The organism is Sphingobium chungangianum (genome assembly GCF_977014255.1).
The window spans coordinates 834,056-1,730,067 of the sequence record NZ_CDRNIV010000006.1; the positions used below are offsets into that span (position 1 = coordinate 834,056).

An 896,012-nucleotide genomic window follows, 5' to 3' on the forward strand; every position below is an offset into this window, starting at 1 on the left:
GCCCCACGACCGGCAGCAATATGGTCGTGATCAGGCCAGGCCACGCAGCAGGGCCTGCCTGCCATTGGTTCGTCGAGACTGTCGCCCATCCAGCAAAGCCAAGCCACAGCAGAGCTGCGAAGCCGAATATGGCCTGCGTCCGCCGACTGAAAGGATCGCCGTGCTCCTCCGCCTCGACGTCGCTGTCATCGACGACCTGCTCCAACAGCAGTGTATCGTCCTTCCGCGACTCGTCAGAAGTCGCGATGCTTTTGTCTCGCCAAAATTCGACGATGGTGCTGCCCCCGGTCATGACCCCATCCTACCATCTTTTCAGCGCAACAAAATGCCCTGTTACCAAAACTTAACGCAAGCCCGATAGCGTTCGGCCCATGTCATACGATCCTGGTGCCCTGAATGCTGCTCTTGCTGCCGCTGTCGGCGAAGATTTCACGCTGATCGCGGACCTTCGTGTGGCCTTCATGGAAAGCGCCGAACGCCAGCTGGACCTCCTCCGCAATGCGCAGTCCGACGCGAACTGGGAAGTCGCATCATGGCGGCTGAAGGGGTTGGCGGCGAGTTTTGGCCTTACGCACCTCATGGCATTGGCTGATGAGGCAGCGGATTGTGCAAGGGGCGATCCCCGCATTCTTCGTCAATTGCGGATGGCGATTGACCGTCTTCAGCAGACCTGAATCGCAGCATGCTTGCGTGATGGCGGCAGCCTTGCGAAAAGGCAGGTTCACACAAGAACGGGTCAGTTCCATCTCAGCATGACTTTTGCGGCCATTCTCAGCGCCAGCCGGGCGTCCAGCGATTCTTCGGCGGTCCTTCGCGCCAGCCTGCATTTTGCGGGGCAGACGCTGGTTGAATATCAGGCGCGGCAGGCCGCCCGGGCTGGGGCGGATCGCATCATGATACTCGTGAGTGTCATAACGCCCGCCCTTTCACAGGCTGTGGACAGGTTGAGTGCCGACGGGATTTCTGTCGCCCTGGTTCGCGATATGGTGTCCATGGTCCGGGACGCGCCGCGCGATGCCGATGTGGTCCTGGTTGCTGACGGGGTCGTCATTGCGCAGAGTCATTTCGATGCCATAGCCGAGCGTGAGGGCAACGCCCTTCTGGTCACGGATGACAGTCATGCCAGTGCTCCGCTGGAACGGATTGATGCAGGTCAGCGATGGGCTGGCCTGGCCCGGATCAGTCCAGACCTGCTTTTCGGCACGCTCGACATGATCGGCGATTGGGACCTGTCGCTGACATTGGTTCGCGCGGCGGTGCAGAATGGCGCTCGCCGAATCACTGTTCCACAGGATGATCTGCTGACGGGGCGCGTAGCGCTGGTCGATGGGCAGGCGCAGGCGGATCTGGTCGCTCAAGCGGTGATGTCCGCCGGTTCGTCGGCGAAGAGAATGCGCGGCTTGGCTGAACATTATATTCTTTGCCCGGCCGCTCGATTGTTCAGTCCCGCCCTGATGCGCACCCAAGTCCCGGCGGCACAAGTGCGCATTGCAGCCATGGCTTTGGGGGCGATTGCCCTAGTGCCGATAGAGTTGCTTTGGCCCGCGACGGGGTTCCTTTTGTTATTGCTGGCATTAGGGCTCGCGGAAATCGCGGATCGGCTGGATGAACTGGCCCTTCGATCGCCACCGGCTGGATGGACCGCATTCGTTGTCCCCTTCTTCGCGGTTGGCGGGATATCCCTCGCAGGAGGGAGCGTGCTTGCGACATGCCTCGCGCTGCTGCTTGCCATCATTCAATTTGCTGACCGCTGGAACAGGACGGGGGGAGCGAGGGCCTGGATGATCTTCACGCCCGCAAGCGCGGTGATCCTTCTGTTACTGACGACTTCGCTGGGCGCGGCGATGATGGGTTTTCAAGTCGCAATGCTGGCCGCCATAGCATCCGCAGGTGCGATCATCCTGCGCAAACCCGCCTGATATATTTCGCGCATAGGGTTTAGTGCATTTTAAGGACGTGCGGCTATGTTGGCCGCCATGAGCGCCTTTTCGTTCCTTACCGGACCAACGGCGGCGGACAGTTGGCCTGCGGCACCCGTCCTGGCCGGCATGTCCGCCGTGCCCGTAGGTCATGCCATTGATCTGGCATTTTTCTTTCCCAATGAAGGGCGGGAACGTCACGATGCGCTGATGGCCGAAACGCGGCGCCATCTGGGCGGCTGCGTCGCTGGCATCGAACAGGCCCTGCGATTCGCGCTTGACCGGCCAGATGTGATGAGCCTGCTGGCGCAGCAACCCGAAGCGATTTGTTGGCCGACCATTTGCGCTCAGCCAACATTGCTAGGCCCGGCGTTGCTCTCTCACATGCAGATGCGTGCAGGTGTTACGCTATTGCTGCGGCAATTTGGGCAGCCAGACGATCGATTGGACGAGACAGAAGCAGAGATCATCTTTCCCACCGATGATCCAGCCGTGACTGAAGCGCTTGCCGCCCTTGCCATGGCGGAGGGGCGTTGGTTGACGCTGGGCGGGGAAGACGAGCCGATGCAGCCGGATATTCCCGCCGAACATTATGCCGAACTCCTATGGACCGCTGCCGCATGCCTGATGGCTGTCGTTCAGCGGACGTCGTTATTGGATGCTGGAGAAATCCTTCCTGCAGTCGAAAAAGCTGGGTGGGCCTTATTGGCCGAACATGATGAGAGTCAGAGCCCGATCGCAGCGGCAGACAGGTTGGTGCGCCGCCTGGGTGAACGTGCCGACATGCCTGAGTTGCTGGGCGCTGCTCTGGGCCAGCGGCGATTCCTGCTATTTGCATCCCTCGCGGCTCGGCGATTGCGCATGGATAGCGCGCATGTGGCTGACATATTGGTGATGGGGCCGGTGCCTGAACTAGCTGCGCTTTGCCGGTCACTGGGGGGATCGGATGCCGACTATCGTCATCTGCTGATGGCATTGCGCCCTGTCCGGCCCTCTCTCACGGACGCTGCAATCATCGTAGAGGCGGAACGGTATCAGGCGTTGACAGAGGCGCAGGCGGACGGTTTGGTGAACGCATTACGCGCGCCTCGGGCACTGCGTGCGAAAATCGATCATTTGCGGCGGATCACTGTCTGATGAATATGCCGGTGCATCCTGCCATTATCCGCGCGACTGTAGCGGCGAATGGATTGCTGTTGAGCGCGGATGCGCCTTTGCTGGCCTTGCAGCGTGAGGCGGGCTCCGATCTTGGCGCCGTGCTGGCCATTCCTCAATTGGCGGCGCTAGCGCGGCTTGCGTCGCGCCTCTCTGTTACCGTTTCACGATCGGTCACGGCGGCCGCGGAGCGCGGTGACATCGACATGTGGGTGCGGGCAAAACCAGAAGCTGACGGCGTGCAGATATCCGTGATCGAATGGAATGAGCGGCCAGCGACTGCCGCTCCTGTCGACATGATGCGTCGGGAAGCTGATATTGCGGCCGTCTCGGAAGGCTGGACCTGGCAGATCGACACGCAACTGCGGTTCCAGATGGTGTTGGAAGGAGCAGGGCCGGAAAGTGCCTTGCCCCAGCAGCCTCCGATACCCGGTAGTCGTCTGACCAGCTATTTCGAATTGCGGCCGGATGAGGAGGGTGACCTCGCCATTCTGCGCGGATTTGCGCAGCGTCGCGCCTTCCGTGACCAGATCGCGACCTTGATTGCCGAACCTGAGCAATGTTTTCGGCTTTCGGGCTTCCCGATGTTCGATCTGGCGGGGCAGCTATTGGGTTACCGGGGCAAGGCATTTCCATTGGACCGAGCCATTCTGGCCCCTCATGTGCCGCCTGCGCCCGCCGTTGTCATATATCCGGCAGAGTTCGGGCGGCGCCTGGATCGTTCCCTGCGCCAGCCATTGGGCCGGATCATCGCCAATGCGGATTCGATCAACGCGCAGTTCGATGGGCCGTTGCGCCCGGACTATGCGGGTTATGCTTCCGACATCGCGGCAGCCGGACGTCATCTGATGGCGTTGATCGATGATCTGGCGGACTTGCAGGCGATCGACAGGCTGGACTTCACCGTTGCGACCGAGGATGTGGACCTGGCCGATATTGGACGACGGGCCGCAGGGCTGTTTGTGGTCAAGGCGATGAGCCGCAAGATCAAGCTTTTCCCACCAGAGGCGGAGCACAAAACCGTTGCGACGGGTGAATTCCGGCGCGCGCTGCAAATCCTGATGAACCTCGTCGGCAACGCCGTGCGCTACGCGCCCGAGGATAGCGAAGTGCGGATAGAGACTGGCGTCGATGACGGACGAGCCTGGATCGCTGTCATGGATCAAGGAGCAGGTGTCCCGGAAGATAGTCGAGAGCGCATCTTCCAAAAGTTCGAACGGCTCGGCCGGAGTGATCCTGGCGGTAGCGGTCTTGGCCTCTATATCTCTCGCCGACTTGCGCTTGCCATGGGTGGAGACATTCAGATCGGTGATGCCCATGGTGGGGGTGCGCGATTTACGCTGACGCTACCGGCAAGCAGCTAGAATAAAAAACGGCGCCGATTTGGCGCCGTTCCTTTTTTATCGGCTGACCGCGATTAGCGTTGGCTAACCGGGACATAGTCGCGCTCTGCCGGGCCGGTGTAGAGCTGGCGCGGACGACCAATCTTCTGCGCTGGGTCAGAAATCATCTCATTCCACTGCGCGACCCAGCCAACGGTGCGGGCGAGAGCGAAGAGCACCGTGAACATCTCGGTCGGGAAGCCGATCGCCGACAGGATCACGCCCGAATAGAAGTCCACATTCGGGTAGAGCTTCTTTTCGATGAAGTAAGGATCGTTGAGTGCGATCTGCTCCAGTTCCTTGGCGACGTCAAAGACGGGATCGTTGACGCCCAGCTTTGCCAGGACGTCCTTTGCCGTCTTCTGCATGACGGTCGCGCGCGGATCGTAGTTCTTGTACACGCGATGGCCAAAGCCCATCAGGCGGAACGGATCATCCTTGTTCTTGGCGCGGGCGATATATTCCGGAATGCGGTCCACCGTGCCGATCTCGCGAAGCATGTTGAGCGCGGCTTCGTTCGCGCCGCCATGGGCCGGACCCCAGAGGCAGGCGATGCCAGCGGCGATGCAAGCGAAGGGGTTGGCGCCCGACGAGCCAGCGAGACGGACGGTCGACGTCGACGCGTTCTGCTCATGGTCAGCATGCAGGATGAAGATCTTGTCCATCGCGTCCACGATGACCGGATCGGGCTCATATTCCTCGGCGGGGACCGAGAAGGTCATCCGCAGGAAATTGGCGGTGTAGCTGAGGTCGTTGCGGGGATAGACGAAAGGCTGTCCCACCGAATATTTGTACGCCATGGCCGCGATTGTCGGCATCTTGGCGATCAGGCGGTGGCTGGCGATCTTGCGCTGTTCCGGATCATTGATGTCCGTCGAGTCATGGTAGAATGCGGACAGAGCGCCGACCACGCCGCACATGATGGCCATGGGGTGCGCGTCGCGGCGGAAACCGCGATAGAAGGTGGTGAGCTGCTCGTGCACCATGGTGTGGCGCGTGATCGTGCGGGTGAAATCTTCCAGATCCGCCTTCGAAGGCAGTTCGCCATTCAGCAGGAGGTAGCTGACTTCCATAAAGCTGGATTGTTCTGCCAGCTGATCGATGGGATAGCCGCGATGCAGCAGGATGCCGGCGTCGCCATCGATATAGGTCAGGCCGGAATCGCAGCTGGCCGTAGAGGTGAAGCCCGGATCATAGGTGAACATGCCGGTGTTGGCGTAGAGCTTGCGAACATCGATAACCTTGGGGCCGACGGAACCGCTCAGGATACCATAGTCCTTGGTATCGCCGCCGACTGTCAAAGTGGCATTATTGTCCGACATCTCGTTCTCCTTAATTGCCAACAGCGCGCGATGCCTGCCTGGCATCCGCGAGCCGCTCCAAGCTCCTGTCTTTTCCAAGAAGGAAAAGGACATCAAATATCCCCGGCGAAACCGTGCGACCGGTCAGCGCCGCGCGTAGCGGTTGAGCGACTTTGCCCAGCCCCAATCCGACTTCCTCTGCCACGCGGCGGATCGCTTCCTCGATCGCTTCGATCGTCCAGGACGGGACGGAATCAAGAGCGTCGGCGGTCTTCCCCAGCAGCTCGCGCGCCGAGTTGTCTAGCAGAGCAATAGCCTTGTCGTCAAAATCCAGCGGGCTTGCCTTGAACAGGAACTCGGCGCCCTCGGCAATCTCGTTAAGTGTCTTCGCGCGTGGCTTGAGCGAAGGCATGGCTTGCGCAAGAAGCGCCATCGCCTCGGCCGACGGGGTCGTGCCGAGCCGTTGCGCCACGCGTGGCAGCACCAGTTTCGCCAGGCGCTGGTCATCCGCCTCGCGCAGGTAGAATGCATTGAGATTTTCAAGCTTCTTGATGTCGAAGCGGGAGGGCGATCGGCCGACGCCGCTTATGTCGAACAGCTCGATTGCGCGATCTCGTGAGATGGTTTCTTCGTCGCCATAGCCCCAGCCGAGACGCAGAAGATAATTGAGCACGGCTTCGGGCAGCATGCCCATCTCGTCGCGATAGGCATCGACACCCAGCGCTCCGTGTCGCTTCGATAGCTTTGCGCCGTCCGATCCGTGGATCAAAGGAATATGGGCATAGACCGGCTCTTCCCAGCCCATCGCCTTAATAATGCCGAGCTGACGAAACGCATTGTTCAGATGATCGTCGCCACGGATTACATGTGTGATACCCATGTCGTTATCATCGACAACGACGGCGAGCATATAGGTTGGCGTGCCATCGGAGCGGAGCAGGATCATGTCATCCAGTTCCGCATTCTGCACGACGACCCGGCCCTGGACCGCATCCTCGATGACCGTCTCGCCTTCGCGCGGCGCCTTGAGCCGAATGACGAACGGAGCATCGGCCGGAGCTTCCGAAGGATCACGGTCCCGCCAGCGGCCATCATAACGCATCGGCTGCTTTGCGGCGCGCTGCTGTTCGCGCAGTTCAGCCAGTTCTTCGGGGTTCGCATAGCAGCGATAGGCATGGCCTGCCGCTAGCAACTGGTTGGCGACCTCTGCGTGCCGCTGCGATCGCTCAAACTGAAAGACGGCGGGCTCGTCGCCTGCAAGGCCGAGCCATTCAAGGCCGTCGAAGATCGCGGCGACAGCTTCCTCTGTCGAACGGGCGCGATCGGTATCTTCAATGCGCAACAGGAACTTGCCGCCATGGTGCCGGGCGAATAACCAGTTGAACAACGCGGTGCGCGCGCCGCCGATGTGAAGAAATCCCGTGGGCGATGGCGCGAAACGGGTTACCACCTGCTTGTTCAAACCCGTTGCACTCACCGCTTTAATCCTCGACATCCGCCTTGCTCATTCATGAACGCGACGCCCCCTAGCATGGCTTTTGAGCCACGACAAACGTCCGTTGCGCCGATAATAAGGCGCAGCGGCCATCAGCTTTTCGCGCGCTTGGAACAGGCATTGGAGGCTGAGCGGGAGCAACTTGCGCTTTGGGTGCCGGTGGGCCTTGGATTGGGCATTGCGGCTTGGTTCTTTCTACCTAACCAGCTGACTTGGTTGTCTTTTTGCTGTTGCGCGATTGCGATTGCGAGTGGCGGGCTGATGTTGCCGGAGGGCGGCCGGATACGCCATGCGATCATATTGGGCGGTCTGCTTGCTGCGTCAGGTTGCCTGTTGATATGGGGGAAAGCCCTGATTGTCGGCACGACCGCATTGTCGCGTGCGGCATTTGTAGAAGTGACTGGCGAAGTCAGGTCAGCCGATACGGTGCCCGCGCAGCAGATGAGTCGCGTATCGATCCGTCCGATCGACATGTCTGCGCTGCCTTCCCTGATCCGGGTGAACATAGCGGCGGCGGACCTACCCCAAGGGGTCGGTAAAGGTGCGATCATTCGCTTTCGCGCCCGGTTGATGCCTCCTGCCGAAGCGAGCCTGCCCGGCAGCTATGATTTTTCGCGGCGCGCTTATTTTCAGGGGATTGGGGCAACAGGACGCGCGCTCAAGCCCATCGTCGTGCTACGACCATCAATGGAGGCGCCGCCTCTGCGCAATCGTCTTTTCGCGCATATATTGAAGAATGCAAATGGCGACGGAGCGGGGATCGCCGCAGCGCTGGCGACGGGGGATCAGGGCGCCATCAGCGAGGCGGACGCCGACGCGATGCGCCGCAGCGGCCTTGCCCATCTGCTTTCGATCAGCGGGCTGCACGTCACCGCCCTTATCGGCGCGGTCATTTTTCTACTGATGCGGATCATGGCGCTTAGTCGGCGTGCGGCGTTGGATCGGCCATTGATGCTGATCGCTGCGGCCGGTGGCGCGCTGGCGGGCCTAGGATATACTTTGCTGACCAGTGTGTTACAGGAGTCAACGCACTAAAAGCCGCAGAAAACCGCGATTTACAGCATCGCCCGCAAATTGCGCCACAGGGTCAGCGCCATTTGGACAGTGCCCAACAGCGTCAGCCCTGCGACGACAGCAACCTCAAAATAGAAAAAAATCCGCCTCATCACTTCCCTTTGTAAAGCGGTCCTCGCTGTGCGTCCCACTCAACCCTGTTCCGTAGGAAATGTGGGCACCATTCCCAATCATAGGGCACCCATTTTTCCTTCTCGTCCTCGCTCATCGCGTTCCATTCCTTATCGCACGGCTCAGCCAAGGCGATAATGTCGTGGCGGACCTGACTTGTGCCTCGCTCGTCCCAATAGGCTTTCCATAGAGGGTCTTCCCTGTGGCAAACCATCTCTTCCCAAAGACACAGCGCCGCTTCTACAAGCACCTCTGAAAACTCATTTTTCACGTTTCATCCTCCATAGTTGGGGAGGACGGTCAAGCATCGTCGTTCTTTTTCGCAATCTGATTATCAGGGATAGAAATGGCTAAGCACCCAGCGGATTATTCTGACGAGCACCTCAAGGACGTTATTGAGAAATATCGTCAGCGTGGAGCAACCACTGGTGCGGCCTATCCACTCGTGGATTTTCTACGGGTTCGTGAACAGCGTCAGGCGCTTGGGCTTGGACCGCGTGGGTTGGCGCTCAATATCGTCCGCATTGCGAAGCAATCAAAGAATGGGCGAGCCGCATACAGCGATGTTTGGCACTGCTATAACGACGGCCCTCTGCCTCAAGGCAATCACTGGATTAAGCAGTTCATCAAGCCGTTTGACGATCTGGTAACAGCCTGTGTGGCCATGAAATTGCCACTCATCACGACGCTCATCACGGAAAAGGATAAGACGATCCAATCGCCAGATGGGATTCGCAATCTGTGGGATTTCGCTGTCGCTAACGATGTGGCTGTAGGCAACTCACCAGAAGCATACGTGCGAATGCAGGCGGTGGAAGCTGCTCAGCTTTCGATTGAAGACATTGAAGAGGCGTTTGCTGCTTACGCTTAGCTGCAAATGAGCATTAAAGCGGCAGAGGCAGTTGGTTAGGGTCTGCCTCTGGCTTGGGACTAAGACGCTCAATGATCGTGGCAGCAAGGGTATCTGCTGCCCGTTCACGCATACGCTCATCGCGCATGGTAAGGCCAACTCTGGCCCAAGCAGGAGCGTTCAATATTATGTCAGTGAGCGATTCGCGTTCCATGCTCGCATGAGAACAAATTAGGAACATATTGGCAAGGCAGTTGCGACGGGGGGATAGAATATGTGGTGGATTTTAGGTCTGATGGCGGCTGCTGGCCTCATCGTCTTTTTTCGTAACGGACCTAACGCCGTATGGGGAACGGCAACGGTCGCAATCGTCATTGGCGCAGTGGTTGCCTTTTTTAGCGGCTGGCCAATGTGGGATACCATCTGGAAATCCGTCATCATTGGCGCGCTCATAGGCACTGTGTTTGAGGTGCTTCCTCGTTTGACTGGCGGCAAAACACGAGGCCAGTAAGATCGCCTCAGTGGCGCGGCGCTTCCAGCACAACGCCGTCAACAAACAGCAAAACGCTATCTGGCAGCTTGCGGAAGAACACCGTTTCCCCGTCATATTCAAACTCGCCATCAGTGGCGTTCCAAAAGCGGGGGTCAAGGTCGAGATATTCCGTCACGTCTTGAATAAGCTGTTGCATGGTGCAGTTCCTTTGTAACTGCCAATCCATCTAAACAGGTCGTTCAAGGCGTCGATATAGAAACAGGCTTATTTAGAGGTAAAATATGTTGCCTCTTTCGGATAAATCTCACTTTCAGACGTAAACGCAAACTGCCCTACAACGCACAAAGCACCTGCAATTAAAATTAACTTCTCCCACGGCTTAAACATAACATTCTCCTTTAAGTTAGAATGTCATTCTGAACTAACGAGTCTTGAAGTCGATACCTTCAATGCCTTTTTCTATCGCAATCAAGAAAGATAGCTTTAAGTGAGTCTGTTGGCACAAACAAAGGAGCCAACAGATGGACTGGAAAAATATGATACGCGCTGCTGACGTTCTCAAGCTGCATGATAACTGGAAAGAGCAGCAGCCGTTGAAAGGAACGGCAGGAGAGCGGGATTTTGAGCCTGTCGTGAAGCTGTTTGGTGGGGCTATCACGATCCTCCTAACTGAGTGCGACGAGGACGGCTTAGCCTTTGGCATTACTGACTTGGGGTTTGGATGCCCTGAGATGGGATATGTCTCGATGGACGAGTTAGCAGCCGCCCGCATTGGTGGAGTTTTCCGTCTGGAACAGGACTTGTATTTCCAGCCTGATAAGACGCTCTCAGCCTATGCGGCAGAAGCAAGGGCGGCTGGAAGCCTCAAAGCCTAACACTCACAAAAAAGCCCGCCTCAGTCGTATCTGGGGCGGGTATTTCTTTGGCTGCTTAGTCAGGGTCGAAGAGGTCTGCCAATGCGCGGTAATGGGCTGCAATCTGCTGCTCCTTACCCTGTAGCGGCGGGGGCGCGATTTTCACCGCGCTTGGGTTAATGACGAGCGGCTTTGGCCCTTGGAAGTCATCAAGCGCCGTCTTTGACGCTTCGCCAATGTCCTCAGTCTCTTTGATGAAACTCATGCTGATGGCTGGGCCTGGATGCTCTGCTATCTGCTGTCCGCCAGCCAGCTTGACGAGGAATGTTGGTGTGCCGCTGCCGTGGCTCAGACCATAGACGCCAAGCTGATAGGCAAGGACGCCAGCGATACGCATATAGCGGCCTACGTCTGGCTCGAACGCAAGTGGGAAAAATAGGCTGATGCCTGGCCCGCTTCTGCGCTCTGTTTCCACAAGCAGATAATGCCAAGGCATGTCGTTGAGCGCCGCCACAAGGTCTTTGGCATAGCGCAACTCATATTCTAAAATGATGCCCGTGAGTTTCCTCACGCCTTGCTTATTGTGTTTTCCTGCTGGGTCGTAGCTGTTCAATGACCAGTATGTTGGAACGGTCTTATCCTGCGGTATAAGGTCACAGATGGCTTGGAAGGTGTCTTTAATATCACCTATTTCAATCTCTAAATCTCTGGACGGTTTGATTTCGGTGGAGGCTTTGAAGCCAGTTAGATGGAGTGTCATATAAAAATCCTCATAAACAAACGTAACAAAGCGTCACGCTTCAAGGATATTTATTGACTTCTACCCTTTCAGGGCTTCTTAGCCCCTTTCGTGTATAGATCGTCCATTATCTGCTGCTCCAACTCGCATATGAATGGCGTTGGATATGGATCATCCAGCAGCTTCATTATCTTGTCGAAGTGCTGATGATCCTCAACGATGCGGAATATGAGCCGTCTCTTTTTCATCGCTTGATTAGCTTCCCTATGTCAGCCAGTCCTTTGCTGCCTGCGATGCTGCCAAGGATGATGAACACCACGTTCCAAAAATCCTGTGGGAAAGCGGCGAGGGCGCTTGCGTAGGCCAGCAGTGTGGTTGGATTGAACCAGCCCACGACAAAGAGGATCACCAGCAGGAAAAACGCTGTGGGCCTTGGCCAACGCATGATGCCCGTAGCCATGCCGTCATTGTCAGTCAGCGGCCTGAATGCGCTGATAACCTTCTTAATCCTATCTTTGATTGCCTGGAACATGCAGATATTTATTGGCAAACAAAAACCCCTCCAGCTTTCGCTAAAGGGGTTCCTGAACATAAACAAACTGTATCAATTATGACTACTCTTTGAAAACTATGGTCACAGCCTTCAATACTATTTAGTATTTCGGTGAAAAATCCGCGTTTTCTGCTAAATGCGACCATTCAGCTATACCTATAGCTGACTGCTGAAATCAGCGATTTACAGGGCTTTGAAACCCCCAGAATACGGGGGTTTTTCGCGGGCGATTTCTGCGATTTTACGATTTTTCCAGATTTTTGCGAGAAGTAGGAATTTCGTGAACGCAAACATCGGTCAAACATAAGTCAAACACGAGTTAAACATAAGTCAAACGTCGGTCAAACATCAGTTAAACAAAAATGCCCTTCAAACTCGCAGAAATCAGCGGTTTCTCAGCCTCTATAATGTAAAATAATATAAAATAAAATATCATGAAGCGCATTATTCTTCGTCGCTTCGCTCTCCATTTAAGCGCCAGCGGCGCTCATAAAATACGTCGAGAAAATCATGGGAGTCAATTAACATTATCATGCTCGTTGAAAACTCGCCTTCATTACGCTCGCTTAAAACTCGCTCCATTTTCGGCTTCGCAGTCTGGAAGCACATTAAGACATTAGGCTTCGCCCAGGCGAGTATCTAAATGAATGGCGGCGCGTAAATATCGACTTGGACTGCGAAATATGCTACATTTTAGCAGTAAAATATAAATAGAATGTGGGCAGCAATTGTCCCGAATTTCCAGATTCCTTTCGTTGAATTGCTGCCCATAGCGCGAAAGGATGGAAACGGGCAAAGATACGACTGGAAACGTATCTCATAAAATCAACGAAGGGAAAACTGTATAAGTGACTAAGCAAATTAATTGGGTCAGTCTCGCCCGTAAAATTATAGACAAACAAGATTCAAAGCTGAGCAGCGATGCTAAGACTATCCGCTATATCCAATCCTACATTGATACATTGCTGGACAAAGGCAGTCTCACAGAGAAGCAATCTGCTGGGTTGATCCGCAATATCGACATTCACCTTGGCGTCTCAATCCCAGCACAGATTGTCAAAATAGGCCGCACGACCGCTTGGAAATGGAAGAAGCAGGGCGTTGCCGCTGCCCCTAAACCTGTCCAACCGCTGACCGCTGAGGATCACTGGCAGGCGCTTTTGGGGCACTATGGCAGCTTGGAAGCTGTAGCACATGCCGCCGTAGATCGCTTGGAAGGCAATGCTCAGCCAGCAAGCACACCAACAGGCCCAGCGCCGAAGGATGCTGCTCAGAAGCCCTTAGATCGTAATCAGCAAGTGACTGTCAGCATTTGGGAAGGTTCAGGCTTTGGCTCTGGCAACCTCGATTACAAGGATGGCAGCAAGGAGCATGTCGTTTTCCATGCGCCTCTTGAGGCTAAGAAGAAGCTGGAAAAGGCAGGCGCACCAGACAGCCTATGGCGGTCCCTCCAGATTGCGCTGGACGGCATGGACGACTGTGACATTCAGCTTGGCATTGTCCACGGCGAGAAAGACCCAAAGGGCAAGAAAACGCCCAGCAACAATGACTGTATCGTGGTCAAGGCTACCCCACGCAGCAACCCAGCCAAAAAATCAGTGACATTCGTTCAGTCCGCTCGCCCAATAACAGCTCTTGCTGGCACGGATAACTGGACAAAGAGGAAAAGCGCTCACCCAGACATCAAGGGCTTCGTTGAAGGGCTGGTGGCATAATGTCGCTGCTTGGGTTAATGGATGAACTAAAGGACGAGTTCAATGGCGTAGTTCAAGGCAAACGTGCTACCGCGCTTATAAAGGCGATTTCTACAGTCTGCCACGAATGCAAGCTGATGGCAGACCACGAAAATGAAAATTGGGAAGCTATACTCGATTCCTTTGAGCATTATGAACTATCGGCGATTAGACGCACTGCATCCAACGAGATGTTTGTTGGGGTCAATGAGGGCCACATAGCGTCATACGATTTCAGTTGGTATGATACTCGTAGCGACACAGCAGGTTATCAAAAGAGCGGCCATATCTCGATTTTAGCTTTCTCGCGCAGCCATTGGACGACTGCCTACCAGATAGTGAGGTAGAACGCTGCCAGAGCGCGCATCCCAATAAATACGGAATGAAAACAGTCCCCTCATTCCCACCGCATGACCTGATAGATTTGTATCTGCGCTCAGGCTTCAACCAAGGCATCAAGAACGATCGCCAGCTTGCTTATTTTGCCCGCCAACTCAAATCCACGCCTGAGATAGTGGAACAGGCCATATTGGACCTGGACGGCAGCGGGTTCCTGAATGGCATGGGACTGCGCCGTCTGCGCGCCATATACCGCCGTTTCAGAGATAAAGACGTGGACCTTGACGATATGATTGACCGTCCAGAGTGGAAGCAGATTGGACAGGAGTTATGCTGGCTGTGTAAAATGGGTTTCCTCGATCTTGAGGGGATTGGAGATAGCGAAGCGGCTATAAATCCCGCTCTGGAAGGCTACCCCAAGCAGACATTCTTAGGCCGTGTTCGCTATCAAATCAGGGAAGTTTAACCTTCTTTACGTGGCAAACGGTCCCGTATGTCCATCAAATTATCCATGATCGTTTTATTGCTGTTTTTCAGTTCACCCAATGACTCGCTGATATGACTGTGATTGGTTTCCAGCACCGTTAGCCTGCGTTCGTGATCGTCCAATGTGGATTTTGCCGCCTGCATGGCTTTCGCCTTTCCTTCCAAATCCTCAACACGGCCAACCAGCTTTTCAGTGTCAGCAGCTTCCTTTTTGGTGCGGTCGCGCCACCAGCTATAGCCTTTGATGATGGCGAACAGAGCGCCAATGAAAAGAAGGACGGGCATAAAGCTGAGGGCGGTATCGTAAGGGGTGGGCATAACCACAGTTGGCGGAACGTGTGTTCCTGTCGTTGTCGTTAGTTCTGTGGTCATGCTTCAATGGTCCTCCTATTTCCATTATTTAAGAGAAACCACTGAAACCTATGACATTTATACCGCTGGACCAGTGAGGTTGAAGCAATCAATCGTCATGATGGATTGAAGTGTGCCGCTATTATTGATGTTATACCCAAAGCCAATTCTGTCGGCTCTGTTGTCCAAAAAGTCCGTTACGCCTGTTGAGCCTACTTGGAGCCAGTTTTTGCCATCATGGCTGACATAGAACGTTAGCGTTGAGCCAACGGATGATGCTCGATAGAAAGTTGGCTGACTTCTGAAAGCCTGCATATCGAGGCCACCGCCATAACTGGTCAAGCTATTAAAGAAAATTACTCCAAACGGAGCATATTCATTGTTTTGCCCGCATATAATTAGCTTTCCGCTGACGCTATCCATCAGGATAAAACCTGCTTTTGTATAGTTTGCGTCATTCATCAATATAGGCGCGTGAACAACTAAGTCCCAATCAAGTGCCTTGTTGCTCAATGTCCTGTAGGCGATACGACTAATATCACCGGCGGTCGTGTTTGGGCCTGAGTTTACCATCAAACCAACGTCAGTATCATCAGCAATTGTGAGGTTGGTTGCGTCACCGCTCAGTAGCGTGAACTGGCTCGCCAATGGCGGATTGAAATACCAAGGTTGGCTGGAGCCACCGCCACCTGATGGTGTTTGCCAAGCGGTATTGAAATCAGTCCCATCAACTTTGATTAGAACCTGTCCAGTCGTCCCGCCTGTTGGAACGCCTTGGCCGTTGGAGCCTGCTGCACCAGCGTCGCCAGTGTCTCCCTTGTCGCCCTTCGCGCCTTGTGCGCCATCAGCACCATCTTGGCCGTCCTCGCCATGTAAACTGGCCAGCCAAGCAGCCTCATCACCCGCAAAGCCATTATCAACGGCAATCTCATATGCGGATTTTCCGTTCTCGCCTGATCCGCCACCACCACCGCCATTTGGATTGCGAAGGGTCACTGTCGCAACGGAGTCATCGTCAATGGGAGCATTGTAGGCGACAATGAAGTCATCTGAGAAGGCAACGCGATCAACGCCCATGCCAGCAGGATCGCCAGCAGCATCAAATCCATCAATCAATGAGTAATGGGGCTGTGGCTCTGGAAGCGTCATCCATTCAGTGTTGAAATTGACGTTATCGACCTTGCGAAGAACCTGTCCTTCTTCGCCCCCAAATGGGATGCCAATGCCTGTTGGGCCTTGTGCGCCTGGCTGTCCTGTCTGGCCCTGTGTGCCTTGCGGTCCTTGCTCGCCAGTTTCGCCCTTCAAGGAAGCAAGCCAAACTGCCTCAGTGCCCACAAATCCATTCTCAACAGCAATGTCATAGGCTGACTGTCCATCAGAGCCGTTCTGCCCGTCTGCGCCGTCCTGTCCTGCTGGCCCCTGTGTACCTTCAACGGTAATGCCGCCAAGGTCGTTTATCTCAATGATCGTGGTAGTGTCGTCTAACTGCTCAATAATCGTGACTTCTTTGTTTTGCATCTATAAGCTACGCTCCATGAATGTTCGTCCTGAGAACAGGGTTATAATCCTGCCAGTCTCTATTGTTATGTAATATTGATATTCGCCATCAGCCGAGACGATGATTTCGCTTAGATCGCCATTGGTAAGCGACAACGTGAGCGTCTTGGTTGTATCGTTCCAAGAGACGCCATTGCCTAAGCTAAGGTCCACAATCTCATTACCATCAACAGCAATCTTGAAATGTGCGTCTGTGACGGTCCTGTCGATGGGATTGCCGTCAATGTCGTTTCCTTTGATTACATGCAATTGGCGGAAGACAATGCCGTTTTCATCTTCCTCTGGATAATATCTCAAATGTAACACTATAAGCAGTCTCCTTAAGTTATCTTATATGGCGGATTGTTGGTCGCTTGATGGAATTGAAACCATCCACTGCCAGCAGTTTCAGCGCCCTTGGCTGTCTCACTGGTAATTTTGCTCTGGCGATATGCGAGTGCGTTAGTTTCCGCTTCAACCAATGCAGGGTCCGTTCTGCCCATATCCAGCAGCAATGATGGCCCAGCTAAAATCTGATCCATTGCCTGTCCATCACGGCCACCACCTGACCATGTATCCCAGCTTGTAGCTTTGACGGTCTGTGCCGCCGCGATGGCAGCATATGTGTGCGGTAACTGCGACACGTTCCCTGAAACGGCGGACATTTGGGCTTCTGTCCAAAGCGGAGTGTTGTAATCAATCTCAATTGCATTGACCAACATGCCGCCGTTTAGCTTGCCTGTGAGACGCTTCTGGTGACAAGTAATCATCCAATTCACCACCGCAGCAGCCTTTGGTGAAGCTGCGCGAAGTGCGTCATTGAAGCCTAGTTTTTCGCCCATGTGGAGGGCGGATAGCCAGTATCCAATCATGAAATCGTGCTGATAGACGCCGTAATCCCCATTGGACAAACATGGTCCAAAATACTGAGCAGCGGCATAAATGCGATTGTTCGCGTCACCACCCGCTGTTGTGGTTGGTGGATTTAAAAAGCCCGGTGTTGAATCGTAGAAATTGTCATAGAAGCCCTCAAAGTCGAACACGACCCAATCAAGCACCTCAGCACGGCTATAGAGCCTGCTGGAATTGCTGGATGCCGTTTTCCACGCCAATGCTGCATGGGCATATTTCCAAGCTGCGCCACGCGATGCAAACTCGCCTGCTTCGCCAAAGCCGCTGTTCAAAATCCAAGGAATATAGAGCCTTGTTTGATCCATGAACTTGTGTCCAAGGAAAGCAAATTCTGGCGTCTGCCAGAGCATTGAACCCCAATGTGGGTATTGGTGAGCGTGGTCAGCATCAATCATATTGGTGCCGAAAATAGGACGGTCAGAGGTTACTCCTGCGAACGGAACACTGACCCTGAGCGGATTGTTGGCTGTAACCCATTCATATGGGCGACCGCCTTGAATGTAATATGCGTTCTCTGGTGGTGTGCCTGCTTCACCACCGCCGTAGTAGTGGTTTCGCAGGGTAATGTTGCGACGAGCATTGCCCTTATACAGCGGCGTCAAACGGCCATTTTCAAAGCAGTGGAAAGGATCGCTGACATAGCCAGTTAGATAGTCCAACGCGATTTGCTTCATGTCTCTATTATCGTGTGGGCGCTTTGCCGTAACGTCACGCGCATAGCGGGCAACCGGCTCAGGCATAATTTGGCGATCATCACGCACACCACCTGGACCTGTGATTGGTGATCGGCCCATTTGATTGAATGGCGTGTATTTGAGCCAGACGCTTGCGTTCGGCGTTATTCCTGCCTGATCGCTACCAACTTTGTAGGGGTTGAGCGTATTCTGCCCAGCAGTAATCATGTCATTGTAGGTGCTGCTTTCCCACGGCATCCAACGGTAATTTGCGAAGCCGTTTAGCTGCTCACCTGTGCCTGTGCGTAAGTCGCCGCCGTTGACGGAATATCCAGTCTGAGAAGCGAATGGAACGGCGACGTCATAGGTAGGAACGCGGTTCCAAATATCCTGCTGGCTGTATTCTGCTGGTTCATGTGAACGCCAGATAATGCCGCTGCGAACGGTCCCTTTTGGATACCACTTGTTATTAGCCGTTGGCATTGGAACGCCACGGCCATCAAGGCTACCGCCCCAAGCTGCTGGCGTGGTCGATGTGTTCAATGGCTGACCGTTTGGCTGCTCAACGCGACCCAGCAAAGCGCCAGTGCTATCGTAGATCATCCACTTGTGCGGGACCATGTAGCTGTCTTTGCCTGTTGGATCGCCAAACGGGTTAGCTGGCATTTGGGTTGTGTCCCAATCATATCCAAACTGAAGCTGGACATAGTTGCCCATGCGTATTCCTTCGCAATAGTAGTTTATGCCGTTGATGTTCGGCACTGGTCCTTGCGGTAGAACCTCTGTCCATGACGCCTGTGAACTGAACAATGCTGTATCTTGAAAGCGGCAGTTTTGGGCCGCTGGGCGGGTCATAATCAGTTCGCTTGCGTGTGGAACGCCTGATCCAGAAGTCCAATCCTCAAGGACGACCTTGTAGGCACGGCCAGCAGGAATGACCATTTCGCCTACAATGACTTCTAAGTCATATGGCTGCTGTCCTGCTGCTGTGTAGCTGACAGTGACAGGCGCTTGTGCAGTTGAATAACCGCTGGCATCGACGCATAGCATTTCCAAATCGGCTGGCGTGATCGCACCGCTGACAGCAACATCGTAAGTGCTTTCAATCTCAGGCTTGCCAAACGACACACCAAGCGAGGCCACTTCCAGATTATCTACGCTGTTGGAGGTGTTGTTCCCCGACGAGTTGCATTCCAATGTCATTGCTGGGGTGATGCGTAGCTTAACCTCACACGGCTTTTCAGCACCTATTTGAACCCCATCGACATAAAAGCGAATTGAGCCACCAGCGCCACCAACATTGTCAATGAATTCGGCTTCATAGGTTTTTAGAATACCTGGGCCGATTGCAAAGGCTGGATTGTCATCACTAATAATCTCTGTTTGTGAGCTACCACGCCCAATAGTCACGGAGAGCGTATCGCCGCTCCAATGTGGGCGCAGTGTGAATTCACCAATCATGTAGTCATACAATGTCGCCATGATTGGATATTCTTCGTTCACGATGCCACGGAACGATAACCTGATATTGGCTGGCGTCTGAGACGTTCCATCGTCGTTTGAGACTTTGAAGGACAGAGCCAGTGGATCAGAGGCAAGGTAAATGTGTCTCATCAGCTTGAGACGGCCGCCGATCATATCACTGTTGTCAGATGATGCTCCGCCTGTGCCTGTGTAGACGCGTTTGTATAGGACGTTTGATGAGCTAACTGCGTCACCAGAAACGGCCCACGGTGAGCCTCCACTGGTGATTGTCCACGAACTTGCGACAGGCACGGTAATTTCGTTGCGGCGCTCAATTCGGAGTGGAAAACCTGATGGCGCGTCGAGTGTGAAATTCGATGTGCTGCCAGCGAGGTAAATGCCCAATGAGAAGATGGACCCTGGCTGACCATAAATGGTGCTTGAGCCTGACAAATCCAGTTCTTCGTCACTTCCACCTGGCTGAGGCTCTGGCGCATTCACCAAGCCCATAACGACGGCAATTCCTGACGTTGTGGACTTCGCCCAAATCGCAATGCCTGCGTCTGGCGTATTGTGTGGAATGATGACCTGAGCGGTTTGCGTCAGGTTCATTGGCGGATCGCCCTCAGCGACAGGAACAATGACGCTAATGCCGCTGCCGCCTGCTGGCTGGCCGCTATACTCGTTCAAATTGATGATTGCGCCCTGACCGCCGCCGCCAACGCCATCTTGGCCATCTTCGCCTTTGAGGCTTTCAAGCCATTGGGCTTCTGTCCCTACAAAGCCATTATCAAGGGCAATCTCATATGCTGATTTGCCATCAGCGCCGTCCTCGCCAGAGCCACCGCCTGTCCCGCCGCCGTTTTCAATAAGGTCGCCTACAATGTCGACCAATTCGCTGACTTGGTTGTTCAACTCCTGAACGTTGGATTGGGTAGGAACAATCGCATAAGCTGTGTTTGTTGAGGTCGTGCCTGAATATGGTTGGGTGAGTTTCAATTGCGTGGAATTGACCATGCCATCCAACTCATACAAGGAATTGCCGATCTTGAGGGCATCACCTCGTTTAATGGCATTTGTGAACTGAGTTCCGTTGCCAGTAACAATGTCTGAGTTGTTGGTGAGGTTTATCGTTCCAGTCTTATACCAAGCCATTCGGTAGTGTTCTCCGTTTTATACGGAGTATTTATTTTTGCCGTCTGTTTTGACGTTATTGAGGCGGTTCTGGCCAGACTACATCGTCAAAGAGGACATTGGGCTGGTCATCAGGTATGTCCCTAAGTGCCTGACGATAAGTTGCCCAAGCCTGCTGCTGCTCAGTGGTAAGCTGCGCGTCTATGGTTTGTGTCCAATCACATGCAGACAGCAAAGCCGTTCTGGCTGAGCGGATAAGAACTTGCTCCAATTCCATATCGACTAAGAGCGGAGTGAAAGTGGCTCCGTCCTCAGATATGGTTCCATCAACAAACTCGTCAATTTCCAGATATACCTCATTGGCTTGAAGCTGGCTGATCGCATGTTGCTTATCAAGAGCGGCCATCGCAAATCTGATTTTCTGCCCTGGTATGCCAATCGCGTATATGCTCATCTCCTTGTCTCCAATATCATCACCTTCAATTCTGATAATGTAACGCTGCTTGATCCTTGCCATCTTACCAAAATCGTATGATTGCCTGCGCCAACGTGGGCATAGCCAGCCAGTGAGAATGTATCTGCGGTTTTTGCGCCACCAGCAGCGCCTTTCTGGCTACCATCAATCAAGAGGCGACCATTCCAAGTTCTATCACCATTAGGAAATCCCTGTGATGCGCTAACCCATACATTAAGGTCGCACTCATAAGGGGCGTTCACTGTGAAACTTAATGCGTCGTAATATGTCCCATTGCCATACATAGGTGATGTGCGTTGAGCGAAGTGGGTGACTGTGACCGCATTAACTGCAATCTGGTTTGTGCCTATGAACAAGTTGTCGATTTGCGCCATTTTGACTCTCATGCGATCAACGATGGCCTGCCTCATTCTAACTTGGCCTGAAACAACCTCAAAAATGCGTTCTGCGCTGCCTGGATGAGCAATAAGAAAGCGGTCCACGTTCACGGCAAACTCGCTGTTGCCATATGGATCGCTTGCAAGGCCAAAGCCTGAGACGCGCCCAGCGTTGTCAATGCGAAGGGTATATTGCGCGCTCAATCCGCTGATCGTGTTTCCCTGCGCGGTCATCGTCTGCTGGATCGTGACGAACTGGCCGTTGTAACCAGCCGTTATGGTGTCGATGCGCTGCCCAAGTGCGCTGTCTGCGTTCGCTCTGGCTGTCTGTTCTGTCTGTAGAGCAGCAGTCCAACCGGTTGCACCTACCTGCGCTGTCAGTGTGTCTATGCGCTGAGATAGCGCGCCGTCCGCGTTTGCAAATGCAGTTCTAATGCTCTGCGATGCGGCAGTTATGTCCGCGTTCCACTGAGCAGCCTGCAAATCTATGCGTTGGCTGAGCGCGGCATCTTTGTTCACAAGGTTGGTTATATCTATGCTGTATTGAGCCTCATTGGTGCCCACGCGGGCCGCAAGCTGGGTGAGCTGCTGAGCAAGCGCGGTGTCCTGTGTTGCCCTGGCTGTGGACTCGCTGACGATAGCGGCCTCTGCCGCGCCAAGCCGTGCGCCCTGTAGCAAGATGCTCTGGCTAAGCGCCTCGTCCGCGTTAGCGCGTGTCTGCTGTTCAAGCTGTAAGACGCTCTCAGCGTCACCAACACGGGTTTCCAGAACGAGCAGCTTGGATGATACTAAAGTGCCATCCTCCTCCACAAAGGTCTTTAGTTCCTCAATGGCGCGATGATTGTTGTTGGAATATGCACTGGCTACCTTGAGGAAAGCTGTGCTGCTTTTGACCTGTAACGCGGCAATAGCTTCCAAACGCTCATTGAGAGTAGGAAGCAAAATGCTCTCTTCGCTTAGTGTGTGGATTTGAATGGTGGCTTCATTGAGAAGGTCAGTGCCAAAGGCATCATAAGCCGCGTAGGTGATCCAATAATCTGTATCAGGCAGTAGGCTTAGAGAAGCTTCATTGTTTGGGCCTATATATTTGGAAGTTATCTGATCCTTGCGAACAGGATTTTGCGTATCAGCCCAAACGCAAAAGCCAGCCCAATCCGTGTCATCTGGCTTCGTGAAGCGAAACGCCACCATGTCATATCCGTTATAATATGACATTGGGGGAACATCTGGCGCTGGGTTTAAGGCGTCAATTTGCTTTTCTGTGGACCACTTACCGCCCGCGTCCATCGTGGAAAGATAGACTTTGGGGGAGCGTGTCAGCCCAGCCTTTAGGTTCTCTTCAAAGGTAAGAACGTCTTTGTAGCCGCGCATACCGTCAGGCTTGGTATATTGCTCTTTGCCTTCTGCTCGCACATGATGGGTCACGCTTTCATTCGCGCATTCATATCTGATACGATATTGAAACTCGCGTCCGTTCCTTGGTTCCTCTTCAAATCTGACTGTTAGGTCTTTTCCTGTAAATTCAACTGTCGCCACTATATCAATCAAATCCTATGAATATAGGTGGCAACACCTCCAAGCCACTGCTTCCATATGAAAACTCATGCTTTAAGAGTGCTGCTTCACCTGACCTATTTAGGATATTTATTGCGCGGACGCTGAACGTGTGTGTTCCTTGCTCAGCATTGGTAAGCAGGCAGCTTGTGGCATTGCCGTTGTAGATGCGTTCCCAAACGCTGGTATATGGACGCAGAACTTCCACGACATAGCCATTAAAAGGTAGCTGCTGCCCAAGATTCTCGCCCACTGGAAGGATATTAACGGCATCCCAAGAGAGGCTGATTTCGTGGTGAGCGCCGGTGATTTCGTCCACATAGGAGTTGTTTTGAGCCTTCAATCCTGTTGGCTTTGGAATGAATGTTGGAATCTGCGACCAAGGAATATCTGGAACAGGGACGTTGTTATCCAGCCACGCATATTTGCCTTCGATGTGAAGCTGGGCCGTTACAGTGTAATTGGCTGGGCTGTTTTCCTTGATGTCGATTATGCGGAAAACGCGCGGCTTGATGGCCGTTGCGCCAACTTCCACGATGCTGATTGGGGTATCTGGTTCCAAATCGGTCGTATCGAAAGGAATGTCTGTGGTGAGGGTATCAACGCTCTGGACCACGACAGGGCGAACGGTCATGCCGTTGTCGCCTACATAAATGCGGGCCTGATAGCTGGTATTCGCCTTCAAAGTGATGGCGTTGTCCATGCGCGCAAAGGTAGGGGTGACGACTTCAACGCGGCCCGTTGGCGCTAAGCCTGACAGGTTCCAATCGTGAACCTCAATAAGCTGCCCTGGGATATATGCAGCAGCAGCCAATTGGGTATCAAACTCGATTGTCTCATGCTCTTTCTGACTGATAAATGTCAGTATGCGAGCATAGTCATATGCTTCCTGTTGGTTGTTGCATCCAACCTTATATACTCTACTGGAAACGATACCATTGTTAGATAGGTTTTGGGCACGATTGCGGGTTATAGACTCGTCATCACGATAAACGACAAGTCCTTTCCTGCCGTAGTCATCCATATTGTCATATTCAACGAACGTCTCATTGACTCGTTCTTGAACCTGAGTGCCTTTGTAGCGGAACAAACCGCCTTGAATGACGGCGTTGTTGACGAAATGATCCACGGCAGTCTGTGGACGGTCCTGCGCCAATATGATTTGCTGGCCAGCGAAATATGGGAAAGCGCGGAATGACTGTGCCAATTCTCTAAGCGCCTGCCATCCTTCCTGTTCGTCCACGAATTGCTTGTTGAGCGTGAAGCGAGGACGCCCATTGACGTTCTGGTCGCAGTATTGGGCGCATTGGTAGAGCGAGAAGGTGTTGAAGAAACTCTCAGGGACGCCGCAGGCAATGGCCGCGTTCGTAGCCAGCTCATACCAGTGCCAGACTGGATTGCTCGTCACGGCGTATTTGAAAGCGCCGTTCCATGTGCCTGCATATGTGCGGGTTACAGGGTCATAGTTGTCAGGGACGCGGACTTTCTGGCCAGCGACGATAAGGGCAATCTCAGGGCTGGAATTTGCATCAAACTGCGCGAGGTCGATCGCTGCGCCAAAGAGAGCCGTAGGGACTTCGCCACCACTGCCGTCATAAGCCAACTCGCGGTCTTGAACCTCAACCCAGCCACGGAAAGCAGTATCATTCTGTAGCTTGTCGTCTGTGCTGTCGTCCGTGATACGGAAGATGCGGAACATCCAAGGGGCTGCGTCGTCAGCAGCACCAACAGGAGCAATCACCTCATATTCGCGGTCAATAGGATCGCTGGTTTTCTCGTTGATGCTCCATGTGCCTGCTGGATGCCAAACGCTGTCATTAGCCAGTTTGGTTTCGGCACCAATGGCCACTGAGGTAGTGCTTTGGTTTCCCTTCTTGCTTGTTTTTACAAGAGCGTTGTATCTGACACGCATCTTAATGCGGTTCACTTTGTTATTAGTAACCGCATTAGTTATATAAACCTGACTGCCGCTTGTGTTCTGCTTCTTGAGTTCAACGGCGGAGTCAAAGACAGTGGTAATGCCTGGAGTGATAGGGGAGGCGGTTTGCCCTGGGATACCACGGCGCTCTGTCCAGCTAATGCCTCTGTAATTTCGCTGGCCTGATCCACGGTCGCGCAACGGCACTTCGTTGATGAGGATATTTTTCTCTTTTTCCTCCCAAGTGCTGCCAACGATGCCGCCTGTTTCGCCAGCGCCATAAGCTGCCAGTAAGCGCAATGTGGCATCTGAAAAGGTGGTGTTGGCTATGGTCTTGCCACCACCTTTTTCACCTTGGACAATCTCAGCGATGTAACCGCCTTCGCCTGGGTCATAGACGGCTGTTCCGCCAGCATCAGCTTTGCCCAGCGGGTCTAAAACCTGATTACCTGTCTTCTGCTCGATGATAGCGGCCCAACCGCTGCCAGTGGTGTTCGCGCCGCCTGAGTTGGTAATATCAACATTCGTCTCAATGACGTTGAAGCCGCAAAGCACATTGTCGCCAGCCACATATGGGAGAACAACGCCTTCCTCATTAGTGTTTAATCCGTTCTCATAGAGGGCGGATTTTCGCTTATCGTTCTTGGTCTGTGGCGGCGGAAACAAGATGGACATTAGCAAGCTGATGCCAATGCTGGCTGCCGTGGTGGCGATGGCCGTTAAGAGCATTGCACTGGTTATCTCGTGACCACTGACAAATGGTGCGATATGGATTGTCGCTCCATCAGGGACTTTCCATCCTGCTATCTGATGGCGGTCTAAGCTGACTGAGTTAGCCAGAGTTGGACCAACGCGCACCATTGCGGGCATCGTGTCCATGAACTGCTTGATTGGATAATACTGCTCAAGGAAATCAAATATGTCCTTGATGCGAGAAACATAGAATGTCTTTGGTCGCTTGTGCCCTTTAGGCATCTTATCCTTATATGCGCCGTGAAGATGAACAGTAATTAGCATTCAATAAGTTTCTCCTTGTGTCTGAAAAAGCTGACTGCCCATCGTTCCAGCAGTAATTCCTCATCCTTCATCACCCATTCTTCGCTCAGCTTCATATTTGGCTGGTGGAGATAGGTGCCTTGGCCAAGGTAGATCGCGCAGTGGTTCACGGTTGGGCTGCGCCAATTCATCAGCGCCAAATCGCCCCGTCTGCGTTGATGACGCTCGATGCGTTTGAACCCCAAGCGCGGCGGCCAGAATGAAAAAGGATCTAACCCACGCGCATGATGATGGTGTGCGCCTGGCTGTCTCACGCGGGGAATGGGATCTATCTTAATGCCGTGGGCAGCATACCAATCCGCGCAAAGCGTCCAGCAGTCACGAACGCCCCAAAGAAACGATCTGCCAAGCAATTCGCCCTGAGACGCATCTGGACCCCATATCTCTGGGTAAGCTGCGTCATAGACGCTGACAGGGCGCGTATCAGGGTTGCCGCTGACAGCGACGATCCCGCAATTCCACCCTGTAGCAATCTGCGTCTCTGTATCCCTGTCGCTTGGCTCAGGATTTCCGTTTGGATGGCTATGGAGGAACAGCCGCGGCTTGCGTGTTAGGAGCCTCGCTTCGTCCTTCTGCGACAGCTTGAACTCAAAGGCGGCGTCAACGCCTTGGGCGATGTTCTCAATCTCTTCCCATGAACGGTCATCCCAAATGGCAACGACCGCTTCACGCGGATAGGCTTTGAGGAAAACGGGCTTAATCTCTGCCCATTGTGTGTCCGTGATGAGGTGCTTCATCACATATTTAGCGGACTTAGCGTTGAAGCTGCGAGCCAAGTCCTGGGTAATGTTCTCTCGTCATTTTGAAGCTGGGTATCTTCGCCACTTGGAAATCTATGTGCGTGGCAAATTCCATATCAATCTGCCTCCCGTTGCCTGAGACAGAATTCAGCAGATAGCGTTCCTCGCTAAAAGCAGCATATGGATTGTTGGAAACAACGTCCGCATAAAGCGCCTGATAGCGGGTCACTGGCGCGCCAGAGGCTAACTCATATTGGCGCAGGGTCACATAGAGCAGGCCGTTTACGTCTGGTAAGCTGATGGACGGACGAACAAGGTTCTCGCCGCCTCGTTCCCAACCAGAGGTGACGAAGGGCAGGGGAGTCCATTGCTCGCCATCCCATGTGACATATCCCTCAGCAGGAGTAGGGCCATCAAATGTGCTGCTGTTGACGAAGCGATATGCTGTGTCGCCAAACGCAGTCAGGTCCAATTCCCAAAATTCTACAAGCTGGTTGAAGGTGGATTTATGGAAGTTCATACTACGTCGAACCCCATACTGAATGTCATCAAGTTCCTTCCATCTTCACGCTCTTGGAAGGCGAATGTGTCAGTTGGACGGAGTTTAATATCGCCTCTGAAATTACAAGTGTATTCGTAAACCTCGTTGAAGTATCCTGCTTTGAGTGTGTTCAATAAGGCTAAGGCATCTGCCTTTGGGAGAACCCAAACTAAGGTAGCTGTTTCAGTCCAAGGTCGTATTCCTACTGTCCCGCTCATTTTGAGCGATCCAGTTTCCATAGTGATCTTTTTAACTGAACCTTGCCAGTCAATAGGTGTTATCAAATATCCTTGTTGTGGTAGTGCTGTCATCCAATACGCTTGCTCCTATCTAATTCCCTTCTAATCTCCGAACGCAAATCACGCTTGTAAGCATCCAACTGGCTTTTCATTTGCTGGGCTGTGTTGTCGTTTGCTGAGCCGTAGATATTTATGGACGTGCCACCCACGCTAACGCCGCCGCCGCCCATGCCGCCAAGATCGCGGTTATTGATGATCCTGCCTGCGCTGTTTGGGACGAATAACTCACGCCCGCGTTCACCCACCATGTAGGCTGTGCCTCTGTTCACTGAACCACCGCCAGCACGGCCACTAATTCCACCGCCAAGGCCAAGGGCACCAGTGAAGGCATTTGTGAGGATGTCACCAATTCCGCCACCGCCCATGCCCTTCATCTTGTCGCCCAATATGATCGACTGGATGATTGCCTTGGCTATGTTCTGTAGGAAGTTGCTGAAAAACGACTTCATAGCCGCTTCTGGATCATTCCAGACGTCAGTTAGGATGCTCTGTAGCTGATCCGCTTGGTCAAGTTGGGCTGTGATGCTAACATTATCAAGCTGGGCTTGCTCAAGCGCATTGATACGCTCTATGCGCTTTTGGATTTCCTCATTAGAGGCACCAGATGCTTTCGCTTCGTCACGCAATGCCTGAGCGCGTTGTTGAACTTGAGCAACGTCGCGTTGCTGCTGTGCCTGATTAGGATTTACCTTTTCAAGAAGCTGGAGCTTGGTATCTTGTTCCTCTTGGCCAATGTTCTTGTCTAACTGCTTGAGTTTATCAACGGACTTTAGGGCTTCAATCTGACGGTAAATGGCGCGGGTCTTGTCATCAAACGCCTTAATCTCAGCAGTGTTTGCATCCTGCCCGTCTTTGATACCAGCACGGCGGCGAGCCTCAACGACAAACAGGTCTTCCTCTGTGAGCCGCATATCGCTGTATTTTTGTTCAAGCGCGGTAAGCTCGTCGCGCATTCCCTTGGCCTGCTGACCAGCTTGGAGCGCCTTCACCAGCTTGACGATCGCTGCCGCCTTCTGGTCGTGGAGGTCTATATCGCGGGGCAAGCCAGCACGGACTAATGCGTCCCTAATGGCTTTCTCTTCCTCAGCTTCGCCTAGTTGGAGGATGCTGTCATTGAGGGCGCGGATCGTATCATCATATTTCTTGGCTGCATCTGCTGCCTCTTTTTTGGCCTTTTTCGCAGCGTCGTCTGCTGCCTTCTGTTTCTTGGAAGCCGCATCACTTGCGCCTGAACCGCTATTGCCAGTTGGCTTAACAGCGCCACCAGCCACTGAATCTAGGCTGGCTCCTTTGCCCTTATTGCGTCCTGTCATACGGTCCATTGCCGCCTGATTGGCCCGTGCATCTTTGTAGATTTTAGCTGCTTCCGTCGCAGTCTCTTTGATTGCGTTGCTGGCAATGTTCATCTGTGCCTGGAGGGCAGCACCAACGCCGTCAAAGGCACTGAAATTGCCGCTCAGGAATGATGCAATGCGCGAGCCAATCTCGCGGAAGATGCCTGAGACAGAGGCAAATGCGGCTTTGAACAACTTGGGAATGTCCAGTGCGACAGATTTAACGGCACGAAGGACGCCAAAGAACGACTGTTGCATTGTCTGGGTGGATTGTTTGCTGGAAACGCCTAGCCAATCGAACAGGTCGCCAAACAGCCCCCTTACGAAATCCACCACGCTCTTGATGACGCCGTTTATGGCAGAGAATGCAGAACCAATCAGGGAAGCGACGACTGATGCAGTTTCGCCAAGGAGGTTCCATTGGATCGCTAAGGCATCAAGGATCGACAGGGATTCTTCACCACCTGAGAACGCCTGAAACATGCTCACGATGCCTGATCCAAGTTCCACTGCAATATCAATCAAACCGCCAAAGATAGCGCCAATGCCCTGTAGGAGAGGCGTTGCAGCAGCTAGGCCGCTGGTCATCCCATCAATGATAGTGGTGATGCTATCTGCAAAGCTGCCTTCGCCAATGGCAGCGAACGCGAGGAATATCTGATCTTTTAGCCCAGCGAATGCACCTGCAATCGTGTCTGTCTGGCGAGCCATAGCGCCCGCGAATTGGTTGTTACCAATGTCCTGTAGGTATTTTTCAATCTCAGCAGAGTTTTTGCCAACAGTGGTAGTGACACCTTGGAAAGTGAATTTTACCTTGTCACCTTCCTGTTTGGATTTGATACCAAACTCCTTGAGACGTTCAAACTCGCCTGTTGAAGCATCGGCTACAGCTTCGATCATCTGGCTAAGGTCTTTGCCCATAGCAGCAGCGGTATTGCCGTAGCTGGTAAGAGCAGCCTCAGATGGAGTTAGGCCAAGTGCTTTCAGCTTAACGAAGCCGTCTACTGCTTGGTCCAATGAGAAAGGGGTTTCTTGTGCAAATCTAGCAAGTGCCTGAAACGCAACTCCAGCCCTGTCAGCATCGCCAACGATAGTGGTCAAAGACGCTTTGTATGTTTGAACCTGTGCAGCGGCACCAATCGCAGCAGCGCCCACGCCCACGATAGCTGCGCCAACGCCCAATATCGCAGCAGGAGCAAGGCCAGCGCCTAACGCTGATACCTGCCCGCTAAACGGGATCATGCTGGCTGATGTAGATGCAATGTTGCCGCGTAGCTGGGCAAGCGCACCACTAGCGCCGTTCAATGGGGCTGGATTTACGCCTCCAAACAGGTTGCCAATGCGCGAGGATTGAAGCTGCTGCATTTCCCGACGCAAGCGGGCAACTTCCGTCTGTGCCTGACGTGCATCTTCTGGAAGGGAGCCTAATGGATCGCCACTAACCCTAGTGCCAGCAACGCCCTGCAACGCCTGACGAGTGCCTTGTAATGCAGTGGTGGCAGTGCGTGATTCCGTGGGCAGATCGCCAAGGAATTTGTTACGCAGGGATACGCTGTTGATGGAATTGAGCGCATTCCTGATCGTGCTGGTTGCGCCGCTGGTAGTGGTGTTCGCTCGTTCAAGAGCGGAAATGTATTGGGTAATTTGTTGGATGGCACCTGACGCATTGCCATCCATCTCGAATTCTAATTTATCAGCCACCTATAAGCCACGCTCCTGTGTTTATTGTATTTATGGAACGGCTTAGGAGGTTCGCCCTTTCGCTAAATCGTCATCGTATCTGCTAAGGGCTGCGTCTAATTCATCGAGGCTGTCATATTCGACAATTCCACTTTGCTCTTTCTCAGCAGCGTCCATTATCTCGATCTTTGAAAGCACGATTAGGAGATATTCAGGCAACGTCATTTGCCATATTTCGCTTGGCTGGATACCCCACTCAATGAGGTGGGTATAAGCAGCGTCAATTGGTGAAGTTATGCTGCTTTTGTTGATCCCTTTTTTTTAGCTTGCTTCTCTTTTTCGGCTAACAGCTTCTCATAATCCATGCCTGAGATTGTGTAGACGGCCTTTTGAAGTGCATCCATGTCGTCCTTGTTATCTGCACAGCTAGACATCCATCCAATGATATTGTCTCTGTCCATCTGCTCAACGAGTGACACGTTTGGCTTTTCAGTTTCGTAGAAATCCACCATAAAATTATATAGAATCTCAACAGGAGCGGTTGCGCTGTTCATATTGAGAGCAAGGTACGTGACGGGATTGTCCACGCCAGTAATGGATTCAAATTTCTTCAAGTTCATGAAATTGGCCTGTAGCTTCATCGTGTAGCTAGTGCCTGAGTGTTTGTCTGTTAGGGAAAAAATGCCAGTCCCTATTCTGTCTTTGAAATTCATAAGTGAGCGTTCCTTTGTTGATAATGAGGGCGGCTAGGAGGAAACCAGTGCCGCCCTCATGCTCACTTATTTAGCTTATGTTGCTGGAACGAACGCTCTAGCTGGGCGATTGCGTTGGATAATGCCTGAGCTTTCAAGGGTGAATGTGTATTCAACCAAGCCAGTTGCAGATGCCTTTTCCTCAGTTTCTGAAACAAGGAATTCGCTATCAATGTAGATTTTGTCCAATGGATCGCTTGCAGCGGTGATGTTTGCTTCTAAGCGTCCGCTCACGTCACGCACTTGGAAACGGACAGTTTTGCCGTCTGCTTTAACAAGGGCTTCATGGCCTGCGTCGTTCTCAACGACAGTTTCAGCTGTGCCTTTGATCGTCATTTGACGTGGGCCAGCATCAACGATGTTGCCATAGGTTTTTGTGTTATAAGTCTCATTGTCTGATTTCAATGAGATAGTAATTTCATTTTCTGTGCCGACCATGATGTAATCTTCATCTGAATATGGTGCTACTGCGGCGTCAGTTAAAATGAATAACTTTAGGTATTTACCTTTGAATAAGGCCATTTCTGGAATCCTCCATTATACTTGTTTAGGGTATTTATGGAGGTTTCTGATTGGCTCTTATATTACCCTTTGACGTAGAACCTTACTGGATAGAGTGAGCGATTGATGGCATTCTCTGGCTCTGGCCTGTTGAGAAAACCACTGGTTTGAACCACGCCAGTTGCATCAAGCACTGATAGGAAGTGCTGACTGAGCATGATGAAGGACAATGTGAGGTCGTCCGCCCACAGATTAATGTTGGCGGTCCATGTGCCAATCTTGTCATCGACGCACACAAGGCCGTCCAACGTGACGCATGGGACAAGCGCATTGCCAGCCTGATCCGCAGGCGGGATACCCAAATGAATGGGCATATCCAGCGATCTAAGCAGCGTGTCGCCGCCAATCGCGTCAGTGATAGTGTCGATTAATTCCTCTAGCGTCATAGCATCTCCCTCAATTTGGCGCGGACACGAGCAAGCAGCTTGGGGCGCATCTTCTGGATTGTTGGCCGCAAAGTGGGACGGGCAGGCATCTTGCTAGTGCCGTCCTCAACAAAGCTGGAATGTGGTGCACTGGCATAGATGCGAATTTGATTTGGGTTAACTTCGCCGCCGATGCCGTCGCGAAACTCGCCACTATCTACAGGGGCAATCGCTTTGGCTGCTGGCACAACGTCATTGTCCACCCAATCCTGAGCAGCACCCATGAAGGCGTCTTGCTCCATAGCCGCCTTTATGTCCCTCGCTTTACGAAGGATAACGTCGATCCCTTTCAAGCTCATACGACAGTCGCCCGCTGCATGAGCTGGCCCCGCTTGCCTGCAACATATTCCTGAGTGGCAGTTACGGTCAGTTTGCGCCCGTTTATGGTGATGATTGCGCCCACGATTGAGCGTTCCAACATGGGCAAATAGGCATATTGCTGGGAAGTGCGTTCGCCTGCTGCTGTCACGCTGTCTTTGGTAGCGATATAGGCAACGGTGCTGACCGTATGCGGCTTAGGCGCTTTGAGGGATAAATCAGTGCTGGCTTGCCATGTCACGGTGGCTGGTTGGCCTTGGCGCTTGATGGTTTTGTAGATCGTCGTTTGAAGGGACATGATTAAGCCCCCACGATTGACTGTCCAACGAACACGCCAAACTGCGCCGTGCGCTTGTGAATGTCTGCGCTTTCGCGGACTGCGTTGACATATGCGACCTTCAAACCGCCTGGCAGATTCAGCCCTTGGCTATCGCCCTGCGTGTCTGTGATGAGGTCCAAGCCCTGTTTACGGAGGACAGCGATAAGAGCCTGCGCCTCCCTAATTTCCAGTGGGACGATATTCTCATCCAACAATGGAACGGACGAGCTGCCGCTGAGCCAGTTCACCTTATAGGCGAGGAAATCTAAGTCTGTTCCTGGGACGCTCCATTGCGGTTCGCCCTGGGTAACATATCCTGGCTTTGGAACGCCTCTGCGCGGCCATGCCAAGTTCTGCTCTGTGCTGGTAGGCTGGCCTACCCAAGCGAAAAGCTGGGCCAGATCGCGGCAAGCCTCAATCAAATATGCCTCGTCCTTCAACGGATCAAGCTGGGTGCCCACCTCCATAAAGCTGGCGTGGACCGTGAGCAGAATGGCGTTTGCTTCCGCGATGGTGATGTATGAATTCTGATTTGGACCGCTGGTTTCGACGCTCATTCACTCTGGTTCCCCTTGTTTTCTGGTATTTATGAGGAAACAGAAAAGGGCCGCTGGTTAGTCCAACGGCCCCATATCTGGATGCTACCTGAGATTAGGAGGCTGCTTTGACGTAAAGGCCACGCAATGCACCGAAATCAACCACTGAGGATGATGTTCTGCGACGTGCGAGATACTTCACATATACCTTGTTGGTGAGGTTATCGACGGTCCAACGGATTGGGCTTGCGTCTGCGATAACGAAACCACGGCTAAAGTCGCCATATACTGCAACTGGAACGTCGCCAGCAGTAGCGAAAGCTGGGAAGAAATCTGAGATGACATAGCTGTCACCAAAGATGGAACCGCGTTGGCCTTGGGTAACGTCACCCATTGACCAGATATAACGGCCTTCCAAGTCCTTGACGGTCATGAGAGCCAATTCAGTGTCCTTACCGAACATCCAACGTGCGTTGGTGTAACGGCCTGAAAGCAATGAACGGACCTTTGCAAAGTCGTCAAATCCAAAAGTGCCAGTGGTTGAGTCTGCTTCCAATGCAGTTTCAGCGCCTGCCAATGATGCGAGAACGGAAGTGCGTTCGTTAACATCAGCAACCAATTTGGTCTGTGAGAGCAAGCCGTTCTTAACGGTGCTTACGCTGCCAACAGCAGTTGCAAGTGGGTTTTGGATAGTGCCGTGAAGGAACTGCTCCGATTCCTCTTCTGCAAGAGAGTCGATAATGTCAGCAGTAACAACGTCAACCAAGTTGATGATTGCATCGCCTTCATGTGCCCAGTGGGTAACTTGTTCTTCTGCGTTGATTTCAAAGTTAGTGAAGGTGATAGTGTTGAACTGTGGTGCTGGTGAACTGTGGATTGCGCCCATTTCAGTTCTAACAGCGGCAGTGCCCTTGGCGGTCTTCAATGGCTGAGTGTAGTTCAAGCCTGAGTTGATGACGCGAGCCAATTGACGCAATGGGCTGACTTGACGGAGTTGGGTATCAATCAATCCACCAAAGATCTTTGGAAGGACGTTGCCGCCTTCAACAGCAGTGGTAAGTGAGATTTGGTCGCCAGTTGCTTTGATAAGCATATCGCGGCCTTCGCCACGTTCCAAAGCTGCATCGCCATGCTTGAACCAAATGCCGATTGCTTCTTTTGCTGCTTCTGCTGTTTCTTCAATAGCAGCGACATTTGGGGCATTTTTAGCCGCAAGCAATTCTGAAACTGTGGTTTCGATCTTGGTGATCTTGTCCTGAGTTACGGCATCTTTCTGATTAATGTTGTTCTCTGTCTCTGTGCGTAATGCCTCTACGCTGTCAGTGAGAGATTTGATTTGTTCTGGTGTTAAATCGCTCATGTTTTTCCTGAGTCCTTTTATTATTATTGTTTTTATTGACTCAGGGAATGCGCTTAGCTGTTCACATAGGAGTCCTACGCCCTGCTCATCTTTGATGAGTGGGCTATAGGATTATTTAGTTCTGTTGTTTGGAAGGGCTGTTATTTGCCCAAGACAGCGAAGAGGCGGTTCAATTCGCTCTGGATCGCCTCAGCAGCAGCCTTGGCAGCTTCCTCGTCCTCAACGCTGTCAGCGGGCGTCACCGCTGCTTCTACGGCTGGTTCGTCCAGCACTTCGCCCAGATCGTCGTCATTCGCGGCATCGTCAGCCTGCTTGGCGACAAGAAAGTCCATGAAGTCTGAGACGGATTTCTGCTGGTCTAAGGTGAGGTCAGCAAAGCGGCCCTCAAGGCTGCTCTTGATGCCCGTTAGGCGGGCTTCCACATTGCAGGGGAACGTGACAACGCTCACCTCAAACAGGTGGATTTCCTTCAATCGCTGGATTTGACCGTCCTTGGTCTGCTCAACGATGATCTTATCCTTGGGGACGCGATACCCAATGGAGAAGGAGTCTAACGCGCCCATCTTCATAAGTTCGCGCGTCTCTTGGGCGCGCTGGGTATTGGCAAACTGAGCCTTTATAAACAGGCCGTGGTCATCCTCGCGTATCTCTTGGATGATACCAATTGGCTCCTGCTTATTGTGCTGCCAAAGGAAGCGAACGCGCTGTGCGCCGTGCTGGATGCTCTTTGTGAAAGCGCCTTTTTCAACAACATCGCCAACTTGATCTACGTTGCCAAAGCGGCTGGCGTAACCTTCTACCGTCCCCTTCTCAGCGTCATAGGCGCTGATTTTGAACTCCTTGAAATTAAGTCCGTTAGTCATTCGTATTTGCGTCTCCTCTGTCTCCTGCATCCGCGTTGAAAGCTGTTTCGCCTCTTGGCTTCTCTTCTGGTTGGCCGTTTTGAACAGCAGCAGGCTTCATAAGCTCATCGCCACCTTCAACGGGCTTCTTGCCAAGGACTTCTCTAACTTCATTAGCTGTGAAGCATCCTGTGGAAGCCATATCTTTTGCCATCTGCAACTGATCGTCTTGAATGTGATCTATCTGCGTTTCATCAACGGCCAATGTAGCAGTTTCATCTATGTATTTACGGATTCCCCATTCAACCTGACCAATTAGCCATTTGGCTTCTGGACCAATGAACGTCCTGTAAAATATCTTGTCGCCTGAACGCATGTTTGCGTAGGTGGTCTGTGTGGTGCTGTTCAAAAGCACGCCTGGAACCTTGAAAGCATCCTGAACGCTGGCAGCTTGGACAGCGCGCATGTTGATGAGGTCCATTTCAGCGAATGTAAGCTGGGTGGCGTTGAACTTCATGCCGTTGACCAAGACATTGATACCGTTCTGCTGGTTCAAATTCTCAAGGGCCGCTTTGGCATCTGCGAGGTCTTTTGCGGACCTGATGGCGGGGGCTTCAATCATGCCGCTTTTCGCGCCGCCGCTGCCGAATTTGTTATGAGCCAACTCGTCAATGGCGAGCAAAATATCCACGGCACGAAGCGCGCTATCGCCCGCTCCTGCGCCTTCTGAGGCTGTCAGCGGATTGTGATAGGCTATGCGCTGTAGGTAGCCATTAATGACCTTGTAGTTTTTGCCATCGCGCTCAAGGCATCGTGTGGTGTTGCCAAGCTTATCATACTCGAAAATATACTGTGGCGGCTCGTTCTTGCTGCTTAGGCGAGTTGGAATATACTCAAACTGGCGTTTCTGAGTGTTATTCTTGATTAAGTCCTGTCTGAGCGTCCATATGTATGGTTCAATCGCATTTCGCAGGTCATAAAAGAGATATAAGTCGCCGCCCAATGTAAGGCTGGTTTCCCACACACGAAGCGAGTTTGAGAGTGTTTTATCAGTTGGATTTGGTGACTGAAGCAGCTTTTTCGTTGAGGCTTTGCCCGTTACAATAACTTCAACGTCGCTAATGCCCTGAGCGCGCTTTTCAATGCAGGCGCGGCTAACGGAACATTGGAAATACAGCTTGTTGACGCGCTGTGTGAAGTTTGATGCGTCTGTCCACTTCTTTGGCGATAGTGGCGACATGAAGAGGGGAGTTATATCGTAGGAAAATTCGTTCTGCTGCTCATATTGAGAGTAATCAAGGCTCTTTACCTCTTCAATCTGGTTGTCGTGCAAGCCGCCTTTCTTTATTTTTTGAATGAAACCCATCATTTAGCCCTGGAATGTAATTTCCAGTATTTAGCTAAGTGACGGGTTTATGCGCTCATTAGAAGCGGAGTGTGTAGCTTGGCATTGTGAAGCCAACTCCAAAATAGGCTCTTGGCTTGGCTATCTCACGCAATCCAGTGGCGAGGGCGTCAACACGGTCAGGAGACGCATTGCGGTCGTCCAGCACATCATAGAAATCCACCATCTGCTGCATAAGCTGCGGGAAGCGCGTAAAATGCTGGACGCGGCCTTGCTCATACAATGCCTGTGCCTGCTCTGCGCGATCCTTCTTACCAGCCTTTGCCGTCTGCTGGATGCCTTCAACCCACATGGCGGGTTCGCCTTCCATCAGATATTCGTCAATGCCCTGATTGGCGTTCGTTTCTACAAGAACGCGGTCGCCTGGCTGGCAGTAGGTGCGCCAAGCATCAATGACGACATCGCGCCATATGGAGGCTTTGCCTTTACAGGTAAGGTCCGCCAATACCCATATGTCATTGCCCTTGATGCCAAGCAGGATAATGCCGTTTTCGTCTCGTCCACCGCCTGACGGGTCGATGGTAATCATGCGCTCGTCCATTGTCGCAGCAAAGGCGCGCAACGATACCTGTGGTTCGCGGGTAACAGCCTCAATCTGCTCCTTGGTCCATAGGTAGTCATCAGCGCCAATCCATTCGCCGTCAGCTTCTTCCTGATATTTCTTGGCTGATAAGTTGGCCTGCTGACCACGGAAGAAGGTAGCTGGAAGGTTCTTGTTCTCGTTGCTGCTGCCAGTGGTGACGATGGTATCTGGCAGGGTTTCCACCTTGGCCAACCACTGAGCGGAACGGAGCGGGGTAGAAGTGAGGATGATGCGTGGCTTGCTGCCCTCACGAACACAGTTCTGAATGTTCTCCCAACTGACCTGACCCTTTGGCCATTTGATAAGCTCGTCCGCATATGCCCAAGGCACAGACAGACCACGAATGTCCTCTGGATTGTCACCCGTTCTGACAACGGCTGTGGACCCGTTAGGCCATTGGACTTCCAGCTTGCGCTCACTGTAAACTGGCTGGAAATCAGGGGGAGCAAGGGCTTTCAGCCCTGATGGGCCGTTGAATATGGTGGCGTAAAAGTCCTTGTGTGTAGCAGCGACGATTAAGCCCTGCTGGCCTGGGAAATGGTAGCGGGCTAACTGGTTGATGCCCGCAGATGCCGCATGGTTCTTGCCAAAGCCGCGTCCAGTGCGGAGGAACCATATATACCAGTCACCGTCTGGCATTTCCTGCTTTGGTCGCAGGGTAAAGGCTGGGTCTTCCAACTCATATAAGACTGATTGGTGTAATTCAGGGGATAGGCGATAAGCTGTTTCTAATATCTGCTGGCCGTTATATCCTTGACGGATATGTGCCTTGATCCACTTTTTAACTCGTTTTCGTTGTTCTAATTCTCTCACTCAATAGGATTCTCCTTGTCATATTCCGCTATCTGAGCGTCAATAACAGTGAGTGCCTTAGTAAGTGTCTTGGACCTTGCTATCTCCATTTTCTCAAGATGCTGAATGCGTTTTTCCTCAGCCTCATACTTCTTCAAGATGGCTTCCTGCACCTTGATCGCATTGGCTGCTTTGTCCTTGGATTTCATATCCCCATAGAGCAGTTCCATGAGGGCAATGTCTAAAGCAGAATCAACATGCTTTTCTGCGAAGTCCTCTTTTGAGAGGCCCGTGACCAAAGCTGCTTTGATCTTCTTGCGGACTGAGACGACAATATCCTCAGCCTCATTCTTCCATGCGGCTGGCGTATGGACGCGCACATGCGGAACCGCCGGCGCAATGGGGTCGTCAATGATAGCCCTGATAAGCTCTTTCCCGCTTTCCTCGTCCTCTATGTAGGTATGGAGAGGATCGCGCTCGTAGGGCGCGGCAAACGGGGATTTGGGGCTATTGCGGGCAGCACGGCGCTCAACGGCGCGGGGATCGTCTTTGTCTGTCATCCCGTATTTAGCGGGATGAGTCATCGAGACTGGAAAATTCAACTCATATGGGTGATTGAGAAGCAAATCATATCGGAGAAGCAACGAGATGCCGCTTGGCCTACATCCAAAATTGCGTGAGATATTGGTCGCCAAGTTGACAGAAACCCTGCCTCTACTTGGCACCACCCACAGCTTTGCGCTTTCTGCTACAGCGCGAGCAATGTTGGCGCCATTGGATGCGGCTCTGCCAGACCACGGCGAAATTCATGACAAGCTGACAAAATGGATTTCAGAACTCTCCGCTAACCGATTTTGTGATTGGTTCGATCAACGCTGATTTGATGAGTTATGCGTATTCGACCGAGGGCCAGGTTCCGCTAACCGCGCTTGATGGTTGGAGTGACGTGACAGCCAGGGCCGCGCAGCTGATTGATGAGTTCGAAACCCTCCCTCGCGCTTATATTATCACCACTCCTGCGCCAGATGGCATGGTCACATACCTTGAGAAAAATGATGGTCAGTTCAGATTGTCAAATCGGGTGAGGATCGCTCTTGCTGATGAAGAATTCATCAAACAACATCCTGTGACCACAGGTGATGATGAAAGGGATAAGAGCATATGGAATAGTGGCGGCCTCATGTCGTTGCTTGGAACAAATGGTCCGAATTACGAATGGAAGGGCGCTTATCTCCAGTTGATTGTTGAGGGGTATGTCGGTCGCTTTGTCGAGACAAATACCGAACATGAGTTGGTTGGAGACTTTAAGGCTATTTGGGGTGCCATGTTGGCACTTAATATCGCTAAAAGACATCGCACCTGGAGCGCCTATCCCACAAAGCGGAAACTTATTGTCCACGAAGGCGGGACAAAACTAATTCAGCGGATAGAACTGGATACACCGACAAGTCAGCTTGTAGATGACATACGTTTCGATGATTGGCTTCCTGCCGATGACCTCATCACGATCAAGATGCAGGTGTATCTTAGGTTTCTTAAATCATTGGACTTCTTGTTTGGCCCATCGAATGAGTCTGGCCGCTTGAAGCTCGCCTGTCGTTGGCTGTTTGATTCCTATGCAACGGATAATGAATTGCTTGCTTACGTCCAAGCAATGGTATGCTTGGAAATTATATTGGGAGACGCATCGCTAATTGGTGAGATTGGTTTGGGTGAGTTGCTCAGGAACCGATGTGCCTATCTGATCGGGCATACATCTGAGCAACGGTCAGAGATATTGCGAGATTTCAAAGAGATATATGATATAAGAAGCCACATTGTTCACAGGGGGAAGAGCAGAATGACAGCCCGTGAACGGGGCTTATATGGCACTCTGTTGTGGTATTGTCAGAGGTGCATTCACGAGGAAATAGAATTGCTCAAAAAGAGCAAAGAAGCAGAACTGGAAGCTCAGCGCCCGACTGATGCAGTCGTGACCGCGTTGTTGCAAGGTGGATAGAATGGAGGGGATTAGCCTTACGGGACTAAAAGGCTGACCCCTTCGGCATTCAAGTAATCCATGCGGACATACCCCAACTTGTCTGGTTTCGCTCCATCAATGACGAACGATAGCTCAGTCCAGCGCCCAGGCGGCAGATCGCCTTCTAACTTGATATATTTTTCCCCAAGTGGCGGCTCAATTACTTCACCTTTCTCATTGACGGCACCCCATTTGGTAAAGATGCCAATGTCGGTCAGTGTGGCATTGAGTGGATTGCCTAATTTGATCCTTACCCTTGACCCCGCTCCCTCAGCCTTCACGGACATAAGCCGCACTGTGACCTTCCCATAGGCCGTATCAATCACTGAAAAGCCACTATCACCGACCATCAACGTAGAGTTAGACGGAGGTTGCTTATTTTTTTCATGTTCGAGTTGGGCGACGCGACGTTCCAATGAGCCTACGTCACTCTCGATCCTGTTCACTTTGAGAAACTGATCCAGATCGCTGCCACTTTTCGCCTGATTGCACGCCGACAGCCCGCAGAGCGCAACAATGATGCTGGTGCCAAATCTCACGCGCATAGTTCCCCCTATGAATTAAATCGACATTCCACAGCGTTGAGGAGCAATCAAGCCCAAACGACATAACCGCGGCGTGTGTCAGGCAGGTAGTGCCTTGGCGTTCAGCTACTGGACGAACCTATGTCTTTGCCATTCAACGGCAAATGAATGTCAACCAGAACCAGACAAAGCCTGACTTTACCATAGCAATCAGGCTTATCATTCATCCATCATCATGAACCATACAGCCATAATAAAGAAGTCAATACCATATATTTTAGACATATGGCTCGACTTTGACACTGATGGATATAGGTAGAAGATATGGAGGTCTGCCATTGAGCGATTAAGCCGATGGTGGATGGGGCCAAGCCTCTGAATCATGTCAATCAAACAATCAGACAAAATAAAAATATATTCTTCTGATTTTGGTCGATTAGACAGACTGATAGTTTATCAGGAGATATGGAGGTCTGACCATATTGATCTGCTCAATATTGGAATGATCCAGATATAATGAACCTAACATATGGTCTGTTAGAGTCGATACTAAATCAGACATGATGGTTGAATTAATTGTCTTATTTGACTATATCGAATGATAGCATTGACATTTGATTGGTTGAGATAGTTCTATGGTGAATTCCAAAGCATGGCTTGAAGGTAAGCGGGCTGGTTCTGAGGGTATTCCAGAATCAAAGAATCCATACCGTGGTGGCCAAGATATGCAGTCATGGTTTGATGGCTGGAAAGCTGGTCGAAATGACCTTCAAAAAAGTGGCTGAAAGGTGCCTTTTTTGGTTGACAGGGTGGTCAGAAAAAAGGCCCAGATTCAGACCAGTCTATCGGTTGGCCTACACCTTCATGCCCCAGCATATCCGTATTGTGATGGTTCGCCTGTCTAAGTGGTAGCATGATTTAGTTGGTTACAACCTGCTATCCATCAGTTTGCCAATCGCTAAGATTCAGGCGTTAGAGTTGGGGCGCACCAAGGGGGATTTCGACCAAATTATGCGTAGCACATATGCCAAGGCACCCATAGTGGCGGTTCCGCAGCATCTGACTGCGCCATTGCCTCAGCAGTTTGGATTGCCTGCCGAGTTTGACGGCACAGACTACATGGAGGCATCAAATAAGAGGAAAGGGCAGAGGAGGCAGGCTGCTATAGTCATCGCCTATATTCTCTGTTTTTCCATTATTCTGTATGGATTGTATCGCCTTATGGGTGATGACGATCCTGATAGATTTTTTAGAAATCCCTGGATTTATATCATTCCAGCGTTTTGGGCGGCACCATTCGCATTGGTGTTTCGCGACTGGATGGATGAGAATGCTCAGCGATTTCTTCGCAGCCGCATGGATCCGTCTGTGAGGTCATATTTGGATGCTGTCGTGGCCCACGATGCTGCCTTGAGGAATTGGAAAGATCGTCAAACAGAGGCTGGACAGACTTATTGGCGGGAAAAACGTGGGGTTTCTTTTGAGAGTGCTATGAGGGATTTCCTCGTTCGTCGCGGTTGTTCTGTTGATACAACAAAGGGAAGCGGTGATGGGGGCATTGACCTCATTGTCAGGCTTGGAGGGACAACCCACTGGTGCCAGTGTAAAGGCCACGCTTCCCCCGTTGGGGTCGCTGTTGTACGTGAGATTGCAGGGGTCTGTAGTCGTGGTGGTGGATCGCCCGTGGTCATCGCCGTCAATGGCTACACCAGCGCCGCCGTGGAGACGGCTAATCAGCTTGGCGTTCTACTGATCGATACGCCTCACCTTATCCGCCTCGCCAAGCAGGATCGCATATCGCAATGGCATTGATTGCCGCCGCGTTCATCCCCATTTTGGGAGGCTTAGTTAGGGGGTGATATGGCTGGGTTAGTTGAGGAAATTCAGGCTCAGGCGCTCGATCCTGCCGTCAAGGTTAGTGACCTCCTAAGAAAAGTGAAGGTAGCGGCCGTTAAGCTGAAACTGGATGATGCCGTGGATTGGGTGGACAAAGAGCTAGGCGGCTACATGGACGTAGATATTACTGATCTACCGCCATATCGCCGTGGGCATGGCACACTGATACAGCAAACTCCTTTTTCACGGCGAGCGATGCATGGCGATACCAAGATGGTTGGCGCTCTCTCTCAGGTCTTTCTCAAAGAACCTATTTCCAGCTTAGAGAATCTCGCTGCGTCTGATGGCACAAAATGCAGCATTGGTTTGGAAGCTGATCTGGAACATTCCATCAAGAAAAGTATGGGCATTGATAACTGCTCTTTTAATATAGACTTTGGGAAAAATCTCGTTGTTTCTGCAGTTGCGGTTGTTAGAGATTTGGTTCTTGAGTGGTCCTTAAATCTGGAAAGACAGGGTATCTTGGGAGAAGGGATTACATTCTCAGTGGAAGAAAAGCAGAAAGCTGCTCAGGTCGCTCAGTCGATCACGATAAATGGCAACGTGGGTAGTCTCCATAACGGGGACGTGACAGGTCATCAGAACCGCACAGTCGTTGGTAGCACGGACAATTCCGTCAATTCCTTGGAAATCAACGATACCTTCGACCAGCTTATTCAGGCGGTTGATAGCAGCATTGGCAACGAGAACGACCGTGAGGCTATTCTTGATCTCGTAAGGGCGATGCAAGCCGCTCAGGGGACACCAGACTATAAGCCGCTGTTCCAGCGTTGGGTGGGCTATGTGGCTGAGTATGCCACCATCTTAGGGCCGTTTGTGCCTGCATTGAGTAGCATGGCTGGATAATCGGCTAAAGCAGGAGAAGCGCAGCCGTGAGGTCGCTTTCAGCATCGAAATAGAAAGTGATCCCAAATCCTGCCGTTGGGATGACAGTGGCGCAGATGCCGTGGTATCTTAGCTGCTCATAAAATTCGATATGATCGCGGCCATCATACTCCAGCTTCCATATCATTTTCCCTTCCCCCAAATGCCGTGGCGTAGCTGCTGCTGCTTTTCCTTCTCAGCGATCAGCCCTGTGATACGCTTTTGAATGTTCTTGAGAACGTCACGTGTCTTTGCCACGCCGTTGATGGCCATTGAGACGCGGCCCATTACCAGTTTCAGATATTGGGTCTGGCGCTCGATGGCGCGGGTGTTGCGCTCTATCTTCTCAGCTAAGTTCGCTACGGATCGTTCGTGGCTGTCTATGGCGCGGCGATGTTCGATCCAGAGGCGTTGTTTGCTCTCACGGACGACGCGGCCAATGTAGGTTGTGGAGAAGCCCACTTGCTCCACGATCTGCTTGAGGGTCATGCCTTGGGCGGCCAATTCCTCAATGCGGGCTTTCTCTTCTGCTGTTGCCTTACGGCCAGTGGGGAGGGCGCTCATTTCGCTTTGCCTCCCTTGAAGAACGATGAGGGAACCTGAATTGGGGAGCCTTGGTTGAGTGCTGATCGTGCCAAGGCGGCCATCTTCGCGTTGAGGGAATTGGTCGCGTTCGCCCTAGCTGTGGCTTCTATGGCAAGCTCACGGCCAACCTCACCAATATAATAATGGCTTTTTGTGGCGAAGCTGTATCCTGCACCGTCAAGATGGGCTTCTAAGATGCCGTCAACGTCCCAGCCATCAAGGTCTGTGTCGATGAGAAGGTCCACGTCATCGCCTAATGTTCCGCAGCTAAGTAGGTCCAATTTGGCGTCTTTGAGGCTGGCGGTTGTTCGCAATATCTGTGTGATTTCCTGCTTATGCTCCTTGGGGATCGTGATGAGGTAGGCCATCTTATTCGGCCTCCTCAATTAGATCTACATAAAGGATGGTGCGAGCCTGGAACATATCAACGCGGGTAGGGAAGCGTATGCTTATCTTCCAATCCGTAATATATGCAGTTGAACTATCTAATGAAGTGAGGACAACTCCATTCCAGTCGCACGATGTTCCTAATCTGTCGTTTATTGAATTGATAACATCTTTAATGAGGTCATCCATATTTTGCCCATAAAATGATGATGGGCCTTTTATATCAATATAATAATCCATCTTATTCAGCCCCCTTGGTGTTGAGGTCAGGGCCGTTCCAATTACCTTTCGCCTGCTGCTGAGCGCGAAGTTCTACGACCGCTGAGGCTAACGAATCTACTCTGTTTTCCAGCATTGCAATTGAATGCTGTAGATGATTGATGGCTGTGTCTAATTTGTTGGGTTCCATGTTGTAATCCCCATGTGTATTGTTTCATGGGTATTTATTAATTCGTGCTAGAAAATATGTTTTAAGCATAAGAAATGGATCGCATTCATTCTTCGTCTGTGTAGGTAATTGAAGCCAACAGAAGGGGATTTGAAATGGCAAATATGCAATACTGCCGCTGGGAAAATACAAGCAAGGATATGCAAGATTGTGTCAACGCTATGGAGGATGATGTTGAGGTATTTGACGACCTCAACCGATATGAGCGGGAAGGAATGATAGATTGCCTCCGTAACGCATATCTCATGCTGGAAGGAGCAACGCCTGAATTGCTACACAAAGCTGGAGTAGATTTGTCCAATTTGGCTTAATCAAAGAGGGAAGCGGTCTTTAATAGGCCGCTTTCTTTCTGACTGGTATGTCTGCTTATTCCGTCATGTAGCGGGATAAATATCCATGAAAATACCCCTCGCAGCGCGTCAACGCTCAGGGGTTCTAACATGGAGTATCATATCAGCATGAGTATTTATCAGCCTTATTTCTATATCATTGGATGGAGCCAGCTTGATCGCTGGTATGTAGGGCGACGAACCGCAAAGAAGTGTCATCCATCAGATTTAATGGTGACGTATTTCACTTCATCTAAAAACTATGTTCATCCATTCATAGAGCAGCACGGCTTGCCTGATGTAGTTTGGACGTTCCCATGTAAGACCGCCAAGGAAGCCCAAGCTAACGAAATCCGCATAATGAGGGAGTTTCACAACTTCCTGCCTGATCCTCGCTGGCTCAACAGAGCAATAGGTGGTCTTATTATATTTGATGATGAAGCGCGGAAGAGGATCAGCAAAGCCCACAAGGGCAAGATTGTCAGCCAATCCACCCGCGCGAAAATTAGTGCTGCTAACAAAGGCCATTCCGCCTGGAACAAGGGCATAAAAATGTCTCCTGAAACATGCGCCGCAATGAGCCAAGGGCAAAAAGGCAAAAAGATGTCGCCCAAGTCTGCTGAGACGAAGGCTAAAATATCAGCATCTAACAAAGGAAAGAAGAAGCCAATGTCTGATGAACACAGACAGAAAATTAGTGCTGCTATAAAGGCTCATAGAAAAGCCATGAAGGTATCGACATAAGGATAATTCGATAGCAGGACGTTGATATAGCTAATGGAGTTTATATCATGAAAGCCGTCATCCATTCCGATACTGAACGGGCACATATCCTTGAGAATGTCCGTGGGCATAATCCAGAGAAAGCTAAGGCGCTCCTACAGTTATCTTGGGGCACTGGCTTGCGTTGTGCGGAATTGGCTGGGCTTGAGATTAGGGACGTTATCTACTCAGATAATCCCAAACTCATTGTGAGGGCTGATACTTCAAAGACCAGTGAGGCGCGGGAAATTCCTCTCACTCAAGCAGCTTTAGAGGCTGTTAGGATTTTGGCTGATAATCGCTGCTCAGGCTTCCTCATATTGGGAAGGCAGGACAAGCCATATTCTGCCCATAGCTTGAGCGAGCGTTTTAAGAAGCTCTATGGCAGCGTTGGGATTAAGGGCAGCACATATAGCGGGCGTCGTGGGCTTGCTACGCGCTTAGTGGATCAAGGCGCTCCGTTGCCTGTTGTCCAGCGCATATTGGGACATAAGAACCTTACTTCAACGATGCATTATATTGGCGTAACGGATAGCATGGTATCCAAGTGGATGGCTGTTGCAGCATAAAAATAGGTTGACCGCTTTAATCTCCTGTATATCGGATTGATACCAAGAACGTAGCACTGAAAGGAAAGTTAGATGGCAATTAATTGGAAAGCCGCTCTCAAGCCCGTCTCGCAGAGCAAGGAATTCAAGCCTGCTGCTGTTGGCAAAATGTCCGCAAGCGCCCGCGCTGCTGCAAGCATGGATAAGGCTCTCGCAGCGTTCAAGGGCGGCAACGCTGACATTAAGCGCCCCACCATCGTCAAGAAGGGCGATGAGGTGAAGTTCAGCGTTCGCTATGCCAACACGGCCCTCAAGCTGGACGGCAAGGAAAGCGAATTCGTCGTTCCTGCTGATAAGTTCGAGGAAATCTACGCCGCGATCAAGGGCGCTGTCCTGGCTGGTGAATTTGATAGCCAGCTTGCCCCGCTGGAAGCCAACAGCAAGGCGCGTGGCCAGAAGATGGCTGCTGCGAAGAAAGCTGCCAAGTAAGCCCAGCTTACCCCAAACGCTAAAAAGCCCCGTTGGAGTTACCAGCGGGGCTTTTTCATGGGCTGCTATTGGACGATAGCCAACACGGTATTGATCGTCTCGCTATCAAAGTCAGGCCCACAGCCAATGCAATACATATGCTCGATGTGTTCTTCCAAGTAGGTGGTGCGGCGCACTCCGTTACCTCTCAGTTTATAACCTTCCGCATAAGGAAGCACATAACGGCCTTCCCCCATAGCGCGAATCGAGACGCAGAGTTGTATCCACACTGCGAACTCAAGAGGTAGCGCCGTTAAGTCTGAGATTTTCTCACTGCGATGGAGGTGGGTTGTCTTAGGTAGGTCTTTTAGAAACTCAGCTACGGCAAGTTCAATCCGTTCTACACCTCTTTTGTGAATATACCTTTTTATGCCTATCTTGGTTAAAATACCATCTGGCAGCAATGTGGCTGACTCGACGGCATTAATCGCGATATCAACGAAGATAGGCTCTTTTGGTAAAATTACAGTCACAGGCGAACCATCGGAATTGAATTGCTGATTTAGCACCCGCAGATTGACGTAGCTGTTTGCGCCATTGAGATAGGCGAGGTTCAGCTTGTCGTGCAGCTTATAGAGTTCAGGGCACTTGACTATCTTGCGCGGACGGCGACGTTTCACAGCGAGCCGCTTAGTCATTGGCTGCGCCCTCCACGTCGAAAGTCAGGTCTGAGTCCTCACGGCCATGCCTGAGTGCGGTATCGAGGATCATGTCTGTCAGTTCACAGGTGACAGCGTTGCGCTGGTCGTTGTTGAGATAGAGGCCGCAAAGTTCCTCAATCCCATCATTGACGGCATTGAATACCGCCGTGGTTTGCTCGCTGATGGTTTGCAGCGAGCGATAGAGAGGGCTGCTTGCCATCGTGGCTTTAAACTTCGCGTATTCAGCCTCAAAGGCAGCGTTCAGTGCGTGGTTTTCCATGTGCGTTTCCTTCTAAATTGGGCGCACGTCACCCGCTCGCTAAGCACACGGGCGAAGCGATTGGGGTGAGTGCTGGTTTGTTGGATTTGCTGACGTGACGTGTCAGCTTACGTTCTTAGAATCCGTGGACGAAAAGCTGTGTGCGGGGATTGAACGCTCCACCGTTGCCGCAGCAAAGCACCATCACATGATATTGGACCTTATCGCCGAACTCGCCTTCGATGTTGGTTTGTGAAGCCCACATGATCTTGTCTTTGTGCTTGGTGTTGAAAGCATCTTCCAGAGTGTAGAACGCATCGCTGACATGCCAGCCGTATGGAAATTCATGTTCCAGCGGATAAGGAACGTGCTTGATAATCTCACGTCCGTTATATTCCGCTCTGAGGTAAACGCCGTCAGCATTTGCCAACCCATTAGCGTGTCGCCATGCCCAGATTGCGTCCTGCCTTCTGTCGCGCTCGATAACGTCTTTGCTGTGCATCATAATTCCTTTTCATTTGGGCGCACGAAGCCATTGCGTGAAGCTGATCCCACGCATGGCAATGTGCAGATTGTTGGGTTGGTTAGGCGTTGAAGACGTGAGCGAAGCGGCTGCTGCTGATGACAGGAGCATCTTCGTCAACCTTGGTGACAGCCTTGAAATAGGCGTTCATGTCACGGACCAGTTCGTCCTCATTGTCAGTGGTGAAGCAGTCATCAGCGAGAAGCTGGATTTGCTGAGGGCTGAGCGCGCCAACGTCCTTATTGGCTGCGTTAGCGACTGCCAGCCAGCGCATTGCAGACATAGCCTTGAGGTAATTCACAGGGCCGCGTTCACGGCGCTGCTCAATCTCAAACATCAGACGATCATACTTGGTGAATTTGGTCCTGAGCGGCTTGAGTGCAAAGACGCGCTTCAAGTCCAAGCCAATGCGGACATTAACGTCATCGTTGTTGTCGTCAGTGGTATTTTCGATAGTATCCAACTTAGTTACTCCAGCGACTATGAAGAAAGCGCACTGGCGCATCGCTCGACGCACAGATTGCCGATTTCAAAAGCGCATATGCGCCAGTTAATAAGTTGTTTAGTCATGTATGAATGTAAGTGCTTGGTGCTGCTTACAGGTGTTCTTATAGCTAAACTGGCCCAGCTTATCAAATTGGCTCAGTGCATGTTAACTATAGTGAAGTCGTGTAGTTTGACTTTTTATAACCGCGCGCACACGCGACATTAACGTTAACAAGTAACCATCATTTTTTCGTGTTAACCCTCTTTTGTTAAGGGAAATGGGCCAGAGACGCGGCGACAAGGCACAAAAAACCCCTCCGCTGTCTGGACGCAGGGGAGGGGTGATTCGCCTTCTAAGGGCGTTTCCGTCGAGGTCAGGCTGCGTCTGGTATCCAGTCGCGCTCACCATCAGGGCCAATAATCTCTTCCTGTAGGATGGCGGCGGCCAGCACTTCGCCTTGCGGACCTATGAACATGCCCACGGCATTGTTCCCCAATATGACATGCGTTTCCTTGTCGCGGTCGCAGGACACATGCGTCAGCACCTTGGGCATAAACTGCTTCATGCGAACGCGAGCATCTTTGCGGACCTGCTCATCGTCGCTGTAGAGTTGTTCCTTAATCTCGCTGATGCGCTGGAACCACGCTTGGGATGGATCAGCCTCAACATCAGCATAGGCGGAATCCAACTGCTTGGCTTTTGCGTCCATCGCTTTCAGCAGTTCACGCGCCTCTGCGTCTGCCTCAAGGGCTAATCGCTCCATCATAGGCGATCCGCTTTCCGCAAATGAGCGAGCGAGATTGTCAGCCTGCGTCTGCTTGCCTTCCTGCTGCCTACGCAACTCAGCCATTTCCACTTGGAGTTCGCGCAGGCGCTTGTCGTCTGCTGCCGTGGGGTTGGAAGCAGCATAGCCCGTAATCAAATCGACTATCGCGCGCTCAAGTGGCTCGTAGCGGATTTTGGCGGTGTTGGTGCATTTAGGTTCCCCTGTTTCCTCCACGCTGACCTTGTTCCAGGCGTTGAAGCAATACAGGTAGGTTATGTCCTCGCGGGCAGCATATTTCTTACCTGTCCCACGGCCACCAGCGCGCATCTGACCACGACGCACGGTAGCCTTTTGCGACATTCGCCCGCCGCAATGTGAGCATTTGGCCAAGCCAGACAGGATATTGCTATATGTAAGCTGCCACGATCCACTGGTGCCAGCACGGCTTGCACGGGCAGCAGTAGCCTTGCCAAACGTGATAGGATCAATGGCCTGCGGATAGTAATTGAGGATAGGGCTACCAACTGGCGTCCCCATTGCAACGCCTCTGGGCTTCTTCGTGGGCTGATACTCGCCCATGACAGCGCGGTTGAGGACGATCTTGGTCAGGTAGCCAACCGTCCAGCCATTGTTGCTTTTTATCTCCCTGTGCTTCCAGACAGGCTCATTACGGGCATTCAATCGCTGGGCAATCGCAGGGGTGCCATATCCATCAATGGTAAGCTGAAATATCTCACGCAGGACACGAACGCGGTCCTCATTGAGCGTCATGTGCTTTGTGGCGGGGTCAACATTGATCCAAGCAGGGCAGGTGGACGTTATGGCGATGTGGCTACCGTTGGTTGCCTGCGCCTTTTCAACCTTCCGCTTCCACGCCTCTGCGAGTCGATCAGCCTTCTTTTTAGACTCTTCGCGGGCAAGCTCAGTTTTAAGGATGACCTCCATAACTGGCCCCATAGGGACGCGCTCAAAGGCTGGATAAATGCGATTGCCATCCACCGTTGCTACGGTAACGCCATTGCGCGTCAGCATCGTGAGCAGCGGTAGAACCTCGTCATATCCCTGACGGCTTATGCGGTCCAAATGCTCCACGATAAGCACATGGCCATTTTGGAAGTAGCCAGCTTCCGCCTGCTGCTCAAACTCGTAAAATGCGCCACCTTGTTTGCGGTTAGAACCTGAGAAAGCGGAGCGGCCTTCATCTCGCAAAATGCGGGTGGCGTCTGTTTCCCAACCATGCTGCTTCGCCATTTCCTCGCACAAGCGAAGCTGGCGATCCATGCTGCTGCCCTTGCCTTGTTCAGCGTTTGAGAAGCGGGCGTAAATTGTGGCGGGTTGGGTCATCTTTTCTGCCTACGCCCAAAGGGCTTAACGGGTTGCTACTCCTATTACACTACGACGGGCGCGGAGGTGCCGACAGTTCGATCTTGCGTCGCGGCACTGCTGGTGCTGGGCGGGCTTGCGCTAGGGCGCGAGGCTATCACCTTGCGGCTGATAGCCGCCGGTGCACTGGTGGTTCTGTTGGCATGGCCAGAGGCGCTGGCGGGGCCAAGCTTCCAGATGAGTTTCGCCGCTGTTATCGCCATTGTTGCCTTGGGCGAGCATCACCGCTTTCGGGCGTTCGCGGCATCCCGTGAGGAACCAGCACTTCGGCGACTGGGGCGTCACCTTGCCGTCCTGCTTCTCTCAGGCTTTGCGGTGGAAATGGTTCTGGCGCCGATCGCGTTGTTCCACTTTCACAAGGCTGGGATGATCGGCGCTTTCGCAAACCTTGTGGCTATTCCCCTGACGACCTTTGTCGTCATGCCGCTGGAGGCGTTGGCCCTGCTGTTGGATGTTGCCGGTCTCGGGGCTCCTGCCTGGTGGTTGACAAGCCGTGCGCTCGATCTGCTGCTGCTGATCGCGCATTGGGTGGCGGCAAGTCCATGGGCGATCGTCACTGCGCCGTCCGTGCCCAACGTGATTTTCGGGATTATCGTGCTGGGCGGCCTTTGGTGCCTGCTGTGGCGAAGCGCTTGGCGATGGGCGGGAATGGTCCCCGTGACGCTGGGGATGGCCATCATCGTGATGAGTTCGCCTCCCGACATTCTGGTGACCGCGGATGGGCGCCATGTGGCCGTCCGGGGGCAGGACGGCGACATGGCTCTTCTGCGCGAACGGGCCGGAGATTTTGTCCGCGATATGATCGCAGAGAGTGCAGGCTATGGAGGTCCACTGGGCGCTCTTGCAGACCTGCCTGAGGCGCGTTGTTCCATGGACTTGTGCATGGTGGCCCTAACCGGAGGAGGGCGCATATGGCAGCTATTGGTGACGAGAAGCGGGGTTGTCGTACCCAAGGACATCCTGGCACGCGATTGCGCGCGCGCCGACATCGTTATCGCTGACCGCCGCCTGCCGCCATGGTGTCGGCCCCGCTGGCTGAAAGCCGACCGGCGGTTGTTGGCACATACCGGCGGGCTGGCGATCGATCTTGATGGAGGAACCGTGCGAACCGGGAAAACAGTGGGCGACGCACATCCGTGGGTCGCCCGCCCTTTCTATTTACCGTCGCGCCGCCGATCCGATCAGTTGTACCGCCGGAGCAGACCAGCCAGCTTTCCTTGAATGCGCACCTGCTGCGAATCGTAGATTTGCGGCTCATAAGCATTGTTGGCCGGATCGAGCCTGACCTTAGGTCCCTGGCGATGATAATATTTCAGCGTCGCCTCGCTATCCTCGATCAGTGCGACCACGATTTGTCCCTCGCGCGCGACTTCAGTGCGCTGGATCAGTGCAAAGTCACCGTCGAGGATGCCCGCATCGATCATCGAATCGCCCGAAACCTCAAGAGCATAATGGTCTCCGGCACCCAATAGCGCCGCAGGAACGGACAGCATATTCTGTCCTTCCATGGCTTCGATCGGGACGCCTGCGGCAATCCGACCGTGAAGGGGGATGTCGATCACGTCGTTGGCTGCAATCGGGGGCTTGGTCGATAGTTGCGGCTTGGGTGTTGATGCGACCTTAGGCGCGCGATGCATCGCTTCAGGAAGTTTCAAAACCTCCAGCGCTCGCGCCCGATTTGGCAGGCGGCGGATGAATCCGCGTTCTTCCAGCGCATTAATCAACCGGTGAATCCCGGATTTCGATCGAAGATCGAGCGCTTCCTTCATCTCCTCGAACGAAGGCGAAACCCCGCCTTCCTCGAGCCGCGTTTGAATGAAGCTGAGCAATTCCTGTTGCTTGGGCGTCAGCATGCCGACTTATCCTCCATAGAACGGATGGAGAACGCATAGGAAACGTAAGGAGGCAAGTCAAGCAGGGTTGCGCCAAGCGTAACGAAAGGAACGGACCTGCGTCACAGCCGTTCAGTAGCGGCCTTCCCAAAGAGGGTGAATAGGAGAGTAAGATGGCGAACCAGAACGATCAGGACAAACAGCGCCGCCAGCAAGGTGGTGACCGCTCAAGCCAGGGCGGCCGTCAGCAGCAGCAGGAAAATCGCCAGGGTCAAATGGGCGAGAGCCGCAAGGACAAGAGCGATCACAGCAAGCAGCAGCGCTGATCTACGTTCGGTTGAATCATGGGGAGGGGCCGCTTTGCGGCCCCTTTCTCATTGCCAGAGCGGAACGATGGTTACTTTGTCGCCTACGGCAGCCGGAGGTGAATCGGCCGGTCGAAGGATCAGGCAGTCCGCTTGAGCCAGGGCTGCGGTAGCGGCGCTGTCCTGCGAGGTAACCGAGACCAACCCAGCACCAGTGAGGTAGGCGCGAAGATAGTCGTCGCGCTCTCCTGTCGCTGGGAGTGGGGCGGCGAGTTCCGCGATCATTGTACGCGGGAGTGGGCTAGCGGCTCCGGCCATGTGCCGGACGAGCGGCAGCAGGAACAGCGTTGCGGTCACGAAGGCGGATACGGGATTGCCTGGGAGGCCGAGGAATAGGGCGTCGCCCAGCGTTCCCGCCATAAGCGGCTTGCCGGGTCGCATGCGAATCTTCCAGAAATCCAGAGTGCCGCCTGCCGCCTGGAATGCGGGCCTCACCAAGTCGTGATCGCCGACCGAGGCACCTCCGGTCGAGACGATGATATCGGCCCCGGCGGCTTCTTGGAGCGATCGGACCATTGCGTCCAGATCGTCGGAAACGATGCCGACGTCGATAACCTCCGCGCCTGCCTGACCTAGCATGGCCGCAAGCATGGGCGCGTTGGAGGACGGCAAGCGGCCAGAGGGCGTGGGCGCTCCCGGGGGAACGAGTTCATTGCCGGTAGAGATCAGGGCGATGCGCGGGCGGCCGCCGACCGGGAGGGTTCCGTGGCCCCCAAGAACGGCGAGAGCAATCTGCGCGGGACCCAGTGGAGCACCGGCAGGCAGCAATAGATGATTTGTGCCAAAGTCGCTTGCCGCCGGGCGCACATTTCGTCCTGTGGGTAATGGAGAGCCGAGGGGATGCACGAGCTGGCCGTCCAGCTGGGCATCTTCCTGGATCAGGACGGTATCGGCGCCTGGCGGAAGTGGTGCGCCAGTGAAGATGCGGCAGCATTCCCCCCGAGCCAAAGTAGAGGGAAGGGAGCCGCCCGCCGTGCTTTCAGCGGTTAGGCGCCAGGGGCCAGGCCATTCTGCCGCACGAATGGCATATCCGTCCATCGCCGATAGATCTGCCCAAGGCTGATCGCGCAAGGCGACGACGTCGCGTGCGAGCCATCGGCCTACACAGTTGAAAACCGGGGCGTCCTCTTCCGGCAAGCGGCTACCCAGCGCAAGCAGGCGCGCTTGAGCCTCCGCGACCGGGAGCAGGCTCATGCGACGCGCCAGTCGCCCGACTTGCCGCCCGACTTTGCGAGCAACCGGACGTTGCCGATGATCATGCCCTTATCGAGCGCCTTTGCCATGTCATAGATGGTCAACAGCGCCGCAGAGGTGGCGGTAAGTGCCTCCATCTCAACGCCAGTTTGACCCGCGCTTCTGGCGGTAGCCGTGACGGTGACGCCTTCTGTTTCCAGATCGAAGTCGATAGCCACCGAGGTCAGGGCGATGGGATGACAGAGGGGGATGAGGTCGGAGGTCCGCTTTGCCGCCATGATGCCTGCCACTCGCGCTACCGCGAGGACATCGCCTTTCTTCACCAGTCCTTGCGCGATGGCGGCCGCCGCTTCAGCGCTCATGCCGATGTGGCCGGTTGCGATGGCTTCACGGGCGGTCACGGCCTTGGCGGAAACATCGACCATATGGGCCGACCCATCCCCATCAAGATGGGTGAGCTTGCTCATGCGCCGGTCAGCAGCGCGCGGGTGGCGGCTTCGACATCGGGCTGGCGCATCAGGCTTTCGCCCACCAGGAAGCAGCGGACGCCATGTTCGGACATGGCGATCAGGTCGGCATGGCTGCCAAGGCCGCTTTCGGCGACGAAGGTGCAGCCTTCCGGCGCGTGGCCGACCAGTTCATAGGTGCGGGCGAAGTCAACGCTGAAGTCTCGCAGGTCGCGGTTGTTGACGCCGATGAGGCGCGAGCGGAGCTTGAGCGCGCGTTCCAGTTCATGAGCATCATGGACTTCGATCAGTGCATCCATGCCAAGGCCGAGGGCGGCGTCTTCTATCTCGGCCATCTGGCTGTCGTCCAGCGCGGCAGCGATGATGAGGATGGCATCGGCTCCGAGCGAGCGGCTTTCCAGCACCTGCCAGGGATCGACCATGAAATCCTTGCGCAGGACCGGCAAAGCGCAGGCGGAACGGGCGGCCATGAGATAATCGTCATGGCCTTGGAAATAAGGTTCGTCCGTCAAGACCGACAGGCAGGCGGCACCAGCGGCGGCGTAGGCCTGAGCATGGGCGGGCGGGTCAAAATTCTCGCGGATAAGACCTTTCGATGGGCTGGCCTTCTTGATCTCCGCGATGAGCCCAAAGCCCGAGCGAGCGGCGCTGTCCAGTGCCTGGCGGAAGCCGCGCGGGGGTGTCTGCTCGGCGGCGCGGGCGTGGAGCGTCGAGACGGTGATCGCTGCCTTGCGGCGGGCCACTTCCTCGCGTTTCGTGTCGCAGATTTCGATCAGCTTGTTCGTCATTTATAGGCAATCCAGCAATTGAGCAGCGCGTTGGCGAGTCCACGGTCGATGGTTTCGGCAGCTTCCTCGACACCTTCGCGCAGATCGGTAACGGCGTCCGCTACGAGAAGGGCAGCGGCTGCGTTAAGCAGCACGGCGTCGCGATAGGCGCCCGGCTCACCCTGAAGCAGGGCACGCAGGGCGGCGGCGTTATGAGCGGGGTCACCGCCGCGTATCGCCTCAACCGGGTGCGTAGGCAGTCCGGCGTCGGCCGGGGTGAGGCGGCGCATTGCGACGATGCCCTGCGCGGTGACTTCGGCGACGTCGTTGCCGCCCGCGAGGGACAGTTCGTCGAGGCCCTCATCACCCGAAACGATCATGGCGCGATCGACGCCAAGTTCCGCCAGCGCCTCGGCATAGATGGGAACATAGGCGGGGCGGGCGATGCCGACTAGCTGACGGCGCACACCGGCAGGATTGGCGAGCGGACCCATCAGGTTGAAGATGGTGCGCTGGCCGATGGCCTTGCGGATCGGGCCGAAGCGTTTGAGCGCGGGGTGATGCTTCTGCGCGAAGAGGAAGCAGATGCCGAGATCGGCCAGCGTTGCCTCCGCCGTATCGGCGACGCGATCAAGATCGAGGCCGAGCGCTTCGAGCGTGTCGGCGGCCCCGGCCTTGGATGAAGCGGCGCGGTTGCCATGCTTGGCGACGGGCACTCCGGCGGCGGCTACCACAAGACTCACTGCTGTCGAGACGTTGAGCGTGTGGTGGCCATCTCCGCCTGTGCCGCAGACGTCGATTGCGCCTGCGGGGGCGGCGATGGGGATCATGCGCGCGCGCATGGCGCGGGCGGCGGCGGCGATCTCTGTTGCAGACTCGCCGCGCTGAGCCATGGTGACGAGAAAGGCGGCGATCTCCGCCTCTGGCAGGTTGCCGTCGAACAACAGGTCGAAGGCGGCGGCGGCCTCGGTTGCGCTCAATGGCGCTGCGGGATCGGGCAGGCGGGTCATCGCCTTTGCCTTAATCACGACGCCGCGCCGGAGTCGAGGGGAGGGTGCGGGAAAGTCTTTCGCACATGACATAGCGAAGCCCTGTGCTTCGTTCGCTCCGCCGCGAAACCGAAATCAGGCGGCTGCGCGCTCCTTTACCGGAATCCCGGCGATCCGCATGAAGTTCGCCAGCATCTCATGCCCGTATTCGGTCGCGATGCTTTCCGGATGGAACTGGACCGAGTGGATCGGAAGGCTTTGATGGCGGAAGCCCATGACTGAGCCATCCTCGCTGGTCGCATTCACGATGAGGCTCTGCGGAATGTTATCCACGATGAGCGAATGATAACGGGTCGCTGTGAAGGGGGATGGAATGCCCTCGAAAAGCCCCGTTCCGTCATGGGTGACGGGGGAGGTCTTGCCATGCATCAGACCGCCCCGAACGACTTGCCCGCCGAAATGCTGGCCGATCGCCTGGTGGCCGAGGCATACGCCCAGCAGTGGTGCGCCCGCGTCGGCGGCGGCCGCTACGAGTTCAAGGCTGACGCCCGCCTCATTGGGCGTGCAGGGACCGGGCGAAAGCAGGAAGGCGCTGGCGCCGCTGGAGAGGGCCTGGCCTGCCGAAATGGCATCGTTGCGGACGACCTCCACCTCTGCGCCCAACTCCATGAGGTAGTGGACCAGGTTCCAGGTGAAGCTGTCATAATTGTCGATGACGAGGATCATGGGACCATGGCTATAAACAGCGAAGCGCGCCGGGCCAATCGGAATCGGCACTGGCAGCTGGCTGAACCGGCGACATGCTTTTGCGTTGTCCCTCCGGAGCGACATGAGGGAGGATGGTATGAAGCGCTACGCCTATGGTTGGATCACGGCCCTGTTCTTTCTGGTGTCGATCGTGGGTCATTGGGTGTTTGGCTGGTGGGCCTATGTGGATGACGCAAAGACGCACGGGCAGGTGCCTGAACTGGCGGCCTATGCCATCGAGATGGGCCGGGATACGTTCGAGAATTGGCAGTCGGAATTTCTCCAGCTGATCTGGCAAGTCGTAGGCCTGGCCTATTTCCTCTATGTCGGTTCGCCAGCCTCCAAGGAGAATGACGACCGGTTGGAAGTGAAGGTCGACGAACTGCTGAAAATGGCGGGGGGCAAGGATGCCGAGCGGTTGATCAACGAAATAGACAGCCGTTATCTGCGCGCCGGTGGTCATGCGAAGCCGCACGGTCAGGATCTGGGCTATGAATGATAGCAGGGAACCCGGAGGCCTGTCAGCCGCTTCTTGACGATATGTGTTCGTGAGGAGGACGGAAATGGCCAAAGCTGAGTTTACCGATGCGATCGCCCTGTTGAAAGCTGATCACCGCAAGGTCGAGGACCTGTTCGAGCAGTTTGAAAAGGCGAGGGCCGCAAACCGGAAGCAGGAAATCGCGCATCAGATCTGCACCGAGCTGAAGATTCACACGACGATCGAGGAGGAGATTTTCTACCCCACCTTTCGCGGCAAGATCGAGGACGACACGCTCGATGAAGCCTATGTCGAGCATGACGGCGCGAAGGTGCTGGTGAATGATATCGAGGCCGGATCGCCGGAAGATGATTTCTACGATGCCAAGGTCAAGGTGCTGTCCGAAGAGATCAAGCATCATGTGAAGGAAGAGGAAAGGCAGTCTGACGGCATGTTCGCCCAGTGCCGCAAGACGGATGTGGATCTGGTCGTGCTGCGTGACAGGATGATGGCGCGCAAGCAGGAGCTGATGGCGCAGGCGAAGGCCAGCGGACTGCCGGTCGCCAAGCCCAAGGCCGTCCATCTGCTCCCGGCCTGACCGAAAAGGTTGATAAATGGGGAGCGCTGCCCCATATGGGTTTTGCCGGGTTCGCCCGGCTATGGTGATAAATCGTGTCGTGTAATAGGCGCAGCGGACCCGGGGGCAGTACCCGGCGGCTCCACCACATATCCCGGCTTGTACGGGGTGTCTGACGGGGCCGAACTAGGATCGACGTGTGTTGAAAGGCGATGTCTTCACCCGGCCTGAGTAAGCCGTAAAAATGTTCAAAACACGTAAGTGCCAACGATAACGAGGCTCTTGCTCTTGCTGCGTAATTGATGGCCTCACGGCCTGACATTACCCAAAAAGAACGCGGTTGAACCCACCGGGCAACAGAAGGGAATTCAGCGGCTTCCGGAGGAGCCGGGCAACAGAATCCTCCGGACCTTCCTTCATTTAAGTGATTTTGGCGGCCGTCCTGCGTGGCGGGTGGCGCTGGCTATGGGCTGGCAGGCTGAATCTGTAGCTGCGAATCGGATGTCATGAACCAAGACGGTTCAATTACAGTTTTATGACAGTTAGAAGAAAAATTTATAACATATTGAATTATAGGAAGTAAAAATCCTTTTTTGGGTGCAGTTCGCTGCTTGTTTAGATGTCATCAAGATGAAATAATCCCGGCTATTATAGAAAGTTTTTTCGGGAGAAATTGGATGATGAAGGTAGCGGCGATCGTCGGGCTGATGCTGGCGGGGGGCATGTCAGGCGCGGCCGTGGCTGCATCCGATGAAGTGGTTGTGGTCGGTGTTCCCGATGGGCAATTGGCCGCTCCGGCCTTGGTGGCGAAGGATTATGAAAGAGCCGCCCGCCGCCTTGCGCCGATGTGGCCGGACGGGGCGAACGATCCGGCTCGGTTGATCAACCTTGGCAACGCTTATGCAGGCTTGGGGCGAATGAAGGATGCGCGAGAGGCTTATGGGGCCGCCCGCTTTGCGCCGGAATCGACGTTGCTGCTCGCGAATGGCGAAGAAGCATCGTCGCGGGATGTTGCCCGCCGCGCACTCGGCCGCCTTGAAGCGAGCTACGCCATGCGCTGACATCGGCCCGTTAAGTCATTGAACAGTGGGGCGTCGTCCGGTGGGACGGCGCCTTTCTTTTTGCGTGGACGGCTTTCGCAATCATCAAAGTGAAACAAGAGTCTCTGAACTGTCATTTTAAAGTCACTCTGCCGTCACGGAAGCAAAATGTCTCTGTCATCTGGCGCGCCTAGCTGCGGCGACTGAGGGCGGCAGGGGGCGTTGTCCGATTCGTGAATCCCCTTCGCTCCGCATCTTAACACAAACCGGCATCGCCGGAGCGGAGACGACATGGTCAAGACTAATCGTATCACTACCATCCTGATGGCGGGTTGCGCCTGCGCTGCTCTGAGCGCTTGCGGCGCGGACGATATCGCTTCGCCGGGCGAGGGGACGATCGTCCTGCCCGCGCCGACGCCTTCGCCGAGTCCGACGCCGACGCCCACTCCTACGCCGGGCAATGTGACCGCTGCGGCCGACTGTCCGACTATCTCGGGTGCGGACCAGCTGACCAACCTTGGCACCATCAGCGACGGCACCAATACATGGCGCAATTGCGGCTTCCCCGCGCGTTTCAACAGCTCGACCGCGATCGCCAAGACGGCGGGCGTGATCTATTCGCTGCCCGGCCGCGTTGATGTCGGCACCGATCAGGGTGCTGCGAGCACTGGCTCCAATGTGACGCTAACGATTGATCCGGGTGTGGTGGTCTTTGCCGGCACCGGTAGCGCCTTCCTGGCCGTCAATCGTGGCAACAAGATCAACGCTGTTGGTACGGCCGCACAGCCGATCGTCTTTACCAGCCGCGAGAATGTCACCGGGTCGGCGACCGATCAGTCGTCGGGCCAGTGGGGTGGCATCGTGTTGCTCGGCCGCGCCAAGATCACCGACTGCGATCAGGCGCCCAATGCGGCTCCGGGCACCACCGCGTGTCAGCGCGACACCGAAGGCACGACCGGCGCGCTCTATGGCGGCGACAATGACGCCGACAATTCGGGCCGCATGAGCTATGTCCAGATTCGTTATTCCGGCTTCGTGCTGGCGAATGGCAAGGAATTGCAGGGTCTGACTCCTTCGGGCGTCGGCACCGGCACGCAGCTTGACCATATCCAGGTCCACAACAGCTCGGACGACGGCATCGAGGCTTTCGGTGGTTCGACCCACATGAAATATCTGGTGCTGACCGGCAATGAAGACGACAATCTGGACACGGACGTGGGCTTCCGCGGCACGGCGCAGTTCGTTATCTCCGTGCAGCGTGCGAACAACAATATCGGTGATACCTTCACCGAGACGGACTCGAACGGTTCGACGACCGGCACCAGCTTCTCGGAAGACGCGCTGCCTCGCCAATATCTGAAGGTAGCGAACTTCACGCACATCCAGCGGTCGAACACCGGCGATGATGGCGCGACTATGTTGCTGCGGGGCGGTGCTGACCTTGCCATGGTGAACGGCATCATCGTCAGTCCTGATCAGAGCTGCCTGCGCATCAACAGCGCCGCCACGGTACGTGACGCTGACGCGGGGCTGCAGGATGCGGGGAAGCCGCGTTACCTGTCGGTAGTGATGCAGTGCAACGCTACCCCGTTCAAGGGCACCGGCGGCGTCGATGCGGCGACGGTCCAGTCGATCTTCTCGACCGATCCGAACAGCAGCTTTGCCTATACGCCGTCGTTGACCAGCCTATTCATCAACGGCGCGACGGAAACGGCCCGCACCGCGATCGACCCCAAGACGATCGACAGCAACTTCACCACCACCAACTATATCGGCGCGGTGAAGGACAGCAACGACACCTGGTATGCGGGCTGGACCTGTAACTCGGTTACGGCGAGCTTCGGCAGCAGCAGCGCGAGCTGCACCGCCATCCCGACGACCTGATCTACCTCACCTGAACAGGGGCGGGGGAGCGTGCATCAGCCGCTTCCCCGCCCTCTTTACAAAGAATTTTCCCAAGGGGGAACTCCTAGCCATGTCGAAGCCGCTCAGCCTGGCGCGCATGCTCCTGATTTCGACCGCCCTTTCCGCTCCGGCGGTGATGGCGCAGACCACGACCGATAGCGCGCCGACGTCAGGCGTGCCGAGTGCATCCGAAGAGGCCGATGCGCAGACCGGCAATGTCGACGTTTCCGTTCCCGGATCGGACATCATCGTGACCGGCCGCCGCACGAGCAATGTGTCGCAGGCAGCGCCGCAGGTGGTGACTGTCCTGTCGGCCGCCGACATCAAGCGCACGGGCGAAGGCGATATCGCCGGGTCCTTGCAGCGGGTGACCGGCCTGTCTGTCGTATCGGGCGGATATGTCTATGTGCGTGGGCTGGGCGACCGCTATTCTCTGGCGCTGCTCAACGGATCGCCTTTGCCGAGCCCGGAGCCGCTGAAGCGCGTCGTGCCGCTCGACATCTTCCCGACCAGCGTCATTGCGTCCACGATGGTGCAGAAAAGCTATTCGGCCAACTTCCCTGGCGAGTTTGGCGGCGGCGTCATCAACCTGACGACCAAGGCTATCCCGGTTGAAAGCTATCTTGAGCTGGGAATTGGAAGTTCGGCCAATACCGAAACGTCGGGCAACATGGGCTACACCTATTATGGGTCGAAGTCGGACTGGACCGGCTTTGACGATGGGTCGCGCGACGTTCCGCCACTGCTGGCGCAGGCGTTTGGTAGCGGGGTGCCCTTCTCCAACATGACGCGCGGTGACCTGCAGGCGATTTCGATGCAGTTCCTGAATGCGAAGACTTCCGTGCTCCAGCGGACCAACAGCCTGCCGTTCAACTTTTCGGGTTCGCTGAACGCCGGAACGGCGATGGATGTGGGTAGTGATGGGCGGTTGGGCGTGCTGTTCACCGCATCCTACAGCAACAAGTGGCGGACACGCTCCTCGCTGCAGCAGGCGTCGATCAATCTGGAGCAGGCGCCGGGCAAGAACGGCGTTCAGGTGTCGACGGATAATGAGGTGACGTTCAACAGCCTGTTCGGGCTGGGCCTGGAACTGGGCGATCAGAAGATCCGCTGGACCAACGTCTATATTCGCGACACGCTGAAGCGCGGTGCCCTGACGCTGGGGCAGAATGACGGCGCGATCGCGGGCGCGGATTATATGAAGCAGAATACCGCCTGGTATGAGCGGCAGCTGATCGACACCCAGATGGTGGGTGAGTTCAAGCTGATGGAGGGGCTCAGCCTCGACCTGCGCGGCGGCTATGCCAATTCGCAGCGGGAAGCGCCCTATGAGCGTGAGTTCGAATATGTGCGGACAAATCGCGATCTGGCGGTCGATCCCGTGGGCGATCGCTTCGTCAACGCGCTGAACCGTCAGCGGGGCGATGCTTCAATAACCTTCAGCGATCTCAACGAAGATTTGTGGTCGGCGGGCTGGGATCTCAGCTACAAATTCTCGCCCGATCTGACGGCGACGGTGGGCTATGCGTTCAGCGATACGAAGCGCACGTCTTCGCGCTATGAGCTGCATTTCGACGCGACCAACCTGCCGATCGCCGTGCAGCAGCTGCGGCCCGATTATCTGCTATCGGATGCGTCGATCCAGTTGTTCGACATGTCGCTGCTGGACTTTTCGGGCAATTATCCGGTCTATGATGCGGCGCTGCGCACGCATGCCGGATATGCGCAGCTGAAGGTGCAGCCTCTAGCGGGCGTGACCGTGGACGCTGGCGTGCGGTATGAAAAGGGCCGCCAGTCGGTGACCGGCGTGGACGTCTACAATACGGGCGTTGAGCCGGTGAACGGCATCAACAAGGAATATTGGCTGCCTGCCGCGACCATCACCTTCGAAGCGGCGAAGGGTTTGCAGTTCCGCATGAGCGGTTCCAAGACGATTGCACGCCCGCAGTTCCGCGAGCTGATCGCCCAGCCCTATATCGATACCGATTCCAACCGCTTCTATCGCGGCAACCCCTTCCTGCAGGATAGCGAGTTGTGGAACGCAGACCTGCGCGCGGAATGGTATATGGGCCGGGACGAGCGGCTGACGGCGGCGGCGTTCTGGAAGAAGATCGACAATCCGATCGAGACTTACACGACCATCAACGACAAATATGATGTGACCACCAGCTTCGCCAATGCGCCTGAAGCGACGCTATATGGTGTCGAGTTCGAGGCGCAGAAATATCTGCCGCTCGACAATGTGAGCAGCCCGTTCTTCCAGACCCGGCGGATCGTGTTGATCGGCAACTATACCTACACCCAGTCGAAGCTGAAAGTGAGCGAAGGGGATACGACCATCCCCTACAGCTATACCGCTGGCCCGCTGCCCGCCGCGTCCGACTATTTCCAGGATGGCGTGCCGCTGACCGGCCAATCGGACCATCTGGTCAATCTGCAGTTTGGCCTTGAAGACACGGACAGGCTGTCGCAGCAGACGCTGCTGCTGACCTATGCCAGCCCGCGCGTTACGAGCCGTGGTCCCAACCTTCAGCCCGACATCAAGGAAAAGCCGGGCCTGACGTTGGACTTCGTGGCGCGGCAGGGCGTGACGTTGCCGGGCGGGGTGAAGAGCGAGTTCAAGTTCGAGGCGCGTAACATCACGGGGCGCAAGTTCCAGGAGTTCCAGGAACTGGGCGGCAACAAGGTATTCTACAATCGCTACAAGATCGGCACGACCTTCGCGGCTTCGCTGACCGTGGCACTCTGATTTAACTTTCTTTGATGAGGCTTGGCGGCCGATCCGCTTCGCGCGGATCGGCCGTTTTGCCATCTGTGATTCGCGCGTTTTCCTGCGCCGTGTTAGGGGTTGGCCTGAAGCGGAGGCAGGCGGTGAAGCAGGAAGTCGAGCTGAAACTGGAGCTGTCGCAGCAGGCGGCGGAGGCCTTCGAGCAATTGGCGCTGCTGCCCGCTGAGGGAGGCCGGGCGCAACTTCAGGCCGTCTATTTCGATACGCCCGACAGGCAGTTGGATGCGCGAGGATATACGCTGCGCATCCGCCGATCAGGGGAGGAGCGCGTCCAGACCGTCAAGGCCGGTAGTGAAGATCGGGGCGGAGCCCTTTTCTCGCGGGCGGAATGGGAAATGCCGGTCAGGCAGGATGAGCCGGTGATCGATAGTCGCACGCCCATTGCAGGCGTTCTGGGTGATGCGACGGAGATGATCGAGCCCGCGTTCAAGGTCGAGGTCGAGCGGCGCACATGGCTGATTGCCGAGGGTGCCGCGGAGATCGAATTGGTGCTCGACAGGGGATGGGTCCGCGCGGGTGAGCGGCAGTCGCCCATTTGCGAAGTCGAACTGGAGCTGAAGGCAGGAGAACCCGCCGCCCTGTTTGCGCTCGCAAGGCGAATTGAGGCGGCAGTGCCGGTGCGGCTGGGCGTCGCGGCAAAGTCGGAACGAGGCTATCGGCTGCTGGCTCCCGCGCCCGCCTGTTTCAAGGCGGAGAGACTGGCGCTGAAGCCCGATGTCAGTGCGCAGGCGGCGTTTCAGGCCATTATGCGCAACTGTGTGCGGCAATACCGGCTGAACGAAAATCTGCTACTCGACCATTATGATCCACAGGCTGTGCATCAGGCGCGCGTAGCCGTGCGGCGGCTGCGTTCGGCGCTGACGCTGTTCAGATCAATGCTGGCGGCGCAAGACGTGACCCGATTTCAGGATGAGCTTCGCTGGCTGGCGCAGCTGCTGGGAGAGGCGCGTGATCTGGATGTGCTGATCGAACGGATGAAGCCGGGCGAACTGCACGAGCAACTAGCTGCTGTTCGCTCGGTGATCCATGCAAAGGTGATCGATGCGCTGGAATCCGATCGGGCGCGGGGCTTGATGATCGACATCGTGGAATGGCTGACGCTTGGCATGGGCGAGTCGGATGCTGAGGGCCGCAGGTTGCGCGATGAGGCTGCGGAGGCGTTTGCCGCACGCCGTTTGCAGCATTTTCATCGCTGGCAGATGAAGCATGCACGGCATCTGGCGAAGCTGGATGACGCGCACCGTCACGAAGTGCGCAAGAAGGCGAAGAAGCTGCGCTACGCCGCCGAATTTTTCGGGGGTCTATTCGACGCCAAGAAACAGCGGCGACGACACGCGCGCTACATCGATGCGCTGGAGGGGTTGCAGGACGAACTGGGCGCGCTCAATGATCTGGTCAACGTGCGCGCCTTGTTGGCGCAGCATGGCCTGCCGGTCGATGCCGATCTGGTGAAGAGCGGTCGGAGCAAGAAGAAGCTGCTGGCGGCGGCCGGCAAAGCCTATGATGAATTGGCGGATGCCAAGCATTTCTGGCGCTGAAGCTCAGGCCCAGGGTTTTTCGCGATACCATTTGGTGATGATGTGCTTGACGCCGCTGCGCACCTTCATGCCGTGGTGCAGGGTGGCCCCATTATAGCGTCCGGGTTCAAGGCGATTGTTCCAGGCGAGCAGCTTCCCGCGCTCGGGCTGGACCGTCTTACCGATCTTCACGAAGCGGGTCGCGCCACCTGCGGGGGGCTGGTTGAGATAGACCATCAGCGTCCATGTCCGGTTGCCCGAGACGGAGCAGTAGCGGGCGAAGTCGAGGCCAGCAGGATCGAAATAGTCGGTATGCGCCTTGAATTCCTGACCCACGGCGTAACGTTGCCCCTGTATCGGTTCGCCGAAACATGGGTCGATCCCGGCGAAAGCGGCGAGTTTTTCATCTATGGCCCCGATGAAGGGATCGGTGTTGTCGAGATCGCAGGTATCGCTGGTGCGGAAGCCTGTGTCGCCATTGGCGTCGGCGATGGTGGAAGGGCGACGGCGCGCCTCGATCCGTGTGATCAGGCCATCGCATTCTTCCGCTGTCAGGAAATCGCGCTGGATGAAGAGCGTCAGATCGCGGCTGGGCACGCGCTGGACGCGTGGATGGGATGCGATCCAGGCCGGATCGGCATCGGCTGATTTCACAATGGGTTGGTTAGGCATGGACGGCCTTTTAGGGCGAGAAAGCAGCCTTTCTGCTATCGTTCGGCGCTCGAAATGCAAGTGTCATCGCTTGCGGATTGCCGTTGTCATGGATAGGTCACATTTCTGTCATCCGGCAGTAAAAACAATTGCCTAGCAGCGCGGGTATCAAGGGGGATTACCAGGTTCATGCGCGTGGCGTTTCGCAGTAACTTTCAGGACCTTAGCAGCCGCCTCGCGCCGATCGACTGGGCGCGGGTTGCTGAGAAGCTGTTGCTGGGCCTGCTGGCGCTGCAATGTGCAAGGCTGGTTTGGGCCGTGCTGACGCCGGTCGGGAGCTTTGGACCGTGGGAAGGGCGGCAAGCGCAATTTCCGAATTTCGCGGCGCGCCAAACATTATTTTCCAGTTTTGATCCCTTTTACCGGGCTGGACCGCAGCAGGCGGCGAGCGGTGGGGTCGTGACCTCGCTGGCGCTGACTGTCTACGGCATTCGGTTGAACGAAGGGTCGGGGCTGGGATCGGCCATCATCGCTGGACCCGATGGGGTGCAGAACAGCTTTGCCGTGGGTGATGAGATATTGCCGGGCGTGCTGCTGAAGGGCGTGGCGTTCGATCATGTCACTATCGACCGGGGTGGATCGGAAGAGCAGATATTCCTCGACCAGTCGCAGCCTGCCTCACCTGCGGGCGCGCTGGGAGACGGAGCGGCTCCGGCCCCTGTCGCCGGAATCGACAGTCCGACGGCGGACGGGCTGAAGCGCGATATCGGCTTTGCGCCGCGTATGCAGAATGGCCGGATCACGGGGCTGATCCTGACCGCCAAGGGGCCAACCTTCCAAAATGCCGGGTTTCAGCCCGGCGATATCGTCACCCAGGTCGATGGGCAGCCGGTCGGCTCGCCTAGCGATCTCCAGGCGCTGCAAGGCAAAATCATGCCCGGCGCGCGCATTTCCCTGACCGTCGAGCGGGGCGCCAGCCTTTCGACGATCAACCTTACTCTGCAAGGCCAATGACCAGAAAACTCCTTCTTTCCGCCGCGACCGCCCTCGCTCTGGCCGTGCCTGTCGGGTCGCCCGTCATGGCACAGCAGACGCTCAACGTGCGCGACGCCGATATTCGCGCCTTCATTCAGGACGCCGCGCGGGTGACGGGGCGAACCTTCATCATCGACAATCGGGTCCAGGGGAAGGTTTCGGTCGTGACAGACCGGCCGCTGTCGCGATCGGAATATTTCGAGATTTTCCTGTCGACCTTGCGGGCGAACGGGCTGGTAGCGGTGCCAGCGCCGGGCGGCGCTTATCGCATTCAGCCTGCCGATGGGGCCGCCGGGCAACCTAGCGTCGTTGGACGTGGCGCCAATCGCAACCAGTTCGTGACCGAGGTTTTCCGCCTTCGCTCGATCGATGCGGGCAGTGCGCTGGAGACATTGCGGCCGCTGGTGAGCAAGGACGGTTCGGTGACCGCCAATCGCGCTGGGAACAGCGTGGTCGTTGCCGACTATGCCGACAATATCGGGCGCATCCGACAGGTCCTGGCGCGGATCGATCGTGATACGGCGGCGACGCAAACGGTGATGCTGCGGAATGCTGGCGCGCGGGAAATCGCGACGTCGCTTCAGGCGCTGGTGCAGAGTAACGGCGAAGGGGCGCAGCGGGCGGCGACTATCGTGCCGATCGACAGCAGCAATTCGGTCGCGATCCGGGGCGATGCCGGGACGGTGACGCGATTGGCGCAGATGACGCGCGATCTTGATCGGCAGGCTGCGAGCGGGACGGAAATCCGCGTCTACTGGCTGGAACATGCGGATGCCGAAAAGCTGCTGCCTGTGTTGCAGCAATTGGTTGGGCAATCGACCGGCTCTGCCGTGACGGCTTCGGTTCCGGCGGCCAATGGCGCTGCTCCGGTTGCGGCGGCGCCTGCGGTTGCGGGTTCGGCCGGTTCTTCAGGTGGTGGCATTTCGACGCGGGGTCCTGCGATCGTCACCCGCTATGAAGGGGCCAATGCGATCATCGTTGCGGCCAATAGCGACGTGCAGCGCATGCTGGGCGAGACCGTCCGGCAACTCGATACGAGGCGGGAGCAGGTTCTGGTCGAGGCGATCATCGTCGAGATCAGCGATGCCGCTGCCAAGAAGCTGGGCGTGCAATTCCTGATCGGCAGCACCAAGACGGGCTTTGCTGCGACCAATTATTCCAATGCTTCTCCCAATTTGCTGACGCTGGCCGGGGCGATTGGCGCGAACGAGTTGGGCAAGACGACCACGACGGTCGTCAACGGCGGCGTGACCACGACGACCACCTCGACCGAGAATAGCAACTTGTCGAACACCTTGCAGCAGGCGGCGGTCGATAGCCTGATGAACGCGACGGGCGGCTTTGGCGGGGTTGCGACGCAGATCGGGCGGAACGGGATTTTCGGGGCGATCATCAACGCGGTCAGGTCCGACACTGACAGCAATATTCTGTCCACGCCTTCGGTGATGACGCTGGACAATCAGAAGGCGTCGATCTTGGTTGGGCAGCAGGTGCCGATAACGACCGGCGAGGCGCTCAGCCAGAATTTCGACAATCAGTTCCGCACTGTCCAGCGGCAAGATGTCGGCATCAAGCTGGAAGTGAAGCCGCAGATCAACACGGGCGGCGCGATCAAGCTGTTCCTGAGGCAGGAAGTGTCGAGCGTCGCCGGGCCGGTGTCCAACAATAATAGCGACCTCATCATCAACAAGCGTGAGATCGAGACGACGGTCACGGTGGATGATGGCGAGATTTTGGCGCTTGGCGGCTTGCTGGACGATAATGAGCGCAAGACGATCGAGCGTATTCCGCTGCTATCGGATATTCCGGGCATCGGCGAGCTTTTCAAGTCGCGCAGCAAGAGCCGGAGCAAGACCAACCTCATGGTCTTCATCCGGCCCACCATCCTGCGGTCGAAGGAGGATGCGCAGCGCCTGACGCAGCAACGCTATGGCTATGTGCGGGACATGCAGTTGGCGCGGAACCCCGATCAGGAACCGAGCATCGACGAGTTGGTGCGCGACTATATGGGCGCGGAACCGCCCGCCGCTGTGACGCAGGCGAGTGATGCGGTGGCGCAGCCCAGCGCTGGCCCGGCGCAAGTGATTGAACCGACGGTGCGGCAATCGAGCGGCGTAGTTCGGCCGGTGGACGGTGCGGCGAATGGAGATCGGCGGTGAACGACCTACTTCCACGACCGTTCTGGCTGAACTTGTCGAAGCCCTTCCCTTCTTTTCAAGTAAGAAAAGCCCGTCGACAAGCTCGGGGCGAACGGGGGATGAAGTGAGCGGGCCTGCCGAACCGTTAAACCTTCCGCACAGTGCCCCCCGCGCTGTCGACATTCCCTATGTCTTTGCGCGCAAGCATGGCGTGGTCATGCTGCCGTTGGACGGAGACCGGCTTACGATCGCAGTTCGGGAGGCGAGCGATCCGCGCATATTGCTGGAAGTGCGGCGGCATTTGGCGCGTAGTTTCGATGTGCGGTTCGTTGATGGCGCGCAGTTTGACCGGCACCTGTCCGACCATTATGCGATGGAGGGCAGCGCTGCCGCCATGGCAGGGTCGCTGGAAGTCGGCGCGGATGAGCTGGATATTCTTGCCGCCGACATTCCGACTGCCGACGACTTGCTCGACAGCGCCGATGATGCGCCTGCAATCCGGCTGATCAACGGCATCATCGCTGAAGCAGCGCGGCAGGGCGTTTCGGATATTCATATCGAGCCTTATGAAACCGGCCTGATCGTGCGGATGCGGATCGACGGAGTGCTGCGCGAGACGTTGCGGATGCCGCCGCATGTCGCGCCGGTGGTGGTGAGCCGGATCAAGGTGATGGCGCGACTGGACATTGCCGAGCGGCGGGTGCCGCAGGATGGGCGCATTGGGCTGACGCTGGGCGGCAAGCTGCTGGACGTGCGCGTTTCGACACTGCCGAGCCGGGCGGGGGAGCGGGTGGTGCTGCGTATTCTCGACAAGGAGAATGCGGGCATGAACCTTGACCTGCTGGGCATGGCGGGGGCGGCGGATCGGATTTTTCGTGAAGGATTGCACGAACCGAACGGGATTATCTTGGTCACGGGGCCGACCGGGTCGGGGAAGACGACTACGCTCTATGCGGGGCTGCGGCAGTTGAATGATGGGACGCGCAATATTCTTACCGTGGAGGACCCGGTCGAATATGCTGTCGAGGGGGTTGGACAGACGCAGGTGAATGCCAAGGTGGGCCTGACCTTTGCTGCGGGGTTGCGGGCGATTCTTCGGCAGGACCCCGATGTGGTGATGGTTGGCGAAATCCGTGATCGGGAGACGGCGGAGATCGCGGTGCAGGCGTCGCTGACGGGTCATCTGGTGCTGTCGACCGTGCATACCAATGATGCGGTGGGCGCGATCACGCGGATGCGGGACATGCGGGTGGAGCCGTTCCTGCTCGCCTCGACCTTGCGCGCTGTTATTGCGCAGCGGCTGGTGCGGCGGCTTTGCCAGCATTGCCGGGAGCCGGTGCAGGCGGACAAGTCGGCGAGTGCGCTGCTTGGTTTCGATCCCGGAACGATCATTTACCGGGCGCGAGGGTGCGAGGAGTGCAACGGTAGCGGCTATAAGGGCCGGATCGGGGTGTTCGAGGCGATCCGCGTGGATGACACGATTCGCCGCCTGATCAATGATGGCGGCGACGAGTCCCTGATCGCGCGGCACGCTTTCCTCAATGCGCCCAATCTGGGGTCGGCGGCGCGGGCGCTGGTGCGCGATGGGCAGACTACGGCGGAGGAAGCCATCCGCGTGTCGCGGCGCGATGCGGCGGAGGTGGAAACCATCGTCGATGGCTGAGTTCGACTATTTGGTCATCGATCCGGCGGGCAAGGAACGCAGCGGTAAGGTGAAGGCCGAGACGATCGAGGATGCGCGCGCCAAGCTGGACGCGCGCAAGCTGTTCATCGTGCGGATCGAGCCGGGCGTTGCGGAGAAGGCGGCGAAGCGTGCGGGATTGTCGCTGCGCGCTCCTCGGCTGTCCGCCAAGGAGCTTACGCTTTTTACGCGCCAGCTATCGACGCTGATCCAGGTGCAGCCCGCTGGAGGAATCGCTGCGCACCATCGGGAGGCAGAGCGAGCAGGAGCATGTGCGCGCGATCGTCAGCAAGGTGCATTCGGGTGTGTTGGAAGGGCGGCGGCTGGCGGATGCTCTGGGCGCGGAGCCGAAGAGCTTTCCGGCGCTGTATCGGGCGATGATTTCCGCCGGTGAAAGTTCCGGCAGCTTGCCTACGATCATGGAGCGGCTGTCCGACCTGATGGAGCGGCAGGCGGTGATCCGGTCGAAGGTGCTGATCGCCATCGCCTATCCGAGCGTACTGGCAGTCTTTGCCGTCTGCGTCGTCGCGGCGCTGATGATCTTTGTGGTGCCCAAGGTGGTGGAGCAGTTCGACACGGTGGGGCAGGATCTGCCGCTGCTAACGCGGATGGTGATGGGGATTTCGGCCTTTTTGGCAGGCTATTGGTGGCTGCTGGCGATCCTTATGCTGCTGGGCGGTTTTGCCTTCTGGCGCGCGTTGAAGGTTGAAGCTTTCCGCTATCGCTTCGACGGGACGATGCTGCGACTGCCGCTGCTGGGGCGGTTGATCCGCGACTTGCATGCGGCGCGGATGGCGCGGACTTTGTCGACTATGGTGGCGAGCCGACTTCCGTTGATGGAGGGCCTGACGTTGACCACCCAGACCGTGCACAACCGAGTGTTGCGGCAGGCTTCCGAGCAGATTGTAGAGGCCATTCGTGGGGGCGGGAGCCTGTCGGCGGCGCTGCGGCGGGCTGGGGTGTTTCCGCCGTTGCTGGTCTATCTGGCGGCGAGTGGGGAGAGTGCGGGGCGGCTGGATACGATGCTGGAGCGGGCGGCCGATTATCTGGAGCGGGAGTTTGACAGCTTTACCTCCGCCGCGCTGGCGATGCTGGAGCCGGTGATCATCATATTGATGGGTGGGATCGTGGCGGTGATTATCTTGTCGATCCTGCTGCCTATCTTGCAATTGCAGAGCCTTACCGGGGCTTGAGGAGTGATTATGTCTAGATTGAAGCCAGACTCCGTTCGCCCTGAGCCTGTTGAAGGGCATTCCTTTACTTCAGAAGAAGAGAAGGGCTTCGACAAGCTCAGCCCGAACGGGGAGGGGTTGGTTCGTCGGCCGATCGAAAATGGCTTCACGCTGGTCGAGTTGATGGTGGTGATCGTCATCATCGGGCTACTAGCGACGATTGTGGCGATCAACGTCATTCCTGCGACCGATACGGCGCGGGTGGAGAAGGCGAAGGCGGATATTGCGACGATCGAGCAGGCGCTGGAGCAGTATCGGCTCGATAATCTGAGCTATCCTTCGCAGACTGACGGGTTGCAGGCGCTGATCAACCCGCCCGCCTCGCTGGCGCAACCGCAGCGGTATCGCCGGGGTGGCTATATCAAGAAGCTGCCCGATGATCCGTGGGGCCGGGCCTATCATTATGCGGTGCCGGGGCGGAAGGGCGCGTTCGATATCAGTTCGCTGGGTGCGGACGGCCAGCCGGGCGGCGAGAGCGAGAATGCGGATATTTATTCCAGCGAGCTTTGAGGCGCGGTTTATTCCGTTCGTGGGGGGCTTCGGCAAAGCCTGTGCTGAGCCTGTCAAAAGGCCCAGCCTGAACGGGGATAAGTGCCCGATCGCCAATGGCTTTACCCTGATCGAGTTGATGGTCGTGTTGACGATCATCGGCTTCATCTCGGCTGCGGTGGTACTTGCCATGCCCGACCCGCGCGGGCGGGTTGTCGAGGATGCCGATCGCTTTGCCGCGCGCGTTGCTGCCGCGCGCGACGAAGCGGTCGTTACCGCGCGACCGATGGGGGTGTGGGTGTCCGCGTCGGGCTATGGCTTTCAGCGGCGGGATGGGGCGCAATGGGTGCCGTTGGAGGAGAAGCCGTTCGTGACGGCCAACTGGAAGGCGGGGACGCGGGCGCTGGTTGGCAAGGATGGGCGGCAACAGATTGGTTTTGATGGGACCGGGCTGCCGACTGATGCCATGACGGTGACTTTGGCGCGAGAGGCGGAGCGGGTTTCCGTGACCGTTGATATGGCGGGGAAGGTCATGGTCGGTGGGTAGGCTTGGTATCTTCGGTAGCTCTGCTGGAAGAAAAGAAGGGGCTTCGACAAGCTCAGCCCGAACGGGTGAAAGGTCGGCTCCAACGGGTGAGCGAGGCTTTACGCTGTTGGAGATGCTGGTGGCGTTGGCGGTGTTCAGTCTGGCTGCGTTGGCGCTGGTGCGGTTGCAGGGGGTGACGTTGCGGACGGCGGCCGATCTCGACAGCAAGGCGCTGGGGCAGATTGTCGCGCGTAACCTGATGGTGGAGGTGCAGACCGATCCTGCGCGGCCCTCGCTGGGCAGCGAAGAGGGTGATGTCGATAATGGCGGACGGCGCTGGCATTGGGTGCGGACGGTCAAGGCTACTAACGACAAGCGGCTGTTGCAGGTTGATCTGACCGTGAATGGGCAGGTGGGGGCTTCGCCGGTTGTGCTTAGCTTTGTGCGGGTGGTGCAGTGATGCGCGCCATAGCCAGCAGGGATTTCAGTCGCGCATCAGGCTGCTCGACCCTTCGACAGGGCTCAGGACAGGCTTCACTCGAAGCGAACGGAGGGCCGGCCGGGCAGGCGGGCTTTACGTTGATAGAGCTGCTGGTAGCGCTGATGATATTCGCGATGCTGGCGGCGGCGGGTGTGCTGTTGCTGGGGAACAGCGTGTCGGCGCAGGCGCAGGTCAAGGCGCGGCTGGATGACATGGCGGCCGTGCAGCGGGCAGGTGGCGCGCTGGCTGCCGATCTTGGGCAGGCGGTGCCGCGTATCAGCCGCACGGAAGCGGGGACGCTGGCGCCTGCATTCTGGTCGCATCGTGAGGGCGAGGCCGTGCCGGTGATGCAGTTCGTGCGGGGGGGCTGGGACAATCTGGGCGATTTGCCTCGGCCTTCCTTGCAGAAGGTGGAATATTGGGTGCGGCAGGGGCGGCTGGAGCGGCGGACCTATGCACAGGTAGATGGTGCGGCGGGCGACGATCCGGCGACCCTGCTGGACCATGTCGATGATGTCGCGCTGCGCTTTCGGGATGAGCAGGGGGAGTGGCGTGGCGAGTGGATACCGACGCAGCCTGACCTGATGCCGCGCGCTGTTGAAATGACGGTGACGCGCACGGGTGAAGCGCCTGTCACCTTGCGCTTTCTGGTCGGGCCGGGGCCTGCAGAGAAGCTGGAAGGGGAGATGGCTGGTGCCTGATCCCGGGAAAAAGGGCGAGCGGGGGGCCGCGTTGCTGACCGTATTGCTGCTGGTCGCGGTGATGGCTGTGGTTGCCTCTACGGCGTTGGAGCGGTTGGCGCTGGCTACGCGGATGACTGGGAATAGTGGCGCGGTGGATCAGGCGCGCGCCTTTGCCGATGCCGGGGCGGAGATGGCGCGGTTGCGGATCGGTGATCTGGTCGCGGCCAATCCGGGCAAGACGACGTTGGCGGGAAACTGGATGGGGACGCCGCAGCCGGTCGCTGTTCCCGGTGGAGTGGCGAGTGCACGGGTGAGTGATGCGGGCAATTGCTTCAACCTCAACAGCGTGGTGGCTGGCGAGAATGAGTCCAATTTGAAGGTGCGCCCGGTCGGCGTGTCGCAATTTCAGGCGCTGTTGCAGGCGCTGGGCGTCGATGCGCGGCAGGCGCAGGTGGCGGCAGCGTCGCTGGCCGACTGGATCGACAGCGACAGCGTGCCGCAGCCGGGCGGCGCGGAGGACGAGGTTTATGCGCAGGCGGCGCGGCCCTATCGCACGGCCAATCGCTTCATGGTGGATGCGAGTGAACTGCGAGCCGTTCATGGGGTGACGCCTGTCATTTATGATCTGGCGCGGCCGTGGGTTTGCGCGTTGCCGACGGCGGATTTGTCGCCGATCAACGTCAACACGCTGTTGCCCGATCAGGCAGTGCTGTTCGCGATGCTGTTGCAGGGGCAGGTCAGCGTGGCGCAGGCACGCCAATATCTGGCGCAGCGGCCCGCCGAGGGTTACGGCAGCACGGTGCAATTCTGGGCTCCGCTTGCCAGCCAAGGCATCAATCCGCTTGAGGAAGCGGCCAATCAGGTCAAGTTGACGACAGGATTTTTCGGGGTGGACGTGACGGTGGACGTTGGGGGAACGCAGGTGGTGGAGCGGGCGATGATTGATGCCCGGCAGAGCCCGGCGAGGTTGATCCGCCGTAGCTGGGGAAGCGGCGCGTGAGCGTGCGGGATGGACTGATCGTGGCGCTGCCCGAAGCGGGCGAGCCGCTGTGGATGCGCGTTGTCGATGGCGCTGTGGCGCGGAGCGGCAGGGGGGCAAACTGGCTGGCCGCTTGCGGCTTGACGGCGTTGCCTGCCGATGCGGTGGTGATGCTGGTGCCGCCTGCTGCGATGGTGACGTTGCATTGGGCGGAGTATCCTGAGCTTGCGCCACGGCAGGGTCGGGCGGCGGCGCGGCTAGCGGCGCTGGCGGGGGGATCGTGCCTTCCGACCAGCTGTTTGCGGCGGGGGATGAGAATGACGATCCGGCGCGGCCGCATGTCGTTGCGGTCGCGGCGAGGAGTGACATGCAGCATTGGCTGCTCTGGGCGCAGCATCATGGGTTGGACCCGGACATCATCGTGCCTGCGCCGTTATTGTTGCCGGAGCCTGTCGAGGGTTTTGTGCGTGGCGCGCTGGATGGCGAGGCGGTGTTGCGGGGGAGTGACGTTGCTTTTGGTGGCGATCTGGCTTCGGTGCTGGCGGTCGATGCGGTGATTGAGGATGTGCCTGCCGATCTGTTGCAGGCGCGGGCGGTTGAGGCTTTGGAGCGGCCTCCGCTGGACCTGCGGCAGGGGGATTTTGCCAAGCGGGTGCGGCGGGTGGCGGACAAGGCGGTGCTGCGTCGCATCCTGCTGTGGAGCGGGCTGATCCTGCTCATCAGCCTGATGATTTCGTTGACGGTTCTGGTGCGGCAGCATGTGGCGGCGAGCAATCTGGATGCGGAGAGTCTGGCGCTGGCGCGGCAGGTGGTGCCGGGTGCGGGTGACTTGACGCAGGCCGAGGCGGAGATTGAGCGGCAACTGGCGGAGCGCGGGGCGGGGGCTTATGCCTTTACCGCGCCGGTTGCGGGCTTGCTGAGCGCCTTGCAGGAGGCGCCGGGCGTGTCGATGACGGCGCTGTCGCGCGATCCGGACGGGATGATCCGGGCGACGCTGGCAGCAGCGAAGGTGGATGAGATCAATACGGTGCTGCTGGCGTTGCAGAGCGCGGGCTTCACCATCACGGCGACGCCTTCGCAGGATCCGGGCGGGCGAGCGCTGGCTGATATTACGGTGCGATCATGATGGAATCGGTAAGAACCATGTGGGGCGAGAGATCGCCGCGCGAGCAATGGATGCTGGGCGTGATGTTCGCCCTGCTGGCGGTGGTGGTGCTGTGGCTGGGCGTGGTGGGGCCGCTGGCTTCGGCGCAGCGGTCGGCACGTGAAGGGCTGCTCGCCGCGACCGATCGCAATGCGGCGATGCGGGCGAAGGTGAAGTTGCTCAAGACATTGCCGCGACGGGTTGCGGCGAGTTCCGGGACGGCGATCGACCAGCTTGTGAGCCAGAGCGCGGGCGAGGCTGGGCTGACGCTGGAGCGGGCGGAGGCGCAGGGCAGCGCGCGGATCGAGATTGCGATGGCGTCTGTGCGGCCGGTTGCGCTGTTTTCCTGGCTTGCGGCGCTGGAGGCGGAGGGCGTGCAGGTGGAGACGATGAGCGCGCGGCCATCCCCGACGGCGGGTAGCGTTTCGGTGCAGGCGGTGCTTGTGCGGGGGGCTGGGCAATGACACGGCTGGGCTGGTCGCGGCGGACGCGGGTTGCGATCGTGCTGTTATTGGCGTTCGGGCTTATCCTGTTCATGCCGATGCGGATTGCGCTGGGGCTTTCTGGGCTGGAACGACTGGGCGTCGCCGCGCGGGAGGTGCGAGGGACGCTTTGGAGCGGGCGGATCGATCAGCTGATGCTGGGCACGATGCCGGTCGGGTCGGTGAATGCCGCTTTATCGCCGGTGTCTTTGCTGATGGGGCGGGCGCGGTTCGACATATGGCGGCGGCAGGGCGCGGCGGATGATCTGAGCGGCGCGCTGACCGTGGGTTTTGGGCGCGTGGGCATTGATGATGTGACGGGCACGGTGCCGCTCGGGCGCAGCTTTGCGCCGCTGCCGATCGCGAGTTTGGCGATGGAGGATGTGACCGCTTATTTTTCCGGCGATCGCTGCGGCCATGCCGAGGGTCGGGTGCGGGCGCAGATGGCGGGGCAGTTCCCGGGTCTCAACCTGACGCAAGGGCTGTCCGGCGTGGCGAGTTGTGATGGCGAGGCGTTGCTGCTGCCGCTGGTGAGCCAGTCTGGGCTGGAGAAGATCAACCTGCGGATATGGCGGTCAGGGCGCTATGTTGCCGAGATGCGGGTGGAGACGGCGGACGCGGCGCTCGGCGATGCGCTGGCGAAGGTTGGCTTTGCGGGGACAAGCGGCGCGCGGGTGCTGAAGGTCGAAGGAACGCTGTGATCGATCCGCTGTGGGCGGGGCTGGGCGCGGTTGCAGGGGCGATCGCGGGCAGCTTTTTGGGAACGCTGATATTGCGTTGGCCCGAGGGTCGCGGCGTCATGCGCGGACGGTCGACCTGCGATAGCTGCGGGCGGGTGTTGAGCGCGGTCGACCTTGTCCCGATGATAAGTGCGCTGCTGTTGCGAGGCAGGTGTAGGACTTGCGGCGGGAAGATCGCAACGCTGCACGGGCGCATGGAGGCGGGGTGCGCGGTGATCGGGGCGCTCGCCTGCGGTCTGGCGCCGGGGCTGGTGGGGGCTGGATGGGCTTTGCTTGGATGGCTGCTGCTGACATTGGCGATCCTGGATTGGCGGCATTTCTGGTTGCCGGACGCGCTGACGTTGCCGTTGGCGTTCCTTGGACTGACACTGGGCCTGTGGGTGACGGATGCGGTGCTGCCCGATCGAGTGATCGGGGCAGCAGGAGGATATGGCGTTCTGCTGGCGGTGGCGGTCAGCTATCGGATGGCGCGCGGGCGCGAAGGATTGGGCCTGGGCGATGCAAAGCTGATGGGCGGTCTTGGGGCGTGGTTTGGATGGCAGGCGCTGCCGTTCGTCCTGCTGATGGCTGCGGGGATTGGTCTGGTGGCGGTGCTGGCAAGTGTCGCGTTGGGTCGCAAGATAACGGCAGCGACGCGGGTGCCGCTCGGCACATGTCTGGCGGTCGCGGCCTTCCCCGGGTGGTGGGTGTCGATGCTGGTTGTCTAGTTGCTGTCGCTTTTAGCGCACACGCCAGCGATAATCCTCTTCCCTCACCTCAGTAACGGCATATCCATCGGGATCACGGGCAGGGCGAAAACGGTATCGTTCCATGATGACGCGACAGGTCATCGCGTCAATCTCCGGATAGCCGCTTCCTTCGATAACTTCGCATCTATCGACCTGTCCTGAAGGACCGATGGCGTATCGCACGCCGATCGTCACGCGGCCTACGTCGCGTAAGGAGCCAGGGAAATCCGAATTGCGAAAGCGGCCGCCGGTTTGGCGCGCTCGCGAGAAACCGCCCCCGTCGCCATCCCCCCGGCCAGTGCCGGTTCCAGTGCCGCCGGATTCGCTGCCAAAGCCGGGGGTAGCTCCAATACCCGCGCCGCGCGCACCGCTCGCCATGGCGGTTGTCGGCGCGGTGGGCAGGGTCGGAGCAGGGGTATGTATCATGGGCGACGGGGCGACAACGATGGGAGGGCGCGGCGGTTGATCTCGCACCTTCTCGGCGCGTGGAGGAGATCCGGACGCAGCGCCGCCTTCGCGTTTGGATTCGCGAGCTTCCTTAGGCTGGGGAGGTTTGGGTTGGTCCGGCGTGGGGGGCTTCAGATTGAACAACGCCAAAGGGGTGCTATCTATCGCCGAGCGTAATAGCGAAGGCGCTCGAAGGCCAATTATCAATGCATAGCCGATGACGGCGTTGACCAAGAGCGCCGCAATAGCGGGGACGATTCTGCCCCGGCCCTGCCATCGCTGCGCCCAAGATGCTGTCATGTCATTGAATGCCGCGCGCAACGCGCGGCGATATTGCGTTAGCGGTAAACGCGGTTGCCGTTGCGATCGATATAATATTCGCGGCCGCGACGGTCACGTTCCCACCGGCGTTGTCCATCGGACGTGGCCGCACCTACGACAGCACCACCCGCAGCGCCGATCGCCGCGCCTTCAGCAACACCAAGCCCAGGCACGATCGCACCTGCTACCGCACCACCGACTGCGCCGATACCTGCACCCCGCAGTCCATCGCGCGTCGTTTCACGAGAACAGCCGCCGACGCTGGCAGCGGCTGCCAATCCTGCCATCAATAAGAATGTGTTACGCATGGTTCGTCTCCACAATTGCCCAACATCAAACGACAGAGACGCAAGTTGGTTCGATCCATATGTCACAAACGTGCCGAACGGCGCTGAAATTACGAGCGTTCGAGGTGTATTTATGAGAGAGGGGTGACCCGTACGGGAGGGGTTGGACTCAATAAAGAATAGCCGCAAAACGGCTTCAGCCTCTCCGCCTGATCCTACTGGCGTCAGCCGGTTAGTCATTCAGGCGGCCGAGATCGACTATATTCGTCGTTCCCAAGCGGCGCAGACGTCATTTGCGGAAAATTATGTCGGCTTGCGCCTAAAGGCGGCGTGACGCGAGGAAAAGAACGGCAATTTTCGTCTTGAGAAAACTGAATGACAAGGCGCTCCCTGGGAATTGCGTCGAAACCCGCCTGATCACAGGTCCTGCCGGTGCGCGGTTAAGGTGAAGTTTACTGTGACCTTCGCAGCGATCGTTTCATCAGTGGGTGAACCGACATCAAACATGTTCCGGTCAAGATCTGCTCGGCCTTCGGCTCTGGCCGTGTCGCCATCCTGATGCAGCGTGAAGCGTAACGTGACCGGGCGGCGGCGTCCGTTCAGGTCCAGCATGCCTCTGGCTTCGTACAGGTCGCCGCCCTGTGGCCGGAAACCCTTGGCGCGGAACACAGCATGCGGATGCGCGGATATGTCGAAGTAATCGGGGCCTCGCAGCGTTTCGTCGCGTTGTGCGTCGCCCGTGACGGCGGAGGCCAGGTCGATCGTCACCAGGATTGCGCTGCCGGGCAAATCGTCTGGACTGTAGCGGATGTCCGATTTCCAGTGAAGGAAGGATCCGTCCACCGCCGCGCCGCTCCACATGGCGATAAAGCCGAGCTTTCCCTGCCCCATGACGCGCCACCGCGACAATGGAAGGTGTTGCGAATTGGCCGTTGGCACCGGCGTAGCTTTTGGGGCCGTCGGGGTCGTGGCAGGCCGTTGCGCTGGGGTGGAAACGGGTGAAGGTGGCGCTATCTTGATTGGCGCGGGCGTTGCTTGCCGCTGCGCCACGGCTCTGGTGGGCGTTCCGGTAAGAAAGAATGATGCCGCACCTGCCAATGCCACTGTTCCTAGCGCAACCAGCAGCGCAAGCCCCGGCGCCAAACCCGGGATCATGCGAGCAAGCAGATCCTCGCGCTTGTAGAACTGATGGCGAATAGCCCCAGCGACATGCAGCACGACCAATCCGGCCAGGACATAAGCCGCCAAGCGATGCGTGTCATAGGCTATTCCATTGAGGCCAAAAGGGATCGGCAGGTGCGGCCAGGCAATCGTGCCGAACAGCAGCGTCGGCACCCGCAGCTTGCTGGTTGAGACCAGCGCCCAGCCGCTGATCGGGGCGAGCAGCATGACGGCATAGAGCAATTGATGCGTCACCTTTGCCGCGAACGCAGATATCCGATCATCCGCCAGTGCCGGGGGGCGGGGGTGGGCCAGGCGGATGCCAACCCGCAGAAGGGGGAGTAGCAGGATGACGATCCCGATCGACTTGTGCAGCTGATAGGCGGCAAATTGGCCCAACCCCGGCGCGATGCCGGACAATTGCCAGCCCAGGATGAGCTGAAAGCTCAGGGCTGCCGCGATCGACCAATGCAACGCGATCGCCGTCATGGAATAGCGCTGTGGCGACATGGGCAGTTTTTTCCTTATGGCGATGTCAGAGAAGAGCGCGAGCGGCGGTCGGGAAATGAGGGGAACAGCTGTTCATTCGTAAACCTTGGACGAATTGCCGTGCCGTCCTCCAGTCACGAGAAGGGCTAATGCGCATGCCGCGATCAGCGACCCTGATGCCATGGTCAGCGCTACGGCGGGAAGCTTGAAATCGAGAGTGAAAAGGAAACCAGCAAGGATGGGACCCAAAGCAGCTCCTCCACGGCCGAAGCCGATCACTATTCCCGTGCCGCCCGCCCGGACGGCCGTTGGGAAAGATTGCGCAATGATAGCATAGAGACCGACGACGGCCGCGTTGGTGAAATATCCCGCCGCCGCAGCTACCAGGGCCAAGCCGAAAAGGCTGGCTTGTCCCTGTCCGAAGACAGTCACCATTGCCATCGACAGTAGGAGGGCGGCGATCACCAATATGCGGACGTCCAGCCGCCAACTGAGGGCACTGAGCGAAAGCGCGCCCAGCAAGCCGCCTACATTGGCCCATACCAGCACGCCACCAGCGGACGAGGGTGCATAACCCATGTCCACGACGATCTTGGGCACCCATTTGAGGATGAAGTAAAAGGTCATGATGTGAAAGAAATAGGCGGCCGTCAGCAGCACCGTCGTGCGTGCGAGGCCGGGACTGAACAGCGCAGCAAAGGACGCCTTGGGTGCCGCTGCATTTGAAGCAGGCAATGCATCCAGTGCATTATGTCCCATCCGGCCCATCAGCTGATTGATCCGGTCCAGCGCATTGGCCGGGCGTTGTTGAAGGAGGAAGCCGATCGATTCAGGGAGCAGCAGGAACGTCAGCGGCAAGAAGATTGCAGTGACGACTCCTCCCAGCAGGAATATGTCGCGCCATTCACCCGACATCAGCAGCATCGAAGCGGCCGAGCCGCCAAGGATCGCGCCGATCGGATAGCCCGCCGCCATGAGGGCAACGGCCAGGCTGCGGGTGCGCGCGTTGGCAAGCTCCGCGACGATGGCGTTGGTGCAAGCCAGCATGCCGCCAATGCCGAGGCCAGTGACAAGCCGTATCATCGACAGGGAGACAACGCTGAATGAAAAGGTCGCGGCCAACATACCCGTCGCCATGATCACGAGGCAGAGCAGGATGGTGGGCCGACGGCCGATGCGATCAGCAAGGCCGCCGAGCAGCACGGACCCCACAGCCATGCCGATCAGTTCCATCGAAAGCACGACGCCCAATGCGGCGCGGTCGATGCCCCACTCCGCGGCAATGCCGGGCGATGCGAAGCTGATTGCCAGAACATCAAAGCCATCAAGCGCGTTCAGCATGATGCACAGCGCTACAGCCGCGATTTGCAGGCGGCCCATGGGCGCTTCATCAAGCGATCGCCTGATGTCCGTTCCGTTCTGCGCCATCCTCACCTCCCCTGAAATGATTGTCGATCTGGTTATTGCCTTGTTGGTCAGGCGTCTTCCGGTGCGGTCAGCATGAGGGCGTCGAGGGCGATTGCGCCTTTACCCTGCGGATAGACGATCACCGGATTAAGATCGATCTCCCGAATTGAAGGTTCGGCGAGAAGGATGCGGCCAAGCCTATGGATAATCCCCGCTGCCGCCTTCACATCCAGCAGGGGTGATCCGCGAAAGCCGCGCAGCAGGGGCGCTTGCTTGAGCTGGTCCAGTTCAGCGGCGATGGCATCGATCGAGAGGCCGGGCGTGATCAGGCGCACGTCCTGCAGGATTTCCGCCGTGACCCCGCCGAACCCGCACAGGATGACTGGCCCCCAGTCTGGATCGTTCTTTGCGCCGATGATAAGTTCGACGCCGCGCTCGCCCATGGCTTCGAGCAGGACGCCGTCAAGCGCGATGGTTGCATCATAGGCGGCGACATCGGCATATAACCGGTCCCAGCCTGCGCGCAGTTCGTCGCCGTTGGAGAGATTCAACACCACGCCGCCCGCATCGCTCTTGTGGCTTAGACGGGCGGACTGTGCCTTGAGCGCGACCGGATAGCCGACCGCTTGCGCAGCGCGGAGCGCGTCGTCGATGCTGGTGCAGAAGGCGCCCTTTGGGAACGGGATGCCGAGCGGGGCAAGGATCGCCTTGGCGCGATATTCCGGGATGACGCCGCTCTGCCCGGTGAGGCCAGAGGCGGGCAGGGGGGCGGTCGGCGCTTCGCTGAAGTCCCGACGCGCATGGTCGTTGAGGCGCTTCAGAGCGCGGAAGGCGCGTTCGGTCGAAGGGAAATAGGGGATGCCAAGCGCGCGCAGCTGATCAATATATTTGGACGGAACCGGAGCGCCTTCGTCCAGCCCGGCGAAGATGATCGGCTTGTCCGGCCGCAATTCGTCAACGGCGCGCAGGATGGGCGGCAGCTTGATGCCGACGGTCACGGGATCGGTCTGGATGATGCCCGCGACGATGCTGCCGAACCGGTCGTCGGTAAACAGCGCCGCCAGCGTCCGGCGATAGAGGTCGGGATCGACCAGCCCTTGTGCGGTCAGGTCCAGCGGGTTGGAGACGGGCACGAAGTCGGGCAGCGCCGCGCGCAGGGCAGGGGCGTTGCCGTCATTCACCTGCGGCAGGTCGAGGCCGATCGCTTCGCAAAGGTCGAGGGTCAGCGCCTTGAACGCGCCGCTTTCGCCTAGCACCGCGACGCCGCCAGCCGGGATGGTTGGACAGCGCAATGCGATTTCGGCGATGTCGCCAAGCTCTTCCAGCGTTTCGGCGAGGATGACGCCCGCGCGCTCCACCTTGACGCGCATGACCTGATAGTCGCCTGCCATCGCCCCGGTATGGGTGGCGGCGGATTCACGTGCGGCGGCCGACCGGCCCGGGTGCAGGAGGACGATGGTCTTGCCTAGGGCCCGCGCGCGGCGGGCGGCGGCCAGGAAGCGCTGCGGCTTGCGGAACTGTTCCACGATCATGGCGATGACGCGGGTCGAGCTGTCTTCCAGCAGGTAATCGACATAATCCTCGACGCCTGATGCAGCTTCGTTGCCGGTTGAGATGGAGAAGGAAAGGCCCAAATCGCGCGACGCGAGCGTGGTGCACAGGACGCAGGCCATCGCGCCACTTTGCGAGACGACGCCGATGCCGGGACGATCGCCCAGCGGCTTCGCGTCGGTTTCAACGAAGGTCAGTGGTACGCGATCAATGAAGTTCGTCATGCCAAGGCAGTTTGGCCCTTCGACGACCATGCCGCTTTCAGCCGCGATCCTTGCAATCTCCCGTTGCTCCGCTAAACCCTCTTCACCACCTTCGGCAAATCCGGCGGAAAAGATGACGGCGGCACCGACATTGCGCGCGGCCAGCGCCTTCACCGTATCGAGCACCGCTACGCGCGGTATGGCGAGAACGGCGGCGTCCACGCCATCGGGCAAGGCATCGACCGACGGCAGGCATGGCCGTCCGCTGATCTCCGCGCGCTTGGGATTGATGAGGTGGATGTCGCCTGAAAAGCCGTTGCGCGTCAGGTTGGACAGGACGGATGCGCCCAGCGCACCCAGTTTGTCCGATGCGCCGACGATCGCCACCGATCGCGGGCGGAGCAGCCGGTCGAGCGCATTGCCGGTGCGGGCGGCGGCGACGGGCGGATTGAGGATGTCGGCCGTCATGGGTCCGTCTCTCCAAAAAACTGTTTGGGCGGGCCGACTTTTCGATCGGTCCCGCCAGTTTGCCGCTGTTCAGGCCTGCTGTTTCGACTTGTCGTACGCGCCTAAACCCGGCTTATAGCTCTTGTCGTCGATGAACTGCCTGATACCTTCCTTGCGGCCTTCATTGTCGAAGCTGTTGGCTGCTTCCTGCGCGCGGATCAGATAATCCTCGGCATTGTCATAGGTCATTTCGCGCACCCGGCGGATGGCGTCCTTGGTCGCCTTGAGCGCCACGGGGTTCTTGGTCAGCAGCGTCTGCGCAACCTGCGACACACGGCCCTTCAGTGCGCCAAGCGGCAGCGCTTCATTGACGAAGCCCCATTCCGCCGCCGTCTTGCCGTCCACATTCTCCCCCATCAGGGCGTGGTACATGGCGTTGCGGAAGCTGGTAAGTTCCGTAGCTACCTTGGCCGCGCCGCCGCCGGGCAGGATACCCCAGTTGATTTCGCTGAGGCCGAACTGCGCTTCCTCCGCCGCGAAGGCGAGGTCGCAGGCGAAGAGTGGGCCGTAGCCGCCGCCAAAGCACCATCCGTTGACCATCGCGATGGTGGGCTTCTGATACCAGCGCAGGCGGCGCCACCAGCCATAGCTTTCCCGCTGCGCGTCGCGCGTGCCCTTCAGGCCCTGCGCTTCGGTTTCGCGGAAATATTCCTTGAGGTCCATGCCCGCGCTCCACGCCGTACCCTCGCCAGTCAGGACGAGGACGCCGACATCGTCGCGAAACTCCAGTTCATCGAGCACGCGCATCATCTGGCGGTTGAGGCGCGGGGACATGCAATTGCGCTTGTCCGGGCGGTTGAGACTGACCCAGGCGACGCCGTCCTCCACGGTGAAGGCGACGGTTTCGATTTCGGCCTGCTCGACGCCATCGGCTTGCAGGAAATTGGTCATGGTAAAGTCCTTGTTCTGGTCGTCATGTCGGCGAAATCTGGCATCTCGTGCGGCTGGATCGTGCCTCTCCGCTTGAGATCCCAGCTTCCGCTGGGATGACGAAGGGAGTGAGCGTTAAATCGGATAATGGCCGGGCTGGGTCTCCATCGTAATCCAGCGCAATTCGGTGAAGCTGTCGATCCCGGCGCGGCCGCCGAACTTGCCGTATCCCGACGCCTTGACGCCTCCGAAGGGCATTTGCGCTTCGTCATGGACGGTCGGGCCGTTCACATGGCAGATGCCAGACTGGATTTGCCGAGCGAACCGTAGGCCGCGCGCCGTGTCGCGGGTAAAGACCGATGCGGACAGGCCATATTCGGTATCGTTGGCGAGTTCGATCGCATGCACTTCATCGCGGGCGCGGATGATGCCGACGACCGGGCCGAAGCTCTCATCGCGGAACAGCTTCATCTGCGGCGTGACGCGGTCGATGACATGGGCGGGCATCAAGACGCCATTCGCCTCGCCGCCGTTCAGTTGTGTCGCGCCTGCCGCCAACGCATCATCGATAAGCGTACGGACATGAGCAACTGTCTTGTTGTCGACCACCGCGCCGAGCGGCGTCTTGCCCTCACGCGGGTCGCCCACCGCCATGGTGCCGACCTTGGCCTGGAACTTCTCTACAAAGGCTTCGGCGATGGCATCGACCACGATGATCCGCTCGGTCGACATGCAAATCTGGCCCTGGTTCATGAAGGCGCCGAACGCGGCGGCCTTCACCGCTTCGTCAAGATCGGCATCCTCCAGCACGATCAGCGGCGCCTTGCCGCCCAGTTCCAGCACCACAGGCTTCAGATGTTCAGCGCAGCGTTTCGCGATGATCCGGCCGACCGGCGTCGATCCGGTGAAGTTCACCCGGCGCACGGCTGGATGGTCAATCATCGCGCCGACCACATCGGCCGCATCCTGTGGCGCGTTGGTGATCAGATTGACGATGCCGCCTGTGAAGCCTGCCTCCACAAAGGCCTGGACGATCAGGCCGTGGGTGCGCGGGCATTGTTCCGATGCCTTGAGCACCACGCTGTTGCCGCAGGCGAGCGGCACGGCGATGGCGCGGGTGGCGAGGATGATCGGCGCATTCCACGGCGCCATCGACAGCACCACGCCCGCCGGTTCCCGGATCGCCATGGCGATGCAGCCGGGCTTGTCGGACGGGATCACCTCTCCGCCGATCTGGGTGGTGAGGGCAGCCGCTTCGCGCACCATAGAGCTGGATAGCATCAGGTTGAAGCGCGCCCAGCCCTCGGTCGCGCCGATTTCCTCCATCATCGCGTTGATGAAATCGCCCACGCGGGCATCGAGCGCGTCGGCGGCCTTCATCAGCAAGGCGCGGCGGGCATTGGGGCCGGTTTGCGACCAGGCGGGGAATGCTGCCTTGGCGGCGTCGACCGCGGCAATGGCGTCTTCGGCGCTGGCGGCGGCGGCCCGGGTGGCGACGGCGCCAGTGACCGGGTTCAACCGTTCGAAAGCCGATGCGGCACTGCGCGATTCGCCGCCGATGATCAGGGAAATTTCCGATGCGGACATGTGTCAGGTCCTCTCCTAATGTTATGTTGCATATCAATGTTGATTGTTCTGAGCAATAACATTATGAGGGAGTCATGAGCATGAGTCCTTCAGGCAACAGGCTGATCAATCCCGTCGCTTCGCGGCTGGGATATCGGCTGCGGCGTTCCTCCTCCGCGATGATGGCGACGCTGGGCGCGGGGTTGGAATTGGTCGGGTTGCGGCCGGTGGAAGCGACGATCCTCCTGACGATCGGCGCCAATCCGGGCTGCATCCAAAGCGACATCGGCCGCATGCTGGGGATCAAGCGTGCCAATATGGTGCCGCTGATCACTGGCCTCATCCAGAAGGACCTGGTGCAGAAGTCGCCGGTCGATGGACGTTCCTTCGCCCTGAGCCTGACCGCCGAGGGAGAGGATGTGCGCAGCGAGGCGGACGCGATCATGACCGCGCATGAACGTCGCTACACACGCTTGCTGACGCCCGAATATCAGGATGCGCTGCGCATCGTGCTGGACGTCCTGGAGCAGGAAGAAAATGCCACGCATGAGGAGGGGGAAGCGGCAGTCATCTAGGCCGCGCCATCTCCGCAGTGCGCACGTCATTTGGGAGCCTAACGCCGCAGCAAAAATAATGCGCGGCAAGCAGGGAGGGATGCAATGGAGGCTAATCTCAGCGCGCAGATACTGCCCGCCCTTTACGGATGCTGCGACCGTCCAGAAAACTGGCGGCCGCTGTTGGACCAGATTTGTGCTGGCCTTGGCGTTCGCAGTGCGGCGGTGCAGATTTACCGGCAGGAGGGCGGCCATCTGATACAGCGGTGGCAGGAGCGGGATAGCTATTCCCACGCGAACGCCGCCCTGCATGACCGGTGGATCAACAATCCAGACAATCCCCGGCTCGCCATCGTCCCGCGCGATCGCCTGGAAGCACAGCTCTCCGTCCGCACCGACGCGCAGCGTTTCGATTCCACATCGCCGCAATTGCAGGAGACGCGGCATCGCCTGGCACAGATTGGCCTCAGGGGCGGGTCGGGCCTGCTGTTCAATTTCGAACCCTCGCGCTGGTTCAGCCTGATCCTGCACCGGCAGATTGGCGACACGGTGGAGCGGGACGGCAAGGATGCGGCTTTCCTGTCGGATATCGCGCCGCATCTTCTGACCCTGTCGCGCGTCTCGGCCACCGTGCGGGCGGCGCGTGCCGCGCAAGCCACATTAGCCTCGATCATGGATCGTCTGCGCCCCGGTGTCATTCTCTGCACCGCCAGCGGCGAGGTCCGCTGGCACAATCGCGCGGCGGCCACGATGCTGGTGAACGGGGCGCCGCTGATGCTGGACCATGGCCAACTGCGCGGGGTGTCGGCCGAAAGCCGTCAGAGGCTGGCGCGGCTCCTGTCGCCTGCCCGTGAGGACGAGATGGTCACGGCGGCGTTCGGCGAACTGGACGACAGCATGGTGCAGGTCATTGCACTGCCCAACGGTGCGTTCAAGGCGACGGTGGCGCAGGGATGGGATGATGACCGGGACGGCGTGGCGCTGATCCTGATCGATCCGTCACAGGCGCCGATGTTGTCGGCCGGGCACGTCACCTCGCTATTTGGCCTGACGCCTGCGGAGGCGCGATTGGCCGTCGCCTTGTCACAGGGTACATCGATCAACGCCTATGCTGATCGCCGTGGCGTGTCGGTCGGCACGGTGCGCATTCAGATGAAGCGCATCCTGGAAAAGACCGACAGTCGCCGTCAGGCGGACCTTGTCGCCAAGCTGTACGGTTCCGTCATCGCTCAGGTGCATGGCAATTTGCACTGAGCGGCGGTTGCGCGGCGTATCCCATTTGGGAGCCGCGATCTTCAAATCATCGGTCCAGAAAAAGCACGAAGCGACCGACAATCATCATTCGTCCAAAACAGAGGATGTGCGTGTGCACAAAGCATCAGGGTATCTTGTGAGTTTCGTTGCTGGCGCCATATGCGCGGCGGCTCAGCCTGTGTCGGCGCAGCAGACGTTGCCGCCCGTGCTGGCCGACGGACAACCATCCACGGTGCCGGTTGCCGTCCAGATCGCCCGCTGGCACATGCTGGATGGCGACATCAATTCCTTGACCTTCCGCAGCATGGACCGGCTGTTCACCACGCGCACCGTCGCCCATGCGGGAACGCCCTGGCGGCTGCCGCGCGCCGACGCGCCGCTGGATGTCAGCTACACTTTCGAGGGTAAGCGCTACACGGCGCAGGATTTCCTCGAGCGCACCTACACCAACGCGCTGCTGGTGATGAAGGACGGCAAGATCGTCAGCGAAATCTACCGCAACAACAGCGACGAAAACAGCCGCTTCATCGGCTGGTCCATGACGAAGTCGGTCACGTCGCTGCTGGTTGGCTGTGCGCTGTCGGAAGGGCGGATCAAGTCGCTGGACGATGACATCACCGCTTACCTGCCCGAATTGAAGGGCGGCGGATATGACGGCGTAACCATTCGGCAGATCCTGCAGATGCGGTCTGGCGTTGATTATGAGGAACGCTACGACTTCGCCAATCCCGGCATCGCGGCGCGCAATCATGTCGACGCGCTGGTCAAGAATGTCGCGCGCTTTGCCGATGCCGCGCGGACGGTGAAGCGGCTGCATGCACCGGGCAGCGTGTTTCAGTACAAGACGCTCGACACCGCTGTGCTTGGCTGGTTGATCGAACGGGTCAGCGGCACGACCGTCGCGGGCTATACCGCGCAGAAATTGTGGGAGCCGCTGGGCGCGGAGCAGGACGGCTTCTACATCATGGATGGGCAGCCGGGCACCGGCCGCGAATTCAGCGGCGCTGGCTTCAACGCCACGCTGCGTGACTATGGGCGGATCGGCCAGATGATGCTGGACGGCGGCCGCGCCAACGGGCGGCAGGTGATGCCCGCCGACTGGGTCCGGACATCGACGGCGCCGTCCGCGCCAGCTGATGACAAGATGCCGGGCATTCCGACCGGCTATGCGATGCAATGGTGGTTGCTGGACAATAGTGGCGCTTACAGCGCGGTGGGATTGCAAGGCCAATATATCTACGTCGATCCGCGATCCCGCACCGTCGTCGTCAAGATCAGCTATTTTCCGCCCGGCGATGAAAAGCCGACGGCGGAAACCGGCGCTTTCCTGAAGGCCGTGTCCGCCTGGTCTCCGAAATGACCGGAAGAACATCCAAAAAATAGGGAGGGAAGAATGAAACGCATATTGCTGACGGGCTCCACCGCCATCATGACCTTGTGGACGTCATCCGCCTGGGCGCAGGAAGCGGCCCCGCAGGCGGGATCGTCCAACACGCTGGGCGAGATCGTCGTGACGGCCCAGCGCCGGACGGAAAATCTGCAGAAGGTGCCGGTTGCCGCCAGCGCGCTGGACGCTAACGACCTGAAGGCGAATGCCGTCGTTCGCCTCAACGATCTTCAAAATGCGACGCCTGCGCTGTCGATTTCCGACGCGGGTATCACGTCGGCGGTCAACATTCGCGGCATCGGCCTTGCGAGCAACTCGCCCAATGTGACCGCAGGTGTCGCCACCTATGTCGACGGGCTGTTCCAGCCGCCGATCGTCCAGGCGAACAGCTTCTATGATCTGGCGAGCGTTGAAGTGTTGCGCGGTCCGCAGGGAACTTTGGTCGGCAGCAACTCGACCGGTGGCGCGATCTTCATCAATTCGCGCAATCCTGATCTGAATGGCGTCAATGGCTATGCCGAAGGGAGCGCTGGCAACCGGGGGAATTTCGGGCTGGAAGGCGCGGTCAACGTGCCGCTATCCTCTACTCTCGCGGTGCGCGGTGCGGGATTCTACCGGGGCCATGATAGCTATTTCAAGGATGTCGGCCCCTTCAACAACAAGGCGGGCAAGCTGGATGAGAAGGGCGGACGCCTCGGGGTGCTGTGGCAGCCCGGAGACTTCCGCGCGCTGCTCAAGGTCCAGTATAACGACCGCGACATTGGCGGTTATGCCTATCGCCCGATTGAGGGCACGGAATTTGGTTCCTACCGGACCGGCGACATTTACACGCTGAACTACGACACACCGGTGGCGATCCGTGAAAAGGCGTTTATCTCCAGCCTGGAACTGCGGCAGGAATTCGCCAGCGGCATCGTGCTGCGGTCGATCAGCGGTTATCAGAGCAAGAAGATCGAAGGTGTCAACGATGTCGATGCCTCGCCTGCTCCAGATGGCATCGCGCAGGACTATTATGCTCGCGAACGGCAATATAGTCAGGAAATCAACCTGATCTCTCCCACCGGCGAAACGCTTGAATGGATATTGGGCGGCTATTTCCAACGGAACGAAATCAAGGTGCGTATCCGCGAAACGACCTTTGGCTTTCCGACCGACATCGACCCGGACAACAAGCGCACCACGACGGGCATCTTCGCGCAGGGCAGCTACCGCGTGACGCCTGATGTCCAGTTGCAGCTGGGCGCGCGCTATTCGCACTATAAGGCAAGCGGCGTGGGCGATGTGCGCATTGGCGCTGGCATCCCCGGCTTCCCGCCCGGCGGTTTGCCGGTAGCGAGTCTTGCGGGATCGCACAAGGATGGTCGCGTGACGGGTAAGGCGGCGATCAACTGGACGGTCAATGACGACCATCTGCTCTACGCCTTCGTCGCTCGCGGCTATAAGCCCGGCGGCTTCAACGCGGTGGATTCCGAGTTCCGGCCGGAAATGGTGTGGAACTATGAAATCGGCTGGAAGGCGAGCCTGTTCGACAAGCATGTCCGCACGCAGATTTCGGCTTTCTACAATGACTATTCCGATTTCCAGTTCGAAGTGATCGAACCGACGACCGGCTTCAACGGCGTCCAGAATATCTCGCAAGGCAAGATTAAGGGCATTGAAGCCCAGTTGCAGAGCAAGTTCGGCGGCTTCAGTCTCGACGCCAATGTCGCTTATGTCCATTCGAAGTTGGCCGGGCTGACCTTCATCAATATCCGCGCCCTTCCGCCCGGGAGCTTGGGTCCGCAATGCCCGCCGGGCGTCGGCTCGGCGCCTCCGGCTTGCTACAACTATACTCCCGACATCGTCACCACCGATGGCGGCCCCAACCTCTATTCGCCCAAATGGACCTACGGCGGCACCGCGGCCTATGAATTCCAGCTGGGAGACGAGGTGACTTTGACCCCGCGCGTCAGCTATTCCTATGTCGGCCCGCGCTTCACCAATCTCGCTTATTCACCGGTGACCGACCGGATCAAAGGCTATGGCCTGCTGTCCGGCCTTGTCACCCTGCGCACCGGCCAGTTCCATATCGAGGCCTATGGCACCAACCTGACCGGCAAGCGCTATGTCAGCGGCCAGTTCGGCCTCAATGAATTTTACGGTGCGCCGCGCGAATATGGCATTCGCGCAGGCTTCACCTTCTGAAGTTGAGGGAAACCCGCCGCCATCGGGTGGCGGGTTTCAGGATTGGTGCTTTGGGGCTTGTTCGATCAGGCCAGACCGAACAAGCTCGGCATCGCTGCAAGCAATCCTAGAGCATGATCCGATCAGACTGGATCGGATCATGCTCCATTTGTCTTTTGTTTCCGCATTTTCCGAGCCAGCAGATGATGCCGTCTGCTTCGAAAATGCTCTAGTCGAGAAATCGTGCCTTGGTCAGGCACTCCTCCCATTCCGCGAGAGGATCGGAGTCAGCGACGATGCCGGACCCGAGGTCGATCGTCAGCCGCCGTTCTGCCGGTGAGACGGTCAGGGTACGGATCGCGACGTTGAAACGCGCGTCACCGTCCGGGCTGAAATGGCCGATTGATCCTGTGTAGATGCCGCGTGGTCTGTCTTCCAGCTGTGCAATCACCTGCGCGGCACGGATCTTGGGCGCTCCAGTGATTGAGCCGCAGGGGAACAGGGCGGCGAGGATGTCGAAAGCGTCCACATCCTCGCGGCGGCGCGCCGTCACGGCAGAGACCATCTGGTGGACCGTCGGATAGGTTTCGACCGAGAAAAGCTGCGGCACCTTCACCGATCCAGGCTCCGCCACCCGCGACAGGTCATTGCGCATCAGGTCGACGATCATCAGATTTTCGGCGCGCTGTTTGGGATCAGCGGCGAGCGACTGCGCGGCAGCGGCGTCCGCTGCGGGATCGGCATGTCGCTCCGCTGTACCCTTCATCGGACGACAGGCGATGTCGCGCCCAGTCACCGTGAAGAACAACTCCGGCGAGAAGGAGAAGATGAGGTCTGCGCCAGTGGATATGATCGCGCCATAAGGAGCACGCTGGCGCTGCCGCAGCCGGGTGTAGAGCGCCAGCGGATCACCGTCGAAGTCCATCCCGGCGCGGAAAGTGAGGTTGGCCTGATACAGATCGCCTGCACGAATGAGTTCGAGCAGGTCTGCGATCCGCCCCATATGCTGCTCTTTCGTGCTGGCGGGCGTCAGTGGCCCCATGCGGAACGTCGCATCGGTGGGGAGCAGGTTCGCGAATATTTGTGACGGAAGCACCAATGGGGTCCCGAATATCCCGAACCAGAGGAGCGGCCCGCAGGAGGGGGTAACCGGCATGGCGGGATCGAAGGCGGCGGCGGCATCATAGCTGACAAACCCGGCGGCGTGTGCGCCTTGTCTCGTAGCTGCGCGCACCGCTTCCAGTGCAGGTACGACTTCCGAGAGCGTCGCAGCCTCGATCACTTGCATCGGATGGGTGAAGAGCGTGACGTCGCCGTTGGGCGAGGATGCGTCGTCTAAAAGCACATAGGGTTGATCGAAGGCCGACAGGAAACCCATGGCCTTCACACCACATTCTGGTCGGGCCGATTGCGGCGGCACAGTAAGAAGATGGTTCATTGCACGCTCCACCTCGCACGCGCCGAGAAATCTTCGGCCTCCGAACGAGCTTTAGGTCTGCTGTGGCCCCACATCGGGCCGTGGCGATCATTCGAACTGATCCGCAGATATTCATTTTTTCTAAGTCTTGGTCTGAAGATATATTCCACGGGAGGGAATGAAACGGAGATAAAATAAGATTTATCAGTCTCTTGACGATGATTATGACCCCATCACCTGCAACGAGCCGGATGAAGGTCAATAGGATGACGACCGCCACTATTTCCTTTTCATAATTTATGTGAAACTGTTCCAGTCAGGAGAGCGGTGGATGATCGAGCAATTCTCGACGCAGGACGTCGCCAGGCGTGATCGCTTGGCTTACTGGAACAGGATCGCCTCTGGCCGGTCCGCCGGGCTGATGATCGACAGTTCCAATCGCGAATTTCTAGGTCAGCTTGGCTGTTGGACGCTGGGCGACCTCACCATTTTCAAGGCGCGGGCGGAATCGTCGGTCGTGTCGCGCAGCGCCCGCCACCACGGCGAAGAGCGGCTGCTGGTGCACCTCCAGACCCTTGGCCTCAGTGAGCAGCGCCAATCCGGCCGCGAATGCGTACTGCGGCCCGGCGACCTTTCCATCTGCACCACCGCAGCGCCGATGCGGATCGAGGTTGCATCCCATGAAATGATGGTGGTCGATGTCGCCCGCCATGAACTGGAACAGCGGGTGCCGCAGCTGGACCTCCATATCGGCAGTCCGACGCCCGGCAATTCGCCGACCGTCCACAGTTTTCACCAACTCGCTCTTGCCCTGTGGCGAGAGGCGGAGAGCCGCGCCGCGCCGCCTGATCCAAGTTGGGCCGAGGGCGCCGAAACGCTGATGCTGGACCTGCTGGGCCTTGCCTTGCGCAGCGCTGTGCGCGGCGGCCCCAATGTCGATGGCCGGGGACTGGCGCGGGTCAAGGCGATCGTGGAGGCACGGCTGGGCGACCCGAATCTCGACACGGAATCCATCGCGCGCGAAGTTGGCATATCGCCGCGAACGATCCAGACCTGGTTCGCGGCCGAAAGCACGACGCTGCGCGCCTATATATTGGACAGGCGGCTGGAAAGGGCGCTGGAAATGCTCGCGGCCGACCGGGCGGCGAACATCACCGCGATCGCCCTTGAACTCGGCTTCAACGACCCTGCTTATTTCGCGCGCTGCTTCCGCAAGCGGCACGGCTATTCACCTCGCGAAGGGCGCCAGATCGCGCGCGCCTGACCAGCGGTAATTTCCAAAGATCGCCCATCGGCCGCTCCGATCGCAGGAGCGCGCCTATCATCAGCATGCAGGAGTGACGCAGATGACCAACGGATTGCTTGCCGGGAAAACGGGCTTTGTCACTGGCGCTGCCAGCGGCATCGGGCGCGGCATCGCCAAGGTGCTGGCGGCGGAAGGGGCGCATGTCGTGTTGAGCGACCTCACCTCCTCTGCGGCAGAAGCCGCGCAAGCGGTTGCGGAGATCGAAGCGGCGGGCGGCACCGCGCGCTTTATGGCGGCCGATGTTACCAGCGCGGCCGATATCGACGCGCTGATTGCGCAGACGCGCGCGATCGACGGGCGTATCGACTTCGCCGTCAACAATGCGGGCATCGGCCTTAAATCCATGCTGGCGGACAGCAGCGATGATCTGTGGGACAAGGTGAACGATGTGAACCTCAAAAGCTGCTTCCGCATCATGCGCGGCGCTCTGACCGTTATGCGGGAGCAGGGTGGCGGCAGCATCGTCAACGTCTCATCCATCGCGGGAGCGGTGGGCCTCCGCGAAGCAGGCGTCTATGCGGCGACTAAGCATGCGATCCTTGGTCTGACGCGAACGGCGGCGGGGGAGAATGGCGACGTCAATGTGCGCGTTAATGCCATCCTGCCCAACGCGATCCGCTCCAAGCTGCTCGACGGCACTTCGCCCGAGTTCCTGGAAGCGCTGCTTGCGCCCCAGGCGATCAAGCGGCTGGGCGAGCCGGAGGAGTGCGGGCACCTTGCGGCCTTCCTGCTGTCGGACAGGGCGGCCTTCATCACCGGCGCGTGCATCCCGATCGATGGCGGCTATCTGGCAAACTGACCAAGGCAATAATTCGCATCCGTGAAAAATTCGCGGAAATGAATCAAATTGCGCTGGAGTCCTGATCGGTAGCGCTCCAGTGCAAGCGGGAGAGGCGGGTTTCTGTCATTTCGATGGGGAGCGCGAAAAGCGTCCATTGCCGAGGGGAGGAACCATGATCAAGATGATAGCCGCATTGCCCGTTGCGTCGGTGCTGGCCATAGCGGCCGGGACTTTGACACCGGGGTATGCCCAGGAAGCGACGCCCGCACCCACTGGCACCGCCGCCACGCCCGATCCGGTGCCTGCCGCTGAGGAAGTGCCCCAGACCGGTGGCGTCCAGGACATCGTCGTCACGGCCCAGCGTCGTTCGGAAAATGTGCAGAAGGTGCCGATCGCGATTACCGCCTTCACCAACGATGCATTGCAGGAGCGCGCGGTGCAGAGCGTGGCGTCGCTTTCGGGCCTGGCCCCCAATGTGACATTCGATGCGGGTACGCCCTTTTCCGGGTCGTCATCGGTGCTGGCAGCCTATGTCCGCGGCATCGGATCGAACGACTTCGCGTTCAACATCGATCCGGGCGTCGGCGTCTATCTGGACGGCGTCTATTTGGCACGTTCGGTCGGCGCGAACCAGGAACTGGGGGACGTCGAGCGGATCGAAGTGCTTAAAGGTCCGCAGGGCACGCTGTTCGGCCGCAACACCATCGGCGGCGCGATTTCCATTGTCACCCATGATCCGGGCGACAAGTTCCGCTTCATTGGCGATGCGACGGTGGGCAGCTACAGGCTGTTCCAGGCGCGCGGCACGGCGGACATTCCGATCAGCGACACGCTGGCGAGCTCGGTGTCCTTTTCCGTCAAGACGCGCAACGGCTATTTTAAGCGCAAGCCTTTCCCGGGCGCGCAGCCGGGCACCTATCAGGTCGAACCGGCGACCGCCTATTCCGCGTCCGGTTATGAAAATGCCGGGATCGGCCGTGAGGGCGGCGAAGATGCCTGGAGCCTGCGCACCAAGCTGCGCTGGGAACCGAGCGATGCCGTGCGCGTGTCGTTGACCGGGGACTATAGCAACAGCAAGCAGGAACAGCTCCCCAACACACTGCTGGCGACCACGCCCAATGTCGCGGGCGGCGCGTTCGATGTGTTCGCGGGCAGCTATAACTGCGCCATTGCGGGCCAATCCACCGGGTGCGGCAACGGCCCGCCGTCTTTCGTCTATGCCTTTCGGCGTGCCGGGCGCACCGGCTTGTTTGACCTGCCCGCGATCTTCGGCGTCAACGCCGACGCCAATCCCGACAACAACCGCCTACCTTACGACAATCGCTTTGTGACGGGGGACAAGGACAGCAGCTACGCAACGGGATCCAACTTCTCGCGCATGCAATCCTACGGCGCCGCAGGAACGATCGAATATGATCTGTCCGACAGCCTGACGCTGAAATCCATTACGGCTTATCGCGAACTGCACTGGAAGGCGGGGCTGGATAATGACGGGTCGCCGCTCAACATGCTTCAGATCAGTTTCGAGATGAACCAGAAGCAGTTCAGCCAGGAGTTCCAGATGCTGGGCAACGCGCTGGACGAACGGCTGAAGTATGTTCTTGGCGCTTATTATTTCGAAGAGTCGGGTAACCTTCATGAATATGTGACCTTCGCCGAAGGGTTGCTGTCTATCGACGGCAATAACCTTCTGAGCACCAAGAATGGCGCTGTGTTCGGGCAGTTGGACTTTAAGCCGATCGACCTGATCGGCATCACGGTCGGCGCGCGCTATACCAAGGAAAAGAAGTCGTTCGAAGGGTTTCAGACCGATCTCAACGGCCTGACCTACAAGATCCTGAACGGCTTTGGCGTCCCGCCCTGCGCATCGCTGACCCCGATCAGCGACGATTGCCGGATCGCGGCAGGCTTCCCCAACGCCAACGCCCCGCTGCAGCTTTATCCCGGTGGCGTGAACCGCAAGACCTTCGACAATTTCTCGCCCAAGATCGGCGTCCAGCTTTATCCCAGCGACGACCTCATGGCCTATGCTTCCTGGTCGAAAGGGTACAAGACCGGCGGTTGGACGACGCGCTTGTCGAACCCGTTGCCCGATGCGCCAAGCTTTGACGAGGAAAAGGCGACGACTTGGGAAATCGGGCTCAAGTCGAAGCTGTTCGACCGGCGTCTGCAGCTAAACTTCGCGGCCTTCACCACCAACTATAAGGGCATCCAGCTGAACTTCCAGCAGGGCGTGTCCCCCACCATCCAGAACGCCGGTGACGCCCGCATCAAGGGCTTCGAGGCCGAAGCGGTCTTCGCGCCCATCCGCGCCTTCGCCCTGACGACATCGCTCGGCTATATCGACGCCAAATATACCTCGGTACTGCCGGGCGCGGTTGTCGCGCCCAGCGTGATCCAGGGCGGTGTGTTCGTGGGTGCCGAACTGCCCAAGACGCCGCATTGGAAGGTCAATGTCAGCCCGCGCGTCGAGCTGGATGTGGGCAGCAGCGGCGCGAAGCTCATAATGTTGGCCGACTGGACCTACACGTCGCGGATGCGCAACGACACGGAAGGCACGTTCCTGCTCGATCGCAAGTCGTCGAACGTCGTCAACGCCAACGTCACGCTGCGCCTCCCCGACGACCGCTACAGCGTCACGGTCGGCGGCACTAACGTCTTCAACGAACGTTTCCTGACCACGGGTCAGGCGCAGATCGCCGGGGGGCAATTCTACGGCACCTATAATCGTCCGGCCGAATGGTATGCCAGGCTGGGCGTGAAGTTCTGATCAACCCCACATAACGGAAACAGGATCGCATCATCATGTCCACTGTAATGACCGCCCCCCCATCGACCGCCTTCAAGATCGTCGATGTGCCCGAAAACCTGTCTCATGTGATTGAGGCGCATGGCGTCAAGGGCAGCTTCATCGGGCCGTCGGAGGCGGAAAGTCCTTGGGTGCCGTTCGGCCCCAACGCCGCCATTCGTCACCTCGCGTTCGACGTCCGCCAGAACATCTATTGCAATGTGCTCTGGTTGAAAGGACCGGGCGTCGTCGGCACGCACAAGCATCGCGGGCGGCTGGTCATGATGTGCCTGGAAGGCAGCCTGCGCTATCTGGAGCATGATTGGGTCGCAGGCCCAGGCGACTTCTTCTTGGAAGTGCCCGGCGAACGGCACACACTGGTCAGCGAGCATCCCCAGGGTGGCAAGCTGTGGGGATGGATGCAGGGGCCGATCGAATTCTACGACGAGGATGGCAAGTTCGTGGAGACGGCCGACGTATGGTGGTTCATCAACCATTATGAGAGCTACTGTCGGGAAAACAACTTGCCTATCAACCCGCAACTCTACCTCTGAGCGGGGGCGTCCGCCGGGAGGAGCAGCCCGCCTCCCGGCGGATGGATTGCAAAATGACCAGGAGCAGGCCCCTGCCACGCAACGCCGCAGCGCCGAAGGCCTCATGAGCTTCCCAACCCCTGACCAGCGCCGCGCAATTGAGTGGGATTGTACCCGTCTCGTCCACCATTATGCCAATCTCAACGATGCGGCGAAATGGGAAGCCGCAGCCCATTTGTTCACGGATGATGGCCGGTTATCCCGGCCAACCGCGCCCGATCAGCCGATTGTTGGCCGCGAAGCTATATTGGCCGCCTTCCTCGCCCGCCCGCCGCGTACCACCCGCCATGTCTGCGCCAATGTCGTCATCGACGTTCTCAGCACAGATGAGGCCACAGGCGAAAGCGCTATGCTGTTATTCGTCGGCCCAGGCACGCCGTTGGTGGGATCATTCAAGGACAGGTTCATCCGCACCACTGGAGGATGGCGTTTCCTGGAACGCAGCGGATCGCTCATCTTTTCGGCATGAGGCTATTCCATTTCATTCCTGATGCTACAGTCGGGCCATGAACGAACAGACGCTATCGCCCACCGTCAAATCCGCCATGCGCACGATCGACATCATCGAATATGTCGTGTCGTGCCGCCGCCCACTAGTGGCGCAGGAGATCGCGCAGGCTCTGTCGATCCCTGTCAGCAGCCTGTCCTACCTGCTCGCGACGCTGACGGAGCGCGGCTATCTGCAACGCGAAGGTCGCCGCTACAGCGCCGGGCCGGGGTTGGCCCGGTTACAGGGGCCGACGCCTGCCTTCTCGCTCGCCGAACGGGCCGCGCCGCTGGTGCGGTCGCTCCGCGTCCAGCTGAACGAGACCAGCTCCTTCTTCGTGCGCAAGGGGTGGGAGATGGAAGCGCTGATCACCGAAACCAGCGACCATGCGCTGCGCTATGCCGTGCAGACCGGCCGTCGCACGCCGCTCCACTGTTTTTCGGCGGGCAAGGCCTTGCTGGCGGCGATGCCGGACGAAGAGTTCGAACGCTATCTGGAGGAAAGCCGTCGCGAGGCGCTGACTCCCACGACGATCACGGACGCGGATGCCCTGCGGCAGGAGATCAGGCTGGTGCGGCAGACGGGCGTGGCGCGCACGCGGGAAGAAAGCACGCCCGGCATTTACGGCTTGGCCTATGTGGCGCGCGCGGATGGGGAAGTGGCCGGGGCGTTCAGCGTCGCCGTGCCGGTAGTGCGGTTCGATGAGGAACTCGACCGGCGCGTGGTGTCCGCGCTGACACGGACGGCGGCTTTGTTCGATATTGCTTGAAGCATGCCGCTGATCCCGGCGCCGTTCGCGCTCAGGGCAAACGGGTGAAGGATATACGCCGTGCTCCTGCGAAGGCAGGAGCCCAGGTCCAAGCGCCGAATTAGGCTCTTGCCTTTGCAGGAGCACAGCAGCACTGCCCCCAAAAAATCCGGCGGGATGCCGGGAGAAAAACACCCCGCCGGTTGGATGATCAGGCGGTCTTGCGGGTCCGCCATCCATCCGCATAGCTGTCACGCGCGACTTCGGAATAGGGCGCGGGGCTGACAGTGGCGTGGATTTCGACCTGGATATGCGGCTCGACGGTCGGCTTGCTGGTGCCGCCATCGGGTTCGCCCCACAGCAGCGTCACCTTCGTGCCGGGCTCGGCATATTCGGCGTCCAACATCGCCAGCGTCAGCATGCGGCCTTCATTGGCGCTGTAGCCGACCCAGGTGGACAGGCCGACCTGCTTGCCATCGACCAGCACCGAGTCATAGGGGTGCATCGAATAGACCGCCGATGGGAATTCGAAATATTTCGCGCGGTCGCCCTTCTGGAAAGCGGAGCTGATGACGCGAGCGACGTCTTGGCTGTCGAGCGCCAGCGTCACCTTCTTGCGATGCGGTCCGGCCGCGATCTTCTCCAGCGCTTCGCGGCCGATAAAATCATGATCGAACTTCACGAACAGACCATAACCGAGATCCCAGGGGGTCAGATAATAGCCATCGATGCTGTCGGGGACATAGCTGCCGCCGATCGACGCCTTGGCTTCGTAGGAGTTGGCGGTCAGCCATTCGCGATAGGGCTTGAGCGCTTCGCCGCTGTAGACGGCAGGCAGCGGGGAGGGGATCCAGCCCGATTCCAGCGTGTTGGACGAATAGGTCCGGCCACCGACCAGCGTCAGGCCGAAGGGTTCGCCCGCCTTGATCAGCGCCTGGCGCACGGTTTCGCGCTCGGCCCAGGGACCGAACAGCTCATAACCCGGCTGGCCCGCCATGCCGTGGCGGAGCGCGCGCACCTTGCAACCGGCGATGTCGAGCGTGGTCATGTGGAAGAATTTGAGGTCGGGCGGGGTCTGGCCCATTGCCGCCTCAAGGGTCTGCATCGCATTCGGCCCTTGCAGCTGATAGCGGTAGGACTTGCGGTTTTCCGGGTCGGGACGGACGGCGGTGCGCTCGTCGCGTTCGACGGTTACGTTCCACTTGCCGGTCTGGGCATGATATTCTACCCATTCGATCGCGGGTGCGCGGCCGACCAGGTTGAAGCGGTTTTCCTCAAGGTAGAAGAGGATCACGTCGCCGATGACATAGCCGTCGGGCGTGACCGGCACCCACTGTTTGGCGCGATCGGGAATGAAGCCCTTGAAGCTGTTGATGCCGAGATGGTTCAGCATCGCGAAGGCGTCGGGCCCACTGACTTCCAGATCGACCATGTGATAGGACTGATTGAACAGCACGGCCTTCTGCGCCCATGCGGTCTGTTCGTTGCGCCAGTTGGAATATTCCGCAGGAACGCCCGGATAGGCGTTGGGGCCGGTCTGCTGGTTGCGCAGGAAGTGAACGAGGTCACCCTTGCCTTCGACCAGATTTTGCAGGCTTTCAGTCATTCATCGTCTCCCATCATGGTATTGGAGCCGACGGGCATGTCCAGCCAGTCGGCTATGGCTTCGTTAAGGGCATCAGGCGCTTCGGCGGGCAGCATGTGGCCCGACTTGGCGATGATCTTGAGATGCGCACCGGGGATGCGCGCGGCGATGGAGCGGTGCTGTTCGGGCGGGCTCCATTCATCAGCGTCGCCCACCGCGACCAGCGTTGGACAGTCGATGTTGGGCAGCAGCGATTCGACCTCCGGGCGGCCGAGAAGGGCGGCGATCTGCGCAGCGTAGGTGTCGATGCCCGCCTGCGTCGCCATCAGGTGCAGCGGCGCGATCAACTCTTGATCGGCGCGGCGGGCAGGGGCGACCATGGGGGGAAGCCAGCGGTCCACCAGTGCGGCCATGCCCTCCGCCCGGGCGAGCGCCAGCAGGGTGTGGCGCTTCTCTGCCTCTCCTTCACGGACGGTGTGTGTGCCGGTGCTAATCAGAGCGAGCTTTTCCACGCGCTCAGGGGCAAGCCGCACAACCTCTAGTGCGACCCGTGCGCCCATAGAATGGCCGAGCAGCGCCATCTTCTCGGGGCCAGAGGCGATCACGCGCTGCGCCATCTCCGCGATGCTGTCACACGCGCCAAAGCCATCGATTGCGAAGGCGTCGGGGAAACGCTTCAGCTGCGCGCCAAACATGCGGGAATCGCAGAGAAGGCCGGGCAGAAGGACAAGATTTGCGGTGGAAGCGGACACGATGAAATCACCTTAATTCGTATTCGTGAAATTTCCTATATACGAATTGAAGGAAAGGCGCTAGAGAAGAAATGGCAAAAAGATCGAGTGGCCGACGCTGCTCGGCAAAGCCCAAACACTTCAGGAGAGCGGTCATGGCGGGCGCGGCGACGATCCACCCGAACTGGGAACAGCATATCCCCAAGCGGATCACGGATGGCTATTCGATCGAGATGACGGCCAAGGATTGCGACGCCCTGCGTTCTGCCGCGTCGATGCTGGCGCCGGAAACGCCGATCGCCATCACCTTCCTGCCGGGTGAGACGATCGATGCGCGGATCGACGCGGCGAAGCTGGTCCGTGACCTTGGCTTTGAACCCATGTCGCATCTGTCGGCGCGGCGGATCGGGTCCTTTGAGGAGCTGGAACAGACGGTGCGCCGGTCGGCCGAGGAAGCAGGCGTGCGCCGCATGTTCCTGGTGGCGGGCGATCCTCCCGTTCCTGCGGGGCCGTTCGAGGATGCGCTTTCGTTGCTTCGCACCGGCCTATTCGAAACGCATGGCGTGAAGGCGATCGGTATTGCGGGGCATCCGGAAGGACATCCGGTGATGGACGAAGAGGCCCGGTGGAGCGCGCTTCTGGCGAAGTGCGCGGAGGTGTCGGATCGCGGCATGGCCCCGCTGATCGTCACCCAGTTCGGGTTCGATGCGGCGCCGGTGCTCGACTGGCTGATCGAACTGCGGCGGCGGGGCATCGATGCGCCTGTGCGGATCGGTGTGCCGGGGCCGGCGGGGATCAAGACGCTGCTGCGTTTTGCTGCCCATTGCGGCGTGGGCGCGTCCGCTTCGGTGCTTGCCAAATACGGGATTTCCCTGTCGCGCCTGCTGGGCGCCGCTGGGCCAGACCGGCTGGTGGGCGACATCGCCGCTGGCCTGCATTCCGGCCATGGTCCGGTGCGGCTGCACTTCTATCCGTTCGGCGGCTTGGCGCGGACGGCGGAGTGGATCGGGCAGCACCGGTCGAACCAGAATTAACGCACATCATCCATAGGGGGATCGATTGACCCAGACCTGCATCCTGACACTGTCGTGCCCCGACCGGCCGGGCCTGGTCGCCACCGTCGCGGCGTTCCTCGCTTCGCATGGCGGCAATATCCTTGAGGCGCAGCAGTTCGACGATCGTGAAAGTGGCCTGTTCTTCATGCGGGTGGTGGTCGAACTGACCGCGCCGTGGAACGACATCGATAAGCTGAGCGCTGCCTTTCGACCGGTGGCCGACGACCATGGCATGGAATGGAGTCTGCGCGACGCGGCAGAGCGGCGGCGGGTGCTGCTGCTCGTGTCGAAGTTCGACCATTGCCTCGGCGACCTGCTCTACCGCCACCGCATCGGCGAATTGCCGATGGATGTGGTCGGCATCGTGTCCAACCATCCGATGGCCGCGCTGAACACCACGATGATCGGCGACATTCCTTATCACCACCTGCCCGTCACCAAAGACACGAAGGCGCAGCAGGAAGCGCAGATCAAGGCGGTGGTCGAGGAAACCGGCGCGGAACTGATCGTGCTAGCCCGCTACATGCAGATATTGTCGGACGATCTCGCCGCCTATCTGTCTGGCCGCTGCATCAACATCCATCATAGCTTCCTGCCCGGCTTCAAGGGCGCCAAGCCCTATCACCAGGCCCATGCACGCGGCGTCAAGATGATCGGCGCAACCGCACATTATGTCACCGCCGACCTCGATGAAGGGCCGATCATCCATCAGGATGTCGAGCGGATCAGCCATGCCGACAGCCCCGACGACCTCGTTCGCAAGGGCCGCGACATCGAACGGCGCGTGCTGGCGACGGCGGTTGAATATCATCTGGAAGACAGGGTTCTGGTCAATGACAGCCGCACAGTCGTTTTCCGCAACTGATCCGCGCGTGGCCCGGACCATCGACGGCAAGGCGCTCGCCCACACGATCGGCGCGGAGACGGCGCGCCAGGCGGTGGAACTGCGCGCGCGCACCGGCGTGCTGCCGACGCTCGCCGTCGTGCTGGTGGGCGAGGACCCGGCAAGCCAGATCTATGTCCGCCGCAAGGTCAAGGAGACGAAGGCAGCGGGCATGCGGTCGATCGAACATCGGCTGGATACTTCCATCGCGCAAGCCGAGCTGCTCTCGCTGATCGCATCGCTGAATGTCGATCCGGGCGTCCACGGCATATTGGTGCAGTTGCCGCTCCCCCCGCAGATCGATGCGACGCGGGTGCTGGACGCGATCGATCCAGCCAAGGATGTGGATGGGTTCCATCCCGTCAATGTCGGGCGGCTGTCGACTGGGATTGGTGGGCTGGTGCCGTGTACGCCGCTCGGCTGCATGCGCCTGCTCGACACGGTCGTGAAGGAGTATCGGGGCCTCAACGCCGTCGTGATCGGCAAGTCCAACATCGTTGGCAAGCCCGTCGCCATGCTGCTGCTGGAACGCGAATGCACGGTGACCGTCACACATATCGCAACCAAGGGCCTGGCCGACATCGTGCGCACTGCCGATATCGTCGTTGCCGCCGCCGGCAGTCCGCGCCTCGTGCGAGGAGATTGGGTGAAGCCTGGCGCGATCGTGATCGATGTCGGCATCACCCGCGTGATGGACGAGGATGGGAAGGAAAAGCTGGTGGGCGATTGTGCCTTTGACGAACTCGGCCATGCTGGAGCGGTGACGCCAGTGCCGGGCGGGGTGGGGCCGATGACCATCGCCTGCCTGCTTGCCAATACGGTGCAGGCGGCGAAGCGGGCGGCGGCTCTTGGCTGAGTCCTGCTCCACCACGCGGGTCGCCGTGCGCGAACTGCCGCTGATGGCGGACATTGGCATCAACCCCGACGAGATTGGCACGTTCCAGCCGCTGGTGGTCAGCATCACGCTGCTGGTCGATCCGGTGACGGAGGACATGTTGGGGGCGACGATCGACTATCGCCGCGTCCACGAACTGGCGCGGATGCTGGCGGAAAAGCGCATCGGGCTGATCGAGACGTTCGGCGCCGAATTGGCGCGATCCTGCCTCGCCTTCGACCATGTGCGGCAGGCCGAGGTGGTGATCGACAAGCCCCGCGCGCTGCCTTCGGGGATGGCGTCGGTCACGATATCGATGTCGAAGTGAGGCGCTGATAGGCATGAGACGATCATGCCTTGAAACAGCTCATATTCTCCCCGTTCGGGCTGAGCTTGTCGAAGCCCCTTTCTTGTTCTTAAGGGCAGGAAAGCCCAAAACCATCCCTTCGAGACATTCCTTTGCATGAGGTAGGGAGCGAAAAGGTAGCCAAGCTTCGATCCTCTCACCCACCACCAGGCGCATTGTGGCCGCCAGCGGGAACCGGGCCGCCGCTGGGGGCATGGGCGTGATCCGGGCTGCTGTCCCAGTCGATATGATAAAGGTCGAAGCGGCGGTCGCGGAGGTTGCGCACCGTGCCTTCCGCCCGCGCCCAGCTGAGGTCGGCGAGGTTGACGTCGGCCATAGTCAGCGTTTCGACATTCTCGGTGGACTCCGCCGCTATGCCGTCCCGGGCGAAGGGTAGGTCGCAGGGTGTCAGGATGGCGCTTTGCGCATATTGGATGTCCATGTTGTCGACGTTGGGCAGATTGCCGACATTGCCGGACATGACGACATAGCATTGGTTTTCGATCGCCCGCGCCTGCGCGCAGTAGCGCACCCGCATATAGCCAAGGCGCGAGTCGGTGCAGAAGGGAACGAAGATGATGCGCGCGCCCTGATCCACGAGGCGGCGGGCGAGTTCGGGAAATTCGCTGTCATAGCAGATGAGGACGCCGATCGGGCCGCAGTCGGTCTGGATCACGTCCAGCGAATCGCCGCCCTTGATGTTCCACCAGAAAGCTTCGTTGGGGGTCGGGTGGATCTTTTCCTGCGTGTGGACCGATCCGTCGCGCAGGGCGACATAGGCGATGTTCTGGATGTCGCCATCGTCGGCGCGCGTCGGGTGGGAGCCGCCTATGATGTTGATATTATATTCCAGCGCCATGCGCGTCAGTTCTTTCGTCAGACGCGGTGTGTAGCCGGTGAGTTTGTCGATCGCCTCCAGTGGGGACAGTTTCTTGGTTTCGAATGAGAGCAGGGGGAGGGTGAACAGTTCCGGAAAGACGATGAAGTCGGAACGATAATCTGCTGCAACATCAACGAAATATTCGATGTTGCGAATAAATTCATCGAAGTCGGAAACGGCGCGGGCCTGAAGCTGGCAGGTGGCTAGGCGAACGCTCTCAACGCCGCGCGGCACCCGCATTTCGGGCGCTTCGTCGGGATCGACATAGGGGTTGCGCCAGACAAGATGCGCGGCGTGGCCGTCGGATTGCTTGTCTTCGGGGAGGTAGTTTTCGAGGACGCCGAGCGGTTCGAACTGGTTCTTGAGCTGGAAGCTGATGACCTGATCACGCAGCCTGCCCTGGACCACCTTGTCTAGGTAATCGGCGGGGCCATCGACCCGGCGTTTCGCGCGAGCATAGCCGGGCATGCGGCCCGCGATAACGATGCCGTGCAGGTCCAGCTCTTCGGCCAGTTCCTTGCGTTCGTCATAGAGGCGCTGGCCGATGCGAAGCCCGCGCAGCTTGGGATCGACCGCCATTTCATAGCCGTAGAGCCATTCACCGGCGGCACTGTGCCGGGTGCCAAAGCCGTTGGCGGTGATTTCTTCCCAATCATGGAAGGAAAAGGCCATCGACCGGCTGACGCGCATGGTCGCGCAATAGCCGACGATCTTGTTGTCGTAGAGGGCGACGAAGCAGCCGTTAGGGAAATTGTTGATCTGGCCGCGCAGGGTTGCGAGCGAATAGTTGGCCATGCCGGGATAGACGCGGGCGATCAGCCTTTGGATGCCGCGAACGTCGGCGGGCACCGCGGTGCGGACCTCCAGCCGTTTGCGTGTTGCTGTCGTCATCGCCGATCTCCCGCCATGGAAAAGGCGGCGCCGTTGGACGGCACCGCCTTATTCCGTTTCCGTACTGAATGCCTAAAAGGCTGGATCAGTTCCAATTGCCCATGGCGGTTTCGAGGTTCGCGCGGATCGCCTCGAAGAACTGCTCGGTGGTCATCCATGCCTGATCCGGACCGATCAGCAAGGCAAGATCCTTGGTCATCGCGCCGCTTTCCACGGTTTCGATGCAGACCCGTTCCAGCGTTTCGGCGAACTTCGTGACTTCCGGCGTGTCGTCGAACTTGCCGCGATAGGCCAGGCCCTGCGTCCAGGCGAAGATCGACGCGATCGGGTTGGTCGACGTCTGCTTGCCCTGCTGGTGCTGGCGATAGTGGCGGGTGACGGTGCCGTGCGCGGCTTCCGCTTCGACGGTCTTGCCATCGGGCGAGAGCAGGACGGAAGTCATGAGGCCCAGCGAGCCGAAGCCCTGCGCGACGGTGTCGGACTGCACGTCGCCGTCATAATTCTTGCACGCCCACACGAACTTGCCGCTCCACTTCAGGGCGGAGGCGACCATGTCGTCGATCAGGCGGTGTTCGTAAACGATGCCCTGCGCCTTGAACTGATCGGCAAATTCATTGTCGAACACTTCCTGGAACAGGTCCTTGAAGCGGCCGTCATAAGCCTTGAGGATGGTGTTCTTGGTCGACAGATACAGCGGCCATCCGCGATCGAGCGCATAATTCATGCTGGCGCGAGCGAAGTCGCGGATCGAATCGTCCAGATTGTACATGCCCATGGCCACGCCCGGGCTGGGGAAGTTGAAGACGTCCTTCTCGATCTTCTCGCCATTCGCGCCGTCCCACACCATGCGCAGCTTGCCGGGGCCGGGGACCAGGAAGTCGGTGGCGCGATACTGGTCGCCGAATGCGTGACGGCCGATGACGATGGGGTCGGTCCAGCCGGGAACGAGACGGGGCACGTTCTTGATGACGATCGGTTCGCGGAACACGACGCCGCCCAGGATGTTGCGGATCGTGCCATTGGGCGACTTCCACATTTCCTTGAGGCCGAATTCTTCAACGCGCGCTTCGTCCGGGGTGATGGTGGCGCACTTCACGCCGACGCCATATTGCTTGACCGCATTGGCGCAATCGACGGTGATCTGGTCGTTGGTCTCGTCGCGCTTTTCGACGCTCAGATCATAATATTTGAGGTCGATGTCGAGATAGGGGAGAATGAGGCGCTCACGGATCCACTGCCAGATGATCCGCGTCATTTCGTCGCCGTCGATCTCCACGACAGGGTTTTTGACCTTGATCTTCGCCATGCGCCTCTTCGCCTTCTTTGTTTGGATGCAATTGCGACACGCCCTAGGGAAAGCGGCGGCAATGTTCAACTGCGCATTGGCGGTCGCAGGACGTCAGGCTTGCCGTGCGTTCAGTGCAGGATCGGCCGTTGTCACTGCAAGTGACTGTCCCTAAAGACAGGTGCCATGGAAAATGACGAAATCTCCGTCGCCTTGGGCGGCAATGTGAAGTGGCGCTTCCCTTCGGTGCATCCGGAGGGGATGAAATTCGGCCTGATTGCTGCGGCGATTACGATAGTGCTGTTCCTGGTGGGCTGGACGATACCCGGCTGGCTGATGGTGATGGTGACGATCTGGGTGTTCGCTTTCTTCCGCGATCCGGTGCGCGCCGTGCCGCAGGATGAGCGGGCGATCGTTGCGCCCGCCGACGGCTTGGTGACTCTCATCCAGCGCGTGCCGCCGCCGCGTGAGATGGCTGGGGCGGACGGCCTTGGCGATCAGCCGATGATCCGCGTGTCGATCTTCATGAGTGTCTTCGACGTCCACATCAACCGCACGCCGATCGGCGGGACGGTGAAGTCGGTCGTCTATATTTCGGGCAAGTTCCTGAACGCCGACCTCGACAAGGCGAGCGAGGATAATGAGCGGCAGCACATATTGGTGGAGCGCCATGACGGCGTGCGCGTCGGCTTCACCCAGATTGCAGGGCTGGTGGCGCGGCGGATCGTGCCGTTCGTGAAACCGGGCGACATGATCGCGGCGGGGCAGCGGATCGGGCTCATCCGCTTTGGCAGCCGTGTGGACGTATATCTTCCCGCTGGAACGGCGCCGCGCGTGGTGCTGGGGCAAAGGACCGTTGCGGGCGAGACCATCCTCGGCCAGATTGGCGACATGCGGGTCATTTCGGGTATCCAGCAATGAGACAGCGGCGCGCTATCCCGCGTGGGCTTCGCCGGGGCATCACGCTACGGATGGTCGCGCCCAATGCCGTCACTGCAATGGCCCTATGCTTTGGCCTGACGGGCGTGCGCTATGGCATTTCCGGAGAGTGGGAGAGGGCGGTCCTGTCCATCCTGATCGCGGGCGTGCTGGACGGGCTCGACGGTCGCATCGCTCGGCTGCTGCGTGGCGAAAGCCGATTCGGCGCTGAGTTGGATTCGCTTTCCGACTCCATCGCCTTTGGTGTTGCGCCAGCGCTAATCCTGTACCTTTGGTCGCTGCACGCCATGCCGAAGTTCGGCTGGATATTCGCACTGGCGCATGCGCTGTCGTGCGCGCTGCGGCTTGCGCGTTTCAACGCCAATATCGACGCGGACATACAGCCGCATAAATCAGCCGGGTTCCTGACGGGAGTGCCAGCGCCTGCGGGGGCTGGACTGGCGTTCGTGCCACTTTATCTGTGGCTGGTCACAGGGCAGGAAATTTTTCGGGCCTGGTATGTGGTTGCGCCCTGGACGGCCTTCATTGCCTTCCTGATGATTTCCAGCATTGCGACCTACACCTGGTCGGCGCTGCGGCTCCGCAAAAGGATCAGACTTGAGGCGATCGCCGTCGCTGGCTTGCTCGCCGCGTTGCTGATCACCGACCCTTGGCTGACGCTGCTATTCCTGTGCGCCATATATCTCGTGACGATACCGTTCGGGATGATGTCCTACGCTAAAGTCCGACGGCAACAAGCGACCGCCACCGGGACATGACGAACCGGATCAGGCGGCGAAAGCGTGCGGCCGTGTTGCAGCGGGAGCAAGCGGACGGCTTGGCGCGGCACGGCGGCGGCTGATCCGCAGGCGATACACTGGCGGCTCTTGAGGGATGGGCTCAAACAGCAGGGCGGCCACCATCTTTTCATGATAGAGCGCGAACATCCCGATTATCACGCTGGCGGCGAGCAGAAAGGCCGCGAAGAAAACCGTAGCTGCAACAATGGTGAACATAAGACCGCTCACTCTTCCTGTGCTGAGAACCGTAGGTCCTGATTGAAGTCCAAACCGGTCGAATGTCCGATTTGTTCCCATGTTCTCTATATGTTCCAATTTTCAGGCGTCGTCAAGCCCTTGCATCGCGCGTGGCGCCGCGCTAAGGGCCGCGCCATTCCACATGGGAATCGCACATATCCGGTGCTGACGGCGTGACGCCCCAGTTCCTGATTCCCAGAGGTTAAACCGGAAGGAGAAATATTATGGCGGCTCCTGTCGTCACCATGCACCAATTGATCGAGGCTGGCGCCCACTTCGGCCACCAGACCCACCGCTGGAACCCGCGCATGAAGCCGTACATCTTCGGCGAGCGCAACGGCATCCACATCCTTGACCTGTCGCAGACCGTGCCGCTCTTCGGCCGCGCGCTCGACTTCGTGTCGGCGACTGTCGCCGCCGGTGGCAAGGTTCTGTTCGTCGGCACCAAGCGCCAGGCGCAGGACCCGATCGCTGAAGCTGCTCGCAAGTCGGGTCAGCACTTCGTCAATCATCGCTGGCTGGGCGGCATGCTCACCAACTGGAAGACCATTTCGGGCTCGATCAAGCGTCTGAAGACCCTTGAAGAGAAGCTGTCGGGTGACACCCATGGCTTCACCAAGAAGGAAGTCCTTCAGATGACCCGCGAGCGCGAGAAGCTCGAGCTGTCGCTGGGCGGCATCCGCGACATGAACGGCATCCCCGATGTCATGTTCGTGATCGACGCCAACAAGGAAGAGCTGGCGATCAAGGAAGCTAACACGCTGGGTATCCCGGTCGTCGCGATCCTCGATTCGAACGTTTCGCCCGACGGCATCGCTTTCCCGGTTCCGGCGAATGACGACGCCAGCCGCGCGATCCGCCTCTATTGCGACGCCATCGCCGCCGCAGCCACCAAGGGCAACCGCGGTGCGCAGCAGGCTTCGGGCGTTGACCTCGGTGCTCTGGACGAGCCCGAAGTTGAAGAGGTCGCCGCTCAGGCCTGATCCCGCGGTCTTCGAACTGCAAGATTAAGAGGCTAGGGCGCGCTCCACCGGAACGCGCCCTAGTGCTTATTCGAACCCCGTTTATTTGAACCCCATCGAAATTTAGGAGCCGAAACATGGCCGAGATTACCGCTGCTGCCGTCAAGGAACTGCGCGACCGTTCGGGCGCGGGCATGATGGACTGCAAAAAGGCGCTCGCTGAAGCCAATGGCGACATGGAAGCCGCCGTCGATTGGCTGCGCGCCAAGGGCCTCGCCGCCGCGCAGAAGAAGTCGAGCCGCACCGCTGCTGAAGGCCTGGTCGGCGTTGCCGTCGCTGGCACCAAGGGCGTTGCCGTTGAAGTGAACAGCGAAACCGACTTCGTAGCGAAGAACGATCAGTTCCAGGACTTCGTTCGCACCGTGGCACAGGTCGCCCTGACCAGCGGCGCGACCGATGCAGAAGCGCTGTCGTCGCAGGCTCACCCGGCTGGTGGCACGATTTCCGAAAAGCTGGTGTCGAACATCGCCACCATCGGTGAGAACCAGACCCTGCGCCGCATCGGTCAGCTGGAAGTAGGCCAGGGCGTTGTTGTTCCTTACGTTCATAACGCTGCTGCGCCGGGCCTCGGCAAGATCGGTGTGCTGGTCGCGCTGGAGGGTGATGCGCCTGCTGACGTGCTGGAGCCGCTGGGCAAGCAGATCGCGATGCACATTGCTGCCGCTTTCCCGCTGGCGCTGTCGGCTGCTGACATCGATCCGGCTCTGCTGGAGCGTGAACGCGCCATCGCCGCTGAAAAGGCTGCCGAATCGGGCAAGCCCGCCGAGATCGTCGCGAAGATGGTTGATGGTTCGGTCGCCAAGTACGCCAAGGAAAATGCGCTGCTCAGCCAGCTGTTTGTGATGGACAACAAGACGCCGATCGCTGACGTTGTCGCCAAGGCGGCGAAGGATGCAGGCGCTTCGATCACGCTGAAGAACTATGTCCGTTTCCAGCTCGGCGAAGGCATCGAGAAGGAAACGAGCGACTTCGCTGCTGAAGTCGCTGCGGCCGCGGGCGTTTGATCCCGGCCTGACCTGATAAGGCGTTCGGTTCGGGCGGCGCTCGGGAGCAACGCTTCTCGACAAGCCGGGCGAAGACGCTAAGGACTTCACAGAATGGCGCGCGCTGCCTAAGGTGCGCGCCATTCCTTTGTCTGCTCCAATTGATGGAATTTTACCCCGCATGACTCGTCCGCCGTTCAAGCGCATCTTGCTGAAACTCTCGGGCGAAGTGCTGATGGGGCAGGGGCAATTCGGCATCGAGCCGGAAACCGTGAACCGTGTCGCATCCGAAATCGCTGCGGCGAAGGATGCGGGCTTTGAAATCTGCGTCGTTGTCGGCGGCGGCAACATCTTTCGTGGCCTGGCGGGAGCCGCCAAGGGCTTCGACCGCACAAGCGCGGACTATATGGGCATGCTCGCCACCGTCATGAACGCATTGGCGGTGCAGAATGCGCTCGAAAAGATCGGTTATGACACGCGCGTTCAATCGGCGATCCCGATGGCGACCGTGTGCGAACCCTATATTCGGCGCAAAGCGGTGCGGCACATGGAAAAGGGCCGGATCGTCATCTTCGCGGCGGGCACCGGCAGTCCTTTCTTCACCACCGATACGACCGCGGCACTGCGCGCGGCGGAGATGAACTGCGACGCGCTGTTCAAGGGCACCAGCGTGGACGGCATTTATAATGCCGACCCCAAGAAGGTAGCCGACGCGGCGCGTTATGATGAAATCAGCTTCGACAAGGTGCTGAACGACAATCTGAAGGTCATGGACGCAAGTGCCATTGCTCTCTGTCGCGAAAACAATATCCCCATCGTCGTCTTCAACATCCGCGAAACCGGCAATCTGACAAAGGTGCTGGCCGGGGACGGAGTTGCAACGATCGTGCAAAATCAGGAGCGCTGAAAGACCATGGCTCAATATGACAAGGCCGACCTCGAACGCCGCATGCACGGCGCCGTCGAATCGCTGAAAGGTGATCTGGCGGGTCTGCGCACCGGCCGGGCCAATATCCAGTTGCTCGATCCCGTTACGGTCGAGGTATATGGCGCACATATGCCGCTCAACCAGGTGGCAACCGTTTCCGCTCCCGAACCGCGCATGTTGTCGGTGCAGGTGTGGGACAAGAGCAATGTCGGCCCCTGTGACAAGGCGATCCGCTCGGCGGGCCTTGGCCTTAATCCGATCATGGACGGCCAGACGCTGCGCCTGCCGATCCCCGACCTGACCGAGGAACGGCGCAAGGAATTGGCCAAGCTCGCCAGCAAATATGCCGAGGGCGCCCGCGTCGCTGTCCGCAACGTTCGCCGCGATGGCATGGACCATCTCAAGGCCGACGAAAAGAAGGGCGAAATCAGCGAGGACGAACGCAAGCGGTTGGAGACAGAGGTGCAGAAGCTGACGGATAGCACCATCTCGGATATCGATGCTGTCACGGCGGCCAAGGAGAAGGAAATTCTCGGCCAGTAAGCCGGGACGCTCCCTCCGTGTTCATCGCTCGCGCGCAACTTTGATGGCCAGCCAAGCCAAATCCGACTTCGCTCATGACGGCGCGTCCGGTCATGGTGCGCGCCATGTCGCCATTATCATGGATGGTAATGGCCGCTGGGCGAAGAAGCGGTTCCTGCCGCGTATCGCAGGGCATCGGGCTGGCGTCGAAGCTGTCCGCAGGGTTGCTCGGGCCGCGCGAGACCTTGGGCTGGAATGTTTGACGCTCTACGCTTTCTCATCGGAGAATTGGAAGCGGCCGGCAAATGAAGTGGCCGACCTTATGGGGCTGCTGCGGCGCTTCATCGAGTCGGACCTAGACGAATTTCACGCCAATGGCGTGCGGTTGCGGGTGATCGGCAACTATCAGGCGCTTGATCCGTGTCTCGTCGACCTGATCGAGCGAGCAGTGGCGCGAACCGCGTCCAACAACGGACCGATCATCGCGATCGCGCTTAATTATGGCGCGCAGGATGAAATGGTGCGAGCGGTCCAGACTATCGCGCGACGGGTGCGGGCTGGCGAAATCGATCCCGAAGCCGTGAGATTGGAAGATGTCGAAGCCGGGCTGGACACGGCCGATCTGCCGCCGCTCGACCTGCTGATCCGGACGTCGGGAGAGCAGCGGCTGAGCAATTTCATGCTGTGGCAGGCGGCGTATTCCGAGCTATATTTTACCGATATGCTTTGGCCCGATTTCGATGGGCGGGCGCTTGCCGAGGCGCTTGACGCCTTCCGTTTGCGGGACCGCCGCTTCGGCGGGCTTTGACCGATGTCCAGTGAGCTTCGCACGCGCGCGGTCGTTGGACTGCTGCTTATAGCCCTGGCCTCCGCCGCCCTTTATTTCGGGGGCTTCTTCTTCTGGTTGCTGCTCGTCGTCGCTGGCGTGCTGATGCAGGGGGAGTGGGCGGACCTTACGGGCGCTTCGTCTGAGCATCGGCGGCTTTCGATGTTTGCGGTGTCCGTGCCACTGGCGCTGCTTTGTCCGCTGGCGGCGGGCCTATCGTGGACAGCCTTTACGCTTGCGGTTGCGGCTTTCTTCTTTGTCATGCTTGTCACGCGATCGGCCCGTCTTCCGCTGGGGATATTCTACGTTTTCGTGCCGGTGATGGCGCTTATCTTTCTGCGTCAGCAGCAGCCGGGCGGGCTTCTGCTCGCCTTCTGGACATTGTCGCTGGTGTGGGCGACCGACATTGGCGCTTATTTCGCGGGGCGTTCGATCGGCGGCCCGAAGCTGGCGCCAAGGATAAGCCCGTCCAAGACCTGGGCGGGGCTGGGCGGGGGCGTGTTGGCGGCGTTGATCCTGGGTTTCGTCCTGCATCGTTTCGCAGGGTTGCCGATCCAGCTTGCCGCTGCGAGCGGGCTGCTGGCGGTGGCGGCGCAGCTGGGCGACCTGCTGGAAAGCGCGATGAAGCGCCGTGCGGGTGTCAAGGACAGCGGGAACCTGCTGCCGGGTCATGGTGGCGTGATGGACCGTTTGGACGGGGTCGTCGCGGCCGCGCCGCTCGCTGCTGCCCTCTATTTTTTGTTGGTGTTTCCATGACGCGCAAGGTTTCCATCTTTGGTGCGACAGGGTCTGTCGGCATGTCGACACTCGATCTGATTGAGCGCGATCGCGATGCGTTTGAAGTGGTGGCACTGACCGCGCATAGCGACGTTGACGGGCTGGCCACTGTGGCGCGCCGGTGCAATGCGCAAATGGCTGTGATAGGCGACGCGGCGCGCTACGAAGCGCTAAAGGCGGCGTTGCAGGGGTCAGGGATCAGGGTCGCAGCGGGCGAAGCTGCTCTGATCGAGGCGGCAGAGGCGGGGGCGGACTGGACCATGGCCGCTATCGTCGGTTGTGCGGGCCTGCGCCCGACAATGGCGGCGCTGAAGGCGGGCGGCACGGTTGCCCTTGCCAACAAGGAATCGCTTGTATCAGCGGGCGCGCTGATGATGGACGCGGCGGAGCATTCGGGTGCTACACTGCTGCCGGTCGATAGCGAGCATAATGCTATTTTTCAGTGCCTTGCCGGAAGTCGTTTGGATGATGTAGCAAGGATCATCCTGACGGCGAGTGGCGGCCCGTTCCGCACGCGCAGCCGTGAAGAGATGCGTCACATAACGCCAGCGCAGGCCGTGGCGCATCCCAATTGGTCCATGGGCGCGAAGATCAGCGTTGATAGCGCCACGATGATGAACAAGGGCCTGGAACTGATCGAGGCGGCGCATCTGTTCCCCGTGGGGCTGGAGCGCATCGAGATTTTGGTTCATCCCCAATCGATCATCCATTCGATGGTCGAATATCGGGATCGCTCGACCCTCGCGCAGCTTGGATCGCCGGATATGCGTATTCCTATCGCCAGCGCTCTCGCATGGCCCAATCGGATGGAAACGCCCTGCCAGCCACTGAACCTTGCACAGGCAGGACGGCTTGATTTTGAGGCTCCGGACGACAGCCGTTTCCCTGCGCTTCGTCTGGCGCGGCAGGCGGCGGAGCAGGGTGGGCTGGCGCCTGCGATCCTGAATGCCGCCAATGAAGTGGCGGTGGCGGCCTTCCTGAATAAGGCCATCGGCTTCCTTGATATCGCCATGATTGTGGAGGACGTTCTGAACCGCTATAGCGCGCCAGTGCCAAGCGGGATCGACGATGTGCTGGAAGCAGATGCACAGGCTCGACGCATGGCGGGCCAAGTGATGGAAAGATTGACGGCTTGATCCAAAATCCCGGGTTCCTGTTGACGGTCCTCGCCTTTGTAGCGGTCATCGGGCCGCTCGTTTTCGTGCATGAACTCGGCCATTATCTGGTCGGTCGCTGGTGTGGCGTGAAGGCGGAAGCCTTTTCGATCGGCTTTGGCCCGGAGATTGCCGCATGGGTAGACCGGCGCGGAACGCGCTGGCGCATCGGCGCTTTGCCGCTGGGTGGCTATGTCCGCTTTAAGGGCGATGTGAACGCCGCCAGCCAGATAGACCCCGCATGGTTGCAGCTTCCCGCGAGCGAGCGCGCCGAAAGCTTTCCAGCCAAGCCGCTGTGGCAAAGGGCGGCAATCGTCGCGGCAGGCCCATTCATCAATTTCCTGTTTGCCATCCTGATCCTGTCCACATTCGCCTTCGCTTATGGCGAGAGCCGAACCCCGGCGGTCGTGGGGAAGGTGCAGCCAGCCAGCGCAGCGGCGGCGGCGGGTATCCAGCCCGGAGATCGTATCCTGTCGCTCAATGGGCGGGAGATGGCGACCTTCGACGACCTTCGCCTCTATGCGCAAATCCGTCCCGGTGAACCGGTGACGATCCTGCTCGAGCGGGCGGGTAAGACCGTCAAGAAGCAGGGTAGCGTCGGCGCCGTTCAGGAGCGTGACGGCTTCGGCAACAGTTTCAAGGTCGGGCGGTTGGGCATCGCTCCTGGACAGCCGGTGATAGAGCCGGTGGAGCTTTGGCGCGCGCCTGTCGTCGCTCTCAAGCAGACGGGCCAGATCATCCGTACGATGGTCGAGACGCTGGGGCAGATATTGGGCGGTGGCCGGTCGTATAAGGAACTGGGCGGACCACTCAAGATCGCGGAGGTTTCGGGTCAGGCCGCGACTTTGGGGGTCGAAAGCTTTGTATTCTTCATGGCCCTTATTTCGATTAATTTGGGGTTCATCAACCTGTTGCCAATTCCCATGCTGGATGGCGGACATCTGCTGTTTTACGGGGTGGAGGCTATACAGCGCAGGCCCGTCAGTCCGCGCGTGCAGGATTGGGCGTATCGTTCGGGTCTGGCGGTACTCCTGGCCATGATGATGCTGGTGACTTTCAACGATTTATCTTCTTTCGGGCTCTGGGAACGCCTGTCCGGCTTGATCGGCTAAGCCGTATCGGGCAGGGAGGCGCGATTTAGCGCCGTGTTTCCCGGCGTGAACGAACATATGCTTTTTTGTAAAAGGGTAGAGCGGGTGACAGCGATGATGAGCAGCAAGAGACAGCGCCCGGTTGTCGCGGCCCTTCTGGCAACGACGATGATCGGCGGCTTGTCCGCGGTTCCCGTGTTGGCGCAGGACGCGCCGCAACCCGCCGCGCCCGCGCCTGTCCCCGCCGTCGCACCGGCTGCGGGAACCGTCCGTAGCATCAGCGTGGTGGGCCAGCAGCGTCTCGAACCCGATACAGTGCTGTCCTATACCAAGCTGCGCATTGGCCAGCCCTTTACGCAGGAGTCGCTCGATCAGGCGCTGCGCGACCTGTATGAAACCGAGCTGTTCGCCGACGTCCAAATCCGCAACGACAATGGTGCGCTGACGCTGGAGGTGAAGGAAAATCCGGTCATCAACCGCATCGTGCTGGAAGGCAACAAGCGGCTGAAGGAAGACAAGATCCGTCCCGAGATCAAGCTCGCACCTCGCCAGATCTACACCCGGTCGAAGGTTCGCGCCGACGTCGCCCGCATCATCGAACTCTATCGTCGTCAGGGCCGCTTTGCCGCGACGGTCGAGCCCAAGATGGTGCAGCTCGACCAGAACCGCGTCGACATTGTCTTCGAGATTTCCGAAGGGCCTAAGTCCAAGGTCCGCCAGATCAACATCATCGGGAACGAGAAGTTCAGCGACGGCGACCTGCGTAGCCAGATGGTGACGAAACAGTCGCGCTGGTTCCGCGTCTTCTCCTCGGGCACCAGCTACGATCCCGATCGCCTCGCCTATGACCAGCAGAAGCTGCGTCAATATTATCTGACCGAAGGCTATGCCGATTTCCGCGTGATCTCAGCCGTGGCGGAACTGACGCCGGACAAGCAGGACTTCATCATCACTTATGTGGTTGAGGAAGGGAAGCGCTATAAGTTCGGCGACGTGAAGGTAGAATCCGACATTCGCGACCTGTCGAGTGCGTCGCTTACCAAGACGCTGCCGATGAAAAAGGGCGATTGGTACAACGCCAAGCAGGTCGAGGATACTGTCGACACGCTGAGCGAGACGGCGGGCCTGTTCGGCTATGCCTTCGCCGACGTTCAGCCGGATTTCAACCGCGACAAGGACAGCCTGACGATGGGGATTAATTTCCGCATCGCCAATGCGCCGCGCGTCTATGTCGAGCGGGTGGACATCAACGGCAACACGCTGACCCAGGACAAGGTGGTCCGCCGCGAGTTCCGTCTGGCGGAAGGTGACGCGTTCAACAGCTTCCTCGTCAAGCGTTCGAAGGACCGCATCAACTCGCTGGGTTTCTTCCAGGAGAAGCTCGACATCGAGCAGAAGCCGGGCTCCGCGCCCGATCGCATCGTGCTGGAAACCAACGTCCAGGAAAAATCGACCGGTGAACTGTCGCTATCGGCGGGCTTCTCCTCGCTTGAGCGCTTCATCGTCTCGGCATCGATCACGCAGCGCAATTTCCGTGGCAAGGGCCAGGAATTGCGCACCAGCGTCAATTATTCCAGCTATTCGAAGTCGGTCGAAGTGGGCTTCACCGAACCCTATTTCATGGACAAGAATATCGCGCTGGGTGGGGACATCTATCGGCGTGATCTGAACAGCTTCCGATACACGGGTAACGGAAATGATCGCGATACGACATATAAGCAGACGACGACGGGCTTCCAAATTCGCGCGGGCGTGCCGATCACCGAATATATGTCGCTGGCGCTGCGCTACAGCCTTAATCTGGATGATGTCAGCCTGGACAAGGCCACCTATTACACCAATGGCGTGTGTGATCCGATTTTGGCTGGTCGTTACCTGTGCGACGCGATCGGCAAGCGGACAACATCCTCGCTCGGCTACTCGCTGATCTTTGATAATCGAGACAACCGCATCCGCCCCACGCGAGGAAATAACCTTGTGCTGAATCAGGATTTTGCGGGGCTTGGTGGCAGCGTTAGGTATATCCGCACCAGACTTAACGGTTCTAAATTCTGGCCGTTGGGTGGTGGCTTCATTTTCTCGCTCTCGGCGGAAGGCGGCTATATCCACTCGCTCGAAGGTGATCGTCGGGATGCTAGCGGAGCTTTGGTTGACCCGGTTCGTTTGACGGATCGGTTCTTCCTCGGAAATCCGCAAATTCGTGGTTTTGATATCCGTGGCATTGGTCCTCGCGTGAAGCGATTCTATCTGCGGGGGCAGACCGACGCGAATGGAAATCCAGTCCGAGATGCGAATGGCAATCAGATCTTCGATCGCGATCCCAGCAACAATAACGTTAGAGACGACGCGCTGGGTGGAAGGATTTACTATCTCGCTAGGGCGGAGGTGGAAATTCCGCTGGGATCTGGTGCTCGTGAAATGGGATTGCGCCCCTCTGTGTTCGTGGACGCGGGTGCCGTCGGGGGGCTGCGTGACCCGGTCACAGCTCCGTTTTCTGGCTATTGTCAGGTAACCCCCAACACAGGCACAACTGGGACAGCGAGTACCGTTCGCGCTCCATCGCTCGGGAAATGCGACCCAGCGCCGACAGGATTTGCCGCTGCCTATGTCGATGGCACCGGATTTGAAGAAGTTTATCTCGGCGACACGCTCAAGCCGCGTGTTTCCGTGGGCTTTGGCGTCAATTGGAACTCGCCGTTCGGGCCGTTCCGCATCGACATCGCCAAGGCCCTGCTCAAGGAACCAGGGGACGACACTCAGCTCATCAGCTTTAACGTAGGGACTCAATTCTAATGAATAAGATGCTCAAGGCCGCGGCGCTTGCTCTTGCGCCCATGACTGCCATCGCACTGACCAGCGTGCCTGCCTCAGCCCAGTCGAAGATTGGGATCGCTGTTGCAGACCTTCAGCGTGCGGTAGCGACCAGCTCGGCCTACACCACGGCTCGCTCACAGATTCAGACGACCTACAAGGCGCAGATCGACAGCTTCACCGCGCGCAAGAATGCGATCGACGCTGACCTGAAGACCAAGGGCACGGCGCTTGAGGCAGCGATGAAGGCGGCGGGCAACAAGCCTACGCCCGCGATCCAGACCCAGTATGAAGCCTATCAGAAGGCCGGGCAGAGCGGTCAGGCCGAACTGCAGCGCCTGGGCCAGCCGATCGCGCTCGCCAACGCCTATGTCGAAGAGCAGATTTCGGCAAAGCTGTCGGATGCGCTCAAGTCGGCGATGACGAAGGCGAAGGTTGACCTGATCCTGGCACCCGACGCCACCGTGTCATACCAGCCGACCGTCGACATCACGCAGCAGGTCGTGACTGAACTCAACGCGCTGGTGCCGAGCGTCGGCATCGTGCCGCCCGCTGGTTGGCAACCCGGCGGCGCTCGTGGTCAGGCGCCGACGCCTGCCGCCGCGGCTCCCGCCAACCCGTCGCAGCAGCCGACCTCGCGCTGATCGCAGCGATGACGGGGGAAGTTGAAGCGGCCACCGCCGCCGTGGGCGCCATCGATATTCGTGGCATCATGGCGGCGCTGCCGCACCGCTATCCGATGCTGCTCGTCGACCGCGTGGCCTCTCTCGTGGTGCGAGAGAGGATCCATGCGGTCAAAGCCGTGTCGATCAATGAATCGTTCTTCCAAGGGCATTTTCCTGGCCGCCCAATCATGCCGGGCGTGTTGATCATCGAGGCGATGGCGCAGGCTGCGGGCGTGCTGACGGTTGAAACGCTCGATCTGCGAGGATCGGGCAAGCTCGTTTATTTCATGAGCATCGACGGGGCGAAGTTCCGCAATCCGGTGGAGCCGGGTTGCTTGCTGGACCTTCACGTCGAATTGCTTCAGATTCGTGGCCGCGTCTGCAAGTTTGTGGGCAAGGCAACGGTGGATGGCAAGCTGTGCGCCGAGGCGAACTTCGTCGCGATGATCGCCGATCCGCCGGAGGACTAGGCCGGGAGGGGTTGCGTTCGCGCGTGATCCCATGTAACCGCGCGCCTTCGCAAGAATTCGCATCCATGGCCGGTCGGAAACCGGCCCATTGACGGAGCAGACTCATGAAGGCCAATACCCACCCCGATTACCACCTGATCACCGTCCAGATGACCGACGGCACCACCTTCCAGACCCGTTCGACCTGGGGCAAGGAAGGCGACACGCTGGCGCTCGACATCGACCCCAAGTCTCACCCGGCCTGGACGGGCGGCAACCGCCAGCTGGACACCGGCGGCCAGGTGGCGCGCTTCAACAAGCGCTTTGGCGGCCTGACGCTGAAGAAGTAATCGGTTCCTTCGTGGAACGAATGGGAAGGGCGCCTTATGGGCGCCCTTTTTTGTTGGGTGCGGCGGTGTTCCAAGACGTCCCCCTCCCTGAGGCGCGAGGGGTTAGGGGAGGGCGCGAGAGGAGTGAGCTTTTGAGTTCGCCCTAAAAGAAGCTACCTTGCGCTAGCCCACCCCCGGCCCCTCCCGCTTGCGGGAGGGGAGCAGTCAGTTTTAGCTTGCTGCTTGGGCCTCGTCGAGGAACGCGGCTACATCATCCAGCGCCACATCCTTTGACAGGAACGTCTTTCCAATCCCCCGCGCCAGCAGGAAGGGGAGGGTGCCTGCCGCCATTTTCTTGTCATGCAGCATGTGGGCGACCAAAGCGGCGCCATCGGCCTTAACATGGGCGCTAGCAAGATCATGCGGCAGGCCAACGGACTTCAGATGTGCCGTCACCCGATCCGCATCCTCCATCGTGCATATACCCAGCCGCACAGAATAGCGGAAAGCGAGCGCCATGCCCGCCGCAACGCCTTCGCCATGTAGCAGCAGATCGGAAAAGCCCGTATCCGCCTCCAGCGCATGCCCAAAAGTATGGCCAAGGTTCAGCAGTGCGCGGCGACCGGATGTCTCTCGTTCGTCATCCGCCACGATAGCGGCCTTCGCTCGAACGCTTCGTTCGATTGCGAATTCGCGTGCGTCGCGATCGCTCGCCAGCAGTTTCTGCCCTTCGGCTTCACACCATGCGAAGAAATCCGGGTCGTCGATCAGCCCATATTTCACAACCTCGGCATAGCCCGCGCGGGTCTCGCGCGCGGGCAAGCTGTCGAGCGTCGATGGGTCGATGAGGACAAGACTGGGTTGATAGAAGCTGCCAATCAGGTTCTTCCCCGCGCTCGCGTTGATCGCGGTTTTGCCGCCCACGGAGCTATCCACCTGGGCGAGCAGCGTCGTTGGCACCTGGATGAAGTGGCAGCCGCGCTTCAGGATGGACGCGGCGAACCCGACGAGATCACCGATCACCCCGCCGCCAAGCGCCACGACATGATCGCCGCGCTCCACTTCCAGGGCCAGCAATTGGTCGAGCAATTGCTCGAGGTGTCGCCAGCTTTTCGTCTGCTCGCCTGCGGGCAGGATGATGGGTTCGACGGCGATACCGGCGCCGCGCAGGCTGGTTTCGAGCCGGGGCAGTTGCGCCTTTGCGACATTGGCGTCCGTCACGACGATCAGTCGGCCACCGCGGGCGTAGGGCGCAAGATGATCGGCCGCCCGGTCCAGCGCGCCTTGTTCGATCACGATATCGTAACTGCGCGCATCCAGCGCGACGCGAACTATTGCCATGCGGCCAGTTTCTCCAGGATGCGCTCGACCGCCACTTCGTGCGGGGCGGCGATGCTCTTCACATGAATGGGCGCGAGTGCGTAGACAGGATTGCGCACCGCCGCCAGTTCGGTCAGCACGACGCGAGGATCCTTGCCCTTCAAGAGAGGACGTCCTTCCCGCCGCGACACCCGATCGACCAAAGTGTCGATGTCGGCGTCGAGCCATATCGCAGTCCCCTGACCCAGGATAAGCGCGCGTGTCTCTTCCTGCATGAACGCGCCGCCGCCGGTTGCGATCACCTTTGGCTCGTCGTCCAGCAGCCGGGCGATCACCCGGCGTTCGCCATCGCGAAAATATCCTTCGCCATAACGTTCGAACATTTCCGAAATCGTCATGCCAGCGGCCTTTTCGATCTCTTCGTCCGCGTCCACGAAGGCAAGGCCAAGCCGCGCCGCCAACCGGCGCCCCACCGTCGATTTGCCGACTCCCATCATCCCGATGAGGACGATGGAACCGCGCTTTGACTGCGGAGGCACGGATTTGCTGTTTCGCTGCATTGCGGAGGGGGCTATACATCCCCCCGTCGCAGAGGCAAATCGCAACTTTCCTCAACTTCACGGCTTGGCCGCACAAGGATTCATGAGAAGCAATCGTTCCTTCAGCACCTTCGAGAGCGGTTCGCGTCGTCGCGGCACGCGCTTGCCCATCATTCCCATCGTCCTGATCGTCCTGGTGATCGGCCTGGTCGCGTTGCTCTGGTCGCGGGGCGGAGAACGGCCGCAGCAGCGAGTGGAAAAGGCCATTCCCGCCGAAAAGCTGGGCAAATAAGGGCATGCGTCAAGGCCGGTTGAATGCGAAATGGGCGCTTGGAACGCTTGCGCTCGCGCTCACGCTGCCGGTGATTGCGCAGGAGTCGCCTGAATCGCTTCTGCCCCCCGGCTTTGGAGAGGCGCCCGAGACGCCGCCAGCCACCGGATCGCAAACGCCGCGTCCGGCAAGTCCGGCTGCTCCCGTCCCGATGATTCAGCCCTTGCCGTCCGGCAGCGTTATGGCTCCTGCCGACAATGCAGTGGGAAATGGTCCAGAGGAAGCGCTGTCAGAAGAAGAGCTGGCGGCGCAAAAGCAGAAATATGACCTTCCTGAAGGCGCGCATCGGTCGCTGGATCGAATTGGGCCGCTGACGCCGGAACGGCGTGGCATGGCGCCTGATGCCTTCGGCGCACAGTCCGGGCAATTTCTCGCCACGCTGATGAAGGAAACGCGAGCGCCGATCACGTCGCGCTGGGCTTCTATCCTGTTGCGGCGCGCGTTGCTCTCCGCGACCGACACGCCTCGTGATATCGACGGTGCCGACTGGGTTGCGGAGCGGGCATGGTTGCTGCTGCGCATGGGCGAGGCGGACAGTGCGCGGCTACTGGTGCAGAGCGTCGATTCGGACAAGTTCACGCCACGCCTCTATGCGGTGGCGATGCAGACTTATCTGGCCACGGCGGATCCGGCTGGCCTGTGTCCTCTGTCGGCTGGCGCGCTGCGTTACAGCAAGGAACCGGGGTGGGACATGACGCGGGCGATCTGCCCGGCATTGTCGGGCGATCAAGGGTCGGCGAGCGCTGCGCTCAATCAGGCCCAGCGGCGCGGGGTGGTGCGCGGCATAGATTACCGGCTTGCGGAAAAGGTCGTGGGCACCGGCTTTGACGCGCGACGATCGGTGAAGATCGAATGGGATGGGGTCGACGGGCTGACGGCATGGCGCTTTGGCCTGGCAACCGCGCTCAATGTGGAAATTCCCGAACTGCTATATGCCACCGCCGGGCGCCACGTCCGCGCGTGGGAAGCGCGCGCGCCCGCGCTTAGCGCGGTTCGTCGTCTGCCAGGCAGTGAGGCGGCAGCGCGGCTTGGCGTGTTTTCGAGCCAGGCTTTGGTAGGATTTTACAGCCAGCTTGGCGCTGACGGCGATGCTTCGCCCGAAATTGCCGACCGGATCGATGCGCTACGCACCGCCTATCGTGGTGGTTCGCCCGAAGAGCGGGTCCAGGCGATGCAGACGCTGTGGCGGGACAATGGCAGGCCCGATTATGTCGGCCTGATCGCCACGGCCAAAGCCGCTGCCGCTTTGCCGGTGGCCAACATCGATGCGCGAGAGGCCGCCAACCTGATCGCCGCCATGCTGACCGCAGGCTATGATCGCAGCGCGGCGCGCTGGAGCGGGGTGGCTCGTCAGGCGGAGGGGGATGGCGCTGGCGACCTTTGGGCGTTGCTGGCGGTGGGCGCGCCCAGTTCAGTTGTCGATATCAGCGAAGGCCGAATTTCTTCTTTCGCGGATGAAGCTGGCGCGCAAAAAGGCCAGATGCTGATTGCTGCGCTGGCGGGCCTTGCTCGCATCAATTCGCAAGCAAGCGCTTCATTGGCAAAGGATAAGGGGCTCAACCTGGCGGTGAACAGCCGGTGGGCGAGGGCGATCCATCAGGCGGCGGCGAGGGGGGAGAAAGCCACCGTCGCCCTGCTCGCGGCAGTGGGCATGCAAACGGCAGAATGGAATCGTCTGCCGCCCGCCCATCTCTATCATATCGTCGCTGCTCTGCATCAGGTCGGGCTTGATCCCGAAGCGCGGATGATCGCGGCGGAGGCGATTACGCGGATTTGAGCCCATGGGAGAAGATGGCGCGCTGATCGGTCGTTTTCTGGAAATGATGGCGGCTGAACGGGGTGCATCGCGCAACACCTTGCTGGCCTATCGCGCCGATCTGGAAGGCGTAGCGGCGATTTTGGGTGGCCTCTCGATCGCGACGAAGGAAACCCTAGGCGGGTTGGCCACAGCCTGGGCGGAGCTGGCGGCCTCGTCCGTTGCGCGGAAAGTCTCAGCACTGCGCGCATTTTACGGCTTTCTGGAGGAAGAGGGGCTGCGGGCTGACAATCCTTCCACGGCGCTACCACGCCCCGCAACGCGCAGGTCCCTGCCGAAGATATTGTCCGCGCAGGAAGTCGAATCACTCTTTGCCTTGATCGAACAAAAACTGACGGTCGAGCATCCATCCGCGTTGGATCTTCGTCTGTCCGCCCTGATCGAGCTGTTATATGGTTCCGGTTTACGGGCTACCGAACTGGTATCCTTGCCCCGTCGCGCGCTGGCAACGGATCGGCCGTTCCTGATTTTGAAGGGCAAGGGCGCGCGCGAGCGACTGGTGCCGATATCGGATCGGGCGCGGGCCGCCGTTTCCATATGGTTGCCGCATGTCCCTGCTGAAAGTCCCTGGCTGTTCCCGTCAGGGAAAACTTATCTCAGCCGCATTCGGCTTTATCAGCTGGTTAAGCAGCTGGCCGCCGCCGCCGGTATCGCTCCACAGCGGGTCAGTCCCCATGTGCTGCGCCATGCCTTCGCCACGCACCTGTTGGAAGGGGGAGCGGACCTGCGCGCGTTGCAGTCGATGCTTGGCCATGCCGATATCGGAACGACGCAAATCTACACGCATGTCGATAGCCGCCGACTGGTCGAACTGGTCAACAGCCGTCATCCACTGGCGACAATGCGCCATCGTTTCGTTGACGAAGAAGCATCTGCCCCCTAACGCCATCGGCCATGGTTAGCTTTCTGGAATTTGAAAAACCTATCGCCGAGCTAGAGGCGCGTGTCATCGAATTGCGCGCTACGGCCAGCGCCGGCGACATCGATATCGGCGATGAGATCGATAAGCTTGAACAGCGCGCGACCAAGGTGCTTGTGGACACATATGCCAAGCTGACGCCTTGGCAGAAGACCCAGGTCGCCCGTCATCCCGATCGCCCGCATTTCAAGGATTATGTCGCGGGCATGTTCGACAATTTCATGCCCCTTGCCGGTGACCGCGCGTTTTCAGATGATCAGGCGATCATTGGTGGTCTGGCGATGCTGGGTGACCGCCGCGTCATGGTGATCGGTCATGAAAAGGGTGACGACACTGCCAGCCGCGTTCGGCACAATTTCGGGATGGCGAAGCCTGAAGGCTATCGCAAGGCGATCCGCCTGATGCAATTGGCTGACCGTTTTGGGCTGCCGGTCGTCACATTGGTGGACACATCGGGGGCGTTCCCGGGCGTACAGGCGGAAGAGCGCGGTCAGGCTGAGGCGATTGCCCGCTCGACCGAACAGTGTTTGGCTCTAGGTGTGCCCATGATTGCTGCGGTAGTGGGTGAGGGTGGCTCCGGCGGCGCGGTGGCGTTGGCCGCTGCGAACCGGGTGTTGATGTTCGAACATGCGGTCTATTCGGTCATATCGCCCGAAGGCTGCGCATCGATCCTGTGGCGCACCGCCAACAAGGCGAGCGATGCCGCCACTGCCATGCAGGTTACCGCCCAGCATCTTAAGGATTTGGGTGTCATCGACCGGATCATTGCAGAACCTATTGGAGGCGCGCATCGGGAGCCGGTGCAGGCGATCGCCAGCCTGGGCGCCGCCATTGGCGAAGAGTTGGATTCCCTTGCCGGATTGAGCCCGCAGGATCTTCGTACTGACCGGGCTGATAAGTTCCTCGCCATCGGCGCTTGATCTAAAGGCTGCTTCCTTGGGAACATGCGTCCGGGACGTCGTTTCGTCTCGATAACGGGTTGAGCATGTCAGACGGTGACGTCCATCGACCTGTACGTCACGCGAATCACTGCACGGGGCGCCATTGCCATAAAGCAGTGTGCGTCCGCGTGGTGATCACCGAGGCAGGTGACGTGCAATCGATTAGCCGACGCATGGCTTATACAGATTATCTGTTGGAACGCTTCCCGACTCTCAACGCCTTGACCGTGCAAGGCGTGCTACGGTCTGCCCACGGGTCAAGATTATTACCTAACCCTTCAGAAGAGCCGATGAGAAGACATAAAAAAGGGCGGCGGGATCGCTCCCGCCGCCCTTTTTAAAAGGTTTCGAAATCAGTTCATGTTGGCCGAAACTTTATTGAAGGTGTTACCCAGCTTGCCGCCGAGGCTGGTCATTGCGCCGATGGCGGCGACAGCGATCAGAGCTGCGATCAGGCCATACTCGATGGCGGTTGCACCCTTTTCATTCTTCAGCATCTTGCGAACGAACTTCATGTGAAGTCTCCTTGACTAGAAAAAATCCCGTTTAACTACCCGGCCGCCCCGCTTGAAATAGGTCAGCTATGGACGGTTTATGGGAGTTAGGTTGACAAAGATTTAATGGCGCGAAGGAAGTGTCAGATATTGATGGTTAATGCGCGAGAACCTCTGTGGCGACGTTGTTCCACATGCCTACGGTCTTGTTTGCGACATTCGATATCGCCGCGAGTGCGGCCAGGCAGACCAAGGCCAGGATCAGCCCATATTCGACTGCGGTTGCTCCCCGTTGACACTGCAACAACCTCGATCGGGATAGGCGTTTGATCAACCCGCGCATTGCATCACCCGTTTATTGCAGACAGTCCCGTTTAGCCTTGTAAAAGAGCCAGAGTTAACAAACCCCTTTGCTGGACGAATATGACGACAATTCATCCCCTGTTGGTAGTGGCTGCAGCACTTGTCGATGCCGATGGCCGGGTGCTGCTTCAGCAACGCCCGCCTGGTAAGGCGATGGCGGGGCTGTGGGAATTTCCTGGGGGCAAGTTGGAGGAAAGTGAAACCCCGGAGGCTGCACTTGTCCGAGAGTTAGAAGAAGAACTCGGCATCCGCACGCACACAAGTTGCCTCGCGCCCGCAGCTTTCGCCAGTGAGGCGCTAGGAGACCGGCACTTGTTGCTTCTGCTCTATGTTTGCCGAAAATGGGAGGGCCTGCCCGAGGCGCGGCATGCCACGGAACTTAAATGGGTCAGGCCCAACCAGATGTATGCGCTGGATATGCCGCCGGCGGACCTGCCGTTGATTGGGCTGCTCGATTCGCTGATTTGAAACTGGGCGGGCTGCCGGGGCGACCTCGCCCGCCGAATCACTCTTCCCTGGCTTTGCTCTGCAGCTGAATGTAGTTCTGAATGCCCATGCGTTCGATCATTTCGAACTGGGTTTCCAGCGTATCGACATGCTCTTCCTCGCTTTCGAGGATCGACTGGAACAGGTCGCGGCTGACATAATCGCGCACTGTCTCGCAATGGGCGATGGCGTCCTTCAGAACGGGAAGTGCTTCATATTCCAGCTCAAGATCGGCCTTCAGCACTTCTTCGACCGTTTCGCCGATTTTCAGGCGGCCAAGCAGCTGGAAATTGGGCAAGCCGTCGAGGAAGAGGATGCGTTCCGCCACCTTGTCGGCATGCTTCATCTCATCGATCGACTCTTCATATTCGAATTTGGCGAGCTTCTCGATGCCCCAATGATCGAGCATACGGTAATGCAGGAAATATTGATTGATCGCGGTCAGCTCATTTTTGAGGACCTCGTTGAGATAGTCGATGACTTTTGAGTCACCCTTCATGGCGTTGTCCTCAGGCTATTGGAATGAAGCCGTAACTATAGGGCCATCGCGGAGCTTTGTTAACCGGAAAGCCGCAGAAAAGGGGGATTTTGCAAGCAGCTATTGCGTCGAGTTCGCGGCAAAAGAGAGACGCCCGCTGCGGATGTCACGCAATCGGATCAGGCGGTAGCGCGTTCGGCAGCTATCAGCGTGCGGGCGAAAGGTACGCATTGGCCGCATTTGGGCCGACGGCCGAGGCGAGCATAGGCGCTGCAAGGGGTATCGGCGCCGCCCCGCACGGCTTCCTTCAGATCCTTTTCGCGAATGGCATTGCAGACACAGACGACCATGAGGCTCTCCCTGACTCGGGAAATATCTCAAATGATAATGGGTCGCAATAGAATATTAGATGCTGTTGCGAATCTTTTGCGCTTTGCCGCGAGCCAAGCTTCGCCATAGCCATTCCAGGGGTCCTACGGCGAATCGGGATAGCCACGCTGTGGACCAAGCAAGCATGAACAGCCATCCACACAGCACCACCAGCGGCAGTTCCGACGGCCGGAGATGCGAAAATAGCCCTAGTCCCCAACCATAGAAGACAGCGCACATGATGAGACTGGTGCCGAGATAGTTGCTGAGAGCGAGGCGCCCCGTGCGCGCGACTGCCATCGTCATGCGGCTCTGGCGATGTCTTGTGAAGATCCACAGGATCAGTGCTGCCCAGCCGGCTGCAAGCGGGATGCGGAAAGGAAATGACCAGGCAAGCGACACGCCTATGGACGGAACAACAGGGAAGTTTTGCCAGAGCAGCCAGCCCGCGAGCGCCGCCATGGGTGGCAATCCAACCAGGAAGCAGTGGCGGGCAGTGCGCCAATATTGCTCCGCTTCCCATCGTCCGGTCAGGAAGCCGCCCTTAAGCATCGCCATGCCCATGAGCATGAACCCAAGAGTGTCGAATGCGCTCATGAAGAAGGTCCACCACCAATCGTGGACGAAAAGGTGTAAATGATGCGTCAGAATGGCTGCGAAGCTGCCGCGATAGGTGACGATCTCCTGCCGGATGGCAGGGTCATCGGGGTTGGTGAATGGTCCGATATATTGCGCGAAGCTATCCCGGATGCTGGCGGTCGCGCTTGGTGCGACGGCCGCGTCTGCCCATCCGTGGATGCTGAATATGAACAGCGCGCAGATCAGAAAATGCGCGAGGAAGAAGAAGAAGGCCCATTTGATGAGCGCCAACGGTTCCTTGCGGACGAACAGCATCGCGACCAGCCCGATCAGGGCATAGTTCATCAATATGTCGCCTGCCCATAGCAGCAGATAGTGGGCAAGGCCGAAGATGAACAACCAAGCCGCCCGAATGATCTGCGCTCGCTGCCCATCACGCCCCTCCATCTCTTCCCGATCAATCAACAACAGCATGGAAGCGCCGAACAATATCGAAAAAAGAGCCCGCATCTTTCCGTCGAAAAACAGGAAGCTGATGAGCCAGAACAGTTTATCGCCGATGGACAGCGGGCCAACAGCGGTCGGATTGAAATAGGCCGTCTGCGGCCGGGCAAAGGCGCTGATGTTCATCCACAATATGCCCATGACGGCGCACCCGCGCAGCACGTCCATGGCGGCAATCCGGGATGAAGGAGGAGGCATGCGGCGAGGTTCCTTAAAGACGCTGGCAAAGTCGGCGGGGCTCTGTCATGCGACTAGCCATGAACAGCGGCCGCAAGCAACGGATAAGCGAAGCGTTCGGCGCGGCGGTCGGCCATTACGAAGATCATGCCGGTCCCCAACGCGCGGCGGCGGCGCTGGTCGCCGACCTTGCTCAGCGGCAGAAGCCCAGCGGGGTGGGGCGCATCCTGGAGATCGGTTGCGGCACGGGCCTGCTGACTCGCGATATTCAGCAGCGCTGGCCGAGGGCGGAGCTGCTGGTCACCGACATTTCGCCGGAAATGCTTGCTCGAACGGCTACAGGGGCGTTCGTCGCGGGGACGTTTCTTGCCATGGATGGCGAAGCGCCGCCGTTCGAGGGGGAATGGTTCGACCTCATCCTGTCGAGCCTCGCCTTTCAATGGTTCGATGATCTGGAAGAGGCCCTCGCTCGCCTGGTGGCGTTGTTGAGACCGGGGGGCAGCCTGATCTTTTCTACCATGGGAAAGGAGAGTTTTGGTCAATGGCGAGCAGCTCATCAGGCTTGCGACCTCGTTCCCGGCGTGCCCGACTACCCTTCGCTCGATAAACTGTCGTCAATGCTGCGCCGATATGAGGATGCCTTCGCCTTTGATGAAACTTGTCCGCTCAGCTGCACCGGGGCGCGTGGCCTGATTGCTCATTTGAAGGGCATTGGCGCGGTCGTATCGAGCGAGGGCCGGAAACCGCTTTCGCCGAAAGAACTGAAGAAGGTGATGGCTGCCTTCGATGCCGGAGGCGGCACTGACGCCTATCAGATATTGTTCGGACGGGTGACCCGGCCTGCTCGACATGGCTCCCGCTGGGCAGGAGCCATGTGTGTTGGCACTTACAATTCAGCGTCCATCAGGTTGGGGAAGAAACCCTCGTGCGCAGAGCGCAGGTCGGCGAGATTCACGCCCGCGACATTGTCGCCTCCGACCGTACCGATCTTGACTGCACCGGCAATCTCCGTACCCGCCGCCGCTGTTACGACATAGCGGCCCTGATCTTCGCCAAAGGCCGCTGCGGTGTTCAATTCGATGTCGAGCTGCGCGCCCATTCCGCCTGCCAGCGCCATTTCGGCGATGGTAACCAGCAGGCCGCCGTCCGAAATATCGTGCACGGCATTGGCCTTCCCTTGGGCGATCAACGTGCGGACAGTCTCTGCATTGGCTCGTTCGGCGGCCAAGTCTACCTTTGGCGCGTCACCAGCTTCGCGACCCTGAATTTCCCGCAGCCAAATGGACTGGCCGAGATGCGAGCCTTTGCCGCCGATGAGCCAGATTGCATCGCCCTCCTGCTTGAAAGCGACGGTCGCCATCACATCGACGTCCTTCAACAGGCCGATGCCGCCGATCGCGGGGGTGGGCAGGATTGCCGAGCCGCCGCCCGTCGCCTTGGATTCATTGTAGAGGGAGACGTTGCCCGACACGATGGGGAAGTCGAGCGCGCGGCAGGCGTCGCCCATGCCTTCCAGACAGCCGGTGAGCTGCGCCATGATTTCCGGCCGTTGCGGATTGGCGAAGTTCAGGCAGTTGGTGACGGCAAGCGGCGTCGCCCCGACGGCCGAGATGTTGCGATAGCATTCGGCGATCGCCTGCTTTCCGCCCTCATAGGGATCGGCATAGCAATAGCGCGGGGTGCAATCGGTGCTGATCGCGATGCCCTTTTGCGAGCCGTGGACGCGCACCACTGCCGCGTCGCCGCCGGGGCGCTGCACCGTGTCGGCGCCGACCATGTGGTCATATTGCTCCCAGATCCAGCGGCGGCTGGCGATGTCGGGGGAACCCATCAGCTTGACGAGATCGGCGCCAATGTCCGCGCTTTCGGCGATCTCGCCCAGCGGCTGGACGTTGGACCACAGCTTATATTCGTCCTTCGGCATCGACGGGCGATCGTAGAGCGGCGCGTCGTCGGCCAGCGGCGCGAGCGGAATGTCGCACACCGTTTCGCCCTTGTGGACCAGCACCATGCGGCCCGTGTCGGTTACATGGCCGATGACGGCGAAATCGAGTTCCCACTTGCGGAAAATGGCTTCGGCGAAAGCTTCCTTGCCCGGCTGGAGTACCATGAGCATGCGCTCCTGGCTTTCCGAGAGCATCATTTCATAGGCCGTCATGCCGGTTTCCCGCTGCGGCACGTCGTCCATGTTGAGTTGAATGCCGACGCCGCCCTTGGACGCCATTTCGACCGAGGAGGAAGTAAGGCCCGCCGCGCCCATGTCCTGAATCGCGACGATCGCGTCGGACGCCATGAGTTCAAGGCAGGCTTCGATCAGCAGCTTTTCAGTGAAGGGGTCGCCGACCTGCACGGTCGGGCGCTTGGCATCGGCGTCGTCGCCGAAATCGGCCGAGGCCATGGTCGCGCCATGAATGCCGTCGCGGCCGGTCTTCGATCCTACATAGACGATCGGATTGCCGATGCCGCTGGCGGCCGAATAGAAGATCTTGTCGGTATCCGCGACGCCCACGGTCATCGCATTGACCAGGATGTTGCCGTCATAGGCCGGGTGGAAATTCACCTCGCCGCCCACGGTGGGCACGCCCACGCAATTGCCGTAGCCGCCGATGCCATGCACCACGCCGCTGATGAGATGCTTCATCTTCGGATGATCGGGGCGGCCAAAGCGCAGCGCGTTCATGTTCGCCACTGGACGCGCGCCCATGGTGAAGACATCGCGTAGGATACCGCCCACGCCCGTCGCCGCGCCTTGATAGGGTTCGATGTAGGACGGGTGGTTGTGGCTCTCCATCTTGAAGATCGCCGCCTGTCCGTCGCCAATGTCGACGACGCCCGCATTCTCACCGGGGCCACAAATGACTTGCGGGCCTTCCGTCGGCAGCTTCTTCAGGTGGATGCGGCTCGACTTGTAGGAGCAATGCTCCGACCACATGACCGAGAAGATGCCCAGTTCCGTCAGATTCGGCTCGCGGCCGAGGGCGTTCAGAACGCGGTCATATTCTTCCGGCGAAAGGCCATGTTCGGCGACGATTTCCGGGGTGATCTGAGTGGCTGCGGTCGACATGAGCGCGCCTTTAGCCGGGGAGGGGCGGATAGACAATCCTTGGCCAGCCCAAGTTGGGAAAACATGCTATTTATATGCGTTGGAACACCGATCGGAGGACGGGGCATATGGAATGGATGTTATTGCCGCTGCGCCGCTACGCCCGTTTTTCCGGCCGTGCGCGGCCAAAGGAATATTGGATGTTCATCCTGTTCCTTCTGCTTTGCTTCATCGCGATCGGCATTGTCGAAGGGCTACTTGGCCTCAGCACCACCGAACATTGGGTACGCCACGGTCCCTGGTGGTTCGATACCGGCTATCACACGCGGGGAGGGCCGCTCACCGGCCTGTTCGGTCTGGCCATCCTGATCCCCTGGCTCGCCGTGGCGGTGCGGCGGTTGCATGACACGGATCGGAGCGGTTTCTGGCTGCTGATCATTTTCTTCCCGGTGATCGGAAGCCTGGTTCTGCTGGTCTTTTTCATCATGAGCGGGACGCGCGGTCCCAACCGCTTTGGTCCTGACCCCGTCGAGGTTGGTGAACCCGAACTGGTCGGCCGGATAGGGAAATGAAAAAGGCCGGGCTGTTGAGCCCGGCCTGTGAAAGACATGGAAATGTTGATCAGGCTTTGCAGCTAAGGCCGCTTTTGCCCGGAAGGGTGGCGGTGATCTGCTTGCCGCTGCCTTCGACCGAATAGCCGCCTTCGGCCGTGAAGGGCTTGCCAGCTTCGGGGGCGACGAGCTTCGTCGGCGCGCCGTTCTTTTCAGTGCGCAGGTTCGCGGTCTTGTCGTCGCTCAGGAAGTCGACGAAAATGAGACTGTTATCCTTGCAGCGATACTGACGGCTTACCTTCACCGAAGGCGGCAGTTCGACAGGTGCGGCATTCGCGAGCTGTTGAGCCATCGGATCGGCAGGGCCGCCGACGACTTCTGGTTCATCATTTTTGTTGCAAGCGGAGAGCATGCTGAGAGCAACGGCGGAAATCAGGGGGAGATAATATTTCATAGCGGTCCTTCTATGTGCACTTGCTGGCGCGAGCGTCAACGCAAAACTGCCAAAATCCCTCCAGTCTTGTGCGAGTTTGGATGACGCTTTTATTACAAGCAGGCCCGGAATCTGCCTTGCGGCGTGGTGCAGGCTTGACCCGGCCACCTGCGCTCGCCAATGCATGGGGCATGGCCGAAGACAGCAAGACAGAGCCGGGCGATTTGTCCCAATTGTCGTTTGAGGATGCGCTGCGGGCGCTGGAGTCGATCGTTCGCCGGCTGGAAAGCGGTGACGTGCCGCTCGACGAGTTCGATCTCGCTCTATGCGCAGGGTGAAGAGCTGCGCAAGCGCTGCCTTGAACGCTTGCAGGCGGCAGAGGCCCGCATCCAGAAATTGACCATCGATCCCAGCGGCGCCGTCACGGGCGCCCAGCCTTTCGGCGCGGATTGAGCGCCGTGGCCATGGAGGGGCTGACCTCCGGTTCAGCGGTAGTGACTGTTAGAGCGGCTGCCGTCGCCGCAGACATTGATCGCGCGTTCGAGCTGTTGCTGACCGTTCCCGATGATCCGCGTGCGCGCCTTTATGAGGCCATGCGCCATGCGGCCATAGGCGGCGGCAAGAGATTGCGTCCTCTGTTGGTGCAGGCGGCGGGTGAGTTGTTCAACATCTCCCAGGATTCGCTGCTTCGCGTTGGCCTGGCTGTCGAATGCATCCATGTCTACTCGCTGGTGCATGACGATCTGCCGGCGATGGATGATGATGACATGCGCCGGGGAAAGCCGACGATCCACAAGGCCTTTGATGAGGCGACGGCGATCCTGGCCGGGGACTGCCTTCATGATCTTGCCTTCGAGATATTGGCGGATGAAGAAACGCATCCGGACCCCTTCGTGCGGGTGGAGCTGGTAAAGGCGCTCGCGCTGTCCAGTGGTCCTGCGGGCATGGCGGGTGGGCAGATGATGGATCTGGAGGCGGAAGGCACCAGCTTCGACCTTGTCACCGTAACGCGCCTGCAACAGCTTAAGACCGGGGCGCTCATCGCCTTTTGTGTGGATGCGGCGGCGATCATGGCGCGCATTCCGGCCGATGCTCGCACCAGCCTGCACGGCTATGCGCGCGACATTGGCCTGGCTTTCCAGATTGCCGACGATCTGCTGGACGTCGAAGGCGACGCCGATCTGGCGGGCAAGGCGCTGGGCAAGGATGCGGCGGCGGGTAAGGAAACCTTCGTGTCCCTGCTGGGCGTTGAGCGCGCGCGTGAGCAGGCGCGTTTGCTGGTTGATCAGGCCAAGGCGCATCTTCATGGGTTCGGCGGGGAGGCCGATCTGCTGCGATCGATCGCAGACTATATCGTGGAAAGGGACCGGTAAGGCATGAGCAGGCAGCGGGTGGGGGTCTATCCCGGCACGTTCGACCCGATCACTTTGGGTCACATGGACATTATTCGGCGAGGGGCCAAGCTGGTCGACAAGCTGGTGATCGGCGTGACCACCAACATTTCCAAATCGCCCATGTTTTCCGACGAGGAACGGCTGGAAATGGTGCGCCGTGAATGCGCTGACATCGATACGGAGATCGTGGTCACTGGCTTTAATTCATTGCTGATGGACTTCGCCGAATCGCAGGGTGCCAGCGTCATCATCCGCGGCCTGCGCGCCGTTGCCGACTTCGAATATGAATATCAGATGGCGGGAATGAACCAGCAGATCAACCCGCGCGTCGAAACGGTATTCCTTATGGCCGATGTCTCGCTTCAGCCGATCGCATCGCGGCTGGTCAAGGAAATCGCGCTTTACGGCGGTCCGATCCACAAGTTCGTAAGCCCCGCGACATGCCAGCAGGTGGTGGCGCGGGTCGGCGAGATTGGAAAGAAGGGCGACCAATAAGGGCCGCTCAGCCTTCGTTCAGTTGCCAATCGCGAAGAGCGCGTTATCAGAGCAGCTTCGCCACCAGGCTTTAGATATTAGGGAAAGCTCATCCATGCGGTTCAGTTCGGCGTTCAAGACCGTGGCGATCACTATCGCTCTCTATGCGTCGGGCGGCGTGGCGCTGGCCCAGGGTGGCGGAGGCGCTAATGCCGAAGAGGCAAAAAGGGCCGAGGCTGCTGCGCGGGCCGAGCAGAATGCCAAGTCGATGGGACAGGATCCCAGCGCGAAACTACCGCCCGCTTCGGTGCCCGTAGATCCCCAGGATGTCTGGGATCTTGACCTGTCGAGCGGCGGCCGTGTTCGCATCCAGCTTCGTCCCGATATCGCTCCCCAGCATGTGGAACGTATCAAGCAACTGACGCGCCAGGGCTTTTACAACGGTCTGAAATTTCACCGTGTGATCCCCGGCTTCATGGCGCAAGGCGGTGACCCGAAGAATGACGGAACCGGCGGATCATCGCTTCCCGACTTGCAGGCGGAATTCAACCCGATGCCGCACCTTCGCGGTACCGTGTCGATGGCCCGCGCGCAGAATGAAAACAGCGCCAACAGCCAGTTCTTCATCCTGTTCCTGCCCCGCATGCAGCTCGACAAGAAATATACGGTGTTCGGTCGCGTGATCGAAGGCATGCAATATGTCGATGCCATCACGCCGGGCGAGCCGCCCGTAAACCCGACCACGATCCTGCAGGCATCGATTGAAAGCGACGGCAAGCCGCCGGTCATGGCGCTTCCCACGCCGCCCGCGCCTTCCATTATCGCGCCCGCACCCGCACCGGTGAAGAAAGCGTCATCACAGAAGAAGCGATAAGTCGCACCTGAAGTGGATCATGCCGGTCTCGCATCGGCATGATGGCCGTGCCTTGAGGACAGCGCCCGCATGCGCGTAGATCTTTTCGATTTCGAACTGCCGCCTGAAAGCATCGCGTTAAGGCCCGCGTCGCCACGTGATGCGGCGCGCCTGTTGTTGGTCGATGGCGAAAAGCCTTTCGAAGATCGCACAGTCCGGGATTTGCCCGCCTTGCTGCGCGCCGGTGATGTGCTGGTGTTCAATGATACCAAGGTCATCCCCGCTCAGTTGGAGGGCGTTCGCGGCCAGGCGAAGATCGGAGCAACCCTCCACAAGCGCCTTGGCCTGCGGCAATGGCAGGCGTTCCTTCGCAATGCCAAGCGGGTGCGCGAGGGGGACCAGATAGATTTTGGTGCAGGCGTCACTGCGCTGGCGGGCGCGCGCGATGACGATGGCGGGGTGACGCTGACCTTCGAGGGGGATGAGCCTGTCGAGGTGCTATTGGAGCGGGCGGGGCGCATGCCGTTGCCGCCCTATATCGCCAGCAAGCGGCCTACAGACGCCCGAGACCGCAGTGACTATCAGACCATGTTCGCTCGCGAGGACGGGGCGGTGGCGGCTCCAACGGCGGCTCTGCACTTTACGCCCGCGCTGATGTCGGCCCTCAGTGAGGCGGGTATCTCGTCGGAAACGCTGACGCTTCATGTGGGGGCGGGTACGTTTCTGCCCGTGAAGGCGGATGATACCGATGATCATCGCATGCATGCGGAGTGGGGCCGGATCGAGCAAGCTGCTGCCGACCGGCTGAACGCTGCGCGCCAGGCTGGCGGTCGCCTTATAGCGGTGGGCACGACCAGCCTGCGCCTGCTTGAGAGCGCCTGCGGGGAAGATGGAGTTATCCGCCCGTTCGCGGACGAGACCCGCATATTCATAACACCGGGCTACCAGTTCCGCGCAGTGGATGGGCTAATGACCAACTTCCATCTGCCGCGATCGACCCTGTTTATGCTGGTAAGTGCCTTGATGGGGCGGGAACGCATGCAGGCGGCTTATGCGCATGCCATAGAAAGCGGATACCGTTTCTATTCCTACGGGGACTCGTCGCTTCTTCTGCCTTAGCTTGGAGATGCTTTAGGATCGTCCTACGAACAGAAAGCCGACCGCCGCCATTATGCACAGGAAGGCGGCCGCGTGGCGCCAATGGAGTGGTTCACCCAAAACCGTGACCATGAAGCCTCCGAAAACGATCAGGGCGATTGCTTCCTGTGCGATCTTCAATTGACCTGGGCTCCAGCCGCTGGCGAACCCAATGCGATTTGCGGGTACGGCGAAACAATATTCGACGAGCGCGATGCCCCAACTGATCAGGATGACCAACAGGATCGGCTTTCCCATCCCGCCCTTCAGATGCCAGTACCAAGCTATGGTCATGAAAAGGTTGGAAATGACCAGCAGCAATATGGTTGGCATGAAAGGGCCTCGTAACGCTTGCAGTTTGCGCTCTGGCATTGCTTGAGGCCCAAGAGCAAGGGCTTGATCGACCTTATATCATCCTCCCTCCATGCCGGACGCATTGAAGGTGGGGCCGGCTCACCGTTGCGGGGGAGCGCGTTCGGACAAGCAAAGGGTCCGGACATCCGCCGGACCCCTTGCCTATTTTTGTCTTCGATTAGCGATTGCGTTCCGTATCGCGCGAACTGACGCCGCCAGCGTTCCATCCGCTCTGTTCGCGCCCTTCGCCAAAGAGAGCATTCTGCTCGCGTTCGGTTCGCCAAGCATGGTGCGCTTCATCGGCCGTCTTTTCCAGCGTCACCCTTTGTTCGTCCACCGACCTGATCCAGGACGAAGGTACGGAGTGGTGCACGCCGCTGGCATCCTGATCATTCTTGGTCAGGATGATGCGATCGCCACTTAACCGATCGACCGTACCCACATGAGCGCCGTCGCTTCCGACGACTTCCATATGTTCGCGGACCTGTTGCGCCGCCTGGCGCTGTTCGGTGCGCCGCGTGCGCCAGGTTCCGAACTCACTGTTGAAACGATCGCGATGCTCCCGCTGATATTCAGCATAGTCGCGGTCCAGCTCATTCATCCGCTGTTGTCGCCACGCATAATAGTTGGCGTCATGATGCTCGCCATAATCATGCGTGGGGCCGTAGGCGCGTACGCGATTGCCATGATCCTCGCTGCCATAGCCACTGCGTTCCCCCGTATAGGGCGCATAGCCGCGGTTCGGCAGATATTGGTTGCTGCGCGATGCCGAGGCGAACCCGATGCGGCTGCTTTCATCGCGCGGGTCGCCATAGGGGCGATTATAATATTCGTCATATTCGCGGCGGCGTTCTGCTTCCTCATCGCCGAACCAACTGCGGATTTCATCTCCGGCGCGATCGAAAAAGCCGCGCTCTTCCGGATCATACTGTTCTGGTGACCGCCGAGAATCCGGACCGCTGAACTGGCCGCGCGTGCCGTAGCGATAGCTACGATCATCTCGCCAGTCGCGCTGCCCGCGATGGCGGTCGGATCCGCGATCCCAGTCGCTGCGAGCCCTGTCATCGTCGCCATAGCGACGTCCGCCTTGATAGCCCATCGTCCTTCTCCTTGGCTGCTGTTGCTACGGCATAAAAGCCGTTGCATCACCAATGAGCAGCAGGGCGCATCGTTCCGGATGTTACGTGCGGGTAACATCGCTCTTCCGCACCGTGCTGCCGATGTTGCGGCAAGTCCCTGCTTTTCCGAAAAAGCCCGTTGCAAGGGAATCTCCGCTCGCTTATAGGCAGCGCTCCTTCGGGGCCGTAGCTCAGCTGGGAGAGCGCGTCGTTCGCAATGACGAGGTCAGGGGTTCGATCCCCCTCGGCTCCACCAATTTTCCCAAAACCTGCGGATTTCTGCCAATCGGCGGAAATCTGCGGCTTTTCTTGCCTCTTTGCTGCACCGATGTGTAACACAGGGTCATGGAAGAAATGCCAAAACCGCCATACGTCGTTGAACGTGCGGGCAGCCGAAATCTCTATTATCGCAGGCGCTTCCCCGATGACGTAGTCGCGCATCTGGGCCGGGCGGATTACAACAAGTCACTAGGGGTGTCCGCATGGAAAGATGCCGGAGAACCCGCGCGCCAACATGAGCGCAAATATCATCTCGCGGTTCAAGCAGTGCAACGCGAAATCCGTGAGACGCAGGATCGGATCAGCCATTCAGCGGCGAACGAGCAGGGAATTATCGTCCGGTCGCGTATTCCTGCTCCGGTTCGGCCGAGCGATCCCTCACTGCCTTTCCTGACCGAGCTGGATGCGCGGCGGCTGGCGCGGGATTATCTGATGGCGGCAAGGTCCGAATTGGATGCGCTATCTCCCAACGACGCGCTGGATGCTCAGCGGCGCGATGAATATGTGATGGAGATCGAAGACCGCATCGCGATGTTCCGCTCCTCAGAAGACACCGAAACGATGCGCCTCGTGCAGTCAATCGAAGCCGATCTGCTCACCAAAGCCGGGAGGCGTGCTGATTTCCTTTCACCGGAGGCGCGATTGCTCCGTGAGCTGGTTCGTCGCGCTGCTTTGCAGATCGCCCAGATGGAGCGTCGCCACTTGAATGGGGATTATTCTAAGGGGTTTGATGACGTTGCCTTTCTGGAGCCTGTCGTGGCTTCTCCGGTCTATTCGCCGTCCTTACCTGAGTGGCAGGGGCCGACCTTCGGCGACGTGCAGCAGGCCTATTTGGACACGATCTTTCGTAAGGGGCAGACCGAAAAGACCAAAGACCGTTACCGTGCGGAAATGAAGCATATCTTGGCGTTCTTCGGCTCCAAAACGCCCTTGGCGACGCTGACTAAGGCCGCTTGCGAAGGCTTTGCCGAAGTGATTGATAAACTGCCTCCCAATTTCGAGGATTTGATCCGGGGAGGGTCCGATATTCGCTCAATCGCTGGCAATCGGCTGCCGAACGCTCCCGTCCTGTCATATGCGACACAGGAGAAATATCTCAGCCAGCTATCGCGCTTCTGCGGTTGGGCGAGCGGGCATGACTATATCACCAAGAACTATGCAGACGGGTTGATGCCCAATGGCAAAAAGCCGGATGGCTCCGTTGCGAAGATGCCTTTCGAGGATCATGAGCTGCAACGCATTTTCCGGCGGCCAATCTATATCGGCTGCCGTGATGACCGCCACGGTTTCAGCGAACCGGGAGACGCTATCATCCGTCGCGCCCGCTATTGGGCACCCGTGATCGGCCTCTTTTCGGGTCTTCGGTGCGGCGAGATTTTGCAGTTAACCCCATCGCATTTCCGCGTCTCTGACGCGGGCACGCCCTTCATCGTGTTGACGAAAGATATGAAGCTGAAGAACAAGAACGCCGAGCGAGAAATCCCTGTTCACCCTACGCTGGTGGAAATCGGTCTGCTGGATTGGGTAGAGCGGCGGCGCAGTCGGGCTGAGGAGACCCTATTCCCCGAAGTGCCAATCAACAAATACGGCGACGCCAGTTCATGCTTCGCCAAATGGTATCGGAGCGATCTCAAGCATTTCGGTTTGGGCGACCGCCGACCCCTGCTGTCATTTCACTCGTTCCGCCATACCTTCAAGCGTGCCTTGGACCGGGCCGATGTGCCGGAAGAGAAAAAGGATGAGTTGTGCGGCTGGACGCGCGGTAAGAAGATCGGACGACGCTATGGCAGCGGTCTAGAGGCTGATGTGCTGGCAGAGGCCGTCAGGAACGTGTCATATGGCCTCGATCTCGATCATCTGCGGGCGCACAGTTCCCTTGTGGACTGAGCGCCTCCGAAACGTCCCCAGTCTGTTGCAACTGGTTGCAAGAGGTGGGCCTGTTTAGATGAAGCCGAAATATCTCTGGAGAGATTGGTGCGTGATGGGACTGACGGCAAATTTGCCATTGGGATCGTTAGCATCAAGCCAGTTATTCCATCCGAGAAAATAAGCGTCACTGTCGCCCGTCAAGGCTCTCGTCCGTCGTGTGGTCGCGGACTGGAAGTGTCGCACGTTAATTCCGGCTTCGCGCAAAAGGCGGGCTTCGATGACAGGCCCATGTTGCGCGATGATGCGGACACCCGCCCGGACCGGATCAGACAAACCATCCATCCATTTCTTCATGCGCTTGAACGTAATGTCCTCAAGGTCGGAGGCGTGAATGTCGTCATAAGCATCGACAACATTGGGTGCAGGAAAAGGGACACGCCTAGGCATAGCCCCGACAACGTCATTAAGCCGCCGCAGAATTTCGTTGCGCGTGCTATCGCTGAACGCAGCGAGGTCGTCAGCCGTGAGTAGGATCATCATTTTCTTGCCCGTTTGGGAGGGAGGGGGTGCACGGCGCTTGGCCAAGAAAATGCGTTAGTCGAGCTGACGATTGTTGCACAAGCCTTTGCCGTTGATCCCCCCGTTCACACTGCCTAGACAGCCAATGAGCTAAACGGCGCGCCTTTGGGGCGAGGCTGTGCGAGCAGGCATTTCGGGGGGTGAATGAGCAAGCTGACGCAGCAGGCATTGGAACGGCATCTTTGGGGGGCGGCTGACATCCTTCGCGGGACGGTCGATGCTGGTGACTACAAGCAATATATCTTCGGCCTGCTGTTTTATAAGCGCCTGTGTGACGTGTGGCAGGAAGAATATGAGGCGCTGTTGGCCGAGACCGGCGACCGCGAGGAAGCTGCGGACCCAGATGAGCATCGCTTTCACGTCCCCGAAGAACACCGTTGGGAAGCCGTGCGCCAGCACGCCACGCAGATCGGTCAACGGCTGAACAATGCGCTGGCGGCCATCGAAGATGCCAATCTGCGGCTGCGTGGGGTGTTTGGCGACGTGGATTTTGCCAATCAGGATCGCTTTTCCGATGCCCTGCTGGAAAAGCTGCTCGCCCATTTCGAGAAGCACCGTCTGCGCAATGCCGATGTGCCTGCCGACATGCTGGGCGACGCCTACCTCTACCTCATCAAGATGTTCGCCGAAGGTGCGGGCAAGAAGGGCGGGGAGTTCTACACGCCCCGGCAGATCGTCCGGCTCATGGTAGAGATCGTTGAGCCGCGCCCCGGCATGTCCATCTATGATCCCACCTGCGGCTCTGGCGGCATGTTGCTGGAGGCGGTGCAGTATGTGAAGGATCGGGGCGAGGATGCTCGCACCCTGTCGCTCTATGGGCAGGAAAAGAACTTCGCGACGTGGGGCATCGCCGAGATCAACCTGTTCCTGCACAACGTGGACGACGCCTTCATCGCCAAGGGAGACACGATCCTCTCCCCCAAGCGGTATGACCCCAAGGCGCGCGAGTTCGTGGAAGGCATCGGGGCCTATGACCGGGTGCTGGCCAACCCGCCCTTCTCGGAAAAGGTCTGGGGTTACGATGTCTGGCAGAACGGTGATCCGTTTGGGCGCGATGTCTATGGCTGCCCGCCTAAAGGCTATGGCGACCTTGCCTTCGTCCAGCACATGCTCGCCAGCCTGAAGGATGACGGGATACTGGCCGTGGTGGTGCCGCACGGCGTGCTGTTCCGGGGCGGTGCCGAGGGGCGGATTAGGGAGGCCATGCTGGCCGCAGATGTGATCGAGGCGGTCGTGGGCCTTGCGACTAACCTGTTCTATGGAGCGGGCATCCCCGCCGCCGTGCTGGTGTGCCGCAAGCGCAAGCCTGCCGAGCGGCGCGGCAAGGTGCTGATCGTCAATGGCGATGCCACCTACCAGCCGGGCAAGGCGCAGAACTTCCTGACCGACGATCATGTCCGCACGCTGGCCGATGCCGTCCACGGATTTGCAGACGTTGAGAAGTTGGCTCGCGTCGTTTCTGTGGACGAGATCAGGCGAGAGAGGTTCACGTTCAACCCGGCTTGGTACGTGAATACTAGTCCCGAACAGAGCCATTTTGACATCGGCGAAGAAATCTCGAAACTTGAGGAAATCATTCGCCAGCGGGATGCGCGGGAAGCAGAGATGCGTCACCTGACGCAGTTCGTGTCTAAAACAGAGCAAGAGGCGCTTGAAGAAAGCCAACCTGTTCAAGTCGGCAACATCGTAGAGATTACGTCCGGTTTTGCCTTTAAATCTGAGCTATTCATCGCTGAAGGTGAGATTGGAATGCCTCTGATCCGCATTAGGGACATCGGCAAAGATTTTACAGCGTGCCGCTACACTGGAGAGTATGATCCAATCTACGTTGTCGAACCCGGCGACATAATCGTGGGAATGGATGGCTCTTTCGTCGCCCAGCGTTGGCACGGCCAGCCTGCGCTCCTCAACCAACGAGTGCTGCGGATACGAACTGCTGAGCCTGCCAAGCTCGATGACATGTATCTATACTATCGACTGAAGCCCGACCTCGCGCGACTACAAGCGGCAATATCCGGGACCACCGTAAAGCACTTGTCAGTCAAAGACGTTCGTCGTTTGGAATGGAACCTACCGCCAATCGAGCGACAAAAGGAAATCGGAAAAATGCTCTGGGCCATCGACGAGGTGGCGGCACTTTCTCAGGAGGTTGCAGAACAGGCTGAGGCCAAGGGAGCAGCATTCCTTGTCCACCTGATGCAAAAGTCAGGCGCTTTATGAGTGAACACCGCCTCGCCGAGAAACCTGCGCTTGATGCTTTGGCGGCGATGGGCTGGCATATGCTGCCCCCGACGCAGGCAATGGCGATGCGAGAGGAGGAAAACCGTGCCCTTCTCAAGTCCGTGCTGATCGACGCGCTGAGAGACCTCAATGGCATCGGTGCGGTGGATGCCGAGGCGATCTACAACGACCTTTCTACACTGTCCGATAACGAGGAGTGGCAACGCAAACTGCGCGGCGGCTATTCGCGCCGCCTGACCGGAGAGAGCCGTGATAGCCCAATTGCGCTGATCGACTTCAAGAACCCCAGCCGCAACGCTTTCCACGTCACTAACCAGTTCCGCGTCGCCGCGCAGCGGCCGCGCATCCCCGATGTGGTGCTGTTCGTGAACGGTATCCCGCTGGTGGTGATCGAGGCCAAGTCCCCTCTCAAGACCACGGCCAAGGCCGAAGAAGCCTTCGAGCAGATCAAGCAGTATGAGCGGGACATTCCCCGGCTGTTCTACCCCAACGCCTTCAACATCGTCACCGATGGCATGGCCACGCTCTATGGGGCGACGGGCGCGCCCTCGCAGTTCTATGCCCCATGGCCCGACGCATGGCCCCATCACCGCGATGATTTCGCCGATGATCTCGCCAAGGACTTGTGGTGTCTGTGCGAACCATCCCGCCTGTTGGACCTGCTAGCCCACTTCATCGTGTTCGAGGTGGACCCGGAGACGAGCCGCAAGATCAAGAAGGTCTGCCGCTATCAGCAGTTTCGCGCGGTGAACAAGGCGGTGCAACGGGTTGCACAGGGCGAGCACCGCAAGGGCCTGATCTGGCACACGCAGGGTTCAGGTAAGAGCCTGACTATGGTGTTCCTTGCTCTCAAGCTGAAGACCCACCTTACGCTTGACGCGCCCAGCCTTGCTAATCCCAACATCCTCGTGCTGACCGACCGGATCGACCTCGACGATCAGATCAGTAAGACCTTCGTCGCCTGCGGCCTGCCGAACCCGACGCAGTGCGGATCGGTGGCGGCACTGCGCGGGGCGGTGAACCGGGGCGGCAATGGACAAATCCTGCTGTCCACGATCTTCAAGTTTGCCGGATCGAAAGAGGCTATCCCCAACTCGGCCAACTGGATCGTGTTGGTGGACGAGTGCCACCGCACGCAGGAAAAGGATTTGGGAGCCTTCCTGCAAGCCACCCTGCCGGAAGCCCATTTCTATGGTTTCACCGGAACCCCCATCAAATCGACCGACAAGGACACCTACGCCCGGTTCAGCATCGCGGGAGAGGGCTACCTCGACAAATATGGCATTGACGACGCTGTGCGCGACGGCGCGACCGTGCCGATCCTCTACGAAGGGCGCAAAACCGATTGGGCGATCAATGAGGCCGAAATCGACATCCTATTCGACCGCTGGTTTGTCGATCTGCCCGATAACAAGCGCGAGGAACTGAAGCGCAAGGGGCTGACGCTCGCCACCATCGCCAAGCACCCGGAACGCGTCCGCTTGATCGCGATGGACATTTGGGAGCATTTCAAGACCGTTTGCCAACCGGATGGCTTCAAGGCGCAGATTGTCGTTGTGGATCGTGAGGCGGTGATCCTCTACCGCGCCGCGCTGTCCACCGTGATCTCCGCCGACCTGCAACGCGGCGGCATGGCGGCCGATGAGGCGCGGGCCAAGGCCGACGCCATGATCGCCTGCGTCTATTCCAAGAGCCAAGAGGACAACAAGCCGAGCGAGAACCCAGAGGTTGCCGCACTGCGTGCCGGGCTGGAAGCGCACTATCTCGATGATGCTGCTGAAAAGGACGCGAAAAAGCGGTTTAAGGCGTTCGGGCAGGAGCCGAGCTTCCTGATTGTCTGCGACAAGCTCCTGACCGGCTTCGACGCACCGCTTGAGCACGTAATGTATCTCGACAAGCCGTTGAAGGAACACAACCTCCTCCAAGCCATCGCCCGGACCAACCGCACCTGCACAATCAAATTGCCGGATGGGGGCGAGATAGAGAAGCCCAACGGGCGGATCGTTGATTACATCGGCGTCACCAGCCATCTGGACGAGGCATTGCAGTCCTATCGCTCCGAAGATGTCGAGAATGCCATGCGCGACATCGCCATTCTGCGGAACGACCTCAAGGAAGCCCACGCCCGCTACCGGGCGCAGAAGCGCGCCATGGGGCTGGAGGGCATGGATGAAAAAGCCGCCGCCTATGCCGCTGCCAAAATGGCTGCCGGGGAGCAGGAGGATGACTGGTTCGACCTCCAGCGGCTCACCCGCATGTTCATCAAGGTTTATGCCGACCTGTCGCCCGATCCCGCGATCCTCGACTTCACCGCCGAGGTGAAATGGGCCGCTGCCTTCCTGCGGTTGGCGACGCAGGCCATCAGCAAGGACGAGAGCCTCGACCACAAGAGCTATTCGGCCAAGATAAGGGAAATGCTGGAGCAGCATGTCCATGTCACCGGCCTCTCGACCACGATCCGCCTGCGCAACATCACTGATCCAAACTTTGCCGACGATTTCGATACGGAGACAAAGACCGAGGGGGAGTTGCAGGAAGCGTTTATCCGCAAATCCGCCGAGCTTCGTCGCGTTACCCGTGAGTTGGTGGACAAGAACCCGGCGCAATATGGCCGTTTCTCCGAGCGGGTGCTGGAGATTATCCGCCGCTTCGAGGAGGGCCAGCTTGCCGCCGCCGATGGTCTTCGCGAGTTCGAGGGGCTGACCGGCGACATCCATAGCGAACAGGGCGCGCACGCCGAACTCGGCATGGATGAGAACGCCTTCTCGATCCTGCGCATCATTGAGGCCATCGTGACCGACCTTGACCACGAAACCTTGCAGGACGCGGCCATCGCCATCGGGGCAGTTTATGCCGACGCCGCCGCGACCCAGCCCGCCTTTGCGCATATGGAAGCCTACTTGCGGTCCCTACGCCAACAGGTTCGGCGCATCCTGACCGAACACGGCATCGGCGAAACGAAGGCTATCCGCGAGAAGGTGGAGGAGTTCGCCGTCCATGCCTATGGCAGCGCCGCCTGATGCCTACGCTCCAAATAGGCCAGAAGGAAATCCCCTACGAGCTTCGTCGCTCGGCCACGGCATCAGAACGCCGGATCACCATCACGCCCGGCCATGTCGAGGTGCTGGCACTGAACAGAGACAATGACAGCGACATAGCGGGGTTCTTGGAGCGCAAGCGGCAGTGGGTGTTCAACACCGTGCGCGAGATGGAGCGCATCGCGGCCAGCCGTCACGTCGTGCCCCGGTTCATGACAGGCTCGAAGATACCTTATCGGGGCCGCAACATGTCGCTTACCGTTCGTCGAACCGATGCTGGGCGCGGGACAGTCACCTATCGAAATGGGTTCATCGTCGATTTGCCTCATTGGGCGGGTGACAACGCCGATCATCTTGTCGCCGGCGAGTTAAAACTGTGGCTGAAGCAGCGCGTCCGGAGCGACGTGCAAGAGATCGCCGCCGCTTTCGGTAAGCAGTTCGGTCTCGTCCCTCGGTCGGTCCGCGCTGCGGACTTTGGCCACGGCTGGGGGTCATGCGGGAAGGGAGGCAACATCCTCATCAACTGGCATCTGATTTTCGCGCCGAAGAAGGTGCTCGAATACGTGGTGGCCCACGAAATGGCTCACCTGCGCCATCGCTCGCACGGACGGGAGTTTCGGTCATTTATGGACCAGGTGCTGCCCGACTGGCAATTCTGCCATCACTGGCTGGAGCATAACCAGTCCAAACTTGATGACGCCTTTCTTGGATGAAGACAGCGAAAATCCTTCTGGACACAAATGTGTGGAGCTATCTGGCGCAACACGCACTCGGAGATGCGTTCCAAGCGGCAACTGTCAAGAGCAACGCAAAGATCGTCGTCGCGCCGAGCGTTGTCCAAGAAGCTCTTGCGATACCCGATGTGCCGTTGCGGAACGCTGTAACTGAACTGCAAACACGGTCGCGTTGGACGAGGCTGATGCCAGAGGCCTATTTGCAGTGTGAAGAGATCAAGTCAGAAGTTCAGCGAGCAAGGCCGGACTGGCTGAGCGGAACCCCGGATTTGGCGCGGTTCCGGCGAAACAAATATGACTGGACACGAACTAACCAGTCCAGAGGTTCAAATCTAAGAAAAATGGGCTTCTGGCAGCGCGTTCGTGATCAACCGGACAAAATGGCGGAGTGGTTCCGGGCTGCGAACCTCGACGAAGCACGAGAATATGCAAGAACCGCGCGAGACCGGCTGCGCGACATAGGGGATCACAGGCTACCCGCGCTGGATAAAGCCATCGCGGTAACTATCGACACGCGAACAGGCGAAGTTCGCGACCAGCGGGCGGAGCCTTGGCGGGTAGCTGGGGTGCAAGCGACGACACGCCACCTACTATCTATGGGCGACCCATATCGAGATTGGCTGGAGCCGTTTCTCGTGCCGGTGTGGGTTACCCGTCCAACGGATTGGGATATATTTTGGATCAGGGATGTTACTGCGGGATCAATGCCCCGGCATTGGATACGGTGGGCGTTCGAGCATTTACAGCAAGCGCGTTCCGTGTCGCGGGGAACGCCCGGAGACGCACAACTTGGCGCGTATTTGTTCGACGCTGACATCGTTGTGTCCGCAGACAGGATTTTCGTCGACTTGGTTAATCAGATACAGGATCACTCGCCATCCCCGATGGCGACGGCCGTCAAAATTAAAGGCGACGCGTCGGGGCTGGAGCACTTGCTGGAAATTATTAGGTCGCAATAGAGCTTGCCTCAGTGGGACAAAGCCCTGATCTAAATCTGGTGTCCCATAAGGCTCCATATGGACCCAGTGAGACAATGTCTCACTGGGTTCAGGAACCATTGAGACAGTTCTTCGGCTGATTAGCTTCGAAAATTTCGGGAGACCTAATAGGCGATCAAGCTGGCTTCGGCTCAAGTTCAATCCCATAAATTATCTGGGCATACCGCCTTACTTCTGTCGTAGCTTGAGCCTCCAATCCCCGAAGATAGTCCAAAAATTCGTCCCGGTTGGTTAGAGAGAAGATGCGAGCGCGAAAATCGAGTTCTTTCCCCGGTCGGCCTTGCGTCAGCAGCGACGCGCACTCTTTGTCTATGAACATGGCGTCCACGAATGGCGCATACGCTGCCACCGCCTCGACATCATTCATAAAACCGGCTGAAACGCCCTTCTTCCGTCCAGCTTTCACCTGACCAGCAAGCGCCGCGAACATATAGGCGAGGATACGCCCGAAGGGCATCTCGCTATTGCGTTCCCACGACCAGAAGCTGCCTCGCGCGATATGATGGCTCTGGTCTGGGATGCCCGCCTTTGTGAACAGATGATCGAGCATGGAAAGCTCTTGGCAAATGTGGCTCATGCTCTCGTTCATGATTGCCATCACATCGTCTTCTGCCTCGGCTTTTTCATACCGCTCGCGAAAGCCTCTCAATGCCGCCATCCGACTTTCGTGATAGGCGTTCAATTCGATTTCGAGCACCTCGTCGAAGCCGAGCTCCTTCGCTCGCCAGCCATCAATTAATTCGTTGACACTCGCACCCGCGCGTTCGCGGCGCTGGCGTGTCCCTGCGGCGAAGTGGCTGTAATCTGCGTTTACGACGATCCGCATGTTCGGAAGCCATTTGTTCCGACTACCTCGGAGAATTTCGTCCACATCAAAGTTTACCGATGGATCGCGATTTTCTACGTATGCCGTTGCAAATTCAGTAATTTCGCGCATTTGGACATCGCTTGTGTCTTCAAAGCGCATGTCTCCGCCCATGGCTTCATAGGCCTCTCGCAGTTCACGCGGCCATGCAGAGACAATGGTCTCGGCGTGGTGGATATTTGAGTGGGGCAGCACCGCTTGTTGGAGGTGGACAACTCGGTGCAAGATCGCATCAACCTCTTGCCAGAACGGTGTTAGTTTATCCTCGCGGCGCGTTCCGGCCTTGAGCTTGAAAAGCTCGCTAAATACAAATTGGTCGATGTAAATAACTTGCTTGTTAACCTTTGGCAGCGGTTCGTCCACGCGATAGCGGCAGCGCGAGCAGCGCCAGACAATGCTATGGTCGCCCCCGCTCAGAAAGCCAAATGTGTTCTCCCCACAGTTCGTGCAGCGCGACCATGGTGCACGCTCCCACGTGAAGTCACGTCTAACCGGCATTGCAGGCAAGCTGGTTCTCCTCTGGGCGGCGGCGCAACTTATGTCGACGGTAATGCTATGCGGCTGTTTCACGTCAAGGTTTTAGCTGTTTCCTTGCGAGGCAGGAAGCACGGTGTGCGAGCTGCCCCTCCCGCTTGCATGAGCAATGAGACGCTCTCAGATGGGCCAAGTGCTCCCGTTACCGTGTTGTTTATGTAATACACTTCATGCTGGCGTGCACTGCACCAGCGGGTAGGCTTCCTCCAGCTTATATAGGAGGAAGCATTGCTGGTAGGCTATTGTCGCAGCAGCACATCGGAGCAAATTGCGGGGTTGGAAGCCCAAGAGCGTCAGTTGCTTGCAACGGGTTGCACAAAGATCATGAAGGAGGTCGTGTCCTCGGTCGCCGTCCGGGCGCAGTTGGATGCGGCACTGGATTTTGTCCGCGAAGGTGACGTGTTCGTGGTGACGCGCCTTGACCGGCTCGCAAGGTCCACCACCGATCTGCTGACCATTGTCAGCAAGCTGGAAGCCAAAGGGGTCGGCCTTCGAGTGCTGGACTTTGGTGGCAGTGTCATGGACACGCAATCTCCCAGCGGGAAATTGATGCTCACTATTTTTGGTGCCGTTGCGGAGTTCGAGAGGGGAGTGATGCTTTCTCGCCAGAAGGACGGTATCGCCAAGGCGAAGGCTGCCGGGAAATACCGTGGCAGAGCACCGACCGCTCGCGCCAAGGCACAGCAGGTGCGCTCCATGAAAGACGCCGGGGCAGGTGCCTCCGAAATTGCGGCCGCTCTCGGCATTGGGCGGGCATCAGTATATCGCCTGCTGGCAGATGGCTCTAGCTCATGAGTTATCTGCAAGATGGCGGAGATTGGCTGGGCGACCAGCACGCTATCTCGAATGAACTCTTCCCTGACCTCGCGGTCGAAAGGAAGGTCAGTGATGCCATCGCCAACGGCGTTCGCCTGCCGCGCTGGGGATGGAAGGTTCCCCGCTCATACAATGGCGCATCGGGAACTGAGCGGATCGTTGGTTGGCAGAAGATAATTTTAGCGTGCCGGGCAGGATGGCTTGCTTGGCCGTCAATCTGTTCGATCTGTGACCGAGATACCAATATTCACTATCACGTCGAAAATTACCTCCGCCCCATCTACGTCCGGCCGGTTTGCCGCCCTTGCCATTATCGGCTGCATCGGCGGTTCGTGGAACCGGAGCCATGGCAGCTTCTCGTCTGCCGGTATGGAGGATGGGCAGCATCCATCAGCGCGGAGGAGCTGGACAGGTCGACCCTTCGTCGACTGGCTCAAGAAGAAAATCCCGAAAGCTGGCCGATCTAGGCGGCCGCTGCCGACCTACGCGCCTCCGCAGCGTCAAGCCAGCGCTTGAGTTCGGCGATGATCTCTTTCCGGCCTTCGCCGCTTGCGTCTCCCTCGGTCGGTATGAACTCCGATAAAGATTGCAACCCGTCCCAAGCACGGCCTGCGATCAGTATCGCGTGAACAGCCGAGGTTCTATGGGATGCGTTGCGATCCAGATAGAAGCGCCTGACCGCTAGCGCGGCGAGATATTCCGCCTCGTAAGCGTCGCCCTCTGGCCAATCGGGATACGCCCTGCGCCAATGGCGCACTCGTCGTTCCGCTGCCTCAATTTCGGCCAGTTCCAGCCGCCCTTCAAGAGCGCTCACCATATATTGACGAACTTTCGACGCCGATGGCTTCCACTCGATGCCGTCCGGCGTCGCCTCGCCATCCTGCTTCATGAACTCGAACGACCTTGTGAGATCGTATTTGATGGAGTGGCCCACCCTAAGCCCCAGACGCCCGACATTGAGCGAAGCTATGCTTTCCTTGATCCGGTGTATCCGCTCGTCCACCTCCTCCCTTGATCGTCCCATGACGAACAAATTGTCGGCGTAGGTGATCGTCTCCGGGCACTGGGCGGCCGCCAGCACCTCGGCGATGATCCGCTCGCCAACGATTGGAGATGTCGAGGCACCCAAGGAAAGCCCCGTCAGAGCGCTGGGGGTAGGGTCTCCATCAGACGACACTACGGCGATAGGAGAGGAACCGTCACGCAGGGCGAAGTCCCATACCACGTTGTCAACGACACTCGTCGGCAACGGCCGCAGGAGATCGGCCAGCCGCTCGTGCGCCACGCTGCCGTAGAAATTCTCGAAGTCGAGTTCTACGCCATGCGTGAAGCCTTCACGGTAGGCCGCCGCGACAGCATTTCGTGCTGTCGGCATCCCCCCATTGAACAGCGTTTGTCTTCGCAGGGGAGGATGTATTTGCCGCAGGACGTCAGCGACTAGAGCCTGATGCATCCTACGGCGGGGTCCAAATTCCTGAACCCAGCGTCGGCCGCTGCCTTTGTCGACGCGCCGGGTGCAGACTGCTTCGTTCAGCACGGGAACGAAGGCGTTGAAGCTGGTTGCAAGCTGAGCAATGCTAATTGGACTGGCGTGATTGAGCCGCTTGCAACGCAGAACAGCCTCGTAGGCGTAAAGAAGATGCAGGTCGCGTTCCCGCAACACACGTCGCACCTCCGAATGTCGCTGCCGACCGGTCGCTGCGCCCAAGAGTTCCATCTGCCGCGCGCGATACTGACGCAACACTGCCAGCCGGGCAATGAAGTCAGGATTGGCTGATCGAAAACGCTCATATTGCGTTTCGGTGCGGCTCTGACGGTGTAGATGGCGGTGGCGAGCCACAATGGTCACTTGGCTAACGCTCCCGGTTCTACTGGGCTTGGCTCGAAATCTGGATCGAGCAAATGATGCGCGGGAGTTTGCAGCGCCAGTGCAATTCGCTCAACCACGTCCAGCGTAGGATTGCGAGCGCCTCTCTCAACGTCGGACATGTAGGAGCGGGCTATCCCGGACACATCGGCAAATGCTTCCTGCGATAGACCTGACGCTTTCCGCGCGAGCTTCACATTGCGGCCAAATGTCTGCGGGAGCGCCATCGGCCACTATCAGCAAAGAGCAGCCTTTGGGCACCACCCGATATAAGTGACAAAATGCTTTCTCTGCCTTTCTCAACTGGATAGTCATTGGCTGTCCACACCCGGCACGCGGGTTCCACAGGGGAAAAGTCAGAATGAGAAAGCGAAAGTGCGCAGCCGGTGACCTGAACACTGTCGGCGAGGCGCGGGTATGAGCGCCTTGGAAGGTCATCAGCAGAAACGGCGAGGAAAAGCGCCACGGGGAGTGGAATGGCTCAGTTTCGTCGCGGTTGTTGCCTCGGTCCTGTCGTTAGTGGTGCTCGGCGGTTTCGTTTCGGCGATTTGCTTCTTCATCGCTGGCGGGATGGCTTGGTCTCGGTCTTTTCAGGAGCAGGCAGCTCAGGGGAAACCCACTGTGGGCAACATGGCGCGCTTCGTTATCGGCGGCCTAATGACTGTTTTGGCAGTCGTGATGCTACCCAAGGACGCAAATACGGCTTCAGAGAGCACCGGAGCCGGGAGCGAGGAAGCCGCTGCCGCAGTGCAGTGCGATTTTGGGTCGCGGAAAACTGAGGTGGACTTCGCCGCAAAAAGTGATGTCAACTTACGTTCTGCTCCAAACGCGACCTCGGCGACCGTGCCGTGGAAAATCGGTGACGAAACTGTCCCGTTCCCGATGGAGGAGGGCCATACCGTGCGTGAACATTGCCGGGTGGGAAACTGGTCGAAAATTCATACTCCCACGAGCAACGATGTTCCGCGCCTTGCTGGGTGGGTTCCCTCGTCATCCCTGCGTAAGGTCAAAGCGGCCGCCGATGGACGGCGCGTTTACACGGAGGCGGATTTCGAGTGGCCGGAAGGCAGCGCGGGGCTGCGAACGGCGGCTGTGAAAGTCATGAACCGGATCATGGAACAGCGCCGCGAATGTGAGGCGCTGGATCACCAATCCCTTGTCCTCAATAAGACCACCAAGGGGAAGGTTTTCTCCGTTCCCTGCTTTACCGCCGGGGAGATGCTGTCTTTCGATTTCGTGGCCGCTGATGCGACGAACGGGCGCAGCTTCGCCAAGGTTGACCCCATGGAAGAAACCGAAGCCGTTGTAGCCTGTAGGAACGCGGTCCTGAGCAATGCCACCCATCCCTCAACGGTCGATTTTCCTCTGGGATATGACTTCCGCACGGGAGGGGAGGGACGGACGCAGGTGTTGATGTCGGCGACCGCGAAGAACGCTTTCAACTTGGAGCTGAAATTCAAGGTTCACTGCGATTTCAACGGCACCAACCTTACGGATTTCGGGATGTCCGAAACTCAGTGAGTGTAGATAGTAGATATGGCTAGATATAAATGAAGGGGATTTTACCGTAACTTACTGTTTTCGTTAAATTGTGTGGGGCGTAGGTTGCCCCACATCTAATGGCTCCGCCTGTATTTTTCTGAGCCAAATTTCTGGCCTCTGTGCTGTCGGATTAGCGGCAGAAGACCGTGAAGATCGTAAGGAATAACGGCACATCTGTGAGGATGTTCTTTGCGACTGGGTGCCAAGCTCCAGTCTTTTTCGAGGCACTTTTTCATTTGGTGATTGATGCCAACCCTGATCTGCACCCTTGATCTGTAACACAAGGCTGATACACAGAGAGGCGTAGCAAAGCTAAAAAGTGGCGGATTTACGTGGGTATGAGGTTGTTTATGCCTTCCCCCCTCGGCTCCACCACCCCTCCAGTGACGGGGTGATCCAGAAGGACTTTACCGCCAGCATTATACGCGCCTATGGCGGCTCTCATGGCATCGACCAAAAGTGAAGGCCGGGCAGCGGCGACAGCTGTAATCGTTCGCGACATGCCCGATGGGCCGCCGCATATCCTGATGATGGAACGCGCCGGGAGCATGGCTTTTGCAGCGGGAGCGCTGGTGTTTCCGGGAGGCGCGGTTGATGAGGCGGATCGGGAATTGGCCCGCGCCGTGGATGCGTCCGGCAATGTGGAGGAGACCGCCGCTCGGCTGGCGGCGATCCGTGAAACGCTGGAGGAAAGCGGCCTTGGCATCGGTTTTGGGGTGCGGCCCGATCCGGCGCAATTGTTCGAAATGCGGTGCGCGCTGACAGAAGGCGCAGATTTTTCGGCGACCATCGAAGCGCACGGGATTAGGCTGGCCCTCGATCAATTGGTGCCATTCAGCCGCTGGCATCCTGCGGGCGCGGAAATGGCCGCGCGCATTTATGACACGCATTTCTATTTGGTACGCGCGCCAGAAGGGCAGGTTGCAAGTGCGGATACGACCGAAAATGTCCGGTTGTTCTGGATGAGCGCGAGTGACACGATCGCTCTATGCGACGCGGGCGGCGGGCGCATCATTTTCCCGACCCGCCGCAATCTTGAGCGATTGGCCCTGTTCGACAGCTTCGCCGCGATGGCGGCCCACGCCGGGTCCTTTCCCGTCGAAAAGATCAGCCCCTGGCTGGAAGAGAGAGGCGGCGTGCGCCATCTCTGCATCCCCGATCATCTCGGTTATCCCGTGACGTCGGAACCGATGGAGCGTGTGCAGCGTGGTTAGGCCATGCGCTGTCTCAGATGGCGCGTTCCCGCTCATTTCAGTGATGTTCCAGCGCGACTAAATCGCCGCGCGTTTGGCGGGAGGCCATGCCGTTAGCGCCGTTATGGACTCGCGCCGCACACAGGCATAGATTCGGCGCTCTTCACGCATGGAGGTGGTCATGCCGCAGTTCGTGATAGAAAGAGAGATGCCCGGCGCGGGAAGGCTGCGGGGTGATGAGCTCAGGAACGCGTCACAAGGTTCGTGCAATGTGCTGCGCGAACTTGGACCCGAAATTCAGTGGGTCCACAGCTATGTGACGGACGACAAGATCTATTGTCTCTACCGCGCGCCCAGCGAAGAGTTGATCCGGCAGCATGCCGAGCTTGCGGGGCTTCCCGCCAACAGCATCGCCAGAGTGCGGTCGACGATCGACCCCACGACGGCCGAGTAGTTATTGCCCGAAGCCAGCTTGCCGCGCGAGATCGACGGCCTCCCGCGCTGCCGCGAGGAGTGCGCCGCTCTTCGCCTCGCATTCGCGCTGCTCATATTCCGGCGTGGAATCGGCGACGATGCCCGCGCCTGCCTGGACGTGCATGATGCCATCCTTGAGCACGGCGGTGCGTAGCACGATGCAGCTGTCCATATTGCCGTCGGGTCCGAAATAGCCGACGCCGCCTGCATAGGCGCCGCGCGTTTCCGGCTCCAGTTCCGCGATGATCTCGCAAGCGCGGACCTTGGGCGCGCCCGAAACCGTGCCTGCCGGGAAGCCCGCGAAGAGGGCGTCCAGTGCATCCTTGTCCGGCGAAAGACGGCCGACGACATTCGACACGATGTGCATGACGTGGCTGTAAAATTCGACGCTATAGCTGTCGGTGACCGTCACCGACCCGGCGGTAGCGACCCGCCCCACGTCATTGCGCCCAAGGTCGAGCAGCATCAGATGTTCTGCCCGTTCCTTGGGATCGGCGAGCAGGCTTTCGCGATTGGCCGCATCTTCGACAGCATTTTTGCCGCGTGGCCGCGTTCCGGCGATCGGGCGGATGGTGACTTCGCCATCCCGTGCCCTCACTAGAATCTCGGGACTGGAACCGATCAGGGCAAAGCCGGGCAGATCGAGATAATAAAGAAAAGGCGAAGGATTTATCCGTCGCAGCGCCCGGTAAAGCGAGATCGGCGGGAGGGTGAAGGGGCTGGTGAAACGCTGGGCGAGTACCACCTGGAATATGTCCCCGGCGACAATATAGTCCTTGGCCCGCTCGACCATGGCCTTGTAGCGACCCGGCTCCAGCGCGGGGGTCACATCGACATCGGCAATGTCTTGGGCCGGAGGCGTGTGCGGCAAGGGTGCGGCCAGTCGCGCCGCCGCTGCATCGATCCGCTCCAAAGCCTGCGCGATCGCCGCGTCGGCATCGCTGAAGCTGCCCTTCCAGACAGGCGCAACGAAATACAGCGCATCGGCCAGCCGGTCGAAGACGAGGATAATGGTCGGCCGCACGAACAGCATATCGGGCAGCTCAAGTGGATTGGGCGCTGGCCGGGGCAGCTTTTCGACAAGGCCGACCGTCTCATAACCGAAATAGCCCACGAGGCAGGCGAGGGCAGGGGGAAGGGCGGGGTCAAGATCAGCCCGGCATTCCGCCACAAGCGCGCGCAAGGCATCAAGCGCGCCCGCCGCTTCCGGAACAAATGCCTGTGGGTCAGTCGCCCAATGACGATTGATCTCCGCCGCCTGTCCCTGCGCACGGAAGACAAGATCAGGCGCGAGGCCGATCAGGCTATAGCGCCCGCGAACCGCGCCGCCTTCTACCGATTCCAGCAGAAAATCGCCGCGATCGGCTACGAACAGCTTGAGCGCGGCGGAGATGGGCGTGTCCGTGTCCGCGATCTGGCGGCGCCACACCAGCGCCGAATTGCCAGCGGCCAGTGCGGCATGAGCAGCCGCTATCCCGTCATTGCCTGCGCTGCCCGCAACCATGTTACTGTGCGCCGCCATTGGTGCTGGCAAGCGCGCGCTGGACGCTGGCGACAGCTGACGGGTTCCGGGTCACGCCAAGCTGCTTTTCGACCGCCCGTTCGAACTGCTGCCCATATTCCTGACCGACGACATCGCCAAGCTGGCTGCGGACCTGATCAAGCAGGGCGGTCTGGCCACCCGCATCGCCATATTTAATACCGTTCAGCTGCACGACGAAATAGCCGCGATCCTGACCGATCGGCATCGTCTTGACGCTGTTCGTTGCCATGGAGAAGAGGATCGCGACCTCTGCGGGGGGACGCTGACCTTCCCGCATGATATCGGCGCGGCGCCCGCCCACGGTCTGCGGCGCGGGCAGGCGGACGCCAGCCTGGGCCACGGCATCGGCAAGTTTCATGCCCTTGGCGACCTTCGCGCGGATCTGCTCGGCCACGGCCTTCGCCTTGGCGTTGCCCTGCGCCAGTTTATACTGGGCCAGTACCAGGGGCTTCACCTTTTCCAGCGGCGGCGGGGCGGCGGCGCGAATCTCGGCGGGCGCGGCGAGAGCGTAGCGCTGGTCGGGCGTGACGGGCACAAGTTGCGCGTCATCGTCCTGACTCATCTGGAACACGGGAGCCAGCAGCGGACGGACATCGGCCGGAGCCTGATAGGCCTGATCCTCGACCTGTTTGCCGTTGGCGATCAGGAAGGGCGTTGTTTCCAGCTTCAGGCCGTTGTCCTTCACCACTTCCTCAAAGCTGCCGCCATCGGCGATCTGATCTTCAACCTTTCCGGTGAATTCGCTCAGCAGGCGCTTTTGCTTTTGCGAGCGGAGCGTCGTTGCGATTTCGTCGCGCACGGCTGACAGCGGCCGCGCGGGAACGGTCTTAACGTTCGATACGCGCAGCAGAATCCATCCGAGTGGTCCCCGGATCGGGCCGACAAGCTCGCCTTGCTTGGCCGCAAAGCCCGCATTTGCGATCGCGGCGGACGTTGTGGTGGTCAGGCTTTCACGGCTTTGATCCACCAGTGCCGACGCTTCCAGCCCTGCGCCCTGCGCAGCGGCTGCGAGCGACTTGCCGCCCTTCACTTGCTCTGTGATCGTCTTCGCGGCGGCTTCGCTGGGCAGTATGAGCTGCTCGAAATTGCGGCTTTCCTTCGCGGCGTAGCTCGCTTTGTTCTGATTATAGGACGCGGCAATTTCGGCGTCAGTCGGCTGCGAGGCTTGCGCGAAGCGTTCGCCATCGATCACGGCGTAGCGAATGCGGCGCTGCTCTGGGATGGTGAAGCGCCCGGCATTCTGCTGATAATAGGTGGCGAGCTGTGCGTCCGTGGGGTCCCTAATGTCCGCAAAGGCTGCGGCGGGGACAGCAGCGATCGTTCCTTGGCGCGCCTCCAGCAGCAGCGAGGCATAGGGCAGGATGACGCTGTTCGGCAGTTTCACACCAAGGCCGAGCGGAGCGAGCATCTGCCGTTCGAGGATCTCGCGGGTGATGTCTTCGCGCAGTGCCTGTTCGGTGATGCGTTCGCGGAGCAGAAGCTGGCGGAAATTTTCCTGGCTGAATCTGCCTGCCGCGTCCTGAAAGGCGGGGATCTGGGCGATCTGCGCATCGACGAGACGCTTGGAGATATGGACGCCCTGATCCTTCGCATATTCTTTCAGCGTCATTGCGGCGACCAGCTGATCATAAATCTGGCCAGCGGCGCCTTGGGCGAGGAAATCGCCGATCTGAAGACCCGGGGTGGCGCGGCGGGCATTTTCGAAGACGCGCTGAACCCGTTCCTGGAACTGAGGCAGGGTCAGTCGGGTGCCGCCTGCTTTCGCGACAGTCTCGCCGCCGCCGCCGAGAGAGGTGCCAAACTTGCCGCTCGTGACGTCGCCCATGATGAAGGCCGCCGCGATGACGCCTAGGAAAAGGAGCGCGAAGAGGGCGCCGAATTTCGAGTGGATGAAGCGGCGGAAGTTTGAAAGCATGAAGGAAGTCCAGAATTGAAAGACTTTTACGGGCGGCCCGCTTTAGGGGCGGATCGTCGCGGCGGCAAGTGCGGCTTGGCTGGACAAATGCCGTGCCTTTGTTCATCGGCCTGTCGGGGCTGGTCCGGCGCGGGCTGGCGGATGGACGAATGACTGAAGGGGTATGGATTGATGGGCAGGCGCAAGCTGGTGGTCGGCAACTGGAAGATGAACGGCCTTCGTTCACAGCTGCCCGAAGTCGAAGCGATCGGCGCGCTGGCGGCTGAGCGTCCGGTGGTCGAGGTGGGGCTGTGCCTGCCCGCGACGCTGATCGCGGCGGCCGATCAGGTCAAGGGCGGCGCCTTTGTCGGCGCGCAGGACTGTCACATGAACGATAGCGGCGCGCATACTGGCTGCCTGTCGGCGGTGATGCTGTCCGAAGCGGGCGCGAGCTGGACGATCGTTGGCCATAGCGAGCGGCGGCAGGATCAGGGCGAGAGCGACGCCGATGTCGCGGCAAAGGCGTTCGCGGCTAAGGCTGCGGGTCTGAAGGTTATCCTGTGCGTCGGCGAAAGCCTTGAGGTACGCGACGCTGGCGGGGCCGAAGGCATTGTGTCGGCGCAGTTGCTGGCGTCGCTGCCGGAAGGCGCGGCGGCCGACTGGCTGGCGATCGCTTATGAGCCGATCTGGGCGATCGGCACGGGCCGCATCCCGACGATGGAAGCGGTCGAAACCATGCACAAGGCGCTGCGGGCGACGTTGGCTGGCCGGATCGGCGAGGGCGAAGCGGGTGCGATGCGCATCCTCTATGGCGGGTCGATGAATGGCGAGAATGCGGCCGAGTTGATGGCGATCGAGGATGTCGATGGCGGTCTGGTGGGCGGAGCGAGCCTGACCGCGGCGAAATTCGGGCCGGTGATTGCGGCTGCGGGTTAGGTAGGGCCGCTAGGCGATTGGAAGTGGAGTCCGGGTGGAGCTGGTGGGCCTGAAAGAAGAGGGCTTCGACAGGCTCAGCCCGAACGGGGAGAGGGTGGTCAGCAGGAGTAACTTTCAGCGGAGGCGTCTCCTGAGGTGATCTCCATAGCCACACGATGCTCCAGCGCCGGTTGCCCCGGCGGCGCTTCAACGCTATGGGCTCCACAACGCACCCCATTCGGACAGATATTCTCGCATGTTCACCTTTATCCTCGTCGTGCAGGCCATTGTCGCGGCTCTGCTTGTCACCGTCATCCTGATGCAGAAGTCGGAAGGCGGCGGTCTGGGCGTGGGTGGTAGCCCGGCGGGGTTGATGTCTGCGCGGGGCGCGGCGGACTTTCTGACGCGGTCGACGACGGTGCTGGCCACCATCTTCGTGCTGCTGTCGGTCGTTCTGGCGGTGATCGCATCGGTGCAGCACGCGCCGAGCGATATCGATACCTCGCTGGTGAAGCAGGCTCCGGCGGCTCCGTCGGCCCCTGCGCCGGCCGGTAGTGCCGATCCGTTGGCCGGGGCAGCAGGCGCTGCGAGCAATGGCCAGGCGGCAAATGGCGCGGTTCCGCTCGCCAACTGATCTTTTCGATCACATTTTCGATCTTTTTTTGCTCGCGCGTGGATTCGCGCGCTTGCCCAACTTGTTTGTAAAAGGCTAAGCCTCCTCTCCCATGGCGCGGTATATTTTCATCACCGGCGGCGTGGTCTCCTCGCTTGGCAAGGGCCTTATGGCCGCATCGCTCGCAGCACTGCTGCAGGCGCGAGGTTTCCGTGTGCGTATCCGGAAGTTCGATCCCTATCTCAACGTCGATCCGGGCACGATGAGCCCGTATCAGCATGGCGAGGTCTATGTGACCGATGACGGGGCGGAAACCGACCTCGACCTTGGCCATTATGAGCGGTTTACGGGGGTTTCGGCGCGTCAGTCGGACAATGTGACGCAGGGCCGTGTCTATCAGACGATCATCCAGCGCGAGCGGCGCGGCGATTATCTGGGCGCGACGGTGCAGGTGATTCCGCACGTCACGGACGAGATCAAGGCGTTCGCGATAGCCGAGTCAGACGATCTGGATTTCGTGCTGTGCGAAATCGGCGGGACGGTGGGTGACATCGAATCGCTGCCTTTCATGGAAGCGATCCGTCAGCTGCATAATGACCTGGGTCGCCGCCAGTCGATCTTCGTCCATGTGACGCTGGTCCCCTATATCGCGGCGGCGGGCGAGCTGAAGACCAAGCCAACGCAGCATAGCGTGCGCGAACTGACGTCGCTGGGCATCCAGCCCGACATTTTGCTGTGCCGCTGCGAGCATCCGTTGCCCGACAGCGAACGGGCGAAGATCGCGCTGTTCTGCAATGTGCGCAAGGAAGCGGTGATCCCGGCGCTCGACGCCAGCAGCATCTATGCGGTGCCCGCGCAATATCATGCCGAAGGGCTGGATGAGGAAGTGCTGCGCGCCTTCGGCATCGATGACGCGCCCAAGCCGACGCTCGATCGCTGGATGGACATCATGGACCGCCAGCAGAACCCCGAAGGCGAAGTGACGATCGGCGTCGTCGGCAAATATGTCGGCCTGCCGGACGCCTACAAGTCGCTCTACGAGGCGCTGACCCATGGCGGTTTCGCCAATCGGGTGAAGGTGAAGATCAAGTGGATCGACGCCGAACTGTTCGAGAAGGGCGATGATGTCGCCGCCAGCCTGGAGCCGATGCACGGCATTTTGGTCCCCGGCGGCTTTGGCGTGCGCGGGTCGGAAGGCAAGATCGCGAGCGTTAAGTTCGCGCGCGAACGTAATGTGCCCTTCTTCGGCATCTGCCTTGGCATGCAGATGGCCTGCATTGAAGGGGCGCGGAACACAGCCGGGATCGCCGAGGCGTCCACCACCGAATTTGGCGAGACGAGCGAGCCTGTCGTCGGCCTCATCACCGAATGGATGAGCAGCGAAGGCTTACAGAAGCGCACGGCCGAAACCGACCTTGGCGGCACGATGCGGCTGGGCGCCTATCCCGCCAAGCTCACCGGCAATAGCGTTGTCGCGGGCATATATGGCGCGAGCGAGATCAGCGAGCGGCATCGCCATCGCTATGAGGTGAATGCCGGTTATCGTGAGGCGCTGGAGAAGGGCGGCCTCATCTTCTCGGGTATGTCGCCGGACGGCACCTTGCCGGAGATTGTCGAGCGGCCGGATCATCCGTGGTTCGTCGGCGTGCAGTTCCATCCGGAGCTGAAGTCCAAGCCGTTCGACCCGCATCCGCTGTTTGCGAGCTTTATCGAGGCGGCGGTGAAGCAGAGCCGGTTGGTTTGATCGGCTCGAGCCTTTTCTAAGCAGATGGAATCATCTGCTGGCTCGGAAAATGCGGCAGAACAAAATCCTGGAGCATCCAGGCCGATGCAATCGGATCGGAATCTGCTCCAGGTCGAGGTCTGGCCGATATGGGCTACTGATTTTCTGACTTCGTCACCCCGGACCTTGATCCGGGGTCCCGCTTGGCTCCGCTGTTAGACAGGCGAGCAGCTATTTGCTCGTCAGCTCTTATAATGTCCTGGCCGAGACCAAATCCGCATGGACGGCCTTTGGCAGATTGATCGCGAAATCGAAGACGGACAGGTTGTTGATCAAACCGGTCATCCGCAGCCGTTGTGCGGGCGCGATGACGCCGATGGTTCCCGCCGCGCCCATCCAGCCGAACAGGCCTTTGAACCCGCCATGGTCAGCGATGCAGCCGCCCGCGCCGAATCCAACCACCCCAGGAATGCCGACATAGCCGCGCATGTTCACGCCCTGCGGCAGGAGGTTGGAGGTTCCAACCGTCACAGCGGTAGGCGGCAGGACCTCTGCTCTGCCCAAACGGCCTTCATTCGTCAGCATGGCCAGGAAACGGTCGTAATCATGGGCCGAGGAGATGAGGCCGCCCCCGCCCGAAGGAAATGCGGGCTTGTTCAGGAAGATGGAGGTCGGACCTGCATCGACCACGGCCAATTTGGCGCCTCTGCCCGTATAGCTTGTGACGAGACGCGCCTTTTTGTCTGCTGGCACATCGAAGAAGGTGCTGTTCATGCCAAGAGGTGCGAAGAACCGCTGCTCCAGAAACTGTTCAAATGGCATGCCTGCCACCAGCTCTATGATGCGGCCCAGCAAATCCAGCCCGACCGAATAGCTCCAGGCTGTGCCGGGGTCTGAAAGAAGCGGAGCTGCCGCCAGCCGCTCGGCGAATTGCTTGAGGCTTGAGGGCGGCGCTTGCTCAAGCCGTTCAGCGTTGCTGAGCAGGTTCTGCTTCAGTCCCAGCTGTTGATATACCGCCTTGAGTGGCCCGCTCATCGAAGGCCCACCACCAAGGCCGGCAGTGTGGGTCAACAGGTGACGGATCGTCATGACAGAAGCGGCGGGGCGCGTTTCGAGGCTTTGGCCGGGGTTGGTCAGAACGCGCATATTCGCAAAGCCGGGGATGAAATCGGCAACAGGCTGGTCGAGCTTCATCCGGCCCTCGGCGATCAGCAGCATCACCGCCATGCCGGTGATGGGTTTCGTCATCGAATAAACGCGGAACAGCGTGTGCTCATCCACCCGGCGCGGGTTGTCCAGGGCGATCGTTCCGCTGCTCACATAGGCTGGGCGATCAGTTCCGCGACCGATCGCCACGATTGCTCCGGGAGCGGCTGGTTCCCCGATCACGCCGTTCACCATGCCCCTAACCGCGGGGAAGCGTTCGGCAGCGGCGCGCGCGCGTACCGGCGCGGCACTCATAAGACCGAGGCAGGCTGCTCCCTTCAGCAGATCGCGCCGTAAGAACACCGAATGTGGCATGGCCGTCCTCCCCCCTTATTGTCGCTTTCTCTACGGTAGATGGTATACAGGACCGGTCACCGCTTCATCAAAATTCTCCCGCACGAATAATGTTGCAGCATTATATCTTCCCCCCTATATCGCCCTTGCTTCCTTACATCGTCAAACATGTCGGGGTCGCAGGCGGAACGCTTGCGGCGGCGGGAGCGCACATATTCTGTTGGAGACTGCATGGCGGACATCGCCGAACTGACCGCGCTGATCGAACCGGAGGTGAAGGCCTTGGGGTTCGACCTTGTGCGCGTGAAGCTGTTCGGGTCTGGCGATGAATATACGTTGCAGATCATGGCCGAGCGGCCGGCGACGAAGCAGCTTGTCATCGAGGATTGCGCTGCCATCTCGCGCCGCCTGTCCGACGTGCTGGATGAGGCTGATCCGATCGAGGAAGCCTATCGGCTGGAGGTCAGCTCGCCGGGTATCGATCGGCCGCTCACCCGTCTCCATGACTTCATGGAATGGGCGGGGCATGAGGCGAAGATCGCCACCAGCGAAACGGTGGCGGGGCGCAAGAGCTTTCGCGGCATCCTGAAGGGTGTCGAGGGCGAGGACGTCCAGTTCCAGGATAACAAGGCCGGGGATGTCTCCATCCCCTTCGCGCTGGTCGGCGATGCCAAGCTGATACTGACCGACGCGCTCATTTCTGCTAGCATGCCGCTCTCCTCCGATGGGGCGGACGAGTTCGAAACCGAAGAGTAAGGGTTCACGACCATGGCCAACGCCATTTCCGCCAATAAGGCCGAGCTGCTCGCGATCGCGAACAGCGTCGCCACCGAGAAGATGATCGACAAGGCGATCGTCATCGAGGCGATGGAAGACGCGATCCAGCGCGCCGCTCGCGCGCGCTATGGTGCGGAGAATGATATCCGCGCGAAGCTGGACCCCGACAGCGGCGACCTGCGCCTGTGGCGCGTCGTCGAGGTGGTCGAGGCCGTGGACGACTATTTCAAGCAGGTGGACCTTAAGCAGGCGCAGAAGCTGAAGAAGGATGCCGTGATCGGCGACTTCATCGTCGATCCGCTGCCCCCGATCGATCTCGGCCGCATCGACGCTCAGTCCGCCAAGCAGGTGATCTTCCAGAAGGTCCGCGACGCTGAGCGTGAGCGTCAGCATGAGGAATTCAAGGACCGCGTCGGTGAAATCATCACCGGCGTCGTGAAGTCGGTCGAATTCGGCCATGTCGTGGTGAACCTCGGCCGCGCCGAGGGCGTCATTCGTCGCGATCAGCAGATCCCGCGCGAAGTCGTTCGCGTCGGCGACCGCATCCGCTCGGTGATCTTGAACGTGCGTCGCGAAAATCGCGGGCCGCAGATTTTCCTCAGCCGCGCGCATCCTGAGTTCATGAAGAAGCTGTTCGCGCAGGAAGTGCCCGAAATCTACGACGGCGTGATCACCATCATGGCCGCCGCCCGCGATCCGGGCTCGCGCGCCAAGATCGGCGTTATCAGTCGCGATTCGAGCATCGACCCCGTCGGCGCCTGCGTCGGCATGAAGGGTAGCCGCGTGCAGGCTGTCGTGCAGGAAATGCAGGGCGAGAAGATCGACATCATCCCCTGGTCGGAAGATACGGCGACCTTCGTCGTCAATGCGCTCCAGCCCGCGCAGGTGGCTCGCGTCGTTATCGACGAGGAAGAAGAGCGTATCGAAGTCGTCGTTCCCGACGATCAGTTGTCGCTCGCCATCGGCCGTCGCGGGCAGAATGTCCGTCTCGCCTCGCAGCTGACGGGCAAGGCCATCGACATCATGACCGAGGCCGACGCGTCCGAAAAGCGCCAGAAGGAATTCGTCTCCCGCTCCGAACTGTTCCAGAACGAGCTGGACGTGGACGAGACGCTGTCGCAGCTGCTGGTGGCCGAAGGCTTTGGCGAGCTGGAAGAAGTCGCCTATGTCGGCGTCGAGGAACTGGCGGCGATCGAAGGCTTCGACGAGGATCTGGCCGCCGAGCTGCAAAGCCGTGCGCAGGAAGCACTGGACCGCCGCGAAGCCGCTGCCCGCGAGGAGCGTCAGGCTCTGGGCGTCGAGGATGCGTTGGCAGAGATGCCACACCTCACCGAAGCCATGCTGGTGACGCTGGGCAAGGCGGGCATCAAGACGTTGGATGATCTGGCCGATCTAGCGACGGACGAACTGGTCGCGAAGAAGCGCGTCGATCAGCGCCGCCGCCGCAGTGAGACGTCCGAGGATAAGGGCGGGATTCTCGCCGAATATGGCCTTAGTGAAGAGCAGGGCAATGAGATCATCATGGCCGCCCGCGCACACTGGTTCGAAGGCGAGGAAGCTTAAGCGCCCCATGCCTTTCGTCGATATCCGTCTGGCCGGAAACGCCACCCGTGAACAGAAGGCAGCGATCGTTGCCGACGTCACCCAGTCGCTCGTTGAGCGGCTGGGGAAGTCGGCCGCTGCCGTGCAGGTGGTGATTTCTGAAATCTCGACGGAGAATTATGGGTCGGGCGGACAGCTGATCGCTGACCGCGCGCCTGCCTCCAGCCCTGGGGAGGACGCCAATGCCGCGGTCACTTCCCGATGAGAGGCTGACGCCGTCATATAGCGCTGTCTTATCCTCGCTCTTCCCTTTCAAAAGAAAGGTTGGGGCGGGTACGATCGCGGCAGCAATCGCTAGCACCCGTTTTAGGGCTGAGGGCGTAGCGCGCTTCGCGCGACCCACCCCCATCCCCTCCCTTGAAAGGGAGGGGCTTTCCCAATGACCGAACGTAAATGCATCCTCTCAGGCGATCGGGCCGATCCCGAGACGCTGATCCGCCTCGCCGTCGGACCAGAAGGTCAGGTTCTGCCCGACATCCGCGCGAAGGCGCCGGGCCGTGGCGCGTGGATCGGCGTTCCGCGCGCTGAGCTTGAGCAGGCGCTCGCCAAGGGTAAGCTGACGGGTGCACTCGCGCGGGCATTCAAGACGGGTGAGTTGCAGATCCCGGACAATTTGCCGGACCTGATCGAAGATGGCCTGCGCAAGGCTTTGCTGGACCGCTTGGGCCTAGAGGCGAAGGCGTCCATGGTCCTCACCGGATCGGAAAAGATCGACGTCGCCTGCCGTCAGGCCAAGGTTCAACTGCTGCTCCACGCCAGTGATGCCGCAGCCGACGGCAATCGCAAGCTCGATCAAGCGCTGCGGGTCGGACAGGAAGCGGAAGGCACCGAATTGGCGGGCGTCGTCTTGCCTGTGGACCGACAGGCCCTATCTATGGCAATGGGGCGGGACAATGTCGTCCATATCGCAGTGACCGACTCGCGTGCCGCGTCGCGTCTGCGTACGGCCATCGGCCGCTTGGAAAGCTATCTGGGTTGCGCTACCGAGGCGCCAGTGCATGGGGAGCATGACTCCGCCGGTGCGCTGGGCGCCTGAAGAGCATGGAATGAAGGCGCCGACGGGCCTTGCCGGTCGGATGTAAGTGAAGGGTACAGTTCAGTCGTATGAGTGACAGCAAGGAAGACAAGCCGGTTCTGGGCCGCAAGCCGCTGGGCATCAAGCGGACCGTTGAATCCGGCCAGGTGCAGCAGCAGTTCAGCCATGGCCGCAAGAATACGGTCGTGGTTGAGGTGAAGCGGCGCCGCATTCTGGGCAAGCCGGGCGAAGCCGGTGCGCCTGCGGCTGCGCCTCAGGCTGATCCGGCTCCGGCACCCGCCGCAGCGGCACCCGCGCCGCAGCAGCCGCAGGCTCGCGCGCCTCAGCCTGCCGCGCCCGCGCGTCCCGCTCCGCCGCAGAGCCTGATGTCGCGTCAGGAATTGCAGGTAAAGCTGCTGCGCGAGGCTGAAGAAGCCCGCATGACCGCGCTGGAAGATGCGCGTCGCCGCGAAGACGCGCAGCGTAATGCCGCGAGCGAGGATGAAAAGCGCCGCGCCGAGGAAAATCGCCTGGCTGCGGAAGCTGCTGAGGCTGAAGCCGCGCGCCGTGTCGAAGAAGAAGCCAAGGTCGCCGAGCAGAAGTCCGAGCCCGAAGCTCCTGCGGCGCCTGTCGCCGAGGAAAGCCCCGAAGCGCGTCCCGCTGCCGCTCCGGCTGCTACCGCTTCTGCTGCGCCGCCGCCGCGCCGCTTCACGCCGGTTACCCCGATCAAGCGTCCCGAACCGGCCAAGCCGGATCGGACCAAGCGTGCGGGCGAGGACAATCGCCGCCAGTCGGGCAAGCTGACCGTAACGCGCGCGCTTGCGGACGACGACAGCGCTCGTGCCCGTTCGCTCGCCGCATTGAAGCGTGCCCGCGAAAAGGAACGTCGCGCTCACTATGCCGGTGGCGCGCAGCAACGTGAAAAGCAGGTTCGCGACGTCGTCGTGCCCGAAAGCATCACGGTGCAGGAACTCGCCAACCGTATGGCCGAAAAGGGTGCGGACCTGGTGAAGTCTCTGTTCAAGATGGGCACCGCCGTCACTCTGAATCAGCCGATCGATCAGGATACGGCGGAACTGCTGGTCGAGGAATTCGGCCACCGCATCCAGCGCGTATCCGATGCCGACGTTGAAATCGGCATCGAGGGTGAAGTCGATGCGGCAGAGACGCTGAAGCCGCGTGCGCCGGTCGTGACGATCATGGGGCATGTCGATCATGGCAAGACATCGCTGCTTGACGCGCTGCGCGGGACCGACGTGGTCGCGGGCGAAAGCGGCGGCATCACCCAGCATATCGGCGCCTATCAGGTGACGACCAAGGGTGGCGACGTCATCACCTTCCTCGACACGCCGGGCCACGAAGCCTTCTCCGAGATGCGGGCTCGTGGTGCGAACGTCACGGACATCGTCATCCTGGTGGTGGCGGCCGATGACGGGCTGATGCCGCAGACGATCGAGGCGATCAACCACACCAAGGCGTCGGGCGTCCCGATGATTGTCGCGATCAATAAGTGCGACAAGCCGGAAGCCAATCCGCAGAAGGTGCGCGAGCGCCTGCTGAGCGAAGAGATTGTGGTCGAGGATATGGGCGGCGATGTTCAGGACGTGGAGGTTTCGGCGCTCAAAAAGACCGGCCTTGACGAACTGATCGAGAAAATCCTGCTCCAGGCGGAAGTGATGGAACTGGGGGCCAACCCCGATCGCCCTGCCGAAGGCAATGTGATCGAGGCGCAGCTCGACAAGGGCCGTGGCGCGGTTGCCACCGTGCTGGTCCGCAAGGGTACGCTCAAGGTTGGCGACACCTTCGTCATCGGCGCGGAGAGCGGCAAGGTCCGTGCCCTGGTCAACGACAAGGGTCAGAATGTGAAGGTCGCAGGGCCTTCGACCCCGGTCGAAGTTCTGGGCCTGTCGGGTGTTCCTCTGGCGGGCGATCAACTCACGGTCGTCGAGAATGAGGCTCGCGCTCGCGAAGTTGCCGCCTATCGTCAGGAACAGGCGACGAAGAAGCGCACCACCAGCGCCCCGACCAGCTTTGAACATATGTTCTCGGCGCTCAACACGACCGTCATCGAATATCCGGTGGTGGTAAAGGGCGATGTGCAGGGTTCTGTCGAAGCTATCGTGACGGCGCTCAACCGCATTTCAACCGACGAGATCAAGGTCCGCGTCCTGCATTCAGGCGTTGGCGCGATCACCGAAAGCGACGTCACGCTGGCCGCTGCCAGCCGTGCGCCGCTGATCGGCTTCAACGTCCGTCCCAATGCCAAGGCGCGTCAGCTGGCGGAGCGCGAGAAGATCTCGCTGCGCTATTATGACGTGATCTACGACCTGCTTGAGGAAGTTCGCGGCGAAATGGCGGGCCAGCTGGCTCCAGAGCGCATCGAAACCATCGTCGGCCGGGCCGAGGTGCTTCAGGTGTTCCCGGCGGGCAAGAAGGACAAGGCGGCTGGTCTGCTCGTCCTCGACGGCATCATCCGCAAGGGGCTCAATGCGCGCCTTACCCGCGACGATGTCATCGTGTCGCGTACTCACATCGCTTCGCTGCGCCGCTTCAAGGACGATGTGTCCGAAGTGCGTGCGGGCATGGAGTGTGGTGCGGTGCTGCAAGACACGAACGACATCAAGGCCGGCGATACGCTGGAACTGTTCGAGGTCGAGGAACGCGCCCGGACGTTGTGATGATCTAGCTTCCCCCTCCCGCAAGCGGGAGGGGGGCAGGGGGTGGGCTCGCCCTCTCCTGAACTGTAATGGCCGATGGGGAGAGCCCACCCCCGGCCCCTCCCGCCTGCGGGAGGGGAGGATATAATGCCCGCTCCTAATGAAGGCCCTTCCGTCCGCCTCCTCCGCGTGGGTGAACAGGTGCGCCATGTCTTGTCCGACATTCTCCAGCGCGACGATGTGCATGACGATGTTCTCGCCAAGCATGTCGTCAGCGTGACCGAGGTTCGCATGTCGCCTGACCTGCGGCATGCCACCGTGTTCGTGAAGTCGCTATTGGGTCAGGATGAGGAAGCGGTGCTTAAGGCGCTGCGCACCAATACGGCCTATCTCCAGCGCGAGGTGGCTCACCGCATCCGCCTGAAATATGCGGCCAAGCTCAAATTCCTGGCGGATGAGAGTTTTGACGAGGGTAGCCATATCGACAAGCTGCTGCGTGATCCCAAAGTCGCGCAGGATCTTGAACAGCCCGATGATGAGGGCTGACGCGCTGCGTTGATCCGATGCACGGCTGGATTATCCTCGATAAACCGCACGGGCTTGGCTCGACGCAGGCGGTCAGCGCGGTCAAGCGCGCCCTTCGCCAAAGTGGCGCTGGCAAGTGGAAGGTCGGCCATGGCGGCACGCTCGATCCGCTCGCTACCGGCGTGCTGCCGATCGCAGTGGGCGAAGCGACGAAGCTCGCCGGGCGGATGCTCGACAGCGATAAGATCTACGACTTCACGATAGCATTTGGCGCACAGACGGACACGCTGGACCTTGAAGGCAAGGTGATTGCGGAGAGCGACGTGCTGCCTACGTTCGGCGAAGTGGAAGCGGTACTGCCCCGCTTTACAGGCCCGATCGAGCAGGCGCCGCCAGCCTATTCAGCGATCCTGATCGACGGGCAAAGAGCCTATGATCTTGCGCGCGCTGGGCAGGATGTTGAGATGAAGACGCGCGCCGTCACTATCCACGCGCTCACCATATCCTCTCTCCCGCGAGGGGGTCGATCAGAGGCACGTGACTCTGATCGAGATAGCGAAGTTTGCTCGCAAAGCGGCCTAGCCGGAGTTGGAGAGGGGCAGGGTGCGCCGAGCCCCTCTCCAACTCCGGCTAGGCAGCGAGCTGCCAAGCCTGCGTATCTTCTCCCCCTCTCGGGAGAGAGGATCGATGAAGTCACCCTTCGCGCCCATGTCTCCAAGGGTACTTATATACGCTCCCTCGCTCGTGACATCGCCCTGGCCCTCGGCACGGTCGGCCATGTGACCATGCTGCGCCGCGTGAAGGCAGGGCCATTCACCCTCGAATCCGCTATTTCGCTGGACAAATTGGACGAAGCTGCTAGGGGCGGCGGCTTCGGCGGTCTTATGCTGCCGTTGACCGCAGGGCTGGACGACATCCCGGCTCTCGCAGTCTCTCCCGACGATGCATTGGCTCTCCGACAGGGGAAGGTGCTTGTGGGGAAACCGCATACCGGCCTCATGCTGGCGATGGAGGGCGACACGCCCGTCGCGCTGGTGGAGGCCAGTGGCCCAGAAACCCTTAGGGAAATCCGGGTGGTGCGCGGCTTCAATCTCTAGATGTTACGAAAGGAAGCCGATGTCGATTACTGCTGAGCGCAAGGAAGCGCTGATCAAGGAACATGCCCGCGCCGAAGGCGACACCGGTTCGCCGGAAGTACAGGTCGCGATCCTTTCGGAGCGCATTTCGAACCTGACCGAGCATTTCAAGGGTCACCACAAGGATAACCACAGCCGTCGCGGCCTGCTGATGCTGGTCAACAAGCGCCGTTCGCTGCTGGACTATCTGAAGAAAAAAGATGGGTCGCGTTATACTGACCTGATCGGCAAGCTGGGCCTGCGCAAGTAAGCCTGCTAAAGAAGGAGCGGCCCCCATGTCGGGGCCGTTTCTGATTCTGACAACATGGCTCCGGGCAATTCGGCACGGCGCCATGAAACGGGGAACTTTCCCCACACCGTTCGGGCTGAGCGAAGTCGAAGCCCACTCCTTCTCTTGAAGAAAGAGAAAGAAAGCCCTTCGACAAGCTCAGGGCGAACGGAATGAGGAGTACGCTCCTCGCTCATGGGTCACTGGCCCAACAAAGGCCCCGCCCGGCAATAGGGCCAGGCGGGCGAAGGAAAAAAGCATGTTTGATGTAAAGAAAGTTTCAATCGAGCTGGGCGGAAAGACCCTCACGCTCGAAACCGGCCGTATTGCGCGTCAGGCTGACGCCGCCGTGCTGGCGACCTATGGCGAGACCGTGGTGCTGTGCGCCGTGACCGCCGCCAAGTCGGTGAAGGAAGGACAGGACTTCTTCCCGCTGACCGTCCATTATCAGGAAAAATATTCGGCCGCTGGCCGCATTCCGGGTGGCTTCTTCAAGCGTGAGCGTGGCGCGACCGAAAAGGAAACGCTGACCAGCCGCCTGATCGACCGTCCGATCCGCCCGCTCTTCCCCGAAGGTTTCTACAACGAAATCAACGTCATCGCCCAGGTGCTGTCGTTCGATGGCGAAAGCGAGCCTGATATCGTCGCGATGATCGCCGCTTCGGCTGCGCTGACCCTGTCGGGCGTGCCCTTCATGGGGCCGATCGGCGCTGCCCGCGTCGGTTACAAGGATGGCGAATATCAGCTGAACCCGTCGATGGACGAGGTGAAGACCGGCGAACTCGACCTGGTCGTCGCCGCCACCGGCAACGCGGTGATGATGGTCGAGTCCGAAGCCAAGGAGCTTTCGGAAGATGTCATGCTCGGCGCCGTCCTGTTCGCCCATGAAGCGAGCAAGAAGGTTGTCGATGCGATCATCCAGCTGGCTGAAAAGGCCGCGAAGGATCCGTGGGAAGTCGCCAAGGGCGAAGACCTGGATGACCTGAAGAAGAAGCTGAAGAAGCTGATCGGCAAGGACATCACGGCTGCCTACAAGCTGACCGACAAGTCGGCACGCTCGAACGCGATCAACGATGCCCGCGCCAAGGCGAAGGCGTTCTTCACCGAAGAAGGTCTCGACGCCCAGACCGTCATGGCCGGCATCAAGCTGACCAAGAAGCTGGAATCGGAAATCGTCCGTGGCGCCATCATCAAGGATGGCAAGCGCATCGACGGCCGCACCACCACGCAGATCCGTCCGATCGAAGCGATGGTCGGCTTCCTGCCGCGCACCCATGGTTCGGCGCTGTTCACCCGCGGTGAAACGCAGGCGATCTGCACCACCACGCTCGGCACCAAGGACGCCGAGCAGATGATCGACGGCCTGAACGGCGTCTATTATGAAAACTTCATGCTGCACTATAACTTCCCGCCCTATTCGGTCGGTGAAGTTGGCCGCTTCGGCGCGCCGGGCCGTCGTGAAGTCGGTCATGGCAAGCTGGCATGGCGTGCGCTGCACCCCGTGCTGCCCAGCAAGGAAGATTTCCCCTACACCATCCGCGTTCTATCGGACATCACCGAGTCCAACGGCTCGTCGTCGATGGCGACGGTCTGCGGCGGTTCGCTGTCGATGATGGACGCGGGCGTTCCGCTGAAGCGTCCGGTCTCGGGTATCGCCATGGGCCTGATCCTCGACGGCAAGGACTTTGCGGTTCTGTCCGACATTCTGGGCGACGAAGATCATCTCGGCGACATGGACTTCAAGGTGGCGGGCACGGAAGCGGGCATCACCACCATGCAGATGGACATCAAGGTTGCCGGCATCACGCAGGAAATCTTCGAAGTCGCCCTGCGTCAGGCGAAGGAAGGCCGTGCCCACATTCTGGGTGAGATGAACAAGGCCCTGTCCTCGACCCGCACCGAGCTGTCGGCTCACGCCCCGCGTATCGAGACGATCCAGATCGACAAGTCGAAGATTCGTGACGTCATCGGCACCGGCGGCAAGGTCATTCGCGAGATCGTCGCGGAAACCGGCGCCAAGGTCGACATCGACGACGAGGGCATCATCAAGATCAGCTCGTCTGACATCGACCAGATCGAAGCCGCCAAGAAGTGGATCCTCGGCATTGTCGAGGAAGCGGAAGTCGGCAAGATCTACAACGGCAAGGTCGTCAACATCGTCGACTTCGGTGCGTTCGTGAACTTCATGGGTGGCAAGGACGGTCTCGTCCACGTGTCCGAAATGAAGAATGAGCGCGTCGAAAAGCCGACCGACGTTGTGTCGGAAGGTCAGGAAGTGAAGGTCAAGGTCCTGGAGATCGATCCGCGCGGCAAGGTTCGCCTGTCGATGCGCGTCGTTGATCAGGAAACCGGCGAAGAGCTGGAGGACACTCGTCCTGCCCGCGAACCGCGCGAACCCCGTGGTGATCGCGGCGACCGTGGCGATCGTGGCCGTGGCCCGCGCCGTGATGGCGGCGACCGTGGTGGCCGTGGTGGTGATCGCGGTGGCGATCGCGGTCCGCGCCGTGACCGTGGCCCCCGCAGCGAAGGCCGTGGCGGCGATGACGACGGCTCCAACGCTGGTCTGCCGGACTTCCTGACTCAGGACTGATCGGTTCCAACCCATCAGGTTAAGCAAAATGAGAAGGGCGCCCCCGCCGGGCGCCCTTTTTCGTTAGAGCCCAAACTCCTTGACTTCGATCAATTGGAGATGGCCAAACTTCTGTTACTGTGCGGCGCGATTTCAGGGAGATAAGATGCAGCGTTCCAATGAAAGGTTCGTCGAGCGCCTGCCTCTCGTGCTTCGGCGGCCAGTATATGCCTATGCCGTATCGGCCCTGTTTTGTGGCATCGCCCTTGCCCTCAGGCTGTCCGCGCAGGACTTCCTGCCGATCGGCTATCCTTTCGTATCCTTCTTTCCCGCTGTCATCCTTTCGACCTTTTTGTTCGGGCTGCGTCCCGGCATATTTGCGGGGATCGTTTGCGGAATATTGTCCTGGTATTTCTTCATCCCGGCGGGTGCTGGCGGCATCCTTGATGGCGGAGTTATCCTCGCCCTTATTTTCTATGCGGCCGTGATCGCCATCGACATCGCGCTCATTCACCTGATGCAGCGGGCCAATTTCAACCTTGCCGTGGAACGGGAACGCAGCCGTACGCTGGCGGAAAACCGGGAACTTCTGTTCCACGAATTGCAGCATCGCGTTTCCAACAATTTGCAGGTCGTGGCCGCGATGCTGTCATTGCAGCGGCGCCATATAGACGATGAGCTGGCGAGCAGGGCGTTGGACGATGCCGCCAGCCGCCTCGCGCTGATTGGTCGGATCAGCCGTGCATTGTATGATCCGGCAGAGGATGGGCAGGACCTGCATGCCTTTCTGACACGGCTGACGGCGGATGTGCTGGAGGCGAGCGGGCGGGATGACATTCGCGTTACCGTCAGCGCTCCACCGGGCCTGACGCTGGAATCCCATGTCGCTGTGCCGCTCGCGCTGATCGTGGCGGAGGCGGTGAGCAATGCCATTGAACATGGCTTGCCCCATCGTGGCGGGACGATCGAGGTGTCTCTGGAGGATTCGAGCGGGACGCTGTCGCTGAAGATCGCTGACGATGGCGACGGCCTCTCTCCCGATTTCGAGATCGAGAAGGGCAATTCCATCGGCCTGCGCATTGCAAGTGCGTTGGCGAGCCAGCTCAGCGGACAGTTCGGCCTGCACGCACGGCCGGAAGGCGGCGCGATCGTCCGGTTGGACCTGCCCGTGCAGGCGCGTTGAGAGCCCGAAGCGTCCGCACGCTATTCTGCCGCTTGGCGAGTGCCATTCGCTCCGCTATGACCCGGCCATGCTGACGAAAACCATGACGCGCATTGGCGCTGCTACCGCCCCGGTTCTGCTTGCCGCCTTGCTCGCCGGCTGCGCCACGTCGAAGAACAAGGCCGACACGCAATATGTCGCCCGTGACGTGTCCACGCTTTACAATGCGGGCAAATATCGGCTCGATCGCGGGCAATATAAGATGGCCGCCGCCCTGTTTGACGAGGTGGAACGCCAGCATCCCTATTCCCCATGGGCGCGCCGGGCGCAGCTCATGTCCGCGTTCAGCTATTATATGAACAAGGATTATAGTGAATCGATCGCGGCGTCGCAGCGCTTTCTGGCGATTCATACCGGCAACAAGGACGCGCCCTACGCCTATTATCTGATCGCGCTCTGCTATTATGAGCAGATCGCCGACGTTACCCGCGACCAGAAGATCACGCAGCAGTCGCTGGATTCGCTGGGCGAATTGATCCGCCGCTATCCCGACACCCGTTATGCCGCCGATGCGCGGTTGAAGCTGGACCTGGTCAACGATCACCTTGCGGGCAAGGAGATGGAAGTCGGCCGTTTCTACCAGCGTCGCGGGCAGTGGTTGGCGGCGACGCTGCGTTTTCGCGTGGTCATCGACAAATATCAGACGACCACCCACACGCCCGAGGCGCTGGAGCGTCTGGTCGAAAGCTATCTCTCGCTCGGCATTCCGGAGGAAGCGCAGAAGGCTGCGGCTGTTCTGGGCAAGAACTATCCCGGCTCCAAATGGTATGAGCGTAGCTACAAGCTCATGCGGGAACATGGCGCGAAGGCGTAATTGCCGATTTACCGTCGCCCCAGTGGAACCTGGGGTCTCAGGCCATTGGGCACGACCCGGCGGCACGAGATCCCAGCTTCCGCTGGGATGACGTCTGGAGATCGGCCGCATTGCTGACCAATCTTTCCATCCGCAACGTCGTCCTGATCGAGGCGCTGGACCTGGAGTTCGGCACGGGCCTTGGCGTGCTGACGGGGGAGACCGGCGCGGGCAAGTCTATCCTCCTCGATTCGCTTGGGCTGGCGCTGGGGGCGAGGGCTGACAGCGGCCTCGTCCGCAGCGGAGAGGCGCAGGCCAGCGTCACCGCGACCTTCGACATTCCCCGCGCTGATCACAGGGCTGCCGAACTGCTCGGCAGCAACGGCATCGAACTGGATGCGGGCGAACCGCTCATCATTCGCCGCACGCTGAAGGCTGACGGGGGAAGCCGGGCATTCGTCAATGATCAGGCCTGTTCCGCCGCCTTGCTGCGTGACCTGGGCGGCACGCTGGTCGAGATACATGGGCAGCATGACGATCGCGGGCTGCTCAATCCGCGTGGGCATCGTCAGTTGCTGGACGTCTATGGCCGTTGCGACAGCGCCTCGGTGGCATTTGCCCACTCTGCCTGGCGCGCGGCGGCCGACCGGCTCGCGGAAAGTCGCGCGGCGGTCGAGGTGGCGGCGCGGGATCGCGACTATCTGACCCATGCCGTTGAAGAGTTGGCGCGTTTTGGCCCCGAGCCCGGCGAGGAAGCGGCGCTGGCCGAAGAGCGCGCGACCATGCAAAAGGGCGCGCGGCTGTCCGATGACCTGTCGACGGTGACGGATTGCCTCACCGGGTCGCATGGTGGGTTGGCGCAGTTGCGGCAGGCGGCGCGGCGGCTGGACCGCATGGTGGGTGAATATGAGCCACTTGCCGAAGTGCTCGCCGCCCTGGACCGGGCGGTGATTGAGGCGGGCGAGGCGGAGGATCGGCTGGCCAAGGCAGCGGATGCGCTCAGCTTTGATCCGGCGCGGTTGGACGCGATAGAAACGCGGCTGTTCGACCTGCGCGGATTGGCACGTAAGCATCAGGTCGCCGCCGATGATCTCGCTGCGTTGCGCGATGAGATGTCGGCAAAACTGGCCGCCATCGAGGGCGGAGAGGAGCATATCGCCGCACTGGAGGCCGACGTCGCCGCCAGCGCCGCCGCCTATCGCGATGCGGCGCAGGCGCTGTCCGCTCAGCGCAAGGACGCAGCGGCGCGGCTCGATGCGGCCGTGGCGGCGGAACTCGCGCCGCTGAAGCTCGACGCCGCGCGCTTCCGCACCACCGTCGCCGCGCTCGATGAAGGGCAGTGGAGCGCGCAGGGCATGGACCGGGTGGAGTTTGAAATTTCCACCAATCCCGGCGCGCCCTTTGCGCCTTTGGTGAAGATCGCATCGGGCGGCGAATTGTCGCGCTTCATTCTGGCGCTGAAGGTCGCGCTGGCGGAGCGGGGCGGGGCGGATACGTTGATCTTCGACGAGATTGATCGGGGCGTCGGTGGGGCGGTGGCATCGGCCATTGGCGACCGTCTGGCGCGGCTGGCGCAGAGCAACCAGATACTCGTCGTCACCCACAGTCCGCAGGTGGCCGCGCGCGGCGCTGGCCATATGCTGATCGCCAAGGCCAGTGACGGCACGGTGACCCGTACTGGCGTCCATGCGCTGAGCGACGGCGAGCGGCGCGAGGAGATTGCCCGCATGCTCTCTGGCGCGGAGATCACCGCCGAGGCGAGAGCGCAGGCGGAGCGGCTGCTCGAAGTCTGAACTGCTGCGGGCAAATGATCGCTTCTCGACAAGCTCGCCCTGAACGGGGATGGAGCAGATATGAGTGACTCGATCGACCCGACCCAGATGACTGAAGCTGAAGCTGCCAATCGCCTGATGCGGCTGGCCAGGGAAATTGCGCGGCACAATCGGCTCTACCATGATCAGGATCAGCCCGAGATCACGGACGCTGCTTATGATGCGCTGATCCGGGAGAATGGAGCGCTGGAGGCGGCTTTTCCGCAGCTCGTTCGCGCGGATTCGCCCAATGCGCAGGTCGGCGCCGCGCCCACTTCGGGATTGAAGAAGGTCCCGCATGCGGTTCGCATGATGAGCCTCGACAATGGCTTTTCGGACGAGGACATCGCCGAATTTCTCGCGCGTGTCCGGCGTTTTCTGGCGCTGCCGGACGGTGAGCCTATCGCGCTGACGGCTGAACCGAAGATCGACGGTCTGTCCTGCTCGCTCCGTTATGAAAAGGGAGAGCTACGCCTCGCCGCGACCCGTGGCGATGGCACGACCGGCGAGGATGTGACCGCCAATGTGCGCACCATCGGCAACATTCCCGACCGGCTGACCGGCGAGGACATACCCGACCTATTCGAGGTCCGGGGTGAGGTTTATATGGCGAAGGCGGACTTCGTGGCGCTCAATCAGCGCCTGCTGGCTGAGGCGGACGACCCGGAAAAGGCGCGGCAATTCGCCAACCCGCGCAACGCTGCCGCGGGATCGCTGCGGCAGAAGGACGCCACCGTCACCGCTAGCCGCCCGCTGCGATTCCTCGCCCATGGTTGGGGCGAGGCGAGCAGCCTTCCGGCTGAGACGCAACTTGGCGTCATGCAGGCAATCGCCCGCTGGGGCCTGCCGGTGTCGGACATGCTGACCTGCGTGGACTCGCTTGACGGATTGATCGCGCATTATCGCGGGATAGAGGCGGCGCGCGCCGACCTTCCGTTCGACATTGATGGCGTAGTCTACAAGGTGGACCGGCTCGATTGGCAGCAACGGCTGGGCTTTGTTGCCAAGGCGCCGCGCTGGGCGATCGCGCATAAATTCCCGGCGGAGCGGGCGCAAACTACGCTTGAAGCGATCGATATTCAGGTTGGTCGCACGGGCAAGCTGACCCCGGTCGGGCGGCTCACGCCTGTTACGGTGGGCGGCGTGGTGGTGTCCAACGTTACGCTGCACAATGCCGATGAGATCGAGCGCCTGGGTGTGCGGCCGGGCGACCGGATCGTGGTGCAGCGTGCCGGCGATGTCATCCCGCAGGTGGTGGATAATCTGACACGCGACGAAGCGCGCCCCGCTTTCCTCTTCCCCGATCATTGCCCCGTATGCGGGTCGGAAGCCGTGCGCGAAGAGGGTGAGGTCGATATCCGCTGCACCGGCGGCCTGATCTGCGGCGCGCAACGGTTCGAGCGGCTCCGCCATTTCGTCAGCCGTGGTGCGCTCGACATTGAAGGGCTGGGCGAGAAGACCATTCAGGAATTTCTCGACCTTGGATGGATCACCGAACCGGCCGACATCTTCCGCCTCAAACAGCATCGCGTCGCGCTGCTCGGGCGCGAGGGATGGAAGGAGAAGTCCGTCGATAACCTGTTCGCCGCGATCGAGGCGAAGCGCGTTCCGGACGCTGCGCGCCTGCTCTTCGGCCTTGGCATCCGGCACATCGGTGCGGTCACGGCGCGCGATTTGTTGAAACGCTACACGAGCCTGCCCGGCGTCAGAGCGCTGGCCGAGGAGATTATCGCCTTACGCGATGCCACCATCTGCGCCGAGGGTGAGGAGGAAGCACGCTTCCGCAATCGGCTGGACAAGGCGATCGCGGAGATGATCGGCGTCGAAAATGTGGGTTCGGCGGTTGGCCATGCGCTCGCCGACTTCTTCCACGAACCGCATAATCGGGAGGCGTGGGACGATCTGCTGTCCGAAGTCTCGCCGCCCGACTATGTGGTTGAAACCACCGCCAGCGCGGTGACGGGCAAGATCGTGGTCTTCACCGGCAAGCTCGAAACCATGAGCCGGGATGAGGCCAAAGCGCAGGCCGAGCGCCTCGGCGCCAAGGCCGCAGGGTCGGTTAGCGCAAAGACGGACCTGGTAGTCGCTGGCCCCGGCGCGGGATCGAAGCTGAAACAGGCGGCTTCGCTCGGGATCGAGGTGATCGATGAAGCGGCCTGGGCGGAGATTGTGAAGGCAGCGGGGTAGGGGCAGCACTAGCCACCCTCCTGAGATCCCAGCGGACGCTGGGATCTCAGGAGGGTGCGGCAAAGGTCGAACGAGACCCCAGCTTTCGCTGGGGTGACGCGGTAAAAGCTGCCGGGGCTTAGCTACCCACCCCTTCCACCTTATCCTGCGTCTTCGTATCAAAATCGCTTGCGTCGTGCCGTTCCCGAAGCTGTTCCTCCAGCGGACCACTCGCACGGTTCACGATCCTGCCGCGCTTCACGGCAGGCCGCGCATCGATCTGCTTCGCCCAACGCTGCACATTGGCATAGCTCTGCACGTCCAGAAATTCGCCCGCCCCCACATAGGTTCGGTCAAGTGCCACCCCGCCATACCAGGGCCAGATCGCGATATCCGCGATCGTAAACTCATCGCCAGCAACATATTCATTCTCGCCAAGCTGCTGATTCAGCACGTCGAACTGCCGCTTGACCTCCATCGCATAGCGATTGATGGCATATTCGATCTTTTCAGGCGCATAGGCGAAGAAATGGCCAAAGCCGCCGCCCAATAGGGGTGCGCTGCCCATCTGCCAGAACAGCCAGGACAGGGTCGCGGTACGCTTCGCCGGGTCAGAGGGAAGGAACGCGCCGAACTTCTCGGCCAGATAGACCAAGATGGCGCCGGACTCGAACACCCGCTGGGGCGGCGACATGCCGTGGTCCATCAGGGCAGGGATTTTGCTGTTCGGATTGACCGAGACAAAGCCGCTGCCGAACTGGTCGCCCTCGCTGATGTTGATGAGCCAGGCGTCATATTCGGCGCCCGGACGGCCCGCCGCCAGCAACTCCTCCAGCATGATCGTGACCTTTTGCCCATTGGGCGTGCCCAGCGAGTAGAGTTGCAGCGGGTGCTTTCCGACCGGCAGTTCCTTGTCATGGGTCGCGCCCGCGATCGGCCGGTTTATGTTGGCAAAGGCACCGCCATTGTCCTTGTCCCATGTCCAGACGCGAGGCGGAGTATAGCTTTCAATCATTTGGCAAAATGCTCCCATGGCGATGTCGCCCCGCAAGTAGGAAGCGTGGTCCTGTGCCGCAACGGTCGGGTTCAAGGGAAACGGCTTGGCCCTGCACATTTGACACGCCAGCGGTCGCAGCAATCCCGCGCATTGGCGCTACGTTGGTGACAAAAGGCCCATCGACGAGCACAAGGTGCACGCTTTCCGCCCGTGACGGGAAGCATAAAAAATCTGCATCCATCTCTTGACCGGCAATTTCATCGCTCCATATTCCGCGGCGCTGGCACTCTTCAAAAGAGAGTGCTAACAGCATCTGGTTCATACGGGAGAAGGAACGGCGTTCAGCAGATTTGCGGATAGGGAAATCCCCGCGATTGGACGTCCGACCCAACCCAATAGAGGGAAAGGCAACTCAACATGGCATTTCGTCCGTTGCATGACCGCGTTCTCGTTCGCCGCGTAGAAGCGGAAGAGAAGACTGCCGGTGGCATCATCATCCCCGACACCGCCAAGGAAAAGCCGCAGGAAGGCGAAGTCGTTTCCGTCGGCACCGGCTCCAAGGCCGAAGATGGCAAGGTGACCCCGCTGGACGTCAAGGCTGGCGACCGCATCCTGTTCGGCAAGTGGTCGGGCACCGAAGTCAAGGTCGACGGTGAAGACCTGCTGATCATGAAGGAATCGGACATTCTGGGCGTCGTCGCCTAACCGATCATTGATGTCATCCCGGCGAAAGCTGGGATTTCAGGCCTTTAAACGCGGCACCTAGCCGCACCAGATCCCAGCTTCCGCTGGGATGACGGACAGAGGAACAAAATCATGGCTGCAAAAGACGTAAAGTTTTCGCGTGACGCCCGTGAGCGCATCCTGCGCGGCGTCGACATCCTGGCCGACGCGGTCAAGGTGACCCTGGGTCCCAAGGGCCGCAACGTCGTCATCGACAAGAGCTTCGGCGCTCCCCGCATCACCAAGGACGGCGTCAGCGTCGCCAAGGAAATCGAACTGAAGGACAAGTTCGAAAATATGGGCGCGCAGATGGTCCGCGAAGTTGCTTCGAAGACCAACGACATCGCCGGTGACGGCACCACCACCGCGACCGTTCTGGCCCAGGCCATCGTTCGCGAAGGCATGAAGTCGGTTGCCGCTGGCATGAACCCGATGGACCTGAAGCGCGGCATCGACCTCGCTGTCACCAAGGTCGTCGAGGACCTCAAGGGCCGTTCCAAGCCGGTTGCCGGCACGAAGGAAATCGCCCAGGTCGGCATCATTTCGGCTAATGGCGACACCGTCGTTGGCGAAAAGATCGCCGAAGCGATGGAGCGCGTCGGCAAGGAAGGCGTGATCACCGTCGAGGAAGCCAAGGGTCTCGAATTCGAGCTGGACGTCGTCGAAGGCATGCAGTTCGATCGCGGCTACCTGTCGCCTTACTTCGTCACGAATCCGGAAAAGATGGCAGTCGAACTGGCTGATCCCTACATCCTGATCCACGAAAAGAAGCTGTCGAACCTTCAGTCGATCCTGCCGATCCTCGAAGCTGTTGTTCAGTCGGGCCGTCCCCTGCTGATCATCGCCGAAGACATTGAAGGCGAAGCGCTGGCGACCTTGGTCGTCAACAAGCTGCGCGGTGGCCTGAAGGTCGCTGCGGTCAAGGCGCCTGGCTTCGGCGACCGCCGCAAGGCCATGCTGGAAGACATCGCAGTCCTGACCAAGGGTGAAGTGATTTCCGAAGACCTCGGCATCAAGCTCGAGAACGTCACGCTCGGCATGCTCGGCACCGCCAAGCGCGTCACCATCGACAAGGACAACACGACCATCGTCGATGGCGCCGGTGATGGCGAAGCGATCAAGGGCCGTACTGAGCAGATCCGTGCGCAGATCGAGACGACCACGTCCGACTATGACCGTGAGAAGCTTCAAGAGCGTCTCGCCAAGCTGGCTGGCGGCGTTGCCGTCATCAAGGTTGGTGGTGCTTCGGAAGTCGAAGTCAAGGAGCGCAAGGACCGCGTCGACGACGCGCTGCACGCAACCCGCGCAGCCGTTGAAGAAGGCATCGTCCCCGGTGGCGGCACGGCTCTGCTGTACGCAACCAAGGCTCTTGAAGGCCTCAAGGGTGTGAACGACGACCAGACCCGTGGTATCGACATCATCCGTAAGGCTATCGAAGCGCCGCTGCGCCAGATCGCCCAGAATGCGGGCGTCGATGGTGCGGTTGTCGCTGGCAACCTGCTGCGCGAAAATGACGAGACCCAGGGCTTCAACGCCGCGACCGACACCTATGAGAACCTTGTCGCCGCTGGCGTCATCGATCCCACCAAGGTCGTTCGCGCTGCCCTGCAGGACGCGGCTTCGGTCGCCGGTCTGCTGATCACCACCGAAGCGTGCATCGCCGAAACGCCCGCCGACGACAAGGCGCCGATAGGCATGCCCGGCGGCGGCATGGGTGGCATGGGCGGCATGGACTTCTAAGTCCTTCGCTCACGCGAAAACGAGAAGGGCCGGTGGAGCGATCCACCGGCCTTTTTCTTTGGGGCTGCCGGAGCGAGGAAATTTCAGGCGTCGGGCCGTGGCTGATGCCATCGAGAATTGGCATTTCCCGCAAGAGGCATGGCGCAATTTCGCGACATGTTAGGGCATCATGCTTCAAATCGGCATAGCCTCCTATTGCCGTTCGCCCTGAGCCTATCGAAGGGTTCTATTTTTTTCAGGAAGAAGAGGGCTTCGACAAGCTCAGCCCGAACGGGGCAGGGTATTCGGATAAAAGCTATGCTGCTCCAGCTTGCGCAGGAGGGCTGGCGGGATTGCCCTTCCGAGCATTCTGTAGGGAAGTCTGAAGGTTAAGCGACCCGACAAAAGGGCGGAAAATGAAGGGAGCAGCCCCACATCCGACAGCCGCTCGAAACCTCCATTTCGGGCATCTTACCGGGTCTGAATTTACCAAATAGAAATCATGTTTGGCCAAAGATGACGGAGACGTGTCACGCCTCTTCCATCATTGGAGCGCAAAATTGCGCGCGCATCTCGCGCCCGATACTCAGCAGAGCGCTGAGGTGCAGGACAGCCTTGTCCAATCGCTCTACGCCTCGCCCAAATCATTGATGATCGGCGCACTGGCTGGCGGAGCGCTCAGTTTCGTCGTCGCCTACCATGCTGGCCGTGCCGAAATCACCACGATCGCAGCGTTGATTTTCCTGGTTGCGGTGAGCCGGTCGATCTCGGCAGTCTATTTTCTGCGGCAGTTGGCGGATCATCAGGGACCCACGCAGCAAATCTGGGGCCTGGCCTATGAACTGGGTGCGTGGGGCTATGCGGCGCTGCTCGGTCTGCTCGCCTTTGCCACGCTGGTCCTCACCGGCGACGCGTCCTTGCACATATTGAGCGTCACGCTGGTCGCGGCCTATTCAGGCGGCATCGCGGGGCGCAATGCTGGCCGCATCCATATCGCTATCGGCCAGACATGTTTCGCGCTGCTGCCAACCTCCCTTGGTCTCTGCATCGCGGGCGGGCTCGGCTATTGGGTTCTGGCGACCATGCTGTTCCTGATGATCTTCGCCATGGCGGAAATCACGCGCACGACCCACAGAATCGTCGTGGAGGCATTGCAGGGCAATTATGAAAAGTCGCAGCTGGCGACGAAGTTCGAGCGGCTGGCGCGGTTCGACAGCCTGACCGGCGTAGAAAACCGGATGGCGATGCAGATGCGCTTGCGGGAATTGTTCGACAAGCGTCAGTCCGATCAGGACCCGATGGCCGTGTTCTGGATGGACCTGGACCGGTTCAAGGAGATCAACGATTCGCTCGGCCATATCATAGGCGATCAGCTGCTTTGCACGGTAGCTGCCCGGCTTTCCCATGCGCTTGATAGCCGTGGCCATGTCGCGCGCTTTGGCGGAGACGAATTTATCGTGATTTGCCCCGGCGCGGATCGCTCCATTGCCGAGCAGATCGCGCACGATGTGATGACAGAGTTCAGCCACGACTTCGACGTTAGCGGCTATCATCTGACGGTCACTGCATCGATGGGCATTGCGGTTGCGCCTGACGACGGGCGCGATAGCGAGGAACTGCTCCAGCACGCCGACATGGCACTGTATGAGGCGAAACGCACAGGGCGGAACCGCCATGCGCAGTTCGACTGGTCGATGAAGGAGCGGCAGAATCGGACCTATGAGCTGGAAATGGCGCTGCGTACCGCCATGGCGAATGGTGAGCTGCTACTGCATTATCAGCCGATCTTTGACACGGTCACAGGCAAGATCGCGATCTGCGAAGCGTTGATGCGGTGGGATCACCCGACCATGGGCCGGATTTCGCCGGCCGAATTCATACCGGTCGCCGAAAGCAGCTCCCTGATCGAACCGATCACTGCATGGGCGCTGGAGCAGGCGTGCCGTGACGCCATGCTATGGGACGATCATGTCCGCGTCGCCGTCAACATCTCGCCCGCGCTGATCAAGAGCGACGGGCTTCCGCGCGCTGTCATATCGGCGCTGATGGGATCGGGCCTGAAGGCCAAGCGGCTGGAACTGGAAGTGACGGAGTCCATCTTCCTGGAAGATAGTGGCCGGACCAGCCTCATCCTGTCGGAGCTTCAGCGTATCGGGTTGCGACTGGCCCTTGATGATTTTGGCACGGGCTATTCTTCGCTCGGCTATCTGCGCGACTATTCCTTCGACACGCTGAAGGTCGATCAGAGCTTCATGCGCAGCGTGGGTGAAAAGGGACGGGATCGCGCGATCGCCCAGTCGGTTGCCTATCTGGCCCATTCGCTGGACGTGGAAACAGTGGCGGAAGGTATCGAGACCGAAGAGCAGCTACGTTATGCGCGTGAGATGGGCTTCACCAATGTGCAGGGCTTCGTCCTCAGCCGCCCCATGCCCGTCGAGGACCTGCTCAAGATGATGAGTGACATGCGGCGTGAGAAGAGCAACGTCGTCACGCTCATGCAGAGCCGTCGCCGCGCCTGACGGCTATTTGGTCAGGCGCGTCTGGGCCGAAGCGAGCCGACGCATCATGCGCAGGTCCTTGGGATCGAGCTTGAGCGCGGTTCCCGCCCAATTCTCCACAATGTCCTTAAGCTCGGCATAATCGAGCGGATCGACGCGGCGGCCAGCTTCGAACACGCCGACATGGCCCGCATGGTGCGGACGGTTGCCGGTGATATAGTCACGCACGGCCTGTTCGCCCTCTCCATCCTCGGCAAGGATGGTGACCACGCCCATGTCGTACATTTCTTCAGCGGTATAGACCTTGCCCGACAGGATCATGCGCTCCGCCATGCGACGGCCGAGTTTACGCGCCAGAATGGAATAGGCGCCCATGCCGGGGAAGAGGCCGAAGAGCATTTCGGGCAGGCCGAAGCGAGCGCTCCGCTCCGCCACGACGACGTCGAAGCAGAGAAGCGCCTCGAAGCCGCCGCCAAGTGCATCGCCCTGCGCCAACGCGATAGAGATTAGCGGCATGTCCGCATTGCGCCAGGCGCGATGGACCACGTCGATGCAGGCATGACCATATTTGACGAGGCCGGGCAGGTCGCCCCGCTCGATGCAGCCAGCAAACAACTCAAGGTCGCCGCCAAGGTTGAAAACGCCAGGAAAACGGGAGCCCAGCACCATATATTTGAGCGGCAGAGCGCCTTCATCAAACAGCCGCTTGGCCTCTGTCTGCCAAAGCCGAATGTCGCGCAGCATCGGCAAATTGTAGTTTGGCCGATTCGCGGGGGTCATGAACGCCCATAATGTGTCGGTTGATTCTTCAAAGCTGACGTCGACCTGACCCAGGTCGAACAGCATCGAATGGCCGTTTTCGCGTGCCTGAGGCGCAGCTTCCGTAGCGGCAAATGGCTGAATGCTTTCGACATGCAGATGCACGGGCGAAGCGTCCTCCACCTCATCACGTGCCGGATTAAAGCGTCCGGAATCAATCATCTGTGCCCCCGCATTTAGATACACGCCGAGGAAAACAATATTGTCAGACCTATGCAACCACCGCGAACCCGAAGAGTGCTTCATTAACCCTTTTTATCGCCGACTGTTGCCTCTAAGTAGCAGAAATGACGCGATCATTATGGTTAACGTTGTATTAATGCAACAAATGCCGTTAACCAATTTGCAGATGAAGATCGTCTCAGGGCTTTGTTAACCTTTATTAATTATGAAATGGTGCATGGACAGACATCGCACCGATCCACAGATTGTGACGCTCCTGCTTCATGATGAAGAGGGGACGAGCTGGACTCTTAACCTGGCGGCTGATTGCCTGTGCTTCATCGGCAATTACCGCCGTGTGGAGGGTTTCGACATCGATGCGATCGTGGCGTTCGACGGCCTGCGCAAGGCGGGTTGATCCCGCATAATTTTCAAAAAGCGGTTCCCACTTCTTCGCGCGATGTTCTAGAGCGCGCAGCGTGACTCAATCCCGCTTTTCCTTCACTATCGCCGCAACGGACGGCAAGGCCCGCACGGGCACGATCCAGATGCGCCGTGGGGAGATCAGAACCCCCGCCTTCATGCCGGTGGGCACCGCCGCGACCGTAAAGGCCATGCGACCCGCCGAGGTCCGCGCGACTGGCGCCGACATCATCCTGGGCAATACCTATCATCTGATGCTGCGTCCCGGCGCCGAGCGTGTGGCAAGGCTGGGCGGGCTGCATGGCTTCATGGGTTGGGACCGGCCGATCCTGACGGACAGCGGCGGTTATCAGGTGATGAGCCTGTCCGCGCTCACGAAGATGAGTGAGGAGGGGGTGGCCTTCGCCAGCCATATCGACGGGTCCCGTCATATGCTGACGCCCGAACGCTCGATGGAGATTCAGCGCCTGCTCGACAGCGACATCGTCATGGCGTTCGACGAATGCACGAAAAATGGCTGCACTCACGACGAAGCCGCGAACAGCATGGAGCGGTCGATGCGGTGGGCGAGGCGATCGCGCGAGGGCTTTGACGCGGGCGGCGAACATGCGGCGCGCGCCGCGCTGTTCGGCATCCAGCAGGGGTCGCTTGACGAAAATCTCCGGCGTATTTCGGCGCAGAAGCTAATCGAGATCGGCTTTGACGGCTATGCCGTCGGCGGCCTGGCGGTCGGGGAGGGGCAGGAGGCGATGTTCGGCTGCCTCGACTATGCGCCCGATATGCTGCCGCAGGACAAGCCCCGCTACCTGATGGGGGTGGGGAAACCCGACGACATTGTTGGTGCCGTCGAACGCGGCATCGACATGTTCGATTGCGTCCTGCCGACGCGCAGTGGGCGCAACGGACAGGCTTTTACCTGGGCAGGCCCGCTCAATATTCGCAACGCCCGCTTTGCCGAGGATCTTTCGCCGCTCAATCCGCGCTGCACCTGCCCGGTTTGCGCAACATGGAGCCGCGCCTATCTGCATCATCTGGTAAAGGCCGGAGAAATGCTGGGCGCGATGCTGATGACCCAGCATAACATCCACTTTTACCAGTCATTGATGCAGGCGATCCGCGACAATATCGCACAAGGCCGGTTCGCTGCCTTCGCGGCGGATTTCCGGCGCGATTATCAGCGGGTCTGATGATCAGGGAATGACGGTGATGGCGATGGCATAGTCGCCAGCGACCGGATCATGATCCAGCGGAGCGCGCAACTGGCGGGAAAGGCCCGTCAGTACCCGGCCATAACGTTCCTCGATCCTTTCGCCCATCGTATCGGAAGCGCGCAATGCCGGGGAACTGACGTGAAGGATCGCGCGGTCTTCCCGTCCAGGTTCGAGCTGCACCGTTATGCGCATGCCTGTCTTGGGATCGGACAGCATCGCCAGTTCCACCAGTTCTGTCAGCAGGAAGGCGATGGGAACGGCAACGTCCTGACTGATGTGCAGATTGTCGCTGTCAATCTGGATGCCGAACCGACGCGCTTCTGCGGGAGCAGTGCCGCGCAGGCTGGCGGACAATTCGCTGACCAGTGAACGCACGCCAACGCCGCGATGCTCCTCCAATTCGGCGTAATGATTGCGATGCACGACCGATAATGCATCGACGCGGCGCTGAATGGAGGCATAGGCCTCCACGGCTTCGGGCTCGTGCGCGGCGCGCGCATGCAGGCTGATCAGGCTGGCGATGATCTGGAGGTTGTTCTTGACGCGATGATGCACCTCTCGCGTCAATTTACGCTGGGTTTCCAGCCCCTCGGCCATCTCGGCCTCATGCGTTGCGACATCCTCGCTGATTTCGCGGAATGTTTCACCCAGCGCCACTATTTCCTGCGCTGGGGTGCGTATGCGGCGCATGGGCTCCAGCACTTCGCCGGGATGATAGGCGGCTACAGCGCGGCGCAGCGCGACTAGCGGCTGGATCAGCAATCGGTTGACCACGAACCAGCCGATCGCCGCCGCCGCGAACCACATTACCAGCGGCAGGAACAGCGAAAGCATGCGCGCAAGCGTGACCGGCGGATCGCGCAAGGTCATGGTGAGCAGAATGTCCGGCGGATCAAGCCGCGCGGACAGGCTGGTGCTTTTGCCCCGCAGATTGCCTGTTGGATGACTGACCACCAGAAGCTGATCGCCCTGCTGCAAGCTTAACTGACGGTTCTGGAGCGCGGTGGTCGGGCTGGCGATCGTTTCCAGGTAGGAGCGCGAATAATAGGCGATTGCCGCCACCTGCCTGTTGTCGCTGACCACGCGGCTGACGAGATAGCCCGATGCTGGGAGCAGGAGCGCCGGAGCCGTGTGAAAACGTGCCGCCGCGGTCAGGCCGCGCGGTTCTGGCTCGGACGATCCGCAGATGCGGCGACCCTTTCGATCGTAGATATAATATCGGCCGCCTTCCCGGTCGTGGGACGTCAGGAAGACCGACAGCCGCTGGCACATTTCCGGCCCCTCGCTGCCGGTGGACAGCGCGTTGGCGGTAAGCATCAACGCCGTTCGATCCGAAGCAAGGTCTTCGGTCAACTTGCGAGCACTCTGAGTCACGGACACTCGAAGCAGCGCTTCCTTTTCCAGGTCGGACGTCCGGATGGCCTGCAACGACGCGACAAGGGCGATAAGGCCCAGCGGCAGCAGGGCGAGCGTCAGGATGAGGAACATCTTGACGCCGGTGGACTGGATCAGGCTGTTCAGGTTACGCATGAGCAATCAACTGGCTGGGACTGGCCGTCCCGTTCATGCGATAATCAGGAGTGTGTCGACAGGAAAGGTCTGCCGCACGCAAGCGCGCACCGCCCAAGCAACGGGTCGGCCCGCGCATATTCCATTTTCGAAAAGCACCAGTCTGCCCTCCGTCCGGGACGCCTCAATGACGTCGATCCTTGAACCGACGCTTAGTCCAGCTTCCGCAGTAGGTCGAGCATTTCGGAGGGAATGTCTTCATCCACCGCACGCTGATAAACGGAGCGCAGCGCGTTGGCGACTTGTCCGTCACCCTTGGCCGGGGAGGACCGCCGTTTTCGGGGGGCGCTGCCAGTCACGCCCGAATCCGGGGTGTTGGCGCCGACATCTTTCTTGTCCCCTCCCTTCACATCCCGTTCCGTCGTTGAAGCAACCAAAATACGCCCCTCTGCAACGCTAACATGTCAATCGACATTTCTTTTGCGGCTTTCCCGCACGACGTCAATTGACCGCCAGCGGACCTTTACATCAAAATCCAGATTTCAGTTAAAAAACCGAACGGCAGTGAAACAAATCTTTTCGTCGTTGGTTCCGCACTTCGAAGCATTTTTTGTGGCCTTGTGAAAGGCGACCGAGAGGGGCGGGGGCTTGCCACATCGGCATCAGCAATCCATCTTTTCGCGCAGCGAGTGTTTAGTAGCAATGCGCCCTATGGGCTGGGAGAAGATTTACAGATGTCGCTTGGACAGCAACTGCACCCCCATCTTCCTTTCTTGCGCCGCTATGCCCGCGCCCTAACGGGCAGCCAGGGTCATGGTGACGCTTATGTGCGTGCGACGCTGGAAGCGATCGTCGCGGCGCCCGAAGAGTTTCCGGCCGATGTCGATCCGCGGCTTGGGCTTTACCGGACTTTCCACGCGATCTGGTCGTCATCCCATCTGGAGGATGGTCCGGTCCTGACGGGCAATGACGGGCAGGAAGCGGTCGCGCAGGCACGCCTCGCGCGGTTGACACCGCTCCCCCGACAGGCGCTGCTGCTGACGGCGCTGGAAGGTTTCACGGTCGATGACGTCGGCTATCTGATCGGTCTGGACCCGGCCGATGTCGAAGCCCTGGTGGAGGAAGCGCTTGGCGAGATCGAGGCGCAGACTCGCGCCAAAGTCCTGATCATCGAGGACGAGCCGATCATCGCCATGGACATCGAAACGATCGTCCGCGACCTTGGTCATGAAGTGACCGCAATCGCCGTGACCCGTGAAGACGCTGTGCGTGAAGCGCTGGCGGAGCGGCCGGGGCTGGTGCTGGCGGACATTCAGCTGGCGGACGATTCCAGCGGCATCGATGCGGTGAAAGACATCCTGGCGGAATTCTCCGTGCCGGTTATTTTCATCACCGCTTTCCCGGAGCGTCTGCTGACGGGTGAACGGCCCGAACCGACATTCCTGATTACCAAGCCGTTCCAGCGTTCGACCGTCAAAGCGGCCATTTCGCAGGCCCTTTTCTTTGACGAGGCCACTGCCCCGGCATGATCGGGCCAAGCCGACATGCCATAAAAGACTGAATGAGTGGCGGAACCCGGCTCATTCCCCCGCGTTATTCATGCGTAACGATCGGGAGGTGAATTATGGCGGAAGAGGAAAAGCACGTTGCTGCCGAAGACGCCAGGTCAGGATCGACGCCACACATAGTCCGTTACATTCTCGGCATTTCGCTGCCTCTGGTAATTATTGGCATGCTGATCGTGCTGTGGAGCTATTACGGGTAAACAACATTGGTTCCGTGGAACAATGGGTATAGGATGCGGACGCACATATGGCTTTGACGGCTTCGGTTCATGAGGCGAGGGCGACAGCCAGTAAGAGGGTTGTTCCCATGAGCGAAGGGCTTGGCCAGGAGGCGGAGCACCAGGAAGAAGAGCGGCAGTCGCTCTCGGATTCGGATTTCAAACGTGAACTGGCTGCGGTGATCCCGCACTTGCGCGCGTTTGGCCGGTCCCTTTCGGGTAATCGCGATGTCGCCGATGACCTCGTTCAGGAAACGCTTTTGAAGGCATGGGCGGCGCGTGTCCGTTTCCAGGCGGGCACCAACATGCGCGCTTGGACGTTCATCATTTTGCGCAACCATTATCTGTCGCAGATGCGCCGCTCGCGCTTTCGTGGTGATTGGGATGACCTGACGGCTGATCGCATATTGGCGGCGCCCGCTGGTCAGGACAAGCATGTCGAGCTTTCCGACATGCAGCGTGCCCTGTTGCAATTGCCTCAGCCGCAGCGCGAGGCGCTCATCCTCGTCGGCGCGGGCGGTTTTGCCTATGAAGAGGCCGCCGAAATCTGCGGCGTCGCGGTTGGAACGATCAAGAGCCGGGTGGCGCGTGGACGCGCCGCGCTGGAACAGATTCTCGAAAGCGGCGATCTGCCCTCGCGGCGGACACAGGAAACCAGAGACACAGCCGTGCTGGACGAGATCATGGACGACGTCGATCGCCTCAGTCGGGGGCGTGAGATGAGGCAGAGTCCCGACCTGGATGCCGATGACGTATAAGGCCGGTTCCTGCCAACCTTCCCGGATGGGAAGGGGCATGGGAGAAGGACTATGGTTGAGGGTGGAAGGAGAGACCCTCCTCTGGACCGCGAACAGCGGGACCAGATGATCGAAACCAAGCGGTGTCGCGGTAGCACCGTGATTTTCGCGATCGTTGCGATTGCCCTGATCCTGGCTATCGGCTTCTTCTACCTGACAAAGGAACGCGAAAGTCGAGTGGGCGACACGCTGATCGAAGCGGCCGATTCCCCCGACAGCGCAGCGCATGTCGTCGGGGATGCTGCTCAAAATGAGGCGGAGCGGCTGAACAGCCGGAACTGACCTGCGGGCCATACGCGCGGGTAACGGAACAAGCGGCGGCGCAAGCCATCTTCAGAAAATCTTTGGGAATTTCCTCCACAGTCAGCGCATTGTCGGATTTCCTTACAGTCATTGTAAGCGATTCCGATGCCAACAAGGCTGCCTTTGCCAACGGCAGCGCCGGGAATGCGCGCGACTGATGATCAGGCTTTTCAAACATTATGTGCCGCATGCCGTGCTGCTACTGGGGCTGCTTGATCTTGTCCTGCTGCTGGGCGCGGCCGAGGCTGGATGGATATTGAGGGCTCGGCAGATCGGCATGGATGTCGATCAGATCACGACGCGCGCCGCGCCGTTGATCAGCTTCGCGCTGTCGATCCAGACTGCCATGATCGCGGTGGGCGTCTACGGTACGGAAGCGCTTCAGTCGATCCGTTTCGCCTTCGCGCGGCTGCTGGTGGCGATTTCGCTGGGCGTCATATTCCTGTCGGTCATGCATTTCGTGCTGCCAGACCTGACGCTTTGGCGGTCCAATTCTCTTTATGCCATGGCGCTTGCTATCGCCCTCTTGCTGGCGGTGCGGCTGCTGCTGGGGTCGATGCTCGGTGGTGAGGCGTTCAAGCGTCGGCTGGTCGTGCTGGGCGCGGGCGATCGCGCCAACCGCATCCGCGAACTGGAACAGCGTAAGGGGGCGGGATTCCTGATCGTCGGCTATATCGCGATGAATGACGGGACGCAGGTGATCCCCGAAGCGATCAACCGCAGCGCCATCTATAATCTGGCGGATTTCGTGGTGCGGCTGGCCGCCAGCGAGGTGGTGCTGGCGCTGGAGGAGCGGCGCAACGCGCTCCCCCTGTCCGATCTCCTGCGTATCAAGACGACCGGCGTCCATGTGAACGAGATATCGACCTTCCTCGAACGGGAGACGGGCCGGGTCGATCTCGACAGCGTGAATCCTAGCTGGCTGATTTTTTCGGATGGTTTCTCCGCAGGCCGCCGCCTTTCCAGCATCGCAAAGCGGCTCTTCGACGTCATCGCCAGTTCCATCCTTCTCCTGCTGACCGGCCCTATCATCCTGATCGCGGCGATCCTGGTGAAGCTCGATAGTAAAGGCCCTGCTTTCTACCGGCAGCAGCGCGTCGGCCTGTTCGGCGAGGAATTCTGGATCGTGAAGCTGCGCACCATGCGGCAGGATGCGGAAGTCAGCGGGCAGGCGGTCTGGGCGGAAAAGGACGATCCCCGGATCACCCGGCTCGGCTACTGGCTCCGTAAGCTGCGCATTGATGAACTGCCGCAGACATGGACGGTGCTGAAGGGCGAGATGAGCTTCGTTGGCCCTCGCCCGGAGCGGCGCCAGTTCGTCGAGGATCTGGAACAGCATCTGCGTTATTATGCTGAGCGCCACATGGTGAAACCGGGCATCACCGGCTGGGCGCAGATCAACTATCCTTATGGCGCGTCGATCGAGGACAGCAGGAACAAGCTGGAATATGATCTCTACTACGCCAAAAATTATACGCCCTTCCTCGACCTGCTGATCCTGATCCAGACCCTGCGCGTCATCCTGTGGCCGGAAGGGGCGCGCTGAGGCGCGGCGATGGGAGCGCCGCTGCAATTTGTCGGAGACTGGGGCCACGCGCTGGCGGCCGTGCTGTTCGCGGCGGTCGGGATATTCGGCCTGCGCCGCCGGGAGCAGGCGGCGGATCAGCGGATGCTGGCCGTCGCCCTGCTGCTGACATCCTGCTGGTCGCTCTATGTCTCCTTCGGCGGAGTAGACAAGCCGCTGACGGGTATTGGCGAGAATATCCGCAACGCCGCATGGCTGCTGTTGCTGTTCATGATGCTGCGCCGGGACGCGGCTGCACGGGCGGGATCGATGGTGGCGATCGGGTCGGTCTATGCCGCTGTGGCGGGGCTGATCCTGCTCCAGACCTTCACCGACCTCATCTGGCGGCAACTGCCCAGCGCCAGCGACCTGCATCACACATTGGTACAGGTGTCACTCAGCCTGCACATGATGACGGCGGTCGGCGGGCTGATGCTGGTCCACCATCTCTATATCAGTTGGCCTCCGCAGCAGCGGGGCCGGGTGGCGTTGCTGCTCGGCGCGCTGGCGGCGATGTGGACCTATGACTTCAATCTTTATGTGATCGGCTATTTCGCGATCGAGCGGGCGCATGCGCTGTACGCGCTTCGCGGCCCGCTTATGGCGCTGCTCGCTCCCGTGATTGCGGTGGGCATGCGGCGAGATATGGCGGCGCAGGTTCAACTGTCACGATTGCTGACCTTCCGTGCGCTGTCGCTTGTTTCGATGACGCTCTACATGATCCTCATCGCGGCGGCTGCGCTGGCGATCGAGTTGCTTGCTGGCCCCTATGCCCGGATCATCCAGATTGGCTGTGTCTTCTTCATGGCCGTCAGCGCGCTGATACTGCTCCCTTCGCCCCGGATACGGGCGCTTTGGAAGGTGCAGGTCGCCAAGCATTTCTTCCAGCATCGCTATGACTATCGCACCGAATGGATGCGTTTTGGCGAGACGATCGGCAGACCGGGCAACGACGCGCCGCCGCTGGGCGAACGGGTGGCGAAGGCAGTGGCCGACATCACCGATTCCCCCGCCGCCATATTGATGCTGCGCGCCGAGGACGGCTCCCTCGCGCTGGACACCCATTGGAACTGGGATGGTGATCTCGCTCATGATGCGACGGTGCCCGCGCCTTTCGCCTTGCTAGTCGAACGGAGCGGCTGGATCATCGACATCGACCAGGATCTTGCGCGGCGCGAGAGTCGTGAAGCGCCCGGATGGATGCGTGCGGACGCCCGCGCCTGGGCGTTGGTCCCGCTGATCCATTTCGGCAAGCTGATCGGTGCCATCCTGCTGGCGCGGCCTGCGATGGACCGGCGGCTGGACTGGGAAGATCTCGACATGCTGCGCACCGCGGGGCGGCAGGCGGCGAGCTATCTGAGCGAAGCGCAGGGCCAGCAGGCGTTGGACGATGCCCAGCGGTTCGATGAGTTCAATCGCCGCTTCGCTTTCATCATCCATGACGTCAAGAATCTGGTTAGCCAGCTGTCCTTGCTCGCCCGAAATGCGGAGCGGCATGCCGATAATCCCGATTTCCGCGCGGACATGGTGCTGACGCTCAAGGAATCGGTGGGCAAGATGAACGACCTGCTGGCGCGCCTGTCCCAGCATAACAAGGGGCGCGCTGCCGAGCGCCAGCCGGTCTCCCTGCAAGAAATTGCGGAGAAGGTCGCCCGGAGCCGATCGCGCCAGCATGAGGTTCGCCTGACAGGCGGCGCTCCGCTTGCCATGGCTGATCCGGCAAGGGTCGAGCAGATCATCGTCCACCTGCTGCAGAATGCGATCGACGCAAGCTCGGCGGGCGAGCCGGTCGAAATCCGGCTGGGCGGGGATGGCCGTTACTCGATGATTGAAGTGATCGATCAGGGCTGCGGCATGACCGCCGAATATATGCGCCGTGATCTGTTCAAACCCTTTTCCTCCAGCAAGGCCGGGGGCTTTGGCATCGGGGCTTTTGAAGCACGGGCGCTGGCGCAGGGAATGGACGGAAGCATCGAGGTGGAAAGCAAGCCGGGGCAGGGAAGCCGCTTTATGCTGCGGCTGCCGGTCGCGCCGCTGCATGGTACAGAGGGGATGGCCGCCTGATGAGCGACACGCGACCCAAATTGTTGATCGTGGAGGATGATCCCGGCCTGCAACGGCAATTGCGTTGGGCCTATGAGGATTATCAGCTGTTCATCGCGGGCGACCGGGAGGAAGCGATCGAGATGTTGCGGGCAGAGGCGCCCGACGTCGTGACGCTGGACCTTGGCCTGCCGCCTGATCCGGACGGCACCAGTGAGGGTTTCGCGACGCTTGGCGAAATGCTCCAGATCAAGCCGGATACCAAGATCATCGTCGCCTCGGGTCATGGGGCGCGCGAAAGTGCCCTTAACGCCATTTCCGGTGGTGCCTATGATTTTTACCAGAAGCCGGTCGATATTGACGAGCTGGGGCTGATCGTCCGCCGCGCCTTCCACGTTCACGCGCTGGAGAGGGAAAATGCCCGGCTGGCTGAGGTCGCCCCTGAGCAAGCACGTGTGCTGGGGCGACTGATCACGGCTGCGCCGGAAATGCTGAAGGTCGCCCGCACCATCGAGCGGGTTGCCGGGGCACAGGTTTCGGTACTGCTGACCGGCGCGAGCGGAACGGGGAAGGAATTGCTGGCGCAGGGGCTGCATGATGCGAGCCAGCGCCGGAATAACGCTTTTGTCGCCGTGAACTGCGCCGCGATCCCGGAGGTGTTGCTGGAAGCCGAACTGTTCGGGCAGGACGGTGCGCCGGGCAAGATCGAACGCGCGCAGGGTGGGACATTGTTTCTGGACGAAGTCGGCGAATTGCCGCTGGCTTTGCAGATGAAGCTGCTGCGTTTCCTGCAGGATCGGGTGGTCGCCAGCGGGCCGGAGACGGTCATGGTGGACACGCGCATCCTGTGCGCAACGCATCAGGATCTGGAGGAGATGATCCGCGTGGGCGACTTCCGCGAGGACCTATATTATCGCCTCGCCGAGATTGTCGTGCGGATACCACCCTTGAAGGATCGGCCGGGAGACCCCGCCTTGCTGGCGCGGCATTTCCTCAACCGCTTCGCGAAGGAGATGAATCCGCAGGTTAAGGGGCTGGCCCCCGACGCTCTTGCCGCGCTCGATGCATGGACGTGGCCGGGCAATGTGCGCGAGCTGGAAAACCGCATGAAGCGCGCGGTGATCATGGCCGATGGCAAGCATGTCACGGCCGCCGATCTGGACCTGGATGGCGACCGGACGGAGGGCGGTGACTTCGTGAATTTGAAGGCCGCGCGGGAAATGGCGGACAGGCGCGTCATCAGGCGAGCGATCGCGCGGACGGACGGCAATATCTCAGGCGCGGCGAAGATGCTGGGGATTAGTCGTCCAACTCTGTACGACTTGCTCAAACAATATCAGATACAGGGTTGAGACATCAGGCTAGTTCGAGTCCGAGGTCCTCAGCCGAAATGCCCAGCCGCTTGATCTGATCGGCGACCGGCGGCCATAATTCGTCCAGAAACCGCCGCCGTTCCGCTTCGCGCAGGCGGCGCGCGGCGCCTTCGGCCACGAACATACCGACCCCGCGCCTGACCACTATCAGGCCGTCATCCTGAAAACATTGATAGGCCTTGGCGACCGTCAGCGGATTGGCGCCTTCTTGAGCGGCGAGCGCACGGACGGAAGGGAGGATGTCGCCATCGCGGTAGCTGCCGTCGAGTATCGATGCAGTAATGATGTCGCGAAGCCGCAGATAGACGGGTTTTGACTCATCGGCCATAAGTGCATCAGTGCCATAATACAGCGATGCAGGCAATGCGATGAGCGGTGTCCGTCACCGCAATCGTCTATCTATCTGTCCCAAATGGAAACTATTTTGTCATATTCTGGCCGAGGTCGCTCTTCCTGTGGCCGTCCCGGCGTGCCGATGAATATGAACCCGGCAAGGCGTTCCTCCCCCTGGGCGAAGGCCTTGCGCACATCCTCATTATAGGCTGGCCAGCCCGTCAGCCACCCCGCCGCAAAGCCCAGCGCATGGCTGGCGTGCAGCAGGTTCATGATCGCCGCGCCAGAGGATAATTGCTGTTCCCAGACCGGAATTTTGCTCCCGGCGACAGGATCGGAAAGAGCAACGACGAGGGTGGGCGCCTGAAGAGCGAACTGGCGCATCGCCTCCAGTTCCAGCCGCCCTGCATCCGGTTTCTCGCGTCGATAGGCGTCCTCCAACAGGGTCGCGAGGCTTTCGCGCTTATCATCCGGCACGATGACGAACCGCCAGGGCGCCAGCTTGCCATGGTCGGGCGTGCGCAGCGCGATCTCCAATATCTCGCGCAACTGTCCCGCGTCGGGGCCGGGCGCGATAAGGTCGCGCGGCTTACCGGAACGGCGGGTGCGCAGGAGTGAGAGCGGAGTGGTTGCGTCGTTGAACATGGGGCTTCAAATGGCGCGGCGCCACGCAGGGCGCAAGTGGGGCCTGCTTTGACAGGGGCGGGATTTCCGATCTAGGCTTCACTCCACCTCAGCCCGGACGGGAAACGGATGGAAGCCACATCACCTATGACGCCCGCTTCGGGCAGGACATGGCTTGGCCATCCGCGCGGGCTGTTCCTGCTGTTCTTCGTCGAAATGTGGGAGCGCTTTTCCTTCTACGGCATGCGCGCGCTGCTGATCTTCTACCTGACGCAGCATTTCCTGTTTTCAGATCGTGACGCCGCCCATTCTTACGGCGCTTACATGTCGCTGATCTATATCTCGCCCCTGATGGGTGGCTATCTCGCCGACCGTTATCTGGGGCAGCGCAAGGCGGTGCTGTTCGGCGGCATCGTCATCGCCGCCGGGCACATCATCCTGGGCATGGAGGCGGATGGGTCGGCGAACAGCATGGGGCTTGGCCTCTTCTGGCTGGGCCTTGCGACGGTCATCGTCGGCACCGGATTTCTGAAGGCCAGCGTGTCGGCAATGGTGGGTCAGCTTTACCCGCGCGACGATATGCGGCGCGATCCGGCCTACACGATTTTCTACATGGGCATCAATGTCGGCGCCACGATCGGGCCGGTAATCTGCGGCTATCTGGGACAGCGCTGGGGCTGGCACTGGGGCTTTGGCGCGGCATCTGTCGGGATGATCGCGGGCGTCATCGGCTTTGTCCTGTGCAAGCCGCTGTTGCAGGGCAGGGGGGAACCGCCCGATCCGGCGCGGCTGGCGGAGCGAGTTGGCGGCATCATCAGCCGCGAATGGCTGGTCTATCTGTCGAGCCTGCTGTCCATTCTGCTGTGCTGGCTGCTGATCCAGCAGCATGCGGTCGTTGGGTGGATGCTGGCGGGCGCGAGCGTGCTGATGGTGATCTACATATTGTGGGAAGCGTTCGGCCGGATGGAGCGGGTTGGGCGAGACCGCATGCTGGCGGCGCTGTTCCTGCTGGTGATCAACCCGCTATTCTGGGGCCTGTATGAGCAGACGGGTTCGTCGCTCAGTCTCTTCACCCATCGCTATACGGACAGGAACATCCTCGGCTTTGAAGTGCCCGCTTCGATGTTCCAGTCTGTCAATGCCGCCTATATCCTTATCTTCGGGCCTGTCATGGCCGCCTTGTGGATCGCGCTGGCGAAGAAAGGGCGGGAGCCATCGACGCCTGCAAAGTTCGGTCTGGCGCTCATATTGGTAGGCGCAGGGTTTCTGATATTGGTGGCAGGGGCTGGCATGCCCGGAACGCTGACGCCGATCCTGTTCATCTTCCTTCTCTATCTTTGCCACACGCTGGGCGAATTGTGTCTGTCTCCGGTTGGTCTTTCGGCCATGTCGAAGCTGGCCCCGTCGCGGATGATCGGCCTGATGATGGGGATATGGTTCCTGGCGATGGCGCTTGGCGAATATGTCGCCGGGATGATTGCGGCTGCCACGGGCGGCGCGGAGGGCGCGGCATCGAGGGACGGCGTGCTGAGCGTCTATGGCGAGATCGGCTGGTGGTCGATCGGTATCGGCGTCTTCGTGATGGTTATCGCGCCGCTGGTGAAGCGGTTGATGCATGCCGATAAGCTGGGCGGCGAAGAGGGCGCAGAGGCTGAGGCGCAGCGGGATAGCTTCGCCATAGTCGATCGTGCACGCGACAAACCGGCCTGAACCGTCAGGAGGTCGCGCCCCAAATGTCGGTGGCGCGAATGAAGCCGCGCTGACCGCCGACGTCGAAACCGCACCAGCCGTCGTTGCAGGATGACAGCCGACCCACCACGCCCTTTTCCGCGCGGAAAACGGTGCGTGCTCCATCGCGCGCGGAATCCCGCATGGGCGCGACCGATGCTGTGACGATCGCGGTCGGCGTGTCGCTGAGCAGCCGGACGTGCATCCAGCCCTGCGTTCCGCCCGGATCCTCAATCTTGCGCCACAAGCCTAGAACCTGCACCACCTTCACCGGCAAGTCGCGGCGGCGATAGACCCAGCTTGAAGGATAGTCGAGGCTGGGTCCGACGCGCATGCGCGCTTCGTCCTGGCTGAGCGAGGCCCAGTAGGGGACGGGTTTGGATGGCGCCGCTGATGTGCCGCTGGCGAACCACAGTGCGGCGGCGACGATCCCCGCTTGAGGCAGATACCTCTTCATCCCCGATCTTTTCCCCTTGAAGTGACAGCCGGTTATAGCGTCGGGCCGATGCGCCCGACAACCATTGTCTTGGGCCTGTGCCATAAGCGCTTGACCACCGCCATCGCCAGGAATAGCGGCTGATCATGGCCAAGAAACCGCGTCCCGCCAAGCCGCGCGTCGTCGTGACGCGCCGCCTGCCTCCCAATGTCGAGGCACGGATGGCCGAACTGTTCGATACGGTTTTCAATGTGGGCGATGTGCCCATGGACCGCACGGCGTTGACCCGGGCGATTGCGCAATGCGACGTGCTCGTGCCTTCTGTGACGGACCAGATCGACGCGGCGCTCATCGACCTTGCGCCCGAACGCCTCCAACTGATCGCCAGCTTCGGCAGCGGGGTCGATCATATTGACCTCAGCGCGGCACGGCGGAAGGGCATCATCGTCACCAATACACCCGGCGTGCTGACTGAAGACACCGCCGACATGACGATGGCGTTGATCCTCTCCGTACCCCGCCGACTGGCAGAGGGTGAGAAGCTGGTGCGATCGGGCACTTGGTCCGGCTGGAGCCCATCCGGCATGCTGGGTCATCGCATCGGCGGCAAGAAGCTGGGCATCATCGGCATGGGCCGAATTGGCCGGGCGGTCGCGAGGCGGGCGGCGGCCTTCGGCCTGTCGATCAGCTATCATAATCGTCATCGCCTGCCCTTTGAGGTCGAGCAAGAGTTGCATGCCACATGGCACGCGGATGTCGATACGCTGCTGAGCGAATGTGACATCGTGTCGATCAACTGTCCCCTCAACGCCGACAGCAGGGCATTGATCGACGCGCGGCGTATCGCGCTGATGCGGCCCGACGCCTATTTCATCAACACCTCCCGCGCGGAAATCACTGATGAGCCTGCCTTGATCGCGGCGCTGGCGGAAGGCCGGATCGCCGGAGCTGGCCTCGACGTCTATGCGCATGAGCCAGCCGTCGACCCGCGCCTGCTCGCGCTGTCCAACGTGGTGCTGCTGCCGCACATGGGATCGGCGACTTTCGAGGGACGGGACGCCACCGGCGCCCGCGTCATCGCCAACATCCGTAGCTGGGCCGATGGACACCGCCCGCCCAATCAGGTGTTGGAAGGCTGGGTCTAGATTGCAGGCGGCAGAGCGGACTATTTGACCGTAAAGCTGTATTTCCCCGAAATCTTGTGTTGGTCGGCGCCAGCCGCATGCCAGTTGAGGTCATAGCTGCCCACCGGCAAGGCGCGGGGGAGGGTGACCGTCAAGGTCCTGCCATCGCCTTCGACCGATGTCTTGAAGCCCTTGATTGGCATCGGCGCATGGCTGGCCATCCCCGGCATCCCTGTCATGACCAGATCGACGCCGCTCGAGCCCGGAAGCAGCTTTTCGGAGAAGGTCAGGCTGAGCTTTGCGGGCTTGCTGACGGTAGCATTGGCCGCTGGGGTGGAGGACAGCAATTTCGGCTGTGCGCTTGCTAGGGAGGGCATGGCGGCCAACATAAGGGCGGCGGCGAACAGGGTGGGGCGCATGATGCTGAACTCCGGTAATTCTTTGCTCACGGGATATGGGCGGCTTCCCTGACCTCGCAAGGATGGGCATAAATTTTTGCATGAGGCTTTGGAAGGTGCAGCACATATCTTTCGGGAAAGGGGACTGGGATCATGAGCGGCCATGACCGTCGCGGCGTGATCCGGGGATTGGGCGGCGTTCTGGCGCTGAGCCCGCTATTCCCTGCCTGGGCGCGAACCGGCACTCCGGGACTGAGGCTTCAATCAGGGGTATTGAGCGGCGAAGATATCGCGCTGACCATCGGCGAAGGACATTTTTCCACGGGCGGACGCTCGGCGCATGCAGTCATGGTGAATGGGACGTTGCCTGCGCCGCTCATCCGGTTGAGGGAAGGGCAGAATGTCCGGCTGTCCGTCACTAATAAGCTGAAGGAAGATACGTCGATCCACTGGCATGGATTGATCGTGCCTTTCCAGATGGACGGCGTGCCGGGCGTCAGCTTCCCCGGTATCAGGCCGGGCGAGACTTTCACCTACGAATTTCCCGTGCGGCAATCAGGCACCTATTGGTATCATAGCCATTCGGGCATGCAGGAGGCGATTGGCCATTACGGCCCGATCGTCATCGATCCCGTCGGCGCCGACCCGGTGGAGGCGGATCGCGAGCATGTGATCGTCCTGTCTGACTGGAGCCCGATCCACCCCCATATGCTGCTGAAGCGGCTGAAGCAGATGGGCGGCTATTTCAACATGCAGAAGCAGACGCTGGCCGGGTTGCTGGCGGGTAAGGATCAGACCGCAAAAGAGCGCCTGCAATGGGGCGCGATGCGGATGGACCCGACCGATATATCGGACGTGACCGGGTCGACATACAGCTTCCTCGTCAATGGGCACGGCACAGCGGAAAACTGGACCGGCCTTTTCACGCGGGGCGAGCGGGTGCGCCTGCGGATCATCAATGCTTCGGCCATGACCAACTTCAATGTCCGGTTGCCGGGGCTGGCGATGACTGTGGTGCAATGCGACGGGCAGCATGTACAGCCGGTCGAAACGGACGAGTTCCAGATCGGGATCGCCGAAACCTATGATGTCGTGGTTCAGCCCGCCGAGGCCAAGCCCTATGGCCTGATTGCAGAGGCTATCAACCGGTCTGGCCTTGTTCGCGCGACACTGGCGCCGCGCATCGGCATGGTTGCGGAGGTGCCCGCGCTACGTGAGCGTCCTCTATTGGGCATGAAGGATATGGGCATGGACATGTCCGGGATGGACATGGGGCACGGCGGCGTCATCGACCTCAGTCAGCCTGCCAATGAAGGCATGTCTGGACATTCCATGAAGATGCGGGACAAGTCCGTCGCGCCGCAGGTCAGCATGGGGCCGGGCGTCGCCACGCTTTCTCCCATGCCTGTGGACCGAACGGCTGATCGGCCGACGGGGCTGGAAAATGTTCCGCACCGGGTGTTGACCTATGCCGACCTCAAATCACTGCATCCGCACAAGGACCGGCGGACGCCATCGCGAACGCTCGACATCCATCTCACCGCGAACATGGAACGCTATATGTGGTCGTTCGACGGGGTGAAGCTATCCGACGGCGCTGAGCCCATCCCGTTCCGCCACATGGAGCGGGTGCGCGTGAACCTTATCAACGACACGATGATGCCCCATCCCATCCATCTGCATGGACATTTCTTCGAACTCGTGACGGGGGCGGACGAACATAATCCGCTCAAGCATACGGTGAACGTTCTTCCCGGCGGCAAGGTGAGTTTCGACCTTACCGCCGATGCGTTGGGGGACTGGGCATTTCACTGTCATATGCTGATGCATATGCATTCGGGTATGATGCGCGTCGTGACTGTGCGTCATGAGGGGGCGGCGGCATGAGGTTCACCGTCGCGGCGCTGCTGCTGCTTTCTCCCACGCTCCCTGCTCAGGCGCAGCATATGGATCACAGCCACATGCACCATGACGCCATGGAGCAGGTGCCGCAGGTGGAGGGTCATTCCCCTACAGATGCGAGCAAAGCTGAGCCTGCTGCGGATCAGGATATTCCTCAAGGAACGCCGCCAGCACCGCCCAGCGACCATGCCGCCGATGCCTTCTACAGCACGGACGAAATGGCGCGCGCCCGCGCCGCCATGCTCGAGGAGAGCGGCGGCATGCGCTTTTCCAAACTGATGCTGGACCGGGTGGAATATCGCGCTGGCAAGGGTGGCGACACCTATCATTGGGAAGGCGAGGGTTGGATCGGCGGCGACATCAACCGCCTGGCTTTCAAATCGGAAGGCGAGGGCAAGGCGAGCGGCAGGCTTGAGCATGCGGAGGTGCAGGCGCTCTACAGCCGGGCGATTGATCCTTGGTTCAATCTGGAGGCGGGCGTGAGGCAGGACTTCGGCCCCGATCCCGACCGCACTTATGTGGTCGCCGGGATTGATGGGCTTGCTCCCTACTGGTTTGAAGTGAGCGCTCAGGCGTTCCTGTCCAACAAGGGCGACGGGCATTTGCGGCTGGAGGCAAGCTATGACCAGCGCATCACGCAGCGGCTGATCCTGCAACCGGCGGCGGAACTGAACTTCTCCGCCCAGAATGTTCCAGAGCTTGGCATAGGATCGGGATTGTCGGACGTCGAATTGGGGCTGCGGCTGCGCTATGAAATCGCCCGCGAGTTTGCGCCTTATGCAGGCGTGAATTGGGAGCGCAGGCTGGGCGGAACGGCTCGCATGGCAAGGGCCAGTGGGGATAACGCATCTGTCGCCAGTTTCGTGATGGGCGTTCGTTTCTGGTTCTGAGCGCACGTTTCTGAAGCGAGGGGAATAGATCGCAGTCCTAAGGGCTATGGAACCGGCTAGCGCCGTCATCGGTTCAGACAATATCTATTTTATAGCGAAGGATTACATCATGATCCGTCTTGCCATCATTTCGCTGGTGATCGCTGCGGTGCTGGCCATTCTTGGCTTTGGCGGCGCAGCTGGCACCTTTGTCGGCATTGCAAAGATTCTCTTCTTCCTGGCGATCGCGCTGTTCGTGATCTTCCTGGTCCTCGGTCTGCTGGCTGGAAAAGGGATCAAGAACGCCATAGATTGAGTGCATGATCGAGATTGGCGCTGGAGTTGACGAAACCGGTAGGCTGAGGCGTGACGAGGCTGGTTTCCTGCTCCAGCGCGATCTGGGCGGGACTTTCCGCCTGATTCTGCTGCGCGTTCCTGTAGACCATGTGGAAAAGCGCGTTCGCGTGCAGGGCTATTATGCAGGCGATGAAACCGTGGAGGTGGAGGGCGTCGCTGCCATTTGAATTAGTCCGTTGGCAGCGATCACGGTTCAGGCTGTCAGGGGATCGCCCGGCGGAACGGTCGTGTGAGTCTGCACGAAACGTGCGCAAGCACCCACGCCGCGGTTGTTTTCCAGCGGGAGTGCGGTTTCGCAATAGGCGCATTCGGCCATCAGGCGGCCTACCATCCATTGGCTTCGGCCACAGCTGGGGCAGTGATTGGCTTCCCCGACATGATAATGGATGATGTATCCCCTTAGGGCCGGGTCAAATGACTTGCCGGTCACGAGGTTGGAAACTGGGCGCATCGTCTCTTCCTCCTCAGGCATATTTTATCGGTCATCCAGCGAAGAATATCGTCGATATTTCAAAACACTGCGATACAACGACTTAAGTCAGAGCGCGCGACCCGCTTTATTTCCTGGTAACCCGCTCCATCTGCCAGAACGCGATTACACCTCAATGTATCCCGCGTGCACGGATGCCGTCTACAATAAAGATTTGCAGAACGTCCCATTTCGCGCCTTCGCATTGACTTGGCGACGGCAGTCGCTATGGCGGCGGCCATCAAGGGACATACCCGCTTCGGCCATCGGTTGGGGCGCATCCCGCCATCTTGCCCCCCGTCATCCGATGTGCGGGTCAGGCTCCCGGCGGAATGTCGTTATCCTCCTAGCCCCTTGGCCGGGCATTGCGAGGAGACGCACGACTCATGACCGCCATCGGACAGGACACTCTCGGCACGCGCGACACTTTGAAGGTCGGCGGCAAGGACATTGCCTATTATTCGCTGAAGAAGGCTGCTGCGAAGCTGGGCGACGTTTCGCGCCTGCCTTTCTCGATGAAGGTGCTGCTGGAAAACCTGCTCCGTTTCGAAGATGGCGTGACCGTCACCACCGACGACATCAAGGCGATCGTCGATTGGCAGAATGACAAGGGCAAGGCGGAGCGCGAGATCCAGTATCGCCCCGCGCGCGTGCTGATGCAGGACTTCACCGGCGTTCCCTGCGTCGTCGACCTCGCGGCGATGCGCGACGCGATGACCGCGCTGGGCGCCGACGCCAGCAAGATCAACCCGCAGGTTCCCGTCCACCTCGTCATCGACCACTCCGTCATGGTCGACGAATTCGGCACGCCCAAGGCGTTCGAGAAGAATGTGGAAATCGAATATCAGCGCAATCTGGAGCGCTATGACTTCCTGAAGTGGGGCAGCAAGAGCCTTGCCAACTTCTACGCCGTCCCCCCGGGCACCGGCATCTGCCATCAGGTGAACCTGGAAAATATCGCGCAGGCCGTGTGGTCGAGCGAAGGCCCCGATGGCGTTACCGTCGCCTATCCCGACACCTGCGTCGGCACTGACAGCCACACCACGATGATCAACGGCCTGGGCGTTCTGGGCTGGGGCGTTGGCGGCATCGAGGCGGAAGCCGCGATGCTGGGTCAGCCCGTCTCCATGCTCATCCCCGAAGTCGTCGGCTTCAAGCTGACCGGCGAACTCAAGGAAGGCGTGACCGCCACCGACCTCGTGCTGACCTGCACGGCCATGCTGCGCCAGAAGGGCGTCGTCGGCCGCTTTGTTGAATATTTCGGTCCCGGCCTTGCCTCGCTGTCGCTGGCCGACCGCGCGACGCTTGCCAACATGGCACCGGAATATGGCGCAACCTGCGGCTTCTTCGGCATTGACGACAAGACGCTGGATTACATGCGCCTGACCGGCCGTACCGAAGAGAATATCGCGCTGGTCGAAGCCTATGCCAAGGAGCAGGGATTCTGGATCGACCCCGCCGTCGAGCCGGTCTTCACCGACACGCTGGAACTGGACCTCGCCACCGTGGTCCCCAGCCTCGCCGGTCCGAAGCGTCCGCAGGACCGCGTTTCGCTGCCCGAAGTTGATGATGTGTTCAACGCCGACCTGGCGAACGTCTACAAGAAGGCGCAGCAGCGGGTTCCGGTTGAAGGCAAGGATTTCGACATTGGTGACGGCGACGTTACCATCGCCGCGATCACGAGCTGCACCAACACGTCGAACCCCGGCGTGATGGTCGCCGCTGGTCTGGTGGCCAAGAAGGCGAACGAACTGGGCCTGAAGCCCAAGCCTTGGGTCAAGACATCGCTTGCACCCGGTAGCCAAGTGGTTACCGATTATTTCGCTAAGGCTGGCCTTCAGGAGCACCTCGACGCTGTCGGCTTCAACCTCGTCGGCTATGGCTGCACCACCTGCATCGGCAACTCCGGCCCGCTGGCTGAGCCGATCAGCAAGGCGATCAACGACAACGGCCTCGTCGCCGCAGCCGTGATCTCCGGCAACCGCAACTTTGAAGGCCGCGTGTCGCCGGACGTTCGCGCCAACTTCCTCGCCTCGCCGCCGCTGGTCGTCGCTTATGCGCTCAAGGGCACGGTGATCGAGGACTTCATCACCACGCCGATCGGTCAGGGCAAGGACGGTCAGGATGTATATCTGAAGGACATCTGGCCGACCAATGACGAAGTCGCCACCACCATGGCGGGCTGCATGGACCGCCCGATGTTCCAGGCGCGCTATGCCGACGTCTACAAGGGCGATGCGCACTGGCAGGCGATCGACGTCACGGGTTCGGCCACGTATAGCTGGCAGGCCGGTTCTACTTATGTCGCCAACCCGCCCTATTTCGAAGGGCTGAGCATGACCCCGGCGCCGGTCACCGACATTGTCGAGGCCAAGCCGCTGGCGATTTTCGGCGACTCGATCACCACCGACCACATCTCGCCGGCCGGTTCGATCAAGGCGACCTCGCCCGCTGGCAAGTGGCTGAGCGAGCATCAGGTCGCGCAGGCGGATTACAACAGCTACGGCGCGCGTCGCGGCCATCATGAAGTGATGATGCGCGGCACCTTCGCCAACATCCGGATCAAGAACCTGATGCTGGACGGCGTTGAAGGCGGCATGACCCGTTATGAAGGCGAAGTCATGCCGATCTACGACGCGGCGATGAAGCACAAGGCTGACGGCACTTCGTTGGTCGTCATCGGTGGCAAGGAATATGGCACCGGATCGTCGCGCGACTGGGCCGCGAAGGGCACCAACCTGCTCGGCGTCCGCGCCGTGATCGTCGAAAGCTTCGAGCGTATCCACCGTTCGAACCTCGTCGGCATGGGCGTGCTGCCGCTCCAGTTCAAGAATGGCGAGAGCAAGGACACGTTCGGCTTCACCGGCGATGAAACCTTCACGATCCAGAATGTCGCTGGCCTGAAGCCGCGTCAGGATGTGGACGTGATCGTGAAGCGCGCCGACGGCTCGACCTTCACCTTCACCGCGCTCTGCCGGATCGATACCGTCAATGAGCTGGAATATTTCATGAACGGCGGCATCCTCCAGTACGTCCTGCGCAAGCTGGCTGCCTGATCAGCCAAGGATAATTGCTAAAGAAGAAGGCTCTCTCCGAAGGAGGGAGCCTTTTTTACGGGCATCTCTGTGGCCTCTCCGCCACCGCGAAAACTATTCACGCCTTGCCCAAGTCGCTGATAATGGGTCGGCATGACAATTTTCATCGAACTCGTCGGCTGGCTCGGCGCGCTTCTGGTTCTGGGCGCCTATATCCTCGTTTCGGCCGGGCGATTGTCGGGTAGTTCAGCGGTTTTTCAGTCGATGAACGCGCTCGGCGCAGCCTTCTTCGTGCTCAACACCTGGTGGCATGGCGCCATCCCTTCCATGGTGCTCAACATCGTCTGGAGCGCTATCGGTTTCACGGCCCTGTGGCGGATTTGGCGCGGCAAGACGGCGGATGGCCGATAGGAGGGTTATCGCCTCCTCAAGAAAGGCTGGGGTGGCGGGCGCGCGTTCGATCGATTAGGCATGCGCTCAGCAATGAAAAAAGCACTGATCGTCCGTCATGTGCCGCGAGAGGGAGCGGCCGGGTTTCTCCAGCCGATCGAGGCGGCTGGCTATGAGATCGAACGGATCGATGTCGCCAGCCCCGAATTCGCCCATGTGGATTTGTGTACGCCCGATCTGCTGATCATGATGGGCGGCCCAATGGGCGTTTATGAGCATGACATTCATCCCTGGATTCCGGTGCAGATCGACAAGCTCGCCGCACGGCTGGAGCAGGACCTGCCAACGCTTGGCGTATGTTTGGGCAGCCAGATGATTGCGGCGGCGCTCGGCGCGCGCGTCTATCCCGGTGAGGCGATGGAACTCGGCTTCGCACCTGTCACGCTGAACGGCGCGGGCGCGGATTCGCCTTTGCGGCATATTCAGGACGTGCCAGTGCTGCACTGGCATAGCGATACGTTTGAGCTGCCGCGCGGCGTCGAACTGCTGGCCTCAACCGATGCGTACGCGCATCAGGCATTCCGCCGGGGCCGTAATCTGCTGGCGCTGCAATTCCATGCCGAGATGGGCGAGGACCCGCGCTTCGAGGATTGGTTGACCCATTTCTGGGCCGATCTGGACATCGCCAAACAGTGCGGCGTGGCCCTGCGGCGTGACCATGATGAACATGGGCCGGGAGCGGTGGCGGCAGGCCGTGCGATGATCGGCGATTGGCTGGCGATGTTAAGCGCTTGATGGGCTGGCCGGAATTTAGAATTCGACGTCCAGTTCCTCGACCTCATCCGGCTCTTTCCGGGCATCGTCGATCCACTCGCGCATAAGGTCCCAACTGTTGACCGTGTCACAATAGGCGGCTGCGGGGCCTTGCAACGCCACGGCATAAGTCAGAAACCGCTGTACGACGGGCGCAAACATGGCGTCCGCCACGGTGGGGCTGTCGCCGAACAGCCAAGGGCCGCCGTAGGATCCCAGGCATTCGGTCCAGATCGCCTCGACCCGCTCAATATCCGGCTTGGCCCCTGAAAAGATCGGGAACTTCTTGTGCCGGACTTTCAGGTTCATCGGCAGGGCAGATCTCAGGTTGGCGAAACCGGAATGGATTTCACCCGATATGGAACGGCAATGGGCGCGCGCGATGCGATCCTTGGGGTACATGCCTGCGTTCGGATATAGTTCATGCAGATATTCTGCGATGGCCAGCGTGTCCCAAACGCTCGCGCCTTCATGGGTGAGGCGCGGCACCAGCACGGAAGGCGTCAGCAGCAAAAGCTCAGCGCGGTTTTCCAGATTTTCCAGCGCCACCATCTTCTCGGTGACGCGTAGTCCGGCGAGGCGGCACAGCAGCCAGCCCCGCAGCGACCAAGAGGAATAGATCTTGCTCGATATGGTCAATTCCGCAACGGCCATGACGATCCTCCCGATGTTTATAGTTTTCCATCAAACATGATGCAGCGCAATACGGAAAAATCAGTATAACGAACGACGGCGGCCGAATCGGCCGGGGGAACATTTTGGGGCGCCGTTCATATTATGACGATGCTGTATAGTGGCTATCAGGCTCTGGAAGACATGCTGGCTCCCGCGCGCTTCGGCGCCGAACTGGCCCTGAATCTCCGCGACAAGATGGGTCCGGTGGCTGATTGGCCCATGCCGCGCCGCATGTTCGCGCTAATGGACGTATTCCAAGGTGCCCGGCTCACGCACAAGCGTCGCGCCTATGGGGTCAACGAAGTCCGCAGCGGCAACGCCCTTGTTGCGGTGCGGGAAGAAGTGGTCCTTGACCTGCCCTTCGGCAACCTGCTTCACTTTGCGAAGGACGATGTCGAAACGGAACAGCCCCGCGTGCTGCTTGTGGCGCCGATGTCCGGCCATTTCTCGACCCTGCTGCGCAGCACCGTGCGGACCCTGCTGCGCGACCATGACGTCTACATCACCGATTGGAAGAATGCGCGCGATGTTCCCTTGTCGGCAGGGTGCTTCGGTTTTGACGATTATGTCGATTATGTCATCACCTTCATGCAGGAGCTTGGCCCCGGCGCGCACATGCTGTCCGTTTGCCAGCCCTGCGTACCGGCCTTTGCCGCTGTCGCGCTGATGGCCGAAGATGGCGATGCCGCGACACCACGATCCATGACGCTGATGGGCGGCCCCATCGACCCGCGTGCGGCGCCGACCGTCGTCAATGAATTGTCCAATGAGCGGCCGATCGAGTGGTTCGAACGGCAACTCATCACTTCCGTCCCGATGCGTTATCGCGGTGCCGGGCGGCGGGTCTATCCAGGCTTCCTGCAACTGTCCGCTTTCCTGTCGATGAACCTGGAACGCCACGGTGCCCAACATCGCGAGCTTTATCAGTTGCTGGCGGATGGGAAGGAAGAAGAGGCGGAGAAGATCAAGGATTTCTATCAGGAATATTTCGCGGTTCTGGACATGACTGCCGAATTTTACTTGGAGACGGTTGAGCGCGTGTTTCAGCGGACTCTTCTCGCGAAGGGCGAACTCAAGCACCGCGGTCGACTCGTCAATCCGGGTGCCATTCGCAAGACGGCGCTGCTGACGGTCGAGGGAGAGAAGGACGATATCTGCGCGGTCGGGCAAACGGCGGCGGCGCACGCGCTTTGCACGGGATTGCGGCCTCACCTGAAACGCCATCACCTGCAAATCGGCGCCGGTCATTATGGCGTGTTTTCCGGTAGTAAGTGGGAGAAGGAAGTTTTCCCGCAGGTCCGCAACATGATCCTGGCGATGAACTGAACTAGGATTAAGCGCCGCCCTCCGGTCGCGACCATATCCATGTTCCGCCAATTAGTGCGGCCGCCACAGGGATCATGAACCAAGGGAAAGGCACCAGGAACAGCGCCAGCACTGCGCTGAACATGAAAGCCGCAAGCGCCGCCTGCTTTCCCCGGCGGCTGATCGCACCCTTGTCGCGCCAACGGCGAATATGCGGCCCGAAATGCCGATGATCGAGTAGCCTAGCCTCCAGCGCCGGGCTTGACCGGGCGAAGCAGAATGCCGCCAATATCATGAAGGGCACCGTGGGCAGGAGGGGAAGAACAATGCCCAGCGCGCCAAGGCCCAGCGACATAAATCCCGCCGCAAGATAAAGCACCCGCCTCATCAGGCGGCGGGCAGTCGCAGCCGTACCATCAGCCCGCCCAGATCTTCACTTTCCTCCATCGCCACCGACCCACCATAGATTTCCGCGACGTCGCGCACGATGGCCAGGCCAAGGCCGGTGCCGGGCTTACCGGAATCCAGCCGGACGCCACGGTCGAAGATGCGGGTCCGTTCCTCCTGCGGGATACCCAGGCCGTCATCCTCGACCAATATCTCGACCATGGTTCCGGCGCGGCCAACCGTGGCGAACACGCTGCCGCCACCATATTTTGCCGCGTTTTCGATAAGGTTGCCCAGCATCTCGTCCAGGTCCTGACGCTCCACCCTGACGGCAACCTCCTTGTCGCCATCCATGTCGATCCGCGCTTCGGGATAGAGGCGCTGGACGGCGCGCTCGACCGCTTGCAGGCTTGTCCATACTTCCGCCCGGCTTTGCGCCGCGCCGCGCCGCCCGACCGCGCGGGCGCGCGCCAGATGGTGATCGACCTGCCTGCGCATCGTCGTCGCTTCCCGAATGACGGTTTCCCCAAGGTCCGCCGATTGCGCGGTCGCGGCGTTCATGATGACGGTCAGCGGCGTCTTCAGCGCGTGGGCAAGATTGCCCGCATGGGTTCGGGCCTCTTCCGCCTGCCGCTCATTATGAGCGAGAAGGGCGTTCAGTTCCTCGACCATGGGTAGCACCTCGGACGGCATCGGTTCGGTGACGCGGCTCTTTTCGCCCGCCCGCATCCTGACGATTTCCTTGCGCACCCGGCGCAGCGGCCTCAGTCCGTAAAGCGTCTGAAGCGTGGTCAGTACGATCAGGCCGAGCGCGAGAAGGGCAAAACTCTGGGTCAGCGTGGATCGCAATGTCGTGATCTGGTCGTCCAGCCCGGCACGCGCGGCCGCGACCATGAACATCCAGCGCGTATTCGAACCCGGCAGAACGATGGTCCGCTCCATGATCCGCAAGTCTTCGCCCGGAAACTGCTTGCTGTCATAAGCGTGGAAGCTGCGGTCATCATGCTCGGGCAGCACCCTTAGCGCCCGATCCCATAGCGATCGCGATCGCCAATCCTCATGCCCCTTGGCGCTGATCTGGTAATAGAGGCCGCTATTGGGTTCCAGAAAGCGCTGATCGGCAAGCGGACGGTTGAACAGAACTTCGCCATCCGGCCCGATTTCGGCCGAAGCGATCATCGCCGTCAGCACATAGTTGAGCCCGTCGTCGAAATTGCGTGTGATCGCCTGCGACAGGACACGGTCGAGCGCCAATCCGCCACCCAGCAGCAGGATGCTGATCCACAGCGCCGCGATGCCGATCATGCGCCGACTGAGCGACCCGGTCGAATGGACCGTGGGAGGGGTGGCTGGACTGGTCATTACAGCTGTCTGTTGCCCACTCCGTTCGCCCGGGCTTGCCGAAGATCGTCCCGGCAGAAAAGGGGGCTTTGGCGGAACCAGCCCGAGGCAGAATTTGAGACCTTAGCGGGCGGGCTCGTCCAGGCTGTAGCCAAGACCTCGTATCGTCGTGATGACGTCCGCGCCCAGCTTCTTGCGGATGCGGGTAACGAACACTTCGATCGTGTTGGAATCGCGGTCGAAATCCTGATCGTAGATATGCTCGATCAACTCGGTGCGGCTCACCACCTTGCCCTTATGGTGGAGAAGGTAGGACAGCAGCTTATATTCCTGCGCAGTCAGTTTTACCGGCTCGCCCTTCAGCGTGACCTTGCCCGAGCGCGTGTCCAGCCGGACGTCGCCCGCGATCAGTTCGCTCGATGCATTGCCCGAAGCGCGGCGGATGAGCGCGCGCAACCGCGCGATCAGCTCCTCACTTTGGAACGGCTTGGCCAGGTAATCGTCCGCGCCAGCGTCCAGCCCTGCGACCTTGTCCGACCAGCTGTCCCGCGCGGTCAGCACCAGCACCGGGAAGCTTCGCCCCTCCTTGCGCCAGCGGTCCAGCACAGTCAGCCCGTCAATCGTGGGCAGGCCAAGGTCGAGGACCACGGCATCATAGCTTTCCGTCGTGCCCAGGAAGTGTCCATCCTCGCCATCGGTCGCAAGGTCGACGGCATAGCCTGCGCCCTCCAACGTGTTGCGGAGCTGTTGCCCAAGGCTTGGTTCATCTTCGACGATCAGCAGACGCATATGGCTCCGTTTCTGTGTATTTTGCCCATTGGCGCGTCAGTGCGCCCAGCCGGTTATATCGCCTGTGCGCCCGTCCGCATCAACCCAAACCACTTTGCCGTCCTTCACATATTTCAGGCGATAGCGGTTGGAGGATGGATTGAATTCCGCGCCGAGGTAGGTCGCCCCGCCCATGGCGGCATCTACGCGCCGCTTGATGAGGGAAAATGGCATGGTCTGCCCGTCCAGCATAGCCCGGCGCGCAGCGTCCTGCTCGCCACGCTGACCGGCCTCAGCGGAGGAGGGCACGGCCACCATCGCGGCGATGGCGGCCATACCCGCAATCAGGCTGCTAAGCTTCATCGTCATGTGGCATGCCATAGGCGACAAGCATTGAACAGGTGGTGAATGGTGGCGTCAGCGCGGTGACAGGTGCAGGTTAGCGTTCCAGCGCATATTGGACGGTCAGCGTCACGGACGATCCAACCTGGCCCGGTTCGACCGGCGTAGCTTCCGCCGCGTCCGCCTTGAAGCGTGCTGTCATCATCGGCATCGGCGGACGGCCGCCGCTGTTGCTCTCCGCGATGGAGACGAGCCGCGCGGTACGATAGCCCGCCGCCTGCGCATAGAAATCCGCCTGCGCCTTGGCGCTCTTCAACGCAGCCCCGCGCGCCTGGACCAGCATCGGGGTCGGGTCTTCGATGGAGAAAGACGGGCCGTTGACGTTGGTCGCGCCCGCCTCGACCAAAGTGTCGAGCAGTTGCCCCGTCTTCTTGATGTCGCGCAGCTTGATCGTCAGCTGGTTCGACGCTTCATAACCAATGAAACGAGGTCCGGCAGGCTGTCCGTTCTGATTGCTATAGTCATATTGGGCGCTGAGATTAATGCCGCTCGTCTGGATGTCCTTCTTCGGAATCCCGGCCTTGGCAAGGGTGGCGATCAGCCGGTCCATCTTCACCGCGTTCTCGCGCATAGCCTGCGCGGCTGTGGGCGCGCGAGTTCTGAACACCCGTGCCGACCACGACCTGATCCGGCGCCGCCTCGACCGTCTCGGTAACATTCAGCGTTACCACAGGAGCGGTCTCGGCGATCGTCACGCTGGTTTGCGCGATGGCCATGGCGGGGACCGACACAGCGGCGGCTGCCAGCAGGGCGAGGGCGGACTTCATGAGCGTATCTCCTTGAAAAGCGATGCAGCCCGTTTGTAACGGCTGCGATGAATGGACGCTGACAGGCGTTGAAAGCCGTCAGACAGCATCCGGTTCCACGCACTCTTGCCCCGGCGCGCCGGAAGCCTTAGCTGCACGGCCATGGCCGCCCCTATATTCTCCTTCGAAAATCTTGGTCTCAGCCAAGGAAGCCATTGGCTTTTCCGTCATCTCGACATTTTTGTCGGCGATCGTGACCGGCTGGCGCTGATCGGCCGCAATGGCGCGGGCAAGACCACGCTGCTGAAGCTGATCGCGGCGCAGATCGAGCCTGACGAAGGCACGCGATCGGTTCGTCCGGGCGCGCGCGTCATCATGCTGGAGCAGGACCCCGACGTCAGCAGCTTCGCCACCCTGCATGATTTCGCGCTGGCGGGCGAATATGCACCCCCCGCGCATGAGGTGGAGGCGATCGCCAGCCAGCTTGGCATCGACCTGTCGCGCGAGGCCGCGACCGCCAGCGGCGGTGAGCGCCGCCGCGCAGCCATTGCCCGCGCGCTGGCGAGCGAGCCGGACCTGTTGCTGCTGGACGAACCGACCAACCATCTCGACATCGACGCCATCGACTGGCTGGAGGGCTGGCTTGCCCGTTATTCCGGTGCATTCATCGTCATCAGCCATGATCGCGCTTTCCTCACCCGTCTGACACGCCAGACCCTGTGGCTCGATCGCGGGTCGATCCGCCGCAACGAGATCGGCTTTGGCGGTTTTGAGGATTGGATGGAGGCCGTCTATGCTGAGGAGGCCCGTGCCGCCGAGAAGCTCGACGCCAAGCTAAAGATCGAGGCGCACTGGCTGGAACGCGGCGTAACCGCGCGCCGCAAGCGTAATCAGGGGCGTCTCGCCAAGCTTTGGGAAATGCGGGCGCAGCGTGCGGCCATGGTCGGCCCCCAAGGCGTCGCGAAGATCGCCGTCGCTGCCGACGACAGCAAGACCAAGAGCGTCATCACCGCTGAACATGCGACGAAAAGCTTCGGCGACCGCACGATCATCAATGACTTCTCCCTACGCATCCAGCGCGGCGACCGGATCGGCATCGTCGGCGGTAATGGTGCGGGCAAGACGACATTGCTGAAGCTCCTGACCGGCGAACTCGCGCCTGATAGCGGCGTCGTCAAACAGGCCAAGTCGCTCGACATGATCTTCATCGACCAGCAGCGCAGCCTGATGCAGCCCGATAAGCGTGTCCGCGACGTGCTGGCGGAGGGCGGCGACTGGATCGATGTGCGGGGCGTGCGAAAGCATGTTCACGGTTATCTCAAGGAATTTCTCTTCGACCCCTCGCTGGCCGAGGCGCGGGTGGGAACGCTGTCTGGCGGTGAGCGTTCACGCCTGCTCTTTGCCCGTGAGTTCGCCCGCGAATCGAACCTGCTGGTGCTCGATGAGCCGACCAACGACCTCGACCTCGAAACGCTCGACCTGTTGCAGGAAGTGATCGCCGACTATGACGGCACAGTGCTGATCGTCAGCCATGACCGCGACTTTCTGGATCGCACGGTGACGGTGACGCTTGGTCTGGATGGTTCGGGGCAAGTCGATGTGATCGTCGGCGGCTATGCGGACTGGGTCGCCAAGCGTCAGCCCAGGAATGCGCCCCGGACGGAGAAGAAGGCCGCCGCCGCTCCGCCCCCGCCAAAATCCGCGTCGACCAAGCTTAGCTACAAGGATCAGCGGGATCTCGACTTGCTGCCCAAAACCATCGAAAAGCTGGAACAGGACATTGTTCGCGATGAGGAGGCATTGGCCGACCCATCGCTCTACACTCGCGACCCCAAGCGGTTCGCGGCGCTGACGAAGGCAATTGAACAGGCGCGCGCCGACAAGGATTCGGCCGAGGAACGCTGGCTGGAACTCGCGGAAAAGGCCGAGGGACTGAGCGGCTGAACGAAGGGGAATAGGAATGGCGGCGATGGACGGATCAGCTTCAGGCGCTCTTGACCAGGCGCGCTCGCATCATGCCGTTCATTATGTCAATCGCGTCGGCTGGCTGCGCGCGGCTGTTCTCGGCGCGAATGACGGCATCGTATCGACCGCCAGTCTGCTTGCGGGTATCGCCGCGTCGGGCGCGTCGCGCGAAACCATTCTGCTGTCCGGCATAGCGGCCCTGTTTGCTGGCGCCATGTCGATGGCGGCGGGAGAATATGTGTCGGTCAGCGCGCAATCGGACACGGAACGGGCCGATCTCGCCAAGGAAAAACATGCGATAGCTCAGCAGCCGGATGTGGAATGGCAGGAGCTGCGCGGCATCTACGTAGAGCGCGGCCTCACCCCCGAACTGGCTGGAGAGGTCGCGCGACAATTGATGGACGCCGACGCGCTTGCCGCCCACGCTCGCGATGAACTCGGCATTTCGGATATCAGCACGGCGCGGCCGGTTCAGGCGGCACTGACTTCGGCAGCGACCTTTTCCGTCGGAGCGATCGCTCCGGTCATCGCGGCGGCGGTCAGCCCGGCGCCCCATGCGCTGGCGAGCGTCGTCGTAACCTCGCTAATCTGTCTTGCCCTGCTGGGCTATGCAGGCGCGCGGCTGGGTGGAGGCAAGTTAGGCCGGTCGGTCGGTCGAGTGCTGTTCTGGGGCGTACTCGCAATGGCGATCACGGCAGGTGCAGGCAGGCTTTTCGGCGCGGCGATATGATGGCAAGGTCCGCGCCATCCGGATTCCCAAGGAGAAGATCATGACTGCGATCCAGCAAATTCCGCTCAAGACAATCAACGGCGCCGATGCCAGCCTTGCCAATTATGCGGGGAAGGTCGTGCTGGCGGTCAATGTCGCCTCCAAATGCGGCCTGACCCCGCAGTATGAAGGGTTGGAAAAGCTCTACCGCGATTACAAGGACAAGGGGCTGGTGGTCGCCGGCTTCCCCGCCAATGACTTTGCCGGCCAGGAACCGGGAAGCAATGACGAGATCGCGGAATTCTGCACCACCATTTTCGGTGTCGATTTCCCGATGTTCGAAAAGATCGTCGTGACCGGCCCGGAAAAGCATCCGCTCTACGCCGCCCTGACCAGCGAGCAGCCCAAAGCTGCGGGTGAGGGCGATGAATTTCGCGAAAAGCTTCGCGGCTATGGCATGACGCCGACCGAAGAGCCCGAAGTGCTCTGGAATTTCGAAAAATTCCTGATCGCCAAGGACGGTTCGGTCGCGGCGCGCTTCGCACCCGGCACCACGCCTGATGATCCGGCGTTGGTGTCGGCGATTGAGGCTGAACTGGCGAAATAAGGGACGGACATGGGGATCGGCGCCGTTCACGGCGCCGGTTCCGATGTCTCGCCGTGCTGGTCGCCTCATGCTTTCGCCCGCCACCGCCTTTCAACAGATCGGCCCGGTGCTGGAAACGCTCAGCATCGTGGGGATTTTCGTGTTTGCGGCGTCTGGGGCGCTGGCGGCGGCCCGGCTGGGGCAGACGCTAGTTACCTTTGCGTTTTTCGCGCTGGTGACCGGGGTAGGGGGCGGCACCCTTCGCGACCTGTTGATCGGCGCACCGGTTTTCTGGGTGCATGATCCGGTTCCGGCAATCACATGCATGGTCGCGGCACTCCTGATCTGGTTCACGCCGCGCCGCTTGTGGAGCGATCGCGCGCTCGATTGGCTCGACGCCATCGGCCTCGTCTCCTTTGCCGTGTTCGGAGCCGCCAAGGCGATGAGCTACGGCATTCCGCCCTTCGTTGCCGCTCTGATGGGCGTGGTCACCGGCTGCGTCGGCGGCATCTTGCGCGATCTCCTCGCCCATGAGCCGTCCATATTGTTGCGGCCCGAACTGTATGTGACGGCAGCGGCCCTCGCTTCCGGCTTGTTCGTCATGCTGCGCTGGTGGGGGCTGGACGTGCCGGTAGCGGGCGTCGTCGCGGCGCTGCTAGGCTTCCTCTTGCGCGCCTTCGCGATCTGGCGAAGCATTGGCCTGCCGACATATCGAGGCGAGCGGTAAAGCGACAGGAGAAAGGGTGGGGCGCGGACCTCCGTAATCCTCCCCATGTTTGCATGGGGAGGGGGACCGCCGGAGGCGGTGGAGGGGAAATGCGCAAGCCTCGGACATTCCCCTCCACCATGCTTTGCATGGTCCCCCTCCCCACGCCTTCGGCGCAGGGAGGATTAAGGCGAATTGGTTAGCCGAACCGCTCGTCGGCCACTGCAATCACCGCCAGAGGCTGGCAAGCATCCCCATCAGCCCCCGCTCATCGGCGGCACTCACCCGCCGGGGCGCGCCATAGCCACGGCATTCCAGGCAGTCCGTCCGCACACCCGCGCCACTGATCAGGCCACGCATATCCGCGACAGCCTGCATGGCCCAACGCCGCTGGATCATCGCCTGCCTGCTCAACATGTCGCGGGGAGCATCCACATCCTCATCGTCACGTTCTGACATCGATTTGATGAGTTCGGCGAACTTGTCGGGCTCCTTCTCGATACGGTAAACCTTCGCCTTGGCAGGATCGAGTTTGGCGAGCTTTGCAGCTTCGGCGACGGCTTCCTCTAGCCCACCGAAGCGATCGACCAGCCCGATCTGCCGCGCCGTGCCGCCGTCCCACACGCGGCCCTGGGCGATGGCATCAATCTGCTCGGGCGATTTACGCCGCGCTTGCGCGACCAGCCCCACGAAGCGGCCATAGATATCCTCGATCCCCATCTGCATGATGCGGTCGAATTCAGGCGTGGTGCCCCCCGCAATGTCCGGCTGCCCTGACAGCGGCGTGGTCCGCACGCCATCGGTCGTGATGCCTAGCTTCGCCAACGTCCCTTCAAAGCTCGGCAATATCCCGAACACCCCGATGGAGCCGGTAATCGTGTCCGGTTCGGCAAAGATCAGGTCGGCGGGCGTGGAAATCCAATAGCCGCCACTCGCCGCGACATTGCCCATCGACACAACGATCGGCAGCCCCTCGCGCTTGGCTTCCATGATGGCCTGCCGGATCTTTTCCGACGCCATGACCGAACCGCCGGGGGAATCGACCCGGACGACCAGCGCCTTCAGGTCCTTTTCCGACAGCGCCTTGTAGAGAAGAGCCGAAATCGTATCACCGGCGGCGCTGCCCGGCCCACCATCTCCATCGACGATGTCGCCCGCCACGGTAATCACGCCGATCTGGCCCTCATTGGGCGCGCGGTGGGCGTTCGCATAGCTTCTGAGGTCGATGCTGGCAAAATCACCCACGCGATCGTCGGAAGGTTCGCCCGCCACCTCCGCGACGCGTTTGCCGAACGCAGCTTCGTCGCCCAATTTGTCGACCAGTCCGGCAGTCTGCGCCGCCTTGGCGAGATTGCCGCGCGCCGCTTCCGCCGCACCCGCCGGGTTCGCGACATAGGCGGCCAGCTTCGCGCGAGGGCGTGCCTTGCCAACTTCCTCCTGCCAATCTTGCCATAAGGCATTGGCCAGGGCCTGATTGGCTTGCCGGGCTTCGGGCGATTGATCCGTGCGAATGAAGGGTTCGACGAAGCTCTTGTAGGTGCCGACGCGATAGACATGCGTGTTGACGCCCAGCTTGTCGATTAGCCCCTTGTAATACAGGCCAGAGCCGCCGCGCCCTAGGATAGCTACGCCGCCAAGCGGATCGACCCATGTTTCGCTGGCATGGGCGGCCAGTTGATAGCTGTCGTCACTGTAGATGGTGGCAAAGGCGAAGACCGGCTTCTTCGCTGCACGGACGGCATCCAGCGCCTTGCCCACGCGGGAAAGCGCCACCTGACCGCCGCCCAGAAACCCGTCGAGGTTCAGCACAACCGCCTTGACCTTGCCATCTGTCTTGGCCGCATCCAGCGCGTCCACGATCTCGGAAAGGCGATATTCCTTCGTCTGCGGCCCGGACGATGTCAGCAACGAAAAGGGGTCCACCTCTGCCGGTTGCTCGACAATGGTGCCGTCCAGCTTCAGCAGCAGTGCGCCACTGCTCACGCTGCGCGCGGGCTTGGGCGACCATGACAGCGCCGCATAAAGCAGGCCGAAGAAGCCGAGCAGGAACAGCAGAACCAGCCCGTCCTTGACCGCGACCAATATGCGCCAGACGCCCTTCACAAATGCCAAATTGCCGCTTCCCTATGCTTGTTTGCCCGAGCTATCCGATCGTCCGGCCGACTGCAATGTGGGACGCTCCGCCCGGCGCACAAGCTTGCGCCCGTCATTTCCGGCGTTATGGGAGGCGCCAACATTCGCGCTTATGTGCAGGAGAAGCGTTTCATGCCCACACTCGTTCTGATCCGTCATGGCCAATCGGCCTGGAACCTGGAAAATCGCTTCACTGGCTGGTGGGACGTGGACCTGACGGAAAAGGGCGTGGAGGAAGCGCGGGCCGCTGGCAAGCTGATGTCGGCCAAGGGCCTAGACTTCGACCGCTGCTTCACCTCGGTTCAGACCCGGGCGATCAAGACGCTGAACCTAGCGCTTGAGGAAATGGGCCGCCTCTGGCTGCCGGTCGAAAAGGACTGGCGCCTCAATGAACGTCATTATGGGGGGCTTACCGGCCTCAACAAGGCAGAGACCGCCGCCAAGCATGGCGATGCGCAAGTGAAGATCTGGCGCCGCAGCTTCGACATTCCGCCGCCGGTGCTGGAGCCGGGCGGCGAGTTCGACCTGTCGAAGGACCGCCGCTATGACGGCATCGCCATCCCCTCGACGGAGTCCCTGAAGGACACCATCGCCCGCGTGCTGCCCTATTGGGAAAGCCGCATCGTGCCTGAGCTGAAGGCAGGCAAGCGCGTACTCATCTCGGCTCATGGCAATTCGCTGCGCGCTTTGGTGAAGCATCTGTCGGGCATTCCGGACGATGAGATCACCGAACTGGAAATCCCGACCGGTCAGCCGATCGTCTATGACCTGGCCGACGATCTGACCGCCAAGGACCGCTATTATCTGTCGGAGCGTTAAGTCCGCAAATCCCGCATTGCCCCTTGCCGGTCGTCCGGCTAAGGGGCTTTGCTTTCCGCGCCATCAGGGGAAGTCAGGCGAATGACCGGAGAGAGCGCCGCCACCGTCGGCATTATCATGGGATCACGTTCCGATTGGGAAACCATGCGCCACGCGGCCGAGACGCTGAGCGCGCTTGGCGTCCCGCACGAATGCAAGGTTGTGTCCGCTCATCGCACGCCGCAGCGTCTCTATGACTATGCCACCGGCGCGGTTTCCCGTGGTCTGAAGGTCATCATCGCCGGGGCAGGGGGCGCGGCCCATCTTCCCGGTATGACCGCGTCTATGACCCGCCTTCCAGTTCTTGGCGTGCCAGTGGAATCCAAGGCGCTCAAGGGCATGGATTCCCTGCTTTCCATCGTCCAGATGCCCGGTGGCATCCCTGTCGGCACCCTTGCCATCGGCAAGCCCGGCGCGATCAATGCGGCGCTGCTCGCCGCCTCGATTCTCGCCACCACTGACGATGCGCTGGCCGAACGGCTGGACATGTGGCGCGAGAAGCAGACCGATGATGTCGCGGAGACGCCAGAATAAGATGACGACCATCGCGCCCGGTTCCACCATCGGCATCCTTGGCGGCGGCCAGCTCGGCCGGATGATCGCGATCGCCGCCGCGCAGCTTGGCTACCGCACGCATATCTACGCGCCGGAAGAGAGCGGACCCGCCGCTGACGTGTCCCGCTGCTGGACTCGCGGTGCCTATGAGGATGCCGCCGCGCTCGCCGCCTTCGCCGACAGCGTCGACGTCGTCACCTACGAATTCGAGAATATCGACCCTTCTGCCGTCGAAGTCCTCTCCACCCACGGCCTCGTTCGCCCCGGCGCGCAGGCGCTCCGCGTGGCGCAGGACCGCCTCGCCGAGAAGAATTTCGTCCGTGATCTCGGCGGCCTCACCGCGCCCTTCGCTTCGGTCGAAAGCCTTGATGATCTCCATCAGGCCATCGCCGCGATCGGCAGCCGTGCGATCCTGAAGACCAACCGCATGGGCTATGATGGCAAGGGGCAGGCGCGCATCAATGATCCCGCGGACGCTCCCGCCGCCTGGGACGCCATCGGCCAGCAAAGCGCGATCCTGGAAGGTTTCGTGACTTTCGAGGAGGAGTTTTCCGTCATCCTCGTGCGCGGCGCAGATGGCGAAGTCCGCTTCTGGGACTCGCCCGCCAACGTCCATGTCGATGGCATACTCTCCACCTCCACCGCCCCCGCTGGCCCCCGCATAGAGGCACAAGTTGAAGCGGCGCGCGCCCTGGCTGCGCAGGTGGCGCAAGCGCTCGGTTATGTCGGCGTCCTGACCCTCGAATTCTTCGCCAGCGCCGATGGTCCCGTCTTCAACGAAATGGCGCCCCGCGTCCACAATAGCGGCCACTGGACGATCGAGGGCGCGGTCACCAGCCAGTTCGAAAACCATGTCCGCGCCATCTGCGGCCTGCCGCTGGGCGACACTAGACTGGCGGCACGGCGAGTGCAGATGCACAACCTCATCGGTGAAGAAGCCGACGCTTGGGCTGCGATCCTGTCCGATCCTGCCGCGCATCTGCACCTCTATGGCAAGCATGAGGCTCGCCCCGGTCGCAAGATGGGCCACGTCACCCGGCTGACCCTGTGACCCAAAAACAGGAAGTCGTCCTTGTCCTCGCCCGCGCCGACAATGGCGTGATCGGCAAGGACGGGGGGCTGCCTTGGCGGTTGCCCGCCGACCTCAAGCATTTCAAGGCGCTGACCATCGGCCACCCAATGATCATGGGGCGCAAGACCTTCGACAGCCTGCCCGGCCTGCTGCCCGGCCGCCGCCACATCGTCCTAACCCGCGATACTGGCTGGATCGGGGAGGGGGCAGAAATCGCGCATGACGTCACGTCCGCCCTTCGCCTCGCCGACGGTCCCGCCGCCATGGTGATTGGCGGGGCAGAGGTCTATCAGCTCTATCTGCCCCACGCCGACCGCATTGAACTGACCGAAGTGCATTTCGACGCCCCCGGCGACGCCGTGATCCCTTATCCCGACACGACGCGGTGGGAGGAAGCAGCCCGCGCCGATCATCCGGCGGAGGGCGCCTATCCCGCCTACAGCTTCGTCACTTTCCGCCGCCGCGCTGCGCCATGATGTCGCATTGCCAGCGCCCGACCATCTCCCTATAGCCAGCGCCATGGAGCGGCTGGAAAGCGGCGTCCCGATCCCTGCCCATTTGCGCGGGGGCATCATGGCGCTGGGCAATTTTGACGGATTTCACCTCGGTCATCAGGCTGTCGTTGGCCGCGCGGTGGAGCGTGCCCGCGCGGAAGGCCGTCCCGTCATCGTCGCGACGTTCGACCCGCATCCCATGCGCCTGTTCCGGCCGGAAAACCCCTGGTTCCGCCTCACCAGCCTCGATCAGCGGCAGCGCCTGTTCGCCGCCGCCGGAGCCGACGCGATGCTGGTTTTCGCCTTTACCCGTCAACTCGCCGCCTTGAGTCCGCAGGATTTCGTTGATCTATTGGTAGACGGCATGGGCGTCGCGGGCGTCGTCACGGGCCAGGATTTCACCTTCGGCCAAGGCCGCACCGGCACTGTCGCCACGCTTGCCACCCTCGGCGCCGCGCGGGGCATGAGCGCCGAAGCCGTCGCGCCGATCACGGACGAAGGCGGGGAGGTGGTCTCCTCCAGCCGCATCCGTACCGCGCTGAAAGCCGGAGACTGCGCCACGGCAACGCGGCTGTTGACACGCCCCTTCGCGGTGCAAGGGCTGGTCCAGCATGGCGACAAGGTCGGCCGCACGATCGGCTTCCCCACCGCCAATGTCGATCTCGGCCATTACATCCGCCCGGCCTATGGCATCTATGCGGTACGCGGCCTGCTGCCCGATGGCCGTGTCCTCGATGGCGCGGCCAATCTCGGCATCCGGCCCAGCTTCGATCCGCCGAAGGAATTGCTGGAGCCGCACTTCTTCGATTTCTCCGAAAGCCTCTACGATCAATGTATCGAGGTGCAGTTGATCGAATTCCTCCGGCCCGAAGCGAAATATGAAGGCCTAGAAGCCCTCACCGCCCAGATCGCCAGGGACTGCGACGCCGCGCGGCAAATCCTTGCGAGAACGCCGCACCTCGCCTAATGCCCGCCCATTCATTTCCAACCCCGTTCGCTTCGAGCGAAGTCGAGAAGCAGATAGTGCAGCGCCGCGTTTCTCGACTGCGCTCGAAACGAACGGAAGTCTGTAGATAGCCCCACATGACCGACCAGCCCGACTATAAAAGCACCGTGTTCCTCCCCGTAACCGACTTCCCCATGAAGGCGGGCCTGGCGCAAAAGGAACCGGCGATCCTCGCGCGCTGGGAGGAGATGGACCTGTACGGCAAGCTGCGCGAACGGCGGAAGGGCCGCGAACGCTTCATCCTTCACGACGGCCCGCCCTATGCCAATGGCGACATTCATATGGGCCATGCGATGAACAAGGTGCTGAAGGACATCATCGTCCGCAGCCAGTCGCTCCTTGGCAAGGACGCGCCCTATGTTCCCGGCTGGGACTGCCACGGCCTTCCGATCGAATGGAAGATCGAGGAGGAATATCGCAAGAAGAAGCAGAATAAGGACGAGGTTCCGCCCCAGGAATTCCGCGCCCAGTGCCGCGCCTATGCGGACAAATGGGTCGGCGTGCAGAGGGAGCAGTTCAAGCGCCTTGGCGTCATGGGCGACTGGAACGATCCCTATCTCACCATGAAGTTCGATGCCGAAGCTACCATCGTGTCTGAGCTTCTGAAGTTCGCGGAAAGCGGCCAGCTTTATCGCGGCGCCAAACCCGTCATGTGGTCCCCGGTTGAAAAGACCGCGCTGGCCGAGGCGGAAGTCGAATATGAGGACATCGTCTCGACCCAGATCGACGTGGCGTTTGAGATTGAAAAGTCTCCCAATGCGCCTGAACTGGAGGGCGCATATGCGGTGATCTGGACGACTACTCCATGGACGATCCCGGTTAATCAGGCTTTGGCGTATGGGCCGGAAGTTGAGTATGTTTGTCTACAACTCAGTCGGAATTACATCGCGGGTGTTTACGCTGCCGACGCGCCTGCCAAAGTTACTCCCGACAATACCATCGATGTGGTCGTCGCTTCTGAGCTGCGTTCAGTCTTCACCGACCGGGTACTAAGCGATGGTTGGCGAGTTGCCGAGGAAGAAATCTGGACAGGCAGAGGCGCCGACCTCGCCGGAGCCGTCGCTCGCCACCCGATGCACGCCCTCGGCGGCTTCTTCGCCAAGCCTCGCCCGTTCCTCGCAGGCGATTTCGTCACCACCGACGCGGGCACAGGCCTCGTCCACATGGCGCCCGACCATGGCGAGGACGACTTCGCGCTCTGCAAGGCGAACGGCATCAACCCGGTCTTTGCTGTTGAGAATGACGGCAAATATCGCGAGGACTGGCTCTGGCTCGGCGGTCAGGGAAGCGTCATCAATCCGAAGTTCGTCAGCAAGGACGGCCCAATCTGCTCCGATCTGCGCGAAGCGGGCGGCCTGCTCGCCGCGTCCGATGACTTCAAGCACAGCTACCCGCACAGCTGGCGCTCCAAGGCCAAGATCATCTTCCGCTGCACCCCGCAATGGTTCATCCCAATGGACCGCGCGATCAGCGATGGCGTAATCCCGCGCTGCGCCGAGGAGGAAGCCATCCTCGCCCGCCAAGGCAATGGCGCAACCCTGCGCGGTACGGCGCTCGACGCGATCGAGAACACCCGCTGGGTTCCCGAGCGCTCGATCAACCGCATTCGCTCAATGGTCGAAGGCCGCCCCGACTGGGTTATCAGCCGCCAGCGCGCCTGGGGCGTGCCTATCGCCCTCTATGTCCACCGCAAGACCGGCGAGTATCTCGTTGATAAAGAAGTAAATCAGCGCATCGTCGATGCCTTCAAGGCTGGCGGCGCGGATGCTTGGTTCGGCGCTGACCATCAGGCGTTGCTCGGCCCCGACTACGACCTCAACGACTATGAGGTGGTCAACGACATTCTCGACGTCTGGTTCGACAGCGGCTCGACCCACAGCTTCGTGGTCGAAAGCCGCTATGGCGAAGGCGTCCGCGCCGATCTCTACCTCGAAGGGTCCGACCAGCATCGTGGTTGGTTCCAGTCCTCGCTGCTCGAAAGCAGCGGCACCCGTGGCCGCGCGCCCTATGACGCCGTCCTTACTCATGGGTTCGCGCTGGACGGGCAGGGCCGCAAAATGTCGAAGAGCCTCGGCAATGTCGTCGATCCGCTGAAGGTCATCGCCGAAAGCGGCTCCGACATCCTGCGCGTCTGGGTCGCTAGCACCGATTATTTCGATGATGTCCGCATCGGCAAGGAAGTGCTGGCCGGATCGTCCGACGCATACCGCAAACTTCGCAATAGTTTCCGTTACTTGCTAGGCGCTCTTTCTGACTTTTCGGAAGAAGAGAGGTTGCCCGTCACCGAAATGCCGGAGCTGGAGCGCTATATGCTCCACCGCCTCGGCGCCCTCGACGCAGAGCTTAAGGGCGTGGTCGAAAAAGCTGCCGGAAGCGAAAACTGGCTGGAGTTCAGTCGCTACACCCGCGCGCTATTCGACTTCGCTAACAGCGACCTATCGGCCTTCTTCTTCGACATCCGCAAGGACTGCCTCTACTGCGACGCGAAGACCGATCCCAAGCGCCGTGCCTACCGCACCGTGCTCGACACGCTCTTCCACGCGCTCGTCCGCTACGCCGCGCCGATCATCCCCTTCACCGCTGAGGAAGTTTGGCAAAGTCGCTATCCAAACCACGAAGAAAGCGTGCATTTTCTGGAATGGCCAGAGGTTGACGCGGCTTGGCTCAACCAAGTCCTGAACGACAAATGGACCGAAATCCGCAACCAGCGCGATCAGGTCAACGAAGCCATCGAACCCCTCCGCCGCGAAAAGGTCATCCGCTCGAGCCTAGAGGCCAATGTTAGCATTCCAGACTTGGCAGCTATTTTGAACGACATCCGTGACGTTTCGGAACATAACCTATCTGAATATTTCATAGTCGCCAATGTGGCGTTCGAGAAGGGAATTGACGGAATATCAGTGAGGCCAAGTGACTGGCACAAATGTGGTCGCTGCTGGCGTCTGCTGCCGGAAGTCGAGGAGGACCGCGCACTCTGCGACCGTTGCGACGAAGTGCTGGCGGGTTAAAAACCTGCTGTCCTACGAGCGCAGGCTTCGGCTATAGCCCACGGCCTACCGTCCGGCGGCAGGTGAACAATATTATGATGGCGCTTTTCAGGGATATGTTCGTGTCACCTTCATCACCAAAAAAGCATGTGGTGCGCCACTGATGGCAACTGTCAATCACCGCCCGCTCGGCCTGATCGTCGCGATCGTCACGCTCGCGCTGGACCAGCTCATCAAATATACCGTCACCTATCCGCTCGCGCTTAAGAGCCGGATGGACGAAGGAATCGAGATCTTGCCGATCTTCCGCCTGCGCTGGCTGGAAAATCGTGGGGTTTCGATGGGCTTCTTCCATGCCGACACGAACATGATGCGCTGGCTTCTCGTGGGCATGACGATGCTGATCGCTGGCTTTGTCGGCGTGTGGATGTGGCGGGAAAAGGCGCGGCAGGATGTCGCGGCCCTTGGGTTGGTCCTCGGGGGTGCCATTGGAAATATCGTTGATCGTGTTCGCTTGGGCTATGTTGTCGATTATGCCGATCTGCACTTTGGCGAATGGCGGCCATTTCTCATATTCAACCTGGCCGACGCCGCGATCACGATCGGCGTGCTGATCCTGCTTGCACGGGCGTTGCTGCTGCGCGAGAAGAGCGCAAAGACGGAGTCACTGAACTGATGCGTAAACTGATCCTCGCCGCTGGCCTGATTTCCATGCTGTCCGCCTGCGGTGGCGGCGGCGGCCTGTTTAACCGGGCTCGCCCCGATGAGTTCGCCGTTTCGCGTCAGGCGCCGCTGGTGATCCCGCCCGACTATGCGCTGGTCCCGCCTGCTCCGGGTACGCCCGCTGCTGCGTCGGTCGATTCGAGCCGTGCTGCCATGGAAACGATGTTCGGCGGTCCTGCCCAGCGCAGCGCCGCTGAAAGCGCGGCGTTGAGCGAGGCAGGCCGCGCCAATGCGGCGGCAGGCATCCGCTCCTCCGTTGGCGATCCGGGCACGGAAGTCGTCGACAAGGGCGGCGCGACCCGCGAAATCATCGCCGCGCCGGAAGGTGACGGGCAGGACGCCCGCGCTGCGATCCCGCAGCAGTAAGGCAGTAAGAAGCTAGGGCTGGCTCTCGACGAAGTTCTTGAGCCTGCCCAAAGTCTCGTCCCACTGGCTTGAGACCTGAGCAAGCCAATCCCGCGCGTCCGTGATCGCTTCAGGCTCGAGGGTGAAAAGCACCTCACGCCCGGATCGTGTGCGGCGCACCAGTCCCGCGCCCAGCAGGACGTCGAGATGCTTCGCGACCGCTTGGCGGCTGATCGGCAGGCCATCGCCTAATTGCGCGATCGATCGTCCCGTCCCCTCGGAAAGTCGCCCAATCAGCCCTAAGCGTGTGACGTCACCCAATGCGGCAAACAGCCGCGCCGGTGCTTCCTCAACCTTCAACATATTTTTGGATATTCTTCACCTGCTCTGCCCAACCGCCGTCGTTGGAGCGCATGACATTACTCCTGCGCGGCTCAGGCACCTTGTCGAACCCGCTTTCCGTGACCGTCAGCAATGTGCCGCTGCCAGCGGGTTCAAGCAGAAACTCGACCAATGTCCATTCCGGCACCGGTACGCCACTGTCCATCAACTGCTTGTCACCGCCAGTCGCAGGCCATTCAAAAGCGAAGCGTCTCATGGGCTCGATTGCAACGACCCGTGCTTCCCAGCGATATTCTTCAAAACCGGGATAGGTCATATGCCCTGTCGATGCCTGACCCGCGACAAAAGGCTGATCCAGGGCTACCTGGAACCAGGCTCCGAACTTTTCATGATTAATCAGCGCGTCCCAAACTCGTTCGACCGACGCGGCGATTTCTATGCTTTTACTGATAGAATCCACCATATAAGCAACCTCCAGGTTGCTTATATGCGTTTTGCTTCATGATATGCAACCATTTGGTTGCTTCTAGGCCCGGGCTTCTGTCGCTATCCCGGCGCTGTTATGCCGTAACGCCGTCAGTACGGTGTCGATGATCGCCGCCGCATCCAGCCGCGCGTCTGCATATTGCAGTTCCGGCTTGTCCTGATCCTGGAAAACATCCGGCAGGCGCAGCGTACGCAGCTTCAGGCCATTGTCGATCAGCCCCAGATCACTCGCCAGCGTCAACACATGGGCGCCCAAGCCCCCGATGGCGCCTTCCTCTACCGTCACGGCAACTTCGTGCGTGGTGAGCAGGCGACGGATCATCGTTTCGTCCAATGGCTTGGCGAACCGCAAATCCGCTACCGTGGTGGACAGGCCCTTCGCTTCCAGAGCTTCAGCGGCGCGCAGCGCTTCCTCCAGACGGGTGCCAAGTGACAATATGGCGACCTGTCGGCCGTCCCGGACGATTCGTCCCTTGCCGATCTCCAGCTTCTCGGGCGTCGCCGGTAACGGCACGCCCACGCCATTGCCACGTGGATAACGGACGGCGATCGGCCCGCTGTCATGAGTGGCGCAAGTGTGGACCATGTGGACCAGCTCTGCTTCGTCGGAAGCGGCCATAACGACCATATTTGGAAGCGTGGCGAGGTAGGTGATGTCGAAGCTGCCCGCATGGGTCGAACCGTCTGCACCCACCAGCCCGGCCCGATCGATAGCAAAGCGCACCGGGAGATTCTGGATCGCGACATCATGCACGACCTGGTCATAGGCGCGCTGGAGAAAGGTCGAATAGATCGCGCAGAAAGGCCGCATGCCCTGTGCCGCAAGCCCAGCAGCGAAGGTCACCGCATGCTGTTCGGCAATCCCCACGTCGAAGGAACGTTCAGGGAAAGCCTCCGCGAACTTGTCGAGACCCGTGCCCGACGGCATGGCAGCGGTAATCGCGCAGATAGTGCTATCGCGCCGGGCCTCGGCGACCAGGGCGTTGGCAAACACCGCAGTATAGCTGGGCGGCCCCGGAGGTGCCTTTGCTTGCGCCCCGGTGATGACGTCGAACTTTTGGACGCCATGATATTTGTCTGCTGCCGCTTCCGCTGGAGCGTAGCCTTTGCCTTTCTGGGTCACGACATGAACGAGGCACGGCCCTTCGGCGGCATCGCGAACATTTTCCAGAACGGGTATCAGCTGATCGAGATTATGGCCGTCGACAGGGCCAACATAGTAGAAGCCCAGTTCCTCGAACAAGGTCCCACCCATCGCCATGCCGCGGGCAAACTCATCGGTTTTGCGGGCGGCATTGTGGAGAGGGCGGGGCAATTTGCGCGCGAGCCGCTTGGCTAGGTCGCGCAGGCCCAGAAATTCGCGGCTCGATACCAGGCGCGCGAGGTAGGCGGAAAGGCCGCCAACCGGGGGGGCGATCGACATGTCATTGTCGTTCAGGATCACGATCAGCCTGTTTCCGGCCTCGCGCGCGTTGTTCATGGCTTCATACGCCATGCCCGCGGACATGGCGCCGTCGCCGATCACTGCTATGCCCTTGCCCGGCTTGCCTGCGAGCTTGCTGGCCACGGCAAAACCCAGTGCCGCGCTGATGGATGTCGAACTATGGGCCGCGCCGAAGGGGTCGTATTCACTTTCGGCCCGCTTGGTGAAGCCCGAAAGGCCGCCGCCCTGGCGAAGGGTACGGATGCGGTCGCGCCGACCGGTCAGGACCTTATGCGGATAGCATTGGTGGCCCACATCCCAGACCAGCTTGTCATTGGGCGTGTCGAAAACATAATGGATGGCGGTGGTGAGTTCGACCACTCCCAGCCCTGACCCCAGGTGGCCGCCAGTCACCCCGACGGCAGAAATCACCTCCTGCCGGAGTTCGTCGGCAAGCTGAGGAAGCTGCTCGGGCTTGAGCGTGCGCAGATCCGCGGGCCAGGTGACCTGGTCGAGCAGCGGCGTTGTGGGACTGTCATTCATTAAAGGCATAGACTCCCAAGCGCGCTAAGCCGTTCCTGACCAAAGCGCAACGCCTGCTTCATGCCACGCACTTGGCGCAGGTTCCGAGTATCTCGATCACGGGCCGTTCTGCCCGGAATCCTTGATGTTCCGCCACGGCGCGAACGTTGTTCGTCACCACATCGTTATCGACATGGGTCGCTTCCTTGCAGTTGCGGCAGACGAGGAAGATGCAATCATGATGGCAGCCCGGATGTGCGTTGGCGATATAGGCGTTCGCGCTTTCCACGCGCATGGCAATGTTGTTCGCCACGAACAGGTCGAGGATACGATAGACGCTGTTCGGCGCCACTCGCTTTCCGCGAACCTTGGAGACGCTGTCGGCAATGTCATAGGCCGACGTCGGCTTTTCTTCGGCGGCGAGCGCATCGAATATCGCAGCGCGCATGGGCGTCCACTGCTCGTTCTGCGCTTCCAGCGCGTTGCGGGCTGCGTCGGCCAGGCTTGCGCCAGTGGGTTCGTGATGATGATGGTGTTCGGCCATATGGGTCAATCTATGCGTGGGCGGGTTTGGGGGCAAGGGCGGCCTGTCAGCCGCGCCAATAGGCCCAAGCCGCCCACAACCAACCCGCAATCATCAACGTGCCACCAATAGGCGTCACGGCGCCCAGCCAACGCGGACCTCCCATGGCCATGGCATAGAGGGTGAACGCGAAGATCGCGGCACCCGCCAGAAGCAGCAACGCCGGGCCGCGCGCGCCATTGGCCAGCGTCAGCGCGGCAACCGCGTGGATCAACTGATATAAGCCGCCAGTCCGCAACCATTCAGCCGCTTCGTGGCTGGATGCGCCATGGGCACCGAAAGCGCCAGCAGCGATGGCGAGTGCTGCTGAAAGCGAGGCCAGGACCGGGATCATGCGTTTTCCTCTTCTTCTCCCCGAGCCATCAGGCGCATCCGCCTGCCGGGCCTGAACATCAGTTCCTTGGCGGCCAGCAACGTTCCTTGCTCGCCCTGGACCGTCAGCCGCTGATCGTCATTTTCACGATATTTGCGTTCAACCTCTTCTATTTCCGCCTGTGGCACGCCCAGCGTGTCCATCGCCTGGATCCCCATGCAAATGGCGGATTCGAAAACCTCACGAACCACTCCCGCAAGATCCATGTCTTTCAATGCGAGCAACTGCCGCCGATCGAAGGCGCGAACGAGCAGTGCGGCCTGAGGGAATGCCTCGGCGATAGGTTCCAGTATCCGGCTGTCCAGCGACGGATCATCATGGCAGAAAGCGATCAAGCGGGCTTCCTCGGCTCCGGAACGGCGGAGCAAATCGATTCGCGTGCCATCGCCATAATAGACTTTCATGTCGAACCGGCTCGACACCTCGATCTGGGCGGGCTTCTTGTCGATCAGTACGACCTCGAACCCGTGCCCCATCAGCATCTGGGCGACAGTTTGTCCGAAACGCCCATAGCCCACGATGATCGCGGTTCCGCGCGTTGCCTCGTCCGGGCCGACGGGGTTCTGCTGACCTTTCGGCTGCGCGAACTCCAGCCTTCGGGCAAAGAGCATGAGAAATGGGGTCGTGGCCATGGAAAAGGTCACAATCGCGCTGAACAGGCTGGCGCCCTGAGGGGCTATCAAAAGGGCGTTTTGCGCCTGAGCGAAAAGAACAAAGCCGAATTCGCCGCCCTGGCTGAGTAACAGGCCCGCGCCGATCGCCTGCGTCCATTCCATGCCGAACAGTCGGGCAAGGCCGGTGATCAGCAATGCCTTGGTCATGACGAGCATCGCCGCCATCCCGATGACGAACAAGGGGTTCGCCGCGACGGCATGCAAATCCAGCACCATCCCGACCGCGAGGAAGAACAGACCCAGCAGGATCGATCGGAATGGTTCTACATCCGCTTCGATTTCATGCCGATAGGGGGAGTCGGCCAACATCACGCCTGCGACGAACGCGCCCAGCGCCGTGGACAGGTGAAGTGCATGCATGAGGGCAGCGGCGGCAAGAACCGTGAACAATCCGACTGCCACGAACAATTCACGCTCGCCCAACCGCCCCACTAGCTGAAGCAGAGGGCGCAGGATGAAACGACCAGCCAGTACCAGTCCTGCGATGGCAGCAACCGTGTAGCCCGCAAGCTGGATGCCTGGAGGGCCTCCAACATCCGCGGGGTTGCGTGACAATGCCGCCACAATGGTGATTAGCGGGACGATCGACAGATCCTGAAAAAGCAGGATCGAAAAGACTTTCTCCCCAAAAGGAGAGTTGATGCGTCCACTGCTTTTAAGGCTGGGCAGAACCTGTGCCGTGGAAGACAGCGCCAGGGGGAGGCCGAGCGCGATAGCTGCGCCCCAGGTGAAGCCGGTCGAAAAATAGATGATCGCGGTCAAAGCCAAACCGCACATCACCACTTGGGCAAGGCCGAGGGCGAAGATGTCTCGCTTCAGGCGCCAGAGCCGTGCCGGATGAAGTTCAAGGCCGACGAGGAAAAGCAGCAGGACGATGCCGATTTCCGCGATCGCCAGCTTCGATTCCGCCCCGCCTACAAGGCCAAGACCTTGTGGGCCGACCAACGCCCCGGCAACCAGATAGCCCAGCACTGCGCCAAGGCCGAAACGGCGAAACAGCATGACGAACAGCACCGCCGCCCCCAGCAGGATTACGCCTTCAGACAGCAGGAGGTCGGTTGCGTTGAGGGGCGCGTGCGCCGCCGCCGCAGGGGGAGTAGGCATCAGGCCTCCGCCGCGCGTGCGGCTTCTGCCACCGCCTCGAAACTAAGCCGGATGGAGGCGTGACGCGCCGGATATCCACGGGCTGGAGCGAGGACGGTCAACCCCGGCCAGAAATTCAGATCATCGCCTTCGCCAGCGAGATACGCAGTCAACTTGTCTCGCGCGGTCTCGAGTTCGGCTGCTGTCAGGCCAATTGCCTGAGCCGACATAAGCGCAGCCGAAGCCTGGCCGAGTGCGCAGGCTTTAACGTCCAGACCTAGCTCGACCAGCTTCCCGCCTTCCATTCTTACGTCTGCTGTCACTCGCGATCCGCAAGTGGGCGATCGTTTTTCTACGGTTGCCTGCGGCTGTGCCAGTCGCCGGTGATGCGGGATGCTGGCGGCTAGGCGCAATATGTCCTTGTTGTAGAGGGGGGCGCTCATACTTCCCCTGTAGGACAGCTAGGCCGCCTGAGAAAGGCCGCAGATATCATCGGTAGATTATTCGCAGTTTGGCTGCGGCATTGGCGGCATGTCGTCGCGCCGTGGCATGCCGCCAGCCCAGCTCACCCGTCAATCACGTCAAGGTTCCTGGTCTCCATCGGTCGGCTGTGTCGGCACGATCCGCGGCGGCGGCGTAGCCGGGACGGCGGGGGAGGGTGGCGCTTCAGGCTGGCCGATGGGCAGGCGCAGCTGATTGGGGCCTATGTTGACCGACACCCCGTCCTCATCGACACCCAGGCTCATATTGCCCAGGCCCCCTTCCACCGTCACATTGGCGATTGCGTTGACGAGGTCGCTATCCTGTTGTTCGGGCGGTGTTTCGACAGGTTCGTTGATTGCTCCGGCCATGAAGTTTCGCCAGATGCGCGCAGGAACGCCGCCGCCTGCCGCGCCGCCGGGGAGTGGGGCATTATCATCATTGCCGATCCAGACGGCCGTCACCAGCCCACCGGCATAACCGACGAAGATCGCGTCACGGCTATCCTGAGTGGTTCCCGTCTTGCCGAATGTGCTGGTGCGAAGTGCCGCTGCGCTGCCCGTTCCCCGGTTTGCGGCTGACGACAACAGATCGCGGATCATTTCAAGCTGATCCTGGCTGAAGTGACGCTGACGGCTCATCAGTCGGCCGAACCACCCCTGTTCTTCCGGAGGCAGGCCGTGGGCGATGACGGGATAGGCACCCGCAGCCACGGTGGCATAAGCCTGCGCCAGCTGGATGAGCGGAATTTCGGACGTGCCCAGCGCAAGGCTGAGATCTTCTGTCAGCGGTGCCGTGATGCCCAGGTCGCGCGCGACCTTTATGACAGTGTCGACGCCCACCTTTTGTGTCAATCTGACTGCCGCCACATTGCTCGACGCCGCGAATGCCTGACGCAATGTGATGCGGCCGCGATATTTGCCGCCGTGGTTGGCGGGCCGATAGGTCCCGCTGGTGATCGGCGTGTCCTCGATAAAATCCTCCGGCGTCATTCCGGATCGGAATGCGGCCAGATATACGAAGAGCTTGAAGGTCGATCCGGGCTGCCGCTTTGCCTGCACGGCCCGGTTGAAGCTGCTCGCGCGATAATTTTTGCCGCCGACCATGGCCACCACACTGCCGTCGGGCTTCATCGCCACCAGAGCTGCTTCGGCTTGGCCTAGAGGCGCTCGGCGGATGGCGGCTTCGGCAAGGCGCTGGATCCGCCAGTCGAGCGTCGTTGGAACAGTCTGCGCTCCATAAACGGCGCCCGCACGGTCCCGCGCCTCGGGCAGCACCCAGTCGGCGAAATAGGTGCCGGTGGTCGGATCGGGTGTTTCGCGCACGTCCAGCCGCGCTGGGCGCAGCCCATTGCGTTCGGCCTTGCTGATATAGCCAGCGTCCACCATCGCCTGCGTCACCAGGGCGGCGCGCTCCCGTGCTCCTTTCAGATTTGTAGTCGGCGCGAGGCGAGAGGGCGCCTTCAGCAATCCCGCAAGCATCGCGGCCTGCGGAATAGTGAGCCGTTCGGGCTGGCGGCTGAAATAATGCAGCGAAGCCGCGCGCAATCCATAGACATTGTCACCGAAATAGACGTTCGACAGATAGCGTTCGAAAATCTGATCCTTGGTCAGCCATGCTTCCAGCCAGAAGGCAATAAGCGCCTCCCGCGCTTTTCGCCCGAACGTTCTGTCGCTGGAAAGGAACACACCCTTGGCAAGCTGCTGGGTGATGGTGCTCCCTCCCTGCGACGAACCGTCCGACCATAGGTTGTGCCAGGCGGCTCGTACTATACCTCGCGGATCGACGCCCCAATGGCTGTAAAAGCGCCTGTCTTCGATCGCCATGAAAGCTTGAGGCACATGTTTGGGCAGATCCGCCATCGAAACGGGGCGATCGATTATCGCGCCGCGCCGGGCGATGAGATGGCCGTCGGCCGACATGAGGCTGACGCTTGGTGGCGCGATCGGCTTCAACGATCGAGAAAGCGGCGCGGTGACTGCCAGCCAGGCTATCACGAGCATCAGCAGTGCGAGCAGTCCAGCGATGATCCATCCTGTGACATGCAACCGCCTTCGCCATGGCGTGGATGGAGCGAAGGCGCTGGGCGGCCCTGCTCCGAACTCGCGGGGTGGCTGATCGGGCTGAGGCGCGGGCAGGGGATCTTTCATTGGCTCCAGCATGCTGTATTATCAGATTGATACAGTCAATAGCGTCCTGTCTCGGGACACTCTCGGGTTAACCACGATAATGGGTGGCCGAAATGGTGAATCAGGCGTTAACTCGATGTCATGCGAACGCGTCCGCTTATCCTTACGAACGAAGCTGCCCATCATCCCTTTCGTCAGCGGCTGCCTCGTCACGTCCTGAAGGTGGAGGACGCTTCGGCCTTTAACTCAGACGAGAGTGACTGGAAGCTGTTTGTCCTGAGCTTCTGCGCATTTTTTACGGCCTTCTACAGCTTCATCTTCTGATCTGGAGTCCTCAGTCGCAGGCTTTGTGAAGCGTCCATGCGATCCATGCGCAGGGGAGGCATAGCGCCGCCACCAGCAAAAGCTGGTCGATGACAGACATGCCTGCGATGCTGAGGCCAATGGCAAAAAATGATCCCAGAACCATGGCCCCTGAATTGACGATGTTGTTAGCGGCTACGGTGCGGGCAGCCTCGCACTTTTCGACCGTCGTCGTGAGGAACGCGTAAAGCGGCACCACGAACATGCCGCCGAATGTCGCAACACCAAGCAGGCAGGCCGATAATGCTAGCGCCAGGGGATGGGCCAGGAAGCCCTTGAGCGAAAGCATCGCGCCGCTTCCGTCAGGCGTCCATAGATCACACACAATGTGAAACGCGACGATGCACAGGCCCATGCCAATAACGGACGCGGGTGCGTAACGCGCTGATACATGCCCCTGTAGCAGCCGGTTGATCGCAATCGATCCAATTGCGATGCCCACGGAAAAGATCGCTAGGAACAAGCTGGCCACTGACTTGTCCGCCGCCAGCACATTTTTGACGAGCGGCGGGAACTGGATGAACAGGATTGAGCCGACGGCCCAGAAGACGCTGATTGCCATGATGGCCAGATAGAGGCGCCGGATATGCATTGTACCCCGCACCAGCGCGATCGATGACCGGATGATGTGGAAGTCGATCGGCTGCCTTTCTAGCAACGAAGGCGCGGGCGGAACTTCCCGGCCTGCCACATAACCGATCGCAGCGGTCACGACGATGCCGATGGCTGCGACTTCCACGGGAATCAGGCCCGCGAGGATCGTTCCGGCAAGTATGGCGATATAAGTTCCAGCCTCTACCAGGCCTGTGCCGCCAAGCACTTCGTCATCATGCAGGTGCTGAGGCAGGATGGCGTATTTGATCGGGCCGAAGAAAGTGGAATGGACGCCCATCGCAAAGAGTGCGCAAAGCAACAGCGGAATGGCCACGCCATGGATCGCTATGCCGCTCCAGATTAGCCCCAGGCCAATGGCGCCCACCAGCATTATGGCGATCTCGGCTGCTTTTACATATCGTATGATGACGGCCTTGTCCCGCTGATCGGCGAGTTGGCCGGACAGCGCGGACAGAAGGAAAAATGGCAGGATGAATATGCCCGTCGCCAATGCGCTGAACCAGGTTTCCGACCGTTCGTCATTATAGACGCTGTACACGACGAACAGCACCATCGCATTTTTGAACAGGTTGTCGTTAAAGGCCCCGAGCAATTGAGTGATGAAAAGCGGCAGGAAACGTCGCTTGTTAAGGAGCCTGAGTGAGGCTTGCATAGGCAAGAAGGTCTTCTTCGCTGTGGACGAGCGGAGCGCGGTCTAGCGGCTGCCGCGTCGGCTGTCCAACGCATCCGGATGAGAAGCGGTCGAGCCCCTCATCACGGCTGCTTGTGCTATGCGGCGGACTGTGGCAGTCCGCCGCCATGCTGACGCTGCCCAATCTGCTGACGCTTTCGCGGATACTGACCGTCCCGTTGCTTGTCGCGTTGCTCTGGCCCGCAGAGGTCGGTGCTCGCTGGACGACCGGCTATGCCTTTGCCTTTGGGCTTTATTGTTTGATGGGCATCACGGACTATTTCGATGGCTATCTGGCGCGAGCCCAAGGAACCGTTTCGAAGCTGGGCGTCTTTCTGGATCCCATCGCCGACAAGATCATGGTTGGCGCAGTCATCTTGATGTTGGCCGCCACTCGGGACATCGCGGGTATTCACATTGCTGCCGCCATGATCATTCTACTGCGTGAAATCGCCGTGTCAGGGCTGCGGGAGTTTTTGGCAGGACTTCAGGTTTCCGTGCCGGTGTCCCGCTTGGCCAAATGGAAAACCACCTTTCAACTGATAGCCTTGGGCGCACTGATCCTGGCGGGCGCGGTGCCCGAATTTCCCTTGGTTCAGTTGCTGGGTATCGTGACCCTGTGGGCCGCAGCAATACTGACTTTGATCACCGGTTGGGACTATCTGCGGGTCGGTATCAAGCATATGGACTGATGCGTGGATAAACTCGAAATCCTCTATTTCGCTTGGGTGCGAGAAATCATCGGCTGCGATGGTGAACAGGTCGATCGGCCTGACGCCGATATGAGTGTCGCAAATTTGATTGCGCAGCTTGCGGAACGTGGAGGCCGCTATGCTGAGGCGTTCGGTGATACTGGGCGGCTGCGCGCAGCGTTGGATCAGCGTTTTGTGCCACTCGAAACGTTGATCGGGCAAGCGAAGGAACTGGCGATCTTTCCCCCGGTCACTGGCGGATGAACCGCGTTGCCATCCAGACGGAGGATTTCGACGTGGGCGCCGAGCTGGCCATGCTGGAAGCCGCCGGAGGTGGGGGCGTTGCCAGTTTCACAGGGGTCGTGCGCGGCGACAACGCGCTAGTTTCACTCGAGCTTCAGCATTATCCGGCGATGACGGCAGCTCAGGTCGGGCGAATAGTCGACGAAGCGACCGCGCGTTGGCCACTTTTGGCCGTGCGCGTGATCCATCGCTTTGGAAAGCTCAAGCCAGGCGAACACATCGTTTTTGTCGGCACGGCCTCGCGTCATAGGGCGGCCGCGCTGGAAAGTTGCGCCTTTCTGATCGATTGGCTGAAGTCTGACGCGCCCTTTTGGAAGAAGGAGCATTTTGCCGATGGGGCGGCCGCCTGGGTGGAGGCGCGCGTTGAGGATGAGGCGAAGGCGCGCGATTGGACCCGCTGAAAATCAGGCGGCTACGCTGGATTGCGGCAAATCGGCGGCATCGCGCAGAAGTTCGGCGAGCAGGCGAAATTCCTTTTCCCTCGGACTATTCTTGCGCCAGACCAAAGCAATGTCACGGTGCGACCGGTCGGATCGCAGAGGTCGTACGGCGATCTGCGTATGATCCAATATACCGCCCGTAATGGCCATTTCCGGCATGATCGTCATACCAAGGCCATTATCGACCATCTGAACCAGCGTATGGAGGGAGGTGCCCATCATCATCGCGCTCGAACGGATTTCGGGGCGGTTGCACGCGGCAAGAGCATGGTCCTTCAGACAATGACCATCTTCCAGTAATAGCAGCTTTGTTTCATCGATCATGTCAGGCGCCACCCACTCGGGCGGGTCGCGTGGATCATCTTGAGGAAATGCGACATATAGCCGGTCCTGGAACAGCAGTTCGCTGTCCAGCTCCCCGGTGGGAAAGGGTAGGGCAAGGAGGACACAGTCCACGTGGCCGTGACGAAGTGACTCGATCGCCGTCTGCGTCGTCTCCTCCCGCAGGTAAAGCTTGAGTTCGGGCCTGTCCGCTCTCAGGCGGGGGAGCAGGCGGGGCAACAGGAAGGGCGCGATCGTCGGGATGACGCTCATGCGCAACTCGCCGGTGAGCGGCTTGCCCGAGGCTTCGGCGATGGCCGCAAGTTCCTCCGCTTCGCGCAGAACGCGATGCGCTTTCTCCACGATACGGTCGCCGAGAGCCGTGAAGCGCACCACCCTTCGCGTCCGTTCAACCAGCGTCACGCCGATCAGCGATTCCAGTTCGCGGATACCCGCCGAAAGCGTGGATTGCGTGACATAGCAGCTGTCGGCTGCCTTGCCGAAATGCCCATGCTGCTTCAGCGCAACAAGATATTGCAGCTGTTTCAGCGTGGGCATGTAACTCGACATCGATCGCCTTTCTCGATTAGAAAGCCGAAGATAAGAGCGTCACCCGATATATCCAAGCCATTTGGCTACGCCGAACAGGGATGTAAGCGTCAGGATTGTACCAACCGCTGTGAATAGCATCCGGGGTGCGACGTGACGGGCAAGCATTGCGCCAAAGGGTGCCGCTATTATGCCTCCGAGCAACAGACCGACGGTGTAGGTCGTGAAAGCCTCCCAGCCCAGATGGAGCATGAAGGTGAGGCTGATCGCCAGCGTCAGCACGAACTCGACGGTGTTGACCGTGCCGATCGTGTGACGAGGACTGGAGCCTTGGATAAGGAGGTTCGAAGTAACGATCGGCCCCCAGCCGCCGCCGCCCGAGGCGTCCATGAAACCGCCGACGAGGCCAAGCGGCGCCACCCACTTCGGGTCTCGTGGATGAGGTGGCAGATGAAAGCCGCGCCAGATCAGATAAACGCCGATTGCGGTCAGGTAGAGTTGAACGAAAGGTTTGATCACTGATCCGTCGATGTTCGAAAGAATGTAGGCTCCCGTCACGCCGCCAATGACGCCGGGAATGATGAGGCGTGAAAATAGCCGCCAATCCACGTTCCGGTGGGCGATGTGGCTTATGGCTGAGACAGCGGTCGTGAAAGTTTCGGCGGCGTGTACGCTGGCGGACGCTCTGCTTGGCGGCACGCCCAATGCGAGAAGCAGGGTGCTGGAAATCACGCCGTACGCCATTCCCAAAGCCCCATCGATCATCTGGGCTCCGAAACCGATCAGGATAAAGGGTAGAAGTTCGCTGAGATGAGCGAGGACGGGATCGGTCATTCAAAGGCCCCTGTTGATTGTCTACCGCATTGCTTGGTATATCATAGCTCTCCAAGAAACATTCTGTTTTATGGTCAGAAGCCGAAATAGCCACGCATCTGGAAAATGGATTCTCGCGGGCCTATGTAATGGCCTTCGGTTTTCAGGGGCCGCTGCATGCTGCGCAATCTTATTGGTTATTTGGACTCGGTCAAATCGCGTGACCCGGCTCCGCGCTCGCGGGCTGAAATCCTCCTGTACCCGGGGGTTTGGGCTCTTGGGTTTCATCGCGTTGCGCACAGGCTCTACGGCCTTCGGCTCTATTTCATGGCGCGCGCGGTCAATCATTTTTCCCGCTTTCTCACCGGCAACGACATCCATCCCGGTGCGCGCATCGGCAAGCGGTTCTTCATTGACCATGGCTTCACAGTGATTGGTGAAACGGCTGAAATCGGTGACGATGTCACTCTTTATCAGAATGTGACACTTGGCGGCACCGATCCCGCGAACGGCATTGCAGGCAAGCGGCACCCGACCCTGGCCGATGGGGTCATCGTCGGATCGGGCGCTCAGGTGCTTGGTCCTGTATATGTCGGCGCGCGGGCGCGCGTGGGTGCCAATGCGGTGGTCACGAAAAATGTGCCCGATGGCGCAACCATGGTCGGTATTCCGGCTCGGCAAATGGTTGTCGATGTCACCGCTTATCAGCGCGAATTCCTGCCCTATGGTACGCCCTGTAGCGACTGCCATGATCCGGAAAAATATAAGCTGGAACAGCTTCAGCAGGAAGTCGAGCAATTGCAGAAGCGATTGGCAGAGCTGCTAGAGCAGCGACAGGAAGGGTCTCATGAGCCTCATGATGACGACATTCCCTTGTTTCAGGAGCGTGGGCGCGCCTGATGAGCAATGTGACCCCGTTCCCATCTCAAGCCAATCCGATGGGGCAGACGGGGTTCGACCGACTGGAATTGCAACGCATCATGGATCTTTATGGCCGGATGGTGTCCGCCGGTCATTGGCGTGACTATGCGATTGATCTTGGCCATGACGCAGCAGTTTTTTCCGCCTTTCGGCGGGCCGCCGAACGCCCGGAATATCGCATCGAGAAGCGGCCTTCGCTCCGTCACCGGCAAGGAATGTGGGCGCTGATCGGGGAGGCCGGGAGCATCCTAAAACGAGGTGCTGAACTTCAGGGCATTCTTGCGCCCGTCGAACGCAGATTGCTTAAGATTGTGCGCGATTAGCGCTGTTTCTGATTGCGAGTGTCCGATATCGCGAAGACCAAAGGTGGCCGCCGATAAGGGGTGCCAGAGCCAATGACGAATAAGGCCGATTGATGACTTTGCCGAAGCTGCTTGAAGATCGTTTATCCCTGCCGCTGATAGCGTCTCCGATGTTCATCGTGTCCCAGCCCGCGCTTGTGATCGCGCAATGTCGCGCTGGCATCGTGGGCTCATTTCCTTCGCTCAACGCACGGCCTTCAGGCGTGTTCGAAGAGTGGCTTCAACTTCTCCGCCGGGAGTTGACTGAGGATGACGCGCCTTTCGCGGTCAACCTTATCGTTCACAAGACAAATGCCCGGTTGGAGGAGGATCTGGCTCTCTGCGTGCAATATCGCGTCCCGATCGTGATTACCTCGCTGGGCGCTCGCGCCGACGTCAACGAAGCGGTCCACAGTTACGGTGGCCTTGTGTTTCACGATGTCATCAACAACATGTTCGCGAGGAAGGCGATCGAAAAGGGGGCAGACGGCCTGATTGCGGTTGCCGCGGGGGCAGGAGGCCATGCTGGCACATTGTCGCCGTTCGCGCTGGTTGAAGAAATCCGCGCATGGTTTGACGGCCCTTTGATCCTGTCAGGTGCGATCTCAACCGGCCGAGCGATTGCCGCTGCCCGCATGATGGGGGCCGATCTGGCCTATATGGGTTCTGCTTTCATCGCGACGGAAGAAGCGAACGCCGACCCCAAATATAAGCAAATGATCGTAGACAGTAGCGCGGCGGACATCGTCTATTCGGATCACTTCACCGGCGTTCATGGCAATTATCTGAGACCGAGCATTACGGCAGCCGGGCTTGACCCCGACACGCTGGCGAATGCCGCCGGCATGGATATCGCCGCTATGGCGGAGGATGAGAAAAAGGCCTGGCGCGACATTTGGGGGGCGGGCCAGGGCATTGGCGCGGTCGAGAAAATTCAGCCCGCCGCTTCATTCATAGAGCAATTGAAGGCGCAGTACCGTGCTGCCATTATAGCCTTTCAGTCACAGGAAGGCGCGTAGTTCAGTAAGGAATGCGTCAAACCGGTCGTGGTGCAACCAGTGTCCGGCTTCACCAAATTCCACCAGTCGCGCATCACGGAAGTGCGCTGCCCTGCCGTCGTTCACCGGATTCGATGCCCAGCTGTCCAGACCCAAGCAAAGGAGTACGGGGCAGTGAACCCGCGACCAGAACTGCGGTAGATCATCCCCGACCATGTCTTGCGGCGGCGTTTGGCGAAGATATGGATCGAACTTCCAATCATAGCTGCCATCTTCATTTCGGTTTACGCCATGAACCGTCAGGTGCAGCGCTTGTTCTCCTGACAGGTGATCGTTCCGTTCCCGCATGCGCGCGACTGCCGCTTCGAGCGTGGGATAGTGACGCGGCTGCCTGCGAGCGCTCGCGCGGCGCTGCTCGATCCATTCGCGCCAGCGATCGGGTGCGGGATGGGCTGCCCTGTCCTTAAGCCTGTCGGGGGAAAGGCCCAGCCCCTCGATCGCGACCAGGCGGTCGACGCGCTCCGGGAAGAGCCCCGCATAGCGCAACGCGATAGACCCTCCCAACGAATGGCCCACCAGAACAACCTTGTCCCGCCCAACCTGCTCCACTAGCTGGGCGAGGTCATAGACGAAGTCCGCCGTCAGATAGGTGCCTTCGGTAGACCATGCGCTGTCGCCATGGCCCCGAAGATCAGGAACCACGACATGGAAGTCACGCGCGAGTGCCCGGGCCGTCCAATCCCAACTACGCGCATGATCCAGGGCGCCATGCAACAGGATCAAGGTGGGAGCGGAGCGGTTCCCCCAATCCACATAATGCAGGCGAGTGCGCAGCGAAGTGAAGAAATGTGATGTCGGGCTTAGGGTGGCGACGTTGTCCGGACATTCGCCAAGCGGGCTGGCAAAATTTGGGGTGATATTCATGTCCTCGGGAGCACTCCGCGATTCTGGACGGCCAGCATCATAACTTAATCATTATAGCAGCATTTTTGAGAAAATTGATGGTGATAGTGAGCGGGGTGCCCGCTCTTAGCGTACCAAAGTGGGAGATGCTGAAGAAATGATTGGGTCGATCAAAAGCCTTCTGATCGCCCAAACGGAATCACCCGGTCAGCGGCCCGATCATGATGGGCCAAGGCCACCATGCGCGCTAGATCGGCCTGTTTGAATGGCTTGTCGAGCCTCAGCCGTTTTGTGGCGCCGGTGGGCAGTTCAGCATATCCCGTGATGATGATGACGGGCAAGCCGGGATGGCTTTCAGTCAGGGCGTCTGCCAGTTGCGCTCCCGTCATATGGGGCATTGCGTGGTCGGTGATGACAAGATCCACGTCACCCTCTGTCAGCATTCGTAGAGCATCAACTGCTGACCCTGCCTGAAATACGGTATGTCCCAATTCCTCGAGCATGCCCGCCGTGTTTGTGAGAACCAAGTCATCGTCATCGACTGCCAATATGACGAGCGGCTGATCTGTGGGCTCAACGATGGTCGGACTTTGGCACTCGTCCTCCTCCGCGTCGATCTCATCAGCAGCCACTGGGAGCCAGAGCGAGACAGTCGAGCCCTGTCCCGGCTCGCTTGAGATGATCAGCGACCCGCCGCACTGCTGGGCAAAGCCGTGGACCATGGAAAGGCCGAGGCCGGTGCCCTTGCCTACGCCTTTGGTGGTGAAGAACGGCTCACGAGCCCGAGCGAGGGTATGTTCATCCATGCCTTCCCCCTCGTCGATGACCGAAAGGCGGACATAATGGCCACAGGGTAAATCAGGCCGTTGTTCGGCCGTAAGATGAGCCTCGGCACCTTCGACAATGATCCGGCCTCCGTCCGGCATCGCATCGCGAGCGTTCACGGCAAGGTTGAGCAGCGCCAGTTCCAGCTGCGCTGGGTCCGCATGCGCGGCGCTGAGGGACAAGGGAAAACGAGTCTCTATTGTCACAGTGGAGCCCAAGGTCGATTTCAGCAGCCCGGCCATGTTTCGCACCAGGGCGATGCAATCGATGCTGGCCAGTTTCAACTCCTGGCGCCGGGCAAAGGCTAGCATGCGCTGGGTCAAGATGGCCCCGCGATCGGCCGCGGTCATCGCATTGTCGATATAGCGCGAAATGTCGGCTCCGGTTTGCAGCCGCTGCCTTGCAAGGTCCAGGCTTCCCATGATGACGGCGAGCAGATTGTTGAAATCATGAGCGACCCCGCCCGTCAGCTTGCCGATGGCGTCCATCTTCTGCGATTGAAAAATGGCTTCGCGCGCTTCTTCCAGTGCCAGTTGAGATTCCCGTCGCTCGGTTAGATCACGCGTGATCTTGGCAAAACCTATGAGGTGGCCCATGGGATTGCGAATGGCGTCGATGACGACGTTGGCCCAAAAGCGCGACCCGTCCTTGCGAATGCGCCATCCTTCCGCTTCAAAACGCCCTTCTCGGGTTGCTGTTTCAAGAGCGCGGGATGGTATCCCGGCCATGCGGTCTTCTTCCGAATAGAAGCGGGAGAAATTCTGGCCCAGTATCTCGTCTGCGGTGTATCCCTTGAATCGCTCTGCGCCCGCGTTCCAGCTTGTGATGGTGCCCACGGGGTCGAGCATATAAATCGCATAGTCGGTGACGCTTTCCACCAGCAGGCGGAAGCGCTCTTCGCTTGCCCGTAGCGCTTCATCGGCCACCCGCCGTTCCGTCAGGTCGCGCGTCACCTTGGCAAAGCCAATCAACTTGCCTGCGGGGTCGCGGATGGGGTCGATGACGACGCTTGCCCAGAAGCGCCCGCCATCCTTGCGCACGCGCCATCCTTCGGCTTCGAACCGCCCTTCGTGTTCCGCTGTTTCGAGCGCAAGGGCAGGGATGCCCGCCGCCTGATCTTCCGGGGTGTAGAAGCGGGAGAAATGTTGGCCGACAATCTCTTCGGCCTCATATCCCTTGAACCGGCGCGCTCCTGCGTTCCAACTAACGATCGTGCCATTGGTTGAGAGCATGTAGATCGCGTAATCAGTAACGCTCTGGACAAGCAATTCGAAGCGGTTTCCAGAGTCCTCCGGCGCCGCCGTGTTCATAAGTTCCCCATTAAGTTATTGTATCTTATCAAAACAGACAAACACCCCGAATGGTTCATCGTTCCGTTGGTGAGCTGTCAATCTACCACCCAGCCTATATCGCTCTATTAACTAAAGCATATTTTTGAGGGGTTTGAGGAAAAGAGTCCACGCGGGGAGCTTTTCAGCGGGGCTGAGTGAGATCGTTGACCTTCGCCGGATCAGCCGCTAATCCCGGCGACGTCGCGGGTGTAGCTCAATGGTAGAGCTTTTGCTTCCCAAGCAAGTGACGAGGGTTCGATTCCCTTCACCCGCTCCATTTCTGCATCAGCCGACCTGCCGCTTGGCGAGCTTTCGTGCCAAAGTCCGGCGATGCATGCCGAGGCGGCGCGCTGCTTCGGATATGTTGAAGTCGCTGTCCTTTAACACTTCATGAATATGTTCCCACTCTAGGGTCTTGATCGATGTCGGACGAGGGGCGAGGGGCGTTGATGGGTCGCCCGTCGATCGGGCGAATGCTGCTTCGATGTCATCCGTGTTTGAGGGCTTGGCGAGATAATGCGAGGCGCCGAGTTTGATCGCCTCGACAGCGGTCGCGATGCTTGCAAAGCCGGTCAGGACGACGATCAGCATGTCGGGATCATGGGCATGAAGCGTCTGGACGCAAACCAGGCGGACTCAGATGCGAGCTTGAGATCGACTACTGCATAGTGGGGACGGTGTTTCTCGAGCAGGGCGAGAAGGGTGGCATGATTGTCAGCGGTCAGGACCTGATAACCGCGCCGTTCAAAGGAGCGCTTGAGCGTTCTGGCGAAGGCTTCGTCATCCTCGACAAGGACCAGCAGCCGGTCATCCTCCATTGGGCAACTCCTCTTCGAAGGCGACTGTGCTGAGCGGGAGGCGGAGCAGGATGAGTGCGCCGCCGTCTGCGCCATTGCTGGCAGAGACGTTGCCGCCGAGTTTTCGGACCACGTTTACGACCAGGAAGAGGCCGAGACCGCTGCCTTGCTTGCCCTTGCTGGAGCGGTAGGGTTTGCCGAAGTCCGCGAGCATTTGTTCGCTGAAGCCCTTGCCATTGTCGCGGACGGCGATGTTGAGCGAGTTGCTGTCGCGACCAACGAGCAGGTCGATGTAGGTGGCGCCTGCTTCGCGGGCGTTGTCGAGCAGGTTTGTGATGGCTTGGCGGATGACGGGATCGGCGATGATGCGGGGATAATCGTGGGGGCCGAAATCGCAGCGGAGGGGGATGGTGGGGTTGGCGGAGCGCCAGCTTTGGGCGATTTCAAGAATGAAATCGCGAATTGGCGTGACTTTTGGAGCTTCGCCTCGGGCTTCGCCGGAGGAAATGAGAATGCCTGTCAATATCTGTTTGCAGCGTTGGACGGCTGCCTGCATCTCGCCGACTTCCTCGAGAAGGGACGGGTGCGCGGTGATCTCGGGCATGTGGCGCCAGTCGCCCAGCACGACGGCGAGCTGGGAGAGGGGGGTGCCGAGTTCATGAGCGGCGCCTGACGCGAGAAGGCCCATGCGGACGATATGTTCTTCCTCAGCCGCCTGTTGGCGCAATTGGGCGAGATAGGCTTCGCGGGCCTGGAGGTTGCGGGTCACCCGGCTCATGAAGAGGACGAGCAGCACTGCGATCATGGCAAGGCAAATCCAGGTGCCGAGGATGTGGAGGTCGAAAAGGCGGCCCTCCAGCGCGTCCGTAAGCTCCAGCGGCCGATAGACAAGGGACAGCAGGGCGGCGCAGAGCAGCGATAGAAGGACGATGCCCCAGATGCTCCAGCGATCGAGCAGCACCGCGCCCAGCGCGACCTGAAGCAGGTAGAGGGCGATGAAGGGATTGGTCGCGCCGCCGCTGAGATACAGTTGGGTTGTCAGCAAGAGCACGTCGAAGACCAGCGCCAGGAACAGCTCGATATGCGCAACGTCGGTACGGCGGCGCAGCGTTGCGAAGGTGGCGATATTCACGGCTGCGCCGATCGAGGCGACCAGCAGCATGGCGGCGACAGGTAAGCTGATCCCCATGCCCCAATGCACGAAGAGGATCGTCGCGACCTGTCCGGCGATCGCGATCCAGCGAAGCTGGGCGAGCAGCGCCATATTCTTGCGCCCGGCCGCGTCCGCTGGCCATTGGCTGGGCAGCAGGCGGGCGCCGGTGGAAAGCCACCGCTTCAAGACCGTCTTTCCTTCCATTCATGGCGCATGACGAAGATGTAGGCGCCAGCCGCCATCGCCGCCAGCGTGAACCATGTGAGGGCGTAGGAAAGATGGCTGTTGGGGAAGGTAAGGACGGTGAGGCCGCCTATGGGAAGGGATGCTGGCGGGCCGTTGCGTTCGGCGTCGATGAAATAATTGGCGACCGGCGCGCGAAGCTGGCGCGCGACGGCGATGGCGGCAACGTCGCGTGAATACCAGCGATTTGCTTGAGGATCGTTTGAGCGCAGGAAGCCGCCGCCCGGTTCGCTGAGGCGCATCAGCCCGGTCACTCGAACTTGACCGGTTGGTGTGGAGAAGTCGGTGCGCGCCTCAGGCGGTACGAAGCCGCGGTTGACGAGCAGGGTGAAGCCGCGATTGGTAACCAGCGGAGTCAGCACCCAGAAGCCTGCTCCACGAACCGTCGAAGCCTGCACCAAAGTCGCGCGGTCGTGCAGGAAATGGCCGGTCGCGATCACCCGGCGATAGGCGTCATTGTCGCTGGCCGAAGGAGGAGCCGGGACGGGCGAGGCGTGAACACGGCTTTCGACCTTTGCGATCAGGTCGCGCTTCCATGCCAGGCGATTCACCTGCCAGACGCCCAGACTGACCAACCCCGTGACCGCCAGGGCGGCGGCGATGGAGAAGATGATCAGGAACCCCGCCGATCGGCGGCAGGGTTGGGGGACTGTCACGGCATCTGGCTCATGTCATGCACGCTCATATCCTGCATCTGCGGCATCATATTGTGATTGAGATGATACATGACCCAGATGGAACCGGACAGGGTGATGACGACCAGCACGATCGTGAAGATCAACGCCAGCATCGTCCAGCCGCCTTCCGACCGGGTGTTCATGTGCAGGAAGTAGATCATGTGGACCAATATCTGCACGACCGCGAAGCCCATGATGGTGAAGGCGGTCAGTTGCGGATCGCCCAACACTCCCGTCATGACCAGCCAGAAGGGGATGGCCGTCAGGATCACCGACAGGCCGAAACCGATCATGTAGCTGCCGAAGGTGCCATGGGCAGGGGCGTGCCCATGATGATCGTCGTGATGGCTGTGGTCGTGCGCGCTCATCGCAGCATCCCCATGAGATAGACGAAGGTGAAAACGCCGATCCAGACGACGTCGAGGAAGTGCCAGAACATCGACAGGCACATGAGGCGGCGCTGGTTGGCCGGGATCAGGCCCTTTTTGGCGACCTGCACCATCAGCGTCACCAGCCAGATCGTGCCGAACGTGACGTGCAGCCCGTGCGTGCCGACCAGCGTGAAGAAGGCGGACAGGAAGCCCGAGCGCATCGGGGTCGCGCCTTCATGGATGAGGTGCGCGAATTCGTACAGCTCGATCGACAGGAAGGCGAGGCCGAACAGGCCGGTGATAGCCAGCCAGCCTTGCGTCGCTGCCACCCGGTTCTTTTCCATCGCCAGCATGGCGAAGCCATAGGTGATGGACGAGAAGAGCAGCATCGCGGTGTTGAGCGCGACGAGCGGCAGGTCGAACAGGTCCTTCGGGCTTGGCCCCGCCGCATAGCTTCCCCCCAGCACCGCATAGGTGGCGAAGAGACAGGCGAAGATGAGGCAATCGCTCATCAGGTAAATCCAGAAGCCCAGCATGGTGCTGGAGCCTTCCGGATGGTGAGGCTCATGTTCCAGATGGAAGAGCGGGTTGCCGTCCTTGTCGAGGAAAGCGGCGTCTACAGTGGGTGCGCTTGCCATGATGGTTCAGCCCTGCATCGCGAGGCTGCGCGTGCGCTCGCCCTCTGTGCGCTCGACGACATCCTTGGGGATGTAGAAGTCGCGCTTGTAGTTGAAGGTGTGGCCGATCGCGACGGCCAGGATGCCGATGAAGCTGAGGCCCGCGAGCCACCACATGTACCAGATCATGCCGACCCCGAAGGCCACGGACAGGCCCGCGATGATGACGCCGGTGCCGGTGTTGCTGGGCATGTGGATGGCTTCATAGCCCGAGAGCGGACGCTGATAGCCGCGCTTCTTCATGTCCGCCCATGCGTCGCCGTCATGGATGACGGGGGTGAAGGCGAAATTATAGTCTGGCGGCGGCGAACTGGTCGCCCATTCGAGCGTCCGGCCGTCCCATGGGTCGCCGGTCGTGTCGCGCAGCTTGTCACGGTTGATGATGCTGACGGCGAACTGGATGAGCATGCAGGCGATGCCCGCCGCGATCATGAGGGCGCCGAGGGCCGCGATCTGGAACCAGATTTGCAGGCTGGGATCGTCGAACACGCGCATGCGGCGGGTGACGCCCATCAGGCCGAGGATATAGAGCGGCATGAAGGCAACCCAGAAGCCGACGACCCACAGCCAGAAGCTGCGCACGCCCCATGTCCGGTCCAGCTTGAAGCCGAACGCCTTGGGCCACCAGTAGTTGATCGCCGCGAACAGGCCGAACAACACGCCGCCGATGATCACGTTATGGAAATGCGCGATCAGGAACAGCGAGTTGTGCAGCACGAAGTCCGCGGGCGGCACCGCGAGCAGCACGCCGGTCATGCCGCCGACCACGAAGGTCAGCATGAAGGCGACCGTCCACATCATCGGCAGTTCGAACCGGATGCGGCCGCGATACATGGTGAAGAGCCAGTTGAAGAGCTTGGCCCCGGTCGGGATCGAGATGACCATCGTCGTGATGCCGAAGAAGCTGTTGACGCTGGCGCCCGACCCCATGGTGAAGAAGTGGTGCAGCCAGACGAGGTAGCTGAGGATCGCGATGACGACCGTCGCATAGACCATCGAGGAATAGCCGAAGAGGCGCTTTGACGAGAAGGTCGAGGTGACTTCACTGAACACGCCGAACAGCGGCAGGATGAGAATATAGACCTCCGGATGGCCCCAGATCCAGATGAGGTTCACATACATCATGGGGTTGCCGCCCATGTCGTTCGTGAAGAACGCCGTGCCGACGTAGCGGTCGAGGGTGAGCAGAGCGAGAACGGCGGTCAGCACCGGGAACGCGGCGACGATCAGGATGTTCGAGCAGAGCGAGGTCCAGACGAAGATGGGGAGCTTCATCATCGACATGCCGGGCGCGCGCATCTTTACGATGGTCGCGATCAGGTTGACGCCGGATAACAGCGTGCCGATGCCTGCTATCTGAAGGCCCCAGATATAATAATCGACGCCTACTCCGGGACTGTAGGCGATGCCTGACAGGGGTGGATAGGCGAGCCAGCCGGTGCGGGCGAATTCACCTACGAACAGCGACATCATGGTGATGACGGCGCCTGCCGTGGTCATCCAGAAGCTGAAATTATTGAGGAAGGGGAAGCTGACGTCGCGCGCGCCGATTTGCAGCGGGACCATATAGTTCATGATTCCGGTGATCATCGGCATGGCGACGAAGAAGATCATGATGACGCCGTGCGCGGTGAATATCTGGTCGTAGTGATGCGCGTTCAGATAGCCTTCCGAGCCGTTGAACGCCCATGCCTGTTGCAGGCGCATCATGAGCGCATCAGCGAAACCGCGCAGGAACATGATGAGGCCGAGGATCATGTACATGATGCCGATGCGCTTGTGGTCCACGGTGGTGAACCAGTCGCGCCACAGCATGCCCCAGAGGCGATATTTGGTGACGAGGCCAAGGACCGCGATGCCGCCGATGACGACGGCGACGAAGGTGCCCATGACGATCGGCTCGTGGATCGGGACGGCGCTCCAGTCGAGGCGGCCGAAGATCAGTTTCCAGATGCCGCTGTTTTCGGATGCGGGATGAGGGGACATGGGGGTCAGGGCCTTGGGAGGGAGGGGGAGGGGGAAGCTGGGTTTAGCCCCTCCCCTTCAGGTTCAAACGAGGCACGTGACTCGTTTGAAGGGTTGGGGTGGGGTCGGGCCGGATGGTGCGGCGCTTGGGGCGCTCCCCCACCCCCGGCCCTCGAACGGAGTCGCGTGCCTCCGTTCGACCTGAAGGGGAGGGGTGAATTAGTGATCAGTTCAATGCCCATGATGACCGCCTGCATGTCCATCGGCATCCTTCTGCCCCGGCGCTTCATGGCCTTGCGCAGCAGGCGCGCGCTCCGCCGCTGGCGTCATGCCGACAGGCTGCGCGATCTCGCCCTTCTTGCCCGGCTCGACAGGGTGAAAGCCACCGACGTCGATAGTGCCGTCATGGCGCAGGCCTTCGGTATCGCGCGCCGATTCCTTACCGCCGCCGCCCATCATGTCGGTCATCATGACCTCATCCATGCAGCGCTTGCCGGGTTGGGCGCACATGTTGAGTGCGGCGTGGAAGAGCTTTGGCTCGACGCCTGCGAAGTACATGGGCGGCACTTTTTCGCTCGGCTGCTCCAGCTTCACATAGGTGGCGCGGTCGAGTTTTGCGTTGCTGGCCTTCACCTGCGCTACCCAGCGGTCGAAACCGGCCTGATCCATCGCCTTGAAACGGAAGCGCATGTGGGAGAAGCCTGCGCCGGAATAGTTGGCGGAGAAGCCTTCGAAATTGCCGGGCTTGTTGGCGACGGCGTGGAGGACCGTCTGCATGCCGGGCATGGCGTAGATCTGTCCGGCCAGCGCGGGCACGAAGAAGCTGTTCATGAGCGTCGCGGAGGTGATCTTGAACTCGATCGGCTGATCCACGGGCGCGGCGAGTTCATTCACCGTGGCGATGCCGAGTTCGGGATAGATGAACAGCCATTTCCAATCGAGCGCTACGACTTCGACCTGAAGGCGCTTGGCGGCGGGCTCGACCTTGCGTGTGTGATCGAGGCGTTCGATCGGGCGGTAGGGGTCGAGCAGGTGGGTGCTGGTCCAGGTGATGGCGCCCAGCGCGATGATGATCAGCAGTGGGGCGGACCAGATCAGCAGTTCAAGGCTGGTGCTATGGTCCCAATCGGGATCATAATCCTTCGCCTGCGCCTTTTCCCGGTAGCGCCAGGCGAACCAGATGGTCGTGGCCATGACGGGCAGGATGATGAGCAGCATGAGCAGGGTCGAAATGACGATCAGGTCACGCTGCTGCACTGCGACATCGCCAGCGGGGGACATGACCACCCAGTTGCACGCGCCGAGCGGCAGAAGCAGCAAGGGCGCGAGTTGGCTCAGAAAAGCTCGAGAAAAGGGGCGAGGGCGTGCGGTCATGAAGCCCGCATAAGGGGGTGGCGTGGCGATCGACATTGGACCTTTTGTCCTATCCCCTCGCAGGCGCAAAATAGGGCAATGGCCTTTCGACCACCGGGGCGATTCGCTATGCTGCAACGATGTTTGGCATGGATCGTTCCCGCAGCATGAAGGCCAGTCCAGATCGATGAACGCCGCGACCACCACGCCATCCTCCACGCAGATGGAGCGCGACGCACGCCTTGTGACGGCGCGGGACCATAAGGTCGCGCCGGGCGAGATTGCCATTGGCGTGATCATCGGGCGGACCTCGGAATTTTTCGACTTCTTCGTCTATGCGATCGCGTCGTGCATCGTTTTTCCGGCGCATGTCTTTCCCTTTTTGAGTCCGCTGGCGGGGACGCTGTGGTCCTTTGCCATCTTCGCGCTGGCGTTTGTGACGCGGCCGATCGGGTCGTTCATCTTTATGGCTGTGGACCGGGCCTATGGGCGGGGGGTGAAGCTGACCATCGCGTTGTTCCTGCTGGGGGGATCGACGGCGTTTATCGCCTTCCTGCCGGGATATGAGACGGTGGGCATCTGGTCGGCGGTGCTGCTCGCGGTGTTGCGGGCGGGGCAGGGGATTGCGCTGGGCGGGACGTGGGACGGGCTTGCGTCGTTGCTGTCGCTGAACGCGCCGCAGAACAAGCGCGGCTGGTATGCGATGATGCCGCAGCTGGGCGCGCCGCTGGCGCTGGTGGTGGCGAGTGGGTTGTTCGCTTTTTTCCTGTTCAATCTGTCGCGGGCGGATTTCCTGGATTGGGGCTGGCGCTATCCCTTCTTCGTGGCGTTCGCGATCAATGTGGTGGCGCTGTTCGCGCGGTTGCGGATCGTGGTGACGCATGAGTTCGAGCGGCTGTTCGAGGCGCGGGAGTTGCAGCCTTCGCCGGTTATCGAGACGGTGCGGACGGAGGGGCGGAATATCGTTATCGGCGCGTTCGCTCCGCTGGCGAGCTTTGCGCTGTTTCACATGGTGTCGGTGTTCCCGCTGTCGTGGATCGCGCTTTATACGAAACAGCCACTGGAGCGCTTCCTGGTGATCGAGGCGATCGGCGCGAGCGTGGGCGTGCTGGCGATCGTCGTGTCCGGATTTGTCGCGGACATGGTGGGGCGGCGTAAGCTGCTCGCCTGGTCAGCGCTGGGGATCGGGATATTCAGCATTGCCGCACCGCTGCTGCTCAATGGTGGCGAGCTGGCCGAGATCGCGTTCATGATCCTGGGGTTCATGCTGCTGGGGTTGAGCTTTGGGCAGTCTTCGGGTGTGGTGGCGTCGAATTTCTCGACGGGGACGCGCTATACGGGGTCGGCGCTGACTTCGGACCTTGCCTGGCTGGTGGGGGCGGGGTTTGCGCCGCTGGTGGCGCTGGCGCTGTCGGTCACATTTGGGTTGGCGGCTTCTGGCGCTTATCTGTTTTCCGGCGCGGTCGTGACGGGGCTGGCGCTCTTTATCAACAAGGAACTGGCGGGCAAGGACCGCTAAGCGGCTGCCTGCCGCATCCGGGCGAGCGCTTTTCGGTCGAAAAAGCCGGTGGGGCCGGAGCGCGGGGCGAGGCGGGGGAGCCATGCGGCGTAGAGGCTGCGAAGTTCGCGCGGCAGGGCGTCAGGTCCTTGCCCACCCATGATGTCGGACACGATGCGGTTCTGGAAGAAGCGCAGCGAATAGTTGGTCATCCGGCGATATTGCATGCGCCAGCTTGCAGGGTTGGTGAGGCGGACGGGTTCGCAGAGGAAGCCTGCCTCTTCGCATGGCGCGACACGCTCACGTTGCCAGGCGGCGTCAGTTTGCAGGTCGGTATGAGCCCAGGCGGCGACGAGGCCATCGTCGCCGATCAGATCATCGGGCAAATACAGGCGCCGCGCGCGGATGCGGTTCACGAAATGGCCCGAGAGGGCGTAGAGGTCGCCGAAGAGACCGCCGTCTGTTGACAGAAGGTGGCGGTAATGCGCGGCCATGCGGCCGTTGAGCGGCATGCCCGCCGCTGCATTGATTCCGTTGCGTTCTACCGCTGCCACCAGCGCGTCGATGGAGCCGGGTGCGATCTGAGCGTCGCCATCGAGGAGGATGACGGCTTCGTCGGTTCCGTCCAGCAGATCATGGATCAGGTGGTTCCATGTTCGCGATTTGCCGCCCTGGGCGATGTCATGCACGCGGACATTGGCGCGTCCGGCTGTGATGTCGCGGGCGCGGGAGGCGGAGGCGTCGGTCGAGCCATTGACGAGGACATGATAGACGGTGTCCGCCCGGTCCAGCGGGAGCGAGGCGAGGCAGGTGGCGATCCGCCGCTCCTCCTGATGGGCGAAGATGCCGACGGCGATGCTCATGATGTCAGCGGAAGTCCCAGCCCTGCTGACCGTGGTCGACCTGATCAAGACCCTCAGCGGCTTCCTCTGCCGTTAAACGCATGGGCAGTACGACCGATAGCAGCAGCGCGACGATAGAGGTTCCCGCCATGGACCAGAGAGCGACGGCGATGACACCGGCCAACTGGCTCAGCATGGCCGTCGTGAGGCTGATGTCGCCTTCGAAACCGACGCCGCCAAGGAAAGGCTGAACGAAGAGCGGCAACAGCAGGGCGCCGATCAAGCCACCGAGTCCATGCAGCAGGAAGACCGACGCCGGATCATCGACGCCGCGCCCGAACGTCGCCTTTGCGATGCGGCAGAGAAGCGCGGCGGCAAGGCCGATCAGCATTGCGCCTCCGGGACCCGAAAGGGCGGCGGAGGCAGATATGGCGGCGAGACCAGCGACGGCGCCCGACATGATGCCGGTGGCGCTTATGCGGCCGGTCGCGGCGCGATCCGACAGCGCCCATGCGAGGGCGCCCGCGCAGGCCGCGAAATGCGTGTTGAGGATGGCCGTGGCGGCATTGTCCGTGGCGCCAAGAGCCCAACCGCCGGAAATGCCCGCCCAGCCGATCCAGATCAATGCGCCACCCGCGAGGCTGAGCACGGGTGCGTGGCTTGCGCCGACTTGTCGGGGTCGGCGGCCGAGGATCAGGGAGAGTGCGAGCGCTGAAAAGCCTGCGCTCATGTGCATGACGAGGCCGCCGGAAAAGTCGATGACGCCGAGCGCTGCAAGCCAGCCGCCGCCCCAGATGCCATGAACCAACGGGGCATAGACGATCAGCAGCCAGAGCGGGGCAAGGGCCGCCATCCAGCCGAAGCGCGCGCGTCCCGCCGTGGCGCCGGGGAGGAGGCAGACGGCAAAGAGTGCCAGGGCCATCTGGAACAGAACGAAGGCGGATTCGGGAACGGTCAGCCCAGCCTTCAGGGAGCCGAGGTTGGCGAGTAGGAGGTTCGCTCCGCCGCCCAGCCATGCGCTGCCCGGTGCGAAGCTGAGGCTATAGCCCGCGATGGCCCAGGCGAGCGATGCGCCCGCCGCGACGACTATAAGCTGGGTGCTTGCCGAGAGCGCGCTTCGTATATTGACGAGGCCCGCGTGGCGCAGGAGCAGGCCCGGAAGCCCGGCGAGCAGTATGAGGAGGGCGCAGAGGATCATCCAGGCCGTGTCTCCGCTGTCTGCGACGGCCACCGCTACCTGCGCTTCTGCCGTTTGGGGCGAGGCCATGAAGAGGAAGAGGAGGAGGGCACGAGCGAACATGGGACGATCCGATATGTCTGGTGTCCTATGGTCTATGGGGTGGCGGTAAACACTTTGATAAGGTTAGTGGTCGGCGGGGTTGTGGGGCGGGGTTTTCAAGAAAGAGAAGGGGCTTCGACAAGCTCAGCCCGAACGGGGTTGCGTGATCGCGACGAAAGCCCCGGCGCGCTAGAGCATGCTCATATGTGAGTGATCGTCACCCCGGACTTGATCCGGGGTCCCGCTGCCTCGGCTGCGTCAGAAAAGGAGCGAGACCCCGGGTCGAGCCCGGGGTGACGGAAAATCAGCCTTGATGCCGATTCTTCCGTGTAAGACGATCAAGCTCTAATAGGCTTCGCCACCGCAGGAGATGCGGCCCGTGCCGCGATTTTCGACCTGGCAGGCGGCCTTGCCGACTACGGTGACGTCACCCGAGCCTGATGCCGATATCTTGGCGGTCACGTCTGCGGTCAGGGCGACATTGCCGGGGCCGTCATTGCTCACTGTCGCCTGACGGACGTGCAGGCCATCGGCAGCTACGGCGCCCGGACCATTTACGCGCACTGTCGCGATTGCGGCTCGCCCGGCCAGCGTTGCGCGGCCTGCGCCTGCGAGGCCGAGGCTGAGTTGATCGAGGTCAACCGCCGCGACACTGACGTCGCCATTGCCGCCAAGCACGATCTCTCCGCGCAAACCCTTCATCCGACTGACCGAGATGGAGCCGCCGCCGGTCAGCACCAGCCTTTCAAGCGTGCCGGTCGAGAGCCGGACGGTGGCACGGCCGCCGCTTTTCTCACCGGGTTGGGCGCGGTCCATCCTGATGGTCAGCAGGCGCCCCGATACATCTATGTGCAGCCGTTCGATCAGGGATTGATCGCCATCGACTTTGGCGGAAGCGCCAGCGCCCGTGGTGATGATCACCTCCACAGGCGCGTCGACCCGGATCGCGTCGAAGCTGGTGATGGTATAGCCGCGCGTTGCAGCCATGGCCGGTAACGGTAGCAGCGAAGCGGCTACTATCATGAGGTGGAGGGGCTTTCGCGATCGACCTGTCATGGTGCCGCCCTACCGCAAAACGCTTTCGACAAAGTTGATAGCGTCGTGCCTTGAGGCGGCAAATTCCCACGCGATCAAGTTGATCAGACGCCGCAAAGAGGGGCTTCGTCAGGCGAGGCCGACTTCCTTCAGCGGGACCGAGGAATCGGCCAGCTGCGCCTGATCAAGCAGTGCGCCGGAAAGGACGTGGGCGCGGCCCTGCACATAGTCCTTCACTGCATTGACGCAATCGAGCGCGATGATCTTTCCGGCCTTCAGATATAGGACTGAGAAGCTGCGGGTTGCCGGATCGCCGCGCAGGATGGTGTGGTCATGGCCGATCGAAAGGCCCACGGTCTGGAGCTTCAGATCATATTGGTTGGACCAGAACCAGGGCACGGCGTCATAGGCTTCTTCCTTGCCCATGATGTGGGCGACGGCGGTCTTTGCCTGATCATTGGCATTCTGCACCGACTCAAGGCGCAGCTGGGCGCCGCGCGCGAAGCGGTTGGCGTGGGATGCGCAGTCGCCGACAGCATAGATGTTGGGCAGGCTGGTGCGGCAATATTCATCGACATCGACGCCATTGCCGCCAACAGCGCCCGCTGCGATCAGCGGGCCGGTTTCGGGCACGATGCCGATGCCGACGATCACCATGTCGGTTTCAATCCGCTCGCCATCCTGCATCAGCACGGCGGTCGCCTTGCCGTCCTGCACCTCGATGCAGTCCATCGCGGCGCCGGTGCGCAGATCGACGCCATGGGCGCGATGTTCGGCTTCGTAGAAGCGGGAGAGTTCTTCCCCAGCGACGCGGGCGAGGACGCGGTCGAGCGCTTCGAGCAGAACGACTTTCTTGCCGAACTTCGTCAGCACGGCGGCTGCTTCCAGCCCGATATAACCGCCGCCGATCACGACGACATGATTGATCTGGTCCATCTTCGCCATCATGGCGTCGACATCGTCGCGGCGGCGGACGGCATGGACGTTGGGCGCGTCGGCGCCGTCGCAGGTCAGCATGCGCGGGCTGCCGCCCGTGCACCAGATGAGCTTGCCGTAGGAAATCTGCTCATTGCCCGCAGTGACGGTCTGGTTTTCCGGATCGACAGCCTTCACCCGGCGGCCGAGGAGCATGTCGATCTTGCGCTCTTCCCAAAAGGCGGCGGGGCGGATGAGGATGCGGTCGAAGACCTTGTCGCCCGCGAAATATTCCTTCGACAGCGGGGGGCGTTCGTAGGGCGGGTATTTTTCGTCACCGATCATGGCGACGGACCCTTCAAAGCCGAGTTGACGAAGCGAAATGGCCGCCTGCGCGCCTGCATGGCCCGCGCCTACGATCAGAACGTCATAATGGCTCATCGGCCAGCATCCCCTCAGTCCAAGTTGCTGCCGTCCTTGGCGCGCTTTCCCCGGACTGACAAGGGGTAGGCGGGACTTTTGGAGTTGGCGGGGCAAAATATAAAATAGCGAATGGCCGCCTGTCCCCCATGGCGCTGCCATCCCTGATTGTGGCATAGGCGCTCGCCAAAGTTGGGGGTTTTCTGCCTTATGGCTGACAAGGATTTGCCGGTTAGCGGGGGGAGCCATGCAGCGCATGGTCCGCTACACGGCCTCGCGCTCGGCGCGTTGGGGGTGGTGTTTGGGGACATCGGGACCTCTCCACTCTATGCGCTGAAGGAAAGCTTTGTCGGCCACCATCCGCTGACGGTTGACCCGGCCCATATCTATGGCGTGCTGTCGTTGATCTTCTGGACCATGACCATGGTCGTCACGGTCAAATATGTGTTCATCATCCTGCGAGCCGACAATAATGGCGAGGGTGGCAGCATGGCGCTGCTGGCGCTGATCGGGCGGCGGATGGGCGAGACGCGCTGGACGCCGACGGTCGCGGCGCTGGGCGTGCTTGCCACCGCGCTCTTTTATGGCGATGCGATCATCACGCCGGCGGTCTCTGTCCTCTCGGCGGTAGAGGGGCTGACGGTGGTGCAGGCGGGGCTGACGCCGTTGGTGCTGCCGATCGCGATCGCGATCCTGATCGCCCTGTTCGTGATCCAGAGCATCGGCACGGCGCGAGTCGGTGCGCTGTTCGGCCCGATCATGGTGGTCTATTTCCTGGCGCTCGCAATTCTGGGCGTCACCAATATATGGCGGCACCCGGAGATCTTCGCCATCGTCAATCCTTGGTGGGCGCTGCGCTTCTTCCTGATCGACCCTAAACTGGCGTTTCTGGCTTTGGGATCGGTGGTGCTGGCGGTGACGGGGGCGGAGGCGCTTTATGCCGATATGGGGCATTTCGGGCGCAAGGCGATCAGCATCGCGTGGCTTTACGCGGCGCTACCGTGCCTGATGCTCAATTATCTGGGGCAGGGGGCGTTGCTGCTCGATGAGCCAGCGGCGGCGCAAAATCCGTTCTTCCTGCTTGCCCCCGAATGGGCGAGGCTACCGCTGGTGATCCTAGCGACCTTGGCGACGGTGATCGCGAGCCAGGCGGTCATATCCGGTGCCTTTTCCGTGACGCGGCAGGCGGTGCAGCTGGGTTTCCTGCCGCGCCTGCGCATCCTGCATACCAGCGCATCGGCGGCGGGGCAGATATATATGCCGCTGATCAACTGGACGCTGCTAGTGCTGGTCATCATGCTGGTGCTGGGCTTTGGCAGTTCGAGCAATTTGGCGGCGGCCTATGGCATTGCGGTCACTGGCACGATGGTCATCACCACCTGCATGATGGGGGCGTTGATGTTCAGCGTCTGGCGCTGGAACCCCTTCGTCGCGGGCATGGTGACGGGCCTGTTCCTGATCATCGATGGTGCATATTTCCTGTCGAACGCGACGAAGATTCCGGATGGGGGATGGTTCCCGCTGCTGGTCGCGGCCATAGCTTTCCTGGTGCTGACGACCTGGGCTTCTGGGCGACGGATCATGCGTAACCGTCTGCGCGAAGATGCGATGGACCTCGACTTGTTCATCAAGTCGGCCGGAGCGTCACTGAAGCGGGTGCCGGGTACGGCGATCTTCCTATCCTCAACGACGGAGGGTGTTCCGCCGGCCCTGCTCCACAACGTCAAGCACAACCGCATCCTGCATGAGCGCAACATCATCCTGACCGTGCGCGCGGAGGAAGTCCCGCATTTGCCCTATGAAGGCCGTACCAGCGTCGAAGATCATGGCGCGGGTTTCTATCGCCTGATGCTGCGTCACGGCTTCATGGAAAATGTCGATGTGCCCGCCGCGATGAAGGCGGTGCGCGACTGTGGCGGGCCGATCGGCGTGGCCGACACCAGCTATTTCCTCAGCCGCGAGACGTTGGTGCCGTCATCCCGCCCCGGCATGGCCATATGGCGCGAGCGGCTGTTCGCCTGGATGGTGCGCAATGCGGAAAGCCCGATGGCGTTTTTCAAGCTGCCGACCAATCGGGTGGTCGAACTGGGGTCGCAGCTGGAAATCTGATCTAGCGATCACGCCGATTGCCGATGGCGGGCAAGCCATCGGCTGGCGGGGCATCAGTTAGCCGATCTCTTTCTGACGAGCGATGAGCACGCTGATCGGCGAATTGCGGACGATCGCGGCGGCGTTGGAGCCCAGCACGCGGGATGAGAGGGACGGCTGATGAGAGCCGATGATGATGAGGTCGGCGCCCACCCGCTGCGCTTCATCCAGAACTTCATCACGCACTCGGCCGCGATGGGATGCGAAAGTGGCATTGGTCAGGCCGAACTCGGCTTTCCATTCGTCGACTTGTCGCTGAGCCTCTGTGATCTCCTGCGTGTCGAAGTCGACGGTGATCGCGCCTTCATAATTCACTGGCAGAAAGTATCGCACATAAAGGATATGCACTTTCGCGCCGCCTGCGGAAAGCGCTGCTGCTGCTTCCAGCGCGGACTTTGCGTGATCAGGATCATGGATGTCGATAGCGACCAATATAGATGAAAAAGCCATGGTCTCTCCTCTCTTGACCTTGACTTCTATCAGGAGGGGCGAGCCGAAAGGTGTAGCGTCTGTAACAAAGAGTTTCAGCCGAGATGACAGCGCGCAGATGTCCCGGCGCCGGACGCAAAAGAGCGTGAGGATGGCGCGATTGGTACGAATCTGAAGGATTGCCGGAGTTAGGTCCCTCTTTTGCTAACCGCAAAATGTAAAGCCACACTTGACACGAGTGCGTAAAGCGCTACCTTCCATCTATGGAGATCGAGAGCATAAGCCACAAAGCTCTGCGGCGGTTTGTTGAGACAGGCAAAGCCAAAGGACTACCTGGCGATCTGGTCGATCGGCTGTTCAAGATGGTCAACTTCATCATTGATGCCGACACGCTGGACGAACTTTCAACACCTCCAAATTACGGGCTTCACCCCTTGACCGGCGACCGTGCCGGGACATGGGCGATGACCGTGACTAGAAACTGGCGCCTGACCTTTTCGCTTGATGAGCAGGGCGCCGTCGTAGATCTGGACCTGGAGGATTATCACTGATGGCTATCAAGATTTCATCCGTCGTTCGCGGTCCATGCGGGCGAATGGCTCAAGACCGAGATTGTCGAGGCGCATGGCGTTTCGATCAACGATCTGGCCGAGGCGTTCGGCGTCAGTCGGCAGTCGATCAGTTCGCTTCTGAACGGGCGGGCGGCCCTTTCGGCTGATATGGCGATCCGCTTCGAGCATGCCTTTGGTGTGAAGGCGGAGACGCTGATGCGGATGCAGGCGCGCTACGAGTTGGGCAAGGCGCGCGAGCATGAAGCCGATCTGGCCGTGCGGAGCCTGATCGCTGCGTGAAATAGCGTCCGCGTCATGTTGCATCCATGCTGCATGAAGGCGCTGTAACCTAACGAATTTGACGAAATTCTGCGGATTTCACGGGACGTTGTGAACATCAAAAAAGGCCGTGCTTACGGCCGGCCCGAAGGCAAAAATCAAGGATATCCAGGCTTTCCGATGGTAGCGGAGGACCGCTCCCAATGGAAAGATACCTATCCAGATTGCTTTGCTAGGTTGATGATATTGGCCATGCGGCCTTCGACATGGATTTCGACGCCTCGGCCTTCGGCTTTGGCAGTCAGGGTGATTGAGTTGATCAGTTCTCGGATCGCAGAGGCCGCGCGCTCTCGTGCCGTGCCTTCGGTGGCGAGGGCGGCGTCCAGTTCGGCTACATAGGCGCGATAGCGGTCGGGTAGGTCAATCGAGAGCTCGAGCGGCGTGGCCGACGTCATGGCCGTCAGCTGAGCTTCCGTTTCGGCGAGATCGGCGCGCGCGGTGCGGAGGCGATCCTTCACCTCTTGAAACTCGCCGGCCCCGTCAGCGATCGCGTCGACCAGACGCGATATTTTCGCCCGCAGGTCTGATGCTTTCCGCTCCAGGGGAGCGCGGTTCGCACCGGCTTCGGCCTGGCGAGCACGGATGCCGGCGTTGTAGCGCTCGACAAAGAGAGCCACGGCGTCGGGATCGAGCAGCATTTGCTTCAGCTGTCCCAGGACGCGCTGTTCATAGAGGCGCGTCGAAACGGTGCGGGTGTTTGTGCAGATGCCCTTCGCTTTCCGCGCGGCGCAGCCCCATTTGTCGGGACCTATGACCGTCCAGGTGCCGCCGCACTCGCCGCATTTGCCGAGGTTGGACAGCAGGCGCTTGGGGTGGCGCTTCATCTTGCGAATATCGCCGTCGAAGGCCGCGTAGCGCGCCTCGATCGCAGACCATTGTTCGTCGCTGACGATGCGCAGATGCGGCACCTCGACGAAGCGCCACTCGCTCACCGGATTTACGCGCGCGACGTAGCGGCGCGTCTTGGGATGATAGGTGCGGCGCGTGCGGCCGTAGACCATCACGCCGCGGTAGAGATTGTTGCGCAGGATCCCGTTCGCACGGATGCGATCGCCATGGATCACGTTGGTGGCCCATAGCTTGCCGCTGGGCGAAGGAATTCCCTCCTGATTGAGAGCCTTGACGATCGCTCGCGCGGATACGCCGGCAATCGTCTCATCGAAAATGCGGCGCACTATGGCCGCTTCTTCTTCATGCACTTCCAAGATGCCGCGGACGATTTCGCCGTCGTCGCCGATTTCTTTCACGACGCGATAGCCATAGGCCCGGCCGCCTGCGTTGAAGCCGCGGCCGTGCTGGCCGCGCTGCCCGCGACGAATGCGGTCGGCCAGATCCTTGAGGAAGCGAGCATCCATCAAGCCTTTGATGGTGCCGGTGATTTCATCGACATGGCCGTCGGCCAGAGTGAAGAGACGCGCGCCAAAATGCTCCAGATGCTCGCGCACGGCATGGGCATCACCGCTATGCCGCGCGATGCGATCGGTCGCTTCGGCGAGTACCTGATCGACATCGCCGCGCTCTATGCGGTTGAGCATTGCGTTGAGGCCGGGGCGCTGCATTTCGCCGATGCCTGCGCGTCCGCTGATTTCCTCGTCGGCGAACGTGTCGATGATCGTCCAGCCTTCGCGGTCGGCGCGTTCACGCAACGAGGCGATCTGGTCGATCGTCGACTGCGCATTTTGCAGTTCGCTGGAATAACGGGCGTATAGGATCGTCCGCATAGATCAGGCGAGGCTAACGGCCGACATCGCTGGTTGATGGTCGGCGAAGAAAGCGGCGAGAGGCTGATTGGCGCGCAGGCGGCGAATGTCCTGGTCGACCATGTGGTCTGCCAGCGCCTCCACGATCCGCGCGAGTGCGGGATCGAGGCGCACGCTTTTTCCGGTTTGGCAGCCCTTGCGGCGGGGGGCGGAGAGCTTCAGTGCGGCGGTGGTCATATTTCAGTTACCTGTCGTGACGCGCGTGGGCGTCTGATTTTGGTTGGGAGAAGGGACAACTGCCTGCCGTCGCGGGGATGCTGTCGATCGAGGCGCACACATTCAGGACAGGTGCACAGGCAAGGCCTTGCGGTCATCGGGCACCCCCATTCGCGGGGCGAGCGGTTCGGTCGAGATGGGCCAGCATGCTTTCAAGTGCGGCGATGGGCGTGTCGCCGGTGCCGACAGCACGCTGGCCCTGCTTTTCAGGTCCAACTGTCGCCCACCACTTTTCCGTCTTGGTGTGAAAAGCGACGTGGAGAGATTCGTCCCTGGCAAGGGCGATGCTTTCGAGCGGAATGTTCAACGGCTCTCTCCATCCGGATTGAGGCGAGCGACGGGCGCGGCTCCATCCTTCCGAACGACAGCGCGTGAGGCCGCGCGGTCAATCGGTGCCATTTGGCCAGGCAGCCGGCAGGATGGAGCCGTGTGGAGCATCACTCCATCCCCAGCGCTGCGAGATAGGTCTGGAGGATCGCCTCCATCTCCTGGCGATCATGCGCCGGCATCTTCCTCAGCCGGATGATCTGGCGCATTATCTTGGTGTCGTAGCCGGTCGCTTTGGCTTCGAGGTAGACATCGCGAATGTCGTCGCCGATGCCCTTCTTCTCTTCCTCCAGGCGCTCGATCTTCTCGAGAAGCAGGCGCAGCTGATCGGCTGCCACATTTCCTTGGCTCATCGTGAATTGCCTTTTGTATTGGCCAGCGCCCAGGCGATGATGAAGGGCGTGGCGAGGATGGTTGCGGAGATCAGTAGGATCTTGATCAGGCGCACCGGCTAAGCTCCTGCGCGTCGAGGGCCTGCTCGCAGCGGGTGCAGATCGCCGCGTTCTGGCGCGACCAGGTCGTCAGATTGTCTTGGCGATCGGGCTGATCGGTATGTGCGTCCCAGCCGCAGCTGCCGCAGAGCCGCGGATGCTGATGCGGCGGCAGGTCGGCCAGCTGCCGGTATACGTTCTCGCTGAAGAACATCGCCGCCGAGAGGTTGGCGACGATCTTGATGCGGACGCCTGGCAGTTCAAGCTTCCGTAGATGCCGTTCATAGGCCTTGCCGCCGAGCGCGTTCGCAACCTGCTCGATGGACAGGCCGGCGGCGCGGCGGCGCATGGCGACATAGTCCCAGGGCTGAATGATCGGCGTTCCGGCGTCGGAGCGCGACAGATCGGCGTGAAGCATGTTCGAAACTCCTGTTTTGGATAAAGGAAGGGCGTTCCGGCAAACGGGGGTGCCGGTGGACGAAGGAAATCGGTGCGGGATGCGGGCCGCTTTGCCCGCCTGGTTTAACCGGTCACGGCGTCGGCAGGCGGTTGGCTGGGCTGCCGGTCATCGTCATTGGCTGCGCGGTCGTTCGCCGCCGCGTGCCACTGGCTGACGGGCAGGACCGCCATGGGGACGGGGAACCGGCTGGGCTTCACAGACCGAATCGCCTCCATCGCCACCACGAATTGATGCCCACAGGCATCGGGATTCCGGCAGTGGTAATAGACCTCACGATAGGTGGCGCTTTTCTTCCCGATGGATCGGGCAAAGGCGCGGCCCCCGCAGGCCGGGCATGTGACATGTGGCAGTTGAAGCGGTCGACCCGACATCAGATTCCCCCCGTTGCTTCCCGCGCGGCCCCATTGCCGAGCAGTAAAGATCTGAGCCGCCGGAGAAGGCGCGGGAATGTCGCGTCCGCTTGCTCCGTTTCCATGATGGCGCGGTGAATGACCGCGGGCGATGCGCCGGGCTGTAGAGCCTGAATGCAGTAGGAGAGGGCCTCGCCGGTCTCCCGCGTGGCCATAGCGATGTCGTCGCCCAGCGCCACACGGCAGGCCAGCGTGTCGGCAAGGGCGACATCCAGCTGCCGTGCATAGCTTTCGAGGATCGGTGCAAAGCCGCCGCCCTGTTCGATGAAGGCCCGGTCCAAAGCGATCGCCTGGTCCAGCGTAGGCGTGCCCTTTTTGTCGCTCTCGCTCCAATGGCGCAGCGTCCGTTCCTTACGGCGCACGATCTTGCCGGCTCGATCCCAACCGATCAGACCGCAGACCGTGGTCAGCGCAAGCGCAAAGGAGAGGGGAGCGCGAACTTTCGTCATGCGCCAGCCCTGCCCACAGAGCACATGAAGAAGATCAGGATCGTGCTGATCGTGGTAAAGGCCGCGCTGGAATACCAGCGGGGTAGAGCCGGGGCAGGTTCGGCCTGCTCATCCCGGAAGGCGGGTGTCAGTTCTTCCGGAACGACGTAGCTGTGCCTCGCCACGAAGCGGCCGCGCAGCGTGTAGCGCGCGGCATCGTTCAATTGCCGGTCCATCAGGCGATGTCCTTTCGTTGCGGGACGGTCTGCCGATCGCAAGGGACGGCATTCGAGATCTGATCTAGATCGGAGGGAAGGGCGGCGTCCGGCCTTCCGAGAGGGAACACGACATGTTCAGCGGTGATGGCGAGTCCCAACGCGTTCCCAGTCTGGAGCACATGAGGCTGCTTTTCGGCGGGGATGCGACCTACCCGCTTCCAAGCGGCCACGTTTGACGAAGGCTCACCGATGGCCCGAGCCATGGGTCGAACCCCGCCGAACAACGCGAAAACTGAGATGTTCCGTTTCATGATTTTTCTTGTGCAAAATATTTGCACAACATGCAAGCCATAATTTGCACAGACGCGTGCAAAAATTTCACACACAGTCCGGCATGACTTCTGTCGGACCAAAGTTAAAGGCGCTAAGATCGCGCGCTCAACCCTCGCTCACCATTCGAAAAATGGCTGAAGAGTTGGGTATCGGTTATTCTCGATACGCCTACTTTGAAGATGAGAAGCGGTACAAGAAGGCGACCTTGCCGCTCGAGATGAACTCGTGCAATTGCAGATGTGCTGGCGCGCCATGGCTTAGATGCTGCTGAAGTGATGGCATTGGCCGGGCTAAAGGACGTGGAAGCAGAGCCTGAAGCCAGGAAGATCGAAGCGGCGAAACCGTCCGTCCAGTTCGTCAGCCTGCCGGTGATGCTGCCAAGTGAAGACGCCTTGGCCGACATGTTCGAAACGCTTCTGGCTTTGGTCCCGGAAAACGCAACCCGAACGGAAGCCGCGCGTATTCTGGCTCAGCGCCTTCCGTCCGGCTTCGCAGGGATCGGCCCTGTGGCTGTTGATCAGGGGGTGGTGGCACCGCTTGGCCGGAGCATGGGCGCGGATTTGAGTGCTGCAGAACAGTGACGACTCTTCCGGGCGTTTAGCATTGATGTTCGCGTTTTGAACTCGTGGCATCGCGGATCAAACAAATCAACAACTTGACTCAGTAATGCCACAGCTTACCGCAGGAAATGCTCAACCTGTCGGAGAGTTGATATGGAAGTTCCCCCGATACTGATCAGCTACGACGGGGGCGACGCTCTCCACCATAAGATCGACGCGAAGCTGCTCGGCCAATCACTTCAAGGTATTGATCGCCTTGTTTCCGACTGCACCGTCATATTTTCCCTCCAGCGTCTTCCTAAGCGCGGCGAACGTGCGCCGCTGGTGCTCAAGGTTAAGGAGCCCAAAGCGGGTTCCTATCAACTTCCCGCGCTGTCGCAGGAAGTTTCCGAGCTATTGGCGATCGGCATTCCCATTCTGCAAGCGGTTGGGCCGGAGATTATTGCGCATTACGTGCAGGCGGTGCTCGACTATTTCAAAGGCGAGGATCAAGCCGTGGAAATAGCAATCCAGAAGATGGCCGACATGCATGCGGCTGGACTGGCCGCTTTAACGGCGAGCCAGCGCGATGCCCTGGCGGTCATCGATGCCGTCGATGCGCGGCGGCACGAAGAGGCGATGGGCATGCAAGAATTGCTCAAGAGGTCGATCGCGGGTAGTGGGTCGGCAGCTGTCGACTATGTCGCCCCTGTGGGGCGAGGGAGATCTGTCGACACCGCCTCATTCCGAGCGGGCAGGGGTGAAGCCCGAGTGATCGACATCGAGGGTGCCGACGCCATTCGTGAATCGCAGAAGATGGAATGGCGGCCGATCGGCAATGCCGTGCTGAAAACCGACGGTTTCAAATATCATTCCAGCGTCTTGAGCATCGAAAACCCCGATCGGGATGGATTCATGATGGCGGAGGTCATGGACCCGGCCTTCGAAGCGGACCAGAATGCCTACACGGCCGCAGCGCAGAAACGTTCTCGGATCGAGGTGGTGGCGCGAAAGGGTTACAAGAACGGCATCCTGGCCAAAATCCAAATCCTGGAGTTCGTGCGGGAGATCGATTGACTGGGGAGTGCGTCGTCTTAGTGCAGAGCCACCCCGTAAGAACTGCGCGGCCCTATTCCAACTCGTCTCGAGGAGGAGCCCTTGGGCCGAACCCGCTCAAACTCGTCCTCGGCTGCTGCAAGCTGATTTCGAAGCGACCGCACCGCCAGCGTGTTTTCAGAGCTTGGGCGTTGCGCTTGGAGGCGGAGGCACAATTCCAACTCACGCCACAGATCGTCCCGAAGCTGGACCGCCGTCGCGCATTTGATTCGACAGGAGGAGCATCGAGCTTCGCAGCCTGGGGTGAGCCGGATCGCAATAGTGTTCGTTGTTCCGTTCCTCATCTGTTCTCAATGAGGGCGCGACGCGGAATAGGAAATAGGTAAAATGCTCGGCAGGAATTTTCTCTGTGGAAAAGTTCGGCGGGCTTAAGGCATCATGCTCACCGGCAGATCAGTAAGGCATAGCGCCGAACGGCATGATCGGCAGCGATCTGTGCGCAGGACAGGTCCGCGCCGCCGGCGGTGCAGCGGGCGACTGTGCGACCGTAAACGTCGGTGTCCGTTCGTTCACACTGCACCGGACCATTGGAAAGGAGCGCTCGGAGGTTTTCCTTGCTGGCGATGGGATCGCCTGGCGTGCATTCGCGGCCAGGCCGACAATGGCCCGGCATTTCGGGCGCATCGATGCCGGACAGGCGGACTCGCGTCGATCCGCAGCGAATCGTGTCGCCGTCGACAACGTGAGGGGAGGGGCATTGAAAAGTCGCGGCTTCCGAGGCGGGCGACTCCCAACCGACCGACTTGGCGATGATGACGCCGCCGAAGATCAACCCGAGCACAGCGAGTTTGACGATCCTTCTGTTGCTGCCCCAGGCGCGGCGTCTCGTCCGTTGAGGGGAACGATAGACCGGCTGATGCCGCGAAGGCTTGCGGTTCGTCGGTCGTCTTCTGAACTTGTGAACTTCCCCCATAGAGCGGGATATCCGATAGGGCAGTGCCCGACGCAAGCTCGACGTGATGCAAAAATGATTATGGACAGGGACTTAATCGTCGCTTTACGGACTGTTCGGTAATCTCGCACGTCTGTCGTGCCGATCGGCTCAGGGGGGAGCATGTCGAAGTCAAAGCTCTACGTCGCAATCGCGGCGCTCGTGGTGGTGCTGTTGGGCGCCGGTTGGTATTTCGGCTCGCCCCGTTGGACGCTGCACCAGATGCAGACGGCCGCGCAGGAGAAGGATGCCGACAAGCTGGCCGGCTACATCGACTTCCCCGCTCTGCGCGCTTCGCTGAAGGAGCAGATGAAAGCCAAGATGGCCGCCGAGATGATGAAGGTGAAGGACGATAATCCGTTCGCTGCCCTGGGCGCCGCGTTCGCCGTCAACATGGTCGACGGCATTGTCGAGGCGCTGGTGACGCCGACAGCGATGCGGGAAGTGTTCGCCAATGCGCCTGAGCCAAAGCCGGAAGAGGGCAAGATCGGCGTGCGTGTGAAGAATTTGGAGATGGAGCGGGTAGGGTTGTCGGAGTTCCGCCTGGTCAATCAGGAGGACAAGACCGGTTCGTCGCTCATCTTCAAGCGTGATGGACTGGGGTGGAAGATGACTGAGATTCGGGTGTCGACCGACGCATGAAACTCAGATTTGAAGCACGCTCGGCAGTCCGTTGGCGTCGCGCTAGGCGAAAAGTTCGTCAGCGTGAGAAGCGGCACGCGCGGCTAGGGGGAAAGCGGCGCTGGACGATGGCTAAGCGGCGGCCCAACGGTGAGTTCGTTCGCATCTTCGCACCAGAGGTGTTCGACCTTAACAACTTTGTGACGCGGACCCCTACGCTTCGTTTCTGTAAGTCAGTGCGAGATGAGTATCTCGTAAAGCGAAACAACGTGCTTCTAGATTTTAGCCGGACGCGACTATGCCGTGCGCCTGGAATGCTGGTTGCTGTCGCCGAGATAGATAGGGCGCAGCGCATGGGGCAGAGCCATCAGGCGATGCGATGCCGCTTGCCCATGGGGGAAGATGAAGAGGGGCAGATCGTACAGCAGGTCCTTGATCAAGTTGGCCTGCTGGAAAGATTGGAACACCCGCAGATTCATTCTGACAAATCGTCGTTTCATGACACCGTGCGCCGTTGGCGCTACGCGACCGGTACGCGGATCGATAACAGGCCGGGAGACGTGCTCTATGAATATGAAGGTCAGTTGACGCCTGCGCTGATCGAAAAAATGAATATCGGGCTGTCCGAAGCCGTGATCAACAGCCTGCATCACGCATATGCCCGCGAGCGCGCTGATGGGTGCGGCATGTTCAAGGAACGCCGCTGGTGGATGTTCACTTGTGAAGATGATGAAGGCCAACTGCATGTTCTCATATGCGACCTTGGGATCGGCATCGCGAGATCACTTTCGATGCCCGGCCGATGGGATCGCGCTCTGCTGAAAAAATTCGAGGAGTTCTTTACCGGTGATGCTCCCGATGTTCGCGCGATAAAAACCGCGCTGGTCATTGGGGAGTCATCAACTGGCGAGGAGCATAGGGGGAAGGGATTGCCCCAGATATGGAACGCTGTGCAGGAAAACGACGTTGGTGGCGTTGTGATTTTTAGCGGCCAGGGCCATGTTAGTCGCAGCATGGATACCGGCGAGCAGACGAGCGGATTTTATAGGAGCGAATTGCTTGGAACGTTGATATCTTGGCGAGTTCCGATAGGAGCGGCGGGCAGCGACTCGGATGGATGAGGGTATGATCAGCATTGCCACGGATTTTTCCCGCTCCCCAGCGGGCAGGTTCATTTCTGACGGTCCAAACTCCGGTGAGCGCTTCAGGCGCGACTTTCTTGTGCCGGGGCTTCAACGGCATGAACGATTACTGATTGATCTCGATGGTACACGCGGCATTGGCTCGTCATTTCTTGAGGAAGCATTTGGCGGGCTCGTACGCCTGGGCTTTTCTGCTAGCGACTTGATGAGGAAGTTAGCCTTCAAAAGCAGAGATCCTTCCTTGGAAACTGAAATTCGCAGCTACTGGAAATAACTATTCCAGAAGCAGAGGCGCTGCTCAAATTCTCATTTCTTTTCACCGCGATCGTCACGATCGCTGGGTGGTTCGTCGTCGCCCGCATGACGGATCGACGGGAATTCCGCAAAGAGGTGCGGGAGTACGTCAAAGATGCTAAATCTACATGCGAGGCTGTTCGCAAAGCGGCACATGAATATTGGCTTTTGTGCAACCAGAGGGCCGCGGGTGCGGCCGCCGTCACGCTAAAAGCGGAGGTCGGAAATCTCGCCCGCCACATACAGATCCTGACGACCCTCGGCTTGGATATCCCGAGCGATGTCATGGCTGATGTTCGTCAAGCAGCTACAGGCGGTGACTTCGAAAAGAAGGCACGAAAACGCACGCCGGACGATCAAGGGCGGATGGCCGATGTAGCTGGCAGCCTGCAGGATCTAGTTTCTGCCATCGACAACGCTTTCTATCGCCATTTTCAACCCAATCGCCGCCACCAATGGATGCGCTACATCCCTTTGCTCTCTGTGCTATTTGTCGCCAAAGACGGCTGATGCGTAGTTACGACGCGGTCTCCATCTTCACGTCGGTTGTGAGGCCACCCGCCTTGTCGAGCCGGTGCGTCAATTCCGAAATCAGCCATGTGGCCGCGTCGATCTCATCCTTTTAGCCGCTGACCTTTACGCGGGCTTCGGGGATGGCGTCGGCGCGGCTCAGCGAGAGTTCCATGTGTGGCCTCGCCAGTAGATAAGCCCGAATGAAAAAAATGGCCGCCCTCAAATAGAGGGCGGCCACCTGCACTGCGAAGACTGTGAAACTTCAGTGCAAAACAGAAGCTCAGAAGCGGTAGGAAACGCCGAGCGAAAGCTTGTTGTTGTCGACGCGGAGGCCGTTCGTGCCCAGATCGCTGTTCAGACCGGCACTGCCGAAGTCTTCGATCAGATACTCAACGCGGACCGAGGTCTGCGCGCCCAGGCGGGTTTCAAGGCCAGCGCCATAAACCAGGGCATCCTGCGTGTCCTTCGACGTGAAGCTGTCGACGCCGTCGTTGTAGCTCAGCTTGAACTTCGTCGACTGCCAGCCACCACGCGCGTAGATACCGGTGCTGTCGGAAAGCATCGTGCCGAGGCGCGCGCTCAGGCCGAAAGATTCACGAGCGCGGACCTTGCCACCGATGCTGTCAACGCCATCGGTGAGATTGATCGAGGCGCTGGCGCTCGACAGGTTGGCGTTCGCTTCAACGCCGAAGAAGATGCTGTTGGTCAGGGCATAATCATAGCCGACGTACAGGCCGCCGCCGACACCGTTCGCGCTGATCCCGTCGAACGACAGGTCGGCGAAGCCGAGGTCGGTTTCCTCCGCCTTGACTTCATAAGCGTCGCGGCTGATCTGAGCGCCGACGAACGGACCCGAAAAAACTTCAGCAAATGCTGGCGTGGAAGCGGCTGCAGCAATCATCGAGGCTGCAACAAAAAACTTCTTCATGTTTAAATCCCTCATTGAATATCGCAATATTACTCTGCGACCGCGCTATCTTTTATCTCATGCGCGTCGCGGCGCTTATCCATTTAAGGACTATATACGCAACGATATAAATCGCTGCCGCATCCTGTTGTTCTAGAAATGTTGCAGATTCGCCACACTCAATTTTAAGGAGCTGTCTCCATCTTCACATCGGTGGTGAAGCCGCCCGCCTTGTCGAGCCGGTGCGTCACTTCCGAGATTAGCCATGTGGCCGCGTCAATCTCATCCTTATAACCGCTGACCTTCACGCGGGCTTCGGGGATGGCGTCGGCGCGACCCAGCGCCAGCTTCATGTCAAAGGTCGCCGGTGCCCGCTTGAGCCGGTCCCGCTCCGCAATCGCCGCGCGCTTCGCCGACGCCTCGTCGGGATAGACCTTGCGCAGCTTCTTCGCGCCATCGGCCTTGCCCACGGTGAAGGTCTGCCGCTTCGCCCCCTTCTTGTCGTGCCAGCTGGCCGTCACGCCTTCCTGACCGTCCCGCTTCTGCCGCTGCCAATTATGGCGGTCGCCATCGGTGCGGCGAATCGTCAGTGTCGGCAGCGTCTTGCCGCTGGTGCTGGTGCCCGCGCCCTTCCGCGCGAAGATCAGATGCTTGTCCTTGATCGTCGCCACGGCGTCATTCTCCCGGCCAAGGCGGCGCAGGAATGCGATATCGCTTTCCCGGCTCTGGCTGATCGACTTGAGCGCGATCGACGCCAGATCCTTCGCCACCTTGAGCGTCAGGCCATTGCGGCCAGCGACGTCTTTCAACACCGCGCCCAGCGTCGTGTTCTTCCAGCTCTGTTCCCGGCGGTTGCGGATCTGGCTGGTGAAGTCGGCTGCGCGGGCCTTGATCGTGATCTGATCGGGTGGGCCGCTGTGCGAAACGTCGTCCACCTTGAAACTGCCCTTGTCGATCAGTCCGGTGGCGACGTCGCGGCCCTGTTTCCAGCCCAGCTGCACGGCCAGCACCGCGCCTTCTTTCGGGATCCCCAACATTCCATCCGTGTCACTCAGCACGATGTCCAGCTGATCGGCTTCATCGCCACGCTTTTCGGACAGGGAAAGGGAGACGAGGCGCGGGCGCAGCCGGTCCGACATATCCTTGCCGTCCAGCGTCACGCGCCAGTCCGCGATATTGCTGATCTGCTCGCTCATTTGGATGCCTGGGCGTTATTGGCCGCTGCCGGATCGTCCACGCGCAGCAGATCTATGCCGAAGTCGATGCGACGGGCGCGGCCATCGGACATCAGGAAGGCGTGCCGCTCATCAATCGCCGTGATGACGAAGTTGCCGTAGACGGTCCCCGTGCCGTCGACCAGCGGCAGCGCTTCGCCATCGTCCGCCATGCTGCGCAGATCCTCAAGCGATGCGCGGCCATCGGCGATTTCGGTATAGACGGATCCCGAAAGGCTGAACGCGTCATCGCCGGGGCCGGTGAACTGCGTCCCGTCGCGCGCGCCAACGCGCGGGGACCGGGCATGTTGCCAGCCCGACTTCCGCTGCATTTCATCATAGGGCAGCGTCCCGATCTCAAACAGGAACATGCCCAAAGCCATCAAGTGCATCTTACGTCCCCTTGTCAGTCGTCGGCGAAGCCGCGCCCGCGCCGATCGCGCTCGATCTGCTCGATCGCCTCGCGGACCTGCTCAGCGATGTCCTGCCCCTGGGCGCCGCCCGTCACGGTGACCTGGATGGTGTAATGGTTCTGCACGGCAGCGGCGGCGGGGCTGGTGGCTGGCTGTTGGGCCGCAGCGGGCGATGCGACGGCCATGGCCGCCCCGGCAGTGCCCACGCCGATCGCACTCGCCATCTGGCCGGACAGATCCATAATCCGCGGAATGACCGGGCTGGCCGCAAAGCCTTTCGTCATCCGGTCAGACAGTTCAGCGATGCGATCGAGCGGGCCGCCCGTATTGCTGGCAAGCCCCTGCTCCAGCCCGGCCATGACAAAGCCGCCCAGCCCTTCGAAAACGCGGGATGGCGAATGGATGCCCAGCTTTGACTTAAACCAGTTGGCGACGGAACTGGCCGCGCCGAGGATGGTGGATTTTAGCGCGCCGAGCATCCCGACCACGCCGTTAATCAGCCCTTGGATCAGGTTGCGGCCGATCTCGGTAAAATTGAGCGACTGGAGATAGGCCAGCGCGGGCATGAAGGCGCGGATCAGCAGACCGAGTGGGGAGAAGGTCAGGAAGGCATTGATCAGGAAGGCGATCGCGCCGCTGACCATGGCCTTGATGCTTTCCCACAAGCCGCCGAACCATGCCGAGATCGCACCCCAATTATCGTAGATTAGATAGGCCGCCGCCGCGACGGCAGCGATGGCCGCGACGATCAGCAGCAATGGCCCCAAGGCGATGCCCAGCGGCGCGGCTGCGGCGGTCAGGGCAGCGAAGGCCAGCGCGAGGCCGCCGAGCAGGATCAGCAGCGCGGCCCCCGCGCCCATGAAGACCATGATGCCCTTCGCCAGCACGGGATGTTCCTGTGCCCACCCACGGACCGCCACAGCCGCCGAGCGGATATAGCCGGACACCTTGACGACGGTGGGCAGCAGGGACTGGCCCATGGTGACGTTGAGCGCGGACAGGGCATTGCCCGCCAGCCCGGTCGCCCCTTCGGTGGTGGCGATGGCCGACAGGAATTCCTTGTTCATGGAGCCAGCATAATTGCTCCTGTCGCCGACCATGGCGAAGTTCGTTTTCAACTGGTCGAGACTGGTCAGCATCGGCGCAATCGCCGCGACGCTTTCCGATCCGAACAGGTCCGTGAGCATCCCGGCCTGCGCCTCCTTCGGCAGCTTTTGGATCCGCTCAAGGACGTTGGTGATCGCGCCGCCCGCGTCCCTCTGCATGTCCTTCGACATCTGCACGGCATCCAGCCCCAGCGCCTTGAACGCGGCCTGCTGCGATTTCGTGGCCGACGTGCCCTTGGTGAGCGCCAGCATCATGTTCTTGATGCCGGTCGCGCCGATCTCTGATTCCACACCGACGCTGGACAGGACTTGGCTCATGGAAGCGATCTGCGCCGCAGCGAGGCCGCCGACCTTCCCCAAGGGGCCGATCCGCGTCACCATATCAGTCACAGCGCCGACATTGCCGCCGAAACTGTTGGTCAGGGCGTTGATCTGATCGGCCAGCGCCACCACGCCATCCTGCGGCAAGCCGAACGCGGACCGCCACTTCGCCATGGTGTTGCCCGCATCTTCGGCAGTGCTGTCGAAGGCGACGCCCATTTTGGCTGCGTCTTCCGCGAATTTCATCAGTTCTTCGCGCGGGACGTTGGCGCGGCCAGCGGCGGCGAAGATCTGGGCAATGCCTTCCGCCGCCATCGGGATCCGCGTGCTCATCTCCAAAATGTCATTCGACATTTGGGCGAAGGCTTGGGGCGTCGGGAAATCGACCACCTTGCGGACATCGGCCATGGCGCTTTCCAGCGTCATCGCCTGTTTGGTCGCCATGACGATCGGCGCACCGGCAGCCGTGCCAGCGGCGACCATGCCGAGGCCCATGCCGGTCGCCTTCTGGCTTACTTCGGTAAGCTTCTCCGAATTGCGGTTGGCCTGGGCGACCTTCTCCAGCTGCGCGGTCTGTTGTTTAAGGGCGCGGTTCGCCTCTGCGGTGCGATTGGCGAGACGATCCTCATGCCCTGCAAGATCCATGACATCGACACCGGCGGCGGACAGCTTGGCGGACAGCTGCTGCAGTTCCGCGCCGCCGTGATTGAGCCGCGCCGCCAGCTGGGCGGACTGCTTTTCCGCCCGCTCGAATTCCATTCGCAGCTTCTTCGTCGGCTTTTCCGTCGCCTCCAGCTGGGCGCGCAGCTGCGTCAGCTTCCCCTGCTGCTCCTGATATTGGCGCGTATCGTTGGCAAAGCGCGATTCCGCAGACTTGTAGTTGCCGATCTGTTTCTGCAGCGCGCCCAGCGATTTCAGTTCATCCTGCGTTTTCGCCAGATCGCGGCGCGCGGCGGACGACGCGCCAGTGATGGATTTCAGGGGCGACGTGACCTTGTCCAGCGCCTCAAGGATGATCTGCAGCCGAAGGTTCTTGTCCGCCATTATCGCTTTCCGGGCTTTTCAGGGGGTTTCGATCGACGGGCGGCCTGTTCGCGCCAGCGCATCAGTTCGGACAGGTCCATGCTGTCCATGACGGCGGGCGACCAATGGAAGATGATCGCCACGTCCGCCATCGCGTCATCTACTGATCGAGGACAGCCGCACGCTGCGACTTCTGCAGCAAAAAACCGCCAATCTCCGCACCGCAGGCGAGCAAATCCGCCGGGTCCATATTGCCGACCTCTGCTTCGGTGAGGGTAGGCATGGAGATGCGCGGCAGGATCTTGGTGAGGCTGTCTACCTTCAGCTGGCCTAGATCGACCAGCGACAGGCCGCGTAGTTCGCCGGAACGGGGCTTGCGCAGCTTCAATTCCTCGATCGTTGTTTCGCCGCGCACGATCGGCGCGTCGAGGGTGACGGTGCGGAACAGGGGGGCAGTGGTTTCGCTCATGATGCTCTCCGAAAATTAGGGGAAAGCGGCCCGACGACGTGGGCCGGGCCGCTGGGAATCAGAACATGCCAGCGGAGGCGCGCAGTTCGGCGCTGCGATCCACGCCGTCCACGATGTCCACCATGTTGATGGGGTCTTGCTCGATCAGAGTGCGTCCGTTCCAGACCAGCTTGTAATAGGCGACAGCCATCGTGATGCCGAATTCACCAGCCTCGCCCACTTCCTGATCTCCTGGGTCGATCTCGGAATAGCGCCCCCGCACGATGACTTCGATCGTGTCGATCGCGCTGCTGTCGTCCTGCTGATAGGAACCGGCGAAGCGTAGGTAGACACCGTCCACCGTGGGCGTTCCCCATTGGCGCAGGACATCACGGACCGGGCCACCGAACGACGCGGACAGTTCCATGGCTTCCATGCCCATGTCGATCTGGATTTCGCCGCTCATGCCGCCGCCGCGATAACCCTCCATCTTGCGGGTCAGCTTCGGAAGGGTGACGGTCTTGACTTCGCCGCCATAGGCGAAGCCCTCGTTGTAGAAATTCATGTTCTTGAGGATGCGGGGCAGTCCCATCGCTGACTCCTATGTATTGAGGGGATGAAGGCGGGGCGGGATCAGACCGTTTCGGCCAGCTGGCTCGCAAAGTCGGCGAAGTAGGCGTCCGTGATGCGCTGGTTGAAGCCCAGATCTTCCAGCGGCGGCGGTACGGTGTAGTTATAGTCGATGCGCAGCTTGCCCGCCTTGAGGCTGGCCGTGCTGTTGTTCGCCTCATCGAACCATGCGTTCGCGCCAAGGATGATCCCCTGCGCCTTCAACTGGCGGAAAAAACCGTTGATCGTCTCGATGATGTCCTTGGCCAGCGCGGGGGTCAGGGGCTTGTCGATCGCCCACATCATGCCGCTGACGATCGTATCGGCGAGCAGCTGCGCCACGCGCACGGTGCTTTCGAAGGCGAACAGGCTTTCCGCCTCTGCCGTGGTGCGGTTGCCCCAGAAGCGATAGCCGGTATCGGTGCGGACCAGTGCGGTCACTTCCGCCGCATTGAGCAGCCCCGCTTCGCTGTCCTGATCCTCGATATCCCAATGAATATCCTTGGTCAGGCCCACGACGCCCTGCACGGGGATGTTCGACAGGGTTTTGTGCGGGCCGGTTTGGGTGTCGATCAGCGCGCGCAGGCCCATGGCGCGCGCGGCGGCATAGCTGGTGACATTGGCATCCGCCGTCGTGTCCCAGGCGACGAAGTCAGGCATCAGCAGCATGAGTTCGCGCGCGCTGAAATTGGCGCGATAGAGCACGGCGCTGGCGACTGTTTCACCGATCGCGCGGGCATAGGCAAAGCCGCGCAGCTTCTGCGCCACCACGGCCAGCGCAGCGGTCACTGCCTGCGTTTCGAGGCCGGGAGTGCCGAGGATCTTCGGCTTGACGCCCAGCTGCGCCTGTGCGGCCAGCAGCGCCTGCATGCCGGTCTTCTGGCCCTCGGCGTCGGTGGTGCCGATGACATTGCTCGCAGTCTCGGCTGCGTCCGCACCTTCCTCCACACGGACCACGACGACAACCGGACGGGTCTGGTCCGCAATGGCCCGCAGCGACTTCGCCAGCGTGCCCAGCACGCCCGCTTTGCCGATGGCGGTTTCAATGTCCGTAATAAGTGCGGGGCGATCGAGCGGGAAGACGGCGGCGTCGGCATCGGAGGCCGTGGCGACCAAGCCGATGATGGCGGTGGAAACGGCGGTCAGCGTGCGAGCGCCGGTTTCGATCTCGGTAACGGTGATACCATGCTTGAACGACATGACAGGCTCCTTGGGCTAGAGAGTGAGGGGCAGGACGAGGCGAGCGCGAGCGTTCGCGGCGGCGGTGTCGGTCCGGTCCGCGTCGATGGTGATGGTGGCATTGCCGGGCCGATCCCCGGCGGCGAGGCTGACCCGGCGCAGGCGCAGACGGTCTTCATTGCGCGAGATCGCCACTGCCGACGCCGCATAGACACGCAGAATGTTCGTGGGGGTCATGGGCTGGTCGATCAGGTCAGGCAGCAGGGAGCCATATTCGCGGCGGCCCACGCGCGTGCCAATCGGCGTCGAAAGGATATCGGTCACCGACTGTTTGATATGTTCGAGCCCTTCCAGAACCTTGCCGGAAGATCGCGCCATGCCCGCCATCAGACCGGCGCTCCGGTCTGGGCAGTGCCAGCCTGCACACCGCCATGCTTGTGGCCCTTGAGGCTTTTGCCGCCGCCGACAACATCAGTGGTCGCGGTCACAGTGCCGTTCACTGTCACGTCGCCATTGATCGTCATGCCGCCGGGGGCGTCGATCGTGGCCGTGCCGCCTGCGGGCAACGTCACAGCAAGGGCATGGCTCGCATGGTTATAGCTGAACGACGCGCCATCGGGGAAATCCATCTGAACCACGTCGGGGTCGTTGGAAGGCGGCGGGTTAGCGTCAGAAAAGAGACCGAGAACGACCAGCCCATTCTCCAGATCGCCCTCCGGGGCCAGCACCACGCACTGTTCGTCCACCGAGGGCGGCGACCAATAGCGCGTCCCGCCCGCGCGCTGGGCGACCCATGGCAGTTCGCCAGTGGTCAGATCGCCCAGCGTGACGGTGCAGGTGGCATTGGCATAATCGACAGAGGCGATGACGCCATACTGGATCGCCTCGCCGACCTGCTGTTCGGGATCTTGGGTCTTGGCCATGCGCGGACCATGGCGCGCACGCTTCCCGCTTTCGCGTCCCTGCATTTGGACAGGCTGCTATCCAAATGCAGGGCGTTGCCGGTTACGGGCTGACGACGGTCGCTTCCCTAGCGAAGCCGCAACGCCCTTGGCGCCTGTCAGGACGTCATGCGAACGGTTCGTCTTCCTCATGATCCAACGAAAGGCCGAAATCTTTAACTACCACATGACCATTCGCGTCGGTTTCGGTATTGTTCATGACGCCTTCCGGGTATTCCCAAATGCTCCATGTCAGGTCACCCAGATCGGGGTGCGAAACCGTCGCAGAGTAATGATGCTCCGCGCCCATATTGCGATCCTCTGATTCGCAATCCCAATCCAGTTCATCGCGGCTGATCGAAAATTCCTCGCCCGTCTCACTGTGGCGAATAATGGCGTTCCCAACTACATTCGGCGTCATCAACTTCCCTCTTATGTTTCAGCGCATTGAGCGCGCGCCCAGATATGGGGCGCGACACTCAAATGCGAAAGAGGGTCAGCGGTCGTTCGCGGGCAGCTGAAAATTGCTGATCAGAACTTCCCCGGCCTTGGTGGGCTTGCCGCCGACGCTGTAGGTCGTGTCGATCGCGGCGATGGAGAAGGCGGCGAAGGTTTCGCGCACGCCGTCATTGTCGTTGAGCGACATCAGGAACCGGCCTTTGATCCCGGCCAGCTGCTCGGCCAGCGCGGCGAAGTCGGCACGGCTGAAAACGTCGGGTCCATAATCGCGTTCGCAGGCCCAATAAGGCGGGTCGAGGTAGAACAGCGCGCCTTCCCTGTCATAGCGGCGGATGAAATCGGCATAGGGCAGGCGCTCGATGACGACGGATTGCAGCCGTTCGTGGACGTCGGCCAGCAACGGCTCGATCTTGCTGATGTCGAACCGGGCAGGCGAGGCCGCATCCACGCCGAAACCACGGCCCTTGACCTTGCCGCCAAAGGCGAGGCGCTGGACGTAGAGGAAGCGGACCGCGCGCTGCAGATCCGTCAGGCGGTCAGGATCCTGACCCAGCAGCCTCTCGAACTCGGCGCGGCTTGCCACGCGGAATCGCAGCATGTCGACCAGATAGGGATAATGCTCGGCGAGGCAGCGAAAAAGCGTCACGACGTCGCCGGAAATATCGTTGATCGCTTCGGCGCGCGGGCGGCGCGACCGGCGCAAGAAGATGCCGCCCATGCCTACAAATGGCTCGGCGTAACTGCTGTGCGGGATGCTGTCGATGATGGCACAGATCCGCCTGGAAAGATTGCGCTTTCCGCCGATGTAACCGGCGACGGGCGAAACGGGACGGATGAGAACAAAAGGGGTGGACATGTTGGAAATCCTGCACGATGTCCCTCCATGGCTCGGCCACGGAGGGAACTCGAAATGGGCAGGCGCGCTGCCCTGAGAGTGCGAGTGCAGGCTCGCGGCTTTGAGGATGTGGGGACATCCAAAGCCCCCTCCGTAAAGGGGGATCGGCGGCGTTCATAGCCGCCGCTGGTCATTATTCGGCGGGTTCTTCCGCTGCTGGCAGTTCGCGTTCCGGCTGCGGCACGGTAATGACGCCGAGGCCGATCTTGTGCGCGACGCCACGCGCCACATCCTCGACGCGGGCCTTCGTCCCAACCTTGTCATAGGTGCCGTCGTCTTTCAGCACCGCGTTGACGTCCCGCTTATGCTCGATTTCGCCGCTGGTGAAGGTTACGGGAACCGCGCGCGTGTCCGCGTTGAAGGTTCCGATTTTATAGGTCAGTTCGGTCATGCTTTATCCTTGCTGGATGTTGAAAGATTTCAGCGGCCTTTCGCTCTCCATTCATAACCGCCGCCGGTATTGCCGCTTGTTTGCGATTGGAAAACAGCCTGAAAGCTGCTCAACGTCTTCGCGCCGCGTTGACACCATATGTCGTTGCTGGTGCTGCCTGCCGGATTGATCGCTGTGACCTGGACATTGACCGACGCCAAATCTGTGAACGGGATAGGAAAGCTTTGCGCAACCGGCCCTTCGCCGAATGTTCCCGTAACGGTTCCCCATTGCTCGATGATGCCGTTGGGCGTCTTTTCCCAATAGCCGTTAGCGTTGCTGCCAAAGGAAAAATCAGCAGACCGAGCGTAAGCCGAACCATCCAGGCCGTCGAGCAGATCGGCGTCGAGGCCGGACCCAGCGCCATCGCTGGCGCCGTCCCAAACCCGAATGCCGTTCAGCCACATGGATGAAGCATAAAAGTCATGGGCGCGGCCGGGTCCACGAAGAACAGCGGCGATCTGCCTTCGATCCGCAGTCCTAGACCCCGAAGCCGTGGTCTGGATAACAAGAGCGCTTGAGCCATCCGCAAGAATATCGGTGGTTACATTCGTCAGCGTTATGTCGTTTTCGTTCTTATAATCCAAGAAGGCGTGCGCAGCGCGCGATGAATTGCCGTAAGTGCTCTTGATGGCGAACCCAGCATATTCGGCATTGTAGCCGACAGTCACGAATCCCGTGAAATTATCGCCTGCCTTATTGGCGGGCGTATACCCCAAACGCTGCGGGATGTTGCTGTAATAGCTGCCGTCCTGCCCATCGAGCAGATCGGCGTCGAGGCCGGAACCTGCACCATCATTCCCGGCATGCCAAAGCTGATTGCCGTTCAGATACATGGCGGTGGCGTAGAAATCATGAACGCGCCCCGGCCCGCGCAGATAGGCACCTACTGAACGGCGATCAGCCGTCCGACTACCCGCAGGCGTGGAGGCAAAGGCGAATGTCGTGCTGCCGTCAGTATTGCCAAGCGTCTGTAAACTGCTGGTGGTGATGTTGTTCTCGTTGACGCATTCAACCGAGAAATTGCCGATTGCGCTCGATGACCCTTGATTGTTGCGCAGGAAGAACAGCGTCCAATCCTGATTGTTGGCGATGCCGGTATTGTTACCCTGAAAAAAGGTTCCCGCGACCTTGGCAAAAGCGGTGCTGTCCTGCCCGTCGAGCAGATCGGCGTCGAGGCCGGAACCGGCGCCATCATTCGCTGCGCCCCAAAGCGTACCCTGCACCGCTGTCGAAGCACTGCCGCCGTTGGTCAGTGTCAGGCCGTTGACAAAGGATGAGACGAAATTGTCCGTGGTATATTGCAGCGCGAAACCGCCGCCGCTGCCAACGGCGTTAAGGCCGATTGCGCGCCACTTATAGTTGCCGGTGCCCGAAAAATGCAGTTCCTGACTGCCATTTTTTGCAATCGCCATCGTGCTGGAGAAGGTGTCGCCCGCCTTGTTCGCGGGCGTATATCCCAAACGCTGCGGGACGTTGGTGTAATAGCTACTGTCCTGCCCATCGAGCAGATCGGCGTCGAGGCCGGATCCCGCGCCATCATTTCCAGAATGCCAGATAGTGCTGCCCATGAAAAACATGGCCGAAGAATTCACGGTGAGCGCATTGATGCGACGGTCAACCGTTCTCGATCCCGCAGAGGTAAGGGAAACGTTCCATGCCGAGGAACCATCGGCATTCATGTCAAATGTCATGTTTCCGGATACGATGCCGTTTTCGTTCAACGCATCAAGGAAGACACTGGCAGTCTGGCTGCCGCTGCCATAGTCATTCTGGATAGCTTGGCCAGTATATCGATTGCTATACCGAATTTTGGTGTATCCCGTGAAAGTGTCGCCTGCCTTATTGGCGGGCGTGTACCCCAACCGCTGCGGGATGTTGCTGTAATAGCTGCCGTCCTGCCCATCGAGCAGGTCGGCGTCGAGGCCGCTACCAGAACCGTCCTGCGCTAGCAGCCAGCCAAGAATGGCGGCCTTGGCTGCGGCGGGAGTGAGAGCGCGTAGCGCGTCAATGCCTGTCTGCGCTTCCCCCACAGTTGCCAGCTCCACCACGCCCTGCATTTCAGTAGTGGCGGGAGGATTGAGAAAATTGGCGTCGCCGAAGGTCAGCATGGCGGCGGCCACGTCGGCAAACTGGACGTCGATCGCCAGCAGCATCATGGCCTGCGCCGACTTCTCCAGGATGACGCCCGCCTGCCCGTAAATGGCTAAAAGCGTGCCATCGGCCAGATAGAGCGCAAAGCTGCGGACCGTGAAGACATCGGCGCTTTCATCGCGCACGATCAGGTGGATCGTGTCGTCGGCCACGACATCACCGGAGATCGTGGCCACGCGCTTATATTCACCGGGCAGGGCCGTGATGCCCACGCCGGGAACGACGGCGGTGGCGGTCAGACCGACCTGCGCGATGGTGACGGGCGCTGTGCCGGTGTTGGCGGCATTCACAAGCGCGGCGCGGCCCGCGTTGGTGACGATAGCGGTAAGGGCCATGATTCCTCCGGTCAGGCCGCCGGTGCCATGCAGGACAGGCGGGCGTAGATGGTCGGGCGAACAGCCGCGATCAGGCCGATGCGGGCCTTGGCGGTGATGCCTTGGGTGAAGGTGAAGTGGCTGCGCACAGGCTTGGCGCGGCTGACTTCCGCGATGACCTGATCGACAAAGGACGCCGATGCGGGCGCGCCGTTCTGATCAAGGTTGAGGACAAGGTTGAAAGTGTGCGGATCGCCCTTCGGCTCCATCTGCCACCATTCGCGGATTGCGACCGAACCGCCGAAACTCTGGACGACGGAGCGAACGGACGCGGCGGTGCCCTTCTGCCGGGCAATTACGATGGCCTTGCGGACGCGCTCGCGCTTGATCCCTTCCGGCCAATCACTTGACCAGTTGTCGAGGGACAGGCCCCAAGCGAGCCACGGCAGCAGGTTGATGGGGCAGTTGGATGGCGACCAGACTTCCCTGACCAGCACGGCGATATCGAGCAGGCGGGCAATGACCTGCTCCAGCGCCTTTTCCAGATCGGTCGAGGCGGGGGGCAGAATGGACGGGTAGGTCATTCGCCCGTGCCCGCGTAGCTGAGCGTGATGCCGGTGCAGTAGGGAGCCTGCTCGCGCGAGATCACGATGTCCGCAGCCGGGGCGGTCAGGACGACATTCTGCACGCCCTCGACATGCAGGGCGGCGAAGATGCCCGACCGGGTGATGTCGCGGCCAAGGCGGTGGCTGGAGGCGACATAATCATCCAGCTTGGCGCGGGCCGCGTCGAGAACCACGCTGCCATCGGGGCCGCTGAATGTCGTGATGGTGGCGTTGACGTTGTAATTGACGATCGCTGCGGACTGAACCGTCACGAAGTCGGTCAACGGGCGGCGCGTTTCGTCGGAAACATAGGCCGCGACGGTGGCGATCAGCCCGGCGGATGCCACGCCAGATCCGGTGCGGGACAGGACCGACACCAGCACTTCGCCGGGGTCGGGGCTGGTCGCGCTGGCGTCCAGCACATCGGGATCCGCCGACAGGGCGTGGAAGATATAGGCCCCTTCCGGCCCGGCGACGGAATAGCCTTCAGGAGCCAGCACCATGCGGCGGCGGAAATCGGCGTCGCTTTCCATGACAGCCGGGATCCCCAGCACCGTGTCCGCCGGGGTGATGGTCAGGCGGGCGATGCCGAACAGCGCGGCGATGTTGTCGAGATCCGCGCCCACGGCGTAGGCAGGCATGACGGCGCGGGCTGCGTCGTTGACGCGCTGGCGCAGCAGCTGGGCGAAATAGGCAAAGGTCTGGAGCAGCTTGGAAGCCGGATCGCTGTCCCGGCTCACAAATTCCGGCATCAGCGTCTGCATGTGTGCGACGGCTTCCGCGTAGATCGTCTCGAAATCTAGCGGATCAATGACGTCCGGCGCGGGAAGGCGCGACAGATCAACGGCGGTGAAGGTTGCATCGGCCATGGCCGCCATGTCGGGCGGCGATCAGGGCGCGCGCTACTCCCTGCATTTGGACAGGCGGCTATCCAAATGCAGCGCCGTTCAGCGTCCGCAAGCTTTCCACACGGCGAGCATCATGTAAAAGCCGTCCAATGGATCTCAATAATCGAAGGTGCCCTTTAAACGCCCGCCAACAGAAGCTTGTGGCGTCGGCAATGCCGCCAGCGTTCGCGTTCGCTTTTTGGGCAATCATTATCCTGTTGGTGATGTTGGCCGTCGCCACGGCCACGAAAAAGGGAAATCCATTTACAGACTTCTTCACCGCCTTCGGCGCGGTGGGACAGGTCGCATTCGCCTATATGGTTTGGCGTCTTGGCCGCGAACAATTCGCATATATAAAGCAGTCAACCGAAAGGCAGATGCGCATAGACACATATGGGATCAAGAAGTCGATTTCTGACCAATTCCTTGGCCTCTATGATGCTGCAGAGGCACAAGCCAGCTTTGGCGAGGATTTCCAGCCTCCATTTATCGAAGACTGGTATAGCTTGGTCGGCGATGCGGAATCTGTATTTTCGTGGCAGGTGACCGAGCCGATGCTAAGGCTTGCGGCCAAGCTGGACGATTTGCAGCCGAACAGCGCGTTTCTTGCCAAAGTCAAACTCGATCATCCAGAGGACATTGCGGCGCAGCAGTCAGCGATGAAGGCAAATTGGGAAGAAATAAGCACCCTTCGCTTTGCGGCATGGCGAGCATTATATCTTGAACTCACGCTCAACGATCACGCTGTTAGCTAGACTGAGTTTGCAATCTGCAAATAGAGCAGATCGAGTAGCTGCTCTCTATCCGCCGCCGTTGCGCCGAGCAGTTCGCGCTTGGGATAGGGCACGGCCTGCGCCCGCAGCGACGGCTTGTCGCGCAGGCCATATTGGTGGACGCCCGCGATCTGGGACACCTTCCCGGAAAATCCGACCCAGAAGCCCTGATCATCCGTGCCGGTGCGCAGGAATCGCCCGCTCGCCAAGCGCCGGAACATGGCGCGGCGACGCAGGCCGCCACGGCGGCGCAAGCTGCTACCGCCCGCGTTGCGATGCTCCTCCGGGACCGGGAGCCATTTCACGACCTTGTCGAACTCGAATGAGCGGATGCCCCCGGCCTCAATATCGAAGCCGGTCATCATGCGGCCTGTCGTCCAGGCGAAGCTTTTCATGATGACCTTGCGCGGCTCGCCGCCGCCGCCCGATGGATAGAGGAAGCAGGTCGCGCCCCGTCCCGACACCGGCGGGGCCTTTTCCTTGCGCGCCTCGAATTTCGAGCCGTCAGGCTGTCGCTGGGCGGCGATGCGCTCGCGCTGGCTCTGCGCCAAAGTGCGGGCCATGCGGCGCATGAGGGCTCGGCGCTGGCCTGATGACAGGCTGCGGATCAGCGCCCCGGCGATGCGCTCCACTTCGGCCAGATCTTCGGTCATGCGTCGGGCGGGATCGCCGGGGTCAGATCGGCGTTGGGATCGGAGGTTTCCACCAGCAGTTCGGTGTTGCCGAAGCCTTGCAGGAACGACGCCGTGACGCCGTCGAAGGCATCGTTGAAATTCGGTTCCGCCGGGTGCTGGACGTCATAGCCACTGCCATCTTCGCGGGGCAGGACCAGCACGGTTTCAGTCAGGTCGATCGAGATCAGGATGTCGGACGCCTCGCTGTCGAGCAGTTCGGCTTCAAAGCTGAAGGGCTGTCCATCGGTGCGGCGCAGCAGCTGGGGTTGTTCCTTCTCGATCCATGCCAGCATTGGCACCATGATCGTGTCCGCATCGCCCGCGAAATCCCATATCCCGACCTTGAGCGTATAGGCATAGACGAACGACAGCGTGCGGGACTGGCGTGTGCCGATCTGGCCGCCTTCCACATAGATTTGGAGGCGGTCAGGGTGCGTTTTCAGATCGGGCAGGAAGGCGGTGAGCCATTGCCGCAGGCTGTCGGCCTTGCGCATCGTCAGTCGGCCTTTCCGTTCGCCATGCGCGCTTGCGCCTGTAACTCGATCAGGGTGGCGCGGATCTGGCCCGCGACATCATAGATGTTGGTGAGACTGCCGAGGCATTGCGCCCCGGCCATCTCGCCCGCTTCATTGCGCTGGACTGTCGGCAATCGGGCGGGTGTCGCCAGCAATGCCCCAGAGATCTTCGCTGTTGGCCGTTGCTGCGGCGCGGTCGAGCAGGCCGACGCCGTCAGCATCAATGCACAGATTGCGATAGACCGGCTTTTCAATGACCTTCTGCGTTTCATTGTAGATTTCCCTGACGTTGCCCTGCCGGGCATATTCCTTGGTCTGCGCGGCCTCGCTCATGGCGTCGATCTGACCCTGCAGCTTCCTGCGCTCGGCCTCCCGCGCGTCGTCGGCGCGTTTCTGCGACGCCTGTTCCTGCGCGTGTCCCACGCTGTTGCCGTAGAAGAAGCCACCAATTCCTGCGGTGCAGGCGGCCAGCGCGGCGGCCATGGCGAGGTGCGATTTCCCGATCATGCCAGCAGCCCCTTGAAATAGGCCCGGCGCGAATAGGTCAGCACGTCCTTGCGCAGCCGACCATCACGATAGCTGACATGGATCCACCCGCTGTTGGGCTGGCCCCTCGTGTAATTTTCGAGGATCAGCTGGTCGAAGGCCATGCGGTCGCGGATGAAGCTGGCGACCGTGACGTTATCGACGCCGGGGATCTCGAAATCGGCGGCTTCGCCCTGCGCGTGCTGGCTGCTCACGGCCGAACCGACGGCGAGGCACAGCTTGGGCGAGCGGAAGCCCGACGTGAGGTGGATCGGCTTGCCGAAATGGGCGCGCAGCGGCTCCAGCACCTTGGCGCAAAGCAGCTGCATCGCCGCGATCTGACGCGCGCCGGGGACGTTGGCGATGCCCTGAGCCGTCGCGGTCGCGGACGCGGTGAATTCGGCCAGGCTAAAGTTGGGGGACAGCTGCATGGATCAGTCCTTGTTGGGCAAGAAGCGGTCAGCGAGGCGGCCCGGCACGCTGGTCAGCGTGTCGATCGCGGCCTTGGCGATGCGGGGGGTGGCGTCGAAGGCGAGCAGCGCGACGGCGAACGCGATCGACTGCGCGGCGAAGTGGTTCCAGCCAGTCACGGCGATGATTGCGATGGTCGCATAATAGCTGACCGTCGATCCAACGACCCACTGGAGGAAACGCTGGCGGAAAGGCAGGGCAGGCTTCCATGCCTGCGCGACGGCGGAACCGATCAGCGAGGGCGTCAGGGAGCCGACCAGATCAGCCGTGGATTCGAGGATAGTGCGCAGGTCCATGGATCAATCCCAAAGCTGAATGAGGGGACGCACGCGGGTCGCGCTTGCGTCGGCGGTCGCGGGCACGATTACGATCGTGCCGAGGGGTAGGATGGGGCCAAGGTCGGCGAGGCCCGGATTGGCGTCGCAGACGCGGGAGATTTCGCTGGGGCCTAGTCCGGCATCGCGCCACAGCAGCAGGTCTAGCTTGTCCCCTGACCGGGCAACAAGGCGCTGCTCCGACGCCATCAGATCAGATCCACGACGGTCCGCGTGACGCCCAGCATGTCGCGGACCGCGTGCATCGCATCGCGCCGCAAACTGCCGATCGCCGTGGCGGCGTCGTTGCCTTCCGCGCCGCCCGCCGCCGTGGTGTCGAAATCGGGATGCCGCTCGATCAGTTCGGCTTTGGCATAGAGGGCGATGGCGCGGTGATAGCGGACCGACTGGACGCTTTGGCCGCCCAGCTGGGGCGCGGGCACGGCGGCGAGCGTGGCATGGCCTGCGGCGTTGGAATCCGCCGCGAATGCGCGCAGGTCGATTTCCACGGTCATGATCGCGGCAAGGATGGCGGCGCGCAGGCGCGCGGGCGTGATGCTGGTCGGGATCCTTGCGGCCTCGCGGACAGCCGCCGGGTCGATGTTCGGAAAAAAGCCGTCGTTGATGACGGGCGTTTCTTCCACCGAGGGCTGCTCAATCTCGGACGCGGACGGGCGGGCGACGAAGCTCATGCCATTCCCAATCGGGCGATGAAGGCCATGCTGGCGAAAACGACAAAGGCCCAGCCCGCTGCCGCGCCGACGTCGAGGATCAGGAAGATAGGCAGGACGATCCGATAAGCTGGTGACAGGCGGATGCGATCGGGCAAATAGGGCGCGATCATCTGGGGATTGCGGACGACGCACCAGATCCGCTCGAAACAGAAGAGCGCCGACAGCACGGCGCAGAGGGCGAAAACGGCAATCAGCGCCAGATTGAAAAAGGACATGACTTCCTCCGATTTCGGCCCACCGGCTTACAGGGGTGAGGATCGGGGCAGAGTGCGGCCCTACGGCTCGAAAGCCTCCCGCATCGCGCGATCCGCCCCTGAGCGCCGGGGGCGAGCCTGTCAGGCGGCGGTGCCGCCCTGTTCGTTGTCTGTGGCGGGCGCGGCGGCGGTGATGGCCGCCAGCAGCTTGTTCGCCCGCTTGACCTTGTCCTTGACGCCGATGCGGTCATGCAGGCGCTGGGCTTCGGTGAGGCTCGCCAGCGCCTGTTCCAGCAGCGGCTTGGCGTCTTCGGCGGGCGCGTCTTCACCTCGGTCGAGCAGTTCGATGCCGATCGCCTTGAACAGCTTGGCGCGCACCGGATCATGAATATCGCTAAGCTCGCTCAGGCCTGCGACCGCGCGCAACGCATCTAGCGAGAAGCTCTCATTGCTATTCTGCGCCTTGATCGCGGCATCGGCGATCTCTTCGACGATGATGGTGGCGGCATCACGCTGATAGCGCGAAGGCATGGGCACATTGTGCCGCAGCACAAATTCGGCGAGGCTCAGCGCGTTATCATAGTCGCCGACGTCGATGAGCCAAACCATGCAGGTCGGCAGGACTTCAGCAGCAAGCCCGGTGCCCACGCCAGCATCGGCGGCAAGGATCCCGGCGACCCAATCACGATAGTCGGGCAGGACTTCCCGCTTCACCGCAATCTTGTGGTCGATGGACTTGATCCCCTTGAGGCGGCGCAGGTCATGCGTCAGGCGAAGGCCGATCTGGGCGGCAGCGCGGTCAGCGGGAGAAGCGTTGGCCGCCCCTGCTGCCGGGAGAGTATCGGCAGCAGGGGTGGCATCCGCTCCACCATCGGGAGCGGACGCAACAGTCTTGGCAGCAAGGATCCTGTCCCTGTGGCGGCGAGCGAGGCTCATGTGCGTGTCCTGTCAGATGGAGGGATTACGGGAGCGGGGCGGGAGAGACCGGCAATCAGGCCGGTTTCTTGCCCATCACGACGTTTTCGACCAAGGCGCAGCGGCCATAGTCTTCCACGACATAGGCTTCGTTGACGCTCTCGTAGTTCTCGATCTGGTCGAGCGCCGGTTCGTCCTTGATCTGGCGGCGGCGAGTTTCTTCCTGCCAATAGATCGACAGGTTATCGAGGCTGGTGATGAGCATCGCGTCTTCGGGGAAGAAGGGCACGATGACAGCGCGCTTGCCCGCCAGCTGCTTGGGCAGGGTCAGGATGCGATGCGCCGCCTCATGCTCGGTGGCGGTGTCGCCCGCTGCCTGGAGCAGATTGGCGTACTTGTCCTTCACCAGCTTCCAGCCGACGATGACGACAAGGTCCGTGTCGCTACGGTGCCACGGATCAAGCAGATCCAGCGCGTCGAAGGCAAGCGCGTCGAGGTTTGCGAAATCGGCGTCGGCGGTGTCGACGTTGGTGGCGTCGGCATCGACCACTTCGACCCCGGCGGCGACATAGATGGCTTTGGTCGGAGCGGTGGACAGTGCGCCGTCGTCCAGTACGCGCTCTTCGGCATGGGTGCGGATCTTGTGCAGCCAGCCTTCATTGACGTCCTGCAGCAGCGGGTTCACGCCGACGTTGGTGGCAGCGGCGGCGGACGTGCCGTTGAAGCCGATCATGATGCGGTCGCGGCCCTGCTGTTTCAGGATCACGTCGCGCAGCAGCGTCTGGAATTCCGGCTTGTGCCGCCAAGCGTCCAGCTTCGCATATTTGATCGCATGGTCGAAGTTGGTCTGCTTGCAGAAATAGCCGCCGTCGTCCGTGGTATCGGTCGGATCGGTGGGCGTGCGGCGCGTGCCGCCTGCGGTGTTGGTGCGGCTCGCCAGCGGGCGCGTGACGGTGACGCCGACCTTCTGGCCGGACTGTTCGGGCACGCCGACGACGTTGATCTGGCTCAGGAACTCGCTCGATTCCTGAATTTTTTCTTCCAGCTTCTGCTCCACGACGGGCGCGACGCTGAACTTGACGGTGGCGTCGGCGACGCTGTTCAGCAGAGCGATCTGGCTGACATAGGCCGTGAAAAGAAGGCGGGTCTCATTACGCATGTGCGTTGGCTCCTGACGGGACTGGGGCGGGGCGGTGGTTCAGATGGGTCGGGCGATCAGCAGTCCGTGACGACGCCACCATTGCCGCCGGTGGCGGGTGCGCGCTTGAAAGTCTGGGGCTGCTCGGTCGTTTCGAGCTTGGTCTTGAGCGCGGCCAGTTCCGACTGAAGGCCGGTAACTGCATCGCTGACCGGCTTCACGGCGGCGGCGATCTGGTCGCCGATGACCTTGCCGAACGCCGCGACGTCGATGCTGTTGTCGTTGGCGGGCTTGGGCTGCTGCGGAGTTTCCGGTTCGTCCTTCTTCTCCTTGGTGAAGAAACTGGCGAGGCCGCGTGCGATACTTTCGCCTAGGCTCTGGCCGCTGACAGGCTCCGCGACCAGTTCGATCTCCGTTTCGTGCGCGGACGAAAAGACGTTCGAGCGGGATTTTACCGCGAATTTCAGGGCTTCGGTGCCGAGCGACGCGGGCATGTCCGTGACGGCGAGCCCGACCAGATAAGCCTTGCCCTCGCCCGCGAAGTCCGGGTGGATTTCGCAGCTGGTGAACAGCTTTTGCCCGGCCTTGTTGATCTCGACCAGCTGATCGTTCGCATCGATCTCGGCATAGAGCGCCAGCAGCGTCTTCTTTTCGCCGTTGATGGTGAGGTCGATTTCTTCGGTCTTGAGCGAGAGGACCGAGCCGTAGGCGTTGAAGGGCTTGTCCGGGCTGTAACCGGCAATATGTTCGCAGTTGATCCGCGCAGTGTAGGTCGCCGGGTCATAACTGGCCGCCATCTGCTCCAGCCATTCGCGCTGAATGACGCGGCCATCGACGGTCGCACCTTCGACTGCGACGCGGAAAAACTTGCTCTTTGCCATGATCGGTCCGGTTCCCTTGGTTGCTTGGGCGCGCAGGCGCTGGCCTGATGGGCAGCAGAAAGGGGCCGTCGCGGGGGAAGGCTCAAGGCCCTGCATTTGGACAGGCGGCTATCCAAATAGACGCCAATGATCAGCAGCTTGGGCGCGGGGCATGGTCCGCCGCGATGACCATGCAACCTCCCCAGCCCGGCGCGCCATCTGCCATGTGGCAGTTCGATCCGCAGCGGCACGCGCGCAGCCTCTACTGGCGTGGATGGGGCGTGACGCAGATCGCCGAGGAATTCGCGCTGCACGGCGTGGTGAACGACAAGGGCGGCCCGATCGCGCGGGCGACGATCGAAAGCTGGAAACAGCGTCATCATTGGGATGACGCACCATCGATCCGCAAGATTGAGGATGGGCTGGAGATCCGGCTGCTGACGTTGATCGCCAAGGAAAAGAAAACCAGCGCTGATCTGGTCGAGTTGGACGCGCTGGCGCGGCAGATCGAGACGCTCGCCAAGGTCCGCCGCTATGAGGCCCCCGGCGGCCATAGCGGTGACCTCAACGACAAGGTCGCCAACCGGAACGCGGGCGAGCGCAAGAAGGCGAAGAAAAACCATTTCACCGCCGAGCAGGCAGAGGAACTGAAGCGCGTCTTTCTTGACGGGCTCTATGATTATCAGCATCGCTGGTGGCAGGCGAAGGATCAGCGCACGCGCATGATCCTCAAATCCCGCCAGATAGGCGCGACCTACTATTTCGCGTTCGAGGCGCTGATCGACGCGATCGAGACGGGCCGCAACCAGATTTTCCTGTCGGCGTCAAAAGCCCAGGCACACCAGTTCCGGTCCTATATCGTCAGCTTCGCCAAGCTGGTCGGCGTCGCCCTGACCGGCGACCCGATGCTGATCACGTCGGATATGCGGCCAGCGGAGGAAGCGGCGGCGGAACTGCATTTCCTTGGCACCAATTTCCGCACTGCGCAGGGCCGCCACGGCAATTTCTACTTTGACGAATTCTTCTGGGTCCATTCGTTCGAGGAATTGAACAAGGTCGCCTCTGGCATGGCGACGCACAAGAAGTGGCGCAAAACCTACTTCTCCACGCCGTCCAGCGTGGCACACCCGGCGCATCCCTACTGGACAGGGGAGCGGCGCAACCGGCGGCGCAAGAAGGAAGACCGGATCAAGATCGACGTCAGCCATGCGGCGCTGGCGATCGGCAGCGTCGGTCCTGACCGGATCTGGCGCAACATTGTCAACATTCGCGACGCCGAAACGGGCGGGTGCGATCTTTTCGATATCGAAGAACTGGAAGACGAATACGCGCCCGACGAATTCGCCAACCTCTTCATGTGCGACTTCGTGGACGACAGCATGTCGGCCTTCAAGTTCAACGACATGATCGCCTGCGGCTGCGACAGCCTGCTCGAATGGCCCGACTTCAATCCCGAGGCGGCGCGGCCCTATGGCAATCGGTCGGTCTGGGCGGGCTATGATCCGCAGGAAAGCGAGAACGGCGACAATGCTGCGCTGGTCATCGCCGCGCCGCCGCTGGTCGAGGGCGGCAAGTTCCGCATCCTTGAGCGCCACCAGTTGCGCGGGCTGGACTTCGAGCAGCAGGCCGAATTCATCAAGGCGGTGCTGAGCCGCTATACCTGCACCTATTTGGGCATCGACGCAAAAGGCGTGGGCGCGGGCGTCTATCAGCTGCTCGCCAAGCCGGGGGCGATGCCGGGCTGCGCCGTCGCCAAGATCGAATATTCGCTCGAACTTAAGGCCCAGATGATCATGAAGGCGCAGAACGTCATCCGCCGGGGCCGCCTCGCGTTCGACGTCGGGCTGCTCGACATCGTGTCCGCCTTCGTGTCGATCAAGAAGACGCTGACCACCAGCGGGCGGAACATCACGTTCAAGGCGGGACGCGGCGGCAATGACGGCCACGCAGATCTCGCCTGGGCGACCATGCACATCCTCATGAACGAACCGCTCGACGGCAAGGAAGCGCCAAAGGGCACAATGGAGATCATCGAATGAGCAAGCGCGCACGCCGTATGAACCGCCGGGAATCGGCTGCAGCGTCCGAGGGCGCGATCGTCGCGGCCAATGATAACCGAGGCGGGGCGGTGCAGCCTTTCACCTTCGGGGATCCTGAGCCGGTGCTGAGCCGCGCCACGATGCTCGACATGCTCGAATGCTGGGACAATGGCCGCTGGTATGAACCGCCGATCTCACTGGATGGCCTCGCCCGCGCGTTCCGCGCCTCGCCGCACCATAGCAGCGCCATCATTCTCAAGCGCAACCTGCTGGCCGCCAGCCTCGATCCGACGCCCTTCCTGTCCCGCAAGGTCTTCGCCGGGATGGTGCAGGACTATCTGGTGATGGGCAACGCCTATGCGCAGGAGATCCGCAACCAGCTGGGCGGCGTGATGCGGCTCGAACATCCGCTCGCCAAATATACCCGGCGCGGCATCGAGCTGGGCCGCTTCTGGTGGGTGTCGGGCTACCGCAATGAAATCGAGTTCGCTCCGGGGACGGTGCATCAGCTGCTCGCGCCCGACATCAATCAGGAGATCTATGGCCTACCTGAATATCTATCGGCGCTGCAGTCGGCGCTGCTGAATGAGAATGCCACGCTGTTCCGCCGCCGCTATTTCGAGAATGGGAGCCACGCGGGCTATATCCTCTATGCGACGGGCGAGTTCGCCAATAACGACGTCGATGCCATGCGCGAGGCGCTGAAGCGGGCGAAGGGGCCGGGCAATTTCCGCAACATGTTCGTGCACTCGCCGAGCGGTAAGGACGGGGGGATCAAGATCATCCCCATCGCAGAGGTCGGCGCGAAGGACGAATTTCTGGGGATCAAAAATACGACGCGGGACGATGTGTTGGCCGCGCACCGCGTTCCGCCCCAGCTGCTCGGTATCATCCCCGCGAACGCGGGCGGCTTCGGCGATCCGGCCAAGGCGCTCGACAGCTTCTTCGAACTGGAGATCCAGCCCCTGCAGTCGATCTTCCTCGAACTGAACGACCAGCTTGGGTTTGAGGCGGTGCGGTTCTTGGAGCGGGTGAAGGCGGCCTAACCCCAGCGTTCACAAAAGCGAGCGCACCATCGTCCAGGCGGCGGCGATCATCGCGATGGCTAGGATCGTCGCCTCAACCCGCACCGGCCATGGGTTGGGTGGGTTTTCCAGATCGGCCCGGCGGTCTTTCCATCTATAGCGCATGCGGTCAGCCCCTAAACCGGTTGACCGCCCTTTTCCATTCCCGTTCGTCAGGCATGGGCAACGTGATCAGCGGCCCCGAATATGGCTTGATCGAGTCCATTCGGCGCGGACGGACCTTTGCGCCGGTCGAGTGACGGCAGAGCTTGCACCACATTTTGGCACGCGCGCTGCGGAAGTCGTCAGGCCAGCCATTCCGGTGGAAGTGCCACCACAGGCCGTACGGATTGAACGCAGCGAAGTGACCGCAGCCGCAGCCGACCTTGACCGCACAAGCCCATAGCGCCGCTTCCAGCAGGCAGGTCGCCTCTTTCAAGCCGTCGCGGTAGCACGCCACATCAGTCCGCCGCCACTTCCATGCGGCACAACTGTGCGCAGGCGAGCGCGCCGATCATATATGGTCCATCATCCCGCTGACCGTTTCGAATTTCTCCCAAGAACTTACGATTGTCGAAGCCGCGCGCCTCCAGCGCCTTAGCGACCGCGTCACGAATATCGTCAATGCGTTCCATATCCTCGCCTCCCGATGAAGAACATATGAAGAACAATATTCGATTCGGTCAACGTCAATTTAATGGGAAAGGCCTGTGAAAGTGGCGCAAGACCACCGCCTATAAACCCTTAACGATTTCGTTTCTGGATCGTCACGACGCTACGTAATGTTAACCCTATATTCGGAAAAACTTACGCAAGTGAGTGGCAAAATAGGTATTTCCCTAGATATATATCGCGAATCACTTGGGGGGATTTTCATGCCAGAAAAGGCGCGCGCACTTCTCGACGACCTGATTACGCTCAGCGGGGAGACCTACCTGTCGATTTCCCAGCTGCTCAAGAAAAATCCTGCCTATATCCAACAGTATGTCAAACGCGGTGTTCCCGTCGCGCTGAGTGCCGCAGATCAGCAGAAGCTGGCCAGCTTCTTCGGCCAGCCAAATGATTTTCTGCTAGTTGTGGATGATCCGGCCAAAACCGAGGCCGCCTTCATCGCATCCTTTATTGATCGCGCGATTGCTGGCTGCGACCGGGCAGGCTTCCAGCTGGTCGCTTGTCATCTGCAGATGGCTCGCGATTTGCTCGTTGAGCAGGATGCTCCTCGGGCCAGCGCGTCTGTTTCCGGGTGATGCTGGAGCAAAGGGTGCCGCGCGTCACAAGCGGAAAGCCAAAATTATTCATCGAGGGGAGCTCCAAGCGGTGAGGGACGTATCGTGTCTTACCGATAAGCAGAAGGAGGTTCTCCGACTTGTCGCTCAAAACCTCAACACCAAGCAGATCGCGCGGATCATCGACAAATCGGCCCACACGGTCGATCAGCGTCTTCGTCAGGCCATCAAGATGCTGGAGGTTGGCGATCGCTTCGAAGCGGCGCGCATATTGGCTGAATTTGAGGGACGGCAAACATATCAGCCTTTGATATATCAACCGGAAGGGGTTGTTGAATCCACCGAAACGGCGCTTTTCGGGGGGCAGGGACTGCCGGGCACCCCCGTCGCCGAAGAACGGAAAGCGGGGCCGTCGATCCCTCCTTTGGGAGGCCGAGAGAATGACCTAGATCTTCATCAGCGGATCAAGATGATCCTGAGCCTGGCGCTCATGATCGGGGGGACCATCGCAGCCATCGTCGCGGCTGGCCTGTGGATCATGTCCTTCTTTCACTAGCCCGCGACATTCAGCTCCAACTTAACGAGATGCGCGACTTCGCTCGCCAAGGAGAACTCATGCCTAACGCAAATGATCGCCTGCCGCTCACGAAGGAAGAGGCACAAGCCGTAGTGTTCGATTTGAACAAAGCCTATGCTCAGCTGGACGACGTGCTTGCCCACACGCTGAGGGCCAGCGCCAACATGATCGAAGTTGGCCGTCAAATGGGACTGGATCCGTTAAGCGGCCAGAAAATTTACGCCGATCTTGGCCGCTGTACTAACGCCATCATCGAAGGTCGCCAGAGCCTGGTGTCTGCGCACGCGAAAGCGCACCGCGTCCGCAAGCTATCGGAAATGGCGGATGAAGATATGTTCGGCTGTCCTCGTGGATCAAAGACCGACCGTGCGGAAAAAGCGCCAATACTGCGTGAGGTCGAAAAATACCCTGTTGCTTGCTGATCCATTATCTTATTTCGGGCGCGTCATGGACTTGCCCACAGCCTTCAACGCCGCACTCATCTGCATCGTCATCTATATTTGGCTGCAAGGTGGATGGGTCGGCAGGGTAGGCGCGGTGCTCGTCCTGTCTGCTTCCGCCATCACCTATATCGGAATGGGTGGCCAGCGGCCTTTCGGCAGCTTGAACATCGTCATCTTTGCTGGTGACGTCCTGCTGCTGGTCGGGTTCATCTATCTTGCGATCGTGTCTTCACGATGGTGGCCGATCTGGGCGTCGGCATTGCAGTTGAACGGCGTCTGTTCGCATCTGGTAGCCTGGCTGGCACCTACGGTGGTCAGCCAGGTCTACTACAGAATGACGACCGCATGGGGCGTGCCGATCCTTATCGTGATGGCGGTCGGAACCGCGCTCGATCAGCGCGCTACAAAAATGAAAAATATGAACAGGGGCATATTCGATGACGATGATGATCAGTCAGCGGGAGATGTCATCCGCGAAAGTTGATCTGAAAACCTTGGAACGCGACGCAGCCAAACTTGCTGAAGCCATCCGAAAATTATCGGTCGCACCTAACATATCCCCCGTCGCAGATAACGGTCCGGAGGCGGCCCAGCATCCCCTGACCGACCCCGAGCTTGCCGCTCTGGCCAGACGGCTGTTGCAGGAAAGCTTCGCGCGCGAGCGCATCTTGTCGTTCGACCTCTTCGCCGACCCAGCCTGGCACATCGTGCTCGACCTCTTCGCCTCTGAAGTGGAAGGCAAAAGCATTTCGGTGAGCAGCGCCTGCATCATCTCAGGCGCGCCAAGCACGACAGCGCTTCGGCATTTAAATTGGCTGAGCGAAAGAGGCGCCGTGCTGCGGATCAAGGATCGGAATGATGCACGCAGATGGTACGTCCGGCTGAAGCCAGAATATGCGGAGCGTATTCGTCAACATTTGCAGCAAGTAGCAGCGAACCGCTGCTTTAGAGCTATCAATCTGGCTGGCCAGGCTGAAGAAGGAAACGAGGCATGACGTTAGCCATTCTCTCCGCCATTGCGACCCTGTTCCCACTGTGCGCGGATGCGGACAGGGGGCAGGGATGCCGAGTTGCCTTGGTCCGGCAGGACCTTCCAGCCCGCGCAGATGCCGTCCAAGAGCGGGACGCTAGAAGCGCCCCTCAAACCCGATACTGATGACGCGCGGGGCGTTGACCATGCCCCGCGTCCGACCGTCGAAATCGGTAAAGAACTGAGTCTTCTCCTGAATGTTGAAGATGTTCCGCGCCGTTACGAACGCGCCCAAATGCTGCCCTTGCCAGCCAAGCTTTGCATTCACCAGCGTTCGTCCGCGGATATCGCGCGCCGCTTGATTGACGGTGTCCTGAAAGTTGGAACTGCGATAGTTTGCGTTGATATCCAGTATCATGCCCGTGGGGTGGCGATAGGTCGCTCCCGCAGAGGCGGTCCAGCGAGGAGCAAGCGCGAATTCATTTCCTTCTGCTGCGCCCTGAAGGAGCGTGCCCGCTGAAACGTTAAAATGCTGGAATTTTGTGTTGCTGTAGCCGAGGCCGGAATAGACTTGCAGATGGTCCACCGGACGGCCGCTCAATTCGACTTCGAACCCATAGAGCCGCGATTTACCAGCGTTGACGACCTGGCGGTCGAACACAGCGCCCGGCGTAAGCTGCAGGGATATTTGCTGATCTTTCCAGTCCATCCAATAGGCGTTGGCGTTGAGCGTCATGCGACGATCAAGCCATTGGGACCGCATCGATAGCTCGTAATTCCAGGTATATTCAGGATCATACTCATAGGGGGTGGCGCGCTGCTGGTTAAGTCCGGCGCCGCCCGCGCGATAGCCCCGCTGGGCCGTGAAGCCGAGCGTAACCTCACGAGCGACGTCATAGGATATCCCCGCCTTGGGGAGCCATGCATGATATGTGATCGCCCGCGTCGGCTCCACGCTGTTGGCATCCGCTGCTGTCGCCTGCAGCAAACCGTTCAGTTGCGCGATGATCGGCCGCAAGGCCACGAAAGGTACGGTGGCCGGGTCTGGCAGATCCCCCGTGATTTCAACCAGCTGCGTGGCACTTCGTTCTTGCCGTTCATGGTCGAAGCGGAGACCGGCATGAAGGCGCAATCTATTGGTGAGAGGGAAAGTGAGATCGGTAAACAACGCGTGGTTCTGCGTAAGCCGGGGCTGAACCAGCGTGTTGCGGATAGGAACGACGCCGCCGTAGAGGTCCAGCACTGCACCGACGGTGGGGGCTGAAAGACCGAGGCCCAGCAGCTGCTGATCGACGCCGAGGCGGACAAGGTTGAGCTCCTGCGTCGAATCGAAGAAATAGCCGCGATTGTCGTCGCGCAGATAATATGCGCCGACCACACCCTGGACCCAGCCCGCATCGATATTCAGCCGCACTTCCTGCTGGAATATCCTGCTGGGGTCATCGACCCGGCTTGCCTGTCCGGATGAAGGTCCGCGATCCGGATCGCTGATGGTCGTGGACCGGAAATTGCCCAGGTTGGTAACCGAATGAAGATCCATACCGTTCGCGATCGGGTAGCTTATTTCCAGCGTGCCGACATCGCTTTCGACGCTCTGACTTCCCATGACATCTTCCGCCGTAATGCGATCGGTTGAACTGAAGGGCGGGTCGAATTCGGTGTAGAATGTTCCGCGCCGCTGGCGATCGTGCATGAAGTTTGCAAGGATCCGCAGCCCTGGGAGGGCCGAAGGAGTCAGCAGCAACTTGCCGCGAACGGTCTCAGACCGGCGGCGATCGGCATCCTTGTGGGTTGTGACGTTACGGATCAATCCGTCGGCACGCGCAATCTCGCCAGCGAGGCGGAACGCAAGTTGGTCATCAATCAGGGGACCGCCGAGCGCTGCTGCAGCCCGGCGTTGCCCGTCCTTGTCGGATATGAGCGTGCGTGCACGGCCGCTCCATTCATCAGTCGGGTCGGTCGATCTGATGATCACGGCACCGGCCAGTGCGTTCCTGCCTTGAATGGTAGATTGCGGCCCCCGGTAGACCTCCACCTGCTCGACATCGAACAGGTCGAGAGGTCCGGCGCCCAACGCTTTTTGCGGCAGGACTGCGCCGTCGAGATAGACGCTGGTAAGGGCACCATCGCCTCCCCCTGAGACGTTGAAGGCATCGATGCCGCGGATGGAGAATGATGAACGGTTGCTGTCGATCGCAACGTTCGGCGTCTGCTCGAGGACATCGTAGACATTGACCAGGTTCTGATCGGTGATCTTCCGATTGGTTGTGACCGATACGCTGGGCAGGGTCTGCTGCAAGGGACGGCTCAGCTTGAGGCCCGACACAATGATGTCCGACTGCTCGTCATTCGCCCGATCTTGTGCAAAGGCAGATGGCGCTGCTGATATGAGCAGCAGAGTGGCCCAAAGGCGACAAGCGTTCACGATGATTCCCCCTGATGATGGGACAAGCGGCTAGGTAGCTGAAATTCCTATGTCAACGGCCCGACGAGCCAGTTTCCTCCCGCGACATGGCCTCGGGCCGATCCCTCACACTATCTGGCCGATCCTCCGCTGCGACCCCGACGCGCGCGCTTTTCCCCCGCCTCGCCCGCGCGCTTTTTATGTGGGTTTTGATGCAGCGGTAAGAAGGGGAGTTCGGCGGCTCAATCTCGGCGCCCTCAGTCGATCCTCAGGCGCTGTCGAATGATGCGATCTGATGCAGCTACGATGCCGCTGGCGCGGCGGTAGAGAAGAAGGGCGATCCCAACCTAGGGTTCCCCTTGGGAAGCCCGCGGTGACGCGCAAGCGGCACCGCCCCCCGGCCTTGCGTGGGGAGTGCTTGATGGCCTTTTTAAGCGGCGGTGGTGGCGGTTCCCTCAAATGGATGTCTGCCGAAGGCAGTCCATTCCCCCTTTTAACTTCTACACCGGGATAGTGTCGGGATTTCCGACTAGCGCTCGCTCCTGAAGATCGACCACTTTTTCGAGAGCGCTAAGCCCGGCAAGTAGGGGGGCGTGGTCGGGAGCCTTGCTGGTTGTTCGTAGGCCTTGTGCTACCTTGCCATACTTTTTGACAGCCCGACGCTTGATCGCCGCCTTGAAGGCCGCCCAGACGCGGGAGGGCGCCGACGCCAAGTCGAAATAGAAGGCGTTGCTGATCTGCTCGCGCTGCGGTCCGGCTTGGCCGGCCGTTTCAGCCTTCACGGTGCGACGGACCCATTTCAGGCCGAGCCATTTTCCGAAACGCTTGCACGCTTCGACGGCGGTGGCGCGATGGCATCCGGCGCGGTCAGCGATTTCCTGATAGCTTGGATCGAGTTGTCCGGTCTTGAAGTCGATGCACTTCAAGAAGCTCCAAAGGATGCGGCGATCGCCGTCCTGCAAGCGGTCCGGTCCCTTGTATTTGCTGGTGCGTTGGTGATGCAGCAGTTCGTCGAAAGCTTGCATGACAGAGCCGACCCAATCCCAGCCATCGCGCACGGGCCTGAAAACCTGAGAGCGTTGATCGTCGATGTCGTAGCTGTTCCGGCGCGGCGTCTTCACGCGGTCGGGGTTGCGATGATCGGCGAAGCTGCCGGCGATCTGTCCGAAGGAACGGGCCGTCATGGCCGCGCCTCAGCTGCAAATTCCAGAATGAAGGCTTGAACGCTGCGTTTTTCGAGCACAGGAGGCTCCTGGAAACGCAAAGCTCTGATAAGGTATCTTTTTGTTGGTAGCGGAGGAGGGACTTGAACCCCCGACACGCGGATTATGATTCCGCTGCTCTAACCAGCTGAGCTACTCCGCCCCATGGGCTGCGCCGGGCAGTCGCCCTGCGGTGCGCGCGCTATAGGCAGAGCGACTTGTGGGGTCAACGGGGTTTGGCGACGGCTGTGCAAATTCTCTTCAGGGAAGGTCACCGGACGTCGTGCGCGGGGAAATCTTGGGCGGCGGCCTTTTTGCGCTTGCAATCGTTCTGTCACGTTGCACTAATGTTGCAATGCACAACCGGGCTCTGCCCGAGGGAGGATCGACGCTTTGCCCTTCCACGAAATGTTTGAGCCGGATGGTTCGATACGGCCTTGCTATGCCGAAGTGCAGAATTGGGTGGATCGGACGGGCATCGCCGGGCTCAACCGCAGGTTGGATGAAGCGGAAGCGATCTTCAGACGTATCGGCATTACCTTTGCGGTCTATGGCGAGGGCGGAGATCCGGAGCGATTGATCCCGTTCGACCTGTTGCCGCGTATCTTCACCGCGCAGGAATGGCGCGTGCTGGACCGGGGCATCAGGCAGCGGGCGCGGGCGCTCAACGCGTTTCTGCATGACGTCTATCATCGGGGCGAGATCGTGAAGGCGGGGATCATGCCTGCCGACATCATCTACCAGAACAGCGCCTATCTTGCCGAGATGGCGGACTTCACCCCGCCGGGGAAGGTGTACAGCCATATCGTCGGAATCGACATCGTCCGCACCGGGCCTGCGCGGTTCGAGGTGCTGGAGGATAATTGCCGCACGCCGTCGGGCGTGTCCTACATGCTGGAAAATCGCGAGATCATGACGCGCATGTTCCCCGAACTGTTCGCGCAGGGGTTGGTGGCGCCGGTCGATGATTATCCCGCTGAACTGCTCAAGAGCCTGAAGGAAGTCGCGCCGCCCGCGTGCAAGGGTGATCCTGTGGTCGTGCTGCTGACGCCGGGATCGCTCAACAGCGCCTATTATGAACATAGCTTCCTGGCCGATCTTATGGGCGTGGAGCTGGTGGAGCCCGCGGACCTGTTCGTCGATGAGGATCGGGTGTGGATGAAGACGACGCTTGGCCCCAGGCAGGTCGATGTCATCTATCGCCGGATCGATGACGAATATCTTGATCCGCTGGTGTTCCGGCCCGATAGCCTGCTGGGCATTCCCGGCATCTTCAACGTGTATCGTAATGGCGGGGTGACGCTGGCTTCGGCGCCGGGCGCGGGGATCGCGGATGACAAGGCGGTCTATATCTACGTTCCGGAAATGATCCGATTTTACCTGGGTGAACAGCCGATCCTGGGCAATATCCAGACATGGCAGTGCGGGAAGCCGGACGAATGCGCCTATGTGCTGGAGCATCTGCATGAGCTGGTCGCCAAGGAGGTTCATGGGTCGGGCGGCTATGGGATGCTGATCGGCCCCAAGTCGACCAGTGCCGAGATCGCCGCCTATGCGGAACGGATCAGGGCCAATCCGGGCGAGTTCATCGCGCAGCCGACGCTAGACCTTTCGACGGTGCCTACCCTTGGCCCGGCTTCGGTGGTCGGGCGGCATGCGGATTTCCGGCCCTATTGTCTGGTGGGCAAGCAGATCAGGCTGGTGCCGGGCGGGCTGACGCGGGTTGCGCTGACGGAAGGGTCGTTGGTGGTGAACTCCAGTCAGGGGGGTGGGGTGAAGGATACATGGGTGTTGCAGGACTGATGGTGGGTGCGCGGAGATTTGGCCCAGAGCGGGCTGCAAATGGCACTGTTCTGCGCTTCCGGTGCTCACGTGCCTTAAGCACGCTGCGCGCCGGTTCTCGAACAGCACCATTTTCGCCTCCCTCTGGACCAAATCTCCGCGCACCCAAGCTCTCGTTTGACAGGGAGTTTAGTCCATGCTGAGCCGGACTGCCGAGAATCTTTACTGGATGGCGCGTTATATGGAGCGGGCGGAGGCTACGGCTCGTTTGCTTACCATGGGACAGCGCATGGCGATCCTGCCGGGGGCGCATCATCGCGATGAGTGGCGGTCGGTCGTGCGGGCAGCTGGGGTCGATGGCCTATTTCCCGAAGGCATACAGGTGGCCGAGAGGGACGCCATATCCTATCTGATGCTGGACCTTGATAATTCCAGTTCCATCCGGTCCTGCCTGCTGAAGGCGCGCGCCAATGCCAAGTCGGCGCGCACCATGCTGACCCAGGACATGTGGGAGGCGCTGAACGAAGGGTGGCGCAAGCTGGACAGCTATGATGTGGGGGAAGCGCGGCAGCAGCTTCCGGCGCTGATCGATTGGGTCAAGACGCGGGTCATGACGTTCCGGGGTGCGGCGCATTCCGGGCAGTTGCGCAATGAAGGGCATGATTTCCTGCGTGCCGGGTCGGCGCTAGAGCGGGCGCAGATGACGTTGCGGCTGCTGGACGTCAAATATTATGTATTGCTGCCAGAAACCGAGGTGATCGGGGGCAACCGCGATCATTATCAGTGGACATCGGTGCTCTACGCTTTGTCGGGCGCGCGGGCCTATCACCATGTCTATGGCGGCACTTATACGCCCTGGCAGATCACTGATTTTCTGATGCTGAACCGGCTTTTCCCGCGCAGTGTGGCCTATTGCTATGAACAACTTGCCTATCGGCTCAATCGGCTGGCGGGTTGGCACAATGGGCGGGGCACGTGCCATGAGACGGTGCGGCAGATGGTGAACGATCTGGAACAGCTGGACAGCGGAGAGATTTTCCGCGTCGGTCTGCATGAAACCGTGTTGGGCGGATTGAAGATGACCAACCAATTGGGCGCGGAGATCGCCCAGACTTATCATTTCGGATGAGGGAGCGTCGCACGCCTTGAAACTGCTGGTCCGCCATCAGACGACTTATCGTTATGCCGCGACGGCAGGCCGGGTGGCGATGCGGTTGAAGCTGATGCCGATCGACACCGCGTCGCAGAAGATACTCGAATGGCAGGTCAGCGTGAATGGCGAGCCGGTCGAAGGGTTCCGCCGCAACAGCTTTGGCGAGATGGAGGCTGTCTGGATACGGCATGACCGGCTGGACAATGCGGTGGTCGTTGCCGAAGGGTTGGCGGAGACGAGCGAGACGAGCGGCGTTCTGGGCAATGGTGAGGGCCGGGTGCCCTCCGTCTATTTTCTGCGGGAAACGCAGCTGACCCGAACTTCCGACGCCATTCGGGAGATGGCGCTTTCCCTGCCGGATGATGGGGGGACGCTGGCGCGGCTGCATGCCTTGTCGGCGGCGGTCAGCGACGCTGTAGCCTATCGGGGTGGCGTGACGTCTTCGGATACCACGGCGGCGGAGGCCTTCGCGTTGGGGGCGGGAGTTTGTCAGGACCATGCGCAGATATTCATTGCGGGCGCGCGCGCCCTCGGCATCCCGGCGCGATATGTGACGGGATATCTACTGGCGGAGGGCGGCGTTGCCCTGCATGAAACCCACGCCTGGGTTGAGGCGTGTGTGCCGGATCTGGGCTGGGTCGGGTTCGATCCGTCGAACCGGGTTTGTGTGACGGAACGCTATCTGCGGCTGGCGTCGGGCCTAGATGCCAATGCGGCGGCGCCCATCCGGGGGTCCGTGACGGCGGCGGGCGATATCTGGATTGACGCGGACGTCCGGATCGCGCAGGCGGAGGACGGGGTGGAAGAAAGGCAGCTGCAACGGCAGCAACAACAAAGCCTTCAGCCTGCCATCCCGCAGGGTTGAACGGATATAGGAGCCCGATGGGCGATGACCTATTGTGTGGCGGTGCGCGTGGACCAGGGATTGGTCATGCTGTCGGACACTCGCACCAATGCGGGGATGGACAATATCGCCCGCTTTCGGAAAAGCTTTACCTATAGCGTGCCGGGCGAACGGTCGCTGGTGCTCATGTGTTCGGGCAACCTGTCCATCACGCAGGGCGTCAAGACGATGCTGGGCCGCGCGATCAAGGATTCGCAGGTCGATCCGGACGTTGAAAGCATCCTGAATTGCGCGACGATGCACCGCGCGGCGCAACTGGTGGGGGATGCGATGTGCGAGATGCAGCAGCATTATCGCAGCACCATCGAAATGCAGGGATCGGGTGCGGACGCGTCGATCCTGCTCGCGGGGGAACGGCGGGGGGGAAGCCGCGCCTTTACCTTATCTATTCGGCGGGCAACTTCATCGAGGCGACGGAGGACACGCCGTTCTTCCAGATTGGCGAGCATAAATATGGCAAGCCGATCCTAGACCGGATCATCAAGCGCGAGACGAGTCTGGAGGACGCGACAAAGGCGGTGCTGGTGTCGATGGATTCGACGTTGCGATCGAACCTGTCGGTCGGCATGCCGCTGGACCTGACCGTGATCGAGCGCGGCCAGTTCGATTTCCGTGTCCGCACCCGTATCGAGGCCGATAACGAGGAATTTCAGCTGCTTTCGCTCAGCTGGTCGGCGGCGCTGCGCAAGGGGTTTGAGGACCTGCCCAACGTCATTGACTGACGGTTGGAGTGGCAGGGGAGGCGTAGCTTGCCCGCGCCCAAGCAATTCCATGCGATAGTCAGGCTTGCGCGCTCGGCGCTGCTGCCTATTTCATCCCGACAAACGAATCCAAAGAGCTGGGGAATCTGATGACCGCTACCCATTCCACTCGCATGCTGATCCTCGGTTCGGGGCCGGCTGGCCTGTCCGCAGCCATTTATGGGGCGCGCGCGGGGCTGGCTCCGATCGTGGTGCAGGGCATGCAGCCGGGCGGGCAGCTGACCATCACGACCGACGTCGAGAATTATCCTGGCTTTCGCGACGTGATCCAGGGGCCGTGGTTGATGGAGCAGATGCAGGCGCAGGCCGAGCATGTCGGCGCGCAGATGATGTATGATCAGATCGTCGATGTCGATTTGTCGGAGCGGCCTTTTCGCCTGACGGGCGATAGCGGTACGCGCTATTTTGCCGACTCTCTGGTGATCGCGACGGGTGCGCAGGCGAAGTGGCTGGGTACGGAGGGCGAGCAGCTGTTGCAGGGCAAGGGCGTTTCCGCTTGCGCGACTTGCGATGGATTTTTCTATCGTGGCAAGAAGGTAGTGGTGATCGGTGGTGGCAATACTGCGGTCGAGGAAGCGCTGTACCTCACCAACCATAGCCATGACGTCACGCTGATCCATCGCCGTGATTCGCTGCGGGCGGAGAAGATCTTGCAGCAGCGGCTGTTCGCGCATCCGAACATCAAGGTGCTGTGGAACCAGAAGATCGAGCGGTTTGTGGGTGGCGGCAATCCGGAAGGGCTGGTGGGCGTCGATCTGGTCGATACGGTGACGGGCAAGGCTTCGCATATCGAGACTGATGGGGCGTTCGTGGCAATCGGGCATCAGCCCGCGACCGAGCTGTTCGCGGGCAAGCTGCCGATGGATGAGGGCTATCTGGTCGTGGAGCCGGGTACGACGCGGACCTCTGTTCCGGGGGTGTTTGCAGCGGGTGACGTCAGCGACAAGATTTATCGGCAGGCGGTGACGGCGGCGGGCATGGGCTGCATGGCGGCGCTGGATGTGGAGAAGTTCCTGGCCGAGGCGGATTTTGAGGCGATGGCGGCTGAGTGAGCGGGGCAGAGGCGAGGCGCGCTGCGTGCCTCGCCTGGTTAGTGAACGGGAGCTTACTACTCTCCGTTCGCCCTGAGCTTGTCTAAGGGCTCTTCTTGTCCTTCAAGGAAAGAAGAAGGCTTCGACAGGCTCAGCCCGAACGGGTGGTGGGGGGAGATGAGAGGGTCAGACCTCGATCTTCGTCCGCGCGAAGGCAACCAGCGTGCCGAAGGTCTCGAAGGTTTCGCCGTCGATGTCATCATCCTCGATCAGGATGTCGAGCCGATCTTCCATCTCCGTCAGCAGCGTGGCGACGGCCATGGAGTCCAGTTCAGGCAGAGCGCCGAACAGGGGTGTGTCGGCGTCGAAGGCATCGACGCGTTCCTGCGACAGGGCCAGCACATCGCGAAGCAGATCGCGCATCGCGTTTGACATGTCGCTTGTCCGGTCGACCGGCATAGAGGTTTTCGCCCGCATGATGGGGGGCTTACCTAATCGTTCCGCCTTCAGCCCACAAGGGCCGAAATCGCGGTTCGCGCGGCGGGAATCCATGTCGAGGCAAATCGCGGATTGAAGAAGTCGAGACGGTAGAGCGTTTGCCGCTGTTCCATCCATTCCGCCTTGTAGGGATTGTCGCCGGTGCCATAGTCAATCACGCTGACCCTGTCGGTATCTATGGCGTGGGCGAACATCGCGTGGCTGAGCAACGTGCCTGGAGAAGCGCCGTCGAAGGCGCGATCATGCGCCAGCTTGTGGATGAGGGCGACGTCATTTTCGACAGTCCATAGCTGGGTCGCCACTGGTTGGCCGTTGAGGCGCGCAAAGCCGAGCCGAAGGGTCCCGGCAGCACTCTCACGTTCGGCCAGCGCGCGCAGGAAGGAAAGCCCGGGTTCGGGCTGCTTCCAACTGCTCGCATGTACCGTCACATAGTCGTGCCACAGGGCGTCATCGATCTGATGGCGGATATCGATGGTGAAGCGGCTGGAGCGGGCCTTTCGTTGGACCTGATTGCGCAGGCGGCTTGGCCGATCCGCCCAATAAGTGGCGAAGTCGCGGCCGTTCAGGGCGAGGATATGGCGTCCGCCCATGGGCCGCCGGACGCCGAACCAGCCGCTACGACGGAAAGCATCGAGGAGCATTTCTGCCGTATCGTCTACCGGATAGAGGTCGATGTGGCGGCCGGTCTTGAAAAGTTCGGCGGCGAGTATCTCTGCCAGACGGTGGCGCATCGGTTCGTCAGGATCGCCGAGATATTTCGGCGACCAGGCGAAGCTGTACCAGTTGGCGAGCGCGCTCTGCCGTTCGGGAGATGGAGATAGCAGGAACAGCCATGCTTCGACCTGTCCTTCTATAGCCTGAAGGACGCGGATTTTTTGGTTGTTGAAGCAATGTTCGTGCAGCGATTCGAACCAGTCGATGCGATCGAACGGGGAAGGTGTCGAGGCGCGATCCATCCGTCCGCCCAGCGCCTGCCGTGCATCTGCGATCGTGCTGTATTCCCTTGTGACCAGCAAATCATTATCTCCCCGGCACTGTCCCCATGCCTTAGGTGAAAAGTCTGGAAATGGAGTTAAGCAGCGCCACCCTGATCGATGGCGAGGAAGTTCGCCCGATCGACCACCTGTTGTTGCGGGGTGAGGCGGCGCGTCCGGCGCTGGATGGCCGGTCGGGATCGCAGGATTATGCAGAGCTTGAAACGACGCTGGGTCGGCTGGCGGGGTGGCTGGCGGGATTCGGGCTGGAAAAGGGCGCGCGGGTTGCAAGCTGGATTGCCAAGGGTCCGGTCGCCGCGTTGATGCCATTGGCGGCCCCGCGCGCGGGGCTGGTGCATGTGCCGGTCAATCCGCTGCTGAAGCATGCGCAGGTTGCGCATATCCTTGCCGACAGCGGCGCGCGGTTGTTGATTGGTACTCCGGCGCGGCTTGATACTTTGGAGCAGGGTGATGTTCCGGGTGACTGCCGTTTGTTGCGGGAGGAGGATGCGGCGGCGGCCGCGAGTGGTGGGGATGGAATGCCGCCCTCCGAGGCCGGGCCGCATGATCTGGCGGCGATCCTCTATACCAGCGGTTCGACCGGGCGGCCCAAGGGGGTGATGCTCAGCCACGCCAATCTATGGCTCGGCGCGGCGAGTGTGGCTCGTTATCTTGGCTTGAGTGCCGAGGACAGGACCTTGTGCGTGCTGCCCTTCAGTTTCGATTATGGGCAGAATCAGTTGTTTTCGACTTGGTATGCGGGCGGGTGCGTCTATCCGCTCGACTATCTGACGGCGCGTGACGTCATGAAGTCAGTGGACAAGCGTGACATCACGACCTTGGCCGGGGTGCCGCCGCTTTGGGTGCAGTTGACGGAGCTTGAGTGGAAGCAGGAAGTGGCGGGGAAGCTGAAGCGCCTGACCAATAGTGGTGGCGCGCTCACCCGGCCGTTGGTGGCGAAATTGCGCGGCCTTTTTTCCAAGGCTGACCTTTATCCCATGTATGGGCTGACCGAGGCTTTTCGGTCGACCTATCTGCCGCCAGCCTTGGTGGACAGCTATCCAGAACTCGATGGGGTCGGCGATACCGCATGCGGAGATATTGGTTGTGCGGCCCGACGGCAGCCTGACGGACGATGATGAAGCGGGTGAGCTGGTTCATTGCGGGCCGCTTGTAGCGCAAGGCTATTGGCGGGATGAGGTACGTACGGCAGAGCGGTTCAAGCCTGCGCCGTCATCCTCTCGCTATGGCGGCATGGCGGTCTGGTCGGGGGATAGCGTGCGGCGGGATGGGCAGGGGCTGCTCTATTTCGTTGGGCGCGATGACGCGATGATCAAATCCTCGGGCAATCGCATCAGTCCGACCGAGATTGAAGAAGCGGCGGTAGCGGTGCCTGGGGTGGCGGAGGCCGTCGCGCTGGGTATCAAGGATGAACGGCTGGGGCAGGCGGTGCTGCTGCTCATCCGCTCGGCCGACGCTGATGCCGAGGCGACGGTCGAGGCGAGGTTGAAGACCGAATTGCCGAACTTCATGCAGCCCCGGACGATTATCAGGCTGGCGGATTTCCCTCGGACGCCTAATGGCAAGATCGACCGAGTGGCACTGGCCAAGGAATATGACAGATGAAGCCGATGGGACCTATTCCGCCCTTCTTCGAGGGTGAGGAAGGCATGCTGCTGATCGGCGGATGCGGCGCGGCCAGTCTGGTGGACGAAGCGGGGGATACGCCGCTGTTCGTCTATGACATGGGGATCGTCGAGCGGCAGGTACGCAGTTTGCGTGAAGCTATGCCGCGGCAATTGTCGATCCATTATGCGGTGAAGGCGAATCCCTATCCGGCGCTGCTGGAACGCATGGCGCGGTTGGTTGACGGCTTTGACGTGGCTTCGGGCGGGGAAATGGCGCGAGCGCTGGAAGCCGGGATGGACGCCGCGCATGTGAGCTTTGCCGGGCCGGGCAAGCGTGATGACGAACTCGCCGCCGCGATCGACGCTGGGGTTACGTTGAACCTGGAGTCGGAGGGTGAAGCGCGGCGTGCGCTTGCCATTGCCCAGAAGCGGGGGCGGACGCCCCGGCTGGCGGTGCGGGTCAATCCGGATTTTGACCTGAAAGGGTCGGGCATGCGCATGGGCGGCGGGGCCAAACCCTTTGGCGTCGATGCGGATCGGGCGGCGGGGCTTGCCCGATCGTTGATCGATGCGGGAGCTGACTGGCGGGGCTGGCATATCTTTGCCGGATCGCAGGCGCTGGATGCAGACGCGCTGATCGACACACAGGCGGCAACAGTGGGTTTGGCGGCGCGGCTTTCGGATGCGGTGGGTGCTGCGCCGCCGCTCGTCAATCTGGGTGGAGGATTCGGCATTCCCTATTTCCCGGGCGATCAGCGGTTGGACATTGCGCCGATCGGTGAGGCGCTGGGCCAGACGCTGAACGCCCGCCCGGACATATTGGCGGAGAGCGAGTTCGCGATGGAGCTTGGCCGCTGGCTGGTCGGTGAGGCTGGCGTCTATCTGACCCGTGTGGTCGATGTGAAGCAGAGCCAGGGCGAGACGTTCGTCGTGGTAGATGGTGGATTGCACCATCAACTGGCGGCGAGCGGCAATTTCGGAACGGTGGTGCGGCGCAACTATCCGATGGCGGTGGCGAACCGTTATGGCGCGCCGCCTGCGGAGGAGGCCGTCACGGTCGTAGGGTGTCTTTGCACGCCGATCGACAAGCTGGGCGACAAGGTTGCTTTGCCGCCGGTGGTGGAAGGGGACCTGATCGCGATCTTCGCGGCGGGGGCCTATGGCGCTTCGGCTAGTCCCGCCGCCTTTTTGGGGCACCCGCCCGCGCTCGAACTATTACTTGGCTGATATACCAATAGTTTGACGCCTAACCGTATCTTTAACCTTTAGCGGCAAGAAGAGGCCCAAAGCCCATCGCTTTGCGGCCGCTTCACCTGTCTGGCGGCCGTGCTGGCGTGCGGCCGCATGATGAGGTGAAGATATGCGTTTCCTGTCGGTTTCCCGGGCTCTGATCGGCGCATCGTTGCCTGCTTTGGCGCTGTCGGGCTGCGCTTCGGGAGGCGGTGGCCCCCAGTTGCCCTCTGCGTCCTTTGTGGCGCAGCAGGAAGGGCCGGGCGAGGAATATGTGATCGGGCCGCTCGATGACCTGACCGTATTCGTATGGCGCAACCCGGAATTGGGTGCGAAGGTTCAGGTGCGGCCGGACGGGCGGATTACCACGCCGCTGATCGCCGACATGCCGGCCGTGGGCAAGACGCCTAAGCAGCTGGCCGACGACATGAAGGTGGCGCTCACCAAATATATTGAAAATCCGCTGGTGTCGGTGATCGTCAACAATTTCTCGGGCACTTTCAGCCAGCAGGTGCGGATTGTCGGCGCGACCGAAAAGCCTGCCTCCATTCCTTATCGCGCTAACATGACGCTGCTTGACGCCATGATCTCCGTCGGGGGGCTGAGCGAATATGCGGCGGGCAACCGGGCGCGGCTCGTTCGCTTCAACAAGGAAGAGGGCAAGCAGCAGGAATTCAACGTCCGTATCGGCGACCTGCTGAAGCGCGGCGACAGCAAGGCGAATGTCATGCTGGCGCCGGGCGATGTCATCATCATTCCGGAAAGCATGTTCTGATATGGCCGGTCTTTACGACGAACTGCTGATCGCCCTTCACGGCATATGGACCCGGCGCTGGCTGGCGCTGGGCGTGGCGTGGGGCGTGTGCATGCTGGGCTGGCTGGGCGTGGCGCTGGTGCCCAACAGTTATGAGAGCAAGGCGCGGGTTTATGTGAACACGCAGTCGCTGTTGCAGGACAAGGTCGGCATTACGCAGGTCCAGTCGCAGCAGGATTTGGACCGCGTGCGCCAGACGCTGGCCAGCACCGCCAATCTGGAGCGGGTGGTCAAGGAAACCGACCTTAGCCAGACGATCAGCGGCCCGCGCGACATGGCGGCCAAGATCACGGCGCTGCGCGAAGGCATCACCGTGATGGCGCAGGCTGATCCAAGCATGATCGACATCAGTGCCAAGTCGGCGGACTCCAGCCTTTCGGACGGAGCTAATGCGCGGATCGCGCAGCAGGCGGTGCAGAAGCTGATCGAGATTTTCCAGGAAACGAACCTGTCCTCTGATCGCGTCGAGACGAAGCAGAGCCTTGCTTTCCTTGATCAGCAGATCGCGCAGCGCGGACGTCAGCTCGCCGCCGCTGAACAGCGCCGCGTCGAGTTCGAGCAGCGCTATGCCGGGATGCTGCCCGGCGCGGGCTCCATCGGTCAGCGCATGGACGCGGCGCGGATGGAGATCAACAATATCGAATCGCAGCTGGTGCAGGCGTCGAGCGCGCTTAGCGCCATGAACGGCCAGCTTGCTGGAACACCGCAGGTGTTGCCGGGCGTTGGCGCATCGGGTGGTCCTTCCGCACTGGCTCAGGCTCAGGCGGACCTTGCCGGAATGCGTGCGCGTGGTTGGACTGCTGACCATCCCGACGTGATTGCGGCCCAGCGGCAGGTCGATGCGCTGCGCCGTCAAGGTGGCGGTAGCGGCGGGTCGGCTGGTTCGCCCAACCCTGCGTATCTGTCGATCAAGTCGATGCAGGCGGAGCGGGCGGCGACGGTCCAGGCTCTCCAGACGCGCAAGGCGCAGCTTCAGGCTGACCTTAACGCTATGTCATCGCGCCAGACTGACGAGCCGGGCCTCGCCGCCGAGCAGGAGAAGCTTGACCGCGACTATGAGGTGCTGAAGACGCAATATGACAAGCTGCTCGCTGATCGCGAGGATGTGCGCCTGCGCGGCGATGTGAAGACCGAAACGGGTTCCGTCCAGTTCCGCGTGATCAATCCGCCGAGCGCGCCCACCGCGCCGTCCGCGCCCAACCGGCCGCTGTTGCTGCTGGGCGTGCTGATCGTCGGGATCGGCGCGGGCGTGGGTAGCGCCTTTGCCATGGGGCAGCTCAAGGGCAGCTTCCCGACGGCGGCACGGCTGGAGCGGGCGGTTGGATTGCCGGTCATCGGTTCCATTACGCAGACGGTTAGCGCCGCGCAGAGGGCGGTCGAGAAGCAGCGGTTGAAATGGTTCGCCGGTGCGAGCGGGGGGCTGGCGGCGCTGTGTGTGCTGCTGATCCTCGTCGAATTCATCCAGCGTGGCATGGCCTGAGGAGCGGCAAGATGAACAAGCATAGCTCCCTTTCCAAAGGTTCGCTGATTGAGCGGGCGACGGAAATCTACGATTTCAGCGCGGCTTTGCAGGGGCGTGCCGCTCCTGCGGTCGAGGTGCCTGCTGGCGAGGCGTTGCCTCCGGTGGTGGAGATTGCTCGGCCGGTGGTGGCGGAGGCGGGATATCGCGCGCCTGATTGGCGTGGGCCGGTGCAGAGTATCGACCGGATTGCTCTGGCCGAGAATGGTTGGTTGTCGCCCGATAGTCCTGCGACGGCGATCAGCGAGGAGTTTCGGCTGCTGAAGCGCGATTTGCTCGCGCAGCTTGGTGACGATCCGCGCGGCAATAGCGTGCTTGTCTGCTCGGCCCATAGCGGGGAGGGCAAGAGCTTCTGCGCGATCAATCTGGCGCTGAGTTTGGCGGCGGAGAAGGATCGGGAGATATTGCTGGTCGATGCTGACTTCGGCAAGCCGGGCATTCCGGAAGCGCTGGGGCTGACGAGCGGGCCGGGGCTGATGGACGCCATCGCCGATCCGTCGATAGCTATCGAGGATTGTGTGATCCGTACGGACATTCCGTCCTTTGCCGTCCTGCCTGCGGGGCAGCGCAGCAACAACGATACCGAATATCTGGCTTCGGCGCGGACGGAAACGTTGCTTCGCCGCCTGACCGAGGGACGGCCGGACCGGATCATCCTGTTCGATTCGCCGCCTTTGCTCGCTGCCTCGGCCGGTGCTGTGCTGGCGAGCCATGCGGCTATCGCTTTGCTGGTGGTCCGCGCCGATCAGACGAGCGAAAGCGCGCTGCGTGATGCGGCGGGCATGTTGAAAGCGGCGGGGCAGGTGCAGTTGCTGCTGAATGGCGTTACCTTTTCCGCCAGCGGCCGCCGCTTTGGCAGCTATTATGGCGAGGGGAGCGACGACGCATGATGCTGCGTACTCCCCTGGGGTTGTTGAGCGCGCTGGCGCTTGCCGCTTCGCCCGCCATGGCGCAGGAGCGAAAGGTCGAAGTCACGCCCTATCTGGGCGTCGATCAGACTGTGCTCGCGCCGCTGAAAGGCGGTGGCGATGTCCTGACCTATACCAATGTGACGGCGGGACTGACCGCGCAGTTGCAGACGCGCCGTGTCGAGGCGGTCGCTGACATTCAATATAATCACAGCTTTGGCTGGGGGCGTGAGGCCAGCGATCAGGATGTGATCAGCGGTATCGTGTCGGGCCAGTATCTGGTGTCGCATGGGCTGACGCTCAATGCGGGCGCGCTTGCGACGCGCATACGCACCGATGGCCTGTCGGGTGCGGCGACGCTGAACGATAGCCAGACGAGCCAGGTTTATGCCGGTTATGTGGGGCCGTCCTATGCCTCATCCTTCGGCGACATCGACGTCACTGCTTCTTATCGGCTCGGCTATGCGCGGGTGGATGAGGATGTGAATGCCGATTTTGCTGGAGCGCCTAATGTCGGCTCCTTCGCGGACTCCGTTTCGCACAGCCTGGCCGGGTCGGTCGGCGTGGCGCCGGGTGTTTGGCTGCCGCTCGGCATCGTAGCCAGCGCAGGATATGACCGGGAAGATGCGAGCGAGCTTGATCAGCGGTTCGAGGATGCATGGGGCCGGGTGGATGCGACGCTGCCAGTGTCGCCCACCGTCGCGGTTGCCGGGGGCGTAGGCTATGAACGGATCAAGATCAGCCAGCGCTCGCCGGAACTTGACGGGAACGGCGTGCCGGTCGTTCGCAACGGCCGTTATGTCACTGACGACAGTTCGCCGCGTGCGCTGATCTATGATTTCGACGACATCATCTGGGACGTTGGCGTGCTCTGGCGTCCCAACCGCCGCACCTCGCTGGAGGCGCGGGTCGGCGAACGCTATGGCGGCATGACCTATACGGGCAGCTTCGTATGGCAGGGGCGGGGGCAATCCTTCGCGCTCATGGTGTTCGACGGCATCGACAGCTTTGGGCGGATCATCACGTCCAATGTCGCGGCGGTTTCGGGCAGCAGCCTGAATGTCGTGCGCAACCCATTCACGGGTGATTTCACCGGCTGTGCCTTTTCGCAAAGCGGCGGCGGGCAGTGCTTCAACGATGCGCTGACGGGAGTTACCGACGCGAACTTCCGCTACCGGGGCGTTGCTGCTCAATATGCGGCGCAGCGGGGGCCTTGGGGCCTTGGCGTCGGCCTTGGCTATTCGCAGCGCAAGTTCGTGACGCCTTTGGGCCAGACGGTGTTCGTGCGCGGGGCGCGGGACCAGAATTGGTATGGCACGGCATCGCTCAGCTATGTGATCGACAGCCGGTCCAGCCTGGATAGCGCCGTCTACGCCAATTATTTCGATGCGAGCGGCGCGCGCCTCGACGTGCTGAACCTCGGCGCATTCACCAGCTACAACCGCCTTATCAACCGCAATCTTCAGGCATCCGCTTCGCTTGGGCTCGACAGCGCCAAGGCGGACGATCTGGATGCCGTCATCAACGCCATGGGCCAAGTCGGCCTGCGGTACAGCTTCTAATCGCGTCCGGAGACGAGAGATGTACGACCAGTTCTACGGATTTGAGGGCCGCCCGTTTCAGCTGACCCCCGATCCGCATTTCTACTTCGAAAGTGCGACCCACAGGAAGGCGCTATCCTATCTGGGCTATGGCCTGGCGCAGGGCGAGGGCTTCATCGTCATCACCGGCGACATTGGCGCGGGCAAGACCACGCTGGTCGGGCACCTGATGGCGACGATCGATCCGGCACGGCTAACCGCCGTCAAGATCGTGTCGACGCAGGTTGGCGGCGACGACATGCTGCGGCTGACGGCGCAGAGTTTTGGCCTGCCGACCGACGACATGCCCAAGGCGCAGATTTTGCGACAGATCGAGGCGTTCCTGCATGGGCAGGCGCGGGCGGGGCGGCGGTCGCTGCTGATCGTCGATGAGGCGCAGAATCTGTCTGTTTCGGCGATCGAAGAGCTGCGTATGCTTTCCAACTTCCAGCTGGGCGGGCAGTCGCTGTTGCAGATATTCCTGCTGGGCCAGCCGGAGTTTCGCGACCTGCTGAAATCGGCGCAACTGGAGCAGTTGCGGCAGCGCGTGATCGCGACCCATCATCTCGATCCGATGCAGCCCGAAGAGATCGAACCCTATATCCTGCATCGCCTGTCGATCGTCGGTTGGAATGGCGATCCGCAATTCACACCGGATGCCTTCGCCGCCATCTATGCCGCGACCGGGGGCGTGCCGCGCCGGGTCAATGTGTTGGCGAGCCGCGTGCTGCTGCTGGGCGCGCTCGATCAGTTGTCGGAAATCGATGCGGCTGCGGTGCAGGCGGTGATCGAGGATATGGGCGCGGACAGCGATGTTGCCGTGCAGCCGATGCCCTCATCCGTGCTGGATCGCGCGGAGGAAGCGCCTGCTGCGGCTCCGGTTGCGGCGCAGGCGGAACCTGCGCGCGAGACGTTGCGCGCAGAACTCAATGCGCTGCGGTCGCGTCAGCCCGAGCCATCGCCCGCGCTGATGGACGAGATTGCCACGCTGCGCGCGGAGGTCGATTCGCTGCGGATCGAACAGGTCGCCATCCAGGCAGTGGACCCCGAGGCGCTGAAGGACTGCTTCACCCTGATCGAGGAACGGCTCTCCTCGCTCGAGTTCCGGGTAGGCGAGCAGGATACCGCGCTGCGCCGCGTGCTGACGCTGCTGGTGGATTGGGTCGAGCGCGAACAGCGGATGGGCGACGCGCCGCACAGCGCTGCCGCCTGACGAACGATCATGGTGCTGAATGCTTTATCGGTCGACGTGGAGGACTGGTTCCATGTCGGCGCCTTTGAGCGCACGATCAGCCGATCTTCCTGGGACGGGCTGACGCATCGTGTCGAGCGTAACACGGATGCTGTGCTGGCCCTTTTTGCCGAAGCAGGGGTCAGTGCGACTTTTTTCACGCTCGGGTGGGTGGCGGAGCGCTACCCTGCGTTAATGCGGCGGATTGCCGAGGCGGGGCATGAGGTGGCGAGCCATGGCTATGACCATGCGCGCGTGTTTACGCTCGGCCCGGAGGCGTTTCGCGCGGATTTGCGCCGGTCGCGGGCATTGCTGGAGGATGCCAGCGGGCAGCGCGTCATTGGCTATCGCGCGCCGAGCTTTTCTATCGATCATCGGACGCCTTGGGCCCATGCCATATTGGCGGAGGAGGGCTATCGCTATTCCAGCAGCGTCGCGCCGATCCGGCATGATCATTATGGCTGGCCTGAATCGCCGCGCTTTGCCTGGCGGCCGGTGACGGGGAGTGATTTGCTGGAGTTGCCGGTGACGACGGCCGAGTTTGGCGGGCGGAGGTTGGCGGCTGGGGGCGGAGGGTTTTTCCGCTTGCTGCCCTATGGCTTTTCCCGCTGGGCTATACGGCAAGTGAATGGGCGGGAGAAGCAGCCCGCCATCATCTATTTCCATCCCTGGGAGATTGATCCGGATCAGCCACGGGTGGCGGGAGCACCGCTTCGATCGCGCCTGCGCCATTACAGCAATCTGTCCGTCATGGCGAACAAGCTGCGGCGGCTGACGCGGGATTTTTCCTGGACACGGGTGGATGCGCTGGTCGCTCGTGAGGCGGAGTTGGCGGCATGAGGCCGGATGGCGGAGCAGGTGTCGGCGTGGTAACGCTCGACCTGGATGATCCGGCGCAGGTGGCTGCGGCAGACGCCTACATTCAGGGCATGGAAGACGGCACGCCTTTTCACCGGCCCGCGTGGATCAAGGCGATTGAGCGGGGCACTGGCAACCGCGCATATATGTTGGCGGCAGTGGCTTCGTCGGGCCAGATCGGGGGTATTCTCCCGCTGACGCACATGAAAAGCCGCCTGTTCGGTGAAGCGCTCGTGTCTTCGGGCTTTGCCGTCGATGGCGGCATATTGGCGAGCGATCCCGCAATTTCGTCTGCGCTTGCCAGCGCCGCCGAAGGGTTTGCGCGCGATCGTCGGATCGGTTCGGTCGAACTGCGCGGTGGGCCTTCGCCGGACGCGGGTTGGAGCGTTCATGAGGGAAGCCATGTCGGCTTTGTCCGGCCGATTGCGGCGGATGATGAGGCGGAGTTGCTCGCGGTCCCGCGCAAGCACCGGGCCGAACTGCGGAAGGCGCTCGCCAATCCCGCGCTAAGGGTGGAGGTTGGGCGGGACGAGCGGTTCCTGCGCGCGCATTATGATGTTTATGCGCAGAGCGTCCGCAATCTGGGGACGCCGGTTTTTCCGAGGCGCCTGTTTCGCGAAGTGCTGGCGGCGTTCGGCGAGGATGCCGACATATTGATTGTCTATGAGGGCGACCGGCCGGTTTCGGGGGTGCTGACGCTCTACCATCAGGGGCGGGTCATGCCTTTTTGGGGCGGGGGTGTCGCGGATGCGCGGCGGCTGCGTTCCAACGAACTCATGTATTACCGGCTGATGGGCCACGGGCGGACGCGCGGCATGCGGTTGTTCGACTTCGGCCGATCCAAGACGGGAAGCGGGCAGGCCGCGTGGAAGAAGAGCTTTGGCTTTGATCCAGTGCCGCTGGCCTATCATAGCTGGTCGGCGACGGGCGAACGGCGCGACATCAATCCCAACAGCGAGCAATATCAGCGCCGCGTGGAGATGTGGAAGAAGCTGCCGCTGCCGATCGCCAACCTGATCGGGCCGCTGATTTCGCGGGGGCTGGGATGACGGGCGAGATAGTTTTCCTCTGTCACCGCATCCCCTTTCCACCTGATCGGGGCGACAAGATTCGTTCCTATCACATATTGAAGCGGCTGGCGGAGATAGCGCCCGTGCATGTCGGCTGCTTTGCGGATGATGATCGCGATCTGAGCTTCGCCCCGGCCATGGCGGAGTTGACGGCGAGCCAGTGCGTGCTGAAGCGCGACAGGTCGCGTGTGGTAGCGGGTCTCGCTGGGCTGGCGAAGCGGCAGCCGATGCTGGTGTCCCTCTTTGATGATCCGCGCATGCATCAATGGGTGCGGAAGATTTTGGCGGAGCGTCCGATCGCGGCGGTGATGGGCTATTCGGTGCAGATGGCGCATTTCGTGCCCGACCTTGCCGATGGCGTTCGCTTCGTCATGGATTTCGTCGATTTCGATTCGGCCAAATATGCGAGCTATGGGGCGGCAGGCGGCGGTCCTATGGGGTGGATCAACCGACGCGAAGGGCGGGTTCTGCTCGATTTTGAGCGTGCCACCGCCGAGCGCGCCGACGTCAGCGCTTTCGTTAGTGAGGCCGAGGCCGCGCTGTTTCGGGAGACTGCGGGGCTGAACACCGCGCGGGTCATCGGCATGGATAATGGCGTGGCGCTGGATTATTTCGATCCGGCGGCCGAATTTGATGAGGTTGCGCGACCGGCGGGTCCGCTCGTCGTGTTCACCGGGCAGATGGACTATCGGCCTAATGTCGAGGCGGTGGAAAGCTTTGCGCGCGATAGCTTGCCAGCGCTGCGGGTTCGGCATCCCGAGGCTTGCTTTGCCATTGTCGGGCGCAATCCTTCGCCGCAGGTTAGTGCGCTGTCGCAGTTGCCCGGCGTTATCGTGAGGGGCGCGGTGCCTGATGTTCGCGGCTGGCTGGCGGCGGCGGATATTGTGGTTGCGCCGCTTCGGATCGCTCGAGGCATACAGAATAAGGTGCTGGAGGCGATGGCCTTGGCGCGGCCCATAGTCGCGTCGCCGCAAGCGGCCGAAGGCATCGATGCGCAGGATGGCGCGCATTTCCTCATCGCGGCTGATCCTATCGAAGAGGTCGAGGCGATATGCGCACTGCTGGCCGATCCTGAGCGAGCACGGCGTCTGGGCGAGGCTGCCCGCTCGCGGGTGGAGGAGCGCTATCGCTGGTCGGAAACGCTCAAGGGCTTGCCGGATATGCTGTTCGGTCCTGTGCCCGCTTTAGGCAGCCGAGCTGCGTGACTGAGAGGACGTTGCCTTTGTCTCGAGCGCGCAGCGTTGGCGTGGAAGGCTGGCGCGGGCATCTCGCCGCGCTTGGCGTTTTGGCGTTCCTGATCCTGACGTTGTTCCATCGCGATGCGGCGGGCATGGTGTCGATATGGTGGAACGCGTCCACTTTTGGCCACTGCCTCTTCATCCCGTTCCTGATCGCGTGGCTGGTGCAGCAGAGACTTCCCGGTTTGCGCCAACTTGAGCCTGTCGCATGGGCACCCGGATTGATCTGGATGGCGCTGGGCGCGTTCGCCTGGCTGTTGGGAGCGGCGGCGGGTGTCGCTGTGTTCCGCCACGCCGCGATCATCCTGATGTTGCAGGGTAGCGTCGTCACGTTGCTCGGGCCTGCCGTGGCGAGGGCGCTGCTGTTCCCGCTCTTCTACGCCTTCTTCATGGTGCCGGTGGGGGAGGAACTGGTCGCGCCGCTGCAATTGATCACGGCGCGGCTGTGCATGGTTTTTCTCGATATTGCGAGCGTTCCGGCGCATCTGGACGGCATCTTCATAACGACACCCACCGGCTATTTCCGCGTGGCCGAGGCGTGTTCGGGCGCGAAGTTCGTGATTGCGATGACGGCCTATGGCGCGCTGGTCTGCAATGTCTGCTTTTCAAGCTGGCCGCGTCGCATCCTATTCATGGCCGGTGCGCTGATATTGGCGGTTCTGGCCAATGGATTGCGTGCGTTCGGGACGATATGGATCGCGCATCTGACCAATATCGAGGCCGCTGTCGGCTTTGACCATGTCATGTATGGATGGGTCTTTTTCGCTATCATCATGGCGGTGGTGATGGCCGCAGCCTGGCCTTTTTTCGACCGACGGCCTGGTGATCCATGGTTTGATCCCACCCGGCTTGGGAGTCTCGCTCGTGGTCGCCTCCCGCTTCTTGTCGCAGTTGGTGCAGCGAGCGTGTTGGTGCTTGCCGCGCCCGTCTGGCTGATCGTGAGCGCGGCGGCGAGCAAGCCGCTGCCCGGCGCGCCGACTCTCCCGGCGGTCAAGGGCTGGGCACCGACTTCCGCGCAGCCCCCATACCCGTGGAGGCCGCGATTCGATGGCGCGGATTATCTTGTCCTCGGGCGCTACCGAAACGCGAGGGGAGATGTCGTCGATCTCGCCATCGCCAGCTTTGACCGACAGGATGAGGGGCGTGAGCTTGTGGGCTTTGCTCAGGGCGCTGCCAATCCCGACCAGCGCTGGTCATGGTCCTCGCCTGCTCCCGCTCCTGCGTACGGGCTGGGCGAGCAGATGACCGCCCCCGGCCCGGTGGTCCGCCATGCCGTCAGCTTCTACAAGGTGGGCGACGGCCCCGTCACCGGCAGCGCGCCGCGCGTGAAGGTCGACACGATGCTGGCCCGGCTGCTCGGCCGCGACCAGCGCGCCGCCGCGATCATCGTCTCGGCGGAAGAGGGGCAGGAGAAGCCCGCCGACGCCGCCATCGCGCTGTTCCTGCAAGATATTGGCGATGTGAAGGATTTGGCTGACCGCAGCCTCGGCATCCGCTAAAGCCCGTTCGCATGTGCGGGACAGCGGGCATCTTCCACCTTGAAACGGCCAAGCCGGTCGATCCGGCGCGGGTTCGCGCTATGCTGGACGTGATGCCGCATCGCGGACCCGATGGCAGTGGTGTGTGGACGGCGCCGGGCGTCGGGCTGGGCCATGTGCGCCTTTCCATCATCGACCTTGGCGGCGGGGCGCAGCCCATGCTGACCGAGGATGAGAGTTCTGGCCGTCACCTTCAATGGCGAGATTTATAATTTCTCCGAAGTTCGCGCGGAGCTGGAGGCCAAGGGCCATGTGTTCCGCACGGACAGCGATACGGAGGTGATCCTTCACGGTTACCGCCAGTGGGGCGAGGCCTGTGTCGAGCGGTTCCACGGTATGTTCGCTTTTGCCCTGTTCGACGCGCGGGCGCAGTCGCTGTGGCTGGTGCGTGACCGGCTGGGGGTGAAGCCGCTTTATTATGCGCAGCTTTCGGACGGCAGTTTGATCTTTGGGTCGGAATTGAAGAGTTTGCTGGCTCACCCGCTGCTGCGCCGCGCGCCTGATCTAGCGGCGGTGGAGGATTTCATGGCCTATGGCTATGTGCCCGACGACGCCTGCATCGTGGCGGGCGTGCGCAAGCTCAAGGCGGGGCACACGCTGCGGCTGGTGCGTGGGCGGCCCGTGCCGCAACCGCAACGCTATTGGGATGTGAGCTTCGCTGAACGCAGCAAGGCAAAGCCCGAGGCACTGGAGGAAGAGCTGGTGGCCCTGATGCGGCAGGCGGTCCGGTCGCGCATGGTTTCCGACGTGCCGCTGGGGGCTTTCCTGTCCGGTGGCGTGGATAGTTCCAGCGTCGTCGCCCTGATGGCGGAGGCGTCTAATCAGGCGGTGAAGACCTGCACTATCGGCTTCGATGTCGCGAGGCTGGACGAAAGCGCCTATGCCGACCGGATCGCCCGCCGCTTTGCTACCGACCACCGCATGCGGATCGTATCGCCCGATGATTATGGGTTGATCGATACGCTCGCCTATCATTTTGACGAGCCCTTCGCCGATGCCTCCGCGTTGCCCACCTATCGGGTGTGCGAACTGGCGCGGGAGAAGGTCACTGTCGCCTTGTCGGGTGATGGTGCCGACGAAGCCTTCGCCGGATATCGCCGCCATCGCTTCCAGATGCAGGGGGAGCGGGTGCGCAGCCTCATCCCCGCATCGGTGCGCGAGCCGCTGTTCGGCACATTGGGCCGCTGGTATCCCAAAGCCGATTGGGCGCCCCAAGCGCTGCGGGCAAAGTCGACTTTCCTCGAATTGGCGGGAGAGGGGAGCGAGGCTTATGCGGCATCCGTCAGCGTGACACCTCATGCCCTGCGCCAGAGGCTGTTCAGCCAGGACATGCGCAGTCGGCTGGGCGCCTATCGGGCGGAGGATCGCTATATCCGTGCCATGGCGGAAGCGCCCGCGCGCGATCCGCTGGACCGGGCGCAATATGCCGATATTCATATCTGGTTGCCGGGCGACATCCTGACCAAGACCGACCGGATGAGCATGGCTGTAGGTTTGGAGGCGCGCGAGCCTTTGCTGGACCACCGGCTGGTGGAGTTCGCCGCCCGTTTACCCGTTGCGCAGCGTATCCGGGGGAATAGCGGCAAATATCTGATGAAGAAGGCGATGGAGCCTTACCTGCCCCACGATATTCTTTATCGTCAGAAAATGGGCTTCGTGACGCCGATCAGCAACTGGTTTCGCGGGCCGCTGGCGGGGGAGGCGAGCGCCATTGCGGGTGGCTCGGCGCTTGCCCGAACCGGCTGGTTCGACGCCAAGGCGCTGGGGCGCATCGCGGCCGATCACAAGTCCGGTATGGCCGATCATGGCCGCTTGCTTTGGCAATTGCTGATGCTGGACAAGTCGCTGACCCGCTTGTTCGGCCTTTGACCGGCTGGCAAAGAAGGCGCTTTCACGCAAAGCCTTGCATGGCAGTCCCGCCGGTGCCAACGGAGCGGGCGGGTTAAGGACAAGCAGGACGCAAGTGACAGTTTCGAAGGAAATAGTTCGAGCGCGACTTTATCTGCTGTGCCTCCTTGGAGACCTGGCAGGATTGTTCCTGTCATTCTTGCTGGCGAACTGGTTCGTGCTGGGCGCGCTGCTGGGCGAGCCCGGGAAGCCGCATGGCCTCGTGATGTTCGCCATGGTCGCGCCGCTTTATATATTGCTGGCGGTGCAGGGCGGGGCTTACGGCATTCACATGCTGGACGACATCCGGCGCGGCATCTTCCGGGGGCTGCTGGCGCTGGCGCAGGCGGCGTTGCTGATGCTGCTGGTGGTCTATTTGGGAAAGATCGCCGAGCAGCTTTCGCGTCTGACCTTTGTCGTCGGCCTTGGCTTTTCGGCGATCAGCGTCGCGCTGGTACGGCTGGCGATTGCTCGGCTTGGCGCTCGCCTGCTGGGCGAGGTGCCGCACCTTACCGCCGTCATCATGGATGGCGTGGAGATAGAGACCGGCCCACACATGGAAGTGATCGACGCTGCCGCCGCGAACTTGCGGCCTGCCAGTCACGATGCCGACATGGCGGCACGGCTGGCGGCGGCGGTCGGCATGGCCGAGCGAGTGATCGTCGCCTGCCCGATGGAGCGGATGAGCGACTGGTCGGTGGCGCTCAAATCCCTGTCCGCGCGCGGTGAGATCGTGGTGCCCGAATTGCTGCGCTTCGCGCCAGCGCGCGTCGATGAGTTCGATGGGCAACCGACCATCATCGTGGCGGGCGGCCCGTTCCAGTTCCGGGACCGCATCATCAAGCGGATTTTCGACATCATCGTAGCGACAGCCGCGACCATCGCCATTTCGCCGGTGCTGATAGCAGCCGCGCTGGCGGTGAAGCTGACCAGCCCCGGACCCGTCATCTTCAAGCAGCCCCGGATCGGACGCGATGCGCGGCCCTTCAATATCTACAAGTTCCGGTCGATGCGGATCGACGCGACCGATCACAAAGCCGACAAGCTCACCGCGCGTGACGATGATCGGGTGACGCCTGTCGGACGCTTCCTGCGCCGGACGAGCATCGATGAACTGCCGCAGCTTTTCAACGTGCTGCGCGGCGACATGAGTATTGTCGGCCCGCGCCCCCATGCCGCGGCGGCCAAGGCGGGCGACAGCCTCTATTGGGAAGTCGATGAGCGCTATTGGGAGCGACATTGCATCAAGCCCGGCATGACCGGCCTTGCGCAGGTTCGCGGTCATCGCGGATCGACCGACCATCATCAGGATTTGATCGACCGGCTTCAGTCGGACCTCGAATATGTGACGAAATGGTCGATCTGGCGCGACCTGCGTATAATCATGGCGACCATCGGGGTGCTGGTGCATCATAAGGCCTATTGATGCGCGGCGTGGACCTGATCCTTTTGCTCGTTCTTGTTGCGTCGGTCGTGGCGTTGCTGTGGCCGTTCCTCTTTTACCCGCTGATCCTGCGCGCATTGCCGACGAAGCCGGAGGCGGCGCGCTCGGGTGAGGTGCCCTCGGCTTCGCTGCTCTTCTGCGCTTATAACGAGGCGGCGGCGATGCCGGAGAAGCTGGCCAATCTGGCGATGCTGAAGCGCCGCCATCCTGCCCTTGAGATTCTGGCCTTTGATGATGGCTCGTCCGATGAGACGGCGTCGCTGATAGCCGCGCGGAGCGATCTGGTGACGCTGATCCGGGGGCCGGGCCGTAGCGGCAAGGCGCATGGCATGAAGCAGCTTGCCGCGCGTGCTACTGATGATGTGCTGATCTTCACCGATGCTAATGTGATGCTGGACGAGGACGCGATCGGCAATCTGCTTGCTCGCTATGCTGATCCGCAGGTGGGCGGCGTTCTGGGTTCGCTGCATTATATGGGTGAGGGAGAAAGCGCAACGGCGTCGGTGGGATCGCTCTACTGGCGGATGGAGGAGCGTCTGAAGGACGAGGAGTCTCGCACTGGCAATGTGTTGGGGGCGGACGGTTCGATCTTTTCCATCCGTCGTGCGCTCTATCCTGTGTTTCCGGACAGTGTACTTGACGACCTGACGGTGTCGATGGCTGTGGTGTTTGCGGGATCGCGGCTGGTTAAGGCGAAGGATGTCATCGCCAGGGAAAGACTGGTTGCGGGCAGGGGCGATGAATATCGGCGGAAGGTTCGAATCGCCGCTCGCGCATGGCACACGCATCTGCATCTTCGGCCTCAGCTTCGGCGTATGAAGGCGCTCGACCGTTTCAAATATGCGTCTCGCAAGATCATCAGGTGGTTTGGGGGAGTTTTCATCCTGACCGGTGGGATTGCAGCCCTGTTGCTGGCACTCCGCATCTCGCCTTTGCTGGCTCTTGGCGGGACGGTGCTCGCGTTATTTGTGCTGACGATGGGCTTGCGGGCGAAGTCGGGGCCTTTGGCGGCGGTGACCGATATTCTCATCGCCTATGCCGCGACGCTTCAGGGGGTCATGAAAGCCATGTCGGGCCGCACGGTCACTGTCTGGAATCCCGCAAAGTCACGTTGATCCCTCTCGCCAAAGGCGGGGCATCATGTATAGGCCCTCCCCAATGCTGATCGGAGCCAAGGCGTGATTACTTTCCAGCGGGTGGCGAAAGCTGTCGGCAAGCACCTGACCCGGACCATGCTTGTCCTGCGCAAGGCGATGGGCGCGCGCGCAAACCGGGCGTGCCCGGCATGTGGTCAGTCGGTCGTTGGCTTCTTCCGCTATGGCGAGAATGCGGAATGGGGATGCCCCAATTGCGGAGCCTCGCCGCGCGAACGGCTGATGAATCATCTGATCGTGGAAAAGGCCCTTACGGTTCCGGAAGATGGAGCCATCCTGCACATGGCGCCGAATGAAGGCAGCCTTGTCCGCCGCTTTTCTGCCGCCGCCGGTTATGTACCCGCCGATCTTGATCCGGCGCGCTATTCGGTTCCTGGCATGCGCCGCGTGGACCTTATGGCGCTGTCCGATGCTGGACAATATGACCTGTTCTACGCCAGCCATGTCATGGAGCATGTGCCGGACGACCATGCCGTCCTGCGGAATATCTATCGCGCTTTGAAGCCCGGCGGCGAAGCCTGGTTGATCGTGCCGCTGTGGGACAAGCCTACCGAGGATGGCAGCTTCGACATTCCGCCCCGCGAGCGGGAACGGCGATTTGGCCAGTGGGATCATGTGCGGCAATATGGTCTGGATTTCGCCGATCGCATTCGCGCGGCGGGGTTCCAGTTGGAGGAGATCGACGCGAACGGCATTGATGCCGATACGCGCCACTTCTTTGCGCTGGATGATCGTTTGTTCCGCGCCCGTAAGCCCATAGGAAGCGCCGCCCGGTGAGCGCGCTGGTCGGCAGGACCATCGCCAGGATGGAAGGGTCTGCCCGCTTCATCGCTCTCATCAAGCTCGCCAATGTCGGGCTGACGCTGATCTGGGGTTTTGCTGTTACTTATGTTTTCGTGCGCGTCCTGCCGCTGCGCGAGTTTCAGGCGTTCCTGCTGCTGGTCGCCTTCGGCAACTTCACCATTTCGGCCGAGTTCGGCCTGACCAGCATTATCTATGCCCGGCTGCGGCGTCATTGGCTTGGCCATGACGGAGACAGCGGGGACGGCTTCCGTCTGGAAGAAATGGGCGTCCTTTTCCTGTTCCTGGGCATGCTGATCCTTGGCGGTGTGGTGATCCTGCTCGTCGCGCTGGTGGCGGGGGGGATCGACACGACGATGCCGCTGCTCTTCATTCTTTTCTTCCTGTCCGCCTGCATCAACCTTCCGGCGCTGCTCGCGAAACGGGCGCTGGCGGCAGTCGATGGGAATTTCGTCTGGGAAATGCTGGATTGCGTGCGGCGGATGATGACCATCGCGCTGCTGCTGCTCATCCTCAAAGGATTGGACGCGCGTCTTTCGGTGGCGCTGCAACTGGTCATCAGCATGGCTGTGATCGGATATGCCATCAAGTTGGTGCATGGTCGGTTGGGGATGACCTCCGGGCACTGGCTGGCCTTTCGCCGGGGCGGGGCATATGTGCGCACCCATTATCTGCGGGATATAAGTGCGTCGGCGCTGTTCACCGTGTCGGAGATCGTGGCCTATAATGCGCCCTATTTCACCATAGCGTTCGCCACGCAGGACGCGCGGCCGATGCTGCTTTTCGATTTCCTGTTTAAGATGTCGCGGGCGCTTTCCATGGCCATCCGCGCCATGGTGGAGGCCGCGCTTCCTCGCATCACCCGTGCTTTTCATGGGGGAGACCGGACCCGCCTGCGCCAATTGCTGATCCGGGCACTGGCGGCCGGGTTTATCTTCGCCCTTGCCGCGTCGGCCGCGTTGCTGGTGCTTGGGCAGTGGGTCTTCGCAAAGCTGTTCGCTGGACGAGCCGCCATTGGCATGACCGATCTGCTGCTGATTGATGGCGCTTTGCTGGCGCTGACGCTGATTTGCGTGTCGGTCTATGTCCAGGCGGCGCTTGGGCGCTTTTCTCATCTGCTCAAGCGCTCGCTTCCATTCCTGGCCGGATCGCTGCTGAGCGTGCCGCTGGCAATGCTTTTCGGTGACGGGTTCGACCAAGGCTTCCTCGCGATTTATGCGCTGACGATGATCGTGGTTGCGGCGCTCCATGGTCTGTCGTTGCGCCGTCTGCTGCAAGGTTCGGCCGCGCGATGAAGATCGCAATGGTCGATCCGTCCCTTTTTACCGGGCGATATGATGACAGCCTGTGCAGCGGTCTTGCCGCACAGGGCGCGGATGTGACCTTGTTCGGCCGCCCGATGCGATCCACTGACGCCATCGCGCCGGAATATTATCGATACGAACCACGCTTCTTCCGTGGGAGCGAAGCGCTGCGGGCGCAATTGGGGGAGGGAAAAGCCTTTCGTCTGATCAAGGCTGCCGAATATGGCGCCGCCTGCGCGCTTGGCCGGGTCGGTGCGTTGACAGCGGCGGACGTTGCGCATTTCCAATGGCTGCCACTCGCGCCGGCCGACCGCCTGCTGTTGGGCCGATTGAAGGGGCGGGTTCCACTGGTCCATACGGTCCATAATGCCGATGCCTATCATGCCGATGCAGGCGTGCAGGGCAGGGGATATCGCGCCTTGCTCGATATGTTCGATGCGCTGATCGTGCATGGCGATACGACGCGCCAGGCTTTGGAGGCGCAGGGGATCGCATCGGCGCGCATTCATGTGACGTCCCACCCCCCGATGCGTCTGGCAACCGCAACAACGGCCGATCTGGCCGCTATTCCCGATCCCTCGGTTCCGCGCCTGCTCTTCTTCGGCACGATCAGGCCCTATAAGGGCGTCGATATATTGGTCGAGGCTTGCATGTCGCTGTGGCGGGCGGGGCATGCTTTCGAGCTGGTGGGGGCGGGTAAGCCCTTCATGGATGTAGTGCCATTGCTGGAAAGAGTCCGGGCTGAGGGCTTTGCCGACCGGCTGATTGCCGACCTTGGCTTCCTCACCGAAGGGCGGCTCGACGCGCATATGGCAAAGGCCGACGCCATCATCTTCCCCTATCGTCAAATCGATTCAAGCGGCGCATTCCTGTCTGCCCTGCACCATGGCAAGGCGATGGTAACGTCGGACGTGGGTATGTTCGCCGCCTTGCCGGAGGGGGTGGCGATCCGCACAGCGGCCGGAAATCCGGACGATCTTGCTCAAGCCCTCTTGCGGCTAATCCAAAGCCCCGCCATCAGGCAGACGGCTGGCGCGGCGGCACGCGCCTATGGTGAGACTATGGGCAGTTGGAAGGACATGGCCTTGGCAACGATCGGCATTTACCGCTCCGTCATGGCCTCGCGCGCATGAGCCGATATGTCCGCGAACTGGCCGACCGCGCTCTGGCGATCCGCCTCGCTATCGCCGGGCGGGTGCATCAATATCCGGAGATCCAGGCGCTTCGTCGGTTTCTTTCAGCCTTTGCGGTTGATTGCGTGTTCGATGTCGGTGCCAACCGGGGGCAATATGCGGTGATGTTGCGCAAGGATGTCGGCTTTGCCGGGGCGATCCTGTCCTTTGAACCCAATCCTGACATATTTGCCGAGCTATCCCGCCGGGCGGCGGCCGATGCCAAATGGCATGTGTTCAACCTCGCCTTGTCTGACTTTGAAGGAACGGCCAGTTTCAACATCATGGCGGCCGATCAGTTCAGTTCGCTCAAAAAACCGTCAGGTCGGCAGGATGCTATCTTCGCCGAGCGCAACAAGGTCACCCGGACGGTCGAGATGCAATGCAGGCGTATCGACACGCTTCTGCCGGAATTGCGGGCGGAGCATGGATTTTTCCGTCCGTTCCTGAAGATGGACACGCAGGGTCATGACCTTTCCGTCTGCGAAGGCGCGGGGGCCGCGATCGCTGCTATGGCGGGCGTGCAGACCGAACTTGGCGTGCGGCCCATATACGAAAACGGCACCGGCTATCAGGCGATGATCGATTGGCTGGAGCAGCGCGATTTCATCCCCTCGGCCTTTTTCGCCAACAACAAGGGACATTTTCCGCTGCTTGTCGAAATGGATGGCATTTTCGTCAACCGGGCACTGCTGCCGCAGGAAAGCTGAATGTACGTTCCGCCCGCCCGGCCTATCGATGCCCGCCGCTTGTTCCTGGCGGGTGCCATCGGCCTGACCCTGTGGCTGGGCGCCACTTTCCTGTGGCATGTGACGTACCGGCAGGGCGTCAGCCTGGCCGTCATCCTGTTCCTGGATCAGGATTTTCCCGCGTTGCTGGGCGGGCTGTTGCTGCTGACGTTGGCGGCGCTTTTTGCCGAGGGGATGGGGTTCCGCCTGCCAAAGCCCCGCGCGCGGGTGATCGTGCCGCTGGTCGTCGTCTTTGGCCTCGTTGCCTGGGCGGGCCATTATTGGCTGTTCCAGAACTATTCGATCTCGCGAGACGAGGAAGTCGCGCGCTTTGCCGCCGCTTATATGCGAGAAGGATTGTTCGCCCGGCCGATCCCCGCCGAATGGGAAGCCTATCGGCGCGCGATCATGCCGGAATTCTTCTCTCCCTTCGGCGCTGCCGACTATTGGACCGCTGCCTATCTGCCGGTGAACAGCGCGATCCAGGCTCTGTTCTGGCAATTGGGGGACCCGAACCTGGCGGGGCCAGCGTTGCTGATTGCCGGGCTATTTGCGTTGTGGCGCGTGGCGCTGCATCTGTTCCCGACGCGGGATGATGCCGTTTGGGTGACGATGCTGCTTGGGTTGTCGTCCACGCAGCTCTGGGTCACGGCGATGACCCCCTATGCGATGACCGGACATTTCGCGCTCAACATGATCTGGCTCGCGCTGGTCCTGCGGGGTGGCGTGATCGGTCATGTCAGTGCTGGCGCGGTGGCGCTGGTGGCGGCTGGCCTGCACCAATGGCATTTCCCGCCCATCTTCATCGCGCCCTTCATCCTGTGGATGCTCCTGTCGCGCCGCTGGGCCGTGGCCGCATTTCACGTCCTGATCCTGATCGCCATCGTTGTCGTGTGGGCAAAGCTTTGGCCCGGATTTCTCGTCCAGTCGTTGGGGCCTGCCGCCGATGTCCGACCTTCCGCAGGCGTCGCGGACAAGGTCGGCAGCCTGTTCGAACGCCTGGGGGACGGCTGGCAACCGCTGGTCAACCTCAGCCGCTTTGCCGCATGGAACAACATATTGATGGTGCCGCTGGCGGCGCTGGGCGTGATGGCGATGCAATGGCGCAAGGCGTTGCGGGGGCAGGAAATCGCATTGCCGCTGGCGCTTGGCTGCTTTGCCGGTTGCGCGCTGGCACTGGCGCAGGGCTATGGCTGGGGCTTTCGCTATGCCCATGGCTTCATCGGGCCGTTCTGCCTGCTTGCGGGGCTTGGCTGGGCGCGTTTCCGTCCGGCGGCGATGCGGCCCATTTACTTGGCCGTTGCGATAACGTTGGCGATGAGCGCCTTTCTGGTCTGGCGCACGCATGTGTTCGTCGCTCCCTATGCTGCCAGCCATCGTATGATCGACGCGTCCAAAGCGGATGTGGTGCTGGTCGATCCGCGCGGCGGATTATATGTGACCGATCTCGTGCGCGGCCGGGACGGTGTGCCGGGGCGGCCCATGGTGATGAACCTTGGCATGTTGACGCTGGGGCAGGTGGACGAGCTTTGCCAGCATTATGTCGTCGAACTGTTCGACCGCGCCGAGTTCCGCCCGTTGGGCATACCGCTTGCTCGCTGGAATCTCGGGCGCATGGACGCGCTCCGCGCGCATATGAAGGCTGCCGGATGCGACAAACCGGTGTTGCCGCCGCTGCCTGAAACCATCGATGATGCGATGAACGCGTCGGGCGACGTGCTATAATCTAGGGCTTGGCGCCCTTCATGAAGACCCGCTTGCCGCCGATCCATGTTTCCAGAACCTGCGTCGCCCGTATGTCGGTGGGCCGAGCGACGGAGATGTCCCGGTCGATGAGGATGAAATCCGCCCTCTGTCCGGGGATCAGGCTGCCAAAACGCTTATCCGCGAAACCCGCAAAGGCCGCCTGCCGCGTATAGCCGTCAAGCGCTGCCTCAAAGCTCACCCGCTGCTCCGGCATCCATCCGCCTGCCGGTTCGCCAGATGCATCCTCGCGGCTCATAGCGATGCCCATGCCGACAAAGGGGTTCGGACTAGTCACAGGTGCGCCGGAGCCGAATGCCAATGGTGCGCGATTGTCGAGCATCGCTTTCCACGCATAGCCGCCCTTCAACCGGTTCTCACCCATGCGCGCGACCGCCATGCGCCAGTTTGCGGCCTGAAGCGCGGGCTGCATTGACGCTATGACGCCATTTTGCCCGAAGCGGGGCAGGTCAGCTGGATCGACAACCTCCGCCTTTTCAACCCGCCAGCGCCTGTCGCCCTTGTAGGTTTGGCCCAGTTCCGTGATCGCATCCAGCAGTTCGCTGTTAGCCGCGTCTCCGGAGGCATCGACGGCGATCTGGAAATTGTCCATCGCCGCGCGGCTCATCATGTTGCGCAGCTGCGTGGATGGGATCAGCGAATATCCACGCTGCCCCGGTGCGTCGGCATAATCGGCGTTGAGCCATGCTCCGCGCGACGAGAGCGATCCATCCAACGCCAGTTTCAGCCCGCCCATGCGCAGCCGGTCATCATAGAGCCACGGCGTCGGCTCAGGTCCTGCAATCAGCACCATATTGTCGAGGCCCTGCGCATAGGAGATGATCCGCAGGCGTAGCGCGCCGCGATCGGCCGAGCGGCGAAATGCCTGCCAATCCTCGATCGTGGTGCCCATGTCGGCAATGCCGGTGACGCCGTTCGCCAGCAATAATTGTTGCGCCTTTTCCAGCGCGATGTCCCGGTCCTTGGGAGCGGGAGGCGGGGCGACCCGCTGGATAAGGTCCATCGCCTTGCCAACGAAAACGCCGGATGGCTTGCCCCCGGTCATCTCGATCCGGCCACCGGCAGGCGCCTTGCTTGTGGTGCTGATGTCGGCGGCTTTCATTGCCGCTGAATTGGCCCAGCCCGCTTGGCCGTCCGCGCTTTCCAGCCATATTGGGACATCGGCGGAGGCGGCGTCGAGATCGGCAGCGGTGGGCGCCCGATTAAGGCGCCAAGGCTCGGCATTCCATCCCCGGCCGATGATCCATTTCCGTCCGGGATTGGCGGCGACATATTCCCGTATCTTGCCCTGCGCGTCAGCCAGTGAGCGCGTGCCGGACAGGTCGAGCGTGATCTGAGTCAGGCCCAGCGCCATGACATGGCCATGCGCGTCGATCAGGCCGGGGATCAATGTCTTGCCCCCGCCGTCCAGTTGGAAGTCCAGACCCTTCGGCCAGCTCTCACCCTTTTTCAGCTTCTTCTGGCGGGGCGGCGCTTCATAGCGTCCGGGCAGCAGCTTATCGACCTTGCCCTCATCGTCGATCAGCAGAGCGCGAAACCGCACGGTGCGTCCATTGGCGTCGAGCGCGATGCCATTCACATTGTCGATGACCCCCGACGCCAAAGCGGGAAAGGGTAGGGCGAGCGCGGTGATGGCCGCCAAAAGGGCGCGCTTCATGCCTTGGTGATCCGCCTCACTAGCGCGCTTGTATCCTGTCGGCTTCCGCCCATCGCCTGCACATCGGCGTAGAATTGATCGACCAATGCGGTCACGGGTAGGGTCGCACCATTGGCACGCGCCTCTTCGAGGGCAAGGCCAAGATCCTTGCGCATCCAATCGATGGCGAAGCCGAAATCGAAACTGTCCTGTGCCATAGTCTTCCAGCGGTTATCCATCTGCCAGCTTTGCGCGGCGCCGCCGGACACGGCTTCGAACACCTTGTCCAGATCCAGTTCGGCGGCTTGCGCAAATCGTAGCGCTTCGGAAAGCCCTTGCAGAACGCCGGCGATGCAAATCTGGTTCACCATCTTGGTCGTTTGCCCGGCTCCCGCACCGCCGACATGCACGATCCGCGCGGCATAGCTTTGCATGACGATCCTCGCGGCCTCGACCGCCGGTCCCGTGCCGCCGCACATGATCGACAGGCGGCCGTTTTCCGCGCCTGCCTGACCGCCCGAAACGGGGGCATCGACGCAATGAAGTCCGCGGCTTTCCCCTTCGACGAACAGTTGCCGGGCGATCCGGGCCGATACCGTCGTATGGTCGATGAACAGGCTGCCCGGCTTCATGGTCCGGAACGCGCCTTCCTTGCCGACGGTCACCTGCGAAAGGTCATCGTCGGTGCCAACGCAGCTGATGACGATTTCGGCATCTTCCGCCGCCTTGGCCGGGGTGACCGCCACGGCGCCGCCATAAGCCTCGGCCCACTTCTTCGCCTTTCCGATGGAACGGTTGTAGACGGTCAATTCGTGTCCAGCCTTCGCCAGATGCCCGGCGATCGGGCCGCCCATGACGCCCAGACCGATAAACGCGATATTAGCCATATGCCTCGTACAGTTAGCCGCGTGGCCTTTTGCCATAGGACGAGATTTCGCCAAGGGCCAGTTCCTTCCGAGGTAAATTTCCGCTAGGGGCGAGCGCATGAACACGTTGAGCAAGATCGAAAGCGCGATGCCGCTGCCCGTTACCGTCGATGACATATTGGCGGCGCGCGTGCGGATTTCGGGCGCGGTCGTGCATACGCCAACGCTGATCAGCCAGACTTTGTCGGAAATGCTCGGCTGTAAGGTCTACCTGAAGTTCGAAAATCTCCAGTTTACCGCTGCCTACAAGGAGCGCGGTGCGCTCAATCGCCTGCTTCAGCTGGACGCGGCGTCAAAGGAAAAGGGCGTGATCGCCGCTTCCGCTGGCAATCACGCGCAGGGGCTTGCCTATCACGGCCGCCGTTTGGGCGTGCCCGTGACCATCGTCATGCCCGTGACCACGCCGACGGTTAAGGTGACGCAGACGCAAGGGCATGGCGCGACGGTCGTGCTGCATGGCGAGAAGTTCGACGACGCCAGCACCTATGCACGCCAACTGGCCAAGGAAAATGGCCTGACCTTCGTCCACCCGTTCGACGAACCCGACATCATGGCCGGGCAGGGCACTGTCGCGCTGGAAATGCTGGAGGACGCGCCCGAGATCGACACGCTGGTCATCCCGATCGGCGGTGGCGGCTTGTTTTCCGGCATGGCCACTGCGGCCAAGGCGATGAAGCCCGACATCCGCATCTATGGCGTGCAGGCGGAACTTTATCCGTCGATGTACAGCCATATCAAGCAGGCGAACCTGGCCTGCGATGGCGATACGCTGGCCGAAGGCATCGCGGTGAAGGAGCCGGGTGAGCTGACGCGCCGCTTTGTCGAGCGCTTGGCCGACGACGTCCTGCTGGTCGATGAACGGCATCTGGAGGAGGCGTTGAGCCTGCTGCTCCAGATCGAAAAGACCGTGGTCGAGGGCGCAGGCGCGGCTGGGCTTGCCGCGTTGTTGATGCACAAGGACATGTTCGCGGGCCGCAATGTTGGGCTCGTCCTGACGGGGGGCAATATCGACACGCGCCTGCTGGCGAACGTGCTGCTGCGCGATCTTGCGCGGTCGGGTCGTCTGGCGCGCCTGCGCATCATCTTGCAGGATCGCCCCGGCGCGCTGTTCCATGTCGCCCGCATCTTCGATCAGGAAGCGGTCAACATTCTGGAGTTGTCGCATCAGCGCATCTTCACCAATCTTCCCGCCAAGGGCCTTAGCCTCGACGTCGAATGCGAAACCCGCGACGGGGAGCATCTTGATCGCTTGATCACAGCCCTGCGCGCCGCCGGATATGAGGTCGCGCCGATCGAGGTTGCCTGATTGGCCTCCCGGCGCAGGGAGTACGCTTTTTTTCGTGGTAAATGACCTTTTCACGGAAGGCTGCGGGCGTCATAGTCTGTCCATGACTCAAGTTTCTCGCAGCGTTTTGACGGAGACCGTGGGGTGAGCGCACCATTTCGTTTTCCGCGCTTCTTTGTGACGAACCCCAGCCCGTGCCCTTATATCCCGGGCCGGAGCGAGCGGAAGGTCTTTACCGAACTTAACGGCGACAATGCGGCGGAACTTAATGATGCGCTCGGCCGCATCGGCTTTCGCCGCAGCCAGAATGTCGCCTACCGGCCAAGTTGCGCCGACTGCTCCGCCTGCGTGTCCGTTCGCGTGGTGGCAGGAGAGTTCACGCCCAACGCGACACAGCGCAAGCTCATTCGCCGCAACAGCGATTTGATCGTCACGGCATGCAAGCCATGGTCCACCGAGGAGCAATTCGAGCTGCTCCAGCGCTATCTGAAGGCGCGCCATCCGGGCGGCGGCATGACCGAGATGGACGAGATGGATTTCGCCGACATGGTCGAGCAGACCCCGGTCGAAAGCCACGTCGTCGAATATCGCGAGCCCGGCAAGAATGGCCGCCCCGGCAAGTTGATCGGTGCATGCCTGACCGACCGGCAGGGCGATGGCCTGTCGATGATCTACAGCTTCTTCGATACGGAGCTGGAGCATCGCAAGGGGCTGGGTAACTTCATCATCATGGATCACATCCTGCGCGCGGCGAAAGCGGGCCTGCCCTATGTGTATCTCGGCTATTGGGTCGAAGGGTCGCAGCGGATGCAGTATAAGGTCCGCTACCGCCCACTGGAAAAGCTGAGCCGCAGTGGCTGGGTTCGTTTCGACCCGCAGGAGCAGGCGCAGGCCATCCGGGGCGTACTGCCCCGCGACGAGCCGCCGTTGCCGATCGAACTGGCGGGTATCTTCCGGAAATAATCCTGCCGCCAGCGGACGCGACAAGGCAGTCCTGCGCCCGTCAAATCTATTTTGCGGCGAAGGTCACGGCCTCGATCTTGTTTCCATCCGGATCGCGCACGAAGGCCCCGTAATAATGGGCGTCGTAATTGGGACGAACGCCCGGCGCTCCTTCATCGGTGCCGCCAAGCTCCAGCGCTAGTCGATGGAATTCGCGGACGGCTTCGCGATCGGCCGCTTCGAAACAGATATGGACGCCGTTTCCGGACGAGGCCCGTTCACCATTAACCGGCGTTTCAACGCTGAAAACCACATCGGCCACGCCATAATCTAGCGAATGCGGATAATCGCGCAGGTTGCGATAGCCAAGCAGAGCCATCGGCGGGTCGTAAAACGCCCGTGCTCGATCGACATCGTTTGTTCCAACGGACACTGGATCATGCCGTCTTTCCTGTCCTTGCCCACTGGGTCTTCAGACAGGCTAAACCGCTGATCCTATTTGCAGTTGCACCTGCGTTTGACGCCATGGCGGCGCGTCGTCGTTTCGGTCACATAGCTGGTGGTAGTGACCGTCGGCGTGATGACTACCGTCGTTGTCGTGGCACCCGGATAATAATAGCCGCCCGCGATGTAGCCGGGGGCCTGTGTCGTCGTCACCACCGGTGCGCCGGGGCCATCATGCCGAACGATCGGCGGTGGTGCGCCATAAGGCGGAGCGTCATAATCCACTCCATAGTTACTGCGCGCCTCGCCTTCGAAACGGCCCTCATATTCGCCGCTCACCGTGCGGCCGTTTTCGTCACGCCAGGTGCCGGTCCAACGCCCTTCATATTCATGGGGTGGGGGCGGAGGTCCATCATGCGCGGTCACATCATCGTCATAGGGGACGCCGGGTCGATCTGGTTCATGATCGCGCGCATCCCAATCGACATCGCTGCGATGATCCCGGACGCGGCCGTGACGATCGACCATCACGGCGTCGTCATAATAGCGGGACCAACCATAGCCATCGGCGGGCGCAGGCAGGCCATAGCTTCCATAATTGCCGATCCGGTAGGTGGGGCTCACCCAATAGGATGGCAGGACATAGCCCATGACCGGCCGCCGGTAAGCGCCCCAACCGCCCGGCGCATACCAGCCCGCGAACCAGCGACCCTGAACGCGCGGTCCCCAGCGGTGGACCATCGTTCCGCGGTGCATTCCGGCATGAACCGGCCGCATGCCGGAAAAACTCTTGCCCAGGACAGGGAGCGTCGCGCCCGTTCCGGCTGCATCGCCCGCTAAAGCCGGTGTAGCGAGGCCGAGGGCAAGGCCCGTGCCCGCCAGCATGATGCTCCAGATCCGCATGCAAAACTCCCCGTTGTTCATGGCTGCCTTGGGCATAGCCGTGACGTTAACGTCTGGTTTAGCATGATGATCCGCCTTGATCCACGCGGGGGGAACGCCCCGCTGTCCCGAAACGGATCAGCGGTTAAGCGAGCCGAGTGCCGATCCGTTCGATCAGCATCTCAAGCCCATTTTGGTCGGCGATATCGAAACGCGCCGGGGCAGGGCTATCGAGGTCAAGCACAGCAACGACGCGGCCATCGACCGTCACGGGCACGACGATCTCCGACGCGCTGGCCGCATCACAGGCGATGTGGCCGGGGAAAGCGTGGACATCCTCGACCAGCTGCGTCTCTCCCGTAGCCGCTGCCGTACCGCAGACGCCCTTGCCCAGAGGAATGCGGATGCAGGCTGGCTTCCCCTGAAAAGGGCCAAGCACCAGTTGACCTTCTACCATGCGATAGAAGCCTGCCCAGTTAAGGTCCGGAAGAAATTGCCAAATTAGCGCCGCGACATTGGCCATGTTGGCGACAGCATCGGGCTCGCCGTCCGTCACTGCCTCTACTGCCGACAGGAGGTCCGCATAGAGCGTTGACTTGTCGCCATCGGCTGGCGCCTTGAAATCAAACATTGGCAGTCCTCAATCCATCCGCACCTTGCCACGCCCCTGCTTCACTGAACTGCGCGCCTTCTTGGCGTCCACGCGGCGTGCCTTTGCCGCCTTGCCCGGCTTCGTGGCGATGCGCCGGGGATCGCGTTTGTAGGCCTCGACGATCATCTCGGCCAGCCGGTCGCGGGCATCCTGACGATTGGCCTCCTGCGTGCGGAAGCGGGACGCCTGGATCACTATCTCGCCGCCGGAGGTCAGGCGTGATCCCGCCAGCTCCTTTATTTTTCGGAAGGCATGAACTGGCAATCCCAAGCGATAGAGGGCCACCCTTAGCTGAACGGCAGTGGCGACCTTGTTGACATTTTGCCCGCCGGGGCCACCAGCGGTTATGAAGCGCTCCTCCAGCGCATCTTCCGGAATGTCAAAGTCCGGCATCGTCCAGATACTCTGGCCCGAAACCAGCCGCCGCAAAGGTGGCGGGCAGGGGAGCTGTCGCCTCTGCCGGAGCCTTGCTCCCGCGCGGGACGCTGAGGAAACGGCTGTGCAGCAGCATCGGTCCTTCGCCTGCGCCATAGACGGGGTCGCCAGCGATGCCGAAGCCCAGCCCATATAATGTATGCGCGCGAATCTGATGGGTTCGTCCGGTGCGCGGTGTGAAGACCATCAGCGAGCGGCCGTCCTTCACCGCCAGCTTTCGCCATTCGGTCACGGCGGACTTCCCCTCTTTGGCCGCGATGATGCGCCAGCCCTTGGCCGCGCTGCTGACTTTCTTCAGCGACAGTTCGATGACGCCGCTTTCCGCTTCCGGTACACCGTCCACGATCGCGACATAGCGCTTGCTGACCGTTCCTGCTTCAAACTCTGCGGCATAACGCTTGTGCGCCTTGGGATTGCGCGCCAGCAGCAGGCAACCGCTGGTGTCGCGATCCAGCCGATGCACCGGCAGAGGCCAGCGCTGAAAGCCGAAGGTCAGTGACGAAAGGTGGTTCTCCAGGCTCAGCGAACCGTCGCGCGGCGCATCGACCGGCAAGCCGGCGGGCTTGTCGAGAATGATGGCTTCACCATCGATGAAGAGAACTCGGTCATGCAATAGGGTCAAGGAGTGGTTCCGGGAGCAGTTGGAAAGATTGACGGGCGCGCGCTGTCCTATAGGGCGTGGAAGCCATGGAGAACAGGGGGAACGAGGTCCAGCACAAGTCGGCGCCATCGGAATGGGCGCAGGGTGGCGGGCGGCTGGAATGGATCGACGTGGCGCGCGGCATTGGTATCATCGCCGTGGTGGCCGGACATGTGTGGAGAAGCGGCCCCCTCCGCGATGCGCTTTACAGCTTCCACATGCCGCTATTCTTCCTGCTGTCGGGCCTGCTTTCCCGTCCGCAGCCACCCAAGGGCTTCGCCCTGCGGCAATTGGCGTCGCAGATGCGCCCCTATGCAGCCTTCCTGGCATTACTGATCATTGCGGATCAGATCATCGAGCCGATGAAGGGGCAGCGGCCTATCTTCAACCAATGGCCGGACGACATATTGCCGATCCTTCTTGGCGGATCATGGCTGCGCGGTCCCTATACCATATTCTGGTTCGTGCCCTGCCTGATGGCCGCGCGCATCCTGTTCAATGCGCTGCTGTCCCGTTGGCCCGATCCTCTCGACCGGCGCTGGCTTATCGCAATCCTACCTGTCCTAATTGTAGCCTATGTAGCAGGGGAGGTTACGCAAACGTCCGTGCTGGGGTTGCTGACGGTGCCCATGGCCCTTGTACTGCTCTGGATCGGAGCCGTATGGCAGCAGGTGCCGTGGAGGCATTGGATGTGGCTCCCCTTGGGCGCGCTGGCGCTGGCGGGGCTATCCGGTCTGCTTCCCACGCTTAACATGAAGGCCGCCGATTACGGGTGGCCGATCCTGTCGCTTGCTTCGGCTGTGGCGACGTCTCTGCTGATCTTCCGCATTTCAATCCATGTCGCGCCTTTTGGCGGATGGCTGGCGACAGTGGGCAGGGCCTCACTTGTCATCATGTATTTGCACGTCGCGGTCATCCACTACCTTTCGCCCTATTTGGACAAGCCCTGGTTGCTGCTCCATGCGCTGCTGCTGCCCATCGCGGTCTATTATTTTTTGCGCGCCAGCCCGGTCGGCGGTCGCCTGTTCCTTTGAAAAAAAGAGGCCGGTGCATCCATCCTATGCACCGGCCCCTATCGTTGTGCCTTGCGACCCAAGGCTCAACCGCTGCACCGAGAGGGGAAGAGTGCAGCCAAATTTCTACCCGTGCAGCTTGATCGCCGTCTCCGCGATCCGCCGTCCCTGATACCGGGCGCCTTCCAGTTCATCCTCGTCAGGCTGACGGCTGCCGTCGCTATGCGCGATAGTCGTGGCGCCATAGGGCGCACCGCCGCGCACCTTATCGACGCCCATCTGCCCGGTGTGACCATAGTCCAGCCCCACGATCACCATGCCGAAATGCAGCAGATTGGTGATGATCGAGAATAAAGTCGTTTCCTGCCCGCCATGCTGGCTGGCAGTAGATGTGAAGGCGCCGCCCACTTTTCCGTTAAGCGCGCCCCGCGCCCAAAGGCCGCCTGCCTGATCAAGGAAAGCTGCCATCTGGCTCGACATGCGGCCGAAGCGGGTGCCGGTACCGATGATGATTGCATCATAGTCGGCAAGTTCCGCCACGGTCGCGAGCGGCGCATCCTGCTCCAGCTTGAAGCCCGCATTTCGGGCGACCTCCAAAGGCGCGGTTTCAGGAACTCGCCTGATGTCAACCTGAGCGCCAGCGGCGGCCGCGCCTTCCGCAACAGCCTTCGCCATCGTTTCGATGTGGCCGTAGGACGAATAATAGAGAACCAGCACCTTAGCCATGAAGTGTCTCCAGTCTTGGTAATGCATTGATCGGAAAAAGGTTTCTTGAATAATGCGACCGCTCGCCCCCCTCAGGGGGGCAAGGTGAGCGAGCGGCCGATAGGCCTTCCGGGCCTATTCGCTATCGACGAGGACGATTTCGCTATCCTCGATCGCGGTGATCGTGATGGGCTGGCCGCCCAGGATCGCAGCGCCGTCGCGCGCTTCAAAGGTCTGGCCGTTGATCTCGACCCGCCCAGTCGCGGGCACGAGATACAGGTGCCGTCCCTCCGCGCTTTCATAGGTCACGCTGGTGCCAGCCTTTATGGTGCCGCCCAGCAACCGCGCGTCGGCGCGGATGCGCAGCGCGTCCTGATCTTCCGCATAGCCGCTGGCCAGCACCACCAGACGTCCGGCGCGATCGTCCTTGGGAAAGGGCTTGGCGCCCCAGCTTGGCGCGTCGCCCTGCGCCTTGGGAATGATCCAGATTTGGAACAGCGTGCTTGTCTCATCCTCCAGATTATATTCGGAGTGACGGATGCCGGTCCCTGCGCTCATCACCTGTACGTCGCCTGCCTCGGTCCGGCCCTTGTTGCCCAAGCTGTCCTGATGCGTGATCGCGCCCTTGCGAACATAAGTGACGATTTCCATGTCGCGGTGGGGATGTGGAGGAAATCCGGTGTTCGCCCCGATTTCATCGTCATTCCACACGCGGATCGCGCCCCAGCCCATGCGGTCGGGGTCATGATAGTCGGCGAAGGAGAAATGATGGCGGGCGTTGAGCCAGCCATGATCGGCATGACCCAGCGTCTCGAAGGGGCGACGCTCGATGCGGTTTCCTGCGGCGGTGATCATATTTGTGCCTTTCGTTGCTGCGGGAAAAGCGTTCCCGCTTGCTTCCAACTGATTTAGCGATCAGGATCGTTTCTTAAACCAGCAGCATTGAAACGGATTGTTTCCTTTATGCGTCTTCCTGACCTTGAAGCCTGGGCGATGTTCGCCGCCGTCGTGGAGCATCGCAGCTTCACCGATGCCGCTAAGGCGCTCAGTGTGTCGAAAGCGACGGTTTCAAAGGCCGTCACACGCCTTGAGCAGCATCTGGAGACCAGCCTGTTCAATCGCACCAGTCGCCGCCTTGCCCTGACCGAAAGCGGCAAGCGTCTCGCCAGTCACGCCGCCCGGATTTTCGAGGAAGGGCAGGCGGCGGAGGAAGCTGCTCGCCAGGATACCGACGAACTGTCCGGAACCATCCGTCTGGGCGCGCCGATGACGTTCGGATTACTCCGCATCGCGCCGCTGGTCGCGCAGTTCGCCAAGCTTCATCCCGCCGTCGACATCAATCTTCATCTCTCTGACGCGCGGATAGACATGATCGAGATGGGGCTCGACGCCACCCTCCGCATTGCCGACATGCCCGATAGCTCGCTCCGCGCGAGGCGGTTGGGTGACGTCAAGATGCATGTCATCGCTTCTCCCGCCTATTTGGAGGAGCGGGGCAGGCCCAAGCATCCGTCCGACCTCGGTGCCCACGACTGTCTTTGCTATGCCAATGCGCCGACGCCTGACGTATGGCGCTTCTCGGGACCGGGGCAGCAGAATGTCGTGATACAGGTAAGGGCGCGCCTAACCGTCAACAGTGGTGAAGCGATGCTGCCGGCGCTCCGGGCAGGCATAGGCGTTGCTCGGCTGCCCGATTTCATAGTGGGCGAAGCGCTCGCTTCAGGTGAACTGGAGGAGGTCCTGATCGACTGGAGGCCGCCACCACTTGGCTTGCATTTGGTCACGCCGCCCTCGCGCTTGCGGCCTGCGCGGGTCGAGGCGCTGCTCGACTTCATCGCTCGCAACCACGGTTGCTGAAGCTTCGTTGCGCAGGTGAATCTATCTTGACTCAAAATGAATCACTTCGACAATAAATCTTTTCAAACAGATTCAAATTCCCGCGACTCGCGCATTTCTGCGGGTTAGCGAAAAATTAACCTTTGTCGTTCAGAAGTTTTTTGGTTAATGAATTGGAGCAGACGCCGTTCTTAGGGGTTGACGGGATCTGCAAGGACAGGGGCTTCAATATGCGCGTTCTGCTAATAGAAGATGAACCGACAACGGCCAAGGCGATCGAGCTTATGCTCACGACCGAAGGCTTCAACGTCTACACTACGGACCTTGGCGAGGAAGGGCTCGACCTTGGTAAGTTGTATGACTACGACATCATCTGTCTGGATTTGAACCTGCCGGACATGCACGGCTATGACGTGCTGAAGAAGCTCCGCGCCGCCAAGGTGCAGACGCCGGTGCTCATCCTTTCCGGCATTGCGGAGATGGACAGCAAGGTTCGCTCCTTCGGCTTTGGCGCCGACGATTATGTGACCAAGCCTTTCCATCGCGAAGAGCTGATCGCGCGCATTCACGCCGTGGTTCGCCGGTCCAAGGGCCATTCGCAGTCTGTCATCCGCACGGGCAAGCTGGCCGTCAATCTCGACGCCAAGACCGTGGAAGTGGACGGCAACCGCGTCCACCTGACCGGCAAGGAATATGCAATGCTGGAGCTGCTCTCGCTCCGCAAGGGCACGACCCTGACCAAGGAGATGTTCCTTAACCATCTCTATGGCGGCATGGACGAGCCTGAACTCAAGATCATCGACGTCTTCATCTGCAAGCTGCGAAAGAAACTGGCTCTGGCGTGCAGTGGCGACAATTATATCGAAACCGTCTGGGGTCGTGGCTATGTGCTGCGCGATCCTGATGAAGCGGAAGAGGTCGCGACTAAGGTCGCCTGATCCCCATATTTTCGAAGAGGCTAAAAGGCCGGTGATCCTATGGGATCATCGGCCTTTGTCGTTGATGCGGCCGTGCTCGATCAATCTCTCCTGATATGGAAAAGGGCCGGTGACCTCTTGGATCACCGGCCCTGTCTTGTCAGGCGGAGGGGCGGAAAGGGGGCGGGCTTAAAGCCCGAAGTGGGGAATCCGCCCGAGTGGGGTCAATTGTCCGCCTGACTGGACGACGTGCTGTCGCTGGAGCCTGATGCGTGGCCGCTTCCCGATAGCGTGCCGGTGGCATTAAGCGCCGCGCCTCCATTGAGAGCGTTGCTGGCGCTACCGGCTGAGTTTGCCGCGCCGGACTGAGCCGCGCCAGACGCGTTACCGGCCGCCGATCCAGCACCGCTCAGTGCGCCACCGGCCCGGTTGCGGGCCGCTTGTGCGGTAGCGCTGGCTTGCCCTTGCGCCGCTGCACCTGCCGTGACCGCGCGATCTCGCGCTGCGCCCGCCGTCTGGCTGGCCTGATCCCGAACGCCGCCTACTGCATTGGCGACATCATTGGTGCCCAGCGTGTCGGCGGTCAGGCCACCGCTCGCTGATCCGCTGGCAGAACCCGCGGCGTTTGCGCCGTGGCTCTTTCCCTTGTGGGTTACAGAACCAGTCGCCGCACCGTCAGCTCGGCCAGAACCAGAACCCTTCGCCGCAACCCGTCCATTGCCCAGATCGATGCTGCGGTCGAGGCCGATGCCGCCAGAACCGCTCAATGTGCCGCCGAGCGATCCACCAGCGCCGCCCAGAGCGCCACCAAGGCCACCGCCCAGGCCGCCACCGCCGCCCAGAAGCTGGGCAGACGCAGGAACCGCAGTCAGGGCGGCAAGGCAGGCAGTGGCAAGAATGATTGTCTTCTTCATCGATCGTCTCCTTGTTCGTTGTCGATCCGATGCAAGGACAACGGGATGGCGATGCGATTTAATTCCTGGCGCCGAAATATTTTTGACAAGATGCTGATATTCAATCCATATTTCTGCAATTGCCGCAGATAATACCATGCCCGAATGCCTTCCTGCTTTCCGGCTTGGCCTCCTCGATCAGCCCGCTCAGGCTACCGTTCACAAACAGCCGCCCCGCGACAAGCGGCGCGGCGAAAGAGGTGCCTCGCACGCTGCCCTTGCCGCCATCGGTGCGTGCGGCATTCATGTCCGCGCCGGGCGCCGCGAAATCCACATGCCGCGCGCGGCCCGCCTCAGGCAGCAAGCGCCCGCGTCCATCAACGCCAGTCACCGCCACGACATCAGGGTAGGAGGCGGGATAGGCCGGTGGCGCGGCGGGGCCGTCATTGCCGACCGCCGCTACCACCGTAACGCCCTTTTCACGCGCCAGCCGGATGGCTCCTGCCAGCAGAGGATTATCGGGTCCGACCAGGCTTAAGGTGACGACGTTGACCCCGCGCGCCGCCATCCATCCCAGCGCTCGCACGATCGCGAAGGCACTGCCGCCCGCTGGATCATCACCATAAACATCTGCGACCAGCAGCGGCGTACCCGGCGCCGCGCCCCGAATGGACCCGGTTCCACTGATCAAGGACGCCACCGCCGTGCCGTGCGAACTGGCACGAGGCGCGCCGCGAACGAAGCCGCGCTGCTCGACCGCGCCAGTGAGTGACGCGTGACGGGCGACGCCACCATCGATCATTCCCGCCGCTCGAGATCGGACAGGCCCTGTCCCCGCCAAGGCTGCACTCCCCGACTTGGGCGCCGCACCGCCGGGGAAATAGAGATTATCCGCGCTCACCTCCGCCTCTGGTGCGATCGAGCGCACCTGCTTCAACGCGCGGGAGAGGCTCCGGCCGGGCGGCACCGTGAGGCGCGTTAGGAGCAGGTCGATCCCCTCAATGGCCTCGCTTGCCACCGCATAGCCCGCGCGATGCAACGCTTCGATGCTGGTCTGCTTGGCACCCTTCAGCAGGATGACGCCACGCCGCGCGGCCTCTTTCCGATCGTCCAGTTCCACGCTGTCGCCATGCCGTCGCAGCAGATCACCAATCCGTGCCGCTCTCGCCGCCACGAGGCGTTCTGCCAAGCGGGCGGGAGGAATCCGAATTCAGCGCGCCTTCCCCGTCGTTGAGCAAGTCCGGAACCATCCCTCCTACCTGCCCCAAGGCCCCATTGGGGGACGGCAACAATTGTGCTTGTGCCGCCGGACCTGTCAGCAGCAGTCCCGCAACGATCCAGGAACGTAGGGCCTTCATCTCTGTCTCTTCATCCTCGACTGGCGCGGAGGCGAATTTTCCGCTCCTTTCGCATCCATAATAAGTCATCGCGAATTTATTTCCGGTAGATATACCTCTTCGGGGATGAAACGAACGGGCACAGCCGTTTCATCCTTGAACAAGTGATGGAGACCGGATGTCGTTCGAAAACGATCTGTTGGCGATCCTCCCCCGGCTGCGCCGCTTCGCCGTCAGCTTGTCGAGGGACCGCGCCGATGCGGACGACCTTTGCCAGGCGGCGCTGGAGCGAGGGCTGCGGGCGCGCGAACAATGGCAGCCGGGGACAAGGTTGGACAGCTGGATGTATCGTATCATGCGCAACCTCTGGATCGATGAAGGCCGTTCGCGGCAGCGCGCCGTGCGGACTTTCGCACCCGAAGAGGCCGGTGAGCATGTTGGCTATGCAGGCGATCAGCATGTGGAGGCGCACGTCATGCTCTCCGACGTCGATCGCGCGATGCAGGCTTTGCCGGATGAGCAGCGCGAAGCCATCGCGCTCGTTCTGGTAGAGGGCCTGTCCTACAAGGAAGCCGCCGAAATTCTGGGCGTGCCCATGGGTACGTTGACCTCGCGCTTGGTTCGTGGACGCGGCGCCCTTATCGAATTGCTGGGAGAAGCAGCATGACCGACATTGATGAAGCCATGCTGATCGCCTGGGTCGATGGCGAGCTGGACGAAATCACTAGCCGCCGCGTCGATCGCGCCGTTGCGGACGATCCTGCTTTGGCCCAGCGCCTGGAAATGCACCGGCATTTGCGGCAGCGTCTTTCCGGTCACTATGCGCCGGTTGAAGCTGAACCTGTGCCACAGGCTATGCGTGCGCTGCTGGAGGAACGGCCGAAGGTCACGCCCATCACCCGTCCCGCGGCTCCCAAATGGCGCAGTTGGGGCATTGGCGGCGCGATCGCTGCCAGCCTTGTCCTGGGTCTCGGCATCGGCCGTTTGTCGAGCGGCCCCGCTGGACCTGTTGCAGTCAGCGATGGCGTTATGGTGGCGAGGGGTGAACTCGCCTCCGCCCTCGAAACACAACTTGCCTCGGCCCAAAAGGACACATCAATCCGCATCGGCCTGAGTTTTCAGCGCAAGGGCGGAGGCTGGTGCCGTAGCTTCGAAGGCAGAGCCCTGTCGGGAGTGGCCTGCCGCGAGGGGGAAGGCTGGCAGGTTCAGCAACTGATTCCCGGCGCCGCCCAATCGACGGATTACCGTCAGGCATCCTCCACCGACGCAAGCATTATGGCGACGGTAAGCGCCCTGATCGAAGGCTCCCCCGCCGACGCGACCCAGGAGGCTGCCGCCAAGGCCAAGGGCTGGCGCTGAACTTCGGACGTCTTTCCGTTCCGGCTAAGTCTGCAAATACCAGCGATCCGTGCCTTCAAGGCCGATCGCCGTCAGTTTGCCGCTGTTCCAGGCGCCCGTGTCTATCCCGATCCGGTTGGCCTGCTCATCGACTTCGCTGGTGATGCTGTGTCCATGGACCACCATATAGGGATGGGCTTGCCGGTCATGCAGGAACTCACCCCTGATCCAGCGCAGGTCGGCTGCATCCTGCTTCTCCAGCGGCAGACCGGGCCTGATCCCGGCATGAACGAACAGATAGTCGCCCATCACAAGACTATCCGGAAAACCGTTCAAGAAATCGACATGCTCGCGGGGCACATTTTCCAGCATCCATGACGCGATGTCCTTGTCCGTCATCGCTGTGCCGACGCCGGATTCCAGCCCATAGCTTTCAAGCGCGGCCACGCCCCCAATGCGGCGGCAATAGCCCGCATATTGCGCATCGCCCTTCGCGGCGCCGACAAAGACCTCCTCATGATTGCCTTTGATCAGGTGAAAATTCGGGGATGCCCGCCACAAGGATATTGCATGCTCTATGACGGCGGCGGATTGTGGCCCGCGATCCATCAGGTCGCCCAACAGGATGAGATGACAGGGTAGGGGAGCGCGTGCCGAGTTCATCCTCATCGATCAACCGCAGCAGTTGTTCGAACAGGTCGAGCCGCCCGTGGATGTCCCCGATGGCATAGACTCGCCGATCGCTGCCTATATCGGGCACGAACGATGGCGCTGGCGACGAGCCGCGGCGGAAAAACTTCAGCATGACTGGCGCCGATCGATATTCATCCTCGCCCTTGTCGCACGTCCCCTAAAGTCGAGGCAATGTGACGCCTTGCTGCCCCATATATTTCCCCGCCCGGTCGGCGTAGCTGACCTCGCACGGCTCATTACCCTTGAGGAAAAGGAACTGGCAGGCCCCCTCATTGGCGTAGATCTTGGCGGGGAGGGGCGTGGTGTTGGAAAACTCCAGCGTCACATGGCCTTCCCAGCCCGGCTCCAGCGGCGTCACATTCACGATGATGCCGCACCGCGCATAGGTGGATTTGCCAAGGCAGATCACCAGCACATCGCGCGGCACCCGGAAATATTCGACCGTCCGGGCCAGCGCAAAGCTGTTGGGCGGAATGATGCAACAGTCGGTCTTGCGATCGACAAAGCTGTTTGCTGCGAAATCCTTCGGGTCCACCACCGCGCTGTCGACATTGGTGAAGATCTTGAACTCGTCTGCCACGCGCGCGTCATAGCCGTAGGAGGACAGGCCATAACTGATGCAGCCGTCCCGCCGCTGATTTTCCACGAATGGCTCGATCATCCCTTGGGAAATGGCCTGCTCGCGAATCCACTTATCCGACAAAATCGACATGATTGTTCTTAACTCTTCCTGGAAGGATCATGACCCAAATCATTGGGTCCAAAAGAGAAAGGCAAAAGTTTGGCGACGCTATGCTGGACCACGGAGTCGCCATCGCCCGCCGCACAATAAATAGCGATGGGCCGTCCCGCCACCTGCTCTGCTTCGTTCAGTATCTGGCGGCATCTTCCGCAGGGCGTGACTGGGTTAACGCCACCCCCGACGACCGCAATCGCCTCGACGTCGCCAAGCCGCCCCTGCGCATTGGCCGCCGCCAGTGCCACCGTCTCAGCGCAAAGCGACAGGCCAAAGCTCGCATTTTCGAAATTCGCGCCGACTACCACCTCACCATCGGACAACCGCACGGCAGCCCCGACCGCAAAGCGGCTGTAAGGGGCATAGGCATTCGCCCTCGCCGCTCGCGCTGCCTCGATCAGGCTTTGGACATCCGTATCAATAGTCATGGCGCGACCACGCCCCATCTAACCGGGCCATCGATGCCATCGATATGACGCATGTCATTCGCCGTCCACATGACCCATCGGCGGGTAGCATAATCAGGCGGGAAGAAGTTTCCATCCAGCCAGAGCGTCCGGTTTATGCCCGACGCGATGTCATATTCTTCCTCGAAAGCCTTAGAGATGTTGAGGAGCACCGGCTTGCCTGCATTGCTCTCAACCAGGTTCACCAGCGTATTGAGTTCAGACAGCACCGCGTCCCGCCCCGGCCGCGCAGTGCAGCCAGGATCAAAGTCGAGCCGGATCACTGGGGGCAGGGCGGCATTGTCCCGTGGCACTGTCGTGACGAAGCGTGTCGCCTGACCGGCCGCGCGGCCGCACAGGCTAAAATCCAGCACAGCGCCGTAACGCAGTCCCGATGACCGCGCCGCAGACCAGTTCCGCGCAAAGGCGGGATCGCGGCCCTCTGTGCCCTTGGCCGCTCTTATATAGGCGAAATCGACGCCATTGGCCGCCAGCGTGCCCCAATCGATCGCGCCTCCGTCGGCGGAAACGGCCACCCCCTGAACCGGGTAGACGTCGCGCCCCGGCGCCCAGCGGCAGGCATAGCTCCACGCCCCCAATGCCAACAGGCCAATGACCAGCGCGCCCGCAAGGATGCGGACCAGAAACCGGCCGGAAGAATGCTGGCGAATGTCCCCTTACCCCTTGATATGCAGCACGCAGATGAGCGTGAACAGGCGTCGCGCCGTGTCGAAATCGACCTTGATCTTTCCATCCAGCCGCTCGATCAGCATTTCCGCCGCGTCATTGTGGATGGCCCTGCGCGCCATGTCCACCGTTTCAATCTGTTGCGGGGAGGCATTGCTGATCGCCTGATAATAGCTGTCGCAGATCGCGAAATATTCCCGGATCGGACGCCGGAACCGGCCCAGGCCGAGGATGATCGCCTCCAGCGGCTCGCCATCCTCCCGCTTGATCTCGATCACCAGCCGCCCATCCTCGACGCGCAGCAGCACGCGATAGGGGCCTGCATAATCATCGGCAGGGGTGCGCTGGGGCGCGAAATAATTATCTTCCAGCAGGTCGAATATGGCGATCCGCCGCTCCTGCTCGACATCCGCGTTGCGCCAAAGGATCGTCCGCTCGTCAAGCGTGATGTCGATGATGCGCGGGTCGGTCATGGGTCCATAGTCCCTGCTTCTGCCGACGATGAAAAGCAAGGGGGAGTTCTCCACAGCTTTGCCTGTCGGGACATAGCTTGCCCCTTGCGCAGAACCCCGACGAGCGCGATGAGAGGCGCATGGTCGAACTGGTGCAGATTAATCCCGCCGCAGAAGCAGGCATCCCCGAACTCCCGCGCAACGTGGAGGCGGAAGCCGCGCTGCTGGGCGCGCTGATGATCGACAATCGCATTGCCGAGGATGTTCAGCTCAAGCTCAAGGCGGAGCATTTCTTCGAGCCCCTACATGGCCGCATCTATGAAGCCGTGATGAAGCTGGTTGAGCGCGACATGGTAGCCAATCCGGTCACGCTCAAGCCGATGCTGGAGCAGGACCCGGCGCTCAAGGAATTGGGCGGTGTCGGCTACCTCGCGCAGCTCACGGGGAACGGTGCCGCGCTGCTCGGCGCGCGCGATTTCGCCAGCCAGATTTATGACCTCGCACTTCTGCGTCAACTTGTGAATGTAGGGCGAGAACTAGTTGAAAATGCTCTCGATACCAGTGAGGATGTTAATCCGCGCGAACAGATAGAGATGGCCGAAGTCGCGCTCTATAAAGTATCCGAGGGCGAGGGTGAAACCGGCTCCGTCAAAAGCTTCGCCACCGCCACCACCATGGCCGTGCAGGTGGCCGAACGCGCGCTCAACAGTGGCGGCCACGTTTCGGGCATCACCACCGGGCTCAACAGCCTCAACGAAAAGATCGGCGGTCTTCACAATTCGGATCTCATGATCCTCGCGGGGCGTCCGGGCATGGGCAAGACCTCGCTCGCGACCAACATCGCCTATAACGCCGCGTCCCGCTGGATGCGCGACCATGTCGATGGCATCCCGCCAGAAAAGAATATGGGCGCGAAAACGGCCTTCTTCTCCCTCGAAATGTCGGCGGATCAGCTGGCGACCCGCGTGCTTGCCGAACAGTCGGGCATCAGTGGGGAGGCGCTGCGCATGGGTAAGATCAGCCGCGCCGATTTCCAGAACCTGTCCCGCGCCGCGCGCGACCTTCAGGAACTGCCGCTGTTCATTGACGACACGCCGGGTCTGACCATCGCGGCGCTGCGCACGCGTGCGCGGCGGCTGAAGCGTCGTCATGACATTGGCCTCGTCATCGTCGACTATCTCCAACTGCTTCAGGGCAGCGGCCGGGGCAGCGATAATCGCGTGCAGGAAATTTCAGAAATTTCGCGCGGTCTCAAGACCTTGGCGAAGGAACTTAATGTTCCGGTTCTGGCGCTTTCACAGCTGAGCCGTGCGGTCGAGCAGCGGGAGGACAAGCGACCGCAGCTGTCCGACCTTCGCGAATCCGGCTCGATCGAGCAGGACGCCGACATGGTCTGGTTCGTCTTTCGCGAGGATTATTATGTCGCCGCGAAGGAGCCGGGGAACAAGGAGAGTAGCGAGCATCTCGAATGGGCGCAGGAAATGGAGCGGATCTACGGCCTTGCCGAACTGATCGTCGCCAAACAGCGTCACGGTTCGACCGGCCGTATCCGTATGAAGTTCGACGCGAAGATCACCCGCTTCTCCGACCTCGCGGACGGCGGCTATATGGGCGATTATGAGTGATCGACCGAGTTTGGCTCTGCTCGAACTAACGGGCGAGGGCGCTCAACCCGTAATGAGCGCCTGCAACACCAATATCAGACCAATCAGCCCAACCATATAGACCAGCGTCCGCACTACCGGCACGCCCATCGCGTAAAGCGGAAGATAGGCGATCCGCGCGCCCAGCCACAGCCATGCGCCGATCGCCGTCAGGTCGCTCGTCCGTCCGGCTATCACGACGCCGAGCAGCGCGACGATGGCGATCGGGTAGGTCTCAAGGAAGTTTGCCTGCGCGCGCACCAGCCGTCCGGCGATCGGCTCCAGCGGCGGCAAGGTCTCGTCCCGCGCGCCCATATTCCACTTCGGTCCATATTGCTTCGTCTTGAAATGCGCCGCCGCAAAAATATGCACCAACAGGAGCACACAGCTCCACGCCAATATCCTGAGCTCGATCGCCATGCAGTGTCCCCTTTCCACAGGTAAGAGGGCTACGTTATCGCCATTCCTGCGCTCGCGCCATGAGGCTTGCTCGACAGAACGATACCGTTCGATTATGATTGGCCAATACTGACGTCCACTATCTGCGCGACGGCAGGATCGCGCCACTCAAGCTGACGGCGAAGGGTGTCATCTCCCCACGGTAGTGGAGGAAGCGGCCCAGTTCCTCTGGCCCGAATGCGATTGATTTTGCGGGAATGAAGGGGGCGGGTGTCGGACCTGGACACTCCATCCCCCAAATTTTCCTTCGCCATGGGCAAAGCATTCTGAATTGAAACGGTTGCGCGCTTCCGCCATCTGGCCAGCATGGCCGAACAACTCCCTGCCACCGTCTTTCTCGTCGGCGCGGGTCCGGGTGATCCGGAACTGCTGACGTTGCGCGCTGCGCGTCTGATCGCGCAGGCGGATGTCATCGTGCATGACGGATTGGTGTCGGCCGAGATATTGGCCATGGCTTCGGCGGGCGCGGAACTGATTTCCGTCGCCAAGCAGCGCAGCCGCCATTCGATGCCGCAAGAGGGCATCAACGCCTTGCTGGTAGAACTGGCGATCGGCGGGCGTAGCGTCGTGCGGCTGAAGGGGGGCGATCCATTCGTATTCGGTCGCGGGGGCGAGGAAATGGAAGCATGCCGCGCCGCTGGCGTGCCGGTCGAGATCGTGCCGGGGATCAGCGCGGCGATCGGCTGCGCGGCGCAGGCGCAGCTTCCCCTCACCCATCGTGATGCGGCGAGCGCGGTGACCTTCGTCGCGGGCCAGTGCAAGGGGCTGACAGAACAGGACTGGTCCGGGCTTGCTGGCCATGGCCGCACGCTGGTGATTTATATGGGCGTGGCGACGGCGGCGGATATAGCCGACAAGCTCATCGCCGATGGCGTGTCGCCTGCCATTCCGGTTGCGGTGCTGGAAAATGGCACGCGGTCCGATATGCGCACGCTGCGCACCCTGCTCGCCGATCTGGGCGACATGGTGGCGCGTGAAAAAGTAAAAAGTCCGGCCCTGATTGTGGTCGGGGAAGTGGCGGCCTATGCGCTGGCGCAGGACGTGCTGGCTGGCTGGGCCACACAGGTGAACAATGGGGCGGAGATGCATTCGTGAAGATTTTGACTGGCAATGACCTTGGCACCGGGGACGTGATCTGGTGGGCGGGCGACGGCTGGTCGCGGCAGGTCGGCGAATCCGTCGATGTAGGCGACAAGGGCGACGAGCTTGCCCGTGCCGAGGAAGCCGCGCTGCGGGTGGTCGCTCCTTATGTGATCGACGCCACCCTGACCGACGAAGGCGTGCGCCCGGCCCATATCAAGGATCGCATCCGTGCCCTGGGGCCGACGGTGCGCCCCGACCTGACGCTTAAACCGAATGACGCCGATGCCGGCAACTGGGTGATCTGACCATGTATCGTTATGACAGCTATGACCAGTCCATCGTGGACGCCCGCGTCGAGGAATTTCGCGATCAGGTGCAACGCCGCCTGGCCGGGCAACTGACCGAGGATCAGTTCAAGCCGCTGCGCTTGATGAACGGCCTCTATCTCCAGCTGCACGCCTATATGCTGCGCGTCGCCATCCCCTATGGCACGTTGAACGGGCCGCAAATGCGCAAGCTGGGCGAGATCGCGCGCAAATATGACAAGGGCTATGGCCACTTCACCACGCGCACGAACCTGCAATATAATTGGATCAAACTGGCCGATGCGCCCGACATCCTCGCCGAACTGGCGACGGTCGAGATGCACGCCATCCAGACCAGCGGCAATTGCATCCGCAATATCTCGTCCGACCAATATGCTGGCGTCGCCGCCGATGAGGTGACGGACCCGCGCCCTTGGGCCGAGTTGCTGCGCCAGTGGTCGACCTTCCATCCCGAATTCACCTATCTGCCGCGCAAGTTCAAGATCGCGGTGATCGCCAGCGAAGAGGATCGCGCGGCGATGCGGCTGCACGACATCGGCCTGAAGCTGGTGTCGCGCGATGGGCAGATCGGCGCGGAAGTTTATGCCGGTGGCGGCATGGGCCGCACGCCGATGGTCGCCCCTCTTATCAAGGACTTCGTGGCCGAAGATGAGATCGTACCTTACTTGGAAGCGTGCCTGCGCGTCTACAATCGCTACGGCCGCCGCGACAACAAGTACAAGGCCCGGATCAAGATCCTGGTCCATGAGCTGGGCGTCGAGGAATATAAGCGTCAGGTCGAGGAAGAGTTTGCGCATATGCGGGAGCTGGGCCTCAACCCGCCACGTGAGGAACTGGACCGCATCCGGCCCTTCTTCGCCAATCCGACTTATGATCAGGGTCTGAGCGACGAGATCGACCGTAGCGACCCCGCCTTCGCCCTGTGGGTGGACCGGCAGGTCGCGGCGCACAAGCAGCCGGGCTATGCGATCGTCAACATCAGCCTGAAGCCGCGCGGCGGCATTCCCGGCGATGCTTCGGCCGAGCAGATCGAGTTGGTGGCGGACCTCGCTGAACGCCATTCGCTGGACGAACTGCGCGTGACCCATGCGCAGAACCTTGTCCTGCCGCATGTGAAAAAGGCGGACCTTTATGCCATCTGGCAGAAGCTGGACGAGGCTGGGCTGGCGGAGGCCAATCTGGACCTGATCGGCGACATCATCGCCTGCCCAGGCCTCGACTATTGCAGCCTTGCCAATGCGCGGTCGATCCCGCTGGCGCAGAAGCTTTCGGAACGGTTCGCGGACGCTGGCCGTCAGAAGGATCTGGGCGAGCTTAAGGTCAAGATCTCCGGCTGCATCAACGCATGCGGGCATCATCATGCCGGGCATATCGGTGTGCTGGGCGTGGATCGTAAGGGCGTGGAGAATTTCCAGCTCTCGCTCGGCGGTTCCGGCGCGCAGGATGCTGCCGTCGGCCAGATCACGGGGCCGGGCTTTTCGGAGGATGGCGTCGTCGATGCCATTGAGAAGGTCACCGACCTGTATCTCGCTGAGCGTCAGGAAGGCGAGCGCTTCCTCGACACCTATCGCCGTCTTGGCATGAAGCCCTTCAAGGAGGCGATCTATGGTTGAGTTCCTGACTTTCCGCGACGGTGAAGCCGCGCAGGAACCTGCTGTCACGGTCGAATCCTTCACCGGCCAGTCCAATTCGACCGCCGTGCGGATCGAGGCGGGTGAGGATGCGCGCGAGTTGCTGCCCTATCTCGACCGGCTGTCGCTGGTTGAAGTGAACTTCCCCGCCTATGGCGACGGACGCGGCTATTCGGCGGCGCGTATCCTGCGCGAGGCTGGATATTCGGGTGAACTGCGCGCGGTGGGCGATGTGCTGGTCGATCAGATCAACGCCATGCGCCGCTGCGGCTTCGACAGCTTCCGCCCCGACAAGGCGCTGGACGATGCCGCCGTCGAACGTGCCCTTAATCGCTATGCCGACGTCTATCAAAAGACTGTCGATGGCCGCAGCCCGGTTTGGGCGAAGCGGCAACCGGAGAGTATAAATGGCTGAACCTGCCCGCCAGCTTGACGTAATCGACGCCCGACCTGCCTTCACGCAGGCCGACGCGGACGCGCTGAACGCGCGTTTCGAAGGCGTGGATGCATTGACGATGCTCAAGACCGTCTTTGCCGAAGGTCTGGCAGGCAAGGTGGCGGTTGTGTCTTCCTTCGGCACGGAAAGCGCCGTGCTGCTGGATCTGGTGGCGCGGGCGGATAAGAGCGTGCCGGTGATCTTCGTCGATACGCTCAAGATGTTCGCGGAAACGCTGAACTATCGCGATACGCTCATCAGCCGGATGGGTTTTTCCGATAGCCGGTCGGTCACTCCCAATGCGGAAGTGCTTGCGAAGAAGGACGAGACGGGCCTGCGCTGGTCCTATGATCCTGATGGATGCTGCGACATCCGCAAGGTCGAGCCGATGCAGCGCGCCAAGGACGGGCTGGACGCTTGGATTTCTGGGCGCAAGGCGTTTCAGTCCTCCACGCGCCAGAATATGCCGCGTTTCGAGGTGGAAGATGGCCGCCTGAAGATCAACCCGCTCGGCGATTGGACGAAGGACGATCTGGAAGCCTATTTCACCGAGCATGATCTGCCGCGCCATCCTCTGGAGGCGCAGGGTTATCTGTCGGTAGGCTGCGAACCGTGCACCTCGAAGGTGTTGCCGGGCGAAGACCCCCGCGCCGGGCGCTGGCGCGGTTGGGACAAGGTGGAATGCGGCATTCACTCGCCTGTGACGCCTGTCCCGGCGCCCGTGGTTGATCCGGAAGACCCGGCTAATCAGCCTGTGTTCTGATAGACTGAGCCGACTTCGGTTGGCGAAATGAACAGCAGCATCGCGTCGTCCCAGCGGAAACTGAGATAACGCGATGCTCGTTCGATACCTTGCGTCTGCGCTGCAAGCCTACGGCTTTTATTGGCATGACCTCAGAAAATGGCTGGAAGGACGCCGGGAGAACTCCCCTCAATCCCCCATGCCACTGACATCCACTTCCTTCAGCCCAATCCCGATCGAAGCCCGTGGCTGCTCGATTTCCGCCGATGAAACCGGATAGGCGCAATAATCGGCCGCATAAAAAGCGCTCGGCCGATGATTGCCGGAAATGCCTAGGCCTCCGAACGGCGCGGAGGACGAAGCGCCGTTGGTCGGCCGGTTCCAGTTGACAATGCCTGCCCGGATATTCGCCCAAAACTGATTATATTGCTCGGGCGACCCGCCGATCAGGGAAGCCGACAGGCCATAACGGCTATTGTTCGCCTCCGCGATCGCCGCCGGGAAATCGGGAACGCGGATTACCTGTAGCAACGGCCCGAACAGCTCCACGTCGGGCCGTTCCGTCATCGCAGTCACATCGATGATGGCGGGGCTCAACAACGGCCGGTCTTCCGACAGGCGTACCAGATGCTTTATCGGCCGCCCGCCATGGCTCATCAGATAAAGGAAGCTTTCGGTCAGCTGGTCCGCCGCATGATTGTCGATCACCGGCCCCATGAAGGGGGCAGGGTCGGCATGCGGGTGATCGACGATCAGCCGGTCGGCGATCTTCTTGACCTCGCCGATCAGCATGTCGGCCAGCTCTTCCTTGACGATCAACCGGCTCGCCGCCGTGCAACGCTGGCCGCTGGACAGGAAAGCCGACTGCACCACCAGGACGGCGGCGCTGGCGATATCGCCGGTGTCCCAGACGACGATCGGATTATTCCCGCCCATTTCCAGCGCCAATATCTTGCCCGGATTGCTGGCGAACTGCCGATTGATCGCCAAGCCCGTCGATGCCGATCCGGTGAAGAGGATGCCGTTCACGTCGGCATGGGCTGCAAGCGCCTTGCCCTCATCCGGCCCGCCCAGCACCAGACGAACCACATCCTGCGGCACGCCCGCCTCATGGTAGAAGCGCACCAGCATTTCGCCCACCGCTGGCGTCTTTTCGGACGGTTTGAACAGCACGCCGTTCCCGGCCAGCAGGGCAGGAATGATATGGCCATTGGGCAGATGAGCGGGGAAATTATAGGGGCCTAGCACCGCCATGACGCCATGCGGTTTGTGCCGCACCGACTGGCGGGCGCCCATCGCCGATTCCAGCCGCCGCTGCCCTGTTCGCTCCGAATAGGCGGCCACCGAAATGTCGACCTTGTTCATCACGGCCGTGACTTCGGTTCGCGCGTCCCAAAGCGGTTTTCCCGTCTCCCGCGCGATCAGGTCGGTCAACACCTCTTCATTGGCGCGCACGACATTGACGAAGCGACGCAGCGTCTCGATGCGATAGGAAATCGGTTGTGCAGCCCAGGAGGGCCACGCCGCCCTGACCCGTGCGACCTCGGCCTCTACATCGCTGGCAGTCCCCTGCCACAACAGTGCGCCAGTGGCGGGTTCAATCGAAGTCAGCGTCGCGGACATACAGCCGATATGGCGGATAACAGCCCATTAGGGAAGCGGCGCAAAACAACTAAAACTCCTCTCCCCTTCCGGGGTCGATGAGAGGCGCGTGACTCTCATCGAGGCGGGGGAGAGGGGGGCGAGCGCAGCGAGCAAGCCCACCGCCTCAAGGCACGTCCGGACGATCCCCCATAGCCTCACCCATCCGCCGAACCGCCGCCACTTTCTCGTGTAACAGCGACCAGTCATCCCGCTCGGCAATGGCGCTCCAGATCGCCTCAACCTCATCGATATGCATCGAACAGGGCACCTCATCGCTCCAATAGCCATGCCCTCTGTCGCCACTCGCCTCCATCCCCGCGACAACCTCACGGAACGGAGCCCACGCCTCACCCGAATAGTCCGCCCCGCCGCGCGGCTCTCCACCGCGCCAGTCATGGAAGAAGCGATCGATCGGCGTCTCACTCGCGGTCATGCCATTGACGGCCGCCTGGATCATGGCGTTCGCCTCTCCTGAAGACACGACGCCCAGCCGCCAGCAAAAGCGCCGAACCATCGCTTGGCCGAACAGGTCCGGGAACCGCTCCAGTTGCTCAATCAACGGTTCGGCTTCAACCAGCGGCCTCAACGAAACAGCCAACTGCGCCACGTCCCAATGGATCGCCTCTGCTTGTCGTCCAAAGGCATAAAGTCCGGCATGATCGAAATAGGCCGCCGTAAAGCCCGGCTCCCACAGCGGCGTGAAGCGCCAAGGCCCATAATCGAAGCTCTCGCCAGTCACATTGATATTGTCGCTGTTCAGCACGCCATGCACAAACCCCGCGACCATGTAGCTTGCCGCCAGATCGGCCGTCCGTTCGACCACGCGCCCAAGCAATTGCGCGGGGGCGTTGTTGCCCGGCTCCTCATCATAGAGCGTCCGCAGCGAATAATCGGTCAGCCGCTCCAGCAGCGGTTTGTCATCGAAATAGGCGGCGCGCTGAAACGACCCGATGCGGATGTGCGAATGGCTCAGGCGCACCATCACCGCCGAACGGGTAGGGGATGGCTCGTCATTGCGCTCCAATGCCTCGCCGGTCTCGATCAGCGAGAAGGTCTTTGACGTGTTGACGCCCAGCGCTTCCAGCATCTCGGTCGCCAATATCTCGCGAACCCCGCCTTTCAGCGTCAGGCGGCCATCGCCGAAGCGGCTATAGGGCGTCTGCCCCGATCCCTTGGTGCCCAGGTCCAAAAGCCGTCCCGCACCATCCCGCAACTGCGCGAACAGGAAGCCGCGCCCGTCGCCTATGTCGGGATTGTAGGACCGGAACTGATGTCCATGATAACGCAGGGCCAAGGGCTGGGGCAGGTTGCCAGGCAGGGGGGCGAATCGCCCGAAATGACGAATCCACTCGTCATCGCTCAGCGTTTCCAGCCCCACGCTGGCTGCGGCCCGGTCGTTACGGTATCGTAAAATCGTCTGTGGGAAGTCCGCCGGGGCGACCTCATCTGCGAAATCCGGCTGTAATCCGAAGATTTCCTTTGCCGGATTGTATCTGTTTGCTTGCGAGGATTTGTCCATGCGGCGATATGGGGGAGCGGGGCAGGAAGTTGCAACCGCTGGACATTTATTTGAGGGCGCACGACCGTTGACCAGCTTCACCGACGGCTATTGGTGGTCTCCCGACGGCCTCAGGCTCCATTATCGCGATTATGGCGGGGGCGAAGACGGTCGCCCGCCGCTACTGTGCCTGCCGGGCCTGACCCGCAACGCCCGCGATTTCGAACCGTTGGCCGATCGTCTGGCGGGCGATTGGCGCCTCATCTGCCCCGACATGCGCGGCCGGGCCGAAAGCGCTCAGGCCAAGGACCCGATGACCTACGTCCCGCTGACCTATTTGCAGGACATCAGCCGCCTTCTCGCCGAGCTCGCCATCACCCGCTTCGTCGCGATCGGCACCTCGCTCGGTGGCCTCATCACCATGTTGATCGCCGCCACTCATCGCGAGTGGCTGGCAGGGGCGCTTTTGAACGACGTTGGGCCGAAGCTCGAACAAGCGGGCCTAGACCGCATCCGCACCTATGTGGGCGTTGGCCAATCGCATCAAAGCTGGGTCCAGGCCGCCCGCGCCCTCGAAGAGGCGAACCGCGACATCTATCCCCGCTATGGCCTCGAACAATGGCTAGCCATGGCCAAGCGCCTGTACCGACTCAACAGCGGAGGCCGCGTAGTGCTGGACTATGACATGCGGATAGCCGAACCCCTCCGCTTGGCCGGAGGTGAGGCCGGGGTCGACCTATGGCCCGTAATGTCTTCCTTCCAGGGCATTCCTTCATTGATTCTGCGCGGCGAACACTCCGATGTTATCAGCGCCTCAACAGCCGAACGCATGCTGTCAGATATGGGCTCGAGCGCTGAACTGGTGACCGTTCCCGACGTCGGCCACGCGCCGATCCTGGACGAGCCGGAAGCTGCCGCCGCCATCGACCGCCTACTCGCTCGAGTTCCTGTATGGCTGACGCTCATCAGCGGCCGCCCCGCCTTCTTCATGTTCACGGCAGCTTCTCCCTCGGCGGCAAGGAAGCGCGCGCCGTCCGCCTGATGAACCTGTGGGGCAATCGCGCCAGCCACACGATTGTCAGCGCGGCGCCCGAAGCAATGGGCGCCCGATCGGCGATCGCGCCGGGAATAGATGTCAGCTTCCCCGATCCTCCACGGCTCACCGGCTGTCCCGGCCCAGGCCGCTTCCGGGCTTTAGGACGGTTCATGTCCAGTTTTGACCTCGTTCTCACCTATAATTGGGGCGCGATGGATGCTGTCATGGCCCATCGTTTCTGCTCATCCTTTTTCCCGATGCCCCCGCTCATCCATCATGAGGACGGCTTCAACATCGAGGAGGCTGAGCGTCTCAAGACAGGGCGCAACCTCTACCGCCGACTGGCGCTCCAGCGCGCCCAGGCCGTCGTTGTGCCGTCCATCCGGCTAAACCAGATTGCCCGCGCGATGTGGCATCAGCCTGCGCGGAAAGTTCATCTGATCCGCAACGGGATCGACGTCGCACAATATCTCCAACCCGTTCCCGGAGCCATTCCAGGGTTGGTGCGCTCACCGGGCAAGCTGCTTGTCGGCACGCTGGCCGGTTTGCGCCCGGTTAAGAATATCCCCCGGCTGGTCCGCGCTGTCGCGCCGCACCGTGATAAGTTGCAACTGGTCGTTATCGGAGAAGGGCCTGAGCGCGACGCGATCATGGCTGAAGCCGCGCGGCACGGGCTCGATGACATCTGCATGCCCGGGTTCCTGCCCAATCCTTCGTGTTTCATCGGCTTGCTCGATATCTTCGCCCTTTCCTCCGACAGTGAACAATTCCCCATCTCGCTGGTGGAAGCGATGGCCGCGCGCCTGCCGGTGGCGTCAACGGACGTGGGAGATGTCGCTCAAATGGTCGCGCCGGAAAACCAGCCATTCATCGCCTCTGATGAGGCGGCGCTGTCCGACGCGCTAGGGCGGCTGGCCGCGAGTTCCGAGATTCGCAACCGTCTGGGTGACGCGAACCTGCACCGGGCTCAGCGCGATTTTGAAGAAGCCGCAATGGTGGACGCTTATGCGTCGCTTTATGGACAGGTACTATCCAGCCCCCATATTTTGCGGTAGGGCGCGGCCGTAAATTCGTCATCAGTCGTGAAAGCTGCTATAGAGCGGCCCATAGTCGGCGGGTGACCCAGCAGCTGTTGCGCGGGAGATTAGGTTGTTCAAGGGTTTGAAGCCCATCATCTATGGTGGTCGTGAAGTATGGCCGCTGGTCGAGGGCGGGAAAGGCGTGGCCGTCTCCAATCACGCCAGTTCCGGTGCATGGGCCGCTGCGGGCGGCATCGGCACCGTGTCGGCCGTCAACGCCGACAGCTATGACAGCATGGGCAATGTCATTCCCCAGATTTATCACGGTCGTACCCGCCGCGATCGCCATGAAGAACTGATCGCTTATGCCGTCGATGGCGCGGTCGAACAGGTGAAGCGCGCCTTCGAAATCGCCGGCGGTAAAGGCGCGATCAACATCAACGTCCTCTGGGAAATGGGCGGTGCGCAGCGCGTGCTGCACGGCGTTCTGGAAAAGACCAGGGGCATGGTGGCGGGCGTCACTTGCGGCGCGGGCATGCCCTACAAGCTCAGCGAAATCGCGGCCTCTTATGGCGTGAGCTACCTCCCTATTGTCAGTTCGGGCCGTGCCTTTCGCGCCTTGTGGAAGCGCGCCTATTCGAAGGCGTCTGAATGGCTGGCGGCCGTGGTGTATGAGGACCCGTGGCTGGCGGGCGGTCATAACGGCCTTTCCAATGCCGAGGATCCGCGGGAGCCTCAGGATCCTTATCCGCGCGTCAAGGCGCTTCGGGAAACCATGCGCGAAGGCGGCATATCCGACGAAGTGCCAATCGTCATGGCAGGCGGGGTCTGGCACCTCAAAGATTGGAACGACTGGATCGACAATCCGGAACTGGGCATCATCGCGTTCCAGTTCGGCACACGCCCGCTGCTGACGCAGGAAAGCCCTATCCCCCAGCTTTGGAAGGAACGCCTGACCCAGCTGGAACCGGGCGACGTACTGCTTCATCGCTTCTCGCCGACCGGCTTCTACAGCTCGGCGATCCGTAACCCCTTCCTGCGCCAGCTTGAAGCCCGGTCGGAACGCCAAATCCCGTTTAGCACGGAGCAGGCGGGCGATCACACGCATCAGCTTGATGCAGGCGTGAAGGGCAAGAATTTCTGGGTAACGCGCGGCGACCTGTTGCGGGCGCGCGAATGGGTGGGGCAGGGCCTCACCTCCGCTCTCAAGACTCCCGACAACACGCTGGTATTCGTCACCGAAGAGGAACGCGCGGAGATCCGCAAGGATCAGACCGACTGCATGGGCTGTCTCAGCCAGTGCGCATTCTCTAGCTGGATGGACAGTGAAACGAACTCCACCGGCCGTCTTGCCGATCCAAGGAGCTTCTGCATCCAGAAATCCTTGCAAGAGGCGGTGCATGGCGGGGACCTGGACAAGAACCTCCTGTTCGCCGGACACGGCGCTTATAAGTTCAAGCAGGATCCCTTCTATTCCAACGGTTTCGTGCCGACGGTGAAGCAGCTCGTAGACCGTATTTTGACGGGCGACTGATGGCTGAAATTCAGGGATTGGCGGTGCTGGAATATCACACGCCACATTTCGACATAGTGCGCCCGGGCCAGTTCGTCCTTTGTGCGGTTTCGGGCGCACGTATCGATCTTGACGACCTTAAATATTGGAGCGCCGAGTTTCAGGAGGCTTATCGGGGTCCCGTTGAGGCGACCCAGTCCTTCCTGCGTCATCGCGGCTTAGTGACGGCCTGACCGGCGCCGCACTTTTTGTTCCCTTTCCTGGTTTGATGCGTTATCCTGTCCACGCAGGCGACAAAGATCGCCGCGTGCGGAAGGATGTCGGCGATGTCGCGAATTGATATCTATGGCGATCGGATATGTGTCGTCACCAGCTTCCTCATTGTGGGCTGGTTTATTTACGACATTCTATTTTGATCGAACCTCGGCAACGGCGGCAAGCGTAAGTGACTGCCGTTAAAGCAAAGCTATGTTTCCTTTCAAAAGCGGCATTGTAGAAAGGCGTCGAGCTTAAGGCTCCGCGGCTTTTGAAGGATGACAGCTTGCTCCGCGTCAACAACGGCTAAAGCGCACGGCCCCCATGCGACCACGCAAGGTTTCGTGTTCCTCCGCATAAGGAGAAGACGATGAGCCCTCGACCCATTCTTGCACGCCGCAAACGCCCTCGCGACACAGGGCGCAACATCTACATTCCACACTCATCCTGGTCGCGGAAGCCCAGAGCTACGGCTGATGCCGTGATTGCGCCCGAAGACTTTTGGGCCAAACTCGGCATCTGATCAGCGGAAAACGACGGTCTTTCGACCATTCAGGAGCACCCGGCGGTCAGCGATCCAGCCGACCGCCCGCGCCAGAACCTGCGCCTCGATGTCGCGGCCGATGCGGATCATGTCTTCGGCCGTGGCACGATGGTCGACGCGCTCCACGGCTTGTTCGATGATCGGCCCTTCATCGAGGTCGGCGGTCACGAAATGCGCCGTCGCGCCGATCAGTTTGACGCCGCGCTCATGCGCCCGGTGGTAGGGCCGCGCACCCTTGAATCCCGGCAGGAAGCTGTGGTGGATATTGACGCAACGTCCTTCGATCTGTTCCACAAGCTTTTCGGACAATACCTGCATGTAGCGTGCGAGGATCAGATAATCCGATCGTGATCGGCTGAAAACGTCCAGCAAAGCGGCTTCCTGCGTTGCCTTATCTCCGTTCGGCGGAAGCTCATGATAGGGGATGCCATGCCATTCGGTAATCCGGCGCATGTCCGGATGGTTCGACACCACCCCCATGATGTCGATGGCCAACGTCCCTGTCTGCCAACGGTGCAGGAGGTCGGCCAGACAGTGCGAGCCCTTGGAAACGGCGAGCAGCATCCGCGGCCTTTCCTGCGCAGCGGTGATACGCCAGTCCATGCCGAAGCGCGCGCCTACGGCATCGAACTCGCCTTGCAGCTGCTCGGTATCCGCGATCCGGTCATCGGTTGCCTCAAAAGCCACCCGCATGAAGAAGCGCCCCGCTTCCCTGTCGGCATATTGCTGGCTGTCCGTGATGAAGCATCCGCGTTCCGCCAGGAACTGGCTAACCGCTGCAACGATTCCCACACGGTCGGAGCAGACAAGCGTCAGCACCCATGATGGGACAACCGGATTTTTCAAAGGGAGCCTCCGCGAATGATCGGGAAAGCCGTTGCCTTATGCCGCTCCCATGATCAAGCCGTTAAAGGAACTCAGCCATTGGCGCTCGTCATCGCGAAAATTCCGGTGGCATTCCCCGCGTCGAATGACAGGTCCAGCAACCCGCTTGCGGGATCGACATCCCGGCTGATGAATTCGTAGAAAGAACCGGGTACTTGCCGCACCTTGTTTCCGGCAAATAGCCGTTCGACCGGGTCCGCGCGAAGGGCGGTCTGCTTCACGCGGCCATTGCGGGAAATTTCAACCTCATCCTTGATCGGCCATCCTTCAGCTTTCAGCCATTCGGCCAAGGCCGCGACGTCCGCCACCCGGTCGGTGGCATGATTGAACGCGTTACCCTCCGTCGCGATCCACGCGGCTTCAGGCGACCGCGATAGCAACAGCTCATAATCTTCCAACGTGGCAGGATCATGCTGCCGATCGAAGGCAGGCACCAGGACCGTCAAGGTCGTCCGCGCATGCTCGAATGGGACAAGCTGTCCAGATTCATAGGCGCGCAATACTGCCCGCGTTTCCGGATCGATCGGATCGAGCGACGTGCCAAAAACGCGCGTCGCGACTGGAGCAAACTCGGCATCAAAACGATCCACATGCAGTTCCGAAACGAAGAATTGAGGAATGTCTTGGGGAGCGTCGGCATGCGCATAGGCGCGGCCGGTCATTTTCAGCCGGTCCAGAGGATAAACCCCAGCCAGCGTATAGCCCAATGGCTTTAGGATACGCGTGAAAGCGTCTTCCCCGGCGGGCAAAGCTCCCGTGGGGCCTTGGGGCAGGCGGATCGTTCTTAGTGCTCCATGATCGAACACCACTTTGCCACCGCTGGCCAACCTGTCCGCCACATAAGCAGCGCCGCTCGGAACCCGTTGCAGCAGGCCGTGAAACAGAATGACGTTCAAGGCCATGGCAAGCGCTGCCCGAGAGACATCAGGGCCGGTTTCCGCCAGCAAAGTCGGTGAGATCGTAAGCGCCGCAAGCACTTGCTCCGCAGCACTATCGCCCAGCGTGGCCCTGACCAACGCTTCTACATTTCCCTGATCGCTATCGACGGCCATGGCGCGCTCCATATCGAATATGGCCTTTATCGCGCGCCGATCCCCGACTTCCAAGAGCCAGTATTATGTCTCGTCACATTTTCCGGGGCATGCAATCGGCACCGGCAGCCTTGATGGCACTGCATAGCCGAGACGCTTCCGCGTTGTTTGCCAACGGCCCAGCCTGCAACCTGGTCATTGCTCCGCCTTTCACCAGAAAAAGCTGATAGGCCGACAGGCCAGCCACTTTGCCGCGCAGACTGGTCCAAAGCGCGCGCGCGCGGGCTTCTTCGCTAAACGCTCCCAGCTGTACGCGCCAGGGGCCGCTGGCTGCCACCTTGGGCTCCGGCGTCTTGCTGGCCTTAGCCTTTTCAACGACTGGCTTCGGCGTCTGGGCGGCGGCCACGGCGGCCTTGGGCGCATCAGATTTCGGCTTCGGCAATGGCTTGACGGGCGCAGGCTTTTCCGGAGCGCGCGCAGGTCGCAGATTGGCGCTCGCCATCGACGGCGCTTCTTCGCGCAGAATGGGCATGGCGGACAGGCGGCCATTGGCTTCCGCCAGCGCTGCTACCTCGTTCTGGCCCATCTCCCGCGCCAGCGCGAGCCCCTGCTGACGTTGATCATCAGGGATATATTTATCCATCTGCTTCAGGCTGGCCGTTGCCTGCGCCAGGCCCGCCGCCGCCGCCCGGCTCATCAGGGCATAGGCGCGGGGCCAGTTCTTGGTCGTCAGATCTCCGTTAAAAAGGGCCGTGCCGACGATATATTGGGCGCGCGGTTCGCCCCGCGCCGCGGATCGCTGCAGATAGGGAAGGGCGCTCGCACGCTCCCCTTGCTGAAACATCAGCAGGCCGAGATTGTCCTCGGCCCGAACGTGCCCCTGCGCGGCGGCCTTCCGATACCAATCGAGCGCGACGGCCATGTCGGCTTTGACACCGCGTCCAAGCTTGTTCGCCTGGCCCATGTTGAATTGGGCATCGGGATCGCCTGCCTGCGCAAGCGGCTGCCAGACACTGACGGCTTTTTCATAATCACCTTGCTGCCAGGCATCGACCCCGGCTTTTACATCGGCAAGGGCAGGCGGCGCCAGACTCAGCATCGTTGCGGCGGCCAAGATGCCCCAGATGTACTTCATGTGCATGTGCTCCTGAAAGAACAGCGTAGCCCCAGCCTATGAGCGAACAAGGTTAACGCTCGCTTAGCATTAGAAGGCGCATTCTTCATACCATGCTTCCTTTTGAAGGATGCGCCGAAGTTAACCAATTTTTAGGTGCCGCCGTGGCAGTCCAATAGGCAATTGGATTTTCTGGGGGAAACGCGCGTGCGCATACTCGCATTGGCATCGCAAAAAGGCGGATCGGGGAAGACCACCTTGTCTGGTCACTTGGCCGTTCAGGCGCAAAGGGCAGGCGCTGGCCCGGTCGTCCTGATCGACATCGATCCCCAGGGGTCCCTTGCCGACTGGTGGAATGAACGTGAGGCCGAATTTCCCGCCTTCGCCCAGACGACGGTCGCTCGTCTCGCGGCCGATCTTGAAATTCTGCGTCAGCAGGGCTTCAAACTTGCGGTGATAGATACGCCCCCGGCGATCACCATGGCCATTCAAAGCGTCATTTCCGTGGCCGAACTGATCGTGGTGCCGACCCGTCCCAGCCCTCATGACCTGCGCGCTGTTGGTGCGACGGTGGACCTGTGCGAACGGGCAGGCAAGCCGCTGATCTTCGTGGTCAACGCCGCTACGCCGAAGGCGCGGATCACATCGGAAGCTGCTGTGGCGCTTTCCCAGCATGGCACTGTTGCGCCCGTGACGCTGCATCACCGCACTGATTTCGCCGCATCGATGATCGACGGCCGCACGGTGATGGAGGTTGATCCCAACGGCCGTTCGGCGGGCGAGGTCACGCAATTGTGGACCTATGTCTCCGACCGCCTGGAAAAGAATTTCCGTCGCACGGTCTTCTCGGTGCCCAACGGCACGGCGGGCACCAGCGGTGCGGTTCGTCCAGCGACGGGTGGCTTCGGCCGCCGCGTCGTAGGTCAGTAAAGGGAGGGAAGACATCATGGCCGAACCCAAGCCACTCGCTTCGCTGACCTCCGGACTTCTCGCCCGCAAGGGTGCTGCTCAGCCCGCCATGCGCCGCCCCATAATGGGCTTTGGCCATCAGGCAACGGCAGCGCTGCTGCAGGATGATTTGGGCTGGAACGACATGGGTTTCGACGTAACCGAGCCTGAGCCGGTCCCCGCCGAACCTCGCGCCGTTGTCGGACTTACCCCGATGACGCTGCCGCCGGTAGCCGCGCCCATCCCTTCCGTCGTTGTCGAGCGAGAGGAATTGGCCGAGCGCATGGAAGAAGCGGTCAAGACGATCGCTCCCGCCATCCGCACCGGAACCAAAGGCCGCAAGGCCGCCTTCACGCTGCGGCTGGACGCGGATCGGCATCTGAAGCTGCGCCTTGCGAGCGCCGTCGCGGGCCGTTCTGCCCAACAGATGGTGACCGAAGCACTCGATATTTTCCTCGCCAGCCTGCCGGAAATCGACCGGCTCGCGCAGCAACTGCCGCGCGACGAAGCAGAGTAAGAAGGATCAAGCCATGAAGCGCAGCGCTCTTTCCAAGGTGGCACTTTCGTCGCTGATCGTTGGAACCACGATGGTCGGCTGCACCGGCGCGGCATTCCGTCCGTCCGCGATCGCAGCGGCCAAGGAGGATCCCAGCCGTGCGACGGCAGCCATCGACAAGGCGTTGATCAGCCGGGATGGCGTTCGCGCAGTCGCGGCGGCAGAGGCGGCGGTCAAAGCTGCTCCACAAGACGCAAATTATCGGCAGTTGCTGGGCCGCGCCTATATCGCGAGTGGCCGTCTCATTTCCGCCGAAACCGCGCTCACCGACGCCATGACCCTTGGCAATCGCGATTCCCGCACGATCGTCAGCCTCGCCCTGGTGAAGGTAGCGCTTGGGAAGAATGATGCTGCGCGCGAGCTGCTCGCAACCAATTCAGACGTCGTTCCCGCGAGCGACTATGGACTCGCCATGGCAATGGCTGGCGACGCGGCAGAGGGTGTTCGCATCCTGTCCGAAGCCATTCACGATCCCTCAGCCACCGCGCGCACGCGCCAAAATCTCGCCTATGCCTATGCGCTGGCGGGACGGTGGAAGGATGCGCGCGTGATGGCGGGCCTCGACCTCGAACCGCTCGCCGCCAATCAGCGCATCGCTCAGTGGGCGCAGACCGCTGCTCCCGATTTCGCGCAGCAGCGCATTGCCGGTCTGATGGGCATAGCCGTTGATGGCAGCGACGCGGGCCAGCCCGTCGCGCTCGCCCTCGCGACCGAAGCCGCGCCTGTTCAGATGGCAGAGGCCAGTGCGGCCGAAACGCCGACCGCTTCCGTCGCCGAGGAGGTTGCCCCCGAAGCGACGCAGCAGGAACCGGTTCAGCAGGCGGTCGCCTTCACGCCTTATGTCGCTCCGGCGGTGCCCATGAAAGTATCTCATGCTCCGGCAAAGGCCGCAGGACTCCGCCAGCAGGCAGCCGTTCGCGCTCCGCTTGCGGCTCGCCCGGCGCTTCGTTTCGATGGCAATGGGAACAGCTCGTGGGTCGTTCAACTTGGCGCCTATTCAAACGCTGCGATCGCCAAGGAGAAATGGTACGACATCGCCCGCCGGAACAGCGCGATAGCCGCGTTGCCGGTCCTCACCAGCCAGATTACCGTGAACGGCGTCAGCTATGCCCGTCTTGCGGTCAGCGGCTTTGACGATCGCGGGGAAGCGACGGCGCTATGCCACGCAATCCGCGCTCGCCGTGGCCAATGCTTCGTTCGGGAAAAAGCCCCCGGCGCGGCGCCGCAGCGGTGGGCGCTGGCATCCAAGCCGCGCCAGTTCGCTTCGCGCTGACTTAACGTCTTTCAGATCGATGACCTCATCCCCTCATAGGGATGGGGTTTGTCGTGTTTACGCTCTTTCGAGACGCTGAAGGGCGTCGCTTCGGCGGCGAGCAATTCATCTCCACAGTCTCAACATACGAAGCGACGCAGCGATATTCCGGCAAGCGAATATGCGCGCGCCTTGTCCGCCCGCTCGGACGAATTCCGCTACTTTCCGCAAATTTCTGGAGCCGCCCAATTGGGCGAAAGTGGCTCCCCGAGTAGGATTCGAACCTACGGCCATTCGATTAACAGTCGAATGCTCTACCGCTGAGCTATCGGGGAGCAGCCCGGCTCTCGCTGGGCAGGCCGCGCCTATAGCAGCGAGATTCTTCGGATGGCAAGGACAGAATTGCGAATTTTTTCAGGCGATGAATTGTTCCGCTGCGATCCGGTCATCCAACGTATGTTCGGGGTCGAAAAGGAGGGTGAGAGGCGTCCCTCGATCGATCTGCACCTCGACCTCGGCGACGTCACGGACTTCGCGCTGATCCGCGACCGCGCTAACGGGGCGCTTCACCGGATCAAGCACGGTGAAACGGATCGCCGTGCTTTCAGGCAGGATCGCCCCACGCCAGCGGCGGGGACGAAAGGGGCTGATCGGCGTCAACGCGACCAGGCCCGAACCCAGCGGCAGGATAGGACCATGCGCGGACAGATTATAGGCCGTAGAGCCAGCAGGCGTTGCGACCAGCACGCCGTCGCATACCAGTTCAGTAAGCGCCGTTCGGCCGTTCACATGGACTTCCAGCTTCGCTGTCTGGCGCGTCTCGCGCAGCAGCGACACTTCGTTGATGGCGGGAATCGAAAAGCGTTCGCCATCGACGGTATCGACCGTCATGCGCAGCGGATTGACCTTGAAAAGCTTGGCTGCCTCGATCCGCTGCTCCAGCCGTTCCAGCCGCCACTCGTTCATCAGGAAGCCGACGGTGCCAAGGTTCATTCCGAACACAGGCATGATCCGGCGGCTCTCCAGCATGGAATGCAGCGTTTGCAGCATGAATCCGTCGCCACCCAGCGCGATGATCATGTTCGCCTGCTCGAAAGGGACGAAGTCATAGGCGGCGCGAAGCCGTTCCTCGGCGGCCTTCGCAGCTTGGGTGGGGGACGCGAGTAGGGCGCGCCGCGGTTCCTCGGTCATCCGCCCGTTACACTCATGTGGCGGCTAACCGCTGCGGTCGGCGCATCGCCGCCGATGCGAAAATCATGCTTGGCTGGCTTCAAACGCAGCGCACGATCGATCAGTGGTTCGACCGCCCCGATGCCACCTTCACGGAAGGCGGTCTTGAGGTCGACATGATCCTCATGTCCCAGGCACATGAATATCTTCCCTTCGCAGGTCATGCGCATACGGTTGCAATCTGCACAGAAATTGTTGGTCAGGGGCGTGATAAGCCCCAATTTCACACGCATTCCGTCAACCGCATGATAGCGCGAAGGCCCGCCCGTGCGATGCTCGATGGGCCGCAATTCACGCTGCTGCCGCAGTTGTTCCACTACTTCCGTCAGCGGCAGATAATGATCAGTGCGATCCTCGCCAGTCTCGCCCAGCGGCATCGTCTCGATCAAAGTCAGGTCGAATCCCTGCTGGTTGCACCAGTGGAGCATCGGCAGGATTTCATCATCATTGATGTCCTTCAGCGCCACCATGTTGATCTTGACCGCGAGACCCGCCGCCTTCGCCGCCGCCAGCCCCTCAAGAACCGGCCGGATGTCCCCATTGCGCGTGACATCGGCGAACCGCTGGGGATCGCGGCTGTCGAGGCTGACATTGATCCGCCGCACGCCCGCGTCGAAAAGCGCCTCCGCATGCTGGGCCAGCCGCGTGCCGTTGCTGGTCAACGTCAGTTCGTCCAGCCCGTCGCCCAAATGGCGTCCAACGCGCCGCACCAGGTCGACAATGTCCCGCCTGACCAGCGGTTCGCCACCAGTCAGCCGGATCTTGCGAACGCCACGAGCGATGAAGAGGTCGGCAAGCAGCGCGATCTCCTCCAGCGTCAGCACCTGATCCTTGGGCAGGAAGGTCATGCGCTCCGCCATGCAATAGCGGCAGCGCAGGTCGCACCGATCCGTGACCGAAATCCGCAAATAGCTGATCCGGCGGCCCAACGCATCGGTCATGGCCGTGCGCCGAAGATCGGGCTTGTTCATGCTCGACTAGCTAGGCCATGGCAAAGTCCGGTGCAAGCACTGCCGGTTGCAGGAGCGTGAACGGGTCGCTAACGCCTGTCTGCTATATGCCCGCCATGCGCTGTACCCCGGGAGTTTTGATGTGAGCGGTGAATCCGCACTGCATGGACAGCGCAGCCTTTTCATTCTGTCGCCCGGTGACAGGGATGGCTTGTCGCGTGCGGCTGGTCTGGCTGGCTGGCGTGCCATCGCGGCCCGGCGCACGAAGGATGCGCCGCAACGGTTCCTGCATAGCGACGCGCAGATCGCCCTTGTCGACATGCGCGATGCGGCGGACGGAGCCAGCGGCCTCATCGATGCCTTTTCCCCGGCCTTAGAGGCGGGCGGTGGAGCGCTCATCGCCCTGATCGACGCGCAGGCGCTGGGATCTGTCACGGCGCTGCTGGAAGCGGGAGCGACCCATTTTCTCGCCGCTCCATTTTCAACCGATCAGTTGCGGGCGACGCTCGCTTCGGCCCAGCGTCTCGTGGACCGTCTCGGCGGCGGCACTGTGCCTAGCCAGCGCGCCCAACGTATTCGCCGTGGCGACGCGCTATTCTGGGAATTGGAGCGGGGAGGGCGATCCCTGCGTCTCAGCGACAATCTTGCCCGGCACCTCAACCTGGATCGCCAGACGATCAGCCCTGCGCAGTTTGCTCGCTGCCTGCCGCGCGCGGAACGGCGGTCGGTTATTGCGGGCCTGCGCGGCATGATGCGATCGGGTCGGCCAGAATCCTTTGCCCATGCCGCGCCGGGGCGACCGGGCGACCGGCTCGTTCATCATCTCCGCTTGATCGACGGCGTCGTGGCTGCCGATGTCGAGTGGTTGTCTGATATGCATGGGGACGATGCGACCGGCCGGGATGACCTGACCGGCCTTCGTTCGCGGCAGGCGGCGCTTGAGTGGCTGGAAAAGCGCTCCGGTCTTGCCACCACCATCCTCCTGCTCTCAATCAGCCAGTTCGACCGCATGAACGCCGCCTATGGTCAGGTGGTCGGCGACGCCCTGCTCGGCCGGATTGCGAGGAGGATCGAGCGGATGGCGGCAGACGCCGCGCCCGGCGCTATCGTGGCCCGCATCGCCGGGACCGAATTTCTCGTCGGCCTCACGGGCGAGGCAGCCGCGAGCGACCGCGCAACCTTCCTGGCGCGCCAACTAATTGGCGTCATCGTCCGGCCCTTTAGCGCAGGCGATCACCTAATCCGCCTGACGGCCCGCTGCGGCATCGCCCAATCGCGAACTGACGATGATGCTACCAGGCTGCTCCGCCGCGCGGGAACCGCTCTCGCGGACGCGCGGGCAGGAGGCGGCGAGGGCATTCGCATCTTCTCGGCCGAAAAGCGCAGCCGTCAGGTCGATGCCGACCAACTTGAGACCGACCTGCGCCTTGCGCTTCACCGGGGAGAAATCGGCATCGTCTTCCAGCCGCAATATCCGGTAGGGGGCGAACACATGACGGGTGTGGAGGCGCTCGCCCGTTGGAACCACCCTCAATATGGCCCCCTCGGCGCGGGCATGCTTTTCGCGACCGCCGAACGATCCGATTATATGCTTCCACTTTCGGCCCACATCCAGGCCGAAGCGCTGCGTCAGGCGGCGGCTTGGCCCCGGACGCTCTCGCATCTTCGTCTGTCGATCAACGTGACCGCCGCCGATATCGCGCAGCCGGGCTTCATGTCGCAGTTCCTCAACCTCGTTGACGAAAGCGGCTTTCCCCGTTCGCGCCTGACGGTTGAGATCACCGAAAGCGGCCTCATCGAAAATATCGCTGCGGCCACCGCGCTCCTCACCGCTCTTCGCGCGGAGGGTCTGGCGGTAGCGGTCGATGATTTCGGCACCGGCTATTCCAGCCTTGCCTATCTGAAAAGCCTCCCCCTCGACTATCTCAAGATCGACAGCGGCCTGGCCCAGGACATTGCGGGCACTGCGCGTGACCGGATCGTGGTGCGGGGCGTCATCCACATGGCCAAGTCCCTCGGCATGAGCGTCATTGCCGAGGGTGTGGAAACGCAGCAGCAACTCGATTTGCTGGCGCGCGAAGGTTGCGACTATTATCAGGGCTTTCTGCGGTCGGCCGGGATATCCTCCGCTGAACTGACCGCGATGGCGCTGAAGGGCTGAGGCAGCCTAAAAGGCGATTCCGGCCCGGCCGATCAGGGTTGCTCCTGAGTGACGCGCCTCGCCATCGATGCTGCTATTTGCATAACGCACGCCCGCAAACCATTGCCGCTTCAGATAATCGATGCTGATCCCGTGGTCCCAATATGTGCCATCAGGCCGCAGGCGGGCTGCATCTTCCATATTGCGGGTCCGGCCGCTCGAACGACCGACATGCGCCGAGACGGTGAACGGCGTGCTGGGGATACCCGCCGATGCCGAAGCCGAGAGGTAAAGATTATCTCCGCCAATCGAGCTTTGTCGTGGTGTATAGCTGGCGTTGACGTCGATATTTGCCGGGCCGATCAGGAATCCTGCACCGGCTCCAACCTCGCCATATCCCTGTCCCGACGCGCCCGGAAACAGGTGATATACCCCTCTCGCAGAAAGCCGCCATGCGCCCATTTGCCGGGCATAGGATGTGCCAAGGTCCACCACGGCATCGGCTCCACGGTGACGGCTGCTGTTCCATAAGGATGTCGCGGCGGCATCGAAGCTCAATCCCTCCGTCGCCTGTATGACGATTGTTCCCCGCACGACCGGGTCGCCATCGCTCCAGCTCAACCCCCGCCTGCGTTCATCGCTTGCCACCTCGGCGGTTGCCGAAAACCGGTCAGCATATTGCGCGAAGGCGGGGGAAGAGGTGGCGGCCAGCATCATTGCCGCCGCCACCGTCAAGCGTGCGTCAGTTTGAGGCAAGATTGCGAACCGCATCCAGCTCGGCCACCAAAGGCGCGCGATCCTTCTCGGCCACCGCGACCAGATGTTCACGGATGGCCGCGTCATGCTCTGCCATATTGCGTTCACCCGATTTGCGGCCGGGGGTACATGCCCCATGCTCGCTGCCGGAAAAACGCTTGTCATGGGAAACCGTGCGGGCCAGCGCCGGACTATGATTGAGTGCGCGGTCCACTATGACCGTCGCGGTCCAATGGCACCGTTGCATATCCATGCGGTTGGGCGTTTTCGCACCGACCGTCTTGGTCGTGAACTCTACGCGAGCCGAATAATTGGCTTGCACCGGCGTTCCGCCATGGTCGATCTGCACGCTGTGCGTGGCGGCAACGGCTGCCATCGCTACGAAGGTCGAAATCATGTCAATCTCCTGCTCGATGCCGGACTTTGCTGTCCAGTCATCGACGCAGCATTTAGATAGCCGATGTTGCTGCTACTTTGCTGACGCACGACAAAGCGGTGCTGAAGGAGGCTGAGACAGGCTGTCTCATGCAGCCGACTTCGCCAAACCCTTTGACAATTGCAGCGCTCCGTTCAACCGCGCCGCCGGGTCTGCCCAGGCGCGATTGACCACGACCTTGCTATCCGGCCGCAACCGCGCCACGCCATTCAGCCGCTGGATATAGGCAACCAGTCCCTCCGGCTTGGGGAAGCGGTCTTCGAAGAAGCTGACCAGCGCGCCCTTCGGTCCTACGTCGATCTTCGAGATATTAGCCGTCACGCAATTCTGCTTGATCTCGATGATCTTGAACAGGTTCTGCGTCGGCGTCGGCAGCTTGCCGAACCGGTCGATGAGTTCCGCGGCAAAAGCCTCCAGCCCCTGCCGATCCTCAACCTCGTTCAGGCGGCGATACAGCCCCATGCGCAGGTCAAGATCGGGCACATAATCCTCCGGTATGAGGATGGGCGCATCGACGCTGATCTGCGGCGAGAAGCTGTCCCGCTTCTCAATCCCGGCGCCGCCTGCCTTGGCCTCAAGGATCGCGTCCTCTAGCATCGACTGGTACAGTTCGAACCCGACCTCCTTGATATGGCCCGACTGTTCGTCGCCCACCAGATTGCCCGCGCCGCGAATGTCGAGGTCGTGGCTCGCCAGCTGGAAGCCGGCGCCCAGCGTGTCCAGATCGGAAAGCACCTTCAGACGCTTTTCTGCGGTTTCGGTGATGACCTTGTTCGCAGGCGTGGTGAAATAGGCATAGGCCCGCGCCTTCGACCGCCCCACGCGCCCGCGAAGCTGGTACAGCTGCGCCAGCCCAAACCGATCCGCGCGATGGATGATCAACGTATTGGCCGAGGGAATATCAAGGCCGCTCTCAACGATCGTCGTCGACAGCAGCACATCATAACGCTTGTCGTAGAAGGCCGACATGCGCTCCTCAACTTCGGTAGCGCTCATCTGGCCATGGGCAACGATGGGCTTCACCTCCGGCACTTCTGTTCGCAGGAACTCTTCCACCTCGGTCAGGTCGGCAATGCGCGGCACGACGAAGAAGCTCTGCCCCCCGCGATAATGCTCGCGCAGCAGCGCCTCGCGGATGACGACCCCGTCCCAGGGCATGATGTACGTCCGCACCGCCAGACGATCGACCGGCGGCGTCTGGATCACGGACAGTTCCCGCAAGCCCGACATCGCCATTTGCAATGTGCGCGGAATTGGTGTCGCGGTCAGCGTCAATACATGAACATCGGTCTTCAGGCTCTTCAACCGCTCCTTGTGCGTCACGCCAAACCGCTGTTCCTCGTCCACAATGACGAGCCCCAGCCGCTTGAACTCCAGCCCCTTTGCCAGCAACGCATGAGTGCCCACCACAATATCGACGGTGCCATCGGCCAGCCCCGCCTTAACGGCCTTGGCCTCCTTGTCCGGCACCAGCCGCGAGAGCCGCCCGATATTCACCGGAAAGCCCCGGAACCGCTCCTCGAAATTCATATGATGCTGCCGGGCGAGCAGGGTGGTCGGGCAGATTACCACCACCTGCATCCCCGCCATCGCCGCCACGAAAGCGGCGCGCAAAGCCACCTCGGTCTTGCCGAAGCCCACATCGCCGCACACCAGCCGGTCCATCGGCCGCCCGGCGCCCAAATCCTCGACCACGTCCATGATCGCGCGGTCCTGATCCTCGGTCTCCTGATAGGGGAAGCGATCGACAAAGGCCGGATAGCCGGCACTGTCCGGCTCGGCCACGGTCGCCGCCCGCAACGCCCGCTCCGCCGCCGTCTTGAGCAACTCACCCGCAATCTCGCGGATGCGCTCCTTCATCTTGGCCTTGCGTCGCTGCCACGCCTCGCCGCCCAGCCTGTCGAGGCTCACGCCCTCGCTGTCGGAGCCATAGCGAGAGAGAACCTCCAGATTCTCCACCGGCACATACAGCTTGTCGCCGCCCGCATATTCCAGCGCCACGCAGTCATGCGCGGCCTTGGCCACCGGTATCTGCGTCAGCCCCTCATAGCGCCCGATCCCATGGTCCATGTGCACCACCAGATCGCCGGGCGAGAGCGTCGCCAGTTCCTGCAAAAAGGCGTCTGAACTTTTCTTCCGCTTGGCCCGCCGCACCAGCCGGTCGCCCAGCATGTCCTGCTCGGTCAGCACGGCCACATCGGGCGCGGCAAAGCCATGGTCCAGCGGCAGCACGGTCAGTACCGTGCTGCCATTCGCCGCGATCCCCAGCGCCTCTTGCCAGCTATCCGCCGCCGCGACCCGTTTCAGCCCATGATCGACCAGCAGCCCCGACAGCCGCTCCCGCGCCCCCCCGGAATAGCTGGCGATGACAACCTTCTTCTTCGCCCGCTGGAGCGAGGCGATATGCTTGCCGACAGCCTCATAGACATTGGCATTCTGCGCCCGCTCCGGCGCGAAATCGCGAGGCCCATCGACGGCGAAATCGATGACGGAGGCGCTTTCCGGTTCATGAAACGGCGTGGTCGCATGCATCGGCCATTCGCGCACGATGCCGTCCCATTCTTGCTGCTCCAGATACAGCGCCTTGGGCTCCAGCGGCCGATAAGCCCCCGGATCGGACGACTTCGCCTGCACCCGATTGGCGTGATAGTCCCGGATCGCCTCGAACCGAGCCTCCGCCGCGCCCGCCACGCCATGATCCAGCACGACCACGGTATCGTCGCCCAGATGCTCGGTCATCGGCACCAGCCGTTCCTCGAACAGCGGCAGCCAATGCTCCATCCCTACCAAGCGCCGCCCGTCGCTCACCGCCTGATAGAGCGGATCGCCGGTCGCCGTGGCCCCGAACGTCTCGCGATAGCGCCCGCGAAACCGCTTGATCGTCTCTTCATCCAGCAAAGCTTCGGACGCGGGGAGGAGGGTGAAGCCTTCGACACTCCCGCTGGTCCGCTGATCGGCGGGATCAAAACGCCGCACCGTCTCGATCTCGTCTCCGAAGAAATCAAGTCGCAGGGGCTGTTCCTCCCCACCGGGAAACAGATCGACTATGCCCCCGCGAATGGCGAACTCGCCCCGGTCATGCACAGTATCGGTGCGGACGTAGCCATTGGCCTGCAACATCTCTGCGAGCAGCGAAATCGCTATCCGCTCCTTGGGCGCGAGCTTCGCCACCAACTGCCGCACGCGGAAAGGCGTCAGCGTCCGCTGCGTCAACGCATTGAGCGTTGTCAGGACAAGCTGCGGCCCCTTGGGCTTCCCCTGCAACGCATAAAGCCCCGCAAGACGCGCCGAAGCCGTCCGCAGCGAAGGACTGGCCCGGTCATAGGGCAGGCAGTCCCAAGCCGGGATTTCGACAATCTCGATCTCCGGCGCAAAATAATGCGCCGTATCTGCCACCGCTCGCATGAGTTGCTCATCCGGCGCGACGAACAAGGCGCGCGAAGGCGCTGCCCGAGCGATGTCCGCGAGCAACCATGGCTGGAATCCCGCCGGAACCCCGGAAAGGGTGATGGGGGAGGAGGCTTTGAGGATTTTCAGAAGGTCGGTCATCTACATCTCAGTCCCCCTCCCGCAAGCGGGAGGGGCTAGGGGTGGGCAATCCAGCAGAGGCGGCGCAGGCCCACCCCGCTGCGACTAGCCGAACCTGCGGCCCGGCAAGTCTCACTGCCCCTCCCGCTTGCGGGAGGGGAGAAGAAGTCACTTCCTCCCAATCTCCACAAAATCCATCTTCACAAACTTGTCCCACATCGGCCCGTGCCATTGCTCCGGCAGGGGCAGAACGCCCATAGCCCAAGCCATGATGTCGGCATCCTGTTCCTCGATAAACCGCTCGAACCAGTCGATCTCCTCCGCGCCCCACTCGGCATGGTAGCGATCGAAAAATCCACCCACCGCTAGGTCCGCTTCCTTGATGCCGCGATGCCAGGCACGGAATTGCAGGCGGCGGATGCGGGGATCTTCGTTCACAATTTGTTCCTTGCGCGGGCATGCCGAATACACCGATCAGATGTTTGCGCATCGTCCCGGCTGGGCTAGATGGCGTCAGATAGCCATGCGACCCGATATCCTCAACCCACTCTTCACCGAAATCGAAGCCCTGAAGGGCGTCGGTCCCGCGCTTGCCAAGCCGCTTGAGCGCCTTGGCCTTGCCCGCGCCGTCGATGTCCTATTCCACCTGCCGGTCAGCTTTGTCGATCGCCGCATGGTGGACGAGTTGATCCTCTCCGACTCAGGCCGTGTCATCGGCATAGAACTCACGCCTACCGACTATCGCGCGTCCGGCAGCGCCCGCGCGCCTTTCCGCGTCATCGCGCAGGACAGGCACGGCAATACGGTCGGGCTGGTCTATTTCGGCCGCAACAGCGCCTGGCCCCGCAAGCTGCTGCCCTTGAACGAACCCAAATTCATCTCCGGCAAGCTGGAGGCCTATGGCGAAAATCTCCAGATCGTCCATCCCGACTATGTCCTGCCGCCGGAGGAAGCCGCCACCATCCCGGCGCGAGAGCCAGTCTACGGCCTTTCCGAAGGCCTCACCAATAACCGCCTGCGCGACCTCGTAGGGCAATCACTGAGCCGCGCCCCAGATCTCCCCGAATGGATCGAACCCAGCCTGCTCGCCCAAAAGGGCTGGCCGACATGGCACGATGCGCTCACCCGCATCCACGCCGACCCCAGCGATGCCAAGGCCCGCGAGCGCCTCGCCTATGATGAAATTTTCGCAGGCCAACTCGCGCTCATGCTGGTCCGCCAATCCTCCCGCAAGCGCCGGGGCATCCCCATCGAGGGGGACGGCCGTCTTCGCGCCATGCTCGAACTCCCCTTTGCCCCGACCGGCGCGCAACGCCGCGCCTTCGGAGAGATTGAAGGCGACATGGCGCAGCCCGTCCCCATGCTCCGCCTCCTGCAAGGCGACGTCGGCTCGGGCAAAACCCTCGTCGCGCTCATGGCCCTCCTCAACACGGTGGAGGCAGGCGCTCAAGGCGCACTCCTTGCCCCGACGGAAATTCTCGCGCGCCAACATTATGAAACGCTGCGCAAGATGGCGTCGGGCCTCCCCGTCACCATCGCCATCCTCACCGGCCGCGAAAAGGGGAGGGTGCGCGAATCCACCCTGATGGGCCTCGCCGATGGCAGCATCGACATCCTCGTTGGCACCCACGCCATCTTTCAGGAAGCCGTCCGTTACAAAAACCTCGCCCTTGCGGTGATCGATGAGCAGCACCGCTTCGGCGTCGCCCAGCGCATGATGCTTGCCGCCAAGGCCGAGCGCACGCCGCACCTGTTGGTTATGACTGCCACCCCGATCCCCCGCACGCTGACGCTCACCTATTACGGCGAGATGGATGTCTCCCGTTTGGACGAAATGCCGCCCGGCCGCCAGCCGATCCAGACCGTGGTCATGTCCGCGAACCGTCTCGATGAAGTGGTCGAAGCACTCGCCCGCCACATCGAAACCGGCGGCCAAGCCTATTGGGTCTGCCCCTTGGTCGAGGAAAGCGAAACTAGCGATCAGGCCGCCGCCGAAGCCCGCGCCGAAATGCTGAAAATGCGCTTTGGCGATCTCGTCGGCCTTGTCCACGGCCGCATGAAAGGCCCGGAAAAGGACGCCGCGATGGAGGCTTTTTCCACCGCCCGCACAAAAATCCTCGTCGCCACCACCGTCATCGAAGTCGGCGTCGATGTCCCCAATTCCAATCTCATCATCATCGAAGGCGCCGACCGCTTCGGCCTCGCGCAGCTCCACCAGCTGCGCGGCCGGGTAGGGCGCGGCCAGAACCACAGCGTCTGCATCCTGCTGCGAGGCGGAGCCTTGAGCGAAACCAGCCGTGCTCGGCTAGCGCTCATGCGCGAAACCAATGACGGCTTTCGCATCGCCGAAGAGGACCTCCGCCTCCGTGGCGCAGGCGAAATCCTCGGCACGCGCCAGTCGGGCGAAGCGCAGTTGAAGGTCGCCACCCCCGAACATCTGTCCGCCCTGCTCGACAGCGCACGCGACGACGCTCATCTCCTGATTGACCGGGACGGTGGACTGAACGAAGCGCGCGGCCAGGCAGCCAGAACCTGCCTTTACCTGTTCGAACGAGATGCCGCGGTGGGATTGCTCCGAAGCGGCTAATTCGCGCGGCCTGCTCAGCGCGCGCAACGCCGGTATCGCCTTGGACCTGCGCTGCGAGGTACGCGAGGCAATGATGTACTTCCTGCGCACCGAAATGCCGGAGGCGCTAGTCCGGTCACGTCAACGGATCGAAGCCGCTCAGGGCTTAGAACAGCTCCTTACCAGGCGGTCTGCCGTGGCGGGATAAGCGACAGCATGGCCTCATAAACTTGCGGATCAATGGGCTGGCAAAACTCCACCCCGACCCGGCCATCCTCTGACCATCGAACGTCGGCCTGAACGTCCTTGACGACGGGCAGCCATATGGCGACCCGTTCCCCAATCGTGATCTCCGCATCGGTGCGGCACATCAAGCCGAGTTCAGAGATGTTGATGACCCGGACGCCATGGGTTCGGCCTCGGGCAGAGATATGGCTGACCATATCCACCAGCACGCGGGGCGTGCGGCGCTGATTGATGGAAGGGTCCCGTGAGCGGGCGACCTGGGCGAGGCTTGCGAGCACCGAAGACATGATCGGAGCTTAAGGTGAGGAAGGTGGCGCCTTCCTTACCAGCTTTACTTAATCCGCCTTTAACTCTCTAAAGTTTCAAGCAGTTACCAGCCCATGTTTCTTAGCGCCGAAACTCACCTTGTCGCCGGGCTTCAGTGACAGCATGGGGTCGCTCACGACCTCGCCATTGACGCGAATGGCGCCTTCGGCCAGCTTGCGCCGAACCTCTTTGTTGGAAGCGGCAAAGCCAAGTGCTGAGGTGCCCTGAACTATGGTCAGCCCTTCGGCCCCCACACTGATCGTCGGCAGATTGGCGTCCGAAGCGCCCTCTTCAAAGGTCTTGCGCGACGTTTCTGCGGCGGCAAGCGCGGCATCGGTTCCCCGGCACAGCGCCGTCGCCTCATTGGCCAGAACCTTCTTCGCCTCATTGATCTCCGCGCCCTGAAGCGCAGCCAGCCGTGCGACCTCGTCCATCGGCAGGTCGGTGAACAGCCGCAGCCGGTTGGCGACGTCCGCGTCTGCCGTGTTCCGCCAGAACTGCCAATAATCATAGGTGGAAAGCTGGTCTTCGTTCAGCCAGACCGCACCACCCACCGTCTTGCCCATCTTCGTGCCATCGGCATTGGTGAGTAGCGGCGTGGTCAGCCCGAACACCTGCGTCCCATCCACCCGGCGCGCCAGTTCGACGCCGTTGACAATATTCCCCACTGATCCGATCCGCCCATCTGCAACCGGCAGTCCGACCGCCGCGACAGCTCCAGAAAGTCATAGGCCTGAAGGATCATATAGTTGAATTCGAGGAAGGACAGCGACTGCTCACGATCCAGCCGCAGCTTCACCGAATCGAAACTCAACATGCGGTTGATCGAGAAATGCTGACCGATCTCGCGCAGGAACGGGATATATTCCAGCCGGTCGAGCCATTCGGCATTGTCGAGCATGATCGCGTCGGTCGGCCCGTCGCCGAAGGTCAGGAACCGTTCGAACACGCGCTTGATGCTGGCGACATTCTCCGCGATCGTATCGGTGGTAAGCAGCTTGCGCGCTTCGTCCTTGAAGCTCGGATCGCCGATCTTCCCCGTGCCGCCGCCCATCAGGACGATCGGCTTATGCCCCGCCTTCTGCAACTGCCGCAGCATCATGATCGAAACGAGGTGCCCGACATGCAAAGACGGAGCCGTCGGATCAAAGCCGATATAGCCCGGCACGATCTGCTTGGCGGCAAGGCCGTCGAGCCCCTCCGCATCGGTCAGTTGATGGATGTAGCCACGTGCCTCCAGGAGGCGGAGCAGATCGGACGAGTAGCTGGTCATAATGCGGCGCCCTCTAGCATCACGACACAACAACGTCACTCCCCGTCATCCTGAACTTGTGTCTCGATCCATTCCGCTACACAGAATAGAGGAGAGCAAAAGGATCGAAGCGGTGACACACAGCCAACCCATGCTGGCGATCGGCCTCATGTCGGGCACTTCGCGCGACGGCATTGACGCCGCGCTCATCGAAACCGACGGAGAGGGCTTCAGCAATCCCGTCACCTTCCATGCCATGCCCTATCGGGAGGGCTTTCGCATTCGCCTGGCCGAAGCGTGCCAGCGCGCCATGGCGATGGACAAGCCGGACTTTGAGCCTCTCATTCAGTCCGTGGAAGCCGAACTTACCGAGCTTCATGTCGAGGCCGTCACCGATCTCCTCGCGCGCAGCGGGCATATAGCGCAGGATATCGCCGTTATCGGTTTCCACGGTCACACGGTTGCGCATCGGCCGGAATGGCGCTGGACATGGCAGATCGGCGATGGTGTCGCATTGGCGGGGGCGTTCGGAATTCCCGTGGTCGGCGACCTGCGCAGCGCGGATGTTGCCGCAGGGGGACAGGGGGCGCCGCTAATGCCTATCTATCACCGGGCCTTGGCGAACGATTTGCGTAAGCCGACCGCCATATTGAACCTGGGCGGCGTGGCCAACATCACCGCCATCGGAAATGACGGCGAACTCCTCGCCTTCGACACCGGCATGGCGAGCGGTCTGATCGACAATTGGATGCAGACGCATAGCGATCGGCCGTTCGACGAAAATGGCGCCACTGCTGCTCGCGGCCAAATCGATGAAGCGCGGCTCGACAGTTTGATGGCAGACCCCTGGTTCGACACGCTGCCTCCCAAGAGCATCGACCGTGAAGCCTTCACCCTCGATGCGATGCATGGCTTGTCGCTTGAGGATGGTGCAGCGACGTTGACAGCGTTCACCGCCAGGGCGGTTGCCCGCGCGCTTGACCATCTCCCGTCCCGCCCTTCCGCCATCTATGTCGGTGGAGGTGGCCGCCACAACGCGACCCTGATGGGGATGCTGGCCGCTTTCACCAGCGCAGAGGTACGCCCGGTCGATGATCTCGGCTGGGACGGAGATGCCCTTGAGGCGCAGGGCTTCGCCTATATGGCGGTGCGCCACCTCAAATGCTTGCCGATCAGCTTTCCCGGCACCACCGGCGTTCCTGCCCCAATGACGGGCGGCGTCCTGTTCGATCCTGCCTGACGCAGCTTACCGTTTACGCGTCAGTTCCCGCATCCCGTCATCGATGCCCTCAAGCGTCAGCGGATACATGCGCTGGCTCATGATCTCCCGGATCATCCGCGTCGATTGGCTATAGTCCCAATGGTCGCGCGGGGTCGGGTTCAGCCACACGGCAGCCGGATAGGTATGCAGCAACCGGCTCATCCACACCGCGCCGGGTTCCTCGTTCATATGTTCGACGGAACCGCCGGGATAGCTGATCTCATAAGGGCTCATCGCCGCATCGCCAACGAAGATGACCTTATAGTCATGCCCATATTTATGCAGGATATCCCAGGTCGGAATACGCTCTGAAAAGCGGCGCCGATTGTCCTTCCACACGCCTTCATAAAGGCAGTTGTGGAAATAGAAGAACTCCATGTTCTTGAACTCGGTCGTCGCGGCGGAAAACAGTTCCTCGCAAAGCCGGATGAACGGGTCCATTGATCCGCCAACGTCCAGGAATAGCAGCAGCTTGACTGCATTGTGCCGCTCGGGCCGCATCCGTATGTCGAGCCAACCTTGCCGAGCTGTGCCCCGGATAGTCCCTTCCAGGTCCAGCTCATCCGCTGCCCCCTCGCGCGCAAAGCGCCGCAGCCGCCGCAACGCGACCTTGATGTTGCGCGTGCCCAGTTCCTTGCTGCTGTCGAGGTTCTGGAACTCGCGTTTTTCCCAGACCTTGATCGCGCGTTTGTGCCTGCTCTCGCCCCCAATCCGCACGCCTTCGGGATTATAACCGCCATTGCCGAAGGGCGAAGTCCCGCCCGTGCCGATCCACTTGTTCCCGCCTTGATGGCGCCCCTTCTGCTCCTCCAGACGCTTCTTCAGCGTCTCCATGATCTCGTCCCAGCTGCCTAGAGACTTGATCTTCTCCATCTCCTCGGCGCTCAGATATTTCTCCGCGACGAGGCGCAGCCACTCCTCGGGAATTTCGGCCTCGACCCCGCTCGCATCCAGCACGCCCTTGAAGACCTTGGCGAAGACCTGATCGAACCGATCTATCAGCCCTTCATCCTTCACATAGGTCGCCCGCGCGAGATAATAGAATTCCTCGGGCCGTTGACCGATCACATCGCGGTCCAGCGCCTCCAACAGAAGCAGATGCTCCTTGATGCCAGCGGGAATGCCAGCAGCCCTAAGCGCGTCGAGAAAGTTCAGCATCATAATGACGGCCTTGTCTGACAGCCCCGCCATGGATGCAAGGGGCCGCACATGGTTGATCAAATGTTAAGTGTTGCATCGCATCGTTAAAAAGGCACTATTCACAAGCGGGCGGTTTGGGGTGGCACTCCTTGGAAAATGAGCATTTATTGACGGATCTGGGTGAGCGTTCCGGCGACGTTGCGCTGCAATGCAGCGAGACGGCGGGTTTCCTCGGGGAACTTACTCGGCGCATCCAATCCGACTCGCTCCGCCTCTCACAGTTGCAAACCAATATGGAGGCGCTGGCCGTCAGCCAGAATGAAAGCGTGGTGGCGGCTCAGGAACTCAGCCTCACGTCCCGGCGCGCTGCCCGCATCATTGCCGAAGGGCATGAAGCGATTACCCAGTCTCTCGCCCAGGTTGCAGGGCTGGTCGACCATGTCACGGGGCTGGAGGGAAGGCTTCGTCAGTTTCTCGGGGTCATCGAAGCCGTCGGCGGCATATCCGATCAACTCGGCGCGATCGCACGTCAAACGCGGCTACTGGGCGTCAACGCCGCAATCGAAGCGGCGCGCGGTGGGGAGGCGACGCAGGGCTTTGCCGTCGTGGCCGACGAAATCCGCCGCCTCGCCGGGCAAGCGGGCGAGTTTGCTGCATCAGTCGGTGACAAGCTCGGCCAGCTCGACCGCGACGCGCGCCATCTGATCAGCGGCGTGGAGGCCAATATCGGCCGCGGCCGGGACGTCAGCGCCCATATCGACACGTTGAGCGTCACCATGGCGGAAATCGCCTCGCTCGTGACGCAATTTGGCGAGCGTTCCCACGCCATCGTCACCTGCACCGATGAAGCCGATGCCGACGTAGGCGCGCTACGTGCTGGCCTCACGAACTTCAGCGACTCCGCTGCCGAAAGCACCCAGCGCGTCGAAATGGCCAAGGCCCAGCTTGAGCAGCTTGAGGGCATGGCAAACGACATGCTCAACACCGCCGCTCATGGCGGGCATCAGACGCGCAACAGTCGCTACATTGCCTATGCCGAAGATGGCGCGGCCGAAGTGTCGCGCCTGATCAATGACGCCCTGGCAGAGGGTGAACTGACGCCATCGGCGCTATTCGACAGCAATTACCGTCTGATCCAAGGCTCCCACCCGCCACAATATGAAAATGGCTTCATGGTCTTTGCCGACCGCGTGATCCGCCCGATTCTGGACCGCCAGACGGGGCAGGATAATGCCATCGTCGGTTGCTGCCTGATCGATATGAACGGCTATCTGCCAACGCACATCACGTCGCGAAGCCAGCCTCAGCGGCCGGGCATGCCGGAATGGAACATGGAATATGCCCGTAACCGGCAGATTTTCATGGACAGCCAGACGCGCCGCGCGCTCGATGGTGACGGCGACTTTTTCCTCTTCACCTATCGTCAGGACCTTGGCGAAGGCCGCTATCGCGCGCTTCGCAGCGTGTTCGTTCCACTGATCTTCGAAGGCCGCCGCTGGGGCCTGTATGAGGTCGGCTACCTCATCTGATCCCGTCAGTTCGCCGTGCCCTGGCGCACTATGACCTCCCCATTGGCGGCATAGGCAGCAGTCGTCCGCGCCTGCGCCGTCTGAGGGTCCTTGCCATCGAGAATCTTTGCGATCTGTCGGGAACTCGGCACGCGGTCATAAACGCCATAGAGCTTCGTCTCGCCGACGGAATGTATCGATAGCTGATAGCCCTTGCCGTCAGCTGCTGGATCGAAGGCAAGCACCGTGCCCGCATCGTCGATCGGCACGATGACCGATGCGCCAGACGCACCCTGCTGCGCCAGAACATCATAGCTGCCTTCGCTAGTCTGCACCTGTCCCCGGATGCAGAAAGACCCGGCCACCTCGCGAACGGCGCGGACATCAGCCGCTGCGGCAGGAAGGGAAGCAGTAAGTTGCGCGTCCCTGTCATCACCCGCCGGGCAGTCCGCGAACCGCACCGGAGAGACTGGCCGTACCGCAGCCGCATCATCGAAATGCAAGCTGCCGAGCATGCCGTCCAGCCCTGCCAATACCTCCTTGCGCCGTTCACTCGGACCTGTGACGCGCAGCTTCACGAGCCATCGTCCGGCCTGCGCAAAAGCTGCTGCCGTGGTCAGCGCCCCGTCGGCCGCATCATCATAAACCGCACGGATCGCGCGGCCACCTTTGCCCTGCAACGGAACGCCTTCATAAGCAGTGCGGCGTGTCTTCGGTCCAAAACGATCCGTCACCGCGCGGTCGGTCATGTAAGCGGCGATCGACGCGTCAGCATAGCTGGGCAGATAGACGTATAAAGTCGCCTGCACCGCCCCGTCCTCCGACAGATATTGGGCATAATTGTCGATGCCCTTGCCGCCGTTCGTAACCTCTCCACTTTTGGACAGGGAAAGCCCCGCGATGGTCTGCGGCAGACTGATCCCCGAGGCGCGGGCGCGAAGGCTCCCATCGCTCGCTACCCACGCTTCCTGCACATCGGCACCCTGCGCCAGTGCGGGCACCGGCAAAGCCAAGAGGATCGGCAACAGCGACAAGGACAGTTTCGGCATAGGCATCCTTCCCATTTCACGCCGTCTTGTCGCGGCTCTGAAATTTATCGGGGAAGGTTGAGCGAAACCGCAAGGCTAAGGCAAGCGGCCTTTTATGCGACTGGCGGAATCTGCTCCGGATAATGCGGCAGTTCCGGGTCCAGATGCGCCCAGTGCGGGGCTGCCTCCGTCCAGATCACCGCCTGCGGTGCCAACAGGCCCGGATCATCCAGCGCGCCAGCCCTGATGAAGGTCAGGTGCGGCCGCGACTCGGCAATGCTGAACAGGGGTGTTCCGCATTCGGGGCAAAAGCCACGGCGCATCCTGTTGCCGCTGTCGGCGATGCTCTCATGCCAACGAACCTCGCCCTCGCTTTGCACCTTCTCCGTCGAAAAGCAGACATTGACCGTGCCTGATCCCCCGCCGAGATATTGGCACAGCCTGCACCAGCACATGCGCGCCGCCATCGGCTCCGCATCGATCTTGATGCGCACCGATCCGCACAGACATCCCGCTTCATGCGTCATGCACGCCTCCGTCATTGCGCCGGGCAGGGCAATCCCAGCCTTTACCGTCCCTGCCGCCGTGCCATGAATGCCAAACGTTCGAACATCATGATATCCTGCTCATTCTTCAGCAGGGCGCCATGAAGCGGCGGAATGGCCTTGGTCGGATCGCGATCCTGCAACACCTCCAGCGGCATGTCTTCATTGAGTAGCAGCTTCAGCCAATCGAGCAACTCGCTGGTGGACGGCTTCTTCTTCAGGCCCGGCACATCGCGTATCTCGTAGAAGAGGTCGAGCGCGCGGCTGACCAAAATCTTCTGGATGCCCGGGAAATGGACATCGACAATGGCCTGCATCGTCTCCCGGTCGGGGAACTTGATATAGTGGAAGAAGCAGCGCCGCAGGAAAGCGTCGGGCAGCTCCTTTTCATTGTTGGACGTGATGACCACCACCGGCCGTTCCTGCGCAGCGACCGTCTCGCCCGTTTCGTAGACGTGGAACGCCATGCGATCGAGTTCCTGCAACAGGTCGTTGGGAAATTCGATGTCAGCCTTGTCGATCTCGTCGATCAGCAGCACGGGCAGGGTAGGGGAGGTGAAAGCCTCCCACAGCTTGCCCTTGCGGATATAGTTGCTGATGTCATGAACGCGCGGGTCGCCTAGCTGGCCATCGCGCAGCCGTGCCACGGCATCATATTCATACAGGCCCTGATGCGCCTTGGTCGTCGATTTGACGTTCCATTCAATCAGCGGCGCGTCCAACGCCTTGGCGATTTCCTGCGCCAGCACCGTCTTGCCAGTACCGGGCTCACCCTTCACCAGCAGGGGGCGGCGCAGCAGCACCGCAGCGTTCACCGCGACCTTCAGGTCGTCGGTTGCGACATAATCTTCCGTACCTTCAAACCGCATGAATCTTCGCTTTCCTCTACTGCCACCCGAGTAGGGAAAGCGATACGACGCCGCAATCGGTTATTCCTAAGGCTTCTGCCGCCGAACCTCGGCACGCGCCTTCAACAGGTCCCAAAGGCCACGCTGCTGGCTGAGCAGTTGCCGCGCGCCAAATTGTATGGCCCGATCGGCCGCGCCGTCGCTACCGATCGCTCGCGCCACGGCAAAGGTCTGCGCCCGGTCGGGAAGATCGGATGGAGTGGGTTCAAGCCCCACGCGAATCGCCGCCATGTCGAGCACGTCGCGTACAGCCTGCCAGTCCAGCACCAGCGCCATGGCTGCCCCCATGGCACATCCGCGCCTGTCCGACTGAGCCAGCATATCCAGCGCATGACGTTGCTGGCTGACGATCGTCTCACAGTCGCTCTGCCCCGCCGTGCTGGGTATCGGGCCTAGCGCCACCGCAACTTGCGTCAGATAGGCCCGCTCCCGCGCAAACGCCTGCCCCGCCTGGACTAGCCAGCCCCGCGCCGCGCTGTCTGCCGATCGGTTCGCCGCGTGATCGATGACGCCGGGATGACGTCCGTGCAGCAGGCAAAGATAATGCGCGGCATCGGCGAGGTCCGGCAATGTCAGGACAGCATCACGGCTCATGATGGTCCTTGCGCTGCTCGCATGAGCATGAGCCGCCGTTCCATCAGCCGCCACCAGCGCCTCGATCACCTGAGATATGTCGCCTGTCGCCAAGCGTGTAGCTGCTTCGTTCATGATAACCCCTGCGGCCGCCGCGCCAGTGTGTCTGTTGCCACGACCATAGGAAGTTGAGGTAAAAGAGCGGTTTATGAGACGAAAAAAAGGGCGGCCCTGAAGCCGCCCTTTCGGATCAATTCACCGTGTCTCAGACCCTATTGGTCGAGGAAGCTCCGCATTTTCCGGCTGCGGCTCGGATGCTTCAGCTTACGGAGCGCCTTCGCCTCGATCTGGCGAATACGTTCGCGGGTCACGCTGAACTGCTGGCCCACTTCCTCCAGCGTGTGATCGGTGTTCATGCCGATGCCGAAACGCATGCGCAGCACGCGTTCCTCACGCGGCGTCAGTGAAGCCAGAACGCGGGTGACCGTTTCTTTCAGGTTCGCCTGAATTGCAGCATCCACCGGGATGACCGCATTCTTGTCCTCGATGAAATCGCCCAGGTGCGAATCCTCCTCGTCGCCGATCGGCGTTTCGAGGCTGATCGGCTCCTTGGCGATCTTCATCACCTTGCGTACCTTCTCCAGCGGCATGGAAAGGCGCTCGGCCATTTCCTCCGGCGTCGGTTCGCGGCCCTGCTCATGCAGGAATTGACGGGACGTGCGCACCAGCTTGTTGATCGTCTCGATCATGTGGACCGGAATACGGATGGTCCGCGCCTGATCCGCGATCGACCGGGTGATCGCCTGCCTGATCCACCAAGTCGCATAGGTGCTGAACTTGTAGCCGCGGCGATATTCGAACTTATCGACGGCCTTCATGAGGCCGATATTGCCTTCCTGAATAAGATCAAGGAATTGCAGGCCACGGTTCGTATATTTTTTAGCGATGGAGATGACGAGGCGGAGGTTCGCCTCGACCATTTCCTTCTTCGCGATACGCGCTTCGCGTTCGCCCTTCTGCACCATGTTGACGATACGGCGGAACTCGCCCAGCGACATGCCGGTCGCCTGCGCGATTTCGCTCACCTCGGTACGGATGCGCTCGACGGCGCGCGCTTCGGCTGCCGCAAAAGCCGCCCACTTCTTGTCGAGACCCTGAACCTTGTCCAGCCAGGCGTCGTCCAGTTCATGGTTCACATAGCGGTCGAGGAAGTCCTTGCGGCTGACCTTGTGCCGTTCCGCCAAACGCAGCATCTGCCCGCCCAGCGCCGTCAGACGACGGTTATAGGCATAGAGCTGATCGACCAGATATTCGATCTTCTGCTGGTGGAACTGGACGCTTTCGACCTCGGCGGTCAGCCGCTCGCGCAGCTCCTGATAATCGTCCTCGGCCTTCTGGCTCAGCGTCTCGCCATTGGCCATCGCGGCCATGCGCGATTCCTGCGCACGCGAGAAGGCGCGGAAAATCTCCGTGATGGTCGCGAACTTCTCAAGCGCCATCGGCTTGAGCGTTTCTTCCATCTGGGCGAGGGAAAGAGTGTTGTCTTCCTCTTCTTCCTCTTCCACGCGCCGGGCACGGCGTTCGGTCAGGCCGTCCTCATCCTCGTCGGAATCGGCTGCCTCTTCCTCGGGCTCCTCCTCTTCCTTGAAGCTGGGGCCAGCGGTTTTCTCGCTGATCTCGCCGTCATCGTCCTCGGCGCCTTCCTCCAGATTCTCGGGCGCGGGGTCCTTGGAAAGCATCGCGTCGAGGTCCAGGATCTCGCGCAGCTGCATCTCGCCATTGTTGAGGGCGGTCGACCATTCGATGATCGCGTTGAAGGTCGTCGGGCTTTCGCACAGCCCCAGGATCATCGTGTCGCGGCCAGCCTCAATGCGCTTGGCGATGGCGATTTCGCCCTCGCGGCTGAGCAATTCGACCGCGCCCATTTCGCGCAGATACATGCGCACCGGGTCGTCGGTGCGATCTACCGTTTCCTTCTTCTTCTCGGTGACGAGCTTGGGTGCGCCTTCTTCATCGCCCGAATCATCTTCGGCGTCCTCGGCATCTTCGCGCTCGCGCTGCTCGTCGCCGTCCTCGCTGGCCTCTTCATTCTCGACGATGTTCACGCCCATTTCGTTGAGCGCGGCCATGATGTCTTCGATCTGCTCGGAGGACATCTGGTCCTGCGGCAGGGCGTCGTTCAACTCGTCATAGGTGATGTAGCCGCGCTTCTTGGCGCGCGCGATCAGCTTCTTGACCGAAGCCTCATTCAGATCGAGCAGCGGTGCATCGCCGCTATCCACATCCTCGCCCGCACCCTTGCCTGTCGCCTTGCTCGCCATTTATTCGCCTTAGCTCCATCATCCCGCCGGGGGACGATCTATCAAACAATATCTTCGGACTGCGCCAGTTCCGCCAGGCGCTGGTCATGATCCATTTTTAACCGCTGGATCCGCTGCTGCTCGGCAAAGGTTTCCTCGTTAAGGTCTTCCCTTGCCCGCCTCGTCGCCTCCGCCAGCGCCGTCTCCAACTCCGGTCCCTGCGCCATCACCCGGATAGCCTCTTCCAGATCGCGCTGAACGCGACCGGGATCGGTCTTCATCCTGCTGGGGGTGAATGTGAACGTGTCGGCCCGGAGCATCCCCTTCGCCATATTATACACTTCACCTTGGCCCAATATGGTAAGGAGGCCCTCTGTTTCAACTGTTTCTTGTCGGAACGATGCGGCAATCATCGCCCGCATCAGTTCGCCCAGCGCCGAATCGCCGATATGCAGCGCCGAAAGCATCTCCCGGTGCATCATTATCTGCTCGGGATGCCGCAACAAACTCGCCAGAACCGCGCGCAGTAGCCGCTGCTCCATGCCGCTGACGCCAATCGCCCGCGCCTCGTGACCGACCGGGGGCAGGGGGGGCTTCCAGTTCCCGCGCCGATCGCGCTGCCACCCTTGCCGCGCGCCCGTCCCACGCTGATGCCGGGGCGCGCTCGCCTGCGTGGGGCGCGCAAAGAACAGCGCATCATAACGCTCACGGAAAATCTGCACATAATGCGCCCGCACATCGGGATGCGCGATCGCGTCCGTGATCGTGCGCAGCCGCTGCTTCAGCGCCGCCCGCTGCTCGGGCGTATCCAATGGCGCCGCCTTCTGCTCATAAGCCCACAACCGCTCCACCAGCGGTTCGGCTGCATCCAGCACCCGCTCCATCGCTCCCGGCCCCTCCGCCCGGATCAGATCGTCCGGATCCTGCCCCGCAGGCAGCGTCGCAAAGGCCAAACTCATCCCCGGCCGCAGCAGCGGCAGCGCCCGCACAGCCGCCCGTATCGCCGCCTTCTGCCCCGCCGCGTCGCCATCGAAGCACAGCACCGGCACATCCACCATCTTCCACAGCCGCTCGATCTGATGCTCCGTCAACGCGGTCCCCAGCGGCGCCACCGCCTCGCCAAAGCCCGCCTGCGCCAGCGCGATCACGTCCATATAGCCTTCGACCACGATCACCCGCCCGCTCTGGCGGCTGGCCGGGGAAGCGCGGTCGATATTATAAAGCGTCCGCCCCTTGTCGAAGAGCGGCGTGTCGGGCGAATTCAGATATTTGGGCTCGCCAGCCCCAGAATCCGCCCGCCAAAAGCGATCACCCGCCCGCGAATATCCCGGATCGGCAGCATCAGCCGCCCCCGGAAGCGATCATAGCTCTCGCGTTTCCTACTTTTTGCGCCGTCCGGCTCGGCGCCGTCCGGATCAATCAGCAACCCCGCCTCGATCAGCATCGGATCACCAAATTCCGCCAGCGCGCCTTTCAGCTTGCCCTTGGAATCCGCCGAATAGCCAAAACCAAAAGCCCGCCGCGTAGCCTCACTGATCCCACGCCGGACAAGATAATCCCGCGCCTCCGCACCCTCGATCCCGCCAAGCTGCGCCTCGAACAAAGCCTGAGCCGCCGCCATGACGTCATGCAGACCCTTCGCCTGCTCCGCCCGCTTGGCCGCCCGAGGATCGGGCGCGGGCACGTCCATGCCCGCCGTCGCCGCCAACTCCTTCACCGCCTCCATGAAGGGTAGCCCACGCTGGTCCGTCATCCACCGGATCGCGTCCCCATGCGCCCCACAGCCAAAGCAGTGGTAGAAGCCCTTCTCGTCATTGATGGTGAAGCTCGGCGTCTTCTCATTATGAAAAGGGCAGCACGCCTTATACTCGCGCCCAGCCTTCTGCACCTTCACCGTCCGCCCGATCAGCGTAGACAGCGAAGTCCGCATGCGCAGTTCGTCAAGAAAGGCGGGGGAGAGGCTCATTTCTCTAAAAGCCCCTCCCTTCCAAGGGAGGGGTTGGGGTGGGTGATCTTCTGCCTCTCCGGCAACGCACGCGCCCGATCAAGAATGACGCTCAATACGCCTTCAAGATTGTCCCGAACCTCCCAGTTGGAAAAACGCAGCACGACATATCCTTGATGAGCGAGATCGAAGTCCCGATCCCGGTCCTTCCGTGCATCGTGCAGATCATCATCTACCTCAACGATCAAACCGATCGAGGGACAAAGAAAATCGCAAATATATGGCTCGATGACTGCCTGCCGCCGGAATTTGAACCCGGCCAACTGCGACGCCCTCAGCGCGCCCCACAGCCGCCGCTCATAGTCGGTAGGTTCTCGCCGCATGTCGCGCGCATATCGGCCTAGCCTTGCATTGATGCGTAGCGCCATCACCCACCCCAACCCCTCCCTTCGAAGGGAGGGGCCATATCATGTCAGCTAAGTGCCGCCTTAACCAGCCCACTGGCCTTGCTCATATCAATCACCGACCCATGCCGTTCCTTCAGCACGGCCATGACCTTCCCCATATCCTTGACGCTGGCCGCGCCAACTTCCGCCTTGATCCCCTCGATCGCAGCGCGCGTCTCATCCTCGCTCATCTGTTGCGGCAGGAAGCTCTCGATGACGCCCAACTCGGCCTCTTCCTTCGCCGCCAGTTCATCGCGCCCGCCATTGCGAAACATCTCGATCGATTCGCGCCGCTGCTTCACCATCTTCTGCAGCACCTCGACCACGACCGTATCGTCATCCGGCACGTTCGAAGCCGTGCGCAATTCGATATCCCGATCCTTCAGCTTCGCCATGATCAAACGCACGGCGGCCAGGCGTTCCTTGTCCCCCGCCTTCATGGCTTCGACCTGGGCGCTCTTAACCTGCTCGCGAATCATGGCGATACGAATCCTGTTCTGCCGGAAAAGACCAGATATAACGCCAAAAGAGATTTTTTACAGTGGTTGACCGCGGGGCCTCACAGGCATAGGTGACCGGCCGTTTAACCCGCTGCAGACGGGTTCCCGCAAAAAGCATAAAGGACGCTACGACCATGGCTGATGCCAAGACCCTCACCGTGCCCAAAGGAGCGACAGGGGTATTGGTTTTCGCTGATGGATCCGCGGTTTTCGGGCGCGGCTTTGGCGCAGTCGGCGAAGCGGTAGGCGAACTCTGCTTCAACACCGCCATGACCGGCTATCAGGAAGTGATGACCGATCCCAGCTATGCCGGGCAGATCGTCACCTTCACTTTCCCGCACATCGGCAATGTCGGGACCAACCTGGACGATGTCGAAGCGGACAACCCCTTCGCGCTTGGCTGCGTCGTGCGGCAGGACGTGACGGAGCCCAGCAACTTCCGCAACGTCGAACCCTTCGACCAGTGGATGAAGGAAAATGGCCGCATTGGTCTGTCCGGCGTCGATACCCGCGCGCTCACCCGCATGATCCGCCTGAAGGGTGCGCCCAACGTCGTCATCGCCCATGATCCGGAAGGCAATTTCGACATCGCAGCCCTCGCGCAAAAGGCCGCCAATTGGCCGGGCCTCGAAGGCATGGACCTCGCCATCGAAGTCACGGGCAAGGAAAGCCGCCTCTGGAAAGACGGCGTGTGGAAGCTCGGCCACGGCTACGGCAAGGATGAAGCGGGGCAGGAACGCCCCCATGTCGTCGCCATCGACTATGGCGCAAAGAACAACATCTTCCGCAACCTCGTAAAGGCGGGCGCCCGCGTCACCGTCCTCCCCGCCACCGCCACCTTCGATCAGGTGATGGAGCAGAAGCCCGACGGCGTCTTCCTCTCCAACGGCCCCGGCGATCCCGCCGCGACCGGCGAATATGCCGTCCCCGTGATCCGCCAAGTGCTGGAAGCCGACAAGCCCGTCTTCGGCATTTGTCTGGGCCACCAGATGCTGGCGCTCGCTGCCGGTGCCAAGACCGTCAAGATGCACCAGGGCCACCGCGGCGCCAACCACCCGGTCAAGCGCCTGTCGGACGGTCTGGTAGAGATCACCTCGATGAACCACGGCTTCGCGGTGGACAGCGAGACACTGCCCGCCAATGTGAAGCCGACCCATGTCTCGCTCTTCGACGGCAGCAATTGCGGCATCGAACTGACCGATAGACAAGCCTTCTCGGTCCAGTACCACCCCGAAGCCTCGCCCGGCCCGCAGGACAGCTTCTACCTGTTTCAGCGCTTCGTTGAGGGGCTTAAGTGAGCCTCAACCTGCCCCCCGTTGACGAAGCCCGCCTTGCGCAGGAGTGGGAGGCGGACAAGGAAGTCCTCGCCAACCTCGCCGCCAATGGCGACGTGGCGCGTCTGGCGCGCCCGGTCGACGTCAGCTTCAAGGGCAGCGAAAAGGATTTCGAGCGCGTCCTCACCATCGCCAGCCAGTTCGGTTTCGTCGAACTGGACCGCGAGGAGGATGAGGATGGCGACCTGTTCCTCTTCCTCGAATGCGAGCAGCCGGTCGATGAGCAGTCGATCCGGGCGCTGACCAAGAAGTGCCTCCAGATCGAGATCCTCTGCGGCGTCGAATATGACGGCTGGGGTTGCGAAGCTCGGACGGGGGGCGTGCATTGATGGACGCGGCTGCAACTGCCCAGGCTTGCCCACAGGCACTCGAGGTGTTCGCACCGGCTTCAAAAATTCCTGAGTTAGTGAAGCTAGCTAAGGCGAAAAAATGGCAAGCATCCGCTGCTGAAATCGAGCCAGGCGATGTGGGACGATTTACCATTTTTGTCACTCAACGAACAGATGTGCCTGAGCCGTTTTCGTTAATTAACGAGGTGCCGTATGTGGTGCGCTCTCTAGGTGGCTACACGACGGTGTCGCAGGCTAAACCTCAAGGTCTAAGATGCGAACTGCCGTCTTGGATATCAACGCTTGGGGCAACCCTTCCCAAAGCTATTTTCTTTGAGGTGCGCGGCAATAGCGTCGAAAAGCTTAAGAAAGATGCGATTTCGCTTGGCCTAAATTTCAACAAGTTTGCAGGAAACGGTTCTGAAGCGGTTTTTCGATTTTCAGAGCCTTCCGGTCTGTCCGACCGGAAAATCCAATCCATTTATTATCGTATGTACCGAGGGGACTATGGAGACGCCAACTTGGCGATCGGAATGTCTCGCTCAGAAATTGTCGAGCGCGGTGAAGCTAAGTGGGGACGTAAGTAAACAAGATGCCTAAAAGAACCGACATCTCCTCCATCCTCATCATCGGCGCTGGCCCGATCATCATCGGCCAGGCTTGCGAGTTCGACTATTCGGGCACGCAGGCGGTGAAGGCGCTTAAGGAAGAGGGCTATCGCATCATCCTGGTGAATTCCAATCCGGCCACCATCATGACCGACCCGGAATTTGCCGACGCGACCTATGTCGAGCCGATCACGCCCGAAATCGTGGCGAAGATCATTGAAAAGGAACGCCCCGACGCGGTGCTGCCGACCATGGGCGGGCAGACCGCGCTCAACACCGCGCTCGCCCTGTTCAACGACGGCACTCTGGAGAAGTTCGGCGTCCAGATGATCGGCGCGGATGCCGAGGCCATCGACAAGGCGGAGGACCGGATCAAGTTCCGCGACGCCATGGACAAGATCGGTCTGGAATCGGCCCGCTCGCGCATCGCCCACACCATGGAAGAGGCGATGGAAGCGCTGGAGTTCACCGGCTTGCCCGCGATCATCCGCCCCAGCTTCACCATGGGCGGCACCGGCGGCGGCATCGCCTATAATCGCGACGAGTTCATGAACATCGTTCGCGGCGGGCTGGATGCGTCACCCACCACGGAAGTCCTGATCGAGGAATCGCTTCTCGGTTGGAAAGAATATGAGATGGAGGTCGTGCGGGATCGCAACGACAACGCCATCATCATCTGCTCGATCGAAAATGTCGATCCGATGGGCGTCCATACCGGCGACTCCATCACCGTCGCGCCAGCGTTGACGCTGACCGACAAGGAATATCAGATCATGCGCAACGCGAGCATCGCGACGCTGCGTGAAATTGGCGTAGAAACAGGCGGTTCCAACGTACAGTTCGCGGTCAATCCGAAGGACGGCCGCCTGATCGTGATCGAAATGAACCCGCGCGTCTCGCGCTCGTCGGCGCTGGCGTCGAAGGCGACCGGCTTCCCCATCGCCAAGGTCGCGGCCAAGCTCGCCGTCGGCTACACGCTCGACGAGATCGAGAATGATATCACCGGCGCGACCCCGGCCTCGTTCGAGCCCACCATCGACTATGTCGTGACCAAGATCCCCCGCTTCGCCTTTGAAAAGTTCAAGGGGAGCGAGCCGCTGCTCGGCACCGCGATGAAATCGGTGGGCGAGGTAATGGCGATCGGCCGTAACATCCATGAATCGATGCAGAAGGCGCTGCGTGGCCTGGAAACCGGCCTCTGCGGCTTCGATGAGATCCAGCATCTGGTCGGCGCGCCCAAGGACGACATCGTTGCGGCGCTTGCCTCACCGACGCCCGACCGCCTGCTCGTCGCCGCGCAAGCCCTGCGCGAGGGGCTGACCGTCGCCGAGATCCACAACATCGCCAAGTTCGATCCGTGGTTCCTGGAGCGGATCAAGGAAATCATCGACGCGGAAGCCGAAGTGCTGGCGAACGGCCTGCCGCAGGATGCGGACGGCATGCGCCGCCTTAAGTCCATGGGCTTTTCCGACCAGCGCCTTGCCCATCTGGCGCTCAAGTCGGCCAATCTGCGCGGCATGGAACGCGGCATCGCACGCGGTTCGGGCCTGATCCACGAAGCGGTCAAGGCAATGACCGGCGGCGTTACCGAAGCAGAAGTGCGCAGTCTGCGTCACAAGCTCGGCGTGCGCCCGGTCTTCAAGCGCATCGACACCTGCGCTGCCGAGTTCGAGGCCAAGACGCCCTACATGTATTCGACCTACGAAGCCCCGCTCTTCGGCGAGGCGGAGAATGAGGCGCAACCCAGCGACCGTAAGAAGGTCGTGATCCTTGGCGGCGGTCCCAACCGGATCGGGCAGGGGATTGAGTTCGACTATTGCTGCGTCCACGCCTGCTTCGCGCTGTCGGACGCGGGCTTTGAGACGATCATGATCAACTGCAACCCGGAAACGGTTTCGACCGATTATGACACGTCCGACCGCCTCTACTTCGAGCCGCTGACCGCCGAGGACGTACTCGAAATCCTGAGCGTCGAAATGTCGAACGGCACCCTTGCGGGCGTCATCGTCCAGTTCGGCGGCCAGACGCCGCTCAAGCTGGCGCAGGCGCTGGAAGATGCGGGCGTGCCGATCCTCGGCACCTCGCCCGACGCGATCGACCTCGCCGAAGACCGCGAGCGCTTCGCCGCCCTCATCGACAAGCTGAAGCTGAAGCAGCCCGCTAATGGCATCGCCCGCAGCCGGGAGGAGGCGATCGCGGTCGCCAACCGCATCGGCTACCCGGTCCTGATGCGGCCGTCCTACGTCCTTGGCGGCCGCGCCATGGAGATCGTCGATGGCCAGGCACAGCTTGAGGAATATATCGCCACCGCCGTTCAGGTGTCAGGCGACTCCCCGGTGTTGATCGACCAATATCTGCGCGACGCTACCGAGGTGGACGTAGACGCACTCTGCGACGGCGAAGATGTCGTTGTGGCAGGCGTGCTCCAGCATATCGAAGAAGCGGGCGTCCACTCCGGCGATTCCGCCTGTTCCTTGCCGCCCTACAGCCTTTCCGCTGAAGTAATCGCCGAAATTGAGCGCCAAACGGACGTTCTCGCGCGTGCTTTGTCGGTTCGCGGCCTCATGAACATCCAGTTCGCGGTAAAGGACAACATTGTTTACCTAATCGAGGTAAACCCCCGCGCCAGCCGCACCGTCCCCTTCGTCGCCAAGGCAATCGGCACCCCCATCGCCAAAATCGCCAGCCGGGTGATGGCCGGAGAGATGCTTCGCGACCTCCCAAAAATCGACCGCAATTCTATAACTCATATTGCAGTTAAGGAAGCCGTCTTCCCCTTCGCCCGTTTCCCCGGCGTCGATCCGGTCCTCTCGCCCGAAATGAAAAGCACCGGCGAAGTCATGGGTATCGACAGCAATTTCGCCACAGCCTTCGCCAAAGCGCAGCTGGGCGCTGGCACCTTCCTGCCAAAGAGCGGCACGGCCTTCGTGTCCGTAAAGGACAGCGATAAGCCGGTGGTCTTGCCTGCGGTGCAGAAGCTGGCAGGATTGGGCTTCACCATCGTCGCCACTGGCGGAACTGCGCGCTATCTGGAAGAACAGGGCATCGCGGTCCAGCCGGTGAACAAGGTCGCCGAAGGCCGTCCGCACATCGTGGACAAGATCACCGATGGCGACATAGACCTGATCTTCAACACCACCGAAGGCTGGCAGTCGCTAAAGGATAGCAAGGCGATCCGCACCAGCGCGCTGCGTGCCAAGGTGGCCAGCTTCACCACGGCGGCAGCATCAGTCGCTGCGGCCGATGCGATCGAGGCTCTTCGAGGCCATGCCCTTGAAGTGCGGTCGCTCCAGTCCTATTATCCCGTGTCGCAAGCCTGATCCCCTGCACAAGGAAGCACGCTGCGGGTGGCTCCGAGTTGGAGCCGCCAAAGGGAAGTTTTGACGAAGGATTTGCAATAATGGCGACCGTCGAAAAGATGCCGATGCTGCAAATGGGCTATGACAAGCTCAATACGCAGCTCCGCGAATTGAAGGCCGAACGGCCTTTGATCGTGGACGCCATCGAGGAAGCTCGTGCCCACGGTGACTTGTCCGAAAATGCGGAATATCACGCGGCTAAGGAACGGCAGGGGCAGGTTGAAGCCACCATCGCCGATCTCGAGGACAAGCTGTCGCGCGCCCAGATCATCGATCCCAAGTCACTGTCGGGTGACAAGGTCGTGTTCGGCGCGACCGTTACCTTGCTGGATGAGGATGAAAAGCCGGTTCGCTACCAGATTGTGGGGCAGGCGGAAGCCGACGCGAAGCTTGGCATGATCAGCTACAACAGCCCGCTGGGACGCGCCCTTATCAGCCGTCAGGTCGGGGAAGAAATTGAGGTGTCGGTTCCGGCAGGCGACAAATTCTATCTGATCGACAAGATCGAATTCATCTAAGCCGGTGAAACTGCCATCGGGCCGAATGACAAATGGGATCGCGGTGATCACTTTCGCCGCCTTCCTAATATTGTCTCTGACTGGCCAGGTGGGCACCGCCGCCATCCTCGGCGGCTTCATTCCGGCCAGGATTGACGATTCTCAGCTTTTTGCAGGCGTAGTTGCTGTACCTGTGTGGCTGACGCCCCTCAGTTGCACGCTGATCCATGCGGGTTGGCTGCACATTGGTTTTAACCTGTTGATGCTGGTCTTTTGCGGGCGGCAGGTCGAGCAGGTGCTGCAAATGCGTGCGGTGCTGATCCTCTATATCGCCGGTGCCTATGGCGCGGCTTTATTGCAATGGGCGGCAGGACCCGCTTCGCCTAGCCCCATGGTTGGCGCGAGCGGCGCCATATCGGCGATTCTTGCGACCTATGCTCTACTCTATGGCCAGCGTACGGTACGGAGGATCGGCCCGTTTTCCGCCAACTTTCTGCGCGTGATTTGGCTGGCCGCTGGCTGGATCATCCTTCAACTCATGATCGGCGTCGCGTCGTCGCGTGGCGGCTTAGGCGATCTTGGTCAAATCGCCATAGCCGCTCACATCGGAGGCTTCCTTGTAGGCTTGGTGCTGACCCGTCCCTTGCTGCTCTGGCGATTTCGCAAAGGACCCCGGCCAATCGTGTGATGGTTCAGGCTGGCGGCAAATCCGGTTCCAGCAGGCGATGCAGGTGCACGATCACATAACGCATTTCGGCGTCATCAACGGTTCGCTGTGCAGCACCTCGCCACGCATTCTCAGCGGATGCATAGTCAGGAAAGACGCCCACCACATCAATTGAGTTTAAATCTTCAAATTCAAGCGTCTGAGGATCCTTGACGCGTCCGCCCATAACGAGATGGAGTTTGCTCATAATATAATCTGTCTCCCTTGGAAGGAGTGGTCACCTTAGCAACGGCTCCACTCCTGTCCAAGGCTTCGTCACGAAAGCTACCGCTTTCGAACGTTTCGGCGGTCAGCGTTTAGGTAATCGGGCTTTGAGCGCCTCGCTGACAGTGTCGATTTTGCTGGCGACGAGTGACACAAGGTCATCAGCCATGCGCGAGGCAGTTCCCGTGATATCTGCAGAAGCGGCAGCATCGCGAGCGGAAGCGGCGGTCTTGGCGGCGCTATCTTGCGCATGGTGCAGGGCGTCAGTTGCACCGGCCTTGATATTCTCCGCGCCTTGGGCGGCGGCCGCGCTCGCTGCCATGGCCGCTTCCACGACACGGCTCCCCGCAGTCATGGCAATAGCGGGAAGCGCCTTCATCGCCCTGCGGCTCTTGGGGAAAAGCCAGGCTACGACGGCTCCAGCAGCCACTGCGCCAGCGACAGCGGCGACAGGGTGCTCCTGAACGATCTCATTGGCTCGAGCCGCAACCCGCTGAGTGCGATCGCGCATATCGCTATAGGCGCCACCCGCGCGTTCGCGGCCGGTCTGGATCAGTTCAGCGGCATTTTCCCGGGCCTTTTCGGTGGAATCCCGGAATTTGCCTGTGGCAGTTCCGGCAATGTCGTTCGCTGCGTCGCGCACGCGAGTGATCTGGGCATGAATATCAGCCATGGTCAGTCTCCGCTCTTTCCGGGTTACGGTTAGTAATCCGAACGTATGTCCGTTTGAAAAGTGCCGAAATCGGATTGCGGAAAAGATAGATCAGCAGAGCCGCCCCTGTCGCTCCAACGGCAATCGGCTGCTCTTGAACCTTGGTCGATACATAGGTGCGACCATTGGTGATCCCTCTTGCCGCCTTCTCCTTGAGGTCCTGCTTCAGCCGTCCCGGCGCTATGCGAGCCTTCGCCGCGGACAGACTGGAGAGGAAGTGCGCCTTCCGCTGCTCCGCATCAATCGCGGCTTGCCGATATTTTTCGGTTCCATTCATGCCTTGATGGCCTTCCGCATACGCGAGATCCTGGCCCTTGCGAGTACCAGCAATATGGCAGCGATGAGCAACGCCACGCCGAACACCGCCAGCGCCGACCAGCCTGCTCCCAGATGGGGGCTAAGCGCCATTACGAGCCCCACCAGAAATGCGATCAGGCCCGCGAAGCTGAGCATGACGCCAACAATTGCGAAAATCGCAGCATCTCGAACACCAGCACCAGCTATGCCGACGCGCAGCTTCTGCCGCTCGATCTCCGCATCGGCATAGGCCCGACCATCCGTGTACAGCTTGGCGAACGTCGCGCGGACGCCGTCCTCCTGCTCATGCCCGGCTTCGGGCGGCTCTGCGATCAGACTAGGTTCGTCGGTCAAAAACCCCTCCGCCCCAGCTTCGGGGCTTTTGCGTGATTGATGGTACGTCGGGTTCAAGCCTTGTCGTCTGAACCCTTGGCCAACCGCATCAGGACGAAGCCGACCACCGCTGCCGCGCCGATTGCCACAGCAGGGCTTTTGCGCACGAAATCGCGCGCTTCGGTCATCAGTTGATCGACGTCCTTGCTGTCCAATGTGTCGGCAGCTCCCGCCACGGCTTCGGCTGCCTGCCGTGCATAGTCGCCATATTGCGGACCCAGCTTCGCATCGACAGTTCCGGCCGTGTCCGTGATCAGCTTGGCAAGGCTTTGCATCGCGGTGCCGGTTTTGTCCTTGGCAACGACCGCTGCGGACATGGCGGTCTTCGTCGCCTGATCCTTCAGCGGATCGATATGCGTCTTCCAGTCAACGGTGTTGAACTTGTCAGCTGCCGTCCGGGCGGCCTTCTCTGCCTGCGCCTTCAATGGTGCGATCTGCGCTGCCCAGCCATGTGACGCGGCGCCGTTGCCTGGCTTGGCGGTTGGCGCTGGCCGTGTCGCCGCTGTCTTGACAGGAGTCGGCGCGGTGGGTGTCGCTTCGTGGGTCGCAACGGGCTTTCCCTTGGCGGGCTTTGCCGGTGTAGCCTTCTTTGCGCGCTTGACGGGCGGGGTTTCCGGGGTGTCGGCCATCGTCCTATGTCTCCTCAGATTTTGTGGGGTCGCGATGCGGGCGAATGGATATCCGTCCTCAATGCTCGCGGCGGGCCACAGTTCCGTTGCCGTTACTAATTTGAGCATCGGCATTTTTCGAGTCCATGCAAGCCCTGCATTGCTAATCCTGAAGGCGCTGTCTAAGCGGGGCGCGATTTCAAGGCGCATTGCAGCATTCAGGGAGCGACCATGACCGCCATTCTCGATATCCACGCTCGTCAGATTCTCGATAGCCGGGGGAATCCGACCGTCGAAGTCGATGTCATGCTGGAAGATGGCAGCTTTGGCCGCGCGGCGGTTCCCTCTGGCGCTTCGACGGGCGCTTATGAAGCGGTCGAAAAGCGGGACGGCGACAAGAGCAAATATCTTGGCAAGGGCGTGCTGGCAGCAGTGGCCGCCGTCAATGATGAGATTGCCGAACAACTGATCGGCCTTGATGCGGAAGACCAGGCAGAGGTCGACGCGGCGATGATCGCGCTCGACGGTACGGAAAATAAGGGGCGTCTGGGCGCGAACGCCATTCTGGGTGTCAGCTTGGCCACAGCGAAGGCCGCCGCTGATGCTCGGGGCATGCCGCTCTACCGTTATGTCGGCGGCGTTTCGGCTCATGTCCTCCCCGTGCCGATGATGAACATCATCAACGGCGGCGAACATGCCGACAACCCGATCGACTTCCAGGAATTCATGATCATGCCCGTCGGCGCGGAAAGCATCGCCGATGCAGTTCGCATTGGTGCGGAAATCTTCCACACGCTCAAGAAGGGGCTTCATGACAAGGGCCTCGCCACTTCGGTAGGTGACGAAGGCGGCTTTGCACCCAACATCGCCTCCACGCGTGACGCGCTCGACTTCATCATGCTTTCTGTTGAAAAGGCAGGGTACAAGCCCGGCGATGACGTGGTGCTGGCGCTGGACTGCGCCGCAACGGAGTTCTTCAAGAACGGCAAATATGAAATTTCCGGCGAGGGCTTGTCGCTGAACCCGGTCGAAATGGCCGATTATCTGGCAGCGCTCTGTGCGGACTATCCGATCAAGTCGATCGAAGACGGCATGAGCGAGGATGATTTCGAAGGCTGGAAGGCGTTGACCGACAAGATCGGCGGCAAGGTTCAGCTGGTTGGCGACGATTTGTTCGTGACCAATCCCAAGCGTCTGGAGATGGGAATCGGCAAGGGGCTTGCCAACTCGCTGCTGGTGAAGGTGAACCAGATCGGTTCGCTCACCGAAACGTTGGCGGCAGTCGATATGGCTCACCGCGCGCGCTACACCGCTGTCATGTCGCACCGCTCCGGCGAAACCGAGGACGCGACTATCGCCGACCTCGCGGTTGCCACCAATTGCGGTCAGATCAAGACAGGATCGCTGGCCCGGTCGGATCGGCTTGCCAAATATAATCAGCTGATCCGCATCGAAGAGGAACTGGGTGACGTCGCAGTCTACGCCGGACGTTCCATCTTCCGCTAAATTCATTTCAACAACCGGCCGCAAGTTAACCAGTTTTTGCTTGCGGCCGGCTCTGGCCTGTGATTCAACTGTTCCATGGCGCACATCGCGAAGCTCCGCATGTTGTTATTTTCGGCTTTCGGGCCTGCTATTGCGGTGCTGCTGTTGCTGTTCTTTGCCGGATATGTCGTGCTTGGTTCAAATGGCGTTCTTGCGTGGGGCGATTATACCCGCCAGCTACACCGTTCGCAGGCCGAGCTTAAGTCGGTTGAGGCGCAGCGGAACGAGCTTCACAACCGCGTTGACCTGCTCAACCCGCGCCGCGTCGACCCAGACCTGAGTGACGAATTGATCCGTCGCCAACTCGGCGTGATCCACCACGACGAAGTCATCGTGCCGCTCAACTGAGCCACCACGTCGCATGGCGTTATTAGGCGGGCTGTGGCGTTGCAATCCGGGCCGGTCTGCCGCTATATCGGGCTTCCTTCCATCCATCACCAGGCAAAAGGATAAGAGCCTTGGCGAAACCAACGACGCCGCGTCCTTCGCGTGCAAAGGCAAAGGCACAAAGCCCTGCCAGCGCGGATCACAACCGGCCTCGCCCCGAAACTCCTTCGGATTACAAGGCCACGAAGGAAGAGTTGCTGGAATTCTATCGGCAGATGGTCCTCATCCGCCGCTTCGAGGAAAAGGCGGGCCAGCTTTACGGCCTGGGCCTGATCGGCGGCTTTTGTCACCTCTATATAGGCCAGGAAGCTGTAGCTGTCGGCATCCAATCCGCGCTCAAGCCTGGTAAAGACAGCGTTATCACCGGCTATCGCGACCACGGCCATATGCTCGCCTATGGGATTGATCCCAATGTTATCATGGCTGAACTGACGGGCCGTGAAGCTGGCATTTCGCGCGGCAAGGGCGGTTCGATGCACATGTTCAGCGTCGAACATAAATTTTTCGGCGGCCATGGCATCGTGGGCGCTCAGGTCTCGCTGGGGGCGGGCCTCGGCTTTGCGCATAAATATAACAACGACGGCGGCGTCTGCGTGGCCTATTTCGGCGACGGTGCTGCCAACCAGGGCAGGTCTACGAGAGCTTCAACATGGCCGAGCTGTGGAAGCTGCCGATCATCTTCGTGATCGAGAACAACCAGTACGCCATGGGCACGAGCGTCAATCGCTCCTCGGCGGAAGATCAACTCTATCGCCGTGGCGAAAGCTTCCGCATTCCGGGTATCCAGGTCAACGGCATGGATGTGCTCGCTGTGCGCGGTGCCACGGAAGAAGCGCTCAAATGGGTGCAGGGGGGCAATGGCCCGATCCTGCTTGAGATGAAGACCTATCGCTATCGCGGCCACTCCATGTCCGACCCCGCCAAATATCGCTCGCGCGAGGAAGTGCAGGCGATGCGGGACAAATCTGACCCGATCGAGGGCGCAAAGAAATATCTGACCGACGCCGGGGTGAGTGAAGACGAACTCAAGAAGATCGATCAGGACATTCGCAAGGTCGTGAGCGACGCGGCGGACTTCGCCGAAACGTCGCCCGAACCGGATATGTCCGAACTCTATACCGACGTGCTGGTGGAGCAATATTAATGGGTATCGAAATCAAGATGCCGGCGCTCTCTCCCACGATGGAGGAAGGCACGCTGGCCAAATGGCTTGTGAAGGAAGGCGACGAAGTCCGTTCTGGCGACATTCTTGCCGAAATCGAAACGGACAAGGCGACCATGGAATTTGAAGCGGTCGATGAAGGAAAGATCGGCGCGATCGTCATTCCTGAAGGCACCGAAGGGGTGAAGGTGGGCACTGTCATCGCCACGATGGCGGGCGAGGGCGGTGAAGTTGCTGCTCCCAAGGCTGAGGCGAGTGCGCCCCCGGCAAAGGCCGAAGCTGCTCCCGAAGCACCGAAGAAGGCGGAAAGCGGTACAGCCAAGCTTGCCTCGGAAGCGAAGGCCAGCGTTGCCGACCCCGCTCTTCCGGAAGGCACCGAATATGTGAAAACCACGGTTCGCGAAGCTCTCCGCGACGCCATGGCCGAAGAAATGCGCCGCGATGAGCGCGTTTTCGTGATGGGCGAAGAAGTCGCCGAATATCAGGGCGCCTACAAGGTCACGCAGGGCCTTCTCGAAGAATTTGGCGACCGACGGGTTATCGATACCCCGATCACGGAATATGGCTTTGCAGGCATTGGTGCTGGCGCAGCAATGGGCGGTCTGCGCCCCGTGGTCGAGTTCATGACGTTCAACTTCGCCATGCAGGCGATCGACCACATCATCAACTCGGCGGCCAAAACCAATTACATGTCCGGTGGGCAGATGCGCTGTCCGATCGTGTTCCGTGGCCCCAATGGTGCCGCGAGCCGTGTGGGCGCCCAGCACAGCCAGAATTATGGTCCCTGGTATGCGGCTGTCCCTGGCCTGATCGTCATCGCTCCCTATGACGCTGCCGATGCCAAGGGCTTGTTGAAAGCAGCGATCCGATCAGAAGATCCGGTCGTCTTCCTTGAAAACGAGCTCGTTTACGGCCGCAGCTTCGATGTGCCCAAGGTCGATGATTATGTTTTGCCGATCGGCAAGGCCCGCATCATGCGCGCCGGCAAGGACGTGACGTTGGTCAGCTACTCGATCGGCGTGGGCATCGCGCTGGAAGCTGCCGAACAACTGGCGGCAGACGGTGTCGATGCCGAAGTCATCGACCTGCGTACCCTCCGCCCGCTCGATACGGCAACGGTGCTGGAAAGCCTGAAAAAGACCAACCGCATCGTGGTGGTCGAGGAAGGCTGGCCTGTCTGTTCCATCGCCTCCGAAATCGCGGCGGTCGTGATGGAACAGGGCTTCGACGACTTGGACGCCCCGGTACTACGCGTGACGAACGAAGACGTGCCGCTGCCCTACGCTGCGAACCTCGAAAAGGCCGCGCTTATCGACGCGGCTCGGGTGATCGCTGCTGTTAAGAAGGTATGTTATCGATGAAGGGCGAGAGGAGCGGCATCGGGCCGCTCCTCTCCCTTCTACAGAAAATCGATCCCTTACGAATATTGATTAGGCCGATAGTCAGTCGCACATGATTGCCTAGATACCCCCGGCTGAGATCAACAGCACGCCAGTGATCGCCGCAAACGGTATCGTTGCAGCAGCCACAATCGGCAGCGCGTTCCCTGCCTGGTTGTGATAAAGCCGCATTAAAATGAACAGCGTGCGCTTAATTCTGTCCCTCATATTACCTCCCCCCATGCTCATCGGCCCACCCGACCGGGTGACGTGCTGCTTGAAATGATGAAGTATCCATATTCGAGAACTGATTAAAATGCCGATAAACTCTAGCGGCCGGTATATGCTTCATGAATGACCAGGCAGAAGATCGGCCCTCGGTATTAGCTGCATTACTTAGCTCCTATGCGGGGCGCGACAACCCGCGCCACCGCTTGCTATGGGCTTTGGACGCACGTCTTGGTCGTGTCGTGGCTACCACGACAGAAGCGATGATCGGTCAGTTGCGGCTTGCATGGTGGCAGGAAGCGTTGACCGATGCAGTGGGCATGAAGGGCAGGGGTGATCCGCTGGTCGATGCGTTGCGCGCGGCTGGCGAAGCTCCACCGGCAGGCTTGACAGCATGGCTTGATGGCTGGGAAGCGCTCATCGCCGACGATGATCTGGATGCTTATGCGATCGGAAGAGGGGGAGGGCTGTTCCAATCGCTCACGGGTGAAGCAGAAGTCCCGGATTGGCTGATCCAGGCAGGGGCCGCATGGGCACTGTGGGATTTTTCAGGCCATGTCAGCAGCCCTAATCTCGCCGCCAAGGCGATCAATCTTGCTCGGCACAAGCTTTTTTCATGCGATCCGCTCTGGCCCGTATCATGGCGGCCAATGCGGATTGCCTATGGCTTGGCGCAAGGGGACATCAGGCGGGGTAAGGCCGCTCCTAACCGGTTGACTCCCGGCCTATATCTTCGGCTATTGCGCGTCGCGTTTAGTGCGCGTTGAGGGGGAATTTCGTGGGACGTATCATGGCTGGCGCCGGGGCTGCGCTGCTTCTTGTGGCGGCAGGGCTTTTCTGGTGGCAAGGGCGCGCGGCCAGCAGCGCTGCGCCGGAGGCCATAATCGCTCCACCGCCGCCGCCTGCGATAGACGCATTGCCAGAGGGAAATCCCGACGCCGTTGGCAAGGCACCTCCCTCACCCGGAGAGGCTAGTCCGCAAAGCCGCGAGCAAAAGCGCTTCGGCCGCTATGATCGGAACCGTGACGGCTTTATCACCCGGATCGAGATGCTGGGCAGCCGGGTCAAAGCGTTCAAGGCGCTCGACAAGGACAAGGACAACCTCCTTTCCTTCGAGGAATGGGCAGTCGCCACATCGGATCGGTTTGCCAGCGCTGACGCTAATGCGGACGGGAAGCTGACCCCTGCTGAATTTGCAACGACCGCGCCCAAGCGAACGGCGAAACCGAAATGCCGTTGCTGAACAAGAGGGCGCTTAGTTCATTTCAAACTGACTAAACCACTGCGACAAGGAAGCACGGGCGCGAGCAGTATAAGCCTCCTTGCGTTGTTTCTTCTTCACATCGTCCAGCGTCGGGAAAAGCCCGAAATTCACGTTCATCGGCTGATAGTCCGCCGTCGCGATATTGCCCGTGACGTGACCCAGCAATGCCCCAAGGGCCGTATCCCCAGGCGGCGGGGGCATGTGCTGGCCAAGCAGTTCGGCAGCGGCGAAACGGCCGGCCAGCAGGCCTATGGCCGCACTTTCCACATATCCTTCGCACCCGGTCATCTGACCAGCGAAGCGGATGTGCGGCGCGTTTTTCAGGCGCAGGGTTGCGTCCAGCAGTTTGGGGCTCTGGATGAAGGTGTTGCGGTGTAGCCCGCCCAGTCGCGCAAACTCGGCCTTCTCTAGTCCGGGAATGGTGCGGAACAGGTCAACCTGCGCACCATGCTTGAGCTTTGTCTGGAACCCAACCATGTTCCACAGCGTGCCCGACGCATTGTCCTGCCTCAGTTGGACGACGGCATAGGGCCAGCGGCCGGTGCGCGGATCGTCTAGCCCCATTGGCTTCATCGGGCCGTGCCGCAACGTTTCGGGGCCTCGGGACGCCATCACCTCGATCGGCATGCAGCCTTCGAAATAGGGCGTGTTCGTTTCCCACTCCTTGAACTCAGTTTTTTCGCCGTCGAGCAGCCCCTGCACAAATACCTGATATTGGTCCTTCGTCATCGGGCAGTTGATATAATCCTTGCCCTCGCCACCGCCGGGGCCGATTTTGTCCCAGCGGTTGGCCATCCAGCATTTGTTCATATCGATGCTGTCGAAATGTACCACTGGCGCAATCGCGTCGAAGAACGCAAGATGATCCATGCCCGCAGCGGAGCCTATACTCTCCGCGAGCGCTGGTGCGGTCAGCGGCCCGGTGGCGACGATGGTCATCCCTTCGCGAGGCAACTGATCGATGCGCTCCCGCACGATCTCAACATTGGGATGATCGGACAGGGCGCGGGTGACGCCATCGGAAAACACGTTTCGGTCGACGGCCAGGGCCGATCCGGCGGGGACCTTTGCGGGTTCGGCCTGCGCCATGATGAGCGAATCCAGCCGTCGCATTTCCTGATGGAGCAGGCCGACGGCGTTTTTGTCCGCATCGTCCGACCGGAAACTGTTGGAGCAGACCAGTTCGGCAAGGCCGTCCGTCTGGTGCGCCGGGGTCATGTCGCCAGCCCCCCGCATTTCCGACAGGCGCACCTTCACACCAGCCTGCGCCAACTGCCAGGCCGCTTCCGACCCGGCCAGCCCGCCACCGATAATATGCACCCGATGATCTGTCGCTTCGTCCATTTGTCCGTCCATGCGTTGGTGGCTGGCGTTTAGGTCAATTGGCGGCAAAAGGAGAGCGCAAAATGATCGACCATATCGGCATCGCCGTGAGTGACCCGGGACGGTCGCGCGACTTTTACGACGAACTGCTTGGCGCGATTGGGCTGCGGCGTTTGGTGACCATCCCGGCGGCGGATAATGAGCGCGGCGGTGAGACGCACGGCTATGGCCGGGACGACGCCTTCTTCTGGATCGGCGACAATGAAAGGGTGGGTGAGGGCACCCATGTCGCCTTTCGCGTCGAAAACCGGGCGCAGGTTCATGCCTTTCACGCAGCGGGCCTGCGTGCCGGTGGGCGGGACCATGGCGCGCCGGGGCTCAGGCCGCATTACGGGCCAAGCTATTACGCTGCCTTCATCCTGGACCCTGACGGCATCAACGTGGAAGCCGTTTGTCACGCGGAGGTCGATTTGAGCGCCGCCGAGCATAAATCTTAAACCTGTCGCAGGCAGCGCTCGCGGCGGCGAGCCGCTGCCTGCATTCTATCGATCAGCCCGCTGCAACACTGTTCGCGGCCGACAATACAGCCTGAACCGAGGCGGTCGCGATGTCCGTATCGGTGCCGATGCCGAAGACCGTGCGGCCATTGGGCGTGCGGCATTCGACGTAGGCGGCGGCGGCGACGTCGGTCCCAGCCCCGATTGCATGTTCGCTATAGTCGGCGACATCCAGATCGACGCCGAGGTCATCGCGCAGCGCCGCCAGCACCGAGGAGATGAGGCCGTTGCCACGCCCGGAAATGGAGCGTTCGCCGCCCTTATGCGCGATCTTGCCGGTGAAGATGCGGTCGCCCGCATGGCCGGTCTCATTATAGTCGATCAGCGTGTAGGGTTGGTCACCGGAGAGGCGGTAATGATCTTCGAAGGCGGCCCAGATATCGGCTGCGTTCAGCTCGCGGCTGGTCTGATCAGCCAGCGCCTGAACGACGCGGGAGAAGTCGGCCTGCATGCGCTTGGGCAGCTTCAGCCCCTTGTCCTGCTGGAGCACCCAGGCGACGCCGCCCTTGCCGGACTGCGAGTTGACGCGGATCACGGCTTCATAGTCGCGGCCCAGATCCTTGGGATCGATCGGCAGATAGGGGACGTCCCAAATCCGGTCGTTGCGCGTTTCCTGAACGGCGAAGCCCTTCTTGATCGCATCCTGATGCGAGCCGGAAAAGGCGGTGAACACCAGCTCGCCCGCATAGGGGTGACGCGGGTGGACCGGCAGCTGGTTGCAATATTCGACGGTCTGGATGACCTCGTCGATATCCGAGAAATCGAGCCCCGGATTGACGCCCTGCGTGTACATGTTGAGCGCGACGGTCACGAGGTCGCAGTTGCCGGTCCGCTCGCCATTGCCGAACAGACAGCCTTCGACGCGGTCCGCGCCCGCCATCAGGCCCAGCTCGGCCGCAGCGACGCCGGTGCCGCGGTCATTATGGGTGTGCAGCGAGATCACCACGCTATCGCGCTTCGAAATGTTGCGGCAGATCCATTCAATCTGGTCGGCATAGATGTTGGGCGTCGCAGCCTCGACCGTGGCGGGCAGGTTCAGGATCAGCGGACGATCCGCCGTGGGCTGGAGAATCTCCATCACCGCTTCACAGCATTCCAGGCTGAAATCCAGCTCGGCGGTTGAGAAGGTTTCGGGCGAATATTCGAAATGCCAGTCGGTGTTCGGCTGCTTCGCTGCATTGTCGCGCAGCAGCTTGGCCGCGTTGATCGCGATATCCTTAATCTGCGGCCGGTCCATCTGGAACACGATGTTACGCCAGGCGGGTGACACGGCGTTATAGACGTGGACGATCGCCTGCTTCGCACCGCGCAGGGATTCGAAGGTCGTGGCGATCAGGTCATCGCGGGCCTGCGTCAGCACCTGCGGGAACACGTCATCGGGGATCGCGCCGTCGCGGACCAGGCCGGAGATGAAGTCGAACTCGGTCGCGCCCGCCGAGGGAAAGCCGACCTCGATCTCCTTGACGCCGACCCGGACCAGCAAGTCGAAGAAGCGGCGCTTCTTTTCCGCGTTCATCGGGTCGATCAGCGACTGATTGCCGTCGCGCATGTCGGTCGAGAGCCAGCGCGGGGGCGAGGTGATGACGGCGCTCGGCCACCGGCGGTTGGGCAGGTCCACTTGCGGGAAGGGACGGTATTTCTGCGAAGGGTCGGTCAGCATCATGGGAAGCTACTTCTTTGCAAACGGGCGGCCCCTATTTGAAACAAAGGCGCGGCCTGCCCGGTGGAACGACTATCTGCTTGGATATGCCCTTAGGCGGATTGCTGCGTCATTCAAGCGAAGAGCAGCAGAAAAGCCACGCCTAAGGGCGTGTAAGTCGTAGCAGGGGAAGAAGCGCGCGCTGCATGATGTACCTGCCTTAACCGTTTTCGTGGCTCCGCGTCCAGCTTTTGTTGTGGAAGGCGTTTGGAAGAAGGTTCATTTACCTCTTCATCACAATGATCCATCCCATCGCGAGGCCCTCATGTCCCTGACCAACCTCCTTATACCGACCTACAGCCAGATGCTGAAAACCCTCTCTGGCTGGCTCGACAAGGCTGAAAGGCAAATGGGGGGCGATGCGGCCAACGCGCTTCTGTCCGCGCGGCTTGCTCCCGATATGTTTCCGCTGTCCACCCAAATCCGGTTCGCTTGTGTGCAAGCTGGGGAAGGCGTGTTTCGGCTAAAGGGAGAGGCGTTTCCCTTATCGATCCAGGCTCTTCTGGACGAGGGCCGGAACGCGGAGGAAAATCCCGGCTCGATCGCCAGCGCAAAGGCCAGAATTGAAGAAACGCTCGCCCTGTTGGACGATCTCGCTCCCGATGCGCTTGATACCGACCCGCAAAGCCCGATTGAGCATGCATTGCCGATGGGCATCATTTTCGACCTCACGGCCGAGCAATATGCTCGCGACTGGACGTTGCCCCAATTCTACTTCCACGTCATGACCGCCTACGCAATCTTGCGCAACCAGGGGGTAGAGTTGGGCAAGGCGGATTATATCGCGCATATGTTCCCATATATACGGCCGGGAACAATGCCGACCGGCTAAAGCCCATAGTCACGCGGGGCGGCTACGCCGGTCCCAAGTCGGATAGGATTATTCCGGGAACGGCCCGGGTGATGACGGCTCATCACCCGGACCTGACAGCTTACTTCTGAAAAGCGGCGACGATCTTCAGTTCCACATTATCGCCGACCATCGGGACGCCGTAACCCATATTGAAGTCGCTCCGTTTGACCGTTGTGGTCGCGACGAACCCTATATTTTCCTTGCCGCCTGCCATGGCCGGAGCCTTGCCCGCGCCGTAGAAGTCAGCATCGAGCGTCACCGGCTTGGTGACACCCTTGATCGTAAGATTTCCGGTGATTTCTGCGCTGGTCGCGCCATCGGGCTTCACGCTCGTGGAGACGAATGTCGCCTTTGGAAATTTGGCGGCATCGAAAAAGTCTGCCTTCATCAGATGTTCGTCCAGCGCGGTGATGCCGGTGCGGACATTGGCGATGGGGACTTCGATCGAGACCTTGGCAGCGGCCACATTTTTGGGGTCCAGAGCCAATGTGCCGACCGGGCCAGAGATGATGCCGAAATTGTTGGAGAAGCCCATATGGTCATAGGCGAAGGCGACCTGGGTGTGACCCGGATCAACCTGATAGGTGCCGCCGGTTACGCGGGCCGGGTCCCTTGCGCCGGGCGCGGCGGGCATCTGCTGGGCGATGACGGCGCCGCCGGTCAGGGCGGCAAGGGCAGCGGCGGAAATCAGGAATTTGCGCATGGATGGGTTCTCCAGAAGCGGTCAAGGGACGCGCTACCATAGCGGCGTCCCTTGATTGTTCCAGAGGCGTAGCCGGAAACGGAGAGTTACCGGATTGAAATTCTGGGCTTCGCGCCTGTTCCGTCATCCCAGCGCAAGCTGGGATCTCAGCAGAAGGCGCGCAACGAGGCCCGAGACCCCAGCTTTCGCTGGGGTGACGAAGCTGGAGCTTCAGTTCTTTTCCTTGTCCACCAGCTTGTTCGCGCCGATCCAGGGCATCATGGCGCGCAGCTTCGCGCCGGTTTCCTCGATCGGGTGACGCTGGGCGGCGATGCGGCTGGCCTTCAGTTCAGGCTGGCCGGCGCGATTGTCGAGCACGAAGTCCTTCACGAAGCGGCCCGACTGGATGTCGGCGAGGACGCGCTTCATTTCCTTCTTCGTTTCTTCGGTGATGATGCGCGGGCCGGTCTTGATGTCGCCATATTCGGCGGTGTTCGAGATCGAATAGCGCATGTTGGCGATGCCGCCTTCATACATCAGATCGACGATCAGCTTCAGTTCGTGGAGGCACTCGAAATAGGCCATTTCCGGCGCGTAGCCAGCTTCCACCAGCGTTTCGAAGCCCGCCTGGACCAGCGCGGTCGCGCCGCCGCACAGCACGGCCTGCTCGCCGAACAGGTCGGTTTCGCACTCTTCGCGGAAGTTGGTTTCGATGATGCCCGAACGGCCGCCGCCGACGCCGCTGGCGTAGGACAGGGCGATGTCATGGGCGTTGCCGGTCGCGTCCTGCGCGATGGCGATCAGGCAGGGGACGCCGCCGCCGCGCTGATATTCGCTGCGGACGGTGTGGCCGGGGCCCTTGGGCGCGATCATGATCACGTCCACGTCCTTGCGCGGTTCGATCAGGCCGAAATGCACATTGAGGCCGTGGGCGAAGGCGAGCGCGGCGCCGGGCTTCAGGTTGGCGTGAATGTCGTCGGCGTAGATGGCGGCCTGATGCTCGTCGGGGGCGAGGATCATGAGGACGTCGGCCCATGCGGCGGCTTCGGCGTTCGGCAGGACTTTAAAGCCTGCGCCTTCCGCCTTCTTGGCGCTCGCCGAGCCGGGGCGGAGCGCAATGGCGACTTCGGCAACGCCGCTGTCGCGCAGGTTCTGGGCGTGGGCGTGACCCTGCGAGCCGTAGCCGAGGATGGCGACCTTCTTGCCCTTGATGAGGCCGATGTCGGCGTCGCGATCGTAATAAACCTTCATGTTTCCAATTCCCTCAACCGTGCCATTGTCCTCGCCCCGGCACGGGGAGAGGATACGAAATCTCGGCTCGGCGAAGCCGGGCCTAGATGAAGTTGGAGAGGGGCTTTTCGCCACAGTGAGGGCGCTGCCCCTCTCCAGCTGCGACTAGGCGGCAAAGCCACCAAGTCTCGCTTCCTCTCCCCTGAAGGAGAGAGGATATTCAGTTCAGTTCGGCTCCTTGCCGCGGATCAGGCCGACGACGCCGGTGCGGCCGACTTCGACCAGGCCGATCTGACGCATCAGGCCCACGAAATTGTCGATCTTGTCAGTCGTGCCGGTGATCTCGAAGATGAAGCTTTCGATCGTCGTATCCACCACCTTGGCTCGGAACACGTCGGCAAGGCGCAGCGCCTCGATCCGGTCTTCGCCGGTGCCGGTGACCTTCACCAGCGCCAGTTCACGCTCGACGAAGGGGCCGTTGGCGGTCAGGTCCGTCACCTTGTGAACGGGCACCAACCGATCCAGCTGGGCGATAATCTGGTCGATCACCTTGGGTGGGCCGTTGGTGACGATTGTGATGCGGCTGATCGCATGATCATGCGTGATGTCCGCCACCGTCAAGCTGTCGATATTATATCCGCGCGCGGTGAAAAGCCCCGCGATGCGAGCAAGGATACCCGCCTCGTTGGTGACCGTCAGCGACAGGACGTGCCGCTCGCTATATTCTTCCTGAATGTGCATCAGATGCTTGTCCCGTTGTCCGGTTCTTTTTCGCGCTCATGGCGCTCGGAAATCATGCCAGTAAAGGCGTAGTGCCAGCTGCCATCGTCGCGATGAGCGATGCGAACCGGAAATCCGGCTATCGCATCGAACATGCGGCTCAGATGTTCACCCACATAGCGCGGGCTGATCAACAGGCGGCCTATCCGGCGTTCGTGAAAATCGAAGCCCTCATCCAGATGAACTTCCCAATCTTCATTCTCCGGATCGCTATGATCCACGGTCCAGCCTTTCAGCTCGGCCGTGCCGCTTATCCGTTCGAAGTCAAAGGGTTCGCTCACATGGATGCGGAGCTTCAGATGCCCAGTCACGCCATAACCCTCACACCAAAGCCTTTGCCTCGTCCGACATGATACCAGCGACCTGGCTGGGGTCGAGCAGCATGTCGGTATGCGCCGCGCCCGACGGGATCATCGGGAAGCAGTTGGAAAGCTTCGCCACGCGGCAGTCCACGATGACAGGGCCGGGTGTGTCGATCATCTGACGAATGCCTGCCGCCAGCTCCTGCGGCTCTTCGATGCGGATGCCGGTCCAACCATAAGCTTCGGCCAGCTTCACGAAGTCCGGCAGGCTGTCCGAATAGCTGTTGGAATAACGGCTTTCATAGGTCAGTTCCTGCCACTGGCGAACCATGCCCATATATTCGTTATTGAGGATCAGCACCTTGACGGGCAGCCGATATTGGCTCGCGGTTCCCATCTCCTGAATGTTCATCTGGATCGAGGCATCACCCGCGACGCAGACGACCAGGCTGTCGGGATTGCCGACCTGCGCGCCGATCGCGGCAGGGAAGCCATAGCCCATGGTGCCGAGACCGCCTGAGGTCAGCCACTTGTTCGGTTCTTCAAAACCGAAATGCTGCGCAGCCCACATCTGGTGCTGGCCGACTTCGGTCGTGATGATGACGTCATTGGCAGACTTGGAAGCCCGGTAGAGCTCCGCGATCGCCTCCTGCGGCATGATCTCTTCGCGGCTCTCCGGATAGGCCAGGCTGTTGCGCGCGCGCCAGCCTTCGATCCTGGCCCACCACTCGCTGAGGTTCACAGCCTTGTGACCATGGGTTTTCCACGCAGCGATCATGTCCGTCAGCGCGTTGCCGACGTCAGCAATAACCGGAAGATCGATCTCGACCGTCTTGTTGATCGAGCTGCGGTCGATGTCGATGTGGATCTTCTTGCTGTTCGGCGCAAAGGCATCGAGACGGCCGGTGACGCGATCGTCAAATCGCGCACCGATGCAGACGATCAGGTCCGCCTTGTTCATCGCCCAATTGGCTTCATAAGTGCCGTGCATGCCCAGCATGCCCAGCCATTGCGGCGAGGAAGCGGGGAAGGCGCCGAGACCCATCAAGGTCGAGGTGACAGGTGCACCAGTCAGCTCCGCCAGCTCACGCAGTAAAATCGAAGCCTTGGGACCTGAATTGATGACCCCGCCGCCAGTGTAGAAGACCGGCCGCTCTGCCTTGGCCAGCATTTCGACGGCCTGAGCGATTGCAGACGCATCCGCCTTGGTTTGCGGCTTGTAACTGGCATGCTCAAAGCCAAGCGGACGGGAATAGGGCGCGGTGGCGACCTGCACGTCCTTGGGAATATCGACGACAACCGGGCCGGGGCGGCCCGTGGTGGCGATATGAAAGGCTTCGTGGATGACGCTCGCCAGCTTGGCGGGCTTCTTCACCAGATAATTATGCTTTGAACAATGGCGCGTGATGCCGACCGTGTCAGCTTCCTGGAAGGCGTCAGTGCCGATCAGCGGCGTGCCGACCTGCCCGGTGATGACGACCATCGGGATGGAATCCATCAGCGCATCGGTGATGCCGGTGACCGCATTGGTGGCGCCGGGGCCGGAGGTGACGAGCACGACGCCGGGCTTACCGGTCGAACGTGCATAGCCTTCCGCCATATGGGTCGCGCCCTGTTCGTGGCGGACAAGGACGTGGCGGATCTTGGGATGATCGAAAAGTGCGTCATAAATGGGTAGCACCGCGCCGCCCGGATAACCGAACACGACCTCGACCCCCAGGTCGATCAGGCACTCAACCAAAATGTCCGCGCCGCTCTTTTCGGCCACGATGAAATCCTTCCACTGGATGCAGGTTGCGCCCTCTGCTCCAGATGAGGAGCGAAGGCAAGGTGGGTGCCTCTATTAGACATAAAATGGCTAGTCAATAGCTATTCACGTAATTTAATTACGATTTTAGATGCTGAATTGTCATCAACAGGGCGTGTCTCCCTCAGCCAACTGGCTGGGGGCTGCCGCGAAAACCAGGTATATTGGCGTTTGGCATATTGCCGGGTCGCAATCCGGCCGCGCTCCAGCATCATCTCGCGGTCTATATCACCGGCAAGCCAGCTCGCAATTTCAGGCACACCGATAGCGCGCATGACAGGAAGATCGGGCGAGAGGTTGCGTGCGAGCAGGGCCTCTACTTCGGCTACGGCGCCACCCTCTACCATCTGCTCGAAGCGTCGGTCGCAACGTGCGATCAACCAATCGCGCGGGGGCAGCAGAATGAGTGGTGAAAGGCGGATCTGTTCGCCGATGCCTCCGACCTTTCGTTGCTGCCAATAGGCGAGCGGCTGTCTTGTCGAGCGCACCACTTCCAATGCACGGGCTACCCTTGTGCTATCGGTAGGCGCCAGCCGCGCGGCAGCTGCCGGGTCCTCGATTGACAATGCGGCATGGGCGTCCGCAACGGGCATGGCGCGGACAGCGGAACGAATGGCGGGATCGATGTCCGGCACCGGAGCGATACCATCAAGCAATGTGCGCAGGTAAAGCCCCGTGCCACCGACCAGGATGGGCAGGCGTCCTTCCGCATGCGCCTTGCCGATCTCTTCGCGTGCTTCCGTCGCCCAGCGCGCAGCCGTACAGGCCTCCGCCCCGTCGATATGGCCGAAAAGGCGGTGCGGGATGTCACCCATTTCCTCCATACTCGGGCGCGCGGAAAGGATCTGGAGATCGGCATATACCTGGCTGGCGTCGGCATTGATGACGACGCCATTGGCCGCTTGAGCCAGCCGGAACGCCAGCGCGCTCTTGCCGCTGGCGGTAGGCCCGGCAATAAGCGCGACGCGGGGGCGGGATTCGCCCATAGATGTTTCAGGAGTGTCCATGTTCGTCGCAACCTTAGTGGCAAGTGCGGCCTTGAGTCAGCGGGATATTGAAGATGCCGTGGCTCGGCTGGCGACGGCTGGCTGCGCGCCGGTGGATAGCAAGTGGCTGGATGAGGGCAAGGCTGCCGATATCTTCTTCGGTGGTGATGCTGTGTTGGCCCGGGCGGCGCTAACCGGGATCGGCGACAGGATCGATGTCATCGTTCAGCTTGCCGAGGGTCGCGAGAAGAAGCTGCTGATCGCGGACATGGACTCCACGATGATCACGGTCGAGTGCATCGACGAACTCGCCGATTATGCGGGCATCAAGCCGCAGATCGCCGATATCACCGAGCGAGCGATGCGTGGCGAGCTCGATTTTGCAGGCGCGCTGCATGAGCGCGTCGCCTTGCTCAAGGGCCTCGCCGATGAAGCGATCGACCGATGCCGGACAGAGCGCGTGAGGATCATGCCGGGCGCGGGAGCACTTGTCCGTACAATGAAGGCGAGGGGGGCTGAAACCCTCCTTGTATCCGGCGGTTTCACCCGCTTCACCGGACCCGTGGCCGAGGAAATCGGGTTTGATCGTGCGGTGGCGAATGTTCTTGAGATTGCTGATGGAGCGCTGGTTGGCACGGTAACGCTGCCGATCGTCGATGCCTCGCGCAAGCGTGCGGAACTGGAAGCTGCGATCGAAGCAGGCATTGATCGGGCATTGACGCTCGCGGTGGGTGACGGCGCCAACGACATACCTATGATTCAGGGCGCGGGTCTTGGCGTTGCCTATCATGCCAAGCCCAAAACGCGGGAAGCAGCCGCTGCGGAGATCGTCCATGGCGATCTCTCAGTACTTCTGTATGCGCAGGGCATCTCTTCGGCAGAATGGGTCCAGGCGTAGTCGCTCTCCGACAGCGGTTGGGATGGCATCTGAGGTCAGATACGAACAAGCATCCACAGCGCCATCGCAACCATCATGATGTTTTCCGTCAGGGAGACGAACCCCAACGGTACGTTGCTGCCGCCGCCGACGCACGCGCATTTCAGTTCCCGCTTGTCGATATAGACGGCCTTGAACACTGATACCGCGCCGATGCCGCCAATGAACAGCGCGACGGGGATGGAAAGCCAAGGCAGAATGCCGGTCAACATCAGCACGCCTGCGCCAAGCTCCAGAAACGGATAAGCCTTCCCATAAGGCACATATTGGCGGGCAAGCAGGTCGTAGTTCAGGAACATGGTGGCGAACCGGTCCACATCCTGCAGCTTCAGCATCGCGAGCAGCATCATCGTGACAGCAATGAAACTTTCGACGGTCATGACACTGATCAGCGGGATCGCGGTCAGCCAACTGATCGCGAGCGCCAACAGCGCGCCGACCCCAAAGACAGCGAGGACTGGGACATAGCTGGGGGCTGACGGATCAGCGACGGCCAAGCCAAAGAACCGGCGGAGATCGTCATGGCCACCGACCCGTTCGCCATCGATGAAGATTTGCGGCGTCGTCTTGACGTCATGCGCCTGTTTGAACGCCTCCGTTTCTTCGCGGCTCGTGAGCCAGTGATCCTCCACGTCGTAACCCCTGTGCCGCAATAACGAGCGCGCCTTGAGGCCATAGGGGCAAACATGGCCGGGCATCACCATCCGATAGAGGACAGCCGTTCGCGGCAAGGCGGTCGTTGCTGTTGCGCTCGTCATCTCATCGCTTTCTCTTGGACACTATCATTCTGCGCCCCATATGGGTTCCGTACCATGGTCCGGAGTCAAGCATGGCGATGACAATTTCTGGTCTGGCGCGCGCTGGTGGCGTGGGCGTGGAGACCGTGCGCTTCTATCAGCGGCGCGGATTACTGGAGACGCCGGATCGGGACGGCAGCGGACTGACGCGCGGCGTCCGTCGTTATGATGATCAGGATGTGCGACGTTTGAAGTTCATACGCTCGGCGCAGGCGGCGGGGTTCACGCTGGACCAGATTGGCGAGCTTCTGCGACTGGATGCCGGACAAGACAGGGCGCGTGCCAGGGAACTGGCGGCGGGGCAATTAGCTGCACTGGACGTGAAGATCGCCGAACTCCAGGCGGCGCGCGATTCGCTAAGGCGGCTCGCCAGTGCATGTCACGCATCCGATGAGGGGCCTTGTCCCATCATCTCGGCTTTCGAGGGATAGTTCTTCACCGGAACGGCTGTCAGAACCCGGCCATCAACCCGTCGATCGCCCCTTGCAGAATGTAGCTCGCGGCCAGCTTGTCGACCAACTCGCCCCGCCGCGCACGGCTCGCATCTGCTTCCAGCAAGGTGCGCGTAACCGCCTGCGTCGACCAGCGTTCGTCCCACAACAAAATCGGCAAATTCAGATCCGCGATATTGCGGGCAAAGGCACGGCTTGCCTGGCTGCGCGGACTCTCGCTGCCATCGAGATTGAGTGGGAGGCCGATGACGACGCCCTTCACCTGCTGCTGCTCCATGAAAGCGGCGAGCGCGACCTTGTCCTTGCTGAACTTCCCACGTGCCACCGTGTGCGCCGGACTCGCGATGGACCAACCCGCGTCGCACAAGGCAAGCCCGATCGTTTTCGTGCCGACATCCATGCCGAGCAGGCGGCCGCCGTACGGCAGTACCTCGCGGAAGGCCGCGCGGTCGGTGGTGAGCAGCGTGCTCATCTCTTCAGGAAACTCGCCAGCCGCTGGCGCGCATCTTCCCGGACATCACCCCAGAACAAGCCATAGTCATAGACGTGATAATTATTGCCCGGCAGCGTGAACGGCCCCATGTCCACCGGCTCCCCGATCATCAATATGCCGCTCGCGTCGCACCGTGCTGGAACTACGCCCTTCAGCAGGCGCGGCGCTTTGCTTTCATCCCGGCTGTCGATCGTACCCAGATTGGCACTCGCCGGAGCGGCCCCGTTGAAAGTGCCGATGATGGGATTGGTGCAGAGCATATGCGTTCCCTTGCGAGGGCGGCCCGTAAAACCGCGCAAGCGCTCGAAACTTTCCACCATCGGAGCCGGATCAGCAGGCTCGGCATAGCTTTGCCAGCTGACAATGCACTGAGCCTGATCGCGCCGCGCGCATGCGGGCAGGCCGAGGGCGGGCAAATCCGCCTCCACGGATACCGGCCAGCCAACGGCATAAACGGCCACGATGCGGGAAGCGACAGGCGTCCCCGCAACCTGATCGCGCAGCAACTGGAGCAGGTGGCGCGACCCTTGGCTGTGCCCTGCAAGGATCAGCGGACCTGTCGGGTTCGCCTTCAGAAACGCCGCAAAGGCCAGGCGCACATCGCGATAGGCGGCCGCCAGAGCCTGTTCGCCAGCAGGCTTGTCGGTTAGGAATGCGCCATAATTGGCCTGCCGATAGCGGGGCACCCAGACATCGCCGATCGCGTTGAAGGCGCTCGCCTGTCCCTGCACGAAACGACGGGCAGTCGTCAGCGCATCCTTGTCGTCCAGCCGCATGTTCCAATGCGCGCCGCCGAAAGCGGTGATGTAGGAGGTCGGATGGATGAAGAAGACAGCCGCCTTTTGGGTGACCGCTTCATCCTTCTGTCCGGCGGGTTTCCACAAAGCCGGATTGCCTTGCGCGATGTCTGGCCGGGCGATCCACATCTTGGGATTATCATAGGCATTGGCCGGAAGCGGGGCGATCGGGGTAAAGGCTTCTCGCGGCACCATGACCGTGCGGATCAGCTGCATCCCCCAGATGCGGTAAACCAGCAATGCCGCAAGGACCAGCACGATAAGGCTGGCGACGACATAGAGGAACTTGCGGGCCAATGCTTTGCTCTCCGCCGATCGCCAGGACCCCCATGGCCTGCGTCGAACGGCGCCTGTCTGGCGCAGGCACCCCTCATGCGCAAGTGCGGACTTGAAGCGGACGTGAGCGGGTGGTAGCGGCGGCCCATGTCGATAGACCTTCAGACCGTAAAGAAGATTGCCAGCCTTTCGCGCATTTCGGTGACCGAAGCCGAAGCCGAGGCGATGGTGCCTGAACTCAACAACATCCTCGGCTGGGTGGAACAGTTGGGCGAGGTGGATGTGACCGGCGTCGAGCCGATGACCGCCGTCATCCCCAACAAGCTGCGCCTGCGTGAGGACGCCGTGACCGACGGCAATGTTCGCGACAAGGTGCTGGCGAATGCTCCGCAAGCCGAACATGGCTTCTTCGCCGTGCCCAAAGTCATTGAATAACATCTGTTATTCCGTTCGCCCTGCGCTTGTCGAAGGGCTCTACTTCTCTTCAAGAAAGGACTGGGCTTCGAAAGGCTCAGTCCGACCGGGGAAAGAGTTTGACTGATCTTACCGATCTTACAGTAGCCGAAATCCGCGACGGTTTCCGCGCGGGCGACTTCTCCGCGCGCGAAGTGGCCGAAGCGTTCAACGCCAATGTCGCTGCGGCCAAGGCACTGAACGCCTTCATCGTGGAAACGCCGGAAAAGGCGCTGGCATCCGCCGATGCCGCCGACAAGGCAAAGGCTGCGGGCGAAGCGCTCAAGCCGCTGTCGGGCGTGCCGATCGGCATGAAGGACCTGTTCTGCACCGAAGGCGTGCAGACGACCGCCGCCAGCCACATGCTGGAAGGGTTCAAGCCGACCTATGAATCCACCGTCTCCCAAAAGCTGTGGGATGCGGGCGCGGGGATGCTGGGCAAGCTCAACCTCGACCAGTTCGCCATGGGTTCATCCAACGAGACCAGCTATTTCGGCAATGTGATCTCGCCCTGGCGGCGGGGCGGCGGCGACAATGCCGCGCTGGCGCCAGGTGGATCGTCAGGCGGCTCCTCGGCGGCGATCTCCGCGCGGCTGTGCCCGGCGGCGACCGGCACAGATACAGGCGGGTCGATCCGTCAGCCTGCCGCCTTCACCGGCATCAGCGGTATCAAGCCGACCTATGGCCGTTGTTCGCGCTGGGGCATCGTGGCCTTTGCCTCCTCACTGGATCAGGCCGGGCCGATGGCGCGGACGGTGCGCGACAATGCGATCCTGCTGGAAACGATGGCGGGCTTCGATCCCAAGGATTCGACCTCGCTCGATCTGGCCGTGCCGCAGTGGGAAGCCAACCTCACGAGCAGTCTCAAGGGCAAGAAGGTCGGCATCCCCAAGGAATATCGCCCCGATGGCCTGAATGCGGAAATCTCCGCCATGTGGGATCTGGGCATCGAGTGGCTAAAGGACGCAGGCGCCGAGGTCGTGGAGGTATCGCTTCCCCACACCAAATATGCGCTGCCGACCTATTATATCATCGCACCTGCCGAGGCTTCCTCGAACCTCGCCCGCTATGACGGCGTACGCTACGGTCAGCGCGACCTTCCCGATGGGGCGGGCCTCCAGGACATGTATGCCGCCACCCGCGCCTTGGGCTTCGGGTCGGAGGTCAAGCGCCGCATCATGATCGGCACCTATGTGCTGTCTGCGGGCTTCTACGACGCCTATTATACGCAGGCGCAGAAGGTGCGGGCGCTGATCGCGCGCGACTTCGAACAGGCTTTCGAGAAGTGCGACCTGCTGCTGACGCCGACCGCGCCGAGCGCCTCTTTCGCGCTGGGGGAGAAGCAGGCCGATCCGCTCGCCATGTATCTGAACGACGTCTTCACCGTGCCTGCCTCGCTGGCCGGTCTGCCGGCCATGGCGGTGCCGGGCGGACTGGACTTCGCAGGGGTTGCCGCTGGGTCTCCAGATCATCGGCAAGGCATTGGACGAGCAGACCGTGCTGAACGCAGGCCTCGCGATCGAGGAACGCGCGGGCTTCACGGCCCGGCCGGAAAAGTGGTGGTAATCAAACTCGTCATGCCAGCGTAGGCTGGCATCTCAGGCGAGGTTGAACAACATACGAGAAAGATCCCAGCTTCCGCTGGGATGACGGTGTAGAAGATGACCGAGACAGCATACCGCATTCAGGGCGCAACCGGCGAGTGGGAGGTCGTGATCGGCCTCGAAGTCCATGCGCAGGTGACGAGCCAGGCGAAGCTCTTTTCCGGCGCGGCGACGGCATTCGGCGCGGAACCCAACACGCAGGTGTCGCTGGTTGACGCGGCGATGCCGGGCATGCTGCCCGTGCCCAATCGCGAGTGCATCCGTCAGGCGGTGCGCACCGGCATGGCGATCAATGCAAAGATCAACAAATGGTCGCGCTTCGATCGCAAGAACTACTTCTACGCCGACTTGCCGCAGGGCTATCAGATAAGCCAGCTTTACCACCCGCTGGTCGGCGAAGGCGAGATCGAGATCAATCTCGATGAGAAGAACCCCGACGCCGCGACCAAGCGGATCGGCATCGAACGCATCCATGTCGAGCAGGATGCGGGTAAGCTGATGCACGACCAGCACCCGACGCGCTCCTATGTCGACCTCAACCGCTCGGGCGTCGCGCTGATGGAGATCGTGTCGAAGCCCGACATGCGCTCACCGGCCGAGGCTGGCGCCTATCTGTCGAAGCTCCGCACGATCCTTCGTTATGTTGGCTCGTGCGATGGCAATATGGATCAGGGTTCGATGCGCGCCGACGTCAACGTGTCGGTGCGCAAGCCCGGCCATGAGTTCGGCACGCGAACCGAAACGAAGAACGTCAACTCCGTCCGCTTCGTCATGGCGGTGGTGGAATATGAGGCCAACCGTCAGGTCGATGTGCTGGAAGCGGGCGGCAAGGTCGTTCAGGAAACGCGCCTCTACGATCCGGACAAGAATGAAACGCGGTCCATGCGGTCCAAGGAAGATGCGCATGACTATCGCTACTTCCCGGACCCGGACCTTCTGCCGCTGGAACTGGAAGACGCCTTCCTGGAGGAATGCCGCCAGTCCTTGCCCGAACTGCCGGATGCAAAACGCAGCCGCTATGAGGAGCAACTGGGTCTTTCGGCTTACAATGCCGCCACGCTGACCGCTGACGCCGACACGGCGCGCTGGTTCGAAGCCTTGCTGGCCGAAGCCGCGCGCATCCAGAAGAAGAGCGAGGGCGAGGTCGCCAAGGCTTCGGCCAACTGGCTGCTGTCCGAGCTATATGGCGCGCTCAACCGCCTCGGGAAGAGCCTTGAGGACAGTCCGGTCGGCCCCGAAGAGGGCGCGGAACTGCTCGCGCTCGTCGCCGATGGCACGATCAGCGGCACCATCGCCAAGCAGGTATTCGAGATCATGCTGGAAACCGGCGATCGCGCGCCGAAGATCGTTGAGGAAAAGGGCCTGAAGCAGACCAGCGACACCGGCGCCATCGAAGCTGCCGTGGCCAAGGTCCTTGCCGACAATGGCGACAAGGTTGAACAATATAAGGCGGGCAAGGAAGCCTTGTTCGGCTTCTTCGTCGGCCAGACGATGAAAGCCATGCAGGGCAAGGCCAATCCCCAGGTCGTCAATGACCTCGTCCGCAAGGCGCTTGCGTAAATCGAAGCGCACTGTCTAAACCCCTGAATGGAAAGCGGAAGCGGGGGCGCTTCCTTCCACAGGGGGTAAGACATGAAGCTACGCGGGCTGATTGCGGGACTTGCGCTGTTGGCGGCCTGCGCGCCGCTGAGTGTGCAGGCCGAAACGCTGACCAACGACATGGTCGTGTCGCTCGTTCAGGCGGGGTTGGGCGATGACGCCGTGATCGCCAAGATCAGGGCATCCGCCGGTCATTACGCTCTGTCGACCGACGATCTGATCGCCTTGAAAAAGCGGGGCGTGCCCGGCCCGGTCATTGCCGCCATGATCCAATCCGGCGCTGAAGGCGCGGTTTCGTCCAAGGCCGTTTTCTCCGCTGACTCGCCTGACCCACTGGTCCCGCACCCATCCGGCGTCTATCTGGCAACCGACGCGCGCATGGCGCGGATCGATCCCACGACATCGAACCAGAGCAAGACCGGCGGCATATTGGGCTATGCCTTTACCGGCGGTATCGCTTCACTCAGCATCAAGGCGGTCATCCCGAACATCACCGCGCGGGTCCGCACCGGTCGATCGCGCCCGACATTCTATTTCTACTTCGATGAGGCGACGCGCGGCCTTTCCCAGTCCGGCGGCTCTTTGTGGCTGTCGGGTCCGGCAAGCGCCATCACCTCCCCCAATGAATTCAGCCTCATCCGGTTCGAGGTGAAGAAGGATCGTCGCGAAACACGCGTGGGCAGCATGAATCTGGCAGGGGCCAAGGCAGGGGTGATGGACAAGGACCGCATCCCCTTCGACTATGAACAGGTGACGCCCGGAGTGTTCAAGGTGACGCCCTCATCGGACCTGCCCGCGGGCGAATATGGCTTCCTCTATTCGGTGAGCGCGGGCGCTGGCCCGGGCATGTGGGGCAACGGCACGGGCTCGGCACGGATTTTCGATTTTGCCGTCCACCCGTGAATGAATGGGACGCCGCCTGAGGAGCAAGCGGCGTCCCGTCCATAAGGCTGTCCCGGGGGGCAAGACGGCCTCATGGCTGGTCTGGCGAGCAAGGAGGGGGCGCGCCCGCCAGCGTTCACTGGCATGACGGCACCACAGGAACTTTCCCGTAACCGCTCGCGTCAAAAAGCGAAGTCCATTCCAACCCTTATCGTCCGTGGGCGCATCGGCGTCACATAGTCGCCGCGCAGATTAAACGGCGTGCCCAGCGAAAAGCGATTGCCGTGGCTGTCCAGCAGATTGCTGAGCGACAGTGAAAGTTGCAGCGGCCCACGCGAAACGCTCGCGCTGATTGCCGTATCGACATAATCGCCCTGGTCGCGCCCAAGGACAGGACCAACGCCCAGCCGCGACTTGCCGACATATCTGGCGGACCCGTTCAGGTGCAGGGTCATATCGCCGCTCAACCGGGCTCGATAATCAATCGCGATCCGGGCGCCGAGGTTGGCGACATTGGGCAAAGTCATCGACTTGTCTGCGGCCACCAGCGCCTGCACATAGGGCGTGGCCCTTTTGAGCCGACTGTCATTATAAATAAAACTGCCATCGATGCTCAGCGTCGGGAGCGGCCGTACAATGATGCGGCCTTCGACGGTGAAGATGCGGCCGTCACCAATATTGGCCGTTGCTGGCAGGCCGATCCTGTCGATCACATCCGCCTGAATATCGCGCCAGTCCGTATAGGCGAAATTCCCGCTGATCGCGACCAGTTCGCCGCCGGAGACGCCCTTGCGAAAGCCGAACTCCAGCGTCGATGCCCGGTCGTTGCTGAACCGCCTCACATGCTGGTCATCCACCGCCAGCCCGCCCGGCCGAAACCCCTGCTGATAGCGGGCATAGAGGGTCAGGCCCGGAATCGCATCGCTCAGCAGGGAAAGGGACGGCAGGAAGATCGTCTCATGTCGCTTCGCCTCTGCTTCTGCTCGCGCGATATCGGCACTGGCAAGCAGCGCGACGGGATCGACTGCCTCGCCTGACAGGCTGCTGTTCGTCAACCGACCGCCCAGTGTGGCGACCAGCCCTGCCACGGGTTCAAAGGACGTCTCGCCAAATATCGTCGCTTCCCGGATGCGATTGCGAACCCCCGTTGCGACTGCCGGAGTGCCGCTGCCGTATAGCGGGACGCCGGGAATGATCTCATCCTCCACGAAGCCGGGGCCGAAGGAAGCCAGCGACCGGCTCAATCGCGATACGCTTTCCAGATAGGAGAGGCCGACGACCCAGCCGAGGCCATTTTCCCTGTCCCGCGTCAGGCGGTTTTCCGTCGAAAAGATGGAAACCCGATTATGCTGGGTGAAGAGCGCAGGCGGCGTGGAGGGCTGCGTCGCGTCATAGCTTTCGGTCAGACTGTTACGGACATAGCCGGTCGACGACACGAAGCGCAGATCATCCCATTGCCTCTCGATCCGCAAATTGCCGAGCGCATAATCGGAGGATGACGGTTGCGCCAAACTGGACCTCCTGTCGAGGGGACCCGCCGCCCGATCCGCATATTGCGCATCATCCCCGTTGATCCGCTGGTAGAGCCCCGTGAGATCAATCACCCAATCCTCATTGGGCGCAAAACGCAGGGCGGCGCGGCCACCATATATATCCGTCCGATTGACGTCATTGCGTCGGCGCTGGAGGTCATCGATATAGCCGCCCTCCCGGACGCCGTAGCCGACAACACGCAGCGCCAGCCGTTCCGGGATGACCGGGACGTTCAACGTTGCAGAAACATCACCGCCCGGATCGCCATGCTGAGTGAAGCTTAGTCCGGTGGACAGCTGCCCGCCGATCCGGGCCAGATTGGGCGGATTGGGCACGAAACGGATGATCCCGCCTAGCGAGCCCGCACCGTACAGCGTGCCCTGCGGCCCTTCCAATACTTCGACGCCCTGCATGTCATAGAGGCGCAGGTCAGGATCAGGCGCCGCATAGTTGAGGCGCATTTCGCTAAGATATTGCCCTGTGGTCGCCTGCGTCGGACCAGCGATGGCAGAATCGGCGATCGCGCGCAGGAACAGCTTGTTACGGCCCGGACCCGCATGGGTGGAACTCAGGCTGGCGACACGGCTCAGCAGAGTTGCGGTGCCAGCCGCAGCTTCTGCGCTGGTGAGCGAGGCATAGTCCAGGGCTTCCACGACGCCGGGATAGCGGGGCAACGGGACGTCGCGCTTGGAGGCGGTGACGACGATCTCGGCGGACGGCGGCGGCTCGGGAATTGCTGACCTGGCGCGGGCGGCAACGGCCGGCGCAGGCGTCACAGGCGCGCGGACGATGCGCCATGTGCTGGCGTTTATCCGCTCGGCACGAGCATTGGTCCCGCGCAGGAGTCGGCGCAGGGCCGTCTCAACCGACAAACGGCCTTCGATCGCAGGCGAGGCAAGCCCTGCGAGCGACTGGTCCGACATGCCGATAGAGGCGCCCGTCTGACGGCCAAGCACGACGACAGCTTCGCCCAGCCGGGACGGGGCGATGCTGATCATCTGCCTGTCCGCAGCGTTCGCCGGGGATGTGGCTGCAACGGCTACGGCAGTGACGATAAGGACGTCAGCGGATCGAGCCATCCTTTTCCTTCAGCAGCCATCCGTCATCTTGCCGCACGGCCGAAAGACCCATGAGCGGGGCGGCCGCTGCGAAAAAACGCGGCAAGTTCCGGTCCAGCCCGATCGTCCCCGTAAACCGCGTGCCGCCTGCCGCAGGCGTCGTATCCAGCTTCACTCCCAGCGATCGTGCGATGTCCGCGCTGATCTGCGCCACCGGCATATTATCGTAACTCAGCCGCCCCTCGCGCCAGCTTGCCACGCTATCGGGCGCGATGGTCATAAGGCGGACGCCGGTTGCGTCGCTGGACAACCCTCGGCCTGCGGGCAGGGCAATAGCCTGCCCTTGCGGATCGAAGATCACCTTGCCCTCCGCAACGCCGATCCGTGTCGCATTGCCGCTATGGACGATGTTGAAGATGGTGCCTGCATCCTCGAACACGGCTTTGCCCACGGTTACCCGGAATGGATCACCGCTGTCGTGGTGGACGGTAAAGGCGGCCTCGCCGCCATCGAGCGCGGCGAAGCGATCATTCTCATGATCGAGGCGCAACGTCGAACCACCGTTCAGATCTATGCGCGTGCCGTCGTCCAGGACGATGTTGCGCACCTCACCCGGACGGGTGGTTACGGTATAGATGTCGCTCCTCGTCCAGTTGCCGATGGAGACGGCCGCCACGATTGCAGCGGCTATCGCACCTGCTGCAATCCATCGTCCCGGCCGCGATCCCGGCGTCCCCGGATCATTTGCGGGGGCAGGCGTGGCTTGGGGGGCTGCCGCCATGATCGCACCCAGTCCGGCATCAGCCACCATCACGGCATCATAGGCCTTTGCATGCGCCGGATCAGCCTCCAGCCAGACGGTGAAGGCATCCCATTCCGCAAAATCGGGATCGCGCGTTCGGATGACCCATCCGAGCGCCTCCTCATGAAGCATGGCATTCGCCCCGGTCATATATTGCCCCTTACCGGGCGAGACGCCGCCGCGCAGGTCATTCCGTATCCAGCCTCTGCTTGAGGATGGTCAGCGCGCGGTAAGCCTTCTGTAAATCCTTCTCCACGGTCGTCAGGCTGACCCCCAATTCCTCGGCGATCCTCCGCTGTCCGACGCCTTCGATCCGAAATCGACGAAACACCAGTTCGACGCGTGGCCCCAGGTCGCGCAGCACCTCCTGCGCGTTCTCCACGATCTCGGCCAGGATCAACCGCTCATCAACGGCCATGTCCTCGCCCGGATCGGCCATGACGCCGCCAGCGCTCTCCGCCCAATCCTGCTCCCGCTTTCCCCTGCGCGTGCTGGAACGATAACGGTCCAGCATCAGATTGTTGGCCGCACGATACAGATAGGGCAGGGGGTCAGCGACCGGACCAACATCCCTCGCTTCCAGCTTCATCCACATGTCCTGAAGCAGGTCTTCTGCATCATCCCCCGCGCCACGCGCGCGCAGGAAGCGCAGCAGCGCGCCCCGGTTCGCCAGAAATATCGCAGATAGGCCGCTGGCCATGCCGTTGTAGGTCCAGTGCAGGTGAGGGCGCCTGAAATAGATGGCTCCACAGGTCTTTGGCAATGGACAAGCGAATAGTCGCCGCCGGGATTGTTCTCAAAGCGCCACTGCTCTAGCGCAAATCGGGTGAGTGACCGGAGGCGGGATGCAGGCGACCACGCAGGTTGACGTAAGGGCAGCGACGGCGACGGGCATGAATCCGGAGAAGTTGGATCTGCTCGCCACATCGCTGCACGAAAAATATGTAGCGACCGGCAAGCTGCCTCATTTGCGTCTGCTTGTCTCGCGCGACGAGCGCGTTCTGCTGTCGCATGTCAGTGGCGTCGCACGCGCCAGCCAGGAAGTGCTTGAGAAAGACTCGCTGTTCCGGATTGCATCCATGACGAAGCCGGTCACATCGGTCGCTTTCATGATGCTGGTCGAACAGGGGCTGGTCTCGCTGGACGATCCCGTGACGGATGTCCTGCCGGAATTTGCCAGTCTCTTCGTGGGATTGGATCGGACGCCCTTAAAGCAGCCGATGCGAATGATCGATCTGCTCCGCCATACGTCTGGGCTGACCTACGGCCTCCAGCGGCAGACGATGATCGACGCCGAATATCGTCGGCTCGGGCTCGACGAGTTTCAGCAGAAGCGCACTTCCGACGACTTCATAGCGGCATTGTCCCAGCTACCTCTGGAATTTTCTCCCGGTGAGCGCTGGAATTACTCGGTCGCGACCGACGTTCTGGGCGTGGTGGTCGAACGGCTGAGCGGCCTTGATCTGGACAGCTTCTTCACTCAGCGCATTTTCCGTCCACTCGGGATGACCGACACGTTTTTCGAGCTGCCCGGCGACAAGGTAGAGCGGATGACCGACGCATGGCAGCTGCGTCCCGACGGCGGCCTGTCGCTCTACGATCGTGGCGCGCGCAGCGGTTGGCGGCGAAGTTTGAAGCTGCGCTCCGGCGGAGGCGGTCTCATATCGACCGCGGACGACTATCACCGTTTTGCCCGGATGCTGTTGCGGGGCGGTGAGCTGGACGGGACGCGCTTGCTCAAACCGCAGACCGTAGCCGCCATGCATGCAAATCACCTTCCAGGCGAGGGCGATCTTGCCCGCCATTCCTTGTCCTTGTTCAGCGAGGCGGATTATGCGGGGGTAGGCTTCGGGCTGGGCTTGGCCACTGACCTTGCGACCGGAGAATATTTTTGGGGAGGCCTATTCTCCACCTTCTTCTTCATCGACCCGATGGAAAAAATGATCGGGCTGCTGATGACGCAACATCTGCCGTCGAACAACTATCCGATCCGCCGGGAACTGCGGGATGGCGTGCGGGCAGCGATTGCGACAAGCAAGGCCTGAGCCGATGAGATCCGCTTCATCTCGCATCCACGCAAACCGAAATTTGCGCCTTCATGCATTCCCGCTATGCTAGGCAGCGGGGGATGAAATGCACAGAATGAGGCACGAGATTGACCGTCAAGGGTAAGCCGATGCTGAAGGATGTAGGTGATCGTCCGCAAACCTATTCCAGCCCCGCCATCATCGAACGGCGCAAGCGCATTCTGCAAGAAACGCGAAAAGTAATCGCTGAACAGGGCATCGCCGCCTTCAGCATGAACGAGATTGGGCACCGCGCGGGCGTTGCCAAGCGAACACTCTATAATGCGTTCCAGACCCGAGAACGGATGATCGCGGCGGCGATCCAGGAATATTTCGACGAGTATGTGAGCAATCTCTCCTATGTCAGCGCCCCTGGCACGATGGAGCATAATATCGAACGCATGATTTCGGTCCTTCAACGTAACGCAAAGCTGCGGAATTACGTTAAGGCGGTCATGTCCCTCTATTTCAGTTCCGATGTCGATCACGATATCTGGACCGCCATCCACGCGCCCGCCGTCCATCATAATCGCAGCTGGATCGCAGCGCTTGAAGCGAAGAAGCAGCTCCAGCCATGGGTCGATGTCGATAAGCTTGTCGATGATCTGGTGCGGTTCGAATTCGCGACGATCAACGAATGGGCGCAGGGCCGCATCGCTGACGACGAAGTCATCGTCCGGCTTGTTAGCAGCTATCTGGGCTGCCTCTCAGGCGCGCTGAAAGGCAACGCCCGCAAGGATGTAGAGACGCTTCTGAAGGACATCGCTGAACGCGGCGTGGATGCGATCCCTGTTCCCCATAGCGCAAAGGCGATAGCAGCTTAAACTTCTGCTTCCGGTTCACGGGGCAGAGACAACGACTTTCAGCCAAATCTTCCCCACGCTACTGGACCGTGGACCTGCGAGCCTTGCCCAAGGATGGGACGACAAAAAGATCAAATGGCGCCCAAAACCGCGCCGTGAATATTGGAGAGTATGTCTGATGCATAATGAACAACTGGCGACGATCGCCGTGCTGGGCGGAACCGGCAAGGAAGGCGGCGGGCTCGCGCTGCGTTGGGCGCACAAGGGGCACAGGGTTATCATCGGCAGCCGCACGGCCGAGCGAGCAATGGAAGCCGCTGCGCAGATGAACGAGGTGCTTGGTGACAACCGCGTCACCGGCGCCCCCAATGCAGAGGCCGCCGCGCAGGGTGAGATCGTCGTTCTAGCCGTCCCCTACGCCGCGCAGCAGTCCACCGTGCAAGAGGTCGCAACGGCCTTGGCAGGCAAGATACTCATCGACGTCACCGTCCCCCTAATGCCGCCCAAGGTGAGCCGCGTACAGCTTCCCAATGGCGGATCGGCGGTGGAAGCTGTGCAAAAGATGCTGGGCGAGGGCGTTCGCGTCGTGTCCGCCTTCCAGAATATCAGCGCCCATCATCTCACCAAGCTGGACGAAGATGTGGAATGCGACGTTCTGGTTTGCGCTGACGACCCTGCCGCCGCTGATCAGGTAGTGGCGCTGGCGCAGGAAATCGGCCTACGCGCCTGGAACGCGGGGCCGCTCTGCAACTCCGTCGTGGCGGAAGGCCTGACCTCCGTCCTCATCGCGCTGAATCGTAAATATAAAGTCCCGGGTTCGGGTATCCGGATCACGGGCGTCTAAGGAGAAAGCGCGGCTCGCCATGTCAAACCGACGATGGCGAAATATGGTGAGCCCTGCTGGATTCGAACCAGCGACCTACTGATTAAAAGTCAGTTGCTCTACCGACTGAGCTAAGGGCCCTCTCATGCGAGGTCCGCACGCACTAGAGGCCGTTATGCGACTGGTCAACCTCTAGGGCGCAGCAAAACTTGTGCTTTTCGCAACCTCGCTCGCAGCTGCCGGATGGACAGGCCGGAAACCGGATCTCGCCAAGCCGGTGCGATCGCGCAAAGCGGTGACAGCACGAAATCGCGCGCCCGAAATGCGGGGTGCGGAATGTCCAGCGTCCTGCTCTCCCAGCGCCCGCCGGACCAGAGGATGATGTCGATATCGATGCTGCGCGCGCCCCAGCGGCGATGGCGACGTCGGCCCAGCCGCGCTTCAATCATCTTGAGCGCGCTCAACATTGCCTTCGGTGGCAGGTCGCTCTCGATCAACAAGGCGCTGTTTGCATATTCCCGCAACGAAGGCCCGATCGGCGATGACGTCAATGTCGGTGCCATCGCAAGCACCCGGCCAACCCGCCGCAAGTCCGCCGCAGCTTCGCGCACCAGTATCTTCGGCGTCCGCTTCCCCGACAACGGCCGGTTCGACCCTAGTGCTAGCGCGTAAACATGAAGAGTGCTTGTCTTGACCATCGCACTGCGCCTAACCGCTACGCATGACGCTGCAAAGCCCCATAGCTCATGCGGAAGCTCCGCTCGATTGTCCGCTCTGCCCGCGCCTCGTCGCTTTGCGCGAGGAATGCCGGACCCAGCATCCAGACTGGTGGAACGCTCCTGTGCCTGCCTTCGGCGATCCGCTCGGCCGCATTGTCGTAGTCGGCCTCGCTCCCGGCAAGCAGGGAGCCAATCGGACTGGCCGGGCCTTTACGGGAGATTTCGCCGGCAATCTTCTCTTCGCGACGCTGCTGAATGTCGGCCTAGCCCAGGGCACCTATGAGGCTCGGCCCGATGATCAGCTCGTCCTGAACGACGCCATCATCCTCAATGCCGTGAAATGCCTCCCGCCGCAGAATAAGCCCGTACCGCAGGAAGCGCATAATTGCCGCATATTCCTGAAGTCCGCCGTGGAAGCACTGCCCAACGCACGCATATTAATCGCGCTTGGCGAAGTCGCGCATCAATCGGTCGTGAAGGTGCTGGGCGGCAAGCTCCCAAAGGCGCGCTTCGCCCATATGGCGGAACATCGCATGCCAAGCGGCAAGATCGTGCTCGACAGCTATCACTGTTCCCAAAGAAACATAATGACCGGCCGCCTGACGAATGAGATGTTTGCGGCCGTATTCGAAAGGGCAGTGACGCTACTCTGACGCAGACCGCTCAGCTTATCAGATAGTCGAGATAAGCGCCTTCCGGCGGCCCATCCATCGCGTCCATCATTGGCCCGAACAGCCCCTTGTCCAGCATCGGCCCCGCCGCCTTGTGCGCATCGACATCAGTCCAGCGCTCGATAAAAACGAAGCGGCGCTCATTCCCCAGGTCGCGTAGCATCTCAACACCCTCGCAACCGGGAAGCGGGCGGACGGCGTCCGCAAGCGCGCGAAGGGCACTTTCCAGCGCGGCGTCCGATCCCTCTCGGGCGTGCATCACATAATGGCGTGCTACCGTCATGGCGTCATTCTCCCAATCAAATGTCTTGTGCGATCCGCGAATAGAGCTCTGGCCGCCGGTCGCGGAAGAACCCCATGCCTGCCCGATGCTTGCGCGCCTGAGCCAGATCGATCGTGGCGACCAGCGCGCCACTGTCCTTTGCGTCGGCTTCCGCCGCGAAATCGCCCCACTCATCGCTGATGAAGCTGTGGCCGTAGAATTTCTGGCCTTCCTCGTCGCCAATCCGGTTCGCCGCGATGACCGGCATACAATTGCTGACGGCATGGCCGATCATCGCCCGGCGCCACATGCGGCTCGTGTCCAGATCCGCATCATAGGGTTCAGATCCGATCGCGGTAGGGTAGAAGAGCAGCTCGGCCCCCATCAGCGCCATGACCCGCGCCGCCTCCGGATACCATTGGTCCCAGCAAATGCCGACGCCGATCGTGCCGTAGCGCGTCTCCCACACCTTGAATCCGCTATTGCCGGGGCGGAAATAATATTTTTCCTCATAACCCGGCCCGTCCGGAATATGGCTCTTGCGATAGACGCCCATGATCTCGCCTTCATCGTCGATCATCGCGAGGGAATTATAATGATGCTGGCCGTCGCGTTCGAAAAAGCTGGTGGGAATATAGACGCGCTCCGCCTTTGCCACCTTGCGCATCTCGGCCACGGCGAGATGTTCGCCGATCGGCTTGGCATTGGCGAACAGGGCCTCATCCTCGACCTTGCAGAAATAATGCCCTTCGAACAGCTCGGGCGGCAGGACGATCTTCGCGCCCCGTGCCGCTGCCTTCACCACATGGTCCGACACCATGGCGACATTGTCATCCAGATCCTCTGAAAAGGCGAGCTGAAGGGCGGCAACGGTGACTTTGGTCATATCCTCGGTGGTCCTAGAGGCGAATGCCCAATCGGGCGGTGATGGCGACGGTTGCGAGATAGAGAAGGATCGTCATTGCGCAACCGGCGATCAATGCTGGGGGAAAGGAAATGCCCCGCCGCAGCATCGCGGGGATCAGCAAGAACATGGGCAGGGACGGCAGGACATAGTAAAAGGTCGCCTCTGCATGCCGCGCCATATTCTCGGCATCGGGCTTGTCATTCCACAGCCATATCATCCCCAGCACCGAAATCAGGGGCAGGGACGCGATCAACGCGCCCAGCGCCGGATAGCGCCGGGATACGACAGACACGATGGCGATGATGACGCCCGACAAAAGCGCGCGTATCGCCAGCATCCCGCTCATCACGCCGACGGCATCTGCTGGCTGCAACAATGGAAACTGCCGCCGCCCGACAGGATGGCGTCGCTGCGGAGCCCGATGATCTCGCGATCGGGGAAGAACGGCTTGATCGCGTCCAGCGCCGCCTGATCATTGGGCTTGCCATAGACGGGCACGATGACGGCAGCGTTGCCGATATAGAAATTCATGTAACTGGCGGGGATCACTTCACCATCCACCAGCACGCGGCCGGGGGAGGGGATGGACGCCACCTCGACGCCGAACGCCTTGGCGCGGGCGCGGGCATCGGCATAGATGGCGGCGTTCGGATCATCATCCGTGCTTGCTTCGGGCAATGCCAGCACCCCCGGAGCAACGAAGCGCGCCAGATTATCCACATGGCCGTCCGTATGATCGTTCAGCAACCCGTCGCCCAGCCACAGCATGTCGGACAGCCCCAGCGATCCCGCCAGCAGCGTTTCGATCTTGCCCCGATCCAGGTCAGGGTTGCGATTGGGATTGAGCAGACATTGCTCGGTCGTCACGAACAGGCCAGTGCCATCCGTGTCGACGGCGCCGCCTTCGAATATCCAATGCTGCGAGGATGTCGCCAACCCGGTGGTCGCGGCCAGACGCGCACCGATATCTTCATCGCCCGGCATCTGATATTTGCCGCCCCAGCCATTGAAGCCGAAATCGACCAGAGCCCGCTCGTCCCCGCGCATCACCGCGATCGGCGCCGTGTCCCGCAGCCATACGTCGCCCAGCTTTTGGACGACGATCGTCACATCCGGTCCAGCCAGCGATCGCGCCACTTCCGCGTCGCCCTCATTGGCGCAGACCAGCCGCACTTTTTCACCCCTGCCATCGGCATGAAGCGCCCTGGCAAAGGCAGCTATCTGCACCCGCGCATCCTCAAACGCGTCCGGCCATTCCTCCGGATAAGTGGGAAAGCCGATCCAGGTCCATTCATGCGGCGCCCATTCGGCAGGCATACGGAATGTCATCGGCTTTCTCCTGCTGAGATGGCGTTGTCCCCTGCGCTCTACAGGATTGCGGTCGGTGTGACAGCGCCAAATTCAACAGCGTCAGCCCATTATCTGCGCCGCCCACTGGTCGAGCAACTTGAATCCAAGGGCTACCTCGAAACTCAATCCCGCATATATATCCTGACGCCAACGGACCATGGCATCCCGCTTGCCCAGCCCTTCCACGATGACCTGCACCTTCATGTTTTCCCGAAGCTCATTCGCCTCGTCGAGGACCTTGATCCCGAACAACGAAATATCCTGCATCGTGCAGGAATGCGTGCCGGTGATAGCGGATACGGTAATAGGCATGACGATGTTCAGCCGAACGGCTTCCCGTTCGCTGCGACCCTGCCTCTGTTCCGCGATGATGGTCGAAATGGCGATATGCTCTTCGAACAGCAAAGACACATGATCGCCCATGTTCATGCCGACGACGGCCGAAACGGAAAAACCGTTTCGCAGCCCCAGCGTGACGCTTTCGCCCGCCGTCATCGGCAGGCTCGTGCGCACGAGTGCTTCACGCGGTGACAGCGAATGGACGACGCACAGGCATTCCTTGTGCGCCGTCACCAACTTGCCGACATGCAAGATTGTGACTGACTTGTTGACTTCCACGACCCATCCCCATTTTTTTATCGTTACGTATCCGATTCTTCGGACATTGTGGTCATAGGGATCAAGTTTCCGTAAGGGAAATAATTAACCGGCTGGCCTTGTTGGATAATTGGGCAGCGCGCAGCTTGATGTTCTGCATCGGATCGGATGAAAAATAGCGCGTCGGTCGCGCTTAATGATGCTGATTGCTGGCTCGACTTTTGTCCCGGATCGCGCGGAATTCGTCCCCTGCCATCCAGTTCGGCCACTCGGTGGTGTTCGCCAGTGCCCTGCCGACCTCGTAGTAAAGTTTGAGGTCAGCCTTCACGCCGCTCCAGTCCCATTTTGGATCATATTCGTCCTTTGGGCTGTGGTAACGATGTTCCTCATAATCTTTCGCCGCAGCGGCGCCCGCTTCAATCCCGCCCTTCACCAGGTCTTGCCCCCCTTCGAAATAGAGCATCGGGACACCATGTTTGGCAAAACTGAAATGGTCAGACCGATAGTAGAAACCTTTTTCCGGAGTGGGCTCCAGGCTGGCTACACGCTTCTGGGCGGCCAGGGCACGATCCAGATAGGTGTCCAACTGCGACTTGCCCTTGCCGATCACCACGACGTTTTTCGCCAGCCCTGCCATGCTGAGCGCGTCCATGTTGACGCCCCCCACTGTCTGCTTCAGCGGAAAGACGGGGCGGTTCCCATAATAGGCTGATCCCAGAAGCCCCGACTCCTCCGCAGTCACCGCCAGGAACACCTGGCTACGCGCGCTCGGCCCCGCTTTCACATTCGCCTCCGCCAGCGCGACCAGCGCTGCCGTCCCGGTCGCATTGTCGATGGCGCCGTTGCAGATGTCGTCGCCATCGGGCGCGGCCTCGCAACGACCCAGATGGTCCCAATGCGCCGCATAGAGCACATATTCATCAGGTCGCGTCTTGCCCGGCAGCAGGGCCACCAGATTCTTGGACATGTGCTTGCGAATGGCATTGTCAAAGGAGACGTTCGCCTTGATGCCCTTCAACGGCACTGCCTTGAACCCTCGCTTCTTCGCCGCCGCGCTCAATCTATTCAGATTAAGGCCCGCGCTCGCCATCAGCGCCGCAGCCTTGTCCTTCTGCATCCACCCGATAGCCGCAGATTGTTTTGCATTGCCGTCCGCGCTGTCCGCGACATGCTGCGCCCCTGTCCAGCTCGATTGAACGACGTTCCAGCCATAGGCGGCGGGCATAGTGTCATGGACGATGATCGCAGCCGCTGCGCCCTGCCGCGCGGCCTCTTCGAATTTGTAGGTCCAACGGCCATAATAGGTCATGGCGCGGCCATTGAACGGTCCGCTCAGGCTCGGGCTCTGATAATCCGGATCGTTGACCAGAATGATGACCGTCTTGCCTCGGACGTTCACCCCGGCATAGTCGTTCCACTTCTTTTCAGGCGCTTTGATGCCATAGCCGACGAATACGACCGGGCTATCCTTGACCTCGATATGCGGCGCAGCCGTGCGGTAGGTGGCGATCACCATCTGCGATCCATAATCGGCCGAAACCGGCCCCTTGCCGCCAATGAAACGCAGCGGCGAAACATTCTTCGCCGCGATCTCCACGAGCGGGACATCCTGGAACCAGCTGCCCTTGTTGCCCGGCTTCAGCCCGATCGCCTCGAACCGCCGCACCAAATAGGAAAGCGTCTTCTCCTCACCCGCAGTACCCGGCGCCCGCCCTTCATAGGCGTCCGATGAAATTTCTTTCACCACCTCCTTCATGGTTTCGATCGACGGACTTACGTCCGACGGCGCAGCCGCCGCGGCACTGCCAGCAACCAGGGCCATCAGCGAAATTGAAATAAACGAACGCATCGCAACAGCCTTGAAAAGGGAAGGGCGCAGCATTTCTGCCAGCAGCCCTCACACGGTACAAGGCTTGTTGAACAAACAAAAAAGGCGGCCCCGAAGGACCGCCTTTCCGTACATCATGACCCTGGCTGATCAGCGCGAATAGAATTCGACGACCAGATTGGGTTCCATCTTCACCGGGTAGGGCACTTCGTCCAGCGACGGGACGCGGACATAGGTGACCTTGGCCGCGCCATCGGGCGACACATAGTCAGGGATGTCGCGCTCGGGCAGGCTCTGTGCTTCCAGAACCAGCGCCATTTCCTGCGCCTTCTTGCCCAGGGTGATTTCGTCGCCCGGCTTAACCAGACGGCTTGCGATGTTGCACTTCACGCCGTTCACATAGACGTGACCGTGCGAAACCAACTGACGCGCCGACCAGATGGTGGGTGTGAACTTGGCGCGATAGACGACGGCGTCCAGGCGGCGCTCCAGCAGGCCGATCAGGTTCTGGCCGGTGTCGCCCTTCATGCGGGCGGCTTCGGTGTAGTTCTTCTTGAACTGCTTTTCGGTGATATCGCCGTAATAGCCCTTCAGCTTCTGCTTCGCCTTGAGCTGGATGCCATAGTCGGACATCTTGCCCTTGCGGCGCTGACCGTGCTGACCGGGACCATATTCACGCTTGTTGACCGGGCTCTTCGGGCGACCCCAGATGTTCTCGCCCATGCGGCGGTCGAGTTTATACTTGGCGCTGGAACGCTTCGACATGATAATTCCTTACAATCGCTAACAACGTTTGTTCACCCTCCTGATCCGAAAACCGGTTCCCACTTTTCGGGGAGGGTGAAAGTTATTCCCGGTCCTCGCCTGCTTGCCATAAAGGGGCAGGGCCGCCGCTTCACCGGGGTGCGGGGCCAATCACGAAGGCGCGCCTATGAAGAAGGCAAAGTGGCATGTCAACCCTCGACAGCTGCCCTCGGCGCGCCTAGTCAGCGTCGCCATGGACCCCGAAAACTACACCAGCATGGCGCAAGTCCGGACCGGCGTGGATGAAATCGACCGTCAGCTCGTTGCGCTGCTTGCTCGACGCTTCGCCCACATGCGCGCGGCCGCCCGCATCAAGCCGGAAAGAAGCGCCGTCCGCGACGAAGCGCGTAAGGCGGAGGTCATCGACAATGTTCGCGCTGAAGCTGCTCGTCTAGGCGTTCCCGCTGAGATTCTCGCCGCTTTGTGGGACCAGTTGGTTGAAGCTTCGATCGCCTATGAAATGAAGGAATTCGATCGCCTCAAAGCCTAGCGTGATCGCGGATTGCTCAAGGCGGAAAGTACGCCGCGCAGCGTCCGCACTTCCAAATGGTTCCAGCCGGGCTTCGTCAGCAGGTTCCGCAACGTCCGCTTGGTCGCAGGTGCCCGATCGGGCGGGAAGAAATAGCCCGCACCTTCCAGCAAAGTTTCGAACTGGTTTATCATCCCTTCCAGTTCCACCTGTGGCGCCGGTTCGCCAAGGTCGACGACCGTCGGCTGTTCCAACTGGGCCTGTTTCGACCATTCATAGGCGCACAGGATGACCGCCTGCGCTAGGTTCAACGATCCGAATTCGGGATTGATCGGCACAGTCAGAATCTTGCGGGCGAGCGCCACATCCTCCGTTTCAAGCCCTGATCGCTCCGGCCCGAAAACATAGGCCGCCCTTCCCGCAGCCTCGTGAATTTCGCGTGCCGCTTCTTCCGGCGTCACGACCGGCTTGGTCACGCCTCGCTTGCGCACCGTGGTCGCATAAACGTGCGAGCAATCCGCGACGGCGTCGGCAAGGCTTTCAAAAACCTCAGCATTGTCGAGCACGACATCGGCTCCCGCCGCCGACGGGCCAGCATCAGGATTGGGCCACCCATCACGCGGGCTGACCAGTCGCATCTCGGTAAGCCCGAAGTTCAGCATGGCCCGCGCGGCCTTGCCAATATTCTCACCGAGTTGCGGGCGCACGAGGACGATGACGGGGCGGGGTGCTGAAGGCTCTGACATGATCCCGTTTGCTCTGAAAAGTGGCCGAGCTTATCGCAGCTCGTTATCGAAGGTTTTCTTGCGAAGTGACGAATGGGCAGCTGGGGTAGCCGCCCTCACTCACTCCCAACCTCTTTCACCGAGCCCGCGAAATCCTCGAAGTCCTGAGCATCGGTGAAGTCCTTATACACGCTGGCGAAGCGAATATAGGCAACACTGTCGAGCCGTTTGAGGCCTTCCATCACCATCTCGCCGATCGCGCGCGCAGGCACTTCGCCGTCGCCGCTGGTTTCCAGCTGCCGCTGAATACCGGAGATGAGCTTTTCCAGCCTGCTTGGATCAATTTGCCGCTTGCGACAGGCGATGTCGATGGAGCGCGCCAGCTTGTCGCGGTCGAACGCTTCCTTACGTCCCTCGCTTTTCACCACCCAGATGTCGCGCAACTGGATGCGCTCGAACGTGGTGAAGCGCGCGCCACAGGCTTCGCACTGCCGTCTGCGGCGAATGGCGGCGCCATCTTCGGTGGGGCGGCTGTCCTTTACCTGACTGTCGTCGTGAGCACAGAAGGGGCAACGCATTCAGTAATAAGCTCCGTTCGTTCGGATGAGTCGAGACACGAGATGGCACAGCCGCCGCGCCTCGACCACCCCTGACAGAACGAAGCTATCAGCCTTCGTAGATCGGGAAGCGGGCGCAGAGTGCCGAAACGCGTTCCCGGACATTGGCTTCGACCGCCGCGTCGCCATGCTCGCCATGATCCCGCAGACCTTCCAGGACATCGGCAATCATGTCGCCAATCGCCTCGAACTCAGCCACACCAAAGCCGCGTGTCGTACCGGCGGGCGAGCCCACGCGGATGCCGCTGGTCTTGGTCGGGGGCAAGGGGTCACCCGGGACGCCATTCTTGTTGCAGGTGATGAAGCTGCGCTCCAGCGCCTCGTCGGCATCCTTGCCGGAGATGCCGTAGGGACGCAGGTCGATCAGCGCCAGATGCGTGTCCGTACCGCCCGAAACGACGGCAAGGCCGCGCTGTTCCAGCTTGCCGGCCAGCGCTTTGGCATTGGTGACGATCGCCTGTGCATAGGTCTTGAACTCAGGCCGCAGTGCTTCGCCGAAAGCGACCGCCTTGGCGGCGATGACATGCATCAGCGGGCCGCCCTGAAGGCCGGGGAACACTGCCGAATTGATCTTCTTCGCAATGGCTTCGTCATTGGTCAGGATCATGCCGCCCCGTGGCCCGCGAAGGGTCTTGTGGGTGGTGGTGGTCACGACATCGGCGAAACCGAAAGGCGTCGGGTGCGCGCCACCGGCAACGAGGCCTGCAAAGTGCGCCATATCGACCATCAGCAACGCGCCCACCTTGTCCGCGATCGCACGGAACCGAGCGAAATCGAGGTGACGGGGATAAGCCGATCCGCCCGCGATGATGAGCGTCGGCTTCGCTTCGATCGCCTGCGCTTCCAGAGCGTCATAGTCGATGACGTGCGTATCCTCGCGCACGCCGTACTGCACGGCGTTATACCATTTGCCCGAAAGCGCGGGCTTTGCACCATGCGTCAGGTGGCCGCCAGCGTCGAGCGACAGGCCCATGATGATATCGCCCGGCTTGGTCAGCGCCAGCATCACCGCGCCATTCGCCTGCGCCCCCGAATGGGGCTGCACATTGACGAAGCCGCAGTTGAAGATCTGCTTGGCACGGTCGATAGCCAGCTGCTCGACCTCATCCGAAGGGACGCAGCCCTGATAATAACGCTTGCCCGGATAGCCCTCGGCATATTTGTTGGTGAAGACGCTGCCTTGCGCCTCCAACACTGCCTTCGACACGATATTTTCCGAAGCGATCAGCTCGATCTGGTTCTGCTCGCGCTTCAGTTCCTTGGTGACGCCGGCGAAGACTGCCGGATCGGCATCGGCCAAGCTGCGCGTGAAATAGCCTTCCGCGCGGATATCGGAGAGGTCGGGCTGGGCGAGGGTGGCGGTGCTCATAGGGCTGGCTCCTTAAAGCGCGGGCTGAGAGAGTTTTTCGACACGGCCATAATGGCGGCCACCGCCGAATTCGGTGGAAAGGAAAGCGGTGACGCAGGCTTTGGCCATGTCCACGCCGGTCAAGCGGGCACCCAAGGCAAGGACATTTGCGTCATTATGTTCGCGGGATAGCGCCGCCGACAATGGTTCCGACACCAGCGCACAGCGGCACGCCGGATTCCGGTTTACCGCGATGGAAATACCGATGCCAGAGCCGCACAGCGCTATACCGCGCTCTGCCGCGCCGGATGCGACGGCGCTGGCGAGCTTGTAGCCAAAATCGGGGTAATCGACGCGGTCGGCTGTCGCTGGGCCGAGGTCATTAACCTCATGACCTTCATCACGCAGCCAATCGGCGAGCTCGGCTTTCAGATCAACGGCGGCATGATCGGAAGCTAGGGCGATTTTCACGGCGAAATTGTCCTGTCACACAAAGGGTGATTCGTATCCCGCGCCTCTTAGGGGCAGAGGCAGCCAATTGCCACAGTCCAGCTGGCCGCTTATGGCCTGCTTCATGGCATCGACAATATTATCCATTCTCATGCTCGCGGGACTGTTTCTCACGGGCGGCGGCATCTACGCGATCGTGAAAAAGGGCGATCGCAAGCGTGGCATCCTGATGATCATAGCCGGACTGGTCATGTTCGCCAATGTAGCGATTTCCGCTATCCCCGGCCCCGATGTGCCGATGCTGGAACGCCACCGCGACTGATCCTAGGCGCGCAGCGCCATCGCCGCCAGAAGATCGGTTTGCGTCACCATTCCACGCAGCTGTCCCGCGCCATCCACGACGATGGCTTCATGCGTCAGTCCACTCGTCAGCGGACGAAGCAATTGCGAAACCGGTGTATGTTCCGCCACGAGCAGCGGCTCCGACGCAATGTCGCGGGCCGTCTCACCTGCCCGCGAAAGGTCGAGCGGACCGACCAGACCTTGAACGCGCCCAGCGTCATCCAGCACCGGCAGCGACAATAGACGCCGGGCATGCAGCAGTTCGGCCGCTTCGGCCACGGACTGGCTTTCACGAATAGACAGGATGTCGCGCGACATGATCTCGCCGCACGTCAGCGTGGCATGGCTGCGTTCGGCCGCGCGTACCTCCGCATCATGCAGCACGACCTGCAAATCGGCGGCGTTAACGTCCAGAACATCGCCATAGGCCTGCAACGCTTCCTCGACATCCTGTTCGGACGGCGGCGTTCGCAGCAGAGGCGCCGGATCGTTCGTCCCATGTGCGCTCGGAGATTTGGGCGCGACATGAGGATAGCTGTGCCCTGCGATCCGGTGAAAGATGATTGCCACCGTCACCAGCAGCGCAGTGTTCAGCCCCACCGGGATAAAAGCGAACATATAGCTCGGCGCACCGTTGGCAGCGCCCAGCACGACCGAAAGTGCAACCGCGCCGCCCGGCGGATGGAGGCAGCGCAGCAGGGACATGCCCCCAATGGCGCAACCTACCGCCAGAGCAGCAGCTATCGTAGGATCAGGGATTAGTCGCGCGACGGTAATCCCGACCAGCGCCGATACGACATTGCCGCCAAAGACGGACCATGGCTGCGCAAGCGGGCTTGCAGGCACAGCGAACAACAGCACCGCCGAAGCGCCCATCGGGGCGACCAGCAACGGATGTGCTATGCCGTTCCCCAGCATCAGGCCGCAAAGCAATCCCGTGATCGCGATGCCGCCGATGGCGCCGCTCGCCGCTTTCAACCGGTCGAAGAAACCTGGCCCGGGCGGCGCAGGTATGAAGGCGCTGTAATAGCGGCTCCATATCAGGCGAACGTCGTTGTTCTTCTCGTCACTCATGGCCCGCTGCCGCTAGTCGCGGCGACCGCGCAGGCCAAGATATATTTTCTTGATAGTTGATTTGGCCGGAAACAAAGAAGGGCCGCGTTGCGAGGGGCCCCTCTTCAGCAACTCAGCGGATCGGCGAGTCAGGCGAAAGGCGCATGTCGAGATAATTGTCGACCGACTTCATCAACTGATCCAGCTCATGTTCGAAAAAGTGGTTCGCGCCACGGATTTCGTCATGATGGATGGTGATGCCTTTTTGCGTGCGCAGCTTATCGACCAGCTTCTGCACGGCATTGGCGGTCACGACCTCGTCCGCTGTTCCCTGCACGATGATGCCGGACGCAGGGCATGGGGCGAGGAATGAGAAGTCATACATGTTCGCGGGCGGCGCCACCGAGATGAAGCCGCGTATTTCCGGACGACGCATCAGCAACTGCATGCCGATCCATGCGCCGAACGAGAAGCCTGCGATCCAGGTGGTCTGCGCCTCGGGGTGGAAGCTCTGTACCCAGTCCAACGCCGCAGCGGCATCGCTCAGCTCGCCGATGCCATTGTCAAACGTCCCCTGACTGCGGCCCACGCCCCGGAAATTGAAACGCAGCACGGCAAAGCCGCGCTTCACAAAGGTCTTGTAGAGCGCCTGCGTGATGCGGTCGTTCATCGTGCCGCCGCCTTGCGGATGGGGATGCAGGATCATCGCGACTGGCGCGCGGGGGCGAGGCGGAGGGCTGAAACGGCCTTCGAGGCGGCCTTCGGGTCCGGGGAAAATAACGTCGGGCATGGCACCTGTTATGGTTCTGGCCGCCACCCGGAGAAAGGAGGCCGGCGGTTGGATGCGGGCGCGCGAAAGCCAATGCTGGCGTTGCGCGGCAGACCGCCTATATAGAAGGCGCCGCCATTTTCGCAATCAATGAGTAACATCGCCTCGTGGCCCTTGATCGCCTTTATCTGGACCACGCCGCGACAACCCCCATGCTGCCGCAGGCGAAAGCTGCCATGCGGGAGGCAATGGACCTGTGGGCAAACCCATCCAGCCCGCATGCTGAGGGACGGGCGGCCCGTGCTGCGCTGGAGGATGCCCGATCGCGTATCGCCACTGCCTTGGGATGGAAGGGGCATGTCCTGTTCACATCAGGCGCGAGCGAGGCGATCGTCATCGGCCTGACGCGAGCAAAGGCCGCCCATATTTTCACATCTCCGGTAGAACATGATTCGGTTCTACGCGTGACGCCCGAGGCCGAACGGCTGAAAGTCACGGCAGAAGGCACTGTTTCGCTCGCTTCAACGGCGCTCGGCCTCGGTACGCTCGTCGCCATCCAGCATGTGAATAATGAAACCGGCGTCATCCAGTCGCTCGAAGCATTGGACCGTCAAGGATCGATCCTCTTTGCCGACTGCGCTCAGAGCGCAGGCAAGCTCCCCCTGCCTGACGCGGACATGATCGCGATCAGTGCCCATAAATTCGGAGGGCCGCCTGGAGTGGGGGCTCTTCTCGTAAAGGATTTGGCGCTCCTGCAACCCAGCGGTGGTCAGGAGCAGGGCTACCGGCCCGGCACTGAAAACCTCCCCGGCGTTCTTGCCATGGCTGCTGCCCTGGAAAATCGCCCGGACTGGTTGTCGGAAGCTGCTCGGCTCCGGGAGCGCCTAGACCAAGCCATCGAGGAAACGGGCGGCGAAATCGTCGCACGCGCCGCGCCGCGCAGCCCCGCGATTGCCAGCTACCGCATGCCGGGCGTTTCGGCCCGCGCACAACTGATACAGTTCGACCTCGCCGGGATATCCGTCTCGGCGGGCAGCGCATGCTCATCCGGTTCGCTCAAGACCAGCCATGTCTTGCACGCCATGGGCTGGGACGAGGTTGCGGCGGGGGAAGTCATACGGGTCAGCTTCGGCCCTTCGACCAGCGACGCCGACATTGATCGCTTCCTGGATCAATGGACAAGGATGGCGAGCAGGCGGCCATGACCATCTATCTGGACTATCAGGCCACGACGCCGCTCGCGCCCGAGGCCTTTGACGTCATGGTCCCACTTCTGCGTGACCAGTTCGCCAACCCCCACAGCGCTCATCGTTTGGGGAGAGCCGCTGCGGCGCAAGTCGAGCTGGCGCGCGAAGAAGTCATCAGGCTCTTGCCCCAGGGAGGGCGGCTGATCTTCACATCGGGCGCGACCGAAGCGCTGAACCTGGCCATTCTAGGAGCGCCCGCCGGTGACATCGTGACGCTGGCGACCGAGCATGCGGCCGTTCTTGACACGGTGTCCGCGCTTGGAACCAAGGGACGACGTGTCACGATCCTGCCAGTCGGCACCGACGGCCTTGTCGATCTGGACGCAGCGGAAGCCGCGATCAAACCCGGCGTGGGGCTCGTCGCTGCCATGCTGGTGAACAATGAAATCGGCGTCATTCAGCCGATCGACAAACTCGCAGATTTTGCTCACCGCGCAGGGGCGCTGTTCCTCTGTGATGCGGTGCAAGGCTATGGCCGCGTCCCGATCCCTGACAGCTGTGACATGATCGCCATAAGCGCCCACAAGATCCATGGGCCAAAGGGTGTGGGCGCGCTCTGGATACGGGACGAGGTGAAGTTGGAGCCCGTCATGTACGGCGGCGGGCAAGAGGCGGGCCTGCGATCAGGCACGCTATCGCCTGCCTTGTGCGCCGGTTTCGGCGTCGCCGCCCGACTGATGCGGGAGAGGGCGGAGCAGGACCACGCCCATGTAGAAGCGCTATGGCAACAGGCGCGCGAGCTGTTCGACACATGGACGCTCAACGGCGGCGCGGACGCGCGCTACCACGGCAATCTCAATCTTCGCCGCGAAGGGATCGACGGCGCCCGGCTGTTGTCGGAATGCCGTGAAGTCGCATTTTCGCTGGGAAGTGCTTGCGCGAGCGGCTCTGGGCGGCCAAGCCATGTGTTGCGCGCCATCGGATTGTCGGAGCGAGAGGCGCGCGGATCGGTGCGGATCGGCTTTGGCCGCTACACGACACTGTCCGAATTGGAGAGCGCCGCAAAGATAATGAACGACGCGGCAGCCGTACAAGCGGCGCCGTAGCCAAGGGAGTTGCAATCATGATCAGGGTCACGTTTGTCAGTGCGGATGGCGAAAATCGTCAGGAGGTCGATGTCGTCGCAGGCTCGGTGCTTCTGGAGGTCGCCCAGGCGGCAGGCCAGCCACTGGAGGGAACGTGCGAGGGACAGATGGCCTGTTCCACCTGCCATGTGATTGTTGAAGCAGAAGATTTTTCCAAGCTGCCGCCAGCCAGCGAGGCGGAAGAGGATATGCTGGACCTCGCCGCAGCAGCCACGCGGACCAGCCGCCTGTCATGCCAGATCATATTGGAGGAGAAGCTCGACGGCCTCACCGTCCGCATCCCCGGCGAATCCTACAATATGCAGGGCATGTAGTTTATGCGCCTTCGCATCGGTGTCGCGGCGGGGATGATGTTGTCGCTCTCTGGGCCACTCATGGCGCAACAGGACGGCGCACGCCAATCCCTCTTGCCGCCTGCGCCGCGTTACATGGTTAGCGAATCGGCGATGAAGTCCGTTCGCAACCCGCGCGAGATCGAAAAGGAGACCGGCGGCCGCCTCGGGGTCGCGCTGGTCGACAACAAGGGCGGACTGCTCCTCGGCTTCAACCGGGACGAACGCTTCGCCATGTGCTCGACCTTCAAGGCGCCTCTCGCAGCGGCGGTGTTGATGGGCGCCGACGCAGGGCGGTTCGGGTTGGAAGGACAGGTGGCGTTCACTGACGAGGACATTCTCGACTATGCGCCGGTGGTGAAGGCAAACCGCAAACGCGGTCGCCTGTCCATGGCGGAACTGGCCGAGGCGGCGGTGGAGGTTAGCGACAATAGTGCCGCAAACCTGCTGCTGCCGATGATTGGCGGCACGGAAGGATTGACGGCCTTCGCCCGCGCACATGGCGATACGGTGACGAGGTTCGACAGGACCGAACCGGCGCTGAACGAAAATGTCGAAGGTGATCCCCGTGACACCACCAGTCCGGCCGCCATGGCAAACCTTATGGCTCGCTTGATTTTCCGCGACATGAAGAGCGAAAGCGCCGAGCGTCTCCGAACCTGGCTCAACGGCAGCACTACCGGCGATAAACGCATCAAGGCTGGCCTGCCAAAAGGGTGGGCCTCAGGCAGCAAGACTGGAAGCTGCGGCACGGCCTATAATGATGTGGCGTTGGTGAAGGCGCCATCGGGTGAGGAATATGTGCTGGCCGTCTATCTCGATCGGCCGACCACCGATGCCAAGGCGGCCGAGGCAGCCATCGCCGAAGCGGCCCGCGCCGCACTTGATTTCGTCGCAAAGGCGCAGCGAACCGGGCTTGAGTAACCCGGCCCTTGCCATCGCCGCAGCCTTTCGCCATATGCCGCGCCGGGAGTCGGGCGGACGTGGTCGTCGCCAACCTGGTCAGGTCCTGACGGAAGCAGCCACAACGATTTCGCCGCGGGTCGTTCCGGCTCCCACTTTATTCGGCTTTCCGGCTTCGACAGCCGCTCCTCAAGCCGCTAGATTGTTACCATGTCCGATTCATCTCAGCCCTATCGCGTGCTTGCGCGCAAATACCGGCCGCGTAGCTTTCGCGAACTGATCGGGCAGGATGCCATGGTCCAGACGCTGGGTAACGCCATCCGTAGGGGCAGGTTGGCCCACGCATTCCTGATGACAGGGGTGCGGGGCGTCGGGAAAACATCGACCGCGCGCCTGATCGCCAAGGCATTGAACTGCGTAGGGCCGGACGGGCAGGGCGGCCCCACGATCGATCCCTGCGGCGTCTGCGAACCCTGCCAGGCAATCGCCGAGGGCCGCCATATCGATGTGGTGGAAATGGACGCTGCCAGCCACACCGGCGTCGATGACGTGCGCGAGATTATTGAGGCGGTGCGCTATGCCGCAGTCTCCGCGCGCTACAAGATCTACATCATCGACGAAGTCCATATGCTCTCGAAGAACGCGTTCAACGCGCTTCTCAAGACGCTCGAAGAGCCGCCCGCGCATGTGAAATTCCTGTTCGCCACGACCGAAGTGAACAAGGTCCCCGTCACCGTCCTTTCCCGTTGCCAGCGTTTCGACCTGCGCCGCATTCCCGCTGAACTGCTCGCGGCCCACTTTGCCCATGTGGTCGAGACGGAACAGGTTGCCGCCGAAGATGATGCCCTCGCACTGATCGCCCAGGCAGCAGAAGGCTCTGCGCGCGACGGCCTCTCCATCCTCGACCAAGCGATCGCCCATGCAGAAATGGGGGACGGCGCGCCGCTCGTCACCGCCGCTCAGGTCCGCGATATGCTTGGCCTGTCGGATCGTGGCGCCGTTCGCCGCCTGCTTGGCCTGCTGCTGGAGGGCGATACCGCCGCGCTGCTGGTTGCGGTGCGCGAGCAATATGCGCTCGGTGTGGAGCCCCTCTCGCTGGTCCGGGGCCTGCTTGAACTGGTGCATGCCGTGACGCTGGCGAAAGCAGGACGGGACATCGCCAGTCCCGGCCAGTCCGCGGAGGAACGGGAGGCGCTCTCAACCTGGGCCTCGCAAATCGGCTTCGCGCCGCTTCATCGGCTCTGGCAGTTGCTCCTAAAGGGCCATGACGAGGTTGCAGGCGCCGCATTCCCGATCGAATCCTGCGAGATGGCGCTGCTGCGCGTCATGCACGCCGCGACCATGCCCGACCCCGGCGAAATCGCGCGCCTCCTGCGCGAAGGCTCTGTTCCGGCTGCGCAAACGGCTTCGGTTTCGGCCTCATCCGCCTCGGCTCCTACCGCATCGCTGCCCCAGGATGCTAAGGCCCTCGTCGATCTGCTTTGGGAACAAAAGAAGGGTCGGCTCGCTGACTTCCTTCATGATTGCGTACGCATCGTCCGGTTCGATCCACCTGAATTGGAATTACAACTAATGCAGGAGTGGGCCGACGGTGATTTCTGCCGTACGCTCTCGATGGAATTGCAGAGGGCGACGGGTTCCCCGTGGCAGATCAAGCGAAGTGAAGGCGGTGCCGCTCCGTCATTGCTGGAGCAGCAACAGGCAAGTCAGGCGCAAGAGCGCGCCGAAATATTCGATACCCCCGTGGTGAAGGCCGTGCTTGCGGCTTTCCCCGAAGCCGATCTTGATCGGACCGAAGCATGGAGCGCAGAGCGATGAAGGATCTGAACGAAATATTGGGCATGGCCAGCCGCGTGCAGGAAGAGCTGCAACGCGCTCAGGACAATCTCGACAAGATCGAGGTTGAGGGAGCCGCAGGCGGCGGTCTGGTAAAGGTCCGCGCTTCGGCCAAGGGGCGGATCGTGGGCGTGTCGATCGACGACAGCCTGCTCGCGCCTAGCGAAAAGCAGATGCTGGAAGACCTTGTGGCTGCGGCTTTCAACGACGCTCGCAAAAAAGCGGACGAGGTAAGTTCTGCGGAAATGGCGAAGATGACGAGCGGCCTCCCGCTTCCGCCGGGGTTCAAGCTGCCTTTCTGATCGGCACTCGGATAACAGTCCGTTCAAAAGGACGGCACCAATTGAATGAGGCCCTGATTGTCCCCATAAAGCCATGAACAGCATGGCAGAGCAAATAATCGTGCGGCCCGTCGGAGATTGAATGACTACGCAATATCCCCTCCTTCCGTTGCGCGACATCGTGGTTTTCCCGCAGATGATCGTCCCGCTTTTCGTCGGTCGCGACAAGAGCGTCTCTGCCCTTGAGTTGGCGATGGAAGGAAATAAGGAAATCTTCCTCGTGTCGCAGCTTGACCCTGCGGAGGATGATCCGAACCGTGACTCGCTGTACGACACCGGGGTCGTCGCGATCGTGTTGCAGCTCCTGAAGCTGCCGGACGGCACCGTCCGCGTGTTGGTCGAAGGAAAGCATCGCGCGCAACTGCAGTCGATCAGTTCGGCCGACAACCATCTGATCGCCGAAGTCGATCCGGTCGACGAGGTCGCAGCCGAAGGGCCTGAGGCCGAGGCGCTGATGCGCTCCGTCGCCGAGCAATTCGAAAACTACGCGAAGCTCAACAAGAAGCTGCCTGCCGAAACGCCGGTTCAGCTGCGTGAGATCGAGGATGCAGGCCGTCTCGCCGACGCCGTTGCCGCCAACATCAACGTGAAGGTCGCTGACAAGCAGTCCCTGCTGGTCGAGGCTGATCCCGTAAAGCGTTTGGAGATGGTCTTCGCCTTCATGGAAGGCGAGCTTGGCGTGCTTCAGGTTGAAAAGAAGATTCGCGGCCGCGTGAAGCGGCAGATGGAAAAGACCCAGCGCGAATATTATCTGAACGAGCAGCTCAAGGCGATCCAGCGCGAGCTGGGTAATGGCGAAGGCGAAGAGGGCGATGAACTCGCCGAACTGGCCGAGAAGATCGCCAAGACAAAGCTCAGCAAGGAAGCGCGAGCAAAGGCGACGGCGGAGTTCAAGAAGCTCAAGGGCATGCAGCCCATGTCCGCCGAAGCCACGGTCGTGCGTAATTATCTCGACGTGCTCCTGGGCCTGCCATGGGGCAAGAAGGGCAAGGTCAAGACCGACCTCAAGCGCGCGCAAGCGATCCTGGACGAGGATCATTTCGCGCTGGAGAAGGTCAAGGACCGGATCATCGAATATCTCGCGGTGCAGGCCCGGACCAACAAGCTCAAGGGGCCGATCCTGTGCCTCGTCGGCCCTCCCGGCGTCGGCAAGACCTCGCTCGGCCGATCGATTGCCAAGGCTACGGGCCGCGAGTTTGTGCGCCAGTCGCTTGGTGGCGTGCGCGACGAAGCTGAAATCCGTGGCCATCGCCGCACCTATATCGGGTCTCTGCCGGGCAAGATCGTGACTAACCTCAAGAAGGCGGGCACGATGAACCCGCTCTTCCTGCTGGATGAGATCGACAAGCTGGGCCAGGATTTCCGGGGTGATCCGGCTTCGGCGCTGCTGGAGGTTCTGGATCCGGAGCAGAACAGCAAGTTCCAGGACCATTATCTGGAGATCGATGTCGATCTGTCGGACGTGATGTTCGTCACGACCGCCAACTCGCTGAACCTACCGCAGCCACTGCTGGACCGCATGGAGATCATCCGGCTCGAAGGCTATACCGAGGATGAGAAGGTCGAGATTGCGCAGCGCCACTTGCTGCAGAAGCAGATCGACGCTCACGGCCTCAAGGAAGGCGAGGTGGAAGTCACCGAAGCCGCGATCCGCGATCTTATCCGCTACTATACGCGAGAGGCGGGCGTCCGCACGCTTGAACGTGAAGTGGCACGGATTGCCCGCAAGGCGCTCCGCAAGATTTTGGAAGGCGTTTTCGAGAAGGTTACGATCACGCCGGAAAATCTTGCCGAATATGCCGGGGTGCGGAAATTCCGCCACGGCGTCGGTGAGGAAGAGAACCAGATCGGTGCCGTGACTGGTCTCGCCTGGACCGAAGTGGGTGGCGAGCTGCTGACCATCGAAGCTGTCACCGTACCGGGCAAAGGCGCGATCCGGACGACCGGCAAGCTTGGCGAAGTGATGACCGAATCCGTGCAGGCGGCCTTTTCCTATGTGAAGGCGCGCTCACCCGGCTATGGTATCAAGCCCAGCCTCTTCACCCGGAAGGACATTCACATCCACCTTCCCGAAGGTGCTGTGCCAAAGGACGGCCCTTCCGCAGGCATCGGCATGGTGACCAGCATCGTTTCGACGCTCACCGGCATCCCTGTTCACAAGGATGTGGCTATGACGGGCGAGGTGACGCTGCGTGGCCGTGTACTTCCGATCGGCGGCCTCAAGGAAAAGCTCCTCGCAGCGTTGCGGGGCGGTATCAAGACGGTGCTGATCCCGGCGGAGAATGAAAAGGATCTGGCGGAAATTCCGGCAAATATTAGGGAAGGGCTGGAAATCGTTCCCGTTTCCCATGTGGATGAGGTGCTTGCCCGCGCGTTGATTTCGGTGCCTGAAGCGATAGCCTGGACAGAAGAAGATGACCTAGCCGCACAGCCAAGTCCGGCTGCGGGGCGGGATGGCGACGCGACGCTTCGCCACTGATTGCAAGCACAACGGTAATTAGCCGCCACTTTCAGTGAGATTTAGGCCTATGGTTGAAAATCTCATTGGAGGCGGTGGCTTTGTCGCTTTCCCTTTGACAGCCGATCAAAGCTGGGCCTTATTGCGCCGCCGACGCCGCGATTCCTTAGCTATTCACACAGTTAGAAGGGGGTTCCCAAGGTATGAACAAGCAGGATTTGATCAGTGCTGTTGCCGAAAGCAGCGGTCTTAGCAAAAGCGACGCCAGCAAGGCGGTTGAAGGCGTATTCGATTCCATTTCGTCTGCACTTAAGAAGGGCGACGAAGTCCGGCTCGTGGGCTTCGGCACCTTTTCCGTTTCGCAGCGCAAGGCGTCCACCGGCCGCAATCCGCGTACTGGCGAAACGATGACCATCAAGGCGTCGGCCCAGCCCAAGTTCAAGGCGGGCAAGGGTCTGAAGGACTCGGTCAACTAACAAGCAGGACGGCGCCTTGCAGGGCGCCTGATCCAGAACCAAGATGTTGGGCATCGCGGCCTGATTGGTTTAGGAGAGTAGCGTCGCCGAAGGTGAGAAAGCCTCGTTGCGATCATGTACTGAACAGAGGGAAGAGGGGCGCGGACCAATCGGTCGGCGCCCCGTTTCTTTTTCCATCGTGCGTACGCATTTGCCAGCTTGACGACTATCCAATCGCCGCATATGTGCCGCATCTCTCTTGGGCCGAACGGCCCTGTGGCGATCGTAGCTCAGTTGGTTAGAGCGCTGGTTTGTGGTACCAGAGGTCGGGGGTTCGGATCCCCTCGATCGCCCCATTTTCCTCCTTTTTCTGACGCGATGGGCTTCGCATGAGCCCTCCACCGGACTATAGCCCTACTATGGACGATGCGCGTGACAAGGGCCTGACCCTCAATCCAAAATATGATCGTGACGGGCTGATTACAGCAGTCGTAACTGATGCTGGCAGCGGCGAAGTGCTGATGGTTGCCCATATGAATGCGGAAGCGCTGGCCCTGACCTTGGAAACAGGATTGGCGCATTTCTGGTCGCGCAGCCGCCAGTCGCTCTGGAAAAAGGGCGAGACGTCGGGCCACATGCTGGAGGTACGCGACATCCGGATCGATTGCGATCAGGACGCGGTTTGGGTGAAGGCGGTTCCGGCAGGTCCGACATGCCACACAGGCGCGCGATCCTGCTTCTTTCGCCACGTAGGCCCGGAAGGACTGACTGCTGTCGATACGGTGGAATAGCCTCGTCATTCTGCCGCTACTGGTCGGGTGCCAGGGGGACGGCGGGGGCTCCGCGAGTTCGGCAGGCAATACCGCCTCGACGTCCGGGCTCGAACGCGCAGCCATCGAAAGCGGCGTCATCGCGGACACCTCCAGATCGTCTCCCGTCGGACTTTTCCAGCGGCGCCATGAGGCGGGCAGTGACAGCCTGTGCATCATTCCCGGTCGATCCGGCGATTTCCGCTTCGGCGCCGAGGCCATTTTCGGCAAGGATCAACGCTGTCGGGGGCGGGGTTCCGCAAAGCGAGCCGGAGACAAGCTAATACTCAGCTTCGATCGGGCCGGTGGCTGCATCATCGTCGCCCAATATGATGGCGATCAGATCGCCTTCCCCGGTGTGCTCGACCTGAAGTGCGCTGATCTTTGCGAGGGTCGGGGTTCACTCGAAGGCGTCAGCTTCCCCCGCGCATCGAGCGAAGCCAGCGCTGCGCTGCGCGTCACGGGTCGCGATGGCAATCCGCTTTGTGAACAGGATTGACGCGGTTCAGCCTGCGTCTCGAACCTGACTGGTGTCCAGCATCTTACCCTGCGTGATGATCACCAGGTCCCCCAGCCTGACCGCGGAAAACAGTTTGCGCGCGAAGGCGGTCGGCACGCCGATGCAACCGTGGGTGGCGCTGCCCCATTTGACGTCGCTGCCATGGATCGCCACGCCATCATTCGTCAGTCGCAGCATGTAGGGCATCGGCGCATCATAAAGGCTGGACACATGGTCCGCGTCCTTCTGCGTAATGGGGAAGGCGCCCAAGGGGCTGGGCTTGTCATCGGCACCATATAGGATCACTGCCGCGCCGATTTCATGGCCAGCGCGAAAGGCTGACAGCGTCTGAGCCTTCAGGTCCACCGTGATGATAATCGGCCCCTTCGCGGGCGCTTGGCTCTCATCCCAGACATAGTCGCCATGGCGGAACGGCCCCTCGATCGGGAGCACGCTTTTTACCACCAGCGCGTGCGGATTGACGGGCAGCGGCTGTGACCGGCTTCGCTCGATCGGTGCCTTGGCAAGGGTGCTTTCAGGTGAGGCGACCTTCTGCGGCGAGGACTTTAGATCGCGCCCGTGATCCATATAAATGTTCACCAGCAAACCGGCAGCGCCAAGCACGCCGCCTATGATCAGCTTCGGTCCCGCTGCTTTCGCTACATTCCGGATCAGTCGCGCCATGCCCGTTCTATTGCATGCAAAAGGTTAAGCTCAGCCTTCCCGATCCACCTCGGCCGCCGCGATTGCGGTCAGGTTCAGGACACCGCGAGCGGTGACACCCGGCGTCAGCACGTGAATGGGTTGTGCCAGCCCCATCAGCATCGGCCCCACGGTCGGTGAGCTGGACGACGCGGACAGCGCGGTGAGGGTGATATTCGCCGAATCGAGGTTGGGCATCACCAGCAGATTGGCAGGTCCTTCAAAGCGAGCATCTGGCACCAATCGTTCCCGCAGCGATTGGCTGAGTGCGGCATCCGCGTGCATTTCACCGTCGACCAGCAGGTCCGGCGTCTGTTCGCGGACCAGTTGCAAGGCCGTCCGCATCTTCCGCGCGCTGGGGCTGTGCGAAGCTCCAAAGTTCGAATGCGAAAGAAGCGCCACGCGCGGCGAAAGGCCGAAGTGCCGAAGCTCGGTCGCACCCGCTATAGCCATCTCGGCCACCTGCTCGGGTGTCGGATCGGGGACCATATGCGTATCGGTGATGAACAGCGCGCCTGCGTCCAGAATCAGTCCCGACAGCGCATAGACGCGACTATGCCCCGGCCGACGATCGATGATCCGCAGGACATGTTCCACCTGACCCCAATATTCGCTGTTGCCGCCAACCAGCGCCGCATCGACGCGCCCGGTGCGCAGCAGCATCGCCGCCGTGACCGTCGGGCGCCGATATACGTGACGCAACAACTCGGCTGTAGGGACGCCTTTGCGCGCTGCGATGGCGCGATACGCATCCACCAGTTGCCCGAGCAGTTCATGATCGGTTTCGGGATCGACCACTTCCACATCGCGATCCAGCTCGAACCGCAGACCAAGGCTGGGCAGCTTATCCTTCAATATCCGCCGCCGCGCGACGATGACGGGACGAACGATCCCCTCGTCCAGACCGTCCTGAATCGCGCGCAGCACGCGCTCATCCTCGCCTTCGCCATAGGCGATGCGGCGGCAGGTGCCCCGCGCGGCCTCGAACACCGGCAGCATCAGCTGCGCTGATCGCGTGTTCTGTTGGGCCAGTGACCGGCGATAGGCTTCGATATCCAGTGATCGCTTCGCCACGCCGCTGTCCATCGCAGCTTTGGCGACCGCAGGGGCGATCTCCGCGATCAGCCGGGGATCGAAGGGCGTCGGAATGATATAGTCCGGCCCGAACGCCAGCCGCCGCCCACCATAGGCCTGCGCAACGCTGTCATGCGCTGGCAACCGGGCGAGCGCGGCGATCGCTTCCGCCGCTGCGGCCTTCATGGCCTCGTTGATCTCGGTCGCTCGCGCGTCCAGCGCCCCCCGGAACATATAGGGGAAGCACAGGACGTTATTGACCTGATTGGGATAGTCGGAGCGCCCGGTTGCAACGATCGCGTCGGGCCTTGCCTCGCGCGCGACCTCGGGCCGGATCTCTGGCTCCGGATTCGCCAGCGCGAAGATCAGTGGATTCGGCGCGAGAAGAGGCAACCACTCAGGATTCAATACTCCCGGCGCCGACAGGCCCAGGAAAATATTAGCCCCCGGCAGCACTTCGGGCAAAGTCCGCGCATTGGTCTCGCGCGCGTAACGGGCCATGTTCGGCAACATGCCCTCACGACCGGAATGGATGACGCCATCCTTGTCCGTCAGCGTCACATGCTCTTGCCGAAGGCCCATCGACACCAGCAGATCGACGCAGGCCAACGCCGCGGCTCCCGCCCCGGATGTAACCAGTCGCGCTTCTGACAATGTCTTGCCCTGCAAGACCAGCGCGTTTCGCACGGCGGCCGCCACGACGATCGCCGTCCCATGCTGGTCGTCGTGGAAGACCGGAATCTTCATCCGCTTCTTGAGCTCCGCCTCGATGGCGAAACATTCCGGCGCCTTGATATCTTCCAGATTAATGCCGCCGAATGTCGGCTCCAGCAGCGCCACGGCCTCGATGAACTTTTCGGGGTCGGTCGTGTCCACCTCGATATCGAACACATCGATGTCGGCGAATTTCTTAAAGAGGACAGCCTTGCCCTCCATCACCGGCTTGGAGGCAAGCGCACCGATGGCACCCAGCCCCAGCACGGCCGTGCCGTTGGAGATCACCGCGACCAGATTGCCGCGCGCCGTATAGTCCATCGCTTTGTCGGGATCTTCGGCGATTTCCAGGCAGGGGGCGGCCACGCCGGGCGAATAGGCCAGCGCCAAGTCGCGCTGGTTCACCATGCGCTTGGTAGGTTCTATCCGTAGCTTCCCCGGCTGGGGAAAGCGATGATAATCCAGGGCTGCGCGGCGGGTGTTGTCGTCCATGACGCGGCCTTATTATTGATTTGGGATAGGGGCAATGCCGACAGGCCCGTAAATGGCCGATTTGCGTGTCTTGTCGGATAAGAGACCCCACTTGACCGCTGCGATGAAAAGCCCCGCTTGTGCGCCGGGGCGCTTCCCACTAAATCGCGCGCATGACATCGACCAACGACATTCGCCGCTCCTTCCTCGACTATTTCGGGGCGAACGGCCACACCATCGTTCCTTCAGCGCCTCTGGTGCCGCATAACGACCCGACGCTGATGTTCGTCAACGCGGGCATGGTGCCGTTCAAGAATGTCTTTACGGGCCTGGAATCACGGCCCTACAAAACCGCGACCAGCAGCCAGAAGTCAGTTCGTGCAGGCGGTAAGCACAACGATCTCGACAATGTCGGCTATACCGCGCGCCACCATACCTTCTTTGAAATGCTGGGCAATTTCAGCTTCGGCGATTATTTCAAGGAACAGGCGATCACTCACGCCTGGACCCTGTTGACCAAAGAATGGGGCATCCCGGCGGAAAAGCTGACCGCGACTGTCTATCATACCGACGACGAAGCCTTCGACCTGTGGAAGAAGATCGCCGGGCTTCCTGAGCATAAGATCATCCGCATTCCGACCAAGGATAATTTCTGGGCCATGGGTGACAGCGGCCCCTGCGGCCCGTGTTCGGAAATCTTCTACGACCATGGCGATCATATATGGGGCGGCCCTCCGGGATCGCCGGAAGAGGATGGTGATCGCTTCGTCGAGATTTGGAACCTCGTCTTCATGCAATATGAGCAAGAAGCGAACGAGATCGTCGGCGAATTGCCCAAGCCCAGCATAGACACCGGCATGGGTCTGGAGCGCATCGCCGCTGTGCTGCAAGGCGTCCATAACAATTACGACACCGACACGTTCAAGGCGCTGATCGAGGAATCGGGCGCGCTGACCAAGACCGCCATCGATGGCGAGCATCAGGCCAGCCACCGCGTCATCGCGGACCATCTTCGCTCCACCAGTTTCCTGATCGCGGACGGCGTGCTGCCCGCGAACGAAGGCCGCGGCTATGTCCTTCGTCGCATCATGCGCCGCGCCATGCGCCACGCCCACATCATCGGCGCGAAGGATCCGTTGATGCACCGTCTGGTGCCTAGCCTTGTCTCCGAAATGGGGGGGGCCTATCAGGAACTGGTCCGCGCTCAGCCGCTGATCGAGGAAACGCTGCTGCGTGAGGAAACCCGCTTCCGCCAGACGTTGGAAAAGGGCCTCAAACTGCTCGACGAAGCGACGGTCGATCTTTCCGAAGGCGGCACGTTGCCGGGCGAAACCGCGTTCAAGCTCTATGACACCTTTGGCTTCCCCTATGACCTGACCGAAGACGCGCTGCGGTCCCGCGGCCTGGGCGTTGATCGTGAAGGCTTCGACGCCGCGATGGCCGAGCAAAAGGCCGCCGCTCGCGCCGCATGGAAGGGTTCGGGTGAAAAGGCGTCTGACGAAATCTGGTTCGATATTGCCGAGAAAACGGGCAATACCGAGTTTATCGGCTACAGCTCGACCGAGGGCGAGGGCGAGGTGCTGGCGATCGTCAAGGACGGTGTGAACTTCGACAGCGCATCGGCCGGTGATACGGTCACGATCGTCACAAATCAGACGCCATTCTACGGCGAAAGCGGCGGCCAGATGGGAGACGCGGGCACGATTACGTCGCTGTCCGGTCTGGTGGCTGATGTAGAAGATACCGCAAAGCCACTTGGTCGACTGCACGCGCATCGGGCAAAAATCGGGACGGGCAGCATCAAGGTTGGCGATACGGTGCATCTCACCGTCGACACCGACCGCCGCGATCGCATCCGGGCGAATCATAGCGCTACCCACCTGCTCCATGCCGCGCTCCGGAACACTCTGGGCGCTCATGTGACGCAGAAGGGGAGCCTCGTGGCGCCCGATCGTCTCCGCTTCGACTTCTCGCATCCCGAAGCGCTGACCCACGGTCAGATCGCCTCGATTGAAAGCCTGGTGAACGAACAGGTCCGCCACAATGAGAGCGTCACGACGCGCCTCATGACGCCCGATGACGCTATCGCGGCGGGCGCTATGGCTCTGTTCGGCGAAAAATATGGCGACGAGGTCCGCGTTCTTTCCATGGGTAAGGGTGACGCGAACAGCTATTCGGTTGAGTTGTGTGGTGGCACCCACGTCCGCGCGACGGGCGACATCGCGATTTTCAAGATCATCTCCGAAAGCGCGGTATCTTCAGGAGTTCGCCGCATCGAGGCACTGACCGGAGAAGCGGCCCGCCTGTGGTTGACCGACCGCGAAGATCGCCTGCGCCAATCGGCCGCCGCGCTCAAGACCACCGCTGAAGAGGTGCCCGCGCGCATCGCCGCTCTGGTGGAACAGAGCCGTAAGCTCGAGCGTGAATTGGCCGAAGCGAAGAAGGCTCTGGCCCTCGGCGGGGGCAGCGGCGCTCAGGCAGCTGGCCCTGAGAAGGTTGGCCAGATCGACTTCATCGGCCAAGTCATCGAAGGGCTTGATCCCAAGGAACTGCGCGGGATCGTTGACCAGAACAAGGCCGCGCTGGGCAGCGGCGTGTCCGCCGTGCTCGCCGTGGTGGACGGTCGCGTCAGCATCGCGGTAGGCGTGACGGATGACCTCACCGGTACGATCAGCGCCGTCGATCTTGTCCGTGCGGGCGTGGAAGCGCTAGGCGGGAAGGGCGGCGGCGGCCGTCCGGACATGGCTCAGGGCGGTGGACCGGAAGCAGAAAAGGCGGGGGCCGCGATAGACGCGGTCAAGGCGGCCTTGGCCAGCGTCCCGGCGTAAAAATTCCAGGATTCGAAGACCGCCGACAAGGAGGCGATGCTTAAGCTGCGCTTTCGCCACCTTGTTTCTGCTGTCATCACCGCTAATCTGATGAGAGACAATGATCGGGGGGATCATGCGGTTTCTTGTTGCTATCTGTTTACTGCTGGTTCCCGCTGCAGCGCGTGCTGAATGGCTGGAAGCTTCGAGCGACCATTTCGTTGTTTATGCCGAAGCTCGGGCAACGGACGCTCGTCTCTTCTCACAGCAGCTTGAAAGCTACCATGCGGCCATGGCGGCGGTCACGGGAACGCCGAACCTCCGTCCTAGCCCCTCCAATCGCCTCACTATCTATGTGGTGAGCAGTGAAGCCCAGGTCCGAAAGCTTTATGGGGCCAATTCGCAATATATAGGCGGATTTTACATACCCCGTGCTGGAGGATCGGTCGCGATCGTTCCCCGGGTCAGAGCGACGCGCGGTCAGATCGACACGTCGATGATCACGCTGCTCCATGAATATGCACATTATTTTCTGATCGGATCGAGCAACTTCCCGATGCCGCGCTGGATGTCGGAAGGTGCGGCGGAGTTCTTTTCGTCAGCCGCTTTTCCCAATGATGGCGGGGTCGAACTCGGGCGGCCCGCGCAGCATCGCGCCTATGAGCTTTATATGGCGATCGACGTGACCGCGAACGATCTGCTTGATCCCGCCGCCTATGAAAAGCGCCGAGGCAAGGGGTATGATGCGTTCTACGGCAAGAGCTGGCTGCTTTATCATTACCTGACTTTCAGCCCTGACAGGAAAGGCCAGCTTTCACGCTACCTCACCCTTATGTCCCAGGGTAAGGACCCACGGTCTGCTGCGATCGAAGCGTTTGGAGATTTCGGCCAGCTCGAACACGAGTTAGACCGCTATCTCCTCAAATCCCGCATGACCATGCTCAAGCTGCCAGCCAGCATGATCCAAACCGGCCCCGTTGTCGTGCAAGGAGTAAGTGCGGGAGCAAACGCAATGATGCCGGTCATCATTCGTTCCAGGCGCGGCGTCGACGATGAAGGGGCCAAGGCCGTTCTGGCGGACGCGCGCGCCATAGCTTCGCGCTTCCCGAAAGATCCAGCGGTCCTATCCGCGTTGGCGGAGGCCGAACACGACGCTGGGAACGATAAGGAAGCGATCGCCGCAGCAGATGCTGCCCTGGCTAACGACCCGAAGCAGGTCAACGCCTATGTCCAGAAGGGGCTGTCCCTTTATCGCATGGCGCCAGATGCCCCGGATCAGGACGAGGGCTATAAGCAAGCGCGCGCCACTTTCATTGCACTCAATCGCATCGAAAATGACCATCCGCTGCCGCTCTTCTACTATTATGACAGCTTCGCCCGGCAGGGGAAAACGCCATCTTCGCTCGCACTTCAAGGACTGGAGCGCGCGTCGGAACTGGCGCCCTTTGATCTCGGCCTGCGCATGACCCTGGCGATGCAGCAATTGCGTATCGGTGACCGCAAAGAGGCGCGACGCAATTTACTACCCGTGGCCTATAACCCCCATGGCGGTAACCTTGCTGAGACCGCAAGCACAGTATTGGAACGGATGGACAAGGAACCGAACTGGGATGGGAGCGGCATGTCGGGTACGGGGCCTGACAATGCTGTAGCTATTGGACCTTAGGCACCTCGTCAGGGCGGAGTCGCCTCAGTTTAGGAGCGGTATCCATCTGCGCCGCATCTTTAATGCCCATGCGCAAGTCCTCACGCGTTTGATGGATCGAGGCAATAACCGGCCCCATCGCCACGCCCAGATCGATGAGCGCGGTTTCTGCGAGTTGCAGCGAGCTTTCGAGTGTCTCGGGAACCGCATCGCTTGCGCCCGCCCGGTAGAGCTGTGCCGCATGATCAGTATCGCGCGCACGGGCGATGATCGGCAAATCCGGCACCCATCCACGCACCCGTTTCGTGACACGCACCGAAAGCACGGGATCGTCCATGGTAAGGATCAACGCTCGCGCATGGCCCAAACGGAGCTTGTCGAGCATTTCGACGCGCGCGACGTCCCCGAAGAGGATTGGGTAGCCGCCACGACGCCCCTCCGCCACTACGTCCGGGTCGGATTCAACAACGGTGAAACGCTGGTTGTGGAGGCGAAGCAGATCGCACACCATTCGCCCGACGCGCCCGAACCCGATTACGACAGCGGCCGCCTCGGTACTTTCCTGCTGTAGGTCTGGCGCTTCCTCGCCAAGCGCCATTTCCAGCCTGCGCGCAATGTCGTGACCGATACGCGCGAGAAGTGGCGTGATCGTCAGGCCGATGGCCGTGACGATCTGCCAAAAGGCTGCGGTGGAGGGGAGAATGAGCTTGGCTGCTGCTGCTGTCGAAAGCACGATGAGGGTCGTTTCAGAAGGACTGGCCATCAGCACGCCAACTTCCAGAGCCACGCCCTTTCGCGCGCCCGAAAAATAGAGGAGCGCGGCGGTGACCAATGTTTTGACCAGGACAACTCCAACGACCGCAAGAACAAGGCTCGGCCAGTTCGCCAGGATCACCCGGACGTCCAGGCTCATGCCCACAGTGATGAGGAACACGCCAAGCGCCAGCCCCTTGAAAGGGGCTGTCATCACTTCGACCTCACCATGATATTCGGTCTCTGCGATGAGTAGGCCTGCCAGCAGTGCGCCGACGATTGGCGAAAGGCCTGCGAGCGAAGTCGCGATGCTCGAGACGATGACTACCAGTAGGCTGGCTGCAAGAAAAACTTCAGGACTTTTGGTCCGCGCGGCCTGGCTGAAGATATGTGACAGAAAAATGCGGCCAAGAACGAGCATCACCGCGATCGTGATGCCGCCTTTTAGCAACGTATCGGCCAGTTCGCTCCAGGCACCGTCAGGACTGGAGGCTACTGACGGCGCGAGCGCGCCGAGCATGAATATTATTGGGACCAGCGCCAGATCCTCGAACAATAGCATCGCGAAGGCGGCCCGGCCCACGGCGCTTTGGGTGCCCACCATAGGGAGCACCACGGCCGTCGAGGAAAGGGCTAGGGCAAGACCCAATCCGACAGCCCCGGCGGTTGGCTGTCCCAGAAAGTAGAGGCCCAAAGCAATCAGCGACGCTCCCCCGATTAGTTCGGCGGCACCGACCCCGAACACTTGGGCACGCATTGTCCAGAGGCGGCGAAAGCTGAGCTCAAGCCCGATCGAGAAGAGAAGTAATATGACACCAAGCTCAGCGAATGGTTCAATCGCTCCTCTGTTTGAGATGGTGACATGATAAAGCCACGGATATTCGGCGACCAGCGCGCCAAGGCCCGATGGGCCGACAGCTAGCCCGACCAGGATGAAGCCAATGACGGGACTGATCCTCAAGCGTGCAAAGGCGGGGATAACCAGCCCGGCGGCCCCCAAGATGACGAGGGAATCGCTGAAACTTTGTGGATTGATTGCACCGGCCATGCGCCATCATTGCGGTAAGCGCGGCAAAATATCCAGCCTTGCGGCAACTTCACGTGCGATGCGTGATACCCTTGGTGCGGACGGCGGGACTTGAACCCGCATTCCCAGGGGGAGGCGGATTTTAAGTCCGCTGCGTCTACCGATTTCGCCACGTCCGCGTGGCGCTCCCACTGACCTTTCCGAACGCGTAGGTCAAGATGTGCTGGAGTTCACTGAGTCTTGCTGTTCAGCCGTTCGCGCATTTCCTTGCCCGGCTTGAAGTAGGGCACCCGCTTGGCCGAGACAGGGACCTGTTCCCCCGTACGCGGATTGCGCCCCGTCCGCGCGTCTCGCGCACGAGTGGTAAAGGCGCCGAAACCGCGCAATTCTACCCGGCCGCCACCCGACAGGCGGTCAACAATCTCCTTGAAGAAGAGGTCTACAATCCTCTCGACCTCTTGAAGGCCAAGGTCTGGATTTTCCTCTGCCAGAGTCTGAATTAATTCCGAGCGTATCATTGGTCCTCCAGCTCCCCCTTCTGGTTCCCAGTTTAGTCATAGTGAGTCCCTACCCACATGACAATTATCCAATGTCGGTAGTTGTTTTCTCATTTTGGGATATAAAAAGCCCGCCGGAAGAAGTTCCGACGGGCCTATTACTTTAGTTATATCCGAAGGGATTAGCCTTCGTTCTTGGCCTTCAGCGCTTCGCCCAAGATGTCGCCGAGCGATGCACCGCTGTCGGACGAACCATATTGAGCGACTGCCTGCTTCTCTTCTGCAATCTGCAGAGCCTTGATCGAGAAGGTCGGCTTCTTGGCCCGATCGAAGCCGGTAACCAGCGCGTCGAACTTCTGACCGATCTGGAAGCGCTCCGAACGCTGTTCGTCGCGGTCGCGGCCGAGGTCGCTGCGCTTGATGAAGCCGGTTGCGCCGTCGTCGCCAGCCTGGACTTCCAGACCGCCGTCGCGAACTTCCAGAACCGTGACGGTGATCGTCTGGTTCTTGTTCAGGCCCGCTGCAGCGGCGGTGGTGCCGCCAGCGGCCGGGCCGCCACGCTCAAGCTGCTTCATGCCAAGGCTGATGCGCTCCTTCTCGACGTCGATGTCGAGAACGACGGCCTGAACCAACTCACCCTTGCGGTGCAGAGCCAGCGCGTCTTCGCCCGAAATGCCCCATGCGATGTCCGACATGTGAACCATGCCGTCGACGTCGCCGTCCAGGCCGATGAACAGGCCGAATTCGGTTGCATTCTTGACTTCGCCTTCGACGGTCGAACCGATCGGGTGACGTTCGGCAAAGCTGTCCCAGGGGTTGTTCTGGGCCTGCTTGAGGCCGAGCGAGATACGACGCTTTTCGGGATCGACTTCCAGAACCAGAACTTCGACTTCCTGGCTGGTCGAAACGATCTTGCCGGGGTGAACGTTCTTCTTGGTCCACGACATTTCCGAAACGTGAACCAGACCTTCGATGCCCGGCTCCAGCTCGACAAATGCACCATATTCGGTGATGTTCGTGACGCGGCCCGAAAGCTTGGCGCCGATCGGATACTTGGCAGCGGCGCCTTCCCACGGATCGCTTTCCAACTGCTTCATGCCGAGGCTGATGCGCTGGGTGTCGCGATTGATGCGGATGATCTGAACGCGGACGGTATCGCCGATGTTGATCATCTCGTTCGGGTGGTTGATGCGCTTGTAGCTGAGGTCGGTGACGTGCAGCAGGCCATCGATGCCGCCCAGGTCAACGAATGCACCATAATCGGTGATGTTCTTGACGACGCCTTCGATGATCTGACCTTCGGCCAGCGTCTGGATAAGGCCACTGCGCTGTTCGGCGCGGGTTTCTTCCAGGATGGCACGGCGTGACACGACGATGTTGCCGCGGCGGCGATCCATCTTCAGGATCTGGAAAGGCTGCGGAATGTCCATCAGCGGGGTTACATCCCGCACGGGGCGAATGTCGACCTGCGAACCGGGGAGGAACGCCACGGCGCCGTCGAGGTCGACGGTAAAGCCGCCCTTGACGCGGCCGAAGATGACGCCTTCGACGCGGGCATTTTCGGTGAATTCGGATTCCAGCTTGTCCCAGGCGGCTTCGCGGCGAGCGCGGTCGCGTGACAGCATGGCTTCGCCATGGGCGTTTTCGACGCGATCGACATAGACTTCGACTTCGTCGCCGACCTTCAGATCAGCCTTCTGGCCCGGCGCAGCGAATTCGCGCAGCGGCACGCGGCCTTCCGACTTCAGGCCGACGTCGATCAGCGCCATGTCGTTTTCGATGCCGGTAACGGTGCCCTTTACGACGCGACCTTCGAAGCCGCCGTCCTCGCCACCGAGAAAATCATTGAGAAGCGCGGCGAAATCGTCGCGCGAGGGGAATGCCGTAGAGGCCATGTTTAAGTCCTTCACTCGTCATTGCTGGCCTACCGGTTGTATCCGGTGGTCTTTGAGGCCAAACCGTCCGCACGGCCGGATTGCCGCGCGAACATCCGTTCGGCCATGTCGGGTGAGACGCTCTTTGGATAAGCGAAAAGGGCGCCTGGGAATCCCAAGCGCCGTCATCGCGTCAGGCCTGTTGCCGACGTTCCAACTGGGCGTCCACCAGAGCAATCGCCTGCTGGACGGCGGCGTCTATAGTCAAATTACTGGTGTCGAGCAAGTCTGCGCCATCAGCCATTCGCAACGGCGCATGATCGCGGCTCATGTCGCGAGTGTCGCGTGCCTGAATATCCGCGATCAAACTATCCATGTCCGGGTGTCCACCATGGGAAAGCGCGTCATCATAGCGTCGCTCGGCGCGCACGTGAACGCTCGCGGTGACGAAGATCTTCGCATCCGCATCCGGCGCGATCACCGTCCCGATATCGCGGCCGTCCAGTATTGCGCCACCCGATCGGGTCGCAAAATCGCGCTGTCGCTGGACGAGCGCCTGGCGAACGCTCGGGTGGATGGAAACGCGGGAAGCGAGTGAGCCGACGGCCTCGCTCCGCAGCGCAGGGTCGCAGAGGACTGCATCGTCGAAATCGCAAGCTGAAACCGCATCGGCTTCGTGGTCCGGATCGCCTCCGGCTTTCAGCACAGCAAGCCCAACCGCACGATAGAGCAGACCGGTATCCAGCACAGGCAAGCCGTAATGGCGTCCGAGTGCCTTCGCAATCGTACCTTTGCCCGATGCCGCGGGACCGTCGACGGCGATGATCATTCTGCTTTGCCTTTCCGCAACGTCTTGGCGAGGCCAATGACGGCTATAAAGGCCCAGACGACCTCCAGCGCCATGGATGCGACATTGAAATGAACCGTCAGTGAGTAGATCAGCAGCAACGAACCGATCAGATTGAGAAAGTTGAATAGTGTGAAGTTCAGCACCTTCGCCACATTGCTGTAGGCGTAAGCAATAACCATGAGGCCGCTACCAACAAGGCCAACCACGTTGGGAAAATCGAAATTCACGCCATCGCGCCGAGCGTTTGTAAGAGCGCGGTAAAGCCGGGGAAGCTGGTCGCGACCGGGCGCATGTCATCGACGGTGACGCCGCTTTTGGACACAAGACCGGCCACCGCAAAACTCATGGCGATACGATGATCCAGCTTGGTCGCGATGGGGCCGCCGCCGGGCAGGAGCGTACCTCCGCTTCCCTCAATGACGATGCCGTCCTCCAGTTCCTCCACTCCCACGCCGATGGCGCGAAGGCCCGCCGCCATGGTGGCGATGCGATCAGATTCCTTCACCCGCAATTCTTGAAGACCTCGGAAGGTGCTACGGCCTTCGGCAAGGGCGGCCGCGATGAAGGCGACCGGATATTCGTCGATCATCGAGGGCGCTCGGGCGGGGTCTGGTTCGACGCCCGTCAGGTGGGACGCAGTGACGACGATGTCTCCCACCGGCTCTCCGCCGACTTCGCGCGGGTTCTCGATGACGATGTCGCCACCCATCTCGCGCAGCAGATCGATCAGTCCTGCCCGAGTGGTATTCAGGCCGACATTTTCAATGGTAATCTTCGAGCCGAGCACAAGCAGCGCGGCGACCATGGGGAAGGCTGCCGACGAGGGGTCGCCGGGAACGGTGATGGCTTGGGGATGAAGTTCGGCCTCGCCTTTTAATGTGATGATCCGTGTCCCATCAGCATCGATTTCTACGTCCAGGTCAGCACCAAAACCCTTGAGCATCCGCTCGCTGTGATCGCGAGTCGGAACCGGCTCGACGACGCGCGTGACCCCGGGGGTATTCAGACCCGCCAGCAAGATCGCGGACTTTACCTGCGCTGATGCGACCGGAAGGCGATAATCAAGCGCCACAGCCGGGCAGGCGCCCCGCATGGTGAGCGGCAGCCGGTGTCCGGGGCTGGTGGTGAAGCTGGCGCCCATATGGGACAGCGGCTCGGTGACGCGCTGCATCGGGCGCTTGCTCAGCGATGCATCTCCGATGAAAGTCGCAGTGATGCCATGACTTGCGACCAGGCCCATGAGTAGGCGGGTCGACGTGCCACTGTTGCCCATGTCCAAAGCTGTTTGGGGTTGCAGCAATCCGCCCACGCCCACGCCCCGAATGTGCCAGATGCCATCATCGTCTCGTTGGATCTGCGCGCCCATTGCACGCATTGCGGCGGCAGTGGCCAGCACATCCTCTCCCTCCAACAGGCCTTCGACGCGGCTTTCCCCAACGGCCAGTGCAGAGAGCATGAGTGAACGGTGCGAAATGCTTTTGTCACCCGGCACTCTTACACTGCCCGCAAGGGGAGGAGCACTGGAGAAGGTCATGGGAACAGGCTGATCGGAAGAAGTGGTCACGGGTCAATCCGTTTGTCAGGAAACTGAAAAATTGCGCCCGGCTTTTGACAGCGCGGTTCCGCTATGGCAAGGCGCCCGTCGCTTCGCGGGCGACATGGTCGTGCCGCGTGATATTCGTTGAAGCACTCGTAAGAAGGACAAGGCCGGACATGGTCAAGGCTGAATGGGGCACGAAGCGTACCTGCCCGAAATGCGCCACGCGCTTCTATGACCTGGGCAAAGACGACCCGGTCTCCTGCATCAACTGCAACACCGCTTGGGAACCCGAACCGGTCCTGAAGTCGAAGCAGCCGCTGCCGTACGAGGAAGCGCCGAAGAAGGTTATCGAAACCGCCGACGGGGAACTGGAGACGGCAGACGATGATCTGGATCTTGATCTGGACGTCGATGATGATGGTGATTCGCCGGACAATGACGTTGACCTGGGCGGTGACGACGACCTCGGCGTGGATGCCGCCGCCGACGATGGCGACGACGACAATTAAGTAATTTTATGCTTGCCAAGGAAGTTGCTGCCTCCTAATGGCAGCGACCTCCGAAGCGCCGGTCCCAAGCGGCGCTGACACTGGTAACGGGGCCTTAGCTCAGCTGGGAGAGCGCCTGCATGGCATGCAGGAGGTCAGCGGTTCGATCCCGCTAGGCTCCACCAGTTTTCCGGACGGTCCAAGCCTCACCTGTATAGCCCGGAAGCTATCAAGCGGGTGCTTGGCATCCTATATCGGCCGACGGCTCCATGCCGGACATGGCCCAATCCATTGGGATGCGGTATGATGCCGCGCAACGATGGGGCCTTAGCTCAGCTGGGAGAGCGCCTGCATGGCATGCAGGAGGTCAGCGGTTCGATCCCGCTAGGCTCCACCAATCTTCCTTGTCGCGATAGACTGCCGTTAGTCGTCAGCAAATGCTTCTCCGCGCGACGACCCGCCAGTTGGCATAACTCTCCGGCATCGACGTACACCACATTCCAATATGCCAATCTCCGTTAGGCAGCGAGGAAGTGATGGGGGAGGAGACCCATATCATTGCGAGCGACAGAAGATCGGCGACGTTCGCTCCAAGCCTGCGAGCGTTTCCTCCGCTCTCACGATCATGCTATATAGCCCTCGACCATCGTGCTTCGATCAGTGGAGGAGGCGGAGGGCGCAGGGGTAGTGGCGCTACTCCTGCAAAACGACGAGATATTTTAAAAACTCTGCCCAAGCGGATGGTTGACGCGCATGACCCGCACGGAAACTGACTTGGTCAAGTTCAAGCTGGCTGCACGAAGCTATCCATCACGCGCTTACGGCCAGCCGTTTCAAAATCGATCTCGAGTTTGTTGCCCTCGATCTCCGCAATCGTGCCGTAACCAAATTTCTGGTGAAATACGCGCAGCCCCAAGTGCATATCATCTCGACCCTTGTTGCCGAGGGATACCGCCGACGCGCGAGCTTCCACGATCCGTACGGGTTCGCGGGAGAACTGGCCACTTTGTTGCGCCCGCTGCCAGCCTGGGCCACGCCCGCTACCTCGTTGCACGTTGGAGAAGGGATCAGCGCGCTCGGACCAGTTGGCACGCCATAGGGACGCACCGCCCGCCATGCTGCTTTCCTCCTCGACATGTTCAGCAGGTAGCTCTCCTACGAACCTCGACGGGATGGAACTGGTCCACTGGCCATATATTCTCCGGTTCGCGGCATGAAGGATGACGCAAAGCTTCCTGGCACGAGTAATCGCGACATAGGCGAGCCGACGTTCTTCTTCTAAACTGTTGAGACCGCCTTCGTCCAACGCCCGTTGAGAAGGAAAAATACCCTCTTCCCAGCCCGCCAGGAAAACGGTGTCGAATTCGAGCCCTTTGGCCGCATGGATGGTCATGATCGTGACCTTCCGTTCCTCGGCTTGCGCGTCATTGTCCATAACTAGCGACACATGTTCAAGGAACGCGCCCAGCGTTTCATACTCCTCCATGGCGCGGGTAAGTTCATTGAGGTTTTCGAGGCGGCCCGCGCTTTCGGCCGTTCGTTCTGCTTGAAGCATTGCGGTGTAGCCGCTTTCGTCCAGTATCTGACGCGCGAGTTCGGCATGGGGAAGCTGGGTCGCCCGATCGCGCCAGCGAGCCAAATCCCCGATGAAGGCGCCAAGGCTGCGGCGTGCCTGGGGAGTCATTTCGTCGGTATCGAGAATTCGTGCAGCCGCGAGCGCTAAGGGTATGGCCTCGGCCCGAGCAAGGCGGTGGAGCTTCTCCACGGCCTTGTCACCTAAACCGCGCTTGGGAACATTAACGATCCGCTCAAATGCCAGGTCGTCGGCCGGTTGGTTGACGAGGCGAAGATAGGCAAGCGCATCGCGTATTTCGGCCCGCTCATAGAAGCGAAAGCCGCCTACGATCCTATATGCAAGGCCGATCTGAATAAATCGATCTTCAAATTCGCGGGTCTGGTGCTGTGCCCGGACGAGGATGGCCACATCTTCCAATGATCGTCCGGAGCGCTCGATCGCCTCGATTTCGTCGCCGACGCGGCGAGCCTCTTCTGGCCCGTCCCAAACGCCGATGACGCGGACTTTCTCCCCGATGTCGATGTCGGTCCACAGCGTCTTGCCTAGCCTGTTGCCGTTTTCGGCGATCACACCGGAAGCGGCGCCCAGAATATGAGGTGTGGATCGGTAATTCTGCTCCAAGCGGACAATCTTGGCGCCCGGGAAGTCCTTTTCAAATCGCAGGATGTTGGCGACTTCCGCGCCCCGCCACGAATAGATGGATTGGTCGTCATCACCCACGCAGCAGATATTCTTGCGCTGCTGAGCGAGCAGGCGGAGCCAGAGATACTGGCTGCTGTTGGTGTCCTGATACTCGTCCACCATGATATAGCGGAACCGCTGTTGATAGCTTTCGAGCACATCCCGGTGGCGCTTCAATATGGTGAGCACATGGAGCAGCAAGTCGCCGAAGTCGCAGGCATTTACATCGCGAAGGCGGGCCTGATAGGCAGCATATAATTTCTGTCCGCGCCCATTTGCGTAAGATTCGCTATCTCCCGCGCTGATTTCGTCAGGCGTCAGCCCCTTATTCTTCCACTGATCGATCAAGCCACCCAGCTGCCGCGCAGGCCAGCGCTTTTCATCAATCCCCTCAGCCTGGATCAGCTGCTTCATTAGCCGGAGCTGATCGTCTGTATCAAGAATGGTGAAGTTGGATTGCAAGCCGACCAATTCGGCATGTCTGCGAAGCATTTTGGCAGCGATGGCATGAAATGTGCCGAGCCATGGCATGCCTTCTACTGCTGGACCAATCATGCGTCCGACACGCTCGCGCATTTCGCGCGCGGCCTTGTTGGTGAAGGTGACCGCCAGGATTTCCGACGGATAGGCGCGGCGCGTAGCTATAAGATGCGCCAGCCGTGCGGTCAGCGCAGCCGTCTTGCCCGTTCCGGCGCCCGCCAGAACAAGAACCGGACCCTCGACAGTGAGGACGGCTTCCCGTTGGGGCTCATTGAGGCCCTGAAGATAGGGCGGATCATCAGGCGAGGGAGCAGGGAGGGTCATGGTCAACAACTAGGGAGCATGGATAGAGGGAGCAAGGGCTTGGCCGCGTGCGATTGATGGCAATTTATGAGAACAAAAGAGGAATCATGCAAGGGGGAACGCCACGGCCTTCACCCCCTCGGCCTCTCGTTGTGTCATTAGGTCAAGGAGGCCCAGTGGTTCCAATGAGGGAAAGGGGCGAGCAATTCAGAGCTTGAGCGCTTTGCTGAAAGACAGCCGTCATTCGCCTGATAGCAGCAGAGCCACAGTTCGTCGCCGATATCGGAACGCGTGCGTCACCGATCTGGTTCTCTACCCGCCAAGAGGCAGAACGGGGTGATGAACAGGAAAGGATTACCCATGAAATCGATCATGCTTGCGGGTGCCGCCATGCTGGCCTTTACCACCGGCGCTACTGGCATTGCGATCGCTCAGGGTGTGCCGGACAATACGGCCCAACCCCCAGCCACTGATAGCATGCCGGCGGTTCCAGCTACGCCTGCGAGTCCTGCGACAGCGGCAGATCCCAATGCTGGTCAGCCGACTGGAGAGGTTCCAGCCGACACCGGCATGATGCCCGCAACGCCGGGGATGCCCAAGGACCCTTCCGCGCCTGTGGGCAGTTCGGCTAATCCGGTGACCGTTGGCGGCAACATGACCCCTCCGCCCGCAGGCGGTAAAGACTATCCGCTATGCAGTCGCACGGTACAGGATAGCTGCATCAATCCCGGCGAGGCACCGCGTTCGAAGAAGATGGCGCGCAGGCATCGCTGACCGGAGAGACGGCGCCGGGCAGGGCGGCAATAAGCGCCGCCAGCCCGGTTCTGTCTTTGGCGGCGTCCGCCAAGCTGTGCTGGTCGAGCACGGCCAGAAAAGCCGTAGTTGCGGCCTTCAAAATGCCCGATAGGCCACAAGCGGCGCGGAGGCCGCAGCTTGCGCAGTCTGCCAGGTTCATGTCCGTTTCGGTGTGACGGACGACATCGCCCAGCCTGATTGCTTCAGGCGCGCGGGCAAGGGTGAAGCCGCCGCCTCTGCCGCGCTGGGTGAGGATGAACCCGCCTTGGCCGAGGTGGTGGACGACTTTCATCAAATGATTGCGCGAAAGAGCGTATGCGTGGGCGACCTCGGGGATGGTTGCGCGACCTGTTGGCGTGACGGCCAGATGGATGAGGACGCGCAGGGCGTAGTCGGTGTGGCGGGTCAATTGCATGAGGGAATGCGTTAATTGAACGGGGTTTGCAGAGAAAACATGTAGATCATTTACATGTTTAAAGATGTACCGTAAAGGCGTCTTTGCCGAGTCTCTATTTCAAAGGGGTGCATTTATGAGCCAGCTCAGCGCTGAAACCATCGCGATCGTCAAAGCAACCGCTCCCGCGCTGCGGAGCCACGGGGTGGAGATCACGACCGCCATGTATGCGCGCCTGTTCCAGGATGCGTCGATCAAGGACATGTTCGATCAGGCGGCGCAAGACAGCGGCGAGCAGCCGAAGCGCCTGGCTGCGGCGATCCTGGGCTATGCTGAGAATATCGACAAGCTGCAGGCTTTGACCGGCGCGGTCGAGCGCATGGTGCAGCGGCACATCGAAACCGGCGTGAAGGCCGAACATTATCCCAAGGTTGCCGAAGCGCTGCTGCCCGCGATCCGCGATGTTCTGGGCGCGGAAGTTGCCACGGACGCCGTGTTGGAAGCCTGGGGCAAGGCCTATTGGTTCCTCGCCGAGATACTGATTGGCAAGGAAGCGCAGGCTTATGAGGATGCTGAAGCGGCTTGATTGATGGGTGGGGGGACGCCTCCTGGGGCGTTCCCCTCCCCAACCTCGATGAGAGTCACGCGCCTCTCATCGACCCCTAAAGGGGAGAGGGAGTCAGGTTGCTCTTAGGAGGGTCAGGCGGGCTTTGCCGACGTCGCGGGTTGCGTCGATGGTGAAGCCCTTGACCTCCACATCTTCGCGGCGATCGGTTTCGATGCTGATCCAGGTCGCGGGGCCGGTCCAGCCCAGACGGCTTAACTTGTCGAGAGCGACGACGCCTGCGCCGCTATTATAAGGCGGGTCCATGAAAATAAGGTCCAGCGGTTTCGGCGCTGGCCCCAGTGAGAGCACGCTACTCTGCCGAATGTCGGGCCGGATGCCGAGCTTGTCGCCATTAGCGCGGATCACATTCAGAGCCGCCTGATCCTGTTCAACGAAGAGGCAGCTAGCCGCGCCACGGGACAGGGCTTCAAAGCCCAAGGCGCCCGATCCCGCGAAGAAATCGCCGACGGCCAGCCCTTCAAATGATCCGATACGGCTCACGAGCATGGAAAAGAGCGTTTCGCGCGTACGGTCGGCCGTGGGACGAGTGGCGTCGCCCTTGGGAGCTGCCAGCGGGCGGCCGCGCCATTGGCCTGCGATGATTCTCATGATTGGCGTCCGTGCAGAAGGAAAGCCCTAAGACAAGCGCAGGGCGAACGGGTTTTGCTTCAGGATTTGGGCGTCTTCAAGCTCTTGCGGAAGACGATGAGGTCGTGCTGGCGCACTTCCTCCACTGCGCCCGACGCGAGCTCGCCGAGATGGAAGGGGCCATAGCTGGTGCGGATGAGGCGGCTCACCTGTAGGCCCAGATGTTCCAGAACACGCCGCACTTCGCGGTTCTTACCCTCCGTCAGGGTCATTTCGATCCACTGATTGCGGCCGGTGCGGCGTTCCAGATTGGCCTCGATCTGGCCATAGCGGATGCCGTCAATCTCTATGCCCATAAACAGGTCTTCAAGCTGGGCCTGGCTGATTTCGCCAAAGGCGCGGGCGCGATAGGTGCGCGGCACGCCGGTCGCTGGCAATTCCATCTGCCGTTTGAATTCGCCATCGGTCGTGAGGAGCAGAAGCCCCTCCGTGGTCATGTCCAGACGACCGATGGGCATGAGGCGGGGCAGATCGGCGGGCAAGCGGTCGTAGATGGTAGGACGGCCGCGCGGATCGCGCTCAGTCGTCAAATAGCCGGAAGGCTTGTGAAACAGGAAGAGACGAGCGGGAGCGGGTTGCGCCACCGGGTTGCCATCCACCGCCACGCCATTGAGCGAGGTCAGCAGCGTTGCCGGGGTCGAGATCAGTTGGCCATCGAGAGTGACCCGGCCTTCCTCGATCATCCGTTCCACTTCCCGGCGCGACGCCACTCCGGCGCGGGCAAGCAGTTTGGCGATGCGTTGCGGTTCGTTCGTGCCGCTGGCGGCAGCGGCCATGCGGGCCGGATGGGGATTTGCGGGCTTGGCTGGAGCAGCGTTTCTTTTCTTGAAAGGCGGGCGGGCAGGGCGCGACGAACCGGCGGGCTTGCCGTCCGTGGGGCGCCGGGGACCGCCCGGTCCTGTCCTGCGCGGCGGTGCTGATTTTTTCGGCGGCTCCACGCTCGGTTCCTTTTAACGAAGCGACGGCATTCCCATATCGGAGATGCCGGGAAAATGACGAATAGTGCCGTCCTGTCGCCGAGTGCGCAGGATCGGCCGCAACTCCCTTAAGGGGTCGCGCGTTTGATCGGGTGCATGGCGCATATGGGGCGGATCGGCAAATGTTTTTCGGGCTAGTCAAAGGGGACTCGAAGCCACGGCAGCAGACACAGGCCATCATCAGCGTGCTGGTGGTGGAAGATGAGCCTTTGGTCGCCTTTGACAACGAGCATGTGCTGGAACAGGCTGGCTACCGCGTGGCCGCGACTGTCGAGGATTATGACCATGCGATCAGCGTCATTGAGCAGGATGAGGTCGATCTGGTGATCGCCGATATCACCCTGCATGGCGACAAGACGGGCATTGATGTGGCGCGTCATGCCTATGCAAAGGGGCTGGCAGTGCTGTTCGTCAGCGGCGCCTGTCCGGTTGATGCGCATGAGATGGCGGTAGGGTGTCTGGCGAAACCTTATTTGCCGCGTGATCTGCTGGCTTCGATCGGGGTGATTGAGGCGGTGCTGCGTGGTGGGGATCTGCCGCGCGTGCCGCGTGGGTTGCATTTGTTTGATCGGGTTGGGTGAGGTTGGCGAGGCGCGGATGCGCTGTTGGTTGATGACAGGTTCAATTGGGAACAGGTCACTAACGACCAGAGCCAGTCATTCAGCCGATCTTGTCCCTTGCTTTGAACCGGTCACTTCAGTGTTTATGCCGGGCTGGCGATAGAAGGAGTTCAGCCACGCCATAACTGAATATTCCGACCAAGCTGATGAAGATTGCGATTCCTGGAAAAATTATTAGGCCCATTGAGGCACCGAACTTCATATCGACCGTCAAAGCTGTCCAAATGCCCCAACCGAGAACAAGCGCTGCGAGACCAAAGCAAATAGTCCGGAATTTTTGACAAACTTTCAATATAAGCATCAGGAGCGCGATCGGCTGCTCTCCCGACACATGTTTACGGTAGCTCTTCACCCATTCCATAACTGACTCGCTCACCTTCCTTGTAAACAGGCGAAGTATCTCATCATGTGATAGCCGCATAGGGGCCTCCCTTTCCTAAAGCCGCCAGTCCGCCTTCCACCCATCCAAGACATTCCCCTCCCGCAGGCGGGAGGGGTTAGGGGTGGGCGCGAGCGTAGCGAGCCTTGCGTGAGCCCATTTGATGAGGCCGGTGTTGCGCTAGCCCACCCCCGACCCCTCCCGCCTGCGGGAGGGGAGATGATAGGAAGGCTCCCGAAGCGTCATTTCGGGGAAAGTCGGTGTCTGTGGGTTGTACGGCCTGAACCGGTCATATGGTCGGGGCGAGTTCTGCTTGTTTCTCCGATGATTGGCCATATGGTGGCGCGATAAGCATTTTGGGGGCGCACCTTTTTCATGACTGACATTGCCGTGGGCACCCGAGGCTGGCTGGATGCGGTGAAGCCCTATGTGGAGAAGGCGCCGCTGGCTGCGCTGTTCCTGGGGATTTCATCGGGCTTTCCTTTTGCCATGATCGGCGCGAACCTGGCGTCGCGGCTGGCGCAGGATGGGATCGACAAGAAGAGCGTTACGGCGTTCAGCCTGGTGTTGCTCGCCTATAATCTCAAATGGCTGTGGGCCTGGGTGATCGAGGGGGTGAAGTTGCCCCTGCTGCATCGGTTGGGGCAGCGCGTGTCGTGGATGCTGGTGGCGGGGCTGCTGGTGATGGCAGCGGTGGTCAATCTGGCGGTCGTCGATCCGGCGACCGATCTGATGGGGACGGTGCGGGCGGCGATCCTGCTGGGGATTGCGGGGGCGACGTTCGACATCATCATCGATGGCTATCGGATCGAGATATTGCGGCCCGAGCAGTTGGGCGTTGGCGCGGGCATGTCGCAATATGGATGGCGCATCGGCGCGGCGGCGGCGGGTGCCCTGGCGCTGGTGGTGGCGCAATATTGGGACTGGACGCTGGCCTATCTGGTCTGTTCGCTGTTCGCGCTGCCTGCGATGCTGGCGGCGCTGATCGTTGGCGAGCCTGAACGGCATCGGGAGATTGCTTCCCGGAAGACGGGCGGCGAATTGGTGCAGGCGATCATTGGGCCGTTCGTGGATTTCTTCAAGCGCAAGGGCGCGCTGCTCGTCCTGCTGTTCATCATCGTCCACAAGATTGGCGATACGCTGGCGAACCTGACGTTCCGGCTGCTGTTCAACGATCTGGGGTACAGCAATGAGGAGATCGCGATCTACGATGTGGGCGTGGGTTTCTGGGCTTTGCTGGCCGGGATTTTCGTGGGCGGGGTGCTGTATGCACGGTTGGGGTTGAAGCGGTCGGTGCTGATCAGCCTGGTGCTGATGGCGGTGTCGAACTTCAGCTTTGCCCTGCTGGCGGCGACCGGCAAGAGCAATGTGGGCATGGCGGGGGCCATCGGGTTCGAGAATTTCGCTAGCGGGATCGGCGGCGTTGCGGTGGTCGCCTATTTCTCCGCGCTGTGCGACCTGCGTTTCACCGCTGCGCAATATGCGATGATTTCGGCGGCGGCGAGCATTGTTGGGCGGTTCCTGACCGGGACGTCAGCAGGCGCGTTGATCGAGCGGTTCGGCTATGTCGATTTCTACCTGCTGACGACGGTGCTGGCGCTGCCGGGCATCATCCTGTTCTGGCTGATGATGCGCAGCGGACTGGTGGATGCGAGTGTTGGTAGCGCCGCTACGGATAAAGGTGGTCAGGCTCCGGCGTAAAGGTCGAGGGGGCGGCCTAGATCGCTATGGGCCTGAGAGACGGCTTGCAGGCAGGTCAGGGCGCCAAGGACATCGTCCGTGCCGAGCAGCGATGTGAGTTGCTCATAGGATGCAGGCGGGTCCTGTAGCGCTGTGCTGATGGAATGCATGAGCGATGCTTCGTCGGCGGTCATGCGGGCGCAGCAGCAGGGCGCGACGAGTATCCGGCGGGTGGCGCAGCGGGCAAGTTCCAGCATCATGGCGCGCATCAGGACGAGGGGGCGGCGGTAGCTGCGGCCGAACGCGCCGAGCATGGCGTTGGCTGCGTGGGCATCATCGACCCCGGCGCTGGCCATGCGGCGCATCGCATAGAGGAACAGGCGGTTGCCGTAGCCGGGAGGCATTGCGCCGGGCAGGTCGAGGGGGGTGATCTCTCCACGGGGCATATGCGAGCACCTTTTTATCCGTTGCGTTACGGAGAGCAAGGTACGCTATTGCGAGTCAATCGCAAGTAGATTCAGTCGGGATATTGCTCGTTCAGGCGCAAAATTTCGCCTGCGAGGTAGAGCGACCCGGCGATGAGCAGGAGCGGGGCTTCGGTTTTGCATGACGCCGCGACCGCGTGGATGGCCGCGGCGGGATCTGCGTGTGCTGTGCAGTCGATGCCCCAGCGCTCCGCGATGGCGGCGAAGCGGCTGGCGGGATGATGCTCGTGGCCGGGGACGGGCAGCGCGTGGATGTGGGCTATGCGTCCGGCGAAGGGGGCGAGAAAGGCCTCGGCATCCTTGTTGGCGAGCATGCCGATGATGAGGTGCAGCTTGCGTCCGGCGAGCTTGTCGGCGATGAAGAAGGCGCTGATGGCTTCTCCGGCTCCGGCATTGTGGCCGCCGTCGAGCCAGGCTTCGCTTTCTGGGGGGAGTGGGGCGAGCAGGGGGCCGTGGTCCAGGTGTTGGAGCCGGGCGGGCCAGTGTGCCCAGAGGGGGGCGGCTTTGAGCGCGGCTTCGCTGACGGGCAGGGCGGTTTGATGGCGCAGCATGGCGAAGGCGAGGGCGGCGTTCTGCACCTGATGCGCGCCGGGGAGGCGGGGGAGCGGGGTTTCGATGCGGCCTTGTTCGTCGCGATAGTGGAGGCGGTCGCGGTAGCTGGCGGCGTCCCAGCTTTGGCCCATGGGGAGCCAATTGGTGCGTGCGCGGCTGGCGGCTTCGCGCATCGCGGGAGCGAGTGACTCGGGATAGCGCTGGGTTACCAGGGCGGCGCCGGGTTTGGCGATGCCCGCCTTCTCCGCCGCTATGGCGCGCAGCGTGTTGCCGAGGAAGGCTTGATGGTCGATCCCAAGTTGGGCGATGCCGCAGACGGCGGGGTTTTCGATGATATTGGTAGCGTCGAGACGGCCGCCTAGTCCTACTTCAAGGATGCAGGCGTCTGCAGGATGCTCGGCGAAGGCGAGGAAGGCGGCGGCGGTGGTGACTTCGAAGAAGCTTGCGCCGATGCCTTCGGCCACGTCAAGGACGCGGGAGAGATAGTGGGCGAGCGCTTCGTCGCTGATCAGCTGGCCGTTGATGCGGATGCGTTCGTTGAAACGGACGAGATGGGGGGAGGTGAAAACGTGGACGCTTCGGCCGTCCGCTTCGAGCGCAGCGCGTAAGAAGGCGCAGGTCGATCCTTTGCCATTGGTGCCTGCGACATGGAAGATGGGCGGCAGCGCGCGGTGCGGATTGTCGAGCCTATCAAGCAGGCTGGTGATGCGTTCGAGACCCAATATGTCCGCGCCCGGCGACAGCGTGGCAAGGCGGTCCAGCTGCGATTGGACCGCGGGGTCGTCCGAAATGGCGTGGTCGGGCATGGCCCTATGTTCCTCGCGCGATCGCGTCAGGCGGCTGCGCGAGGGGCTAGATAGCCGATCACTCGGGCCAGCGTGTCGCGTAATTCGCTGCGATGCACGACCATGTCGAGCATGCCATGTTCCAGCAGATATTCGGCGCGCTGGAAGCCGTCCGGCAGCTTTTCGCGGATCGTGCTTTCGATGACGCGCTGGCCCGCGAAGCCGATCAGTGCATTGGGCTCGGCGATCTGGACGTCGCCCAGCATGGCGTAGCTTGCGGTGACGCCACCGGTCGTCGGGTCGGTAAGGACGACGATATAAGGGAGGCCCGCAGCGTGCAGCTTCTGGATGGCGACAGTAGAGCGCGGCATTTGCATGAGAGACAATATGCCCTCCTGCATGCGCGCGCCGCCTGCTGCGGTGAAAATGACATAGGGGCATTTGTGCCCGATGGCCTCGTTCACGCCCTGGATGAAGGCAGCGCCCACACCCATCCCCATGGAACCACCCATGAAAGCGAAGTTCTGGACGCCCATGACCAGCGGAACGTCGTCGATCGCGCCGCGGGCGTTGATGAGCGCGTCCTGATCGCCTGTCTGCGCGCGGGCAGCCTTTATGCGATCGGGATAGCGCTTGGAATCGCGGAACTTGAGCGGGTCTTCCTGCACCGGCGGGGTGGGCAGCAGGATGAAGCCTGCGTCGAGAATCTGCTCGAACCGTTCAGACGGGCCGATGCGGCCGTGATGGTCGCAGCGCGGGCAGACGGACAGATTATCCTCCCACTCCTTGATGAAGATCATCTCGGTGCAGGACGGGCATTTGTGCCACAGCGTCTCGGCGGTGGTTTCCTTCTTTGCGAGGAAGGGAACGGCCTTGCGGACGCGGTTGATCCAGCTCATGCGGCGGTCTCCCGGAAATGGGGGCTGTTGGCTTTGAGAGCGCCGCTCAATGTGGCGACGAACTCCTGAACGAAGGGCGCGGCGGCATCGCCGTGCGAGCCGACTATGTCGACAATGGCTGACCCGACAACGACGCCGTCTGCGACGCGGCCGATGGCGGCTGCCTGCTCGGCGGAGCGCACGCCGAAACCGACTGCAATGGGGAGGTCGGTTGCGGCCTTGAGCTTCTCCACCGCCTGCTCGACGACGGCCTGCGCAGCCTGCTGCTTGCCGGTCACGCCTGCGACGGCGACATGGTAGAGGAAGCCGCTGGCGCCGTTGAGCACGGCGGGCAGGCGGGCCGCGTCGGTGGTCGGCGTGGCAAGGCGGATCAGGTGAACGCCTGCCGCGCGCAGGGGTGGGCCGATCTCCGCGTCCTCTTCTGGCGGGACATCGACGCAGATCACCCCATCCACGCCTGCTTCGCGGCACTGATCTGCGAACCATTCGGAGCCGCGGATCAGCATGGGATTGGCATAGCCCATGAGGATCAGCGGTATATGCGGGTGGCGGGCGCGGAAGGTGGTGGCGAGGTGGAAGATATCCTTCGTCTTCGTGCCTGACCCGAGGCTGCGCAGGTTTGCGAGTTCGATCGCGGGGCCGTCCGCCATCGGATCGGTGAAGGGCATGCCGAGTTCGATGATGTCCGCGCCGCCCGCGACGAGCGCGTCAAGGATTGCCGGGGTGGCGGCAACGGTCGGGTCGCCTGCGGTCACGAAGGTGATGAGGGCGGCGCGGCCTGCTTCCTTGCAGGTGGCGAAGCGGGTGGCGAGGCGGTCAGCGGTCACAGTGAATTTCCAACATCCGTTCGCCCTGTCTGAACGAGCCACTTGTCTCGCTCAGATGTCGAAGGGCTTTTCTTTCTTTGAGAGAAGTGATGGGCTTCGACAAGCTCAGCCCGAACGGGGGAGGGGTTGAGATGTTGGGAAACCCGCTCACATCTCCACTCCCAGCGCGTCGGCGACGGTGAAGATGTCCTTGTCGCCCCGGCCCGAGAGGTTGACGATGATGATCTGGTCCGCGTCCATGGTCGGCGCGACCTTTTCTGCGCTGGCGATGGCGTGGGCGGACTCAAGCGCCGGGATAATGCCTTCGAGAGCGGCGAGCTTCTGGAAGCTGGCGAGCGCTTCGTCATCGGTAATCGGCATGTACTCGACGCGGCCGATCTCGTGCAGCCAGCTATGTTCCGGGCCGATGCCGGGATAGTCGAGACCCGCCGAAATGCTGTGCGCTTCGGTGATCTGGCCGTCTTCGTCCTGGAGCAGATAGGTGCGATTGCCGTGCAGGATGCCGGACGCGCCGCCTGCGAGGGACGCGGCATGTTTGCCGGTGAGGCCCTCGCCTGCGGCTTCCACGCCGATCATCTTGACCTCGACATCGTCGAGGAACGGATGGAAGAGGCCGATCGCGTTCGAGCCGCCGCCGACCGGAGCAATCAGCATGTCGGGCAGGCGGCCTTCGATTTCGAGAATCTGCTCGCGCGCTTCGCGGCCGATCACCGACTGGAAGTCGCGGACCAGTTCCGGATAGGGGTGCGGGCCTGCCGCCGTGCCGATGATATAGAAGGTATCGTGGACGTTCGAGACCCAGTGACGCAGGGCATCGTTCATCGCGTCCTTGAGCGTCTGCGATCCGGATACGACGGGGATGACTTCCGCGCCCAATAGCTTCATGCGGAAGACGTTGGGCTTTTGGCGCTCGACATCCTTCGCGCCCATGAAAATCTTGCATTCCATGCCAAACAGGGCGGCGACCGTCGCGGTGGCGACGCCATGCTGGCCCGCGCCGGTTTCGGCGATGACCTTCTTCTTGCCCATGCGGCGGGCGAGCAGCGCCTGGCCGATGCAATTGTTGATCTTGTGCGCGCCGGTATGGTTGAGTTCTTCGCGCTTCAGATAGATTTTCGCGCCTTTACCCTCGGGCGCATCGGCGCGGAGCGCTTCGGTCAGGCGGCTGGCATAGTAAAGCGGGTTGGGACGGCCGACATAGTTGCGCAGCAGTTCCTCAAACTCTTCCTCGAAAGCGGGGTCCTGCCTCGCTTCCTTATAGACCTTCTCCAACTCAAGGATGAGCGGCATAAGCGTTTCCGCGACATAGCGGCCGCCGAAGGAGCCGAAATGGCCCGAAGCATCGGGTTGCGAGCGGAGGGAATTGTTGATGGTCATGATTGCTGTGCCGCTTTGCAGAAGGCCATGATCTTGTCCACACTCTTGATGCCCGGCGCGCTTTCCACGCCGGAAGAAACGTCAATCATCGGGGCGCCGGTGATGCGGATCGCTTCGGCGACATTGTCGATGCCGAGACCTCCGGAAAGGCCCCAGGGCATGGATATGGGGACGCCGCGCAGCAGGGTCCAGTCGAAGCGTAAGCCCATGCCGCCGGGCAGCGCCGCGCCGTCCGGTGTCTTGGCGTCGAAGAGCAGGAGGTCGGCCGCGCCGGTATAGGCTTTTGCAGCGTCGATGTCGGCGCGGGTTTTTACGGAAATGGCTTTCCAGACGGGGAGGTTGAAGCGCTTAGCGATGGCGGCGGTGCGTTCGGGGCTTTCCTTGCCGTGGAGTTGCAGGGCGGTGAGGGCGTTTGTTGCCGTGAGTTCGGCGAGGGTTTCGTCGGTGGGGTCGACTAGGACGGCGACGCGCTCGATATGGGCGGGGACGGTTGAGGTGAGTGCGCGCAGCTGGTCCGCTTCGACATGGCGTGGGCTTTTAGCGAAATGGACGAAGCCGAGGTGGGTCGCGCCAGCGCGGATAGCTGCGCCGACCGTATCGGGTGTGGAAAGGCCGCAGATCTTGATGGCGAGTCGGGACATTTGGGGGCTTTAGCGGGTGAGGTCACCGAGAACCATATGCTCCGTGCTACTCAAGGCGTCGTCAAATCCATGTCATGCAGGGCGAGCCATTGGTCCGCATGGTCGATGCAGGCTTTGCCCAGGAAGGCATCGACCTGATCCAGCAGATCGGTTTCGTCCATGACCAGCGGATCAAGCGGCGGGTGCCAATCGAGACGGAAATGAGCGCCCTGGGTCCTTGCCAGGGTGAACGGCAGGAAGCGGGCGTTGCTGCGCCGGGCGAGGCGTAGCGCGATGGAAAGATTTCCCGACGGTTCCACATTTCTGCCGAAGCGCGGGAACCAGACCTGTCGATCCCTCCGTTCGTCCACCAAGATGTAGAGCATCGCCCTGTCCTTTTCCGCAAGGTGACGCAGGATCGATCGGGCGGCGCCGCTGCCGGTGATGGCTTCACCCATATAGCTTTCCCGTGCCCGCTTCAGCATCTTGGCCTGAGCAGGGTCGGAAGGAGGGTCGTAGACGCCGAGGCCGGGCCGATCCGTTGACGCTTTCAAATGGGCGGCGAGCAAATCCCAGTTGCCGATATGCGTGGTCAGAAAGATCATGGGGCGGGGCGAGGCCAGCGCTTCCCGATAGGCCGGTTCGTTTGTGATGCTGACATGGCGGTTGTTCACGAGCCGGTCGATATTGGCGAGTTCCGCCATCGTGCGACCGAGATTGAACCAGCGGCGGGTGAGCATGGCCTCGCGGGTAGTTTCGTCCAGGTCCGGGCGCAGGAGGGCGAGGTTGGCGCGGGCGCGCTGGTCCCGCAGCTTCATGGTCCTGCGTGCGACGTTCGCCGACAGCCATCCGCCCAGCCATGAGGCGATGGATGCGGGGAGCAGGCGCAGGAGGGTGAAGAGAAAAGGGTTGGAGAGCATCTTGCCAAGCGTCATACAGCAGCGGTCGGGGCGGTAAAGGGCTTGGATTTACGATGGGTTGGGCCTTTTGGGCGTGGGTGCTGTTGCAGGGGCTGACGCTGCTGGGGGTGCTGAACTATTGGCGGCATCTGCCCGTGGACCGGCAGGAGGAGGCGCCCGAGGGTGTGGTCGTGCTGTTGTCGGTGCGGGATGACTGGGATGGCGGGGCGGAATTGATTGCGCGGTTGAAGGCGCAGACGGCTCGGTTTCGGTTGGTGATTGCTTCGAGTGGCGGGTGCGCGGCGGCGGAGGCTTTGGCGGCGCGGGAGGGAGATTGGGTGCAGCTTGTCCGGGCGGGTGTCGCGGTGGACGAGGGGCAGAAGGTTCATAAGTTGCGGGCGGCTTTGCGGGCTTTGCGGCCGGAGGATCGCTATCTGGTGTTCGTTGACGCGGATATTGAGCCGCCGGTGCGGCTGGTGGGGCGGTTGCTCTTTCCTCTGGTGCGGGGGAAGGCGGATATTGTGACTGGCTATCGCTTGCTGTTGCCCGAGCGAAGTGCGGTGGCCGCGCTGGTGGGGGCGGTGGAGATGCAATTGGCGACTTTGCCTCGGGCTGCTGGCGCGACCATGCCCTGGGGTGGAGCTATGGCCCTGACGCGGGAGGTGGCGGAGCGGCTCGATCTGGATGCGGCGCTGGCGGGGCGGTTGTCGGATGACATGGCGATCGGGCTGGCCGGGTGGCGCGCGAAGCTGCGGTTGCGGCCGGTGCGGGATTTGCTGGTGGCTTCGCCGATGGAGGTGCGGGGTGCGATTGCGTTTGGGGTGCGGCAGTATCGGCATATCTGGACGAATAGTCCGGGGATGTGGGGGATTGCTGCCGCCGTCGTGGGCGTACAGGCTTTGGGCTGGGTTTGGGCTTTGGGTTGGGGCGGTTGGGGCGCTCTGGCGGTGGGCTATGCTGCGGCGATTAGCCGGGCGTTGGCGCGGCGGCGGATCATCGCGGGGGTGGTGGACCCGGAGCAGGCTCGGACGGCGCGGCGGTCGCTTTGGTGGGATGTGTTGGCGCCGTTTGCGGTGTGCTGGGTGCATTGGGGCATGCAGTTGGCGGCGGCTTGTTCGCGGCGGATTAGGTGGGGCGGGTTTGATTATTGGGTGAAGATTGGGAGGGTGGTGCGGATGGAGAGGAGCAACTGATCGCTAGCGACGATAGGCGGTCATTGGGTGGGTGAGTTCGTATCCTCGAAAGCTGCCGTTTGTCGGCAACTGCCGACTAAGCGAGCGATGCATTGCTTTGTCGATCAGAAGCGGCAATGCTGATCCTCGCGGCACGAAGTCAGTCGCGACAATCGAAGAATTTGGACCATACGCATGAGTGCTGTTCTCGCTTCCGCAATGCTGCTTCAATGCTTCTTTAACCGCCCTGCGGACGGCTCCGTGGCGGCTGGTGATATACCCGTTATAAAGGTGCCATTGGGGGTCGAGATGGCCAAGAGCTTGAATACCAAACAGCCGCCCATCAGCCATAACAGCTTTATTGGCGAGAGCGGACCTGCGCGCGAGTGGGTTTTCGGTAATGCAAGCGATGCAAAAGTGGCGAGTGTTCAATTGTTAAGGATATCTCTGGCCGATGCGATGCTTTCGCCATCGCCCTACAATGCGCGGTTCGGCACGGCCATCCGCACCGACAATGGTGACTACCGATTTGAAACCAAGATGGTCGGGTACTGCAAATTGCTGCCTTCCGCAGCCCCAGCGCAGTAAATTGCATTCCTCATAACAATGCCACGATTGTAAATCTACCAGTCCGCTACCCACTCCACTTCGTCACTCCCGCGAAGGCGGGAATCTATCTCCCACAAGCAGGGTCTAGGTGACATGTCTGGAGATGGCCTCCCGCCTTCGCGGGAATGACGGGAGGGGGAGAGGTGCGCGTCGCTGAGCATTTCTTGACTTTGCTCGAAACGAACGGGATTAAAACCCTGCCGGAAACAGGTGCTTCCCCTGCTCATCCAACCGCAGCACCACCTTCCCCGCGACCGCGCTCAGCGGCAGGTCGCTATAAAGGTGCGGAAACAACGCCCCGCCGCGTGACTCTTCCCATTTCAGCGTCTCGCCGAAAGGGGCTAGGTCGACCATTAGCATCACCAGATTGTCCTGGCCCGCGAAGTGTTTGGCGGCGGTTTCGGCGGCCTGTTCGCGGGTGGACATGTGGATGTAGCCGTCGGCGAGATCAACGGGTGCTCCTTTGAACACGCCGTCGGTCTTTAGCTGGTCATACTGATCCTTGGTCAGGATCTTGTAGGCGAAGAGGTCGGTCACTCTTCGGTGAGGTCCGGGTCGGATTCGGGGCTGACTTCGGGTGAGGTTTCGAGGCCTGCGGGGGTGCTGACTTCGGTTTCCTCGTCGCTTTCCTCGATCTTCGCGGCGCTGACGACATGTTCGTCGTCGGATACGTTGAATAGGCGTACGCCTGCCGAGTTGCGGCCGATGACGCGCAGCGTGTCGAGGCCCATGCGGATCAGCTTTGCCTGATCGGTGACGAGCATCAGATGATCGCCGTGGCGCGCGGGGAAGCTGGCGACAACCGGGCCGTTGCGGCCGATATTGTCGATGTTGGTGATGCCCTGACCACCACGGCCGGTGCGGCGATAGTCGTAGGCCGAGGACAGCTTGCCGTAGCCATTGGAGCAGACGGTGAGGATGAACTGTTCCTTCGCCTGTAGATCGGCGAAACGCTCCTCGCTCATCTGCGGCGAGCCTTCCTTTTCGGGCTTCCAGGGGGCGAAGCGGAGATAATCGTCGCGCTCTTCCTGATTGGCGCCGGAGCGGTGGAGGATGGAGAGCGAGATGACCTCGTCATCCTTCTTCAGCGTCATGCCGCGCACGCCGGTTGACGTGCGGCTCTGGAATTCGCGGACGTCAGTCGCCTTGAAGCGGATCGCCTTGCCCTGACGGGTGGCGAGAAGGACGTCATCCTCTTCGCTGAGCAGCGCCACGCCGATCAGGCAATCCTCGCTGCCCTCATCGAAGCGCATTGCGATCTTGCCGTTGCTTGGCACGTTGGCGAAGGCGTCCATGCTGTTGCGGCGCACGGTGCCGTTCGCGGTCGCGAACATGACGTGGAGGTCCTTCCAGCTGTCCTCATCCTCTGGCAACGGCAGGACGGTCTGGATCGTTTCGCCGGGGCCGAGCGGCAGCAGGTTCACCATCGGGCGGCCGCGTGTTGCCGGGCCGCCTTCGGGAAGGCGCCAGACCTTCATGCGATAGACCTTGCCCGCCGTGGAGAAGAAGAGGACCGGCGTGTGCGTGGAGGTCACGAACAGTTCGGTGATCGCGTCCTCATCCTTGGTCGCCATGCCGGAGCGGCCCTTGCCGCCGCGCGCCTGGGCGCGGAAGCTTTCGAGCGGGGTGCGCTTGATATAGCCCTGCACGGTGACGGTGACGACCATCTCCTCGCGCTCGATCAGGTCTTCGTCCTCGATACCGTCGGCGGCAGCGGTGATTTCCGAGATGCGCGGGGTGGCGAAATCGCGTTCGATCGCCTCAAACTCTTCGCGCATGACGGCGTAAAGCTTCTGACGATCGCCGAGAATTGCGAGATATTCGGCAATGGCTGCGGCCAGTTCGGCCAGTTCATTGCCGATCTCGTCACGGCCAAGCGCGGTCAGGCGATGGAGGCGGAGGTCGAGGATGGCGCGGACCTGAATGTCCGACAGGCGGTATGTTTCGCCGCTCGCTTCAGTTTCGATCGCTTCGACCAGCTTCAGGTAGGGCGCGATTTCCGCCACCGGCCAATCGCGGGCGAGCAAGGTTTCGCGCGCCTCTGCGGGGCTGGCCGATCCACGGATGATGCGGACGACTTCGTCGAGGTTGGTGACCGCGATGACGAGACCCAGCAAGATATGCGCGCGATCGCGAGCCTTGTTGAGTTCGTACTTCGTACGGCGGGTAATGACCTCTTCGCGGAAGCGGACGAACGCCTCGATAATGTCGCGGATGTTGAGCAATTCCGGGCGGCCGCCGCGAATGGCGAGCATGTTGGCCGGGAAGCTCGACTGGGCGGGGGTGTTGCGCCAGAGCTGGTTCAGCACGACTTCCGGTGTGGCGTCGCGCTTCAGGTCCATGACGATGCGAACGCCGAGGCGGTTCGATTCGTCGCGAATATCGCTGATGCCCTCGATCCGCTTGTCCTTGGCGGCTTCGGCGATCTTTTCAACGAGGCCGTTCTTGCCGACCTGATAGGGAATGGCGGTCAGAACGATGGAGCGGCGGTCGCCGCGCCCTTCCTCGATCACATGGCGCGAACGCATCATGATGGAGCCACGGCCGGTATGATAGGCATTGCGGGCGCCGGATTGGCCGAGGATCAGCGGGGCGGTCGGGAAGTCAGGGGCGGGAACGATCTGGATCAGTTCATCGATCGTGATCGCCGGATTATCAATATAGGCGAGGCAGGCGCGGATCACTTCGCCCAGATTATGCGGCGGGATGTTGGTCGCCATGCCGACCGCAATGCCGCCCGCGCCGTTGACGAGCAGGTTGGGGAAGCGGGCGGGCAGGACCTGCGGTTCGCTTTCCGAAGCGTCATAGTTGGGCTGAAAATCGACGGTGTCCTTGTCGAGATCCTCCAGCAGGGCGGTCGTGACCTTGGCTAGGCGCGCTTCGGTGTACCGCATGGCCGCTGGCGGATCGGGGTCCATGGAACCGAAGTTTCCCTGACCATCGATCAGCGGCACGCGCATGGACCAGTCCTGCGTCATGCGCGCCAAGGCGTCATAGATCGCGCTGTCGCCATGCGGGTGATATTTACCGATCACGTCACCGACGATGCGGGCCGACTTGCGGTAGGGCTTGTTGTGCTGAAAGCCCGATTCATGGGCCGAGAAGAGAATGCGACGGTGCACCGGCTTCAACCCGTCGCGGACATCCGGCAGGGCGCGAGCGACGATGACCGACATGGCATAGTCGAGATAGCTGGCCTTCATCTCATCGACGATGGAGATGGGGCTGATGTCCGAGGGGTCGGCGAGGGCAGTCTCGTCGGTCAATGCGATTCTCTTTTTGGATGGAACTGTTTCGTTGCTCATGCACTAGCGGAGCGAAACAATTCTGTCACCCCTCGCGCGCACGCGCGCTCGCGTCAGATCAAGCTGTAAGAAAGGGCTGACAGGCGGAAAACTGCTGCATATACGATGTTCAAACGTCATTCACGCGCCGCCCCCTAATCGGCGCTTAATCAAGGGCGCCTTTCCCCAAGGCGCAGAGGAGAAGATGATCATGCGTTTTGTATCCCCCGTGGCGCTCGCGCTGACGCTCGCGCTGGCTGGAGGCGCCATTTCCGCGCCCGCGATGGCGGCGAAGAAGGACGAGAAGAAGGGCGGCGCGCCCAAGCTCAACGTCTCTCCCGATGTGATAAAGGCATTGCAGGCAGCGCAGACGGCGGCGGCGAAGAATGACTTTGCCGCAGCCAAGGCGGCGCTGGCCGATGCAGACAGCAAGGCCAAGTCGAACGATGACAAATATCAGATTGGTGCCGTCAAGCTGAATGCGTCCATCGCCGCCAAGGACAGCGCGATGCAGAGCGAAGCGCTAACGCAGATGCTGGACAGCGGCCTCACCCCGGCGGACCAGGTCGGACAGTTCAACGCGGTTGCCGCCGATCAGGCGATGCAGGCGAAGAATTATGATCTGGCGATCCAGCGGGCGCAGGCGGCGGCTCAGGCGGGCTACAAGCCTGAAGCGGTCAACGCGACGCTGGCGCAGGCCTATTTCGGGAAGGCAGGGACGGCCAATCCTTCCGCTGAACCCGCTCGCGGCCTTAACCAGAAGGGCCTTTCCGCCTTGAAGGCCGCCGCCGACGCCACCAAGGCGGCGGGCGGTCAGGTGCCAGCCCAATGGTATCAGATCGGCGTGAGCCGCGCGGCGGCATCGCGCCTGCCCGAAGTGACCGAATGGGCGACATTGGCTTATCAGGCGGCCCCCAACGGCGAGAATCTTCGCACGCTCATCCGCCTGTTCCAGCAATCCAACCCCAACATCACGGCACGCGAGAATCTGGATGTTCTCCGCTTGATGGCTGCATCGGGCGGCCTGGTGGTCGCGGGCGACTTCCTTGAATATGGTGAAATGGCGTCAAAGACCGGCATCTATGGCGAGGTAAAGTCGGCGATCGATCAGGGCCGCGCCAAGGGCGTGCTGAAGGGCACGGCAGGTGCGGACCTGTACCAGACCACAACGCCGAAGATTGCGGGCGACAAGGCATCGCTGGCTTCCGCGGAAGCCGATGCCCGCAAGGCTGCCACTGGCAAGATCGCGGCGGCCACGGCGGACGCCTACCTCGGCTATGGCGATTATGCCAAGGCGGCTGCGATGTTCGACCTCGCCAAGCAGAAGGGCGGCGTCGATGTGGACGAAGTGAATACGCGCATGGGCATCGCCAAGGCACTGGGCGGCGATGTCGCTTCGGCAAAGGCGGCGTTCCAGTCGGTTCAGGCCGGGACGCGCAAGAAGATTGCCGATCTCTGGCTGGCCTATCTGGCCACCAAGGCCTGATTTGAAACAGGGTGCGCCGATCGGGTGATGGGCGCACCTTCTTTCCTATCATCGACATAACAGGGACCTGCGCCAGACGGCGCACGACATAAAAGGGGACGGCCGACATGATCGCGCTGCGACAATCCATGCTGAAATCAGGCCTTCTTGCGATCACCGCCGTCGCGGCTTTTGCAATGCCAGCGGCGGCGAAAAAGGCGTCGGCCAGCGGGCCGGTCATCGTCATGAGCGAAGGGTTTCGTGCAGCGGCTCAAGCAGCCGACAGCGCGATCAAGGCAGGCGACGTCAGTACGGCGCAGGCGCAGATCAGCGGCCTGACGCCGACGAGCGATTATGAGGCCTATGCAGCGGCAGGGCTACGGTTCGAGCTGGCCGTGCTCAGGCAGAATTTCCAGGCGCAGCGGATCGCGTTGACGGACATGTTCAAGACCAATTCCGTGCCCAAGAAGGATGCGCCGCGATTGCGCTACGTCGCGGGTTATCTGTCCTATGTGGTTGGCAATTATGACGACGCGTTCGCGCAGCTCGATTATGCCAAGACGCTGGGTTATGATGGGATCGACGCGACGATGCTGCGCGCCGACATCTACCTCCGCAAGAACAAGGCCAAAGAAGCGCGCCCCTTCGTGCAAGATGCACTGGCTCGGCAGCGGGCGTCAGGACAGGCGATTCCTGCGGCCTGGTATGACCGGGCGATCTCGCTTGCCTATGCGGCCGGGGATTGGGCGGAGGTTGGTTCGCTCTATCGCGAGCGGCTGACCCATTATGGTTCGGCGGGGGAATGGCGGTCGGCGCTTGCCAACTATCTGACGGCGCCCGGCACAGACGCGCAGCTGCAGTTGGACCTGTATCGCTTACAGGCGGCGAACGGCGCGATGGCGAGTGAACGGGACTATCAGGCTTATGCGCAGCTCGCTGAAAAGGCGGGCAATTATGCTGAAACGAAAGCCATCATCGAAGCGGGGCGTTCGGCGGGCAAGCTGACGCAAGCACAGGCCGCGACCGCCAGCCTGATGAAGAGCGTCACGCCAAAGGCCGCCAAGGAAATCGCGGCGCTGCCCGCTGCGGCGAAGAAGGCCACAGGCGCGAAGGATGGGTCGGCGGCGTTGGCCGTGGCGGACAGCTATTTTTCGCTCAGCCAGTTCCCGCAAGCGGTCGAGATGTACCGGTTGGCCCTGTCGAAGGGTGGGGTTGATCAGGGGAAGGCCAATGCGCGGCTTGGCATAGCTCTCGCGCGTTCGGGCGATCTTGCGGGGGCCAAGGCGGCGCTGGCCCAGGTGACGGGTAATTGGGCCAACGTCGCTGGATTCTGGAGCGTTTGGGTCGATCAGCAGAGCCGCAAGACAGCGTTTCAGCCGGTTGCGGTTCCGCCTGCGAGCTAAGCTAAGCGATTGATCCAGGGCCAGCGCGCGACACAGAAGCGCTGCTGGTCTAGTGGCGGCGAGCGATCGCCGCCATTTTGCTGGTCAAAGGGGCAGGGGGACGCCCGGCAGGTTCTTCGCCATGCGGATGGTGAGAGAGGTCTTGACGCTCACCACATTTGGCGCGGGCGTTAGTTTCGAGGTGAGAAACTGCTGGAAGCTCTGGAGGTCCTTCGCCACGACCTTCAGGATGAAGTCGATCTCACCATTGAGCATGTAGCATTCGCGCACCTCCGGCAGGGTCGCGACATGATCCTCAAAGGCTTTCAGGTCGGCTTCCGCCTGGCTCTTCAGGCTGACCATCGCGAAGACGGTGATGGTGTAGCCCAGCATGGCCGGGTTGACGACGGCGTGATAGGAATTGATCGCACCACTTTCCTCAAGCGCGCGGACGCGGCGCAGGCAGGGCGGCGCGGTCAATCCGACCTTTCGAGCCAGTTCCACATTGGTCATCCGGCCGTCCTGTTGCAGCTCGCCCAGGATGTGCAGATCGATGTCGTCGATATTCGGGCCAGCCATTCGCCTGATTATTTCCTTTCTCATTTCGTGCCCAACATCATAATAATATTTCAGGTCAATGCAATTGTCCCACTATGCGACGATCCGAAATCGCCACGTCCGCCCCCTTTCCCTAACCGGCGGGAAGGCTTATTCCTGCGGCATGATTTCCTTCCACGGTGAAGTTCTGCGCATCGCTGGAAGTCCTCAAGGGGAATAGAGTGCGCTTCAACGATCTGATGCAGACGGTTCTGGCCGCAGAGAATAGAAGCGGCCTGGGCGCGGTGACGCTGTGGCGTCAGTGCGTCGACCTGCTTGCGCAGAATGATCGCGCGGATCGCGGCACTTTGCCGGATGAGGAACGTGCCGCGCTGCTTGATCGGCTTGCGGCACTACAATCCCAATTGTCGGAAACGCAGCGGATCGCCACGGTGGTCGAACTGGGCGGTCGCCTTCGTTCGCCCGCGCTGGTGGAGTTTTTCGCTAATGATCGTCCGGCGATCGCGGCGGCGGCGATGTCGCGCGCGCGGCTGCCGGATGACGCGTGGATTGCCCTGCTGCCCCGCCTTACTCCGACTGCGCGTGGTGTGCTGCGCGGGCGGCGTGATCTGGGTGCCGGGACGCAGCAGGCGTTGGAAGCGTTCGGCGCGGCCGACCTCGTACTGACGAGCGATCTGGCGGTGGAGCCGGGCGAACAAGCGGACGACATGCTGCTGACGCCCGCGATGATGGCGCCTGCCGAGCAGTTGCCTCCCTCGGCGGACGTAGAGGAAGCGCCGGTCGAGGAGCCTGCCGATGTTGCGGCGGATGACGTTCCGGTCGGCGATGATCAGATCCGGAACCTTGTGGACCGGATCGAACGCTTCACCAGTGCGCGGCGGGTGCCCGACGTGGTCGTTCCGCGGGCTGACACCGGGCAGGCGGAGGTCGTTAACGCCTTTGCTTTCGAGACCGATGCCACGGGCATGATCATCTGGGTCGATCAGGGGCCGCGCGCGGCGCTGGTCGGGCTATCGCTGGGTGAGGTGGCTGTTGTGGGCGCGAGCGGGCCCGACGGCAGCGTCGCAGGCGCCTTCATGCGGCGCAGCGGGTTCCAGAATGGGCGCTATACCGTCGTGGGCGGCGCGATGGCCGGGGAATGGCGCTTGTCCGCGACGCCATTTTTTGATCCAAGATCAGGGCGATTCCAAGGCTATCGCGGTCAGGCGCGCCGCCCCTATCTGCATGAAGTCGCCGCCCCACCACAGGCGGAGCCGGTGTCTGTCGCAGGGCTTTCGGCGGACTCGCTGCGTCAGCTGGTCCATGAGCTGCGTACGCCCTTGAACGCCATTCTGGGCTTTGCCGATATAATCGAGCAAGAGCTGTTCGGGCCGAGTGGGCCGGAGTATCGCGAGATGGCGGGAAAGATCGCGCTGGACGCCCGGCATTTGCTGGCGGCGTTCGATGACCTTGACCTGGCCGCGCGCGTATCGCGAGGTGAAGGGGCGGAGGCGCCGAGCGCTGTCGATCCGGCGCTGCTGATCGCGCAGGTTTCCGCCCGGTTCCGCGAGCAGGGCGAAGGCAATGGCGCGCAGATCGACATCAATCTGGCACGGGCGCTGCCGATGGTGCGGATCGACCCGGTGCAGGGTGAACGCATGGTGCAGCATCTGATGCGGACTGTCGTTTCTGTTGCGGCGCCGGGCGAAGCACTGAGCGGGGCCTGCTGGTTCCAGCCGGATGGCGGGCATGGCTGCGTGATGCTGGCGGTGGACAGGCCCGAGAGCCTGGACGGGATGGAGGATGAGCGGCTGCTTGATCCGGGCTATACCGCCGATGGCGACTGGGCCGACGGGCCGCTGCTGGGCCTTGGCTTTTCACTGCGGCTGATCCGGAGCCTGGCGGCAGGATGCGGCGGCGCGTTGCAGATCGAAGCTGACCGTTTCCTGCTTTCGATGCCCGCCATAACATCGGCGGAGGACGCTGCAGGGAGCCTCTGATCCCTGCGCGAAACCCTATCGCAACCATTGAGGGGCTAGGGGAAAGGGCATGAACGCTTTGCCCCATGACGGCAGCCTGCTGCGCGCTCCGATGCCGGACGACATGATCACGCTATCACCCGATTTCGGGACGCGGTTCATGCTGTTCGTCGATACCGAGGAGGAGTTTGACTGGAACGCGCCATTCAGCCGTGACGGTCATGCCGTGACCGCGCTGGCCGGGATGGCGCGTGGCCAAGCCTATTTTCAGGCGGCCGGGGTGAAGCCGATCTACGTCGCCGATTATCCGGTGATCGATAGCGATGCTGCCGCGGGCATGATGGCGCAATGGGTCGCGGACGGGGCCGCCGATGTGGGCGCTCATCTGCATCCCTGGGTCAATCCCCCGCATGTGGAGGAGGTGACGGAGGCGAACAGCTATGCCGGTTTCCTTCCCGAAGCGTTGGAACGGGCCAAGCTGGAAGCGCTGTGCCAGCGCATTGCCGAGCGTTTCGGACAACGCCCCGTCGCCTATCGGGCGGGGCGTTATGGCGTGGGCCATAATAGTGCGCGATTGTTGGAGCAGGCTGGATTTCGTCTGGATAGCTCTGTGCGAAGCCGGTTTGACTATAGCGGCCAGCATGGACCCGATTTTCGCGGCCTGCCGATCAATCCCTATTGGGCCGGGCCGGAACGATCGCTTGTGGAACTGCCGCTTTCGACCGCCTTCACCGGCCTGCTGCGGCGTGGGGGCGATCGGCTTTATGAGCATTTGCGGAATGTCAGCCCCCTGGCATCGGGATTGGCGAGAACGGGCATGTTCAGCCGCATTCCCTTGACGCCGGAAGGCGTGCCGGTGCGTGACGCGATAAGGGCGATCGACGCTCTGATCGAAGAAGGCGCGGCAGTGCTGAACTTCAGCTTTCATTCGCCGACGCTGGAGCCGGGCCATACGCCCTATGTCCGCGATGCGGCAGATCAGGCGGCCTTTTACCGGTGGTGGGACACGGTTCTGGATCACCTTGCGCGGCGTAATATCGGGACTGCGTCGCTGGATCAATTATTGGCAGCAGTGCCCGTGCCGAGACAGGCTTGCCAAGCGGCGTGATGCTGCTTATCCGGTCGGGCAGGTGGGGCCTGTAGCTCAACGGTTAGAGCTGGCCGCTCATAACGGCTAGGTTGCGGGTTCGAGTCCTGCCGGGCCCACCAATATCTTCTTTCCCTCTATGCAGGTCCAAACGCGGCCGGAACATCGGCACCCACTCATCCATTTCAGCCTTGGGGCAGATGGATGGAGGCGAATGATCATGGGCAAGGGCATATTGCTGTGGCTGATCGGCATTCCGATACCGGTGATTATCATATTGTGGCTGTTGTTCCGGTGATGGCCGATTGACGGGACGCGTTATTCGCCGCTAAGGCGCCTTACGTCGGGGAGTAGCGCAGCCTGGTAGCGCATCTGCTTTGGGAGCAGAGGGTCGCAGGTTCGAATCCTGTCTCCCCGACCACTTTCGGAAAATCAATTTTTCCGATGCCTTAAATCCAAAAGGGGCCCTGTAGGCAGCTTTGTTGGATGGGCATACGTGGCTGCGGACGATCGACACCTTATGCGGGACGCGGCGGGATGCTCTGAAGGCAGTCATGCGTTCCACATCATACTCGCGGTCCCGAACTTTTGGCTGGTGAGTTTTACCCGTTCAATGGCTTCAACCTCGCTAAAATATGGCAAGCTGTTAGGGAAAAGTTGCCTCCGTTCGCAGAAAACCAATTTCTCGTATGGTTGGCCGCCCGGCTGGAACCGGCAAAAAATGTGCGGGTATGAATAATATTCGTCCCCATCAGGGTCGATGTGCTGGACATTTTCCCAAGGGATGTAACCGATGAGGTAAGCGTTCAGCGCACCTTCGCACCGTTCCTCAAGACCACAAAGTCGCCACGAGTCCTCTGAAGCCTCTCGAACAAGCGAATGTACGGACAGGGCTACCTCGATCCCGGCATGATACGTCCCCACAAGGCCCACCCGGAACCAAGCACTAACTCCCTTACTATCGGTGGTGGTTGGATACTGCTTACGGCGGCGAACATCTCGGATGATACAATCCGAGCGTAGGTCATTTTTGAAGGTGTTCCCAACGATCTCCTCCACGACAGACCGCCATTTTTTCTGCGCCTCAAAGTGTTCCGCAGCGGCTCTGTCATGCCGTTTGCTGACCGCCTGTCGGACATCCTTGATAATGTTGTACAGGCCCGAAAAACCGATCCATTCGAAGAGCGCCATGTATTTCCCCCTTGGATGGCTATCATAGGCTACCGCAAGGCTGGAAAAAAGCAGGCGAGCGTTTGATATTGGCGGAAATCACGCCGACGCTCACCCCAATTACTTTGCAAGCTTTAGTACACTTGCTTCATCATCCGATTGCGCCTTGAGCTTCCCATGTCAGGTAGTCACTCACATACCGCACATAGAAAAAGGGCGGACCGTTAGACGGCCCGCCCTCTTAAAAATCTTGCTGACGCGAAGATTATTCGGCGTTTGCAGCGTTCGAAGCAGCGTTCGCGGCGTTGTCAGCAGCGTTAGCGGCATTCGCAGCGTTGTCGGCTGCGTTAGCAGCGTTCTCAACAACGTTTTCGACGACAGCGTTCGAAGCGTTCGCGGTCTCGTTGGCCGGCTTCTCACCGCAAGCGGCGAGGGCCATCAGGCCGGCCGAAGCGAAAACAACAGCGATCTTCTTCATTGTGTACGGCTCCCATAGCATATTGCCGCGTCGGCATATTTATAACACGCCCGACGCGAGCGACCCGCATTAACGTGTGCGCTGCACAAATCAATGCTTTTCTGCGTCGGTGAAGCGACGGAATCACGCGACGGAGTGTTGTCTACTACAGAAGTTCACTTAACCGCCAGCGATTCTGCCGCATCGGCGATTGCAAAAAGCGTAACCGCCCAGGCGCTGACATTTTGTTGCAACTGAGCGCGGTTGACCTTGTCTAACGTGTCGTCGGCGGTGTGGTGAATGTCGAAATAGCGAGTGCCGTCCTGCTGCAAATCAACGACGGGTACGCCTGCCTTGACCAGCGGTTCAATGTCCGATCCGCCGCCTGCCGCCAGACGACTGGGCGCGATCCCGAGCGGAGAGAGGGTGCTGGCAATTCGATCCGAAAGCGCCTCATGCCCTGCGGGTAGTTTGAAATCGACGCGCCAGACCCGGTCGGCGCCGAAGTCGGACTCCATGGCCGCGGCGTGTCGTTCTCCGCCATGTGCCGTGAAATAGGCGCGGCCGCCGTCGCCGCCCACTTCCTCTGCCCCCGCCATCAATATGCGGATCGTTCGACGGAGCGGGCCAGCCTTTGCGGCATGAAGCGCAGCGGCGGTGATGATCCCGCACCCAGAGGCGTCGTCTATCGCTCCGGTGCCCTGATCCCAGCTGTCGATATGACAGGCGGCAAGGATGATCCCGGCCGTCGGGTCCGTGCCCGGCAGTTCGGCGATGACATTGCCCGACGGCTGATCCTTGAGCATTTTGGACGTGAGGGTGAGGCGCAGGCGAACCGACTGCCCTCGGGAGAGGATGCGCGTCAGTTGGTCTGCGTCCACGGTGCTGAGCGCGGCTGCGGGGATCGGCTTCACACCATCAGCCCACATCTGGACGCCGCTATGGGGCAGGCGATGATTGTCCGTGCCGATCGACCTTATCAAGATGGCGGCTGCGCCCTTTTTCGATGCAACGCTTGGCCCTTGGCGGCGTGTGGCGCCGAAATGGCTGTAGGAACTGCCATCCTGCGTTGCCGCCATGGCGTGGCTGACGAAGGCGATCTTGCCTTTCAGACTGCCGTCGGGTGCTGCTTGCAGGTCGGAAAGGGTGGGGAAATATATGACTTCGCTTTCGATGCCGTTGGCGGAAGTGGAGGCGCTATTTCCCAGCGCCGCCAAGGCCAGATTTTGCGGGAAGGGGGAGAGGATGCGAGCCTCGTCATGGCCGCGGACCCAGACTGGCATTTTATAGGGTTCGGATCGCACATTGGAGAAGCCCAGCGCCTTGAGTTTCGCCACGGCCCATGCGCGGGCGCGCGCTTCCTGAGGCGTTCCGGCGGGGCGGGGGCCGACTTCCGTCGTCAGCCCTTCGGTGAAGTCCCAGGCTATGTTGTCCTGCAACGCCGCCTCTCGAATCGCCGTCGTATCCGCAGGCGCGGCGGCGAGGGGAAGGGGGGAGGCGATGCTGCCGAGAAGGAGCGCGGCGAAGGTGCCCGATCGGATTTTCTGCATGGGTGAAGGCTTAGCCAGCCATCCCGCATTTGCCAATGGCGCCGGGCTTCGCTAACTCCGGCGCGATTTTACCTCATTCGTCCTTCGGAGCGTCTTCAAGCCATGTCCGCCTCCTCGCAATACGCCTTCGTCATGAAGAACATGACCAAGACCTTCCCCGGCGCGCCAAAGCCGGTGCTGAACGGTATCAACCTGCAATTTTATCGCGGTGCCAAGATCGGCATCGTCGGTCCCAACGGCGTCGGTAAATCGACGTTGATCAAGATCATGGCGGGCATCGACACTGATTATAGCGGTGAGGCATGGCCGGGCGAAAACATCACCGTGGGGTATCTGGCGCAGGAGCCGCAGCTTGACCCCGCCAAAAATGTGCTTGAGAATGTGAAGGACGGCGCGCGGGAAGTCGCGGACAAGCTCGACCGGTTCAATGAGATCAGCATGATCATGGCCGATCCGCCGGAAGACGCAGACTTCGACGCGCTGATGGCCGAGATGGGCGAGTTGCAGGAGCAAATCGACGCGGTCGATGGCTGGACGCTCGACAATCAGCTGGAGATCGCGATGGAGGCCCTGCGCTGCCCGCCATCCGACTGGTCGGTGGAAAGCCTGTCGGGCGGTGAAAAGCGCCGGATCGCGCTGACCCGCCTGCTGATCCAGAAGCCGGACATCCTGCTGCTGGACGAACCGACCAACCACCTCGACGCGGAGAGCGTGGAGTGGCTGGAAAACCACCTCAAGGAATATGCGGGTGCGGTGCTGATGATCACCCACGATCGCTACTTCCTCGACAATGTCGTGGGTTGGATTCTGGAGCTCGATCGCGGGAAATACTTCCCGTACGAAGGCAATTATTCGACCTATCTCGAAAAGAAGTCGAAGCGTCTGGAGCAGGAATCGCGCGAGGAATCGGGCCGCCAGAAGGCGATCAAGGACGAGCTGGAGTGGATCCGGCAGGGTCCCAAGGGGCGCCAGACCAAGTCCAAAGCGCGTATCGCCAAGTTCGAACAGCTGGTCGCAAGCCAGGAAAGCCGTACCCCCGGCAAGGCGCAGATCGTTATCCAGGTGCCCGAACGACTGGGTGGCAAGGTCATCGAGGCGAAGAATATCTCGAAAGCCTATGGCGACAAGCTGCTGTTCGAGGACCTGTCCTTCACTCTGCCGCCCGGCGGCATCGTTGGCGTGATCGGGCCGAACGGCGCGGGTAAGTCCACGCTGTTCCGCATCCTCACTGGTCAGGAGACGCCGGATTTGGGTGAGGTCGACATCGGTTCGACCGTCCGCCTGGGCTATGTCGACCAAAGCCGTGATCATCTGGACCCATCAAAGAACGTCTGGGAAGAAGTGTCGGACGGCCTCGATTATGTGAAGGTCAATGGCCACGACATGTCGACGCGGGCCTATGTCGGCGCCTTCAACTTCAAGGGGCAGGACCAGCAGAAGAATGTCGGCAAGCTGTCTGGCGGTGAGCGCAATCGCGTGCATATGGCCAAGATGCTGAAGAAGGGCGGCAACGTGCTGCTGCTCGACGAACCGACCAACGACCTTGACGTCGAAACGCTGGCTGCGCTGGAAGAGGCGATCGAAAACTTCGCGGGTTGCGCCGTGGTGATCAGCCACGATCGCTTCTTCCTCGATCGCCTTGCCACGCACATTCTTGCTTTCGAAGGCAACAGCCATGTCGAGTGGTTCGAGGGCAACTTCGAAATGTATGAAGAAGACAAGCGGCGGAGGCTGGGTGATGCCGCCGACCGGCCGACCAGCCTGGCTTACAAGAAACTCACGCGCTGACGGAAGTTTGTGCGGCGCGTTGGGTGAGGATGATTGCAATTACAGCAACGATATCTTCGCCCTTCGCACTTGCACAATGACGGTGTGAACCACATATCGGAGAGGCCTTTCAGGCATCCTCTCCTAAAACTTTCAGGCCGGCCCGCTGGGGTCGGCCATTTTTTTGGTCGAGGGGCGAGTGAATGGCTCCTTGAATTTGTTTGGGTCACTCAATCGGTTCACATTTGGAAAGCGAGGCCAGCTCACCTGAACGTTTGTTGCAGACAGCCGAAAGGGTCGCGCTTTAAAAGGAAGTAGAGCCCTTCGACAAGCTCAGGGCGAACGGTTTGAGATGAGATAGATTGGCCCTAACAGGTCGGCTTCTTCTCGAAAGACCTCAAGCCTTCGACAGGCATGTCGGCCGCTTCGACGCGCGACACTTGAGCCGCTGGCGGGCCTTCAGCCGCCAAGGCCGTGAACCGTTCTACGGCTTCATTGGCGCCTTCAATCACCGCTTCAACGCTGCCGTCCAGCCGATTGCGGACCCATCCGGCCAAGCCCAACCCGGTGGCCGTCTGTTTTGCCCAGTTGCGGTAAAACACCCCCTGCACCCGACCAAGGATCATGAGATGCCGGGCGACGACCATCGTCAGTGAACCCGTTTGATCCAGGTTTGGCCGTCTGCCCGCGTTTCCGTGATGAAATTGGGAATCGCCTGCACCAGATCCGACAGACGCTTGAAACCGTAATTGCGCACATCGAAGCTGGATCGGTTGCCGACACGTTGGCCGACCGGCCCCAGCGCGGCGAAGCCTTTCTCATCGCGCTTGGCGGCATCATAGGCTTCTATCAGGAGGCGGATGACTTCATCATCCACCTTCTTGTATTCATTCCTGGCTGGCGCGGCGGCTTTGGTCGAGACGTCGAGCGGCGTCGGTTCCGGCATCGCTTCGGACGCCGATGCCGCCAGAGAGCGGGCTAGCGCGGCTACGTCGATGAAGCGGGTGCAGGCCCGACGGAAGCCCTCGGGAGTCTTGTCCGAACCGAAGCCATAGACGTCGATCCCTTCCTGACGGATACGCGTTACCAAGGGCGTGAAATCGCTGTCGCTCGACATGAGGCCGAAGCCCGTGACCCGGCCGCCCGCCATCAGGTCCATGGCGTCGATCGTCATCTTCATGTCGGTGGCATTCTTCCCCTTGGTGAGGTCGAATTGCTGCTGCGTTTCGATGGCCTGCGTCACGGCCTGCCGCGCCCAGCCCTTCAGCGAAGGCTTGCTCCAATTGCCATAGGCGCGGCGGATGTTGACGGTTCCAAGCTCTGCGAGAACGGTCAATACCGGGTCGAAATGGTCGGCGGAAGCGTTGTCAGCGTCGATCAACAGGGCGACATTGCCGCTGGGGATCGCCGAGGGCATCAGGCCGATTCCAGCGCCGCCGGATGGAATTCTCCGGTCGCTTCATCCAGCAGATGAAGCTGCCCGTCTGCGATCGCGAAGAAGGCGCCAACCAACTTCAATTCGCCATTGCGTTCCTTGGTGCGCACGCAGGGGAAGGTACGCAGGTTGGCAAGGCTGACCTTGACCCCTTCCTGCTCCATGGCGCGATGCGCATCGCGGCCGTGATCATCGCCGAAGCGTTCGACGACTTTTTCCCGTGCGCCATCAAGCATGTCGATCCAGTTATGGATAAAGCCACCTTCTCCGGGAGGGGCATCCTTCAGTTCCTGACTGAGAGCCGCCTTGCAGCCGCCGCACTTGCCGTGGCCCATGACGACGATTTCGCCGACCTTGAGAACTTGCACGGCGAACTCCAGCGCGGCCGAAACGCCATGATGGCCCGGATTGGTTTCAAAGGGGGGCACGAGCGCGGCCACATTGCGGACCACGAATATTTCGCCGGGGCTGGTGTCGAAGATCTGCGCCGGATCGACTCGGCTGTCGGAGCAGGCGATGACCATGACGCGAGGGCTCTGCCCTTCGCTCAATTCATCCCATCGGCCACGCTGTTGAGTCCAGCCGGTGTTGCGGAAGCGGCGATAGCCTTCGAGCATGTCGGAAAAGTCGGTCATGCCCAAGTCTCTGCCCAACAATCTGGGGGCTGGCAAGAGTGGGCATGCATCGCTATTTGATGGCGCATGACAGACACCGCTCCGCTACCTGTGCAAGCCACTCCGCAACGTGCGCGCAAGCCCGATTGGATCAGGGTGAAGGCGCCGACGAGTCCGGGCTATAACGAAACCCGGAAGCTGATGCGGGAAAAGGGGCTGGCCACGGTCTGCGAAGAAGCGGCTTGCCCGAATATCGGGGAATGCTGGACCAAAAAGCATGCGACCGTGATGATCCTGGGCGACGTGTGCACGCGGGCCTGCGCCTTCTGCAACGTCAAGACCGGCATGCCGCGCAAGGTTGATCCGAACGAGCCGCAGAACCTGGCCGACGCCTGCGCGGAAATGGGGCTGGAGCATATTGTCATCACCTCCGTCGATCGCGATGATCTGCCCGATGGCGGCGCTTCGCAGTTCGTGAAGGTGATCGAAGCGTTGCGGCGGACAACTCCGGATACGACGATCGAGATTTTGACCCCGGACTTCCGGAACAAGCATGAACGCGCAGTCGAGATGATCGTGGCTGCGCGGCCGGACGTCTATAATCACAACCTTGAGACGGTGCCCCGCCTGTATCCGACGATTCGCCCCGGTGCCCGCTACTATGCGTCGCTGCGGTTGCTGGAGACAGTGAAGAAGCTGGACCCGTCGATCTTCACCAAGTCGGGGATCATGCTGGGCCTGGGTGAAGAGCGCCTGGAGGTCCATCAGGTGATGGACGACATGCGCTCAGCCGACATCGATTTCCTGACCATGGGGCAATATCTGCAACCCACGCCCAAACATGCGAAGGTGATGGAGTTCGTGACGCCTGCGGCGTTCAATGCCTATGCGGGGATCGCGCGCGCCAAGGGATTTTTGCAGGTCGCATCGAGCCCGTTGACCCGTTCCAGCTATCATGCGGGTAAGGACTTCGCCGAGATGCGGGCGGCGCGTGAAGCTCAGTTGGCACGGGCAGCGCGCTGAAAACATGCCGAAGCATCACGAAACAAGGCCACTTCCCTACACGCCTGACCAGATGTTCGACCTTGTTTCGAATGTGGCGTCCTATCCTGAATTCCTGCCGTGGATCAGCGCGATACGCGTTCGTCAGGACAGTGATTCGGAGATGGTCGCTGACATGATCGTCGGCTTCAAAGGCATCAAGGAAAGCTTTACGTCGCGCGTGCACAAGCACCGGCCTGATTTCGTGCGCGTGGATTATCTGGAAGGCCCGCTCAAGCACCTGCACAACCAGTGGCGGTTCCGCAATGACGGGAAGGGTGGCGTCCTTGTCGATTTCGAGGTCGAATTTGAGTTCAAGAATCGGCTGTTCGAGATGATCGCCGGGCAAATGTTCGACAAGGCCCTGCGCAAGATGATCGGGGCTTTCGAAACCCGTGCGGCTGAACTTTACGGCGACTCGGGCAACAGAAGCTCAAGCGCGCAAAGCGCCGCCTGAAGGCGCACGCCGCCCCGGCCGCTATCTTCGAAATGTCGCATATCAGCGACGACCTTGTCCGGGTTGCCGCCTCGTTCAGCGCGGGCGAAAACGACAGTGCCCACCGGTTTTTGTTCTGATCCGCCGCCGGGACCAGCGATGCCCGTGATGGCAACGGCTACATTGGCGTGGCTTTTGGTGAGAGCGCCCTGCGCCATTGCCCAAGCGGTGGCGATGGAAACGGCCCCGAAGGTTTCCAATACATCCTGAGAAACCTTCAGCAGCTCATTCTTCATGTCATTGGAATAGGTGATGAATCCTGCTTCAAAGACCTCCGAAGACCCGGCGATTTCGGTGAGAGCAGCGGACACAAGGCCGCCGGTGCAGCTTTCCGCAACAGCGATGGTGCGGCCAGCGCGGCGATTGGCGATGATGACTCGCTCGGCGAGGTCAACCAACGGGGCGGGGAGGATGCGATCTGGCATGGGGTCAGAATAGCGCGGGGAGGGAGATGGTTGCAACGGCTTGTGCAGCAATGCCTTCGCGGCGTCCGGCAAAGCCCAGGCGTTCGGTGGTGGTGGCTTTCACGCTTACCCGGTCAAGGGGGATGCCGAGGAGATCGCTGATCCGCTGACGCATGGCATCACGGTGAGGGCCGATCTTCGGCGCCTCGCAAATGATCGTGACGTCGATATGGTCGATGCGGCCGCCCCGGGATGTTACGCGTTCCCCGGCATATTCGAGGAATCGGGAGGATGCCGCACCGCGCCATTGTGGATCTGACGGGGGGAAGTGACTGCCTATGTCCCCTTCGGCAAGAGCGCCGAGCATGGCGTCTACGATCGCGTGGATCGCAACATCCGCATCGCTGTGCCCCGCGAGTCCTTTTTCATGGGGGACCTGAATGCCACACAGCCAAAGCTCCTCATCCGCAGCGAGCCGGTGCACATCATAGCCCATGCCGACGCGGGTCGTTCGCTGTGATGCCAGAAGCGCTTCGGCCCGGATAAAATCCTGGGGGTAGGTCAATTTTTCCAGCCTTTCGTCGCCGGGAACCAGAGTGACGTCATGGCCCGCGTGTCGCAGCATCTGGGCATCATCGGTGGCTTCGCGCTCATCGTCCCAATTGCGATGCGCGGCGAGGATGGCGTCGAAGTGAAATGCTTGTGGGGTTTGCACGCGGAACAGCGCTGATCGATCGACAATGTCGCCTGCGAGGTCGCCCGCTGACCTTACCAATGTGTCGGCGACGGGGAGGGCGGGGATGGCGCCCGGCGCGAAGTCGAGCGCGGCCAGTAGTTGATCGATCATGGAAACGGACAGGAAAGGGCGGGCAGCATCGTGGATCAACACCCTGTCGGCACCACCGGCGGCAGCGATAGCCTCAAGCCCGGCACGGACCGATCCGCGGCGGCTCTCCGCACCCTGGACGATGGACGTGACCTGATCCTCGTCAATCAGGGATCGGACTGTTTCCTCCTGCCCGGCGCCGATGACCAGGTAGATCGCACCGACTATCGGATGAGCCGCCAGCGCTTGAATGGAGTGAGCGATGATGGCCTTGCCCCCAATGTGACGAAATTGCTTGGGTACATCGCCCCCGGCGCGACTGCCCTGTCCGGCGGCGAGCACCAGCGCGGCGACCCTGTGATTGCTCCTTGTCATCGCAGCGCGTGTAGCGAACGGCGGATCGCTCCGCCAGACGGCTTGCTTGCCGCATCGCCGCTTTTCCGCTAAGGGCTGCCTGTTTTTTAGGCAAAGCTGGTGATGCGCATAATTTCCCCCATCTCCGTTGGTCCGGTGACGATCGACATGCCCGTGATCCTGGCGCCGATGACTGGCGTCACGGATATGCCGTTCCGCACTTTGGTACGCCGTTACGGATCGGGTCTGAACGTGACCGAGATGATTGCGAGCGCGGCGATGATCCGCGAGACGCGGCAGTCTTTGCAGAAAGCGGCGTGGCATCCGGTGGAAGAGCCGGTGTCGATGCAGCTTGCGGGCTGCTCACCGCAGGAGATGGCCGAAGCGGCGAAGCTGAATGCCGATCGTGGCGCGGCGATCATCGACATCAATATGGGTTGTCCGGTCAAGAAGGTGGTGAATGGCGACGCCGGTAGCGCTCTGATGCGCGACCTGCCTCTGGCCGCCGCGTTGATCGATGCGACGGTGAAGGCCGTCGATGTTCCCGTGACCGTCAAGATGCGCATGGGGTGGGATCATGCCAGCCTGAATGCTCCTGAACTGGCGCGGATTGCGCAGGATCTGGGTGCGAAGATGATCACTGTGCATGGGCGGACCCGTTGCCAGATGTACAAGGGTAGCGCCGATTGGGCGTTCGTGCGGAATGTGAAGGATGCGGTGTCGCTTCCCGTGATCGTCAATGGGGACATCTGCTCGGTCGAAGATGCGGAAACGGCGCTGGAGCAGAGCGGGGCGGATGGGGTCATGATTGGCCGAGGCGCCTATGGTCGGCCTTGGCTGATCGGGCAGGTGATGCACTGGTTCCGCACGGGGCAGCGTCTTCCCGACCCTTCGCTGGCCGAACAATATCAGCTGATAACAGAGCATTATCGTGCGATGATCGAGCATTATGACGGCCTGACGGGCGTCAACATGGCTCGCAAGCATATCGGTTGGTATACGAAGGGCCTCACCGGATCGGCGGAGTTTCGTAACGCCGTCAATCAGGAGCCGGATGGCGACGTAGTGCTTGATATGCTGGCGCGCTTTTACGAACCGCTGATTGCACAGGACGGAGCGATCGAGACGCGCAAGGCGGCATGACGATGCCACTAAGCACCATCCCGCCGCCCCCGATGCAGCAGGATGTACCATCACCGTCGGAATTGATGATCGCACTCCCCGTGGCGACATTGATCGTGGCGCCGGACAACAGCATTGCCGATGCGAATGTCCGGGCGGAAACTCTGCTCAACATGGCGCGATCCGCGATCGTGGGAAGTGACGTCACGCGCACGGTTCGCATGGCAGACGCGAGTTCGCGCTTCGACATTTGGCATAGCAGCAAGCCGATCGCCGCCTATGACGTCAAGGTGCATGCAGGGCGAACGGCTGAGATGGAAGTCGATCTGATGATCGCCCCGATTGTCGATCATGAAGGGTGGCGGGTGGTGTCGATCCACGCTCAAAGCCACGCGCGGCAAATTGGTCATCGTGGCACCCCGGGCGGCGCGCGATCGGCCATGGGCGCTGCGGCCATATTAGCCCATGAGATTAAAAACCCGCTATCGGGCATCCGTGGCGCAGCGCAGCTTCTGGAGTCCGGCAACGATGGACGCGACGCGGTGCTGACCCAGTTGATCTGCAACGAGGTCGATCGGATCGCCGCGCTAATCGATCGTATGCAGGATTTCACGACCGATCACAGACTGGAATGCCGACCGGGTAACATCTATCCGATGATTGATCGCGCGGCCAACATCGCCGCTGCCGGTTTTGCAAGAAATATCAGGATCATAAAACGTTACGATCCATCATTGCCATTTGCCGTCATCAATGACGATGCGCTTGTGCAGATCATGCTCAACCTGCTGAAAAATGCCGCTGAGGCGCTGGACGAAGTCGAAGAGCCCTGCATCCGCGTTGAAACCGCGTTCCGCCATGGCGTGTCGGTCGTGTTGGGTGATGGAAAGGGCAGCGCGGTGCTGCCGATCGAGATACTGGTCATCGATAATGGGCCGGGCGTGCCCGAACATATATTGGATCACCTCTTCAACCCCTTCATCACGGGCAAGCGCGATGGGCAGGGGCTGGGGCTGGCGCTGGTCGACAAGCTGGTGCGGGACATGAATGGGTTCGTCCAATATTCACGCGATCCAGACGCGGGCGAATCGACGTTCCGAATCCTGCTTCCCATGGGGATGGGAGCATGACGACCACGGGGTCGATATTGGTCGTCGATGACGATCCCGCCATTTGCATGGTGGTCGGGGAAGCGCTGCGTCGGCAGGGGCATAAGGTAAAGACCGCGTCGTCCATTCGGGAGCGTAGCGCCCTGATCGACAGTTTCGCGCCGGATGTGCTCATAACTGACGTCATGCTGCCGGATGGCGATGGTCTGGACGGCGTCGCGGAGATCCTGGAGCGCAGGCCAGACCTGAGCGTGATCATATTGTCGGCACAGAACACATTGAACACGGCGATCCGCGCCACGGAGAAGGGGGCCTTCGAATATCTCCCCAAGCCGTTCGACCTCAATGAATTAGCGCGGGCGGTTGGTGATGCCCTTGGCATGAACAAGGCCGAGGAGGGCAATCAGGAAGATGGCCTTCCCCACGACGGACTGCCTCTCGTTGGCCGGTCCCCTGCCATGCAGGAGGTTTACCGGACGATCGCGCGGGTATTGTCCAACGATCTCAGCATCCTGGTGCTGGGGGAGTCGGGTACGGGGAAGGAACTTGTCGCCGAAGCGATCCATGGGCTGGGGCAGCGCCGCACCAAGCCATTTGTCGCCATCAACATGGCGGCGATTCCGCGCGAACTGATCGAGGCCGAGCTGTTCGGTTATGAGAAGGGCGCGTTTACGGGGGCCAATGTCCGTACCGCCGGGAAGTTCGAGCAGGCGCAGGGCGGAACCCTATTCCTCGACGAGATTGGCGACATGCCGATGGAGGCGCAGACGCGCCTGCTGCGGGTCTTGCAGTCGGGTGAGGTGACGACGGTTGGTGGATCGAAGCCGGTGCGGGTGAATGTCCGCATCGTTGCAGCCACGAACAAGGACCTTCCCAAGCTGATCGAGGAAAACAGGTTCCGGGAAGATCTTTATTACCGGCTGAATGTCGTGCCCATTCCCTTGCCTGCCTTGCGCGAGCGGCGGGAGGACGTGATCCTGCTCGCAAGGCATTTCCTGGAACGCGCCGCGCAGGAGGGGCTGCCCCGAAAGACGTTGTCGGACGATGCCGCGCAACTGCTGATGGCCTATCACTGGCCGGGCAATGTCCGTGAGCTTCAGAACCTGATGCAGAGGCTGGCGGTGCTGAGCCGTGAGACCGTGATCGCGGGGGAGGTGTTGCGCAACAGCTTGCCGCTGGACCTTGTGCCCCCGGATTATGCCGCGCCCGCCGATCAACTGGTCCTGGCCGTGCGCGAATGGGCAAAGCGGCAATTGGGGATCGGCATCGGACAGCCCAACCGGAATCTGCATGATGATATGCTGGCCGTGGTCGAGCCGATCCTGTTGCAGGAAACGCTGGCGAGCGTGGATGGTAACCAGATCCGGGCGGCCGGCTTGCTGGGGATCAACCGTAACACGTTGCGCAAGAAGTTGACCGACTATGGTTTGGACCCGCTGCAACTGCGCGTGTCGGACTGAGCCGGGACGAAACGACACAGGGGTTCGGCCAAGGGACATTCTGTCCCAAATACTGTGTTTGATCAGGCACGGCGTTGTTGTAAGAAAGCCACTATGGAAGGTGCAGTGACTCTCTCCACGCGAGGTCGGGCATGGAAGAGATATTTTCCGCCCTTCCTTCGACGTCATCTCGCTCCGCTGGTGGAGGCGGTCACGTTAATGCTGTTCCTTGGAACGGCGGGCATCACCTATTTCCTGTTGTCGGGCCAGGGACAGTCATACACGCTGCTTACGCCGCCGATCGTCGCGTTGCTGTTGGTGGGAAATCTGGTTCCGGCGATCGCGCTTCTCGTGCTGCTTGGACGCCGGGTCGCGAAGCGCCGCGCCGCCCAGTCCGCGATAGGCAGCGACGGACAACTTCACGTCAGGCTGGTGGCCATCTTCTCGATCGTGGCCAGCGTCCCGATGTTGCTGGTCGTCATCTTTGCCTCGCTGTTGTTCCAATATGGCGTGCAATTCTGGTTTTCGGACAGCGCGCGCGGAATGTTGCAAAATGCCAGCGACCTCGCGCGGGGCTATTATGAGCAGAATCTTCGCGAGGTGGGCGACGAAACGGTCACCATGGCGAGCGACTTGCGCGATTATCTCGGCCAGTCGAAAGTATCGAGCCCGCGCTTCGCCGAAGGCTATATCTATCAGGTCGTCACGCGAAAACTCAATCGTTCGGCAATTATCGAGGTCGGCAAGGACGGGGTGGCTCGCACCGCTGCGACGGTCGACCCGGATAGCCGACCTGCTTCAGAAATGCTGTCGCCTGATGTCGTCAAGAGACTGGAAGCAGGCGAGAATGTGGTTGTTGCAGCGAAGCCAAACCAGATTCAGGCGGTGACGCTGCTCTACCCCGGCGCAAAAATCTATCTTTATGCCACTCGGGATTCCGGTTCGACCGCGTTCAGCAATGTGGAGCGCGCGCAGAAGGTCCTGTCCGACTATGATATCTTCGCTGCCCAATCACGCGCCCTTCAGTTGCGATTTAACGTTGCCCTGTTCGTGGGATCGCTTCTGCTGGTCGGTATAGCGGTCTATATCGCGTTGGCGGTTGCGGACTGGATGGTTCGCCCAGTGAACGAGTTGGTGACCGCCGCCCGGCGGGTGACGGCAGGTGATTTGTCCGCCCGTGTCACCAGCCCGCAGTCCCGCGATGAAATCGGAACGCTCGCATCTGCATTCAACAGGATGACCCAGAGGCTGGAGGCGCAGACAGGCGCGCTCGTCGCCGCGAACAGCCAGTTGGATGAACGTCGCGCCTTCATCGAAGCCATCCTGTCAGGCGTCTCCGCAGGCGTATTGTCGGTGGACAGGGAAGGGGTGATCCTGCTTCTCAACAGTTCGGCCGCCGCCATTCTGGTGAAGGACGGCGATGATCCGGTTGGGCGACCGCTGAGCGCCGTTTCGCCGGAACTGGCGGCTCTCATTGCTTCGGAGGAGGGGGCGGGGATCGTGCAGACGCGCGCGCATGGCGAAATGCGGACCTTGGCGGTCAAAGTGTCGGAAGACGCGTCGCGCCATATCCTGACGTTCGACGACATCACGCAGCAATTGTCCGATCAGCGGCGAGCCGCATGGTCCGACGTGGCCCGTCGGATCGCGCATGAAATCAAGAACCCGCTGACGCCCATCCAGCTCGCGGCGGAGCGCTTGCAGCGCCGCTACGCCGAGGAAGTGACGAGCGACAAGGCGACCTTCACACGCCTGACCGGGACCATCGTCAGGCAGGTAGGCGATCTGCGGCGGATCGTGGATGAATTCTCCTCGTTCGCCCGGATGCCCAAACCTGTGTTCCGCCGCGAGGCTGTTGCGGATATCGCCCGTCATGCCTTGTTCCTGCACGAAGTCGCGCATCCCGACGTCAAATTTGAATTTCATGGCGGGCCGCATGATATGGAACTTGTCTGCGACCGGCGACAGCTGGGTCAGGCGCTGACCAATATCGTTAAAAATGCCGTGGAGGCCATCGAACCCAAGCCCGAACCTACCGAGGGCGGAGCCCGTGGTCATGTTCGCATGACGGTCGGTCAGGAGGACGGCAATCTGCTCATCAACGTCAGCGATGACGGGGTTGGGCTTCCGCCGGAGCGGGAAAGGGTGTTGGAACCCTATATGACGACCCGCAGCAAGGGGACGGGCCTGGGCCTCGCCATCGTCAAGAAGATCGTCGAGGAACATATGGGCGAAATCCGCCTGGAAGATGCGGAAGGCGGAGGGACGAGCGTTACGTTGCGCTTCCCTACTGCCGCTCTTGAGAAATTGGAAGAAGGGCAGGTCGTAGCATTGCCCAAGAGAAAAGTGACAGCCAATGGCGCTTGATATTCTGGTAGTCGATGATGAAGAGGACATCCGTGATCTGGTCGCGGGCGTGCTTGAGGATGAGGGCTTTACCACTCGCACTGCTGCCAACAGCGACAGCGCGATCGAGGCGCTGGATACCAGGCGTCCTTCGCTGGTCCTGCTGGACGTCTGGCTTCAGGGATCGACCCTGGACGGTCTGGAATTGCTGGACGTGATCAAGCAGCGCGATGCGACCATTCCGGTGCTCATGATTTCAGGTCATGGCAATATCGACACGGCCGTGGCCGCGATCCGCAAGGGCGCGGCGGACTTTATCGAAAAGCCTTTCGAAGCCGACCGGCTGTTGCATCTGGTCGCGCGTGCTACCGAGACCGAGAGATTACGGCGGGAAAATCAGGTCCTGCGTGCCCGGTTTGGTCAGGATGACGAACTGACGGGCACTTCGGCTGCGATCAATGCGGTGCGGGCGACGATAAAGAAGGTCGCCGGGACGGGCAGTCGGGTGCTGATTTCCGGTCCTGCGGGCGTGGGCAAAGAAGTCGCGGCGCGCATGCTTCACAGCTGGAGCGGGAGGGCCGACGCGCCCTTCATCGTCGTGGCGGCGGCGCGCATGGACCCCGACCGGGTCGAAGAGGAGCTGTTTGGCGTCGAAGACCCCAGCGGCCTTGTGCGTCCCGGCTATCTTGAGCAGGCGCATGGCGGCACGCTTTACCTTGACGAGATCGCCGACATGCCCGTCACGACGCAGGGCAAGATATTGCGGGTTCTGACCGATCAGAGCTTCACGCGCGTGGGCGGGCAACGGCAGGTGAAGGTGGACGTACGCGTCATCTCTTCGACCGCGCGGGACCTGGCAGCAGAAATCGAGGAACGGCGCTTCCGGGAAGACTTGTTCTATCGCCTCAACGTCGTGCCCCTGATCATCCCTTCCTTGTCGGAACGGCGAGATGACATACCACCGCTAGTCGAGCATTATCTCGCACGTTTCGCGGCCGAACGGCGGGTGCCGTCGCCCGAGATCGCCAGTGATGCCATGGCCGCGCTTCAGGCAAACGAATGGCCCGGCAACGTCCGCCAGCTGCGCAACGTCATCGAACGAACGATGATCCTTGCTCCGGGCGAGCGGATTGGCCGGATCGAGCTGGACATGCTGCCTAGCGAACTTTCGAGCAATGGCGCGGGTGAAGGGATGGGTCAGTCCGCGATCATGGGGGCGCCGTTGCGGGAGGCGCGGGAAAGTTTTGAACGTGAATATCTGCGCATTCAGATCAGGCGATTTTCCGGCAACATATCCCGAACGGCCACATTCATCGGCATGGAACGGTCTGCATTGCACCGCAAGCTCAAGCTGCTTGGGATCACGGACGGCAAAGACAATTGATGCAAGGGGATGAACGATAGCCCATCTGGGGCATGGACGTCCCTTCGCAATTGCGGTAGCTTTCTGATTGCCCCCGGTGAGCGGGGGCGGGCAAGACACCCTGCCCAGGGGTGCAAGAGCGGGTAACGTCCCGCCAATAAGGTGAAGACCATGGCAGAAAAACTCAATAATCTTCAGGACATATTCCTGAACAACCTGCGCAAGAGCAAGACGCCCGTGACCATGTTCCTGGTAAAGGGCGTGAAGTTGCAGGGGATCATCACCTGGTTTGATAACTTTTCGGTTCTGTTGCGGCGCGACGGGCAATCGCAGCTTGTCTACAAGCACGCGATTTCCACGGTGATGCCCGCTCAGTCGATGGACCTGACCGACCTTCGCAAGGCGAGCGACGGCAATTCAAAGCCCAAGCTGCTTCAGGAAATATTCCTGAGCGCCGTTCGCAAGTCCGGTAGCCCGGTCACCATGTTTCTGGTCAACGGCGTGATGTTGCAGGGCGAGATCGCTGCTTTCGATCTTTTCTGCATGCTGCTGGAGCGCGACGGCATGGTGCAGCTTGTCTACAAGCATGCCATCTCCACTGTCCAACCTCTCCATGCGCTCGACCTGAGTGGCGAAGGCGAGGGCGAGGATTGATCAATCTATTTCGGTACGACCCGCCTTCTGATGAGGCGGGTCGGCGCTTGATGCGTTAGCCGCTTATGGCCGTCTTCAACAGGGACTCTGCCGACGAAGTATCGCGCGGCGCGCGTGCCGTAGTCGTGCGCGCTGAAACTCATGGAGTGGAACGGCGCGACAGTGATGCCCGGCTGGAGGAAGCGAAAGGCCTCGCTCTGGCTATCGGCATAGATGTGCGCGCGGCGCAGGCGTTTCGCGTGCGGGATCGGAAGCCCGCAACGCTGTTCGGAAGTGGCCAGGTCGACCAGATTGCGACGCTTGCGCGGATGGAAGATGCCGAACTGGTGATTGTCGACAACGCGTTGAGCCCGGTTCAGCAGAGCAATCTTGAAAAGGCGACCGAAGCCAAGGTGATCGACCGAACCGGGTTGATCCTGGAAATCTTCGGCGAACGCGCGGCCACCAATGAAGGACGGCTTCAAGTCGAACTGGCCCATCTTGATTATCAGGCGGGCAGGCTGGTGCGCAGCTGGACCCACCTGGAACGGCAGCGTGGCGGCTTTGGGTTCCTGGGTGGTCCTGGTGAAACGCAGATCGAGGCTGACCGGCGGATGATCCGGGATCGCATGGCAAAGATCAGGCGTGAACTTGACCAGGTGACCCGTACCCGCAGCTTGCATCGGGCGCGGCGGCAGCGGGCTCCCTGGCCCGTGATCGCGCTCGTCGGCTATACCAATGCTGGCAAGTCCACGCTTTTCAACCGGATGACGGGCGCCGATGTCATGGCGGAAGATTTGCTGTTCGCCACGCTGGACCCGACCATGCGTCAGATCGCATTACCGGGATTGGACAAGGCGATATTGTCGGACACCGTCGGTTTTGTCTCGGACCTTCCTACACAGTTGATCGCAGCGTTTCGCGCCACGCTGGAAGAGGTGCTGTCAGCTGACCTCATCATACATGTCCGCGACATTGCCCATCCTGATAGCGAGGCACAGCGCGATGATGTGCTGGATGTGCTGAGTGAGCTTGGTGTGGCGGGAGAGGGTGCTGGAGCGGGGGACGACGCCCCCCCGATTATCGAGGCGTGGAACAAACTTGATCTGCTGGGTGAGGAAGAAGCTGCGCAACTTCGGGAAATCGCGGAGCGGCGCGGAGATGTCGTGATCCTTTCCGCCCTGACCGGAGATGGCGTGGATGATCTGCAACGATGCATAAGCGCCAGACTGACTGCTGGAGCGCAAATCCATCAGCTTCGGGTGCCGTTGGCAGATGGCGCTGCCGTTGCCTGGCTTCACGAGCATGGTGAGGTGATCGGCAGCGAAACGGTGGACAGCGAGCTTGTCGTTAAAGTTCGGCTGTCTGACTCTGCGCTTGCCCGGTTCAGCAAACGCGCGGCTCCTTGACCGGCTAAGGGCGGGCCAATTCGCGTTTGGCCTGCCGCCAGAGAGCTTCCTTTCCATCGAGGTCGAGGCTTTGGAATCCATTGCCCGCGGTCTGTTCCATGACGCGGAAGCGGGCCTCGAATTTCGCGTTGGCGGTCCGTAGCGCGGTTTCCGGGTCGACCTTTAGGTGCCGGGCCAGGTTGACCACGGCGAACAACAGATCGCCGACCTCCTCCTGATGCTCTTCGGGTGATGTGGCGTCGTGAACTTCCTGCAATTCCTCCTCGATCTTTGCGACAACACCCTGGGTGTCGGGCCAGTCGAAACCGGTGCGGGCGGCGCGCTTCTGGAGCTTTTCGGCGCGCAGTAGTGCTGGGAGCGCATTGGCGACGCCAGCGAGAGCGCTGCTGTCGGGTTCTTTGGCGGCGCGTTCGGCTGCTTTGATCGCTTCCCATTGAGCATGGCCATGTTCGCGTTCGGCACCTTCGCCGAAGATGTGCGGATGGCGGCGGATCATCTTGTCGGTGACGCCGTCGATGACGGCTTGAAGATTGAAGTGCCCGGCTTGTTCGGCCATGCGACTGTGGAAGGCTACCTGTAGAAGGAGGTCGCCGAGTTCGTCGCAGAGCGCGGGCATGTCGTTGCGTTCGATGGCGTCGGCGACTTCATAGGCTTCCTCGATCGTGTAGGGGGCGATGCTGGTGAAATCCTGCTGGATGTCCCAGGGACATCCGGTGTCCGGGTCGCGAAGACGGGCCATGACGTTTGCGAGCGGCATGATGTCGGCGGGGCTCGCTTTGGTGCTGGATGACATGGGGGTCCTGAAATCAAGAAGGAAGTGGCGAGAAGATAGAGTTTTGGTTGGGGGAAGGCTATCCCCTCCGAACTGATATTTGTACGATAATATATATTATGTTAAATATCAATTGGGGTGGCCGTTCCGTAGCGTACCCAGATGAGGCAATTAGAGGCAATTAGAGGCAATTAGCAGCTGTCACCGATAGTCACCTGTCACCGAAAGGTGAACGCCCCTCATATCAGGCGATACCAAGAACGCCCCGCATATCAGTCTTCCAGGATTTGGCTGTGGCGGCGGGTGTCGGGCATTTTGATGTAGATGATCAGCGATATGGCGATCATGACGCTTACATAGATGTAAAATGCCTGTTCGATGCCGATCTGCTTGAAATAGAGCGCCACGAATTCGGCCGTGCCGCCGAACAATGTATTCGCCAAGGCATATGGCAGCGCGACGCCTAGGGCGCGGATATGGGCCGGGAAAAGCTCCGCCTTCACGACGGCGTTGATCGATGTGTAGCCGGTGACGATAATCAAGCCTGCCATCACCAGCAGGCCCGCAATCACTGGATCGCGAGTGACGGCAAGTGTGGCGAATATCGGATAGGTGAATAGCAGGCCCAGGATGCCGAAGCCGGTCATTAAAGGCTTGCGCCCGATCCGGTCGGAGAGCGCGCCAGCAAGCGGTTGCAGAGCCATGAAAAAGAACAAGGTTATCCCATTGATCTGGGACGCTGTTTCCCGACTTAGGCCCGACGTGTTCACCAGGAATTTCTGCATGTAGATCGAATAGGCATAGAAGGCGATCGTGCCGCCCGCCGTGAGCAGCATCACGGTCAGCGTTTCGCGAGGATGCTTCGTGACAAGCTCGACAAAACCGGATCGCGGTGCTCCTTCGACTTTCGCTACATGAAAGCTTTGCGTTTCACTGAGCCCACGGCGCAACCAGAATACGATCACGGCGAGGGCGCCGCCAATCAGAAAAGGTATCCGCCACCCCCATGCGTCAAGCTGCGCAGTGGTCAGCACGCCTTGAAGGATGAGCAGCACGCAAATTGCCACAAGCTGCCCGGCGATCAGCGTAACATATTGAAAGCTTGAGAAGAAACCGCGCCGATCGCGCCCCGCCATTTCAGACAGATAGGTCGCGCTGGCACCATATTCGCCGCCGATCGAAAGCCCCTGCATCAGGCGTGCAAGGACGAGCAGCAGGGGTGCCCCTACCCCGATCACATCATAGCCTGGCGTCACCGCGATGAGCAGCGAACCCGCGCACATGAGCGCAACGGACAGGGTGAGACCGCTCTTGCGTCCATGCCGGTCGGCATAAATGCCCATCAACCAGGCACCGATCGGCCGCATCAGGAAGCCCACGGCGAATATCCCGGCAGCGCTTAAAAGCTGTGCGGTGCGATCTTCGCTTGGGAAGAAATGCGGCGCGAAATAGAGGGTGAAGGCGGCATAGGCGTACCAGTCATACCATTCCACCAGATTGCCCGTAGAACCGCCGACGATCGCCTTCAGCCTTTCACGCTGGGTCGGTGCGCGCAGCGCCAAGGTTGCCGTCATGGATTTAGCACCATCTCACCATTTTCGACGCCCCAGCTTTTGAGCCGGGACAGCATGTTCATCCCTATGACGTTCACCTCACCAAAGGCGGGCGATATGACGATAGGCAGATCGCTCGACCGGATCGGGCCGATGGCCAAAGTGGAGATGGAGGAACGCTTGGCGTCAATCTGACCGTTCGCGGTCATCATCGACACGCCCGGTGCGTTCAGGTCAAAATTGAGCCCGGCCGCACGAGCGGAGGGGACGGAAAGGGCCGTTATGCTGGCGCCGCTGTCGATGAGGAAACGGGTGGCGGTGCCGTTGACCGTTCCTTCGACCCAGAAATGGCCATCAGGTGCCATGGGAATGCGAAGTGCCTGACCTTCGGCGCGGGCAGGAGGCGGTGTTGGCGGCGTTTTCTGCGAAACCGGCCCTGCCCCTTCCCCAGACATTCGGGCGGAGAAAAGTCCGGCTTTCTCACCAATTTTGAACAATCCCAGCAGGGCCGCAAATATGGCGACCCAGACCAGTGCAAGGCGCAGCATGCCAGCCATGGGCATGCGTCGAGCCAGCAAGGCGGAGCCGACGAGAACAAGCGCGAGCACATACCAGATGCTGGAAGCCGCCTGATCCCCATTCATGCCGTCAGCCCCCTTCCCCGTTCAGTTCGATGCACATGCCATCATAGCCGGGCTCCACGCCGTCCGGCAGCGTTTTCAACAGGGCCGCATAGTCCATGCTTTGATCCATATGCGTAAGGATGGCGCGGCCGGGACGGACGGCCGAGATGCCGTCGAGGGTCAGGGCCAAGTGCGGATGGGTCGGATGCGGCTTTTCCCGCAGGGCATCGACAACCCAGACGTCCAACCCGTCGTAAAGGCTGATCATGTCGGCCGTAAGATCATGAAAATCAGTGGCATAGCCTATCGAGCTTCCGCCCGATGCGAAGCGAAAGCCGGTCGAGTAAATCTCGCCATGGGGTTGGTCCGTGCAAGCGATGTCGATGTCACCGATGCGCAGGCCATCGGGCAGCACATGCAGCTCTATGGTCGGATGATAGCCCTGCCGTCCTTCAAAGGCGTAGGCGAAGCGTTCCTTCAGAAGTTTGAGCGTCTGGCGGCGGGCATAGCCCGGCACGGGCGTGCGGCGGTGGTGGTAAAGCTGGCGCACGTCATCGATGCCGTGACAATGATCGGCATGGTCGTGGGTCCAGAGAATGGCATCGATATGGATGACATTGGCGGCCAGCAGTTGGGCGCGCATGTCTGGCGACGTATCGATCAGGAGGCGCGTGGTGGGGCTTTCCACCAGGATCGATGCTCGTGTCCGCCGGTTTTTTGGCTCGTTCGGATCGCAGCTGCCCCAGTCATTGCCGATCCGGGGGACGCCCGATGAGGTGCCACAACCCAGGATGGTGAGCTTAAGGCTCATGCGTTTTGCGCTGCTCCGGTCTTGCTGAACAAGTTGTGGAAGTTCGCTGAGGTTGCGGCGGCCAGTTGCTCGAAGCTTTCGCCGCGCAGGTTTGCCAGAAAGTGTGCGGTGTCGGCGACGAATGCCGGTTCGCAGGACTTGCCACGGTGGGGCACGGGCGCGAGGAAGGGGGAGTCCGTTTCAATCAGCAGCCGGTCTAGCGGCAGACGGGCAGCGGTTTCCTGAAGATCCTTCGCGCTCTTGAAGGTCACGATGCCCGAAATGCTGATGTAGAAGCCGAGGTCCAGGGCCGCGTCGGCAAAGGCTCCGCTGGCGGTGAAGCAGTGGATGACGCCGGGATAGGCCCCCTGCCCCATTTCCTCGCGCAGGATGGCGAGGGTATCCTCCTCGGCATCGCGGGTGTGGACGATGAGCGGAAGGCCGGTCGCGCGGGACGCAGCGATATGGGCGCGGAAGCTGCTTTGCTGCCGGGCGCGGTCGCTATGATCGTAATAATAGTCGAGGCCGGTTTCCCCGATGCCGACCACGCGAGGGTGGGCAGCGCGTTCGATCAGCTTGGCGGTGTCGATGTGGGGATGCTCGTCGGCCTCATGGGGATGGATTCCCACAGTTGCGTAGACATCGGGTTCCTGTTCGGCTGTTGCGAGCACGGCGTCCCATTCGCTTTCGCGGGTCGCGATGTTGAGCATCAGTTCGATGCCAGCGGAGCGCGCGCGTTCAAGCACATTCTGCTGATCTTCGATCAAGCCTTTGTAATTCAAGTGACAATGGCTGTCGATCAGCATGGGTCAGGCGTCCGCTTCGGTGAGTTCGAGGCGCGGGAAGAGTGGCTTGGGCGCGGCGAGCGTGAACCCGCTGGCGCGGAGATCGGCGTAGGTGTTGCTGCCGATCGCTTCGTAGGTCCGGCTCGTCTGCGGAACGCCCATCTGGTCGAGCAGCGCGGTGGCGCTGGCCGGGATCACGGGCTGAATGATGATGGCGAGGTTGGCAATGGCTTCGTAGAGCGTCGCCAGCACCGCTTCCATCCGCGCCGGGTCAGTCTTGCGCAAGGCCCAGGGCGCCTGCGCATCGATATAGGCATTGCAGGCGAATACCGCCCGCATCCATGCTTCGATAGCCGTGGAAGGCGCGAGATCGGCCATGGCGGTCTGGAACGTCTGTGCGGCGTCGCTGATAGTTTTTAGCAGATCATTGTCGACATCCTGCGGCGCGGGTTCGGGCAAGCGACCTTCGAGATTCTTGGCGATGAAGCTCAGGGTTCGCTGCGCCAGATTGCCGAAGCTGTTGGCCAGGTCGCTGTTCGACCGGGCGACGATCGCCTCTGCGCTGTAGCTGCCGTCATTGCCGAAAGTGACTTCGGACAGGAGGAAATAGCGGAGTTGGTCCACGCCGAAACGCTCGGCCAATTCCATCGGGTCGGCGACGTTGCCGACCGACTTCGACATCTTCTCACCCCGGTTGAGGAGGAAGCCGTGACCGAAGATCTGCTTGGGCAAAGGCAGCTTTGCACTCATCAGAAAGGCTGGCCAGTAAACAGTATGAAAACGCACGATATCTTTGCCGATGATGTGCGTTATGTCGCCGCCTTCTGACCAGTAGCGCGCCATGCGCTCGGCGTCGTCGGGATAGCCGCAGCCGGTCAAATAATTGGTGAGCGCATCGACCCAGACATACATGACATGGCCGTCGCTACGGGGCACCTTGACGCCCCAGTCGAAGCTGGTGCGCGAGACGCTGAGGTCGGAAAGGCCGCCTTCCACGAAGCGCATGATTTCGTTGCGACGGCTGTCGGGCTGAATGAAGTCGGGCTGGCTGTTGTAGAGGTCGAGCAGCTTTTGCTGATAGGCGGACAGGCGGAAGAACCAGCTTTCCTCGACGGTCCATTCGACCGGCGTGCCCTGAGGCGAGAGCTTTTCGCCCCCTTCCCCATCGACCAGTTCCTTTTCGTCGTAAAAGGCTTCGTCGCGGACGGAGTACCAGCCTTCATAGCGGCCGAGATAGAGGTCGCCATTGGCCTCCATCGCCTGCCAGATGGCTTGGGATGCGCGGTGATGGTCAGGCTCGCTGGTGCGAATGAAGCGATCATAGCTGATGTTCAGCCTGTCGTTCATATCCTTGAAATAGCCGGACATTTCATCAGCAAGCGCGCGCGGTTCGATGCCGCGCGTGCGGGCGGCCTGATCCATTTTCAGGCCATGCTCGTCGGTGCCCGTCTGGAAAAAGACGTCGCGGCCCATCATCCGCTGGAACCGGGCGATCGCGTCGGTGGCGATCACCTCATAGGCGTGGCCGATATGGGGGCGGCCGTTGGGATAGCTGATGGCGGTGGTGATGGTGTAGGGCTGCGACATGCGCCTTCCCTAGCCGCTGTTAGGGCGCGCGCAAAGCCTGCTTTTCAACGCTGATCCGGGGCGAGTGCGGCGACGTGGCCGGCGAGTTCGAAAGCGACGGCTGCGGGGTCGAGCGAGAGGATGATGGCGCCGCTGGCGAGTTGGCGCGCGGCTTCCCAGTGGTCCAGTGCTGTGCCGAGCGCCGGGCCGCTGCGCTGGCGGGCGGCGTCGGCGATGAAGGCGGGGACGCGTTCGAGGAAGGCTTCATAGCGCGGGCGCGCGGCTTTTCCCGAGAGCTGCTTTGCGAGGATGAGGCGGTGGCGGTTGCCTGGGTCGCCATCGGCTGCGATCGCGCGGAGCATGCGGTCCAGGTCGGTTACGTCGAGGCCCGCGTAGCGCAGGGCCTTCCCGGGCGCGCCCTCTCCCAGGGCGGCGAGCGCCTCTATGTCTGCGGGTGGCAGGTCGGGCTGCTCCCGGCGCAGGATGGTGCGCATCGCCTCGCCGTCGAGCGTGTCGAAGCGCAGGGTGCGGCAGCGCGAGCGGATGGTGGGCAAGAGGCGGCCGGGCGCGTGGCTGACGAGGAAGAAGAGCATGTCGGCGGGCGGCTCTTCCAGCGTTTTGAGTAACGCGTTGGCGGCGCCGCGTTCGAGGTCGTCGGCGCTGTCGATGACGACGATGCGGCGTTGGGACAGGGACGGGGCGGACTGGACGAGGCGCTGGAGGCCGCGCACCTGATCGACGGAGATGTTGCGGGCGGTGCCGGTTTCTTTTTCCAGGCAGTAGAGTTCGGCGTAGTCGGGATGGGCTTCGGCTTCGATCAGCTTGCGGATGGGGTGATCGGGGGGGACTGACAGGTCTTCCCCGTCGGGCGCGGGGCCTGCTGCTTCGGCGAGGAGGCGAAGGGCGAGCGCACGGGCGAAGCTCGCCTTGCCGATGCCGCGCGGGCCAGCGAGGATCCAGCCATGATGCATGCGGCCACTGCGGGCGGCGGCGAGCAGCATGTCGGCTTGCGCGTCATGGCCGAGGATGGTGGTCATGGCAGCAGGTCGTCGAGCGCTGCGAGGAGGCGCGAGGTTACGGCTTCGGGGTGGCCCGATGCATCGACGGTCCGGATGCGGGCGGGGTCCTGATCGGCGAAGCGGGTGAAGGCGGATGCGACATTGGCGTGGAAGGCTGCGTCGCGGCCGCCGATGCGGTCGGCTGCGTCTCCGTCGCGGGACCAGGCGCGCTGCTGCGCCTCGGCTTCGGGGAGCGTGAGGAAGAAGGTGCGGTCGGGGAGGAAGTCGGCGCTGCCGATGCGGTGGAGGGTCAATATGTCGGCGTCGGTGAGTTCGCCCATGCCCTGATAGGCGCGGCTGCTGTCGAGGAAGCGGTCGGACAGCACCCATGCGCCGCGATCCAGCGCGGGGCGGATGGTTTTTTCGATATGATCGGCGCGGGCTGCGGCGAAGAGGAGCGCTTCGGCGCGCGGGCTCCAGCGGTCGGCGGCGCCGGTGAGAAGAAGCGCGCGGATGGCTTCCGCGCCTTCGCTGCCGCCGGGTTCGCGGGTTTCGACGACTTCCAGGCCCTTCGCGCGCAAGGCGGCAGCGAGGGCGCGGAGTTGCGTCGATTTACCGGCGCCCTCCCCGCCCTCCAAAGTGATGAATCGGCCGCGTGTCACCCGAAGAAGGACTTCAGGCCGTTCCAGAGGCGACCGAAGATGCCTGCTTCGGACACTTCTTCACCCGCCACCAGAGGCAGGACCTGCGGCGGGGTGTCGGGGGTGGAGACGATCAGTTCGGCGATCTTCTGCCCCTTGGCGATCGGCGCCTTGATCGGGCCGGTATAGGCGACCTTGACCGAGATGTTGCCCGACGCGGTGCGGGGCATCGTCACGGCCATGTCCTGCGGCGCAACGAGAGGCACGCTGGTGGCGCCGCCGAGCTGAACTTCGGCCGTTTCGACGGTCTGCCCCTTCTTGAAGAGCGGCTGCGCTTTCCACGCCTTGAAACCCCAGTCCATGAAGCGGACGGATTCGGCGATGCGGCCATTGTAGGTCGGCAGGCCAGCAACGACCATGACGAGGCGGCGGCCATCCTGTTCGGCTGAGCCGGTAAAGCCGAAGCCCGCTTCCTCGGTATGGCCCGTCTTGAGGCCGTCGGCACCAGCGATCTTGCCGAGGATCGGGTTGCGGTTCGCCTGCGCGATGTCGGAACCGCCCATGGTCTTGCCCCAGGTGAAGGCGCGGGTGGCGTAGAAGCGCTTGTAGAGGTCCGGCGTTTCTTCGATCGTGGCTTCGGCAAGAAGGGCAAGGTCTTCGGCGGTCACATAGGTAACGCCTTCGTCCGGCCAGCCGTTGCTGGTGCCGAAATGGCTGTTCTTGAGGCCGAGGCGCTTGGCTTCGTCATTCATCTGCGCGACGAATGCCTGCTCCGTTCCGGCGATCCCTTCGGCCAAAACCACGCAGGCGTCATTGCCGGACAGGGTCACGATGCCGTGGAGGAGATTTTCGACCGACACCTGCTCGCCCGCCGACAGGAACATGGTCGAACCGGCCGCGGGGCCGTGCCACTGCTTCCAGGTTTCGGGGCGGACGGTGAATTTCGTGTCGAGCTTCAGGTCGCCCTTCTGGATCAGGCGGAAGGCGACGTGCGCCGTCATCATCTTCGCCATGGACGCAGGCGGCATCCGCGTTTCGCCGCCCTTGTCATACAGCACGGCGCCCGACGACAGATCCTTCATGTAAGCGATGGGCGCCTCACTGGTGTAAGGAGGCGCGGCAGCCGTGAGAGGCTGCGCCAGCAATCCGACGAAGAGGATGGCGGCTAGTGACTTGTTCATGAGGACTGCCTTCGCACTGATGGATTCGGGTGATGAGAATGCCCTGCCCCTGTCATTAGCCATGACAGACACATTCTCAAGAGGGCTGGCGCAACAGGTGACGCGGCAGCGCCCTTATTGCCTGACGGCGTCGGCGAGCAGCCCGACGGACAGGGCGTAGAAATTCGAGCAATTATAATCGAGGATCGCCCGATAATTGCTGGTGAGCAGATAGGCGGTCTTGCCCGGACCATCGGGTTCGAGCAGCGTCGCCAACACTGTATCCGCTGGCCAACTGCCGCCCGCCGGAACGATGCCCCGGCTGCGCCATTCGGCCATCGTCAGCCAGCGGCTGTGCCGATTGAATACGCGCAGGCAGCGTGCGGGCGCGGTGCGGGCGGCAACGCTCGCCCGGTTGAACCCGTCTGGCACCGAAACGGCCACGCCCCAGGGCTGGCCACGCCGCCAGCCTGCGTTGACGAAATAGTTGGCGATCGAGGCCAGCGCGTCGGCTTCGCTGTTCCAGATATCGGCGCGGCCGTCGCCGTCGCCATCCTTGGCCAGACGCAGATAGACGCTGGGAAGAAATTGGGGATAGCCCGTCGCCCCTGCCCAACTGCCGACCAGGCGGCTGCGGGGCACGCCATTGTCCAGCATCTTGAGCGTCGCCAGCAATTCCGGTTCGAACAGGGTACGGCGGCGGCCCTCATAGGATAGCGTCGCAAGCGATCGGATGAGGTCGAAGTCGCCGGTATAGGAACCATAATTGGTTTCATGGCCGTAGATCGCGACCATGATTTCCTCAGGCACGCCGGTTTCCGCCTCTATCCGGGCAAGCCGGGCGCGGTTCGCCTGATAAGCGGTGCGGCCACGACTGATGCGCGCGGCATCGACATGCTGGCGCCGATAGGGTTCGAAATTGGGAATAGGGGAATAGGCCCCTCCCCCCGGCTGATTCTGATCCAGTTGGACAACCCGTGGGTTCGGCGTGAGCGTGGGGAAGACGGAATCCAGTGTTGAAGAGCGGATGCCCATCGCCTGCGCCTTTGGCCGCAGCGTTTCCAGATAGCTGCGGAAACCCGCGTCCTGCGCCATGTCCTGCGTCATGCCAGCCCCCGCCATCAAGCTGCCCGCCGTGACGACGGCAAGACGCAGTAGAAGCGAGTGAATGGTTGAACGCATTAGAGAATCTCCCTCAGCCCTTTGTGGCACAGCGACAGCAGGAGGCGAAATCCCCCTTGTCGCTTCCGTTCCCACAAGAACGCGTCGAAAGCGGATTTTGGTCATTTTACGCTTGGCATGACGCAAAGCTTCGCTAGGAAGCGAGCGGACGGACAGGTGGCCGAGTGGTTTAAGGCAGCGGTCTTGAAAGTTCACCTCGGAAGGGTGGCAGAGTGGTCGATTGCAGCGGTCTTGAAAACCGCCGATGTGCAAGCATCCGTGGGTTCGAATCCCACCCCTTCCGCCAGCTTTTAGTGTGCAGGCTATCCTGCGTAGACAAAATATACCTTTCCACGCGCTGGATCGATGATCGTTACGCTGCCCCCACGACGATATGAATAGAATGATCCCGGTTTCCGAATCGCGCGATTAGCTTCGTCATCGCGACCTTTTCCAATCGGAATAGAGAATCCATATTTATCGAGATACTCGGCGATGGTGGCCGGATGCCTATGCTTGTCCACCTCGCTATCGTAGTGATGCCAAGTGTTTCGCGCTCCACTATCGTCAACGGGCGTCTCGTGCCAACTTTTTGCCCCACCTGGCAACGCTTGACCTAGCCGTGCTCCTTTACTGCGCGCCCATTGGGTACTCGCCTCGGTAAGTCGATAGACGACAAAGCCGGTTTCATTGTCACCCGGCAAACCGATGCCGCCGAAGGAATCTTCGAGGCGGTATTCAATCCACGCGACATGCAGCGGGGCTGGAACCCTCGCTAGGACAAGGCGAAGCTCATAGGCTTTAAATAGGAGATAGGGCGATGTCACAACCAATAGTCCGGCCAGCACTATCGCGATGCGCCTAATCCGCTGTTCAGGAGATGTGCTTCGCCACCTCTTGCGGAGTAGAAAGAGAACGGCGCCAATGAGCGCAACTGGCGTCAACAGGACCAAGATGATCCCAAGAAATATGGAAAAGCCAAACACGCGGCGGGTTGTAGGCTCATAACTTTACCAAATCATGGATTTGGTAAAATCTTCGGACGATTCAGTGCGCATATGCTAGCGCCCATACACCACCCTGGTTCCACTCGCGGAGATGATCGAGGATCAGCGGGAAGTCCTTAGCCAGCTCACCTTCGAAGCCAAGGTGGCATAATGAGATAGGTGACTGGCACAAAACCGTTACCAGTCCAGTCTCACACCACGCCCAACCTCGTCGCATGCCAGAACAGATGATCCGCCAGACGCCGCCTGCATGTCGCGTTTCAGCCTGCGTCGGAGCGACCAGCTTCGTTCACGTTGTTAAACTCCGTAGCGCGCGTCTGCGGCGGTGGCGGGCCTGCGACGCGCAAGAGAGTGATCGCCCTGGCGGCAACCGGAGCGAATGTCGCTTCCCCCTTCTCGTGTAGAGCGAATATCTGCGTCCGCATTCGCGGTTCCCAGAATTTGGCGATGTGATCGGCGACTGCCTGTGCCGCATTCTCTTCGCCCATGGTCATGAAATTTCTGGCGATCTGGTTGGCCATATAGACCAGCCTGTCCTGATTGGACATCATCGAGTGGTCTTTAGTCATGCCGTCATTCCGCTGCGTGGATCATGTCGATGCGCCGGCTATGCCGGGCTTGCGCGTCATAGCTTTTCTGCCAGTCGCTGGGTCCGTTGGATGCGGACACCTGCACCGCCGTCACCTTATATTCCGGGCAGTTGGTGGCCCAGTCCGAATAGTCGGTGGTGATGACGTTCGCCTGCGTTTCGGGATGGTGGAAGGTCGTATAGACAACGCCCGGTGCTACCCGTTCGGTCACCAGCGCTCGCAGGGTGGTTTCCCCTGCCCTGCTGCGGAGCGTTACCCAATTTCCGTCCTTAAGGCCCCTGTTTTCCGCGTCGCTGGGATGGATTTCCAGTCGGTCTTCGGGATGCCAGGCGGCATTGGCGGTGCGGCGGGTCTGCGCGCCGACATTATATTGGCTAAGGATGCGCCCTGTGGTCAGCAGTAGCGGGAAACGTGGGCCGGTCTTTTCATCGGTCGGCACATAGTCGGTGACGACGAACTTGCCCCTGCCGCGCACGAAACCGTCTAGATGCATGGTCGGCGTGCCGTGAGGAGCCCGGTCGTTCGCGGGCCATTGCAGCGATCCCTCTGCGTTCAGGCGGTCATAATGCACGCCCGCGAAGGTCGGGGTGAGCGCGGCGATTTCGTCCATGATCTGCGCCGGGTGGCTGTAGGTCCAGCCCAATCCCATGGCGTTGGCGACCAGTTGCACGATCTCCCAATCTTCATAGCCGTTGAGTGGCGCCATCACCTTGCGCACGCGCTGAATGCGCCGTTCGGCATTGGTGAAGGTTCCGTCCTTTTCCAGGAAGGTGGAGCCGGGCAGGAAGACATGCGCGTAATTGGCGGTCTCGTTGAGGAAGAGGTCCTGCACTACGACGCACTCCATCGCCGCCAGTCCGGCCGCAACATGGTGCGTATTGGGGTCGGACTGGAGAATGTCCTCGCCCTGGATGAAAATGCCCTTGAAGGTGCCGTCGGTGGCCGCATCCAGCATGTTGGGGATGCGCAGCCCCGGTTCAGGGTCCAGCGCCACGCCCCAGCTTTGTTCGAACAGCGCGCGCGTGGCATCGTCGGAAACGTGGCGATAGCCGGAAAATTCGTGCGGGAAGCTACCCATGTCACAGGCGCCCTGCACATTATTCTGCCCGCGCAGTGGGTTCACGCCCACGCCCTCGCGCCCGACATTGCCGGTCGCCATGGCAAGGTTGGCGATCGCCATGACGGTCGAGCTGCCCTGGCTATGTTCCGTGACGCCGAGGCCGTAATAGATCGCGCCGTTGCCGCCGGTGGCGTAGAGGCGAGCGGCGGCGCGCACATCCTCCGCCTTTACCCCCGTCAGCGGCTCGATCGCTTCGGGAGAACGGGCTGGCTGTGACACGAACTCGGCCCATTCGGCAAATTCGTCCCAATCGCAGCGCGCGCGAATGAAGGGTTCATCGTACAGCTTCTCGGTCACGACTACATGAGCAAGAGCCGTCAGCATGGCGACGTTGGTGCCCGGGCGCAGCGGCAGATGATGTTCCGCCTGAACATGGGGGGACTTCACCATATCGATGCGACGCGGGTCGATGACGATCAGCTTGGCGCCCTGCCGCAACCGCTTCTTCATGCGCGAGGCAAATACGGGGTGGCCGTCAGTCGGGTTGGCGCCGATGACGAGGATCACGTCGGACTGCATCACGCTGTCGAAATCCTGCGTCCCTGCAGAGGTGCCGAAGGTCGTGCTGAGTCCATAGCCGGTCGGCGAGTGGCAGACGCGGGCGCAGGTATCGACATTGTTGTTGCCGAAACCCTGGCGGACGAGCTTCTGGACGAGGAAGGTTTCCTCATTGGTGCAGCGGCTTGACGTGATGCCGCCGATGGAGCGCGTACCATATTTGGCCTGGATGCGGCGGAATTCCGCTGCCGTGTGGGCGATGGCTTCGTCCCACGATACCTCGCGCCAGGGCTGGTCCACGGATGCGCGGATCATGGGGTTGAGTATCCGGTCCTGATGCTGGGCATAGCCCCAGGCGAACCGGCCCTTGACGCAGCTATGGCCGCGATTGGCCTTGCCCTCTTTCCACGGCACCATGCGCACCAGCTCCTCACCACGCATTTCCGCGCGGAAGGTGCAACCGACGCCGCAATAGGCGCAGGTGGTGACGATGGCCCGGTCGGGCGTGCCGACCTCGACCACTTTCTTTTCGATCAGCGAGGCGGTGGGACAAGCTTGCACGCAGGCGCCGCAGGACACGCATTCGGAGCCCAGGAAATCTTCGCCCTGCGACGCAGAGACTTTCGATCCGAAGCCCCTGTCCTCGATAGTCAGCGCGAAGGTGCCCTGCACTTCTTCACAGGCGCGCACGCAGCGGGAGCAGACTATGCATTTGCTGGGATCGAAGTCGAAATAGGGGTTCGACTGGTCCTTGGCCTGCCCTATATTGGTTGCGCCGTCATAGCCATAGCGGACCTCGCGCAGCCCCACCGCACCGGCTTGATCCTGTAATTCGCAGTCGCCATTGGCGGCGCAGGTCAGGCAGTCGAGTGGATGGTCGGAGATGTAAAGCTCCATCACGCCCCGGCGGAGCTGCTTCAGCCGATCGCTTTGGGTGCGAACCACCATGCCTTCGGCGATGGGCGTGGTGCAGGATGCCGGATAGCCGCTGCGCCCTTCCACCTCGACCAGACACAGGCGACAGGAGCCGAAACTCTCCAGATTGTCGGTGGCGCACAGTTTAGGAATGGAGCAGCCGGTCAGCGAGGCGGCGCGCATGATGCTCGTGCCCTCTGGCATGGTGACGCGCTCGCCATCTATTGTGAGCGTGACGGACCTGCCGTTGGCTATGGCTGGCGGGGTGCCATGATCGGCTTCGCGGGTGAAGGTCATTCCGCAGCTTCCTTTGCAGGCGCTGGCGCGCCAAAGTCCTCAGGGAAATGGTCGAGCGCGCTCAGCACCGGATAGGGTGTGAACCCACCCAGCGCGCAGAGCGAGCCATATTTCATCGTATCGGCCAGGCCGCGCAGCAGTTGCAGATCCTCGTCCACGCTGCGTTGCATGGCACCGGGCGCTCGTGAATAGAGCGCCTTGTCCAGTCCTGGCGAAATGGAAGGGTTGGCAGGGGGCGGCCCCTCCGCCCTGCGGGTCAGCAGCCGATCCATGATCTCTATCCCGCGTGTCGATCCGATCCGACAGGGTGTGCATTTGCCGCAGCTTTCGACCGAACAGAACTCCATGGCAAAGCGCGCCATATGCGCCATATCGACGCTGTCATCGAAGACGGTGATGCCGGCATGGCCGATCAGCCCGCCAGCTTGCGCAAAGGCTTCATAATCGAACGGCAGATGGAACATCGATGGCGGGAAGTAAGCGCCGAGTGGTCCACCCACTTGCACCGCCCGCACAGGGCGACCGCTCGCCGTGCCGCCGCCAATGTCGTTCACCAACTCGCCAAGCGTTATGCCGAAGCCAATCTCATAAAGGCCGCCATGCTTTACATTGCCCGCGAGCTGCACCGGCATGGTTCCGCGCGAGCGGCCAAAGCCAACCGCCGCATAGGCCTCAGCGCCCTTTGCCAGGATGAAGGGCACCGCAGCTAGCGACAGCACATTGTTGATGACGGTCGGCTCACCAAATAGCCCCTGCAAGGCCGGGAGCGGCGGCTTTGCCCTCACCTGCCCGCGTTTGCCCTCGATACTGTCGAGCAGCGCTGTTTCCTCGCCGCAGACATAGGCGCCCGCGCCCTCGCGCACCTCCAGCGTGAAGGGCGTGATGAGATGCGCGCTGGCATCGATCGCCGCGCGCATGGTGGCGATGCTGTAGGGATATTCGCTGCGGATGTAGATATAGCCATGGGCCGCGCCGACGGCATGGGCGGCGATCGCCATCCCTTCGATCAGGCAGAAGGGATCGCCCTCCATCAGCATCCGATCCGCGAAGGTGCCGCTGTCACCTTCATCGGCGTTGCAGACGATGAACTTAGGCGCGCCCGGCGCATCCAGCACCGTCTGCCATTTGATCCCGGTCGGGAAACCGGCGCCGCCGCGCCCGCGCAGCCCTGACGCCTTGACCGCATCGACCACTTGCTGCGGAGGCATGGCGCGAGCCTTTTCCAGCCCCTTCCAGCCATTATGGGCCGCATAATCGGTAAGGCTGAGCGGATCGATGATACCGCACCGCGCGAAGGTAAAGCGTTGCTGACCAGCGAAGAAGGGCAAATCGTCCACCTTGCCCAGCCTGGCAGGATGCGTGCCGTCCAGCACCGCCGCGACATCCTGCGTCCCGACCGGCCCATAGCCGATACGGCCCCCGTCAGTCTCCACTTCGACCAATGGCTCGATGGAAAACAAGCCGCGCGATCCAGTGCGCACCACTTCGCACCCTGCCTGCGTGAAGCCGCGCGCGACTTCGTCGGCGCCGAGCGCGACGGAGGCCATATCTCGGCTGATGAAGACCCGGCTCATGCCGCCATCTCCGCCGCGATCCGCTCCAGGGCTTTGGCATCGACCCCTGCAACCGGTCGGCCGTCCACCAGCGCGTTCGGGCCGATCGCACAAAGGCCCAGGCAATAGACAGGCTCCAGGCTTAGCTGACCATCAGCCCGGGTCTCCCCCATGGCGACGCCCAGAATTTGCGCCGCCTGATGTTCGATCGCCGCGCCGCCGCGTGATTGGCAGCTTTCCGCGCGGCAGAGCTTCACAATGTGGCGGCCGGGCGGAACACGGCGAAAATCATGGTAGAAGGTGATGACGCCATGCACGTCCGCGCGGGTGAGGTTCAACGCCTGCGCAATTATCGGGACCTGCGCATCGTCGATATAGCCCGCCTCGTTCTGCACCGCATGCAGAAGGGGCAGTAACTGGTCGCGCGTGGCGCCGTGACGCGCGGTCCAGCTTTCGATAAATGCTTCCATCCTGCCCTGCCTGCAACTTCGTTCCGTCCATGGTGCAGGGCCAACCGGCTCGGGTCAAATTGAAGCCCCTAATGGATGATAGAGATACTCTATGAAGCGGCGCGATACCCGTTGGGCAAGCGCAGGTCGCGCGCGACGCTGAGGACCGCTTGAGCCAACGGTCCCATCGGTGCACGATCCGACACTATGACGCCCACGCGACTGCCTTCCGCCGTAGCGGGCAGCGGATAGGTGCGCGCCCAGGCCAGCCCCTCCAGCAAGGTCGCATGATTTTCCGGAATGATGGAACAGAGCCGCCCCTGCTGCACGAGGCCGAGCAGTGCGACATAGCTGTCCGCCGTGACCACCGGGCGCAGGGCAAGCCCGCGTTCAGCCAGACGCGCGTCCAGGATACGCCTGTTCTGCATGCCCTGATGCAACAGGCACAGCGGCAGGTCCGCAAGATCGGCCCAGTCCAGCGGATCGGGTATCGGAGCGCAGCCGACCGCACCGATGAGGATCGCCCGCTCTGTATAAAGGGGCACTGACAAGGCGTGGGCCGGTGGCTCGAAATCGAGATAGGTGATCCCGGCGTCCAGTTCGAACGCAGCAAGGCCCCGCTCGATCTGCCGGGAAGTGAGCGCGCGGACGGAGATGTTAAGGCCCCGATGGCGCTCCAGCATGGCTTCGGTGAGATGGCCGATCACCGGCATGGCAGCCGGGATCGCGCCCAGCCTTAATTCGCCTTTCAGCGGACCACGGGCCGTTTCCGCCGCGTGACCAAGGGCTTCGGCAGCAGCGATCAATTGACGTGCCCATGGCAGGATAGCCTCTCCCTCAGCCGTCAAACCCACATATTTGCGATCGCGCCGGATCAGCCGCTTTCCCAGCTGCGCTTCCAGTGACGCGATGCCCACGGACAGCGTGGGTTGCGAGACATTGCAGTAGGAGGCGGCGCGCGCGAAATGACCTTCGCGCTCTAACGCCAGGAAATATTCTACGAGGCGCGTCTGCATGCTGTCATCTACACTGGATCGGGCGGAAGTTCATAGAGCGAAACTATGGTAGCCTTTTGAAGGGGAATGGGGCGAGAATTCAGCCGCGTGATCGATCCTGTCGATTGCCGTTGCAGATGATCGTAGCTGTGGCTCGCCTTAACCCTCGTTAAGGAGTATTGTGAACCAGCATGCTATCACTTCACCTCACCATCTGGAGGTTGCAATGTCTGGGCAAACGGATGCACCTTATTTGTTCCGGCGCGCGCGGGAAGAAGCTGCCAAGGTCAACGACGCGTTGGCGAGGCACGCTCCTGCCGAAGAGGTTGCGGCGCATCGGGAATTGGCGTTGCGGTATAAAGTGCGGGCACTGGCCGCTTCGTGTCCCGATCAAGTCCTGCATGACGCCATGGAAAATTTTGACGTGACGAGCGACCCCGTAGGCGGAAAGCCTGCGCATCAATAACCTAGGGGGATTGCAGCCGATAAAAATGAAAGCGCCCCCGAGCAAGGGATGCCGGGGGCGCGACTTGTATGCTGTCGGGCATCCAAATCGCGGCGCGTTTAACAGACATTGTTGACGACTGCAATCCAGTGATAACTTTCCAGCGGCCATGCCGTAACGTCAATGCGGACGACGCCCTTTGGAGCGAGGCAATATGCAGGTGGGACAAAAAGGCCAATTGAATTAGGCTCCTCTATCATCACATGGACTTGCCAGGCGAAGGCCCGGAACGTGCACAGGGGAAGCAGATATGGTTCAACCGTCGGATAAGTCGCCACGGCGTTCGCTGATCGAAACCGGCGCGCTGGGCCGTTGCCCCCGGTGCGGCGACGGGCATATTTTCAAGGGATTTCTTACCGTCCGCGATCGGTGTGAGGTTTGCGGACTGGACTATTCCTTTGCGGACCCGGCGGATGGCCCAGCGGTGTTCGTGCAGTTGTTCGCCTGCGTTCCCGGCGTCATCTTTATCGTGATGCTGGAGATATTGGCGCGGCCGCCTCTATGGGTGCATATCGCCGTCGGCATCCCGGTGCTCATATTGACGACAGTGCTGCCGTTACGCCCGATCAAGGGCTGGCTGGTCGCCGCCCAATATGTGACGAAGGCGCAGGAGGCAGGGACGGCGGACCTATGGGCCAAGCTTCACGGAGAAGGGTCGGACAAGCGGGATTGAGCGATGGGGGCGTATGGATCGCCCCTCCAGAAGGCCCCGTGCGCGCCCGCCTCGTTTCAGATATGAGCCCCGCCGCGCCAGTTTGCTGGCATGACGGGGATTCGATAAGCTCTCAGAACTACCGCTAGCGGTTGGCGCTCAGGCGAGCGCGCCGTGGCAGTGCTTGTATTTTTGACCAGAGCCGCACGGGCATGGCGCGTTGCGGCTGATATCCAGATTGGTGAACTCGCCGGGCTGTGCATTGCCGACCGGCGGACGCGGGAGCGTGGTGGTGATGCCACCCAACTGGCCCGCGTCAATGTCGCCGCTATTATCTTCGCCCGAGAAGGGGTCGATGTGGGTGGTGATGAAGTCGGGGAGCACCGGCAGGTCGAACTCGGGCAACGGTTCTTCCATCCTGAACTGCACGCGCGCGATCGAGCCGGTCACATCCTCGCGGATGTTGCCGAGCATGCGTTCGAACAGCGCGAAGGCTTCCTGCTTATATTCGTTGATCGGCGTCTTCTGCGCATAGGCGCGCAGGTGAACGACCTGGCGCAGCGCGTCGAGGGTCGACAGATGCTCTTTCCAGTGATGGTCGAGGCTCTGGAGCAGGATCGACTTTTCGATCATGTGCCAGTTTTCCGGATCGATCCCGCCAATCTTTTCGGCGACCGCTTCATCGGCCAGAGCCTTGAGGCGTTCCTCGATCAATTCCGGATCGACGGCATCTTCCGTCAGCCATGCGTCAAAATCGGGTTCAAGCCCGAGGATTTCGGCGGTGCGCGCCTTCAGCCGGTCGATATCCCACTGTTCGGGATACGTGCCCGGAGGACAGGATGCGCCGACAAGGTCGTTGACCGTTTCGTGCCGCATGTCCGTCACGACGTCATCAACGGTGTCAGCGTCCATGATGTCGGCGCGCTGTTCATAAATGACCTTGCGCTGGTCGTTCATGACGTCGTCATATTCGACGACCTGCTTGCGGATGTCGTAGTTGCGCGCTTCGACTTTCCTCTGCGCGGTTTCGATCGCCTTGCTCAGCCATTTCGAGGGGGGCAGCGCCTCGCCATCCTCAAGATTGGAACGGATCATCTTGGCGAACATGGTGTCCGGGCCGAAGATGCGCATGAGATCATCGTCGAGGCTGAGGTAGAAGCGCGAGAGGCCGGGGTCGCCCTGACGCCCTGAACGACCGCGCAGCTGGTTGTCGATGCGGCGGCTTTCATGGCGTTCGGTCGCAAGGACGAAGAGGCCACCAGCGGCGAGCACCTCGGCCTTTTCAGCTTCGATCTCGGCGTCGATCCGGGCGATCGCGGCTTCGCGTTCCGGTCCTTCCGGCATGTCGCGCAGTTCGTCCTCGACGCGCATTTCGAGGTTGCCGCCCAATTTGATGTCGGTGCCGCGACCAGCCATGTTCGTCGCGATGGTGACGGCGCCCTTCCGGCCCGCCTGCGCGACGATGTGCGCTTCGCTTTCATGGAAGCGAGCGTTGAGGACGGCGTGCTTCACGCCTTCCTGATTGAGGAATTCGGACAGCATTTCCGACTTTTCGATCGACACCGTGCCGACGAGGACCGGCTGGCCCTTTTCGGCATGGACCTTGATCGTCTTGGCGATGCCGCGGAACTTGTCTTCCAGATTCTTGTAGAAGCTGTCTTCCTCATCGACACGCTGCACCGGCCGGTTGGTCGGGATGGTGACGACGTTCATCTTGTAGATTTCGTAGAATTCGGTCGCTTCGGTCGCGGCCGTGCCGGTCATGCCGCCGAGCTTCGGGTACATGCGGAAAAAATTCTGGAAAGTGATGGAGGCGAGCGTCTGGTTTTCAGGCTCGATATTCACCCCTTCCTTGGCTTCCACCGCCTGGTGCAAGCCGTCCGACCAGCGGCGGCCATCCATCATGCGGCCGGTGAACTCATCGATGATGATGACCTTGCCGTCTTTGACAATGTAATCGATGTCTCGGCGGAACATAACGACCGCGCGCAGGGCCTGGTTCACATGGTGGACGACGGCGGTGTTCTCGAAATCGTAGAGGTTGGCGCCCTCCAGCAGGCCGGCATCTTCCAGCATGCGCTCGATCTTCTCGGTGCCGTCTTCGGTCAGGGTGACGGTGCGCTGCTTCTCGTCCTTCTCATAATCGGCTTCGTCCAGCTTCTTCACGATAGCATCGACGGCGACATAGAGTTCGGACTTGTCGTCCGTCGGGCCGGAGATAATCAGCGGCGTGCGGGCTTCGTCGATCAGGATCGAGTCTACCTCATCGACGATGGCGAAGTTGAAGGGCCGCTGCACCATCGATGCGCGGTCGTACTTCATGTTGTCGCGCAGATAGTCGAAGCCGAGTTCGTTATTCGTCGCGTAGGTGATGTCGGCGTTATACGCTTCGCGACGCTGATCCTCGCTGAGGTTCGGGACGATAACGCCCGTGGTGAGGCCGAGGAAACGATAGACCTGCCCCATCCATTCGCAGTCGCGGCTGGCGAGATAGTCGTTCACGGTGACGACGTGGACGCCCTTCCCTTCCAGAGCGTTCAGATAAGTAGCGAGCGTCGCGACCAGCGTCTTGCCCTCACCCGTGCGCATTTCGGCGATCTCGCCGCGATGGAGGACGATGCCGCCGACCATCTGCACATCATAATGACGCTGATGAAGGGTGCGCTTGGCGGCTTCGCGAACGGTCGCGAAGGCTTCGGGGAGCAGGTCGTCGAGCGTTTCGCCCTGGGCCAGGCGTTCGCGGAAGCGGGCCGTCTGGGCCGTCAGTTCCTCGTCGCTCATCGCCGAAATGGCGGGTTCGAAAGATGCGATGCGTTCGACGATCTTGCCCAACGACTTGACGTAGCGTTCGTTGGACGATCCGAAGATGGACTTGGCGAGTGCGCCGAACATGCAAGTTCCTGACAATAGGGGAGCGCGCGCCCTTTTAAAGCAACGCACACGGATATGCGCGGCGATTTAGGGTTTGGCTGTGGGATAGTCAATTGATGAGCGCGTCTGCGTCACCGGCAAACCGGTCGGCCATCGCGGGAACGAAGCGTGGCCTCGACATCTATCACCTTTGCGCCTGGGCTTACCTGCTGCCTTGTCGGCCAGCGTCGACGCTGCGGAAACGTGCGTGGGCAACGGTCAACCGTGCGGAAAGTCTGTATAGGAGCCACAACTACCCGGGGCGCCAGCACTGGCGCCGGATTAAACACCGGCGGTGGGCGACGGAATATTGGTCGAGGCACCACGGATTTACGGGCTAGGCGCACGGTAGACGTGGTGCGGCAATAACGGTCTCCCTTTCGGTCGGTCCAGCATGACCAACTGCCGCTGACCGGCTCGGTCTGCGCGAGCGCCCCGTCCACGGCAAAAACCGTCAGCAGCAGGAAAGCAATACGCGAATGAAGCTGTGGCAAGCTCGCCCCCTTTCGGAGGCGCACCTTACGTATCAGGCTACAGAGCGCCATGGCTAAAGGTGGTTAACGTTTGCAATCATCGCGGGCGTTGACGGTTTCCGCAATTACGCTAATCCGCGCTCATGACACAGCGCTCTCCCCTCGCCCCCTTAGCCTTTCCTGAACTTCCCGCGATTTCGGGCGTGACCGCGCGCGTTGCCAGGGCGCGGTACAAGAATTGGGATCGGTGCGATCTGACATTTGTGGAACTGGCCGAGGGGACGGCGGTTGCTGGCGTGACGACGCAGAGCAAGTGCCCCTCCCCCGAGGTCGAATGGTGCCGGGACGCCATTCCCCTCGGGTCGGCGCGGGCGCTGGTGGTGAATGCGGGCAATGCCAATGCCTTTACGGGCCATCGCGGGCGGGCGGCTGTCGAAGCGATCGCGGCTAAGGTCGCCAATCATCTTGGGTGCCTGCCTTCGGATGTGTTCGTGTCTTCGACGGGGGTGATCGGTGTTCCCTTGCCAGTGGACAAGGCTGAAGCGGGGCTGGAGGCAGCTTTCTCCGCCGTGCCTTGCGAGTGGGAAGAGGCGGCGAATACGATCGGGACGACCGACACCTATGCCAAGGGTGCGCGCACCAGCGCCATGATTGGCGAGACGCGCGTTGAGCTGGTGGGGATCATCAAGGGATCGGGCATGATCGCGCCGGATATGGCGACGATGCTCGGCTATATCTTTACCGACGCAGCGGTCGAGCCGAAACTGTTGCAGCAGATGCTGTCGGCGGCGAACCGGCGGACTTTCTCCTGCATCACGGTCGATAGTGATACGTCGACCAGCGATACGGTGCTGGCCTTTGCCACGGGCAAGGCGGGCAACGCCCCGTTGGCGTCGATGGACGATGCGGGAGCGGATGCGTTTCAGGCGGCGCTGAGCGACCTTTGCCTGCAACTGGCGCATCTGGTGGTGCGCGATGGCGAGGGCGCGTCGAAGTTCATCGAGATCAGCGTCGAAGGCGCGGAGAGCGACGCGAGCGCGCACCGGATCGCACTGTCCATCGCCAATTCTCCGCTCGTGAAGACCGCTATTGCGGGCGAGGACGCGAATTGGGGGCGCGTGGTCATGGCGGTCGGCAAGGCGGGCGAACCGGCTGATCGCGACAAGCTGTCCATCCGGTTCGGCGTGACGCAGGTGGCCTCGGGCGGGCTCGCGGCGGAAGGCTATGACGAGGCGCCGGTTGCCGCGCACCTTAAGGGGCAGGATATCCAGATCGGCGTGGACCTTGGCCTTGGCGAGGGCCGCGCGACGGTCTGGACCTGCGACCTGACGCATGGATATATCTCGATCAACGCGGATTACCGTAGCTGATGCCGATCGAATTGCATGATGATGTCGTGACGCTGATGCGTGAAGTCGCGCGCGATATCGTCATGCCGCGCTTCCAGAATTTGCGCGCCGACGAGATCAGCGAGAAGGCACTCGACGACTTCGTCACCGTTGCCGACAGGGAAAGCGAGATCAGGCTGGCCGAAGGGCTGAGCCAGATCCTGCCCGAAGCGGGAATCATCGGCGAAGAAGCCTGCGCGGCGGACCCGGCGATATTGGATCGGGCGGGTGACGGGCTCAACTGGATCATAGACCCGATCGACGGGACAGGTAATTTCGCAGCTGGGCGCCCGCCTTTCGGTATCATGATCGCGTTGGCCGACGCGGGAACGACATTGGCGGGATGGATATTGGACCCGCTTACCGGGCGTTTGTGTCACGCCACCCTAGGCGCTGGCAGTTATATTGATGGCGAGCAGGTCCGGGCGCGGGAGAGCGGCGATCCGTTGCCGATAGCGGCGCTGGCGGTTTATTTCATGTCGGACGAGGAGCGAGCTGACATTCAACGGCGGGCGGAAGGGGTGTTTGCGCTTGTGGACATTCCGCGCTGTGCGGCGGAGCAATATCCTCGGCTGGTGCTGGGGCAGAATGATGTTTCGGTCTTTGCGCGAACATTGCCGTGGGACCATGCCGCCGGGACGCTGTTTTTGAACGAGGCTGGCGGATGCTGTCAGCGGTTGGATGGGTCGCCTTATATGGTGGGCGATTTGCGACGGGGGTTGTTGGGGGCTTCGTCGCCGAGGTTGTGGGAGGCTGCGGCGGGGGTGTTGTTTCGTTGAGGCGCGGTGGCCGGAGTGGTGGAGAGGTTGCGCGTTCCCCTCTCCCCAGCCCTCTCCCCTGAAGGGGAGAGGGAGTTAGGTGTGCGTTAGAGGACGCTTTCTATCCAGCCTTTTAGGGCGCTCTTGGGCGCGGCGCCAACTTTCGTGGCCGCTGCTTCGCCATTTTTGAACAGGATCATCGTCGGGATGCCGCGCACGCCATATTTGCCGGGCGCGTCGGGATTTTCGTCGATGTTGATCTTGGCGATGATGACCTTGTCAGCCAGTTCCTCGGAGATTTCTTCCAAGGCCGGGCCGATCATCTTGCAGGGGCCGCACCATTCCGCCCAGAAATCGACAAGCACGGGCTTGTCTGCGTCGATCACGTCCGCCTGGAAGCTGGTGTCGGTGACTGCCTTGGTAGCCATGTTATATTTCTCCTTCAGTTGGGCGGATATCTAGGACGGTGACGCGTCCGTCTCAACGGGTGAAAGCGGCAAATTCTCCTGCGCGGGGGGAAAGCCCGGCTTGTGCGCGGCGAGAAGGTCGTGCGGCAGGGTGATGAGGCGCGGGGCGCTGGTATAGAGCAGCGCGGCTTCTATCCTGCGGTCGGGGAAGATCACCTGAAGCGCGGCGGCATAGGCCGCCATCTGGCGGACATGGGCAGCGGGGACTTCCTCCACGCTGAGGGGCGCTATGCGGCCCGTCTTGAAATCCACGACCTGCACCCGATCGGGGCCTATACATAGCCGATCCACGGTGCCGGAGATCACCATGTCGCCGACGACCGCGGCGACAGGCGCTTCAGCAAGGGCGCCTGGGGCAAAAAGCGGTGCGAAGTCGCTGTCCTCGATGACGCGGAGGGCCTGCGCGATGACGTCATGACGCAGTGATGCGTCCGCTGCGCCCTGCTGTTCGAGCCAGCGGTCGGCGCGTTCGCGGCGTTGTTCGGGCGAAACGTCAGGCAAACGCTCGAACAAGGCGTGCAGCCAGCGCCCCCGCTCGCTCGCCGCCCGCATGGCAGGCGTGGGCGGGGGATAGGGCACGTCATCCTCTACCGGAGCGGAAGGTGCGAGGGGCCGGGGGGGACGCGCTTCTTCTGGCGCGGGCTGACGGAGCCAAGCGGGTTCGGCGTGCGACGCCGCTTCAATCGCGGCAGCTTTTTCGAGAGCGCGCGGAGGCAGGGCTTCTGCGCCCAGCCAACGCCGACGCGCACCCCATAGATGATCGTCCTCCCATTCCGCGCCAAGGTCGATCATGGCGTTCTGGACCGCCGTGAACCAGCTTTCGGGTTGCGGCATGCCTCGGGCGCGCGGGCCTAGCGAGCCGGTGACGACCAGCCTTTCCTCGGCACGGGTCAGCGCCACGTAGAGCAGCCGCCAATGCTCCTGCCGTTCGGCAGCGCGGGCTTCCTCCAGAACTTGCCCGATGGGACCAAGCCGCTCGGACTTGCGGGGAGGGAGGATAGGCAGGCCGTTCCATTCCAGCGAATCGCTGCGTGTCCCGGCATCGGGATCAAGGCAGGCGTCCGCCAATATGACGACCGGGGCCTGCAAACCCTTCGCACCGTGCACGGTAAGAAGGCGGAGCGAATCGCCCTGCGCCGCCGCGTCGCGGACGATCTCCACTTCGCCCCGGTCGAACCAGTCCACGAAGCGCTGCAAGGAAGGGTGATCGTCCGTTTCGAAAGCGAGGGCGGCGTTGAGCAATTCCTCGATCGGATCGGCGGCTTCGATGCCGAGCCGTTCGATGAGGCGGCGGCGACCCTCCATCGGGCCGGACAGGATCGCTTCGAGATAGCGGTAAGGCGTAGTGAGGTCCGCGCGATTCAGCAGGGTGCGAAGCGGGGCGAGCAGCTCTTCGTCCTGGGTGCGGGTGAGATGCTGCCAGAGCCCAACGCGGCGGTTCATGGCGCAGGCCATGAGGTCGTTCTGCGACCAGCCGATCAGCGGCGACACCAATAGCGAGGCTAGATTGAGATCATCCTCAGGCTGCACCGCGAAACGGAGCGCGGCAAGGAGGTCGCGCACGGCAAGCGGCGCATTGAGGCGAAGGCGATCGATCCCCGCGACGGCGACGCCTTCCTCATAGAGGCGGGCAACGATCAGGCGGGCTAGTTCGCTTCGACGGCGGACGAGGATCATGATATCGCCTGCCGTGACGGGGCGGCCACGGCTTTCGAGCATCATGCCGTCATTGATCCACTGACGAATCTGCCGCGCGATGTTTTGGGCGAGAAGGCGTTCCTGATCGGCGGCCCAATCCTCCTCCCCTTCCGCGTCGTCGGACAGGCCAGCGATGGCTGGCTTCCATAGCAGGACTTCACCGGGGAAGCGGTTGGCGCTGATGTGCTGGACGGCGCCCGAGTTTAGACCGAGCCGTTCGGCGCTCAAGGTCGCGATTGTCCGGTCCACTACGTCGAGGACGGCGGGCGTGGAGCGGAAACTGCGTTCGAGCGACAGGTCGTGGAAGATATGGTCGGCATCTTCCGCATGACGCTGGAAGGCGATTTGCGCGGCGGCGAAGGCCTGCGGGCTGGTGCCCTGGAAGCCGAAGATCGCCTGCTTGAAGTCGCCGACGGTGAAGATGGTGCGGACGCGATCGCCCTTGGCCCCCTCCCCTGCGAAGAATTCGGCCGCGAGCGCGCCGACGATCTGCCATTGGCTGACGTTCGTGTCCTGCGCCTCATCGACCATGATGTGGTCGATGCGCTGGTCCAGCTTGTAGCGAATCCAGTCGGCGATGCCGGGTTGGGACAGAAGCTCGGCGGTGCGGGCGATGAGGTCGTTGAAATCCACGGCGCCGGCAAGCTGCTTCGCCTCATGATAGGCACGGGCATAAGCGCGGCCCGCATGCAATCCCTCGGCGAGCAGGTCGACATAGGCAGCGAGCGCCTTGAGGTTCAGAAGCTCGGCGCAATGGGAGTGGAGGCGCGCGCTTGATTCACCATAGCCATCGACCGGGGGAACCCAGCCCTTGGTCGAGATGAGGTGGCCGTCCTTCTTCGCCCAAGCGGCGTGCAGATCCTCCAAGGCTTGCGCGCGGTCGCGAGCGCCTAAGGCTCGCCATCGGGTTATTCGGTCACAGCGCTCCAGGGCGCGGCTGGTGCCCCAGTCGGCATTGGCTTGCGCAATCGAGGCGAGGGTTCGCATGTCGAACTGTGCGTCGTCGCACTGGTTGGCGAGGTGAGCGATGACGTCACCCTCTGGAAGGCCGAGTTCGCGATAGAGCGAGGCGGCGATGTCTTCCGGCAGTTGCTCCAGTGCCGAAAGATGGGCGGCACAGCGCAGGAGGAATTGTTCGGCGCCACCCTCCCCCAGACGTAGGCTGATCGCCTGTAGCGCTTCCATAAGGCGGTCGTCGCCCTGATCCTGCGCACGGACGGCAAGATCGGCCAGGGTCTGGCGGGCGAGCGCCGCCTGCTCCCGCTGGTCGAGCGGGCGGAAGCCGGGGGGTAGATCGGCTTCGAGGGGAAAGGCGGTCAGCAATTGCTGGCAAAAGCCGTGGATGGTCTGGATGCGAAGGCCGCCGCCGGTCGATTCCAGCACCTCTGCGAAGAGGCGGCGGGCGCGATCGCGGGCTTCCGGGCCGCTATCCTCGTGCAGCGCCTCCAGATCCTCGAACAGTTCGCCTTCCTCCATCTGGACCCAGGCGGCGAGGCGATCATGGATGCGGTCGGCCATTTCCGCCGCGCCCGCTTTGGTGAAGGTGAGGCAGAGGATATTTTCGGGCCGCACGCCCTGTAGCAGCAGGCGGAATACGCGAGCGGTCAGCACATGCGTCTTGCCAGTGCCTGCCGAAGCCGACAGCCACACATGGGCGTCAGGCGACGCGGCGCGCGCCTGCGCTCCCGCGAGCGGTTGAAGGGCCGAGGTCTTTCTAGACATCGTCGCGGCCATACCATTCCTCCAGCCGCATCAGCTGGTCATAGTCGCCATAGTTTGCGACTTCGGGATTCACCTGCGCGTCGAAGGGCGCGGCGCCGGTCAGATAGTCCCCCGCGATCTTCTCGAACCATTCATGGACGAGCGATGTGAAGGAGGCCGTTACGATCTTATCTCGCTTCCCCATCGGATCGACGGGGCTTTCCCGATAGCCGAAGGCGTCGTTCTTCTTGGCCAGCGACCAATATTCGAAACATCCTGCGGTTTTTGCGCCCTCGATGGCCGGGAAGCCACCCTGTTCGGCGATGAGGCCCAGTAGCCCTAATTGGAGGGAATAGCCTGCCTTGACCTGCTTGGCGCTGGGCGGTTTGCCGGTTTTGTAATCGACTATGGCTAGCGATCCGTCCGGCATGCGGTCGATGCGGTCAGCCTTGCCGGTGAGGGTCACGCCAGCGATCTCCGCCCTGCCGTCCGTTTCCACCGCCAGGATGGAGCGGCCCGCTGCCTGATCGGCAGTCACTTCGGCGGCGATCCAGCGGATCGCCTCGATCAACCTTGGCTGCCAGAGCGCCTTCAGCAGCGGATGGACATCGGGCCGGTCGAACATCGCACGGGCGCGGGCTTCCAGATCGGCGGGGTCGCGCCGCCCGGCCTCTGCCCAATGCTGAAGGATTTCGTGGACCGCCGTGCCGCGCCATGCGGGACCAGCATCGGCATCGACCGGGTCGAGGCGATTGAGGCGCAATATCCGCTTGGCGTAGAAGGCGAAGGGATCAGCCTTCAGCCGGTCCACATCGGTGACGGGGATCAGCTTCGGGCGGACGGAGGCGGGTGGCACTGGCGCGGGACGGCGGCTTGGCTGATGCCGCGCTGGGCGGTCGAGTGTCTGCGCCAGCGCTGCGTAACGATCCGCGCTCTTCCATTGTGGACCGGCCATGGCCTTCGAGCGCAGCCAGAAGCGGGAGGCTATGGCGGGGCCTCCCGATCCTCTGCGCGCGCGGGTGATGAGGACGTGGGGAGCGCCCAATGCGCTCGCAAAGTCATGGGCTGCGCGGCCGATGCGGGTTTCCAGGCCCGGCAGGCCGAGTTCCCGCCGGATGCGGGGAGCAAGCCAGGGATCGGGGGACGGCAGGCCGGGCCAGGTGCCCTCGTTGAGGCCGCCGAGAATCATGAGGTCAGCCTGAACCAACTGGGCTTCGATCAGACCCAATATGGAGATGCGCGGATGGCCGCCCTGAACCGGGCGCACTGAAACGCCGCCCAACATATTATCGAGCAGGGTCGGGAGGGATCGGATGTCGGACTGTTGAGGGCCTTCGGGGGCCGCCTGTTCCAACTCCGCGAACAGATCGGCGGCGGCGTGGCCCTGGACACCCGACCATATGGCGTCGCCGGTCAATGCTCCGGCTTGTTCGCGGAGGGCCGCCAGTTGCGCGGCAAAGGTCGGGGCGACGGCGCAGGCTTGCTCCAGCGGTTCGAGCAGCGCGCGCGCCTGAGACCACCATTGCCGTGTCTGGTTTCGCAGCGCCTGCTGGCGATCCTCTCCTTCCCGTTCGGCGAGGAGTAAGTCGATCCCTTGAAGGCCCGCAGAAGGACGCGGGCCGCGCAGTAATAAATCAAGGCCGCGCACGCCTTCCAGCCATGGAAGGCGTCCTTCGCCGCGCATGACCAGCGGATGCTTGAGCAATGTCAGGAGCGCGACGGGCGCGAAGCGTTCGGCCACTGCCTGGGCCAGCGCGATGAGCAGAGTGCCCGGCGGCAGGCGGGACAGCGGAAGGCCTGCGGAATCGTCTGCCGCGATTCCCCAGCGCGCCAGATGCGCCGACACGCGGGTGGCGAGTTGACGGTCGGGCGTGACCAGCGCGGCGGTGCGGCCCTGCGTTTCCACCGCCTCACGCAGGGCGATGGCGATCGCCTGAGCTTCCTCACCCGGCGTTGCGACTTCCAGCGCCTCCACTCCTGCGAGCGAACGGTCGGCGGTCTTCAGATCGCGCCAACGGCTGGTGAGCCGCGGGGGGAGCATCGCGTTGGAGATGTTGCGGCTGCGGACGGCGCGTGCATCATGCTCGCTGCCCCAACGCCACAGCGCTACGTCATCGCGGGTGGCGCTCATTCCATTGAGCAAGCGCTTCAGGGCATATTGGGGATGGGTTTCATGCGCAGGGGGCGCACGGCCGGTGACGGGGTCCGACGCGAAAGGACCGATGGCGTCCCATGCGGCTTCGTCCATTTCATGGTCTAGGCCAGCGAAAACGACGCTGCCGCGCGGCAGGACGGCAATCCTTCGAAGCAGACCCGCAACCGCCGGAGCGGTCGTGGCTATGCCAGCGGCGATCACGAATCCGGTCGGCGGCTCTGCGGTCCAGCGGGAGGCAAGGCGATCGAACAGGCGGTTGCGCCGGTCAGCCAGGTCGATGAGGCCAAGCCGCGCCAATTCCTCGGGCCAGCGGCGAATGAGGATGGAGAATAGATCGAGCGATCTTTGCCAATGGCCCGACAATTCGTCCGACAGCGTTAGTTCGGAAAGCGCGGTGATGGGAACCCGCTCCACCTGCATCTGGTCGAGCACTGTGCCGAGCGCCTGACCGAGCTTGATAGCCTGCGCGGCGTCTATTGGCTGGCCGGATGCCTGCTGAACCATGCGGGCCAGGATCATCTGGCGGCGCATGGGCGCAATCGCGGGAGGAATGGTCTCTCCCTCCGCCAGAGGATCGAGCGCGCCGCCCGCTTGTTCGCCAATATCAGGATCGCCGATCGCGACCAATCGGGGAAGAAGCAGGCCTCCACCTGACCGGCGGACGAAAGCGTCGCTGACGGCGCGGATGGCTCGATTGGTGGGTAGCAGGATCATGCCCTGCGCCAGCGCCATGGGATCGCTGCCATGCTGCGCGACTATGCCCGCTGCCAAGGCGTCGGAAAAGGCGCGGTGAGCTGGGATGTTGAACAAGGCGGGCCGGGTGCGGTCACCCATAGGCGAGCATCGTTTCCACAAAAGGAATGGCGCGCGGCGTGCCGACGTCGAACCAGAGGCCCTGATGTGACACGCCGTAGAGACGCCCCGCTTCGATAGCGCGGTTCCAGAAGATATTGGTCGAAAATACGTCGGATGGCGGATCGACCAGCAGGCTGGGCGAAAGTATCTGCACGCCAGTGAAGACGAAGGGCGCCACATGGCTCGTCTTGCGGCGGCTTAACCGGCCAGAGGCGTCCATGTGAAAGTCGCCAGGTCCGGTGTGGCAATGGGCGCGAGCGAGCGGCACCAGCAGCAGCAGCGCATCCATGCGATCGGGGTCCCACAGGCGCTGCATCATGCTCAGCGTTTCCTGCGGCCCGTCGATCCAGAGATTGTCGCTATTGGCGCAGAAAAAGGGCTTGTCGCCCAGCAGGGCACGGGCATGGATCAAGCCCCCGCCCGTTTCCAGCAGCTTGGGACGCTCGTCGGAAATCAGCACCTGCATGCCGTTCGAATGGGCATTGAGATGCGCCTCGACCGTGTCGGCGAGGTAATGAACATTGACCACCACCTTGCTGATCCCACCGGCTGCGAGCCGGTCCAGCGCGTGATCCATCAGCGGCTTGCCCGCCACCTTGACCAGCGGCTTTGGGCGCGTGGCGGTGAGCGGGCGCATCCGCTTGCCAAGGCCAGCCGCCATCAGCATTGCCGTGTCGATCATGCGGGGGCGTTATCCTGAAGCGCGAGATGGCGCTTTTCCGCTGGGATGTTGGCTGCGAACCAGTCCGCTACCGGCGCGAGCGCGGGGTGCGCCAGGTCGCGTTCCAGCAGGTCCCACATGCGCGGCAGGAAGGACAGGTAGCGTGGCTTTCCGTCCCGCTTCCAAAGCCGCGTGAAGATGCCGATGATCTTCGCATTCCGCTGCGCGCCCAGCACAGCATAGGCAGCGTCGAAGTCGGGCGGGGGATTTGCGATGGCTTTGTAGTGGCCGATCATCGCGGCTTCCACCTCCGGCGGTACATCGCGCCGAGCGTCCTGAAGCAGCGACACGAGATCATAAGCGGGATGCCCGGCGAGAGCGTCCTGAAAGTCGAGCAGGCCAAGCCCCCGCACTTCAGGCCGATCGATCAGCATGATATTTTCGGCATGATAATCGCGCAGCACTGTGACGACGGGGCTGGCAGACTGCTCGACGATCGGCAGCACGGCATCCCAAGCGCGTGTATAGGCATCTGTTTCGACAGGCAGGCCGATCGCGGGGCAATACCATTCGGTGAGCAGCCCTGCTTCGCGCTGATAGACCGCGCGGTCATAGGGCGGCAGGTCGGCGGCAGGCTGGCGATGAAGATCAGCGAGCAGTTCGACTGCGCGGCTATACACGCCTTCCTCGTCGGCGGGGACATCATCCAGATGTTCCTTGACCCGCAAGTCGCCGAAATCCTCGATGAGCACCAGACCTTGCTCCAGATCGCGGGCAAGGATCGCCGGGGCAGCGAAACCCTGTCCCGTCAGATGTTCGGCGATGGCGATAAAGGGGCGCGGGTCTTCATGTGGCGGCGGCGCATCCATCAGCACGGCACGGCGTGCGCCATCGACCACGCGGAAGTAGCGGCGGAACGACGCATCACCCGCCAGCGGGACGATAGCGGCATGCCCCCACCCCGCAGCTGAGAGAAAGGCGGGAGCGGAAGCGGGCGGGATCATATCTGCGACCATCGCTCTGTCCAAGCGTCCGGCACGCGCACTGTCAAGCGCCGAGCGCCGTCGGGTTCGATGTCGATGTGGAGCCGCAGCGCATGCGGCCATGCATCCGGACCCAGGCGATCCGGCCATTCGACGATCAGCAGGCTGTCCATCAGATATTCGTCTAGAGCCAGTTCCCGCGCCTCTTCCGCATCGTCAAGGCGATAGAGGTCGACATGGGCGACGGGCAGCTTCACCTCCGGCACGTCATAGGGCTGGACGATCGCGAAGCTGGGGCTTGGCGCCTCGCCTGCAAGGCCAAGCCCCTCCAATATGCCGCGCGCGAGCGTCGTCTTTCCCGCGCCAAGGCCGCCCTCCAGCGCGATGACGTCACCGATGCGCGCCACGTCAGCCAGACGGCGGCCGAGGGCCAGCATCGCCGCTTCGTCGGGCATGGTCAGGCTCTGCTCAGCCACGGGGTAGCTCGATCACGGCCATGGTGCCCTGCCCCGGCTCTGACACGAGCTGGAGGGTGCCGCCATGCGCCTCTGCCAATTGCTTGGCGAGCGGTAGGCCGATCCCGGCCTTTTCACCGCTTCGTGCCTGTTCCGCGCGCGCCGCAGCATCGAAGATCGTGGCGCGGCGCTTGACGCTGATCCCGGGACCGTTGTCGGAGACGACGAGCCGCGCGGAATCGCTGCTGCCGTCCCCGTGCAGCAATACGCGCGCGCCACGTCCGCTGTAGCAGACGGCGTTCTCCAGCAGATGATCGAGCGCCTGGCCGATCCGGCGGCTGTCGCCTTCCACCTTCCCCAATGTTTCATGCAGGGAGATGGCAAGGTCGATGCCCTTGGCCGTTGCCTCGGCCTTGATCCGCTCGATGCTTTCCTTTGCCAGGGCGGCGAGATCGACAGGGGCACGGTCGATCGGGAGCGTCCCGGCTTCTCCCTGTGTCAGGTCCAGCACATTGTCGATCAACATCGACAGGCGACTGGTACTCTGAAGAATGCCATCGACATATTCCTTGGCGGAATCGCTCATGTCTCCGGCGTAGCCCGCGCTCATCATCTCGGCGAAGCCCGCGATGGTGGTGAGCGGCGTGCGCAATTCGTAGCTCATATTGGTGACGAAGGCGGTCTTGACCCGATCGGCCTGCTCCAACGCTTCGTTGCGGTCGCGCAGCACCTGTTCGACACGGCGGCTGTCGGTGACGTCCAGCATCGTAAAAAGTGCATTGCCGTCGGGCAGAGGGATGGCGGCAAATTCGAAGATGCGGCCGTCCGCGAAACCGACATGGCCGACGCGCTGCTTGCGTTCCACTGTCGCGGCGCGGACCAGCTCGCGGACGAGATTGGCCTGCTGCGGCTTGGCGAGGCGGGATTGGACGGCGCGGAGAAGTTCGTCGATGCGCGGGTGCTGCGCCAGGAGGTCTTCGGAGATTTCCCAGATCGAGCGGAAACGACTGTTCCAAAGCGACAAACGGCCATCGGACGAAAAGACGCCGATCGACTCGAACAGATTGTCGAAGGTCGCCGTGCGGACTCGCAGCAGCGTGTCGCGCGCGCTGGAAAGCTGGACCTGCTCCGTCCGATCCTCGAATATCAGGAGCAGGCCGCCGTCAGGCAGTGGCTGACCATAGACGCGCAGATGCGTGCCATCGGCGAGCAGCCAGTTCTCTTCGCGCGGGTCCGGGGAGAGGAACCAATCGCGACGTTCAGCGCGCCACGCCGGAAAATCGCGATGTTCGGGCAGGCGGCGGGCCTCGCGCATGCGGTCGAGGACGCGTTCGAACACGGGCTGGTCGGCCAGATGTTCCTGATCTAGCCCGAACAAACTCATGAATGGCTGATTCCAGAAACGCAGGGTGCGATCCGGGCCAAAGCGGGCCACGCCAGCGGAGAGGCGATCGAGAAGGTCGCGCTGAGCCGCTTCAAGGCGGCGGTGCTCGACGCGGGCCTGTTCAAGCTCATTCTGGTCCATCGCGAAACCGGCGACGCCGGCCTCGCCAAGCGGCACATCGACGACCCGCATCGTGCGGCGTTCGCCATCTATGGTCGCTGGCACCATGCGTTCGACCACCCGATCCTCGGTCAGCGCCTGCTCTGCTGATGACTGAGGGCCGAGGCCCCCCACCGCCTCGACCAACTCCGTGCCCTGAGCGATGACATCTGCCGCATTGGCCCCATCCACCGCCTGGACATAGGCTGCGTTGACGAGACTGAGGCGCATGTCGGCGGTGCGATGCCACATTGGAAACGGCGCGGCTTCCACAAGGCCCGCGAGCGCTTCCAGGGCTTCGCGCAGTTGCTCGACCTTGCTCTTCAGCGCCTGGATTTCCGACTGGCTGTCGGTCGCGTCGAATATCCACAGGACTACGCCGCCGCTTTCGGCAAGCACTGGCCCGGCAGGCGCGCCGCGCACCAGCAGGAGCCGGGAGGAACCCTTCCCCCGCACAGGCAGGGCGAAGCTGCGTCCGGCGCGCTGGGCCGCCGCTATTTCCTGCGCGAGGGCCGACGCGTCCTCCGGCTCCAGGCCGCCGTCGGGCGCGGTCAGTTCGGATACGAATGCGGGCACCCGGTCCTTGCCAAGCCATTTGGCGAGCCGGTCGGCGGCTTCGATCCGGCCATCGGCGTGAATGATGATGGGTGCAGCGGGTGCCGAGGCGAGCAGGCTGGACAGGCGATCGAACTTGCCCTGCACTTGCGTGCCTTCGCGACGCATGCGCTGCCCGGTCGAAAGCGCCCACACCGCGGCGGCCAGCCACGCGGCCAGCACGATCCCCAATATGACTGCGGCAAATGGGGTCAATGACGTCATTGCGCCTGTTCACCCCTCATCGCGACCTGCCACCCCTTTGCATGATTATCAGGGGACTAACCCAAGTCGGGAGCAGCGTGAAGCGGGGAGTTGGAAGAAATGCGCGGCTCCTTCAAGACGGACACGCCCTCATCTTCGTCATGCCAGCGAAAGCTGGCATCTCAGCCGGACGCCGTTGGCAATAGATCCCAGCTTTCGCTGGGATGACGAGAGGCTAAGCATAAAAAAGGGGAGACTTTCGCCTCCCCCGTTTAGGTTTTTAGTAGCGGTAATGATCCGGCTTGAACGGACCTTCCGGCGTCACGCCGATATAGGCGGCCTGCTTGGGGGTCAGTTTCGACAGCTTCACGCCGAGCTTTTCGAGGTGAAGCGCCGCCACCTTTTCGTCCAGATGCTTGGGCAGGACGTAGACGTCGTTCTTATACTGGTCCGACTTGGTCCACAGTTCGATCTGCGCCAGCACCTGATTGGTGAAGCTGGACGACATGACGAAGCTGGGGTGGCCGGTCGCGCAGCCCAGGTTGACCAGGCGGCCCTTGGCAAGGACGATGATCTTCTTGCCGTCGGGGAACTCGACTTCATCGACCTGCGGCTTGATTTCAGTCCACTTCATGTTCGAAAGACCGGCAATCTCGATTTCGCTGTCGAAGTGACCGATGTTGGACACGATCGCCATATTCTTCATGGCGCGCATGTGATCGACGGTAATGACGGCTTCATTGCCGGTCGCGGTGACGAAGATGTCGGCGCGGGTGGCGGCCTCTTCCATCGTCACGACTTCATAGCCTTCCATCGCGGCCTGAAGCGCGCAGATGGGATCCACCTCGGTCACCAGCACGCGGGCGCCGCCATTGCGGAGCGAGGCTGCCGAGCCTTTGCCAACGTCGCCGAAGCCCGCGACGCATGCGACCTTGCCAGCCAGCATCACGTCGGTGGCGCGGCGGATGGCGTCGACCAGCGATTCCTTGCAGCCATAGAGATTGTCGAACTTCGACTTGGTGACGCTGTCGTTCACGTTGATCGCCGGGAAGGGAAGCTTGCCCTTCTTCGCCAGCTCATAAAGGCGGTGAACGCCGGTGGTGGTTTCTTCCGAAACGCCCTTGATCGCGGCGACGGTCTTGGTCAGGTAGCCCGGACGATCGGCTAGGAAGCGCTTGAGCGTCGCGACGAAGATTTCTTCTTCCTCGTTACCCGGCGTGAACAGTTCTTCCCCAGCCTCGACGCGCGCGCCCCACAGGGCGAACATGGTGGCATCGCCGCCGTCGTCCAGGATCATGTTGCAGGGCGTGTCACCCCAGTCGAAGATGCGGATGACATAATCCCAATATTCCTCCAGCGTCTCGCCCTTGACGGCGAAGACGGGGATGCCGCGCGCGGCGATGGCAGCGGCGGCATGGTCCTGGGTCGAGAAGATGTTGCACGAAGCCCAGCGGATTTCCGCGCCCAGCTCAGCCAGCGTCTCGATAAGCACGGCGGTCTGGATCGTCATGTGCAGCGATCCAGTGATGCGCGCGCCCTTCAGCGGCTTGGCAGCGCCGAATTCGGCGCGCAGGGCCATCAGGCCGGGCATTTCGGTTTCGGCGATCTCGATTTCCTTGCGGCCGAACGCGGCAAGGTTGATGTCGGCGATCACATAGTCCTGCGCCTGGGTGGCGGGTGCGGTGGCCACGAGCGTGTCTCCATCGGTTTAGAATTTGCCGGAGCCGCTCGCATGGCGAAACGGCGGCGATGGTCTGCGCTTTACCAATCGCCGCCGTTGATGGCAACTCAATATAAAGTTTTCTTTATGTCACTCTTCTCCGGGTTGAGAGGCGACCGCGACTCCCGAAAGATGCCACGACAAACTTCTTCATGATTTGAACCCCCGAGCAATTCTCGAGGATGAAGGTGCGCCCCCGCGCTTGTCACATTCCAAGGCAGTTAGCGGGAATTTACCTGGAAATGTTCAGTTACGATGCGGAAACAAGCTCTGTTCCGCGCCATCGTTACGCAGTTGAACCGGGAAAATATCTCGCAAATTATGCGACGCGATCAGGCGGAGCCAGCGCCGCTCACCAGATGAGACGCATCGACTCCGGCAGCGGCATAGGCCGCCGCCCATTTTTTTTCCGCCGGAACGTCGAACAATATATCTGCGCTGCATGTCGCCGGGAACCAGCTTTCGCCGGTCATCTCCTGATCGAGTTGCCCTGCGCCCCAACCGGCATAGCCGAGGGCGACGATGTAGCGACTGGGACCAGTGCCTTCCGCGATCGCCTTCAATATCTCCAGCGAGCCGGAAAGCCCCCAGTCCTCCCCGACCTCCACCATGTCATGCCCTTTCCAATCGAGGGAATGCAGCACGAAGCCCCGGCGCGGTTCGACCGGCCCACCGCGAAGCACGGGTATGTCGGGGACATTGGCAGGGTTGATGTCAAAGCTTTCGAGCAGTTCATGCAGCCCCACGCCCTCGATTTCATCGCTGACCGCGATGCCGAGAGCGCCATTTTCATCATGGACGCAAATGGCGATCACGGAATGATCGAAGCGCATGTCTTCCATGCCCGGCAAAGCGAGCAGGAACTGACCGGCATAGGAGCGAAGTTGATCCATAGGATGAATATACGCTGCCCAGCGGCTTTGCCAATGGCGGGCTGTCGTTCACCGGGGGCGATGCGACACGTAAGCGCGCCTTGACACAGGACCGCCAAGCGCCGACCTCCCGCCTCATCAACGGCAGGAGACAGAATATGACCATCGCAAAAGGGGATCGCATCCCCGCTACCACCTTTGCCAAGATGACGGAAAATGGGCCGGAGCAAGTTTCCTCCGACGAGTTGTTCAAAGGCCGGACGGTGGCGCTCTTTTCCGTTCCCGGCGCCTTTACGCCGACCTGCTCGGCCAAGCACCTTCCCGGTTTTGTGGAAAAGGCCGACGCCCTGAAGGAAAAGGGCGTGGACGAGATTGCCTGCACCGCCGTCAATGACGCATTCGTCATGGGCGCATGGGGCAAATCAGCCGGAGCAGACGATAAGGTTACCATGCTGGCGGACGGCAATGGCGACTTCGTCAAGGCTGCGGGCCTGACGATGGACGGCAGCAAGTTTGGCATGGGCACGCGTGGCCAGCGCTTTTCCATGATTGTAAAGGATGGCGTGGTGACCGAACTGAATGTCGAGGCACCGGGCGAATTCAAGCTTTCGTCGGCTGATCATCTGTTGGGGCAGCTCTGACGCGATGGCCGCGCGATGCCCTCATCGCGCGGCCACCGGCCTTCCTTCCGTCACATATCTGCGGTAGCAAGGTTCGATGACGAAAAGCATCGGCAGCGCGGCGGTCGCGCAACTGGACCGGATCTACCAGACCTCTATCGGAAATCTGCGCGAGGCCATGCAGGCCTATGCCCGCGATGGCAGCGTGCCGCCGCCAGAGGCAAAGTCCGATCGCTGCTTCTGTTATCCCGAACTGCGCATCACCCACCATGCCGAAACCGATGCCCCGCCGCCCGGGCGATCCTTCGCCCGCCTGTCCAAGCCCGGCCTTTATACCACCACGGTCACCCGGCCGGAGATGTTCGGCGATTATCTGGCTGAGCAGATCGATTTGCTCGTCCGGGATTATGGGGTCGAGGTCGAAACAGCGGTCAGCGACCAGCAGATTCCCTTTCCCTACGTGCTGGATGGGCTGGACATCAGCGCTCTTGACGGCACCCCTCCGACCGAACTGGCGCGTCATTTCCCCGCAACCGAGTTGGCGGAGATCGGAGACGAGATCGCCGATGGCCTGTTCACGCCTGATGCGGAAGGGCAAAGGCCGCTGGCGCTGTTCGACGGGCTGCGCACCGATTTCTCGCTGGCCCGACTGAAACATTATACGGGGACGCCAGCCGAGCATATTCAGCGATACATCCTCTTCACCAACTATCATCGCTATGTCGACGAGTTTGTGGCCTGGGCCTGCGCGGAACTGCAAAGAGACGGCTCGCCCTACACCGCATTGTCCGGCGCAGGCGGTGTCTATGTGACGCGGGAGACGGCTGATCCCGCGCGCATGATCGCGGACAGCGCATGGCGCAAGCATCAGATGCCCGCCTATCACCTTATCGCGCCCAATCGCAGCGGGATCACGCTAGTCAATATCGGCGTCGGTCCTGCCAATGCGAAGACCATCTGCGATCATCTGGCGGTGCTGCGACCGGAAGCCTGGTTGATGATCGGTCATTGCGGCGGCCTGCGGCCCAGCCAGCGGATCGGCGACTATGTGCTCGCCCATGCCTATCTGCGCGACGACAAGGTGCTGGATGATATGCTGCCCCCGGAAATTCCGGTGCCAGCCATTGCGGAGGTTCAGGTCGCCCTCGCCAAATCCGCCGAAGCGGTGCTCGGCGGTAGTAGCGAGGAAGATTTCAAGCGCAGGCTGCGCACCGGGACCGTGGTGACGACCGACGATCGCAATTGGGAGCTACGCTATTCCAGTTCAGCACTGCGCTTCAGCCTGTCGCGCGCGGTCGGGATCGACATGGAGTCCGCGACAATCGCGGCGCAGGGTTATCGGTTCCGGGTCCCCTACGGAACATTGCTATGCGTGTCAGACAAGCCGATCCATGGCGAACTGAAGCTGCCGGGGCAGGCGAACCGCTTTTATGAGGAAGCGATCGCGGGACATCTGCGGATCGGCCTGATGACGTGCGAACTGCTGCGGCAGGAAGGCCCTAAGCTGCACAGCCGCAAGTTGCGAGCCTTCAACGAGCCGCCATTCCGGTAAGGCGTGCGACCGGCGGTCAGGCGGTCAGGAACTCCACCATCGCCTCGCCCAATTCCTTTTTCGTGACCGCGGCCATGTGATTGCCGGGTATCTCGACATAGCGGCCATTGGGCAGAGTATCGACAAGCTCCTGCGCAATCCCATTATCCTGATCGTCGACGCCGCAGATGACTTCGGTCGGCTGCGTGAAGGTCGCGATCGTTTCGGCGGACGTGTCCACGAAGGTGTTCAGGATATGCAGTAGCGCGACTGGATCGCCCTTCGTCGTTTTCAGGAAGGCTTCCGTCATCCATTCCGACGTGCCGCGCTCGAACGTGCCGAGGTTGGTGAGGACGGTACGATAATAGCCGCCCTTGTCGAGCGTATTGACGAGGCCGCGTAGTCCCATGCCAGCCAGGATCACCCGGCGCGGGGTCGCGCCGCGCGCCAGCATCCGCACCGTCGTCCGCGCACCCAGCGAATAGCCACCCAAGTCATAATCGGTCAGGCCAAGCTGGTCGATGACGGCCAGATTGTCGTCCGTCAAAGCATCGGGCGGATAGGCGGCGGGATCATGCGGTTTGCCGCTTTCGCCATGTCCGCGCAGGTCCGGCATGATCAGCCGGAAGCCAGCCTCCACAAGCCGCGCCGCATGGCCGTAACGGATCCAATTGGTCCAGGCGTTGGAGAAATAACCGTGGATGAGGACGAGATCACGCCCCTTCCCCGCGATATGGACCGCAATGGGAAGACCGCCGTGCCCCTCGACTTCCACTTTCTCTAGCTCAAGGTCGGTCATGATCACTCCCTCACTGTGTCGGCGCTGCTCGATATGGCCTTGGCGCCGCCTTGTCGATGGCGGCGTAGGCCAAGGATCAGCAGGGCGATTAGTGCACCGACCTGAGCGGCGGCCATGTCCTTCTGCGGGTCCCAGACGTCGCCTTGCTGGCCATTATACCAGTCGGCGGTTTCTCCTTCCGCCATCAGCGTCAGCAGCCATTCGAAGGATTCATAAAAGGCGCTGATGAAGCCGATCGTGACGAAGCCGAAGGCCAGGCTCCAGCCCAATCCCATGCCACCCCGTCGCCGCGCGATCTGCGCCAGTGGGTGCGTCAGAAGCAGGCCAAAGGCGAAATGGACGAGCCGGTCATAGCCATTGCGCCGCCACCCGAAGGTGCTCGAAAGGTCATGGCCTGTCATCGAGCGCGCCCAATCGTCATAGGGCACATAAGAATAGATGTAGCGCCCGCCCAATGTATGCAGGAGCAGGAACAGGGTGATGCAGGCGACGGCTCCGTTGGTCAGAGGCCAGCGCCGCAGAAGCCATGGCGCAGCCAAGGCGAGCGCGATTGTCGGCCCATGCTGTAACGGCGCGAGTTCGGGAAATGGCTGATTGATCTGCACGGCGGCGATGGCGCCAATCAGCAGCAGGATCATCCGGCGCTGCGCTATCGGAAGGCTTTTCCAAACAGCGGCAGCGCCGGACGTCATCAGTTGGCCTCAGCCCTTCTTCAGGTGACGGCGGCCCAGCAGCTCAGCGATCTGCACGGCGTTAAGCGCCGCGCCCTTGCGCAGATTGTCGCTGACGCACCAGAGCGAGAGGCCATTGTCGATGGTCGAGTCCTCGCGGACGCGGCTGACGAAGGTCGCATAGTCGCCCACGCACTCGACGGGAGTGACGTAACCGCCATCCTCACGCTTATCGACGAGCATGATGCCCGGCGCTTCACGAAGGATGTTCTGCGCCTGCTCAGCCGAAATCTCGTTCTCGAACTCGATGTTCAGCGCTTCGGAGTGACCGACAAAGACGGGCACGCGCACGCAGGTCGCGGTCACCTTCACCTTGGGATCGAGGATCTTCTTGGTTTCCGCGACCATCTTCCATTCTTCCTTGGTCGAACCATCGTCCAGGAAGACGTCGATGTGCGGGATCACGTTGAAGGCGATCTGCTTGGTGAACTTCTTCGCCTCGGCCGGGTCGCCCACGAAGATATTGCGCGACTGTTCGAACAGCTCGTCCATGCCCTCTTTGCCAGCACCGGAAACGGACTGGTAGGTAGCGACGACGACGCGCTTGATCTTCGCTGCGTCATGCAGGGGCTTGAGCGCAACAACCATCTGCGCGGTCGAGCAGTTCGGGTTCGCGATGATGTTCTTCTTCTTGTAGCCATCGATCGCGTCCGGGTTCACTTCCGGCACGATCAGCGGGACATCGGGGTCCATGCGGTAAAGCGACGAATTGTCGATCACCACGCAGCCAGCCGCAGCAGCCTTGGGCGCATATTCAGCCGTCGGGCCAGAGCCTGCGGCGAACAGGGCGATGTCCCAGCCCGTGAAGTCGAAATGCTCGATATTCTTGACTTTAAGAGTCTTGCCGGTGTCACCGAAATCAACTTCGGTGCCATGCGACCGGGACGATGCGACCGCCGCGATCTCGTCAATCGGGAACTCGCGCTCGGCGAGAATGGTCAGCATTTCGCGGCCCACATTGCCCGTGGCACCAACGACGACGACCTTGTAACCCATGACTAAAGACTCCACTCCATGCAAAAATGCGGAGTGGGCGCCATAGCGTTGTCCCGGCAATTGTCCAGCATGAAGCGGCTTTGCGGGCCGATAGCCTTTATTTACCCGGCGGCGGCTCCTCGGGCGCGGTTCCGTTGCGGCGGAGGAAATCCTCGATCGTGCGCCACAGGTGGATGCTGATGCCGGGGCCGCCCACGCGGTGCGTCTGGCCGGGATAGACCATCATCTCGAACGGCACGGCTTCTGCCTGCATCCGCGCCATCAAGGCGGTGGCGTTGTCGAACACGACATTGTCATCGGACATGCCGTGGATCAGCAGCATCGGGTCCTTGATCTTGACGGCATCGTCGATGGCGCCGGACGCCGGATAGGCGCTTGGGCGATCCTGTGGCTTGCCCAGATACCGCTCAGTATAATGCGTGTCGTAAAGCTCCCAGCGAGTTACGGGAGCGCCCGCGATAGCGGCAGAGAACAGGCCTGGCGCCTTTTTCAGCAGCTTGACCGACATATAGCCGCCATAGGACCAACCATAGGTCGCGATCCGCTGCGGATCGACATAGGGCTGAGATTTCAACCACTCGACGCCCTTTAGCTGGTCGTCGACCTCTACCGTGCCCATTGCACGATATAATTGATCCTCGAACGCCTTGCCGCGATCCGGCGTGCCCCTGTTATCGACTGCAAAGACGATCCAGCCGCGATCCACCAGATATTGATAGACGGGCGATCCCCACTGATTGGTGACGACCCTACCCGCTCCCGGCCCGCCATAATGCAGCATGAAGACGGGGTATTGCTTGCCCGGCTCCAGCGGCGGGGTCATGATCCGCGTATAAAGCGTTGATCCGTCCGCCGCCTTGATCATGCCAAAACGCGTCTTCGCATGGCTGGCGAGGTAAGGGGCGTAGGGGTGATCCCCGACGATGGCATTTTCTGACAGCCACCCAAGCCGCTTGCCGCTGCCGTCGGCCAGATAGACCTGCTTGGGCTGGTCCGTGTTGCTGCGGGAGATCACCAGATGCGTTGCGCCGCTGTCCATCACCGCATCGTTCCACCAGCCATTGCTGGTCAACTGCCGCAACGGCCCCTTGCCCGACAACGCGGCAGCGTAAAGCTGCTGCTCCAAAGGCGTCTCACGATTGCCGGTGAAATAGACGGTGCCCTGCCGCTCATCCACGGCGACCACGTCCCGCACTTCCCATGCACCGCTGGTCAGCGCGACCCACTTGCCGTCGCGAACATGGTAGAGATGGCCGTGCCCCGTCTTCTCCGACCACCACAGGAAGCTGCCGTCCTTCAACGACTTGAAGTTATTGCTGAGGTTGACCCAGCTTTTCGCCCTTTCTGTCAGGACGATCCTGGACTTGCCCGTCGCAGGATCGACCGCCAGCAGATCGAGCCGCTTCTGATCACGGGTCTGGCGTTGGACGTAGAGCGTCCGCCCGTCCTTCGACCAATCGACCCGCGCCAGATAGATGTCGCTGTCATCGCCAAGGTCGACTTTCATTTGCCCACTGCCATCCGGGCGCATCACATAGAGATCGACCAGCGCGTTGGCAGTCCCCGCAGCGGGGTAGCGTTGCTGATAGACCTTCGTGCCCTCGCCGCCGATCGCCGTGCGGGTGACGATACCGACCGGTCCTTCATCCACGCGAGCAACCGCGATCAACTGATCGTCAGGCGACCACCAGTAGCCGGTGCGCCGGTCCATTTCCTCCTGCGCCACGAACTCGGCCACGCCCCAACTGACCGTCTCACTCGCCCCCTGCGTCACTTGCCGCTCCCGCCCGCCGATCGGCTGCACGAAGAGATTGCCGTCGCGCACGTAGGAGACAAAGCCACCCTTGGGACTGACCACGCCATTCAGTTCGCTGCTCGGAGTGTTGGTCAGGCGCGACACCTGGCCATCGAGCGATGCAAGGTAAAGATCGCCATCCACCGGGACGAGGATGCTCTTGCCATTGAGAGCCCAGTCATAGCTGGCGATCCCGGTGCTGCCTGCAACCGATCGGTCCCGTTCGCGCTGCATCTTTTCCGCTTCGGAAAGCTCAGCGCCGCTTCCGGTCTTCCTTGAATCCACGAGCATGCGCTCCGCTCCGGTCGCGCTGTCGATCGCCCAGAGGTCCAGTCGTTCCCTCTCGTCCGCGCGGGGTTTGAGCAGCGTGACAAGCTTGCCATCAGGGGAGAGCTTCAACGCTCGCGGCTGAGGCCCCGACAGGTCGGGATTGGCGAAGATGCGCTCCAGCGTCAGTTGCTGTTGTGCGGAAACCGGGATGGCAGCACTTGCCAGCAGTGCCAGAGCGGCTGCGCTGCCCTTCAACAATGAGGACATCCTTATCCTTTCGCCTCGGCCAAGACAGCCGGATGTATCGCCGCGAGTTAACGCGGAGTGGACGAAAAGATCAATGTAGGGACATAATCTTTCTCACCATGACCGGAGGAGATCATGGTGGGCGCGACAGGGATTGAACCTGTGACCCCACCCGTGTGAAGGGTGTGCTCTACCGCTGAGCTACGCGCCCCCTGAAAGGAGGATGCGGCCATTGGCATCGGCCACGGCTCCTGTCAAGACGAGCTTGGACGGGGAGTTGCAAATTGCACTCATTGCCTTTTAGGCGTGAAAGTTTAGTGGCGGGAACGATAAAGGGAGTGACTATCGATGCGTCAGACCATTGCCCTCATGATCACTGGGCTTCTTCTCACCAGCTTGGCGGCCTGCAACACGGTCAAGGGCGTTGGCCGGGACATTGAATCGGTCGGACGGGCCGGTGAGAGGGCGATGTAAGGATAGGTCGGCCCTTCCTTCACACCGATTATTGGAGGACGCGGTTAGTCATGGCCGCGCTTCTTTCCAGCTTCACGCCGTCGCAATCCGGCTGGCCGCAGTTGCATGCCGCGATGGTGTAGCGGACCCCGCACATCACAAGGACGTCATGGTCGAAGGTATAGTTGGAAATCCCTGCCCGCTCGACCTTCTCTCGCGCTCTGGCTTTCAGAGACATGTGAAATTTCCTCCCATTCACCGTCCGGACATGATCTTTGCTGCTCTGCACAAAGTCAATTGACCGGGATCGGTTCCTGAATGGATTGTCATAAATCCGTCCAGAAAATGACACGATCCGACGCCCTCCGCTACTATGCTTGCGCGGTAGCCCATTCGCACCCATATGCCGCGCCATGAACGACCAACGCTCCTCCGCCATGCCCGTCTGGCACGGCACCACCATCATGTCCGTACGAAAAAATGGGAAGGTGATCGTGGCCGGTGACGGCCAGGTTTCCATGGGCCAGACGGTGATGAAGCCCAATGCCCGGAAGGTTCGCCGCTTGCATGACGGCTCAGTCATCGGCGGTTTCGCTGGAGCGACGGCTGACGCTTTCACCCTGTTCGAACGACTTGAAGCGAAGCTGGAACGGCACAATGGACAGTTGATGCGCGCCGCTGTGGAGTTGGCCAAGGACTGGCGCACCGACAAATATCTCCGCAATCTGGAAGCGATGATGATCGTTGCCGACAAGGAAGTGACGCTGATCCTGACGGGCAATGGCGACGTGCTGGAGCCGGTCGGCGGCGTGGCGGCTATCGGATCAGGCGGCAATTTCGCGCTCGCAGCAGCCCGCGCGCTCGTCGAGTATGAGGAAGATGCAGAGACGCTTGCGCGTAAGGCGATGGCGGTGGCGGCGGACATCTGTGTCTATACCAACGATCAGCTTGTGATCGAAGAGCTGGCGAGCGTGAGTTGATGTAAAGCCCCTCCCGCAAGCGGGAGGGGTTGGGGTGGGCATTTTCCCTATCCCTAAAAGTTGAAGTCGATTGCTTTCGCAATCGCCCCCACCCCCGGCCCCTCCCGCTTGCGGGAGGGGAGTGAGAAGAAGATGAACGACAATCTGACACCCAAGGCCATTGTTTCCGCGCTCGATGCGCACATCATCGGTCAGGCCGATGCCAAGCGCGCCGTTGCCGTGGCGCTGCGCAACCGCTGGCGTCGGCAGCGCCTCTCGCCCGATCTGCGTGATGAGGTTACGCCGAAGAATATCCTGATGATCGGCCCCACGGGCTGCGGCAAGACCGAGATCAGCCGCCGCCTTGCCAAGCTCGCAGACGCGCCGTTCGTGAAGGTCGAGGCGACGAAGTTTACCGAAGTCGGCTATGTCGGCCGCGATGTGGAACAGATCGTCCGCGATCTGGTCGAGGAAGCGGTGCGCCTGGAGAAGGATCGTCGCCGCGAAGCCGTGCGTGAAGCTGCTTCCGAGGCGGCGATGAACCGTCTGCTCGATGCCCTCACTGGCAAGGAAGCGAGCGAGGCGACCCGCCTCTCCTTCCGTCAGCGGATCGAGAATGACCAGATGAACGATGTCGAGGTTGAGGTGGAAGTCGCCGACAGCCCCTCCATGCCGATGGAAATCCCCGGCATGGGCGGCCAGATCGGCATGATCAACCTGTCCGACATGATGTCAAAGGCATTCGGCCAAACCCAGAAGAAGCGGCGCAAGCTACGCGTAGCCGAGGCTTGGGACAAGCTGGTAGAAGAAGAGCAGGACAAGCGGCTGGACCAGGACGATGTCGCCCGCGTCGCGATTGCGAGCGCCGAGCAGAATGGCATCGTCTTCCTCGATGAGATCGACAAGATCGCCGTCAGCGACGTGCGTGGCGGCTCGGTCAGCCGCGAAGGCGTGCAGCGCGACCTGCTGCCGTTGATCGAAGGTACGACGGTCTCGACCAAATATGGCCCGCTAAAGACTGATCACATCCTGTTCATCGCATCGGGTGCTTTCCACGTCGCGAAGCCCAGCGACCTGCTGCCGGAGCTTCAGGGCCGCCTGCCGATCCGTGTCGAACTGAAGGCGCTAACAGAGGACGATTTCGTTTCGATCCTGTCCGACACCAAGGCGAGCCTGGTTGCGCAATATCGCGCATTGTTGGCGACCGAAGGCGTCACGATCGACCTCACGCCCGACGGCATTCGCGCGGTCGCGAAGATCGCCGCCGAGGTGAATGGCGAAATCGAGAATATCGGCGCCCGTCGCCTCCAGACGGTCATGGAAAAGCTGCTGGAGGATGTGAGCTTCGAGGCGGAGGATCGTCAGGGCGAGACGCTGGTGGTCGATGCAGCCTATGTCGAGAAGCAACTGAGCGAGGTGGCGCGCAACACCGACCTCAGCAAATATGTGCTGTAACTACTCCCCTCCCGCAAGCGTTCAAACGAGGCACGTGACTCGTTTGAAGGGCCGGGGGTGGGCGCGAGCGTAGCGAGCCTCCTTCGGAGGCCCCACCCCTTGATCCCCTCCCGCCTGCGGGAGGGGAAATTCATCAGTAGCTGCGTCCTACCAGCACCCGCTCCACCGCCTTCTCGCCGGTGAAGATGCACGCACCATCAGCAGCGTCCGCATCCAGCGGCACGTTGCGCAGCGTCAGCTTCTCGCCCTTCAGCCACTCGATCACCTTGTCGAGCGCCGGACCCGTGGGCTTTGACCATTGTACCAACGCCCAGCCCTGCTTCTTGCTCGCAGCCAAATAGGCTTTCAGCGCATCCAGCGACGTGATCGACTTGTCGATGTTCCCATGCAGCCGGGCCTGCGCATCGGCGAACAGAGCCTGCTGAATCTCCTCCAGCATGCCGGTCGCAGCGCCCAGAAAATCGCCCTTTGCGACGATCTGGCTGTCGAGCTTCCCGTCTTCCCGATAGAGGCGATCGCGGCGCAGAACCGATACGTTCCCGCCCGCAACGTCGCGCCCGCCTACCTCGATCACGATCGGCGCGCCCTTCTTGACCCAGCCCCAGCGCTTGTTCGCTGCTTTGGCGGGTCGCTTGTCCAGAAGCGCGCGGACGGGCTCGCGGAATACGTCCTGCTTGTTCAACTCGGCGACCAGATCGGCGCAATAATCCAGGATCGCCGCATCCTCGTCATTGTCGCGCAGCATCGGCACTACCACGATCTGATAGGGCGCAAGGCGAGGCGGCACGCGCAGGCCGTCATCGTCGCCATGCACCATGATCAGCCCGCCGATCATGCGGGTCGACATGCCCCAACTGGTCGTCTGCGCCAGCTCCTGTTGCCCTTCGGCATTCTGGAACTTGATGTTCTGCGCCCGCGAAAAAGTCGTGCCGAGGAAATGCGACGTGCCCGCCTGAAGCGCCTTGCCGTCCTGCATCATCGCTTCGATCGAATAGGTCGCGACAGCACCGGGGAAGCGTTCATTCTCCGGCTTCTCTCCAGCAACCACCGGCAGCGCGACGCACTCTTCGGCGAAGCTGCGATATACCTCCAGCATCTTCATCGTCTCTTCCATCGCCTCATCGACGGTGGCGTGCGCCGTATGCCCTTCCTGCCAGAGGAACTCAGCGGTGCGCAGGAACATACGTGTGCGCATTTCCCAGCGGACGACATTGGCCCATTGGTTGATCAACACCGGCAGGTCGCGCCAGCTCTGCACCCAGCGCGAGAAAGCCGCGCCGATCACCGTTTCGGAAGTCGGGCGAACCACCAGCGGTTCTTCCAGCTTTGCCTCCGGATCGGGCACCAGCTTGCCGTCCTTCTGGATCAGACGATGGTGCGTGACGACCGCCATTTCCTTGGCAAAGCCGTCCACATGCTCCGCTTCCTTTTCGAAGTAGGAAAGCGGGATGAAGAGCGGGAAATAGCAATTTTCGTGGCCGGTCGCCTTGATCCGATCGTCCAGCAACTTCTGCATCCGTTCCCAGATGCCGTAGCCCCATGGCCGGATGACCATACAACCACGAACGCCGCTTTCCTCGGCCATGTCGGCTTCGCTGACGACGGCCTGATACCAGGCGGCGAAATCCTGTTCGCGGGTAACGGAAAGGGCGTGCTTCACGGGTCCGGCCTTGTTCTTCGACTTAAAGGATGGCGCGCCATAGGCGAAGCGCGCCGTCCCGTCGACCCCGAACGCGCGGGCTCAGCCCAGCTTGTCGATCTTGGCATTGAGGGCGGAAAGCTGCGCCTTCAAATTCGCGATCTCGTCGTCCTTGCTGCTTTCGGAGGCAGGCTGCGCAGGCGCCGATGCGCCCGGCATTCCCGGCATGGTAGGCATTCCCGGCACGTTGCCGAAGGCATTCGCCGCGGCTTCTAACATCTGCATGTTGCGCTTGGCGATCTCCGCCAGCGGGCCACCGCCAAAGGCACCCTTCATCGCTTCCTGGAACTGCATCTGGTTCTTGCGGAAGGCATTCATCGACTCTTCCAGATATTGCGGCACCATCGACTGCATGGAATCGCCATACATGGCGATCAGCTGCCGCAGGAAGTTGACGGGCAGCATGTTCTTGCCCCGCTGCTCTTCCTCCATGATGATTTGCGTGAGGACATTATGTGTTATGTCCTCCCCGGTCTTGGCATCCACCACCACGAACTCGCGCCCCTCACGAGTCATTTGCGACAGCAGATCAAGAGTGATGTAACTGGACGTTTCCGTGTTATAGAGACGCCTGTTCGCATATTTCTTGATAATGACCGGCTCTGATTCATTGGCGGTCTTGGTTTTGGCCATGGATTCCTCTCCCACACCTGTACATTCCGCATTAGCACAAGGTGTTGCCGCACCGCAACATGGCCCTAGGCCGTTGCCCCTCTTTCTCGACATTTTATGGCGGGAAACGGAACATGACCCTGATCTGCGACGGGCAGCTTTCCAAGGTCTGCGTAAATATCAGGACGCCACCCGGCCGTCTCCGCCACCGGCGCCCACCGTCTTTGCTGCGGCCGGAAGTGCCAGATTGCTGCGATACGGCACGGAAAACGGTCGTGCGCCCGTCGTCTTCATCCCTTCGCTAATCAACCCGCCACAGGTTCTTGACCTGTCGGAAGGGCGATCCATGCTGCGCCACATGGCCGCAGCAGGACATGACGCCTATCTGGTCGATTGGGGCAGCCCCCGTGCCGAGGACGCGCAACTCGACCTTGAGCATCATGTGACGAAGCGCCTTCTTACTCTGCTGGAATCGCTCCCCCAGCAGCCCATCCTCGTGGGCTATTGTCTGGGGGGCAGCCTTGCGCTGGGAGCGGCGGCGGTTGCCGAGGTGAAGGCCGTCGCCACCATCGCGGCGCCGTGGCAATTTGATGGCTTTCCCGATGCCGACCGCAACCTTATCGCGTCGCTCTGGCGCGGCGCGAAAGCCACCAGTGAGCAGCTCGGTTATGTGCCGATGGAAGTGTTGCAATCGGGCTTCTGGGCAATGGACCCGGCCCGCACCATCCGGAAATATGCGGCATTCGCGGGAATGGAGCTAGGCTCTGAAGCGGAGCGCGCTTTCCTGGCCGTGGAGGATTGGGCGAACGGCGGATCACCCCTAACCTTCGCAGCAGGCCAGGAGCTGTTCGAGAACTTCTACGGACGAAATATCACTGGCAACCGACAATGGCGAGTTGATGGCAAGACGGTCGATCCTGAAAGCCTTCGCTGCCCGACATTCTCCGTCCGATCCGCCACCGACCGGATCGTCCCGGCCAGCGCCGCGCCGGAACTGGCCGATGGTTTTACACTGCAACTCGGCCATGTCGGGATGATCGTCGGAAGCAACGCCCGTCACCTGCTCTGGGACCCGCTGTCTCTATGGCTTTCAACCCATGGAGGTTGATGATATTGCAACTGCGAACTGAAACCCTTCATCGAGGACAGGACTTTGTCAGACATCGTCATCACCGCTGCAAAGCGTACCGCCGTCGGCAGTTTCATGGGCGCATTCGGGTCCACGCCTGCGCATGAGTTGGGACGCACCGCCATCATCGCGGCGCTCAATCAGGCCGGGGTAGCCGCTGAGGAAGTCGACGAGGTCATATTGGGCCAAGTCCTGAGTGCGGCGCAGGGGCAGAACCCCGCGCGTCAGGCCGCCGTTAACGCCGGAATACCTGTGGAACGCACCGCCATCGGCATTAACCAGCTGTGCGGATCGGGCCTTCGCGCGGTCGCGCTCGCGGCGCAGGCGATCAAGGCGGGTGATGCCCGCATCATGGTTGCGGGCGGGCAGGAAAGCATGTCGCTCGCCCCCCATGCGCAGTATCTGCGCGGCGGGGCAAAGATGGGTCCGGTCTCGTTCATCGACACGATGACGCATGATGGCCTGACCGATGCGTTCAACAACTACCACATGGGCGTCACCGCCGAAAATCTGGCGGAGCGGTATCAGATCAGCCGCGAAGCGCAGGATGAGTTCGCCGTGGCAAGCCAGAACAAGGCAGAAACCGCGCGGGCTTCGGGCCGGTTCAAGGACGAGATCGTCCCGGTGACCGTGAAGGGTCGCAAGGGTGATACCATCGTGGATGCTGACGAGTATATTCGCGCTGGCGCGACGCTGGAAGCCATGCAGGGCCTGCGCCCCGCCTTCAAGAAGGATGGCAGCGTAACCGCAGGCAATGCCAGTGGCATCAATGACGGCGCTGCTGCACTGGTCCTCATGACCGCAGCCGATGCGGCCCAGCGGGGCGCTGCCATTCTTGGGCGCATCGCAGGCTTCGCCACCTGTGGGGTGGACCCTTCCATCATGGGCATCGGCCCTGCCCCCGCGTCGCGCAACGCGCTGGCCAAGGCGGGTTGGTCGCTGGCTGACCTCGACCTGATCGAAGCGAACGAGGCTTTCGCGGCCCAGGCGCTGGCGGTAGGTCAGGAACTGGGATGGGACCCGGAAAAGGTCAATGTGAACGGCGGCGCGATCGCCATCGGCCATCCGATTGGAGCGTCGGGTGCGCGCGTGCTGACCACGCTGCTTTATGAAATGCAGAAGCGTGATGCGAAGAAGGGCCTTGCAACGCTGTGCATCGGGGGCGGCATGGGCGTCGCCATGTGCATCGAAAGATAATTGGCAATTGGGCCGCCGGATCGAGTCCGGCGGCCCACCACATCCTTATTCCCAGAGCCGATCGTAACGGGGACCGAGGCCGGTCAGCAATTCATATTGCGACAGGCCGGATAGCGACGCCGTCACGGGCAAGTCGTAGGCGATGTCGAGCCAATCCCCTTCCGACACTGACGGCATCGCAGAGACATCCACCGCGACGAGGTCCATCGAAACCCGTCCCACGACCGGCAGTTGAACGTCACCCGCGCTAACCATCCCTCGGCCGGAAAAGCAGCGCAGATAGCCGTCCGCATAGCCGATGTTCAACACGGCTATTTCCATGTCGCGCTCGGCGATATGAACCGCGTTATAGCCGATCCCATCGCCTGCGGGCACATGGCGCCTTTGCAGAACTTGCGCCTGCGGAAAGACGACCTGCGCGATTTTTCCGGCGGCTTCGGCTCTGGGGATGCCGCCATAAAGCGCCAGCCCCGGCCGCGTCAGGTCAAATGCGTAGGCTTGCCCCAAGCAAATGCCCGCGCTGTTCGCCAGGCTGTAACGGCGCGCGGTAGCTTTACCAGTTAGGGCGCCGAACCGATCAAGTTGCAGTTTGCTGAGCCCGCTATCCTCATCGGCCGACACCAGGTGACTGAGCAGCGTATCGACCGTCAACCCGTCCAAAGCGGCGGCGACGTCACTCCGCCAATCCAGTCCGAGCCGGTTCATGCCCGTATCGACCATGACGTCGCAAGCGCCTCCGCCCGCCGCCTTCCACCGCGCGATCTGATCCGCCGTGCAGAGAACAGGCCGCGCACGCGACGCGATCGCCGTCTGCATATCCTCGGAGCGCACGCCGTGGAATACCGACAGGTTGATCCCATCCTGCAGCATCGGCTCCAGCAAGGCCGCTTCAGCCCAGTTTGATACGAAAAAGTCTCGGCAACCCGCGACAAGCAGTCGGCGCATCACCTCAACCGCGCCGGTGCCGTATCCATTCGCCTTGATCGCGGCGCCACATGCCGCGCCGCCGCTATGCCGTTGCAACCAGCGCCAGTTATTCACAAGTGCGCCGCCATCTAGGCGAAGGCGCAGCGGAGCGGTAAATGCGGTCATCGCCGTTGCGATAGCGGCATCCAGTACAGGCGTCGAGGGTTTCGAAGGGCGCGGCTTCTTGCTCCGGGGTCAGCGGCACTGCCGACGTGACAGCCTTTGAAAGCTGGACCCGTCATGCAATCGCGGACAGCCTCTGAAAGACCGAACCTGATGCACCCCCTATGGGCTAACGCCGCACGGGGTTTGGGTATCAACAAGATCTGGGCGCGGAAAGGAGACAATCCCCACCGCGCCCAACTCCAATTCCTATTCCAGTTCCAGAATGATCGCGTCCACGGGCAGGCTTTCGCCTTGCGCGGCCGACACGCTCTTCACCACGCCCGCCTTGGCAGCGCGCAGGATATTTTCCATCTTCATCGCCTCGATCACGGCAAGCGGCTGACCGGCTTCGACCTTGTCGCCTTCTGTGACGTGCAATGCGACGAGCAGGCCCGGCATCGGACAGATCAGGAAGCGGGACAGATCGGGCGGGATCTTTTCGATCATGTGCTTGGCATGGACCGCTGCATGGGCGGGCAAAATGCGCAGCTTGTGGCTTGCGCCATGAGCCGTCAGCACGAAGCCGGACCGAACCGGCGCGATCTTCACTGCCAGCAGTTCCTCGCCAAACTCCGCCTCTATCAGACGATCACCCGGCGTATATTCCAGCGCCATATCGATCGCTTCGCCATCCACGGTGACGTCATCCCCGTTGATGACCACGTCATGGACCGCCTCCCCGATCTTCACCTGCCAGCTGGTGGGAGCGCGCAACTTCTTGCCAAGCTGTCCATCGATGCGGCGGGCACGATCGGCCTGCGCCATCGCTGCGAACGCGCCAATCGCCGAAAGCTTCTTCAGCAGCGTTTCGGAAGCGGGCGCGCCGGTGAAGCCATCCGGATATTCCTCCGCGATGAAGCCGGTGGTGATGTTGCCCGAACGGAAACGCTCATGCTGCATGAGCGCCGAGACGAAATCGATATTGTGGCCCGGCCCTTCAATCTCGAACTGGTCGAGCGCCGCGATCTGCTTGTCGATCGCTTCCAGACGGGTCGGCGCCCAGGTGATCAGCTTGGCGATCATCGGGTCGTAGAACATCGACACTTCGCCGCCTTCGACCACGCCGTCATCGACGCGCACGCCATCGCCGGTTTCGGGCGGATTGTAGCGGATCAGGCGGCCCGTTGAGGGCAGGAAGCCACGATAGGGATCTTCGGCATAGACGCGGTTCTCGATCGACCAGCCGTTGATCTTCACATCTTCTTGGGCGAAGCTCAGTTCCTCGCCATTGGCGACGCGGATCATCTGCTCGACCAGATCGAGGCCGGTGATCTCTTCGGTGACCGGATGCTCCACCTGCAAGCGGGTGTTCATTTCCAGGAAGTAGAAGCCGTCGCCGGTCTTGTCCGCGCCCGATACGATCAGTTCGACCGTGCCCGCACTGAAATAGCCGACCGCACGGGCCAGAGCGACGCACTGCTCACCCATCTTCTTACGCATTTCCGACGAAACGAAGGGCGACGGCGCTTCCTCGACCACCTTCTGGTGGCGGCGCTGGATCGAGCATTCACGCTCGTTCAGGTAAACGATATTCCCGTGCTGATCGCCCAATATCTGGATTTCGATATGGCGCGGGCTTTCGATAAACTTCTCGATGAAAACGCGGTCATCGCCGAAGCTGTTCAGCCCCTCGCGCTTGGTCGCCTCGAAGCCTTCGCGGACATCCTGTTCCGAATAAGCAAGGCGCATGCCCTTGCCGCCGCCGCCGGCCGACGCCTTCATCATCACCGGATAGCCGATCTCGTTTGAGATCTTCACGGCATGTTCGGTGTCCTCGATCACGCCGACATAGCCGGGGACGACATTGACGCCCGCCTCCATGGCAAGCTTCTTGGATTCGATCTTGTCGCCCATCGCCGCGATGGCATTGGCGGGCGGGCCGACGAAGATGATGCCCTCGGCGTCCAGCGCCTTGCGAAAGCTCTCGCGCTCCGACAGGAAGCCATAGCCCGGATGGACTGCATCAGCGCCTGTATCCTTGCAGGCCTGGATGATCTTCTCCGCGATAAGATAGGACTGAGCGGCGGGCGACGGGCCGATATGCACCGCTTCATCGGCCAGCAGCACGTGCGGCGCGCGGGCGTCGGCGTCTGAATAGACCGCCACGGTCTTGATGCCCATCTTCCGCGCCGTGCGGATGACGCGGCAAGCAATTTCGCCACGGTTCGCGATCAGGATCTTGGTGATTGCCATTATCTATCCTTGCCCCAGTCCTATTTTCGGCCGTGCGGGCCGAGCTAATTCAAAGCTCACCTCTTCCGTCATGCCGGACTTGATCCGGCATCCCGCTGCCTTCTCTCCACGCAGAGAAGAAGCGGGACCCCGGATCAAGTCCGGGGTGACGAGCAGGTGGGTGTGTCGGTTACTCAGCCGCTTCCAGATGCCCATGGGGCTGCGCCATCATCGGCGTCAGCCCGAGCTTCGCAAGCAGCGCGCTATCCTTGTCATCCCCGGCATTGGCTGCGGTGAGCAGCTTGTCGCCGGTGAAGATGCTGTTCGCGCCCGCCATGAAACAGAGCGCCTGACAGGCTTCGCTCATGCTCTCGCGGCCGGCGGACAACCTCACCATCGACTGCGGCATCACGATCCGAGCCACGGCGACCGTGCGAACGAACTCGACCTCATCGATCTTGGCGAGCGGCGTGTCCTTCAGCATGTCGCCAAGCACAGTACCGGCCACAGGCACCAGCGCGTTGATCGGCACGCTCTCCGGATGCGGCATGGTGCCAAGCGCATGGAGGAAGCCAATGCGGTCAGAGCGCGTCTCGCCCATCCCAACAATACCGCCGCAACAAACATTGATGCCCGCCGAACGCACATTTTCCAGCGTCTCGATCCGGTCCTCAAAGGTCCGGGTCGTGATGACGTTCGCGTAATTTTCCGGCGAGGTGTCGATATTGTGGTTATAGTAATCCAGCCCCGCATCCGCGAGCTGCTTCGCCTGATCCGACGACAACATCCCCAGCGTCATGCAGGTTTCCATGCCCATCTGGCGCACGCCCTTCACCATTTCGATGAGCTTGGGCATGTCCCGTTCCTTGGGATTGCGCCACGCCGCGCCCATGCAGAAACGGCCCGAACCATGATCCTTCGCCTGCGCCGCCGACTGTAGCACCGCCTGCACGTCCATCAGCTTGGTGGCCTTCAAGCCGCTTTCCGCTTCGGTCGACTGGCTGCAATAGCCGCAATCTTCCGGGCAACCGCCAGTCTTGATCGACAGCAGCGTCGAGAGCTGCACCTCATTGCGCGGAAAATTCGCGCGATGGATCGACTGCGCCTCGAACATCAGGTCGTTGAAGGGCAGATCGAACAGCGCGGCGATTTCGTCGCGGGTCCAGTCGATACGGGCAGCAGTCTCGGTCAAGCGGCTTCCTCCAGCCCCGCGGGGGGCATGTTGTGGCCGAGGAGGCGCAGCACATCGGCGGCGCATTCCACGACATTGGAGCCCGGTCCATAAATGCCCTGCACGCCCGCGTCACGGAGATAGTCATAATCCTGTGGCGGGATCACGCCACCTGCGATCACCTTGATGTCGTTGCGGCCCTTTTCGCGCAGCTGGCGGATGAGTTCGGGGATCAACGTCTTGTGCCCTGCGGCCAGCGACGAAGCGCCCACCACGTCCACGCCGCTATCCAGCGCCAGCACCACCGTTTCCTCCGGCGTCTGGAACAGCGGGCCGGACACGATGTCGAAGCCCATGTCCCCGAAAGCGGACGCGATCACGTTGGCGCCCCGGTCGTGGCCGTCCTGTCCCATCTTGGCGATGAGTAGTTTCGGTTTGCGACCGAGGCGCCGCTCGACGGCCTGCACGCCGTCAAGAACCTGTTTCCAGCGGCTATCCTGTGCATAAGGCTTGCCATAAACGCCCTTCACCGGCGTCGGCACGGTGCCGTAGCGATCGAAGCTGTCCTCCATCGCGGAGGAAATTTCGCCCAGCGTCGCACGCGCACGCGCCGCTTCCACCGCATGGGCGAGGAGATTGTTTTCGATCGACTGCGGACCGGCAGCCGCCTGACGCAGCGATTCCAGCGCGGCCTGGCACTTCGCCTCATCCCGCTCCGCCTTGACCCGGTTGATGCGAGTGATCTGCGCTTCGCGGACCTTGCTGTTGTCGACCTCCAGCGTTTCGAGCAGGTCCTCGTTCGCCAAACGATATTTGTTGACGCCGACGATGACATCCTCGCCCCGGTCGACCCGCGCCTGACGGGCAGCCGCCGCCGTCTCGATCATCGCCTTGGGCCATCCTGCCGCCACGGCCTTCGCCATGCCGCCTTCGGATTCCACGCGGTCGATGATCTCCTGCGCCGCATCGACCAGTTGCTGGGTCAGCGCCTCGACATAATAGCTGCCACCCAGCGGATCGATGACATTGCACATGCCCGTCTCTTCCTGGATGACGATCTGCGTGTTGCGCGCAATGCGGGCCGAAAAGTCGGTCGGCAGTGCAATCGCCTCGTCCAGCGCGTTGGTGTGCAGCGACTGCGTGCCGCCCAGCATCGCCGCCATCGCTTCGATGGTGGTGCGCATGACGTTGTTATACGGGTCCTGCTCGGTCAGCGAGACGCCCGATGTCTGGCAATGGGTGCGCAGCATCTTCGAACGCTCGTCCTGCGCGCCCAGCTTCGTCATGACACGATGCCACAGCACACGGGCGGCGCGCAGCTTTGCGATCTCCATGAAGAAGTTCATGCCGATGGCGAAGAAGAAGCTCAGACGCCCCGCGAACTTGTCGATGTCGAGGCCCGAGGCCACGCCGTAGCGCACATATTCCGCGCCGTCCGCGATGGTGAAGGCCAGTTCCTGGACCTGCGTCGCGCCCGCTTCCTGCATATGATAGCCGGAGATGGAGATGCTGTTGAACTTGGGCATCTCGCGCGAGGTGTAGCCGAAAATGTCGGAGATGATCCGCATCGACGGTTCGGGCGGGTAGATATAGGTGTTGCGGACCATGAACTCCTTCAGAATGTCGTTCTGAATGGTTCCGTCCAGCAGCTTGCGCTCGACGCCCTGTTCTTCACCAGCAACGATGAAGAAGGCGAGGATCGGGATCACCGCGCCATTCATGGTCATGGAAACCGACATCTTGTCGAGCGGAATGCCGTCGAACAGGATCTTCATGTCCTCGACGCTATCGATCGCCACACCGGCCTTGCCAACGTCGCCAACGACGCGCGGATGGTCGCTGTCATAGCCGCGATGGGTAGCGAGATCGAAGGCGACGCTGAGGCCCTTCTGCCCTGCGGCCAGGTTGCGGCGATAGAAGGCGTTGGATTCCTCGGCGGTGGAAAAGCCCGCATATTGCCGGACCGTCCAGGGACGCCCCGCATACATCGACGCGCGAACCCCGCGCGTGAACGGTGCAAAGCCCGGCAAGCCCGGTTCGACCGTCACATCCTCGGCAGTATAGAGCGGCTTGACGGTGATCCCTTCCGGGGTCTCCCAGTTCAAATCCTTGCCCTTCACTTCCTTGGCGGCGGCGGTCGCCCACTGATCCAGCGTCGGCTTGTCGGTCATCTGTCCCTACCCTTATTCCTCTCCCGCAGGCGGGAGAGGATACGCAGGCTTGGCGGCTTGCCGCCTAGCCGAAGTTGGAGCGGGCTGTCTCGCCCACCCCGCTGCGACTAGGGCCTGCTGCGCAGACCCAAGTCTCGCTGCCCTCCCGCTTGCGGGAGGGGTGAATTCAATGCGCCTCTTTCGGCGTCTCCATGATCTCCGTCAGAACCCCGTTCATATCCTTGGGGTGAACAAAGAAGATCAGCGTCCCATGCGCGCCGATACGCGGTTCGCCCAGCACCTTCTTGCCCAGCCCTTCAAACCAGGCCTTGGCCTCATGAATGTCGGGCACTTCATAGCACATGTGATGCTGCCCACCGGCCGGGTTCTTAGCGATAAAGCCGTGAATGGGCGAGTTCTCGCCCAGAGGCTCGATCAGTTCGATCTGGGTGCCTTCCGTGCCATTTTCGCCCGGCGTATCAACGAAGCACACCTTCACCCCCTGCGCGGGCAGGTCGAAGGGCTCGTGCGACAGCGTCGCGCCCATGACGTCGCGATAATAAGCGAGCGACGCTTCCAGCGAAGGCGTCGCCACGCCGATATGGTTCAAGCGACCGAGTTTCATCACATCTTCCCTACTTCGTCACCCCAGCGAAAGCTGGGGTCTCGTGAGGCACGAGATGCCAGCTTCCGCTGGCATGACGCTTATCTAATCAAAGCGGAATATTGTCGTGCTTCTTCCACGGATTCTCCAGGCTCTTGTTGCGCAGCTTGCGCAGCCCCAGAGCGATCCGCTTGCGGGTCGAATGCGGCTGGATCACCTCGTCGATGAAGCCCTTGCCCGCCGCCACGAACGGATTGGCGAAGCGGTCTTCATATTCCTTTGTCTTTTCCGCGATTTCTTCCGGCGTCTTGCCGCGGAAAATGATCTCGACTGCCCCCTTCGCGCCCATCACGGCGATTTCGGCGGTCGGCCATGCATAGTTCAGGTCGCCGCGCAGATGCTTGGACGACATAACGTCATAGGCGCCGCCATAGGCCTTGCGCGTGATGACGGTGATCTTCGGCACGGTCGCTTCGGCATAGGCGAACAGCAGCTTGGCGCCATGCTTGATGATGCCCGAATGTTCCTGCGCGGTGCCCGGCAGGAAGCCCGGCACATCGACGAAGGTCACGATCGGAATTTCGAACGCATCGCAGAAGCGGACGAAACGCCCCGCCTTCTTCGATGAATTGATGTCCAGAACGCCCGCCAACACCATCGGCTGGTTGGCGATGATCCCAACCGTCTTGCCTTCGATCCGTCCGAAACCGCAGAGAATGTTGCCCGCATGGGCAGGCTGAACCTCGAAAAAGTCGCCTTCGTCCACAACCTTGCGGATCAGCTCATGCATGTCATAGGGCTGGTTCGCATTGGCCGGGATCAGCGTGTCCAAGCTCTCTTCCATCCGGTCCCACGGATCAGCGCTCGGCCGCTCGGGCACCGGCTCCCTGTTCGATGCGGGCAGGAAGTCCACGAAATCGCGGGTCGCCAGCAGCGCCTCTATATCATTCTCGAAAGCCACGTCCGCCACGCCCGACTTGGTCGTGTGGGTCACCGCGCCGCCCAGTTCTTCCTGGGTCACGATCTCATTGGTGACGGTCTTCACCACATCGGGGCCGGTCACGAACATGAAGCTCGAATCCTTCACCATGAAGATGAAGTCGGTCATGGCAGGCGAATAGACCGCGCCGCCAGCGCACGGTCCCATGATCACGCTGATCTGCGGCACCACGCCGGACGCCAGCACGTTGCGCTGGAAGATTTCGGCATAGCCAGCGAGCGAAGCAACGCCTTCCTGAATGCGTGCGCCGCCGGAGTCGTTAAGGCCGATCACGGGCGCGCCGACCTTCAGCGCCATGTCCATGATCTTGCATATCTTCATCGCGTGCCGTTCGGACACCGCGCCGCCATAAACGGTAAAGTCCTGACTGAAGACGAAGACCAGGCGGCCGTTAATCGTGCCCGATCCAGTGACAACGCCATCGCCCGGGATATGCTGCTCGTTCATGCCGAAGTCGACGCAGTTATGCTCGACATACATGTCGACTTCTTCAAAGCTGTCTTCGTCCAGCAGGACTTGCAAACGCTCCCGTGCGGTCAGCTTGCCCTTGGCATGCTGCGCGTCGATACGGCGCTGGCCACCGCCGAGGCGCGCGGCCTCGCGCTTGGCTTCCAGCTGTTCGATAATGGCGAGCTTCGACATATAGAATATCTCTCCGGCAACGGGACGGTCGGCTTCATCTGTCCCCTTTCCCTGCTTTCGCATTTTTCGCAAATGCAAATTTGCCAATTTGCAAATCACGATTTCGCAAATTAAGAGCCGCGCATGGCAAGAGGCAATCGTATTTTCGCAGGTCCACGGCTGCGGCAGCTCCGCCTGGACCACCGGATGGACCAGGCCACTATGGCGCAGGCGTTGGGGATTTCCGTCTCTTATCTCAGCCAGCTGGAAAATGACGACCGCCCCCTGACCGCCAAGGTAAAGGCTGCCGTTGCCAGCGCCTTCCCCACTGATTGGGCCAGCTTCGACAGCCGCGAGGAAGAGCAGTTGCTCGGCGCCTTCACCTATGCGCTGGCCCATCCCGAGCTTCCCGGCCCTTTGATGGAGCCGGAAAGGATCGAGAAGCTGCACCTCCAATTTCCGGAGTTCGCAGCCCGCTACATCGACCTCTACAACGCCCATATGCGCGCGAATGAGCGCATCAACATGATCGAAGAAGCGATCGCCAACGATCATGAAGTGCAGGCACGCCTGCCCTGGGAAGCGGCGCGCGACTGGTTTCATGAGGCGGGCAATTATGTCCACGCGCTCGATTGCCTGGCGGAAGACATGGCCTCCAGCTTCACGGCCGGGCAAGTTCTGGACGAAGGCATGCTGGTGGAGGCTCTCGCCCGCCGCCACGGCATTGAAACGCTGATCGCCGACACGCCCGATTCCGCCCTGCGTGCCTACTCATCGAACGATCGCCGCCTGTTTGTTAACGCGGCTCTCCCAACGGAAAGCCGCAAGTTCATGCTGTCCCATCAGCTGATGATGCTGGAGGGGCAGGCCGTGATTGCCGACGTCGTGAACCGGGCTGCCTTGCCGGTGGAAGGCGCCGACCGCCTCCTCGCCATAGGGTTGGGCAATTATGCGGCGGGCGCCCTGCTGATGCCCTATGCCCAATTCCGGCAAGCCGCGCGGGAAGTCCGCCATGACATAGATCGCCTCAGCCGTCGCTTCGGCGTCAGTTTCGAGCAGGCCTGCCATCGCCTCTCAACCCTTCAGCGACCGGGGCTGCGCGGCATCCCCTTCTTCTTCTGCCGCGTCGACATGGCGGGTAACATCACCAAGCGGCACAGCGCCACCCGCCTGCAATTCGCCCGTTTCGGTGGCGCCTGCCCCTTGTGGAACGTACATGAAGCCGTCGCGATACCCGACCGCATCAATGTCCAGCTCGGCGAAACGCCGGACAGCGTGCGTTATGTGTCCATGGCCAAGGGTTTGGTAAAGCCTTCGGGCAGCTATTCGCGCACCCCGCGTCGCTACGCCGTTGTTTTGGGATGCGAAGTCGCCCATGCGGCGAACTTCGTCTATGCCGACGGGCTACAGTTGGAGATGGAGGGGGCAGCCACCCCCATCGGCATAACCTGCCGCCTCTGCCCGCGCCAAAGCTGCGACCAGCGCGCCTTCCCGCCCGCCGACCGGCCGATCCGGGTCGATCCAGACAACCGCCAGATTGTGCCTTACTGGATCGGCTGATCCGCCTCGCCAGCACCCAGCTTGCGAAAACTGGCCCTTTGCGGGCTTCTCCGGCTGCTTAAGATCGGACTTATGGACCACGGCCTTTTTCACGGCGCCGAATTGCGGGCAGACCTAATGCGCGATGGTTTTGCCCGCATCGCCGGACCTCAAATGCTGGCGATGCTGGAAGCCGATGAAGGATGCTGGACGCAATTCGCCGATAGCTGGAACGACCTTGGCCCTGATCTCTACATGGCGGACGGGGGACGTTATCGTCGGCGGCGGCATGCCGCATTTCGCTATGAGCGGGGACATTTTACGCGCAAGCCGCACCAGCCACATTTTCAGAGCCGCGACTATAACCCGCTGAACGGCGACGTGCAGCGCTGGTTCGACCCCGTCCATCAGGAGACGATCGACAATCCTGTCACGCAGGCGATCTTTGCTTTTTGCGCGGCAAACTTCGGAGCCGATAGCGCACGGGAGTGGCATGTCGAAATGCACCAGTTCCGTATCGAAACGCGCGAGGACCATATCGGCCGCCCGACGCCTGAGGGACTCCACCGCGACGGAGTGGACTGGGTCCTGGTGATGCTGATCGAGCGGCGCAATGTGGACGAAGGCGTGACCCGCATCGGCGCGCCCGATGGTACGGCGCTGGGAGAGTTCACCCTCGCCCGGCCGGGGGATACGGTGTTGATAGACGACCGCCGCATCCTGCACGGCGTCACCGAAATCCGTCCGATCGATCCACGGCAAGCCGCGTGGCGCGACGCGCTGGTCGTGACCTTCGCGGCGGCCCGCTGACCTATTTCAGCAGGACCAGTTCCTCGGCCATGCTGGGGTGGAGTGCCACGGTGTCGTCGAACTGCTGCTTGGTCAGTCCCGCTTTCACCGCCACCGCCGCAGCCTGTAGAATCTCCGGCGCATCCGGCCCGATCATGTGCAACCCGACCACGCGGTTTGTGGTCGCATCCACCACCATCTTGTACAGCGCGCGTTCGTCCCGGCCCGCAAGAACGTTCTTCATGGGGCGGAAGTCTGAAGTATAGACCTTCACCGTCCCCAGCTTGTTCTTCGCCTGGGCTTCGGTCAATCCTACGCCAGCCAGGGGCGGATGACTGAATACGGCGGACGGGACGCATTCATAATCCACGGTCCTGGGATTGTCGCCAAACACCGTGTCGGCGAAAGCATGACCTTCCCGGATGGCGACCGGCGTTAATTGCAGCCGGTTCGTGACGTCGCCGACCGCATAGATGCTCTCGCAACTCGTGCGGCTATATTCATCGACCTTGATCGCACCCTTGTCGTCCAGCTCCACGCCCGCATTTTCAAGGCCAAGCCCCTCGACATGCGGCTGGCGTCCCGTCGCAAACATCACCGTATCGCAGGGGATGGGATCGCCATTGCTGAAATGCATGCAAAGCGTGCCATCCTCATTTTTCTCGATCCGATCCATCTCCGCATTGAAGCGGAACTGGATGCCTTTCATCGTGGAAATCTGGAGCAGCCGATCGCGGATCTGCTCATCATAGCCGCGCAGCAGCGTCGATGATCGGTTGACGATGGTCACATGACTGCCAAGCTGATGGAATATGCCCGCAAATTCATTGGCGATATAGCCGCCGCCGACAATCACCATCCGCTTGGGCGCGTCCTCCAGATGGAAGGCCTCATTGGACGTGATGCCATGCTCCGCTCCTTCCATCTCCGGGATCGCGGGCCAGGCCCCCGTCGCGACAAGGATGTATCTGGCGCTGATTTCACGGCCGCTTGAGAGCTTCACCGAATGCGGCCCGATGATCGTGGCGCGTTCCGCGATCAACTCGACCTTATGGCTCTCCAGCGTGTTCCTGTAGAGCCCTTCCAACCGATCGACATCGGCCAGCACATTGTCGCGCAGGACTTTCCATTCGAAATCGCAGTCGGGGACATGCCAGCCAAAGCGCCGCGCATCCTTCAGATCCTCGGCGAAATGGGCACCGTAGATCAGGAGCTTCTTGGGCACGCAGCCCCGGATAACGCAGGTGCCGCCAACCCGATATTCCTCGGCGACGGCGACCTTCGCGCCATGCGCCGCTGCCACGCGCGACGCACGAACCCCTCCCGATCCCGCACCAATGACGAAAAGGTCGAAATCGTAGTCGGTCATGCTGCTCTCCGCTGGATGGAGGCCGGATATGGCGGCTATCCAGCGGAGTTACAATCATCTTGGGGTTTTACGCGCCACCCAGCGCCAGCTCGATCAGTGCCATGGTCGAGGGGTCGAAGCCCTTTGCCCCTTCCGCCTCGATCGACTTGGCCATTTCCTTGCCCAGTTCCACGCCGAATTGATCAAAGGGATTGATCCCCATCAGCACGGCGTTGGCAAAGGTACGATGCTCGTAAAAGGCTATCAGCGCGCCCAGCGCATCGGGCGTCACATCCTCCAGCAGGATGGTGGTGGACGGGCGGTTGCCAGGATAGGCGCGGGCGGGATCGGCCGCATTTTCCTTGCCCCGCATCAGCGCCGCTCCTTGCGCGAAGCAGTTGACCAGCAGCGCCCGGTGATGCGCCGGATCCAGAGCATGGCCAGGCTCGATCGAAGCGACGAATTCGACCGGCGCCACGACAGTCCCCTGATGCAGAAGCTGGAACACGGCATGCTGCGCGTCCGTGCCCACGCCACCCCATGTAATCGGCGCTGTCGGCCCATCGACAGGCTGGCCATCGCGCGTCACGCTCTTGCCGTTGCTCTCCATCTCCAGCTGCTGGAGATAGGATGGCAGCAGCCGCAGCCGCTCGTCATAGGCGAAAAGCGCGCGCGTCTGGCACCCCACGACACGCGCATAATATTGGTCCACAAAAGCCGCGATCAGGGGAGCGTTATGAGCAGGATCGGACAGCCGGAAATGCCGATCCATGGCCGCCGCGCCTTCCAGCAGGCTTTCAAACGCGTCCCAGCCAAGCGCCAGCGCAGCAGGGAAGCCGATGGACGACCAGAGCGAATAACGCCCACCCACCGTCTCGGAAAATGGCAGGATTCGCGTTTCATCCACGCCCCACTCGATCGCCTTGTCGGGATTGGCGGTCAGCGCAATCACCTTGCCATAGGGATCATCCACCCCGGCCTCGACAAGCCAGTTGATCGCGCTTGCGGCGTTGAGCATGGTTTCGGTGGTGGTGAAGGTTTTGGACGCAATGGCGATCAGTGTCGTTTCCGGATCGAAGCGCGCGATCGCCCGCTCCATAGCGATCCCGTCAACATTGGACACGATCGCCACGTCATAGCGGGCACCGTCGCCTCCCAGCGCGTCGATGATGAGGTCAGGTCCCAACGCCGACCCGCCGATACCGATGTGCAGGATGTGACGGATCGGGCCTAGCGCCTCCCCCTCGATCGCGTCGATCAGCGCGCGCATACGGGCATGCAGCATCTTTGCCCGCGAAACGCTTTCCGCATTGCCTTCGCCCCGTTCGGCGGGATGTTCGGCGGCGCGACCTTCGCTATTATTGATTGGCTCGCCCGCGAAAAAGGCGTCACGCCATTTGGCGAAGTCCTTTTCCTCGGCCAGCTTCAGAAAGCCGTCCAGCAGATCGCTGGTCAGATGCGTCTTGGACCAGTCGAAACGGATAGGCCCCTGGGTCAGCGTGAACTTGCTCAGCCGGTTCGGGTCCGCCGTGAAGATGGACTTCAATTCGGGCTGCGGGATGGCCGCAATGGCTTCCAGTGCAGGGCTGGACATGGAAGGGTAAATCCTCTTTTTTCCGTGGTTAGCGACGACGCCGCACCTGTCGATTCTCCCGTCTCTTACCCAAGCGTAACGGCCAATGCATCGCCCGCTATGCTTGACGGCGGGTTTACAACGCAGCAAAAGCCGCAACGGCCTGTTTTCAAGGCGGATCGAAGGACTAGACAATATAGCATGAGCGCAAAATCCGAAACGCGGGACTTCCTTTGGTTTCTCGCTAAGCTGGCGGTGTTCGTCTTTGTCCTGCGCAGCTTCATCGTCTCTCCGTTCAATATACCGTCTGAATCGATGCAGCCCCGCCTGTTGATCGGCGACTATCTGCTCGTTGCCAAATGGCCCTATGGCTATTCGCACTACTCGCTGCCTTTCAACTTGCCGCTGATCCCCGGCCGAATCCTGGCATCCACGCCCCAGCGCGGCGATGTGGTGGTTTTCAAGGCGCCGCCTACCCAGAAGATTGATTATATCAAGCGGGTGATCGGCCTGCCCGGCGACATGATTTCGGTACGCGGGGGCACGGTCTATCTGAACGGTCAGGCCATTCGGAAACAGAGGGTCGCCGACCTCGTCATCCCCGTCTCACCTAACATGGTCGATGCTGCAGCCAAGGAGGGCAGCCCTTCCCCCTGTTACCGCCCGAAGTTCGAGGAAGATGCAGCGAGCGGCGGGCGTCAGTGCCGTTATCCGCAATATCGTGAGACATTGCCCGGCGGCAAAAGCTACAATGTCCTCGACCTCGTCCCCGACGGCGCGGCCGACGACCGCGACACGGTGCTGGTGCCCGAGGGCCATCTGTTCATGATGGGCGACAATCGTGATCGCAGCGCAGACAGCCGCTTCCCGGCGGTCGAAGGCGGCGGCATCGGGCTGGTGCCCGAGGAAAATCTGGTTGGAAAGGCGATGATCTCCGTCTTCTCGACCGATGGCAGCGCCAATTGGTTGCTCCCCTGGACATGGTTCACCGCAGCCCGCTGGAACCGGATCGGGGAAGGCTTTTGACAAAGGCCGACACGTCTGGCTGGCTCGCCGGGCTGATCGGACGAGCGCCGAAGGACGAGGCGCCTTTCCGTCAGGCGCTTACCCATGGCAGCGCAAATGCCGTCAATTATGAACGGCTGGAATTTCTCGGTGATCGGGTGCTTGGCCTGATCGTTTCCGAATGGGTTTATGAGCGTTTCTCGGGAGAACCCGAAGGCAAGCTGTCGCGCCGCTTCAACGCGCTGGTGTCGGGTGAAACGTGCGCCGAAGTTGCGCGCGCGGCTGGCGTCCCCACGCATCTCATCCTCGGCAAACAAGCCCGCGACGACGGCGCGGCCGACAGCGATAATGTGCTGGGTGACGTCATGGAGGCCCTGATCGGCGCGCTTTATCTGGAAGCAGGCATTGACGATGCCCGCGGGCTGGTGCGTCGTCTCTGGGCCGACCGCGTGGACACGCAGGAAAGCGCGCCCAAACATCCCAAGTCCACCCTTCAGGAATGGGCCGCCGCCAATCGCCGCAAGCCCCCGGAATATGCGATGACCGACCGATCCGGGCCGCACCATGCGCTGCGCTTCACGGTCACGGTGAGTATCAAGGGCGCGGGCGAAGCGAGCGCAACGGGGGGAAGCAAGCAAGAGGCGGAGACGGCTGCGGCGAAGGCGTTGTTGGATAAGCTAAACGGCTGAACCCCGTCTTCCAACCTGCTACTTACCCCGTTCGCCATGAGCTTGTCGAAGGGCTTCACTTCCCTTCTTCGAGCCAACATGCCTTTCCACACCTACATGCTCCATTGCGGCGATCGCAGCTTTTACACCGGCCACACGGACCATCTGCAAACCCGGATCGCTCAGCATGAAGCCGGCGCGATCCCTGGCTACACGCAAAACCGTCGCCCGGTAAAACTGGTCTGGTCGCAGGAGTTCGGAACACGTATGGAGGCGCTAGCAGCCGAACGCCAAATCAAGGGCTGGAGCAGAGCCAAAAAGCTCGCTCTGATCCGAGAAGATTGGAGACTAATCTCCACATTGGCGCGCCCAAAATTAAAGTAGAGCCCTTCGACAAGCTCAGGGCGAACGGAGTTTTTGTTTGACGATTGATCCTGAATCCCAACGCTGCGGCGTCATCGCCATAGTCGGCGCCCCCAACGCTGGTAAATCCACGCTGGTCAACGCCCTGGTCGGCCAAAAGGTCGCGATCACCAGTCCCAAGGCGCAGACGACTCGAACCCGCGTCATGGGCGTCGCTATCGAAGACGACACGCAGATCGTCTTGGTCGACACACCCGGCATCTTCGCACCCAAGCGCCGCCTTGATCGCGCCATGGTTCAGGCCGCATGGGGCGGCGCGCAAGGCGCTGACCTGATCGCATTGATCGTCGATGGGAAGGCGGGCCTCGGTTCAAAGATGGAGCCGATCATCGAAGCGCTGATACATCGGCCCGAACGCAAATGGCTGATCCTCAACAAGGTCGATATCGCCATCAAGGAGAAGCTGCTGGTCCACACCCAGAAGCTTTACGAACGGATTGGCTTCGAAGAGACATTCTTCATCAGCGCAGGGACCGGCGACGGCCTGCCCGAGCTCAAGACCGCCTTCGCCAATGCCATGCCCGAAGGCCCCTGGCACTTCCCGGAAGATCAGGTCTCCGACGCAACCGATCGCATGCTGGCCGCCGAAATCACCCGCGAGCAGCTTTATCACCAGCTCCACGCCGAACTGCCTTACGCGGCCGCGGTCGATACGGAGCAGTATAAGGAACGCGAAGACGGCTCGGTCGAAATCCATCAGCAGATCCTTGTCGGCCGTTCCAGCCAGCGTGCCATCGTACTCGGCAAGGGCGGTCAGCGCCTCAAGGAAATCGGTTCAAAGGCTCGGGCCGAACTGGCGCAGCTGCTGGGCGTCAAGGTCCACCTCTACCTCCACGTCAAGGTGAAGGAAGATTGGGAAGACGACCGCTTCATCTACCGCGACATCGGGCTCGATTGGGTGGAGTAGTCTTAGAGCCACGTACTCCTGCCCGGGCAGGAGTACGCTGCTTATTCCGGTGGCGGATTACTCCGCCGCCGCCTTCTTCTTAGCCGGAGCCTTCTTCGCCGCTGGCTTTTTAGCCACAGCTTTCTTGGGCGCCGCCTTCTTCTTACCCTTCTTCGCGGGCGCCGCAGCCGCCCGCGCGTCGATCAACTGCGCCGCTTCCTCCAGCGTCAAGGCATCCTGCTCGATCGTCTTGGGCAAGGTCGCATTGGTCGTGCCGTCGGTGACATAAGGCCCATAACGCCCCGCCATCAACTTGATCTCGGCCTCGGTACGCGGATGCTTGCCCAGCACCTTCAAAGGCTCGCGCGACGCGCCACCGCGCCCGCCCTTGTTCGCCGCATCGGCTAGCTTGGCGACGGCGCTATTCATCCCCACCTCGAAAATTTCGGCGGTGGAAGACAGCCGACCATATTTGCCGTCATGCAGCAGATAAGGTCCAAAGCGTCCGATATTCGCTACGATCGGCTTGCCCGTTTCCGGATGCAGCCCGACCTCACGCGGCAGGCTCAATAGCTTCACCGCCCAATCCAGAGTCATCTCGCCATCGGGCAGGTCCTTGGGAATCGATCCGCGCTTGGCCTCCTTGCCCTCGCCCATTTCGATATAGGGACCAAAGCGCCCGGACTTGCGCACGATGTCCTGCCCGGTTTCGGGATGCTGCCCCAGCACCTCCGGCCCCTTGTCATCACCGCCATCACTGCCGCCCGGTTGCCCGAACTTGCGCGTAAATTTGCACTCCGGATAGTTGGAGCAGGCGATGAACGCGCCGAACCGGCCGCCACGCAATGCCAGCTGTCCGTCGCCACACATCGGGCAGGCACGCGGGTTGCTGCCGTCCGCCTTCGGCGGGAACAGCATCGGCTCCAGGAACTTATCCAGTTCAGCCGTGATGTCGGAAGGCTTCTGCTCCATGACCTCGGCGGTCTTGGGCTTGAAGTCGCGCCAGAAGGCCTCCAAAACGGCCTGCCATTGCGCCCGGCCGCCCGAAATTTCGTCCAGCTCATCCTCAAGGCCCGCCGTGAAGTCGTAGGACACATAGCGTTCGAAGAAGCGCTCAAGGAACGCTGTCACAAGCCGTCCACTTTCCTCGGCGAAGAAGCGGTTCTTCTCCACCCGCACATAGTCGCGGTCCTTGAGAACCTGCAGAGTCGAGGCATAGGTGGAAGGCCGCCCGATGCCCAACTCCTCCAGCTTCTTGACCAGCGACGCTTCCGAATAGCGCGGCGGCGGCTGGGTGAAGTGCTGCTCCGCCGTCACCTTCTTTTTGGCAGGCGCATCGCCCGCCACGAGACGCGGCAGCAGCTTGCTGTCGTCATCTTCGGCATCGTCGCGCCCCTCTTCGTAGAGCGCCAGGAAACCCGGAAAGATCACCACCTGACCTGTCGCTCGCAATGCATGCTGTCCCGTGCCATCGACCAGATCGATCACCGTCCGTTCCAGCCGCGCCGAAGCCATCTGGCTCGCCAGCGCGCGCTTGAAGATCAGGTCATACAGCCGCGCATGATCGCCCGATCCAACCTTGTCCCGCCCGAACTCCGTGGGACGAATGGCCTCGTGCGCTTCCTGCGCATTCTTGGCCTTGGTCTGATATTGGCGCGGTTTCTCGGGTAAATATCCGCCGTCATAACGCTCCGCGATCGCCTTGCGCGCGGCGGAAATGGCGCTGCCGTCCATCTGCACGCCGTCGGTACGCATATAGGTGATCGCGCCGTCCTCATACAGTTGCTGCGCGATCCGCATCGTATGGCTGGCGGAGAAGCCAAGCTTGCGCGCGGCCTCCTGCTGCAACGTCGAAGTCGTAAACGGCGCGGGGGGATTGCGCGAAACAGGCTTCGTCTCGACCTTCTCGACGGTGAAGCGCCCGGCCTCCACGTCCGCCTTCGCGGCCATGGCGTCGCCTTCCTTGCCGATGGTCAGCCGGTCGATCTTCTCGCCCTTCCAACGCACCAGACGCGCGGTAAAGCCCTGCCCGCCCTGCTCCATCTCGGCCGCGACCGACCAATATTCCTGAGCGACAAAGCTCTCAATCTCACGCTCACGTTCAACCACCAGACGCAGCGCCACCGACTGCACGCGTCCGGCGGATTTCGCCCCCGGCAGCTTACGCCACAATACCGGCGACAGCGTGAAGCCCACCAGATAGTCCAGCGCCCGCCGCGCCCGATAGGCGTCGATCAGATCTTCATCCAGCGCTCGCGGCTTCGCCATCGCGTCCAGCACTGCGGCCTTGGTGATCGCGTTGAAGGTCACCCGGTCCACGGTCGCAGGCAGCGCCTTCTTCGCGCGCAGCACTTCCTGCACATGCCAACTGATCGCTTCCCCTTCGCGATCAGGGTCAGTCGCGAGAATCAATCGGGTCGCCTTCTTGGCCTCATCTGTGATGGCCTTGAGCTGCTTGCCCTTGTCGCCATAATTCTCCCACTGCATGGCAAAGCCCGCGTCGGGGTCCACCGACCCGTCCTTCGGCGGCAAGTCGCGGATATGGCCATAGCTGGCGAGGACGTGGAAATCCCCACCCAGATATTTCTCGATGGTCTTCGCCTTGGCCGGCGATTCAACGATGACAAGCTGCATTAATGCCCCGGTTTTTGAGTTCTCTCACGTACACGCGCGAGTCTGGAAGGCGGTTGCCCCCCGCGTCAAGAGCGTCACGACAGGCTTACCTTGCCGCCCGCATGACGTTCCAGCCGCCCTGCCAATTCCAACTCCAGCAGCACGGTCTGAACAATGGCTGGGGAAAGGCTGGATAGACGAATGACTTCATCGACAGGCACCGGCGCATGACCCAGCAGACCCAGAACGACCTCCCGCTCCTGGCCCGCCACATCAGACGAGACCGGCGCGCCGCTAAAGTCGTGCCGCCCCTGCCGCACCATGCGCGCGTCGATGCCTCCAATTGCCTCGATCACATCCGCGCCATTCTGCACCAGCGTCGCGCCTTCGCGGATCAGGTGATTGCAACCCTGCGCACGTGGATCGGCTGGCGATCCCGGCACCGCCATAACCTCCCGCCCGGCCTCGACAGCCAGGCGCGCCGTGATGAGCGATCCCGATTTGGGCGCCGCTTCCACGACCACCGTCCCTGCGGCCAGTCCAGCAATGATGCGATTACGCGCTGGAAAGTGACGCGCGAGCGGCTGCGTACCGGGAGGATGCTCCGTAACCAGCAAACCCTCGCTCGCCACCTGCTCCTGCAAGTCGCCATTCTCCGGCGGAAACACGACATCGATGCCGCAGGCGATAACCGCGATCGTTCCGGTTCCCACCGACCCTTGATGCGCGGCCGTATCGATACCCCTCGCAAGGCCCGACACCACCACCGCGCCCTGCTGTCCCAATTCCTGCGCCAGCGTCCGCGCGAAACGGCAAGCGGCGGCAGAAGCATTTCGCGCACCCACCATGGCCACGCATTGCCGCCCCGCCAGTCCCACATCGCCGCGCACAATCAACGCAGGCGGCGAACCATCCATCTGCTCCAGCAAAAACGGATAATCCTGATCCCCCATCAGCAGGTAGCGCGCACCGAGCGCCCGGCTGCGGGCAATCTCCTGCTCGACGGCGCCTGCGTCCGCCACTGCCGCCTTCCCGCCGCCTCTTGCGGCAAGCTCCGGCACCGCCCGCAAAGCATCTCCCGCCTTTCCGAAGCGCGCCATCAACTGCCGGAAAGTAACCGGCCCGATGCGGGGCGAACGGATCAGGCGGAGGCGATCGAACCGCTCCTGCTCGCTCACTCTTTGGCAGCCCCGATCTTGGGTTCGGTCCCCTTCGCAAGCCGCGCGATATTGGCCCGGTGCCGCCACAACAGGATCAGCGTCATTGCCAGCGTGACGGGTATCAGGTCGATCCGGCCCATGAACCACATCGCGATCGGGGCGCTGATCCCGGCCGCCATGCCTCCGACTGAAGACCATTTCGTCCCGAACAGCGCCGCGAGCCATACAAGCGCAAAAACTATTCCCGCAGGCCAGTGCAGCGCGGTCACCACGCCCATCATCGTCGCTACGCCCTTGCCACCCGCAAAGCGCAGCCACACAGGATAGCAATGCCCGATAAAGGCCATCGCGCCCGCCATCGGTCCGCCATTGTCGATCAACGCCGCGCCGATCAGTACGGCCGCCGCGCCTTTCAGCAAGTCGAGCAACAAGGTCGCCGCCGCAAGCCCTTTGCGCCCCGTCCGCAACACATTGGTCGCGCCGATATTGCCCGACCCGATCTGCCGCAAATCTCCGGCACCTGTGATGCGCGTCAACAGGAGGCCAAAGGGTATGGAGCCCAGCAGATAGGATATCAGCAGGACGAATGCGGGAAGTAGCCAGGGAGGGTTCATGATCTCGCCGAAATGATTGCGGCGCGACCATAGCGTTGCCGCCGCGGGGGGCAAGCTTTGCATTGACGCACACGCCGACGGTTGCTCCGAAATATTGACAGCCTCATCCTCACCCGCGACATGTGCGCCATAATGAAGGTCGCTCCATCAGCCCCCCTGCTCTTCTTCGATTCCGGCGTTGGCGGGCTCTCCATCCTCGCGCCAGCACGCTCAGCGTTGCCCAACGCCCCTATCGTCTATGCCGCCGACAGCGCAGGCTTCCCCTATGGAACGAAGGGCGAGGCGGAGATCGCCGCCCGCGTGCCCGCCCTGCTCGGTCGCCTGGTCGAACGCTTCCGCCCCCGCCTCGCCGTGATCGCCTGCAACACCGCCTCGACCATCGCTCTGTCCGCTGTCCGCGCCGCGCTGGACATCCCCGTCGTCGGCACCGTCCCCGCGATCAAACCAGCCGCGCTTCTTTCCAAAAGTCGCGTATTCGGCGTGCTAGGCACCGATGCCACCGTGCGACAGCCCTATGTCGATCGCCTCACGGCCGAGTTCGGAGCAGACTGCACCGTCCTGCGTCACGGTTCTGCCGCCCTTGTCCAGCTGGCCGAAGCAAAGCTGCGCGGCGAGCCTTTGAACCCCGCTATCGCCCGCGACGCTCTTGCTGGTCTTCTCGATCAGCCCGGCGGCGACCTTATGGACACGGTGGTGCTCGCCTGCACGCACTTCCCGCTGGTGGAGGCGGAACTCGCGGCCGCCGCGCCCAGGCCCCTCACCTTCGTCCACGGCGGGGAGGGCATCGCGCGCCGCATCGCCTACCTGACCCAAGGACAGGGCTGGCCAGCCTCCCCCCCGTCCGGAAAAGCCGTGTTCACGCGCCTCGACAATAGCGTCGCGACGCTCGCCCCGGCGCTGGCTGACTTCGGCCTTACCCAGATGGAAGCGCTTTGAGGGGTGAGACCTTTGGTCCACTCCCAATTTCCTCTATCATCGTGATAGGTATTTCTCCCTAACGCTGCGAACGGTTATCGCTGGTAATGACGCGCGGCAGCAGGTAAACGCCCGCAAGAGGGGAATGCGGGCCACTAAGGGACTAGGGCGTTACGTGAACTACAAGCATATCTTCGCGCAGGCGATCGACCGGCTTCACAGCGAAGGCCGCTACCGCGTGTTCATCGATATTCTGCGGAACAAGGGTGCCTTCCCTAACGCCCGCTGCTTCCACGGCCATAATGGCCCGAAGCCCATCACCGTCTGGTGCTCCAACGACTATCTCGCCATGGGGCAACACCCCAAGGTCGTAGCCGCGATGGAAGAGGCGCTGCACGATGTGGGCGCAGGCTCCGGCGGCACCCGCAACATCGGCGGCAACACCCATTATCATGTCGATCTGGAGGCTGAACTGGCCGATCTGCATGGCAAGGAAGCGGCTCTGCTCTTCACGTCCGGCTATGTGTCGAACGAAGCGGCGCTCTCCACCCTCGCCAAGCTGCTGCCCGGTTGCATCGTGTTTTCCGACGAGCTGAACCACGCGTCGATGATCGCGGGCATCCGCAATTCCGGCTGTGAAAAGCGCGTCTTCCGCCACAATGACGTCGATCATTTGCGCGAGCTGCTCGCCGCAGAAGATCCCGACGCTCCCAAGCTGATCGCGTTTGAAAGCGTCTATTCGATGGATGGCGACGTCGCCCCCATCGCCGAAATCTGCGACCTGGCCGACGAGTTCAACGCGCTCACCTATCTGGACGAAGTGCATGCGGTCGGCATGTATGGCGCGCGTGGCGGCGGCATTTCCGAACGTGACGATGTCGCGCATCGCCTGACGATCATCGAAGGCACGCTGGGCAAGGCTTTCGGCGTCATGGGCGGCTATATCACGGCCGATCAGATGATCGTCGATGTGATCCGCAGCTACGCACCGGGTTTCATCTTCACGACATCGCTCTCGCCCGTCCTTGTTGCGGGCGTCCTCGCGAGCGTCCGCCACCTCAAGCAGTCGAACGAAGAGCGCGAAGGCCAGCAGGTCGCCGCTGCTACGCTCAAACGCTTGATGGCGGAATCGGGCTTGCCGGTCATGCCGTCCGTCACCCACATCGTCCCGCTGATGGTCGGCGACCCAGTCAAGGCCAAGCGGATCAGCGACATCCTGCTCGCCGAATATGGCGCCTATGTTCAGCCCATCAACTACCCCACCGTCCCGCGCGGCACCGAACGCCTGCGCTTCACGCCCGGCCCCGCGCATACGGTGGAAATGATGCAGGACCTGGTTCAGGCGCTCGTCGAAATCTGGGATCGGCTGGAGCTGGAACTCAAGAAGGCCGCCTAGCCGGACCTCTTGCGGAACAATAGGGGCATTTCCCATCTTCTTGGATGGATATGCCCCATTGGATCGAACCGCACCCCACCGGAATATACGTCCGCCCCGCTGACGCCTGGATCGATCCATCCCAGCCAGCCGAACGCGCGCTCGTCACCCACGGTCATGCTGATCACGCGCGCGGCGGCCACGGCCATGTCTGGGCGACGCAAGAAACCCTCGCCATCATGGCGCTGCGCTACGGCACGGCGAGCGGGACGCCCGTCGGCTACGGCGAGCAGATTCGCATGGGCGGGGTGGACATCTCCTACATTCCCGCAGGCCACGTACTCGGCTCGGCGCAAATCCTGCTTGAACATGCGGGGGAGAGGGTGGTCGTCACCGGGGATTACAAACGCCGCCCCGACCCCACCTGCAAACCGTTCGAACCAGTCCCCTGCGACATCTTCGTAACCGAAGCGACCTTCGGCCTCCCCGTCTTCCGCCACCCTGACACAGGCAGCGAAGTCGACCGCCTGCTCGCCGCCCTCCACGCCCATCCCGACCGCTGCGTCCTCGTCGGCGCCTATGCACTTGGCAAAGCCCAACGCCTGATCTGGGAAGTCCGCGCGCGCGGCCATCATGACCCCATCTACATCCACGGCGCGATGGAGCGCATGTGCGCGCTCTATCAGGATTTCGGCATCGACCTTGGCGAACTCCGCCCCGCGACGGGCATCCCAGCAAAGGAGATGCGAGGCCACCTCATCGTCTCGCCCCCTTCCGCCCTCAACGACCGCTGGAGCCGCCGCCTGCCCGATCCCATCACCGCCATGGCGTCAGGCTGGATGCGCGTCCGCCAGCGCGCCCGGCAGAAGAATGTCGAACTCCCTCTCGTCATATCCGACCATGCCGACTGGGATGAACTGACCAGCACCATCCGCGAAGTCGCCCCCACCGAAACCTGGATCACCCACGGCCGCGAAGAAGCTCTGCTCCACTGGTGCATGACCCACCAGATGCGCGCCCGCGCCCTCGAACTGGTCGGCCGCGAAGATGAGGATGAGGGTTGATGATCACCAAACGCCCTCTATCCCCGTTCGCCCTGAGCCTGTCGAAGGGCTTATCTTTCTTGAAGGGAAGTAAAGGGCTTCGACATTCGAACGAGATAAGCGGCTCATTCGGACAGCCCGAACGGACGAGAGGTTTCATTCTGTGAGACAATTCTCCCAACTCCTCGACGGCCTCGTCTACACCCGCTCCCGCAACGGCAAGCTGGACCTCATCGCCCGCTACATGCGCGAAGCCCCTGACCCCGATCGAGGCTGGGCGCTCGCCGCCCTAACCGGCAATCTCGGCATAAAAGCCGTCAAAGCCTCAGCCATCGGCGAAATGATACGCGCCCGCACCGACCCGGTCCTCTACGAAATGAGCCGCGATTATGTCGGAGATCTCGCCGAAACCGTCGCCCTCCTCTGGCCCAAGCCCGAAAACCAGCCCGCGGAAATGGACGACGCCACCCTCACCCTCTCCGCCATAGTCGATCGCCTCCACAACGTCAGCCGCGCCGCCGCCCCCGATACACTCGCGCAAATGATGGACCACCTGGACGCCTCCGGCCGCTTCGCCCTCCTGAAACTCGCCACCGGAGGCCTGCGGGTCGGCATCTCCGCCCGCCTCGCCAAGACCGGCTTCGCCCAAGCCTTCAACCTCGATGTCGATGATGTGGAGGAATGCTGGCACGCCCTCTCCCCGCCCTACACCGCCCTGTTCGACTGGGCCGAGGGCAGGTCCGGTCGCCCCGACCCCGCAGGCACGCCCTTCTTCCGCCCCTTCATGCTCGCCCACCCGCTCGAAGCCGACAGCGTGGACCTGACCCACTATGCCGCCGAATGGAAATGGGACGGCATCCGCATCCAGATCGTCGGCACGGGCGAGCAGACCCGCCTCTACAGCCGCGCCGGAGACGACATCAGCGGCAGCTTCCCCGAAATCGCGCAAGCCTTCACCGCCCACGCAGTCCTCGACGGCGAACTCCTCGTCAAAGGCGAATTTCAGGGCGGAGAAGCGGCGAGCTTCAACGCCCTCCAGCAACGCCTCGGCCGAAAAGCGGTGACGGCCAAGATGATGGCCGACTACCCCGCCTTCGTCCGCCTCTACGACATCCTCCTCCACGCCGACGAAGACCTCCGCCCCCTCCCTTGGGCCGAGCGCCGCCCCCGCCTCGAAACCATCGTCCCGATGTTAAACCCCGACCGCTTCGACATCTCTGCCCTGATCGAAGCCCCCGACTTCGAAACCCTTGGCCAGATCCGTGCAGGCGCCCGCGACGCCGCCATCGAAGGCGTGATGCTAAAGCGGCGCGACAGCCCCTATGTCGCCGGACGCAAGGCCGCGCTCTGGTATAAATGGAAACGGGATCCCCTGACCGCAGACTGCGTGATGATGTACGCCCAACGCGGCCACGGCAAACGCTCGTCCTTCTATTCCGACTATACTTTCGGCTGCTGGACCGAGGAAGGCGAACTGCTCCCGGTCGGCAAGGCCTATAGCGGCTTCACCGACGAGGAACTGAAGTGGCTAGACCGCTTCGTGCGCACGAACACGGTCAACCGCTTCGGCCCCGTGCGCGAGGTGGAAAAGTCACTGGTGCTGGAAGTCGCCTTCGACAGCATCCACGACAGCAAGCGACATAAGTCCGGCTTGGCGATGCGCTTCCCGAGGATTGCCCGGATCAGACGAGACAAGCCTGCGGCGGAAGCGGATACGGTCGAAGGCTTGAGAAGACTGGTAAGTTAATCCGTCAGTATGTGTCCCTCACCCGAACATATACTTGTCCTCTGGAAGCGAACCCCTCTGGCGAACGACCGGTATAGGTAAAAGAGCTAAGACCGATAAAACTGCCAACTCGCGAGACTGTTACGACACCCTGCGCTGACAATGACACAGCTATTTCGCTAGGATTGTCATTGATGACAGACGTTATTACTCCTGATGGCATGCCTGAAAACAGAACATAGTCATTGCAGAAGAGCGCCCGCATCGAACTACAGTCATTTGGTGCAGTATATGAGTAGGGCACGACGCTAAATGGGTTCAGTTCTCTATAATCCGTTATACCTACATAGTCGGTCATAGCAGGGACTGATGCTGAAGCGAATGTTTGCACTGCCGTTTGAATGTCTACTTCTGTGATCGAACTGATCCGCGCGGTCGCCGGGTTGGGCCATTGCGCTAGTAGAATGGCGATTTCCGGAAGAACATAAAATCGATAGGCGTATGCCCATGCTTTGATGGATGTATCATCACTAAGCCTTTCCGGCATTGCGGAAAAATATTTTTGAAGCAAGTCCGCCGCAGCCTCCAGGCGTCCTGGAGGTGAAGACACCGCATTGCGACTTTTATTCAAAGCCGCCAAGATGACGGATTTTTCCGTCAAGCGAGCGTCCCCAGTTTCATTTATAATCTGGGCCAGATAGTTCGCTACTTCCTGCACGGAAACGCTTGCATCTATCGAATCGCCGTTCGTATCCTTGGTGAGAACGCCCAACGCCAATATCTGCATGTTGATGGTGGTAATGCGCGCGGCATCTTCGCTCACCATCGAACTACTGCTGTTGCGACCCTCAACAGGATTGAAGGTGAGCAAATTCGTCTCACTCCTCAGCGCCATAGGACCAGTCGAAAGGCCTAATGCATTTCGCACGGTTGCTTGATTTCCATGAGCGTCAATCACCGTACTGAGAGGCGAGATCACCGACGCCCCCACTGGTGCCCTCAACCGTGAAAACGCAAAGCCCATAGTTGAGTCAACACCCAAGGCCTGCATACGATAAAGTGGAGAAGCCGGGATGGTTCCACTAATCCAGGACGGCTTTGCGACGGTGACGGCCGTACCGAAAGTTCCGGTCATTGAAGTGGGAGTGTTGCCGTCCGAGCCGTCACCAAACTGACCATTGCCATTAGCGTCGATCAACACTGTCGATAGAAGTGGGCCGACTGCTACCACCGAAAAGGTTGTGGGCGTCGGTGTCGGGGCAGGCGTTGATGGTGCCGGAGGAGCAGATTCCTCGCCGGATCCGCCTCCGCAACCAGATGTCATTGCTATAATCGAAATAGCCAAAAGGCTATGTTTGAGATATTTAGACTTCATGCCTGCCCCCTGAATGAGTTCCGGAGCTAATCGGAGCTGAGCCAGACGGCAATGACAAATGTTGTCTTTTTAAACAGGGCATTAGCCGAGAGCCGCAAAGCTCTCGCTGTTGGATAGCATAAAGGAGTCCTCCCATGCCCTACACCGGAAGCTGCCACTGCGGCGCAGTCACCTTCACCGTAGCCGCCGACGCGCCCACCGAAGCCATGTCCTGCAACTGCTCCCATTGCAGCCGCAAGGGCTTCCTCCTCACCTTCATTCCCGCCGACCAGTTCACCCTCGACAGTGGCGAGGACAAGCTGACCGACTATCAATTCTACAAGCACAAGATCACGCACCGCTTCTGCAATATCTGCGGCACGCAGTCCTTCGCTGAGGGCAATTCCCCCGACGGCCCGACCCGCGCCATCAACCTGCGCTGCGTGCCCTCGGTCGATATCGACGCGCTCAAGATCAAGAAGGTCGACGGCGCCAGCTTCTAGGACGGCACCGCGCGCACCGCATTTTTGCTCGCGCGGAGGCGCACGAAGGGACGGCCTAAGCCTTCTTCCTGCTCCGCGGCGGCTTCGCCTCATTCAGCGCAACCGCCGCAAGCACCAGCGCCTTGAACGCCTCCGCATCGATATCCTCACCCTCGCGGATATCGATCGCGCGCCTGACATTGCCCTCAAGAACTCGCGTTGAACAGCCCCGCCGGGTCATCCAGCGAAGCCCCCTTGGCAAAGGTCAGCTTCACCACCGCCTTGTAAGTCTCGCCCGTGCAGATGATCCCGGAATGGCTCCAGGTCGGAACGCCGCGCCATTTCCATTCCTCGACAACTGCCGGATCAGCCTCCCTGATCAGCCCCCGGACCCGCGCCAGCATCGCGCCCCGCCAATCGCCAAGTTCCGCGATCCGCGCATCGATTAGTGCGGAAGCCTGCTGCTCATCGCTCATCCGTTCGGCCCATCCCTCGATGAAGGTTCCTGCTTCTGCCAGACTGACTTTGCGCTGTCACGCGTAGCCCCTATATGAGCGCTTTCGCGCAAAGGGCGCGCTTCACCTATGGAGCAGTGGAATTGAGCAAGGTTCTGGTCATTGGCGCAGGCGGCGTCGGGTCTGTCGCGGTTCACAAGATGGCGATGAACCCTGACATTTTCAGCCATATCACGCTCGCCAGCCGCCGCATCGTCAGCTGCGAGAAGGTAGCCGAATCGGTGAAGGCGCGCACCGGCGTCACCATCGACGTGGCGCAGGTTGACGCCGACAATGTCGCGGAAACCATCGCCCTGATCGAAAAGGTCCAGCCCAAGCTCGTCGTCAATCTGGCCCTGCCCTATCAGGACCTGGCGATCATGGACGCCTGCCTCGCGACCAAGACCGATTATCTCGACACCGCCAATTACGAACCGCGCGACACGCCCAAGTTCGAATATAGCTGGCAGTGGGCCTATCAGGACCGTTTCAAGGAAGCGGGCATCATGGCGCTGCTGGGTTCGGGCTTCGACCCCGGCGTCACCAGCGTTTTCGCGTCCTACATCAAAAAGCATCTGCTCGACTGGATCGACACGCTCGACATTCTGGACTGCAATGGCGGCGACCACGGCCAGCATTTCGCCACCAACTTCAACCCGGAAATCAACATCCGCGAAGTGACCGCGCCCTCGCGCCACTGGGAAGGCGGCAAGTGGGTCGAAGGCCCTGCGCTGAAGCACAAGCAGGCGTTCAACTTCGATCAGGTCGGTGAGAAGAACATGTACCTCATGTATCATGAGGAACTGGAATCGCTCGCGAAATTCTACCCGGAAATCAAACGCATCCGCTTCTGGATGACCTTCGGCGACGCCTATCTCAAGCATCTTGAAGTGCTCCAGAATGTCGGCATGACCCGCATCGACCCGGTGATCTACAACGGGCAGGAAATTGTCCCGCTCCAGTTCCTCAAAGCCGTCCTCCCCGAGCCGTCGAGCCTCGGTTCCACGACCAAAGGCAAGACCAACATCGGCGACATCGCGACCGGCATGAAGGACGGCAAGCAAAAGACCGTCTATGTCCTCAACGTCTGCGACCATGAGGACGCCTATGCCGAAACCGGCAATCAGGCGGTCAGCTACACCACCGGCGTCCCGGCGATGATCGGCGCTGCTATGATGCTGACCGGCGCATGGAAGGGTGAAGGCGTGTTCAACATCGAACAGTTCGATCCCGACCCCTTCATGGACATGCTGAACAAGCACGGCCTGCCCTGGCAGGTGAAGGAACTGGACAAGCCGCTGGACTTTTGACGGTCCCGTAAGGGATCGTCACCCCGGACTTGATCCGGGGTCTCGTGCCGTCACGCCGTGCCCGACCACCTGAGATCCCAGCCTGCGCTGGGATGACGGAGTATTGAACATGGAAACCAAAGCCGGCGACCCCGCCGCCTTCGCGCATTTCGACCTGCACCGCGTCCCCTCACCCGCCTTTGTGGTGGATGAGGCCGCGATCCGCCGCAACCTGTCCATCCTGCGCGACATAGGCGATCGCGCGGGCATCAAGGTGCTGGGCGCGCTCAAGGCCTTCTCCATGTGGTCCCTCGGCCCCGTAGTCGCCGAATATCTCGACGGCGTCTGCGCGTCCGGTATCTACGAAGCCCGCCTCGGCCGCGAAGAATATGGCGGCGAGGTCGCGACCTACTGCGCCGCCTATAAGCCGGACGATCTGGCGGCGATCCTCAAAATCTCCGACCACGTCATCTTCAACAGCCCCGGCCAGATCGCGCGGCTCAAACCCGTCGTCGACGATGCCAGAATGAACGGTGTGAACTTCGACATCGGTTTGCGCATAAATCCCCTCCACGCGGAGGGAGAAGTCCCCAAATATGACCCCTCGCAGCCCCACAGTCGCCTCGGTTTTCCGATCGACCAGCTACGTCCGGAGCATCTCGAAGGCGTCGATGGCCTCCATGTCCACAATCTCTGCGAGCAGGATTTCCTGCCCCTCAAACGCACATGGGCAGCCATCGAATCGCGCGTCATGCCGCATGTCGATGGCCTCAAATGGCTGAATTTTGGCGGTGGCCATCATGTCACCCGCGCCGACTATCAGATCGACGATCTGATCGCCTTCCTTCAGCGGATCAAAGCGCAGACCGGACTTGAACTCTATATCGAACCTGGCGAGGCAATGGCCCTCGATGCCGGAATCCTGATCGGCGAAATCCTGGACGTCATCGACAATGGGATGCCCGTCGCCATCACCGACATTTCAGCCACCTGCCACATGCCTGACGTCATAGAGGCGCCCTACCGCCCCGCCATGCTGCATGAAGAGGCGGACGGTCCCGCCACGCGATTCGGCGGCCCTTCCTGCCTGGCTGGCGACATCATCGGCGACTATCGAGTCCCCGGCGGCGCGACTCCGGGACGGCGCATCGCCTTCCTCGACCAAGCCCACTACTCGATGGTAAAGACCAACACCTTCAACGGTGTACCGCTCCCGTCTATCTGGCTGTGGAACTCGCAAACCGACGAACTCAAGCAAATCCGCCAGTTTTCATACGAGGATTTTAAGTCCCGTCTCTCCTGACGCACGCTTCATGCCCGCCCGCGCAACAAAATTTACGCATGCGCTTTACAGGGGGGACCCCTACGCATATATCGCCGTTCCGCTGCCCCATGGGACTTCCACCGCAAGGCAGCTTTTAATGCCCTGAACTACACTGGAGGTCCCTTGAGTTGCACAAGCACCATAGCGCGCTGGGGGTAGCGACCGCCCTCAAACCGGCAGCACCGGTAACGCTGATCCGCCCGCAGGCTGCGGCCCGCGCCGCCCGATTCTTCGCTGAGAAGTTTCCGGGGCGCTCGCTCTATGCTGTAAAGGCCAATCCCTCGCCGGACCTGCTCCGGACTTTGTGGGACAGCGGAATCACGCATTATGACGTTGCGTCCATCGCCGAGGTTCGCCTCGTCGCGGAAACGCTGCCGCAAGCAAAGCTGTGCTTCATGCACCCCGTCAAGGCTGAAGAAGCCATTGCGGAGGCGTATCACGTCCATGGCGTGCGCACCTTCTCGCTCGACACGATCGACGAGCTGGAAAAGATTGTGCGTGCCACCGACGACGCCACGGACCTTGAACTCTGCGTTCGCCTGCGCGTCTCGTCCGAACATTCGGAACTGAGCCTCGCGTCCAAGTTCGGCGCGGAACTCGGCGAAACCCGCGAACTGCTGATGGCCACCCGTCAAGCTGCTGATGCGCTCGGCATCTGCTTCCATGTGGGTAGTCAGGCGATGAGCCCGCAAGCCTATAGCGACGCGATCGAACGCGTCCGCGCGGCGATCGTCGATGCGGCGGTTACGGTCGACATCATCGACGTAGGTGGCGGTTTTCCGTCCGTTTATCCGGGCATGGAACCGCCTGCGCTGGAAGCTTATTTCGACGCTATCTATCGCGGCTTTGAGAGCCTGCCGATCAGCTATTCCGCCGAACTGTGGTGCGAGCCTGGCCGCGCGCTTTCGGCCGAATATAGCTCCATCATCGTGCGGGTAGAGCGTCGTCGCGGCACCGAACTCTACATCAACGACGGTGCCTACGGCGCGCTGTTCGACGCCGCACATATCGGCTGGCGTTTCCCAGTCGCCCTGCTGCGCGAGGATGAGAGCGAGGCGGATCTAAACGGCTTCTCCTTCTACGGCCCGACATGCGACGACATGGATCACATGGTGGGTCCGTTCATGCTGCCCGACGATGTGGCTGCGGGCGACTATATCGAGATCGGCATGCTCGGCGCATATGGCGCGGCGATGCGCACCGGGTTCAACGGCTTCACATCAGAAGCGGTCATTGAGGTGGAGGACGAGCCTATGGCCAGCCTCTACGCCGATCCGGTTCCGGCACGCCGTCGCGCAACTGTCATCAAGCTGGGCTAAAAGGCTCAAGCTCCCCTTTGGAGAGGGTGCCTGTCCCTCGCCGCAAATATGTGGCGAGGGATTTTCTTTAAGGTCGGCGAAAGACCGCCGCCAGTTCGACATGGGTCGACCATCGGAACTGGCCGACCGGCTTCACCTTGTCCAAAACATATCCGCTCGCCACAAGATGCGCCGCATCGCGGGCAAAGCTTGCCGGGTTGCACGAAACATAGGCGATCACCGGCACTGTTGACGCCGCCAACTGCATCACCTGCTCCCGCGCGCCCGCCCGGGGCGGATCGATCACCACCGCTGCAAACCTGTTCAATTCTTCAGGAAGCAGCGGACGCCTGAACAGATCGCGATGGTCGGCAACCATGCGCCGTTGAGCGCGATTGGCCGCCAGTTTGAGCGACAGCACCAGATCGCGCGCGCCCTCGGCCGCATATACCGGACGCTCCTTACCGACCCCCAGCGCGAATGTGCCAAGCCCACTAAAAAGGTCGGCAACCGCACCGCCTGCAGGCAGAGCCTCTCTCACGACCTCCAGCAAAGCAGCTTCCCCATCCGGCGTGGCCTGAAGAAAGGCGAAGGGAGGGAAGGCTACGGCAACGCCACCAAATGTCATCGTGCCCGGCTCAGGCTCCCAGCGCGTTTGCGGGCCATCGCCTTCATCGATCGTCAATCGCGCCAAGCTGTGAACAGCAGCAAAGTCACGCAACGCCTCGTCCGCCGCCAAGCCCGAAACCTGAACATTCTCCAGAAGCAGGTCCACGCCCTGATCGATGAGGGACATGCGAACATGCGCGGCCCGCCTATCCGGCAAGATCAGGGGCAGCAACGCTCTCAGCGGCTCGATCAGGGCAAAAAGCCGGGGTTCCAATATCTCGCACATCGCAAGATCGATCAGCTTGTGACTACCCGATTCAGCAAAACCGATGGCGATCCGCCGCCCCTCCCGAACGGCCCGTAAGGATGTCCGGCGCCGTGTTCTGGGCGGCGACAAATGAGGCGGCAGCAATGACTCAGCCGCCAGCGGCAGGCCCTGCCCCATCAAGGCGCCGGTCACGCGCCCCGTGACGAACTCAGCGAGGCTTTGTTCATCGACATGCTGCAGTTCGCACCCACCACAGGCGGGGAAATGAATACAGGGCGCTTCAACATGATGGGGACCAGTTGAAAGACTGCCATCGGCCGCCAGCCTGTCTCCCGGCGCTGCAAGCGGCACGTGCCTCCCATCGGCGGTTACGCCATCGCCCTTTGCGGCGATGCGAATTACAAGATCATTGTCGATGTCGGTCACAGGCGGGAGGCGATAGCCGCTGGCAACCGGGTGATCAAATCATCCGCAACAAACGCCGCTCCTGCACGTCTCGCTGCCTCGCCATGAAGCCACACGGCTTCGCTCGCCGCGCGAAACGGGTCTCCCCCAACCGCCAGCCGTCCAGCCGCCAGGCCCGCCAGAACATCCCCCGTCCCGGCGGTCGATAGCCAGGACGACGCGCCGGTTGCTACAGCAACGCGGCCATCGGGTGCCGCGATAATGCTATCCGATCCTTTGAGGATCACTATCGCCCCCGTTCGCTGGGCTGCTTCAACCGAACGATCAATCTTGCTACCGGACAGATCGCCAAACAGCCTCACGAACTCCCCCTCATGTGGGGTCAGGATCGACGAAGGCGGAACTGGCCCTACCTGCCCCGTTGCCAATAATGTTAGCGCGTCAGCGTCGAGCACCAGTGGATGACCGCATTGCAGCACTGCCTTCAAACGATCGGCTGCATGCTCATCATTGCCCAAGCCAGGCCCGACCAGCACCGCCGCAAACCTCTCGTCCTGAAGTTGCGCATCTACCTGATCAGGCTCGTCAGCCCGCAACATCACGATAGCGTCCGCAGTCGAAGAACCTGTGTCCACGACCAGATGTCGCACCATGCCTGCGCCGGAGCGCGCCGCAGCCTCGGCAGCAAGTCGCCCTGCCCCCGCCATGCTGCCGCCCACTATGGCGACCAGTCCACGGCTATATTTATGATCTGTTGCTCCCGGCGCTGTCAGGCGAGGCGGAGCAAGCCTATGAACGGCTCCGTCATCTCCCACGCCAATGTCCGCACAAGTCAGCCGCTTGAACGTACCGGCCGCAGGATGCAGCACATTAGCAGGCTTGAGCGCCCCCAGCGCAATGCAAACGTCGAATTGCGGCACCGGGGACAGCAGTGCCCCACTGTTCGTATCGACCCCGCTCGGCAGATCGATGGTGTAGCTGAGACCGGCTCGCTCCGTGAGGCTGTTCAGCCGTTCGGCAACAACCGTATCCAGCCCACGCGAAAGCCCCGTGCCGAATAGAGCATCGACCATTTGGGTTGCCGAACCCGCGTCATTGAGGGACTCGATCGGCCCATTCCATGCTGCCCGTGCACGGCGGCTCGAATCCGTGCGGCTTTCCCCCAACGCGGCGACACGGACGGGCACACCCCGCGCCCGCAGCAAACGGGCAATGACAAAGCCATCGCCGCCATTATTGCCTGGACCGCACAGCACCAGAAGGTCCCGCCGACCGCCCGCGCGCCAGATGACCTCTGCCGCCGCAGCCCCCGCGCGCTCCATGAGTTCATATTGTGGGATACCACTCGCGAACACGGCCTGTTCGGCTTGCCGCATCTGGGCGGCGGTCAGGATAGCCGTCCCCGTCATGGCACAGCCGCCGGAGGTATAGTCGCGGGCAGCCGATAATGATCCTCACCCGCGCTTACTTCGATAACAGCGTCGCTAATTACGGCGATCTTCGCGGGCTCGGCACCATCAGCCGATGCCAGACCCCGCCTGTCGTCCAGAATATGAAAACGGCGGAACCCACCATCCGGGTGGCGGATAATTAGAAGCTCTCCGTCCTGCTCGACCGCGCAAATGCGCGCCCATTTGGCGTCGGCACCGATCGCGCAGTCCGCAAGAGCCCTCTTTTCCGATGCAGAGTTCGCAAAGGGGCTCTGCGCCCCTTCGCCCTGATCACAGCCTGCCAGAGCGAGGCACAGGAGCCCCGCCCCGGCGATCTGTTCAGATATCCGCATAGACATGGGTTTCGGTCTTCGCTCCGGGATGCGTCACTGCCCCCTTGTAAGCCGGTCCCACATTCTGTGCATAGCGCCAGAGCGCGCCTGACTGATAATCATTCTGGCGAGGCTTCCAGTTCTTTTGCCGCTCGGCCAGCACGGACTCGGAAACCTTCAGGTCGATCGTGCCTGCTTCGGCGTCGATAGCGATGAGGTCGCCATTCTCGACCAGCGCGATCGGACCGCCCTCGGCAGCTTCCGGCCCCACATGGCCAATGCAGAAGCCGCGCGTCGCGCCGGAGAAGCGCCCGTCGGTGATCAACGCCACCTTCTCGCCCATGCCCTGGCCGTACAGCGCGGCAGTGGTCGACAGCATCTCGCGCATGCCGGGACCGCCCTTGGGACCTTCGTAACGGATGACGATAACCGATCCTTCGGCGATGTCGCGCGCTTCGACCGCCGCAAAAGCGTCTTCCTCACAATCGAAAACGCGAGCAGGCCCTTCGAACTGGAGGCGGTGCATGCCCGCCACCTTCACGATCGCGCCATTGGGAGCAAGCGACCCCTTCAAGCCCACGACCCCGCCGGTCGGCGTGATCGGCGACTTGACGTCATAAATGACCTTCTGGTCAGGATTCCAGGTCACTTCCTCGATATTCTCGGCGATCGTCTTGCCGGTGACGGTCATGCAATCGCCATGCAGCAAGCCGTTGTCGAACAAGGTCTTCATCAGCATGTAGATGCCGCCAGCATCGTACATATCCTTGGCGACATATTTACCGCCGGGCTTGAGGTCAGCGATGTAAGGCGTCGACTTGAAGATTTCCGCCACGTCGAACAGGTCGAAATCGATGCCGCACTCGTTCGCCATAGCCGGCAAGTGCAGCGCTCCGTTGGTCGAGCCACCCGTCGCAGCGACGATCCGGGCTGCATTCTCGAAGGCTTCACGAGTGCAGATATCACGCGGACGGATATTCTTCGCCAGTAGTTCCATCACTTGACGGCCCGCTGCGACGGCGACCTCTTCGCGGCTCTTGTAGGGAGCAGGCGCCATGTTGCTGTTCGGCAGCGAGAGGCCGATCGCCTCACCCACACAGGCCATGGTGTTCGCCGTATACTGACCGCCGCAAGCGCCGTGTCCGGGGCAAGCCACCTTTTCTAGCGCGATCACATCCTTCAGCGGACAAGCGCCCGCTGCATATTTGCCGACCACCTCGAACACATCGACGACGGTAACGTCGCGATTTTCAAAACGGCCCGGCAGGATCGACCCGCCATAAACGAAGATCGACGGCACATTCAGGCGCAGCATCGCCATCATCATGCCCGGCAACGACTTGTCGCATCCGGCAAAAGTGACGAGAGCGTCATAGCAGTGGCCGCGCACCGAAAGCTCGACCGAATCCGCGATGACTTCGCGGCTCGCCAGCGAGCTTTTCATGCCCTGATGGCCCATGGCGATGCCGTCAGTGACGGTGATGGTGTTGAACCGGCGCGGCATGCCGCCTGCTTCATTCACGCCCTGACGGCAGAAGTCCGCCTGCATGTCGAGCGTCGTGTTACACGGGGCGCTGTCATTGCCCGCCGACGCAATGCCTACGAAGGGACGGCCAATCTCTTCTTCAGTCAGGCCCATCGCATAATAATAGCTACGATGCGGAGCGCGCTCCGGACCAACCGAGACGTGGCGGCTCGGGAGTTTCGACTTGTCGAATGTATGAGACATAAAACCTACCCTTCTTGCGCGCCTCCTTTCCAAAAAGGGACGAGTCACGCAAGGCTATTGCGGCATTGTAGCACGATGGGGCCAATTATGCTGGCGAAGCGGCTTTGCCCGTTGCCGTCGCTCACCAGATCCTGCCGCATCTCGATGCCGAGATAAGGTATGCCATTGGCTTCGGCATGGCGGTTCATGGTCGCGTTCAGCAACCGCCCCGAATAGGGCAGCTGATCGCCGACAATCAGGCCAGCCTCCTCCAGCATCGGAATGGCGATGCGGGCCGCACGGTCATCTTCATTGTAAAGCACGCCAATGTCCCATGGCCGTTCTGCTTCAGGGTCACTTGCCAGTTGCGGGGTGAAGCTGTGCACTGAGAGGATGAAAGGCGACGTCATTCCGTCGAGCAGTCCGCCGATCTGATGATGATAGGGATGATGAAAGCGGATCATCCGGTCGGAAAGGTCTGCATGGCGATTGCCCGGAATGACATGACCATCGCTCATCACGGGCAGCAGGCCCGGCGCGTCATCCTCACGATTAAGGTCGATCACAAGCCTGGAAATGCCACCCAATATCGCGGTGCATCCCAACTGCTCCGCCAGTAACCGGCTGACCTCGGCCGCTCCGATGTCTATGGCGATGTGGTTGCTCAGCAGGGCAGGATCGATATCCAGATCGATGTCGGCAGGCACGTGAGCCGACGCATGATCCGCGATGATGAGCAGGTCGAGGGGGCCGCCTTCCACCTGTGTAAATGCCTCGCTCACGCTCCGCCGATCTCCGTTTCCATTACCCACCAGCCGGGTTGCGTCGCTGATATTGCCCGCGCAGCCACTGCTCGCTCGCCCGGATCATCGAACAACGCAAAGCAGGTTGCGCCAGACCCCGACATCCGAGCCAGCCTGACACCCACTTGCTCCCGTAGCAGGGAAAGCACGTCGGCAATGACAGGCGCTACGGCGATCGCCGCCGGTTCCAGGTCATTGCGCGCACTTGCGATCACATCGTCGAGGGTCGCAGCGGTTAAGGGGCCTCGATCTAGCCGGTCCCATCGACTGAAGACATCGGCCGTGGAGACGCCGACACCTGGATTGACCAGGAGCATCGCCGTCCCCTCCAAGCCTTTGACATCCAGGGCCTCGAGCACTTCGCCCCGGCCGCGCACCATCTGCGTAACGCTGCTGACGCAGGCTGGCACGTCCGAACCCAGGGACAGGCCGATGCGCTCCAGTTCAGCGCCGGGAAGTCGTGCGTCCCACAACCGGTTCAGCAGTCGCAACGTCGCCGCCGCATCGGCGGAGCCGCCGCCAATGCCCGATGCTACCGGAAGGTTTTTCGTCAGCTTCAACGCAGCGCCGCGCGCTTCACCCAAATAGTCCTGCAGCGCCCGGGCGGCTCTCATGACGAGATTATCGGTGTCGGAGCCCAATGCCTTGCCGAACGGCCCATCCAGCGTCAGGCTGATTTCCTCCCCATGGCCTAGACTTCCGCTGAGGAGGTCTCCGTCCTTCGCAAACACAAACAGGCTTTCCAGCGCATGATAGCCATCCGGCCGCCGATCTCGCACGTGCAGGGCGAGATTCACCTTTGCGAAGGCGGTTTCCAACAACATTGCAGCTTCAGGGCGCGACATATTCTGGCGTCATCCCGGTTTTCGCCTTCGCATGAAGTCGCGCCGCCACTTCTCCTTCCGCGAAGACAGCCGCAGCCCGCCAGGCGTAGCGCGCTTCATAGCGGCGTCCGGCGGCCCATAACGCGTCGCCGAGATGTTCGTTGATGGTCACATCAGCCGGAGCACCTTCCGCCGCACGCTCCAGCACAGGCACAGCCGTTTCCACATCTCCGGTCACGAAATGCGCCCATCCAAGAGAGTCCGTTATGGACGGGTCGTCTGGTTTCAGGGCGCTCGCCTTCTTCAAAAGTTCAAGCGCAGCCGGAACATTCTGTCGCCGCTCGACCTGAGCATAGCCCAAATAGTTCAGCACCGCCGGTTCATTGGGCGCGATCTTCGCAGCGCGCTCCAGGGCTGCACGCGCTTCGTCCCAGCGGCCCGCCTGCTCAAGCGCACTGCCCTGCATCAGCAACAGAGCCCAAGGCACATTGTCCGCGCCGTAGCGCCCTTCGGCCATCCGGAAAGCGTCAGCAGCCCCGGTGAAATCCTTCGCTTGCGCCAGCAACTGCCCCAGCTTCACCATATGATCCACATCCGCACCCGATGCGTTAGCCAGGGAGCGGGCGAGCGATATTGCTGCCGTGCTGTCATCAGACGCCGCGAGTGCATTGACCATCGCCGCCTGCCTGAGCGATCCAAACCAACCTTCTGGCGCGACCTGGTTCAGTTCAGACACAGCCTGGTCCCCGCGCCCGGCCTCGGTCAGCAATTGCGCCAGGGCCAGCCTGCCATCAGCGCCGCCGGGATTGGCGAAGCTGGCGATGCGAGCCAGCCTGATCGCCAGCATACGCGTGCTCTCATCAGATGAAATGTCGGCAGCCAAACGCACAAACAGCCGGGCAAACCCCTGCGCTGGCGTCAGCGCTCGCCCTGCTTCCCCGACTCCGCGTTTGCGCGCGATATTCTTCCGCGCCAGAGCATAGTCGGCCCGCCCATCAGGAAGCAAAGCCATCGCCTCCGTTCTTGCGCCCCGAGCCGCAAGCTGCGCCGCGAAGGTCAGCCGCATTTCGGCGAGTTCGACCGTGCGCAGCCCGAGCGCGCGATTGATCGCCAGCCCAGCGCCCGCAACGTCTCCACGGCCAAGCGCCTGGAGCGCGATATGCTCATCAATGTATCGCCGCGCGAGGGAGGCATAGCGATCCGCCGGGTCGATCTCCGGCGGCGCAACCCGGCCTTCACCCACCGCAATCCAGCTGCGAATTATCGGCGCCAGAAACCCGAAATTGCCTTCAGCCGCGACCCGATCCGTGATCTGACCGGCCGCCTTCCAATCCCTTCGGGCCAAAGCTTCGCCAAGGAACAGGAGCGTCCCGTCCCTCGGCATCAGGCCTTTGGCGTCGAGCAGCCTTGCCGATCGCATGGCCAGAGCCATGTCGCCGCTCATCAAAGCATGCAGATAGGAACGCCTCGCCACCTCCACGCTGTCCGAATCCCCGGCCAGCGCAGCGCGATAGTTATTAAGCGCAATGCGCGCCGCTCCATCACTGTCGGCCAACCTGCCCCGCGCATAGGCATGCAGCGCGCTCGACCGATCCACCGATGCGCCAGCAGGGGAAGCCAGCAGCATCGGCAGCAACATCGCAGAGAGCAGGCGCCTACATGTTGGGATAGTTCGGCCCCCCGCCGCCTTCGGGCACGACCCAGTTGATGTTCTGCGTCGGGTCCTTGATGTCACACGTCTTGCAGTGGACACAGTTCTGGGCGTTGATCTGGAACCGGGGATTGCCCTCTTCCTGCCCAACCACCTCATAGACCCCTGCCGGGCAGTAACGCTGCGCCGGTTCGTCATACATGGGCAGGTTGTAGGCGATCGGGATCGACGGGTCCTTCAACTGGAGGTGAACCGGCTGGTCCTCCTCATGATTGGTGTTCGACAGGAACACAGAGGACAGCCGATCAAAGCTGATCACCCCATCGGGCTTGGGATAGTCGATCTTGTGCCCGATCTCCTTGGGCCAGATCTTTTCATTGTCCGGCTTGTGCTTCATCGTGAAGGGCAGGCCGATCTTCAGCGTGCGCATCCACATATCGACACCCGCCAGCAACGTGCCGATCGTATTGCCGAACTTGGCCAGCAGCGGCTCGGCATTCTTGACCAGCTTCAATTCGTCCGCGATCCAGCTCGACCGCAGGCGATCATCATAGTCGTGCAGGACATCGCGCGAGCGTTCGTTCTGAATCGCTTCAAACGCCGCCTCGGCCGCCAGCATGCCGGACTTCATCGCCGTATGCGTGCCCTTGATGCGCGGCACATTGACGAAGCCTGCCGAGCAACCAATCAGCGCACCGCCGGGGAACACCAGCTTCGGCACCGACTGCCAACCACCTTCATTGATCACGCGCGCGCCATAGGACACGCGGCGCCCGCCCTCCAGATACTGGCGGATCGCCGGGTGCTGTTTCCAGCGCTGGAACTCCTCGAAGGGATAGAGGTAGGGGTTGCGGTATCCGAGGCCAACCACAAAGCCGATCGCAACCTGCCCGTTGGCCTGATGATAAAGGAAGCCGCCGCCGTAGGCGTCAGTCAGCGGCCAAGCCTGCGTGTGGATGACCAGGCCCGGCTTGTGCTTGGCGGGATCGATATCCCACAATTCCTTCATGCCCAGGCCATAGACCTGCGGTTCACAATCCTTGTCCAGTTCGAACTGGCGCTTGAGGATCTTGGTCAGGTGGCCGCGCGCGCCTTCCGCGAAGAAGGTATATTTGGCGTGCAGTTCCAGCCCCGGCTGATAATCGCCCTTGCGATTGCCTTCCCGGTCGATACCCATGTCGCCGGTGGCAACGCCTTTTACGCTACCATCTTCATTGTAGAGAATTTCGGCGGCGGCGAAGCCGGGGAATATTTCGACACCCAGGCCCTCAGCCTGCTCGGCAAGCCAGCGGCACAGATTGCCCAGCGACCCGGTATAGGTCCCCTTGTTGTGCATCCATCGCGGCGTGGCGATGTGGGGCACGGGCAATTTGCCGCGCTTGGTCAGGAACCAGTGCTGGTTATCGCGCACGGGAACCTCGGCAAGCGAACAGCCCATGGCGCGCCAGTCCGGCAGCAATTCATCCAGCGCCTTGGGATCGATCACCGCGCCCGACAGAATATGGGCGCCGATCTCGGACCCTTTTTCCAGAACGCACACCGCCAGTTCCTGACCGGCGTCATTGGCCAGCTGCTTCAGCCTGATCGCCGCGGACAGCCCCGCCGGTCCCCCGCCGACGATGACGATGTCATAGGGCATCGATTCCCGTTCGCTCATAATCCCTCCATCGAGACGGGCCGGATAGTTTCCCTCTCCTGTCCGGCCGCCGCATTACTCAAACGATTTACCACTGGTTGCCGATGAAGATTCTTGACCCCGGCGTCAACCTCTGGCCCTAGAAGAACGATGCGGGGAATGACGGAAGACTTGGCCGATGCTGCCAGCGCCTATCTGGCATGGTGGGACATGGCGGGCGTTGATGGCGCGACGACGGAAACGCCGGTGAATTGGCTGCGCCCAACGCCAGCTGCCGCCCCGCCATCGTCCACTTCCTCTCCCGCCACAGTGAAGAAGCCCGGATCGCTTCAGGATTTCACGGCCTGGCTCGCTGAGGATGCGGGACAACCCGAGCGCCGCTGGGCCGGAACGCCCATATTGCCGCAGGGACAAGCTGGATCTCCGCTGATGGTGATCACGGACATGCCCGATCCGGCCGACATGGACGCAGGCACATTGCTTGCCGACGGCGCCGGACGCTTGTTCGACGCCATGCTCTCTGCCATCGGCTTGTCGCGTGAAACGGTCTACATCGCTTCCCTCTTTTGCGCGCGCCCACCCGGCGGCATGGTGGAGGCGGCGGATCTGAATGCTGCGGCCGATCGCATGCGCACCCATGTTTCCCTCGCAGCTCCCGGCAAGCTGCTAATTCTGGGCGACCGGACGATCCGCACATTCCTTCCCGTACAAGACAAGCAAGGGATGGAAAGTTTACACTTTTTTAACCATGATGGCGGCATTGTGCCTGCTTTAGCCACTTTCCACCCGCGGCTCCTGCTCGGGCAGCCCGCAGCGAAAGCGGAATGTTGGCGCACATTGCAACGCCTGGTCGAGGATATGCATCAGTGATTCGCGCGCTCACCCGATCTTCCTGTCTGGCTCTCGCCGCCATGAGTGCCGCCGCAGCCATGCCCGCAAAAGCGGATAACGCGCCGTCGGCCGCAGCATTCAGGTCCGACTTCAACTCCGCCTTGTCCATCAATGACGCCGACAAGGGGCGTTACTCCGCCATATACGCCGCGCTGACGAGTCAGAGTTGGGCTGACGCAAAAGCCATGATCCTGGCGTTGGATCCGCAGGATCCGATGCGTTTCGTTGCTCTCTCCGACCTCTATGTGGCGAAGGACTCCCCACGCGTTGAGCTGTTCGATGTGCTCGACCTTGTGAACAAAGCGGCTTGGCTGCCCAACGCAGATCAACTTTCGCGGCTCGCGCAAAAGCGCGGCGCGACGATCCTGCCAACCCTCCCGCAAATCCAGAAGATGGTATGGCTGGGTTCGGCCCCCCGCCGCGAATATGTCGCCACGACGAAGACCGACCTGCTGGCCCAGGCGCTGGTTGGCCAGATCACGCCTTTCATTAAGAATGACGATCCTATCGGAGCGGAAACGCTGCTGGCGTCCGGGGAAATCGGCCTCACCCCTGAAGGCGTGACGGAAGTGCGCCAGCGTGTCGCCTGGTCCTATTATATCGAGAATAACGACGCCGACGCACGCCGCATGGCCAACCGAGCGCTCGAAACCCGTTCGAGCACCGACTGGACGGTGCAAGCGCACTGGACGCTGGGCCTTGCGTCGTGGCGCCAGCATGACTGTGCCACAGCCGCACCTGCGTTCGCCAATGTTGCGGCTCTCGCTGGAAATGCCGACATGCGTGCAGCGGGAGCCTATTGGGCTTCCCGCGCCTATATGGTCTGCGGTCAGGCCGAAAAGGTCGAAAGCTTTCTGAAGACGGCAGCTCGATCCGATGAAACCTTCTATGGCTTGCTTGCCCGGGAGACGCTGGGCATGCCCGTTGGCGGCGCCAAAATGGCGCCCCACTTTGGCGCAGCCGATTGGCAACAGCTCAAGGACAGCCCGAATGTCCGCGCGGCCATTGCTCTTGCGTCCATCGGGCAGATCGCGAAGGCCGACCAGTTCATCCGCCACCAGGCGCGGCTGGGCGGCGCGGCCCAATATGACGCGCTGCTGAAACTGGCCAACGCTCTCAGCCTTCCCGCCACCCAGCTTTGGCTCGCGCACAATGGTCCGGCGGGTAAACAGCCTGGCAGCTTCGCCCGCTTCCCGACGCCCGACTGGCGTCCGGATGGGGGATGGCGCGTCGATCCCGCATTGATCTATGCCCACACACTTCAGGAATCAGGGTTCCGTAGCGACGTCGTCAGCAGTGCAGGTGCCCGCGGCCTGATGCAGGTCCTGCCTGGCACCGGCAGCGACATGGGCCTTTCCTCCCCTGCCCAACTCTTCGTGCCATCGACCAACATGGAATATGGCCAGCGTTACCTGGAAAATCTCCGCAACATGAGCGCCACCGGCGGGCTGCTGCCCAAGGTCATGGCCGCCTATAATGCAGGCCCCCTGCCCGTCGAACGGTGGAACAGCGAGGTCAAGGACAATGGCGACCCTCTCCTGTTCATGGAGTCGCTGCCCTATTATGAAACCCGCGCTTATGTGAACATCGTCATGCGCAACTACTGGATGTACCAAATCCAGGCGAAGGGCAGCGCCGATTGCCTCACCGGCATGGCGCAAGGCATGTGGCCGACTTTCCCCACCGCCAAGGGGACGCGCATGGTCAGGCTGAGCCAGAACAGCAATCTGTCCGCACCCAGCATCGCGGGCGGCTCTGACTAATGCCGATCGATGAGGACCGGCCATTTCTGCCGGTGCGAATTGCGGTCCTGACGGTGTCCGACAGCAGAGGCCTTGCAGACGATCGATCCGGCGACACCTTGGTCGAGCGGATAAAGGCTGCGGGCCACATATTGGCTGCGCGCTATATCGAAAAAGATGATCGAGCCGCCATCGTTGCGCGCCTGCACAGCTGGATTGACGATCCACAGATTGATTGCATCATCTCCACGGGAGGCACGGGCGTCACCGGTCGCGATGTGACCCCGGAAGCGATCGCCCAGGTCCAGGACAAGGAAATACCTGGCTTCGGCGAACTGTTCCGCTGGCTCAGCTACCAGACAATCGGAACCTCGACGATACAGTCGCGAGCCACCGCCTGCGTCTCGCGCGGGACCTATATCTTCGCACTGCCAGGTTCTACCGGCGCGGTGAAGGATGCTTGGGACGGCATTCTCTCCACCCAACTCGACAGCCGTTATCGCCCCTGCAATTTCGTCGAACTGATGCCCCGCTTGATGGAGCGCTGACGAACTGGCCCTTGCTACAATGTTCCTATTATGTTCTAATGGAGCATGGTTGCTGAAAAGGGTCGAGGCGCGACGTTGAATGTCGCTAGTCACCGCTTCAATATCGCGGAACAGATCGCTGACGGCGACTGGCTCGATACGCTTGATGCCATAGATGGCCCCGTACCGCGCCGTCGCACACAGGTCACCGTCGAACATCCCCGGGCTATCATCAGCCGCAACAAGTCGCCTGATCTCTCCTTTAGCCAATCGATCAACGCTTATCGAGGCTGCGAACATGGATGCATCTACTGTTTCGCCCGGCCAACCCACGCCTATCACGATCTGTCACCCGGCCTGGATTTCGAAACCCGCCTCTTCGCCAAGCCGGATGCGCCCGCCCTGCTCCGCGCCGAACTGTCAAAGCCGTCCTACAGAGTCTCCCCAATCGCCATGGGGACCAATACCGATCCCTATCAACCGATCGAACGGAATTGGAAGATCACCCGCCAATCTATTGAGATATTAGCTGAATGCCGCCACCCACTCTTCATCACGACAAAGTCCGACCGGGTTCTTCGCGACCTTGATCTGCTGAAAGAGATGGCGCGCGACCGGCTCGTTGCCGTGATGATCTCCGTAACGACCCTTGATCCAAAGGTTGCGCGCACTCTCGAACCTCGCGCGGCCCATCCACTTCGGCGGGTGGAGGCTATCCGTCAGTTGGCGCAAGCGGGCGTGCCGGTCGTCGCCAGCGTTTCTCCCATCATTCCCGCCATCACGGATCATGAGATAGAATCCATAATCGACACCGTCGCTGCCGCCGGGGCTCGCGACGCCACCTTCATTCCGGTGCGACTTCCCTTCGAAGTGGCGCCCCTATTCCGCGCTTGGCTCCAAGAACATTACCCAGACCGAGCCGCGAAGGTCATGGGAATCATTCGTGAAATTAGGAGAGGCCGCGACAATGATCCTGATTTTGGGACCAGAATGCGAGGACAGGGGGTTTGGGCCGACCTGATACGCACCCGTTTCATCAAAGCGCGAAAACGCGTCGGCTTTTCAGGCGAGAGGCTTACACTCAGGACCGACCTGTTCCGTCCGCCCGCAGGTCCGCAGCTTCAACTCTTTTGATCAGGCCGTTGCCGCGACCAGCCTGAAGCCAGAGCGCCGTGTCCGTGCCCGATACCCATCCGCTTTCGGCTCCATCCGTTCGAATCTTTGGATGGACAAGCCCGGAATGAGCGCGATCGCGTCCACCTGATCCGCCCCAATAAGGAAATCATCCCCAACGAACATCCGTGCAGCCTTTCCGCTCGCCAATGGGGTACGCAGGAAAACTTCGCTGCGCCCGCCCCTGTTGCGCAGCAGCAGTTCCGCCAACGCGTCAACGGCTGAGGCATCCTGGACATCCACGACCAATTCCATCCGCGATGCGCTGGCGAGTTGGTTAAACTGCTCCACGCCTCTGACCGTCACGCGAGGTGTTTCCTCGCCCGGCATACGATCCAGCTCTACCATCAACAGGGCGCAATCACCGTCCCGCGCCATAACCTCGATAGCCTTGCATGCATCTTCATCGAAGCAACTCGCCTGGAATTGTCCGCTGCTGTCGGAGAAGGTCGCTGCCGCATATCGCGCACCGCGTCGCGTTTCGCGCCAGCGCACCTCTTCCACCATCGCGGCCATGACCGCATTGGCGCGCCCGCCCTCCGCCACCTGTTCGGAACAGATCGCTCCGTAGCTCCTAGCGCCACGCGCCTCAGCCAGATGACGATAGCGATCAACAGGGTGCGCCGAGAAGTAGAAGCCAAAGGCTTCCTTTTCCTGCGCCATCCTGTCCGCAGTGGACCAAGTCTGATGGGGCGGAATTCGGACGTCTGCATGCGGCGTCTCGACGTCACCAAACAAGCCGCCCTGCCCGCTTTCGCGCGCTTCAGCAGCACTGGCGGCAACGCTCAGGATAGTATCCGCCGCTGCATGCACTCCAGCCCGGTCGGGATGGATTTCGTCGAACGCGCCTGATGCTGCGAGACTTTCAAGCTGGCGGCGGTTCAATAATCGCGGCTCTATCCGGTCTGCAAAGTCATCGAGGGACTTGAACGACCCACCCGCATCCCGCTCGGCAACCAGCTGCTCCATCGCCTTTTCGCCGACGCCCTTTAGCCCCCCCAAGGCATAGCGCACCGCGAAACCAAGGCGCGCATCCCCACCCTCATGCTGGATCGGTTCAACGGAGAAGTCGGCAAGGCTGCGATTGATGTCGGGCGCAAGGCAGCTGAGGCCCATGCGCCGCATGTCATCGACAAAGATGGTCAGCTTATCCGTGAGATGGATATCGAACGCCATCGAGGCGGCATAGAATTCCGCCGGATAATGCGCTTTCAACCAGGCCGTCTGATAGGCAAGCAGCGCATAGGCCGCGGCGTGGGACTTGTTGAAGCCATAGCCCGCAAACTTGTCGATCAAATCGAACAGCTCATTGGCTTTGGCGGCCGGAATGTCGCTCCCGGCGCAACCTTCCACAAACCGCGCTCGCTGAGCATCCATTTCCGCCTTGATCTTCTTGCCCATGGCACGACGAAGAAGGTCAGCGTCCCCCAGGGAATAGCCCGCCAAGATCTGGGCGGCCTGCATCACCTGTTCCTGATAGACGAAGATGCCGTAGGTCTCTTCGAGGATAGGCTTCAGGAGAATATGAGGATATTCAATATCTTCCTGGCCATTTTTACGGCGCCCGAACATAGGAATATTGTCCATCGGACCGGGCCGATAGAGCGAAACGAGCGCGATGATATCGCCGAAATTGGTGGGCCGAACGGCGGCCAGCGTCTTGCGCATGCCTTCCGATTCCAGCTGGAACACGCCGACCGTGTCGCCCCGCTGAAGAAGGTCATAGACTGCCGGATCGTCCCAACTGAGGATGCTCAAATCGATCTCGACGCCGCGCCCAGCCAGCAGCTGGACCGCCTTTTGCAGAACAGACAGCGTTTTGAGACCCAGGAAGTCGAACTTTACCAATCCCGCGCCTTCGACATATTTCATGTCGAACTGGGTCACCGGCATGTCCGACCGCGGATCGCGATAGAGCGGCACAAGCTGTGACAGCGGCCGGTCGCCAATGACGACGCCCGCCGCATGCGTTGAGCTATGTCGGGGGAACCCCTCCAGCTTCATCGCATAGTCGATCAGTCGTTTGACTTGATTGTCATTGTCATATTCGGCCTTGAACTCTGCCACGCCGTTCAAGGAGCGTTCCAGCGTCCAGGGATCAGTCGGATGATTGGGCACCAGCTTGGCAAGGCGGTCCACATGCCCATAGCTCATCTGCAGAACGCGTCCGGTATCCTTCAGCACCGCGCGCGCCTTCAACTTACCGAAGGTGATGATCTGCGCCACATGGTCGGAGCCATATTTCTGCTGAACATAGCGGATCACTTCACCGCGTCGCGTTTCGCAGAAATCGATGTCGAAGTCCGGCATGGAAACGCGTTCGGGGTTGAGGAATCGTTCGAACAGCAACCCCAGTTGCAGGGGATCAAGATCGGTAATGGTGAGCGCCCAGGCAACCACCGAGCCAGCGCCCGAACCGCGGCCCGGACCCACGGGAATATCCTGTTCCTTCGCCCATTTGATGAAGTCGGCAACGATCAGGAAGTAGCCGGGGAAACCCATCTGAATGATGATGTCGGTTTCGAATTTCAGCCGGTCGAAATAGGGCTGGCGGGCCTCATCTCCCTCAATCCCTGCCTTTTCCAGCCGCCACTCCAGTCCTGCCGTTGCCTGCTCCCGCAACATCTGCGCTTCGCCTTCGATGTCGCCAGCGAGACTCGGCAGGATAGGCTTGCGTTTTGGTGCAGCGACCGCGCAGCGTTGGGCGACTACAAGCGTGTTGGCTAGCGCCTCCGGCAAATCCTCAAACAGCCGCTTCATCTCTGCGGCCGGTTTCATCCAGGCGTCAGGCGAACTCGTCCGCCGGTCGGGAGTTTCAACATAGGCCCCGTCGGCGATGCAGAGCATCACATCATGCGCCTCGTGAAAGTGAGGCTCAGCAAAGCAGGTCGGATTGGTAGCGATCAGCGGCAGATCACGCGAATAGGCAAGTTCGAGCAATTCAGCTTCCGCCCTGCCTTCGATGGGATCAAGCCTCCGGCAAATTTCGACATATAGGCGATCCGGAAAGAGGGTCTGAAGCCGGTCAGCATAGGCAAACGCGGCGTCGGGCTGGTCCTCCGCGAACAATCGAGCAAGCGCTCCCTCCGCCCCAGCGGTCAGAGCGATAAGCCCTTCCGTCCGGCCCACCAGCGTATCCAGGGTAACGTGGGGAACTTCTTCGACCGGACGGTCGAGGTGGGCCATCGAAACCAGCGCACAAAGATTATCATATCCAGCTTCATCCTGGGCATAAAGCGCCAGCCAATCATGCACGGCAGCGGCATTGGCAGGGCGCCCCGGCCGCAATATGCCCAGCATGGCTCCGATTATCGGCTGAACGCCCTCGCCCTTGCAGGCATCTGAAAAAGCCATCGACCCATAAAGGCCATTGCGGTCAGTGATCGCTGCGGCCGGAAAGCCCAGCGTTCGCGCTTGCTTCGCGATCTTCTTCGGCTCGATCGCGCCTTCCAACATGGTGAAAGAGGAAAAAATGCGAAGGGGTACAAAACCGGCATGAGGCATTCGGCATTGATAGCGCCGCTACCACCTCGGGCGCCAGTCCTTCTTGAGAAATGCTGTGGATAAACGGCGGCGTCCGTCTGCTCCCAAGCTGCGCCAATGTGGCGCAATCTCCGGGCCGCTTGCCCCATGATTAAGCATTCTCCAACTTCTCACACATAATTGCACGCATATGCGTTTATCCACGATCACCAACTGGGCTTATGGCGCCACCGTACTCCTGACGCTCGCTTCCGGCACGACGATGCTCATGGCATCAGGCGCTGAAAAGGCGGAACGCACCGCAGTCGAGCAGCGCGCGGTCTTTGATCAGCTCACGGCCGCGTTGCTCGAAGACAGCTACCGCCAGACGGAGCAGGCGCGGGCATTCTCGATTACCGGAGATCCCACTCACGTCATTGCATACCGGCGCGAGAAAGCTGCACTGCGCTCGGTCGAACAGCGTATCGACAGGTTGCGTGATGCGGGTGCGACGGAGGCCGAACTTCGTGCTCTTCGCGACGCCCTACATTGGACCGACGCTCTCACCGATGAGCAGGAAGCGGCCTTACGCGCCGTCGAGGCCGGCAACCGCGACACTGCCCGGACAATATTGTTCGGCGATGAATATGGCCGCGAACTCGACCGCATCGGCGCCCAGATCGGCAAGTTCCAGTACATGCTGGATCAACGTACCGAAGCGATGATCGCCCGTGCCACAACGACTGCGCGGCAATGGCGGAGCATGTCCGAAATCATGCTCGGCGCCACGGCGCTCCTTTTTCTCTGTGTTCTTTATTTCATTCTCAAACAGCGCATCCTGCACCCCGTCGTTCGCCTGAGCGATGTAGTTACCCGCTTGGCCGCGCAGGATTTTGCAGCAATCCCGCCGGAATTTTCGCATGTCGACGAAATCGGAGATATGGCCCAGGCGATCCGGATCTTCCGCGAAAATGGCCTAGAGCGGCAACGTTTGGAGAAAGAACGCGACGCTGACCGGATCATGCAGGACCTTCTTTCCCGCATGACACAGCGCCTTCAGGGTTGCGACAACAGCTCCGATCTCATCGACGTCGTGCGACGGTTCGCTCCGGAAATCGCACCTGGTTTCGCGGGCAGGCTGTACATCCACGACGCACGCCGGAATGCGATGCGCCAAGCCTGCGACTGGTTGTCGCCACTATGGTCAAACGAGGAGTTTCCCCTTCAAGCTGCTGGGGATTGCGTCGCGGCCAGACGCACCGGCCTTCGGGGAACATAATCGACATTCCTTGCGAACATCTGGGCGGGCAATGTTCGGCTTCGACCATCTGCATCCCGCTGGCTGCGCAAGGTGAGACCATTGGTCTCCTTTATTTCGAAGAGCCCAGCAGCCTCGCAGCCGATCAGATCGAGAGGACCGAGAAATATCTGGAGATGCTGGCCGAAAATATCGGGCTGGCGCTGGCAAACCTCCGCCTCCGCGATGCGCTGCGAGAAATGGCGATGGTCGATGCGTTGACCGGCCTCGCCAACAGGAGGCGGTTCGACACCGCACTTGAAGACGCGGTGGCGGTCAGCACGCGCGATCGCTCTCCTCTGGCGTGCCTCATGATCGACATCGATCATTTCAAACGCTTCAATGACGCATATGGCCATGATGCCGGAGATGCGGTGCTGCGGGCCGTGGGCGGTGTGCTCGATGACTCGCTCCGTGAAGACGGTTTCGCCTTCCGCTTGGGTGGAGAGGAGTTCGTGCTGTTGATGCCTGGATTCTCATTGGATCAGGCGAGTGATCGAGCGCGGCAGGTCCAAGCGAGGATTCAGAATCTGCGCGTGCAGCATGGTCATCAAGAGCTTGGCCCCATCACAGCTTCATTCGGTCTCGCCGCCTATCCGGATCATGGCAAACCTGCGCAGCTCGTCCAAACCGCCGACGCCGCGCTCCTTCGCGCAAAGGCGCAAGGACGAGACCAGATCGTGGTAGCCACTGTCCGTGAAGATGCCTCAGTTCAGGCCTGAAGCTTCTTCCAGCAACCCTTCATGAAGGCGGACGACGCGATCCATCTTCTCCGCGAGCCTTTCATTATGGGTCGCGACCAGAGCGGCTGAGCCTTCCTCCCGCACAAGGCGGAGAAACTCGGCCAGGACGATATCGGCTGTCCGTTCATCCAGATTCCCCGTGGGTTCATCGGCCAGGATCAAGGCAGGACGATTGGCAAGTGCCCGCGCCACCGCCACGCGTTGCTGCTCGCCACCAGAAAGTTGGCTCGGCCGATGATCCAGACGATGACCAAGGCCCAAGGATGTCAGGAGCAACTCAGCACGTGCACGTGCCGCATGGAACTCCTTGTCGCGGATAACCTGGGGGAGGATGACATTTTCGGCCGCGTTGAAATCCGGCAGCAGATGGTGGAATTGATATACGAAGCCCAACGCATCCCTGCGCAAGCGCGTCCGCCCGTCATTATCGAGGCGCGCAGCTTCCTCACCATCGATGCGGATAGACCCGTCGAATCCCCCTTCCAACAGACCAACCGCCTGCAACAGGGTCGATTTGCCGGACCCTGACGGCCCGAGCAGCGCCACGATCTCTCCCTCTCCGACGGTCAGGTCGACGCCGCGCAGGACCTCGATCGTGACACCTCCTTGAGTGAAGCTGCGCTTCAGGCCCGCAACCTTCAATATGTCATTCATAGCGCAGCACCTGAACGGGATCGGTATTGGCAGCCTTGAAGGCTGGATAGAGCGTAGCAAGAAAACTGAAAATCAACGCCATCAGGCAGATGATCGTGATTTCGATGGGATCTGGCTTGGCCGGCAGTTCGGTCAGAAAACGGATCGAGGGATCCCACAAATTCTGCCCGGTCAGGAACTGGATCGCATTCACCACACTCTGCCGGAAAAACAGGAAGGTGAAGCCCAGCACCATCCCGGCCACCATGCCGAGCGATCCGATGGTCACGCCCACGGTCATGAATATCTTGACGAGCCCAACCCGGCTTGCGCCCATCGTTCGCAAGATCGCGATGTCACGTGTTTTCGCTCGCACCAGCATGATCAGCGAGGAAAGGATGTTGAAAACCGCGACCAGCACGATGATCGAAAGCACCACGAACATCGCGACCCGTTCAACGGCCAGCGCTTCAAAAAGGGACGCGTTCATCTGGCGCCAATCGGTCACGACAGCGCGACCGGCAACCTTTCCAGCCAGCGGTTCCAAGATCGTTCCCACCCGGTCAGCGTCCACAGTCTCGATCTCGATCATCCCGACCACGTCGCCGAGCAACAATAGGGTCTGCGCATCTTCTACAGGCATCACGACGAACGCCTTGTCGTAGTCGTAGACACCCACCTCAAAGATCGCCGCCACCTGATAGGATATCTGGCGCGGCACAGTGCCGAACGGCGTCGATCGCCCTGCGGGATTGATTATGGTGATGCTGTCGCCAAGCTGAAGGCCCAGATTTTCAGCCAGTCGCGATCCTATGCCAACCTTGCCCGCGTTGGCGGTGAGGTTATCCATGCTCCCTGCCAGCACCTTCGCCTTCAGTGTAGCATTGTTCCGGATGTCCTTGACGGTCATGCCCCGGACGAGGACCGCTTCGACCCGTCCCTGAAAGCTGCCGAGCAGCGGCTGTTCGATAAGCGGCGTTGCGCTGGTGACGCCGGGCGTCGCCTTTGCTTCTTTCAATATGGATCGCCAATCGGGCAACCGTCCACCATAGCCCTGCACCACCGCATGGCCATTCAGTCCCACAATTTTGTCGAACAACTCAGCGCGGAACCCGTTCATCACACTCATCACGATGATGAGCGCGGCTACCCCCAACATCACGGCGGCGAGGCTTATCCCGGCGACGAGGAAAATGAATCCCTCCCCCTTCCCAGGCAGCAGATAGCGCTTGGCAATCATACGTTCGTAGCGTGACAAGATCATGGTGGCGCGAACGGCCCTTTGCGTGATGTTAATTACTGCCCGTCTAGCAGGGTCTCAACTAACGGCAAGCATCGCAGATTGTTGCACCTCAGCCACAGGCGTGAAGCTAAAATCTTCCCGTACGGAAATAGCCCGTGACAGCGGGCCTTCGGAGCCATAGCAAAGTCATCGAAGCACAGGTTAATGGCCGTGGTTCAGGGATACTGCTTCCCGCTTCAAGCTTAGGGGGCTGAGAAGTGGTTGAGGCAGACCAAGGGGGAGACGAGCAATCGTCCATTAGTGCCCGGATCGTGGAAACACGATCCGGGCACTTTTGATTCCGGCCGAAACAGGCCTCTTGAAACCCGATTTCGTTCAACCATATCAACGACGCACGGCCGCCTGATGGGGTCGCGCATCGTATCGCCGGACGCCAGCATGGGTCCGGTATGATCATTTTGCTCTGATGGAGATTATGACATGCGTGGTTTTGACCTTACCCCCTATCGCCGCTCCACTGTGGGTTTCGACCGACTTTTCGATCTGATCGAAAACAATGCCCGGTTGCAGCAGGGCGACAATTATCCCCCTTTCAATATAGAGCGTCTTTCGGAAGACCGCTATCGGGTTACGCTTGCGGTGGCGGGCTTTCGGCCTGACGAAATCGATATCACTGCTCAACAAAATCTGTTGCAGGTTGTCGGACGCAAGGAAGATAGCCCGAACTCTGATCGCTCCAAATTCCTGCATGTCGGCATCGCCAATCGCAGTTTCGAGCGGCGTTTCGAGCTGGCCGACTTCGTGCGGGTGGAAAAAGCCGATCTTGCGGACGGCCTGCTGACGATCGAACTCGTCCGCGAAATTCCTGAAGCGATGAAGCCAAAGAAGATCGCTGTGAATGGCGGGCAGCTGGTCGATATCAACAAGGATCGCGACGCAGCCTGATCGGATGTTCATGGGGCGCGGCCTGAAGGTCGCGCCCTTTTTGCATCTCAAATCTCTACCTGGCTACCCAGTTCGACCACGCGGTTAGTGGGCAGGCGGAAGAACTCCATCGCGCTTTCCGCGTTTCGCAGCATCCAGGCGAAGATTTTTTCTCGCCACAGGGGCATTCCTGGATTGGCAGACGGCAACAGCGTTTGGCGTGCCAGGAAGAAACTGGTCTCCATCATCCTAAATGCCTGACCACATCCGGTGACATTCTTAAGGGCCGCTGGAACGTCCGGTTCCTGCATGAACCCATATTCCAGAACAAGGCGGAAGAATCCTTTCCCGAGATCCTCCAGCCTGCATCGGCCATCATCCTCAACGACTGGAACGTCCTTGATCTTCACAGTCAGCAGGATGACCCGCTCATGCAACACCTTGTTATGTTTCAGATTGTGGAGCAAGGCATGGGGAACGCCGTTTGGCGTGGATGTCATGAACACGGCCGTCCCCGGAACGCGCACGGCGCTGTTAGCGGCCGAGGCTACGAACACAGGGATTGGCATCGCGCCTTCGCGCAAGCGATCCTGCACCAACCGACGTCCACGCGACCATGTGGTCAGCAGCGTGAATACGACGAACCCGATTAGCAGCGGGAACCAGCCGCCATCCGGAACCTTGGTAAAGTTGGCCGCGAGATATGCGCCGTCCACAATGAAGAATACCGCAAGCAAGGGTGCGGAATAATACCAGCGCCACTTCCACAGCCGATAGAGCAGCACGGTTAGCAGCAGATTGTCGATGAACATCGCTCCGGTGACGGCGATGCCATAGGCGGCAGTCAGATTGGACGATGTCTGGAACACCAGTACCAGCAGGATGACCATCACCATCAATCCCCAATTGATGAGGGGGATATATATCTGCCCCGCGGTCGAGGCACTGGTATGCGCGATCCGCAAGCGGGGCATGAAGCCCAGTTGGATCGCCTGCTGCGTCACTGAAAAGGCGCCGGAAATGACTGCCTGGCTGGCAATTATCGCTGCTAAAGTCGCGAGGCCGATCAGAGGCAACTGTGCCCATTGGGGTGCCAGATGATAGAAGGGGCTGTGGAGCGCAGCCGCGCCTTCGCGAAACAGCAGAGCCCCCTGCCCCATATAGTTCATCATCAATGCCGGCAGGACGAAGCAAAGCCAGGACACGCGGATCGGGCTGCGCCCGAAATGACCCATATCGGCATACAGCGCTTCCGCCCCGGTCACCGCAAGGACGACCGCGCCCAAGGCGAGGAAGGCCGGCAACGGATCGGTCATGAAGAACATGAACGCCCAATAGGGATTGAACGCTAGGAGAATGCCAGGCGTCTTGATTATGCTGATGATGCCCAGGGCCGCGATCGTGACGAAATACACCAGCATGATGGGGCCGAATAGGGCAGCGACGCGATTGGTCCCAAAGCCCTGAATCCAAAACAGGCACACCAATATGATCACTGCGGCAGGTAGAATCGCGGGCGCCAGTTCAGAGTTATAAACGGCGAGGCCTTCCACAGCCGACAACACTGACACCGCGGGGGTGATCATGGAATCGCCGTAGAAAAGCGAGGTCGCGAACACGCCCAAAAGGACGATGCCGCGCGACCATCGCTGAGTCTTTGTCTGTCCGTTGATCAGCGCGAGCAGCGCAAGGCTGCCACCTTCGCCCTTGTTGTCGGCGCGCATGATGATCGAGACATATTTCAGCGTCACGACCAGCATCATCGACCAGAACATCAGGCTGATGACGCCAAGGATGTGATCGGGATCGAGTGCCAGATGATGATGGCCCGCGAAAGTTTCACGAAAAGCGTAGAGCGGGCTGGTGCCGATGTCGCCGAACACGATGCCGATCGCCCCGACGACAAGCTTGGCCGTCGCTTTCTGGCCCGCGTGGCTATGTCCTTCGGACTCGTCGTCCTGCGCGCTCGCGACGGCGCTCGCCAATTGATCAGCCATGAAGGAAACGCCAGATGGTCATGATCATACGACACTCAAGCCAAGGCATGCGCACGGGGACAATCCCGCTTAACTCACAAGGATGGCGCGCGCCCTATCACGCCTCCCTGAGCAGCGCAATTGACGAGCCATGTCATTGAACCGCAGGCGCGCTGTCAGCCAGCATCGCGTCGATACGCTCAATGTTAAGCTCCAGTTCCGCCTTGATTTTCGAGCCTTCAGGCGCCCTTGCAGCCAAAGGCGCCCAAAGATCGCGGGCGGCCTGCAACTGGCCCGCTCGAACGAGAGCCAGGCCGTAGAAATAGGGCGGAGCAGGCGCTTGTGGGTCAAGCGACATGGCGCGCCGGTAAGCAAAGTCAGCGCTCGGCGACACCACGCCTCCCGCATGTGCCACAAGCGCGTTGCCCAGACCCAACCACAGGTTGGGATCACCCGGCGATTGTTTGATCCCGGCGAGCAACACGTTCGCCGATTCCTTCGTCTTGCCCTGCCTGCCAAGGCCGTCTGAGAGCATCAACCATTGCCCTGCCGGACCATAGCGTTCCGCCATGCCGCGGCGCAGTTGGGCGACTTGTTCATCAAACTGCTTGCCGGTTGAAGCAGCAGCATTTCTGGGCGCTCCCGCCAAGCCAGGATTTCCTTGCCACGCATAACCGGCAAGGCCGAGTAGCAGAGCGGCAGCCGTCAGCTCCCATGAAACGCGCGGAATGCGTCCAACGGCTACTAGAAGCGCCATCAGGCAAATAGCTAACGCAGCTGCTATGACCCATCCTGTCATCGCGGTCCCCCCCGCTTGATCCGTCCGCGCGCAAGCAACAACCCAAGGCCGATCAGCAATAATGGCGCCCCCCAAAGCGGCCAAAGAACCGGGTCCGCCGTAGGCTCATAACTTACCCAATCGCCATAGCGTTCAATGAGCCAGCTCCGGATATGCTCGGGTTGTTCCCCCGCCATGATCCGCTCCCTGATCTGGGAACGCATATCACCTGCCAGACTGGCGTTGCTGTCAGCGATAGATTGGCTCTGGCAAGTAAGGCAGCGAATCGTCTCCATCAGCGCCTTCGCCTTTCGCTCGAGCGCCGGATCATCGATTTGCCGGTCTGCATAGGGAGCCGGAGGAAGCGCCGACTGCGCCAGCACAGGCGAACTCATCAGCAATGCAAGCAATGTCAGCAGCCATTTCATCGCGCAGCCTCCAAACGCTGGAGAATCATCGGGATGTCATCCGCCCTTATGTCACCGACATGCTGGTAGGCGATGCGCCCCTTTCCATCGATGATGAAGCTTTCCGGCACGCCGGAGGAGCCAATCGCGATCTGCACGCTGCTGCGCGCATCAAGGCCGATACGACTGTATGGATTGCCATAGCGCTGAAGGAAGCGGTCGACATCAGACCGGGCATCACGGATCGCGACCCCGTCAATTTCCACACCTGCTTGCTTCAGGGCCATAAGCTGCGGAGCTTCCGCAGCGCACGGCACGCACCAACTGGCGAAGATGTTCAACAGCCGGGGCTTGCCCGTTGCCAGTTCCGCGCTGGCCAAGGCGGGGCGATCGCTGGCCGCTGCTGGCAAGGTGAATTCGGGCAATGTCTTGCCGACGAGCTTGGAGGTGATGACCCGGTCGTCCGGCTTAAGCAAGCCGCTCGCAAACAGGATGAAGAAACCCGCAAAGAACACAAGAGGTAGCCAAATCAAGAGCTTCTTCATGTCGCAAGCGTCCTGCTGCGCCATTTAAGAAGCCATCCCCGGCGCTCGCGCCCTACCAATGCCAATGCGCCACCAAGGGCAATCAGCCCGCCGCCAAACCAGATCAGCGTGACAAAGGGCTTCCACCAGACCCGAAGTTGCCAACGTCCCTCGGTCGCCTCTTGGCCGAGCACCACATAAAGCTGGCCGTTCCAGCGGGTCAGCAGGGCCGCTTCAGTGGTGGTCGTGGGGGGAGAAGGGAAGAAACGAGATTGCGGATGCAGGGCAACCGGTGCGCCATTCCCCCTGCTCGCCTCCATGTCAGCCTGTAAGGCTGTCCAATTGTCTCCGGCGATCGGCGAAATCTGCACCAGGCGGAGTTTCCAATCGGCAGCTTCGACGACGTCGCCGGGGCGGACGGCCGCCAGCTTTTCAACGGTAAACGCAGAATCGCAAGCCATGCCCGCGAGGCTGACAGCGCATCCGAGGTGAGCGATGACCATGCCCCAGGTAAACAGCGGCGTACGGCGCAAGTTGCGCTTCCACAACGGGGCGACGCTGCCCGCTGCAACGGCCAAGGCGATGACCAGCCCAAGGAACGGCAGCACGCCAATCCGTCCCCAGGCGAGCATTGCCATGACGGCAAGAGCGATCAAGGCGATGACTGCCGGAATCATCATGCGCCCGGCAACCTCTGCCAGCTTGTCCCGGCGCCAGCGGGTCAATGGTCCCGCCACCATGACGATCATCAGGATGAGCGCAATCGGGCCAGCTATCCTGTCGAAATAAGGAGCACCAACCGATACCTTATGCCCGAACGCCTCGGTCAGCAGCGGATAGAGGGTGCCGATCAGCACCAGGCCCAGTATCACCGTCAGCAGCAGATTGTTGATCACCAGCATGGTTTCGCGGCTGACAAGCTCGAACGGCGCGCCTTCACGAACCGCCCCGACCCGCCATCCGAACAACGCCAGCGCGCCGCCGATATAAAGGCCCAGGAGGATCAGGATGAAGCTGCCTCGTTCCGGATCAACGGCGAAGGCGTGGACGCTCGTCAATATGCCCGAGCGGACCAGGAAGGTCCCAACCATCGACATAGAAAACGCGATGACGGCCAGCATCACTGTCCAGGCCCGCAAGGCATCGCGCGTGGCGAGTACCGTCACGCTGTGCAGCAAGGCCGTGGCCGCGAGCCAAGGCATCAACGAAGCGTTTTCCACAGGATCCCAAAACCACCAGCCTCCCCAGCCCAGCTCATAATAGGCCCAGTAGCTGCCAGCCGTGATTCCGAGCGTCAGAAGTATCCATGCTGCCAGCACCCAAGGACGCATCGCCTTAGCGAAATCTGCATCAACCCGCCGCGTCAGCAGCGCGCCAATGGCAAAGGAGAAGGCGACGGAGAGGCCGACATATCCAAGATAAAGGGTCGGCGGATGGAACGCGAGGCCGGGATCCTGCAACAGAGGATTGAGTCCTTGACCATCCGCTGCGGGAGGAGTGATCCGCGCGAAGGGGTTGGATGCGAAGAGCAGGAATGCATAAAACCCCAGGCTGATAGCCGCTTGACCGCCCAGCGTCGCCATATGCGTGTCCCGCCGTAGCGCCCGTTCAAACAGAGCAACGGCAGACCCCGCGACGCCCATGACCGTTACCCAGAGCAGCATAGAGCCTTCATGGTTGCCCCAAGTTCCCGCGAACTTGTAAAGCCACGGCTTCATGGAATGGCTGTTGGTGGCGACCAACAGCACCGACATATCCGATCGCATGAAAAGCGTTATCAGCGCCACAAAGGCAATGGCGGTGAGAGCGCCTTGGGCGACGGCTACTGGTCGGACAGCCTGGAGCAATTCGCTCTTTTTTCCCGCCAGCCCGAAAGCCACCAGGCTCAGTTGTAGAAACGCCAGCGCCGCCGCAAGCCATAGCGCGGCCAAGCCCGCTTCGGCGATCATGCCGCCTTCTCCGCTCGTTCCCGCCCTATGGCCACCCTAACAACGTTCACTGGCCTGCCTTCATCTCGTGGGTCGTCTCATTATACTGAATGCCTTCGAGTTCCCGAGGCATGTACCGTTCATCATGCTTGGCCAGAAGGTTGGTGGCGATGAATGTACCCGTGCCATCGAACGATCCTTCCGCGACCACGCCGGATCCTTCCTTGAACAAATCTGGAGCGATGCCCTTGAAAACGGCAGGAACGGTCGCTTTTCCGTCGGTCACGTCAAAATGCATTGTCACGCCGTCGGCGGCTCGCTTGAGACTGCCTTTCACCACCATGCCGCCCAGACGAATGGATTTGCCCGGTTCGACACCTTTGGCACGAACGTCGGCGGGCGCGTAGAAATAGGCGGCTTCGTCGCGCAATGCCGATGCCGCGAGTAAACCCGCACCGATCAAGGCGAACAATGCGACGATCGCCAGAATGAGGCGCTGATGTTTCGCTTTCATGGACGGTCTGACAATCTCTGTGCAGCCGACTCTGCGTCACGCATGGAGCGCCAGCATGCAAGGCAGAGGGCCAAGGTGCCCGAAAAGGTCAGCACATAAGCGCCGACGACGAAAGCCCATTGGTTCATGCCATTATCCCCGCGCCAGCCGCTGCATGCGCGCTTCCACCTTGTTGCGCGCCAATATCGTGCGCATCCGCATCAACACGATCGCCCCGAACAAAAGGGAAAAACCGATAAGGGTAAGCCCCAGCGGCCAGAGAATCGAGGTGTCGATACTCGACCCGCGCATCGTGATGCTAGGTCCCTGATGGAGACTGTTCCACCACACGACGGAGCGGTTTATGATCGGTATATTGACCGCGCCTACCAAGCCGAAAATGGCTGTAGCCGCGCTGACGCCGCCCTGTTCCTGACGCGCACTGGCATTCGCCAGCGCTATATATCCAAGATAAAGGAAAAGGAGCACGAGCATGGACGTCATCCGCCCGTCCCACTCCCACCATGTCCCCCAGGTGGGGCGCCCCCAAATGGACCCTGTCGCAAGGCAAATAGCCGTAAACAGCGCGCCTGGGACCGCAATCGCGCGTCCCGCAACAGCGGCCAGTGGATGTCGCCAGACCAACTGCATCAGCGCCGCCACAGCAATTCCTGTCCATCCGGCCATTCCAAGCCATGCCGCGGGCACATGGATATAGAGTATGCGAACCGTCTCGCCCTGGAGATAGTCAGCCGGGGTGATGAACAGCCCGCAGCCCGCACCCACCAGAAGCAGAACGAAACCTGGCCAGAACAGCCAAGTGGTCAGCGGCCGAGCGATCGTCAGGAAACGGGCAGGATTGGCGAAGCGATGCATTTGGAAAGGCTCTTTAGCTGCGCCGAACGCGCAAAGCCAGTGGCCCTTTTTCTGTTACGCACAGTACATAATGTCGCTGCCACGGCCGCCCAAACAGCCTTTTTTGTTTCAGACAGGCGACAAATCAGGATCGAACCACTATATGCGCGCGCAGCAGCCATTTGAGGCGCACAGCATCGGCTATGGATCCGCTCGCACCCATGTTTACGACAAACCCGTTCGACGACGACAAGCTGCGTGAAGAATGCGGCATTTTCGGCGTCATTCAAGCCGAGACCGCTTCGGCGATCGTCGCGCTTGGCCTTCATGCGCTTCAACACCGTGGACAGGAGGCCGCCGGCATCACCAGCTGGGACGGTCACGACTTCCATACCCACCGCGCCATGGGGCATGTGGCGGGCAATTTCGACCGCGACGAAGTGATTCGCGGCCTGCCGGGCCACACGGCATCCGGTCACGTCCGTTACTCGACCACGGGTGAAACATCCCTCCGCAACGTACAGCCCCTCTATGCCGAGCTTAACTCCGGCGGCTTCGCCATCGCGCATAACGGCAATATCTCCAATGCGATGAAGCTCCGTCGCGAGCTGATTCGTCGCGGCTCAATCTTTCAGTCGACCTCCGACACCGAAGTGATAATCCATCTGGTCGCGACTTCGACCTATCGGACTCTGCTCGACAAGTTCATCGATGCGCTCAAGCAGATCGAGGGTGCCTATTCGCTGATCGTGACTACGCCCGAAGGCATGATCGCGTGCCGCGACCCGCTCGGCATTCGACCGCTGGTCATGGGCAAGTTGGGCGACGCCACCATTTTCGCGTCGGAAACCGTCGCCTTTGACGTAGTAGGCGCCGACCATATTCGCTCCATCGATCCGGGTGAGCTAGTCATCGTCACTCATGATGGGGAGATGCGCAGCCATCGCCCCTTCGGCGATGTGCACCCGCGCCCCTGCATTTTCGAACATGTCTATTTCAGCCGACCCGATTCGATCGTGGATGGTTCAAGCGTCTATTCGGTACGCAAGGCGATCGGCGCTCAACTGGCAATCGAAAATCCTGTCGATGCCGACCTGGTCATTCCCGTTCCCGACAGCGGCGTGCCTGCAGCCATCGGCTATGCCCAGCAGTCAGGGCTTCCCTTCGAACTGGGCATCATCCGTTCCCACTATATCGGACGGACCTTCATCCAGCCAGGCGACAAGGTCCGCCACCTTGGCGTCAAGCTCAAGCACAACGCCAATCGCGCCCTAATCGCCGGGAAGCGCGTCGTTCTTATCGATGATTCTATCGTGCGGGGAACGACCAGCCTCAAAATCGTGCAGATGATGCGTGAGGCAGGCGCCAAGGAAGTGCATATGCGCATTGCCAGCCCGCCAACAAAACATAGCTGCTTCTACGGCGTCGACACGCCGGAACGCACGAAGTTGCTAGCGCATCGCCTGGACATTGGCGGCATGCAGGACTTCATCCATGCCGACAGCCTTTCCTTCATTTCGATCGACGGCCTCTACAAGGCGCTGGGCGAAACGAAACGGGCCGACATCCGCCCTCAATATTGCGACGCCTGCTTTACCGGCGACTATCCGACCACGCTCACCGATCAGGACGACGTCGTGGTGAAAAACCAGCTTGAACTGCTGGCTGAACGGGTCGTCTGATCGATAGGTCATTTCTGGATGGCTGCCGGTCATGGGCAGCTACTACCTTTCCCACTAAACCGGCCCTATCCATCCGGAAGGGCGAACAGGATGCTTCATGTCCACTTTTCCTCTTTCCGGTAAGCTTGCCCTGGTGACCGGCGCGAGCCGTGGTATCGGCGCCGCCACTGCCAAGGCCCTTGGCGCTGCTGGTGCTCATGTCATTCTGACAGCCAGAACGACGGGCGGCCTCGAGGAGGTGGAAGAATATATCCACGGCGCCGGAGGCAGTGCCACCATAGCGCCGCTCGACCTTGTCGATGGCGAAAGCATCGGGCGGCTTGCTCAGGCGGTTTCGGGCCGGTGGGAGGCGCTGGACATTCTGGTTTTGAACGCGGCGACCTTCAGGCAGCCTGGCTGCGGTGCCCGCGATCGACGTGAAGGAATTCGCTCGGCTGCTGACGCTGAACATAGCAGCACCGCAGGCTTTGATCGCAGCTTTCGACAGAATGCTCCGCGCAAGTTCCGACGCGCGTGTCATTGCTATCACATCATCGGTCGCTACCGCGCCGCGCGCTTATTGGGGTGCCTATGGCGCGTCGAAGGCAGCGCTCGAAACGCTCGTAAGCACGTATGGCGAGGAAGTGAAAAATATCTCGGCCATACGCACTCATGTCGTTGACCCGGGCGCGACCCGGACGGCGATGCGCGCCAGAGCCTATCCGGGCGAAGATCCCGCGACAGTGAAGGACCCGGAGGTCGTGGGCCAGGCCATAGCTGAGCTCGTCCTTTCGGATCGGCCAAACGGCTATCACCAACGTTTGGATTGATCTTAGTCCGGCTTGACCAGCGTCACCTGGGCGACATCGATCGTTCCGCCGCGAAAGCCGCCTTCGCAATACATCAGATAATAGCGCCAGAGCGCGACGAAATGCTGGTCAAAGCTGGGAGGTAAAAGACCGCGGTCGACGGCTCGGTCGAACTTTTCCCGCCAGCGCCGAAGAGTTTCCGCATAGTGGACGCCAAAATGGCGGACCTCCCTCCATTCCAGCCCGTTGGCTTCCGCCAAAGCCCTGAAACGGCTTTCCGACAGCAGCATTCCGCCGGGGAAAATGTAAGTCTGGATAAAATCGGCTCCGCGCGCATATTTCTCGAATATGGCGTCGTCGATGAGGATATATTGGATTGCCGCCTTCCCGCCGGGTTTCAGCAACCTCTCTATGGCGGCGACATAAGCGGGCCAATATTCCTGGCCCACCGCTTCGACCATTTCGACGCTTGCGATCGCGTCATACTGTCCTTGAGCGTCCCGATAATCGGTCAGCAGGATGTTTGCGCCAGCACCAAGCCGCTCTCGCGCATATTCTGCCTGCTCGGTCGATAGGGTTAGTCCGTCATAGCGGATAGCGCAACGTTGCAGCGCCTGCTCGGCCAAACCTCCCCACCCGCAACCTATCTCAAGCAGTGTGCTGCCTTCCTTGAGGTCGAGCCGGTCGAGGATAGCGTCCACCTTGCGCTGCTGCGCTCGTTCAAGGCTCTCGATCCGGTCATCGGGATCACGGAACAAAGCACTGGAATAATGCATGTCCCGGTCCAGCCATAGGCGGTAGAAGTCGTTCCCAAGATCATAATGATAGGCGATGTTACGACGTGACCCCTTCCGGTCGTTGCGACGCACCCAATGCCCGAACCGGCCAATCCATCGGGCCGGGCCATTTGGGCGAGCCACATTACCCAGTGTCGCGGCGTTCGCCATGAACAACTCGAACAGGGGGACCGGGTCCGGACTACTCCATTCACCAGCAGCCCATGCCCGATACCATCCAGCCGATCCCCCGACGACCAGCCGCAACAAAGCCCGCCAGCGGACCAGCCGGACTTCGCAGACAGGCCCTGTTCCACGCCCCCCCAATATTCTCGCGGTTCCATCCGGCAGCGTGGCCTCAAGCCTTCCTTTCAGAAGGCCCGAATCGATACGGTCCAGCAAACGGTGGAAGTGAGGGGCGACCAAGCGCGACGCCCATCCGCGCGTATTTTCCCCGTCCAGGCGCCGCACGGTCGGCGCTCGTCTGCCATGCCCGGGATCGATCGCGTTCATCCCTTCACCCCTGTTCCCTTGTCTAAGCGGTCCGTCCTTAGGCCCTGCTTTGTCGGTAGGTTGCAAGCGCGCGTTCGCGTGCCTCGCGATGACCAACGCGCTTGGAAGGATATGAGGCCGGTCGTGCATCATAGGCTTCAGGATCGTGAATCGCCGTGTCATCGAGATGAGCCAATTCGGGCACCCATTGCCTGATATAATCACCCGCTTCGAATTTTGGAGACTGGGTTAGCGGTGCCATGATCCGGGAAAACAGGTTTGCGTCAACGCCACTGCCCGCCACCCATTGCCAATTCACGCTATTGTTGGCGTAATCCGCGTCCACCAATGTGTCCCAGAACCATTGCGCCCCGTGTCGCCAATCTATCAGAAGATGTTTGATGAGTAAGCTCGCGGCGATCATGCGAACCCGGTTGTGCATCCATCCGGTCGTCCAAAGCTGGCGCATACCGGCATCCACTATCGGGTAGCCCGTTCGTCCTGTTTTCCAGGCGGCAAAATCATCGACTGCTTCGCGCAAGCTGCGCCAAGCAAACCGATCGAAATCGGAGCGGGCGTTTTGTGACCCATAGGTCGGCAATGCCCAAATCTGCGTATGCGCATAGTCGCGCCAGACCAGTTCCTTAAGAAAGGTGGTCGCATCTGCCGCCACCTCGCTCACCCGATGCCAGACATAGGCGGGAGAGACTTCGCCGAAATGGAGATGAGGAGAAAGCCGCGAAGTTCCTTCCACGGATGGAAGGTTACGCGCCACATCATATTCATCCGCCTCATCGAGAAAGGAGGCGACGCGGTGGCGTGCTCCAGCTTCACCAGGCGACCAGTCCTCGGCAAAAGCTGCTGCCCAGTTGGGACGACGAGGGCATAGTTCCCAATCGTCGAGCGAATCGCTCGCGGGCCATTTTGCTGGCGCGTCGATCCTCGACGGGGTCGCGACAGGTTCGGCCGGTGGCATGTGAAGCATCATTGCCCGGGCGAACGGCGTGTATATCTGATAAAGATTGCCGCCCGACGTGCGGACACTCCCCGGCGGCAACAACAGCATACCGTCATGAAGCTGAAGATCGATCTCCTTCGCTGCTGCCCTTTCGGCATTCCGCCACCATGGCTCATAATGAGCCAGTGCATGCACTTGCTTGGCACCGGTTTCACGGGCGAGCCTCTCTAACTGCTCGGCGCTCTCCCCTTTGCGCAGGATGAGGCGAGACCCTTTGCGACGAAGGCTGTCGTCCAGCGATTTCAGGCTGTGATGAAGCCACCATCGCTGCGCGCTGCCCATCTTCCATTGCTTTGGGGATGTATCGTCCAGGATATAGACCGGGATCACCGGCCCTTCCTTCACTGCCGCCGCCAATGCTGCTTGATCAGATAAGCGGAGGTCTTGGCGAAACCAGAGGATCACGGGATTGGACATTTGCCAGCTTTGCCATTGCCAGGCCGAGCTTCCAATCCCCTCTCCCATTTCGGCGCGAAAAGCTGTCCGGATATGGTGCTGTGCGTTTTAGCGCATGGACGACCGCTGCTTCGCCCTTTATCATTGCACTGCACAAAGCGGGCCAATGGCTTGCGGCCAGGACAATGATCAGGGGACATCATGGCATCGGCGCCAAATGATTCGGAACTCGCGTATCGGCCCTGCGTCGGCGTGATGCTCGTCAGTATGGATGGCAAGGTCTTTGTCGGCCAGCGTATCGATAGCCAGGTGGAAGCTTGGCAGATGCCTCAGGGCGGAATCGATCATGGGGAGGAGGAAAGGACTGCCGCGCTGCGCGAACTGGGCGAGGAAACCGGCATCGGCCAGCATCATGTAGAGATCATCGCGAAAGCGCGGGACGAGCATTTCTACGATTTACCACCTGAACTTGTCGGAAAATTATGGGGCGGCAAATATCGCGGTCAGCGCCAGATATGGTTCCTCGCGCGCTTCCTCGGCAGCGACGAGGATATCAACATCGCTACTGAGGATGCCGAATTCTCAGAGTGGAAATGGATTGAGCCGGAAGCCCTTCCTGACGTGATCGTTCCGTTCAAAAGGAAGCTGTACCGGGACATTTTGCAGGAATTCAAGGCTCTCATCTGACCGGATCACTGATCCTTTCGGCCCCCTAGCGCGATCGGGAATAAATAACGGTATCGCAAGACTGGAGGCCATCAACTTCGTCTGATAAGCTCCAGCGCATGAACGGCCTTTCGTCGTCAGACCGCGAAATACTGGATCGCGCCGCAGCCGCCCCGATGCTGGATCAGGTGCAGAAATGGGCGGCTATTAATAGCGGATCGCGGAACCTGCCCGGTTTGGCGATGACTGCTTCGATGCTGGCAGATGCATTCTCCACGCTACCCGGCGACATTCGCCTGATCGAAGGCACGAAAGTCGATGCCGTTGATTCCGAAGGGCGCGTTCAACTGGTCGAACATGGACAGCATCTGCTGCTTTCCGTGCGTCCCGACGCTGCGATCAGGCTCCTCCTGACCGGACATATGGACACGGTCTTTCCGGCGGATCATGGATTCCAATCGCTTCGATGGATCGATCCCGGCAGTCTGAACGGTCCCGGCGTAGCCGACATGAAAGGCGGCCTCGCCGTCATGCTGTCGGCACTCGGAGCGTTCGAGGGGGCATCGGCCGCCACCCGGATCGGTTATGACGTCGTCATAAACAGCGACGAGGAAGTCGGCAGTCCTTCTTCGGCAGACCTTCTCATGATGGCCGCGAAGGGGAAAGTTGCGGCGCTGACCTATGAGCCGGCGCTTCCCGATGGCACGCTTGCGGGAGCGCGGCCGGGTAGCGGGAATTTCTCCTTCATAGTCAGTGGCCGGAGCGCCCACGCGGGGCGCAACCCGGAAGAAGGCCGCAATGCCGTGCTCGCAGCAGCGGATCTCGCCCTCAAACTTAAAGCGGGGAGCGGCACTGGCTTTACGTGCAATCCCGCGCGGATAGATGGCGGCTCTCCCAACAATGTCGTGCCCGACCGTGCGATCCTGCGCGTGAATTTCCGGCCTCGGACCGCGGAGGCTGAGGAGAGCGCGAAGCGGCTCATCAGTAATTCCGTACGCGAAGTTGCTTGCGATCATGATGTGAGCTTGAAAGTTCACGGGGGCTTCGGCCGTCCGCCTAAACCTCTCGACGGAAAAGCCGCTGCCCTCTTCCAGTTGGTCAGGAAATGTGGCGCCGAGCTGGGCGTGGCCGTGAATTGGCGGGACACAGGAGGCGTTTGTGATGGCAACAACATCGCGGCGTGCGGCGTGCCTGTGGTGGACACAATGGGCGTTCGGGGCGGGGCCATTCATAGCGACGAGGAATATTTGATCGTCGAAAGCCTTGCCGAACGCGCGCAACTTTCCGCGCTCACCTTATTGCGGATTGCGCAGGGCAAATTTCCACAGGAGAAGATGGTTTGAGCTTTGTCATGCGGACTGCGCGGGCGGATGATCTGCAAACCCTGTATGAATTAGCGAAAATAACGGGGGGCGGATTTACCAACCTGCCTGCTGACCGGAAGGCGCTGGAGCAGAAGCTGGTCCGGACCGAGATGGCGCTCGCTCGGGAGAGTGGAGGGGTGGAGGATGAGCTTATCCTGATGGTGCTTGAAAACTGCACCACGGGACAAGTTCGTGGTACTTGTCAGATTTTCAGCAAGGTAGGGCAAAGCTGGCCCTTCTATTCCTATCGCCTGGGCGTCCTGACCCAGCATAGCCGGGAATTGTCCCGCACATTCCGGGCGGAGATGCTGTCGCTCGTCACGGACCTGGAAGGTTCGACGGAGGTCGGCGGCCTCTTTTTGCGTCCACGAGAGCGCGCCGAGGGCCTGGGCCTGCTGCTCGCCCGCAGCCGTTATCTCTATATCCGCAGTCATCGCGAACGCTTCGGAGACCGGGTGATAGCCGAGCTGCGCGGCGTAATCGATGAGGCAGGAGGCTCGCCTTTCTGGGATGGGCTCGCGGGGCGCTTCTTCGGCATGACATTTCAGGAAGCGGATGAATTCAATGCGATCCATGGCAACCAGTTCATCGCGGACCTGATGCCCAAGACACCTATCTACACCGCCATGCTGAACGACAGTGCAAAGGCGGTGATCGGCCTGCCTCATCCCAATGGCCGAGCGGCGATGCGGATGCTGGAAACGGAGGGTTTTACGAACCCGGGATATATCGACATATTCGACGGCGGCCCGACGATGGTGGGACAGATAGACGCACTGCAAACCATATCCCATGCGCAGGATGTGATCCTGTCCGCCGTTCATGACGGTGGAGGAGAAAGACAGCTGGTGGCCACCGGAGAACGCGCGGATTTTCGTTGCGCATATGCAATGGTCAAGGAAGACGGCGATAACCTGTCGCTTGATCGGCAAAGCGCCGAACGGCTGGGACTGGAACCCGGACAGCAGTTCATGATGGTGTCCCGCGCATGACGGTCAGGGAAATCAACTTCGACGGCTTGATCGGGCCAAGCCACAATTATGCGGGGCTTAGCCTGGGAAACCTGGCATCGGCAGGAAGCGCGGGAACGACGTCATATCCCCGGGCCGCGGCGTTGGAAGGCATCGAGAAGATGCACGCGAACCTGCGCCTGGGACTAGTACAGGGTATATTCCTGCCCCAGTGGCGGCCGGACGGGCGATGGCTAAGCGCCTTGGGCACAAATATCGGCGAGGCTGAGCCCCATATCCGGGCGGCGGCGATGTCCGCGTCCTCCATGTGGGCGGCGAACGCGGCGACCGTGTCGCCCGGCCCCGATACGGCCGACGGACGCACGCACCTGACTATAGCTAACCTCGTCACCATGCCGCACCGAAGCCATGAGTGGCAGCAGACACTGGCCCAGTTGCAGGTCGCCTTCTCCGACAAGGATGCCTTTGCAATTCATCCCCCTATCCCCGCGCCCTATGGCGATGAAGGCGCGGCCAATCACATGCGACTGTGTGACAGCCATGCGGATCGGGGCGTCGAGATATTCGTCTATGGCCAATCCGGCGGCCCCTACCCCGCCCGTCAGCATGTGGAGGCCAGCAAAGCCGTCGCGCGGCTCCATGGCCTTGATCCGGCACGCACATTGTTCGTCATGCAGTCCGAGCAGGCGATAGCGGCTGGCGCCTTTCACAATGACGTCGTGGCCGTCGCCAACGAGACCGTGCTTCTCGCCCATGAGCAGGCCTTCGCCGACAAGGCGCGCTTCTACGATCAACTGCGCGCCATGCTGCCCGCGGTCCAGATCATCGAGGTGCCGGAGGCGGCCGTTCAGCCTGGCCGATGCCATCCAAAGCTATCTGTTTAATGCGCAACTGGTGACGCTGCCGGACGGCGGCATGGCGTTGATCCTGCCCGCTGAGGCCAAGGGGGTTGCGAGTGTCTGGAACTGGCTGGAAAAACTGGTTGCGGGCAATGGCCCCATTCGCGAGTTGATCACCGTCAATGTGCGACAATCCATGGCGAATGGCGGCGGCCCGGCCTGTCTGAGGTTGAGGGTCGTCGCTGATCCCGCCAATGTCGATCCCCGTTTTCTGGTGAACGAGGCCAGGTTGGATGAGATCGCGAGCATAATCGAGCGCTATTGGCCTGAGCGGATCGTGCCCGCCGATCTGGCCGACACCCGGCTGATCGCCCAGATCGAACAATCGTGGTTAATGCTTGTTGACCATTTGCAGCTTTCGGGCGACTTAATTCCCTAGAGCAAGTCACAGCTCGAGTGGGACGATGGAACGGATCAAGCGCCTCTTTACGATCAAGACGAAGTTCGAGGCGTTCCTGGTCATCTATGCGCTCGCGCTGGGCGCCACCGAGCGCGGCATCGTCTATCTCCAGCAATATCCCGGTTTCGGCGGACAATTGCTCGCCTTGGCATGCACCGGATCGGTGTTCATGGCAGGCGGGATGATCATCGATGCCGTTGAGATGCGGCGGCGCCTCATCTTCTGAATAATTGCCTTCCGCAAAGCGGCGGTTGACCGGCAACGGACAGCCATGCAGGAGCGGCATCATGGCCGCTATCATGCTTCAGGGAACGGGGTCCGACGTTGGAAAGTCGGTACTCGTCGCGGGATTGTGCCGGGCGCTGGTGCGTCGGGGCTACAGTGTGCGCCCATTCAAGCCGCAGAATATGTCGAACAACGCAGCCGTCACCATCGATGGCGGAGAGATTGGCAGGGCGCAGGCTCTACAGGCGCTGGCCGCTGGCGCAGAGCCGCACAGCGACATGAACCCCGTGCTGCTGAAGCCGCAGGCGGATCGTACATCGCAGCTGGTGGTCCATGGGAAGGTTCGCGGCGCGCTGAACGCCGGTAACTTCCGGACCGCTCGTGCCGAACTATTGGACGCGGTGTTGGCAAGCTATGACCGACTGAAGCAGCAATGCGATATCGTCGTGGTCGAGGGGGCGGGATCCCCGGCGGAGATCAACCTGCGAGCGGGCGACATCGCGAACATGGGGTTCGCGCGCGCCGCCAACGTGCCGGTCATACTGGTCGGCGACATAGACCGGGGCGGCGTGATCGCGGCGATCGCAGGCACGAAGGCTGTCATCGATCCGGCGGACGCGGCGATGATACGGGGGTTCCTGATCAACAAGTTCCGGGGCGATCCAGCTTTGTTCGAAGACGGTTATCGGCAGATCGAGCAATTATCGGGCTGGCGGGGGTTTGGCGTGGTGCCATGGCTTTCAGCCACCGCCCGCCTGCCCAGCGAGGATGCGGTCGTGCTGGAACGGGCGAGCGGCCGGAGTGGCAAGCGCAGGGTCATCGCCTGCCCTATCCTGCCCCGCATCGCGAATTTCGATGATCTTGACCCGTTCAAGCTGGAACCCGCCGTGGCGCTTGTGATGGTGCCGCCGGGCCAGCCTATCCCGGCCGAAGCCAGCCTGATCATCCTGCCGGGTTCCAAGGCGACGATCGCCGACCTGCGCGCAATGCGAGCAGAAGGTTGGGACATCGACATCCTTTCGCATCATCGTCAGGGCAAGCCTATATTGGGAATTTGCGGTGGTTATCAGATGCTTGGTAAGCGCATCTCTGATCCGGATGGAATTGAGGGCGAGCCCGGCAGCATCGACGGCCTGGGCCTGCTCGACATCGAAACGCGGCTGACGGGCACTAAGTCGCTGGAAAGAGTGGCGGGCACGGCTTGGGCGCAGAGTTTCCAGGGGTATGAAATGCATCTCGGCTCTACCGAAGGGCCGGACTGTGCGCGTCCCTTCGCTCGATTGGACGATGGGCGGGTCGATGGCGCGATCAGCGCCGATGGCCTTGTATCGGGCACCTATGTCCATGGCCTGTTTGCCAGCACAGGCGCTCGCGCCGGATTAATGGCCTCGATCGGCGTTCATTCTGAAGGCGTGGATTATTCCGCATCGGTCGATCGGGCGCTGGATGACATTGCAGAACAATTGGAGCGACATGTTAATATCGATGCGATGATCAAGATCGCCACCTGCGGCTGAAGGATCGCGATCGCGCTTAATTAGCGATGGATATGCGGGCTCGCAAAGCCCTTACGTGACCTGAAGTCACGCAAACAGGAACAGCTAAAGCACTCCCACAGGGGTGCCTTATAAGTCACTGATTTTCCGTGAAAAGAAAATGGTGCGCCCGGAACGATTCGAACGTCCGACCCTCAGATTCGTAGTCTGATGCTCTATCCAGCTGAGCTACGGGCGCGTTGTGGAGCGGCAGATAGAGGGGGGCGGGAGATTGAGCAACCCCCTTTTTTCAGTTTTTTTACGGCGTCCGCTCGGCAGTTTCGCCAGCGCAACTTTTTGCAGCGCTGGCTCGTTGCGAACAGGGGCAAGGAGGCGAAGCATGGCTTTCACTTTGAACGAGATTTCGCTGCTCGTGATCGCGCTGGTTATTGGATTGGTGATCGGCCTGATGATCAGCGGTCGTGGCAAATATAAGCGGCTGTGGCGTGATGAGAGGTTGGCTCATCGTGAAACGATTAAGGAGCGTGATGCGCGGACCGCCGCTGCTTCTGACCGTAGAGCGGAGGCTGGAGACGTTTCCGGCGAACGAAATGACCTGACGCGGATCAGGGGAATTTCGGCAAAAGACGCTGCTCAGTTGGAGGCTGCGGGCTATCAAAGCTATGTGCAACTCGGATCTATTGATCGTGAGGAGCAGGCTGCGCTGGAATCAAGGCTGGGGCGAGAGCCGGGGACCATCGAGAGCGAGGAATGGCGCCTGCAGGCGCGGCTGCTCGAAACGGGCAAGGTGCGCGAGCATGAGCGGCGCTACCTGGAGGCGTAACAAGGTCCGGGTGCCCCTCCCACGGTTGCGGGAGGGGCTGGATCCTTACTTCTTTGCCAATGCAGCCTGAGCGGCGGCCAAGCGGGCAATCGGTACGCGGTAGGGCGAGGCCGAGACATAATCGAGACCGGTAGCCTCGCAAAAGGCAATGGAGGCCGGATCGCCGCCATGTTCGCCGCAGATACCGAGTTTGATCCCCGGACGGGTCGCGCGGCCGCGTTCGGCGGCCAGTTCGATGAGTTGGCCCACGCCCTCAACATCAATGCTGACGAACGGGTCGCGGGCGAAGATGCCCTTGTCCACATATTGGGTCAGGAACCGGCCCGCATCATCGCGGCTGATGCCGATGGTGGTTTGGGTGAGGTCGTTGGTGCCGAACGAGAAGAATTCGCCCACCTCGGCAATCTCGCCTGCCTTGAGCGCCGCGCGCGGCAGTTCGATCATGGTGCCGACGAGATATTCGACCGATGCGCCTTGCTCGGCGAAGACTTCGCTGGCGACGCGATCGACGATCGCCTTCATCAGCTCCAGCTCCTTTTTGGTGGCGACGAGCGGGATCATGATTTCCGGGATGGGCGCCTCGCCGCTGCGCTGCTTGACGAGCAGCGCCGCTTCGAAGATGGCGCGGGCCTGCATTTCGTAAATTTCGGGGTAAGTGACGCCCAGACGGCAACCACGATGGCCGAGCATCGGGTTGAACTCATGCAGCTCGGCGGCGCGGCGCTTGAGCGCGTCCACACCCACGCCTGCGGCCTTGGCCACTTCCTCGAACTCCGCTTCGCCATGCGGCAGGAATTCGTGCAGCGGCGGATCGAGCAGGCGGATGGTGACGGGCAGGCCGGCCATCACCATGAAGATCTGCGCGAAGTCGTCGCGCTGCTCCGGGAGCAGCTTGTCGAGGGCGACGCGGCGGCCCTTTTCGCTGTCGGCGAGGATCATCTCACGGACGGCGGTGATGCGGGCTGCGTCGAAGAACATATGCTCGGTGCGGCAAAGGCCCACGCCCTCCGCGCCGAATTCACGCGCGACCTGGCAGTCCTGGGGGGTTTCAGCGTTGGCGCGGACACGCAAGCGGCGGACCTTGTCGGCCCAGGCCATCAGCACGCCGAAATCGCCCGCCAGTTCGGGCTGCACGGTCGGGACTTCGCCCGCCATCACCTCGCCAGTCGAGCCGTCGATGGTGAGGATGTCGCCTTCCTTGAGGGTGCGGCCTTCGATGCGCAGCGTCTTGGCGGCGTTGTCGATCGACAGGCTGCCCGCGCCGGACACGCAGGGACGGCCCATGCCGCGCGCAACCACGGCGGCATGTGACGTCATGCCACCGCGCGCGGTCAGGATGCCCTTGGCCGCGTGCATGCCGTGGATGTCTTCAGGACTGGTTTCCACGCGGACGAGGATGACGGAGTCGCCAAGCTCGTTGCGGCGCTCTGCGGTGTCGGCGTCGAACACGATCGCGCCCGAGGCTGCGCCCGGCGAGGCAGGCAGGCCCTTGGTCAGCACATCGCGGGGCGCCTTGGGGTCTAGCGTCGGGTGGAGAAGCTGGTCGAGCGCGGCGGGATCGACGCGGGCGACGGCTTCCTGCTCGGTGATCAGGCCCTCGGTCGCCATATCGACGGCGATCTTGAGCGCGGCCTTGGCGGTGCGCTTGCCCGAGCGGGTCTGGAGCATCCAGAGCTTGCCCTGCTGCACCGTGAACTCGATGTCCTGCATGTCGCGATAATGGGTTTCGAGGATCTGGAACACCCGCGCCAGTTCGGCATAGGTTTCCGGCATCGCCTCTTCCATCGACAGCGGCTTGGCCCCTGCCCGCTCGCGTGCCTGCTTAGTCAGATACTGTGGCGTGCGGATGCCCGCCACCACGTCCTCGCCCTGGGCGTTGATGAGGTACTCGCCATAATAGGCGTTTTCGCCGGTCGCCGGGTCGCGGGTGAAGGCGACGCCGGTGGCCGAGGTGTCGCCCATATTGCCGAACACCATCGCCTGCACGTTTACGGCGGTTCCCCAATCGTGCGGAATGGAGTTCAGGCGGCGATAGACCTTGGCGCGGTCGGCCTGCCAGCTGCCGAAGACGGCGCTGATCGCGCCCCAAAGCTGGTCGTTTACGTCCTGCGGGAAAGGCTTGTTCCAGAGCTTTGAAACAAGGGCCTTATACTCGGCAACGAGCGCCTTCCAGTCGTCGGCCGTCATCTGCGTATCGAGCGTGTAGCCCTGATCTTCCTTGGCGATTTCGAGGGCTTCCTCGAATGCACCGTGATCGAGTTCCAGCACGACATCGGAATACATCTGGATGAAACGGCGATAGCTGTCCCAGGCGAAACGCTCGTCGCCGCTCGCGGTGGCGAGGCCGACGACGGTTTCGTCGTTGAGGCCGAGGTTGAGGACCGTGTCCATCATGCCCGGCATGGAAATGCGCGCGCCGGAGCGGACGGATACGAGCAGCGGATCGGCCGCGTCGCCGAATTTCTTGCCCGTCACACCCTCGATATGGGCGATGCCGTTTCCGACTTCTGCCTTCAGGCTATCCGGGAATACGCCGCCATCCTCATAATAGCGGGTGCACATCTCGGTCGTGATGGTGAAGCCCGGAGGCACCGGCAGGCCGATGGCGGCCATGCCGTCCAGATTGGCGCCCTTGCCGCCGAGGAGATTCTTGTTACCCTTGCCACCATCATCGACGCCGCCGCCGAAACGATAGACATAACGCGTCGCGGTCGTGCTCATGCTGGCCTCTTCCATTGTCAACATAGTCCCGGCTCTCCCTGCACTGATTGCCGTGTATTTGTGCGTTGCAGCAACTTTCCTACAACAGGCGGGGCGATGAACGCACCCGCTTTTACGATGATCCTTTGTTCTTCTCTATCCTCCATCGCCGTGAAGCGTCGGACTTTTCCGAACTATCCTGCAATTTTCGAGAAGTCGGCGACCGCATGCACGGCGTCCCGCACCCGCGCCAGCAGCGCGAGGCGAGCCGACCGCTTGGCCGGATCAGCGTCGTTCACGGTGACCTTGTCGAAGAAGGCGTCGATCGGCGCGCGCAATGTTGCGAGTGCGGCCATCGCGCCTTCGAAGTCCTCCGCCGTGACAGCTGCTGTGGCGCGGGGTTCGGCGGCGTCGAGGGCGGTAATTAGGTCGGCCTCGGCAGGTTCGGGGGTGTAGGCCAGTTCGACCTTCTCGGCGGTTTCGACGCCTTCCTTCTTCAGGATGTTGGCGGCGCGCTTGTAGCCGGCGAGGAGGTTCGTGCCATCGTCGGTGGCGATGAAGGACTGGAGGGCCTTCACGCGGGCGAGCAGGCGGACGAGGTCATCCTCTCCACCGAGGGCGAATACGGCGTCAATCAGGTCGTGGCGGACGCCTGCTTCTTTTTGCTGGACCTTGAGGCGGTCTGTCATGAAATCAGCAAGCTTCTGCGGAGCTTTGCGGACCTTCTCCGCCATATCCAGCAAAACCTCATTATTTTCCCAATCCAATTCAGACTTTGTCTGCGGTGAGCTAAAGGTGAATTGAGAATTTGCAATCAGCCCCGTCGCAAACAATGCTTCAACTGCGTTAGCCTCCTTCGCCGATTGCACTCGAGCCATGCCCGTTCCAACATTCGGGATTCCGAAAGTGATCGCCGAAATGAGGGGAAGGCGCAGATCATTTTGAAGCAATATGGCAATCACGCCCAACGCGGCTCGACGCAGCGCGTAGGGATCACGCGATCCTGATGGAATCTCCGCTATCGCAAAGAATGCGAACAAGGCATCAAGTTTATCCGCCAGCGATACTGCCACCGTCGCAGGCGCGGTCGGCACGTCATCACCCTGCCCGACCGGCTTGTAATGGTCGCGGATGGCGTCAGCGACGGCATCGGGCAGACCTTCGGCACGGGCATAATAGCCGCCCATGACGCCTTGGAGTTCGGGGAACTCGCCGACCATTTCGGTGACGAGGTCGGCTTTGGCTAGGCGGGCGGCTTGTTCGGCCAGGTTTGCGAGTTGTTCGGTCGTTGGGGCTTGCCCACCCCCGGCCCCTCCCGCTTGCGGGAGGGGAGAGATAATCCCCTCTTCTACCAGCCAGCGGGCTAGCTTGGCTACGCGGTCGACCTTGTCGGCTACGGTGCCTAGCTTTTCGTGGAAGGTGATGCGTTCGAGCTTCTTGGCGTGGTCCTCGAGCCTCGTCTTGCGGTCCTGTTCCCAGAAGAAGCGGGCGTCGGACAAGCGCGCGGCGAGGACCTTGCGGTTGCCTGCGATGATTGCTTCGCCGCCGTCTTTAGCTTCGATATTGGCGGTGCAGATGAAGGCGGGGGCGAGTTTGCCCGCGCTGTCACGCAGTACGAAATATTTCTGGTTTATCCGCAGGGTTAGCTGGATGACTTCAGGCGGAACCTCAAGAAACGCCGGATCGAAATCGCCTAGCAGCGGGACCGGCCATTCCGTCAGCCCGGCATTCTCCGCGACGAGGCCCTTGTCCTCGATCACGGTGTAGCCCTTCGCGGCGGCGGCTTCGTTTGCCTTTGCCTCGATGATCGACTGGCGTTCCTGATGGCTGACGATCACATGGCAGGCGCGCAACTTTTCGACATAGTCGTGCGCGCCGCCGATGGTGATTTCGCCGGGGTGGTGGAAACGGTGGCCGAGCGTGGCGTAGCCGCTGCGCGTGCCTTCGATCTCGATATCGACAAGGTCTTCGCCGAGGATCGCGACGATGCCTTGCAACGGGCGGACCCAGCGAAGGCTTTCGGTCGTCTGCGAGGCTGTGCCCCAGCGCATGGACTTGGGCCAGGGGAAGGCGCGGATGATGGCGGGGACAGCTTCGACCAGCACTTGCGCGGTGGCACGGCCGGGCTTGTTGACGGTGGCGAACCAGACGCCGTCGCGGTCTTCGAGCTGGTTCTGGGTCAGGCCGGTTTTGCGGAGGAAGCCTTCAAGCGCCTGCGCGGGCGCGCTGGTGCGAGGGCCTTTGAATTCCTCGCTGACGGCGGCGGTTTCAAGCGGCAGGTTGCGGGCGATTAGCGCCAAGCGGCGAGGCGTGACGAAGCTGTCGATGCTCTCGGGTTTCAGTCCAGCCTTCGCCAGTTCCTCGGTGAAGAGGCGGGCCAGGTCTTCAGATGCCTTGAGCTGCATCCGGGCCGGGATTTCTTCGCAGCGGAGTTCGAGGAGGAAATCGGTCATGCGATTTTCTCCGCAGCCCCAGCGGAGGCTGGGGCCTCGTGCCGAATGATGGAACGCGTGGGGCATGAGATCCCAGCTTGCGCTGGGATGACGAAGTTACACATCTGCATCATGCGGCCCACCCGTTTACTTCCATCCACTTTTCGCAGGAGCCTTTCGCAAGGTCGCGGACGCGGCCGATGTAGCTGGCGCGTTCCTGGACGGAGATGACGCCGCGCGCCTGGAGCAGGTTGAAGACGTGGCTTGCCTTGATTGCCTGATCATAGGCGGCGAGCGGGACGCCTGCATCCAGCGAGGCTTTGCATTCGGCCTCGGCGTCCTTGAACCAGCGGAACAGCTTTTCGGTGTCGGCGATCTCGAAATTCCATTTCGACATCTGTTGTTCGTTGGCGAGGAACACATCGCCATAGGTGACGCCTGCGTCATTGAACTTCAGGTCGTAAACGCTGTCGACGCCCTGAATATACATGGCGAGGCGTTCGAGGCCGTAGGTTAGCTCGCCCGCGACCGGCTTGCAGTCGAAGCCGCCCATCTGCTGGAAATAGGTGAACTGGGTGACTTCCATGCCGTCGCACCAGACTTCCCAGCCAAGGCCCCATGCGCCGAGCGTCGGGCTTTCCCAGTCATCCTCAACGAAGCGAATGTCGTGGATCAGCGGATCGATACCGATCTCGACCAGCGACCCCAGATACAGCTCCTGAAGGTTCGCCGGGGACGGCTTCATGATCACCTGATATTGGTAATAATGCTGGAGCCGATTGGGATTTTCGCCATAGCGGCCGTCGGTCGGGCGGCGGCTGGGCTGCACATAGGCGGCATTCCAGGCGTCCGGGCCGAGGCTGCGCAAGGTGGTGGCGGGGTGGAACGTGCCCGCGCCGACCTCCATGTCATAGGGTTGCAGGATGACGCAGCCCTGCTTTCCCCAATAGGCGTGCAGGGTCAGGATCAGGTCCTGAAAGGAGAGCGGCTTTCCTGTCGCCACGGACGGTCCCTTGCAAAAATGACGGTTTGATCGCGCGCGCCTTGGCGCAGGAGGGCTTTTGGGTCAAGGAAAAGCGGGCTTGAAGGCGGTTAATCCGCTTGCCCAAACGCCCCCTGCCCCGCATGGATATGGCGAAACTCTTCGCAATGGATCGATAGCCGTTATGAAATGGTCGCTTTCGCGCTTGATGGTTGCAGGCTTGCTGCTGCTAAGCGGCTGCACTCAGGAACCGCAGGCCAACGCTCGTCCGCCAGCGGCAAGGGCCGCCTATGTGACGCCCGCCCTATGGCAGGTGAAGGATGAGGATACGACGATCTATCTCTTTGGCACGGTTCATGTGCTGAAACCGGGAACGGAGTGGTTCAAGGGCGGCATCAAGCGGGCCTTTGATGGGTCGGACGAGCTGGTTCTGGAGATTGTCGAGCCAGAGAATCCGCAGGCGATGGCTGCTTCCATGGCGCAAACGGGCCTGGCGCGTGACGGGGTGAAGCTGTCGGATCGTCTGGATGCCGACATGCGGGGCAAATATCAGACGGCGATGGCAGCGAACGGCCTGCCCTGGCAGATGTTCGAGCCGTTCAACCCCTGGATGGCTGGCATGGCGCTGGCGGTGAAGCCGCTCGAAAAACTGGGATACGAAGCGGACCTTGGCGCGGAGAAGACACTGACGTCAGCAGCAAAGGCTGCGGGCAAGAAGATAGGCGCTCTGGAGACAGTAGAGCAGCAATTGGGCTATTTTGCCGGGCTGCCGATGGACAGTCAGGTGAAGTTCCTGAACGCTACCGTTGAGGGCCTGCCGGACATGGACAAGGAGTTCTCCAGCCTGATCGCGCATTGGCAGGAGGGCGATCCGGACAAGCTGGCCGCCGAAATGAACGAATCGCTCGAAGCGACGCCGGAACTGGCTCAGGTGCTGCTGATTCAGCGGAACATGAATTGGGCCAAATGGATCAAGGAACGGCTGGCGCGACCCGGAACGGTGTTCATCGCCGTCGGTGCCGGGCATCTGGCGGGCAAGGATAGCGTACAAGAGCAGTTGAAGGGAATGAACGTCGCATCGGCTAGGGTCGCCGAGTGAACTTGCTGCGATGGCTGGGCCTGTGCGCGCTGCTGATGATAGCGGCGTGCGGGCCGGAGCCGGTTTCTCCTCCGGAGGGCGGCGGGCCTGCCCTGTGGCGGGTGCAGGGGCATGGGGTCGATGGATGGCTGTTCGGGACCATTCATGTGCTGCCCAAGGGGGTCGGCTGGCGAACCGGCAAGATTGAGCAGGCGATGGACGCTTCGGACCAGTTGGTGCTCGAAACTGCGGAAATTCAGGATCAGGCGCGAACGAGGGCGCTGTTCGAGAAGATGGGCCGCAGCCCCGACCTCCCCACGCTCGAGGCCCGTGTGCCTGCGGACAAGCGCGATGAGCTTCGGCGGATTGCTGGCGACGGGGGCGCTAATATGCAGCTTCTGTCCGGATATGAAAGCTGGGCGGCCGCGATGCTGCTTTCGGCGGCGGCGCAGGAGTTGCTGCACCTAAGCGCCAGCGCGGGTGTCGAGCCGGTGCTGATCGCCGCGTTTCAGGAAGCGGGCAAGCCGATTGGCGGACTGGAGACGGTGGCGCGGCAATTTGGCGCCTTTGATACCTTGCCCGAGGGTTCGCAACGTCAGCTTCTGACCCAGACTGTAATGGAGGCCAAGGGGATGAAGGCGCTGTATGAGCGCATTCTTCATGCCTGGCTGAAGGGTGATATGGCTGCGATCGCGCGGGAGGATCAGGGTGGAGAACAGCCCGACCCGGTGGTTGAAAAGGCGGTGTTGGTTTCCCGCAATCGGGACTGGAGCGCAGCTATCACGAAGTTGAAGGGGCGCCCCTTCATCGCGGTGGGCACGGGGCATCTTACCGGGCGGGACAATCTCATCAGCTTGATTGAGGCGCGTGGCTACAAGGTGACGCGGGTGCAATAGCGCCGCGCCCTTGCCTTTGCCCGCCTTTCTGCTACAGGGCCGCCTTCCCGTGATGGTCATCCCTGGAGGCGTTGCGGGAAGTTTTGACATATCAGCTTTTGGAGACACGCAATGAGCGAGCAGCTTACGCTGTCGGCAGAGGCACGCGATCGGGCAGGCAAGGGAGCCTCCCGCGCTCTCCGCCGTGAGGGCCGCGTACCCGCCGTCATCTATGGTAACAACGAAGAACCGCAGTCGATCCACGTCGAGGAAAAGCTCCTCAACAAGCTGCTCGGCACCGGCCACTTCTTCAACTCGGTCGTCATGGTCGAGGTGGGCGGCAAGCAGGTTCGCACCCTGCCCAAGGACGTCGCCTTCCACCCCGTGAGCGATCGCCCGCTGCACGCCGATTTCCTGCGCGTTTCGGAACATGCCACCGTTCACGTCAACGTGCCGGTTCGCTTCGACAATGAAGATGCCTCGCCCGGCCTGAAGAAGGGCGGCGTGCTCAACATCGTCGCACATGAGATCGAACTGATCGTCGATGCGGCCGAAATCCCCGACGACGTCGTTGTTGACCTGACGGGTCTCGACGTGGGCGAATCGATCCACATCGGCTCGGTGAAGCTGCCCAAGGGCGCGAAGGCTGCGCATGATGAGAGCGACTTCACCGTCGCGACCATCGTTGCTCCTTCTGCCATGAAGAGCGCCGAGGGCGACAACGAAACTCCGGCGGAAGGCGAATAAGCCTTTCACCCCGGCTTACCGATTACCGGTTTGCTCACCCCCGTTCGGGCTGAGCTTGTCGAGGCCCGCCCCTTTTCTTGGAATAGGAAGAGAGGCCCTTCGGCAGGTTCAGGCGAACGGGGGTTCGCTTTGTTTGGAGACGTGGGATGCAGATCTGGGTCGGGCTGGGCAATCCGGGCACCCAATATGCGATGCACCGGCATAATGTCGGCTTCATGGCGGCCGACGTCATCGCCGACATGCACCGCTTCTCCCCGCCCAAAAAACAGTTTCAGGGATGGGTGCAGGAAGGCCGCATTGGACCTGAGAAGATCATCCTGCTGAAGCCCGCCACCTTCATGAACGAAAGCGGCCGGTCAGTCGGGGAGGCGATGCGTTTCTACAAGCTGGCGCCGGAGGACGTGACCGTCTTTCACGACGAACTGGACCTTGCGCCGATGAAAGTGAAGGTGAAGCGCGGCGGCGGCAATGCGGGGCATAACGGCCTGCGATCGACGGATGCGCACATCGGGCCGGACTTCCGGCGCGTGCGGATCGGCATTGGGCATCCGGGCCACAAGGACCGAGTGCATGGCTATGTGCTTGGCAATTATCACAAGAGTGAGATGGATGCGCTGGCCGACATGCTTGGCGCGATCGGCGCGGAGGCCGAATGGCTGGCCAAGGGCGACGACGCGCGCTTCATAAATGAGGTTGCGCTGAGGCTGGCGGACTGATCCGCAGAAGATGCGCTAATAAGTGAAAGTCCGTTCCGCCGCCCTGTCCGTGCGGTGAAATCAGGGGAATGGATTGCGCAGTGCAGCATTGCCGGGCCATAGAAGACGCCGGCTAAACTTCCCAAAGGGATACAGGTGATACTGACCGTCTCGACAAAGCCTTTCAGTGACCAGAAGCCGGGCACTTCCGGCCTGCGCAAAAAGGTCCGCGTCTTTCAACAGCCGCATTATGCCGCCAACTTCGTTCAGTCGGTGTTCGACAGCCTGACCGGATTTGAAGGACAGACTCTGGTGGTCGGCGGCGACGGGCGATATCTCAACCGCGAAGTCATCCAGATCGTGCTCAAGATGGCAGCGGCAAATGGCTTTGGCCGGGTTCTGGTCGGCCAAGGCGGCATATTGTCGACCCCTGCGGCATCGCACCTGATCCGATCCTCAGGCGCGTTCGGTGGTTTGGTTCTGTCGGCCAGCCATAATCCCGGAGGCCCGGACGAGGATTTCGGCATCAAATATAATGTGAGCAATGGCGGCCCCGCACCGGAGAAAGTGACGGACGCCATTCACGCCCGCACGCTCACGATCGACAGCTATCGGATAGTCGATGCAGACGACATCGATATCGACACCATCGGCAAGGCCCAGCTTGGCGGAATGACGGTCGAAGTGGTCGCCCCGGTTGCCGCTTATGCCGATCTGATGGAGCAATTGTTCGACTTTTCAGCCATTCGGGAGATGATCGCCGAAGGCTTCACCCTCTCCTTTGACGCGATGAGCGCAGTCACCGGTCCTTATGCCACAGAGATTTTCGAGCGGCGTTTGGGCGCGCCATCGGGAACCGTGCGCAACGGCATTCCCTTGCCCGACTTCGGCCATCATCATCCCGACCCGAACCTCGTCCACGCAAAGGAATTGTACGACCGGATGATGGGCGAGAACGCGCCCGATTTCGGCGCTGCGTCGGACGGCGATGGCGATCGCAACCTGATCATCGGCCGTAACTGCTATGTGACACCTTCGGATTCGCTTGCGGTACTGGCGGCCAACGCGCATCTTGCGCCCGGCTATGCGGAGGGCCTCAAGGGCATTGCGCGGTCGATGCCCACCAGCGGCGCTGCCGACCGGGTGGCGGAAAAGCTGGGCATTCCGCTTTACGAGACGCCGACCGGATGGAAATTCTTCGGCAACCTCCTGGACGCGGGCATGGCGACGATCTGCGGCGAGGAAAGCGCGGGCACGGGTTCGGATCATGTCCGGGAAAAGGACGGCATTTGGGCCGTGCTGCTGTGGCTGAACATCCTGGCGGCCCGCAGGCAAAGCGTGACCGAGATCATGCAGGCGCATTGGGCTACTTACGGCCGCAACTATTATGCGCGCCATGACTATGAAGCCATCGCCAAGGACCGCGCCGATGCGCTGATGACGGCGCTGCGGGACAAGCTATCCACTCTGCCCGGTACATCCAATAGCGGCGGCACGGTGAAGAGCGCGGATGATTTCGCCTATACTGATCCTACCGACCAGTCCGTCAGCCACAATCAGGGTATCCGCATCCTGTTCGAAGATGGATCGCGCATCGTGTTCCGTCTCTCCGGCACCGGCACCGAAGGCGCTACCTTGCGCGTCTATATTGAACGCTATGTGGATCATGACGGCAACCTTGGCATGGACACCGCCGATGCCCTCGCGCCACTGGTCCAGGCCGCGCAAGAAATCGCGGATATCGCAGGATTTACCAGCATGGACCGGCCGAGCGTGATCACCTGACAGACATAAAAAGTTATCTGAGGGACATGGGGCGGCAAGAGCGAAAGACTAGGGACGCGCCATGTTTCGCTCCCGCACTATTGCTCGTTCTTTCCCCGCATTTTTAGCCGCCTGCACCCTCGTAACCGGCGCTACTGCGCGTGCGGCGACGGCCGAAGATGAGCAGGTGTGGCTCAATCTGACTGCCATGGGGCCGGTCAGCGGCGACCTCATCTATTTCGCCGAGATCCAGCCCCGGTTCGGCAATGGCGCCTCACGGGCCGACCAGAACTCTCCTGCGCGGTGCGGTGGGATGGAAGCTGTCGCCTCAGCTGTCGGTCTATCAGGGCTATGCTCATATCGTCCTGCCGGCGCAAGGCGGACGCGATGTCAATGAAGAGCGTAGTTTTCAGCAGATCAGCTGGACGATCGGCAAGCCATGGGACGGCGAGCTGTCGTCCCGCACGCGGCTGGAGCAACGCTGGCGTTCGGATGGCAGCGGCATGGGATGGCGGCTGCGGGAGATGCTCCGCTATGAAAAGCCGCTGAAGCCCGACCGCCAAGCCGTCAACGCGCTGGTCTATGCGGAAGGATTTGCCGCTCTCAACAGCACGGATTGGGGACAAAGGGCAGGTTTCGACCAGTTGCGCAGCTTCATCGGTGCGGAGGTCAAGCTGATGGGTAAGTCCACGGCCGAGATCGGCTATCTCAACCAGCTGATCAACCAGCGGAGCGGGAACGAGCGCATGCACCATGTCGCATCGATCACGCTCTTCTTCCGCCGCTGAGCACAGGCTGGCCTTCGGACGCGGAACAGGCTATCGGCCCGGCCATCATTTTGACGTGAAGGCAGTTCCATGGGTTTTCGTTGCGGTATCGTCGGGCTTCCCAATGTGGGCAAGTCCACCCTGTTCAATGCGCTGACTGAAACGCAGGCGGCGCAGGCGGCGAACTATCCCTTCTGCACGATCGAGCCCAATGAAGGCCGCGTCGCCGTGCCCGACGACCGGCTTCAGACCATCGCCAAGATTGGCGGCAGCGCCAAGATCATCGAAACGCAGCTGTCCTTCGTCGATATTGCAGGCTTGGTTCGCGGCGCTTCCAAGGGCGAAGGGCTGGGCAACCAGTTCCTCGCCAACATCCGCGAGACGGACGCCATCGTCCACGTGCTGCGCTGTTTTGAGGATGGCGACATCACCCATGTCGAGGGCAAGGTCGACCCCATCGCCGACGCGGAGACCGTCGAGACTGAGTTGATGCTGGCGGACCTGGAATCGCTGGAAAAGCGCATGCCGAACTTCGCCAAGAAGGCGGCGCAAGGCGACAAGGAAGCAAAGGTGGCCGCATCCGTCCTGGGCAAGGCGCTGGACCTGCTGCGCGACGGCAAGCCCGCGCGGCTGACGCAGCCCGCCGATGACGAGGAGGCCCGCATCTTCCAGCAGGCCCAGTTGCTGACCGCCAAGCCTGTCCTCTACGTCTGCAATGTCGAAGAAGAGGCGGCGGCCGAGGGCAATGCTCATTCCGCACGCGTATTCGAGAAGGCTGCGGCCGAGGGGGCCAAGGCGGTCATCGTATCGGCCGCGATCGAAGCCGAACTCATCACCATGCCGGTCGAGGAGCGTACCGAATATCTGGAAGCTCTGGGCCTGACCGAAGCAGGCCTCGCCCGCATCATCCGGGCGGGTTATGAATTGCTGGGCCTCATCACCTTCTTCACCGTCGGGCCGAAGGAAGCGCGCGCCTGGACCGTGACCAAGGGGTCGAAGGCGCCCCAGGCGGCCGGCGCGATCCATACGGATTTTGAAAAGGGCTTCATCCGCGCCGAAACCATGGCCTATGCCGACTATGTCCAGTTCAATGGCGAGGCCGGAGCCAAGGAAGCGGGGAAGTGGCGGTCTGAAGGCAAGGATTATGTGACGCAGGACGGCGACATCATGCTGTTCCGCTTCAACGTCTGACGCCGTGACGCTGCGGCCCGGCCAGATTCCGGCCCAGCGCAAGGCCGCCTTTCCACCGAGCGTCGATGAACGCACGACGCTGCTGATCCTTGGCAGCCTTCCGGGCGATGCCTCGATCAGACAGGGCGAATATTATGCCCATCGCGGCAACGCTTTCTGGTCGCTGATGGGCGATGTGCTGGGCGAGGATTTGCGCGCCCTGCCCTATGCCATGCGGCTGAAGCGTTTACGTGGGCGAGGCGTTGGTTTGTGGGACGTGATCGAGAGCGCAGACCGGGAAGGCAGCCTCGACAGCGCGATCCGTGGCGCGGAACTTCGGGATTTAGGCGCCTTTATCGCGCGCCTGCCTGCGCTGCGGGCGATTGCCTTCAACGGCAAGACGGCGTCTGTGCATGGCCGCCGTCAGATCGGCGCTGACACGGGGCTGTCCTTAATCGACCTGCCATCCAGCAGTGGCGCTAACGCCATGCTATCCCGCGACAAGAAGGCAGAGCTGTGGCGGACGCTGCGCCAATGGATCACGCCATCCTGACATTGACGTAAACGTAAGGCCCGCCTAGATCGTCTGCAACATGAAAGGTGCTGGATCATGAGCGAGATTGTCTATTTCGAAGATGTGGAAGTCGGCAGCAAGCTGGAGTTCGGTTCAATCACCGTCAGCCGGGACGAGATCATTGCCTTCGCCGCTGAATTTGACGCCCAGCCCTTTCACCTTTCAGACGAAGCTGCGGCAGAAACGCATTTTGGCAGCCTGTCGGCCAGCGGATGGCACACCACTGCGCTGTTCATGAAGATGTTCGTCGCGAAAATGCAGGCTGGCGGACATCAGGATGCAAGCCTGGGTGCCATGGGCATAGATGAACTACGCTGGTTGCGGCCGGTCAGACCGGGTGACACGCTGCGGGGCGCATCAGAGGTTGTGGAAAAGAAGGCCTCGCGCAGCAGGCCGGAGATGGGCATCATCAAGAGCAAGGTGACGATCTTCAACCAGCATGACGAACCGGTCATGACGCTGATGCCGATCACGATGTTTCGCACGCGTCCGAACTGAACGGATCGGCAGCCTATCTGTCGCGCTTTGGCGGCAGCGGCTGGTTGGCGAGAGCATCCGCAGCCATCAGGCGGATCTGGCTGGCTGCCGAGTTCGACAGTTGAATGAGGTGCAGGCCCGGCGGCAGATCGAACCAGACGATCTTCGCAATGCCCGAGCATGCGGCACCATGACCATGGGCGGCAGAGGGACCTGCGCTGCGGCCGGTGACAATATCGACCCACGCGGAACCGGACAGGCCTATGCCCACCCGTGCGGGGGCCTTGATCGCCAAGCTGAATAAGCCGCCATAGCTTTTAGGCTGCTGATGCCTCGGCTTCACAGCATATTGGACCTGCGCTGAAGGACGCAAGGTTGCGACGATGGGCTTGCCGAGGATCAGTCGAGGCGCGGAAGCTGCTTCGCCCGCCGCTGCCTCCGTGCCGCTCTGGTTCCAGCTCGTCCATGGTTCAGGGGGAAGCGGCGCATTGCGGCATGGATCAGCGCCCTGCTTTGCGGCAAGGGCGGGCGCGGACAGGCTCAAGGCAGCCAAGCAGGCGATCATGCGCATGGTCATTTCCTCCCGAACAGCTTCTCGATGTCGCCATGACCCAGCTTCACCCAGGTCGGACGGCCGTGGTTGCACTGGCCGCTGCGTGGCGTGATTTCCATCTCCCGCAGCAGCGCGTTCATTTCCGTGACGCTCAGCATACGACCGGCGCGTACCGATCCGTGGCATGCCATCGTCGCAGCGACGAGATCGAGCCGTTCCTTCAACGACAGCGCCTCGTCATAGGCGGCCAGATCATCGGCGAGGTCGGTGACGAGCCCCTGCACGTCGCCCTGCCCCAGCATTGCGGGGACCGCGCGCACGAGCATGGCGGAGGGACCGAACCGCTCCAGTTCGAGGCCGAAGTCGCGCAACTCATCGATACGCGTTTCGAGGCGGTCGCAGGCAGGTTCGTCCAGTTCGACCACCTCGGGCAGCAGCAGCGCCTGCGCGGCGACGCCCTGCCCCTCCATCGCGCGGCGCATGCGTTCAAGCGTCAGGCGCTCATGGGCGGCGTGCTGATCAACGATCACAAGCCCGTCCTCAGCTTCAGCGACGATATAGGTGCGGGCGACCTGCCCACGCGCCACGCCAAGGGGGAAGCTGGTTCCTTCCGGCGCAGGGGCAGCAGCGGGTTCCGCACGCGCTTGCGGCGGGGGGGCGAAGAAGGAAGGGCGGCGGTCGGCGAATGCGGCGGCGGGGAGCGTGTAAGATGCTGACGCAGCTTCGAAGATGGGGAGCGCATTGATGGGGGTGGGTGACACAGGCTCTGCCCTCCAGGCGGAAAGGCTCGCCGGGTCGGCCTGCTGCACGGATCGGAACCCTTCCGCATCGAGTGCGCGCCGTACGCCTGAAACGATCATGCCCCGGATCATGGCTGGATCACGGAAGCGGACCTCGGTCTTTGCCGGATGGACATTGACGTCCACCTCCAACGGCGGAACGTCGAGGAACAGGGCGACCACGGGATGCCTGTCGCGCGCCAGCATGTCGGCATAGGCACCGCGCACCGCACCAATAAGCAATCGATCGCGAACCGGGCGGCCGTTCACGAAGAGGAACTGATGGTCACCCACGCCCCGATTATAGGTTGGCAGCGAGGCGACCCCTGACAAGCGGACGCCTTCGCGTTCAAGCGAGACTATCACATGATTCTCGGCAAGCGCACGGTCGGTGAGCGCGGCCACCCGATCCTCCCGCGCTTCTACTGCCTGCACGGCGACGGCTCGGCGGCCGTCATGCTCCATGGTGAAGGCAACAGACGGATGGGCCATCGCCAGGCGGCGGACGATGTCGAGGCAGGCGGCATATTCCGCCTTGGCCGAGCGCAGGAATTTGCGGCGGGCGGGCACCCGCGCAAAGAGTTGCTCGACGGTCACGCGGGTTCCCGGCGGCAGGGCAGCGGGTCCCTCCGACAGTAGCGCGCCATTATCGACAGTGCGGTTCCAGCCATCCTGGCCCTTGGGCCGACTGTCGATAGAAAGCCGGGCAACACTGGCGATGGATGGCAGTGCTTCCCCACGAAAGCCTAAGGTCGATACATTTTCGATCGCATCGTCGGGCAATTTCGAGGTCGCATGTCGCTCCAGCGCCAGTGCGATCTCGTCAGGCGCCATGCCGCAGCCATCGTCGCTGACCTCAATACGGTCGAGCCCGCCGCCGCCTAACCGTATGAAAATGCGGCTTGCCCCGGCATCCAGCGCATTTTCCACGATTTCCTTGAGCGCGCTGGCGGGTCTTTCGACCACTTCACCCGCTGCGATACGGTTGACCAGATGTTCGGGCAGGCGGCGTATTGACATTGATTAGTGACTAGCCCAAGCGAGCGCTTTCCGCGAGCCGTTGCCCCCGAAAATTTTGCCTCATCACACGGAATGGTGACAGGGGCGGCGGAACGTGGCAGGGACCTCCGAACGCCCCGGTTCGCGTCGCCGGGACGGGCGGGCTGAACAGGAACAAGCATGTCGATCTTTTCGCGACTTTTCAAACTCTCCTCCCAGGATATGGCTATCGATCTCGGCACGGCGAACACCGTCGTCTATGTGCGGGGCCGCGGGATTGTACTGAATGAGCCATCGGTCGTGGCGGTGGAGACACTGAACGGCGTGAAACGGGTCAAGGCCGTGGGCGACGATGCCAAATTGATGATGGGCAAGACGCCTGATTCGATCGAGGCGATCCGACCGCTGCGTGATGGTGTGATCGCGGACATCGATGTCGCCGAACAGATGATCAAGCACTTCATCACGAAGGTGCATGGCGGCAAGTCGCGCCCTGGCGCTTCCCTGAGATCGTAATCTGCGTCCCTTCCGGTTCCACCAGCGTCGAACGCCGCGCGATTCGCGATGCGGCGAGCAACGCGGGCGCTTCGCAGGTTTTCCTGATCGAGGAGCCAATGGCTGCCGCGATCGGTGCGGACATGCCGGTGACCGAGCCGATCGGTTCGATGGTCGTAGACATTGGCGGCGGCACCACCGAAGTCGCGGTGCTTTCTCTTCGCGGTCTTGCCTATACCACTTCCGTACGCGTCGGCGGTGACAAGATGGACGAAGCGATCGTTTCGTTCGTCCGCCGCCACCACAATCTTCTGATCGGTGAGGCCACCGCCGAGCGCATCAAGAAGCAGTTCGGCGTGGCTCAGCCCCCCGAAGACGGCGTGGGCGAAACCATCCACATCAAGGGTCGCGACCTGGTGAACGGGGTTCCCAAGGAAATCTCGATCAACCAGGGGCAGATCGCCGACGCGCTGGCCGAACCGATCAGCACCATCGTCGAGGGTGTCCGGATCGCTCTGGAAAATACTGCGCCGGAACTGGCGGCGGACATTGTCGATCAGGGGATCGTTCTGACTGGCGGCGGCGCGCTGCTGAAGGGCCTGGACGATGAATTGCGCGACGAGACTGGCCTGCCCGTCACGATCGCCGAAGATCCGCTGACCTGTGTTGCCATCGGCACCGGCCGCGCGATGGAGGACCCGATCTTCCGAGGCGTGCTGCAGACCGCTTAAGGTCAGGGGGACCACTGCATGGCGCGGCCATCCAGCCGACGTCCCGGCCATAACCGCAAGGCGCAGTACAGCCTGTTTGCCAGCTATGTTGTGGCGGTGACGGGTGCGGCTGCTGGCTTGCTGCTGATCGCCGTGGCAATTTTCGATCCCACAGGATTCGCGGCGATCCGTATGGTTACGGCGGAAATCTCCCGCCCCGCGTCGCTCGGCCTGCGCAACATGGTGAGCGGGGCAAGTTCGCTCGACGATGTGCTGACCGCCTATTGGCGCGCCGGATCACAGAATATCGCCTTGCGCCATCAAGTGGATGCGGATCGCAATCGCATCATCGAGGCGAAGGCGATCGCGCAGGAAAATCTGCGCCTCAAGAGGCTGTTGAAGCTGGTCGATGAAGATCAGAGCGATCTGCTCACGGCGCGGCTGATATCCTCCTCTTCCTCCAGCGCCCGCCGTTTCGCCCGCCTGAACGCCGGCCGGTGGCAAGGCGTCCGCCCCGGCATGCCCGTGCGCGCATCCGAGGGCCTGGTGGGCCGCATCCACAGCGTGACGCCCAACACGGCTGATGTGTTGCTGCTGACCGACAGCAGCAACATCGTGCCGGTTCGCCGCGCTACGGACAGCGTGGCAGCCATCTCAACCGGGCTGGGAGATGGAACCGTCGAAATCCGTTCGCTGGCGGCCGGCCGAAATCCGTTCAGCCCGGGCGACATCCTCGTCACATCGGGTGTCGGAGGCATATATCAACCCAATATTCCGGTTGCGGTTGTCGTGCGCATAGCAGGCGAGATCGCCTACGGTGTGCCGCTCGCCAATCCAGCGAAGGTAGATGCGGTGGTGGTCGAACGCTCTTTTGAAGAGGTCGTGACGCGCGGTAGCCCCACTATGCCTGAAGCGGCACCAGCAGAAGCGGCGGCGAACGCCAGCGCGCCATGATCGACCCACACCTCCAGCATGTTCCCAAGCTGGGCCGCACCCCGTCCAATTTTCGGCTGACAGGGACGCCGGTCATCACGGTCATGCTCGGATCGTCCATCACGGTCCTGCCGGTTATCGCACAAGCGCCGGTCATGCCGCCCTTCGGCCTGCTGCTGCTGCTATCATGGCGGTTGCTGCGGCCGGAATTGTGGCGCGTCTGGATCGGCGTTCCACTCGGCCTGTTCGACGACATCATGAGCGGGCAGCCGATCGGATCGGCGATGTTCCTGTGGACCATGATGTTGATCGGCATCGACGCGGTTGAACATCGCATGGTGTGGCGCAGCTATCGGCAGGACTGGCTAATCGCGGCGGCAGCCATTATCTTCTGCATCGCCGGTGGCCTGTTCTTTGCTCGGATTACCGGCGGAGGAAACATCAAGCTGGAACTGGTCGCCCCACAAATGCTCTGGACGATCCTGCTCTTCCCCTTCGTGGTGCGGCAATGCGCCCGGATCGATCGCTGGCGCGTGATGGCATGAAGCTGCCCAAGCTCAAGCGTAAGACCGTTAACGAAGCATCCTTGTCCTTCACCTTCACCCGACGGGCAATGGTGGTAGGCGGGCTGCAGGCAGGAATGGGCGCCATGCTGATCGGCCGCATGGGCTGGATCAGCGTCGCGGAAAACGAGAAATATAATCTCCTCTCTGAAAGTAATCGGGTTAACCTGACTCTGATTCCGCCGCGTCGTGGCTGGATATTGGACCGGAACGGCCGCGCGCTGGCCAATAACCGGACGGACTTTCGCGTCGATCTGATCCCCGAACGCGTGACCGATCCGGAAGGCACGATCCGCAGCCTGACGCAGCTTCTCTCGCTACCCCCCGATGAGGTGGAGCGCATCCAGACGGAACTGGAAAAGGCACCCGGCTTCCGCCCCGTGCAGGTGGCCGAAAAGCTTACCTATGATCAGTTCGCGGCCGTCAGCGTCCGTCTGCCCGACCTGCCGGGGGTTGCGCCCAGCCAAGGCTTTTCGCGCTACTATCCCGCTGGTGCGACCGTGGGTCATCTGCTGGGCTATGTAGGTGCGGCATCGGCCAAGGATTTTGAGGAACGCAGGGACCCGCTGCTGATTACGCCCGGCTTCAAGGTGGGTAAGGACGGGCTCGAAAAATCGTTCGACAGGGAACTGACGGGTAAGCCCGGCGCGAAGCGGGTCGAGGTCACAGCGCGGGGCAAGATCGTGCGGGAACTGACCACCCGGCCCGACGCACCCGGTCAATCCATCAAATTGACGATCGATGCAGGGTTGCAGGAATATGCGGGACGGCGGCTGGCCACACAGAGTGGGTCGGTCGTCGTCATCGATTGCCGGAATGGTGACGTGCTGGCCATGGCTTCCATGCCCAGTTTCGATCCCAACAGCTTTTCCGATGGTATCAGCCATCTGGAATGGCAAATGCTGTCCAGCGACGATCATATTCCTCTTCGCAACAAGACGTTGCAAGGCCTATATCCGCCCGGATCGACGGTAAAGCCGATGGTCGCGCTCGCCCTTCTGGAAGCGGGCATCTCTCCTGCCGACCGTGTGAACTGCCCCGGAGCGATCAGAGTGGGGAACACATTGTTCCACTGCCACAAAAAGCGCGGGCATGGGGCGCTCGACATGCGGGGCGCCATTGCGCAAAGCTGCGACATATATTTCTACCAGATGGCCCAGCGGATCGGGATGGACCGCATTGCCAGCATGGCGCATCGTGTCGGCATGGGTCAGAAATTTTCCCTGCCCTTCCCCAGCCAAAGCTATGGCACAGTGCCCGACCCGGCATGGAAGCTCAAGAAATATGGGCAGAAGTGGCAGGTCTATGACACCGTGAATGCCACGATCGGCCAGGGCTATATGCTCATCAATCCGCTCCAGATGGCGGTCATGGCGGCACGTCTGGCTACCGGCCGTCAGTTGATGCCCAATTTCATCCATGGCGCTCATAGGCCGGAACCGGCCCCTGTCGGCGTTGCGGAGCAACATCTTGTCACTATCCGTGATGCCATGAGCGCCGTCGTCAATGGTGGCGGCACCGGCGGCGCGGCGCGGATGAGCATTCCCGGCGTCCTCATGGCAGGAAAGACCGGTACAGCACAGGTCCGGCGCATCACCATGTCAGAGCGCGCAGGCGGCGTGCGCGGCAACGCCTCCCTACCCTTCAAGCTACGCGATCACGCCCTGTTCCAGGGCTTCGCGCCGTTCGACAATCCCCGCTACGCAATCGCCTGCATCATCGAACATGGCGGCCACACGATCCGGGCAGAGGATGCGCCGATGATTGCCAGCGACACAATGTCCTTCCTTTTCGACCAGGCGAAGGCGATAGAAAAGCTGGAGACGCTGGAAAAAGGCTGGGGCGGTCCACCCGCCGAGCGAATGGCCCGCCAGATGGCCGCGTTCCGCCTCGCCAAGGCGATCGAAAAGGGCGAGGCGCCGCCAGAGGCCGCCAATGCCGCCCAGGCAACGAATTCCTTCAACGCGGCCGCCCCGGCGTCGCCGTCGCCCGCGGCGGAAGATGATGCGCCCCCGCCGCCCGGCTCCGACACGGTGGCCGACTGATGGGCATCGTTCCTCAGCCGCTGACGGAATTCCCCTGGCGCGTACTCGCGATCCTGATCGCCATCGCGGGGTTCGGCACGCTCGTGCTCTACAGCGCGGCGAGCGGCAGCATCACGCCGTGGGCGATCAACCAGGGCGTGCGGTTCATTATCTTTTCGGTGATGGCCTTCACCATAAGCCGGGTGCCGCTGGAGCTTTTCGCGCGCTTCGCCTTTCCGGCCTACGGCGCCATTCTGATCTCGCTGGTGCTTGTCGAACTGATCGGCGGCGTTGCGGGCGGCAGTCAGCGGTGGATCAACCTTGGCTTCATGCAATTGCAGCCATCGGAATTCATGAAGCCGATGATCGTGCTGGCAGTCGCGCGTTTTTATGCTTTGCTTCCGGTAGGCGAAATCCGCCGTTGGACAGCGATATGGCCCGCACTCGTCCTCATCGGTGTGCCATGGGCGTTGGTTCTGGTACAACCAGACCTAGGGACAGCGACGATGATCGCGGCGGGCGGCGTGACGGTCATGTTCCTGGCCGGATTGCCGCTGCGCCTGTTCGTGGGATCAGGCCTGGTGATGGCGGCGATCATCCCGATCGCCTTTAGCTTCCTGCACGACTATCAGCAAAAGCGCGTGCTCATCTTCATGGATCCGGAAAGCGATCCGCTGGGTGCAGGCTACCATATCAGCCAGTCGAAGATCGCGATCGGGTCGGGCGGCATCTGGGGCAAAGGCTTCCTGAAGGGGACCCAGAGCCACCTGGATTATCTTCCCGAGGGGCATACCGACTTCGTCTTCGCCACCATGGCGGAGGAATGGGGTCTCGTCGGCGGGATATTCCTGATCGGCGCGTTCCTGCTGCTCTTTCGGTGGGGCATTGGGGTATCGCTGCGCGCGCAAGACAAATATGCGCGATTGGTCGCGGCGGGCCTGACCACGACGATTTTCTTCTATGTCGCGATCAACCTCATGATGGTGATGGGCCTGGCACCTGTCGTCGGCATTCCCCTGCCCTTCATGTCCTATGGCGGGTCGTCCATGTTGACCGTCATGCTCTGCATCGGGATCATCATGGCCATTGACCGGTCCAGCCGACGGGGCGGGAGACGGCCCGGAAATTGGGGCTGAAAGCAGCCGCTACCCAAAATTTTCCGCACTGCGGCGATTTACTGTTTGCAAAGCCGGAGGATAATGCTAACCGCCCGGCCACGCCAAGGCGAGGCTCCAAACGGAGCGATCCGAAAGCGAGTGTGGACGCATAGCTCAGTTGGTAGAGCAGCTGACTCTTAATCAGCGGGTCCTAGGTTCGAGCCCTAGTGCGTCCACCAAATCTCCCAGTAATATCAGTGAGTTAAACGACCCCTTCGGGGTCCCCTCAACCTGATGGAACCTAGTTTCTGCTATAGGTTCCGTATAGGTTCCACCCTCTGTTCGCCTCGCGGGCTCGCAACGGTGGGAAGGAATGCCGAAGCGGCCGGCACTGCCTCCGTCAGCGGAGTTCCTGCGCAAGCCCGATGAGAAGCCCTTCCGGCCCACGAATATAGCAAAGCCGATACACGTCCTGATAATCGACGACTTCGCCCACGAGCTCTGCGCCGCGCGCCCGGAGGCGTTCAAGCGTGTCGTTGATGTCGTCCACCGCGAACATGGCGCGGAGGTACCCCAAAGCATTGACCGGATCGTTTCGGTGATCCGCGGCAACAGCTGGCCTGACGAAGCGGGATATTTCTAGCCGGCTATGGCCGTCCGGCGTGCGCATCATGGCGACCTCGACATGCTGATCGCCCAGGCCTGTAACGCGCCCGGCCCATTCGCCTTCGATCGTAGCGCGACCTTCGAGTTCGAGGCCGAGTTCGAGAAAGAAATCGACCGTCTCATCGAGACCCTCGACGACGATCCCCATATTATCCATCCGCTTGACGGCCATAGTTTCAATCTCCCAGCTGCCGCTCCATCTAGCCCGCACAGTCGAGCGTAATAACACCGGCTTGCCGGAATCGTCTGGTCGAAAGTGGACGACGGGGAGCGCCAGATTGTAGACATTCCGGCGAATGCACGAATAGCTGAATGCGACCGGCTCACATCGTCAGCACAACGTCTGGTTTCGGGCCCAAAGTGGGAGCCAACGTATGCGTGCAGTGGTCTAAACGCGGCACCAGCAATCAACGGGACGGTCGGGTGCCGCGTCGCCGATTCAGGAGTGCTTCAAGGCTCGTAACCGAAATTAGCGTGCTCCTGCCGAGCTTGATGGTTTCGACCTCCCCTGCCCGCATCAGCTTGTAAAAGGTCGAACGACCAATTCCCAGCATTTGGGCGGCGTCAGGAATCCGCACCGTGAGGCAGTCGATCGGAGAAAGCCGATCCTCCTTGTTCCCTGCACGCGCCATGTTGGTTCAATCCGACGGTGTGCCGGGGCCAGGCTTTGGCCGCGCACGTTGAAAGGCTCGATCGCTTTCGAGAAAGTGGGCCAGTATCGCTGACGCAACCTCTGCCGGTTGCTCCGCACGCCCATAAGCCTTCTCATAGAACTCACAATATTGGTCGAGCGCCTCCTTCAACGCAGGCGACAGCGTAACGGTCAGTCGCACAGGCATCCGGTCGGGCAGCTTGCGAAGCTTGATGCTGGCCATCGCTATTTCCTCACCTCGTTCCACGGACGCATTACCAAATCGCGGTGCACGACAATCCTGAGCGGCCAGCCGGGTCGGACCCGCAGCGTCGGCTGAATGTTGAGGTTCCGTGTCACGAGCTGATCCCCTGCCCGTGCGCCGCTCTGCTGGGCGGATTCGCGGATGGCTCGGACAAGATCGCTCTCGGTGTTGCCGAAGCTCAGTTCCGTGCCGACACCGAGCAGCGTGGACAGCGCGACGCCTTTCAGTAGTTGCCAGGTATGGCGATCGATCCGATCGGAAAGACCAGCATAGCCCTCGGTATCGGTAGCGGGCACATTGTCGATTCGGATCGACGAACCATCGGGAAGAATGATCCGCTGCCAAACGAGAAGCGCCCGACTCTGCCCAAACGCGACCACGCTGTCGTAGCTGCCGATTAGTCGCGAGCCCTGTGGGATAAGCAAGGTTCGCCCAGTCACGCTGTCATAGGCGTTCTCGGTCACTTGCGCAGTTATCAAGCCAGGCAGATCGGAGTTCAGTCCGGTAATCAAGCTGGCGGCGATGATGCTGCCCGCGCTCAATGTATAAGGCGATGAAGGTGCGCTCAGCCGATGCGGATTGACGTCATCTCCCGCGTTTGATCGGCCAACCAGTCCGTTCTTTCGTTCCTGCCCATTTGGATCACGCGCAGGATCCAAGGACGATACGTTCGTGGGAGCGCCAGGGGCGGCTAAATCGGATACTGGCGCTACCTGCGCAGTTCGCTGCGTCGTCCCGCCAATCTGCACCATCACGCTCGATTCCCGCGCCGCCCGCTGCTCGGCGGCGATGCGTTGTCGCTCGGTTTCGGCTTCCTGCGCGGCGCGCTGGCTAGCGTCAGTCATGGCACCCGACGGGGCATCCGCTCCAATGGCACGCTGATGGTTCAGGATCGGCCGCCCGAGGTCGCCGGGAAGCGGCACCCCAAGCTGGGGAACGTCGCCATAGCTTTTCGGCGCGCCAGCAAGGGCATCGGGCGGCGCCTTCGTCGCGATCTGCTTGTCGTCGCTCGACGCGATCAAGTTCAAGGTCGCTGGCTTCAGCGCCAGCCAAGCGACGCCGACGAGCGCCGTCGATCCGGCTGCCGCGATGGCGACGATCGCTCCACGCCGGAAGCGGGTAACGCGGGCCGGCGCAGCGCGCAGGACCAAGGTCTCCGGATCCACTTTGGCGGGCGCTGCTGCGATCGCGGGAGGGACTGCCGGGTCAGTCACGGCGCCCTCCTGTTCCTTTGTGCGCCCGCGATGCCGGAGAACGCTCGATACTGACGATTTTCTGGCGCTTGCCACCGAGCCGCAACTCAGCCGCGCCGAAGAGGCGATCGACGACATAATAGCGGCCAGCGATGCGGTAGTTGACCAGTTGGGCTTCGCCATTGTCACCGGTCACGAACAGCGGCGGAGCATCGCCCACGGAGATGCTTGCCGGAAATTCGATGAAGGTCTGCCTCCCGTCATCGAACGCGCGCAGCGGTCGCCATGCAGGCTTGTCGCCGGAAATGGCATAGTTGAAGTTGAGGCTTTCGACGGCGAGACCTGATGCGATCGGCGCGGCGGCTTCGGCCGCTGCCTGACTTCGACGCAGCGCGACCAACTCGTCCTGCGGATAGGTCCAGGACAGTGCCGCCATTGCCGCGGCGGCGGTACTTTCCAGCACCAGATGATAGACGCGTCGGTCGGTGGTGATAACAAGATTTGTGCGCAGCCCGGCGGAAAAGGGCTTCACAAGGACATGCGTGCGCCGGCTCTCTCCGCTGCCGCTCGTCGTATCACCGACGGTCCACCGCACGGTATCGCCTGCCGCAACCGACGTGACAGTCTCGCCCGGCTGCAACGCGATGTCGGTCACGCGCTCGGGCGCGGCGTAGAGCCGGTAGAGCACGCCTTCCGAATATGGATAGACTTGGATGGCGTGAATATAGCCGGTTCTCGACGGCTCACGCAGCGACGCCCGGTTCGCGGCGGTGACACGAGACGTTGGCGATGAGGTCTCGCGTGTCTGGGCAGCGGAAGGCATGACGAACACGAACAAGCTTGCCGAGATGAGGAGCGATCGGATCATTGGGAATTCCTTTCCGGGGTCTGCTCGGGTTCGAGCGGCTGTCCAAAGCCGGGATCGAGCGGCGAGCCGAGGGGGAAATTGGTAGCCGGTGCGGACGAGGACGGCGGTGCTGGCGCGGGAACCGGCGGCGGTTGTCCATCGGCCGGCGTCTCGAGCTCGCGGCTCCAGTCGATCGCCTCGACATAAAGGCCGAGCGGATTCTTGCGGAGGATATCGGCCGAACGCGGCGGACGCAGCTTGACCGTCACCATCGCGGTCCAGCGCGAGGTGCTCGCGAGGCTGCCGCGCTCATATTCGCGTTCGGTCCAGCCAACGCGGAACGATGTATTCGACGCACGAACGACACTGTTTATCTGCACCGACACAGTTCGGCGACCGACCTCTGCGAACGGATTTGCAGCGCGGGCATATTCACCGAGGAACAGCGCGCCGCGTTCGGTCGCAAAATCATAGGCCGAGAGCCAGTTCTCGCGCATCAGCACCGCATCAAGCGACCGCCCCCGAATGTTGGTGATGAAGCGGCCGAGATGCCAGGCAATCTGTGGGTCTGTGGGTTTGTAGGCCGCATCGGCGGGCGCGATGGCTTGCGCGGCGCCAAGCCGATCGACCTCGACCACATATGGAACGACCCGGCTCTGCATCGACTGCCAGATGAGCGCGCCCGACAAGCCGGTGGTCAGGAATAGCCCGCCGAACGCCATCAGCCGCCAGTTTCGGGCCTGCACCCGCGCTGCGCCGATCCGCTCATCCCATAATTGTCCGGCGCGCTGGTACGGAGTCTCGGGTTCGGGCGTCTGCCCATAGCGCTGCACAGTGCGTTTCCATCGCATAGTCAGTCCTTCTCTTTGATGTCGGGAGTGGCGGAAGCGCCGCCGCGATCACCTGACTGGATGGTGTGAACCGCCATCTGCCGGCGCTGACGCGCGTTCTGGCTGGCATGAAGCTGGCGCGCCCAGGCCGGAGCAGCTTCGGCGTTAGCGGCGGCGGCCTGTCCCGCCGAAGCGACAGGAGGAGAACCGGCAGCCCATGCGGCCTGCCGACCCTTTTCGGCGGCATCACCGAGGCCGGTCGATGATTTCAGACGATTGGCTATGGCGCCTTTGGCGGCGGTCGCCATGCCGCCCAGACCAGCCGCGACCGTAGACGAGCCCGAGGTTTCCTGTCCGAGCTTATAGGCCGTCGACGCGGCACTACCCATCGACGTCCCCGCGCGGATCGCGCTCAGGCCCGCACCGGCCATACCACGCACGGCCGCAGCGGCCCCCGCGCCGCCAGCGGCAAGACCGGCACCGGCGAGCACCGTGGTGGCGAGCACCGAACCCGCGCCGAGTTGCGGCGCGCCTGCCACGAGGCCGGAGGCAATGCCGGGTCCGAAGATGGCAAGGCCGAAGATCGCGAGGCTTGCCAGCATCAGCGACACCGCCTGTTCGATCGACACCTCGTCGCCGGTGATAGCGCTCGTGAAATCAGCGAAATAGTTGGAGCCGATGCCGACGATGACGGCGAGCACCATCACCTTGATGCCGGAGCTCACGACATTGCCGAGTACGCGTTCGGCCAGGAAGCTTGTGCGATTCCAGAGTGCGAAGGGCACCAGGACGAAGCCGGCCAGACTGGTGAGCTTGAACTCCAATATGGTGATGAAGAGCTGGATCGCGAGAATGAAGAAGGCGACGATCACGATCACCCATGCGATCATCAGTACCGCGATCTGTACGAAATTATCGAAGAAAGCGATCGGGCCGACCAGCTCGGCCGCCTGATCGAGCAACGGCGCGGCGGCTTCAAAACCGGTACCGGCGAGCCGCCCGGGCATAAGCAGATCCTCCGCGGTGATCGTGCCGCCGCCCGCCGTCAGGCCAAGCCCGGCAAAAGAGCGGAAGATGATCTCCGACAAGGTCGAGAAGCTGTTGAGGATTAGCGCGAAGACCCCGACATAGAGGATCTTCTTGAGGAACTTGGCGATGACGTCGTCTTCGCCGCCCAGTGCCCAGAACAGTCCGGCGAGCGTGATATCGATGCCGATCAGGATCGTGGTCAGAAAGCCAACATCCCCGCCCAGCAGCCCGAAGCCGCTGTCGATATAGGCGATGAACGCTTGCATGAATTGATCGATTACGTTGAGATCGTCCATGTTCGGGCTTCTTCTTGAATTTTGTCGCGGGGACCGGCGGCTGGAGAGGGACTGCCGCGGCAGTCCCCGCGACGGGACAGGCATGGGCGGGGGAGCGGTGCGGCCCGTCCTGCCCCAAACGGTCACGCCGGAATCAGCGCGGGGGCGTCCAGGCCTTGCCGTCGCCGAGGAACCGGCGGGTGGATTCGCGCGCTTCGCGCTCGATCTGTCCGCGTCGCGCAGCCTCGAGCGACTGGCTGCGGAATTGGGCCGCCATCAGCTGCTGAATCTGGAACTGTTGCTTGGTCGCAAGCGCGAGCAGCTGGTTGGTCGCCTGTTGCGCCTGCAGGCCTCCTTCGGCGCCCTGGCTCTTGTCGACGATCGATTTGAGCATCTGGGCATCGTCACGGACATTCTCGACGATCTCGCTCTGGACGCCCATCGTTTGGCGGAAAGCCGCCATTTCGCTGTCGAGCCGCCGTTTCGCGGTCGCGAGCCGCTGATCGCGGCGGAGTAGCTGGTCGAAGCTGGCCGGGAAGTCCCTGCGGAACTGATCGTCGAGCTGGTCGACGCGGAAATCGATGCCCTGCGCCTGCCCCATCAGCCGGTCGATCTGCCGAAGCCGTTGCTCGAGCGCGCTCATCTGCGGAAAATCGATCTTCGACAGATTTTTGCGCTGATTGACGAGCATTTGTGCCTCGTTCTGAAGCGACTGGATCTGCTGGTTGATCTGCTGGAGGGTCCGCGCCGCCGTGAGCAGATTCTGCGAATAGTTGGCGCTGTCGAACACCGGCACGGCGTGCGCCGGTGGGCCGACCGCAATCGTGATCGGTGCGAGCGATGCCGCCAGTACGGCAAAAGCTATCTTCTTCATGCATCTTCTCCTTCTTCGGGGGACAAGGGGCTGGGGAAATCGGCGAGCAATCGAGCGGCCCATGCGAGGTCGGCCCGTTCGAGGAAGCGGGCGGCGAAATCGCACGGCCCTTGCTCGGCGAGGATCGCGTCGATGCGCTTTTGGCTGTCGGGATCGGATGCGCCGCAAAGCGCGAGCGCGATCGGCCCAAGACCGAGCTCGAAGAGCCGGTTGCCGCGCGCGGACTGGAGATAATAATGGCGCTTGGGAGTCGCGCGGCTGACGAGTTCGATCTGGCGTGCATTCAGGCCGAATCGAACATAAGCCGCCTGGCTCTGCGGCTCGATCGCGCGATCGTTGGGCAGCAGGATGCGCTGTGGACAGCTTTCGATGATCGCGGGCGCGATCATACTATCCGCGATGTCGGCGAGCGACTGCGTCGCGAACACGACCGCGACATTGCGCTTGCGCAGCACTTTCAGCCATTCGCGGATGCGCGCGGCAAACAGCGGATGGTCGAGGATCACCCAGGCTTCGTCGAGGATGAGTAGAGTCGGCCTGCCAGTGAAACGTGCCTCCAGCCGGTGAAACAGATAGGTGAGCACCGGCGCGACGACGCTCGCCTGCCCCATCAGGGCCTCGGTCTCGAAACACTGGAGATCCGCGATGGCGAGATCGTCCTCTGCCGCATCGAGCAGCCGTCCGAACGGTCCTTCCAGCGTGTAGGGTGCGAGAGCCGAGCGCAGCGCCGTCGATTGCAGCAGAAGCGAAAGGCCGGTGAGCGTGCGCTCCTCGATGGGCGCGGTCGCAAGGCTGGTCAGGGCCGACCAGAGCGCCTCCTTAACTTCAGGGGTCACGAGCAGCTTTTCGTGCGCGAGCAAGGCGGCGATCCATTCGGCCGCCCATGCCCGTTCGTCGCCGCGGTCGATATGGCGGAGCGGCTGAAAAGCGATCGCGCGACCACTCTCCTCGCCATCAGCATCACCACCGTCGCCGCCGAGCCCGAGCGCATGGTGCGCCCCGCCCATCGCCAGCACCGCGGCACGCGCCGAATAGCCTTTGTCGAAGATATAGATCTGGGAGTCCGGATAACGGCGGAACTGGAGCGCCAACAGCGCAAGCAAGACCGACTTCCCCGCCCCGGTCGGCCCCACGATCAGCATGTGGCCGACATCGCCGACATGGGTGGAGAGCCGGAACGGCGTCGAACCGCTCGTCTCGGCATAGAGCAGCGGCGGTCCGCCGAGATGCTTGTTGGCCACCGGTCCCGCCCAAACGCTCGACAGTGGCATCAGATGCGCGAGGTTCAACGTATGGACGAGCGGCTGACGGACGTTGGCGTAAACCTGGCCTGGCAGCGAACCGAGCCATGCTTCGACCGCATTCAGAACTCTCGCGGATGCAGGTGAAGCCCAGGCCGTTGACGATCCGCTCGACGCCTCGGACCTTTTCCTCGACGCGGGCGCGATCGGTGTCGCTGACCGTGATTGTCGTCGTCAGATGACCGAAGGCAACATGATCGCCGCCGAGCGCCTGGAGCGCGAGATCGGCATCGAGCATCTTGTTGTCGGCATCGCTGTCGAGCAGCTGCGCCGGCTGATTGTACATCACCTCGCGCAGGAGCGCGGTGATGGACTTACGCTTGTTGAACCATTGCCTGCGGAGTTTGGTTAGCGCCTTCGTGGCGTCGGTTTTGTCGAGCGCGATGAAGCGGGTCACCCAGCGATAGCCGAAACCTTGATGATTGAGTGCATCGAGGATGCCGGGCCGGCTGAGGTTCGGGAAACCCAATATGGTAAGCGTACGGATATGCGCATTGCCGAGCATCGGCTCGAGGCCGCCGACGAGCGGCGTGTCGGCGAGTAGCCCATCAAGATAGAGCGGCGTCTCGGGCACCGCGACGTCATGGCGCCGGTCGGAGATCGTGCCGCGTAGGAAGGAGAGCGTCTCACCGTCGTCGAGCGCCCGCACCTCGGGCATGAACCCCGAGAAGAGATCGAGCACGCGCTCTGTCTCGGCGATGAAGGCCGCGAGGGTCTGCCGCCAGTCACGGCCCTTGGTATCGTCGCTGCGCTCGACCAGCGCCCGCCCGGCAGTGTCCGCCTGGTCGGGCGGCGGCAGGAACGTCAGCGTCAGATAATAGACGCTCTCAAAATGCGCTTCCGCGCTTTCGAAGCCGGCGCGGCGTTCTTCGTCGACCAGCCAGGAAGCCGGATCGGCAAATTCGCTCGCAGGATATCCGAGCGCCTCATGCCGGTCGGCCTCGATATGCAGCGCCCAGCCCGAACCGAAACGCTTCAGGACATTGTTCGCCCGTGCGCAGACCGCAAGAAGTTCGGCTTCGGTCGCGGATTCAAGGTCGGGCCCGCGGAATCGCAGGACACGCAAGAAGCTGCCGTCCTTGTTGAGAACCACGCCGGGCGCAACGAGTGCCGCCCAGGGCAAATGATCGGCGAGCCGGTCGGCGCGGCGGCGATATTCGTGCAGCATCAGCATGTGAAATGCCCTCGCTGGCGAAGGTGGCGGACGAGCACCGGCGCGAAATCGGGATCGCGTTTCGCCGCCATCACCGCGACCGTATGCCCCACCGCCCACATCGCGATGCCGGCGACCCATTGCTGCAAGCCCAGCCCGAGCGCCGCGGCGACGGTCCCGTTGACGATCGCTATCGCGCGCGGCGCGCCCCCGAGCAGGATCGGCTCGGCGAGCGACCGATGGAGCGGGGCTTCGAACCCCTCCAGATGGGTTCCGGTGGCGATCATGCGATCAACGCCCCGCCGCCGAAGCTGAAGAAGCTGAGGAAGAAGCTCGACGCGGCGAAAGCGATCGACAGGCCGAAGACGATCTGGATGAGGCGACGAAAGCCCCCTGCCGTCTCGCCGAACGCGAGGGTCAGCCCGGTCACAATGATGATGATTACCGCGACGATCTTGGCGACCGGGCCCTGAACCGATTCCAGCACCTGCTGGAGCGGTTCCTCCCACGGCATGCCCGAGCCCGCTGCTTGCGCGGTCGCCGCGATGGCGATGCCGAGCCCGGCGGCGGCGAGAACGAAAATCGGTTTGGAGCGCAAGGGAATAGGAATGGCACGCATGGGTCAGTCTCCTTCAGAAATGCGGCTGGGATCGATGAGGTCGACGACGGCGTAACCGCCATCCGGATCGACGCCGGCGACGCGCGCGAGGCTCTCGACGCGGCGGGCAAGGCCGCGGCCTGAGATGAAGACGATGAGATCGATCGCCTCGGCGATCAGGCGTCGCGGCACGGTGACCACCGCCTCCTGGATCAGCTGTTCGATCCGGTAGAGCGCGGACGTCGCGCTGTTGGCGTGGACGGTGGCGATCCCGCCCGGATGTCCCGTGTTCCATGCTTTCAACATGTCGAGCGCTTCGCGGCCGCGCACTTCGCCGACGATGATGCGATCGGGACGGAGCCGCAGCGTCGAGCGGACCAGATCGGCCATGGTGACGCCGCCGGTCGTCATCGCGCCAGCGGAACGGGTGCGCAACGCCACCACATCGGGGGCGGCGCATTGCAGTTCGCGGGTATCTTCGATCAGGATCACACGCTCGTCGAGATCGGCCATTTCGGCGAGCAGGGCGTTGGCGAGCGTGGTCTTGCCCGAGCTGGTTCCGCCGGCAACAAGGATATTCTTGCGTTCGACGACAGCAAGGCTGAGCAGCCGCGCGGTGTCGGGCGACATGATGCCGTCCTTCACATAGTCGAGCAGCGTATAGATCTTCGCCGCCGGCTTTCGGATCGAGAAGCAGGGCGCGAGGCTGACCGGCGGCAACACGCCTTCGAACCGCTCCCCTGCCCCTTCGCCATGCGGCGGCAATTCAGCCGACACGATCGGCGCCGCGGCATGCACTTCGGTGCGGGCGTGGCTGGCGACGAGCCGGATGATCCGCTCGACCTGGGCTGGTTCATATCGCGTGCCAGTATCGCAGCGGCCTTCGCCGAGCCGGTCGAGCCGGAGTGCCCCGTCGGGGTTGACCATGATTTCTAAGACCGCCGGATCGGCGAGTGCCGCGGCGATGCTTGGCCCCATCGCGCTCCTGAGCATCGCACGGCGACGTTCGACTGAAACGAGTTCGCTCATGACTGCGCTTCCCCGTCATCGATGGCGCCGATCGAGCGCTTGCCGCCGGCGATCTGGCGGCCGACCTGGGTGACGAAGGCTTCGAAGCGTTCGCGCCCCACGGCGCGCGCAGCATGGTCCGCTTCGGGCAGCGGGGCCGTCACGGTCAGCTGATAACGAATGAACAGCGACAGGCTTTCGAGGAGCACTTCGATGTCGCGGGCCAAGCGGCCGATATCGCGGGACATGCGATCGAGCCGCACTTTCAGGAGATCATCGACCTCCTTCGAGCCGCGGCGCGCGAGATAGGCGGCGAGCGCGTCGCTGACGATCCCGCTCTTCGTCGCGCCCGGCTTGGCCGCCAAAGCATCGAGCGCGTCGCTCAATTGCCGGTCGATATAGAGGTTCTGACGAAATTTCACGGCGGTCAGAGCCCCAGCGGCAGTTGCGGGCTGTTGCCCTGGTCGATGCCGTAGGCGCGCATTGCGGGCGTCAGGCCGCGAGCACGGTCCATCGCCCGCTGGTCGGCGGCGGTGTCGCCATCGTCCTGATCGGGGGGCAGCAGGTCGGGCTGCTTGGGTTGTTCACGCTTGGCGGCGGCGTCCTCGCCAAACCCGGGGTGACGCTGCCGTTCGAGACCGCCCTCTTCGGTCTCCGCTTCGATGGCATCGACCGCGCGTGCGAGCCGGGCATCCTGCTTGCGGACGAAGCTGCCCCATTCGTTGGAACGCGGTTGTGGTCGGTCGACATAGCGACCGTCGGCGAGCGCCGGCGGCGGCGCCAGGCGGTCATCGAAATTGCGATCTTCATAGTAGCGCAATTTCTTGGCGCGGATCGGCGAGAGGCCGGAGACCAGGATGATTTCATCCGACGCCGGGAGCTGCATGACCTCGCCAGGCGTCAGCAACGCGCGCGCGGTTTCCTGTCGGCTGACCATGACGTGCGCGAGCCAGGGCGCGAGGCGGTGCCCGGCATAGTTACGCATGGCGCGCTGCTCGGTCGCGGTGCCGAGCGCATCGGAAATCCGGCGCGCGGTACGTTCATCGTTGGTCGCGAAGGCGACGCGAACGTGGCAATTGTCGAGGATCGAATTATGCTCGCCATAGGCGCGTTCGATCTGGTTGAGGCTCTGCGCGATGAGGTAAGCGCGGATGCCGTAGCCGGCCATGAAGGCGAGCGCCGTCTCGAAGAAGTCCAGCCGCCCAAGCGCCGGAAACTCGTCGAGCATCATCAGGAGCTGGTGCTTGCCCTTCCCCTTTCCCGTGCTGTCGAGCTGCTCGGTGAGCCGGCGTCCGATCTGGTTGAGGATGAGCCGGATGAGCGGCTTGGTGCGGCTGATGTCCGATGGCGGCACCACGAGATAGAGGGACACGGGGCGTCCGGCCTCGACAAGGTCGGCGATCCGCCAGTCGCAGCGCGAGGTGACTTCGGCGACCGTTGGGTCGCGGTACAGGCCGAGAAACGACATCGCCGTCGACAGAACGCCGCTGCGTTCATTGTCCGACTTGTTCAGCACCTCGCGCGCGGCGGACGCGACAACCGGGTGAACCTGGGGTGCATCCCTGGTGCCGATATGATTGGTCGACATCATCCGCTTGAGCGTCGCGACGAAGGGGCGCTGCGGATCGGACAAGAAGGTCGCGACGCGGGCGAGCGTCTTTTCCTCTTCTGCGTACAGGACGTGCAGGATCGCGCCCACCAGCAGCGAATGGCTGGTCTTTTCCCAGTGATTGCGGCGTTCGAGCGCACCTTCGGGGTCAACCAATATGTCGGCGATATTCTGAACGTCGCGAACTTCATGCTCGCCGCGGCGGACCTCGATCAGCGGATTATAGTGCGCGGAACGAATATCGGTCGGGTTAAACAACAGCGCATGGCTGAACCGCGAGCGCCAACCAGCGGTCAGCTCCCAATTCTCGCCCTTGATGTCGTGGATGACCGCGGAGCCTGTCCAGCTCAGCAGGGTGGGAACGACGAGACCGACGCCCTTGCCCGAACGCGTTGGTGCGAAAGCCATGACATGCTCCGGGCCGTCATGGCGGAGATAGTGGCTATGATGACGGCCGAGAAAGACTCCGGCATTTCCGGTCAATCCGGCGCGATCGATTTCGCGTGCCGTCGCCCAGCGAGCCGATCCGTAGGTGGTGATGTGGCTCTGTTGGCGAGCGCGCCACAACGAACCGAAGATCGCGGCGGCACACCCCAGAAAGCCGCTAGCGCCAGCCAGTGCTCCCGCCTTATCGAAGACCTCCGGGGCATAGGCATCGAAATGGTACCACCAGCCGAAGATCTGCCAAGGGTGATAGACGCGCACATCGAACAGGACGAACCATGCCGTCCCTAGCTGGGGCTGATGGGCCAGCATGGCGGCCGCCCACTGGGTAGCCGCCCAAATACCCGCGATCACGATCGCGAACACGACTAGGATCTGACCGATGAGCAGTTTGGTCGGGGTCATGATGGGCTCCGCCGGCAGGCGGACACCGCCCCGGTTCATGCCCTTGAGGATCGACCAATAGGTTCTCGGAGAAAATTACGTCCTTGGGGCGCCACTACGCGCCGTACCGCGCTGAAATCCGCATTCGCCTTAACCACTCGACGTCCGTCGCCACTCATTTTCAGATTTGTATGAGTCACGGCATTGATCGCATGTGGGCATAGCTATGCCGCTATTCTCAATGTTGTGCGGAGTAACTTCGGTTGTCAGGGGCGGGCTGCCATCTAGGAGCCGATCACTAACTTTGTTCATCTGATGTACTTCGCCAACTCGTATTGAAAATACGAGAAAGGCTAGAAGGTGACCACAATCTCAAGCCTTGCGACCTACTCTTTAGAAGTATCAGGAACGATAGATGTAGCGCCGGGCTTCGCGCGTGACTTTTCGTGGTATCTGCCGCTCCATCGCGATATTGTCACCGTACGGGGTGTCATTTGGGGCGGGGCTACGGCGTGCGGCTGGTACAGATCGAAATTGAGAATTTTCGTGGCTTCGGCGAAGGTGGCGCGGCACTTCGCGCGACGTTGCCAGCAGGCATCGCAACCTTCGTCGGCGAAAATGACAGCGGCAAGACTGCGATCATCGACGCTCTTCGCCTCGTACTCGGCACGCGTGGACAGGACTATTTTCGGGTCGGCGAGGCCGATTTTCACCAACCTCCCGGCCGCGTCGAGACTAGGCGAGAAATCCGCGTCATGCTCCGGTTCGCAGACCTTAGCACCGGGGACCGCGGTGCGTTCCTTGAATTTCTGACCTATGACGGCGACAAACCTTCGCTCATCCTGCATTGGCGTGCCATTGCCGGGAACCGCGGTCCCGCACGTAGGTTCACCACGGTAGAATGCCGTTCCGGGGCGAAAGGGGACGGCCCCTTGCTCGACGCTGCTGCGCGCGCATTGCTCTGCGCGACCTATTTGCGTCCGCTTCGCGATGCCGATCAAGCGCTCTCTGCAGGGCGTGGATCCCGTCTATCGCAGATTCTCCAGCAAACACCGCTCGTCACCGGCGATGGCGATCCCTTCAACCCAGATGCAATGCCTGATGACCCGGCCAAACTCAGCGTGCTTGGGATTGGTGATTTCGCCAATCATCTTCTCGAAGGCCAAGGCGGGGTACGCAACGCCCGCAATAAGCTTAACAGCGATTACCTCGCTAAGCTGTCCTTCACAGGCGACACGTTGCGTGGCAAAATTTCGGTCGGTGGTGCTCGCGGGGAAGATACAGCGCGGCTCCGCCAACTACTCGAGAAACTCGAGCTTGAACTGCGCGACGATGATGTTGTGGACCCGCCACCGGGTCGCGGCCTCGGATCCAACAATCTTCTGTTCATGGCGTCTGAGTTGCTGCTCCTCTCGCAGGAGAGTGAAGGTTTTCCGGCTCTCCTGATCGAGGAACCCGAGGCCCACCTCCACCCCCAACGGCAGATTCGACTGGTCGAATTCCTGAAAGAGAAAGCCGCTCTCGACGCGAAAGGTGCTACAGCGCTGCAGGTCGTGATGACTACGCACAGTCCCACCTTCGCGGCGTCGCTCCCGCTGACGAGCCTCGTCCTCGTACGTGGCGGTAAGGCCTTTCCGCTTGGCCCCGAACATACGCTACTCCATGCAAGCGACTATGCGTTCCTCGAACGCTTCCTTGATGCCACCAAAGCTAACCTCTTCTTCTCGCGGGGCGTTCTTATCGTCGAGGGCGACGGGGAAGCGATCCTCCTACCGACGCTCGCGCGGCTCATTGGTCGCGATCTATCTGCGTATGGCGTGTCGGTCGTGAATGTGGGCGGAACCGGCCTCGCACGATATGCGCGGATCTTTCAGCGGCGACACCCTGAAGCCGGCATTATCGATCTCCCCGTAGCTTGCGTTGCCGATATGGACGTGATGCCTGATTGTGCGCCGGCCATGCTGGGGCTGCTCCTCGAGAACGGTGAGCGTCCTCCGCGGGCCAAATGGCGGCAGCATGGCAGTTTTACCGCTGAGGAACTCGCTGAACGCCGGCATCAGATCGCCGAGCGCGCCAATGGCCAGAACGTGAGGACCTTCGTTTCAGATCACTGGACCCTAGAATATGACCTGGCTATTGCCGGTCTCGGGCGACAGGTCTGGCTCGCGGCATCGCTGGCTGCAGCGGATGCGCGCATTCATCGCGGGACGACTACCCGAAAGCAGGTACTGACGGCCGCCGCGCGCGCTTACGTGGAACTCGCCAAGCTGGCAGAACCCGAGCGTGCGACTGCAATTTACCGCCTCTTTCACGAGGGGGCGTCCAAGGCGGTCGCCGCGCAATATCTGGCAGCTATCCTTGATCGGCCGAAAAGGCCTGGGCACCTAACCCCAGAGCAATTGCGCGCGCATCTCCCGCGCTATCTCGTCGACGCGATCGACCACGCAACCGGCAACAAACCCGCTGAACCGGAGGACGTACCCTTTGAGGACGTAATCGCACACCCATGAGCGACGCGTTCGATCCGAAGAGCCTCGAGGACCTGGTTTCAGACGCCGATATCGCGTGGGCGCAAGCCCTATTGGGACTTGGGCCCGAGGCCTTTGCCGGCCCAGATGGCACAGATCCGCGCCTCGAGGTCCTGCGCGCGGCGCGCTCGATCGACGTTCCAGCTTGTCCCGGAAGTGGAAAGACGACCTTGCTCGTCGCCAAGCTAGCGATCCTCGCCCGCCATTGGCGACACAGCGGCCAGGGAATTTGCGTCCTCTCACACACCAATGTTGCTAGGGTCGAGATCGAGAAGCGGCTCCGCGACAATTCCGTCGGCCAGGCGATGCTCGGCTACCCCCATTTTGTCGGCACCATCCACGGCTTCATCAACCGCTTCATCGCACTACCCTGGATGCGCTCGCAGGGTCTCGACGTCCGAGTGGTCGACGACGATCTCTGTCAAGCGCGGCGTTGGTCAAAACTTGGCAATGCGCGCTTCTCTCTGGAAAAGAACGGCAAGACGCCCGCATCGCTTGAAATCCTTGATACGAACTTTGGCCTAGGAGATGTGCGCTGGGTCAAAGGTTCGCTGCTCGGCCGCACTACAGATACCTATGTCAAAATGGTCGAAGCTTGCCGCGAGGCGGCCAGAGACGGCTTCTTCTGCCATGGCGACCTCTTTCTCTGGGCGTCCGACGCGCTGGATCAGATGCCCGGGCTCGTCGCTTCGATCCGGCAACGCTTCCCAATCCTCTTCCTCGACGAGGTCCAGGACAATCAGGAAGACCAGTCTAAACTCCTGTACCGCATCTTTCGCGACGGCGACGCAGCGGTGCTAAGGCACCGCTTCGGCGACATGAATCAAGCGATCTTCGGTTCGCACAAGGACGCCGGCGAGGTGGCGACTGACCGATTTCCGGTCGCCGCCGACCAGATTCCCATTCCTAACAGCCACCGTTTCTGCCAACGAATCGCCGATGCTGCCAACCCCGTCGCAATTGAGACGCCAGGATTGATCGGGCTCAAGAACGGGCATCCGAAACACACGCCGCTCGTGCTCATGCTTTTCGATCCCGCGCATGCGACCCAAGTTCTTCCAGCCTACGCCCACCTCATCAGCGAGCGTTTTTCACCCGACGAACGTCGCGACTTCGGTCTTCGCAGCAGTCGGATCCGTGCAGCGCGATAATGGCAATGACAACAGCCCGACTTGCATCGCTCATTATTGGCCGGACTATGACCAGAGACTAGTTGCCAACGACAAGCGGCCGCGGCGGTTTCTAGATTTCGTCGATCGCGGACACGCGGAGCGGCGTGGTGCAACAGATATCCATTTTGTCGTTGAGCGCGTGGCAGAGGCGATGCTGTGCCTCGCCGAAATCCTCAATCCCGCGGTGCGTTATCCTCGGCGAACAAGCCGGCATCGCCAGATCATCGCCCTTCTGGGTGACCAAGACGCTATGCGCGAACGTTATCTCGGGATGACCTTTGCTCTCGCGACCGGTCGTCGTCCGACCAGCGCTGAAGAGTGGCAAAAATGGTGCGGCCATATCCTGCGTATCGTCCAACCGCTTTTGCAGGGAGCAGAGGCCGGTCCACCAAATGGCTTTCTCGATTGGGTTGCAGACGTTCCATCCGAAAACGGCAAGCCTCTACGGCACGGCAATATATTCAGCCTTGAGACGGCCGAGCCCGTCGTCGAAGTGAAGGTGGGTACCATCCACTCCGTGAAGGGCGAAACGCATAAAGCTACGCTGATCCTCGACACCCATTACAATGGATCGCACCTAGCCCGGATCAAAGCCTGGCTCACCGGAGAACGTACCGGCATCAAACCCGCCGAGCGCGGTGTCAATCTGCGCAGCAGCCTCAAACAGCACTATGTGGCAATGACGCGCCCGACCGATCTCCTATGCGTTGCAATGCGCGCGACAACCTGCAGCGACGCCGATCTTGCGCGCGTTACCGCGCGCGACTGGGCTATCGGCGATGTCGTGGATAGGAAGCTTCAATGGCGTCGCTGACCAAGCTGACCTGCGCCGCCCTCAACTACAGCCGAAAATGCAAGGCAGACCATGGTCGATTGGCATAAAGTAGCGTTTGATGTTCCAATTCTCGCATCGCTCGGTGATGAACAGCTAGAATCCCTCTACTTCGATCGTGACGGACGCTGGTCGACCGAGATCAAGAATGCACTCGCACGCTTCCAGACCGATCAACTGGACCTCGATGAGAATTGGGCCTCTTGCTCGCCTACATGGAAATGCCCCGGCTGCGAACGCGTGAAGCGCGATCTCATACGGCTGACCTCCAAAAGAGTGCTGCTAGCTCGCCTTGATATTCATCACGATCATTTGACCGACCTGTTCAAGACGATACTTCACGAGCATCTCGGAAACAAATGGCTGGATTCTGCACCGCTGGATTCTGCCCATCTCGAAAAGTTCGGCGCTCGCCTCGTCGCGCGCTTCGAGCCCAGCATCATTTGCATCGACTGCAATGCTGCGGACGGCCAAGTAAAAAGGCAGATGCGGGATATCCCTCGCGCATTCAGCTTTCGCCCCAGCGAAATTCGCCGCTTCGTCAGGACCAAGCCTAATCGCGAACATGAGATCGACCTTGCGGCCGCTCGGTCGATTTTCCTAGAAGTCCACGAGGATTTCGAGCGGCGCGTGGCCATCGTCGAGATGCTCGCCGACCATCTCATCAACGGCGGGATGACTTGCGAGCGAGGCAATCTGCCTCCTGCCGGAGTGCCCAAGCCACTCGGAATGCATGGCTATCTCCACCGATGGTTCCTCCGCGACTGTCCGGGCATGAACAGTGTGATCTCAGGCGACATCGATAACTTCGTCGCCAGATCGATTTCCCGCGATGGTGTCGCCACCAATCCGAAGCGCCCCAAGGGTCCCTTGGTCCGACCGACGCCGGAGGAGATTGCGAAGCACGACGGTGGTGGCGCGCCCCAGCTCTGGAACGCCGCGCCGACCGACTGGCAGTGCTCGGGATGCGAAAGAGATCGCGGAGCGATCATGCGCAAGTCCAAGAACCCCAAGCGCGATTGGACGGGCAGACTTCTACGCCATGTCGAATATATCCTCGCCGAGCCTTGGGACGACGACGATGACGAAATGGCGGAGGTTTCCAAGACACCATTCATTCTGCGGCACGAACACCATCTTGTCTGCCACGATTGTGCGGCGATCCTACCTGGAGTGAAGAGTCGACATCCTGACATCTCGGCGGCGGGCGGGCATTTTCAGATTGAAGACTTTCGCGCCGTCGCGACCTTCGCACCGAACGAGGCACATGCCATCGACTGGTCTCGTGCTGCCGAACGAGCGCGTTACAGCTTACCTCTTTTTGCAGAAACCCACCGGTACTGGGCACATTTCAACACCGTGGTGGGATGCCGCGACAATTATCGGCGGCTTCTCGAAAAATATGGAAACGATGAGAAACACGCCTGGGCGGCGCTCCGCACGCTGTACGCAGAAGACTTCGGCGTAGAAGACGATCTCGACGAAGAACTGACGTACATGCTCGACGAAGCCGAGCGGATCGGCATCGAGGACCCGTGGCAAGGGCTTACCATCACATGACGGATGATATGGCCAACCTCACGCCGCGGTTTAGGGACGGGTCCAACGGCATTGTCCCTTACGAAAGCGGCATTTCAGATGATCTTGCCGCGGCTCGCCATCAACGGAAGAACTAAAGAACCTATGCCTTCGCCGACCATCGACTTTCGCGTCATACGCCCCCATCACGGCAGCCAACATGGGGGGTTCGAGGAGCTCACATGCCAACTGGCGGCCTTGGAGAATCCGTCGAATGCGCCCTTCCATCGCAAGGGAGCGGGCGCAGATGCAGGACTCGAGTGTTACCGCGTCGAAGCCAATGGGTCAGAGACAGGCTGGCAAGCCAAGTATTTCTTTGCCTTGGGTAGCGGCGAAGCCTCGCAACTGACGGACTCCTTTACGCGAGCTATCGACCGGCATCCTCGGCTGGCACATTTCATTGTGTGCTTGCCCTTCAATCTGTCGGATGGACGCATCGACGGCAGGACTTCCGAACGCGATCGCTGGGACGCCTGGGTGGAAGCCCGTACGAGCGCCATCTTCCCGCGCGTCGTCACAATTGAGCTTTGGGACGAAACTCAACTCATAGAGCGCTTGTCACGAACCGATCCTCGCCACGCCGGCCGCCGCCAATATTGGTTCGATACGTTGCACTTCGCACCCCAATGGTTCCGGACACGTTTCCAGATCACCCGCGAAACGCTCGGTAAACGCTACACGCCGGAACTCAACATTGAGTTGCCTGTTCGGAACGGATTGCTGGCTATCGCGCGCGATCCGGCCTTTATCGACGGGCTCCGACGCCTCGCGGACAATATCGATGAAGCCAGGCACCGTGCTACCGACTGCATCGACCGGTTGCTCGCCGCCGGACCTGCATCCGCGTCCGGAGCAGCTCTTGATACCCAACTGCGCGCGATAAGCACTCTCGTCCGATCGACCGAGCTAGGCCCTACGGATGCGGTGCCCTTTGACACATGGGGCCAAGCAATCGATCAAGCAATCGCGACGTTGGGTGTTTGTGCTGCAGCGATCTGGAACTTACGCGGCCAACCGGGCGGTGACCGCGAAGAGATAAGGCGGGCGCACGACTATGCGGATCGCCTATATGAGGCGCTAGGCGCTCTCTCGAAATCGATTAAGGCGCCAATCAGCCACTTGGCGAATGCTCGCCGCCTTCTCCTCACCGGCGATGCCGGGGTCGGCAAATCGCATCTCCTCGCCGATGTGGCCGATCATCACATCACCCAAGGCTTCCCCGCGGTGCTCGTCCTTGGCGGAGGCTTCGTTGAGGGAGAACCTTGGCGCCAAGTCGCCGATCAGCTGGGCCTTACCAACGCAACTCCGGACGTTATTCTCGGCGCGTTGGATGCCGCCGGCGAGGCCGCCGGCACACGCGCGCTCGTCGTGATCGACGCAATCAACGAACGCGGTGGGATTGGCATATGGTCCAGTCGGTTGGCCTCATTTCTTGCGACCGCCAATCGCTTTTCGCATGTCGCAGTCGTGCTCTCGTGCCGCACGACATTTCTACCCTTCATTGTCCGCGAGTTGGACGAAACCGCATTGCCACGCCTCGCGCATCCGGGATTCGCTGGACGCGCAGCGGAGGCCGCACAACGCTATCTCGATCATCGTGGCATCGTTCGCATGGCAGCGCCAAATTTTTCACCCGAGTTCGAGAACCCACTATTCCTCCGTACTTGCTGCGACGCGCTCGAACGCCGCGGCGAGCAAGAACTTCCGCGCGGCCTTGTCGGCGTTTCCGGCGTATTTGATTTTTACTTTGAAGCCATCGCAGAGGCAATTACGTCGCGCATGGGCCTGTTCCCGCGACTGCAGATCGTCGAGCGTGCGCTGGCCAAGCTAACGGAGGCGATGGTTGACGCACGTAGCGGCTATTTGCCTGTCGCCGAGGTGCTAGAGCTACTCCAAGGCCTACACCCGTCACAGAACCAGACCGAACAAAGTCTTTTCTTCCAGCTGGAAAACGAAGGTGTCCTCACGGTCGAGCCGGTGATCGAAGGGGCCGCGACGACCGAGATGGTCCGCTTTACCTTCGAGCGGTTGAGCGACCATCGCATAGCACAGGCTTTGCTGGACGCGACCATCACTAATGGCGACCCTCGCTCCGCATTTTCGCCAGACGGTGCGCTACTGGCCTATGTGACCGGGCAAAATGCTTCACGTTTCGCCGGTATCGCGGAGGCATTCGCTGTTCAGCTACCCGAACGCTTCGGGGTTGAGCTTATGGAGCTGATCGACGACGATTTCACGCTATACAATCTCCTTCCGGGTTTTCGCGCGAGCCTGCTGTGGCGACGCCCAGAAGCTTTCAGTGCCCAAACGATCCAGATGCTCGAGCGGTTTGCGGATTATGTGGAAGGCGATCTCTGGCTGGAGACCATGATCGCGATCGCCACGGAGCCCAGCAATCCCTTCAACGCGGATCACCTTGATGCCTGGTTGCGCCCTCTGTCCCTGCCCGAACGCGACGAACTTTGGTCGGTACGCGCTACCTATCTAACCCAAGAAGACGACAATGTGATCGAGACGCTAGTCCGGTGGGTCCTTGCGAATGGCCTGAACGTGCTCGATCCCGAGCGAGCGAGGTTGGCGGGGATGACGCTCGCTTGGCTCACGAGCCTTAGCCATCGGGTCGTTCGCGATATGGCAACGAAGGCGTTGGCCGTATTGTTAGTGTCGAGGCGCGCGCTCGCCGCGTACCTCATCGAGCGGTTTGCTGAGGTGAATGATGCCTATGTCGTCGATCGCGTGCTTGCTGCAGCCTATGGTGCCGCGACGCGCAGCCACTGCAATAGCGGTCTCGCGACGCTCGCGGAGGCCGCCTACGCTGCGGTTTTTGCGAAAAATCCGATTCCCGTCCACGCTCTGATCCGTGATCATGCGCTCGGCATAATTGAGCTTGCCGCCCATCGGGGCGCGTTACCCTCCAGCGTTCCCCTTGATCGGGCGAGGCCACCCTATCCTGCCGGCCCACCACTCGAACTGATCGACGACGAAGTGATAGGGAGTTTCGTTCAAGACTATGGCGGCACGTCTCTGCGCGATGACATCAGGAGTTCTACGGTCGAAGATGGTGATTTTGCGCGCTACGAGGTTGACCCGCTCGCGCAGAAGTTTCTCGAACTTCCGCGAAACGAAGTCGGCCGCGCGATCGAGGTACGATATGATGAATGGTATGCGCGAGTGGTAGCACCGCATCCCGAACGTGAGACTTCTCTTCAACGCGTCATCGATCTCTCGGGGCAGTTGAGCTCCATACCTCATGATGATTTTAGCAGGTGGCTGGACGACGCCGCAGATGACAACGATGTTGAGGAGGGGACTCCAAACCGAAAGGACATTGAGAGGGAGCGCGGCGTTGCGTCGAGCGCGTTCAAGGCGCTGCTGAATGACGCCGAACGTCACGACTATGAGATTTACGCCCAAGGTTGGGTGGAGCATGTGATGTGGGACGCGGAGGCATCGGCGAGGCATCCGAACTACAACGGCCTAAAAGCTCGACGATGGATCGCATGGCGCGCGCATGACCTTGGATGGACGTCTGAACGCTTTGCCAATTTCGAGCGACACATGCCCAGCCGTGGTAGCATGGAACATCGCGTCGAGCGGATTGGCAAAAAATACCAGTGGATCGCCTATCATGAGTTGACCGGTCGGCTCTCCGACCTCGTCGCGGTGGATGGCGGCTTCAACGAGGAACCGCAGCCCTATCGCGGACCTTGGCAGGTCGATACCCGCGAAATGGACCCAACTATTCTCGTCACTCGCACCGAACAACGTGACACGAGCAGGCAGCCTGCGACTTGGTGGTCGCCACACGCGCCACGCTGGCGCGAAGACCCGCCGCAAGCCCGCCTGGCCTGGATGCGCGACGAGAGCCTCGACATACCGAATCCTACCGCACAGCTGGACGTCGCTGATCTCGACGGTCGACGCTGGCTCGTCCTAGAGATGGGCGCTACCCGGAACCAATCTGTAATGGATGAAGGCGAACGCGTCTTCATCCGCATGACGTGGCACAAGATACACTCGCTGTTGGTTCCGAGAGGTAATGCCGATCATCTGATACGCCACTTGTCCCGATCTGAACGAGATCGGGACCACTTGCCCAAGATCGAGCTGCCTTGGTGGGCTTATCTCGGAGAGTATCCTTGGCATTCCGTCTACGATAACCTGCGTGGAGAGTGGCATATCGGCAGGCCTGAAATCGAGGTCTTCGGCACCATCGCAGATCGATATGTCGAGCGCTCGGGCCACAACTATTCGATCGAAGAGAGCTTCAATCTCACCATCCCGGGTCCGCGCCTGATGAGAGGCCTCGATCTGCGTCTCGCGGAAGGCCATTCACTCTCATATTGCGACGCGCAGGGCCAAGTCCTGTTCAAAGACCCATCATCTGAGACTGCTGGTCACAGTGCGGCAGTAGTAGATCGCACCGCTTTGAGCGCGCTGCTTGCGCGGGATGACCTGGAGTTGGTCTGGGTATTCACGGGCGAAAAGAGCGCGCATGGAGGACGCCCCCATCGGCGGGGCTGGGGAGGACATCTCGAGTACTGGGGTATTTACCGATTCGATGGCTCCGCGATTAGCGGCCAGTTTCATTTCGAACATAAGGAACCCAATGCCGATCAACTGGCGGAATTCCTTGCGCACCGCTGATCTGACGAAAAGCAAATCGATGGTTTCCGCCGCTGGCCATGTTATGAAATGCTTGGCCCACTTCTTCCGCGCCCGAAGCTCCAGCCAATGCCGTCGCCGCGAACCATCCCGGATACGTTTTTGCCAACCTGACGCTCGAGGACGGGGCGCCAAGGCACGAGCGTGAATTCGCGCGATTTCTCGATCAACGCGTAGCGGCCGCTCAGCAGATCGACATGCCGGCGATAGATGCCAGCTACCCGCCCGCCTCGCCCGGTTTCCGCGAACGGGAGACCGAGCTCTTTCGAGAGCTGCGCGCCGACCCGCAGCAACTCGCGCCGCCGCAGCGTCTCAATCATGTCGGGTCGATAGGTGATCAACCCGCCGGTTTCCTGTGCAAGCCCCTCAGCGATAAGCCATTGTCGGCGGCCGCCCTGAGCTTCCCGCGCGTCCTGTCCGAAACCGGCGTCGCGTAGTGGCATCTCTTCGCCGGAGATCAATTCGCGATCGAGCCACGTCACGGCATCGGCGCCAACGAGATGCTCCAGCGGTCGCGGCGAGAGCATCTCCACCGTGACCGGTCGATCCTTTGCACGCGCCGCCTCATAAGCAGCCGCGCGCGCAAGATGGTCGGACGCGATGGTCCAAGTTCCATCAGCCTCGCGAGCGACACCGCCAGTCAGCCGGCGGATCGCCTCCAGGCGACGGACATGGGCCTCGGCAAACGCCTCCGTCGCGGATGGATCGTGACGCAGGTGCAGATCGACATCGTAGCGGCCGCCATTCGCCGTTGCGATTTCCGCAACGGTACGATCGGAATCTCGTACGCCAAACGCGGCGGGTTCCACCCGCACGATTGCTCCGGTGGAATGTGCGTCGACATGTTCGCCCTTGCCGATCTCGACATAATGAGTACGCCCGTCCGTTGCTTCGACCAGTAGATAGTGGTGGTCATTGATCTCGTCGGACAATCCGCGTTCGAGGATGCGCCCGACAATCGGGCGCACGCTCTCTGCCATCGGGTCATAGATCGATTGATCCGAAATCGCGGGCGCTTGCCCTCGCGCGGCAAAAGCTCGCTGCATCGTACGAATGATGTCGCCGCGTTCGCCCATGCGGCGCAGAGTTTCCGCAAGGTCCGGCGATATCCGCCAATGGGCTGCGCCGACCTGCTCCGCGAGCCCCATCCGCTCGAGCTTACGGAGACGTCCCATGCGGATCGTTTGATCCAACGCGCCTCGCGCCGCCGAGCTCACGAGAACATCGGCTTCCGCTTCGCGCAGCAAAGCCCGATCGATGCTCGTGAGCCGCTCCTGCTCGATTTCTCCACGAAGTCTCATCTGGATTGCGTCGGTGGAACGGGGGCCAAGATCAAGGTGGACCAGCTCGGCAGCACGCTCGCGTATACCTCCCGTAATATACTCGCGGGCAATGATCAGGTCCTTGCCCCGATCGTCCTTGCCGCGAACGACGATATGTGTGTGCGGGTGGGCCGTGTTGAAATGGTCGACCGCGACCCAATCGAGTTTGGTGCCGAGATCCTCTTCCATCCGCTCCATCAGCCGCCGCGTCAGCGGCTTGAGATCTTGATATTCGGCGCCGTCCTCCGCCGAGACGATGAAGCGGAATTGATGACGATCGCTATGCGCGCGCCCCAGAAACTCCTTCCTGTCGACCCGATCAGCCTCTGGACCATAGAGCTGACCGCGCCCGCCATCGCGGGTCGTACCGTCGCGTTCGATGTAGCGCAGATGTGCCTGCGCCGCCGCCCTCCCCTTACCGGCGAGTTTGACGATACGGGATTTGACGATCACCCGCCGGTGTCGGAACGCTGCATAGATATCCCGGCTGGCGAGCACCCGGCCGACCCCCGAGCCGCGACCGATCCGGCTGCCGTCGAAGCGCTTGCTGCGGGCAGGACCAGGCCTACCGGCACGAGCCAGATTGGCGGCGGCAAGAATGCGGTGAAGATACTTCTTTTCCTTGCCGCTACCGCGGGCGCGCATCCGGCCCAATCGGGGTTCGAAATCATCTTGATCGCTCATGGCAGGTCATTCGAAATGGGGAGGAATATGGCAGCATGCCCGCGACGAAACGCATTGAAAACCGGTGCCAAAATATCCGAGCATCCGCGCCGGGTTGAAGCCTGCTTGGCACCATGCGCACTGTCTTGGTGCCAAATACCCTCTGTGTATGGCCAGAAAAACGATGTGCAGACAGTAGCTTATGATGCTGGTTCGGAGAGCCGGCACCATTGCTTCATCTTGCCTTCCCCTTTCTTCCTTCCACCGCGACCAATTCCTGCTGTCTCCAAATCCGCACAGAGCCTGCTAGTCGCGCCCGGTCATCTAGCGACACACAGGAAACACCGGCGACCGCACCTTCCACCGCGAACAAGAAAAAGCGCCCGAAACCACGTCTCATCGACACGGTTTCGAGCGCGATTTCTGTTATTCAATGTCTCTATCTGCCGCCTCTTTTTGCTGCTCGAATTCCTTGAGAGCTGTCCGCAATTCCACTGCGATCTGTTTCGATTCACGCCGGTTCCAGCACGCGTTGAGCTCGGCGCGAAGTTCCTCGATATGCTGTTCAATCGACATTCCAGCCTCCATCATCTTGCGAAAGATGAGGCCGTCGCCCGGGGTGGAGCGGGCCGGGTCAAGGACCGCGAAGCGGCCGCGCCAGCGGCGATGGGGGCAACGATTTTGCGAAGCAAAATGGTGGGGCCCCGTCGTCCTTGAGGCGGCCCGTTCCACCCCGGTATCCTTGGAATGACTGAGCGGATTCATTTCCTCGCCGCCTGCTCCCGCGCCAACGATTATGAACCTCGTGAAGCTATTCAACCGGTGTCCGGATCGGCACGAACAGGTATTCGGGACGTGGTTTCGGCGAAGAGGATGACAGAGGAAAAAACAATGTTCGAGCAGGCGTGCCCATCACGGACCCAGGCTTGATCGATGGTGAAGCACTTCCCGCGACCGTGACCAGATAGGCGCGGGTCTCACCCGGGAGTTGTCGTCCCGTCGCGAGATGATCGGCATAGCGGGCCGGTCCAGCATTATAGGCGGCAAACAGGCCAGGATAACCGAAGCGGTCATGCATCAATCGAAGATAGAGAGTTCCGGCCAGGATATTGTCGCGCGGGTCGTGCGGATTGGAGCCGAGACCGAGGCGGGCGCGCATTTCCGCCCAGGTCCCCGGCATCAACTGCATAAGTCCCATCGCCCCTGCCCGGCTGGTCGTCGGGCGGCCGCGATGCATGGTTCGCCCTCCGCTTTCGGCACGCATGACGCGCTCGATCCATGCAACCGGAATGCCGAACCGCGCCGATGCTTCGGCGATGTGGGGTTGCCATTGTGCGACGGGGTCGGCGTGGGCTGGCGTTGCCGCGAAGAGCAGCAACGCGGCGGCGGCGCACTTCAACGGAGCCATAGCGGCGCGGCCTTTCCGATGATGTCGTTGCGGGCCGTCGGTCCGAAATAGCGGCCGTCGAACGACGCAGGATCGTCCATCAGGAGCAGCAGCGCACCGTCACGCAGCACGCGACAACCGTACCATCGCGGCATCGGCCGACCCGACCCATCGACCGCGCGACCGATCGCAGCGCGGCGTCCGTTCACGAATACATCCGCGCCCGTTGCGCAAATCTCGTCGCCCGGCTCTGCGACGACGCGCTTGATGAGCGGAACATTGGTAGGAAGATATTGTCGCCGCGCGGCGAACCCACGCCAAGGTCCGGCGAGGCGGGCGACCACCATATCGCCGCGCCGAAGCGGTGCATCGGGCGTCACTTGCCACAGGCCGATCGGCGCGCTGGCGCTGGCATTCCAGAGCAGGCGCGGACGCGGCACAGCGATGACGGTGGCGCCGAGCGAAGCGATCAGCACAGCACAGGCGGCGATGCGCCGGCCTTGGCGACGGCGGCGTATACGGGCGGCGCGGAGCGCATCGCCGATCCGCCGGATGGCGGTGTTATTCATCGCCGCCCGCCTCGCCCAGCCTCTGCGACCAGGGCATCGAGATCGTCGATATGATAGCGGATATGGCGGCTGTGGCGGCGAAACCGCGGACCGGTTCGCGCCGTGCGATACTCCTGCAGCGTGCGGGACGACATGCCGAGATAAAAAGCCGCCTGATCCGGGCTCAAAAATGGTGAGCCACCACGAGCGCGGGCGGCGCGCGCATTGGCGGCATCATCGGATGGTTCGGTCATCGATATGCACCTCGTTGCACGGCGCGTTTCTGCGCCGAATGGTGCGCAATCGATGACCGCGAGCGGGGCTCCTCGGCAGGGTCGGAAACGCCGTACGGCGAAAACGACCCTCTAGCGGCTTGCGAATTTGTTCCTATTATGTTCTATAAATCACCTTGTCGCCACGTGCGACGATTCGACATCGATGGAGACGGAAATTGCAGCACGATGTGCGGCTGCGCGCCGCCGCGCGCGCGATCTATGACGCCTGTTATCCGGGCGAAGAATGGGCGCCCGTGGCGTTCGACGAGGCCGAAAAATTCGGCACAGTCCACTATCGCCAAGCGGTCGGTGCGGCCATGGAGGCCCGAGCCGTGTTGTCCTCGCCGGTGCAACCCGAACTGTTCGGATCGGGCTGAACCGCGTTCACTTACCCCGGGAAAAGATTACGGGTCGGCGCAAAAGGTTCACCGGTTTCTGCCGCGTGACGCACTTTGCGTTCAAGCAGTTCGTGGATCGGCAGATTGCGGTCAAGTGCCTCATAAATGTCCCTGCCATCCATGCAAATGACCTTCTTGGCCCGCCCGAAAGCGTACAGCCCAACATCGGTGAAGCCACCAAAGCTGACGAATAGCCCGCGCGTCCATGACGCCTTCTGGTCAATCTTCCCCTGGAAAATATGCAGCACATCGGCACCGACCGGTTCCTGCACCCATTTCGCTTCCAGTAGATATGTTTCATGTCCGAGCTGGAAGCTGCCATCGATCTGCTCGCCCTTGAGCTTGAATGGTTCTTTCGCGCGCAGCTTGAAAGCGTCGAAAAGCTCTTTCAGGTAGGTCTCGAACGCGTAGCCGCGTTGATGGGCATCCATATCCCAAAGGGTGTTGAGACGATCGCGCAGAATCTCATAATTCTGACGATTGAAAATCGGCGTCGGCGCAACGCCAGCTCCATCCCCACCGTTTTCCAAGCGGTCGATGAGGGCCAGAAACTGCCCCTCCCCAAGCGGTCGTTCGTTCGGCCGACGATGGACCGGTAGCGCCTGCCGGTAATCGAAAAGTCGTCGCAGCACGCGGGCGGCGGTCGCGTCATCAACCGTTTTCAGAAATGCTCGAAGATGACTGGCCTTGGACGTGCCTTCAGCTTCATAGTCACCGCCATAGAGGTCGATGTCGAATTCCACCTCAAAAAACTCGGCGAAAGTCCGGTTCGAGAAGTCCAGGATATAGCCTTTGCTTTCCCCCCGCAGTACCTCGTCGACCATATTGAGTTCGGCCGTTTTGATCGAGCTCATACCTACCCTTCTGCCAAACGCTTTTCAGCGACCGCCTTCACCTCGGCCTGGAGCAGTTCGATGCGCTCGACGAGCCATTCGAGTTCGGGGCCGGTGATTTTGTAATGCGGCGAATAGCGTGCGTTGACATAGGCCTGTTGCAGCAGCTCGAAACAGCGGCGAACGAATTTGCTGTCGCGCGGCCATATGGGGATCAGATCGCGCGCGATGTCCTCCGACTTGTCGCGGAGGAAATTGATCTTGTGCGACTTGGGGCTGTAGAGCGTCAGAACGTGTAACACGGTGTGGTAAAAGTGCTCCGTCGCTTGATGGAGCAGGAATGCAGCCCAGCTGTTGTCGCCCTCAGCGATATAGAATTTGGCTCCCTTCAAAGCGCCGCTTGCGCTGGCAAACCACTTGTCGAAATAGACCTGGGCCTCTTCCCTCGCCTCTTTGGGCGACAGCGGCTTCGGCGTATCGAAGGACTGCGTGCCGAGTTCGTAGAGCACGATCCCGTCGCGCACGATATCGATGAAGAAGGGCCGGCCGCGCGAAAGCTGCTGGTTCACATCGGTCAGGCTGTGGACGATCAGCCCGACCGGCGCCGACAGCTTTTTCGTCACGCTATAATCGCGCAGGAAGCGATCCTCGGCCTTGTACCAGTAGTCGACCGGATCGGTCAGCCGATCGTCGTTGACCACGACCAGTATGTCATAATCGGAATAATAGCCGCCGACCGGATCAGCCACCCAGTCGCCGCGCGCGTGCGATCCGTAGAGGATGACCTTGAGGATACGCCCTTGCTTCTTCCACTTCTGCGTGGCGAGGCTGGTGGCATCCTCGAACTCGGCGAAGAGGGTTTCGACGATACGCTGCAGGTCGCGTTGCTTGCCGCCGGGGAGGTGGTTGAGGTCGGTTTTCATCTGCCTTGAATCCTAGCAATTTATCGCGCCCTGACAATGAAAAGGGTGAGCCCCGCGCCCGCCGGAGCGAGCGCGGGGCGGTCCCTCAGTCGGCCGGGTTCCAGATGATGGCGAAGGCATCGTCATCGTCCTGGCCGGCGGCGCGGCCGAGATTGGCGTAGATGCGGCGCGGACCGAACTCGGGTGCCGCGAGGCTCAGCGACACATAATCCTTGCCGGACATTTCGCTGCGGCGGACCCAGCCCGCGCCGATCTCGGCACCGCCGGAAACCACGCGGTAATCGGGCTGGACGTCGCTGGACTTGCGGCTGTTGGGTACGATTTCGACCTCGGTGCGGATCGAAAGGGTGCGGATCTGGCCCTTGAAGCCTTCGCCGTTGCGGGTGACATAACCGATTGCGGGCATTGCTCGTCTCCTTGACTTCGCGCCCGAACCGTTCGGGCGACAGGCGCGACCGAAGGACCGGCAGAAGCCCGACCCGCGAACCCGAAGGGCCGAAGCGGGAGCGGAGGACCGGAGCGATGGAGCTATTTGCAGCGAAGCGGCCGCGAGGAGCCCGTGGCACACGGGTGGGGAAATAGGTCCGTCCGCGATGGTTTCGCGGGGCCGGATGCCGGTTCAGGTCATGCGCCCACGAGCCGAAACGGTTCGGCGCGAAGCGCCGGGATCGAGCGCCTTGCGCATTATGTCCGCCGCGACCAACAGGAGCGATGGTCCCCGCCCCGCTATCGGATCGTCCACCGCCATCGTGCCCATTGGCGCGGGGCCACCGTCCCGCTAGGCGACCGGTATGAAGCGAGACGACAAGGCACGAGAGCAACCGGCACGCCCGCGGATCGACCCGAAAGCGATGTTGCGCCTTGCGGCGATCGCCGCCGCGCCCTTCGCCATCGCGGCCGCGCCGCCCGGCGAGGCGGTCGTCGCCTATGTCATTGATGGCGACACGGTCCGGCTGGAAGGCGGCGAGCGCATTCGCATCGCCGGGATCGACGCGCCGGAAACCCGGCCCGACAATGCAAAATGCAAGGCCGAAATCGCGCTCGGAAAGGATGCCCGCGCGCGCGCAAAGACTTTGCTCGAAGGCCGCCGCGTCACCGTGGTCCGCGTCGGACGCAGCTACAACCGGACCGTCGCGAAGCTGTCCATCGCCGGACGCGACGTCGCGGCGACACTGGTCGCGAGCGGTGCCGCGCGCTGGTGGCCCCGTGGAGCACCGCGCCCGCGTTGGTGCCCGGAGCGCAAGCGATAGCGAACGCAGACGGTCGCGATCAGTCGCATTCGCTGACCAATGAGAACTTGCGCGCATGGCTGCCAAATGGGACTGAATTGGCGGACTGAACTGTTACAATCGAGAAGCGGAGATCAAAGGGGCATAGGCGGATGAGTCAGGATAACATGAGCAGCATTTTCGCAAATGCCGTGGAATCCATTAAAATGGGAATCGAAGACTATGCTCAGGCCAATCCAGCCAGAGCATTGTCCGCCGTTCGGAATTTTTATGCCGGGGTGCTCCTTCTTGGGAAGGAAGTGCTTATACGAGCGGCGCCATTAGCAAACCCCGACGACATCATCGGCGCGAAATATGCGCCGGTTCCCGACGGCGCGGGTGGCGTCACCCATGTAATCGAAGGCTTCCAGACGATCGATTTCAACACATTGGGCAAGCGGTTCAAGGACTTCGGAATACCGATCGACACGAAGCAACTGCAGGAACTCAACGGTCTACGTAACCACATAGAGCATCGCTACACGGACAAGCCGGCCGAGACAGTCCGCGAAGCAATCGCGCGAGCGTTTCCCATTACCGTAGCTCTGTTCCAACAGGCCGGGGAGCACCCGGCGGACGTGCTCGGGGACGCTTGGCCGATCATGCTTGAGGTACGTGGCCTTTATGAGGCCGAGCTGGCACGATGTCGCGCGACTTTCGTCAATGTGGATTGGGTTTCTTCGACCGTCGCCGAAAGGCACCTACGCTGCACGGAATGCGGCTCCGACCTTATCGAACAGCGCGACACCGCGAACTCAGATCAGGAAAAGCTTCAGCTCGTTTGTCGAAGTTGTGGTGCGCAACCCGACTGGGATGATGCGATCGTCAATGCGGTCGAGCGAGCGCTGGCGAACGAGGCTTATGACCGCTTCAAGGACGCCGGTGAATCGGGACCGATCTTCGAATGTCCAGCCTGCGACCGGGAGACCTATATCGATTTCGAGGATGCCTGCGCCGTATGCGGAGAATCGTTCGACTATGAATCCGAGTGCATGCGATGCTCGAACAACATTCCATTGGAAGATGCGCTCGCGGGGTTCGACGAAGGTCTTTGCAACTATTGCACTCATGTCATGAACAAGGACGACTGACACGCATGTCACAGCCTTCGCGACCGCGACATATGGACAGGGTGGTGTTCTCGCCGGGACGATAACGGAGTTGGAAATCATGGCAAAAATGGCGGACGGCAAAGCTATTACCTATCCTGTTACGGTGCTGGATGAACGGTGCGAGGTCACTGTTTATCAGTCATCCAAAACGGTGTTCGTCGCCCATGGCACTTATAAAGGAAAAGCGTTCGAGGGTACTGGCGGCACCCGACAAGGCGCACTCGGTCGCTGGCGGCATCTGGCCGAGCGATCGGAGGATTGATACCGAGGCGAACGAACGGGCGTCGGCGAGACTGACCTTCCTGAACGTACGCAGGTAAGGAAGGTATGACGGACGGATGACATTTACCGAAATGGAACAGGAGGCCATCGTCCTCAATGCCGTCGTCGGCATGGTGGACGATATGGTGAACCATGCCATCTTCTGCCCGCTCGGCGAGAAGCGCCACGACACAAACCTCCTGCCGCAAACTGCCGAAACGCTGCGGCAGTTTGGGACACTGCTGCGCGACTTCCTTTCGCCCGTCACCGGCAGAAATAACAAGCTCCCGTTCGATCTGCCCAAGCCCGACAATGGCGATCTGGCCGTAACCGGTGTTCTCAGGCCACGGCGGTCCATGGCATGAGTTCGCCGACGGCGCTGGCCGGATGACCCGCAGCCAGCTTACCGAGCGTTTCGGTCAGCCAGGTGTGCGGATTGATACCGGATATCTTGCAGTTCTCGATGAGCGTGGCGATGACCGCCCAGTTGTCGCCGCCTTCATCGGAGCCGGCGAACAGGGCATTCTTCCGATTGAGCGCGAGGGGTCGGATTGAGCGTTCGACGGTGTTGCTATCGAGATCGATGCGGCCATCATCGAGGAAGCGGGAGAGGCCATCCCAACGGGTGAGCGCGTATCGGATTGCCTCGCCGAGCTTGCTCTTGGCGCTTACCTGGCGGTTCCGCGCACCGAGGTATTGGTGGAGGTCATCGACGATGATGCGACTGCGTCCACTGCGGATCAACCGGCGCTGTTCGGCAGGCAGCCCTCGTACCTCGTCCTCAATGGCATAGAGCTGGGCGATCCGGCGCAGCACTTCGGTGGCGACTGGCGAGCTGTCGGCCAGTTCGTAGAATTTGCGGCGCACATGGGCCCAGCAAAAGGCGAGGTGGATCTGGTTGCGCCGCCGGGCGAGCGCGGCGTAGCCACCATAGCCATCGACCTGCAGGATGCCGACGAAGTCGCCCAGGTGCGTTTCCGCCCGCTCGCTCTTGCGATCGGCAGCATAGACATAGGCAACCATCGGCGGATCATCGCCGCTCCACGGGCGATCATCGCAAGCATAGGCCCATAATTGCCCGGTTTTGGTCCGCCCTCGACCGGGATCAAGCACTGGTGCGGTGGTCTCGTCGGCGAACAGCCGCTCGGATCGCCGCAATCGCTCCAGGATATGGTCGCGCAGTGGGCGCAGGTACCAAGCCGCCCGTCCCACCCAGTCGGCCAGCGTCGAGCGATCAAGCTGGATGCCTTGGCGGGCGTAAATCTGTGCCTGTCGGTACAACGGCAGGTGATCAGCGTACTTGGCGACCAGCACCTGCGCGATCAGCGCTTCGGTAGGAATGCCGCCCTCGACGATCCGTGCCGGCGCCGGGGCCTGCACAATGGCACTCTCGCACGAACGGCAGCCGTAGCGCGGACGGCGCGTGACGAGCACGCGAAAGGTGGTGGGCACGACATCGAGACGCTCGGCCACATCCTCGCCGATCTGGTGGAGTGAACCCTCGCAGCAAGGGCAAACCTTGTCCTCGAGATCGACAACCTGTTCGATCCGTTCGAGATGGGAAGGCAGTGATCCGCGGTTGGTCTTGCGCGGCCGATCCGCCGGTGTCCGCTTCGCCTTGTCGCGGGCCTGCTCGGCCTGAGCTAATGCTGTCTCGACTTCTTCCAGGGAGAGCTCGAACTGGTCGGGATCGAGCTGTTCGGAACGGCGGCCGAAACGGTGGCGTTGCAAGGCATCGATGATGGCCTTCAGGCGCTCGACCTCGGCCTGGAAAACCTTGAGAGCATCAAGCTCGCGGGCCTGTTCGAGGACGAGCGCACGGAGCGCTTCGACGTCGTTGGGAAGGTCCGCTTCCATAAGCATGAGGGCAGTAAATCAGCAGACGAAAGCCCCGTCAACCGGCAATCTGCGGAGCAATCGGGCGCCGCCCGCCATGCACTCGGCGCCAGTCCAGACCTTCCAGCAGAGCGCCCAGTTGCGCCGCCGTAAGACGCATCACGCCGTCCTGGATGCCGGGCCACTTGAAACCGCCGGACTCCAGCCTCTTGGCCATCAGGCACAGGCCGGTGCCGTCCCACCAGACCAGCTTGATCCGGTCGGCGCGCTTCGCCCGGAACACGTAGATCACGCCCGAATAAGGATCACCGCCGTACTCAGCACCAACCAGCGCCGCAAGCGAATCTGCACCCTTGCGAAAATCTACCGGGCGCGTCGCCACCATCACCCGCGTACCAGGCCCTATCCCGATCATCGATCACCATCAATTCCTGGGCCCTGCAGAGCTTGGATAACGGCTACCACCAGATCGGTCCGGGCCGCTTGCCCGATCCGGACAACGGCACCACTGACCTCGACCTCTACAACCCCATCGTGCGAACCCGGCGGCGATGTCTCGCCAACCACGGGCACGAACATCGGCTCGTGACGGGGCGGAATCTTGCTGGCCTCTACCGCGTAACGCAGCTCCCGCCGCCATGTGTATAGCAGCGCAGTGCTGACATCCCGCTCGCGTGCAAAGGCAGCGACATTGTCGCAACGCTCCATCTCCGCAACCAGCGCCAGCTTCTGCTCCAGCGTCCAGGCACGCCGTCGTCCGGCCATCCCGCTGAGAACTTCAACCCGTCGAACTGGCTTCGGAGCCACTCCAGTGTGGGTGTCCAATGCGGTCGTAAGGATGGCGTCGTCCATCCTCGCATCTCTGCCTGAGCCACCAAATCAGACAAGGTGGCGCCAGAACACCGGTTACATCTGGCCAGCGACCACACCACCTTGTTCTATCTGCGCCGGGTCTGCGACAATCCGCTGATCGGCACCGAAATCCAGCATTTGCGCCGCTTGGTCGATGATTTCGTCGAATGGCTCGAAGGCCATGCATTCGTCGAACGGGTCTGGTTCTCACAAATCGAAGTCGAGACCGATCTTCGCATAAAGCGCATCGATTTTATCCGCATGACCGGCGATATCGGGAAACATAATTTCCTGAGGCTCGGGGGGCAGGCAAAAAAGCTCCGGTCGATCCTTGCGGAGAACGGCGTCACGATCGATGAGAGCGATGCCTATCTCGCCCTTCCCGACTGTTGGGACTGGTTTCACACGCATTTGCTCGCCTTCCACGCGAGCAACATCGCCGAGTTTCTGAATAACATTCGTTACGCCATTCGGCTCTACATCACACCGGTCGCGAAGGCCCGGTACAGGGTCACCGGCGTATATGACGAACTCGAACACTACACCTTCGAACGACCAGACGAGATTCGGGACAAGTTCGCCTGGGCGCAATATTACGACCTGCTGCAAGGCTCGTTGAGGCAGCCCAATTTCCCGCCTTTCAGCGTGTCCAAATCGTTCAAGACCCGCTTTTAAGGCGTCCGCAGGCATCAAAACGGGTCTCAGAATCTGAGCGGATATCGCTATTCACCACCATGGGCGGTCGATTATCAGAGGCGCTCGGGAGGGGTGGGACCTTATGGACGAGTATATAACACATCCGCTGCGCGTCCTCGGTTGGGCCGCAGGATCGCTGCTGGTTTTCATCGCGGCAGTGGAAGCCATCCTCTGTGGGCCGGCAATCCTGGCCGGGCGCAAACTCGTGCCGTTGGACAGCGGCGACACGATTGCGCTGATGACGGGATCGATCACCGCGGCAGGGCTTGCCGCCCTCTACGCACAGATCCGGGAAAGCGCCCGCGCCGCGAAACAGGCCCGGCAAGCGGAAAGGAAGCTCGCCGCCGCGCAGGCCGATAATCTGCATGTCGCCTTCAATCAGGCCGAGATGCACCGCAGCCGGGATTTGGCATGGCGGTATCTCGCCCATCTGGAGAAGCAGCCGACACAGCTTCCTGTGTTCGCGAAATCCTGGGTCCTCGGCGATGCAAGGCCGCGCGTACCGGCGCCCGAGAGAAAGCAGAGTGCGCCCTCTTACGGAATTACCGACTTTTCCCACTATATCTGGTCGATTTCCAACATCATCGCCTTCTTCGTCCGGCTGGAAAGTCATTTTGCGATCCATGCGGCGCATGTCGCCGACGAGCGAGCCACGCCTGCGGTGATCGCTGGCCCGTTTTTCTGGAGCTACTGGCGCACCGGGCTTCTTGCGATCTCCGAAGCGTGCGATCAGGTCTATAATGAAGCCGTCGAGGACGCCGTGAGAGAAGGCAAGGACCCGACACGCATCGTCCGCCCCTATTTCACCGATCCGCTGTGGGCGCTCGAGGCGCTGGTCAGCACCCCGCCCCTGATACGCACTGTTCGGCCACTGGAGCTACCGGCTCCATCGAGCGGAGCGGCATAGCAGGACTGCCCCGCCGTCGGGCCATGAGAAATATTTCAGTTCCCGTAGCAAAATCCGCGCGCCCGAGCGCCTGCAAGGCGCGAGGGCGCGCGGATTTTCACCCCCCTCCCCCTTCGCAGCGGGCCGAAATCCAGCAAAGAAACCGGGCGGGCGGTCCCACCGCCCGCCCGGCATGGTTCAGGCCGCGAGCGGCAGCGGCTCAACCGCCGCTGCGGGCGCGGGCGTCTCGGGCGGCGGGCTATGCGCCTCGGCGCGCGCCTGTTCGACTTCGGCATGGGCCGCGACCGACGCCACGCCGCCGCGCGTTGTGTAATGCGCGGGCGGGAAGGCCATCCAGCGCGGCACCCACGTCTCGACCTTATTACGGCCATCGACGCCATCCAGATGATCGCGAACGATCTTCGCCATCACCTTGGTCTTTTCACCCGCATTGGCGGCAGCGACCGTCTCGCCCGCGACCTCGGCGAGGATCGCGCGCATCACCTCCTTGTCGCGGATCAACTCGAAGAAAGCGTCGTCGGCCTGCCAGTAACCGCCCATGTCGATCCCGAGTTCGGTGCCGACCGCATCGACGAGCGCGCTGTTCGCGAACAGGGTTTCGCCCATGACGATGGTGAGAATATCCATCACGGCGGGTTCGGGCAGGTCGACGAGGCGGAGGAACAGCGCGACCGCGCCCTCATCGCCCCCGGTGACGGTCGGCGCTTCCGGGTCGAAGCCGAGCAGCGCGAGGACCGCGCGCCGCTGCGCGTCGAACCGCGCCTCGCCCGGGGCGTTCTCGACGCTTTCGCATATGCTGTCGTTTCGCGACCGCTGTTTCTCGATCTCGACCCGCCACAGCGGCGAACCGGCGATGGCGTGCGCAACCATGAGGCGGAGCGCGAGGCCGTTATGGCCGATAAGCGCCGCACGCACGGCGGCATGGCGATGGAGCGACACATAATCCTGCATCGCAGACGTCGCCTCGGGCCGGACGGGTTTCGCCGCCGCATTCGGTTTTTCGCCGCCCTCGGTGAGCCGCCGCGCCTCGCGCCGGGTGAGATAGCCCTCGTGGATCACGATCTCGCCCGACGAACGCACGTCGAAATAGACGCGCCCGCCCTTGCGCTTGGCGGTCTTCTCATATTCCCAAGTCGAGAAATGTTCGCCCGGCGGCACGATCACCGCATCGGCCCAGCCCGCTTCGCGCGCGGCCTCGACGCGTTCGGCGATAGCGGCATTCTGGCAGGTCCAGAAGGCATCGGCGTCGGCGAAATAGGCGTCTTCGCCGAACAGGTCGGCGACGGTCGCCAGCCCGCTCGTCGCGACGTCGAACAGCGCGTGACGCGTCGCGATCGACTGCCCGCCGAATAGCCATGCCTTCAACTGATAGCCGGTCGGGCAATAGCTGTCGGCATCGTCGGCGAGCGCGAGCCACGCCTTTTGCTGGCTCTTGGTCGCGAGCGTCAGGTGGCGGACGGTCGCGCGGTCGATCTCTTCGCGCGCATACATCGCCCGGATGCGCGGCAGCAGATTGCCGAGCGCGAGGATGCGGCGCACGATGAGGTCGGGCAGCCCGAAGGTATCGGCGATATCCTCGACGCCCCGCCCCTCCTTCACAAGCCGGGTAAAGCTTTCCCACCGGCTGACCTCGTTGGGATCGAGCCGCGCCATATTCTCGATCAGCGAAGCTTCGATGGCGTCGGCATCGTCACCTTCGTCGAGGATCGCGCAGGGCATGGGTTCCACCTCGTCGCCCGCCGCGCGCCGTTCCTCGGCGACGATGAGCGCCGCGTGGAAGCGCCGCGCGCCCGCGACGATCTCGAAGCCGTCGGGCGCGCAATTGGGGCGCACGAGCACCGGCATGATGACGCCGCGCTTGCGCACGGTCGGCAGGATGTCGGTCACATCGGGCGCCTTTTTTGCATAGCGCATATTGGCCTTGCTGACGGACAGCTTGCCAAGGTCGATAAAGTCGAGTTTCATTGCACTTACTCCAAGCGAGTGCCGGTCCGTGTTTCTTCGCGGGAGTGCGGACCGGTTTTTCATCGGCGGGAAACGCCCGCCCGCGTCATCCGCCCCGGCTCTCGCCGGGGGTCGGAAGGTCGTTGGCCGCGATGCGGCAAAGCAGGACTTCGGCGGCGATGATCGAACCGGCGCGGCGCGCGGTCGCGGCCCACACCGACAGGGGCCGGTCGCTCGCAAATCCGGTGTCGCGCTCGATGCCGAGTCCGAAAGGAAGCCGAAGCCCCACGATTTCGGAGAGGCTGAACACGCCGAGCTCGGGACAATCGAAGCCGAGATCGGCAAGGCCGAACAGCGTGTCGCCATCGTCATAGAGTTCGGTCGCGAGCCATGTCGCCGCGCCCATCGGATTGAAGAATTTGACGACGGGCGCGGGATCGTGACGCGCATCGGTGTCCGCCGCCGCGCGGTGCGCATCATGGTTCGCGCGGAGCGCCGCGCGAAGTTCGGGGGTCAGAAGCATCATGCAGCCGCCCTCCCCGTCTCGATGGTTTCGGGCGCGTCGGCCTCCCGGTCCTGCCCGGAACAGGCATGACGGGCGAGTATCCAGTCGGCGGCCTTGCTGGCGGCGCTGGCGGCACGGAAGATCGCGCGATTATCCTCGCGCAGGACGTCGAGCCACGACGCCAGATAATCGGCATGGCGGACGGTCGGCACGATGCCGAGCGCGGCGCACAGAAACGCCGATCCCATCTCGGCGACCAGTTCCTCGCGCGCATAATCCTTGCCGCCAAGGCCGTTCATCAACTTGCGGTCGAGCCGCGAGACATGGCCGGTCGCATGGGTCAGTTCGTGAAGCGCGGTGCGGTAATAGTTGATCTGATGGAAGAAAGCGGGCTGCGGCGGAACCTGCACATAATCATGCGCGGGCAGATAGAAGGCTTCGCTGCCGCCGATACGGAAATCGACGCCGGAAGCCGCGATGACCGCTTCGGCAAGCGGCACGATCTCGCGTTCGGGCAGCGGCTCGGGATCGGCGGCAAGGCCGGGGCGCAGCCCCTCGCATTGCGCGACGTTGAAAACGGTGAAGCGTTTGAGGAAAGGCACCGCGCGGGCATCTTCGCCGCTTTCGCGCGCGCGCTGTTTCTCGGCCTCCGGGGTGAAGCGGTCCGCATAGACGACGGTCACGCCCTGCTCGCCCTTGCGGACATTGCCGCCAGCTGCGAGCGCCTGCCGGAAGGTCAGCCAGCTTTGCGAGGGCCAGCCCCGTTCGATGACCGCGCCCCAGAGAATGAGGATGTTGACGCCCGAATAGGGCCGTGCGGTCAGCGCATTGCGCGGGATGCCGGGGCTTGTTCCGCCTGTTTGTCCCCATGGCCTAACCCATGGGAAACGCCCCTCCTCCAGTTCGGCGACGATGCGCCGGGTCACTTCGTCATAGAGGTTGGCGCGGCCCGTCTCGGTCGCCGCTGCCGACTTGGTGCTGCGACGGTTGGGCTTGGCGCCGCGCCTGCTGGTGGATGTCATCGCTCGTCTCCTCGCCACCCCAAAAACCGCATGGCCTCCCCGGAAAGCGGGGGTGGGCGGCGACGAGCGACCGCAGGGCTCGCGCATCAAGCGGGGGCCGCACCCAAGTCCGGGGTCCCCGTCGCGCTTGCGCGACGGGGTGGCGCAGGGCCGGAACGCAGTGGAGGAGCCGGGCAGAGCCCGGCTTGCGGCGCCCGCGCGCGAGCCCAGACGGGCGCGCCGCCCACTCCCGCGCATCCGGGAGAGGCCTCAGGAAACGCCGCCGCGCCCAAGGCGCGGCGACCATTGAGCGCCAGCGATCGTTACCGAATGGACGAGACCCGCAAAGCGGGGCTCGGTGGCGGCGCACCGCCGGTGCGCGCCATAGAGCGCGGTCGCGCGCGAGGCGCGGCACCTTCGAATTACGTCAGATCGGGATGATCAGCCCCACAAACGGTGGAGAGCAATCATGATGGAGCGGGCGCGGACGGAGATTCGCCAGCCGCCTGCCCGGCATACCAATCGAGATCGAGAATATGAGGGACTGCAAAGCGTGCGGCCCCATCGGATTCGTAGAGGAAGACCCCGCCAAGCAAGAGGAGACGCCGGAGATGCAAGGATAGCACGAGAAAGGCTTCTTGCGCGGGATAGGCCATCCCTTCCTCCCAGATGCCGGCGAGATCCGACCGCAGGAGTTCGAACCATTTCAGCAATCCCAGCGTGTCGAGCCGCGCGCGGAACTGGACGAGTTCGGCGGCATCGGCTTCTTCGTCGGACGCCGATGCCGCCAACGCCGCGAGCAAGGCTGCCTGAGCAGCTTCGTCGATGGCGAGGCCGGAAAAATCGGTATCGCGGCCGTGAACACGGTAATCGCGGCGCGCTGTGACCATGCGGTCTGCCATACCGGTCAAATGATCGAGCAGCTCGTCACGATAGTCCGAGCGCATATCCTCGCTGAACTGGCCCTCGTAAGTGCCGATAAAATAGTTCCGCCAGATCGCGAGCGCCTTTTCCATCAACAACCGGTCGACAGCATTCCCGACCTGCACCCCGTCCGAGAACACCGAACGAAGCATTGCCTCCGCCCCAAGCCTCGCGAGCTGGCTCAGAAGAATGCTGCTTGCCGCGGCAAATTGGCTGTCATCGTCATCCAGCAGCATCGCCGGAATACCGGGCCGTAGGACCAGCGCGACGCCGATGCGTCCATCTTGCTCGACGGGCACATTATAGGCCACGCTCATACCGCTCGTCGACGGAATGACGGCCTCTTCATTCGCAAGCGCTCCCCGATCGATCGTCGCGAGCGTCTTTTCATAATCGTCGGCGATCACGATACGCAGAAGCGCGCTGACATCGTAACGCGTACGCGCCCAAGCGAGGATCTTTCGGAGCAGCTCGACAAAACGATCGCGCATCTCGTCATCGAGTCCGGCGGCCTCAAGCATCACATTTTGAGGTTGCTCGATATCCCAGCTCGCACCGGGAGATGTGGGAGTACCCGCCGCCTCGTCCAGACCTCGCCGAAATGTCGCGGTAGCTTCGGAAAGGGCCGCAGCGACCGATGCCAGGGCAGAACGGCCGATCGTCGGGCGGAGCGCTTCCAGCCCCGGGTCGCGATAGGCACTCACGAAGAAAGCGAGACAGTGCGGGACCGCTTCGGCATTGAAATCATCCAGGTCGATTGGCCTTGGATTACGCTGTCCGACAAGCATGCGTAGGGGAGAGAGCGGCATACGGACCTGGTCGAGCTCCCCAGCGTCGAAATGAAGAAGAGTGCCGGTTTCACCTTTCGCATTCGCTGCCAGCGCTACAAAATCCGGAAGGATGAATAGCGGCTGTTCGACATCGACGATGCTCCAGGCGAAGCTCGTGAGAAGATCGACACGTTCCGGAGGCAACAGCGTGTTTGCGAGGCTCTTCGTCTGGGCATCGCGTGCCATATCGCCAGCTTCATTTCGAAAACGCTCGCTCAATGCGCGCGCGTGTCCGGTAATTTCTGCCGCGCCATCGGTGATGTTCTCGCGCAGGAACATGAAGGCGATCGGCTCCAGCGCCGCAGCCGGCATTTCCAGCAAGGCAAGCAAAGGCTGATCAGCGAGCGCCTTCCCGAACGCGTCGCGAAAGCGGTCCCCCGGCAGCGTATCATCAGCCCCCAGAAGGAAACGGATCTGCTCTTCGCTTCCGAATATCTGCTCGATGTGGTCGGCGAGCGCCCCGATCCCGGATCGGAGCGTGCTGCGCACATGATCGCTGCGGCCGAAAAGATGGCCGATGATGCGGGCCGCGAGAGCCGGATCGACCGCCCCAGCGGGCGCTGCCATAATGGTCCGAAAATCCGATGTCAGCGCGCCCCCTTCATAGTCGGTGATGAGATCATCGAGCGTCTTGCCGCCATCCTTCGATGCGTGGGAATAGAACCAGTCCTGAGCGGCGACTTCGCGGGTCGCCAATGGGAATATTCCCTCCGGCTGGAATTTATGGACACGCGCGATCTTCCCGGGGCCGATGCGAAACGCACGAAGCAGCATCTGGGGAATATAATGCTGATTCTTGCCGGCCATCGTCGCCCTTTCCAGTGGTTTCGCCACAGATAGGAACGCGCGGATCGAAGAACAGGGCGTTTCTTGCCAATAGCCATGACTTGGTGCCTGATTTTTCCGCGTCCCATGTTCTGGCACCAATTATGGTTTACGCTCTCACATCCTTCGGCCTATTCTCACTCCGGGAGGGCAAGATCATGTCGAATGATCGCGTATACCGCGTGCGGCTCGATGACGATCTCGATCAGCCGCTCCATCGGATCTTTCCGGTCTGGCGCTTCGAAGAGCTGTGCCGATCGAAACAATTGACGATGGTGCAGCCAACCATGTGGATCGATCCGCGCGAAGATCCTTGCGCCCAGTTCATGCTCACACCCGACTTGGCCGCCGGTTTCCAGAAGCCGCAACGCCAGCTCGCCGACTATCTGTCCGCATGCTGGGCACAATGCTGGTCGAGCGAGGCCGAGTCCGACGTGCTGCTGCGTGCCTATTCCCGGGTCGAACTCGATCCGGATAGCCGGCGAAACAAGACGCCGGACGAGGAAGGTATTCGCGTGACCACGACGGCCCGGCGCATGCTGGCCGCGATGACCGAATGGGCAGCCGAATATCCCGACGATCATTTCTATCTTGCCGGCGTCGACTATGAGCCGGAGGACAGGTTTGCTCAGGGGCTCGTCAATCGCCTCTCGCGACCCGAAGGACCGCTCTATTTCAGCACTGCCGATGGCCGGGCGGAATCGCTGTGCACGAAGCGCGCCCGGTTCAGTGACGAAAAGGAAGTCCGCCTGCTGTGCATTGGGACAGGCAAGCTCGGTACGGGCGACAAGATTCGCCACTTTCCTATCGACCCCAACAAGCTCGTAACCGAAGTCGCCTTCGACCCCCGGCTCCTGACCTTCGAGCAGCGCGAGCGCGCAGGAAAGCTGCAGTCAATCGGATATGAAGGGCGGATTATCGAAGATCCGGCTTATATGGGAGTGTTCAACCTGATCCCGATGAAGAATGATTGGCCGGATCCGCGGTAGAAATACCGTTCTGCTTCACCGCGAAATCCCGAGCGCTTCGCCCTCGGCAATATAATCGCGATAGGCGAAATTGATGAGGTCGCGGACCAGCTCGAGCAGCCCCGCGGCCGGCAATCCCTCGAACGGATCGCCATGCGCAAGCGCGTTGCGTCGCTGTGCAAGCGTCGGGCGGACATCGCCGAACAGCTGGCCGATCGCCGTTCCACCGGAGCGCACGACCATCGGAATGTCGGCATCGGTCAGTTTCTCGACATCGACGAGATGCTTCAGCAATTCGGCGAAGCCCGGTTTCCGGTCAACGCCGCGCGCGGTTTTGGCCGATTTTCCAATATTCTTCTTCCGCTTCAGGTCACGGACGACACCCCCGAGGCGATCGGTCAGCGCCAGTTCGAGCGCCACCAGAGCCGCGAGTTCGCCCGCCTTGATCAGACCGAAATCGATCCAGCCGAGCAGATAGAGAGTCTGCGCCCGCGCGAACTTGGCAGCAACGATGTCGGGAATGAGAGGGTGGATAGCGAGAGCGCCGATAAAGCGGCGCCATTCGTCCGGATCGCCGAATTCCATGAAGGCCATAGGCTGGCCGTCGGCGGGCCAGGCCAGAAGGAGCGGCATATCCCGGGGCGGCAGATCGATATACGTCAACGTCATGACCGTTCCCCTTTCCAGTTTCGCGCCCGACCACGCTCAGCGCTGCTGAACGAAAGTCACTACCTGTCCGATCGGTGGGCGCGGCATTGATAGGTCGGATTCGACGCCGGGCCGATTGGCAATGTAGCGACCAGGGTCATAGACAAAGGCGAACAGCCGCTCGCAATCGGGATGATTGGCGTAGAGGACGAAATCGTCCGCCAACTCCTTGCGCAACCTGACCGCATCATAGCCGTCCCGGGTCATCTTGAATTCGATAATGATCTTGCGATCCTTGAGCAGACAGTCGGCGCGGGCCGAACCGCCCGCGGTGCTAGGCGTCGTCTCTTCGGGGCGGATGTCGGCAAACTCGACCCGCAGCAGCGCCTGGAAGAGATATTGCACGTCATATTCGTCGTTCATTTCGAGCGGCGGGCGCCCCTTCCTTCGCTTCGAAAGTTCGGCCACCACTTCGGGAAAACGCGCCGCGACCCTTTTCAAAACGTCCATATCGTCCGCCAGCGCGGGCGTTACGGCGCTGGTTCGAGCGCCGCGCATCAGAGCCGCGACCGCCTCGTCGACACCAAAACGGCATTTTTCCAATTCGCGATACACCATACCAACGGTTGGCGCCGGCGTCCGTCCTTCGGCGACGGCCGTTTCATGATGCGATTTCAGGCGTTGCGCATAGTCTTCGATCCCCTCGCGGAACTGCTGCAAGGCGCGCAGCAGATCCGCACCTGAAGCGAAATAGCCCGGGATGGTGAAATCGAGAAACTGGGCGTCGGTCTCATGATAGAGGAACATCGCGGCATCATGGGCATCATGGGCGTCATTGCCCCTGCCCCATCCCTTGTTGGGCGCAGATTCTCTCATCAGCTCGGCCCATTCGGCCGTATTGGCGCGCATGAATTCGCGCAGATATTGCGCAGCTTTCTTCGTCGCTTTCAGCGAGGTCATATATTGCCGCCTCCTTCGACACCGGCCTGGAGCGCGTCGAGACCGATATCGAGATTGATCGGATTGCGCGAAAGCGCCGTAGCGGCGGCGCCCTCCCCGACGATCCGTTTAATAGCGCCCTTCCAGCGATCATTTTCCCTGAGACTGGTCCTCTGGACTTTCAGCCTATCGCAGCCATCGATGCTGCGGATCGCGGTCTTGACGCTCTCGAAGAGCGATTGTGGCATCCAAGGGCTGACCGTGATGGTCTTGATCCAGCTACGCTTGATCGGGACGTAATGGACCGGAGCGTTCAAATCGCTGCACTCGTACAGCAGCCGGAATTCGAGTTCGTCACGGAAGGCGTAGCGCTTGAGAAACGGAATATCGAACACGTCGATTGTGCGGGCCGCCGCCATTCTCTCCAGGGTGCGATATTCCACATCGTTCCAGACGTAGCAGGGGTCGTTCCTCAGGCTGCGCAGAAGCGCTTGCTTGTCGATATTCACCCGCATGCCTTCGAGGCCACCGGAAAAAACACGCCAATGGTGGAATGTCTCGGGCGCCTGCGTGAAACACATTGCGAAGATTTTCTCGACGCCGCGGGCCTGCCGATAGGCCTCGACATAGGCGGTGTCGTTCCTGTCGTCCCAGGTTGCCGGACTGAGCAATGTCAGCCGCCGTTCGACCAGCATGTCGAGCACGGCGGCGAGGCTCGTAAAACGTTTGAGGGTGGTATTGCTTGGCTCGGTCAACATATCCTCCGGACTATTCTATCTCTTACCCTGCATTTTCTGTCTCGTTTGCGCCTGGATCGGTGAAACCGTGCTCCGAAACAAACAATATTGCAGGGAACCTTGATGGCTACGGACGATTGAGCCGTGCGTATAGAGGGCCTTCGACCTCCCGCATCTTTTTCGCCAACCCGGGCCGCTCCCTCCCGCACCGGGATGATCGCAATGAGCAGGGCACACCGCGGCTAAAGATTTTTTGCTGAACGGTTCATCGAAATTGAGATGGTCAGACGCGCGCAATCGGCGCAAGGCACGGTGAACGGATCGACGGATTCGTGGGGACGGAGGACGTACGGGCCAACGGGGATAGGGAATGGACGGCAGGGCAGAGCTATTCATCGCGGAAGAACGCGAGGATCTCGACATGATCGCGGCGCGTAGCGCGGGCATCTGGATCGGGCTTGCTCTCGACGACACCGCACATGCCGCACTTCGCCGCGACGGTCTCGATCCCGCCGCGCTGCGGCTCGCGGGTCTCCATCCGGTCGAATTTGCGCGTGCGCGCGACGGCGGACTGCAGGTCATCGCCCATGCGAACGACAATGATACAGCAGAAGTGCTGCTTGATCTGTTCCGCATCTATTTCCTGCGGCGCCTGCTCGCCTGATCGCGAGCCGGTCAGTCCTCCTCACTAATGTCCCGCCGCAGGATCCGACGATAGCCACCCGTCGCCATGGAGCGCGCCGCGCGGATCAGACGCCGAACCCGCGAACGCAGCGAGTTCTGACGACAAGCGCCAGTCCACGGATATCCGGTCGGAACCGAACAGCCCGACCGCGATGTCGTGCTGCGACGCGCCCGCGCTCAGCGCATCATGCACTCTCAAAACGTCTATCAGCCGTTCGATGCGGTGCTCGGCCGGGAAAAGCGCCGGAAGAAACCGGCCAGTGCGAAAGAGACCGGCGAGCCGTCGGACCGGCAAAAGCTGCTCCTCGGTGGACTGGCCGATGACCCCGACCAGCGCGTAACGAAGCTGCACGGGATGCCCTGCGACAAGGCTTCCCGCCTCGACATCGATCCGGATGCGACGATAACCGTCCGAGAGGACGGCATGTTCACGGCCCCCGGAATCAACGGCAACGGCGAGCCAGCGGCCGAAACATCGCGGGTCGAACCGATCGCCATGATGGGCCGCCGCCGGGAGCGCAGTGACGCGTAATATACTGCCGTCGATGCTCGCATCCCAGATCAGGCGGGCTTCGGGGGACGCGCGGGCCGGATCCTCGGCGAAAATGCAAGCCCCAGATCAACGGATCGGCCTGGCCTCCGTGATCGCGGGTCGCCTTGCTGGCGGAGGTGTACCAGGCGACATAAGCGGGATCGCGCCGCAGCCATTCCCACAGAAGCCCGGCGCGATCGATGCCGCGCAGCCTCCGATAGGGCGCGGGATCACGCCAGTCGGGCGGAAGCACCGGCGGCGCCAATCAAGCTGCTCCACCATCGCACGGGCGACCGGACAAACGTCTTAAACGCATGGAGTTGCCTAATGATATCAGATGGCTATGATCCCACTTCGTTCTGGCGTCCGGACTCGGCGGATACGAAAATCGCTTTGCGGGTCCGGATGAACAGGAAAGGACGGTCGCGAGGACACCGGCGGCTTGAGACGCTGCCTCCGATCGAAACGGCGCATGAGAGACATGCGTGCCGAAATCGAGTGGTTCCTCAACGCTATCGCGCTTGTCAGCGATACCGGTGCGCTCGCGATGCTCCTCGCCGAAATGACCAAGCGGATGCGGTTTGCGCATTTCGCCCTGACCCATCACGCCAATATTCTCGATGCACCGCATACCATCATCCGGCTGCACGATTATCCCGAGCCATGGGTCGATTATTTCGACAAGAATCGCCTCGGCCAGTCGGACCCCGTTCACCGCGCGAGCCACCGCACGAGCGCCGGATTTCCGTGGAATCGCGTGCCGCACCTCATCCAGATGACGCCCGGCGACCATCAGCTTCTCGATACCGCCCGCGATCACGGGCTTGTCGATGGCTTCACCGTGCCCGCCAATATCGTTGGCGAGGCCACCGGGTCGTGCAGTTTCGCGATCGGCCCTGGCGATGAGCTGCCGACCGATACGCTGCAATTGGCCCAGCTCGTTGGAATTGCCGCTTTCGAAGCGTCGCGGCGGATATGGCTCGCCGGCTCGAAGCCGCCGGGACCGCGGCCCCGGCTCACCGATCGCCAGCGCGACTGCCTCATCTGGGCCGCGCGCGGCAAGACCGCGTGGGAAAGCTCGCGCATCCTCGGGATCAGTGAAGAGACGGTGGTTCGTCATCTCAAGCAGGCCCGGGATCGATATGGGGTCGAGAAACAGACATCCTTGCTGATCCGTGCCCTGTTCGATGGAATAATCTGCTTCGCCGACATCTTCCGGCGTTGATATGCCCATTTCTGGGAATGGCGCGGTCGCCTGGTCGCGGCGACCCTCTTGCGCACACGCAAGATGGGAGTTCCCGAGATGCTGCACCTGGTCGAACCCGATTGTTCCGCGAAGGAAGGCGACGTGCTGCGCGCGATGTTCGTGGCAAGGAAACAGGTCTTCGTCGACCTGCTCCGCTGGGACGTGCCCGTTCTCGGCGGCCGATACGAGATCGACCAGTTCGACGACGAGCATGCCACCTATCTGGTCGTGACGGATAGGGAGGGCGGGCATCTCGCCTCGGCGCGGCTCCTGCCCACGACGCGGCCGCATATCCTGGCCGATCTCTATGCGTCGCTCTGCGATGGCGAGGTTCCGCGCGGTCCCGACATCTTCGAGGTGACCCGCTTCTGCCTCGATCGCCGCATCGATGCCGCCACGAGGCGTTTCGCGCGCGACCGGCTGGTCACCGCCATCGCCGATTTCGGGCTGGCACAGGGCATCGGCCTCTACACGGGCGTCGCCGAACTGGGCTGGTTGCAGCAGGTCCTTGCCTTCGGCTGGCGCTGCTATCCGCTTGGCGTCCCGCACAGGATCGAAGGGCGGACGCTGGGCGCGCTCGCGATCGCAATCGATCGCGACACCCCGGCCTTGCTTGCGCGCGCGGGCATCTGCCGTGCGCCGCTCGAGGAGCGGGAGCCGCACCATGCCATATGAGGTCCTGCAGCGAGCAGAAACCGGCGAGCCCGACTGGTCCGCGCGGCTCGCTCGGGACGGCTATTGCATCATCCCCGATGCGATATCCGCCCGGTTGGCGCATTGTATCGACGAGGACCTTGCGGCGGCGTTCGAGGCGACACCCTTCTGCCAGGGCGGGTTTTACGGATCGCACACCAAGCGGTTCGGACGATTGCTCTCGCGATCCCCGTTCGCCGAAGAATTCGTCCGGCATCCGCTCATCCTCGGCATCGTCAGGGGAATTTTGGGCCGGTGGTGCGACACGGTCCAGCTCAACCTCACCCAGGCGATCGCGCTTCATCCCGGCGCGCTCCCCCAACTCCCGCATCGCGATCAGGATATGTGGCGCGGAACGCCCGGTGAAACCGAATATCTGGTCAATGTGATGTGGCCTTTCACCGACTATCGAGCCGACAATGGCGCAACGCTGATCTGGCCGCGAACGCACGGACCGGCCGCGCTTGGGGCCGAGCCCGAAGGCGCGCCCCTCGTAGCCGAGATGCAGGCCGGCTCGGCGCTCGTCTTTCTCGGCTCGACACTACATGGCGCAGGCGGCAACGACAGCGCCGAGGTTCGCCGCGGCATGATCGTCAGCTATTGCCTCGGATGGCTCAAACCCTATGAAAATCAATGGCTCGCCTACCCGCCGGCCATCGCCCGGCAATTCGATCCCGAACTGGCCGCTCTGGTCGGCTATTGTCAGCATCGCCCCAATCTGGGCAATTTCGAGGGACAATGCCCCTCGATCCTGCTCCGGGACGGCATTCCCGACCGGATCGGCGCTATCGATGCGCTCCGTCCCGACCAGGAGATATTGGTCGAAGCCTATGTCGCCGATCAGCGGCGGCAGGCATGAATGCCGGCGTGACCTCCGAGCGCGTATATGATGCGCTCAAGCTACGGTTGCTGTCGGGCGAGATCCTTCCGGGCACACGGCTGGAGCCCGCGACGTTCGCAGAATTGCTTGTCAGCAGCGTGACGCCCGTCCGCGACGCGCTCCACCGGCTGGCCGGCGAGCATATCGTCGAGATGCGCCCCACCGAGGGCTTCCAGCTTCCCTTCGTGACCGAGCCGGGACTGCGCGATCTTCTCGCATGGAATGCCGATCTGCTGCACCTCGCCTTGCGCCACTGGTCAAATGCCGAGCCGCCGCAGCGCGAGGATCTGGTCTTCACCGACTATGCCGGCGGTCTGCGCGTCCTGTTCGCCGCGATCGCCGGGCGATCGGGCAATGTCGAGCTCGGCCGTCATATCGAGGCGGCAAGCGACCGGCTTACCGCTGCACGCAACGCCGAGAGCCGGCAGCTCCCCGACCCGGCCGGCGAGCTGACCGAACTGGCGGCCGTCCTTATCGAGGGCGATGCCAGAGCGATCGGCCGGCGGATCGCCGCCCATCACCGCCTATGCGCGAAGTTCGTGCCGGCCACCGTTCGGGCAATATATGAAGCGTGCTGAGGTCCGGCATATATCCAGAATATATTCGACATATAAATTCAGTATAAATTTCGGATAGTTGCCGGGCGATCCTAATCTCCCATCTGCCGCAATTCCGCGGCATCGAGGAGAAGCCTCATGGATCGTGAAGAACTGATCGATCTCGGCGCGGCAAGCGTCGAGACGCAGGGCCCCGATGGTCAGCAGCTCGAGCTGTCGGTCATCGGCAAGCCGTTCGGCATCGACAACGAAGACTGAGCCGATGGGCGGGCGGGCTCCGGTCCGCCCGCCAACGGTGTCCTTGCGATGGAGCGGTTCAGCCTTCGGCCCGGAATATCCCATCACAGCTTCGGCGATGGCGCGATCGTGCTGGACATCCACCGCGATCGCTATTGGCGCGTCGGGCGCGGAGCGGCTTTTGTGCTCGACTGGATATGCGGGACCAGAGCGGGCGCGGCCCATCCCGACGCGATCGAACAGCTTTGCCGACTTGGGCTGATCGAGCGATCGCGCGAAGCCGCGGAACCCCGGCGGCCCGCCCTGCCACGCGGACGCAGCAGCGCCATCGAGCAACCGGACCGGCGCGACCGGGTGCGCCTCGCGGACCTCGCCGAAGTGGCGGCCTTGCTGGTCGCGGCCCGCCACACGGTCCGGCGGGCGGGCATAAGAAAGGTGGTCGACGAGGTGCGCCATGCGCGCGCAAGAAGATGCCCTGCCCTGGGCGATCTCGACCTGCTGGCCCGGCGATTTCACGCGAGCCGCGGCCTGCTCCCGCTAACTGCCAAATGCCTGCCCGATACCCTCGCCTTCGTCCGATATGCCGCGCGACGCGGGCATTTTCCCGATTTCGTCTTCGGCGTCGTGCCGGTCCCGTTCGCCGCGCACTGCTGGTCGCAGAGCGGCGACAGGGTCCTCAACGATGCGGTCGGGCACACACGCGCATTCGCGCCCATTTTGATCCTGTGATCGAACCGCGCTACCTCGCCGTCCTGGATCCCCTCGGAACCGGCGCCGCCGGAAGACTGGCTGCGCGAGCCGGCTCGCCGCCGCTGGCCCCCGCATATCGAGGCGCTCACATGACGGTGCTGACGGGAGACGGGACACCCGTCCTTCCCGGCAATGGCTCGGGACTCCTGATCGGCCGCCTGTTCGCGAAGGCAGGCAGCCATGAGATCGAAGCCCTGCCAGCCTCGATCTTCGTGAGTGATGGGCGGCCGCTGATCGACGACTATTGGGGCGACTATCTTTGCCTGTGCGAGCCGTCCGCCGGACCCGAGCTCCGCGCGATCCGCGCGCCGTCGGGGACCTTGCATGCCTATCGCATCCGTCATGGTCCCGTGACGTATCTGACGTCCGATATCGAGATCGCGCTCGACTATGGGCTTGTCCGCCCCGCCATCGACTGGCCGTTCGTCGCCCATCATCTCGCATTCCTGCACCTGCGGTCCGCGGCGACCGGTCTCGCCGGCGTCGACGAGATCATGCCGGGCGAAGTCCTTCGGCTCGACGGCGCGACCGCATCGACGCACAGCCTCTGGACGCCATGGCGCTTTGCCGCGCCGGAACGGCGTATCACCATGATGGAGGAGGCGACCAGGCTCGTCTCGCGCGCGGTACGGCAGGCGATCGAAGCCCTCATCCGCCCCGCCGACAGGGTCTTGCTCGAACTGTCGGGCGGCCTCGAATTCATCGATCATCGCCGCCGCCCTGTCCGAAGCCCGCCGGGAGATCGTCGCGCTCAACCTCGCCACCCCCGATCCCGGCGGCGACGAACGGGACTATGCGCGCGCCATCGCGGGCCATTGTGCGATCGCGCTCCACGAAGCGCAGGTCGAAGAGGCGATCGATCTGACCGATGACGTTCCTTCGTTGACGGTACGGCCGGGCCTGCCCGCCATGTTGCGTTCGGCGGACATGCTGTTCGAGAATCTCGCGAAAGAAGCGAATGCGACGGCCTATGTCAGCGGCACCGGCGGCGACTGCGTTTTCTGCTCGCTCAGCAGCGCCGTCCCCGCCACCGATTATCTGAGGTCGCATGGGCCGCGCCCAGCCCTTGCCGCCATCGTGCGCGACATCGCTCTCGTTCACTGCACCAACGCCTGGCACGTGACGCGGCTGATGCTCAAGCAGCTCCGCCGTCGAAAACCGGAGCTTCCATGGGCGCGCAATAGCCGGTTTCTGGATACGGGCCGTCTGCCGGAAACGCCGCCCCGGCACCCGTGGCTCGATGAACCGGATCACGCCTTGCCCGGCACCCGCGCGCATGTCCGCGCGATCATCGCGGCGAACGCGCATCTTGACGGCTATGCGCGGCAGCAAACCGCTCCGTCGCTCTATCCGCTCCTCGCCCAGCCCGTCGTCGAAGCCTGTCTGGCGATCCCGACATGGCTCTGGGTGCGGGGCGGCCATGACCGGGCCGTCGCCCGCAATGCCTTCGGGCAATCGCTGCCCGAGGCAATCGTCACGCGCCGCACAAAAGGCTCGATGGATGCCTTTTGCGCGCGCATTTTCGACAAAAACCGCGATCGGCTCACGTCATTCCTGCTCGACGGAGTCCTCGCCGATGCCGGGCTGCTCGACCGGGCCATGATCGAAACCTATCTCACTCGCCCCTTCGGCAATCGGGACAGTCTCTTTTATCATCTGCTTCCGATCGCCGACACCGAGGCCTGGGCCCGCGGCGTGCGGGCTCGATCGTCATGATCTTGCCGCCGCCATGGCCTTCCATCGGCGATATTGATCGGCCTTGGCGGGGTCGGGATCGATATGGCCCTGCAGCCAGAAGCGGAACCAGTCGAGGTTGCGCTCATAGACCGCGCGCTTGTGCCGCGGCTGGTACATGATGTGGGTCTCGTAGGGAAAGGCCCAGAGCTCGACCGGTTTGCCCGCACGCCCGAGCCGCGCGGCGATCTCGACATTGCTGCGGAACTCGCGTTCAGGCAATTGCATCAGCAGCGGCGCCTGCAGCTTGTCGATCCTGTGCGTGGCCGCCAGCCTTTTCCAGCGAGCGCGATCGATATCGGGCGGTCCGATGTTCCAGACCTTCTTCAATATGTCGGGCACTTCGCGACCGGCGATCGCGTTGAACCAATAATAGGTTTCGGACAGGAGCGAGTTGCTGATCGAAATCGCCGACAGCCTCGACGAATGGGTTGCGATCCACATGGTGGTTTCGCCGCCGAAGCTCAGCCCGCCCATGCCGACACGGGCCGGATCGATCAGCCCTTGTGCCGCCAGCGTGTCGATCGCCGCACCGATACCGGCCTGCGCGATCTCATATTGGGCAACCTGATCGCCGAGCCCCGCCTTGGTCGGTACCCGGTTGGCGCACAGCACCGCAATGCCGGCATCGGCGAACTGGCGCAGGGGGAAGTCGTCGCCGATACCTCCGCGCAGATATCCGTCGCAGACATAATAGGTCACGAACAGCGGCGCGCCGCGCGGCCGGCCCCGCGGCAGCATCAACTGACCAGTGAAACCGCGGCCCGACGGGTCCGTCCAGCTCATCTGCTCGAACTGCAGCGTATCGGTGCGTTCGAGCCCGGCATTGGGCGATGCAAGGGTTTTCGTCTCGCCTGTATCGAGGTCGATCCGCACGAGCCGGGGCGGCATGTTCGCCGAAGCGGCAACGCAGAAAGCGGCCGACGCATCGACCGCGCATCCGCGCCGGTCGTCGCGTCCGCCATTGAAACGGCCGACCCCGCCGCCGATACGGCGAACCCGGCCGTCCGCGATAGTCCACAGATAGAGCGTCTGGTTGGTCGCAAGGTCGCTCACCCCGAACAGCACGCTGTCCTCGTTCCCGCGCCATGCCAGGCTGCGGATCAACTGCCTGCATTCGGACGCAGCGCAGAGACGCGGCGTGGTTTCTCCGGGACGCAGGACCGCGAGCACCGCATGGTCTTCTTCGCTCAGCGCATAAGCGGTGCCGCGACCGTCGCCCGAGGGTTCGGCGGCGAGGATATGGCGGTCGCCGAGCTTGTCGAAGGGTTTGACGCGCGTTTCGATCCGCGCCGCTTCCGATGCCGTCGCAGCCTCGATCGAGCCTGTTGCAAGATCGATGGTGCGATCGACGGGCGGCGTATCGGCAAGCAGGCCGCCATGCGCGAACCAGAAGCCGGTGATACGATCGGTCGCTAGACGCCCGTCGATCCGCGAGCCACGATACAGTTGGCGGGAGGGGTCGACGCGGGCGTCGACCAGCACCCCGTCATCATATTCCCGCCGCTCCGCCCTTGCGATGGCGTCGCGGGTCGCGCCGACCCGGTAGATCAGCTTCTGCGAATCCGGCGACAGCGCGAACGCGCGGATGTTCGCGGCATCGCTGGTCAGCGCCTCGGTGGATGATCCGTCGGCGCGGCTTCGCCAGACCTGAATCTCCTGATCACGAAGCGCACGATAGACGATCGCACGCGAATCCGCCGTCCAGACGGGCGGCTCGGCCGCGAAGGTTCCGTCGGGCCAATCCCCCTCGCCCGCGTCGGCGATGCGACGCGGTGGCGCACTGCCGTCGGTCGCCACGACATACCAGCCGAGATCGTGGGCATTGCGTTCGATCGAGGCGGTCTCGGCCCGATAGGCGACAAGTGTCCCGTCGGGCGAAACCGCCACGCTCGACAGGTCGGTCAACTCGATCATCTCGCGAATTGTCGGCGTCGCGGTGCCGCTGCCCGCCACCGCGACAAGCGCCGCCCAGCCCAGTCCCGCCATCACCATGACTTCACCAGTTGCACGGCAAGAAGACGCCCGACCGCGCTCGCGTTTTCCGGGTCGAAGCCGGATGCGGATGCCAGGGTTTGGATATTCACATAGGGCGGCCGTCGGTCGAATAAATTGGTCGCGCTCAGCGAAATGCGCGTCCCGGCCAACAGCCGATCGAGGTCATAGCTCAGATTCAGGTCGACGGTGGTCCAGCTCGATACCGCCTCGACCGGAACGACGCCATTATTCTTGTATCCGGCCGTGTGGTTGACGAAAGCCGCTGCGGACCAAGGCCCCCGCACCACGGCGAAACGTCCGCGCAGGCGCATGTCGACGGGATTGCCGATCGTCGAGAGGATATCGACCTTCGGAGACCCCGCCGTGATCTTCTGCTTGTTGCGCAGCAGCCAGGTCCCGCTGATACCGAACTCGAGCGAGCCGTTCGAACCGGCGTGCGTGTAGCCGAGGTCGAAGTCGAGCCCTTCGAGGTCGACCGACGAGAGGTTACGGGTCCGCCCGTCGATGATGGCGCGGACGTCGCCCGGCGCGATACCGAATGGATTGAAGAAATTCTCGTCGGTATAATATTTTGTGACATCCGCCGGCACCGGATTGTCGTTGATGAGTTCGCCGTAGACGCTCCGGTTGGACAGGAACGACAGATAATTGATGCCGGCGCTGCCGATGCGATCTCGATAGGCGATGTTGAAATATCCGAAGTCGAGACGCAGGCCCGGAATCTGATCGGGCGTCAGCGTCGCCCCGATCGTCCAGGTGCGCGCCCTTTCGGGCCCGAGATCGGGCGTGTTTCCAAACAGCGCGAGGACCGGCGTTCGCCCCGTCGGGGACGCCGGGTCCGGCACATAAAGAGGCGCGATAGAGGCGGTCCCCTTGCCGGTCCGAATGTCGAGGAAACCGGGCGCGCGGAAGGATCGCCCGTAATTTGCGCGAAGAGCCACGCCGCCGCCGGTTCGCCAGCTTAGCCCCAACCTCGGATTAAACGTCGTTCCGAAATCGCTGTAATGCTCGGCGCGTCCGGCCACGGATATGTCGAGCGCTTCGACGCCGCCAATGTTCATCTCGGGGCGAACGAGCGGCAACGCCAATTCGGCAAAGGCGGCCGCCACCGAACGGCCGATCGGAAAGCCGGCCGATCCGGCATCGACGGGCGTGGCCGTCGCATCATAATTCGTGCCTGTTCCATTATAGTGCTCACGCCTGAATTCCGCGCCGACGGCGAGATGGGCGACATCTCCGGGCAGGCGGATCAGGGGGCCGTCCGCCTTGAACGCAGCCGACCAGATGCGCGATTCACCGATGGTTTCATACCAACCGCGAACCTTCTCGATCGTTGCCCTCGGAGTGTGCGATCCGTCGCCGAAGAGATTATAGGCGGTTGCCGGATTGGTGTCCGACAGCGCTTGGGCCAGCCAGTAATAATTGGGTACGTTCGTCGTGAGCAGCTCGTCGCGCTGTTCGCCGTACGAACCGCCGAGACTGGCGCGCCATTCTCCCAGCGTCGCTTCGAGGCCGCCAACGCCGCTATAGGCGCGCGCGGAGGCGTGATTGGTCTTGATGCCCAGATCCCGTTCGAACGAATAGTTGACGATGACCGGCCTGCCCGTGCCGATCGGATCGACGTAAAAGGGATTGGTCGTCGGCACGGCGATATTGCCGCGGTTGCTCGGCGGCGTTCGAATGACGGACTGCCGATCGGCGAAAAAGCCTTGTGCGGTGAACCGGAGCCATGACCCCAGATCCTGGGACAAGGCACCGACGACCGAGTGCCGGTTCTGACGGGGAAGGATATCGCTGTTGGCGCGCCCATCGGCCTTGTTGGGCTGCCCGGCGCGCAATTGGTCCGCCGTCAGCCTCGTGCCATCCTGGTTCTCCGGAATGCCGAAGACCCGCCCGTCGGCGGCAACGATCGTCCCCGGATTGGCGAATGTCTTGCGATAATCGGGGCCGCCGAAAGCGCGCAGATCTTCGGTTGCAAAGTCGCGGTCCGCCGCCGCGAGATTGCCGCGGTGATAATGTTCATAGCCGAGCATCAGGCTTCCACTCGACCAGCCCAGGCCGGCGAGCTGACTGACCTGCCATTCGTCGAACCCGTCCGCCGAACCGAAGCGAGCCCGGCTCTCGGCACCCTTAAAGCGATTGCGGAGCCTGACATTGACCACACCGCCAACCGCGTCCGAACCGTAAATGGCGGAGGCGCCGTCGGCGAGGACTTCGATCCGCTCGATAGCCGAAGAGGGGATCAGCGAGAGATCGACGAATGTTCCCGAAACCCCGCCCAGCGCGATGCGATTGCCATCGACCAGCGTGAGGGTCGAGGTCGTTCCCAGCCCGCGCAGATTGACGCTCGAACCGAGTCCGAGATTTGCCCCGGCATTGTTGCGATCGGTGAAGCCTGTCGTCCCCTCGTTCGGGCCGCCGCCGAAATTCTGCGGCAGCGCCTGCACGATCTGCTGCGTCGTCGCATAGCCGCTCCGGTCAATATCGCCGCGGTCGATCGAGACGACGCGCGCCCCCGCGGGCGCGACGCCGCGAATGCGGCTACCGGTCACCACGATGGCGTCATCGCCCGATTGCGGCTCGGCGTCGGGCATGACCGCTGCCCGGCCACGCCGCACGACCAAACCCCGCCCCGCCGGTACTGCCGTCAGGCCGCTGTCGCGAAGGAGCTGCGCGACCGCTTCCTCGAAGCTGTAGAGCCCTTCGATGGCGGGCGCGCTTCGGCCCGCCACAAGCTCGGACGGCACGCCGATGTTGCGGCCGAACTGGGTCGCGATCACGCGCAGCGACACGTCGAGCCGCTGTTCGGGCAGGCGGAGCTGCTGCCGCACCTCCTCCCGGGCCAGAGCGGGCGCAGGCGCAAGCACCGCCGCCGATCCCATCAAGAAGAACAAGAAATCCCCGTTTCGCATCACAATCTCCCGATCGAGCGGACACCTGATGTGCCCCCTTCGACCGCTGAGACGCCGACGGCGAAATTAACCCTGTGACTTTTTCACTGACCCTGCCGTGCGGCTGTGCGCAGGACGATGCCTCCATCCGCGCCGGGCTTCACCTCGAGCCCGAAGCTGACTGCGAGCGCGTCCGCGAACCCTTCGGGATCGTCGCGCCGGAACGCGCCTGAAAGGCGCCGGGAGGCGGGTCCTTCGCCTTCCAGCCGGACCGGCCGCATACTCGTCCGGTTGAACATGGCGATCGCCTCTCCGAGCGGCATGTCGTCAAAGTCGATCATCGCGCCGGGCCAGGACAAAAGGCCAGCGCCTGCCCGCGACGGCAGACCTACTTCGCCATGATGCACCAGCAGTTGCTCCCCCGGAGCGAGGAAGCGCGATACACCCGCGGTCGGCTTCCTCGTATCGCGGTCGCGAACCTCGACGGATCCTCGCAGAAGAATGACACGGACGCCCTCGCCTTCGATTCCCACGTCGAAGATCGTACCATGCGCGACAACGCGACCATCGCCGGCGTCGACGGTAAAGGAACGAGCGGCATCATGCGCCACTTCGAACCGTGCGCGTCCGTGCAGGAGAACGAAGCGCCGCTCGTCCGCCGTGCTGAGATCGCTGAGCGCAGCCCCGCGATCGAGCGTAACGCGCGAACCATCGGACAGCCGGATCGTCCGGACAGTCCTGCCTGCCGCGAGCTCGACGGGTGCAGACGAATGGATGGTCGTCGGCCCGAGCCATCCCATCTGCTCGGCCATCAGGGCCCCAGAAAGCAATGTGAACGTCCCGATCCCGGCTGCCATCAGTGCGGCAGGCGGATATTTTCGCCGCGCCCGCGAAAGGTCGCGTACCCGGCCCACCGGGCTGTTGGCGAGAAACCGGCTCTCGTCCCAGGTTGCTTCCAGCCGCGCATAGTCGTCGGCATTGGCCGGCGACGCGCGCCAGTCCTCGAATGCGCCGCGCAGGGCGTCGGCATCGGGTCCTCGCATGACCGCGAACCACTCCGCCGCGCTGCGTCCGTTCTTTCCGCGCGCAGAATCCGTCATGGCTTCACGCGAGACTGATCGAGATAGGCGATGGCGCGCGTCATGTGCATTTCGACCGTTTTGATACTCAATCCCGTGCGGGCGGCAATTTCCGCATAGCTATAGCCATCGAGCCGATGCGCGAGAAATATTTCGCGAGTCCGCGGCTTGAGGCGCAGAAGCGCCTCTTCGAGGCGCCGTAATCGATCGCGCGCCTCAAGCGCCGCCCATTGATCGCCGGATCGAAGAGCCACCTCGTCCTCGGCCAGATGAAGGGTGGCCGAGCGCCGTTCGTCCCGCCGCGCATCGTCGCGAAGCATATTGTCGGCGGCCCGCCTCAGATAAGCACGCGGCGCCACGATTTCCTGCTGCTCCCCCTCGGTCAACCCCGCCAGCCGGCAAAAGACCCGCTGGACGACGTCCTGCGCCTGCTCGTCGCGCATCCGGCGGCGAATGAAGCGTAACAGCCCGTCATGATGCACACGATAGAGCCTGTCGAGGAAGGCGCCGCGCACCCGCAGCCGCCGGTCGTCAGGCGGCAGTGGATCCGACTCCGCGACGAGGGCGATGCCCGGACGATCGGGAGCGGGATTCAGGCGCATGAATGCACCTTGGGCACACGAACAGCGCGTCCCGGGTATCGATTGCGCTCCGGACGCGCGATCGGAAGGCCCAAAACCATGGGCAGCTCTCCGGTATGGAGGCCAGCCGGCATTGCCGATTGTCAGACGCCGGCCCGGAACATGCGCTGCCGCCTTTAACCGCCCGAGCGGCCTGGACATTCGCGGCTGCGGCCCGGAAACAAGATGCTCCGGCCCAATTTCCCGTTTGCGCGGCAATCTTGCCTCGTGCGTCCTTCGAGGAAGCGCACGGATGCAGCATAGATCGACGCCGCTGCATTGCAAGCCGATGTGAATCGACGGACGCCGGGTGACGAAACATGCTTGAGCATGTGCCAAGGCCTTTAGCCCGTCAGGGCCTGGACATACGCCTCGGCCACCCGGTCATCCCGGTTCGTCAATCATCGCACGGGCTCTCTTTGTGCCTCACGACGCCCTCAAGGCACGACGGCCTCGATACGGCGACAGGGCTGGGTCGGCGGCGGGGAATGAACCAAATTTGCGGAAGAGCCCCCTCCCCGGTCGCCGGCGGGCCGGCGCTCATGCGCCAGCCCGCACGCCGATCAAAGGCGCCAGGTCACGTTGACACCATAGGTCCGCCGGTCGCCGTAAACGAACTTGCTGAACTGCCCGTTGCCAACCGTACGCGGGTCGCTGCCCTGGATCAGATATCTCTTGTCCGCAAGGTTGCGCCCCCAGAAGGATACCGACCAATGGTCGTCCGGCGAGTCGATCGTGAAGAAGGCGTTCAACAGGCCGTAGGCGGGCTGCTGGAGGAACTTGGCCTCGAGGAAGTCGTCGGTGCGCGTCAGATAGCTCGCGGGCAGCGTATTGAGCAGGAACTTGCTCTTCCAGTTATATTCGCCGCGGAACTTCAGTTTGAATCCGCCGGCCGTCTCGACCTGATAGTTGGCAGCAGCCGTAACAGCGTGCTTCGGTGCGAATTCGAAGGGTGAGCCGTCGAAGATATAATCGGCCGCAATGCATCCATAGACTGCGGGACAGCCGCGGACTGCCGCAATCGAGGCAGGGATGTTGTCCGAGGCCTGATAGCTCCTGAAGTGGGCGTCGTTATAGGCATAGCCAAGCTCGAGGCGCAGCCCGCGACCGAGTTGAAGCTTCGCTTCGGCCTCGATCCCCTTGACCCGGGCCGACGCGGCATTCTGGATCGCCGCTCCCCCGAAGAAGGTCGTGATCTGGGCCTGACTGACCTGCACGTCGCGGTAAGGGATATAATAGCCCGAGACGTTGAGCTGGAGCCGGTGGTCGAAGAATTCGGTTTTCGCGCCGACCTCATATTGGGTCACATATTCAGGCCCGTAGTTGGCCATTGCGGTAATGAGCGTCTGCGCGCGTCCCTGAATGCCGCCACTTCTGTACCCCCGCGAAACGCTGGCATAGATCATCTTGTCGCTGTCGAACTTATAGTCGATCGCACCCGTCCAGGTGATGGCGTCCCAATGAGGGTTGGTATTCCATGCCGGCACCAGTTCGGAATCATAGGTATCACCGAATGAAGCGTTGCCGGGCCGCGATATCTTGCGATAATCGCGCTCGTCATAGGAATAGCGCGCGCCCGCAGTGATCGTCAGCCCCTCGACAGGCGACAAATAGCCTTGGCCGAACACCGCATAGCTGGTTGTCTTGACGTCGGTCGAGCTGAAGATGTGCACGGCGAAGGGGGCCGGAAGCGTGGTCAAATCGGCATCGTCGCTGCGATAATGATCGTCATAGAAATAGTTCGCGCCGACGTTCCAGCGGAAGACATCACCGTCACCCGCTAGACGGATTTCCTGACTGAAGGTGTCAGAATGTTCGCGCGACGTGGTGGTCGCGATCGACTTGACCTCGATATCGGCGTCGACCACGAGATATTGCTTGAAACGCTGGTAAGCGGTGAGCGTCGTCAGTGTGAGATCGTCCGAGAGATTCCAGTCGGTACGCAGCGTATACTGGTCCGCCGTCCGGTCGAGCGTCCCGACATCGGTCATGCCGACGCGATAGTCGCGATAGTCGGCGACGAAGGTCGAGGGCGTGTAGAGACGCAGGCGCACGAGCGGCGGCGCCGTCGGGCCCGAGGGATTCCCCTCGGTAAGCTCGATTTGCGCCGACTTGGTCCGGACGCGCATTGCCGACAGATTCGCCTCGAAACTGTCCGACGGCGTCCAGCGCAGCGTGCCGCGGACGCCATAGTCCGAGCGGCCGTCATCGCCGATTACCTGGTTGTTGACGTTGACGCCTTTGAGCGATCCATCGTTCGACAACGCCATGAAGGAAAGGCCTGCAGCCAGCTTGTCCTGCGCAAGCGGCCCCGAGACCGAACCGCGGATCTCGAAGAGATTATAGTTGCCAAGCCCGGCACTCAGCGAGGCCTCGGTATCGTTCCCCGGCTTCTTCGTCACATAGTTGATTGCGCCGGCGACCGTGTTGCGCCCGAACAGCGTACCTTGCGGCCCTTTCAGCACTTCGACGCGCTCGAGATCGAGAAGCGCCGTCAACTGGTTGGAGAAGCGCGGCTGATAGACTTCGTCGACATATTGGCCGACGGCGCCTTCGGCACCCGCATTGGGGGAACGGGTCGTAATACCGCGGATGACTGGAAAACCGCGCTGCTTATCACCGGCCGAGATCAGACCCGGCGTGATTTCACCAAGATTCTTGATGTCGAGAACCCGCTGCCCGGCGAGTTGCTCGGCCGAAAAGGCGGTAACCGAGATCGGCACCTCCTGCATCGACTCCTCGCGCTTCCGCGCGGTGACGACGATATCCTGAATCCAGGAGCCCTCCTGATCCTGCGCGCCCTCCGAACGCGAACTGCCATTATTGGCGTCCTGCGCATGGGCGGCCGTCGCCAGAACGAGCGCCAATCCAAAAGTGCTGACGCGCAGCATGAGGTGGCAACGCCGCGCAGGCGGCTTCATATAGAGCATAATTTCTCCCCTCCCAATGACTTCACCCTGTCCGGGTTGTCTTGTTTCCGATTGTGAGGACGCAGGTATCAGATGCTTCAAAGCGCCGGAAATCGCACTGTTCGATGCGAGGTATCGGGTCACTTCATATCGGCCCGGCCGATGGCAGCCATTCGAAAAAGCTACTATTTGCAGAGCGCCGCATCGGCCATTCTGCAAATCTGAAACGGTTCGACATATGGCCCGGAGCATGAGACATCTCTCATGTACGCAACGCCTCTGCGCTGGTCGCCGGATGGTGGATTTCGGGTCGGAAACCGAAAGAACAACTGCCGCTAAGACGGCGGAAAAGGAATGGAGATGGGATTGCCCTATGGCACGGTTTGACCTCAACCTGCTCAGCGCGCTCGACGCGCTGCTCAGCGAAACCAATGTCACCCGAGCGGCCGAGAAGATCAACGTCTCGCAGCCGACGATGAGCGGTATGCTGTTGCGTCTGAGGCATCAATTCGGAGATCAGTTGCTTGTCCGGGTCGGGCGGCAGCTCGAATTGACTCCCCTCGCCCGCTCGCTCACCATTCCGGTGCGCGAAGCGCTGCTCACGGTGCAATCGGTGATGCTCACCTGCCCGCAGTTCGACCCGGCGACCGACGGCCGGACTTTTTCGGTCATGACGTCCGATTATGGCCGCATCGCGTTATTGAGCCGCGTCATCCGGCGCCTCGCTGTGGAAGCCCCCTTCATTCGTCTCGAGATCAAGCCGATCGCCGCCCCGATCGATCATCTGATCGAGGGCGACATCGACCTGGTGATCAGCACCGACGACTGGAATTTATTTCATCGCGATCCCCGCGCCGACATATTGAACAGCGAGGTCCTCTTCACCGACGATTTCGTCTGCGTCGTCGATTCCGCTCATCCGCTGACCGGAAAGGTCTCGATCGAAGCGCTCTTCGAATATCCCCATGTCGCGGTCCAGCTCGAAGGCGATGTCACGACGATCGTCGAAGCCACGCTGCGCGAACATTGCGAGAGCTATCGCCCCGTCTATACCGTCGCCGATTTCATGGCCATTCCCTATACCGTCGCCGGCACCGGGCTGATCGGGATCATCCAGCGACGGCTCGCCGAACATGTGAGCAGAGCCAATGCCGTTCGCGTTCTGGAACCGCCCTTCCATATTCCGCCCACCGAGGAAAAGCTGCTGTGGCACGCGCGAAACGCCGACGATCCGGCTCATAGCTGGCTGCGCCAGTGCATGATCGAGGAAGCGCGGGCCGCCGCCGCCGAAACGACGACGATGCGCCCGCCATTGTGGATGCCGCGGCCAAGTTCAACCGATATGGCCTCGGAAGCCAGTCGTCACGTCTCCGCGCGAACATAGGCGGTTTTGACCTGCGTATAGAATTCGCAAGCCGCCGTGCCCTGTTCGCGGGGGCCATAGCTCGATCCCTTCGTGCCGCCGAACGGCACATGATAGTCGACCCCGGCAGTCGGCAAGTTCACCATCACCATCCCGGCTGCGGCAGAACGCTTGAAATGCTCCGCTCTCGCCAGCGAGCGCGTCGCTATTCCGGCGCAAAGGCCGAACTCGGTGTCATTGGCGAGATGGAGCGCCTCGTCATAGTCGCGGGCGCGTAGGACACTGGCCACCGGCCCGAAAATCTCGCGGCGGTTGAGCGCCATCTCCGGGTGCGTATCGACAAAGAGCGTCGGTTCGAAAAAATAGCCGTTCGGCGCGGCACCGAGCCGGTTGCCGCCGAAGGCGATCCGCGCACCATCGCCCAGCGCCTGCGCGATCGCCTGTTCGACCTTCTCGCATTGCGGCGCGGTCGCGATCGGCCCCATGCAGCTTGCCTCATCAAGCGCCGGTCCCACACGGAACGCGACCAACCGCTCGGCAAGCCGGTCGACGAAAGCGTCATGGATCGCATCCTCGACGATGAGCCGGCTCGACGCCGTGCAGCGCTGTCCGGTCGAACCGAAGGCCCCTTGCAACGCCGCATCGACGGCGACTTCGAGATCGGCGTCAGCAAGAATAACGAGCGGATTCTTGCCCCCCATTTCGAGTTGCACCTTCTTGCCCGCCGCCGCAGCGACGGCGAGGATAGCGTTGCCCGTGGCAACCGAGCCGGTGAAGCTGATCGCCCGCACCGCCGGCGCGCCGACGATCGCCGCGCCCGCGCCACCACGGCCGTTAACGAGATTGAAGACGCCCTTGGGAAGCCCGGCGCGTGCGAGAATATCGGCTAACAGACAGGAAGTTGCCGGGGCAAATTCGGAAGGCTTGAGCACGACGCTATTGCCGTAACAAAGCGCCGCGGCGGCTTTCCAGGCGGGAATCGCGATCGGGAAATTCCAGGGCGCGATCAGGGCGACGACGCCGACCGGCTCGCGGGTGACCTCGACCCGAATTCCCGGCCGTACCGACGCACCGAGATAGCCGGGAATACGCAGGGCCTCTCCGGCGAAAAAGCGAAAGATCTGGCCTGCCCGGACGGTTTCGCCGAGCGCCTCGGCAAGGGTTTTCCCTTCCTCGCGGGCGAGAACGGTCGCGATTGCGGCTCGCTCGGCAAAAATGAGCGACGCAGCCTGCTCGAGTATGTCGCTGCGCTGCTGGATCGAGCTCCGGCTCCAGTCAGAAAAGGCCCGGTCTGCCGCATCGACCGCCTCTTCGGCGGAGGCGGTATCCGCGAGGGCGTATTCACAGACGATATCTCCGAGGTCCGAAGGGTTGATATTGGGCGCATAATCTGCGGCGGCGCGCCAGCTTCCATCGATGAAATGGCCATATCGTGCGAAAAGTTCAGTCATGCCATTTCTCGTAACAGGAGAAGGAAGATGTGCGGACGCCGCCAGGTCGAGGACGCGGCCGCGGCGGAGGCCCGATCAGAGATCGAGAACGAGCGTCTCACCCGGCGCGGGCCGGGAAACGCAGATCTGCATGAGCGTCTGCGAGGCTTTTTCCTCGTCGGTGAGCACGATGTCGTGATGCTCGATCGCGCCCTGCAGCACATCCGTCGTGCACAGGCCGCAATTTCCGGCCTCGCAATAATATTCGAGCGGCATACCGCGATCGAGGAGCACGCGCAGGATCGACTTGCCCGGCGGGACATGCACCGTCTCGCCGCTGCGCCCAAGAACGATGTCGAAGCCTTCGCTTCCCGCGGTCTCGCCGTTGACGAAACGTTCGAGATGGACCGTGCCCTCGGGCCAGTGGCCGGCGGCGGCAACGACGCCCTCGATCAGGCCCGCCGGACCGCAAACATAGAGATGCTCGCTCGCCCCGCGCTCGCGAAGCAGCGTCGCGAAATCGTAATTGCGCGCCGGATCGCCGCCGTCATAATGCTCGATCAGCCGGTCGCCGAGCAGAACCCTGAGCTCTTCGACAAAGGCCGCATGGTCTGCCGAGCGCGCGCAATAGATGAGGCGAAGCGCCGCTCCGCGTGCATGCAGGGTCCGCGCCATCGACAGGATCGGCGTGATGCCGATCCCGCCCGCGATCAGCGTGGTGAATCCGGCGCCCGCCGCCAATTCAAAATCGTTACGCGGCGCGAGGATTTCCACCTCGTCGCCGGCGTTCAGCGCGTGCATCCAGAGCGAACCGCCCGTTCCGCCAGCATCGCGCCGGATGGCGATGTGGTAGCGATCGGTCTCGGACGCAGGACCCATTAACGAATAGGCGCGCGTCGTCCCGTCGCCGACCGCGACGCGAATGTGCGCGCCGGGACTCCAGCCGGGCAGCGGTCCGCGATCGCGCGCGACGAGTTCGACCAGCCGGATATCGTCCGTAACCTCCAATATGGAGGCCACGGTGCACGCAATTTTCTCGGGCCCGGACATCGGTCGCTCAGGCGGCCGCGGCCGGCAGCGGCCAGAGCAACTCGGCAGGGCCTTCGCCGAGGCGAACCGGGTTGCGCAGTACACCGATCTCGTCGGCGCCGATCTCGACGATGTCGCCATCCTTGAGAAACTGCTGCGGAACGAGCGCGAAGCCGACGCCGGCTGGCGACCCCATGGTCAGGATATCGCCGGGCTCGAAGCCATACCATTGCGACATTTCGGACGCGAGCTGCGCGACCGAGAAGGTCATTTCATCGGTATTGGCGTCCTGCATGACGACGCCGTTGACCTTGAGCCAGAACCGGAGCTTGTCGGGTTCGGGCACGCTGTCGCGCGTCGCGACGCAGGGGCCGATCGGGCACATCGTCGGGAGGCTCTTGGCAAGGCCGATCTGCGTGAAGTCCATGGGTTTTCCGGCCTTGACGGCCTCGAAGCTGCCGATCGCCGGATCGCGCGGACCCAGATCGTTGATGAAGGTGAAGCCCACGATCGCGTCGGCCGCTTCCTCGACCGTCGCGTTGAAGCAACGCTTACCGAACACGACCGCGAACTCGGCTTCCCAATCGACCATGGCGGGCGCACGCGACGGCAGGAGAATCGGGTCTTCGGGTCCGATGATGCCGCCCAGCGTCTTGAGATGCGCGCTCGGCCGGCGGCGCGACGCATAGCCCTGGTCGACGCCCTTGGGCGCCGGCGGCGGAGCCGGCTGGTCGCCGCGGATCATCCGCGTCATTTCTTCCATATGCGACGGGAACTGCCCGCCGCCCGAAAGCAGGATACGCGGCCGCTCGATCGGCGCGCGAAGCTTCGTGTCGGCGAGCTGCGTCAAGCCGCGAAGCTGCCGGAGCCGCCCGAGCTCAGTGTCGGACGCTTTTCCGAACCGGTCTACCAGCTGGCGCAGCAGGCCAAGCGCCGCGTCGCCTGCCTGGAGGATTTCAAGGACATTGAGCGGGGCCCAGGGCACGAGGCCGAAGGTGGCTAGGCCGTGCGCGATGCCGAGCACCTCGTCTCCTAGAATGAGGCCGGCGCGTGAATGGGGTAAATCGTCGATCGTGACCAGGCGCATGATCGTTTCTCTCCTCTAAGTGTCTGTTTATCCGCCCGGCGCGGTGGCGACCACATTGCGCAGGGTGCCAAGAAGCGGCGACGAAATTTCGATGACATCGCCGTCGCCGAGAAAGCGGCTCGGTTCGCTTGCGACCCCGACACCCGCGGGGGTTCCCATCGAGAAGATGTCCCCCGGCTCGAAGACATGCCAGCGCGCATAATGCGCGATCGTCTCCACGACCGAAAAGACGAGATCGCTTGTATGGCCCTGCTGGACGATCTCACCGTTCACCGCACAGGTGAAGCCAATGTCGTCGATATCAGCAAACTCGTCGATCGTCGTGACCCAGGGCCCGACCGGGCAGAAGGTCGGAAACTGCTTGCCGAGCCGGATCTTGGTGAAGTCGGTGGTGCCGTCGGGACGACGCGCACTGGCATTCCAGTCGCGCGCACTCACGTCGTTCATGAGCACGAAGCCTGCGACAGTCGCCATCACTTCGGATTCGTTCAGCTGATGGCATCGCCGGCCGAAGACGACCGCGAGTTCGGCTTCATAGTCGAGCATCTCGACTCCGCCAGGAATGCGGATCGCATCGCCGCTTGCCGCAAGACTGTTCGGGCTCTGGGTGAAGGCATTGGGCTCTTCGGGCGTAATCGAGTTGGCCAACTTATATTTGCGGACCATCTCGTCGATATGCGAATGATAGGAACGCCCCGCCAGCATGATGAGGCCGGGCTTCAGGATCGGCGTACGCAGCCGGACCTGGTCAAGCGGACGCAATATTCCGCGATCGACCAGAAGCGCGCGCTGCGCCGCGTCAGCCTCGGCAAGCTTGACGAGCACGCGCGAAATATGGGCGAGACCCTCGTCGCCGAGCGCAAGGACCGCCCCGACATCGACGGGCGCCCAGGGAATCATGCCCCAATGGGCAAAGGCGGCCTCGAGGTCGAGGACATCGTCGTCCACGACCACCCCGGCGCGCGGGCCGGAGGTGGCATCGATTGTCAGCAGTTTCATTTTATCCCCCGGATCGCTGTCCGTTGCCGCTTGTCAGGCGTGTTCACCCGCCGCGAAAATATCGTCGTAGCAATTGGCCGGACGATGCTCGAATTCCCACCAGCAGCCATTGGCGTCGCGGATCACGAAGGATTCGCCGCCGATGTCGCTCGGCACGACATCTTCGATGACCTGAATGGAATAGCGTTCCTGATTGGCGAGCGCCTTGGCATGCGCGTCGTGGACTGCCTCGGGGCTGCCGAGCGCTAGAACCCAACGATAGTCGCGGGTCTGGTCGACGGTGATCCCGGTCGGCATGCCGAGACAGGCGACATACCATCCTGTCGAACCGCTGCTGAATCCCCCCGCAACACGAGCCTGGCGGTGCCAGCCGATGCCGAGAAACTCGGTGTAGAACTCACCGGTCCGGTCGAGATTGGCGACCTCGAGCGTTCCGTGCGAAAAGGCGTGCGCCTTGCACACCGGGCTTGCGAATTTTGTTGCTTGCATGGCTTTTCCCAATGATGACGTAGAGGCTTAGTTTTAGAGGAAAGCCTGGCGCGCCTCGGCGAGCTGCTCGGCACTGCGCATCGGACACTGCACCTCCCACCAGTTCCCCATCACGTCGGAGAAGTAGAAGGAATAGGATCCGTGCTGGTTGCGGACCTCCTCGATCACGTCGAGGCCGTAATAGTCCTTCTGCTCGTTCGCGACGCGATGCGCCTCATCGACTTCGGCTGGGGTGCCGACATCGATCCCCCAATGATTCCAGGCGCATTGCGGCTGCTCGATCCGGTCGACGAGCCTTGTGTCGAGAACCCAATAATCACCGCCGTCGAGCCGACCGCCCGGCTTCTCGCCGAAGTCGCGCGTTAGCATCGCGCCGGGCGCATATTCCACACATTCGAGGCCAAGAAATTCCTCGTGAAATCGACGAGTCTTTGCCATATCGGTAGTAACGGATGTCCCGCGAGCAAGGCGAAGTGGCTTCACGAGCGAGTTGACGGCACCGTCCTCTTTTACATCTGCCTGCGACATAATATCCCTCCGCAGAAAATGGGACGACTTACGTCCGATCATACTTAGATCTGCCAATCATGATCATTGAATACGAACGGAACAGAGCCAAACCCTGTGAATCATTTCGCAGTATCTATGCCGCGATGTCCGCAGCCACAAATCGCATGATTCTATGCCAGCCATCGTGAAGGGATATACGGCGCGCGCTGTCAGAGGGATTCAGCGCCGCGGCGGCGGGTCATCTTCAGGTCGGCGTGCGATATCGATGACCTGTCGGCGGAGCCAGCGATGCGTACGATCTCCGTCATGTCGCACGTGCCAGAGCATGCGCAGCTTGAGCGTACCGAAGGGTGCCGGCGGCTCGACGGCTCGCACATTCGCCGCGCGATCAAGCGAAACCATGACGCGGCGCGGTACGACGACCAGCGAGCGCCGATCGGCGAGAAATGCCGCGACGGCCGCGAAACCCGGTAGCAGAATGCGCGGCGCGACCGCGGGAAGATCCGGCGTCGCGGCTTGCTCTTCGAGGGTCGAGGCGCTGCCCGCGAAACGGATCGCGATGTGCGGAAAGGATAGATAGTCGTCGCGTGTGAACTCCGAGCCCACTGGGTGGTCGCGGTGCACCAGGCAAACATAGGAATCGCCGAAAAGCACCTGGGTACGAACCGCCTCGGCGGCCCGCAGCGGCATTCCCGCTACCGAGGCCCCCATTAGGCATAGGTCCGCCCGCCCGCCATGAACACTGTCGATCGCATTCGCGATCCCGGTGACTTCGAAAGTCATGCCTGGCGCGACCTCAGCCGCGCGCGCGAACAGTTCGGGAAGAAGCGCGCCCGCGCTGAACTCCGACGCCATAATCACGAAATGGCGCCGGGTTCCGGCGAGGTCGGGCGAACGCCCCGAGGCAAGGATCGCATCGAGCGTCAATAACGCCTGATGCAGTTCGCCCGACATCTCCTGAGCGCGAGGCGTGAGTTCGTATTCGCGGCCGACGCGCACCAGCAGCGGGTCGCCGAACAGATCGCGCAGCCGCTGCAGCAGGCCGCTCATCGTGGGCTGACTGAGATGGAGTGCGTGCGCTGCGCGCGTGACATTGCGTTCACGCAGCAGCGCGTCGAGCGCCGCCATCAAATTGAGGTCGCGGCGGGCCATGCCGGTGGCTACCTCGGCCGCCGGGCCGACGCCCTAGCCCCCTGGCCGCGATCTCCAATTTTCCGGACGCGCGGACGCATGCCTAGAACCAGTTCTCGGCATCCTCCATCGAGATGAAGCCGTCATGATCGCTATCGTAGCGGTCGAACATGCCCTTGAGCATGAGCGGCGCTTCCTCGCGCGAGAGGCGCCCGTCACCGTCCGCGTCGAAATCCTCAAGAATCTTGCGGAAATTCGCGAGCATCGCGGTCTTTTCGTTCGTCGCGCTGCCCTTGATATGGCCGAAGGGATCGGGGAGGTCGACGACCATCCCGCCCGTGCCGTTCGAGGGGAAGAAGTCGATCAGCAGGTTGCGTTTTCCGAGGGTCGTAATGTTGTGGGGCGTGTTGGGCGGAACACGGACAAGAGCGGGTGCCTTGACGTGAAAAACCTCGTCGCCGATCCCGAAGGCGCACTCGCCCTCGACCAGCACGAAAATCTCCTCGACCGGATGCTGGTGCATTGGCGGCCCCTGCCCCGGTCCCATTTCCGAAATCTGGACCGTCGAATTGTCCCAGCCATAATATTTGCCCTCGAGCTGGACGAAATGCTCACCCGACTGGGCGTCCCAGAAGTTGAACAGCGACTGGTTTTGCAGAACGAACGGCAATCCGAGGTTGAACACATTGCCAGGAGTCACCTCGAGTTGCTTCGGGCGTCCGTCCGGCCGCTTTCCGTTCGACATTTCATTCGCTTCGGCGATCTGCGCTGTAGCCATCGGCTTTCTCCTTCATGTCCGGGCCCACGGCGCCGTCACCCAATGGGACTGGCGATCGATTGCCCTTCGCTACTCCGGTTAGCCCGGCCAACAATCGACGAGAAATCGCATTTCCAGCCCCAGAGATCGGAATTTCCGATAGTTGTGCGACGAGATTGCCGGTGCCCGGCGTCCCGATATTGCGGGCCGGGATGTCAGCAATTGCGAGAAGCGATTTCAGTCGTCTTGCGCTTGCCACTATCACCCGCGTGAAAGCTTCCGGCTGCGACGCGGCGCGAGGCAAGAAAAATGAGATCGGGTGGAGATGGAGACAATGAGGCAGGTTGGTCGTCCGGAGGTTGGCACCGAGGCGTGCTGCGCGACGCGCGTGCACCGTTTCCCTGCGGCCCGCCCGCTGCTGCGCGCCGGCATCGCCAGTGCATTGATGCTCGCCACGCTCACCGGGTGTGGTCAGCGGGCAAAATCGGACGCCGAGAAAGGGACGTTGAACGTCTACCTCAATCGCGATCCGGGCGGCTACGACGCACTCAAGCGCCCTTCGGCGACCAAGGCGTCGATCCAGACCCAGATGCCGGTCTACGAGATGCTGTTCGACATGGATCCGAAGACGGGCAAGGTCACGCCGAATCTCGGCCTTTCCGCGACGAGCAGCGAGGGCGGCCGGATATGGACCGTCAAGCTCCGGCCCAATGTGCGCTTCTCCAATGGCGAACCCTTCACCGCAGAGGCATATGTCGTCCATTTCGCGCGGCTGATGAAATCGCCGATGTCAGGCGTCGTCTTCAACAATCTCGGTGCCCGCATCGTCGGTGTCACCGCGATCAGCCCCTTGGAGGTGCGGTTCGAACTCGCCTCCCCCAAGCCGCAATTCGAAATCATGATGGCGACGCCGGGCATCGCCTGGTTCGGGATCAACGCGCCGAAACACACGCTCGCGCATGGCGACGATCCCGATTTCGACCTGAAGCCCGTAGGCACCGGCCCCTATATGCTCGAAAGCTTCCGCACCGGGGTCGGGCTCACCTATGTCAAGAATCCCTATTACCGGAATCCGTCGGTCCAGCATCTGAACCGCATCACCTATCATGTGATGGGCGAAGGTCTCGCGAGCTATGTGGCGCTGAAGGCCGGCGACATCGACATGCTCTATGCCGCCGACGACCTGACGGTGGTGCGCGCGCTCCGCGATCCCGACGTCAAGACGATCGTCGGCCAGCCCGACTTTCAGGGCTTCCGTATCAACCTCAACACGCGCAGTGGCCCGCTCGCCGATATCAGGGTGCGTCAGGCGCTCGCCTATGCGCTCAACCGCGAGGCGGCAAACAAGATCTGGAGCCAAGGGCTCGCCGAAATTGCGACCGATGCCTATGGTAAGCGCAGCGCCTGGTATTGTCCCGGCATTCGCTATCCCGAATATGATCCTGCAAAGGCGCGCGCACTTCTCAAGGCCTATGGTAAGCCGGTGCGACTGCGGCTCGGCATCATGTCCTTTTCTTCGAAGTTCGCGGAGATAGCTCAGGCCATGTGGAAAGATGTCGGAATCGACGTCGCACTCGAGGTCGAGACGCCCGGGCCCGGCTTTTACCGCAAAGCCAGCAGCGGCGCGTTCGATATGTGGTACGGGCCGGGCGGATCGAACCGCAATCCACTGCTGGTCGACCTCGATCTTGCTTCGGACAATCGCGCCAACCCCATGGGTATTCGCTCGAAGGCGATCGACGATGCCATCGCACAGATCATCGCGACCCACGACCGCGACAGCCTCTATCGCGCGAGTTGCCAATATCAGCAGATACTCGCCGACGAACTCCCCTTCATCCGCTTCACCTTCGCGCCCAATGCCGTGGTGATGCGCAAGTCGGTCGAAGGTCCCCGGACACTGACGAGCGCCGACGCCGAATATTATAAGGCGCGCATCCGCTAGATCGGCTCCGTTCCGGCGGGGCCTGTTCGAGTCGGATCAGGCCTTTGCCTTGCCTCCGCGCGACAGGCTCATCAGGGCCGCACCGAGCAGAAGGAAACCCGCGAGCAAAGCCGGGAGACCGCTATGGTTTGCCTTCCCGGCCAGCAGGATCGCCGCGCTAGCCGCGCCAAGCGATTGTCCGGTCATCCGGGTAAAGGAAATCATACTGCCGCCCGATGCTGTTCGCTCGGGCGGCACGGCATCGATGATGCTGCGGGCGTTTGCGGTCATGGCGAAGCCAAATCCTACACCCAGCCAGAGGAGATGCAGTCCGAAAGTCCAGGCCGTCGCCCGGTCGTCGGACAGGAATCCGAGTGACAGGAGCGCCGATGCGCTGGTCAGAAGCCCGAGAGTCACAAGAATCTTGGGCCGGACCTTGTCGGACAAGATGCCCGAGACGGGTGCGAGCAGCATGGTCATTGTTGGATAAGCCATCATCACCATGCCGATCGTGGCCGGATCGAGCGAAAGTTCGTCGGCGAGCCGGAACGGCAGGGTCAGCAACATCACCATCGTGCCCGTGAAGGTCAGGAGCGCGGTCAAGCAAGCGAACGCCAGTCGCGGCTCGCGCAGCAGATCAACCGGCAGGACCGGTCTACGCGCCCGCAGCTGATTGCGAACGAAAAAGAAACCGACCACGAGCCCCAACGCCGCCATCGCCGATGCCAGGAACGGCAGTTCCCCATGCGCCATGAGCTGCAGGCTTCCCATCAGCAAGGTGAACAACAGCGCATTTGTTGCCGCTGCGAGCCAGTCGAAGGGCTCGTCGTGCCCCTCGAGCGCGGGCAGCGCGCGCGCGCACGCCAGCGTCACGACGGACAGCGGCGCGGCACACGCAAAAAGCCACGGCCAGGAAGCGAATTTGAGGACGAAGCCGCCCAAAGTTGGCGCAACGGCCATGGCAAGCGAAACGATCGTGCTCTGGAGTCCCATGCCCCGACCGAGCTGTCCGGCGGGATAGATGGCCCGCATGAGCGCCCCGGCGCTGCTCAACGTCGCGGCCGCCCCCAGTCCTTGCAGGCAACGGAGCGCGAGGATCGCGGGCAGCGAGTGGACAAACAGGCACAAGAGGCTCGCAAGGGCAAAAAGGAGCTGGCCGGTACAATAGAGCTTCCGGCACCCGACACGCTCGGCGAGCGCCGCAAAGGGAAGCAGCGTCGCGACCAGCACGAGCTGGTATACGGCGACGATGAGCGTTGTCGCCGCATTGTCGACATCGAGCGCGGCCGCGATCGTGGGCAAGCCGACGACGGGTGCGGTTGCGTCGAGGACGACGGCACCGGCCCCGCAGGAAATGGCGAAGATCGCGACATAGCGGCGCGGCAGCGGCAATCCGCCGCCGGACGCCGCGGGGATGGCGGGGGCCGATGCGCTCATCGCGTCCAGCGCGGTTGCGGGCATGACGACGGGGCGGTCGATCGATCGCGAGGGCTGGGCATGAAGAACGTCTTTCGGTGAGCTGCTTCGTGTAAAGCGCCTAACAAGCCCGCAAGCGGCGCGGAAATTGGACTGTCGAATGACAGGAATCGCGTGAAGCTATGCGCTCAGCATTTGCGGGGCGACGATCGCGGCGTCATCGTCTGACCACATAGTTGGGATTGCGAGATGCGATTTCCTTGGCCCTCGCCGATCGCTTACCGCTTTGACAAATGCTCCCGGTACGGATCGACTTTGCCCGCCAAGGCCCGACACGTCACCGGAGAATGCACCGAGACTGCGGGAAGGACATGCGATGACGGGCGGACCATCGGGATCAACAGGCGGTAACCGCCTGTGGCAACTACAATCCAGATTGACGCACCTGCTGCTCGTGGGGCTGCTCGTCACCTTTTCGAGCTTCATGCTGCTCAATCTGCTGCCCGGCGACATCGTCGATGCGATGGTGCCGGCCGAAGGTATGTCGCCCGAGGCGCTCGCCGCGGCGCGCTCCGCCATGGAAGCGCAGCTCGGCCTCAACGACCCGCTTCCCATCCGCTACTGGAACTGGCTCGGCGATCTGTTCCATGGAGACCTCGGGCGTTCGGTCGCAACGAACCAGCCGGTTTTCGAAGCGATCATGCAGCGGCTACCGGTGACCCTCGAGCTCGTTCTCCTGAGCCAACTGGTCGCGCTGTCGATCGCAGTTCCGCTCGGCATCTGGTCCGCCTATCGCGCACATTCGACATTCGACCGGATCGTGACGCTGGCGTCCTTCGCCCTGCTGTCGATCCCCGTGTTCGTCCTCGGGATCGGCCTCGTTCTCGTCTTCGCGCTCAAGCTCGGCTGGTTCCCGGCGATCGGCTTCGTACCGCTCTCGAACGGGCTTGGCGCGAACCTGATGTCGCTCACCCTGCCCGCGCTCGCCATCGGCGCCACGCAAGCCCCCTTTCTGCTTCGGATCGTGCGGGCCGACATGATGGCGACCCTGCAGGAGGAATATATCGCCATGGCGAAAGCCAAGGGGCTGTCGCCCGCCGCCATCCTGTTCCGCCACGCGCTACGGCCGTCCAGCCTCAATCTCGTCACGATGGTCGGGCTGCAGCTCGGCGCGACGCTCAGCAGTTCGGTGGTCGTCGAAACGGTCTTCGCGCTACCCGGAATCGGTGGCCTGTTGAACAGCGCGATCACCACCCGTGACGCCATCATGGTTCAGGGCATCGTGACCTTCCTCGCGCTGGCTTTCGTATTGATCAACATCGTGATCGACCTCGTCTACGGCCTTCTCGATCCACGGGTGCGACTGTGAGGTCCGCCGCCATGTCGCCCGCGACCCGTCCGGGGCGCAAGCCGCGCGCAGATGCCTCGGTCTGGCGCAAGCTCGGCTTCGTCTTCTACGCATCGCTCGCCTGGCTCGTGCTGCTGTTGCTGTTCGCCTTCGTGCTGCCGCTCCAGGATCCGCTGAAGCCCGATTTCATCCATCCCGCGGCGCCTTTCTCGCCCGCGCACCTCCTCGGGACCGACGCGCTCGGGCGCGACATGCTCGCTCGCGTCGCGCACGGCGCGCGAATCTCGGTCATGCTCGCGGTGACGGCCCCCGCGATCGGTCTCGCGGTGGCGCTGCCCCTCGGCGTGATTGCGGGATATGCGGGAGGCATCGTCGACCGCGCGATCAACATCCTCAACGATACCCTTCTTGCCTTTCCGCGCATCATCCTCGCGATCGGGCTGATCTTCTATGCCGGCGCGACGCTGTTCAATCTCGCCGTCGTCATCAGCATCTTCACCATTCCGAACCTGCTCAGGATCATCCGCGCAACGACGCTGTCGTTCGCCAACCGCGAGTTCGTGCTCGCTTCGCGCGCGCTCGGCGCCTCGCATTTCCGCATCATCTGGAAGGACATCCTGCCGAACGTCCTTCCGCCAACCTTCGCTTATGCGCTCATGACCATGTCGGTGGTCGTCGTTCTCGAAGGCAGCCTCTCCTTCCTCGGGATCGGCGTCCCGCCACCGACACCCTCCTGGGGCAAGATGATCTTCGAAGGTCACGAATATCTGTTCACCGATCCGCAGCTCTCGCTCGTCCCGTCGGCCGTGATGTTCCTCACCATATTATCGCTCAATCTGATCGGGGACCAGTTCGCCATGTTGACCAACAGCAGGGATGCCCGGCTATGACGCCGTCCGACCGTGCGCCTTTGCTCTCGATAGAGGGTTATTCGCTCACCATCGCGTCCCGCCGCGGCCTTGTTCGCGCGCTGGACCGGGTTTCGCTCTCCATCCCGCACGGGCAAACGGTCGGGCTGGTTGGCGAGTCCGGATCGGGAAAGAGTATGCTCGCCCGTTCGATTCTCCGCCTGCTGCCGACCACAGGCTCGGTCGAGACCCGCGGTGCGATACGCTTCGATGGCAGCGATCTTGTCGCGCTCCCCGAACCGGAGATGCGCAAGATGCGCGGACGGCGTATCTCGATGATCTTCCAGGATCCGATGTCGTCGCTTAATCCGGTGATGAAGATCGGCGAACAGATCGCCGAGTCGATGCGGTTGCATCTCAGCGTGAGCCGGTCCGACGCAAAAACTAAGGCGGCAGCCCTCCTCACCTCGCTCGGCATCGCCGACGCCGCGCAGATGCTGTCGCGCTATCCGTCGAGCCTGTCGGGGGGCATGCGGCAGCGCGTCGCCATCGCGATCGCGCTTGCCTGCGAGCCCGAGCTCCTGATCGCCGACGAGCCGACGACGGCGCTCGATGTCACCGTCCAGGCCCAGATCCTCGACCTGCTCCGAGCCGAACAAGCACGCCGCGGCATGAGCATCCTGCTCATCACCCATGATCTCGGCGTCATAGCGCGCTACGCGGACACGGTGGCGATCCTCTATGCGGGACGCTTGCTCGAGCGTATTCCCGATCCACGCATGCTGCGCTTGTCGCGCATGCCCTATACGGCGGCGCTTGTGCGCTCGCAGCCCGACATGAATGCCCCGTCGCACAGCCGTCTCGCCACGATCGACGGCCTGCCGCCGCGCCTCGTCGACCTGCCGCCGGGATGCCGTTTCGCCCAGCGCTGCGACCAGGCAAGCGAACGCTGCCACAGCGACGAGCCCGGTTTCACCGAAGCCGGCGGCGGGCATGGCTTCGCCTGCTGGAACCCCATCAAGCATGAGGGAGCGGCGCATGACTGACACGCCCCTGCTTCGCGTTCGCGATCTTAACGTCACCTATCGCCTGCCGGGCGCGCGCCTCCATGCTGTGCGCGATGTCAGCTTCGAGCTGCACGCCGGCGAAGTGCTGGGCCTCGTCGGCGAGTCCGGCTGCGGCAAGTCATCGGTCGCGAAATCGATCATGCAACTCATCCGGTTCGGCAAGGGAAATGCCACAGGATCGATCGCGATCAACGGCATCGAGGTCAACGGTGCGCGCGGCGCAGCGCTGAAGGCACTTCGCAGCAAGGTCCAGATGGTGTTTCAGGACCCCGTCTCCTCGCTCAATCCGCGGCGGCGCGTCGGCGACCTGATCGAAGAGGGTCTCGTGATTGCGGGCGGCATGAGCCCCGACGCGCGGCGAAGTCTCGTCCGGCAGACGATGGCGGAGGTCGGGCTCGATCCCGACGCAGTCGCCGACCGCTTTCCACATGAATTTTCGGGGGGACAATGCCAGCGCATCAGCATCGCGCGGGCGCTCGTCCTGAAGCCGCAGCTCCTCGTGTGCGACGAGCCCGTCTCGGCGCTCGACGTTTCGGTTCAAGCGCAAATCCTCAACCTTCTCGACGATCTTCGCGTGAGCCGCGGACTGTCGATGCTGTTCGTCAGCCACGATATGGCTGTGATCAAGAATATCTGCGACCGGGTGCTCGTCATGTATCTCGGGCGGCCGATGGAGACGGGCAGCTCCGAGGCGATCTGCAACGCCCCGCGTCATCCCTACAGCCGAGCGCTCGTGGCGTCGGTGCCGCGGATCGACGACGATCCCGCCGCGACGCTGTCGGCGCCGATGCTGAGCGGAGAAATCCCGTCGCCGCTCCGCGCTCCCACGGGCTGCCCGCTCCACGAGCGCTGCGGACAGGCCCTTCCGGTCTGCTCACTCGAATGGCCGGGCGCGCGCCAGTTGGCCGGACAGCATATCCTTCATTGCCACAATCCGGCTGTCCCGGACGAGGCCGGAACGCCCCACCACACCATGCTCGAAACAGCTGCGGAGAATGACGTTGAACATTGAAGTAAAGCCGGAAGCTCGCACCGGCGCGCAGCTCCTCGTCGATTGCCTCGAACTCCATGGTGCAGAGATCGCCTATTGCGTGCCGGGCGAGAGCTATCTCGCGGTGCTCGACGCGCTGGTCGATGCCAATATCCGCTTGGTCACCGCGAAGCATGAAAGCGGCGCGGCGATGATGGCCGAGGCACATGGCAAGCTGACCGGCACGCCCGGTCTCTGCTTCGTGACGCGTGGACCCGGCTCAACCAACGCCAGCGCCGGCGTCCATATCGCTGCGCAAGATTCGACGCCGATGCTGCTTTTCGTCGGCCAGGTCGCCACCGATGCGCGTGAGCGCGAGGCGTTCCAGGAACTCGACTATAAGCAGGTCTTCGGATCTATCGCCAAATGGGTGGTCGAGATAAGCGACCCGGCACGCATTCCGGAGATCATCAGCCGCGCCTATCATGTCGCGACCTCGGGCCGCCCGGGTCCCGTCGTGCTCGCGCTACCGGAAGATATGTTGACCGAGCGAGCCTCCCCGGCACTCGGCCGGCGCTACGCGCCCGGCGGAGCGGCGCCCCGTCCCGCCGATCTCGAACGCCTTTCCGAAAGTCTCGCGCGGGCGCGTGCGCCGCTCGTCATTCTGGGCGGTGGCGGATGGAATGCCGAAGCCTGCGAAAATGTCCGGCGTTTCTCCGAAAACTGGTCGCTGCCCGTCGCCGCGGCTTTTCGCGCGCAGGACTATTTCGACAACCGTCATCCCCATTATGTCGGCGACGTCGGCCTCGGCATCAATCCGAAGCTTGCGGCGCGGATCAAAAGCGCCGACTGGCTTCTGCTGCTCGGAACCCGCATGGACGAGGTGCCGTCGGGCAATTACACCTATCTCAAAATTCCCCGCCCCGACCAGTTTCTCGTCCATGTCCATCAGGACCCCGAGGAAATCGGCCGCGTCTACCAAGCCGATATCGGCATTGCGGCTTCCGTTCCGGCGACTGCCGAGGCGCTCGCCGCCCTCCCTATCTCGACCGGTGTCTGGCACGAAGGACTGCGCGAGGCGCGCCGCGAATATGAGGTGCATGTGACGCCGGGCGAGACGCCCGGCCCGCTCCAGCTCGGCGCGGTGATGACCTATCTGCGCGACACGCTGCCGGAAGATGCGATCATTACCAACGGCGCCGGCAACTACACCGTCTGGGTCCATCGCTTCTATCAATATCGTCGCTACCGGACCCAACTCGCGCCGGTTTCGGGGTCGATGGGATACGGCCTTCCCGCCGCGATCGGCGCCAAGATCCAGCATCCCGACCGCACGGTCGTCTGCTTCGCTGGCGATGGCTGCTTCCAGATGACGATGCAGGAGTTCGGGACTGCCATGCAGTTCGGTGCCGGCGTAATCGTCATCGTCGTGAACAATGGAATGTACGGGACGATCCGGATGCATCAGGAACGCCATTTCCCCGGACGCGTGTCAGCAACCGATATTCACAATCCCGATTTCGTTGCGTTGGCACGCGCCTATGGCGGGCATGCCGAACTGGTCACGGAAACCGGGCAATTCCCTGCAGCCTTCGAGCGCGCACGGGCCGCAGGCAAGGCGGCGCTGATCGAACTGCAGATCGATCCCGAAGCACTGACGCCCGCGATGACGCTGACGCAAATCCGGGAGGCCGCGCTCGCCGCCCGTTAAACTTGAGCTCCGGCATCGCCTGCAGCGGCTGTGCCGGAGCACCAGACAGCCGATCCTCGGCGACGACAGACCTAGTCCCCTTCGATTATGTTCCGAATGACACGCTGCAGCATCGCGATCAGCACCGTCTTCTCCTCCTCGCTCAGCCCCCCCAGCGCGGCGCGGTTTCCGCCGTCGAGTTCGGCGTAGAGCCGGCTCATCACCGCTTCGCCTCGCGAGGTGAGGCTGAACAGGCTTGCCCGGCCGTCATCAGGACTCGGCGCGCGCGCTACCAGTCCCGACTTCTCCATGCGCATCAGCATCGCGGCGACCGCCGGCTGCTCGACCGATGCCCGTTCGACAATCGCCTTCTGCGAAATCCCCGGCACCTCGGCGAGCGACAGCAAGACCGGTATCTGTCCGGACGAGATTCCCAGCGGCCGCAAGCGGCGGTCAATCCGACGCGCGAACAGCCGCGCCGCCCAGTTGACCAAATGCCCCACCGATTGCTCACGCTGGAACGTCACATCTTTCTCCCTCGACAGAGCCCGTCATCTGAATTATATCACATGCAATGTAAATAGGCGAACACCAGAGTCGCCGCGATAAAGCGAAGGAACCGCCCGCATCAGGCCGGCGGCGATCGCGGGGAAAGGATGAGGCATGCCGAGATTCGATCTTAACCTGCTCAACGCCCTCGATGTGCTACTCAACGAGCGCAACGTCACGCGCGCTGCCGAGCGGCTCCATGTCACACAGCCCACGATGAGCGGCATGCTCCAGCGCCTGCGTTACCAGTTCGAGGACCAGCTGCTCGTCCGCAACGGCCGCAACATGGAGCTCACGCCCTTCGCGCTGTCGCTGATCGAACCCGTCCGCGAAGCGCTGACCGGTGTTCAGTCGCTCGTACGCGCCCAGCCGGCCTTCGATCCCGCGACGAGCCGTCGGACCTTCACCGTCATGGCCTCGGACTATTGTACGCTGATCTTCATGCCGCGCGTCATGGCACGGATCGCACATATCGCACCCGGTGTCCGGCTCGCGGTCCAGCCGCTCAACGCGCCGGTCGAAAAAATGATGTCGGGCGAGATCGATCTTTGCATCAGCACCGACAACAAGAGCCTCCTCAGCAAGGAAGCGGGCACCGATATCCTCCTCAGCGCGCATCTCTTCTCGGATCGCTTCGTCGCCCTTGTCGCCGACGACCATCCGCTCACGGCCGAACCCGAGCTCGACGACTATCTCGGGTTTCCGCATGTTGGGGTCCAGATGGCTGGCAATCTCGATACGATCGAGGCGAATGCGCTGCGTCAATATGCGCCCGATTATCAGCCGGCCTTCACCGTGCCGGACTTTTCGATGATCCCGCGGATCGTCGCGCACTCGGACCTCGTCGGCGTTGTTCAGAACCGGCTCGCCCGCATGGCCCCCGAGGCCTATAATGTGCGCAGCGTCGTTCCGCCCTTCCCGATCCCGCGCATCAACGAGACCATGTTCTGGCATCCGCGCCACGCGGACGAAGCTTCGCATGCCTGGCTTCGCGACATTCTCGCCGAGGAAGCCGATTGCGTTGGTGCCGAAGACGAAATCGTCCGGCGCTGGCCGATGGCGGGAGCATATCGCGCGGCTACCGCCCCTGCCCTGCTCGCAAGCGTCGCCTGACCGAACGCGGTTCACAACCGGCACGATGCTCGCCGGTCAATTCTCCATGCTGCCGCAACGCGTCGACGGCAGCATCAGACTGAGCACCGCCGCGACGATACAGCAGAGGCAAAGCCCGGCCAGCGCGATGGTAGGATCGGCGAGTTGGTCGAACGCGATGCCCAAGGCCAGCGTTCCGGTCACCGCACCCACATAATAGGCGATGAGCTGGCGGTTATAGATCACCGAATAATCGCGCATGCCGAACAACCGCCGGACCAGATAGGCGAGGATGTCCGATTCAGCGCCAAGCGCAGCACCGATGAGCGCAGGCGTCAGGAGCACCGCGGCCGGGGGCAATTGCGCTCCGGCAACGATCAGCCAGCCCACGCCCAACGCACCGGTTCCGAAACAGAGCGCCGAAACGAGCCGCGCTTCCCAATGATCGAGCAAGAAACCGGATCCGATACGGCCGATCAGCGTGCCGACGCCGAGCGAGAGCGCCACCATCGGCAACCCGGCAGGATCGACGCCGCGATCGACGAAAAGCGGGAACATGTGGATCGCGGCGCCGAAAACGCCCGTCGACGCGAAGAAGAGAATGGCAATGAGGAGCCAGAAACGGCGATCGGCGATGGCTTCATCGGCGCGCATCCCCGCTGCGGGTGCGACTGTGGCCGAAGGCGCAAGCTGGACGGCGCGCCGTGCGAGCCAGAACAGGACCGTCGCAGCGATCAGTGTCAACGCGATCTGTGCCGACGCGAGCGCCATATAGGCGGTTCGCCAGCCGGCGGCGCTCGTGACGGTCGCGGCGAAGGCCGGCATGACCGCAATGCCGGCGCTCTGACCGACGATCGAAAATCCAAGTGCGCGTCCCAGGTCGCGGTCGAACCATGCGGGCAGAACGGAGAGATAGAGGCCGACCCCCGTGCCCGCACCCAGGATACCGACGAAAAAGCAGAGACCGATCGCGAGCGCTGCCGAACCAGTCTGGAGGCCGAGCATCACCATCGCGATCGCGAGGCCGAGGCCCGACCAGCCTGCGACCCGCGCCGCGCTGAAGCGCTTGATCAAACGGCCGAGCCAGAAGGAGGTCACCATCATGCCGGTCATCGATGCGAGATACATCAGCGACGGTATCAGCCGTCCCCAGCCGAACTCCTGCGTCAGAGGCAGAATGAAGGTCGTGGCGGTGGCGCCGTACGAACTCGGATATCCCGCCATCAGCCCGAGGAAGGCGGCGGCGATCGCTGCGAATTTTTCCCGGCCGTGACCAGCCATCCGCGAAAGCCCTCCGGTCTCCTGAAGCGCGCCGCTCATGCGCCGCCGCCCACACAGCGGACACGCTGCCGCCCGAGCCCTTCGATGCGCGCCTCCATCACGTCGCCGTCCTTCAGGAAGATACCGCGGCCGATGCCGTTGCCTGCCGGACTGCCGGTGCACAGCAGGTCGCCGGGGATCAGCCGCGCGAAGCGCGAGATATAGGCGATCTGCCGGGGGATGTCGAAGGTCATGTCGCTCGTGCGATCGTCCTGCATCAGCTCACCGTTGACGCTGAGCTGCATACCAAGGTCGTGCGGATCGGCAACGAATTCGGCCGGGACGAACAAGGGCCCGGTCGGCAGGAAACCAGGTCCACCCTTGGCGGCGATCCAGTCGGGGCTGATCGCGCCCGCATCGGTGCGGCGGACGCGATCGCGCGCGGTCAGGTCGTTACCGATCATATAGCCCGCGACGCAGTCGAGCGCATCCTCGCGCGCCGCGCGGAAACAGTCGCGGCCGATGACTGCAACCAGCTCGAGCTCCCAGTCGACCATTTGCGAATGATCGGGGAGCAGGAGGCTGTCGTCGGGACCGGCGATCGATGTCACCGGCTTCATGAAGACATAGGGTTCGGACTCGGCGAGCTGTTTCTCGACATAGGCTTCGCCATAGGTGCGCTTCTCGGCGCTGTTCATTCCCTGCGTCTCGGGAAGATCCATGACCATGACCATCTCGATCACATGCTTGCGGTAGTTGGCGCCGGTGCAAAAGAGCTGGCGCGCCTCGGGCACGGGTGCGTGCGCACGAAGCTGGTGGACAAGAAACGGTGCCTCGGGCTGCCGTGCGGCAAAGGCCGCTTGGAGCGCTGTGAAACTGGCGCCCCAGTTCTGGAGCAGATCGTAGAGGCTCGGATCCGCCGCGGCAGGCTGCGGAAGAAGATCGGCGACGCGGTAGACCTTCTCCCCGTCGACAAGGCCGAGAAAACGGGGGCCGTCGCCGACCGAAAAGCTGCCGAGCGCAAATTGATCCTGGCGTGCGGACATCGGGTTATTGATCCTTATCTGGGCGCGGCGCCGGAGCGCTGCGCAAATAGTCAGAGGAGGCCGAGCAAGGCGGCGGCATTGCCGCCCGCGATCGCGGCGCGGTCGGCATCCGAAAGATTGGCCGTTTCGAGAAAGTCAATCGGGTCATAGCCCCCGACCGGATAGTCGCCGCCAAGCACGACGCGATCCGCGCCGACGCGCTCGACAAGCAATTCGAGCGTTCGCGCGTCGTAGACGCAGCTGTCGTAATAGAAGTCGCGCAGATAGGCGCTCGGCATCTTGGTCAGATTCTTGGCGGTGAACGGCTTGTCGGTCACATTGCGGTCGAGCCGCCCCATATAGTGCGGCATATATCCGCCGCCGTGCGCCATCACGATCTTCACGCCCTTGCAACGCTCGAGGACGCCCTCATAGATCAGCGACGACATGACCTTGACCTCTTCGATCGACTGACCGATCGAATTCCACATCGCATAATTCTGGAACCAGCGATCGGCGACGCCTTCGGGATGAATGAAGACGATGCGATCCTGTTCGAGGACCGCATCCCAGAATTCGGCAAAGCGCGCCTCGCCGAGATAGGTGCCGCGATAATTGCTCGGCAGGTTGAGGATGCGCAGGCCCATCGCCGCAGTGCGCTCCATTTCGCGTAGCGCAAGCGACATGTCGCCAAGCGGGAGAACCGCGCTGCCGATAAAGCGGTCGGGGAAGCGATCCACCCACGACGCACACTCGTCGTTGACGAGCTTGCCGAGCCGGTCCTCTTCGTCGGGTGTAGCCCAGCTCCGGCTCTGGATGACGTCGCCCGACGACAATATGTTCGTGTCGACGCCCGTCGCCTCCATGTCGGCAATCTGCAGCTCGGGTTCGAACATCCGGCGGAAGACCGGCGTATCGGGCGAGAGAAGATTGGCACCGAAACAGGAGGAGACGCTGTGCGGATGCCCCGTCTCGAAGACCTCGGGATGGAGGAAATGGGCGTGGAAATCGAGGCACTTCGGGCAGAAATGCCGGTATTTGCTCGCAACGGCTTCGCTCATGACACGTCCCTCTCCTAGATTTTGAACCCGAGCGTGACGCCATAGGTGCGCGGCGGCTCGAGGAAGGTCGCTCCCGAGAAGGGTGCCGCATATCCCGACGAGGAGAGGCCCGTGGCGACCGCCTCATTCTCGATATTCTTGATCCAGACACCCGCCGACCAGCGATCGTCGGGCGCGACATAGGTCAGCGACGCATCGCTGCGGGTATAGGAGCCCTGCCGCACCATTCCGGAATGGTCGAAGGTCCCCCAATAACTCGACGAGATATAGGTCGCGATGCGGGCATCGATCCGCGCACCGCCCGACAGGTCGAAACGGCGGTCATAGGCAAGGCTGGCGGTCCAGTCGGGCGTATAGACCATCTGGAGCCCGCCGATGTTGCGCGCCGCGGGCGTCGCCTGGAAATCGCCGTAGCGTCCATGCGTATAGGCAACGTTCGCGGTCAGCGTATCCTTGTCGCTCGGCCGAAGAGTCAGCGTTCCCTGCAGACCATAGACGGTCGCGCGCGGCGCGTTGAACAGCGTCTGCTGGTTGAGCGCCGCGACGAACGACTGAATGATCAAATTCTTGTAGCGATAATGATATCCCTCGAGGTTGAGCGTCACGAGACCGTCGGCAAGCGTCGATTTGATGCCGCCGGTATAGGCGAGCAGCGTCTGCGGCCTGATCTCGCGGTTCACGCCGGCAGGCGGCGTGACGCCCTGCGCGACGACGGTGTTGACCGTGCCCGGCGCATAGCCCGTCTGGATATTGCCGTAGAGCAGGACGCGGGGCGCGATATCGGCCTCGAAGCCGCCCTTGACATCGAGATGGCGCCAGCTTTCGTCGAAGCTCACCACGGGGAACACGCAGGGACCGAAACAACGGATGTTGGTGCCGTCGAGCTTGAGGCTGTCACGCGTGTAGCGGGCGCCCGCGACCAACCGCAGCGCGTCGGTGACATGGAAGGTTCCCTGCGCGAACCCCGAAATGCTGCGCTGCCGGATCGGGTCGAGGATCGAGCCGAGACGATTGGGCCCCAATTGCGAGTTGAACCGCGATTTCGCGTAAAACCATTCGACCCCCGCGATCCAGTCGAAGACATCGCTATCGCCCGAGAGCTGGAGGCTCTGCGTATATTGGCTCTGCGCATTGTCGAGAACCTGATCATTGCCGATCAGCTTGCGCAGCGCCTTCTCGCTCTGGCGGAGGTAGGAGCCCTTATAGGCCAGTTCGGCGCCGCCGAGATCGACGGTCAGCGCATAGCCCGCCATCGAATATTGATAGTCGAGGCGTGATCCTGTCGTGTTGTCGCGGCCGGTGACGGGGTCGTTGGCTGGGACGAACCAGGCGCTGCGGCTGCGGTCGAGCGGCTGATAGGCAGCGGCAGTGGGTTTGCCCGTCTGCTTGAAATGGGTTCCCCAGAGATAGAAGGAGACGGCGTCGCTGGGCTCGTACAGCGCAGAAAGACGGACCGAGAAACTGTCGTCACCCTGCAGGCCATAGGATTGATAACCATCGCGATTGGTCAGCGACACCGCGCCGCGCACCGCGAGATTGTCGGTCAGCGCGATATTGGCGACGCCCTCGACATGGATGTTGTCGTAATTGCCATAGTCGAAACGGCCCGATGCGGTATTTTCGAACACCGGCTTGCGGGTGTTGATGAGGACGGCGCCGCCGCCGGCGCTGCGCCCGTAGAGCACGCCCTGCGGCCCCGGTAACACCTGAACGCTCTCGATATCGTAGAAACCGCCGGTCGTCGCGAAGCGCGGGACATAGCCGCCGTTGAGATTGACCGCCGTCGTTTCGGGCACCCAATAGAAGTCGAGCGCCGACCCGACGCCGCGGATGAAGATGCGCGTCGAGGTGTTCGCCGCGCTGAAGCGCGCCGACGGCACGAGCGCCTGCAGGCCGCGTACATCGACAATCTGCTGACGCGCGAGCAGCTCGCCCCCGACGACTGTCACCGCGGCAGGCGTCCGCTGGAGATCGGTGCGTCCGCGCAGCGCGGTCACGACGATATCCTCGCCCGATGTCTCGCCTTCGCCGGCCGCCTCGGCCGCGCTTGCCGCTGCAGCATCGGCGGTATCCGCAGACACCTCCCCAGGCGCCTGCGGATTCGTATCGGCCGTCTGGGCGTTGGCCTGGCCCGCCATCCCGAAGCACGCCAGCGCGCTTGCCGAACTCAAAAGAAAAAGACGCATGAAACCCTCCGTGATCTGCTTTCCATCGAAAGTGGCGACAAGGCGGCGGCGGCGACAATCGTAATTGCCTATTTCAACCATCGCCATGCACCATGTCTCGCCTATCCGGCGGATTTCCGGCGTTTCGGGCTCATATCGCGGCTACCGATGAACAGTATCGGCATATCCGATTTCACGCCCTTCGCACCCGAAGCTAGCCCCGTTTCACAGCGCGCGCGCTTCCATAAAAGCGCGCCGATCATCATCGAGGGAGACAGGAAAATGGCCATCGTGAAGGCCTCGGAACTCGCCTATTGCCGCGTCCAGGTCCCCGACCTCGACCTTGCCGAGCAGTTCCTGCTCGATTTCGGCCTTGTCGCCGCCGAACGCGAGCCCCAGCGCCGCTTCTATCGCGGCACCGACCCGTCGCCCTATTGCTATATTCTCGAGGAAGGCCCTGCCCATTTCCTCGGCTTCGCCTTTCACGCCAAATCGCGCGCCGACCTCGAAGCCTTTTCGGCCGCGACGGGCAGCCCGGTCGAGGCGATCGACGCCCCCGGCGGCGGATCGCGGGTTCGGGTGCAGGAACCCAACGGCTATGACGTCGATCTCGTTTTCGGCATCGCTCCGGCGCCCGCCATCGCGGTCGAACGCCAGCCGAACAATAGCGCGGCGCAGCCGCTATTGCGCAAAGGCGAACTCTACCGCTTGCGCCGCGGTGCGCCGACGCCGGTGCGGCGTCTCGCGCACGTCGTTCTCGGCTCGCCGAAAGTGCGCGAGACGATCGACTGGTTCCACGAGACGCTTGGCACCATCTCGTCGGACGAAGTCACCGCGGGGCCGCAGAAACAGCTCATCGGCGCCTTCATCCGCGTCGACGACGGCGACGATTATGTCGATCATCATGCGGTCTTCATCATCGCCAACGGCAGCAGCGGCCTCCAGCATATATCCTTCGAGGCACAGGATATCGATGCTGTCCTCGCCGACCACCACTATCTCGCATCGCTCGGCCGCTACGAACATATGTGGGGTGTCGGACGCCATCTCCTGGGCAGCCAGGTTTTCGACTATTGGGCCGACCCGTTCGGCTATTCGCACGAGCATTGGGCCGATTCCGACCGTCTCAACGCGGCCGCGGAGACCAATCATTGGGATGCCCGCGAGGGCATGATCACCCAATGGGGCGACGAACCGCCCGAACGCTTCCGCAATTGCGTGCGGCCGTAAGCTGTGGAGATGCGGCTTTTCTACGCCCCGCCGGCCTGCTCGCTCGCCGCGATGATCGCGCTCGAGGCCACGGGCCGCGACTATGAGCCCGTCGAGGTCGATCTCGCGGGCGACCGCGCCGCGCTGCGCGCGAAAAACCCCAGCGGCAAGGTGCCGACGCTTTCGGCGGGCGATCTCATATTGCCGGATACGACGGCGATCATCTTCTGGCTGTCGCGCCGCCATCCGACCGCGAGCCTGTTGCCCGTGCGCGAGGACCACCTCGCTTCCGCGCTCTCCGCGATGGCCTGGTTCGGCTCGGTTTCTCATATCGTCCGGCGCCAGTTCGCTCGTCCGATGCTGTTCACCGACGATCCCGCCGCACAGGCCGCGCTGAAGGAAAGCGCCGAGCCGCGCTATTGGCAAGAGCTCGAGCGCATCGACATGTGGCTCGCCGGACGCGGCGACGCCGTGCCGCTGCCGCTCGGCGTCGGCGCCTATGCCCTGCTCTTCTATCATTGGGCAATGCGCGACATGATGCCGGTCGATCGATTGCCGGCTTTCACTGCGCTCGCGAAGAACCTCGGTGGGCGTGACGATGTGCGGCGCGCGCTCGTTCGCCATCAGAGCCCGCTGCTCGAGATTGGGGAATGAACGCGCTCGCCGTCGACTCCGACACTCCGGTCGGCCTCATCGGTCTCGGTCATATCGGCTGCGCCCTGACGACACGGCTTCTTGCAGCGGGGCAAAGCGTCATGGGATTTCGCCGCGGTGATACATCCGGCTTCGTCGCGCTCGGCGGTGTCGCCGCTCCCACCATCGAGGCGTTGGTCGACCGCTGCCCGACGATCCTCCTCGCGCTCCCGGACGGCGCGACGAGCCTCGCGGTTGTGCAGGACATCATCGGCCATGCCAAAACCCCGGTGACGATCGTCGACCTGACATCGATGGCCGCCCGGCAGACCCAGGCCGCTTTCGCAAGCGCATCCGCTGCAGGACATGCCTATGTCGAAGCCCCGATCAGCGGCAGCGCCGATGCGGTGCGCGAACATAAGGCCACGCTGGTCGTGGGCGGTGACACGGGAGCGCTCAACACGCTTCGCCCCTTGCTCGAAATCATCGCGGCGCGGATCGTGCCGACCGGAGCGCCGGGAAGCGCCAGCATCGTGAAATCGGCAGCGTTGATGCTGATCGGAATCCACACGCACGCCGTGGCCGAGGCGCTCGCTTTCGTCGAGAGCCAGGGCGTATCCCCCGACCGGATGCTCGAAGCACTTGCGGACGGGCCCGCCGGGTCAGGCGCCCTCGCACACCGCGGACAGCTCATGGCATCGCGGCAATATGCCCCGACGATCGGTCGGCTCGATGGCCTCGTTCATCTCCTCACGGCGATCCGGGTCTCGGCCGTGACCCCGGTCGATTTGCTCGACACCGCGCTCGCCGCTTTTTCGCGTGCTGGCGAGGAAGGGTTTGGCGGAGCCGATCCTGCCGCCGTCTACGAACTCATGCGCCCGCGATGAGCGGATAGGCGCGCCCGATGATTGGCATCGAACATGGCAATTATGCAAGCCGCCTCGACGCTGCGATCCTGCCTTAAACCCAATTTTGACCGGAGATTCTCATGGCCATTCTCGGCATCGAGACGTTGACCTACAGTGTCGAGGACGTTTCAGTATCCACCCGCTTTTTCACCGACTTCGGTCTCCCCTGCCTCGCATCGTCCGAGGACGGCTCGTTTTTCCAGCTTCCCGAAGGGTCAAATGTCGTCATCCGGCCGCGCGGACACGCGTCGCTTCCGGCGAATTCGCGGATCAACGGCGACGGCGTCCATGAGGTCATCTGGGGCGTCGACACGCAGGAGGCGCTCGACCGTCTCGCCGAAGACCTCGCGCGCGACCGTAGCATAACAACCGACGCCGACGGCACCGTCCGCTTCGTTGCCGACTTCGGCGTGCCGATGGGCCTGCGGCTGTTCGCCAAGCGCGCGGTCGTCTCGGCGCCCGACCCGATCAACGCGCCCGGGCATGTGCGGCGCCTCAACCAGCATCGCAAATGGCGGCTTCGCGCCCGGCCCAAGGTGATCGCGCATGTGGTCTTCTCGGTGCCCGACTATGAGGACGGCCATTGCTTCATGCGCGAGCGCCTCAACTTCAGAACTCTCGGACTCGCAGCCGGGCTTCGGCAAATATCTGCGCGCCGACGGATCGAACAGCCACCACAGCCTGCTGCTCCTCAATGCGCACGCTCCGATCCCCGAGATGGACGGCACGCTCCGCTTCCACCATGCCAATTTCGGGGTCGAGGATATCGACGAGATCATGATCGGCGCGAACCATATGGTCCGCCGCGGCTGGGAAAAGTCGCACTTCGGCCTCGGTCGCCACCGCATCGATTCCGCGCTCTTCTACTATATTCCCTGCCCTGCGGGCGGCGAAGCCGAATATGGCGCCGACAGCGACTATGTCGACGACAGCTGGGTCCCCCGCAACTGGGACTCGCCGCTCTTCGGCTATTCGCATTTCGTCCACGACCTTCCGCCCTTCCTCACCGACGAGCCCGAGTGGAAGTTCAACTATATCACCGAGGGTCTCGACGTCCGCGACGGCGAGGCGAAGGCATGAGCGCCGTCTCCAAAGTCCTTGTCGTCGGCGGCGGGATCGGCGGGCTCTGCGCCGCGGTCGCGCTGCGCCAGCAGGGTATCGAGGTCGATCTGATCGAGAAGAACCCGGCCTGGACCGTCTATGGCGTCGGCATCATCCAGCCCAACAACACGTTGCGGGCGCTCGACCGGATCGGGCTCGCACAGGCGTGCGCCGAACAGGGCGCCGGCTATCCGGGTTGGCGCATCTGCGACGCCTCGGGCGCGCTCCTGTTCGAGGCGCCGGCGACCTCGGATGCCGCGCCGGCCTATCCGCCGATCAATGGCATCACCCGGCCTCGCCTCCATCAGATCCTCGTCGATGCGGCGACCGCCCACGGCGCGCGCATCCGGCTGGGCACGACCGCCGAGACGCTCGACGACCAGGGCGAGCGGGTCGAGGTCGCCTTCAGCGACGGCGAGCGAGCGCACTATGATTTCGTGATCGGATGCGACGGCCTCTATTCGGATATCCGCAACCGTTTGTTCGGCGACGCGCTTCGCCCGCAATTCACCGGCCAGGGCGTGTGGCGCTACAACCTGCCCCGCCCCGCCGACGCCGAATGGGGCGCGCTATTCTTCGGACCCGACAGCAAGGCGGGGATCGTGCCGATGTCGGCCGACGCCATGTATCTGCTGCTGGTCACTCACGAGCCGGGCAACCCGATGATGGCGCAGGACGGCCTCGCCGAAGCGATGCGCACGCGCATGCAGGGCTATTCGGGCATTGTGGCAGACTATCGCGACCAGATCGTCGACGACGCCGGCGTGGTCTACCGCCCCATGGAAAATCTCATGTTGCCGGCTCCCTGGCATCGTGGGCGGACGGTCGTCATCGGCGATGCGGCGCATGCAACGACGCCGCATCTCGCGCAGGGCGCGGCGATGGCGATCGAAGACGCGGTCCTGCTCGGCGAACTGCTCGGGCAGGACCGCGCGCTCGACGACCTGCTCGGCGAGTTCATGGAGCGGCGCTTTGCGCGCGCAAAATATGTTGTCGATGCGTCGAGCCAGATCGCGGCTTGGGAGCTCGAGGAATGGAACGGCGCCCACAACCCCGACGCACGCCCAGGCGAGCTTCTTCACGAAGCGACCATCGCGATGATGCAACCCTATTGATCGGCAGGAAGTCGTATGAAGAATAAAGTCATCATCAGCTGCGCCGTTACCGGCTCCGCGCACACGCCTACCATGTCGGACGCGCTTCCGGTCACGCCGGAGGAGATCGCCGAACAGTCGATCGCGGCGGCCGAAGCCGGCGCTGCGATCCTGCATCTCCATGCGCGCGTTCCCGAGGACGGCCGCCCGACCGGCGATCCTGAGGTCTATGCCCGCTTCCTGCCAGTCATCCGGCAGGCGACCGACGCGGTGATCAACATCACGACGGGCGGCGCGGCGACGATGAGCGTCGTCGACCGGCTCGCCGCGGCGAAGAAGTTCCGCCCCGAAATGTGCTCGCTCAATATGGGGTCGCTCAACTTCGCCTTCTTCCCGGCGGCGAAGCGCATCAACGAGTGGAAATATGACTGGGAGAAGGATTATGTCGTCAACTCCGACGACTATATCTTCCGCAACACCTTCCGCGACATCGCGACGATCCTCGATACGCTCGAAGATGCCGGAACCCGCTTCGAGCATGAATGCTATGATGTCGGGCACCTCTACAATCTGGCGCATTTCCTCGACCGCGGGCTCGTGAAGCCGGGCTTCTTCGTCCAGATGATCTTCGGCGTTCTCGGCGGGATCGGCGCCGATCTCGACAATCTGATGTTCATGAAGCAGACCGCTGACCGCCTGTTCGGTGCCGGCACCTTCCAATGGTCGGTTCTCGCGGCGGGGCGCCACCAGATGCCCTTCCTCACGCAGGCGGCGCTGCTCGGCGGCCATGTCCGCGTCGGGCTCGAAGACAGCCTGTTCATCGAACGCGGCAAGCTCGCCGCGTCGAACGCCCAGCAGGTCGAGAAGATCGTTCGCATCCTCGCGGAAATGGGCCTCGAACCGGCGACGCCGGCCGAGGCGCGCGAGATCCTGTCGCTCAAGGGCGGCGATCGAGTGGAGTTCTGATCATGGCAAGGCGCATCGTCGACCTGTCGATTTTCCTCGAAAACGACGTCATCTCCGACCCGCCGGTGTTCCGGCCCAAGATCGACTATATCGACCACAAGATGTCGGTGCCTGAGCTTGCCGGCTTCTTCCCCGGGCTCAAGCCCGAGGATCTGCCCGATGGCGAGGCATGGGCGATCGAGCGGATCGAGCTCATCACCCACAATGGGACGCATCTCGACGCGCCCTATCATTTCGCTACGACGATGAACAAGGGCGAGCGGGCGATCACGATCGACGAAGTCGATCTCGACTGGTGCTTCCAGCCCGGCGTGAAGCTCGATTTCACACGCTTCGAGGACGGCTATGTCGTGACCGCCAAGGACGTCGAAGCCGAGCTCGCCCGCATCGGCCACACGCTCTCGCCGCTCGAAATCGTCGTCGTCAACACGAGCGCCGGCAAGCGCTACGGCAATGACGACTATGTCACCGCGGGATGCGGCATGGGCTATGAAGCGACCATGTATCTGCTCGAGCGCGGCGTCCGACTGACGGGCACCGACGGCTGGAGCTGGGATGCGCCCTTCGTCTACACGAAGGAGAAATATCTCGAGACCGGCAATGCCGGGCTGATCTGGGAAGGCCATAAGGCCGGGCGTGACATTGGTTATTGCCACCTCGAAAAGCTCCACAATCTCGAGGTGCTGCCGCCGACCGGCTTCACCATCGCCTGCTTCCCCATGAAAATCCGCGCAGCCTCCGCAGGCTGGACCCGCGCCGTCGCCATCTTCGAGGACTGATATGTACGAACCTTTTCCCGGGAATTATGTCTGGAACCTGTCGGTCAATCTCGCCCTATGCATGGGCGGATCGATCGGCGAGATCGACGCCGCGAACGAACCGGTCCGCGAGGCCGCCAAGCAGGGCGCAGACGAAGGAACCGCCGCCTTTTTCGAGTCCTGGACGAAGCTCGCCGATCGCCTCGTCGATCAGGCAGAGGCCGATGTCGAAGCGGGCCACAAGCTGAGCGCGAGCGACAAATTCCGCCGTGCCTGCATCTATTATATGACCGCCGAACGCATGCAGCGCCATGGCTTCGCGCCGCGCGAGCAGGCCTATGCCATGATGCTCGCGGCGATGCAGCGGTCGGCCGATCTCGGCGGCCGCAACGTCGAGCGCGTCGAGATTCCCTATGAAGGCAGCAGCTATCCGGGCCTTTTCGTGCGCGCAACCCGCGCCGATGGCGGGCCGGCACCGTGCATGATCCACACCAACGGTCTCGATAGCGTCAAGGAGATGATCTACTGGTCGGGTATCGGCGATCAGCTCGCCGCGCGCGGCATCTCGACGCTCATGATCGATCATCCGGGGGTCGGCGAAGCGCTTCGGCTGCGCGGCCTGCACGGTCGCCACGACAGCGAAGCCTGGATCTCTCCCGCTGTCGACATGCTCCAAGCGCGGAGCGACGTCGATGCCGATGCCATCGGCATCATGGGCTGGTCGCTCGGCGGCTATTATGCACCGCGTGCCGCCGCCTTCGAGAAACGGCTCAAGCTGTGCGTCTCGTGGGGCGCCAACCATTTCTGGGGCGAGCTTCAGAAGCGGCGCTTGCAGCGTGAAGGCGAAAACCCCGTCCCGCATTATTGGGAGCATGTCATGTGGGTGTTCGGCAAGCCTGACATGGAAAGCTTTATGGAATGGGCACCGCGAATGACGCTCGACGGCGTCGTCGAGCGGATCGACGTCCCCTATCTTATCACCCATGGCGGAAATGATCGCCAGATCCCGCTCGAGGCGGCGCATCGCTCGCACGCGCAGGCGACGGCCAGCCCGAAATGCGAACTCAAGATTTTCGACGCCGAGCTTGGTGGTGTCGAGCATGTCAGCGCCGACAACATGCATCCCGCGCAGGAGTTCATCAGCGATTGGGTCGCGGACAATCTCGGCTAGCGCAGAGAGGCGTCCGCTCCTTGTCCCTGCGCCCCCTGGACAAAAGGAGCGAGTCCGGACGTGACGGATAGTGCGCCCCTCGCGCGGGCCGACGATCCCGCGATCGCGCGCCGGCGCGGCTTCGTGATCGCCGCTACCGAGGCATTTTTCGCCCGCGGCTATGGCGGGACGACGATGTCTTCGATCGCAAGCGACGTCGGTGGTTCGAAGTCGACATTGTGGAGCTACTTCCCGTCGAAAGAGGAGCTGTTCGCCGCGGTCGTCGATGACATCGTCGAGCGCTACGGCGAGGCACTTTCGGTTGCACTGCCACCAGACGAGCCTGTCGAACTCGTGCTGAGGCGCTACGCGCATGCACTCCTCTCGACGATCTATTCCGAGCCGATCCTGAAGCTCCAACGCCTCGTTGTCGGCGAAGCGACGCGTTTTCCTCACCTTGCCAGCCTCTTTTACGAACGCGGTCCACGCCGCGGCAAGCAGCGGCTCGAAGCCTATTTTGCTGCGCTTATCGCACGCGGCAAACTACGCGCGGGAGATGCAGCAATCGCTGTCGACCAGTTCGCGGGTCTCTGCCAAACTGGCGAGTATCAGCGCGCGCTCCTTGATCTCGGTCAAGCGCGCGACGCCCGGATAACCGAACGAGAAACGAACCTCGCGGTTACAGCCTTTCTCCGCATCTGGAGTGCATGATCGCGCGGGAGATGGGCGCGTCCAATCAACCGCCACATCGAAATGCTCGCGCCGGCAAGCCGATTGACCTCCCCTTCCCGCTCGCTCAGGTTATTCGCCGAGGACAAGGGAATGACTGATTCACCAATATTGCCGGGACGCAGTTGCGGGACCTGCACACTTTGCTGCAAGGTTCTGAAGATTGACGCGCTAGCCAAACCTCAAGGGCAATGGTGTCCACAATGCGACATCGGCAAAGGCTGTAAAATCTACGATAGCCGGCCGAAAGAATGTGCAACATTCTACTGCGGTTACCTGACATGGCCGGAAGTCGATGAACGTTGGTTCCCAGCCTCCAGCAAGATGGTCATCGTCTCCGAGCTCGAGGGAAAACGGATCGCAATCCATCTTGATCCCGGTCGCCCGACCGCATGGCGCGATGCGCCATTCTATGACCAGATCAAAAGCTGGTCCTATGCGGCCGCACAAGACATGACGCAGGTCGTCGCGTGTGTCGGCAATCGAGCGACGGTGGTTCTACCCGATGAGGATGTAGATCTTGGCGCTATTGCTGACGATGAGCGCATCATGACCGCCGAGGTTCTCGAAAATGGTCGCCGCAAGTTGAGAGCGCTAAAGATGAAAGCGGACGATCCCCGGATTGCACGGATGAAGCCCGGCATCGCATATCGTCGGTAAAATACACACGCACAAATCATGTCGAACCGCACGAACGGCCGAATGTTCTAGTCGCGGTCGATCAGTTCAGGGCCCTGCATAGCCAGCGCATATCAGCGGGCACTTATCGCCCTCGACGGCGCGCATGACGCCCAAAGCGCCGCACGTCGGCACCCAATTCGCAACGGGCGAGCAAGGCGCACCTATTCGGTAAGGGCACTGCGAAGTCTTTGCACCTGTTCGTTGAAGGCGACCATTTCGGGCACCGACAGCTTCGAGTTGGCAAGCAACGCATCGGTGAGGCAGCCGGCGCCTTCGTAGAGTGCCCTGCCCTTGACGGTAAGGTGGACATGCACCTGGCGCTCGTCGGCGGAGTTGCGCTTGCGCGTAACGAGTTCGGCGGCTTCGAGCCGTTTGACCAGCGGCGTGATCGTGCTCGGTTCGAGTGCCAGCCGTTCGGCAATAGCGCCGATCGTCATCCCATCCTTCTCGGCAAGGCTGCTCAGCACCAGGTACTGCGTATAGGTCACGCCCATCGAATCGAGCATCGGCTTATAGAGCCGGTTGATCGCGATCGTCGTCGAATAGAGCGAAAAACAGAGCTGCGCATCGAGCGGCAGCGGTTTTCCATCGGGTCCGGACATAAAATGATTCCTCTTGGATCAATATCTTATGGCAAATTCATTTGTCGCGATAAATTTTATCTTTGACATAGATGGATGTCCAGCCTTAAACGTCATTTATCGCGATAATGATTATCGCGAAATGATCCAAGGAGAAGTGCCATGACCCAGTCCAAGAAAATCCTCGCCGCCGCTGCCGCCGCCCTGTCGCTCGGCACCACCCCCGTTCTCGCCAAGAATAATGCCGAACCCGTGAAGTCGGTCGTTCTCGTCCATGGCGGCTTCGTCGACGGTTCGGGCTGGGCCGACGTCTACAAGCTGCTCTCGAAGGACGGCTACAAGGTGACGATCGTCCAGAACCCGACCAACTCGCTTGAAGACGATGTCGCGGTAACGAAGCGCGCGATCGCCGCCGCCGAAGGCAAGGTGATCCTCGTCGGCCATAGCTATGGCGGCGTGGTCGTCTCCGAAGCCGGCACCGATCCCAAGGTCGCGGGCGTCGTCTACATCGCCGCCTTCGCACCCGACAAAGGTGAATCGGTAGGCTCGCTGATCGCCAACCCCGCCCCCGGTGCGCCGGTCCCGCCGATCCTGCCCCCGGTCGACGGCTATCTCTTCCTCGACAAGGCGAAGTTCGCAGCGTCCTTCGCGGCCGACGTGAAGCCCGAAGTCGCCGATTTCATGGCCGCCTCGCAAGTGCCGTGGGGCGTCAATGCGCTCGCCGGCGCCGTGACCGCCCCCGCGTGGCGCGCCAAGAAGAGCTGGTACCTCGTCGCCAGCGACGACAAGATGATCCCGCCGCCCGCGCAGCGCATTATGGCCGCCCGCGCCGGGTCGACCGTCGAGGAAGTCGCCGCCAGCCACTCGGTCTATGTCTCGCAGCCGCGGGCAGTCGCGAGCATCATCGAAGACGCCGCGAAGGGCGCCGAATAAGTCTGTCTCTTAAGGCCACGAAAAGGAGCCGGGTTCCCGAAAGGGAATCCGGCGCTTTCGTTGTCGTGCGCAAGGTCGGAACGACGCAGAATGAGGCCGCCCAAATCGTGTTGAACCGCGCGCGCAGCCGGCTGCTCTATCCGCTATGCTTGGCAATATATTCTTCAAAGGTCGAGAAAGCCTTGATTCCCCGGGCCTTGCTGAGCTTGGCGATCCTTGTTCGCGCAATTCGGCCCTGCAGATAATCGCAAAGCTCTCTGAATCGCGTACGCGACAGCAGCTGCCAGCGGCTTCCGAAATTATGCTCTATATTCTTCCTGATGGCGGCATGGCTGAATGCGCGTGATCGTGCGGGCTCGTTCTTGGCGTAGTCATTGTAGCGGCCGACGAGATACTCGACGTAGCGAGCGGCATCGCCGTCCGCGCCGATCGTGTCGGGCGGCGGCGTAACCGCAGTGACCTTTCGGGTTGACCGGAAGTTTATGACGTTGGCCTGGATCGCATTCGGACTGTTGATCGCGACATTTGAATTCTCCGCAGTCAGAGAAAAGGCAGAGGAGGCTTCAAGCACGATCTTTGCGAAAATCTTGTCGGTTGGCTGCACCGGGCGCCCAAATTTTTCCTCGGCGAGAGCCTTCATTTCCTGAAGTACTTCGGCCGTGTACGCGGTGGGCTGCGCATCGACGATCTTGTGATGATTGCGGCACAAGACGATCAGATTCTCATATGCGTTGCGCTCTTTCGCGCTTTGGGCAGCAAGATAACGAGGTCCGAGAGGCTTCCTCGCCCGGATATGACACATCTCGCCAATGATGGTGCCGTCACGTCGAACGAGTGGCTGATCGCATTCCGGGAAGGCGCAATGATTGCCTGCGTTTGCAAAGAGACGAATTGCGGTAGCTTGCGAGATGGAGCCCATTTCGTCGGGCTAGCACAACATAGATGCGCCCGAGAACGAGATACTGTGCGCAGCGGGGTCTTCTCGAATTCAAGCGGCGGATTGCGTCGGACGCGGCACACCGACCCGGTCGTGCAGAAGCTCCGCCCAATCGCACAGCGCTTTCCGGCGCGGCCCGAAAAGCTCGGACTTGTTGTAGACCCTCATGATCTTCGATCGCGTGGCGGTGGCGACGTGGTTGAGAATGCGGTCCGCCACGTGCGGCGGAACCCCTAAAATCTCGCAAGCATGGGTGTTGAACGTGGTCCGAAGGTCGTGGACGGTCCAATGCGGCATCGGTTCGACCGTCTCCGGGTCTCTCCCCTCCTCTGCGGCCATCGCAAGACGCTTCTCCTGTATCCGGCGGTCCAGTCGCCGCTTGGCCTTGGTGAAGCCAGAGACGGACGTCTCCTCGGTCGTGGTGAAAAGCAGCTTCGAAGCCTTCGGCCGATCCTCATGCTCCAGTGCCTCGATGATGATTGCGCGTGCAAGCGACGACAGCGGCACACGCAGCGCGTTCGCCTTCTTCGTTCGTCCCGCGGGTAAAATCCACACGCCCTGGTCGGGCGTATCATCATCGCCCAGCGCCAGGTCCGCGATCGGCATGCCCGCGACCTCCTCACGGCGCATCGGCAAGACGATCAACAGCCGGTAGAGCTGCTGAAACGGATAACCGAGTTCGCCCGTCGCGGTCCAAATCTCCCGCAGCTCCTCAAGCGTGTGGAAGCGGTCGCGCTCATTCTCGCGCGCAGGTTTGCGGATCTTCTCGGCCGGGTTCGCATCGAGCACGCCTTCACCGACACACCAGTTGAAGAAGGCCGACGCATAGGCGAGCTTGCGATTGGCCGAGATCGGCGCCGAACGTGCATGCTTCTTCACAAGGTCGCCGATTTCCTCCTTCAAGATCGTGCGCGGCTTGCGGTTGCCCAGCGTGGTGAGCAGCCCCTTCTTGCCGTCGAGCGCCCGACGGGTCGCGGCGCCCCGTCGATGCTGCGAAAGCACGAGCGTTTCATAGTCGTCGAGGACAGCTGTGAGGGTTGTGCGGTTACGCGCCTCCAGCGCCGCGGCACGGACGGCCGCGCGCTTCTCTTCGTTCGGATCGTTGCCCTTGCCGATCTCGAGGCGTTTTTCGCGCGCAGCGTTGCGCGCGTCCGAAATCCCCATGCCCGGCCAGGGGCCGAGCTTGATCCGGCTGCGCTGACCGTTCTTGAGCCGGACGAGCAGCGACCACCCTGCCGAGCGTTCGCCGGCGCGAAAGCGCAGGCCGGGCTCGCGATCATCGAGCAATTCGAGCTGCCCGTTTCCGCCGTTTCTGGCCTGTGAAATCAGGGCCTCGATTGCCCTTTTGGTCAGGGTTTCCGCCATTTTTCCTTCTCCGGGACCGCCGCTATAGGTTCCGTATAGGTTCCACCAGGCGGCCGATCAGCCGGAAAGCATGATAGACGAATTTGGACGCAAAGAGAATAGGCCCGTTGACTTTATCTAGGATAGTCAGTATCTTATTTGCATGTCGCTGGACATTGGCGGACGATCTTGGACGTCCGGAGAGTCAGCAAAAATCGCCTCAAAACGACTCTTAATCAGCGGGTCCTAGGTTCGAGCCCTAGTGCGTCCACCATTTTTCAACATGTTAGCAGAATATTCTCGGCAATTTTGATTGCGCGGCCTTGCCACGTAATCGCCACGTAATCGCTTTCGCCGACGTTCCGTACACCTGCGCGGCTCTGCCACCTTATGGCCTTTGCGGCATTTAGCGCTCCACGGCACTCGGCAAGGCAATAACCACCAGTTTCATAGGGTGGAAGCCATACCTTTATTGATCGTCAGCCAATTGCGCCCGATCCAACGCCGGCCCGAGCGGCCACGCACCTGTTCACGAACCTGTCGGGTGGCCCCTCTCGACCTCTCTTAGGATGGCTGCCCTGGCCGCAGCCGGCTGCGCCTTCGCGGTTGGACTGCAACCCTGCGCTTTTGCGCCATTTCCCGCCGCCGGCCGTGCCGGCTTTGCATCGCGAAACAAAATGCCGGCGCTTCGGGTCCTTCGCTGCCGCTGCGGTGCGTCTCGCATGCGGTCACCGCGCCTCCGTCCCTCCCGGCGCCATCGAGGTCGCGAAGGGCGCGGCCTCCCGCAAAGGAGAATGAACATGGCTATCATCGGTACACTCACCAAGACCCAGGCTGGCTTTGCCGGCACCATCAAGACGCTGACACTCGATATCGGCGTCACCCTCCGTCCGGCAGAGAAGGAAACCGACCAGGCGCCCGACTACCGCTTCTACGCCGGCGATGCTGATGTCGGCGCGGCTTGGCAGAAGGTCTCCGCCGCAGGATCGGAGTATCTATCGTGCAAATTTGACGATCCAAGCTTCCCCGCTCCGGTCTACGCCTCGCTGGTCCTGCGCGAGGATGGCAAGCCCTGCGACCTCATCTGGTCACGATAAGCCGAGGGGCGCCCCGCAAACCCGGGGCGCCCACTTCGCGTGGAGCATAGGAAGCGAGATGGAGCGCTGCTCTCCGTCCTGAGCCAAATGCCCTGACCATAGAGACTTGCTTCACCCCACGGGATAGATCATCATGCAGACAGCCCCGACGGGTCAGGTCATGCTGACGTTTTGAGCCGCGTTCTCATGGCCGCCCTCCTGCGGACGGCGGCATGTCCTCCGATGGACAAGGACATAGCCGCTGGTCTGTTGGCCGACGTTATAGCCCGGTTGATTCACGACCATGGGCGCCCCATGCACGCATGGCGCAAGATCGTCGGGCCAATCTTCAAGCCAACGGCTCATCCAGCCGGCCGACAATCTCGATAAGATCGCCACGGCCGCACAGGGCTGGCAAAATTCGCCTGACCGAACGCCTCGGCATGGATGTTTGCAAAGATGCTGCCCAGCATAAAGATGCGAACAGATGCCTACCAACCTTCCAAGGTGAGATTCCACCAATCCCCTCGTGGCCGCAGCGTCCTCTCGTGAGGTCCATTCCGTAAAGAGCGTTACTCCGGCGCCTCCTTCCGACCGTGCTCTAGGGCTTCGCCCCCAAGCCCCTCCGGGTCTTGGCCTGCGGTTACGATCACTGGCGCGACGCCCCGTCCTGTGGACCGGGCTTATCCATGGTCGCCGCGGCGCTTGCCGCGACGGCGTGATGATGAGGCCTCTCCCGAAACGCGGGAGCGGGCGTCGCTCCCGGATAGTCCCGCCGCGGCCTGCGGCAACCCCGGCGCTACCCTTGGGGTGCTCCATGTGCATTGCGCCCCTGCAGGTGCCTCCGGCCGCTCCAGCGGGCCTTCCCGTCCGCTCATCGCCGCCCACCCTCGCTTTCCGGGGAGGCCTTGTGGTTTTTGGGCAGGCTTGGAGGACAGGCATGAACCAGATAATCAAAGAAAAGGCCCGTTCCGCTCCCGTAGCGAGGAAGGGACGCAAGTTGCGGGCAGCAGATGGTGAAGGCACCAACCGCAAAAGCCTCTACGAGGAGGTCACAGCCAAAATCATATCGCAGCTGGAAGAGGGACGCCTGCCATGGGTTCAGCCATGGGACAGCACCGCCTGCGCTGGACCTGCTCTGCCCCGCAACGCCATCACCGGTCGCCCCTATTCGGGCGTCAATATTCTCATGCTCTGGGGCGCGGTCATCACGAACGGCTGGCCCTCGCAGGGCTGGCTGACATATGGCCAAGCGTTGCAGGCAGGCGGCAATGTTCGCAAGGGCCAACAGGGGACGATGGTCGCCTATGCCGACCGGTTCGTCACCGACGAGGAGAAGGCGCGGGTCGCTGCGGAAGGTGGGCAAGCCAGGACCATAGCCTTCCTCAAACGCTTCACCCTGTTCAATGTAGCGCAATGCGAGGGGCTTGACCCCGACCTTGCGCGCGATCCCCTTCCCCTCCCGGAACGTGAGATCATCCCGGTCGCCGAGGAGGTGATCGCCGCCAGCGGCGTTGAATTCCGGATCGGCGGCGACGAGGCCTATTATGTTCCGTCAGAAGACTTTGTGCAGGTGCCGCCGCAACCGGCTTTCTATGCGCAGGTCGATTATTACCGCACCTGTCTGCACGAACTTATTCACGCGACGGGCCATCGCAAGCGTCTTGCCCGGACATTCGGGACGAGCTTCGGGACCAAGGACTATGCCCGCGAGGAACTGGTCGCGGAAATGGGATCGGCTTTCCTGTGCGCGGCGCTGGGCATCGTTCCGACCGTGCGTCATGCGGACTATATCGGATCATGGCTGGAGGTGTTGCGCGGCGACATGAGCGACGATCCCGCGGTGCGCGGCAGCACCGGCCCGCGTGGACGCGCCATCTTCCGGGCAGCCCGACAGGCAAGCCAAGCTGCTGAATGGCTGCTCGCGCGGCATCGGGAGGCTGGACAAGCCGTTTGCGACGGGAGGCTGGCCGCATGATCCTCCTCACTCCCGAACTCCGCGCCGCGCTGTCAGCCAATTTCGCGGTCAGCATGGAGGCTCAGCATGATGACCGGCTTCATGATCCCGCCCCGGTCGTCAAATTCTTCAACCCCGTTGGCGCAGCGACTTGGCTGGCGACGGAACTGTATGAGGACGGCGACACCCTCTTCGGCCTCGCCGACCTTGGCTTTGGGTGCCCGGAACTGGGCTGCTTCTCGCTGATGGAAATCGAGGCGATCCGTCTGCCTTTCGGCCGTCGCATCGAACGGGACCTGGGCTTTGCTGCGCCCTTTCCTCTGTCCGCATGGGCGCAGACCGCCCGGCGCACAGGCTCGATCATCCAAGCCGAAACTTTCCTGAACCGGGCATCCTCCCGCTTCCACAAGCTTCCGCCCTCGCACGGCGGCTGACGCGGCGGCCGTTTGCCGTCTTTTCGAAGAAAGCCGGTTCCGTCTGGCAGTCCAACGCATAACGGAACCGGCACTCCATCAGGAGCCAGACCGATGAAACTCGACTTTATCGACCTTTGCAATATCGATGTGTGTGTCATGAACATGCGGCACAGCCGCAGGGACCCGGACGTCTCCGATCTCCTGCCAACGGTCCGCAAGCGCGGCGTCATCGTCCCCGTGATCCTCCGGCCCGGCAGCGAAGAAGGCCGCTTCGAAATCGTTGCAGGAAGGCGGCGCGTGCACGCAGCGCAACTCGCGTGCCAGGAGGAGGGTGCCGACCCCGAGCTCGCCCGCCTGCCGGCCGCCATCATAGAGGCAGGAGACGATGCCGCAGCGCTCGAAGCCTCGCTGATCGAAAATCTCGCCCGCCTCGACCCTGACGAAGTGTCGCGCTGGGAGAGCTTTGTGCGGCTGGTGAAGCAGGGGCGGACGCTCGAGGATCTTTCGTCCACATTCGGTCTGCCTGAACTGACGGTGCGGCGCATCCTTGCGCTCGGCAACCTGCTGCCCCGCATTCGCGAACTCTATCGGCGCGACGACATAGACGCCACGACCGTGCGCCATCTGACGCTCGCGACCAAGAGCCAGCAGAGGGCGTGGCTCGCGCTGCTCGATGATCCCGATCGTCACGCCCCGGTCGGACATCAGTTGAAAGGCTGGCTGTTCGGCGGTCAGGCCATTCCGGTTCGTCACGCCCTTTTCGACCTGGCCGCTTTCCCGGGCACGATCCTTGGCGACCTTTTTGGTGAGGACCGCTATTTCGCTGACGCGGACCTGTTCTGGACAGAGCAGAATAGGGTGATTGAAAAGCGCAGGGAGCGCTATTTGGACGCGGGGTGGAGCGATGCCGTCATCGTTCCGCCAACCGAGCATTTCCACCAGTGGGAACATGAGAAAACCAGCAAGCGGGGCGGCGGGCGCGTCTATATCGTGGTGCGATCCAATGGCGAGGTTGCCTTTCATGAGGGCTATCTCAGCCGGAAGGAAGCGGATCGCGCTCGGCGGAATAGCGGCAGTGGCGCGACCGGCGAAAAAGTTGCCCGGCCCGAACTGACCTCGGCCATGGGTGACTATGTCAATCTTCACCGCCATGCCGCCGTGCGGGCCGCTCTGATCGGGCATGGGCAGGTCGCGCTGCGCCTGATGGCGGCGCACGCCATCGCGGGCTCCCGTCTTTTCAGGGTGTCCCCCGAACCGCAGACGACGCGCAGCGACGCGCTGTGCGAAAGCTTCGAAACCTCGGTCGGCGAAACGGCTTTCGACAGCGAGCGCCGGTCCGTGCTTGGTCTGCTCGGCTTTTGCGCCGATGATCCATCCGTGATCGACGGGTCTTTTGAGGGGACGCAGGACGATCAGGAGAAAGGCATGGCGCGCGACCAGTTGTCCGCCGTTTTTGCTCGCCTGCTGACCCTTTCCGATGAGGATGTCCTGCGCGTCGTCACAATCGTCATGGGCGAAGCGCTCGCCAGCGGCAGCCCCGTGATGGAAGCGCTCGGCCTCCACATGCAGGTCGACATGGCGGACTGGTGGGAAGCCGATACGGTCTTTCTTGAGCTTATCCGCGACCGCGAAGTGCTGGGCGCATTGCTGGGCGATGTGGGCGGAAGCGCGGTGGCTGTCGCAAACGCAGGTGAGAAGACAAAAGTCCTGCGGACGCTTGTCCAAGATCATCTCGGGGGTGCCAACGGGCGGGACAAGAAGGATCGCTGGGTGCCCCTGTGGATGCAGTTCCCGCCCAGCGCCTATACCGGGCGCGGCGGCGTTCCGACCGTTGACGCCTACGCGCGCACCAGTACGGATCAGGCGCGTGGCGTTGGGGAATCACGCCAATCCTTCCCTTGGCGGCGTGAGGGAGCCGGGGGGCGGCTTGACGCCGCCTCCCGTCTCCTTGCCCCTTAAAAAATGGGCCGTCGCCGGTCGCGACGGCTTCCTTCTGAAAATAGTGGCCGGCCTTCTGCCGCCAGGCGCACAGCGCTCTTCCCCCAGCAGGTGAACGCTCGGGGCAGCGCTATCGTCGGCCATCTTTACCGTCTTCCCGGAATTGAGCTCTCGCTTGCAAGCGCCGGGCCCCAATGACGGGAGCGTCCCTGGCCTTCCTCCCCCAGACAGCGGAACAATCATCCCCAAAGTCCGGGAGTTCCGCCCCACCAGCGATTGTCCAATCTGTCCGGCACCAACCGCGAGCGGCCCATGCTGCTCATGCCCTTGATGGAGCCGCCGATGGATCCCGTACGCCCCCGCTATTTGCGAACGCCCGATGCTGCCGTGCATCTCGGCCTCTCCGCCCGCACCCTTGAGAAGCATCGTTGCTACGGCACCGGTCCGATCTATCGGAAGCTCGGCGGCCGCATCGTCTACGCCCTTGCCGACCTCGATGCCTGGGCCGAGGTCGGGACACGCCGGTCCACCTCCGATCCCGGCACCGGGACGATCCACCCCGCCAGGCGAATGCGCAACGATGGTCCGGTGCGGCGCTGACCATGACTATCGCCGCGCCGCGCGCCCGCCAGCTCGAGCTGTTCCATCCCGGTCCCGGCGACATCGCGCCGCGCGACGCGCAGGATCTCATGTCCTGGCCCTTTTTCAGCTTGGCCAAGCGGAAACGTACCGCGCCCATCCGCTTCACCATGGGAAAAACATGGATCGATGTGGAAGCGACCCATGAGCATGGCATGGCGACCATCTGGGACGCCGATATCCTCATCTGGGCCGCAAGCCAGATCGTCGAAGCCCGAGACATGGGACGCCCGACCTCGCGACTGATGGCCGCAACGCCGCACGAAATCCTGCGGTTCATCCGGCGCAGCGCAGGGGGCGATCATTATGGCCGCTTGAAGGCGGCGCTCGATCGGCTGCAATCCACATCCGTCGCAACCTCCATCCGGCAAAGCGATGGCCGCCGACGGCATCGATTTTCATGGATCAACGAGTGGAAGGAGCGTCTCGACGCCTCCGGCCGCCCGGTCGGCATCGAACTGATCCTGCCTGACTGGTTCTATGCCGGCATCCTCGATCGGGCCCTGATCCTCACCATCGATCCTGCCTATTTTTCGCTGACCGGCGGCCTGGAACGATGGCTCTACCGCATCGTGCGCAAGCATGGCGGTCGGCAACTTAACGGCTGGAGCTTTGATGTCGCCCATCTGTATCTGAAATCGGGGATGCTCGAACCCAGGCGGCATTTCGCCTTTCGCCTGCGCCGTATCGTCACAGCGCAACCGCTCCCCGGTTACCGGCTCACCCTGGAAACCATGCAGGGGCGGGAACGGCTGCACTTCGTGGCTGAACCAGTCGATCCGATCCGACAGGCCATGCGGCGAGTCCGGCACGACCGGAGGTCCAGAGCATGAACGGCATCGGCCTTTTGGAAACGCCGGAACTCGGCCTAAGGGAAACGCGAAGCTCGGCCGATTGGAAACAGGTTTTCCGCGCGACTCGCGGAAAAACCGCCGCCGCCGAGTGGCTTAACCATGCTAATAAAAGGATCAGCCGATCCTTTCTAACCGCCTGGCTGGCGCTTGGGGCAGCACGGACCGGCGTCGCACGGCGCGACCGCTCCCTCTTTCCGATGCCGATGAACAGCGCCACGTGGCGTCCATCCGTCAAACGGCGCGCGCGCGTAAAAGGCGGCCGCCCATTGTTCGCAAGCGGCAGTAACGTCGCTGGCCACGGCGAGCCTCTGACCCGCGTCCAGCTGCAATGGATCGAGGGCCGGATCGAAGACGAGCTGCTCTTCGGCCGGCCCCTGGATGAGGCAGTCGCCGATCGACAGGATCATTTCGTGAGCTTTCCACCAGGCGAGTGCGTAGCGCTGAGCCGCCGCACGCTGGACCGACGCGGCACATCGATATCACGCCTCGACATCTTCCTGACCGTCCGCGCCGATGAAGCCTATACCACGATTCCGCATGTGCTGCCGGGCGGCGTTCTTCTGCTCAGCGTTCGGGGCTGGACCAAGGTCGCCGCCGTGCTCGAAGCCATTGCCGCGATTAGAAGCCTTGGCATCGATCCGCGGAGCGCCGCGCCCGATCACTGGCGCCATGTGCACAATCGGCTTGCCGCCGACCTGCCGCCACGCCTCTATTCGCGCGAACGCCACGCCGCCTTTGTCGCCCGCTCGACAGCGATGGAGCGATCGCGATGAAGGCGCGCTCCATTCTTCTCATGACCGCTTTGGCGGCGCTTGGCCCGGCCTCTTCGCTGCTCTTCGACATTGCTCCGCGCCTCGCATGGAATGCGAGCGCGAGCGCACCCACGGGCTTCTACCGCATTCACCCCGGCCGTACGCCGCGCCTTTCCGACATGATATTCATCACGCCGCCTGCGCCGCTCGCCACATGGATGGCGCGCCGCCATTATCTGCCGCTGGGCGTACCGCTGCTCAAGCATGTAAGGGCTCTGCCCGGCCAGACGATATGCCGGTCCGGCGCTACGGTCTGGGTCGAGGGAAAGGCCGTCGCGCTCGCTCTGGAAACCGATCGCTTCGGTCGACCCCTGCCGGTGTGGACAGGGTGCCATCGCATGAGGCCGGGACAGATATTCCTCCTCAACGCCGAGTCCCCCGACAGCCTCGACAGCCGCTATTTCGGGCCTATCGCCAGCGACGGCCTCATAGGCACAGCGACGCCATTACTCACCTGGCCGAGCAGGATCGGCGCTGGAGCATGGAGCCGAGCCACGTCATGAGGCTGCACCCAACAGGCACTCGCGCTGTCGCCACTTTGCTCATCCTTCTCCCGCAGTCATCGCCCTCCAACGCAACGGAACCGCCATGTCGCGACAGCGCTAGCCTGTCTCGCTTGCGCACCCATGTTGCCGAAGCGGCGACACGCTCGGCTTTGCCGGAGCGCTGGATCTGGGCCGTCATGGACCAGGAAAGCCGCTGCAATCCTTCCGCCGTCTCGCCCGCCGGTGCCATCGGCCTCATGCAGATCATGCCGGGAACCTGGCGCGCGCTGCGCGCCCGCTACGGTCTTGGAACTGACCCCTTTGATCCGCGCGACAACATATTGGCAGGCGCTGCCTATCTGCGCGAGATGCTGGATCGCTATGGTCCAAACGGCATGCTCGCCGCCTATAATGCGGGGCCTGGCCGCTATGAACAATGGCTGCGGATGGGGCGCCCCCTTCCCGCAGAGACCCGCGACTATGTCGCTCGGCTCTCTCCCCACATCGCCACCCAAGAGCTGCCTGTGCGCGCAAGGAGCACGCCCGACTGGCGCCAGTCCGGGCTATTCGCGCGCGGTGGGGCGGCCGCCGGATCGACGAGCGCTGACGAGCCGGGGCCTGCTTCTCCCTTCCCTTCCCCGACCGCGCTCTCTCGCGCAGCCCCCGGGCATGACCTCTTTGTCGTTGTGGGGAGCAGGCGGCCATGAGGGAGAAAAGCGCATGGCGAGATAAAAGGGGTGACGTCACACCCCTGCTAAAGGGTTGTCAGACAGGCATTTTCCGCGACGGTCCTTCCCTGTCGGCAGCGTCGGGAGGATCCGTTTTCCCAGCATTTTCAATGATGAAGGCGACGCCACCGGCCGCCCAGCCCAGGAACTGCCTCCGATGACCAGGGACGACCACAGCTTTCGTCCCCGCCTTTCGGGACCACGCGACAGCGGAGCCCGGCCCCTCTCCTTCATGGGCGAGGTCCGCCGTGCGGCGGCAAAGGCAGGCTTTCTGGCCAAGGGACGTGCGGGCAGCGGCACCGGCTGGACTGGGCGGGGCGCACGCGCCGGTCTCCCCACCCGCGCGAACCCTCATGCGCGGCGGGTCATCATCAAGGCACGGATCGTCCGCCACAAAGGTCTTCGGTTCCGCGCCGCACCCATGAGCCGTCACCTCTCCTACCTTCAGCGCGAGGGGGTGAGCCAGGAGGGGCAGGAGCCAGACATGTTCGATGCGACGGGCGACGGCGTCGACACCAAGGCCTTTGCGCAGCGCTGCGCCGAAGACCGGCACCATTTTCGCTTCATCCTCTCACCCGAAGATGCCGCCGAAATGGACGACCTGCGCGGCTTCACCCGGGACCTGATGGCAGACGTCGCAAGCGACCTCGACACCAGACTGGACTGGATCGCGATCGATCATTGGAACACCGATAATCCCCATGTCCACATCCTGCTGCGAGGCGTCGCCGAAGACGGCACCGACCTCGTGATCGACCGCAGTTACATTCGCGAGGACATGCGCCTTCGCGCGCAGAACCGGGTGACGCTCGAACTGGGCCCCCGCTCCGATCTGGACATTGCCGCGGCGCTCGACCGGGAAGTTGGCGCGGAGCATTGGACAAGCCTTGATCGCCGGATCCTCTCGATCATGCAAGAGACAGCGGGGTTGCTCGATCTGAGGCAACAGGCGGGTCCGGGCGCCTACGCGCAACGGCTCATCGGCCGCGCCATGCAACTGGAAAAATGGGGGCTCGCCGAACCGCTGGCGCCAGCCTGCTGGTCAATCAACCCCGACCTTGAAGCGACGCTGCGGGAGCTTGGTCTCCGTGGCGACGTCATCAAGACGATGCACCGAACACTGACCCACGCCGGACGCGTGGTCAGTCCGACAGACTTTGCGCTGCACGAACCTCAGGCACAGGGCCATGTCATGGGTCGCCTTGCCGCCCGCGGCCTTGCCGACGAGCTGTCGGGCAGCGCCTTCGCCATCGTCGAAGGGGTCGATGGCCGGACCCATTATCTGCGCTTCTCCGATCTTGCGTGGACAGGCGATGCACCGCCCGGCGCCATTGTCGAACTGCGGCGATGGGAGGGTCGCGATGGCAGGCCCCGCTCCGCGCTCGCCGTTCGCTCCGACCTCACGCTTGGCGAACAGATCAGCGCGCGCGGCGCTACCTGGCTCGACCGGCAGCTGATCGGCAACGCGCCGCTCGCGCAAGGCGGCTTCGGCGGGGAGGTGCGCGTCGCAATGGCGGCGCGAGCGGATCATCTGATCAACGAGAATCTGGCGTGGCGAGAAGCAGGTCAGTTGCTGTTCTCCCCTCGCCTTCTCGCCCATTTGCGTGAGCGCGATCTTACCGAAGCGGCTGCCGCAATCGCGAAGCGATCGGGCCTCAGCCCGCAGTCCGCAGAGGCAGGCGAACTGATATCGGGCACCTATCGCGAACGCGTGACCCTCGCCTCGGGCCGCTTCGCGATGATTGATGACGGCATGGGGTTCCAGCTCGTGCCCTGGCGTCCAGCATTGGACGGGCATCTCGGCGAGCATGTCGCAGGGACGATGCGGCCAGCCGGTGGCGTCGAGTGGACCCTCGGACGCTCCCGTAGCCTCTCCCTTTGAACCGAGATGAAAGGAGGTTCGCATGTCAGCCACGCGCATCCTATGGGGTCAGGTCGCCCTAGTCTGCTTGCTCACGCTCGGCGCCGTGTGGGGCGCGACCCAATGGACGGCTTTTGCACTTGGATATCAGGACGCGCTCGGCTCGCCGTGGTTTGCGGTCGCGGGCTATCCCCTCTATCCGCCGCCTGCCTTTTTCTGGTGGTGGTTCAGCTACGACGCCTACGCGCCAGAGATATTCGTGACCGGCGCGTGGATTGCAGCCTCAGGCAGCCTGCTTTCCGTTTGCGCGGCGATCGCGATGTCGGTCTGGCGGGCGCGGGAAGCCCGGATCGCCGAAACCTACGGATCGGCGCGCTGGGCAAGCCAGAGGGACATCCGGGCCGCAGGCCTGCTCTCGCCCCATGGCGTGGTCCTTGGCCGTAGCGCCGGTGACTATCTGCGTCATGACGGCCCAGAGCATGTTCTCTGCTTTGCGCCCACCCGGTCCGGCAAGGGCGTAGGTCTTGTCATTCCGACGCTGCTTTGCTGGCCTAACAGCTGCGTGGTTCACGACATCAAGGGGGAAAATTGGCAACTCACCTCCGGTTTTCGGAGCCGGCACGGCCGCGTGCTGCGGTTCGACCCGACATCGCCTGACTCCAGCGCCTACAATCCCCTGCTGGAGATCCGGCGGGGCCCTGGGGAAGTGCGTGACGTCCAGAATGTCGCTGATGTGCTGGTGGACCCGGAGGGCTCGCTCGAACGCCGCAACCATTGGGAAAAGACCAGCCATTCGCTGCTCGTTGGAGCCATTCTCCATGTGCTCTATGCCGAACCCGACAAGTCGCTCGCCGGTGTCGCCGGGCTCCTGTCCGAACCCGGACGGTCGATCGAGAAGACGCTGCGGATCATGATGACCACGCCCCACTTGGGCAAGGAGGGCGTCCATCCCGTCGTCGCCAGCGCCGCGCGCGAGTTGCTCAACAAGAGTGAGAATGAAAGGTCGGGTGTCCTCTCGACGGCGATGTCGTTCCTCGGGCTGTACCGCGACCCTGTTGTCGCCAAGGTTACCGCCCGCTGCGACTGGCGCATTGCCGATCTTGTTGGTCCAGTCCCGACGACGCTCTACCTCGTGGTTCCACCATCGGACATCAGCCGGACGAAACCGCTCATCCGTCTCATCCTCAACCAGATCGGGCGGCGGCTCACTGAAGACCTCGACAGTGGCGGACGGCGCCAGCGGCTGCTCCTGATGCTCGACGAGTTTCCGGCGCTCGGCAGGCTCGATTTTTTCGAAAGCGCCCTCGCTTTCATGGCGGGCTACAGTATCAAGAGCGTCCTCATCGCCCAGAGCCTTAACCAGATCGAGAAGGCCTATGGCGCGAACAACGCGATCCTGGATAATTGCCATGTCCGCGTCTGCTTCGCTACCAATGACGAGCGGACAGCCCGGCGTGTTTCCGATGCCTTGGGAACGGCGACAGAGATGCGGGCCATGAAAAATTATGCCGGCCACAGACTCTCGCCCTGGCTCGGCCACCTGATGGTGTCGCGCAGCGAGACGGCCCGCCAGTTGCTGACCCCCGGGGAAATCATGCAACTGCCACCTGGGGACGAGATCGTCATGGTCGCGGGTTCACCGCCGATCCGAGCCAAGAAGGCGCGCTACTATTCCGATCCCCGCTTCCGGGCGCGCATTCTGCCCCCGCCCAGATTAGAGCCCGAACAAGTTCCCGGCGTGGTGAGGGACGACTGGTCGATGCAAGCGCCCATTCGGCCGTTGGCTCCGCCGATTTCACACGGACCTACGACCGACGCAGCTAACGGGGGAATCAGGCGGGAACCGGCGCTGGGCATGCATGAAGATGTGGCGCCTTCAAAGAGGCCCGCACAGGTCCGAAATGAATTTCTGTTCGACGATGCGCCTGACGACGCAAGCCTCGCACGCGAAGCTTTGGCGCGGCGTGCGGCGCGCGCCGCACGACAGGCATCCATGGATCCCGAGGATGGAATAGAGATATGAGCCGTCAGACCATTAGGCACACGATCCGGCTCGCGCCCGGCCAGTCCCGGCAGCTAAGCGAATTCGCGCGCATGAAGCGGATATCGCAGTCCGATGCGGTGGCTCGGGCGCTCGCCAGCTATTTTTCTCCCGATGGCTCTGACCGGATAGAGGCGGCCATCAGCCGCCGCTTGGATCGGCTGACCCGGCAATATGATCGGGCCGCCTGGCGCAGCGATGTCGTAGCGGAAACGCTAGCGCTCTTCATTCGCACCTGGCTGATCCACACGGCTCCTCTGCCCGACGAGGCCTCGGCGTCGGCGCGCGCCATGGGCAAGGCGCGCTGGGAGTCGTTTGTCGAGGCGCTGACGCGTCGGCTCGAGCGGGGCTCCCGTCTGAGCGAAGAGATTGCCCGGGACATCGTGCCGCACGGCGAGGATGCCCCGGACGCTTGAACTGTCAGCCGTTTACCTTGTCCTTGAGGGCCTTGGCCGGCTGGAAACTGACTTTCTTGGAAGCTGCGATGGTCATGCTTTCCCCCGTACGCGGATTCTTGCCTTCGCGCGCAGCGCTCTGCTTGATCTTGAACTTGCCGAAGCCAGCCAGCGACACTTCATCGCCGCGGACGGCCGCATCGGCAATGGCGGCCAATGCGGCGTCGATGATCTTCTTGACGTCAGCCTTCGTCACGCCCTGCGCCGCCGCGACAGCCTCGATCAATTCGGTTCCGGTCATTGTTACCCTTTCATCAAGAAATTTCGGGACTTCCAGGTGCCAGACGATGCTCTGAAGGTCGAGGCCGAATCGGCAGGCATCCGCGCCAGAGCATCCTGGAAGTGAGCGCTATACCAATATCCAGGTATGGCCGCTTTTCGGCTGATCTGGTCCGCTTCGCTCTCCAACAAGGGAGGTGGACATGTTCGAACATTCGAACAAAAGCATGATTTACGGCGCAGAGGGCGCGGCGATGCGCGCGATGTTCAGGGCCCGCAAGGAAGTGTTCATCGATTTGCTGGGCTGGGACCTGCCCGTCCTTGCCGGGGAATATGAGCTTGACCAGTTTGACGGGCCCGGCGCCGAATATGTGATACTCACCGACCGGGACGGTGCGCACCGCGCCTCGGCGCGGCTACTTCCAACCGACACGGATCATCTTCTCTCCGCTTGCTTCCCCATGCTTTGCGCGGCGCCGCCGCCCTCGGGGCCGGCGGTCCGAGAGATCACGCGCTTCTGCCTGAGCCGGCACCACCGAGGGGCGGCGCGGCGCCTTGCACGCAATCAGCTCGTGACCGCCCTGGCGGAATATGGGCTCGCGCATGACCTCACTGGCTTTACCGGTGTGGCTGAGCCAGCCTGGTCCGAGCAGATCATGACTTTCGGGTGGCGCTGCAAGCCCCTGGGACCAGTGGCCTCCGTAGCAGGCCAGGCCTTGGTCGCGATCCATATCGAGATCGATGACGACACCATTGCCGGACTGAAGCGTGCGGGCGTGTACGAACCGTCGCGCCTCCCGGAGCAGCCAGCAGCTGTTGCGGAGGAGCGCGCGTGATGGCCCAATCACCGTCTGTGACGGTCGATGCCGCCGCTTGGACAGAGAAACTGCTGGAGCAGGGCTATTGCATCATCCCTGACCTTCTGCCGCTCGAGAAAATAGCAGCGCTGGAAGCGGATCTGTCGCCGGTCTTTTCAGCAGCGCCCTTCTGCAAAGGAGGATTCTACGGAGAGCGGACCAAGAGATTTGGTTCGCTGCTGAGGCGCTCACCCCATGCCGCCGACCTCGTCACCCACCCTGTCCTTCTCGACATGGCAAATGCCGTTTTGGGCGAGGCATGTGACCGCATCCAACTGAACGTTGCACAGGCGATCGAAATTCATCCAGGCGCGCTGACCCAGGTTCCGCATCGCGATCACGACATGTGGCAAGGCGAGAAAGGGAGGCATGAATATCTGGTCAATGTCATCTGGCCGCTTTCGCCCTTCACGAGGGAAAATGGTGCCACGGAATTCTACCCGCACAGCCATGGCGCCCACGGCATGACGCAAAGTCACCCCACCCCGCCGGTCATAGCCGAATGCCTTCCCGGATCAGCCATCTGTTTCCTGGGGTCCACCCTTCACGGTGCCGGGGCCAATATGAGCTCGTCTGCGCGACGAGCGGTCATATTTGGTTATTCGCTCGGATGGCTCAAACCCTATGAAAATCTCTGGCTTGCTTATCCGCCTGAGATCGCCCGGACGTTCAGCATCGAGCTGGCGGCTTTGGCGGGCTATTTCCAACACCGACCCAATCTTGGGAATTACGAGGGACACTGCCCTTCAATACTATTGGACGATGCCCCCTCCGCTCTTCACGGCCCCATTGACGCCCTGCTGCCAGACCAGGAGACGATGGTTGAAGATGTTCTGGCAAGACAGCGCAGTGGAGAGGTTCGGCCGTGGCTGGATATCCCTTGAGGCTGAACCCCGATGAGCCCCGCCCCTGTCCTTGAGCGAGTCTATCGGGCGATGAAGGCGAGATTGCGCGCAGGACACTATCCCATGGGATTCCGCTTGGAGGCTTCACGCATCGCCGATGAACTTCATGCTAGCATGACGCCGGTGAGAGACGTCCTCAATCGTCTTGCCGGAGAGCGGCTCGTCCGAGTGTCCCCGGGTGACGGCTTCTCTGTACCGACGCTTGATGAGGCCACCATTCGTGAACTTCTGGAATGGAACGGCCATATCCTTCTTCATGTGCTACGGTTGAATTTGCCGAACCCAGATGAGCCTGCCTCCCGAAGCGACCCGATGAATATAGCGGAGCGGACAGCAGATCTTTTCCTTCGGATGGCCAACCGGCACGAAAATCGTGAGTTTGTTGCTGCCATCGCCTCAAACAATGATCGCCTAGCTCCCCTCCGCGCAACGGAAGACGGGATCTTCGGCGATGTCGCACATGAGGTCACCATGCTCGCAGAGGCGTTCCACCTGAATGACATCAAGCGCTTGGCCTCACTCGTTCGAAGCTATCATCGGCGGCGCAAGCGAATGGCCAGCCGCTATATCCAGATGCTCAAGCGATAAGTTTACTCGCCGCTAAGTGTAGAGAGGCACGATCACGGAAGAACGCGAACGGGACGCAGTTCGAGCTGGCATAGCGTTGCTGGGCCAAGTAGGATATTCGTCGACTAGCTCTGCCAGAGCGCGACCTGGTCGGGCCGGTCGATATCCAGACCCAGGCCCGGCCTGTCGATGGTGAGAAAAGGCAGGCCAAGCCGAACGGCTTCGTCCCGGTGCGCGGCAAAGCTGCCATCACCGTAGCGGAAGCGGAATTGCGCCGCTGCGGGTAACGGCAGAGATAGCGCATTGGTGCCCACGCCCGCTCGGTCCGGCCCACCAGCGATCGCGTCTGCAGGTATATCGATCAGCGCCGCCACATCATCAGGCTCGATCGCCGGCAGATCGGCCGACAGGAGGAGCAATCGTCCGATCCCCTCCCCCATGGCAACGTCCCGCGCGCTCGACATCGCTGCATTGAGCCCTCGTCCTGGATCGGCAAGTAGTCCTACGTCCGTGTCCAGCCCGTGGCGCGACGGCCCCAGCAGCAGCACCTGTTCCCGCCCGGCCACCGCTTGCGCGGCAGCAACCGTTTGACGCAGCATCGCCGCCACCAGCACCTGCCTCTCGGCGTCGCCCAAGGCCTGGGAGAGCCGCGTCTTGCACGCCTCAGGCGCCTTGATCGGGATGACGACCCAGCAGCGCACGGCTCAACCGGCGATCCGGTCCGCCAGCGCCAGTGCGGCGCGCGCGACCCTCTCCCGATCCTCCATCGTCTTCATCAAGGTGTCGGTGACGTCATGGGCAATGGAAAGGTCCGCCGCATCGTCCCGCTCATCGACCAGCAGCCCGTCGATCACCCCCGCATAATGGGCGGCAATGCTTTGGTTGGTGATGGCCAGCCCCAGTTCGGCCATCAGCTTCGCGGTCGGCCCCTTTACCGCTTGCCCGCCAACAATGGGGGAGACGGCCACGACTGGCGCCTTCGCGGCCGCCAGCGCCTCTCTGATTCCAGGCACGGCGAGAACCGGATCGACGCTCAGCCAGGGATTGGACGGCGCGATCAAGATGACGCGGGTCGCCGGATCGTTGATTGCCTTGATCACGCCCGGCGCCGGGAGCGCGCGCTCCGCACCTTCAAAACGGATCGCCTGCACGGCCGGTTCGCAGCGGCGTTGGACGAAATAGCGCTGGAAGGGCAAGTCACCTTCATCGGTCGTCAAGTGAGTGGCGACCGGGTCATCGCTCATCGGCAGGATGGTCAGGCCGAGCCCCCAGGCCGCTGCGAAGCGCGCGGTAACGGCGCTCAATGTTTCCCCATTCGCCAGCAGGTGCGAGCGCAGCACATGGAGCGCCAGATCGCCATCGCCCAGTAGGAACCAATCCTCGCCGCCGAGCGACTTCAGCACATCCATGAAGCTCCAGCTTTCGCCTTCACGGCCCCATCCCTGCGCGGCGTTGGACTTGCCGGAGAGCGTGTAGAGATGCGTGTCGATGTCCGGCGAAACCGCGAGCCCCAGATGGCGGAAATCGTCGCCCGTATTGACGATGGCCGTGATATTCTGGGGTGGGCACACCCGCATGAGCCCCAGCACCAACTTGGCTCCGCCTACGCCTCCGGTCAGGACGACGATGCGACTCATCGGAACAGGTCCTCTTCCAGCGGACGCACCAGCGCAATGGCGGGCGCGTCGCCATCAGGCAGCGGCAAGCCGCGGATCAGCACTGCAGGTATGCCTTCTGCTCCCTCGCCAGTGGCTAGCGCCGCCGCCGTGGCAATCTGGTCGGCCAGCGCGATCTGGGTCACCTCCAGCCGGCGACCGTCCCGGTCCTCGTCACCCCGGCGATCTACCAGCGCAGGCAAGCCTGCTGCGCCGATCGCCACGCCAACCACACCATATCGCCAAGGGCGTCCGAAGCTGTCGGATATGACGACCGCTGGCGCGATCCCATTATCCCCTGCAAGCGCCTTGCTCAGCCCTGCCGCTGACCCATCAGGATCGACCGGCAGCAGCAGCGCGCGCTCCGATCCCCCCGGCCCGATATTTGACCGGTCAATGCCGCTGTTCGCCATCACATGCCCCAGCCGATGGCGAGTGATCAGCACATGGGGCACGGCGCGGACGACCGCGCTGCTCTCCTGCAGCACCAACTCCACCAGCCGCGCATCCTTGCGCGTCGTGTTTGCCAGCTCCAGCGCGCCCGGGCTGGGCTGCACCGCGTCCAGATCGATCATGCGGCCTTCGGCCTTGGACAGGATCTTCTGGGTGACGACCAGCACGTCACCCTGGTGCACGGGCCAAAGCCCCGCAGCCTCCAGCGCCTGCCGCAGCAGCTTCGCCAGATCGTCACCGGCCGATATCTCCGGCATGCCAGCCAGCGGATGAATCGCAATCATAGCGCGCTGTAACGCGCGCGGGCTCTGGTGGGTAGCCGCTCGATGACCCGAATGGCGTTGCATGCAGCCCACATCTCATATCTCCAGTCCCGCAACCACCGCGCGGCGAACCGTGAACGGCAGCGTCGTTCTTATGGAATGAACATGCTCAGCTCGGCTCCCGAATTTCCCAAACCATTTCACCAGACCGCATCGAGAACCAGATTTCTATTTCGCTTGTAATGGGAAACCGGTTTCCAATTCTGCACGCGATGCTTTTAGCTTTCGCAGATTGCGAGGAGCGTCGTCTTGAGCAGCGTTTTGGTATGGCTGGTGATCGGCGAAGCGGCGTCAGCGCCCGCCGCCAATTCTTCCGCGAGCGCTAGGTCCTTTTCGCCGATTCCGGCCTGGCTCGCGAAGAAGGCGCGCCGCGCCGCGTCGCCGGGATTATTCCGGAAGTCGATGAAGCCGGCCATCGGCGGGGTGAGATTGCCGTTGCGCTTCATCACGGTCAGCAGCTTGTCCATCGGCACGCCCGACGCTTCTGCCACATTGGCGACCTCGATGCCAAGCATGATGCCGCACCAGGAGACGAGGTTGTTGCAGATTTTGAGCGCCATCGCGGATCCAAGCGGGCCGATATGCATCGTGTTCGTCGAAAAGGCGTTGAGCACCGTCTGAACGCGTACCGCGACGGATTCGTCGCCACCGGTCATGCAGAAAACAAAGGGGCCATCCTTGGTCATCTCGGTGCGTGTAACCGGAGCATCGATGACGTCCACACCCTGGGCCGCCGCGCGTTCGGCAATGTGCTTGGCGGTCTTCGGCTTGATCGTACTGTGGATGAGCAGAATCGCGCCTCGCTTCATCGCTGGCAGCAGTGCGTTGACACATTCGAGCACCTGCACATCGTCCCGGACACAGATACCGACAGCGTCAGCATCTTGGCCGACTTCCGCCAGGGAGCTTGCCAGCTTCGCGCGGCCTTCGAACTTCGCCAACGCCTCGGGAAACAGGTCATAAACGGTCAGATCGAGCGGCAGCTTGGCCAATTCCCGCGCCTGATCGCCGCCCATGCTACCGAGACCGACGAAACCAATTTTTTTTATGCTCTCTGCCATGAAATATCCCTCAGACCTTCTCCAACTTCGCCTATGAGGTAACCACGCAGATCGCGGCTCGTAAATCCCAATCGAGGGCAGCATAACTGCCCAAAGCATTGCAGAACCGCCATGGCAGGTCTCGGCAAGGGTTCGGCATGTTAGATCGACGTTAGGCCGGGTCCCGCAATTCGAGTTCTCGATTTTCCGATCGCTGGTGATGCAGCCCGCGTCCGGCAAGGGGGATTTCACTTCATTTTGGGCGGCATCCCCCAGGATCAGAACCCCACCCTAACTTTTAGGTCCGAAACGATAGGTCGCGCCCATGCCCCACGTAAAAGGATCGCCGATATAGTCGATCGCCGTACCCAATGCCGGCAACTGATCGGCGAAGGCGCGGGTTACATATTTCTTTCCGCCGATATTACGGGCGAATATCGACAGCTCCAGATCGGGATCTTCGATCTGCAGGGCGATGCGTCCATTCAAAAGGCCATATCCCGAAACGGTATTGATCCGATTGGCTACGACGATCGCATCCCGATAGCTTTGCGCACGCCGCGGATCGGCGGTGAACAGACCGAAATTCTGTTTGCCGATATAGGCGTAGTTCGCATGGATCGACAGTTCACCGACCGACGTAGCGAACTTCTGCGTTGCCGAGATGCCGAACTGCCTCTTGGGCATCTGCGGCAGCGCCTCCGCGCTGCGATCAACCGAGCAACGGACCGAGCCCGCCGCCGTGCCGGCGACGCAATCGGACACGTTGGCGCCGGCGACAGGAACGAACTGTTGCTGTTCGATAAAGCTGCCCGCGACATATTTGCCGTCGAGCAGGGCGAGATTGCCCGAAAGCAGCATACCTTCCCAAGGAACGACGCTGACTTCCAATTCGCCGCCATAGACGCGCGCATCGCCAGCGTTGCGAAGGAATTGCGTGGTGGTACAGGCGAGCGCCCCCGGAGGGGTGATGCAGTCGGACGCATTGCGCTGGACGTCGAACTGCCAAGAGTAGAAGGCAGCCGCGTTGATACGGAGCCGGTTATCCAATGTGTTGAACTTCAGGCCGAGTTCGACGTCTCTCACCTTCTCCGGCTTGAATGGCGGCGTCGCCGCCGAACCATTGCGCATATTGAAGCCGCCGGCTTTGGATGCCGCGCTTGTCTTCACATAGGCAAAGAGGCTGTCGGTAACTTCCACGTCGATACCTGCAGTCCAGGCGGGGTAATTATATTTGACCGAGCGCGGCAGGCTGCAGGGCGGGACGAAGTCGGGGTTCGAGACCAGTTCGGCCGCGCAGGTGTTGGCGGCTAGGTTTGTCCTGTTCAACAGAACAACCTCGCGCTTATCCCACGTCCAGCGGACGCCGCCTGTAAGGCGGATCTTCTCGGTCAAACGGTAATAGGCCTGACTGAACAGACCGACCGAAACATTTTTCACTGTGCCGTAATTCAGACCGAAACCGAAATTAGGCGCGGGCGCCGCCGGCGCAAAGGATCCGAATGTCTGCGCCACGGACGATTCACGACCGCTTTCGGTCGAATAATAACCGCCCAGAATATAGCTGAGACGGTCTCCCAATTCCCCGGAGAACTGGAGTTCCTGCGAATATTGATCCGACTTATACGCGCTTTCGGCGGCCAGAATCACAGCAGGTGTGCCGTCGAGTTCGTTCAGACCGATCGCGTTGCTGTAGCGATAGGCCGTGATGGATTTCACATTGACGGACCCGATTTCGCCATCGATCGTCAGATTTCCGCCATAGGCTTCCAGCTTGTTATAGGCGTCTCTGCCGCCTGCGGTCAGAAAACCATAATTGGATCCGACCGGCGGGTTGGTGCTGAAAGGGATGCCATAGGCATCGTACCAGTTGGCTTTGGTGTGCAGATACGGCGCCAACGGCGTTGCCGCATTGATCGCGCTGGTCGCGGCGCTTGCGCCCGGATTGACCGCTGCAAGACCAACGAACTGGCCATGGTCCTTGATGATATTATAATCGCCGCTAAGCGTGGCGGACCAGTTGCTGTCGGCGGGCGCCCAGCGCAACTTGGCGCGGGCATAATGGCTGTTGCGGTCCTTGAGGTCGGTGTTCGAGGTGACATTCCGGGCATAGCCGTCACGGTCTACGAAATCATAGACGAAGCGCGCCGCCAGTTCCTCGCCCATCAACGGCACGTTCAGAACCGCGTTGACGTTTCGATAATCATAGTTGCCGCCCTGAAGGCGGAACTGCCCTTCAAAGTCGCCTGTCGGGTTGACGGTTACGATGTTGAGCGCGCCGCCGGTGGTGTTGCGGCCGAACAACGTGCCCTGCGGCCCGCGCAGAACCTCGACCCGCTGCAGGTCGATGAGATCGGCCGAACCCTGCGAGGGGCGCGGAATATAGACGCCATCGACATAGGTCGCGACGGAAGGATCGTTGGCGACGCCTGGGTTCAAGGCCGGCATGCCGCGGATCGAGATATAGACGAAGCCCGAGCCGCCGGGCGCGCCGGTCGCAATCGACAAGCTGGGCGCGGTGCGCTGCAGGCCTGCCACATCGCCGACCTGCGCCTGTTTGATCATTTCGGTCGAAAGCGCGGTAACGGCGACCGGAGTGGTCTGGAGATTTTCTTCCGTCCGCCGGGCGGTGACGACAATGTCCTCGATCCCCGCAGGCCCGGTCTGATCCGCCGCCATTGCCGGCGCACCAGTTGCGGAAAAAACGGACAAGCTCGCCAATGTGGTCGTCTGAAGCCATTTACCTGAAGCCATGTCATCCCCTCTCTGATTTTGAATTTGGTCAGGATGCTTTTCACCTCATGACCATGCGGGAAGGGGCTAGCATTCACGAACGCGCATGGAGAACCAGCTTGGGCACCATGTCATGCCGGCGATCAAACTAATGTCCTCTTCGCGATGATTTGGAAGTCGCTTGGACTGAACCACCTCGAACGCGATGACGGTTTCGCGATGGGATGTCCCGTTTGCATAATATGATTGCCGGTCGACGGGACGCAGATGAGCTTGCATAGTCAGGCTTATAAAAGCGACCCATCAGGACAAGCCAAATCACGCGACTGCGGGAGGAACAAGTCGATGGAAAACGGGCTACATGCGGTGCAGTCGTTGCAGGACATCCTCCCATGCCAGCCGCTCACCGCATCCTATTTCCAAGTCGAAAACAGTATCATCGCCAACGGTATTCGTGCTGACATCCGGCATTTTGCGTGGGAACAGAGCCGGGACGCCCGTTTCGAGCCGAATAGTCACTATCTCGACTATTCACTCGGGCCGCGCGCTCGCGGGGCCCGCTTGCTATTGGACGGCAGGCGCACTGCGCCACCATTTGGCGAGGTTTCCTACTTGCCCAAGGGAGTCGAATTCGAAGCGCGATGCAAACCCAGTGAATATCGCATATTTTGCTTAACCTTCGGAACTCTGACCGCGGAGCAACTCTTTCAGAATGAGGCGTTACCCGCGTCTTTGCCTCCCTGCTTCGATGTCAAGGCACCCTGGGTGCGGCAAGGCCTCGCCCGACTGGCCCAGGAAGTGTGCCAACCAGGCTTCGCGTCGCACATCATGGTGGAAACCATTGCGTTATCGCTGCTGATCGACCTGTGCCGGCACCTTCAGAACCCTTGCAAATCCGATGTCACGACCGATGCACAAATGGTAGGCTGGCGACTGCGCCGTCTAAAGGAGCGTATCGAGGCAGGGCTCGCGGGGCCACTGTCAATCGTAGATCTGGCTGAAGAATGCGGGGTAAGTTCACGACATCTGATGCGGACCTTCAAGAACACGGTCGGAAAGACTCTGGGCAGTTACATTGCCGATGCACGGATTGCCCAGGCGAAGCGAGAGTTGGTTCAGGACGACGTCCTCATCAAGGTCGTAGCGGGCAATTGTGGCTTTCAAAGTGTAGCGGCATTCAGCGCCGCCTTCCGCAAGGCGACCGGCTTCAGTCCCCGCGGCTATCGGCAGGAGATGCTGCGCGGCTAACGCAGGAGCGGTTACCCGATACCGTCAGATAACCGCTCCTGAACCAACTTGAACGGTCGGGCCTTATGCGCCCGCCCATCCAAACTCTCAGTCACTAAAAACACTCAGTCCCATTGCAGGTGAAGATCCGGCACATGCAGGATATTGCCCACGAAATATGGCACTTTGAAGCCATCTTTGATCCGGAATTCCGGCAAAGCCGTGACGAATTCCTCGACCGCGATTTGCAGTTCCAGCCGCGCCAAATGCATTCCCAGACATTTGTGTATGCCGCTGCCCAGCGACATATGCGGCGCCTTACGGTCAAAGCGAATAGCCTGGGGATCTTCGTAGAAGGCTGGATCGCGGCCGACCACGGGTGAACTGAAGGCCACATAATCCCCTGGCATAATCTTCTGCCCGTGAATTTCGATGACCTTGGTCGCAATGCGGAAGGCGGTGACCGGGGCGAAGGCGCGGAGGAATTCCTCGACCGCAAGGACGATCAGCGACGGATTAGCGCGCAGTTCATTCTGCTTGTCCGGATGAGACGCCAGATAGTTGAAGATATTGCCGAGCAGCGACGTAACCGTATCCAGCCCACCGATATAGAGGTTGAAACAGTGCCCCAGCACCTCGTCATCATTCCACAGCCGGCCATCCACCTCAAAGGTAAGGACCTTGCTGATATAGTCATCGCGCGGCTGCTGGCGGCGGGCCTCAATTTCCTCCAGCAGATAGTCTTTCACACAGCGCACGGCGTTGCCGCGAACTTCCCAGTCATTTGAATGGAGCATCTCCTTTTCCCATTTAAGGAATTGCGCCATTCTTTCCTGCGGCAGTCCAAGCAGATCAAGGACGATGAAGATAGGGAATTTCTCCGAAAATTCTTCGATGAAATCGCACTCCCCTCGGTCCTTAAAAGCATCGATCAAGGTCCGCGCACGCTCGCGCACCTGTTCCTTCATCGCGAACATCTTCTGCGGCGCGAAATGACTGTTCAGCGCCTTGCGGTAGCCGGTGTGGATGGGCGGATCGGCTTCGGTCGGAATGACCAGCCAGTTCTCCCCGATATTTTGCGCCCATTTGCCCATGCCGTTCTTGGTGAAGTTGTCAGCGTCGCGCAGCATCGCCTGCACGTCCTCGGCATTTTTCAGCAGCCAGCCGGGCTGGTCACCGGGGAAAATGTTAGTGACATAGGTGATCGGGGGCAGGTCCGCATGCATGGCCGGGATCAGCACCTCCTGCGGGTTGTCGTAGATTACCTGTCGTGAAAAGAGCGGCAGCGCCATCGCGAGTTCGGGTGGCACATGATCCGGAAGAGGCTGTTGCGCAGGTTTGGTCATCATATTCTCCGAAGCAAAAAGAGACAATTTCCACCCTTGCCAAAGACAGGTGCGGTCTTGGTCATCCGATCGAGACTGGCGGCCATGCGGATGATCCGCGAGGACAGGAGGCGATGCGCATGAATGAGGCAGAGGTGCCGGATCTGGAACAGGCGATCCGCGACAATTACCGGCTTTGGAACGAGGGAAAGCGTGACGAACTCGACCGCCTTTTTCGGGCCTTGGGTCCTAACGGCTTTACGATCGAATATGTCGGAGCGCCAGCCGTCGATGGTTGTACGGCCATGGCTGAGATGTGGGCCGAATATGGCGGAAAATGTACGACTGAGCCGCTGGAGGTAATTGTCAACGGCTCGGAGGGGGCGGCCTATGTAGCCAATCGCCTGCAAACCCGGGATGGCCTTGTGACGCTGCCGAGCCTCGAAACCTACAAGGTCGCCGAAGGTCGGCTGACGATCCGCTATTATCATCGAACCGCTCACTAACCCGCTTAGAACCGAAGTGCAGGCGTTGGTCATATTTCAGCCCTTCGCCTGCATGAAGGCGAGCAAATCGGCATAATGGGGCTGGTGGACAAGGCCGCCGCCAGAAATGGATATATTCTCACCCGTGATGTAGCGCGCCTCGTCTGAAGCAAGAAAAGCGACCAGCGCAGCGATATCATCGGGCGTGCCGAATTCCGGCGTCAAGATATGCCGCTGAATAATTTCCTTTAGGCCCGGAACAGTTTTTTCGAGAGCTTCAGTCAGCACCACACCTGGCGCGATGCTGTTGCAGCGGATATTTTGACGCCCATGCTGGGTCGCTACATATTTGGTGAGACCGATGATCGCGGCCTTGGACGAGCCATAGGCAATGCGTGCTAGATCCCCGGCGGTGCCCGAATTGGACGCGGTATTGATGATCGAGCCGCCGCCACTGGCGACCATATGGGGGATCGCATATTTGCATCCCAGCAAATAGCCGGTGAGATTGACATCGAGAATCTCGCGCCAGATCCCGATCGGAATGTCGACGGCGGTGGTGTCCTGAGGACTTTTGTCAGGATCTGTCATCGCCGCATTATTATGTAATATGTCAAGCCTGCCGAAATGATCAATGGCGCGATCAACCATCGCCTTTACTGACTGCGGATCGGCAGCATCGAACTGGACGGCCAGCGCCCTGTCCTCCAACGGAGCGGCCACTCGCACGGCCGTCTCCTCGAGCAGATCGGCGATCACGACGCGGGCCCCCTCCGCCACGAGGCGCCGCGCGACGGCGGCACCGATACCGCCGCCGCCTCCGGTGACAATCGCCACCCTGTCTACCAACCTCATCATCTTTCAAAGTTCCCCGGTGATGGGCTGGCGGGATAGGTCCATATTGATCATAGATACTCCCGCCAGCCGCTTTATCCGATCAGAATTTGAACGTCGTTTCCACGCCGTAGGTGGCCGGCTGGCCAACATAGGCGGCAGTTATGCCCAATGTCCGATAGAGGTCAGGGAAGCGCCGTAGCAGATACTTCTTGTTCGTGATGTTGCGGCCGTACACAGCGACTTCAACGTTGGGATTTTCAAGCTGAAAGGCGATACGCCCGTTGAAAATGCCATATCCAGGCACACGACCAAAGCGGTTTTCCGTTTCATAGGCGGCCTTGGTCGCAGCCGACGCCTGATCCGCCGCCCTGACGGCGTCGAAATGCTGAGCACCAACATAGGAATAGGCGCCAGTGACAGCAAGCGTGCCACCTCCCAGCGGAATCTTCTGCGTGGCGCTCACATTGAGCTGCTTCTTGGGCAATTGCAGCAGCGGCAAACCGCTCAAGTCAACCACGCAGCCATTGACAACCCCGGAGCTGTTCGTGCAGCCGCTTCCAGCCACTACCTGAATCTCGCTGAAGCTGCCCTTCACATATTTACCGTCTTGCAGCGAGCCGTTGACGCTGAGCGTCATGCCTTCCCAGGGTACTGCCGTGATTTCATTTTCCATACCCCAGATACGGACCTTGCCGTTGTTCTGAATATATTGAGTGACGCCGATGCCGGTGACGAAGCTATTGACGATCGCCTGATTGTCATCCTTCCACGTGTGGAAGACCGCAGTGTTAAAGCGCAAGCGGCGGTCGAAGAGATCGACCTTCAGGCCGGCTTCGACATCTTTCACCTTTTCGGGAGCGAATGCAGGCAGACCCCCTGCCCGCAAGTTCCAGCCGCCGGCCTTGGCCGCGCCACGGGTCGCGAGATAAAGGAAGAGATTGTCGTTGGCCTGCCAGTCCAGACCCAGGTTCCAGGCCGGATAATTGAATTTGGCATTCTGTACCTGATTACAGGTCGTGGCCGTGACCGGAACTGTCGGAGTAACCGTACAGTTTATACCAGTCGGTGTTCCCGCCACAGCGACATTATATGGCAGACCATATACTTGCGCATTATGCAGCACGCTGTTGCGGGTATCCCAAGTATAGCGGAATCCACCGACGGCCCGCAACTTTGGCGTCAATTCATAATAGGCTTGAGCAAACAGGCCAAAAGTTTTGTTGGTGACATCGGCGTTAGAATCACGGATCAGCCCGCCGAAAATCTGCGACCGACTGAACTCGTATCCGCTCTCCTTGCCGGCATAGGCGCCAGTGATGAAGCTGAGGCTGTCCGTAATATTACCAGAAAGCTGAAATTCCTGAGAAACATAATAGGAACCTGACCCCGCGAAGGTCGCCAATAGCGGGACGGCGGTGCCATCCGTATCGCTCTGGCCGTAGTTCATCGAATGACGATAGCCAGTGATGGACTTGAAGTTGAGGCCGCCCAGCTCGACGTTCAACGTACCGGAAAAACCATATACTTCCAGCGTATTGAATGGCTGCACACCATATAATGCCTGCGCTTGCGGCGTCAGCCTACCGATGCCTGCCGGGATCGATGTGCCAGTAGCGGTATTGCCCCACCAGTTCTCCCTGGTCAGCAGACCTGCGGTCAGCCCCGGCTGGAAAGCCGAGGGAACAATAGCCGGATTAAAAGCCCAAAGAGCGATCTGCTGACCATGATTGGACTGGCGGTTCCAGTCGCCCGAAAGGGTTAAATCCCAGCCATTTCCTTCATATTTGAGCTTTCCCCGAACGAACTTGCTGTTGTTATCGGAGAAATCGCGATTGGTAAGAAGATTTTCGCCATACCCGTCCCGATCAGTGATCGCGCCACTCAGACGTATCGCCAAGCCTTCCGCGAGTGGGATGTTGATATTGGCCTGGGCGCGCAAAGTGCTGTAATTGCCAAATTCCGCCTTGAACGTACCGCTGAGTTGATCATTCGGATCGTTAGTAACGATGTTGATCGCACCCCCAGTCGTGTTGCGACCGAACAAAGTACCCTGCGGTCCGCGTAGCACTTCAAGCCGCTGAACGTCCTGAATATCGGTCATGCCTGTCGACGGACGAGGAATGTAAATACCATCAATGTACGTGGCAACAGCTGGATCGTTGGCGAGGATCGGCTGGAGATTGCCCTGGCCGCGAATTGCGACGAAGACGATGCCGTCGCCGCCTGCCGAACCACGACCGATGACTAGCCCGGGCGCGGTGCGCTGAAGATCGACGACATTTTCGACCTTTGCAGTTGTGAGCGCTTCAGGCGTAAGCGCTGTTACAGCGATAGGCGTCGTCTGAAGACTTTCTTCGGTACGGCGCGCGGTGACCACGATATCCTGAATGCCTTCGGCCGCGCCCGATTGCGACTGCTGGGCATAGGCAGGCTGTGCCAATGCACCAATCAGCGCACCTGTGGCGATAGCACCCAAAGTGACGGCTTTGCTCATTTTTTTCCCTCCCATGACTTTATCCGGCTTCGATTTGTAAACGCAAAGCGCGTCTAGCTTGGAGATAATGCGCTCCATAGTGGTAGACTCCTGTTTGACTGTCCGGCGACAGAATTTGGCCGCCGATCGATATTTCGTACTTGCCGATCAATGGACCTGCGGCAGCTGGCAACGGAAATCCTTAGGTGTCTGGCCCGTCGCGGCACGGAAGGCAGCGGAAAAGGCCGAAGTGCTGCTGAAGCCGCACCGCCAACTGATTTCTTTGATCCGCGCGCCGTCGTTCCGCAGCAATTCCTTTGCCAAAGCGATGCGGCTGCGCGCGACAAATTCACCCAGACTGACACCGGTTCCGTCCCTGAACACGCGGGCGACATGGCGCACGCTCATGTTGCAGTCCCGCGCAATATCCGCGACGCCAAGGGGACCAGATAAATTGTCCATCACATAGTCGATAATGTTGCGCACCTGCCGCGCACCGCGTGATGTCGCGCTGCCAAGTTCCTTTGGGCACATGTGCCGGACGAGTTCGACTGCCAGCCCCATGAGCATAGATTTAACAAGTGTCTGACTTGCAAAGCCGGGCGCCCGCAGTTCCGCCGCCAGTCCAGCGAAAAGGCGGCGCATGGAGTTATTCTGGACATCGGCACACGGGTCCAGGCGCTTCAGCGGCTGCTCGCCGTCGAACAGTTCTTCCAGAAATTCGTCCCCAAGCGCTACACACACCAGATGCCGTTCCTGAAGCGCTGGTTCGCCGACATATTGGCGATGCGGCGGCATGTAGAGGATGTCACCCGAAGGGACACGCCGGTCGAGGCGGCCCATGCTGACCAGGCTGCGTCGCGGTTGCCCGTCGAGCGAATAATCCAGATAATGTTTCTCAGGACTGAAGACGCCGCTGCTGGGCAAAACCCAATCGAAGTGACGCAAATCCACTCGGGCATCGCGAACGGTTGCTACCGCTTCGATGTAGAAATTCTTGACCCCGAACCTGTCCTGGCCGGTCCAATCGCTCTCCGGACGAAACATCGCCACCTCTGCCTGTTTCTCTTCTCTTCCCGCAACACATAGACGCAGCATCCACTTTTGCTTCTATCTTCGGATAGGTGGTGAGGGCGCGTCGAGGCGGCACATCTATTAGCCGTAGTCGATAGAATCTGGCGGAGGGCGGCATGGAGAAACTATGCTCAGCGTTTCTCACGCCTATCAGCCTGATATCCAAAAACAGGAGGCGCTCAATGTCCATCGCACCGCTCTCGCAACAGCGGGCGCCATGAAAGCGCTGTCGGCAAAACCCGCCGCCGCTAGCCTTTATCCCTGGTATGTCCTGGGCATATTGACGTTGGCGCAGACCTGCCACGGCATCGATCGTGCCATCATTGGACTGGTGCTGGCACCGGTCGGGCGTGAATTTGCCTTGTCCGATGGACAGCTCGGGATATTGGCGGGCTTCGCATATGGCATATTTTTCGCTCTTGCCGCCCTGCCGTTCGGCATAGCGGTCGACAACTGGAATCGTCGCAACCTCATGGCTGCGGCACTTACCCTGTGGAGCGGCGCGACCGCACTGTGCAGCCTGGCAACCGGATTTTGGACATTGCTTGTGGGCCGTGCAGCGGTAGGGACGGCCGAAGCAGGCGGTTCACCGACCGGCATGTCGTTGCTAAGCGACTATTTCGGCGAGAACCAACGCGCAACCGCCATCGGAATCTGGTATTTGAGTTCAGGTATCGGCTTGGCGATCGCCTTTGTCGTGGGTGGTGCGATCGTGCAGAGCGCCGGATGGCGCTGGGCATTTGTGGCCGCCGGCCTACCAGGACTGGTGCTGGCGCCATTGCTGCTGCTCACCGTCCGGGAACCTTTGCGCGGCGCGCAGGACGGGCTGGCTCCGGTGCAAGGAGAAACATTGAGACTTGTTCAGCGTATCCGCCTGCTCGCAGTGCGACCCGGGTTGCTTTACTGCATCTTTGCCATCGTCCTGATCGCAGCGGGGATTTACGGCATGAGCACCTGGCTCACCACTTTCCTGATCCGGGTCCACGGCATGCCGATCGCGAGAGCGGGTCTCCTCATCGCGATTGCCTATGGCGGCCTCGGCTCGCTGGGCGGATTTCTTGCGGGCTGGGTGATCGACCTCATCAACCGGCGCCGAGGCGGCTTCGATCCAGCGCGCACATCCCTGTTCGGCGCGGTGATCCCCTTGCTGACGGCAGTGACCGGCGTCGGCACCGTGCTGTTCCGGGATATTGATCTAATGCTGGCGCTGCTGATGGCCTGCGGTTTCCTCAGCGCTTCCTATAACGGCCCGATCTACGCCGTCATCGTGACAATCGCGGGGCCGCGCCTGCGGGGCCTTGCGGTATCTCTGGTGCAATTGGGGGCAAACCTGATCGGCGTGGGCGCCGGCACTTATCTGATCGGCGCCGTCAGTGACTTTGTCGGGGGGACGGCGGGTGTCGCCTGGGGGATCGGCACCGCCATGCTGTTCACCTTTGCCGGCGGATTATTGCTGCTGCTGGCGTCGCGCGCGATCCGCCATGCCCAAAATAGCGGCGAAGCATAAGAAAAAGGACGGCCTGGCTTTTCAACCAGACCGCCCTTCGTCATGCACGCCCCGTCATTTGGATGCGGTGTTGCGCTCCTTGCGCCGCGCCTTGGCGGCTTCGATCCCCCGGAACACGGTAGTCGTGTTGCCCGCCCCGGCGTAGAACAATATGAAGAGCGGCAGGAAGTCCAACTCCTCATCGGTAAATTCGTTATTGATGAGGGCGCCGTTCATCTGGATCTCGACCAGATCGGCGCGTCCCAGCATGGCGGTCGCGCCCAGCACCAGCAGGCGCTTCTCCCGCATCGAGAAGATATCACTGGCCCACAGATTGGCGAATTGGTTGCCGACGATTTCCTGGTTGAAGGAAGATTCCCGATACGGACGGGTCATGTCCGAGGACCCGGGCCCGTAGACCCTATCGAACACTTCGAGGCCCTTTTGCCACTGCGCTTCTTCGATGCTCATGCCTTTTCTCCCATCACATTTTCAAGGCCGACGACCGCGCGATCGGTCCGGCGGGTCAGTTCGACCAATGGCAATGCGACGCCATAGCCCCGCCCAAGATCGATCGCCGCCTCCAGGTCCTTAACCATCAGCCCGCGCGTATATTCGCGCACTGCCGCTTCCTGTTCACTGGCTGAGGGATCGTCGCGCACAGCCAGCATCAACGGTCCCCCCACGCTGTCGGAGCTGGCGTCGATCACTTGCGCAAGTTGGCGGACATCCACCCCTGCATTTCGGCACAACACGGTCGCTTCGTAACCGGCGCGCAAACAGCCAAAGACGATGACATTGCGGGCTATCTTCGCCGCCATTCCCGCGCCGGGCCCACCCATATGCGCCACCAGCTTGGCAAAGCCGTCCAGCACTGGGCGCACATTCCCGATGGCTTCGTCCGTGCCGCCAACTAGGCAGACGAGGCCATGTTCACGGGCCTTTGGACCACCGGTGACACCGCAATCGACCAACTCCACGCCCGCCGCGTCTGTCAGGGCGCGTATGGCGTTCAGATCATCGATCGAGACGGTCGCGACCAGCACCACAATCATGTTGGGGCGCGCGCGCGATAGAACGCCGTCCGGGCCCGACAGCACCTCAATCGTCTGCTTTGCGTTGACGACGGCGATGATCACGACGTCGGACTGCGCAGCCAGTTCCGCGGGACTGGCGACGACGGGCGGCACCCCTTCCAGCGTCTCGGCAGCATCGGTGCGAATGTCATAGACCGCCGCCAATTGATTCGTCCGCGCGAGGCATATGGCGACACCCGCGCCGATCTGCCCCAAGCCAATAACTCCTGCTCTTCCCATCCTCATTATCCTTTCTGCCGCCTGTCCGCGGTCCTGCCATCGCCAGGCCGGAAGGTTGGCATAGCGCGGACGGAGGCGTCATCCCGTTTTACGCAGCGTGGCCGAACCTCGACAGCTTTACGGTCCCTCACGACGCATTTACCTCCAGCGGTAGATTTTTGGCGGCAAAGCAATAATGGACAACTGCGATCAAGAGCACGGATGCAGATAACTGCATGCTGAGTTGCAGACCGCCCGCCGCTGCCGAAAGACAGGCCGCAGGTTGCGGGGCTTTGCCGGAAACAAGGCAGTCGGCGGCATATTCGCCCCTGTAGAGAAAAACAGCCAAGCGGTCGCTGAGATAGCCCAGCACCACAGACCCTATTCCGAGCCCGGCCACCGTTTGCCCGAAGGAATGAAGGGCGGCGGCGGACGCGCGCATGCGCGGCTCAACCAGCGACTGCGTAATGGTCATGATGGCGGGTGTGAAGGCGTAGAGGAAGGTCGTGGCAACGAACAGAAAGGCGACGAGCCATCGCCAGTCCGATTGATGGATGGCAAGCAGATAGAAGGGCAGAGCCAGTGCCACCGCGATCGCGGGCGCCCATCCGCCCCAACGTATGTCACGCCGGATCAGACGTCCGATCAGATAACCGCCGCTGACCTGACCGACCATCGTCGCAAGACTGAAGGACAGCGCAAAGACCAGGCCTGCCTGAGCAAGTGGCAGGTCGAAACGGCGGACTAGCAAGGGAATCAGAAACAAGTTGGTGCCGAACCCGACCAGTCCGACAAAACCGCTGCCAAAGGTCAGATGCAGGAAGGCGGGCGAGTGAGCGAGTCGGCGCAATACCTTGACGAAGGGCGGCGTATCACTCCTGTGCCCCGCATCTTTCCGATCGGGCTCGGGAATCGTCGCGATCAACAGCAGCGCGAGCAATAGACCGGGTGCGCCGACTGCCACGAGCGCGATCCGCCAACCGAATGTCTGCGCTACCGCACCACCGGCGATCGCCGCGATTGCGCCGCCCAGCGGCACTCCTAACGCGATAAGCGAAAAGACAACCGCGCGGCGGCCGGCATCGAAACGGTCGGAGATCATCGAGACGAGCGCCGGCGTGAAGCCCGCTTCTCCCACCCCCACCCCCATGCGGCACAGCAACAGTTGCACATAACTGCCCGCCGCCCCCGACATCGCCGTCATCAGGGACCAAAGCATTGTCACGACGGCGATAATCCGAACACGGCTGTACCGCTCGGCCAACCGCGCCAGCGGAATACCCAGCACGGCATAAAAGAACGAAAAGGCCAGTCCCCCGAGCATGCCCAGTTGAAGATCGCTCAGGTGCAGATCGTGGCGAATCGCCTCGCCGACCACAGCGATGATTGAGCGATCGATGAAATTGAACATGTAGATCGTGCCCAGAAGCAGCAAGAACCACCTATCGCGCGCCGCAAACCCTCCACCGTCTTTCATCGCCTCTCCCATTGCTGCCCGGGCGCTACTTTCATGCATTCGATACAGATAGAACAAATTCTTTTCCATGTGTATCAGTTTTCTCTTGAAACGATCCTTCGGCTGCGCCAACAGGCCACCATCTACGACAATGGGATTTTCAGCATATGAAAACGACGATCATCGCCCTCACGGCCTTCAGCTTGTCCGCGCCCGCCTTTGCCCAGGCTCCCGCAGTGGGTCGCAACGAGGCGATCTACTCCTCTGATGGTATCAAGATCGGCAAGGTCGATCGTGTACTGACTGCTGCTGACGGCGCCGTGACCGCCATCCGCGTCATCTATCGCGGGAAGTTCATCACCATCCCCGCTACGACGCTCAGCTCGAGCGAGAAGGGCGTGACAACTAGCCTGTCGAATGCCGAGCTTAAGAAATTGTAATTGGTATGTCCCACGGTTGTTTCATCCGTGGGACAGCCCCGCCACCTTTTTTTCCTACTTCAGGTAGCGAGTTCGGCCATGGTCCGAATGGGGCGGCTGACCCCGTCCCAAGCACCATGTGCTGCTTGCATCTGTTCCAGAGACATTTCCATCGCGGCGGAAATCTCCATCAGTTCGACGTAGCCGCCATTGCCTTCGCGGGTGTCAAACAGCGCAAACCTTTCGCCCGAGGGCATCATGCCGCTGAACGCCATGGCATAGCCTTCGGCCGACAGACGCGCCACACCCTCGTCATAGGGAATGCGCAGCATGACATGATGATAGCCGTCGCCATGACGGTCGAGCATTTCGGTGAACACGGAAGCCCCGTCATTCGTCTGCTGGAGCAGCTCGATCAGCAGTCCGCCGGAAAAGCCGAACGCGACCTTCATCGCCACCTGCGTCGGCTCGCCACGATAGATCTGGCCCGGCAGCACGGGCACGTCGAATACGAAAAACGGCCCCGCGCCCATGACCCGCGTCCAGTGATCCAATGCGCGGTCGATGTCATGCACCACCTGACACAATTCCAGTATCGAGCCTTTGGGCTGCATCATGCGTCTCCCCAAATCGCGGCATGGGTTCGCAAGCCATGCTGGCGCGCGCGGTCGCGCAATTGTTGCCCCCGCATGGCGAGATCGACCCTCGGAACCTGTGCATCCACTTCGCGATCGATAGCCGCCAGCTCGACGACCCGCACCTCGCGAATGAAGCGGGCGGGGTCGGCGCCTTCGGGCACGCCCTGCCAGCGCAGCAGCACCCAGCCTTCTTCCAGTCCCGCCGTATCGATCCAGTTGGCGATGCCCGGATCGAGGCCCGCCACCACATAGCTGATCGTGCCATCTGCGGCGGGCTTGACCTGCCCACTGTTGAGACTGACCATGCGAAGCATCGGATCGGGCGAGATCGTCCACGGGTCGGCAATCTGGATGCCGGTATAATAGCTGCCCGCCGGGTCGATGGTCAGAAGCAACCCCTGCCCTTCCCGCAGCGCAAAGCGTCCGCCGGCCAGATAACCCCAGCCACCATCGCGGCCATTGGGTCCAATCAGCCGATTGGGTTTGGGATGGCCGAGAAAATCATCCTTGAAACTCGACCAGAAGGCCACCCAGGCGGGCAGATCGGCGATAATGGCCCTGGCGACCTCGCTTTCGCTGCGCGGGCGCAGGCCCGACGGCGGGTCGAGGCGACGGACGCTGACCTGTGCCGGCCCCTGCCGCCAGTCGCGTTGACTGTCGCGGGTATAGACCTGGATCCGCGCACCCTGCTCGGTCCGCAGGTGGGTCGCACCGCCTTCCTGCGGGCCGACCGTCACCGTCACTCGCCGATCGGCATCACAATAAGGCAGAAGTTGTTGGAGCGTCAGCGCGCCCAGATTACGGCCCAAACCTGCATGATGCTCCGGTTCGACCTCGGCAACGATACTGAACTGCGGCGGATCGGCGGAAAAGCGGATGTCGACGGCATAGTGCCCGTCGCCGTCGACCGGAATTTCCCGGTTGAAATTGTCAGGATTGTCGATCGCCACCGCAGCGCCTGGATAGATGTGGCCGAACCAGCGCCGCGGGGCGTTGCTGATATTCCAGACGACCTTGGGATCGGCCGGATCCCCATTGGCTTCCCGCATGGCGAGTCCCAGCACCCACTGATCGAGCGCACGATCCAGCCCCAGCCGTCCGTCGAGCGTCGCCGCTAGCGGATCGGCTAGCAGCATGAGGCGAGCCTCCTCGCGCGCGGCGCGGATGTCGGCGCGTTCGATCAGGCGCAGCGCCAGCCGCTCCGCCGATGCCTGATCTTCGGTCCAGAGTGGGTTGGCGGTCATGAAATCGTCCCCACCCGGCCGCCTTCGGTGAAGATGGTGCTGCCGGTCGTGTAGCTGGAGCCGTCTCCGGCCAGCAATATGGCCGCGCCCACCGCCTCATCCGCGGCGCCGAACCGCTTGATCGCATTGCGTTCGGCCAGACCTAACCCTTTGTGGATATCGGCCTCCTGCCCGTCCGGACTCATGGATCCGACGCACAGGCAGTTGATGCGTGTGTGGGGAGCCTGCGTCTTGGCCAGTTCGCGGACCAGAAAGAGCAGCGCCGCTTTCGACACGCCATAAGCCACTGCCGGCGGAATCGGCGTGAAACCGCCGCAGCTCTGTACCGAAATGATGCTGCCCTTGCCATGTACCTTCATGTCGGCCTCGGTCAGTTCGGTCAGACGCCAGGTCGCCATGACATTGACGTCCATTGCCGTCTTCCAGACATCGTCCGTGTTCGCCCAAAGCCCGCCATCGGCGGCATAGACCACGCCAGCCGCCGCATTGTTGAAGACGATATGGATCGGGCCGAAGGCCTGGCGGGCACCCGCCACCAGCCGTTCAAGATCGGCCTTCTCGCCCGCGTCCGCCGCGATGGCGATCGCCCTGCCGCCGTCGGCCGCGTTGATCTCTGCGGCAATCCGATCGAGCCGGTCCTGCGAGCGGGCCGAGAGGACCACATTGGCGCCCAATTCGGCATAGGCCTTGGCGACATGTTCGCCCACGCCCGGCCCGACGCCGGTTAGGAGAGCGGTGCGCCCGTCGAGGCGGAAACGATGGAGAACGCTCATGTCATACTCCCGAATTCAGGGTCGCTCGGTCAAACAAGTGGCCGTAGCGCGCATAATAGCCGGCAAGCCGCTCATGCACTTCACGAGGATCGATGCCGAACTGTTCGGGACTGTGCTTGTGCTTGCCAAGGCGGCCGGCCGCGGGGTTATCTGCCAGAAAAGCGGCGATGCGCGCGCGATGCTCGTCGGTGAAGGGCAGTCCAAAGCGGTAGTAGATGCGCTGAATTGCCGCCGTAGGATCGGCCACGATATCGCGATGGGCAAGGTCGAGAATGCGCCCTTCGATCGTCGGATCGCTCGCCCGCGCTTCGGTCGCACGGGCCATCGCCGCGCACCAGGTGTCGACGACCGACCGGCCGATCGCCTTCAGGTCGTCTGCGCCGCCCACGGCCGCTAGGAAACCTGCAATCATACTCGACAGCGAAGAGAAGGTCAGCACCGGATCGCGATGCGTCCACACCAGCATCGCACCGGGGTAGGCTTCCACCAGACCGGGCAAGTCCATCAGATGCTGTGGCGATTTCAACGTCCAGCGGCCTTTGGGTCCTTTCCATTGATATTGCTGGAGCATCCGCTTGTGGGTACGATATTGTCCTTCCGGCACGCTGTCCTGCAACCAGCGGGCGAAATCGGGAACGCCCAGTTCCGCCGGAAAATTGGTGCTCGCGAAATGCAGCATCATGCCATGATTGCACTCGCCCGGCTGCGTGCAGTCCATCCGCTGGATATCAGCCAGTTGCGGCGCGTGCTTCAGCCAGTTCTCATAGATGGCCTGCACCTGCGCAATGCGCGGATCGCTGTCGAAGGTTGCTTCTTCCGGGGCAGGCCAAGGGATATACCATTCCCATTCGCGCGGCGCGCGGGTCGCCGGATCGAGGCAGAGCAGATCATAGGTGATGGTCGTCCCCGTGCGCGGCAGGCCGCAGACGATCAGCGGATCGCCCACATCCTGCGTCACAATGTCCGGGTGTCGCCTTTCATCTTCGGCAAAGCGCAGCCGGGTCGCGAGCAGACCGACAATCTTGTGATGCGCGGTTTCGCGCAGCTGGGCGGGCGGGTCCATCGCCTCGACCGCTTCGACCAACCTGTGGAAACCATCCATGAAGGACAGGTCTGGTCCGAAATCCGAGAGCCCGGTGGAGGCACGCGCCTCCGCAATCAACCTCTCCGCATTCAAAGGTGAACGCTCCGCGACACCCGCCTTCATCGAAACACCCCCGCCATCCGCTGGCTCATGGTTCACCCTCTCTTATATCTCTTTTTCACGCGGCCTAATTGATCGGAGTGATCGTCGGACGCCGCCGGCGCAAAACAGGGTCCTTAGGCGGCCTTGTCCTCCACTGGCGTCAGATTCTTCATGAAGGCCACGAAATCCGGCCCCAGTTCGGGGAGCGGCAAACCCAGCTTTTCAGCCAGGTAAAGGGTCATGAAATTGTCGTTGAGCGATTTGTTGGTCGCCGGGATGTTGCCGATGCCGACTTGCCGGTCAAACGCGCCGACGGCCACCAGCGCCATGCGCAGCGCGGCGACGATGTCATAATAGTCGAGATGCCGGGCCGTCTGTCCGCTCGCCGCTTCCCAGATGGCGATGGTTTCGTCCTTGCCGGGCAGGCCTTCCAGCCGGGTGATGCCGAAGCGACGGCCGAACAGATCGTCGAAATAGAGCCACCAGGCGAGATCCAGCTCCGCCGGTCCAAGCGCCGCGAGTTCCCAGTCGATCAGCGCGTTGACGCTTCCATCCGCCGCGAACATGACGTTCGACGGTGTGGGATCGCCCCACAGCACATTCACCCCCGCGTCGGCAGGCATGTTGGCGCGTACATAAGCCATGGCTGCGTCGACGATCGGCATGACACGGCCGCGTCCGGCCGCCTTGTGCCATGCCTCCAGCGCGCCGACATATTGATCGAGACCTGGCTGCCCATTTTCCGGCTGGGCGAGAAATTCAAAGCCGTCGCGCCAGTCGATGGTCGCCAGAACTCGCAAAGGCGGTGATGGCATTAGCGAAGGTTTGCCGCCGCTGCTCCGGGGTCATGTCGACCAGCCAGCCTTCCAGATTATAATTTGGCTTCTGCTTGGCGCATTCGCCTTCCACCTTGCCCATTACGAGGAAGGGCAGGCCGAGAATATCGGGATCGAGATTCATGCCGATCCACGGCGGCACCGGCAGATCACCACGTGCGTCAAGCGCCGCCATCATTTTGCCCTGAAGTGAGAGGCTGCTGCCGAACACCACTTCCAGATCCATTGGCTGACGGCGGACCACCAAGGTCTGGCTCTGCGACCCGCCGGTATCGACATAATCGACATCGACAAAGAAGATGTCCGCCGAAAAGCCTGCGCCCAGCGTGACTTCGAGCGGGCGAACCCGGATTTCGCGCCACTCAGGCTTTTCGCGCTCCAGCCAGCTCTGCAGCTGGACGGTGATACGATCGGGCGTCAGCAATTCCATGATCAAAGACCCTTAGCAGCCAACGCGCGCTTTAATTCGGTGGTGAGCGGCCCCATATCCTTGGGCGATGAGCCGTGGAGTAGAATTTCGTCGGCACCCGCGTCTAGGAATGCCATCAGCTGATCGGCGCACTGGGCCGCGGTTCCCACCGCAGCGCCTTCATCCAGCCATTGCTGCGGGATGAGGCGGCTGACATCGACCAGCTCCTGCCGCGTATAGGCTTGATCAGCCGGTTTTCCATTGAGGCCCGCAATCTTTGGATGGGCGCGGATATTCTCCAGCACTTTCTTGTCCCAGCCGTTGATGTCAACAATCAGGTCGCCAAAGCCGGGTAGTTCAAAATAGGTGATGGCGCGGCCGCCGACGACAGCCTCCTCCTCGTCTTTGGGCAGATCGGGGGCAACGATGATATTGTGGTAGATGCGCACGGACATGGGATCGCGCCCGGCCTTTTCCGCGGCGTTTCGGACGATCTTCGCGCTGTTCTGCACCCCCTGCGCCGACACGAACGGATGCAGCAGCACGCCGTCGCAATGCTTGCCAGCGAACTCCAGGCTTTTGGGACCGATCGCCGTGAATATGATGGGCGGCGGCGTGCCGCCATGACGATCGGTCAGATTAATGGCGGGGAATTTGCCGAGCACGCCCTCATAATCGATCTTCTCGCCGGTCCAAAGGCGCCGGCAGATCGAGATCAGGTCTGCGAGTCGATCCATGGTGATCGGCGGTGAACCCAGCATCTTCATATAGGCCGGAACAGCCCGCGCGAACATCAGGCGGAACCGTTCCCCGCTCATTGCCTGCATCATGTCGGCTACGCTGGCAGTGACCAGCGGATGGCGCATCGTCGCATACATGGTGCCAGTGATCCGGATCTTCGAGGTAGCCTCGGCCACCGCGCCTGCCAATACCGCGGGTTCCTTGAGGGCATAGCGTTCGGAAATCCACACGCATCCAAGACCGATACGCTCCGCCTCCTTCGCTTCGTCGATCCCGCGACGCGGATCATTGACCCGCCCGGGGAGGATATAGGTACCGAACTTGTCAAATAGTGCGCGAGCGCCCGGTTCCACCGCTGCCGTCATTCCTCATGCCCTCTCAATTTATATCTCTGCATGCCGTTGGGAGGCCCCTTGGAAACCTGTCAAAAGGCAGGTTCGGGATGGACCTCAACGTAGAGGCGCGTGAGCTTGAGCGCGGCGATTTTCCACTGTCCGTTCTGGCGCACATAGCGTTCCGTATAATGGCCGAAACCGGTGATCGACTGACCGCCGGGGATTGGACATTTGCCCGGCGCCCAGACCACCCGATCCTGCATCGCCGTGATAACGTCAGCCTCATCGCCGCGCAGGTTGATTTCCGACGAGTGGATCTGATGGGCTGAGCGCGCCTCGATGACGGCGGACCGCACCTGTTCCAATATGGCGGCGTGCCCGCTCATCGGGGCACTGCCGGTATCTTCCTCCACATCCATCACTGCATCGGGTGTGAACAAAGAGAGAAAGCCGTCCCAGTCCTTCGTGTCAAGAAAGCGGCAATAGCGCGCCTTCACATTTCGGATCGCCTCATAGTCGAGCAGCATGGCCAGTTCGTCGCTCATTGCTTCCCCCATCACCAAATGATGCGCGTGTGCGCGCGGAGCGTGCGTTCGCGGATCGCTTCCGCGCGCGCATCCGGCGTCACCAGCACGGTGTCGGCAGGCAGATGGCTGCGCACTTCTGCCCACTTGACTTTCTTCATCGTCGGCGTGGGCCGCTCGTCGGTGTTGAACCAGCGCCCCTGTACCGCGCCGCTGGCGTAGCCCGATGTGTCGAGCCAGTTGTGAACGCCCGGATCGCGTGCGGAAATGACCGCACGAAAATAGCCGTCGCCATCCACCACAGCCTGAGCTGCATTGAGGCTGGACTGATTGTGATACCAGTCGGTCGTCTCATAGAGTTCGTTGGTCAGGATCAAAGACCAATAGTCGACCTCCTTAGGAATCTGCACTTCGGTTATCAGCGCTTCGTCATCGGTCAGATCATAGGCACCTTCATAATAGGATTGCCGAGCAAGACCCGTCATCTGAGAAAAGTCGACGACCTTCAGCGTGTTGATCAGCCCCTCATCACGCAGCTTTTGGACTTTGTCGGGAAAGGCGAGCGCACAGACCGTTGCAGTTTCCGGAATCTCGGCAAAACGATGCGCCAGTTGCGCCAGCGTGGGGCGTCCCTTGGAGGCGCAAGCTGCATCCAGACGCACGATGCCGAAGCGCGGCTCGCGCTCGACACCCCAGTCGCAAGCGACGATCCGGACCATCAGCTTCTCGGTCGCGGGTTTCAGTTCCCACCAGTCGCCATCATAGCCAGCGGGACGGGTTGGTGAGAGGATGACATCGAAGGTACCGTCGGCAGCGATACGCAGCTCATCGAAATCATTAGCATCCTGCGCGGGATGATGCTGGCCGGTGCGCAGCGTGTCGGGCCCAAGTTGGGCCAGGATCATCATCCGCGTTGTGCCCCGATCCCCCCGGATGCGATAAGTGCCGCCCTTCTCGATCAACGCCGCCTTGTAGATCGTGTCCGCATTAGGCTGAAAGATGTTCTGGCAGATGTTGAGTTCGGGCACAAAGATCGGATGACTGCGATCATGCATGATCGCGTCGTTGGTGGTCCGCAGCACGCCTGACAGCAGTAGGCGCAACGATTCCTGCATAACCTGTGGATTGCCGCGAAGCCTTTCCGGGATACTGTCGCGCATCAACTGGCCCAAGGGACGAAGCTGGTCGAGCAGGTCTTCCCATTCGAAAATGCCCTTGTTGCTCATCTTATTCTCCACCATTTTGTTCCGATTTTCGGCCAATGCCCCGCCGGCCCTCCCCGGCAACATAAGCCCGGCCAAGGTTGCAGACACGCCCGTGCAGATTTCCCGTCTAGTTTGTGGCAAGTATTTGTCTCAGCGCCGCCCGCCGCTGGGCGTCGACACCTCCCGCCTCGAAATAGCCTTCGACCCCGCCCCAGCGCGTTGCGACCATATCCAAAGCCCCCGCGAGATACTCATCCTGCACACCGATCAACACCGCCACCATGTCGTCCGGCGGAAGAAAACCGAATGTCTTTTGCAGATCGCTCTTGAGATGGCCTGACATACGCAGGTTCTGGCCAAAAATATCGGACTTCCGGTAATCCTCGACAATCACCGAACGTGGCACTCCGAGCAGGTCAAGAAACAGGGCGACGACGACACCGGTGCGATCCTTGCCAGCGGTGCAGTGGACCAGCATCGGCGTGTCCTGCCCCACCAACGCATCGACCATCAGCGGCAGATGGGGCAGAAAGGCCTGCGGCATGAGGGCATAATTATGTGTCATCACTTTGACTGCGCGCGCGGCGGTCGGATCGTGAGCGAGCGACATCCACATATCTTCTCCCTGCGCGCGCAGGTCGGTATTCATGTCGAGGTCGAGTATCCGGCAGTCCGGGCCGCACCAGCCGTGCGGCGCCACGTTCCTTTCGACCGTAGATCGGAGGTCCGCCACCGAGCGAAAGCCTAGATCGGACAGTTCAGCATGATGAACCTCGAAGAAACTAGCCGGGCCTTCGGACCGGAACAGGATACCGGGCCGGACCTGCCCTCCGCCCGCAGTCGGCAACCCGCCGATGTCTCGGAAATTGAGGCGGGACAGGGCGATGGTCATACAGTCAGTCCTTCACTGGGGGATAGGTGGGGACGACGGCGCGCATCTGCGCCAGCAGGTCGGGCGCCATCCAGACATGCTCGACATAATGGCCCAACGTCGCTCGCTCGTCGGTGTAGATATAACGCAGCATGTCGCCCAACGCGCCCTCAAACACGACCGGGTGCCGTGTCAGGTCGAGCGAAGCGACATGGGCCTCCCAGTGGGCAAGCGGCCCGTCGATACGGGTCGCGACATGGTGAAAGCGAATGGCGAGGTCATCGACGTCGGGCAGAAAATCGCTGAAGAGGGGCGCTGTGTCCCCAACCGGTTCGATCAGTTCGAGCTCGACGCCGCCGACCACCGCCAGCGCGATCTTCAGTACCGGCTTGCCCGTCGAATCTTCGCCAGGTTGGATGTTCGACATCTCAAAAAAGCCCGGCGTGCCATAGGCTTCCTTGAGCAGGGCCATCGCCGCGTCGAGATCATTGGTGACATAGGCCACTTGGCTATGCTGGCTGTTGGGCCGGGCGAACATGCATATCTCCTGCTATTATCGAGAGTCCGGCCGCCAAAACCGGGCGCGGTACCCGCCGCGCAGTCAATTCGCGAACATTTTCCCCCCGTCCACGACCAACGTGTCGCCCGTGTGGTACGCGGCCATGTCGCTCGCGAGATAGACGGCTGCGCCTTCCAGGTCGGCCGGCTTTCCCGCCCGTCCGAGCGGCGCCTTTGCGGCGACCAGGTCCGCAATCATCTTGCCCACCGCCGGATCCGCAAATGTCATCTCTGTTTCGATGAAACCCGGCGCGATGACATTGCAGCGGACGCCGATCGGACCGAGTTCGGCCGCCAGCGCCTTGGCGAGGGCATTAAGCGCGCCCTTGGCAATGCCATAATGGGCCATGGTCGGCACGCCCTGGAAGATCGAACCGCTTCCGCAGATGATCAGCGAGCCACCCGGATCTCCGGCTTCAGCGCGCGCCTTCATATGCCGCGCACCCTCCCGCAGCGTGAAGACCGCGCCATCGAGATTGACGCCGATCAGCTTGCGATAAGTTTCGACGTTCATGTCCGTGAACGGCACCCGGTCGGCGATACCGGCATTGGCGACGACCGTGTCGATCCGGCCCATGGCATCGAGTGCGCGGGCGAAGCCGGCGACGATCGCAGGCTCGCTTGACACATCAACCATGTCAGCGAACACTCGCACTCCATAGGCGCGCAACGCCACTGCCGCCTCTTCATTCCTGTCGGCGCGCCGTCCCCAGAGGATCACATCACTCCCCGCGCGGGCAAGGCCGCGGGCAAAGCCGAACCCTAGCCCCGAATTGCCGCCTGTAACCAGCGCTACCTTGCCGCTCAGATCGAAGAGATTTTCCGGCACGTCCATTCTCCCAATGGCCGCTCGAACGACGGCGGTGCTTTGGCGCAACATTGCTGGCGAGCGGGCCGATGGACAAGGGGCAGGCAGTTTCGCGATCGTGCCAATGCCATCGCGAAACTGCCCTCCTTTAATGCATCATGCGTTCGCGAAATTGCCGCGGCGTCAGTCCGGTTGCCTTGCGGAAGGCGGCTGAAAAGGCCGCCGCGCTGTCGAACCCGCAATCCCACGCTATGACCTTGATTGCCGGGCCGGATTGCCGCAACAACTGCTTTGCCCGATCGATCTTGCGGTCGGCGACATAACGGGTGAGCGTTTGCCCCGTGGTAGCCTTGAACTGCCGAAAAAAATGACGGGTGGAAAGGCCGCATTCCGCCGCCAACTCGGACACGGACGGAGGCTTACCCGGCTGCTCGACGCGATCGCCAATGTGCTGAAGCTGGGCCGAGGACATGCCGCGCCCCCGAATTTCACCTACGCCGCTGGAAATTAGCAGATAGCGTTGCAATTCGATGGCCGCCTGAAGCCATATCGCCTGCGTCAGCATCTCGCTGCAAAAGCCCGGCTGCGCAATCTCGCCTGCAATGCGCCGCAGTGCCTCGCGCACGACGGGGCTACGAACGTCGAGCGCGGCTTGCAGGGCGTCGCTTGACAGGTCCGAGGCGTCATCATGGTCAAATCCCGTCCCGTCAAAGGCGCAGCATATCGACGTCTGCTCGCCCTCGCCCCATTCGGTATGAAGCTCGCTTCGTGCAGGGACGAACAGCACATCGCCCAGAGCGCTGCCCCTCCCCTCGCCCACTCCGCCATAGCCGCCACAGGGGCGACCGGGCCGAGGGGACAGGGCGAGATCCAGAAAGCTGCGGGGCGACGAAAATATCCCGCTCTGCTGGCCACGGAAGCGATAATGGTGCAATTCCATCACCACGCCGGGCAGCGCAATCCGGCCCCGAACCGTGCACTCCATAGCCGGTGTCTCGGGCAGATCATAGACCTGGGAAACAGTGTTCATCCAACCTCTCCGATCGATTTCTCCGACCGCGATACGATCCTTATGCAGCATGGCACTTTTGCCGAGCATTTGGCGCAGTGGCGATGGCGGCGCACCTTGCGGAAGAAAGGGTCCGTGCTTTTAGATAGCGCATCGACAGGAGGAGAGCGACATGGGTAGTCCCGTACAGGAAGAGACCGCGCGCCGTAACATCATTCATATCACCGACCTGCATCACCCCGTGCTGACCGATGTTCAGAAGCAGGTCATGGCCGGGGCCGAAGCGGCGGCGGATCAGATCATTTTTCGGCCAGAAGTCATACTGGCCGCCGCTCAGGGCCAGACGGACCTGTCGGATTTCGGTGCGGACGATTTTCGTGAACGGCTGGCCGTCTGGTGCCAAGCAATCGACGAAGATGCGAACGCGTCTCCAGTCGCGCGCGCAAATCTGTTCCAAATGATGATCCGGCTCGCCGCAACACGTCTGCGGATCGAGGATATGGTGAAGCGCCACCCGGAGATACTCGATATCCAAATCGACCGACCGATCATCGTCGCGGGCCTTCCCAGATCGGGCACTACGCATCTGCTCGGCCTGCTATCGGCCGACCGCCGGTTCCGCTCCCTGCCCTGGTGGGAAGCAATCGCCCCGGTTCCGGCCCCAGATGAAACCCCGACGAGCGAAGACGAGAATCCCCGCTGGACCAAGGCCGAACAGGGCTGGCGAATGATGGAGTCCATTCTGCCGTATATGGCGATCATGCACGAATTTTCGCCCGATCATATCAGCGAGGATATCGAGCTTCAGGCGATCGACTTCTCCTCCTATCTGATCGAGTGGCTAGCGCATGTACCGCTCTGGCGCGATTATTATCTGAGCCACGACCAGTCAGGCACCTATGCCTATCTGAAGAAGGGCCTTCAGGTCCTCACATTCTTGAAAGGACCTAACCGATGGGTCATCAAATGCCCGCAGCATATGGAGCAACTCCCCGCCCTCTATAAGACCTTTCCCGATGGCACCTTCGTATTGACCCACCGCGATCCGGTGGGGTCGATCCGGTCACAGCTCACCATGTATAGCTATGCAGCGCGCATGTTACGCAAGACGATCGATATTCAGGAACCGCTTGGCTATTGGCCCGACCGCTATGAAAAGCTTCTGCGCGCCTGCGTGCGAGATCGCGACATTCTGCCGCCCGACCAAACGATTGATGTCTATTTCCATGAATGGATCAGAAATCCCGATCCAATCCTGAAAGAAATCTACCGGATTGCCGACACCCCGCTAACCGATCAGGCGCTCGCCGATCTGCACAGCTATCTAGCCCAGCACGGCGAGCAGGCAAAGGGTAAGATCGTCTATGATCTGGAGCGCGATTTTCATGTGACCGGCGAAGAATTACGCCGTCCCTTCGCTTTCTATTTCGATAGGTTCCCGGTCCAGATTGAGGTGAAATAGCCCTTCTCACCACCTGCCTTTCGACAGGAGGGAAATCAAGGCGCCCTGATTAGGACGGGGCATTGATTCCGATACCAGCAGAGGAATGCCATGCCCGAATTGAATGTCATCACCCGTGATGGCTCCCAGCAGACGATTGATGCATCCGCCGATATGTCAGTGATGGAAGCGATTCGTGATTCCGGTTTCGATGAGTTGCTTGCTCTATGCGGCGGCTGCTGTTCCTGCGCGACGTGCCATGTCTATGTCGACCCGGCCTTCGCTCAGTCCCTGCCTCCCGTATCGGACGACGAAAGCGATTTGCTGGATGGCTCGCCGCACCGCAACGACTACTCGCGCTTGTCCTGTCAGGTCATGATGTCTGAGGTTCTATCCGGCCTCACGGTGACCATTGCACCTGAGGACTGAGCCAATATTAGCCCTGACTGAATGAGAGAGGATTATTGTGGCCTGGAAAGAAGATATTCGTGAACAGCTCGATGTGTCGGACTCGAGTGTACTGACGGACAAGCAGAAGCAGATGGTCAAGCATTGGACAGACCTGCAGGAAACCCTGAATGCCGGGGACTTCGAGGGAATGGACCGGTTCTTCCATCCCGAATTTCGCTACGGAAACCCCAACCGGCCAGATCTAGGCACCTATGAGCAGTGGAAGACCTCACCGGTCGCGCTCTACAAGACGTTCTTCCCTGCCGCCTACAAGACCATCGACGCGGTCGGCAAGGGCGACGATGAAATCTGGATCTACGCCACCCATTACTGCAAGCATGTCGGCGGCCCCTATATGGGCGTGCAGCCGACCGGGAATGAGTTTCAGGTTAACTGGTTCTCGATCGTCAAGTTCAAGGACGACAAGATCGTCAGCATCTTCAGCATATCCGACGTGCTGACCATGCTGAAGGACATTGGTGTGGTGGAAGTCCCGCAGCCGGTCGATCCCTATAAATAAACAGGCATTTCCCTGCCCTTCTTCCGTGTCGGTCAGGCGACCGGAGGAAGGAGGGCAGCGAGCAGGAAGGCTGCCAGGCGATCGGCATGCTCTGCCGCATGCACTTCATCCACTTCCCGCCCGGCCCCCAGCCGCTGCTGCATCGGCACTGCACAGAAATAGTAGCCGACCCCCTGGACCAGCAGCGCCATCAATGCGGCCGTCGACAGACCATGCACGGGCCGCTGCAACCGCACTGCGTCGAGCAGACCATCAAGCCGCCGCTGGAACGGCCGCACGAAATGTTCGACGATATGATCAAGCCGCCAGGTCGACCGGCAGCCTTCCACATTGGTCAGCGACACGATGTCACCATTGCTCGTCGCCCACAGGCAGAAACGCTGGATCAGATGGCGCAGCCGCACCTCCGGATCGGCCGGCTCATCAAAGGCGGCTTCGACGAAGGGCGATGCCTGCGCCATGCGCCAGTCGACCGCACGTATCCACAAATCCTCCTTCCGGCCGAACCGGACATTCAGGAGATTATGACTGACCCCAAGCCGCTTTGACAGATCGCGCAGCGTCGTGCCCTCATAGCCGCGTTCCGCGAAGGTCGCAAAGGCCAAGCCCAACAGCTTATCCTCATCCACGGCTTGGGCGGCGTTGAGGGCTGGACGGCCACGGGTGCGCTGGGGACGATCGAGCATCAGCAGATCCATAGTGAAAAGACGTTGACATATAAATTGTCATCCGTCAATTTAAACCAAAGGAGAGTGGATAGCGCTATGAGTTTCGATTCTGATCTGTGGTGGGCTGTCGCCCGGTCCGAGGAAGTGACTTCCCAGAAGCCGCTGTCCGTCGATATAGGCGATCAGCCCGTCGTGCTGTGGCGCGACAATCAGGGCATCGCCCGGGCGCTGGAGGATCGCTGCCCTCATCGTCGCGCGCCCCTGTCGCTCGGTTGCATCCGCGACAATGGCTGGATCCAGTGCGGCTATCATGGCTGGAGCTATGAGGGCGAGTCGGGACGCCTGAAGGAAATCCCGAACATGAAGAACCAGCAGAAGTTCCCGCCTGTCTACAAGGCCAATGCGTTTGGCGTGAGTGAGCAGGCCGGCTTTGTGCGGGTCTGCCTCAATCCCAAAGCGCAAGCACCACTCCGCGCAGACCCCAAGTATAGCTATGTCGGCACGGTCAACGTCAGCTGCAGCCATCAGGAATATCTGAATGCGCTTTATGATGATCCGAGCCTCGTCCTCGCGATCCGCGGTGTCCGCTTCAGCCCCTATCTGATGTCGGAACTGCATGAAGAAGGCGGCATGCTGGTGATGGAGCGCAATTGCCAGTGGCATCCGCTACACTGGCCGTCACATTTCGTGGCAGAATTTCCGCTCACACTGCTGACGCGCACCCATCCGCTGACCGGCGAGACGCGGCTGACGCTGCGCGACGACCAGTTCAACGATCTGCTCCACGCCGTTCTCTCGCCCGTCCCCTCGGCGCGGGGGGTGACAGCCGTCCGCTGGCGGGCCGAGCTGGGCGTTCGCCATCCGGGCGTGCGCGGCGCGGTACTGCGCGGGATCAATCCGCTGACAGTACTCGCGTCGGTCGACGGATCGAGACTGCGTGCCACCAAACCCACCGCTTCGCTGCATGGCGAAGATCTGCGCAAGGCAATGCTGGAAAGCGCCCCCGCGACCCATGATCAGACCGTAGCGGCCTGAAGGAGGATTTGAAGATGCTGGAAACCGCCGATCATCCCGTCTCGCACGACGACAATTCCGCCACACCGACGGGGGGCAACCCGATCGCCCTGAATGCAATCAACCGCTGGGTGCCGCATAATCTGGTGATGCGCGACAGCTGGTTTCCGGTGGCACATGATTATTCTGTAACGGGTAAGCCCGTCCGCCGCGCCATTTATTCGCACCCCATCTTCCTGTGGCGCGACAATGGTATAGCAGTGGCCAGCGAATTCCATCCCAATGAGCGAATTGCACGCAACAAGAGCGAATTTACAGACGCGCGCGGCCGCTATCCGGTGATGGAACATTATGGCGTTGTCTGGGTGTGGTTCGGCAATCCGCTGGCGGCTGACCCTGTCCATCTCCCCAGCCTGCCTTTCCTCCCCCCCAAGGGCGGCCTGCCCCGGCACATGACCGCTACCGTCCGCTTCGAGAGCGCTGCGCCGATCAGCCTTGAAAATCTGATCGACCTTACCCATGCCGACTTCCTGCATGCCGACGTCGTCGGCGACGAACGGTCGGACAGCGAGACGGTGGAAACCTTCTATGACAGCGAGACCGTCACCATGGTCCGCACCTGCGTCAACAAGTCGGTGGCCCCGGTGATGAAATTCTTCAGCGGCATCAAGCAGCCGACCCAGAATGTTCGGCAGGTGATCCGCATCTACCTGCGCTCGCATTGCGCCATCGCCTATGGCCGGTTCAGCCCAGGTGATGATGTCCCGCTCTTCCACCCCTGCACGCCTGAAACGCGGGACCGCACACGGATGGAAATGGTCATGAACACCTCCAACGCGGGCCTGATGTTCCGCCATGTCATGCCCAAGGCGGGTTACAAAGTGTCGCGGCAGGACAGCTATATGACCTCCCCGCAAAGCCCGCGCTATATGCGCCATACCGACCGCAAGGATTTGCACAGCAAGTTTGACCAGGCCGGGCAGCGCTATCGCATGGCGATGATGGAACTCGCCGACCGGCAGGCGATGGGCGATTTCGCCTATCGCGACAATGTGAGCGCCGACTGCAGCGACATCATCGGCCTGCGCAAGGAACTGTTTCAGTTCTGATCTGATCTCCCCAATGGGCGGACGGCAGCGTCCGCTCCTTTTTCCTTTTTCGGAGTCGCCATGGCAAAGCTCGTAAATGCGGTCGGCGGCGAACGCCGCTGGTGGGCCGTCATGCCCACCCTGCCGGCCCCCGCCATGGCGGGTATCGGTCAGCAGATGGAGCAGGCGGGCTTCGAGGGCTGCTTTTCGCTGCAAATTTACGGGCCGCCCTTCATCCCGATGGCTGCGACCGGAGCGCTGACAAACAGCTTGAAGGTCGGCACCGGCGTCGCTATCGCCGGAACGCGCAGTCCGGTGGAAACCGCCTATGCAGCGATGGACGTTGATCGCATTTCCAGTGGTCGCTTCGTGCTGGGGCTGGGCTCCAGCATCAAAAGCTGCGTCACGGGCATGTATGGCGAACCCCAACGCAAGCTGCTGTCCCACCTGCGCGAAAGCGTCAATGTGATCCGCTATGTCATCGCCAACGCGCATAAGGGGCTCCATCCGATCCAAGGGGAATATTTCTCCGCCGATTTCGAGGAAATGATGCTGACCGCGCCCCCGGTGCGTGAGGAGATTCCGATTTGGATCGCGGCGCTACAGGACAAGATGACCGCACTTGCGCTGGAAATCGGCGACGGTCTAATGGTTCATGCCCTCTGGTCCGCGGCATATGCCAAGAGTAAACTGCCATTTATTAACGAGAAGTTGGCCCAATATGGCCGCAGGCGCGAAGATATCGAAATTAACGCCTGGCCGTGGATCGCGGTCAATGATGACAAGCAGAAGGCGATCGACGACAGCCGCGCCACGGTCGCAGCCTATTCCGGCTACAAGGAATATGAGCCCTTCTTCGAAGCGATCGGCTTTGGCGATCAGGCGCGCGCCTGTCAGCTGAGCCTCGGTGAGCATGGCGACATAGCCAAGGTCATCCGCAATGTGTCCGATGAAATGGTCGAAGCCTTCGTGACCTGCGGGCCCGTGGACGAGGTCCTTGAAAAGATCGAGCCGTTCTGGGATGTGGTTGACTCGCTTTGTCCGATGACGCCCTATCGGGACCTGACCATGGAGCAGCTGAGCGACTATAATGCGGGCCTGTTCAAACTGGTGGCGACCGCCCGGGCACGCGCTGGCATGGCTGCTAAGCCGGCGTAACAGCTAGGGTTGATCTCATAGTTGCAACGGCAGGAGCCGAGGCCAAGGATTGTCCTTAGTCCCGGCTCCTGCCGCTCCCCCCAAAGGATCAGGCCTGCACCAAGGAGTCGGCCAAGGCTTTACCGGCAATGAACCCAGTGACCATGGCTGGGCCCACATTGCAGCCATGCGCCGGCGATTTGCCCCGCCAGATGGAATTAGCATCGAGCCCTGCCGCGAACAGCCCTTCAACCGGCGCGCCATCTGTCCCGATCACGCGGCATTGGGCGTCGATCTTGAGGCCCACCGTCGTCGATCCGTCGCCCGGATAGATTTTGATGGCATAGAAAGGCCCCCTCTCCACCCGGCCCAAGCAAGGGTTAGGCTGATGCTTGGGATCGCCAATCTCGATATCGATCTGCGTGTCGCCCTTGCCGAAATCCAGATCCTTGCCGGTCTCGGCATATCGGTTCATCTTCGCGACCGTCGCTACTAGCCCATCGGCGTCCACCCCAATCTTGTCCGCTAGTTCGCGCAGGCTGGGTGCCTCCGTGACATAGCCCGCCGCGATCAGTTTCTTAAGTCCGCCGCCGCCGGGATACACCATGCCCATGCCATATTTCTTAATGAAGGCGGCATCCCCGATGATGTGGGCCGGCACGGTCCCGCTCCTATGCATGGCTTCGACAAAGTGGACTGACGCCTCATTGCCGAAACGCTCGCCCTTCGCATCGACCGCAATGCACCCGGGCTTCGACATGTCGATCAGATGCGCGTAGCGCGCGACATAGCCGTCCGGCCGCGTCATCTTGGAAACCACGGCCCAGACGGCATTAACCAGATTGTCACCGTCCAACGACGCGCCAGCGTCCAGCCCCATATTCATCCCGTCGCCGGTATTTTCGTAGGGCAGTATCGAGACATGCTCGTCGGCATAGGGAATATAGGCCTTGCGCAATTGCTCACTGGCCGAAAAACCGCCGGACGCCAGAAGGACACCCAGCCTCGCCCCAATCTCCTCGCCATGGACGCGCACGCCCGTCACGCGGCCAGCCGTGATCAGCAACCGATCGACGGCAGCGTCCTTGCGGAGAGTAACACCAGCATCGATCGCCGAGCGGATCAGCCGCGCCGCCAGCGCATTGCCCATCGTAAGCCGCGTGCCGCGCGGAAATCGGCGAACCTTGTCGAGACCGAATTTCGCTGCGAGCTTGCCAAAATGGAACAGCGACTTTGGTGACGGCATTTTGGCGAGATAGGGAAGGTCGAACAGATCGATCATGAAGCCGCCCGGCGCGTTGAACTCCTCGCGCGCGGGGCGAAGCTCGACGAAATGATCGCCGAGTTTCTTGCCGTCATATTCCTGCGGTGAAAGCAGTCGGCCGTGATTGGCGGCGCCGGCGACTTCAGGATACCAGTCGCTGCTCGGCGGCGAGAGATGGAAATGAACCTCACTGTTCTTGTCCAGCCATTCCACCATTTCCGGACCGGCGTCGAGATAGGCGTCGATCAGCGCGGGATTGGCTGTCGGCCCGATCACGTCCAGCACATATTGGCGCGCCACGGCCGGGCTGTCCTCGACACCGGCCGCCTTCGCCTGCGGGCTGCCGGGAATCCAGATGCCGCCACCCGAAACCGATGTCGTGCCACCGAAATGTTTGGCCTTTTCCAGCACGAGGACCGACAGCCCGGCGGCCGCGGCCCTGATCGCCGCCGTCATGCCCGCCGCGCCCGATCCCACCACCACAACATCATATTGGACCATCAAGTCCTCCCGATCAATCTTTCGATGTCCATGAGGAAAAGCGCGCGAACCCGCGCCTTTCGCCCGGCAGGGTTCAGATCTTGGGCATGATTTCCTCGGCCACCCACTGGAGCCGCTCAAGATATTCGGTCAGCCCGGATATGCCCGGCGGCAGCGGAACGATGGTTTCATTGACCCCCAGTTCCTTCAGCCAGCCCACCTGATCGATGACCTTTTGCGCGTCGCGCGTTCCGGGCGCGCGCGGGTCGTCCATGATCTCATGATGCGCGCCGACATTGAGCATTTCGAGCGCAAAGAACATATCGATCGGCCGTCCGTCATATTCGGGCTGCGAACGGACGAAGTCGAGGCATTCGGGGAATTTTTCCGGCGGGGTGCGGAATGGCGACCAGCCGTCGCCAAATTTCGCCACGCGCTTGAGCACCGGTTCGGCATCGCCGCCGAACCAGATCGGCAGACGCGGTTGCTGCACCGGCTTGGGCGCGAAACCGACATTCTTGAACCGGACGAACTCGCCCTCAAACTCAGGCTTTTCCGATGTCCACAGTTCAATGATCGCGGCGACATATTCATCGGCCATGCGACCTCGCTGGTGGAAGTCCACACCCAGCATCTCGAACTCTTCCTTCAACCAGCCGACCCCGAACAAGGCCGTGGCCCGGCCGCCGCTCAGCCAGTCGAGCGTCGACCAGGCCTTGGCCTGAACGATCGGGCTTTGCAAAGGGAGGATCGACACCGACGAACTGAGCTTCATATTCCTGGTAAGCCCGGCGAGGAAAGCGAGTGCAACCGTCCCATGGACATAGTGGTCGCCCGACAGCGCTATATGTTCCTGTGGGATGATGAAATGTTCGCCCAGCATGCATTTGTGGAAACCAAGTCGATCGGCCGTCGCCATCGCCTTCCCGATGTCATCTCCCGTCAAAACATATTCCCACGGTTGCGTCATCGCGGCGACGTGCATGCTGTTGGGAACGCCAATGTTAAGCTTCATTATGATCCTCCCATATTCTCCAGGCGAAAGAATAAGTGGGGGCGGGCCAATGGCACCTTCCCGCCGGAAGGGGAAACCGCCCTGAACTCAGGCCCGACGACTTCCGGCACGGCAAAATAGCCTTTCCCCATCCTCACCATCAGCTATTCCCGTCTGAAGAGAGGGTCAGGACTTCCGAGGGGAGAATGCCTTCGACCCGCCGAAGCAGCGCTACGCCTCCAGCGGCACGAGATCGCCCGTGATGCGAATACCAGCCCCGTCGACCTTATAGGTCTTGTTCATGAAAATCAGGATCGACGTCAGCGCTTCGGCAGCGGCGGAATTAACGAGCGCACCGCCGTGCAGCCCCCGCAAGCCCATGGCGTCAGCCAGTGCCACGACGCGCGCCCGGGCATCCTTGTCATCGCCAAAAACCAGCACGTCGCACCCGACATCCACATCCTTCGCCAGCTTGTGCGCGGCGACATTGTGGAAAGCGGAGACCAGCGTGACATCCTCTCCCAGCACGTCCTGCGCCTTTTGCGCCGCGGAGCCTTCGCACGGCAACTGGACGCGCATCACCTTGGGCGGAACGAGCGGGACAGTCGTGTCCACGACCAGCTTGCCCGCGACATGGGGAGCAATGTCGCGAAGGGTCGCCCCCTGTGCGGCAAAGGGCACCGTCACGATAACAATGTCCGCTTCCGCCGCAACATCAGCATTGGCGCCTCCGCGCAGACCATGCCCCAGTTCCGAGGCTGTCTTTTCCGCACTTTCGGCGTTTCGCGACCCGATCGTCACCGGATAACCGGCACGCGCCAGCCGCCAGGCGATCGCAGCGCCCAGATTGCCGGTGCCGCCGACGACGGCAATGGCAGGAAATGTCATAAAATGTCCTTCGACTGATTGGGGGTAAAGCGCATCATGTCTGCAAATACCGCGGAATGGGACGTAAAGCCGCCGTCAGCGACAATCGACGCGCCAGTAATGTAGCGGGATTGATCCGACGCCAGAAACGCGACGACCTCGGCAATATCCTCCGGCCGGCCGAGATAGTCGACCATATTATGCTCCCGCATCAGCGCCTGCGCCTCCGGCGGCATGTTTCGGTCCAGAGCCTCCGTCATCACCAGCCCGACAACGACGACATTGGACCGAATGCCCTGCTTGCCATATTGCGTGGCGATATAGCGGGACAGGCTGAGCAGACCGGCCTTGGTCGTGCCATAAGCGGGAAAGTCGAGATCCCCGGCGAGGCCCTTGCCCGACCCGGTAAAGACAACCGAACCGCCACCCGCAGCGATCATGGGCGGGATGGCGTGTTTTGCAGTGAGCATCGCCCCGCGAAGGTTGACGGCGAAGGCCCGGTCCCAGAAGTCGGCATCCATATCCGCGATCGGCCCATCGCTGGTCAGCATCCCGGTCTGTGCCGCATTGGCATGCAGGATGTCGAGCCTGCCGAAACGCTCGACGACCTTTGCGATCCCGTTCGCCACCGTCTGCTCGTCAGTGACATCCATGATGAGAGCGATCGCCTCTCCGCCATCTGCATCGATCCGCGCAACGGCTTCATTGAGCGGCGAAGCCTCCGGGCCTGCCACGGCGATCTTCGCGCCCCGGCCCGCCAGCATGAGTGCGGTAGCGAGGCCAATGCCGGTTCCTCCGCCGGTGACAATCGCAACCTTATCCTTCACTGGATGTTGCAGGTCGGTCATAGCCTCTCCGATAAGGCAAGGGGCCGTGGCGGCACCGGTTGATAGAGTGTCGTGCGCTGACAGACAGGCCGCCCCACCGATGCCGCCAGAGCCCGCATTGCCTCAGGCCCGAACTCTTGCCCGTTAACGCCACCGGCAGCCCGGGTGATCAATTCGTCCATCAGCGTGCCGCCCATATCATTGGCGCCGGCATTCAAGATCGCCGCGGCCCCCTCCGGCCCCATCTTCACCCAGGACACCTGGATATTGGGGATCACCGGATGCAGCACGATGCGCGCTACCGCGTGCATCAACACCGCCTCCCGATAGCTCGGCCCGGACCGCGCCAGGCCCTTGCGCCAGATCGGCGATTCCATATGCACGAAGGGGAGCGGCACGAATTCGGTGAAGCCCCCCGTCTCCTCCTGCAACCCGCGGATGCGGAGCAGATGCCGCGCCCAATGGCGATATTCCTCGACATGGCCGAACATGATGGTCGCCGTGCTACGCAGGCCGACCCCGTGCGCTACCCGCATCACTTCGATCCATTCGTCCGCCGTGACCTTGTCAGGGCAGATGATGGCGCGAACTTCGGGGTCCAGTATCTCCGCCGCCGTGCCGGGTAGCGTGGACAGCCCTGCTTCCCTGAGCCGCGCCAGATAATCCTCCAGCGGCAGGCCGAGCGTGCGTGCGCCATGCGCCACCTCTAGCGGCGAAAAGGCATGGATATGAATATCAGGCGCGGCCTCACGCACTGCCTTCAGGACATCAAGGTAGGTATGACCGTCATAATCGGGATGAATCCCGCCCTGAAGGCAGACTTCCGTCGCGCCGCGATCCCAGGCTTCGGCCGCCCGGCGTCCGATCTCCTCCATGTCGAGCCTGTAGGCCGGGCCCCGCATGGCCCTGGTGCTGCCCTTCGAAAAGGCGCAGAATCCGCATTTATAGAGGCAGACATTGGTATAGTTGATGTTGCGGTTGACCGCATAGGTCAGTGTGTCGCCCACTACCTCACGCCTCAACCGGTCAGCCTGGTTGATGATGACGGTGAAATCATCCTGCTCGGCATCGAACAGGGTGACTATGTCCGCTTCGCTCAGCCGTTCACCCTCCTCCGCCGCGGCAAGGATGGAGAGGATCGATCGGGAGGCGAGAACCGGCTGCACGGCCGTGATATCGGGCGCGGGATCGCCATGCCCTGCGGACCAGTCTTCGACCTTGGGCAATCCCCGCCCGTCGATGGCACGCAGGATATGGGTGGCGATGGCTGGCGCTGCCCAATCCCGCGCGGCAAGCGCGTGGCGCGGACCGATGGCGAGCCGCTGCGTCAATGTGCGACCCGCGGCTTTGGTGGCGTCCTCCAATATCTCCAGATGCGGCCAGGGCGCCTCCGGGTTCACATGGTCGGGCGTCACGGGCGACACCCCGCCCCAATCATTGACACCAGCCCGGATCAGCGGCGCCAGATCGACACGGTTGTGCAGATTGGGCGGCGCCTGTATCGTCATCTCAGGACCCAGGATGATCCGCGCGGCAGCGATGGCCCAGAGATGATCGTCGAGCGACGCTTCGGCATGATCCGCCATCCGCGTCCCCGGCTTTGCGCGGAAATTCTGGATGATAACTTCCTGAATATGGCCGTAGCGGCGATGCAGACCGCGAATGGCGACCAGCGCTTCCACCTGCTCGTCGCGGGTTTCGCCTATGCCGATCAGCAGACCGGTCGTAAACGGCACGCGCGCCCGTCCGGCTTCCTCAATGGCTGCCAATCGCAGAGCCGGTTCTTTGTCAGGCGAACCGAAATGCGGACCACCGCGCTTGCACAGCCTGTCGGAACTGCTTTCCAACATGATGCCCATGGAGGCGGAATGCGGCCTTAACAGCGCATAGTCGGCGCTGTCCATCAGACCCGGATTGAGATGAGGCAGCAAGCCGGTCTCGCGGAACACCAGTTCCGTCATTTCGGCAAGATAGGACAAGGTCGAGTCATGCCCCAGTTGCGCGAGAGCTTCACGTGCCGCCATGTAACGGGCTTCCGGCCGATCGCCGAGCGTAAAAAGGGCTTCCCGGCATCCGGCCGCCGCGCCGGCGCGGGCAATGGCCAGAACCTCGTTCCTGCTGAGATAGGCTTCACCGGCACGCGCCGGGGTGGTGGCGAAGGTGCAATAGTGGCAGACGTCACGACACAATTTGGTGAGGGGGATGAAGACCTTGCGCGAATAGGTCACACGATGGCCATGCGCCGCCACCGTCATCGCCTCCGCCACATCCATCATGTCGCCAAGCGATCGGGATCGCAGCACCCCCGCGATCCCGGCCGCTTCGTCACTGCCCAGATGCATTAGGTTCAGTGTCACATCGCACTCCGCGCCTGGGCAAGCCCACGAATGGTTTCCAGCGGTGCGGCATGGCCCGGCAAGGCCGCGATAAAGGTCGAAACGCCCATCGCTTCCAGGTTTCGCAGCATGTCCGTGGCCGCGTCCACAGGCCCCGCCAGCGTATCAAAATCCGCCAGAAACTCGGTCAGTCCCAACTCTTCCATCAGAGCCACATTCCTGCCGCCGACGACCACATGCTCGGTCGGATCATAGCGCGCGTGCAATTCATCGATCTTGCGGCGAAACTGCGTCGGAACCCGCGCCAGGGTTTCGGGCGTGCGGAATGCCATGCCATTGACCACGATGAACGCCTTGAGGTCGTCAATGGCTTGGTCCCGACACGGACGGATCGAAGCGAAGGAAACTACCCAGATATCGATCCGGGATGGGTCCCGTCCCGCCGCCTGAGCCGCCGTCCGAACTGCATCAATCCGGCCCTTCAACGCATCCAGATGGCGATCGCCAGCAAACAATATGACGCCGTCGGATTGCTCGCCCGCCAGAGCCAGCGCCTTAGGACCGAAGGCGGAGTAATAGATCGGTATCGGGCGGGCAAAACGGAGCGGCTTGATCTCCGCCCCGTTCAGCTCCGCCGGCCGTCCGGCAAACAATTCCTTGAGCGTCGCCAGCTCTGTCCGCACTTCCTTTTGCGTGGCCGGGGGCCGCCCGATGGCTAGAACCGTGCTTCCGCCAGTAGCCAGACCCAGCGCCACGCGCCCACCGGAAAGTTCGTCGATCGTGCGGAGGGCGGAAGCCGTCACCAGCGGGTGCCGCATGAAGGGCGAGGTAACCAGCGGCGCCAATGTCGCTTCCGGAGCCTCCATTGCAGCAAGCGTGAGCGACACATAAAGTTCATGCCAGGCCGCGGGCGAATCTCCCACAGTGACCAGGTCGAAACCCAGATCGGAGGCGAGGCGCACCTCTTGCCGGAACGCGTCTAAACTTTCCCCCCACATGCTGCATATGCCGAGCTTCATGGCCATCCTCCTGGGAACATTTTACGCGCTGCCGTCTAACCGCCAACCTGTCCTAGTGGAGGGGGAAGACAGGCAAATCGCCCGCCCTCCCCCGCCAAGCTGTTCAGAAGGAATATTTGGCCATGATGCCCCATGTGCGCGGATCGCCCGCGTAGACGGAACTGGTGGGGAAGGACGGTAGAAGAACGCTTGAGGCCGAGAAATATCGCTCGTTGAAGAGGTTCTTCACATAGACGCCCAGATCAAGAGCCGTGCCCCCGATCCCACGCCAGTCGACACGCGCATTGGCCAACTGATAGCCTGGCAGCTTTTCGCCGTTTTGACCGCCGAAATCGTCGGTCATGAATAGGTCGGCATTGAGTACGACATCACCGTCAGCCGGACGAATGGGCAGGGTCCAGCTGACACTGGCCGTGCCGGAAAAGCTCGGCGAATATTTGTTGATCTGGCGTTCGCCCAGCACAATCGTCGAAGGCAGCCCCGCTGGAACGGTCAGGCTTTCCACCTTCACATTGGTATAGGCGGCATTGAAACCGACGGTGAGGCTCCGCACGGGGCTGATCGAGGCTTCCAGTTCGACGCCCCAGATGCGCAAATCCGCGACATTGGCGGCCAAAGACCCGTTGGTCGGAGAATCCGGGGTGCCGTTCGGAACGGTCGTCTGCGTGTTCAGGAACTGAAGCGCATTCTTGTACTTGCTGTAATAGGCGGCAAGATTGAGACGCCCGCGCGCCGATCCGACATGATAGTCATATTTGGAGCCGATTTCGACGTCGGTGATCGTTTCCTCACCCGTTTTCTGGAACGGACGAAGATCCGCGCACACCCCTCCCGTGGCCACGCATGCCGGATCTGTGCCACCTGTAGTAAAAGGCGTTTCAAACAGCGGGGTGTTTACATTGACGCCACGATAACCGCGCCGCGATACGATATAGAGCAGCCAGTCCGGCGTCGCCTTGTAATCGAGACCAATCGTCCAGCTCGGCTCCTCGCCCTTGTTGGATACCGTGCCGACGCCGTCGGCCAACCCCAAGGCCGCGGTGTTCAGACAAGTGGCTTCATCGACATAGCCCGTGCCGATGGTGCCACCGCAGGCCGATACCTTGTCCCAGCTGTACCGGGCGCCCAGATTGAGCTTCAGCTTGTCGGTGAATTCATAGCCGATCTGGCCATACACCGCCCAGTTCTTATTGCGGACATGGGCAGTCACCGCAGGAGCAGGGACGCCGCCAATCGAAAATGCCGTGAACTGGGATCCGCTGGGGCCGTCCGGCTTGTCGTTATTGTAAAATGCGCCGACAATGAAATTGAACGAACCGAAATCGCCAAGCAACTGGGTTTCATTCGTCAGATATTGCCGGTCCAACACGGATGATGCCGTGAACAGAGTGAAGGGCACGGCCGAAGGCGCGGGAGATGGCAGACCTGTGGGTATCTGCAACAGCGGTAGGCCACCGGTGTTGATCAGCTGGTAACTGTAATTCTTGCGATAGCCGAAAATGTTGCGCAGCGTCAGATCACCGAAACTCAAAGATGTATCATTGGTGATGGACGTGGTCTTGCGATAGGCCGAGCCGCCGTTGATGCCACCATCGAACGATCCGCGACGATTGGCCTTCTGAACCTGCAGCGCCGCCTGAACCTGCGGCTCGACGACCCCCAGTCCCAGCACAGCGAAGGGGTAATTCTCCCGCAGCAGGTAAAGGCCGCCGGCTAGTTCATCGCCCTTGAAATATTCATAGATTGTCGTGCTCTTGAGGCCCTCTATAGGCTCGACCAACAGGGACAGGCGGAAGGCGTCCTGATGAATATTGTCGAATCCCGGGCCACCATCGAAGGCGATCGTGCGCGGGTCCTGCCGGCGGATCTGGCCGGCCGCGCGGAAGGCGACCTTGTCCTCGATGATCGGAATATTCACCGCGCCTTCCAACTCGCGATAATCGAAGCGCCCGTAAGTGCCCTCCACATAGCCCTCGAACGCGTAGCTCGGCTTCTGACTGCCGATCACGACCGCTCCGCCCAAAGTATTACGGCCGAACAGCGTCCCCTGCGGCCCCTTGAGCACCTGAATGCTACCGATATCATAGGTCGGAACGTTCGATCCGACCGATGGCAAGGGGGTATCATTGAGATAGATGACCACGCCGGGCGTCACTTCGCCCAGCGGCAACTGGCCAATGCCACGCAGCGTAAGGGCCACGTTATCTTTGCCCCCTTCGGATGAGAAGGTGAAGCCAGGCGCGATCGTCTTCACGTCGCTGACCGTCTGCACGGTGCTGCGTTCCAGCGCCTCCGCCGAAAAGGCCGAAATGGACACGGACACATCCTGAAGTCGCTCTTCTCGGCGACGGGCTGTGACAACTATATCACCCGCATTTTCGCTTTCAGCCTGCGCTTCTGCCGAAGTCACGGGCTGAGCCCATGAGGGGAATGCCACAGCTGCGGTGCTCGCAACCAATGCCAATTTCAATGCAGCCAATCGCATAAAACCCTCTCCTATCGTTGTCGCCTGTGGTCCACACAGCGGGAAGACAAGGCAAATTCAGCGTTCGACCTCATCAACAACCTATCGCTGGGTAGGATTTGCACTGTCAGGGAACAAACGGCTCAGATGTTGTATTTTCGCCGCACCAATGCAGTATGCATGTCTGTGAATGACAGATCAGGACCAAGCTGAGATCAAGTCGGCGATCGGCACTGCGGCAGGCTCGCAGATGCTTCCCGGATTGAGGGACAATCTTGGTGCAGGCGCTGCCTGCGTCATGCCGTTTCGGCGCACAAAAGTCCTGCGGGCCGCGTTATGCGCATGCCGTGGCGCTTCCTCCATCGACAGCACGGGCGTGACGCAGGCATCGCCATCGGCAAAATGGGCAGCCCATTCGTCGCGGCTTTTCGTAAGGAATGTAGTGGCAAAGTCTGCTTGCATCGCGGGCCAGCCTTCCCGATCATTTTGTTCATAGTGCCGGCCGGAAAGACCCAATCCTTCCACCATCTGGGCAAAGAATTTCGGTTCGAGACATCCAACCGCGACATGCCGCCCATCAGCGCATTCATAACATCGATAAAAGGGCGCTGCACCGTCCAGCAGATTCGAGCCGGGCGCATCTTCCCACAAGCCCTTTGGCTGCCACGCGTAGAAAAGGCTCATCAACGATGCGACGCCGTCGGTGATGCAGGCATCCACGACTTGGCCCTGCCCTGTCCGTCGCGCCGAAAGTAGCGCGCTCAGCATCCCGAAGATCAGGAACATTGCACCGCCACCATAATCGCCCACCAGATTGAGCGGTACCGGCGGCGTCCCGTGTCTCTCTCCCATGGCGTGGAGAGCGCCGGTGATCGAGAGGTAATTGATGTCGTGACCCGCCCGGAGTGCCAACGGCCCGGACTGCCCCCATCCCGTCATCCTTCCGAACACGAATCGCGGGTTGCGCGCCAGGCAGACATCCGGGCCCACTTCGAGCCGCTCCATGACGCCGGGCCTGTAACCTTCGATCAACCCGTCGGCCCGCTCAATCAACGCCAGCAGCTGTTCGCGATCCGTGTCCTTCTTGAGATCGAGATAGGCCACCGACCGGCTGCGATGCAGGATGTCGCCGCCCACATCATCCCAGTCCCCCGCTCCCGCCGATGGCGGCCGAGCTATGCGGACGATCTCGGCGCCCATATCAGCCAACAGCATCGCCGCGAACGGTACGGGGCCGATCGCGTCGATTTCCAGCAGACGAACACCGGCCAGCGGCCCGCTTTTTCCCATCATCAGATATTCGTCCGGTCCGCGCCCTTCAGGTCGAGCATGGCGCGCGCCTCATCGGGCGTAGCGATTTCAAAACCCATGCCTTCGACAATTTGCCGCGCAGTCTTGACCTGCTCCGCATTGGTTTCAGCAAGCCGACCTGGACCGCCCCACAGCGAATCCTCAAGACCGATGCGGACATTGCCGCCCATGGATGCGGCCATGGCGACAATGCTCATCTGACGCGCGCCAGCCCCCAGCACTGACCATTCATATTGGTCGCCGAACAGCCGGTCGGCCGTGCGCTTCATGTGCATAATATCATCGGGATGGCTGCCGATGCCGCCCAAAATACCGAAGCAGGTTTGAATGAACAGCGGCGCCTTCACCAGCCCGCGATCGAGAAAATATTTCAGATTATACAAATGGCTGGTGTCATAGCATTCGAATTCGAAACGCGTACCCAACGGCGACAAAGTTGCCAAAAGATGTTCGATATCTGCATAGGTGTTCTTGAAAACCAAATCGCGTGACGCTTCGAGCGCTGCCGGTTCCCAGTCATGCTTGAACGATTTGTAGCGATCCAGCATCGGGAAAAGACCAAAGCCCATTGTGCCCATATTGAGACTGGCAACTTCCGGAGCGAAAGTCTGGGCGGGACGAATACGCTCCTGCACTGTCATCGAAGGGTGCCCTCCCGTGGTCAGGTTCAGGACCGCGTCCGTGCGCTGCTTGATCACCTTGAGGAAAGGTTCGAACAGGTCGGGGTTCTGGTCCGGTCGCCCATCGACAGGGTTGCGCGCATGCAAATGGATGATGGCCGCGCCTGCCTCGGCCGCGCCGACCGCCGATTCCGCAATTTCCTCCGCAGTCACGGGCAAATAGGGCGACATAGATGGGGTATGGATCGCGCCTGTAATCGCGCAGCTGATGATGACCTTGCGTTTTGCCATGATTATTCCTTTCGCGCAGAGTGCGCGGTTCGCAGGTTATACGAACGGCGCAATCTATCCTTCGATAGGAAGTGACGCGCACTTCAGGGCAAAATACCCAGTTGCCGCGCCCGGAGAACTGCCTGCGGACGGCGGCGCACGCCGAGCTTGTCATATATTTGCTGCATATACCATTTGACAGTACCTTCGGTCAGACCTAGGCGGTCGCCGATTTCCCGGTTACGCAAACCGCCACTTACCATCGTCAAAATGTCTACCTCGCGGTTGGCGAGCCGCCCAGTCAGGCCGAAATCATCCTCATCGTCCTCACCCGCCTCGATCTGCGGTCCTCTCCGCAACATCGACACGAGGCGAACGGCAAACCGATCAGCGGGCGTTTCCAGTTCTGGACCCTGCGAATAGGCTTCGATGATGAGAGATGCGATTACCTCGCCCTCATCGATGAACACCCGCACCCATCCAGCCGGTTCGGCCATCTCAACGGCCGCGCGAACAGCCCTTCGCGCCTCCGATCGATTGCCCTGAAGCACCGCAATCTCCGCCAACAGCAGTTCGAAGATCACAGCAGAGCGCAGGGCGCCTGCGCGCTTGACAAATTCCAGCCAGCGATGGGCAACCTTGCGTGCCCTGCCGAGCCGGTGGCGTTGCATCTCGATCCGGAGCCAGGCGATCGCGATGCTTTCGTTGCGCCGCGTCGGGTGCAGGGTGGGAATAGGTTCGCCGTCCAATTGCGGATCGCCGGCCAGGAAATGCCGCTCGGCTTCCTCGATCTGCCCTGCTTTGACCAGCAGACGTACTTCCTCGGCCACTATGAAGGCGCGCAGACGATCAAGTCCACATTCGATGGCGACAAGGTGGGCGTCGTTTAGCGTCAACAGCGCTGCTGGCAAATCACCTCGTGCCGCCCGCAAGCGCGCACTGACCAGATAGCCTGATGCCATTTGATCGGAAAATCCCCACTGCCGCACAACTGGCAGATACTGCTCCGCCAGATCCGCCGCTTGTTCAAGATCGCCTGCATCGTAAAGCAACTCGGCCAACGGCAATGCGGGCAGCGCAGCTAGTCCGGAACCTGGTCCATGGATCTCTACGGCCAGCGCGAAGGCTTCTTCCAGAAACCGTTGGGCTAACCGGGTCTTACCCTGCGCCATCATGGTGGGCGCGACTGAGGCCTTCAACGCAATGGACGCAAAAGCCGAGCCGGGGCGAGACAGGGCGCGGCTCGTTTCCGCCTCGAGCTTGAGCATGTCCTGAAAGTGATAAAGCTCTCGCCGCGCCGACATGAGCTGCGCCAGCAGGGTGCAGCTGAGGTAAGCGTGACTGTCGGCCAATTCAGCTAGCAATGGTTCTGAATCCGCCTCTACCCGGACCATGTCGTCGCGCGCCGCCGCCAGCATCACTAAACGATGGCGTATCAGCAGCTCAAGCTGCTCCAATTCATGCATGGGCAAGGATTGAGCCTCGCGCCGGGCTTCACATGCTTGTCTTGCAGCGGAAATCAGTCGGTCCGCAGAAGAAAACGCCAGCTGCCGGATACGTCGCCATGCCAGCGCTAGCAGCAGATTGGGCCGTTCCGCCAAGATGGGCCAAGCAAGTTCCGCTCCGAGTTCATCAATGCGATACAGATATCCCGAATAGGTCAGCCCTTCAGCCAGACGATCCAACTGATCGGCTAGAAATTCCTTATCGCCGCTCAGTCGCGCATGTTCGATCGCAGTGATAAGTTGCCCATCTTCAGCGAAGTGGTTACTCGCACGCCGGTGCAGGACTGCGGCCCGGCTTGGCGCGCGGTCCATCAGCCGACCAAGCACCATTTCACGAAATAGTCGATGATAGGAATAGCGGCTGTGTTCCTGATCTATCGCATGCAGAAATAGGCCTTCGCGAAAGACATGATCCAGCATCGCCCGGGCATTTTCATCCCCCGTTACTGCCGCGCAGGCTGATGGGGTTAATTCGTCGAGTATCGAGGTGTCGACCATAAAGCGACGGACATCATCCGGCTGCAAGCTTAACACCTCGTCATGAAAATATTCGGCGAATTCCGGTCGGAGACCCGTCAATCGAGGGATGCCAGCACCTTCGCTGCCACGCCGATATAGGTCGCAGGCGATCACAATGCCCGAGACCCAACCCTGCGTATCACCTACTATGTCCTGTAGATCACGCGAATCTACCGGCGTTCCGATAGATCGGGTGACGAGTTCGGTCGCTTCGGCCAAAGTGAAGGAAAGATCGGCGACTCCCACTTCGACCAAAAATCCGAGCGCCCGCATGCGCGCCAGCGACAGCCCGACTGTCCCACGCGCGGCTATGATGATCGTGAGCGCATCGCGCGCGCTGGATGACAATTGCGCGACAAATTCAAGGATCGGCTTGGCGAGCAGCTGAGCGTCATCAATGATGATGACGGGCCGCACATCCCCCCCCATCGCAATGGTGGACAGCCAGCTTTCGTCGGATGCGTTACTTTTCAGATCGCCCCATGGCAGCCCTGCAGCGACACCGGCGGCCTTCAAGGCCTGCAGAAAAGACTGCTTGCTGCTTAATCCCGCTCGCGCCGCCATCCAGAGAATGGGACGTCCTTGGGCCTTGAGTTCATCTGCCCAGAACAGCATCGCTGTCGTCTTTCCGCTTCCGGCGGGAGCTGAAACCGCCGTCATGCGTGATCGCCCCACCTTTTGCGTCAACGCTACGAGTGCAGCGCGCCGGATCGGGCTCTGTGTAGAACGGGGCGGCAAGATAGTTGTGGGCACAACGGTCATGCTGTTCTCTCCTAAAGGCGCTTGGGCCCGATTCGTTTTCTTGTCTGAAATATATTCTGCGCGATGAATCTATAACGCAATCTCTTTTTCCTATCCACAGATAGGTTCCCATTCAGCCGCTAACTGTCCAATTTCGGCAAGGACCGGCGCCCTTGCGAAACGGTATCGCCGCGCAGTTTTGTGCGCAGACAGAATGTTAGGAAAGGTTGACCATGAAGGCCCTTTATCTCGAACAGACCGACGGCCCTGAATCCGTTACGGTTGCGGAGGTCGCGACGCCGGTGCCGGGTCCGGGAGAGGTGCGCGTCGCACTGCGGGCGGCGTCGATCAACCATCGCGAACTGTTCATCACACACGGCCAATATCCAGGCATGACCCTACCAACCACGCTGGGCTGCGATGGCGCAGGCGTCGTCGATATGGTAGGCGAGGGCGTGACGGGCGTCAGCGAAGGCGATGAGGTCGTTTTGTACCCCGCGCGCAATTGGGGACCGAACCGCCATGCACCGGCTGCCGATTTCGGTCTGCTCGGCATGCCCTTTGCCGGCACGATTGCTGAATATATCTGTGTGCCAGTCGACAATCTCGCACCCAAGCCCACGTTCATGAGCTTCGAGGAAGCAGGAGCCATGCCTCTGACGGCGCTGACCTCGTGGCGGGCGCTGATGTTCAAGGGCAGGCTGGAGGCTGGGGAAACCCTGCTGATTAGCGGCGTGGGAGGCGGCGTTGCGACATTCGGCCTTGCCTTCGCAGTCGCTAAGGGCGCCAATGTCTACGTCACCGGTGAAAATCAGGACGTGATCGATCGCGCCGTTGCAATGGGGGCCAAGGGCGGCCTGCTCTACACCGATCCCGACTGGCGCAAGCAGGTGGGCAAACTGACCGGCGGCATCGATGTTGTGCTGGACGGCGCGCCCTCGCCCAGCTTCGCCAATTATGTCCGCGCCATCAATCCGGGCGCGCGCATAGTCATCTATGGTTCGACCGCAGGCAATGAGATCAAGTTCAACGCCACCGACATCTTCCTTAAAAGCGCCAGTATCGTCGGCAGCCAGGTCGGCGACCCACAAGACTTCAAGGACATGCTGGCATTCGCCGGGAGCCATCAAATCAAGCCGGTAATCGAAGCGACCTATCCGCTTGCGCGGGCGAAGGAAGCGCTGCTGCATCTGCGCGATCAGCATAAGTTCGGCAAAGTCGTGGTGACAATGTGAGCGATCTGTTCAGCCTGACCGGCAAGTCAGCGCTGGTCACCGGCGGTGCCCAGGGACTGGGCCGCATGATCGCCGAAGGTCTTCTGCGAGCCGGGGCGACAGTCGCGATCACATCGCGCAAAGCCGATATCTGTGAAGAGGCCGCCGGACAAATGGCGGCGCTGGGACCGTGCATTCCCCTCCCCGCCGACCTGTCGACCCCAGAGGCGGCGGTCGAACTCGTCGCCCATTATCGCAATGCGCTCGGCGCGTGCCACATATTGGTCAATAATGCGGGCAAGACCTGGGCGGGCCGATCGAGAGCTTCCCCGACAAGGCCTGGCCGGGCGTGATGGCCGTGAATGTCCAGACGCCCTTCACCATGGTCCGGGAACTGCTGCCCGAACTGGATGCTGCTGGGACGCCTGGCGATCCGGCGCGAGTGATCAACATTGGTTCGGTCGCAGGTATGAAGCCAGAGCGGCTCAGCGCGTACAGCTATGCCGCGAGCAAGGCCGCGGTCCATATGATGACGCGCGATCTTGCCGGCGATCTTGCGGCGCGCAACATCACCGTCAATGCGGTCATTCCCGGCTTCTTTCCAACCAAGATGACGGCGCATATGCGGGACCAGGACCAGGTCGATCCTGCCCTGCTGGCGCATATCCCGCTCCGACGTCTGGGGTCACCGGACGATATTGCTGGCATCGTCATTTTCCTGTGTTCGCGCGCGGGCGCCTATGTCACCGGCGCTCAGATTCCGGTGGACGGCGGGGTGGTCGGCTGCGGTTGATGCGACCGAAGGTCGAAACGGTCCCAGTCCATAAGGGAGTGCCTTTGCCATGGCGATCGACCACCTCAAGCTGGCGGATCGCCTATCCATCGAAGAATGCATTTACCGCTACGCGCATCTCGTCGATTCGATGCAATTTCATCGGATCGCGGAGGAAATATTCACGGACGACGGCTCCATCGACTTTGGCAGCGCGAGATCGGTAGGGCGCGAAGCCATCCATGCCCAGTGCATGGACTACCAGGGGGCACTAATGGGCTGTTCGCACAACATCACCAATCTGGTTATCGAATTGAACGGCGACGAAGCCCGTGCAGCGAGCCGCGTAATGGCCTGGCAGTGGTTCGCGGTTCCTGGTGCCGATCCCCTGCGCCCGGCAGACCTCCTGGCGGTGGGTGGCTATGAGGACAGGCTGCGGCGCACGGCCGAAGGATGGCGGATATATGAGCGACGGAGCATCAATTTCGGCACTGGCATAGGGGCGGGATCAGTACCTGATCCGATGCGTCCCTTCTTCGAATCCATGCAGGGACGAACGCCCAACTGGCCCGCCTAAACAGGGCGGGCGCAAAGACCCGCCTGTTCCCATCAGAGTTTCCAGCCTCCCCCCGCGACGATCACCTCGCCCGTGATATAATCCGCTTCGGGCAGGCACAGAAGGTAAACGGCGCCTGCCGCTTCTTCCGGTGTACCGGCACGACCCAGCGGAATGCCCCTTTCCATGGCTTCCAATATTTCGTCGCTGACGCCTGCCTTGATGTCCCGGCCTTTGACGTTGATGGTGGAGCTGCCCGCCTCGCCTGCGGTCATGCGGGTCATAATGGCGCCGAAAGCCACGGCATTGACAGTGACATTATACCGCCCCCATTCCTTCATCACCGTCTTGGTGAGGCCGACAATCCCCGCCTTGCCCGCCGCATAGCCCGACTGCCCGGCATTACCACCGAGCCCGGAGACGGAGGATATATTGATGACCGTCCGGCGCTTGGCCCGGCCTTGCTCGGCGATTTCGTTCTTCGCAGCGGCGGCTATCACCGGCTGCGCCGCGCGCAAAATGCGGAACGGCGCATTCAGATGCACGTCAAGCATGGCCATCCATTGCTCGTCGCTCGTGTTCTGAAGCACCGAATCCCACGCATATCCTGCGTTATTGACGATGATGTCGATCGTCCCGAAATGTGCAATTGCCGTGCCTACAAATCTGTCGCCAAAGTCCGGCTCCGTGACATCGCCCACGCACACCACCGTGCGGACACCCAGGCTTTGGATTTCGCTTGCCGTCGCCTTCGCAACATCCTCATCAAGGTCATTCACCACGACATGAGCCCCGGCATTGGCGAGTTTGACCGCAATGGCCTTGCCAATGCCACGCCCGGAGCCGGAAACAAGCGCGACCTTGCCATCTAAAATCTTCACTTCAATTCGTCCTGTTCTTCCTTAAACCCATCGATGCTCGCATGTCCGCCATCGATCACAATCCTATTCCCTTCGGGTACGCTCGCCCGGAATGATAATTCGTCGCCGTCGCGCCAGACCTCCGTCCGAACCGTTTCCCCTGGCCAAACTGGCGCGGTAAAACGAACCCGCATGTCGGTCAGTGAAGCCGGATTTCCGGCGCAGCATAGGTGGATGAGCGCTCGACCGACTAGTCCCATGGTAGCAAGGCCATGCAGTATTGGTTGATTAAAACCAGCTGCCCGCGCTGTACCTTGATCGATATGCAGAGGGTTGCGATCACCGGTCAGGCGATAGAGCATCGCCTGATTAGGCGCCGTGGGTAGATCGAGAAAAGCGTCGGCCGGCCGCTCGGGCATGACGACCGGCTTCGACCCCTCAAGATCGCGGGCGCCACCAAAACCTCCCGCACCCCGTAAGACCCAAACTTCCTCCATCTCGGCGATCAGCCGGTCGGTGGGCGTCGTGAGAACGCGTTTCGCCCGCACAAGGGCGGGCTTTCCTACTCCCTTGTCGGCGAGCCCGCTGATTTCGATCCTGCCATTGACCAGTTGCCCCAGTTGAAGCGGGCGAAACAGCTTCAACGTCTGCTCGCCATGCAGAATGCGCGGCCAGTCCCAGCCAAGTTCCGGCGCCATCGGCCAAAAACCGGGCGTCCCCAGGACCAGCGCCATGGTCGGTAGCACGGCAAGGTCACGCTCGAAGACCAGATGCTGCTCGTCTATCGCGCCCAACCCGGCGCCCACCCCTAGCGCATAGAGGATGGCCCCGCGCGGATCACAGACGTCCTGAGCTTCCGGCACCCGAAAGACGCGTAATTGTTCGACATCCAACATCGGATAGATCCCGGTTCAGCCGTCAAGACAACTTCCGCTCATCAAGCCCCAATCCGCGACCGATAATCTCGCGCATGATTTCCGAAGTTCCTGCAAAAATGCGGCTGATGCGAGCATCGGTATACATACGGGAAATGCGATATTCCTCCATATAACCCGCGCCACCATGGAGCTGGACGCATTCGTCCATCACTCGGCCTTCCAACTCACTTGTCAGCAGCTTGGCCGAGGATGCGTCCGCCGCTGTCAGCTCGCCCGCATTGAGCAGCATCACGCACTGGTCGACATAGGTTTGAAGCGCATCCAGTTCGGCGCGCATCGACGCCATCTTGAACCGCGTATTCTGGAATGCGCCGATCGGCTTTCCGAATGCTCGGCGTTCCTTCACATAGTCGAGTGTGATGTCGAACGCCGTCTGCGCGGTCGCCATGAAGCCGATAGCCGCTACCAGCCGCTCCTGTGCGAGGAAGCGCGCCAGATATTTGAAGCCCTGGGTTGGATCACCCAGCACATTCTCCTTGGGCACTTTGACGTCGTTGAAGAAGAGTTCGGCCGTGTCCTGCGCCTTCAACCCCATCTTCGCCAGCTTGCGCCCGCGCTCGAAGCCCTCCATGCCGCGTTCGACCACCATAAGGCCCAGCCCGTGGCGGCTAGTGGGGTCAGTCCGTGCGGCGACGACCACCAGATCGCCCAAAATGCCATTGGAGATATAGGTCTTGGCCCCGTTCAGCAGCCAATGGTCGCCCTGGTCGACCGCGCTGGTGCGCATGCCTGCCAAATCACTGCCGGTCGAGGGTTCAGTCATCGCGACCGCCAAGATTTTCTCACCGCTAACGATGTCGGGCATCCAGCGGTCCTTCTGCTCGTCGGTCCCCAGCTTGGCGATGTAAGGCGCGACCAGATCATTATGCAAATTGATGTAGAAGCCTATGTCGCCGTGACGCATATTCTCTTCGATGATGATCTGTTCGAAGCGGAAGTCGTCGATCCCCGCGCCGCCATATTTCTCATCCGCCCAAGTACAGAGCAGGCCCTGTTGGCCCGCCTTCAAGAACACCTCCCGATCAACCATGCCCTGTTCGCGAAACCGTTCTGCGTGGGCGCCGACTTCTGCCGTCATGAACTTGACGACCGAGTCGCGGAACTGCTCATGTTCCGGCTCGAAAATCAGGCGTCTCATGCCAACATCGTCTCCTTGGCCCTGTCTTCATTGGCGGGGGTATAGAAATCCTCGCCCTTCGCTGCCTTGTCCCGCAGCCATGCTGATGGCAGGAAGCGCGGACCATGAAGTTGGGCGAGCCGGTCGGACTCCTCAACGAACTTCTTGATACCGATAGTGTCGATGTAGCTGATCGTGCCGCCGGTCCATGCCGGGAAGCCCCAGCCATAGAGAGCGCCCAGGTCGGCGTCCTGCGGAGTTTCGAGCACACCTTCCTCCAGGCACCGGGCGGTCTCCATCGCCTGCGCGTAAAGATAGCGCTTCTTCAGTTCCTCGACATCCCAGTCCTTCTTGACCGGGAAATGATCAGCCAGCCCCTTCCAGAGATGTTTCTTGCCACCTTCGGGATAGTCATAGAAGGCGCCACCAGCCCTGCGGCTGGACCGGCCGATCTCATCTTTCATCCGCCGCATGACGGCAGTACCGGCAGGCGGCGTATATTTATCACCTTCCTCTGCAATTGCCTGATCCACGATCTTGAGCGGCAGATCGAGCGTAAGTTCGTCAAGCAGGGCCAGCGGGCCAACCGGCATTCCCACAGCTTTTGCCGCGTTTTCGATAACCGCAGGGGGAACGCCTTCCGCCAGCATCGCCGCGCCTTCGTGGATCAGCATCTGGAAGACGCGGCTGGTGTAGAAGCCCCGGCTGTCGTTGACGACGATCGGCGTCTTGCGCAACTGCGCGATGAAGTCGAGTCCCTTGGCTAGTGTCGCCTTGCTGGTCTGCTTGCCCATGATGACCTCGACTAGGCCCATGCGGTCGACCGGCGAGAAGAAGTGCAGACCAATGAACTGGTCCGGGCTCCGCGACGCGAGGGCGAGCTGCGAGATCGGGAGGGTCGAGGTGTTCGAGGCGAAGATGGCCTGTGTCGGCAGCACCGCTTCAGCTCTCCTCGTGGTTTCGGCCTTGATTGCCGTATCCTCGAAAACGGCCTCGACCACCATGTCGCAGCCATCGAGCAGCGTAAAGTCGTCCGTCGGGGTGATGCGGGCGAGAACAGCGTTAGCCTCGTCCTGTGTCAGCTTGCCTTTTTCGACGAGCTTCCCAAGCACCTTGGCCGAATAGTCCTTGCCCTTCTGGGCCGTCGGGACGTCGCGGTCGATCAGTATGACATCGATGCCCGTATTGGCTGACACGAAAGCGATGCCGGCCCCCATCATGCCCGCGCCCAGCACGCCAACCTTCTTGGCTTCAAACTTGGGGAAACCTTCAGGACGGCGTGCGCCCTTTTCGGCCGCCTGCTTTGAAATGAAGGTGGTGCGGATGATGTTGCGCGCGACCGGATCCGTCAACAACTTGGCGAAATATTTGCCTTCGACCGCCAGCGCCTTATCGAAGGGCAATTGCATTCCGTGGAACACGGAGTTCAGGATCGCGGCGGGCGCAGGTTGATTGTAACCGACCTTGGCGAGACCGCCGGTGTACATCATGTAGGCGGCCGAATCCTCGGGCACTGTTAGGCCCTTCTTCTGCGGCGGCGACCACCCCTTGACGTCCCAGGGCTTGACCGGATCCGGACCTGAGGCAAGCCAGGTCCTGGCCGCGTCGATCAGCTTGTCCGCAGGGACGACCTCGTCCACGATCTTGAGCTTGAGCGCTTCCTGCGGCCCGACCGAACGCCCCGACAGCAGCAGGTCCAGGGCAGTCTTCACGCCCGCGATGATACCGAGACGCACGGTGCCGCCCGATCCGGGCAGCAGGCCAACATTGACTTCGGGCAGGCCGACCTGTGCCTTGGCATCATCCACCAGGATCCGCCGGTGGCAGGCCAGCGCCAGTTCGAAACCGCCGCCCAGCGCCAAGCCGTTGATCGCCGCCGCCCACGGCTTGCCGGATTGCTCAATGGCGCGGTGCATGTCGGTCGCGCGCTTTGAAAAGGCGTAGGCTTCCTGTGGCGTCAGCGTGCCGAATCCGTTCACCAGCTGCTTGAGGTCTGCACCTGCCATGAACGTCTTCTTGGCAGACGTCAGGATGACACCCTTGATGCCCTCGTCCTCGGCAATCTGCTTGGTCGCCGCCTCCATGTCGGCGATGAAAGCATCGTTGACGACGTTCATCGAGCCTTCGTTGTCGAGGGTCAGGATCGCAATGCCGTCCTCGGCCTTTTCTAGTCGCATAGTCTTCATGGGATATCCCGCTCTTTAGTTCGGTATGCGCGCTCAGACGCGTTCGATGATGGCGGCCGTACCGAGGCCGTTGGCCGCGCACAGGGTGATGAGGCCGGTTTCCGCGTTGCGCCGTTCCAGCTCGTCCAGCACGGTGCCAAGGATCATGGCGCCCGTCGCGCCCAGCGGATGTCCCATAGCGATCGCGCCGCCATTGACGTTGATCTTGTCGTCCGGCACGTTCAGCTCCCGCTGGAAGCGCAACACCACGCTGGCGAAGGCTTCATTCAGTTCCCAGAGATCAATGTCTTTTTCGGTCATGCCAGCCGCCTTGAGCGCCTTACGCGACACCGCCGCCGGGGCCGTCAGCATGATCGTCGGTTCCGATCCGATATTAGCGTAGGAGCGGATGCGACCGCGAGGCTTGAGGCCCGCCTTCTCCCCAAAATCCTTTGACCCGACCAGAACAAGGCCCGCACCGTCGACGATACCCGAGCTGTTTCCGCCATGGTGGACATAGTTCAACTCTTCGATCTCGGGATATTTCGCTTTCGCCACGGCCTCGAATCCGGCCTTGCCAAAGCCTTCGAATGCAGGCTTGAGTTTGGCGAGGCTTTCCAGCGTCGTGGCGGGGCGCATATGCTCATCATGGTCGAGCACGACTTCGCCCAGCACATCCTTAACCGGCACGATCGAGTTTTTGAAAAAGCCGTTTTGCCACGCATGGGCGGCCTTGCGCTGACTCTCGACGGCAAAGTTGTCGACATCCTCGCGCGTATAGCCATCGAGCGTGGCGATCAGGTCTGCGCCGATGCCCTGCGGCGCGTAATAGTTGCTGAAGGCGACTGACGGATCGGACGTCCAGGCGCCGAGTCATAACCCATGACCGTGCGGCTCATCGATTCGACGCCGCCGCCGATGCCAGCCTGGATCATGCCAGAATGAACCTGCGCCGCAATCAGGCTGACTGCATCCAGGCCGGTGGCGCAGAAGCGATGGATCTGCTGACCTGCGACGGTCTGGGCATAGCCTGCCTGCAAAACCGCCGCGCGCGCCAGCACGCCGCCCTGTTCGCCAACCGGCTGAGCCATACCGATGATCACATCGTCGAGCAGCCCCGTATCAAGATCGTTACGGCTCTGGAGCGCCTTCAGAAGCTGCGTCGCCATTTCGACGGAGGTGATCTCGTGCAGCGCGCCGTCTGGGCGGCCCTTCCCACGCGGCGTGCGAACATGATCGTAGACGTAGGCTTCCATCGTGAATTCCCGACCAGTGACTTAAAAATCTCCACCTGCTTTGAGAGTCGGAAGGCAAAGCCGCACCTATCCAACGAAAGGCGCAGATAGGCGCGATGGCTGCAATCTCATCTGCATCGACAACTGACCGGCATTTTTGAGGAGCGGACATCCGTGCTCACACAAGGTGAAGATTGCGCCCCATTTCGTATCTCTGCAACCACGTTGGGCGATCTGCTTCTCAAGGGATGGGATAAGGGGCCTGAAAAGGAAGCGCTGGTCTTTCCAGGTGAACGCAAGACATATGACGATGTCGTTCAAAGCGTACTGAGACGCGCCCGAGGCCTTAAGGCGATCGGAATCCGGCGCGGGGACCATGTTGGGATATTGCTACCGTCAGGCATCGAATTTGTCGAAACGCTGTTCGCCAATGCGATGTGCGGCGCCGTGTCTGTGCTGATGAACGCGCGCTACAAGGCGCCCGAAATGGCCTATGTCGCCGAAAATGCCGATCTGGCGGCCATCATCACTAATGACATGGTCAGCGAGCATATCGATTTTGGTCACCGGCTCGTGGAGGCGTTTCCCGGCCTACTCAATTCCTCCGATCCTACCGCTCTGACGCTCGCCGACGCGCCGCTGCTCAAGCGGATCGTCATGCTGGGCGGCCGTTCAGTACCCGGCTTCGTCGATCAGGCGACCTTCGATGCGGCGGTGCACCAGGTAGACCAGGCCGAGATCCACGCCACGCGTTTGACGGTCAGAGTCCGCGATACAGCGATGATTCTGTATACTTCTGGCACTTCGGCCAATCCCAAGGGGTGCCTGCTCAGCCATGAAGCGGTCACCCGGGAGGCATCAAATCTTGCCCGCTATCGCTGGGCCTTTCAGCCTGACGAGCGCGCCTGGTCGCCGCTGCCGCTGTTCCATATCGCCGCGATGCTGTGCATGCTCGGCGCCATCGACGTTGGCGGCACGTTCATTGGCCAGCCGCACTTCGATGCTGGGGAGAGTCTGAGGCAGATCGAAGAAGAAGGCGTGACAATGATGTTTCTGCCGTTCGTAACCTTCCATCAGGCCATGATAACCCATCCCAATTGGGCCAAGACCGACATGTCGTCGGTGCGCCTGCAAAATAGCTGCTTCGCGTTCATGCCGGAACGGGTGGGACAGGCATATCGGGAGAAGGCGCCCAACATGCTGCAGGTCGGGACCATGGGAATGACCGAGGCGACCGGCATTGTCACAACGGGCGGTTATGCGATGGACCCGGAAATGGGCTTCAGTAAGCTCGGCTTCCCCTTGGCTGGCATCGAGATGAAGATAGTCGATCCCGAGACAGGCGAGGAAAAGGGCGTGGACGAGCGCGGCGAAATACTCATTCGCGGCTACAATCTGTTCGACGGCTACTACAAGGACGCTGAAAAGACGGCACAGGCGCTGGACGCGGACGGCTGGTATCACAGCGCCGACATCGGCTCGATCGACGCACAAGGCCATGTCATGTTCCACGGGCGGTTCAAAGATATGCTCAAAGTGGGCGGCGAAAATGTCGCAGCCGCCGAAGTCGAGGCGGTGCTGGCGACCCATCCGGCGGTCCGTCTGGCGCAGGTGGTCGGGCTGCCGGATGAGCGACTGGCGGAAATCCCCGCCGCCTATATCGAACGCGAAGGCAATGTCGCGGTCGAGGCGGAGGAACTCATCGCCTATACCCGGAAGCGCCTCGCTTCCTTCAAGGTCCCGCGCCACATTCGTTTCATCGAGGAATGGCCTATGTCGGCATCGAAGATCCAGAAGTTCAAGCTGCGCCGCGCATTGATGGACGAGCTGGGCCTGAAGGACTGAAGAACGGCGCGTCGACGCCATCGATAAAGTAGGGAGAGTGACATGCGGGTGATCATCACGGGTGCTGCAAGCGGCATCGGCAGGGCCTGCGCCGAACTGCTGGCGGCCGGTTCCGTGATTCCTGGCGAACACCAGATGCTGCTCGCAGATCGCGATGCGGCCAATCTTCAGGTTGTGGCCGATGCGGTCGGCCCTGCCGCAGCGACCTGTGTGGTCGATCTCGCCGACGCGGATTGCGGCGATCAGATCGTAGCCGCTACGCTCGCCCATATGGACGGCATTGATGCCGTCATCAGCAATGCCGGCATCATCATGGGAGGCGCCCTGACCGAACTGCCGATCAGCGATTTCGAACGCATCTTCGCCATCAACACCCGCTCATCCTGGCTGCTGGGCAAGGCTGCGCATCCACATCTCAAGCAGAGCAAAGGCGCCTTTGTCGCGACCGCATCCATGTCGGCCACCCAGCCCACGCCGGCGCTCGGCTTTTATTCCTCGAGCAAGGCTGCCCTGCTAATGATGATCCGTCAGCTCAGTATCGAATGGGGTCCCGACGGCATCCGGTGTAATACGGTATCGCCCGGCCCAACTTATACGCCCATGACTGCTGCCGGATATAAGGACCAGGCGCGGCGTGGCCAGCGGGAAGCCAATATCCCTCTGCGTAAATTGGGCATGGCGCAAGATGTCGCTCAGGCAATCCTGTTTCTAATTGGCCCTTATGCAGGCCATATCAATGGCATCGACCTGCTGGTTGATGGCGGCATGAGCAATATGTTGATGCCTGCCAGCGGCGGTGGAACCGGTCAGAATAGGCAGAGCTAAGATGGGATCAAAGAGCCCCCTCCGCGGCAGCAGCCAGTTCGGCATGAGGGCCGTCGAGCGGATCTTGGGGCTCGATAAGCACCCGCGCGGTCGCAATCAGATGGTCCGTCAGCAGCGCCACGGCGCGCTCGGCGTCCCGCGCCAGCGCCGCGTCTACGATCTGTGCATGTTCGTGAACCAAATCCCGGTCGCGATGGGCGAGAGGCACTGTCAGATAACGGTAACGTTCCGACTGGGCATAAAGCCAGTCGCGCATTTTGAGCAGCCATGGACTGTCGCACGCCGCGACCAGCGCTTGGTGAAAGGCCGCATGCGCATCGGCATAATCTTCGTTCAGACGGGTCGCCTCCTGCCGGTCGCGCATCGGGGTCTTGCTCAGCCTATGGGCCGCGCTGACTATAGAGGTTTCCCAGTCCAGGCCTCCCTTCTCGATGGCGCGCCGGAGGCATTGTCCTTCAATATCCCTGCGGACCCCGACCAGGTCGATCAGATCTGCAATCGATATCGGCGTCACCCGAAATCCGCGGGCGTCGTCCTGCGTCACAAAACCTTCGGACGTCAGCCTGGACAAGGCTTCACGAACGGCCCCAAGACTAAACCCCTGGGTTTCAGTGATATCCTTGATGTTGATCTTCGCACCTGGCACCAGACGGCACGTCAGAAGATCGTCACGCAACTGCCGGTAGGCGCGTTCGGTCAGGCTCAGCTTCCTCGTCATCGAAAGACTATACCAGCTCTGTCGACTATAGCAATTCGGTATGATGTATTTAAAAGCTTGAAATATATTCTGGCATAACCCATGCCATTCGCTCAGCAGTTTGGAAAAGACTACCAGGAGGTTTGAATATGCGGTTGGCCAAGGTGACAAGGAACGGGGCGGTCGGTCTGGCAGTGGACACGGGCGCAGGCGTAAAGGCGCATTTCGGTGACGCTGCACTTTATGATTTGGACGCCCTAATCGCCAGCGGTGGCAGCGCCCTGAAGGACGCCGGCGCCAAAGTCAGCAGCGAGGGCGAAGAGGTGAAGGTGGAAGACCTCACCTTCCTTCCACCCTTGGTCAAGGCTCCCAAGATTCTCTGCTTGGGTCTTAATTACAAGGATCACGCGGCCGAAGGCGGTTTTGACGTACCTGAATTTCCAACCGTGTTCGGACGTTTCAATTCGAGCCTGATCGGACATGGCGCTCCGATCATCAAGCCGGCCTGCTCGGATCAGCTCGACTATGAAGCGGAAATGGTCGCGGTCGTCGGCAAGGGCGGGAAGAATATCAGCAAGGATGACGCGCTGTCACATATCGTAGCCTATTCGGTGTTCAACGACGGTTCGATACGTGACTATCAGCTCAAGACACCACAATGGACGGTTGGCAAGAATTTCGACGATACTGGCGCCTTTGGTCCTTGGCTGGTCACGGCCGACGAACTTCCGGCGGGCGGCGCCGGTCTTAAAATCGAAGCCCGCCTGAACGGGCAGGTCGTGCAGAGCGCGAATACCTCTGACATGGTGTTCGACGTCATCGACACCGTCGCCCTGCTCTCCACCTGCTTTACGCTTGAGCCGGGCGACGTTCTGGTGATGGGAACCCCGTCCGGCATCGGTCTTGCCCGCAATCCTCCGTTATTCATGAAGGATGGCGATGTGTGCGAAGTGGAAATCGAGAAGATCGGCCTGCTTGTGAACCCTATCAAAGCAGCCTGACCAAAAGGCCGGGTGCAGTCCCCTGTCGGCACCCGGCCAAGCCAAGGAGGGAAGGATGAACCAGAAAAGCCCGTCGGGACGCCGCGCCAATGTTTTGGGCGTCCATTCGATCGACCATTTCGCGGTCGAAGTGCCCGATCTGGAGGCAGCGCGCACATTCTACACGCTCTTCGGGCTTGAAGTCCGGGGCAGGAATGGCAATCTGGAACTATATACGGCGAATAATTCGCATCGCTGGGGCGTGCTGAGCCAAGGGAGCGGCACCAAGCGCCTGCGTTATCTGAGCTTCGGCATCTATCCCGATGAGGTGGGCGCGTTCGCCGCACATCTCGACAGTTGCGGCGTCATGCGCATCGACGCGCCCGAAGGTGCCGAAACGGACGGCATCTGGTTCGCGGGTTTCGACGGCCTGCCCATCAATGTCCGCGCCGCCGACAAAGCGACGCCATCGGAAAAAAGCCATTTTACGTTTACCAGCGCGGCACCCGGCCAATCCGGCGCCATTCCCAATAGCCAGGCACCAAGAGTTCGCCCCCGCCGCCTTTCGCATTTCGCGATCTTCACGACCGACGTGAATGCCGCGATCGATTTCTATGAAAAAACGCTTGGCCTGCGCCTGTCCGACAAGAGCGAACCGGCTGTCGCCTTCCTGCATGGCGTCCATGGCAGCGACCATCACCTGCTTGCTCTCGTCCTATCCGATCGGCGAGGCATGCATCACAATAGCTGGGACGTCGGGTCGGTAATGGAAGTAGGGTTGGGCGGCGCGACCATGGCGCGGGCAGGCTATGGCCCCAACTGGGGCGTGGGCCAGCATGTGCTGGGTGCCAACTATTTCTATTATGTGCGCGATCCGTGGGGCAGCTTTAGCGAATATTCGGCCGATATCGATTTCATTCCACATGATGTCGATTGGCCGGCTGCTAATCACGCGCCAGAAGACAGCATGTTCCTGTGGGGACCAGACCCGTTTCCTGAATTCATACAGAACACAGAATCGGCGGAGGACTTATCGTCATGACCACATTCGTACTACTCCATGGCGGCGGAATGGGCGGCTGGACATGGAAATATGTCCGCGAATTGCTGGAGGCGAAGGGACACACGGTCTATACCCCGACGTTCACTGGCTTTGGCGAGCGCGAACATCTGATCGGCCGCAACGTCGGCAATTCCACCCATGTGCGCGACATCGTCAACGTCTTTAAATATGAGAATTTGCACGACGTCGTCCTGGTGGCGCACAGCTATGCCGGAACCGTCGCGCCCGGCGTCATTGCCGAGGTAGGCGACCGCATCGCCAGGATCATCTATCTCGATGCCATCGTACCCAGGTCGGGAGAACGGATCGCCTCGCTCTTGGGCTATGTCCCCGAAGATCAGCTCGCCGCGCTGGATGCGATGCTTGATGCAGGCGAAGGTCCGATCGGTTCAGGCGTACATGAACTGCAGCGCGCGGCCGCAAAGGAGCATCCACATCTCATGGACCCGGAGCGGCAGAGGTGGTTGCTCGACAATCTGTCCGACCAGCCGATGAAGGCGACAGCCTGTATCATCCCAGTGGGTGCCGAAACGATCACCCAACCCGTCGACTATATCGCGGCAGCCGTTACCGTGATGACCGCCATGCACGACCGGGCTCGGGAACTGGGCTGGGCCATCCATGACCATCCGGGCGATCACGCCCTGCTAGTGGGCGATCCGGAGGGTACGACCGACCTAATTCTGAAGATCGCGGGAACGGGAGCAAGGGCATGAATGCGGCCGACCTGTTCTCGGTAAAGGACCGCGTCGTCATCGTCACCGGCGGATCGGCGGGCATCGGGCGCCATATCGCCACCGGCTTTGCCGCTGCAGGCGCCAAGGTCTACATCTGCTCCCGGACGGAGGCCAAGCTGATGGCGGCCGCTGCGGAGATTGCGGCCACGACAGGCGGCCACTGCACCGGCCTTGTCGCAGACCTGTCGACGCTCAGCGGCGTCGAGGCTCTGGTCGCAGCGGTATCGGCGCGGGAGCAGGCCGTGCACGTCCTCGTGAACAATGCTGGCACCATGGCGGACGCGCCCATTGACGATTATGGCGAGGGCGAATGGGACCCGGTCATCGATCTTAATCTGAAGGCGCCCTTCTTCACCGTTCAGAAATTCCTGCCCCTACTCCGCGCGGGCGGCACGGCGGACCGCCCTGCCTCGATTATCAACATAGGCTCGGTCGGGGCGCTCAAGGTGGGACCCAAGGAAAATTACGCCTATCAGGCCTCGAAGAGCGCCGTACACTGGATGGCCAAAAGCCTCGCCAAGCGGCTTGGCCGCGACAATATCACCGCCAATGTGATCGCTCCCGGATTCTTCGAGTCCGAGATGACGGTCATCACCTCCGACGAGATGCGCAAGATGGTGGAATCGATGGTCCCCCGCGGCCGCGTTGGCACGCCGGAGGATCTGGCGGGCGCAGCCATCTATCTCGCGTCGCGCGCTGGCGCCTATGTCACCGGATCGGTGATCCCGGTCGAGGGAGGATTGTCGATCTGATATGACTGAGCTTCATTTCGTCGCCATTGGCGGCACCATGCGCGCCTTTTCATCCACCGAGAGGGCCCTGCGCAAGGCGCTTGCTATCGCAGAGGAACGCGGGGCGCGCACGACATTGCTTGCAGGAGACGATATCAATTTCCCACCTTACGCCCCTGAGAATCCGGATCGTTCGGACAGGAAGCGGCGCTATATTGAAGTCCTGCGGTCGGCGGATGCCGTTATCATTGGCTCACCGGGTTATCATGGCGCAATCTCCGGCTTCGTGAAGAATGCGCTTGATTATGTCGAGGATATGAGCCGCGACGAGCGCTGCTATTTCGACGGCCTTCCCGTGGGCTGCGTGGCAACAGCGGCGGGTTGGCAGGCGGCCGTCGCAACGCTCCAGCAATTGCGGGTGATCACCCATGCGCTGCGCGGCTGGCCGACGCCGTTGGGCGTCGCAATTAACACCATAGGCGGCGAAGGCGACCCGATCGAAAACGCGCCTATCCCCAATCAGTTGGAGATGATGGTGGCCCAGTTGTTCAACTTCTGCGGACGACCCGCCCTATAGTTGGATAGGTTCGCAACACTTCCGACCGGCGCTTAATCAAAGTGCCATTAACGGGGACGACCATGGATTTTTCACTCACCGAGGAACAGCAAGCGTTCAGGGATATCGTGCGCCGCTGGGTCGATGCGGAAGCGCCCAAAGACTGGATGCGCGCTCTAGAGGCCGACGAAGAAAATTATCCCTATGCGCTGTGGGACAAGATCGCCGAGCAGGGTTTTTTCGGGATAGGCATTCCGGAGGAATATGACGGGCTGGGCGGCGACGTGATGATGCAGATGATCTTTGCCCGCGAATTTGCGCGAACGGCCGGTGGTCTGCTTTGGGTCTGGGGCCTCACCTCCTTCGGCGGCGCGAAGACGATTGGCGCTGTCGGCACGGAGGAGCAGAAAAATCGCTGGCTGCGTCCCATGGCCCAGGGCAGGCTCCGTGTCTCGATCTCCATGACCGAGCCCGATGGCGGCACAGATGTTCTTGGCGCGATGAAGACCCAAGCCGAAAAGGTCGAGGGCGGCTGGAAGTTGAACGGTGCCAAGATGTGGACGACCAGCGCGAAGGCCGCCGACAGACTGCTCGTACTGGCGCGCACCGACAAAAATGTCGAGAAGAAGCATCATGGCCTCACCATGTTCTTCGTCGACGCCAAGTCGCCCGGCATCACTGCCTCGCTCCTGCCCAAGCTGGGCATGCGCGCCATGGGCTCGTGCGAAGTCCATTATGAGGATGTTTTCGTTCCCGACGAGGATGTTCTCGGCGAGCCAGGCCAAGCCTGGTATGCGATGCTACCCACGCTCAACAATGAGCGGATCATGGTCGGCGCGCAGTGTCTGGGAGCCATTGACGGGGTGCTGGAAGACGCGCTCGAATATATGCAGCAACGCAAGGCGTTCGGTGGCATCATCGGGCGCTTCCAAGTCCTCCAACATTACGTCGCTGACATTGCCACTTGGCAGAAAACAACGGAGCTCCTGCTCCATTACGTCGCGCAGCTCCAGTCGGAGGGTAAACCCTGCGGCACTGAGGCCAATATGCTCAAGATGGTGGCAACGGAAAACGCGGTGAAGGCAGCAGACCTTGGCATCCAGATATTGGGCGGCATGGGCTATTCGGCGGAAACCGACATGCAGCGCTACTGGCGCGACAGCCGCATCCTGCGAATGACGCCGATCAGCAACGAAATGGTGCGCAACACGATTGCCGAAAGCCTCGGCCTGCCGCGTTCTTTCTAGGGAACCCGCCATGAGCGATCTTGACGATCTTCCGCCCGCCCCGGACGCCGCCGGCACGTCGCTGGACGGCACCAGGGTCTTTACCATCACGGCTGAGGAAAATGCCGCCTTGTGCCGCTCGACAGGGATCGAGCCGGCCGTCGATGGAAGCGCGCACCCGATCTATTATTACATCGCCACCCAGGTTGCGATGGGCAAGACCGTGGCGGGCGTGTGCGAAGCATGTGAATTCGACGTCGAAGATGGCCCAATGATGGGCAGCAGCGGTGTACGCTTCGAAGAGCCGCTGAAGGTCGGCGAAAGCTACAAGGTGACGGGTGAGATACTCAGCCTCGTTCGCAAGCGCAGCCGCAAGCTGGGCGTCATGGATGTGATGACTTATCGCTTGCGCCTGCACCTGCTCGATGGAACGCAGGTACTGGAAACCGATAATGTATGGGTTCTGCCTCGCAAGGAGTTCGCTGCATGAACTACGCTATCGGAGATGCGCTGCCGCCCTTCGAGATCGAGAGCGTGAGTCCGCAAGCCATGAAGCAGTGGGCCTTGTTCCTCGCCGATCCTAACCCCATACACCTCGATGTCGAGGTGGTGAAGGCCAAGGGCCTGGGCGACCGCGTTATCAACCAGGGTCCGATCAACGTGGCCTATATGATGAACATGCTGATGCGCGCCTTCCCCGCCGGACGGATCAAGGCCATGGATTCGCGCTTTCTGGACAATGTCTATGGCGGCGACCGGGCAGTCGTGACGGGTAGGGTCGCGGCGATCGAAGGCAATGTCGTGACTTGCGAATTTTCGCTCGATGTCGATGGCCGTGGCACGGTCAATTCCGGCACGGCCACGGTGGAAATCTAAGAGACAAGAGGAGAAATAAATGCCTAGCGGACCTTTTGCCCATGTGTGCATGGTCGTGCGCGATCTGGACAAGGCGATCGAGGACTGGACGAAGATCCTGCGTGTGCTCGATCCGGCGTCGTTGGAAGAACGCCTTGTCAAATATGACGAATTTTCTAGCGGCGACGACGCCGGCATGAAGTGGGCGACGTTCGTCAATAATGGCGGCACGGAAATCCAGTTTATTCAGCCGGCTCCCGGGACGCCCATGGGCGATCGTCTCGAAAAGGTAGGCGAGCATGTCCATCATCTTTGTTACGCGACTGACGACGTGCCAGGTGCGATGGAAAAACTGAAGGCCGAGGGGCTTCACCTGCCTGGTGGCGGTCAGACCTTCAACGATCCGGACATGACCTGGCAAAAGTGGAGCTGGGTTGGCCATAAGAGCACCCATGGCTGCCTGATCGAGGTCGCCTCGCCCTATGAGAGCCGCAACGACGGCAAGTGGCACCACGCGCCCGGCAAATTTGCTTATAAGGGCCCTGGCGAGCACCCTTCATTCGCGGAAATTGTCCCGCCAGTTGCCGCCGAGTAAATGCAGACTTCCGGCATGACGATCCCTACACGGATAACCCTGCCGGGTGACGGGCTGGAGATGGTCGCGGACGCCTTTGGCGACCCGGGCGCACCACCCGTCTGCTTCTTCCATGGCGGCGGCCAAAGCCGCCGCTCCTGGGCCGGATCTGCAATACGGGCGGCGCAGGCTGGTTATTACGGCCTGACCTTCGACCTGCGGGGACATGGCGAGAGTGGCTGGGCCAGCGATGGCGACTATTTGCTGGAAGCTTATGGCCGCGATGTCGAGGCCATCATTTGTGCCCTCGACAGACCATCAGCGCTGGTGGGCGCCTCGCGCGGCGGGCAATCCGCGCTGGTGGGCGGGTCGCGCCACTCCGATTTGGTGCGCCTCATCATGCTCGCCGACGTCGCGCCTTTTATGGTCGACGAGGGGGTAGACGAGATTCGCGGCTTTTTCCGCGCGAGCGACATCGGTTTCGCTTCGTTGGAGGAAGCCGCCGATGCCCTGCACGCCCATCTCGGCCAGCCTCGTCTGCCTGACGTTTCCGGCCTCGCCAAATCGATGCGCGAGGAAGATGGACGCCTGTTCTGGCACTGGGACCCGCGCACCACGGCGCCGGAATTTCTTCATCCGCCATCAGAAGGGGAAGCGCTCATTGCCGCGGCCCGGCGCGTAAAATCGCCGCTCGTTCTTGTAAAGGCGGAACTGAGCGAGATCGTCTCGGATGAAAGCGTCAGGCAGTTTCGGGCACTGGCCCCCCAGTTGGAGGTCGAGATCGCCCATGGCGTCGGCCACATGTTCACAGGCGACCGCAATGATGCCTTTGCCGATCGCCTGCTCCACCATCTGGCTCATCATCTGCCGTTATGACGAAAGGCGCGGCCTTCGTCGTCGGCGGAACCGGCGGCCTCGGCAGCGCGATCTGCCGGCGGCTTTCGACCGAATGGAACCATCTCGCGATCGGCTACCGCTCCAGCCGTGAAAAGGCGCTGGCGGTCGCGGCGTCTCTGCCCAATGTCTCTTGTGAGACGTTCTCCGTAGCCTGCGATCTTTCCGATCGCGCGTCGATCGACACCGCAATCCGCGAAACAGTCGAGCAATTCGGCGCCATCGGCACGATGGTCTTCGCCAGCGGGGTCGAAATAGCTCAGCCTTACGTCAGCCAGATCAGCGAAGACCAGTGGCGCGAAGTCATCGAGACAGAGCTGATCGGCTTCACCCGGATCGTGTCCGCTACACTTCCTCATTTCCGCACTCAGGGCTTCGGCAATTTCGTCACGGTCGTTTCGGTCGCGAACTACTGCTTCCCACCGGGCGATGCCCTGTCCTCCGTACCCAAGGCGGGGATGGAGGCCTTGGGCCGCGCGATTGCCAAGGAGGAAGGCCGCTACGGTATCAGGGCAAACATGGTCGCCCCAGGGATCATTGATGCAGGGCTTGGCTCCGACTTCCTGACATCTCTTTATTCGCCGGAAATCTGGGAAGCCCAGCGCAAACGCATTGCCCTGCAGCGGTTCGGCAGCGGGGAGGATATTGCCGAAGCTGCGGCGTTTCTGGCCTCGGACAGGGCGCGATATATGACCGGCCAAACCCTGATCGTCGATGGCGGCTTCAGCCTCTAAAGTCGGCGGTAAGGGTCCCCCTCAGCCCAGCAGGCGCTGCGCCGCCACGCCATCGCCCCAATTTTGAATACGCTCCCAAAAGCGGACGCGGGTGGGCGCAAAATTGTGCATATGCGCCATGCGGGGACACACGAAGAGTTGAATGTCTTCCGCGCTTTTGTAGGCCTTGGGTTCGGCGAATGGATCGGGTACGACATCACGTTCGCCCATGGCAATCAGCACGGGCACACGTATCACCGCCGCTTCCAGCGCCACCGCGCCAGGCGCTACCATATATACGCCGCATGGGGGTGTGGTCGCTGAGCGCCATTCGGGCAGCGGATCGACCAACCCTGCAGACGCCATCATGTCGAGCGTGACGATGTCGGCAGGCTCGTCATCATGGTGAAATGACCATTGAAAGGGATGCTCGCCTGCCCGTGCCGCCGCCTGAAGGGCCTCGTTATCGCCCAGCGTCACCCCGGGCGCCTGCGCCAGAGCAACCGCGTTCATGATCTGCGGCGCCTCGAGCGATGAGCGGCGCGAAATCCAAGGCCATGCCGCCGGAGGCTGTCCCGGCCGGGTCGGCACGACGGTATGGATGCCGCTATAGCCCAGCACGCCGACGCCGTGAAATGTGTTGTGATTACCCTGCGCCACGATGGTGAAGCATCCGCCCATCGATTGCCCAATGCCAAGGCATGTAGCATTGACTACCGCGGGCAGCCCATCGACGAGGGTGCCCGCTGCGAGCCGAATTCATGACCGTTCGCACCATTGCGTCATTGGCCGCCGCGACATTGTCGAGATTGAGGGCACTGCCATCGGGGATGGTCGACTCGCCAAAGCCCAGATGGTCGCAGGTGACGAAAATCCATCCGCGTTCACAATGGAAGCCCGCCTGTCCGCCGCCCGATCCATCAGGCATGTCAAAACTGAAATAGCGTCGGCAATAGCCCCCGCCGGGGAAAGCGAAGCAGACGGTTGTCGGGTTGTTCAATGTCGCAAGGTTCGGAAGATGGACCGTAACCGCCATATGCGCAGCCATGCCGAGGCCCGCTGCATCGCTGACATCGATCCTGAGGTCGACTGACCGCTCCATGCGCTTATCTACCTTTTTTTGTGCGAACGAGCCCCTCGACCCATCCGGCGCGCCCTCGCCGCGCCGGATGAGCCTGTTCATCACTTATAGGGATCTACTGGTTGAGGAACGTCGATGACTTCCAGATCCTTCAGCATCGTCAGCACGTCGGAGATCGAATAGATGTGATCGATCTTGTCGCCGCGGAATCGCAGCCATGAAAACCACAGCACGTTCAACTCGTTTCCGGTCGGCTGGACACCCATATAGGGGCCGCCAGTATGCTTGCCGTGATGGTGGCACAGGACGCAGATTTCGTCCTCGCCGCGGCCCCAGGCCTTCAGCGTACGATAGATGCTGGGCGGGAAAGTCTTGTAGAGACCCTGGGGCGATGTCTTCCAAATATGATAGGTGCCCAGGTCAGGCCGATTTGGATTGTCATAGGTCATGGTGTCGGTGTTAAAAAATTGGTCCATGCCGTCCCAGTCGCCGCGGTTTATGACTTCGTGCAGGTCCATCCACTGATTGACCATGAACGCCTGGCGCTCGGTCAGCCCAGCGGTGATTTCTGCCCGCTTCTCCTTCGACAGGACGAAATCGGCTTCCGTGAACGGGGCGAGGCCCATAAATAGTCTCCTTGAAAATAACCGGTCCGCGGGATCTCCCCGAGGGTGACGTTTCATCCCCGTAGCCGCCGCACTCGACACCTACCCGATGGAAGGCGGCGCGCCTTCCGCACTGTGTCAGCAGCCATTCTATAGAATGAGAAGGAGAGGCCATGACACTGACCCTGCAGGAAATGTCGGACCGGTTCGAGATTCAAGATCTGATCGTTGGCTATTGCTACGCGGTGGACACACGCGACTGGGACGCGCTGGATCGCTTTTTCACCGAAGACGCCGTGATCGACTATTCGGAGATGGTGGGCGTCGTCGGGGGCCTTTCGGAGATCAAGTCCTTCCTGGCGGAAAGCCTCTCACCGATCCTCGCCTTTCAGCATGCCGTGTCCACCACCCAATATCGGATCGCGGGTGACCGGGCGCAAACCAAAACTGCCTGCTACAATCCAATGACGGTCAGCAATGGGGAGACGGCCGATACGCTGGTCTTTGGCCTGTGGTATCATCATGATTTCGTCCGCACAGGGCAAGGCTGGCGGATCAGCCGACTCTACGAGCAGAAATGCTACCGGATCAACGTGCCGGACTGGCTCGCGGCACAATTGCCCGCCTGATTTCCCCACAGCTTTGGCCTGAATCCTACGGGGGAGCCTGATGCGCCGCTTTCTGAACATGATTTTCATCCTGTCGATGCTTCTTGCCGGCCTTTCGCTGCTGTGGCTGGGGGGCCGGCTCACCCTGCTCGGCGGGTCGATCTGGTATTTCGTGTCCGGCATCATCATGGTGAGCACGGCCAGTCTCGGCTGGCGCCGATCGCCTCTTTCGGTCACGATCTATTGGACCTTTCTCGCCGCCAATCTCTGCTGGGCGCTTTGGGAGGTGGGACTGGACGGCTGGGCTCTTGCCCCCCGGCTGGCCATGCCAGTCGTCATGGGCCTCTACATGCTCACCCCCTATTTTCGGCGACGCGTTGGCCTTGACCGTCCCCTGCCCGGCGCACGCATCCTGTGGCCGGGTCTTCTGCTGCTCTTAGTCGGCGCGATCGGCACCGCTTTTTGGGCGGATCGTTCGCCGCCGGCCCGCACCGCTCTCTGGGGCGCCGGACCTGCACAAGCCGCCGATGGCGACTGGGTCGCCTATGGCAACGACCGGGGAGGATCGCGCTACTCGCCGCTGGCGCAGATCACGCCCGGTAACGTCGGCCATCTGGAAAAGGCATGGACGTATCACACCGGCAAGCTCAGCGATGGCAAGCAAGGCACGGCCTTTCAGGTCAATCCGCTCAAGGTGGGCAATCGCCTGTTCTTGTGCGCGGGCAATAATGATGTGATCGCGCTCGATCCCGAAACGGGCCAACAATTATGGCGGCACCGGCCAAAGACCGATCTCGCTGGTGTCTATGGCTTGGTCTGCCGAGGCGTCACCTATTATCATGTACCGAAGGCCTCCGGTTATTGCACCGAACGCATCTACACTGCGACACTCGACGCTCGGCTGATCGCGCTCGATGCCGCGACCGGCGGACTTTGTCCGGGCTTCGGACGCGGCGGTGAGGTGAATCTGAAGGCGGGATTGGGAGCGGTCGACAAGGGCTACTATTTCGTCACCTCGCCCCCCGCCCTCGTGCGCGGCCGCCTCGTTTTGGGTGGCTGGGTGACGGATGGTCAGAAAATCAAGGAGCCTTCCGGCGTCGTGCGGGCATTCGATGCCGTTACGGGTGATTTTTCCTGGGCCTTCGACATTGGTCGCCCCGAGGATCACGGCCTGCCGCCGCCTGGCCAAGTCTTTACGCCGGGCACGCCCAATAGCTGGGCGCCCATGAGTTCGGACGAAGAGCTCGGCCTCGTCTATGTGCCGACAGGGAACGCAACGCCCGATTATTTCGGTGGGCATCGCACCGACAATGACGACCTCTATTCCAGTGCCGTGCTGGCGCTGGACGCGGAGAGCGGGGCGGTGCGCTGGTCCTTCCAGACGAACTCATCATGACCTTTGGGACTATGACGTGCCCGCCCAGCCCACGCTGGTCGAGCTTCGCGGCGGCGTGCGCGGACTGCTGCAGCCGACCAAGCGCGGGGAGATATTCTTACTTGACCGTGCGACCGGCAAACCCCTGCTGCCGGTGGAGGAGCGCCTCGTACCACAGGGTGCCGTGCCCGGCGAACGCCTGTCGAAGACCCAGCCCTATTCGGTGGGCATGCCCAGTTTCGGCGGGCCGCGTCCGACCGAAAAGGGCATGTGGGGCCTGACGCCGATTGATCAGGCAATTTGCCGCATCCGCTTCCGGCAGGCCCGCTTTGACGGGGACATGACTCCGCTGTCGACCGATCATCCCACCCTCACCTGGCCTGGCTATCTCGGCGGCATCGATTGGGGCGGGGTATCGGTCGATCCCCCGCGCGGGCTGATGATCGTGAACAACAACCAAGTCGGAAACTATAACCGTCTGATACCCAGAGCCGTTGCCGATCGGCAGGGCATCAGACCCATGAACGCCGCGCATATGAGCGACGTCGGTGGCCCGGTCGCCCAGATGGGCGTACCCTATGCCGCCCATATCACCCCCTTCCTCTCCCCGCTCGCCATTCCCTGCCAGCAGCCTCCCTATGGCAGCATCAACGCGGTGGACCTCAAGACCGGCAAGTTGGTGTGGAGCAGGATATTCGGCACCTCCCGCGACAGCGGTCCGCTGGCTCTGCCAACCTTCGTGCCGATCCCGATGGGTGTGCCCAATATCGGCGGGTCGGTGGCGACCGCGAGCGGCCTCACCTTCATCGGCGCTACGCAGGAGCATATGTTCCGCGCCTATGAGACCACGACCGGTCGGCTGCTGTGGAAGGCGCGACTACCCGCCGGCGGCAATGCCTCTCCTACCACCTATTGGTCGAGCGTCAGCGGGCGCCAGTTCGTTGTGATCGCAGCAGGGGGACACGGCGCAATGTTGTCGGGTGCGAGCGATCAGTTGATCGCCTATGCCCTACCCAAACAAGAATAAAAGCGGCCCTGTTCCTTATGGCGCCAGTAAGTTCGACATAAATCGACGAAGAGAACGCCCATCCTATCCTTTGGCGGGCAAGATCGACAGGCGCGCCGTTACGCTTTCAGCCGAACAAGGGGAGGATGAACATGCCCGCACATGGCAGTCTGGTAAGACGCTTGCCGGTCGGCGCCGATGATGAACGTGCGATCGAACATGTGCTGCTGCGCTATGCTACCGGCATCGACACACGCGACTGGCCGCTATTCCGAACGTGCTTCACTCAGGATTGCGAGGCGGATTACGGCAGTTTCGGGCACTGGCGCGGACCGCGCGAAATCGCGGAATATATGGCCAACGCTCACCGCCATATGGGGCCGACGCTACACCGAATCACAAATATCGTGATAGAGAAGCAGAACGAGGAGGTGCATGCGCGCAGCTATGTCGATGCGATCCTGCCGGAGGCGACCCAGGGCGGGGTGACCCATCGTGCGACGGGCTATTATGACGATTGCTTGGTCCGCACCTCCGACGGCTGGAAGATTTCCCGCCGGAAATTCATCATGGTCAAGGCGGGGTTGGATGCCTGATCTCAATCGCCAAGTTTTGTTGACGTCCCGCCCACAGGGAGTCGCGCAAGCGGAAAATTTCGCTATCCGGCACACACCGGTCCTTCAGCCTGTGCCAGGTCAGATTCTGGTGCGCAATCACTATCTCTCGATCGAACCGGCGATGCGCGGCTGGATCGCCGATGCGGGCAACTATGCCGCGCCCGTCGCCATCGGTTCGGTCATGCGCAGCCTTGCCTCGGGCGAGGTGGTGGCCTCCGCGCATCCCGACTATGCGGTGGGAGAGCATGTGTCCGGCTGGTTCGGCTGGCAGGATTATGCCTGCGTGGCAGCGGACCAGGTCGTGCAGCGCACCACTGCAGCGGAGATGCGGGCATCGCTCGGCATTCTTGGCATCAACGGTATGACGGCTTATCTGGCTCTCACTCAGGTCGGCCAGCCCCGCGCGGGCGAGATCATCGCGGTATCCACGGCGGCCGGCGCGGTCGGCTCGGCCGTTGGCCAGATCGCCCGCATCCTCGGCTGTCGTGCGATCGGCATCGCAGGCGGGCCTACCAAGACGCGCCGCTGCATGGATGAGTATGGCTATGAATGCGCCATCGATTATCGCACCGACGACATAAGCGCGGCGATCGCTAAGCATGCACCCGAGGGTATCGACATCTATTTCGACAATGTCGCTGGGACGATCAGCGACTCGGTTCTGCCGCATCTGGCCATGCGTGGGCGGGTCATCGTGTGCGGGACGGCATCGATCGATCGCTGGGACCCGTGGCCCACAGGGCCGCGCGTCGAACGCCATCTGCTCGTCAAGCGCGCCCGGATGGAAGGGTTCGTCATCTTCGATTATGCCGACCGCTACGCCGAAGCGACGGCACAATTGCGAACATGGATCGCACAGGGCCGCCTCACATGGCGCGAGGATATCCTGGAGGGCATCGAATCCTGCCCGGACGCGCTAGCTGGTCTCTATCGCGGCGAAAATGACGGCAAGAGGCTGATCCGCCTCATCTGATCTGGAAAGAGGACGTTGCTCATGGATAGTCTGGAAGGGCAGATCGCCATCGTCACTGGCGCATCCTCGGGCATCGGCGCGGCAAGCGCGCGCGCGCTTGCCGCGGCGGGCGCGACGCTGGTGCTGGTCGCCCGCCGCGCTAACCGTCTCACCGAACTGACTGAGGAACTGGGCCGCGGCAGCGAGGCCTTTGCCGCCGACATGGCGGACCCGGACGCGCCGCAAAGGCTGCACGATTTCGTTCTGGACCGCTTCGGCCGGGCCGACATATTGGTCAACAATGCCGGTGTGCTGCACGCCGCACCAATCGAGCAATTTGACCTCGATCAGTTGCGCCCGATGATTGCGATCAACTACGAAGCGGTGGTGCGCGCCAGCACCCTTTTCGCGCGCACGATGAAAGCGGCTGGCCAAGGCCAGATCATCAACATATCCAGCATCGGCGCAAACATCATTGCCCCGGGCGTAGGCGTCTATGGAGGACTCAAGCGCGCGCTGGAGGCGTTTACCGACTGTCTGCGAGTCGAACTCGCCGGATCGGGGGTCAAGGTCGGCATAGTCGCTCCAGGCACGACCAGCACCGAAATCTTCGATGATATGAAGGCCAGGGGACAACCGTCCTGGGACAGCTTCATTCCCGCGATGCAGCCCAGCGACGTCGCCGACGCCGTCGCTCTCATCGCGCAGCAATCCGAACGCACCAATATCGCGCGCATCCAAGTTTATGCCTCGGCCGACAGCCACTGACGCCACGCCTCGAACCGGGGCGCCGGCGATCAGTCTAGCGTGGCGTAAGCGTCCAGCCGGAACGGATTGACGTCGCCGCCGTTGCGCATCTTGGACACCCATTGCGGGTCCATCAGCAGCGCGCGACCAACCGCGATCATGTCGAATTCGCCTCGCGCCATCCTGTCGGCCACCAGCGCCAGATTGTCGGTCATGACGGTGGGCTGTGCGAAGGAGGATTGCAGATCCTTGCTGAGGCCCACGCCGCCGACCGCGATGGTCGGTTTGCCGGTCAGCTTTCTGATCCAGCCCGCCAGCCCCATGTCGGAGTCCTCGAAGGCAGGCGCCGTGAAGATGCGCGTGCTCGCGTCGAATATGTCGACCCCCGCCTCGACCAGGGGCGCCAGCATCGCTTCCAGTTCGCCGGGTGTTTCCGCATTGCGCGCCTCATAATCCTGAAGCTTCCATTGCGAGAAGCGGAATATGACCGGAAAATCGTGCGCGGTCGCGGCCCGGATCGCCCCCACCAACTCGACGGCGAAGCGCGCCCGCTCGGCAATCCCACCGCCCCAGCGATCCTCCCGCATATTGGTATGACGCCACAGGAAACTGTCGATCAGATAGCCATGCGCCCCATGCAGGGCCACGCCGTCGAAGCCCACCGCCTTCGCATTGGCCGCGCTGCGGGCGAAGGCGGCGATCAGGTCGCCAATCTCGCTTTCGGTCAGCGGCGCGGTGGGCGCGCGCACCTGTTCCAGATAATCGGGCGGCACGACCGCTTTGTCGGTCGGCCCCCAGATGCCGGATGGACGGGCTGACGGCGCGTCGGGATGATAGCCCGTGCCCGGCACGCGAATAACGCCCTGGTGCCATAGCTGGGGGATGATGAGGCCGCCTGCGTCATGAACACCGGCTACGATGTCGCGCCAGCGCCGCAGCGCTTCGTCGCCATGCAGGACTGGCGAAGCGCCGCCACCCATGGTCTCGCGTCCCACTGCGGCGGGATGGTCGACTCCCACCCCTTCGGTGATGATCAGCCCCACATCGGCTTCTGCCCGCCGCCGATAATAGCCGGCTACCCCCTCGGAGGGGATGCCGCCCGGCGAAAAATTGCGCGTCATCGGCGCCATCACGAATCGATTGCGCAGGTGAAGTGAACCGACTGTGACCGGTGTATAGAGAATGTCGGCCTGCCCCATCAACGCGATCCTCTCATCTGTCTCTCAAACGACGCTGCCGCAGAGAACGAGTGTGAACAACCTATCCAGTGACAGGACATTCGCCCGCTGACGCCGCGCATGATCACGCCGAATCAATGTTCTTCGATGGCAAGGGCGGACTGCGGACAGGCTTCGGCCCCTTCCCGGGCCAGTTCTTCCAGTCCTTCGGGGACGATATCGTCCTCCACATAAACGATACCATTGGCATCGAGCTTGTAAATTTGGGGGCAAATCTCGGCACAAACGCCATAGCCGCAGCAGGCCGCCTTATCGATCACCACTTTCAGTTTCGGACTCATCCAGCCTCTCCTTCCTCTTTGCGCAACATTACACCTTGAACAGATTTAGTTCAATATGTATAACACGACTCAACCAAGGAAATTCTCCAGGAGAGCAAGATGCTGCACAATGCTGGGCTGACGCTGAGCGACGGAACAACTCTTGACGACCTCATCGACCGCGACATGAATGAAGTGTCGTTGCGAGTGATGAGCGACAAGGAATTGTACGAGTTGGAGATGGAGCGGGTGTTCGCTCGCACATGGCTCCTTCTTGGTCATGAATCCGAAATTCCTAAGGCCGGCGACTATGTCATGCGCGACATGGCCGAAGACAATGTAATCGTCTCGCGCGACCGCAGTGGCGAAATCCACGTCATGCTGAACGTCTGCCCCCATCGTGGCATGAAGGTCTGCACGGCGGAAGCGGGCAATGCCCAAGCCCATCGCTGCATCTACCATGGCTGGGCCTTCCGCGCGGACGGCAGCTTCATCGGTGCTCCGATCGAAAAGGAGCAGATGCACGGCAACAAGCGCTCGAAGGACGAGCTGGGGCTCAAGAAGGCCCGCGTCCATCTCTATGGCGGCCTCATCTTCGCCACTTGGAACAAGGATCTGTCGTTCGAGGATTATCTGGGCGATGCGAAATTCTACCTCGATCAGCTTTTCTGCCGCACCGACAGTGGCCTTGAGATGCTTGGCCCGCCGCAGCGCTTCGTGCTGCCGTGCAACTGGAAGATCCCCGGCGAACAGTCCGGATCGGACGGCTTCCACACCCTGACCCTCCACCGTTCGCTGATGGAAGGCGGCATCATGGGCGGGACCGCTGAGTCAATCTACGACACCGCGCCGGGCATGTATGGCGTCGACCTTTCGGTGCCGCAGGGCCACACTCTGCGCTGCCTGGAAGCGGCCCAGACCTTCAAAATGTTCGCCGACGTCAGCTTTGAAGGCAAATCGACCGAAGAGAGGCTCCATCTACTGCCGCCGCCGGGCATTACCAAGGAATTGATCCCGCAGCTGTTCAAGAATCTGTCGGAAGATCAGGTCAAGCAGCTGGCGAACATCCCGCCCCAGGTCGGCGGCATGTTCCCTAACATCCTGATCGCGTTCATCTTCGCGCCCCGCACAGATGGCGGCGCGTCAGGCGCCCTGTCGCTGCACACCTATGTGCCCAAGGGGCCGGACAAGGTGGAGTTCGTGAACTTCATCTTCGCGGAAAAGGATGCGCCGGAAGACGTGAAGCGAGACATGCTTCAGAACGCCATCTGGTCAACCGGAACCTCGGGCACGATCGAGCAGGACGATGCCGACACCTGGCCGCAGATCATGCGCAACTCGCGTGGTCATATGAGCAAGACCATCACGCTCAAATATCAGGCGCTGCACGGCCACGAGCGTCCGGAAGGCTGGGTCGGCGGCGGCGATCTCTATCCCGGCTTCACCAAGGACGACACGCAATGGGCCTGGTGGATGGCCTATTACAATCTGATGGCCGAAGCCTGAGCCGCGGCGAAGAGAGAGGACATATATCATGGTGAACTACGCCACCGCCGCCATCGACAAGACCAGCGTCCTGCGCGGCCTTGTCTCCACCAAGCGGGTGCCGCTCGGGTCGGAGGTCTATAATCGCCTGCTCGAAACACTCTATGATGAAGCCGCGGCGCTCGACGAACGTCGGTTCGACGACTGGGTGGCTTATCTGGAGCAGGATCTGAGCTACACCGCGCCGCTTCGCCTCACCCGCAACGGTCCGAACAAGGACCGCGACGTGGTGCGCACAATGAAGCATTTCGACGAGAATTACGGCTCGATCCTGATGCGGACCGGTCGTCTAGCGAAGAGCGCCTGGGCCGAAGATCCGCCGTCGCGCACGCGCCGCTTCGTTACCAATGTCCGCGTCGCCGAAAGCGAAACGGCGAGGGAATATGAGGTGGTGAGCTACCTCTATGTTGAGCGCAGCCGCCTGGACAATCCGGAGAATGAGACGATCAGCGCCGAACGCCGCGACATCTGGCGGCTCGTCGATGGCGCGTATAAGCTGGCAAGCCGCGAAATCATCGTCGACCAGTCAACGCTGGGCATGTCCAACTTCGCCATCTTCCTCTGACAGGAGCGGCTTCGGTGTCGGGAACCCAGCATATCGTGGTCGTTGGCAGCGGTCTTGCCGGCTATGGCGTCCTGCGTGAGCTTCGCAAGCTCGCGCCGGACGCCAGGCTGACCCTCATCACTCAGGATGATGGGCATTTCTATTCCAAGCCCGCACTGTCGACCGCGCTTGCAAAGGGGAAGGTTGCCGACACGCTGATCACCACCCCGGCGGAAAAGATGGTCGCGCAGCTCAAGTTGGACTTGCGCGCGGGGCGCGTGGTCGAAGCGATCGACCGGCAGGACAAGGCCGTCCTGACCACGGGCGGCCCGGTTTTCTACGATCGTCTGGTGCTCGCGCTGGGGGCCGATCCGGTGCGGCCGCCGATCGATGGCGATGCCGCGCACCGCGCGCTCGCAGTCAACAATCTGGACAATTACCGCGACTTTCGAGAGGCTTTGCCGGATGGCGCCCGCGTCCTCGTCATGGGGGGCGGCCTTGTAGGCACCGAATTTGCCAACGACCTTTCCGCAAGCGGCTATCAGCCGGTGGTCGTCGACATGCTCGGCCACCCCTTGGCGCAGCTCGTGCCGCCGGGCGTTGGCCAGATGATTCGCGACGCGTTGGCCGAAAAGGGCGTGGAATGGCACCTGCGCCGCAAGGTTCTGGCCATTCACAAGGGCGAAAACGGGATCAGAGCCGAACTGGATGACGGTCTCGTGATCGAGGCGGCGGCTGTCCTTTCGGCCGTCGGGCTGCGTCCGCATATCCAGCTCGCACAGGAGGCGGGGCTGGAGGTCGCGCGGGGTATCAAGGTCGATCGGACGGGCTGCACCAGCGATCCCGCCATCTATGCTATCGGCGATTGCGCCGAATATCCGCAGGGTTTGGCCGCCTATGTGACCCCCATCATGGCCGCAGCCCGCGCCATCGCGCCGAGCGCGCTCGGCACACCCACGGATATCCGTTTCCCGCCCCTGTCCGTGCAGGTCAAGACCACCGCCTATCCCGTCGTCCTGCTGCCCGCGCCCCAAGGCGTGGAGGGGCAGTGGCAGGAAATCGCCAATGACGAGCGCGGCATCAAATATCATTATCACGACACGCACGGGGCGACCCGCGGCTATGTTTTCACACAAGACTATTGCCAGGAACGGGTGGACATGGACCGTGCGCTGAGCGAGCAGATGACAGGAGTGGGTGCGTGACGGGATTGGTTAAGGATAGGATCGCAATCGTCACCGGCGGCGCGAAGGGGCTGGGCTACGGTATTTCCCGCTGCCCTGGCGGAGGCAGGCGCGCATCTGCTGATCACCGGCCGGGACGGCGTCGCGGCCGAGACCGTCGCTGCCGAAATCACGCAAAGCTTCGGCGTCCGCGCCGTGGGCATGTCGGCCGACATGGGCGTCAAGACCGAAGTGGAGGCGATGATCGAACGCGCCGTCAGCGAATTTGGCGGACTGGACATATTGGTCAACAACGCGTCGCAGCTTTCGCCCAATGTGCTGCTTGAGCAGAAGACGGACGAGATGCTCAAGCGGACTCTGGAGATCGGCACCTGGGGAAGCTGGTGGGCGATGCGCGCCGCCTTCCCGCATATGAAGGCGCGCGGCGGCGGCTCCATCATCAATTTCTATTCGATCGACGCCCAGACCGGCGCATGGCTTCACGCCGACTATAATATGAACAAGGGCGCGATCCTGGGGCTTACCCGGACCGCGGCTGTCGAATGGGGCCGCTTCAACATCCGCACCAACGCCATCGCGCCGACCGGCATGGGGCAGGTGTTTGCAGACCTCGCCGAAAACGTCCCCGGCTTTCTCGAGATGGCAACCGCCAGCAACCCGCTCAAGCGCGCGGGCGACCCGGAAAAGGACATCGGCCCGGTCGTCCTGTTCCTGGCGTCGGAAATGTCGCGCTTTGTGAATGGCGAACTGATCAATGTGGATGGCGGCCAGCATCTGCCGGGCTATGTGAGCGTTCCGCACAATCTCGCAGAGATGGAAGCCCAGACATGAAACTGATGCCGCACGCCGACTGGAACGAAATCGCCGTCACCGATCAATCGGGCAGCGTCCAGAAGATCATGGACGGCACGTTGCGCGCGATCAACTCTATTGGCGCGCGCCGCTTGTCGATGAGCGACATCAGCGAGAGCAGCGGCGTCTCGCGCGGCACACTCTACCGCTACTTCGCCTCCAAGGAGGAAGTGCTGGCGGCCTTCAGCGAATATATCTGCAGCAGCTTCGAAAAGGGAATTGTGGAATCGGGCGAAGGCATTGCCGAGCCGATCGAGCGCTTCCGCGCGGTGATGCGCTTTTACGGCCGCTTCACGATCGAACGCTCACCCGAAGGTATCTTTGAGGTCGAGCCGGCCTTCCATCTCAATTTCCTGCGCAGCCATTTCGACCGTCACAAGGCTGCGGTCGAGCGTGCGCTCGAACCTGTGTTCGACCATTTCGACAGGCTCATCGACAGCCGGATCAACCGGGACGCGTTCTGCGACACGATGGTCCGCCTGCAACTGAGCACTCTCATCATTCCCGCCACTCCCGAGTGGCTGGCGATCTGGAACAGCGCGCCCGATCGGTTGTGCGAATGGGCATTGCAGATCGCCGGACACCATAGCGAACATAAGAAAGGATGAACTGATGGCTACTGCCCCCAAGGTGGATAATGAAATCCAGTGCGGCTTTGCCGACAAGGCTGTCGCTGATGCGATGGTGGAAAAGGCGCGCGGCTTTCGAACCTTCCTGCAAAGCGAAGCGCCCGAGGGCGAAAAGCGGCGCAATCCTACCCCCGCCGTGGACAAGATGCTGAAGGAAGAAGGATTCCTGCGTATGCTCCTGCCGCAGCGGCTGGGCGGCATGGGCCTCTCCCCCACGGATTTCTGCCGGGTGCAGATGGAAATCGCCAAGGGCGATCCCGCTATCAGCTGGGTGATCCAGATCGTCAACGGAACGAGCTGGATCACCAGCCTCGCGCCCGATGGCGTGCAGGACGCGGTGTTCGGCGGCAGTCCGCAGTCGGTCTGCGGCGCCTACAACCCTCCCGGCAAGGCGCGCAAGGTCGACGGCGGCTGGATCATCAACGGCAAATGGCCCTATATGTCCGGTTCGCGGCAGTCGAACTGGGCGCAGCAGGGCGTGGTGCTGGAAGGATATGACGGTCCCGTCGTTCCGGGCATCAGCATGTGCTATCTGCCGATGGACAGCATGACCATCGAAGACACATGGTTCGTTTCCGGCATGCAGGGCACCGGGTCCGACACGGCGGTCGCCAAGGATGTTTTCATCCCCGACGCCCAGATGGTGCTCATGGATGAGCGCGCCGGACAGATCGACCGGACGAAGCGCCATTTCGGCGCCCCCTCCGATCTGCTGCCCGCCGTGCCCGTCGTCCGCACCACCGGCATCGCCCAGCTGATCGGCGCGGTTGAGGCCATGCTGGAAATCGTCACCGCCGAGGCCCCCAAGAAGCCGGTGCTGACGACCATCATCGGCCCGCGCACCAGTTCGGGCGCCTATATGCGCGATCTGGGCGAAGCGGCAGCGATGATCGATACCGCCAAGCTGATCCTGTTCGACCTGACCGCCAAGCTGGACCGCGTCGGTCTGGGCGAGGAATTCACCCTTGCGGAGAAGGCGAGGCAGCGTGCAGGCGGCGCGCAGATGATCGAACTGGTTCATGGCGCCAGCGAATCGCTGATGTTCCAGGCCGGGTCCTCTGGCTTTGCGCTGGACAAGCCGATCAACCGCTACTGGCGCGACATTTCGATGGCGCTGCGGCATATCCAGAATATCCCGACCATCGGCTATGAAATCTATGGCCGCAACCTGACCGGCGCCGATCCGATCTCGCCGCCGGGCGCCTATTGAGGTCGATAAGCCATCGAAAGGAGGGTTGCCCGGTCGAAAGAATGGGCAACCCTCCTTCCTCCGCGGCCCGGCCGCATCCATCACGACCATAGGGGAACGCCATGCGGACCGCCCTGATCGACAGCGATGGCGGCTTCGCGCTGGCCGATCATCCCGAGCCAGCCGCCCAGCCCGGCTGTCGCGTCATAGAGGTTGCGGCGGCCGGAATCGGCCCCACCGACCTCATGCGCGCGAAGGGCTTTTTCGGCCCCGTCAGCGCGCCCTATGTGCCGGGCGGCGAGGGTGTCGGGCGCCTGGATGACGGCAGGCGCGTCTATTTCGGCCATAGCAGAGCGCCCTTCGGTGCCATCGCGGAACGCACGCTCGTGGCCGAAGAGGAAATCTGGCCTGCTCCGGACGGTCTTTGCGACGACCAGTTGATCGCCCTCGCCATCTCCGGCACCGGCGCACTGATCCCGCTGGAAGAGGCGCGGATAGCCAGAGGCGAGTCCGTCCTCATTCTCGGCGCGACCGGCCCGGTCGGGCAGATCGGCGCGCAGGTCGCGCGGCTGCTGGGCGCGGGCCGCGTCGTGGCGGCGGCGCGCAGCCGCGAACGGCTGGAGGCCATGCAGGCCGCCGGTCATGCCGATGCGATCGCCCTATTGGGCGAAGGCGATGATGACGCAGCGCTGAAGGCGGTTTCGCAAGGCGGCTATGATGTCGTGCTCGACATCATCTACGGTCCGCCCGCCGAAGCGGCGATGCGCGCCACCCGGCCCGGCGCGCGCATGATGAGCATCGGCGTGCAGGCCGGGCCAACGGTCACGCTGTCCCTGCGCGATCTCGTCTTCCGCAGCCATATCGGCGTCGGCACCGGGCAACGGCCGGCCAGCGAGCGCCGCGCCGCCTATGACCGGCTGATCCACATGGCGATGACCCAGGGCCTGACCGTCGACACATGCCGCTATGCCTTTGCGGATGCGGCCGACGCGTGGGCGGCGCAGGCCGGCAGTCCCCATGGCAAGATCGTCATCGCCCGCTGATCGCATGGGAAGCCCCGCCTATATCGACCCCACCGTCCGCATCTTCGGCGATGTGCGGCTGGGCGACGATTGCAGCCTCTGGCCCTATGCCGTCGTCCGTTCCGAACGAGCGCATGTATCGATCGGGCGCTGCGCCAGCGTGCAGGACCATGCGATGGTCCATATCGGATGGGATGATCCCACGATCATCGGCGACTATTGCACTATCGGTCATGGCGCGGTGGTCCATGGCTGCATCATCGAACCCGCCTGCCTGATCGGCATAGGCGCGACCATCATGGAACGGTGCGTCATAGGGCGCGGCTCGATCATTGCCGGACACAGCTTCCTGCCGCCCGACAGCGTGATCCCGCCGCATTCGCTCGTCATGGGCACGCCCGGCCGCGTGGTGCGCCGCATCGACAAGCTGCGCACGAACGTCGTCGACGCGCTGCTCTATCGGGACAATGGGCGCGCCTATGCCACAGGCGGCCATCGCATCTGGGAAAATGCCGACATGGCGAAGCTGGGCGAAGAGGCCGATGCAATCCTTGCACGCGAAGCCGCGGGCTGGAATGACCGGGGCATCGCCCAATCCCACGGAAAATAAGAAAGCGATCATGCCCGACACGCCCGTCTTGACCGAAGATGCCATGCTGGACCTGCTGTTCCGCGACGCCCGCACCCATAATCAATGGAGCGACCGGCCCGTCACCGCTGAGACTGTCCGAACCCTTTACGACCTCGCCAAATGGGGACCGACGACCGCGAACAGCAACCCCGGCCGCTTCGTCTTCCTGCGCTCCGCCGCCGCCAAGGCTCGCCTGAAACCCCATCTGAGCGCGGGCAATGTCGACAAGGTGATGCAGGCGCCCTGCACCGTGATTATCGCGGGCGACACCCGATTTTACGAATTTTACGAAAAGCTTTTCCCGTCGCGTGACATGCGCAGCACGTTCGAGGGCAAGGACGAGCTGGTCGAGGAAACGGTCGCGCGTTCCTCGACGCTTCAGGGCGCCTATCTCATCATGGCGGCGCGGGCGCTCGGGCTCGATTGCGGCCCGATGTCCGGCTTCGATCAGGCAGCAACTGATGCAGAATTCTTCCCCGATGGCCGGTGGAAGAGCAATTTCCTATGCAACATCGGCTATGGCGATCCGGCAGGACTCTATTCCCGCAACCCCCGGCTTGATTTCGAAGAGGCCTGCCTGGACCTCTAACGACGGGGCGTCCACCAGGCGAACGCCCCCGTTTTTCAGCTAGCGGACGCCCAAACCAGCGGCAGCGCGACCGGCTGGATCATCCCCAGATGGCATTCCACCTGATGGCCGGGCGCAATGCGAAAGTCGGGAATGCGCGACAGAAATTCCTCCATGGCGATCCGGAGTTCGCGCCGCGCCAGATGCATGCCCACACAGGTATGGATGCCGAAACCGAAACCGACGTGACGCGGCCGCCGGTCCAGTCGGACCTCGGCAGGCGCGTCGAACTCGGCCGGATCGCGTCCCGCCAGCGTAGTCGACATGGCCACCTTGTCGCCGGGCATGAATCGGACGCCGGCAACCTCGACTTCCTTCTTGCAGGTTCTGAAGGTAGTCACCGCGCCATAGGCTCGCATCAACTCATCTATGGCGTGCGGAATTTCGGACGGATTGGCGCGCAGATAGGCCTGATCTTCGGCATGGCTACCCAGATGCCGGAAGTGCAGGCCCATATTGGTCGAAACCGTATCCAGCCCGCCAATGAACAGATTGAACATGAAGCCCAGCAGTTCATCGTCGGTCAGCGCCCGGCCATCGATCCGCCCCTGCACGCCGAAGCTGATGAGGTCATTGCGGGGGTTGGCTCGCCTGTCCTCGATCTCCCCAGCCAGATAGGCGAGCACGCTGCGCGTCGCCTCGGCAATCTTCGACAGGTCGTGATTGTGGAGAAGGTTCATTTCCCACTCCATGAACTCTTTCACCCGGTCGTGCGGCAGGCCCATCAGTTCCATGAACACCTTGATCGGAAATTCAAACGCGAAATCGCCCATGAACTCGCACTGGCCGCGCGGTGCGAAGGCGTCGATATATTCCATCGCATAGTGCCGGATCTTGTCTTCCAACGCCGCCATCGCCTTGGGCGTGAAAGCGGGATTGACCATCTGGCGAAAGGGGCCGTGAGCGGGCGGATCGAGTTCGGCAGGAGAATTGATCCAGTTGCCCCCCACCAGCTTGGAGAAAGGCGAAAAGTCGGTCGAGGAAAAATGATCGGTGTCGAGATAGATTTCGCGCAGATGCGCCATGCGCCGAGGCACCCAGGCGCCGGTTCCGCCGGGATAGGCGTGGGCGGCATAGATAATGTCAGGCCCCTCATGCACCTGCATCGCCAGATCGTCAAACGGGTCCTTTGCCGTCGTCATGCCAAAGATGAAGGGAAAATCCCTGCTCACCAGTTCTGACGGCACATGATCTGGAATTGGTTGCTCTGGAAACATCATCGCACTTGCTCTCCTTGAATTATTGCCCTGATATTTAGCCTTGAGCTTCTTCCCGAAGTCAGGCGGGACAGTGGCACACCATGCTTCTATCAATCATCTGTCCTTCAGAAGGATCGCGGCAAGCCCAAACTCTCCGCGATCCCGTTGCGCACCATCTCGTTCGTGATCGGACCGATGCGCCACAGGCGGCTGTCGCGCCAGTAGCGCTGCATGTCGGTTTCCGCCGAATAACCCATGCCGCCCAACATCTGGATGCCCATGTCCGCTGCGGCATTGGCGTTTTCGGACGCCATGAGCTTGAGCATATTGGCCTCGACGCCGACATTCTCGCCCCGGCTCTGCTTGTCGGCGCAGTAATGCAGCATCAGTTCCGTCGTCTTCTGCATGGTCGCGATGTCGGCGACATAATGTTGCAAGCTCTGGAACCGGCCGATGATCCCGCCAAAGGCTTTGCGCTGCTTCAAATAGTCGAGCGCATCTTCCAGCACGCCGTCGATGACGCCCAGGCAGAAGGCACCGACCATGATTCGCTCATTGTTGAGCGTGGGCAGCAGCATATACCAGGCCTTGTCCGCTTCACCCAGAACATGCTCGTCTGCGACGAACGCTTCCTCAAAATGAACGGAGCAACTGCCCATCGATCGCATGCCAAGCTTGGCCAGCGGCGTGATCTTCACGCCCTGCGTCTTCGTCGGCACCCAGAAGAGAGTCAGTCCCTGATGCTTCTTCTCGACGGTCCTGTCGCTGCGCGCGATCACAAGCAGATAGTCGGCGACATGCGCCGAGGAAGACCAGATCTTCTCGCCATTGAGCTTCCACCCGCCATCGACCCGGTCGGCGGTGGTGGCCATGGCACCCAGCAGGTCCGTGCCGCCGCCGGGCTCGGTAAAGGCGATCGCGGCCTTCAACTGGCCCGTCGCGATCAGCGGCAGATATTTCGCTTTCTGTTCGGCCGACCCGTAAAGCCCGATGGATTTGGACCCGGCAAAGCTGGTGATGCCCCATATCCACGCCAGCCCGCCCAGCGATCGGGCCAGTTCCCGCGCCAGCAGCATCTGCATGACGACATCGCCGCCCTGCCCGTCATAGTCTTCTGAAATGCCGACGCCGTGGAACCCCGCTTCGGTAAACTTGTCCCACAGTGCAAAAGGATAGTGGTGCTCGTCCTTCTCCAGCGCACGCGCCCATTCCTTGGGCACTTCCTTGTCCACCCAGCGACGGACCATGTCGCGGAAGGAACGATATTCTTCGGGCAGTTCGGAATCCATTATCAATCCCTTTAATGTTGATCTTGATCACCGCCCGACATGGCTTCGCGATTGCACAGAACAATCAGACGCGCCGCCATCCGGTCGAGGCAGGCCAGCACGCCGTCCCGATCGCCCGCTAGGAACGTCTGCAATATCGCTTCATGCTGGCTGAGGCCGCTTTCACGGAGGGTTGCAATGCCGTGCAGAAAAATGAAGCGGGCGATCAGTCCGCGCCGGTCCAGCGTCGAGCGCAACAGTTCGCGGCTCTCCGAGGCCTCAATGAAAATGGTGTGGAAATCGAGGCCAGCCATGATCGCGGCCATATATTCGCCGCTCTCCATTGCCACCCGATAACGCGCGATCGCCCGCTCCAGCGCCGTAATCTCCACCGCGCCGATACGGGGCATGCCCCAGCCATAACCCAGCCGCCACAGTTCGGCCTGCACGCGGATAAGGTCCCGGGTCGTGTCAGGGTCGATCGGTGTTGCCCGCTTTAGCCGGTGCGTTTCGACTTCGACCAGCCCTTCCGAGGCCAGCGTGCTCAGGGCCTCCCGGATGGGTGTCGCGCTCACATTCAGCTCCTGCGCCAGCGCCATTTCCCTCAGCAGAGCGCCGGGCGGGATGACGCCAGACACGATCCTCGATCGCAGCACCGCCGCCACGGCCTGACGGCGCGTCGCCGGAGACTGCAAAGTCTCGGCCGAGGCAAGCCGATCCGAGGTAAAACCCCATAAGGGGTCCGAAGATATATTCTGCGATTCCATATTCTGTAGAATGGCTCAGCGCAGAGCAGTCGGTTCCTTTCCAAGGATAGGGTGTCGCTTTGCCGAACCCCTGTAGACCGGCATGATGAAATGCCCCAGATGCAAAACGCCGCAGGAAGGTTATGGAAGGTGGTGCCACGCATGCGGCCATGCCGGCGGTAACATTCGTCGCGCGATGCTGTGGACGCTGCTGCCCACAGCAATGATCGCGGTCATATTGCTCGTCCGGATCGGCTATGCCGAAATGACGCGGCAGGGCAGCAGCCGCAACATCTACAGCAACGCCATCGAAACCCAGAATGCGACCGGCCGGAGCGCGGCCTTCGCCAAGCTCATGCATGATGCGGGACAGACATGCACGCGCACGTCCAAGGCTCTGTTCAGGGGCGATATCGGTCCCAATGCCGCCTGGGCGCTGAGGTGCGAGGATAGCGGCGACTGGCTGATCCTGATCGCTTCCAACGGCGCGACGCGCGTGGCCAGTTGCGGTCCGCTGGACAAGGCCGGGACGCCTTGCTGGACCCGGCTCTAAGGCATCGGCCACTCCTGGAGCCAATTCCTCTCCGATTGCATCGGGGTCCGTCGGTCAGCCCAGCCCACTTCGCCACCAGCCAAGGCCGGGCGCGGCCTGTATCATCACATCCCATGCCCGCACGCTTGCCGCTTCGATGGCGGCAGGGTCCGCCCGAAGCCCGGCGAAGGTGCGTTCAATCATCTCGTCAATATAGGCGCGTGGCTCGACCGACGCGAGCATCAGGCGCCGCCGCGCTTCGATCGTCATGCCGACGATCAGGTCCACGGCCACGTCGAGCGACCGGAACGTTATCTGCCCGCCATTCCGCGCGGCATCCAGCGCGTCGCGCACCAACAGGTCGAACATGCTCGCCCGCGCGAAATAATCGACATAGTCGACGCGGCAGGTAAAACCGCCCCACCGCGGATCATGCCATCCCCGCGCCATTGCCATGGCCGCGCCGCCGACCGCCCGGACAAGCGGGTCCGTCACATCGTCGAACAGCCTGCGGAAATCGGCGATCAGGTCCGCCGTCATCCGCTCGCCCAGTTCATTCACCGCAGCGTCAAGCGAGTCGAAATATTTGTAGAAACTGCCGCGCGACACGCCCGCGGCGCGGATCACGTCGTCGATCACCAGACTGCCGCTGCCCTGCCCCGGCTGATACAGGTCGAGCACCGCGTCCAACAACCGCTCACGCATCCGTGCACGCCTGAATGCCGCCGCCGCCGTGCGCGGATCGACAGCGGGGGAAACAGGCACGGCGTCGGTCATCGCATCCCTATTGCATCGGGTGGAAATAGCGCGCAAGCAGGCTGCCATCCTCGCCGAATATATAATGTTCGATGCTGTGCACGCTGACAGGATGCCCGTTATAGTCGCCTTCATTGCGGACATAGATGACCGCTTCATTGCCGCTCACCTTCACGTCTTCGACGATCAGCTTCCATCCGACATATTGCTCGCACAGCGCCTCCAGCTTGTCCCAGCCTTCCTGCACCGGCCCGGTGGCCGGGTCCTGCACCTTGAAGCCGCCCGGCGCGATCGCACGGAACGCCGCCATGAAATCGTCGATGCGTCCTTCGCTGAACAAATCGGCCTGGGTCTTTAGGAATGTCGCGATTTCCTGCGTGCTGGGGTGTGCCATGTTTCTTCCTTCTCCTGTCATTTGGGTTCCGCCCAAGCGGGCGCCGGCGTGATATCGGGTAGCAGGGCGATATTGGACGGCAGGCCCGTGATCGCCCGGCCGTAAAGTTCCAGCGAAAGTTGCCCGTTCAGGGCATTGTGGCGGGTGCCGACGCTCAGGTCGCGCCAGATTCGCTGCAAGGGGCTGGAAAGGGCGAAGGTGCCCGGCCCCGCGACATCCATCAGTCGGTTGCCGGCCGCGCGCAACAATTCCATAGCATAGCCGCAATCGGCCTGGAGCTGCGCCTTGTCAAAGCCTGTAAGCACGCGGTGTTGCGCGGTTTCGTCCAGCATCCCGGCGGCCCGGCGCACGTGCAGCCAGGCCGAATCGATCTCCATCGCCGCGCGGCCGGTCATGCCGACCAACGCCTCCGAACCGCTCTGCCGGGCATAGGTCCAGCCCACCACCTGCCGCTTGGGCATCGCCTGCACCACACCTTCAAGCAACGCCGTCGCCGCGCCCAGCATCGGTGCGAGCACGCCCAGGGGAAATAGCGGCTCCATTGGCCAGCGGTCGCGCGGTTCCAGCCCCTCCATCGCCAGGATCGCCTCCGCGGGCGGCCTGCGCGACGACCAGAGGATCAGTTCCTCCGACACGAACAAATCCTGCGCGACAATCATGTTGCTGCCGGAGCCGGCCATGCCCGCGACATGCCAGTTGTCCTCGATCGTACAGGCCGCATCGCGCAGGTCCAGAAACGCCAGAGCCTGTTCGGCACCCCGATCCGTATCGATCATGACGCCGTTCAGCGCCCAGTCGGCATGAAGGCATCCCGATCCGTAGCCCCAACGCCCCGAGACGCGATAGCCGCCCGGCACCGCCACCGCTTTGCCCGAAGGCGCGGAGGCGCTGCAAAACAGTTCCTCGCCGGTCTGGAACAGCCGCCCCGTCATGGTCGGCGGCAGTGCTAGCGCGGTCCCAGTGATCCCCGACAAAAGACCATAGGCCCAGGCGGTGCCGACGCACCCTTTGGCCAGTTCGGCCACGGTCTCGATATGGGTGGTCAGCCTGTGTCCGGGGCCGCCCGCGCGCTGGGGCGCCGTGATATGGAACAGGCCGGACGCGCGCAACACCGCCATCACCGGCGGAACGATCCGCCGCTCGCGTTCGCAGGCGGCGGCATGGTCCTCTAGCAAGGGCCGCAGCGAGGCGGCGATGCCTACGGGATCACCGATAAGGGCCACAGGCCGCTTGTCCGCCATGCGCTTTTCCACTGCTTCAGATCGCATCCGAGTCACCCTCCTCTCGTTAGCATTTCCATTTAATGACGTTTTTGTCATTATACGACAAGCACCCCTCCGACATTCTTTTGCCATGTGGCTCCCCATGGGCCGCTCCATTCCGATTTGATGCGGCCCTGCCTCCCGATAGGCTGTCGCGGGACGCTCCTCTTATAGGGTCCGCGCAATCGCCCACAGCGCCGATAAGGCCCGCATCAAGAGAGGACTTGCACGCGATGCGTAAAATCGACCTTCCCCCTTCGACCACGCCGCTTTCGCCGAAAAATACGGCCCCTGGGCCATCATCGCCGGCGCTTCCGAAGGGACCGGCGCCTGCTATGCGGAACAGCTCGCCGCCATGGGTATTCATCTGGTGCTCGTCTCACGCCGGCAGGAGGCGCTCGATGCGCTGGGCCAGCGGCTGGCGGCCGAACATGGCATCGAATACCGGGCCATTACCGCCGACCTTACCGAACAGGGCATGGGCAGCCGACTGGTCGAGGCGACCGCCGATCTCGACATCGGCCTCTATATTTCCAATGCCGGCGCCGACGGCGCGGGCAACAGCTTCCTGGGCGCACCGGTCGATCGCTCGCTGCGGCTGCTGACGATGAACGCCGCCAATGTGCTGGAGGCGGTCCATGGCTTCGGCAATCGCTTTCTGAAACGCGGCAAGGGCGGCCTCGTCGTCATGTCATCCGGCGCGGGCCTTGGCGGGCAGCCCTGGCTTGTCATGTATTCCGCAACCAAGGCTTTCGAACTCAATTTCGTCGAATCGCTCTGGGCGGAACTGGACGGGCAGAATGTCGACATCGTCGGTATGGCCGCGCCGATCATGGACACGCCAACCCTACGCCGCGCCACCGAGGGGTTGGGGATGGATTATTCCATTGCCTATGATCCCGCCGAGGTCTGCGCTCTTGCCCTCGCCAGCCTGGGCAAGGAACCGCTGGTGATCGTGCCCGATGGTCCGGATGAGGAGAAAATCCCGCAGATCCAGGCCGATCGCAAGACCCGCCTCGTCGCGCTGGCCGAGTGGGGCAAGGCCTATACCGCCGCCGCGAACGGCTGATCGGCACGAAAAGGGAACAGGAAATGACGGATCAGGTCGACGTCGTCGTCATCGGCGCAGGGCATAATGGCATGGCCGCCGCCGGATATCTGGCGAAGGCAGGCAAGAAGGTTGTCGTGGTCGAGCGCCTGGCCAAGGTCGGAGGCATGACCAGTTCGGGCTATATGATCCCCGAAGCTCCGGAACATATGGTGACGCCCTGTGCCGTCGAACTGCTGTTCGCGCGCAAATCCGGCATCATTGAGGACTTCGACCTGCACAAATACGGCCTGCGCACCGTCGATCCTGATCCGACCTACGCCTATCTCCATCCCGACGGCAGCTCCATCGCGCTTTTCTACGACTATCATCGCACGGCCGAGGATATTGCGCGCATCAACCGCAACGACGGCAAAGCCTACCTGGAGTTCATGAAGACGCTGAACGTCATGATGGACATCGGTTTTCCACTCATGATGGCCGAGCCGGGGCGGCCGGACGTCAAGAATCTCTCCAAGATGATCGGCAGCGCGGTCCGCAATGTCCGGTTGAAGGACGAGCTGATCGCCATGTCGAAGGCCACGGCCGACCAGATCGCGTGCGAGCGGTTCGAGCATCCGGCAACGATCGCCCTCCTGCTCGGCATCGCGGCGGGGGCCGGACCGGTAGACGATGACGGCAATGCCGCCGCCTATATGATCTTCGCCGTCACCCATAAATATGGCACTGGTAAGCCAATCGGGAGCCTGCAATCCTTCTCCGACGCGCTCGCGCGCAGCATCGAGGCTTTGGGCGCGACGATCGAACTCAATGCGCCCGTCGCCGAGATCATCGTCGATGACGGCGCGGCAAAGGGCGTGCGGCTGGAGGACGGCCGGGTCATCCGCGCCAAAATGGTGATCGCGACCTGCGATCCCCGCACAGCCATGCGCCTCACGACGCCCGGCGGCGTGCCGCGGGCGCTGACACAGCGGATCGAACATGCCCCGGCGAACCGGTCGAACGCCGCGCCCTTCCTCGCCAACATCGCCATGTCGGGTCCGCTGACGCTAAAAAAGCATCAGGACATGCGCCATGATGACGCCGATCTCAACAAGGCGGTCGGCCTGATCGGCACGCCGGAGGAAGTGCGCCAGTCCTTCGCCATGGCGCGGCGCGGGGACATTCCCGACCGGCATGCCATGTCGCTCAGCCCTCTGTCCAATTCCGATCCGACGCAGGCGCCTCCCGGCGGCTCTCTCGCCTATGTCTACCTGCCGGGCGTGGCCGTGGATGCGCGGGAAGGCTGGTCGCCCACGCTCAAGGACAGGACCATGGCCTCTGTCATCAGCCATCTGGGTGAATTTTACGACGGTCTGGACACCGAGGTCGGCCGCTTCGTCGAGACCGCGCGGGAACGCGAAACGCGCCTCAACGTCACCAATGGCTGCGTGACCCATATAGACTTTGGCGCGCTGCGCTCGGGCGTCCATCGCCCGGCAACCGGCTTTGGCGGCCCCAAGCCGCCTTTCCCCGGCTTCCTGATCGGCGGCGCGGGCGCGCATCCGGGCGGCGGTGTATCAGGGATTGCCGGGCGGATCGCAGCCAACCGAGCGCTGCGCGAACTCAAGAAAATCAGATAAGGAACTTCCCGCATGTCAAGCATGCCCAATCCGGTCGGCATTCCCGCCCATCTGGACGATGTGACGGCGCAATGGCTGACGCGGATCATGCAGCCGCGCTATCCCGGTATTGTGGTCGAGGCGATGGAGGAGGTGTTCCTTCGCAACAGCCACACCACCAAATATCAGGTGAGACTGACCCTCAACGACGTCGGCAAGGCAGCTGGCATTCCCGAAAATGTCTGCCTCAAGGCCAATTGGGCGCAATTCGACAGCCAGGGCATCTGCCGCCTCGAAGCCCGTTTCTATGAGGATTTTCGCCGCCACGTCGCCTTCCCCGCCCCGCGATCCTATTTCGAGGCATGGGACCCGCGCCCCGACAGCGGTCAGGGACTGATCGTGATGGAGGATCTTTCCATTGAGGGCGGCCATTTCGGCATCAGCACCGACCATATGGGCGTGGAGGAGGCTGCGCGCGCGGTCGCCAGCCTTGCCCGCATTCATGGCGCCTTCTGGGACAGCCCGGTCCTCCACGCGGCTGACTGGCTGCCCGTCTCCATGGCGACGCCGGTGGACACCCAGCAGCTGACGATGATGTATGGCTTTGCCGAGCAGAACCATGCGAAGCCTGATTACCAGGCCTTCCTGCCCACCTGGATCAAGGGCGATCTCTCCCGCCTTCACTGCGTCTACAATGCCCTGATCGACTTCGCGCAGGCCAAGGAACAGGGGCCATGGTGCCTCGTTCACGGCGACAGCCATCAGGGCAACAGCTATGTTCGCCCCGATGGCGAACGCGTTTGGCTCGATTGGCAACTCGTGCGCAAGGGACGACCGATCCGCGACTTCACCTATTTCGTGCTCGGCGCGCTCACGATCGAGGAGCGTCGCGCCCATGACCGGGAATTGCTGCGCCACTATCGTCGCTGTCTTGTCGAAACGGGGGCGCACGGCGTGCCGGACGACGATACGTTTTGGGAATATTATCGCCGCTGGCCGCCCTATGCTATGCAGGCGTGGATCGCGAATATGGATGAGTGGGGCCAGAAGGGCACGCATATTGTCGAGCGCATCTTCGTAGCGGGCGAGGATCTGGGCACCGTCGCGGCGCTCGGCATCCAGTTTTGACGAGGCGATGATCGAATGACCAACGCCATCACGGCCTTTTGCGCCGATGTTCCGCAGGAGGCTTTGGACGATCTGCGCCTGAGGTTGCGGCGCACCCGTTGGCCCGATACGCAGACGGTCAGCGACTGGAGCCAAGGCGTACCGCTGGCGGCGCTGCAAGATCTGTGCGCCTATTGGGCGGAGGGCTATGACTGGCGGCGATGCGAAAGGACGCTCAATGCGCTGCCCCAGTTTACGACCGCGATAGGCGGTCTTTCGATCCATTTCATCCATGTCCGCAGCCCCCGACCGGATGCGCTGGCGCTGATCCTGACCCACGGCTGGCCGGGATCGGTGCTGGAGTTTCTGAAAGTGATCGGCCCCCTGACCGATCCGGCCGCCCACGGCGCGCCAGATGCACCGGCCTTCCATGTCGTCATACCCTCCCTGCCCGGCTACGGCTTTTCAGCCAAGCCGAGGGCCGCTGGCTGGGGCGTAGAGACTATCGCGGACGGCTGGATCCAGCTCATGCGCCGGTTGGGCTATGACCGCTTCGCCGCGCAGGGAGGCGACTGGGCGCCGCGGTCACGACCGCCATCGCGATGGCGGCGCCGCCCGAATGCATAGGCGTCCATCTCAACATGCCGCTCGTCTTCCCGGTGGAAAGCGACTTTGCCGACCTGACCCCCGCCGAGGCCAAGACGGTCGGGCGGATGCAATATTATCAGGATCATGATTCCGGCTACGCGAAATTGCAGGGCACCCGCCCGCAGACGATCGGCTATGCCCTTGCCGACTCACCCGTCGCCCAGGCCGCCTGGATTTACGAGAAGTTCCAGGCGTGGACCGACAATCAGGGCGTGCCGGAGGATGCCCTGACACAGGACGAAATGCTGGACGTGATCAGCCTCTACTGGTTCACCAACAGCGGAGCCTCTTCGGCGCGGCTTTATTGGGAAAGCGCCAATGCGTTTCAGGCCCGCATTCTGGACATCCCGGTCGGCGTAAGCATCTTTGCGCACGAAATCTTCCGTCCATCACGGCGCTGGGCGGAACGCAGCTACCCGCGCCTGATCCACTGGAACGAACTGGATGCAGGCGGCCATTTCGCGGCGTTCGAACAGCCGGCGCTTTTCGCCGAAGAACTGCGGACCTGTTTCGGCGCGATGCAAGTCTGACGCCTCCCGCTCAACGGCGGCACCAATCGGCCTGCCGCGCGGCAGGCTGGATTTCCCTTCCGGCGACCAAACTCGCCTGCGCACCAGGATCGTGCCGGATGACCGCGTCGATGCGAGCGGCGCCACGGTTCCAAGAGAGAGAGGGCATTGCTGGGCGACTGCCATCAGGGTAACACCTATATCCTGCCGAATGGCGAGCGCATGTGGGTCGACGGGCAACGGGGCCGGCACAAGCGGCCATGGCGCGATCTCACCTATTTCACCGTCGGATCGCTGACGATCGGGGAACGCGGCCAGCATCATCGCGACCTGATCGCCCATTATCGCGAATGCCTGATCCGGGAAGGCGCGACCAACGTCATCGATCTCGACACCATCTGGAATGGACAGGTGCCGCGCTGGGTGATGTACCGGATCCAGGGCTGGGTGGCGAACATAGACCATTAGGGCCAGAACGGGCTGCCGATGAACGATCGTTTCTTTGCCGCGGGCGAGGATCTGGGCAGCTGGGAAGTGCTGGGCGAATGACGGTCATGGCCCCTTCCCGCGCTCAGCTCGCGGCAAGGGCCGAACGCCGCAGCCTCGCCTCATCAGGCGCGATCATGCGCTGCGCGGCGCCATGAAGGACCCGATGCGCGGTTGAACGCGCAAGTCCGCCGGCACCCGGTCCGGCCCGATGCGCCGATCGATTTCTTCCTCGAACCAGTAGAGCGCGCGCTCCTGATAGCCCGCCCAAATCGACGGGATCGTCCCATTCCGCAGCGATTGCTGGATATTTTCGAACAGACACAGATCTTCGGACAGGATATGTTCGGTCGCCTCGCGCATTCCTTGCCAGTAGAGCCTGTCGTCCTCACTCTCGGTTGCCCACCCCATCTGGCGCACTTCCATGACCGACCGGTCGGAATCCACCGGCCAGAAGCATTGCAGGTTGAACCCGACCGGATCGAGCGAGAAAAATGTGTTGGGGAAGGTCGGCAGTGCGACCGTATTTTCCAGAAAAACCGACGCGATGTCGTCCGGTTTGACCGGGGGCGTCTTGAACAAGGACTCCCCGCCCTTCTTTCGCGTACCAAACCGCATGTGACCGCCTTCGTAGAGTGCGATCACGAAACTGCGCGAATCCAGATGCGGCGCCAACGTCTTGGGATGGACCGTGTTAACGTGGTAGATTTCAAGGAAATTATGATAGGCGATCTTCCAGTTACACGCCATTTCGATAAAGAAATGATCCTT

Annotated in this window: 851 protein-coding genes, 16 tRNA genes, 2 other RNA genes and 29 pseudogenes (2 of these 898 running past the window's edge); 441 read left to right on the forward strand and 457 right to left on the reverse strand. The window is 61.3% G+C overall.

Going from position 1 to position 896,012, the window contains the following annotated elements; translation table 11 throughout:
• A protein-coding gene (locus ACWNC0_RS11115) for a hypothetical protein (RefSeq protein ID WP_449471603.1) crosses the window boundary here: on the reverse strand, positions 1 to 292 show its 5' portion. The gene continues 2,375 nt to the left of window position 1, outside the view; 292 of the gene's 2,667 nt are visible here — the first part of the coding sequence; its start codon is at positions 290 to 292; its stop codon lies off the left edge, out of view.
• 79 nt (positions 293 to 371) lie between these two features.
• Here ACWNC0_RS11115 and ACWNC0_RS11120 point away from each other — a divergent pair, with 79 nt between their 5' ends.
• The 4 genes from ACWNC0_RS11120 to ACWNC0_RS11135 all read left to right on the forward strand — a co-directional run bounded on the left by ACWNC0_RS11120 (position 372) and on the right by ACWNC0_RS11135 (position 4,438).
• The gene (locus ACWNC0_RS11120) at positions 372 to 674 is read left to right on the forward strand and encodes an Hpt domain-containing protein (RefSeq protein ID WP_449471605.1); all 303 of its coding nucleotides are present in this window, start codon (positions 372 to 374) and stop codon (positions 672 to 674) included.
• A 78-nt stretch (positions 675 to 752) separates the two neighbouring features.
• Positions 753 to 1,919: a hypothetical protein gene (locus tag ACWNC0_RS11125; protein ID WP_449471607.1), complete on the forward strand. Its 1,167-nt coding sequence runs from the start codon at positions 753 to 755 to the stop codon at positions 1,917 to 1,919.
• A 45-nt stretch (positions 1,920 to 1,964) separates the two neighbouring features.
• A complete protein-coding gene (locus ACWNC0_RS11130; RefSeq protein WP_449471609.1) occupies positions 1,965 to 3,056 on the forward strand; it encodes a DUF2336 domain-containing protein in 1,092 nt (363 codons plus the stop codon).
• The gene (locus ACWNC0_RS11135; protein WP_449471610.1) at positions 3,056 to 4,438 is read left to right on the forward strand and encodes a sensor histidine kinase; all 1,383 of its coding nucleotides are present in this window, start codon (positions 3,056 to 3,058) and stop codon (positions 4,436 to 4,438) included. Before ACWNC0_RS11130 ends, ACWNC0_RS11135 begins: the two co-directional genes overlap by 1 nt.
• A gap of 53 nt (positions 4,439 to 4,491) precedes the next feature.
• On the opposite strand, the gene ACWNC0_RS11140 is transcribed toward ACWNC0_RS11135, so the two are convergent.
• On the reverse strand, positions 4,492 to 5,778 hold the full coding sequence (locus ACWNC0_RS11140) for a citrate synthase (protein WP_449471612.1): 1,287 nt from the start codon (positions 5,776 to 5,778) through the stop codon (positions 4,492 to 4,494).
• Positions 5,779 to 5,788: 10 nt separating this feature from the next.
• On the reverse strand, positions 5,789 to 7,252 hold the full coding sequence (gene gltX / locus ACWNC0_RS11145; RefSeq protein ID WP_449471613.1) for a glutamate--tRNA ligase: 1,464 nt from the start codon (positions 7,250 to 7,252) through the stop codon (positions 5,789 to 5,791).
• 36 nt (positions 7,253 to 7,288) lie between these two features.
• Between gltX and ACWNC0_RS11150 the strand changes: the two genes are divergently transcribed.
• The gene (locus ACWNC0_RS11150; protein WP_449471614.1) at positions 7,289 to 8,287 is read left to right on the forward strand and encodes a ComEC/Rec2 family competence protein; all 999 of its coding nucleotides are present in this window, start codon (positions 7,289 to 7,291) and stop codon (positions 8,285 to 8,287) included.
• Positions 8,288 to 8,417: 130 nt separating this feature from the next.
• On the opposite strand, the gene ACWNC0_RS11155 is transcribed toward ACWNC0_RS11150, so the two are convergent.
• Positions 8,418 to 8,708: a hypothetical protein gene (locus tag ACWNC0_RS11155; RefSeq protein WP_449471616.1), complete on the reverse strand. Its 291-nt coding sequence runs from the start codon at positions 8,706 to 8,708 to the stop codon at positions 8,418 to 8,420.
• Between the two features lie 75 nt (positions 8,709 to 8,783).
• Between ACWNC0_RS11155 and ACWNC0_RS11160 the strand changes: the two genes are divergently transcribed.
• Positions 8,784 to 9,308: a hypothetical protein gene (locus ACWNC0_RS11160; RefSeq protein ID WP_449471617.1), complete on the forward strand. Its 525-nt coding sequence runs from the start codon at positions 8,784 to 8,786 to the stop codon at positions 9,306 to 9,308.
• Between the two features lie 13 nt (positions 9,309 to 9,321).
• Here the strand turns inward: ACWNC0_RS11160 and ACWNC0_RS11165 are convergent, their stop codons facing one another.
• Positions 9,322 to 9,528: a DUF6771 family protein gene (locus ACWNC0_RS11165; RefSeq protein ID WP_449471618.1), complete on the reverse strand. Its 207-nt coding sequence runs from the start codon at positions 9,526 to 9,528 to the stop codon at positions 9,322 to 9,324.
• 33 nt (positions 9,529 to 9,561) lie between these two features.
• Here ACWNC0_RS11165 and ACWNC0_RS11170 point away from each other — a divergent pair, with 33 nt between their 5' ends.
• On the forward strand, positions 9,562 to 9,798 hold the full coding sequence (locus tag ACWNC0_RS11170) for a hypothetical protein (protein WP_449471619.1): 237 nt from the start codon (positions 9,562 to 9,564) through the stop codon (positions 9,796 to 9,798).
• 7 nt (positions 9,799 to 9,805) lie between these two features.
• Here ACWNC0_RS11170 and ACWNC0_RS11175 read toward each other — a convergent pair whose 3' ends face one another.
• Positions 9,806 to 9,976 (reverse strand): hypothetical protein, encoded by a 171-nt coding sequence (locus ACWNC0_RS11175; protein ID WP_449471620.1) that lies wholly within the window; start codon positions 9,974 to 9,976, stop codon positions 9,806 to 9,808.
• 325 nt (positions 9,977 to 10,301) lie between these two features.
• Between ACWNC0_RS11175 and ACWNC0_RS11180 the strand changes: the two genes are divergently transcribed.
• Complete coding sequence (locus tag ACWNC0_RS11180) at positions 10,302 to 10,655, forward strand: DUF2958 domain-containing protein (RefSeq protein ID WP_449471621.1); 354 nt, start codon at positions 10,302 to 10,304, stop codon at positions 10,653 to 10,655.
• 55 nt (positions 10,656 to 10,710) lie between these two features.
• On the opposite strand, the gene ACWNC0_RS11185 is transcribed toward ACWNC0_RS11180, so the two are convergent.
• The gene (locus ACWNC0_RS11185) at positions 10,711 to 11,394 is read right to left on the reverse strand and encodes a hypothetical protein (protein WP_449471622.1); all 684 of its coding nucleotides are present in this window, start codon (positions 11,392 to 11,394) and stop codon (positions 10,711 to 10,713) included.
• A 223-nt stretch (positions 11,395 to 11,617) separates the two neighbouring features.
• On the reverse strand, positions 11,618 to 11,905 hold the full coding sequence (locus tag ACWNC0_RS11190; RefSeq protein ID WP_449471624.1) for a hypothetical protein: 288 nt from the start codon (positions 11,903 to 11,905) through the stop codon (positions 11,618 to 11,620).
• 869 nt (positions 11,906 to 12,774) lie between these two features.
• Here ACWNC0_RS11190 and ACWNC0_RS11195 point away from each other — a divergent pair.
• Genes ACWNC0_RS11195 through ACWNC0_RS11205 form a run of 3 tightly spaced genes read left to right on the forward strand, consistent with a single transcriptional unit; the run spans position 12,775 to position 14,464 of the window.
• Positions 12,775 to 13,641 (forward strand): hypothetical protein, encoded by an 867-nt coding sequence (locus ACWNC0_RS11195; RefSeq protein WP_449471626.1) that lies wholly within the window; start codon positions 12,775 to 12,777, stop codon positions 13,639 to 13,641.
• A complete protein-coding gene (locus tag ACWNC0_RS11200) occupies positions 13,641 to 14,006 on the forward strand; it encodes a hypothetical protein (RefSeq protein WP_449471628.1) in 366 nt (121 codons plus the stop codon). Before ACWNC0_RS11195 ends, ACWNC0_RS11200 begins: the two co-directional genes overlap by 1 nt.
• 35 nt (positions 14,007 to 14,041) lie before the next feature.
• Positions 14,042 to 14,464, forward strand: coding sequence for a hypothetical protein (locus tag ACWNC0_RS11205; RefSeq protein ID WP_449471630.1), 423 nt, complete (start codon positions 14,042 to 14,044; stop codon positions 14,462 to 14,464).
• Here ACWNC0_RS11205 and ACWNC0_RS11210 read toward each other — a convergent pair.
• From ACWNC0_RS11210 to ACWNC0_RS11315, 22 genes are all read right to left on the reverse strand, one after another.
• On the reverse strand, positions 14,461 to 14,856 hold the full coding sequence (locus ACWNC0_RS11210) for a hypothetical protein (protein ID WP_449471631.1): 396 nt from the start codon (positions 14,854 to 14,856) through the stop codon (positions 14,461 to 14,463). The genes ACWNC0_RS11205 and ACWNC0_RS11210 overlap by 4 nt on opposite strands.
• A gap of 57 nt (positions 14,857 to 14,913) precedes the next feature.
• On the reverse strand, positions 14,914 to 16,353 hold the full coding sequence (locus ACWNC0_RS11215) for a hypothetical protein (RefSeq protein ID WP_449471633.1): 1,440 nt from the start codon (positions 16,351 to 16,353) through the stop codon (positions 14,914 to 14,916).
• Positions 16,354 to 16,698 (reverse strand): hypothetical protein, encoded by a 345-nt coding sequence (locus ACWNC0_RS11220; RefSeq protein WP_449471635.1) that lies wholly within the window; start codon positions 16,696 to 16,698, stop codon positions 16,354 to 16,356. It lies immediately after the preceding gene.
• Positions 16,699 to 16,712: 14 nt separating this feature from the next.
• Positions 16,713 to 20,576, reverse strand: coding sequence for a hypothetical protein (locus ACWNC0_RS11225; RefSeq protein ID WP_449471636.1), 3,864 nt, complete (start codon positions 20,574 to 20,576; stop codon positions 16,713 to 16,715).
• Between the two features lie 55 nt (positions 20,577 to 20,631).
• The gene (locus tag ACWNC0_RS11230) at positions 20,632 to 21,009 is read right to left on the reverse strand and encodes a tail fiber assembly protein (protein WP_449471638.1); all 378 of its coding nucleotides are present in this window, start codon (positions 21,007 to 21,009) and stop codon (positions 20,632 to 20,634) included.
• Positions 21,006 to 22,943, reverse strand: a complete 1,938-nt coding sequence (locus tag ACWNC0_RS11235) for a phage tail tip fiber protein (protein WP_449471640.1) — start codon at positions 22,941 to 22,943, stop codon at positions 21,006 to 21,008. Before ACWNC0_RS11235 ends, ACWNC0_RS11230 begins: the two co-directional genes overlap by 4 nt.
• Before the next feature lie 4 nt (positions 22,944 to 22,947).
• Positions 22,948 to 25,896 (reverse strand): TipJ family phage tail tip protein, encoded by a 2,949-nt coding sequence (gpJ, locus tag ACWNC0_RS11240; protein WP_449471641.1) that lies wholly within the window; start codon positions 25,894 to 25,896, stop codon positions 22,948 to 22,950.
• On the reverse strand, positions 25,890 to 26,711 hold the full coding sequence (locus tag ACWNC0_RS11245) for an NlpC/P60 family protein (protein ID WP_449471643.1): 822 nt from the start codon (positions 26,709 to 26,711) through the stop codon (positions 25,890 to 25,892). Before ACWNC0_RS11245 ends, gpJ begins: the two co-directional genes overlap by 7 nt.
• Positions 26,689 to 27,195 carry a hypothetical protein gene (locus ACWNC0_RS11250; RefSeq protein WP_449471645.1) on the reverse strand — a complete coding sequence of 169 codons (507 nt, stop codon included), beginning with the start codon at positions 27,193 to 27,195 and terminating at the stop codon, positions 26,689 to 26,691. The genes ACWNC0_RS11245 and ACWNC0_RS11250 overlap by 23 nt, the downstream gene beginning before the upstream one ends.
• A complete protein-coding gene (locus tag ACWNC0_RS11255; RefSeq protein ID WP_449471646.1) occupies positions 27,192 to 27,527 on the reverse strand; it encodes a hypothetical protein in 336 nt (111 codons plus the stop codon). The genes ACWNC0_RS11250 and ACWNC0_RS11255 overlap by 4 nt, the downstream gene beginning before the upstream one ends.
• On the reverse strand, positions 27,524 to 30,550 hold the full coding sequence (locus ACWNC0_RS11260) for a tape measure protein (protein WP_449471647.1): 3,027 nt from the start codon (positions 30,548 to 30,550) through the stop codon (positions 27,524 to 27,526). The genes ACWNC0_RS11255 and ACWNC0_RS11260 overlap by 4 nt, the downstream gene beginning before the upstream one ends.
• Before the next feature lie 272 nt (positions 30,551 to 30,822).
• Positions 30,823 to 31,242, reverse strand: a complete 420-nt coding sequence (locus tag ACWNC0_RS11265) for a hypothetical protein (RefSeq protein WP_449471648.1) — start codon at positions 31,240 to 31,242, stop codon at positions 30,823 to 30,825.
• A 75-nt stretch (positions 31,243 to 31,317) separates the two neighbouring features.
• Positions 31,318 to 31,803 (reverse strand): hypothetical protein, encoded by a 486-nt coding sequence (locus ACWNC0_RS11270; protein ID WP_449471650.1) that lies wholly within the window; start codon positions 31,801 to 31,803, stop codon positions 31,318 to 31,320.
• Positions 31,804 to 31,865: 62 nt separating this feature from the next.
• Entirely contained in the window at positions 31,866 to 32,228 is a 363-nt protein-coding gene (locus ACWNC0_RS11275; protein WP_449471652.1) for a hypothetical protein, read from the reverse strand.
• Positions 32,225 to 32,566 (reverse strand): HK97-gp10 family putative phage morphogenesis protein, encoded by a 342-nt coding sequence (locus ACWNC0_RS11280; protein WP_449471654.1) that lies wholly within the window; start codon positions 32,564 to 32,566, stop codon positions 32,225 to 32,227. The genes ACWNC0_RS11275 and ACWNC0_RS11280 overlap by 4 nt, the downstream gene beginning before the upstream one ends.
• On the reverse strand, positions 32,563 to 32,883 hold the full coding sequence (locus ACWNC0_RS11285) for a hypothetical protein (protein ID WP_449471655.1): 321 nt from the start codon (positions 32,881 to 32,883) through the stop codon (positions 32,563 to 32,565). Before ACWNC0_RS11285 ends, ACWNC0_RS11280 begins: the two co-directional genes overlap by 4 nt.
• Before the next feature lie 2 nt (positions 32,884 to 32,885).
• Entirely contained in the window at positions 32,886 to 33,461 is a 576-nt protein-coding gene (locus ACWNC0_RS11290) for a DnaT-like ssDNA-binding protein (RefSeq protein WP_449471657.1), read from the reverse strand.
• Between the two features lie 94 nt (positions 33,462 to 33,555).
• Complete coding sequence (locus ACWNC0_RS11295) at positions 33,556 to 34,800, reverse strand: phage major capsid protein (protein WP_449471658.1); 1,245 nt, start codon at positions 34,798 to 34,800, stop codon at positions 33,556 to 33,558.
• Between the two features lie 140 nt (positions 34,801 to 34,940).
• Positions 34,941 to 35,663, reverse strand: a complete 723-nt coding sequence (locus ACWNC0_RS11300) for an HK97 family phage prohead protease (protein WP_449471660.1) — start codon at positions 35,661 to 35,663, stop codon at positions 34,941 to 34,943.
• On the reverse strand, positions 35,656 to 37,011 hold the full coding sequence (locus tag ACWNC0_RS11305) for a phage portal protein (RefSeq protein WP_449471662.1): 1,356 nt from the start codon (positions 37,009 to 37,011) through the stop codon (positions 35,656 to 35,658). Before ACWNC0_RS11305 ends, ACWNC0_RS11300 begins: the two co-directional genes overlap by 8 nt.
• A 55-nt stretch (positions 37,012 to 37,066) precedes the next feature.
• Complete coding sequence (locus ACWNC0_RS11310; protein ID WP_449471663.1) at positions 37,067 to 38,443, reverse strand: terminase large subunit domain-containing protein; 1,377 nt, start codon at positions 38,441 to 38,443, stop codon at positions 37,067 to 37,069.
• Positions 38,440 to 39,117: a hypothetical protein gene (locus ACWNC0_RS11315; protein ID WP_449471665.1), complete on the reverse strand. Its 678-nt coding sequence runs from the start codon at positions 39,115 to 39,117 to the stop codon at positions 38,440 to 38,442. Before ACWNC0_RS11315 ends, ACWNC0_RS11310 begins: the two co-directional genes overlap by 4 nt.
• Before the next feature lie 251 nt (positions 39,118 to 39,368).
• On the opposite strand from ACWNC0_RS11315, the gene ACWNC0_RS11320 reads away from it, so the two are divergent.
• The gene (locus ACWNC0_RS11320; RefSeq protein ID WP_449471666.1) at positions 39,369 to 40,421 is read left to right on the forward strand and encodes a hypothetical protein; all 1,053 of its coding nucleotides are present in this window, start codon (positions 39,369 to 39,371) and stop codon (positions 40,419 to 40,421) included.
• 17 nt (positions 40,422 to 40,438) lie between these two features.
• On the opposite strand, the gene ACWNC0_RS11325 is transcribed toward ACWNC0_RS11320, so the two are convergent.
• Positions 40,439 to 40,987: a hypothetical protein gene (locus ACWNC0_RS11325; RefSeq protein WP_449471667.1), complete on the reverse strand. Its 549-nt coding sequence runs from the start codon at positions 40,985 to 40,987 to the stop codon at positions 40,439 to 40,441.
• A gap of 614 nt (positions 40,988 to 41,601) precedes the next feature.
• On the opposite strand from ACWNC0_RS11325, the gene ACWNC0_RS11330 reads away from it, so the two are divergent.
• The 3 genes from ACWNC0_RS11330 to ACWNC0_RS11340 all read left to right on the forward strand — a co-directional run bounded on the left by ACWNC0_RS11330 (position 41,602) and on the right by ACWNC0_RS11340 (position 43,708).
• On the forward strand, positions 41,602 to 41,751 hold the full coding sequence (locus tag ACWNC0_RS11330) for a ribosome modulation factor (protein WP_449471668.1): 150 nt from the start codon (positions 41,602 to 41,604) through the stop codon (positions 41,749 to 41,751).
• Positions 41,752 to 41,944: 193 nt separating this feature from the next.
• Positions 41,945 to 42,778 carry a restriction endonuclease gene (locus ACWNC0_RS11335; RefSeq protein ID WP_449471669.1) on the forward strand — a complete coding sequence of 278 codons (834 nt, stop codon included), beginning with the start codon at positions 41,945 to 41,947 and terminating at the stop codon, positions 42,776 to 42,778.
• 48 nt (positions 42,779 to 42,826) lie between these two features.
• On the forward strand, positions 42,827 to 43,708 hold the full coding sequence (locus ACWNC0_RS11340) for an AbiTii domain-containing protein (protein WP_449471670.1): 882 nt from the start codon (positions 42,827 to 42,829) through the stop codon (positions 43,706 to 43,708).
• A 162-nt stretch (positions 43,709 to 43,870) separates the two neighbouring features.
• On the opposite strand, the gene ACWNC0_RS11345 is transcribed toward ACWNC0_RS11340, so the two are convergent.
• The 3 genes from ACWNC0_RS11345 to ACWNC0_RS11355 are packed head-to-tail and all read right to left on the reverse strand — an operon-like array spanning position 43,871 to position 44,938.
• On the reverse strand, positions 43,871 to 44,290 hold the full coding sequence (locus ACWNC0_RS11345) for a hypothetical protein (protein ID WP_449471671.1): 420 nt from the start codon (positions 44,288 to 44,290) through the stop codon (positions 43,871 to 43,873).
• Positions 44,287 to 44,679 carry a hypothetical protein gene (locus ACWNC0_RS11350; RefSeq protein ID WP_449471672.1) on the reverse strand — a complete coding sequence of 131 codons (393 nt, stop codon included), beginning with the start codon at positions 44,677 to 44,679 and terminating at the stop codon, positions 44,287 to 44,289. The genes ACWNC0_RS11345 and ACWNC0_RS11350 overlap by 4 nt, the downstream gene beginning before the upstream one ends.
• 1 nt (position 44,680) lies before the next feature.
• The gene (locus tag ACWNC0_RS11355) at positions 44,681 to 44,938 is read right to left on the reverse strand and encodes a hypothetical protein (protein WP_449471673.1); all 258 of its coding nucleotides are present in this window, start codon (positions 44,936 to 44,938) and stop codon (positions 44,681 to 44,683) included.
• Positions 44,939 to 45,241: 303 nt separating this feature from the next.
• Here ACWNC0_RS11355 and ACWNC0_RS11360 point away from each other — a divergent pair, with 303 nt between their 5' ends.
• The 4 genes from ACWNC0_RS11360 to ACWNC0_RS11375 all read left to right on the forward strand — a co-directional run bounded on the left by ACWNC0_RS11360 (position 45,242) and on the right by ACWNC0_RS11375 (position 47,274).
• Complete coding sequence (locus ACWNC0_RS11360) at positions 45,242 to 45,457, forward strand: hypothetical protein (RefSeq protein WP_449471674.1); 216 nt, start codon at positions 45,242 to 45,244, stop codon at positions 45,455 to 45,457.
• A gap of 147 nt (positions 45,458 to 45,604) precedes the next feature.
• Positions 45,605 to 46,219 carry an NUMOD3 domain-containing DNA-binding protein gene (locus ACWNC0_RS11365; RefSeq protein WP_449471675.1) on the forward strand — a complete coding sequence of 205 codons (615 nt, stop codon included), beginning with the start codon at positions 45,605 to 45,607 and terminating at the stop codon, positions 46,217 to 46,219.
• A gap of 47 nt (positions 46,220 to 46,266) precedes the next feature.
• Positions 46,267 to 46,806: a tyrosine-type recombinase/integrase gene (locus tag ACWNC0_RS11370; RefSeq protein ID WP_449471676.1), complete on the forward strand. Its 540-nt coding sequence runs from the start codon at positions 46,267 to 46,269 to the stop codon at positions 46,804 to 46,806.
• A gap of 72 nt (positions 46,807 to 46,878) precedes the next feature.
• Positions 46,879 to 47,274 (forward strand): hypothetical protein, encoded by a 396-nt coding sequence (locus ACWNC0_RS11375; protein ID WP_449471677.1) that lies wholly within the window; start codon positions 46,879 to 46,881, stop codon positions 47,272 to 47,274.
• Between the two features lie 65 nt (positions 47,275 to 47,339).
• Here ACWNC0_RS11375 and ACWNC0_RS11380 read toward each other — a convergent pair whose 3' ends face one another.
• From ACWNC0_RS11380 to ACWNC0_RS11400, 5 genes are all read right to left on the reverse strand, one after another.
• Positions 47,340 to 47,951 (reverse strand): hypothetical protein, encoded by a 612-nt coding sequence (locus ACWNC0_RS11380; RefSeq protein WP_449471678.1) that lies wholly within the window; start codon positions 47,949 to 47,951, stop codon positions 47,340 to 47,342.
• The gene (locus tag ACWNC0_RS11385) at positions 47,944 to 48,234 is read right to left on the reverse strand and encodes a hypothetical protein (RefSeq protein WP_449471679.1); all 291 of its coding nucleotides are present in this window, start codon (positions 48,232 to 48,234) and stop codon (positions 47,944 to 47,946) included. Before ACWNC0_RS11385 ends, ACWNC0_RS11380 begins: the two co-directional genes overlap by 8 nt.
• A gap of 115 nt (positions 48,235 to 48,349) precedes the next feature.
• Complete coding sequence (locus ACWNC0_RS11390) at positions 48,350 to 48,718, reverse strand: hypothetical protein (protein ID WP_449471681.1); 369 nt, start codon at positions 48,716 to 48,718, stop codon at positions 48,350 to 48,352.
• Between the two features lie 79 nt (positions 48,719 to 48,797).
• Positions 48,798 to 49,199, reverse strand: a complete 402-nt coding sequence (locus ACWNC0_RS11395) for a hypothetical protein (protein WP_449471682.1) — start codon at positions 49,197 to 49,199, stop codon at positions 48,798 to 48,800.
• A gap of 397 nt (positions 49,200 to 49,596) precedes the next feature.
• Positions 49,597 to 51,333, reverse strand: coding sequence for a recombinase family protein (locus tag ACWNC0_RS11400; RefSeq protein WP_449471683.1), 1,737 nt, complete (start codon positions 51,331 to 51,333; stop codon positions 49,597 to 49,599).
• On the opposite strand from ACWNC0_RS11400, the gene ACWNC0_RS11405 reads away from it, so the two are divergent.
• A complete protein-coding gene (locus ACWNC0_RS11405) occupies positions 51,325 to 52,593 on the forward strand; it encodes a ComEC/Rec2 family competence protein (protein WP_449471685.1) in 1,269 nt (422 codons plus the stop codon). The two genes, ACWNC0_RS11400 and ACWNC0_RS11405, sit on opposite strands and share 9 nt — an antisense overlap.
• Here ACWNC0_RS11405 and lexA read toward each other — a convergent pair.
• Positions 52,554 to 53,225 carry a transcriptional repressor LexA gene (lexA, locus tag ACWNC0_RS11410; protein WP_449471687.1) on the reverse strand — a complete coding sequence of 224 codons (672 nt, stop codon included), beginning with the start codon at positions 53,223 to 53,225 and terminating at the stop codon, positions 52,554 to 52,556. The two genes, ACWNC0_RS11405 and lexA, sit on opposite strands and share 40 nt — an antisense overlap.
• A 152-nt stretch (positions 53,226 to 53,377) precedes the next feature.
• On the opposite strand from lexA, the gene ACWNC0_RS11415 reads away from it, so the two are divergent.
• Entirely contained in the window at positions 53,378 to 53,530 is a 153-nt protein-coding gene (locus ACWNC0_RS11415; RefSeq protein ID WP_196225777.1) for a hypothetical protein, read from the forward strand.
• Between the two features lie 48 nt (positions 53,531 to 53,578).
• Here ACWNC0_RS11415 and ACWNC0_RS11420 read toward each other — a convergent pair whose 3' ends face one another.
• The 5 genes from ACWNC0_RS11420 to ACWNC0_RS11440 form a co-directional block, all read right to left on the reverse strand.
• The gene (locus tag ACWNC0_RS11420; protein WP_449471689.1) at positions 53,579 to 54,763 is read right to left on the reverse strand and encodes a molybdopterin molybdotransferase MoeA; all 1,185 of its coding nucleotides are present in this window, start codon (positions 54,761 to 54,763) and stop codon (positions 53,579 to 53,581) included.
• Positions 54,760 to 55,230, reverse strand: a complete 471-nt coding sequence (gene moaC / locus ACWNC0_RS11425) for a cyclic pyranopterin monophosphate synthase MoaC (RefSeq protein WP_449471691.1) — start codon at positions 55,228 to 55,230, stop codon at positions 54,760 to 54,762. Before moaC ends, ACWNC0_RS11420 begins: the two co-directional genes overlap by 4 nt.
• Entirely contained in the window at positions 55,227 to 56,018 is a 792-nt protein-coding gene (gene trpC, locus ACWNC0_RS11430) for an indole-3-glycerol phosphate synthase TrpC (RefSeq protein WP_449471693.1), read from the reverse strand. The genes moaC and trpC overlap by 4 nt, the downstream gene beginning before the upstream one ends.
• The gene (trpD, locus tag ACWNC0_RS11435; RefSeq protein WP_449474603.1) at positions 56,015 to 57,007 is read right to left on the reverse strand and encodes an anthranilate phosphoribosyltransferase; all 993 of its coding nucleotides are present in this window, start codon (positions 57,005 to 57,007) and stop codon (positions 56,015 to 56,017) included. The genes trpC and trpD overlap by 4 nt, the downstream gene beginning before the upstream one ends.
• 114 nt (positions 57,008 to 57,121) lie before the next feature.
• Positions 57,122 to 57,712 carry an anthranilate synthase component II gene (locus tag ACWNC0_RS11440; RefSeq protein WP_449471694.1) on the reverse strand — a complete coding sequence of 197 codons (591 nt, stop codon included), beginning with the start codon at positions 57,710 to 57,712 and terminating at the stop codon, positions 57,122 to 57,124.
• A 118-nt stretch (positions 57,713 to 57,830) separates the two neighbouring features.
• Here ACWNC0_RS11440 and ACWNC0_RS11445 point away from each other — a divergent pair, with 118 nt between their 5' ends.
• The 7 genes from ACWNC0_RS11445 to ACWNC0_RS11475 all read left to right on the forward strand — a co-directional run bounded on the left by ACWNC0_RS11445 (position 57,831) and on the right by ACWNC0_RS11475 (position 66,059).
• Entirely contained in the window at positions 57,831 to 58,232 is a 402-nt protein-coding gene (locus tag ACWNC0_RS11445) for a DUF6766 family protein (RefSeq protein ID WP_449471696.1), read from the forward strand.
• A 64-nt stretch (positions 58,233 to 58,296) separates the two neighbouring features.
• A complete protein-coding gene (locus ACWNC0_RS11450; protein ID WP_449471697.1) occupies positions 58,297 to 58,809 on the forward strand; it encodes a hemerythrin domain-containing protein in 513 nt (170 codons plus the stop codon).
• Positions 58,810 to 58,814: 5 nt separating this feature from the next.
• Positions 58,815 to 59,159, forward strand: a transfer-messenger RNA (tmRNA) gene (gene ssrA, locus ACWNC0_RS11455).
• Between the two features lie 306 nt (positions 59,160 to 59,465).
• Complete coding sequence (locus ACWNC0_RS11460) at positions 59,466 to 59,849, forward strand: tetratricopeptide repeat protein (protein WP_449471698.1); 384 nt, start codon at positions 59,466 to 59,468, stop codon at positions 59,847 to 59,849.
• A 270-nt stretch (positions 59,850 to 60,119) separates the two neighbouring features.
• Entirely contained in the window at positions 60,120 to 61,712 is a 1,593-nt protein-coding gene (locus tag ACWNC0_RS11465) for a hypothetical protein (protein ID WP_449471700.1), read from the forward strand.
• A 91-nt stretch (positions 61,713 to 61,803) separates the two neighbouring features.
• Positions 61,804 to 64,482 carry a TonB-dependent receptor domain-containing protein gene (locus ACWNC0_RS11470; RefSeq protein WP_449471701.1) on the forward strand — a complete coding sequence of 893 codons (2,679 nt, stop codon included), beginning with the start codon at positions 61,804 to 61,806 and terminating at the stop codon, positions 64,480 to 64,482.
• A 122-nt stretch (positions 64,483 to 64,604) separates the two neighbouring features.
• Positions 64,605 to 66,059 carry a CYTH and CHAD domain-containing protein gene (locus ACWNC0_RS11475; protein WP_449471702.1) on the forward strand — a complete coding sequence of 485 codons (1,455 nt, stop codon included), beginning with the start codon at positions 64,605 to 64,607 and terminating at the stop codon, positions 66,057 to 66,059.
• A 3-nt stretch (positions 66,060 to 66,062) separates the two neighbouring features.
• On the opposite strand, the gene ACWNC0_RS11480 is transcribed toward ACWNC0_RS11475, so the two are convergent.
• Entirely contained in the window at positions 66,063 to 66,710 is a 648-nt protein-coding gene (locus tag ACWNC0_RS11480; RefSeq protein ID WP_449471703.1) for a prolyl hydroxylase family protein, read from the reverse strand.
• Positions 66,711 to 66,878: 168 nt separating this feature from the next.
• Between ACWNC0_RS11480 and ACWNC0_RS11485 the strand changes: the two genes are divergently transcribed.
• The 13 genes and pseudogenes from ACWNC0_RS11485 (at position 66,879) to ACWNC0_RS11545 (ending at position 79,006) form a co-directional block, all read left to right on the forward strand.
• Positions 66,879 to 67,703: a type II secretion system protein N gene (locus ACWNC0_RS11485; RefSeq protein WP_449471704.1), complete on the forward strand. Its 825-nt coding sequence runs from the start codon at positions 66,879 to 66,881 to the stop codon at positions 67,701 to 67,703.
• Positions 67,700 to 69,883, forward strand: coding sequence for a type II secretion system secretin GspD (gspD, locus tag ACWNC0_RS11490; protein ID WP_449471705.1), 2,184 nt, complete (start codon positions 67,700 to 67,702; stop codon positions 69,881 to 69,883). The genes ACWNC0_RS11485 and gspD overlap by 4 nt, the downstream gene beginning before the upstream one ends.
• Before the next feature lie 103 nt (positions 69,884 to 69,986).
• Positions 69,987 to 71,525 carry a type II secretion system ATPase GspE gene (gene gspE, locus ACWNC0_RS11495; RefSeq protein WP_449471706.1) on the forward strand — a complete coding sequence of 513 codons (1,539 nt, stop codon included), beginning with the start codon at positions 69,987 to 69,989 and terminating at the stop codon, positions 71,523 to 71,525.
• Positions 71,518 to 72,736: pseudogene (gene gspF, locus ACWNC0_RS11500) on the forward strand (type II secretion system inner membrane protein GspF). Before gspE ends, gspF begins: the two are co-directional and overlap by 8 nt.
• Before the next feature lie 9 nt (positions 72,737 to 72,745).
• Positions 72,746 to 73,285 carry a type II secretion system major pseudopilin GspG gene (gene gspG, locus ACWNC0_RS11505; RefSeq protein WP_449471707.1) on the forward strand — a complete coding sequence of 180 codons (540 nt, stop codon included), beginning with the start codon at positions 72,746 to 72,748 and terminating at the stop codon, positions 73,283 to 73,285.
• A 67-nt stretch (positions 73,286 to 73,352) separates the two neighbouring features.
• Entirely contained in the window at positions 73,353 to 73,811 is a 459-nt protein-coding gene (locus ACWNC0_RS11510; protein ID WP_449474604.1) for a GspH/FimT family pseudopilin, read from the forward strand.
• 85 nt (positions 73,812 to 73,896) lie between these two features.
• Positions 73,897 to 74,250 (forward strand): annotated as a pseudogene (gene gspI / locus ACWNC0_RS11515) (type II secretion system minor pseudopilin GspI); the annotation flags it as partial.
• Entirely contained in the window at positions 74,250 to 74,972 is a 723-nt protein-coding gene (gene gspJ / locus ACWNC0_RS11520; RefSeq protein ID WP_449471708.1) for a type II secretion system minor pseudopilin GspJ, read from the forward strand. The pseudogene gspI and the gene gspJ, both read left to right, overlap by 1 nt.
• Positions 74,965 to 75,954, forward strand: a complete 990-nt coding sequence (gspK, locus tag ACWNC0_RS11525) for a type II secretion system minor pseudopilin GspK (protein ID WP_449471710.1) — start codon at positions 74,965 to 74,967, stop codon at positions 75,952 to 75,954. The genes gspJ and gspK overlap by 8 nt, the downstream gene beginning before the upstream one ends.
• Positions 75,951 to 77,059: pseudogene (gene gspL / locus ACWNC0_RS11530) on the forward strand (type II secretion system protein GspL). Before gspK ends, gspL begins: the two are co-directional and overlap by 4 nt.
• Complete coding sequence (gene gspM, locus ACWNC0_RS11535; RefSeq protein WP_449471711.1) at positions 77,056 to 77,541, forward strand: type II secretion system protein GspM; 486 nt, start codon at positions 77,056 to 77,058, stop codon at positions 77,539 to 77,541. The pseudogene gspL and the gene gspM overlap by 4 nt, the downstream one beginning before the upstream one ends.
• Positions 77,538 to 78,260 (forward strand): type II secretion system protein N, encoded by a 723-nt coding sequence (gspN, locus tag ACWNC0_RS11540; RefSeq protein WP_449471713.1) that lies wholly within the window; start codon positions 77,538 to 77,540, stop codon positions 78,258 to 78,260. The genes gspM and gspN overlap by 4 nt, the downstream gene beginning before the upstream one ends.
• Complete coding sequence (locus ACWNC0_RS11545) at positions 78,257 to 79,006, forward strand: prepilin peptidase (protein WP_449471715.1); 750 nt, start codon at positions 78,257 to 78,259, stop codon at positions 79,004 to 79,006. Before gspN ends, ACWNC0_RS11545 begins: the two co-directional genes overlap by 4 nt.
• A gap of 12 nt (positions 79,007 to 79,018) precedes the next feature.
• On the opposite strand, the gene ACWNC0_RS11550 is transcribed toward ACWNC0_RS11545, so the two are convergent.
• The 7 genes from ACWNC0_RS11550 to ACWNC0_RS11580 all read right to left on the reverse strand — a co-directional run bounded on the left by ACWNC0_RS11550 (position 79,019) and on the right by ACWNC0_RS11580 (position 87,857).
• Positions 79,019 to 79,453 carry an energy transducer TonB gene (locus ACWNC0_RS11550; protein WP_449471717.1) on the reverse strand — a complete coding sequence of 145 codons (435 nt, stop codon included), beginning with the start codon at positions 79,451 to 79,453 and terminating at the stop codon, positions 79,019 to 79,021.
• Between the two features lie 359 nt (positions 79,454 to 79,812).
• Positions 79,813 to 80,103 (reverse strand): hypothetical protein, encoded by a 291-nt coding sequence (locus ACWNC0_RS11555; RefSeq protein ID WP_449471718.1) that lies wholly within the window; start codon positions 80,101 to 80,103, stop codon positions 79,813 to 79,815.
• A gap of 396 nt (positions 80,104 to 80,499) precedes the next feature.
• Positions 80,500 to 81,753 carry a cytochrome b/b6 domain-containing protein gene (locus tag ACWNC0_RS11560; protein WP_449471719.1) on the reverse strand — a complete coding sequence of 418 codons (1,254 nt, stop codon included), beginning with the start codon at positions 81,751 to 81,753 and terminating at the stop codon, positions 80,500 to 80,502.
• A gap of 72 nt (positions 81,754 to 81,825) precedes the next feature.
• Positions 81,826 to 83,160, reverse strand: coding sequence for an MFS transporter (locus ACWNC0_RS11565; protein WP_449471720.1), 1,335 nt, complete (start codon positions 83,158 to 83,160; stop codon positions 81,826 to 81,828).
• A gap of 47 nt (positions 83,161 to 83,207) precedes the next feature.
• On the reverse strand, positions 83,208 to 85,361 hold the full coding sequence (locus tag ACWNC0_RS11570) for an acetate--CoA ligase family protein (RefSeq protein ID WP_449471721.1): 2,154 nt from the start codon (positions 85,359 to 85,361) through the stop codon (positions 83,208 to 83,210).
• Positions 85,362 to 85,430: 69 nt separating this feature from the next.
• Positions 85,431 to 86,291: a p-hydroxycinnamoyl CoA hydratase/lyase gene (locus tag ACWNC0_RS11575; RefSeq protein WP_449471723.1), complete on the reverse strand. Its 861-nt coding sequence runs from the start codon at positions 86,289 to 86,291 to the stop codon at positions 85,431 to 85,433.
• 114 nt (positions 86,292 to 86,405) lie between these two features.
• Complete coding sequence (locus tag ACWNC0_RS11580; protein ID WP_449471725.1) at positions 86,406 to 87,857, reverse strand: aldehyde dehydrogenase; 1,452 nt, start codon at positions 87,855 to 87,857, stop codon at positions 86,406 to 86,408.
• A gap of 74 nt (positions 87,858 to 87,931) precedes the next feature.
• On the opposite strand from ACWNC0_RS11580, the gene ACWNC0_RS11585 reads away from it, so the two are divergent.
• From ACWNC0_RS11585 to ACWNC0_RS11600, 4 genes are all read left to right on the forward strand, one after another.
• Positions 87,932 to 88,411, forward strand: a complete 480-nt coding sequence (locus ACWNC0_RS11585; RefSeq protein ID WP_449471726.1) for a MarR family winged helix-turn-helix transcriptional regulator — start codon at positions 87,932 to 87,934, stop codon at positions 88,409 to 88,411.
• An 84-nt stretch (positions 88,412 to 88,495) separates the two neighbouring features.
• Positions 88,496 to 89,644 (forward strand): helix-turn-helix transcriptional regulator, encoded by a 1,149-nt coding sequence (locus tag ACWNC0_RS11590; RefSeq protein ID WP_449471728.1) that lies wholly within the window; start codon positions 88,496 to 88,498, stop codon positions 89,642 to 89,644.
• Between the two features lie 136 nt (positions 89,645 to 89,780).
• Complete coding sequence (locus ACWNC0_RS11595; RefSeq protein WP_449471730.1) at positions 89,781 to 91,004, forward strand: serine hydrolase domain-containing protein; 1,224 nt, start codon at positions 89,781 to 89,783, stop codon at positions 91,002 to 91,004.
• A gap of 33 nt (positions 91,005 to 91,037) precedes the next feature.
• The gene (locus ACWNC0_RS11600; RefSeq protein WP_449471732.1) at positions 91,038 to 93,215 is read left to right on the forward strand and encodes a TonB-dependent receptor; all 2,178 of its coding nucleotides are present in this window, start codon (positions 91,038 to 91,040) and stop codon (positions 93,213 to 93,215) included.
• A 208-nt stretch (positions 93,216 to 93,423) separates the two neighbouring features.
• Here the strand turns inward: ACWNC0_RS11600 and pabB are convergent, their stop codons facing one another.
• Complete coding sequence (gene pabB, locus ACWNC0_RS11605; RefSeq protein WP_449471734.1) at positions 93,424 to 94,632, reverse strand: aminodeoxychorismate synthase component I; 1,209 nt, start codon at positions 94,630 to 94,632, stop codon at positions 93,424 to 93,426.
• Between the two features lie 310 nt (positions 94,633 to 94,942).
• On the opposite strand from pabB, the gene ACWNC0_RS11610 reads away from it, so the two are divergent.
• The 6 genes from ACWNC0_RS11610 to ACWNC0_RS11635 all read left to right on the forward strand — a co-directional run bounded on the left by ACWNC0_RS11610 (position 94,943) and on the right by ACWNC0_RS11635 (position 101,335).
• Positions 94,943 to 95,875 carry an AraC family transcriptional regulator gene (locus tag ACWNC0_RS11610; RefSeq protein ID WP_449471735.1) on the forward strand — a complete coding sequence of 311 codons (933 nt, stop codon included), beginning with the start codon at positions 94,943 to 94,945 and terminating at the stop codon, positions 95,873 to 95,875.
• Positions 95,876 to 95,957: 82 nt separating this feature from the next.
• On the forward strand, positions 95,958 to 96,716 hold the full coding sequence (locus ACWNC0_RS11615; protein WP_449471737.1) for an SDR family NAD(P)-dependent oxidoreductase: 759 nt from the start codon (positions 95,958 to 95,960) through the stop codon (positions 96,714 to 96,716).
• Between the two features lie 154 nt (positions 96,717 to 96,870).
• Entirely contained in the window at positions 96,871 to 99,468 is a 2,598-nt protein-coding gene (locus ACWNC0_RS11620) for a TonB-dependent receptor (protein ID WP_449471739.1), read from the forward strand.
• Positions 99,469 to 99,503: 35 nt separating this feature from the next.
• Positions 99,504 to 100,040 carry a 2,4'-dihydroxyacetophenone dioxygenase family protein gene (locus tag ACWNC0_RS11625; protein WP_449471741.1) on the forward strand — a complete coding sequence of 179 codons (537 nt, stop codon included), beginning with the start codon at positions 99,504 to 99,506 and terminating at the stop codon, positions 100,038 to 100,040.
• Positions 100,041 to 100,143: 103 nt separating this feature from the next.
• On the forward strand, positions 100,144 to 100,548 hold the full coding sequence (locus ACWNC0_RS11630; protein ID WP_449471742.1) for a nuclear transport factor 2 family protein: 405 nt from the start codon (positions 100,144 to 100,146) through the stop codon (positions 100,546 to 100,548).
• A gap of 37 nt (positions 100,549 to 100,585) precedes the next feature.
• Positions 100,586 to 101,335: an IclR family transcriptional regulator gene (locus ACWNC0_RS11635; RefSeq protein WP_449471744.1), complete on the forward strand. Its 750-nt coding sequence runs from the start codon at positions 100,586 to 100,588 to the stop codon at positions 101,333 to 101,335.
• Positions 101,336 to 101,525: 190 nt separating this feature from the next.
• Here ACWNC0_RS11635 and desA read toward each other — a convergent pair whose 3' ends face one another.
• Positions 101,526 to 102,920 (reverse strand): syringate O-demethylase, encoded by a 1,395-nt coding sequence (gene desA / locus ACWNC0_RS11640; RefSeq protein ID WP_449471745.1) that lies wholly within the window; start codon positions 102,918 to 102,920, stop codon positions 101,526 to 101,528.
• Complete coding sequence (locus ACWNC0_RS11645; RefSeq protein WP_449471747.1) at positions 102,917 to 103,651, reverse strand: alpha/beta fold hydrolase; 735 nt, start codon at positions 103,649 to 103,651, stop codon at positions 102,917 to 102,919. The genes desA and ACWNC0_RS11645 overlap by 4 nt, the downstream gene beginning before the upstream one ends.
• Positions 103,652 to 103,785: 134 nt before the next feature.
• On the opposite strand from ACWNC0_RS11645, the gene ACWNC0_RS11650 reads away from it, so the two are divergent.
• Genes ACWNC0_RS11650 through ACWNC0_RS11665 form a run of 4 tightly spaced genes read left to right on the forward strand, consistent with a single transcriptional unit; the run spans position 103,786 to position 106,770 of the window.
• Positions 103,786 to 104,664 (forward strand): methylenetetrahydrofolate reductase, encoded by an 879-nt coding sequence (locus ACWNC0_RS11650; protein WP_449471748.1) that lies wholly within the window; start codon positions 103,786 to 103,788, stop codon positions 104,662 to 104,664.
• Positions 104,665 to 104,689: 25 nt separating this feature from the next.
• Positions 104,690 to 105,550, forward strand: a complete 861-nt coding sequence (gene purU / locus ACWNC0_RS11655) for a formyltetrahydrofolate deformylase (RefSeq protein ID WP_449471750.1) — start codon at positions 104,690 to 104,692, stop codon at positions 105,548 to 105,550.
• Positions 105,519 to 106,424, forward strand: coding sequence for a bifunctional 5,10-methylenetetrahydrofolate dehydrogenase/5,10-methenyltetrahydrofolate cyclohydrolase (locus ACWNC0_RS11660; RefSeq protein ID WP_449471752.1), 906 nt, complete (start codon positions 105,519 to 105,521; stop codon positions 106,422 to 106,424). Before purU (ACWNC0_RS11655) ends, ACWNC0_RS11660 begins: the two co-directional genes overlap by 32 nt.
• Positions 106,417 to 106,770, forward strand: a complete 354-nt coding sequence (locus tag ACWNC0_RS11665) for a dihydroneopterin aldolase (RefSeq protein ID WP_449471754.1) — start codon at positions 106,417 to 106,419, stop codon at positions 106,768 to 106,770. The genes ACWNC0_RS11660 and ACWNC0_RS11665 overlap by 8 nt, the downstream gene beginning before the upstream one ends.
• 175 nt (positions 106,771 to 106,945) lie before the next feature.
• Here the strand turns inward: ACWNC0_RS11665 and ACWNC0_RS11670 are convergent, their stop codons facing one another.
• Together ACWNC0_RS11670 and ACWNC0_RS11675 are read right to left on the reverse strand one after the other, a co-directional pair.
• Positions 106,946 to 108,559 (reverse strand): GNAT family N-acetyltransferase, encoded by a 1,614-nt coding sequence (locus ACWNC0_RS11670; RefSeq protein ID WP_449471756.1) that lies wholly within the window; start codon positions 108,557 to 108,559, stop codon positions 106,946 to 106,948.
• A gap of 85 nt (positions 108,560 to 108,644) precedes the next feature.
• The gene (locus ACWNC0_RS11675) at positions 108,645 to 109,865 is read right to left on the reverse strand and encodes an NADP-dependent isocitrate dehydrogenase (protein WP_449471758.1); all 1,221 of its coding nucleotides are present in this window, start codon (positions 109,863 to 109,865) and stop codon (positions 108,645 to 108,647) included.
• Between the two features lie 165 nt (positions 109,866 to 110,030).
• Between ACWNC0_RS11675 and ACWNC0_RS11680 the strand changes: the two genes are divergently transcribed.
• Positions 110,031 to 110,765, forward strand: a complete 735-nt coding sequence (locus ACWNC0_RS11680; RefSeq protein ID WP_449471760.1) for a phosphatidylserine decarboxylase — start codon at positions 110,031 to 110,033, stop codon at positions 110,763 to 110,765.
• A complete protein-coding gene (locus ACWNC0_RS11685) occupies positions 110,762 to 111,541 on the forward strand; it encodes a CDP-alcohol phosphatidyltransferase family protein (RefSeq protein WP_449471761.1) in 780 nt (259 codons plus the stop codon). The genes ACWNC0_RS11680 and ACWNC0_RS11685 overlap by 4 nt, the downstream gene beginning before the upstream one ends.
• A 9-nt stretch (positions 111,542 to 111,550) precedes the next feature.
• Here the strand turns inward: ACWNC0_RS11685 and ACWNC0_RS11690 are convergent, their stop codons facing one another.
• Positions 111,551 to 111,778 carry a hypothetical protein gene (locus ACWNC0_RS11690; RefSeq protein ID WP_449471762.1) on the reverse strand — a complete coding sequence of 76 codons (228 nt, stop codon included), beginning with the start codon at positions 111,776 to 111,778 and terminating at the stop codon, positions 111,551 to 111,553.
• Positions 111,779 to 112,023: 245 nt separating this feature from the next.
• On the opposite strand from ACWNC0_RS11690, the gene rpsB reads away from it, so the two are divergent.
• The 12 genes from rpsB (at position 112,024) to rpmE (ending at position 123,377) form a co-directional block, all read left to right on the forward strand.
• Positions 112,024 to 112,782: a 30S ribosomal protein S2 gene (rpsB, locus tag ACWNC0_RS11695; protein ID WP_196224072.1), complete on the forward strand. Its 759-nt coding sequence runs from the start codon at positions 112,024 to 112,026 to the stop codon at positions 112,780 to 112,782.
• A gap of 116 nt (positions 112,783 to 112,898) precedes the next feature.
• Positions 112,899 to 113,825, forward strand: a complete 927-nt coding sequence (gene tsf, locus ACWNC0_RS11700; protein ID WP_449471764.1) for a translation elongation factor Ts — start codon at positions 112,899 to 112,901, stop codon at positions 113,823 to 113,825.
• 160 nt (positions 113,826 to 113,985) lie between these two features.
• Positions 113,986 to 114,711, forward strand: coding sequence for a UMP kinase (pyrH, locus tag ACWNC0_RS11705; protein WP_196224070.1), 726 nt, complete (start codon positions 113,986 to 113,988; stop codon positions 114,709 to 114,711).
• A gap of 6 nt (positions 114,712 to 114,717) precedes the next feature.
• On the forward strand, positions 114,718 to 115,275 hold the full coding sequence (frr, locus tag ACWNC0_RS11710; RefSeq protein ID WP_196224069.1) for a ribosome recycling factor: 558 nt from the start codon (positions 114,718 to 114,720) through the stop codon (positions 115,273 to 115,275).
• A gap of 43 nt (positions 115,276 to 115,318) precedes the next feature.
• On the forward strand, positions 115,319 to 116,062 hold the full coding sequence (locus ACWNC0_RS11715) for an isoprenyl transferase (RefSeq protein ID WP_449471766.1): 744 nt from the start codon (positions 115,319 to 115,321) through the stop codon (positions 116,060 to 116,062).
• A 3-nt stretch (positions 116,063 to 116,065) separates the two neighbouring features.
• Entirely contained in the window at positions 116,066 to 116,836 is a 771-nt protein-coding gene (locus tag ACWNC0_RS11720) for a phosphatidate cytidylyltransferase (protein ID WP_449471768.1), read from the forward strand.
• Complete coding sequence (locus ACWNC0_RS11725; RefSeq protein ID WP_449471774.1) at positions 116,833 to 117,993, forward strand: 1-deoxy-D-xylulose-5-phosphate reductoisomerase; 1,161 nt, start codon at positions 116,833 to 116,835, stop codon at positions 117,991 to 117,993. Before ACWNC0_RS11720 ends, ACWNC0_RS11725 begins: the two co-directional genes overlap by 4 nt.
• Positions 117,990 to 119,123, forward strand: coding sequence for an RIP metalloprotease RseP (gene rseP / locus ACWNC0_RS11730; protein ID WP_449471775.1), 1,134 nt, complete (start codon positions 117,990 to 117,992; stop codon positions 119,121 to 119,123). Before ACWNC0_RS11725 ends, rseP begins: the two co-directional genes overlap by 4 nt.
• A 93-nt stretch (positions 119,124 to 119,216) precedes the next feature.
• A complete protein-coding gene (gene bamA, locus ACWNC0_RS11735) occupies positions 119,217 to 121,895 on the forward strand; it encodes an outer membrane protein assembly factor BamA (RefSeq protein WP_449471776.1) in 2,679 nt (892 codons plus the stop codon).
• On the forward strand, positions 121,895 to 122,557 hold the full coding sequence (locus ACWNC0_RS11740) for an OmpH family outer membrane protein (RefSeq protein ID WP_449471777.1): 663 nt from the start codon (positions 121,895 to 121,897) through the stop codon (positions 122,555 to 122,557). The genes bamA and ACWNC0_RS11740 overlap by 1 nt, the downstream gene beginning before the upstream one ends.
• 8 nt (positions 122,558 to 122,565) lie before the next feature.
• Positions 122,566 to 123,048, forward strand: a complete 483-nt coding sequence (fabZ, locus tag ACWNC0_RS11745; RefSeq protein ID WP_449471779.1) for a 3-hydroxyacyl-ACP dehydratase FabZ — start codon at positions 122,566 to 122,568, stop codon at positions 123,046 to 123,048.
• Between the two features lie 104 nt (positions 123,049 to 123,152).
• A complete protein-coding gene (rpmE, locus tag ACWNC0_RS11750) occupies positions 123,153 to 123,377 on the forward strand; it encodes a 50S ribosomal protein L31 (protein ID WP_066861944.1) in 225 nt (74 codons plus the stop codon).
• A 210-nt stretch (positions 123,378 to 123,587) separates the two neighbouring features.
• Here the strand turns inward: rpmE and aroB are convergent, their stop codons facing one another.
• Together aroB and ACWNC0_RS11760 are read right to left on the reverse strand one after the other, a co-directional pair.
• Positions 123,588 to 124,697, reverse strand: a complete 1,110-nt coding sequence (gene aroB / locus ACWNC0_RS11755) for a 3-dehydroquinate synthase (protein ID WP_449471781.1) — start codon at positions 124,695 to 124,697, stop codon at positions 123,588 to 123,590.
• Entirely contained in the window at positions 124,688 to 125,236 is a 549-nt protein-coding gene (locus tag ACWNC0_RS11760; RefSeq protein ID WP_449471782.1) for a shikimate kinase, read from the reverse strand. Before ACWNC0_RS11760 ends, aroB begins: the two co-directional genes overlap by 10 nt.
• Positions 125,237 to 125,318: 82 nt before the next feature.
• Here ACWNC0_RS11760 and ACWNC0_RS11765 point away from each other — a divergent pair, with 82 nt between their 5' ends.
• From ACWNC0_RS11765 to ACWNC0_RS11780, 4 genes are read left to right on the forward strand one after another with little or no spacing between them, the layout of a single operon-like run.
• Positions 125,319 to 125,507, forward strand: coding sequence for a hypothetical protein (locus ACWNC0_RS11765; RefSeq protein ID WP_196224058.1), 189 nt, complete (start codon positions 125,319 to 125,321; stop codon positions 125,505 to 125,507).
• 4 nt (positions 125,508 to 125,511) lie between these two features.
• On the forward strand, positions 125,512 to 127,323 hold the full coding sequence (locus ACWNC0_RS11770; protein WP_449471784.1) for a hypothetical protein: 1,812 nt from the start codon (positions 125,512 to 125,514) through the stop codon (positions 127,321 to 127,323).
• A 4-nt stretch (positions 127,324 to 127,327) separates the two neighbouring features.
• Positions 127,328 to 128,245, forward strand: a complete 918-nt coding sequence (locus ACWNC0_RS11775; protein WP_449471786.1) for a tyrosine recombinase — start codon at positions 127,328 to 127,330, stop codon at positions 128,243 to 128,245.
• Between the two features lie 11 nt (positions 128,246 to 128,256).
• Complete coding sequence (locus ACWNC0_RS11780) at positions 128,257 to 129,201, forward strand: acetyl-CoA carboxylase carboxyltransferase subunit alpha (RefSeq protein WP_449471788.1); 945 nt, start codon at positions 128,257 to 128,259, stop codon at positions 129,199 to 129,201.
• 374 nt (positions 129,202 to 129,575) lie between these two features.
• Here ACWNC0_RS11780 and ACWNC0_RS11785 read toward each other — a convergent pair whose 3' ends face one another.
• Complete coding sequence (locus ACWNC0_RS11785; RefSeq protein WP_196224054.1) at positions 129,576 to 129,737, reverse strand: Flp family type IVb pilin; 162 nt, start codon at positions 129,735 to 129,737, stop codon at positions 129,576 to 129,578.
• Between the two features lie 136 nt (positions 129,738 to 129,873).
• The gene (locus ACWNC0_RS11790; protein WP_449471790.1) at positions 129,874 to 130,059 is read right to left on the reverse strand and encodes a Flp family type IVb pilin; all 186 of its coding nucleotides are present in this window, start codon (positions 130,057 to 130,059) and stop codon (positions 129,874 to 129,876) included.
• 80 nt (positions 130,060 to 130,139) lie between these two features.
• Here ACWNC0_RS11790 and ACWNC0_RS11795 point away from each other — a divergent pair, with 80 nt between their 5' ends.
• Positions 130,140 to 130,547 carry a (deoxy)nucleoside triphosphate pyrophosphohydrolase gene (locus tag ACWNC0_RS11795; protein WP_449471791.1) on the forward strand — a complete coding sequence of 136 codons (408 nt, stop codon included), beginning with the start codon at positions 130,140 to 130,142 and terminating at the stop codon, positions 130,545 to 130,547.
• 37 nt (positions 130,548 to 130,584) lie between these two features.
• Here the strand turns inward: ACWNC0_RS11795 and bfr are convergent, their stop codons facing one another.
• The 3 genes from bfr to ACWNC0_RS11810 all read right to left on the reverse strand — a co-directional run bounded on the left by bfr (position 130,585) and on the right by ACWNC0_RS11810 (position 132,693).
• Positions 130,585 to 131,064, reverse strand: coding sequence for a bacterioferritin (bfr, locus tag ACWNC0_RS11800; RefSeq protein WP_196224051.1), 480 nt, complete (start codon positions 131,062 to 131,064; stop codon positions 130,585 to 130,587).
• Positions 131,065 to 131,222: 158 nt separating this feature from the next.
• Positions 131,223 to 131,393 (reverse strand): (2Fe-2S)-binding protein, encoded by a 171-nt coding sequence (locus ACWNC0_RS11805; protein ID WP_449471793.1) that lies wholly within the window; start codon positions 131,391 to 131,393, stop codon positions 131,223 to 131,225.
• Positions 131,394 to 131,448: 55 nt separating this feature from the next.
• A complete protein-coding gene (locus tag ACWNC0_RS11810; RefSeq protein WP_449471794.1) occupies positions 131,449 to 132,693 on the reverse strand; it encodes a DUF418 domain-containing protein in 1,245 nt (414 codons plus the stop codon).
• 59 nt (positions 132,694 to 132,752) lie between these two features.
• Between ACWNC0_RS11810 and ACWNC0_RS11815 the strand changes: the two are divergent.
• Positions 132,753 to 133,511 (forward strand): annotated as a pseudogene (locus tag ACWNC0_RS11815) (methyltransferase domain-containing protein); the annotation flags it as partial.
• A 47-nt stretch (positions 133,512 to 133,558) separates the two neighbouring features.
• Here ACWNC0_RS11815 and purL read toward each other — a convergent pair.
• Positions 133,559 to 135,736, reverse strand: coding sequence for a phosphoribosylformylglycinamidine synthase subunit PurL (gene purL / locus ACWNC0_RS11820; protein ID WP_449471795.1), 2,178 nt, complete (start codon positions 135,734 to 135,736; stop codon positions 133,559 to 133,561).
• A gap of 107 nt (positions 135,737 to 135,843) precedes the next feature.
• On the opposite strand from purL, the gene ACWNC0_RS11825 reads away from it, so the two are divergent.
• Positions 135,844 to 136,287: a DUF805 domain-containing protein gene (locus ACWNC0_RS11825; protein WP_449471797.1), complete on the forward strand. Its 444-nt coding sequence runs from the start codon at positions 135,844 to 135,846 to the stop codon at positions 136,285 to 136,287.
• 49 nt (positions 136,288 to 136,336) lie between these two features.
• Here the strand turns inward: ACWNC0_RS11825 and ACWNC0_RS11830 are convergent, their stop codons facing one another.
• A complete protein-coding gene (locus ACWNC0_RS11830; protein ID WP_449471798.1) occupies positions 136,337 to 136,720 on the reverse strand; it encodes a hypothetical protein in 384 nt (127 codons plus the stop codon).
• A 170-nt stretch (positions 136,721 to 136,890) separates the two neighbouring features.
• Between ACWNC0_RS11830 and ACWNC0_RS11835 the strand changes: the two are divergent.
• The 5 genes and pseudogenes from ACWNC0_RS11835 (at position 136,891) to queA (ending at position 140,539) form a co-directional block, all read left to right on the forward strand.
• Positions 136,891 to 137,152 (forward strand): annotated as a pseudogene (locus ACWNC0_RS11835) (exodeoxyribonuclease VII small subunit).
• An 11-nt stretch (positions 137,153 to 137,163) separates the two neighbouring features.
• The gene (locus tag ACWNC0_RS11840) at positions 137,164 to 138,072 is read left to right on the forward strand and encodes a polyprenyl synthetase family protein (protein ID WP_449471800.1); all 909 of its coding nucleotides are present in this window, start codon (positions 137,164 to 137,166) and stop codon (positions 138,070 to 138,072) included.
• A 3-nt stretch (positions 138,073 to 138,075) separates the two neighbouring features.
• Entirely contained in the window at positions 138,076 to 138,588 is a 513-nt protein-coding gene (gene coaD / locus ACWNC0_RS11845) for a pantetheine-phosphate adenylyltransferase (protein WP_196224042.1), read from the forward strand.
• Positions 138,589 to 138,682: 94 nt separating this feature from the next.
• Positions 138,683 to 139,441, forward strand: coding sequence for a peptidylprolyl isomerase (locus tag ACWNC0_RS11850; RefSeq protein WP_449471802.1), 759 nt, complete (start codon positions 138,683 to 138,685; stop codon positions 139,439 to 139,441).
• A gap of 69 nt (positions 139,442 to 139,510) precedes the next feature.
• Positions 139,511 to 140,539, forward strand: coding sequence for a tRNA preQ1(34) S-adenosylmethionine ribosyltransferase-isomerase QueA (gene queA, locus ACWNC0_RS11855; RefSeq protein WP_449471803.1), 1,029 nt, complete (start codon positions 139,511 to 139,513; stop codon positions 140,537 to 140,539).
• 12 nt (positions 140,540 to 140,551) lie between these two features.
• On the opposite strand, the gene ACWNC0_RS11860 is transcribed toward queA, so the two are convergent.
• Positions 140,552 to 140,890 carry a DMT family protein gene (locus tag ACWNC0_RS11860; protein WP_449471805.1) on the reverse strand — a complete coding sequence of 113 codons (339 nt, stop codon included), beginning with the start codon at positions 140,888 to 140,890 and terminating at the stop codon, positions 140,552 to 140,554.
• 199 nt (positions 140,891 to 141,089) lie between these two features.
• The gene (locus tag ACWNC0_RS11865; RefSeq protein ID WP_449471806.1) at positions 141,090 to 142,010 is read right to left on the reverse strand and encodes a DUF2171 domain-containing protein; all 921 of its coding nucleotides are present in this window, start codon (positions 142,008 to 142,010) and stop codon (positions 141,090 to 141,092) included.
• Between the two features lie 199 nt (positions 142,011 to 142,209).
• Between ACWNC0_RS11865 and ACWNC0_RS11870 the strand changes: the two genes are divergently transcribed.
• Together ACWNC0_RS11870 and ACWNC0_RS11875 are read left to right on the forward strand one after the other, a co-directional pair.
• Positions 142,210 to 142,285, forward strand: a tRNA-Ala gene (locus ACWNC0_RS11870).
• Between the two features lie 98 nt (positions 142,286 to 142,383).
• A complete protein-coding gene (locus tag ACWNC0_RS11875; protein ID WP_449471807.1) occupies positions 142,384 to 144,195 on the forward strand; it encodes a site-specific integrase in 1,812 nt (603 codons plus the stop codon).
• 54 nt (positions 144,196 to 144,249) lie between these two features.
• Here ACWNC0_RS11875 and ACWNC0_RS11880 read toward each other — a convergent pair whose 3' ends face one another.
• The gene (locus tag ACWNC0_RS11880) at positions 144,250 to 144,717 is read right to left on the reverse strand and encodes a hypothetical protein (RefSeq protein ID WP_449471808.1); all 468 of its coding nucleotides are present in this window, start codon (positions 144,715 to 144,717) and stop codon (positions 144,250 to 144,252) included.
• Between the two features lie 183 nt (positions 144,718 to 144,900).
• Between ACWNC0_RS11880 and ACWNC0_RS11885 the strand changes: the two genes are divergently transcribed.
• The 4 genes from ACWNC0_RS11885 to ACWNC0_RS11900 are packed head-to-tail and all read left to right on the forward strand — an operon-like array spanning position 144,901 to position 151,728.
• The gene (locus ACWNC0_RS11885; protein ID WP_449471809.1) at positions 144,901 to 146,976 is read left to right on the forward strand and encodes an N-6 DNA methylase; all 2,076 of its coding nucleotides are present in this window, start codon (positions 144,901 to 144,903) and stop codon (positions 146,974 to 146,976) included.
• On the forward strand, positions 146,973 to 150,017 hold the full coding sequence (locus ACWNC0_RS11890) for a type I restriction endonuclease subunit R (RefSeq protein WP_449471811.1): 3,045 nt from the start codon (positions 146,973 to 146,975) through the stop codon (positions 150,015 to 150,017). Before ACWNC0_RS11885 ends, ACWNC0_RS11890 begins: the two co-directional genes overlap by 4 nt.
• Entirely contained in the window at positions 150,017 to 150,748 is a 732-nt protein-coding gene (locus tag ACWNC0_RS11895; RefSeq protein WP_449471813.1) for a M48 family metallopeptidase, read from the forward strand. The genes ACWNC0_RS11890 and ACWNC0_RS11895 overlap by 1 nt, the downstream gene beginning before the upstream one ends.
• Positions 150,745 to 151,728, forward strand: a complete 984-nt coding sequence (locus ACWNC0_RS11900) for a hypothetical protein (RefSeq protein WP_449471815.1) — start codon at positions 150,745 to 150,747, stop codon at positions 151,726 to 151,728. Before ACWNC0_RS11895 ends, ACWNC0_RS11900 begins: the two co-directional genes overlap by 4 nt.
• A gap of 154 nt (positions 151,729 to 151,882) precedes the next feature.
• Here the strand turns inward: ACWNC0_RS11900 and ACWNC0_RS11905 are convergent, their stop codons facing one another.
• Positions 151,883 to 152,995: a hypothetical protein gene (locus tag ACWNC0_RS11905; RefSeq protein WP_449471817.1), complete on the reverse strand. Its 1,113-nt coding sequence runs from the start codon at positions 152,993 to 152,995 to the stop codon at positions 151,883 to 151,885.
• A 399-nt stretch (positions 152,996 to 153,394) separates the two neighbouring features.
• Here ACWNC0_RS11905 and ACWNC0_RS11910 point away from each other — a divergent pair, with 399 nt between their 5' ends.
• Both ACWNC0_RS11910 and ACWNC0_RS11915 read left to right on the forward strand, forming a co-directional pair.
• Positions 153,395 to 153,961: a recombinase family protein gene (locus ACWNC0_RS11910; protein WP_449471818.1), complete on the forward strand. Its 567-nt coding sequence runs from the start codon at positions 153,395 to 153,397 to the stop codon at positions 153,959 to 153,961.
• Positions 153,958 to 154,449 carry a hypothetical protein gene (locus ACWNC0_RS11915; RefSeq protein WP_449471820.1) on the forward strand — a complete coding sequence of 164 codons (492 nt, stop codon included), beginning with the start codon at positions 153,958 to 153,960 and terminating at the stop codon, positions 154,447 to 154,449. Before ACWNC0_RS11910 ends, ACWNC0_RS11915 begins: the two co-directional genes overlap by 4 nt.
• Here ACWNC0_RS11915 and ACWNC0_RS11920 read toward each other — a convergent pair.
• Positions 154,446 to 155,831, reverse strand: coding sequence for a hypothetical protein (locus ACWNC0_RS11920; protein WP_449471821.1), 1,386 nt, complete (start codon positions 155,829 to 155,831; stop codon positions 154,446 to 154,448). The genes ACWNC0_RS11915 and ACWNC0_RS11920 overlap by 4 nt on opposite strands.
• Positions 155,828 to 156,076, reverse strand: coding sequence for a helix-turn-helix domain-containing protein (locus ACWNC0_RS11925; protein WP_449471823.1), 249 nt, complete (start codon positions 156,074 to 156,076; stop codon positions 155,828 to 155,830). Before ACWNC0_RS11925 ends, ACWNC0_RS11920 begins: the two co-directional genes overlap by 4 nt.
• A gap of 190 nt (positions 156,077 to 156,266) precedes the next feature.
• Here ACWNC0_RS11925 and ACWNC0_RS11930 point away from each other — a divergent pair, with 190 nt between their 5' ends.
• The 3 genes from ACWNC0_RS11930 (at position 156,267) to ACWNC0_RS11940 (ending at position 159,038) form a co-directional block, all read left to right on the forward strand.
• Positions 156,267 to 157,370, forward strand: a complete 1,104-nt coding sequence (locus ACWNC0_RS11930; RefSeq protein WP_449471825.1) for a hypothetical protein — start codon at positions 156,267 to 156,269, stop codon at positions 157,368 to 157,370.
• Between the two features lie 464 nt (positions 157,371 to 157,834).
• Entirely contained in the window at positions 157,835 to 158,605 is a 771-nt protein-coding gene (locus ACWNC0_RS11935; RefSeq protein WP_449471826.1) for an NUDIX hydrolase, read from the forward strand.
• 160 nt (positions 158,606 to 158,765) lie between these two features.
• Positions 158,766 to 159,038, forward strand: a complete 273-nt coding sequence (locus ACWNC0_RS11940; RefSeq protein WP_196224035.1) for a DUF4242 domain-containing protein — start codon at positions 158,766 to 158,768, stop codon at positions 159,036 to 159,038.
• Here the strand turns inward: ACWNC0_RS11940 and trpE are convergent, their stop codons facing one another.
• A complete protein-coding gene (gene trpE / locus ACWNC0_RS11945) occupies positions 159,039 to 160,562 on the reverse strand; it encodes an anthranilate synthase component I (RefSeq protein ID WP_449471827.1) in 1,524 nt (507 codons plus the stop codon). It abuts the gene before it with no gap.
• A 1-nt stretch (position 160,563) separates the two neighbouring features.
• The gene (locus ACWNC0_RS11950) at positions 160,564 to 162,516 is read right to left on the reverse strand and encodes a SurA N-terminal domain-containing protein (protein WP_449471829.1); all 1,953 of its coding nucleotides are present in this window, start codon (positions 162,514 to 162,516) and stop codon (positions 160,564 to 160,566) included.
• A gap of 171 nt (positions 162,517 to 162,687) precedes the next feature.
• Here ACWNC0_RS11950 and tpiA point away from each other — a divergent pair, with 171 nt between their 5' ends.
• The 3 genes from tpiA (at position 162,688) to ACWNC0_RS11965 (ending at position 165,767) form a co-directional block, all read left to right on the forward strand.
• The gene (gene tpiA / locus ACWNC0_RS11955) at positions 162,688 to 163,431 is read left to right on the forward strand and encodes a triose-phosphate isomerase (protein WP_449471831.1); all 744 of its coding nucleotides are present in this window, start codon (positions 162,688 to 162,690) and stop codon (positions 163,429 to 163,431) included.
• Between the two features lie 235 nt (positions 163,432 to 163,666).
• Positions 163,667 to 164,044 (forward strand): preprotein translocase subunit SecG, encoded by a 378-nt coding sequence (gene secG, locus ACWNC0_RS11960; protein ID WP_449471833.1) that lies wholly within the window; start codon positions 163,667 to 163,669, stop codon positions 164,042 to 164,044.
• A gap of 91 nt (positions 164,045 to 164,135) precedes the next feature.
• Complete coding sequence (locus ACWNC0_RS11965) at positions 164,136 to 165,767, forward strand: CTP synthase (RefSeq protein ID WP_449471834.1); 1,632 nt, start codon at positions 164,136 to 164,138, stop codon at positions 165,765 to 165,767.
• Positions 165,768 to 165,995: 228 nt separating this feature from the next.
• On the opposite strand, the gene ACWNC0_RS11970 is transcribed toward ACWNC0_RS11965, so the two are convergent.
• Positions 165,996 to 167,267: a serine hydrolase domain-containing protein gene (locus ACWNC0_RS11970; protein ID WP_449471835.1), complete on the reverse strand. Its 1,272-nt coding sequence runs from the start codon at positions 167,265 to 167,267 to the stop codon at positions 165,996 to 165,998.
• Between the two features lie 210 nt (positions 167,268 to 167,477).
• Between ACWNC0_RS11970 and rimP the strand changes: the two genes are divergently transcribed.
• The 13 genes from rimP to ligA all read left to right on the forward strand — a co-directional run bounded on the left by rimP (position 167,478) and on the right by ligA (position 183,808).
• On the forward strand, positions 167,478 to 168,002 hold the full coding sequence (rimP, locus tag ACWNC0_RS11975) for a ribosome maturation protein RimP (protein ID WP_449471837.1): 525 nt from the start codon (positions 167,478 to 167,480) through the stop codon (positions 168,000 to 168,002).
• A 12-nt stretch (positions 168,003 to 168,014) separates the two neighbouring features.
• Entirely contained in the window at positions 168,015 to 169,586 is a 1,572-nt protein-coding gene (gene nusA / locus ACWNC0_RS11980) for a transcription termination factor NusA (protein ID WP_449471839.1), read from the forward strand.
• 7 nt (positions 169,587 to 169,593) lie between these two features.
• Positions 169,594 to 169,830 carry a tautomerase family protein gene (locus ACWNC0_RS11985; RefSeq protein ID WP_449471841.1) on the forward strand — a complete coding sequence of 79 codons (237 nt, stop codon included), beginning with the start codon at positions 169,594 to 169,596 and terminating at the stop codon, positions 169,828 to 169,830.
• A gap of 174 nt (positions 169,831 to 170,004) precedes the next feature.
• Complete coding sequence (locus ACWNC0_RS11990) at positions 170,005 to 170,661, forward strand: DUF448 domain-containing protein (protein WP_449471842.1); 657 nt, start codon at positions 170,005 to 170,007, stop codon at positions 170,659 to 170,661.
• Positions 170,662 to 170,729: 68 nt separating this feature from the next.
• Positions 170,730 to 173,318: a translation initiation factor IF-2 gene (gene infB, locus ACWNC0_RS11995; protein WP_449471843.1), complete on the forward strand. Its 2,589-nt coding sequence runs from the start codon at positions 170,730 to 170,732 to the stop codon at positions 173,316 to 173,318.
• A 126-nt stretch (positions 173,319 to 173,444) separates the two neighbouring features.
• On the forward strand, positions 173,445 to 173,843 hold the full coding sequence (rbfA, locus tag ACWNC0_RS12000; RefSeq protein WP_449471844.1) for a 30S ribosome-binding factor RbfA: 399 nt from the start codon (positions 173,445 to 173,447) through the stop codon (positions 173,841 to 173,843).
• Positions 173,844 to 173,860: 17 nt separating this feature from the next.
• Positions 173,861 to 174,919 (forward strand): tRNA pseudouridine(55) synthase TruB, encoded by a 1,059-nt coding sequence (gene truB / locus ACWNC0_RS12005; protein WP_449471846.1) that lies wholly within the window; start codon positions 173,861 to 173,863, stop codon positions 174,917 to 174,919.
• Between the two features lie 19 nt (positions 174,920 to 174,938).
• The gene (rpsO, locus tag ACWNC0_RS12010; RefSeq protein WP_167302834.1) at positions 174,939 to 175,208 is read left to right on the forward strand and encodes a 30S ribosomal protein S15; all 270 of its coding nucleotides are present in this window, start codon (positions 174,939 to 174,941) and stop codon (positions 175,206 to 175,208) included.
• 277 nt (positions 175,209 to 175,485) lie between these two features.
• Complete coding sequence (pnp, locus tag ACWNC0_RS12015; RefSeq protein WP_449471847.1) at positions 175,486 to 177,816, forward strand: polyribonucleotide nucleotidyltransferase; 2,331 nt, start codon at positions 175,486 to 175,488, stop codon at positions 177,814 to 177,816.
• 145 nt (positions 177,817 to 177,961) lie between these two features.
• On the forward strand, positions 177,962 to 178,978 hold the full coding sequence (locus tag ACWNC0_RS12020) for a sensor histidine kinase (protein ID WP_449471848.1): 1,017 nt from the start codon (positions 177,962 to 177,964) through the stop codon (positions 178,976 to 178,978).
• A gap of 67 nt (positions 178,979 to 179,045) precedes the next feature.
• Complete coding sequence (locus tag ACWNC0_RS12025) at positions 179,046 to 179,831, forward strand: outer membrane protein assembly factor BamD (protein ID WP_196226413.1); 786 nt, start codon at positions 179,046 to 179,048, stop codon at positions 179,829 to 179,831.
• A gap of 110 nt (positions 179,832 to 179,941) precedes the next feature.
• Entirely contained in the window at positions 179,942 to 181,603 is a 1,662-nt protein-coding gene (recN, locus tag ACWNC0_RS12030) for a DNA repair protein RecN (RefSeq protein WP_449471850.1), read from the forward strand.
• 60 nt (positions 181,604 to 181,663) lie between these two features.
• Positions 181,664 to 183,808, forward strand: a complete 2,145-nt coding sequence (gene ligA / locus ACWNC0_RS12035) for an NAD-dependent DNA ligase LigA (RefSeq protein ID WP_449471851.1) — start codon at positions 181,664 to 181,666, stop codon at positions 183,806 to 183,808.
• A gap of 118 nt (positions 183,809 to 183,926) precedes the next feature.
• On the opposite strand, the gene yghU is transcribed toward ligA, so the two are convergent.
• The gene (gene yghU, locus ACWNC0_RS12040; RefSeq protein ID WP_449471852.1) at positions 183,927 to 184,802 is read right to left on the reverse strand and encodes a glutathione-dependent disulfide-bond oxidoreductase; all 876 of its coding nucleotides are present in this window, start codon (positions 184,800 to 184,802) and stop codon (positions 183,927 to 183,929) included.
• Positions 184,803 to 185,201: 399 nt separating this feature from the next.
• On the opposite strand from yghU, the gene groES reads away from it, so the two are divergent.
• The 3 genes from groES to ACWNC0_RS12055 all read left to right on the forward strand — a co-directional run bounded on the left by groES (position 185,202) and on the right by ACWNC0_RS12055 (position 189,745).
• Positions 185,202 to 185,489 carry a co-chaperone GroES gene (gene groES, locus ACWNC0_RS12045; protein ID WP_167302842.1) on the forward strand — a complete coding sequence of 96 codons (288 nt, stop codon included), beginning with the start codon at positions 185,202 to 185,204 and terminating at the stop codon, positions 185,487 to 185,489.
• Positions 185,490 to 185,600: 111 nt separating this feature from the next.
• Positions 185,601 to 187,247 carry a chaperonin GroEL gene (groL, locus tag ACWNC0_RS12050; protein ID WP_449471854.1) on the forward strand — a complete coding sequence of 549 codons (1,647 nt, stop codon included), beginning with the start codon at positions 185,601 to 185,603 and terminating at the stop codon, positions 187,245 to 187,247.
• Positions 187,248 to 187,753: 506 nt separating this feature from the next.
• Positions 187,754 to 189,745: a putative bifunctional diguanylate cyclase/phosphodiesterase gene (locus ACWNC0_RS12055; protein ID WP_449471855.1), complete on the forward strand. Its 1,992-nt coding sequence runs from the start codon at positions 187,754 to 187,756 to the stop codon at positions 189,743 to 189,745.
• A 3-nt stretch (positions 189,746 to 189,748) separates the two neighbouring features.
• Here ACWNC0_RS12055 and ACWNC0_RS12060 read toward each other — a convergent pair whose 3' ends face one another.
• Complete coding sequence (locus tag ACWNC0_RS12060; protein ID WP_449471857.1) at positions 189,749 to 190,705, reverse strand: crotonase/enoyl-CoA hydratase family protein; 957 nt, start codon at positions 190,703 to 190,705, stop codon at positions 189,749 to 189,751.
• A gap of 238 nt (positions 190,706 to 190,943) precedes the next feature.
• On the opposite strand from ACWNC0_RS12060, the gene ACWNC0_RS12065 reads away from it, so the two are divergent.
• Positions 190,944 to 191,123 carry a hypothetical protein gene (locus ACWNC0_RS12065; RefSeq protein WP_449471859.1) on the forward strand — a complete coding sequence of 60 codons (180 nt, stop codon included), beginning with the start codon at positions 190,944 to 190,946 and terminating at the stop codon, positions 191,121 to 191,123.
• A 61-nt stretch (positions 191,124 to 191,184) separates the two neighbouring features.
• Positions 191,185 to 192,315 carry a tRNA guanosine(34) transglycosylase Tgt gene (gene tgt / locus ACWNC0_RS12070; protein ID WP_449471860.1) on the forward strand — a complete coding sequence of 377 codons (1,131 nt, stop codon included), beginning with the start codon at positions 191,185 to 191,187 and terminating at the stop codon, positions 192,313 to 192,315.
• A 3-nt stretch (positions 192,316 to 192,318) separates the two neighbouring features.
• Here the strand turns inward: tgt and ACWNC0_RS12075 are convergent, their stop codons facing one another.
• Entirely contained in the window at positions 192,319 to 193,869 is a 1,551-nt protein-coding gene (locus ACWNC0_RS12075; protein ID WP_449471861.1) for a sensor histidine kinase, read from the reverse strand.
• Positions 193,870 to 194,060: 191 nt separating this feature from the next.
• Positions 194,061 to 194,285, reverse strand: coding sequence for a NepR family anti-sigma factor (locus ACWNC0_RS12080; protein ID WP_449471862.1), 225 nt, complete (start codon positions 194,283 to 194,285; stop codon positions 194,061 to 194,063).
• A gap of 297 nt (positions 194,286 to 194,582) precedes the next feature.
• Between ACWNC0_RS12080 and ACWNC0_RS12085 the strand changes: the two genes are divergently transcribed.
• From ACWNC0_RS12085 to prsR, 7 genes are all read left to right on the forward strand, one after another.
• Entirely contained in the window at positions 194,583 to 195,377 is a 795-nt protein-coding gene (locus tag ACWNC0_RS12085) for a response regulator (protein ID WP_449471864.1), read from the forward strand.
• Positions 195,378 to 195,472: 95 nt separating this feature from the next.
• Positions 195,473 to 195,613: a hypothetical protein gene (locus tag ACWNC0_RS12090; RefSeq protein ID WP_196226406.1), complete on the forward strand. Its 141-nt coding sequence runs from the start codon at positions 195,473 to 195,475 to the stop codon at positions 195,611 to 195,613.
• A 107-nt stretch (positions 195,614 to 195,720) separates the two neighbouring features.
• The gene (locus ACWNC0_RS12095) at positions 195,721 to 196,389 is read left to right on the forward strand and encodes a sigma-70 family RNA polymerase sigma factor (protein WP_449471865.1); all 669 of its coding nucleotides are present in this window, start codon (positions 195,721 to 195,723) and stop codon (positions 196,387 to 196,389) included.
• 105 nt (positions 196,390 to 196,494) lie between these two features.
• Positions 196,495 to 196,710, forward strand: coding sequence for a hypothetical protein (locus tag ACWNC0_RS12100; protein WP_449471867.1), 216 nt, complete (start codon positions 196,495 to 196,497; stop codon positions 196,708 to 196,710).
• 178 nt (positions 196,711 to 196,888) lie between these two features.
• On the forward strand, positions 196,889 to 198,277 hold the full coding sequence (locus tag ACWNC0_RS12105) for a TIGR03013 family XrtA/PEP-CTERM system glycosyltransferase (RefSeq protein WP_449471869.1): 1,389 nt from the start codon (positions 196,889 to 196,891) through the stop codon (positions 198,275 to 198,277).
• 9 nt (positions 198,278 to 198,286) lie between these two features.
• Complete coding sequence (gene prsK, locus ACWNC0_RS12110) at positions 198,287 to 200,359, forward strand: XrtA/PEP-CTERM system histidine kinase PrsK (protein WP_449471870.1); 2,073 nt, start codon at positions 198,287 to 198,289, stop codon at positions 200,357 to 200,359.
• Positions 200,359 to 201,690, forward strand: coding sequence for a PEP-CTERM-box response regulator transcription factor (gene prsR / locus ACWNC0_RS12115; RefSeq protein WP_449471871.1), 1,332 nt, complete (start codon positions 200,359 to 200,361; stop codon positions 201,688 to 201,690). The genes prsK and prsR overlap by 1 nt, the downstream gene beginning before the upstream one ends.
• A 4-nt stretch (positions 201,691 to 201,694) precedes the next feature.
• Here the strand turns inward: prsR and ACWNC0_RS12120 are convergent, their stop codons facing one another.
• Both ACWNC0_RS12120 and ACWNC0_RS12125 read right to left on the reverse strand, forming a co-directional pair.
• Positions 201,695 to 202,039 (reverse strand): GntR family transcriptional regulator, encoded by a 345-nt coding sequence (locus ACWNC0_RS12120; protein ID WP_449471873.1) that lies wholly within the window; start codon positions 202,037 to 202,039, stop codon positions 201,695 to 201,697.
• Between the two features lie 71 nt (positions 202,040 to 202,110).
• On the reverse strand, positions 202,111 to 202,689 hold the full coding sequence (locus ACWNC0_RS12125; RefSeq protein WP_449471874.1) for a nitroreductase family protein: 579 nt from the start codon (positions 202,687 to 202,689) through the stop codon (positions 202,111 to 202,113).
• 126 nt (positions 202,690 to 202,815) lie between these two features.
• Between ACWNC0_RS12125 and ACWNC0_RS12130 the strand changes: the two genes are divergently transcribed.
• Positions 202,816 to 204,378 carry a peptide MFS transporter gene (locus tag ACWNC0_RS12130; RefSeq protein ID WP_449471875.1) on the forward strand — a complete coding sequence of 521 codons (1,563 nt, stop codon included), beginning with the start codon at positions 202,816 to 202,818 and terminating at the stop codon, positions 204,376 to 204,378.
• A 4-nt stretch (positions 204,379 to 204,382) separates the two neighbouring features.
• On the opposite strand, the gene ACWNC0_RS12135 is transcribed toward ACWNC0_RS12130, so the two are convergent.
• Complete coding sequence (locus ACWNC0_RS12135; RefSeq protein ID WP_449471876.1) at positions 204,383 to 204,853, reverse strand: SH3 domain-containing protein; 471 nt, start codon at positions 204,851 to 204,853, stop codon at positions 204,383 to 204,385.
• Between the two features lie 125 nt (positions 204,854 to 204,978).
• Between ACWNC0_RS12135 and ACWNC0_RS12140 the strand changes: the two genes are divergently transcribed.
• Positions 204,979 to 205,977: a 2-hydroxyacid dehydrogenase gene (locus tag ACWNC0_RS12140; RefSeq protein ID WP_449471877.1), complete on the forward strand. Its 999-nt coding sequence runs from the start codon at positions 204,979 to 204,981 to the stop codon at positions 205,975 to 205,977.
• Positions 205,978 to 205,997: 20 nt separating this feature from the next.
• On the opposite strand, the gene copC is transcribed toward ACWNC0_RS12140, so the two are convergent.
• Positions 205,998 to 206,378, reverse strand: coding sequence for a copper homeostasis periplasmic binding protein CopC (gene copC / locus ACWNC0_RS12145; RefSeq protein WP_449474605.1), 381 nt, complete (start codon positions 206,376 to 206,378; stop codon positions 205,998 to 206,000).
• 129 nt (positions 206,379 to 206,507) lie between these two features.
• Between copC and ACWNC0_RS12150 the strand changes: the two genes are divergently transcribed.
• The 4 genes from ACWNC0_RS12150 to ACWNC0_RS12165 all read left to right on the forward strand — a co-directional run bounded on the left by ACWNC0_RS12150 (position 206,508) and on the right by ACWNC0_RS12165 (position 209,649).
• Entirely contained in the window at positions 206,508 to 208,241 is a 1,734-nt protein-coding gene (locus tag ACWNC0_RS12150; RefSeq protein ID WP_449471878.1) for a copper resistance system multicopper oxidase, read from the forward strand.
• Positions 208,238 to 209,146 carry a copper resistance protein B gene (locus ACWNC0_RS12155; RefSeq protein ID WP_449471880.1) on the forward strand — a complete coding sequence of 303 codons (909 nt, stop codon included), beginning with the start codon at positions 208,238 to 208,240 and terminating at the stop codon, positions 209,144 to 209,146. The genes ACWNC0_RS12150 and ACWNC0_RS12155 overlap by 4 nt, the downstream gene beginning before the upstream one ends.
• Before the next feature lie 109 nt (positions 209,147 to 209,255).
• Positions 209,256 to 209,441: a DUF1328 domain-containing protein gene (locus ACWNC0_RS12160; RefSeq protein WP_062120434.1), complete on the forward strand. Its 186-nt coding sequence runs from the start codon at positions 209,256 to 209,258 to the stop codon at positions 209,439 to 209,441.
• A 4-nt stretch (positions 209,442 to 209,445) separates the two neighbouring features.
• Positions 209,446 to 209,649 carry a DUF5818 domain-containing protein gene (locus tag ACWNC0_RS12165; protein ID WP_449471881.1) on the forward strand — a complete coding sequence of 68 codons (204 nt, stop codon included), beginning with the start codon at positions 209,446 to 209,448 and terminating at the stop codon, positions 209,647 to 209,649.
• 26 nt (positions 209,650 to 209,675) lie between these two features.
• Here the strand turns inward: ACWNC0_RS12165 and ACWNC0_RS12170 are convergent, their stop codons facing one another.
• A complete protein-coding gene (locus tag ACWNC0_RS12170) occupies positions 209,676 to 209,933 on the reverse strand; it encodes a hypothetical protein (RefSeq protein ID WP_196226548.1) in 258 nt (85 codons plus the stop codon).
• Positions 209,934 to 210,337: 404 nt separating this feature from the next.
• On the opposite strand from ACWNC0_RS12170, the gene acnA reads away from it, so the two are divergent.
• The 3 genes from acnA to ACWNC0_RS12185 all read left to right on the forward strand — a co-directional run bounded on the left by acnA (position 210,338) and on the right by ACWNC0_RS12185 (position 214,171).
• Complete coding sequence (acnA, locus tag ACWNC0_RS12175; RefSeq protein ID WP_449471882.1) at positions 210,338 to 213,007, forward strand: aconitate hydratase AcnA; 2,670 nt, start codon at positions 210,338 to 210,340, stop codon at positions 213,005 to 213,007.
• A 132-nt stretch (positions 213,008 to 213,139) separates the two neighbouring features.
• Positions 213,140 to 213,397 carry a CBU_0592 family membrane protein gene (locus tag ACWNC0_RS12180; RefSeq protein WP_449471883.1) on the forward strand — a complete coding sequence of 86 codons (258 nt, stop codon included), beginning with the start codon at positions 213,140 to 213,142 and terminating at the stop codon, positions 213,395 to 213,397.
• 72 nt (positions 213,398 to 213,469) lie between these two features.
• Positions 213,470 to 214,171 (forward strand): glutamine amidotransferase, encoded by a 702-nt coding sequence (locus ACWNC0_RS12185; protein WP_449471885.1) that lies wholly within the window; start codon positions 213,470 to 213,472, stop codon positions 214,169 to 214,171.
• A gap of 15 nt (positions 214,172 to 214,186) precedes the next feature.
• Here ACWNC0_RS12185 and ACWNC0_RS12190 read toward each other — a convergent pair whose 3' ends face one another.
• On the reverse strand, positions 214,187 to 214,843 hold the full coding sequence (locus ACWNC0_RS12190; RefSeq protein ID WP_196226388.1) for a glutathione S-transferase: 657 nt from the start codon (positions 214,841 to 214,843) through the stop codon (positions 214,187 to 214,189).
• Positions 214,844 to 214,966: 123 nt separating this feature from the next.
• On the opposite strand from ACWNC0_RS12190, the gene ACWNC0_RS12195 reads away from it, so the two are divergent.
• Entirely contained in the window at positions 214,967 to 216,190 is a 1,224-nt protein-coding gene (locus ACWNC0_RS12195; protein ID WP_449471886.1) for a polyhydroxyalkanoate depolymerase, read from the forward strand.
• Positions 216,191 to 216,197: 7 nt separating this feature from the next.
• Here ACWNC0_RS12195 and ACWNC0_RS12200 read toward each other — a convergent pair whose 3' ends face one another.
• The 5 genes and pseudogenes from ACWNC0_RS12200 to ACWNC0_RS12220 all read right to left on the reverse strand — a co-directional run bounded on the left by ACWNC0_RS12200 (position 216,198) and on the right by ACWNC0_RS12220 (position 219,834).
• Complete coding sequence (locus tag ACWNC0_RS12200; protein ID WP_449471887.1) at positions 216,198 to 216,557, reverse strand: YbaN family protein; 360 nt, start codon at positions 216,555 to 216,557, stop codon at positions 216,198 to 216,200.
• Positions 216,557 to 217,861 carry a sensor histidine kinase gene (locus ACWNC0_RS12205; RefSeq protein ID WP_449474606.1) on the reverse strand — a complete coding sequence of 435 codons (1,305 nt, stop codon included), beginning with the start codon at positions 217,859 to 217,861 and terminating at the stop codon, positions 216,557 to 216,559. The genes ACWNC0_RS12200 and ACWNC0_RS12205 overlap by 1 nt, the downstream gene beginning before the upstream one ends.
• A gap of 159 nt (positions 217,862 to 218,020) precedes the next feature.
• Positions 218,021 to 218,686, reverse strand: a complete 666-nt coding sequence (locus ACWNC0_RS12210; RefSeq protein ID WP_449471888.1) for a response regulator transcription factor — start codon at positions 218,684 to 218,686, stop codon at positions 218,021 to 218,023.
• 36 nt (positions 218,687 to 218,722) lie between these two features.
• Positions 218,723 to 219,059, reverse strand: a pseudogene (locus ACWNC0_RS12215) (hypothetical protein).
• 45 nt (positions 219,060 to 219,104) lie between these two features.
• Positions 219,105 to 219,834: pseudogene (locus ACWNC0_RS12220) on the reverse strand (SIMPL domain-containing protein).
• A gap of 141 nt (positions 219,835 to 219,975) precedes the next feature.
• Between ACWNC0_RS12220 and ACWNC0_RS12225 the strand changes: the two are divergent.
• From ACWNC0_RS12225 to ACWNC0_RS12240, 4 genes are all read left to right on the forward strand, one after another.
• Positions 219,976 to 221,757, forward strand: coding sequence for an ABC-F family ATP-binding cassette domain-containing protein (locus ACWNC0_RS12225; RefSeq protein WP_449471889.1), 1,782 nt, complete (start codon positions 219,976 to 219,978; stop codon positions 221,755 to 221,757).
• Positions 221,758 to 221,782: 25 nt separating this feature from the next.
• Complete coding sequence (locus tag ACWNC0_RS12230) at positions 221,783 to 222,508, forward strand: VIT1/CCC1 transporter family protein (protein WP_449474607.1); 726 nt, start codon at positions 221,783 to 221,785, stop codon at positions 222,506 to 222,508.
• Positions 222,509 to 222,548: 40 nt separating this feature from the next.
• A complete protein-coding gene (locus ACWNC0_RS12235) occupies positions 222,549 to 223,094 on the forward strand; it encodes a glutathione peroxidase (protein ID WP_449471890.1) in 546 nt (181 codons plus the stop codon).
• A gap of 67 nt (positions 223,095 to 223,161) precedes the next feature.
• On the forward strand, positions 223,162 to 223,800 hold the full coding sequence (locus ACWNC0_RS12240; protein ID WP_449474608.1) for a trimeric intracellular cation channel family protein: 639 nt from the start codon (positions 223,162 to 223,164) through the stop codon (positions 223,798 to 223,800).
• 207 nt (positions 223,801 to 224,007) lie between these two features.
• Here the strand turns inward: ACWNC0_RS12240 and sppA are convergent, their stop codons facing one another.
• Positions 224,008 to 225,891, reverse strand: a complete 1,884-nt coding sequence (gene sppA / locus ACWNC0_RS12245; protein ID WP_449471891.1) for a signal peptide peptidase SppA — start codon at positions 225,889 to 225,891, stop codon at positions 224,008 to 224,010.
• 153 nt (positions 225,892 to 226,044) lie between these two features.
• Between sppA and gpmA the strand changes: the two genes are divergently transcribed.
• From gpmA to ACWNC0_RS12285, 8 genes are all read left to right on the forward strand, one after another.
• Positions 226,045 to 226,731, forward strand: coding sequence for a 2,3-diphosphoglycerate-dependent phosphoglycerate mutase (gene gpmA, locus ACWNC0_RS12250; protein ID WP_449471892.1), 687 nt, complete (start codon positions 226,045 to 226,047; stop codon positions 226,729 to 226,731).
• An 81-nt stretch (positions 226,732 to 226,812) separates the two neighbouring features.
• On the forward strand, positions 226,813 to 227,304 hold the full coding sequence (purE, locus tag ACWNC0_RS12255) for a 5-(carboxyamino)imidazole ribonucleotide mutase (RefSeq protein WP_449471893.1): 492 nt from the start codon (positions 226,813 to 226,815) through the stop codon (positions 227,302 to 227,304).
• 1 nt (position 227,305) lies between these two features.
• Positions 227,306 to 228,376: a 5-(carboxyamino)imidazole ribonucleotide synthase gene (locus ACWNC0_RS12260; protein ID WP_449471895.1), complete on the forward strand. Its 1,071-nt coding sequence runs from the start codon at positions 227,306 to 227,308 to the stop codon at positions 228,374 to 228,376.
• Complete coding sequence (locus tag ACWNC0_RS12265) at positions 228,373 to 228,873, forward strand: dihydrofolate reductase (protein ID WP_449471896.1); 501 nt, start codon at positions 228,373 to 228,375, stop codon at positions 228,871 to 228,873. The genes ACWNC0_RS12260 and ACWNC0_RS12265 overlap by 4 nt, the downstream gene beginning before the upstream one ends.
• 43 nt (positions 228,874 to 228,916) lie before the next feature.
• Entirely contained in the window at positions 228,917 to 229,858 is a 942-nt protein-coding gene (locus ACWNC0_RS12270; protein ID WP_449474609.1) for a bifunctional riboflavin kinase/FAD synthetase, read from the forward strand.
• Positions 229,859 to 229,974: 116 nt separating this feature from the next.
• On the forward strand, positions 229,975 to 232,905 hold the full coding sequence (ileS, locus tag ACWNC0_RS12275) for an isoleucine--tRNA ligase (protein ID WP_449471897.1): 2,931 nt from the start codon (positions 229,975 to 229,977) through the stop codon (positions 232,903 to 232,905).
• Between the two features lie 142 nt (positions 232,906 to 233,047).
• Positions 233,048 to 233,560 carry a signal peptidase II gene (gene lspA, locus ACWNC0_RS12280; protein WP_449471899.1) on the forward strand — a complete coding sequence of 171 codons (513 nt, stop codon included), beginning with the start codon at positions 233,048 to 233,050 and terminating at the stop codon, positions 233,558 to 233,560.
• Positions 233,560 to 233,973 carry a DUF3035 domain-containing protein gene (locus tag ACWNC0_RS12285; RefSeq protein WP_449471901.1) on the forward strand — a complete coding sequence of 138 codons (414 nt, stop codon included), beginning with the start codon at positions 233,560 to 233,562 and terminating at the stop codon, positions 233,971 to 233,973. Before lspA ends, ACWNC0_RS12285 begins: the two co-directional genes overlap by 1 nt.
• Before the next feature lie 12 nt (positions 233,974 to 233,985).
• On the opposite strand, the gene ACWNC0_RS12290 is transcribed toward ACWNC0_RS12285, so the two are convergent.
• The 8 genes from ACWNC0_RS12290 to ACWNC0_RS12325 all read right to left on the reverse strand — a co-directional run bounded on the left by ACWNC0_RS12290 (position 233,986) and on the right by ACWNC0_RS12325 (position 242,080).
• The gene (locus ACWNC0_RS12290) at positions 233,986 to 234,315 is read right to left on the reverse strand and encodes an ArsR/SmtB family transcription factor (protein ID WP_449471903.1); all 330 of its coding nucleotides are present in this window, start codon (positions 234,313 to 234,315) and stop codon (positions 233,986 to 233,988) included.
• Entirely contained in the window at positions 234,302 to 234,757 is a 456-nt protein-coding gene (locus tag ACWNC0_RS12295) for an SRPBCC family protein (protein ID WP_449471904.1), read from the reverse strand. Before ACWNC0_RS12295 ends, ACWNC0_RS12290 begins: the two co-directional genes overlap by 14 nt.
• Before the next feature lie 63 nt (positions 234,758 to 234,820).
• Positions 234,821 to 236,755, reverse strand: a complete 1,935-nt coding sequence (gene dxs / locus ACWNC0_RS12300; RefSeq protein ID WP_449471905.1) for a 1-deoxy-D-xylulose-5-phosphate synthase — start codon at positions 236,753 to 236,755, stop codon at positions 234,821 to 234,823.
• A gap of 49 nt (positions 236,756 to 236,804) precedes the next feature.
• The gene (locus ACWNC0_RS12305) at positions 236,805 to 237,269 is read right to left on the reverse strand and encodes a Fur family transcriptional regulator (protein WP_449471907.1); all 465 of its coding nucleotides are present in this window, start codon (positions 237,267 to 237,269) and stop codon (positions 236,805 to 236,807) included.
• A 46-nt stretch (positions 237,270 to 237,315) separates the two neighbouring features.
• A complete protein-coding gene (locus ACWNC0_RS12310; protein WP_449471909.1) occupies positions 237,316 to 237,642 on the reverse strand; it encodes a DUF423 domain-containing protein in 327 nt (108 codons plus the stop codon).
• The gene (locus tag ACWNC0_RS12315) at positions 237,639 to 239,459 is read right to left on the reverse strand and encodes a cation:proton antiporter domain-containing protein (RefSeq protein ID WP_449471911.1); all 1,821 of its coding nucleotides are present in this window, start codon (positions 239,457 to 239,459) and stop codon (positions 237,639 to 237,641) included. The genes ACWNC0_RS12310 and ACWNC0_RS12315 overlap by 4 nt, the downstream gene beginning before the upstream one ends.
• Positions 239,459 to 239,881, reverse strand: coding sequence for an iron-sulfur cluster assembly scaffold protein (locus ACWNC0_RS12320; RefSeq protein ID WP_449471913.1), 423 nt, complete (start codon positions 239,879 to 239,881; stop codon positions 239,459 to 239,461). Before ACWNC0_RS12320 ends, ACWNC0_RS12315 begins: the two co-directional genes overlap by 1 nt.
• Before the next feature lie 138 nt (positions 239,882 to 240,019).
• Positions 240,020 to 242,080: a transglycosylase domain-containing protein gene (locus ACWNC0_RS12325; protein ID WP_449471915.1), complete on the reverse strand. Its 2,061-nt coding sequence runs from the start codon at positions 242,078 to 242,080 to the stop codon at positions 240,020 to 240,022.
• 108 nt (positions 242,081 to 242,188) lie between these two features.
• Between ACWNC0_RS12325 and ACWNC0_RS12330 the strand changes: the two genes are divergently transcribed.
• The gene (locus tag ACWNC0_RS12330; protein WP_449471917.1) at positions 242,189 to 242,371 is read left to right on the forward strand and encodes a hypothetical protein; all 183 of its coding nucleotides are present in this window, start codon (positions 242,189 to 242,191) and stop codon (positions 242,369 to 242,371) included.
• Positions 242,372 to 242,381: 10 nt separating this feature from the next.
• Here the strand turns inward: ACWNC0_RS12330 and ACWNC0_RS12335 are convergent, their stop codons facing one another.
• The gene (locus tag ACWNC0_RS12335; RefSeq protein ID WP_196226544.1) at positions 242,382 to 243,677 is read right to left on the reverse strand and encodes an MFS transporter; all 1,296 of its coding nucleotides are present in this window, start codon (positions 243,675 to 243,677) and stop codon (positions 242,382 to 242,384) included.
• A 146-nt stretch (positions 243,678 to 243,823) separates the two neighbouring features.
• Between ACWNC0_RS12335 and pgsA the strand changes: the two genes are divergently transcribed.
• From pgsA to ACWNC0_RS12350, 3 genes are read left to right on the forward strand one after another with little or no spacing between them, the layout of a single operon-like run.
• Positions 243,824 to 244,387, forward strand: coding sequence for a CDP-diacylglycerol--glycerol-3-phosphate 3-phosphatidyltransferase (gene pgsA / locus ACWNC0_RS12340; RefSeq protein WP_449471919.1), 564 nt, complete (start codon positions 243,824 to 243,826; stop codon positions 244,385 to 244,387).
• Positions 244,388 to 244,390: 3 nt separating this feature from the next.
• A complete protein-coding gene (locus ACWNC0_RS12345; RefSeq protein ID WP_449471921.1) occupies positions 244,391 to 244,651 on the forward strand; it encodes a MoaD/ThiS family protein in 261 nt (86 codons plus the stop codon).
• On the forward strand, positions 244,648 to 245,091 hold the full coding sequence (locus ACWNC0_RS12350; protein ID WP_449471923.1) for a molybdenum cofactor biosynthesis protein MoaE: 444 nt from the start codon (positions 244,648 to 244,650) through the stop codon (positions 245,089 to 245,091). Before ACWNC0_RS12345 ends, ACWNC0_RS12350 begins: the two co-directional genes overlap by 4 nt.
• 3 nt (positions 245,092 to 245,094) lie before the next feature.
• On the opposite strand, the gene ACWNC0_RS12355 is transcribed toward ACWNC0_RS12350, so the two are convergent.
• Both ACWNC0_RS12355 and ACWNC0_RS12360 read right to left on the reverse strand, forming a co-directional pair.
• A complete protein-coding gene (locus ACWNC0_RS12355) occupies positions 245,095 to 246,021 on the reverse strand; it encodes a hydrogen peroxide-inducible genes activator (protein ID WP_449471925.1) in 927 nt (308 codons plus the stop codon).
• Positions 246,022 to 246,060: 39 nt separating this feature from the next.
• Entirely contained in the window at positions 246,061 to 246,834 is a 774-nt protein-coding gene (locus ACWNC0_RS12360; RefSeq protein ID WP_449471927.1) for a sulfite exporter TauE/SafE family protein, read from the reverse strand.
• Between the two features lie 156 nt (positions 246,835 to 246,990).
• On the opposite strand from ACWNC0_RS12360, the gene epsC reads away from it, so the two are divergent.
• From epsC to ACWNC0_RS12375, 3 genes are all read left to right on the forward strand, one after another.
• The gene (epsC, locus tag ACWNC0_RS12365; RefSeq protein WP_449471928.1) at positions 246,991 to 247,713 is read left to right on the forward strand and encodes a serine O-acetyltransferase EpsC; all 723 of its coding nucleotides are present in this window, start codon (positions 246,991 to 246,993) and stop codon (positions 247,711 to 247,713) included.
• Positions 247,713 to 248,057, forward strand: coding sequence for a DUF2794 domain-containing protein (locus ACWNC0_RS12370; protein ID WP_449471930.1), 345 nt, complete (start codon positions 247,713 to 247,715; stop codon positions 248,055 to 248,057). The genes epsC and ACWNC0_RS12370 overlap by 1 nt, the downstream gene beginning before the upstream one ends.
• A 92-nt stretch (positions 248,058 to 248,149) precedes the next feature.
• Positions 248,150 to 249,094, forward strand: coding sequence for an NAD(P)H-dependent flavin oxidoreductase (locus ACWNC0_RS12375; RefSeq protein WP_449471932.1), 945 nt, complete (start codon positions 248,150 to 248,152; stop codon positions 249,092 to 249,094).
• Here ACWNC0_RS12375 and ACWNC0_RS12380 read toward each other — a convergent pair.
• A complete protein-coding gene (locus ACWNC0_RS12380; RefSeq protein ID WP_449471933.1) occupies positions 249,077 to 249,997 on the reverse strand; it encodes an alpha/beta fold hydrolase in 921 nt (306 codons plus the stop codon). The genes ACWNC0_RS12375 and ACWNC0_RS12380 overlap by 18 nt on opposite strands.
• A 149-nt stretch (positions 249,998 to 250,146) precedes the next feature.
• Positions 250,147 to 252,111 (reverse strand): PAS domain S-box protein, encoded by a 1,965-nt coding sequence (locus ACWNC0_RS12385; protein WP_449471935.1) that lies wholly within the window; start codon positions 252,109 to 252,111, stop codon positions 250,147 to 250,149.
• A 224-nt stretch (positions 252,112 to 252,335) separates the two neighbouring features.
• On the opposite strand from ACWNC0_RS12385, the gene ACWNC0_RS12390 reads away from it, so the two are divergent.
• Positions 252,336 to 252,409, forward strand: a tRNA-Gly gene (locus ACWNC0_RS12390).
• 8 nt (positions 252,410 to 252,417) lie between these two features.
• Here the strand turns inward: ACWNC0_RS12390 and ACWNC0_RS12395 are convergent.
• From ACWNC0_RS12395 to cyoA, 7 genes and pseudogenes are all read right to left on the reverse strand, one after another.
• Positions 252,418 to 252,950, reverse strand: a pseudogene (locus tag ACWNC0_RS12395) (response regulator transcription factor).
• The gene (locus ACWNC0_RS12400) at positions 252,940 to 254,268 is read right to left on the reverse strand and encodes an ATP-binding protein (RefSeq protein ID WP_449471936.1); all 1,329 of its coding nucleotides are present in this window, start codon (positions 254,266 to 254,268) and stop codon (positions 252,940 to 252,942) included. Before ACWNC0_RS12400 ends, ACWNC0_RS12395 begins: the two are co-directional and overlap by 11 nt.
• Positions 254,265 to 254,981: an SURF1 family protein gene (locus tag ACWNC0_RS12405; protein WP_449471938.1), complete on the reverse strand. Its 717-nt coding sequence runs from the start codon at positions 254,979 to 254,981 to the stop codon at positions 254,265 to 254,267. Before ACWNC0_RS12405 ends, ACWNC0_RS12400 begins: the two co-directional genes overlap by 4 nt.
• Complete coding sequence (cyoD, locus tag ACWNC0_RS12410; RefSeq protein ID WP_449471939.1) at positions 254,978 to 255,370, reverse strand: cytochrome o ubiquinol oxidase subunit IV; 393 nt, start codon at positions 255,368 to 255,370, stop codon at positions 254,978 to 254,980. The genes ACWNC0_RS12405 and cyoD overlap by 4 nt, the downstream gene beginning before the upstream one ends.
• A complete protein-coding gene (gene cyoC, locus ACWNC0_RS12415; RefSeq protein WP_449471941.1) occupies positions 255,367 to 256,011 on the reverse strand; it encodes a cytochrome o ubiquinol oxidase subunit III in 645 nt (214 codons plus the stop codon). Before cyoC ends, cyoD begins: the two co-directional genes overlap by 4 nt.
• A gap of 6 nt (positions 256,012 to 256,017) precedes the next feature.
• Positions 256,018 to 258,036 carry a cytochrome o ubiquinol oxidase subunit I gene (gene cyoB / locus ACWNC0_RS12420; RefSeq protein WP_449471943.1) on the reverse strand — a complete coding sequence of 673 codons (2,019 nt, stop codon included), beginning with the start codon at positions 258,034 to 258,036 and terminating at the stop codon, positions 256,018 to 256,020.
• Positions 258,037 to 258,246: 210 nt separating this feature from the next.
• The gene (gene cyoA / locus ACWNC0_RS12425) at positions 258,247 to 259,389 is read right to left on the reverse strand and encodes a ubiquinol oxidase subunit II (protein WP_449474610.1); all 1,143 of its coding nucleotides are present in this window, start codon (positions 259,387 to 259,389) and stop codon (positions 258,247 to 258,249) included.
• Between the two features lie 166 nt (positions 259,390 to 259,555).
• Between cyoA and ACWNC0_RS12430 the strand changes: the two genes are divergently transcribed.
• Complete coding sequence (locus ACWNC0_RS12430) at positions 259,556 to 260,887, forward strand: MFS transporter (protein WP_449471944.1); 1,332 nt, start codon at positions 259,556 to 259,558, stop codon at positions 260,885 to 260,887.
• On the opposite strand, the gene ACWNC0_RS12435 is transcribed toward ACWNC0_RS12430, so the two are convergent.
• The 4 genes from ACWNC0_RS12435 to ACWNC0_RS12450 all read right to left on the reverse strand — a co-directional run bounded on the left by ACWNC0_RS12435 (position 260,884) and on the right by ACWNC0_RS12450 (position 265,378).
• A complete protein-coding gene (locus ACWNC0_RS12435) occupies positions 260,884 to 261,729 on the reverse strand; it encodes a glycosyltransferase family 2 protein (protein WP_449471945.1) in 846 nt (281 codons plus the stop codon). The two genes, ACWNC0_RS12430 and ACWNC0_RS12435, sit on opposite strands and share 4 nt — an antisense overlap.
• A 4-nt stretch (positions 261,730 to 261,733) precedes the next feature.
• Positions 261,734 to 263,008 carry an ammonium transporter gene (locus tag ACWNC0_RS12440; RefSeq protein WP_449471947.1) on the reverse strand — a complete coding sequence of 425 codons (1,275 nt, stop codon included), beginning with the start codon at positions 263,006 to 263,008 and terminating at the stop codon, positions 261,734 to 261,736.
• Between the two features lie 324 nt (positions 263,009 to 263,332).
• Positions 263,333 to 264,010: a head GIN domain-containing protein gene (locus ACWNC0_RS12445; protein WP_449474611.1), complete on the reverse strand. Its 678-nt coding sequence runs from the start codon at positions 264,008 to 264,010 to the stop codon at positions 263,333 to 263,335.
• Positions 264,011 to 264,151: 141 nt separating this feature from the next.
• On the reverse strand, positions 264,152 to 265,378 hold the full coding sequence (locus ACWNC0_RS12450; protein ID WP_449471949.1) for an NAD(P)/FAD-dependent oxidoreductase: 1,227 nt from the start codon (positions 265,376 to 265,378) through the stop codon (positions 264,152 to 264,154).
• A 189-nt stretch (positions 265,379 to 265,567) separates the two neighbouring features.
• Here ACWNC0_RS12450 and ACWNC0_RS12455 point away from each other — a divergent pair, with 189 nt between their 5' ends.
• The gene (locus ACWNC0_RS12455) at positions 265,568 to 267,466 is read left to right on the forward strand and encodes a potassium transporter Kup (RefSeq protein WP_449471951.1); all 1,899 of its coding nucleotides are present in this window, start codon (positions 265,568 to 265,570) and stop codon (positions 267,464 to 267,466) included.
• Between the two features lie 57 nt (positions 267,467 to 267,523).
• Here the strand turns inward: ACWNC0_RS12455 and ACWNC0_RS12460 are convergent, their stop codons facing one another.
• On the reverse strand, positions 267,524 to 267,955 hold the full coding sequence (locus tag ACWNC0_RS12460) for a universal stress protein (RefSeq protein ID WP_449471953.1): 432 nt from the start codon (positions 267,953 to 267,955) through the stop codon (positions 267,524 to 267,526).
• Between the two features lie 242 nt (positions 267,956 to 268,197).
• Here ACWNC0_RS12460 and ACWNC0_RS12465 point away from each other — a divergent pair, with 242 nt between their 5' ends.
• Complete coding sequence (locus tag ACWNC0_RS12465) at positions 268,198 to 268,485, forward strand: type II toxin-antitoxin system RelE/ParE family toxin (protein WP_449471955.1); 288 nt, start codon at positions 268,198 to 268,200, stop codon at positions 268,483 to 268,485.
• An 84-nt stretch (positions 268,486 to 268,569) separates the two neighbouring features.
• A complete protein-coding gene (locus ACWNC0_RS12470; RefSeq protein ID WP_449474612.1) occupies positions 268,570 to 268,785 on the forward strand; it encodes a HigA family addiction module antitoxin in 216 nt (71 codons plus the stop codon).
• 194 nt (positions 268,786 to 268,979) lie between these two features.
• On the opposite strand, the gene ACWNC0_RS12475 is transcribed toward ACWNC0_RS12470, so the two are convergent.
• The 9 genes from ACWNC0_RS12475 to ACWNC0_RS12515 form a co-directional block, all read right to left on the reverse strand.
• A complete protein-coding gene (locus ACWNC0_RS12475) occupies positions 268,980 to 270,545 on the reverse strand; it encodes a recombinase family protein (protein WP_449471956.1) in 1,566 nt (521 codons plus the stop codon).
• A gap of 3 nt (positions 270,546 to 270,548) precedes the next feature.
• On the reverse strand, positions 270,549 to 270,761 hold the full coding sequence (locus ACWNC0_RS12480; RefSeq protein ID WP_449471958.1) for a hypothetical protein: 213 nt from the start codon (positions 270,759 to 270,761) through the stop codon (positions 270,549 to 270,551).
• A gap of 133 nt (positions 270,762 to 270,894) precedes the next feature.
• The gene (locus tag ACWNC0_RS12485) at positions 270,895 to 271,107 is read right to left on the reverse strand and encodes a hypothetical protein (RefSeq protein ID WP_449471959.1); all 213 of its coding nucleotides are present in this window, start codon (positions 271,105 to 271,107) and stop codon (positions 270,895 to 270,897) included.
• A gap of 130 nt (positions 271,108 to 271,237) precedes the next feature.
• Complete coding sequence (locus ACWNC0_RS12490; protein WP_449471961.1) at positions 271,238 to 271,480, reverse strand: DUF2312 domain-containing protein; 243 nt, start codon at positions 271,478 to 271,480, stop codon at positions 271,238 to 271,240.
• A gap of 85 nt (positions 271,481 to 271,565) precedes the next feature.
• Positions 271,566 to 271,976, reverse strand: coding sequence for a hypothetical protein (locus ACWNC0_RS12495; RefSeq protein WP_449471962.1), 411 nt, complete (start codon positions 271,974 to 271,976; stop codon positions 271,566 to 271,568).
• 104 nt (positions 271,977 to 272,080) lie between these two features.
• Positions 272,081 to 272,389 carry an ogr/Delta-like zinc finger family protein gene (locus tag ACWNC0_RS12500; protein WP_449471964.1) on the reverse strand — a complete coding sequence of 103 codons (309 nt, stop codon included), beginning with the start codon at positions 272,387 to 272,389 and terminating at the stop codon, positions 272,081 to 272,083.
• Positions 272,389 to 272,877, reverse strand: coding sequence for a hypothetical protein (locus tag ACWNC0_RS12505; RefSeq protein WP_449471965.1), 489 nt, complete (start codon positions 272,875 to 272,877; stop codon positions 272,389 to 272,391). Before ACWNC0_RS12505 ends, ACWNC0_RS12500 begins: the two co-directional genes overlap by 1 nt.
• Positions 272,874 to 273,092 carry a hypothetical protein gene (locus tag ACWNC0_RS12510; RefSeq protein ID WP_449471967.1) on the reverse strand — a complete coding sequence of 73 codons (219 nt, stop codon included), beginning with the start codon at positions 273,090 to 273,092 and terminating at the stop codon, positions 272,874 to 272,876. The genes ACWNC0_RS12505 and ACWNC0_RS12510 overlap by 4 nt, the downstream gene beginning before the upstream one ends.
• Positions 273,092 to 273,385, reverse strand: coding sequence for a carph-isopro domain-containing protein (locus ACWNC0_RS12515; protein WP_449471968.1), 294 nt, complete (start codon positions 273,383 to 273,385; stop codon positions 273,092 to 273,094). Before ACWNC0_RS12515 ends, ACWNC0_RS12510 begins: the two co-directional genes overlap by 1 nt.
• Positions 273,386 to 273,646: 261 nt before the next feature.
• Here ACWNC0_RS12515 and ACWNC0_RS12520 point away from each other — a divergent pair, with 261 nt between their 5' ends.
• On the forward strand, positions 273,647 to 273,988 hold the full coding sequence (locus ACWNC0_RS12520) for a hypothetical protein (RefSeq protein WP_449471969.1): 342 nt from the start codon (positions 273,647 to 273,649) through the stop codon (positions 273,986 to 273,988).
• Between the two features lie 132 nt (positions 273,989 to 274,120).
• Entirely contained in the window at positions 274,121 to 275,023 is a 903-nt protein-coding gene (locus tag ACWNC0_RS12525; protein WP_449471971.1) for a DUF7946 domain-containing protein, read from the forward strand.
• A gap of 421 nt (positions 275,024 to 275,444) precedes the next feature.
• On the opposite strand, the gene ACWNC0_RS12530 is transcribed toward ACWNC0_RS12525, so the two are convergent.
• Complete coding sequence (locus ACWNC0_RS12530) at positions 275,445 to 275,843, reverse strand: thermonuclease family protein (protein ID WP_449471972.1); 399 nt, start codon at positions 275,841 to 275,843, stop codon at positions 275,445 to 275,447.
• A 273-nt stretch (positions 275,844 to 276,116) separates the two neighbouring features.
• On the opposite strand from ACWNC0_RS12530, the gene ACWNC0_RS12535 reads away from it, so the two are divergent.
• From ACWNC0_RS12535 to ACWNC0_RS12550, 4 genes are all read left to right on the forward strand, one after another.
• Positions 276,117 to 276,635 carry a DUF2939 domain-containing protein gene (locus ACWNC0_RS12535; protein ID WP_449471973.1) on the forward strand — a complete coding sequence of 173 codons (519 nt, stop codon included), beginning with the start codon at positions 276,117 to 276,119 and terminating at the stop codon, positions 276,633 to 276,635.
• A 332-nt stretch (positions 276,636 to 276,967) separates the two neighbouring features.
• Positions 276,968 to 277,735 carry a hypothetical protein gene (locus ACWNC0_RS12540; protein ID WP_449471974.1) on the forward strand — a complete coding sequence of 256 codons (768 nt, stop codon included), beginning with the start codon at positions 276,968 to 276,970 and terminating at the stop codon, positions 277,733 to 277,735.
• Positions 277,736 to 277,739: 4 nt separating this feature from the next.
• The gene (locus tag ACWNC0_RS12545) at positions 277,740 to 278,030 is read left to right on the forward strand and encodes an STAS-like domain-containing protein (protein WP_449471975.1); all 291 of its coding nucleotides are present in this window, start codon (positions 277,740 to 277,742) and stop codon (positions 278,028 to 278,030) included.
• An 86-nt stretch (positions 278,031 to 278,116) separates the two neighbouring features.
• The gene (locus ACWNC0_RS12550; protein WP_449471976.1) at positions 278,117 to 278,560 is read left to right on the forward strand and encodes a hypothetical protein; all 444 of its coding nucleotides are present in this window, start codon (positions 278,117 to 278,119) and stop codon (positions 278,558 to 278,560) included.
• Between the two features lie 283 nt (positions 278,561 to 278,843).
• Here the strand turns inward: ACWNC0_RS12550 and ACWNC0_RS12555 are convergent, their stop codons facing one another.
• The 16 genes from ACWNC0_RS12555 to ACWNC0_RS12630 form a co-directional block, all read right to left on the reverse strand.
• Positions 278,844 to 279,491, reverse strand: coding sequence for an outer membrane protein (locus ACWNC0_RS12555; protein WP_449471977.1), 648 nt, complete (start codon positions 279,489 to 279,491; stop codon positions 278,844 to 278,846).
• A gap of 164 nt (positions 279,492 to 279,655) precedes the next feature.
• Positions 279,656 to 280,666, reverse strand: coding sequence for a contractile injection system protein, VgrG/Pvc8 family (locus ACWNC0_RS12560; RefSeq protein ID WP_449471979.1), 1,011 nt, complete (start codon positions 280,664 to 280,666; stop codon positions 279,656 to 279,658).
• The gene (locus tag ACWNC0_RS12565; protein ID WP_449471980.1) at positions 280,663 to 281,076 is read right to left on the reverse strand and encodes a phage tail protein; all 414 of its coding nucleotides are present in this window, start codon (positions 281,074 to 281,076) and stop codon (positions 280,663 to 280,665) included. Before ACWNC0_RS12565 ends, ACWNC0_RS12560 begins: the two co-directional genes overlap by 4 nt.
• Positions 281,077 to 281,090: 14 nt before the next feature.
• Positions 281,091 to 283,568, reverse strand: coding sequence for a phage tail tape measure protein (locus ACWNC0_RS12570; protein ID WP_449471982.1), 2,478 nt, complete (start codon positions 283,566 to 283,568; stop codon positions 281,091 to 281,093).
• On the reverse strand, positions 283,568 to 283,699 hold the full coding sequence (locus tag ACWNC0_RS12575; protein ID WP_449471983.1) for a GpE family phage tail protein: 132 nt from the start codon (positions 283,697 to 283,699) through the stop codon (positions 283,568 to 283,570). The genes ACWNC0_RS12570 and ACWNC0_RS12575 overlap by 1 nt, the downstream gene beginning before the upstream one ends.
• 8 nt (positions 283,700 to 283,707) lie before the next feature.
• Complete coding sequence (locus ACWNC0_RS12580; RefSeq protein ID WP_449471985.1) at positions 283,708 to 284,016, reverse strand: phage tail assembly protein; 309 nt, start codon at positions 284,014 to 284,016, stop codon at positions 283,708 to 283,710.
• Between the two features lie 58 nt (positions 284,017 to 284,074).
• Entirely contained in the window at positions 284,075 to 284,587 is a 513-nt protein-coding gene (locus ACWNC0_RS12585) for a phage major tail tube protein (RefSeq protein WP_449471986.1), read from the reverse strand.
• Between the two features lie 41 nt (positions 284,588 to 284,628).
• Positions 284,629 to 285,804 carry a phage tail sheath subtilisin-like domain-containing protein gene (locus tag ACWNC0_RS12590; protein WP_449471987.1) on the reverse strand — a complete coding sequence of 392 codons (1,176 nt, stop codon included), beginning with the start codon at positions 285,802 to 285,804 and terminating at the stop codon, positions 284,629 to 284,631.
• Between the two features lie 15 nt (positions 285,805 to 285,819).
• Positions 285,820 to 286,161 carry a GPW/gp25 family protein gene (locus tag ACWNC0_RS12595; protein WP_449471989.1) on the reverse strand — a complete coding sequence of 114 codons (342 nt, stop codon included), beginning with the start codon at positions 286,159 to 286,161 and terminating at the stop codon, positions 285,820 to 285,822.
• An 8-nt stretch (positions 286,162 to 286,169) separates the two neighbouring features.
• Positions 286,170 to 286,706 carry a phage baseplate assembly protein V gene (locus ACWNC0_RS12600; protein ID WP_449471991.1) on the reverse strand — a complete coding sequence of 179 codons (537 nt, stop codon included), beginning with the start codon at positions 286,704 to 286,706 and terminating at the stop codon, positions 286,170 to 286,172.
• A gap of 145 nt (positions 286,707 to 286,851) precedes the next feature.
• Positions 286,852 to 287,148: a hypothetical protein gene (locus ACWNC0_RS12605; protein WP_449471992.1), complete on the reverse strand. Its 297-nt coding sequence runs from the start codon at positions 287,146 to 287,148 to the stop codon at positions 286,852 to 286,854.
• Positions 287,149 to 287,220: 72 nt separating this feature from the next.
• Positions 287,221 to 288,039: a DNA adenine methylase gene (locus ACWNC0_RS12610; protein WP_449471993.1), complete on the reverse strand. Its 819-nt coding sequence runs from the start codon at positions 288,037 to 288,039 to the stop codon at positions 287,221 to 287,223.
• Positions 288,040 to 288,211: 172 nt separating this feature from the next.
• The gene (locus tag ACWNC0_RS12615; protein ID WP_449471994.1) at positions 288,212 to 288,469 is read right to left on the reverse strand and encodes a hypothetical protein; all 258 of its coding nucleotides are present in this window, start codon (positions 288,467 to 288,469) and stop codon (positions 288,212 to 288,214) included.
• 29 nt (positions 288,470 to 288,498) lie between these two features.
• On the reverse strand, positions 288,499 to 290,997 hold the full coding sequence (locus tag ACWNC0_RS12620) for a gp53-like domain-containing protein (RefSeq protein ID WP_449471995.1): 2,499 nt from the start codon (positions 290,995 to 290,997) through the stop codon (positions 288,499 to 288,501).
• An 11-nt stretch (positions 290,998 to 291,008) separates the two neighbouring features.
• Entirely contained in the window at positions 291,009 to 291,560 is a 552-nt protein-coding gene (locus ACWNC0_RS12625; RefSeq protein ID WP_449471997.1) for a phage tail protein I, read from the reverse strand.
• Entirely contained in the window at positions 291,557 to 292,450 is an 894-nt protein-coding gene (locus tag ACWNC0_RS12630) for a baseplate assembly protein (protein WP_449471999.1), read from the reverse strand. Before ACWNC0_RS12630 ends, ACWNC0_RS12625 begins: the two co-directional genes overlap by 4 nt.
• A gap of 128 nt (positions 292,451 to 292,578) precedes the next feature.
• Between ACWNC0_RS12630 and ACWNC0_RS12635 the strand changes: the two genes are divergently transcribed.
• Entirely contained in the window at positions 292,579 to 293,223 is a 645-nt protein-coding gene (locus ACWNC0_RS12635; protein WP_449472001.1) for a hypothetical protein, read from the forward strand.
• On the opposite strand, the gene ACWNC0_RS12640 is transcribed toward ACWNC0_RS12635, so the two are convergent.
• The 11 genes from ACWNC0_RS12640 to ACWNC0_RS12690 all read right to left on the reverse strand — a co-directional run bounded on the left by ACWNC0_RS12640 (position 293,220) and on the right by ACWNC0_RS12690 (position 299,602).
• On the reverse strand, positions 293,220 to 293,894 hold the full coding sequence (locus ACWNC0_RS12640; protein WP_449472003.1) for a phage virion morphogenesis protein: 675 nt from the start codon (positions 293,892 to 293,894) through the stop codon (positions 293,220 to 293,222). The genes ACWNC0_RS12635 and ACWNC0_RS12640 overlap by 4 nt on opposite strands.
• Positions 293,891 to 294,409, reverse strand: coding sequence for a phage tail protein (locus ACWNC0_RS12645; RefSeq protein ID WP_449472005.1), 519 nt, complete (start codon positions 294,407 to 294,409; stop codon positions 293,891 to 293,893). Before ACWNC0_RS12645 ends, ACWNC0_RS12640 begins: the two co-directional genes overlap by 4 nt.
• Positions 294,410 to 294,541: 132 nt before the next feature.
• Entirely contained in the window at positions 294,542 to 294,937 is a 396-nt protein-coding gene (locus ACWNC0_RS12650; RefSeq protein ID WP_449472007.1) for a hypothetical protein, read from the reverse strand.
• A complete protein-coding gene (locus ACWNC0_RS12655; RefSeq protein ID WP_449472008.1) occupies positions 294,934 to 295,386 on the reverse strand; it encodes a D-Ala-D-Ala carboxypeptidase family metallohydrolase in 453 nt (150 codons plus the stop codon). The genes ACWNC0_RS12650 and ACWNC0_RS12655 overlap by 4 nt, the downstream gene beginning before the upstream one ends.
• A 3-nt stretch (positions 295,387 to 295,389) precedes the next feature.
• Positions 295,390 to 295,722, reverse strand: a complete 333-nt coding sequence (locus tag ACWNC0_RS12660) for a hypothetical protein (protein WP_449472010.1) — start codon at positions 295,720 to 295,722, stop codon at positions 295,390 to 295,392.
• A 3-nt stretch (positions 295,723 to 295,725) separates the two neighbouring features.
• On the reverse strand, positions 295,726 to 295,950 hold the full coding sequence (locus ACWNC0_RS12665) for a tail protein X (protein WP_103001272.1): 225 nt from the start codon (positions 295,948 to 295,950) through the stop codon (positions 295,726 to 295,728).
• Positions 295,950 to 296,432 carry a head completion/stabilization protein gene (locus ACWNC0_RS12670; RefSeq protein WP_449472011.1) on the reverse strand — a complete coding sequence of 161 codons (483 nt, stop codon included), beginning with the start codon at positions 296,430 to 296,432 and terminating at the stop codon, positions 295,950 to 295,952. Before ACWNC0_RS12670 ends, ACWNC0_RS12665 begins: the two co-directional genes overlap by 1 nt.
• Positions 296,429 to 296,689 (reverse strand): hypothetical protein, encoded by a 261-nt coding sequence (locus ACWNC0_RS12675; protein ID WP_449472013.1) that lies wholly within the window; start codon positions 296,687 to 296,689, stop codon positions 296,429 to 296,431. Before ACWNC0_RS12675 ends, ACWNC0_RS12670 begins: the two co-directional genes overlap by 4 nt.
• 120 nt (positions 296,690 to 296,809) lie before the next feature.
• Complete coding sequence (gpM, locus tag ACWNC0_RS12680) at positions 296,810 to 297,604, reverse strand: phage terminase small subunit (RefSeq protein ID WP_449472014.1); 795 nt, start codon at positions 297,602 to 297,604, stop codon at positions 296,810 to 296,812.
• 55 nt (positions 297,605 to 297,659) lie between these two features.
• Positions 297,660 to 298,742 carry a phage major capsid protein, P2 family gene (locus tag ACWNC0_RS12685; RefSeq protein ID WP_449472016.1) on the reverse strand — a complete coding sequence of 361 codons (1,083 nt, stop codon included), beginning with the start codon at positions 298,740 to 298,742 and terminating at the stop codon, positions 297,660 to 297,662.
• A gap of 56 nt (positions 298,743 to 298,798) precedes the next feature.
• The gene (locus ACWNC0_RS12690; protein WP_449472017.1) at positions 298,799 to 299,602 is read right to left on the reverse strand and encodes a GPO family capsid scaffolding protein; all 804 of its coding nucleotides are present in this window, start codon (positions 299,600 to 299,602) and stop codon (positions 298,799 to 298,801) included.
• 47 nt (positions 299,603 to 299,649) lie between these two features.
• Here ACWNC0_RS12690 and ACWNC0_RS12695 point away from each other — a divergent pair, with 47 nt between their 5' ends.
• Together ACWNC0_RS12695 and ACWNC0_RS12700 are read left to right on the forward strand one after the other, a co-directional pair.
• Positions 299,650 to 301,620 carry a terminase large subunit domain-containing protein gene (locus ACWNC0_RS12695; protein ID WP_449472018.1) on the forward strand — a complete coding sequence of 657 codons (1,971 nt, stop codon included), beginning with the start codon at positions 299,650 to 299,652 and terminating at the stop codon, positions 301,618 to 301,620.
• Positions 301,617 to 302,666 (forward strand): phage portal protein, encoded by a 1,050-nt coding sequence (locus ACWNC0_RS12700; RefSeq protein ID WP_449472020.1) that lies wholly within the window; start codon positions 301,617 to 301,619, stop codon positions 302,664 to 302,666. The genes ACWNC0_RS12695 and ACWNC0_RS12700 overlap by 4 nt, the downstream gene beginning before the upstream one ends.
• A gap of 9 nt (positions 302,667 to 302,675) precedes the next feature.
• Here the strand turns inward: ACWNC0_RS12700 and ACWNC0_RS12705 are convergent, their stop codons facing one another.
• The 3 genes from ACWNC0_RS12705 to ACWNC0_RS12715 are packed head-to-tail and all read right to left on the reverse strand — an operon-like array spanning position 302,676 to position 303,319.
• Positions 302,676 to 302,810, reverse strand: coding sequence for a hypothetical protein (locus ACWNC0_RS12705; protein WP_449472022.1), 135 nt, complete (start codon positions 302,808 to 302,810; stop codon positions 302,676 to 302,678).
• 4 nt (positions 302,811 to 302,814) lie between these two features.
• Positions 302,815 to 303,144 carry a hypothetical protein gene (locus ACWNC0_RS12710; protein WP_449472024.1) on the reverse strand — a complete coding sequence of 110 codons (330 nt, stop codon included), beginning with the start codon at positions 303,142 to 303,144 and terminating at the stop codon, positions 302,815 to 302,817.
• A 1-nt stretch (position 303,145) separates the two neighbouring features.
• The gene (locus ACWNC0_RS12715; RefSeq protein WP_449472025.1) at positions 303,146 to 303,319 is read right to left on the reverse strand and encodes a hypothetical protein; all 174 of its coding nucleotides are present in this window, start codon (positions 303,317 to 303,319) and stop codon (positions 303,146 to 303,148) included.
• Between the two features lie 240 nt (positions 303,320 to 303,559).
• Here ACWNC0_RS12715 and ACWNC0_RS12720 point away from each other — a divergent pair, with 240 nt between their 5' ends.
• The 5 genes from ACWNC0_RS12720 to ACWNC0_RS12740 all read left to right on the forward strand — a co-directional run bounded on the left by ACWNC0_RS12720 (position 303,560) and on the right by ACWNC0_RS12740 (position 305,925).
• Positions 303,560 to 303,931, forward strand: coding sequence for a hypothetical protein (locus ACWNC0_RS12720; RefSeq protein ID WP_449472027.1), 372 nt, complete (start codon positions 303,560 to 303,562; stop codon positions 303,929 to 303,931).
• A 70-nt stretch (positions 303,932 to 304,001) separates the two neighbouring features.
• The gene (locus tag ACWNC0_RS12725; RefSeq protein WP_449472029.1) at positions 304,002 to 304,466 is read left to right on the forward strand and encodes a helix-turn-helix domain-containing protein; all 465 of its coding nucleotides are present in this window, start codon (positions 304,002 to 304,004) and stop codon (positions 304,464 to 304,466) included.
• A 59-nt stretch (positions 304,467 to 304,525) separates the two neighbouring features.
• Positions 304,526 to 304,909 (forward strand): hypothetical protein, encoded by a 384-nt coding sequence (locus ACWNC0_RS12730; protein WP_449472030.1) that lies wholly within the window; start codon positions 304,526 to 304,528, stop codon positions 304,907 to 304,909.
• A gap of 25 nt (positions 304,910 to 304,934) precedes the next feature.
• Entirely contained in the window at positions 304,935 to 305,414 is a 480-nt protein-coding gene (locus ACWNC0_RS12735) for a hypothetical protein (protein ID WP_449472032.1), read from the forward strand.
• Positions 305,368 to 305,925, forward strand: coding sequence for a hypothetical protein (locus ACWNC0_RS12740; RefSeq protein ID WP_449472034.1), 558 nt, complete (start codon positions 305,368 to 305,370; stop codon positions 305,923 to 305,925). The genes ACWNC0_RS12735 and ACWNC0_RS12740 overlap by 47 nt, the downstream gene beginning before the upstream one ends.
• 132 nt (positions 305,926 to 306,057) lie before the next feature.
• Here ACWNC0_RS12740 and ACWNC0_RS12745 read toward each other — a convergent pair whose 3' ends face one another.
• From ACWNC0_RS12745 to ACWNC0_RS12755, 3 genes are all read right to left on the reverse strand, one after another.
• Entirely contained in the window at positions 306,058 to 308,325 is a 2,268-nt protein-coding gene (locus ACWNC0_RS12745; protein ID WP_449472036.1) for a TonB-dependent receptor, read from the reverse strand.
• A gap of 479 nt (positions 308,326 to 308,804) precedes the next feature.
• The gene (locus ACWNC0_RS12750; protein WP_449472037.1) at positions 308,805 to 309,488 is read right to left on the reverse strand and encodes a hypothetical protein; all 684 of its coding nucleotides are present in this window, start codon (positions 309,486 to 309,488) and stop codon (positions 308,805 to 308,807) included.
• Positions 309,489 to 309,592: 104 nt separating this feature from the next.
• Positions 309,593 to 309,669, reverse strand: a tRNA-Met gene (locus tag ACWNC0_RS12755).
• A 230-nt stretch (positions 309,670 to 309,899) separates the two neighbouring features.
• Between ACWNC0_RS12755 and ACWNC0_RS12760 the strand changes: the two genes are divergently transcribed.
• The 5 genes and pseudogenes from ACWNC0_RS12760 to trxB all read left to right on the forward strand — a co-directional run bounded on the left by ACWNC0_RS12760 (position 309,900) and on the right by trxB (position 315,158).
• Positions 309,900 to 311,309, forward strand: a complete 1,410-nt coding sequence (locus ACWNC0_RS12760; RefSeq protein ID WP_449472039.1) for a circularly permuted type 2 ATP-grasp protein — start codon at positions 309,900 to 309,902, stop codon at positions 311,307 to 311,309.
• A 175-nt stretch (positions 311,310 to 311,484) separates the two neighbouring features.
• Positions 311,485 to 312,417 carry an alpha-E domain-containing protein gene (locus ACWNC0_RS12765; RefSeq protein ID WP_449472041.1) on the forward strand — a complete coding sequence of 311 codons (933 nt, stop codon included), beginning with the start codon at positions 311,485 to 311,487 and terminating at the stop codon, positions 312,415 to 312,417.
• A gap of 16 nt (positions 312,418 to 312,433) precedes the next feature.
• A complete protein-coding gene (locus tag ACWNC0_RS12770) occupies positions 312,434 to 313,306 on the forward strand; it encodes a transglutaminase family protein (RefSeq protein WP_449472042.1) in 873 nt (290 codons plus the stop codon).
• Positions 313,307 to 313,330: 24 nt separating this feature from the next.
• A pseudogene (locus ACWNC0_RS12775) lies at positions 313,331 to 314,067 on the forward strand (peptidase).
• A gap of 128 nt (positions 314,068 to 314,195) precedes the next feature.
• Complete coding sequence (trxB, locus tag ACWNC0_RS12780) at positions 314,196 to 315,158, forward strand: thioredoxin-disulfide reductase (protein WP_449472044.1); 963 nt, start codon at positions 314,196 to 314,198, stop codon at positions 315,156 to 315,158.
• Between the two features lie 165 nt (positions 315,159 to 315,323).
• Here trxB and ACWNC0_RS12785 read toward each other — a convergent pair whose 3' ends face one another.
• Together ACWNC0_RS12785 and ACWNC0_RS12790 are read right to left on the reverse strand one after the other, a co-directional pair.
• Positions 315,324 to 315,614, reverse strand: coding sequence for a phosphopantetheine-binding protein (locus ACWNC0_RS12785; protein ID WP_449472045.1), 291 nt, complete (start codon positions 315,612 to 315,614; stop codon positions 315,324 to 315,326).
• Positions 315,615 to 315,643: 29 nt separating this feature from the next.
• On the reverse strand, positions 315,644 to 316,651 hold the full coding sequence (locus ACWNC0_RS12790; RefSeq protein WP_449472047.1) for a GNAT family N-acetyltransferase: 1,008 nt from the start codon (positions 316,649 to 316,651) through the stop codon (positions 315,644 to 315,646).
• A gap of 50 nt (positions 316,652 to 316,701) precedes the next feature.
• On the opposite strand from ACWNC0_RS12790, the pseudogene ACWNC0_RS12795 reads away from it, so the two are divergent.
• The 19 genes and pseudogenes from ACWNC0_RS12795 to ACWNC0_RS12885 all read left to right on the forward strand — a co-directional run bounded on the left by ACWNC0_RS12795 (position 316,702) and on the right by ACWNC0_RS12885 (position 340,438).
• A pseudogene (locus ACWNC0_RS12795) lies at positions 316,702 to 318,235 on the forward strand (acyl-CoA ligase (AMP-forming), exosortase A system-associated).
• Positions 318,232 to 319,464, forward strand: coding sequence for a pyridoxal-dependent decarboxylase, exosortase A system-associated (locus ACWNC0_RS12800; protein WP_449472049.1), 1,233 nt, complete (start codon positions 318,232 to 318,234; stop codon positions 319,462 to 319,464). Before ACWNC0_RS12795 ends, ACWNC0_RS12800 begins: the two are co-directional and overlap by 4 nt.
• A gap of 133 nt (positions 319,465 to 319,597) precedes the next feature.
• Positions 319,598 to 320,242, forward strand: a complete 645-nt coding sequence (locus tag ACWNC0_RS12805; RefSeq protein WP_449472051.1) for an XrtA/PEP-CTERM system exopolysaccharide export protein — start codon at positions 319,598 to 319,600, stop codon at positions 320,240 to 320,242.
• A gap of 1 nt (position 320,243) precedes the next feature.
• Positions 320,244 to 321,761 (forward strand): XrtA system polysaccharide chain length determinant, encoded by a 1,518-nt coding sequence (locus ACWNC0_RS12810; protein WP_449472052.1) that lies wholly within the window; start codon positions 320,244 to 320,246, stop codon positions 321,759 to 321,761.
• Between the two features lie 11 nt (positions 321,762 to 321,772).
• Positions 321,773 to 322,690, forward strand: a complete 918-nt coding sequence (locus ACWNC0_RS12815; protein WP_449472054.1) for an AAA family ATPase — start codon at positions 321,773 to 321,775, stop codon at positions 322,688 to 322,690.
• A complete protein-coding gene (locus ACWNC0_RS12820) occupies positions 322,687 to 324,270 on the forward strand; it encodes a hypothetical protein (RefSeq protein ID WP_449472055.1) in 1,584 nt (527 codons plus the stop codon). The genes ACWNC0_RS12815 and ACWNC0_RS12820 overlap by 4 nt, the downstream gene beginning before the upstream one ends.
• Before the next feature lie 19 nt (positions 324,271 to 324,289).
• Entirely contained in the window at positions 324,290 to 325,501 is a 1,212-nt protein-coding gene (locus tag ACWNC0_RS12825; protein WP_449472057.1) for an XrtA/PEP-CTERM system-associated ATPase, read from the forward strand.
• Between the two features lie 9 nt (positions 325,502 to 325,510).
• Positions 325,511 to 326,359, forward strand: a complete 849-nt coding sequence (locus ACWNC0_RS12830) for an XrtA system polysaccharide deacetylase (protein ID WP_449472059.1) — start codon at positions 325,511 to 325,513, stop codon at positions 326,357 to 326,359.
• The gene (locus ACWNC0_RS12835; protein ID WP_449472060.1) at positions 326,356 to 327,426 is read left to right on the forward strand and encodes a FemAB family XrtA/PEP-CTERM system-associated protein; all 1,071 of its coding nucleotides are present in this window, start codon (positions 326,356 to 326,358) and stop codon (positions 327,424 to 327,426) included. Before ACWNC0_RS12830 ends, ACWNC0_RS12835 begins: the two co-directional genes overlap by 4 nt.
• Positions 327,423 to 328,652 carry a TIGR03087 family PEP-CTERM/XrtA system glycosyltransferase gene (locus tag ACWNC0_RS12840; protein ID WP_449472062.1) on the forward strand — a complete coding sequence of 410 codons (1,230 nt, stop codon included), beginning with the start codon at positions 327,423 to 327,425 and terminating at the stop codon, positions 328,650 to 328,652. Before ACWNC0_RS12835 ends, ACWNC0_RS12840 begins: the two co-directional genes overlap by 4 nt.
• The gene (gene xrtA, locus ACWNC0_RS12845; protein WP_449472063.1) at positions 328,649 to 330,184 is read left to right on the forward strand and encodes an exosortase A; all 1,536 of its coding nucleotides are present in this window, start codon (positions 328,649 to 328,651) and stop codon (positions 330,182 to 330,184) included. Before ACWNC0_RS12840 ends, xrtA begins: the two co-directional genes overlap by 4 nt.
• Before the next feature lie 11 nt (positions 330,185 to 330,195).
• A pseudogene (locus ACWNC0_RS12850) lies at positions 330,196 to 332,092 on the forward strand (XrtA/PEP-CTERM system amidotransferase).
• Between the two features lie 94 nt (positions 332,093 to 332,186).
• Positions 332,187 to 333,536: a sugar transferase gene (locus tag ACWNC0_RS12855; RefSeq protein ID WP_449472064.1), complete on the forward strand. Its 1,350-nt coding sequence runs from the start codon at positions 332,187 to 332,189 to the stop codon at positions 333,534 to 333,536.
• Entirely contained in the window at positions 333,536 to 334,669 is a 1,134-nt protein-coding gene (locus tag ACWNC0_RS12860; RefSeq protein WP_449472066.1) for a glycosyltransferase, read from the forward strand. Before ACWNC0_RS12855 ends, ACWNC0_RS12860 begins: the two co-directional genes overlap by 1 nt.
• A gap of 63 nt (positions 334,670 to 334,732) precedes the next feature.
• On the forward strand, positions 334,733 to 335,485 hold the full coding sequence (locus tag ACWNC0_RS12865) for a methyltransferase domain-containing protein (protein WP_449472068.1): 753 nt from the start codon (positions 334,733 to 334,735) through the stop codon (positions 335,483 to 335,485).
• Positions 335,486 to 335,514: 29 nt separating this feature from the next.
• On the forward strand, positions 335,515 to 336,804 hold the full coding sequence (locus tag ACWNC0_RS12870; RefSeq protein WP_449474613.1) for a hypothetical protein: 1,290 nt from the start codon (positions 335,515 to 335,517) through the stop codon (positions 336,802 to 336,804).
• A complete protein-coding gene (locus ACWNC0_RS12875; protein ID WP_449472070.1) occupies positions 336,801 to 337,946 on the forward strand; it encodes a glycosyltransferase family 4 protein in 1,146 nt (381 codons plus the stop codon). Before ACWNC0_RS12870 ends, ACWNC0_RS12875 begins: the two co-directional genes overlap by 4 nt.
• Positions 337,943 to 338,695 (forward strand): FkbM family methyltransferase, encoded by a 753-nt coding sequence (locus ACWNC0_RS12880; protein WP_449472071.1) that lies wholly within the window; start codon positions 337,943 to 337,945, stop codon positions 338,693 to 338,695. Before ACWNC0_RS12875 ends, ACWNC0_RS12880 begins: the two co-directional genes overlap by 4 nt.
• Entirely contained in the window at positions 338,696 to 340,438 is a 1,743-nt protein-coding gene (locus ACWNC0_RS12885; protein ID WP_449472072.1) for an MFS transporter, read from the forward strand.
• A gap of 1 nt (position 340,439) precedes the next feature.
• Here the strand turns inward: ACWNC0_RS12885 and ACWNC0_RS12890 are convergent, their stop codons facing one another.
• Entirely contained in the window at positions 340,440 to 342,134 is a 1,695-nt protein-coding gene (locus tag ACWNC0_RS12890) for an amidohydrolase family protein (protein ID WP_449472073.1), read from the reverse strand.
• Complete coding sequence (locus ACWNC0_RS12895) at positions 342,131 to 343,000, reverse strand: NAD(P)-dependent oxidoreductase (protein WP_196226316.1); 870 nt, start codon at positions 342,998 to 343,000, stop codon at positions 342,131 to 342,133. The genes ACWNC0_RS12890 and ACWNC0_RS12895 overlap by 4 nt, the downstream gene beginning before the upstream one ends.
• A gap of 97 nt (positions 343,001 to 343,097) precedes the next feature.
• Here ACWNC0_RS12895 and ACWNC0_RS12900 point away from each other — a divergent pair, with 97 nt between their 5' ends.
• A complete protein-coding gene (locus ACWNC0_RS12900; RefSeq protein ID WP_449472074.1) occupies positions 343,098 to 344,345 on the forward strand; it encodes a threonine ammonia-lyase in 1,248 nt (415 codons plus the stop codon).
• 123 nt (positions 344,346 to 344,468) lie between these two features.
• The gene (locus ACWNC0_RS12905) at positions 344,469 to 345,287 is read left to right on the forward strand and encodes an arginyltransferase (protein WP_449472075.1); all 819 of its coding nucleotides are present in this window, start codon (positions 344,469 to 344,471) and stop codon (positions 345,285 to 345,287) included.
• Between the two features lie 46 nt (positions 345,288 to 345,333).
• On the opposite strand, the gene ACWNC0_RS12910 is transcribed toward ACWNC0_RS12905, so the two are convergent.
• The 5 genes from ACWNC0_RS12910 to ACWNC0_RS12930 form a co-directional block, all read right to left on the reverse strand.
• Complete coding sequence (locus ACWNC0_RS12910) at positions 345,334 to 345,699, reverse strand: VOC family protein (protein WP_449472077.1); 366 nt, start codon at positions 345,697 to 345,699, stop codon at positions 345,334 to 345,336.
• Between the two features lie 62 nt (positions 345,700 to 345,761).
• Positions 345,762 to 346,613 carry an RcnB family protein gene (locus tag ACWNC0_RS12915; RefSeq protein ID WP_449472078.1) on the reverse strand — a complete coding sequence of 284 codons (852 nt, stop codon included), beginning with the start codon at positions 346,611 to 346,613 and terminating at the stop codon, positions 345,762 to 345,764.
• 124 nt (positions 346,614 to 346,737) lie between these two features.
• On the reverse strand, positions 346,738 to 347,223 hold the full coding sequence (locus ACWNC0_RS12920) for a GAF domain-containing protein (protein WP_449472080.1): 486 nt from the start codon (positions 347,221 to 347,223) through the stop codon (positions 346,738 to 346,740).
• A gap of 9 nt (positions 347,224 to 347,232) precedes the next feature.
• Entirely contained in the window at positions 347,233 to 347,637 is a 405-nt protein-coding gene (gene arfB, locus ACWNC0_RS12925; RefSeq protein ID WP_449472081.1) for an alternative ribosome rescue aminoacyl-tRNA hydrolase ArfB, read from the reverse strand.
• Positions 347,624 to 348,301 (reverse strand): RluA family pseudouridine synthase, encoded by a 678-nt coding sequence (locus ACWNC0_RS12930; protein WP_449472082.1) that lies wholly within the window; start codon positions 348,299 to 348,301, stop codon positions 347,624 to 347,626. Before ACWNC0_RS12930 ends, arfB begins: the two co-directional genes overlap by 14 nt.
• A gap of 65 nt (positions 348,302 to 348,366) precedes the next feature.
• Between ACWNC0_RS12930 and ACWNC0_RS12935 the strand changes: the two genes are divergently transcribed.
• The gene (locus ACWNC0_RS12935; RefSeq protein WP_449472083.1) at positions 348,367 to 349,353 is read left to right on the forward strand and encodes an acyltransferase family protein; all 987 of its coding nucleotides are present in this window, start codon (positions 348,367 to 348,369) and stop codon (positions 349,351 to 349,353) included.
• Between the two features lie 105 nt (positions 349,354 to 349,458).
• On the opposite strand, the gene wrbA is transcribed toward ACWNC0_RS12935, so the two are convergent.
• Positions 349,459 to 350,058: an NAD(P)H:quinone oxidoreductase gene (gene wrbA / locus ACWNC0_RS12940; protein ID WP_449472084.1), complete on the reverse strand. Its 600-nt coding sequence runs from the start codon at positions 350,056 to 350,058 to the stop codon at positions 349,459 to 349,461.
• A gap of 114 nt (positions 350,059 to 350,172) precedes the next feature.
• A complete protein-coding gene (locus tag ACWNC0_RS12945; RefSeq protein ID WP_449472085.1) occupies positions 350,173 to 350,892 on the reverse strand; it encodes a pirin family protein in 720 nt (239 codons plus the stop codon).
• 108 nt (positions 350,893 to 351,000) lie between these two features.
• On the opposite strand from ACWNC0_RS12945, the gene ACWNC0_RS12950 reads away from it, so the two are divergent.
• Both ACWNC0_RS12950 and ctrA read left to right on the forward strand, forming a co-directional pair.
• Positions 351,001 to 351,894 carry a LysR family transcriptional regulator gene (locus ACWNC0_RS12950; protein WP_449472086.1) on the forward strand — a complete coding sequence of 298 codons (894 nt, stop codon included), beginning with the start codon at positions 351,001 to 351,003 and terminating at the stop codon, positions 351,892 to 351,894.
• A 209-nt stretch (positions 351,895 to 352,103) separates the two neighbouring features.
• Positions 352,104 to 352,811: a response regulator transcription factor CtrA gene (gene ctrA, locus ACWNC0_RS12955; RefSeq protein WP_196226306.1), complete on the forward strand. Its 708-nt coding sequence runs from the start codon at positions 352,104 to 352,106 to the stop codon at positions 352,809 to 352,811.
• A 203-nt stretch (positions 352,812 to 353,014) separates the two neighbouring features.
• Here ctrA and ACWNC0_RS12960 read toward each other — a convergent pair whose 3' ends face one another.
• Together ACWNC0_RS12960 and ACWNC0_RS12965 are read right to left on the reverse strand one after the other, a co-directional pair.
• Entirely contained in the window at positions 353,015 to 353,704 is a 690-nt protein-coding gene (locus tag ACWNC0_RS12960) for a hypothetical protein (protein ID WP_449472087.1), read from the reverse strand.
• A 100-nt stretch (positions 353,705 to 353,804) separates the two neighbouring features.
• A pseudogene (locus ACWNC0_RS12965) lies at positions 353,805 to 355,110 on the reverse strand (S8 family serine peptidase).
• Between the two features lie 88 nt (positions 355,111 to 355,198).
• Between ACWNC0_RS12965 and ACWNC0_RS12970 the strand changes: the two are divergent.
• A complete protein-coding gene (locus ACWNC0_RS12970) occupies positions 355,199 to 355,687 on the forward strand; it encodes an RNA polymerase sigma factor (protein WP_196226303.1) in 489 nt (162 codons plus the stop codon).
• On the forward strand, positions 355,684 to 356,379 hold the full coding sequence (locus ACWNC0_RS12975) for an anti-sigma factor family protein (RefSeq protein ID WP_449472088.1): 696 nt from the start codon (positions 355,684 to 355,686) through the stop codon (positions 356,377 to 356,379). The genes ACWNC0_RS12970 and ACWNC0_RS12975 overlap by 4 nt, the downstream gene beginning before the upstream one ends.
• Positions 356,380 to 356,403: 24 nt before the next feature.
• Here the strand turns inward: ACWNC0_RS12975 and ACWNC0_RS12980 are convergent, their stop codons facing one another.
• The 5 genes from ACWNC0_RS12980 to ACWNC0_RS13000 all read right to left on the reverse strand — a co-directional run bounded on the left by ACWNC0_RS12980 (position 356,404) and on the right by ACWNC0_RS13000 (position 359,393).
• Positions 356,404 to 357,021, reverse strand: coding sequence for a metallophosphoesterase (locus ACWNC0_RS12980; RefSeq protein ID WP_449472089.1), 618 nt, complete (start codon positions 357,019 to 357,021; stop codon positions 356,404 to 356,406).
• 187 nt (positions 357,022 to 357,208) lie between these two features.
• Positions 357,209 to 357,763, reverse strand: coding sequence for a dCTP deaminase (gene dcd, locus ACWNC0_RS12985; RefSeq protein WP_449472091.1), 555 nt, complete (start codon positions 357,761 to 357,763; stop codon positions 357,209 to 357,211).
• Between the two features lie 8 nt (positions 357,764 to 357,771).
• Positions 357,772 to 358,215: a cytidine deaminase gene (locus ACWNC0_RS12990; RefSeq protein ID WP_449472092.1), complete on the reverse strand. Its 444-nt coding sequence runs from the start codon at positions 358,213 to 358,215 to the stop codon at positions 357,772 to 357,774.
• Positions 358,212 to 358,838: a glycoside hydrolase family 25 protein gene (locus ACWNC0_RS12995; protein ID WP_449472094.1), complete on the reverse strand. Its 627-nt coding sequence runs from the start codon at positions 358,836 to 358,838 to the stop codon at positions 358,212 to 358,214. Before ACWNC0_RS12995 ends, ACWNC0_RS12990 begins: the two co-directional genes overlap by 4 nt.
• 72 nt (positions 358,839 to 358,910) lie before the next feature.
• Positions 358,911 to 359,393 (reverse strand): UPF0262 family protein, encoded by a 483-nt coding sequence (locus tag ACWNC0_RS13000; RefSeq protein ID WP_449472095.1) that lies wholly within the window; start codon positions 359,391 to 359,393, stop codon positions 358,911 to 358,913.
• Positions 359,394 to 359,512: 119 nt separating this feature from the next.
• On the opposite strand from ACWNC0_RS13000, the gene ACWNC0_RS13005 reads away from it, so the two are divergent.
• A complete protein-coding gene (locus ACWNC0_RS13005) occupies positions 359,513 to 360,997 on the forward strand; it encodes a replicative DNA helicase (RefSeq protein WP_196226296.1) in 1,485 nt (494 codons plus the stop codon).
• 42 nt (positions 360,998 to 361,039) lie between these two features.
• Here ACWNC0_RS13005 and ACWNC0_RS13010 read toward each other — a convergent pair whose 3' ends face one another.
• Positions 361,040 to 361,435, reverse strand: a complete 396-nt coding sequence (locus tag ACWNC0_RS13010) for an MAPEG family protein (protein ID WP_449472097.1) — start codon at positions 361,433 to 361,435, stop codon at positions 361,040 to 361,042.
• Between the two features lie 345 nt (positions 361,436 to 361,780).
• On the opposite strand from ACWNC0_RS13010, the gene cobA reads away from it, so the two are divergent.
• Genes cobA through ACWNC0_RS13035 form a run of 5 tightly spaced genes read left to right on the forward strand, consistent with a single transcriptional unit; the run spans position 361,781 to position 365,713 of the window.
• A complete protein-coding gene (gene cobA / locus ACWNC0_RS13015) occupies positions 361,781 to 362,569 on the forward strand; it encodes a uroporphyrinogen-III C-methyltransferase (RefSeq protein ID WP_449472099.1) in 789 nt (262 codons plus the stop codon).
• Positions 362,566 to 362,862: a DUF2849 domain-containing protein gene (locus ACWNC0_RS13020; protein ID WP_449472101.1), complete on the forward strand. Its 297-nt coding sequence runs from the start codon at positions 362,566 to 362,568 to the stop codon at positions 362,860 to 362,862. Before cobA ends, ACWNC0_RS13020 begins: the two co-directional genes overlap by 4 nt.
• A 2-nt stretch (positions 362,863 to 362,864) precedes the next feature.
• The gene (locus ACWNC0_RS13025; protein WP_449472103.1) at positions 362,865 to 364,496 is read left to right on the forward strand and encodes a nitrite/sulfite reductase; all 1,632 of its coding nucleotides are present in this window, start codon (positions 362,865 to 362,867) and stop codon (positions 364,494 to 364,496) included.
• Complete coding sequence (locus tag ACWNC0_RS13030; protein WP_449472105.1) at positions 364,489 to 364,929, forward strand: DUF934 domain-containing protein; 441 nt, start codon at positions 364,489 to 364,491, stop codon at positions 364,927 to 364,929. The genes ACWNC0_RS13025 and ACWNC0_RS13030 overlap by 8 nt, the downstream gene beginning before the upstream one ends.
• The gene (locus ACWNC0_RS13035; protein ID WP_449472107.1) at positions 364,922 to 365,713 is read left to right on the forward strand and encodes a phosphoadenylyl-sulfate reductase; all 792 of its coding nucleotides are present in this window, start codon (positions 364,922 to 364,924) and stop codon (positions 365,711 to 365,713) included. Before ACWNC0_RS13030 ends, ACWNC0_RS13035 begins: the two co-directional genes overlap by 8 nt.
• Positions 365,714 to 365,881: 168 nt before the next feature.
• Here the strand turns inward: ACWNC0_RS13035 and astD are convergent, their stop codons facing one another.
• Together astD and ACWNC0_RS13045 are read right to left on the reverse strand one after the other, a co-directional pair.
• On the reverse strand, positions 365,882 to 367,315 hold the full coding sequence (gene astD / locus ACWNC0_RS13040) for a succinylglutamate-semialdehyde dehydrogenase (protein ID WP_449472108.1): 1,434 nt from the start codon (positions 367,313 to 367,315) through the stop codon (positions 365,882 to 365,884).
• A gap of 145 nt (positions 367,316 to 367,460) precedes the next feature.
• Positions 367,461 to 368,855, reverse strand: coding sequence for a protein adenylyltransferase SelO (locus ACWNC0_RS13045; RefSeq protein WP_449472109.1), 1,395 nt, complete (start codon positions 368,853 to 368,855; stop codon positions 367,461 to 367,463).
• Between the two features lie 67 nt (positions 368,856 to 368,922).
• Between ACWNC0_RS13045 and ACWNC0_RS13050 the strand changes: the two genes are divergently transcribed.
• The 4 genes from ACWNC0_RS13050 to ACWNC0_RS13065 all read left to right on the forward strand — a co-directional run bounded on the left by ACWNC0_RS13050 (position 368,923) and on the right by ACWNC0_RS13065 (position 372,635).
• Positions 368,923 to 369,876 (forward strand): alpha/beta fold hydrolase, encoded by a 954-nt coding sequence (locus ACWNC0_RS13050; protein ID WP_449472111.1) that lies wholly within the window; start codon positions 368,923 to 368,925, stop codon positions 369,874 to 369,876.
• Complete coding sequence (locus tag ACWNC0_RS13055; RefSeq protein ID WP_449472112.1) at positions 369,786 to 370,925, forward strand: glycosyltransferase; 1,140 nt, start codon at positions 369,786 to 369,788, stop codon at positions 370,923 to 370,925. The genes ACWNC0_RS13050 and ACWNC0_RS13055 overlap by 91 nt, the downstream gene beginning before the upstream one ends.
• Before the next feature lie 94 nt (positions 370,926 to 371,019).
• Positions 371,020 to 372,423, forward strand: coding sequence for an NAD(P)H-dependent flavin oxidoreductase (locus ACWNC0_RS13060; protein ID WP_449472114.1), 1,404 nt, complete (start codon positions 371,020 to 371,022; stop codon positions 372,421 to 372,423).
• Positions 372,423 to 372,635, forward strand: coding sequence for a DUF2093 domain-containing protein (locus ACWNC0_RS13065; RefSeq protein WP_196226283.1), 213 nt, complete (start codon positions 372,423 to 372,425; stop codon positions 372,633 to 372,635). The genes ACWNC0_RS13060 and ACWNC0_RS13065 overlap by 1 nt, the downstream gene beginning before the upstream one ends.
• A gap of 545 nt (positions 372,636 to 373,180) precedes the next feature.
• Here ACWNC0_RS13065 and purU (ACWNC0_RS13070) read toward each other — a convergent pair.
• The 3 genes from purU (ACWNC0_RS13070) to ACWNC0_RS13080 form a co-directional block, all read right to left on the reverse strand.
• Positions 373,181 to 374,020, reverse strand: coding sequence for a formyltetrahydrofolate deformylase (gene purU, locus ACWNC0_RS13070; RefSeq protein WP_449474614.1), 840 nt, complete (start codon positions 374,018 to 374,020; stop codon positions 373,181 to 373,183).
• Positions 374,021 to 374,118: 98 nt separating this feature from the next.
• Entirely contained in the window at positions 374,119 to 375,138 is a 1,020-nt protein-coding gene (locus ACWNC0_RS13075) for a 2-oxoadipate dioxygenase/decarboxylase family protein (RefSeq protein ID WP_449472115.1), read from the reverse strand.
• Between the two features lie 73 nt (positions 375,139 to 375,211).
• A complete protein-coding gene (locus tag ACWNC0_RS13080; protein WP_449472117.1) occupies positions 375,212 to 376,258 on the reverse strand; it encodes an SPOR domain-containing protein in 1,047 nt (348 codons plus the stop codon).
• 180 nt (positions 376,259 to 376,438) lie between these two features.
• Between ACWNC0_RS13080 and ACWNC0_RS13085 the strand changes: the two genes are divergently transcribed.
• The 3 genes from ACWNC0_RS13085 to ACWNC0_RS13095 are packed head-to-tail and all read left to right on the forward strand — an operon-like array spanning position 376,439 to position 379,008.
• Entirely contained in the window at positions 376,439 to 377,161 is a 723-nt protein-coding gene (locus ACWNC0_RS13085) for an AAA family ATPase (RefSeq protein ID WP_449472118.1), read from the forward strand.
• 16 nt (positions 377,162 to 377,177) lie between these two features.
• A complete protein-coding gene (locus ACWNC0_RS13090) occupies positions 377,178 to 377,696 on the forward strand; it encodes a hypothetical protein (RefSeq protein WP_196226278.1) in 519 nt (172 codons plus the stop codon).
• A 13-nt stretch (positions 377,697 to 377,709) separates the two neighbouring features.
• Entirely contained in the window at positions 377,710 to 379,008 is a 1,299-nt protein-coding gene (locus ACWNC0_RS13095; RefSeq protein ID WP_449472120.1) for an SPOR domain-containing protein, read from the forward strand.
• 239 nt (positions 379,009 to 379,247) lie between these two features.
• Here the strand turns inward: ACWNC0_RS13095 and ACWNC0_RS13100 are convergent.
• The 3 genes from ACWNC0_RS13100 to moaA all read right to left on the reverse strand — a co-directional run bounded on the left by ACWNC0_RS13100 (position 379,248) and on the right by moaA (position 381,158).
• Positions 379,248 to 379,322: transfer RNA gene (locus tag ACWNC0_RS13100), tRNA-Asn, on the reverse strand.
• 79 nt (positions 379,323 to 379,401) lie between these two features.
• Positions 379,402 to 380,178, reverse strand: coding sequence for an NAD kinase (locus ACWNC0_RS13105; protein WP_449472121.1), 777 nt, complete (start codon positions 380,176 to 380,178; stop codon positions 379,402 to 379,404).
• Positions 380,175 to 381,158, reverse strand: a complete 984-nt coding sequence (moaA, locus tag ACWNC0_RS13110; protein ID WP_449472122.1) for a GTP 3',8-cyclase MoaA — start codon at positions 381,156 to 381,158, stop codon at positions 380,175 to 380,177. Before moaA ends, ACWNC0_RS13105 begins: the two co-directional genes overlap by 4 nt.
• 151 nt (positions 381,159 to 381,309) lie before the next feature.
• On the opposite strand from moaA, the gene ACWNC0_RS13115 reads away from it, so the two are divergent.
• Positions 381,310 to 383,328, forward strand: coding sequence for a putative bifunctional diguanylate cyclase/phosphodiesterase (locus tag ACWNC0_RS13115; RefSeq protein WP_449472123.1), 2,019 nt, complete (start codon positions 381,310 to 381,312; stop codon positions 383,326 to 383,328).
• A gap of 6 nt (positions 383,329 to 383,334) precedes the next feature.
• Here the strand turns inward: ACWNC0_RS13115 and ACWNC0_RS13120 are convergent, their stop codons facing one another.
• The 4 genes from ACWNC0_RS13120 to ACWNC0_RS13135 form a co-directional block, all read right to left on the reverse strand.
• Positions 383,335 to 384,078, reverse strand: a complete 744-nt coding sequence (locus tag ACWNC0_RS13120) for a TorF family putative porin (protein WP_449472125.1) — start codon at positions 384,076 to 384,078, stop codon at positions 383,335 to 383,337.
• Positions 384,050 to 384,460: a hypothetical protein gene (locus ACWNC0_RS13125; protein WP_449472127.1), complete on the reverse strand. Its 411-nt coding sequence runs from the start codon at positions 384,458 to 384,460 to the stop codon at positions 384,050 to 384,052. Before ACWNC0_RS13125 ends, ACWNC0_RS13120 begins: the two co-directional genes overlap by 29 nt.
• Before the next feature lie 126 nt (positions 384,461 to 384,586).
• On the reverse strand, positions 384,587 to 388,048 hold the full coding sequence (mfd, locus tag ACWNC0_RS13130) for a transcription-repair coupling factor (RefSeq protein WP_449472128.1): 3,462 nt from the start codon (positions 388,046 to 388,048) through the stop codon (positions 384,587 to 384,589).
• A gap of 147 nt (positions 388,049 to 388,195) precedes the next feature.
• A complete protein-coding gene (locus ACWNC0_RS13135) occupies positions 388,196 to 388,465 on the reverse strand; it encodes an FAD assembly factor SdhE (protein WP_449472130.1) in 270 nt (89 codons plus the stop codon).
• Positions 388,466 to 388,550: 85 nt separating this feature from the next.
• On the opposite strand from ACWNC0_RS13135, the gene recG reads away from it, so the two are divergent.
• Complete coding sequence (recG, locus tag ACWNC0_RS13140) at positions 388,551 to 390,614, forward strand: ATP-dependent DNA helicase RecG (RefSeq protein ID WP_449472132.1); 2,064 nt, start codon at positions 388,551 to 388,553, stop codon at positions 390,612 to 390,614.
• Positions 390,601 to 390,801, forward strand: a pseudogene (locus ACWNC0_RS13145) (mechanosensitive ion channel family protein); the annotation flags it as partial. The gene recG and the pseudogene ACWNC0_RS13145, both read left to right, overlap by 14 nt.
• Here the strand turns inward: ACWNC0_RS13145 and ACWNC0_RS13150 are convergent.
• A complete protein-coding gene (locus ACWNC0_RS13150) occupies positions 390,773 to 391,126 on the reverse strand; it encodes a PilZ domain-containing protein (protein WP_449472133.1) in 354 nt (117 codons plus the stop codon). The pseudogene ACWNC0_RS13145 and the gene ACWNC0_RS13150 overlap by 29 nt on opposite strands.
• A gap of 75 nt (positions 391,127 to 391,201) precedes the next feature.
• Positions 391,202 to 392,418 (reverse strand): annotated as a pseudogene (tyrS, locus tag ACWNC0_RS13155) (tyrosine--tRNA ligase).
• Between the two features lie 130 nt (positions 392,419 to 392,548).
• Here tyrS and ACWNC0_RS13160 point away from each other — a divergent pair.
• The gene (locus tag ACWNC0_RS13160) at positions 392,549 to 393,637 is read left to right on the forward strand and encodes an anhydro-N-acetylmuramic acid kinase (RefSeq protein WP_449474615.1); all 1,089 of its coding nucleotides are present in this window, start codon (positions 392,549 to 392,551) and stop codon (positions 393,635 to 393,637) included.
• Between the two features lie 6 nt (positions 393,638 to 393,643).
• On the opposite strand, the gene ACWNC0_RS13165 is transcribed toward ACWNC0_RS13160, so the two are convergent.
• Entirely contained in the window at positions 393,644 to 394,819 is a 1,176-nt protein-coding gene (locus tag ACWNC0_RS13165; RefSeq protein WP_449472135.1) for a vWA domain-containing protein, read from the reverse strand.
• A 128-nt stretch (positions 394,820 to 394,947) separates the two neighbouring features.
• On the opposite strand from ACWNC0_RS13165, the gene ACWNC0_RS13170 reads away from it, so the two are divergent.
• Positions 394,948 to 396,327: a methyl-accepting chemotaxis protein gene (locus tag ACWNC0_RS13170; protein ID WP_449472136.1), complete on the forward strand. Its 1,380-nt coding sequence runs from the start codon at positions 394,948 to 394,950 to the stop codon at positions 396,325 to 396,327.
• Between the two features lie 5 nt (positions 396,328 to 396,332).
• On the opposite strand, the gene ACWNC0_RS13175 is transcribed toward ACWNC0_RS13170, so the two are convergent.
• The 8 genes and pseudogenes from ACWNC0_RS13175 to ACWNC0_RS13210 form a co-directional block, all read right to left on the reverse strand.
• Positions 396,333 to 397,355: a hypothetical protein gene (locus tag ACWNC0_RS13175; RefSeq protein ID WP_449472138.1), complete on the reverse strand. Its 1,023-nt coding sequence runs from the start codon at positions 397,353 to 397,355 to the stop codon at positions 396,333 to 396,335.
• A gap of 92 nt (positions 397,356 to 397,447) precedes the next feature.
• On the reverse strand, positions 397,448 to 397,861 hold the full coding sequence (locus ACWNC0_RS13180) for a GFA family protein (protein WP_449472140.1): 414 nt from the start codon (positions 397,859 to 397,861) through the stop codon (positions 397,448 to 397,450).
• Positions 397,862 to 397,902: 41 nt separating this feature from the next.
• Positions 397,903 to 398,748: an AAA family ATPase gene (locus ACWNC0_RS13185; RefSeq protein ID WP_449472141.1), complete on the reverse strand. Its 846-nt coding sequence runs from the start codon at positions 398,746 to 398,748 to the stop codon at positions 397,903 to 397,905.
• Between the two features lie 66 nt (positions 398,749 to 398,814).
• A complete protein-coding gene (locus ACWNC0_RS13190; RefSeq protein WP_449472143.1) occupies positions 398,815 to 399,495 on the reverse strand; it encodes a DUF6975 family protein in 681 nt (226 codons plus the stop codon).
• Between the two features lie 137 nt (positions 399,496 to 399,632).
• The gene (rpoD, locus tag ACWNC0_RS13195; RefSeq protein ID WP_449472144.1) at positions 399,633 to 401,681 is read right to left on the reverse strand and encodes an RNA polymerase sigma factor RpoD; all 2,049 of its coding nucleotides are present in this window, start codon (positions 401,679 to 401,681) and stop codon (positions 399,633 to 399,635) included.
• 41 nt (positions 401,682 to 401,722) lie between these two features.
• Positions 401,723 to 403,626 (reverse strand): annotated as a pseudogene (gene dnaG, locus ACWNC0_RS13200) (DNA primase).
• Positions 403,623 to 404,033: an endonuclease domain-containing protein gene (locus tag ACWNC0_RS13205; RefSeq protein ID WP_449472146.1), complete on the reverse strand. Its 411-nt coding sequence runs from the start codon at positions 404,031 to 404,033 to the stop codon at positions 403,623 to 403,625. Before ACWNC0_RS13205 ends, dnaG begins: the two are co-directional and overlap by 4 nt.
• A 44-nt stretch (positions 404,034 to 404,077) precedes the next feature.
• Positions 404,078 to 404,530, reverse strand: coding sequence for a GatB/YqeY domain-containing protein (locus ACWNC0_RS13210; protein WP_449472148.1), 453 nt, complete (start codon positions 404,528 to 404,530; stop codon positions 404,078 to 404,080).
• 155 nt (positions 404,531 to 404,685) lie between these two features.
• Between ACWNC0_RS13210 and carA the strand changes: the two genes are divergently transcribed.
• From carA to ACWNC0_RS13240, 6 genes are all read left to right on the forward strand, one after another.
• Positions 404,686 to 405,849, forward strand: coding sequence for a glutamine-hydrolyzing carbamoyl-phosphate synthase small subunit (gene carA / locus ACWNC0_RS13215; protein WP_449472149.1), 1,164 nt, complete (start codon positions 404,686 to 404,688; stop codon positions 405,847 to 405,849).
• A complete protein-coding gene (locus ACWNC0_RS13220) occupies positions 405,846 to 406,214 on the forward strand; it encodes a ribonuclease E inhibitor RraB (RefSeq protein ID WP_449472150.1) in 369 nt (122 codons plus the stop codon). Before carA ends, ACWNC0_RS13220 begins: the two co-directional genes overlap by 4 nt.
• Positions 406,214 to 406,801 (forward strand): hypothetical protein, encoded by a 588-nt coding sequence (locus ACWNC0_RS13225; RefSeq protein ID WP_449472152.1) that lies wholly within the window; start codon positions 406,214 to 406,216, stop codon positions 406,799 to 406,801. The genes ACWNC0_RS13220 and ACWNC0_RS13225 overlap by 1 nt, the downstream gene beginning before the upstream one ends.
• A 5-nt stretch (positions 406,802 to 406,806) precedes the next feature.
• Entirely contained in the window at positions 406,807 to 410,142 is a 3,336-nt protein-coding gene (carB, locus tag ACWNC0_RS13230; RefSeq protein WP_449472154.1) for a carbamoyl-phosphate synthase large subunit, read from the forward strand.
• A gap of 80 nt (positions 410,143 to 410,222) precedes the next feature.
• Positions 410,223 to 410,699, forward strand: coding sequence for a transcription elongation factor GreA (gene greA, locus ACWNC0_RS13235; protein WP_449472156.1), 477 nt, complete (start codon positions 410,223 to 410,225; stop codon positions 410,697 to 410,699).
• 25 nt (positions 410,700 to 410,724) lie between these two features.
• Positions 410,725 to 411,366 (forward strand): rhomboid family intramembrane serine protease, encoded by a 642-nt coding sequence (locus ACWNC0_RS13240; RefSeq protein ID WP_449472158.1) that lies wholly within the window; start codon positions 410,725 to 410,727, stop codon positions 411,364 to 411,366.
• Between the two features lie 4 nt (positions 411,367 to 411,370).
• Here the strand turns inward: ACWNC0_RS13240 and ACWNC0_RS13245 are convergent, their stop codons facing one another.
• From ACWNC0_RS13245 to ACWNC0_RS13265, 5 genes are all read right to left on the reverse strand, one after another.
• A complete protein-coding gene (locus tag ACWNC0_RS13245) occupies positions 411,371 to 411,592 on the reverse strand; it encodes a DUF4170 domain-containing protein (RefSeq protein WP_449472159.1) in 222 nt (73 codons plus the stop codon).
• 102 nt (positions 411,593 to 411,694) lie between these two features.
• The gene (locus ACWNC0_RS13250) at positions 411,695 to 412,282 is read right to left on the reverse strand and encodes a hypothetical protein (protein WP_449472160.1); all 588 of its coding nucleotides are present in this window, start codon (positions 412,280 to 412,282) and stop codon (positions 411,695 to 411,697) included.
• A complete protein-coding gene (locus tag ACWNC0_RS13255; protein WP_449472162.1) occupies positions 412,275 to 412,598 on the reverse strand; it encodes a hypothetical protein in 324 nt (107 codons plus the stop codon). The genes ACWNC0_RS13250 and ACWNC0_RS13255 overlap by 8 nt, the downstream gene beginning before the upstream one ends.
• Positions 412,595 to 412,972 (reverse strand): phage holin family protein, encoded by a 378-nt coding sequence (locus ACWNC0_RS13260; protein ID WP_449472164.1) that lies wholly within the window; start codon positions 412,970 to 412,972, stop codon positions 412,595 to 412,597. Before ACWNC0_RS13260 ends, ACWNC0_RS13255 begins: the two co-directional genes overlap by 4 nt.
• Before the next feature lie 53 nt (positions 412,973 to 413,025).
• Positions 413,026 to 413,640 (reverse strand): hypothetical protein, encoded by a 615-nt coding sequence (locus tag ACWNC0_RS13265; protein WP_449472166.1) that lies wholly within the window; start codon positions 413,638 to 413,640, stop codon positions 413,026 to 413,028.
• Positions 413,641 to 413,850: 210 nt separating this feature from the next.
• Between ACWNC0_RS13265 and eno the strand changes: the two genes are divergently transcribed.
• From eno to ACWNC0_RS13295, 6 genes and pseudogenes are all read left to right on the forward strand, one after another.
• Positions 413,851 to 415,125, forward strand: a complete 1,275-nt coding sequence (gene eno / locus ACWNC0_RS13270) for a phosphopyruvate hydratase (protein WP_449472167.1) — start codon at positions 413,851 to 413,853, stop codon at positions 415,123 to 415,125.
• Positions 415,126 to 415,200: 75 nt separating this feature from the next.
• A complete protein-coding gene (locus ACWNC0_RS13275; protein ID WP_449472169.1) occupies positions 415,201 to 415,512 on the forward strand; it encodes an FtsB family cell division protein in 312 nt (103 codons plus the stop codon).
• A 110-nt stretch (positions 415,513 to 415,622) separates the two neighbouring features.
• A pseudogene (gene pdhA / locus ACWNC0_RS13280) lies at positions 415,623 to 416,695 on the forward strand (pyruvate dehydrogenase (acetyl-transferring) E1 component subunit alpha).
• On the forward strand, positions 416,695 to 418,074 hold the full coding sequence (locus ACWNC0_RS13285; protein WP_449472171.1) for a pyruvate dehydrogenase complex E1 component subunit beta: 1,380 nt from the start codon (positions 416,695 to 416,697) through the stop codon (positions 418,072 to 418,074). The pseudogene pdhA and the gene ACWNC0_RS13285 overlap by 1 nt, the downstream one beginning before the upstream one ends.
• Positions 418,075 to 418,562: 488 nt before the next feature.
• Complete coding sequence (locus ACWNC0_RS13290; protein ID WP_449472173.1) at positions 418,563 to 419,087, forward strand: hypothetical protein; 525 nt, start codon at positions 418,563 to 418,565, stop codon at positions 419,085 to 419,087.
• Between the two features lie 11 nt (positions 419,088 to 419,098).
• On the forward strand, positions 419,099 to 419,563 hold the full coding sequence (locus tag ACWNC0_RS13295) for an EF-hand domain-containing protein (RefSeq protein ID WP_449472174.1): 465 nt from the start codon (positions 419,099 to 419,101) through the stop codon (positions 419,561 to 419,563).
• Between the two features lie 12 nt (positions 419,564 to 419,575).
• On the opposite strand, the gene trmFO is transcribed toward ACWNC0_RS13295, so the two are convergent.
• Complete coding sequence (gene trmFO, locus ACWNC0_RS13300; protein WP_449472176.1) at positions 419,576 to 420,928, reverse strand: methylenetetrahydrofolate--tRNA-(uracil(54)-C(5))-methyltransferase (FADH(2)-oxidizing) TrmFO; 1,353 nt, start codon at positions 420,926 to 420,928, stop codon at positions 419,576 to 419,578.
• A 62-nt stretch (positions 420,929 to 420,990) separates the two neighbouring features.
• On the opposite strand from trmFO, the gene ACWNC0_RS13305 reads away from it, so the two are divergent.
• Positions 420,991 to 421,404: a VOC family protein gene (locus ACWNC0_RS13305; protein ID WP_449472178.1), complete on the forward strand. Its 414-nt coding sequence runs from the start codon at positions 420,991 to 420,993 to the stop codon at positions 421,402 to 421,404.
• Between the two features lie 52 nt (positions 421,405 to 421,456).
• On the opposite strand, the gene leuA is transcribed toward ACWNC0_RS13305, so the two are convergent.
• Complete coding sequence (gene leuA / locus ACWNC0_RS13310) at positions 421,457 to 423,127, reverse strand: 2-isopropylmalate synthase (RefSeq protein ID WP_449472180.1); 1,671 nt, start codon at positions 423,125 to 423,127, stop codon at positions 421,457 to 421,459.
• Positions 423,128 to 423,428: 301 nt separating this feature from the next.
• On the opposite strand from leuA, the gene ACWNC0_RS13315 reads away from it, so the two are divergent.
• Positions 423,429 to 423,995 (forward strand): DUF1993 domain-containing protein, encoded by a 567-nt coding sequence (locus ACWNC0_RS13315; RefSeq protein ID WP_449472181.1) that lies wholly within the window; start codon positions 423,429 to 423,431, stop codon positions 423,993 to 423,995.
• A gap of 100 nt (positions 423,996 to 424,095) precedes the next feature.
• On the opposite strand, the gene ACWNC0_RS13320 is transcribed toward ACWNC0_RS13315, so the two are convergent.
• The 6 genes from ACWNC0_RS13320 to miaA all read right to left on the reverse strand — a co-directional run bounded on the left by ACWNC0_RS13320 (position 424,096) and on the right by miaA (position 429,824).
• Positions 424,096 to 424,719 (reverse strand): YceI family protein, encoded by a 624-nt coding sequence (locus tag ACWNC0_RS13320; RefSeq protein ID WP_449472183.1) that lies wholly within the window; start codon positions 424,717 to 424,719, stop codon positions 424,096 to 424,098.
• Positions 424,720 to 424,929: 210 nt separating this feature from the next.
• Positions 424,930 to 425,949, reverse strand: a complete 1,020-nt coding sequence (gene ilvC, locus ACWNC0_RS13325; protein ID WP_449472185.1) for a ketol-acid reductoisomerase — start codon at positions 425,947 to 425,949, stop codon at positions 424,930 to 424,932.
• A gap of 204 nt (positions 425,950 to 426,153) precedes the next feature.
• Positions 426,154 to 426,669 carry an acetolactate synthase small subunit gene (ilvN, locus tag ACWNC0_RS13330; protein WP_449472186.1) on the reverse strand — a complete coding sequence of 172 codons (516 nt, stop codon included), beginning with the start codon at positions 426,667 to 426,669 and terminating at the stop codon, positions 426,154 to 426,156.
• Complete coding sequence (locus ACWNC0_RS13335; RefSeq protein WP_449472188.1) at positions 426,669 to 427,019, reverse strand: hypothetical protein; 351 nt, start codon at positions 427,017 to 427,019, stop codon at positions 426,669 to 426,671. Before ACWNC0_RS13335 ends, ilvN begins: the two co-directional genes overlap by 1 nt.
• A gap of 10 nt (positions 427,020 to 427,029) precedes the next feature.
• On the reverse strand, positions 427,030 to 428,778 hold the full coding sequence (locus ACWNC0_RS13340; protein ID WP_449472189.1) for an acetolactate synthase 3 large subunit: 1,749 nt from the start codon (positions 428,776 to 428,778) through the stop codon (positions 427,030 to 427,032).
• A gap of 101 nt (positions 428,779 to 428,879) precedes the next feature.
• Positions 428,880 to 429,824, reverse strand: a complete 945-nt coding sequence (gene miaA / locus ACWNC0_RS13345) for a tRNA (adenosine(37)-N6)-dimethylallyltransferase MiaA (RefSeq protein WP_449472191.1) — start codon at positions 429,822 to 429,824, stop codon at positions 428,880 to 428,882.
• On the opposite strand from miaA, the gene serB reads away from it, so the two are divergent.
• The gene (gene serB / locus ACWNC0_RS13350) at positions 429,823 to 430,701 is read left to right on the forward strand and encodes a phosphoserine phosphatase SerB (RefSeq protein WP_449472193.1); all 879 of its coding nucleotides are present in this window, start codon (positions 429,823 to 429,825) and stop codon (positions 430,699 to 430,701) included. The genes miaA and serB overlap by 2 nt on opposite strands.
• A gap of 35 nt (positions 430,702 to 430,736) precedes the next feature.
• On the opposite strand, the gene ACWNC0_RS13355 is transcribed toward serB, so the two are convergent.
• A complete protein-coding gene (locus ACWNC0_RS13355) occupies positions 430,737 to 431,498 on the reverse strand; it encodes a MauE/DoxX family redox-associated membrane protein (protein ID WP_449472195.1) in 762 nt (253 codons plus the stop codon).
• 71 nt (positions 431,499 to 431,569) lie between these two features.
• Between ACWNC0_RS13355 and ACWNC0_RS13360 the strand changes: the two genes are divergently transcribed.
• Positions 431,570 to 431,968: a MerR family transcriptional regulator gene (locus ACWNC0_RS13360; RefSeq protein WP_449472196.1), complete on the forward strand. Its 399-nt coding sequence runs from the start codon at positions 431,570 to 431,572 to the stop codon at positions 431,966 to 431,968.
• A gap of 19 nt (positions 431,969 to 431,987) precedes the next feature.
• Here the strand turns inward: ACWNC0_RS13360 and ruvX are convergent, their stop codons facing one another.
• Positions 431,988 to 432,461 (reverse strand): Holliday junction resolvase RuvX, encoded by a 474-nt coding sequence (ruvX, locus tag ACWNC0_RS13365; RefSeq protein WP_449472197.1) that lies wholly within the window; start codon positions 432,459 to 432,461, stop codon positions 431,988 to 431,990.
• On the reverse strand, positions 432,458 to 433,576 hold the full coding sequence (locus ACWNC0_RS13370; RefSeq protein ID WP_449472199.1) for a DUF3089 domain-containing protein: 1,119 nt from the start codon (positions 433,574 to 433,576) through the stop codon (positions 432,458 to 432,460). Before ACWNC0_RS13370 ends, ruvX begins: the two co-directional genes overlap by 4 nt.
• A 126-nt stretch (positions 433,577 to 433,702) precedes the next feature.
• Here ACWNC0_RS13370 and gatC point away from each other — a divergent pair, with 126 nt between their 5' ends.
• The 4 genes and pseudogenes from gatC (at position 433,703) to ACWNC0_RS13390 (ending at position 438,114) form a co-directional block, all read left to right on the forward strand.
• Complete coding sequence (gene gatC, locus ACWNC0_RS13375) at positions 433,703 to 433,990, forward strand: Asp-tRNA(Asn)/Glu-tRNA(Gln) amidotransferase subunit GatC (protein WP_196226230.1); 288 nt, start codon at positions 433,703 to 433,705, stop codon at positions 433,988 to 433,990.
• Between the two features lie 98 nt (positions 433,991 to 434,088).
• Positions 434,089 to 435,574 (forward strand): annotated as a pseudogene (gatA, locus tag ACWNC0_RS13380) (Asp-tRNA(Asn)/Glu-tRNA(Gln) amidotransferase subunit GatA).
• Between the two features lie 95 nt (positions 435,575 to 435,669).
• A complete protein-coding gene (gene gatB, locus ACWNC0_RS13385; RefSeq protein WP_449472202.1) occupies positions 435,670 to 437,172 on the forward strand; it encodes an Asp-tRNA(Asn)/Glu-tRNA(Gln) amidotransferase subunit GatB in 1,503 nt (500 codons plus the stop codon).
• Positions 437,173 to 437,244: 72 nt separating this feature from the next.
• Entirely contained in the window at positions 437,245 to 438,114 is an 870-nt protein-coding gene (locus ACWNC0_RS13390; protein WP_449472204.1) for a hypothetical protein, read from the forward strand.
• Between the two features lie 161 nt (positions 438,115 to 438,275).
• Here the strand turns inward: ACWNC0_RS13390 and ACWNC0_RS13395 are convergent, their stop codons facing one another.
• Genes ACWNC0_RS13395 through ACWNC0_RS13405 form a run of 3 tightly spaced genes read right to left on the reverse strand, consistent with a single transcriptional unit; the run spans position 438,276 to position 442,186 of the window.
• The gene (locus ACWNC0_RS13395; protein ID WP_449472205.1) at positions 438,276 to 440,705 is read right to left on the reverse strand and encodes a TonB-dependent receptor domain-containing protein; all 2,430 of its coding nucleotides are present in this window, start codon (positions 440,703 to 440,705) and stop codon (positions 438,276 to 438,278) included.
• The gene (locus tag ACWNC0_RS13400; RefSeq protein WP_449474616.1) at positions 440,689 to 441,618 is read right to left on the reverse strand and encodes a FecR family protein; all 930 of its coding nucleotides are present in this window, start codon (positions 441,616 to 441,618) and stop codon (positions 440,689 to 440,691) included. The genes ACWNC0_RS13395 and ACWNC0_RS13400 overlap by 17 nt, the downstream gene beginning before the upstream one ends.
• A gap of 55 nt (positions 441,619 to 441,673) precedes the next feature.
• On the reverse strand, positions 441,674 to 442,186 hold the full coding sequence (locus ACWNC0_RS13405) for an RNA polymerase sigma factor (RefSeq protein ID WP_449472207.1): 513 nt from the start codon (positions 442,184 to 442,186) through the stop codon (positions 441,674 to 441,676).
• Between the two features lie 145 nt (positions 442,187 to 442,331).
• Here ACWNC0_RS13405 and ACWNC0_RS13410 point away from each other — a divergent pair, with 145 nt between their 5' ends.
• From ACWNC0_RS13410 to npdG (ACWNC0_RS13420), 3 genes are all read left to right on the forward strand, one after another.
• Complete coding sequence (locus ACWNC0_RS13410) at positions 442,332 to 443,531, forward strand: serine hydrolase domain-containing protein (protein WP_449472209.1); 1,200 nt, start codon at positions 442,332 to 442,334, stop codon at positions 443,529 to 443,531.
• A gap of 110 nt (positions 443,532 to 443,641) precedes the next feature.
• Entirely contained in the window at positions 443,642 to 444,376 is a 735-nt protein-coding gene (locus ACWNC0_RS13415; RefSeq protein ID WP_449472211.1) for a TetR/AcrR family transcriptional regulator, read from the forward strand.
• A gap of 157 nt (positions 444,377 to 444,533) precedes the next feature.
• Entirely contained in the window at positions 444,534 to 445,199 is a 666-nt protein-coding gene (npdG, locus tag ACWNC0_RS13420; protein WP_449472212.1) for an NADPH-dependent F420 reductase, read from the forward strand.
• A gap of 44 nt (positions 445,200 to 445,243) precedes the next feature.
• Here the strand turns inward: npdG (ACWNC0_RS13420) and ACWNC0_RS13425 are convergent.
• Positions 445,244 to 445,319: transfer RNA gene (locus tag ACWNC0_RS13425), tRNA-Lys, on the reverse strand.
• Positions 445,320 to 445,363: 44 nt separating this feature from the next.
• On the reverse strand, positions 445,364 to 445,876 hold the full coding sequence (gene folK, locus ACWNC0_RS13430) for a 2-amino-4-hydroxy-6-hydroxymethyldihydropteridine diphosphokinase (protein WP_449472213.1): 513 nt from the start codon (positions 445,874 to 445,876) through the stop codon (positions 445,364 to 445,366).
• A 23-nt stretch (positions 445,877 to 445,899) separates the two neighbouring features.
• Here folK and ACWNC0_RS13435 point away from each other — a divergent pair, with 23 nt between their 5' ends.
• On the forward strand, positions 445,900 to 446,550 hold the full coding sequence (locus tag ACWNC0_RS13435; RefSeq protein WP_449472214.1) for a uracil-DNA glycosylase: 651 nt from the start codon (positions 445,900 to 445,902) through the stop codon (positions 446,548 to 446,550).
• A gap of 10 nt (positions 446,551 to 446,560) precedes the next feature.
• Here the strand turns inward: ACWNC0_RS13435 and ACWNC0_RS13440 are convergent, their stop codons facing one another.
• The 7 genes from ACWNC0_RS13440 to rpsD all read right to left on the reverse strand — a co-directional run bounded on the left by ACWNC0_RS13440 (position 446,561) and on the right by rpsD (position 452,277).
• Entirely contained in the window at positions 446,561 to 446,851 is a 291-nt protein-coding gene (locus ACWNC0_RS13440; protein ID WP_449472216.1) for a putative quinol monooxygenase, read from the reverse strand.
• Positions 446,852 to 446,867: 16 nt separating this feature from the next.
• Positions 446,868 to 447,716: an N-carbamoylputrescine amidase gene (gene aguB, locus ACWNC0_RS13445; RefSeq protein WP_449472218.1), complete on the reverse strand. Its 849-nt coding sequence runs from the start codon at positions 447,714 to 447,716 to the stop codon at positions 446,868 to 446,870.
• A gap of 13 nt (positions 447,717 to 447,729) precedes the next feature.
• Positions 447,730 to 448,083 carry a DUF3147 family protein gene (locus tag ACWNC0_RS13450; RefSeq protein WP_449472220.1) on the reverse strand — a complete coding sequence of 118 codons (354 nt, stop codon included), beginning with the start codon at positions 448,081 to 448,083 and terminating at the stop codon, positions 447,730 to 447,732.
• Complete coding sequence (locus ACWNC0_RS13455) at positions 448,083 to 449,066, reverse strand: agmatine deiminase family protein (protein WP_449472221.1); 984 nt, start codon at positions 449,064 to 449,066, stop codon at positions 448,083 to 448,085. Before ACWNC0_RS13455 ends, ACWNC0_RS13450 begins: the two co-directional genes overlap by 1 nt.
• Positions 449,067 to 449,147: 81 nt before the next feature.
• Positions 449,148 to 449,705 (reverse strand): PilZ domain-containing protein, encoded by a 558-nt coding sequence (locus ACWNC0_RS13460; RefSeq protein ID WP_449472223.1) that lies wholly within the window; start codon positions 449,703 to 449,705, stop codon positions 449,148 to 449,150.
• A gap of 172 nt (positions 449,706 to 449,877) precedes the next feature.
• Positions 449,878 to 451,533, reverse strand: coding sequence for a M28 family peptidase (locus ACWNC0_RS13465; protein WP_449472225.1), 1,656 nt, complete (start codon positions 451,531 to 451,533; stop codon positions 449,878 to 449,880).
• Positions 451,534 to 451,662: 129 nt separating this feature from the next.
• Positions 451,663 to 452,277, reverse strand: coding sequence for a 30S ribosomal protein S4 (rpsD, locus tag ACWNC0_RS13470; protein ID WP_449472226.1), 615 nt, complete (start codon positions 452,275 to 452,277; stop codon positions 451,663 to 451,665).
• Positions 452,278 to 452,509: 232 nt separating this feature from the next.
• Here rpsD and ACWNC0_RS13475 point away from each other — a divergent pair, with 232 nt between their 5' ends.
• On the forward strand, positions 452,510 to 452,806 hold the full coding sequence (locus ACWNC0_RS13475) for a chorismate mutase (protein ID WP_449474617.1): 297 nt from the start codon (positions 452,510 to 452,512) through the stop codon (positions 452,804 to 452,806).
• Here ACWNC0_RS13475 and ACWNC0_RS13480 read toward each other — a convergent pair.
• The 4 genes and pseudogenes from ACWNC0_RS13480 to rpiB form a co-directional block, all read right to left on the reverse strand.
• Positions 452,803 to 453,603 (reverse strand): annotated as a pseudogene (locus tag ACWNC0_RS13480) (RNA methyltransferase); the annotation flags it as partial. The gene ACWNC0_RS13475 and the pseudogene ACWNC0_RS13480 overlap by 4 nt on opposite strands.
• A 23-nt stretch (positions 453,604 to 453,626) precedes the next feature.
• Positions 453,627 to 454,088: a transcriptional regulator NrdR gene (nrdR, locus tag ACWNC0_RS13485; RefSeq protein ID WP_196226215.1), complete on the reverse strand. Its 462-nt coding sequence runs from the start codon at positions 454,086 to 454,088 to the stop codon at positions 453,627 to 453,629.
• 88 nt (positions 454,089 to 454,176) lie between these two features.
• Positions 454,177 to 455,496 (reverse strand): serine hydroxymethyltransferase, encoded by a 1,320-nt coding sequence (gene glyA / locus ACWNC0_RS13490; protein WP_449472227.1) that lies wholly within the window; start codon positions 455,494 to 455,496, stop codon positions 454,177 to 454,179.
• A gap of 12 nt (positions 455,497 to 455,508) precedes the next feature.
• Positions 455,509 to 455,946: a ribose 5-phosphate isomerase B gene (gene rpiB / locus ACWNC0_RS13495; RefSeq protein WP_449472229.1), complete on the reverse strand. Its 438-nt coding sequence runs from the start codon at positions 455,944 to 455,946 to the stop codon at positions 455,509 to 455,511.
• Between the two features lie 103 nt (positions 455,947 to 456,049).
• Here rpiB and ACWNC0_RS13500 point away from each other — a divergent pair, with 103 nt between their 5' ends.
• On the forward strand, positions 456,050 to 456,247 hold the full coding sequence (locus tag ACWNC0_RS13500) for a hypothetical protein (protein WP_449472231.1): 198 nt from the start codon (positions 456,050 to 456,052) through the stop codon (positions 456,245 to 456,247).
• Positions 456,248 to 456,249: 2 nt separating this feature from the next.
• On the opposite strand, the gene ACWNC0_RS13505 is transcribed toward ACWNC0_RS13500, so the two are convergent.
• Positions 456,250 to 457,341, reverse strand: coding sequence for an HPP family protein (locus ACWNC0_RS13505; protein WP_449472233.1), 1,092 nt, complete (start codon positions 457,339 to 457,341; stop codon positions 456,250 to 456,252).
• 112 nt (positions 457,342 to 457,453) lie between these two features.
• Positions 457,454 to 458,110, reverse strand: coding sequence for an alpha/beta hydrolase (locus ACWNC0_RS13510; protein ID WP_196226211.1), 657 nt, complete (start codon positions 458,108 to 458,110; stop codon positions 457,454 to 457,456).
• A gap of 146 nt (positions 458,111 to 458,256) precedes the next feature.
• Here ACWNC0_RS13510 and ACWNC0_RS13515 point away from each other — a divergent pair, with 146 nt between their 5' ends.
• From ACWNC0_RS13515 to hisI, 11 genes are all read left to right on the forward strand, one after another.
• A complete protein-coding gene (locus tag ACWNC0_RS13515) occupies positions 458,257 to 459,294 on the forward strand; it encodes a cysteine desulfurase family protein (RefSeq protein WP_449472235.1) in 1,038 nt (345 codons plus the stop codon).
• Positions 459,291 to 460,382: a cysteine desulfurase family protein gene (locus ACWNC0_RS13520; RefSeq protein WP_449472237.1), complete on the forward strand. Its 1,092-nt coding sequence runs from the start codon at positions 459,291 to 459,293 to the stop codon at positions 460,380 to 460,382. Before ACWNC0_RS13515 ends, ACWNC0_RS13520 begins: the two co-directional genes overlap by 4 nt.
• 17 nt (positions 460,383 to 460,399) lie before the next feature.
• Entirely contained in the window at positions 460,400 to 460,735 is a 336-nt protein-coding gene (locus tag ACWNC0_RS13525) for a 2Fe-2S iron-sulfur cluster-binding protein (protein WP_449472238.1), read from the forward strand.
• A gap of 33 nt (positions 460,736 to 460,768) precedes the next feature.
• Complete coding sequence (gene blaSGM / locus ACWNC0_RS13530) at positions 460,769 to 461,677, forward strand: SGM family class A beta-lactamase (protein ID WP_449474618.1); 909 nt, start codon at positions 460,769 to 460,771, stop codon at positions 461,675 to 461,677.
• Between the two features lie 41 nt (positions 461,678 to 461,718).
• Positions 461,719 to 461,816: signal recognition particle sRNA small type (gene ffs, locus ACWNC0_RS13535), an RNA gene on the forward strand.
• A 50-nt stretch (positions 461,817 to 461,866) separates the two neighbouring features.
• Positions 461,867 to 463,474 (forward strand): DNA polymerase III subunit gamma/tau, encoded by a 1,608-nt coding sequence (locus tag ACWNC0_RS13540; protein WP_449472240.1) that lies wholly within the window; start codon positions 461,867 to 461,869, stop codon positions 463,472 to 463,474.
• Positions 463,471 to 463,794: a YbaB/EbfC family nucleoid-associated protein gene (locus tag ACWNC0_RS13545; protein ID WP_167303137.1), complete on the forward strand. Its 324-nt coding sequence runs from the start codon at positions 463,471 to 463,473 to the stop codon at positions 463,792 to 463,794. The genes ACWNC0_RS13540 and ACWNC0_RS13545 overlap by 4 nt, the downstream gene beginning before the upstream one ends.
• A 121-nt stretch (positions 463,795 to 463,915) precedes the next feature.
• Positions 463,916 to 466,312 (forward strand): endopeptidase La, encoded by a 2,397-nt coding sequence (gene lon / locus ACWNC0_RS13550; protein ID WP_449472242.1) that lies wholly within the window; start codon positions 463,916 to 463,918, stop codon positions 466,310 to 466,312.
• A 182-nt stretch (positions 466,313 to 466,494) separates the two neighbouring features.
• Positions 466,495 to 466,767, forward strand: coding sequence for an HU family DNA-binding protein (locus ACWNC0_RS13555; protein WP_196226204.1), 273 nt, complete (start codon positions 466,495 to 466,497; stop codon positions 466,765 to 466,767).
• 258 nt (positions 466,768 to 467,025) lie between these two features.
• Positions 467,026 to 467,102 (forward strand) — tRNA-His (locus ACWNC0_RS13560).
• 63 nt (positions 467,103 to 467,165) lie between these two features.
• A complete protein-coding gene (gene hisI / locus ACWNC0_RS13565) occupies positions 467,166 to 467,537 on the forward strand; it encodes a phosphoribosyl-AMP cyclohydrolase (RefSeq protein ID WP_449474619.1) in 372 nt (123 codons plus the stop codon).
• A 523-nt stretch (positions 467,538 to 468,060) separates the two neighbouring features.
• Here the strand turns inward: hisI and ACWNC0_RS13570 are convergent.
• Both ACWNC0_RS13570 and ACWNC0_RS13575 read right to left on the reverse strand, forming a co-directional pair.
• Positions 468,061 to 468,738, reverse strand: a complete 678-nt coding sequence (locus ACWNC0_RS13570) for a L,D-transpeptidase family protein (RefSeq protein WP_449472244.1) — start codon at positions 468,736 to 468,738, stop codon at positions 468,061 to 468,063.
• Between the two features lie 30 nt (positions 468,739 to 468,768).
• Positions 468,769 to 471,036 carry an NADP-dependent malic enzyme gene (locus ACWNC0_RS13575; protein ID WP_449472246.1) on the reverse strand — a complete coding sequence of 756 codons (2,268 nt, stop codon included), beginning with the start codon at positions 471,034 to 471,036 and terminating at the stop codon, positions 468,769 to 468,771.
• A 152-nt stretch (positions 471,037 to 471,188) separates the two neighbouring features.
• Here ACWNC0_RS13575 and alaS point away from each other — a divergent pair, with 152 nt between their 5' ends.
• Positions 471,189 to 473,843 carry an alanine--tRNA ligase gene (alaS, locus tag ACWNC0_RS13580; protein WP_449472247.1) on the forward strand — a complete coding sequence of 885 codons (2,655 nt, stop codon included), beginning with the start codon at positions 471,189 to 471,191 and terminating at the stop codon, positions 473,841 to 473,843.
• 115 nt (positions 473,844 to 473,958) lie between these two features.
• Positions 473,959 to 475,488 (forward strand): hypothetical protein, encoded by a 1,530-nt coding sequence (locus tag ACWNC0_RS13585; RefSeq protein WP_449472249.1) that lies wholly within the window; start codon positions 473,959 to 473,961, stop codon positions 475,486 to 475,488.
• Here the strand turns inward: ACWNC0_RS13585 and ACWNC0_RS13590 are convergent.
• The 7 genes from ACWNC0_RS13590 to aroA form a co-directional block, all read right to left on the reverse strand.
• Positions 475,475 to 477,268: a cation:proton antiporter domain-containing protein gene (locus ACWNC0_RS13590; protein ID WP_449472251.1), complete on the reverse strand. Its 1,794-nt coding sequence runs from the start codon at positions 477,266 to 477,268 to the stop codon at positions 475,475 to 475,477. The two genes, ACWNC0_RS13585 and ACWNC0_RS13590, sit on opposite strands and share 14 nt — an antisense overlap.
• Before the next feature lie 72 nt (positions 477,269 to 477,340).
• A tRNA-Leu gene (locus tag ACWNC0_RS13595) sits at positions 477,341 to 477,426 on the reverse strand.
• 51 nt (positions 477,427 to 477,477) lie between these two features.
• Positions 477,478 to 477,765 carry an integration host factor subunit beta gene (locus ACWNC0_RS13600; protein WP_449472252.1) on the reverse strand — a complete coding sequence of 96 codons (288 nt, stop codon included), beginning with the start codon at positions 477,763 to 477,765 and terminating at the stop codon, positions 477,478 to 477,480.
• Positions 477,766 to 477,926: 161 nt separating this feature from the next.
• Positions 477,927 to 479,639, reverse strand: coding sequence for a 30S ribosomal protein S1 (rpsA, locus tag ACWNC0_RS13605; RefSeq protein WP_449472254.1), 1,713 nt, complete (start codon positions 479,637 to 479,639; stop codon positions 477,927 to 477,929).
• 172 nt (positions 479,640 to 479,811) lie between these two features.
• Positions 479,812 to 480,447 (reverse strand): (d)CMP kinase, encoded by a 636-nt coding sequence (gene cmk / locus ACWNC0_RS13610; RefSeq protein ID WP_449472256.1) that lies wholly within the window; start codon positions 480,445 to 480,447, stop codon positions 479,812 to 479,814.
• Positions 480,444 to 480,695 carry a CBU_0592 family membrane protein gene (locus ACWNC0_RS13615; RefSeq protein WP_449472258.1) on the reverse strand — a complete coding sequence of 84 codons (252 nt, stop codon included), beginning with the start codon at positions 480,693 to 480,695 and terminating at the stop codon, positions 480,444 to 480,446. Before ACWNC0_RS13615 ends, cmk begins: the two co-directional genes overlap by 4 nt.
• Positions 480,692 to 482,032, reverse strand: a complete 1,341-nt coding sequence (gene aroA, locus ACWNC0_RS13620; RefSeq protein ID WP_449472259.1) for a 3-phosphoshikimate 1-carboxyvinyltransferase — start codon at positions 482,030 to 482,032, stop codon at positions 480,692 to 480,694. Before aroA ends, ACWNC0_RS13615 begins: the two co-directional genes overlap by 4 nt.
• Positions 482,033 to 482,181: 149 nt before the next feature.
• On the opposite strand from aroA, the gene ACWNC0_RS13625 reads away from it, so the two are divergent.
• The 3 genes from ACWNC0_RS13625 (at position 482,182) to ACWNC0_RS13635 (ending at position 482,893) form a co-directional block, all read left to right on the forward strand.
• The gene (locus tag ACWNC0_RS13625; protein WP_449472261.1) at positions 482,182 to 482,517 is read left to right on the forward strand and encodes a TIGR02300 family protein; all 336 of its coding nucleotides are present in this window, start codon (positions 482,182 to 482,184) and stop codon (positions 482,515 to 482,517) included.
• 88 nt (positions 482,518 to 482,605) lie between these two features.
• A tRNA-Ala gene (locus ACWNC0_RS13630) sits at positions 482,606 to 482,681 on the forward strand.
• Positions 482,682 to 482,817: 136 nt separating this feature from the next.
• A tRNA-Ala gene (locus tag ACWNC0_RS13635) sits at positions 482,818 to 482,893 on the forward strand.
• 387 nt (positions 482,894 to 483,280) lie between these two features.
• Here ACWNC0_RS13635 and ACWNC0_RS13640 read toward each other — a convergent pair.
• Positions 483,281 to 485,557, reverse strand: a complete 2,277-nt coding sequence (locus tag ACWNC0_RS13640) for an ATP-dependent helicase (protein ID WP_449474620.1) — start codon at positions 485,555 to 485,557, stop codon at positions 483,281 to 483,283.
• Positions 485,558 to 485,896: 339 nt separating this feature from the next.
• Between ACWNC0_RS13640 and ACWNC0_RS13645 the strand changes: the two genes are divergently transcribed.
• Positions 485,897 to 486,310, forward strand: a complete 414-nt coding sequence (locus ACWNC0_RS13645) for a Fe-S oxidoreductase (protein WP_449472262.1) — start codon at positions 485,897 to 485,899, stop codon at positions 486,308 to 486,310.
• On the opposite strand, the gene ACWNC0_RS13650 is transcribed toward ACWNC0_RS13645, so the two are convergent.
• Positions 486,258 to 486,746 carry an Rrf2 family transcriptional regulator gene (locus tag ACWNC0_RS13650; protein WP_449472264.1) on the reverse strand — a complete coding sequence of 163 codons (489 nt, stop codon included), beginning with the start codon at positions 486,744 to 486,746 and terminating at the stop codon, positions 486,258 to 486,260. The two genes, ACWNC0_RS13645 and ACWNC0_RS13650, sit on opposite strands and share 53 nt — an antisense overlap.
• Positions 486,747 to 486,861: 115 nt before the next feature.
• Here ACWNC0_RS13650 and ACWNC0_RS13655 point away from each other — a divergent pair, with 115 nt between their 5' ends.
• Positions 486,862 to 487,311 (forward strand): globin domain-containing protein, encoded by a 450-nt coding sequence (locus ACWNC0_RS13655; protein WP_449472266.1) that lies wholly within the window; start codon positions 486,862 to 486,864, stop codon positions 487,309 to 487,311.
• A gap of 93 nt (positions 487,312 to 487,404) precedes the next feature.
• Here ACWNC0_RS13655 and rsmD read toward each other — a convergent pair whose 3' ends face one another.
• Positions 487,405 to 487,941 (reverse strand): 16S rRNA (guanine(966)-N(2))-methyltransferase RsmD, encoded by a 537-nt coding sequence (rsmD, locus tag ACWNC0_RS13660; RefSeq protein WP_449472268.1) that lies wholly within the window; start codon positions 487,939 to 487,941, stop codon positions 487,405 to 487,407.
• A gap of 59 nt (positions 487,942 to 488,000) precedes the next feature.
• Positions 488,001 to 488,918, reverse strand: a complete 918-nt coding sequence (locus tag ACWNC0_RS13665; protein WP_449472270.1) for a pseudouridine synthase — start codon at positions 488,916 to 488,918, stop codon at positions 488,001 to 488,003.
• Between the two features lie 161 nt (positions 488,919 to 489,079).
• On the opposite strand from ACWNC0_RS13665, the gene ACWNC0_RS13670 reads away from it, so the two are divergent.
• Positions 489,080 to 489,538 carry a response regulator gene (locus tag ACWNC0_RS13670; protein WP_449472272.1) on the forward strand — a complete coding sequence of 153 codons (459 nt, stop codon included), beginning with the start codon at positions 489,080 to 489,082 and terminating at the stop codon, positions 489,536 to 489,538.
• Between the two features lie 115 nt (positions 489,539 to 489,653).
• Here ACWNC0_RS13670 and ACWNC0_RS13675 read toward each other — a convergent pair whose 3' ends face one another.
• Entirely contained in the window at positions 489,654 to 489,998 is a 345-nt protein-coding gene (locus ACWNC0_RS13675) for a hypothetical protein (RefSeq protein WP_449472274.1), read from the reverse strand.
• A 333-nt stretch (positions 489,999 to 490,331) separates the two neighbouring features.
• Here ACWNC0_RS13675 and ACWNC0_RS13680 point away from each other — a divergent pair, with 333 nt between their 5' ends.
• The gene (locus ACWNC0_RS13680; protein ID WP_449472276.1) at positions 490,332 to 491,657 is read left to right on the forward strand and encodes an AmpG family muropeptide MFS transporter; all 1,326 of its coding nucleotides are present in this window, start codon (positions 490,332 to 490,334) and stop codon (positions 491,655 to 491,657) included.
• Here ACWNC0_RS13680 and ACWNC0_RS13685 read toward each other — a convergent pair.
• The 7 genes from ACWNC0_RS13685 to ACWNC0_RS13715 form a co-directional block, all read right to left on the reverse strand.
• Positions 491,642 to 492,082, reverse strand: coding sequence for a DUF6628 family protein (locus tag ACWNC0_RS13685; RefSeq protein ID WP_449472278.1), 441 nt, complete (start codon positions 492,080 to 492,082; stop codon positions 491,642 to 491,644). The two genes, ACWNC0_RS13680 and ACWNC0_RS13685, sit on opposite strands and share 16 nt — an antisense overlap.
• A gap of 71 nt (positions 492,083 to 492,153) precedes the next feature.
• Positions 492,154 to 493,479, reverse strand: coding sequence for a bifunctional folylpolyglutamate synthase/dihydrofolate synthase (locus ACWNC0_RS13690; RefSeq protein ID WP_449472280.1), 1,326 nt, complete (start codon positions 493,477 to 493,479; stop codon positions 492,154 to 492,156).
• A gap of 26 nt (positions 493,480 to 493,505) precedes the next feature.
• Positions 493,506 to 494,357: an acetyl-CoA carboxylase, carboxyltransferase subunit beta gene (accD, locus tag ACWNC0_RS13695; RefSeq protein ID WP_449472282.1), complete on the reverse strand. Its 852-nt coding sequence runs from the start codon at positions 494,355 to 494,357 to the stop codon at positions 493,506 to 493,508.
• Positions 494,354 to 495,184: a tryptophan synthase subunit alpha gene (gene trpA, locus ACWNC0_RS13700; RefSeq protein ID WP_449472284.1), complete on the reverse strand. Its 831-nt coding sequence runs from the start codon at positions 495,182 to 495,184 to the stop codon at positions 494,354 to 494,356. The genes accD and trpA overlap by 4 nt, the downstream gene beginning before the upstream one ends.
• A 147-nt stretch (positions 495,185 to 495,331) precedes the next feature.
• Positions 495,332 to 496,561 carry a tryptophan synthase subunit beta gene (gene trpB, locus ACWNC0_RS13705; protein ID WP_196226182.1) on the reverse strand — a complete coding sequence of 410 codons (1,230 nt, stop codon included), beginning with the start codon at positions 496,559 to 496,561 and terminating at the stop codon, positions 495,332 to 495,334.
• Positions 496,558 to 497,202 (reverse strand): phosphoribosylanthranilate isomerase, encoded by a 645-nt coding sequence (locus ACWNC0_RS13710; RefSeq protein WP_449472287.1) that lies wholly within the window; start codon positions 497,200 to 497,202, stop codon positions 496,558 to 496,560. The genes trpB and ACWNC0_RS13710 overlap by 4 nt, the downstream gene beginning before the upstream one ends.
• Before the next feature lie 50 nt (positions 497,203 to 497,252).
• A complete protein-coding gene (locus ACWNC0_RS13715) occupies positions 497,253 to 498,101 on the reverse strand; it encodes a lysophospholipid acyltransferase family protein (RefSeq protein WP_449474621.1) in 849 nt (282 codons plus the stop codon).
• A gap of 53 nt (positions 498,102 to 498,154) precedes the next feature.
• Here ACWNC0_RS13715 and ACWNC0_RS13720 point away from each other — a divergent pair, with 53 nt between their 5' ends.
• Together ACWNC0_RS13720 and ACWNC0_RS13725 are read left to right on the forward strand one after the other, a co-directional pair.
• On the forward strand, positions 498,155 to 499,273 hold the full coding sequence (locus ACWNC0_RS13720) for a glycosyltransferase (RefSeq protein WP_449472289.1): 1,119 nt from the start codon (positions 498,155 to 498,157) through the stop codon (positions 499,271 to 499,273).
• Between the two features lie 174 nt (positions 499,274 to 499,447).
• Positions 499,448 to 499,840, forward strand: a complete 393-nt coding sequence (locus tag ACWNC0_RS13725; protein ID WP_449472291.1) for a hypothetical protein — start codon at positions 499,448 to 499,450, stop codon at positions 499,838 to 499,840.
• Between the two features lie 210 nt (positions 499,841 to 500,050).
• Here ACWNC0_RS13725 and ACWNC0_RS13730 read toward each other — a convergent pair whose 3' ends face one another.
• Both ACWNC0_RS13730 and gyrA read right to left on the reverse strand, forming a co-directional pair.
• Positions 500,051 to 500,398, reverse strand: a complete 348-nt coding sequence (locus ACWNC0_RS13730; protein ID WP_449472293.1) for a DUF952 domain-containing protein — start codon at positions 500,396 to 500,398, stop codon at positions 500,051 to 500,053.
• Positions 500,395 to 503,127: a DNA gyrase subunit A gene (gene gyrA, locus ACWNC0_RS13735; protein WP_449472295.1), complete on the reverse strand. Its 2,733-nt coding sequence runs from the start codon at positions 503,125 to 503,127 to the stop codon at positions 500,395 to 500,397. Before gyrA ends, ACWNC0_RS13730 begins: the two co-directional genes overlap by 4 nt.
• Before the next feature lie 223 nt (positions 503,128 to 503,350).
• Between gyrA and ACWNC0_RS13740 the strand changes: the two genes are divergently transcribed.
• Both ACWNC0_RS13740 and ACWNC0_RS13745 read left to right on the forward strand, forming a co-directional pair.
• The gene (locus tag ACWNC0_RS13740; RefSeq protein ID WP_449472297.1) at positions 503,351 to 504,631 is read left to right on the forward strand and encodes a hypothetical protein; all 1,281 of its coding nucleotides are present in this window, start codon (positions 503,351 to 503,353) and stop codon (positions 504,629 to 504,631) included.
• Positions 504,632 to 504,738: 107 nt separating this feature from the next.
• Positions 504,739 to 506,013 carry a hypothetical protein gene (locus ACWNC0_RS13745; RefSeq protein ID WP_449472298.1) on the forward strand — a complete coding sequence of 425 codons (1,275 nt, stop codon included), beginning with the start codon at positions 504,739 to 504,741 and terminating at the stop codon, positions 506,011 to 506,013.
• An 84-nt stretch (positions 506,014 to 506,097) separates the two neighbouring features.
• Here the strand turns inward: ACWNC0_RS13745 and ACWNC0_RS13750 are convergent, their stop codons facing one another.
• A complete protein-coding gene (locus tag ACWNC0_RS13750) occupies positions 506,098 to 506,571 on the reverse strand; it encodes an Lrp/AsnC family transcriptional regulator (protein ID WP_449472300.1) in 474 nt (157 codons plus the stop codon).
• 200 nt (positions 506,572 to 506,771) lie between these two features.
• Between ACWNC0_RS13750 and ACWNC0_RS13755 the strand changes: the two genes are divergently transcribed.
• The 4 genes from ACWNC0_RS13755 to ACWNC0_RS13770 all read left to right on the forward strand — a co-directional run bounded on the left by ACWNC0_RS13755 (position 506,772) and on the right by ACWNC0_RS13770 (position 510,016).
• Positions 506,772 to 508,529: a sensor histidine kinase gene (locus tag ACWNC0_RS13755; protein ID WP_449472301.1), complete on the forward strand. Its 1,758-nt coding sequence runs from the start codon at positions 506,772 to 506,774 to the stop codon at positions 508,527 to 508,529.
• 49 nt (positions 508,530 to 508,578) lie between these two features.
• Complete coding sequence (locus ACWNC0_RS13760) at positions 508,579 to 509,616, forward strand: polysaccharide deacetylase family protein (protein WP_449472303.1); 1,038 nt, start codon at positions 508,579 to 508,581, stop codon at positions 509,614 to 509,616.
• A 25-nt stretch (positions 509,617 to 509,641) separates the two neighbouring features.
• Positions 509,642 to 509,717 (forward strand) — tRNA-Ile (locus ACWNC0_RS13765).
• A 222-nt stretch (positions 509,718 to 509,939) separates the two neighbouring features.
• Positions 509,940 to 510,016 (forward strand) — tRNA-Pro (locus ACWNC0_RS13770).
• A gap of 131 nt (positions 510,017 to 510,147) precedes the next feature.
• Here the strand turns inward: ACWNC0_RS13770 and ACWNC0_RS13775 are convergent.
• The 3 genes from ACWNC0_RS13775 to ACWNC0_RS13785 form a co-directional block, all read right to left on the reverse strand.
• Entirely contained in the window at positions 510,148 to 510,786 is a 639-nt protein-coding gene (locus tag ACWNC0_RS13775) for a hypothetical protein (RefSeq protein ID WP_449472305.1), read from the reverse strand.
• A gap of 244 nt (positions 510,787 to 511,030) precedes the next feature.
• Positions 511,031 to 511,243 carry a hypothetical protein gene (locus tag ACWNC0_RS13780; protein WP_066523849.1) on the reverse strand — a complete coding sequence of 71 codons (213 nt, stop codon included), beginning with the start codon at positions 511,241 to 511,243 and terminating at the stop codon, positions 511,031 to 511,033.
• A 155-nt stretch (positions 511,244 to 511,398) separates the two neighbouring features.
• Complete coding sequence (locus tag ACWNC0_RS13785) at positions 511,399 to 512,772, reverse strand: M28 family peptidase (RefSeq protein ID WP_449472307.1); 1,374 nt, start codon at positions 512,770 to 512,772, stop codon at positions 511,399 to 511,401.
• A 102-nt stretch (positions 512,773 to 512,874) separates the two neighbouring features.
• Here ACWNC0_RS13785 and ettA point away from each other — a divergent pair, with 102 nt between their 5' ends.
• A complete protein-coding gene (gene ettA / locus ACWNC0_RS13790) occupies positions 512,875 to 514,560 on the forward strand; it encodes an energy-dependent translational throttle protein EttA (RefSeq protein ID WP_449472309.1) in 1,686 nt (561 codons plus the stop codon).
• Positions 514,561 to 514,907: 347 nt separating this feature from the next.
• Here the strand turns inward: ettA and ACWNC0_RS13795 are convergent, their stop codons facing one another.
• The 3 genes from ACWNC0_RS13795 to ACWNC0_RS13805 are packed head-to-tail and all read right to left on the reverse strand — an operon-like array spanning position 514,908 to position 516,609.
• Positions 514,908 to 515,186 carry an acylphosphatase gene (locus ACWNC0_RS13795; RefSeq protein WP_449472310.1) on the reverse strand — a complete coding sequence of 93 codons (279 nt, stop codon included), beginning with the start codon at positions 515,184 to 515,186 and terminating at the stop codon, positions 514,908 to 514,910.
• Positions 515,187 to 515,188: 2 nt separating this feature from the next.
• Positions 515,189 to 515,956, reverse strand: a complete 768-nt coding sequence (locus ACWNC0_RS13800) for an NYN domain-containing protein (RefSeq protein ID WP_449472312.1) — start codon at positions 515,954 to 515,956, stop codon at positions 515,189 to 515,191.
• The gene (locus ACWNC0_RS13805; protein ID WP_196226104.1) at positions 515,956 to 516,609 is read right to left on the reverse strand and encodes a carbonic anhydrase; all 654 of its coding nucleotides are present in this window, start codon (positions 516,607 to 516,609) and stop codon (positions 515,956 to 515,958) included. Before ACWNC0_RS13805 ends, ACWNC0_RS13800 begins: the two co-directional genes overlap by 1 nt.
• 44 nt (positions 516,610 to 516,653) lie before the next feature.
• Here ACWNC0_RS13805 and lipA point away from each other — a divergent pair.
• Together lipA and ACWNC0_RS13815 are read left to right on the forward strand one after the other, a co-directional pair.
• Positions 516,654 to 517,611, forward strand: a pseudogene (gene lipA / locus ACWNC0_RS13810) (lipoyl synthase).
• Between the two features lie 4 nt (positions 517,612 to 517,615).
• Positions 517,616 to 518,086 (forward strand): type II toxin-antitoxin system RatA family toxin, encoded by a 471-nt coding sequence (locus ACWNC0_RS13815; RefSeq protein WP_449472314.1) that lies wholly within the window; start codon positions 517,616 to 517,618, stop codon positions 518,084 to 518,086.
• Here ACWNC0_RS13815 and ACWNC0_RS13820 read toward each other — a convergent pair.
• Both ACWNC0_RS13820 and ACWNC0_RS13825 read right to left on the reverse strand, forming a co-directional pair.
• The gene (locus ACWNC0_RS13820; protein WP_196226101.1) at positions 518,038 to 518,550 is read right to left on the reverse strand and encodes a CinA family protein; all 513 of its coding nucleotides are present in this window, start codon (positions 518,548 to 518,550) and stop codon (positions 518,038 to 518,040) included. The two genes, ACWNC0_RS13815 and ACWNC0_RS13820, sit on opposite strands and share 49 nt — an antisense overlap.
• A gap of 4 nt (positions 518,551 to 518,554) precedes the next feature.
• Positions 518,555 to 519,730, reverse strand: coding sequence for a bifunctional 2-C-methyl-D-erythritol 4-phosphate cytidylyltransferase/2-C-methyl-D-erythritol 2,4-cyclodiphosphate synthase (locus ACWNC0_RS13825; protein ID WP_449472315.1), 1,176 nt, complete (start codon positions 519,728 to 519,730; stop codon positions 518,555 to 518,557).
• Between the two features lie 102 nt (positions 519,731 to 519,832).
• On the opposite strand from ACWNC0_RS13825, the gene dusB reads away from it, so the two are divergent.
• The 7 genes from dusB (at position 519,833) to hflX (ending at position 529,130) form a co-directional block, all read left to right on the forward strand.
• The gene (gene dusB / locus ACWNC0_RS13830) at positions 519,833 to 520,852 is read left to right on the forward strand and encodes a tRNA dihydrouridine synthase DusB (protein ID WP_449474622.1); all 1,020 of its coding nucleotides are present in this window, start codon (positions 519,833 to 519,835) and stop codon (positions 520,850 to 520,852) included.
• Positions 520,849 to 521,961 carry a two-component system sensor histidine kinase NtrB gene (locus ACWNC0_RS13835; protein WP_449472316.1) on the forward strand — a complete coding sequence of 371 codons (1,113 nt, stop codon included), beginning with the start codon at positions 520,849 to 520,851 and terminating at the stop codon, positions 521,959 to 521,961. Before dusB ends, ACWNC0_RS13835 begins: the two co-directional genes overlap by 4 nt.
• Positions 521,958 to 523,400: a nitrogen regulation protein NR(I) gene (gene ntrC, locus ACWNC0_RS13840; protein WP_449472318.1), complete on the forward strand. Its 1,443-nt coding sequence runs from the start codon at positions 521,958 to 521,960 to the stop codon at positions 523,398 to 523,400. The genes ACWNC0_RS13835 and ntrC overlap by 4 nt, the downstream gene beginning before the upstream one ends.
• A 93-nt stretch (positions 523,401 to 523,493) precedes the next feature.
• Positions 523,494 to 525,746, forward strand: coding sequence for a sensor histidine kinase (locus ACWNC0_RS13845; RefSeq protein ID WP_449472320.1), 2,253 nt, complete (start codon positions 523,494 to 523,496; stop codon positions 525,744 to 525,746).
• On the forward strand, positions 525,736 to 527,109 hold the full coding sequence (ntrX, locus tag ACWNC0_RS13850) for a nitrogen assimilation response regulator NtrX (RefSeq protein WP_449472322.1): 1,374 nt from the start codon (positions 525,736 to 525,738) through the stop codon (positions 527,107 to 527,109). The genes ACWNC0_RS13845 and ntrX overlap by 11 nt, the downstream gene beginning before the upstream one ends.
• Before the next feature lie 141 nt (positions 527,110 to 527,250).
• Positions 527,251 to 527,742, forward strand: a complete 492-nt coding sequence (gene hfq, locus ACWNC0_RS13855) for an RNA chaperone Hfq (RefSeq protein ID WP_449472323.1) — start codon at positions 527,251 to 527,253, stop codon at positions 527,740 to 527,742.
• Positions 527,743 to 527,807: 65 nt separating this feature from the next.
• Positions 527,808 to 529,130, forward strand: a complete 1,323-nt coding sequence (gene hflX / locus ACWNC0_RS13860; protein WP_449472324.1) for a GTPase HflX — start codon at positions 527,808 to 527,810, stop codon at positions 529,128 to 529,130.
• A 4-nt stretch (positions 529,131 to 529,134) separates the two neighbouring features.
• On the opposite strand, the gene mazG is transcribed toward hflX, so the two are convergent.
• From mazG to ACWNC0_RS13910, 10 genes are all read right to left on the reverse strand, one after another.
• Positions 529,135 to 529,923 carry a nucleoside triphosphate pyrophosphohydrolase gene (mazG, locus tag ACWNC0_RS13865; RefSeq protein ID WP_449472325.1) on the reverse strand — a complete coding sequence of 263 codons (789 nt, stop codon included), beginning with the start codon at positions 529,921 to 529,923 and terminating at the stop codon, positions 529,135 to 529,137.
• Between the two features lie 251 nt (positions 529,924 to 530,174).
• A complete protein-coding gene (locus tag ACWNC0_RS13870; RefSeq protein WP_449472327.1) occupies positions 530,175 to 531,476 on the reverse strand; it encodes an MFS transporter in 1,302 nt (433 codons plus the stop codon).
• Entirely contained in the window at positions 531,473 to 532,099 is a 627-nt protein-coding gene (locus ACWNC0_RS13875) for a retropepsin-like aspartic protease family protein (protein ID WP_449472328.1), read from the reverse strand. The genes ACWNC0_RS13870 and ACWNC0_RS13875 overlap by 4 nt, the downstream gene beginning before the upstream one ends.
• Positions 532,100 to 532,103: 4 nt before the next feature.
• Positions 532,104 to 532,889: an MBL fold metallo-hydrolase gene (locus tag ACWNC0_RS13880; protein WP_449472330.1), complete on the reverse strand. Its 786-nt coding sequence runs from the start codon at positions 532,887 to 532,889 to the stop codon at positions 532,104 to 532,106.
• The gene (locus ACWNC0_RS13885) at positions 532,886 to 533,674 is read right to left on the reverse strand and encodes a TatD family hydrolase (RefSeq protein WP_449472332.1); all 789 of its coding nucleotides are present in this window, start codon (positions 533,672 to 533,674) and stop codon (positions 532,886 to 532,888) included. The genes ACWNC0_RS13880 and ACWNC0_RS13885 overlap by 4 nt, the downstream gene beginning before the upstream one ends.
• Before the next feature lie 3 nt (positions 533,675 to 533,677).
• Positions 533,678 to 535,240, reverse strand: coding sequence for a methionine--tRNA ligase (metG, locus tag ACWNC0_RS13890; RefSeq protein WP_449472334.1), 1,563 nt, complete (start codon positions 535,238 to 535,240; stop codon positions 533,678 to 533,680).
• A gap of 44 nt (positions 535,241 to 535,284) precedes the next feature.
• Complete coding sequence (locus ACWNC0_RS13895; RefSeq protein WP_449472336.1) at positions 535,285 to 536,256, reverse strand: AAA family ATPase; 972 nt, start codon at positions 536,254 to 536,256, stop codon at positions 535,285 to 535,287.
• Positions 536,253 to 536,879 carry a dTMP kinase gene (gene tmk, locus ACWNC0_RS13900; protein ID WP_449472337.1) on the reverse strand — a complete coding sequence of 209 codons (627 nt, stop codon included), beginning with the start codon at positions 536,877 to 536,879 and terminating at the stop codon, positions 536,253 to 536,255. Before tmk ends, ACWNC0_RS13895 begins: the two co-directional genes overlap by 4 nt.
• Positions 536,876 to 538,039 (reverse strand): D-alanyl-D-alanine carboxypeptidase family protein, encoded by a 1,164-nt coding sequence (locus ACWNC0_RS13905; RefSeq protein ID WP_449472339.1) that lies wholly within the window; start codon positions 538,037 to 538,039, stop codon positions 536,876 to 536,878. Before ACWNC0_RS13905 ends, tmk begins: the two co-directional genes overlap by 4 nt.
• 114 nt (positions 538,040 to 538,153) lie before the next feature.
• On the reverse strand, positions 538,154 to 539,200 hold the full coding sequence (locus ACWNC0_RS13910; RefSeq protein WP_449472341.1) for a lytic murein transglycosylase: 1,047 nt from the start codon (positions 539,198 to 539,200) through the stop codon (positions 538,154 to 538,156).
• A gap of 198 nt (positions 539,201 to 539,398) precedes the next feature.
• On the opposite strand from ACWNC0_RS13910, the gene ACWNC0_RS13915 reads away from it, so the two are divergent.
• Positions 539,399 to 539,486: transfer RNA gene (locus ACWNC0_RS13915), tRNA-Ser, on the forward strand.
• Between the two features lie 16 nt (positions 539,487 to 539,502).
• Here the strand turns inward: ACWNC0_RS13915 and ACWNC0_RS13920 are convergent.
• The 6 genes from ACWNC0_RS13920 to ACWNC0_RS13945 all read right to left on the reverse strand — a co-directional run bounded on the left by ACWNC0_RS13920 (position 539,503) and on the right by ACWNC0_RS13945 (position 546,624).
• A complete protein-coding gene (locus ACWNC0_RS13920; RefSeq protein WP_449472343.1) occupies positions 539,503 to 540,027 on the reverse strand; it encodes a hypothetical protein in 525 nt (174 codons plus the stop codon).
• Positions 540,028 to 540,446: 419 nt separating this feature from the next.
• Positions 540,447 to 540,755, reverse strand: a complete 309-nt coding sequence (locus ACWNC0_RS13925; RefSeq protein ID WP_449472344.1) for a formate dehydrogenase subunit delta — start codon at positions 540,753 to 540,755, stop codon at positions 540,447 to 540,449.
• A gap of 4 nt (positions 540,756 to 540,759) precedes the next feature.
• Positions 540,760 to 543,606 carry a formate dehydrogenase subunit alpha gene (gene fdhF / locus ACWNC0_RS13930; protein ID WP_449472346.1) on the reverse strand — a complete coding sequence of 949 codons (2,847 nt, stop codon included), beginning with the start codon at positions 543,604 to 543,606 and terminating at the stop codon, positions 540,760 to 540,762.
• Entirely contained in the window at positions 543,603 to 545,180 is a 1,578-nt protein-coding gene (locus ACWNC0_RS13935; protein ID WP_449472347.1) for a formate dehydrogenase beta subunit, read from the reverse strand. The genes fdhF and ACWNC0_RS13935 overlap by 4 nt, the downstream gene beginning before the upstream one ends.
• Positions 545,177 to 545,629, reverse strand: coding sequence for an NAD(P)H-dependent oxidoreductase subunit E (locus ACWNC0_RS13940; RefSeq protein ID WP_449472349.1), 453 nt, complete (start codon positions 545,627 to 545,629; stop codon positions 545,177 to 545,179). Before ACWNC0_RS13940 ends, ACWNC0_RS13935 begins: the two co-directional genes overlap by 4 nt.
• Positions 545,630 to 545,718: 89 nt before the next feature.
• Entirely contained in the window at positions 545,719 to 546,624 is a 906-nt protein-coding gene (locus ACWNC0_RS13945) for a LysR family transcriptional regulator (protein ID WP_449472351.1), read from the reverse strand.
• Between the two features lie 205 nt (positions 546,625 to 546,829).
• On the opposite strand from ACWNC0_RS13945, the gene ACWNC0_RS13950 reads away from it, so the two are divergent.
• Both ACWNC0_RS13950 and ACWNC0_RS13955 read left to right on the forward strand, forming a co-directional pair.
• A complete protein-coding gene (locus ACWNC0_RS13950; protein ID WP_449472352.1) occupies positions 546,830 to 547,069 on the forward strand; it encodes a hypothetical protein in 240 nt (79 codons plus the stop codon).
• A 289-nt stretch (positions 547,070 to 547,358) separates the two neighbouring features.
• Positions 547,359 to 547,781: a DUF983 domain-containing protein gene (locus tag ACWNC0_RS13955; protein ID WP_449472354.1), complete on the forward strand. Its 423-nt coding sequence runs from the start codon at positions 547,359 to 547,361 to the stop codon at positions 547,779 to 547,781.
• Positions 547,782 to 547,919: 138 nt separating this feature from the next.
• On the opposite strand, the gene secA is transcribed toward ACWNC0_RS13955, so the two are convergent.
• A complete protein-coding gene (gene secA, locus ACWNC0_RS13960) occupies positions 547,920 to 550,652 on the reverse strand; it encodes a preprotein translocase subunit SecA (protein ID WP_449472356.1) in 2,733 nt (910 codons plus the stop codon).
• A gap of 634 nt (positions 550,653 to 551,286) precedes the next feature.
• Here secA and argJ point away from each other — a divergent pair.
• Both argJ and ACWNC0_RS13970 read left to right on the forward strand, forming a co-directional pair.
• Positions 551,287 to 552,513, forward strand: coding sequence for a bifunctional glutamate N-acetyltransferase/amino-acid acetyltransferase ArgJ (gene argJ, locus ACWNC0_RS13965; protein ID WP_449472358.1), 1,227 nt, complete (start codon positions 551,287 to 551,289; stop codon positions 552,511 to 552,513).
• Positions 552,513 to 553,310: an inositol monophosphatase family protein gene (locus ACWNC0_RS13970; RefSeq protein ID WP_449472360.1), complete on the forward strand. Its 798-nt coding sequence runs from the start codon at positions 552,513 to 552,515 to the stop codon at positions 553,308 to 553,310. The genes argJ and ACWNC0_RS13970 overlap by 1 nt, the downstream gene beginning before the upstream one ends.
• Before the next feature lie 86 nt (positions 553,311 to 553,396).
• On the opposite strand, the gene trxA is transcribed toward ACWNC0_RS13970, so the two are convergent.
• From trxA to ACWNC0_RS14015, 9 genes are all read right to left on the reverse strand, one after another.
• Complete coding sequence (trxA, locus tag ACWNC0_RS13975) at positions 553,397 to 553,717, reverse strand: thioredoxin TrxA (RefSeq protein ID WP_449472362.1); 321 nt, start codon at positions 553,715 to 553,717, stop codon at positions 553,397 to 553,399.
• 30 nt (positions 553,718 to 553,747) lie between these two features.
• Entirely contained in the window at positions 553,748 to 557,188 is a 3,441-nt protein-coding gene (gene addA / locus ACWNC0_RS13980; RefSeq protein WP_449472364.1) for a double-strand break repair helicase AddA, read from the reverse strand.
• The gene (gene addB / locus ACWNC0_RS13985; RefSeq protein ID WP_449472366.1) at positions 557,169 to 560,144 is read right to left on the reverse strand and encodes a double-strand break repair protein AddB; all 2,976 of its coding nucleotides are present in this window, start codon (positions 560,142 to 560,144) and stop codon (positions 557,169 to 557,171) included. The genes addA and addB overlap by 20 nt, the downstream gene beginning before the upstream one ends.
• A complete protein-coding gene (locus ACWNC0_RS13990; RefSeq protein ID WP_449472368.1) occupies positions 560,137 to 560,847 on the reverse strand; it encodes a nucleotidyltransferase family protein in 711 nt (236 codons plus the stop codon). The genes addB and ACWNC0_RS13990 overlap by 8 nt, the downstream gene beginning before the upstream one ends.
• Positions 560,844 to 561,830, reverse strand: a complete 987-nt coding sequence (locus tag ACWNC0_RS13995) for an aminoglycoside phosphotransferase family protein (protein ID WP_449474623.1) — start codon at positions 561,828 to 561,830, stop codon at positions 560,844 to 560,846. Before ACWNC0_RS13995 ends, ACWNC0_RS13990 begins: the two co-directional genes overlap by 4 nt.
• Complete coding sequence (gene tsaE / locus ACWNC0_RS14000; protein WP_449474624.1) at positions 561,827 to 562,264, reverse strand: tRNA (adenosine(37)-N6)-threonylcarbamoyltransferase complex ATPase subunit type 1 TsaE; 438 nt, start codon at positions 562,262 to 562,264, stop codon at positions 561,827 to 561,829. The genes ACWNC0_RS13995 and tsaE overlap by 4 nt, the downstream gene beginning before the upstream one ends.
• Before the next feature lie 13 nt (positions 562,265 to 562,277).
• Positions 562,278 to 564,626 carry a PAS-domain containing protein gene (locus ACWNC0_RS14005; protein ID WP_449472370.1) on the reverse strand — a complete coding sequence of 783 codons (2,349 nt, stop codon included), beginning with the start codon at positions 564,624 to 564,626 and terminating at the stop codon, positions 562,278 to 562,280.
• Between the two features lie 259 nt (positions 564,627 to 564,885).
• Positions 564,886 to 566,295, reverse strand: coding sequence for an adenosylhomocysteinase (ahcY, locus tag ACWNC0_RS14010; protein ID WP_449472371.1), 1,410 nt, complete (start codon positions 566,293 to 566,295; stop codon positions 564,886 to 564,888).
• 362 nt (positions 566,296 to 566,657) lie between these two features.
• On the reverse strand, positions 566,658 to 567,218 hold the full coding sequence (locus ACWNC0_RS14015) for a YqgE/AlgH family protein (protein ID WP_449472372.1): 561 nt from the start codon (positions 567,216 to 567,218) through the stop codon (positions 566,658 to 566,660).
• Between the two features lie 137 nt (positions 567,219 to 567,355).
• Here ACWNC0_RS14015 and ACWNC0_RS14020 point away from each other — a divergent pair, with 137 nt between their 5' ends.
• Entirely contained in the window at positions 567,356 to 567,838 is a 483-nt protein-coding gene (locus tag ACWNC0_RS14020; RefSeq protein ID WP_449472374.1) for a redoxin family protein, read from the forward strand.
• Between the two features lie 76 nt (positions 567,839 to 567,914).
• Positions 567,915 to 569,369: an AMP nucleosidase gene (locus ACWNC0_RS14025; RefSeq protein WP_449472376.1), complete on the forward strand. Its 1,455-nt coding sequence runs from the start codon at positions 567,915 to 567,917 to the stop codon at positions 569,367 to 569,369.
• A gap of 16 nt (positions 569,370 to 569,385) precedes the next feature.
• Here ACWNC0_RS14025 and ACWNC0_RS14030 read toward each other — a convergent pair whose 3' ends face one another.
• From ACWNC0_RS14030 to ACWNC0_RS14050, 5 genes are all read right to left on the reverse strand, one after another.
• Positions 569,386 to 570,147 carry an alpha/beta fold hydrolase gene (locus tag ACWNC0_RS14030; RefSeq protein ID WP_449472377.1) on the reverse strand — a complete coding sequence of 254 codons (762 nt, stop codon included), beginning with the start codon at positions 570,145 to 570,147 and terminating at the stop codon, positions 569,386 to 569,388.
• 2 nt (positions 570,148 to 570,149) lie between these two features.
• The gene (locus ACWNC0_RS14035) at positions 570,150 to 570,839 is read right to left on the reverse strand and encodes a DUF2238 domain-containing protein (protein WP_449472379.1); all 690 of its coding nucleotides are present in this window, start codon (positions 570,837 to 570,839) and stop codon (positions 570,150 to 570,152) included.
• A gap of 9 nt (positions 570,840 to 570,848) precedes the next feature.
• Positions 570,849 to 571,874: an aspartate-semialdehyde dehydrogenase gene (locus tag ACWNC0_RS14040; protein WP_449472381.1), complete on the reverse strand. Its 1,026-nt coding sequence runs from the start codon at positions 571,872 to 571,874 to the stop codon at positions 570,849 to 570,851.
• Positions 571,875 to 571,971: 97 nt separating this feature from the next.
• Positions 571,972 to 574,206: a S9 family peptidase gene (locus tag ACWNC0_RS14045; protein WP_449472383.1), complete on the reverse strand. Its 2,235-nt coding sequence runs from the start codon at positions 574,204 to 574,206 to the stop codon at positions 571,972 to 571,974.
• Between the two features lie 115 nt (positions 574,207 to 574,321).
• Positions 574,322 to 574,396, reverse strand: a tRNA-Val gene (locus ACWNC0_RS14050).
• A gap of 137 nt (positions 574,397 to 574,533) precedes the next feature.
• Between ACWNC0_RS14050 and ACWNC0_RS14055 the strand changes: the two genes are divergently transcribed.
• Complete coding sequence (locus tag ACWNC0_RS14055; RefSeq protein ID WP_097091531.1) at positions 574,534 to 574,659, forward strand: entericidin A/B family lipoprotein; 126 nt, start codon at positions 574,534 to 574,536, stop codon at positions 574,657 to 574,659.
• Between the two features lie 28 nt (positions 574,660 to 574,687).
• On the opposite strand, the gene ACWNC0_RS14060 is transcribed toward ACWNC0_RS14055, so the two are convergent.
• Positions 574,688 to 574,876 (reverse strand): hypothetical protein, encoded by a 189-nt coding sequence (locus tag ACWNC0_RS14060; protein ID WP_449472385.1) that lies wholly within the window; start codon positions 574,874 to 574,876, stop codon positions 574,688 to 574,690.
• Between the two features lie 199 nt (positions 574,877 to 575,075).
• On the opposite strand from ACWNC0_RS14060, the gene hslV reads away from it, so the two are divergent.
• Both hslV and hslU read left to right on the forward strand, forming a co-directional pair.
• Complete coding sequence (hslV, locus tag ACWNC0_RS14065) at positions 575,076 to 575,618, forward strand: ATP-dependent protease subunit HslV (protein WP_449474625.1); 543 nt, start codon at positions 575,076 to 575,078, stop codon at positions 575,616 to 575,618.
• A 132-nt stretch (positions 575,619 to 575,750) separates the two neighbouring features.
• Entirely contained in the window at positions 575,751 to 577,052 is a 1,302-nt protein-coding gene (hslU, locus tag ACWNC0_RS14070; protein ID WP_449472387.1) for an ATP-dependent protease ATPase subunit HslU, read from the forward strand.
• A 133-nt stretch (positions 577,053 to 577,185) separates the two neighbouring features.
• Here hslU and proS read toward each other — a convergent pair whose 3' ends face one another.
• Complete coding sequence (gene proS, locus ACWNC0_RS14075) at positions 577,186 to 578,712, reverse strand: proline--tRNA ligase (RefSeq protein WP_449472389.1); 1,527 nt, start codon at positions 578,710 to 578,712, stop codon at positions 577,186 to 577,188.
• A gap of 81 nt (positions 578,713 to 578,793) precedes the next feature.
• Positions 578,794 to 579,384, reverse strand: a complete 591-nt coding sequence (gene phaR / locus ACWNC0_RS14080) for a polyhydroxyalkanoate synthesis repressor PhaR (RefSeq protein WP_449472391.1) — start codon at positions 579,382 to 579,384, stop codon at positions 578,794 to 578,796.
• Between phaR and ACWNC0_RS14085 the strand changes: the two genes are divergently transcribed.
• On the forward strand, positions 579,383 to 580,471 hold the full coding sequence (locus ACWNC0_RS14085) for an alpha/beta fold hydrolase (RefSeq protein WP_449472393.1): 1,089 nt from the start codon (positions 579,383 to 579,385) through the stop codon (positions 580,469 to 580,471). The genes phaR and ACWNC0_RS14085 overlap by 2 nt on opposite strands.
• Before the next feature lie 45 nt (positions 580,472 to 580,516).
• A complete protein-coding gene (locus ACWNC0_RS14090) occupies positions 580,517 to 581,689 on the forward strand; it encodes an acetyl-CoA C-acetyltransferase (protein ID WP_449472394.1) in 1,173 nt (390 codons plus the stop codon).
• 45 nt (positions 581,690 to 581,734) lie between these two features.
• Here the strand turns inward: ACWNC0_RS14090 and alr are convergent, their stop codons facing one another.
• The 6 genes from alr to ACWNC0_RS14120 all read right to left on the reverse strand — a co-directional run bounded on the left by alr (position 581,735) and on the right by ACWNC0_RS14120 (position 590,559).
• On the reverse strand, positions 581,735 to 582,781 hold the full coding sequence (gene alr / locus ACWNC0_RS14095) for an alanine racemase (protein ID WP_449472396.1): 1,047 nt from the start codon (positions 582,779 to 582,781) through the stop codon (positions 581,735 to 581,737).
• A 246-nt stretch (positions 582,782 to 583,027) separates the two neighbouring features.
• On the reverse strand, positions 583,028 to 585,013 hold the full coding sequence (locus ACWNC0_RS14100; protein WP_449472398.1) for an acetyl-CoA carboxylase biotin carboxylase subunit: 1,986 nt from the start codon (positions 585,011 to 585,013) through the stop codon (positions 583,028 to 583,030).
• 169 nt (positions 585,014 to 585,182) lie between these two features.
• Positions 585,183 to 586,184 carry a biotin synthase BioB gene (gene bioB, locus ACWNC0_RS14105; protein ID WP_449472400.1) on the reverse strand — a complete coding sequence of 334 codons (1,002 nt, stop codon included), beginning with the start codon at positions 586,182 to 586,184 and terminating at the stop codon, positions 585,183 to 585,185.
• Positions 586,181 to 588,334, reverse strand: coding sequence for a methylmalonyl-CoA mutase (gene scpA, locus ACWNC0_RS14110; RefSeq protein ID WP_449472402.1), 2,154 nt, complete (start codon positions 588,332 to 588,334; stop codon positions 586,181 to 586,183). Before scpA ends, bioB begins: the two co-directional genes overlap by 4 nt.
• Positions 588,335 to 588,500: 166 nt before the next feature.
• Positions 588,501 to 588,938: a methylmalonyl-CoA epimerase gene (gene mce, locus ACWNC0_RS14115; RefSeq protein WP_449472404.1), complete on the reverse strand. Its 438-nt coding sequence runs from the start codon at positions 588,936 to 588,938 to the stop codon at positions 588,501 to 588,503.
• An 88-nt stretch (positions 588,939 to 589,026) separates the two neighbouring features.
• Positions 589,027 to 590,559: an acyl-CoA carboxylase subunit beta gene (locus tag ACWNC0_RS14120; protein ID WP_449472406.1), complete on the reverse strand. Its 1,533-nt coding sequence runs from the start codon at positions 590,557 to 590,559 to the stop codon at positions 589,027 to 589,029.
• 123 nt (positions 590,560 to 590,682) lie between these two features.
• Between ACWNC0_RS14120 and ACWNC0_RS14125 the strand changes: the two genes are divergently transcribed.
• Entirely contained in the window at positions 590,683 to 592,098 is a 1,416-nt protein-coding gene (locus tag ACWNC0_RS14125) for a helix-turn-helix domain-containing protein (RefSeq protein ID WP_449472408.1), read from the forward strand.
• 72 nt (positions 592,099 to 592,170) lie between these two features.
• Positions 592,171 to 592,887, forward strand: coding sequence for a 2OG-Fe dioxygenase family protein (locus ACWNC0_RS14130; protein WP_449472410.1), 717 nt, complete (start codon positions 592,171 to 592,173; stop codon positions 592,885 to 592,887).
• A 1-nt stretch (position 592,888) separates the two neighbouring features.
• Here the strand turns inward: ACWNC0_RS14130 and gor are convergent, their stop codons facing one another.
• Together gor and pgi are read right to left on the reverse strand one after the other, a co-directional pair.
• Positions 592,889 to 594,235, reverse strand: a complete 1,347-nt coding sequence (gor, locus tag ACWNC0_RS14135; protein ID WP_449472412.1) for a glutathione-disulfide reductase — start codon at positions 594,233 to 594,235, stop codon at positions 592,889 to 592,891.
• 67 nt (positions 594,236 to 594,302) lie between these two features.
• Positions 594,303 to 595,808, reverse strand: a complete 1,506-nt coding sequence (pgi, locus tag ACWNC0_RS14140; protein ID WP_449472413.1) for a glucose-6-phosphate isomerase — start codon at positions 595,806 to 595,808, stop codon at positions 594,303 to 594,305.
• A gap of 180 nt (positions 595,809 to 595,988) precedes the next feature.
• Here pgi and lepB point away from each other — a divergent pair, with 180 nt between their 5' ends.
• The 4 genes from lepB (at position 595,989) to era (ending at position 598,790) form a co-directional block, all read left to right on the forward strand.
• Positions 595,989 to 596,813 (forward strand): signal peptidase I, encoded by an 825-nt coding sequence (gene lepB / locus ACWNC0_RS14145; RefSeq protein WP_449472415.1) that lies wholly within the window; start codon positions 595,989 to 595,991, stop codon positions 596,811 to 596,813.
• Positions 596,768 to 597,481 carry a ribonuclease III gene (gene rnc / locus ACWNC0_RS14150; RefSeq protein ID WP_449472417.1) on the forward strand — a complete coding sequence of 238 codons (714 nt, stop codon included), beginning with the start codon at positions 596,768 to 596,770 and terminating at the stop codon, positions 597,479 to 597,481. The genes lepB and rnc overlap by 46 nt, the downstream gene beginning before the upstream one ends.
• 78 nt (positions 597,482 to 597,559) lie before the next feature.
• On the forward strand, positions 597,560 to 597,844 hold the full coding sequence (locus ACWNC0_RS14155) for a GIY-YIG nuclease family protein (RefSeq protein ID WP_449472419.1): 285 nt from the start codon (positions 597,560 to 597,562) through the stop codon (positions 597,842 to 597,844).
• A 37-nt stretch (positions 597,845 to 597,881) separates the two neighbouring features.
• Complete coding sequence (gene era, locus ACWNC0_RS14160) at positions 597,882 to 598,790, forward strand: GTPase Era (protein WP_449472421.1); 909 nt, start codon at positions 597,882 to 597,884, stop codon at positions 598,788 to 598,790.
• A 57-nt stretch (positions 598,791 to 598,847) separates the two neighbouring features.
• Here the strand turns inward: era and topA are convergent, their stop codons facing one another.
• The 3 genes from topA to plsY form a co-directional block, all read right to left on the reverse strand.
• A complete protein-coding gene (topA, locus tag ACWNC0_RS14165) occupies positions 598,848 to 601,403 on the reverse strand; it encodes a type I DNA topoisomerase (protein WP_449472423.1) in 2,556 nt (851 codons plus the stop codon).
• A gap of 74 nt (positions 601,404 to 601,477) precedes the next feature.
• The gene (dprA, locus tag ACWNC0_RS14170; RefSeq protein ID WP_449472425.1) at positions 601,478 to 602,560 is read right to left on the reverse strand and encodes a DNA-processing protein DprA; all 1,083 of its coding nucleotides are present in this window, start codon (positions 602,558 to 602,560) and stop codon (positions 601,478 to 601,480) included.
• On the reverse strand, positions 602,557 to 603,156 hold the full coding sequence (gene plsY / locus ACWNC0_RS14175; RefSeq protein ID WP_449474626.1) for a glycerol-3-phosphate 1-O-acyltransferase PlsY: 600 nt from the start codon (positions 603,154 to 603,156) through the stop codon (positions 602,557 to 602,559). The genes dprA and plsY overlap by 4 nt, the downstream gene beginning before the upstream one ends.
• 132 nt (positions 603,157 to 603,288) lie before the next feature.
• Here plsY and murI point away from each other — a divergent pair, with 132 nt between their 5' ends.
• The 4 genes from murI to ACWNC0_RS14195 all read left to right on the forward strand — a co-directional run bounded on the left by murI (position 603,289) and on the right by ACWNC0_RS14195 (position 608,236).
• A complete protein-coding gene (murI, locus tag ACWNC0_RS14180; RefSeq protein WP_449472427.1) occupies positions 603,289 to 604,092 on the forward strand; it encodes a glutamate racemase in 804 nt (267 codons plus the stop codon).
• A gap of 154 nt (positions 604,093 to 604,246) precedes the next feature.
• Positions 604,247 to 605,467: a 5-aminolevulinate synthase gene (hemA, locus tag ACWNC0_RS14185; protein ID WP_449472429.1), complete on the forward strand. Its 1,221-nt coding sequence runs from the start codon at positions 604,247 to 604,249 to the stop codon at positions 605,465 to 605,467.
• A gap of 50 nt (positions 605,468 to 605,517) precedes the next feature.
• Positions 605,518 to 606,510 carry a ligase-associated DNA damage response exonuclease gene (locus ACWNC0_RS14190; protein WP_449472431.1) on the forward strand — a complete coding sequence of 331 codons (993 nt, stop codon included), beginning with the start codon at positions 605,518 to 605,520 and terminating at the stop codon, positions 606,508 to 606,510.
• A gap of 142 nt (positions 606,511 to 606,652) precedes the next feature.
• Entirely contained in the window at positions 606,653 to 608,236 is a 1,584-nt protein-coding gene (locus ACWNC0_RS14195; RefSeq protein ID WP_449472433.1) for a cisplatin damage response ATP-dependent DNA ligase, read from the forward strand.
• A 4-nt stretch (positions 608,237 to 608,240) separates the two neighbouring features.
• Here ACWNC0_RS14195 and ACWNC0_RS14200 read toward each other — a convergent pair whose 3' ends face one another.
• On the reverse strand, positions 608,241 to 609,590 hold the full coding sequence (locus tag ACWNC0_RS14200; RefSeq protein WP_449472435.1) for a hypothetical protein: 1,350 nt from the start codon (positions 609,588 to 609,590) through the stop codon (positions 608,241 to 608,243).
• 134 nt (positions 609,591 to 609,724) lie between these two features.
• Between ACWNC0_RS14200 and ACWNC0_RS14205 the strand changes: the two genes are divergently transcribed.
• Positions 609,725 to 610,072, forward strand: a complete 348-nt coding sequence (locus ACWNC0_RS14205) for a GFA family protein (RefSeq protein ID WP_449472437.1) — start codon at positions 609,725 to 609,727, stop codon at positions 610,070 to 610,072.
• A gap of 185 nt (positions 610,073 to 610,257) precedes the next feature.
• Here the strand turns inward: ACWNC0_RS14205 and ACWNC0_RS14210 are convergent, their stop codons facing one another.
• Positions 610,258 to 610,527, reverse strand: coding sequence for a DUF1801 domain-containing protein (locus ACWNC0_RS14210; protein ID WP_449472439.1), 270 nt, complete (start codon positions 610,525 to 610,527; stop codon positions 610,258 to 610,260).
• A 122-nt stretch (positions 610,528 to 610,649) separates the two neighbouring features.
• On the opposite strand from ACWNC0_RS14210, the gene ACWNC0_RS14215 reads away from it, so the two are divergent.
• The 3 genes from ACWNC0_RS14215 (at position 610,650) to ACWNC0_RS14225 (ending at position 614,477) form a co-directional block, all read left to right on the forward strand.
• Positions 610,650 to 611,855 (forward strand): saccharopine dehydrogenase family protein, encoded by a 1,206-nt coding sequence (locus ACWNC0_RS14215; protein WP_449472441.1) that lies wholly within the window; start codon positions 610,650 to 610,652, stop codon positions 611,853 to 611,855.
• A 109-nt stretch (positions 611,856 to 611,964) separates the two neighbouring features.
• A complete protein-coding gene (locus tag ACWNC0_RS14220; RefSeq protein ID WP_449472443.1) occupies positions 611,965 to 613,137 on the forward strand; it encodes a carboxynorspermidine decarboxylase in 1,173 nt (390 codons plus the stop codon).
• Positions 613,138 to 613,286: 149 nt separating this feature from the next.
• Positions 613,287 to 614,477 (forward strand): type III PLP-dependent enzyme, encoded by a 1,191-nt coding sequence (locus tag ACWNC0_RS14225; RefSeq protein ID WP_449472444.1) that lies wholly within the window; start codon positions 613,287 to 613,289, stop codon positions 614,475 to 614,477.
• A gap of 67 nt (positions 614,478 to 614,544) precedes the next feature.
• On the opposite strand, the gene ACWNC0_RS14230 is transcribed toward ACWNC0_RS14225, so the two are convergent.
• From ACWNC0_RS14230 to ACWNC0_RS14265, 8 genes are read right to left on the reverse strand one after another with little or no spacing between them, the layout of a single operon-like run.
• Complete coding sequence (locus ACWNC0_RS14230) at positions 614,545 to 615,759, reverse strand: class I SAM-dependent RNA methyltransferase (RefSeq protein WP_449472446.1); 1,215 nt, start codon at positions 615,757 to 615,759, stop codon at positions 614,545 to 614,547.
• On the reverse strand, positions 615,756 to 617,147 hold the full coding sequence (locus tag ACWNC0_RS14235; protein ID WP_449472448.1) for an NAD(P)H-hydrate dehydratase: 1,392 nt from the start codon (positions 617,145 to 617,147) through the stop codon (positions 615,756 to 615,758). Before ACWNC0_RS14235 ends, ACWNC0_RS14230 begins: the two co-directional genes overlap by 4 nt.
• Positions 617,144 to 617,527, reverse strand: a complete 384-nt coding sequence (locus ACWNC0_RS14240) for a hypothetical protein (protein ID WP_449472450.1) — start codon at positions 617,525 to 617,527, stop codon at positions 617,144 to 617,146. Before ACWNC0_RS14240 ends, ACWNC0_RS14235 begins: the two co-directional genes overlap by 4 nt.
• Positions 617,508 to 619,229 carry a dihydroxy-acid dehydratase gene (gene ilvD, locus ACWNC0_RS14245; protein ID WP_449472452.1) on the reverse strand — a complete coding sequence of 574 codons (1,722 nt, stop codon included), beginning with the start codon at positions 619,227 to 619,229 and terminating at the stop codon, positions 617,508 to 617,510. The genes ACWNC0_RS14240 and ilvD overlap by 20 nt, the downstream gene beginning before the upstream one ends.
• A gap of 44 nt (positions 619,230 to 619,273) precedes the next feature.
• Positions 619,274 to 619,990 (reverse strand): N-formylglutamate amidohydrolase, encoded by a 717-nt coding sequence (locus tag ACWNC0_RS14250; RefSeq protein ID WP_449472454.1) that lies wholly within the window; start codon positions 619,988 to 619,990, stop codon positions 619,274 to 619,276.
• Positions 619,987 to 620,856, reverse strand: a complete 870-nt coding sequence (locus ACWNC0_RS14255; RefSeq protein WP_449472456.1) for a 4-(cytidine 5'-diphospho)-2-C-methyl-D-erythritol kinase — start codon at positions 620,854 to 620,856, stop codon at positions 619,987 to 619,989. The genes ACWNC0_RS14250 and ACWNC0_RS14255 overlap by 4 nt, the downstream gene beginning before the upstream one ends.
• The gene (locus ACWNC0_RS14260) at positions 620,843 to 622,474 is read right to left on the reverse strand and encodes a tetratricopeptide repeat protein (protein ID WP_449472458.1); all 1,632 of its coding nucleotides are present in this window, start codon (positions 622,472 to 622,474) and stop codon (positions 620,843 to 620,845) included. Before ACWNC0_RS14260 ends, ACWNC0_RS14255 begins: the two co-directional genes overlap by 14 nt.
• A 16-nt stretch (positions 622,475 to 622,490) precedes the next feature.
• A complete protein-coding gene (locus ACWNC0_RS14265; RefSeq protein ID WP_449472460.1) occupies positions 622,491 to 624,143 on the reverse strand; it encodes a 4Fe-4S dicluster domain-containing protein in 1,653 nt (550 codons plus the stop codon).
• Between the two features lie 138 nt (positions 624,144 to 624,281).
• On the opposite strand from ACWNC0_RS14265, the gene ACWNC0_RS14270 reads away from it, so the two are divergent.
• The 4 genes from ACWNC0_RS14270 to ACWNC0_RS14285 are packed head-to-tail and all read left to right on the forward strand — an operon-like array spanning position 624,282 to position 628,416.
• Entirely contained in the window at positions 624,282 to 624,992 is a 711-nt protein-coding gene (locus ACWNC0_RS14270) for a uracil-DNA glycosylase family protein (RefSeq protein ID WP_449472462.1), read from the forward strand.
• Positions 624,989 to 626,776 (forward strand): lytic transglycosylase domain-containing protein, encoded by a 1,788-nt coding sequence (locus tag ACWNC0_RS14275; protein ID WP_449472464.1) that lies wholly within the window; start codon positions 624,989 to 624,991, stop codon positions 626,774 to 626,776. Before ACWNC0_RS14270 ends, ACWNC0_RS14275 begins: the two co-directional genes overlap by 4 nt.
• Positions 626,776 to 627,303, forward strand: coding sequence for a molybdenum cofactor biosynthesis protein B (gene moaB, locus ACWNC0_RS14280; protein WP_196226019.1), 528 nt, complete (start codon positions 626,776 to 626,778; stop codon positions 627,301 to 627,303). Before ACWNC0_RS14275 ends, moaB begins: the two co-directional genes overlap by 1 nt.
• A gap of 45 nt (positions 627,304 to 627,348) precedes the next feature.
• The gene (locus ACWNC0_RS14285) at positions 627,349 to 628,416 is read left to right on the forward strand and encodes a PA0069 family radical SAM protein (protein ID WP_449472466.1); all 1,068 of its coding nucleotides are present in this window, start codon (positions 627,349 to 627,351) and stop codon (positions 628,414 to 628,416) included.
• Here ACWNC0_RS14285 and dnaE read toward each other — a convergent pair whose 3' ends face one another.
• Positions 628,417 to 631,959 carry a DNA polymerase III subunit alpha gene (dnaE, locus tag ACWNC0_RS14290; RefSeq protein WP_449472468.1) on the reverse strand — a complete coding sequence of 1,181 codons (3,543 nt, stop codon included), beginning with the start codon at positions 631,957 to 631,959 and terminating at the stop codon, positions 628,417 to 628,419.
• A 169-nt stretch (positions 631,960 to 632,128) separates the two neighbouring features.
• On the opposite strand from dnaE, the pseudogene ACWNC0_RS14295 reads away from it, so the two are divergent.
• Positions 632,129 to 633,936 (forward strand): annotated as a pseudogene (locus tag ACWNC0_RS14295) (diguanylate cyclase).
• On the opposite strand, the gene ACWNC0_RS14300 reads toward ACWNC0_RS14295, so the two are convergent.
• Together ACWNC0_RS14300 and ACWNC0_RS14305 are read right to left on the reverse strand one after the other, a co-directional pair.
• Complete coding sequence (locus tag ACWNC0_RS14300; RefSeq protein WP_449472470.1) at positions 633,922 to 634,611, reverse strand: ABC transporter ATP-binding protein; 690 nt, start codon at positions 634,609 to 634,611, stop codon at positions 633,922 to 633,924. The pseudogene ACWNC0_RS14295 and the gene ACWNC0_RS14300 sit on opposite strands and share 15 nt — an antisense overlap.
• Positions 634,604 to 635,854: a lipoprotein-releasing ABC transporter permease subunit gene (locus tag ACWNC0_RS14305; RefSeq protein WP_449472472.1), complete on the reverse strand. Its 1,251-nt coding sequence runs from the start codon at positions 635,852 to 635,854 to the stop codon at positions 634,604 to 634,606. The genes ACWNC0_RS14300 and ACWNC0_RS14305 overlap by 8 nt, the downstream gene beginning before the upstream one ends.
• Positions 635,855 to 636,313: 459 nt before the next feature.
• On the opposite strand from ACWNC0_RS14305, the gene ACWNC0_RS14310 reads away from it, so the two are divergent.
• A complete protein-coding gene (locus tag ACWNC0_RS14310) occupies positions 636,314 to 636,778 on the forward strand; it encodes an Hsp20 family protein (protein ID WP_196226014.1) in 465 nt (154 codons plus the stop codon).
• Positions 636,779 to 636,825: 47 nt separating this feature from the next.
• Here ACWNC0_RS14310 and ACWNC0_RS14315 read toward each other — a convergent pair whose 3' ends face one another.
• The 7 genes from ACWNC0_RS14315 to ccmC form a co-directional block, all read right to left on the reverse strand.
• Complete coding sequence (locus ACWNC0_RS14315; protein ID WP_449472474.1) at positions 636,826 to 638,754, reverse strand: potassium transporter Kup; 1,929 nt, start codon at positions 638,752 to 638,754, stop codon at positions 636,826 to 636,828.
• Between the two features lie 133 nt (positions 638,755 to 638,887).
• A complete protein-coding gene (locus tag ACWNC0_RS14320) occupies positions 638,888 to 639,532 on the reverse strand; it encodes a tetratricopeptide repeat protein (protein ID WP_449472476.1) in 645 nt (214 codons plus the stop codon).
• Complete coding sequence (locus tag ACWNC0_RS14325) at positions 639,529 to 639,939, reverse strand: cytochrome c-type biogenesis protein (protein WP_449472478.1); 411 nt, start codon at positions 639,937 to 639,939, stop codon at positions 639,529 to 639,531. Before ACWNC0_RS14325 ends, ACWNC0_RS14320 begins: the two co-directional genes overlap by 4 nt.
• On the reverse strand, positions 639,936 to 640,463 hold the full coding sequence (locus tag ACWNC0_RS14330; protein WP_449472480.1) for a DsbE family thiol:disulfide interchange protein: 528 nt from the start codon (positions 640,461 to 640,463) through the stop codon (positions 639,936 to 639,938). Before ACWNC0_RS14330 ends, ACWNC0_RS14325 begins: the two co-directional genes overlap by 4 nt.
• Positions 640,460 to 642,391: a heme lyase CcmF/NrfE family subunit gene (locus ACWNC0_RS14335; RefSeq protein WP_449472482.1), complete on the reverse strand. Its 1,932-nt coding sequence runs from the start codon at positions 642,389 to 642,391 to the stop codon at positions 640,460 to 640,462. Before ACWNC0_RS14335 ends, ACWNC0_RS14330 begins: the two co-directional genes overlap by 4 nt.
• A 46-nt stretch (positions 642,392 to 642,437) precedes the next feature.
• Positions 642,438 to 642,884, reverse strand: a complete 447-nt coding sequence (ccmE, locus tag ACWNC0_RS14340) for a cytochrome c maturation protein CcmE (protein ID WP_449472484.1) — start codon at positions 642,882 to 642,884, stop codon at positions 642,438 to 642,440.
• A 132-nt stretch (positions 642,885 to 643,016) separates the two neighbouring features.
• Positions 643,017 to 643,739 carry a heme ABC transporter permease CcmC gene (ccmC, locus tag ACWNC0_RS14345; protein WP_449472487.1) on the reverse strand — a complete coding sequence of 241 codons (723 nt, stop codon included), beginning with the start codon at positions 643,737 to 643,739 and terminating at the stop codon, positions 643,017 to 643,019.
• Between the two features lie 182 nt (positions 643,740 to 643,921).
• Here ccmC and purF point away from each other — a divergent pair, with 182 nt between their 5' ends.
• Positions 643,922 to 645,400, forward strand: a complete 1,479-nt coding sequence (gene purF, locus ACWNC0_RS14350; protein ID WP_449472500.1) for an amidophosphoribosyltransferase — start codon at positions 643,922 to 643,924, stop codon at positions 645,398 to 645,400.
• Between the two features lie 97 nt (positions 645,401 to 645,497).
• Positions 645,498 to 646,209 (forward strand): annotated as a pseudogene (locus tag ACWNC0_RS14355) (SDR family NAD(P)-dependent oxidoreductase).
• Between the two features lie 2 nt (positions 646,210 to 646,211).
• Here the strand turns inward: ACWNC0_RS14355 and ACWNC0_RS14360 are convergent.
• Both ACWNC0_RS14360 and ACWNC0_RS14365 read right to left on the reverse strand, forming a co-directional pair.
• Positions 646,212 to 647,477: a class I SAM-dependent methyltransferase gene (locus ACWNC0_RS14360; protein WP_449472501.1), complete on the reverse strand. Its 1,266-nt coding sequence runs from the start codon at positions 647,475 to 647,477 to the stop codon at positions 646,212 to 646,214.
• Between the two features lie 37 nt (positions 647,478 to 647,514).
• Complete coding sequence (locus tag ACWNC0_RS14365; protein ID WP_449472503.1) at positions 647,515 to 648,891, reverse strand: cryptochrome/photolyase family protein; 1,377 nt, start codon at positions 648,889 to 648,891, stop codon at positions 647,515 to 647,517.
• A 180-nt stretch (positions 648,892 to 649,071) separates the two neighbouring features.
• Here ACWNC0_RS14365 and ACWNC0_RS14370 point away from each other — a divergent pair, with 180 nt between their 5' ends.
• The 6 genes and pseudogenes from ACWNC0_RS14370 to ACWNC0_RS14395 all read left to right on the forward strand — a co-directional run bounded on the left by ACWNC0_RS14370 (position 649,072) and on the right by ACWNC0_RS14395 (position 654,912).
• Positions 649,072 to 649,557 carry an RNA pyrophosphohydrolase gene (locus ACWNC0_RS14370; protein WP_449472505.1) on the forward strand — a complete coding sequence of 162 codons (486 nt, stop codon included), beginning with the start codon at positions 649,072 to 649,074 and terminating at the stop codon, positions 649,555 to 649,557.
• A gap of 98 nt (positions 649,558 to 649,655) precedes the next feature.
• The gene (locus ACWNC0_RS14375; RefSeq protein ID WP_449472507.1) at positions 649,656 to 650,879 is read left to right on the forward strand and encodes a hydrolase; all 1,224 of its coding nucleotides are present in this window, start codon (positions 649,656 to 649,658) and stop codon (positions 650,877 to 650,879) included.
• On the forward strand, positions 650,876 to 651,892 hold the full coding sequence (locus ACWNC0_RS14380; protein WP_449472508.1) for an arginine N-succinyltransferase: 1,017 nt from the start codon (positions 650,876 to 650,878) through the stop codon (positions 651,890 to 651,892). Before ACWNC0_RS14375 ends, ACWNC0_RS14380 begins: the two co-directional genes overlap by 4 nt.
• Positions 651,889 to 653,149 (forward strand): annotated as a pseudogene (locus ACWNC0_RS14385) (N-succinylarginine dihydrolase). Before ACWNC0_RS14380 ends, ACWNC0_RS14385 begins: the two are co-directional and overlap by 4 nt.
• A 25-nt stretch (positions 653,150 to 653,174) precedes the next feature.
• A complete protein-coding gene (locus tag ACWNC0_RS14390) occupies positions 653,175 to 653,396 on the forward strand; it encodes a hypothetical protein (RefSeq protein ID WP_449472509.1) in 222 nt (73 codons plus the stop codon).
• A gap of 61 nt (positions 653,397 to 653,457) precedes the next feature.
• The gene (locus tag ACWNC0_RS14395; RefSeq protein WP_449472511.1) at positions 653,458 to 654,912 is read left to right on the forward strand and encodes a cobyric acid synthase; all 1,455 of its coding nucleotides are present in this window, start codon (positions 653,458 to 653,460) and stop codon (positions 654,910 to 654,912) included.
• A 140-nt stretch (positions 654,913 to 655,052) separates the two neighbouring features.
• On the opposite strand, the gene ACWNC0_RS14400 is transcribed toward ACWNC0_RS14395, so the two are convergent.
• Positions 655,053 to 655,129 (reverse strand) — tRNA-Arg (locus ACWNC0_RS14400).
• Between the two features lie 141 nt (positions 655,130 to 655,270).
• On the opposite strand from ACWNC0_RS14400, the gene ACWNC0_RS14405 reads away from it, so the two are divergent.
• On the forward strand, positions 655,271 to 655,714 hold the full coding sequence (locus ACWNC0_RS14405) for a hypothetical protein (protein WP_449472512.1): 444 nt from the start codon (positions 655,271 to 655,273) through the stop codon (positions 655,712 to 655,714).
• Between the two features lie 45 nt (positions 655,715 to 655,759).
• Here the strand turns inward: ACWNC0_RS14405 and ppdK are convergent, their stop codons facing one another.
• From ppdK to ACWNC0_RS14420, 3 genes are all read right to left on the reverse strand, one after another.
• Positions 655,760 to 658,459, reverse strand: a complete 2,700-nt coding sequence (gene ppdK / locus ACWNC0_RS14410; RefSeq protein WP_449472514.1) for a pyruvate, phosphate dikinase — start codon at positions 658,457 to 658,459, stop codon at positions 655,760 to 655,762.
• 149 nt (positions 658,460 to 658,608) lie between these two features.
• Complete coding sequence (glyS, locus tag ACWNC0_RS14415; RefSeq protein WP_449472516.1) at positions 658,609 to 660,867, reverse strand: glycine--tRNA ligase subunit beta; 2,259 nt, start codon at positions 660,865 to 660,867, stop codon at positions 658,609 to 658,611.
• A gap of 109 nt (positions 660,868 to 660,976) precedes the next feature.
• Positions 660,977 to 661,849, reverse strand: a complete 873-nt coding sequence (locus ACWNC0_RS14420) for a glycine--tRNA ligase subunit alpha (protein ID WP_449472518.1) — start codon at positions 661,847 to 661,849, stop codon at positions 660,977 to 660,979.
• 163 nt (positions 661,850 to 662,012) lie between these two features.
• Here ACWNC0_RS14420 and ACWNC0_RS14425 point away from each other — a divergent pair, with 163 nt between their 5' ends.
• From ACWNC0_RS14425 to ACWNC0_RS14465, 9 genes and pseudogenes are all read left to right on the forward strand, one after another.
• Positions 662,013 to 662,927 (forward strand): TraB/GumN family protein, encoded by a 915-nt coding sequence (locus ACWNC0_RS14425; RefSeq protein WP_449472519.1) that lies wholly within the window; start codon positions 662,013 to 662,015, stop codon positions 662,925 to 662,927.
• A gap of 35 nt (positions 662,928 to 662,962) precedes the next feature.
• Positions 662,963 to 663,802 (forward strand): TraB/GumN family protein, encoded by an 840-nt coding sequence (locus ACWNC0_RS14430; RefSeq protein ID WP_449474627.1) that lies wholly within the window; start codon positions 662,963 to 662,965, stop codon positions 663,800 to 663,802.
• A gap of 111 nt (positions 663,803 to 663,913) precedes the next feature.
• On the forward strand, positions 663,914 to 664,528 hold the full coding sequence (locus tag ACWNC0_RS14435; RefSeq protein WP_449472521.1) for a 50S ribosomal protein L25/general stress protein Ctc: 615 nt from the start codon (positions 663,914 to 663,916) through the stop codon (positions 664,526 to 664,528).
• Positions 664,529 to 664,674: 146 nt separating this feature from the next.
• On the forward strand, positions 664,675 to 665,244 hold the full coding sequence (gene pth, locus ACWNC0_RS14440; protein WP_449472523.1) for an aminoacyl-tRNA hydrolase: 570 nt from the start codon (positions 664,675 to 664,677) through the stop codon (positions 665,242 to 665,244).
• A 135-nt stretch (positions 665,245 to 665,379) separates the two neighbouring features.
• Complete coding sequence (locus tag ACWNC0_RS14445) at positions 665,380 to 667,008, forward strand: alpha-D-glucose phosphate-specific phosphoglucomutase (protein ID WP_449472525.1); 1,629 nt, start codon at positions 665,380 to 665,382, stop codon at positions 667,006 to 667,008.
• Between the two features lie 61 nt (positions 667,009 to 667,069).
• Positions 667,070 to 667,775, forward strand: a pseudogene (locus tag ACWNC0_RS14450) (DUF2490 domain-containing protein).
• Positions 667,776 to 667,844: 69 nt separating this feature from the next.
• Entirely contained in the window at positions 667,845 to 668,945 is a 1,101-nt protein-coding gene (gene ychF / locus ACWNC0_RS14455; protein ID WP_449472526.1) for a redox-regulated ATPase YchF, read from the forward strand.
• 4 nt (positions 668,946 to 668,949) lie between these two features.
• Positions 668,950 to 669,477 (forward strand): DNA-deoxyinosine glycosylase, encoded by a 528-nt coding sequence (locus ACWNC0_RS14460; protein ID WP_449472528.1) that lies wholly within the window; start codon positions 668,950 to 668,952, stop codon positions 669,475 to 669,477.
• 57 nt (positions 669,478 to 669,534) lie between these two features.
• Entirely contained in the window at positions 669,535 to 669,996 is a 462-nt protein-coding gene (locus tag ACWNC0_RS14465; RefSeq protein ID WP_449472530.1) for a MaoC family dehydratase, read from the forward strand.
• A 13-nt stretch (positions 669,997 to 670,009) separates the two neighbouring features.
• Here the strand turns inward: ACWNC0_RS14465 and ACWNC0_RS14470 are convergent, their stop codons facing one another.
• Together ACWNC0_RS14470 and mutL are read right to left on the reverse strand one after the other, a co-directional pair.
• A complete protein-coding gene (locus tag ACWNC0_RS14470) occupies positions 670,010 to 670,552 on the reverse strand; it encodes a hypothetical protein (RefSeq protein WP_449472532.1) in 543 nt (180 codons plus the stop codon).
• Positions 670,549 to 672,327: a DNA mismatch repair endonuclease MutL gene (mutL, locus tag ACWNC0_RS14475; RefSeq protein WP_449472533.1), complete on the reverse strand. Its 1,779-nt coding sequence runs from the start codon at positions 672,325 to 672,327 to the stop codon at positions 670,549 to 670,551. The genes ACWNC0_RS14470 and mutL overlap by 4 nt, the downstream gene beginning before the upstream one ends.
• A gap of 159 nt (positions 672,328 to 672,486) precedes the next feature.
• Here mutL and ACWNC0_RS14480 point away from each other — a divergent pair.
• The 6 genes and pseudogenes from ACWNC0_RS14480 (at position 672,487) to ACWNC0_RS14505 (ending at position 678,367) form a co-directional block, all read left to right on the forward strand.
• Positions 672,487 to 673,532, forward strand: a pseudogene (locus tag ACWNC0_RS14480) (rod shape-determining protein).
• An 18-nt stretch (positions 673,533 to 673,550) separates the two neighbouring features.
• Complete coding sequence (gene mreC / locus ACWNC0_RS14485) at positions 673,551 to 674,465, forward strand: rod shape-determining protein MreC (RefSeq protein ID WP_449472535.1); 915 nt, start codon at positions 673,551 to 673,553, stop codon at positions 674,463 to 674,465.
• Complete coding sequence (mreD, locus tag ACWNC0_RS14490) at positions 674,462 to 674,989, forward strand: rod shape-determining protein MreD (protein WP_196225982.1); 528 nt, start codon at positions 674,462 to 674,464, stop codon at positions 674,987 to 674,989. Before mreC ends, mreD begins: the two co-directional genes overlap by 4 nt.
• Positions 674,986 to 677,052 carry a penicillin-binding protein 2 gene (gene mrdA, locus ACWNC0_RS14495; RefSeq protein WP_449472537.1) on the forward strand — a complete coding sequence of 689 codons (2,067 nt, stop codon included), beginning with the start codon at positions 674,986 to 674,988 and terminating at the stop codon, positions 677,050 to 677,052. Before mreD ends, mrdA begins: the two co-directional genes overlap by 4 nt.
• Positions 677,052 to 678,167: a rod shape-determining protein RodA gene (gene rodA / locus ACWNC0_RS14500; RefSeq protein ID WP_449472538.1), complete on the forward strand. Its 1,116-nt coding sequence runs from the start codon at positions 677,052 to 677,054 to the stop codon at positions 678,165 to 678,167. Before mrdA ends, rodA begins: the two co-directional genes overlap by 1 nt.
• Before the next feature lie 124 nt (positions 678,168 to 678,291).
• A tRNA-Lys gene (locus ACWNC0_RS14505) sits at positions 678,292 to 678,367 on the forward strand.
• 161 nt (positions 678,368 to 678,528) lie between these two features.
• Here the strand turns inward: ACWNC0_RS14505 and ACWNC0_RS14510 are convergent.
• The 14 genes and pseudogenes from ACWNC0_RS14510 to ACWNC0_RS14575 all read right to left on the reverse strand — a co-directional run bounded on the left by ACWNC0_RS14510 (position 678,529) and on the right by ACWNC0_RS14575 (position 691,256).
• A complete protein-coding gene (locus ACWNC0_RS14510) occupies positions 678,529 to 678,966 on the reverse strand; it encodes a VOC family protein (RefSeq protein ID WP_449472540.1) in 438 nt (145 codons plus the stop codon).
• A gap of 235 nt (positions 678,967 to 679,201) precedes the next feature.
• Positions 679,202 to 679,426 carry a helix-turn-helix domain-containing protein gene (locus ACWNC0_RS14515; protein WP_449472542.1) on the reverse strand — a complete coding sequence of 75 codons (225 nt, stop codon included), beginning with the start codon at positions 679,424 to 679,426 and terminating at the stop codon, positions 679,202 to 679,204.
• 6 nt (positions 679,427 to 679,432) lie between these two features.
• Positions 679,433 to 679,669, reverse strand: a complete 237-nt coding sequence (locus tag ACWNC0_RS14520) for a DUF2274 domain-containing protein (protein WP_449472544.1) — start codon at positions 679,667 to 679,669, stop codon at positions 679,433 to 679,435.
• Between the two features lie 2 nt (positions 679,670 to 679,671).
• Positions 679,672 to 680,904: a TrbI/VirB10 family protein gene (locus tag ACWNC0_RS14525; RefSeq protein WP_449472546.1), complete on the reverse strand. Its 1,233-nt coding sequence runs from the start codon at positions 680,902 to 680,904 to the stop codon at positions 679,672 to 679,674.
• Positions 680,897 to 681,751, reverse strand: coding sequence for a P-type conjugative transfer protein TrbG (gene trbG / locus ACWNC0_RS14530; protein WP_449472547.1), 855 nt, complete (start codon positions 681,749 to 681,751; stop codon positions 680,897 to 680,899). The genes ACWNC0_RS14525 and trbG overlap by 8 nt, the downstream gene beginning before the upstream one ends.
• Entirely contained in the window at positions 681,748 to 682,581 is an 834-nt protein-coding gene (gene trbF / locus ACWNC0_RS14535) for a conjugal transfer protein TrbF (RefSeq protein ID WP_449472549.1), read from the reverse strand. Before trbF ends, trbG begins: the two co-directional genes overlap by 4 nt.
• A 2-nt stretch (positions 682,582 to 682,583) precedes the next feature.
• A complete protein-coding gene (gene trbL / locus ACWNC0_RS14540; protein ID WP_449472550.1) occupies positions 682,584 to 683,885 on the reverse strand; it encodes a P-type conjugative transfer protein TrbL in 1,302 nt (433 codons plus the stop codon).
• Between the two features lie 133 nt (positions 683,886 to 684,018).
• The gene (trbJ, locus tag ACWNC0_RS14545) at positions 684,019 to 684,738 is read right to left on the reverse strand and encodes a P-type conjugative transfer protein TrbJ (protein ID WP_449472551.1); all 720 of its coding nucleotides are present in this window, start codon (positions 684,736 to 684,738) and stop codon (positions 684,019 to 684,021) included.
• Positions 684,735 to 687,213 (reverse strand): annotated as a pseudogene (gene trbE, locus ACWNC0_RS14550) (conjugal transfer protein TrbE). The gene trbJ and the pseudogene trbE overlap by 4 nt, the downstream one beginning before the upstream one ends.
• Positions 687,207 to 687,479 (reverse strand): VirB3 family type IV secretion system protein, encoded by a 273-nt coding sequence (locus ACWNC0_RS14555; protein WP_449472552.1) that lies wholly within the window; start codon positions 687,477 to 687,479, stop codon positions 687,207 to 687,209. The pseudogene trbE and the gene ACWNC0_RS14555 overlap by 7 nt, the downstream one beginning before the upstream one ends.
• Entirely contained in the window at positions 687,476 to 687,811 is a 336-nt protein-coding gene (locus ACWNC0_RS14560; RefSeq protein ID WP_449472553.1) for a TrbC/VirB2 family protein, read from the reverse strand. The genes ACWNC0_RS14555 and ACWNC0_RS14560 overlap by 4 nt, the downstream gene beginning before the upstream one ends.
• Positions 687,812 to 687,814: 3 nt before the next feature.
• Complete coding sequence (trbB, locus tag ACWNC0_RS14565) at positions 687,815 to 688,819, reverse strand: P-type conjugative transfer ATPase TrbB (protein WP_449472555.1); 1,005 nt, start codon at positions 688,817 to 688,819, stop codon at positions 687,815 to 687,817.
• Positions 688,816 to 689,184 carry a CopG family transcriptional regulator gene (locus ACWNC0_RS14570; protein WP_449472557.1) on the reverse strand — a complete coding sequence of 123 codons (369 nt, stop codon included), beginning with the start codon at positions 689,182 to 689,184 and terminating at the stop codon, positions 688,816 to 688,818. Before ACWNC0_RS14570 ends, trbB begins: the two co-directional genes overlap by 4 nt.
• Positions 689,185 to 689,225: 41 nt before the next feature.
• Positions 689,226 to 691,256, reverse strand: coding sequence for a conjugal transfer protein TraG (locus ACWNC0_RS14575; RefSeq protein ID WP_449472558.1), 2,031 nt, complete (start codon positions 691,254 to 691,256; stop codon positions 689,226 to 689,228).
• A 491-nt stretch (positions 691,257 to 691,747) separates the two neighbouring features.
• Between ACWNC0_RS14575 and ACWNC0_RS14580 the strand changes: the two genes are divergently transcribed.
• The 5 genes from ACWNC0_RS14580 (at position 691,748) to ACWNC0_RS14600 (ending at position 701,992) form a co-directional block, all read left to right on the forward strand.
• The gene (locus tag ACWNC0_RS14580) at positions 691,748 to 693,745 is read left to right on the forward strand and encodes an ATP-dependent nuclease (RefSeq protein ID WP_449472560.1); all 1,998 of its coding nucleotides are present in this window, start codon (positions 691,748 to 691,750) and stop codon (positions 693,743 to 693,745) included.
• A complete protein-coding gene (locus tag ACWNC0_RS14585; protein WP_449472561.1) occupies positions 693,742 to 694,914 on the forward strand; it encodes a UvrD-helicase domain-containing protein in 1,173 nt (390 codons plus the stop codon). Before ACWNC0_RS14580 ends, ACWNC0_RS14585 begins: the two co-directional genes overlap by 4 nt.
• Positions 694,901 to 695,749, forward strand: coding sequence for a hypothetical protein (locus ACWNC0_RS14590; RefSeq protein WP_449472563.1), 849 nt, complete (start codon positions 694,901 to 694,903; stop codon positions 695,747 to 695,749). The genes ACWNC0_RS14585 and ACWNC0_RS14590 overlap by 14 nt, the downstream gene beginning before the upstream one ends.
• A gap of 51 nt (positions 695,750 to 695,800) precedes the next feature.
• Positions 695,801 to 697,327 (forward strand): hypothetical protein, encoded by a 1,527-nt coding sequence (locus tag ACWNC0_RS14595; RefSeq protein WP_449472565.1) that lies wholly within the window; start codon positions 695,801 to 695,803, stop codon positions 697,325 to 697,327.
• A 78-nt stretch (positions 697,328 to 697,405) separates the two neighbouring features.
• Positions 697,406 to 701,992, forward strand: a complete 4,587-nt coding sequence (locus ACWNC0_RS14600; protein WP_449472566.1) for a hypothetical protein — start codon at positions 697,406 to 697,408, stop codon at positions 701,990 to 701,992.
• 41 nt (positions 701,993 to 702,033) lie between these two features.
• Here the strand turns inward: ACWNC0_RS14600 and rlxS are convergent, their stop codons facing one another.
• The 5 genes from rlxS to ACWNC0_RS14625 form a co-directional block, all read right to left on the reverse strand.
• Positions 702,034 to 704,016, reverse strand: coding sequence for a relaxase/mobilization nuclease RlxS (gene rlxS / locus ACWNC0_RS14605; protein ID WP_449472568.1), 1,983 nt, complete (start codon positions 704,014 to 704,016; stop codon positions 702,034 to 702,036).
• A gap of 405 nt (positions 704,017 to 704,421) precedes the next feature.
• Positions 704,422 to 704,760, reverse strand: a complete 339-nt coding sequence (locus tag ACWNC0_RS14610; protein WP_449472570.1) for a hypothetical protein — start codon at positions 704,758 to 704,760, stop codon at positions 704,422 to 704,424.
• Positions 704,761 to 704,806: 46 nt separating this feature from the next.
• Positions 704,807 to 705,403: a lytic transglycosylase domain-containing protein gene (locus ACWNC0_RS14615; protein WP_449472571.1), complete on the reverse strand. Its 597-nt coding sequence runs from the start codon at positions 705,401 to 705,403 to the stop codon at positions 704,807 to 704,809.
• Positions 705,391 to 705,951 (reverse strand): S26 family signal peptidase, encoded by a 561-nt coding sequence (locus ACWNC0_RS14620; RefSeq protein ID WP_449472572.1) that lies wholly within the window; start codon positions 705,949 to 705,951, stop codon positions 705,391 to 705,393. Before ACWNC0_RS14620 ends, ACWNC0_RS14615 begins: the two co-directional genes overlap by 13 nt.
• Positions 705,948 to 706,184, reverse strand: coding sequence for a helix-turn-helix domain-containing protein (locus ACWNC0_RS14625; RefSeq protein WP_449472573.1), 237 nt, complete (start codon positions 706,182 to 706,184; stop codon positions 705,948 to 705,950). Before ACWNC0_RS14625 ends, ACWNC0_RS14620 begins: the two co-directional genes overlap by 4 nt.
• Before the next feature lie 197 nt (positions 706,185 to 706,381).
• Here ACWNC0_RS14625 and ACWNC0_RS14630 point away from each other — a divergent pair, with 197 nt between their 5' ends.
• Complete coding sequence (locus tag ACWNC0_RS14630; RefSeq protein WP_449472574.1) at positions 706,382 to 706,582, forward strand: hypothetical protein; 201 nt, start codon at positions 706,382 to 706,384, stop codon at positions 706,580 to 706,582.
• 11 nt (positions 706,583 to 706,593) lie between these two features.
• Here the strand turns inward: ACWNC0_RS14630 and ACWNC0_RS14635 are convergent, their stop codons facing one another.
• From ACWNC0_RS14635 to ACWNC0_RS14650, 4 genes are all read right to left on the reverse strand, one after another.
• Entirely contained in the window at positions 706,594 to 707,457 is an 864-nt protein-coding gene (locus ACWNC0_RS14635; RefSeq protein WP_449472575.1) for a restriction endonuclease, read from the reverse strand.
• A 2-nt stretch (positions 707,458 to 707,459) separates the two neighbouring features.
• A complete protein-coding gene (locus ACWNC0_RS14640) occupies positions 707,460 to 708,359 on the reverse strand; it encodes a HEPN domain-containing protein (RefSeq protein ID WP_449472577.1) in 900 nt (299 codons plus the stop codon).
• 85 nt (positions 708,360 to 708,444) lie between these two features.
• A complete protein-coding gene (locus tag ACWNC0_RS14645) occupies positions 708,445 to 708,765 on the reverse strand; it encodes a DUF736 domain-containing protein (RefSeq protein WP_449472579.1) in 321 nt (106 codons plus the stop codon).
• A 213-nt stretch (positions 708,766 to 708,978) separates the two neighbouring features.
• Positions 708,979 to 709,116: a hypothetical protein gene (locus tag ACWNC0_RS14650; RefSeq protein WP_449472580.1), complete on the reverse strand. Its 138-nt coding sequence runs from the start codon at positions 709,114 to 709,116 to the stop codon at positions 708,979 to 708,981.
• Between the two features lie 34 nt (positions 709,117 to 709,150).
• On the opposite strand from ACWNC0_RS14650, the gene ACWNC0_RS14655 reads away from it, so the two are divergent.
• From ACWNC0_RS14655 to ACWNC0_RS14670, 4 genes are all read left to right on the forward strand, one after another.
• Positions 709,151 to 709,609, forward strand: coding sequence for a thermonuclease family protein (locus ACWNC0_RS14655; protein ID WP_449472582.1), 459 nt, complete (start codon positions 709,151 to 709,153; stop codon positions 709,607 to 709,609).
• 146 nt (positions 709,610 to 709,755) lie between these two features.
• Positions 709,756 to 710,718 carry a hypothetical protein gene (locus tag ACWNC0_RS14660; RefSeq protein WP_449472583.1) on the forward strand — a complete coding sequence of 321 codons (963 nt, stop codon included), beginning with the start codon at positions 709,756 to 709,758 and terminating at the stop codon, positions 710,716 to 710,718.
• A gap of 79 nt (positions 710,719 to 710,797) precedes the next feature.
• Positions 710,798 to 711,001 carry a hypothetical protein gene (locus tag ACWNC0_RS14665; protein WP_449472584.1) on the forward strand — a complete coding sequence of 68 codons (204 nt, stop codon included), beginning with the start codon at positions 710,798 to 710,800 and terminating at the stop codon, positions 710,999 to 711,001.
• A 76-nt stretch (positions 711,002 to 711,077) separates the two neighbouring features.
• Entirely contained in the window at positions 711,078 to 711,365 is a 288-nt protein-coding gene (locus tag ACWNC0_RS14670; RefSeq protein ID WP_449472586.1) for a hypothetical protein, read from the forward strand.
• On the opposite strand, the gene tnpC is transcribed toward ACWNC0_RS14670, so the two are convergent.
• The 3 genes from tnpC to ACWNC0_RS14685 are packed head-to-tail and all read right to left on the reverse strand — an operon-like array spanning position 711,340 to position 713,688.
• Positions 711,340 to 712,863, reverse strand: a complete 1,524-nt coding sequence (gene tnpC / locus ACWNC0_RS14675) for an IS66 family transposase (protein WP_438860449.1) — start codon at positions 712,861 to 712,863, stop codon at positions 711,340 to 711,342. The two genes, ACWNC0_RS14670 and tnpC, sit on opposite strands and share 26 nt — an antisense overlap.
• Before the next feature lie 31 nt (positions 712,864 to 712,894).
• Entirely contained in the window at positions 712,895 to 713,251 is a 357-nt protein-coding gene (gene tnpB, locus ACWNC0_RS14680; RefSeq protein ID WP_449470443.1) for an IS66 family insertion sequence element accessory protein TnpB, read from the reverse strand.
• Positions 713,248 to 713,688: a transposase gene (locus ACWNC0_RS14685; RefSeq protein WP_449470445.1), complete on the reverse strand. Its 441-nt coding sequence runs from the start codon at positions 713,686 to 713,688 to the stop codon at positions 713,248 to 713,250. The genes tnpB and ACWNC0_RS14685 overlap by 4 nt, the downstream gene beginning before the upstream one ends.
• Before the next feature lie 36 nt (positions 713,689 to 713,724).
• Between ACWNC0_RS14685 and ACWNC0_RS14690 the strand changes: the two genes are divergently transcribed.
• The gene (locus tag ACWNC0_RS14690; RefSeq protein ID WP_449472588.1) at positions 713,725 to 714,363 is read left to right on the forward strand and encodes a hypothetical protein; all 639 of its coding nucleotides are present in this window, start codon (positions 713,725 to 713,727) and stop codon (positions 714,361 to 714,363) included.
• A gap of 103 nt (positions 714,364 to 714,466) precedes the next feature.
• The gene (locus ACWNC0_RS14695; protein WP_449472590.1) at positions 714,467 to 715,291 is read left to right on the forward strand and encodes a hypothetical protein; all 825 of its coding nucleotides are present in this window, start codon (positions 714,467 to 714,469) and stop codon (positions 715,289 to 715,291) included.
• 177 nt (positions 715,292 to 715,468) lie between these two features.
• Here ACWNC0_RS14695 and ACWNC0_RS14700 read toward each other — a convergent pair whose 3' ends face one another.
• From ACWNC0_RS14700 to ACWNC0_RS14715, 4 genes are all read right to left on the reverse strand, one after another.
• Entirely contained in the window at positions 715,469 to 717,256 is a 1,788-nt protein-coding gene (locus tag ACWNC0_RS14700; protein WP_449472592.1) for a ParB/RepB/Spo0J family partition protein, read from the reverse strand.
• Between the two features lie 85 nt (positions 717,257 to 717,341).
• Positions 717,342 to 717,761, reverse strand: coding sequence for a DUF2958 domain-containing protein (locus tag ACWNC0_RS14705; protein ID WP_449472593.1), 420 nt, complete (start codon positions 717,759 to 717,761; stop codon positions 717,342 to 717,344).
• Complete coding sequence (locus ACWNC0_RS14710; RefSeq protein ID WP_449472594.1) at positions 717,758 to 718,762, reverse strand: ArdC family protein; 1,005 nt, start codon at positions 718,760 to 718,762, stop codon at positions 717,758 to 717,760. The genes ACWNC0_RS14705 and ACWNC0_RS14710 overlap by 4 nt, the downstream gene beginning before the upstream one ends.
• Before the next feature lie 446 nt (positions 718,763 to 719,208).
• Positions 719,209 to 721,302, reverse strand: a complete 2,094-nt coding sequence (locus tag ACWNC0_RS14715; RefSeq protein WP_449472596.1) for a hypothetical protein — start codon at positions 721,300 to 721,302, stop codon at positions 719,209 to 719,211.
• A 176-nt stretch (positions 721,303 to 721,478) separates the two neighbouring features.
• Between ACWNC0_RS14715 and ACWNC0_RS14720 the strand changes: the two genes are divergently transcribed.
• Positions 721,479 to 722,309, forward strand: a complete 831-nt coding sequence (locus ACWNC0_RS14720) for a hypothetical protein (RefSeq protein WP_449472598.1) — start codon at positions 721,479 to 721,481, stop codon at positions 722,307 to 722,309.
• A 15-nt stretch (positions 722,310 to 722,324) separates the two neighbouring features.
• Here ACWNC0_RS14720 and ACWNC0_RS14725 read toward each other — a convergent pair whose 3' ends face one another.
• From ACWNC0_RS14725 to ACWNC0_RS14735, 3 genes are read right to left on the reverse strand one after another with little or no spacing between them, the layout of a single operon-like run.
• Positions 722,325 to 722,957: a hypothetical protein gene (locus tag ACWNC0_RS14725; RefSeq protein WP_449472600.1), complete on the reverse strand. Its 633-nt coding sequence runs from the start codon at positions 722,955 to 722,957 to the stop codon at positions 722,325 to 722,327.
• Positions 722,958 to 722,993: 36 nt separating this feature from the next.
• Positions 722,994 to 723,896, reverse strand: coding sequence for a PD-(D/E)XK nuclease domain-containing protein (locus tag ACWNC0_RS14730; protein WP_449472602.1), 903 nt, complete (start codon positions 723,894 to 723,896; stop codon positions 722,994 to 722,996).
• Positions 723,893 to 724,633 (reverse strand): hypothetical protein, encoded by a 741-nt coding sequence (locus ACWNC0_RS14735; RefSeq protein WP_449472604.1) that lies wholly within the window; start codon positions 724,631 to 724,633, stop codon positions 723,893 to 723,895. Before ACWNC0_RS14735 ends, ACWNC0_RS14730 begins: the two co-directional genes overlap by 4 nt.
• Before the next feature lie 349 nt (positions 724,634 to 724,982).
• Between ACWNC0_RS14735 and ACWNC0_RS14740 the strand changes: the two genes are divergently transcribed.
• Complete coding sequence (locus ACWNC0_RS14740) at positions 724,983 to 725,276, forward strand: hypothetical protein (protein ID WP_449472605.1); 294 nt, start codon at positions 724,983 to 724,985, stop codon at positions 725,274 to 725,276.
• An 11-nt stretch (positions 725,277 to 725,287) separates the two neighbouring features.
• On the opposite strand, the gene ACWNC0_RS14745 is transcribed toward ACWNC0_RS14740, so the two are convergent.
• From ACWNC0_RS14745 to ACWNC0_RS14755, 3 genes and pseudogenes are all read right to left on the reverse strand, one after another.
• Positions 725,288 to 725,386: a hypothetical protein gene (locus ACWNC0_RS14745; protein WP_449474628.1), complete on the reverse strand. Its 99-nt coding sequence runs from the start codon at positions 725,384 to 725,386 to the stop codon at positions 725,288 to 725,290.
• A gap of 58 nt (positions 725,387 to 725,444) precedes the next feature.
• Positions 725,445 to 725,648 (reverse strand): annotated as a pseudogene (locus ACWNC0_RS14750) (hypothetical protein); the annotation flags it as partial.
• 91 nt (positions 725,649 to 725,739) lie between these two features.
• Complete coding sequence (locus tag ACWNC0_RS14755; protein ID WP_449474629.1) at positions 725,740 to 726,081, reverse strand: transcriptional regulator domain-containing protein; 342 nt, start codon at positions 726,079 to 726,081, stop codon at positions 725,740 to 725,742.
• Positions 726,082 to 726,300: 219 nt separating this feature from the next.
• Between ACWNC0_RS14755 and ACWNC0_RS14760 the strand changes: the two genes are divergently transcribed.
• From ACWNC0_RS14760 to ACWNC0_RS14790, 7 genes are all read left to right on the forward strand, one after another.
• Entirely contained in the window at positions 726,301 to 727,053 is a 753-nt protein-coding gene (locus ACWNC0_RS14760; RefSeq protein WP_449472607.1) for a helix-turn-helix transcriptional regulator, read from the forward strand.
• A 78-nt stretch (positions 727,054 to 727,131) separates the two neighbouring features.
• Positions 727,132 to 727,749, forward strand: coding sequence for an acyl-homoserine-lactone synthase (locus ACWNC0_RS14765; protein ID WP_449472609.1), 618 nt, complete (start codon positions 727,132 to 727,134; stop codon positions 727,747 to 727,749).
• A complete protein-coding gene (locus ACWNC0_RS14770; protein ID WP_449472611.1) occupies positions 727,739 to 728,626 on the forward strand; it encodes a phytanoyl-CoA dioxygenase family protein in 888 nt (295 codons plus the stop codon). The genes ACWNC0_RS14765 and ACWNC0_RS14770 overlap by 11 nt, the downstream gene beginning before the upstream one ends.
• Positions 728,623 to 729,225 carry a GntR family transcriptional regulator gene (locus ACWNC0_RS14775; protein ID WP_449472612.1) on the forward strand — a complete coding sequence of 201 codons (603 nt, stop codon included), beginning with the start codon at positions 728,623 to 728,625 and terminating at the stop codon, positions 729,223 to 729,225. Before ACWNC0_RS14770 ends, ACWNC0_RS14775 begins: the two co-directional genes overlap by 4 nt.
• A gap of 117 nt (positions 729,226 to 729,342) precedes the next feature.
• The gene (locus tag ACWNC0_RS14780; protein ID WP_449472614.1) at positions 729,343 to 729,462 is read left to right on the forward strand and encodes a benenodin family lasso peptide; all 120 of its coding nucleotides are present in this window, start codon (positions 729,343 to 729,345) and stop codon (positions 729,460 to 729,462) included.
• Positions 729,463 to 729,510: 48 nt separating this feature from the next.
• On the forward strand, positions 729,511 to 730,170 hold the full coding sequence (locus tag ACWNC0_RS14785) for a lasso peptide biosynthesis B2 protein (RefSeq protein ID WP_449472615.1): 660 nt from the start codon (positions 729,511 to 729,513) through the stop codon (positions 730,168 to 730,170).
• Between the two features lie 762 nt (positions 730,171 to 730,932).
• Positions 730,933 to 731,907, forward strand: a complete 975-nt coding sequence (locus tag ACWNC0_RS14790) for an asparagine synthase-related protein (RefSeq protein ID WP_449474630.1) — start codon at positions 730,933 to 730,935, stop codon at positions 731,905 to 731,907.
• On the opposite strand, the gene ACWNC0_RS14795 is transcribed toward ACWNC0_RS14790, so the two are convergent.
• From ACWNC0_RS14795 to ACWNC0_RS14815, 5 genes are all read right to left on the reverse strand, one after another.
• Entirely contained in the window at positions 731,902 to 733,920 is a 2,019-nt protein-coding gene (locus ACWNC0_RS14795) for an Atxe2 family lasso peptide isopeptidase (protein ID WP_449472617.1), read from the reverse strand. The two genes, ACWNC0_RS14790 and ACWNC0_RS14795, sit on opposite strands and share 6 nt — an antisense overlap.
• Positions 733,914 to 736,835: a TonB-dependent receptor domain-containing protein gene (locus tag ACWNC0_RS14800; protein ID WP_449472619.1), complete on the reverse strand. Its 2,922-nt coding sequence runs from the start codon at positions 736,833 to 736,835 to the stop codon at positions 733,914 to 733,916. The genes ACWNC0_RS14795 and ACWNC0_RS14800 overlap by 7 nt, the downstream gene beginning before the upstream one ends.
• Positions 736,836 to 736,918: 83 nt before the next feature.
• The gene (locus ACWNC0_RS14805; protein WP_449472621.1) at positions 736,919 to 737,914 is read right to left on the reverse strand and encodes a FecR family protein; all 996 of its coding nucleotides are present in this window, start codon (positions 737,912 to 737,914) and stop codon (positions 736,919 to 736,921) included.
• The gene (locus ACWNC0_RS14810; protein ID WP_449472623.1) at positions 737,911 to 738,495 is read right to left on the reverse strand and encodes an RNA polymerase sigma factor; all 585 of its coding nucleotides are present in this window, start codon (positions 738,493 to 738,495) and stop codon (positions 737,911 to 737,913) included. Before ACWNC0_RS14810 ends, ACWNC0_RS14805 begins: the two co-directional genes overlap by 4 nt.
• 581 nt (positions 738,496 to 739,076) lie before the next feature.
• Complete coding sequence (locus ACWNC0_RS14815) at positions 739,077 to 741,443, reverse strand: TonB-dependent receptor (protein WP_449472625.1); 2,367 nt, start codon at positions 741,441 to 741,443, stop codon at positions 739,077 to 739,079.
• 352 nt (positions 741,444 to 741,795) lie between these two features.
• Here ACWNC0_RS14815 and ACWNC0_RS14820 point away from each other — a divergent pair, with 352 nt between their 5' ends.
• On the forward strand, positions 741,796 to 742,806 hold the full coding sequence (locus tag ACWNC0_RS14820) for a LysR family transcriptional regulator (protein WP_449472627.1): 1,011 nt from the start codon (positions 741,796 to 741,798) through the stop codon (positions 742,804 to 742,806).
• Here the strand turns inward: ACWNC0_RS14820 and ACWNC0_RS14825 are convergent.
• From ACWNC0_RS14825 to ACWNC0_RS14860, 8 genes are all read right to left on the reverse strand, one after another.
• Entirely contained in the window at positions 742,785 to 744,236 is a 1,452-nt protein-coding gene (locus tag ACWNC0_RS14825; RefSeq protein ID WP_449472629.1) for an aldehyde dehydrogenase family protein, read from the reverse strand. The genes ACWNC0_RS14820 and ACWNC0_RS14825 overlap by 22 nt on opposite strands.
• A gap of 75 nt (positions 744,237 to 744,311) precedes the next feature.
• Complete coding sequence (locus ACWNC0_RS14830; protein WP_449472631.1) at positions 744,312 to 745,235, reverse strand: PDR/VanB family oxidoreductase; 924 nt, start codon at positions 745,233 to 745,235, stop codon at positions 744,312 to 744,314.
• Between the two features lie 37 nt (positions 745,236 to 745,272).
• The gene (locus ACWNC0_RS14835) at positions 745,273 to 746,331 is read right to left on the reverse strand and encodes a fumarylacetoacetate hydrolase family protein (RefSeq protein WP_449472633.1); all 1,059 of its coding nucleotides are present in this window, start codon (positions 746,329 to 746,331) and stop codon (positions 745,273 to 745,275) included.
• Between the two features lie 27 nt (positions 746,332 to 746,358).
• Positions 746,359 to 747,330 carry a fumarylacetoacetate hydrolase family protein gene (locus ACWNC0_RS14840; RefSeq protein WP_449472634.1) on the reverse strand — a complete coding sequence of 324 codons (972 nt, stop codon included), beginning with the start codon at positions 747,328 to 747,330 and terminating at the stop codon, positions 746,359 to 746,361.
• 33 nt (positions 747,331 to 747,363) lie between these two features.
• Positions 747,364 to 747,819, reverse strand: coding sequence for a VOC family protein (locus tag ACWNC0_RS14845; protein ID WP_449472635.1), 456 nt, complete (start codon positions 747,817 to 747,819; stop codon positions 747,364 to 747,366).
• Between the two features lie 33 nt (positions 747,820 to 747,852).
• Positions 747,853 to 748,347 carry a VOC family protein gene (locus tag ACWNC0_RS14850; protein ID WP_449472637.1) on the reverse strand — a complete coding sequence of 165 codons (495 nt, stop codon included), beginning with the start codon at positions 748,345 to 748,347 and terminating at the stop codon, positions 747,853 to 747,855.
• A gap of 201 nt (positions 748,348 to 748,548) precedes the next feature.
• A complete protein-coding gene (locus ACWNC0_RS14855) occupies positions 748,549 to 749,481 on the reverse strand; it encodes a LysR family transcriptional regulator (protein WP_449472639.1) in 933 nt (310 codons plus the stop codon).
• 82 nt (positions 749,482 to 749,563) lie between these two features.
• A complete protein-coding gene (locus tag ACWNC0_RS14860) occupies positions 749,564 to 750,238 on the reverse strand; it encodes a cupin domain-containing protein (RefSeq protein WP_449472641.1) in 675 nt (224 codons plus the stop codon).
• A gap of 313 nt (positions 750,239 to 750,551) precedes the next feature.
• Here ACWNC0_RS14860 and ACWNC0_RS14865 point away from each other — a divergent pair, with 313 nt between their 5' ends.
• Entirely contained in the window at positions 750,552 to 752,162 is a 1,611-nt protein-coding gene (locus ACWNC0_RS14865) for an ABC transporter substrate-binding protein (RefSeq protein WP_449472643.1), read from the forward strand.
• Between the two features lie 36 nt (positions 752,163 to 752,198).
• Here the strand turns inward: ACWNC0_RS14865 and ACWNC0_RS14870 are convergent, their stop codons facing one another.
• The gene (locus ACWNC0_RS14870) at positions 752,199 to 753,602 is read right to left on the reverse strand and encodes an MFS transporter (RefSeq protein ID WP_449472644.1); all 1,404 of its coding nucleotides are present in this window, start codon (positions 753,600 to 753,602) and stop codon (positions 752,199 to 752,201) included.
• 331 nt (positions 753,603 to 753,933) lie between these two features.
• Here ACWNC0_RS14870 and ACWNC0_RS14875 point away from each other — a divergent pair, with 331 nt between their 5' ends.
• Genes ACWNC0_RS14875 through ACWNC0_RS14895 form a run of 5 tightly spaced genes read left to right on the forward strand, consistent with a single transcriptional unit; the run spans position 753,934 to position 759,501 of the window.
• Complete coding sequence (locus tag ACWNC0_RS14875; RefSeq protein WP_449472646.1) at positions 753,934 to 754,926, forward strand: ABC transporter permease; 993 nt, start codon at positions 753,934 to 753,936, stop codon at positions 754,924 to 754,926.
• An 11-nt stretch (positions 754,927 to 754,937) separates the two neighbouring features.
• Complete coding sequence (locus ACWNC0_RS14880; protein ID WP_449472648.1) at positions 754,938 to 755,795, forward strand: ABC transporter permease; 858 nt, start codon at positions 754,938 to 754,940, stop codon at positions 755,793 to 755,795.
• A complete protein-coding gene (locus ACWNC0_RS14885; RefSeq protein ID WP_449472650.1) occupies positions 755,792 to 756,799 on the forward strand; it encodes an ABC transporter ATP-binding protein in 1,008 nt (335 codons plus the stop codon). Before ACWNC0_RS14880 ends, ACWNC0_RS14885 begins: the two co-directional genes overlap by 4 nt.
• The gene (locus ACWNC0_RS14890; RefSeq protein ID WP_449472651.1) at positions 756,792 to 757,832 is read left to right on the forward strand and encodes an ABC transporter ATP-binding protein; all 1,041 of its coding nucleotides are present in this window, start codon (positions 756,792 to 756,794) and stop codon (positions 757,830 to 757,832) included. Before ACWNC0_RS14885 ends, ACWNC0_RS14890 begins: the two co-directional genes overlap by 8 nt.
• Complete coding sequence (locus tag ACWNC0_RS14895) at positions 757,816 to 759,501, forward strand: thiamine pyrophosphate-binding protein (protein ID WP_449472653.1); 1,686 nt, start codon at positions 757,816 to 757,818, stop codon at positions 759,499 to 759,501. Before ACWNC0_RS14890 ends, ACWNC0_RS14895 begins: the two co-directional genes overlap by 17 nt.
• Before the next feature lie 71 nt (positions 759,502 to 759,572).
• Here ACWNC0_RS14895 and ACWNC0_RS14900 read toward each other — a convergent pair whose 3' ends face one another.
• Complete coding sequence (locus ACWNC0_RS14900) at positions 759,573 to 760,007, reverse strand: MarR family winged helix-turn-helix transcriptional regulator (protein ID WP_449472655.1); 435 nt, start codon at positions 760,005 to 760,007, stop codon at positions 759,573 to 759,575.
• A gap of 136 nt (positions 760,008 to 760,143) precedes the next feature.
• Between ACWNC0_RS14900 and ACWNC0_RS14905 the strand changes: the two genes are divergently transcribed.
• Positions 760,144 to 761,142, forward strand: a complete 999-nt coding sequence (locus ACWNC0_RS14905; RefSeq protein WP_449472657.1) for a LysR family transcriptional regulator — start codon at positions 760,144 to 760,146, stop codon at positions 761,140 to 761,142.
• 36 nt (positions 761,143 to 761,178) lie between these two features.
• Here the strand turns inward: ACWNC0_RS14905 and ACWNC0_RS14910 are convergent, their stop codons facing one another.
• The 4 genes from ACWNC0_RS14910 to ACWNC0_RS14925 are packed head-to-tail and all read right to left on the reverse strand — an operon-like array spanning position 761,179 to position 766,740.
• Complete coding sequence (locus tag ACWNC0_RS14910; protein ID WP_449472658.1) at positions 761,179 to 762,441, reverse strand: MFS transporter; 1,263 nt, start codon at positions 762,439 to 762,441, stop codon at positions 761,179 to 761,181.
• On the reverse strand, positions 762,438 to 763,427 hold the full coding sequence (locus ACWNC0_RS14915) for a fumarylacetoacetate hydrolase family protein (RefSeq protein ID WP_449472660.1): 990 nt from the start codon (positions 763,425 to 763,427) through the stop codon (positions 762,438 to 762,440). Before ACWNC0_RS14915 ends, ACWNC0_RS14910 begins: the two co-directional genes overlap by 4 nt.
• Before the next feature lie 50 nt (positions 763,428 to 763,477).
• Entirely contained in the window at positions 763,478 to 764,467 is a 990-nt protein-coding gene (locus ACWNC0_RS14920) for an amidohydrolase family protein (RefSeq protein WP_449472662.1), read from the reverse strand.
• 14 nt (positions 764,468 to 764,481) lie between these two features.
• Positions 764,482 to 766,740 (reverse strand): TonB-dependent receptor, encoded by a 2,259-nt coding sequence (locus tag ACWNC0_RS14925; RefSeq protein WP_449472663.1) that lies wholly within the window; start codon positions 766,738 to 766,740, stop codon positions 764,482 to 764,484.
• Positions 766,741 to 766,914: 174 nt separating this feature from the next.
• Here ACWNC0_RS14925 and ACWNC0_RS14930 point away from each other — a divergent pair, with 174 nt between their 5' ends.
• The 3 genes from ACWNC0_RS14930 to ACWNC0_RS14940 are packed head-to-tail and all read left to right on the forward strand — an operon-like array spanning position 766,915 to position 769,361.
• Positions 766,915 to 767,862, forward strand: coding sequence for a VOC family protein (locus ACWNC0_RS14930; RefSeq protein WP_449472665.1), 948 nt, complete (start codon positions 766,915 to 766,917; stop codon positions 767,860 to 767,862).
• Positions 767,863 to 767,871: 9 nt separating this feature from the next.
• A complete protein-coding gene (locus tag ACWNC0_RS14935) occupies positions 767,872 to 768,495 on the forward strand; it encodes a glutathione S-transferase family protein (RefSeq protein WP_449472666.1) in 624 nt (207 codons plus the stop codon).
• On the forward strand, positions 768,492 to 769,361 hold the full coding sequence (locus ACWNC0_RS14940; protein ID WP_449472667.1) for an NAD(P)-dependent oxidoreductase: 870 nt from the start codon (positions 768,492 to 768,494) through the stop codon (positions 769,359 to 769,361). Before ACWNC0_RS14935 ends, ACWNC0_RS14940 begins: the two co-directional genes overlap by 4 nt.
• A gap of 236 nt (positions 769,362 to 769,597) precedes the next feature.
• Here the strand turns inward: ACWNC0_RS14940 and ACWNC0_RS14945 are convergent, their stop codons facing one another.
• On the reverse strand, positions 769,598 to 769,930 hold the full coding sequence (locus tag ACWNC0_RS14945; protein ID WP_449472669.1) for a hypothetical protein: 333 nt from the start codon (positions 769,928 to 769,930) through the stop codon (positions 769,598 to 769,600).
• A 22-nt stretch (positions 769,931 to 769,952) separates the two neighbouring features.
• Here ACWNC0_RS14945 and ACWNC0_RS14950 point away from each other — a divergent pair, with 22 nt between their 5' ends.
• The 7 genes from ACWNC0_RS14950 (at position 769,953) to ACWNC0_RS14980 (ending at position 775,840) form a co-directional block, all read left to right on the forward strand.
• A complete protein-coding gene (locus ACWNC0_RS14950) occupies positions 769,953 to 770,462 on the forward strand; it encodes a hypothetical protein (protein WP_449472670.1) in 510 nt (169 codons plus the stop codon).
• Positions 770,459 to 771,598: an FAD-dependent oxidoreductase gene (locus ACWNC0_RS14955; protein ID WP_449472672.1), complete on the forward strand. Its 1,140-nt coding sequence runs from the start codon at positions 770,459 to 770,461 to the stop codon at positions 771,596 to 771,598. The genes ACWNC0_RS14950 and ACWNC0_RS14955 overlap by 4 nt, the downstream gene beginning before the upstream one ends.
• A gap of 15 nt (positions 771,599 to 771,613) precedes the next feature.
• Entirely contained in the window at positions 771,614 to 772,543 is a 930-nt protein-coding gene (locus ACWNC0_RS14960; protein ID WP_449472674.1) for a 3-keto-5-aminohexanoate cleavage protein, read from the forward strand.
• 2 nt (positions 772,544 to 772,545) lie between these two features.
• Positions 772,546 to 773,322, forward strand: coding sequence for a cyclase family protein (locus ACWNC0_RS14965; protein ID WP_449472675.1), 777 nt, complete (start codon positions 772,546 to 772,548; stop codon positions 773,320 to 773,322).
• A 1-nt stretch (position 773,323) separates the two neighbouring features.
• Positions 773,324 to 774,472, forward strand: coding sequence for an alpha/beta hydrolase family protein (locus ACWNC0_RS14970; protein ID WP_449472677.1), 1,149 nt, complete (start codon positions 773,324 to 773,326; stop codon positions 774,470 to 774,472).
• A 60-nt stretch (positions 774,473 to 774,532) separates the two neighbouring features.
• The gene (locus ACWNC0_RS14975) at positions 774,533 to 775,162 is read left to right on the forward strand and encodes a TetR/AcrR family transcriptional regulator (RefSeq protein ID WP_449472679.1); all 630 of its coding nucleotides are present in this window, start codon (positions 774,533 to 774,535) and stop codon (positions 775,160 to 775,162) included.
• A 111-nt stretch (positions 775,163 to 775,273) separates the two neighbouring features.
• Positions 775,274 to 775,840, forward strand: a complete 567-nt coding sequence (locus tag ACWNC0_RS14980; RefSeq protein ID WP_449472680.1) for a hypothetical protein — start codon at positions 775,274 to 775,276, stop codon at positions 775,838 to 775,840.
• A gap of 182 nt (positions 775,841 to 776,022) precedes the next feature.
• Here ACWNC0_RS14980 and ACWNC0_RS14985 read toward each other — a convergent pair whose 3' ends face one another.
• Positions 776,023 to 776,463 (reverse strand): MarR family winged helix-turn-helix transcriptional regulator, encoded by a 441-nt coding sequence (locus ACWNC0_RS14985; protein ID WP_449472682.1) that lies wholly within the window; start codon positions 776,461 to 776,463, stop codon positions 776,023 to 776,025.
• 141 nt (positions 776,464 to 776,604) lie between these two features.
• Between ACWNC0_RS14985 and ACWNC0_RS14990 the strand changes: the two genes are divergently transcribed.
• Positions 776,605 to 777,375 carry an alpha/beta fold hydrolase gene (locus ACWNC0_RS14990; RefSeq protein ID WP_449472684.1) on the forward strand — a complete coding sequence of 257 codons (771 nt, stop codon included), beginning with the start codon at positions 776,605 to 776,607 and terminating at the stop codon, positions 777,373 to 777,375.
• A 136-nt stretch (positions 777,376 to 777,511) separates the two neighbouring features.
• Here the strand turns inward: ACWNC0_RS14990 and ACWNC0_RS14995 are convergent, their stop codons facing one another.
• Positions 777,512 to 778,084 (reverse strand): hypothetical protein, encoded by a 573-nt coding sequence (locus ACWNC0_RS14995; protein ID WP_449472686.1) that lies wholly within the window; start codon positions 778,082 to 778,084, stop codon positions 777,512 to 777,514.
• A gap of 279 nt (positions 778,085 to 778,363) precedes the next feature.
• Positions 778,364 to 779,677 (reverse strand): tyrosine-type recombinase/integrase, encoded by a 1,314-nt coding sequence (locus tag ACWNC0_RS15000; RefSeq protein ID WP_449472688.1) that lies wholly within the window; start codon positions 779,675 to 779,677, stop codon positions 778,364 to 778,366.
• A gap of 170 nt (positions 779,678 to 779,847) precedes the next feature.
• Between ACWNC0_RS15000 and ACWNC0_RS15005 the strand changes: the two genes are divergently transcribed.
• From ACWNC0_RS15005 to ACWNC0_RS15065, 13 genes are all read left to right on the forward strand, one after another.
• A tRNA-OTHER gene (locus ACWNC0_RS15005) sits at positions 779,848 to 779,930 on the forward strand.
• A gap of 526 nt (positions 779,931 to 780,456) precedes the next feature.
• The gene (locus tag ACWNC0_RS15010) at positions 780,457 to 780,753 is read left to right on the forward strand and encodes a DUF736 domain-containing protein (RefSeq protein ID WP_449472690.1); all 297 of its coding nucleotides are present in this window, start codon (positions 780,457 to 780,459) and stop codon (positions 780,751 to 780,753) included.
• A 919-nt stretch (positions 780,754 to 781,672) separates the two neighbouring features.
• Positions 781,673 to 782,710 (forward strand): ArdC family protein, encoded by a 1,038-nt coding sequence (locus ACWNC0_RS15015; protein ID WP_449472692.1) that lies wholly within the window; start codon positions 781,673 to 781,675, stop codon positions 782,708 to 782,710.
• Positions 782,707 to 783,123, forward strand: a complete 417-nt coding sequence (locus ACWNC0_RS15020) for a DUF2958 domain-containing protein (protein WP_449472693.1) — start codon at positions 782,707 to 782,709, stop codon at positions 783,121 to 783,123. Before ACWNC0_RS15015 ends, ACWNC0_RS15020 begins: the two co-directional genes overlap by 4 nt.
• A 93-nt stretch (positions 783,124 to 783,216) precedes the next feature.
• On the forward strand, positions 783,217 to 785,064 hold the full coding sequence (locus tag ACWNC0_RS15025; protein ID WP_449472695.1) for a ParB/RepB/Spo0J family partition protein: 1,848 nt from the start codon (positions 783,217 to 783,219) through the stop codon (positions 785,062 to 785,064).
• Positions 785,065 to 785,373: 309 nt separating this feature from the next.
• Complete coding sequence (locus ACWNC0_RS15030) at positions 785,374 to 785,643, forward strand: helix-turn-helix transcriptional regulator (RefSeq protein ID WP_449474631.1); 270 nt, start codon at positions 785,374 to 785,376, stop codon at positions 785,641 to 785,643.
• A gap of 2 nt (positions 785,644 to 785,645) precedes the next feature.
• Positions 785,646 to 786,515, forward strand: coding sequence for a replication initiator protein A (locus tag ACWNC0_RS15035; protein ID WP_449472697.1), 870 nt, complete (start codon positions 785,646 to 785,648; stop codon positions 786,513 to 786,515).
• Positions 786,512 to 787,309, forward strand: a complete 798-nt coding sequence (locus ACWNC0_RS15040; protein WP_449472698.1) for a DUF2840 domain-containing protein — start codon at positions 786,512 to 786,514, stop codon at positions 787,307 to 787,309. Before ACWNC0_RS15035 ends, ACWNC0_RS15040 begins: the two co-directional genes overlap by 4 nt.
• Positions 787,306 to 787,851 (forward strand): S26 family signal peptidase, encoded by a 546-nt coding sequence (locus ACWNC0_RS15045; protein WP_449472700.1) that lies wholly within the window; start codon positions 787,306 to 787,308, stop codon positions 787,849 to 787,851. Before ACWNC0_RS15040 ends, ACWNC0_RS15045 begins: the two co-directional genes overlap by 4 nt.
• Positions 787,848 to 788,540, forward strand: coding sequence for a lytic transglycosylase domain-containing protein (locus ACWNC0_RS15050; protein WP_449472702.1), 693 nt, complete (start codon positions 787,848 to 787,850; stop codon positions 788,538 to 788,540). Before ACWNC0_RS15045 ends, ACWNC0_RS15050 begins: the two co-directional genes overlap by 4 nt.
• A 178-nt stretch (positions 788,541 to 788,718) precedes the next feature.
• Complete coding sequence (locus tag ACWNC0_RS15055; protein ID WP_449472704.1) at positions 788,719 to 790,443, forward strand: relaxase/mobilization nuclease domain-containing protein; 1,725 nt, start codon at positions 788,719 to 788,721, stop codon at positions 790,441 to 790,443.
• A gap of 22 nt (positions 790,444 to 790,465) precedes the next feature.
• Positions 790,466 to 792,445 carry a conjugal transfer protein TraG gene (locus ACWNC0_RS15060; RefSeq protein ID WP_449472705.1) on the forward strand — a complete coding sequence of 660 codons (1,980 nt, stop codon included), beginning with the start codon at positions 790,466 to 790,468 and terminating at the stop codon, positions 792,443 to 792,445.
• On the forward strand, positions 792,442 to 792,879 hold the full coding sequence (locus ACWNC0_RS15065) for a CopG family transcriptional regulator (protein WP_449472707.1): 438 nt from the start codon (positions 792,442 to 792,444) through the stop codon (positions 792,877 to 792,879). Before ACWNC0_RS15060 ends, ACWNC0_RS15065 begins: the two co-directional genes overlap by 4 nt.
• A 4-nt stretch (positions 792,880 to 792,883) precedes the next feature.
• Here the strand turns inward: ACWNC0_RS15065 and ACWNC0_RS15070 are convergent, their stop codons facing one another.
• On the reverse strand, positions 792,884 to 793,159 hold the full coding sequence (locus ACWNC0_RS15070) for an HU family DNA-binding protein (RefSeq protein ID WP_449472709.1): 276 nt from the start codon (positions 793,157 to 793,159) through the stop codon (positions 792,884 to 792,886).
• A 181-nt stretch (positions 793,160 to 793,340) separates the two neighbouring features.
• On the opposite strand from ACWNC0_RS15070, the gene ACWNC0_RS15075 reads away from it, so the two are divergent.
• From ACWNC0_RS15075 to ACWNC0_RS15085, 3 genes are read left to right on the forward strand one after another with little or no spacing between them, the layout of a single operon-like run.
• Positions 793,341 to 793,973, forward strand: a complete 633-nt coding sequence (locus ACWNC0_RS15075) for an acyl-homoserine-lactone synthase (RefSeq protein WP_083536050.1) — start codon at positions 793,341 to 793,343, stop codon at positions 793,971 to 793,973.
• The gene (locus tag ACWNC0_RS15080) at positions 793,973 to 794,878 is read left to right on the forward strand and encodes a phytanoyl-CoA dioxygenase family protein (protein WP_449472711.1); all 906 of its coding nucleotides are present in this window, start codon (positions 793,973 to 793,975) and stop codon (positions 794,876 to 794,878) included. The genes ACWNC0_RS15075 and ACWNC0_RS15080 overlap by 1 nt, the downstream gene beginning before the upstream one ends.
• Positions 794,879 to 794,890: 12 nt before the next feature.
• Positions 794,891 to 795,487 carry a GntR family transcriptional regulator gene (locus ACWNC0_RS15085; RefSeq protein WP_449472713.1) on the forward strand — a complete coding sequence of 199 codons (597 nt, stop codon included), beginning with the start codon at positions 794,891 to 794,893 and terminating at the stop codon, positions 795,485 to 795,487.
• A gap of 104 nt (positions 795,488 to 795,591) precedes the next feature.
• Here the strand turns inward: ACWNC0_RS15085 and cofC are convergent, their stop codons facing one another.
• The 5 genes from cofC to ACWNC0_RS15110 all read right to left on the reverse strand — a co-directional run bounded on the left by cofC (position 795,592) and on the right by ACWNC0_RS15110 (position 801,691).
• Positions 795,592 to 796,167, reverse strand: coding sequence for a 2-phospho-L-lactate guanylyltransferase (cofC, locus tag ACWNC0_RS15090; RefSeq protein ID WP_449472715.1), 576 nt, complete (start codon positions 796,165 to 796,167; stop codon positions 795,592 to 795,594).
• A 3-nt stretch (positions 796,168 to 796,170) separates the two neighbouring features.
• On the reverse strand, positions 796,171 to 797,103 hold the full coding sequence (gene cofD / locus ACWNC0_RS15095) for a 2-phospho-L-lactate transferase (RefSeq protein ID WP_449472717.1): 933 nt from the start codon (positions 797,101 to 797,103) through the stop codon (positions 796,171 to 796,173).
• Positions 797,100 to 797,858 (reverse strand): coenzyme F420-0:L-glutamate ligase, encoded by a 759-nt coding sequence (cofE, locus tag ACWNC0_RS15100; RefSeq protein WP_449472718.1) that lies wholly within the window; start codon positions 797,856 to 797,858, stop codon positions 797,100 to 797,102. The genes cofD and cofE overlap by 4 nt, the downstream gene beginning before the upstream one ends.
• 257 nt (positions 797,859 to 798,115) lie before the next feature.
• Entirely contained in the window at positions 798,116 to 798,958 is an 843-nt protein-coding gene (locus ACWNC0_RS15105; RefSeq protein ID WP_449472720.1) for an NAD(P)-dependent oxidoreductase, read from the reverse strand.
• 270 nt (positions 798,959 to 799,228) lie between these two features.
• On the reverse strand, positions 799,229 to 801,691 hold the full coding sequence (locus ACWNC0_RS15110) for a TonB-dependent receptor (protein WP_449472721.1): 2,463 nt from the start codon (positions 801,689 to 801,691) through the stop codon (positions 799,229 to 799,231).
• 324 nt (positions 801,692 to 802,015) lie between these two features.
• On the opposite strand from ACWNC0_RS15110, the gene ACWNC0_RS15115 reads away from it, so the two are divergent.
• The gene (locus ACWNC0_RS15115) at positions 802,016 to 802,918 is read left to right on the forward strand and encodes a helix-turn-helix transcriptional regulator (RefSeq protein WP_449472723.1); all 903 of its coding nucleotides are present in this window, start codon (positions 802,016 to 802,018) and stop codon (positions 802,916 to 802,918) included.
• Between the two features lie 104 nt (positions 802,919 to 803,022).
• Here the strand turns inward: ACWNC0_RS15115 and ACWNC0_RS15120 are convergent, their stop codons facing one another.
• Positions 803,023 to 804,246 carry a cytochrome P450 gene (locus tag ACWNC0_RS15120; protein WP_449472725.1) on the reverse strand — a complete coding sequence of 408 codons (1,224 nt, stop codon included), beginning with the start codon at positions 804,244 to 804,246 and terminating at the stop codon, positions 803,023 to 803,025.
• 116 nt (positions 804,247 to 804,362) lie between these two features.
• Between ACWNC0_RS15120 and ACWNC0_RS15125 the strand changes: the two genes are divergently transcribed.
• On the forward strand, positions 804,363 to 804,728 hold the full coding sequence (locus tag ACWNC0_RS15125) for a hypothetical protein (RefSeq protein ID WP_449472726.1): 366 nt from the start codon (positions 804,363 to 804,365) through the stop codon (positions 804,726 to 804,728).
• A 36-nt stretch (positions 804,729 to 804,764) separates the two neighbouring features.
• Here the strand turns inward: ACWNC0_RS15125 and ACWNC0_RS15130 are convergent, their stop codons facing one another.
• From ACWNC0_RS15130 to ACWNC0_RS15140, 3 genes are all read right to left on the reverse strand, one after another.
• On the reverse strand, positions 804,765 to 805,565 hold the full coding sequence (locus ACWNC0_RS15130) for an SDR family NAD(P)-dependent oxidoreductase (protein WP_449472728.1): 801 nt from the start codon (positions 805,563 to 805,565) through the stop codon (positions 804,765 to 804,767).
• Positions 805,566 to 805,644: 79 nt separating this feature from the next.
• Positions 805,645 to 808,116 (reverse strand): TonB-dependent receptor, encoded by a 2,472-nt coding sequence (locus tag ACWNC0_RS15135; RefSeq protein ID WP_449472729.1) that lies wholly within the window; start codon positions 808,114 to 808,116, stop codon positions 805,645 to 805,647.
• Between the two features lie 69 nt (positions 808,117 to 808,185).
• On the reverse strand, positions 808,186 to 809,115 hold the full coding sequence (locus ACWNC0_RS15140) for a helix-turn-helix domain-containing protein (RefSeq protein ID WP_449472731.1): 930 nt from the start codon (positions 809,113 to 809,115) through the stop codon (positions 808,186 to 808,188).
• A gap of 103 nt (positions 809,116 to 809,218) precedes the next feature.
• Here ACWNC0_RS15140 and ACWNC0_RS15145 point away from each other — a divergent pair, with 103 nt between their 5' ends.
• Positions 809,219 to 810,598: an MFS transporter gene (locus tag ACWNC0_RS15145; protein WP_449472732.1), complete on the forward strand. Its 1,380-nt coding sequence runs from the start codon at positions 809,219 to 809,221 to the stop codon at positions 810,596 to 810,598.
• A gap of 54 nt (positions 810,599 to 810,652) precedes the next feature.
• Here the strand turns inward: ACWNC0_RS15145 and ACWNC0_RS15150 are convergent, their stop codons facing one another.
• From ACWNC0_RS15150 to ACWNC0_RS15165, 4 genes and pseudogenes are all read right to left on the reverse strand, one after another.
• Positions 810,653 to 811,048 carry a carboxymuconolactone decarboxylase family protein gene (locus ACWNC0_RS15150; protein WP_449472734.1) on the reverse strand — a complete coding sequence of 132 codons (396 nt, stop codon included), beginning with the start codon at positions 811,046 to 811,048 and terminating at the stop codon, positions 810,653 to 810,655.
• Positions 811,045 to 811,419, reverse strand: coding sequence for an NAD-binding protein (locus ACWNC0_RS15155; protein ID WP_449474632.1), 375 nt, complete (start codon positions 811,417 to 811,419; stop codon positions 811,045 to 811,047). The genes ACWNC0_RS15150 and ACWNC0_RS15155 overlap by 4 nt, the downstream gene beginning before the upstream one ends.
• A gap of 6 nt (positions 811,420 to 811,425) precedes the next feature.
• Positions 811,426 to 811,929: pseudogene (locus ACWNC0_RS15160) on the reverse strand (NAD(P)-binding domain-containing protein); the annotation flags it as partial.
• Positions 811,930 to 812,020: 91 nt separating this feature from the next.
• A complete protein-coding gene (locus tag ACWNC0_RS15165; RefSeq protein ID WP_449472736.1) occupies positions 812,021 to 813,460 on the reverse strand; it encodes a spinster family MFS transporter in 1,440 nt (479 codons plus the stop codon).
• Positions 813,461 to 813,495: 35 nt separating this feature from the next.
• On the opposite strand from ACWNC0_RS15165, the gene ACWNC0_RS15170 reads away from it, so the two are divergent.
• Positions 813,496 to 813,768, forward strand: a complete 273-nt coding sequence (locus ACWNC0_RS15170; RefSeq protein WP_449472738.1) for a hypothetical protein — start codon at positions 813,496 to 813,498, stop codon at positions 813,766 to 813,768.
• 59 nt (positions 813,769 to 813,827) lie between these two features.
• Here ACWNC0_RS15170 and ACWNC0_RS15175 read toward each other — a convergent pair whose 3' ends face one another.
• From ACWNC0_RS15175 to ACWNC0_RS15235, 13 genes are all read right to left on the reverse strand, one after another.
• A complete protein-coding gene (locus tag ACWNC0_RS15175; protein ID WP_449472740.1) occupies positions 813,828 to 814,364 on the reverse strand; it encodes a VOC family protein in 537 nt (178 codons plus the stop codon).
• Positions 814,361 to 815,629, reverse strand: coding sequence for a hypothetical protein (locus ACWNC0_RS15180; protein WP_449472742.1), 1,269 nt, complete (start codon positions 815,627 to 815,629; stop codon positions 814,361 to 814,363). Before ACWNC0_RS15180 ends, ACWNC0_RS15175 begins: the two co-directional genes overlap by 4 nt.
• A complete protein-coding gene (locus ACWNC0_RS15185) occupies positions 815,626 to 816,402 on the reverse strand; it encodes an SDR family NAD(P)-dependent oxidoreductase (protein WP_449472743.1) in 777 nt (258 codons plus the stop codon). Before ACWNC0_RS15185 ends, ACWNC0_RS15180 begins: the two co-directional genes overlap by 4 nt.
• Position 816,403: 1 nt before the next feature.
• A complete protein-coding gene (locus ACWNC0_RS15190) occupies positions 816,404 to 817,645 on the reverse strand; it encodes a sulfotransferase family protein (protein WP_449472745.1) in 1,242 nt (413 codons plus the stop codon).
• Positions 817,646 to 817,722: 77 nt separating this feature from the next.
• Positions 817,723 to 818,403, reverse strand: coding sequence for a phosphotransferase (locus ACWNC0_RS15195; protein ID WP_449472747.1), 681 nt, complete (start codon positions 818,401 to 818,403; stop codon positions 817,723 to 817,725).
• Positions 818,348 to 818,854, reverse strand: a complete 507-nt coding sequence (locus tag ACWNC0_RS15200; RefSeq protein ID WP_449472749.1) for a hypothetical protein — start codon at positions 818,852 to 818,854, stop codon at positions 818,348 to 818,350. Before ACWNC0_RS15200 ends, ACWNC0_RS15195 begins: the two co-directional genes overlap by 56 nt.
• A 2-nt stretch (positions 818,855 to 818,856) precedes the next feature.
• A complete protein-coding gene (locus ACWNC0_RS15205) occupies positions 818,857 to 819,939 on the reverse strand; it encodes a TIGR03857 family LLM class F420-dependent oxidoreductase (RefSeq protein WP_449472751.1) in 1,083 nt (360 codons plus the stop codon).
• 59 nt (positions 819,940 to 819,998) lie between these two features.
• Positions 819,999 to 820,454 (reverse strand): nuclear transport factor 2 family protein, encoded by a 456-nt coding sequence (locus ACWNC0_RS15210; protein ID WP_449472753.1) that lies wholly within the window; start codon positions 820,452 to 820,454, stop codon positions 819,999 to 820,001.
• 11 nt (positions 820,455 to 820,465) lie between these two features.
• The gene (locus ACWNC0_RS15215; RefSeq protein WP_449472755.1) at positions 820,466 to 821,659 is read right to left on the reverse strand and encodes a DUF1214 domain-containing protein; all 1,194 of its coding nucleotides are present in this window, start codon (positions 821,657 to 821,659) and stop codon (positions 820,466 to 820,468) included.
• A gap of 106 nt (positions 821,660 to 821,765) precedes the next feature.
• Positions 821,766 to 822,530 (reverse strand): tyrosine-protein phosphatase, encoded by a 765-nt coding sequence (locus ACWNC0_RS15220; protein ID WP_449472757.1) that lies wholly within the window; start codon positions 822,528 to 822,530, stop codon positions 821,766 to 821,768.
• A 4-nt stretch (positions 822,531 to 822,534) separates the two neighbouring features.
• Positions 822,535 to 823,047: a VOC family protein gene (locus tag ACWNC0_RS15225; protein ID WP_449472759.1), complete on the reverse strand. Its 513-nt coding sequence runs from the start codon at positions 823,045 to 823,047 to the stop codon at positions 822,535 to 822,537.
• Between the two features lie 63 nt (positions 823,048 to 823,110).
• Positions 823,111 to 823,902, reverse strand: coding sequence for an SDR family NAD(P)-dependent oxidoreductase (locus ACWNC0_RS15230; protein WP_449472761.1), 792 nt, complete (start codon positions 823,900 to 823,902; stop codon positions 823,111 to 823,113).
• A gap of 121 nt (positions 823,903 to 824,023) precedes the next feature.
• Complete coding sequence (locus ACWNC0_RS15235) at positions 824,024 to 824,905, reverse strand: helix-turn-helix transcriptional regulator (protein WP_449472763.1); 882 nt, start codon at positions 824,903 to 824,905, stop codon at positions 824,024 to 824,026.
• Between the two features lie 151 nt (positions 824,906 to 825,056).
• On the opposite strand from ACWNC0_RS15235, the gene ACWNC0_RS15240 reads away from it, so the two are divergent.
• The 3 genes from ACWNC0_RS15240 (at position 825,057) to ACWNC0_RS15250 (ending at position 827,295) form a co-directional block, all read left to right on the forward strand.
• Positions 825,057 to 826,346: a sulfotransferase family protein gene (locus ACWNC0_RS15240; RefSeq protein WP_449472764.1), complete on the forward strand. Its 1,290-nt coding sequence runs from the start codon at positions 825,057 to 825,059 to the stop codon at positions 826,344 to 826,346.
• 90 nt (positions 826,347 to 826,436) lie between these two features.
• Entirely contained in the window at positions 826,437 to 826,754 is a 318-nt protein-coding gene (locus ACWNC0_RS15245; protein ID WP_449472765.1) for a 2Fe-2S iron-sulfur cluster-binding protein, read from the forward strand.
• A 37-nt stretch (positions 826,755 to 826,791) separates the two neighbouring features.
• Positions 826,792 to 827,295, forward strand: coding sequence for an ester cyclase (locus ACWNC0_RS15250; protein WP_449472767.1), 504 nt, complete (start codon positions 826,792 to 826,794; stop codon positions 827,293 to 827,295).
• A gap of 32 nt (positions 827,296 to 827,327) precedes the next feature.
• Here ACWNC0_RS15250 and ACWNC0_RS15255 read toward each other — a convergent pair whose 3' ends face one another.
• Positions 827,328 to 827,981, reverse strand: a complete 654-nt coding sequence (locus ACWNC0_RS15255) for a TetR/AcrR family transcriptional regulator (RefSeq protein WP_449472769.1) — start codon at positions 827,979 to 827,981, stop codon at positions 827,328 to 827,330.
• 78 nt (positions 827,982 to 828,059) lie between these two features.
• Between ACWNC0_RS15255 and ACWNC0_RS15260 the strand changes: the two genes are divergently transcribed.
• Genes ACWNC0_RS15260 through ACWNC0_RS15270 form a run of 3 tightly spaced genes read left to right on the forward strand, consistent with a single transcriptional unit; the run spans position 828,060 to position 831,223 of the window.
• Entirely contained in the window at positions 828,060 to 828,998 is a 939-nt protein-coding gene (locus ACWNC0_RS15260) for a Rieske 2Fe-2S domain-containing protein (RefSeq protein WP_449472771.1), read from the forward strand.
• A gap of 14 nt (positions 828,999 to 829,012) precedes the next feature.
• Complete coding sequence (locus ACWNC0_RS15265) at positions 829,013 to 830,086, forward strand: aromatic ring-hydroxylating dioxygenase subunit alpha (RefSeq protein ID WP_449472773.1); 1,074 nt, start codon at positions 829,013 to 829,015, stop codon at positions 830,084 to 830,086.
• Positions 830,087 to 830,146: 60 nt separating this feature from the next.
• The gene (locus ACWNC0_RS15270) at positions 830,147 to 831,223 is read left to right on the forward strand and encodes an LLM class flavin-dependent oxidoreductase (protein WP_449472775.1); all 1,077 of its coding nucleotides are present in this window, start codon (positions 830,147 to 830,149) and stop codon (positions 831,221 to 831,223) included.
• An 88-nt stretch (positions 831,224 to 831,311) separates the two neighbouring features.
• Here ACWNC0_RS15270 and ACWNC0_RS15275 read toward each other — a convergent pair whose 3' ends face one another.
• The 10 genes from ACWNC0_RS15275 to ACWNC0_RS15320 form a co-directional block, all read right to left on the reverse strand.
• A complete protein-coding gene (locus ACWNC0_RS15275; protein WP_449472777.1) occupies positions 831,312 to 832,967 on the reverse strand; it encodes an FAD-dependent oxidoreductase in 1,656 nt (551 codons plus the stop codon).
• A gap of 73 nt (positions 832,968 to 833,040) precedes the next feature.
• The gene (locus ACWNC0_RS15280; RefSeq protein ID WP_449472779.1) at positions 833,041 to 833,961 is read right to left on the reverse strand and encodes a TIGR03619 family F420-dependent LLM class oxidoreductase; all 921 of its coding nucleotides are present in this window, start codon (positions 833,959 to 833,961) and stop codon (positions 833,041 to 833,043) included.
• A gap of 210 nt (positions 833,962 to 834,171) precedes the next feature.
• On the reverse strand, positions 834,172 to 834,828 hold the full coding sequence (gene npdG / locus ACWNC0_RS15285; RefSeq protein ID WP_449472780.1) for an NADPH-dependent F420 reductase: 657 nt from the start codon (positions 834,826 to 834,828) through the stop codon (positions 834,172 to 834,174).
• Entirely contained in the window at positions 834,825 to 835,655 is an 831-nt protein-coding gene (locus ACWNC0_RS15290; protein WP_449472781.1) for an SDR family NAD(P)-dependent oxidoreductase, read from the reverse strand. Before ACWNC0_RS15290 ends, npdG (ACWNC0_RS15285) begins: the two co-directional genes overlap by 4 nt.
• Positions 835,652 to 837,991, reverse strand: coding sequence for a 5-amino-6-(D-ribitylamino)uracil--L-tyrosine 4-hydroxyphenyl transferase CofH (gene cofH / locus ACWNC0_RS15295; protein ID WP_449472782.1), 2,340 nt, complete (start codon positions 837,989 to 837,991; stop codon positions 835,652 to 835,654). Before cofH ends, ACWNC0_RS15290 begins: the two co-directional genes overlap by 4 nt.
• Positions 837,988 to 838,989: an LLM class flavin-dependent oxidoreductase gene (locus tag ACWNC0_RS15300; protein ID WP_449472784.1), complete on the reverse strand. Its 1,002-nt coding sequence runs from the start codon at positions 838,987 to 838,989 to the stop codon at positions 837,988 to 837,990. The genes cofH and ACWNC0_RS15300 overlap by 4 nt, the downstream gene beginning before the upstream one ends.
• A 103-nt stretch (positions 838,990 to 839,092) precedes the next feature.
• Entirely contained in the window at positions 839,093 to 841,399 is a 2,307-nt protein-coding gene (locus ACWNC0_RS15305; protein WP_449472785.1) for a TonB-dependent receptor, read from the reverse strand.
• A gap of 252 nt (positions 841,400 to 841,651) precedes the next feature.
• Positions 841,652 to 842,746 (reverse strand): CaiB/BaiF CoA transferase family protein, encoded by a 1,095-nt coding sequence (locus ACWNC0_RS15310; protein WP_449472787.1) that lies wholly within the window; start codon positions 842,744 to 842,746, stop codon positions 841,652 to 841,654.
• The gene (locus ACWNC0_RS15315; protein WP_449472789.1) at positions 842,746 to 843,675 is read right to left on the reverse strand and encodes a 3-keto-5-aminohexanoate cleavage protein; all 930 of its coding nucleotides are present in this window, start codon (positions 843,673 to 843,675) and stop codon (positions 842,746 to 842,748) included. Before ACWNC0_RS15315 ends, ACWNC0_RS15310 begins: the two co-directional genes overlap by 1 nt.
• 83 nt (positions 843,676 to 843,758) lie before the next feature.
• Positions 843,759 to 846,440 carry a LuxR C-terminal-related transcriptional regulator gene (locus ACWNC0_RS15320; protein WP_449472790.1) on the reverse strand — a complete coding sequence of 894 codons (2,682 nt, stop codon included), beginning with the start codon at positions 846,438 to 846,440 and terminating at the stop codon, positions 843,759 to 843,761.
• A gap of 212 nt (positions 846,441 to 846,652) precedes the next feature.
• On the opposite strand from ACWNC0_RS15320, the gene ACWNC0_RS15325 reads away from it, so the two are divergent.
• The 3 genes and pseudogenes from ACWNC0_RS15325 (at position 846,653) to ACWNC0_RS15335 (ending at position 848,982) form a co-directional block, all read left to right on the forward strand.
• Positions 846,653 to 847,654, forward strand: a complete 1,002-nt coding sequence (locus ACWNC0_RS15325) for a quinone oxidoreductase family protein (protein WP_449472792.1) — start codon at positions 846,653 to 846,655, stop codon at positions 847,652 to 847,654.
• 65 nt (positions 847,655 to 847,719) lie between these two features.
• Positions 847,720 to 848,426, forward strand: a pseudogene (locus ACWNC0_RS15330) (SDR family oxidoreductase).
• A gap of 49 nt (positions 848,427 to 848,475) precedes the next feature.
• Positions 848,476 to 848,982 carry a nuclear transport factor 2 family protein gene (locus tag ACWNC0_RS15335; protein ID WP_449472793.1) on the forward strand — a complete coding sequence of 169 codons (507 nt, stop codon included), beginning with the start codon at positions 848,476 to 848,478 and terminating at the stop codon, positions 848,980 to 848,982.
• Positions 848,983 to 849,014: 32 nt separating this feature from the next.
• Here the strand turns inward: ACWNC0_RS15335 and ACWNC0_RS15340 are convergent, their stop codons facing one another.
• The 5 genes and pseudogenes from ACWNC0_RS15340 to ACWNC0_RS15360 form a co-directional block, all read right to left on the reverse strand.
• Positions 849,015 to 849,842, reverse strand: a complete 828-nt coding sequence (locus tag ACWNC0_RS15340) for an SDR family NAD(P)-dependent oxidoreductase (RefSeq protein WP_449472795.1) — start codon at positions 849,840 to 849,842, stop codon at positions 849,015 to 849,017.
• Positions 849,839 to 850,717: a MaoC/PaaZ C-terminal domain-containing protein gene (locus tag ACWNC0_RS15345; protein ID WP_449472796.1), complete on the reverse strand. Its 879-nt coding sequence runs from the start codon at positions 850,715 to 850,717 to the stop codon at positions 849,839 to 849,841. Before ACWNC0_RS15345 ends, ACWNC0_RS15340 begins: the two co-directional genes overlap by 4 nt.
• Positions 850,718 to 850,739: 22 nt before the next feature.
• The gene (locus ACWNC0_RS15350; RefSeq protein ID WP_449472798.1) at positions 850,740 to 851,897 is read right to left on the reverse strand and encodes an acyl-CoA dehydrogenase family protein; all 1,158 of its coding nucleotides are present in this window, start codon (positions 851,895 to 851,897) and stop codon (positions 850,740 to 850,742) included.
• A complete protein-coding gene (locus ACWNC0_RS15355) occupies positions 851,894 to 854,062 on the reverse strand; it encodes a 3-hydroxyacyl-CoA dehydrogenase NAD-binding domain-containing protein (protein WP_449472800.1) in 2,169 nt (722 codons plus the stop codon). The genes ACWNC0_RS15350 and ACWNC0_RS15355 overlap by 4 nt, the downstream gene beginning before the upstream one ends.
• Before the next feature lie 33 nt (positions 854,063 to 854,095).
• Positions 854,096 to 855,297, reverse strand: a pseudogene (locus ACWNC0_RS15360) (acetyl-CoA C-acetyltransferase).
• A gap of 153 nt (positions 855,298 to 855,450) precedes the next feature.
• Between ACWNC0_RS15360 and ACWNC0_RS15365 the strand changes: the two are divergent.
• Both ACWNC0_RS15365 and ACWNC0_RS15370 read left to right on the forward strand, forming a co-directional pair.
• Entirely contained in the window at positions 855,451 to 857,121 is a 1,671-nt protein-coding gene (locus tag ACWNC0_RS15365) for a class I adenylate-forming enzyme family protein (RefSeq protein WP_449472802.1), read from the forward strand.
• A gap of 42 nt (positions 857,122 to 857,163) precedes the next feature.
• Positions 857,164 to 857,946 carry an SDR family NAD(P)-dependent oxidoreductase gene (locus tag ACWNC0_RS15370; RefSeq protein ID WP_449472804.1) on the forward strand — a complete coding sequence of 261 codons (783 nt, stop codon included), beginning with the start codon at positions 857,164 to 857,166 and terminating at the stop codon, positions 857,944 to 857,946.
• 7 nt (positions 857,947 to 857,953) lie between these two features.
• On the opposite strand, the gene ACWNC0_RS15375 is transcribed toward ACWNC0_RS15370, so the two are convergent.
• Entirely contained in the window at positions 857,954 to 858,664 is a 711-nt protein-coding gene (locus ACWNC0_RS15375) for a GntR family transcriptional regulator (RefSeq protein ID WP_449472806.1), read from the reverse strand.
• Between the two features lie 128 nt (positions 858,665 to 858,792).
• Between ACWNC0_RS15375 and ACWNC0_RS15380 the strand changes: the two genes are divergently transcribed.
• The 11 genes from ACWNC0_RS15380 (at position 858,793) to ACWNC0_RS15430 (ending at position 866,993) form a co-directional block, all read left to right on the forward strand.
• Positions 858,793 to 859,644 carry a fumarylacetoacetate hydrolase family protein gene (locus ACWNC0_RS15380; RefSeq protein WP_449472807.1) on the forward strand — a complete coding sequence of 284 codons (852 nt, stop codon included), beginning with the start codon at positions 858,793 to 858,795 and terminating at the stop codon, positions 859,642 to 859,644.
• Between the two features lie 55 nt (positions 859,645 to 859,699).
• Positions 859,700 to 860,665, forward strand: coding sequence for a VOC family protein (locus ACWNC0_RS15385; protein ID WP_449472809.1), 966 nt, complete (start codon positions 859,700 to 859,702; stop codon positions 860,663 to 860,665).
• The gene (locus ACWNC0_RS15390) at positions 860,662 to 861,402 is read left to right on the forward strand and encodes an alpha/beta fold hydrolase (RefSeq protein WP_449472810.1); all 741 of its coding nucleotides are present in this window, start codon (positions 860,662 to 860,664) and stop codon (positions 861,400 to 861,402) included. The genes ACWNC0_RS15385 and ACWNC0_RS15390 overlap by 4 nt, the downstream gene beginning before the upstream one ends.
• Positions 861,399 to 862,175, forward strand: coding sequence for an SDR family oxidoreductase (locus tag ACWNC0_RS15395; protein ID WP_449472812.1), 777 nt, complete (start codon positions 861,399 to 861,401; stop codon positions 862,173 to 862,175). Before ACWNC0_RS15390 ends, ACWNC0_RS15395 begins: the two co-directional genes overlap by 4 nt.
• 1 nt (position 862,176) lies before the next feature.
• Positions 862,177 to 862,731, forward strand: a complete 555-nt coding sequence (locus ACWNC0_RS15400) for an NADPH-dependent FMN reductase (RefSeq protein ID WP_449472813.1) — start codon at positions 862,177 to 862,179, stop codon at positions 862,729 to 862,731.
• A 62-nt stretch (positions 862,732 to 862,793) separates the two neighbouring features.
• Entirely contained in the window at positions 862,794 to 863,957 is a 1,164-nt protein-coding gene (locus ACWNC0_RS15405) for an acyl-CoA dehydrogenase family protein (RefSeq protein WP_449472815.1), read from the forward strand.
• Positions 863,958 to 863,967: 10 nt separating this feature from the next.
• On the forward strand, positions 863,968 to 864,426 hold the full coding sequence (locus tag ACWNC0_RS15410; protein ID WP_449472817.1) for a hypothetical protein: 459 nt from the start codon (positions 863,968 to 863,970) through the stop codon (positions 864,424 to 864,426).
• A complete protein-coding gene (locus ACWNC0_RS15415; protein ID WP_449472818.1) occupies positions 864,423 to 864,812 on the forward strand; it encodes a MaoC family dehydratase in 390 nt (129 codons plus the stop codon). The genes ACWNC0_RS15410 and ACWNC0_RS15415 overlap by 4 nt, the downstream gene beginning before the upstream one ends.
• Positions 864,813 to 864,861: 49 nt before the next feature.
• A complete protein-coding gene (locus tag ACWNC0_RS15420) occupies positions 864,862 to 865,386 on the forward strand; it encodes a VOC family protein (RefSeq protein WP_044662247.1) in 525 nt (174 codons plus the stop codon).
• 15 nt (positions 865,387 to 865,401) lie between these two features.
• The gene (locus ACWNC0_RS15425) at positions 865,402 to 866,241 is read left to right on the forward strand and encodes an alpha/beta fold hydrolase (protein ID WP_449472820.1); all 840 of its coding nucleotides are present in this window, start codon (positions 865,402 to 865,404) and stop codon (positions 866,239 to 866,241) included.
• On the forward strand, positions 866,238 to 866,993 hold the full coding sequence (locus ACWNC0_RS15430) for an SDR family NAD(P)-dependent oxidoreductase (RefSeq protein WP_449472822.1): 756 nt from the start codon (positions 866,238 to 866,240) through the stop codon (positions 866,991 to 866,993). The genes ACWNC0_RS15425 and ACWNC0_RS15430 overlap by 4 nt, the downstream gene beginning before the upstream one ends.
• Before the next feature lie 21 nt (positions 866,994 to 867,014).
• On the opposite strand, the gene ACWNC0_RS15435 is transcribed toward ACWNC0_RS15430, so the two are convergent.
• From ACWNC0_RS15435 to ACWNC0_RS15445, 3 genes are all read right to left on the reverse strand, one after another.
• Positions 867,015 to 867,653 carry a hypothetical protein gene (locus ACWNC0_RS15435; RefSeq protein WP_449472823.1) on the reverse strand — a complete coding sequence of 213 codons (639 nt, stop codon included), beginning with the start codon at positions 867,651 to 867,653 and terminating at the stop codon, positions 867,015 to 867,017.
• A complete protein-coding gene (locus ACWNC0_RS15440; RefSeq protein ID WP_449472825.1) occupies positions 867,619 to 868,074 on the reverse strand; it encodes a hypothetical protein in 456 nt (151 codons plus the stop codon). Before ACWNC0_RS15440 ends, ACWNC0_RS15435 begins: the two co-directional genes overlap by 35 nt.
• Positions 868,075 to 868,154: 80 nt before the next feature.
• Positions 868,155 to 868,679 carry an ester cyclase gene (locus ACWNC0_RS15445; RefSeq protein WP_449472826.1) on the reverse strand — a complete coding sequence of 175 codons (525 nt, stop codon included), beginning with the start codon at positions 868,677 to 868,679 and terminating at the stop codon, positions 868,155 to 868,157.
• Positions 868,680 to 868,831: 152 nt separating this feature from the next.
• On the opposite strand from ACWNC0_RS15445, the gene ACWNC0_RS15450 reads away from it, so the two are divergent.
• The 6 genes from ACWNC0_RS15450 (at position 868,832) to ACWNC0_RS15475 (ending at position 873,984) form a co-directional block, all read left to right on the forward strand.
• Positions 868,832 to 869,287 (forward strand): nuclear transport factor 2 family protein, encoded by a 456-nt coding sequence (locus ACWNC0_RS15450; RefSeq protein WP_449472828.1) that lies wholly within the window; start codon positions 868,832 to 868,834, stop codon positions 869,285 to 869,287.
• A gap of 40 nt (positions 869,288 to 869,327) precedes the next feature.
• Complete coding sequence (locus ACWNC0_RS15455) at positions 869,328 to 870,662, forward strand: outer membrane protein assembly factor BamB family protein (protein ID WP_449472830.1); 1,335 nt, start codon at positions 869,328 to 869,330, stop codon at positions 870,660 to 870,662.
• A gap of 16 nt (positions 870,663 to 870,678) precedes the next feature.
• A complete protein-coding gene (locus ACWNC0_RS15460; protein ID WP_449472832.1) occupies positions 870,679 to 871,668 on the forward strand; it encodes an outer membrane protein assembly factor BamB family protein in 990 nt (329 codons plus the stop codon).
• Between the two features lie 125 nt (positions 871,669 to 871,793).
• Positions 871,794 to 872,243, forward strand: a complete 450-nt coding sequence (locus ACWNC0_RS15465; protein WP_449472834.1) for a nuclear transport factor 2 family protein — start codon at positions 871,794 to 871,796, stop codon at positions 872,241 to 872,243.
• Positions 872,236 to 873,237 carry an NADP-dependent oxidoreductase gene (locus ACWNC0_RS15470; RefSeq protein WP_449472836.1) on the forward strand — a complete coding sequence of 334 codons (1,002 nt, stop codon included), beginning with the start codon at positions 872,236 to 872,238 and terminating at the stop codon, positions 873,235 to 873,237. The genes ACWNC0_RS15465 and ACWNC0_RS15470 overlap by 8 nt, the downstream gene beginning before the upstream one ends.
• 21 nt (positions 873,238 to 873,258) lie before the next feature.
• Entirely contained in the window at positions 873,259 to 873,984 is a 726-nt protein-coding gene (locus ACWNC0_RS15475; protein ID WP_449472838.1) for an SDR family oxidoreductase, read from the forward strand.
• A 29-nt stretch (positions 873,985 to 874,013) separates the two neighbouring features.
• Here the strand turns inward: ACWNC0_RS15475 and ACWNC0_RS15480 are convergent, their stop codons facing one another.
• Positions 874,014 to 875,162, reverse strand: a complete 1,149-nt coding sequence (locus ACWNC0_RS15480; protein WP_449472840.1) for an oxidoreductase — start codon at positions 875,160 to 875,162, stop codon at positions 874,014 to 874,016.
• 113 nt (positions 875,163 to 875,275) lie between these two features.
• Positions 875,276 to 875,482, reverse strand: coding sequence for a ferredoxin (locus tag ACWNC0_RS15485; RefSeq protein ID WP_449472841.1), 207 nt, complete (start codon positions 875,480 to 875,482; stop codon positions 875,276 to 875,278).
• 99 nt (positions 875,483 to 875,581) lie between these two features.
• Between ACWNC0_RS15485 and ACWNC0_RS15490 the strand changes: the two genes are divergently transcribed.
• From ACWNC0_RS15490 to ACWNC0_RS15530, 9 genes are all read left to right on the forward strand, one after another.
• On the forward strand, positions 875,582 to 876,967 hold the full coding sequence (locus tag ACWNC0_RS15490; protein ID WP_449472843.1) for an aromatic ring-hydroxylating dioxygenase subunit alpha: 1,386 nt from the start codon (positions 875,582 to 875,584) through the stop codon (positions 876,965 to 876,967).
• A gap of 28 nt (positions 876,968 to 876,995) precedes the next feature.
• Entirely contained in the window at positions 876,996 to 877,571 is a 576-nt protein-coding gene (locus ACWNC0_RS15495) for an aromatic-ring-hydroxylating dioxygenase subunit beta (protein ID WP_449472845.1), read from the forward strand.
• 14 nt (positions 877,572 to 877,585) lie between these two features.
• Positions 877,586 to 878,755 carry an FAD-dependent oxidoreductase gene (locus tag ACWNC0_RS15500; protein ID WP_449472847.1) on the forward strand — a complete coding sequence of 390 codons (1,170 nt, stop codon included), beginning with the start codon at positions 877,586 to 877,588 and terminating at the stop codon, positions 878,753 to 878,755.
• 102 nt (positions 878,756 to 878,857) lie between these two features.
• A complete protein-coding gene (locus ACWNC0_RS15505) occupies positions 878,858 to 879,565 on the forward strand; it encodes an SDR family NAD(P)-dependent oxidoreductase (RefSeq protein WP_449474633.1) in 708 nt (235 codons plus the stop codon).
• Positions 879,562 to 880,194 carry a TetR/AcrR family transcriptional regulator gene (locus tag ACWNC0_RS15510; RefSeq protein WP_449472849.1) on the forward strand — a complete coding sequence of 211 codons (633 nt, stop codon included), beginning with the start codon at positions 879,562 to 879,564 and terminating at the stop codon, positions 880,192 to 880,194. The genes ACWNC0_RS15505 and ACWNC0_RS15510 overlap by 4 nt, the downstream gene beginning before the upstream one ends.
• A gap of 4 nt (positions 880,195 to 880,198) precedes the next feature.
• Entirely contained in the window at positions 880,199 to 881,425 is a 1,227-nt protein-coding gene (locus ACWNC0_RS15515) for an acyl-CoA dehydrogenase family protein (protein WP_449472850.1), read from the forward strand.
• A gap of 101 nt (positions 881,426 to 881,526) precedes the next feature.
• The gene (locus ACWNC0_RS15520) at positions 881,527 to 882,447 is read left to right on the forward strand and encodes a quinone oxidoreductase family protein (protein WP_449472852.1); all 921 of its coding nucleotides are present in this window, start codon (positions 881,527 to 881,529) and stop codon (positions 882,445 to 882,447) included.
• Positions 882,422 to 883,036 carry a gamma carbonic anhydrase family protein gene (locus ACWNC0_RS15525; protein WP_449472854.1) on the forward strand — a complete coding sequence of 205 codons (615 nt, stop codon included), beginning with the start codon at positions 882,422 to 882,424 and terminating at the stop codon, positions 883,034 to 883,036. Before ACWNC0_RS15520 ends, ACWNC0_RS15525 begins: the two co-directional genes overlap by 26 nt.
• Before the next feature lie 10 nt (positions 883,037 to 883,046).
• Complete coding sequence (locus ACWNC0_RS15530) at positions 883,047 to 883,646, forward strand: malonic semialdehyde reductase (RefSeq protein ID WP_449472856.1); 600 nt, start codon at positions 883,047 to 883,049, stop codon at positions 883,644 to 883,646.
• Between the two features lie 35 nt (positions 883,647 to 883,681).
• Here ACWNC0_RS15530 and ACWNC0_RS15535 read toward each other — a convergent pair whose 3' ends face one another.
• The 3 genes from ACWNC0_RS15535 to ACWNC0_RS15545 form a co-directional block, all read right to left on the reverse strand.
• Positions 883,682 to 884,905 (reverse strand): cytochrome P450, encoded by a 1,224-nt coding sequence (locus ACWNC0_RS15535; RefSeq protein WP_449472858.1) that lies wholly within the window; start codon positions 884,903 to 884,905, stop codon positions 883,682 to 883,684.
• Positions 884,906 to 885,009: 104 nt separating this feature from the next.
• Positions 885,010 to 886,173, reverse strand: coding sequence for an acyl-CoA dehydrogenase family protein (locus ACWNC0_RS15540; protein ID WP_449472860.1), 1,164 nt, complete (start codon positions 886,171 to 886,173; stop codon positions 885,010 to 885,012).
• A gap of 11 nt (positions 886,174 to 886,184) precedes the next feature.
• Positions 886,185 to 886,919, reverse strand: a complete 735-nt coding sequence (locus ACWNC0_RS15545; RefSeq protein WP_449472861.1) for a GntR family transcriptional regulator — start codon at positions 886,917 to 886,919, stop codon at positions 886,185 to 886,187.
• 175 nt (positions 886,920 to 887,094) lie between these two features.
• Here ACWNC0_RS15545 and ACWNC0_RS15550 point away from each other — a divergent pair, with 175 nt between their 5' ends.
• The gene (locus tag ACWNC0_RS15550; protein ID WP_449472862.1) at positions 887,095 to 887,451 is read left to right on the forward strand and encodes a hypothetical protein; all 357 of its coding nucleotides are present in this window, start codon (positions 887,095 to 887,097) and stop codon (positions 887,449 to 887,451) included.
• Between the two features lie 54 nt (positions 887,452 to 887,505).
• Here ACWNC0_RS15550 and ACWNC0_RS15555 read toward each other — a convergent pair whose 3' ends face one another.
• Genes ACWNC0_RS15555 through ACWNC0_RS15565 form a run of 3 tightly spaced genes read right to left on the reverse strand, consistent with a single transcriptional unit; the run spans position 887,506 to position 889,848 of the window.
• A complete protein-coding gene (locus ACWNC0_RS15555; protein WP_449472863.1) occupies positions 887,506 to 888,207 on the reverse strand; it encodes a TetR/AcrR family transcriptional regulator in 702 nt (233 codons plus the stop codon).
• 7 nt (positions 888,208 to 888,214) lie between these two features.
• Positions 888,215 to 888,580, reverse strand: coding sequence for a hypothetical protein (locus ACWNC0_RS15560; RefSeq protein ID WP_449472864.1), 366 nt, complete (start codon positions 888,578 to 888,580; stop codon positions 888,215 to 888,217).
• A gap of 17 nt (positions 888,581 to 888,597) precedes the next feature.
• A complete protein-coding gene (locus tag ACWNC0_RS15565; protein ID WP_449472866.1) occupies positions 888,598 to 889,848 on the reverse strand; it encodes an acyl-CoA dehydrogenase family protein in 1,251 nt (416 codons plus the stop codon).
• A 295-nt stretch (positions 889,849 to 890,143) separates the two neighbouring features.
• Between ACWNC0_RS15565 and ACWNC0_RS15570 the strand changes: the two genes are divergently transcribed.
• From ACWNC0_RS15570 to ACWNC0_RS15595, 6 genes are all read left to right on the forward strand, one after another.
• The gene (locus tag ACWNC0_RS15570; RefSeq protein WP_449474634.1) at positions 890,144 to 890,911 is read left to right on the forward strand and encodes an SDR family NAD(P)-dependent oxidoreductase; all 768 of its coding nucleotides are present in this window, start codon (positions 890,144 to 890,146) and stop codon (positions 890,909 to 890,911) included.
• Between the two features lie 23 nt (positions 890,912 to 890,934).
• Complete coding sequence (locus ACWNC0_RS15575; protein WP_449472868.1) at positions 890,935 to 892,512, forward strand: phytoene desaturase family protein; 1,578 nt, start codon at positions 890,935 to 890,937, stop codon at positions 892,510 to 892,512.
• Between the two features lie 12 nt (positions 892,513 to 892,524).
• Complete coding sequence (locus tag ACWNC0_RS15580) at positions 892,525 to 893,619, forward strand: phosphotransferase family protein (RefSeq protein ID WP_449472870.1); 1,095 nt, start codon at positions 892,525 to 892,527, stop codon at positions 893,617 to 893,619.
• Between the two features lie 15 nt (positions 893,620 to 893,634).
• Positions 893,635 to 894,225 carry an epoxide hydrolase family protein gene (locus tag ACWNC0_RS15585; RefSeq protein ID WP_449472872.1) on the forward strand — a complete coding sequence of 197 codons (591 nt, stop codon included), beginning with the start codon at positions 893,635 to 893,637 and terminating at the stop codon, positions 894,223 to 894,225.
• 14 nt (positions 894,226 to 894,239) lie between these two features.
• Positions 894,240 to 894,776: a hypothetical protein gene (locus tag ACWNC0_RS15590; RefSeq protein ID WP_449472874.1), complete on the forward strand. Its 537-nt coding sequence runs from the start codon at positions 894,240 to 894,242 to the stop codon at positions 894,774 to 894,776.
• Positions 894,777 to 894,923: 147 nt separating this feature from the next.
• On the forward strand, positions 894,924 to 895,223 hold the full coding sequence (locus ACWNC0_RS15595; protein WP_449472881.1) for a hypothetical protein: 300 nt from the start codon (positions 894,924 to 894,926) through the stop codon (positions 895,221 to 895,223).
• 153 nt (positions 895,224 to 895,376) lie between these two features.
• Here the strand turns inward: ACWNC0_RS15595 and ACWNC0_RS15600 are convergent, their stop codons facing one another.
• Positions 895,377 to 896,012 carry the 3' portion of an aromatic ring-hydroxylating oxygenase subunit alpha gene (locus ACWNC0_RS15600; protein WP_449472886.1) on the reverse strand. 579 nt of this gene lie beyond the right edge of the window, so the window shows 636 of its 1,215 coding nt (coding positions 580-1,215); its start codon lies off the right edge, out of view; it ends in the stop codon at positions 895,377 to 895,379.

What these genes read in the sequence shown, in the direction of transcription:
- ACWNC0_RS15115 (WP_449472723.1), top strand. Translation starts at nt 802,016, where the DNA reads ATGGAAAACGGGCTACATGCGGTGCAGTCGTTGCAGGACATCCTCCCA.
- ACWNC0_RS15035 (WP_449472697.1), top strand. Translation starts at nt 785,646, where the DNA reads ATGACTATCGCCGCGCCGCGCGCCCGCCAGCTCGAGCTGTTCCATCCC.
- ACWNC0_RS13680 (WP_449472276.1), top strand. Translation starts at nt 490,332, where the DNA reads ATGACTGACATTGCCGTGGGCACCCGAGGCTGGCTGGATGCGGTGAAG.
- ACWNC0_RS11150 (WP_449471614.1), top strand. Translation starts at nt 7,289, where the DNA reads ATGGCTTTTGAGCCACGACAAACGTCCGTTGCGCCGATAATAAGGCGC.
- serB (WP_449472193.1), top strand. Translation starts at nt 429,823, where the DNA reads ATGTTCGTCGCAACCTTAGTGGCAAGTGCGGCCTTGAGTCAGCGGGAT.
- ACWNC0_RS11830 (WP_449471798.1), bottom strand. Translation starts at nt 136,720, where the DNA reads ATGAAATATTATCTCCCCCTGATTTCCGCCGTTGCTCTCAGCATGCTC.
- dnaE (WP_449472468.1), bottom strand. Translation starts at nt 631,959, where the DNA reads ATGCCTCATGCCGGTTTTGTACCCCTTCGCATTTTTTCCTCTTTCACC.
- ACWNC0_RS12430 (WP_449471944.1), top strand. Translation starts at nt 259,556, where the DNA reads ATGAACGCCGCGACCACCACGCCATCCTCCACGCAGATGGAGCGCGAC.
- ACWNC0_RS11370 (WP_449471676.1), top strand. Translation starts at nt 46,267, where the DNA reads ATGAAAGCCGTCATCCATTCCGATACTGAACGGGCACATATCCTTGAG.
- trbL (WP_449472550.1), bottom strand. Translation starts at nt 683,885, where the DNA reads ATGGACGATCTCAACGTAATCGATCAATTCATGCAAGCGTTCATCGCC.
- ACWNC0_RS12980 (WP_449472089.1), bottom strand. Translation starts at nt 357,021, where the DNA reads ATGAACTCGGCACGCGCTCCCCTACCCTGTCATCTCATCCTGTTGGGC.
- ACWNC0_RS12205 (WP_449474606.1), bottom strand. Translation starts at nt 217,861, where the DNA reads ATGATCGGCATCGCGGCGCTGTGGATCAGCATCCTGCTGCTGGGTGGC.
- ACWNC0_RS11615 (WP_449471737.1), top strand. Translation starts at nt 95,958, where the DNA reads ATGACCAACGGATTGCTTGCCGGGAAAACGGGCTTTGTCACTGGCGCT.
- ACWNC0_RS12200 (WP_449471887.1), bottom strand. Translation starts at nt 216,557, where the DNA reads ATGAGGCGGGTGCTTTATCTTGCGGCGGGATTTATGTCGCTGGGCCTT.
- ACWNC0_RS14610 (WP_449472570.1), bottom strand. Translation starts at nt 704,760, where the DNA reads ATGAATCCGCTCAGTCATTCCAAGGATACCGGGGTGGAACGGGCCGCC.
- ACWNC0_RS14255 (WP_449472456.1), bottom strand. Translation starts at nt 620,856, where the DNA reads ATGTCGCGCCCTGAAGCTGCAATGTTGTTGGAAACCGCCTTCGCAAAG.
- ACWNC0_RS12375 (WP_449471932.1), top strand. Translation starts at nt 248,150, where the DNA reads ATGACTTTGCCGAAGCTGCTTGAAGATCGTTTATCCCTGCCGCTGATA.
- trpE (WP_449471827.1), bottom strand. Translation starts at nt 160,562, where the DNA reads ATGGTTGCGGGCAGCGCAGGCAATGACGGGATAGCGGCTGCTCATGCC.
- ACWNC0_RS13025 (WP_449472103.1), top strand. Translation starts at nt 362,865, where the DNA reads ATGTATCGTTATGACAGCTATGACCAGTCCATCGTGGACGCCCGCGTC.
- ACWNC0_RS11355 (WP_449471673.1), bottom strand. Translation starts at nt 44,938, where the DNA reads ATGGATTATTATATTGATATAAAAGGCCCATCATCATTTTATGGGCAA.
- addB (WP_449472366.1), bottom strand. Translation starts at nt 560,144, where the DNA reads ATGGGTGACCGCACCCGGCCCGCCTTGTTCAACATCCCAGCTCACCGC.
- ACWNC0_RS11770 (WP_449471784.1), top strand. Translation starts at nt 125,512, where the DNA reads ATGCGTCAAGGCCGGTTGAATGCGAAATGGGCGCTTGGAACGCTTGCG.
- ACWNC0_RS12820 (WP_449472055.1), top strand. Translation starts at nt 322,687, where the DNA reads ATGATGCTGCGTACTCCCCTGGGGTTGTTGAGCGCGCTGGCGCTTGCC.
- ACWNC0_RS12190 (WP_196226388.1), bottom strand. Translation starts at nt 214,843, where the DNA reads ATGGCCGTTGCGGAATTGACCATATCGAGCAAGATCTATTCCTCTTGG.
- ACWNC0_RS14645 (WP_449472579.1), bottom strand. Translation starts at nt 708,765, where the DNA reads ATGCCCGCAATCGGTTATGTCACCCGCAACGGCGAAGGCTTCAAGGGC.
- ACWNC0_RS15410 (WP_449472817.1), top strand. Translation starts at nt 863,968, where the DNA reads ATGAGCGATCTTGACGATCTTCCGCCCGCCCCGGACGCCGCCGGCACG.
- rbfA (WP_449471844.1), top strand. Translation starts at nt 173,445, where the DNA reads ATGCCCGCTCCTAATGAAGGCCCTTCCGTCCGCCTCCTCCGCGTGGGT.
- ACWNC0_RS15175 (WP_449472740.1), bottom strand. Translation starts at nt 814,364, where the DNA reads ATGATGCAGCCCAAAGGCTCGATACTGGAATTGTGTCAGGTGGTGCAT.
- ACWNC0_RS15260 (WP_449472771.1), top strand. Translation starts at nt 828,060, where the DNA reads ATGAGTTTCGATTCTGATCTGTGGTGGGCTGTCGCCCGGTCCGAGGAA.
- ACWNC0_RS14930 (WP_449472665.1), top strand. Translation starts at nt 766,915, where the DNA reads ATGGCCATCGTGAAGGCCTCGGAACTCGCCTATTGCCGCGTCCAGGTC.
- ACWNC0_RS14635 (WP_449472575.1), bottom strand. Translation starts at nt 707,457, where the DNA reads ATGAGCTCGATCAAAACGGCCGAACTCAATATGGTCGACGAGGTACTG.
- secA (WP_449472356.1), bottom strand. Translation starts at nt 550,652, where the DNA reads ATGTTCGGCGCACTCGCCAAGTCCATCTTCGGATCGTCCAACGAACGC.
- ACWNC0_RS11635 (WP_449471744.1), top strand. Translation starts at nt 100,586, where the DNA reads ATGAACGAACAGACGCTATCGCCCACCGTCAAATCCGCCATGCGCACG.
- ACWNC0_RS12355 (WP_449471925.1), bottom strand. Translation starts at nt 246,021, where the DNA reads ATGTCGAGTTACATGCCCACGCTGAAACAGCTGCAATATCTTGTTGCG.
- ACWNC0_RS14600 (WP_449472566.1), top strand. Translation starts at nt 697,406, where the DNA reads ATGATCTTGCCGCGGCTCGCCATCAACGGAAGAACTAAAGAACCTATG.
- dxs (WP_449471905.1), bottom strand. Translation starts at nt 236,755, where the DNA reads ATGCCTTTAATGAATGACAGTCCCACAACGCCGCTGCTCGACCAGGTC.
- murI (WP_449472427.1), top strand. Translation starts at nt 603,289, where the DNA reads ATGAAGGTCGCTCCATCAGCCCCCCTGCTCTTCTTCGATTCCGGCGTT.
- ACWNC0_RS11420 (WP_449471689.1), bottom strand. Translation starts at nt 54,763, where the DNA reads ATGAGCCTGCTCCCGGTCGCGGAGGCTCAAGCGCGCCTGCTTGCGCTG.
- ACWNC0_RS14890 (WP_449472651.1), top strand. Translation starts at nt 756,792, where the DNA reads ATGACTGACACGCCCCTGCTTCGCGTTCGCGATCTTAACGTCACCTAT.
- greA (WP_449472156.1), top strand. Translation starts at nt 410,223, where the DNA reads ATGGCGACCGTCGAAAAGATGCCGATGCTGCAAATGGGCTATGACAAG.
- ACWNC0_RS11250 (WP_449471645.1), bottom strand. Translation starts at nt 27,195, where the DNA reads ATGAACTTCCATAAATCCACCTTCAACCAGCTTGTAGAATTTTGGGAA.
- ACWNC0_RS13935 (WP_449472347.1), bottom strand. Translation starts at nt 545,180, where the DNA reads ATGAGCCGGGTCTTCATCAGCCGAGATATGGCCTCCGTCGCGCTCGGC.
- ACWNC0_RS12320 (WP_449471913.1), bottom strand. Translation starts at nt 239,881, where the DNA reads ATGAGCGCCCCCCTCTACAACAAGGACATATTGCGCCTAGCCGCCAGC.
- ACWNC0_RS14030 (WP_449472377.1), bottom strand. Translation starts at nt 570,147, where the DNA reads ATGACCGACCTTGAGCTAGAGAAAGTGGAAGTCGAGGGGCACGGCGGT.
- ACWNC0_RS13190 (WP_449472143.1), bottom strand. Translation starts at nt 399,495, where the DNA reads ATGAACGAAGCAGCTACACGCTTGGCGACAGGCGACATATCTCAGGTG.
- ACWNC0_RS11550 (WP_449471717.1), bottom strand. Translation starts at nt 79,453, where the DNA reads ATGATACATACCCCTGCTCCGACCCTGCCCACCGCGCCGACAACCGCC.
- ACWNC0_RS12170 (WP_196226548.1), bottom strand. Translation starts at nt 209,933, where the DNA reads ATGCGCCCAGTTTCCAACCTCGTGACCGGCAAGTCATTTGACCCGGCC.
- ACWNC0_RS11330 (WP_449471668.1), top strand. Translation starts at nt 41,602, where the DNA reads ATGGTGAATTCCAAAGCATGGCTTGAAGGTAAGCGGGCTGGTTCTGAG.
- ACWNC0_RS15355 (WP_449472800.1), bottom strand. Translation starts at nt 854,062, where the DNA reads ATGAAGACTATGCGACTAGAAAAGGCCGAGGACGGCATTGCGATCCTG.
- ACWNC0_RS12350 (WP_449471923.1), top strand. Translation starts at nt 244,648, where the DNA reads ATGAACCGCGTTGCCATCCAGACGGAGGATTTCGACGTGGGCGCCGAG.
- ACWNC0_RS14885 (WP_449472650.1), top strand. Translation starts at nt 755,792, where the DNA reads ATGACGCCGTCCGACCGTGCGCCTTTGCTCTCGATAGAGGGTTATTCG.
- nusA (WP_449471839.1), top strand. Translation starts at nt 168,015, where the DNA reads ATGGCCAACGCCATTTCCGCCAATAAGGCCGAGCTGCTCGCGATCGCG.
- ACWNC0_RS14595 (WP_449472565.1), top strand. Translation starts at nt 695,801, where the DNA reads ATGGTCGATTGGCATAAAGTAGCGTTTGATGTTCCAATTCTCGCATCG.
- ACWNC0_RS14515 (WP_449472542.1), bottom strand. Translation starts at nt 679,426, where the DNA reads ATGGCGCGTGCAGGGAACAAGGAGGATCGGCTTTCTCCGATCGACTGC.
- ACWNC0_RS12125 (WP_449471874.1), bottom strand. Translation starts at nt 202,689, where the DNA reads ATGTTCAACGACGCAACCACTCCGCTCTCACTCCTGCGCACCCGCCGT.
- ACWNC0_RS15125 (WP_449472726.1), top strand. Translation starts at nt 804,363, where the DNA reads ATGAATGAGGCAGAGGTGCCGGATCTGGAACAGGCGATCCGCGACAAT.
- ACWNC0_RS11865 (WP_449471806.1), bottom strand. Translation starts at nt 142,010, where the DNA reads ATGGGCTATCAAGGCGGACGTCGCTATGGCGACGATGACAGGGCTCGC.
- ACWNC0_RS14325 (WP_449472478.1), bottom strand. Translation starts at nt 639,939, where the DNA reads ATGAAATGGCTGCTGACATTGCTTGCATTGCTGATGAGTTCGCCTGTG.
- ACWNC0_RS12890 (WP_449472073.1), bottom strand. Translation starts at nt 342,134, where the DNA reads ATGAAGCGCGCCCTTTTGGCGGCCATCACCGCGCTCGCCCTACCCTTT.
- ACWNC0_RS15455 (WP_449472830.1), top strand. Translation starts at nt 869,328, where the DNA reads ATGCGCCGCTTTCTGAACATGATTTTCATCCTGTCGATGCTTCTTGCC.
- ACWNC0_RS14025 (WP_449472376.1), top strand. Translation starts at nt 567,915, where the DNA reads ATGACGAAAAGCATCGGCAGCGCGGCGGTCGCGCAACTGGACCGGATC.
- ACWNC0_RS11570 (WP_449471721.1), bottom strand. Translation starts at nt 85,361, where the DNA reads ATGACGGCCGACATCCTCAATCCGCCCGTCGCCGCCGCCCGCACCGGC.
- ACWNC0_RS15290 (WP_449472781.1), bottom strand. Translation starts at nt 835,655, where the DNA reads ATGACCGACCTGCAACATCCAGTGAAGGATAAGGTTGCGATTGTCACC.
- ACWNC0_RS15230 (WP_449472761.1), bottom strand. Translation starts at nt 823,902, where the DNA reads ATGGACGTGCCGGAAAATCTCTTCGATCTGAGCGGCAAGGTAGCGCTG.
- ACWNC0_RS14265 (WP_449472460.1), bottom strand. Translation starts at nt 624,143, where the DNA reads ATGAGCGAACGGGAATCGATGCCCTATGACATCGTCATCGTCGGCGGG.
- rpoD (WP_449472144.1), bottom strand. Translation starts at nt 401,681, where the DNA reads ATGGCGAGCAAGGCGACAGGCAAGGGTGCGGGCGAGGATGTGGATAGC.
- ACWNC0_RS14335 (WP_449472482.1), bottom strand. Translation starts at nt 642,391, where the DNA reads ATGATCGCCGAAGCGGGCTTGGCCGCGCTATGGCTTGCGGCGGCGCTG.
- ACWNC0_RS13225 (WP_449472152.1), top strand. Translation starts at nt 406,214, where the DNA reads ATGGACGCGGCTGCAACTGCCCAGGCTTGCCCACAGGCACTCGAGGTG.
- ACWNC0_RS11390 (WP_449471681.1), bottom strand. Translation starts at nt 48,718, where the DNA reads ATGATGCACAGCAAAGACGTTATCGAGCGCGACAGAAGGCAGGACGCA.
- ACWNC0_RS11825 (WP_449471797.1), top strand. Translation starts at nt 135,844, where the DNA reads ATGGAATGGATGTTATTGCCGCTGCGCCGCTACGCCCGTTTTTCCGGC.
- ACWNC0_RS14120 (WP_449472406.1), bottom strand. Translation starts at nt 590,559, where the DNA reads ATGTCGAAGCTCGCCATTATCGAACAGCTGGAAGCCAAGCGCGAGGCC.
- ligA (WP_449471851.1), top strand. Translation starts at nt 181,664, where the DNA reads ATGAGTGACTCGATCGACCCGACCCAGATGACTGAAGCTGAAGCTGCC.
- trbG (WP_449472547.1), bottom strand. Translation starts at nt 681,751, where the DNA reads ATGATCCGATCGCTCCTCATCTCGGCAAGCTTGTTCGTGTTCGTCATG.
- ACWNC0_RS12545 (WP_449471975.1), top strand. Translation starts at nt 277,740, where the DNA reads ATGATCAGCATTGCCACGGATTTTTCCCGCTCCCCAGCGGGCAGGTTC.
- ACWNC0_RS12100 (WP_449471867.1), top strand. Translation starts at nt 196,495, where the DNA reads ATGATCGAAACCAAGCGGTGTCGCGGTAGCACCGTGATTTTCGCGATC.
- ACWNC0_RS14220 (WP_449472443.1), top strand. Translation starts at nt 611,965, where the DNA reads ATGGAAACCAAAGCCGGCGACCCCGCCGCCTTCGCGCATTTCGACCTG.
- ACWNC0_RS11805 (WP_449471793.1), bottom strand. Translation starts at nt 131,393, where the DNA reads ATGGTCGTCTGTGTCTGCAATGCCATTCGCGAAAAGGATCTGAAGGAA.
- ACWNC0_RS14935 (WP_449472666.1), top strand. Translation starts at nt 767,872, where the DNA reads ATGCGGCTTTTCTACGCCCCGCCGGCCTGCTCGCTCGCCGCGATGATC.
- ACWNC0_RS13205 (WP_449472146.1), bottom strand. Translation starts at nt 404,033, where the DNA reads ATGGCGCTACGCATCAATGCAAGGCTAGGCCGATATGCGCGCGACATG.
- ACWNC0_RS14615 (WP_449472571.1), bottom strand. Translation starts at nt 705,403, where the DNA reads ATGGCTCCGTTGAAGTGCGCCGCCGCCGCGTTGCTGCTCTTCGCGGCA.
- rimP (WP_449471837.1), top strand. Translation starts at nt 167,478, where the DNA reads ATGGCGGACATCGCCGAACTGACCGCGCTGATCGAACCGGAGGTGAAG.
- prsR (WP_449471871.1), top strand. Translation starts at nt 200,359, where the DNA reads ATGAGCGACACGCGACCCAAATTGTTGATCGTGGAGGATGATCCCGGC.
- ACWNC0_RS15415 (WP_449472818.1), top strand. Translation starts at nt 864,423, where the DNA reads ATGAACTACGCTATCGGAGATGCGCTGCCGCCCTTCGAGATCGAGAGC.
- bamA (WP_449471776.1), top strand. Translation starts at nt 119,217, where the DNA reads ATGATGAGCAGCAAGAGACAGCGCCCGGTTGTCGCGGCCCTTCTGGCA.
- ruvX (WP_449472197.1), bottom strand. Translation starts at nt 432,461, where the DNA reads ATGAGCACGCTGCTCACCACCGACCGCGCGGCCTTCCGCGAGGTACTG.
- ACWNC0_RS12540 (WP_449471974.1), top strand. Translation starts at nt 276,968, where the DNA reads ATGGGGCAGAGCCATCAGGCGATGCGATGCCGCTTGCCCATGGGGGAA.
- gatC (WP_196226230.1), top strand. Translation starts at nt 433,703, where the DNA reads ATGTCGATAGACCTTCAGACCGTAAAGAAGATTGCCAGCCTTTCGCGC.
- gspG (WP_449471707.1), top strand. Translation starts at nt 72,746, where the DNA reads ATGTCTAGATTGAAGCCAGACTCCGTTCGCCCTGAGCCTGTTGAAGGG.
- ACWNC0_RS15130 (WP_449472728.1), bottom strand. Translation starts at nt 805,565, where the DNA reads ATGATGAGGTTGGTAGACAGGGTGGCGATTGTCACCGGAGGCGGCGGC.
- ACWNC0_RS14045 (WP_449472383.1), bottom strand. Translation starts at nt 574,206, where the DNA reads ATGTCCTCATTGTTGAAGGGCAGCGCAGCCGCTCTGGCACTGCTGGCA.
- ACWNC0_RS14435 (WP_449472521.1), top strand. Translation starts at nt 663,914, where the DNA reads ATGAGCGAGCAGCTTACGCTGTCGGCAGAGGCACGCGATCGGGCAGGC.
- ACWNC0_RS13275 (WP_449472169.1), top strand. Translation starts at nt 415,201, where the DNA reads ATGGCGCACATCGCGAAGCTCCGCATGTTGTTATTTTCGGCTTTCGGG.
- ACWNC0_RS13005 (WP_196226296.1), top strand. Translation starts at nt 359,513, where the DNA reads ATGGTCGAACTGGTGCAGATTAATCCCGCCGCAGAAGCAGGCATCCCC.
- ACWNC0_RS11840 (WP_449471800.1), top strand. Translation starts at nt 137,164, where the DNA reads ATGGAGGGGCTGACCTCCGGTTCAGCGGTAGTGACTGTTAGAGCGGCT.
- ACWNC0_RS14125 (WP_449472408.1), top strand. Translation starts at nt 590,683, where the DNA reads ATGGCAAGAGGCAATCGTATTTTCGCAGGTCCACGGCTGCGGCAGCTC.
- ACWNC0_RS12360 (WP_449471927.1), bottom strand. Translation starts at nt 246,834, where the DNA reads ATGACCGATCCCGTCCTCGCTCATCTCAGCGAACTTCTACCCTTTATC.
- ACWNC0_RS15530 (WP_449472856.1), top strand. Translation starts at nt 883,047, where the DNA reads ATGCCCGACACGCCCGTCTTGACCGAAGATGCCATGCTGGACCTGCTG.
- ACWNC0_RS14725 (WP_449472600.1), bottom strand. Translation starts at nt 722,957, where the DNA reads ATGACGTTGACGTATATCGATCTGCCGCCCCGGGATATGCCGCTCCTT.
- leuA (WP_449472180.1), bottom strand. Translation starts at nt 423,127, where the DNA reads ATGATGCTGACCGACCCTTCGCAGAAATACCGTCCCTTCCCGCAAGTG.
- ACWNC0_RS13410 (WP_449472209.1), top strand. Translation starts at nt 442,332, where the DNA reads ATGCAGGCGACCACGCAGGTTGACGTAAGGGCAGCGACGGCGACGGGC.
- ACWNC0_RS12935 (WP_449472083.1), top strand. Translation starts at nt 348,367, where the DNA reads ATGGAGAACAGGGGGAACGAGGTCCAGCACAAGTCGGCGCCATCGGAA.
- ACWNC0_RS15145 (WP_449472732.1), top strand. Translation starts at nt 809,219, where the DNA reads ATGCTCAGCGTTTCTCACGCCTATCAGCCTGATATCCAAAAACAGGAG.
- ACWNC0_RS15320 (WP_449472790.1), bottom strand. Translation starts at nt 846,440, where the DNA reads ATGACCGTTGTGCCCACAACTATCTTGCCGCCCCGTTCTACACAGAGC.
- npdG (WP_449472212.1), top strand. Translation starts at nt 444,534, where the DNA reads ATGCATAATGAACAACTGGCGACGATCGCCGTGCTGGGCGGAACCGGC.
- ACWNC0_RS14235 (WP_449472448.1), bottom strand. Translation starts at nt 617,147, where the DNA reads ATGACGGGGACGGCTATCCTGACCGCCGCCCAGATGCGGCAAGCCGAA.
- carA (WP_449472149.1), top strand. Translation starts at nt 404,686, where the DNA reads ATGGCTGATGCCAAGACCCTCACCGTGCCCAAAGGAGCGACAGGGGTA.
- ACWNC0_RS13045 (WP_449472109.1), bottom strand. Translation starts at nt 368,855, where the DNA reads ATGGACAAATCCTCGCAAGCAAACAGATACAATCCGGCAAAGGAAATC.
- ACWNC0_RS11130 (WP_449471609.1), top strand. Translation starts at nt 1,965, where the DNA reads ATGTTGGCCGCCATGAGCGCCTTTTCGTTCCTTACCGGACCAACGGCG.
- folK (WP_449472213.1), bottom strand. Translation starts at nt 445,876, where the DNA reads ATGGTCAAGACAAGCACTCTTCATGTTTACGCGCTAGCACTAGGGTCG.
- ACWNC0_RS14940 (WP_449472667.1), top strand. Translation starts at nt 768,492, where the DNA reads ATGAACGCGCTCGCCGTCGACTCCGACACTCCGGTCGGCCTCATCGGT.
- ACWNC0_RS13725 (WP_449472291.1), top strand. Translation starts at nt 499,448, where the DNA reads ATGAGTGCTGTTCTCGCTTCCGCAATGCTGCTTCAATGCTTCTTTAAC.
- ACWNC0_RS14810 (WP_449472623.1), bottom strand. Translation starts at nt 738,495, where the DNA reads ATGCGCCTGAATCCCGCTCCCGATCGTCCGGGCATCGCCCTCGTCGCG.
- ACWNC0_RS11415 (WP_196225777.1), top strand. Translation starts at nt 53,378, where the DNA reads ATGGCGAACCAGAACGATCAGGACAAACAGCGCCGCCAGCAAGGTGGT.
- ACWNC0_RS14585 (WP_449472561.1), top strand. Translation starts at nt 693,742, where the DNA reads ATGAGCGACGCGTTCGATCCGAAGAGCCTCGAGGACCTGGTTTCAGAC.
- ACWNC0_RS11625 (WP_449471741.1), top strand. Translation starts at nt 99,504, where the DNA reads ATGTCCACTGTAATGACCGCCCCCCCATCGACCGCCTTCAAGATCGTC.
- ACWNC0_RS12600 (WP_449471991.1), bottom strand. Translation starts at nt 286,706, where the DNA reads ATGGCCAAGACCCAAGATCCCGAACAGCAGGTCGGCGAGGCGATCCAG.
- ACWNC0_RS12880 (WP_449472071.1), top strand. Translation starts at nt 337,943, where the DNA reads ATGAGCCGATATGTCCGCGAACTGGCCGACCGCGCTCTGGCGATCCGC.
- ACWNC0_RS12550 (WP_449471976.1), top strand. Translation starts at nt 278,117, where the DNA reads ATGACGGATCGACGGGAATTCCGCAAAGAGGTGCGGGAGTACGTCAAA.
- ACWNC0_RS11480 (WP_449471703.1), bottom strand. Translation starts at nt 66,710, where the DNA reads ATGCCTAACCAACCCATTGTGAAATCAGCCGATGCCGATCCGGCCTGG.
- ACWNC0_RS12090 (WP_196226406.1), top strand. Translation starts at nt 195,473, where the DNA reads ATGGCGGAAGAGGAAAAGCACGTTGCTGCCGAAGACGCCAGGTCAGGA.
- ACWNC0_RS12595 (WP_449471989.1), bottom strand. Translation starts at nt 286,161, where the DNA reads ATGGCGCGATCTTCCGGCAAGGTTCTGGAAGGGCTCGAACATATCAAA.
- ACWNC0_RS12495 (WP_449471962.1), bottom strand. Translation starts at nt 271,976, where the DNA reads ATGCTTCACGCCGATCTGTCGCGCTCCGACGCCGGAACGCCGATCATT.
- ACWNC0_RS13240 (WP_449472158.1), top strand. Translation starts at nt 410,725, where the DNA reads ATGACAAATGGGATCGCGGTGATCACTTTCGCCGCCTTCCTAATATTG.
- ACWNC0_RS13180 (WP_449472140.1), bottom strand. Translation starts at nt 397,861, where the DNA reads ATGACGCATGAAGCGGGATGTCTGTGCGGATCGGTGCGCATCAAGATC.
- truB (WP_449471846.1), top strand. Translation starts at nt 173,861, where the DNA reads ATGCACGGCTGGATTATCCTCGATAAACCGCACGGGCTTGGCTCGACG.
- ACWNC0_RS12095 (WP_449471865.1), top strand. Translation starts at nt 195,721, where the DNA reads ATGAGCGAAGGGCTTGGCCAGGAGGCGGAGCACCAGGAAGAAGAGCGG.
- prsK (WP_449471870.1), top strand. Translation starts at nt 198,287, where the DNA reads ATGGGAGCGCCGCTGCAATTTGTCGGAGACTGGGGCCACGCGCTGGCG.
- ACWNC0_RS14300 (WP_449472470.1), bottom strand. Translation starts at nt 634,611, where the DNA reads ATGAATGACATATTGAAGGTTGCGGGCCTGAAGCGCAGCTTCACTCAA.
- ACWNC0_RS11880 (WP_449471808.1), bottom strand. Translation starts at nt 144,717, where the DNA reads ATGATGATCCTACTCACGGCTGACGACCTCGCTGCGTTCAGCGATAGC.
- ACWNC0_RS14660 (WP_449472583.1), top strand. Translation starts at nt 709,756, where the DNA reads ATGAGCAGCATTTTCGCAAATGCCGTGGAATCCATTAAAATGGGAATC.
- ACWNC0_RS13185 (WP_449472141.1), bottom strand. Translation starts at nt 398,748, where the DNA reads ATGCGGTTTGAAGGTACGGAAGATTATGTCGCAACCGACGACCTGAAG.
- ACWNC0_RS15050 (WP_449472702.1), top strand. Translation starts at nt 787,848, where the DNA reads ATGAGGCTGCACCCAACAGGCACTCGCGCTGTCGCCACTTTGCTCATC.
- ACWNC0_RS12165 (WP_449471881.1), top strand. Translation starts at nt 209,446, where the DNA reads ATGATCGAGATTGGCGCTGGAGTTGACGAAACCGGTAGGCTGAGGCGT.
- ACWNC0_RS14320 (WP_449472476.1), bottom strand. Translation starts at nt 639,532, where the DNA reads ATGACAGGATGGGTCATAGCAGCTGCGTTAGCTATTTGCCTGATGGCG.
- ACWNC0_RS15245 (WP_449472765.1), top strand. Translation starts at nt 826,437, where the DNA reads ATGCCCGAATTGAATGTCATCACCCGTGATGGCTCCCAGCAGACGATT.
- ACWNC0_RS11440 (WP_449471694.1), bottom strand. Translation starts at nt 57,712, where the DNA reads ATGATCCTCGTCATCGACAATTATGACAGCTTCACCTGGAACCTGGTC.
- ACWNC0_RS14700 (WP_449472592.1), bottom strand. Translation starts at nt 717,256, where the DNA reads ATGAAACTCGACTTTATCGACCTTGGCAAGCTGTCCGTCAGCAAGGCC.
- ACWNC0_RS15430 (WP_449472822.1), top strand. Translation starts at nt 866,238, where the DNA reads ATGACGAAAGGCGCGGCCTTCGTCGTCGGCGGAACCGGCGGCCTCGGC.
- ACWNC0_RS13165 (WP_449472135.1), bottom strand. Translation starts at nt 394,819, where the DNA reads ATGATGCTGAACTTTCTCGACGCGCTTAGGGCTGCTGGCATTCCCGCT.
- ACWNC0_RS13590 (WP_449472251.1), bottom strand. Translation starts at nt 477,268, where the DNA reads ATGGCCGGTGCAATCAATCCACAAAGTTTCAGCGATTCCCTCGTCATC.
- secG (WP_449471833.1), top strand. Translation starts at nt 163,667, where the DNA reads ATGTTCACCTTTATCCTCGTCGTGCAGGCCATTGTCGCGGCTCTGCTT.
- ACWNC0_RS15375 (WP_449472806.1), bottom strand. Translation starts at nt 858,664, where the DNA reads ATGACGAGGAAGCTGAGCCTGACCGAACGCGCCTACCGGCAGTTGCGT.
- trbJ (WP_449472551.1), bottom strand. Translation starts at nt 684,738, where the DNA reads ATGAAGAAGATAGCTTTTGCCGTACTGGCGGCATCGCTCGCACCGATC.
- ACWNC0_RS13955 (WP_449472354.1), top strand. Translation starts at nt 547,359, where the DNA reads ATGGTTCAACCGTCGGATAAGTCGCCACGGCGTTCGCTGATCGAAACC.
- ACWNC0_RS11200 (WP_449471628.1), top strand. Translation starts at nt 13,641, where the DNA reads ATGTCGCTGCTTGGGTTAATGGATGAACTAAAGGACGAGTTCAATGGC.
- ACWNC0_RS15345 (WP_449472796.1), bottom strand. Translation starts at nt 850,717, where the DNA reads ATGTTGGATGTCGAACAATTACGCGTCTTTCGGGTGCCGGAAGCTCAG.
- infB (WP_449471843.1), top strand. Translation starts at nt 170,730, where the DNA reads ATGAGTGACAGCAAGGAAGACAAGCCGGTTCTGGGCCGCAAGCCGCTG.
- ACWNC0_RS12180 (WP_449471883.1), top strand. Translation starts at nt 213,140, where the DNA reads ATGACAATTTTCATCGAACTCGTCGGCTGGCTCGGCGCGCTTCTGGTT.
- ACWNC0_RS14960 (WP_449472674.1), top strand. Translation starts at nt 771,614, where the DNA reads ATGAAGAATAAAGTCATCATCAGCTGCGCCGTTACCGGCTCCGCGCAC.
- gpmA (WP_449471892.1), top strand. Translation starts at nt 226,045, where the DNA reads ATGCCCACACTCGTTCTGATCCGTCATGGCCAATCGGCCTGGAACCTG.
- ACWNC0_RS15085 (WP_449472713.1), top strand. Translation starts at nt 794,891, where the DNA reads ATGAGCCCCGCCCCTGTCCTTGAGCGAGTCTATCGGGCGATGAAGGCG.
- ACWNC0_RS12535 (WP_449471973.1), top strand. Translation starts at nt 276,117, where the DNA reads ATGTCGAAGTCAAAGCTCTACGTCGCAATCGCGGCGCTCGTGGTGGTG.
- trxB (WP_449472044.1), top strand. Translation starts at nt 314,196, where the DNA reads ATGACCGCTACCCATTCCACTCGCATGCTGATCCTCGGTTCGGGGCCG.
- ACWNC0_RS12665 (WP_103001272.1), bottom strand. Translation starts at nt 295,950, where the DNA reads ATGGCGTCGGAGCAGCGCCTTGTTGCCCGGTCAGGGGACAAGCTAGAC.
- ACWNC0_RS14865 (WP_449472643.1), top strand. Translation starts at nt 750,552, where the DNA reads ATGAGGCAGGTTGGTCGTCCGGAGGTTGGCACCGAGGCGTGCTGCGCG.
- ACWNC0_RS13150 (WP_449472133.1), bottom strand. Translation starts at nt 391,126, where the DNA reads ATGTCTTCGGTGCTCGCAAGCCTCGCCCAGGTCGCCCGCTCACGGGAC.
- miaA (WP_449472191.1), bottom strand. Translation starts at nt 429,824, where the DNA reads ATGGACACTCCTGAAACATCTATGGGCGAATCCCGCCCCCGCGTCGCG.
- ACWNC0_RS12870 (WP_449474613.1), top strand. Translation starts at nt 335,515, where the DNA reads ATGGAAGGGTCTGCCCGCTTCATCGCTCTCATCAAGCTCGCCAATGTC.
- ACWNC0_RS12920 (WP_449472080.1), bottom strand. Translation starts at nt 347,223, where the DNA reads ATGTTTGATTTCAAGGCGCCAGCCGATGGCGACAAGTCAACGCTCTAT.
- ACWNC0_RS11680 (WP_449471760.1), top strand. Translation starts at nt 110,031, where the DNA reads ATGGAAAATGACGAAATCTCCGTCGCCTTGGGCGGCAATGTGAAGTGG.
- ACWNC0_RS11580 (WP_449471725.1), bottom strand. Translation starts at nt 87,857, where the DNA reads ATGTCCGCATCGGAAATTTCCCTGATCATCGGCGGCGAATCGCGCAGT.
- ACWNC0_RS15215 (WP_449472755.1), bottom strand. Translation starts at nt 821,659, where the DNA reads ATGAGCAACAAGGGCATTTTCGAATGGGAAGACCTGCTCGACCAGCTT.
- gor (WP_449472412.1), bottom strand. Translation starts at nt 594,235, where the DNA reads ATGACCGACTACGATTTCGACCTTTTCGTCATTGGTGCGGGATCGGGA.
- ACWNC0_RS15465 (WP_449472834.1), top strand. Translation starts at nt 871,794, where the DNA reads ATGAACATGCCCGCACATGGCAGTCTGGTAAGACGCTTGCCGGTCGGC.
- ileS (WP_449471897.1), top strand. Translation starts at nt 229,975, where the DNA reads ATGACCGACCAGCCCGACTATAAAAGCACCGTGTTCCTCCCCGTAACC.
- hisI (WP_449474619.1), top strand. Translation starts at nt 467,166, where the DNA reads ATGGACGATGCGCGTGACAAGGGCCTGACCCTCAATCCAAAATATGAT.
- ACWNC0_RS11160 (WP_449471617.1), top strand. Translation starts at nt 8,784, where the DNA reads ATGGCTAAGCACCCAGCGGATTATTCTGACGAGCACCTCAAGGACGTT.
- ACWNC0_RS14240 (WP_449472450.1), bottom strand. Translation starts at nt 617,527, where the DNA reads ATGTCTATGCGGATATCTGAACAGATCGCCGGGGCGGGGCTCCTGTGC.
- ACWNC0_RS15445 (WP_449472826.1), bottom strand. Translation starts at nt 868,679, where the DNA reads ATGGGCCTCGCCCCGTTCACGGAAGCCGATTTCGTCCTGTCGAAGGAG.
- ACWNC0_RS12915 (WP_449472078.1), bottom strand. Translation starts at nt 346,613, where the DNA reads ATGCGGATCTGGAGCATCATGCTGGCGGGCACGGGCCTTGCCCTCGGC.
- ACWNC0_RS12290 (WP_449471903.1), bottom strand. Translation starts at nt 234,315, where the DNA reads ATGTTGAAGGTTGAGGAAGCACCGGCGCGGCTGTTTGCCGCATTGGGT.
- ACWNC0_RS13945 (WP_449472351.1), bottom strand. Translation starts at nt 546,624, where the DNA reads ATGCAGACGCGCCTCGTAGAATATTTCCTGGCGTTAGAGCGCGAAGGT.
- ACWNC0_RS12305 (WP_449471907.1), bottom strand. Translation starts at nt 237,269, where the DNA reads ATGGCCGAACACCATCATCATCACGAACCCACTGGCGCAAGCCTGGCC.
- ACWNC0_RS13030 (WP_449472105.1), top strand. Translation starts at nt 364,489, where the DNA reads ATGGTTGAGTTCCTGACTTTCCGCGACGGTGAAGCCGCGCAGGAACCT.
- ACWNC0_RS11385 (WP_449471679.1), bottom strand. Translation starts at nt 48,234, where the DNA reads ATGGAAAACCACGCACTGAACGCTGCCTTTGAGGCTGAATACGCGAAG.
- cmk (WP_449472256.1), bottom strand. Translation starts at nt 480,447, where the DNA reads ATGATCATCGCCGTCGACGGTCCCGCGGCATCGGGCAAAGGTACGATT.
- ACWNC0_RS13395 (WP_449472205.1), bottom strand. Translation starts at nt 440,705, where the DNA reads ATGGCTCGATCCGCTGACGTCCTTATCGTCACTGCCGTAGCCGTTGCA.
- ACWNC0_RS15220 (WP_449472757.1), bottom strand. Translation starts at nt 822,530, where the DNA reads ATGACCATCGCCCTGTCCCGCCTCAATTTCCGAGACATCGGCGGGTTG.
- ACWNC0_RS15520 (WP_449472852.1), top strand. Translation starts at nt 881,527, where the DNA reads ATGCGGACCGCCCTGATCGACAGCGATGGCGGCTTCGCGCTGGCCGAT.
- ACWNC0_RS11125 (WP_449471607.1), top strand. Translation starts at nt 753, where the DNA reads ATGACTTTTGCGGCCATTCTCAGCGCCAGCCGGGCGTCCAGCGATTCT.
- dusB (WP_449474622.1), top strand. Translation starts at nt 519,833, where the DNA reads ATGCGCATAATTTCCCCCATCTCCGTTGGTCCGGTGACGATCGACATG.
- ACWNC0_RS11460 (WP_449471698.1), top strand. Translation starts at nt 59,466, where the DNA reads ATGATGAAGGTAGCGGCGATCGTCGGGCTGATGCTGGCGGGGGGCATG.
- ACWNC0_RS14870 (WP_449472644.1), bottom strand. Translation starts at nt 753,602, where the DNA reads ATGCCCGCAACCGCGCTGGACGCGATGAGCGCATCGGCCCCCGCCATC.
- ychF (WP_449472526.1), top strand. Translation starts at nt 667,845, where the DNA reads ATGGGTTTTCGTTGCGGTATCGTCGGGCTTCCCAATGTGGGCAAGTCC.
- ACWNC0_RS15425 (WP_449472820.1), top strand. Translation starts at nt 865,402, where the DNA reads ATGACGATCCCTACACGGATAACCCTGCCGGGTGACGGGCTGGAGATG.
- mreD (WP_196225982.1), top strand. Translation starts at nt 674,462, where the DNA reads ATGATCGACCCACACCTCCAGCATGTTCCCAAGCTGGGCCGCACCCCG.
- ACWNC0_RS15310 (WP_449472787.1), bottom strand. Translation starts at nt 842,746, where the DNA reads ATGATGGGAAAAAGCGGGCCGCTGGCCGGTGTTCGTCTGCTGGAAATC.
- ACWNC0_RS11950 (WP_449471829.1), bottom strand. Translation starts at nt 162,516, where the DNA reads ATGCTTTCAAACTTCCGCCGCTTCATCCACTCGAAATTCGGCGCCCTC.
- cobA (WP_449472099.1), top strand. Translation starts at nt 361,781, where the DNA reads ATGGCCGAACAACTCCCTGCCACCGTCTTTCTCGTCGGCGCGGGTCCG.
- ACWNC0_RS14395 (WP_449472511.1), top strand. Translation starts at nt 653,458, where the DNA reads ATGGCCGCTATCATGCTTCAGGGAACGGGGTCCGACGTTGGAAAGTCG.
- mrdA (WP_449472537.1), top strand. Translation starts at nt 674,986, where the DNA reads ATGAAGCTGCCCAAGCTCAAGCGTAAGACCGTTAACGAAGCATCCTTG.
- ACWNC0_RS12585 (WP_449471986.1), bottom strand. Translation starts at nt 284,587, where the DNA reads ATGGGACTGCCCCGCATCCTCAAGAACATGAATTTCTACAACGAGGGC.
- ACWNC0_RS11470 (WP_449471701.1), top strand. Translation starts at nt 61,804, where the DNA reads ATGTCGAAGCCGCTCAGCCTGGCGCGCATGCTCCTGATTTCGACCGCC.
- ACWNC0_RS12830 (WP_449472059.1), top strand. Translation starts at nt 325,511, where the DNA reads ATGGTGCTGAATGCTTTATCGGTCGACGTGGAGGACTGGTTCCATGTC.
- trbB (WP_449472555.1), bottom strand. Translation starts at nt 688,819, where the DNA reads ATGAGCGAACTCGTTTCAGTCGAACGTCGCCGTGCGATGCTCAGGAGC.
- ACWNC0_RS11740 (WP_449471777.1), top strand. Translation starts at nt 121,895, where the DNA reads ATGAATAAGATGCTCAAGGCCGCGGCGCTTGCTCTTGCGCCCATGACT.
- ACWNC0_RS12705 (WP_449472022.1), bottom strand. Translation starts at nt 302,810, where the DNA reads ATGCGCTATAGATGGAAAGACCGCCGGGCCGATCTGGAAAACCCACCC.
- ilvC (WP_449472185.1), bottom strand. Translation starts at nt 425,949, where the DNA reads ATGAAGGTTTATTACGATCGCGACGCCGACATCGGCCTCATCAAGGGC.
- ACWNC0_RS11270 (WP_449471650.1), bottom strand. Translation starts at nt 31,803, where the DNA reads ATGGCCTTATTCAAAGGTAAATACCTAAAGTTATTCATTTTAACTGAC.
- ACWNC0_RS13455 (WP_449472221.1), bottom strand. Translation starts at nt 449,066, where the DNA reads ATGACATTCCGTATGCCTGCCGAATGGGCGCCGCATGAATGGACCTGG.
- nrdR (WP_196226215.1), bottom strand. Translation starts at nt 454,088, where the DNA reads ATGCGTTGCCCCTTCTGTGCTCACGACGACAGTCAGGTAAAGGACAGC.
- ACWNC0_RS11725 (WP_449471774.1), top strand. Translation starts at nt 116,833, where the DNA reads ATGACGCGCAAGGTTTCCATCTTTGGTGCGACAGGGTCTGTCGGCATG.
- ACWNC0_RS12060 (WP_449471857.1), bottom strand. Translation starts at nt 190,705, where the DNA reads ATGATTGATTCCGGACGCTTTAATCCGGCACGTGATGAGGTGGAGGAC.
- ACWNC0_RS15105 (WP_449472720.1), bottom strand. Translation starts at nt 798,958, where the DNA reads ATGGCAGAGAGCATAAAAAAAATTGGTTTCGTCGGTCTCGGTAGCATG.
- ACWNC0_RS13500 (WP_449472231.1), top strand. Translation starts at nt 456,050, where the DNA reads ATGGCATCGACAATATTATCCATTCTCATGCTCGCGGGACTGTTTCTC.
- ACWNC0_RS13250 (WP_449472160.1), bottom strand. Translation starts at nt 412,282, where the DNA reads ATGGCTGATATTCATGCCCAGATCACTCGCGTGCGCGACGCAGCGAAC.
- ACWNC0_RS11890 (WP_449471811.1), top strand. Translation starts at nt 146,973, where the DNA reads ATGAGTGAACACCGCCTCGCCGAGAAACCTGCGCTTGATGCTTTGGCG.
- ACWNC0_RS14840 (WP_449472634.1), bottom strand. Translation starts at nt 747,330, where the DNA reads ATGAAACTGCTGACAATCGATGCCACCTCCGGCCCGCGCGCCGGGGTG.
- ACWNC0_RS14835 (WP_449472633.1), bottom strand. Translation starts at nt 746,331, where the DNA reads ATGCGCCTGGTCACGATCGACGATTTACCCCATTCACGCGCCGGCCTC.
- ACWNC0_RS11205 (WP_449471630.1), top strand. Translation starts at nt 14,042, where the DNA reads ATGAAAACAGTCCCCTCATTCCCACCGCATGACCTGATAGATTTGTAT.
- phaR (WP_449472391.1), bottom strand. Translation starts at nt 579,384, where the DNA reads ATGGCCAAAACCAAGACCGCCAATGAATCAGAGCCGGTCATTATCAAG.
- ACWNC0_RS12515 (WP_449471968.1), bottom strand. Translation starts at nt 273,385, where the DNA reads ATGAAACGGAACATCTCAGTTTTCGCGTTGTTCGGCGGGGTTCGACCC.
- ACWNC0_RS11925 (WP_449471823.1), bottom strand. Translation starts at nt 156,076, where the DNA reads ATGGCGCTCCCGCAGACATTTGGCCGCAATGTGAAGCTCGCGCGGAAA.
- recG (WP_449472132.1), top strand. Translation starts at nt 388,551, where the DNA reads ATGCGACCCGATATCCTCAACCCACTCTTCACCGAAATCGAAGCCCTG.
- ACWNC0_RS13795 (WP_449472310.1), bottom strand. Translation starts at nt 515,186, where the DNA reads ATGGTCGTCGCCCGGCATCTCATGATCCTTGGTCGGGTGCAGGGGGTG.
- ACWNC0_RS15070 (WP_449472709.1), bottom strand. Translation starts at nt 793,159, where the DNA reads ATGACCGGAACCGAATTGATCGAGGCTGTCGCGGCGGCGCAGGGCGTG.
- cofD (WP_449472717.1), bottom strand. Translation starts at nt 797,103, where the DNA reads ATGAGTCGCATCGTCGTCCTGACCGGAGGCGTAGGCGGAGCCAAGTTG.
- ACWNC0_RS14620 (WP_449472572.1), bottom strand. Translation starts at nt 705,951, where the DNA reads ATGAATAACACCGCCATCCGGCGGATCGGCGATGCGCTCCGCGCCGCC.
- tsaE (WP_449474624.1), bottom strand. Translation starts at nt 562,264, where the DNA reads ATGCCCGACGAAGCGGCGATGCTGGCCCTCGGCCGCCGTCTGGCTGAC.
- ACWNC0_RS15435 (WP_449472823.1), bottom strand. Translation starts at nt 867,653, where the DNA reads ATGGGCGGATGCTTCACCATCGTGGCGCAGGGTAATCACAACACATTT.
- ACWNC0_RS12460 (WP_449471953.1), bottom strand. Translation starts at nt 267,955, where the DNA reads ATGGCTTTTTCATCTATATTGGTCGCTATCGACATCCATGATCCTGAT.
- ntrX (WP_449472322.1), top strand. Translation starts at nt 525,736, where the DNA reads ATGGCGCTTGATATTCTGGTAGTCGATGATGAAGAGGACATCCGTGAT.
- ACWNC0_RS12025 (WP_196226413.1), top strand. Translation starts at nt 179,046, where the DNA reads ATGCTGACGAAAACCATGACGCGCATTGGCGCTGCTACCGCCCCGGTT.
- ppdK (WP_449472514.1), bottom strand. Translation starts at nt 658,459, where the DNA reads ATGTTGACAATGGAAGAGGCCAGCATGAGCACGACCGCGACGCGTTAT.
- ACWNC0_RS14805 (WP_449472621.1), bottom strand. Translation starts at nt 737,914, where the DNA reads ATGACGGATTCTGCGCGCGGAAAGAACGGACGCAGCGCGGCGGAGTGG.
- hslU (WP_449472387.1), top strand. Translation starts at nt 575,751, where the DNA reads ATGAACGACAATCTGACACCCAAGGCCATTGTTTCCGCGCTCGATGCG.
- ACWNC0_RS13995 (WP_449474623.1), bottom strand. Translation starts at nt 561,830, where the DNA reads ATGATCCCGCCCGCTTCCGCTCCCGCCTTTCTCTCAGCTGCGGGGTGG.
- purE (WP_449471893.1), top strand. Translation starts at nt 226,813, where the DNA reads ATGACCGGAGAGAGCGCCGCCACCGTCGGCATTATCATGGGATCACGT.
- ACWNC0_RS15000 (WP_449472688.1), bottom strand. Translation starts at nt 779,677, where the DNA reads ATGGCGGAAACCCTGACCAAAAGGGCAATCGAGGCCCTGATTTCACAG.
- ACWNC0_RS15495 (WP_449472845.1), top strand. Translation starts at nt 876,996, where the DNA reads ATGGTGAACTACGCCACCGCCGCCATCGACAAGACCAGCGTCCTGCGC.
- ACWNC0_RS12635 (WP_449472001.1), top strand. Translation starts at nt 292,579, where the DNA reads ATGGATCTCAATAATCGAAGGTGCCCTTTAAACGCCCGCCAACAGAAG.
- acnA (WP_449471882.1), top strand. Translation starts at nt 210,338, where the DNA reads ATGACCGCCATCGGACAGGACACTCTCGGCACGCGCGACACTTTGAAG.
- ACWNC0_RS15380 (WP_449472807.1), top strand. Translation starts at nt 858,793, where the DNA reads ATGCGGTTGGCCAAGGTGACAAGGAACGGGGCGGTCGGTCTGGCAGTG.
- ACWNC0_RS12990 (WP_449472092.1), bottom strand. Translation starts at nt 358,215, where the DNA reads ATGACTATTGATACGGATGTCCAAAGCCTGATCGAGGCAGCGCGAGCG.
- trpB (WP_196226182.1), bottom strand. Translation starts at nt 496,561, where the DNA reads ATGACCATCAACAATTCCCTCCGCTCGCAACCCGATGCTTCGGGCCAT.
- ACWNC0_RS14775 (WP_449472612.1), top strand. Translation starts at nt 728,623, where the DNA reads ATGAATGCCGGCGTGACCTCCGAGCGCGTATATGATGCGCTCAAGCTA.
- gpM (WP_449472014.1), bottom strand. Translation starts at nt 297,604, where the DNA reads ATGAGCCTCGCTCGCCGCCACAGGGACAGGATCCTTGCTGCCAAGACT.
- ACWNC0_RS14020 (WP_449472374.1), top strand. Translation starts at nt 567,356, where the DNA reads ATGACCATCGCAAAAGGGGATCGCATCCCCGCTACCACCTTTGCCAAG.
- ACWNC0_RS12735 (WP_449472032.1), top strand. Translation starts at nt 304,935, where the DNA reads ATGGACTTGCCCACAGCCTTCAACGCCGCACTCATCTGCATCGTCATC.
- queA (WP_449471803.1), top strand. Translation starts at nt 139,511, where the DNA reads ATGCGCGTAGATCTTTTCGATTTCGAACTGCCGCCTGAAAGCATCGCG.
- ACWNC0_RS13105 (WP_449472121.1), bottom strand. Translation starts at nt 380,178, where the DNA reads ATGACCGAGGAACCGCGGCGCGCCCTACTCGCGTCCCCCACCCAAGCT.
- tnpB (WP_449470443.1), bottom strand. Translation starts at nt 713,251, where the DNA reads ATGATCGGGATAGGGCCTGGTACGCGGGTGATGGTGGCGACGCGCCCG.
- ACWNC0_RS14710 (WP_449472594.1), bottom strand. Translation starts at nt 718,762, where the DNA reads ATGACATCCACCAGCAGGCGCGGCGCCAAGCCCAACCGTCGCAGCACC.
- ACWNC0_RS11610 (WP_449471735.1), top strand. Translation starts at nt 94,943, where the DNA reads ATGATCGAGCAATTCTCGACGCAGGACGTCGCCAGGCGTGATCGCTTG.
- ACWNC0_RS12235 (WP_449471890.1), top strand. Translation starts at nt 222,549, where the DNA reads ATGACTGCGATCCAGCAAATTCCGCTCAAGACAATCAACGGCGCCGAT.
- ACWNC0_RS14360 (WP_449472501.1), bottom strand. Translation starts at nt 647,477, where the DNA reads ATGAACGCGATCGATCCCGGGCATGGCAGACGAGCGCCGACCGTGCGG.
- hslV (WP_449474625.1), top strand. Translation starts at nt 575,076, where the DNA reads ATGCCCGTCTGGCACGGCACCACCATCATGTCCGTACGAAAAAATGGG.
- ACWNC0_RS14720 (WP_449472598.1), top strand. Translation starts at nt 721,479, where the DNA reads ATGTCGAATGATCGCGTATACCGCGTGCGGCTCGATGACGATCTCGAT.
- ACWNC0_RS12720 (WP_449472027.1), top strand. Translation starts at nt 303,560, where the DNA reads ATGCCAGAAAAGGCGCGCGCACTTCTCGACGACCTGATTACGCTCAGC.
- ACWNC0_RS12225 (WP_449471889.1), top strand. Translation starts at nt 219,976, where the DNA reads ATGGCCGCCCCTATATTCTCCTTCGAAAATCTTGGTCTCAGCCAAGGA.
- ACWNC0_RS14130 (WP_449472410.1), top strand. Translation starts at nt 592,171, where the DNA reads ATGGACCACGGCCTTTTTCACGGCGCCGAATTGCGGGCAGACCTAATG.
- moaC (WP_449471691.1), bottom strand. Translation starts at nt 55,230, where the DNA reads ATGAGCAAGCTCACCCATCTTGATGGGGATGGGTCGGCCCATATGGTC.
- ACWNC0_RS14905 (WP_449472657.1), top strand. Translation starts at nt 760,144, where the DNA reads ATGCCGAGATTCGATCTTAACCTGCTCAACGCCCTCGATGTGCTACTC.
- ACWNC0_RS13465 (WP_449472225.1), bottom strand. Translation starts at nt 451,533, where the DNA reads ATGCGTTCGTTTATTTCAATTTCGCTGATGGCCCTGGTTGCTGGCAGT.
- ACWNC0_RS13520 (WP_449472237.1), top strand. Translation starts at nt 459,291, where the DNA reads ATGACCATCTATCTGGACTATCAGGCCACGACGCCGCTCGCGCCCGAG.
- ACWNC0_RS12970 (WP_196226303.1), top strand. Translation starts at nt 355,199, where the DNA reads ATGTCGTTCGAAAACGATCTGTTGGCGATCCTCCCCCGGCTGCGCCGC.
- ACWNC0_RS14760 (WP_449472607.1), top strand. Translation starts at nt 726,301, where the DNA reads ATGAGAGACATGCGTGCCGAAATCGAGTGGTTCCTCAACGCTATCGCG.
- cofE (WP_449472718.1), bottom strand. Translation starts at nt 797,858, where the DNA reads ATGATTGCGATTCATCCGCTGGCTGGCATGCCGGAGATATCGGCCGGT.
- rpsA (WP_449472254.1), bottom strand. Translation starts at nt 479,639, where the DNA reads ATGGCCTCTACGGCATTCCCCTCGCGCGACGATTTCGCCGCGCTTCTC.
- coaD (WP_196224042.1), top strand. Translation starts at nt 138,076, where the DNA reads ATGAGCAGGCAGCGGGTGGGGGTCTATCCCGGCACGTTCGACCCGATC.
- ettA (WP_449472309.1), top strand. Translation starts at nt 512,875, where the DNA reads ATGTCCGCCTCCTCGCAATACGCCTTCGTCATGAAGAACATGACCAAG.
- ACWNC0_RS15015 (WP_449472692.1), top strand. Translation starts at nt 781,673, where the DNA reads ATGAACCAGATAATCAAAGAAAAGGCCCGTTCCGCTCCCGTAGCGAGG.
- ACWNC0_RS15590 (WP_449472874.1), top strand. Translation starts at nt 894,240, where the DNA reads ATGCCGCTCGTCTTCCCGGTGGAAAGCGACTTTGCCGACCTGACCCCC.
- ACWNC0_RS14855 (WP_449472639.1), bottom strand. Translation starts at nt 749,481, where the DNA reads ATGGCCCGCCGCGACCTCAATTTGATGGCGGCGCTCGACGCGCTGCTG.
- ACWNC0_RS14655 (WP_449472582.1), top strand. Translation starts at nt 709,151, where the DNA reads ATGAAGCGAGACGACAAGGCACGAGAGCAACCGGCACGCCCGCGGATC.
- ACWNC0_RS13875 (WP_449472328.1), bottom strand. Translation starts at nt 532,099, where the DNA reads ATGAATGGGGATCAGGCGGCTTCCAGCATCTGGTATGTGCTCGCGCTT.
- trxA (WP_449472362.1), bottom strand. Translation starts at nt 553,717, where the DNA reads ATGGCTACCAAGGCAGTCACCGACACCAGCTTCCAGGCGGACGTGATC.
- ACWNC0_RS13035 (WP_449472107.1), top strand. Translation starts at nt 364,922, where the DNA reads ATGGCTGAACCTGCCCGCCAGCTTGACGTAATCGACGCCCGACCTGCC.
- ACWNC0_RS12130 (WP_449471875.1), top strand. Translation starts at nt 202,816, where the DNA reads ATGACGCCCGCTTCGGGCAGGACATGGCTTGGCCATCCGCGCGGGCTG.
- ACWNC0_RS14850 (WP_449472637.1), bottom strand. Translation starts at nt 748,347, where the DNA reads ATGTCGCAGGCAGATGTAAAAGAGGACGGTGCCGTCAACTCGCTCGTG.
- ACWNC0_RS12500 (WP_449471964.1), bottom strand. Translation starts at nt 272,389, where the DNA reads ATGTCGGGTCGACCGCTTCAACTGCCACATGTCACATGCCCGGCCTGC.
- ACWNC0_RS13910 (WP_449472341.1), bottom strand. Translation starts at nt 539,200, where the DNA reads ATGCGTTCAACCATTCACTCGCTTCTACTGCGTCTTGCCGTCGTCACG.
- ACWNC0_RS12620 (WP_449471995.1), bottom strand. Translation starts at nt 290,997, where the DNA reads ATGGCCCTTACCGCTATCGTCACCAACGCGGGCCGCGCCGCGCTTGTG.
- rpsB (WP_196224072.1), top strand. Translation starts at nt 112,024, where the DNA reads ATGGCGGCTCCTGTCGTCACCATGCACCAATTGATCGAGGCTGGCGCC.
- ACWNC0_RS15370 (WP_449472804.1), top strand. Translation starts at nt 857,164, where the DNA reads ATGCGGGTGATCATCACGGGTGCTGCAAGCGGCATCGGCAGGGCCTGC.
- ACWNC0_RS14715 (WP_449472596.1), bottom strand. Translation starts at nt 721,302, where the DNA reads ATGGCCGGCAAGAATCAGCATTATATTCCCCAGATGCTGCTTCGTGCG.
- ACWNC0_RS12625 (WP_449471997.1), bottom strand. Translation starts at nt 291,560, where the DNA reads ATGACCTACCCGTCCATTCTGCCCCCCGCCTCGACCGATCTGGAAAAG.
- ACWNC0_RS15535 (WP_449472858.1), bottom strand. Translation starts at nt 884,905, where the DNA reads ATGATGTTTCCAGAGCAACCAATTCCAGATCATGTGCCGTCAGAACTG.
- ACWNC0_RS13125 (WP_449472127.1), bottom strand. Translation starts at nt 384,460, where the DNA reads ATGATTTCGACCTTCGTAGCGATGGCAGCCGTTGCCGCCACGCACAGC.
- tsf (WP_449471764.1), top strand. Translation starts at nt 112,899, where the DNA reads ATGGCCGAGATTACCGCTGCTGCCGTCAAGGAACTGCGCGACCGTTCG.
- ACWNC0_RS12860 (WP_449472066.1), top strand. Translation starts at nt 333,536, where the DNA reads ATGCGCGGCGTGGACCTGATCCTTTTGCTCGTTCTTGTTGCGTCGGTC.
- ACWNC0_RS13640 (WP_449474620.1), bottom strand. Translation starts at nt 485,557, where the DNA reads ATGACCCTCCCTGCTCCCTCGCCTGATGATCCGCCCTATCTTCAGGGC.
- ACWNC0_RS13750 (WP_449472300.1), bottom strand. Translation starts at nt 506,571, where the DNA reads ATGGCTGGCCCGAATATCGACGACATCGATCTGCACATCCTGGGCGAG.
- ACWNC0_RS15585 (WP_449472872.1), top strand. Translation starts at nt 893,635, where the DNA reads ATGACCAACGCCATCACGGCCTTTTGCGCCGATGTTCCGCAGGAGGCT.
- ACWNC0_RS11265 (WP_449471648.1), bottom strand. Translation starts at nt 31,242, where the DNA reads ATGAATTTCAAAGACAGAATAGGGACTGGCATTTTTTCCCTAACAGAC.
- ACWNC0_RS13950 (WP_449472352.1), top strand. Translation starts at nt 546,830, where the DNA reads ATGTCTGGGCAAACGGATGCACCTTATTTGTTCCGGCGCGCGCGGGAA.
- ACWNC0_RS15560 (WP_449472864.1), bottom strand. Translation starts at nt 888,580, where the DNA reads ATGGCACACCCCAGCACGCAGGAAATCGCGACATTCCTAAAGACCCAG.
- ACWNC0_RS12960 (WP_449472087.1), bottom strand. Translation starts at nt 353,704, where the DNA reads ATGAAGAAGACAATCATTCTTGCCACTGCCTGCCTTGCCGCCCTGACT.
- tnpC (WP_438860449.1), bottom strand. Translation starts at nt 712,863, where the DNA reads ATGCTTATGGAAGCGGACCTTCCCAACGACGTCGAAGCGCTCCGTGCG.
- moaB (WP_196226019.1), top strand. Translation starts at nt 626,776, where the DNA reads ATGCCGATCGATGAGGACCGGCCATTTCTGCCGGTGCGAATTGCGGTC.
- ACWNC0_RS14055 (WP_097091531.1), top strand. Translation starts at nt 574,534, where the DNA reads ATGCGTCAGACCATTGCCCTCATGATCACTGGGCTTCTTCTCACCAGC.
- ACWNC0_RS12660 (WP_449472010.1), bottom strand. Translation starts at nt 295,722, where the DNA reads ATGGACCTGCGCACTATCCTCGAATCCACGGCTGATCTGGTCGGCTCC.
- gspM (WP_449471711.1), top strand. Translation starts at nt 77,056, where the DNA reads ATGATGGAATCGGTAAGAACCATGTGGGGCGAGAGATCGCCGCGCGAG.
- ACWNC0_RS11400 (WP_449471683.1), bottom strand. Translation starts at nt 51,333, where the DNA reads ATGACCCAACCCGCCACAATTTACGCCCGCTTCTCAAACGCTGAACAA.
- ACWNC0_RS12370 (WP_449471930.1), top strand. Translation starts at nt 247,713, where the DNA reads ATGAGCAATGTGACCCCGTTCCCATCTCAAGCCAATCCGATGGGGCAG.
- ACWNC0_RS15150 (WP_449472734.1), bottom strand. Translation starts at nt 811,048, where the DNA reads ATGAGCATCGAAGAAGCGCAGTGGCAAAAGGGCCTCGAAGTGTTCGAT.
- rpsO (WP_167302834.1), top strand. Translation starts at nt 174,939, where the DNA reads ATGTCGATTACTGCTGAGCGCAAGGAAGCGCTGATCAAGGAACATGCC.
- ACWNC0_RS13175 (WP_449472138.1), bottom strand. Translation starts at nt 397,355, where the DNA reads ATGCCGAAACTGTCCTTGTCGCTGTTGCCGATCCTCTTGGCTTTGCCG.
- ACWNC0_RS14770 (WP_449472611.1), top strand. Translation starts at nt 727,739, where the DNA reads ATGCCATATGAGGTCCTGCAGCGAGCAGAAACCGGCGAGCCCGACTGG.
- ACWNC0_RS11965 (WP_449471834.1), top strand. Translation starts at nt 164,136, where the DNA reads ATGGCGCGGTATATTTTCATCACCGGCGGCGTGGTCTCCTCGCTTGGC.
- ACWNC0_RS14085 (WP_449472393.1), top strand. Translation starts at nt 579,383, where the DNA reads ATGGATTCCTCTCCCACACCTGTACATTCCGCATTAGCACAAGGTGTT.
- ACWNC0_RS14575 (WP_449472558.1), bottom strand. Translation starts at nt 691,256, where the DNA reads ATGACCCCGACCAAACTGCTCATCGGTCAGATCCTAGTCGTGTTCGCG.
- ACWNC0_RS15405 (WP_449472815.1), top strand. Translation starts at nt 862,794, where the DNA reads ATGGATTTTTCACTCACCGAGGAACAGCAAGCGTTCAGGGATATCGTG.
- ACWNC0_RS13010 (WP_449472097.1), bottom strand. Translation starts at nt 361,435, where the DNA reads ATGGCGATCGAGCTCAGGATATTGGCGTGGAGCTGTGTGCTCCTGTTG.
- ACWNC0_RS12490 (WP_449471961.1), bottom strand. Translation starts at nt 271,480, where the DNA reads ATGAGCCAAGGAAATGTGGCAGCCGATCAGCTGCGCCTGCTTCTCGAG.
- ACWNC0_RS12065 (WP_449471859.1), top strand. Translation starts at nt 190,944, where the DNA reads ATGGACAGACATCGCACCGATCCACAGATTGTGACGCTCCTGCTTCAT.
- ACWNC0_RS12380 (WP_449471933.1), bottom strand. Translation starts at nt 249,997, where the DNA reads ATGAATATCACCCCAAATTTTGCCAGCCCGCTTGGCGAATGTCCGGAC.
- ACWNC0_RS15180 (WP_449472742.1), bottom strand. Translation starts at nt 815,629, where the DNA reads ATGACCGCCAACCCACTCTGGACCGAAGATCAGGCATCGGCGGAGCGG.
- ACWNC0_RS14735 (WP_449472604.1), bottom strand. Translation starts at nt 724,633, where the DNA reads ATGTTGACCGAGCCAAGCAATACCACCCTCAAACGTTTTACGAGCCTC.
- ACWNC0_RS11885 (WP_449471809.1), top strand. Translation starts at nt 144,901, where the DNA reads ATGAGCAAGCTGACGCAGCAGGCATTGGAACGGCATCTTTGGGGGGCG.
- ACWNC0_RS14640 (WP_449472577.1), bottom strand. Translation starts at nt 708,359, where the DNA reads ATGAAAACCGACCTCAACCACCTCCCCGGCGGCAAGCAACGCGACCTG.
- ACWNC0_RS13645 (WP_449472262.1), top strand. Translation starts at nt 485,897, where the DNA reads ATGAAATCGATCATGCTTGCGGGTGCCGCCATGCTGGCCTTTACCACC.
- ACWNC0_RS12440 (WP_449471947.1), bottom strand. Translation starts at nt 263,008, where the DNA reads ATGTTCGCTCGTGCCCTCCTCCTCTTCCTCTTCATGGCCTCGCCCCAA.
- ACWNC0_RS11360 (WP_449471674.1), top strand. Translation starts at nt 45,242, where the DNA reads ATGGCAAATATGCAATACTGCCGCTGGGAAAATACAAGCAAGGATATG.
- ACWNC0_RS14060 (WP_449472385.1), bottom strand. Translation starts at nt 574,876, where the DNA reads ATGTCTCTGAAAGCCAGAGCGCGAGAGAAGGTCGAGCGGGCAGGGATT.
- aguB (WP_449472218.1), bottom strand. Translation starts at nt 447,716, where the DNA reads ATGACCAAAGTCACCGTTGCCGCCCTTCAGCTCGCCTTTTCAGAGGAT.
- ACWNC0_RS12075 (WP_449471861.1), bottom strand. Translation starts at nt 193,869, where the DNA reads ATGCGTAACCTGAACAGCCTGATCCAGTCCACCGGCGTCAAGATGTTC.
- ACWNC0_RS11795 (WP_449471791.1), top strand. Translation starts at nt 130,140, where the DNA reads ATGACGACAATTCATCCCCTGTTGGTAGTGGCTGCAGCACTTGTCGAT.
- ACWNC0_RS14040 (WP_449472381.1), bottom strand. Translation starts at nt 571,874, where the DNA reads ATGGGTTACAAGGTCGTCGTCGTTGGTGCCACGGGCAATGTGGGCCGC.
- ACWNC0_RS15200 (WP_449472749.1), bottom strand. Translation starts at nt 818,854, where the DNA reads ATGGAATTGCTGACGCCCGATCGTATCACCGTCCAGCTGCAGAGCTGG.
- mazG (WP_449472325.1), bottom strand. Translation starts at nt 529,923, where the DNA reads ATGTCATCCAGCACCAAAGCGAGCCCCGCCGACATCATGCCGCTCGCA.
- ACWNC0_RS12210 (WP_449471888.1), bottom strand. Translation starts at nt 218,686, where the DNA reads ATGCGTCTGCTGATCGTCGAAGATGAACCAAGCCTTGGGCAACAGCTC.
- lexA (WP_449471687.1), bottom strand. Translation starts at nt 53,225, where the DNA reads ATGCTGACGCCCAAGCAACAGGAATTGCTCAGCTTCATTCAAACGCGG.
- ACWNC0_RS13785 (WP_449472307.1), bottom strand. Translation starts at nt 512,772, where the DNA reads ATGCAGAAAATCCGATCGGGCACCTTCGCCGCGCTCCTTCTCGGCAGC.
- ACWNC0_RS11300 (WP_449471660.1), bottom strand. Translation starts at nt 35,663, where the DNA reads ATGACTAACGGACTTAATTTCAAGGAGTTCAAAATCAGCGCCTATGAC.
- ACWNC0_RS14910 (WP_449472658.1), bottom strand. Translation starts at nt 762,441, where the DNA reads ATGAGCGGCGCGCTTCAGGAGACCGGAGGGCTTTCGCGGATGGCTGGT.
- ACWNC0_RS15565 (WP_449472866.1), bottom strand. Translation starts at nt 889,848, where the DNA reads ATGCGATCTGAAGCAGTGGAAAAGCGCATGGCGGACAAGCGGCCTGTG.
- ACWNC0_RS12505 (WP_449471965.1), bottom strand. Translation starts at nt 272,877, where the DNA reads ATGACGAAAGTTCGCGCTCCCCTCTCCTTTGCGCTTGCGCTGACCACG.
- ACWNC0_RS15135 (WP_449472729.1), bottom strand. Translation starts at nt 808,116, where the DNA reads ATGGAGCGCATTATCTCCAAGCTAGACGCGCTTTGCGTTTACAAATCG.
- ACWNC0_RS11685 (WP_449471761.1), top strand. Translation starts at nt 110,762, where the DNA reads ATGAGACAGCGGCGCGCTATCCCGCGTGGGCTTCGCCGGGGCATCACG.
- ACWNC0_RS15270 (WP_449472775.1), top strand. Translation starts at nt 830,147, where the DNA reads ATGGCAAAGCTCGTAAATGCGGTCGGCGGCGAACGCCGCTGGTGGGCC.
- ACWNC0_RS14365 (WP_449472503.1), bottom strand. Translation starts at nt 648,891, where the DNA reads ATGTCCAATCCCGTGATCCTCTGGTTTCGCCAAGACCTCCGCTTATCT.
- ACWNC0_RS12895 (WP_196226316.1), bottom strand. Translation starts at nt 343,000, where the DNA reads ATGGCTAATATCGCGTTTATCGGTCTGGGCGTCATGGGCGGCCCGATC.
- ACWNC0_RS14965 (WP_449472675.1), top strand. Translation starts at nt 772,546, where the DNA reads ATGGCAAGGCGCATCGTCGACCTGTCGATTTTCCTCGAAAACGACGTC.
- pabB (WP_449471734.1), bottom strand. Translation starts at nt 94,632, where the DNA reads ATGAACCATCTTCTTACTGTGCCGCCGCAATCGGCCCGACCAGAATGT.
- ACWNC0_RS15120 (WP_449472725.1), bottom strand. Translation starts at nt 804,246, where the DNA reads ATGATGACCAAACCTGCGCAACAGCCTCTTCCGGATCATGTGCCACCC.
- ACWNC0_RS12945 (WP_449472085.1), bottom strand. Translation starts at nt 350,892, where the DNA reads ATGATCACCGCCGCAGGAAACCGCATCGAGCGTCGCCCCTTCGAGACG.
- ACWNC0_RS14425 (WP_449472519.1), top strand. Translation starts at nt 662,013, where the DNA reads ATGAAATGGTCGCTTTCGCGCTTGATGGTTGCAGGCTTGCTGCTGCTA.
- ACWNC0_RS14730 (WP_449472602.1), bottom strand. Translation starts at nt 723,896, where the DNA reads ATGACCTCGCTGAAAGCGACGAAGAAAGCTGCGCAATATCTGCGCGAA.
- ACWNC0_RS11850 (WP_449471802.1), top strand. Translation starts at nt 138,683, where the DNA reads ATGCGGTTCAGTTCGGCGTTCAAGACCGTGGCGATCACTATCGCTCTC.
- ACWNC0_RS15420 (WP_044662247.1), top strand. Translation starts at nt 864,862, where the DNA reads ATGGTCGTGCGCGATCTGGACAAGGCGATCGAGGACTGGACGAAGATC.
- mutL (WP_449472533.1), bottom strand. Translation starts at nt 672,327, where the DNA reads ATGTCAATACGCCGCCTGCCCGAACATCTGGTCAACCGTATCGCAGCG.
- ACWNC0_RS11765 (WP_196224058.1), top strand. Translation starts at nt 125,319, where the DNA reads ATGAGAAGCAATCGTTCCTTCAGCACCTTCGAGAGCGGTTCGCGTCGT.
- ACWNC0_RS15210 (WP_449472753.1), bottom strand. Translation starts at nt 820,454, where the DNA reads ATGAGCGACGAACTGGCCATGCTGCTCGACTATGAGGCGATCCGAAAT.
- ACWNC0_RS12260 (WP_449471895.1), top strand. Translation starts at nt 227,306, where the DNA reads ATGACGACCATCGCGCCCGGTTCCACCATCGGCATCCTTGGCGGCGGC.
- ACWNC0_RS15075 (WP_083536050.1), top strand. Translation starts at nt 793,341, where the DNA reads ATGTTCGAACATTCGAACAAAAGCATGATTTACGGCGCAGAGGGCGCG.
- ACWNC0_RS12740 (WP_449472034.1), top strand. Translation starts at nt 305,368, where the DNA reads ATGACGATGATGATCAGTCAGCGGGAGATGTCATCCGCGAAAGTTGAT.
- ctrA (WP_196226306.1), top strand. Translation starts at nt 352,104, where the DNA reads ATGCGCGTTCTGCTAATAGAAGATGAACCGACAACGGCCAAGGCGATC.
- ACWNC0_RS11560 (WP_449471719.1), bottom strand. Translation starts at nt 81,753, where the DNA reads ATGTCGCCACAGCGCTATTCCATGACGGCGATCGCGTTGCATTGGTCG.
- ACWNC0_RS14980 (WP_449472680.1), top strand. Translation starts at nt 775,274, where the DNA reads ATGACTGATTCACCAATATTGCCGGGACGCAGTTGCGGGACCTGCACA.
- epsC (WP_449471928.1), top strand. Translation starts at nt 246,991, where the DNA reads ATGCTGCGCAATCTTATTGGTTATTTGGACTCGGTCAAATCGCGTGAC.
- ACWNC0_RS11990 (WP_449471842.1), top strand. Translation starts at nt 170,005, where the DNA reads ATGACCGAACGTAAATGCATCCTCTCAGGCGATCGGGCCGATCCCGAG.
- ACWNC0_RS14510 (WP_449472540.1), bottom strand. Translation starts at nt 678,966, where the DNA reads ATGGCCGTCAAGCGGATGGATAATATGGGGATCGTCGTCGAGGGTCTC.
- ACWNC0_RS11295 (WP_449471658.1), bottom strand. Translation starts at nt 34,800, where the DNA reads ATGAGCGATTTAACACCAGAACAAATCAAATCTCTCACTGACAGCGTA.
- carB (WP_449472154.1), top strand. Translation starts at nt 406,807, where the DNA reads ATGCCTAAAAGAACCGACATCTCCTCCATCCTCATCATCGGCGCTGGC.
- ACWNC0_RS12270 (WP_449474609.1), top strand. Translation starts at nt 228,917, where the DNA reads ATGGAGCGGCTGGAAAGCGGCGTCCCGATCCCTGCCCATTTGCGCGGG.
- ACWNC0_RS12590 (WP_449471987.1), bottom strand. Translation starts at nt 285,804, where the DNA reads ATGTCGTTCAAGCATGGTATCACCGTTACCGAGATCGAAACCGGCGCT.
- ACWNC0_RS14270 (WP_449472462.1), top strand. Translation starts at nt 624,282, where the DNA reads ATGACGGAAGACTTGGCCGATGCTGCCAGCGCCTATCTGGCATGGTGG.
- ACWNC0_RS14035 (WP_449472379.1), bottom strand. Translation starts at nt 570,839, where the DNA reads ATGACGTCCGGCGCTGCCGCTGTTTGGAAAAGCCTTCCGATAGCGCAG.
- ACWNC0_RS11485 (WP_449471704.1), top strand. Translation starts at nt 66,879, where the DNA reads ATGCGCGTGGCGTTTCGCAGTAACTTTCAGGACCTTAGCAGCCGCCTC.
- groL (WP_449471854.1), top strand. Translation starts at nt 185,601, where the DNA reads ATGGCTGCAAAAGACGTAAAGTTTTCGCGTGACGCCCGTGAGCGCATC.
- ACWNC0_RS14430 (WP_449474627.1), top strand. Translation starts at nt 662,963, where the DNA reads ATGATAGCGGCGTGCGGGCCGGAGCCGGTTTCTCCTCCGGAGGGCGGC.
- cyoC (WP_449471941.1), bottom strand. Translation starts at nt 256,011, where the DNA reads ATGGCAAGCGCACCCACTGTAGACGCCGCTTTCCTCGACAAGGACGGC.
- ACWNC0_RS11350 (WP_449471672.1), bottom strand. Translation starts at nt 44,679, where the DNA reads ATGGCCTACCTCATCACGATCCCCAAGGAGCATAAGCAGGAAATCACA.
- ACWNC0_RS14795 (WP_449472617.1), bottom strand. Translation starts at nt 733,920, where the DNA reads ATGGTGATGGCGGGACTGGGCTGGGCGGCGCTTGTCGCGGTGGCGGGC.
- ACWNC0_RS14650 (WP_449472580.1), bottom strand. Translation starts at nt 709,116, where the DNA reads ATGGGCACGATGGCGGTGGACGATCCGATAGCGGGGCGGGGACCATCG.
- ACWNC0_RS13555 (WP_196226204.1), top strand. Translation starts at nt 466,495, where the DNA reads ATGAACAAGCAGGATTTGATCAGTGCTGTTGCCGAAAGCAGCGGTCTT.
- ACWNC0_RS11555 (WP_449471718.1), bottom strand. Translation starts at nt 80,103, where the DNA reads ATGCGTAACACATTCTTATTGATGGCAGGATTGGCAGCCGCTGCCAGC.
- ACWNC0_RS13870 (WP_449472327.1), bottom strand. Translation starts at nt 531,476, where the DNA reads ATGACGGCAACCTTGGCGCTGCGCGCACCGACCCAGCGTGAAAGGCTG.
- ACWNC0_RS13600 (WP_449472252.1), bottom strand. Translation starts at nt 477,765, where the DNA reads ATGATACGCTCGGAATTAATTCAGACTCTGGCAGAGGAAAATCCAGAC.
- ACWNC0_RS11275 (WP_449471652.1), bottom strand. Translation starts at nt 32,228, where the DNA reads ATGACGCTAGAGGAATTAATCGACACTATCACTGACGCGATTGGCGGC.
- ACWNC0_RS13715 (WP_449474621.1), bottom strand. Translation starts at nt 498,101, where the DNA reads ATGCTCTCCAACCCTTTTCTCTTCACCCTCCTGCGCCTGCTCCCCGCA.
- ACWNC0_RS13075 (WP_449472115.1), bottom strand. Translation starts at nt 375,138, where the DNA reads ATGGCCGTCGATAGCGATCAGGGAAATGTAGAAGCGTTGGTCAGGGCC.
- ACWNC0_RS11375 (WP_449471677.1), top strand. Translation starts at nt 46,879, where the DNA reads ATGGCAATTAATTGGAAAGCCGCTCTCAAGCCCGTCTCGCAGAGCAAG.
- ilvN (WP_449472186.1), bottom strand. Translation starts at nt 426,669, where the DNA reads ATGCACATTCAGGAAGAATATAGCGAGCGGCACGTCCTGTCGCTGACG.
- ACWNC0_RS15540 (WP_449472860.1), bottom strand. Translation starts at nt 886,173, where the DNA reads ATGGATTCCGAACTGCCCGAAGAATATCGTTCCTTCCGCGACATGGTC.
- ACWNC0_RS11140 (WP_449471612.1), bottom strand. Translation starts at nt 5,778, where the DNA reads ATGTCGGACAATAATGCCACTTTGACAGTCGGCGGCGATACCAAGGAC.
- ACWNC0_RS13510 (WP_196226211.1), bottom strand. Translation starts at nt 458,110, where the DNA reads ATGCCCGACGTTATTTTCCCCGGACCCGAAGGCCGCCTCGAAGGCCGT.
- ACWNC0_RS14305 (WP_449472472.1), bottom strand. Translation starts at nt 635,854, where the DNA reads ATGATCTTGTCACGCTACGAACGTATGATTGCCAAGCGCTATCTGCTG.
- ACWNC0_RS11305 (WP_449471662.1), bottom strand. Translation starts at nt 37,011, where the DNA reads ATGATGGGTTTCATTCAAAAAATAAAGAAAGGCGGCTTGCACGACAAC.
- ACWNC0_RS15045 (WP_449472700.1), top strand. Translation starts at nt 787,306, where the DNA reads ATGAAGGCGCGCTCCATTCTTCTCATGACCGCTTTGGCGGCGCTTGGC.
- ACWNC0_RS14705 (WP_449472593.1), bottom strand. Translation starts at nt 717,761, where the DNA reads ATGATGCTTCTGACCCCCGAACTTCGCGCGGCGCTCCGCGCGAACCAT.
- ACWNC0_RS15060 (WP_449472705.1), top strand. Translation starts at nt 790,466, where the DNA reads ATGTCAGCCACGCGCATCCTATGGGGTCAGGTCGCCCTAGTCTGCTTG.
- ACWNC0_RS12650 (WP_449472007.1), bottom strand. Translation starts at nt 294,937, where the DNA reads ATGATCGGGAAATCGCACCTCGCCATGGCCGCCGCGCTGGCCGCCTGC.
- ACWNC0_RS13255 (WP_449472162.1), bottom strand. Translation starts at nt 412,598, where the DNA reads ATGAATGGAACCGAAAAATATCGGCAAGCCGCGATTGATGCGGAGCAG.
- ACWNC0_RS15510 (WP_449472849.1), top strand. Translation starts at nt 879,562, where the DNA reads ATGAAACTGATGCCGCACGCCGACTGGAACGAAATCGCCGTCACCGAT.
- arfB (WP_449472081.1), bottom strand. Translation starts at nt 347,637, where the DNA reads ATGCCGGACTTTGACATTCCGGAAGATGCGCTGGAGGAGCGCTTCATA.
- ACWNC0_RS15525 (WP_449472854.1), top strand. Translation starts at nt 882,422, where the DNA reads ATGGCAAGATCGTCATCGCCCGCTGATCGCATGGGAAGCCCCGCCTAT.
- ACWNC0_RS12655 (WP_449472008.1), bottom strand. Translation starts at nt 295,386, where the DNA reads ATGCAGCTGTCCCCCAACTTTAGCCTGGCCGAATTCACCGCGTCCGCG.
- ACWNC0_RS11340 (WP_449471670.1), top strand. Translation starts at nt 42,827, where the DNA reads ATGGCTGGGTTAGTTGAGGAAATTCAGGCTCAGGCGCTCGATCCTGCC.
- ACWNC0_RS11135 (WP_449471610.1), top strand. Translation starts at nt 3,056, where the DNA reads ATGAATATGCCGGTGCATCCTGCCATTATCCGCGCGACTGTAGCGGCG.
- ACWNC0_RS12120 (WP_449471873.1), bottom strand. Translation starts at nt 202,039, where the DNA reads ATGGCCGATGAGTCAAAACCCGTCTATCTGCGGCTTCGCGACATCATT.
- ACWNC0_RS12195 (WP_449471886.1), top strand. Translation starts at nt 214,967, where the DNA reads ATGACGATGCTGTATAGTGGCTATCAGGCTCTGGAAGACATGCTGGCT.
- ACWNC0_RS12715 (WP_449472025.1), bottom strand. Translation starts at nt 303,319, where the DNA reads ATGGAACGCATTGACGATATTCGTGACGCGGTCGCTAAGGCGCTGGAG.
- blaSGM (WP_449474618.1), top strand. Translation starts at nt 460,769, where the DNA reads ATGATGTTGTCGCTCTCTGGGCCACTCATGGCGCAACAGGACGGCGCA.
- ACWNC0_RS11650 (WP_449471748.1), top strand. Translation starts at nt 103,786, where the DNA reads ATGGCGGGCGCGGCGACGATCCACCCGAACTGGGAACAGCATATCCCC.
- ACWNC0_RS14765 (WP_449472609.1), top strand. Translation starts at nt 727,132, where the DNA reads ATGCTGCACCTGGTCGAACCCGATTGTTCCGCGAAGGAAGGCGACGTG.
- topA (WP_449472423.1), bottom strand. Translation starts at nt 601,403, where the DNA reads ATGCAGCTTGTCATCGTTGAATCGCCGGCCAAGGCGAAGACCATCGAG.
- ACWNC0_RS12690 (WP_449472017.1), bottom strand. Translation starts at nt 299,602, where the DNA reads ATGGCAAAGAGCAAGTTTTTCCGCGTCGCAGTCGAAGGTGCGACCGTC.
- ACWNC0_RS14860 (WP_449472641.1), bottom strand. Translation starts at nt 750,238, where the DNA reads ATGGCTACAGCGCAGATCGCCGAAGCGAATGAAATGTCGAACGGAAAG.
- ACWNC0_RS14005 (WP_449472370.1), bottom strand. Translation starts at nt 564,626, where the DNA reads ATGACGTCATTGACCCCATTTGCCGCAGTCATATTGGGGATCGTGCTG.
- fdhF (WP_449472346.1), bottom strand. Translation starts at nt 543,606, where the DNA reads ATGACCTTCACCCGCGAAGCCGATCATGGCACCCCGCCAGCCATAGCC.
- metG (WP_449472334.1), bottom strand. Translation starts at nt 535,240, where the DNA reads ATGTCGCAGCCCTACACCATCACCACCGCCATCAGCTATCCCAACGGC.
- ACWNC0_RS14985 (WP_449472682.1), bottom strand. Translation starts at nt 776,463, where the DNA reads ATGTCCGGACCCGATGGAAAACCGCTGCCGCTCGATGCGCAGCTCTGT.
- ACWNC0_RS13905 (WP_449472339.1), bottom strand. Translation starts at nt 538,039, where the DNA reads ATGAACAAGTCACTAGCCGCCATCCTCTTCGTCGGATTGCTGGCGCAG.
- ACWNC0_RS12310 (WP_449471909.1), bottom strand. Translation starts at nt 237,642, where the DNA reads ATGATCCCGGTCCTGGCCTCGCTTTCAGCAGCACTCGCCATCGCTGCT.
- ntrC (WP_449472318.1), top strand. Translation starts at nt 521,958, where the DNA reads ATGACGACCACGGGGTCGATATTGGTCGTCGATGACGATCCCGCCATT.
- ACWNC0_RS11715 (WP_449471766.1), top strand. Translation starts at nt 115,319, where the DNA reads ATGGCCAGCCAAGCCAAATCCGACTTCGCTCATGACGGCGCGTCCGGT.
- ACWNC0_RS15440 (WP_449472825.1), bottom strand. Translation starts at nt 868,074, where the DNA reads ATGGAGCGGTCAGTCGACCTCAGGATCGATGTCAGCGATGCAGCGGGC.
- ACWNC0_RS14740 (WP_449472605.1), top strand. Translation starts at nt 724,983, where the DNA reads ATGGACGGCAGGGCAGAGCTATTCATCGCGGAAGAACGCGAGGATCTC.
- ACWNC0_RS15255 (WP_449472769.1), bottom strand. Translation starts at nt 827,981, where the DNA reads ATGCTCGATCGTCCCCAGCGCACCCGTGGCCGTCCAGCCCTCAACGCC.
- ACWNC0_RS14925 (WP_449472663.1), bottom strand. Translation starts at nt 766,740, where the DNA reads ATGGCGATGGTTGAAATAGGCAATTACGATTGTCGCCGCCGCCGCCTT.
- ACWNC0_RS15555 (WP_449472863.1), bottom strand. Translation starts at nt 888,207, where the DNA reads ATGACCGACGCCGTGCCTGTTTCCCCCGCTGTCGATCCGCGCACGGCG.
- rpmE (WP_066861944.1), top strand. Translation starts at nt 123,153, where the DNA reads ATGAAGGCCAATACCCACCCCGATTACCACCTGATCACCGTCCAGATG.
- ACWNC0_RS14100 (WP_449472398.1), bottom strand. Translation starts at nt 585,013, where the DNA reads ATGGCAATCACCAAGATCCTGATCGCGAACCGTGGCGAAATTGCTTGC.
- ACWNC0_RS12685 (WP_449472016.1), bottom strand. Translation starts at nt 298,742, where the DNA reads ATGCGTAATGAGACCCGCCTTCTTTTCACGGCCTATGTCAGCCAGATC.
- ccmC (WP_449472487.1), bottom strand. Translation starts at nt 643,739, where the DNA reads ATGCATCGCTTCGCCAATCCTGCCCGTTTCCTGACGATCGCTCGGCCG.
- ACWNC0_RS11630 (WP_449471742.1), top strand. Translation starts at nt 100,144, where the DNA reads ATGAGCTTCCCAACCCCTGACCAGCGCCGCGCAATTGAGTGGGATTGT.
- ACWNC0_RS14405 (WP_449472512.1), top strand. Translation starts at nt 655,271, where the DNA reads ATGGCTTTCACTTTGAACGAGATTTCGCTGCTCGTGATCGCGCTGGTT.
- gspN (WP_449471713.1), top strand. Translation starts at nt 77,538, where the DNA reads ATGACACGGCTGGGCTGGTCGCGGCGGACGCGGGTTGCGATCGTGCTG.
- ACWNC0_RS13065 (WP_196226283.1), top strand. Translation starts at nt 372,423, where the DNA reads ATGGCTGAAATTCAGGGATTGGCGGTGCTGGAATATCACACGCCACAT.
- ACWNC0_RS12800 (WP_449472049.1), top strand. Translation starts at nt 318,232, where the DNA reads ATGAAGCCGATGGGACCTATTCCGCCCTTCTTCGAGGGTGAGGAAGGC.
- ACWNC0_RS12950 (WP_449472086.1), top strand. Translation starts at nt 351,001, where the DNA reads ATGCGTCTTCCTGACCTTGAAGCCTGGGCGATGTTCGCCGCCGTCGTG.
- ACWNC0_RS12885 (WP_449472072.1), top strand. Translation starts at nt 338,696, where the DNA reads ATGTACGTTCCGCCCGCCCGGCCTATCGATGCCCGCCGCTTGTTCCTG.
- ACWNC0_RS13090 (WP_196226278.1), top strand. Translation starts at nt 377,178, where the DNA reads ATGGCCGAACCCAAGCCACTCGCTTCGCTGACCTCCGGACTTCTCGCC.
- ACWNC0_RS12135 (WP_449471876.1), bottom strand. Translation starts at nt 204,853, where the DNA reads ATGAAGAGGTATCTGCCTCAAGCGGGGATCGTCGCCGCCGCACTGTGG.
- ACWNC0_RS12555 (WP_449471977.1), bottom strand. Translation starts at nt 279,491, where the DNA reads ATGAAGAAGTTTTTTGTTGCAGCCTCGATGATTGCTGCAGCCGCTTCC.
- ACWNC0_RS13400 (WP_449474616.1), bottom strand. Translation starts at nt 441,618, where the DNA reads ATGCTTCATGAGGAGGCGCTCGGATGGGTCATCCGAACGCGCGATCCC.
- ACWNC0_RS13710 (WP_449472287.1), bottom strand. Translation starts at nt 497,202, where the DNA reads ATGTCCCGACTCGCCATCAAGATCTGCGGCCTTTCCACACCCGATACG.
- ACWNC0_RS14945 (WP_449472669.1), bottom strand. Translation starts at nt 769,930, where the DNA reads ATGCGCGATCACCTTGGGCCGGGCGCGAAGCCGCCATTTGCGATGCTG.
- ACWNC0_RS12610 (WP_449471993.1), bottom strand. Translation starts at nt 288,039, where the DNA reads ATGTCCACCCCTTTTGTTCTCATCCGTCCCGTTTCGCCCGTCGCCGGT.
- ACWNC0_RS12150 (WP_449471878.1), top strand. Translation starts at nt 206,508, where the DNA reads ATGAGCGGCCATGACCGTCGCGGCGTGATCCGGGGATTGGGCGGCGTT.
- ACWNC0_RS15385 (WP_449472809.1), top strand. Translation starts at nt 859,700, where the DNA reads ATGAACCAGAAAAGCCCGTCGGGACGCCGCGCCAATGTTTTGGGCGTC.
- ACWNC0_RS15080 (WP_449472711.1), top strand. Translation starts at nt 793,973, where the DNA reads ATGGCCCAATCACCGTCTGTGACGGTCGATGCCGCCGCTTGGACAGAG.
- argJ (WP_449472358.1), top strand. Translation starts at nt 551,287, where the DNA reads ATGACACAGCGCTCTCCCCTCGCCCCCTTAGCCTTTCCTGAACTTCCC.
- ACWNC0_RS13245 (WP_449472159.1), bottom strand. Translation starts at nt 411,592, where the DNA reads ATGAGCAAACTCCATCTCGTTATGGGCGGACGCGTCAAGGATCCTCAG.
- ACWNC0_RS13880 (WP_449472330.1), bottom strand. Translation starts at nt 532,889, where the DNA reads ATGAGCCTTAAGCTCACCATCCTGGGTTGTGGCACCTCATCGGGCGTC.
- fabZ (WP_449471779.1), top strand. Translation starts at nt 122,566, where the DNA reads ATGACGGGGGAAGTTGAAGCGGCCACCGCCGCCGTGGGCGCCATCGAT.
- ACWNC0_RS13405 (WP_449472207.1), bottom strand. Translation starts at nt 442,186, where the DNA reads ATGGCCAGCGGCCTATCTGCGATATTTCTGGCGAACCGGGGCGCGCTG.
- ACWNC0_RS13885 (WP_449472332.1), bottom strand. Translation starts at nt 533,674, where the DNA reads ATGCTGATCGACAGCCATTGTCACTTGAATTACAAAGGCTTGATCGAA.
- ACWNC0_RS15475 (WP_449472838.1), top strand. Translation starts at nt 873,259, where the DNA reads ATGGATAGTCTGGAAGGGCAGATCGCCATCGTCACTGGCGCATCCTCG.
- desA (WP_449471745.1), bottom strand. Translation starts at nt 102,920, where the DNA reads ATGACTGAAAGCCTGCAAAATCTGGTCGAAGGCAAGGGTGACCTCGTT.
- ACWNC0_RS11285 (WP_449471655.1), bottom strand. Translation starts at nt 32,883, where the DNA reads ATGTCCCTTCAAACGACGATCTACAAAACCATCAAGCGCCAAGGCCAA.
- ACWNC0_RS12230 (WP_449474607.1), top strand. Translation starts at nt 221,783, where the DNA reads ATGGACGGATCAGCTTCAGGCGCTCTTGACCAGGCGCGCTCGCATCAT.
- ACWNC0_RS12700 (WP_449472020.1), top strand. Translation starts at nt 301,617, where the DNA reads ATGAGCAAGCGCGCACGCCGTATGAACCGCCGGGAATCGGCTGCAGCG.
- ACWNC0_RS12615 (WP_449471994.1), bottom strand. Translation starts at nt 288,469, where the DNA reads ATGACCGAACTGACCTATAAAATCGGAACCTTCAACGCGGACACGCGC.
- ACWNC0_RS11450 (WP_449471697.1), top strand. Translation starts at nt 58,297, where the DNA reads ATGGCCAAAGCTGAGTTTACCGATGCGATCGCCCTGTTGAAAGCTGAT.
- ACWNC0_RS11930 (WP_449471825.1), top strand. Translation starts at nt 156,267, where the DNA reads ATGAGCGCCTTGGAAGGTCATCAGCAGAAACGGCGAGGAAAAGCGCCA.
- ACWNC0_RS12435 (WP_449471945.1), bottom strand. Translation starts at nt 261,729, where the DNA reads ATGAGCATCGCCGTCGGCATCTTCGCCCATCAGGAGGAGCGGCGGATC.
- ACWNC0_RS13355 (WP_449472195.1), bottom strand. Translation starts at nt 431,498, where the DNA reads ATGACGAGCGCAACAGCAACGACCGCCTTGCCGCGAACGGCTGTCCTC.
- ACWNC0_RS13940 (WP_449472349.1), bottom strand. Translation starts at nt 545,629, where the DNA reads ATGGAAGCATTTATCGAAAGCTGGACCGCGCGTCACGGCGCCACGCGC.
- ACWNC0_RS15065 (WP_449472707.1), top strand. Translation starts at nt 792,442, where the DNA reads ATGAGCCGTCAGACCATTAGGCACACGATCCGGCTCGCGCCCGGCCAG.
- ACWNC0_RS11290 (WP_449471657.1), bottom strand. Translation starts at nt 33,461, where the DNA reads ATGAGCGTCGAAACCAGCGGTCCAAATCAGAATTCATACATCACCATC.
- ACWNC0_RS14780 (WP_449472614.1), top strand. Translation starts at nt 729,343, where the DNA reads ATGGATCGTGAAGAACTGATCGATCTCGGCGCGGCAAGCGTCGAGACG.
- ACWNC0_RS11720 (WP_449471768.1), top strand. Translation starts at nt 116,066, where the DNA reads ATGTCCAGTGAGCTTCGCACGCGCGCGGTCGTTGGACTGCTGCTTATA.
- ACWNC0_RS14370 (WP_449472505.1), top strand. Translation starts at nt 649,072, where the DNA reads ATGGCATCGGCGCCAAATGATTCGGAACTCGCGTATCGGCCCTGCGTC.
- ACWNC0_RS14915 (WP_449472660.1), bottom strand. Translation starts at nt 763,427, where the DNA reads ATGTCCGCACGCCAGGATCAATTTGCGCTCGGCAGCTTTTCGGTCGGC.
- gspD (WP_449471705.1), top strand. Translation starts at nt 67,700, where the DNA reads ATGACCAGAAAACTCCTTCTTTCCGCCGCGACCGCCCTCGCTCTGGCC.
- ACWNC0_RS12900 (WP_449472074.1), top strand. Translation starts at nt 343,098, where the DNA reads ATGAACACGTTGAGCAAGATCGAAAGCGCGATGCCGCTGCCCGTTACC.
- groES (WP_167302842.1), top strand. Translation starts at nt 185,202, where the DNA reads ATGGCATTTCGTCCGTTGCATGACCGCGTTCTCGTTCGCCGCGTAGAA.
- ACWNC0_RS13360 (WP_449472196.1), top strand. Translation starts at nt 431,570, where the DNA reads ATGGCGATGACAATTTCTGGTCTGGCGCGCGCTGGTGGCGTGGGCGTG.
- ACWNC0_RS11120 (WP_449471605.1), top strand. Translation starts at nt 372, where the DNA reads ATGTCATACGATCCTGGTGCCCTGAATGCTGCTCTTGCTGCCGCTGTC.
- ACWNC0_RS11365 (WP_449471675.1), top strand. Translation starts at nt 45,605, where the DNA reads ATGAGTATTTATCAGCCTTATTTCTATATCATTGGATGGAGCCAGCTT.
- trpC (WP_449471693.1), bottom strand. Translation starts at nt 56,018, where the DNA reads ATGACGAACAAGCTGATCGAAATCTGCGACACGAAACGCGAGGAAGTG.
- ACWNC0_RS14685 (WP_449470445.1), bottom strand. Translation starts at nt 713,688, where the DNA reads ATGGACGACGCCATCCTTACGACCGCATTGGACACCCACACTGGAGTG.
- ACWNC0_RS12765 (WP_449472041.1), top strand. Translation starts at nt 311,485, where the DNA reads ATGCTGAGCCGGACTGCCGAGAATCTTTACTGGATGGCGCGTTATATG.
- ACWNC0_RS11190 (WP_449471624.1), bottom strand. Translation starts at nt 11,905, where the DNA reads ATGTTCCAGGCAATCAAAGATAGGATTAAGAAGGTTATCAGCGCATTC.
- ACWNC0_RS13080 (WP_449472117.1), bottom strand. Translation starts at nt 376,258, where the DNA reads ATGCACATGAAGTACATCTGGGGCATCTTGGCCGCCGCAACGATGCTG.
- ACWNC0_RS13835 (WP_449472316.1), top strand. Translation starts at nt 520,849, where the DNA reads ATGACGATGCCACTAAGCACCATCCCGCCGCCCCCGATGCAGCAGGAT.
- gatB (WP_449472202.1), top strand. Translation starts at nt 435,670, where the DNA reads ATGACCGAGACAGCATACCGCATTCAGGGCGCAACCGGCGAGTGGGAG.
- ACWNC0_RS11875 (WP_449471807.1), top strand. Translation starts at nt 142,384, where the DNA reads ATGCCAAAACCGCCATACGTCGTTGAACGTGCGGGCAGCCGAAATCTC.
- ACWNC0_RS12525 (WP_449471971.1), top strand. Translation starts at nt 274,121, where the DNA reads ATGGAAGTTCCCCCGATACTGATCAGCTACGACGGGGGCGACGCTCTC.
- ACWNC0_RS12160 (WP_062120434.1), top strand. Translation starts at nt 209,256, where the DNA reads ATGATCCGTCTTGCCATCATTTCGCTGGTGATCGCTGCGGTGCTGGCC.
- ACWNC0_RS12385 (WP_449471935.1), bottom strand. Translation starts at nt 252,111, where the DNA reads ATGAACACGGCGGCGCCGGAGGACTCTGGAAACCGCTTCGAATTGCTT.
- ACWNC0_RS14375 (WP_449472507.1), top strand. Translation starts at nt 649,656, where the DNA reads ATGAACGGCCTTTCGTCGTCAGACCGCGAAATACTGGATCGCGCCGCA.
- ACWNC0_RS11230 (WP_449471638.1), bottom strand. Translation starts at nt 21,009, where the DNA reads ATGAGCATATACGCGATTGGCATACCAGGGCAGAAAATCAGATTTGCG.
- lspA (WP_449471899.1), top strand. Translation starts at nt 233,048, where the DNA reads ATGGCAACTGTCAATCACCGCCCGCTCGGCCTGATCGTCGCGATCGTC.
- ACWNC0_RS12560 (WP_449471979.1), bottom strand. Translation starts at nt 280,666, where the DNA reads ATGAGCGAGCAGATCAGCAATATCGCGGACTGGCGCGTGACGCTGGAC.
- cyoD (WP_449471939.1), bottom strand. Translation starts at nt 255,370, where the DNA reads ATGAGCGCGCACGACCACAGCCATCACGACGATCATCATGGGCACGCC.
- ACWNC0_RS12785 (WP_449472045.1), bottom strand. Translation starts at nt 315,614, where the DNA reads ATGCGGGCGAAAACCTCTATGCCGGTCGACCGGACAAGCGACATGTCA.
- ACWNC0_RS11380 (WP_449471678.1), bottom strand. Translation starts at nt 47,951, where the DNA reads ATGACTAAGCGGCTCGCTGTGAAACGTCGCCGTCCGCGCAAGATAGTC.
- purF (WP_449472500.1), top strand. Translation starts at nt 643,922, where the DNA reads ATGGATCCGCTCGCACCCATGTTTACGACAAACCCGTTCGACGACGAC.
- rpsD (WP_449472226.1), bottom strand. Translation starts at nt 452,277, where the DNA reads ATGTCGAAGCGTTCCAGCGCCAAGTATAAACTCGACCGCCGCATGGGC.
- ACWNC0_RS12630 (WP_449471999.1), bottom strand. Translation starts at nt 292,450, where the DNA reads ATGGCCGATGCAACCTTCACCGCCGTTGATCTGTCGCGCCTTCCCGCG.
- ACWNC0_RS14465 (WP_449472530.1), top strand. Translation starts at nt 669,535, where the DNA reads ATGAGCGAGATTGTCTATTTCGAAGATGTGGAAGTCGGCAGCAAGCTG.
- ACWNC0_RS12315 (WP_449471911.1), bottom strand. Translation starts at nt 239,459, where the DNA reads ATGCCTACTCCCCCTGCGGCGGCGGCGCACGCGCCCCTCAACGCAACC.
- ACWNC0_RS12640 (WP_449472003.1), bottom strand. Translation starts at nt 293,894, where the DNA reads ATGACCGAAGATCTGGCCGAAGTGGAGCGCATCGCCGGGGCGCTGATC.
- ACWNC0_RS13760 (WP_449472303.1), top strand. Translation starts at nt 508,579, where the DNA reads ATGAACGCTTTGCCCCATGACGGCAGCCTGCTGCGCGCTCCGATGCCG.
- ACWNC0_RS12695 (WP_449472018.1), top strand. Translation starts at nt 299,650, where the DNA reads ATGGGCAGCAGAAAGGGGCCGTCGCGGGGGAAGGCTCAAGGCCCTGCA.
- mreC (WP_449472535.1), top strand. Translation starts at nt 673,551, where the DNA reads ATGGCGCGGCCATCCAGCCGACGTCCCGGCCATAACCGCAAGGCGCAG.
- ACWNC0_RS14815 (WP_449472625.1), bottom strand. Translation starts at nt 741,443, where the DNA reads ATGCTCTATATGAAGCCGCCTGCGCGGCGTTGCCACCTCATGCTGCGC.
- pnp (WP_449471847.1), top strand. Translation starts at nt 175,486, where the DNA reads ATGTTTGATGTAAAGAAAGTTTCAATCGAGCTGGGCGGAAAGACCCTC.
- ACWNC0_RS14785 (WP_449472615.1), top strand. Translation starts at nt 729,511, where the DNA reads ATGGAGCGGTTCAGCCTTCGGCCCGGAATATCCCATCACAGCTTCGGC.
- ACWNC0_RS11175 (WP_449471620.1), bottom strand. Translation starts at nt 9,976, where the DNA reads ATGCAACAGCTTATTCAAGACGTGACGGAATATCTCGACCTTGACCCC.
- ACWNC0_RS13780 (WP_066523849.1), bottom strand. Translation starts at nt 511,243, where the DNA reads ATGAAGAAGATCGCTGTTGTTTTCGCTTCGGCCGGCCTGATGGCCCTC.
- ACWNC0_RS13095 (WP_449472120.1), top strand. Translation starts at nt 377,710, where the DNA reads ATGAAGCGCAGCGCTCTTTCCAAGGTGGCACTTTCGTCGCTGATCGTT.
- ACWNC0_RS14820 (WP_449472627.1), top strand. Translation starts at nt 741,796, where the DNA reads ATGGCACGGTTTGACCTCAACCTGCTCAGCGCGCTCGACGCGCTGCTC.
- ACWNC0_RS12815 (WP_449472054.1), top strand. Translation starts at nt 321,773, where the DNA reads ATGAACAAGCATAGCTCCCTTTCCAAAGGTTCGCTGATTGAGCGGGCG.
- ACWNC0_RS13675 (WP_449472274.1), bottom strand. Translation starts at nt 489,998, where the DNA reads ATGCGGCTATCACATGATGAGATACTTCGCCTGTTTACAAGGAAGGTG.
- ACWNC0_RS12455 (WP_449471951.1), top strand. Translation starts at nt 265,568, where the DNA reads ATGGCTGACAAGGATTTGCCGGTTAGCGGGGGGAGCCATGCAGCGCAT.
- ACWNC0_RS11940 (WP_196224035.1), top strand. Translation starts at nt 158,766, where the DNA reads ATGCCGCAGTTCGTGATAGAAAGAGAGATGCCCGGCGCGGGAAGGCTG.
- ACWNC0_RS14555 (WP_449472552.1), bottom strand. Translation starts at nt 687,479, where the DNA reads ATGATCGCCACCGGAACCCATCTGGAGGGGTTCGAAGCCCCGCTCCAT.
- ACWNC0_RS12445 (WP_449474611.1), bottom strand. Translation starts at nt 264,010, where the DNA reads ATGATAGTAGCCGCTTCGCTGCTACCGTTACCGGCCATGGCTGCAACG.
- cyoA (WP_449474610.1), bottom strand. Translation starts at nt 259,389, where the DNA reads ATGACCGCACGCCCTCGCCCCTTTTCTCGAGCTTTTCTGAGCCAACTC.
- ACWNC0_RS13990 (WP_449472368.1), bottom strand. Translation starts at nt 560,847, where the DNA reads ATGATCGACACGGCAATGCTGATGGCGGCTGGCCTTGGCAAGCGGATG.
- ACWNC0_RS15580 (WP_449472870.1), top strand. Translation starts at nt 892,525, where the DNA reads ATGTCAAGCATGCCCAATCCGGTCGGCATTCCCGCCCATCTGGACGAT.
- ACWNC0_RS12565 (WP_449471980.1), bottom strand. Translation starts at nt 281,076, where the DNA reads ATGCACTTGATGGCTTTGGGCATGTTCCTGTTTGAGATCGGGACGCTG.
- ACWNC0_RS13805 (WP_196226104.1), bottom strand. Translation starts at nt 516,609, where the DNA reads ATGACCGACTTTTCCGACATGCTCGAAGGCTATCGCCGCTTCCGCAAC.
- trpD (WP_449474603.1), bottom strand. Translation starts at nt 57,007, where the DNA reads ATGACCCGCCTGCCCGATCCCGCAGCGCCATTGAGCGCAACCGAGGCC.
- ACWNC0_RS14210 (WP_449472439.1), bottom strand. Translation starts at nt 610,527, where the DNA reads ATGAGCGATGAGCAGCAGGCTTCCGCACTAATCGATGCGCGGATCGCG.
- ACWNC0_RS11675 (WP_449471758.1), bottom strand. Translation starts at nt 109,865, where the DNA reads ATGGCGAAGATCAAGGTCAAAAACCCTGTCGTGGAGATCGACGGCGAC.
- ACWNC0_RS14260 (WP_449472458.1), bottom strand. Translation starts at nt 622,474, where the DNA reads ATGTTGCTGCCGATGCTGCTGGCTTCCCCTGCTGGCGCATCGGTGGAT.
- ACWNC0_RS12335 (WP_196226544.1), bottom strand. Translation starts at nt 243,677, where the DNA reads ATGCAAGCCTCACTCAGGCTCCTTAACAAGCGACGTTTCCTGCCGCTT.
- ACWNC0_RS15300 (WP_449472784.1), bottom strand. Translation starts at nt 838,989, where the DNA reads ATGAAGCTCGGCATATGCAGCATGTGGGGGGAAAGTTTAGACGCGTTC.
- ACWNC0_RS12510 (WP_449471967.1), bottom strand. Translation starts at nt 273,092, where the DNA reads ATGGACCGGCAATTGAACGATGCCGCGCGCTACACGCTGCGCGGCCGC.
- ACWNC0_RS11565 (WP_449471720.1), bottom strand. Translation starts at nt 83,160, where the DNA reads ATGGCGCAGAACGGAACGGACATCAGGCGATCGCTTGATGAAGCGCCC.
- ACWNC0_RS15010 (WP_449472690.1), top strand. Translation starts at nt 780,457, where the DNA reads ATGGCTATCATCGGTACACTCACCAAGACCCAGGCTGGCTTTGCCGGC.
- ACWNC0_RS12450 (WP_449471949.1), bottom strand. Translation starts at nt 265,378, where the DNA reads ATGAGCCATTATGACGTTCTGATCGTAGGCGCGGGCCATGCAGGCGCG.
- ACWNC0_RS15240 (WP_449472764.1), top strand. Translation starts at nt 825,057, where the DNA reads ATGGGTAGTCCCGTACAGGAAGAGACCGCGCGCCGTAACATCATTCAT.
- ACWNC0_RS11670 (WP_449471756.1), bottom strand. Translation starts at nt 108,559, where the DNA reads ATGACGACAGCAACACGCAAACGGCTGGAGGTCCGCACCGCGGTGCCC.
- ACWNC0_RS13315 (WP_449472181.1), top strand. Translation starts at nt 423,429, where the DNA reads ATGTCCCTGACCAACCTCCTTATACCGACCTACAGCCAGATGCTGAAA.
- ACWNC0_RS12840 (WP_449472062.1), top strand. Translation starts at nt 327,423, where the DNA reads ATGACGGGCGAGATAGTTTTCCTCTGTCACCGCATCCCCTTTCCACCT.
- ACWNC0_RS15315 (WP_449472789.1), bottom strand. Translation starts at nt 843,675, where the DNA reads ATGGCAAAACGCAAGGTCATCATCAGCTGCGCGATTACAGGCGCGATC.
- ACWNC0_RS14200 (WP_449472435.1), bottom strand. Translation starts at nt 609,590, where the DNA reads ATGAAGTCTAAATATCTCAAACATAGCCTTTTGGCTATTTCGATTATA.
- ACWNC0_RS11165 (WP_449471618.1), bottom strand. Translation starts at nt 9,528, where the DNA reads ATGTTCCTAATTTGTTCTCATGCGAGCATGGAACGCGAATCGCTCACT.
- ACWNC0_RS14310 (WP_196226014.1), top strand. Translation starts at nt 636,314, where the DNA reads ATGCGTGGTTTTGACCTTACCCCCTATCGCCGCTCCACTGTGGGTTTC.
- ACWNC0_RS13435 (WP_449472214.1), top strand. Translation starts at nt 445,900, where the DNA reads ATGACGCTGCAAAGCCCCATAGCTCATGCGGAAGCTCCGCTCGATTGT.
- ACWNC0_RS15480 (WP_449472840.1), bottom strand. Translation starts at nt 875,162, where the DNA reads ATGGGGCAGGCCGACATTCTCTATACACCGGTCACAGTCGGTTCACTT.
- ACWNC0_RS15395 (WP_449472812.1), top strand. Translation starts at nt 861,399, where the DNA reads ATGAATGCGGCCGACCTGTTCTCGGTAAAGGACCGCGTCGTCATCGTC.
- npdG (WP_449472780.1), bottom strand. Translation starts at nt 834,828, where the DNA reads ATGACATTTCCTGCCATTGCCGTCGTCGGCGGCACCGGCAATCTGGGC.
- ACWNC0_RS13740 (WP_449472297.1), top strand. Translation starts at nt 503,351, where the DNA reads ATGATCATGCGTTTTGTATCCCCCGTGGCGCTCGCGCTGACGCTCGCG.
- ACWNC0_RS12810 (WP_449472052.1), top strand. Translation starts at nt 320,244, where the DNA reads ATGGCCGGTCTTTACGACGAACTGCTGATCGCCCTTCACGGCATATGG.
- ACWNC0_RS13320 (WP_449472183.1), bottom strand. Translation starts at nt 424,719, where the DNA reads ATGCGCAAATTCCTGATTTCCGCCGCTGCCCTTGCCGCCCTGACCGGC.
- ACWNC0_RS12105 (WP_449471869.1), top strand. Translation starts at nt 196,889, where the DNA reads ATGATCAGGCTTTTCAAACATTATGTGCCGCATGCCGTGCTGCTACTG.
- ACWNC0_RS12020 (WP_449471848.1), top strand. Translation starts at nt 177,962, where the DNA reads ATGCAGCGTTCCAATGAAAGGTTCGTCGAGCGCCTGCCTCTCGTGCTT.
- ACWNC0_RS12825 (WP_449472057.1), top strand. Translation starts at nt 324,290, where the DNA reads ATGTACGACCAGTTCTACGGATTTGAGGGCCGCCCGTTTCAGCTGACC.
- ACWNC0_RS14970 (WP_449472677.1), top strand. Translation starts at nt 773,324, where the DNA reads ATGTACGAACCTTTTCCCGGGAATTATGTCTGGAACCTGTCGGTCAAT.
- ACWNC0_RS11860 (WP_449471805.1), bottom strand. Translation starts at nt 140,890, where the DNA reads ATGCCAACCATATTGCTGCTGGTCATTTCCAACCTTTTCATGACCATA.
- ACWNC0_RS15550 (WP_449472862.1), top strand. Translation starts at nt 887,095, where the DNA reads ATGCTGTGGACGCTGCTGCCCACAGCAATGATCGCGGTCATATTGCTC.
- ACWNC0_RS13800 (WP_449472312.1), bottom strand. Translation starts at nt 515,956, where the DNA reads ATGCCCTCGGCGATCCCCAGCGGCAATGTCGCCCTGTTGATCGACGCT.
- pyrH (WP_196224070.1), top strand. Translation starts at nt 113,986, where the DNA reads ATGACTCGTCCGCCGTTCAAGCGCATCTTGCTGAAACTCTCGGGCGAA.
- gpJ (WP_449471641.1), bottom strand. Translation starts at nt 25,896, where the DNA reads ATGCTAATTACTGTTCATCTTCACGGCGCATATAAGGATAAGATGCCT.
- ACWNC0_RS13670 (WP_449472272.1), top strand. Translation starts at nt 489,080, where the DNA reads ATGTTTTTCGGGCTAGTCAAAGGGGACTCGAAGCCACGGCAGCAGACA.
- ACWNC0_RS11760 (WP_449471782.1), bottom strand. Translation starts at nt 125,236, where the DNA reads ATGCAGCGAAACAGCAAATCCGTGCCTCCGCAGTCAAAGCGCGGTTCC.
- ACWNC0_RS15055 (WP_449472704.1), top strand. Translation starts at nt 788,719, where the DNA reads ATGACCAGGGACGACCACAGCTTTCGTCCCCGCCTTTCGGGACCACGC.
- ACWNC0_RS11225 (WP_449471636.1), bottom strand. Translation starts at nt 20,576, where the DNA reads ATGGCTTGGTATAAGACTGGAACGATAAACCTCACCAACAACTCAGAC.
- yghU (WP_449471852.1), bottom strand. Translation starts at nt 184,802, where the DNA reads ATGATTGAAAGCTATACTCCGCCTCGCGTCTGGACATGGGACAAGGAC.
- ACWNC0_RS13650 (WP_449472264.1), bottom strand. Translation starts at nt 486,746, where the DNA reads ATGCAATTGACCCGCCACACCGACTACGCCCTGCGCGTCCTCATCCAT.
- ACWNC0_RS12805 (WP_449472051.1), top strand. Translation starts at nt 319,598, where the DNA reads ATGCGTTTCCTGTCGGTTTCCCGGGCTCTGATCGGCGCATCGTTGCCT.
- eno (WP_449472167.1), top strand. Translation starts at nt 413,851, where the DNA reads ATGACCGCCATTCTCGATATCCACGCTCGTCAGATTCTCGATAGCCGG.
- ACWNC0_RS14950 (WP_449472670.1), top strand. Translation starts at nt 769,953, where the DNA reads ATGAGGACGGCCATTGCTTCATGCGCGAGCGCCTCAACTTCAGAACTC.
- ACWNC0_RS12580 (WP_449471985.1), bottom strand. Translation starts at nt 284,016, where the DNA reads ATGAGCGAAACCACTGCCCCCCTGTTCCGCACCGTCACCCTCGACGCG.
- ACWNC0_RS11775 (WP_449471786.1), top strand. Translation starts at nt 127,328, where the DNA reads ATGGGAGAAGATGGCGCGCTGATCGGTCGTTTTCTGGAAATGATGGCG.
- ACWNC0_RS13545 (WP_167303137.1), top strand. Translation starts at nt 463,471, where the DNA reads ATGAAGGATCTGAACGAAATATTGGGCATGGCCAGCCGCGTGCAGGAA.
- ACWNC0_RS12570 (WP_449471982.1), bottom strand. Translation starts at nt 283,568, where the DNA reads ATGGCGGACAAGAACCTTCGGCTGCAGATCATCCTTGAGGCGCTGGAC.
- rnc (WP_449472417.1), top strand. Translation starts at nt 596,768, where the DNA reads ATGGTTCACCGCAGCCCGCTGGAACCGGATCGGGGAAGGCTTTTGACA.
- ACWNC0_RS13690 (WP_449472280.1), bottom strand. Translation starts at nt 493,479, where the DNA reads ATGCCCGACCACGCCATTTCGGACGACCCCGCGGTCCAATCGCAGCTG.
- ACWNC0_RS13825 (WP_449472315.1), bottom strand. Translation starts at nt 519,730, where the DNA reads ATGACAAGGAGCAATCACAGGGTCGCCGCGCTGGTGCTCGCCGCCGGA.
- rsmD (WP_449472268.1), bottom strand. Translation starts at nt 487,941, where the DNA reads ATGAGAATCATCGCAGGCCAATGGCGCGGCCGCCCGCTGGCAGCTCCC.
- ACWNC0_RS14695 (WP_449472590.1), top strand. Translation starts at nt 714,467, where the DNA reads ATGGACGAGTATATAACACATCCGCTGCGCGTCCTCGGTTGGGCCGCA.
- ACWNC0_RS13390 (WP_449472204.1), top strand. Translation starts at nt 437,245, where the DNA reads ATGAAGCTACGCGGGCTGATTGCGGGACTTGCGCTGTTGGCGGCCTGC.
- ACWNC0_RS11900 (WP_449471815.1), top strand. Translation starts at nt 150,745, where the DNA reads ATGAAGACAGCGAAAATCCTTCTGGACACAAATGTGTGGAGCTATCTG.
- ACWNC0_RS14520 (WP_449472544.1), bottom strand. Translation starts at nt 679,669, where the DNA reads ATGGCCAGCATCAAGCTTCGCAAGCTGCCCGACCGGATGCCTGTGCGA.
- ACWNC0_RS11620 (WP_449471739.1), top strand. Translation starts at nt 96,871, where the DNA reads ATGATCAAGATGATAGCCGCATTGCCCGTTGCGTCGGTGCTGGCCATA.
- ACWNC0_RS15485 (WP_449472841.1), bottom strand. Translation starts at nt 875,482, where the DNA reads ATGAGTCCGAAACTGAAAGTGGTGATCGATAAGGCGGCCTGCTGCGGC.
- ACWNC0_RS13775 (WP_449472305.1), bottom strand. Translation starts at nt 510,786, where the DNA reads ATGGCGCTCTTCGAATGGATCGGTTTTTCGGGCCTGTACAACATTATC.
- cyoB (WP_449471943.1), bottom strand. Translation starts at nt 258,036, where the DNA reads ATGTCCCCTCATCCCGCATCCGAAAACAGCGGCATCTGGAAACTGATC.
- ACWNC0_RS11590 (WP_449471728.1), top strand. Translation starts at nt 88,496, where the DNA reads ATGGAGGCTAATCTCAGCGCGCAGATACTGCCCGCCCTTTACGGATGC.
- ACWNC0_RS13540 (WP_449472240.1), top strand. Translation starts at nt 461,867, where the DNA reads ATGTCCGATTCATCTCAGCCCTATCGCGTGCTTGCGCGCAAATACCGG.
- addA (WP_449472364.1), bottom strand. Translation starts at nt 557,188, where the DNA reads ATGGCCGCGACGATGTCTAGAAAGACCTCGGCCCTTCAACCGCTCGCG.
- ACWNC0_RS15195 (WP_449472747.1), bottom strand. Translation starts at nt 818,403, where the DNA reads ATGCCATCACCGCCTTTGCGAGTTCTGGCGACCATCGACTGGCGCGAC.
- ACWNC0_RS12325 (WP_449471915.1), bottom strand. Translation starts at nt 242,080, where the DNA reads ATGCTGGAGCCAATGAAAGATCCCCTGCCCGCGCCTCAGCCCGATCAG.
- bfr (WP_196224051.1), bottom strand. Translation starts at nt 131,064, where the DNA reads ATGAAGGGTGACTCAAAAGTCATCGACTATCTCAACGAGGTCCTCAAA.
- ilvD (WP_449472452.1), bottom strand. Translation starts at nt 619,229, where the DNA reads ATGTCTCATACATTCGACAAGTCGAAACTCCCGAGCCGCCACGTCTCG.
- ACWNC0_RS14955 (WP_449472672.1), top strand. Translation starts at nt 770,459, where the DNA reads ATGAGCGCCGTCTCCAAAGTCCTTGTCGTCGGCGGCGGGATCGGCGGG.
- astD (WP_449472108.1), bottom strand. Translation starts at nt 367,315, where the DNA reads ATGTCCGCGACGCTGACTTCGATTGAACCCGCCACTGGCGCACTGTTG.
- ACWNC0_RS15325 (WP_449472792.1), top strand. Translation starts at nt 846,653, where the DNA reads ATGAAGGCCCTTTATCTCGAACAGACCGACGGCCCTGAATCCGTTACG.
- ACWNC0_RS14560 (WP_449472553.1), bottom strand. Translation starts at nt 687,811, where the DNA reads ATGCGTGCCATTCCTATTCCCTTGCGCTCCAAACCGATTTTCGTTCTC.
- ACWNC0_RS12975 (WP_449472088.1), top strand. Translation starts at nt 355,684, where the DNA reads ATGACCGACATTGATGAAGCCATGCTGATCGCCTGGGTCGATGGCGAG.
- ACWNC0_RS13895 (WP_449472336.1), bottom strand. Translation starts at nt 536,256, where the DNA reads ATGACCACCATCCTCGGCCATGACGCGCAAGCCGACATGCTGCTCGCC.
- ACWNC0_RS11690 (WP_449471762.1), bottom strand. Translation starts at nt 111,778, where the DNA reads ATGTTCACCATTGTTGCAGCTACGGTTTTCTTCGCGGCCTTTCTGCTC.
- ACWNC0_RS11935 (WP_449471826.1), top strand. Translation starts at nt 157,835, where the DNA reads ATGGCATCGACCAAAAGTGAAGGCCGGGCAGCGGCGACAGCTGTAATC.
- ACWNC0_RS12240 (WP_449474608.1), top strand. Translation starts at nt 223,162, where the DNA reads ATGCTTTCGCCCGCCACCGCCTTTCAACAGATCGGCCCGGTGCTGGAA.
- ACWNC0_RS15040 (WP_449472698.1), top strand. Translation starts at nt 786,512, where the DNA reads ATGAACGGCATCGGCCTTTTGGAAACGCCGGAACTCGGCCTAAGGGAA.
- ACWNC0_RS13745 (WP_449472298.1), top strand. Translation starts at nt 504,739, where the DNA reads ATGATCGCGCTGCGACAATCCATGCTGAAATCAGGCCTTCTTGCGATC.
- ACWNC0_RS13585 (WP_449472249.1), top strand. Translation starts at nt 473,959, where the DNA reads ATGCGGTTTCTTGTTGCTATCTGTTTACTGCTGGTTCCCGCTGCAGCG.
- ACWNC0_RS14895 (WP_449472653.1), top strand. Translation starts at nt 757,816, where the DNA reads ATGACGTTGAACATTGAAGTAAAGCCGGAAGCTCGCACCGGCGCGCAG.
- ACWNC0_RS11185 (WP_449471622.1), bottom strand. Translation starts at nt 11,394, where the DNA reads ATGACACTCCATCTAACTGGCTTCAAAGCCTCCACCGAAATCAAACCG.
- ACWNC0_RS12295 (WP_449471904.1), bottom strand. Translation starts at nt 234,757, where the DNA reads ATGGTGGATTCTATCAGTAAAAGCATAGAAATCGCCGCGTCGGTCGAA.
- ACWNC0_RS12155 (WP_449471880.1), top strand. Translation starts at nt 208,238, where the DNA reads ATGAGGTTCACCGTCGCGGCGCTGCTGCTGCTTTCTCCCACGCTCCCT.
- trmFO (WP_449472176.1), bottom strand. Translation starts at nt 420,928, where the DNA reads ATGGACGAAGCGACAGATCATCGGGTGCATATTATCGGTGGCGGGCTG.
- ACWNC0_RS15280 (WP_449472779.1), bottom strand. Translation starts at nt 833,961, where the DNA reads ATGAAGCTTAACATTGGCGTTCCCAACAGCATGCACGTCGCCGCGATG.
- aroB (WP_449471781.1), bottom strand. Translation starts at nt 124,697, where the DNA reads ATGGCAATAGTTCGCGTCGCGCTGGATGCGCGCAGTTACGATATCGTG.
- ACWNC0_RS12480 (WP_449471958.1), bottom strand. Translation starts at nt 270,761, where the DNA reads ATGACCACCGCCGCACTGAAGCTCTCCGCCCCCCGCCGCAAGGGCTGC.
- ACWNC0_RS13655 (WP_449472266.1), top strand. Translation starts at nt 486,862, where the DNA reads ATGAGCCAGCTCAGCGCTGAAACCATCGCGATCGTCAAAGCAACCGCT.
- trbF (WP_449472549.1), bottom strand. Translation starts at nt 682,581, where the DNA reads ATGCGATGGAAACGCACTGTGCAGCGCTATGGGCAGACGCCCGAACCC.
- ACWNC0_RS13440 (WP_449472216.1), bottom strand. Translation starts at nt 446,851, where the DNA reads ATGACGGTAGCACGCCATTATGTGATGCACGCCCGAGAGGGATCGGAC.
- ACWNC0_RS11985 (WP_449471841.1), top strand. Translation starts at nt 169,594, where the DNA reads ATGCCTTTCGTCGATATCCGTCTGGCCGGAAACGCCACCCGTGAACAG.
- ACWNC0_RS11970 (WP_449471835.1), bottom strand. Translation starts at nt 167,267, where the DNA reads ATGCCACATTCGGTGTTCTTACGGCGCGATCTGCTGAAGGGAGCAGCC.
- ACWNC0_RS15265 (WP_449472773.1), top strand. Translation starts at nt 829,013, where the DNA reads ATGCTGGAAACCGCCGATCATCCCGTCTCGCACGACGACAATTCCGCC.
- gspJ (WP_449471708.1), top strand. Translation starts at nt 74,250, where the DNA reads ATGCGCGCCATAGCCAGCAGGGATTTCAGTCGCGCATCAGGCTGCTCG.
- ACWNC0_RS13575 (WP_449472246.1), bottom strand. Translation starts at nt 471,036, where the DNA reads ATGGACGACAACACCCGCCGCGCAGCCCTGGATTATCATCGCTTTCCC.
- ACWNC0_RS13925 (WP_449472344.1), bottom strand. Translation starts at nt 540,755, where the DNA reads ATGACTAAAGACCACTCGATGATGTCCAATCAGGACAGGCTGGTCTAT.
- ACWNC0_RS12875 (WP_449472070.1), top strand. Translation starts at nt 336,801, where the DNA reads ATGAAGATCGCAATGGTCGATCCGTCCCTTTTTACCGGGCGATATGAT.
- ACWNC0_RS13685 (WP_449472278.1), bottom strand. Translation starts at nt 492,082, where the DNA reads ATGCCCCGTGGAGAGATCACCCCCCTCGACCTGCCCGGCGCAATGCCT.
- ACWNC0_RS15400 (WP_449472813.1), top strand. Translation starts at nt 862,177, where the DNA reads ATGACTGAGCTTCATTTCGTCGCCATTGGCGGCACCATGCGCGCCTTT.
- ACWNC0_RS11180 (WP_449471621.1), top strand. Translation starts at nt 10,302, where the DNA reads ATGGACTGGAAAAATATGATACGCGCTGCTGACGTTCTCAAGCTGCAT.
- ACWNC0_RS13970 (WP_449472360.1), top strand. Translation starts at nt 552,513, where the DNA reads ATGCCGATCGAATTGCATGATGATGTCGTGACGCTGATGCGTGAAGTC.
- ACWNC0_RS14625 (WP_449472573.1), bottom strand. Translation starts at nt 706,184, where the DNA reads ATGACCGAACCATCCGATGATGCCGCCAATGCGCGCGCCGCCCGCGCT.
- mce (WP_449472404.1), bottom strand. Translation starts at nt 588,938, where the DNA reads ATGAAACTCGGTCGCTTGAACCATATCGGCGTGGCGACGCCTTCGCTG.
- ACWNC0_RS12475 (WP_449471956.1), bottom strand. Translation starts at nt 270,545, where the DNA reads ATGCGGACGATCCTATACGCCCGTTATTCCAGCGAACTGCAAAATGCG.
- ACWNC0_RS12185 (WP_449471885.1), top strand. Translation starts at nt 213,470, where the DNA reads ATGAAAAAAGCACTGATCGTCCGTCATGTGCCGCGAGAGGGAGCGGCC.
- pgsA (WP_449471919.1), top strand. Translation starts at nt 243,824, where the DNA reads ATGCTGACGCTGCCCAATCTGCTGACGCTTTCGCGGATACTGACCGTC.
- ACWNC0_RS11895 (WP_449471813.1), top strand. Translation starts at nt 150,017, where the DNA reads ATGCCTACGCTCCAAATAGGCCAGAAGGAAATCCCCTACGAGCTTCGT.
- ACWNC0_RS15185 (WP_449472743.1), bottom strand. Translation starts at nt 816,402, where the DNA reads ATGAGCGTTCTCCATCGTTTCCGCCTCGACGGGCGCACCGCTCTCCTA.
- ACWNC0_RS11575 (WP_449471723.1), bottom strand. Translation starts at nt 86,291, where the DNA reads ATGACCAATTTCCTGCAAGCCGATGGCGTCGAGCAGGCCGAAATCGAA.
- gltX (WP_449471613.1), bottom strand. Translation starts at nt 7,252, where the DNA reads ATGTCGAGGATTAAAGCGGTGAGTGCAACGGGTTTGAACAAGCAGGTG.
- ACWNC0_RS15390 (WP_449472810.1), top strand. Translation starts at nt 860,662, where the DNA reads ATGACCACATTCGTACTACTCCATGGCGGCGGAATGGGCGGCTGGACA.
- ACWNC0_RS14205 (WP_449472437.1), top strand. Translation starts at nt 609,725, where the DNA reads ATGCCCTACACCGGAAGCTGCCACTGCGGCGCAGTCACCTTCACCGTA.
- ACWNC0_RS15020 (WP_449472693.1), top strand. Translation starts at nt 782,707, where the DNA reads ATGATCCTCCTCACTCCCGAACTCCGCGCCGCGCTGTCAGCCAATTTC.
- plsY (WP_449474626.1), bottom strand. Translation starts at nt 603,156, where the DNA reads ATGAACCCTCCCTGGCTACTTCCCGCATTCGTCCTGCTGATATCCTAT.
- ACWNC0_RS13305 (WP_449472178.1), top strand. Translation starts at nt 420,991, where the DNA reads ATGATCGACCATATCGGCATCGCCGTGAGTGACCCGGGACGGTCGCGC.
- ACWNC0_RS15470 (WP_449472836.1), top strand. Translation starts at nt 872,236, where the DNA reads ATGCCTGATCTCAATCGCCAAGTTTTGTTGACGTCCCGCCCACAGGGA.
- pgi (WP_449472413.1), bottom strand. Translation starts at nt 595,808, where the DNA reads ATGTCCAGCCCTGCACTGGAAGCCATTGCGGCCATCCCGCAGCCCGAA.
- dcd (WP_449472091.1), bottom strand. Translation starts at nt 357,763, where the DNA reads ATGTCGATTTTGTCGGATAAGTGGATTCGCGAGCAGGCCATTTCCCAA.
- alaS (WP_449472247.1), top strand. Translation starts at nt 471,189, where the DNA reads ATGACATCGACCAACGACATTCGCCGCTCCTTCCTCGACTATTTCGGG.
- ACWNC0_RS13815 (WP_449472314.1), top strand. Translation starts at nt 517,616, where the DNA reads ATGCCGAAGCATCACGAAACAAGGCCACTTCCCTACACGCCTGACCAG.
- ACWNC0_RS15225 (WP_449472759.1), bottom strand. Translation starts at nt 823,047, where the DNA reads ATGTTCGCCCGGCCCAACAGCCAGCATAGCCAAGTGGCCTATGTCACC.
- ACWNC0_RS13285 (WP_449472171.1), top strand. Translation starts at nt 416,695, where the DNA reads ATGGGTATCGAAATCAAGATGCCGGCGCTCTCTCCCACGATGGAGGAA.
- ccmE (WP_449472484.1), bottom strand. Translation starts at nt 642,884, where the DNA reads ATGAAAGCGAAACATCAGCGCCTCATTCTGGCGATCGTCGCATTGTTC.
- ACWNC0_RS14285 (WP_449472466.1), top strand. Translation starts at nt 627,349, where the DNA reads ATGGTTGCTGAAAAGGGTCGAGGCGCGACGTTGAATGTCGCTAGTCAC.
- ACWNC0_RS15110 (WP_449472721.1), bottom strand. Translation starts at nt 801,691, where the DNA reads ATGGCTTCAGGTAAATGGCTTCAGACGACCACATTGGCGAGCTTGTCC.
- ACWNC0_RS13265 (WP_449472166.1), bottom strand. Translation starts at nt 413,640, where the DNA reads ATGGCCGACACCCCGGAAACCCCGCCCGTCAAGCGCGCAAAGAAGGCT.
- ACWNC0_RS13845 (WP_449472320.1), top strand. Translation starts at nt 523,494, where the DNA reads ATGGAAGGTGCAGTGACTCTCTCCACGCGAGGTCGGGCATGGAAGAGA.
- lon (WP_449472242.1), top strand. Translation starts at nt 463,916, where the DNA reads ATGACTACGCAATATCCCCTCCTTCCGTTGCGCGACATCGTGGTTTTC.
- ACWNC0_RS13720 (WP_449472289.1), top strand. Translation starts at nt 498,155, where the DNA reads ATGGGTTGGGCCTTTTGGGCGTGGGTGCTGTTGCAGGGGCTGACGCTG.
- ACWNC0_RS13000 (WP_449472095.1), bottom strand. Translation starts at nt 359,393, where the DNA reads ATGACCGACCCGCGCATCATCGACATCACGCTTGACGAGCGGACGATC.
- pth (WP_449472523.1), top strand. Translation starts at nt 664,675, where the DNA reads ATGCAGATCTGGGTCGGGCTGGGCAATCCGGGCACCCAATATGCGATG.
- ACWNC0_RS14825 (WP_449472629.1), bottom strand. Translation starts at nt 744,236, where the DNA reads ATGACTGAACTTTTCGCACGATATGGCCATTTCATCGATGGAAGCTGG.
- ACWNC0_RS11660 (WP_449471752.1), top strand. Translation starts at nt 105,519, where the DNA reads ATGACAGCCGCACAGTCGTTTTCCGCAACTGATCCGCGCGTGGCCCGG.
- ACWNC0_RS13055 (WP_449472112.1), top strand. Translation starts at nt 369,786, where the DNA reads ATGGCTGACGCTCATCAGCGGCCGCCCCGCCTTCTTCATGTTCACGGC.
- ACWNC0_RS11170 (WP_449471619.1), top strand. Translation starts at nt 9,562, where the DNA reads ATGTGGTGGATTTTAGGTCTGATGGCGGCTGCTGGCCTCATCGTCTTT.
- ACWNC0_RS14015 (WP_449472372.1), bottom strand. Translation starts at nt 567,218, where the DNA reads ATGGATCAACTTCGCTCCTATGCCGGTCAGTTCCTGCTCGCTTTGCCG.
- ACWNC0_RS13820 (WP_196226101.1), bottom strand. Translation starts at nt 518,550, where the DNA reads ATGCCAGATCGCATCCTCCCCGCCCCGTTGGTTGACCTCGCCGAGCGA.
- ACWNC0_RS11215 (WP_449471633.1), bottom strand. Translation starts at nt 16,353, where the DNA reads ATGCAAAACAAAGAAGTCACGATTATTGAGCAGTTAGACGACACTACC.
- ACWNC0_RS12085 (WP_449471864.1), top strand. Translation starts at nt 194,583, where the DNA reads ATGTCGCTTGGACAGCAACTGCACCCCCATCTTCCTTTCTTGCGCCGC.
- ACWNC0_RS13210 (WP_449472148.1), bottom strand. Translation starts at nt 404,530, where the DNA reads ATGATTCGCGAGCAGGTTAAGAGCGCCCAGGTCGAAGCCATGAAGGCG.
- ACWNC0_RS15545 (WP_449472861.1), bottom strand. Translation starts at nt 886,919, where the DNA reads ATGGAATCGCAGAATATATCTTCGGACCCCTTATGGGGTTTTACCTCG.
- ACWNC0_RS11585 (WP_449471726.1), top strand. Translation starts at nt 87,932, where the DNA reads ATGAGCATGAGTCCTTCAGGCAACAGGCTGATCAATCCCGTCGCTTCG.
- ACWNC0_RS12750 (WP_449472037.1), bottom strand. Translation starts at nt 309,488, where the DNA reads ATGACGGCCCGTTCCTTCGGACAGATCGCCGGCAGCTTCGCCGATCAT.
- ACWNC0_RS13625 (WP_449472261.1), top strand. Translation starts at nt 482,182, where the DNA reads ATGGTCAAGGCTGAATGGGGCACGAAGCGTACCTGCCCGAAATGCGCC.
- ACWNC0_RS11210 (WP_449471631.1), bottom strand. Translation starts at nt 14,856, where the DNA reads ATGACCACAGAACTAACGACAACGACAGGAACACACGTTCCGCCAACT.
- ACWNC0_RS14330 (WP_449472480.1), bottom strand. Translation starts at nt 640,463, where the DNA reads ATGAAGAAGCTCTTGATTTGGCTACCTCTTGTGTTCTTTGCGGGTTTC.
- ACWNC0_RS15275 (WP_449472777.1), bottom strand. Translation starts at nt 832,967, where the DNA reads ATGGTCCAATATGATGTTGTGGTGGTGGGATCGGGCGCGGCGGGCATG.
- accD (WP_449472282.1), bottom strand. Translation starts at nt 494,357, where the DNA reads ATGAGCTGGATCAACCGCGTCCGCAAGGCCGTTCCCTTCCTCGCAAAG.
- moaA (WP_449472122.1), bottom strand. Translation starts at nt 381,158, where the DNA reads ATGACCGATGCGTTGGGCCGCCGGATCAGCTATTTGCGGATTTCGGTC.
- ACWNC0_RS14190 (WP_449472431.1), top strand. Translation starts at nt 605,518, where the DNA reads ATGCCCCATTGGATCGAACCGCACCCCACCGGAATATACGTCCGCCCC.
- mfd (WP_449472128.1), bottom strand. Translation starts at nt 388,048, where the DNA reads ATGACCGACCTTCTGAAAATCCTCAAAGCCTCCTCCCCCATCACCCTT.
- ACWNC0_RS14880 (WP_449472648.1), top strand. Translation starts at nt 754,938, where the DNA reads ATGTCGCCCGCGACCCGTCCGGGGCGCAAGCCGCGCGCAGATGCCTCG.
- ACWNC0_RS13450 (WP_449472220.1), bottom strand. Translation starts at nt 448,083, where the DNA reads ATGAGCGGGATGCTGGCGATACGCGCGCTTTTGTCGGGCGTCATCATC.
- ACWNC0_RS15170 (WP_449472738.1), top strand. Translation starts at nt 813,496, where the DNA reads ATGAAAACGACGATCATCGCCCTCACGGCCTTCAGCTTGTCCGCGCCC.
- ACWNC0_RS11255 (WP_449471646.1), bottom strand. Translation starts at nt 27,527, where the DNA reads ATGACAGCACTACCACAACAAGGATATTTGATAACACCTATTGACTGG.
- ACWNC0_RS13475 (WP_449474617.1), top strand. Translation starts at nt 452,510, where the DNA reads ATGGACCCCGAAAACTACACCAGCATGGCGCAAGTCCGGACCGGCGTG.
- ACWNC0_RS13160 (WP_449474615.1), top strand. Translation starts at nt 392,549, where the DNA reads ATGCTGGCGATCGGCCTCATGTCGGGCACTTCGCGCGACGGCATTGAC.
- ACWNC0_RS14845 (WP_449472635.1), bottom strand. Translation starts at nt 747,819, where the DNA reads ATGCAAGCAACAAAATTCGCAAGCCCGGTGTGCAAGGCGCACGCCTTT.
- purL (WP_449471795.1), bottom strand. Translation starts at nt 135,736, where the DNA reads ATGTCGACCGCAGCCACTCAGATCACCCCGGAAATCGTCGCCGAACAT.
- ACWNC0_RS13570 (WP_449472244.1), bottom strand. Translation starts at nt 468,738, where the DNA reads ATGGCGCGACTGATCCGGAATGTAGCGAAAGCAGCGGGACCGAAGCTG.
- ACWNC0_RS14990 (WP_449472684.1), top strand. Translation starts at nt 776,605, where the DNA reads ATGACCCAGTCCAAGAAAATCCTCGCCGCCGCTGCCGCCGCCCTGTCG.
- ACWNC0_RS15490 (WP_449472843.1), top strand. Translation starts at nt 875,582, where the DNA reads ATGCTGCACAATGCTGGGCTGACGCTGAGCGACGGAACAACTCTTGAC.
- lepB (WP_449472415.1), top strand. Translation starts at nt 595,989, where the DNA reads ATGAGCGCAAAATCCGAAACGCGGGACTTCCTTTGGTTTCTCGCTAAG.
- ACWNC0_RS12730 (WP_449472030.1), top strand. Translation starts at nt 304,526, where the DNA reads ATGCCTAACGCAAATGATCGCCTGCCGCTCACGAAGGAAGAGGCACAA.
- ACWNC0_RS14390 (WP_449472509.1), top strand. Translation starts at nt 653,175, where the DNA reads ATGGAACGGATCAAGCGCCTCTTTACGATCAAGACGAAGTTCGAGGCG.
- ACWNC0_RS15155 (WP_449474632.1), bottom strand. Translation starts at nt 811,419, where the DNA reads ATGGGTGGGCCCGGCGCGGGAATGGCGGCGAAGATAGCCCGCAATGTC.
- ACWNC0_RS14665 (WP_449472584.1), top strand. Translation starts at nt 710,798, where the DNA reads ATGGCAAAAATGGCGGACGGCAAAGCTATTACCTATCCTGTTACGGTG.
- ACWNC0_RS11280 (WP_449471654.1), bottom strand. Translation starts at nt 32,566, where the DNA reads ATGAGCTTGAAAGGGATCGACGTTATCCTTCGTAAAGCGAGGGACATA.
- ACWNC0_RS11790 (WP_449471790.1), bottom strand. Translation starts at nt 130,059, where the DNA reads ATGCGCGGGTTGATCAAACGCCTATCCCGATCGAGGTTGTTGCAGTGT.
- ACWNC0_RS14670 (WP_449472586.1), top strand. Translation starts at nt 711,078, where the DNA reads ATGACATTTACCGAAATGGAACAGGAGGCCATCGTCCTCAATGCCGTC.
- ACWNC0_RS15235 (WP_449472763.1), bottom strand. Translation starts at nt 824,905, where the DNA reads ATGAACACTGTTTCCCAGGTCTATGATCTGCCCGAGACACCGGCTATG.
- ACWNC0_RS12285 (WP_449471901.1), top strand. Translation starts at nt 233,560, where the DNA reads ATGCGTAAACTGATCCTCGCCGCTGGCCTGATTTCCATGCTGTCCGCC.
- ACWNC0_RS12465 (WP_449471955.1), top strand. Translation starts at nt 268,198, where the DNA reads ATGGAGATCGAGAGCATAAGCCACAAAGCTCTGCGGCGGTTTGTTGAG.
- ACWNC0_RS12645 (WP_449472005.1), bottom strand. Translation starts at nt 294,409, where the DNA reads ATGCGCAAGGCCGACAGCCTGCGGCAATGGCTCACCGCCTTCCTGCCC.
- ACWNC0_RS14155 (WP_449472419.1), top strand. Translation starts at nt 597,560, where the DNA reads ATGCCTTTCCACACCTACATGCTCCATTGCGGCGATCGCAGCTTTTAC.
- wrbA (WP_449472084.1), bottom strand. Translation starts at nt 350,058, where the DNA reads ATGGCTAAGGTGCTGGTTCTCTATTATTCGTCCTACGGCCACATCGAA.
- ACWNC0_RS15450 (WP_449472828.1), top strand. Translation starts at nt 868,832, where the DNA reads ATGACACTGACCCTGCAGGAAATGTCGGACCGGTTCGAGATTCAAGAT.
- scpA (WP_449472402.1), bottom strand. Translation starts at nt 588,334, where the DNA reads ATGACCGACAAGCCGACGCTGGATCAGTGGGCGACCGCCGCCGCCAAG.
- ACWNC0_RS12835 (WP_449472060.1), top strand. Translation starts at nt 326,356, where the DNA reads ATGAGGCCGGATGGCGGAGCAGGTGTCGGCGTGGTAACGCTCGACCTG.
- ACWNC0_RS14800 (WP_449472619.1), bottom strand. Translation starts at nt 736,835, where the DNA reads ATGCGAAACGGGGATTTCTTGTTCTTCTTGATGGGATCGGCGGCGGTG.
- ACWNC0_RS14315 (WP_449472474.1), bottom strand. Translation starts at nt 638,754, where the DNA reads ATGGCTGATCAATTGGCGAGCGCCGTCGCGAGCGCGCAGGACGACGAG.
- ACWNC0_RS11915 (WP_449471820.1), top strand. Translation starts at nt 153,958, where the DNA reads ATGAGTTATCTGCAAGATGGCGGAGATTGGCTGGGCGACCAGCACGCT.
- tpiA (WP_449471831.1), top strand. Translation starts at nt 162,688, where the DNA reads ATGGGCAGGCGCAAGCTGGTGGTCGGCAACTGGAAGATGAACGGCCTT.
- ACWNC0_RS14470 (WP_449472532.1), bottom strand. Translation starts at nt 670,552, where the DNA reads ATGACCATGCGCATGATCGCCTGCTTGGCTGCCTTGAGCCTGTCCGCG.
- ACWNC0_RS15025 (WP_449472695.1), top strand. Translation starts at nt 783,217, where the DNA reads ATGAAACTCGACTTTATCGACCTTTGCAATATCGATGTGTGTGTCATG.
- ACWNC0_RS12330 (WP_449471917.1), top strand. Translation starts at nt 242,189, where the DNA reads ATGCGAACGCGTCCGCTTATCCTTACGAACGAAGCTGCCCATCATCCC.
- ACWNC0_RS13120 (WP_449472125.1), bottom strand. Translation starts at nt 384,078, where the DNA reads ATGCGGTTCGCAATCTTGCCTCAAACTGACGCACGCTTGACGGTGGCG.
- ACWNC0_RS15350 (WP_449472798.1), bottom strand. Translation starts at nt 851,897, where the DNA reads ATGAGACGCCTGATTTTCGAGCCGGAACATGAGCAGTTCCGCGACTCG.
- ACWNC0_RS15515 (WP_449472850.1), top strand. Translation starts at nt 880,199, where the DNA reads ATGGCTACTGCCCCCAAGGTGGATAATGAAATCCAGTGCGGCTTTGCC.
- ACWNC0_RS15140 (WP_449472731.1), bottom strand. Translation starts at nt 809,115, where the DNA reads ATGCTGCGTCTATGTGTTGCGGGAAGAGAAGAGAAACAGGCAGAGGTG.
- ACWNC0_RS11600 (WP_449471732.1), top strand. Translation starts at nt 91,038, where the DNA reads ATGAAACGCATATTGCTGACGGGCTCCACCGCCATCATGACCTTGTGG.
- ACWNC0_RS11345 (WP_449471671.1), bottom strand. Translation starts at nt 44,290, where the DNA reads ATGAGCGCCCTCCCCACTGGCCGTAAGGCAACAGCAGAAGAGAAAGCC.
- ACWNC0_RS11465 (WP_449471700.1), top strand. Translation starts at nt 60,120, where the DNA reads ATGGTCAAGACTAATCGTATCACTACCATCCTGATGGCGGGTTGCGCC.
- alr (WP_449472396.1), bottom strand. Translation starts at nt 582,781, where the DNA reads ATGACCGCATTTACCGCTCCGCTGCGCCTTCGCCTAGATGGCGGCGCA.
- ACWNC0_RS15205 (WP_449472751.1), bottom strand. Translation starts at nt 819,939, where the DNA reads ATGACGGCAGCGGTGGAACCGGGCGCTCGCGCACTATTTGACAAGTTC.
- ACWNC0_RS11780 (WP_449471788.1), top strand. Translation starts at nt 128,257, where the DNA reads ATGGTTAGCTTTCTGGAATTTGAAAAACCTATCGCCGAGCTAGAGGCG.
- ACWNC0_RS11785 (WP_196224054.1), bottom strand. Translation starts at nt 129,737, where the DNA reads ATGAAGTTCGTTCGCAAGATGCTGAAGAATGAAAAGGGTGCAACCGCC.
- frr (WP_196224069.1), top strand. Translation starts at nt 114,718, where the DNA reads ATGGCTCAATATGACAAGGCCGACCTCGAACGCCGCATGCACGGCGCC.
- ACWNC0_RS12670 (WP_449472011.1), bottom strand. Translation starts at nt 296,432, where the DNA reads ATGAGCTTCGTCGCCCGCCCGTCCGCGTCCGAGATTGAGCAGCCCTCG.
- ACWNC0_RS11810 (WP_449471794.1), bottom strand. Translation starts at nt 132,693, where the DNA reads ATGCCTCCTCCTTCATCCCGGATTGCCGCCATGGACGTGCTGCGCGGG.
- ACWNC0_RS15575 (WP_449472868.1), top strand. Translation starts at nt 890,935, where the DNA reads ATGACGGATCAGGTCGACGTCGTCGTCATCGGCGCAGGGCATAATGGC.
- ACWNC0_RS14920 (WP_449472662.1), bottom strand. Translation starts at nt 764,467, where the DNA reads ATGAGCGAAGCCGTTGCGAGCAAATACCGGCATTTCTGCCCGAAGTGC.
- glyS (WP_449472516.1), bottom strand. Translation starts at nt 660,867, where the DNA reads ATGACCGATTTCCTCCTCGAACTCCGCTGCGAAGAAATCCCGGCCCGG.
- ACWNC0_RS11325 (WP_449471667.1), bottom strand. Translation starts at nt 40,987, where the DNA reads ATGCGCGTGAGATTTGGCACCAGCATCATTGTTGCGCTCTGCGGGCTG.
- hflX (WP_449472324.1), top strand. Translation starts at nt 527,808, where the DNA reads ATGGCCGTCTTCAACAGGGACTCTGCCGACGAAGTATCGCGCGGCGCG.
- ACWNC0_RS12140 (WP_449471877.1), top strand. Translation starts at nt 204,979, where the DNA reads ATGGCCAAGAAACCGCGTCCCGCCAAGCCGCGCGTCGTCGTGACGCGC.
- ACWNC0_RS15335 (WP_449472793.1), top strand. Translation starts at nt 848,476, where the DNA reads ATGGCGATCGACCACCTCAAGCTGGCGGATCGCCTATCCATCGAAGAA.
- rodA (WP_449472538.1), top strand. Translation starts at nt 677,052, where the DNA reads ATGGGCATCGTTCCTCAGCCGCTGACGGAATTCCCCTGGCGCGTACTC.
- ACWNC0_RS12575 (WP_449471983.1), bottom strand. Translation starts at nt 283,699, where the DNA reads ATGGCGGACGTGGCGATCATCTTCCATTGGTCGCCCGCCGTCATGGAC.
- ACWNC0_RS13525 (WP_449472238.1), top strand. Translation starts at nt 460,400, where the DNA reads ATGATCAGGGTCACGTTTGTCAGTGCGGATGGCGAAAATCGTCAGGAG.
- ACWNC0_RS11445 (WP_449471696.1), top strand. Translation starts at nt 57,831, where the DNA reads ATGAAGCGCTACGCCTATGGTTGGATCACGGCCCTGTTCTTTCTGGTG.
- rlxS (WP_449472568.1), bottom strand. Translation starts at nt 704,016, where the DNA reads ATGAGCGATCAAGATGATTTCGAACCCCGATTGGGCCGGATGCGCGCC.
- ACWNC0_RS14875 (WP_449472646.1), top strand. Translation starts at nt 753,934, where the DNA reads ATGACGGGCGGACCATCGGGATCAACAGGCGGTAACCGCCTGTGGCAA.
- ACWNC0_RS12675 (WP_449472013.1), bottom strand. Translation starts at nt 296,689, where the DNA reads ATGTCCTTTTTCAATCTGGCGCTGATTGCCGTTTTCGCCCTCTGCGCC.
- ACWNC0_RS13505 (WP_449472233.1), bottom strand. Translation starts at nt 457,341, where the DNA reads ATGAGTGACGAGAAGAACAACGACGTTCGCCTGATATGGAGCCGCTAT.
- ACWNC0_RS15030 (WP_449474631.1), top strand. Translation starts at nt 785,374, where the DNA reads ATGGAGCCGCCGATGGATCCCGTACGCCCCCGCTATTTGCGAACGCCC.
- glyA (WP_449472227.1), bottom strand. Translation starts at nt 455,496, where the DNA reads ATGAGCACCGCCACCCTCGCCCAGCCCGACCTCTCCGATATCCGCGCG.